The following is a 906,516-nucleotide window of genomic DNA, read 5'->3' on the forward strand; positions in this document are numbered from 1 at the left end:
CGAGACGTTCAATTTCTTCTTTTACTCCAAGAAACTCCTTTGATCGCTGCAGCAGAGCGATATCCGAACCTGCTTCTGCCAAAGCAATCGCCATTGACCTTCCAATTCCTCTTGTTGCCCCCGTAATCGCTGCTACTTTACCATCTAAAGAAAATAAATCTACTGTCATTGTTCATTCTCCTCTCCGTTTGGTACAAATAAAACCTTAAGTGATTCATCAGGCCGCTGCATAAACTCAAACCCCGCTTGAATATCTTCAAGCGGCAGCTTATGAGAAATTAAAGAATCTGCTGCTATTTCACCGCTTGCCAGTAAATCAATAGCCGTCTGAAAATCTTCCTTTGTATAACATCTCGTTGTAGTTAATGAAATTTCTTTAAAGTGCATCACTGCTAAATCTACTTCTGGAGCTTTTTTGTATACGCTCACCACCACAATCTCTCCCTGAATACGGCTTGTTTCAACCATTTGTTTTGCTGTAATTTGATTTCCAGCTACTTCAAATACAACGTCTGCACCGACGTCATTCGTAAGCAAACGCACTTCTTTTACGACGTCTTTTTTCATTGCATCAATTGGTATAAAGCCAAGTTCTTTTGCTTTAGTTAAGCGGTAAGAACTAATATCTGAGATCATTACTTTTTTTGCTCCTGCTCGTTTCGCAATCATCCCGATCAGCAGTCCAATAGGTCCTGCTCCTAAAATGACAGCTTGGTCTCCTACTTTCAACCGCGAGCGTCGCACTGTATGTACGGCAACGGCTACGGGTTCTGCAAGAGCTGCGTGTGCGCTGGACAGATTCTCTGGCAATAGGTGAAGACGGCTCACTGGAACAGCTGCGTACTGCGCGAACCCTCCATCTTGATCAATCCCAATTAATTTTAACTTCTTACAAACGTGAAACTGCCCTCTTACACAGGCTTCGCAAGTTCCGCAGCTAAGCGTAGGCTCAACTGCTACGCGGTCACCTAAAGAAAATTCCGTTTCCCCTTGGATCTCCTCTATAACTCCGCTGAATTCATGTCCCATAATAAGTGGCGCTTGTGCTCTAGGGTGTTTTCCAAAATAAATCATCATATCCGTTCCGCAAATTCCAGCATGAGATACCTTTACAAGCGCTTCTCCTTCTTTTATGACCGGTTTCGCTTTTTGCTGCATAACGGCTTTTGTTTCTGAAACGTAGACACCTGCTTTCATTTCTCCATCCCCTTTGTATACTTGTCGACAAGTTGAAGATAAAAATCTTCAAAATCATTTGGAGCTTTTATCCCTTTTTTATGCTTCATTCAAAAGTGAAGCTGTTATCGTATTTCGCGTGTCTTCAAAGTGACGCTTCACTTCATCTTGAATACGTTCTATATTTTGAGACTTTAATGCCTTAATCATTTCATGATGCTGTTCAATCAGCGGCATCACGGCTTTTTTGTCATCTCGAAATCTTTTTTCAGTAGTAATTAAAAGAGCCGCTAAAATGATTTCACGAATGCTTTCCCACAATTTTAATATCCGCTTGTGATCTGCTTCGATAATCACGAGCTCATGAAACCGCAAATCTTGATAAGCAAATTCTACATAGTCATCGTATTTAGCTGCCATGTTCATTTGATCAATGCTTTGCTCCAGCTTCTTAATAAGCGAATCATGATTGACTTCAGATAAACGTTCTAAGACAAAATGTTCTAAAAGCAAACGAACATCGTACAGCTCGTATAAATCTCTAGCTGTTAAACCAATAACTACTGCTCCCATTCGCTGTAAGTCGATGAGCCCTTCGTTTGAAAGGATTCGCAGCGCTTCTCTTATAGGAGATCGGCTCATTCCAAACTCTGCCGATAGCTGATTTTCTGATAGTATGGTTCCTTTCTTCAGTTCGCCGCTCATAATTTGAATTCTTAATTTGCTTACAACTTGTTCTCCCAGCGAGGCTCCGCGAAGCCATCTTTCCGGGTAGGTTACCTTTTTAATGTGTCATCACTTCCTTAGCCAACTTGTATACAAGTATTCAAGAATTAGTATATAGATAAGAAACCTCATTGTAAACGTTTCCTTTATAAAATGTATATTTTTACAATTCTTTCTTACACTAAGAACTACTGATAAATAAAAGGTGGGAAGATGAATGAATCAAATTATATTATGGGGGATTCTTGTTATTCCATGGTTTCTACTGCTGCTGCTTGATAAACAGCGTGTTAAACGATTTTTTACTGTAGGGTTATTTGCTGCATTAATGATGACAATCGCCTATCAAGTAGCGGAAAAAATGCACTGGTGGACGGTTCAAGAAAACGTATTTTTTCTTACTAGCATGGGAGCAACGATTTATTGCCTTCATATTGTGATTACGATCTTTGTCTTTTACCTTACATATCCCGGGTTTATCTTGTACATAATTGTTAACATTATTTTGGATTTGATTCATGGTTATGTTATTGTTCCTTTTCTCGCTAAAATTGGGCTTTATAATCTGTATGATATCAGTCATTTTGGGCTTTTCCTTGTCATGATAACCGTAGCCATTATCCTTTACTTGTTTCAACGGCTGCTTGACTTTATATTTGAGGAAAGCCCTGCATAAAAAGCCACAGCAAACGCTATGGCTTTTTAATCAATAGAAAAATGGAATAACCGTATCTCCGCGAATCGGTTCAACAGCCGTATGAAACTGAATTCGCAAACTTTTTGAAGTTTCGATGTCAGAAGCATCCATGACGTGAAAATGAATGTGTGGCTCTGACGAATTCCCGGAATTTCCACACCTTCCGAGCAGCGTTCCTTTACGAACCACGTCTCCATTTTTCACAGAAACCGACCCTTTCTTCAAATGTGCAATCACACTGTATTCTTTTCCTTCATGCTCAATGATAACGTGATTTCCAAAAGGACTTTTTTTATTCGTGTGCCCAATTTCATTATCTTCTTGTCCATCAACTGCTGAAACGACGACTCCTTTTAGCGGAGCTACAACTTTTTTTCCATAGGCATAGTAATCTTCGTTTTTCATTCCATCATTTTTATAGCTTTGCTTTCCTTTTCGCACGACTAAATCATACGCATACCTTTCGTTTTCGACTGGATGGTGATAGTTCAACACCTCATGCTTTCCTCCCCAATAGACAAACCATTCACTTTGAATCGGCATCGTATATTTGTTTGTACTCCATCGATCTCTCTCTGAAAATGATTCTATAGGAGCAATCACAAGTGCTTGTATAATGTTATGTTCATCAAACATAACGCTGATGGCTTTTGTCTGCGTGGAATTTAACCAAATAAACTGCTCAATGTGAGGAGTTAAATAGAGATTTGTTTCTAGTCTGTAGAACTGTTCTCCTTGATTAAACAATTTGCTCTGCTCCAAAAATTGCTGAAGCGAAACTTGACGTTTAAATTCTTCGCTTACACAATCATAAAGCTCCTTAAAATCCCCTTGTGCAAATAAAGTTCCAAACTCTTCTCTGATGTTCACTTTTCTCTCTGTATCCATCATTGTAATCCACCCTTTTATATGTATTTCAATTTGTTTGAATTATCTATAAGTAATACGTTTTATGTTGTGAAAAGGTTTCATTTTCCAGTTATTCTATCTCAAAATATTCTTCTATGCCGTATTTACAATTTTCTCAATCCATTTTATACTGTTTTTACAAATATTTGAAAGGAGGTGCAGCATGATGAAAATAACGTTCAGTAAGAAAATCAAGCTGCGCCGAGTATATGTTTTTGGCGCTTAGCTTTTAAGGAGATCATACAATGAAAGTAGCATTAGTACGTCATTACAAAGTAAACAAAGGGCTTCCAGAAAACCACCGCTTATCCACCAATGAACTAGTGGCTTGGTTTCAGGAATATGATGAATCAGATATTACGTATGGAGAGACTGATTTGAATAATATCGAATGGAAACGCTGTTTTTCAAGCGATATGCCGCGAGCACACAAAACGGCAAAGCATATTTATAAACAAGAGATCACTCTTCTTCCGGAACTTAGAGAAATACCTATGCCTATTATTCCATTAAAATTCAAACTTCCTTTTATCCTCTGGGCCTTACTGTTTCGCATATCCGGACTTATCAACAAACAAGCTCGTAAAGATATGGCCGAGACTAAGAGAAAAGTAGCAGCAGTGCTGGATCGCGCTATTTCCGAGTCAGAAGACGATTTGCTGATTGTCAGCCACGGAGGCATTATGAAGTTTATGCGTAAAGAACTTATAAAACGCGGCTTTAAAGGGCCTCGGTTTGATATTGCTGTTAACGGAAAGCTTTATCTTTTTGAAAAGCAATAGAATGAAGCTTACTGGAAAAACATTCCTAAAAAAGTCGCAGAGATCAGTCCCTGCGACTTTTTAATAACCATTTTCTTCAATTGTTAATGCTTCACGCAAAGCGATATCTTTTCGGATATTATGAGCGATTTCACGCGTAATTTCTCCTTTTTCATAAAGTTCTTGCACCGTTTCCCGCTCGGTATGAAACGCTTTATAACATAAATCTCTCGTTGCTTTTTTACGTTTGCGTGAATTGTACTCCGTACTCTCTTTTCTAAGTCTTGCCATGGATCTATGGTATTCACTAATAATAGCAAGTGAAATCATTCGATTTTCTTCGTTCATATTTTCTTTAATGACCTTTATCGCTTCTTCAATCATTTGAATACGTACTTTGTTCACTTTGCTTCTTCTTCGCAAGCTTTGTTTTCTTAACGCCTGCTTATTCGGTGAAAAAATTCGGACTAGTAATAATAAAACTTTTTTAAACCTCATCCAGCTCACCAATAATTTGTACCTTACACGATTGGTTACAGCCATTTCAAGCTTGTGTGTATGTTCCAAACAAATATACGCTGTCTCACGGTCTATTTTTTCCTCTTTTAATAGCTTTTCCACCAATTTCCCCTTGGCCTGAAGAGCCAGCAATCGAATTTCTTCTTCATACTGTTTGTTTTCAGAGACTTCTAAAGGATGAGTTTTAACGATGATGTTATTAATCGTTGTATTATACGTTGAAATTAACGAAAGGGCTGCTCCACGATTTTCCTCGGTCATTTCTCTTTTTAACCGTTGAATAGCAGCTTTGTGCACTTTAATGCGTGCTTTAACCTCTTTTGTATTGCGCTCAGGCTTCTTCGGCGCCTTTTCTGTTTTCGCAATAACAGGTAAAAGAATACTTGCCGCAACTAAGGTTAACAATATAACGCCTGCTGCTAGAAAAATAATCAGAGAGCGTTCCGGAAAATCACTGCCGTTATCAAGCGTATATGGAATCGAAAACGCTCCGGCTAACGTAACAGCTCCTCGTACACCTGAAACCGTAATAATGCCAATAGACCGAGGCTCAGGTTTTAGATGCTTGTTATTTTTGTAATACCAGCCTACTGACCATGACACCATCACCCAAATAAATCGTAGTACAAGCAAAAAGACAGTAATAATCAAAATATAAAAAAGCACTTGTCCATTATTAAAGTTTGGATCTTGAATAATTGCTTTCGCCACTTTAGGTATTTGCAGACCAAGCAGTACAAACACCAAGCCATTTAACAAATATAAAATAACCGTCCAAGTACTTTTTGATACTACTTTAAGCTGCTGGTTAGGTGATTCCTCTCGGTCGCGCTCAATCGCATGCACAATGCCGCCTGCTACAACTGCCAAGATTCCTGATAAATGAAAATGTTCAGCAATGTAGAAGATAACAAATGGAGTTAGAATTTGTATTAACATATGAATCGTAATATCTTCCATTCCTAAACGTCGAACAAGTACACGCAGTCTGATAATCAGAAAAGCGATAAATGTTCCTACAAACAAACCGCCCAGCGCTACCAAAAGGAACTGAAATGTAGCATCTACTATCGAAAAGACGCCCGTCAGGGTAGCAGCTACTGCTACTTGAAACGCTACAAGACCAGAGGCATCATTCATCAGCCCTTCGCCTTCAAGCAAATGCATAATTCGCTTAGGCAGCTTCACTCGGCTCGCCATAGCTCCAACAGCCACTACATCTGTTGGGGACAAAATAGCGGCTAGTGCAAATGCCGCCGGTAACGGAATGGAAGGGATGAGCCAATTGATTAGATATCCCCCTACTGCCACGGTTACAAAAACCAGTCCCAGCGCTAGTAATAAAATAGGTGTACGAAGCTTCCAAAGAGCAGCTCTTGACACGTTTTTCCCATCATTAAATAATAGCGGGGCAATAAATAAAATAAAAAATAACTCAGGCTCTAAATGTACATCTCCACCAAACGGCAAGATAGCAAGCCCTGCTCCCAAAGCTATTTGAACTAATGGAACAGGAATAAATGGTACAAAATGATTAATGATATTAGATAGACCAATCAAAGCCAATAACACTAATATCGTCAGAAAAAATTCCATAAAAACAATCGACTCCTACTTCTATTTACATCCTTTTAAAGGTATCACGTTATCTCTTTTCATTCATTTTATAGTGTTTAGTTTACGCTTTTTCTGCCAAAAAATGTTGCGGGTTATTAAAAAATGCTCTTTCTTTTCGGTAAGTTTATTTCTACGGACATTAAGGGAACAGTATACATGATATTCTTTATTTACCATATAAATCAGCTCATCAAACTTTGAAAAGGGAGGTGTTCCCTTATCCGTTTCAACGGGGTAAGGAGATAAATTTGGAAACAGTAAATGTCATTTTATTCATCGTATTAATCATATTAACAGCCTTTTTTGTTGCAACGGAATTTGCCGTCATTAGGGTACGGTCGACTAGAATCGACCAGTTAATTGAAGAAGGAAACCGGAACGCTTTAGCAGCAAAAAAAGTAGTATCAAATTTAGATGGTTATCTTTCAGCCACACAGCTGGGCATTACGGTTACCGCACTGGGTCTAGGCTGGATAGGTGAACCTACGGTAGGTCATTTATTAGAGCCGCTTATTGACATGCTTCCTTTTGCTACATCACTTTCGCATGTTATATCTTTTGTTCTTGCTTTTTCGATTGTCACATTTTTAAATGTGGTAGCTGGAGAACTTGCGCCCAAAACAGTGGCGATTCAAAAAGCCGAACAAGTCACGCTGTTATTTTCCCGTCCTCTTATTCTTTTTTCTAAGTTACTTTATCCGTTTATTTGGCTTTTAAACCACTCAGCAAGAGGCGTTGTCGGATTATTCGGCCTGAAGCCAGCTTCTGAAAATGAAGTAGCTCATAGTGAAGAAGAGCTTAGAATTATTTTATCTGAAAGCTATGAGAGCGGTGAAATTAATCAATCGGAATTTAAGTTCATGAATAATATTTTTGAATTTGATAATCGTACGGCTAAAGAAATCATGGTGCCTCGTACGGAAATTGTTAGCGTATCAGCAGAGGAAACGATAGAAGAATTCTTAAAAATGGCTAGAGTAGAGCAATATACTCGCTATCCAGTAGTTGTAGATGGAAACAAAGATCAAGTGGTGGGATTAGTTAATATTAAAGAAATATTAGCGGATTACATAAAAGAAGATGATATTAAACCACGTACCGTGCAAACGTATATGAAACCCATCATTCAAGTCATTGATTCCATCGCCATTTACGACTTATTGCTTAAAATTCAAAAAGACAGAATTCACATGGCCATCTTAATAGACGAGTACGGAGGAACAACAGGGCTTGTAACGGTAGAAGACATTTTAGAAGAAATTGTTGGTGAAATTCGTGATGAATTTGATGATGATGAAATACCGGACGTACACAAAATTAATGAAAATCACTACGTACTCGATGCGAAGGTGTTGATTGAAGAAGTAAACGATTTACTCGGAACAAATATTGAACAAGAAGACGTTGATACCATTGGCGGCTGGATGCTGACCGAAAAGTTTGATCTTGCTAAAGGTGACAGCATCACAAACGAAAGTTTTTCATTTAAAGTCATTGATATTGAACATCACCATATTAAACGAATCGAAATAACAAAGGAAAAAAGTACGGATAACAGCTGATTATCCGTACTTTTTTTGATGCTCTTTTTTAAATGTCAAGTACTCTTTATTCTCTCGTACCTCCTTCCATTTTTTCATAAAAATAGCCGCCGATTCTGCTTTTTGTTCATCAATTTGCCGTTCATTACGCTCTCCGTCTTTGCTGTATTTCTTTCCGCCTTTGTAGTTCGCGTAGCGCCTGGATCGCGTGTATCCCATTTGGAGAAATTTCCGGGCCATGTCCATTCCAACAAAATCGCTTTTTTCTTTGTAGGTTAAAAAAAGCTGATAAATGGCGTCCGCGGATTCCTCAGCAATTTCAGGTGTTCGAAAACGCCAATGAGGAAGAATTTCACTTTTGTATGGCTCAACAAGGAGAACTCCTTGTTCTCCTTTTCCTACTCTATACTTTTCAGGATGTTTTCTAAAATCGATATGCTCAAAGTCAAGTGAATAATCAAATGCCACGGCTCTCCCCTCCTTTTTGATCTCTACCCCTTACAAATGAATGATAAAACTTTTCTTAAAGAAGTTTTTCACATGCAGATGCGGGTAATAATAGGTGGATAAGTATGACTAACTTTTTTCTCCATGCTAAAAGAAGGCCGAACTTATTAAATCATGATACGGGAGATTTCGTTATGTCAATAAAGCTACAGCAAAACCGAATAAAAGCTAATTTTTGGATCACTCCTTCTTTATATGGAATTGTTGCTTTTGTTTTAGCCACTATTAGTACATTTTTAGATCGATATTTAACAGCTCATAAACAATGGTTAAAATTAGTTCCTTCCGTGTTTCTAACGGATAAAGAGCTTGCTCATACTATTTTGAGTTCAGTATCAAATTCCTTATTAACGATGACGACGATTACCTTTTCTTCTGTTTTAGTGGTACTGACTACGTTTGTAGGTCAGTTTTCTCCTAGAACGATTCAAAATTTTAATACAGATGCCAAAACTCAGCGCGTGCTTGGCACTTTTATCGGTGGATACGTATACGTGCTTGTAGTGCTCATTCAAGTTCGCAGCAACCAAGTCAGTAATACCTTTATTGTTCCTTCATTAGCCATCGTGGTAGCATTCATTTGCTTAGGGATGTTTGTGTTTTTGATTCACCACGTCATCAACTGGATTAAAGTCGGAAATTTAATTTCAAACATTGCAAAAAAAACGATGATCACTATTGAAGAGAGACGGCTAGAACAACAAAAGACCCCTGAATCAAAGAATGAAATACATCTTGATTTTGGGAGTAAAAAAACGATTCAAATTAAAAGTATCAAACAAGGATATATTCAATATATCGAACTAAAGCATTTAACAACACTAGCATCCAAACTAAATGTCATTGTTAAACTCGAAAAAGCACCCGGTGAGTATGTAGAAGCAGACACGCCGCTGTTAACGGTGATCAATCATAACCAAACGTTAGAACATGAAAAATTTCTTCATTGCTTGTTTATTACAAATGATCAAGAATCGATTCAAGACGTAAAATTAGGTATTCAAAAGCTAAGTGAAATTGCATTAAGAGCTATTTCACCAGCTATTAATGATCCTGAAACAGCTATTAACTGCATTGAACAGCTCACGCAAGTGTTTATCAAACTCGGAAAAAGCTATTCTTCTTCTCCTTATTATTGCGATGAAGCAGGACGCATTCGAGTGATGCTAGAAAAACCTTCTTTTATGGATTATTTGTACAAAGCGTTCTATCAAATTCGCCATTATGGAAAAGAAGATGTTTCCGTGATGTCTGCTGTCATTAAGGCATTAACCGTAATCGCTGAAACAAATCGCTCTGCCATCAAAAACGACGTCTGGGTTTTTTCTTCCTATATCGTAGAAGGGCTGCAAAAAGAAGAGTGGCTTAAAATGGACAAAGAGTTTCTTAATCAGCTGCTCAAAAACCTTGCAAAAGCTTGTGAAAAAAAAGGCGCTTCTATGTTGATAGAATAAAAACCAAAAAACGCCGCTCATCAACTGAGCGGCGTTTTCTTACGATATAAAGTGCTCTATCTCTTCTCTCTTTTTCACTATTATAAGTTTATCGTTATATGACGTACGAAGGGTATGCAAAATTTCAGGTTTACTTTGCTTTTCGAAATCCGCATTCCACTGAAACATTTTAATGAAAATAGAAAACGTCGGTGCATAATTTGCTTTTTCTATTTTAGCTTTTTGCAGAACATACCTTTTTATAATAAACCCTATTCTTTTTAGATAATGGATGTCGAGAAAAATAATAAGGTCAGCTTCATTAAAACTTTCATTCACCCACGTATAGTGTACGCCTTCTATAATCCATTCTTTTGAAGCTGCAATATGATGTAAACACTTTTTTCTATCCGCTTCACTTCTTCTTTTATCTCCTTCATATGTTCGTTCCCACATAATATTATCAAGTTCGTAGTGAGGAACTTTTAATTCATGGGATAATAAACGGGCAAGAGTTGTTTTTCCACTTCCAACAGACCCAACGATATGTATTTTTTTACATGAAGCGCTTTGAATACTTCATCTCCTCCTACTTCAAACCTGTTTTTTTACACATATTGTATAATTCACGTTCTTTTTCTCTAATGCAAACTAGAGCGTTTTATGCTAGTATTTTATGGTACTTGACTGACAAAAGGAGTGAAATCGCAGTGCCTAAAACCCTTTTTGGAAAACTTACGCTGTTTTGGATTGGACTATTTTTATTGATTACAGGTCTATTTTTTTATTATAAATATACAAACCAAGCGTTTACCGCTGCAGATTTATTCTTTCGCGTCTCTCCTCCTTTAGCTGCTATTGGCTTCCTTTTAAGCGCAGCCGGACTATATGAAGAACGAGGAAAAAACAAGCTAATTCCTCTCGTTGTACTCAGCATTAGTTTTGTCATGCTTTGCCAAGCAGGCTATCATTTTATACATATGCATACTCCACCGCCGCGTCCCTGATTTTGTCTCATTCTCATTTATAAAAAAGCTCTGCGTTTAGTATATTAAACGAAGAGCTTCACTCTCTATTCAAATAAACGCACAAGCTTTTTTGTGTAGGGATGCCTGTTTTTATCAAATAGCTTTGCACGGTCAAATTGATCGATAACCTCGCCTTGCTGCATAACCATCATGCGACTGCTCATAAATTTTACTGCCGCTAAATCATGCGAAATAAACAAATAAGATAGCTGAAACGTCTCCTGCAAATCTTTTAATAAATTTAAAATTTTTGCCTGTACCGTAACATCAAGACTCGCTGTTGGTTCGTCTAATAGCACCAGAGACGGACCTACGCTAATGGCACGCGCAATCGCTACACGCTGAAGCTGTCCACCGCTGAGTTCATGAGGATAATTCAACGCATATTCTGCGCTAATCCCGACTTTTTCTAACAAATAAAAAGCGATTTCTTTTTCATTTCCGCTCACATGAGATAAAAATGAAGGAACGGTTCGCTGCTGCCGCAAAGGCTCGAGCAAAGAATCGATGATTTTTACTTTTGGATTAAAAGAAGCCGCAGGGTTTTGAAATACAACTTGCATGCCTAGACGAGCTTGCTGAAGTTTTTTTCCTTTTAACCTATGAAGAGGCTGCTCGGCAAACCATACTTCTCCCTGCTGAATTTCTGTTAACCTTAGTACACTTTTTACAAGCGTACTTTTGCCGCTTCCACTTTCTCCGACAATTCCTACACATTCTCCTTTATCGATATGCAGGGAAACATTATTTAGCGCTTTAACGTCTTTATACTGTTTCACCAGCTGCGTGACGCGTAATATACTTTTTTCTTTCATATCTCACTCCTATATCAACACTTTTTTCTGCGTATCTAACAATCGATCAGGCGTTTTCTGTAAAGAAGGAATGGCGTTAAACAGTTTTTTTGTATAAAAGTGATGCGGAGCGTGAAACAGAGATTCGATACTGTTTTCTTCCACGATCTCTCCTGCTAACATAATGGCTGCCCGGTCTGCATATTTCCGCACATGACGCAAATCATGAGTAATAAACAAAATGGCACAGCCTGTTGCTTCTTTCAGCTTATGCAGCAGCTGAAGAACTTCAGCTGCTGACACGCTATCTAAAGCCGTGGTTGGTTCATCTGCAATAATCAAGGCAGGCTTCATCACCAGTGCTAAAGCAATCGCTGCTCGCTGAAGCTGTCCTCCGCTCAGCTGAGAAGCATAGCTTTTATACACGCGTTCATTAGGTAAATTCACAGCTTTTAGAGCCTGAAAAATGGCAGCAGTCCTGTCTTTTTTAGCAAGCTTACTATGTGTACGAATCGTTTCATCAAACTGCTTTCCAATTGTTAAAAAAGGAGTAAAGGCGCTTCGATAATCTTGAAAGATATACGAAATATCTTTTCCAAGGATAGGCGCCTCTCCTTTCTGCTTAAAGATAATAGATCCTCCTTTAAGCGTTACACCTGAAGGCAGCAGTCCTCCTATCGAAGCAGCAGTGATACTTTTACCGCTTCCGCTTTCTCCAACGAGCGCCATCCACTGTCCTTGCTCGATTGTAAAAGAAACGTCTTTTACGATTTGTTTTGTTTTATTATGAATGGCTAGATGCTTTACTTCTAAAACGATGACGATCACCTCTTTTATCGATTAACTTGATATTTCCCTCGAATATATTCACCTAAAGCTGTAAACGCCAGCACAAATAAAATAATGGCCACGCCTGGTATCAACATTAACTGCGGAGCATTGTAAAAGTAGGCCCTGCCTTCATTTAGCATCGTTCCCCATTCCGGAGTAGGCGGCTGAGTCCCTAGTCCAATATAGGATAATGAAGCCATCATTAAAATAATTTTCCCTATATCCAGTGTAGCAAGAACAAGAATATGTCCTCCAACATGAGGAAGAAAGTGGCGCAAGATTAAAGGTAGTGTTCCCACTCCGTTTAATTTAGCGACCAGCACATATTCTTTTGACTTTTCTTGAAGCACAATACTGCGCACTACCCTTGCATAACCAACCCACTTTACAATAACCATCGCAGCAATTAAGTTAAATAATCCAGGCCCTAACAGTCCGCTTAAGACGATGGCTGCAATATAGTCAGGAAAAGCTAAAAAAGCGTCTACAATTCTCATTAAAAAGCGGTCTATTTTCCCTCCAATATACGCTGAAACTAAGCCAACAGGTACTCCAATCAAAAGAGAAAGAGCTAAGACAAGAAAACTAGTCCCAATTGTGGTCTGAGCTCCAGCTACGATTCGTGAAAAGAGATCTCTGCCTAAGTGATCAGTTCCTAACCAGTGATCACCGGTGGATTTTTGAAGCCGATCTTGCATATTGACTTGTGTGGGATCCATTGGTGTTAGCTGACTTCCAAACAGACAAAATAAAATAAGCGCAATACCACACACGCTTATCACTACAAAAGGAAGCTGAGTTTTTTTCACCTTTTATCCCCTCCCTTTACATAGAGCTGGGGATTTACATATTTGTAGCTCAAATCCACAAGTGAATTAATTAAAACAACAAACAGGCCCATCCACAAAATATACCCTTGAATGACAGGATAATCACGATTCATAATCGCATCAATAACTAATTTTCCAATTCCAGGATAAGCAAAAAGCACTTCAATAATGACCGTTCCTCCAAGCAAACTACCTAAGCTCGTCCCTAAAATAGTAAGAAGCGGCGTTAAGCTATACCGGAACGCGTGAAAAATAAAAATTCGACTTTCACTTATTCCTCTTGCTCGAGCGGATCGTACAAAATCTTGTTTCAATCCTTCTAGCAGACTAGCTCTAACCATTCGCATGTACACAGCGGACATGGCAAAACCGAGCGTTAAAGAAGGCAGCACAAGATGGGCTGCTGTGCCTGTACCCATTGAAGGAAGCCATTGAAGACGCACGGAGAACAGCTGTATAAACAAAAGGCCGAGCCAAAAGCTTGGAATAGACGCTCCAATTAAGGAAATACTTCTGCTGAGATAATCAATCCACTTGTTCGGATACAGTGCTGACAGCGTGCCGAGTGGCACAGCTATTAACAGCATCACAACCAAAGATGCAGCCGTCAAGCGCAGCGTAGCCGGAAACTTCTCGGCTAATTCATCGATGACAGGCTCTTTTGTCATATACGAAGACCCTAAATCAAACTGAAAAAAGCGCTTCAGCCACTTTACATATTGAATATATACGGGTTCATCAAATCCTAGCTCTGTTCTCAAATTATTCATTTGTTCCTCAGAAACTGCCACGTCATCTACGCGAAGCATTTGCTTAACTGGATCTCCTGGAGCCAGCTTCATTAAAACAAAGCTGAGAAACGATAGTATAACTAAAAAAATGAGTAATTCTATTATTCTTTTACTAATTAATTTCATATCTACTTCACATCTAAATCCTTTGTTATCACATAGTATTCACTTTTGGTTGTGACCCAATTTTTCACATTGTCTCTATAGGCCACAAAATTATTCGGATGAACAATCGAAGAGTGGAGCGTTTCTTTTTCTACTATTTCTCCGGCTTGTCTTGCTAACTTATTGCGCTGTTGTTGATCAACTGTTTTATTGAGTTTATTAATAATGGAAGTTAATGCTGGTTCATGAAAATGACCTACATTAAATGCTCCTCCCTCCATGTAAAGAGCATTAAAGAAATATCCTGCATCTCCTCGCGGCGCGGTTACTAGACTATATGTAACGATTCCCCAATCATTTTTTGTTGTCATATACTCGTCCATATTTTCCACTTGTTGAATGTCTATTTTTACACCAATCTTTTTTGCTTCTGACTGAAGCATTTGTGACATTAAAGGCAGTTCTGGACGATAAGGATATGTAACAAGCTTAAAGGAAAGCTGTTTTCCATTTTTTATTGCTTTTCCATCCTTGAGTATATAACCGGCTTTTTCTAAATATTTTTGAGCCTCACTTGGTCCATAGGTTTTCGTTTTTTGATCGTTCGAAAAATCTAAACTCTTTAAAAATGGACCATTTGCCGGGAATCCTTGACCTGCAAGCGCTGTATCGACAACATCTTTTGGATTTAATAATACATCAAACGCTTTTCTCACATTTTTATCTTTAAACGCTTCTTGCCTTGAATTATAGAAAAGCATTTGATTTCTCAGGCTCGGCTGTATATCTACTACAATAGAAGAATCTTTTTTTAATGTGTTTAAGCTTTCAATAGCCGGACGGTACACAATATCGGCTTCACCTGATTGCAAAGCGGACGTTCGTGCATTTTCATCATCATTAAATGTTAACACAACTTCATCCAATTTTGGTTCCCCGCCCCAGTATTCTTTATATTTTTTTACTTTCATTTCATTATCCGGTTTAAACGAAGCTACTTTAAATGGCCCTGTTCCCACGGGTTTACTTTTTGTATCTGGAGCATCTACATCAATAATTGCCGTGTTTGGATGAACAAGTTCAGAAGGCAGCGTGGCAAGCGGCTCTGTTGTTGTAATGGTTAAGATTTGGCCACTGGCTTTCATTTTTTTAATTTTAAGTGCACTTTTCATTGCTTCGCTTTCTTTTATCGTTCTTTCTAACGAATGTTTCACGGCTTCAGCATTCAGATCCTTGCCATTTTGAAACGTAATCCCGTCTCTAATCTCAAATACCCAGGTCGTTCCATCATCTTCTGTTTTCCACTTTTTTGAAAGCCATGGTTCAATCTGTAATTGCTCATCAACTTTTACTAACGTTTCGGCAATACCGGCTCGTACAGTTGTATAATTCAACTGTGGATCGAGCGTGTCACTTGGAAAATTCGATACAAAAGTAAGTGATTTTTTTTCACTCTTTTCTTCGGTACTCGCAGAGTTAGCCGAACATGCCGCTAGCATACCTATCGCAGCAAGCGTTAAGCATAGCAGACTTATCCTTTTTCTCATATAAACCCCTCCTTTATTCAAAACTATCTTTCTTTTATGTACTGTCTCTAACTATAACTTACCCCTCCTTTTAAATCGTAACGATTATTATTATCATAAAAAGTTTAATTTGTTTACCTTACTTTGTCAACAAAGGTTTTTAAAGGATATTGGCGCTTTAACACTTGTTTTCACCCGTTATGATGATTGAATTTAGTGATAACGCATACAAATGAACATAAAAAAACAAAGCCTTCTCGAGGCTTTGTTTATGCAGCGTGTTTTTTTCTTTTATATTTCCACATCATATATCGATAACGAATCGTGCAGCCTATACAATATCCCATCAGCGCTACACCAGCAGCAAGAATCACCATTATACTAAATACATAGCCGACAAGCGTATAACCCATTAAAAATGAAATGAAAGCAACCCCCATACATATCGTTGCAATCCATTGGTTAAAAAGCTGCTGATCCCGGTCTTCCATTTGATAAGAAGAAGCAGGCTTTTTGAGAAGCTTTTTCCCTGCCATAATTACGGGATTACGCTTTGTTGCAAGTGTGACTACTCGAACGAGAAAAGGCAAAAGTAAAAGCCACTTTGCCGCAAGTAAAGCGATCAAAACCGTTATAACGATAAAGAGTTGATTAAGCTGAACTAATGGTTTGGGAATGCTCATGGAACGCCTCCTTCTTAAAACCCATTATACAAATTGGTTTACTAATTTAAAAGAAAAAGCACTCCAAATGAGCGATAAGACTCATACAAAAAAGTTACATAATTTCACTAACGTACTTTAAGATCAGTATCGTAAATAAAATCAAGACAACGTATCGTAAAGAACGAATTCGACGTTGAAGAAGACGTTTTACATGCCTTTTATTACGCATATGGGTTCTTCCTTTCGTATATTGAATTGTCTTTAGACACACTTATATCATACTTTTTCGGAAAACACCAACGTCAGAAAAAATTGCCAGGAACCACAGCTCTATGCGCTTAGAAAGCCTTTTCCAATTACATCTCGTACATCGTGTACAATCACAAATGCTTCATCATCAATTTTTTTAATCAGCTTTTTAAGCTTAATGAGCTCTTGTTTGTTAATGACCACATACAAGATTTCTTTTGATTCTTTCGTATAGTTCCCTCGGCCGTTTAAAATCGTTACTCCGCGATCAAGCTGTTCATTGATTTGATCCGCTACTTCATTTTTGTTGTTTGAAATAACGGTAACGGCCTTTTTAGCATCAAACCCTTCAATAACGAAGTCAATTACTTTTGTTGTAATGTACAGCATGACGATCGTAAATAGTAGCTTTTCGATTCCAATAATAAAATAAGAAGCTAATACAACTAGTAAATCAACAATTAAAAGTGCATGACTGACTTTCCAGTTTAAAAACTTATTTAGAATTCGAGCAATAATGGCTGAACCTGCTGTTGTTCCACCAACTCGCAAAATCATCCCAATTCCAACGCCTAGCAGTACACCGGCAAAAACCATGCCAATGAGCTCTTCATGGAGATGAAGACCCCAGCCTTCAGTTACGTGAAGAAAAATAGATGTAGCGATAATCGTAATCATCGTATAGACGATGGTTTTTTTCTCTAAAAATTTATACCCTACGATAAGCAAGATACCGTTTAAAATAAAGTTAGTGATGCCCGTTGAAAGATGGGTTGTATAATATAAAATAATTGATATACCCGTAACTCCACCTTCACCTAGTCCTATTGGAATGACAAACATGTTAACTGCAAGTGAAAATACAAACGAACCTATTAATAAAAAGATGACATCTTTTACTGTTTTACTCATCGATTAAACCCTCCTCGGCATAAAAATTCACATAAAAAAGCCCCTTCTCCAAAAGAGAAGAGACGCTTATGTTTAATTTTTATATTACGTATTCTTAAATTGCCATGTATGACTATAATATGTTCACATACGTTTGTCAAACGGAAAGTTTATGCATTATGTGTAACCAAGGCTATGAGTCATTTATCTTTTATGTATACTAAGAATGTTTTAATTTATTTAAACAAAGACGGATGCAGGAATTAGTTGACTCAATTAATTCTTTATCGCCTTTTTTCAATCGAATTTCTAACGCGCGTTGAAAATAGTGATGTGCTCTGGAAACAACCCGCTGATCAAGTAAACATTTTCCATAATACTGATAGACAAAGTCTTCATATATGTGAAGGTCTTCATCTGCTTTTAATTGTTCAATGAGTAACTGAAACGTTTCATTCGCTTTATCCCACTGTTCTTGCCAGTGATATGTATGTCCAAGTCGGATCGTATTCAAAAATTCACCTATTGTATCAGCATGTCGGTCATATAGATAAATGGCCAGCAGCAGATGTCTTTCACTGCTCGTTAATTCTCCAAGTATGCGCTCATATACGCCAATATGTCCATATGTTTTAGCAGCGGCACACTCATCCTCTTCTTCAAGAGCTCGTTTCTTTAAATAGATAATTCCCTGCTTCATTTGGTGTGGGTTAATCGGAACTTCTCGAAGCTGTTCATTAAATCGATAACTCATATTAAACGGAAGATCTCTGATGTTCATGCACGCTCCTTTCATGTGGCACATCAGCAAACATACTTTCATGACCGCTTGCTTATGGTCCATTGGATGTAGGATTCTTTCCATTTTGATACGTTTACGCGATTTACAGGAAAGCTCAGCAAAAGTGCTGAGCTGTTGGTTCTTATCATTTTACTTATATATCCATTTTATCACAAAAAATACTACCGTAAAGATGCTCAGGCAGTCTTCATATAAAAAAATGGTTTTTTATCAATAAAAATGGTTTTATGCTCTTGAAAGCCTATACGCTGATACAATTTTTTGGCTTCTACGTTATTATATTCAACGTTTAACGATAAAAACATCTTACGCTTTTTGGCTTCTTGCTTGGCTACATTTAAAAGAGCCGTTCCTATCCCTTTTCCACGGTAAGCTTCATCTACACATAGAGAGTCAATATAATAATCTCCATGTTCAGTTTCTATATCAATTTCCCACGCTGGATTATTAAGTTTAGCACGTACAAAACGCTTAACTGGTTCATAAAGCGTTTGTAACATACTTCCTTCGTAGCAAAGCATAAGTCCAACTACCTTCTCGTCGACTTCTGCGACTGTAATATGATGATAGCTATAGCGATTCTTCTCAGACAGAATAAACGCTTTAAGTCTTAAAAGCGCTTCTTCATTCGTTGTAGCCGCCGTGTGAGAGCGTGCAATACTGCCAAGCATGTCATAAAGTAATTCCGTTACAGCAGAAGCATCTTCTTTTCTTGCTTTCCTTATTTTCACGATTTTCAAACTCCCTTTATTCTCTTCGCTTGCGTTATTTGTAGCAAACCTTCTTACCTATCTACTTTAACACGAAAAAGAAAAGAAAGAAAAAATTAACTCCTAATCTTCCTTTCATTGTATAATTAATGTATATTTTCAAATGAATGGATGATGACTATGAAAAAACGCCGTCAGCAGAAAGACACTACGGTAAGTGGATGGGAAGTTTTAGCAGAAATTCTTTTACAAGTGCCTCAGCTGCTCATATGGCCACTGCGTCTTCTTATACGGATTGGTCGCTCTTTGTTGGATGGTGGTATTTAGCCACTCCTATACAAATACTTACTGAACTCAAAAAAAAAGAAACTCAGCAGTTACTGAATTTCTTTGTTAGTTTTTTGCTTTTTTGTATCCTGCTTCTTGCGCATCTTTTTCGGTACAAAACCAAATGACGTTGTTCATGGTTTGGTTGTAGTGTGCCCCTGTTGGCACGTGATAAATTTTAGAGTTTTGATTTCCTTTTATTTTACCTTCACAGCTTTTGGCAGACTGAATATCTTTTTGATTAGAAGAGGACTGATTTTTTACAGCATCCGTGTTATACCCTTTTTCTTGTGCATAGTTTTCAATACTCCAGATGCCTTTTTCGCTTTTTCGAGCCTGCTCCTGTATTTTCTTAAATTCATCTACGTACTTTGTATTAGGAGGAAATACTGCTACGCGGGCTAGCCCTTTTGCTAGCAGCTCTTCATTATACAGCTCATTGTCTATCCATACATAAGCAAGCAAGCGTCCATATTGATCACGCTCTTGCACATCAAATTCAAGGGTAATTTCCTGTCCTTCTAGTCTTTTTTTTGTGTAAGCAGATGCTTCAGGACCAAAGGGCTGTACGCCTAGTTTGGGATGCTTTGTTTCTGGGGTATCAACAAGAAGTAATCGCACGCGATCTCTCTTTCCGTTCAGCATTTTCACTTTAAGCGTATCGCCGTCCACTACTCTTTCTACCGTAGCCGCCTCACCTACTACATCTTCACGATTTGCTTTAGAAGGACTATGATCGTTTTCTTGATCTGATGAACCTTCTACTTGAACTGCTTGTTTTGTATCGGTAGAAGATGTGGTTGAATGACTTGCCTGCTCATCGCTGCATCCAGTAAGAAGCAGCATAAACATCGCAAGCATCGTGCAAATAATTGCTTTTATTTCTTTCAAAACCCGGGTCCTCCTTTAACACGTTCCCTATCTACTATATAAAAGTAAAATGATTTTATAAATAGTGTAAATCACCTAAAAACAAAAACTCGTGAAAATACCTTTCACGAGTTTTTTCGTGCAACTGTTATAAAAATTGCTTACCTGTTTTAAAGTCATTCTTTTAAATAGCATCTATTTTATTTTTATCTCACGAACACATTTTTCGTTTTAGTGTATCCAAATTTTTAATCATGAGGATATTTTACACTACAAATACATTTATCGTCTACCGGCTTATAAGAATAGGGAATAGCCGCACAAATAGAACAAGTATGAATATTTCAATATAATAACTGGCTAACATGATTGCTATTTTTTTGTAACATAAATAAGAGCCCTCACTAACAATAATAGGGCTCTTCAAACCTTTGTTTTTACGATCGAATTTTTTGTTTGCGCATCCACTGGGTAGCGACCCACTTTTCTCCTTTTATAACAGGAGCTCCCCCGTGGAGAGTACGGTCATTAAGTTCAGCATCACTATAAAAATATTCAAAGTACACGGCCATTCCTTTTGTCGGAGATACGGAAAGACCCAGCTTAGGAAAATAAGTTTCTCCTCCTTCTTCGACATCGTTTAAGTACATAACCAATGTACTAATACGGTTGTTTTTAGATGCTTTACTTGCAGAAGTGAAATAATCGTGATGTGCTTTGTATTCTTGATCAGGCAAGTATTTTAAAACTTGAAGACCTTCAGCATATTCAATAGATGGTCCCATTATTTTAGAAAGTCTTCTTTCGATTTGATGTACAAGCTCGTTTTCGCTTTCTTCAAAAAACATGCCGCTGCTCGTTCGAATACTGTTTACTTCACGTGCAGCACCAATTTTTGATCGCTGCATTTTATCTTTGGATAGCTGTATAAGTTCGTCACATTCTTCGTTACTTAGTACATTTCCTAAAACTAGAACAAGAGGCTCTTCAAATCGAGCAACAATATCAATCTCTCTGTCTTCTAATTTAATTTTATTCCCTGTATGATTAAAAATCGTTTGTTCTTTCGTCAGTAAAGATGTATTAGTTAGAATCATCTTTTATCGGCTCCTCGAAATAGCTATTTTCCAATTCTTCACTCCATTATATGTAAACGCTTACTAATAAGTAATTATATCATGAATACGAAGTAAATTCTGCTAGCAAAGGAAATAAATAAAAAGAAGCCCGTTATATAACGAAGCTCCCTCATTTTTTCTTATATGTTTCACCTATATTTTGAATACTTTACAACAGCTTCTAAAAAATTCTTTTAATTTAAAGCATACGTGTCAAAGGCTGCCTAAAATCATCGGTACACAAGTTCTTTTTTACTTAAATCAAGCATTTGTACTGTAGAAGCATGAATTTCGTTAAAAAGCGCTGGATTTTCTACCAAAGATAAGCCGTAAGAAGGAATCATTTCTTTTATTTTCGATTCCCATTCTTCTATATGCTGCGGGAAACACTTTTCCAGCACTTCAAGCATGACATGAACGGCAGTCGAAGCACCTGGCGAAGCCCCGAGCAATGCAGCAACGGAACCATCAGCTGAACTCACAACTTCTGTACCAAATTGAAGAGTTCCTTTACCTCCGGCTTCCGTATCTTTGATTACTTGTACACGCTGACCCGCTACGACGATATCCCAGTCTTCGCTTTTTGCGTTTGGAATAAACTCGCGAAGTTCTTCCATACGCTTTTCATTGGACAACAGCACCTGCTGAATCAAGTATTTCGTTAAGCCCATCTCTTTGACGCCTGCTGCTAACATCGTTAAGATATTATTCGGTTTTACAGAATTGATTAAATCCAAATTTGAACCCGTTTTTAAGAACTTTGGTGAAAATCCGGCAAAAGGTCCAAACAGCAGTGTTTTTTTGCGGTCGATATAGCGTGTATCAAGGTGCGGAACCGACATCGGCGGAGCGCCAACCTTTGCTTTTCCGTACACTTTCCCGTGATGCTGCGCTACAACTTCGGGGTTATTGCATACCATAAATAATCCGCTTACCGGGAACCCTCCAATATGTTTGGACTCAGGAATACCCGTTTTTTGGAGTAAAGACAGACTTCCGCCTCCTCCTCCGATAAAAACAAAGTTCGCCGTGTGATATTCCTGTTTGCCGCTATGAATATCATGTACTTTTACTTCCCACGAGCCGTCTGCGGTACGTGTCAGATTTTCAACGCTGTGGTTATAGTTTATTTCTACGCTTTTACTTTTTAAATGTGTAAACAACATACGAGTTAAAGCTCCAAAGTTCACGTCCGTCCCTGAGTCAATTTTGGTTGCCGCAATTGCTTCAGTCGATGTACGGCCTTTCATAACAAGCGGCATCCATTCTTTTAACTTTTCAGGACGATCCGAATACTCCATCCCTTGAAACAACGGATTATTTGATAGCGCTTCAAAACGTTTTTTCAGAAAGGATACGTTCTTTTCTCCTTGTACGAAACTTATATGAGGGATTGGCATAATAAACTCTTGCGGATGATGAATTAAATTACTGCTTACAAGATACGACCAAAACTGTCTTGAAAGCTGAAACTGTTCATTAATTCGCACTGCTTTCGTAATATCTATAGATCCGTCAGCTTGTTCAGATGTATAGTTCAACTCGCACAGTGCAGCATGGCCCGTCCCTGCATTATTCCATTCATTCGAGCTTTCTTCTCCTGCATCTGCGAGTTTCTCAAATACTTTGATTTCCCATTCCGGCGCTAACTCTTTTAGTAAAGATCCCAACGTTGCGCTCATAACTCCGGCCCCAATTAAGATAACGTCTGTTTTTTTATATACATTGCTCATCACAATCTTCCTTATCTTTTATATTTTAAAAAAGCACCTTTTAGCAACACGCCTGTTCTACCTGACTCTCTATAGATTAAGTATGTCTGACAAGTTATCTGTCTTACATAATGGGAGTTTTTATACATACCCTTTCATCTTGTCCTTTTTTAACATGCTCAATATCACTTCAGCGGTTTCTTCAACTGCTTTACCTGAGACATTAACAATAGGACAGCCAATGCGCTTCATAATTTTCTCAGCATAGGACAGCTCTTCAAGGATTCGATCTACATTGGCATAATTGGCTTGAGACGCTAAACCTAAATTTTTTAATCGTTCTTTTCGGATTTCATTGAGCTTATCCGGTGTAATAACTAAACCAATACATTTATTTTTCGGAATAGTAAAAAGTTCATCAGGAGGCGTCACTTCTGGAACTAACGGTATATTCGCTACTTTAAGACTCTTATGAGCTAAATACATAGAAAGTGGCGTCTTAGATGTTCTCGAAACACCAATCAACACTAGATCAGCTCGCTTGATACCTCTGAAGTCTTGTCCATCATCATATTTAACAGCGAATTCAACTGCTTCTACTCTTCGAAAATAGTTATCGTCTAACTTTCTCGTTAATCTCGGTTGAAGATTAGGTTCCTTATTAAAGGTTTGGCTAAAGGCACTCATAAGAGGGGTCATTAAATCAATAGCTACAATTCCTTCTTCTTGTGCCTTTTGATCAAGATACTGTTTTAAAGGTGGGATGACGATAGTATACGCAATGATGGCCTGGTTACACCTTGCTTCAGCAATGATATTATCAATATTTCCCTCATCTTCTACGTAAGAAGTATTTTGAATTTCAATATCTTCTCCACTAAATTGAGTTAAAACTGCTTTTACCATCAGCTCAGCCGTTTCACCTACTGAGTCGGAAACTATATAGACAATTTTTCTTTTATTCACATTAAATCTTCCTATTCTTTGATTTTAATAGTTTAATAACGCTAGTATTTTTTATTTAGCAGCTTACAAGATACACAATTTAATAGTAATGAATAGATAAATATGCTGGTCACTGTGATTATAAACACTTTAACAAAACGATTAAATTCAGAATTTGTGTCATACTAATTATGAAATAAAATTAAATATGTTATACTATTTTCATTAAATGTTATATTAGCATTAAATATACGGAGATACAATCCCTTTTCTCCGCATTTTATAAAAAGTTTGAAGAAAGAAAAAGTTTAGATTTTAAAATGTCTTATGCTTTGGCATGGTGGCACTCATCAGGGCTGAGAGGCGTTTTGCAGGGATAGGTACGAGGATAGTTGTATAATTATGTTGTTTATAACACGATTTTTAAATTATAGAAGATTTATTCTTATCTATTCTTTTTAGCTAAGAGTGCTATAACTAAAAATAATGAACGGTTTACTTTTCACTTTCTGTATACTAAAAACACCGCCTAAAAGACGATGTTTTGAATAGTTGGTTATAATGCATTGTCGTGAAATAGATTAATTTTTATAAAACGGGATTACTTCTAGCAGATTTTTGCAATAAAAATTTAGAAAGATAATGAGATACGCCGTTTTCGTCACAGTTAAATTCCGTTACGTCATCGACAATTTCTTTAATATGATCCGGCGCATTTTTCATCGCTACGGCATAGCTGGCAAACTGAAACATTGGTAAATCATTGTTGCTGTCGCCAATCGCTAGAATGTCTTGCTCGGGCAAATTAAAATGTTTTAGCATTTGCTGAATTCCTGTTGCTTTATTTACGTTTGCCACCATCACTTCAACATTGTGTTTAGATGAAGTAGAAGTTGTAAAGTCGATTTCTTTTTTAAGTTCTTCAAGCTCCTCTTTCCATTTATCGATATGCTCGTGCGTTCTTGCAAAGAAATAGAACTTTGAAAATTCGCTTCCTTCTACGGAATCTTTCCAGTCAATTTCTTCTTTAATCGCTTGTTTACGGGAAAGCCATTCGTTAATTTCCACACTGTCTGGCTTTGGCTCTCTAATTTCATTTTCCACATAGGACTGATCTTGTTTTAACGTCACGCGAGGTGTGCCATACGGGAAAAGCTCGTAGTATACCTTGTTCGCTCTTGCTTTTTCAATAATAGTTTCCACCAACTGGAGCGAAAGCGAGTGCTGAAAGACTGATTCTTTTCCTAGGTATCCTGCCATGCCATTTGACGTGATAAATCCATCCACTTGAAAGCCTTCAGGAACTAACTCTTCTATTTCATCAAACGCTCTTCCCGTAGCAATAAAAACAAAAATTCCCTGTTTTCGTAATTCGTCAATGATTTCTTTTGTTTGAATACTTACTTTGTTGGAGCGATTTAATATCGTACCGTCCATATCTAAAAAAATTGCTTTAGGTTTTAACAACATATTTATTCCCCCTATTTGTAAAAAGAGTGTACTTGGCAAGTATAAACTTTTCCATTTTCAAACTCAATGAATGTACTTTGCTTTTCTCTTTTATAAAACTACTATAATACTCTCCTTACATCTAAAGTACGTACTTATATTGTACAAGCGCTATAAAGAAAGAATTTTATATTTGCAATAAGCCTTTATATACTAATAGCCAGCTAGGCTAATTTGATATAAAACAGCATTCATAAAAACGAATTTTCCTTTTAGCCTTTAGAGTATCGTTCAAAAAAGATATAATAAGACTGTTACAGATTAAATACATACAGAGGAGGTCAACATGAACGAACCATCCAATTTTTCTCCTTACCTTATTAAACAAATCAGCGATGCGATCGATGACAATATCAAATCAAAGTGCATAGACTTTTTATATGATTCTCATTCGTTTTTTTCGAATGAAAAAGATTTTATAGAAGACTACATTTTAAATATATTGCAAGATACGTTTGTTTTAGAGAATAAATTAATAAATCCTAAGGAAATAAGAAACCCAGCCTACAAAAGAAGACAATCGAATAAGAAAAACTGGCTACAAACGTTAAAAAAAGATATTAAAGCCCAAAAGCCTAATCCTATTTTTGAAGACATTGAATTGGCCAAAAAAGTGATGGATAAAAAAGTGGATACCGAACACTTAAAAAAGCTGTTTGGCGTGGAAAAACCTGAAGATATTTTAAAGATAAAGTTAAAAGAAGTAGAGGCATGGGCTAAAAGTAAAAAAACAAACATTACCGATTTTCCTTATTTAGATTCAAAGATGAATTATCAAATAGAGAAAGCATTTCACACAGACTTTACTTTTTTAATTGCTGAAATCATATTAGAAAAATACAATGGAAATTTGAGTAACTGGATTGATAAACGATTGAATTCGTGGGTAGAGGCCCCTATCTTCTCAAATGAAAGTCACTCTCTTAAAACCAATATGGAAGTTAAAACAAACTCCCAAGAAGTCGTTTTATATAATGACTATAAAGTTGATGAAGAATATTTCATTCGCACCATTATCCCTGTCAATGATAATCAAACGGTTCTTTCCAAACGAAATATGGTTTTAGATCCAAAAGATTCTCAAATTATCCAGTTTGCTCTTTCACAGCGCGACGAGATGTTTTATAAAGAAAAGACGGTGACTCTTGATTTAGCGGATATCGTTAAAGAAATTTATAATTCAAAAGGTGTAAAAAACTATGAAGCGGTTGAAGCCCGCATTATGAAAATTGCCAGATACCACGTAGAAGGTGTAGCGAAGAAGAAAAATTCCAGAGATACAAAATTTGCGATAAACTTCTTCCAAAAAGCTGTTATTGAAACCGATGAAATAACTGGCAGACGATATGCAACCATCGTATTTAGCGACGATACGCATCAAGGCTTTTTAAATCAGCAGTTTGTACAAATTTACAGTGACGTTATTAAAAAGTTTAAAGATAATTCGCTGTCTTCTTTGCTGCTGTATGCATTTCAAAAAGAGCGATTAGATTGTTATTTACAAGAGAAGTCTTACACCCATTTTTACCCGTATCAATATTTTGCTTCAAAAGTTCGTTTTCGTTCAAAGAAAATTGATGTCAATCTAAAATTAATTAATGAATCTCTAGCAGAGTTTGTCAGCAATCAAGTGCTAATTCAAAGTTATCAGCAAAAACTTCAAGGATTTGAAATCTCTTTTATTCCTCTTCAAAATTATGAAATTCAAGACTATTTTGGAGGAGAACATAGAGAAACATTGGAAGGGTAAATTGTTCCCTTCCTTTTTTTATTTGATATTTTGCCACTTTCAGCTTATAGATACAAAATATCCCACTATTTTTATTTCATAGTTTGGAAGTTTTGTCATTTTTAACGTACTAACCAGAAGCTTTTGCCGTTTTTTACGTACCTTTTCGCTTCTTTTGCCGTTTTTAGCGTACTAATTACTATCTTTTGCTGTTTTTGACGTACTACTCTGATTCTTTTGCCATTTTTGACGTACTAAATTCATTTTATTTACTAGTAATCACTTATTAATTGTTAATTATTCTCTTTTTCCGTAAAACAATCCTACCTTTTGCCGTTTTTGACGTACTCTTTCATTACTTTTGCCGTTTTTGACGTACTCCTTCATTACTTTTGCCGTTTTCTGCGTACTAAACATTGCTTTTCCCTTTGTTATTGCCTTTTCAAACCCCATTTTTTATTTTTTTCGCAGCATATATAAAGCTTTTGCCATTTTTGACGTACCAAACGAAAACTTTTGCTATTTTTGTCGTACTACTACGTCGTTTTTGACGTTTTTCACGTACTAAAAATAGCTTTTGCCATTTTTGACGTACTAATAAAATTCATTGTGTTATTTACAACGATCAGAGAAGTGATTTTTTTACCTTTTTTTAGGTGAATCAAGATGACTTTTGCTGTTTTTAGCGTACCACTTTTCACTTTTGCTATTTTTGGCGTACTATACTAAGCCTTTTGCCGTTTTTGTCGTACTAAAACGCATAAAGTTTTTTTTGATTTTTACTGATCGTAACAAACACTGTTCTACCGGCGCTTGCTTGCTTTTGCCGTTTTTGTCGTACTAAAAAACCTATACGCTGAACCCCTTGATATGACAGCATTCTTTGAACCTTTTGCCGTTTTTAGCGTACTACTCGTTCGTTTGCGATTCTATTTCTTATTGATATAATTTTCACAAGGTATTCTTTGTTATTTTACCCTAATAAATTATTGTTGATGTGAAATAGATTGGAGGGATTCTCATGATAAAAAAAGAATTTGCGAAAATTGGAAAACAAATTATTCGCCAATTGTCTAGCACCGTAGAAAAATATAAAGATATTGAAGATCACATGGACCTAGACGCTCATGGGAACCCTACAATCAAAACAGTGGCAGAACATCACCGTTTATCTAAATCTCAAATTTCACAATTAATTTTTTATCACTTCCTTCACGTTGATGAAAGAGGTATTATTTGTGATGTTTCTGAAAAAGAGATTGCAGCCGCGTTGAATTGTACAGTTCGAACAGTTCGCAACAACAATGTAGTATTAGCAGAAACAGAATTAATTTCCTATTCTCGCAGCGGCAAAGGAATCAATATTTGTATTGTTCCCTATCCTCAATATTTTGAAGAACACGGCTTTGGGTTTATGGAATTAGAATATACTCGCTTTGAAGAACTTATTCTAATTGAAAATGTAAATGCCCTTCGCTTAGAGCTTCGCAAAGAATTGGTTTATGACAACGATACGATTAAGCGTCAGTTTAATCCTGGAGAAAACACTTCAAAAATTAGCTTTAATGACTATAAAATTTTTACACCGAAATATACTCACTACAAAGGTATGATGCAAAAAATAGCTGAAACGCAGACGAGCGCATTTAAAACCGTTGTCCAAGGATCTACTATTTTCTTTGTTTTAAAAGACGGAGCTAAAAATGGCAAGATGTCAAAACAAGAAAAGAAAGAGCAATACGATGCGGCGATTCGACGTACTATTGAAGAGACTTTTGTAAAATTATCTGGACACAGCACAGATTCTACAGGAATTGTTATGTCTTCATTCCAAAACGAAGACATCGCTGATTTGGTTCAGCTTTCTTTTGAATATGGTATTGAACGAGTGAAGTCTGCCCTTTATTCTCTGATTGAACAGGCCTTCTTCAGCCATGATGCTCAAGTCGTTGAAAATTACGGTGGGAAAATCCGTACGCTCATTCGAAAAGAGCTTTCAAAAAATCTTCAAGATCAAGTCCCTGCTGAACTTACAGCTTCATAAGGGGCTTATTTGGCATGCCTTTTTTTTGTTTTATCTCCCTTCTCTTCTCTTTTTGATACAAATAGCGCAAACAAGCACCCATTTTTGCAGCTATCCAATTCCATTATCCTATCTATATAAACGTAATGAGTTCAAATAAATGATATTTCTTGTGTACAACTACGGAATATTACTAAAAAAACACCTTGATACTTATCCACAAAAGAAAGAAAACATATTCAATGACTGTTATATCATCCTCCTTGCTAATAAAAACATCCCTTTTACTTTTTTATTAACGATGATTTCCAGGTCATTTACTCTTTAACACGACTACTTTTATCCACAGTGGAAATAATTCATACTTTTAACAGCAATCTTCATACCATTGGTTTTAAAATCCATCTATTGCAGAAGAAAAAACATAGTAAATAAAATGGTTTCCATATCTGTTGTTATAAAAAAACATCCTTTAGCTAAAGGATGCTGTTCACAAAAAAGTTCTATTTTCCACACAGTTATTTATTGAAAAGCTATTTCTTCTCTAACCCTTGATACCATTGGGTTTTTAGAGTTTTTTCCTCTCTTTAATATCTGTATATAATGTTTGTTAATAATATCTATACTAATCTCTGCTATAAGGTTTTATTTAATATTTGTATAAAGAAATGTTTTAAAAATATCTATACCTGAGGATTTTCACTTTTTCTAAAATAAGGAGTTTTCATTACATATACCAAATACAAATAAATTAAAATAAAACAATAGTTCAAACACTTCTTAATAAATTCTAGTAGTATATTTTCCAAAATAAATTATACTATTCAGTAGAGAAAATTTTATAAAGCAAGAAAGGGACTTAGTCATGAAAGACATACATTGGGTGCAGCAAACTTTATTTAATACCGGTAAGTGGATTGACATTAGTGAAGTAATCATAAAGATTATCTTGATTTTTATTATTGCTCAAATTGTCATCCGGTTTGCTCGTAGTGTAATTAATAAAATCTTTGATTTCAGATTTAAAACTAAGCTGCTGAGGTACAACGAACGTAAAGAAATAACGCTGAAAAAGCTTTGTCTGAGCATTGTCATGTACGTCGTGTATTTTATTGTACTTATTACGTCTTTAGAAGCAATCGGAATTAATATGAAAGCACTTTTAGCTGGTATTAGCGTAGCAGGATTTATTACAGGCTTAGGTGCACAGAATTTGATTAAAGATATTTTAAACGGCTTTTTTATTCTGTTTGAAGATCAATTCTCAGTAGGAGATCACGTATCCATAAATGATACGAAAGGAACTGTTGAAGAAATTGGATTGCGCACGACAAAAATTCGCGGAGTTGACGGAGAGTTTTACTTTTTTGCTAATAGTAACATTACAAAAGTAGCGAACTATACGCTCGGTGAAATTCCCGAAGTACATAAGCCTGAACAAATAAAAACTCGTGAAGAATAGCTTCACGAGTTTTTATTTACGACAGTTGTAAAAAATTGATCGTATGATGTAAGGTGATAATCTGCTTCAATGTCGTCATTTTGAAATGCACATGTTTTGATTCCCAGTTCACGGGCAGGTTTTAGATCAAGCTCGCGATCTCCAATCACTAAATCGAGCTGATACTTATCGTGAAGATATGCATAAGCGCCGCTATCAGGCTTTCGTTTGTAGCCATCATCTTTTGTAATGATCTCCGTAAAATAGTGCTCCATATTAAAAAATGCAAGAATATCAAGAGTAGACTGTCTAGATTTATGCGTAACAATTACATTTGTATCCGCAAAGCTCAGTACGTCTTCTACGTGAGGAAAAGCAGGCTTATCTTTAGGATTGATTTTCTGTTCGAGCACATGGAAGTGTTTATCAAACAAAGACTTTTCAATATCGAAGTGCTTAATTGCTACGTCAGAAGATATCTTCATTTGTTTTAAAATATCGCCTTCTGAAATCGTTTGATCTGTTAGTAATTCTTTGAATGCTTTTACAATCGTTGGATAGGTATCAAAGATGGTTCCATCAAAGTCCCATAAAATATTCATTTTCGCTGTCTCTCCTTTTTTAAAAACGTAACGATTATACCAAATTTTTCATTGCTTGTCAGTGAACCATTTTGTCGTCGTTGCATTTAAAGTAAAAAAACTCGTTTTATACGAGTTTTTTTACTTTATTAACTGCTGCTGCATCCACTCCCACAGCTTGAGCTGCTGCAGTTTGAACTCGAACAGCTGCTGCCGCTGTCATGATGGTGATGCCCTCCATCGTGGTGATGATGGTGGCGATTGTCTTCCCATGGGCTTGAACAGCTATAGCCGCTGTACGAGGCTGTATCTCCCGCATAGATTGTCTTTTTGTATAGCAGCAGTTCATTCATATGTCTTGAAAAGTCGGTAGCTTCGTAAAGTGAATAAAAAACAAAGCCTTGAAAAAGAAGTTCGTTTGATACATTCCCTTTTTTTAATGCTTTTTTAAAGTACGACGATCCTCCCGATTTCATTCGTTTTTTTGCATCCTTAATTTCTTCTTTTAACGCTTGAATCAAATGTCTCTGCTGTTCTTCCCATTTGCCGTTTCTTAAAAAATAGCGATCTAGCAATTCATCTTCTGACAATCTTTGAAAATCTTGAAGCGTACTTTTATCAAGCGGATGCTGAAAAAATTTCCCCCAAAGCAGTCGGCTGTTGCCCGTTATGTCAAACAAATGAGCATACATCCAATCAAAGAAGGCGCGCTTATCCGGCTGTGGTGATGGCGTAGTGTCTACATTTGGCTGGTGATGCAAAAAACGGTCAAAAAAACGGTCTGTAAAACGCTCATAATCCACTGTAAACATGATCATTTCGTGCCACACTTCATCTACTTTTGCACTAAACATCGGTACGTCTTTGATGACTGCATTTAATAAAAAGTAGCGCTTCATCTCAAAAAACGTCCATTCTACTTCATCGGCTTTTGTATTTCGCCCTTTCATACGCTGTTTCACCTGTTGAACATAGGCTTTCGGTAACGAATCTTCTAGTGAATGAACAATATCTTCAAAACCATTACCTTTATGTATTCCGAGCTCATCTGGAAGCTCCTCTTTATACAAGCGAAATCCCCTTGGCTTTCCAATCCCTTTAATAATCAAAGCTAAAAGAATTACCGCTCCTACTATAATTGCTGCTATCATCTTCTTCCCCCTATACCGCGTCTATATATTCAATATTTTACCACATTCGTAAAATACAAAAAAAGAGCTCAATTAACTTGAGCTCTCGTCATCATCGGGCATCTCGTCTACCTTTTCTACTTTGACTAGACCTTTTGTGCTATATTCAAGATCAAAGTATGCTTTAACGATATCCCCTTTTTTCAAATTGCTTGGAATCGGTTCATTTAAATTTTTATCGGAAAATTTAATGCCCGTTCCTTCTTTTGTTGTTCCGCTGTATGTACCATTTTCGATTTTTTCAATAGTAATATAATACACTCGATATTTGTGCGCTTCCTCGTCGCCCTTTGCTTTTTCTTTAACGGTTTCTTGTTCAGGAAGCTTACTCAGTGTTTCTTGGGCCTGTTCGGAAGTCGGCTCTGCTGATCGATTTATGAATTGCATCACAACTAACACTAAACATATAACTACTAAAACTAATAATAATATCTTTTTTGCTGATAAAGACAATGAACTGTGCCTCCTTACACCTTTATGTATATCATGCTGCACACAAGAGATTATACACGATAAAGGATTAGAAATTGGGATAAATTCTATAAAAATAGTAAAAATATGAGAAAGTACCTAGAATTTTTTACGCTTTTCTGCACTTTTTTGAGATAGAAAAGAAATTTGGTACCTTATCCTTAAATTGTAACTGATTCGCTTCATTTTCGAAAAGAGTTTTGCCCATTTTGTCGTAAAAAAGTCATAATAAGAAGGAATATCACACCATATTGTCGAACGTATGTATATACTTGTAATGAACTGCCGAACTGCTTTTCTCTACCCTCATTGTTGAGGCAATATGGCAACTGAAACAGCTTGCTGTTAAATTCAGATTACACATCTATTCAGGAGGTGGAATGCAAAATGATGTTTGCACTTATTGTTGTAGTTGGTGTCGTAGCACTTGGCGTAGCTAGCTTCTACGTCATTAAGCGACCTCAAGGCGCTGTTGATCCTGAGGATCGCAAACCGCTTGTTTCTGTAAACGGACATGTTAAATTTGCAGAAGGAATTAATCAAATTTCCATATCTAAAATTGACATGTACGATCAGCGTCTTGTTATCAATCAAGTAGCTATTATTCCATTTAACCGTATTCAACGAGCAGAATTTTCAAAGGTTGTCAAAAATGAAAAAGGCCTTCACGGAGCTCCTGTTCAACGCTATTTCGGTGAATTAACCATTCATTTCACAGACAAGAACGGGCAAGAAACATACATTCGCTGTGAAACACCGAAAAAAAATCAATTTCACCTCATCTACCAGTACGATTTAATGAAAAGACAATTAAATAAGCGTCTTGGTCTCGAAGATCTGCAGCCTTACCTTACTCTTCAAGAACCATACGAACTATAAGAGAAAACCTCCCTTTTTCACATATTATTTCACTTCCCTGTACATACTAGAAGCGAAACTGAAAATGGGAGGTCATTCCAATGGATTTCGTCCGTTTTTTGCAATATTTTTGTTCAATCGCCGGCGCTCTATGCTTAGGGTTTACCTACTATCACATGTTCAAGCGTGACTCTCCGGTTAAAAAAGAAGAATCACAGCAAGGTGGAACTGACTAACGTTCACCTTGTTTTTTTATGTGCAGGCATGTGTACTTCGCATTTTGTGGTTGAAAGTTAGATTACTTTAATCATTTGTAAAATCACGGGTGATTTTTCTAAAGGAATATCCTCTGTGTTAATGATAAGAAGTCCTTTTTGGACGCTGTAATTGGAGGAAGGCTGTAACACACCGTTTATGAATAGATTACTGTATGAGTAGCTCTCAGGATCCAATATATGCTGAGTGCCGTATTCTTTTAATGCATTTTGATCTGTAAAGATGCGCTTGCTGCCTCCGGCTACCGTATAGTATTCAAAGACGCGAACTTTTTTCGGAAATATATACCTGAATTCCTGCTGGATCTACCATTTTGGTTCTCCTATAGTATTAGAAGTTACAAACTTTGCGCCTGATTCTGATACAGATGTACAAACTTAAAAGTAATAAAGTGAAGATTATGCTATCGTTTTGTTTTAAAGCGTAATGGCGTGTAAGATATATAAATCTCAGTTTTACAGAAATTTAGTGGTCACAATAAAAGCTTCTGGGGACGTAGCGCAGAAGCTTTTATTATTGTTATTTATTTAATTCAAAACGCCCAGTTCCCTTTTCTAAACACAGGCTCGCTTGTACCGTCAGCTTTGATGCCGTCGATGTCCATTTCAGCTGAGCCGATCATGAAGTCAACGTGGGTGATGCTGTCGTTTGCTCCGTTTTGTGATAGCTCTTCTTTAGACATCGTTTTTCCGCCTTCTAAACAGAAGGAATACGAGCTGCCGATAGCTAAGTGATTGGATGCATTTTCGTCAAACAGCGTGTTGTAGAAGATGATGTTTGACTGAGAAATTGGCGATTGATGCGGTACTAAGGCTACTTCTCCTAAGTATTTGGCACCTTCATCTGTTTCAATTAGGTGCTTTAACGTTTCTTCGCCTTCTTCTGCATTTACATCAACAATTTTTCCGTTTTCAAATGTTAGCGTGAAGTTTTCAATTAAGTTTCCTGCGTAGCTAAGCGGTTTTGTGCTTGTTACTTGACCGTTTACGCCGTCTTTTTTTGGAAGTGTAAATACTTCTTCTGTTGGCATATTGGCCATGAACGAGTTACCGTCTTCATTAACACTGCCTGCGCCAACCCAAATATGTTTGTCAGGAAGCTCAATTGTTAAATCTGTTCCTGGCGCTTTATAGTGAAGCTTAGCAAATCTCTTTTCATTTAAAATGTCTACTTTTGTATGTAATGAAGCGTTGTGCTCTTCCCATGCGGCCACTGGATCTTCTTGGTCTACGCGCACAGATTTAAAAATAGCTTCCCACAGTTTTTCTTGCTGCTGTTCTTCTGGAACGTCAGGAAATACTTTAGCTGCCCAGTCTTTTGAAGGAACAGCTACGATGGACCAGCTGATTTTATCGGATTGGATCGCTTCACGGAATTTTTTCATTGCTTTTCCGCTTACTTTTTGGAACGCAGCAATACGTTTGCCGTCTACTCCTTTTAGTAAGTCAGGACCGCTTGAAATTACAGATAAAACAGCGCCTCCGTTTTTCACAAGCTCTTCTCTTGCTTGAGCTTTCCAAGCAGGAAATTCATTAAATACAGATTCATCCGCTTTTTCATATTTCAAACGAACTAAATGATCGTCATGCCAGTCTACATCAACAGACTTTGCTCCGGCTTCGTACGCTTTTTTCGCAATTTCACGAACAAAATCAGCGGAAGAAATATCGGCATTAATGTTTAATACTTGCCCTTTTTGAATGTTTACACCGACTTTTACAGCTAGCTCGGCGTACTTTTCAATATTGCGCTCAAACTGTTCCATAATTTATCTCCTTTACGTATATATTCTAACGACTTTATTGTATCATGAATAAAACATCAATTAAAAATCCTAGCCTATAGTTTACATAATATAATTACGTTATTTTACAGATTATTATATAGCAAAAGTTTGTTCTCTAAGAATCAGAACAAACTTTTGTCTTTCACAGATTCAGTTTTGTAGCCGAGCCGCTCCGAAATGTTCTTGCCTATATCAACCATGCGTTCTTGAAGATACGTTAATCGCTCATTTGTCATACGCATAGTAGCACCGGAAATGCTGACTGCGGCAACGACTTGACCAAGGTGATCAAAAATAGGCGCTGCGATGCAGGTAATTCCATATTCATTTTCTTCTAAATCCAGCGCATATCCTTTTTGTTTTACTTCTGAAAGTTCTCGAAGAAAGCTTTCTTCATCTGTAATGGTGTGATCTGTATGAGCTGGTAAGCCTTTTCTTTCAAGAATGCTTGTTACCGTGTTAAGCGGTAAAAAAGCTAGGATAGCTTTACCGACAGACGTACAGTGCATAGGGGCTCTTTTCCCCACTTTTGAATGCATGCGCAGCGTCTGATTGCCTTCTAATTTTTCAATATACACTACTTCACCTTGATCGTAGACAACAAGATGAATAACTTCATTTGTTTCACTTTCAAGTTCTTGCAAAAACGGCTTTGCTTCCGTTCGTAGATCAATAGAATCTAAAAGTTTTGAACTTACTTCTAAAAACTTATACCCAAGCTTGTACCGCCCGGTTTCTTGATCTTGTTCAATATAACCGTACTGAGCAAGGGTAGTTAAAATACGGTATACGGAGCTTTTGTTGATGTCCATTTGCTTTGCAATTTCTGTGACGCCTACCCCTTCTCTTTCCATGCTGACAATTGTGACAATATCCAACGCCCGGCTTACAGACTTTACCATATTTTCTCTCTCCATTTTTTTCTCTCCTTTATGTGTCGTGTTACTGCCGGGCATTTTGTATCACTCTTATACGTTTACACGTTCTTTCTCTGCAGCAAACGGATTTTGGAGGGTTCCAATTTCTCGGATGGTGCATTCAATGACATCGTTTGCGCTTACCAGCTCCGCGCCGACCGGACTTCCTGTTAAAACCACATCTCCCGGCTTAAGGGTCATAACAGTAGAAAGGTAGGCGATCATTTGCTCAACGGAAATAATCATTAAATCTGTCGAGCTATTTTGTTTTTCAACGCCATTTAAAAACGCTTTTACATGAATGGATTTAAAATCAAGCTCCGTTTCGATTACGGGGCCAAGAGGCGTAAATGAATCAAAGGATTTTCCAATGGTCCAGTGCCCGTCTTCATGAAAATAATCCGGAGCCGTTACATCGTTTCCAATTGTATACCCAAATATATAGTCCACCACGTCTTCTTTTGCGATGTTCTTCGCTTCTTTTCCAATAATAACTGCAAGCTCGGATTCAAACTTGATGTGCTCAATCGCGGCTGGAATGACAATGGCCTCGTTTGGACCGATCACAGAGGATGTGGGCTTAAAAAAGAAGACAGGAATAGAAGGCACTTCTCTTGGCAGCTCCGACTTTGCAGCTGCATAATTTGCGCCTATTCCAATAATTTGATTCGGCTCTAAAGGAGCCAAAAGCCTTACTTCACTCGGTGAAAAAGTCTCCCCTGTATAGTCCCATTTCTCAAATATATTTCCTTTAATGACGCTGATCGTATCCTCTTTTAGTACACCTGTATGACGGCTATCTTGTACAGCGAACCTTACAAATTTCATAACATAGCTCCTTTTCCCATTTGCTTAATTTTAATAAGAATAGTAGATAGTCAGATTCTGAAGGTGTAAGTACAGCCTGCCATCCCTATGCTGACAGGCCGTTTGTTTTACTGTTTTATAGCTGCTTTTGCCTTTGCTTCGATACGGCGACGGTGTAAAATTGGCTCCGTATAACCGTTTGGCTGATCATAGCCTTGAAATACTAAATCGCAGGCTGCCTGAAAAGCAATGGATGCGCTGTAGTTCGGTGCCATTGGCTGATACAGAGGATCATTTTCATTTTGTTGATCCACTACTTTTGCCATTCGTTTGAGTGTCTCCGTTACTTGTTCCTTTGTACAAATTCCATGATGAAGCCAGTTAGCCACGTGCTGACTGGAAATACGAAGCGTTGCTCGGTCTTCCATTAGCCCTACATTATTAATATCCGGTACTTTTGAGCACCCTACTCCTTGGTCGACCCACCTTACTACATAACCAAGTATTCCTTGAGCGTTGTTGTCGAGCTCCTGCTGAATTTCATCTTTGCTCCAATTTGGTTTTTCTGCCACAGGAATTTGCAAAATGTCATCTTGTAAATCAGCAGACTGAGTAAGCAATTCGTTTTGAACATCTCTTACATCAATTTGATGATAGTGAAGAGCATGAAGCGTTGCTGCTGTTGGTGAAGGCACCCATGCCGTATTCGCTCCTGCTTTTAAATGCCCCACTTTTTGTTTAAGCATTTCCGCCATCATATCCGGCATTGCCCACATTCCTTTTCCGATTTGAGCGCGGCCTTGGAATCCGCTTGCTAATCCTACATTTACATTAGACTGCTCGTAGCCTTGAAGCCATCTAGACGCTTTCATATCATTTTTACGGATAACAGCGCCCGCTTCCATTGAGGTATGAATTTCGTCACCTGTTCGATCCAAGAATCCAGTATTAATAAAAGCCACTCGGTCTTTTACTTCTTTGATACACGCTTTTAAATTAAGCGTCGTGCGGCGCTCTTCGTCCATTACGCCAATTTTAATCGTATGACGCTCAAGCCCTAGCATATCTTCAATTGAATTAAATAACGTGTTGGCAAAAGCCACTTCTTTGGAGCCGTGCATTTTCGGTTTAACGATATAGATAGAGCTCTTTTTAGAATTTTGATACGTGCCGTTTTTAAGCAAGGTGTGTTTGGCAATTAAACTAGTAATCACGCTGTCTAAAATACCTTCATAGATTTCGTTGCCATTTCGATCTAAAACAGCGCTGTTTGTCATTAAATGCCCAACGTTTCGAACAAACATAAGCGAACGGCCAGACAGTGAAATCTTTTTCTTGCCGGGAGAAATATAGGTACGGTCTGGATTTAAACGCCTTGTCATGTTTTGACTTCCTTTTTTAAAAGTAGACGTCAAATCACCTTTCATTAATCCCAGCCAGTTGCGGTAAACATCTACTTTATCTTCTGCGTCTACTGCCGCTACTGAATCTTCACAGTCCATAATCGTCGTAAGAGCTGCTTCCATTAAAATATCTTTTACACCCGCATCGTCTGTTTTACCAATCGAATCCGTACGATCAATTTGAACTTCAAAATGCAGCCCGTTGTTTTTGAATAAAAGAGCATCAGGGCTTTCTTCTTCCCCTTGATACCCTACAAATTTCTCGTCTTCCTGTAATTCGGTTAAACTGCCATCGTTTAATTGAGCGACAAGCTTTCCATTTTCAAGGCTGTACTGAACCACTTCCGCATGAGAAGACTGAACGAGCGGAACGACTTCATCAAGAAAATTCTTCGCAAACGCAATAACTTTTTCTCCTCGAATTGGATTATAAGAACTCGTGCGCGAAGCTCCATTTTCTTCACTGATTGCATCAGTGCCGTAAAGAGCATCATAGAGACTTCCCCAGCGTGCATTAGCAGCGTTAATAGCATACCGGGCATTATTTACAGGTACAACAAGCTGCGGTCCTGCCTGATAGGCAATTTCGCTGTCTACTCCTTCTGTACCAATAAGGAAATCTTCTGTCTTGTCTTCTAAATAGCCAATTCTCGTTAAAAACGATTTGTATTCGTTAAAGTCACCGTCAGGATTTTCTTGATGCCATGCATTAATTTGAGCTTGCAGCTGATCACGCTTTTCTAACAAACGTTTATTTACGGGTGTTAACTCGGTTACTAACGCTTCAAAATCAGACCAAAAATTTTCTGTACTTAGGCCGCTGCCCGGAAGAGCTTCCTCATTGATAAATTGATAGAGAACTGGAGCTACTTTTAGATTTCCAACTTGTTTGTAGTTTGTCACCGTCTGTTTCCTCCTCTTACTCTTTTACATTTTTAAATTTGGACGCGCTTTCATTTCTTTTTGCCAAAATGATTAAGACGAACATATGCGGTACTGTTTCTTATTACGAAACAGCGTTTTATTTTTGTTAAAAAAATCATATCATCGAGCGAATATATTTTCAAGAATTTTCTAAAAATATTCTATTTTTTTCATTTCTTTTTTGACTTCAGCGCAGCGGCTCGGACTTGGAAACAGCTTTCCTGCATTTAATAGATTTTTAGGATTAAATACTTCTCGTATATTCGTTTGTGCTTGAATTTCATCTTCATTGAAAACAAATCGCATTTCTTCTTTTTTTTCAATGCCCACGCCGTGTTCGCCGGTAATCGTTCCTCCTGCTTCTGCACATACTTGCAAACATGCGCTTCCGGCGTCGAGTGCTTTTTCAGTTTCCCCGGGCTTTCTAGCATCAAATAATACAAGCGGATGCAAGTTCCCATCTCCGGCGTGAAAAATATTGGCAATGCGAAGGCCAGATTCTTCGCTAATTTTGTTAATTCGCTTCAGCACTTGAGGAAGTTTACTTCTTGGAATAACGCCGTCTTGTACGAGATAGTCAGGGGATATAGCTCCCATCGCTCCAAATCCTGTCTTACGATTTGCCCACCACCTCGCGCGCTCTTCTTCACTTTCAGCTACTTTCACTTCCCGTACGTTTTGTTTTTTACATACGTCTAAAATACGAAGGATTTGCTCTTCGATACCGTCTGAAATGCCGTCTACTTCAATTAATAAAAGAGCTTCAATATCTCTAGGGTGTCCGACTGGAAACGCAGCAGCTTCCACTCCTTCAATGGCGGTTTTATCCATCATTTCAAGCGCAGCAGGCACAATGCCGGCTGATATAATGTCTGATACCGCTTGGCTGCCGTCTTCTACGCGGTCGAAATAGGCAAGAACCGTTTGTTTTGCTTCGGGGTTTTTCAAAATGCGTACCGTAATTTTTGTAACGATTCCTAACGTCCCTTCTGATCCTGTTAAAAGTCCTAATAGATCATATCCCGGTTCGTCTGGAATACCTTGCTTGCCAAGCTCAATTACATCTCCATTTGGAAGCACCACCTCTAACCCTAAAATATGGTTGGTAGTTACCCCATATTTAAGACAGTGTGCCCCTCCTGCATTTTCCGCTACATTTCCACCAATTGTGCAGCAATACTGACTCGAAGGATCCGGTGCATAATAATATCCTTTTTCAGAGATTGAATTGGTTAATTTAAGATTAATAAATCCCGGCTCTACAACGGCACGCCTGTTTTCATAGTCGACGCTAAGAAGGCGCTTCATTTTCACTAAACTAATAACCACTTCGTTATTAAGAGGAATCGCTCCCCCGCTCAGTCCTGTGCCTGCTCCTCTTGCAAGAAAAGGCAAATCATGTTCATTGCAGTATTTAACAATGCTAGAAACTTCTTTCGTATTTTGAGGAAATAACACCGCTTTAGGCAAATGTCTATGAATGGTAAAGCCATCGCAGTCGTACGCAAGCAAATCTTCTTTATGATGCAAAATAGAATGAGGGTCTACTAGCTGAGAAAGATTTTTTACGTGAAGATCTTTTATTCTATTTTTCTTCAACACGATGTGCTTCCTCCTCTTCTTTTTGATAGGCCCACTCCAAAAGCTGTACCGTGTGAACAATCTGCTGACTTCGTCCATATTTTTTTACTCCTACTGCCATCTGCAGCATGCAGCCTGGGTTTCCCATTGAAATCATTTCTACGTCATGAGGCACATGTTCCATTTTACTTTGAAGCACAGCTCCCGCCATATCAGGATTTGTTAAATTATAAATTCCTGCACTTCCACAGCACCGGTCGGCATTAGCCATATGAACCATTTCAACTCCGGGAATAGAGAGTAAAATATCTCTTGGTTCTTCTCTAACTCCTTGGCCATGAGCTAAATGGCAAGCGTCGTGATACGTAATGCGCGTATTCAGCTTTGTCTGCGGAGGGCGATATCCCGTATCGTGAAGGTATTTTGAAATATCCTGGACTTTTTCAGCAAAGACTTCGGCTTTTTCAAGCCACTCTTGCTCTTCTTCTCTAAACAGTTCAGGATACTCTTTTAACATGCAGCCGCATCCCGCAGCGTTTACAATAATAGTGTCCGCATGTTGAAACGCCTCTATATTTTTTTTTGCAAGCTTCCTTCCCATGTCTCTGTCTCCTGCATGAACGTGCAAAGCACCACAGCAAGTCTGAGACTGAGGAATAACAACGTCGTTTCCGTTTCTTCTTAATACATTAAGAGTCGCTTCATTAATATCACTGAACATGACGTCCATGATGCAGCCAGTTAAAAAAGCAACTTCTGCTTTTTTTTCTGCTTTTGCTTTTAGAACGCGTTTCTTTTTATATTTTTTCCGAACAGAACGGGTAATCTTAGGCATTACATATTCCATTTCTGATAGATGTGTTGGCATCATATTTAACATGCCTGTTGCGCGCACCATTTTTTGCATTCCGCTTTTTTGATACAGCTTTAATAAGCTTCCTGCAGCTTCCAAGCGGTGGGAATGAGGAAAAAGTTCCTTAAGAAAAAATTTGCTAATCATCCCTTTCCAGCCGGTCAAAGGCATCGCCTGACGAATTTGGCCGCGAGCTTCTTCAATGAGTCCGCCAACGTCTACATTTGCAGGGCAAGCAGTTGTACAGGCACGGCAGTCCAAACAGGCAAACACAGGGTCTGTAAACTGCTCATTGACGCTTATTTTCCCTTCTGCTACCGATTTGATAAGGTGCACGCGTCCTCTTGGTGAATGCTGTTCTTGCCCCGTTATTTCATAAGTAGGACAAGACTCCAAGCACATTCCGCAGTGTACACAATCCGCCCATTTTTTTTCGTCTGGCGCGTCTTTCCACAAATAATTGCTAACGCTTTGACATGGAGCATCTTTGATATCCGCTTTCGCTGAATTCACTTAGATTCCTCCTATAAATCGTTTATAGTTAAGCACGTTTTTAGCGTCCATCTTTGCTTTAATTCCTGCTAGTAACGGAAAGTGAGAAGGTTCTTCGCCCCATACATTTACTTTTTGGCGCAGTATAAAAGGCAAATGTTTAACGACCACATATCCTCCGTACGTTTTAGCAGTTTCAGTAAATGAAGTAATAACGGAAAGAATGGCATCTTCTGAGCCTTTTATGTAGATCGAACAAAGACCATGTCCAACTCCTCCATGTGCTTTTATCAGCATTGGACGGGACGTTTTTAACACCGTACTTTTAGTTATCACATCCAGTACATTCATATTTGGTACGCCGACTTTTAAAGTGGCTTCCGTTTCTTCTTCTGAAGAACAACGTGCACCATTTGGACTAATGTTACTAAAAAACCCCCAAAATACCTCGGCTTCTTTTTCCTGCAGTATTTTTAAAATTGTATCAGCAGGCTGAATGCTTTTGATATAATTCTCTTGATAATGTACGGAACTTTCCACGTCTTCAAAGCTGATCACAAGCGTAAACAGATGCTGCCCTATTACATCTTCAGCTAGAGAGGGATTTAATAATTCCAAAGCAACGGGCTCTATAATTGAATCTAAGACTTTGCTAACAAACGCATGAATTTCTTCGATATTGCCTGTTGAAAAAGAAATAAAGACAATGCTTTGATACTTAGGCAGCGGACGCAGCTTTAACGTTATTTCGGATATAACGCCGAGCGTTCCCATTGAACCAATAAACAGCTTATTCATATCATAACCAGCCACGTTCTTGACGACTTTTCCCCCTGAACGAACAATGGTTCCATCTGAATATACGACTCTCATACCGATTACTGCATCTCGAGCTGATCCATAAGACAAGCGCTTTGGACCACTTTCATTCGCTGCTATAACTCCGCCGATTGTAGCGTAGTCTCCTAGAGCTGGATCAAGTGAAACTTGCTGATTGTGCGTTTTTAAATACGTTTGCAGCTCTCCAAACGGCGTACCAGCTTTTACAGTAAGCGTCATATCACCTACTGTATGTTCAACAATTCCGCTGTATTCAGTCAGCGAAAGCAAAAGGTCTGCTGTATCTATAAGTCCGCCAAATCCCTTTTTTGTACCACTCCCTTCAATGACGACTTTTTTTCCGTGTTCCGTCGCATACTTTAAAACGGCTGCTATTTCTTGTTCTGAAGTTGGCTTAACACGAAGCGCTCCGTTATTTCCAAGGAATTGATTCATATGCTGTTCTTCAAGTGTGGAAGGATGAGATAAAATGGATTTTAAATGACCTGGAAGCTCTAACGTACTCAATAAATTGACTCCTCTCGTTTTGTAATAGCAAACAACGTTTCACTAGTAACATAAAGAAGTGCCATGTGTAATACGACTGAAAGTAGTAGATTAATAAGAAGGATAATTAGTAGAATAGATGAAAAGATATATTTTAAGCGCTTACAATCATTAAATCACCTATTCTTGGGATTTTCAACCAATATTTTCTTCTTATCAACAAAAAAATGTCCGTTCTTTTGAAAAAAAGTTTCTTTTAGTACTTGCCTATCATAAAAGGATTAGAATATAATGTAAGCGAATTCATTTTTACATAAGTCATCAGATGACCTTATCATCGTAGTTTTAATGGTTTCGTTTTACTAAATTTATAGTTCACTAATTTGAAAATGAGGTGTTAGTTATGACATGGACACAGCAGTTCACTCCTGTAGGAAACAGCGTCATTTGGTCTTCATTAATCGCTTTGATTCCTATTCTTTACTTCTTTTGGGCTCTGGCTATTAAACAAATGAAAGGTTATATGGCTGGAGTTACAACTTTACTGGTCGCGCTTGCTGTTGCAATACTTGCTTATAAAATGCCGGCTAGCATGGCTTTTATGTCAGCCAGTCAAGGAGCCGTATACGGTATACTGCCGATTGGATGGATTATCATTACGTCCGTTTTTCTTTACAAACTAACCGTAAAAACCGGTCAGTTTGATATTATTCGTACCTCTGTCGTATCTATTACAGAAGATCGCAGACTTCAAGCTTTGTTGGTTGCTTTTTCGTTTGGGGCTTTTCTTGAAGGGGCCGCTGGTTTCGGCGCACCTGTTGCTATTTCAGCAGCTCTGCTGGTAGGTTTAGGATTTAATCCACTATATGCCGCTGGCTTATGTTTATTAGCAAACACAGCACCCGTTGCTTTTGGTGCAATCGGTATTCCTATCACGGCTATGGAAGGTCCTACTGGAGTAGCGGCAATGGAAATCTCTAAAATGGTAGGCCGCCAGCTTCCTTTTATTTCTGTATTTATTCCGCTGTATTTGGTTTTTGTAATGGCAGGATTTAAGAAAACATTAGAAGTACTCCCTGCTATTCTAGTATCCGGCGTCTCTTTTGCCCTTACCCAGTTTGTCAGCTCTAACTTTTTAGGACCTGAACTTCCCGATATTTTATCGGCACTCGTTTCACTTTTTGCACTCGCTATTTTCTTAAAATTCTGGAAACCGAAAACAACGTTTCGCTTTCAATCTGAAAAAGCAGCACATGAAGTAGCTTCCGCTTCAGCTGAGCCAAGAGAAACTCAAGATCAACCCGCATTCACGGGGGCTCAAATTGCAAAGGCGTGGTCACCTTTTTTAATTTTAACGATCTTTATTTCTATATGGGGAATTCCTCAAATTAAAACCGCTTTGACAGGACATTATGAAGGAGCTAACGCTTTTTTGAGCGCTATCAATTCCATCGGACATTATTTAACGTTTATGCCAGAAGTACCTTGGTTAAACAATTTAATTTTAAATGGAAATGGAGAACCGATTGCGGCAGTGTATAAGTTAGAATTATTAGGCGCTGCGGGCACAGCTATCCTGTTGTCTGCTGTTGTCACAAAATTTATCGTCAACATCTCTTGGAAAGACTGGTTCATTACGTTTAACGAGACGTGCAAAGAATTAGCGCTGCCACTGCTTACCATTATGTCCGTTGTGGCATTTGCTTACGTGACAAATGCGTCTGGAATGAGTACAACCTTAGGACTGCTGTTAGCTAAAACAGGCGCGTTATTTCCCTTTTTCTCTCCTGTACTCGGCTGGCTCGGTGTTTTTATTACAGGATCAGATACTTCAGCCAACTTATTATTCGGCAACTTGCAAAAAATCACGGCTACGTCTATTGGAATGGACCCGCTTCTTGCGCTTGCAGCAAACTCTTCTGGTGGAGTAACCGGTAAAATGATTTCACCGCAGTCCATCGCCGTTGCCTGTGCTGCGGTCGGGTTGGCGGGAAAAGAGTCCGATTTGTTTCGTTTCACGGTGAAGCACAGCTTATTTTTACTGCTGATTGTCTGCGTATTAACATTTTTACAATCTAATGTATTATCGTGGATGATTCCTTAAACAAAAAAAGCTTCCGTATCTAGAGGTACCCCTCTGAACGGAAGCTTTTTTTCTTTTATTTAAGATCGATTAATGGCATATACAACAAATAAAACTATATCTAGCAAAATCATCACAACACCAACAAGCAGCCAGATGTTTCCTTGAGTCTTTTTCTCTCCTTCTTGCATTTCAAACGCTCGAATAGCAAATACAATTCCAAGGGTAAACACAAGAAAAAACAGCTGACGGTAATCGAAAAACGACAGTACAACAAAAATTAAAGTGAAAAACACCATAATCATTTCTAAAATCCGATAAGGCTGCTTTTGACATGCTAATAATAGTTTCATTTCTTGACCTACTTTCATCCCGTTTTTAATAGCGTTATTTTACTATTAATTTTAAATGAGATGTTAGTGTTTCGAGCACTGTTCACTGTTTTGTAACAAAAAAGCGTACGTTAGTTAAACGCACGCTTCTTTTTTATTCATTTACATTTGGATTCATTGGATTATCAATCCCTGTTTTATCTTGAATTTTTTTATAGATAAAATACGTGTAGACAGCAATTAAAATGGAGAATGCCCACGTAACGGCCTGACGGAATACAATCATGTTCCCGTACCCTTCTACTCCGTACTTTTGAATCAATACGTATTTTACAATTGCTAAAAATACGTAGCGACCTGCGAACAGTACTGTAAGCCAGTTCATCATTTTGAATAAATCAGGCTGGTGGAAGAGTTTTAGAGAGTCTTCTCGCTTATAGCCCATTAAGTAAGCCGTATCTACAAAAAAGTACAAACCAATTGGCTTTTTTATCACAATGGTAAAAAGGACAACTACAGCCAGTCCAATCATAAAGTATACTTGATTGTTTAACATCGTTGCTGCGTTTCCTGAAATTAAATCAATAATGGTACGTGCCAGCAGCGTAATGACAATAAACAATCCTGTTACGTTAAACTGGCGATCTTTAATAAATGTATAAATGGTATACACAAACGCTGGTGCTGTTGAAAGCAAAATGGCATAGTAATCACCAATAATGTCTTTTCCTTGGTTCCATATTAGGTAAGGAATAGCGATATAAAAAAGTAAATCAAACCATACTCGTTTTGTATTGTTCATATATAACTCCTTTAAAAACGTTGTTCCTGCTATTATATGGGATACTACGCAAGAAAAAAAGGCTTTTACCTGGAATGTTATGAAATTTTAATCATTTGATGTTTAGATCCAGAGCGACAGGGAAAACGATTTCTAGAAAGACTTCAAGAATCATAAACATCCAAACACTTGAGCAGCAATACATGTGCCACAAGTGAAAAATGCTGAAAGGATTGATTCATTATCGCACTTCACCTAACGTACACGTCAGAAATGGAAAAGGCCATGCAGCTTTCTCACGGCGTGGGGTATGCTGAATATAGCCGTAAACTAGACAAACGTCTACAGGTGGAAAAAGAACGAGAAAAAGATTATCAGGCTAGCAAAGATATACTGCGTGATATTAACCAGCATCGATAATAAAAAGCCGCTTGCTACCAAGAGTAGCAAGCGGCTTTTTATTTACAAATGAACCAAATTTATACATAATAAGGAAGTGCATGTATCAAAGAAAGGAACTTGCTTATTATGATAGAAAAATTACTTATTATTTGTGTATTTGTAGGAATTATTCACATGATTGAAACACTAGCCTACTCTGTGAGACTTGCGGGCTTGAAAACTCGGAAGCTAGTCGTGGCTCTATCTCTTTTTAATATCATTGTCATTGTTTCAAGAACAGCTAATATGGTGCAAGCTCCGCTGACCGGCAAATTAGGAGATGCGGTTCAGTCTAAAGAAGATTTGCCCGTTCTGCTTCATCAGCTTCAAACTATCTTGCTCGCGGCCTCTATTGGGACAATCGCAGGTGCTCTTTTAATTCCTAGCTTTGTATCAATCTTCTCTCGAATGATTTCACACTTAGAAGTAGCGGGATCTGTACCCAAAATGATGAAAAATATTGCTTCCATACATACGCTTGAGAAAGCAAAAAAACACGTGAAGCGTCCTAGGTGGATTATGCTGTCTCAGCTGCGAATAGGCGGAGTGCCCAAGCGGTTGCTTCTTTTGAATTTAATGGCTACGACCATTTATACAGTAGGTGTTCTTTCCACTCTTTATGCTTCTACGCTCGAGCCTACTCTTTCTAAATCAATTCTGATGTCGTCTGGCCTTATTAACGGACTAGCGATGATTACCCTTGCTGTGTTTGTAGATCCGCAAGTAGCCATTTTAACTGAAAAGGTAATGAAAGGTGAATCCACTAAGCAATCTATGAACAAAATGGTTGGTACACTCGTCATCTCTCGTTTGTGCGGGACAGTGTGTGCCCAGATTCTCTTAGTCCCCGCTGCTCTTTATATTGCATGGATTTGCAAATTAATCCCTTAGAAAAAAGACTTCGTTAAAGAAGTCTTTTTATACATATTCCACTTTTTTGTATCTATGAACAGCAGCAATTAAAAGAAAAAAACTGCTCATTAACGTAACAACTACGGTATAGGTGAAACTTTGTGACCAGTGCAATTGTTCAAGCAGACGAGCGGCGTATTGTGACAGTGCTGCAGGACTCCACTTTAATTGATTCGTAAACAAAGTACTCAAAAATGAAAGTAACGCAATGATCAAAATGCTTACTCCAGCAATCCCTCCGCTTTGTAAAAGGAATGTTCCAGCTGCCACTAAAACGGACAAGATAAAAATCAGCCACAGACTGTATAAAAGAAAGCTAACTAGCATATGAGTCCAATCCACATATGAAAATAAAAGATTTGTATAATACCATGCTGCTATATAGCTTATAAACGTTGAGCCAATGACCAGTACAATTTGCGCAGCCCATTTACTCATAATGTATTGAATGATGCTCACCGGTCTCATCATAACAAGTACAGCAGCATGATTTTGTCGTTCATTTGAAATCATATTCATGCTTGCTAGTACAATCAGTAAGGTTCCTATTGTGCTATATTGTGAAAGGACACCTTGCATTACTTCTTGACCGGTGGGCGTAGGAAGTTGAATAATTGCTCCTTTTGGTAAATTCCCTGCCATGTTAATGATTTGTGGCATATAATAATTCGTTAAAGGCTGTGTGATGCCTAGTAAAATTAGAGAAATTGGCAGCCAAATTCCTTTGCCGTTCGCAAATAATTCATGCAGTTCCTTTTTAAATAAGACTCCAAATGTGTTCATTTGTTCATCACCTCTAGATACACATCTTCGAGAGAATGCTGTTTTCGTTCAAATAAAACAAGGTTTGCTTGTTGATCAACAAGCAGTTGAAGCAGTTGCTGCTGCTGAGATGTATCTTTTACACCTACAGTGGCTTTATAAGGAGAATGAAACAGCACCTGTTCACTCGGCAGACTGCTAAGTGATGCAGGGAGCCTTTCTTCTGTTTCAATCGTAAAAGCAGGAGCCGTAAACTCTTGGCGCAGCGAACTCTTTGTTCCATTCCATTTCATACGTCCGTTTTTAATCATGATAATGTTATCGCATATTTGTTCTGCATCATGCAAAATGTGAGTTGAAAAAAGGATGGTCGTATCTTTTTTTAATGTTTCGATAATCATTAGGACATCTTTTCTGCCTTCAGGATCCAAAGCCGAAACCGGTTCATCTAGAATTAGCAGTTCAGGTTTATGTAACAAGGCTTGCGCCAAGCCCAAACGTTGTTTCATTCCTCCAGAAAAGCCAGCAATTTTCTGCTTTTCCTTTCCTTTTAAACCTACAGTTTCAAGTACTTCATCTATTCGTTGGGAAAGCACATTTTTTGAAATGTTAGATAAAAGACCTAAAAAAGTTAAATACTGCTGAGGCGTCATCCAATTAAAAAACGTAGGATGCTGTGGCAGAAAGCCAATAAATGATCGTACGTCTTGATGTTGTTTATCTTCAAAAGAAATTTTCCCTTTATTAGGTGCAGTAAGACCTGCAATCATATGCAAAGTAGTCGTCTTACCTGCACCATTAGGGCCTAACAGCGCTGCACATTTTCCTTTGTCGAGATTAAATGAAAGGTTATTCACAACAGTTATATTACGATACGCTTTTGTCAGTCTTTCTACTTGCATAAACATCTTAGCTCCACCTCACTGTTTTTTACGTCCTAAAACAAAATATAAAACGGGGCCAACTGTACTTACACATAAAATGATGAGTCCCCATAACCATTTTGGCCCGTTTGTCTCTTCTTGCTTTATGCAGCTTATCAATGCTGGAATCATTAAAAGCAATTGTAAGAATAGAATTGGAGCAATTAACAACCAATTAATGTCCTTCATTTACATCCCCCTTTTTCTTCGTGCTGGAAGCCAAATAATAAAAAACCAATAAAACAGCGTTGGCATTGGAATTTGAATCAGTCCCCATATTCCCCAAAACCATGGATGAGCGCCGCGTTTTTTTGCATTGATAAAAAGTAGAAAGCTTTGAAGAAGGAGAAATGGTGAAATAAACAGCACAAGAATCCATTTTTCATTCATTATAAAAACATCTCCTTTTTTCGTTTATAGTGAAAAACGATAAAAGAAATAGGAGCAACAATGATCCCAATTACTTCAATGGCGATAAATAAGGCAGGTATTTGTAAAATAGCAGTTGCCATTACCGTTAAAATAACAAGTGCTGTTAATGTAAATAAGCATAACTCTTTCCGGAAAGCTTTTTTCTGCTTTTGTTTTTGAATGAGAAGCTGTTCTTGAATTGCATGAAGAGAAATACGTTCATGACTTGCTAAACTCTCTAGCTGCTCCCAATCTTTTTTTAAAGAATGTAAGGACTGATTGTCATTTTCTTCTCTCATTCTTTCCACTCCTTTCTCAGTATGTTTACTCCTTTATTTACTCTTGATTTGACCGTTCCTGCTCGCATATTCAGCATATGGGCAATCTCATCGTATGTATATCCGTAATAATGTCGAAGCAAGACAGGAATTCGAAAGCGCGAATCGAGTTCATTAAAATCGGAAAACATCTCGCTCCATTCCACTCCTTTGTATTTAGCTTTCCACTGAAGCTGGTGCGATAAAGACTGCTTTATTCGCTGGAGACTGCTTTTTTCACGTTTTTGCTTACGCAAATAATCCATGTACAGTCTTGAAGCAATGGATATCATCCAAGTCGAAAACTTTGCTTCATTTTTGTATGAAGAAAGATTCACGTAACACTTCATCATTGCTTCCTGACACAATTCACTGCATAAGTCCTCATCTAATGTCAGCTTTAAAAGGTATTTATATAAAAATGAATGATAGCGCTGAAATAATAATGAAAAGGCATCATCATCACCTTGTAATGCTTTTTGGACAAGGATGAAATCATCTTGTTCCAAAGCGGTCACCCCTCCTTTTTGTTTCATCACTTATATGACGCTTTAGCGATTGAAATCGTTCATTTTTTATATAAAAAAAACGCCCCGCAGGACGTTTTTATTTAGTACGAAGCATTTTTAATCCTTCTTCATCTTCTTCTAATGAATAGACTTCATCGTTTTTAGCGAATAAAACACCGTGGAAGATTTGAAGATCATCATCACAGGCCTCGCAAAATTCCTTTTCGCCTTCGTTCCAAAAGCTAAAGAGCGCTAGTTCATCACTTCGCACGCTCGCGTATTTTTGATGAAATTCATAAATCATCATCGCGTAGTAGCGAAGCGCTTCTTCTTTTTTTTCAAATTCAATGGTTTCAATAATATCTTTTTCCCAGCCTTCTAAAAACAGCCAAGGTTCACAATCACTTTTTATTTTATGAACTCTCCATTTATCTGTCATGATTGAACATCTCCTTACGTACAGCTTACTTCTAAAAATTCTCTTTTCCTTATTATTCAGCAAAAATAACTTTGAATCAAGTAAAACGGAAAAAAACGCCTATTTTCAGGAAATAGACGCCAACAAGGTAGCTTAATCTGAACTTCTTTTTTATATTAATAATAGCTCCTTAAACTATAAGGAACTAAATTACCCGTATAGTACTGGGTAACGGGAGGAAAAACGCCCGCTGAAGGCGTAATTTCCCCCCCCACCAGTTGTCCATTGCTCCATCAGGTGACACGACAAATCCAATTGGACGTGCAAATGAAGGCATAAAATGCGGATAAAACGAATACTGAAAAGGCGTGTAGAAAGAAGAGTAAAATATCTCTTTCCTTAGCCGTTTCCAAAGCCGGTTTGGTCAGAACCATCCGGATCGAGCGTATTTGTATTAGAAAGTCCCGAATTTGTATTTACACAAATTCCTGTATTTGAAGAGCCCGAACCTTGTGCAGTTTTACTGTTACTTTTTGGAGAAACATAGTACGTGTCGCCAAACGTAACGACTCCTCCTGTAACGTTTGGAATCACTACATGATTAATAACAATCGGCATTATCCTCACCCTTTTTATTTTCATTGTGATGTAATATATGAACGATTTATCAAAAGGGTTATAAATTAATGGATATAAATAAAAAATCCCCCTGCAGAATGGGGTATTTTTACGCTTTTACCTCTTTTTTAGAATGACTTAATTCATCTCTTAGAATATCAAAATCTCGTTCTGCTACTTCTTCAATTTTAGTATACAATTCCTTCTCTGTTAGAAGTCCTTTTTCTTCAAGTAATTCGACAAGAGCCTTAAACTTTATTCTAGATAAAAGCATTTCGTTTACCGTGTTCTCTGTTGGCTGTTCATTTTTCACTTGTTCTTTTGCTTTAACAGGTTCTTGCTGCAGCTTCACCCTGAAAACAATATTTGTATGATCTGTAATTTCAGGTGACTGATAAAATGTGCTGTGCGAAATGTTTTTTAGTGTTAGCGTTTCTTTTGTCTCCATATTTGTTACTTCAAAATATGGATCCTCAAAAAATGCATCATATTTATCATAAGCTGCTTTGCCTACAACCGAAAAAGAAAAGTTTAGCCTTTTCAACTCTTCACCTGTATTCGCATCAGTAATCATTTTTTCTTCAAACATATCAACGTGAAAATTTACGTTATTAATCATTAGTTGTGTCAATTCAATCGCCTCCTTCTTTATTAATACGACATGGAGTGACAAGTTCCCTGTTTTTTTATATAAAAAACATCTCCCAAAAATGGGGATGTTTTTCAAGGAGCTAGAAAAATGCTCTTTTTTAGCTCTACAATTCTTCTTCTGCTTTGTCATATTTGCGTTCGTGCGCCGTATCTTCTTCGTTATCACGAATGGTTTTTTGGAGCACAAAAGCAGACATCGTTAAGTATAATGTTCCAACGGCATAATAACCTTTTACCGGTAATGATGCATCTAAGGTATAAATTCCTATAAACATAGCTAATAGTGCTGTAATAAAAGCTGTCCATGCTAAAAATGTAAAAGCTGCTGTATTACGCTTTTTCATCGTACGACCCCCTCTTTTCCTTTTTCTGTTAAGCGTCGCTTTCATTTTACATTGTAAAATAATTGTTGTCATGGGTATTTATAGTCAGTTACCCTTTTAATCAGAACAAGAAACGGAAGAATTTGGGTCTTACATCTTATTTTTATCGTAAAGCTTTTTTTCGAAATGATTAGATATATGGAATTTCTCTTTAAAAGTATGTTCATTCGTTTTCATTAAGAGAAGCTCCAGGTAATTATTGCAATAAAAAAATCATCGCCGAGACGATGATTTTTTGTTTAGCCTTCAAAGTATTCTTTATAAAAGCCGCCGACTTGGCCAGTGTTATCAACAACAAAATAAAACTCTTCTGTTTCGTTTTTCACATCATATGTTTTTCCTGCTGTTAAGACATTTTCAACCACGAATTTTTTTGCATCTGTATGTATGCATTTTACTTGTTTAATTGTTGGACGATCGTTCCATTCTAAATGAATCATGTATGTACACTCCTTTGTTTTCATTCAAGATTCATTTTATCTTACTTGAAGTAAAAAAGAAACGGAGCGAATTTAAAAATTAAAAAATTCGCTCATGCACTTTTTTTTTGGCAACTGTTGCTTGTACAAACTGTGCTGTTTGTGCAACAATTGTGTCTTTATCAAAATCCATCGACGCAACATGGTAAGAGTTTCGAAGCATGTGCTGTCTTTTTTCTGCTGATTGAATATGGTTTAAGATATAAGCTGAATTCTCAGGCGGTACTACGTTATCAACTGTTGATGTTAGTACTAAAGCCGGGCACGTTACATAAGATAAGCGTTCTTTCGTTTCATCCATTAAAGAAAGCAGCTCACGCATAGAACGCACTGGTACTTTATCATACGTAATTTCATGTACGTTTGTATCTTTAATATCAGGATGCTCTTCTTTTAAATAACGAGGCGTATGACGAGAACGATAAGGCTCCATTGAAGGAATGGACGTCATAGCCGGATTGATTGCAATAACTCCGTCAAGATCTAGTCCTTGACTCGCTGTATGAAAGGTAAGAGTGCCTCCCATGGACTGACCTAAGATAAATACATGACGGCATTCTTGCTTCAAACGCTGATACCCATTTAAAAAGTCTTGCTTCCATTCCTGGTACGTTGTTTGTTCAATATCATAGTAGTGAGTACCATGTCCCGTTAGTCGCAAACCGTACACAGTAAAACCTTTTTCAGCTAATTCTTTTCCGATATATTCCATACTTTGAGGGGTCCCCATAAATCCATGAGAAACAAGTATACCAATGTCGTTGCCTTTATAATAAAAAGATTCTGCGCCTTGAATTACGTCATAACGTTCCATTTTCTTCACCCTTTATCACAAATTTTCTGACTAAATGAACTATCTTTATAATACACCTATAATTCCTATAAGTCAACTGGGGTATTTATTTTTTTACGATTCAAAAAGAACGAAGCAAGAATTATCTCTTGCTTCGTTCTTTTTGAATATGTGGAAATACTAGCTCAGCAAACGTATATGCTTCTTCTAGATGCGGGTAGCCTGATAAAATAAATGTATCTATTCCTAGCTCTTTGTACTCTTTTAAACGATCCGCTACAATTTCAGGACTTCCAACAAGAGCAGTTCCAGCACCTTCTCGTGCTAAGCCAATTCCCGCCCATAGATTCGGAGCAATCTCCAGTGCCCCTCGATCTTTTGTGCCGCTGTGCAAACTTGACTGTGTTTTTTGGGCAATGGAGTCAAATGACGCAAACTTATCTTGAAACGCTTTGATCGTATCATCATCAACATGTTTAATTAATTTATCTGCAGATTCCCACGCTTCGTCTTCCGATTCTCTTACAATAACGTGCAGGCGAATACCAAAGCGAATGTCCCTACCTTCGTTTGCAGCTTTTTCTTTCATCTCATCAATTTTTGTTTTAATCACTGCGGGCGGTTCTCCCCATAACAAATATACATCTGCATGCTTTGCTCCTACTTCTTTTCCTGCTGGAGAAGACCCGCCAAAGTACAGCGGAGGATACGGTTTTTGGACAGGAGGCGATGGAATGTACGCGCCTGTTACATCAACATGTTCTCCTTTGTAGTCGACTTTTTTTCCTTCCATTACATCTCGCCAAATCGTTAAAAATTCATCTGTTAACTCATAGCGTTTATCGTGGCTTAAATAGTTACCGTACGTTGCTTGCTCCACGGGATCTCCTCCCGTCACAATATTTAACATAAGTCGGCCGTTTGACATTTGATCGAATGTTGAAGCCATCCGTGCTGAAAGTGTTGGCGACATTACACCCGGGCGAAGTGCAATTAAAAACTTCAGTCGATTCGTAACGGAAGCAAGTGCCGACGCAATCACCCATGAATCTTCACAATTTGAACCAGTAGGCAACAAAGCGCCGTCATATCCTAGATAATCCAGTCCATGTGCGATTTGCTTTAAGTAGTGAATGTCGCTTGTTCTGCTTCCTTCGGTTGTGCCTAGATAATGTCCGTCGCCTGCTGTAGGGAAAAACCATAAGATGTTCATTTCTATTTCCTCCTAAATATTCTCGTATTCTATATAAAGCGTTTTCATGTTGTTTGTTCAATTCTTGTCCGCTAATTACAGAGATGCATTTTTATATTAGCGTATGTAATACTACTCTTTTTATTTATTAAATTAGTAAAATCATAATACCTCTTTAACCTATATGTCAAGTATGAATTAGGATAAAAAAACAAGAATTAAAAGTAATTCTTGTTTGCTCTATTTCCTCATACGTGAAGCCATCGCGTTAGCAAGGGTTGATTTTGTTGATATATTTTCAAACGATAAACCTAAATGAGAAGCGGTAATTGCGATTTCAGGACGTACCCCAGAGATAGTTGATTCTACACCTATTAATTTTAATGCATCAATCAGCTGGAAAATCTGATGAGCAACCATCGTATCAACAATAACTACTCCTGAAATATCAATATAAAGGTGATTCACTTGCTGTTCAGCGCAGCGAGTTAACGTATTTTCTAAAATTCGGCGCGCTCTTGCTGTGTCGATGTCCCCAACAAGCGGAAGAATCGCAATATGATCGCTTAGTGGAATAACTGGCGAACTCAGCTCATTAATCAGTTCTTTGTGTGCTTCAAGCAACCGCTTTGAATGCTGATGGTGCTCTTCTACAAATTTATAAACGGTGATATCAAACACGCGTACAATCAATTCGTTCCATTCATCTAGTTCTTCTTGCGTAATATCTTGCTCGCACTCTTCTACAAATTGATTTAAATACGTTAAATACTGTTTTCTAACTCGGAAAAATTCTCGAATAATATAATGAATAGGCGTTCTTACATGCTCTCCGTCTTCCGCAATCTTTAAAATCCACGTTTCAAATGAATCAAAAAATTCTTTTTCATTTTTTATAAATACATCGGCTATGTATAAATGAAATTCATTATTTTGATCTTTTAATACTGAAATGACTTCCGGATGAGTAGATGCATAAACCGATTCTGGGTCATTGTCTTCAATGCTTTCATACCATTCTTCCGTTAGTTGATCTGCATGTTTTAAAAAAAACATTCGAAGTGCTTCATTTTTATTCAAAACGATTCCCCTTTCCATACGAGCTACTACTATCATTATAATTTAACTTTTTCACCCTTACTAGTTTTATAAAAAGAGAAGAAAGAAAATTATTTTTTAAAATACGTGTAGTTTATGATTTTATGCTACATTGAAAATAGCTATAAAAACACAAAGGAGTTTTTAAATGATACGAACGTTAGCTCTTAAGAACGATGACAAACTTGTGAAACATATACAATTAGATCAGATTCACGACCTCTCTATTCAGTACTATTGGATTGACTTTAACTGCCCTTCTGAAGAAGAAGCGCTGCTGCTTCAATCATCCTTTCACTTTCATCCGTTAGCGATTGAAGATTGCTTTCATTTTCTGCAGCGTCCAAAACTCGATTATTATGAAGGATACAGTTTTTTTGTCCTTCATTCGTTAAATCGTCAAACGTTAGAAGCTGAGGAAGTTGACCTTTTTATCGGCGAAAATTATATGGTTACTTTTCATTTTCACCCGTCAGCTGCAATTGATAAAGTATGGGAAAAGCTGCTTCATACACCTTCGATTCAAGAAAAAGGGATAAGCTATCTTGCGTATTCTGTGATGGATAAAGTGGTAGATGAATATTTCCCCACTGTATATCAGATTGAAGATGAGCTGAATGATATAGAAAACATAGATGCAAAAAAATCCATCTCTGTTTTAATGGAAGATGTATTCAAACTTCGAAGTGATTTGCTGAAAATCAGAAGAACCATTTTGCCTATGCGCGATTTATTGTACCGTGTTATAAATTCTGAACGCCTAGATGTTCATCCTGAACAAAAAAGGTATTTTAAAGATGTCTATGACCACTTATTAAAATTAGCCGATATGATTGAATCAAATCGGGAAATGACGTCTGATATGCGCGATAATTATCTTTCTCTTAATTCAAACCGGATGAATTCAATCATGATGACACTGACTGTTATTTCATCTATCTTTATTCCCCTTACCTTTATCGTTGGCGTATACGGGATGAATTTTGAAAATATGCCTGAGCTAAAGTGGCACTATGGCTATTTCTTTGTGCTTGGCTTCATGGGACTGATAACGCTTGGATTAATTCTATGGTTCAAGCGAAAAGGCTGGTTTAATACTGATAAAGAGTAGAAAGGTTGAGACATAACGAAATTAATCCAATGTAAAGACGAACAAATTGGGTAAGTGAGCTAGTGCTGTCAATTGCCGTGCAAGACTTCGTTTTCCGCGGGCGGCCGATGAGCCTCCTCGTTGCTTACGCTCCTGAGGGGTCTCACCTGTTCCGCTTTGCCCGCAGGAGTCTTCGCCTTGCCCTCCAATTAACAGCTATTACATACGGTAAATCTACGTTCACCATCATAATGAAAAAATCCGAACGAGTTGAATTCTCCGTTAAGAATCTCGATTGATTGTTTGGATCTTCCTTCAACGAAAATACGTCTGTCCCAGCTTCTTTTCTACGAGAAGATAACTAGTTATTTCCCGAAAATATCCATAAAATAACGTGCTTACGTTTCCTTTTTCTAAAAAGTTTCATAAGATAGTGAAAATAATGCTCAAAAAGGAGGCTGAAGTAGTGGATATTAAAGGCAAACACTTGCTAATGGATGCGTTCGAATGCGATGAAGTGATATTAAACGACCCCTCACTTTTAAGAAGAATTCTTGTTGAAGCTGCACTAGATGCAGAGATGGAAGTTTTGCACTGTTATTTTCACCAGTTTACGCCCCAAGGCATTACAGGCATTCTCGTATTAGCTACCTCTCACTTGTCTATTCATACGTGGCCGGAGGAAAACTACGCTTCATTAGATTTTTATACGTGCGGAGACAAAGAAATAATTGAAATTGTTTATGCGTTACTCAAGCAATTAGCTTCAAAAAAAGCTGTTGTGTATTCGATTTCTCGCGGAATTCAACACGCCGAAACTCCAACAAAAAATCGTCAGCATGCTGAAAGCACTCGTCTTCTCAATCGTGGAGATGACTCAGATCACGTTAGTCTAAAGCAACTCTTATCAGGCCAGCATGACATTTTGTTTCATCAAAAAAACCGTATTCAAGATATTCAGCTGATTAAAGCATCTGATATTCGAATGTATTTGGATGAACAGCTGCAATTTAGTTCATTGGATGAACATGCGTACCATGAAGCTCTTGTACACCCTATCTTTGCAGCTTCCTTACATCCTCACCGCATTCTTATTCTAGGCGGTGGAGATGGTTTAGCTTTACGAGAAGTCCTTAAATATAAAGAAGTTAAAGAAATAGACCTTGTGGAAATAGATGCTGACGTTGTAAATGCTGCGATGAATGTAGAAGAATTAAAGAAGTTAAATCAACGCTCATTTGAAGATTCTCGTGTCACCGTTCATATTCAAGATGCTGTTGACTACCTCTCTTTGAATTCAGCGTGTTATGACATCATCATTATTGACTTTCCTGATCCTACCAACAAAAAAATAAGTGCTCTTTATACAAAAGAATTTTACGCACTTCTCCAACGTTCACTATCGCGCAGCGGCTTGGTCGTATGTCAGTCAAATTCTCCTAGAGACACACCTATCGTTTTTTGGAGCATTAATAAGACGATGAAAGCTTCTCAGTTTTATACGTTGAGCTACCACACCATTATTCCTTCTTTTGGAGATTGGGGTTTTCACATCGGCTCGAAAACACCTTTGTCTGCCCCTATACTCTCTACTGATATTTTATATACTACGCTGCCATCAGACTTTACTAAGTTAATGCGTTTTTCTCCCCATTCTCTTTCTAAAAAACAGTTTGCAGTTGTGAACTCTGCTGAGCACTTGGTTCTGCATAAAATATTTAAAAAAGAAGGCTTATATTTGTAGGAAAGAAAGCTTGGCTTATACATTCCTTTTCTTTTGACATACTAAAACAGTCTCGTCACCACTGTGCAACAGAAAGGATTGTTATGAGAAAAATTTCGGTTTTTGTTATCTTAGTGCTAACTGTTATTTTCCCTTCCCCCGCTTTTAGCCAAGTGAAAGTGCCTGTCCTGATTTACCATTCTATTGATGCCTACACAGGCCATGGGGAAAAAGAACTGTATGTGACGCCTGAAAATTTTGAGAAACAACTTCTTTATCTTAAAAAGCAAGGATATACGCCGCTAACATTTGAAAAATGGCAGGAACTAAAGCGTGTGAAAAAACCTATATTTATTACATTTGACGATGGATATAAAAATAATCTTACTATCTTGCCTATTTTTCAAAGAGCAGCCAGCCCTCAATTTCATCCAGCGGCTACAATTTTTGTGATTTCAGATTTTATCGGCCGTCCCAACCGTTTGTCGCCAGCCGATTTAAAAAAATTTGTTGATTCAGGATTTTTTTCTATTCAGTCTCATACCGCTACTCATCCGGATTTAACTAAGACGAAAAATTTATCCTATGAGCTAGCTGATTCAAAACGAAAAATTGAAGCCATTACGAGCCAGCCCGTTATTGCTGTTGCTTACCCCTATGGAAAGGTCAATAGCCGCGTAGTGGAAGAAACAAAAAAAAATTATACATTTGGTCTTTCAACCATTCCAAAATTTTTTACTGAAAGCGGACAAAAGAATGAAAACTATCTTATTCCTCGTCTGTACGTCACGTATTCTACAACGATTGAAGATTTTGCTAAGCTATTAAAAGAAAGCTAAAAACCCTTTCCTTAAAAGGAAAGGGTTTTTAGAATTTTGTTATTTCCAGTCCTCGCTCTTGCTGCCATTCAGCATAAAAAACTTCGCTGTATTTTTTAATTTTCTTGATTGCAAGCTGTTTTTTTAACCATTTTTCATCTACGTTTGCTTCTTTCAAATTACCAGGCACTACTTTTCCATCCATGATTAAAGCAATAGGTAAATTGGTTTGAGAATAAGGGATGTTTAAATCATTTTTCGTTGGAGGGCCGAATTCGTGTTTAGGAGCGACGCTCACCTCTCCATTTGTTTCTAAAATGACGTATTCTGCTTCATACAGTGAAAAATACCCTTGCTGTCTCATTAGATGCTGAAGCTGATTCAAGTCCAAGTTGTTTTTCTTAAGCTCTTTATAAAGGATTTTCCCTTTATAAATAATCATTGAAGGCTTTCCTTCAAGAATTCCTCTAAACCCTGTAAAGGTTTGAGATAGCTTCGTCACTGCGTAGATCAGAAGCCCCCAAATCAAAACGCTATAAAGAATTTCAGTTAACTCTACTCCTTTTTCAAGAGCTGCATCCCCCACAATATTTCCCAGGACAAGCGTTGTAATAAAGTCAAACGGAGTGATTTGAGCAAACTGTGTCTTACCTAAAAGCTTCAGCATAATAAATAGCGCTAAAAATCCACATATCAGTTCAATCGCAATATCTTTATACATTGATACCCTTCCTCTATAGCAAGCATGTTATAGTATCAGTTTGTATCATATGTGAGAGTGATAAACCTGACTTTTGATTTTTCTTTTCTTCGTTCTCCAGTTATAGAACTTTTGATTAAACTTTTTTCTTATTTGCATAGGTTTCTAACGTTGCATATTGATTAAAAATGGATGCGGCTGCTTTTTCCCCTACATATCTAAGGTGCCATGGTTCGTATTTATAGCCGGTAACCTGCTCTTCACCTTCAGGGTATCGAATAATGAATCCGTATTGATAGGCATTTTTTGAAAGCCAATGAGCTTCTGGTGTATCAGCGAAGCAGTCTGCTGCAGCACACATTCCACTTCCTCCCGTGACATCGATTGCTAGTCCCGTTTCGTGTTCACTTGTTCCAGGGTAGGCGCTATAGGTGCGTGCTTGTTCTTCACCGTCTCGCTTTGCATAAAATGCAAAAAGCTCTTTTTGACGCTCGTGAGATCGATAACCAGATACACCAAGTAAGCTGATTCCCTCTTTTTCAGCATCTCGGAAAAGTTCTTCAAGCGCTTGTGCCGCAGGCTTTCTAAGCATTCGTTTTTCTATTTTTTCGTTGAAGATAAACGGAACGTCGGCATAGACTAAATCAGAAGGCTGATAGGATTCAGGAAGCTGATGCTTTTTATTAACTAAAGCCGTAACCGATTCTGGATTGGCTATTACCACTGTTTCGTCTACATTAGATTTCGTTAAAGATGAAGAAGCTGATGAGCTTTCTAGTTTTTGAGCCTGTCCATTTTTTGTGAATTCTCTGGCAGGCTTGGATGAAGAATTGCTTGTTCCGCACCCTGCTATCATCAGCGTAAAAGCTAAAGAACAAATAAATAAAAAGTATTTCATGATGTCTTACTCCTTTCAAACGGCTTTTGATGCGCTACAAAGGCCTATAAAGAAAGGATAAAATATAAATGTTTCTGTCTGTTATTCAGTTGTTTCAAACTTGTAAACACTCTTAAAAAAATTTAAGGTATAAAAAATAGAAATGAGGCTGAGACATAACGAAATGAACCCAACCCACAGACGAACAATCTGGATACACGATCTGGACTGCTTGCTCGAACGCTGTTGCTTTCCGTGCAAGTCTTCGCTTTCCGCGGGCGGCCGATGAGCCTCCTCGTCGCTTTCGCTCCTGCGGGGTCTCATCTGTTCCGCTGTTCCCGCAGGAGTCTTCGCCTTGCCCTCCAACCAACAGCTAGAAGCACCTGCGTTCACCATGATCATAAAAAAACACGAACTATTTATCCATTTTTGATAGATAGTTCGTGTTTCACTTTAATGAAACTACTTTTGTCTCAGCCTCATTTTAAAAAGATAATATACGTATGAACTTGATTTTGCGTAAAGCTCGATGCAACTAGTTTATTTCCTGATTGACTCCAATCAAGCTGATCAGCGGCATAGTCTAAATTTACGTTTAGGTGTGTAACATCTCCTGTTAATCCATCTGCTATGAATATCCCTTTATCTCCCTCTTTTTCAGAAATAAAGTTATAAGCTAATTTCGAACCGTCGGGAGACCAGCTTACACCAAAAATTTGAGTGGACAGAGCAAGCTGAAAGGCCTCTGATCCTTTTAAATCTGTGATAGACAGCGTTCTCGTTTGGGCATCTTTTTGCTGAACGAGCGCTAATTGTTTTCCGTTTGGAGACGGGATAATAGAAACCACATTATCTCGGATTTTTTCAGGGTCCGTCTGTTCGTTATGAAGAAAAAAAAGCTGGTTGTTTACACCAATATAATAAATGCCACCTATTCCTTTAACTGCATCTAAGATTCGATCGTCTCTGTGCAACAGAGGTTCTACTTCTCCTTTTACATTTGCTTTAGAAAGCTTTCCTTCCATTGTAATAAACATTACTTCTGAATTATTAAGCCACTCTCCGCTTGATGGATAGAGAAGAACATTCTTTATTTTAACCGTTTTTTTTGTTTGAAGGTTCATTATATAACCAAATGTATCTTCACCTTTTGCTACTTTATAAAAAAGATATTCACCATTCGGAGAAAGCTTTGCCGCATGTTGAATTTCATTGCTTGGATGCAACACAAAAGTAGACTTGTTTTTTAGATTATAAGTGGCTAGATTCTGTGCATATACCTCTTTGGGACCGAAATCGTGCGAACGAAATTGTTTATTTTCTTTACTAACAATCATTGTGTTTTCGTTTAAAAATTGAAACGCCCTTACGCCGTTAATATCCTGAACGTCTTTCACTTCTATTTTTCCATCTTTATCTACTTGGTCCAATACAGTAATTTTCTTGTCGGGTTTTTCAACGGTTTCTCTATGGCTTTCTTCTTGTCCGCATGATGTTAAAATAAGAAAAGTGCTTGCTATACATATCATTAATCTATACCGTTTCAATAACGGTTCACTCCTTTTAGCTAACTCATTTCTCTGTTTTCAAAGGAAACGACACTTTGAAAATCGTCCATTTAGAATCAGAATGATGCAGCTTGATAACGCCTTTTTGCTTTTCAGTTAAATCTTTGGCTAATGCTAAGCCAAGGCCTGTACCTCCGGATAAACGCGACCGATCTTTATTTACGGTGAAAAATGGTTGAAATAATTTTTCTTCTGCTTCGGGTGGAATCCCTATCCCGGTGTTAGCTACATCTACAATAATAGAATTCTCTAAAGTATAAGACGTTACTTCCACTTTTCCGCCTGGTTCATTATATTTAATAGCATTGTCAATTAAATTGATAAAAATGTGTATTAAGCTTTCACGATCAGCCCAAACAACTGCTTCTTTTATATTTGTATGAAGAGTCAAATCAAATTTAGCTGCTTTTCCTTTCATACGATCGCATATGTCTTCTAGAAGCCGCTTCAATTCAACTTGCTCTGGCCGCTGCTCGAAATCATATTTCTCAAGCGCTGAAAGTTTTAAGATTTTATCTACCATTTCATGAAGGCGATTCGTTTCTTTACGAATATTTTGCACGCCGTCTTCCATAAGCTGAGGATCATCTCGATACATATCAAGTAAGTCAACATAAGCTTTGATCGATGTTAAAGGCGTCTTAAATTCGTGGCTGATGTTACCGATAAACTGCTTTTGCTGCTGTTCAAGAGACTGCAGTTTCGAAATAGCGAACTCAAGCTTTCTTTTTTCTTCATTCATTTGATCGATATTTTTTTCAATCGACGTACTCATAAAAAACAAGCCTTGACTGAGCTCCCCGAGTTCATCGCGCCGTTTGAACGGCAGGTCGGTTAAATAACGACCTTTTCGAATCTGCTGTGAAGTTTTTTGAAGGCTAGCAATAAGCGAAGCAATACGGTAAAAATAAGCGTAGCCAATTAAAAAAGCTGCTGCTGCTGCAATCGTTCCCCAAGTACGAAATAGGTGTCTAATGTCAGCTATAAACTGCTGATTATTTTTTAGGGAATGGTCAAAACGAATGGCTCCAATAAATTGATTATCGATTGACACAGGTGCAAAGTAAATAAGGGAAGAACCCGAGATTTGATAAGCTATTTTTCCTTTCAAAGCATAGCTAAGCGTGTCAGAAACATCCACATCTTTTTGGCCGATGGGAATAGAGCTTCCTGCTTCCTGTCCTTTTTGATTATATAGGACTGTTTGCATTCCGCTTTGTGATGCAATCGAAGAGGCAAGACGCTGTCCTTTTTGCTGAAGAAAAGAATCTGTATTCAGAGACGTGTCACCGGTTACATAACTTTGACGAATCGTTTGCTCGGCTGCTTTGCTTTTTTGAATAAGTTCACTTTCTAGCTGATCACGCTGATTTGTCTCAATTCCTTTTAACACAAGTACGCTCAGTACGGTTACTGTTAAAATAATTAAAAAAGCAAGAACGAGTCCCATTTTAGCTTTTAGGCTGATTTTCATTCATTGATCCCTGCTGTCGCTTTATATCCAACGCCATATACCGTTTGAAGCAAATAAGGTTCTGCTTCTCCTACTTTTTTTCGAAGGCGCTGCATGTGAATGTCTACCGTACGTGTACCGCCTGCATAATCCATTCCCCAGACAAGATCTAGTAAATCTTCTCGTGTGTACACTCTCTCTAAATTGGCAAGTAATAAAGCAATAAGATCAAACTCCTTTGGTGTAAGCTTTACTAAATCATTGGCAACATGTAACGTGCGCTGAATTAAGTTCACCTTCACTTTTCCTACCGTGATTTCTCCCACAGCTTCAGGAGCTTCATTTTTTTCCATTCGCCGAACAAGTGCTTTAGCTCTAGCTACAAGTTCTCTTACATCAAACGGCTTGGTCATGTAATCATCTGCGCCTAACTCTAAACCTAGAACTTTATCGACGATGTCATTTTTAACCGTTAACAAGATAATCCCCATTCCTCTTCGATTCTCAAGTTTTCGGCATACTTCATAGCCGGTTAATTTGGGCATCATCACATCTAATATCATCACATCAGGTCGAAAGCTTTTTACTTTTTCAAGCGCTTCTTCACCGTCAGATGCTGTGTCTACAATATATCCTTCGCGCTTGAAAGCATAGGATACCGCTGTAGCAATACTTTTTTCATCATCAACTACTAAAATCCTTTTATTCAATGTATCACGTACTTTCATTTGATATTTCTATTCGTCTATCTTATCAAACAGCTTTCCCAAAAACATCTCCAAGTTGTTTCGAAATTGTAAATAAAAATAAAAACACCATATAAGATGGCGTTTTTTTAGATCTAATATTCATTTGTAAAAGGAAGGATTTTATGCGTATTCAAATATTGATGAAGCAGATCTATACGCTGCTCGCTGCTAATAAAACCAATGTATCCGTCCGGTCTAATAACGTATAGAGCATCTTTTTGAAGCCCTGCTTTCTTCAAGTAAGGGTTCCAAGAAAACTCGTGCAAGGAGAAGCCTTTTTCTTGCATGCTCTTTTTTAGCTTCTCTGCTGCTGTTCCATAGACATGTATTTGCCAGTTTAATGACTGTAAATATTCAAAATTCCCTTCTACATAAGGTAACCGATCACCACTTTGCACCTTTGTCCCTTGCCCGCTGCTTAGGTTACTATTTCGATACTTAATGCGGATTTGAGATAAAATCGTAAATGCTTTGTGACGGGGATAAGGGAAACGAAATAAAAAGGATAGTACAGGCGGAAAGATATGCTTTCTAAAAAATTGACTCGTTTTATCTCGTGCCACCATTCGCTTAAAAGCGCGATCAGTTGTATTTACAAGCAGCTCTGCAAAAGGCAACCTTTCTTCTTCGTATGTATCTAATATGGAAAGTGCCGCTTTGTGTTGAAGGACAGCTGCTAATTTCCATGAAAGGTTGATTGCATCTCCAATTCCTGTGTTCATTCCTTGTCCGCCTGCAGGACTATGAATATGGGCTGCATCTCCACTTAGAAAAGTACGCCCCTGTCGGAAACGGCTTGCTACTCTGTGATGGATATGATATGTCGAGAACCAATTTATACCCTCAACCTGAGCACCAAATGTTTGTTGAAGAAAAGCGTGAATGTTTTCAGCTTTTACATCGTTTTGATCCCCAAAAGCTGAAGGAATAATGCCGATCATTCGATACGTTCCTTTACTTCTAACAGGCATACAAATCAAAAATTCTTCATTGCTAAATGAAATACTGATTTTTTGATTCTTCATCATTTCACCAGAGCCTTCAACATCCATCACATAAAAATGCTGTTTATATTTTTCTCCTTTAAATTCTATCTTCATTTGTTTCCGAACTGTACTGTGTGCTCCGTCACATCCACAAATATACTTAAAATAAGCGGTTTCCTCTTGCTGGGCTTTTAATAAAGTTTTTACCCCTTCTCCGTGTTCAGCTAGAGATAGTAACTCCGTCTTCCATTCTACTTCAATCCCAAGGTTTTTTAATTTTTCAAGTAGAAACCGCTCGTGGTCGTCCTGTGGAAATGTAAGAACAAAAGGAAAAGGACTTAATCCTTCTCCTAAAGATCCTAGATGAACTTTTGCTTTTATTTTATTCTTTACTCGGACGTATACATCTTCCATCTTAATCCCGTGGTCTATGACTTCATCTACAAAACCGAACTGCTGATAAAATTCAAGGGTTCGCGGTAAAATAGCCATTGCCCGGGAGGCTTGCCCAGGCCCGTCGCTTCTATCAATAATTCGAAAAGGAATGTTATGTCTGGCTAAATTGTAGGCCATAACGAGGCCAGTAGGGCCGGCACCAACGATTAGGATTTGTGGATTCATCATCATCTCTCCTTTTCATTCAGTTACAGTATCTTTTATATTGAGTGAGACTTCTCTTTTTTTACAGAAGATGCAGGTAAAGCAGAAGCAAACACAGCACATAAACTTATTAAAGAGATAAGAGCTAGAGCAGATACAGAATGATTCCATGTCAGATGTTCTCCAAAGAAAAATAGTTCTCGTACGCCATCTACCATAAACCTCATTGGTAGCCATGGATCAATCCACTCTCTATAAAAATCAGGCATAATCTCTGGGGCCATTGAAAGCAAAGGTGCGCCAAAAAATAGAATAATAACGAAAATCGGAAGTCCCTTTAGTCCTAGCCATGAAAGTACGGCTGATATCAGAGTGAAAAAACTGAAGTAAGCAATAGCTAAGAATAGTGCTGTATCTAAAAATGAAGGAACAGTAATTCCAACCATTTCAGCCAGCCACGCTAGCCCGAAACCTGCAGCTAAAGCAAGTATACCCCCGATGATTACGAACCCTACTTGGTTAACGATTTTCTCTTTACGAGAAGAAAACGTGATTTTTTTGATAGCGAGAAATACAACTGCTGCCCCTGCTATACTCGCCATCCACAGCGGCTGAAATAATGAAACGGGGGCATTTCCGTTGACACTATGAGTCCCTGTTTCGTTTACGTTTATAACTGTTTTTTGAATCGGTGCAGCGAGTGCTAATGCTTGGTTTGCACTTAGTTGCGTTCCGTTTTGTTCAAATCTTTTTACTATCTGCAAGCGCATATTTTCATTCATCTTATCAACTGCTCCGTTTAGCACCTGACTTGCTATTGTTGAAGCAGCTGTATTCATTCCTTGATTCACTAATAATCTAATAGCGGGTGCATTCGGCTGAGCCGTCTGAAGAGTCGCCTGCTTTTTGGTGAAATCTTTTGGAATGATAAGCGCCCCATAGTATTTTTGATTATTTAATCCTTTTTCAACTTCTTTAGTAGTTGATACAAAAATCCATTTAACCGAAGACTGTTCAGTGCTTGAACTCTTCATATTTTGTTTTATTTGATCTCCTATATTTACCTTACCCTTTGCTGGAACTGTCATTCCTTCGTCGGCATTTACGAATGCGATTGGCAAATTCTTAGGTGCTTGGTTTACTGAAGGAATTAACGTTAGGATAAAAATGAAAATAACTGCTACCACTATAATTGGTGAAAAGTATATACATTTTTGGTGAACTAATTTCATATAAACGTCCCCTTTTCATTTTAAAGATATGGACTTTGACGAAAGAAAAAAATAATGTACATGCTGTTGATTAGTGATCACTATGTAAATTATAATAAATTCACCTGCATTCTCAATATGCAATAATCGTAAGAATGTTGCTTACTTAACACAAAGCATATAACTGTTCATTATTAAAGAAAAAAAGTAGGTGTTTAAAAACTGTGGGTAATTCAAAAACAGATCGCCGAATTATTCGAACGAAAAGATTCATTCGAGATGCTTTAACAGAATTGATGGAAGAGAAAGGGTTTGAAGGAGTAACGGTCAGAGATCTGACAAAAAAAGCGGATATTAATCGTGGAACCTTTTATTTACACTACCAAGACAAATACGATTTACTTGAAAAAAGCGAAAATGAAGTTATTCAAGAGATACAAGAATTTATCAAGAAAGCAAATCCCAATGAGATTGTGTCTGCTAATTTGCAAGAACAGCCTTTACCGTTTATCATCGCACTTTTTGAGTATATTCAAGAAAATGCGCGTTTTATGCAGGTTATGCTTGGTCCAAAAGGGAATCCTGGATTTTATCTTAAAATTAAAGAAGTCATGAAAACCAATATGCTAGAAAAATTAAAGCTCATTGATAATAAAATATCTCCGCTTGTTCCACTTGAATATTTAATGTCTTACGTAACGTCAGCGCATCTTGGAGTCATTCAGCACTGGTTAGAACAAGATATGAAGCAGTCACCGCGAGAAATGGCCCTGACACTCGCTAGCATGACTTTTCTAGGTCCTGCTTATATTGCAGGCATTAAACGAACATAAAAAGAACCTGCTATTCTCTAAGAAAATAGCAGGTTCTTTTTATTAACCTTCTAGTAATAAAGATTCTGGATCTTCTAATAGTTCTTTAACAGTAGCTAGGAAGCTTACGGCTTCTTTGCCGTCAACGATACGGTGATCGTAAGAAAGTGCAATGTACATCATCGGACGATTTTCGATACGCTCTTCATCAATTGCTACCGGACGAAGCTGAACTTTGTGCATTCCTAAAATACCAACTTGAGGTCCGTTTAAAATTGGTGTAGACATTAATGAACCGAATACGCCGCCGTTTGTAATTGTGAACGTTCCACCTTGTAAATCTTTTAATGATAATTTGTTGTCGCGCGCTTTTTTCGCTAAATCAACGATAGATCCTTCGATACCAGCGAATGTTTTGCGGTCAGCATCACGTACAACTGGAACAACAAGACCGTCTGGAGCTGACACAGCAATACCGATATCATAGAATTTTTTAATTAATAACTCGTTTCCTTGAATTTCAGCATTTAATAATGGATACTTTTTAAGTGCTGCTACTACTGCTTTTGTAAAGAATGACATAAAGCCAAGTCTTACGTCGTGCTGTTCAAAGAATTTGTCTTTGCGTCGTTTGCGAAGAGCCATAACAGCAGTCATGTCTACTTCGTTAAACGTTGTTAGCATAGCCGCTGTTTGCTGAACTTCAACAAGACGTTTGGCAATTGTTTGACGACGACGTGACATACGTTCGCGTTCAACAGGTTTGTCGCTATTTTCACTTGCCGCTGGAGACGGAGATACCGGGTTAGCTGGCTTACTTGCTTGTGCCTGCTGCTTTTGCTCATTTGATTTTTGGTCTGCATACGAATCAATATCATGTTTGCGCACACGGCCAAGAGGATCAGTAGTTGGCACTTGATCTAGCTTAATCCCGCGTTCTCTTGCTGCTTTACGAGCTGCAGGAGAAGCAATTAGCCATTGTTTTTGATTTCCTTGCTGAGGCGCTTCAGCTGCTGGCGCTACTTCTTCAACAGTTTTTTGCTGAGCTGGAGCCGCTTCTTGCTTTGGTGCTTCCTCTGCTGGTTTTTCTTCAGCTTTTGGTGCTGCTGGTGCTGAAGCTCCTTCTTTCGCTTCAAGACGTGCAATTGTTTCACCAACTTGCACTGTGTCGCCTTCGCCAGCAAGAAGTTCCGTTAATACACCAGAGTCTTCAGCTGTAATTTCAACGTTAACTTTATCTGTTTCAAGTTCAACGATATAATCGCCTTTTTCAACGAAATCTCCTACTTGTTTTAGCCACTGTGCAACTGTTCCTTCAGAAATTGATTCTGCTAATTCCGGTACTTTAATCTCTCCCATGGTTCATTCCCCTTCCTTATCGTGTAACAACGTCGTTAGCAATTTCATTTTTAGTTAATGCATCTTGTAAAATACGTTCTTGTTCTTGTCTGTGAACTGTTGGATCTCCTTCAGCTGGACTTGAGCGTCTTGTGCGGCCGATGTAGTCAACCGTAGCTCCTTCTGGTGCTACTTCACGCAGTCGATCTTCTACATAGTTCCATGCGCCCATGTTTTCCGGCTCTTCTTGTAACCAGACAATCTCTTTTAAATTTTTATAGCGAGCAAAGATTTCAGCAATTACGCGTCTTGGGAACGGATAAATTTGTTCTAGACGAAGGACATGTAGCCAATCTTTATCATCTTCTGCTTTGTTTAAGCGTTCCGTTAATTCACTGCTGATTTTTCCGCTGCACAGAACGATTCGTTCAACTGCATCTTCTTTTTTGCCTAATCCAGGCTGTTCTACTACTAAGCGGAAAGAGCCTTTTGTAAACTCTTCAAGGTTTGACACACTAAAAGCATTACGAAGCAAACTTTTTGGTGTCATAACTACTAGCGGTCTTACTTCTTCGCGCTGTAAAATGGCAGCTTGTCGTCGAAGTAAGTGGAAATATTGTGCAGCGCTTGTTACGTTTGCGATTGTCCAGTTGTTTTCTCCAGCTAGCTGTAGATAACGTTCTAGACGAGCGCTTGAGTGTTCTGGCCCTTGACCTTCATGGCCGTGTGGCAGCAATAAAACCATTCCAGATTTTTGTCCCCACTTAGCACGGCCTGCTGCAATAAACTGGTCAATAATAACTTGACCTGCATTGGCAAAATCACCGAACTGTGCTTCCCAAAGAACGAGCGTTTCAGGAGCAAATACATTATAGCCGTATTCAAATCCAAGAACGGATCCTTCAGATAATGGACTGTTACGAATATCAAAGGAAGCGCTTACGTTCTTCATTGCGTGTAGTGGTGAGTAAACATCCCCTGTCTTATGATCATGAAGAACAAGATGTCTATGTGCAAACGTACCACGTTCAGAGTCCTGGCCTGTAATACGAATTGGCGTGCCGTCTCTTAAAATCGTAGCAAATGCAAATGCTTCACCCAATGACCAATCTACGCTTTCATTTTCTTCAAACGCTTTGGCACGTTTAGATAAGATGCGATCAAGTTTTGGAAATACGTTAAATCCTTCAGGGTATTTCACTAGCTCTTGATTTACTTCAAACAGCTCTTCTTTTGTAACAGATGTATCAATATCTGAAATTCCTTTGAAGACTGCTTGTGGCATTTCCATGATTCTATGTTGCTTTTCAGCTTTTGGCGGTACTTTCTCATAAGCTGCTTTTAACTTCGCTTGTAACTCTTCATTAATTTGATCTGCTTGGCCGCTTTGAATCACGTTTTGTTCTTCAAGCTGCTTTGCATACATAGCACGAACGGTTGGACGTTTTGTCACAATTTCATACATCTTCGGCTGCGTTACAGACGGTTCATCCATTTCATTGTGGCCAAATCGACGGTATCCAATTAAATCAATCAAGAAATCTTTGTTAAAGCGTCTGCGATACTCATAAGCAAAGTAAGCAGCAGCTAAACAGGCTTCCGGATCATCCGCATTTACGTGAACAATTGGAATTTCAAACCCTTTTGCTAAGTCACTTGCATATTTCGTTGAACGAGAATCGACGCTTTCTGTTGTAAATCCAATCATGTTGTTAGCAATAATGTGGATTGTTCCACCTGTTTGATAACCAGTCAATTGATTTAAGTTCAGCGTTTCTTGTACAATACCTTCACCAGGGAACGCAGCATCTCCGTGAATTAAAATCGCGAACGATTTTTTTACATCTTGTTTTGGGTATCCATTCACATCACGCTCATCTTGAGCCGCTCTTGTAAACCCTTCCACAACCGGATTAACAAACTCCAAGTGACTCGGGTTGCTAGCCAATGTCAAACGAGCTCGAACTGTGTTCTCTGCTTTAATTTGTTTGTCGGCACCCAGGTGATATTTTACGTCTCCCGTCCAGCCGTAGTTGATACCGATTGAACCTTCTGAAGGAACTAATTCCTTGTTAGGTGCATGCTGGAATTCTGCAAAAATCATTTCATACGGCTTGCCTAATACGTGTGCCAATACATTTAAGCGTCCACGATGAGCCATACCGATATTAACCGTTTTTGGGCTTGTTTCCACTGAGCGTGCAATCAGTTCATCTACAAGTGGAATTAACATATCTACGCCTTCAATAGAAAAGCGTTTTTGTCCGACAAATGTACGGTGTAAAAATTGTTCAAAGCCTTCTACTTCTGTTAAACGCTTTAATATAGAAGTTCTTTTCTCATTTGAAAGAGGTTGGAAAATAGCACCTGACTCGACCATATCAGTCAGCCACTTATTCTCTTCCATATTATGTACGTGATGGAATTCAAACGCAATGGTTTTTGTGTAGACATCTGTTAAATAGTTAATTGCGTCTAAACCATTTTTGACGTGTGATGGCGCATTTGTACATAAAATGTCAACCGGAATTGATTTCAAATCTTCTTGCGTTAAATTGTAATCTTCCAAGTGAAGCAAGACAGGATCTTTCTTCTCGCTTTCAAGAGGCTTAATTGATGCGTATAGATGACCATAAGCACGGATGTTTTCCGCTAGCTTAATAGCCGATGCAATTTTAGATGTGTTAGCTGAAGGTGCAGCCTGTGCGTATTCAGCTTGCTGAACTTGCTCACTTTCGTTTAATGGAGGAGCACCCCAATAATCAAATAATTCTTTTAACTCTGGATCTACTAGATCTGACTGCTCTTCATATAACTCATACTGTTCTAATACATAGCCATAGTTCGGACCCAAAAATCCTTGCCAAGGCTCCCCTCTATTCGACGTTTCGTTACCCATGATAAAACCCCCAACGAGTTATAATAATTGTCGTACTCAACAATCTTTCCATTTTGAATGTCGATTACCTTATCGTCTGACATCTTTACAACGAGTGATAAATCTCACTGCGTGTGTATCTGATATCTGCTTATATTTTACCACTCTTTTACTCGTCAATCAAAATGAAATCGCTATATTTCTTTAATTTTTTTTACTTTTTTAATAGTCTTACTACTTTTTGAAAGCGTTTTATAAGTAAAGCTGATTAAAGGTCGAATCAGGTGTTAATTAATTGTTATTGACCTAGCTTTTGGCAAAATTAAATTGCTTGAAATATATTTTATGACCATTAAAAAAAAGAAGCAGCGTTTTGCTTCTTTTTTTAAAACTCATCTACGATTTTTTCAACGTCTTCAAAATAACCATCATCTACTTCTGTAAGCTTGTTGCTTTTCGCCGCTTCGAGTAAATGAGTGAACCAAGTTAGTTCTACTTTCAAATGCATAATCGTGCGCATAATGATCGACAGATTTGCAATGGAATGATCCACCTTTTTAACTTGGTACAAATTTTGCATTTTTTCTAAATAAGCTGCCGTTTCCTCAATCTTTTTTTCTAAAGCAGAAGCCACTTTTTCTTGATCCACGTAAGAAGTAAATGAAAGCGCAGCATAAACTGGTCTATGCATATGCTCTTTTTTTAATAGCTGTTCAAAATAAAGGCGCTCAAATTCTTCTCTTCCTGCATCCGTGATAGAATAAACGGTCTTTTCAGGTCTGTTTGTCTCTCGAATCACATCGACTACTTTCACCAGCTGATTTTTTTCAAGCGTATCAAAAGCATAATATAAAGAGCCGCTTGCAAGTTTAATATAGTGCTTCATTTGTCTTTCATTAATGGTTTGCTGAATCTCATAAGGGTGCTTATTTCCTTCCATTAATAAACCCAATATGACTAATTTAACACTCATAACACCTTTCACCTCTTGACATGCATCTTATTTAGTAAAAAAAGCACGAACATCTTCGTGCTTTTTCTATTTTTGAGCTGCAGGTTCCTTAGCTTCTACCCGCTTTTTAGGAGGAACTTCCACTCGTTCATTTCCCATTAAAAAGACAGTAATGATAGCTACTGCAATTGGAATAAGAGCAAGCATAAATGCATACGTGATCGATGTAGACATAGCATCAACAATCTTATCTAATATTTGAGGCGGAATGCTGTTTCGGGCACTTGATTGAAAAACTGCACTCGGATCTCCTATTTGAGAAAATGCTCCTTGTGATCCATTTCCCATACCTTGAAAATTGCGCTGCAGCTCATTTGTAAATGTATTGCTTTGAATCGTTCCAAAAATCGTAACTCCCAGCGTCATGCCTAAAGAACGCGCAAATGAGTTCGTTGAGTTGGCAGAACCTCTAAACTGTGGATCCAGCTTATGCGTTGACGAAGTTGGTAAAAGAGAAAAGCTAAATCCGACGCCAAACCCAGTCAAAATCATGAATACCGTTAGCATCCAACGAGGTGTATCAGGTTCCATTGTTCCTAATAAAAACATTCCTACTGCAAATGAAAAAACGGACATAATCATTAAGTTTCGAAAGCTTGTTTTTGTGAGAAAAATCCCGCCGATAGCACTTCCTGCTACCGAGCCTAACATCATAGGAGTTAAAATTAAACCTGCATTTGTAGCAGAACCTCCATACACAGCTTGAACGAAAATAGGAATAAATACCGTTAAAATAATAAACGTTGCTCCGTATAAGAAAGCGAGAATTTGTGATGTTGCAAATAAACGGCGTTTGAACATCCAAAATGAAATAATCGGCTCTTGCGCGCGTTTTTCCACAAAAAAGAAGAGTGATAGCGCCACAGCAAAGATAGCAAAAAGAGATAAAATTTGCGGAGAAGACCAATCGTACTCTTTCCCTCCAAGTTCAAGAGCAAACATTAAACTAACTACTGAAATTACAAGAGTGGCTGCACCAGCCCAGTCAATTTTTTGTTTTTTATGACTTGTTGATTCTTTATAAAAGCGCACAATAAAAAATAACGATAAAAGTCCAATCGGCACGTTCACGTAAAACACCCAGTGCCAGCTGATGTATTCCGTAATGTATGCACCAAGAAGCGGACCAAATACACTTGCTGAGCCAAAAACGGCACCTAATAATCCCGTCATTTTCCCGCGTTTTTCGGGAGGGAAAATATCAAATACAATGGTAAAAGCAATCGGAAGAAGCGCTCCTCCTCCAATTCCTTGAATCGCCCGGTAAATACTTAGCTGCACAATGCTTTGCGCTAGGCCACACAATGCAGATCCAAGTAAAAATACCGTCAATCCAAAAATAAAAAACCGTTTACGGCCGTACATATCAGACAGTTTACCAAATATCGGCATACCTGCCATCACGGCAACCATATAGGCGGACGTAACCCAAACAAACTTATCTAACCCACCTAGATCAGAAATGATTTTCCCCATAGCCGTCGCTACGATGGTATTATCCATGGCTGACATAAAAATACCGAGCAGCAATCCTGCTACGATAAAACGAATATTTTTTTCTGATGAAACCATTTCAGTTCCTCCTTTCGCGTCATCTTTTTGATGAACAGAAATGATAGCTACTTAAATTATTATATTCAAATTTGAGTATTTTACAATCTTAAATGTGCTTTTTTTAGAAATAAACATAAGAAAAGCGTAATGGGTCCATTACGCTTTTACTGTGAGCTGAGGCTCTAATTTAATCTCAACATTTCCTTGAATTGCTCTTGAAATCATACAGGATGTTTCTGCTTTTTTTATAAGTCGATTGATTTTTTCTTCTTGAGCCGCAAATTCAGATGTGATGATAACATGAGGTTTATGAATAATTTTTTCGTATGTGAATACACCATTCGTCACGTCCACAATAGCTTCTGATTCCATCGTTAAAGCCTCCTGACGGATTCCGCTTCTTTCGAACATCGCTGCAAGCGTGATGATGTAGCACGTGGCTGCTGCCCCTAGGAGCATTTCATCTGGATTTGTTCCCACTCCTGGCCCGTCCATTTCTGGCGGAATGGAAATTTTTGTTTTTAATTGTCCTGATTCAATTGTACCTACTTCATTTCGGCCTCCTGGCCAATTTGCTTGCAAATGAAAGTGATGTTTTGCCATAGTTTATCCTTCTTTCTTCTATATAATGGTGTGTACCTAGCGTACCCTTTTTATGTATAAAATAAAAATGTTCTGCTTGTCACAGCAAAAAGACTGCTAAACGGTGCAGTCTTTGTTTTTTCTTAACTTAAAGGTACTTTCTTTTCGCTTTCAACGAAAGCTTTGATTAATGATGGCAGCCATTCCTGCAGGTTTGTAAATGAATATCCCCAAAAGCTAGCCTTTTCATTGCTCATCGTCCAAGAATGATCTACTCCGTAAGGAGAATTATTTTCATCTGTTAAACGAGAAGTTGTTTTTGCTGTTTTATTCGCTGCTTGTTCAATATATGAAAATAAATTTTTGAGTGAAATAGTACCATTTGAACAAGCGTTAATCGGTCCTTTTAGCTTCTGTTCTGCACACCAGACTAAAAATTCACCGGCTTCTTCCTGTGAAATGAAGTTCATTTCTGCTTCAATAGCCGGTACACCAATTTCTTCTTCATGCATAATTTTTTCTACGTGAAAACGTAAGCGATCCGTATAATCATCTTTTCCCATTACAATTGGAAAACGGACAGCCGTTACCGAAAACGGTGCTTTTTGAAAAAATACCGCTTCAGCTTGGCGTTTTCCCTCTTGGTAGGAAATATTTTCACGACGTGTATATGAAATAGGATACTTGTATGGATCAAAATCTTCTTCATAACACGTTTTTTCTAAAGAACCGTATACTGAAAGAGTCGAGGTGAGTACATAGTGACTGGTACTATGACGAAAAGCTTCAACAGCCACAGCTGCGCCGTGTGAAGAATAGCATATTTGATCGAAGATAACATCCCATTTTCTTCCTCGTGTTGTTTCGATTACAGAATCTTTTTCTACACGATCAAGAAAAATCCGTTCAACTCGGTCGCCGAAATCATCTGGTGTTTTACCTCGCGTTGCTAACGTAACCTTAACTCCTTTAGAGAGCAATGTCTTGACTAAATTTTTTCCAAAAAAACGAGTTCCACCTAACACAAGTGCTGTTTTCATCCTTTTCTCCACCTTTCGTATTTGATATGGATAACCATACCATTATTATCCAACTTTTTTGTTCATAAAGCTATGAATCTTTCCGCTTATTTTTTTATATTCCCACCTATTTTTTCGCCGCTGTCGTGTTAAGATGTACATATCTTACAAAAAGGAGCGACAGTGATGAAGCCTTCTCCACTTCCCCTTAACGAACGCCTTGTTGTTCTTGATATTATTCGGGGCATTGCTTTGCTAGGCATTTTCTTAGTAAATATCCCTGCTTTTGCTTCGCCGATATTTATTTTTCAGCTGTACGATATTCCTTATGAATATAAAGGAATGGATGCTTATATTGATTTATTCCTGCTACTGTTTGTTCAAGGAAAGTTTTTTACGATTTTTTCTTTTTTATTTGGACTTGGGTGCGGAATCTTTTTGCATAGAGCTGAAGAAAAGCATTACTTTGCCGCTGCTTTATGGTCAAGAAGAATGGCTTCTTTGCTATTAATCGGGCTTTTTCATCTTGTCTTTTTCTGGTATGGAGACATTTTGCATGTGTATGCTGTCGGCGGTTTTTTAGTGTTGTTTTTTTATAATCGAAAAACCAAGACGATTTTGCTGTGGGCAATAGGCTTGCTATGCTTTTTTTATCTTTTGGCTTGCATGCAGTTTTTTATTCCGGCCCACGTCTTGCAGGAGGCTCAGTTGGAGTATAAGGTTTTACATGAACATGCCTTAACTCAATATTTATCCACCTACAGGCAAGCAGACTATTTATCTTGGCTGTTTTATCGTTTGAATGTTGAAGTGGTGCCTATGCTATTAAATCTACCGTTTTCTATCTGTCCCGTATTTTCTATGTTTTTATTTGGCTTATATACTGCTAAAAAAGGATTAGTACATAATATCGAACAAAATCGTTCTTTTTTTAAGAAAATTCAGTTAATAACAAGCGCAGCAGGTTTTACTTTAACTATCATTCTCGCTATCTTAAAACTAGAAATTTTAAAATATGGACTCTATCAGCAGGGGGCCATTCACCTTTTTACAAGTTTGAGCGGCATTTTTCTATGTTTTTTTTATCTTACCACCTTACTGTTATTCCTGCAATTTTCTCCTTACGCTTCGATGCTGGGTCTTTTTAAGTATAGTGGAACAATGGCATTAACAACTTACCTTAGCCAAACTTTAATTTGCCTGTGGATGGTTCGAGCCTTTGGTTTATACGGAACTCTTACCTTAACAGAAAGCACGATTATTTGTCTCATTATATATACACTCCAGCTTTTTTTTAATAAGTGGTGGCTTTATTATTTCTATTACGGTCCGTGTGAATGGTTATGGAGGAGCTTTACATACCGATCTTTCCCGCCTCTCAGACGGAATAGGAAAGCTTCAGCTTAACAGCAAATCGGCCTTCAAGTTTGAAAGCCGATTTGTCTCCTTTACTGCAGAGGCGGTATGGTTATTCGTTTAATTCCATTTGCCTCAAACTCTCGTATATAATCCATTTCTCGATGGAAAATTTGCATAAAAACTTCATTTTTTATTTCTTTAATGGGTCCTATTTGTTCTATCACATCTCGTTTAGCCATGCGATAGGCTAGCGCTTCCCAAAACACTTCGTTATCGTATTCTCCAATAATATCTTGAAGAGAATCTTCATGTTCTTCTGTAAACATAATCTCACTGTTTAGCGCGTGAAAAGGTCCTTTTTCAAGGAAAGGCTCTGCGTGAGAAAACATTTGTTTTTCTACATCCGTATATTCTTGTGCATGTTCATCTTCCACTCCAGAGCATGCTGTGACCATCCAGTTACCTAAATAAATTAAATCAAGCAGTTGAAAAAAGTGCGTTTCAGATAGTTGAAGTTCAATTTCGTTTTTTGCAGGAGCTTTTGACATAAGCGCGGATCTCTCCTTTAATTTTGAGGGTAGTTGCTACTAAATAAAATAGCTAAAAGGGTTAGTATGCAGGCTAGCAGGAAAACTGAAGAAATGGCTTCACCTCTTTTCTGTAGTGTAAAAATAGAGGTACTGACATCTAAAGAAGTGAATACGAAGGGTGTAAACTTATCATAATCGAAATAAAGACAAGATACAAGACTTTTTTACTAAATTTTCTGACTATTTTCGTCATAAATACCTATTTTTGTTTTGTTTATACTAGAAAGGTCCGAAAATTGTGTGCGGAGCTGCCCAAAATAAAAAAGCGCTGAACTAGGCGCTTTAACGGTGTAAAAAAATAGATAAACCAATAAAAAAAGCAGCTAAAATAAAATCAAAAATCCATTGCCACTTCTCACGTTTTAACAATACGTGCTCTACCCCTGATAACAGCGAACTTATACTAACCAAAACAAAAATAAAGCTTAATTGGTTAAACGAAAATTTAGTGACAAAATTTGATACAAGTATGACTGCTACGGTGATGAACAGTGCCATTTGACTTATAAGTACCCATTTAATTCTCTGTTTATATCCGTCTTTTAAAGCTTGTAATAAATCGTTGCTGATCACTCTCGCTAAACCCCTTTTGTATTCCTATCGTTAAAAGTAAGAACGCAGCAAAAACGTTTCTCTGCATCTTAACTACTTAGCAAAACTAGCTATTAAATCGAAACATAAATATCAACTTGACTGTACTCAGGATCAATACAGCGTTCATCATATAATTCAAAATCTATTTTATAGGCACGATGATTTTTTTTAGCCCACTCGCGAATATAAGCCCAAGCCTCCACGACGACCTGTCTAGCTGGCCCAACAGCTGTTGTAAACACCATGTATTCACCTTCTGGGATGATGAACTCTCTCATATCATCTTTCAGTTCGCCGCCGGGTAAAACTTCATATCCGAGAGCAAATGTAAAATCCATTTTTTGATTGTATTCAAATTCTGTATAAAGAGCAAATGTATTACCATTTACTTTATTGGCGATTTTATTAGCTAACTGTTGTTTATAAAAAGTCTGCCAGTGCTCGGGAATAAGACCTGTGCCCGTTTCTTCCACAGGTTCATCTGTTCGAATAGGCACTCCTACAACAGTAAATTCATTTACCTTGACTACTTTTTGACTTACAACTAAGTCAGTCAACATATTGAGCCCCCTTAATTCTTCTTTTTCTGTAGTTACAATGAGGGAAATACTTCTTAATATGCATTTTATTTGTATTCAAAGAAAACGTCAACCTTTTATGCAAATCCCTTAACGAAGGGGCTGAAGATCATTCTTCTAAGCTATAAAAAAACAATTCTATTTTCTTTGTACACATCATACGTATAAGATACCCCTAATTTACAATAGAGTGAGGTAAAAAAATGAAGATCATTGAACTTGCCGAATTCATTAAAACAAGTAAAAAAACAACTAAACTTGCTCTTTCCTCTTCTACAGTACAGTATACATTAGAAACAGATGATTTGAAAATTGAATTAAAAACAGGCGGCACGAATAAGCGAATCGTGTTTTTTCGCATCTTCTTAAAAGGAACATACAAGGATTGGATTTGTTATCACCGGAACGAACATCATATTTACGAATTGTATCAAAATATTTCCTTATCCCCTCAACTGCAAAGGCAGCTTTTGTACGCTATTGCATCATAAAAAGAGCTGGCTTAGTTAGCCAGCTCTTTTTATTTATGCTGTAGTTTTGTGATTGGATGTTTGTGCGGCTTCACATGTAATTTTTCCTTTGTCCATTGAATTCCTCTATATAAATAGTACGAGCACCAAAAAACTGCTGGAACGATAAGTACGTAGGCAACGACACTATTCGTAAAGAAAGAAGAATCTATAGAACGAAGCAATCGATAGGTCTCATTTAATATACATATATGCACTACATAAATGCCAACTGAATTTTTCCCAACTTTTGAAAAAAACGAGTTTTTGCCAAGAGCTGGACTGCTCAATACGAATAAAAACAATGATGCCGATAAAAAAATCGTAGAAATAAAATAGTCTCCGGGCTTGCCGTGCTGGATATTGACCAACCAGTAACGCTCGGCGATCTCTAACGCTGAAAACACAAAAAAGCTGGCTAAATAAACCATTGGCCTTGCGTTTAATACTGACAGAATTTGCTTACCGTAAAGGGCAAACATAGCTCCTAATACTGTATAGAACAAACCAAAGAACAGGGCATCTCTCGTTTGAAAAGAAAGTGGAAAAAATAAAGAATAAGACTGCCCAAATAACCCAGTTACATATAATACGGTGCTGATAAGCATTAATAAGCCAATCTTTTTCCATCTTTGAAATAAGAAAACGATGACAACAGCCCAAATTAATGCAATCAAGTACCAAAGCTGAAATCCACTTGTGTCACTTCCATAATAAAAGATATCTTTGAATGTGATGGATGATGTTAGATAATCAGCTACTGCACCTTTTCGTTCTGCTAATGTTCCGTGGTTCTGAAATAAGCGCAGAACTACACCAAACAATAAATAAAAGACGAACCAACATGCATAAAGCTTTGAAATATTCCACGTGTATTTTTTTAAGTATGCAGAAGGCTTTGGATGTTTTTGAATTTTATTCATAAACAAATACCCTGATACAATAAAGAAAAAAGGAACCGCGAATCGTGCAAATGTGTCAACAATGACATCTAGCACATTTTCCTGGTTCCCTAAAAAGAAATCGTCATGTGATGGATTAACATGAATACAAACCACAAACACTGTAGCAAAAAACTTAATAAAATCAATTGAATAATTACGTTCCATCTTGTTGTCAGCTCCTTAAAATAAACTCGAGCTCTATTTTAGCATAATTATCCAAACGAAAAAGATATTTTGGTAAAATTAACCTTATAGTCATGGAAAAATTTTCTTAACTTCCAATATTCTAGTCTTGTTTACTTGTATGATGTCTTTCAATATTCCAAATAAATGATTCTAAAGAACTATAAAACAAAAAACAGATTACGCGTAACCTGTTTTTTAAATTAACATTTTCCATGCAAACTTATTATCTTGTTTAATATCGACTTCTTTTTCATGCAAAGCCTGCACATGCTGTTTAATTTGTTTGAGAAACAGCATTACTTCCCCGCTTGATACGGCAGCTGAGTTGAGAGATAACGAATGTTTTTTAGCAATTTTTAATTCCTCGGTTTCCACTGAAATACTTACGTGGCGAAATAAGTGCCAAGGGTAGTAAACTGTTTTAAAAGATTTTGAGAAATAAATTCCTTTAGAACAAACGGTAATCCCCTCGTTTTTTTGAAGAGGATATGTATTTAAATGAGCTACAATTTTTTCTTTAGCAGGTAAATAGAGCCTGTTTCGCATCTCTTTTTCAACTTCTTCACATAGTTGTCCTTCTACCGACAACGCATCTTTTGGATCAGGGGTTTGATGAATTTGAAAAGATGAACAAATAGAAGTTAATTCTTTTGAGGATACACACGGATATATATAGTCTTGACACATATATTCATAGGAATGAGTGCGAATAAATTTCTTGATTTTTTTTAATAGAGATACTAGCTTTCTAGCTGAGTAATCGTTTTGATTGACTTGAAATTTCTCCACGTCATTAAAACAAATCATTTCTTCTTTTCGAATGGTAATGGATTGAATGTTAGCGAACTCTTCCCATAACATTTTTCCTTTTTTCATCCCTCTGCTTTTCCAGTAAATCCCCTTATTTGTAAAGCAAATTCCCCTTTTATCTAGGCCTGCTATAAAAGAGCTGTGTAAATACGCAATTATTTTTTCTTGGGGCTGAAACTGAAAGTATTTGCTAGCCATTTTTTTGTAGAAACTAGGTATTTGCATTACATAAAATTGACTTTCTCTATAGATTAAGCATAAGTCAGTCAAATAATTAGTTTTCAGCGTCGCCACGCTCTCACTTCCTTTTTGAGTGTAAATAACCGTACCCATTTTTTTCTATTACTTTATAAACGTTTTTTAATGAAAAAAGTTTCAACTTTTTTTGTTTTTTATAAAAAAGCTTTAAATTGAATCATTTCTTTCAGCTAGGAGGTTATCTAATTACTCACTTATTCAATAATCTTATTTTAAACGTTCCCTACTTAATTAAGAAACTAAACCAGATAATAGCAATGCTTAGCTGCTTTATCCAAATCATCCCTTGTGAACAAAAACAAACCGCAGCGTTAAAACCCGATGCGGTTTGTTTTTTAAGCTAAATAAGCTTCTTTTATTTTTTCATTATGAATTAATTCCGAGCCTTTCCCTTGCAGAATAATTTCTCCCGTTTGAATCACATAGCCTCGGTGCGCGATTTGCAGTGCTTGATAAGCGTTTTGTTCCACGAGTAAAATCGTCATTCCGCTTTTATTTAATTCCATAATGATTTCAAATATTTGTTCTACAATGATAGGAGCAAGCCCCATAGAAGGTTCATCTAGCATAAGCATAGTGGGATTCATCATAAGCGCTCGCCCGATGGCTAGCATTTGCTGTTCACCGCCACTCATCGTTCCTCCTTTTTGAGTCAATCTTTCTTTTAGCCTTGGAAAATATGTGAGTACTCTAGTCATATTTTCTTCTATTACTTTTTTATTAGATAGCGAGAAGGCTCCGATGGTTAAATTTTCTTTTACCGTCATCTTAGGAAAAATCTTTCTTCCTTCTGGCACGTGAGCTATTCCTAGCTGGGCCGTTTGGTGAGGAGGGAATTTCGTGATGTGGGTGCCTTTATACACGATACTACCTGCTTTGACAGGAGCTTGACCGCTAATGGATTTTAGTGTGGTAGATTTACCGGCTCCATTGCTTCCAATAAGAGTCACAATTTCTCCTTCTTCTACATCAATCGTTATTCCTTTAAGCGCTTGAATTCCTCCGTAAAAGGTGTCAACTTCAGTTAACTTTAATAGAGTCATGTACTTTTCTCCTTTCTGTCTATCTCCCCTGCCGCTCCCTTCCCTAAATAGGCTTCAATCACTTTCGGGTGCGTACGGATATGTTCAGCATTTCCTTCTGCAATTTTTATTCCATGGTCTAATACAATAATACGATCAGAAATTTCCATGACGAGCTTCATGTCATGCTCAATTAATAAAATAGTTATTTCCCGGTCTTTTCGTATCGTGTGAATAAGATCTGTCAGCTCTTTTGTTTCACGCGGATTCATACCAGCAGCCGGTTCGTCTAATAATAACAGTGAGGGTCTAGTAGCTAACGCTCTGGCAATTTCGAGTCGGCGTTGCGCTCCATACGATAAGTTATTGGCTACTTCGTTATATAAAGCTTCTAGCCCAACGTATTCTAACAGCTTATACGCTTCTTTTTTAGCTAATTTTTCCGCTCTTCTTGCTCGAGGTAAATTCAACAGCGTTTCAAAAGTGGTTGCTTTCAAATGGTTGTGCATCCCAACTAATACATTTTCTAACACCGTTATATTACTAAATAACCTGATGTTTTGAAATGTCCGAGAAATCCCTTGTTTTGATACGCTGTGAGGTTTTAGGCCTGTTATAGATTGACCATTTAACATAATATCACCTGAGGTTGGCTGATAAACACCTGTCACCATATTAAAAAATGTAGTCTTTCCAGCGCCGTTTGGTCCTATTACAGCTGTTATTGAATTTTTTTGAATATCCATTGTTACGTCTTGATTGGCAACTAAACCGCCAAAGGCCTTGGTTACATTTTTCACTTCTAAAATAGACAATTTCTTTCACCTCTATAGATTGACGTTTTTCTCAGCCGTTGAAATCACAGGCTGTATTTCTTCTTCTTCCGCTTCTTCTTTCAGCTCTTTCAAATCGAACGTAGGCTGTTTAGCAGGAATCAATCCCTGAGACCTGTATAGAGCAAATAGAATAAGAAGTCCGCCAAAAATAAATCGCTGCATTTTAGCTGGCGAAAGTGCATCCGGTATAGAGATAACTCCGTTTAAACTCAGTTGATTAAACCAATCGGTGAGCTCCGTTAATACTTGAAGATTAAGAATGGTTACAACCGCCGCTCCAAGTATGACGCCTGGAACGCTCCCCATTCCTCCTAAAATAACCATAACTAAAATCGTGATAGATTCTAACAGCGTAAAGCTGGTTGGATCAACAAAGGTTTGCTTAGCGGCAAAGACCACTCCCATCATGCCTGAAAAAGAGGCACCGATAGCAAACGCAAGCAGCTTTGTTCTGACAAGGTGAATTCCCATCGCTTGAGCTGCAATTTCATTTTCTCGAACTGCTTTCCACGATCGTCCTACTTTAGAATATTCAAATCGCCGTACAATAAAAATAACCGCCCCTAAGATGACTAATACTACATAATAAAACTGACTTGGATATACTAAGTTAATCCCAAAAATAGAAGGCGGCGTCACGGAGGACAGCCCCATTGCTCCGTTTGTAATATTGATTGGTTTATCCAAATTGTTAAATACAATTCGAATAATTTCCCCGAATCCAAGCGTAACGATAGCTAGATAGTCTCCTTTTACGCGCAGCACAGGTATACCAAGCAAAACTCCAAATAAAGCGGCTATTAGACACCCTGCAATAATAAAAAACCAAAAGCTTTCTCCTGATAATGGGTACGTACCAAAAGGCATAAAATTAGCAGCTTGATTGGTCGCAAAAATTCCATACGTGTAAGCCCCAACTGCAAAGAAAGCAACAAATCCCAAATCCAATAATCCGGCTAACCCCACTACAATGTTCAACCCAAGTGCCATAGCAATATAGATGCCTACTAGTGTAGATACTTCCATATAGGATTCATAAGCAGGGCCTTGGCTAGCTGAAAAAGGAAGCAGCACAATTAAAATGACCCCTGCTATTAGCCATTTTAATTTAGTAGAAAGAGACATAAAATACAGAAGTAATAATGAAAATAAAAGAAGTAAAAATGCGACAACGGACTTTTGGGCAAGCATTAAACTACCGCTTGTTGCAATTACATATATAAAAAATAGAATGATTTGCGCCTTTTTGTTTCCTTCAAGCCTACTCATTATTTTTTTCATCTTCATCACCTACACTTTTTCTGTAACGGCTTTTCCAAATAAGCCTTCTGGTTTAAAAATTAACACCAAAATCAAAATGGCAAATGCAAATACATCTTTATACTCTGCTCCTAAAACATTGCCGGTGATTGTGGATAAATTCGCAGCTGCAAACATTTCAAGAATGCCAAGCATTAGCCCTCCAAACATTGCGCCTCGTATATTGCCTATACCTCCTAAAACAGCTGCTGTAAAAGCTTTTAATCCTAATATGAACCCAATGTAAGGATCAATTGTTCCGTAATGAAGCGCAAATAACACACCGGTCGCGCCTCCTAGAGCCGAACCAATAAAGAAAGTAAGAGAAATAACTTTGTTTACATTAATGGACATTAATGAAGCTGTATCGGGATCTTGAGCTACAGCTCTCATTGCCATTCCCCATTTGGTCCGATTGACGAAAATTTCAAGTCCGATCATTAAACAAAAAGCAACAAGTAACACTACGATAAACGTTACTTTAAATGTAGCATCATCAAATGATGATGAAAGAGAAGAAGCACTAACCAATACTTTTCCTGAAAATAAAGCAGGGGTATTAACAATATAGTTACCATTCTTAAGTTCCGTAATGAAGCGCACAAAATCCTGTAATAGAAACGACATTCCGATAGCTGTAATAAGTGTAATTAGTTTAGAAGACTTGCGCAGGGGGCGGTAAGCTACTCTTTCAATTCCCATACCAAGAAACCCAGTCGCAACGCTCGTAATAAGAAGAACTAAAAGTAACGTCACAACAGCTGGAAAAGCTGCAATCCAACCTACGCCTGTTAACCCTATTAAAATAGCGGTTCCGATAAAGGCGCCTGACATAAAAATTTCGCCGTGTGCAAAATTGATGAGTTCTAAAATGCCATATACCATCGTATAACCTAGGGCAATAATTGCATATACAGCTCCTAATGTTAGTCCGTCAATTAACACTTGCGGCAGTGTTTGTATAATATGAGCAAACATATAACCTCGTCCCTTTCGTCCTATAAAATCGATTTTAAGAAAAGAAAGGTACGGAACATCCATACCTTTCTTTTCTAAGGTTTACTGTGAGATTTCTCCTTCTAATTTAGCTGGGTACGAAGGAGCGTCAAACTTATAGATAAAGATTTTAGCGTATTTATTGTCTCCTTTCTCATCAAATCCTACCTGCGTAAGTTCTCCTTTATATTCTGTAATACCGCGTACGGCGTCACGTACTGCTTCATGAGAAGGAAGCTTTTTATCATTGTCTTCAATTGCTTTTTGAATACCTTGAAGCATAACTTTCATGGAATCATACCCGTATACAGAATATGACTCTACTTTTTTATTGAATTTCTTCTCATAATTTTTAGCGAATTGCGTCTTGGAAGCATCGCCTGCTACTGACGTAAGATATGTATCTTTTACAGCATCTCCGGCAATATCAACTAAAGTTGATGAGTCTAAGCCATCCCCTCCCATAAACTTAGCGGTAATTCCTTTGTCACGAGCTTGTTTAATTAAAAGTCCGCCTTCTGCATAAAGACCACCAAAATAAACGAGATCCGGCTTTTCTTTAGAGACTTGATTTAACACACCGTTAAAATCTTTTTCTCCAACCGTAATTCCTTCAAATCCAACAATTTTTGCTCCTTCTTTTTCAGCTGCTGTTTTAAAAGCATCTGCAAGCCCTTGTCCGTAAGCTGTTTTATCTTGAATGACAAAAATATTTTTTGCTTTCAACTCTTTAACAGCATATTCAGCTCCTGCAGGCCCTTGGAAGTCATCGCGCGCTACAATGCGGTTAACCGTTTTTAACTTTCGGTCTGTTACGTCCGTTGCTGTACTTGCAGGAGAAATCATTGGAATTGAATATTTCTCATACGTTTCAGATGAAGGAATGGTAACCCCTGAATTTAAATGTCCTATCACTCCATAGACGGCTTTATCGGATCCGATTAACTGAGCGTTCGCTACACCTTTTTTCGGGTCGCCTTGGTCGTCATACGGTACAAGCTGAAGTTTATATCCTAATTTTTTAAACGTGTCTTTTTCTTCATCAAGAGCTAGCTGAGCTCCCAGTTTGATTGCTTCACCTAACGTCGCACTACCTCCTGACAAAGGGCTTTGCGTAGCAATTTTTATAACATTGCTGCCTTTATCTTCTCCCGATGTACTGTTGCTCCCACAGCCAGCTACAAACCCTACCGATAAGACCGTTGTTGCTAAAATAGATAACATTTTTTTACTTAGCATGTAGTAATCGTTATAAAACGCTTAATAGCGGCTAGTCTTTTATAACGATTTTCCCTCCCTTTGTTCGCGTCTAGAACGCTTTTTATCTTTGCAACAAATGTCATTTCTGAAAACGGTGAAACAGCTTGCTGTTTATGTACATCTTTTTTCACATCCTTTCATAATCGATTTGCTCTCATATATAAAGAGAAACTAATAAAAGTAAAAATATAGTTATTTTTTACTATTATAAAAGGATAAACAGCAGTATTTCACCAAACTTGTCAGTAACAATGACACATATTTTTATAATTTTCTTAATTTTATAAAAATAATTTTAATTATATTCACTTATTTTTTGCGATATACTTTTTGGCTATATATATAACAAAAAAGCATGTCACCGTAAGGAAACATGCCGTGTAACTATTCAACCTAAAAAAAGGTGCATAGTATGCACCTTTTATATGACCCTTTGTTTTCTCTTTCTCCCTAAGTTTAACTATTATTTCGTAATGCCTGTGATCCTTCTTCCCCTGTTCGGATCTTAATGGCATTTTTTAATTCATAGATAAATATTTTCCCATCTCCAGGCTGACCTGTATTTAGTACTTTTCTTGCTTTATCAACAACGTCAGATACCGGAACTTCGCACACCACAATTTCTACTTTAATTCGTGCGTGCATATTGTCTTGTTTTTTAACGCCTCTATAAAGCTCCGTAATGCCTTTTTGCAACCCGCACCCCAGTGCATCCGTAACTGTAATACCGCTAACGCCAATTTTCGCCAGTTCTTGCTTAAGCTCTTCAAACTTTGAAGGGCGTGTAATAATTTCAATTTTTGTTAAAACATCACTCACTGTGTCCACCCCTTTTACATATTTGATTCGTGATACGCTCTTTCACCGTGCAGCGTAATATCAAGCCCAAGCGTTTCTTCTTCTTGTGTCGCACGCAGAGATACGATTAATCCAACCACTTTAACAATAATGAAGGTAGCAATACCGACAAATAGGTACGTTGCTACGATAGCCACCAGCTGTTTCCAAAGTAGACTTGGATCTCCGTAGAATAAACCATTCGCACCGGCGTCATTTACAGAAGTTGTGGCAAATAAACCTGTTGCAATACCTCCCCATGTTCCCCCAATACCGTGAAGACCAAATGCATCTAACGCATCGTCGTAACCGATTTTCTTTTTAAGTGAGAAGATACCCCAGAAACAAACTGCTCCGCCGATAAAACCAATTACAATAGAGGCAAACGGTGTAACGAATCCACAAGCTGGTGTAATAGCTACAAGTCCAGCAATCGCTCCCGAAACGGCTCCAAGCAGCGTAGGTTTTTTATTGATAATCCACTCTACTACAAGCCAGCCGATAATTCCTGTTGCTGCCGCTGTATTCGTGTTAATGAAAGCCGTCATTGCAACGCTGTTAATAGTTAAAGAACTTCCAACGTTAAAACCAAACCACCCGAACCAAATCAGCATTCCGCCTAAAAGAGTTAACGGTAAATTGTGAGGTGCTGCGGCATCGGCATTTTTTCGTTTTCCAACAACAAGAGCTAGAATTAATCCTGCTACACCTGATGAAATGTGAACGACGTTTCCTCCGGCAAAGTCAATAGCTCCTAGTTCACGAAGCCATCCGCCAACTCCCCAAACCCAGTGTGCTACTGGTGCATATACAAATAATGACCATAGGATAGCAAATAAGATAAATGCTGAAAACTTCATGCGCTCTGCAAAAGCTCCAGAGATAATAGCTACTGTTAGTACAGCAAATGTCAGCTGAAACATCATAAACATATTATGCGGGATCGTAGCACTGTAGTCCCCGTTTGGAGTGAACCCGACTCCTTTTAATCCCACCCAGTCCAAGTTACCAATAAAAGCATTGCCACCGGTAGAAAAAGCTAACGAATAGCCTGCCACTATCCAAAGAACAGATATAACAGCTAAAGAACCTACGCTATACATCGCGGTACTTAACATATTTTTACTTCGAACCATGCCCCCGTAAAACAATGCAATAGCTGGTGTCATAATCCAAACCAATAATGCTGAAAAAAACATAAATACTGAATCGCCCATTTGCATGATGATTTCCCCCTTAAGTACGAATAAATAACCCCTAAATTTAATGTTAGATTATATAACATCTCTTGTTATGTTTACTATCATATTTGATTTATATGTATTTAGCAACTACTTTTTGCAAATTTATTCAGAAAACTTTTATTTTTTCATACTGTTTTCTTTTTCTTATGTATTCTCCTATGTACACATAAGCTGAACTATTTTTTGTTTGTGTTAGAGTTTCTGACATAAAAAAATCCTCTTCTTGGAGTAGAAGAGGATTTTTCTTTACAAATACATATATACACCAGGCCCTAGAGGAATACCGAATACTGCAAAAATAAGCAACATAACAATCCAAATTCCTAAAAAAGCTAGAGTATAAGGAAGCATAAGTGAAATAATTGTGCCAAGTCCTGCCTTAGGCTCGTATTCTTTCATAAAGGCTAAAATAACAATCATGTATGGATTTAAAGGAGTGATTACATTCGTGGAAGAATCCGCTATTCGGTATGCTGCTTGAATAAATCCAGGGTTGTATCCTAACAGCATGAACAATGGAATAAAAATAGGTGCTTCTAGCGCCCATTGAGCGGAGCCGCTAAAAATAAGAAGGCTTAGAACAACAGTTAAAAATACAAAACCAACCACAACTGGAAGTCCAGTTAGATTTAGTGCTTTTAATGCATCCGCTCCTTCTACTGCAATCCACGTTCCAATATTAGTCCAATTAAAGTAAGCGATAAATTGAGCAGCCGCAAAAATAAGAACAATATAGCTAGCCATATCTTTCATCGAATCAGTCATATAAGCAGGTACATCTCTAGAACTTTTGATTTTCCCTACTGTTATTCCGTAAACAGAGCCAACTACCACAAAAAACAGCAGCGTGATCGGAATGATACCATCTAAAAAAGGAGATGGCACAATTCCACCGTCTTCATTTCGTAGAGGAGAGTTGGGCCAAAATAAGAAAACAGCTAGTACAGCGACATAAATACATGTAGCAACGATACTGTTTTTTAATCCTTTTGCTTCTGCCTCACTAATTTCACCAAAATCATTGCGTTTTTTCCCTTTATAATTGCCCAGCCTAGGTTCTACAATCTTTTCGGTGACGATCGCTCCTATAACGGTCAAAACAAATACAGAAGCCGCCATGAAATACCAGTTCGCTGCAGGACTGACAGCAGCGCTTGGGTCAATTGTTTTAGCAGCTTCAGTAGAAATGCCTGATAACAATCCGTCGGTTCCGGATATAATAAGATTCGCTGTAAAGCCTGATCCCACCCCAGCAAATCCTGCTGCTAATCCAGCAAGCGGGTGCCTTCCTACTGTATAAAAAATCATTGCGGCAAGCGGAGGCACGATGACAAAAGCGGCATCTGCCGCTAAGTTGGCCATAATTCCTGTAAAAATGATGGCGTATGTAATAAGAGCTTTTGGAGCATTCAAAATCGTTTTCTTTATGGCCACTTCAAGCAGACCTACTTTTTCTGCAAGTCCGACTCCAAGCATCATAGCAAGTACAAGTCCTAGGGCTTAAATTCAGTGAAATTGGTCAGCATCGATGTTAAGATATACTGAATGCCTTCATGCGACAACAAACTTTTAATTGGAAGAGTCTTATTAGTACCGGGATGGACCACCGTTACTCCCATACTATTAATAGCAACAGATGCTACTACGATAATAAGCGCTAGACATACAAACAAAATAAAAGGATCAGGTAGTTTGTTTCCGATTGCTTCTACCCTTCCTAATAGTTTGTCTAGAAAGGTTGTTGGATGCGATTTTTGCTCTGTTTGCAAATTAGGTTGTGCCATACTTTCTCTCCTTTTTCGTTTAGAATTTTTTGGATTTTTCCTTTTAATTACCAAAAAAGATTATTAGTACATAATAATCTGAATATTTATATTATTCAAGTATTATTTTTAAGGAATTTTTATTTATCTATTAAAACTAATAGCATTTAGATAAATAGAAAGGCAGAAGATATCTTTTTAATCGACAATCAAAAATAACAAAAAGCCCTCCGTTTGAAGAGAGCTTTTTGTTATTTCGCTATACTAGACGGAGCGGACTCTTTTCCTGACTCATTAACAGCTGTTACATAGTAACGAGCTTGAGATGCGTCGGAGTCAGCAAAGCTTTTTCGCTCAAATTCCGAAACGCTGCCAATATGGACAAATGTTCCGCCTGGATTCTTTTTATAAATTCGGTAGCCGATAATATTACCTTCTCGTACCGCGTACCACGTAAGCAAATTACCGCTCATCTTTACATGTGTAGGAGGTTGTGGTGCAGTTGCTTCACGCTCCAATTCTTTTGCTTGGTCAGCTTTTAGTTCTGTATAGACAACTAACCTCTCTTGATGGGTTCCTTCCGCACGGTCAAACGTGCCTGTGCACGTAATTAGGTTTAAATTACGTTTGTTGCTGTACCCAAAAATTTCGTTTAGAGGTGCTTTATCTCGCGGATAGCTTTTTATACGTTTAACAACAAAAGTAAGTGTGGTCCCCTGTGCATCTCTTACGGTAATTTCATCGTCTTTTTTTAAGTTTTTTAGGTTGTAAAAGACGGCAGGGCCGGTTTTACTGTCTACGTGTCCTGCTAATACAGCATTTCCTTTTACGCCAGGTTTAGCTCCTGGTTCAAACCAAGCAACTCCATTTTCTGTAGATGGAGCTGCCATTTCACCGCTGTCTAATAATCCTACTTCTTCAATTGAAGCCTCCACATGAACAGCAGGAATGGACACTTTTTCAGGGATGATTCCTTTGAATTCTTTGTTTAACTGTTTGGCTTCTGTTTTATGCTTTTTTAGTACAGCAAATTCTTCTTCAAGCGTTACCCGGCTTTTTAGATCCTTTGATTGTGCTTCTTTTTCTTTTTGCTTAGCTGCAGCCTGTTGCTTTGTTTCTTTTGCTTCTACCATTTGTTCTTTAAAATATAGTCCGCCGCTAACAAGCAGGACTAAACTTAATATACAGTAGGCGAGAACAATCGCTTTTTTCACATCGTCACCTCATTTCACAGCTGTTTATAAAAAAGAAGAGAGAACAGCCTCTCTTCTTTTTTTCAGGACTCTTGACTTTTAATTCATAAGGAAAAGGAGAAAAAATATTATTTGCTTACTGGTTTCTTGCGTAAAATAACTCCAGCTGTTAACACAGCTAACGAACCTAGTGCAATATAGATCGCTGTTAGTGGATTCATCGTTGATTCAGATGCCCCGCCCATACCTGTTTTCGGCATATCTGTTGGCATAGCTGTTTCAGCAAACTTATCGGGGTTTTGTTTTACGATTGCTTCACCTAAAGCTTGGCCAACACCAAACATTAATTTATACCCTTCACGATACGTATCATAACTTCCAGCGTAGTCACCGGATGCATATTGTTCAAATGTTTTAATAACCGTATCCTCGTGTGCTTTTATAGCTGCCTGTGCGTCTGCAGTTGGAAGGTTTCCATCTGTTGCTGTTCCTAAGAATGTACCAAATTCTTGCGCGAATTTATGGAGCTTATCTTTTGCAGCTTTTTCTCCTGCTTCATCGCCTTTTACTTGTGCACTTACTAATTCAGCTTGGGCATTGATGTGATCTCCTTGCCAAATTTTTTCGAATTGTGCAGCTCCTTCATCGCCATATACTGAGCCAATTGCAGCTTTAAAATCTGCTGTGTTGGCATTTTCTAACCAGCTAACATAGTCGTAATCTTTTGAACCGTTAAACCCTTTTTCCATTCCCATTGTTGCTAGAGCAAAATGTTCTGCTGCTAAGCTGTTTAATGAAGAACGTAAATCTGCTGCTGGTGTATCTACTTTTGTATTGTCGAATTTATCAGGCATTTGTGTTACGATTGCATTTGATAACGCTTTACTAATTGCAAACATCTGCTGATATCCTTCGCGGTATGTCTTCGCGGCTGCCTCATAGTCACCTTCTACATAATCTTCAAACGTTTCTTTTACTTGATCTTCGTGCACGCGAAGCGCTTCTTTTGCTGCATCTTCAGGGAGTTTACCCTCCGTAGCAGTGCTTAGAAACTTAGCAAATTCATTCACGAATTGATCTACTTCTTTATCTACTTCCGCCATGGCTTCTTTGTCGTTTTCTTTTGTTGCTTTTACAAAATCATCTGTGTAATTGTTGTGTTCTCTGAAAATTCGTTCAAACTCAGCCGCTCCTTTATCACCATAGATAGAAGCAATAGCTGGCTCCATGTCGACGGCATTTTGATCGAGTGCTTTGAACGCAGCGTCAGCATCTTTAGAACCATCATAAGCTGTTGTCATAGCGGCAACGGCAAGCGTAAAGTGTTCAGATAATAGGTAGTCTAAGTTCGCTCGTAGATCTGAAGCTTTTGTTACTGCCGTTGGTTTTGCTTCCTCTGCATTTGCAATAGTCGGCATCAATAGTGAAGCTCCTAGTACAGGGATCATTAATTTTTTACTTAATTTCATCATTTTCCACTCTCCTCATTTTTAGTTGATTGATATACGCCACTTTTTTCATTCTTACTACATCTTAAATCATTAAATAGATTGAACATTTTGAATATTCTATATATTAAACCTTCATGTTCCCTCACATTTAATGATTCTTTTTAGGAAGTATTCTCTTTCTATCTACTAAACGATTGCTGAGTGACGTTGGATCACTCTTTTTAAAAAAATTTTTTAATGTCATCTTCTTGAATAATTCCTTCCCTTTCTACTTATCTAACGGACGCTTTGTTCAGATAGATCACTTTTTTTAAAAAGTTTTTACCCGCCTTTTTTCAAGAATTCCTTCCTTTTATACTTACCTAACGATCACCTTATTCTGTTGGATCACTTTTTAAAAAATTATTTTAAATTCAAAAGAAAAAGAAAGGTTTCTAGAGGAAACCTTTCTTTTTTTCTTTACTTATTTAAAAAATTCCACATCACGTCGTTTACTTCTTGAGGCTTTTCATGCTGAGGAGCATGAGATGCTTCAGCTAATCGATGAACAGATATGTTTGGCACATATTCTTCAATGCCATCTAAGTTTTCAGGCATAAACGTAGGATCTTGATTTCCCCAAATAATCTGTACAGGGATGTTTAACACTTCCTCTTCTAACGGAAACAAAGATTTTCTTTGAAGATCTTCTTCCGTGAAGATTTTTAAATTGCGGTAATAACTTAGCATTGACAGCACAGAGCCATTTTCCCAAGAGTTCATGTATGCTTGAACATCATCAGCTGTTAGATATCCTTTTTTTACACCTGGGTCGATCACAAGCTTACGCAAACCTGAGAAGTTGTCTCGTTCCATATAGTCCTGTGCTTCTTGTTTTTGAAACCATTTCATATACTCACTTGCTTTTTGCTGATTTTTATTTGTTCTAAGCTCACGCATAAATGTATAAGGATGCGGACCGTTAAAAGCAATTAATTTTTGTACATATTCCGGGTAGCGATAAGCAAATGTCCACCCGATTCCTGCTCCCCAGTCGTGTACAACTAGCGTACAGGAGCTATATCCTAAGCCTTCAATCACTTGGCGAATATCTTCTACTAATACATCAATCTCGTATGATTCTAGTCCGCTTGGCTTTTCAGATAAGTTATATCCTCTTAAATCCAAAGCAACTGTATGAAAATCATTAGAAAATTCGTCTATCTGGTGTCGCCAAATATGCGAAAAGTCAGGAAACCCATGAAGAAATAGCATAAGCTCTCCTTGTCCCTTGCTTATGTAGTGCAAATTAACGCCATTTACGTTTATATACTGTTTACTCATTGTTCATTTCCTCCTTTTATGTAGCTGTAGAGCAGTATAACGCTGTAAAAAATGAACGTCAATTCATTTGCTTCGTTCACTTCTTTTTAGTTCCTTTTATGAATATAGTTAATTATTTAGAGTGGATCTTTTTGAAGGAGTGATTAACAATGGCTCATATCTATTCAAAGGGCTGGTTTGTTCAGCAGTTAAAAGCGGCCAATATCTCTAAAATTGATGGAAGAAAGCTAGAAAGTTATAAAACCTACATTCTTCGTAATTTATATGCTGAGCTTATAGAACAAGGTAAAATCAACGGCTAAAAGAGGTTGAGACATAACGAAATGAATCCCATCTAAAGATGAACAAATGGGATATATGAGCTGAACTGCTTGAGACACCGCAGTTGATTTCCGTGCAAGACTTCGCTTTCCGCAGGCGGCCGCTGAGCCTCCTCGTCGCTTTCGCTCCTGAGGGGTCTCACCTGTTCCGCTTTTCCCCCAGGAGTCTTCGTCTTGTCCTCCAATCAACTGCTAGAAAGATTTACACACATGAAATCTACGTTTGTCCTAACAAAAAAAACGAACCACTAATCAAAAGTCTTGATTAATGGTTCGTTTTACATTTCGTCTAAAATATTTTTGTCCCAGCCTCTTTTTTTTACAGCGATTGCTCAATAAAAGATAATACGCGCTTTACATATTCTTTTTTGTATACATGATAATTTTGAACGTGTTCTGCTTTATCAGTTTTCCAGAAGTGAAAAGCATCCGGGTGCGTTTTAGCCATTTTTTCACTTTCAGTGTAAGGAATTTTTGTATCTCCTGTGCTGTGTATAAATAAAATTGGTCGAGGGTAAATATGCTCGACCGCTTTAATGGGACTAGCTTCAGCAGGATTTACATCTGCAATAACAGGAAGAATAGCCATTGTCAGCGGTGTAAACGGAAAGTTTGGTAAATGAGACCATACAGATAGGTTTTCTTTTAAATAAGAGGTTAAATCACTAAAAGGACTATCGGCTACCACTGCTTTTACGTCGTCATCTTGAGAAGCTGCTAATAAAGAAGTGGCTGCTCCCATTGAAATGCCGTAGAGCACAATTGGCTCTTTTGTTGTTTCTTTTATTTTCTGAATAACGCCTAATAAATCGAGCTGTTCTTTTACACCAATCGTCGTTTGATTTCCTTCTGAGTCTCCTGAATCTCTAAAGTCAAACATGACTACCCGATATCCCGCTTTTACAAATTCTTTACTCAGGGGCAGAAAGCCAGCTCCTTGTGCTTCACGGTTATTTCCGTATCCATGTGACATAATAATGGTCGCTTTTGGCTGCTCCGTTGGTTCAATCATCCATCCTTTTAAATGGGTTATTCCGTCTTTGCTCAAAAATACTTGATTGCTATAGTGCATGCCGTAATCACCAGGATTTTTCACAGCAGAATTTTTATCTAGTTTTGTCAGGCTTATGCCTACATAAAGAGAAATTACCGTACAAACTACAAAACAAAGAATAACAAAGGCTATCAGACTGATCCATATTGTTTTTTTCTTTTTGCCTGTATTTGTCTGTCGATTTAGAACTGGAGTCAAACTCGTTCCTCCTTTTTATCTAAGATCATCTTTCCTATTCTTATTGCTGCTTCCCTTTCTCCATTTTAAAGCTAGCCCATCTATTTTATGAATAAAATTCGTTTTATTTTCCACATATTTTTCTGGTTCAAAGCGATAGCGATGCGCTAGTTCTATTTTCAACGTTTCGTATTCTTTTGCTGTATCAGGGTGAGTACGCAGATAATCTCGAAACCATATATGCCGATTAATTTCTGGGTGGCCTTTTTCATAAATATGAACATGATGCGTTCTTTCATTTCCGCCTTTTTGGAAGTATCGTCTTCCTTTTATGCTGTTTTCACCTTTCGCTTCGTAACCAAGCTGTTCCATCCTCTGATTATATGTATCTACTTTCTTTATATCTTTCACTTCAATAAGTAAATCAATAATCGGTTTTGCGCTTAAGCCGGGAACAGCAGTGCTTCCGATATGATGAACCTCTAAAACTTGAGCTGACATTATAGTTGTTAAGGTGGCAGCTTCTTTTGAAAATTCCTTTTCCCACGCGATATTATAGGGTGTCAGCTGAATTTCTCTTACGGACTTCATCTTCAATTCCTCCTCTTGCAACGAAAAAACTGCTTATTATAGAATAGCCTATAATAAGCAGTTTTTCATCATTTAACATGTTATTAAGTTTTATCTAGTAAACGCCTGCTTCGCTAAATTAACAATCGTCATATCATCCATTGGAGGGTTGTGAAGCCCGGCACGCACGTCTCTATAATAACGCTGCAGCGGATTACTGCGCTGCAAGCTTCGCGCTCCTACTATGCGCATGGCTTTGTCGACAACCGTACAGGCACTATTGGTCACTACGTGTTTGACAGCTGCTAACTCTCCCGCTAATGCTGCTCGGTCGCTGGTCTCATCCCATTTACTTGCCACGCCGTACATAAAGTGACGCGCCTGCATGAGTTCAAGTTCCATCTCTCCTACTAGACGCTGCACATTTGGCAACTCGCTAATCGTCCCTTCAATACTATTAGGCGAATATTCTGTAGCAAATGCGACAGCATAATCTCTTGCTGCGATGGCTGTACCCATGTAGCAAGCTGGTATATGAAGAAGCCAGCCGCTTGGCTCATTCTTTTTAAAACCACCGAGGCGTTCAACAAGAAAGTCGTGTTTAATATCGACGTTTTCTAGCACAAGATCGTGACTTCCTGTCCCGCGCATTGCAATCATATCCCATGTTTCTTCTATTGAAAGTCCGCTTGTTTCACGAGGAATTAAAAATAAGCCGATCTCTTCTTCACTTTCAATGCTTGCTTTTACCAAAAAGTAATTTAACACTGGAGACATCGTGGTGAATGTTTTTCGGCCGTTGATTCGCCAGCCTTCTTTTGTTTTTACGGCTGTCGTTTCCGGTTTTCCTCCTCGAGTAGGACTTCCTGTCTTCGGTTCAGTAGCAGCGGTGTTAATAAGTGCACCTTTTTCTATTTCTTTAAAAATAAAATCGAGGATTTGCTGATTCCAAGGCTGTTTTTCACGCAAGTCCATTGTAATCCCCATATGCCATCCAATACTAAGAGCCGTAGAAGCATCTCCTTGAGCAATTAATTCTTGAAATAATAAAAAATCATAAAGGCGTAATTCATTTCCGCCATATTTGCTTTCGAGAGAAAGACGTGTATAGCCCGCTTCTTTTAACTCTTGAATATTTTCAAAGGGAAACGTACCTTCTTCATCTATTTTAAAAGCTCGTTTCTTAAATTTTTCGACTAGAGGCAGCAATTTTTCATACGTAGACTCTTGATTTTTATTTACAAATGAAACACTCATTTGCTTCATCTCCTTTTTATATGACAGAGTGTCCCTATCGGATTAATATATAGTTCTTATCATAGCATACCTCACCTTTTCTGTGCATGTTTGGTGTGTTTATCTTTCTTGTTGAATCTATTCTTTTTCCAATTTATAATGGTCTGTTTTACCTACACGTTCCATACATTTAATGGAATGAAAAGAAAGGAATGGTGTGAATGAATCAATGTCCAAAATGCGGGGCCAGTGCAAGCACAGACCAATTATTTTGCAATAACTGCGGCTTTTCTTTCACCGTGTCGCCAGCTGCAGCTAAGCATAAAAAGAGCTCGTATATTGGCGGAGGTATTGCGCTTATACTTCTTTTAACTTTTGTATTTTCTTTCTTTTTCTCTGGCTCAGAAGAAAAGACGGCTGACCGCTTTATTGAGGCATTAGAATCGAAAGATACAGCTGTGTTAAGAGAGTTATTAGACTCTTCGCAGTCTACTATAGTTATTAATGACACATCTATTCAAGCACTGTTAGATGCAACTTCCGATGGTTCTATTTTACGAGACGTTGAAAATGATTTAAAAAATAAATCGAGTATCTACTTCACAATAAAAGAACAGAAACATTCACTACTCTTCAAAAAACAGTACGTGGTTGTGCCGTCATCATATTATATCTCCCTCACTACGCCAGAGGATGCAACGGTTACAGTCAATGATACAAAACAATCGATATCCAAGAATCAAACGCAAAAAATAGGGCCTTTTATGATTGGAAATTACCCGCTTACGGCTTATTATGAAAGCTCTTACGGAAAACTTACAGATCAAACCACTGTAAATTTTCACCGGCAAAAAGAAGAAAATATATCTGTGGTATTTAAAGGGGCTTACGTTACAATCTCATCGAATAGAGATGACGCTATTTTATTCGTAAATGGAAAAAGCACGGGACTGCAGGTGAATAGCTCATCACAAATAGGGCCTGTTGCCACGGATGGAAGCGTCACTGTTCATGCTGAAGTGCAAAAAGACGGCACAACGTTCAAAAGCAGTCCCTACACTATTCAAAGTGAAGAAAGTATTATGTTAAATATACAAACGCCGCCCGTCGAAAAGGAAAAAACCGTCATAAAAGAACGAGAAGTGATCGTGCCTGGGCCGCGCTCTTATGCTACTTCAAGCTCTTATATTCTTCCTGGTTCGGATTCTTACAAATTAAGCTATAGAGATATTAGCAGTTTGAGCTCGAGTGAACTAAGGCTAGCTCGAAATGAAATCTATGCGCGGCATGGGTATGTATTTAAATCGAAAGATCTTCAAGCCTATTTTTATGAAAAGTCATGGTATACGCCTGATTCATCATTTAGAGATTCCCACTTATCAAGCGTTGAAAAATACAACGTTGATTTTATTAAATCATATGAGTAAGGTGAACTCTCCTTTTGCACAGGGGAGTTTTTTGATTGAAGCGAGTGCTTACTCCTACGTTTTTTTACATACCATGATCCCTATACACGTTAAGAAATTTCTTATAGCCTTCTTCATTCTTTTCACTGTAAAATATAAAGTAGATGTACATAAACTTAATACACACATAAGGAGAGATGGAGAATGAATGGAATTGGACGACTTCCACAAAAGCTTAATGGACATTTGATTTTAGAAAATATTCAAGAAACCATGATCATTGCAGATAAAGACTATCGTGTGCAGTGGATGAATGCAAGAGCAATTGAAACACTCCAGCCAGTACTCCCAATCTACCAGTTATCTCATATCGAAGAGTTAATTGGAAAGCATATGGACTTCTTTCATTCCAATTCTGAAGAAGCGGAAAAATTACTCACCTCTCTTCATACAACCTACCGAACGCGTATAACGATTGGCAGTCAATACGTAGCAGAAGCTGTGATTCACCCTATTGATACAAAAGACGGCGAGCGTTATGGCTACTTGCTTATGCTATTAGACTTTACAGATCAAGCCGAGGCAGAGCTTGAAAAAGAACGGTTAATTGAGGATTTGTCCACGCCTTTATTAAAGATATGGGACGAGGTTTTAGCTGTGCCCATTACCGGTAAGATGGATATAGAACGTGGAAAGAAGCTAACTGAAACGGTATTGGAGGCAGTTGTAAAAGAACAGGCGCGCTATTTGCTTATTGATTTATCTTCCCTTCATTCGTTAGATGAAGAACACGGTTATTATATTAACACGCTTCACGATGCTTTGCGTTTGATTGGTACCACTTGCCTTATTGTTGGTCTTTCTTCAAAAATGGCTCTTTCGCTTGTAGATTCTCAGTTTAATTGGCGAACATTTTCCACTGTCCAACAAAGCATCTCTTACATTTTAGAAAAAAAGAATTATCGTATTGCACCCATTTCATAAGCCCATCATATCATTAAGTAATCCTCTCTCAATCGCTTTTTCCTTCAATCGGAAAAGGCGATTTTAGTTATGAGGAATTGTGAACGTTTAGGCACTTATCATCATAGGATACATTAATCAACCATAGAAAAGGGTGAGAGCGTATGCCAAGTGTTATTAACATTTATAATTTAAAGATCAACAGTATCTCAAGCAACGGTTCTGTCAACATTGGCGAAGCACTCCATAACAGTCACACGGCTCATTCAAAATCCACTGGTACGAACTCTTCTTATGGCGATGTCTCACCTGCTTCCTCGAAAATGCGAAACATTTATATCGATCCTGATACAAATGACCAAACAGATATTGCAAACGTTGATCATGTCAATGGTTATCAGCAGTGATATAGGGCAATGCTTGTCAACAGCATGACGACAAACGGTGAATACATTCTCTCTTAACGCGATAGTCAGAGCGGAATGAATAAAAACAGTAAGGAGTCTCTTTATGCCTCTTCAAATTAACGGTTTTAATATCGTAACAAACGGTGTCACGCAAAACGCAAATATTGATTTTGGTTCCACCATTCAAAACAGTCACACGGCGAACTCAAAGTTTAACGGCGCGAATTTCTCTTTAGGTAACTTCTCTCCTACTTGCTCTCAAATGAATACAGGCGTGTTAGATCCTGATGTAAGCGATCAAGATCAAATTGCAAACCCTTCAGCTCCAATTGGAAATCAAATTTAGCTTTAATAATTTTGGCGTTTTACTTGGCACATTACAAGGAGGTGTGTAAATATGTTTCCATTTGGAAAATCTCCCTTTAAAGGAATGATGGAAAATATCCCAAAAGGAATGGCATCTAAAGACATGAATAAGTATATTCAGCAAATGATTTCTTCTACGATGTCCCATTCTTTTCCGGATTTTATGCAAGGAAATGAATTCTTTAAGCAAGCCCAAGACATGATGAAAGAACAGCAGGATATGGGAACTGAAGGTCATGGACAAAAGCCAAGAAGATTTGATTCAAACGTCATCAATACATTAGATGAATGCATTGTACAGCTAAAAATCCCTAACCGTGATATTGTATCAAGCATTAAAGTCTATCATACGCCATATGTGTGTACGATTGAAGGAATAGATGGAGAAGAATCCTTCAAAGAAGAAATTCAGCTTCCTTGTTCGGTTCGTAAAAAAGGCACGCGCGCCATATATCGTTCCGGAGTGTTGGAAATCCGGATGCCTAAACATGTTAATATTCCTATGTCTCAAATAGACGTCCACGATTTAGATTAAAGTGGACGTTTTTTTCTATTTTCATGCATACATATAAAATAGAAAGCTGCAAAAGGCCTTGTTTTATTTTTCTTAAGAAGGTGACAAATATGAATCATGGAAAATTTAAAAAGTGGGCAGAAACGTTACAAGAAGAAAACCATACGAAATTTTGGGAAAAGATTTTTGATGATGATCATGAAGAACAGAATGATACGGAAGCAGATGCTTCTCCTCAAATTGTAAATGAGTATCGAGATTATCCTTTAATTGATGTATATGAATGGGCAAATCAGCTGTTAGTTGTAATTGAAATACCCGGTGCTAAACGAACAGATGTCGAATTGACCATGCACGAAAATACTTTACACATATCCGGTTCATCTCTTTTAACCGTGAAGGATGCAAATGTTCTTCACAAAGAAAGACGTGAAGGAACGTTTCAACGATCAATCATCCTTCCGCCTGCTGTAGGGGAAGCGCCGTGTCACGCATCATTTAAAGATGGTCTTTTGCATGTGAAATTTGATTTGTAATTTATTGTGCAGAACTATACGTAGCATGAAAGGCAGGGAATTTCATGTTTTCTAAGTGGTTTAAACAATCGCCTAAAATTGAAACAGTCCGTAAAATAAATCCGTCTTCCCTTCCAACTCAAAAAAAAGCAGGTCCCATAGACCAACGTTCTAATCAAAAGCGGAAAGAATTACCCGAAAAGATGAAAGCTAAAAAACAGTCTAATCTAAAAAAACCCCCTCAACAGCCAAAGAAGTTGCCTAGCCAAATGGAGCCTAAGACCTCTGCTGAAGCTGAATTCACAAAACCTGCTCTTTCGTCAGATTCAGCGCTGAACCTGCAGGGAATTATTGATCAAGTGACGCGTTTAACCGACGCGATCCCTAAAATAGAAGAGCTTCATCAGCAATTAAATGAATCAGCTCACCTTATTCAATCACTGTCTCAACTGCACGAGCAAACAGCTCATTTACTCTCGGCTATGCAGTCAGCTCCTAATTTCGAAGCTATTCAAAATCAGCTCTCTGCGTTAAAGGAAGAATCGTCCAATACAGCCTTATATGAGATGGTGAAAACTCTTGACAAAAAGATTGATGAAATAACTCAGCCAAAGCAGTCCATTGTTGTTGAAAAAATCATGGTCGAAAAAGTATTGTTAGACAAAATTGATCTTAGTAATAATTTCGGCCAGCTAGGCATTAAAGATTTGACCGGTCACTTAAACATCGGCACCACTTACAGCGCTGACTCTGATCAAGTAGATGAAGAAGTCAAAGACTTGTTTTCTGTTAAGCTAAAAGAAAAAAAGATTGATGAACATACAACTGAGACAACGATGAGTTCAGGAGTTGAAACAGAAAAGTCTGATGATCACTCCGAAGAATAAAAAATGACCGCTACTGCTTATTTAAAGCAACTGTCGGTCATTTTTGTTTCCATAAATAGTTGTAATTCTTTTTGGAGGCGTTCCATCAAGAACTCTGAAATTTCTTCTTGATTTTCTTCTTTATGATGAGATGATGCTACAACAATACGTCCTGTTTTTCCTAAGAAAGCTCGGTACTCAATTACCTTCATCGCAGCATGAAGTAAGTTCCCGTCCGAAAGCGGCGCATTTGTTAGTAGAACAATATTTACTTCGTTTTCTTTTTGTCCATGTGTCAGCACAGCCAGCCACGAGTAACCTTTATCGTCTTTTAAGCGAACTTCATGACTATATAAAGACGCAGATTTCCACGCCGCGTTAGCACTGCTTTGCTGTTGAACAATTTCTTGACACCAGTCTAGACCTGTTTCATTTGAACCCAGTGAAAGAGTTCTCAAAGGACGAACAAAGGATAAACATAGGTTGTCCGGTTCCTTTTGTAACTGATACAACTCATGGAAGTCCGTCTCTGGATATTGATACGGCGGCACAAAAGCAATTTGTCGCTTGTTCACAGCGGGATGGTGAAATACATGCAAATCAACCCCATATACTCTTTTTAACGTAGCTGCATCCTTAAAAATGGCATCCATCCCAGTTTCTTCTACTCTTCCATCTTTCAGCAACACGGCATTATCTGCAAACAGCGAGGCGATGTTGAGATCATGCAAAATGGCCAGGACCGTTAAGCTCATTTCCTGCTGTAAAGTTTTTAACAGCTGAAGCAGTTCCATTGTATGTTTTACATCTAAGTGATTCGTTGGTTCATCAAGAAGTAAGTAGTCAGGTTCTTGCGCTAGTGCTTTAGCCAGTAAAACCCGCTGTTTTTCTCCACCGCTTAGCGATTGAAAAGTATGATTTCTATAGTGCCAGACGTTTGTTAATTTCATCACGCTTTCCACCACTTCTTCATCCTGTGCTGATACAGTGCTAAACAATCCTTTTGCCTGATAAGGGTAACGTCCAAGTGAAACAATTTCTTGAACCGTAAATTCTAGCCCAATTTGATTTTCTTGCGTCATGACTGCAACTTTTTGCGCCAGTTGTTTTGGTGAATAAGCCTTCACTGACTTTCCTTCCACCTTCACTTCTCCTGATTGAATGGTTAATACATTCATAATTAAGCGAATAAGCGTTGTTTTCCCGCTTCCATTTGGTCCTAGTAAAGCGACAAAAGAACCTTTGTCTACGGTGAACGTGATGTCACGAACGGTTGGCTGCTGCTTATCGTATCCTCCTGTCACATTATATAGTTCAATCATGATATTCCTCTCTTCCGCATACGTTCTTTTACAAGGAGCAGGGTAAAAATTGGCGAACCAATTAAGGCGGTTACGACTCCAATCGGCAATTCACGAGGTTCTAATATCGTTCGTGCCAATAAATCTGCTAAAACCAAATAACTTCCTCCAATTAAAATAGAAAGCGGCAGTACATGCTTATGATTAGCTCCCGCTACGAGACGCACTACGTGGGGGATAACTAAGCCAACAAATCCAATTGCCCCAGATACTGATACCGCAGCCCCTGTTAATACGGATGCCCCTATTAAAATCATTCTTTTTTTCTTCTTTACGTCTATTCCCATAAACTGAGCGGATTGATCGCCAAATGCTAAGCCGTTCAGCTCTTTTACATGTAACAACAGCATAATTGTACCGATCAAAAAGAACGGCCCTAAAATTTGAATATGAGACCATCCTCTCATTGATACGCTTCCCATTAGCCAGTATAAAACCTGCCTTACATCTTCTTCGGGAGAAAGAGCCACAATTAATGAAATAAGTGCGCTCATAAAGGATGATAAAATAATCCCCGCTAAGATGATGGTTTCATTGGCCAAATTGCCGCTTGCGAGTTTCGTAATACCAAAAACTAAAAGAAGAGTAATAAAACCAGATACAATGCCGACTACAGGCAGCGTGAAGATAGACAAACCAAAAATACTCCAATGAAAATAAATTGCCATGACAGAGCCAAGGGTTGCACCTGAGGAAACCCCGATCGTATAAGGATCGGCAAGAGAGTTTCTTAATAGCCCTTGAAAGGCAGCCCCTGCTATTGAAAGCGAAGCTCCTACTAAAAATGCCACCAGTACTCTTGGAAAACGAATTTGCCAAATGATTAAATCCATGTTTTCCGGACCGTGATATAAGGATAGCCCGGTAAGGTGGCCAATAATAATTTTGATTGTATCTCCTACGGTTAACGAAACTGTACCAATAAATACGCCCATAATTACCGAAGTACATACAATAAATAAACTGACTATGTATAAAATAGATGCTTTGTTAAAAAAAATACGTTTAAAAATCAATACGTTCAGCTCCTCTAGGAAACGAGGCGTGATGTTTTACATTACATTAACCATTCATTTTCCTGTCCATAAACCATGCTTCCACCATGCATTAAGTTGGAAACAATCATCTTTTATTTGTTACGAGTGCTAGACTGTTGAACTAGGCAACGTAGAATAGCGTACTAAAGTTCTCGGTAAAAAAACAAGCGAAAGCCCCTACAAGCTATACTTTTTGTGTTTGCTCCGGGCTTTTATAGTTGTCTATTAAATGATACAGCTTTTCCATATCTACGGCTTCTCTCACATATGCTGCTGCTTTTGAAAAAGACTCCTCTTTTTGCAGGCGACTGTTGAATGTGTCCGTAATAGGCGGCAATTTTTTATGTTTACGAATTTGATTAAGCAAAGCTCTGCGCAAAGCATCGTTATGAAACACATCATGAACATACGTGCCAATGACGTTGTCTTTAACCGTTCCTTCTTTTTCATGCTCTACCACTGCAAAAGCTTCCGTGGTGCTCTTAGAAAACGTCTTTCCCATATGAATTTCGTAGCCTTCAATCGAAACTCTTTCACTTTCTAGCTGGACATACCCAGAAACTCTTTCTGTTTTTTTGCTGTTTGTCATAACGGTTTCCACCGGAAGCAAGCCCAGCCCTTTAATGGATTCAATCCGAGATTCTACTGCATCAGGGTCTGTAATTGTCTCCCCTAGCATTTGATATCCTCCGCAGATGCCAATGACGTGAACGTTCGTTGTGTTCAAAACTTGATTAATGGCTAGAGCCAGGCCGCTTTCTTGTAAAAACTGAGCATCTTCAATCGTATTTTTGCTTCCTGGTAAAACAATTAAATCAGGCGTACCTAATTGCGACGGCTTGGTTACAAGCCTCACGTGACAGTCTTCTTCTAAACTTAAAGGATCGATGTCTGTAAAATTTGAGATGCGCGGGTACGAGATAACCGCAATATCAATTTCTTTTAACGGATTCACAAGCGTTGAGTAATTTCTAAGTGATAACGAATCTTCCGCATCAATTTCCACGTTGTTCATATAAGGAATAACTCCTAGAACCGGAACACCCGTGTATTCTTCAAACCACTTCAAACCTGGTTTTAAAAGTTCTAAATCTCCTCGGAATTTATTAATTAACACCCCGATAACTCTAGACTTGTGTTCATCTGGAAGCAATTGAAGAGTACCCACTAGGCTCGCAAAAACTCCTCCTTTATCAATATCTCCTACTAACACAACAGGCGCTTGGGCTATTTTTGCAACGCGCATATTTACGAGTTCCCGATCGTTCAAATTGACTTCAGCAGGACTTCCAGCGCCTTCAATCACAATTCGATCATAATGACTGGCAAGCTCTTTATAAGCTTCCGTGATAACGTTTAAACCTTCATTAAAAAATTCTTGCCGATACTGAAAAGCAAACATATTACGTAGCGGTTTTCCGTGAACGACAATTTGAGATTCATGATCACGAGTTGGTTTAATTAAAATAGGGTTCATATTGGTTGTTGCTTCTACTCCAGCCGCTTCTGCTTGAATTCCTTGCGCTCTGCCAATTTCTTTTCCATCCATTGTAATGTATGAATTAAGCGCCATATTTTGCGATTTAAACGGTGCAGTTTGATAGCCGTCTTCTTTAAAAATACGGCAAAATGCTGTAGCAATCATGCTTTTTCCAGCGTCTGAGTGCGTTCCTTGAATCATAAGCGGTTTTCCTTTTTTCACTTTTTCCACTCCCTACCACATAAAAAAACCTTAACTGTAAAAGTCAAGGTTTGGTCATGCGCTCATTAACACATTGTCTTGACTTATTTCTCCCACCGAAAAATAAGGGGTTTTTAAAAGCAGGTCTCCTGGCTTATGCTTCATTTTACTTCTGCACCCTTCCTAGTTTGACTAGTGGGTCTTTGCAGGTTCATCCACATTTACAGTAGCGGGGGCTGCACCGGATTTACACCGATTTCCCTATTATCCTCCTTAGAGGCACTTTTAAAATCATTTATTCTTTATTGTAACGAATTTTATAACTATTCACAATAACGATTTTCTTCTATTATTATATATTACTGTGCTTATACTTATTTGGGTCTCGTATGCTATAATAACAATTATTTTCCAAACATCTTATGAAATAGCTAGGAAGGTGCTCACAGTTGAAGAAAAAAATGATTTATACCTTTATTGGTTCGCTTGTTCTTTATATAGTAATTATATCTTTTTGTATGTATCAAACTGCTCACAAGTCTGTTCCACATAACGCAGATTATGTCCTCGTTTTAGGTTCTAAAGTAGATGGTGATCAAATGTCTCCTAGTTTAAAAGAACGAGTAAAGACGGCCTTATCTTATTTACAAGCACATCAACAAACAAAAGTTATCGTAACGGGCGGAAAAGGATCCGATGAAGAAATTTCTGAAGCAGAGGCAGCCTATCGTTTTCTGCGGAAAGAAGGAATTAAAAAGAATCGAATTATAAAAGAAGATCAGTCAACTTCTACTTTTGAGAATTTTACTTTTACTAAACAGAAAGTTGATATTCAACACAAAAAAGTCGTGCTTGTTAGCAGTGATTTTCATTTGTTTCGCGCTTCTATTATTGCCAAGCGCCAAGGTTTTGATGTTTATCCTTTAGGCGCAAAGACACCAAATTCAATTAAACTTCAAGCCTACTTTCGTGAGTATGCTGCTATATTAAAAACATGGCTGTTTGATAAATAAATAGAGTACACGCCTATACAAACGAAAAACACGGCATGAATTCATGCCGTGTTTTTTATTAATCATCTGTATCGATAACTGCTTTTGGTAAACCTGTGTATTTCGCCCAGTAGAAAATACCAAGTGAAACAAGAGCAATTAAAATTAAGTCAAGCGGGTTGCTTAGCACACCTTGTCCTCCACCAAATGAACCTAGATAAGAGATAACAAGCATAATAATATAATAAGCAACTAGCCACCAAGCAGATTTAAGCTGCTGTGCAAATTTTACGACGTCAGTTGGTACATATTTCTTAAACGCTACGTAGATAACAACCATTAGAAGCTGTGATCCTAGCAGCCAAGAAATTGTCGTCCATCCTGACCAATATACGATGTATGAACAGAAAATAAATGAAACAGGAGCAATAACGCTCATGCCTTTTAATTTAAAAGGCTTCTTAAGGTCTTTTGCATTTACTCTGAATGCAGCAGCTGAAATTGGCGCAATCGCATAAGACAGAATAAGTGCCACTGAACATACGTTTACTAGCGCTTCCCAAGAAGGAAATGGCAGTGTCCAGAATACGGACATTCCAAATGATAGCCATAGTGACGCACGTGGAATTCCTGTTTTCTTATCTACTTTTGAGAAACGTTTAAATAATGTTCCATTACGAGACCAAGCATAAACTAAACGAGAAGTTGTATTCATGAAGATGTTCCCGTTACCGCCTGGTGATAAAATAGCATCAAAAATAACAAGCGTTACTAACCAGCCAAGGCCTAAAATAAGTGCAATATCTTTAAATGGTAAAGAGAATTGCTCTTGAATTGTTCCCCATCCTCCTGATAGCATATCAGCCGGGATGTTACCAATGAACAATACTTGCAGTGCTGTGTAAATAATCGCTGAAAGTACAATACAGATAATGAGCGCGATTGGAATATTACGCTGCGGGTTTTTAACTTCACTGGCTACAGAAACAATAGGGTGAAGTCCTAGGTAAGCAAACATAACGCCACCTGTTGAAATGGCTGCTTGAATACCATTAAAACCAAACGGAGCAAAATCGCCAGTTGTAAAGTTAGCTGATTTAAAGTGATAAGCTAACACGACGATAATTGTAAGAGGAACCGCATATTTGAACACAGATATAATGACATTTGACTTAGCAAATGCTTTTACACTTACGTAGTTAATGATAAAAAATAGCGTTAATAACGCGAACTGAAATAACCAGCCGATTGTAGTAGGCGATTCAGAACCATGTTTAGTTAGACCAGGAAGCCAAAACGCAACATACTGACGTACAGCCGTTACCTCGATGGCAATCAAGCTTGTGTAAGCAATAATGGTAATGAATGAAATTAAGTAACCCACTAAATGACCATGCGAGTAAACCGGATAACGGATAATTCCACCGGTACGCGGCAGCGCTGCTCCAAGTTCAGCATACACTAAACCGATAAGTAAAATAATGACTCCGCCAATCAGCCACGAAAAACTTCCGGCTGGACCAGCCTTTGACGCTACGTTACTAACCGCAAATAACCAGGCGGAACCAAAAATAGCTCCCATCCCAATTAACGTTAGGTCAAGTAACGATATTGATTTTTTAAATTTTCCTTGATTTCCTTGATCAGACATAAAATCCTCCTTTAAAATTCCCACTCCACATATCTACGCCCTTGCGTCCGATATGGGATTCTTTACATCATCCTCCTCTTACTAAGACCTCACAAGTGGATATGTTAACAAATATTCTCTAAAAAACCAAGTTAAAAACTTTATTTTTTTGTAAAACATCGTTGAATTGCTTATGTATAGCGCATAAATTCCACAGAAGATTTGAGGACTACTCCTCCTATTTAACCGCATTTTTCTTAGGTTAAACATAAAAGAATATTCAAACTATTTACTAAAAAAAGGGTCTGAGACATAACGAAATCAACCGCTAGAAGCAGCTACATACGCAACACCTACGCTTGCCATACCAATGAAAAAATCCGAACGATTCATCGTTCGGATTTTGCTTCAACTAAAATAATTTTGTCCGTACCTCTTTTTTTCTTATTTAAATACTTTTACACGTTCACTTAGCGGTTGAAATTCTTTTTCGCCCGCTGGCGCCACAGGATTACCAAATGGCATTTGAGCAATTAATTTCCATGAGCTTGGAATATTCCAAGCTTCTTTTACTTCATCGTCAATCAATGGATTGTAATGCTGTAAAGTTGCTCCTAGGCCTTCCAGCTCAAGCGCTGTCCAAATCACATGCTGCAGCATACCTGATGATTGGTTAGACCAAACCGGGAAATTTTCGCTATAAGATGCGAACTGCTTTTGCAATCCTTCAATTACTTCTTGATCTTCAAAGAAAAGAACTGTTCCATAGCCGCTTCCGAATAAGTTCATTTTTTGATCCGTATCTGAAAAATTTTCAGCTGGAACAATTTTACGAAGCGTTTCTCTCGTAATATTCCATACTTTATCATGCTGTTCGCCAAATAAAACAACTACGCGTGCGCTTTGAGAATTAAATGATGAAGGGGTATGTTTCACCGCAAAGTTAATAATTTCTTCAATTTTTTCTTCTGATATTTTTACATTTTTATCAATTGCATAAATAGAACGTCGGTTTTTAATTGCTTCATAAAAATCTTTTCCAACCTGTTGTTGATCACTTGATTTATCAAATAATTTATCTAAAAAACCCATTTTCCACACTCCTAATTGTTTGTTTTTTTAACTTAAATTGCATGTTTATACCCTTCCCCCTGATAAAAGGAGATAAACAAGGTATAATGAATTCTTATATCTCTAATTCGAGATATTAAACTAAAAAAATATTAATTGAAATTTAATTACTTTATGTAACTTACTTTACAATGATTATTTTAGTCTGTCAAGAAAAAAAAGATTATCTTTTTCCTTTCTTGATTATATGAAAAAAGACCGCTAGATACGGCAGTCTTTTTTCACAGATGCTTAATGTTCATAAATCATCTTTCGCGTCATTCCCCCGTCTACTACGAGGTTAACTCCTGTTACAAAATCATTTTCAACGTTTGTTAAGTACATACACGCTCTTGAAATATCGGCTGGCGTTCCCACCCGATTAGACGGATGCTGCGTATGATCGATTTCACGAAGGCCATCGTAGTCAGATGTCTCAATCCATCCTGGAGAAATAGCGTTTACTGTGATATTGTCATCACCAAGTGAAATGGCAAGTGCATGAGTTAAAGCAACGATTCCTCCTTTTGTAGCCGCATAGGCTTCTGTGTGAGGTTCAGACATTGTAGCTCTTGTAGAAGCTAAGTTTACAATGGAGCCTCCGCTTTCGTTTTTTCTCATCACCTTAGCTGCTTCGCGAGAGCATAGAAACACGCTGCGCAGGTTCGTATTGATAATGTCATCCCATTCATCAATGGTTAGCTCATACGGTGATTTCCAGCGGGAAACGCCTGCATTATTAATCAAAATATGTATCGTTCCATACGTACTGACCGTTTTTTCAACGAGATTTAAAATGTCGCCTTCTTTTCGGACGTCTGTTTTCACAAAAATGGCTTCTCCGCCTTGTCTTTGAATAGCTTCTGCGTGACCCTCTCCTTCGGTTTCGTCCACATCTGCCAATACCACTTTTGCTCCTTGTTTCGCGTATGCGCGGGATACATCTTTACCTATTCCGTTCGCAGCTCCGGTAACAACAACAACTAAATCTTTAAACGACATATCATCTCCTCCTTATACGCTTTATTCACTTTTTTCTTCGTCTTTAAACAAGTGATCCGTGACGAAAAGAGCAAACGTTTCAGCCGTTAACTTGCATCCAGAAGCTTTTGGGTGACCTCCTCCTCCAAGGTGCCCAACAATTTCTGCTAAGTTGATTTCGTCTTTTACTGCACGGAAGCCAATCTTTTGGCGTCCCATGTCCACCATAACGGAAAAGTCGATATCTTCGTTTTCTAGACACAGTGCATTTCCTAGCTCAGACTGATATGTATCTGCAAATACAATCCCTGCGTTGTACGCTGTTTTATCAATTTCAACCCTTTCTTTTATGATTTGTTTTTGTTTGTCATAAATGTATTTTTCAATCTTTTTTTCTTCTGCTTCTAGTAAAATTTCGTGTTTGTCCGTAAACGTAAATTCTTGATTTTCAGTATGATACGATTCACGAAGTGTTTCTAGAATGGTTTCTTTAAATTCTTCATGCGGGATTAGATAATATAGGTGATTAAGGCGCTTTGCTTTCAAGTTATTTTCATGGAACCAGTCCCACGTATCAAATAAGCGCACAAGTTCTACGTACTCATCAAGCAACGCCGTTTTTTGGAGCATGTTGCGGCGCACTAAGTAGTCATAGAAAAGAGATGTAGCTGCCGTCTTTTTACCGTTTTCATCTTCCGCAATAACATGAACCCAATCGTATTTCTCAGCTAGTGGAAGAGCAGAGATATGATGGTCAATAAGAGTGATTTGCTGGCCTTTTTTTACCAGTTCATTTAATTTTTCCGCTACTTCCTCATTTACGCTAATATCCGTTATGTATAAAGCTGTGTCTCCATCGTTTTCTTCTTCAATAAAATGTGTCACTGTGTCATTGATGCGGCCAATGCTTACCGTGCTGTAATCAAAGTTGTCATCGCTAAACGCTAACCGACCCAACAGTGCTGGACTTACCCCGTCTAAATCGTTATGTGAAATTAATTTTATTTTTGTCATTAATCAAAACTCCTTTATTTTCAGTCGCCTTAGTATATGTACCGGCTTGTATATTATAGCAATTTCAGCATAAAAATGCTGTCATTTACTTTGAAGAGAAGGAATATATTCGCAATAAACAAAACTGAAGTAAACGTTCAGACTTAGACTTGCCTGTATCAAAAGAGAATGAGACATAACTACATCGATTCAATTAACAGCTAGAAGCAACTACACACATGAAACCTACGCTCACCTATACCAATGAAAAAATCCGAACGAATGTGATTCTTTATCAAGAATCTCAATTCATCGTTCGGATTTTCTTTTAAATAATCTACTTTTGTTCTAGCCTCTTTCCTCTTATTCTAAATTGCTATGCTGCTTAAACGCCTGTTCATGATCCGTGTGATTCAAATTCCCGTATTCTAAGCAAATGGCATCAAATACAACGTGAGCACATTGATCAAATAATGAGCCTAAAGGCTGAATAGAAGCGGCTTCATTTTCGCTTCGGTATTTGGTTGCAGCGGGAATGTGCAGCAGCTCATCAGTATGAGCAGTTAACGGTGATTCTGTACTAGCTGAAATGCCGATAACTGAACATCCTACTTCTTTGGCTTTTTTAGCTACACTCACCACTTGCTGTGTTTTTCCTGAACCAGATACGGCCACCAACACGTCACCTGCTGCAATCGAAGGAGTAATGGTCTCCCCTACAACATATACTGTCGCACCTAAATGCATCAGTCTCATTGCAAATGATTTGCCCATTAACCCAGAGCGGCCTTCGCCTATAACAAAAATTCGTTTCGCTTGGTAAAGTGAAAACGCTACTTCTTCTATTTGCGGTTCTTTTATGTGATTCATTACGGCCGTAATTTCGTCTAAAATCGTTTGTGTTTTTGTCATTATACGTTCCCCCTGCTCATAAATAAGTTTTGAAATTCAGCAGATGCCTTTGCCACATCCGCACTTTTTGTAATCGCTGATCCAATAATCGCGACGTCCGCTTTCATTTGAAGTAACGATGCTGCTGAGGCTGGATTAATTCCTCCTGCTACTGCTATTTGGGCATCTGAATGAAAATATTGCCGCAAATTTATTTGACTCAGCGATTTTCCTTCTTTTTCTTGCTCGTCTTTGCTGATATGATGGCAAAAAATAGCGTTTCTATAAATACCTACTTGCTTTTGCGAGCTGCTTGATGTGTTTAATAAATCAACCATCATTTTTTTATTCCATTTTTCGCTGACATTTGCGCAAGTATCTATCGTAGGTAAAGGTGATACGCCCATGACTGTTGCTATATCTGCACCTGCTTGATAGCACATTGTAAACTCATACTCTGCGTTATCAATTGTTTTGATATCTGCTACAATCGTCTTGTGTGGAAATGCCTGTTTGATTTTATAAATGCTTTCAATTCCATACTCTTTTATAAGAGATGTACCTACTTCAATCCAATCAACAGAGGGTTCTGCCAGCTTGGCAAGGATAATAGCTTCTTCAATTGTGACACGATCTAATGCTACTTGTATCTTCATATTTTTTTTCCTCACTTTCTACTAAACCGGTTTAGTAACAGCGTAAAAAAAACCAATATTTTGATGTGCTAAAAAGAGCACGCCATAGGCGCTCTTTTTAGCTTAATGCGACAAAGTTGTTTCTCGAATAATTAATTCACACTCATACTGGTACTCTTCATAAGCTATCTTTTCTTTCAAAATTTGTTTAATAAGTAAATCTGCTGCTTTTGTTCCCATATCAAAAGCGGGCTGCGAAATCGTCGTAACAGCAGGCGTTGCTACATCTGCGTAAGGAATATTATCATAAACAATTAAAGATAAATCATTTGGGATATTAAATCCGTGTTGTTTAATAAATTTCTGCACTTCAATGAATACTAAATCGTTTCCAGCAAGCAGCGCTGTCGGCGGATTATCGGCTGCAAATAGCTTCTCAAGCGCTTTTTGCATGTCCGCTTTTTTGCAGTTGATAATCATGGATTCATTTACAGGCATATTGGCTGATGTTAACGCTTCTTTGTACCCTTCTACACGTTCAATCCGGGGTGTAATAGTTAATGGTTCTGTAATAATCGCTATATGCTTATGTCCAAGCTCGAGGAGATGCAAAATAGCCTGTTTTGTGGCTTCTTGGTTGTTTGCCACTACGGATGGAATTTTTCCTTTTACATCATGAATTTTACGATCCATAATAACAACCGGATATTCTTCTTTGATCATCTGCTCATAAAGAGAAGTATTGGCTCCCGTTGGAAATAAAATAAGGCCATCTACTTGCTTTGCTTTTAACATATTAATATATTTCTTTTCTTTATCAGGGTCATCATCTGCGTTACAGATGATGGCATGTATATCTTGTGAATGGCAATAGTCTTCAATTGCACGAATGACTTCAGTAGAAAATCTGTGCATAATATTCGCGACAATAATCCCAATCATTGACGTTCGCTTTTGTTTTAAGCTCCTTGCTAGATAGTTGGGCTGATAGCCGAGTGTATCAATCGCTTCTTTAATTTTCTTTCGTGTTTCTTCGCCCATATATTCATACCGCTTGTTAATGTATTGTGATACGGTGCTTTTGGAGACATTTGCTGCTTTTGCAACGTCCAGCATAGTAACTTTTTGCATCATAATCCGTCCTTTTCATTCAATCCCTAAAATTATGCTACTCCTAGTGTAAACGAAAAAAACGAAAAAGGAAAAGCCTTCTTGCTAGCAGAAGGCTTTATTTATTAAACGTACGCAAGCCTAGCTTCTTGAATTTCATGAGTAAAACGCTTCGCTTCCTTTGTTACTTGAAGTAAGTATTCAGGAGTTAGAAGCTGCTTTCCATCCACTAATGTGCTTCCTGCCCCAATAGCAGCTGCTCCAGCTTTAATATAAGCTCCTGCATTTTCAGCCGTAACGCCGCCCGTTGGCATTAATGGAATATGAGGAAGCGGTCCTGCTATATTTTTAAAATAAGCGGGGCCGACTACGCTTGCCGGGAAGACTTTAATCATATCTGCACCGCATTCATAGGCTGTTAAAATTTCAGTGGGTGTAAAAGCGCCCGGAACGCTAATGACTCCGTATCTTTTAGCCGTTTTAATTGTTCGTTCATTAACCGTAGGAGAAAAAATAAATGACGCTCCTGCCATAATAGCAATTCGTGCTGTTTCTTCGTCTAGAACAGTTCCTGCTCCAATAAACATCGAGTCGTCAAATTCATTTTTTAACTCTTTAATAACCTCTACGGCAGCAGGGTTTTCCATTGTAATTTCTAGGTTTGTTACTCCGCCTTCTTTTAACGCGTAGGCAAGCGGAATAATTCGCTCAGCACTTGCTCCTCGAATGACCGCTACAATACCGCTACTTGTAATTTTCTCAATATGCATTTGAATTCTCCTTTTCTATCGTTGCATTAAGCTGTTGTTTCAACTGGCTTTACACTTTGAACTTCTCTTGGCTTTTTCGTTGCGACAATAGTTAGAATGGCAGCAAGGAATAATGATCCCGCCATAAAGATATAGGAAGCGCCAAATCCTCCTGTTGATCCATTCAAAAACCCTACGATATAAGAACCCGCAAATGAGCCAAGTGCGCCCATGCTATTAATTAAAGCCATCGCTCCTCCGGCAACATTACGCGGTAAAATTTCAGGGATAATTGCAAAGAACGGTCCGTACGGAGCGTACATTGTCCCTCCGGCGATAACGAGTAAAGTAAAAGAAAGCCAGAAGTTGCTTGTGCCAACTAAGTATGATCCGTAAAAGGCAAGCGCTCCTACCAATAAGAACGGCCATACAAATGCGCTTCGTTTTAAAAACTTATCTGATAAATATGAAACCGTTAACATTAATACGACTGCTAATACGTAAGGAACGGACGCTAACCAACCGGTCTTTACTATACTCATGTTAGGCGCTGCTTTAATAATAGAAGGAAGCCACATAACAAATCCGTAGACGCCGATACTCCATAAAGCATATTGAATGCTTAATAAAATGACAGTACGATTTTTGAAAGCCTCTTTATAGCCTTTAACAGGTTTAATTCCTTCTTGTTCTTTTTGTAATGCTTCATGCAAATCTGTTTTTTCTTTTTTCGACAGCCAGCCTGCATCTTTTGGCTCGTCGTTTACTAGTTTCCACCATAAAAACGCCCAAATAACAGCTGGAAAACCTTCTAAAATAAACATCCATCTCCAGCCAAACGATTCTAGCAAATATCCAGAAACAATCGACATCCAAAGGACGGTTGCAGGGTTTCCTAAAATTAGGAATGTGTTGGCTCTAGAACGCTCTGCTTTTGTAAACCAGTGGCTTAAAAATACGAGCATAGCAGGCATAACGGCACTTTCAACTACGCCTAAAGCAAACCGAATAACAAACAAAAATCCAACGTGGCTTACCATACCTGTAGCTGTAGCAAGCCCTCCCCATAAAATCAGAGACCAAAAAATCAGCTTTTTGGCGCTTTTATTTTCAGCATAGTGAGCGCCTGGAATTTGGAAAAAGAAATAACCTAAGAAAAAGAGCGATCCTAATAAAGACGAAATACCTGGTGTAATATGAAGATCTTCCGCCAGCCCTGCTGCTGCTCCAAACCCGTAGTTTGCACGGTCTAAATATGCAAGGCTATACGTAATAAATACGATAGGAATTAACCGAAGCCATCTTTTTTTTGCTAGCTGCTGTTTCATTATCACTTCACTCCTTGTTTTTGGGATTCCATATATCTTTGCAACTGCTGTTCAGTTGGATATCCGTCGTTATCTCCAGGGCTTTGTACAGCTAATGACCCAATAGCATTTGCTCTCCTTACAGACTGAGTAAGAGAATCATTTTGAAGAAGTCCGCTTAACAGTCCTACTGCAAAACCGTCTCCTGCTCCGACTGTATCCACTATTTGTTTCACTTTTATTCCTTCAACCATTCCTTGCTCTTTAGCCGTCTTAAAAAAGGCTCCTTGTTCACCTAGTTTAATAACGACAAGCTCTACGCCTGCATCTAAATAGTAAGAAGCAATGTCTTCTGGATTTTCGTAGCCGGTTAAGATTTTTCCTTCTTCAATACCCGGCAGGACGTAGTTTGCTTGTTTAGCAGCTTCATTGATTGTAATAACCATTTCTTCTTTCGATGCCCAAAGAGTGGGTCTAAGGTTTGGATCAAAGGAAACCGTTCTTCCAGCTGCTTTCATCGATGTAAGTGCATGTAGAGCAAAATCGCGCATACTTGCTGACACAGCAAGCGGTATGCCTGTCATATGCATATGTTTTGCCGCTAAAAAATAGTTTTGATTAAAATCGCTGGAGTGCAAGTGACTGGCTGCTGAATTTTTTCGGAAGTAACAAACTTCCGGATCTCCCACTTCCACTTTTGATTTAATTTGAAAGCCTGTTGCATGCTCGCTATCTACTAGTACACAATCGGTGTTGACTGACTCCTCTTGTAGCCGTTTCATAATAAACGTACCGAAAGGATCGTTGCCGACTTTGCTCACCCAGCCTGCGCGCAGACTGAGACGAGCGAGACCAATTGCTACATTTGTTTCTGCTCCGGCTAGTTCTTTCGTATAACGCTTAATCTCATGCAGCGGTCCCGGCTGTTCTGCCATGAACATCGCCATTGCTTCTCCGAAGGTAATAACGTCTAATGAATTCATTGCACTTCCTCCTGTTCTGCTGCTTGCACCAATGAAATGAAGCCTGGAACTTGTTCTGGTTCATCGATTGGAAACTCTAAAGCTTTAAAAGTAGAATGAGAAAACCCTTTCAAAATATCTTTCCACATTTCATTTGAACCGTTTGATATAGCGGTGGTCACTAGCTTTCCGCTGTTTTTTATTACGTGTTTAATATGAATATAGCCCACAAATGACCTTAGCTTTTTGATTGCTTCCTGGGGTTGTTCATGTACATAAAGCCAATTACCAATATCAAACGTCATGGAAACAGGAACTTCGTAAGCGTTATCAAAAAATGCGTGCAGAGATGCTATGTTGCCTCCGTGACTGGTTTGATCGTTTTCTACAAATAGACGTAAAGCTGGAAATGCTTCTAATAGCTGCTGTAAATCTGCTATAGGCGATTGGGGCTGATAAAAACCAAGAGAAACTTTTACCCACTGAGCGCCAAGTGATACGGCTTCTTCAAGAATAGCTTTTAATTCTTGTGTGTTTAACTCTCCATTTTCTCTCCACAGTTCAATTGGAGCCGAATATACTGTAAAAAGCGGATATTTTTTTAATTCTTCGGCAATAAGCTCAATCTCTTGATCTACTTTTTTCATTAACTCTCTTCGAATTTCCACTCCATGTACTTGCTGCTCATGTATTTTCCCAATCATGGTGTGCTGAAAGCCTGTTGTTTCAAATGCATTTAACGGGATAATGATACTATTCATAAATCGACCTACCTTTCTTATTATGCTAACTAACCACTTACTAAACCGGTTTAGTAAATCGATTTATCTAAATTATAAGACTATTGAAAGCGCTTTTCAAGCTTTTTTTATAAATTATAAAAAAAAGAAACAACACAGCTTTATGCCGTGTTGTTTCTTAGTGATCATCTGTGCTTTTTACTAGATTGCGATCTTGCTGGTAAATATCATAAATCAAAAAGCTAAAGCCATAGTACAAGACCATGATGACAACTGACTTCGTCATGATAAATAAAGCGCCTAGCCCGATACCAACTAACAGCGTCTGGACACTTAAACGGTCACGCTGGAAAGCTAGCTGTGATAGGAAATAACCAATACCAATTAAGACGGCCAATACCCATGTGTTTTCAATGGCTAATATATAGTGACTATATAAATAAAAGCTAGGAAAATAGACGGTGCTTTCTACGAAGCTGGAAATACCGCTGTATGCTAGCCACCACTTTTGCTCTCTTTCCGTTTTAGGAACGGTTGCCTCAATTGACGTGGGCATTTCCTGTTCCACAAAAACCGTTTCTCCATGATCTTTCATCCATTGAAGCATAATGGAAAGAATGATAAAGCCTGCAAAGATTAAAAGCAGCAAATATTCAATCCACGCTGGATACGGAGCCGTGCGATGAATCGTATCGAGATATACTCCCTGTAATCCTAACATAGAAATTGGAACCCTATGGTATACCATCACCGCAATATAAAATAGTAAAATTAGCACATAAAAAAAGAACTGTTCTTTGTAGTAGCGAACTTTTTTGCCTTCTGAAGCAAGTCGCTTAACAGTCACGCTTTCCAAGTACGGACGGACAATGCTTATGATAATAATAAGACACGTAAATACAATCATATAGTTATGTAATCACCTTTTCAACTTCGTTATGTAACATGTTTTTTCATTTTTTCCATTCGTAAGAACAGTAGGTTAACAGCCTCTGCACTTTCTTATAGTACCAAAAAACTAAACTTTTTGACAATCCTGATTTATCAATTAGGAAGATGAAATAAGCATAGCTACATTGATGCCGCTAATCGTGACCATAGGAGACCCTCCTCCAGGGTGAGTCGTTCCTCCTACAAAATATAAGTTTTTAACATCTTTTGAGACGTTGCTTGGGCGAAGAAAACTATCCATTTTCCGGTTTGAACTCACGCCGTACAAAGCACCTTTAAATGCGCCAAACGTTTGTTCAATTTCATATGGAGTAACAATTCGTTCATGTACAAGCGAAGGCTCGATATCTAAACCAAACTGAGAAAGCTTGCGATAGACAACTTCTCTGTAAGCTTTCATTTCTTCTTGATTCTCTTCTTTCACAGCAGGAGCATTCACTAAAATAAATAAATTATCACCCGGAGCTACCGTGTTATCGGTATATGAAGAATTACAAATGTAGATGGTGGGATCGGTTGGAAGCGTTTTTTGCTGAAATAGCTCATAGAATTCCTGTTTATAATCCTGAGAAAAATACACTTGATGATGAATCAGCTGAGAAAAGCGCTTCTTAACAGCTGCCATGATCACATAAGCTGATATGGAAGGCTCGAATTCAGCTGCTTTTTTGTTTTTAAAATGAGGTCTATCCTGTTCTTTTACAAGTGCCGGATAGGCTTTTAGCAAGTCCCCGTTCACAATAACGATATCCGCGTCTATCTTTTCTTCTCCATTTACTTCCACTCCCACAGCCCGTTTATTTTTTACGATTATTTCAGTAACGCTGCAGTTTGTATACAGCTTTCCTCCAGCTTTTTGGAACACATGTCCCAGCCCTTTTGCAATTCTAGGATTTCCTCCTTTTACATAGTACACCCCATCATTCATTTCTAAATGTCCAATCAGTGAAAACGTAGCGGGTGATGTATAAGGTGAAGATCCGATATAGGTTGCATATCGATTAAATGCATTTCGAATGTTTTCGTTTCGAAAAAAACGCTGATGAAACGTATCTACTGTTTCAAACGGCCTTACTTGCAGCAATGCTTTTAATAAAGAAGGGTTTGTGTAATCTTTCCACGATGAAAATGTCCGGTAGAAAAATTGGCTTTTTGCAATGTCGTATATTCTTTTTACTTCTTTTAAATAGGCAGGGTATTGCTCCGCAGCAAAGGGATCGAGACGTTCAAGCTGCTGAATCATCTTTCTTTCATCTATAGACATGGAAAATTGGGAGCCGTCGGTGAAGAAATTATTCGTATGATGCGTTAGTTTGACAAGAGGCATATAGTCTTCTGGGCGTTCACCCGCTTGCTCAAATAACCACTGAAAAACTTCGGGCATTGTAATGGTATTAGGCCCAAAATCAAAAGAATATTCTCCTAGCTGCACAGGCATCATTTTTCCGCCTACATGCTCGTTTTTTTCCACAATTGTGACATCGAACCCCTTTGTTTGAAGAAGAACTCCTGCAGCTAATCCGCCTAACCCTGCCCCAACTATTAGTACTTTTTTCATTGATAATGCCTTCCTTTCCATTCATATCCCTGCTTTTTTCGTTCACGCTTCATGGAATGATTCATCAGCAGCATCAGCACAATTGCCGACGCGGGCATCGTACAAAACAAAAGCCCTTTTTGCTGAGCCGACCGGTCAATTAAAAACCGCTGAAAAAGCATAATGCAAAAAGGCAGAATCCAAAGCATGTTGCCTGTGAATATTCCTGCTATAAAAAAAGGAAGCGGCAGCACATAGTAACAGGCAAAAAAAACGCTTAGTACCCAAACTGCTTTAGCGGAGCGGCCCAGACCTACAAAGATGTTTTTAGCAAAACCGTTCCATACTTCTTCTGTTGTTTCATACATATAACAGCTAACATGAGAGGTAATATTAGCTAAAATGACGCGGTGTTTCTTTTGCTTAAAAAGCTGGGCTAGGTGGACATCTTCTACTAGTGAAGATTTGACGGCTTCATGTCCTCCTACGGCCTCGTATGTTTCTTTTTTTATAAACATAAAAGCACCGTGAGCCGCTGAAGCTTTGCTCATCTTATTACGATTAGCTACGACAACCGGTAAATAACTAAAAACAACCACATGCTGAAGCGGAACAACCAATGCTTCTAACCACGTTTTTACGGGAAAACGAGGGAAACCTGTTAAAAGAGCGGCTTTTGTCGCTTGTGCTGTGGCCAAAGTATGTTCCAGTGTACGTTCTTTTAGTGCTACATCTGCATCTACAAACAATAAATAGTCTCCATTTGCAGCTTGCGACAGCTGGTGACAGGCATGAACTTTTCCGACCCAGCCCTCTCTCAGCTCTTTTCCTTCTATGATGGTAAACCTCGGATCCCCGTGAATTTCTTTCAACAGCTGTGTTCGTGTTTGATCTGTGGACTGATCGTCTAGTATGACACATTCTAGATTGCTGTACGTTAATCCTTTAATAGAGGAAATGATTCGCTTTACATTTCGTTCTTCATTTCGCATTGGAATCAAAATAGAAATAAGAGGCTGAGGTGTTTTGGAATCTGGCTCGTATCTTTTTAATTTAGGCATTGCTTTAATATTTACAATGGTTAGAAGCAGCATAAAAATAAATAAAAGCATATAGTAAATCATTCTTTCACCTTCGCTTTCCACCACGTTAACCATTCACTAAGCGTCTTTTTTCCTTTTAATAAAACCGTAAATTCCTCATCGTTTTCTTGAATTATTTTCTGTTTTTGATAATCGAGCTGAGCAGTGACTGCACCGCCTAGCGTGTTGGTTATCTCTTCTCTTGCCTTAGATGAGTCGTAAAAAACAGCTTGCCCTACCCAGATAAAAAGCTCCGGTCGCTGATCATGGCGAAACGTATAATAATACGTAATGGGAATAACTTCAACGTCAGAATGCTTCTTTAGAAGAAAAGCAGGTCCTTCAGAAAAAGTTAACGGTCTTTTTTCAAGATGCTCTTCTTTTCCTTGGGGAAAAATAAGCACCGCTTTTTTCTCTTCTAACAGCTTACTGGCAAACCTTAACGATTCCACCGTATGCTTCGGAGACGCTGCATTTACTGAAAAAGCTCCGATTCGTTGAAAAAAAGGAAAATCCTTCATTCCTTGTTCGGACATCATAGCGTATAGATCTGTTTTTAATACCGCGTTATTTAAATAAAATGTCACTAAACCGTCCCACCAGCTGGAATGATTAGCAATTAATAAAATTTTTTTATCTTTTGGGAGCCCTTCTATATGTAAATGAATACGATAAAATTGCTTTTTAAGCTGATATGTGACAAACAGTTGAAAAAATCGCTCAAATATTGAGTTTTTCTTCGGGTAAATCATAAGCGAGTCTCCTTTTTATACACAATATAAAGAATAAGAAAAGGAATCATCGTCAGCCATACGACAAGCCATAGGCCATTCGCTAACGCTACAATCACAAACATCATGACAACTGCACTATACAAAAATACCATTCTTTTTTCCCACACCGGATTTTCCTCTTTAGGAGACTTAGCTAAAAAGAAATATACGACCAGCTGAATGAAGAAAGACAATAAAAACCAGCCGGAGAAATTTGATAAAGGAATATTATAATAAAAGCTGTCCCCTTCCCACGCCCAATATTGTTTAACAACATAGGCAACAGGATCAATAGCCAAATCCATAATAACAGCAAAAAGCGAACTAATGACTGCATAGGCAATTCCATGTACAATAAACGGCAGTTCCATACGTTTCATAATTCCCAGAGCTAATATTCTGCTTGTGATCACAACCATAAACCAAGCCGAACCAATGGTCAGAGGAACCCCTAAGATTTTGGCGCCAAAATCTTTTTCATAATCGTAGGATCCAAATAAAAATCCATACTTAACACCTAGACTTTCGATATAAATAGATGCGCCTGTCACAAATATCGCAACGAGCAGTGCCCGCCTTACTCCATAAGCTTTAGCTAGATAAATAAGAGCAAGAAGACTGCTCAAGTGTAAAAAGACCGCGTTTGCCCATTCTAACCATGAAGGCAGCAAATCGAAGGAAAGCAAGACGACTCCGCATACGTACCAGATAAGAAAAAAACGATAAATACCATTTGTGATCATCCTCTATCCACCTTCTCTCCAGCTTCTTTTTGTCAAAGTGCTATTATATAAGCTTGTACACATTCTCTCCATTTTCAATGTGCTCTTTTTTATGAGTAGTCCGCGCTCTCTTAAAATTATGTAAAAACAGCCGCTGTTAGTACGTTCCCTAAATAAGAGACTTTATTACTTATTTATAAACAAAAATAAAATAAACGTCCATTAAAATCTACGGATGTATAGATTGTAATGACGTTTATTTTTTCTTATGTATATACACTTCTAATAGCTTTTTGACAATGAGCCCGACAACAAGTCCGGGTATAACAGACAGCATAGGAAGCCAAATTGGTCCTATAAAAACACCGTTGATGGTTGTTACTGAGGAATACATAATGCCTACTGTAACAAAATAAGCACAGGAGACAAAAGGAATAAATGTAAATCTCGATGCGCCGGTTTCTGCTTCTTTAACAGCATCCCAAATTGCAAAAAAATACAAACATGGATAAAACATTAACCACTGCATGTTCATTACCTCTAGGGACTGCCTTGTTTCTCCTAAAAAGCTTAAGCGAATACCTTCATTAAAATTTGCGCCCATATTAATGAGAAATTCAAGTACAATAAACAAAATTCCTTTTATATGTTTTTTGTTTAGTAATTGTCCAAAGCCCGGCAACGCAATGCTCCATAAAAGAGCTTCTAGTCTAGTCACGTTCTGTCCTAACATTTTGACGTATAAAAGAACTCCACAGCATGATATCAGTAGAAATTTTGTCCATAGTTATCAACCTCACAATAATTTACTCATAGTTTTTGTAAATGTAAAATTTTTATACTACATCTCCTTTAATATTTGTAACTTATTGTAAATTGATAAATAGTTTAGCTATTCGACCAGACATTTTCGTTTAGAATTTTCTGTTTATTAAAACAAAAACGTACGATATACTAGTTTTATACGTACGAAAGGATGAGAAAGCTGACATGGAAACAAGTTTTTTTTCAATTTTAATACTAGGGTTTTTTTTAGGAATCAAGCATGCTCTAGAACCAGATCATATTATCGCTGTATCAACCATTGCTTCAAAAAGTAAAAAGCTGTGGCGCTCTTCGCTTGCAGGAGTATACTGGGGGATTGGTCATACGCTTACGCTGTTTATTTTTGGCATGATTTTAATGGTGTTAAAAAGCAGTATTTCTGAACGTATGAGCATGTCACTTGAATTTTTAGTAGGCATTATGCTCGTTTACCTCGGTTTTACATCTTTTCTGTCTTACAAAAAACAAGTACATACGCATCACGAAAAAACGTCTTACTTAAAGTCATTGGGCATTGGCTTTGTTCATGGACTGGCCGGAAGCGCAGCGATGGTTGTATTAACGATGAGCACCGTTACTCACGTATGGCAAGGTGCTCTGTACATTATCATTTTTGGAATCGGCACTTGTCTTGGCATGCTGTTATTTACAACGGTTATTGGGATTCCATTCGTTACAACTAAAAAACAAGTGACGTTAAACCGCTGCTTGATGCAGGTAACAGGCGCTGTCAGCATTATATTTGGCCTTTATTATATGTATAATTTAGGTGTAAGCAACGGCTTGTTTAGCCTGTGGTTCTAAAAGTGAATGAGACATAACGAAAACAATTCCATCTAAAGATGAACAAGTAGGATAAATGATCTGGACTGCCTGTTCCACAGCTGTTGATTTCTGTGCAAGACGTCGCTTTGTCCTCTAATCAACGGCTAGAAGGAGCTACATACAGGGAACCTACGTTCACCCTACCAATAAAAAAATCCGAACGAATTTGATTCTCCACTAAGAATCCAGCTCGTTCGGATCTTCTTTCAACTCACATATTTTTTGTCCCAGCCTCTTTAATACTTACGCAAAAGTGATACTTCAGCTTTTAGTAAATGCTGTCGGAAGAATCCGTATACTTTAGCGATTATGTCTTCAACTTCTTGTGTACTAGCAGCTAATATTCGAATAGCACATCCGGGGACCGGAAGTGCGGAAGCTCCTACTTTACAGCCTGCCTCTTCGCACAGCTGATGTACTTTCGCTATAAATGCATCGTCGGCGTTTGGATGAACAATGATAATCGATCCAAAATGAGTATACCCTTCCATTTTCATCATGCCGCGCAAATGGCTTTCTGGCTTCAAGTATAAGTGATCGTATACCTTCAGCTGCTCGTTTACATACAGTTTAAGCTTGGAACGCATAGAGGTATATTGAAACAGCTGCCCATCCGGCGACCACCCCGGAGTTATGCTGTCACACATAAACAAAGCAGCGTTTTGTGCCATATGAACCGTTATTTCTTGAACAAATGCAGCATTTTCATACAAAATAAGCGGGTCTGGTATATATTCCATGATGGCTTGTTCTTCAAGAGTTATACACGTTTCTTGTAAAACAGCTTCGTTCGGTGTTTTGTACACCTTTGTCGCAGATTGAGTAGTAGCCGTCAGCTGGGCATTTTTCTCTACCGTTATCATCGTTTTATACTTGTCTCCGCTTACGTATCCTCCGCCTACGTGAAGCATATAGACAAAAGGGGATTCAGGAGTCATGTAAATAGGTCTGGCAACTTTGAAAGCCCCGTAATGGTACGTATCTTTAATAACGGTTCGCTCACTGTTTCTTTCTGCTCGAAGCTCTAAATAACCCGTGTAGCTCATGATTCAAGGCCGATTAAAAAGGCCTCTTTTTTAATCCATTCTATCACTTGGTCGAGCCCTTTCTCTTCTTTTAAATTGGTGAAAACAAAAGGCTTGTGCCCTCTCGCTTGGATTGTATCTTTTTCCATTACTTCTAAACTGGCTCCTACATACGGGGCTAAATCTGTTTTGTTGATAATGAATAAATCAGATTTAATCATTCCTTGACCGCCTTTACGCGGGATTTTTTCCCCTTGTGCTACGTCGATGATATAAATCGAAAAATCAACGAGCTCTGGGCTAAACGTTGCGGCTAAATTATCTCCTCCGCTTTCTACAAAAATAAGTTCAACATCCGGGTGACGTTCCACTAACTCATCGATCGCAGCAAAGTTCATAGATGCATCTTCTCGAATGGCCGTATGAGGACATCCTCCTGTTTCTACTCCTACGATGCGATTTTCCGGTAAAATACTGTTTTTTACTAGAAATTGCGCGTCTTCTTTTGTGTAAATATCGTTTGTAACGACCGCCATGCTTAGCTGTCCTTCTAGTGCACGCGTTAATCGTTCTACTAACATTGTTTTCCCTGCACCAACAGGTCCACCAATTCCAATTTTAATTGCATTCATTTTTTACGCCTTCATCGTTAGAAGGCCTTCCCTCCTTTTTTATGACATGAACAATCGGACATGCAATTGTTCATGCTGCATTTGAGCGATTTCTAACCCTGGTGTCACGGCACCAAATTCCTCTTGATCTGCTTGTAAAATATGCTGAAGTGCGTGCTGCAGCAGCGGCTGAAAAAGAACGAGCGTTTTTTGTCCATCCGTTTGACCGATCGGTATGCCGCGAACAGCATTTTGGATTAACGAAGAAATGCTAGCGTACAAGTGACTTAAAATTGCGTCTTCTTTTGTGATATTTAACTGCAGGCTGGCTAACGCAAATACAACAGCAGGATGTCCATACGCCTTCTTTGCTTTTACCTCACTCATATACTTTTCTAAATAAGAGCCTTGAAATAACTCTAAGCAAAGTTTTAACATGCGCTGGCCCACGCGTCTTGTCCCTTCTCTTGTTTCTTTTGACAAAGCAAGAGCGTATAATTCATGATCCACTCTCATAATTTCGTTAAACTGGTCATGAGCCGCATACTCATAAGCCAGTCTGCATGCTAAGCCGTCCGTATACGTCAGCTGAACATCAAGGTATGTACGAAGCGCTTCTTGAAAGGTTTCTGTGTTGTAAATTTGGTTTCGCTGAATATACGTTTCAAAGCCAAACGAATGTGAAAATGCACCGGATGGAAAATTTGAATCACATAGTTGAATCAGCGAAAGCAATGAATTAGTCATGACTGTGTCCGATATGCTTAAAAGCTTGTTTTACTTTTCTTTTTTCGCGCTTATAGGGAATATCAAGCTGCCGGAGCAATTCTTCGACTAAATAATCGTACTGTACGAGCATGTCTCCACCTTCAAACTGTGCCGGCAAATGGCGGTTGCCAAGCTGATGAGCAATTTCTCCCATTTGCTGAATATCAATCGGCTGAATCGTCAAAATATCGTCTGCCAGCACCTGCACAACAATCATATTGCTTTCATCCATAAACAGCACGTCGCCATCAGTGAGCTCGCGATTTTCTTTTAGACGAATTCCTAGTTCCTTACCGTGATCTGTTACAACGCGCTGAACTCGTTTTACTAAGTGATCACTTTCGATATATACCTTTTCTATATGTGGAGCCCTTTTTTCTAATGTTGCCATATTTCCGATAATTTTTTCGATTACCATTTCTTTCACCTCAAAATAAAAAGTATCGCTGCGCCATAGGCACAACTTCTGCTGCTTCACATGTAATCATTTGTCCATCTACTTTGACTTCGTAGGTTTGGGGATCAACTTCAATTTTAGGCATTTCCCCGTTTAACTTCATATCTGTTTTTTTTAATTGACGAATATTTTTGACCGGTTTAAGCAGCTTTTGCAACCCCAGTTTCTCGCCCACTTTGTTCTCGTACGCTGCTCTTGACACAAACGTAAAAGACGTTTTAGCTCTTGCTTTTCCATAAGAAGCAAACATCGGACGGTATAAAACCGGCTGTGGAGTTGGGATTGAAGCGTTAGGATCTCCCATTAAGCTGTGTGCAATCAAACCGCCTTTTACAATCAAGTCAGGCTTTATTCCAAAAAACGCTGGCTCCCATAGGACTAAGTCAGCCATTTTCCCTGTTTCTACTGATCCTACGTATTCGGAAATTCCATGAGCAATAGCTGGATTAATCGTATATTTAGCTACATAGCGTTTGACACGTGCGTTATCGCCAGCTTCGCTGTCACCATCAAGTTTCCCTCGCTGCTTTTTCATTTTGTCAGCTGTTTGCCACGTTCTTGTAATCACTTCTCCTACACGTCCCATTGCTTGGGAATCTGAAGAAATCATACTGAATACACCTAAATCGTGTAAAATATCTTCAGCTGCAATCGTTTCTTTGCGAATGCGAGAATCAGCAAAAGCGATGTCTTCTGGTACAGAGGGATCAAGATGGTGACATACCATGAGCATATCTAAATGTTCTTCAAGCGTGTTGACAGTATAGGGTCTTGTTGGATTAGTTGATGATGGAAGCACGTTTGGAAAGCTTGCCATTTCCATAATATCAGGTGCATGTCCGCCTCCAGCTCCTTCAGTATGATAGGTATGAATGACTCGATCGCCAATCGCTGCAATCGTATCTTCGACAAAGCCGCCTTCATTTAAAGTATCTGTATGAATCGCAATTTGAACATCGTACTCGTCTGCTACCTGTAAGCTTGTGTCAATGGCAGATGCCGTGGTTCCCCAGTCTTCATGAAGCTTTAGTCCAATCGCTCCTGCTTCAATTTGCTCAATTAAAGGCTCTTTAGCACTTGCATTCCCTTTTCCTAAAAAGCCAATATTCATTGGGAATGCTTCAGCGGCTTCAAGCATTCGTTCAATATGCCACGCTCCGGGTGTACAAGTTGTAGCTTTTGTTCCTGTAGCCGGTCCCGTTCCTCCTCCAATCATTGTTGTAACTCCAGAGGCAAGAGCAGTTTCAATTTGCTGCGGACAAATGAAATGAATATGTGCATCAATACCGCCGGCGGTTACAATTTTCCCTTCTGCTGCAATCACTTCTGTACTCGCACCAATGATGATGTCTACTTCATCCATCAGCAGGGGATTGCCCGCTTTTCCGATGGTTTGAATGAGTCCATCTTTTATTCCAATATCTGCTTTATATATGCCTGTATAATCAACAATAATTGCATTTGTCAACACTAAGTCCGCTGCTTCGCTTCGTGTTGCAAGAGGATGCTGCCCCATTCCGTCACGAATGACTTTTCCTCCGCCGAACTTCACTTCATCTCCATATGTTGTGAAATCTTTTTCAATTTCAATAAATAGCTCTGTGTCTGCTAAACGAACAGCATCTCCAACGGTTGGTCCAAACATATCTGCATACTGACGTCGCGACATTTGAAAACTCATCTTATACATCTTCCTTTCTATCAGAAAGCGATCCGTTTGTTTTATTGTTAAGACCGTAGATTTCTCTTGTTCCGGAGAAAGCAACGAGATCGACTTCTTTTGCATCACCTGGTTCAAAACGAACGGCTGTACCGGCCGGAATATTTAAATGATAGCCAAGCGAAGCTTCGCGGGGGAATTCGAGCGCAGCATTCACTTCAAAAAAATGAAAGTGTGACCCTACTTGAACAGGTCGATCGCCTCTGTTGATTACAGTCACGCTAATTGATTTCTTTCCGTTATTACATGTGATTGGGTCTTTTTTTAAGAAATATTCCCCTGGAATCATATCTTTCCCTCCTCTTAACGAATTGGATCGTGCACAGTGACGAGCTTGGTTCCATCTGGAAAGGTAGCTTCCACTTGAATATCATGAATCATTTCCGGAATACCTTCCATTACATCTTCTCGTTTTAAAATCTTGGTCCCTTCTCGCATTAGCTGTGCTACCGTCTTGCCATCACGAGCTCCTTCCATAATTTCATATGTAATAATAGCTACTGCTTCGGGATAATTAAGTTTTAATCCTCTTGTTTGACGGCGTCTTGCTAAGTCTGCAGCTACGACAATCATTAATTTTTCTTGTTCTCTCGACGTAAGTTTCAATGAAAGCTTCCTTTCTGCTAATCTATTTTTTTATTAACATCAAATGTTACATTTTCTAACACAAATACATAACTAATTATAGTAAATTTTCTGATAAAAAACAAAGGATTTATCTCTTCCGATAAAAAAAGATGAGCATGTTTGCTCACCTTTTACTCTTCTGAAATCGCTTGTGTTTTCCATTTCTGCAGGTGTTTCCAGCCCAAACCTTCAGCTAGCTGACGTTTTGCATAGTCTACTCCTTTTTCAATAGAAGCTTCATAGCCAAATAAATAATAGCGCAAGCCAGCGTTTAATACTACTTGATTATAGACATAAGTCAGTTCGGAAGAAGATTCACCCTCCAGAATGCGCGTCACATATTCCGCTTGTTTTTCAACGCTTATTTTCTTTTCAAAGTGCTCTTCTTCCACAAACAGTCCGTATTCTTTTGGATTGACAATAAACGACTCCATCTCTCCTTCTGAGATAGTAAAAACAAAACTGCTTCTATGTACAGGTACATCTTCTGATCCTTCTATCCCTTGTACCACGTATACGTGTTTGAAAGGCAGAGAAGCAAAAATAGGCACAATCTTATTAATGGCCGTACGATGAAAAGCCCCCATCATTAAAGAAGAAGCATTCGATAAGTTTAGTAGTTTTTCAACCGTATTAATAAGTGTCCTTACACCAATTTCATGACGAATTTTTTTGATGCGACTAAGAGGATAAGAAATTGTTTCGGCATTTACAAAGCCAATTTTTAACGTTTCAAACGCATGACTGATGTTTTCAATCGTTTGAGCTTGAGGGATCTGTAATGAATGAAGTACGTCTTCAATCGTTGTTCCAAACTTTGGAGGAAGTGCTTCTGTACAGTGTAAAAAAGCTGGCACACCTCTTTCAGCTAATAAAATCGATACAGGAATGGTCGCAAAAAATGAATTTCTCCCTGCATAAGGGCTTGCAAAATCAATTGATTTATCTTTTAACGGCTGAGACAGCGGTATTTCTTTTGTTTTTTCGCGAAAAGCATGAACAAATCCCAATAGTTCATCTGCATTTTCAGTTTTAATACGTTCTGCGATAAAAAAAGCAGCGATCTGAGCATCCGTAGCTTGTCCAGAAGCAATTAAGCGAGCTGCTTCTTTTGCTTGTTCATACGTTAAGTCAGTTGATCCTCTTTTTCCGCGCGCTATTTCTTTGATAAATTGCTGCATATCGTACACTTCCTTTTTAACTGAATATTTGTACATTGTATCACATATTTTCTTTGTTCTTCAGATTATCTTCTATCAGGTACGCAAACTGCTAAAAAATATGAAATTAAAGGAAAAGTACCAGTTCTTTTATAACCTAGTATAGTATAATCTATCTGCTATACTATTATTTGGATATTTGGGGGACTTTACAAATGAAAAAAGAGAAACTACTTGTACCATTTATAGCAGCATCCGTTTTAGTAGGAGCATCGGTGGCAACGCCTGTTTTTAGTCACTCTGCTTATGCTGCTTCTTCTGTCAGCGTTTATCAAAAAGACGTTAATTCGCTAGCAGATTATTACGCACCATTTTATAAAACCGTAGAAAAAAAGCTAAAAGAAATTGAAGGAATAAAAGATGACGAAAAAGCGTTAGCGGCATATGATCAGCTTGCGGATCAAATTGACCAGTTTCTAACAAAGACTGATAAAAATTATGCGATGAATCACCTTAATTCAGAAGCTGATCAGCTTCAAGGGTATTTATACGACAGCTTAATTGCTCTTTACAATTACATTGTGGATCTTGAAGACTATGCGTATGGAGATGTAAGTGACGCGGAATTTAATAAGATCTCTGCAAATTTTGAAAAAGAAATCAACGCATACAATACGCAATTTCAGCAAAAAGCGAAGAGCTATAAAACGAAGCGAAAAGTAACGTTTAACGCAAATATGAGTTATTTGCTTGATGAAGATATTCAACCTTCACCAACAGCTCCATCTACACCGGCTGATAGTAATGGCACCTACACGGTGAAAAAAGGAGACACGCTGACAGCAGTCGCTAAAAAGTACGGCATGACGGTAGCTGAATTAAAAAAATTAAACAATTTAAAAACAGATGCGCTAAAAGTTGGCCAAGTGCTGAAAGTGAAAAGTACAAGCGCACCTTCTCCGGCTCCAGCACCTCAAGCTTCTGTTAGTTCAAAACAGCAGCAAATTGTATCGTATGCCAAAACGCTAATTGGAAAGCCATATAAATATGGAGGTACGACACCAAAAGGTTTTGATGTATCAGGGTACACACAGTATGTATATAAAAACGCGGGTTCAAATATTTCTATCCCCCGTACAGTAGCAGATCAGTATAAAAGCGGCACGGACGTAAAGCAAAACAGCCTGCAGGCTGGAGATTTAGTTTTCTTTAAAAACGGCAAATCTGTTTCAGTCGTAGGAATTTACCTAGACAAACAAGAATTCATTTATGTCAGCAGCAAAGGCGTTAAAACGCAATCACTTTCAACAGCTTACTGGAAAAACAGCTATGCAGGAGCAAAGCGTATTATAAAGTAAAAAGAGGTGCCATAAGGCACCTCTTTTGCTTTACTAGCTATGTATTTCTATACTAGACTAGCAATTTTATAAAGAACTTCTTAGTTCATAACCGTGATTTTAACAGATTTTCTTCCGAACTGTTGAGCATCACCTTCAGAAGGAACGAATACATCAATTCGATTGCCTTTAATTGCTCCACCTGTATCGGCAGCTACAGCTTCACCATAGCCTTCTACATAAACTTTCGAACCTAATGGAATAACACTAGGGTCAACAGCGATTACTTTTTGATTTGGATTTGCTTTTAAATCCACTCCTGTAGCAGTTGTACCGCTACATCCAGCACAATTAGCCGTATAGGCAGTTGCTTCAACTGTCATTGATTTGCCGCTGGCTTGTTGTGACGATTCAGCAGGTTGTTGTTGTTTTTGAGCTTGTTCAGCTTGAGCTTGCTGCTGCTCTTTTTGAGCCTGTTCAGCTTGAGCTTGCTGCTGCTCTTTTTGAGCCTGTTCAGCTTGAGCCTGCTGCTGCTCTTTTTGAGCCTGTTCAGCTTGAGCCTGCTGTTGCTCTTTTTGAGCTTGTTCAGCTTGAGCCTGCTGTTGCTCTTTTTGAGCTTGTTCAGCTTGAGCTTGCTGCTGTTCTTCTTGAGTTTGTTCAGCCGGTGCTTGAGCTTGCTGAGCTTCTGGAGCAGCTTGGGCTACTGAAGGGCTTGATTGCTGAGCTTGACCGTTTGGAGACTGAATTTTTAATTGTTCGCCAGGATAAATTAAATCTGACTTCAGTCCGTTCCATTCTTTAATTTGATCTACCGTCACGCCGTATTGCTGACTGATGGACCATAATGTGTTTCCTTGCTGAACTTTGTGCGTCATTTCTTTTATAGTAGCTACGTTTAATTCTTGATTTGGATAAATAATATTAGATGTTAAGTTGTTTGCATCTTTTAGCTCGTCTACGCTCACGCTGTGCTTTTGAGCGACTTTCCATAACGTATCACCTTTTTCTACGTGATACGTTCCGCTTGTAGAAGCAGAAGCTGCACCTACAAATCCTGCTGAAAGGATTGCTGTTGTTCCTAGAGTAAATATAAATTTTTTCATTAAGAATACCTCCTTATTTACTCAATGATTGAATGATATCATCCTCACATTTCACAGCCGTTACAGAGCCGTGCTACTTTTATTACAAAACTTAACAAAACAGAACATTCAATCGTAATATTTCTGATAATTTGGCTATATGATGAAACGTTTCTACTTTTTACTGCTTTTTATTGTTGTTTTTACTAAAATAGTTAAATTTCTCTACCATTGCTGGCTATGCCTCTTCTTTTTTATTGATCATTTAACGGGTATATTAAGTTTTTTTCATAACAAAAAAAACGAACCGCTAATCAAAAATTTTGATCAGCGGTTCGTTTTTCAATTCGGCTAAACTACTTTTGTCCCAGCTTTTTTATTTCTTGTTAAATCCTTGCTTTTCAACAAATTCTTTCATATACATACGCTTAGGATTGGAAAGCATTTCAGCCATTTGACCAGTCCATGTGTCTTGGCGTTTGCCATTTGTTCTTTCGTTGTAATAAGTAGAAATTTCTTCGTTATACGCTGTTAATTCTTTTTTCGTCTGCTCATCATTCGGCTCATATGTTTCTTCATGATACACATGTTTAAATGGTAAGCGCGGCTTTTTATCCGTAATACCCGCTGGATGTCCAACCGTTAGACCAAATAACGGGATTACATGATGAGGCAGTTTTAACAATTTGCTTACTTCTTCTAATTCGTTACGCAAACCGCCAATGTAACAAGCTCCAAGTCCCATTGATTCAGCAGCAAGCGTTGCATTTTGCGCAGCAAGGGCAACGTCAATAATAGCTACCATAAACTGCTCTGTGCTTTCGAGCGCTGTCGATAAATCTTTTTTCTCCATTTCCGCAATGACATCATGACGATGAAAGTCAGCGCAAAATACAAAGAAGTGTCCATTTGTTTCTACGTAAGGCTGATTTCCTGCTAATTGAGCAAGCTTTCGCTTCGTTTCTTTATCTTTTACTCCAATAATGGAATACGCTTGAATATAGCTTGATGTGGAAGCTGCCTGTGCGCTTTCTACAATCGTCTGAATTTGCTCTTCCGACAATGGTTTGTCTTCATATTTGCGAATAGAACGATGATTTAAAATCGTTTCAATAACTGAGTTCATATTATAATCTCCTTTTACTTCATCTAACCTTCTACAGATGTTATCTCTACAGTTAGTTTATCGAATGTAAAAAGAAATAACCAATGTTCTGCTTAAAATTGATTTTGACTTGTCTCATATCGATACAGCTTAAAGTGATCTGCAAGCACGCGATCTACTTTTACTTCTAAGCTGTCTACATATTCGTCCATCCGTTTTATCAACCGGTTTCGTTTCACATCATTTTCTAAAATGTTCTTAAGCTGCTGTTCAAAGGCTTCAGCATCATTAAGCGGTATCAGCAGCTCTTTTTCTTTTAGATATTCAATGTTAATTTGTTCTTGACCGGGAAGAGATGAGTGAATAAAAATAGGTAGTCTCTTGTGAAGGGCTTCGCTAATTGTCACTCCCCCCGCTTTTGTGACAATGGCATCTGCTCCCTCATATAAATCATTCATTTTCTCTCTCGATTTTACATACGAGACCGCTTTAATTCTCGGGTGGTTCAATTTTATTAGTTCTTGATACAACTTTTTGTTTTTTCCGCACAGCACATAATACATATACGTACAGTTTTGCGGAAGCTGCTGAAGCATTTTGCGTACATTTCCAAGGCCGGAATTCCCTCCGGCAATCAGTATATGTTTCTGTGGCATGAGATGGTCAATCCGTCTTTTTAAAAACGCTTTATGAACGGGAATGCCCGTTACATAAATAGAAGACTCTTTTACACCGTGAACGTTTTGTAAAAACGCTTTTGTATCCTGATCAGGCACGCAGTGAAGCTCAATTCCATTTTTACCCCATACGTCGCTTACTAAGAAGTCTGTGTATACGTTTATAATAGGAAGATCAATGATTCCTTTTTCTTTTAACCCGCTTAATACACAGGAAGGAAAGCTGTGTGTACAAACAATGACGTCCGGCTGCTCTGCATCAATTAATTTTTTCATATGGTATTCGATAATCGGCCACTTTTTCACAACAAAATCATCCATCGTATGGTCGTTTTTTTTGTATACATGACCGTAATAAAATTTTTCAAACTGCTTTGGAAAAACAGAAATCCATTTCATGTATATCGATGAAATCATTTGTTCAAGCGGTTTGCTCCAATAGCTTAAACAATCAATTTTTTGACAAATAACGTGCGAAAAACGCTCCATGATGGCATCCATAACGGCGTCTGCTACTTGGTGATGACCAGATGGCATCTGAAAAAGCGGTAAGAATAAAACCTTCCTCATTGACCATCCCTCCTCTCAAGACGTTTTCGGTTTCTTTTTCTTTTTATAAGTAAATAAATGACAAAAAAAGCTACAGCGCCCATGATAATATACGAAATATGAATTCGATCTCCTACGTAGTAACCTAGAATTAGAAAAGAAAGGACCCATACTAGACTTCCTACTACCGATAACAATAAATAAAGCAAAAACGGATAGCGACTTATTCCCGCCATATATGGGCTAATTTGACGCAAGCCTGGAATATATAAACCAAATAAAATGGTCCATATCCCATATTTATGGTAGCTGCCGCTTGCCGCTTCAATTTTCTCTTTGGTTAACCCTACGTATTTTCCGTATTTATCAAAAAATGGGGTTCCCGCATACCTTCCTAGCCCGTAAGCAGTAAGCATTCCAGTTATAACACCTAAAAAAGCAAAAAGAGATGATTCGTATAAGTTCAGCTGATGTTTGGCAATAAACATGCCTAATAATATTAAAAATGATTCTTCAGGCGCTGGAATTCCAACAATCCCACAAAAAAGTACAAGTAAAATAACAATATAACCATAGGAATGTATATACTGAGAAATAATTGTTAAGTCCACTGCTCGCTCCTCTATTTACGATTGATTCATCAATTGCTGCATGGTTATACTTTCATACCCTTGCTGTTTTAAGTAAGGTAAAAATTCTTCTAACGCCGCAATCGTCATTTCGGGTGCTTTTTCATCTGCTCCCGGGGTATCTCCATTATCGTGTAACACAAAAATGGCTCCATCTTCTACTTTACGCATTAGTTTTTGAACTAATGCCGTTTTCGTTGTTTTTAGTGTCCAATCCTGAAAGATTCCTGTCCAGATCACAAGGTGATATGGCTTGGCCATTGATAAACTGCTCATATTTAAATGTCCCCACGGCGGACGATAAAAAAGCGGCTTTTGATTTGTTACTTTCTTTATAACCTGTGCACATTGATGAATTTGTCTTTTTAATTGCCAAGGTGTTTGCGTCCATGCACTCACATGACGATGATGATGTATAGCTACTTCATGTCCTTCATCGATCATTCTGTTTAAAATAGACGGGTGTTTCTCCCCTAGTTCTCCCACAATAAAAAAAGTAGCTTTCATTTCATGCAGTTTGAACAAGTCCAAAATTTTTGGTGTATAAACAGGATGAGGCCCGTCGTCAAATGTTATAGCTATTTTATGCTTTTTTTCCCCTTTTATTATGACTGATGAATGATAGCGACGATAAAGGGTTTGCGAAATAATGGTATATACACATATAACCATTAGAACGAAAAGTAAAACAATAAAAAAACGAGTCATATGCTTTTAACCATCCTTTTGAATTTAAATCCTGCATTTATTATAACGGTTTACTCAGACTTTGGTTTCATTTTTTTGTGATAGAAACCAGGAATTTTAAAATAATTTGATACTTTACCTAAAAATAGCTGTTCTGCAAAGATATACCGGAAATAAAATGATATCATAAAATTTCCCTTCATTCAGTAAAAAAAGTACTTTTTACCATTTATATCTATCTTTTGTACGATAACTGTCATTATTTTTTAAAAATAAAAAAACTTCCCGCACGAGTGCGAAAAGTTTTTAAATTAAAATTTTGACCGATACCATTTTTCAGCTGCTTCAATTTCTGTTCGTGTTAACTGATGTCCAAATGATTCCCAATGCACCTGTACGTCTGCTCCGGCTTTTTCTAAAAGCGCAGAAAGTTCTTCTGTTTCTGATGCTGGGCAAATAGGGTCGTTTGTGCCTGCGCCGATAAAGATAGAGGCGTCCGTCTTAGGCACTTCAACTCCTCTTCTTGGAACCATCGGATGAAGAAGAGCCGCCCCTTTTAAAGAATTCTCATAATGAAATAGCAAACTTCCTGCAATATTGGCACCATTTGAGTAGCCTACAGCTACGATGTTGTGTCGGTCGAATGAATATGTTTCAGCCGCTTCGTCTAAAAATTGATGAAGTTCTGTTGTGCGTTCAATTAAATCTTCTATATCAAATATTCCTTCTTGTAAACGTCTAAAGAAACGGGGCATTCCGTTTTCTAGTACATTTCCTCTTACAGATAATACCGAGCAAGAGGAATCAATCATATCTGCAGCAGGAAGCAGATCTTGTTCTGTACCTCCTGTACCATGCAACAGCAACAAAGTCGGTTTCGTCTCGTCCGTTCCTTTTTTAAAAATATGTTTCACGTATATCCACTCCTTTTAAATATCTCGAATTAAAGATAAATTTATTATAAGAACTTTCGAAGCATTTGTAAAGGAACTACTGTCAAAGAAATACCTGTATGTTTTGCTGGCAGTATCACATAATACTGAATAACTTCATACAGCCATTGCTCATATGCAGCTAGGTATTTAATTCGTTTGACTTACAACGGGGAAAGAAATATTCCACTTTTAGCTAAGTGCTCCCGTCAAAAGGTGGATAATGATTAAAACTCGCCCGTCCTCCTTCGTATAAAAAGTGCCCTAGTCTGATAAATTAGTTAATTTTTGCTTTATTTCGTTACTTTCAACAGATATCAGCATTTATACCCGAACGTACTAAATCTTATTTCTTATACGTGTTATAACAACTTTTTTCTATGAGAAACAGAACGTAAAATACCAGCTTGTTTTTTCATAAAGGGGAACAAAGCCCCGAATGGTGCTTTATACGACTTTATTTGACAAACACAAATTTATGGGTAAACTAAGTTCAGATGATTGTATTTCACTTTGTTTCAGTTTAATAAAAAAACGAAACATCTGCGAGTAAGCAAAAAATAACTGCGTAAAGAGCTATTTATGTCAATCATCTTATACCCTAAAAACTTACCTGCACTTGAATAATAGCCTTTATTAAACTTAGCGCGTCAGCTTGTGAACGTTAATACTTTATCATCCATCTCTCTGTTAAAAGATTGAATGGATCAACAAACTTTAGCATTCTTTACATAACGACCTTGTAAAGACGAAGAATGTAGCTATGTGTAAACATGGAATTATTACTTAGTGGAGTGAACCAACATGAGGAAATTTATTTTAGCCTTTTTAGTCGTTGTTTTAATTGTAATGCTAGGAGTTACCTATGTATTAAAGCAATTTCAGCAAACGGCTGATTTATCTTACTCGAAACTGCAGTCGGTTCAAAGTACGGTAGTCTATGACAAAAATGACCGTAAGATTGACGAATTGTATAAAACCGTTCCCCGTCAAAATGTTTCGAGCAATGAAATTCCCGATTATGTAAAAATGGCGTTTGTTGCAACGGAAGACCGTCGCTTTTACAAGCATTTTGGGATTGATTTACAAGGTATTGGCCGCGCCCTTTTTAAGAACATTGTAACAATGAGTAAAGCTGAAGGCGCAAGTACCATTACACAGCAGTTAGCAAGAAATCTTTACTTATCTAGTGATAAGACCATTAAACGTAAAGTAGATGAAATGTTTCTATCACTAGGCTTAGAAAGACAATTTACAAAAGATCAAATTTTGGAATTATATTTAAATCAAATTTATTTCGGAAGCGGTGTATATGGTATTGGTGCAGCTTCTCAGCTTTATTTTAATAAGCCTGTATCAGATTTAACCGTAGGCGAAGCTGCGCTTTTAGCAGGACTGCCAAAAGCGCCGAGTACGTATTCACCAAGCAATAGTACAGAAAAAGCGACAGCCCGACGAAACGTTGTATTGAAACTGATGCATGACCAAAACGTTATTAGTGATACTCAGTATCAGCAAGCGTTAAACGAACGTGTAGTCAAGCCTAGTATTCCGGTTAAAAAACCGAACTCAAATCAAGCATTTATTGATTATGTAATTAACGAAGCTGCTCAACAGTATGGCGTATCTGCTGATGACCTTTATAAGGGTGGTTATGCCATTTATACAGATTTAGATCCTAATTTACAGGAATCGATTAATAACTCTGTAGCAAATCATACGTTCCGAGATGATGCCATCAACAGCAAAGTAGAGGTTGGGATTTCGGCTGTTAACCCTAAAACAGGTGGAATTTCAGCGATGTATGGAGGACGCAGCTATGAGCGAAACGGCTTAAACCGTGCTACAAGCGGCTATCAGCTTGGTTCAGCTATTAAGCCTTTAGCCGTATATGGTCCAGCCTTAGAAACTGGAGATTATACACCAACTTCACTCTTAAGTGACGAACGACAAGACTTTGGCGGTGGATATAGCCCTAAAAACGCAGAAGGTGAATATCAAAAGCATGTGACAATGCGTGAAGCACTTACTCGTTCGCTTAACGTTCCAGCTGTTTGGCTTTTAAAACAAATTGGTATTGATACAAGCGCAAAATTCATGGAAAAAGCTGGACTTCCTCTTGAAGATGACGATAAGTCAAAATTAGGGCTTGCTCTGGGAGGAACGACCACAACGTTCTCTCCCCTTCAGTTAGCACAAGGATATACAACTTTTGCTAACAAAGGCGTCATGACTAAGCCGTACGCAATTCGAAAAATTGAGATGCGCGACGGTGAAGTGAAAAAGCCAGACATTCAGACAGAGCGAGTAATGAGTGAAGAAAATGCGGATACAATGACATCCATGCTACAGGATGTGATTGAAAAAAGCTATGGAACAGGTGTTAACGCTCGTTCTTCACGAGATGCTGCAGGTAAAACCGGTACAACCAACGATGTCAAAGATGCTTGGTTTGTCGGGTATACCGATGATGCAGTCGTTTCTATCCACGCTGGCTTTGATAATGCTAATTCTACGCAAACAACGAAATACTTATCAGGCGGCGGCGGACAAGACCCTGCTACACTGTTTAGCTCAATTATGAATAACTGGTAACCAAAAAACCTCCAACTTCACTGTTGGAGGTTTTTTTAAGATAAATGCGTTTTATGCTTAAGTGAAAAAAAGGAAACGTTAATGACTTTGCAAATCGTTACATAATGCAGAACGGTCAAGACAACCACGCCACAGTTCATCCCGATAATAATTCCCTGCATGCCAATATTTGTTTGTGATCCTAAGAAAAACATCAGGGAAAAAGATACAATATGAGACCAAATCGTATGATAAAAAGCATCTTTTACATAGCCAAGTCCAATTAAATAAGCTTGAAGTGGGACGGCAAAGAAGTGAAAAAGAAAATACGGCCATAAAGCCTTTAAATAGTACACGGCCTCTGTAGAATGAAAAAACAAGTTAGTAAGCGGCTCAGCAAAGAAATACATCGCCACTATAGACGGAATCCCATATAAAAATGTCATTTGCATACTTTGAGTCAAAAGTCTTTGAAGCTGTTCTTCCTGATTTTTCGCATGAGCTTCAGATACAGCAGGTATTAGTGCCACTAAAAGAGAATGAGCAAAGAAAGCTGGAAAAAATCCGATCGACATCGCTACCCCTGTTAGCATACCAAAATGCTGCGTTGCCCCGGTTAAAGTCATGCCCGATAAAACGAGCGCGTGTTTGATTAAAAACGGCTGAATAGCATTACATACCGCATTAAATAAACGCAGTCCCGTGGTCGGAAGTGAGACGCCTAACAGCTTTTTCCGAATCTCACTTGGAGAAAGCAGAGGTCTGTGCCCTCTTGATAAAACACTTAACTGAGTAACATACGTGATAAAAAAATAAAGTAAAATAACAGCTTCGGTTCCAATTAGCGTACAAATCGCAATAAACAGCGACATTTTAACATCTGTGAAAGCAAACATTTGAAAAACAACAAATAAAATCGTTAGCTGAAAGGCTTTGCGGATAAAATTAGACACAGCGATAGTCGTCATATTATTTTTACCCGTAAAATATCCACGAAGCACCGCTGAAAATGAAACAACCGGAATGAAACATAGTACGACCCATTTCAAGTAAGGATGATAGTGACTAAAAAATGGAAAGGCTGCTAATACGGCCAGTGTAATAAAAAAGATTCCCAAGCTCACAGCAGTCGCAAAAATGGTGGCATGCTTCATCATATGCTGATGTTCTTTGCGATGATGTTCAGCCAAAAATTTAGAAATAGAAATAGGCAGTTCTAAGTTAGCTACGGTGGCAATAAGAAAAATGATAGGAAGAACAGTCATGTACATGCCCATGCCTTCCCTTCCTAATTCTCTAGCAAGTACCATATTTACAAGAAATTCAATTAACTCTCCTGCAAAGGCAGCACCTGCTAGAATAAACGTTCCTTTCAAAAAAGTGTTCATCTCGTTATCTCCTCTATTTCCCGTCCTTTTTCATCACTACCTCTTCTCTCTATGTATATGACAAGCTTTATACGAATTATTTGTCTAATTGTATTTTTCGGTGTACAAGTTCTTGTATAATGTTCAACCTATGTAAAAAAAAACCGTTATATACCTTTTTTACATAGGAAATTCATTCATTTCTTATCTTTTGGCTCTTGAAACTTGCATAGAGAACACAGGAGACCCAATGAGCCTGCTGATTGCTAACGGGAATAGAGCATGTTGTTTTAATATAACAAATTCACATATTAGTTAAGCGTCTTTATTCACCATTTTCTGTGGATGCACTTCTTTTTTTGACACCGAAGCGTTTTTGCCTATTACAACCGAAAAGACAACAATTATTGCTATAGCAAGAGTAAAAAGTGTAATTGTTTCACCTAGAAATAGAGCTGCAAACAGAATCATTAAAAATGGCTGTAAATATTGAACCTGGCTAACTCTGGCTATTCCACCCATAGCCATCCCGCTGTACCAAGCAACGTATGCTAAAAATTGACTCACTACTGAGAGATAAATCAAACTAGCCCACGCTTTTAAAGGCGCATGGAGCATTTCAGCTGTAATGCTTAGTCCCACTGGAATCATAAAAAATGGCGTACCGATGATAATGGCCCAAGCAATTACTTGCCAGCTGCCTAATTCTCTTGCTAACCCCCCTCCTTCTGCGTAGCTTAGTCCAAGTATCAGCACCGCTGCTAGTAAAGCTGCATCAGCAAACTGCAGTTGACCGAATCCGAGGTGAAGAGCATACACGATAACAGCTGCCGAACCGATTATACTTGAGACCCAGAATTTTAAAGAAGGACGTTCACCCCCTCTAAACATCGCAAAACCGGCTGTGGCTAATGGTAAAAGAGCGAGTTCAACCGCTCCGTGAGAAACAGGCAAGGATTTCATTGCCCAAGAAGTGAGCAGAGGAAACCCTAAAACTGCGCCTAAAGCGACGATCAGCAGACTTTTAAATTGGCGAAGAGAAGGAAATTTTTCTTTTCGTACAATCAATATCACAGCTACTAAAACAGCAGCTACAGCTGTTCTTCCTAAACCTGCGACTGTCGTTCCGAAATACTCCACTGCAATGCTTGTAGAAGGAAGGGTTAAGCTAAAACAGATAACGCCTACTAACCCCAACAATAAGCCCATTTTCTCTCTCGTTTCTTTTTGCATCTTACCCTACCCCTGTCTTTTTATTTTTCAGAACTGTACCATTTTTCTAAAAAAAGTTCTGATATAATTAAAAGGATAGCGCAGGACAACTACTAAAATAAATCATTCTTTTACCTATCTGTACGGGTACAAATTAAAGGAGTAGGACCTATGAGTTTGAAATATCTGAAAATCATGGAAGAAATTAAGCTTGGCCTAGCAACTGGATCGCTTATTGCAGGTGGTAAACTCCCTTCTGTTCGCCGACTATCCCAACATTTTTCGTGCAGCAAGAATACCGTTATCAAAGCGTACAGTGAACTAGAAAAAGAGCATTTAATTTATTCTGTTCCTAAAAGCGGCTACTACGTTGTGGCAGAATTTCAACATAGGACGAATGAAAATGAAGTGATTGATTTCTTGTCTGCTGGTCCAGATAAAAACGTTATGCCTTATCTTGAATTTCAGCATTGTATAAACCAAGCGATTGAACACTACAAAGAAGAGCTTTTTACATACTCTGATCAACAAGGCTCTTACTCATTACGGGTACAGTTAGTGAAACACTTGCAGAACCTACAGGTGTTCACTCAAGCTGAAAGGTTAGTTGTTGTATCCGGGTCTCAGCAAGCTCTTCACTTATTAGTTTCTATGCCATTTCCAAATGGAAAAAATAATATCCTGATTGAACAGCCCACTTATTTCGGTTTTATCGAGTCTCTTACGCTGCACCAAGCTACTGCTTTTGGGATCGAGCTATCGATGAAAGGGATTGATCTTGATCGTTTGGAGTACATTTTTCGAAATAATGATATAAAATTTTTCTATATTATTCCAAGATTTCACAATCCTCTTGGGCATTGTTATACAAATTTTGAGAAGAAAAAAATCGTGGAGCTAGCCGAAAAATACGATGTATATATAGTGGAAGATGACTTTTTGGGTGACCTTGATCCCGATGCAAAATCAGATCCTTTATTTTCTTTTAATCCTTCTGGACGAGTTATTTACATTAAAAGCTTTTCGAAAATCTTTCTTCCTGGGTTACGTATTGCTGCTGTCGTGCTTCCTTCGTTAATGAATAGCAACTTTTTACGATATAAGTTCAGTTCAGATTTTAATAGTTCAGCGCTTTCCCAAGGTGCTCTAGAAATTTATTTAAAAAGCGGCATGTTTACTAGTCATCTTAAAAAGATAAAAGAGGTATACCATACCAAAATGCAAACTCTTGTAGAAGCATGTGATTCACTGCTACCCGCTCATACACACTTTTCTAAACCAACTTCAGGATTCTATTTATCCATTAGTTTGCCTGAGCATGTGACAGCAAAACAGATCGTTCACATGCTAAACGAGCAGCACATATATGTTGATGATGCTTCTAGATTTTTTTTACCAGAATACAAACGAGACACTCTTCTCCGATTAAGCATCTCGCAAGTAAATACGAATACGATCAAACGAGGAATTGAACAGCTGGCTCAGTGCATTACTTTAATTGATGATAGAAATGATGATAGAAAAAATCATCCTATTCCAAATAACCTTTTCCCCTTGTAGAATGGGAATTCATTGGACATACTAAACGAAAAGAAGCCAAGGAATTAGAATCCTTGACTTCTTTTATTTAACCGTAACGGTTATAAGAGGCATGTTATGCGTCCCTTTTGCAGAAACATGTGATTGCACGGTATATGTGCCAGGCTCAGAGAAAGATGTTTGTATTTCATATACACCTTCTCCTACTTGTTTAGGCTTTAACATCTTCCCTTTCCCTTCGCCATCTTTTTTCTCTATTTCAAATTCAATCATTTCAACATCATCATTTTTCACTTTTTCGTCTCCATATGTAACTTCGGCTTTGTAGATACCGCTTTCATTTTTCTGTAACGCCCCTGGGCCTTGAAGATTTACGTCCAACGGTTTTGGCTGCTCAGAATTTGTGCTTTGAGCAGGTTCCTGACCACAGGCCGTTAAAAGTAAACAAAGACTGATTATAGATATACTTATTCTTTTTTTCATGTATTCATCTCCTTTTTAAACCCTTTGTTTAACTATAACGCGTATTGCAAAGAAAAAAATGAATTTTTCTAAAAAAGAAGGATTTTTAAAGGTTTTTTAAGAAAAAAAGTTCATACTGACATTAACTAGTTTTTTCCGAGGAGGAAGAAAATGAATTCAGCTAAATCTCCAGCTAAAAAATCATGGCTACAGACATTAATCAAAAATAAAAGTGAGCGCAAAAAAGTGATCTTTATCTTTACTATCTCTTTTTTACTAGTTGTAGCAGGGCTTATTTACATCCCTATTTATAAACATTCCCTTCCGCTCGATTCTAAAGTATATGAAGGGAATTTTAAAGAGCTTGGTTCAATCGCACGAATTGGTTTCTTTGCAGCTTTAGCCATTTATCCTATTTTTTTATTATTAAAATGGAAACCGTTATCGCACATAAAAAAAGGAAATTTTGAGTTAAAACCGCTTATCCAATTTTTAGCCAAGTACGTTCGTCAGTGGCACGTTCCCATTGCTCTTATATCAACAGCCTTGATTATTTTACATGGTTATATGGCTTTAATAAAAGGATTTCAAGCAAATTTTACGTACTTTTCAGGAATTATTACGATGGCTGTTCTAGCTTGTTTACTCGTGATGGGCGTGAAGCGCTATAAGCGTACAGATAAAAAGTGGCATCTTAAATTTGCTATCTCTTTTTTGGTTTTGTTTATGATTCACGCTACCTTTTCATAACTTGCCATTGTTTAAAGTTTTTTTATATAGGGTACAGTTCACAATGAATACATGATATGTATCACTATACGTTTTACATTATTTAGGAGGTATAAACATGGCAAGAGTGTTAGCTGTATTATCAAGCGGATACGAAGAGAAAGATTATCACACAGGTTGGTGGGCAGAAGAATTATTTGCTCCGCTGCAAAAGCTTGAGGACGCAGGGCACACCGTTGATTTAGCCTCACCTTTTGGAGGTAAGCCGGAAGTAGACGTTCGAAGTATTTCAGAAGACTTTGATCCAGACGGAACGTATAAGCAATTATATGAATCAGGAAGAGCGGATCAGACAATGAAACTTGAAGAAGTAGATGCTGAGAACTATGACGTTATTTTAGTAGTAGGCGGCCACGGCGCTATGTTTGACTTAGCAAAAAATGTGGACTTGCATGCACTTATGAACAAAGTGTACGACAACGGAGGTATTTTAGCAGCTGAGTGTCACGGACCTTCTGTTTTTGCTTTCTTGAAAGGATCCGATGATGAACTGTTAATTAAAGGACTAGACGTAACCGGTTATCCTGATGAAATCGAACCGGAAGAAGTACTTCCCTTTTTACCATACAGTTTAGAACAAGAACTTCGTGAAGTGGCTAACTACATCCCTGAGATGGATAAAAAAGCATATGCCGTTTGGGCAAATGATCAAATTGTCACAAGCCGAGATCCTTTTTCTTCTGAGTTAATGGGTGATGAATTAGTCAAAAAGCTAAATAAATAAACTAAAAAAAGACTGCTTGAAAGCAGTCTTTTTTTGTTTGTTCTATAGGGATGTTTGAAACTGCTGCTCTACCAAACGCCGGTAAAAAGAATGAGAGGCTAACAGCTCTTTATGCGTTCCGCTTCCTGTAACCTGCCCTTCTTCTATTACAACAATTTGGTCCGCATTAATGACCGTAGATAGACGATGGGCAATGACGAGTGATGTGCGTTCTTTCATTACCGTTTCCAATGACTCTTGCACAAGCTTTTCTGATTCGGAGTCCAAGCTAGCTGTCGCTTCGTCCAGTAGTAAAAACTGGGGATTGCGTAACAGCGCTCGGGCAATTGCAATACGCTGTCGCTGTCCTCCTGAGAGATTAATACCTCTTTCTCCAATCATTGTTTCATATTGAGCTTCAAAGGACTGAATGAAATGATGAGCATTCGCTAACTTCGCTGCTTCTTCTATTTCTTCATCCGTCACATGCCGCTCTAATCCGTAAATGAGATTTTCTCGAATTGTTCCTGCTAAAATCGGAGAATCCTGCTGAACATAGCTAAACAGGTGACGCCACGAACGTAAGTTGACGTTTTGACTGTCTGTTCCATCCAAGAATATGCGCCCCGATGAAGGCTCATAAAAGCGTTCGATAAGCGAAAAAACAGTAGATTTTCCAGCTCCGCTAGGTCCAACAAAAGCGGTAACTTCTCCTTTTTTAGCAGAAAATGAAACTTCCTGCAATACTGGTTTATCTTCATATTGAAAAGCAACTTTATCGAACCTTAAACTCCCTACCTGTTCAAGCACTTCTCCATTTTCATAGTTCTCTTCTTTCTCAGCTAATATATCAAAGATTCTTTCTGAAGCTCCTTTGGTTTGCTGAAAGCTCGTAACAAATCGGGTAAGTGAACCAACCGGAACCATAATTTGAAAAAGGTAAAGAACAAAAGCCACCAGCTCTCCTGCAGTGATAAATCCCTCACTCACCCGGTATGCACCAAACCCGACGATGGCAATCATAACAGCGGTCATCACCGTGCTAATAATCGGGGTAATGATGGCTTCAATTTTAGCTCTCTTTACACCGAAGAGGTAGAGTGACTGAAACGATTGTAAGCCGGAATCAACTTCTTTTTTCTCTGAACCGGATACTTTAATCAAGCGGATTTCACTCAGCATTTGAGCTAAAAAAGCCGTAAGCTTGGACATTTTATCCTGTTGCTCACGTGAAATTTTATGTATTTTTCGCGCTAGCGGCATAACCAGTACAAACATAACGGGAATAACCGCTAATAAAATGAGCGTCATGGGTACATCAAGCGTAAATAAAATAACAATGGCAACGATAATAGATAAAATATTTTTAACAAAGTCAATCATTTCTGTTGACAATAAATTCATCACAATGGTTGTATCATTTGTAATGCGGCTTACCATTTCACCGGAACGGTTTTGGTCGTAAAATGAAACCGGAAGCTTTATGAGCTTGTTCCACACTTTATGTCTGAGTTCTTTTACAACACCTTGCCCTACTTGAGCAAGGAGATAAAGCGATACTGCGCTTGTTACCATTTGAGCAGCAAATAAAACAAGGAGTCCTGCTATAAGCTGCGGTGAGACTCCTATTGCAATTTTCTCCATCACTTCTTTAATGACAAGAGGAATAGAAAGCGACGCTCCGGTATTAATTAAGGCCAGTATAAACGAAATGAGTAGCTTTCCTGTCGGAGGGGTCGTTAGCAACCATAATTTTTTAAATGAAAAATGAATTCCTTTTTGCGTATTCATCTTAGTTCCTTTCTAATTCTTTTAATAGGTGGTATACACACTTTAGGCAGACACCACACACTTTACCTTCAAAGTTCTATCTTATTTTACATCATTTCCTTTCTCAACCTGAACTTCTAAGCTTTTACCTATTTTTCAAACTCGTCTATACGAAAATGACAAGCTGGTCATATACTATGGTACACTGAACTCTTTTACTAGATGAGAGGTTGAATAAGAATGTCTGTTTATATTAAATCTGTTTCTATTGGAACAATTTCTGGCGGGATCATTATTTTTGGAAACGTAGGAAATATATCGCCTCCAAGCGGCTCTACGTCCGGCTCTGGTTCTAGCTCTGGTTCTAATTCCCATATGCCGATGCCTCCTTCTCCGGGAAAAGGCCCGAGAGATAACACAGCTTTTAATGGCTAATAAAAAAACAGTGAGATATTTCTCACTGTTTTTAGACTTGAATACTTGTCATCATCGCAATATAAAAAGCAAAAACAAACAAACCCGCACTTAATACGCTAAGCCATACTGTCTTTTTGTAAAAACAAACAAGTAAATACACAAAAAACAGCAGTGCGACAAATAAGAATAGGATTCCTACAATCGTTACGTGAAACGTTAGAGGGAGCGTCACTTGTTTCCCATAGATAAACGGAAGAATCGATGAATCCATTGCCATATGACTTATATTAGTTGGCGGCGATTGCGTCACCATGATAGCTGTAAATAAAAAAATGATAAGCAAAATAATGCTTTCTGCTCGAATCCACATCACGGGCTTATATTCTGGATGTTTTATCGTTTTTTTCATAAGAAAGCCATTGATGACGGCAAATGCAAGCAGCGGAATAATCGTAATATGCTTTAGTAAAAGAGACTGCCCGTAATCTGTAGCCCATGAATTTACGTAGTTGGACAGCCCCATGATAATGACCATCGAAATGAACCCACTTAATGAAAGAAGCACAAAACAAGCGATTGCAAAAGGAGTAAACCAACTTAAGAAATTTTTCCAATTGGAGGTTTCTTTTGAAAAAGCGGCAACAATCAGAACCACCCCTCCCCACAGTCCAACTGCTAAAATATGAAGAGAATGAGAAAGCATGCCGCTAAGCGCAGAAGCGGATGCTGCGTGACTTGCGTAGGCGATTCCTCCCACCAAGGCTACAGTCAGTAATGTATACATATGAGGGTGGCTCTCTATTGAAACAGCAACCATACATAAAATAGCAATCAGCACAACAAAGATCCAGGCGTGTCCGGTTCTTGTTTCCAATAATACAAGACGAACTGTTTCACCTAACCCTCTTATTTTTGAAAAAGATAAAATAATCTCAAGCGAATTTCCAACCGAAAAAATAGCGACAGCCGCTGCACTTGCAAGTAGCCATCGCTTTGATAATAAAATTGTTGGCTTTTTTGTAAGAGGTACATATTGCAGTACAGCAAATCCTAATAATAAGGAAAGACCTACGTATGTGAACCACTCAAAAACAGGCAACAAAATACTCATCTTTTTAAGCCTTTTTCTTTCTGAAGATTAAGAGTAATGCTCCAACCACCACTACAATAGCAATAATCATGATAACAAAAAACGATGAAGAATCATTGTTCTCTGTTTTTTCATCATTTGCTACTGCACTTTTTTGGTGCTGTTCGGATTGCGTGGCGTCTTGCTTTTTTTCACTATCTTTTCCGGCTGCTTGAGTATTCTCTTCTTTCGCTTCATCTTTCACATCTACTTTAAAAGCAATCGAATCTTTCATTACATGACCATCTTCCCCTACAATTTCCCAGTTCACTGTGTAAGATCCGTTTTCAAGAGGCTGATCGAGAGAAGCTATTAAATCATGACCCTCTACTTTTTGCGATGCAAGTGAAATTTTTTGTCCATCTTTTGTAACGGTTACAGTACTGATTTTCTCGATGTGTGTTTCAAAGGTTAATTTAATTTCTTTTAGAGGAGCTGTAACAGTTGCACCATTTTCCGGCACTGTTGTTTGCACATGTGTATGAGCAAAACTAACTGTCGGAACAGCTAAAAAGCATGCTAAAAGTAAACCTATTATTTTTTTCATATTTATGACTCCCTATCTCTTTTTTCTTTTTTCATCATATCCAAAAATGCTTTTATGTAGACGTTTTCGAACACGATCTATTTTCCTAGTAAGTGTACTCCTTTTTTACTCAGTCTCACAATAACTATTACCAATTCGTTATAAAATGTTCACAAATCCTAGGGAAGATGCCGCTGTAATTTTTTGAATATTCTTTCAGATTATCCTTGAATATAGTAAAATAGTTAAATAAGATGGCTGACTTTTTTCTAGCTTAAAATCCCATACAGAAAGGATAGAAACAATGAAAAAGTATACATGCCCTTGCTGTGGTTATCAATCGTTAGACAGTGATGGTGACTATGATATTTGTGAGATATGTTTTTGGGAAGACGATCCGTACCAAAAGCTGAATGCCAACGAATTAGGAGCCAACTCTATTTCTTTAATAGAAGCTCAGGAAAATTTTATAGTTTATGGAGCGTGTAATAAAGAAAGCTTACAGCACGTGAGAAAGCCCTCTGTTCAAGATGTAAAAGATTTTAACTGGAAACCTATTATAAGTCACGAGTAGCGAAACTAGTTTATAAAAAAAGAATGCTTGTGAAAGCATTCTTTTTTGGATTCAGTAAGAAGTGGAAACAAATGTAGAAAGCACATTTGTAAACCTATAAAAAGTTTGAGTTTTAGACGAAGCTCTTCCTTTTGAAGAGAATGAATGAAACATAGCACTTCGCAGCGGTTGGCTAATCTCCAATTGAATACTTTTCCCGGTACGATTTTTATTTGCAATATTTCCAGGGTTAATGCCTGCAATCTCATCGTGCCCTTTTGTAATCAGTTCCGCGGGAAATCCATTTTGATTTAATAATTGCGTTAATTTTTTTGCACGCTCCCGATCAGTTCCCCCCACAAAAATATGTTTTTCGTTCCCAGAATACCCGTGAAGTGATAAAACATTATCATACTTGCTTACCATCTTACGCGCTGTGGGCTCATCAAAATGAGTGCTTGTGAGGTGCAGGTCTCGTGACCCTTTCGACTTTAACGATTCGAATAGGTAAAGAGCATTTTGTTTGCCAAGCTCTTTGGCAATTTCGCTTGTCCCCCCTTCAATTCCTCCACCGTGTGGAGCAAAGATAAGGACAGGGCTTTTTGTTTCTTTGGTCGTCACTTTATAGCTAGCTGAAAACTCGTGCTGTGAGAGCTGCTTGAAATTTTGATATTTATCAGTTGACGCACTAGATGTATCTTGAAAAGGTGAAATGAATAAAACAAGTAGACAGATACATAAGGTAGAGAAACTTACTAAACGATAGCTTTTCAATTTGTACTCCTGCTTTCCGTTGTGTAATAAGACCTAAAACATTAGAATCTTAAAAAATCCAGAAATAATATTTATAGTAGTCTTATTTACTTATCGTTATAAATTATAATTTATTTAATAGTTCTTAATACCTATTTATTCTATTTAAAAAAACTTCAGCGCATATCCACTGAAGTTTTTTTACTTTTTTTGTTTTTATTTATTTAAAGCAAGCGCCAAACTAATTTTATCCAGCCAAAGAAGGCGATCCATAAAGGTATGCTCAAAGATGTTCCCCACGCTAAACCAATTAAGAAGTTTCCTCTTTCAATCATACAAACCACTCCTTATGAACATTGTAGGTGAACAAGTACAATTCTATACCTTCACTATAACAGAAAGCGCTTTCATTTAATAGTCACTTACACGTTTTTAGTGCTATATTCATACAGAAAACCGGATTTCAAGTAGATAAAGGGCGATATATAAGAAAATGAATAATTACAAGAGTTAAAAGTATAATAATCTACTTAAAAAAAAGAAACCTTCTTTGAAGGCTTCTTTTCTAGGTGTTTTTTATTGTTCGCCGCTGCGCTGCAAGCGATTCTCAATAAATAGGCGCTCAACAAATTTATTTAGCTGGGCTTGATACAAACGGCGCTCATCTAGCGTTTTTGCGTCTTGTATTTGCTGCTTAAAGCGTTTGATTTGCTGCCTTTGTTCAACCGTTACATGATGAGAAAGAAGCATAGGTCCCCCTCCATTTCACTAACGTTTGAATTAAGTAAACCAAGGTTTACCAAAACAAACAACAAACCTGTTAGCTTCTCTTACATAAATTTTTTACTCAGCCTCTTTAGCCCCAACTAATGCTAAACCTGGACCGTACGGCGTTGTATGAACATCTAACATTAATTCATTTGTATAAGGCACAATAGAAGCTTCCATTGCTACTTGTACTCCGTCGACTTCATACATTTCATCATTTTCAAAAGGCTCTTCAAAAGCTAACCCAATATTAGGGATTTCACAGCTAATTCCTTTGAAGTACAAGCGAATTCCTGTTATCTCCTGCTCTTCAAGTATATTGTTAATTAATTGTTTTGCTTCTGGTGTAATATGCATAACTAATCCTTCTTCCTTTCAATACTCTTGCTCTATCCTATCATATCTTTAGAGTTTTTAAAGAGAATAGCTATAATTTAAAAGCACCCTGATTATTATTTAATAATAATTATAAATAAGTATTGATTTTAATTTGATATTTGATATAATATAAATATAAGATAATAACAACTCATTAGGAGGCTATTAACTATGAATTTAGAAAACGTATTGAACCAACAAATTGCCGATTTTAACGTATTGTATACGAAGCTACATCGCTTTCACTGGTATGTAAAAGGGCCTCAATTTTTTACGCTTCATGAAAAATTTGAAGAACTCTATAATGAGACGGCGGACTATATAGATGAATATGCAGAACGATTACTAGCCATTGGAGGAAGCCCAATTGCTACAATGAAGCAATTTTTGCAAGCAGCTACTCTTTCTGAAGATGGAAACGAGCAAACGAGTGAAGAAATGGTAGAAACCTTAATTAATGACTATACGCTACTTGTTAAAAACCTAAAAAATGCAGTTGAAAACGCTGAAGCAGCACACGATCACGTAACAGCTGACTTATTCATTGGAACAATCGGCAACATTGAAAAACATATTTGGATGCTAAAAGCTGCTTTACCTGTAAAAACATGCGTAAACGCATAAAAAGAGCCTAAGCGGCTCTTTTTTACGTTTGTTGATTTACTTTTTTTTGTCTTTGCAGCCACATAAAAAAAGACATATCATCGTGAATGTCATCTTCTAGTACAGCCTTATAGACATGATCACTCGTATAATAGCGATTATATCCGCTTTGCTGCTTGAAAAATAAAATGCATTCCCGCTTCTTTTCAGTGAGAAGTGATTTTAATAACTCTTGTTTCTCAACTTTGCCTTTCACGATATTTTCTGGAACCACGGAAATATCAAGCTTCCACTCTTCTCCCTTCTGAATCATATACAGACTCCACTGATACTTATCTTTTTCATTAGCAAATATCATCTTATAAGGGTTAAAACGCTTTGTAAGCTGATACCCCATGTGAAAAATAGATTCTTCATCCATTTCATCATTTCCTACGTAAAAATTAATGATGCGATTTGTCATGACATTTAACTCAAAACTTTCCCCTGAGAGAGGACAACCGTATTCTCTTAACAGATCCAATAAATGATTGGATACCACCAGTTGATTTGCTTCGTGTTTTAATTCACTTGAGTATGACAGCAGCTCATTCATGTTTTTTGATTCCCCTATCTATAGATCGTGAATTGTTATTGATATTCGCTTTTTTTTCATAAAACCCTTTCACTTTTACCTTTTAATTAAATAACTAGTTGTAAATTAAGTTATGTAGAGCAACATTTTATGAATAAATCAAGTTTGAGTATAAAACCTGAAGAAGTTTAAAGACTATAGTCGATACCGATTTTAAGGAGGACTTAGTATGAATAATCACGAACTTCCTACAAACATGCAAACTGGAGCTGTACCCCCTCAATTGAACCATGGAGGGCATGAACTATTTGACGTTCATGAAACACTTGCCGGCTCGATTAATGTAATGGATCAGTTTATGATGTTTAGGCAATATGTAAAAGAACAAGAGCTGCTTGATATCATTGATCGGCAATATCAGTTTATTTTAAATGAATATAATTTAATCGTAGAAGCTTTTTCTACTGGTCAAAAGCCGGCCGATTCTACACATGTATATAACATGAAGCAGTCTCATACCTTTGTTTATGGCTTAAAGCCTTCGCAGCCTAAAAAGCCGAATCAGTCCGTTGAGGAAATCAATGAAAAAGGCATATCAGGTCATATGCTAGGTCTAGTTAAGTCTCAAGCATCTCTTTTAACCATGACCGCTTTAGAAATAACAAATCCTGTTGTTCGCCGAATATTCGGAGACAGTGTTCCTAATTGGATTGAAATGGCTTATGAAATTTCTCTTTATCAAAATAAACACCATTATTATCAAGTGCCGCAGCTTGCAAAAGAAGATATGCAGCAAATGATCATAAGTTTTGCAAAAGCTACTGCCTCTCCTCAGATGCCTAATAACCATAAGCTGCATTAATTAAAAAGAGGCTGGTACAAACGTATTTTAGTTGAAGCAAGATCCGAACGATTCATCGTTCGGATCTTTTCATTGGTATGGTGAATATAGGTTTAATGTTAATATGTTTGGAGTTGCTTCTAGCTGGTGATTGGAGGGAAAGCGTAGCCTTGCCCGGAAATCACCAGCAGTGTTACCAAACGACCCATACTAGATCATTTACTCAGTTTATTCGTCTTTAGATTGTATTGATTTTGTTATATCTCAATCCCGTTTTGTGTGTATATTTCAGAAAATGACAAAAAACTATGCATTTTGAATTATTTTCTGAATATTTGTAGTATTTTGATTAATTATGTATTATAATACAATTAACTAATAGAAAGGAGTGAGAGATGCATCATATATACTCGGATTACAGTTAAAGGAGGTGTCATAACACACTCGCAATACGTTTGCTAAAAGTCAGTTGAACTGTAGAACCGATATGTGATAGACCATGATGGTAAAGTTAAGATTAATTCCCCTAAATGAACATGTAACATAATAAACTGCTTCTTTTTCTTTTTAAAGATAGAAGCAGTTTTTTTATGTGCGTTTTTCTTTTCTCGATTTAATACATGTTTTCTCCACTTTGGCTAACACTTAAGATATACATTTACGTACAAGGTGGTGACTTTGATGATCGCCGTAAAATTACTATTAGTCGCAGTTTTAATTGCATTAACTGCTTTTTTTGTAGCGACAGAATTCGCTATTGTAAAAGTAAGAAGTTCAAAAATCAATCAGCTTCTAGAAGAAGGACATAAAAAAGCTGTATCTGCCAAACACGTTATTACGCATCTAGATGAATATCTATCCGCTTGTCAGCTTGGTATCACCATCACGGCTCTCGGGCTTGGTTGGCTTGGTGAACCAACGCTAGATCGGTTGCTTCACCCTCTTTTTACTACCTTCCATACGAATGAACCGCTTGCTGGTATTTTATCTTTTGTCATTGCATTTGTTGTTATTACTTTTTTACATGTTGTCTTGGGGGAATTAGCTCCTAAAACGTTTGCTATTCAAATGGCTGAACAAATTACGCTGAACTTTGCAAAACCGATTATCGTGTTTTACAAACTTATGTATCCGTTCATTAAAATATTAAACGGATCAGCTCGTATGTTGACCAAGATTTTTGGTATAACGATGATTTCAGAAAATGAAGCTGCTCATAGTGAAGAAGAGCTGCGCATTTTGTTATCTGAGAGCTTCGAAGGCGGTGAAATCAATCAATCCGAATATCGATATATGAGCAAAATTTTTGATTTTGACGATCGTCTAGCTAAAGAAGTAATGGTCCCTCGTACGGAAATTGTGAGTGCTTCCAAAGACGACGTCGTAGAGGTTTTTTTGCAAATCGCAAATGTCGAAAAATATACGCGCTATCCAATTGTTGAAGATGGGGATAAAGATAAAGTAATCGGTCTCGTTAATATCAAAGAAATTTATAATGATATTGTATTCAACGAAAAAGACGGCACCAATACGTTAGAGTCATACGTCAAGCCTATTTTTAAAGTAATTGAAACCGTACCGATTCATGACTTGCTTGTAAAGATGCAAAAAGAACGTATTCAAATGGCTATTCTTTTTGATGAGTATGGCGGAACCGCTGGGCTTGTTACAGTAGAAGATATTATTGAAGAAATTGTGGGAGAAATTCGAGATGAGTTTGATACGGACGAAATTCCTTATGTACAAAAAATTAAAGACGACCATTATATTCTTGACGGAAAAATGCTCATTAGCCAAGTAAATGATTTACTCGGTACGGATATTAGCGACGAAGAAGTAGATACCATTGCCGGGTGGGTGTTAACCAAAAAGTTTGATGTGACCAAAAATGATATCATTCAGCATGAGCAATTTTACTTTAAAGTTCTGATTATAGAGGATTTTCACATTAAGTATATAGAAGTAAAAAAAAGAAAGAAGAAAGAAAAAAAGGATGATCATCATTAATCATCCTTTTTATTTATTCAAAATCCCTTTTACCAATCGTCTCCTCCATCAAAAAAATCTCCATCCAACAGATCCTCCCCGGCTTCTTCAATATCTTCTCCAATTTCACCAAGCGCCGAGTCTTCAAACATATCATCCATCAAATTCTCAATGAGCAGTCCGCCTAACATACCGGCTGCAAAGCCTCCCATTGCTCCTCCTAACCCGCTCATACGTGGGTGGTGTGAATGCTGATCATAGTAAGAAGGTTTATAATACTCATAGTCTCGAGGATTTTCCATCATCTCTTCCATCGCTTCTTCCAGCAAACGAGCGATAGTAGATGGCTGGCTTAGTTCATCATTTGTAAAAAAGAGTTCATTTTTTATTTCCCTCTCTCGGCCGAAAGAAGGCAAATCTAGCTCCAACAGCACGCGGATACCTTTTCGTTCAATGGCTACCTCAAACTCAACCTCATTTACATATCCCTTTAAGAAGTCTGTAGGAAATAATGAAAATTCTTGTTTGTATCCGTTAAATTTTCCTGAATGATGTTTTTCTCTAAACCCAAGTGCTTCAAAGCCCTCTACTAGCTGATATAAGCTTTTTGGAGCTTTAATGCGCACAGGGTCCCGGTCTGTTGAGTCTACTCCCCCTTCAATATCTAAGTGTGTCTTAAAGAAATAGCTAACGTTGCTCGCAGAGATTGGAAGATCCAAAGGTAAATGATATGTAAATGGAATTTCTTTTTTCTCGCCTTCATTAATTGTAAATGAAGAAGCTGCGCGCAGGCTTTCCACACGATGTGTATGCATTTGACCGCTTTTCATTTGAACTTCAAGCCAAAATTCAACATCAATTAAATTAATATGTTGCTGAACGTTTCCACCTTGGATGATAATAGCTCCTTCAATTACATGACCGAGCGTATAGGCCGTTTCATTTAGTCGTAAATCTACTTTGGCAGCTCCAACTCCAATTTTAGCAAACATTTTTTTAAACATTTTTTTTCCTCCTCCAAAATGCTCTTACTATATATACGAAGTATACCGTTTATAAGTTTCAACTTACAAAAAAAGAACTCAATTTCTTGAGTTCTTTCTGCTAAATCAACGCTTCATTTTAATTCAATTATTTATTAAATTAAAACACCCAGCCCCAACAGCAGCGACGTCTTTTACAACCACCGTGACCTCCGCCATGGTTACCGCCGTGACCTCCGCCATGGTTGCCACCATGATCTCCGCCATGGTTACCGTCGTGACCTCCGCCATGGTTGCCATCATGATGGCATTTTTTATGTCCAGAACGATGATCATCATCATGTTTAGGACAATGATCGTTATGCTTATAATCGTTATGACAGCATTTTCCTTCATGGCTACTTCTTGGATCATAGCCAGAAGTTTTGTAATAATACTGATTAGAACACCAGCAACACTTCTTTTTATTGTTGTAACTCACATAAACCATCCTTATCTATAAATAAGATTTATATAGGCAATTTTATACCTATATATAAATAGATTATGTAAACTAGTACAAGGAAGTGCATTGCTGTGGGCCATGACCTAAGCCTGTTTTTAGGAGTATGTACGGGGGAGATAAGACAAGAAAAAAAGCCATCTAGAGATGGCTTTTTTTATATTTGATTTTTCACTTTACTTGCGCTTTCTGCATAAAACTCTAGAATTTCTCTTCTTCTCACAATTCCAATAAATACCCCTTGATCATCCGTTACAGGAACAAAATTTTGGTCAATTGCCTTTGAAAGGATGTTTTGAACTTCATCATATATAGCAACTGGGTTATAATCTTGATAGCGGTCAATCTCTGTTAATTTAATATTTTCCGTATCTTGAAAGCGATAGTCTCCTAGGCTTTTTAACTTCCAAAGAAGATCTCCTTCAGTAAGAACGCCCACATATTTACCATCATCGTCAACCAGCGGAACTGTAGAATAGCGATGATACTCCATTTTTTCAAGAGCCTGTCTTAATGTGGATTGAATATTTAGTGTTACAACATCACTTTTTGGTACTAAGAAAAATGCAATATTCATTTTTTAATCTCCTTTTCCTTACCCGCTCATCTTACAATTTCTATTTATTTTTTCAGTTTTCGGCTTATTTTAATGTTTTAATCATACAAAATGCAGCTCGCAGTTATCTTACATTTACAACTATAAGCTGTCAATCCTAAGCTATGTAATTTTGGCTTCTTATTTTCTTTATTACAGTACCCGTTTTCTAAATAATCAAATCCTAATTTTTAGAAAAACACGTCTAGTTAAAATAATGGCTCCTGCAGCTGCTTCTTTATACTAATAAGGGCCGGAAGAGCTACTTTCAGCTCTTCTTCTCTGCGATAAGAACGCAACTGAACCTCATTATATGCTCTGTTTATACTTTTTGACTCATGAAAAAGTCCCACATGATTCGACTAGCGTTGGGGCCTTTAGGGTCTGTATAGCTGCCGGCTGAATTCCCTCCTGACCATGCATGCCCCATTCCATTGATAATATATTTATCAATAGCCAATTCTCCCTTACTGCTTTCGTAGCGATATGTTGTATAATCCCGTCCAAAGAGAATTTTTTCTTCTCTCGTTTTAACCGGGCTATCTTGAATCCATCCATCTATTCTTCCGTTATAAGCAAGATTATTCGTTGTAATCCACTGGTGAACCACTTGATCTGCATTGGCTACATTTACCGTAGAATCAGCGTTACCATGAAATACAATGAGCGGCAGTGGCTTTGCCCGTTTTCCCATTTGCTGATAAGCAATTCTTCCTTGTTTAACGGGGGAAGGACCTTTACTGGCCATGACAGAATACGCATTAAATACGTTAAGAGCCGCCTGATATTCGATACCTGCTGACACACCTATTCCAGCAAACAGTTCTGGATACGTTACCCCCATAACGATGCTCATTGCTCCTCCTGCTGACAGACCGGCAATAAACACTTTATTTTTCTGAATAAAGTGCATGTTTTGGACTTTTTTTACAATCCCTGCAATAATAGCTGGCTCGCCAAACCCTCTAATTTGATGAAGAGGTTCAAACCAGTTCCAGCATTTATTCATATTTGAGTTAGAAGACTGCTGTGGATATACGACAATAAATTCCTTTTCGTCGGCGAGCTCATTCATTTGCGTGCCTATCGCAAAATCATCTGCATTTTGTGTACATCCATGCAGCATAACCATTAGTGGGTAAGATTTTAAAATATGATAGGATTTAGGTAAATAGACCTTGAATTTTTTCCCTTTATGAGTATATGTTTTAAATGATTCAGATGACGCTTCTTGTTGTTCACTTGAAGACACAAGCGTTGACGTATTTATAACATTAGGTAGTGAACCCAACATGGTACCCCTCCTCTTTTTGTCAACGTTTTCATTTTTCTTCCCAATTACGTCCTGTATTACAATACTACATATTATTTCGTTTTTTTGCACGTTCTACATACTCTAAGAGTACAACTTGTTTTGGTTTTAAGCCGTTTTTTATCTTCTTAAAATTTGGGATTTTTTTGCTATATATATACTTTATTACTATACATGAAAATTGTCACTATAATCATGAAAAAAGGACAAACATGCCGTTTGCCCTTTTATTTGGACCTTGATGTTTAAATACCTTTTGCCGAATTAAGCCTCTATACTTTTATTATATGATGCTCACTATCATTTATATGAATTTATTGCTCTTCATGTTTAAATCTGTAACCTTTACTATTTCATACTTTGCTTTTTATTCACCAATCCTTTCGTAGCAAATGGCAAGGTGCAGGTGCGGAAGCCACGTTGAAAAAGAAGAATCTTGAAGAGCAAATATTTCCGTTTAACCTCTGCTTCGTTCGCAACAATCGTACAAAGGCTGATTGTAATCACTCTTTCCCCTACTTTGCTTAAATAGGTATAGCAAAGAGATGCTATTAGAGTAGATTCCTTTATTTTGCATACATTTTTTAGAAAACTATGGTAAAAATAAGACTTATCATATGGAGGTGAATAAATTGGCAAATATCCCAAAGGATACTGAGCCCTACTGGCGCGATCATTTAAAGTTTCCAACATACCCATCTCTTTCAGAAAATCGAAAAGTTGATGTTGTAGTAGTAGGAGGCGGTATTAGCGGTATTACAACAGCTTATTTATTACAAAAAGAAGGACTGAACGTGGCGTTAATTGAAGCTGATAATATTTTAAATGGTACAACCGGTCACACAACAGCAAAGATTACAGCTCAGCATGACGTTATCTACGATGAACTGCTTTCACATATTGGCGAAGAAAAAACGCTGCTGTATTATAAAGCAAACGAACAAGCTCTGCAGTTTATGAAAAACTTAATTCAAACGGAGAACATTGACTGTGACTTTTCGGTACAAGATGCTTACTTATATGGAGAAACGCTGGAGTTTGATCATCGAGTTCGTAAAGAATTTCGAGCCTATCAGCGATTACATATTCCATGTGAATTTGCAACAGAGCTTCCTTTTAATTTTGATATTAGGGCAGCAGCTATTATGAAAGATCAAGCTCAGTTTCATCCGTTAAAATATCTGCTTCATTTAGTAAAAAAATTCACAGAAAGCGGCGGATTGATTTTTGAAAACACCGTAGCAACGGACGTAGAAGAAAGCACATCGCCCACCGTTGTCACAAGAGACGGACATCGAATTTCTTGCAAATACGTAGTGGCGTGTTCACACTTTCCATTTTATGATGGAGCGGGCTTTTACTATACGCGCATGTATGCCAAACGTTCGTATGTGTTAGCAGCAAAAGTTGAACAAGCTTACCCTGGAGGCATGTATTTAAGTGCTGATCAGCCTACTCATTCGCTGCGTTCAACAAAAGTTGACGGAGAAGAACTCATCTTAATTGGTGGAGAAGGCCACAAAGCTGGACAAGGAATTAATACTATGTTCCACTATGAGTCCCTTCAGAGGTTCGCTGAAGAAAATTTTAATGTTCAACATTTTCGTTATAAATGGTCTGCACAAGATTTATTTACGCTTGATAAAATTCCATATATCGGTCCCATTAAAGAAAGCAAGCCAAATATCTTTATTGCCACCGGATTTAAAAAATGGGGAATGACTCATAGTACCATTGCAGCACATATTATTCGAGATGCAATAACCGGAAAAGACAACCCATATGCAGAGTTGTATAATCCATCTCGTTTTTATGCAGACCCTAGCCTTAAGCATTTCTTTCGTCAAAATCTTGATGTGGCTGAACACTTTATTACCGGTAAGTTTTCAATGCCTGAAAAAGGACTGGATCAGCTCCAAAATGATGAAGGGTCGGTCGTATATGTAAACAGCAAACGTACGGGGGCTTATAAAGACCCTCAAGGGAAGCTTCACTGCGTCGATACTACATGCACGCACTTAGGATGTGAAGTGAATTGGAACGCTGGTGACCGCACGTGGGACTGCCCTTGTCACGGTTCTCGTTTCTCTTACGACGGATCTGTGGTAGAAGGCCCTGCTAAAAAGCCGCTTACGCCAGTGGATGTCAATTCAAGCGATAAAAAAAGCACGCCGTAGGGCATGCTTTTTTTATCATTATCAATGGATTCACATTTGAGTTTACTCTTTACATCCTTCTTTTCTAAAATATCGATTATACACCAAAACCATTGCATAAATGACTAAAAAAGAAAACGTAAAGATAATTAACCTTCCAGATTCAGGGACATGATCAAGATAGTCTGTTTCAAAAAACATAACAAACATCAAAAATGGCAATAGGAACAAAAACCAAATAAAATCTCGATCCATAAACATTTTTATAAAAAATAAAATGGCCCCGATGTAGACAATCATCAAAAACATAATCATTCACCAAATTCTATTTAATACTAGAGGTGTTGTAATGATTATATCGGATTTCTCCAGCGAAATATAGAGTCATTGGTTTTAATTTTATAAATTCCTTATAACTTTCAAACTGCTATTTTAACATAATAAGGGAATTTACTGCTGTAAAGACTCTAAGTGAGCAAAAAACTGCGGGTAAGAGACGGATACCGCGTCACGATTTTCAATAATTGTTTCCCCTTCAGCAATACAAGAGGCAACAGCGAGCATCATACCGATACGGTGATCTCCGTGGCTGTTTACATTTGCTCCGTGAAGTTTTGTACCTCCGTGAATAATCATTCCATCTTCCGTTGCTTCAATGTTAGCTCCCATTTTGGTTAACTCATTCACTACCGTATCAATACGGTTTGTTTCTTTGACTTTTAACTCTGCAGCATCTTTAATAACCGTGATTCCTTCTGCCTGTGTGGCAGCTAGTGCAATAATTGGGATTTCGTCAATTAGGCGTGGAATTAAGTCTCCGCCTACTTCTGTACCTTTTAAGTGAGAAGCTTCTACAACTAAATCTGCATAGGGTTCCGCTGTTTCTTTTGTTTCTTTGACTGTCTCGATCGAAGCGCCCATATTTGAAAGCACATCTAAAATACCCGTTCGAGTCGGATTCATCCCAACTTTTTGAATTTCAATGCGGCTGTTTGCAATAATAGCCCCCGCTACTAAAAAGAATGCAGCTGACGAAATATCACCAGGCACTTCTACATGCGTTCCTCTTAACGTTTGACCGCCTTCAATTGAAACCGTTAAGCCTTCTTCTTCGACTTTAACACCAAATGCCTCTAGCATACGTTCTGTATGATCACGTGATTTCGCCGGTTCCGTTACAGAAGTTGTTCCTTCCGCCTGCAGTCCAGCAAGTAAAATAGCTGATTTTACTTGTGCGCTTGCAACGGGAGATGTATAGTGTATACCTTTTGCTTGCCCACCTCGAATAACAAGCGGTGTAAAATTAGCATCTTTTCGACCGTCTAAATGAATATTCATATCACGAAGCGGACCGGTCACACGCTTCATGGGGCGTTTGGCAATGGATTCGTCTCCAATCAATGTTGAATGAAAGGGTGTATTTGCTAAAATCCCCATCATAAGGCGAATCGTTGTGCCCGAATTTCCAACATCTAAAATATCAGATGGCTCTTTTAGAGCTTGTATCCCTTTTCCTTTGACTACGACGCTTTGTTCATCAATCATTTGAATATCTACACCTAGTTTTTGAAAGCAGGAAATGGTGCTAAGGCAATCGTCACCTGGCAAAAACCCGTTAATCGTTGTTGTTCCTTCTGCGATTGAACCAAACATAACGGAACGGTGAGAAATGGATTTATCTCCTGGAATTTGAATCGTTCCTCGTAAAGCTTTTACTGTCACAATATGTCTCTCCTTTTATGCGTGAAGCGAATCACGAAATTCTTTGGCATCTGAAAAGTAATCAAATAATTCGTGACCGTCACCTTTTTCTACTAATAGTTTTACTTGTTCCATTTCTTTCATCCAGTCATCAAGCAATGTTAAAAGCATAGAACGGTTTTGTTTTAGTATATCTCTCCACATATGAGGATTGCTTGAAGCAATTCTCGTAATATCTCGAAAACCGCCTGCTGCCATTTCCGTGACAAGATGATTCTGTGCTGAATATCCTTTTACTTGTCTTACAAGACTGGTCGCAATCACATGAGGTAAATGACTGACAACTCCAGTGATTTGGTCATGAGTAGCTGCATCAAGCGGTACAAATTGTGCACCTGTAGGCTCTAGCAAATGCATAAGCGCATCTATTTTTTCTTTTTGCTCATTTTCAAACGGCGTTAAAATATAGCGCGCCGAACAAAATAAATCCGCTCGTGCATTGACTGCACCGCTCGTATGAGAACCAGCCATCGGATGCCCCCCAATAAATGAAATACGTTTCTTATTCAGCGCTTCGGCTGCTTTCATAATTTCACCTTTGGTACTTCCGACATCCGTTACGATAACCGTTTCTTTAAGCTTCCAAGTAGAAAGGTCGTGTATCCATGCTGTCGTGTACTCTACTGGAGTAGCAAGCACGATATAATCTGCTTGGGCTGCTTCTGTTTTTATATCTTCAGCTACATAATCAACGATACCTAGCTGGTTGGCTACTTGTACTTCATTTGTATTGATATCAGCTCCAACGACTATGACGTGACGATGCTTCTTCATAGCTAGCGCTAATGATCCTCCAATAAGGCCGACGCCAATAAGTAATACACGTGTTTTCACCTTTCATTCTCCTCTATTCATTAAAATTGCTTTGCGTATTCTTCATGTTTTTTTACGTTTTCTTGAATTAACTGAATTCGATCTGCCCCAAATTGATCGATAATAGCAGATGCTAGTTCCCAAGCAATCACTGATTCTGCTACAACCGCTGCCGCCGGTACTGCACAGCTGTCTGAGCGTTCAATACTTGCAGCAAATGGTTCTTTTGTATCAATATCTACACTTTGCAGCGGCTTGTATAAGGTAGGAATAGGTTTCATGACGCCTCGCACAACAATCGGCATCCCTGTTGTCATGCCTCCTTCTAAACCTCCTGCATTGTTCGTTTTACGCGTATAGCCGTTTTGTTCATCCCATAGAATTTCATCATGGACTTCGCTTCCCGGTCTGCGAGCTGCTTCAAAGCCTACGCCGATTTCAACGCCTTTAAACGCGTTAATGCTCATAATAGCAGCAGCTAGCTTTGAATCTAACTTACGATCATAGTGCACGTAACTTCCCACTGCAGTAGGCATTCCTTCTACTACTACTTCCACTACGCCACCAATGCTGTCTCCATTTTCTTTTGCATCATCGATTGCTTTCATCATCTTCTGTCCTGCTTCTTCATCTAAACAGCGAACAGGTGACGCTTCTGTTTTTTCCTGAAGTTCTGTCAGTGACTCATATGCCGTTTTTTCAGCTTTCACACCGCCGATTTCAAGCACGTGACACGCAATATTTACGCCTACAGCTTTTAGTACTTGTTTGGCAACTGCGCCTGTGGCTACTCGCACCGTCGTTTCACGAGCAGATGAACGTTCCAATACGTTTCGCATATCTCTGTGACCGTATTTAATCGCTCCATTTAAATCCGCATGACCTGGACGAGGTTTTGTAATTTGTCGCTTTACTTCTTCATCATGATCAACTGGATCAGCACCCATGATATTTCTCCAGTGAGTAAAATCTTTGTTTTCAACGACTAAAGCAATGGGTGAACCAAGCGTCTCACCGTGGCGAACCCCGCCTTTAATCTGAACTTGATCTTTTTCAATCTGCATGCGGCGTCCGCGCCCATGTCCCTTTTGTCTTCTTGCTAAATCTTCATTAATATGTTCGGCTGTTAATTCAAGCCCTGCCGGTACTCCTTCAATAATCGCTGTTAATTGAGGTCCGTGCGATTCTCCTGCTGTTAAATATCTCATATTATCGATTCCTTTCTGTTATAAAAAATAAAAAAACTCGCCCCTATGTCATAGGGACGAGTTTTTCTCGCGATACCACCCTAGTTGCAAACATTGCTTGCCACCTCGAATTGTTAACGATCTGCTGACCGCTCTGTAAAAGAGTACTCAAAGAGTGTAATTCGCTCACATTTGTGTACTGACTTCCACCAACCGTCAGCTCTCTGAGACAGGGAAATGTTTGCTACTAGTTTCTTATCACTGTATCACTATGAAATTAAGATAATTTTACTGCTGCACCTTTTAATTCTTCCATGAATTTGTGGAATTCAGGAATGTTCATTTGCTGTGCTGAATCTGATAGTGCTACCGCTGGGTCTGGATGAACTTCTGCCATTACAGCATCTGCGCCGATAGCAATCGCTGCTTTTGCACATGGTAATAATAAGTCTTTGCGTCCTGTTGAATGCGTTACGTCTACTACAACTGGTAAATGCGTTTCTTTTTTCAAGATTGGAACAGCTGAGATATCTAATGTGTTGCGTGTTGCACGTTCGTATGTGCGGATACCGCGTTCACAAAGAATAATGTTTCCATTTCCGCGAGACATAATGTATTCAGCAGCGTTAATGAATTCTTCAATTGTTGCTGCCAATCCACGTTTTAAAAGAATCGGTTTGTCTACAGAACCTGCAGCTTTTAATAGCTCGAAGTTTTGCATGTTACGTGCACCAATTTGAATCACATCTACGTAGTCTAGAGCCGTTTCAATATCTTGAGGAGAAACAATTTCACTGATAATTGATAGGCCTAGCTCATCGCCTACTTGACGTAAGATTTTTAACCCTTCCACTCCAAGACCTTGGAAATCGTAAGGTGATGTACGTGGTTTGAACGCTCCGCCGCGCATTAACGTAATGCCTTGTTCTTTAAGGGCTAAGCCCACTTCTTTTACTTGTTCGTAGCTTTCTACTGCACATGGTCCCATTACAAATTCTAAATTTCCAGGTCCTACTTTTGTACCGTTGATGTCAACGATTGTATCTTCAGATTTCTTTTTACGAGATACAAGAAGTGCTTTGCGGTGATCGTCTTCTTGAAGCTCTAAGCTTGCTTTGAAAATTTCTTTGAAAATATGCTGAATTGTTGAAGCTTCGAATGGTCCATTATGGTTAGCTAAGATTTGATCTAACGATTTACGTTCACGCACTGGATCAAAGCGATTCACACCTTGTGTACCTTTTACTTTTCCGATTTCTTGTGCGATTTCACCTCGTTTATTTAATAATTCTAAAATTTCTAAATTTATTTCGTCGATTTGTCCTCGTAATTGTTCTAGTGATTTTGTCATTTTAAAAATCCTCCTTTGATTTTATAACCTTGAACGGATCTTCTCGTTTAGTTTGTATTGAAAAATCCGTTTTACACCTACACAGCCGCTTATGCGGATATACAAAAAGTCCCTACTGATTGTATCAGTAGGGACGAATTGATCGCGGTACCACCCTAATTGCAAGCATTGCTTGCCTCTTCATTAAGATAACGGCTATTGCCGCTTTTGACTATCGCCAAAAGAAAGCTCCAAGAATGTAATTCGCAATCTCTTTTGTACTGATTCGCACCAACCATCAGCTCTCTGAATACAGGGAAGATTTTGCTACTATGCTCTTTTCATCGCTTGTAATGGATATAAAATTATAATGGACCGAAATACAAAAAGTCCCTACTCACCCTTAAGATTTTTCTTAAGAGTCAGTAGGGACGAAAATTCGCGGTACCACCCTAGTTGCAAGCATTTTGCTTGCCTCTTCATTAAAATAACGGCCAGGCCGTCTTTTCCTACTCGGAAAAGATGCTCAAGGAATGTACTTCGAAAAAATTTGTGTTCTGACTCGCAGCAACCGTCAGCTCTCTGTTACAGGGAAATTTTTTCTACTAGTGCTCCTATCAACGCTCAGTATTGACTATGTATGTGTACTTGGATAATCAGTTCCGATCGTTTGAAACTGTTTGTCGCTTCCAAGTTGTGTGTAATGTTGTGTGATGTTGATTTGTATTATGAATGGTTTTTTTATCTTCGTCAACACTTTTTATCAATTTTTTTTATTTTTTAAAAACCATAGCTCCTTCAAACCCATCTCTATCAAGAGTTTTGCTGCTCTAATTTTTTTCAAACTTGTATTCCATTTCAGATTCACATTCAATAAACCCATGTTTTTGATACAAGCTTTTTCCAGCGGAAGAAGCATTTAACCATATTCGATTTACACCACTTTTTTGGCAGTACTGCATCAAATGCTTTAAAATAGCTGAAGAGTAGCCGTGCTTTCGGTGATCAAAAGCTGTATACATGTTCATAACATATGCTTCTTTTCCTTGGAGGTTACTCGGTGAAGGCGGACGTATAAAAAAGACGATGCTTCCTGCTGATACAATTTCTCCCTCCGCTTTTAAAATAGCCGTATAGCTATTTGGATTATTTATATTTGCAGTAAAATATTCTTCTGTAGCTTTTTGAAACAGCTCCTCGTTCCCGTTTAATTCTCCCAGTTCTTTCATGAGCAACATTCGCAGTTTAACCAAATCCTGAACGTTTTCTAGCGCTGCTTTTTCAACCATGACTTCCCCTCTTTTCGTCTCTTTTACACAAAAAAACTCTCATTATTTGAGAGCTTCATTTAAGCAAGAAAAACAGCTCCGTATACGAGTGCTCCGACAATAACGAACGCTGGATGCACACGTAATTTTTCCAATAAAAGAAAGCTGGCTACTACTAAAAATAAAGTTTGCCATATACCTGAATCACCGTATGAATTCATAAAAAATTCATACGCCATCAAGCCCAGTAAAATGGCGATAACGGGACGAATGTAGTTCGTCATTTTCTTAACATTTGGCGAATCTTTATACTTAAATAATATTCGAAGTAAAATAACTAAAAGTAAAACCGATGGAGCAATCGTTGCAAAAAGAGCAATCACAGAGCCTAAAATCCCTGCCTGCTGATATCCGATAAACCCCGCCATTTTTGTTGCAATCGGACCAGGAAGCGCATTTCCAATTGCCAGCATTTCACTAAACTCTTTGACGGTAAGCCAATGGTAGCGATCTACGACTTCTTTTTGAATAAGCGGAATCGACGCAGGTCCGCCTCCATAGCCTAAAATATTTGAAACAAAAAACGCCATAAATAGCTGAATATAAATCATACCGATTCCCTCTTCTGCTTGTGTTCAGCACTTTCGCCTTTTTTTCCTTTTCGTTTTAGCGGAATCCAAGCTGCCGCCATAAGAACAATAATAATGACCGCTGGATGGATATGGGCAAATTCCATTAATCCTAAGCTAATAATCAGTAAGATAATAGCTGGCGTCCACCCTAAACCAGATGTTGATTTTTTAAAAAAGTCCCACGTCATAACCGCGAGCATAACTCCCACTACAGGAACAACTGCTTTGGTCATGCCCATAACCCACGGCTGATCTTTAAATTGCGTTAAAGTTGTTAACAGCAATACCATTAAAAAAACGGTTGGAATAACGGCTGCAAATAAAGCTGTCCCGAGACCCAAAATACCGCCGACTCGATAGCCGATGTATCCAGCCAGCTTTGTAGCAATAGGCCCAGGCAGCGTATTGGCGATTGCTAACAAATCGCCAAATTCATCGTCATCCATCCATTTGTACGTATCGACCACTTCTTTTTTTACGAGTGGAATAGCTGAAGGTCCTCCTCCGTAGCCGAGCATACCTGAGCGAAAAAACGCTATAAAAATATCCAATTGTCGCATTTCTCGCGCTCCTTTCTCTATGATCTAATAAGCAACGACCGCTCCGTCTGTTCGCGCTTCTGTGCCGCCGTATAATACGCCGGTTTGTTCATCTCTCAAAATAATCTGCCCTCTTCCAAACGTATGTCTGCTCGTAGCCACATGAATATCATGCCCTTTGCGTTCTAATGCTTCTACAATATGTGAAGGCATTTCTTTTTCCACAAGAACCTTTTTATGTTCAATCCACTGCCATCTTGGTGCATCTAAAGCTGCCTGAGGATTTAGATGAAAATCAATCATATTCATGACGACTTGCACATGTCCTTGAGGCTGCATGAATTTGCCCATTACACCGAATGGACCTACAGCACTTTTATTCTTTGTTAAAAATCCAGGAATAATGGTATGATAGGTCCGTTTTCCTGGCTCTAATCGGTTATGGTGCTGTGGGTCTAACGAAAAATTATGCCCGCGGTTTTGCAGGCATATGCCCGTATCAGGTACGACAAGTCCTGAGCCAAAATCCATGTAATTACTTTGAATGAATGATACCATGTTTCCTTCTCCATCAGCTGTCGCTAAATAGATCGTGCCGCTATGAGACGGCTGTCCGGCTTCGGGAATAAGCGCTTTTTCACCAATCAGTCCTCTGCGCTTGTTTGCATAAGAATCATTCAACAAATCTTCAACTGCTACTGTCATTTTATCAGCATCTGTAATGAATTTTTGTCCATCTGCAAACGCTAGCTTCATGGCTTCAATTTGCTTGTGATATGTATCGACAGAATCTTTGGCATCGAAAGAAAAGCCTTTTAGCGTATTTAAAGCTAAAAGTGCAATAAGGCCTTGGCCGTTAGGCGGAATTTCCCACACATCATATCCTCGGTAAGAAGTTGAAATTGGCTTCACCCACTCTGCTTTAAAAGCTGCTAAATCTTCTTTTGCTAAAAATCCGCCGTATTTTTTCGAAAAAGCTGCTATTTTATCAGCTAAATCCCCTCTGTAAAAAGATTCTCCATTCGTTTCGGCAATTTCAAGCAGCGTAGCAGCATGGTCCGGTGATCGCCACACTTCACCTACTTTAGGAGCTGATCCATTGTTGGCAAACGTCTCAAACCAGTGCTTATATTCGTCACCTTTTAACGCGTGTGTAAATCGTTCAAACGCTCGTTCCCAATTGTACCCTAAAATCGGAGAGATTGGGAAGCCTTCTTGTGCATATGAAATAGCAGGCTGCAGCACTTCTTTTAACGATAGCCGCCCAAAGCGTTTTGACAGTTCTACCCACGCACTCGGGGCACCTGGGACCGTAACAGGAACAAAACCGCGAGCGGGCATCTCTTTTATCCCCATGGCACGCAGAGCCTCAATAGAGATAGAAGCAGGAGCAGGACCGCTCGCGTTGAGTCCGTATAGCTCTTCATTTATCCACACAAGAGCAAATGCGTCTCCGCCAATTCCATTTGACGTAGGCTCTACAACCGTTAAACAAGCCGCGGAGGCAATAGCAGCATCTACCGCATTGCCTCCTTTTTTCAACATTTCAAGACCCGCCTGAGCAGCAAGAGGCTGACTGGTTGCTACCATTCCGTTTTTTCCAAACGTACACGTACGCTGCGATGCATAGGGGTGTGTAAAAAAGTATTCACTCATAGAAAATCTCCTCTTTTCTTTATATGATGAATAAAACGAATCTCTACAGGCTAGACAACGCTACTTCTTCCTCGTAAACTTCTAATGCTGCTTGCAAAGCAGCACCTGCATTCACGCTTGCCCCGTTTCGAATAAGCACTGCTTCAAGACCAGCCAATGTAAATAGAACGTTGTCTTTTCGACAGCTGTATCCCATTGTACCGATACGCCATATTTTTCCGTGCATCGGCCCAAAAGAACTTGCAATTTCAATCCCAAATTGTTCAAGAAGCGTAGAACGAACTGTCTCTCCGTCAATACCTGGGGGAATTAAAACACAAGTAACGGTTGGAACTTTTGAATGCTCATCTCCGAATAACGATAATCCCATTGCTTTAATACCGGCTACAAGTGCTTTTTCATGGAGACGATGCCTTGCAAATCTTTCCTCTAATCCTTCTTCTAAAATAACGCGCAGCCCTTCCCTTAAAGCATAGAGCATGGACGTTGCTTCCGTGTGATGATTTAGCCTGCGCTCACTCCAATAGTCTTGAAGCTGACTTAAATCAAAATAGTTGCTGATAATATTGGGACGCAGACGAACAGTTTGAGCATCCGCTTTTGTTGCGATTCCTTTTTCAACTTTTTTGCGTTCCATGATAATTTTTTCAATGCGATCATTGTACGTAATAGGTGCCATGCCCGACGGAACAGATAAACACTTTTGTGTACCTGCAATCAATGCGTCAATGTTCCACTCATCTACTTTTACATCCGTACCGCCAATAGTGGCTACTGCGTCGACGATAAATAAAACATCTTGGTTGCGGCATGCAGCACCAATTTCTTTAAGCCGCTGCATTCTTCCTGTAGACGTTTCACCATGAACCATTGCAACAATTTTCGGATTCACTTTTTTTATTTCATGGATAACTGTTTCAGGGTCAAACACTTCTCCCCACTCGCATTCAATATTGTGTACATCAGCTCCGTAGCGCTCGGCAATTTCCGTTAATAAATAGCCGAAGCGGCCGAAAATCGGGACAAATACTTTATCTCCAGGCTCAACTACACTTGCAAGAACTGCTTCAATCCCAGCTCTAGACGTTCCATCAACGGGAAAAGCCCATTTGTTTTTGGTTTGAAATAGTTCACGAAGCATTTCCATCGTTTCGTTCATAATGTGCGTAAATGCGGGGTCAAACTGACCTAAAATAGGTGTTCCTAATGCTCTTAATACGCGGGGATCTGCTTCTACGGGTCCGGGTGTCATAATCGTACGCGGCGGTGTATGAAGCTGTTTTGTTATAGTCATGTCAAATTCCTCCTAGTAGGCAAGTTTATATAATAGTTCTATTAAGACCTTTACTCCTTTTTCTAACTGTTCTCCTTTGGTGAATTCCTTTGGGGAATGGCTGATTCCATCTTGGCTCGGTACGAATAACAAACATGTGGGAACTCTTCGTCCGAATACCTGCGAGTCGTGTCCTGCACCGCTTACTAATTCTCGGGAGGAGATATTCTTTTCCGAGGAAATAATTTTGGAAAGTTCAGATAATTCTTCGCTCATGGCGACAGGTTTTTCATCCATCCAGCAGTCGATATTCACTTCTAAATCCCCTGCTGTTCGCTTTATAATTTCCTTCATTTCTCGTTCTGCCTCTTGTAAAACCTCATATTCATGATGTCTTATATCGACCGTGAATTCTACATATCCTGGTATTACATTCGGTGCATTTGGAGAAAGTGTAATTTTGCCAACCGTTACGTATAAAGCGTTATGATATTTTTCGCTCAATTCAATAAATGCTTTAGCAAGTTTGCAGCTCACATAAAATGCATCTTTTCTGATGTTCATCGGGGTTGTGCCCGCATGGTTACTTTCACCTTTAACAGATACTGTAAATCGTTTCTGCCCGACGATACTAGAAACAATTCCGATATCGCAACGAGACATTTCAAGCTGCTTTCCTTGTTCGATATGCAGTTCAATAAAAGAAGCGATGTCCGTGCGGTATGGCTCGCTGTGGAGGCCTTTTCCGAAATTAAGCTGTTTCATTGCGTCATCCAGCTTAACCCCTTCTTTATTTATAACATGTTTTGCATCACTTTTGCTGTGTAATCCATTCATATTACCTGATCCCCAATACGTAAGAGGAAATCTGCTACCTTCTTCTTCACAAAGTGATACGACCTCTAAGGTTTTTGTAGGGGAGCCGTAATGCGCATATAGGTACTGCAGAGCAATGATACCTGCCACAACACCAAACGCCCCGTCATACTTTCCTCCGTTTATCACGGTGTCGATATGGGATCCTGTTAAAATAACTTGTTGTTCTGAACCCGTTCCTTGCAACCGTCCAAATAAATTTCCTACATCATCGTAATACGTTTTGAGGTGAAGTCCCTTCATTTTTTCTTCCAATGCTTTTTGAGCTGCATTCCACTGTTCGGTATATAAAAGCCTCGTAACGCCTTCTTTTTCATCTAACCCAAACTGTGACAACCAGCTAACGTTTTCTTCGATTTGCTGACAAAGCTTAGATTTTCCCGTCATATCTGCAACCATTGCTATCCCTCCTGCTATCTTCATTTTAAGAAAATGACTGATTGTTTTCATTGACACTTCCTACAATGATTTAGTGTTTTTTTGGCTATTATCACTAAATATACAAAGTCTTATATACGTCACTTTTTCTAACATTATATGTTATTTATTTTATCTTACAGGATTGAATACACTTCTTCATTAACAATTTATACATTTTTTTCTGAAAATTTTATTTATTTTAACTAAACTTTCTTATAAAATAAAAGATAGATAAAGATATGCGCAGGGAAATGTGAGAATTTTTAACAAAAGGAGTAATGAATAATGGAACTACAAACTCTTTTACGCATTCCAATTTATGAAAAAGCATCTGTAGTAGCCGGGCAAAAAGGAGTCACCCGCAAAGTACATAACGTCAATATGATGGACGCACCCGATATTTTATCTTTTTTAAAAGAAGGAGAATTTTTAATTACAACGGGTTATCATTTCAAAGAACATGAAGAAAGCTTAGCAAAACTTGTAGAAGGAATGGCTAAAAAGAAATGTGCAGGATTGGCCATCAAAACGAAGCGCTTTTTCGAACACGTTCCTGCTTCTATTTGTCAGCTAGCTGATGAACTTCACTTTCCGATCATTGATTTCCAAACGGACGAAACGTTAGGCGCAGTTATTAACGAATCTCTCAGCTTTATTTTAGATAAAAAAACAGCCGAGCTTCAGCAAGCGATGGTCACACATCAGCTATTTTCCTCGTACATCTTACAAGGAAAAGGCATTGAGAAAATTATGCAATCTATTCAAACGTTATGCAATGCTCACGTTGCCCTTTTTGATACCCATGGCCATGAACTCTTTTATACAAACAAACGCGAACCCTTTCCACTCCCGATGGAAGAAGCGGTAGCGGGCGCTAAGCAGCTGTTTTTACGAACGTCAAAATATACAACCTTTTCCTTTTTACACACCAAAAAAACCGTTACGCTTTTTCCGATTGCTACTCATACAAGAAAGTACAGTTATTTACTTATTGAACACCAAGTTTCTTTATCCGATTCAGCGCTCCTAACGATTGAACAAGCGACAAACGTTTTATCCTTCGAAATGATGAGACAGCAGGCTTTGTATGAAGCTGAACGGCGACGAAAAAACGATTTTTTCAATCAGCTTGTTAACAATTATTATAAAACGCTTGAAGATGCTTCCTTTCAAGCACAGATGATGGGCTTATCAGCAGGAAACAGCTATATTTGCGCCGTCGGGAAAATCCACTCTACATTCACGCCTTACAGCGATGATGATATGATCTATGAGCTCCTTCAATATGAGTTATCAACAGGTCATACAGAGGCCGTTTTGTTTTTCTATGACAATCTTTATATTCTTTTGTTTACACCTCATTCTCAACCTATGATTATAGAATGCTTGCATCGCTTGCAGGAAGCTGTTTACCGTCACTACGATAAGCGAATGTCATTTGGAGTTGGAAACCAAAGCCAATCCCTACTTACAATCGCTGACTCATATAAAGAAGCTGTTGAAGCTCTTGAAACCATCCATTTTAAAGATCAGTCGAAGCTTATTCAATTTTATCAGCCAAAACAGTTTAAAGAACTGCTGAGGTTGCTTCCAGCAAACGATTTACAAGATTACTATTCTCAAACATTAGAAGGTTTGCTGCAGTACGACAAGAAAGATCGCTCCATCTTACTTGACACGCTTGAAACATATCTAAATTCCAATTGCCAAATCTCAGAGACTGCTAAGCAGTTATTCGTTCACCGGAACACGGTGATCTATCGAATTGAAAAATGCGAAGAATTATTAAAAAGACCTATTCACACGTCAGAGGAAACCCTTCGGCTGCGCGTAGCTTTTCAAATTTTTTCTCTTGTGCATGCTAATTAAGTATAAATACAATACAAAACGCCTGAGTGGATACTCAAGCGTTTTGTATTGTATTGCATATTATTTATTTTGCTTTTAATTTAGACTGTACTGATTGTAATTTCCCAGCCATCGTATGATTTTCTTTATCACGGCGATCATCAATTCGTAAATTTGTACATACGCGCTGAATACCATTTTCAAAAGGTACTTCATGCATCTCTTGAACAATTTTTAGCAGCGTGCTTAATTCCCCTTCAATCAATGTATTCATAGGGGTTAATTGATATGTAATTTCATCTTCATGCTTGGCCAACACTTTTTGAATATCAGCTACGTACTGACTCACGCTTGGCGTTTCCGTACCTACCGGAATAATGGTTACATCTACAATAGCCATGTTATACACTCCTTTTATTTGTTCCCTAGTTATCATACCAAATCGCGCAAAAATTTCCTACTTTTACGTTTATGTTGCATAGAAAAAAGGAATAGTTCTGCAACTACTCCTTTTTGTTACACTCTTATAGGTAACGCTTTGCTCCTAAGTAACGTTTTGACCAGTAAGAGTTGCTTAGTGATGTGATTGTCACGCCTGTTGAAGAACCTGCATGCATGAATTGACCGTTCCCGATATAAATTCCAGCATGACTAGCTCCTGGTTGGTACGTTTCAAAGAAAACGATATCGCCAGGCTGAGGTGAACTTACACGCGTACCAGTTTGATAGATGCTAGCAACTGTACGAGGAAGACTTACACCTACTGCATTGCGATATACATAGTTAAGGTAACCACTGCAATCAAAGCCTCCAGGCGCAGCTCCACCCCAAACATAAGGTGTTCCCATAAAACGTTTACCATATGAAATAACTTTTGAAGCTGAGCTTGAGCTTGTGCTGCTTCCTGTTGATGTTGAAGGTTTTGAGCTGCTAGAGCTGCTTGAATTTAATTTATTCAGCGTATCTGGACCCGCTTCTCCGTCTACTAATAAACCATTTGCACGTTGAAATGATTTTACTGCACTTGTTGTAATTGAGCCAAAGTAGCCTGTTACACCAGCTGAGAAGTAACCTTTATTTTTTAGTTTTTGCTGAAGGCTGCTTACTGCTGAACCTTTCATACCTTGACGTAAAATAGTTGAGTTGCTAGAGCTAGAACCACCAGTTGAAGCGCTAGAACCGCCATTTTTTAATTTACTTAACGTAGCTGGACCCGCAATTCCGTCCACAGACAGTCCGTTTGCACGTTGAAATGCCATTACTGCATTTTTTGTAATTGAACCGAAGTATTGAGTCGTAGTCCCTTTAAAATAGCCTTTATTCTTTAGCTGCTGCTGTAAAGATTGTACGTTTGGTCCAGTTGAACCAACGCGCAGCAATGAACTTGAGCTAATTGATGAACTTCCGCTTCCTAGCAGCTTATTAAATGTAGATGGACCTGCAATACCATCTGCAGATAAACCATTTGCACGCTGAAACGACTTTACTGCGCTAGTCGTGATTGAACCGTAATAGTTTGTTGTTGTACCGTATGTAAAATAACCTTTGTTTTTTAATTTTTGCTGTAATTCTTTCACATCTGAATTACTTGTTCCTGGGTGTAGCGTAGCATCTCCTAAAGCAGCTTCACTAATTGTAGGTACTACTGTTAAAGATCCACATAACGCTAACGAATATATCAACTTTTTCATAAAAAAAGGTTCCTCCAATGCCATAATCTACTAATCTATAAGACGTTTACATTGTAACAACACATTATTACAAAATAACATCACTAATATTACATTTATGTTACAGGAAACGACAGTAGCGCAGCTGTATGGTGTATATTGTCGTAGTTTATTGTCGTTTAACACTTAATAAGTTCGACAAAAAAGCTAATATATTCCAATATTATTCCTTTTCCTACACTAATAATAGGTAAAAAATCACCCGTAACATTATCTTTATATTTCAAAAAAAACAATTTATTTTTTTTTGAAATGTGAAACTTTTTTAAAATTTATTCGTTTAGCGGACTTGTTCCCCTCTTTAGTAAAACAGCTTTTCTTCTAAAAATTTATATTGTTTCCATATTAATGAATAAAAAAGCGAAGGCTGAAAAAAATAGTCTTGTTATGTTTGAAACAAGGAGGATTATTTTATGAGCCATAAAGGCATTCATGGTACAAATGTTAGCGGATCAGGTGACTCGGAAGACCAACGCTATGCAGCCGGAGAAAACGAGCAGACGCTTACGACGCGTCAAGGTCACCCCATTCGTGATAACCAAAATTCTCGAACGGTAGGCAACAGAGGACCTGCTACTCTTGAAAATTACCAGCTGATTGAAAAGCTTTCGCATTTTGATCGTGAACGTATACCGGAACGTGTTGTTCATGCCCGGGGAACGGGAGCTCACGGATATTTTGAAACGTACGGAAAGCTTGGAGACGAGCCCGTTGAAAAATACACCCGCGCAAAAGTTTTTTCAGGAGCAGGCAAACAGACGCCCGTGTTTGTGAGATTTTCTACCGTAACTCATGGAAAGGACTCTCCAGAAACAATGCGAGACCCAAGGGGGTTTGCTGTAAAGTTCTACACAGAAGACGGAAACTGGGACTTAGTAGGAAATAACCTTAAAATATTTTTTATCCGCGATGCTATTAAATTCCCTGATTTGATTCATGCTTTTAAGCCCGATCCTGTGACAAACCGTCAAGATACCGAGCGTATTTTTGATTTTATTTCTCACACCCCTGAGGCTATGCATATGATTACTTTTTTATTTTCACCTTGGGGAATACCTGCTAACTATCGGCAAATGCAAGGTTCCGGTGTTAATACATATAAGTGGGTAAACAAAGATGGCGATGCGTTTCTTGTGAAATACCATTGGGAACCAAAACAAGGAATTAAAAATTTGACCCAAAAGCAAGCAGAAGAAATTCAAGCTAAAAATATCAGTCACGCCACTCAAGACTTGTATGAAGCGATTGAGAGCGGTAACTACCCCGAGTGGGAACTTTGTATACAAATCATGGAAGATGGAGAGCATCCTGAACTGGATTTTGATCCGCTTGATGACACGAAAATTTGGCCGGAAGACCAATTTCCATTTCTCCCAGTAGGTAAAATGGTCCTAGATAAAAATCCAAGCAACGTATTTGCTGAAACGGAGCAAGTCGCATTTGGTACGGGTGTACTTGTAGACGGGCTAGATTTTTCTGATGATAAAATGCTGCAAGGAAGAACGTTTTCCTATTCCGACACGCAGCGTCACCGGGTGGGAACAAACTACTTGCAGCTGCCTATTAACGCGCCGAAAAAACATGTAGCAACAAATCAACGCGACGGTCAAATGGCCTATCATGTAGATGCTGCTCCAGGTCAGAACCCGCACGTGAATTATGAGCCTTCTTCTCTTGGAGGTCTTCAAGAAGCGCATGACCATCCAAAACCTCATCAGCCTTATGTTGAAGGAAATGTAAAAAAAGAAAAAATTGATCGTACAAATGACTTTAAGCAAGCTGGTGAACGCTATCGTTTACTAGAGGACTGGGAACGTGATGAGCTTATTCAAAATTTAGTAGACGGCTTAAAATGTTGTCACCATACCGTTCAAACAAAGATGATTGAGCTTTTAACTCAATGTGATTTTGACTACGGCAATCGAGTAGCAAATGGCATTGGTCTTCTGATGCATGATGATGGTTCCCTAGAAATTGAAATGGGAGCAGAAATGACTCCTACATACGGGAAATTGCCAAAAGAAGGCGGTTCACCCTTAGGAAGCAACAAAGCTGCTGATGCGGTAGAAGAAGCTAATGAAAAAGGTCACGATGCTCATCCTTATTAACAAAAAACATCCTGCAGCGACAGCAGGATGTTTTTTGGGTTAAACGCTTATGACCAAGTAACGGCAAACACGTGGTAGTCATTTTTTAACTGTGGCGCATCAATGGGTGTCCCGTGCTGATATCCTTGTTTCACTCTTTTAGGATGTAAGGGTTGAACCCATTCTTTCACTTGCTGTTTTGTACCATTTGCTAAAATATATACACAATCAGAAAATGCCCCGTCATTGTTTGGACTATCAACTTTTAGTACTTCCACTAACACATCTTGGACACACATTTTTCTCTGAATACACATAAGCGTATGGTAGATAATATCAGCGGACACATCGTTATTTAAACGAAAGCCCACCTTTTTTTGTTCAAAAAAAGACGAGAATGAGACGATTGGTAATGTCTTTTTTTGTTCATACGCTTGAGATAAAATCTTGACAAGAACTTCTCCACTCAAGATGATCCCTCTTTCTAAAAAAACGCTTCATCACAACATATGTGAGCATTGATTATGCTCATAGGATAATATATTATCATAGTTTAATTCTGTGGTGTTAGTCTTTTTTGGGGTTTTTACACTGGGAATTATACCCGCCTATTTCTTGCGTTTCCCTGACGTTCTCGCTACTAGCAACAGAATTATTAATAAAATAAATACCCCTGCCCCTACAAACATATCATACAAGAAATCAAGCATCATACTCCTCCTCTTCCTTCAAAAAAACGCTGTTAAAACCAAGCGTTTTAACAGCGTTTTTTCGTTAGATAAAGCCTAGCATATTAAGAAATACAATGATAATTAAAACAGGTGCAATGTATCGAATAGCAAGAAGCCATAAAGAGAACCAGCGCTTCACATTCGTTGAACCGTGCTTAAATTCTTCAATTAGCACATCTTTTTTCATTTTCCAAGGAACAAAGATGGCGATTAAAAGAGCACCTAGTGGCATAAGGATATTACTTACAAGAAAATCGAAAGCGTCAAAGATGCTTTTTCCAAAGATCGATACGTCACTTAATAAACCATACGATAGCGCTGAAGGTATTCCTACCACGAAGATTAGCAAGCCCGAAATCCAAGATAGCTTTATACGCTTATGCTGCTCTCCTTTGGCTAAAGAAGCAACAATAATTTCTAACATCGAAAACGCAGATGTCAAAGTGGCAAATAAAAACAGCGCCAAAAAGAAAGTTTGAAACACAATTCCGAACGGAAGCTGTTCAAAAATAGAAGGCAATACAATGAATAAAAGACCTGGTCCTTCCGTCGGTTTTACACCCATTGAGAAGACCGCAGGGAAAATTGCCAGTCCTGCTAGTAAAGAAATCAAAATATTTAACGCTGAAATTGAAATAGCCGATTTTGGCAAGTTTTGCTGCTTAGATAGATACGAACTGTACGTAACCATAACTGAAACGCCTACGCTAAGCGAAAAGAATGCTTGTCCCATGGCAAACAAAATGGTTTGGGATGTAAGCTTTGAAAAATCTGGATACAAAAAGAAAGATACGCCTTCCATCGCCCCGTCTAATGTTAAAGAACGAATAATGATAATAATAAATAAAATAAAGAGAGCAGGCATTAAAATTTTGTTTGCTTTTTCAATACCATTTTGAATGCCTCTTGCGACTACAACAATTGTTAAAAGAAGAAAAACAAATTGAGAGATAACAGCACTTGTTGGATTAGCAATGGTCGAGTTAAATAAACTCCCGTAGTCACTTACTCCATTCAGCTGACCCGTGACGCTTGCAAAAATATATTGTAAAATCCATCCTCCTACTACACTATAGAAAGATAATAAAATGAAGCATGTAATCACACCTAAATACCCGATTCCTTTCCATAGAGAACCGGGAGCAACTGCATCATAAGCACGAATTGCTTCCTTTTGTGTATGTCTACCTAGTACAAATTCAGCAAGCAAAAGCGGCAAACCAATAATTGCTGTAAACAAGATAAACAGTAAAAAAAAGGCCCCTCCTCCGCTTGTTCCGGCTACATAAGGCAGTTTCCAAATGGCTCCGATTCCAATCGCGGAACCGGCAGATGCCAAGATAAAGCCGAGTTTTGAGGTCCATTGTTCGTTTTGACTCATTTTTTCTCACCATTTTTCTTTATTTATTCTGATTTGTCATACTATATCATACAACCCTTCTGTCGAAAAGGGTTTTTGTTGTTTTAACCCCCATCATGTGTTATGAATAGTATGTAGGTTTCATGATTTATTTTCGTAACTAAAAAAAGTTTGACAGTTAGAGGTACAAAAAATGACAAATCAGCAAGTAATACAGCAACAATTTTTAGATAAGTTCCTTGATTTTATCTTAGTAAAATGTCCAAACTGCGAACTATGTGCGCGAGTTGTAAAACTGGATAAAAAATTGAGCGGGTCAACGCACTCATGCACGTGTCCTCACTGCGGTTATCTAGACGTAACCAATGCTGATAGTCAAGGACCGTTAGAACTTTCTGAAGCAGTAGATCCTTTTTTTCAGCTTCCGCTTTACTTAGAAACGATATGCCCTGAACGTCGACTTTGGGCTTATAACTTAGATCACCTTCAGTATATTGAATCTTATATTGAAGTTAAAACATGCGGGGCTTGTTTCGACGAGCTGTCGGTTGAACATTCATTGCCAGATTGGGTAATTCATAAGCAGAAAGAAGCATTAAACGAAATTCAACGTTTAAAAGACACCGTCTTTTGCACATTCAAATGAAGATAGAAAAGAAACATTGCCGAAGAGGCAACGTTTCTTTTTTTACGAAGAACTTTCTTCGGTAAGTTTTCTTCGATAGTCTCCGGCCTTATCGAACTCTTTTGCGGTGCCGACGAAAAAGTAGGTTACCGTATGATTTTTGTTACCTTGAGTCGTTCCATGAATCATCTTCCCCTGCTTCAATTGCTTTCGCTCTCCATTTTTATTTACATAGAAATATTTATTTCTTGCCCAGCCGCCGCCGCTTAAAAGCGTTTTGGTTTTCCCGACTCCCTGGTCATTTACTTTAAATACAATGTAGTCTCCTTCTGTCTTGCTGGGATTTCCGTTATCTTTGTCATATTCGACCATAACCCATCCTTTGTACCCTTCTGGTATAAGGAAAATGCTCGGTTGAGACGTTTCATCTGGGCGTCCACATCCAGCTGCGATTATAATCATTAAGCACAAAATGAGCCACCTTTTCACTTTTCCCAACTCCTTTCTTAATAAAAGACGTGCCTCTATACTGCTTTTAGTTTTTGTTGAAGGTAAGATTATATTCTTTTTGTATCCCTCAATTTTTTCCAGTTCATCCAATCAAATATGCTATATTTACGTATTGTTTGTCACACACTATTAGCAGGCGTTTACAATTTACATGGGAGGATAACAAAAATGAGCTATGTTTTTTTATTTATTTTGCTCTTTGTCATTCCGCTTTACACACAGCAAAAAATTGTTCGTGCCGATCGTGAAAATACACGTACATTATTACTAAGTGAACACGAGCAATCGGGACATAAAAAAAGCGATTCCCCGTAAAACAGGAATCGCCTTCTTTTAATATGTTAAGCTTCCGGCCACAATAAGGCCGACGGCAACCGACGCTGCAAAAAGAGTTACTCCAACCGCTACATTTCCTTCTTCTACTTTTTTGGCTAGGCTCGTTTTAGGCGTCATGATAAATTCAATAACCCAATATGCCACTACTTGAGTAATGATACCTACTACTCCCCAAAGAGTTGCATCTACCAAATTTAAGCTGTTGCTCCATACAGTAAAAATGACAATAGCAAGCCCTATTCCTTTTCCCCATAACTTCAAAGCAACCGCCACATTGCCTTTTTTTATGAGTTCACGGTCATTAAACTTTGTTGTTAATTCAAATACCATAACTCCGATAAATAATAGCCCTAACCCTACCGCTACGTGAGATAAAAAACTCCCTATACTAGCCCAATCAATCCATTGTGTCATTTTTATTCCCCTTTTCATTTTAATCCAATCGGCAAATAATACGATTCGTTATCCGTAATTTGATTTCCAGCTCGTATTCCTACTGCGCTTGCTTTTCCATTTAATAAAAAGCACCCGTACATGATATGAGCCTCTATTGTTTGCGTTTGAGTCTTCATCGTTGCAGTTGGCAATGGAATAAACTGTTGATACACAGCCGTGTATTCTTGATATGTTTTATGCTGATCTTCGTCTATTTTGATTCCATCTTCATTATAAATTTCAACGGTATCTCCCTCACGACCAAAAGATGGTTTCTTCACAAATGCTTGTTTTCTTTCAATAAATGGATCTTCTTCTAAATACGTTGGTAAAAAGTACGTTTCAATGATGTGATGCTCTTCTTTAGTGAAGAAAGGGTGATGTTGTTCATACAAAGCCCAAATGAGTGCTTGCACGGCTTTGGACTGCAGTAAAAATGCAGAAGGCGGGTTGATTATGGCTACTTTTTTTTGCTGTGCCAATGTTAAAAGCATGTGTCCGACTTTTTCATGCGTGCTCGGATCTTCATCTTCAATTAAATGTTCAAGCGGATAAGTTTGGCGATAAAGTACGTCTATTTTTTGTCCATATTGATCATACACGCCCGCTTCTATATGTTCACCTTCTTCCACTGTAGAGGAAGGGACAATTCGAAGCTGCGATAATGGAACGTATGTAGCATCTACATCGGCTAGCTTCATTAAATAAAGAGTCGTTAGCTTATCTTCTTCATGTGTATCATGAGAAGAAAAAACGACGTTTGGATAGTTCGTTCTATCGAGCTCGTTATAAGCTTCAAAAATGGCGTGTTTTAATGCTAAAGCAAGCTTTTCTTCCTCAAGCTTATTAGGGTTTTGCACTTGAAAATGACGACAGACTAACTCATTTACATGAAATAATTCTTTAATGAACGTAGGCGTATCCGCATTTAGTTCTAAAAGCTTGATTTGATCAGTCGTAACAGCAAAATCAAGGCGCGAAATCACACTTTCTGTTTCCATCGTTTTCAGTCGTAGGTACGGGAGGCTGTCTTTTGGAAATCCTAAAGAAAAAAGCGTCTGATCATCTAACGAACGAAGTAAAGGTGCAGTTTTAAAAAATAATTCCCCAATTTGATTTGAAGCTTCTTTAATAGAATCAATGATATGAGAAGACTCTATATGTACGTCATAAAGAGCATACTCTGTTCCGTATAAATCGTGCCAAAAATCTTCAATTTCTTTATAAAACATTTCTCGCTTTTCTTTATGCATTACCCGCCAAAACCGCCTTTAGAGCCGCTCCCAATTCCAGATTTATACGAGCTGCTTGATTTAAATGATTTATAGGCCGATGATGAGGTCAGTTGTTTTTTAGAGCCGTAGTAGCGGCCTCCGTGATAATATGAGCCGCTGTGGGAAGAAGAAGAATCTGAACAGTAGTACGTCTGGGTATCTTCATCCCATTTCCACTTGTCACACGATTTATCTTTCGGTTTAGCTGGTCTTGCCTGATCAGTTGAACCACAGGCAACGAGCGATGTCATTAAAGCTGTGGTCAAAACCCCGGCCATCATTTTTTTTGTTTTTGACATTACGCCTTTCCCCCTTCATACGTTACGCCTGTTTTTGTTACATATAAACTGTACACGCTGCGATCTTCATCAATTTCCGCAGAGTCTCTTTCCCATTCCCATCCATTGTAGTATGTATAAACTGTTCCGATATAGCTTAATACGTCCAAATGCGTATAAAATGAAGAGACGAATAAAATCGGATGTCCTCGAAGAGAATTCAGTTCGCGGACTTCTAATGTAATCTCTCTGTGATCATCTTCTGCTTGCTCTTTCGGTCCATGTTCATGTTCTTTTACATAAATAATATGTATATCATCTTCGACTGCAGATGAAGTTTGTTTATACGTTACTCCTTCTTTAACAAAAAATTCGCATTCTCTTCTTGCTAAAATTTGTTCAAGTTCAATAGATTGATAGTGATAAATAGATACAAATGTATCATCAGGCTTTAGCAGTCGGTATTCTAACTTTCCCATTATGCAACTCCTTTTGTGACTTTTTTGTGAACGTTCTTTAATAAATACGTACAGATTTTCAAAAAGTTTCAATTTTTCTCATATTAAAAGGCTTAGCTTTAAATAAGCTAAACCTTTATTTTTTTATCACATCTGTCACAACTTCATAACCGCCTGTGTATGGGTCGAATACATATTCAAGCATGCCGTTTCCACGATTGACTTTAAATAGATAACGGTATTTTTTAGGGCTGTCTTTTGCTGGATATACGTATTTTCCTTTTTGGAACTGACTTAGCAAGAGCTGTTCTCTTTGCGCAAGCATTTTTTTTGCTTCATTATAACCATACAGCGGGAGATTTTTAGCATAGAGAACCGGTACGAATACAAGCACAACGACTGAAATCGTAATAAGCCCTTGTTTAAACCACCGCATAAATCTCTTTGGATTTCGCGAAAGCAACATCGTGATGACAATTACTACTAACAAAGGAACAATATATACTTGAACATACGGAATGTTTGCAAATACAGGTCGATTAATCAATAAGACAATTACTTCGATAGCTGCTACTAATACTAAAATAAAATAGACCACTTACTCTTCACACCTCGACGATTCAATGAATTTTATATGTGTTAGAAAGTATTCCCACTCATGAATGAACTCGTCTATTGTATCATAAGACGCAAAAAAAATATCTACGCTTCTCTATTTTATGGAATTCAAATAATAAAAGAGATTGAGACATAACGAAATCACCCCAATCTAAAGACGAACAAATGGGATAATACGCTAGCATGGATCCCTTGTTACACCGCTGTTGATTTCCGTACAAGGCTGCGCTTTCCGAGGGCGGCCGCTCCTGCCGGGTCTCATCTGTTCCGCTTTTCACGCAGGAGTCCTCGCCTTGCCCTCCAACCAACAGCTAGAAACCATTACATACATGAAACTACCTTCACTCTAACCATAAAAAAATCTGAACGCATTTGATTCTCCATCAAGAATCAAATGCGTTCAGATCTTCCTTTAACTAAGCTACTTTTATTCCATCCTCTTTATTACGAAACTTCTACGTTTCGATTTTGATTATATTTTTTTCCTTGTAACAGTGAGTAAATGATCGCTGCGGCCCACACAATAAGTATGAATGCATATACAGCTATCTGAGTTGAGCTGCTGGATACCCATGTGTTTAAGAGTGTTCGAGCATTTGTTAAAATGATAAATCCACCAACAAGTGAACCAAGCAAGTGAGCCGGGATAATACGAACAAACCATGCAGCAATCGGAGCCGCGATAATTCCGCCAATCATAAGGGCGCCTACCCAGAACCAGTTTACCTGCTCCCAGCCAAGAGAAATTAAAAAGCCAAGTGTAGCCGAGACGGCAATAGCAAATTCACTTGTATCCACGGTTCCAACGACTTTCCGGGCTGTTGTGCCTTTTTTAGCTAGCAATACAGGCGTTGCTATCGGCCCCCAGCCTCCTCCTCCTGTAGCATCAGCAAATCCAGCAATTAATCCCAACGGAATGGACTGCTTCGTCGATAAAGGTTTGGTGCTCTTTTCTTCGTTTGTTTTAAACGTAAATAAAAAACGAAATAACACATAAACTCCTAGGAGCAATAAGAATGTTGAAACGTAAGGCCTTACTGCATCTCCAGGTAAATTACTTAGAAAGCAGGCTCCTACAAAAGCTCCGATGGAACCTGGGATAATTAGTTTTAACACCATCGATTTATCTACGTTTCCAAATTTAATATGTGAAACACCAGAAGCTGCTGTTGTTACAACTTCTGCTAAGTGAACAGATGCAGAAGCCACAGCTGGTGCAATTCCAAACGTTAAAAGCAGCGTAGTTGATGTCACCCCGTATGCCATTCCGAGTGATCCATCAATTAACTGAGCTAAAAAGCCAATAAGTGCAAACGTAATTAACTTTTTCATGTTGTCCCTCCACTTTCATCTTCTGTTAGAAAGCACAAAAAGGCCTCCAACAGTTGTTTGCTAGAAGCCTTCGGTATGTCCGATCAGCTGTCCGTTTTATGAATAAGTTGTTTATATTGTAATCCTAACTATTCCTAGAAGTCAACTGTGTTTTTGATTTTTTCTTTTAGTCTATGTATGCTGCTTGGTTATAGTATCAGTAAAATAAAATTCTTCTTGTTAAGTCAACCACATAAAAACGACCGCTCACTTAATAAGGGCGGTCGTTTTTATGCATGTCTTTCCAATGAGCCAGCACTTCAGGAGGCAAACTCACATCTTTATCTAATGACGTCATATCCATAGAAGCAGGCTCGTCGCTATTTATCACTTTTTCTACCCAATCTGGCTGTACGACTAATGCTTGTTCAATCGTAATTAAAGCCAGACCTTGCTCAAAAGCTTCTGCTACTTCTGTTGCCGTAAGTCCTCCTGTACCTACAAGAGGGACACGGTGATTGACGTGCTTAATAATCGAAGAAAGAAGTGAACGATTCTCTTCACTATCCAAGGTAGATTCATGCAAAGCACTGATATGTAAATAATCAATTTCTGTATGAACAAGACGATCAATCCACTCAAATGTATCTTCCACTTTATTTCCTAAATAGCCTTTTTCTTTAGGCGCTAATGTATACCCCACAATAAATGGTTTGCCCGCATGTGCTGCTCGACGCGTCACTTCACGAATAACTTCAAGTGCAAAAGTGAAGCGGTTTTCTGCGCTTCCCCCATAAGAATCGCTTCGTTCATTGGCTTGCCTTGACATAAACTGCTGCAGTAAACATTCATTTCCTCCGTCAATTTCCACTCCGTCAAATCCTGCTTCCATAGCTCTAGTGGTAGCTTCGCCAAACGCTTGAACAATATAAGTTATATCGCGCTCGTTCATTTGAACAGGCTTTTTGCCTTTACGTTTATGAGGCTTTTCACTTGGGCTAATGGCTTGCCATTTATTTTTCATTTCTACGCACTTTCTTCCCCCGTGCGATAGTTGAAGAATCGCTTTAGCTCCTCTCCTATGAATCATTTGAGTTAGTTGATGAAGCTTTCGTATGACCTGATCACGATGAATGCCGATTTGACCATGTGCTACTTGGCCATTTTCTGTGATAAACGCGGGGCCGACAATTACCGTACTGACGCCCCCTACTCGTTTTTCGTAAAAAGTCAGATCGATATCGGATATTTCTCCGTTTTCCCGTGAAGCGTATGTGAGTATAGGTCCCATTGCTAATCGGTTTTTCATCTCAAGAGCATCAACAAATTTAAAATGTTTAAATAGTTTTTCATAGGCTGTCTTCAATTAATTCACACCTTTTTTCCTTAGCTTGCCCATCTAGAAGCCGAGTAGACATAGGCACAAAAAAAGAAATACCTTCGCCGGCATTTCTTTTTACGTTGTTTTTCTTATTTTTTTAATGGGGTAAAATACAAATTCGCTTTTTCCGACAATCCGTTTCTCATCAATGAGACCTAGACCATTGCGGCTATCCATACTGTACAGACGGTTATCACCCATTACAAATACTTCGTTTTTAGGTATTTGAACGGGTTCAAAATCTCCTGTGAGCTCCATATCCATGTTATTGGCAATTTGACGATTCGTTTTTAAATAAGGTTCACTTACTTTTTTATCATCAATATAAAGCTGATCTTTTTTCATTTCGATTTTTTCACCTGGCAGACCGATTACTCTTTTTACATAATGCTTATTCTTAGCCTCATCTTTAATAATCACAATATCTCCGCGGCGAATATCATGGAGCGAATACGACAGTTTATTCACAAACAAACGCTCTCCGTTATGCAGCGTTGGGTTCATTGAAGCGCCTTCTACAATATACGGAGAAAATAAAAATGCGCGAATCATAAATACTAGAGCGATAGCGAAGATAATAGTTTTGAATATGCTGCGTAATTGATCGCTTTTTGTTTTTTCCGTAGTCAATATACTTTGTCTCCTTTGTACAGCTCACTTTTCTTATGTAAAAAAGCAAGAAACCTCTTACTTTAACACTTATTCTAACTTAATCATAGAAAGAACTGAAATCAAATGTTTTATGTTATGTAAAAAAAGAACCTCTAACAAATGTTAGAGGCTTACATTACGCAAGTTTCGTCTTTACATCTCTTATTATAACATTAATTATATAAAAAGAGACTACCTTTTATGTAAAAATTATGTTTTTTACGCAAACTTAACTAAATCTTCACATTTAAAGGCGTTTCTCCATGTATAAAAAGTTGAGAGATACAATACTCTATAATCTCTCTTCGCCGCACGAGTCCAATAAAAATATTTTGATCATCTACAACTGGTACAAAATTTTGTTCAGACGCGCGTGACAAAATACTTTCCATTTCATCATTAATGGTGATAGGTTCATAATCGCGATGCCTTGGGACCTCTTCAATTCGTAGGTGTTCTAGCTCATGAAGTTCTATATGCTCTAGGCTTTTTATTTTCCATAGCAAGTCTCCTTCTGCCAAAGTCCCTACATATTCTCCTTTTTGGTTAATGAGCGGTACAGAAGAGTAGCGATGATACTCCATTTTCTCCAATGCTTGACGAACAGTTGACTGTGTCGACAGGGTAACGACTTCTTTTTTGGGGAGTAAAAAGAACGCAATATTCACTCATATTCTCCTTTTATTATACATCCATTTTATTGTCATTGCTTTGCTGAATCTGAAACAATATGAATGTCGATGTTATGAGTCTGTCTCATAATCGTATTCACAATAGACCCTTTTCGAATCTCTTCCCACCTTGTCCTCGCTGATTGTCCTAGTAAGATTTGAGTAACGCGATACTGCTTGGCTACGTTCACAATCACTGCAGCTGGTTTTTGCTTTTTAGCTTCTTCAACAATTAGCAATGCGTGAAAGCGATCAGCAAATTCCTGCCACTCTTTGATTTGTGCTTTTTGCCTTTCAGTTTGCTCGCCTGTCAAAACATGAAGCAGCAGCAAATCTGCTTTCAATCGGTTTGCCATTCTCCAGCCTCTTCGAATCAATTTTTCAGCTGTTTCACTGTATTGAATGCATACTAAAATGCGTTCGCAAATACCTGTTACGCCAATTTCATGGGAATGAATGAGCTTACCGTCCACTTCATCCGCTATTTCTCTGAGCGTTAATTCACGAAGGGCATGGAGATTTGCGAGCTTAAAAAAAGACTGCAGGCTTTGTTCAATTTTATGAACTTCGTATATTTTGCCTTCACGAAGACGCTTTTGCAGCTGTTCTGGCGTAACATCCACAAGCTGAATTTCATCTGCTTGCTGGATAAATAAATCTGGCACTGTTTCACGAACTTTTACCTGGGTAACAGCATATACGAGATCATGTACGCTTTCCATATGCTGAATATTCATTGCTGACATGACTGAAATACCTTGGTTGAGCAGGTAAGAAACATCTTCAAAACGTTTTTTATGGCGGCTTGTCGGCACATTTGTATGAGCGAGTTCATCGATAATTACAACTTTTGGCCGCCTTCTTACAATCGCCAGCAAATCAAGCTCTTGTAATTCTTTTCCCTTATAAAAAATGGTTTCTTTTTGGATTACTTCTAGATTTCCGATCATCGCCTCAGTCTCATTCCTGCCGTGTGCTTCTACATATCCAACTACGACATCTACGCCTTCTTTGACTAAATCGTGCGCATCTTGAAGCATTTTATACGTCTTTCCTACTCCCGGCGCCGCACCGATGTAGAGTTTAAGCTTTCCGCGCTTCTGATCATGAAGTTCACGCAATAGTTCTTCCGGAGTTTTTCTTCGAAAGTATGGATGAGCTTCTTTTTCTTTCATTGTTCAGGCCCCTTTATCACACTCGCTTCAATACATGAAGCGAGTGCATGTAATTAGCGCTCTCGTTGAACAGCTAAATTTAGCTCTACTACATTTACTCGTTTTGCACCAAAAGCTCCTTGCTGAGTATGTTCTTTGATCAGCTCTTTTAGCGTGTTGGTGTTAATATGCGCTGCTTTTGCTACGCGCTCTACTTGTGCATATGCAGCTTGTGGCGTAATATCCGGATCGAGTCCAGAAGCCGAATTTGTGACGGCATCAATTGGAATTCCGCCTTTTGGTACCTCGTTTTCTTTTTTCCACGCCGCTACTGATCTTTCGATACGGTTCGTAAGATCTTTATTTGAAGGTGCTAAATTCAACGAGCCAGACCCTGCCCCGTTATAATCAATACTAGAGACTCTGCCATGAAAAAATGCATTGCTCGTAAACTGCTGCCCTATCAGCTTAGAACCGATAACTTGATGCTTGTTTGAATAGATTAAGCTGCCATTTGCTTTACTTGGAATAGCCGTCTGAGCAATGCCTGTCATCACAACAGGATAAATAAGACCACAAAGAATTATCATCATAATTGTTAAGCGAACAATAATGCTTCCCATTCGTTCTGTTTGTATCATCGTTTCTTCTCCTCTACATTACAAATGAAAGTAGTAAGTCAATCGCTTTAATCCCAATGAAGGGAACCAATACCCCACCTAATCCGTAAATGAACAAATTTTTTCGCAGCAGGGCGTTAGAACTCATCGGCTTATACGCAATTCCCTTCATGGCTAAGGGAATTAACAGCGGGATAATGACCGCATTAAAAATAAGCGCTGACAATACGGCAGATAGAGGTGAATTCAGCTTCATTACGTTAAGAGCCTCCATTTGCGGAATCGCCAAGGTAAACATGGCTGGAATAATAGCGAAATACTTAGCAATATCGTTTGCGATACTGAATGTAGTTAAGGCACCCCTTGTCATTAATAGCTGTTTTCCAATTGAAACGACTTCAATGATTTTAGTGGGATCAGAATCTAAGTCCACCATATTTGCTGCTTCTTTAGCAGCTGAGGTTCCGCTGTTCATTGCTAAGCCAACATCAGCTTGAGCAAGCGCAGGGGCATCGTTTGTCCCGTCACCTGTCATAGCAACTAGCTTTCCTTGCTGCTGTTCATATTTAATTACTTGAATCTTGTCTTCTGGCTTGCATTCCGCAATAAATTCATCTACTCCAGCTTCTTTTGCAATGGTTGCAGCGGTTAACGGATTATCTCCTGTACACATAACCGTTTTAATACCCATTCTACGAAGTTCATCAAAGCGTTCTTTCATTCCTGGTTTTACCGTGTCTTTTAAATAAATTAAGCCATAGATTTTATCATCATCGGCGACGGCAAGCGGCGTGCCACCAGCTCCTGCAATTTCGTTTGCTTTTTGCTGCAAATCAGAGGGAACCTTCCCGCCCTTTGACTCTACCCATGCCGTGACGGCGTCCACTGCCCCTTTTCGTACAGATACATTCTCTAAGTCAATACCGCTCATTCGCGTTTCAGCTTTGAATTCTACAAATGTTCCCTGCGTTTTTCTAAGATCTTCTACTCCCATACGGCTTTGAATAAAATCAACAACTGAGCGCCCTTCTGGCGTTTCGTCGTAAAGAGAAGAAACAAACGCCCATTTGTAAAGTTCACGTTCGTCTATGCCTTCTACAGTCGTTAATTGATGAGCCATTCGGTTTCCAAACGTAATGGTGCCGGTTTTATCTAAAATAATTGTATTGATGTCACCAGCTGCTTCTACTGCTTTTCCTGACATGGCGATCACGTTAAACTGAGTAACTCGGTCCATCCCAGCAATTCCAATAGCCGATAATAATCCTCCAATTGTCGTAGGAATGAGGCAGACGAGCAGTGAAATTAAAATAGCCGTGTCGAGCTGAAAATGTAAGTAATTTGTAAATACAGGAAGCGTCACAACAACTAGTAAGAAAATAATCGTCAGACTTGTTAAAACCGTGTTTAGCGCAATTTCATTTGGCGTTTTTTGACGCTCTGCTCCTTCAACAAGCGAAATCATTTTATCTAAAAATGATTCACCTTGCTCACACGTAATTTTAACTGTAATTTCATCGCTGACAACTCTTGTACCTCCCGTTACAGAGTTAAAATCTCCCCCTGCTTCTTTCATAACAGGTGCCGATTCACCCGTAATAGCCGATTCATCAACAGACGCCAGTCCTTTAATGATTTCTCCATCTCCAGGAATCATCTCGCCTTGTGAAACGACGACGATGTCTCCTTTTTTTAGTTGCGATGCCGAAACTTGTATCATTTGCCCGTTTTGAAGTTTATTAGCTGTAATGTCACCTTTCGATTGCTTTAATGAGTTTGCCTGCGCTTTTCCTCGTCCTTCTGCTAATGCTTCTGCAAAATTAGCAAAAACAATTGTGAAAAATAAAACGAGGGATACGGCAATATTAAAGCCTGCGCTTACTGTACTTTCTCCGAAAAGGTCTGGAACAACAGCTAAAAAAAGCGTAATAACAAACCCGATTTCTACTACGAACATGATAGGGTTTTTTATCATCGTTCTTGGACTTAGCTTGATAAAAGCCTGCTTTACTGATTGAATAAAAATCGATGAAGTTTGTTTATCTACAGAACCTTGAATGTGACTGTTACGATCTAATTCAAGATTATTCATAAAATTCCGTTTATTCATTATAATCCTCCGCTTTCTTGATTACAGTGTCAAATACTCAGCAACCGGCCCAAGTACAAGCACCGGGAAAAACGTAAGCGCCCCTACAATAACGGTAGTTCCAATTAAAATGCCGCTAAATAAAGACGTATCCGTTTTAAATGTCCCAGGTGTTTCAGGAACAAGCTGCTTAGATGCTAGTGAGCTCGATACCGCCAGCATCGTAATTAGTCCGAAGTAGCGTCCAATATACATAACAATTCCCGTAGAAATGTTCCAAAACGGAGTTGCGTCACCGAGTCCTTCAAAACCGGATCCATTGTTTGCTGCTGACGACGTAAATTCATACAGTGCCTGGCTTAACCCGTGAAAGCCTGGGTTTGATATACCTTCCATTCCTAAATGAGTAGTGAGCGCTACGGCGGTTCCCCCTAAAATTAGCAGCGGCTGCAGAATAAGCGTCACGGCAATGAGCTTCATTTCTTTTCCTTCAATTTTTTTACCTACGTATTCCGGGGTTCTTCCAACCATTAAACCTGATAAAAATACGGCGATGATGACGTACATCATGACATTCATAAATCCTGCTCCGACACCGCCAAATACGGTATTTAACATCATATTTCCAAGTGTCAATAACCCGGTAAGAGGCGTAAGGGTATCGTGCATGGCATTGACTGCGCCTGTTTCACTTGCTGTCGTCACGATGGCGTACAGAGTTGACATGCCGACACCAAAACGAACTTCTTTCCCTTCCATATAACCGCTCGCTTCATTCAAATGAAAAGCATCAAGTCTAGGGTTGCCACCCCACTCTGTTACAAACGCTGTACTTAAGATAACAATAAAGAGCATACTCATCGATATAAACAAGATGCGACCTTGTTTACGCTGTCCGATCATTTTTCCGTACGTAAAAGGAAGTGCGGTTGGCAACAAAAGCATAAGGACGATTTGTAATACATTGCTCCACGCATTAGGATTTTCAAATGGATGAGCTGAATTGACACCAAAAAATCCCCCTCCGTTGTTGCCTAGCTCTTTGATTGAAAGAAAAGAAGCAACTGGTCCCCTTGCTATTTGCTGGGATGCCCCTTCTAATGTATGGGCAGTCACCGTTCCGCTTAACGTTTGAGGAACACCTAAAAACGCAAATAAAATGCCTGTTATAAAAGCAATAGGAAGTAAAACATGCGTAATTGATTTCACAAAATCAACAAAAAAGTTTCCCATGTCCTTCCCTGCCAACCCACGAATAAAAGCGATTGCTACTGCAAGGGCTGTTGCTGGTGCAGCAAACATCATAAATACAACGGCGGCCATCTGCGAGAAATAAGACAAACCTGATTCACCGCTGTAGTGCTGCAAGTTCGTATTTGTCATAAAACTAATGGCCGTGTTAAAAGCAAGGGCCGGATCCATTCCTTTGATGTGGCTTGGGTTAAGCGGCAGTACCGCTTGAAACCGGAAGATAAGATACACCACAAAAATCATAAACGTATTCGCCAAAACGAGAGCAAGTGCATATTGCTTCCACGTCTGATTATGCCCTTTAATTCCTGCCGCTTTAAACATCACCGATTCTATCTTCCCTACCAAGCTAGTGTTTTTATCGTTTGAAAACACATTCGCTATATAAATACCTACGGGCTTTGCAATAAGCGCTACAAAAACAAGCAGCAGCGCAACTGATAGTAGAAAAATTCCCACGTTTTATTCCTCCGCTTATTAAAATTGTTCTGGATTTAACAGTACATATACTAAATAAATTAAAACGAGAACTGAAATACCTAACAAAATGAACGACATGTTCACTTCTCCTCTCTTTCGTCTACTACATGAGACGACCAGCAAATAATTCCGTACATAGCAGCTGTTAATATGGCAAGCGTTCCAAGCATGATTATATCCAAGTTGCTCCCTCCTAACTGTTTCTTACTACCCATGATTAAGCGTAGTGACTGTTTCTGTGCGTAAAGCATCACGCCCAAGTGAGCTAGCTGCGAAAGGTTATCTTTGATTGTTTAATCCTCACGTATTGTTGCTCTCGTTTTAAAAGCCCTACTATATCCTCTTTACGGTGCAGACATAACCTGCTCTCCTATTTTCCCCATTAAAAAAACCGCAGAAGAGAGTTCTCTTCCGCGGTTTAATGCACGACAAATAAGCCGTGATCGACACGAATTTTTTTACTCCCAAAACGCTTACGGAGTTAGCTGTCGGATTCGGGTTATGGAAGTAACCCTACTCAGTTAAGAGATTCACCCCTAGTACATACGTACAAAATATTGGGTCCCCCGCTCATAATTGATTAAGCGTATATTTGTTATTTAATTTTTAGACTTAATTATGGTTTTTACTGCTGCGTTTAAAACTTTGATTAGCTAACGTAGACAAATAGCGGTTTGCTAGATCAAAAGATTGCTGGTCGCACATTGCTCGGTATTCAATCAATTGAATCATTTGCTTAGATAAATGCATCTTGACGCTCCTTTCACCTATATTTTGAAAGGAGCGTACTATCCGCTGTTATAGAAAACGACCACGATTACACCATCCTCTCTCTTAACGCTTACGAAGTTAGCTGACGGGTTCGGGTCAAGAAAGTAACCCTACTCAATTAAGAGATTCACCCCTGATAATTGGGTCCTCCGCTCTTTCCTTCTCTTTCAGAAAAGACTCAGCGTTTCACAGTGGAACGTTTCATGAGAGTAATCTTACTCCTGTTAAAATTTACTGTCAACAACATTTTTTGAAATTTTAAAAGCTTTATTTTTCTATGTATATTCATTATTTTAAAATAATAGATTCGAAGAAAAAAAGGTTGTGACTGAATGTAGCCCATCTAAAGATGAACAAATGGGATACATGAGCTGAACCGCTTGTGACACCGCAGTTGATTTCTGTGCAAGACTTCGCTTTCCGCAGGAGGCTTCTTCTTGCCCTCCAATCAACTGCTAGAAGGATCTGAACAGGTGAAACCTACGTTCACTTTAACAAAAAAAACGAACCACTAATCAAACACCTTGATCAATGGTTCGTTTTTCACTTCGGCTAAAGTACGTTTGTCCCAGCCTTTTTTTTAACTCATTTTCTCAATTTCATTTACAAGAATTGAAATGGCATCCGTTTTTGTTGCTTCACGCATTGTACGCTTCATCGTACTTGCCTGCTGCTGAAGCTCATTTACTTCCCGCAAAAACACTTCTTTTGTTAACTGTTCTTCTTCCACAACCATACAGTAGCCTTTTTTCTTAAAGGACTGTGCATTTAAAATTTGATCTCCGCGGCTTTGTGCTTTTGACAAAGGAATAATCATCATCGGTTTATGAAGGGCTAAAAACTCAAAGATAGCATTTGATCCGCCGCGTGTAATCACATAATCAGTGGCCGCTAGAACATCTGGAAGCTGTTCATTTACATATTCTAACTGACGGTAGCCCGACTCTTTTTCAAGGCTTGTATCAACATTGCCTTTTCCGCACAGGTGTACAATTTGAAATTTCTTTTGCAGTTCAGGCAAGGACTCTCGAACAATTTCATTGATGCGACGTGCTCCTAAACTTCCGCCCATAATGGTTAAAATTGGGCGCTTATCATAAAAGCGAAGCCAGCTTTCCCCGTTCGCTGCGCTTCCGCTAAATAATTCTTTTCGAATAGGTGAACCAACAACCTGCACTTTTTCTTTTGGAAAATAGTTTGCCGCTTCATCAAAAGAAGTGAAAACTTTAGTGGCAAATTTCTGCGCAATTTTATTTGCCAGTCCCGGTGTTAAATCACTTTCATGAATGAACACGGGAATGTTTAGCGATTTAGCAGCCATTACAACAGGAACTGTGACAAAACCGCCTTTTGAAAACACAAGAGAAGGCTTTAACTTTTTCAGCACGCGACGTGCATCGCCAACTCCTTTTGCTACTCGAAATACATCTTTTACATTTTCCATATCTACGTATCGACGCAGCTTCCCGCTTGAAATCGCATGATATGGAACGTTTAATTTTGTAATTAATTCTTTCTCAATACCATTGTGAGAACCGACATAATGGATATCCCATTTTTCACTGTCTAATTCTTTCATAATGGCAATGTTTGGTGTTACGTGTCCAGCTGTTCCGCCTCCGGTAAAAACGATAACTTGCTTACTCATTTTTTCTTCCTCTCTTTACTTCACTTAATCGATCTGTTTTGACATCAATTTTTATCTGATCTTTTTAGCATGCAATCTGACATGTAAAACGATGGTTTTATTATAGCATTTTTCTTTTTACATATGTATGATAAGGCGTATAAAAGCATGCTATACTTTTCATAGGGAGTGATGATAATGAACAAATCTGTACCTGCAGTAAAAGGTGATACGGTGGATTCCGAAACGCGCTGTACGCACTATCATACAGCTAAAGATATTATCGCAATAAAATTTTATTGCTGTAATACATATTATCCATGCTATCAATGTCATAACGGACATGCTGATCATGATATTAAAAGGTGGCCAAAAGCTATGTTTAATAAAAAAGCTATTCTTTGCGGAGTATGTAAACATGAGCTATCAATTAATGAATACTTAACCTGTAACTCGACTTGCCCTCACTGTCGTTCTTCTTTTAATCCCGGGTGCAGCCTGCATGCACACATTTATTTTGAACAAAAAAGCTGAACAAAACATCGTTCAGCTTTTAAAATAATTGCTCATCTATATTTATAATGGAAGGAAGCAGACCTGGGAACAATTCCTCAAGATCTTCTAAACGCAAGGAATAATAGTGCTGCGTACCTTCTATACGTAGTTTGATAATTCCAGCTTCGCGAAGTACTTTAATATGATGTGATAGCGTTGATTTTGATACATTTAATTTTTGATAATACGAACAGGTCTGCTCCTTTCTTGTCGCTAAACACTGTACAATTCGCAGCCGGTTAGGATCACTCAACGCATGTAAAATAGGCGTTAATTTAATTTCAGATTTCGGTGGTTGATAAGGTTTTCTCATGCTTAAAATATAACACAGCTTCTTTTGTGTATCAATGTTCGATAACTTTCGAACTAAATTCCTTGCACTGTTATTTAATCGGTGTTATAGTTTCATTGTTCGATGATATTCGAACTTATCTTCATTTTAATCGTAAATTGAATGAAAGATTAAAAACAAAACAAATAATATAAAGCACCATCATTATTAAAGGAGGAATCACCCATGATTCATTTACAAGCTTCAATGAAAGTTAACCCAGCAAAAAGAGAAGAATTTTTAGAAAACGTACAAGAACTAATTAAGCATTCTTTACAAGAAGAAGGAAACAGCAACTATCAACTATTTGAAGATGCTTTTACACCTAACACATTTATGATGATTGAAGAGTGGAAAAGCGAAGAAGCAATTCAAGCACACAATAAATCAGCTCACTTCCAAAGTTTTGTAGCATTTGCTCAAACTGGCGTACTTGTAGCACCTTTAGATGTAAAAACATTACAAGGTTAATCATAACTTCTTTGAAAGGATGACGCATCATGAATGAAGCAATTCGTACAATTCAAGATCATCGTTCTATCCGTCAGTATACAGACGAAGCAGTAAGTGACGAACATTTAGATACGATTATTCAATCTGCTCAGTCAGCCGCTTCTTCTATTAATGGACAGCAAGTAACTATTATTAGCGTCCAAGATAAAGAAAAGAAGAAAAAACTTTCAGAGCTTGCCGGCAACCAAGCGTGGATTGACCAAGCTCCTCTATTTTTAATCTTTTGTGCAGATTTTAATCGTGCTAAGATTGCAGCTGAACTTAACGATGCCCCTCTTGGCGTAACCGATGGGCTTGAATCAATTTTAGTCGGGGCAACTGATGCTGGAATTTCTTTAGAAGCCGCAACAGTTGCAGCAGAATCACTCGGTTTAGGTACAGTCCCAATCGGAGGAATTCGCAGAAAGCCGCTAGAAGTCATTGAACTGCTCGATTTACCGGAATACGTATTCCCAGTAAGCGGTCTTGTGGTTGGACATCCGTCAGATCATTCTGCGAAAAAGCCTCGATTGCCACAAGCTGCTGTGCACCATCGTGAAAGCTATAATCACGACTTGAAGTCATTGATTCAAGACTATGATGCTGAAATGGCAGAGTATATGAAAAAGAGAACAAACGGTGCTGATGACCGCAACTGGTCACAAACTGTATCAGCTATTTACAAAACCATTTATTATCCAGAAGTTCGAGCGATGCTTGAAAAACAAGGATTTAAATTCGAATAACCAAAAGCTGCGATGAACATCGCAGCTTTTTTATCTACTTTAACAGCGTGCTGAATAGACTAAAAGTAATACTCAATAAATGAGGTGTTGATATGGAGTTTATTTTAATTTGTAATTTTCTTTTAAGTGCAACCGCAGCGTTTTTATTGGTGCCGGCTTTTACAAAAAAGCACACACTTCACGTAACTTTACTTTCTCTCCTTTTCCTCCTTTCGATTGTCCCGACTTTTCTTCTCGCTAATCCACATATCGGCGTTTTGCCTTGGGCTATTCGAGACGGTCTTCTATTGTTCGCCGCTTTCCTTTTCTTTTATTTAACCTTCACTTTAAACAGATGGAAAAAGCTTTTGTTTTTTCTTCTATTTTTACTGTCGATTGCTCCTCTTTCCTACGTCGTATATGACGACTTCACGCATACGTATATAGATGCCAATATTGGGCTTGGCCTAGGCTTTTTATTGACATGGCTCTTAACAGCTCTGTACAATATTTTGGCTATTCTTCGATTTTTTCGTCAGAAATCTCAGTAAACATATCAAAAGTTAACAAACAAACGAATAGTTGATTTTATTTAGTGTACGCTAACAACTGCACAGTCCTTCTCTTTACATAAAGCTGTGTATACTAAAAAAGGAGTGATACTTGATGAAACGACTATTCGTAATGGCAGCAGTGATTACCTTCTTGGCACTTAGCCGCATGTTAGTATTTGCCGCTGAAACACCTCCTGCTGCAGATGAGCGAACAGCTCAAAATGCAGAAGTTCGCATCGTTCATGCTTCACCGGATGCTCCGGCTGTAGACATTTTTGTGGATGACAAAGCTTTAGTAGAAGGAGCAAAGTTTAAAGATGTCTCCAACTCCTTGCCTTTGTCAGCCGGTTCTCATAAAGTAGAAGTATACGAAGCGAAGACAAAAGGAACAAAAGATTCCATCATCGAAGCTACCCTTGTTGTAGACGGTGGAAAATCGTATACAGTGGCCGCTGTAAATAAAGCGGAAAATCTTGAACTACAGGCTTTCACGAATAATAAGCAAGGAATGGATGGAAAAGCAAGCTTACGTGTTGCTCATTTATCTCCTGATGCTCCTGCGGTAAACGTAGGTCCTAAAGGTGCTGCTCCTTTATTTAAAGATCTGTCTTTTAAAAGCATTTCAGGTTATCAAGTAGTAAATCCGGGTTCGTATGATCTATCTGTTTCCACAGCAGATGGAAAAGAAATACTAAGTCTTCCTGGAACAAATCTTCAAAGCGGTAAAAACTATACGGTTCTCGCAGTAAATACTGCTGACAAGCTTGAGACCATTGTTTTACAAGATAATTAATTAAAAAACGTCATTTCAATTGAAATGACGTTTTTTATAGACTGCGCTGAATGAATTCTTCTTTTTTGTACTCATAGGTAGAAATATCGTTCCACAATCGTTTTGAAAGCTCGTATTTCATACCTTCATATTTTTTTCTAGCACGTTCGCTCGAGCGTAACTGCTCCCTGAAATTAATTCGTTCGTTCCAGTAAGGAGATTCACTGACCGTTACATACACATGACTTCTTCTAGCATCATGTGGAATGAGCCTACGGGCATTTTTAGCTGTCATAATTGGAGGATAGTGTGCAGCTGGAACGCCTTCTTTTAATAAGACAAACATCTCTTTTTCCGCTACATATACGTGAGATTTATTTTTTAATATAGCCCGCACTTCATTTATGTCTTCTTCGCGTTTGACTCCGATTAAAATATCAACGATTGGTGAACCTGCCAATCCTGGAACGGACGTGCTTCCAATATGTTCGATGTCTACTGAAAAGTCTTTTAGTGTATTAAGCAACGCTTCTTTTTCCATTTGATACAAAAGCGACCACTTTGTTTCATACTGAACAATCTTTCGCATATCAGTTTCCACCCTTTCACTTTTTTATACTGTATCATGTTTCAAAATAAAAAGAAAGAATTTTCTAACTATTTACTTTTAGTTTATGCTACGAGCTTTACAGCAATATAGACAGGCTTTTTATTATTTTATATATTTTTGTTATTTTTATTCTAAATGTTTCATAATTGTGGATGTTTCCTCCTCCAAAAGATAGATACGATTTTATCTGCTATCTCTCCTCTATCCTATTCACATCCGGCTGCTTTATACTATTTTACATTTTTTCTAGTATAAAACACGTCCTCAAAATGTCGATAAACAAAGGACTAAATGCTTTTAATATCTCTATATTCCACCTTTAACATAATTATATTTTACATTAATGTAAAATTTTATCGGTAAGGATGGCAGATAGTTCAAATTCATTATACAATTGAATTTCGACATATAGTATGATGGATAATATCGGTATTATGATATAATAGTAGATTTCACTCAAAATTTTGGACTATTTGCCGATATATGCTTTGTATACCAATAACCTTATGTTGAAATTTGTAATTTGCAAGGAGGAAAAAATGAGTAAAAAACATGTCATGTACACAGCCGTTTCTTCTGTTCTTTTAAGCTCTTCATTGCTTTTGCACTCAATTGATGCAGATGCAGCTGAATCGGCCAAAGTAACTGCTACATCGTTAAATGTACGTGCAACGCCTAGTACAAGCGGTGCTATCGTTGGAAAAATAACGAAGGGAAACACCGTTGATATAGTAGATGAAAGCAAAGGATGGGCTAAAATTACCTATAGCGGTAAAGAAGCTTGGATTTCATCTCAATACATAAATAAAACGCAAACAAACAGTACGTCTACCGCAAATTCGACATCGAAGTCAGCGGTCGTTAATGCGAGCTCATTAAACGTTCGTTCTTCTGCAAGCACAAGCGCATCCATCGTGACAAACTTACCGCGCAATTCAAAAGTAACGGTGGTAAAAGTAAGCGGATCTTGGTCGCAGGTTAAAACGGCATCGGGTCAAACCGGCTGGGTGGCGAGTCAGTATTTACAAGCAGGCTCTACTTCTTCTGCGCCAGCTAAAGATTCTGGGTCTACGTCATCACAGTCAGCGGTCGTTAATGCCAGTTCATTGAACGTGCGCTCTTCTGCAAGCACAAGCGCGTCCATCGTAACGAACTTATCGCGCAATTCAAAAGTAACGGTGGTAAAAGTAAGCGGATCTTGGTCGCAGATTAAAACGGCATCGGGTCAAACCGGCTGGGTGGCGAGTCAGTATCTAAAAGCTGATTCTGGACAGTCTTCACAACCAGCCCAGTCGATTCAAATTACAAAAGCTTCAAATTTGCGCAGTCAGCCTAGCTTAAGTGCGGGAATCATTCGTGTAGCAAAAGCAGGTGAACGATTCAAAAAAGTAGGCGAAACGAATGACTGGGTGCAAATTCAGTACTCTGCAAGTCAAACAGCATGGGTGTCAAAAGGGTTAACAGCTGCGGCTGGTTCTACAACTTCAGCTAGTTTGCCTTCCTCATCTGCTGCTTTAAAAGATAAAATTATTGTAGTAGACGCTGGGCACGGCGGATATGATCCTGGCACTTCAGGCAAGTCATCGATTGAGAAAAATTTAGCGTTAACAACAGCAAAACTTGTGGCAAGCCGCCTAGCTAATTCTGGAGCAAATGTATTTATGACGCGTTCAAACGATACTTTTATCTCACTAAGCGGACGAGTGAACGTTAGTGAAGCAAAGCATGCAGATGCATTTATCAGCATTCACTATAACGCTTCTACTTCATCTTCTGCAAACGGCATCGCATCATTTTATTACAGTGAAGCCAAAGATAAAGAATTAGCAAAATACATTCAAGAAAGCATGGCTGAAAACGCGCCTTCTATGAAGGATATGGGGGTTCGTTTTGGAGATTATTATGTTACTCGAGAAAACAACCAGCGTGCTGTACTTCTTGAACTAGGCTTTTTATCAAATGCTCACGATGAGCAAATTGTTTCTTCTAACGCGTATCAGCAGCAAATATCTACAGGTATTTACCAAGGAATTGCTCGATATTTTGCAGCTAATAAATAATAAAAGCCCTCATAATGAGGGCTTTTATACTACCAGCTTGCTTTTTTAACACCTGGAATTTGTCCTTTGTAGGCCAATTCCCTAAAAGCGATGCGTGACATTTCAAATTTTCTAAGATAGCCTCGCGGACGACCGGTAACACGGCAGCGATTATTTAAGCGGGTTGGTGAAGAATCTCTAGGCAATTTTTTTAACGCTTCGTAATCTCCTTTTTCCTTCAGCTCTTGGCGTAATTGCGCATATCTCGCTACCATCTCTTGACGCTTTTGTTCTTTCACAACTTTTGATTTTTTAGCCAAACTCTTTGTCATCCTTTCGTTTTATCAATTTTTTATTTGAAATACGTAATCATTACGATTTAATTATTTTGAGCAAGTTACTTTTTAGATTTAATCATATTTTCTTCATTTTTTCAACTTGTTTGCTTCCACGCTTACATGTAGCCTACCCCCAGGCTGCTGCATAAACATAAAAAAAATGGTATGTCAAATGTAATTAATTCCTGCATCTCCTATATCATACAAAGAGCCCTACATATTCCATATTGTAGGAGGATTTGTATTTACAGATAATATTTCAATAATATTACAGTTCATTTACATATTAATAACTTCGACAAATTTAGCGGTTATCTAGTATATAATCATCTTAGAAATTCCAAAAATAATATTTTGCGTACTCAATAAAATATAAAAGTAAAGGTGATTAAAAAATGAAATCGACTGGTATTGTAAGAAAAGTAGATGATTTAGGTCGTATCGTAATTCCTAAAGAGTTAAGACGTGTTCTTGAAATAGATGTAAAAGATCCTGTTGAAATTTTTGTCGAAACAGATCGAATTATTTTAAAGAAATATGAGCCGAACGGTGCTTGTGCGATTACTGGCGAAGTATCTTCTGACAACGTAACAATCGCAGATGGCAAATTAACTTTAAGCCGCGAAGGTATGGAGTTATTACTTGAAGAGTTAAAACAACGTAATTTCTAATAAAAAGAAAAGCAGCTGCTCACATGCAGCTGTTTTTCTTTTTGTTAAAGTTTTTTCTTCGCTTTCTGAGTTTCAGATGCTATACTCAGAAGCGAAATACATAATAAAGGAGCCTTTCATCATGACAGTTGAACAAATTACTCATCACTTTTTAGCACATCGAAACGTAACTAATGAATTAATCAACAAAATTGAAGCAGGTCACTACGAATACAAGCCTGCCCCGACATCTATGTCCGCTTTTGACTTATCTACGCATATTTTAACATCTTTTTATGCATTTGCATCAGTGGTAAAATCCGGTGATTTATCTCCACTTGGTCAAAAAGCTGATTTTAGCGGTAAATCATTATCGGACCTTGCAGCTGAATATACGCAAAAAACAGTAGACGTATTACGTTCACTTAGCGAAGATGATTTAAACAAAGCAATTGACACCACTGCAGCGTTTGGAAGAAAGCTTCCCGGAAGTCAACTCTTACAAATGGCCATTGACCATGAAATTCATCATAAAGGAAATTTATACGTCTACGTACGTGAGATGGGTCATACAGATCTTCCTCTATTTGTTCAGTTTGGTTAATGATTATAAAATAGTTCGTGCTTGTAAGCGCCCAAGCTAGAAGTTTGGTGCGCTTTTTCTTTGCAGTTTTCGCCATAATAAGTAAGATATATGGTATAATTCTATCAATAACTTCATATCTACTATTCAAAGCTTGTTTCTTCTTATAAAACGATAGTCATCATCTTTTACAAAGGAGGAATCACTTCATGAGTCAAACTGTTAATCAACAAAAAATTGCTCAAGTGTATCATCTTCCGTTTGTTTCTTCATTTGGAGGAAGTGCTATGAACCTTCTTTCTCCTCAAGCTGGCGAACATATTTTAGATATTGGCTGCGGCACTGGCGAATTTATTTCGCAGCTCAATAAGCTTCATGTCCGTGCAACGGGCATCGATTGCTCTGAAAATATGATTGAACAGGCTCGTCATCAGTACCCAACTTTATCCTTTGAACAGTTAAATGCCCTTAACCTTCCTTATTACGAACAATTTGACGCAGTTTTTTCAAATGCAACTTTACACGACATCCGTCCCCCTCACCTTGTCATTAAAAACATTTACAATGCTTTAAAACCAAATGGCCGATTTGTAGCAGAATTTTGGGGAAAAGGAAACATGGACGAAATTTTCACAGAAATCATTCGTCAATTTAAAACGTTTGATATCCCTTATAACGATGTAGATTTCCCATGGTACTTTCCTTCTGTAGCTGAATATTCTTCTCTTTTGGAATCACAGAATTTTCAAGTCACCACGGCTATTCACTACAGCCGTCCCTTCTTGTTAAAAGGGGAAAACGGCTTGCGTAATTGGCTGGAAACAAATGCAGCCCCTCTTTTTGCTCACGTGACGACAGAAACAAAAAATGTCCTCATTACGCGCTTAGAAAATCGAATGCAAGATAAACTATTTCAAAATGGATCTTGGCTAGCAGAAGCTAAACATATACGTGTACATGCTGTAAAACGAGATTAAAAAATGGACGTGATTCTATTCACGTCCATTTTCGTTAAAGTGCAGCCAATATCCTTTTCCTCGAATCACTTCGATTTCTAAATATGTTCCTATTTTTTTGCGAACCCGGTAAATCAGCGCATTCAGCTCTTCCGCTGCTACTAGAATTTCTCCATTTGACTCTACTCGTTCAGGCCAAACGCTTTTTTTTAATGCTTCTTTTGAAACAAATTGATTGTTGTATTCTAGAAGATAAGCTAAGCACGCGTATTCTTTATCTGACAGAATATACGTTTCCTCTTTTATTTTTACTTTCTGCAAAATTGGATCTAATGTGTAAAATGGCTTATTTATTTGTTTTAGCAAAGGTCCTAAATCGAGGGTTGCATCCATATCATCATTTCTAAATACTAAAGCTGCCTCTTCATTTGCTAAGGTAATGACATCCTGCTCTTTCAATAAACGAGGGGTTCCAGGCTGTAACTCTTCTCCGTTTACTTTTGTCCCGTGTTTACTAAACAAGTCTGTAATGAAAAAGGCATTGCTTTCGTACGTTACTTCAAAATGCTTGCGCGAAATGTAAGCACTTTGAAAGGCCAGATAAGGCTCCCATTCTTCACTGCTTCGTCCGATAATACAGGCTTTATCTTTTGGAATAGGCACGGAAGCTCCTTCATAAAAAGGAGCTCCGTTCCGAATAATCAACATACCGTTCATTGTTTGCTCACACTCTTTTTTAAAATTTTCTGACTCTTATCATGTAATTATAACACTCACATTTATTGAGATTTCTTCCAACTTTGGATAACATCATAGTATAGTCAGTTATATGATAAAGGTTGTTGCCATGTAAGTAAACCTTTAGAGCAGTCCTTTTCTAACTGAAAAAATACGTATTCTTTGCCCTGCTGTAATGGGGATACAATTTTTTTGTAAAATAATTTGGTTTTTAGTAACTTTGACATATGTTCTCTCTTTTTAAAGCGGAGTAAAATAGGAAAATACGTGAAATATTTACATAATGGAGGAAGACCAATGGGACGTTTGCCAAAAGATAGAGAAATTCAAGCGATTAAACGACGCGTTGCACTGGTATTGTTAATTATTGGATCATTTATTTTAACAGGTGCTAGCTTTAGCATTTATTGGTTTATGATGTTAAAAATATAAGATTTTTTTATAAAATAAAGAAAAAAGACATGGTTTTGTTTCCATGTCTTTTTTAGGTTTATTCTTTCTCAGACACTCCAGCAGATTGAAACGTAGCCATATTGGCAATCATCAGTGAAGCCGAGTGCAGCAGCGGAAATGTAACAGCAGCTCCACTTCCCTCACCTAAACGAAGATTGAGGTTGAGGAGCGGTTTCTTGCCAAGAAGCTTCATTGCACACGCATGGCCTTGTTCAACAGATTCGTGACTAGCAAACATATAGTCTCTTGCTTGTGTATTGATTTTTGTTGCTAGAAGGGCTGCAACTGTACAAATAAAACCATCTACTAAAATAGGAATACGGTGAGCAGCTGCCGCCAGCATAGCACCTGTCATCCCGGCAATTTCAAGACCCCCTATTTTACTAATAATATCAATCGGATCCTGAGGGTTAATGTGCCTGTTTTGCAGCGCTTCTTCAATCACGTTCACTTTGTGGCGCAGTTGTTCATCAGAAATCCCTGTGCCCATTCCCGCAAGCTTAGAGACTTTTTCTCCTGTCAATACAGCTAAAATAGCCGTGCTTGACGTAGTATTTCCGATGCCCATTTCTCCTACAATCAAACATTTAATTCCTTGGGCAATAAGCTCTTCAGCTTCTTCATATCCGACTTGAACAGCTAGTTCTGCCTCACTGCGCGTCATCGCGTCTTCTTTATAAAAACTTGCTGTCCCCAGCTTCACTTTGCGTTGTACAAGGTCCTTATGGGAAAGGTCAGAAGCAATGCCGATGTCAATCAGTTTGAACTGTGCATCTATTTGCTGACTAAACACGTTAATAGCTGCTCCTCCCTGCAAAAAATTCAGCGCCATTTGTGCCGTTACGTCTTGCGGATAAGCTGAAACTCCTTCTTTTACAATTCCATGATCGCCTGCAAAAACGAGGACTCCTGGCGGCGTGACTGTCGGAAAAACTTCCCCGGTCATGGCCGCTAATTCCACTGCTATTTCTTCGAGTCTTCCAAGGCTTCCTATCGGTTTGGTTAATGTATCAATATAGCGTGCCGCTTTTTCGCCAGCGCTTGTTTGAAGCGCTGGAATATAAACGTTTATCATATGTACAGCTCCTTTATTTCAGCAAATGTCTACCGTTTAATTTAACAGGATTTTGTTTATTCTGGCTAGTCTTTTTTAAAGTAGATAATTGGATAGAGTTCCCAAGACTTAGTTATACTAGTAAGAGTTGCGTATAGGCAGTATTTTGAAAGGAAAGATTTTATGACAACGAAACAGCACAAAAAGGAAAAGGCAGGTCGGCTCATTTATCGCTACATTATGATGTTAATTGGGGCTTCCTTGGCTGCCGTTTCTATCGAATTATTTTTAGTCCCAAATTCCGTAATTGATGGCGGTATTATCGGTATTTCTCTAATTTTAGTTTACTTAACGAAATTGCCGTTCAGTCTTCTTATCATCATCTTTAATCTCCCTTTTTTATATAGTGGATACAAACAAATTGGTCGTAACTTCTGCTTTTCATCTATGTTTGCAGTTGTTGCTTTATCCATTGTAGAATCTCAATTGCACCATGTTCCAGCTGTAACATCTGAACCGCTTCTTGCTACTGTATTTGGCGGGCTACTGTTAGGAGCAGGTGTAGGAACGGTCATTCGTCACGGCGGAGCGTTAGACGGAACTGAGATTTTAGGTATTTTGTTAACAAAAAAAATCCCGTTTTCTGTGGGCGAATTTGTGATGTTTTTAAATATCTTCATTTTTGCTTGGGCAGGGTTTGTGCTAGGTTGGGAACAGGCCATGTACTCGATCCTTACGTACTATATTGCTTCTAAAACAATCGATGCGATTATTCAGGGTCTTGATGAAACAAAAGCAGCCTTTATTGTTTCAAATCACTACGAAGAGCTGTCAGATGCTATTACACATCGTCTAGGACGCGGCGTTACAAAGCTTTACGGTAAAGGCGGATTTGAAGGTACAGAAAAAGAAGTCATATACGTAGTTGTGACGCGTTTAGAAATTACCAAGCTTAAAACCATTATTTCCGAAATAGATCCGCATGCATTTACAACCATTATGGATACCCAAGAAGCGCATGGCGGCAAATTCAAATCAGCCATCCACTAACTTATACATAAGCGTGGATTTCTTTGAGCATGCTAATAGCTGACTACCCGTAAAGGAGCTCACCATAATGAAAGAACAAATGTCCAACTTATTTCACCAATTAAAACAGTCGGTTTCCGATGTATCTGATAAGTTATATGACAAAGTACATACGCTGCAATCATCACCAGGAGTGAGTGCGTTTGAACTGTATGAATGGATTAAAGAAAACCCAAGCACAAGCGTACAAAAGCAAACGCTGCTCGGGATGTCGTACTCTTTCTATACACTCCACGTAGACGGCGTTTTTTTCTATATGGAAACGAAATATGATTATTTACTTTACATGACTATTTATAGTCCAACACGTCATTATTTCACCTATCAATCTTACAGAGATTCTTTATCAACAGTGACTCCCTTGACGTTTCCTATTCTTAAATCATAAAAAGCTCCTCAATCGAGGAGCTTTCTTTATATGGTTATCTTCCTTTTCGGACTTTAAAGATAAACAGCGCAAGTAAAAAACCGCTCGTTGCAGTTACTATTTTCCACGCGTTTAAGATTGGATTTTTTTTCAAGGTCCTGCTCCTTCCTTGCGGCTATACTAAAAATAGGATGGCCGCCTTTCAAACAGCTAGTCCAACTTCCCCCTACTATTGATACGATCATCTAACATATAGCCCACCGACATTTTCATCAATTTCACTTTTCATACTATAACATATTTTTGCCATTTAGTAGAAGTCTTAAAAGTAAAAGCTGCACTTCTCTTAAAAAAAACGGTATTGAACCCCTGCATTTTCTTTACCGTTCATTTTTTGATAAAGGTTTTGAGCAACTTTATTTTCACTGCTGCACTCAGCGGTCATACCTGCAAACCCATACTTTTGAGAATAGGCAAGGCAGATCTTAAACAAACGTTCACCAATTTTATTTCCTCTGTTTAAAGGAGATACGTACAAGTCTTTTAAGATGGCTGTTTCTTTAAAATAATAGGTGCTCCACGATACGTACACCGTCGCAAAACCTACTAGTTTCCCTTCCAATTCAGCAACAAACTGGATACCATAGGAAGGATTATTCAATAAGCGCTTAATATGTAAAGTTAAAGCTTTCCGGGAAGGGGCAGGCTGCTCACAGAATTTTACTATATATTCTTGCATTAACGTAGCCAGTCGCTCTCGATCAGTTTCAACCGCCTGTCGAATGACAACCATTTAATCACTCCTTTTAGCTCAACGCTCTTAACATAATTCGATAACCATACTTTTTTTCCTTTCGTTTTCGTGAAAAGCTCCCTACTTTTACACAAGGGATATTTAAAGCAAACAACCTTATACGGCTTATGGTTGAGGAGAGAAAATACAATGTTTTAAAAAAGGTTGCAAATAGCAACCTTTTTTAGTTAGCAAGCGCATAATTTCGTAAGAATAAACCTACACAGCCGCTGATTACAATCAGTCCTCCTGCTGTTAGAAACGCCGCCGTCACATTTAGCGAAGCAACAGCTCCAAGCAGCAGCACCGAAAGCCCAAACGTCACATATGAAACGCTAAGCGTAGCGGAAAGTACCTTAGAAAGCTTTTCTAAAGGAACGGCCGTTTGTGTAAGCGTGTAAGAACACGTAGCGCTTATTTGAAGGGCAATACCAATAGCAAAACTAAGTAAAAGTGAAAGAAAAGGAGCAGGCATCACTCCGAACAATAATGTAAAGAAACCTGATAAAAGACTGCCTAATGTTACGATATGATAAAGACTTTTCTCTTGTTCAACTGAAATCTTCAACAAAACGAAACCTCCAAGAACCGTTCCAACAAAAAAACTGCTGTTGATATATCCCCACCAAGCTTCATTTTTATTTAATATCTCTTTCACAAACACGTAGACAATTGCTGATGCCCAAACGCCGGCAGCCATCCCTTCTAAAACCTCCATGACTAATAAAACCCGCAGGCGCGGATAATGCCAAATTAGCTTCCATCCCTCTTTTAACCCTTGTTTTTGCTTCGTTTTAGAAGAATGAGCGTTAATGCGAATGGACTGCATAAATACGATTGACAAACTGAATAACGAAAATGACAGCCATAAAAGGCCAGTAGCATCCCAGCTAATGATCAGAAAGCTTCCAAGCGGATAGGCTGCAATTTGAATCGTTTGATCGGTGACATTAAACATACTGTTCCATTTCAACAGCTTCTCTTTATCTACTAACTGAGGAAGCATAGAGCTTTGAACCGGAGCTGCCCACCCATCGAAAAAAGCAATAAGCGCCACGCAGCACAGCATGCTGATAAGCGACATATGCCACAAGAAAAGCATAGACAAAACACTGGTTTTTAACAGCTGAGACACAACAAGAATACGCTTAGCCCTGTAGCGATCTATAAGAAAAGGCACAGTAAAACTGCTCAAAAACTTAGCAGTCGTAATGGTAAACGGAATGCATGAAAGCAGCACGGGAGAACTATTTTGAGCATAAAGAATGCTGATTAACGCAACAATATATAATACATCTGCTAAATTGGCTTGACTTTGACCAAACCATAAAAAAATTACGGAACGATTTTTCACGACAATCCCTCTTTCTTTTTAGTATGACTGAAAAGAAAGAGAATCCTACACGTAATCAACCCCTTTATATAGCGGCTTGCTTTTATCGACTTATTACAATCGTATGCTTTTTACCGAACACAACTTTTTTATATATTAAAAATACAAACAGTTAAACAGTATCGTAAAAAATCAAGAAATTGTCGTGAAAACGAAGTTAGATTAACTATAGAATATCAGAGTTATAGAATCAATACTTTTTACATAATTTTCTTTTTACTTCTAAATAACCCAAGCTTGCCATATATATAGATGAACGATTACTCCTATTAAAATTTAACGTATAGGGTGAGGAATATTTTTTCGAGAGTGGTTTCGATTTGCTGTGGCAGCTTATTAATTGGACTAGGGCTAAACGGATTTATTGCTCCGTATCACTTACTAGACGGTGGACTTATAGGATTTGGGCTTATCGTATATTATGTGTTTGGAACTCCTATCGGAATGTCCATTTTCTTTTTGAACGTACCTGTCTATTTATATGCTTTTTTTCGTCATCGTCAAAACTTTTTTTATGGAAGTATAGGTTTATTTGTTTCTTTTTTTATGACAGAATGGCTGTCTATTCTCGAAGGCACGCTGGAGCTTCCTTTGCTCTTTAGCTCACTGCTTGGAGGCGCACTCGTAGGAATGGGAATAGGACTGATGCTTCGCTACGGCATCAGTTCGGACGGGCTTGATTTAATTGCCATTATTGTATCAAAAAAATGGAAAATCAATATAGGAATAACCATTTTTATCTTAGACAGTACGATTATGATAGTGGGCTTACATATTATCGGATTTACTGCTTTTTGCTACTCCATGCTTGTTATTACGATGAGCAGCATAATGATTATGCTCTTTACTTCTCCGCGATGGCTGTCTTCATAAAAAAAACGCTGGAACTTCCAGCGTTTTTTTATCTGTTTCCGACTATCATATTTATGTGATTGTGGAGAACCGTAATCGTTGAAGGTGTCGTCGTTTCTTTTTCTCCATCACAATCTACCGTTTTTTCAGGAGTAGTTTCAATATGAACTTCTTTTGCACGAAAATGCATAAGGTTGCTTTCAGGGTTAAGCTGTTCCTCATCAGGGCTTGTTTGTAACCATGCCATAACCGGCTCGATTCCCATTTCTTTAATAACGAATACATCTAATAATCCGTCTTGAAATGAGCTGTTTCCTAGCATAGCGCGAGTTCCTCCTAAAAAGGGACCGTTTCCAATTAACACCATAACAGCTTCTCCTTCATAGGAAGCTTTTTCGCTCGTCATTTTTAATTGAAAAGGCTCTGCTTGATTTAAAGTTCTACCTACGCTCATGTAATAAGAGAGCTTACCAAATTTCTCTTTATTTTCTTCTAAAATATTTTCAGATACATCAGCTACGAGGCCGATTCCCCAAAAGTTTAAAAAATAATCTTCGCCATGTTTTCCAACATCCACTGCCTCCGTCTGCTTTTCTATAATTTGCTCCACCGCTTTTAAAGGATTTTGATTCATTCCAATTGCACGCGAAAAGTCGTTGCACGTTCCTCCAGGTAAAATAGCAAATACAGGACGTTGCTGCAGCGGAGCAAGAGCGTTGATGAGCTCATAAATTGTCCCGTCTCCTCCTGCTCCAATAATGACATCCGCTTTGCCTTCCAATTTTCTTACCAGATCGGCACCATCTCCAGGTTGCTCTGTTTTATATAAAGTAACCGTCTCAAATGCAGTGTTTAACCGATCACATATAAAGTCAATTTCATTTACTAATTTTTTGTTTCCTGCGTTTGGATTCAAAATCACTGCTGCTTTCATCTTTCTCTCTCCTCTATTCATATCTTCCGTTTCACTTTTTTTCCCTTTCTCTTTAAAAAACAAACCTTTTCAAATATGAACGTTTTATGAAACCATTCCAATAGTACTTTTTTTACTTTCAAAACCTGCTATAATAATTTTCGGACTTGTATTAACAAAAGATGGTTATTGAGAGGAGCTTTCTATACGTGTCAATAAAATGCATGACGCAGCTATTTGCAAGTTGTTTTGTTTTTTTACTTTCCTCAGTCGCTACTTGGTATAACGGCTCTTCGATGCTTGAAGGACCTTTATCAGCTAGTTTGACCGGAGGGCTAACAAAGTCCTCGGCGGTTCATCACTATTCTCACATCGATTATTTGTTATATACAATTAAATTCCACCCTCAGTTTCCAATTATGATGATGGTGAGCGGAATTTATTTGATTGTATTACTATCTATTATTGGCTTCAAAAAGCGTTATGGATTGATTAGTTCCTGCTGTTTATGTATCACAGCTCTCTTATGCTACAGCAGCTATAAACTTTCACATACCCCTACCGAAGGTGAGCACGCCATGATTACCTCTAGCTTAGCTGCAGCAAGTTTATGCTTAGCAGTCGGATTATTCTATTTATTAAAGCGATTTTATTCTCAAAAAGAATATATTTAACCATATGAAAAAAACGTCGGATCTACCGACGTTTTTTATGTGAAACCGAGTTTATTTATTGATTTTGTTCAACTGGCGTATAACCTATATACGCAGACTGAGGTCGGTAAATACGATTATTTTCTGACTGCTCTACGACATGAGCTGTCCAGCCAACTACACGGCTTGCTGTGAAGGTTGGTGTGAACAGTTCAGACGGAAGCTCAACCGCTTTCATAACCGCTGCAGCGAAATATTCTACATTGGTATAAATGCCTCGACCCGGCTTGTATTCATTGAGTAATTCAATGGTTTTATCTTCAATTTTAACAATTAAATCAAATAGCCCGTTGTCTCCTGAGATTTGTTTCGATACTTCTTTTAATGCTTCTGCTCTTGGGTCATGTGTACGATAAACGCGATGACCAAATCCCATAATTTTCTCTTTATTATCTAATTTTTTACGAACCCAAGGCTCAATATTCTCTTCACTTCCAATTTCATCAAACATGGTAATAACACCAGAAGGAGCTCCTCCGTGAAGCGGACCTTTCATCGCGCCAATTGCTCCGCAAATAGCTGAAACCATGTCAGATTCGGTAGATGAAATAACGCGTGATGAGAAGGTTGAGGCGTTCATCCCATGTTCAATTGTCAAAACAAAATATGCGTTCAGCGCAGTAACCAAACTTTGATCTGGAATTTCCCCGTTAATCATATATAAATAGTTTGCTACATGATCCAAATGCTCGTTAGGTTCTACTACTTCTAAATCATTCATTTTACGATACCAATAGGCAATAATGGTAGGTGTTACCGCTGTAATCGCAAGCGCCTGCTCTTTTGTCGGAGGCCAGCTGTATGAAGGGTCTCCTAATGCTGAGATACATGTGCGAAGCGCGCTCATCACTTCTGTATCTTTTGGCAAACAGTCCATTAACGCAACAATATTAGCTGGAAGCGTACGATGAGTCACCATTTTTTGTTTAAATGCTTTTAACTCATCATGATTTGGCAGCGTGCCGTTCCAAATTAAATAAGAAACTTCTTCAAAAGAATAATTGATCGCCAAATCTTTTGCCCAATATCCGCGATAAATCAGCTGACCTTTCTCTCCATCAACATGCCCTACTTTTGTTTCAGCTGCAATGATTCCTTCTAGTCCTTTAACGTATGTCATCTCAACCACTCCCCCAATTATTTTTAACAAACAGGCCTTTTTTCTATGTACGGCTCGTTTGCAGAATGAATAGACTCACCTTAGTGGTGCACTATACCATTTTATTCCTCTTTCTTAATTGTCAGAACAGTATACAAAATGAACATTTCAACACTTGTTATTTCTGCGCTCGCGGCTTTGTTTTACGGGAGAAAAAAATATTTTTCTAGGATTTTCTTCGAGGGTTCTTTTTTGTTAACGCTTACAAACATGCGGGTTTCTAACGTATTTAGAGGAATTTGATGTACTATTTTTAGATGAATCCCTATTCACTTCCTTATGTAAGAGTTTACATTTATTTGAATCATAAGTAAAATAGATAAATAGAATAAATAGTATGAAAACTAAGAATACTAGTGAGGAGAATTTATGGATATTCGAGAACTGCAACATTTCATGGAAGTAGTTAATCAAAAAAGTTTCACGAAAGCAGCAGCTGCAATTCACTTGTCTCAGCCAGCATTAAGTAAAATTGTAAAGAAACTAGAAGAAGAACTCGGCGTAGATCTTTTTGATCGCTCTACTCGAAAGCTGACGTTAACCGATGCAGGACAGATTGTGTATGGGCAAAGCCAAAAGCTGGTATCCACTCTTCACGAGCTGCATGCTCTGTTAGATGATTTACGGAATCTGCCTACAGGAGATATTAAAGTAGGAATTCCTCCTTTAGTAGGGACTGTTGTTTTCCCGATGATTGCAAAAAACTTTACATCAAAACATCCTCAGGTGAAATTAGAGCTTGTGGAGCTTGGCGCAAAGCGAATTGTCGAACTTGTAGAAAACGAACAAGTAGACCTTGGCATTATCGTGTTGCCTATTCAAAACCCTCTTTTTCACATCTATCCGTTTATTGAAGAAGAGTTTAATTTATACATTCATCATGAGCATCCGCTGGCAGCTAAATCAATTGTTGCTTTGAGCGAGCTTAGAGAAGAGCCGTTTGTTCTGTTCAGCAAAGATTTCTCTCTTCATGATCGCATTATTCATGAGTGCATTCAAGCGGGTTTTCATCCAAAAATAGCGTACGAAAGTTCTCAATGGGATTTGATTATTGAACTAGTTGCTTCTGAATTAGGTATTGCTATTTTACCAAAGTCCGTGTTTCCGAAAATCAATAATCCCTTTATTAAAAGTATTCCAATTGCCGCCCCTACTCCAATGTGGGAGCTCGGGATCATTTTGAAAAAAGATCGCTATATGTCATATGCTACACGAGAACTTTTGTCCTTTCTCGTCGACCAAGATATCATTTTACCGTCTCATACAATGTCAGCAAACTCTTAACAAAAAAGCCTCTTCTTTCATTAGGAAGAGGTTTTTAGTCATCTTTGATATCTTCTTTGTCATCCCATTGACTAAAAACAAGTCAGCAAATGGCGACTTGTTTTACAGCTGCTTTTTGAATAGCACACCTTTTTTAAAATGTACTCCCAAAGCTTCACGATTGGCCATAAACACTCCTATTAAAATAAGAAGGCCTCCGCCAATAATAGAAGGCGTGATAGCTTCATTTAAGACTACATAACCGATTAACACCGCGATTAAAGGAGATACATACAACCACGTAGATGGAAAAACCGGATTTGTTTGGGCTATTAGCCAATAATATAAGCCGTGTCCAGCAATTGAACCAACAAAAATTAAATATACAATAGACCATACTGCGTTCCAAGGCATAATAGTGGAAACATGGATCTGCTCTGTACATAAAGATAGCACCAGTAGAAATATTCCCCCGTAAAACATTTGAATACCGTTAATTAAAAACGGTGATACTTCTTTTAGTTTATTTAACAAAGCTTTCGAATAATTGCTGCCTATGCCGTAAAATACCTCTCCTACTATGATAATGATACACCCTAACGTCCGCGAATAAGACATAGTGGCTGTCACATTTGGAAGTGAAATGCAAATAACACCGGTAAAAGCCAGAAGCAAAGCGAATAACTGCTCTTTTTTTAATTCCATTTTTCTTTGCATCACTTGAATAAGCAATATCATCATTGGACCAGTAGCAGATAAAACTGCTGCAAGACCCGATGTCACATGTTGTTCTGCCCAATAGAGTGTTGAAAATGTCATAAAGGTCAAACAAAACCCTACCATCATCACTTTTTTTGAAAGTAATAACGAGCGTCGAACGTCTTTTTTATATGCAAAGTACGAGATTACTAATATTCCTGCTAAAAGAAAGCGAGTTCCAGCTGAGAAAAGTGGAGGCATTCCTGCTTCAATCCCTAATTTAATAGTTAAGAATGTCGTGCCGAAAATAAAACAGATAAGTACGTAATTAATAATAATCATATATCTTCCTCCTTTAAACATGCCACGAGTATAAAAGAAAGGAAGTATAACAGTAAAACCTTGACTATAACAGTTGCTGTTTTTCCAGTTGCGCCCATGCTTATTTTGAGGTTAACTAAAGAAAAAGAATAGTTAGGTGACACAATGAGATTTAATGTACATAAAAAATCTTCTACCCCCATTTATCAGCAAATCTATGAGCAGATTCGTTATCGCATCCAAACGAGCATGATAAAACCTGGTGATCAGCTCCCTTCTTTACGCAAGCTATCACAAGAGTTAGAAATAAGCTTATTAACGGTACGAAAATCGTATCAGCTCTTACAAAAATCAGGATTAATCGTAATACAGTCAGGAAAAGGAGCTTTTGTTAAAGGGGTTACTAAACGTTCTTCCAAGGTATTAAATAATTTTTCATGGCAAGATGAATTAAACGTAAATATCACGCGCTCTCAGTATAGCTTAAATCGTGATCGTAAATATTATGATTTCTCTCAGGCTATTCTTTTCCCTCGTCTCCTTCCTAATCAGTTTTTAGCGCAAGAAATGCAAAGTCTGTTACGTACCGATGAGCTTGTTTTAGCCACATATGGTCCAATTCAAGGAGATCGTGAGCTTCGCATAGAGCTTTCTTCTTATTTACAGAGAGAGCAAGGAATAAAAGCTGATCCTCATGAAATCATGATTACAAGTGGCGCTCAGCAAGGTATTGATTTAATTGCTCAAACGCTTTTAAAGCCAGGGGATACGGTTATAGTAGAGAGTCCATGCTACGGAGCTGCAATTGATGTCTTCACCAATAAAGGTGTTAACGTCATTTCAATTGAACTAGATGAAGAAGGAATACAATCTGATTTAGTAGAAGAAGTCTGCCAAAAAATAAAGCCTTCGCTTTTGTACGTAAACCCTTCTTTTCAAAACCCTACAGGTATACTAATGAGCAGACAGCGCCGCAAAGAACTAGTTGATTTGGCCGAATTGTATCACTTTTTTATTGTTGAAGATGATTCGTTTGGAGAGATTTATTTCGATGATATATCAGTGCCTCCACCGATAAAAACGTTTGATAAAAATGGGCATGTTTTGTTCTTGAAGGGGTTTAGTAAAACTTTGGCTCCAGGACTTCGAATTGGATTACTTTATGCACAAGGTTCTGTATTTGATTGGCTATATGCGGTTAAAGCATTGATGGATATTGGTAGTCCCTTACTAACTCAAAAAGCTGTGCTAGCTTTCTTACGCACTGAGCGAATGAAACAGCATATGGAAAAGCTGAGGATCGCTTTGCAATTGAGAAGAGATCATGCAAGCGACCTGCTTTCGCCTCTTTCCGACTACGTTCAATTCCAAGTCCCTAAAGGAGGCTTCAACTTATGGTTAAAACTGCCGCAAAATGTAAACACATTCGCATTATTAAAAAAAGCCCAGGAGCATAATGTTTGCTTTTTACCTGGTGAAGCTTGTTTCGTTCACAAACCTCCTCATGCTTACATTCGAATAAGCTATTCCCTTCTTAGTGATACTGATTTGAACATTGGACTTCAACGTCTTAATGCTATCCTTTCAGCTGAAATATAAAAAGAATGTTTAATTGTAAGCGAAGAAGTGTATACAGAAAGAGGAGAAGAAAGTTATTCTTTCTTCTCCTCCACTCTTTTAACTCACATTTTTATTCACAGCAATAATTTCACTAAGATTATTCATATAAATAATTTGATCACCAAACGTTCTATTTTTCAAAGCAGCCGTATGGTGAGGCTTCATGCCGATAATGTAGCATGTGATACCCATGAGGTAGAAGGACTGCATAAAGCCTGCAAAAGCTTGAATTCCTTCGGTTGTTAATATATCTAAGCCTCCAAAGTCAAATAGAAGCGTGGTGTAATTTCCTTCATGCGCAAAGTTTTGCAAAATGCACGTATTTTCAGCTACAAGATCTGTATCTAAGTCTCCAAAAAGAGGTATAAGTCCTACTTTAGAGGATAATTTAATAAAAGAAGCGGACAATTGCTTAATTTTTTGTAATGATTTTTCAAGACGTTCTTTTTGTTCAAGCAGTTCAAAATCTGTATCTGCTAATCGTTTCCGATGGTCTTGAACAAGATTCGTTAGCTCTTGTATACGTTCATCTTGGCGAATACAAACTAAATGACCTATATCACTATCCCATTGAATTAAGCATTCAAACAGTGAATAAGGCGAATCATTGGTTTGCATCACAAGCTCTACTTTCTGAATAGCCTGGCCTCGGCTTTGGACAAGCGTTTGCTCATCATGGGGTTCGTCTACCGACAGTTCTCGAGAATCTTTTTGGCGCAAGCTTAAAAACTTTCTCGCCTTTTCTTGACTAAATACGTCTACAAGATCTAAAAAATTAGCTGAAGGCTTAAATAAATGACCTGATTGTTGCGACCATTCCAAAATATTAAATTCAGTATCCACTAAAAAGTAAGGAATTGGAACATATTCAAGCATCGACATTAACTTCCACTCCTTTGTGATAACTGATTAACCAGTTATTTAGTTGGTGAAGATCCGGAATTAGGCGTGTATGCTCAGAACAGTAGGAACGGAAATCAATTTGAGAAACTAAGCGCCCTCCTACCATTACAGTTGGTCTTGGTTCTAATTTGTCCAAAGTTTTGGTATATTCAGCAAGCCTCTCAATATGATAAGGAATACTGACAGATAATCCTACCATTTGCGGTTTCCATTCTATAGCCATTTTCTCAGCGTATTCCAGAGGCAGATTGGCCCCTAAAAAGCGAGTATTCCAACCATGTTCTTCAAACAATAAAGCCACCATCTTTAAACCAATAAAGTGCTGTTCTTGTTCCAAGCATAGAAGCAGTGCCTTTGGAGCGATGTCTGAAGCGTGTCCCTGAATTTTTTTATAAAAGCGATAGCGAGTTAGCACATAATCACATGTCGTAGTGGCGACATGCTCATCAGCTACAGAAATGATATTTTCTTCCCACATATCTCCAGTTACTCGCATTGCGGTTGTAATTAAATTTTCATAAATATCTAGGCTGTTCTTTCCTTGTTGGATTTCTTCTAGCACAATTTCCCAAGCGCTGTCTTGATCACCAGCTAATAAATAGCCTACAAATTTTTGTACTTGAGATTTCATTGTTTCACCTCAGTAAACGTAAAGCTTTTAAGAAACTTGAATAAAAGCTTCTCGTCTCTCTTTTTCAAGATCGCCTAAAATGTATACCACTTTTAGACTAACACATGTTGCCAATAGCAACAACCTAAAAATAGAATAATAACTTTTTATCTTACTACACTCAGTAAAATATGACTAGTATTTCTCTAAATATTCTCCCTTCCCTTTTATTTTTATTTAGAAAAAACACCTCGGCATTTTGTACCGAGGTGTTTTTCCAGTTGTCATCATTTCGGCTCAAAGAATGTAAGTTCGTCTCGTTCTCTTTTAAGCATTTCTACTTATCTTCCACTTTCAATAGACTTTCAAACATATGTATTTATGACTCTTCTGCTCCGACCATAATACTGATAAGATAGAGCGCTGTCATAACTGAGCCGATTGTATTGCATATCAAATGAATATATTGGCTGGTCGCCATAAACAAGTATAAACTTAGCGACAGCAGCATCGTTCCGAACAAAAAAGACCATTTAAATAATGACAGTGGCCGCTTGAACTTTAGCCGCAAACAAAAAATGAGAATAAAGCCTACTAGCGCCATCACAAAGAAACTAACGTTAAATAAATTGATGGTTATCACGTTTGTTCACACTCCCTTTGCTCCTGAAACTATTATAACATATTTTTCCTTATCTTCATTCTTTCTCTAGGAGCAAACGCGTCGAAAATTGTTTTTTTGACGTGTTTATGTCACAATATTTTTATAAAAATTCCAAGGAATGAGGGAATGCATTGACTACACCTGAAGCTCAAGATTCAAAATGGTCCATTTTAAATAAAGCCCTTCATAGCTCACAATCTGGTATTATCGTGACAGACCCTTCTTTGCCTGATAACCCAATTATTTACCTTAATCAAGGGTTTTCCCTTATGACCGGCTATAAGGAAGAAGAAGTATTAGGGGAAAATTGCCGTTTTCTACAAGGTCCTCTTACAAACCCGCACCACGTTGATGAAATTCGCAGCGCTATCAGCCGCAATCAGTCAGTCTCTGTTACGCTTGTTAATTATCGAAAAGACGGCTCTTTCTTTCATAATCAGCTAACGATTGACCCAACATATATAGAAGAAGAAGATAAATACTACTTTATCGGTGTTCAAAAAGACGTAACAATAGAAATTACAGCCCAGGAACAGCTTCAGCAGGCTTTGGAAGAAGTGGAAAGGCTATCCACTCCTATCGTGCCAATAGAGGAAGAAATCTCTGTTCTTCCATTAATCGGAACGTTAAACGAACGGCGTATAGAAATGCTATTTAATAGCTTCACCGCGCGTAATACAAGCAGCAAAGATCGTTATTTAATCCTAGACGTCTCAGGATTAGCGCAATTTAATGATTCATTCGGCCGTGATATTCTTAATATTTACAATTGGCTGAAGCTCATGGGAACTCAGCTTGTTTTAACAGGAATTTCTCCTGACATGGCCATACATATGAGCACTATAGAAGATGATATGTCCTTTATTTTAGTCTATCAAAGCATTAAAGATGCCTTGCCGAAGCTAAAGCTATAAGCATAAGAAGTGGTTCTTTATGAAAAATAGTTAAAATGCATGAATATGCTAGTTAAAAAATGTTTATTTTTTTATAAATTGGGTTTGAGAGTATACAGTTAGGGAAAATAAGGCGTATAGGAAAATAAATGCGCTTCATAATGGATTTATTTATAAGCATCCTCACTCTAGATCAGGGGATGCTTTTATGCCTTTATTTATAAATCAATTAGACTATACATATATAAGGAGAGTCTTCATGCATAAAAATCAGGACTTATATCATTTTTTCAAAGAACATTCTCTTCAATTAACTGAAGACTGGTACAATCAGCTCGACGATGAAAATGAGTTTTCTGTCTATTCGAGTGAAAATCCAGCAATTGTGAAAGAACTGAAGCAGCAAAATCAAGATTATTTTCAGCATTTATTTGACGTATTTATAAAGGATGAGGAGTATTTTTTTTCAGATTTTCAGCAGTGGTCGATAGAACTAGCACGTGATCCAAAGCATTTAAGTACGCCTCTTCACTTTATTATTCGAGAATATTTTAATTCACAAAAAATTGTCGTTAATTATTTAAAGAAGTTTATCTCTTTGCATTCGAATGAGGTAAGCGTAGATAAGATATTTATGTGGTATGACATTATTGTTAAAGCTTTTGATCTATCTATTTATATCTTTATTCAAGAATATCATAAAAATACGCAAGAACAGCTGAACGCTCAGAAAGAGTTAATTAATGAATTAAGTTCTCCTGTCATCATGCTTCAAAACAAAGTTGCACTTTTGCCTCTTGTGGGGGATATTGGAACGGTCAAAAGTCAGTTTATTTTAGAAAATACACTTCAGCAATGCTCGGAAAAAGGCGTTGAACATTTATGTATTGACCTGCTCGGTGTAGCTACGATTGATACGATGATGGCACAAGAGATTTTTAATTTGGTAAAAGCTCTTCGTTTAATTGGTGTGCAAACAATTTTATCTGGAATTCGACCGGAAATTTCTCAAACTGCCATTCGCTTAGGGCTTTCATTTGAACATGTTAAAACTACTTCTTCTCTTGCACAAGCACTTAATTCTATTAGTTAAGCATATGGCTCTCTATTACAACAGTATAGAGAGCCATATCTATGGCGTTTCAAATTTTACTGGAGTATAGTAGACACGCCCGATTAACTTTTTTCCTTTGCTATCTTTCCAGTCCGCTACGAGTATATACCGATCACTGCGAGAGGTAGAATCTACTGTAATAGCAGATGTTTTTTTTATGTCCTTTTTTTCTACTATGTTTTCGTAAATAGACTGATTGCGAATTTGTTTGTAATAAAGCGCATTAGGTTTTTTACCATCTATTTTAATGGACACTTGACCACCTTGAGAGACGGGAATACTATCTTTCATAACAATTTGTCTAAAATTTTTTCGTTCGCCAAAATCAGCTTCACATTCGGTCCAGCAAAAAAATAAAGGCTTGATGATGGCTTCTTTGCCTTCCGCTATTATTTTTATAGCGGGTGGATAAGGATCTTCAAGCGTTTCAGCTGTAGGAACCTGACATGCGGCTAATGAAAACAAACTAAATAGAATAACCACCACTTTTTTCATACTATGTCCTCCCTTTTTTGTAAACGTGGTGCACGTAAGTGAGTGGGTGCATAGTATACTCTTTCGCCTGCAACCAAAAGATTCCTTTTATAATCAACAAAAAAACAGCTGCCTATTTGTTTAGACAGCTGTTTTTTTCTATTTACTTAGCATGCTTATTTCTTTTTTCATATCTTTTTCTACATATTCCATTAAATCAGATACGTAGGTTTGAAGCGGTTTTGTTGCGTCTTTGTGATCATTCATCGTTAATTCATAAATGCTATCGATATTATCAATCATCAGTTCCATATCATCGATGACGCCCGTATGCTTATACATCGTTTTCATCGTAGGATCAAGGGAAGCTAATTCATTATATTCATAGTTTATAGTATTTGAAATATCATCGAGTTCATTGATAAATTGCTTTTTGTTTTTTTTTTCGGCCATAAGCTGATTATACTCTTTAAAAGCAGTTTGAAGGTTTTTCTGAGAGGCAGTCAATACTTTCAGCTGTTCTCGTCCTAAATAATAATCATAAATACTAGTAACAGTAAAATATCCCCCAAATGTGAGCGCGATTCCGATAACCAAACCTATCCAAAACGTGCTCGTTTTAAAAAAATGTTTCATAATGACTCCTTTTATCTGTGTTCTCTGTACAACACTAGCTCACGCTGCTGCTTTTTCCTAGGATACACCAAAAACGAAGTGGAAGCTACACTTTTTTAAAAATTTGTCGAAATTTGTCTCTTTTCTCACAAACCGCAGCACATTATGTTCTATCTCTATTTCTCCATCTATATACATCAAATTCGTTAACCGCTGTAAAACCAAGTTTTTCATAGGCTGGCTTTCCTGCATTTGTAGCATGCAAAATACACGTATCCGCCTGTTTTTTTGCTTCAGTAAGAACTTCCTTCAAATATGCGGTGGCCAGGCCTTTTCTCCTCATATGTCTAGCTGTAGTGATACAATACAAACCCGCTGTACCGTCATAAAAAAAGAGAGACCCAGCTACAGCTGGCCGGTTGTGATAAAGACCCAGATATAACTGATATTGGTCAGTGTGCTGCATAAGCTGCCTAAACCTTTCAAGAAAGTCAGCTTGATATTCTTTTGGTTTTTGATAGCCGTCTATGTATACCGTTATCCATTCTTTCAATTCAGCTTCTGTGCGCACTCGCTTACATTGAAACCCTTCTACTCCTGTATGTATGTATTCTTTTTCTTGAATGTGCTGAATCATTCCAATCCATTTTTCATAAGGAACAAATCCATTTTTATGAAGAACTGGCCCAAGGTTATCATATGAAGATGGACCAACAATCCATAAAGGTTCCTCCCCTTCCCGAGAGCATATCCCTAACGCAGGCTCAATATGACGGGTTCCTGCATATATACCCCGATTGTAAGGAGATGCAGAAATCCATTTAATTTCTGACGTATCCACCTTCACAGATTTCTTCGTATGCTGAAAATACATCCAGTGCTGAATCAAGTGCTGTTCTACTACATCGCTTTGATTTTTTATTTTCACTTCATGTCTCCTTTCTCTTCTAAACTATGTTCCTTTTTCTATTATATACTAGTTAGTCTATTTTCTATGACTCTATCGCAGTTCTTAAATCCTTTTACAAGTTTTTTTTATTTTTTTTGCTATTCTATGAATAGTTTTCTTTTAAGTGGGGTACTAACCTATATAAGCGATACATCATTAAAAAGGAGGATGATATTTATGTCATTTTTATGGGCACTTATTGTAGGTGGTATTATTGGGTGGCTTGCCGGATTAATTACGGGAAGAGACGTTCCAGGAGGTATTATTGGTAACATTATTGCCGGTTTTATCGGTTCTTGGTTAGGTTCAGCTATCTTTGGAAGCTTCGGACCAGTTGTAGGTGGATTTGCTATTATTCCTGCTATTATCGGATCAATCATTTTAGTGTTAATCGTAAGTTTCATTATGAGAAAAATGCGTGGTAATCATAAACATGCTTAATAAATTATTATATTAGAAAAATAACCTCTGTTGAAAAAGAGGTTATTTTTTTATATGAAAAATTCTTAAAATTTACTATTTTTAATTTCATAATATTGAAAAATAAACCTCTTAATGTTAATTTAACCATAATCACTATAGAAAAAAGAGGAATTAACATGCTGCTTTCAACCCACTCAAAAGACAAATCCATGTACCAAATACTAATAGAAGAAATCGAACAGACACGAACGTTAATGATTCAAACGGCTGTCCGTGAAGGAATGACAAGTCCTAACACACTTCAAGTTAGTCAATCATTAGATGCTTTATTAAATAAACTTCAAATTTTCTTCTACCAATAAAAGCCCGTGAGTATGTAACCATATCATGGGCTTTTGTGTTGTATTAGTCCGCTTGATTAACGTATTCCACTGCTTGGTGAAGGCTGCTGAAAGTCGTAATGTCAGCCAAATCTAACCCTAAGTTCACCATCGTCTGAGCAATTTCAGCGCGAATCCCGCTTAAAACCACTTGAATTCCTAATAATCTTAAAGCACCGATTACTTTAAAAATTTGGTCCGCTACCATCGTATCAATAATTGGAACCGCGTATAAATCAATAATCAGCCAATTTAGCTTGTAGTCGCTGCCGTGTTGAAGCGCATTTTCCATTAAAATTTGAGCGCGATTTGTATCTAAATCGCCAACAAGAGGAATCACGCCAATTTCTTTCGTAATGCGTACCACAGGAATTGAAAGTTCATCAATTGCATAGCGTGCGGATTGAATTTTGTTTGCAAAGTCCGTCATATATGATTTACTAACCCAGTGTACAGCCTTGTCTACTACTACGTTGAAACGAGAAATAACTTGATAGAAGGCATCAAACGTAAACGTCTCAGCTTTTGCTTCTTCTTTAATAATTTCTCCGATAACATTTCGGTAATAGCTGATTTCTTCTAATGCAACATCCAACGGAAGCTGAAGGACAACGAGTAAATTCGCTACTTCTCTTCCCCATTCCTCAAGTACTTCAAAGTTTTTGGTATCATTTGTTGAGACAGAATCAGCATATATTTGAATTAAATGAACGCGCCACGGTTCTAGTTGTTGTTGAATATCTTTTTCTTCATATTTTTTTTGTTTTGAGAACTCTTCTTTTTTTTCTAAAATTAAATTCGTAATGTGTTTAAGCTTTTTATCTAATAATAATGACTCCATATTGTTCTCCCGTTAAGAATTTGTTTACTTAAAATGATATCACAAATACCGTTAAAAAAAGTAAAACTAAGGGAAAAAGCTTTAAAAAATGAACCGGATGTCCCCTTTTACGAATAGAATGAGCTAAATTGAATCTAAAACGTACACGAGCTGAACTTCTCTCCTTCATTTTATCGTTACTTTCACAGTGGATTCTCATACATAACTCTTCAATTTAATGTTGGGCTATCTTAGCATATATGATAAATAGATAAAAAAATGTAAAAGGGTATGCAGCAAGCATGTCGCATGACAAAGTGTGTTTTAGGAAAGACTGAAAAGGAATTCCCTATAAAAAGGAGGTTAGGTATATGTCATTTATTTGGACGCTTATTGTTGGAGGACTTATCGGCTGGCTTGCCGGTGCGTTGACAGGACGAGATGTTCCAGGTGGAATTATCGGAAACATCATTGCCGGGTTTATTGGAGCATGGTTAGGCTCTCTAATTTTTGGAGATTTTGGTCCAGAGATTGGCGGATTCGCAATTGTTCCTGCTATTATTGGTGCTGTTATTTTAGTCTTAATTGTGAGTTTTGTTTTACGCAAAATGCGCGGAAATAATAATCATCGACATGCCTGAATAAAAAAGAGAAATCAGCGTCTTGATTTCTCTTTTTCCCTTACTTCTTATAGCAAAATGTTTTAACAGTGAACCTACCTGTAAGTGTAACTCTTTATTGCTACATTTAAAAATGGCTGCTTGTCACCTCTCACATTGAATACTTCTACACCCTCATATCAAGCGCGTTAGTAAGGAGCAGCCCTGTGCCTTCGAGATCATCAAGCATATCGGTGAAGGTAGCTCCAATATGAACAAGTGCAGTTTTAGCTTTCATTGGACATTGTTTTATAGTTGCTTTCTATTTGGGCTCTACTAATTCAATAAATGATCTTGCTTGTTTGCCCTTTAACTGTGCGTAGTGTGTATCTGTAGCTAATTCAACGGTTTCATTTCCTAAGTTGACCCACATCCGATAAGATTGTACCTTTATATCCTTTTTTGTTTCCACCGGTTCAAAGTGAAGAATGTAGTTAGGTTTTCGAATCATTTCAGCTTTTTCTTCTCTCCATGATACATCTTTTAACCACTGCTGCACTTTCTGTACTTGATTTTGGTCTTTCATTTTAACCGCATGGCCATATTGATTATCGGCTATGTATTTTTCGATTACGAGCTTTTGTTCAACAGTACCGCTTGAAGCACTGCTTTGCTGACATCCTGTTATCACCCAACAAATAGCAATGAGAACAACTAATCCAGACCATACTTTTTTCATTTACATCTACCTTTCTTTGTGTAATTGAAATGAGATGTTCTTGCTGAATGATGCTACCAGCTGCTCGTTTTTAAATCTCTTTTTGCATTCTCCTTTCTTCATATAAATCCCTGCTTCATTTGCTCAAAAAAACTGAATCCCCGAAAGGATCCAGTTTTTCGTTACGATTCGACATCTTCTATGACATGAACAGCGCGAATAGCGGCGTTTATTTTTGCATGTTGAATTCGCTCTTTTGCTTCTTGTATAGTCATTGCTTCTACTTCTTGATAAAAAATCACGTTCGCCCATTCATATTCTACTGAATAACGATTTGTTTTTTCCACACGGTATCCTCCTTATTGATGAACTAAAATTTGATCAATCATGCCATATTCTTTTGCTTCATCCGCTGTAAAGAATGTATCTCGATCAGTGTCTTTTTTAATCGTTGACAGCGATTGCCCTGTTCGTTCAGACAGCAGTTCATTTAGGTGGTCTTTTAACCGCAAAATACGCTTCGCTCGAATCTCAATTTCAGCTGCTTGTCCTTTTGCCCCTCCTAGCGGCTGATGAATCATCACTTCGCTATTAGGAAGAGCAAAACGTTTCCCTTTTTGACCGCCCGCTAGTAAAAATGAACCCATAGATGCCGCTAGCCCTATACACAATGTGCTTACATCTGCACGTATAAGCTGCATCGTATCAAAAATAGCCATGCCCGCTGTAATAGATCCTCCCGGTGAATTAATATAAATGCTGATATCCTTTTCTGGGTTTTCTGCATCTAAAAATAAAAGCTGAGCAATAATGCTAGTAGCCACCTCATCCGTAACTTCACCTGTGAGCATAATCACTCGGTCGAGCAACAGCCTTGAATAAATATCATAGGCACGCTCTCCTTTGCTTGTTTGTTCTACTACATATGGAGTTAAGTTCATGTGACCGCCTCTTTCCACTGAATTAGTACGAGCAAATTTTTTCACTTTTGCACTGATTTCATGATTTAAAAATGAATCCCCTATCAACTCTTCATCCGTAAATTTAATCATTAGAGAATGCCTTTCTTGCTGTATATGCAAGGTTTCATCGCGGTAAGTCACAGCAACTGCAATCTCTGCCTGTGGATATAAAACAGTCTCTTCCGTGTAGAGCTCTATTAATAGAGGTTCATCGTCGATATGTTTTACTTCGATTTGCCCCTGTTTGTTTTCCCGGTATCCATTTAAGTTTGTCGTTTTAAACAGACCTTCGGGCAGCTGAATATCAATCGTGATGTTTGTTACTTTTACTTGCGAACGTTCAAATGTAATACAAAGGTGGTTCATTCCTTCTTCTTTTTCCATCACTGATTTTGCCACAGCTAATTTAATCATGCGATGAATGATCCTTTAAAATTTGAGTAACAGACTTAATTACTTTTTGCCGTACGTCCGCTGATAAATTTCGATTCATAGCTACAAACACATCTTCATTGACTTGATGCATTTCTTGATTTTGAATTTGTTTGCTTTGGTAAAGAGGGAGCTGCGCACCGATGTTTTTTACTTCTTCATCACTCATGGAACACAGCGTTTTTTGAATGGAAGCTAGTGACTCACCTGCTTTTGATAATGTTAAAACGGCTCGAAAGTAGTGAACGTGCTGATCTGTATAGACACGCTTATTCCCTACTAGCACTAGCGGAGGAACAATTTCTATTTGCGTGTAATACCGTACCGTACGCAGGTTCAAGTCCGCACCTTCATTATTTAATAACTCCGTAATTTGCTTTCCTGTATATGTATTCAAACAATCCCCCCTTATTAGTTACAGTTAACTGTTACACTATCATTATACTGTAAAGATTTTATTTTTACAATTAAAACCATGGTAAATTTTAGATAAAACAACTAACCATATAAAAAGAACAAAACAAAGAGCCCAGGTCATATATCCGGGCTCTCTTTACTAAGCGAAAAAATACCTGTGTATATTTCAAACTATTCCTCCTGATACTTCTCGTGCTACACTTTAGTTATCTTAAAAAGGAGAGAACGTATGGTGGTGAATCCACGTATAGATTGCTTAGGGTGTCGATTAGCAAATAACCAAGAGAAATCGCATGTGATATTTGAAGATTCGTTTGTGACGTGCCTATTAGATCACAAGCCATTTAACGAAGGACACGTCTTAATTCTTCCTAAAACACATATAGTGGAAATCGACGAATTTGATACTGAACACATACTGGCCGTGATGAATGCAGCGAAGCTAATGACAAAAGCAGTGAAGACGCTCTTTGTTCCAGACGGAGTTACTCTCTCTCAAAACGGCGGGATGTTTAACGAGTTAACTCACTTTCACATGCACATCGTTCCGAGATATAAAGAGGAGTGTTTCGGAGGTTTTTATACGCAAATTCCTCAATATGCTGAAAAAGATGACGTCTTGGCTGCAACAGCTCAGAAAATGCGCCGCGTCATTCATCACATGTCTTCATAAAAAAACGGCTTCCATAAGGAAGCCGTTCTTTTTATTGTCGATCAAACAATGAACTTCCTGCAATACCAGGGTTCGTCATTTCAAATGGATTTAAAATGAGATCTAATTCCTCTTCTGTTAACACATCGTATTGAAGGCAAAGCTCACGAATTGGTTTTCCTGTTAAAATCGCTTCACGCGCAATACGCGATACGACTTCATAGCCTAAGTGAGGGTTAACAGCTGTAATAATTCCTACGCTTTTTTCTACATATTCTTTCATGCGCGTTTCGTTTGCTTCAATTCCTGCTAAACAGTGATCTGTAAAGCTTCTGAAACCGTTGTTCATGATGCTGATTGATTGAAGCAAGTTAAATACAAGCACAGGTTCCATGACGTTAAGCTCCATCTGACCTGCTTCTGAAGCAAGAGAGATCGTTTGGTCATTTCCCATTACTTGAAACGCAATTTGATTGATTAATTCAGCCATAACCGGGTTTACTTTTCCTGGCATGATTGAAGAACCAGGCTGACGGGCTGGAAGGCTGATTTCTCCTAGACCTGCACGAGGTCCAGATGCCATTAAACGCAGGTCATTTGCAATTTTAGACATATTCGTCATACAGATTTTAAGCGCTGCAGATACTTCTGTATAAGCATCTGTATTTTGAGTAGCGTCCACTAAATGCTCTGCATGCACAAGCGGCAGACCGCTGATATCGGCTAAGTGTTTGACTACATTTTCAATATAGCGAGGATCTGCATTTAAGCCTGTTCCAACAGCTGTCGCCCCCATATTTACTTCATGCAAGTGGTCACGCGTTGCGCTGATACGCTTAATGTCGCGCGCTAACACGCGGCTGTATGCTTCAAACTCTTGACCAAGACGAACGGGTACAGCATCTTGAAGGTGCGTACGGCCCATTTTAATTACATGATCAAATTCTTGCGCTTTTCGCTTGAACACATCATGCATATCATTCATTGTAACAAGAAGTTTGTTTAATAAGTTCAGCGTTGAAATATGAATAGCCGTTGGAAATACATCATTTGTTGACTGAGACATATTCACATGGCTGTTAGGACTTAATTTACCGTATTCGCCTTTATTGTCTCCCATAATTTCAAGGGCACGGTTTGCAATAACTTCATTAGCATTCATATTCATTGACGTTCCTGCTCCACCTTGAATAGGGTCCACAATAAAGTATTCATGCCACTGACCTGCTAAGATTTCATCAGCTGCTTGCACAATCGCATTTCCAATACCCTCATACAAGCGCTTTGTATCCATATTTGCAAGCGCTGCCGCTTTTTTTACAATAGCAAGCGCTTTAATCATTTCTTCATGTACTTTATAACCCGTAATCGGGAAATTTTCTACGGCACGTGCGGTTTGTACACCGTAGTATACGTCTGCTGGGATTTGTTTTTCTCCTAGAAAATCAGCTTCTGTACGATATCCTGCTGTTTCTTGTTTCATAGCTGTACCTGCTTTCTTTTTAATTAATATCTTCTGCAATCGACGTTTCCATCATCTTTTTAACTTGGTGAGGGTCTTTCGTTTGTCCGAGCACCCACATTAATTTAGGAACAATGGCTTCTGTGTTCATGTTTTTTGAGCGCACGACGCTGTCATGATTAATCATTCGGCCTACTTCATAAATGCCCATGTCTTCTCCTTCTTCAAGACATTGAGTCGTAATGACAACGGATACACCGTGGTTTGTTAACTCAACAAGCTTGGCTAAAATGTTGCGAACTTGAAATGGAATACCTCCACTTCCATAGCTTTCAACAACAACGCCTTGATATACATCCTTTAATCCATCGAAAAATTCAGGTTTAATGCCGGGAAACAGTTTAACAACTGCTACATCCGTACAAAGAGATGTATTAACCGTCAACTCTTCTTTACTAGAGCGAACGGGTTTTGTATATTCCACCGTATTATCATGGATAGACGCCACGTATGGATAATTAATGCTTTCAAATGCATCATAGCTTTTTGTACGAAGCTTGATTGCTCTTGTGCCTTGAATCACACGACCGTCAAAGACTACATAGACTCCGCCTGTTTCTTCACAAGCAAAGCGAATCGCATCTGCAATATTGCGCTTCGCGTCCGTTTTACTAAATGAAATAGGAATTTGAGATCCTGTAATCGCAATTGGTTTTTTAGAATGCTGAAGCATGTAAGAAAGAGCTGCCGATGTGTAGGCCATTGTATCAGTTCCATGGGTGATAACAAAACCATCGTATTCATTATAATGCTCTTCGATCGCTTTTGCCATCTCTATCCAACATTCTGGCTGCATATTTGTACTATCAAGATTCATAAGAGATTTGCTGTCAATTTGACAGTGTTCATTTAAATCAGGTATGTAGCTTAGTAATTGATCTGGCTCCATTCCAGGAACAAGTCCATTTTCACCTTCAAGTGAAGCGACCGTTCCACCAGTTGATAACAATAATAGTTTTTTCAAAACCGACATCCCCTTTGCTTAATTTTTGTAAAAAAACCTGACAATCTATCAAATAAATTATATTCATTTCGCGTACTTCACCTGTAATTATAGTAACCAAAAATCAATAAATCAAGAGAAAAATTATTCGTTTCGCGTACACTTTTCTCTGCAGCAATGATATAATGAATAAAAATGTAAATTAGCTCACGGTTTGATTACAAAGATCTGCGCGCGAGCTGAATGCCTCGGTTTTTTACATACTACACCTACAAAGGAGCGTCATGAATGTTAAGCAGATTAGCTCAACTCAGGAAAGAAAAAAAATGGTCTCTTCAATATACAGCTGACCAGCTTGAAATTGCTAAAAGCACCTACGCAGGATACGAATCTGGCTATCGTCGTCCTTCTCTTGAAGCACTCGTTACAATCGCAGAACTATTTGATACATCAACAGACTACTTGCTAGGTAAGGAAAAGGAACCTCATTCTCTTTCAGATGCACCCATTGAATTAACATCGCCTCAAACTCATACGATTACGGTTGACGGTGCGGAACTATCTCAAGAAGAAATTCAGCAGCTGACAGCTTTTATTCGTGCTAAAAGACAAATTGAAAAAGAAACTGCACCTTCTTCAATTTAAAGAAGATTAGAAGCAGGGTGCTTCTAATCTTCTAGCTGCATTTCTAAATAGCCTACTACTTCTTTTGTTATTTCCTCTTCTGTTTCTTCCACCAGCTCTCCGGTTATCTTGCTGCCTGGGAGCTTCCTCGAAGAACGGATGCCCCAAAACGTGCGTACACAGTGCCAGACAGGAATAAAAAGACCGTCTAAAAACTCATCTTTTTCCAAAATACCCACGTGAATAGTGGCGTGGTAACCGGGCTGAAAAGGATTTTCTCCTTCACGGATCACACCTACAGAAAGCTCCATCCCTTTTTTTTCAAAAGCTTCTTTATATTGTGCATATATTGATTTGAGAAGTTCTTGCATAGATCTTTCAACTGTATGTATATGTTGTTCTAACTGCGGCGTAAATTGTTTTGCGATGTATTCCATCTATCTCCCTCTTCTTTCAGTTCCCTATCCCTTATTTTAGCGATTTTCATTTTATTGTATCATAAGAAAAGCGTTTGTCTGTCTAGCAGAAAACCCCGCTTTTTTATAGAAAAGCGGGGTTCATACATACCTTTACTAGCAATAGCTTACATTGCTTTGTCTTGTTTAGAAGATGATTTTAATTTTTTATTTTTAGTTGGATCTGGCTCATTAGAAGACATGATAATGTTTCCTTCGCCGTTGCACACTTTGCACTTTATAAATCCAAATTTCTTACCGGCTCCTTGGCATTGTGGACAAACATATCGAATTGGCATAAACTGTACCTTCCTTCTTTCTAATTTATACCTGCGCCTTGAAAGCGCCTGTGGCTAGTTTATAGTTTTATTATAAGTTGTACAATCCACCCTATCAAGACGTGCCAAATTGCACATCTTTAATGGTAAGAAATCCTTCCTTTCTAAAATTCACCTGAAAAATGAGTCGATAGACAGGAGAATTTCTTTTCTTGTCAAAAGGCAATACGTCAGAGGAAGTTTCTTATTGGATATAATTAGCGAATGCTTGCGCGGAAAATTTTGCGCTTTTTCGCGAAGTTCAAGGTTAAACAACCGTTTTATCTCGAATTTCTTTTGAAATGGTTACGTCTTTCCAAAGCTGTTCGTATTTATAACCCGTTAAACTTTCACAAACCGCTTGCGCTTCAGGAGTAACGTCTTTCGCTCGGCCTCCCTTTTTTCTTCTTTGAATTTCAGCTAATAAGATTTTGTGATTTTCCGGACTTATTTTAAACCATATGGTTGCGATAATTCCAGCGAGAATCAAAATAGCAGGTACAATCATGAACAGCTTTTGTAAGCCGGCTAGCGTAGACGCTGACTGCTCGGCGTTTGGTACATAACCAATATTCTTTAAGGCAACACCAACAAGAAAAATCGCAAGCGCCTGAGAAGATTTTCGAATAAACGACATCAGCCCTGCATACACGCCCTCTCTTCTTTTTGTCGTAATCATTTCATCTACATCTGATACGAACGGCAGTACATTCCATGGAATCATAATCGCTCCAGAATGACCGCTTCCTAAGAAAAATGCTGCTAAATAAATAAGAACTAACGAGCTATCTGTTGTTAGGAAACTGAATAAAACAATGCCCGTTCCCCAGATGATCATGCTGAAGTTATAGGTTAATTTATTTCCTAACTTAATGGCTATGTACGTAACAAGAGGAATAAATAGCACTTGTGTAATTTGCACAAAGCTTAGGGTGTCTGCATAAATAGCTTCGCGCAGCATGTAATAGGCAATAAAATAAAAGAAAAGAGCATTAAATACATCCATTGCAATGTAAGATGCTAAGTACATGGCAAGATACACGTTAAACGACTTATTTTTAAATGCACTTCCAAAACTGATAAAAAGCTGCTTAAATTCTAACCAAAATCCGCTTTTCTTTTTTCGTTCCACTACTTCTCCGCTATCCCAAGTTCCTTTATAGACAAAAATCCATGGAAGAGCAAAAAGAAGACCAAAGATAATTCCCATGATTAAATACCCTTGTCCACCTGGAAATGCATCAATGATTCGTTTTGGAAAGAAAGCGCCTAAAAATGAAGCGCCTTGTGAAAAGACCATGCGTATTCCCGTCATTTTCGAACGAATACTATAATCTGTAGTCATTTCTGCTGCTAGCGTGTTGTAAGGGACCATCACCATACCAAACGCCGTGTTAAACAAAAGATAGGCTAAGATAAAATAGGTGTATTTGAACATATGCGAACCTTCAATAGGAATCCAAAGCATGCTGAACGTGATGGCAACTGGAATGATTCCAAAAAGAAAAAAGACTCTTCTTCGTCCTTTTTTTGTCTGAAGATGATCAGATATGTACCCAATGGTTGGATCTAACAAAGCATCCCACACTTTTCCAAGAGCTACAATCGTTCCTGCTTCTACAGGAGAAAGCCCGACTACATCTGTTAAAAAAACCATAAATAATGTGCCGATAATAAAAAAGGATCCTCCGCCAAACAAATCCCCAAATCCATACGCTACCATATTACGAAAGCGCACTTGTTTTGTTTTCCCTTGCATATGCAGCCCTCCCCCTGAGTAAATAGACTAGCTTCTTTTGTTATTCACTTTTTTCTATTTTACTAAACTACCCCTTAAAAAATAAGGAATATGTCATCTGTTCTACTCAAAAAATAAGGTGCTTTTTAATTATATAAGTAGAAAAACAGCCGAATAAAACGTTCTTCTTTATACTCTTTTATAAGTTGACTTTTTGTTCACAGCTGTTATAATTCAACCCATCGCTTTTTATTTAGCTATAAAATGCAAACTTGAACATTTGACATCTGAGCTGTGACGAATAAAATAATAAGTATGAAACCTATTGATATCTTTAAAGCATTATCTAATGAAACTCGATTAAATATATTGGAGTGGTTAAAAGAACCTGAAAAGCATTTTAAAGACCAACAAGCACATTTGCCTAAGGAGGTCAGCAGCAGAGGCGGTGTTTGCGTGGGAGATATTCAGGAAAAAGCTCAGCTGTCTCAGTCCACAGTGTCCAGTTATCTTTCCATGATGCAAAAAGCAGGTTTGTTAGAGTCAATTCGGCACGGTCAATGGACATACTATCGCCGAAATGAAGAAACGCTTCAAGAGCTTTCTTCATTCTTACGAAAAAAACTTTAACGAGTTTTTTTCACTCAATATATCTATTTTTCTAGATATATAAATATAAAGAAGTGTTGGAGTGATACATGTGAAGTTGTTGGTTTATTTGGTTGCGGTTCTAGGCGGCGCTGCTTTAAGTATGGAAGGCGCTATTGCCGGAGAACTCGGAAAAACAGTGGGAAAACTTGAAAGCAGTTATTATATTTTTATTATGGGAACGCTCATTTTAGGTCTGACCACTTTATTTGCTGGAAAGGGAGATTTACCTTACGTCTTAAAAGCGCCTAAGTGGAATTTAACCGGCGGTTTATTAGGTACGGTTTATTTAACAATTCTAGTGATTAGTATCCCCTTTATCGGAATTGGCGTTTCAATGGTTGCTGTTATTGTGGGCCAAATGATTACAAGCATGATCATTGAGCATTTTGGTTGGCTTGGCAGCAGCAAAATTAAAATTAACAAAGAACGCGTAATTGCTATTGTATGTATGGGAATTGCGCTTGTGCTTATTTTCTAGGAGGGTTTTACGATGAGTTTATTGATGGTGATACTTACCTTAATAGGAGGATTAACGCTAAGCGCTCAGTCTTCTATTAACGGTACACTAAGTAAAAAAACAGGTACGTTTGAAACAGCTTTTTTAACCTTTGCGACAGGTGCCATGATTTTAACGATTGTCGTTGTATTCTTTGGTCAAGGAAACATTCTCTCTGTTTTTGATGTCCCTAAATGGCAGCTTACCTGCGCCTTATTCGGAGCATCTTATTTATTTTTAACTGTTTTAGCTGTACCTAAAATTGGTGTAACAGCAGCTAATATCTCAACTGTTATCGGTCAGTTATTTGCAAGTATGATTATTGACCATTTTGGCTGGTTTGGAAGCAAGGAAGTACCCTTTGATCTATCCCGCTGGATTGGTGTAGCATTTATGCTATTAGCTCTTTATTTTATTTTTAAAGGCAATAAGAAAACAGCATAAAATGTTCATGAAAATAGCCAAGTGTCCTTATGTAAAGGCACACTTGGCTATTTTTTGTACGTAAACCACATCTGAATTTTCAATCAATTATTTAGAACATATTTTATTTAAACTAAATTGATTTTAAATAAGGTAAATTCCACAAAAAAAATTGTGCATACCTTCCTGCCTTTGTTCAAAAGATAAAGAGGCAGATCTAGAAAATCAGCTACATAAACGAACAGGTAAGGTGGGTTTTTTCGTGGGAAAATTTTTATTTTTAGCAGCATTTGTCTTTTTTTGTTTTACGCTTTCCATTTCCGCAGAAGAAAATATACCAGAAGAAAATATAGAATCACACGTAAGTCAGCCTGTTGTAAAAGATTTTATTTATCAATCTCTTGAACCTTGGGTACATCAAGATATTACTTCTCATTATGAGAAGGTTTACGGTAAACAGCATAAAAAAGTAAAAGTTCGCCCGATTAAAAAAGATGATATCGGGATACAAATGGGTGAAATACAGCCCGGCAAAGGCGGTAAGTTCACTCATATTGTGCGGGTGAAAATCTTGAACTTAAAAGTAAAACCCGAGGGAGAAGATGAATTTTTTGCAACGGATACGCTTATTTATAAAGTGAATATCAACGAACTTTCTGCTGAAAATGATGTAGAAAACGTCGTAAAACTACTCGAGTATAAACATCAAGAAAGATAAAATTCCAACTCTCCCCCCTTTTGAAGGTATTTATTCCTCTATTCAAAGGGGGCTTTATTATGGAGTATGTTTTTTCTTCACGTATTTAGGGAATATAACTACCACTTATCCCCTAATTTTTTCATATTGCTAGTGCATAAGGTACGAAGTTGATAACTTTTTGTCGGATTGTATCTATTTCTGTAGGGTTTCCTGTAGGATAAAAAAGAAAGTAAAGCGCTTTAATTACCTTGGCAGAAAGGTTGAGGATAGCTGTCCTGCATAAATGGAAATCAATAGGTATCAAGAACTGCATGTAACGACAAAAGTTGACAACCAAAGATTTCAGAATAATAATAATAAAGCAACAACGTTTAATTGAAAGACTTATTTTATATGAAAGGTGTTAGTCAGATGAACAATTTACATCGAAGAATGGGAACATTCGCGTTAACCATGACGGGACTTGGATCAATTATTGGTTCCGGCTGGTTATTTGGAGCGTGGCGAGCAGCTCAAATTGCAGGTCCGGCTGCTATTTTATCATGGGTCATTGGAATGGTCGTTATTTTATTTATTGCACTTTCTTACAGTGAATTAGGATCCATGTTTCCCGAAGCTGGCGGGATGGTCAAGTATACGCAGTACTCGCACGGTTCGTTTATTGGTTTTATTGCTGCTTGGGCAAACTGGATTGCGATTGTATCCGTTATTCCAGTCGAAGCAGTAGCTTCTGTACAATATATGAGCTCATGGCCTTGGAAGTGGGCACAGTGGACAAGCCACCTCGTAGAAAAAGGAACGTTAACTGGCGAAGGATTAGCTATCGCTACTGTGCTATTGATTATTTACTTTTTACTGAATTATTGGACAGTTGGACTATTTTCCAAGGCCAACTCGTTAATCACTATTTTTAAAATTGTTATACCGGGACTTACAATTGGAGCACTTTTATTTGTAGGCTTTCACGGAGAGAACTTCACTTCTGGAAGCAGCATCGCACCAAACGGCTGGGCTAGTGTGCTAACAGCTGTTGCTACGTCTGGAATTGTGTTCGCTTTTAACGGCTTTCAAAGCCCCATTAATATGGCTGGAGAAGCAAAGAATCCTGGAAGAGCTATTCCGATTGCGGTTGTAGGCTCAATTTTAGTGGCTACAGTCATTTATTTGCTTCTTCAAATTGCTTTTATCGGTGCGGTAAACCCTTCTGATATTGCGAAGGGATGGAGTCATTTAAATTTCAACTCTCCATTTGCAGATTTAGCCATTGCGCTTAACATCAACTGGCTTGTAATTGTCCTGTATGCAGATGCGTTTGTTTCACCATCTGGAACAGGTATTACGTATACAGCTACTACTGCTCGAATGATTTATGGTATGGAACAAAATAAATATTTGCCAAGTGTTCTAGGACGCCTTCATCCTATTTATGGTGTTCCGCGTCAAGCCATGTTTTTTAACTTAGCTGTTTCTCTTGTCTTTTTGTTTTTATTTCGGGGCTGGGGCGTGCTTGCTGAAATTATTTCAGTCGCTACGCTTATTTCTTACATTACAGGTCCTGTTACAGTTATGACGCTAAGACGAACTGGAAGCGATTTATATCGTCCCCTTCGTTTAAAAGGATTAAGCATTATTGCGCCGCTCGGCTTTATTTTTGCTTCATTAACGCTATATTGGGCGCGCTGGCCGCTAACTGGACAAGTTTTGTTTATTATTTTAATCGGCCTGCCTATTTATTTTTATTATCAAGCAAAGGCTAAATGGAAAGGCTTTCGACAGAACTTCAAAGGCGGCGTATGGATGGTTGTATACTTACTTTGTATGATGACTATTTCATGGCTTGGAAGCGAAAAGTTTGGGGGCCTTAATGTCATTAAATATGGATGGGATATGGGAATTATTGTTGTTGTTTCTCTTCTCTTCTACACATGGGCTTTAAAAAGCGGCTTCAAAACAGAGTATTTAGAGAATGGAAGAAAAGTGAATGACGGCTTAAAAGCAGCAGCGGCTGAAACAGCCGCTTCCGAAGAGTCGTAACAAAAGCACCTTGCATGAGCAAGGTGCTTTTTAGTGAGCAGTTCTAACTTTTTTCAGCACGTCTTCGATCGTAATTTGATCTAAATGCCTGATTACGCTTTGCTCACTCTCTGTAAAAATGTCGTCCATCACTGTTTGAATGTTTGATTTCACAATACAGTCAGCGTCAGGGTCGCCGCTGCACCAGTGAGGCTTCAGCGTTCCTTTTGATATAACTCGGTAAATCAATCCAAGACTTATTTCAGCAGGACTGCAGCCTAAAGTATAACCGCCGCCTAGCCCTTCTTTTGTCCGAACCAAGTTGTTTTTTCTGAGTGTACTCATTATTTTCCGAACCCGTGCAGGATTGGTACAGATGTTATAAGCAATCGATTCACTGCTTGCTCGGTGATCTGGTAAATTTGCTAGGAACACTAAGCTGTGCACGGCAATGGTAAATTCACTGTTCATCTTCCATAAACCACCTTTTTTCTTTCTCTACTGTAACGTTAAGTGACACAGTTGGAAAAGTCAAGAGAGCAAGGAGGGAAAGAAGAACTGTAGCTTTATTTATTCACGGTCTTCTTTTTCTATACTTTCTACTTCATTAGCTGAGTTGATTTCAAGGTATACCGTCTTTTCTTTTAAACTGCCCTTTTCTTCTTTTTCAAAGTCTGTGCTTTTTTGATACGTTTTTTTGCCGTTTGGAACTTTTACCGTTATATGTTTGTTACTTTCTTCTATAAAAACACCTACAATTTTACGTTCGTCTCCATCTTGTTCATACACACCATTTTTATCTGCTTTTGCTTTTGGAGTTAATTCAATACTAGTTGCTTCTTGTTTAGCTGCGTCAATTTCAGCTTCTACTTCTTTATTAATCATATCTTTTAGCTGTGAGCCTTCCACTTCCATCCCAGAGCTTTTTGGTACTTTAACGAGTTGATCATCGATATTCAGCGTCATTTCTTTTTCAGCGTCTTTTTTTAACGTACCGATCAAGTCAAAATCTTCATCTTTCCCCTTTTTAATGTCTGGGTCGCTCGAATACTGCTGTAGCTTTGTCAATTCTTGACGGTCTTCAATTGGTTTTTCCTCTGCTTTATGATTATCAGATTTTGTCTTGTTAGCTGGTTCACCTGAACAAGCTGCCGCACTTCCAATCATACATAGAGTAATTAAGAACAGGATTCCTTTTGTTAGCTGTTTTTGCATATGTATTCTCCTTTTTCTTTTTTATTTCCACCTTTATACATATGTAAAACAAAAAAAGTGAGACATAACTACATACAGGAAACCAACGTTTACCCTACCCATGAAAAAATCCGAACAGATTGAATTCTCTAACAAGAATCAAACCCGTTCGGATTTCCCTTCAACTAAAACACTTTTGTTCTAGCCTCTTTTTTAAAGCTGCTGTTGCTTCAGTATATGATTTGCTTCTTCTAAGTAAGTCACATACGCCTGTACTTGTTTATCACCGTAATTATCTAATTCAAACAGCGCTTCTTGTATAAAATTAAAATTATCAATAATATGCTGTGTTTTCATGCCTCTACTTGTGAGTAAATTGTTTAACCATAAGGCATAGTCCGTAAAAATTTTCAGGTTGTCTAACTTATATGTTGTCTCAAGATACTTCATATGATAATGATTATCTTCATGGCATCTTTCTTTACCGCGCTCTCCGAATTTTTCGAGCAAAGAAGGTTCTAACTCGTAGATTTTCTCCGTTACTCTTTCGACGATCTTATTAACGGGAAGTGAACTCATCGTGCCACCACTTTGTACTGAGAAACTTTTGGGATGACGGCTGCCAGTTCTTGATCAGGGTACTTTTTCTCTAAATCATGAATACGCTTGAAATCTTCGCTTCGTACCCAGCTTAAATAATTCTCTTTCGTATCAAATGTAAGCTGAACGGTGAGCTCCCCTGCTCGCTTATCGTTTTGAAGAAGTAGAAAGTCTACAAATCCTGGAGCCTCGTCGACTGATTTTGAACGATTTTTATAAATTCCAATCACTTCTTCAGCTTTTTGATCCGGTACATTAAATGTTGAAAATACGGTGTACATCTTTGTTCCTCCCTTTATGATACAAAACCTGGGTTCTTTTCTCTTTATTGTACATCATATGGGAGATGAAATGGTGTTACGTTTAGATTTCACAGCGGTTACAGCAGGTCTTTAAAATAAAAAGCCCTTTGAAACAGCGTTTCAAAGGGCTTTTTTACCCGTTATTAGTTTTCGATTTTTGTTAATTGTTCTGTATGTGTTTTTACACGTGCTGGATCAATTGTAATGCGGGCAACGCCTGAATCCATTGCCGCTTTTGCTACAGACTCTGCTACAGCTGGCGCTACGCGAGGATCAAATGGTCCAGGGATAACGTAATCTGCGTTTAGCTCTTCTTCTGTAATAAGGGCTGCAATTGCTTCAACAGCAGCTTTTTTCATTTCTTCGTTGATATGAGTAGCGCGAACGTCTAACGCACCGCGGAAAATTCCAGGGAATGCAAGAACGTTATTTACTTGGTTAGGGAAGTCTGAACGACCTGTTCCAATAACAGCCGCTCCTGCTTCTTTTGCAGCGTCTGGCTTGATTTCTGGATTAGGATTTGCCATCGCAAAGATAATTGCATCTTCATTCATTGATTTAACCATCTCTTGAGATAATGCATCTGCTGCAGATACACCGATAAATACATCTGCGCCTTTAATTACATCGCTTAGCGTACCGCTTTCTTTGTTTACGTTTGTATAAGAAGCCACTTCAGCTTTCACTTTGTTCATACCTTGAGAGCGGCCTTCATAAATAGCACCTCTCGTATCACACATAATCATGTCACGTACACCGTAAGAATAAAGAAGCTTTGTAATGGCAATGCCGGCAGCTCCTGCTCCGTTTAAGACGATTTTTAAGTCTTTCATTGATTTATTGACAATTTTCAGTGCATTTACAAGTCCTGCTACCGTTACGATTGCTGTGCCGTGCTGATCATCATGGAACACAGGAATATCTACTTCTTTTTTCAGGCGCTCTTCAATTTCAAAGCACTGTGGAGCTGCGATATCTTCTAAGTTAATGCCTCCGAATGTATGAGCCATTAATTTCACAGTTTCAACAATTTTATCTGTATCTGTTGTATCAAGTGTAATTGGGAATGCATCTACGCCTGCAAAGCTTTTAAATAAAATTGCTTTTCCTTCCATAACGGGAAGTGAAGCCGCAGGTCCGATGTTTCCAAGGCCAAGAACAGCGGTACCATTTGTCACAACGCCGACCATGTTTCCTTTCATTGTGTAATCATACACCGTTTCTGGATGTTCATGAATTTCTTTACAAGGTTCTGCTACTCCCGGAGAGTAAGCTAAGCTTAAATCTTGAGCGTTTTGAACTTCAACTTTTGATTTAACTTCTAACTTACCTTGTTTTTCTTGATGCATATGTAGTGCTTGATCACGTAGTGACATAATTGTATTCTCTCCTTTTTTTCTATACATTTAAATTTTTTAATGAATTTATTTAACACTTGCTTTTTATCTCCATAATTGTAAGACAACCTGACCGAATAAATTCACAGACAAGTGCCATTATGAAACAAGGAACATAAAAAGTAAACTATCTTGCTTGAATGACTTCTGCGCTTGTTTAATTTAGATTCCAGAGGGGGCGCTGGCTCTCACGTTAAGTTGTCTGATATACAGACAACTTTAAAAGCATACAACCACTTACTGTAGCGCTTTCAAATACGTTTCAGCAAAATCGACGGCTTTAGGCATTGAAAAGAAGTATGCAAGTGCTGAACCGATTTTTTCAGCTTTTATTCCTTTTGCTTCAATAAACGCTTCACCTATCTTTTCAAACAGCTCTTCTCGAAACTCTAATTCTTTATATGTCTTCCATACTCGCTTTCCTGCATCCATAACTGGAGACCCTTTTTGAATCACGTTTCGATATGGAATACGATATTCCGCTAGATGAAAAGAAGTATTGTTCCCAAACCCGACACCTAATAATAAAACAAAGGCATGTTTTTTGTAAAGCCTTTCAAGAGGAGAATTTTCGCCTAAACTGAATTCAAGGGGATGATCTCTTAAGAGGTCTTCGCTGTCCTTTCCCCAAGCGGCGAATGAATACATTGGATGGCTGCTTCTTCTTACGCCAGAGTACGTTCGAAAAGTTTCCACGATTTGTCCCATCCCGCTTGTTGGCGTGTGGGCCGGGTCATATGCAGGCATCGTTTCCCGAATAGTTTCCCACCACTCTTTTGGCACAGCCGGATTGCCCCATTCTGATGGATCCGAAAGATCGACCGACTGTGACGGCATCACGATCGTTCCTTCCTCTGTCACTGTCTCCATTAAAGCTTGAACAACGGCTACTGAACCTCCGTTTACCCACCCTAATGAAGATAGCGAAGAATGAACGATGATAGTCATCCCTTGTGTTATGCCTAACCTGCGTAAATCTTCTTTTAATGTGTCTTTCGTTCTAGGATGATCTGTTGCTTGGACAATGTGCTTCATCGTAAGCTCCTTACTTATAGTGCTGCGAGAATGTGTTGCCGAACTCTAGCAATATATGTAAAACTTATGTTTCCATAATAGTAAGAATAACATCAATTGTCAAATTATTTAAAGTAATAGAAAAACTTAGTTTTATTCATATCAGTTATCATACAACTGACTTGTTGGTAAGCTTTATTTCCTTCAATTATCTTACTATAATAACGGCTAATGAAGCTTTTCAATAAATTAAAAAGAAGAATATTCCTATAAATAAAAGAAATACTAATGAAGCTATAAATATTTACCTATCACTATTTTCAGGAGGAATGTGTACAATGAGCACATCAAAACTTCCGCCGCTCACGTCCTCGGAGCTTGCTAACTTATGGATGACTTATCAGGAAAAAACGATGATTTTGAGGTTTCTAGAATATTTTCTGGAAGATAAACAAGATTACAAAGAACTTTTTGAGCTATATTATAGCCGATCTTTAAAACGTGTAGCTCGAATTAAAGAAATATTTGAGAACGAAGGCGCTGTTATCCCAATTGGTTTTACGAAAGATGACGTGAATATAGGAGTTCCTAAACTATATGACCACATGTTCGAAGTCATGTATATACGCTTAATGTCTCAAATTGAAACAGGACTGTTTGCTTTGCATTCGACCATGTCTTACCGAGAAGATGTCCGAAATTTCTTCGTAGAGGCAACAGCAGAAGCACAGGACATATACAATCAATCCACACAAGTATTGTTAGAAACGGGTGTCATCGCAAAACCCCCATACGTTTCTATGCCTAAGGAAGTCCATTTTGTCCATGAACAAAATTATATAGGCGGATTGAGCTGGTTTAGCGAAAAAAGATCGCTGAATACCATTGAAGTGTCACTTATTCAACATGCTGTTGATACAAATCTTGTAGGAATGCAGCTGATGATTGGTTTTGCTCAAGTGGCCAACAACAAAGAAGCACAGCAGCATTTTGTCAGGGGTATGAAGCTTTCGAAGAAAATTGAAACAGAACTAGGTGATATTTTACGCCATAGCTACATAGAACCCCCGGCTACTCATGCCGGAAAAGCGACGAATTCAACCGTTCCTCCTTTTTCAGATAAGCTGATGATGTACAATACGAGTCTTTTGAGTACGTTCGGTCTGGGGAGTAATGCTTTAGGAGGAGCCTTTAGTTTAAGAAGTGATTTGCCATTAAAGATGCTCCAGCTTGCAAAAGACATTTACAGTTTGGCGAAAGAAGGCGGCAAAATTATGATTCAAAACGGATGGCTTGAAGAGCCTCCTCAAATTGAAGATCGCAATCAGTTAACTAAAAAATAGGTTCTTTCCTACAGGAAAGCTAGCTGCTCTACGTGCAGCTAGCTCTATTTGTTTTTTTAGTATACTGTTTTTAGTGCTAGTATGTAACAACTGTTTGCGTTATTTAGAAGTTTTTCCTGTCTTTTTCTCAGTCGTTTAGCTCGTATTTCCACTTAATTTATAACAGAAAAATAAAATAAAAGGTATTTTCTCTGAGCTGACGAAATCTTTCTATATAAAATAGAAAGGAGAAAAGTATGTTTCCTATTCTTCTTACACCTCGCACTACACTGCGTGAAATAACAGAAGTCGATGCAGATACTATTTTTGACTGCTTCTCTCAGAAAGAAGTTATTAGATATTACGGGCAAGAAAAATTCACAACTATTCAAGAAGCTCTGGTTCTGATTGATATTTTTGCTGAAAATTACAGAAATCAAAAAGGCATGCGCTGGGGAATTGAACGGCTCGATACGGGGGAATTAATTGGGACAGTTGGATTTAATCAGTGGAACCAAAAGCATAAGCGCGCGGAAATTGGCTATGAGCTGCACCCTCAGCACTGGGGTCACGGCTATGCTTCGGAAGCTGCTTCGGCTGTTATGGCTTATGGCTTTGATACCCTTCAGCTAGTGCGGATTGGAGCTGTTGTGTTTCTTGAAAACAAAGCATCACAGCATGTGCTTGAAAAGCTCGGGTTTCAAAAAGAAGGAGTGTTAAAAAACTATATGTATCAAAACGGAAAAGCTCACGATACGTTTGTTTATAGTTCCCTGCCTACTACATAATAAAAAAGGATTCTTTTCTTAAAAAGAATCCTTTTTCCTTTTATTTAAATGCCGCATACCCATCATCAGCCATGATGACGCTGCCGTTTACAGCTCCCGCTTCTTCTAAGGAAAGCAAATAAACCATATCTGCAATTTATTTTGGTGTAGTGAGCTCCCTGCTCATCGTTTTAGCTTTCATTCCTTCAATCATACCGTTGTCTTTATAGCCTTGAATAATGGGCGTATCAACAAATCCTGGCGCAATGGCGACGACGCGAATACCGTATTTAGCGAGATCTAGCGCAGCTGATTTCGTCATCATCACAACAGCTCCTTTTGTTGCGTGATAGGCATAGGTACCGGGTGAGGCTAAGAAGCTAAAAATAGATGCCGTATTGATAATGACGCCTTTAATACCTAACTCTCTCATTTTCCTGCCCGCTGCCATAATCCCATATGTAACGCCGTGCTGATTCACGTCAATAATACGATGATATTCTTCTAAGTCTTGATCTAAAATAGATGTAGGGCGTCCAATACCTGCATTGTTAAACATCACGTCAATTCGCCCAAAGCGGTTCACAGTTTCCTCAATCAGCGCTTCCACTTCTTCAAACTTTGTGACGTCTGTTTGCACAAATAAAGCGCTCCCTCCAGCTTCTTCAATTTTTTGAAGGGTCTCTTTTCCTTTCCCTTTATCATAATCAGCAATGACCACCGCGTCTCCTTTTTGCGCAAACTTTAAGGCAGTTTCTTTGCCAATTCCGCTTGCTCCCCCTGTAATAACCACTACTCGTTTTTGCTGCATGTTTCTCCCTCCTTGATAAAAATTCCTTTCTTTTACATTATAGCATTCTTTTTTTCTGCCAGCCGTTTCTATTGATCACCTCATTGCTATGAAATCAGCCGAGTTAGGCATAGGTGAACGCCTTTTTTAATAAAAATCAGCGTGTGTACAAGCAGTCTGCCATTTTTTGCATTTACTATAGTGTAAGGAGGTGATGGCTATGCATGAACACACAGGTAATGTATCTATCCCACGTCCTCCGGATGTGGTGACAATTCTGTGGGAGCGAAATCCTTTGGATAGACAAGCCCCTCGTACTGTCGTAGAAGCAACGGTAATCGGCAGCGCAAATCCTTGCGGACGCTTGTTAGCTCAAGGTCAGCGCTACCGAAGTGCAGCACATTGTTTACTTGATAACGGATTTGAACAAATTACCGCTGAAAGATTAGGAGTATTTGGAGTAGCAGTATTTGTTAGAGAATATTAAAATAGAAAAAAGGGACCTTTCTGTAAGTTTAGAAAGGTCCCTTCATACGTATTATGCGTGGAAATTCGTGCCGTCTGTTACAGCTTCGATTACACCAGCGCGGATGACATAGTCACCAAAGTGCTCGCCTTCTTCTCTCTCTTTTGCATAGCGAGGAAGTAAGACGCGCAGTTCGTTTAAGATTTGTTCTTCACTGATATTTTCACGGTACATTTTACTTAAGCGGCTTCCATCAAATGCTGCTCCAAGATACATATTGTATTTGCCCGGTGCTTTACCAATAAAAGCAATTTCACCTAAAGCAGGACGTGCACAGCCGTTAGGACAGCCCGTCATACGAATGGTGATTTCTTTATCGCGAAGGCCGTTTTCATCTACAATTGCTTCAATTTTCTCAAGAAGAACTGGGAGATAACGCTCAGCTTCCGCCATAGCAAGCCCGCAAGTTGGAAGCGATACACAAGCTAATGAGCTGCGGCGCAGAGCCGAATAATGCTTGCCGTCAGTTAGTCCATATTGTTCGATGAGGTCACTAATTTGTTTTTTCTTTTCAGTTGATACGTTCGCGATAATTAAATTTTGATTGGCCGTTAAACGGAAATCACCGCTATGAACTTTTGCAATTTCACGAAGACCCGTCATAAGCTTATAGTCTTCAAAGTCAGCAATACGTCCACCTTGAACAAAAAGAGTAAAGTGCCATTTTCCTTTTACACCTTTTTCCCAGCCGTAGCGGTCGCCGTTATGATCAAAGTGATAAGATTTTGCTTCGTCTAAGCTCCAGCCCAGACGATTTTCAAGCTCTTCTTTTACCGTTTCTAATCCAAGACGATCAACCGTGTATTTAAAACGCGCGTTTTTACGTACAGAGCGGTTTCCATAATCACGTTGAATCGTAATGACTTTTTCAGCTACTTCTAGAATTTGATCAGGTCGACAGAACCCAATCACTTTTGCAAGCTGAGGGTAAGTTGCTTTATCTCCGTGCGTCATACCCATACCGCCACCGATTGCTACGTTAAACCCAACAAGTTTCTCGTCTTCTAAAATGGCAATAAAGCCAAGGTCTTGTGAATACACGTCAATATCGTTAGACGGTGGAACAGCTACGCCAATTTTGAACTTTCTTGGCAAATAGAGCGGACCATACATTGGTTCCACTTCTTCTTCCACTTCCGGTGTGCTGATCACTTTCTCTTCATCTAGCCAAAGTTCGTGGTACGCTCTTGTACGAGGCAATAAGTAATCACTTAATTTTTTTGACCATTCGAATACTTCAGCGTGCACTTCTGACTGATACGGATTCGGATTGCACATTACGTTACGGTTTACATCTCCGCAAGCTGCAATTGTATCTAATAAAGAAGCATGAATTTCTTGAATCGTTTTCTTCATGTTCCACTTTAAAATTCCGTGCATTTGGAATGCCTGACGAGTTGTCAGCTTTAACGTTCCATTTCCGTATTTTTGTGCTAAATCATCCATCACTAGCCACTGTTCTGGTGTTGAAACACCGCCTGGCGTACGGACGCGAAGCATGAATTGGTAAGCTGGCTCTAGCTTTTGTTTTTGACGTTCATTACGAAGATCTCGGTCATCTTGCAAGTAGCTTCCGTGGAACTTCATCAAACGATTATCGTCTTCAGAAATACCTGAGCTGATGCGGTCGAGCATTGTTTCTCCTAATGTACCGCGCAAATAATTACTTTCATCTTTTATGCGCTCAACGTCACTTGGAGGACCTTCGGGCGCTTTTAAAATTTTGTTTACCATGTTGAAAATCTCCTTTCAATCCTCAGTATACATCACGCTGATAACGTTTTTGTTTCTTCATTTCAGCAAGGTAACCTTCCGCCTGTTCACGGCTCATCTTGCCTTCTGTTTCGATAATTTCAACTAGCATGTTGTGCACGTCGCGTGCCATATTTGTTTTATCTCCGCACACATAAAAAGATGCGCCTTCTTCTAACCATTGGAATAATTCTTTACTATGTTCGAGCATACGGTTTTGTACGTATACTTTTTCTTCAGTATCGCGTGAAAACGCCACGTCCATTTTTGTCAGTACGCCATCTTTTAACCACTTTTGCCATTCTGTTTGGTAAAGGAAGTCTGTTACGAAGTGCTGATCTCCAAAGAACATCCATGACTTGCCTTTTGCCCCTGTTTCTTCACGCTCTTGCATAAATGAGCGGAACGGAGCCACACCTGTACCAGGTCCTACCATAATAATTGGCGTTTCTTGATCTTGAGGAAGCTTAAAGTTTTTATTGCTTTGAAGATATACAGGAATCGTATCGCCTGGCTGCAAACGTTCTGAACATAGGACGGAACAAACACCTTTACGCTCGCGTCCATGCGCTTCGTAGCGTACCGCTCCGATTGTTAGATGAACTTCATCAGGGTTTGCTGATAAGCTGCTTGCAATCGAGTAAAGGCGCGCTGGCATTTTACGTAAAATGGCTACAAACTCTTGTGCCGATACGTTCCATGGGCCGAAGTCACGAACTAAGTCAATCACATCACGGCCTTGTGTGTATGCTTTCAATTCCTCGCGATTTTCTACAAGCGCTTTTAACTTATCGTTTCCAGTAAGCTCAGCTGCTTGCTTTAAAAGCGGCTTTGTTAAAACGGTAATTTCAAAATTAGAGATTAGCGCTTCTCTAAGAGGACGCGTTTCTCCTTCTTTATTAACCGTTACATTTTCACTTGCATCCCACTTGAATTCGTTAAGAAGAAGATCAACAAGCTCCGGGTCATTTTCAGGATAAATACCTAAACTGTCTCCTGGTTCATACGTCAAACCTGAACCTTCTAGAGATAGTTCTAAGTGTCGCGTTTCTTTATTTGATCCGCGGCCGTTTAAGTTTAAGTTCTCAAGCACTTCTGCTTTAAAAGGATTTGTTCTTGAATATGGTGAAGTTCCTGCAGGAGCTTCCGCTGGAACAGCTGCCGAAGCGCTGTGTCCTTTCGCTTCGCTTAATCCATCAATAACACCTTTAAGCCATTTATTTGCGGGCTCTTCAAAATCTAAATCACAGTCAACGCGCGGATACAGTCTTTCACCGCCAAGTTCTGCTAAGCGCACATCAAATTCTTTTCCTGTTTGACAGAAAAATTCGTATGAGCTGTCTCCAAGCGATAAAACAGAGAAACGGAAGTTCTCAAGTTTTGGCGCTCGACGGCCGTGAAGAAATTCATGGAAAGATAGCGCATTATCAGGCGGCTCTCCTTCTCCATGTGTACTTACGACAATTAATAAATTTTCAAGTTTCTTTAAATTATTTGGTTTGAAATCATTCATAGAAGATACGGTTACATTAAAGCCTTTTGCTTCAAGCGTTTTGCCTGTATTTTCAGCAAGTCCTTGAGCATTTCCTGTTTGTGATCCATAAAGAATCGTTACGTCTTTTGAAACTGTCTGTTTCGTTTGAGCAGGCGCTGCTGTAGAAACGTCTGGCGTTCCTTCGGCAGACGTAGATTGAGATGCTGTTAAATAACCGCTCAACCACATTTTTTGTGCTTCTGTTAATGTCGGCAGAAGGCGATTAAGCAAATCTGCTTGTTCTTGATTAAAAGGGCTGTTTACTACCTTAAGTTGCAACACTGTCCACCTCACAAAAATATATAATTTAAATATGTATGCTTTTACGAATCATCTTCAACAACATTTAATACCTGTGTCTAATTAATCAATGATGTTTCCCTTCATACATTATTATTCCTATAGATTATATCAAATTTAATTATATAAATCATTAGAAAATTCTTATCAAATTCGTCTACCTGCATTTTATCGGAGAAGAATAAATTAGTAAAATACATATAATTGATAACTAGTATTAAGATCATTAATAATTGAAGCTGTAGTTACGTTTTTTATAAACACAGTTACTTCTATATTTGTTCATTCTACATCCTTCACATGAATATGAATATTTTGTAATTTTTAGAGAAGTTTTGTAGAAACGGTTTTCTTTCTCATCAGAATGTTACATAATAAATGTAACATTAATCCTTTTAAAAAACACTATACGGAAAAGACAGTATATTCTGAAATTTAGGACAGTTCATAGGTGGGCTAGCAACCTTTTATTCGATCTATTCATACACGTTGGAGAATATAAAGGGAAGCTTGCAGTACATACAATTCCCTTTTGCTCATCTCAAATGAAAGGACTGGCTTTTAAATCAGGTAATCTTTTTTAAGGAGGCTTCTCGAATGTTTTTACGAGAATTAACGAAAAGTGGGACGATAACTGTTTCTTACTATAAAGATGGAACGTTGCAAACGTGCAAAGGCCGCGTGCACAACTTAAATCTCCATCAGCAAATTCTATCCGTAAAAGACGAAAATGAAGCCGTTGTTTCCCTTCAGCTTTCTGATATTAAATCCATTCATTAGTATGTAAAATTAAGGAGGAATTCTCATGTGGAAAGATAATAAGCAAGCGCTTACAGATTTTGTGTCGGAAGATCGGTTTGAACTGAACTTATATTTAACGTATTTGCTTGATCAAATTTCGTATGACACGTCTAAACAATCCCCTTTTCTTCGTAAGCCTAATGAAACAACTAGTTAATATAGAAAAAAGCGCACAAATTTGTGCGCTTTTTTTAACGTGATGGCTCTACTTCAGCAATGCCTTCTTCTGGTTTTTCTTCGGCTTTTTTATTTGAAAGCTTGATCTGCCTTAAGAACAATGTGCATACCGCTCCTAAAATAATAAAAGCTAAGCCCATGAAAAAGACGCTGTGCAATGCGCTCATTAGCGAGGTCTTCAAAATTGGCACAATGCTGTCTGAAAGGGCAGCTGGAATACTCTTTAGCGCTTGGGGGCTAAACAGCATCTGCAGCACACTTTCAGGATTCGTATCAATCGCTTTTTTAAACCCGTCCGCAAAAGCACTTGCTTGAGCAGGCAATGTGTTTAAATATGGAACGAGTTTGTCAGTAAGAAGCGTACCTGATTTTGCATTCATCACCGCTCCTAAAATGGTAATACCGAACGTTCCTCCAATTGAACGGAAAAATTGACTTGATGATGTAACCACACCGAGCTCTTCTTTTGAAAAGCTCTCTTGAAGAGCAAGTGTTAAAATTGGCATCACAAGACCCATTCCTAAACCGATTATGGCCATATAAGAAGTGGCAACAAGTTTGCTAGTATGAAGGTCTAATGTTGTTAACAAGAAGAACCCTCCTGCCATAATGAGCATACCCGTTACGATTTGAGGCTTGATTCCAACTTTATAAACAAGCTGCCCTCCAATAATACTTGTTACAATCATTGAAATCATCATCGGCGTCATAATGGTACCGGATTCCGAGGCGCTGACTCCAACGATTCCTTGCATAAAGAACGGAACAAACGTAATGGCTCCGAACATGCCGATGCTCATAAAAAAGCCAATGATATTTAAAAGCGTAAACGTTCGGTTCTTAAATAAATACATCGGAAGAATCGGCTCTTTGGCTTTCGTTTCCACAATAATAAAGCTTATGATCCCAACAACAGCCAGTGTAAATAGACTAACAATTTGCCAAGAGTTCCAGTCGTAGTCTTTTCCTCCAAAGCTCAGGGCCAGAAGCAAGCTCACTACTCCGATAACCATTGTGAACATACCCGCTACATCGAATTTCACAGGTCCCGTATGTTTCTTTCCTTGAAGTCCCAGTGCAATAAAAACGGTAGCGAGTATCCCTACCGGCAAGTTGATGTAAAACACCCATTTCCAATTCAGTGAATCAACAATCCATCCGCCAATTTGTGGACCAATGACAGAAGCAAGGCCGTAAATTCCTCCGAATACTCCTTGGAATTTTGCTCGTGCTTTTCCTGTAAATAAATCACCGATTACAATCATTGCCATCGGCATCATAACGCCACCGCCAATTCCTTGTAATGCACGGAATAAAATAAGCTCTGTCATGTTATTTGCCATTCCACATAGAGCAGAAGCGACCATAAAAATAATAAGTCCTGTAACATAAATTACTCTGCGTCCTACTAAATCAGCGAGTTTCCCTGCAATCGGAACAACCGTTGTCGACGTTAATAAATAGGCTGTTGTCAGCCATGTCATCATGCTCAATCCACCAAGATCTCCTACGATTCTTGGCATAGCTGTTCCGACAATGGTTCCATCAAGTGCAGAAAAGAACATCGCAATAATTAACCCAATTAATAAGAGCGTGCGCTTTGAATTTTTTTGATTTTCCATCGTGTGTCTCTCCTCTTTTTTGTTACTGCTGCTTATCTTTATAAGAAGCAGCTGACGTTGCAAGCTTTTTCGTAATAGAAGCCATCATAGAAAGCTCTTCTTCTGTTAAATGCAAAAGATAGCGGTCCATAATGGCTTTTCGACCATTCAGCACATCTTCAAGCTTGCGATGCCCAAACTCCGTTAAGGTAATATCAACGACTCGTCTGTCCTCTTTATTATGTTCTCTTACAACAAAATTGTGTTGTTCAAGACGATCTACTAAAAGAGTCACGGCGCTCGGTTTGACATCCATGAGTTCTGCAATTTGAGAAACCTTGCTGCTCCCTACTTTCTTTAAATAAGAAAGAACAAATAATTGCGTAGGAGTCATCTCATGCTCATTTAGGCTCTCCATCATTTCAGGCTGCATTTTTTCAAATAGCACTTGAAGCGATGAACGAATCTCTCCAAGATACTGATTGCTTTTTGTCACATCTATTCCTCCAGGCTTGCTTATTTATTTCATGTTATAAATAGTTAATGCTAATTAAATATAAATGCATATAAACTAAAAGTCAATTATTTCTTTTTTAGTATTGACCCTTACGCTGCGTTATATTTTATAGTAGATTTCAGAAGGGAGATGAAAGAATGAACAGAAAAGTAAAAGAAGTTGCTGACTTAGTAGGAATCAGCGTCCGCACGCTGCATCATTATGATGAAATCGGGCTATTAAAACCTGATGCCGTTAGTGAATCCGGCTACCGGCTTTATTCACCGGCTAATCTCGATATGCTTCAGCAAATATTATTTTTTAAAGAACTTGGCTTCCCTTTAAAACAAATTCACGAGATTATAACAGATCCGACGTTTAATCGCACAGAAGCGTTGATACTGCAAAAAAACATGCTGATTGAAAAACGCAGTCGGCTCGATCAAATGATTGTAACCATTAATAAAACGATTCAATATGAAAAAGGAGCGATTGAAATGAACGAAAAAGAGCGGTTTAAAGGACTGGATTTTTCGCATAACCCCTATGAAGAAGAAGCACGGAAGCGCTGGGGAAATCAGCGGGTAGATGAAGCGAATGAAAAAGTACAAAGCTTCTCACAAGAAGAACAGCAGCGCATATCAAACGAATGGGAAAGTATCTACACTCACTTAGCTTCGCTTCGTGATCTGTCACCATCCTCTACAGAAGCTCAAAAAGCTATTGCGACATGGTATCAATTTTTAAATGAGAACTTTGGAACATATTCATTAGAAGCCTTTAAAGGTCTTGGAGAAATGTATGTGCAAGATGAGCGATTTACAACTAACATTGATCGCTATGGAAAAGGATTAGCCAAATTTATGAACGAGGCGATGAGTGTATTTGCGGAAGCTAAAAAACAATAAACAAAAAAAGAGTGAGATATAACTACGTCAATTCAATCTAAAGACGAACCATTGGCATACATGATCTGGCCTGCTTGTTCCGCCGCCATTGATTTCCGTCCAAGGCTTCGCGTTCCGCGGGCGCCGCTGAGCCTCCAAAATCGTTAGAAGCATCTGCCTATAGGAAGCCTATGTTCATCACCACAATGAAAAAATCCGAACGATTCATCGTTCGGATTTTCATTCACTTAATATACTTTTGTCCCAGCCTCTTTTTATAAGTGAAGACCCATAAGCATTGTATTATAGTACACGCCATTTATATAGGTGTCTTTTTCTTTTAATCCTTCTGTTTGAAACCCTAGCTGCTTGTATAAAGAAATAGCTCTTTGGTTATCTTCTCGCGTCACAAGTTCGATTTTTTTTGTTTGTTTATTCGTACGTGCCCATTCAATCAGCTCAATCATTAGCTGTCTGCCTAACCCTAGCCCGCTATAAGATTTCTCTACTACAATACCGAGGATTCCCACATGCTTATTACGCGGGTTTTGAGACGAGGTGATGGATGCAATACTAATGATTTTCTCTTCTTTTTCAGCCACAACTATAAGAGCATTTTGCTCTTGTTTTACAGAAGCTAAAAACAGTTCGTACTCTGAAAGAGGTGTAAGAAACTCACCTTCTCCAAATGAAAGAAAATCGCTTTCTCCTCCTACCCGGTTGTAAAAAGCAATCATTTTCTCTGCGTCTTTCGGTGCTGCTTCTCGAATGCTGATGCCTATACCGTTCTTTAATGTACATAAACTCATATATCCATCTTCCTTTTGGTTATTCTTGTTTGCTTAGCCCAATTTTAGCGCTGTTTTTCTCTCCACTGATCTAACCACATGCGATTTCCTAAAGCTGTAAAATCATTTTCGTCGGCGTAGCGTTCAATGACGGAAAGCGCGTTGTCCTCAAGCATTGGTGAATAGCTCATGATTTCTAAAATATGATGTGCAGCCCATAGGTCAATTCGATAAGTAGGATTCGTCAGCAGTGTTGCAAATTCAAACAGCATGCCTGGATAATATAAATGAATGAGCTGTGCAATTTTTTTCATATCTTCTGCAGCTCGATTGCCTCTTTTTACAGATTTTTTATCTCGATAATCGATTTCATAATGAATTTTGGCGCTTTTTTGATAAAGATCAACTAGCGTTTCATACGTACGGTGTTTCCGCATTTCTCATCTTCCTTTGCTTCTAGATTTCCTCGTTTGAAGATGCTATAGTTCATTTTTAGGTTTCATATATTCAAATAAATGCAGCAAAAATATGATACTTCCACCAATACACATCACAAAACTTAACGTAGCAGGATACTGAATAAAGAAACCGACAACACCAAAAATCAGCATAGCAAGCGCTCCTATCATCATAAACAGATGATAAGCCGGTGTATTTTCTTCATTATTCATACATAACTCCTTTTCACTATTTTTTAAGTCATTAAAAAGATATGACACTTCTTTTGGACTATGATCTTTTATTTTGCTGCCGCTTTATTTCTTTAGTTTAGCACGAAGTAACGTGAGAAGGCCTCCTCCAAACATGACGCCACCCACAATTTGATACAGATGTATGTAGCTTTTTATCGTTTCAAGATACAGATCCGTGTCTGCGTTCCCTTGACTTTCTAGCCATTTTTCACCCATGGCCTGCCCTGTTGCAACGCTTTTTAACAAAACGACCAGGCCTCCAAGCATGACAACAGCGGCGATAATAAGCTGCACCTTTTCTTTGTCATCTAGCATTTTTTTGAGCTCATCTGCCATATATATCTCTCCCATCCTTACCTTGTTATGTATCTACTTGTTTGTAATCATGCTGTTTTTTCTATTATAACGCTCAACTTGGTCATTATAACACGGTTTTGCCCTGGCTTTAGTCTTACTTTTCATAAATCAAGCCTTTTTGGATCATACTATATTTGAAACACAGGCGTCTTTAACATCCCTTCATCATTTTTAAAGGGTTACTAATTGAGGTTGATACATGCTTATATTTTTAGGGATTTTTTTACTTTGTGCAGCTGTTTGTTTAGTAGAAATACCTTATTTAAAAAAAGTGAACAGTAAAAAAGAAAAGCAAATTTTTTGGAGTTTGTTCATAGTAAGTATTTTAATTGTTAGTTTAAAATACGGCGGTGTGGAGGTTCCTAACCCCGGGGACGGCATTGCTTTTTTATTAAAACCTTTTAGTGATTTTTTGTTCAGTCTGTTGAAATAAAAGGAAGTGAACAATGTGCATAGTCAGATGAATTTATCCGCAGCACAGTTTCGAATACTCGTCATTTTTTATAGTTTAGGCGACACCATTTTAGTCGTTCCTGGAAGCTTAACGGCTGATTCTAAACAAGAGGCATGGATTCCAGCTATTTTAGGCGTAGGTGTAGGCGTTTTTCTTGTATGGATGTATATCAAACTTTCTAGCCTTTATCCTAATAAAACGCTCATGGAACTAAACGAAGCCATTTTAGGCAAGTGGCTAGGAAAGTTTGTATCTCTTTTATTTGTCGCTTCTACTCTTCTTTTTTGCAGTCAAGTTTTGTTTTACGTGGGCTCGTTTCTAACAACTCGCATTATTATTCAAACACCTATGCTTGCTGTTCATATTTTGTTTATGGGAATTGTGATTGTCGGCGTTCGGCTTGGCATTGAAACGATTGCCCGCTGTGCTGAAATTCTCTTTCCTTGGTTTGTTATTCCGTTCTTAATCTTAGTTTTTTCGATCTTCCCTCAAATTCATTATGAGAATTTGCAGCCTTTGTTAGAGGTAGGCGTTAAGCCTATTATCAGATCTATTCTGGTATTTACAAGTATTACTTCTCTCACTTTTATTGTATTGCTAACCGTTTTCCCTGCTCACGTAGCGGAACCAGATCAGCGAAACCGCGCTTTTTTTACGGGAAGCTTAATCGGCGGAGGCATTATGATTATTATCTTATTGCTTGGCATTCTTGTACTTGGAAATACGTATACACGTATTGCTTTATATCCAAGCTATGAGCTTGCAAGACGGATCGAAGTTGCGGATTTTCTAAAAAATATTGAAGTAATTATGGCTATTATGTGGTTTTTATCTCTTTATTTTAAAACGTCTCTCTACTATTATGCGACCGTTTCTGGACTCGCTCAAATTCTTGAATTAAAAAACTACCGAATTTTAACTCTTCCGCTAGGCATTATTGCCGTTACATTTTCACTTATCGTGTATCCAAGCATTCCATATGAACAAACGTGGGACAGAGATACGTGGATTCCGTATAGTCTGTTATTTGGACTATTTTACCCTCTTGGATTATTAATTGTTGGGAAAATTCGCGTAAAGCATTCTGCATCTTTATCCAAATAAAAAAGCCGCTTAAGCGGCTTTTAAAAGAAGACGGTTATACTCACTAATCCATTCCACAGCATATGTAAAATCATAGATGGAAAAATAGATTTTGTTCGATAATAAATAATGGCAAAGACAAGTCCCATGACGGTAGCTGTAATCGGAAAGCCAATATGTAACAGACCGAATACAATAGCCGAAACGAAAATGCCTACAAACACGTGATGGCGTTTGGTTAAAAAACCACATAAAACACCTCTATAAAGCAGCTCTTCTTTAATAGGCGTAATGACTGCTACACTTATAAAGAATATCCAGCTTGAAAGCAGCGTTTGATTAAAACTGCCTTGGTTTAAATCTTTTTGCTGCTGATTTGCGCTTTCTACGTTTAAAAATGAAAGCATCACGTACTGCACCGCGGCTACAATTAAAAAGCCTACCACAATATATACATACGTTTTTCTTTCTTTTAATACTGAGACGTTCCACATAGGCTTTAAAAATCTGCGCACAGGCCTGTACAGCACCGCAACGCCTAGAAAAAACGCCGCGTCTACCAGCAGGGCATATGGCCCTTCTAATAAAATTCCCGTCATATTTGAACCCGTAACTTCATCGTAAATAGCTACTCCAATTCCGGCTATAATCTGCAGGCCAAAGCCTAACACGATAAATAGAAGCAGCGTGAAGTAAGTAAACTCTTTTTTCTTTTTAGGCTTTAAAACCGGCTCTGAATTTGTTGATAACGTACTCAAAATAGCAACCTCCAAAAATGATTCTTTCTCTCTAGTGCTCTCAAAATTCTACCATAACCTCTGCTTAATGATGTTATTTTTTAGGAAAAAAGTTATATTTTTTCACATTTTATACACAAAGTTAAGGTTTTAAAAGATAAATGCGCTAGCCAAATTAGTTGTCAACTTCCTTATATTTGATTACGCTTGAAGAAATCTTACCGAAAGTGAAGTGAAAAAATGGCAAACATTTTAATGATCAATTTTCCCGCTGAAGGTCACGTAAACCCAACGCTTGGAATGGTAAAAGCTTTTTCAGATCGAGGTGATACCGTTCATTACATTACGGCCGAGCGTTTTAAAGAGCGTCTTGAAAACGCCGGGGCTATCGTACACACTCACCGGGACTTATTAAGCGGTGTATCCATCAAGCCTGAAACTGCTCAAGGAATCAACGCCTTTTTAAATATCCACATCCAAACGTCTTTAGATACGCTGAAGCTTGTTCATACATTATCAAAAAAAATTGACTTTGACTTTGTGTTTTACGACAAGTTTGGAGCAGGGGAATTAGTACGTGATTATTTGCGAATTCCCGGGATTGTATCATCTGCTTCTTTTTTAATGCCAAAAGAACGCTTAGCAATGATGCCTCTGCATCCGGATTCAGACGTTCCATTTAAACCTGACGAAAAAGCTCAGTACGGGCTCAGCTTGCTCAAAAATCAGTTTGGCGTAGAACCTAAAAATCTGCTTCAATTTATGAACAATGAAGGCGAATTAACGGTCGTATACACAAGCCGCTTTTTTCAGCCGCTTCATGAACGTTTTGATGAATCCTGTTTATTTATTGGGCCAAGCTTTCCAAAGCGTCACACCTCTCATGATTTTCCGTTAGAAAAGCTAAAAGATGAAAAAGTTCTTTATGTTTCAATGGGAACAGTACTCGACGATGTAGAAGGCTTTTTCAACCTTTGCATCGACGCATTTAGCGACTTTGATGGAAAAGTTGTGATTGCAGCAGGAGACCGGGCTGATTTTAAAAAGATAAGAAAAGCACCAGAGCATTTTATTATTTCGCCCTATGTTCCTCAGCTTGACGTGTTAAAAGAAGCTGACGTTTTTATCACGCACGGAGGCATGAACAGTGTAAATGAAGCTATTCATTTTAACGTACCGTTAGTCGTTTTACCTCACGGAAAAGATCAGCCGCTCGTTGCTCAAAGGCTCGTGGAGCTAAACGCCGGGTATCGCTTAGCAAAAGAAACGGTAAATGCCTCGCTTTTAAGGAGTGCCGTTGACGAAGTCATACATGACGACCGCTACAAGAAAGGGATAAAAGAAATCAACGTAAGTTTCGAACAGGCAGCTGGACCCGCCGCTGCAGCCGAAAAAATTGTAAATCACGTAGTGAAGCAGCATTCATAAAGAAAAGGTGCACATCTGTGCACCTTTTCTTCATGAAAACAGCCATGTACAAACTGTATATACGCCAATGATTAGTAAACTGACGACTGTAAGGAAAATCAATGCACATCCAGCTACAATAAGTTTATCAGCTCATTTGGATACGTAACGAGCAAACTGTGCAGGCGATCTCTCACTTTCCCCAAGTTCCCTTGTTCGATATCTCGTTGAATATTTTGCCTTGTTTTTTTTGATACTACATCGCTCATAAGCCTCTCCTTTTTAGGTGTTTATACTCATCTTAACGAGGGTACAATGAACTATAATTGATTTTCGAAGGGGCTCAGTTATGAACAATGATCTTTTACTCATTCAAGAGATAAAAATCCGAAAGAAAGAAGCACTTCATCAGCTTTACAATCGATATGAATCGCTTTTGTATCGTCTTGTCTATTCAGCAGTAAAAGATCCACATGCTTGCGAAAGCATCTTAACAGAGCTATTCAAAGAAATTTGGCATTCCCCTGATCTTTTGGTCAAAGAACGTACGCTTTCTCTTTCCTTGTGCAAGCAGTGTGTAAAAAATATAAAAAAGCACAGCCAGCACTCGGAGAGGATATCGTGGTAAATCATTTGTTTGCTGTACATACTATGAATACAAATCCATATGACTAAAATAATCGAAAATATGATTTAAATCTGTAATCTTTATGCTATGAGTGCTGTAAGCAACGATTATTTCAGCCAGCATAAGAACGAATAAAATGGCCAAAAGCACCTTAACAAGCGGAAATTGTCGGAACTGAGGAGAAAAAAGCAGTTTACTGACTGTATACAAAAACAGCAGGATAAAGTAGATCATCATGGCATTTGTCGCCTGAAGGGGCACATTCCAGACAAATATGTACACGCTGAATGTCAAAATCAAAATAAACGACATTTCTTTCCCGCTAAAAAAATCACTCATTGCGTAACACCTTTTCTTGTTCATGAATGAATAAGAAATTATAAACTCACGAAACATTAACATTATTTTTACAACAGTATACACGATTTTCCTGTTGATTTCTATATACCAGTGCACATATGAAGTTGCTTTTAACGGATTCGCGTCATGTTTTTACGTGCAATGGGTTATAGTAACAGGGAAAGTTCATAAAGGAGGTTTGGATAATGGAAAACACAAATGAATTTGTTCAAAAACTGAATGACAATCAAGAAAAGCAGCGTAAAAACAAGCAGGGTCAAGCTACTGGACATCCTGAGAAAAAACTTCCTAATAAACAGCATTAATGTTGTAAAAGTTGGCTGTAAAGACAGCCGGCTTTTTTTTCTGAACTTTTTCGGAAGTCGAAATGTTTGAAGATAAAACAAATCCCCTGTTACAATAAACTGAACCCGCTGCAAAACGTTCGCAGCTATACTTTCCTCTTAAGGAGCTGAATATAAAATGAGTAAATTTGAAAAACTATTCCAACCAACAAACATTGAAGCATTTGATTTACACACTCGTACAGCAATGGCACCGATGACAAGATGCTTTGCTGATCCAGAGACAGGCGTAGTCGGTCAAGACGTTGTAGACTATTACCGCCGCCGCGCAAAGGATGGTATTGGCTTAATTATTAGTGAAGGAATTGTTATCAGCGAACGCGCAAAAGGAAATCCTGGCGTTCCGGGTATCTATACCCAAGAACAAATTGATTCATGGAAGCCTGTAACAGAAGCTGTTCATGAAGAAGGCGGCACGATTATCGCTCAAATTTGGCACGTTGGCCGCTTGAGTCATTCCGGGTTAATCAATGGGCATAAGCCTCAGGCTCCTTCCGCTATTGCGGCACAAGGCCAAGTGCCTCGTTTCCGCAAGCCCTACGAAGAGCCTGAAGAAATGTCAAAAGAAGATATTAAAGAAGTTGTAGAACAGTACGCTCAAGCCGCTAAAAATGCCATTGAAGCAGGATTTGATGGCGTTGAAATTCACGGTGCTCACGGCTATTTAATCGATCAGTTTAATTCAGACTGGTCTAATAAACGCACTGATGAATACGGAGGCGACCTTGCACAGCGATTAACGTTTATGAAAGAAGTGATTTCGGCTGTTATCGACGCCATTGGAAAAGAGCGCGTTGTGATTCGCTTCTCTCCTCATAAGCTTGATAAACCAGACTACCGCTGGGACGACACTGAAAAAGCTATTCAAACGTATACAGAAGCGTTTAAAGAAACAGGAATTGAGATTATCCATCCGTCTATGCTGGATTTTTATGAAGATGTTCAAAACGGTCAAAATCTTTATGAAATTACGCGTAAGTACTGGGATGGACCGATTATCGGCGTAGGTGACTTAACGCCTGAATCAGCTGAAAAAGCGCTGCAAGCCGGCTGGATCGACGTAGCTGCTATTGGCCGCCCGCTTATTTCAAATCCTGATTATTTACAGCGCATCAAAAACGGAGATGCTCTTGTCGAATACGATGCTAAAAAACATTTACCAGAGCTTATCTAAAAAAAGCGCTCCTTTCGGAGCGCTTTTTTATTGGTTTACGTATGCCTGAACCTCTTGTTTCCAAATAGCATAGCCTTGGCCTTTTAAATGAAGACCATCAACCGTGAAATTACTTTTTAACTGATTATGTGTAGATACTTTCGAATACAGGTCAATGTAAGAATCATTGTGTTTCTTAGCTAGACGCTTTAAATAGTTATTTAATGCGATAACATCTTTATTGTCCACTGCGTCGCCGCATTTTTTATTGTTCACGGGCAGTACACTTTGAATATAGACTTTTGTATTCGGTGATTCTTTATGAATACGTTCAAGAATTTCAGCGTAATTGGCTTTGGTTTTTTTTACAGATTTTTGCTCATTTAAATCGTTAATGCCAATCATTAAGAAAATCTTTTTTGGCTTAGCATCTGTAATACTTTTTAGACGATGCAATACCCCTTCTGTTGTATCATCGGCTACGCCTCGATTGACAATCTGCTTATTATGAAAAAGTTCGCTCCATTCAGAGCGCTGGGTTATGCTATCACCGAGAAATACGATTGACTCTTTAGGAATACTTAATTGCTTGAACAAAGTGGTCCGTTCAATGTAATAAGGATTATCTCTATAGCTTTGCTTAGACGAATCCTTAGATGACAGCGGATTTTTCATCGCGCTGCTGCTTGTTGCATAAAAAGCAAAAACACCTATGAAAAGGACATTTAAGATAATGGAACTGATAAATACAACTTTCTTTGTTGAACTCACGAAAACGACACTCCTGTACTTTGTATGTTTTTTAGATAACTCTACGATGATATAGTAAAGCTTCCTGTTAACACTCTTTCCCTCCATACAAGACATTTAATCATTTTTTGTAAATAATGACTTTACATAAAAAAGAAGCGGCGCTTGAAAGCGCCGCTTCTTTTTCTATAATATAAGGGGTTAAAACGTACTTTTATTATAACATATAGTCTATGGTCATATTTTCCTCTATTAGAAAATAGTTCTTATGTCGTTTCTTTTTCCAGCTGTTTTTCTCTTTTCACTTGCTTTGCGAAGAAGAGTTCGTATACCACTGGAATAATAATTAAGGTAAGAAGGGTAGATGACGCAAGCCCTCCGATCACCGTGATAGCTAAGCCTTTTGAAATCAGCGTTCCGCTTGATGTAGTAAGCGCCAGCGGAATTAATGCAGCAATGGTAGCAAACGCCGTCATTAAAATTGGACGCAAGCGCGTTTTCCCAGCTTCAATAAGGGATTGGCGGATCGTCATGCCTTTTTGTTCACGATTTTGGGTAATTCGATCTACAAGTACAATCGCGTTTGTTGTAACAATTCCAATCAGCATTAAGAATCCAATCATGACGCTGACGGACAGCGGTTCTTTTGCAAGTACTAGACCAACTAACGAACCGATTGGCACAAAAATGAGTGACGATAAAATGATAAATGGAATACGCGCTTTTCCAAACGTAACGAGCATCGTTAAATACACAAGGCCGATTGCCGTTAAAATAGCTAGACCTAGAGATTGGAAGACTTCCACTGTCTCGTCGCTTCCGCCTCCACCGTCCAAGCTCACATCTTTTGGCAAGTCTAACTTTTTTACTCCATCTACAACATCTTTGGTCACAGCTTGAACATCATCGCCTTTAATATCTGCTTCCACTCGCGCAAATACTTTGCCGTCAAGCTTTTGAATAGAAGTGAACGTATCAATTGTACGAACGTCAGCAATATCTTTTACTAACACAGGCCCTCGTTCTGTAAATACTTGAAGATCTTTAATTTCTTTTACTGAACTAAGGTCTTTATCGTACGAAAGCTGAACCGCTCGTTTTGTATTATCTAATTTTAAGTCTCCAACGGATACTGGTTTGGTTTGGTCGGAGATTGTACCAAGCAGCTGAAATCCAGATACTCCGTACTCTGCGGCTTTATCAGGATCTACTTCTACTACAAGCTGCTTTTGCTTATCTGAGAAGTTATTTGTTACATATTTAAGACGTTTGTCTTTGTTTAAGTGGTTTTCCACTTGCTTAGCTGCCTTTTGCAAGTCATTTAAATTAGAAGAATATAAATCAACCGTTACGTTATTATTTGTAGGAGGCCCTCCTGTTGATGCTTCTTGTACATTAACTGTTGCTTTCGGTGATTCTTCTTTCGTGATGCTTTCCATTTTCTTTTGAACTTTATCAATAAACGTATCAACATTCACGCCTTCTTTTACGTTCAAGAAATAGCCAACTTGGTTCGGGCGTTTTACACCTGTTGAAAAGTCGCGTGATCCAACTTCCGTAGTCACATCTGAAATTTCATTTTGATCCGCAAACATCTTTTCAATTTTTAAAGATACATCGTTTGTTTTTTCAAGTGATGTAGATGCCGGTAATTGAACGTTGGCCTGAAGCATTTTTTGTTCTTCATTTGGAATAAACGTAAAGCCAAGTGAAGGAACAAGCGCAAATGAGCCAAACAGTAAAATAAAGGATAAAATTAAAATTTTGATTTTATGATTAAGCGACCATGCAATCGCTTTTGCATATCCGCGCTGCAGCTTTCCTTCTTTTTCTTCAGGCGGGACTTTTTTAAATGCAAACTTTGCTAAAATCGGCACGATTGTAATCGCTACAAGAAGAGATGCTAACAGTGAAAAAACAACTGTTAAGGCAAACGGCAAGAAGAACTCTCCTGTAATTCCTCCTACAAAGCCGATTGGCAAGAATACGACAACCGTTGTAATGGTAGACGAGGTAATGGCTTTTAAAATCTCTTTTGTGGACGATTCGACAAGCTCGTTGCTCATGCCTTCTTCTGAACGGCGAACGCGTCTAAAAATATTTTCAATCACAACAATACTGTCATCCACTACGCGCCCAACGGCTACAGCCATTCCGCCTAGTGTCATAATGTTAAGTGAAATATCAAGCTGATTTAAGAAAATAGCTGATACTAACAGCGATAATGGAATCGATATAATGGCAATGATCGTAGCGCGGAAGTTACGCAAGAAAATCAGTACGGCAAGTGACGCAAATAATGCTCCCAGCAATCCTTCGCGCACTAATGTTTCAACAGACTTTTCAATGCCGTCAGCTGAGTCAAAGCCGATTGCGTAGTCTAACTGATCGTCATATTTTTTCAAAATTTTCATCGTTTCGCTCGCCACTTCAACCGTATTAGCATCTTGTTTTTTTGTGATGGCCATCGACAGTGCATCTTTGCCGTCATAGCGTGTATATTCGCCTTGTTCTGTTACGGCTTCGACTTTGGCAATATCGCCAAGCTTCACAGGCTTTGCTTCAGGATTCATCGTAGATTTCAGCTGGATTTTCTTTAATGCATCGATCGTCGCAACTTTTTCTTCTACTCGCACTGGAATTTGAAGCTCTTTTCCGTTTAATGTTCCTGCTGGGAATGAAACAGCTTTTTGATTAATTTGTTCTTTCATCCCATCAAGCGTTAAGCCAGCTTGAGCTGCTTTTTCTTTATCGACCGTAATTTGTAAAAGGTCCTCTTTCACGCCGCCAACTGAGACGGAGTTAATACCTTGAATTTTATTCAATTCAGGAATCACTTCATCGTTTAATACTTTTTCAAGATTTGCATCATCTTTCGCAAACAGTGAAATGTTGAAAATCGGGAATGAACCAAATGAAAAACGGTTTACGTCTACATTTGATGACTCTGGTAAATCTAATTCTTTTATCGACGAGTTAATTTGCTGTTCAGCTTTATCTAAATCCGTATTAAACGGGAATTCTAAATTAATAATACCGACGTTTTCATACGATACGCTTTGTACGCTTTTAACGCCTTCAATTCCTTTCACTTGGTCTTCGATTTTCGACGTGACGCTTTCATTTACGTCATCAGGAGAAGCCCCGGGATACGTTGCTTCAATGGACAGCTGCGGAAATTCGATATTCGGCAGTAAATCAATTTTTAGTTTTGAAAATGAATATAGCCCCGCTAAAATAAGTAAAAATGAAACGATAAACACAGCTACCGCATTTTTTAAACTAAATCTCGTCAAAAAATTCATCTTTTTCCTCCGTTACGTAACTAAGTTATTTGAAAAGCCTTCATCCTTTAATAGCTGCAGACCCGTTTTATTTTTTTTTAACAATTTTAGAGTACCCGCGGGTCAGTTTTTCGTGAAAAAAACTCACCTCCTTTCATGTGCTGATGAACTGTCTATACAAACTGAAATTTGATGGTCGCACGCTCCCCCTGGCAGCGAGATAAAAGAAAAGCCGTCTTGACCATATAAATCCCAACCTTCAAAAAAAGAGCTGTCGTGAAACATATCTAGCGCATACCCATTAGAAAATGTAATTCGAAGTATACCGATATCTTCATACCACTGTATAGAGATAATGTGCTGGCCAAGCAGCAGTGCTTCGACTTGCTGACGCTGCTCGGCAGAATGTAGCGATTTCCAGTCCGCTTGACCAAGCAAGATGCTGCGTTTGTTTTTTAGTCTCCATGGACATTCTGCCACAAGTCCACCTTTACTAAATCCAAGAGAAAACGGCAGGGTATTGTCTGTGTTAACCTTGGTAACGGTTTGTTCTTGAAAATATGAAAAATTAATTACTGTGCTGCTGGTATTCATCATATCCCTCCATTATCAACCAGTACCGACGAGTCATTTTTGGGTCTCAAAATAACAGCCTTCAATGTATAAGTTCACAATGAACTCCGCATAGTTCATGATATCTTCTTCTGTTATATCATCGTCGGAAACGATATCCATCTTATACCCATTTAACATGCTGCAAAACGCTTTTGAGTGTAAGAAAGCATTTTTTATTTTCTGCTCTTCAATCAATTTAGCAACAAGCCCGTGATAATCCTCAAAAAATTGATGAAGACGACCCATCATTTCTGGCATTTGGTGAGGGGCTTGCCAAAAAGAGTCCGGATATTTTTTAGTTTCGTAAAAAAAGAGCAGGTGATGCTTCGCAATTGAATACAGCTTTTCATGAAACGTTTGGCATTCATCCGTTCTTCGCTTTGCATGATACAAAAACTCATCAAACGAACGATTGTTCACAGCGATATAAAGCGACTCTTTAGACGAAAAGTACAAGTAAAGCGTTCCTTTAGATACACCTGCTAGTTTAGCAATATCAATCATTTTTGCTTCATAGTAGCCTTTGGATCCGAACACTTCAAAAGCAGCATCTAAAATTTTCTCTCTTTGCTGTTTTCGGTTTGTCATGGTAAAAAATCCTCTCATACGTTTTCGATACTATACATATAAAATAATTAAAATAACTTGTCAACACGTAGTGTGCTCTTTTATCCCTTGCATCACAAGAGTATGTCAGTTTTTCAAACAAAATACTTCTATAAAGCAAATTAAAGCGTTTTCGACTTTTTTGTGACAGATACAAATGATGCTTGTATATGAAGAGCTCGCTATGGTACATTTTTGTCATTGATACAGAAATTTATTCCGTCGTTACGGGAGGAGAAAACATGGTTCTTACATCACCAATCGGTCGCCTGCGTTTAGTAGGAATTTTAGAAGGAATTTCATTTTTACTGCTGCTTGGCATTGCTATGCCGCTAAAATATGCAGCAGGCATACCCGAAGCTGTATCAGTTGTAGGCGCAGCACACGGTGCACTTTTTGTGCTGTACGCTCTTGCAGTCGTTCATGTGAAATTCGCCCATAAATGGTCAATCGGCCGCTCTTTATTTGCATTTCTTATGTCGGTTATTCCATTTGGTCCTTTTATTTTAGAGAGACAGCTGAAAAAAGAACAGTAAAAGAAAAGAACGTCACGGACATCATGTTTCCATGACGTTCTTTTTCCTTACTGTTCAGCACTGTTTTCGCTAAAATGGTCAATCGTTTTCCACCACTTCAGTGAGTGAGGTTTTAATAGCATTCCAATTTCTTCTGGGCTAATTTGCTGATCTATAATCATTTCATGCATTGCTTGAAAGAGTCCCGTTGTAACAGCTTCTTTCACATCAGCTTCACCTTCTATATACAGCTGTTCAATCGCTTCAAATACGTCCGGTTCACGCTGGAGCTGGCCGTTATATTCAAGAGAGATTAAATGACCCGCAACACGGCTTAATTCATGCTGCAGCTCGTCTTTATCGTTGAGGTCCACTTCTTCGCTTGGCTCAAAAGATGGGCAAGCTTCTTTTAGTAATGGAATAACATTTTGTTTTGTAATCATATCTAAATTCCCTGCCTTTGCATGTGTGACAAATTCTCTATTCTTTACCCTTTTCTCTTTTTCTATAAACTTGTTTTACAAAACTTTTCCGTTTTCTACAACTACTTCTCCTTTTTTTACTACGCAGTCAATATGATTTAAGCCATACTGATATTGAAGGGTTCGATAACTAGAGACATTAAAAATCGCTAGGTCAGCCTGTTTTCCGGCTTCAATACTCCCAATCTTATCTCCTTGATTAATAGCATGAGCTGCGTTAAGAGTTGTGGCTACAAGCACTTCTTCAGGACTCATGTTCATATTCATACATGCCAGGTTCATCACAAATTGCTGTGAAGTCGTTGGAGATGAACCTGGATTGCAGTCTGTAGAAAGAGTAACCGGAACTCCTAAATCGATCATTTTTCTAGCATCTGGCCATTTCATTCCAACAAATAAGGAATTCCCGGGTAAAAGTGTGGCTACGATCCGTTTTTCAGCCAGTTTCTTTAATCCTTCATCAGAAGCATACAAAAGATAATCTGCTGATATCGCTCCTACCTCTGCTGCGAGCTCCGCTCCTCTGCAGTATTCAAAGGGGTCGGCATGTATTTTAGGAAGCATGCCATATCTTTTCCCGGCTTCGAGTATTTCTTGACATTGTTTGAATGAAAAAGCATTTGGAAGACATACAGCATCATTAAATGCTGCAAGGTTATAAGAAGAAATTTGAGGAATCATTTCGTGAATAAGTAAATTGACGTATTTCTGCGTATCTTTTTTATATACAAGAGGTACGACGTGTGCGCCTAAAAAGGTACTTACTACATCAACTGCGTGCGTATCATTCAGCATTTTAGCGATTTGCAGCTGCTTTAGTTCTGTTTCTAGTTCTAAGCCATACCCGCTTTTCACTTCTATAGTTGTGACTCCGTGAGCTAGAAAAGACGTAAGACGCTCATAGCTCTGCTGATAAATCCGGTACGCATACTCTTCCTGTGTTTGAACGACAGTGGAGTGAATACCTCCACCTTCTTCTAATAAATCCAAGTAAGAAGTTGGCCTTTCAAACCGCCTATAAAATTCTTCTTCACGCGAGCCAGCGTACACAGCGTGTGTATGGGGATCAATCAGACCCGGAGTCACAATTTTATGAGAAGCATCAATAATCGTTGCGTCATTTCTTTCCCTTTCATATTTTTGTTCTAGCTCTTTTGTTGTACCTACGGTCACAATTTGATCTCCTTCTATCCAGACTGAGCCATTTTCAATCACCGTCAAGTTCCTCATTTCTTTTCCAGCTAAAGGACCTTTATTTTCTTTGGCCGTTACAACTTGCGAAGCATTTTTAATCCATAGCGCTTTTTTTGACATCGTTGAATTTCCCCCTTTTCTAGCATGTACCACGTTTTGGGGCCTCATGTTTACCGTAAACTCATTTAGATTCACCTACACATTTCGCACCTCTGCCTTCTTTCTTGTAGGTAGAAATTTGAAAAAGCATGTCCATGGTCTGAAAAGCGTGTTTTTAAGTCTTTAAAGCTAGATAACTTATATTTTTTTCAATTATATACGCTTTTAGACCCTCCTTTTCTCCGTTTTCTTACTTATCGACTCTCGTTTTATACAAATATATCCTTATATACTAAATCTTTTATCACATGTATTTTATAAACATCACGGCGAGTTCCCCTCAACAGGATAAATAATAGATTTCTAGGAATAGAACGTTTATAATATTCTTTGAAGTTTTACTTTTAGAAAGATTCACTAATGGAGGAAGAAATATGATTGTCAACTATAAAAACCAAGCAACCGGTCATCGCATGAATAACGGCTGGAATCTTTTCTACGCGTCAAACTTAACGATGTGGCGCAAAGATGAAAAGTATTTGCTTTTAGATGAAAACCAAGATGTAGTGATGATCTTTGGCTTTAAAAAAGACGAAATCATTCTAGATAAATTGCAAACGTGGGGCTATACATTTGGTGTCCATCCAGAGAAAAAACAAATTTCCTGCTTGCAGCGTCAAGAAGAAATTGGTGAATAAAAAGAGGGCTGAATTTTTTCAGCCCTCTTTTTTATTCATTGGTTTGTTGAAACATAGCGCTCAGCTGTTTTTTTTCAGATGGTTTGACAACATAATACCATGTACCATCTACCATTTGCCCTTCTCCTTTTACCGTTACCGTTTCGAAATCAGGCCGGCCATTCTTAATGATGTTATACATCGTAAATGCATCGCTGACATCAATATTCGTTCGAATATGCTTTTTTACAAGCGTGAGGAGACTTGGAATGTTTTTCACCGTTGACATGTTCATTCCTTTATCTAATAGAGCTTCCACTACTTGGCGCTGGCGATTATTTCTTCCTAAATCTCCTTTTGGATCTTCGTGTCTCATCCTCACATAAGCAAGAGCTTTTTCGCCGTTCAACGCATTTTCTCCTTCAGGAAAGATAAATGAATCAAACACAAAAGGAAACGGGTTCTTAACGTTCACTCCGCCAAGTTCATCTACTACATCTTTAAAGCCTTCCATATTTACTTTCACATAATAATCGACATCGATATCTAAGAATTTCTCAACCGTGCGCACGGTTAAAGGAATCCCTCCGTATCGATAAGCATGATTAATTTTCTCATCCGTTCCTTTTCCATCAATGTGCACGCGTGTATCTCTAGGGATCGGCATAACTTTTGCTTTATTGTGGCTCGTATCTAAGTTGACCACCATTAATACATCTGAGCGGCCTGTATCTCCCGGCCTTTCATCTACGCCCATCACCAGTACATTAAACGAGTGAGACTGCTCTTTAGCAGATGTTTGCTGTTGATAGGCAATTCCAAATCCAGCGGTTCCTAAAAGCAAAATACATGCCGCTAAGATCCCTATTTTGTATTTTTTCATTCATACGGTCTCCTTTACACATCACTTACTCTCTATATGCCTTAATGAATGAAAATTTATACCTTTTTAGAGAAATTTAAGCACACGTCAAAAAAGCCTGCTTGTTGAGAAGCTGGCTTTTCACTAGTAGATTTTAGCTTGATTTTTGATGCACATCACGCTGTGCCCATTCACTTTCTAACATACTCATTTCAATTAAGCTCCAGTACTGTCCATCTACAAGCCGGACATCTCGAAGAAGGCCTTCGCGTGTAAAGCCAATTCGTTCATAGGACTGAATCGCCCGCTCGTTAAAATCAAAGACGCCGAGCGAAATTCGGTGAAGACCCAGTTCTTCAAAACCGAAAGCTAACACTTTTTCAAACATGTGCGAGCAAAGCCCTTTTCCTCTATACTTTTCACCAAGCAGTACTCGGCCAATTCTTCCTGTTTTATGATAATAATCAATATGAGCAAGAGAAATATGCCCAATAAGCTGTTCATTTTCATCTATGACGGAAAAAGCATAGGTAGAAGCACCATCTTCATTTGCATATCGAATGTAGTGTTTTAACTGTCTAGGAGTAAGCGGAAAAGAAAAGCTAGAGCCGCTCCATTGCACCATAAATGACTCGGAGGGAATCCAATCCATTAGCTGTTTAAAGTCTTTTTTGGAGAACGGTCGTAGAGCTATCACATAATTCTCCCCCTTATTATTTCTGACTTTTCTAAATATATTACATTTATCATAATAAACTGTCAACTGTCTATGTAAAAAAAAGCCATCATTTCGATGACTTATAGCTGTAATGCTTTTCTGAGAAGAGTTAAATCATGAGTGAATTCAAAAAAATAGGTTCTATTTTCATTGTCAAATACCATCATGATTGGCTTTTGATTCGGCTCAAGAACAAAAATAACTTCACTTGCCAGCGTGTTGACCGCACTATTTTCAATTTTTACGGCTGGATCAAGAGGTACTTTAACAAGATAGCCTTTTTTAGGAAGCGGACTTGCCTTTTTATATAAACCAGTAATGGACGCAATACTTTTTTCGGCTTCTTTTTGAACACTTGGGGGTTTGAGCGTTGAACGAACGACTCTGCCCGTTTCAATTTGAAATATCTCTACTTTTGGCTGTTCAGCACTTACTGCCTGCGGAAAAATAAAAGCAGCGAATACGACGCATACAGCAACCCATTTTCGTATCATTTTTAGCACCTCTTTCCATTCATTGTGGATGAGATGGAGATAAGAATGGTCGTCTCTTCTTATACTATGACCTATTTTTATGTATTTATTTCACTAAATGAATGCCTATACTTCCATGTTTTTGTCATGTTCTCAGAACTTCCTCTATACACTACTAATAAGGACACGCTGTATGAGGTGATAAGATGTCGTGGTTTGAAGCATTTATTTTGGGAATCATTCAAGGGCTTACAGAGTTTTTACCGATAAGCAGCACGGGGCATTTGTATTTAGGACGCCACTTATTTGGCTTAGACGATGCAGGACTGTATTTAGATACGATGTTGCATATGGGCACTCTGCTTGCTGTATTTGTCTTTTATAAGCGTGAGCTATGGCATATTATTCGTCATCCCTTTAGCAAGCTTACAGGGCTTTTAGTGATAGGAACAATCCCTGCAGTTGCGATTGGTCTTTTGTTCAAAGACTATTTTGACAGTATTTCTAAATCTGGCTTAACGATTGGCTGGGAATTTCTTGCGACGGGACTGCTTTTATGGTTTGGTGATTCCGTAAAAAATGGCTATAAAAAAATGGATCATATTTCATACGGAGATGCCTTTTTTATCGGCTCGTTTCAAGCAGCTGCGATATTCCCTGCTGTATCTCGATCGGGCTTAACGATGGTAGCTGCGTTAATGCGAAAATTAGACCGTGAAACAGCCGCTTACTTTTCATTTTTATTGTCGACTCCCGCTATTTGTGGAGCGGTGTTACTTCAGTTAAAAGATGTAGTCACAGGTGAAGTCGAGCAGCTTTCCGTTTTCTTTTTATTCGTCGCCACCCTTTCATCTGCTTTATTTGGTTATGTAGCGGTAAAATGGATGATCAATTATTTAAAGCATCATTCATTAAAAACGTTTGCAATTTACGTTTGGATATTAGGTGCAGTCGTGCTGGTTTGTCAGTTTACGGGGGTGTTTTAAGATGAAGATGAAAGTCCGGACGCTTTTTTTAGTATTGTTTTTTGCCGGCATTTTAGTTGTGACAAGCTATGTTGATAACAATTCCCAGCAGTCGTTTGACAGCTTATCTCACCTTTCACTTGATGGAGGAGCTGTTGAAACCTCTGCAGATGAAGGCGAGGCGGAACAATTAAACATGTCGGTCAAAGAAGTTCATGTTAAAACAGAAAAAAGAGGCGGATACCGAATTGAAGTGTACGAACAAGTAAATGTTTATAGAGATGATAAAGGAAAAGTAGTAAAAAAAGTTCCCACGGGAGAATATCAAACGTTGAAATATAAACTGAATGAAAAAAAATAAACCACTTACCGAAGTAAGTGGTTTTATTTTTAATGGTTAAAGTGAGCTGCAAGAATCCACAGTGTACCAACAACGATACAAAGTGCAATAAAGAAACTGTAAAGAATGTTTGCAACCTGTACTTTACCATTTTCACTTTCAGTCATGTGCATGAACATTACTAGCTGCATTGCTGCTTGTAATAACGCTAGGATCATGATAAGAGTCATCGTAATGCTTCTTGATAGATCAGCTAGCACTACTAAACCAAGCGCTGCGAATGTTAAGGCTAGTGAAAGGATAAGCCCAAATACATGACTAAGCGGAAAACCTGCTTTTTGGCCTTGTTTATTTTCCATGTCTTATCCCACCAATCCGTTCAAGTATACAAGCGTGAAGATGAAGATCCATACAACATCAAGGAAATGCCAGTATAAACCGATAATAAATACTTTACGAGCAGTAACTGGTGTTAATCCTCGTCTTACTAATTGAATAATAATACTGATTGCCCAGAATACACCGACTGTTACGTGAAGACCGTGCGTTCCAAGTAGTGTAAAGAACCCTGATAAGAAGGCACTTGTTTGCATTGTTGCACCTTCGTGAACTGCGTACATGTAAAACTCACGAATTTCGTAGAAAAGGAATCCTCCACCAAGGACAAGCGTAATAACGAACCAAACTAAAAGTCCTTTTAAATCATTATTACGCATTTTAAAGATGGCAATTCCCATCGTGAAACTACTGAATAGTAGTAACAGCGTTTCGATCATAAAATCTTTAACAACGAACAGTTCTTCTGCAGTAGGGCCACCCGCTGTACGCGTATGGTACGTTAAGTACGTTACGAACAGCGTAGAGAACAACGCGATCTCGGCACCTAAGAAAATCCAGAATCCAAGGATATTCAGGCGACTTTGTTCTTCTTGGTATTCTAACGGCAATGATTTATCTAAATGTCCTGCCATTATTTGTCACCCCCTGTAATTCCTTCAACCTTCTTGATTTCATCTACTTTTACATAGAAGCCCGGATCATAATCAAATGAACGAGCAAGCATACAAGCAAAAATACCTGCCAATCCAACGATTGCCATTGGAATCCATTCAAATACTAAGCCAAATCCACCGATAAACCAGAAAATACCTGAGATAAACGGCACACCAGAGTTGCTTGGTAAGTGAATTGGTTTTAAGTCTTCTGCTTTAATTTCTGTTTCATTACGTTTTTTCATGTGCCAGAATGCATCCATTTCTTTCACATGAGGAATTACTGCAAAGTTGTAAGCTTGAACTGGTGATTTAGTCCACCACTCAAGTGTACGACCATCCCAAGGATCGTTTGCAGTGTCGCGTTTGTTTTTCCATGCACTGTATAATAAGTTAACTACTAATACGAAGAAGCCTAGACCCATTAAGAATGCACCGATTGTTGAAACTAAGTTTAATCCGTTCCAGCCAAGGTTGTCTGCATAAGTTTGCATACGACGAGTCATACCGTCTAAACCTAGGAAGAATTGTGGGAAGAAACATACGTTAAATCCAACAACAAAAATCCAGAATGAAATTTTTCCTAATTTTTCGTTCAACGTGTGACCGAAAATTTTTGGATACCAGAAGTATAAACCTGCGAAACAGCCAAACACTGTACCAGAGATTAATACATAGTGGAAGTGAGCGATTAGGAAGTAACTGTTATGATATTGATAATCGGCTGATGCCATCGCAAGCATAACCCCTGTTACCCCACCGATTACGAAGTTTGGAATAAACGCTAATGACCAAAGCATCGCAGTCGTAAATTTGATACGGCCTTTATACATTGTAAAGAGCCAGTTAAAGATTTTAACTCCGGTTGGTACGGCAATTAACATCGTTGTGATTGAGAAGAACGAGTTAACTGACGGTGAGTTACCCATTGTAAAGAAGTGATGCACCCATACAAGGTAACTTAAGAATGCGATACCGACCATTGATACAACCATTGCTTTATAACCGAATAAGTTCTTACGAGAATGTGTACTGATAACTTCTGAGAAGACACCGAATACCGGTAAAATAACGATATATACTTCAGGGTGACCCCAAATCCAGAATAAGTTAGCCCACATCATTGGAAGACCGCCGTTAGCCATTGTAAAGAAGGCTGTTCCGAATACACGGTCAAGTGTCATAAGTGCAAGCGCTACTGTTAATACAGGGAACGCGAAAATGATAATAATTGATGTGATGAAGATTGACCAAGTAAACATTGGCATTTTCATCATTGTCATGCCAGGAGCACGCATTTTTAAAATTGTTACAAAGAAGTTGATACCAGTCATTAATGTACCAGCACCAGCAATCTGTAGTGAAACGGCATAGAAGTTATTTCCGATGCCCTCACTGAATTCTTTACCTGCAAGCGGGAAGTAACTTGTCCAACCTGCATCAGGAGCTCCTCCGATTACGAAAGAAAGGTTAAATAGCATTGCTCCCATAAAGAATGTCCAGAAACTAATTGCGTTTAAGAACGGATATGCTACGTCACGCGCACCAATTTGTAATGGAACGATTACGTTCATTAGTCCGATAATAAATGGCATTGCCATGAATAAGATCATGATAACACCGTGAGCCGTGAAGACTCCGTTGTAGTGATGTTCATCTAAAATGTTCATACCCGGGAATGCAAGCTGCATACGCATCATGATTCCATCGATTCCGCCGCGGAAAAGCATTAATACAGCTGAAAGGATGTACATGACACCGAGTCTTTTATGGTCAACTGTTGTTAACCATTCTGTCCATAACCATTTCCATTTCTTGAAATATGTTAAGACAAAAACGATACCGATGACCGTCATAGCGATTGCTGCATCAGCAGCGTAAATCATAGGTTCGCCAGTGACGAAAAATTCATCTAGCTTCATTATGTCTTCCCCCAATCATTACGTTATTTAGTGTAATAAATGAATGTTATTCATGATTTGAGTGATCCATGTTTTCCATTTCTTCATTACTCGTTTTTTCGTCTTCTTTCATCTTGCTGTGATCATGTCCTGTACCACGTTCTAGCTCTTTGCCAGGAATGTATACATCTTTTGCATGGTCAATCCATTTTAAATGTGTACCGTTGTAAGTTTGACGACCAACAACGCCTGGGCTTAGGATTTGATCATATTTCTTTTCAGTCAGTTTACCAGCTGTGCCTTTTACGTCGCTAACCCACTCTTTGAAGTCTTTGTCCGTTTGAGCTTGAACTTCGAACTGCATTTGAGTGAAATGTTCACCAGAGAAGTTAGCACTACGTCCCATATAAGAACCAGGCTTATCAGCTTCTAAGTATAATGGCATTGACATGTTGTTCATCGAATATTTTTGTCCGCCAAGTTCTGGTACCCAGAATGAGTTCATAGGCCCTTGAGCTGTTAACTCAAATTTCACTGGCGTATCCGCTGGAATGTTTACGTAGTTAACCGTCTCGATATTTTGTTCCGGATAACTGAAAATCCATTTCCAGTTTGCAGATGTAACGTGAATCACGATTGGATCTTTATCCTTTGATTCTGCCGGTACTTCTTCTGCAGAATAGATCGCTTTAACAGTTGGCACTGCTAATAGAATTAAGATGATGATTGGGAATGCTGTCCAAATAACCTCCATCTTTAAGTTACCTTCTTGCTCAGGTGGCTCATAGTCCATGTTTTCAGGTTTTTCACGATATTTGACAAGAACAAATATAAAAATAGCAAATACGACAACAACCACGATCAACATCATCCACATAGACCAAATGATTAAATCAGATTGCGTTTTTGCAACAGGACCTTGCGGGTTCAATACAGCAAGCTTTGAACAACCGCTCAAAAATACTAGTGAAAGCGCAGATAGTAAACCTACTAGCTTCCAAAATCCTTTTTTTGGTTTCACTTAAAACTCTCCTTTCTAACAACACATGATGCGAAGCCTATATTGATGAACATTCAAAATGCGCTATCTTTCGCTAGATAACGACATTTTTATACAGACTCTCTTCCCCCTTATTTGTAGGCCACTACTATTGTAATACAAAATGACATTTTTTTCGTCCCTTTTGCTTTATTTTTTTATATTAAAAATATTCTAATATAGTGACTGTACCAATGGGGTTAGAGTGCTTCAACCTTGCGATATTCTATCACATAATTTGGTATGAATAAATGTAAATAAAAGGATCTAGCTCCCATTTCTTAACTATTTCTTTAGGAATAACTGCAAAATTAGCTTTGTACGTTTGCTTCAACATTGATATATCAATACACATCGACATAATTGAATATTTTGTGACAAATTTTCAAAGAAAATGTGACGCCTTGTATGAAACTTATTTTGCCCGTTAATTCCCCTTTACTTTGTAGCAAATATTTGATTTTTTTGCTTAAAATTCTTTCTTTCGAAAATATGAACAAAACGTGAATTTTTTTAAAAAGCTTTTTATTATAGAAAAGAGCTGCGTGTTATTCACGCAGCTCTTGATCCATAAATTCTTTAACCGTGATATCATCCCCTGCTTTATCTAGCAGCGTTGTCGTTGCTGGAAACGGATGTTTAATATGACTCGGTATCTTTTCATACAGCACAAAATAATCACTTTTTGGGACGGCGGCATCAATTGTATATGTATCGTGCACCAAAGCCGCCTTTACTCGCTCAATTTGTTTACTTCTATTTGTTCCTGTAAACAGCGCATATGTCCCTTTATTTGTATGGATATCATCATAATCCACTAAATTGCTCATTTTGGTACTGACTTCAATACGCAGGCGTTTGTTCCATCCTTGCTTCAATACGGCCATTCCTTCTTTATCACCAGGTATGGAGAATAAGGCTATGTATGTATTAGAGTGATCAACCCGTTTAAAATCTTGCAGCGTAATCCTTGCAGAACCATCAATACTTTCTTTATGCTCCCAATTTCGCAAATGCTGCTGCACACTTGCAGCATTGTTTTCAATCGGATATCGAATCATCTCATACGCAACAATTACAACCGCTATACAAATGAACAGAAATAGCAACCGCTTTATCTTTCGCACATCTATTCACCTTCCTTAGCTTACTCCCCTTTTATGTAATTGCCTAAATTATAACTTCCTATTAAACCTCTGTCTATGCACTAGGAGAACTACGTTTTTTTTTACCACAAAAGGGATTTTTCAAACCTTTTGTCATAAAAATACGCTAAAAGACTCAGTAGCTGTTGAACCAAAAGAAACCGATCCCTGCCCCCTTCTCATCTTCATAACAAAAAAAGATACCCGTTTTGACACAGGTATCTTTCAGCTTATATATCACAGCTTTCCAAAAGGAAACCCTATAAAGGGTCATTTGCTGTTCTTTTTATTACACACATCTTTCCGCACACATGTATCCCTTGACCTGATACCCATGCTTTTTGAGCTGCCGAATGCTTAAATTTCGGGAAATGCTGTCAGGAACAATTACGACCACTTCTTTATATGGAATTTCTGCATGCTGTCTCTCTAAATAAGGAAGCGGAATATGGATTGCTTTTTGACAGGGGTTTTGTTTCATTTCATGAAAATGACGAACATCTACATACGAAATTGTTGTAGAAGCACAGTCGACGGTCGTCACTTTCTTTATTCCCTGCACCGGCACATAGCGTTTATAAAAACTGTAACAAATTAATAAAAGTAAAATACCTATGCTCATATATAGTATCGCCATGTTTTCCTCCCAATTAATTTCTATACCCCTGTATGTATACTATATTCAAAAGAAAGAATCAACACAGAAGCACTCTATCTCATTTCTCTCTGAAAGAAAAATGGTCTTTTTACACTTTATTATGAAACCACAATAAAGTGACGAAATCAATCATTATTTATTTTGATTTTTCAAAAGATTTAAATACTAGTAAACAGATCGTTTTTTCTTATTATAATGAAGAAACGCAGAATTTTTATTTTCATTTCCCCTTTTCTTTCCCGTTAAAACTGAGGTTCGCTTATGAGTAATACATTAGAACCAATGTTGCACAAACGTCAGAAAAATGATTCTAAAAGTGAAGGATGCGAGATAGGATAGTATGAACACGTGAAGGGAGAGATATGATGTTTGATTTGTACTATGTTGTATTATTTACAGATCAAGGTGAGGTAGCAGGCACCTGCCCCATCTATATAAGTCCCGAAGAAGACGTTGAAAAAGAACTGTTAAAAAATATCACTTTGCATAAACAAAGGCTGCAGTCAAAAAAAGAAAAAGTGTTTTATTTTGACCGGGATAAAGAGGATATGACGGATTTATCAGGTCACTATGCACACATCCTTACATTTGCTAACAACGACAGTCAAATTGCAAAATGGCTGGAAGAAGCACATGAGAAGCTGTGCAAAGCCGGGGAACTTTTTGTGGAGAACGGTTATTTTCAAAGCGTTTTTATGCAATATATTAATCAAAAAAACAATGTTTTAGAAAATTATTCGTACGAAGTTTGTGAGAAATCCGTAAAATTCATCTATCAAGCGAGAGACTATATTGTGATTGGCTCAGAAAAATACGAGTTAACTTAAAAATGCGATATACACAAAAAAGGAAAGCTTCGGAAACGAAAGCTTTCCTTTTTTAGATTAATCTCCATCAAGGTTTGCCCGACAATTATTATGAGACAAAGAGGTACTTTGTGCTTCATGCTGTTTTTTCTCACCCTGCATTGTCATATCATCTTTTTCCGTTCTTCCTTTAGCGATGTGTTTAGTTTTATTTCCTTGGTTTAATGTCATGTTCATTCCCCTTTCTGGTGGATATAGTGTATGAAAATAACTCACACGCCATAAGAGGAAATGATATGAAAAAGCCCCTCTTAAATTGAGTGAGCTTTCTGCCTAAAACTGCTTTTCCTTTTATTGCTGAATCCGCATGAAAGGATATTCTCTATTTTAAACGTTCGTTTCTCGTTCCTTAGTAAGCACCAAGCTTTTACGCTCTGAGGATAAATTTTATACACAATAATAAATCGCTGTGTCAAACATCCTTTATCGTCCATATAAATAATTTCAACAGGTCGTTTTGAAGAGTAGCTTTCTTGAAGTAGCTGTCGCATAGAATTCGCTCCTTTAATTTTTATTTTATCGAACGTATGTTCTTTTTTCAAGTGTTTTATACTGAATAATTCTTTAGCTTTTACAGCTTAAAACGGGGAAAAGCATGGGGAAAATAATAAAAATCATACAAATATTAGGTAATTGTGATATGGTAAAAGGAATTACTTAAGTTGGGAGAGGTGCATGATGGAAAGTAACATACTTAAATGGATCCCCGTTCCTTACTTTCAATTAAATCAAGAAGGTGAAATCCTTCATTTTTCTAGTCAAGCACATTCTTATTTTTCTTCAGTCTCCAGTCTGTGGAGCATTATTCATAAAGACGACCGGAAACAAGCAATGTGGATGCTGTCACAGCACTCCTCACCTAACCCCATCATCAGGCATTTGCGTTTGAGAACGACCGATGATACATTTGTGAATTTTAAATGCACGATTCATTGGAAAAATGGTGTAGGGCATTTAGTATGTACCGAAAAGAAGAATGTCAAGGATCCGTTAGATGTTGTATTATCTGCTCAATCCTATTTAGAAAACTCGGACAAACGATTAAAAGAGTCGGACAAGGTGTTAAATAATTCAGCAGATTTATTATTTAACCGATTAAAACGCTAATTAAGTAAACAAAGTCTAAGCTATATTCCATTATTTCTATCATTTTTAAAATCATTAAAAGGCTACCTACAGGGGTGGCTTTTTGTTTTGGCCTGCATGTAAAGTCATTCTCTTTTCGCCCGCACCATTTAGTACAGAGTACATACACTAATAGGCATACTTTCTATATTTATGTTTTGCTCAGAAAAAAATTCCGAATAATCAATAAATGTTTGAACATTTTTTAAAATTGACATATATTATAAACAAACAATCATTTGAATGTTTGAATGAGGGAGGAAATCATGCCAAAAGACCGCTGTGATATTTATTGTTTTAACGAAGAAAAAGTAAATCGTATTAAGCCTGCTATCGATGCCGGAGCTGTTCAAGGTGTTTCTGCCCTGTTCAAAGCGTTAGGAGATGAAACGAGGCTTAAAATCGTCTTGGCTCTGTATAAAGGCGAGGAATTATGTGTATGTGACGTAGCCAATATTGTAGGCTCTACAGTTGCGACTGCTTCTCATCACTTAAGACTGCTGCGTAATATAGGAATTGCCAATTATCGCAAAGAAGGAAAGTTAGCTTTTTATTCTTTAAGGGATGCACATATTAAACAAGTAATTGATATCATGTTTGCTAAAAAAGAAGACGTAACCATTTAAGTTTTTCTTACCGTATAGGGAGTGGGACACAATGAAACACGAAGATAAAAAAAATCATCAGCATACCGGAAGCTGCTGCAGCGGATCTTCTTCACCAGAAATTGAAAGCAAGACCTGCTGCTCCTTTTCTTCAGAAGCCGCATCTACTGAAGAGCCTTCTTCCTGCGGCACAAAGAGTCATGAACACAGTCACAGCTGCTGTTCAGATACCATTGCGTTAACGACCGACAAAGGCCAGCATTCTTGCTGCAGTGATCACGATATAGTATCAGGCGACAGTGACATAGAAGAAACGGCTGAATACCGCGTATATGGAATGGATTGTCCTTCCTGCGCCGCGACGATTGAAAAAAGTTTAAAAACATTAAACGATATTCAACATGTAACCCTCAACTATAATACAGGGAAGCTCCAGGTAGCGGCAGCAAGTGAGTCAGCTCTGTTACTCATTCCAAGCTCAGTAGAAAAACTAGGGTTTAACATTGAGACTATCCAATCAAATAAAAAAATGAAAACGTATTTGATTGAAGGAATGGACTGCGCGGCTTGTGCGAACACAATTGTGAATCATTTAAAAACAGTTCCTGCTGTCAAAGATGTACGCGTTAACTTTTCAACGGGAAAAGCACAAATTGAGCACGATAACGAAGCGGATGACATTATTAAAGAAGTATCTAAAGCGGGGTATACCGCTACTTTAGTAACCAGCAGCAGGCAGTCTGCTGAGTCGCGGCACCATAAAGGCCAAAATGGACCGATTGTTTTTTCGGGTATTCTCATCGCATTAGGTTTTATCGGTTCTCATACAGGAATTGCTTCTTATATGACAACTGTACTCTACGCTATTGCCATGATTGTTAGCGGATATAAACCGGCTAAAAGTGCTTATTACGGAATTAAAAGCCGTTCTTTAGACATGAATGTTTTAATGACCGTTGCAGCACTTGGAGCAGCTGTTATTGGTGAGTGGCTTGAAGGTGCTACGGTCGTTTGGCTATTTGCTTTAGGTGTTGCTCTACAAACAAGGTCGATTGAACAAACAAGAAACTCCATACGAGGTTTGATGGATTTAGCTCCTTCTGAAGCATGGGTGAAAGAAAACGGCCAGCTGATTAAAAAAGCAGCGGAAGATATTTCAATCGGCACTACGATTGTCGTAAAGCCAGGAGACCGAATTCCGCTAGATGGTGAAATTATAAACGGCGAATCCAGTATCAACCAAGCTCCTATTACAGGTGAATCTATTCCAGTTGATAAAGTAATCGGTGATGCTGTTTATGCAGGCACCATTAACGAAAGCGGATCGTTAGAAATTAAGGTAACAAAGCTAGTCGAAGATACGACTATTTCTAAAATTATTCATTTAGTGGAAGAAGCACAGGAGAAAAAAGCGCCTACTCAAGCATTTGTTGATAAATTTGCAACCATTTACACGCCTATCGTCTTTATTTTAGCTTTATTCATTATGGTCATCCCTCCCCTGTTTGATGGTGCATGGAGTGAGTGGTTTTACAAGGGGCTTGAATTATTAGTTGTGGCTTGTCCATGCGCGCTAGTCATTTCTACTCCCGTCGCCATTGTATCTGCCATTGGAAACGCGGCGAAAAATGGTGTGCTCATTAAAGGCGGGACGTTTTTAGAAAAAGCTGGTGCAATCAATGCGATTGCTTTTGATAAAACAGGAACGCTAACAGAAGGTAAACCAGCCGTTTCAGAGGTTGTTTCCCTTGCTGCTGAAGAAAATCAGCTTTTAGCGATAACAAAAACGCTTGAAGACTATTCGAATCATCCCATTGCCCGTGCTATCGTGGATTATGCAGCGGAGAAAAAAGTCGATTCTTTACAAGGATCAAATTTTAAAATCCTTACAGGAAAAGGCGTTCAGGCAACAATTCAAGAAACGGTTTATTACGCAGGTAATGCAAAATTATTCTCAGATTTAGGAACACCTCTATCCCACTGCTGGTCTCATATTGAAAAGCTTCAAAACGAAGGTAAAACGATTATTATTGTCGGAACAGCTAAAAGTGTTCTAGGTATTATTAGCGTAGCTGATACCATCAGACATACAACCGTATCTGCTTTAGAAAGCCTCAAACAAAACGGAATGCAGCAAATTGTGATGTTAACCGGTGATAACGAAGGAACAGCTAAAATGATTGCCTCTGAGTCGCGGGTAGACCGCTATTTCGCCGATTTGCTGCCTGAAGACAAAGTAAAAGCCATACAGCAGCTTCAACATGAAGGGTATCAAACGGCTATGGTTGGAGATGGAATTAATGACGCCCCTGCCCTCGCAACTGCTGATCTTGGCATTGCAATGGGCGGTGCTGGTACTGATACGGCCATGGAAACAGCTGATATTGTTCTCATGGCAGACAATTTAGAAAAGCTTCCTCATACGATGAAGCTAAGCCGCAAAGCGTTAGCTGTCATCAAACAAAACATTTGGTTTTCTATTATTGTTAAAGTCATTGCCTTAGCCTTTATCTTCCCAGGGTGGCTTACTCTGTGGATTGCCGTTTTAAGCGATACAGGAGCAGCGCTACTTGTTATTTTAAACAGTCTTCGCTTACTCAAAATGAAAAAATAAATATAATCCATAAGCTTTCCAGCAGGCGTTGGAAAGCTTATTTTCTAGGAGGGTTTACGTGAATAACCGCTGGAATCAATTTATTTATAAGTGTTGGGCCCCTTTTTATGATGCGTTTTTTAATAATGGGATGTTTTATCAAGCCAGAAAAAAAGTCTTTCAAGACGTCCACTTTTCATCTGAACAGCGCATTTTATTTGTAGGTGTTGGAACGGGTGCAGATTTAGCTTTTATTCCTCATGAAGTAAATGTAACAGCCATCGACTATTCCAGTGAAATGCTTCAAAAAGCAAAAGATAAATACAAAAATCCATCTATAACCTTCCACCAAATGGACGCTCAGCAGCTAACATTCGACTCTTTTTCGTTTGATGTAGTTGTAGCAAGCTTAATTCTTAGCGTAGTACCTGATGCGGAGCAAGCTTTAAAAGAAATGACAAGAGTAGTAAAGCCTAAGGGAACTATCCTGATTTTTGATAAATTTGAAACTAAAAAGAAATCAGCGACTTTTGCTAAAAAAATATTCCGCCCTTTCGTAAAATTACTAGGAACGGATATTGGACTCTCTTTTGAACATGTGTTTGAAGCAAGCCGGGATCAGCTTATCTTAAAGGAAAATTCAAGCGTCATGTTGAAAGGTATGTATCGGAAAATTATTTTGCAGAAAGTTGATGAATGACTTCAAAGACGAATAATGTCTTTTTCACATGATGGATGTACATATCATTTTCTATCTTTAATTGAAGAAAGGATGAACATTTTGATGATGAAATCAAAGGTCATAACAGTTGTCCTTGCAGCAAGCATGGTCTCCGGCTGCGGAAACGAAAGTAAAGAAAGTTCAGGAAGCAAACGTACAGAAGCAACACAACATGAAGAACATCAGCAGCACACATTAGGTGATAAACGAGAAGAAACAAAAAATAGTGAAACTCTTCCCTCTTTTCTGAATGACAAGCCCGAAGACATGCAGCTTATTTATGCAGCCGCTGCTAAGCATCAAACCTTACTAGAAAACATTCCTTGCTACTGCGGATGTGGAGAAGAAGCTAATCATCAAAACAACTACGACTGTTTTATCTTCGAAAACAAAGGAAACGGCGCAGTGACGTGGGATGATCACGGAACAAAATGCGGCGTCTGTTTAGAAATAGCGGCTCAAGCTGTAGTAGACTACAGCAAAGGCAAAAGCATCGAAGACATTCGCCAAGAAATCGATGATAAATATAAGGAAGGCTATGCTACGCCTACTCCTACGCCCGAGGTATGATGCTTCAGTATAAAATAAAAATTAGTAAAAGACTTTGATTTCTTTATTCAAAGTCTTTTTGTCATTTTATTATTGGTTGATAAACTCTCGGTTGACCTCACCTTTTTAAGTCCTTGTAAAATGTCATAATGTAAAAATAACACATTTGGACGTTTATTTACTGAATCCTCAGGGAATATGCTTTCTAACACCCAAATATAACCATGAGAGGAGAAAAAAACTATGAGTAATTCTGTAGAAACAAATCATTCAGCAAAAGTTGAAGGAGCAATTAATTCTATGAGCGAGGAGAAAAAAGAGGATATTCTCTCTAGCTTCGAAGGATTTAAAAGTTATCTAGGGGACAAGGTCTCAAAAGGCGAAAAGTTAGGGATGAATGAGGAACAGCTGGCTAAAACAGCTCAGAAAGTAGCTGATTACCTTGCTAAGCATGAAGAGCCGCGCAATCGAGAGGAAAACCTGCTTCACGAACTGTGGAAGGTTGGAGACAAAGAACAGCAGCATCACCTTGCCCATATGCTTGTAAGATTAGTTCAATAAATAAAAAAGATGACACGCTGCCGTGTCATCTTTTTTATTTACAGATATTAAACAGCGGGAATGATAATTTGCTGACCAATTTGTAAGTTTGTAGGATCTACGCCGGGGTTTGCATCCTGCAGCTGCTGAACGGTCATGCTGTATTTTTTCGCGATGCTATAAAACGTATCTCCTGCTTGTACAGTATACGTAGTGACAGGAAGAACAATTTGCTGACCAATTTGCAGTTTTGTAGGATCTACGCCAGGATTTGCATCCTGCAGCTGCTGAACGGTGATATTATACTTCTTTGCAATGCTATAAAATGTATCTCCAGATTGAATGGTATAGAATGTAATTTGATTAGAAGGTAAGTTTAAATACTTAGCAATTCCACGCGCGTGCGCTTCTCCCACTTCCCGAAGAAACGTAGCGTTTTTTAATTTTTCAGCGTCGGCTGTCGTATCGATAAACAAGTTTTCTGTTAAAACAGCTGGCATATTTGTTTCACGCAGTACAGCGTAATTAGCCGTTTTTAAACCGCGATCTGCAATCGTCCCAAATTTCCGCATGATTGTTAAAATCTCTGTGTGCAGCTCTTTTTGTAAAAGAGAAGATTGACTTCCCTCTTGTGATGGATACCGATACGTTTCAAATCCAGTACCGCTGCCAGCATTGATGTGCATAGAAACAAAAATATCCGCTCCCCATGCATTAGCCCGGTTCGCTCGATCTGATAATGAAACAAACACATCGGTTGAACGGGTTACTTGAACATCTACGGAATAGTTATGTTCTAAATACGCCCGCGCGTGTAGTACAAGCTGCAGCGTAATATCTTTTTCACGCAAATTATTTCCTAAAGCTCCTGAATCTGTACCGCCGTGTCCTGCATCTAGCCATACTTTTTTCATGTGAACCTTTCCTTTCAATCATAATATGAAAGAATTTGTGATTAACACCGGCTTTGCCTGATGTTTTATCTCTCATTCTATATATATATATGTGATTGGACAAGAAGGGTTCGTCCCCTTAAAACATTCGAGAATATTCACTCAAAAAAGCAGGATTTTGCTAGGCACTGCTGTTTTAAAGTACAAAATAAAGACGGATAAATGAGCTAGCGTGAATCTCGTTACACCGCTATTGATTTCCGTGCAAGACTTCGCTTTCCGCGGGCGGTGAGCCTCCTCGTCGCTTGCACTTCTGCGGGGTCTCACCTATTCCGCTTTTCCCGCAGAAGTCTTCGCCTTGCCCTCCAATCACCAGCTAGAAGCAACTACATACATGAAACCTACTTTTACTATAGACATAAAAAATCCGAACGAATTGGATTTATCGTTCGGATCTCCCTTTAAATAACCTATGTCCACGCCTTTTAATAGAGATAAAAAGCAGGTTTACCGTCTTATCTTTTGCTATTTCTCACTGAAAGCAATTTTTAAGCCAATAAGCGTAAAGATAGAGCCTTGCACAAGATTAAGCCGCTTAGACAGCGCCGGAGATTTTCGCAAAAACTCTCCTACTTTCCCTGCAAATAGACTAATTAACGTAAAAATAATCAGCGCTTGAACTAAAAACACAGCGCCGTAAACAAGCATTTGCTGTGTGGCGTGTCCGGTTGAATGATTAACAAACTGAGGTAAAAGAGCAAGAAAAAAAAGCGAAACTTTTGGATTTAGCAGATTCATAATCACTCCTTTTTTATATAGCACCTTGTACTCAACGGCTTCTTTGTTTTCAACAGAGAGAGCGGAATCTTTTGCTGTAAATGTCTTATAAGCCAGATATAATAAATAAGCTGCTCCAGCGTATTTTACAATAGCAAACGCTAAAGCCGATTGATAGATAACAGCCGATAGACCCAATGTTGCTGCAGCTATATGACCAAGCAAGCCCGTACAAAGCCCTAATGAAGTCGAGATTCCTGCATATCTACCGTTTGATATGCTTTGTGCTAAAACAAATAAGTTATCAGGTCCAGGCATAACCGTAAGCAAAGCGGCTACGCCTAAAAAAGAAGTGATTGATACGATATCCATAAGTCGTTCTCCCCCTGCATGATTTTGCCCACCATTATAGCATTTTTTACTGTCTAGTATTCAAAAAAATAAAATTTATCCACAAAAGAAGAGGCTGGAACATAACTAAATCAATCTAATCTAAAGACAAACAAATTGGATACATGAACTGGACTGCTTGTGACACCGCAGTTGATTTCCGTGCAAGGCTTCGCTTTCCGCGGGCGGCCGATGAGCCTCCTCGTCTCTTGCGCTCCTGCGGGGTCTCATCCCTTCCGCTTTCCTTGCAGGAGTCTTCGCCTTGTCCTCCAATCAACTGCTAGAACCAACTATACACATAAAATCTATATTCAACATAACAACAAAAAAACACGAACTACCAATCAAAAAATAATTAATAGTTCGCATTTGACTTCAACTGAAATACTTTTGTCCCAGCCTCATTTTTACTACTTATTTAATTTGTTTTTCTATGATCTGTTCTTTAGCTGAGGCAGTCTGTGCTTCCGCTGCTTTCATTTCATTATTAACATTGATTGCTTCTTTTAAATACTCGGTTTTGTATCCGCTTTTAAGTGCCCAAGCATAAAAGAAAAGTGCAACAATTGCAATCAGACCCATATCCCAGCCGTATTTAATAATATTGAGTCCCCCGAACTTTTCACTTCCTATCCAAGAGATTGTCATCATACATAATAAGTAGACAATCATCCAAACGCCAGCTCGGAAGTTTTGACCAAAGCCTTTCCATTTGGATTTTGCTTGGTAATAAAAATAAATTGGCAAACCAATTAAAATAATAAATAATACCTGTCCAGTTAACGGCCATCTTGCCCAGTAAAGAGTAAGTGAAGCAAAAATAAATCCAAGAGGCGCTATTACGTTTAACCCTTTTATACGTAAAGGTCTATAAAGATCGGTCCCCGTTTTTCTTAACGTCATAGCGGTAATAGGACCGGTAAGATATGAAATTAATGTAGCTACAGAAATAATTTCGGCTAATATTCCCCAGCCTCTAAATAAAAATAAAAAGATGAATGAGACAAATAAATTAAAGAACATGGCTTGACGCGGAACTCCGTAAAGCGGATGAACTCGTCCCAGTATATTCGGCAAATATTTATTTTTTTCCATACCATAAATCATGCGTGACGTGGTAGCTGTATACGTAATACCTGTTCCTGATGGCGATACAAAAGCATCGGCATATAAAACAATAACAAGCCAGTTAATATTTAAGGCAATCGCTAGATCGGCAAACGGCGAATTAAAGTTAAGATGACTCCATCCTTTTACGATTTCTGAAGGATTTACCGCTCCAATAAACGCAATTTGAAGCAATACATAGATCACGGTCGCAATTAAAATGGATCCTACTACCGCAATAGGAATAGAGCGTCCCGGGTTTTTCGCTTCTCCCGCCATATTAATAGGGCTTTGAAAACCGTTAAAAGCAAACACAATCCCAGACGTAGCAACAGCTGTTAAAACGCTTGCCCATCCATTTGGAGCAACGCCTCCTGCAGAGGAGAAGTTTCCTCCGTGAAACCCTGCGAATAAAAGAGCGCCAATTGTAAGCCCTGGAATTACAATCTTAAAAACGGTAATAAGCGAATTAGCTTTCGAAAATAAGCCTACGGTCCAATAATTTAAAAGAAAATAAATGATTAATAGTCCTGTAGCAATAGCCAAGCCTTTTCCAGTAAGAATCCCATTTTCTACTAAACTGCCTGTCCATTTCGCCCACTCCCATGGCCATGAACTCATATACTGAACAGAAGCAACCGCTTCAACAGGAATAACCGATACGATTGCAATCCAGTTTGCCCAAGCCGCAATAAAGCCAAGAAATGAGCCGTGCGAGTATTGCGTATACTTAACCATACCTCCTGCTTCTGGAAACATAGACCCTAGTTCACTGTAAGAAAGAGCTATAAATAAAATAACAACCATTCCAATAATCCAAGAAGCAATTGCTGCCGGGCCTGCAATTTGAGCAGCTCTCCATGCCCCAAACAGCCATCCTGATCCAATAATAGATCCAAGACCGACCATCATGAGAGAAAACGTTCCCATTTTTCTATGTAAGTTATTCATGTATCTAACACCTTTCTTCTATATTTTCTGAGAAGTTAGTTATTAAGCGCTTTCATTAAATTTAAAAAATAAAATTCATTTTGAACTCTAAAAATGCTGCTTAAAAATACTGACCAAAAGCTTTTCCATTCATTTCATTCACGCGTCCCCTTTCTTCATTTATTATTTGTTATTATATCATCATCAAGTGGAAAAGTACGCGTTTTGAATAAAAAATATTTTTATTTTTAGAATTTTGTACGTTTTCTCAATTAAAAGTGCGCGATTTGAACACTAACATTCATAAGAGCTGCCTTTCCATTAAAGTGATATACAAACGATCTTGTTGCAATAACCAGAAAAAAAGCAAGATAAAATGAGCGCTTCATTTTATCTTGCTTTTTTAAGTTATTTCACAACAGCTAATACCGTTTCTTTAAAGCTGTTATAAACATACGACCAAAGAGCCGGTTCTTCTTTATATCTTCTTCGTAACGAAGAAAAGACTTCTTTTTGTTTTTCTTCAAACGAAGGATCTTCTTTTGAAGGAAGCGTGGCACGAAGCTCATCGACGATTTGCTGAACTTCAGGAGCGCGAGGACCCCATTTTCCTAGTAAATTCCCCTCATTATTAAAAATTAAAATAATCGGAATGGCACGTCCTCCGTTTGTTAAGTGGCGGTCAATTAATTCGGTGTCCGCATCTCGCAGTGCAACGCGCACATCGATACCGGCAGCTTCAGCTACTTTACGAATGATTGGGTTAATCATCATCGCATCTCCGCACCAATCTTCAGTAATTGCTAAGAAGTGAAGCTTGTGAGCCTTTAATTTGTCAGCGAGTCCATCTTTAGGAAGCTGAAATTGTTCATAAACAGCTAAACTTTCCTCTTTTAATGTACTCATGTCGTTCATATATGTTTGAATTGATTTTCCTTCTTCAAAATACTGCTGTTCTGTTTTCATCAAAATCCCTCTTTCTTTTTTGTATACGAATAGATGAGATGTAAAAATTCGGTTTACTCTTTTCTATACGCACTACTAGTATAGCTTTTAAGCACAGCCAATCAAAATATAAAAGTCAGCGCGTTTTTTTAATCCCGTTTTTTAGCCTGCGACAGGATTTACAACACTTCAATTTAAAAACAGCACATTGAGATGTTATAAAAAAAGAGAATGGGGTACATGTACACTATCAATGTAACAAATTTTAAATCTTTGTGAATATTTGAGAATGTTTATTGTGTAACCGTCATCTTTTGATTATGATAATGATATGTTAGCTACTTGACTAAATATGGAGGATGAGGCAAATATGAATCAATCCCCGCATGAAAAGCGAAAAAAACGCAAACAGTTTGTAGAACGTTTAAGGCTAAAAGGAATCAAAATAGAGCTGACAAAACCGCGCTCTCACTTTTCTTCACTATCCTTACTAAAATCATAACTCGTAACCACCTTTTTCTAAAGCGGAACGGTATCGAATTTCAACTATCTATGCTAAAGCTTACATATCATTTCAAAAAGAACAGCTTCTAAGTGCTGTTCTTTTTTGGTACTTTTTTATATTTCTGCCTCTGTCAAAAAAATTATAAACCTTTTTCTTTATTTCCTCCTTTTTCTATCTGGGGCTTTCCTCTCCCTTTCATACGGGATTCTCAAAATCTATAGTTCTATAAATCCCTTAAATTACCACTATATTCAAGCTATATATAATATAAGTATATATTGTAAATTTATAACTCTTCCTATATAATCTTGTAGAAAACGTAAAAAAAAGGAGAAAATTGATGAAAAAACTGGGGGCAATACTATTATCATTTCTGCTGTTTGTAGGCGTATTTCCAACGTCTTCATTCGCAGCAGCGTCAACATTTGACGCAGATTTCAACAAGTATTTAAAATCGGTAAGCCAAACGCGAGGCTTTGAAGTAACCAAAGACGACGTTGAATATTCGCTTTCACTGTACGATGAAAGTCTTGAAAACTTCGATACAATCGCAGATTTAGAAGATTTTTTAGGTGAACCAATTGCAGCTGACTTACATAACGTGCAAGATGTGTATGCAGATTTTGACTTAGACAAAACAAGCTTAAATGCGTTATTAAAAGAGAATGGCCAAAGCTTAGACGATTATGTGTACCTAGATGATTTATATGAGGATGTTGGCTTCTATCTAGAGGGCGACGACTGGTATAAAGATGATGAGTCATATGACGAAGAAGACGCTTCTTACGATGATGAATTAAGCGAAGAAGATTTAAGCGGCTTACTATCGTTTATGCAGTCTGAATTAGGCTTAACTTCAGAAGAGTTAAATCGAATTGAAGCACATTTTACATCGTTAGAAGATGAGCTTTCAAATGAAGCAACGCTTAACCGCTTAGATCAATTAGGCGAGCGCTTAGCGGCATTCGAAGATTTTGATACAGCAACAGAATTATCTGCTGATCAAATCGCTGAATTAATGTCTATTTATAAAGAAATGCTATCAATCTTCCATTTAGACGCTAAGTTTGCACTTGTACAAGGCGGAAATGAAAGACCGCTTTCTCTTACTGATTTAATCAACTTAGAAGAATTAAAAAATGCAAGTCTAAAAATTTCTCTTTATACAACAGACGGTAAATTTTTAGCAGACATGGTGATTACAGGCGATATGTTTAATTCTGATATCATCACAGACACAGGAAAAGAAGTAGAAAAATCTGCTGAAGCTGTAGCAAAACCAGCTCAAGCGCAAAAACCAGCAGTAGAAAAGAAACAAGAACCGGTGAAGAAACAAACGAATGGCGCTGTACAAAAAACCATTAAAGGTGGAAAACTTCCCGAAACGGCTTCTAATTATGTAACAAATACATTAATTGGATTAGTGCTTGTAGCAGCTGGCTTTGTTCTTTTCCGCAAAGTGAGACGCGCATAAAATGGAACCAAGAAAAACAAGAAGAACAATCAATCGCAAAAAGCGGTTGATTGTTCTTTCCCTTTTAGCCGCCGTCATTTGCTTTGGTCTTTGGTTTACAACAACAAACGCCTATAAATTTGCAAGAGGCTATTTGGCATTTAAAACAATGGATACAGAAGAACCAGCCGCAGCTTCAGTTTCTAAAAGCAAGGACTCTTCAACAGCAGACTCTTCTGCTGAAGCTTCTTCTGTTGAAGCTAAAAAAGCGGTACACTCTCGTACTGCTAGCTCGGAAAAAAAGCCGAAAGTGTCAAATGTGTCTTACCCGAAACAGCCAAAAATCGGTGATTTAATGGGAGAATTATATATTCCTAAATTAAACGCTAAGCTGCCGATTTATCACGGTACGAACGAAGATGAATTAGAAAAAGGCGTGGGTCATTTTGCAGGAAGCGTGTTGCCTGGTCAAAACGACAATTCTGTTCTATCAGGACATCGCGATACGGTTTTTCGTAAGCTTGGCGACGTGGGTGAAGGCGATTCGCTCGTGGTGAACACGGCAGCAGGCACCTTCACATACAAAGTGAACAAAGTACGAATCGTTGATGCGGATGACCGGACTGTTATTGTGCCAAAGCCTAGAGCCACTTTAACCGTCAGCACCTGTTATCCATTTAACTACGTTGGTTCAGCACCTGAACGCTATATTTTAGTCGCTCACCTTGTGTCATCAACAACAAAATAAAAAAGCTGTCCTTAAAAAGGCAGCTTTTTTTAATGAATAGATTTCATTAGTAAATCAAACCATATTTTCAGCGAAGTCGCCGTAATAACGATCGCTAAGATAACTTGCAGCGACGCTACCTTCGTCTTTTGCCCGACAAAAGCGCCGATTGGAGCTGCTAGTAAGCTTGCTCCAATAATCATAAGCGCCGGAAGCAAAAGGACTTGATGCGTCATTACTTTACCGAATGTTGTTCCCATAGACGAAATAAACGTCACGGCTAATGAGCTTGCAATCGTTACGCGCACAGGAATTTTCAACACGGTAATCATAATAGGAACAAGTAAAAATGCGCCCCCTGCTCCGACAATCCCCCCGCAAATTCCAACTAAAAACGCCAGAGCTGCTGCCAAAGGTTTTGAAAACGTCACTTCGAATGAATCGGCCGCTGGATTATTTTTTTTGGGCATAAACATTAATCCTGCAGCAATTGTTGCCATCACGCCGTAAATGAAATTGATCATTCCTTCTGAAAACGAGTTTGATAGCGTTGAACCAATGAGACTGCCAACTAAGACGCTGATACCCATATATAAAATTAACGGTTTATTCAAATAGCCGCCCTTTTTGTAAGCAAGAGCTCCTGAAACAGACGCAAACAGCGACTGTACGGCTCCTATACCAGCTACTTCGTGCGCGCTGAACATTCCCACTCCTACAAGAGGCGGAACAAATAGCAACAGCGGGTACAAAACAACTGATCCTCCAATTCCAAGCATACCTGCTAAAAATGACCCGAAAAACCCGAGTGCAAATACCGTTATTAATAGTTGTACATCCATGTTTTTACCACCTGCTTTTATCAATCCAATATCATGTTTGTTATAAAGTATGTATACATACAACGCCTTATCTTTTCTTCCATTGTATCACTGTATATGCTTCTTTTCTGTAAAAATATTGATAAAAGTGCTTTCAATTATTAATTTTTTTAATCATTAAAATCCTATCGACTTTATGCGTTATTTACTTTTAGCCTAAACTTCCTCGTTCTCCTCTCTGTTACTTGTGGTAGAATAAAGAAAAACTAGATGTTAGAACTGCCTACACGCTACGCTTATCTCAGCAGGCCCATCATCACAGGAGGCTTTCGTATGTTTGAATACAAAATTGATGACGAAGTTAGTTTGCATTTGATTGAATCAACTGACGCTTTCCCCTTGCTTTCTCTTATTAACGAGTCAAGACCTTACCTAAAAGAATGGCTCCCATGGGTAGATAGCATGCAAAGTATTGCCGACTATGATGAACTTATCCCTGAATGGAGAGCTCAATACTATAATAACCAAGGGTTCCAGGCCATCATTCGGTACTACGGAGAAATCGCCGGGATGATTGGTTTTCACGGAATTAATTGGGGAAACAAAAGTACAAGCCTCGGCTATTGGATTGGACATGATTTTCAAGGAAAAGGTATTATGACAAGAGCCGTACACGGATGCCTGAACTATGCATTTAATACGTTAAACCTTCATCGAGTCGAAATACGCTGCGGCGTTAATAACGAAAAAAGTAAAGCCATCCCTACGCGTCTAGGTTTTACAGAAGAAGGCCTTTGCAGAGAAGGTGAATACCTATATGATCACTACCACGACCTTGTGATTTATGGCATGTTAAAACACGAGTGGAAGCAAGCTCCTTATGCTCCTTGGCTTCTTTCTTAAAAGGCAGGATCAGTTGGACAAGCTATAGTAAAAAGATTAAAAGAAGCTGGGACAACAATATGTGAGTTGAAGAGAAATCCGAACGAGGTTGATTCTTAATGGAGAATCAACCTCGTTCGGATTTTTTATTGTGATGGTGAACAAAGGTTTCAATGCAGGTGCTTCTAGCTGTTGATTGGAGCGATTTCGTTATGTCTCCATCTCTTTTTTAGTTGAAATACTGAAGCTGTTCGCGGCGAAGCTTATCTTTTTGTTTGTCCGAAATTGAGTAGTCGTAGTTATAAATAGCTCCTTCCCAATCTCCATACATTGGATTTGGAAATACGATTAGCTTTTGGCCAAACGCTTCTTTTTGCTCTTCTACAAGCTTATTTCGATCAGTAATGGACTTTTTATCAAAGCCGCTAAAATCAGATAAATTATCCCCAAACAGCAGGACTACATTATGATTCGTCGCTACTTTTTGACGGCGCGTTTCTTTTCCTTCATCTTTTGGACCCGTTAATAGCACATGGTCTTTGGTTGCTTGAGGAATATGTAAATTCTTTAGGTTTTTAATTGTTGCCTCAAGCTGAGAAGTTGTACGGCCTGAAATATAGTAAATATCTACGCCTTTTTGATCCGCATACGTCAAGAAATCAACAGCACCTGGTACTGCTTTCGCTTTTGCTGCTTGCACCCACTCATCCCACTTATAAGGAAATCCTTTGCCGGTTTTGATTGCTGATGCTTGAAATGGACTATTATCAAGCACGGTCTCATCTAAATCCAAAATAATGGCAGGCTTTTTATCGGTACTTTTTGCAAGCGCCTCATCTAAACGAAGCTTTCCTGTATTATAGCCTTGGTAATACAAAGCTTTCATTTCGCCGGATGTTTGGTACCAAGCGTCGGCCATGATTTGCTGATCAGCGAGGTGTTGAGCGGGTTCTTTTTTCTCAGCAGACACTTCTTTTTCCTGCTGAGGGGCACATGCTGTCATTGAAAAAGCAAGTACAGCCACCCCTGTCAACGCTGATAATTTCTTATTCATTTCGCATCCACTTCCATCTCTACATATTTTCATACTAATAATGTTATATATTACCTCAATTAAACAAAAAATCAACTAAAATCCGAATTATATTTTAATTTTAGTTAAAATTGTTCGTTCAAACTAATGTTTCCTCCCTTTTTTTAACCATTATCCAAATATTTGTTTATACATTTTCCAAAATCCGTTTTTCTCATTCTTTCTTTGTAATCTTTTTTTAGAAACATATTGGTTTATCGCTCATTCGCTTCAAAAAAACTTAATAAATCTGAATTATCTAACTTTTAATCTTGTGTTAGATTCTCTCACAAAAGTGCTTTTTTTTGAAAAGATATATAGTAAAATAGATTTTGTGAATTAAAAGACGGTGTTTTCTATCGAAAGTATTGTATAAATATACAAAAGGGGATGGAGATATGAATCACGTAAAACAATGGGGATGGATTACCTTTGGCTGTTTGTGCGTTGCCATCGGAATTCAATTTTTAACCGCTTCTAACCTCGTTATTGGCGGAACAGCAGGACTTGGAATCGTCCTGCAGCATTTAACCGGTATTTCATTTGGGGTATTGTTCTTCATCATCAATTTACCATTTTATTTTATGGCTCTTACGCAAATCGGGCTGCAATTTACGATAAAAAGCTTCATCAGCGTTAGCCTGATGTCAGTGATGTCCGATTTATTAGCTGCCAACTTTTCGTTTGAGCTTCCGCATCCGCTTGTAGCTGCGATTGTGGGCGGCATTATTGTCGGCATTGGACTGATCTTTTTGTTTCGCCACGGCTCTTCTCTTGGCGGAATCAACATGCTATGCGTGTTTCTTGATAAACGCTTTGGCATTAATCCAGGTAAAACAATGCTTTTGACAGATGTGTTGATTGTAGGCTCTGCAACAGTGGTATTCGGCGTAGTTCAAGTTCTTTATTCGTTAATTGGTATCTTCATCATGACAGGACTGCTTGGACGCTATCACAAACGCTCGCCAATCGAACGAACTGGTGAACATATGGAAGAAGAAGCGAAACAACAAACGGCTTCAACGATGTAAAAAAAACCGTGCGGGATTATTCCCGCACGGTTTTTTACGCTTATTCTGCTACTTTTACAAGCTGTTTTCCTAAGTTTGCTCCTTCAAATAAACCAAGGAACGCTTCAGGTACATTTTCAAAACCTTCTACAACGTTTTCGCTGTACTTGATTTTTCCTTGCTGCACCCATTCGCCTAACTGCTTAATGCCTTCAGGGAATTTGTCCGCATAGTCGGCTACGATAAAGCCTTTCATTAACGCACTGTTAATTAATAAAGGTGTTTGAACACGCGGTCCAACATCTTGTTTTTCTAAGTTATACAGTGAAATTTGGCCGCAAAGCGGAATGCGCGCAAACTTATTTAATAAGCTAACAACTGCATCTGAAATCTCTCCGCCGACGTTTTCAAAGTAAACATCAACGCCATTAGGACACGCTTCTTTCAACGCTTCTTTCACATTTCCTTTTTTATAATTAATCACTTCATCAAATCCGAGCTCATCTTTTAAATAAGCAATTTTATCTTCAGAACCTGCGATGCCGACAACACGTGCGCCTTTAATTTTAGCGATTTGACCAACAACAGATCCAACAGCACCTGCTGCACCGGAAACGACTACTGTTTCGCCTTCTTTTGGCTGACCGATTTCAAGCAATCCAAAGTAAGCTGTGAGACCAGGCATACCAAGAACGCCGATAGCCGTTGTAATTGGCGCTAGCTCTGGATCAACTTTCTGTAAGTTTTTTGCTTCTGCAGCTGAATAGCGTTTCCAAGGAAGCATACCCGTCACGATATCGCCTTCTTTAAAGCGATCTGATTTTGATTCCATTACGCGTGCTACAATGCCGCCTGCAAGCGGTGCGTTTAGCTCAAATGGAGGAACATATGATTTTGTATCGTTCATGCGTCCTCTCATATACGGATCAACAGAAAGGTACAGTGTTTGAACAAGTACCTCGCCTTCTTTCGCTGTAGGCATTTCAATTTTTTCGTATTTAAACGTATCTTTTGTTGGCATTCCCTTTGGGCGTTCTGCTAATAAAATTTGTTCATTCATCGATATCGCTCCTTTTTATTTCTCTGTTTTTTGTAAAATGTGCTAAACTTACCTTTGTTATTTTAAATTATATATTGTGCACAACGCAAAAAATATGATTGTGCAATAACACCAAAGGAGAAAAAGACATGGAGCTAATTCGCTGTAAAGAAAATGTTGTTAAAAAACTAAACGAGTTTGTTGAAGTAACTCCCCCCGTTATTTTGTTTAAAAAAGGCAATATGTATCCGATTAAAATGGATATCAACTATAATTGGATTGCCACGGATGAACAAGGTCATGAGCATATTGTCGCTTCAAACACAAAGAATGTGCAGGACGACTACTGGTTTAGCTACCATTTTGACTTATATTAAGGAGTTTCCCGGATTTACTCTTCATAAACGTTATATAAATAAAGTGTTGCATCAGTAAAAAACAGCTCCAGAATTCTGGCGCTGTTTTTTTATGTAGTAATCGCAATTGCACGTGTATTTGTTTGAGCAGTCACCCCGGTTGAAGACCGGCTAAAAAACTCTATTCTCACTGAGTACGTGTATGTACCAATTGATGTTACTGTATCTACCCATGTAAAAGAAAGAGCGTTTTGCTGAGTAAATGATAGTGTTAAAACGGCTGCAGCTCCCTGCTGTAAATTCTGTGAAAACAAAAGCTGAGAATTTCTATATACTCTAAGTGTTACTCCATATTGATAACTAGTTAATCCAAGGGGAATACTCGATTCAATTGTAGCAAAACCGTCTATTTTCATCTTTTGGTTGGTTTTTTTCGTCTTAGCGTCTACACTTAAAATGCTCGTTTCCGAACCATAAGTCAATGTCTGCACGTTTTGAGACTGCGCTGAAAATATGTTCAGCTGACCTTGAATTACGTCTCCCATCTTCCTACCTCCAATATGAATTACATGGTAATAAAGTATATACTCTCCTTTTATTTAACATGACTAAGAGTTTACTAATCTCCACTAATCAGCTTGCCAGAACTATCTCTTGATTCACAAAAGCTATCTTTTATAATGTTCCATTTTCTGCATCGATATCTACTTAAGATTATGTTACAATCACGGTAAAGTAATTTATGATTGATAGAATAAAAGCTAGAGCTTGAAAAATTCGAGGTGGATTATGCAAGGTAAAGTTGTATATAAAGAAGGATTTTCAGTGATAGGCATAGCAAAAAACGGAGAGTATCAAAAAGAGAATCTTTTGAAGCAAATACTTAAAGAAAAAGAAATGATTAGCTCTTCAAAAGAACCTCATATGGTTACAGGCATTTGCATGGCTCCGAAAAAAGAAAATTATTTTTATATTGCAGGGACAGAAGTGGCTGATACGGCTTGTATTCCAAACGGTATGAGCGTTCATACGTTTCCTTCGTTTACATACCTGCAGTTTAAACACAGAGGTCCCATTACATCGCTTGGGTCGACGTATAACAGCATCTGGAATGAATGGCTTCCGAACTCTCCTTACAGCATGATTGAAGGTCCTGCTCTTGAAATTGTAAATACAGCTATACACAGCAATTTATATAGTGATACATATGAAATGGATATTTATATTCCCATAAAGCTGGGACAATAAAAAAGGTGAACTTAAGTTCACCTTTTTCCTATTTTTGCAGCTGTTTATATAAATGATAAAGAGTAAAAACGCACTCTGGATGACGCTCTTTATGGTTAAAAAATCCATGGGGAAACATGAGTGAAAGATTCCCTTTTTCAATTCCGGTCACATACTTGTTTTCCATAAGCGGATATTCTTTCACAACCCAGCGCGCTTCGTCAATAGTAGACGTAACCACTTCACCAAAGTATACGCCCATGCACTCTTCGAATTCTTCTTTTGTCATCGAAAAATAGTCAAAACAATTGCTGTCTTCTAGATCATAGTAAAGAAGCTCTAATATTTTCAAGCTTTCATCTGTAAAATCAACGGTGAATTCATCTACCGCTTTGCTTATTTCATGAATGTGATTCATGCACTGTTCGCGCACTTGATGATAGTAATAGCTAGCTTCAAACTGATGTTCACACGTCACTAACGATTCTCCGTATGATGCTGTTAGATCATGATGCTTGCTCATGCTGACACCTCCACGCTAAGCTTATGGAGCAAGTATAACATTAACCAAGCAGCTATTGAGCATCTTCCATTAACAACCTATCCGTGGCAATATTAGGTTCACTTTTTGCTCATTATTCTGCCGTACACAAATCCTCCGCTAACAAGAAGAATACCGCTAATTAATACGCTGCTTAAAAAGATTTGCGAATGCATCAAGTGATTATACATCATCCACACGCTCATTTCGTCATCTCCTTTTGGCTTTTTTAACTAGTATCCCCGATTTTCTTACCGCACATGCCGGCGTTTTCACTGTTTTTTCATCAAGTTTCTATATAGTTAAAGCCGTGAAGCCAACTATCTTTTTTCATCGTTTTACTCTTTAAAAAGCCTGCTTATGACTCTAAAGCAGGCTTTTTTTACATGGTGAAACAAGTAATTAAGCCGTCTATCCCCACTAATTGTGCATAGTAAGGTATAATTAAAGATAGTTTCACTTTTCTAAAGTGAGAAATACATATGAGGCATCAAAGGAGACATGCAAATGACAGAACTCGAAAAAGCGAAAATTCAGCACCGAAAGCTGTCCAAGGGACAGGTATTTGGAAGGGCCGTCGCCATTGCGATCGGTGCGCTGCTCATGGCCACAGGACTTGAAATTTTCCTTGTCCCAAACCACGTTGTCGACGGAGGAATTACCGGTATTTCCATCATGCTTTCGCATATTACTGGCGTAAATCTAGGAATCTTTCTTTTTGTACTAAATCTTCCGTTTGTATTTATCGGGTACAAGCAAATGGGGAAAACATTTGCCCTTTCCACTATTTTTGGCATACTGGTTGTATCCATCTTAACTTCTATGTTTCATGAAGTCCCCGCGTTTACCGCAGACGTTCTCCTTGCTACCGTTTTTGGAGGAATTATTCTCGGAATTGGAATTGGACTCGTAATTCGCTACGGCGGAGCGCTTGACGGTACGGAGATACTTGCCATTTTAATCAGTAAAAAAATTCCGTTTTCTGTGGGAGAAATTGTGATGTTTTTCAACTTCTTCATTTTAGGAGCAGCGGGATTTGTGTTCACGTGGGACCGCGCCATGTATTCCATCCTTGCTTATATCATTGCAGCTAAAGCCATTGATACGGTTGTAGAAGGATTGGAAGAATCAAAATCAGCCTGGATTATTAGTGAATATTCCGACGAAATTGGCGATGCGATTAATGCGCGTCTAGGTCGAGGCGTTACCTATTTGCACGGTGAAGGTGCTTATACGGGCGATGATAAAAAAGTGATTTTCTGCATCATTACGCGCCTTGAAGAATCAAAGCTAAAAACCATTGTTGAAGATTTTGACCCTACTGCCTTTTTAGCCGTTGCAGATATTACCGAAGTCCGCGGCGGACGCTTTAAAAAACGAAACATTCACTAAAAAAACGCGCAGAAAGCATGATGCTTTCTGCGCGTTTTTTTATATAAGAGATACTTTTTGAACCCGCTTAAACCATTCATAACAAAGAAGCACAATTAAACATAAGTCGATTAAATCGCCTCCGTAATACATCAGCATAGCCCCTTGCTGCGCCCCTTCCGCCGAGACGTGCATAGGCGGGTGAGCGTACACATATTTTGATAAAATACCGTGAGCGGCAAGAGCAAGAACCAATACGGATGCTCGGTGCGTAAAAGTTTTTTGATGCGGTGAAGGATCAATTGAAATCATCGATACGGTGAATAAAGAGCCGGCTAAAAATACGTGAATATGTACAGCGACATGCACGAAAAAAGAGTGATGCATCATGCCATACAGACTTGTTGTATAAAGAATCCAAAGTCCTCCTACGTTAAGAACAGAAGCTGTCACCGGACTGCTGATGAACCGAACAAACCGTCCTTTTAAAAGTTTTGACACTTTTCTGGCTGCATGAACCGGAAGCGTGCGAAGCAGCAGCGTAAGAGGTGCTCCTAACGCCATTAAAAGCGGAGCTAGCATACCTAAAAGCAAATGCCCCGTCATATGCGCGGTAAAGTCCATATGAGCACGGGCTGCGAGCGGTCCTGCTACAGAAGATATGGCGCATAAAATACCAAGTGTCCAGCTGGACGTCCTATATAATGACCATTTTCTATACGTCGCATTCGAAGACGCTACAGCCCACATATATAAAAAAAAGGCAGCGGCAAAAGGCAGAGCTAATAAAAGCTGAGACAATACTTCATATTTAATCATGATGTGCACCTTGTTTACGTGTAAACCATGTTAAAATGATGCCAATAAGCAGCATCAAACATGCAAGTACATTCCACGTAATGTCGTAAGGTGCAATCTTCACTCCGTACCGGATTTGATGAAGTCCCATAAGCTTGTGCTGCACGGTCCCGTCATAAAGCTGAAACGCACCGGCTCCAAGCAATACTCCTCCTATCCACCTTTTCACCCACCAGCCGCCCCGGCGCCTGAGATCCGCCACCATAAAAAGTGATGCAATTGTAGCGAACCAGCTGAATGCATGAAACAAACCGTCCGACACTAAACCAGCGGACGTTGTGGACTTATCATAAAAATGATGCCAATGAAGCAGCTGATGAAACACTGCTTCATCAATAAAAGCAACTAACCCTACGCCAAACAAAAAGCCTGACCAGCTATTTCGAGCGCGGTGAACCACGCGCTGATTTGTAGTTGCTTCGTGTTTCTTTTCCATATATATACCTCCCTGGCAGCTCTTTAAGTTTATATCGATTCTAATGAACGTATACCCTATTAAAGAGAAATGAATCTATAATATGGAAAAATAGGAGCTATATCCTAATATCGTTTTCACTATCTTTTCATCATAAAGGTATAGGATAGTATTTGCGAAGCCAATTAGCATATTTTTTCATAGTTTTACTCCCTTTCTAATGACCTGTTTCCCCAAAGCAGGTCTTTTTTATATTCCGCTTCTCTTTTCACCATTTTTTCACCATAAAGGTATAGGATAGTACTTGCGAAGCCAATTAGCATATTTTTTTCATAGTTTTACTCCTTTTGAAGATCTGCTTCCCCAGAGCAGGTCTTTTTTTATATCCCGCTTCTCTTTTCATCATTTTTTCACCATAAAGGTATAGGATAGTACTTGCGAAGCCAATTAGCATATTTTTTCATAGTTTTACTCCCTTTCTAATGACCTGTTTCCCCAAAACAGGTCTTTTTTATATCCCGTTTCTCTTTTCACCATTTTTTCACCATAAAGGTATAGGATAGTACTTGCGAAGCCAATTAGCATATTTTTTTCATAGTTTTACTCCTTTGTGAAGACCTGCTTCCCCAGAGCAGGTCTTTTTTTGTTTGATGTTTCTTTTCACTGTTTTTTCACTATTGGGCGGTAAGATAGTATGTGTAAAGCCAATTAGCATATTTTTTCATAGTTTTACTCCCTTTCTAGTGACCTGTTTCCCCAAAACAGGTCTTTTTTTATTTTTTCTAAAAGCTTCCATCTTTTCACCGTTTTTTCACTTTTCTTTTGTATACTAAGTTTGTCAAAGCAATTTCATCATTTTTCATAAATGACCCCTATTTATTCCCCGCTTTTTGTGAGCGGGGCTTTTTTTATAAGAAAAGCATATTTTCCCCTTATTTTTTAAAAAAGCTTTTCTCTTTTCACCGTTTTTTCACTTTTCTTTTATATACTGTTCTTGTCAAAACAATTTCATCATTTTTCATAGATGTACCCTATTTGCACCCGCTTCTTGTAAGCGGGACTTTTTTTGTTTCCATACAAAAAAGCTTAACCCCGAGGTTAAGCTTTTTTCGTCTGCTTGCGAAGAACAAGCATCATAATCGTAATAATGGTAAACGCAATAAACGCTAAAAAAGGAATGGTGATAAACCCAAGCCAGTTAATATATTGACCTGAGCAAGGAACACCGCTTGTACACGTTTCAAATGCTTTAAGAGCCGGTATCTTCTGCAGGCAATAATGATAGCCTGAAAGCGCCATACCAATCACCGAAAACGGCAGGACGTATTTGTAGATGAACGTATCATTCCGATACACGGCTATACCTAGCACAATCGCGAGCGGATACATTAAAATTCGCTGATACCAGCAAAGTTCACACGGGATAAAGTGAAGAACTTCACTAAACGTCAAGCTTCCAAGCATCGCGATAAGCGCTGTAATCCACCCGAAAACCAAAGACTTGTTCATTATTTGTTCTCCTTAGCCGCATCTTTGACCATTTGATCAAAGTCATCGATTGTTTTTCCTTCGAATTTTTTGCCGCCTACATAAATGGTTGGTGTACCTGTGATGCCTAAATCATTGGCTGTCTTCATATCTTGATCAAACGCATCTTTTCCTTTTCCGTCTTTAAATGCACTCGCTACTTTTTTCGCATCGGCATCGCTAGATACTTCTTTCAGCGTATCTTCTAAGTAGGATTCCGTTAAGACATCTTTCTTTTCGTCCGCTGCGTTTTGCTTTTTATAAAGAAGTTCATGGAATTTCCAAAATGTATCGTTTCCAAGCTCTTTATATATCGTCTCGGCAAACTCTGCTGCACGAGATGAGTCATTGTTGATAAACGCATAGTTCATAAAGTAGAATTTGACTTTGCCCGTATCTACATAATCTTTTTGAATCAGCGGGAAAAAGGATTCCGTGAAGTTTTTACAAGCCGGGCATTTGTAATCTCCAAACTCTACTACTTCTACCGGAGCTGACTCTTTTCCAAGATACGGCTGATTATCATATGTAAGAGCGGCCCTTTCATCTCCTCCGCCCTTTGACATATTAGAAAGGACGATTAACCCTAAAATGCAGACCGCAATAATTCCAATCACCCAAAAAATCCACTTGCTCGAGGACGTTTGCTGATTGGGCGTTACTTTTTTCTTTTTCTTTGCTTTTGACACAATCTCATCTCCTTCTTTTCTTTCCTTTCTCTCTTACAAACTTACAAAGCTGTTAGAGCTGTAAAAATTAGCGCACACAAAATAAAAAACACGTATAGCGACGTCAGCGTTAAAATAACAGGAGGCTGCATCGGCATTTTCGTTTCCGGATTTAAAATATATTGAATGCGATAATTAACCGACGTATCAGCAAACGATACGTGCGCACACGAAAGACTTGTTTGTCCCGTTTTAACCATTTTCAAAAGGGCGCTGCCGATGTGAGCAGACGTGCCATTTTTCACAATGGCATCTTGATCAGCCAGCACTTCACGCATGACTTTGAAACGTTTATGGCTCCATTTAATAAACGGAATATACCATAATGCAGAAGCAAGCGTGCTTAGTAAAAATGTTTTGAGCGGATCTTTGTTTGCAACGTGTGACTGCTCGTGGTAAATAACAGCTTCTAGTTCATTTTCATCAAGCACTGAGAGCAACCCTGTAGACAGAACGATGTGCGGTGTAAACAACCCCATTGTTAATGCAATGGGCTGATCTGTTGTTAAAACTGTTAAATTCTTTCCGTACGCTTTTTGCAGGTGAGCCGTTGTTGTTTCATTTCGCAGCTTCGTAATCATTTTACGGACTTTCCGCATTTGAATCACTTGCTTTACAGCTTTAATGAACAGTACAAACATCGTATGAAAAATAACCGCATTCAGCATGTATTCAATAAAAAACAAGCCGAAAAAGTGGGCTACTTTGTTACAAAGTAAAATTAAGTTAAATGATAAATTCCATCCAAACAGCAAATGCAGCACATACATGCCCATTTGCATAAGCAACGTCACGGCAATAAAAAAGCACAGGTTAAAAATAAGCTTAGAACGCTTTAGTATTCCTTGATTCATTGATTATTCATCCTTTTTTAACTGTTTGACTTTTGATTCGAGCATGCTTAACAGTGAATCATCGACTTCTTCTAACGCATCAAGCATATGAGTAACAGCAAGCGAGCCAAATTCGTCGATCAATTCGTGCGTTAACTCTTTCGACTGAGCGTCGATAAATTCCTCTTTAGAAAGAATCGGCTGATACATCGACGTACGTCCTTTTAAACGCTTTTGCAACACGCCTTTTTCCACCAATCGATTCATAACGGTCATAACGGTGTTGAAGTTAACTGCTTTTTCTTTCTCAAGCACGTGCTGCACATCTTTAATGGACATTTCACTTCCGTTCCATAAAGCCGTCATAATTTTTGCTTCAAGCGGGCCAAAAAAGCGATTAAGGCCGGTTTCGTTAAATTTGAATTTTTCAATTTTCATATTTGACACCTCACACTACCAATTGTAGTGTGAGGTGTCAAATCCGTCAACTTTTCCATGACAACTGCCTTACAATTGTCATAATCACTTTTTTACTTCATCGGTTAAATGCTGAATGGATAGCACAACTGTATCGAGCTTGGCTTCGATTCGGTGAAGTAAATAAAGCGTCACCACAACGGGAAAACCAACGTCTGAGACAATCGTAAACCACTCTGTCATCTTCCTCTCTCCTTTTAAAAAAGCCCTTCGCACCGAAGTGGAAGGACTCTCATTTTCAAATCGTAAATTCGGTTACATTTCGCTCGACGATTTGAGCGCCTTTTCTGGCAACGAGCGCTCCGCCGCTTGAAGTAAAGACATCGCTTGCGATCAGCGCATTCATTGCTGCTGTAATGGCTGCCGCGTCTAATGTATCTTTTGGTGATTCAATCGATAGGCTTACTGCTTTTTGTGACTCATTCAAAAACTGCATCGTTAAAGTTTTCATACTCTACCTCTTTTCTTATTTTAAAAGTGAAAACGTGACAACTTCGTTGATTTCAACAAGCGGCAGTGACTGCAGGCTGGCAATGGTTTCACTTGCTGTAATGAGTGCATCTGCAGAACTTCCAGGCTGAATGTTCATATAGGATTTTGTCTTTAAATCGGGTTTTCCATCCTCTTTTATTCCTTGTTCTAATACTAAGCGAAGCTGGCTTGAATGCTGAATTTTTTCTGCCATCTTTTATTCCCCCTTTCACTTTATATATAGAAATGGAAATAGGAAAGAGGGATGATGGAAACATAAAAATTTTTGGTTTATAATGGGAGATAGTCTGAGTTAGAAAGAGGCTTTGGTAATGAGAAAGTGGAGCTTTTTATTTTTTGTTCTAGCATTCATGCATCCAGCTTCAGCACTTGCTGACGAAGGTGCAGATGAAAAAAAGCTTGGTCCGTTTTACTACACGGTTTCTCATGATTATAGTCGAGAAAAATGGGATGTAGGGGTGTTAAATCAGCAAGACAAAACAAACATTCCTGAGACTGATTTGAACGCTGAAACGCTAAAATTGTTTCAGCGTACGGTTGATGATTTAGCAGACCTCGCGATTCGATTTGCTGCTATGAGCGTACTGCTTGTATGTTCACTCGTTGTTTTTACGTACTTTCGCATTCAAAAAAAACGCCCTTTTCTCCGCTTGTTTTTTGTTTTTTCAAGCGTTGGCTTTCTATTTTGCGTCTATACATCATTGGAGTTATTTAAAAAAACTGAACAAGCAAAATCTTTATTTTACTTACTATGACTTGAAACCCAAAAAAACCAGCCGATCGGCTGGTTTTTTCATGCATTTCTTACGGTTATGTACTTCTGTTCATACGTCATTTCTTCCGTTTGCTTTTGCTGCTCCAAATGGTAATAAGCAGCGCATACTCCTCCTAACCCAGCCAGTGCTAGGACAATTAGAAGTATGGATGTCGCTTTTTTCATTGCCTTTTCTCCCCTTATGTTTAACCCTACCTAGCAACGGCATCCGTAAAAAAGAGTCCCCTTTCTCTTCTTTACTTGCTCATTACTTACGAAAGATATTATCATACTTTTTTTCACTTTTGTCATTTTTTTAGTTATTGTCAAAAAATTGTATATTTTATCCTTGATTTAATGAGTGTTTAAGAAAGTCAATGGACTGGTTTTTTGAAAGGCCAAACGCTGTCACGATATAATCAACGTAGGCAAGAAGCTCCAGATTACCTCCCAATTTTGTCGTTTTAAATGATCGATTAAATCGGTATTGCTTTTTATCTGAAAAGACGAGCCCTTCTTCTTCTAAAAATGTTTGAAATTGCTCATGCGGAAAGTAAAGCACATCGTTTCGAACGTTCTCTAAGTCAATCACAATAATCATATCTTCCAGCTCTGCTTTTAATTCCATCATACAATCAATGTATCCGCCGATGCAGCTGATTAAAGATGTGAGAAAAAAGGGTCCGTTTATATATTGAAACTGCTCAAAAATCGTCTCATCGATGTAGCTTGAAATACTTGACTTTAATACGTCATGAATTTGTTTTGATTCTTCCATGTACGGAATAGGAATATGAAACTTAGCTGATCCGTTATAAAACTGCTCCCACGCAATTGTTTTATCATACGCATCAATCACATCTGTGCTTCGAAAAATGATGGATTCCGCTGAATAAGAGGCTTTAACAAACGGTGTATGCAGCATCACCGTACTCTCGTCGTCCAAACGATAGTGTTTTGGCTCGCTAGACTTGCTTAAAATATATTGTTTTAACCGTTCTTCTTCCATTTGTTCAACTAAATGCAAATCATATAGTGGCAGCACGTACATATTACACATCCCGTAATGAATATAGCTTTTCCCATGCATCGGCCATTTTCTGTTATAGATAGACAGTTCTTTTGTGCAAAATTCCTCTATTCGCTGCGTTTGATCCTCGGATTTTTGATAGAGTCGATCTAAATGATAGCGATCATCGATTTCCGTAACCGGAGATGTGCCGCTTCCAATTCTTCTGTAAATTTTCCCGTAAGACATGTACGGAGGGTTCGGACCTTCCGGAATCCAAATGACAAAAACACCTTGCCTGGGGTGATCTTCAGGTGATAAAAAACGCGTAACGATACGAGGAATGGGATTGGTGACATCTTTAAGCATATTATTAATAAACAGCTCATATTCCTTGCGCTCGAGCAGGTTAATGGAATGGTCGTCTTCATCTACGCCAAAAATAAGCCACCCTCCTTTTTCATTGGCAAACGAAGCGATGATATTTGGGATTTTCCGTTTGACCGTTGAGCTTACTTCGCGCTTGAACTCAAGCTGATAGCCTTCTTCTAAATGTTTTTCCATCATGCGCTGCACATCTGAAAACTCAATTTCTCCAATTGTTTTTTTCTTTCCGTCTTCGCTTATAAATGGTGAATAAAACGATTCTTCGTTCACTTGTCTTCCCCTCCTCACCACTTCTATTTAACTTATCCATATGATGAGAAGTAAAAAGACAGTCATATTTCTTTGATTTTTTTCAAAAAACAAATTTTTTACCAAATTAATCCTGTTTTATATTATGATAGAAAAAGAGGTGATTAATATGATTGAAGCAATATTTTTAGACCGAGACGGAACAATTGGCGGCAGTAATGAAATACAATATCCAGGTGATTTTCAGCTATTCCCTCAAGCAAAACAAGCGATTATAGACATAAAGAAACAAAACATTCCGTTGTTTTCCTTTACGAATCAGCCCGATATTGCAAAAGGAAAGGTAAAGAAATCAGACTTTATCTCTGAGCTTTTAGCTTTTGGATTTGATGATGTTTACCTTTGTCCTCATGAAGATTCGGAGAATTGTTCGTGCCGCAAACCAAGGACGGGCATGCTGTTAAAAGCAGCCGAGGAGCACAGCTTAAATTTGGCTAACTGCATCGTGATTGGCGACCGGTGGAAAGACCTCGTAGCGGCCCGTGCAGCAGGAGCACAATGTATTTTAGTGTTAACAGGAGCTGGGCACGACACGTTACATGCACGGGAAAAATGGGCTGACGTACAAGCAGCCTTTATTGCAGCCAATATACAGGAAGCTGTTGAATTTATCTTTACATCACTGAGTTCACAGCCGATACTACCGCATTCACATACTCGTTAAACAGCTGATTATCCTTCAATAATTGTTCATACTGCGGAGTGGTTATTTCAAGCTGCAGTCCTTTATGCCGCTGATTGCCGTTTGCGATATTTCGAGGTGAAACGCCTTTTAAATGTACGGGCGTTTCACTGATCGGAAAACCTGAGAGTGCATGACGCACCGCTTTTTCTAACTCTTCGTCTCTTCCTCCGATATAAGTCGTGCAGACGTCGCTGTAGGCACCGTGAAGAGAAATTGTGACCGCTGATTTTTTAACGAGATGACGCGCCATTTCTTCATCGTAGTTTGCAGACGTAACATGCAATTCAAACGGATTTTCTGTTTTCAGCGTTTTAAATACGTACACCGTTGCGTTCAGCTTTTCTGCTATTTTTTCTGCTACTTCTTCTGTCCCAATTTCCATCGTTCCTCCGTGAATAGCAAGCACGACAATTTCTCTCCGGCGAATGACACATTCTATTTCGTAATCAATTCCCGCTCGTTCACACTGTGATAGTTCTTGAAAACTTTGATACACATCCCTCATCTGCTTCTTCACACCTTTCTTTCATATACCCAGGCTTTATTTTTTCTTTTTCTTCATATAGTAAAGGTATTAACCCTTTGTTTACTCGTTTATTTTTGTTTTTATACTTTATATTTTAGTGTGCACAAAAATTTTTTTTGAAATTCGAAATAAAAGTATTGCCAAACAAACCGTCCAGACGGTAAAGTATTCTAGGGAAAATCAAAAAGGAGGAAATTCATGTGTCTACATTTGATGATATATTGCTTGCAGCTACGCAGGTTGTACAGCGCGACGGTGTTGGAAAGTTAACGCTTGAAAAAGTAGCAAAAGAAGCCGGCGTCAGTAAAGGCGGTTTGTTGTATCACTTCTCTTCAAAAGATGAATTGATTAAGCAAATGCTGTATTCAGTCACAAAGAAATATGATGACGGACTAAACGTACAAGTTGAACATGACGATTCTCCTGGCAAATGGAGCCGGGCTTATCTCTCTGAGACGCTTCATGATTTGCAGCGTGAACAAGTGATGAGCGCGGGATTACTTGCAGGTATTGCAACCAATCCTGAACTCCTGCAGCACTTTCAAAAGCAATACGAAAAGTGGCAGCAGCACATTAAACAAGACGCCATTGATCCAGTCCTTGCTACCATTGTGCGTTTAGCAGCTGACGGATTATGGTTCAGTCAAATGTTTGGGCTCGCACCCGTGGATCCAGACATGCAAAAACAGATTCAACAACAACTTCGGAAATTAACAGAGGAGGGTTTTCGATGAAAGCCTATTTATTTTTAGCCATTGCAATTAGTTCAGAGTTATTTGGTACATCTATGTTAAAAGCATCAAACGGATTTACAAAATTTTGGCCTAGCCTTGGTGTTTTATTAGGGTTTGGTCTTGCTTTCTATGCGCTTTCCACATCGCTTCAGCACATTCCACTCAGCGTTGCGTATGCCATTTGGTCTGGCGTAGGAACTGCTGTGACAGCTGTGATTGGCGTAGTCATTTGGAAAGAAAGCGGTAGTCTCACGATGGTATTTGGCATCGTATTAATCATTGCAGGAGTCATTCTTTTAAATTTAAAATCAGTGGCTCACTAAAAAAAGAGCCAGTAAATACTGACTCTTAAGCAAAGGAGGAAAATCGACTGTCTACTTATGAAAGTAGTATGTATCGTTTTCCTTTTTTTATACTCTTTTATAGATTAAACGGATCTAGGAATTTAACAGATGGATATTTGTCCTGGAACAAACGCCATACAAAATCGTTTTCAAACATAAGAACGGAATGCTTATCACGATCTTCTACTAGCATCACGCGAGAATCTAGCATGCGATCTTCAATTGTTGATTTGTCTACCCATTTTGCAATGTTATGAGACATGCGGGTAAATTCAAGATCGACATTGTACTCACCTTTCATACGGTGTTCAAACACTTGGAACTGAAGTTCACCGACTGCTCCTAAAATATAATCTCCAAAGAACGGCGTACGGTAAAGCTGTACGGCTCCTTCTTGTACAAGCTGATTAATCCCTTTTTCAAAGTGCTTGGATTTCATTGCATTTTTCGCACGAACTTTTACAAACAGTTCAGGCGGAAACTTTGGAAGAGCATCAAATTCGAATACTTTTCCCTCTCCTACAATGGTATCGCCAATTTGATACGTGCCTGAATCATACAAGCCAATGATATCCCCTGGATACGCTGTGTCTACTGTTTCACGGCTTGATGCCAAGAACTGATGAGACTGCGCAAGCTTCATTTTACGGTTCGTTCTTGCTAACGTCACGTTCATTCCACGCTCGAATTTCCCTGAACATACGCGTACGAACGCAATGCGGTCGCGGTGAGCTGGGTTCATATTCGCTTGAATTTTGAAGATGAAACCTGAGAAGTTTTCATCCGTAGGCTGAACGGTGCCATTCGTTGATTCACGAGGCTGCGGCGGTGATGTTAATTGTAAAAATGAATTAAAGAAAGACTGTACACCAAAGTTTGCAATCGCACTTCCGAAGAAAACAGGTGTTAATAGGCCTTGCTTTACTTTTTCAATTGAAAAATCATTACCTGCTTCGTCTAATAGAGATAAATCATCCACTAAGCCTGGTAAATACATTTCATCGACGTGTTTTTTAATTTCATCGTCGATATTTTCACCGTCAAAGTCTGCAAAATAGGACTCTTTGTTTCCTTGGTATACTTCAATTTGTTTTGAAAAACGGTCATACGTTCCTTGGAATCGTTTCCCCATGCCAATTGGCCACGTTACAGGGTATGATTCAATACCGAGTACATCTTCAATTTCTTCAAGCAGCTCAAGCGGCTCTTTTCCTTCACGGTCTAATTTATTGATAAACGTTAGGATGGGAATACCGCGCATACGGCAAACTTTAAAAAGTTTAAGCGTTTGTGCTTCAATCCCTTTTGTTCCGTCAATAACCATGACCGCACTGTCTACAGCCGTTAAGGTACGATACGTATCCTCACTGAAGTCTTCATGTCCTGGTGTATCCAAGATGTTAATAAAGTGATCTTTATACTCAAACTGCATAACACTTGATGTAACCGAAATTCCACGTTGTTTTTCGATTTCCATCCAGTCAGATGTAGCAAACTTGCCTGATTTTTTTCCTTTAACCGTTCCGGCTGAACGAATCATTCCGCCCAGTAACAGCATTTTTTCTGTTAACGTTGTTTTCCCGGCATCCGGGTGAGAAATAATGGCGAATGTACGACGTGAATCGACCATCGTTTCTTGAAGTTGGTTGCTCATACGTTTTAAAATCCTTTCTGCTCTACAATTCCTATTTTCATCATTTCATTATACGCTTTTTTTATACTGCGTGACTAGTTTTTTTCATATTTGAATACTTCTACAAAATCAAAGAAATCGTCAACAAGGTGTAAAAAGCGAACAAGAAAAGACCCCTTTTATAAAAGGGGCCTTCTCCCAGTTTAGTTTAACGAACGACCAGAGAAACGTTCTGCTGATCGGCTTAAACTTTATAAAAAAAATTACTTTTGAACGTTAGCAGCTTGTGGTCCACGGTTGCCTTCAACGATCTCAAATGTAACTTCTTGACCTTCTTCTAAAGTTTTGAAACCTTCGCCTTGGATAGCAGAGAAATGAACGAATACATCGTCTTGTCCTTCTACTTCGATGAAACCGAAACCTTTTTCAGCGTTGAACCATTTTACTTTACCTTGTAACATATCTCTTTTCCTCCTTGTGTGACAATCCACACATTGTGTATTACTCTATTCCTGCTCTTACAATAAGTCAAGACGAACACTTCGAACTATCCTTACCGAACAAAAATAAGCACCTTTATTGTAACAAATCCTCCAAAAAAATTCAAAGGAATTTGCACATTCTTTTTGTTTGCTTTGATCCCTTACCTACAGCCTTTCCGCCCCTTTTTAAGCAGCCGAATGTGAACGCATTATCCGCCCTTCTTCTTGATGTTTTTTCTTGTATAACGATCCTTTAAATGGATAACGCTATAGAGATAGATACTCTTTCTATTTATGAGAAAGCAGGTGACATCACAACCTATGGAAGACATTCTCATGTCTCTTCTTAGAACCTTTGTTTCTTTTATTATCTTAAGCATTACAACTTTCCTGATTGGAAAACAAATTAACACGCATAATAATCATTTTACATTTGCGATGTCCATCATTATTGGGTCGTTCATTGCAAATATGGGATTTGATTTAAAATTAAAATTTCTGCCGATGTTCGCTTCTTTTGCTTTTCTTGTGGCCATTCATTTTCTTTTAGCTTCAACAGCTTTAAAAAGCAGACGCTTGCGAAAATGGATTTCAGGTCGCCCGACGGTTATTATGGAAAAAGGAAAGCTTCTTGAAGCAAATATGAAAAAAGTCAAATATTCTATTGACGACTTGAATCAGCATTTACGAGAACTAGGAACATTCAACATTGCTGAAGTAGAATTTGCTGTTTTAGAAGTAAGCGGAAAACTGTCGGTATTAAAGAAAACTGCTTATCAAAACATTGCCAAACAGGACGTTTTGTCTAAGCCGTTTAAAGAAATGAATTTACCGGTAGAACTCATCATGGACGGAGAAATTATTCATAAAAATTTAACATCTCAATATACCGAACAGTGGATCAACCTTGAGCTTTCAAATCGTCAGCTTCAGTTGAACCATGTGCTGTATGCAGTTGTGTCAACAAACGGCATGCTCTATGTAGATGAGTATAAAGATCAGCTGTCCGCTCCTACAGACAGAGAATAAGATTGAGACATAACTAAATTAAGCCAATCTAAAGACAGACAAATGAGGTGAATGAGTTCGTATGGATCGATCTTGACATGGCTGTTGATTTCCTTGCAGGGCTTTGCTTTCCGCGTGCGGCCGGTGAGCCTCCTCGTTGCTTCCGCTTTTCCGGCAGGAATCTTCGCCTTGCTCTCCTATCAACAGCTAGAAGCAATTACATACATAAAACCTATGTTCATGACCACCATAAAAAAATCCGAACGAGTTTGATTCTTGACGGAGAACCAAACTCGTTCGGATAAAATATGTTTGTCCCAGTTTCACTGTGCCATTTCTTCAACGGTTCCTTCTTTTAAGCCATAGTAGTTCCGTTCAAATCGCTTTATTTCTTGATCATAGCGGCGTACTTTTGCATCGGCTAGCTGGCGGCTTTGTTTTGTTTCTTCAAGCAGCTCGACCTGCTGATTAATTTGAAAAATAGTCGTCGTCAGCTCGTCTTGATAATCATAAATTTCATTTTGAATATCCACGCATACGGGCAAGCGATTTGCTAAAATAAAGTCCGTCATTTGCATAAGCACTTTTTTGCGCTCTACCTCTTTCACTTTGCTTTTGACGGCCCGTTCTGCAGAACGGAACGTCAGCCTTACTTTAGAGAAGAAGTCACCTTTAATCGAAAGCTTGCGCTGCAGTTCTTCTACATCTTGTTTTAATGATTCATGCTCTTCAATCATTTTTTGAAGCACAAGCCCTCCATTTAACGATGTGAGCTCCATTTCATCAAGCTGATGGCGGATGGCTGTTTTGAGCGTTTCAATTTGCTTCACCGTCTTTTTCTCCGTAGCGCGGAGCTGCTTAACATACTGCTCTGTTTTATAAATAAAGCTGTCTAACCGTTCACGGTCAAACAGTGACTGCTCTTTCTTTTTCATGTAATCTTGATACCCTGTGTGTACAGATGACCACTTGATCAGCAGAGACTGATAATTCAACAGCTCATCCTGATGCTCAAGCTTGTACGTCCACATCAGCTGAACAACTACTAATAACAGCGGTAAAAAAGTTCCAGCTTCTTTGCGTTTTGCAATAATTTCATGACTTTCAAAGCTCGCCATTAAAAACAGCGGCGCATTCATACTAAATAGCAGTGCTGGCGGGTAATTAACGGGAATAAAGATACTCATTACGGTTGCCATAAGGCCTGAAACAGCAGGGTATGCGTGCGGAGGAAGCTGTTTGTATAGCTCGATTGTCCCTTTTTTCTGCAGCAGTTTCACAAGCGCTTCCTGCTGATATTCTCCTAATGCATCAATCATTCTTTCCTGATACATGGGGGGCAGCTGTTCAATCCAATTCATCAGCTGCTGCTGAAACACAGCTTGCTGACGATTTGTAGCAATCATGTATTGCGAATCAATTAGATGAAAGAACAGTCGGATTTGATGGCGCATTACGTCTTCTAGCGTATGACAGCGTGCAATTGAAAACAGCTCATTGTATTTAGATACAAGCAAATTTCCAATGTTATCGCTTAACTCGTACAGCTCGCCATTTGTTGTAGCATGAGAAACGGGAAGTTCAAAAAACTTCGCCATTTCAAGCAAAATATGCAGATGCATGTCTACTTCAGGCTGTTTTTCAAGCAATTTCATTTCTTCTACCAATGACGCTTGAAAATCCGTATGCTCCGTTTGCTGATACTGTGCTGACATTTCCGTATAAATGCGGTGGTCACATAACACATAAGCAGCTCTTAGGATATCGCCTTTAGACGTAAGCAACCCATACAATAACTGTTGTCCGTTCATCTTCACACCGTCCTTCATTAAATTTTCTTACTATAGCTTTCTATCATTTTATACTTTTTCTATAAATTCGATGCAATAGTTCAAATTTCCTGTTATCTTTCTTCTTGCTTCCTTAATACAAAAAGTGCCGTCCAACATGACATCAGTGCAGGCGGAATGGTCCAAGTCATATATCGCCACTCACCCGTCACAAGCGCCATAATGAAAAAGATGAGCGGAAAACCTATTAGTACTATGATGATACGTGCTCGGCTTACCGATTTTTTCATAGTGCATCGCCCCTTCTGTTCGTCCCTTATTCCTATAATACCCTTTCGCTTCTATAGCATTAAACACCTTTATAAACCGTTCGTACATTTCTTTGTTTTCTAGACAGTCTATGACATAAGTTTTAAAAAAGAACAGAGGATACCTCTTACTTTGATGAATCTCGTAAGCAGCTTTTATGTTTTGACAAGCTAAATCGAGAAAAATGTGTTATGGTAAAAGAAAATTTCGTTTTTACTACCTACATTGAAACGAAAGGGTTGATCGTATGAACATTTTTTTGATTGGCGCAAGCGGCAGGACCGGACAGGAATTAATAAAGCAAGCGATTAAAAACGGACATTATGTAAAAGCATTTGTGAGAAATCCATCTAAGCTTAAGATAACGCATGCGAACGTACACATCATACAAGGCGACGTGCTTGATTATTATGAAGTGTGTCAGGCCATGCGAGGGTGTGATGCAGTAATTTCTTGTCTTGGGACCGAAAATCTAGGGCATTCTACCCTTTTAGTAGAAACGACAAATCTGCTGATTCAATGTATGAACGAAAACGGAATTCAGCGTATCGCCTACACGGCTTCTGCCGGAATCGACGGAGAAATTCCAGGCATGACGGGCTGGCTTGCTCAGCGTATTTTAAAAAATGTGCTTCGCGATCATTACGAAGCCGTGAAGCTCTTGAAGGTAAGCGGGCTCGACTGGACTGTTGCTCGGCCAATGGGGTTAACGAGCGGTCCATTAACTACGTATTATCGTATAGGAGAAGCTAGCGTACCAGAAAACGGACGCAACATCAGCCGTTCTGACGTCGCTCATTTTCTCCTTCAAGCCGTAGAAAACAACAGGCACATAAAAAAATCACTAAGTCTTTCGTATTAAATGTTCTAAAGGAGTGTTGATAGTGAACCTATCAAAAATTTTTCTAAAAATAAGTCTTGTACTTTTAATGGCATGCGTCTTTATTGAAGGTAATTTTCAGGTGGCGCTTGGCATCTTTGCTGCTGTTTGCATGCTTGTCATAATTTTTGCCAAGCCTCTTTCAAAATCGCTGCTTCCTGCTAATAAAAAAACAGGAAAAAAAGACCGCGAAATATTAATGATGGTCATTGGTGTCATCGTTTTTATTTCAGGAAGCTTTTTTATTGCGTAGAAGCATTGTAAAGAAAACAGGCTTAAATCCACATTTTCAATCATATAAAAGGTTGTGCTGTAAGTCGAATGTTCGGCTTATGACGCAGCCTTTTTTTGGTTTCATGAGGTCTCTTTTAGCAATAGCTTCTGTCTTTTATATACATACCATTCCATTATTTAAGCAAATTACCTATCAACCCCTCTTATGCTTTTTTCATCAGTTCACATAATATATGTAGAAGATGTCATAAGACAAGCGTCAAACGATTTGTATCTAGAAAAAGGAGGAAGATAAATGAAATGCCCCCATTGCGCTTATTCTAATCCGGAAGGGGTAAAATTCTGCTTAAATTGCGGCCATGAAATCGTGGACCGTGATGAAAACTACAGCATATTCTACTTGTTTGCCCATCGTGTTGATAAAATACCAAGAAATGAACGTTCGGTTGAACCTAAATTTCGAAATATATTCTCTCGAGTCTTCCGACAGCACAGTGAAATGGAAGCTGAACGGCTTTTTATTGTAGGAACAGGACTTACGACTCCTAAAATAGAAGAAGTTGTAAATACATGGCCAAAGCCTTGGCTTTTTGCAAGGGTCTTTCTTATTGCGCTTATCGCATACTTAGGGCTATATCTAGGCGTAAGCTTGTTCGAAAACATCAACTTCATACCCGGTCTTATTGTAGTCGGTGCTTTTGCAGTGCCATTTACTACGCTCATTTTCTTTTGGGAAATGAACGCTCCGCAGAATATTGCTATTTACAAAATTGTTTATGTCGTTTTTATTGGCGGAATCCTCTCACTTTTATTAGCACTTGTGTTTTATGATATTCTTGGAAATAACACCAACGTGATCGTGATTGGAATATGCGAGGAACTAGCTAAAGTTATCGCGGTTATTTATTTTGTGCGCAATCTTAAATATAGATATATCCTTAACGGACTCCTCTTGGGAGCTGCAATAGGAGCTGGTTTTGCTGCTTTTGAAACCGCTGGCTATGCTTTACGGGCACTTCTTTCCGGCAGCTTTCACATGCTTTATTCTACAATACTTTGGCGCAGTATTTTTGCTCCTGGAGGACATGTAGCTTGGGCTGCCTTGACTGGAGCTGCCGTCTGCATCGTCCAAGGAGATAAGAAATTTCAGTGGAGCATGTTGATAAAACCAAAATTTCTCGGTGTATTTTTGCTTGTCGTTTTTATGCACGCTCTTTGGGACTCACCTATACTAGGTATTTTGCCCGCTGGACATACAATTTTAACGGTTATATTATGGATTTTAGTATTCAGTATGATTCGTATTGGGCTAAAAGAAATCGCAGATAAAAAGTTGGAGTTGACCTACTGCAAAGAAAAACCTACCCCCTCATAGGAAATGTTCAGCTTGCGTTAAGCTGCTCGTTTTAACTTTTTATTACCTTTATGTTTCATTTTGAAAATTGTTGTTACAAATTGTAAAAAAAAGCATTCAAACTACCTGTACATGGTATGATAACTTCAATAACATGAAAGGGTGACTTGGTGGATGAACCTAACTGAAATTAAGCACATGATAGCAAATTTAGTAAATTATAGAGATAGCGACATTACTCATACTCTTGCCAATAGGTTTACACTAAGTTATTCAAAACAATTAAACGGTTTTCAAATCTGCGACATTGAAAACGATATCATTTATCGTTATGAGGAACCAGAAACAACTGCGTTAGCTCTGTTTAACATGGTCCATAATCTTCCTGAGACTATTTATAGACATACTAATTCGTTTGAACAAGTTTAAAGCAGCAAAAAAAGCTCATTTATTAACTAACATGAGCTTTTTTGCCGGTGTTTATCTATTTTAGTTATTTATAACCTTCTTCAAAAGAAGAATATCCTTTTTAATTGCCCGTCTAATTTCTTCAACTTTACAGCATTTGTATTCTTGTACTAAGCGATAGAGCTCTCGTTTAAATAAAAATTCATCTTTTTGGTTACTCATAGCAGCATACCCCTTATTAGCTTTCTATCACAAGCGATTAAAGAAAGTATTCCCTTTTCTTCTTGTAAAAAACAAATAAATTCACAAACAGATGTAAAAAAGCCCTTTATCATGCACTTACAGGAATGGCGAGATGTGCTTTGCGCTAGACAAATGAAAGAATTTCGCTAAAGTAAATAAAAAAACATTGACTACTAGCTCCCAGTCAATGTTTTTTATTTTAGCTTTGTTTAATTAAAGTCGATTCACATACTTTTATGCGTTCATATCTCCTAAACCTGGAGCATGCTCATTTGGCATTTCAGATAAATGAGGGACTGGAAAAGCTTCCGGTGGAGGTGTTACGCTCAAGTCTCCGCCATTTCTGCTTGGCGTCTGCCCTTGGAATATTTCTCCCATTCGGTGCGGATCTAACCTAAAATCAAATTGCGTGTTATGATACCCCATCTCGACAAATTTTCTGCATTCAGGGTATTTGTTAATATCATAATTTGGTACAGGGAATAGTTTTCCCCAGTCCACGCCTAATGTTTCAAGAGCTTTTGCAAACGCATTTTGATGAGCATTATCTCGAACAATTAAGAAACCTAGCGTTTCTCTTAACGTTTGGTTAGAACTCATTTCGTATATTCTTGTTTTTTGTAAAACACCGGTTGATTCTAATACAACGTTATTCAGTAAATCAGCCACTAGATTTCCGTGATTATAAACCCACGAGCCGTTCCATGGATTTCCGCCCGCATCTACTGGCAGTGAGCTTTGAGCGCCCATGATATAGTGATGAGGATTAGCATGTTTTACGGCTTCATCAAGAGGAGCCTGATCTGAACCTTGACTTCCTACCCCGGCTCCGCCAGATTCATCTAACAATGCATTAATAGTATTTTGAACGAGTTCTACGTGAGCAATTTCTTCTAAAAAAACACCTTTCATTAAATCGCGATACTGCGTTTCTTTTCCTCTGAAGTTAGAGCTTTGAAAGAAATATTGCATCATCGTCCGCATTTCACCAAACTGCCCGCCTAAGGCTTCTTGCAGTACCTTCGCGGCCGCAGGATCGGGCTTATCCGGTTTAATGCCATTGATTAATCCTTCTTTGTAATAATACATATCAAACACTCCTTTTATTGACATTGCTTGTTTTTGAACTAACTTATGTAGATTTTTGTCCGCTATAGGATTTTTCACTTACAGTACCTGTTGCTTTTCTTCCTAACGTATTCCGTGGTGCCATCTTTCTAACATGTGCACATAACTACTGTTTCCATATGCGGTCTTTTTATTCTGGGTAGTCAAAAGACAACGTCATTGAAACACGTGGATAACATCCTTTGTTATAAGCAAAAAAACTGCTCGTAGCAGTCTTTTTACATTCCTTATACGGAACAGTGAATACTTTGAATGCACAAAAAAAAGAGCTGGTTAAAACCAGCTCTTTTTCTCTATTACTTCTCTATACCTGCTTTAATTTCCTTAATCATGCCTGTCATTGATTCAAGGCCTCCTCCAGATAAATACCAAAGGCCTGGATCAAGGTACACAACGTGATTGTTTTTCACTGCATTGACTTCTTTTACGTACTCATTTTCAACAATTTGTTTAGCGGATGATTTTTCACCAATTGCGGCACCGCGGTCAACGACGAATAAGTAGTCCGGGTTTTGCTTAACTAAATATTCATATGCAATGCTTTGACCGTGCTTAGCCGATGGATCTAGGCTGTCGTCTGCTGCTTTAATACCGAATACGTCGTGGATTAATCCGTATTTAGAACCCGGACCAAACGCTGTCATTTTGCTATCATTTGCCATCATTACAAGCGCTTTTTTATCTAGTTTGTCCGCTTGTTTTTTCAAATCTGCAATTTGCTTATCGATCGCTGCTAGCTCTTTTTTCACTTGATCTTCTTTATCAAAAATTTGTCCTAGTACTTTTGTATTTTCTTTAAATGACTTCATATAGTGCTGGTTGTCCGTATCGATATAAATCGTCGGCGCAATTTTTGAGAATTCATCAAATGAATCTGCTTGGCGGCCTTGAATAATAATTAAGTCTGGATTTAGCTCTGCAATTTTTTCAAAATCAGGCTCTTTTAAGCCACCTACATTAGCGTACTTATCATCTTGATATTTTGATAAATACTCAGGAATCGCTTGTTTTGGTAAGCCCGCTACTTCAACCCCTAGTTTATCTAGTGTATCAAGTGCACCCATGCTGAATACTACAACTTTTTTAGGGTTTTTCTTAATTTTAATTCCGTCTTTATTGAACTGATCGGTTACTGTTACCGTCTCTTTTTGCTTACTTTCTCCACCTGTTGTTTCTTTTGCTCCTTGATTACCGCAAGCGGCTACAACAATCGCAGTTAAGACTGCTACAAACATTAATAACACTTTTTTCACTTTCGTCACCTCATGAATAAATTTTATGAAAAATACACGCAAATACGCTGTCCGCCAACCGTTTCGATTGGAATATCCATATCGTATATATCCTTTAATACAGACGTTTGAATGATGGTTTCTGTTGGGCCTTCACGGATCACTTCACCGTTTTTAAGCGCCACGATGTAATCCGAATAGACAGACGCAAAATTAATATCGTGAATGACAATCACAATGGTTTTGCCTAAGTCTTCTACGAGACGTTTCAACAGCTTCATAATTTCAACAGAATGCTTCATATCTAAGTTATTGAGCGGTTCATCTAAGAAGATATACTCCGTGTCCTGTGCGATGACCATAGCGATAAAAGCTCGCTGACACTGTCCCCCGCTCAGTTCATCCAAGTATTTATCTTGAATACTTTCAAGCTTCATGTAACTCAGCGCCTGATCAACCGCTTGTTCATCGCTTTTTGTTAACCGGCCTTTTGAATAAGGGAACCGGCCAAAATTTACGAGTTCACGTACGCTAAGCCTGATATTCAGCTGATTGGACTGTTTTAAAATACTCATTTTTTTGGCTAAATCTGAGCTGTCAATATTCTCTATATTTTTTCCTTCTATTGATATTGATCCTGAGTCGGCTTTAATGAGACGGCTCATAATTGAAAGCAGCGTACTTTTCCCCGCTCCGTTTGGGCCGATAAATGACGTGATTTTCCCTTTTGGAATCACGACGGATGTTTTTTCTAAAACGGTTTTTTCTCCGTATGTTTTACTGACATTTGTTACTTCTACCATGATTTATTCTCCTTTAGCAGCAAATAAATAAAGTAAATTCCGCCGGCAAAGTCAATGATGACGCTCAGCGTGGTGCTGAAGGTGAACACTTTTTCAACGATAAACTCTCCTCCGACGAGGGCTATAACACTAAGCAGCAGTGATCCCATCATTAAATAGGTGTGCTTGTACGTTTTGAACAGCTCTCTCGCAAGGTTCACAACAAGCAGTCCAAGAAAGGTGATCGGTCCAACTAACGCTGTAGCCACTGAGACAAAAATGGCAATCACAATCAGCATTTTTTTGACGAGCCCGTCATAATCAATCCCTAAATTTACCGCATGTTCTCTTCCTAGCGACAGTACATCAAAAATGGATGTAAAGCGCCACACGTAAATGCCAAGCAGGATAAATATGACGGCTGCTATGTATAGCAAATCGGTATTAACATTGTTAAAGCTTGCAAATGATTTATCTTGTACAATTTGAAATTCATTGGGATCGATCAGCATTTCCATAAATGAAGACATGCTTTTAAATAACGTTCCGAACACAATTCCAACCAGTAAAATAAAGAAAATATTCTTACCGGCTTTTTTGAACATCAGTATGTAAAGCAAGACCGAAAAGATAATCATCAGCGAAACGCAAAGAAGAAAATTAAGATTTTTGTTCATGATGATAATATTCGTTGAGCCAAAGATGTACACAATAAACGTTTGCAGAAATAAATACAGTGAATCTAGTCCTAGAATACTAGGAGTTAGAATTCGATTATTGGTAATCGTTTGAAAGATAACGGATGAAAACGCAATGGCTCCTCCAGTTAAAACAATCGCAGCGACTTTTTCAATTCTTCGCGGCAGCGTGTACTGCCAGTAGCCTAAATCATAGCTGATAAACAGCGCCACTGATAAAATGACCAGCGCGGCGAGAATGATAATTTTATGTTTGTTATGCATAACGACCTCTCCTTATCAGCATAAAAAGAAAGATCGCACTTCCTATTACACCTACCATTAACCCGATAGAGATTTCATATGGGAAAATAATGACTCTGCCTAAAATATCGCACGCAAGTACGAACACAGCTCCAAGAAGCGCTGTATGAGGCAGGCTTTTGCGCAAATGATCTCCACGGTAAATCGATACGATATTTGGGATGATTAATCCTAAGAAAGGCAGCATGCCAACGGTCAAAATCGTAATCGAAGTAATAAGCGAAACAATGACTAATCCAATGTTTACGATTTGTTTGTATTTCACGCCTAAATTGATTGAAAAGCTTTCTCCCATACCAGCAACCGTGAACTTATCTGCGTAAAGATAAGCAATTATTAAGAGCGGTATACTAAGGTATAAAAGTTCATATCTCCCTTTGACTACTAGCGAAAAGTCGCCTTGCAGCCATGAAGAAAGGTTTTGAATCAAATCGTATTTATAGGCAATGAAGGTAGCTAAGGAACTTACGATACTACCGAGCATTAAACCGACTAGTGGAATATAAATCGTATCGTTAAATTTAATTCTGTCTAGTATTCTCATAAACAATAGATTGCCCGCCAGTGAGAAAATGAAAGCAATGCTCATTTTTAATAGAGGACTTGCTGAAGCAAATACTAGTAGAGAAATCAACACACCAAGCCTTGCCCAGTCCATCGTTCCTGCCGTTGTTGGAGATACAAACTTATTTCGCGTAATTTGCTGCATAATTAATCCGCAAATACTAAGGCTCATTCCCGCCATAATAATACTCAAAAGCCTAGGAAAACGACTAAAAAACAGCGTTTGGCTTTCTTCTTTTGTTAAATGAAACAGATCCATCGCTGACAGATCTTGTACTCCTACAAAAAGAGACAAAATCGATAGTACAGCAAACACAAGAATTAACTGATAAAACTTCAACTTTCCTTACTCCTTTCTTCCCTCTATCTATAAGTCTAGTTATCTCCTCCTTCATCATATGTAAATGATTATCATTATCAATTGACTTTCTTTATCATATCATTATTCTCTAAATAATCAATGGTTTTCTCAAAATTTAAGCAAAAAAATACCTTAACAGATGGATCTGTTAAGGTATTTTAAGGTTCAATTAGACTTAAAAATCCAAACTATTAATATTAATAGTTTGGATTTTACTTTAACCAAGATACTTCTGTAGCAGACTCTTTGCATCAACATTACATATATATGAAATATATGTTATATTTGAGAGAAATATACTTATTTTGCAAATACATGGTTTCCAATAACTGCCGTTACTTGCTGCGTTGCAACCCATTGGCTTTCAGCGATTTTCGGATTATAGAAAAACAGCGCATCGTTTTCATGCGGGTTTGATAATGCTTCGCTTACCGCTCGTTTTGATTCTTCTGATGCAGGCTGATTAATTGCTCCGTTTGCTACTGGTGAAAATTGATATACGCCGTTTCCTAGCTGCTGATAAATAACGTCGTGAATGTTATTTGGGAATTCCGGTGAAGCTACACGGTTTAATACCACAATTGCTACCGCTACTTTTCCTTGGTACGGCTCACCTTTTGCTTCTGCCTCTACTAATCTAGCTAGTAAATCTTGATCTTGTGCAGAAACCGATGTAGACGGAGCAGTTTGTGCCGGCGCCGGTGCTTCTCCTTGAAGTTTTAATGTTTGTCCGATGGTAATGATATCACTTTGTAAACCGTTAACAGCTTTTAACTGATCCACAGTCATGCCGTTTTGTGTTGCAATATGATATAACGTTTCGCCTTGTGCTACTGTATGTACAGATGTTGCCGGACTAGCGGCAGGTTGTGCTTGTCCCTGGTCAGGAATCGTTAATGTTTCTCCAACGTAAATCATGTCGTTTTGGCGGTTATTAGCACCTTTCAGCTCATCTACCGTAACCCCATTTTGTTGGCCAAGCCCCCACAAGGTATCTCCTTTTACGACTTTGTGCGAAGCTGCTGCTGATGCTGTTCCTTGACTTGCTAGAAATGCTACAGACGCTGCAGAAGCAACTGCCCATTTTTTTACACGTTTTTTACTCACAAAAACTACCTCCTAAAATTTGAACCTGTTATTACCTTAGCACATAGATTCGCCTTTTCATTAAAAAAAACAGTAACATTTGTTCTAATTGGATTAAGTTTCTTACAGTGCCATTCATTATGTTACAACTTTTACATGACCCTTAAAGAATATGTAGAAATATGACGATTTCATTGCGAAACGAGCTTTTTATCTGTTTACTTACATTCCTCTTTCTGTAAAAAACTTGATTTAATTATGATTAATCGCAGAGATAAAAAGGAAAACAGCAGTTAAATAGAGAAATAGTGTAACTATTGAGGAATGGTTCAGCGCTTCTTTGTCAATTTACGTTTGTTTATTAATAAAGGAGGTCTATTTGGATGTGTGCAAATAAAATGTATGTGACGTATAACACGGAGAAACCGGCTATTACAATTCAAGGAGCTTTTTATCATACGGGAGGAACGCAGGAAGAGTTTTTGCGGGAATTCAAGTACTGGCTTGAATCTCACGGCTGGTCATTTATGGGCGTAACAAATGAAACAACGATGACAACGGCGAACAAAGAGTTAAAAGAAACGATGGAACAGCATAAAATAGAAGGCAAAAAAGTTCAAAGACTAGAAGATTTATAACGATTGCTTCTATGATCCTTCACACATGTCCAAACGCCAATACGTAAAAAAGCCTTTAGATGAGCTAAAGGCTTTTTTACATTAACGAGAAAGTGCGACCACCTTCTGATTTTCTACTCTCTCTTCAACAGGCTTTCTCATTTCTTTTTCCGTCCATACGCCAATGCGTTTTTGTCTTTTCCCAAGAGGCTGTTTTTCACATGCATAGCAAATTTCTGAAATATCATCAAAATGAGCTAACGACATCTTTATCCCTCCTTTTCTAAATATACACAGGCAAGTTAGTATGCTTCTTCCCTTATTTTCCAAAGCTAAACTGCTTCATCTTATATTTAAACAATTTATAAACAAACGGAATAAATAATTTCTACTTCATTATCATTTAGATTGTTTTATTTAGATATAGACGGGTAAACAAAAACTATCCCACCTCACACCCTGAAGTTTGAAACTGTCACGTAAAAAAGCTGCTTTCTATACATTAGATGTATAGAAAGCAGCTTTTTTATGTAGCTAGAAAAAACGCATTGATGCACCAGCTATAACAACAGGCAACCCGCCCTTTATTTTCTAGCAGTTCGTTTTTTGTAACGGTAAATAGTATGCATAGATTCATTAAAATCTTTCATTAGACGATAAGGCTTGCTCACTAACCTTATCGGAATTCCAGTTAAAAATCTATTTATATCTTTTTTATATTCTTTTGATACTCGGTTAGGTTTAGTAAAGACACGCTTGTAGACCTCTTTATAGAACTCTTTCAAAACATCAACTTTAAATACCATTGTACGCCTACATTCTTGACACTCTACGCGTACAATTTTGCCGTTAATATAATAAACGTGGTGAGGAAGCTCTTCTTTGCAACTGTTACAATATAAACCTGCTTCCATTTGGGTATCTTTCACACTTCCTCCCTCCCTGATTTACATTATTTATATAGTTCGTTTCTACGACTGAACAAGCACTTTTATTTCATTACCTGATAGAACGGCTTCGAATCCTTGACGCCAATAATCAAGAGGTACAATTTTAGTGATCATTTTCTCTGTATTAATTTTCTTTTCTTCAAGAAGTTTCAAAGCAATATGCCAAGAACTTGGTTTCTGAGAACGCGTTCCAATATATGTAATTTCCCTTTGAATGATAGATTCTTGATCTAAAAGGTTTAATTTTTCGGAGAAAATCCCTACTTGTACAAACGTTCCTTTTTTCTTAACCAGAGGCAACCCTTGGTTTAACGCCTGGACAGCACCTGAACACTCAAATAACTTGTCAACACCGTATCCCTTTGTATAGGTTAGCACAATTTCTTCTAAGCTTTCATTTTGGATATCTACAGTTACGTCGATTCCTAAAGACTTAGCTAACTCTAAACGCTTCTGATCTTTTGTTATACCTGCTAATATAACAAACGCTCCTTGTGCTTTTACAACTTGCGCTTGCAGTAAACCAATGGGACCTGGACCAAAAATTAATACTTTATCTTCTTTTTTAACAACTGTTTTTTCTAAAGCTGCATGAACGCAGCAAGCTAGAGGCTCAGTTAAAGCAGCTGCTTTTAGGTCGACTGCATCTGGTAGCACATGGACACTTTCCTCACGTGAAATAACATATTCAGCAAAGCTGCCGTTTATTTGTGTGCCTATTCCTTTTCGATGAGCGCACAGATTATAGTCTTTTTCTAAGCAATAATCACACTCTCCGCACGTCACAAATGTTGTTTCACTCGTTACTTTATCGCCAACTTTTACTTTTGTTACAGCTTCCCCTACTTCAACGACTATACCGGAAAACTCATGCCCAAGCACAACCGGCGTCTGGGAATTTTTATATTGACCTGTAAACGTGTGAATATCCGTACCGCATATTCCGGTATACGCTACTTTAATCTTCACTTGGTTTTTCTGAACTTCTAATTCAGGGATTGTTTTTAACAGCATCTTATCGTAGCCTGGCTCTACCTTCATGACTGCCTTCATTTTTTTCACTCCTTATTTGGAATTATTAACACTTTTCCATAAGCTTCTTCTCGATTAATAATCATATTAAATGCTTTTTGCGTGTCTTCTAACTTGAATCGATGAGAAATTAATTCTTTTAATCTAATCTTTCTATTTAAAATAAAGTCAACGCTTGTTTTCCACTCTTTCCCGGGAAACGGTGCAGAATAAGAGTTCCAAAAACCTTGCAATGTAAGCTCTTTTCTAAAAATACTCTCAAATGCTGCTTCAGATAAACACACATCTGAATAAGCAATACCTAAATATCCAACCTTCCCTTTTTTACGAGTAACGAGCAGGCACTGCTCTTGAGTGAAAGGGGAACCTGCACATTCGAGTGCAAGATCCACCCCTCTTCCTTTTGTATAATCATTAATTTTTTCAAGGACATTTTCATAACGGGCATGAATCACTTTTTCACAACCCATGGCCCTCGCTTCTGCAAGCTTTTCACTAGAAATGTCGATGGCGATGATTTCTTTTACACCCGCAATTTTCAACCATTGAATCGTCAGCATGCCAATGACTCCTGCTCCAAAGACCGCTGCAGTGTCTCCTATTTGCGGATGAATATTAAGTACTCCATGAAGCGCTACTGCTAAAGGTTCTATCATAGCTGCTTCTTCAAAGTCCATCTCTCCTACTTGGATAACATTTGAAGCTGGAATATTGACATACTGAGCAAATCCGCCAAATGATTGCGCGCCAATCATTCCGTAGTTTTCGCATAGTGAATACTGCCCTTTTTGGCAATATTCACATGCGCTGCACGGTTTAAACGGAATAGCAGCTACTCTGTCTCCAACGTTCAAATCTACTACTTTTCCCCCTTTTTCAACGATATACCCAGCAAATTCATGTCCCATAATGGCAGGCAGCGGATACTTCCATCTGCTTGTCATTTTGTGTGTATCCGATCCGCATATTCCTGCTGCCATTACTTTTATTTTGACTTCATTCGCTCGGCAGGAATCAATCCCAATATCTTGATAAATAATTTTATTTTTTTCATGTAGCACAGCCGCTTTCATTGCCTTACCTCCTGTTTATGCCTATTTTAAAAAATAGAAGCCCACAGCTGAGAGAATTTAAGAATAAGCCAGTTAAATAAGTTTCCTCCCATGTCTAAACTTGAAATTTGTGTTGCACCTTCCGGCATAGAAAACTGAGCTCCTGATAACATTTGCGTATGCACATCTGCAAAATTCGTTGCCATATAAAGTGATAGCGCTACCATAACAGTGCCCGAAATAAGAGAGTGTATAATATTCCCTCTTAATGAGCCCACAACAAAAGCTACATAGAAAGGAATGGTAGCCAAATCCCCAAACGGCAATACTTTATTCCCAGGCAGAATGACAGCTAAAAGTAATGTAATGGGGACAAGTAACAGTGCTGTAGCCATAACGGATGGATGTCCTACTGCAAGAGCGGCATCTAATCCAATATATATTTCACGATCACCATATCGTTTTTGAAGAAAAGAACGAGCTGCTTCAGAAATTGGAATAAGTCCTTCCATTAAGATTTTAACCATTCTAGGCATCAAAAGCATAACCGCTCCCATTGAAATACCTACTTGAAAAACTTTACCAAGGTCATACCCTGCTAATATACCGATTACACACCCTAAGATTAAACCCATCATCATTGGTTCACCGAAAATACCAAAACGTTTTTGAATAGATTCGGGATCTGCGTTCAACCTTTTAATCCCTGGAATCCTTGATACACCCATACCTACCAAAATACCAATTGGTCCAAACGCAGCTGTAGAGCCCGTAGGAAGAGAAATTCCTTCTAACCCGTAAAATTTTTGAACCATTGGCGCTGTCTTATCTGCTACAAATAAAACAGCAATTTCATACAGAACGGTACACAGTATTGCAAACCACCAGCTTCCTGTGACAACGTATCCTGTTGCACCAGCAGCGATAAAGTGCCAATAGTTCCAAATATCAATATCAAGCGTTTTAGTCAGTTTTAACAAAAGTAAAATAATATTTACAAACAAGCAAACAGGAATTAGTATAGCTGCAACGGGAGATGCCCATGATATTGCAGCGGCAGAAGGCCATCCTGTATCGATAACAGTTAGATTTAATCCAAATCGTTCAACCATTGCTTGTGCTGCTGGTCCTAAGTTTTTTACAAGTAAATCAATAACTAAGTTGATGCCGACAAAACCAATTCCTATTGTAATTCCGGATTTAAACGCTTTTTTTGCTCCTGTTTTAAATAACAGGCCTAAGATAAAAATGGCAATTGGTAAAATAACTGTAGGTCCTAGATTTAATACTGCTTGCACACCTGATAGAAGTTTATCCATATCCATCCCTCATTTTTCTTTTGTCATTTCCTAAAATGGAGGCAACGCGTGGTACCTATGCTTGTAAATGCGTCAGAATTTTTTGATCTAGTGCTTCCATGCCAATCCCTGTGATATAGGAGGTTGCGCTTAATGCTGGAATGCTGTACGTTGTGGGTAAAATCGTTGTCGATACAATTAAATCCGCTCCTTCTTGGCGAGAAGCTACTTCGGCAATTTTACACTGCACAACTTCTGCGTTAATGCCGTTGTCTTTTAATAAATTTTCTACTCGTTCACACACCACTGTTGATGTTGCAATTCCCGCTCCGCATGCTACTAATACCGTATATTTTTTCATTTTGTTCAGCTCCTAATTTATTATTTTAAATTTTCAGACTTATTAATTAGCAAAGGTTTTATTTAAGGCATCTATTATTTTTTGGTCCAGTGCTTCCATGCCAATCCCTGTGATATAGGAGGTTGCGCTTAATGCTGGAATGCTGTACGTTGTGGGTAAAATCGTTGTCGATACAATTAAATCCGCTCCTTCTTGGCGAGAAGCTACTTCGGCAATTTTACACTGCACAACTTCTGCGTTAATGCCGTTGTCTTTTAATAAATTTTCTACTCGTTCACACACCACTGTTGATGTTGCAATTCCCGCTCCGCACGCTACTAATACCGTATACTTTTTCATTTTACTTCTCCCCTTTTGTACTAATTTTTTCAACTCTTTTAAAAATAGCTTGAACATCCCTTTGATTTTCAGCCTGTAATAATTGCTCTATTTTTTGCTGATCTTGAATTGCTTGCATCAGCTCCTGAAGTACTGTTAACTGGGTGTGAGGCTGGTTTAACCCTAATAGAAGCACAATGCGCACATCCACTTTTTTTGTATTATCATCCATTAAATAAAACGATACAGGTTTTTGTAAGGTAACAACACTAATAAATTGTTCAAAAACGTGCTCTGGATCTGTATGAGGAATTGCTACACTGTAATCGCCTATTTGGAGGCCTGTCGGAAAAGATGCTTCTCTTTCTTTAATTTTTGTCAGAAAGTTTTCACTGACATACCCTTTGCCAAATGCCTCTTTGTACACCATTTCAAAAATATCGGCTTGATCTTTACATACACTATTCAACTTCAATAACTCTTCTTTTAAAAAAGGCTGTAATGTCACGATTGTATCCTCCTTGCTATACATTCTGTACCATGATTAGATAGAGTGCGTTTTAATTATTTCATAGATTTTGTATTTTTCATTTAGCTGTTTCATCTCATTTATTACCCCGTTCATTTCCGCTAACTTCATCAGCTGCAGCATAGCGTTTAAATGTTTCTTTTTATCAATAGCTGCGATAACAACAATAAAATGAACTTTTTGCTCTCCGCACAATAAGCCTTCTTTTAACTTAAGTAAGCTCATGCCTACTGCTTGAACACCATCCTCAGGGCTTGCGTGAGGTATTGCAACATTAAGTCTTAGTACAATATGTGGAGACATAGACGGATATTGTTCCTGCATTTTATCAATATAAGCTTCAGTAATAATACCTTTATGTAAAAGCGGGGCAGCGGCTATTGAAATAGCTTCCTTCCAGCTTTCCACTTGATCGCGCAGCACAATTGTTTCGGGTGTAATTAAATCTGCTAAACTGTATTCTTGATTTTTACTTGTTTCGTTTAATACTTGGAGAGAAAAATAATCTTGCAGTGCTTTTTGAAGTTGAGACTTCTGATCAACTTTTGCGTATTTTTCAATGACACTTATTAACTGTTCAATGTTTACCACGGATGTATTTAAACCGAATATGGTTTGAATGACTCGCTGCCGAAGCTGCAACTTTTGAAAATCGGTAATAAATTGTTCCACAATAAATAAATGTTTAGAAGTCTGAACAGGAACAGGAGAAAATACCATATCAAATTCTGCTTTTGATTGCTCAAATTCTCGAATCGAAAGAGCTTCGTAGAAATAAAACTCTGGAAATAAATCACGCAGCGTGTGCTCCATCAAATGTGAAATGGATACCCCGTTAGGACAAACAACAACCGCTCGCTTTTTAAGCTGTATTGTTTCGCCACTGTTAATTAAATGTCCGCCAATAAAAACGGTAATAAACATCACTTCGCTTTCAGGAATAGAGCAGCCAATATAAGTTTCAAAAGGCTTTAATGAGTCTTTTACAATGTAGTGAATGGCTTCGAACTCTTCACTAACTTTTTCAATTATTGAATAGTTAGTAGTTAGCTGATATTTAATGCGGTAGTAAGCTGGTTTCATATGCAGCACTAATTTTTGAAGCAGCTTCTCTTTTTCTTTAAAAGTGATACATGCTTTTTTCTCAAATAACGCAAGGCTGCTTTTTAATGAAGATTTTAATTCAAGAGTTTCTTCCTCTCTTAAAAATTGGGAGGATAGAACGTTAGAAGTAAGCAATTGTAATGTAATAAATAAACGTTCTTCCTTTGGGATGCAAGCAGCATCTTCAATTAAAATTTCGGCAGCTTCAAACTCTTTTGTATCCGACAGTTCTTCATAGTCGATATGATAAGAATCTTTAATTAAGTTTCCTTTTTTAATTCGTTTTAGCAAAATAGCTATTGTATATGGAAGAAGTTTTATTTTTTGATCGATAAATTGAAGTGCTAAACGCTTTTCTACTTTTTCCATTTGCTCTTTTAATCTCTGAATTTCTTCTCTTGAAGTTCCTGTATACGCCTGAATATACGTCTCGCCTTGATACATGTCATAGACGGTCCGCAGTACTTCAATAAGCAGCTTCCTTTTATTCCACTCACTTCCTACTATGTCGTATCCATACATTCGCGAATAAACAATTTCAAGATGATAACCATTTACAATTTTCTGTGTATATTTCATATCTCTTAATACCGTATTCTTACTCACTGATAGCGAGCTAGAGAAATGAAGTAAAGATAATTCTTCTTCGCTACTTAATAGCATAAGCAAAACCAATTGAGCTCTTTCTTTTTCAGACGGAATATAACTTCCAGCAGAGTGTTCGACTTTTTCAGCAAACAGTTCCATTAGAAGAGGATCAATAATAAATTTCCCCCCGTTCGTTCGCTGAATTTTCGGATAGTTATTACTCTTTAACCAGTCATTAATTTTTGTAAAGCTGTAGCTAATCTGCCTCCGTGAAAGATGATACTTTCTCTCTAATTCCGTATTGGAAATACCTGGATTACTAACCACTCGTTTTAAAATTAAACTGCTCCTTTCATCTAGATGCATCAATTGCTCCCCCCTTGCTTAAATTTATTCTATCACTGATCTCTACCAAAATGTTTGCGCTTTCATTACCACTTCTGGTCCAATTATTGTGCAACTTGATGGTTAACTCTTCCTTACCATTGTAGACATTTCGCTAGTGCTCAGAAAGAAAAAGAAAAACTGTTTTTGACTACGATTTTTGCGTCAAAGTGAATAAAAAAACCCGACTGTTTAGTCAGGTTTTTTGTAGATATCGATTTTTATAGGGAAGGGTTCCTAAGTCTTTAAAGATTTTAGGAATCCCCCACTTCAGGCTTGCTAAGTGGGGGTAGTTCAATGGTGCTCTCCTATTCCAAATACTTCTGCTACATGATTTTCTAATTTATGCTTGTAGTGATCAATGTTTGGATGTTTGACTACATCATGAATAGTGTACGTTGGAAGTGGGCTCATACCGACGTACTGATTCATTTTATGCAAATGCATAATGGCTTCATCTAAACTTTTTCCTTCATAGAAAGCTTCGTCATTGTCGAAAATAGCTTCCGGCGCATTCCATGTAAGCGAAAACATGTATTTTTTTTCCGTTAATAAACCGCCTCGCCCGTATTGACTGGAGCCTTTAAAGAAAATGTTATCCATATACACGCGATCAATATATTGCTTAAACTTTCCGGGAATGCTGAACCAGTAAATAGGCGTCTGCATAATCACAACATCAGCCCATAGCCACTTTTCAATTTCTTCTTCTACTTCGTAGCCTTTATCAACCACCGTTGTTTTAATGTCAAATTGATCAGTGAGTAAATGCTGCATTGCGTTAAAAATCGTCTGATTTAACTCTCCTTTTGACTTTTTATAATACTCGTGTCCATTAATGATTAATACGTTTTTCATGCTGACCTGCTCCTTTCCAAAATCCTTGCTTCTTTATCTTCATATATCTGTATACCCATAAAAACTACTTACCTATCAGTACCACCTCTTACTTTGAAGTAACATAGGTACCTAGAAGTCCCTTTTTAAACACCCTTATGATTTCCTAAACAAAGAAAAAAACAAGGTCTAATTTACTAATTCTTTAGAAGATGTTTAACTTGCATAAAGCAAATCGTTTTTTTTAAATCAGTTCTTTTAACCCAATAAAAAAGACTGGCGAATTAAATTCCGCCAGCCTTTTTCCCTTTTTTTATTTCGGTTCGCCTACTTCATTTAACGGATAGTAGCGAAACTGCACCTTTCCGATAACTGATTTTTGTGGAATGAAGCCAAATGCTCGTCCATCATGACTTACAGGACGGTTGTCCCCCATTACAAACAGTGAATTTTTCGGTACCTTCACTTTGCCATCAGTTGCAGGCAGCGTTTGAAGCGTAAAATCTTCCGTGAATTTTTCATTAGGTGCAAGAGATTTTTTAGATTCTTTTAAATACGGCTCTTTATAAGCTTTACCGTTAATATATAGAACGTCGTTTTTCATTTCTACCGTATCTCCTGGCAAGCCGATTACACGTTTAATATAATTTTCATCTGCATCCGGTGCATGAAATACAATCATATCAAAGCGATCAACATCACTGATTTTATTTAAAATGACGCGGTTTGAATCTTCAAACGTTGGATACATCGATTCACCGTGAACCGTAGTTGGCGCAAATAAAAAATGGCGAACTCCCACTACAATAACCAATGCAATAACAATGGACTTAAGCCATGAAAACACTTCTTTTTTTACGTTATTTTTGCTCATCTCAAAACATCCCTTACGTCAAAATATACTTTCATCATAGCATCAAATAGAGGGAAAGTATAATAATAACCGAATAATCTTATTTATTGATCATCGTTTGTCACTGTGCCTTGATGGAAAAACAAACGCCACTTTTCTTCTCTTTTTCGCCAAATAGAACTGCGAAGCGTCTTTTTTTCTGCCGTATGGTTCATAAGATGATAGGTAGTTAATACGCAGTCTGAAGACAATACGTCTACATGAAAATGAGAGATTTCGAATACATCTGGCGAGAGTACATGATTGTTATTGTAATTTTTTCGTTTCCATACCCTGCCCGAGCTGCCAAACTCCACGTAATCATCTGAAAGAATGTTTGAAAGCTCTTTAGCAGAGGTTCGTACTTCTGATTTTAAGTGCATGCATTCTAATTCATAAAATATTTGGGTGATATTCGCTGTTTCCACTTTTACAGTCTCCTCTCATTCTGTCTTATATTCATTATAAAGGTATACTGCAGTTTTCACTTAAACAAATAACACCCTTATCTAAATAGATAGGGGTGTTATTTGTTTAGCTAACGCTATAGCCTTTCTTCTTACCTGCAATCCAATCGCTAATCATTTTCACTACAATACATCCATCTTCTTCAAAAGCAGATTGTACCTATTTAGCGATTTCTATCTGTCTAGTAAAAATTTTTCACAGGAGCTTTGCTTTTCATCTCAGAACCTATTGACTATTATTTTCATTTCATACAAAATTAACAATTGTGCATGGTTTACATGTTAATACGAGCAAAAAAGGTACATATTTTGCAACATTAAAGGAGGAACAACATGAACATCGGTACGATTAAAAGAGAAGCTAAAGCTTCTTTGAAAAATCGCTGGGGACTAGCGATTTTACTTACGGTGGTGACGTACGGAGTATATACGCTTCTGCCTATTCCATTTGAAATTGTGGCAAGCGGCGGCTATGACAATTGGATGAAAGATGAATCTGATTCGGCGTCATGGATTTCAACTGCCTTTGCTATTGTCTTTTCGCCTCTTCTCATGGCGAACTACTGGGCATTTTTAGGTTTAGCGCGAGGTGAATCTGTCCAATTGGGACATTTGTTCAAAACATTCCAAGACTTCGGTCTTTATGTAAAGTCATTAGGGATTTATGTACTTATGACTCTTTATGTGATGCTGTGGTCACTGCTTTTACTGATTCCTGGAATTATCAAAGCACTGGCATATTCACAAACGTACTATATTTGTAAAGACAATCCTACTTACTCGATGAATCAAGCGATTACAGAAAGCCGCAGGTTGATGAATGGTTACAAAGGACAGTACTTCCTGCTGCTGCTAAGCTTTCTTGGCTGGTTTTTATTAAGTATTATTACACTAGGAATCGGCTTTTTATGGTCTATTCCATACCTTTCTGCTTCACTTGCCCGTTTTTATGAAAATTTGTTAAACGAACGCTCATCGCATGCTGAATAATAAAAAAATCCTCTTCATCGTGAAGGGGATTTTTTTATAAGAACACCGTTTGCATAAGTGAAGCTCTTATGTCATAAAGCTTACTAAGAGTATAGAAGAAAGGCAGGAGCTTATAATGTATACTACAAGTGAAATTTGTCAGCAGTTTGGCCAGATTTTAAACGCTAAAAGCAAAGTTAGTCCAACAGGATGCTCAGTGTCGCTTAAAAGAAGCTTTCAAGCTCATGTTCAAGGGCGAAAAAGCAGCTCTGTCGTTCCTGTTGGTGTATCATTTGAGGCGATAGACGCACAGGGAAACGCGTTAAACTTGGCTGAGATTGCTATTTTACAAGAAGAAATCCCTCGTTTTACAGAAGCTGCTGCGCGGCAAGGTCTTATCGTAAGCGCTTTGCATAACCATTGGCTTTTTACAGAACCGGTCCTTATGTATCTGCATATTCAATCTGTAGAGCCTCCTTTACATTTTGCAAAAAAAATGGCTTATTGTTTTTCAATGCTCAAAAGTCTTCCTGTTCCAACGAACGAATAATTTATTAAACGCATCTCTCGAGTACATTAGAGCGGTGAAAGATGTTTTTTGTACCTATAGATTATTAATATAGCTAAAAAAACCTCCTTACCTTTTAAGTACTTAACAAAAGGGGAATGTTTATAAAACATTCCCCTTTTGTTATTTTTAACATTTAATCCAGCTTGCATTCAAATCTCCCCAAGTTTCCGGAAGAGAAGCAGTGCATAAAATATAATCAATGTGCTTTAAAGAATCTATTTTGTAGTTCGCCTTCACTTCTAGCTTGGAATGATCAGCCAATACAATGGTCTGGTTTGCATTAGCGATGAAGATTTTAGACAGCAGGCACTTTTCTAAGTCAAAGCTCGTAATCCCAGCTTCGGGATGAAGGCCGTCAATTGAAATAAAGGCTTTATCTACATAAAATTCTTTTGCAACCCTTTCTGCTAGGGATCCAGAAGCCCGAAAATGTTTGCTTCTTACATGACCTCCTAGAAAAATAACTTCTCCGCTGAAAACCTGCTTGTTTTGGTAGTCGATTAGCATAGTCACAAGAGGAAAGGAATTTGTAATAACCGTTATATTAGAAATATTGACAAGTGACGAAACCATTTGCATGGTCGTGCTGCCTTCATCTATAAAAATAACGTTGCCTTCTTCTATCAGCTCAGCTGCTTTACTCCCTATTTTTTTCTTTTCTTTGCTTCTTATGACTTCTCGCTCAAACATAGGCGGCTCAGCAATTTCTGTTTCTATTTTCACGGCCCCGCCATACACTTTTTTTAACTTTTTTTCTCCTTCTAATTCTTCTAGATAACGGCGAATAGTCTCAGTCGATACATCAAAAGCGTGCGCTAAGTCGTTTACTTTGACTTGCCCTTGATGTTCAATCATATCTAAAATTGTTTTTTTACGTTGTTCTGCCAATAAAGACACATTATTGCACTCCTAACTCTACGAAAAAATTTGCTCATGTAAAGATGATATTTTTTTTCTTCATGCAGACCTTGCTTCTTTAACTCTTGAAAGATAGTATTACGCTAAATTTTATACTGATTCGCGAGAAATTTTGCCGGCACCGCCTAAACACGTTCATTGCTGAATCTCCTTCCTCTTCATTGTCGAATGAATCGCTTCTAGCAATCTTTCGATATCTTGTTTATGTACGTCTCCAATGTTTCCAATTCTAAAGGTGTCCACTTGAGAAACTTTTCCTGGATAAATGACAAAACCTTGTTTTTTTAAAGATTGATAAAACCCTTGAAATGTAAAAAAAGAATAGGTAGGGTAAAGAAAGGATGTAATAATAGGTGACTGCTGTTTTGATTGCAGCAGCGTATTAAACCCTAGCCTCCTCATCCCTGTCACTAGCAAGTGCTGATTTTCTCGATACCGCTTAAAGCGACCTTGGACTCCCCCTTCTTCTTCAAGTTCGAGTAGCGCCTGATAAAATGCCCGGACCACATGAGTTGGGGAGGTAAAGCGCCATTTCCCTTTATCCTTTTCCATCGTTTTATATTGATCATAAAGGTCGAGTGAAAGGGAACGGGCATTTCCTTTACATTTTTCAAGCTCATCTGTTTTAGCAATGACAAATCCGAATCCAGGAACGCCTTGAATGCATTTATTCGAACTGCTGATAAGTAAATCAATCTGCAGCTGCTCTATATCCATGGGTATACCGCCAAAACTGCTCATGGCGTCTACAATGGTCATTTTATTATAGCGCTTAGCAATACAACATACTTCTTCAATAGGATTTAAAATTCCTGTTGTCGTTTCACAGTGAACGACAGCTACATGAGTGATGTCTTCGTCTTCTTGAAGCATTCGTTCAATCACATCTGTATCAAAAGACTCAGTTTCATTTACTTTATATACAGTGTTATTAATTCCGATTGCTTCACACATATGAACCATTCTTAAGCCGTAAGCTCCATTTGCTGCTATCAGGATTTTCCCTTCGACTCTCGGTACGAACGTTCCGATGGCTGCTTCTACACAAAACGTGCCGCTTCCCTGCATTAACACAGCAGTGTATAAAGAAGACGCCGTTGCCAGCTTGACTAAACGCTTTCTTATATCTTGGACGAGATTATTATATTCATCATCCCATGTACACCAATCTTTCAGCATCGTTTCGCGAACCGAAGCTGTCGTAGATAATGGACCTGGAGTTAAAAGCAAATATGGATTTTTCATGATAATCCTCCTCTTTATTGTTGTTCCAATTGATTAATCACTTGATCAAGGTCAGAAATACGATCCACTACGAAATTTGCCCCGGCTTCTTCTAAACGGCTTCTCACTTCTTCCATTTTTATTTTTAATTCTTTTTGATCCATATTCTTTTCTGCTTCTTCAGAAAGTCCCATCTCACTGCTTCCTAAAATCACGCCTACTGTCCACATGCCGGCATTTTTTCCTTCTTGCATATCCGTTACGGTGTCTCCTATTTTTATGATACGATTCATAGGAAAGACATCTAACTCCATGGCATTACGGTAACACATCCATGGATACGGCCGGCCTGCTTTTACATCATCTGCTGTGAAGTAACAGTCCGGTGAATATCCTTTTTCTTTTGCTTTTGGCGCAACAATCTCCATCATTTTTTTCGTATATCCCGTCGTAGAACCTATTTTAATATTTCTGTTTCGCAAACGCTCTGAAAGCTCAACAGCTCCAGGAATAGGCGTGGTGAAGTCTTCTAATATACAAAATAAGCTTGATTCAAATTCATCATTCAGTTTTGCAACATCTTGTTCTGTTGACTTTGATCCGTGTGCCTTTTTCCATTCCCGTTGAATACGCGGCATCTTAAGAAGTGCTCGGATATGTTCAATTTTCAGCATGCCCATTGGCTCTCTAGCTTCTTCAATTGTAATTTCTACCTTATGTCTTTTAAATACCTCTAAAAACGCCTCAAGCGGAGCAAAACACCCGTAATCAATCATTGTTCCAGCCCAGTCAAATACTACAGCTTCGATTTTTTTCATTTTCCTCTTTCCTTTCGTTATTTAATTTGCCATTTACAATGTTTTTGATAAATAGTTTTCTCATTCGTAGAGAATTCCTACGATGGGCGAAAGCGGTAAAAATAATGAGTGCACTTATATCTGAGGCTGTTTTTTACACTTAACAAAATGAAAGTGTTTTAGATGTTGATTGTTGTTGTTTATGTTGTTTTTATAACTATTTCATATCATAACACGTTAAAACAACAAAAAACCACAACAATAAACAACTATAAAAGTGATGTAAATTCTTTTAAGATTTATTTGGAGATCTGTTCTATGTAGTTTTGAGAAGCTACATAAAAACAAAACCCACCACTTTCTTATAAGTGCTGGGTTTCTGTTTTATCTATTTTCGCGTATATCTTTTTCAATTTTCCGCAATGCTTTTTTTGATCCTCGCTGCAGATCATGCTGCTCTTTTCGATCTTTATAGCTAATAAATAACGAATCGAGGTCATAGCCTTCGGGATATAATTCAGCAGCTTTGATTTCAAGAGCTACTCGCTTAACGTTTACTTCAATTAACTCCTTCTGATAGAGTACGACTATATTGTTTGTGTTGTCTTTAGACTTATAAACAATCGCATGATTTTCATAATCTAACAGTTTGACTCGATCTCCCATTTGGTATTCAACACAGTCTTTTTTCTTTTCCTTCAAAATAGTTGGTTTTTTTATTTTATTTTCTCTGACGACTTCTGTATCATACGATTTGCTTTCCATATAAAACTTTGCTTTTTGTAAAATCTCTTCTTCTACCTTCATCTTCTTTGAAATCCAAAGCGCATTGCTTTCTCCAGATGTTCCAATTAACAGTTGATACAGCGGTTCTAATGTTTTACTGTTGAACTGCATTGCGGCATTCATAAAGTCAGGATGAATTTCTGAGAAACGCTTAATTTCTCCGTAATGCGTAGTCGCGACCGTTATGCAGCCCATATGATAAAACTTTTCTAAAATCGCAATCGCAAGTGCAGCTCCTTCATTCGGTTCGGTGCCGCTGCCAATTTCATCGAATAGGAGCAGCGTATTGTTTGTTGCTTTTTGCAAAATAGCCGATATATTTTTCATGTGTGAGGAAAAGGTACTCAGCGCATTTTCAATACTTTGGTTGTCGCCGATATCGACAAAAACATGCTCAAACAATGCAATTTCTGTTCCTTCATCAGCTGTAATATGAAATCCTAACATTGTAGCGAGTGTCAGTAGCCCAATCGTTTTTAAGACAACGGTTTTTCCTCCTGCGTTAGGTCCCGTAATAATTAAGCTTCGATAATTCTCGCCAATTTCGAAGTGAAGCGGAACAATTTCACCAGTTAACAGCGGGTGATATGCGCCTTTTAAATGAATATATCCATAATCATTAATTTTAGGTTCGATTCCGTCTGCCTGTTTACTGTATTTTGCTTTGGCAAACACCATGTCGTATTGGCTAATTAGCTCTAAATTAATATGAATATCAGCTAGCTTCTCTAACACTAAACCTGTTAAAGACGCTAAAATTTGATATTCTTCTACCTCTTCTTCTGCTTTCAAAATCGCTAGTTCCGCATTCAGCTTTGTAATAGATGCCGGCTCTATGAATACTGTTGACCCTTTAGAGGATGTTTCAACAATTGTTCCTCCAACGTGATTTTTATAGGAGGCCTTAATCGGAATCGTATAGCGGTCTCCTTTTTTACTGATAAAAAAGTCTTGAATATACTCTTTGTTTTTACTGTTTCGTAAAAATTTCGCAAGCTGTTCTGAAATCTTAGCTTCCGTTCCTTCTATATGTCTTCTGATACGCTTGAGCTCTTTGCTTGCCGCAGCGTCTACTTTTCCAGCCTTGATCGCAAAATTAATTTCCTCTTCTATACTTGTCAGTTCTTTCATCGAATGGGCATAGGAACTTAAGAGCGAAGCAAAAAATTCTTTATCCACCATATATTGTTTTACTTTTCTGCAGCCTTTTAAAAAATCGGATACGCGCATTAGCTCTTCGGGCTCTAAAATCATGCCTTTTTCAAGCTTTTCGATGACTCTTCCTATACCTGAGACACCTGATAGCGGAAGTGATTTCTCAGCATCTAGAAGTCTTCGTGCTTCCGTTGTTTCTTTAAGTCGGTTTTTTACTGTTTTAAGAGATGTGCTCGGCTGAAGTTTATCCATTAATTGTTTTCCCAGCTCACTTACGCAGTGAGATTTTACGATTTTTTTTAATTCATGATACTGCAATTTTTCAAATGTCATCGTATTCATGGTTTTTCTCCTCACTATGATTTGTCATCACATATGAAGATACCTATTTATTAGAAGGCAATGAAAAAGGTAAACAAAAAAAGCTGTGGTGATCCCACAGCTTTTTGCGTTAATCAGGCGTCTAGGGCACATATCACAAAAGAAAGCTCTGTAAAAACAGACGCCTCCCTGACGACAAATGCCGAACCCTTTATAAAGCATTGTAGGTATCTTCATAGGCAGTGAAATAAATTCATAAGCAAACAAAGGGTACCTTATTTTTTTAAAAAATACCCATCTTACTTATTCAATTTATTTCATTTAATTTTTCCTATTTAGATACTACTCCGCTCATAAAAGCACCTCATTTATATTTTTGTTTTCATTGGCTTCTAATTTACACTCTTATCATACTATATGAAAAAGCGTACGTAAAGGAGACAGTAAAAAAGCTCAAGAGCATAACTTGAGCTTTCATGACCAAAGAAAAAAACGAAGCAGCGCCATCATTCCAACTCCGCTAATAACGGTGATGGATAAGCTTTTGGTTTTCAGGGCAATCAGTAAGGTTGGAATGACTACGATAATGACGGGCCAGTTAATCTTTACGCTGTCATTTGCTTGAATGATAAAATTTTCTACAACAAGTGCGGTTAAAATACAAATAGGAATATAGGATAGCCATTTTAATACGGGTTCTGGCAGCGCGATGTTACGTACAACTAAAAACGGAACAATGCGAGGAACTACGGTAACAAGGGCACACCCTAAAATAATGATGAGTGTTGGGTAGTGGATACTCATTTATCCGTCACCACCCCAATTGTCGCTACAATAATCGTTGAAATTAATACAGCCACATGTGAAGGTACGAAAAAAGACAGCACAATCATAATAATCGCCATATAAAGAATTAAACGTAAGTAATGATTAAGCTTTGAAGGTAACACGCTTTCGATTTGTAAAACAAGCAGAGCTAAAAACATAGCTGTTAAGGCAAAATCAAACCCAAAGGCTTCCGGGTTAGATAGCATATGGCCAAAAATAGCTCCTGTCGTACAGGCGATAATCCAGCTGACGTAAGCCGTTATATTTAATCCATTCATCCAGCGGTCATTAATTGGCTCACCTTTTGCAATTTTACTGGAAGACACCCCAAATGATTCGTCCGTTAGAAGGGCTCCAATTCCGACGTTTTTTAATAACGAATATTTTGTAAATTCAGGCGCGATCGTAGCGCTCAAAAGAAAGTGTCTTAAGTTAACGATAAATGTTGTGAGAATAATAGCTGAAATCGAGCTGTTCGCAACCATCAGTGCACAAATAATAAACTGTGCTGCCCCGGCATACACGAGCGCTGATAATAAAGTAACTTCCATAATGGAAAGATGCGAGGACACTCCAACGATCCCGGCAGCAAGCCCTATGCTTATGTAACCGAGTAGCGTAGGGATACAATCCTTAGCCCCTTGTCTGAACGTTAAGTCCACTTTTTCTCTTTGCTGTACTGCTTTTTCTGCAATCACCGTACTCCCTCCTTTTCTGCTATATTATACATCTATACGTTATATTAAACAACAGTATGTTATACTATCTTTATAATAATTAAAGGAGTACAACAATGGACGCGATTCAAGATATTATTGCTAAAAATCTTGTTAAATTACGAAAAAATCGAAATTTGACGCTTGATCAAGTTTCCGAATTAACGGGTGTTAGTAAAGCAATGCTTGCACAAATTGAAAAAGGTAAATCCAGTCCCACGGTTACCACGCTTTGGAAAATCGCCAACGGCCTTCAAGTCTCTTTTTCTGTATTTATGAAAGAAGACACCCCGGATGTGCAGAAAGTAAGCATAAAACAGCTAGATCCCATCACGGACAACAAAGGTGATTACTTAGTGTATTCTTTTTTTCCTTATCATCCGGAAAAAAAGTTTGAAATTTACATCGTCACATTAAAGCCCGGATGCGTGCACGAAGCGAAAACTCATTTAGGAGATGAATACTTACTTATTAAAGAAGGCGAATTAACGGTTCGTTTTGAAAATGAAGAACATGAATTAGTCTCGGGAGACGCTCTGCATTTTTCAGGAAATACCTCTCACAGCTATATCAATTCTTCTGAAGAAGAAGCAAGCTTTTTTTTACTTATGCACTACCCCGAATCATAAAAAAAGAGCGTACGGATGATCCGTACGCTCTTTTTTTAAGCTGCGTGGGCTTGTTCTTTTTTCATTTTTTTGTTTTTCATGTACCCAATGCCTACAACTGCAATGGTTAAGATAACTTGAACAGCGAGATGTAAAGCTGTAGTTGGAACAAATCCGCCGATAATTTTATCTTCCACAATCATTTTCCCAGCAGACCATGCAAGCATCGCTGCTCCAGCGTAAATGATAATCGGAAATTTTTCCATTGCTTTCATAATAAAGCTACTTCCCCAAATAATAATCGGAATTGAAATTAATACACCAATCATAATCGGGACAAATTCGTGAGCTACACCTGCTAGAGCTAATACGTTATCTAATGACATGACCGCATCTGCGATAATGATGGTTTTAACCGCGCTCCATACCGTTGCTCCACCTTGAGGATTGTCACCGTGATCGTGATTGTCCGCTAATAATTTATATGCAATCCACACTAGCATCAAACCGCCGACCGCTCCGATTAATGGTATTTTCAATAAAGGGACAATAATAGCCGCAAATAATAATCGAAGACCAATCGCGCCGCCTGTTCCAATTAAAATTGCTCTTTTTTGTAAATCTTTTGGTACGTTACGAGCCGCCATTGCAATAACAATTGCGTTATCCCCGCTTAAAATTAAATCAAGAAAAATAATTTGCAGCAAACCTTGCACTGATACGCCAATTAGTTCCTCCATAGTTACCTCCACCTTCTCTTTTTATGTAACGTTTCTCCTTTAAATGTCCAAGCCTTTTCCTCCCTTTTTATAATTGAATACAAAAAAGACCCTTACCAAATAAGCGGTAAAGGTCTTGCTAACAACATAATGTCGCCAACAAAGCCGAGAGATAATCTCTGTAATGACGACTTTGCTGTTAAAGCTACTCCCCTTTAGGAGATACGTTCAATTATTTGTTTGTATTTACACCACTTATACTATAGCATCTCCTACATTCTGTCAATCGTTTTTTATGTAAAACGATTATCAACGCTCTCTCTTTCAATTAATTCATAGTTCGAAAGCGTAAGCTTTTCGACTTCTTCTCCGTTAACTAGCTTAATGATTCGCTGTGCCCCCATTTGTCCCGCTTCTTTATAGTAATATTTTACGGTTGTTAAGCTGGGATGAATCACACCTGTAATTTCATAGCCTCCAAAGCCGGTAATGGATACATCTTCAGGAACGCGCAGTCCGTTTAAATAAGCTGCCTTTAACGTACCAAGCGCAATGTTATCGGTCGCACATACAATAATGGACGGATTAAATTCTTTCATCACAGCCGTAGCGGCCCCGATTGCATCGCTCATGTTAAAGCTTGTTTGATAACAGCGGATCTCGCAATCTCTGTCTTTAAGACCTTGCTTTAAGCCTTCTTTTCGCTTTACACCTACAGCTATGTCTTTTTCGGTTACGCCTAAAAAAGCGATTTTTTTATGCCCTTTTTCTCCTATGTACCTTCCAATGTCGCATGCAGCCTCGTAGTCTTGGTGAATTAAACTGTGGACTTCTTCATGCTGCTGTCCAATTAGCAAAACGGGAATTGAAATTGTGCGGAACGCTTCCAAATGAGCTTTTGTGATTTGAACGGCAAGAAGAATAATACCTGCTACCTTCTGCTTAGCCAGCGTATAGATATTTTCGACTTCTCTTTCTAAATCTTGATTAGAATTGGAAATAATCATTTGATAGTGGTGGTCTCTAAGTTCTTGGTCAATACCATCTAATGTGCGGGAAGTCGCAAAAGAACCCATGCGCGGAACAATTACGCCAATGATATTTGTTTTTTTCGCTTTTAAGCTTTGAGCAAACGCATTTGGGCTATAGTTTGTTTCTTTAATAATCTCTTCGATTTTTCGTTTCGTCGCATCGCTCACAGACCCTCCGTTAAGGTAGCGGGATACAGTGCTTTTTGCTACTCCTGCAAGCTGAGCGATATCTGCAATAGTTGTCATTCTCTCATCTCCGTATTTTGTTGCTGCTTCTTTCACAGTATACACGAATATCGCGTGCATATTAAGTAACTGCTTTACTTTTTGATTCATAAGCGGTATGATAACTTAAAAGTGGATAATCATTATCCACTTTGTACACATAAAGCAGGAGATGATGTTTTTGCACATGAAAACAGGCGTTGAGCAATCGGTGTATGCCATTTTGCTGCTTACGTTTTTACCTGAAAAAGCTGTGTTGCCAGGAGATGTCATCAGCACTCAGCTTGGTGGTTCGCCTACGTATTTTCAAAAGCTTCTTCGCAAGCTGGTTAGCGCTGATTTACTTGCTTCCGTTCCTGGTAGCAAAGGTGGATTTCGCTTAAAGAAAACGCCGGAAGAAATTCGTATTTATGACGTATACGTAGCCATTGAAGGTAAGCAGTCTCTTTACTCATCAAGCGGTATTTTTCACGATATGCTTAACTTAAAAGACAAAGATATTTGCTTATTATCCGATTTAATGGAAGAAGCCGAATCTTCGTGGCAGTCTACCTTAAAACGGCAAACCATTGCTACGCTCACAAATGAAATTCACAAAAAATGTCCAAAAGAAAACCTGGACATGCTAAAAGCAACAGTAGAAGAAAAAATGGTGCTGTAGCACCCAAAGGAGATCATCATGGAAAACTTAAATAGATATTTTGATTTATTCGATCAATCACGTACAAGCGAACAAGCATTTGAAGAATTAGTGGGGCTTTTTTCAGAAGATATCGTATTTGTCTTAAACGGCCACGAAAAGCAAGGCATTGAAAACTGGAAGCTGTTTGTGAAAATGGTGTTTAAAGAAAATGCTGATATTAAGCATATGTTCGAAGGCTGGAAAGCAGTTGAAGGTACAGATAAGTTTGAAACGCCCTGGGCAGTATGCGGTAAACGTGCATCTGGCAGCGTCTTTACTCAAACGGGAAAAGATATTGCTAAGCTAGATGAAAACGGGAAAATCAGCTATTTAGAAAACGTACCTGACGATACGAACATGTTTGATACGTATAAAAACTAATATAAAAAAAGAAGGGTTCTTCTAGCCCTTCTTTTTTTATGGGGCAAATCCCTCTTGAGAAAGATAAATCATTGAAGAAGGATAAAATTTTTCAAAATAACGAATGGCTTTGATATGAATGTCTTTGTCATACCAGTCTAGGAAACCGTACTTCTCAAATAATTCAGGCATCCCTAGCCTTTTAGACGTTTTACCTAAGGAACCGTCTCCTAAGTACAAGGTATCAATGCAAATTCGGTCCATCATTCCTTCTATTTTTTTAGGAAATTCAGGCGTGAAAGGAAGCATTGGAGCAATGGTTACTTGCGTTGAAATTCCGCTTTTTTTTACTTTTTTTAACGCGTTCATACGAAGTTTCATCCCCGGAGCATAAGGAGAAAAAATTTGTTTTACATCTTCTCGGTCCGTTTCAACAGTCATCGATACGCGAAGATCACATACTTTTTGAAGCTGTAAAAGCAAATCAATATCCCTCGTCACAAGGGGCGACCTTGTTTGAATCAATAAAAAATCAGGCGGATGATTGATCATCGTTTCTAAAAGGGCACGTGTGATGCCTGCTTTACGCTCAGCAGGCTGATAGGGATCTGTCGCTGAAGACATAAAGATGCGCACCGGCTGCTCTTTTTTTCGCAGTTTTTGTATTTCTTTTTGATAGACTTCAGCTGCGTTGACTTTAAGCTCTAGCCATGTCCCCCACTCCATCTCTTTAAAACGCTGAATTGGCAGTTCTCGCACGTAGCAAAATTTGCAGGAAAATGCACATCCGGCATACGGATTTAAACTATGAGTATAACCAGATGCCAAAAAGCCCGTCGCTTTTGTTAAAATACTTCTCGAAACCACGTCTCTTTCGTTCACCTTTCTCACCTCTTTATCCAATCAGTATATCAAGTTCACAAATGAAAAAACTACTTTCCGCATGGAAAGTAGCCCTATACACTCTCAGCTTATCAACCGTTTTTTTCTTCCTTTTCACTTGTCGTTTCAAATAAAGAAGTTAAATATGAATTTAACTCAAATTGGTCCTTTTCAATAAAATCAGATAATACCGGCTGCTCTTCTTTTCTCATCTTTCTCCACTCCTTTTGTGTTTTATGTATGTGTTTTCATTCATCAATGGATAAAAGTAATGTACTTAACTCTACCCGTATCTAAACAAAAATAATCATGGTATTTTATACTATTTTTTAATTTATGCGCGTTTTATTTGTATATTTTTAACAATATCACGCACATTAATAGCAAGATTAGCAAACGTATATATTTTACTATGCAACATGAGAGGAATTTCATCATGACGATTAACAAATCAAACGATTGTTCTAGTCTAGCTGAAGTAGTTGACCGCATCTTAGATAAAGGCGTCGTAATTGACGTATTCGCTCGTATTTCCGTTATTGGTATTGAATTAATTACCATCGAAGCTCGAATCGTTATTGCCAGTGTGGACACATGGCTGAGGTATGCTGAGGCAGTTCGGCTGCTTCATAATGAAAGAGAAGATTTTCTTTCTTCGAATAACGGCGGAAAAAAACTTGAACAGCTAAACCTTTTACAAGATTTAGATTTATAAACTCATAAAGGTGGATTTGAGAAGTGAAAGTAGCCGAAATCATGGAATCCGTGACTGATTTTTTTAAAGAACACGTTGCTCCTCCTCACCGAATTATTTCGTATGAATCGATTCAAAATGGAGGATGGAAAATAACACTTGAAGCATTTGAAGAACAGGAGTATATGAGGCGCTATGCAAAAGATGAACTGCTTGGTATCTATGAAGTGCTGGTCAATAAGCAGCATAACATTACGTCTTTTTCACGCACCAGCCTGCGCTATCGAAGCTCTCCAGCAGAGAAGTAAGCTGATTATTTTAATGGAAAGGAATGAAACAGAAATCGATGAGTGAAGAAACGGGCATTTATATTTTTTGCAGTATTCCCGCCACCGAGGCGCATACGTTTGGCAGCGTCACGATTGATCATCAGGAAAGAGCTACTTTTACCATTCATTACCGAGATGCAGCTATAGTGGCCGCTGCCTTTCCTCTTAAAATTTATCATCCTACAAAAGAGAACGTCACAGCGCACCAGCAGGTGATTTCCAAAGTAATGAATGAGCATGATTCGGTTATTCCAATCAGCTTTGGCAACGTGTTTCATAGTCAACAAGATGTTGAAATGCTGTTAGAAAACTTATATCCACAGTTCGCCTCCCTTTTCCCACAGTTAAAAGGAAAAATAGAAGTCGGACTAAAAGTAATTGGGAAACCGGACTGGCTGAAACAAAAAGTGAATCAAGATTCTTCTTTGCAGCAAGTACGAAACCCGCGTTCTGCCAGTGCTGATTTTTATAAACAAATTGCGCACGGAGAAACAGCTCAGAAATTCTTTTTAAAGCTTCAGCACGACTGTAAAAAAGAGCTGTATCAACATTTAGAACCGATAGCTGAAGCGTCGAGACTCAACCCTCCTATTGTCGAAACGATGCTTTTGAACGCTTCTTTTTTAATTGACCGAGAAAAAGAAGCAGCGTTTGATGAACGTGTAAATGACCTGTATGAAAAATGGAAGCACAAAGCCGATTTTAAATATTCCGGACCGTGGGCTGCTTATAACTTTATTAATATTCAACTAAAAGTAAAAGAGAATGTATGATTCATAAACTGCTGCTGTCTCCAGTTACGCTCATTGTAAAAGTCGGACAGAAAATCAACGAAGAAGCGGATAAAGAACTGTACGATGTCTCTTTTATTCAGCAAAAAATCGTTCATCTTCAAATGATGTATGAGCTTGGAGAAATACCAGAAGATGCATATATGGAAAAAGAAAAAGAACTGCTGCTGAGGTATGAAGCAGCAAAAGAATATGAATTAAAAAAATGGGAATCAATGACGAAGAAACAAAAGTGAGGTTAAAAGATGGAAAAGCTCATTTATTTATATGGTCTAGTTCCAACCGAAGAAGCTAAGGAAATGCCCTTTCCTTCACTTGAAGGCATGGATCAGAACAACCCTATCTATGCTCTTTACTTTGATGACATTACCGCATTTGTATGCGACTTGCCAAGCGATGAGTATTCGGAAGAAATGCTGAAAGAAAAGATCGAGCACGATATGAAATGGCTGCAGGACAAAGCCATGCATCACCATGAGACTCTTCTTTTCTTACAAAGTCACTACACGCTTCTTCCCATGAAATTTTGTACGGTCTACAAAAGCAAGGAAAGCTGTCGAGAAAGTATTGTCAATAACAAAGAAAAAACCCTCTCTTCTCTTCAACTTTTAAAAAGATCTGAAGAATGGAATATAAAAGTGTATGCCCATACGAATTCTTTAAAGAACTATCTGCTAACCCATAATGAAACTATCCAAGAGAAAAAAGAAGAAATAACTACGTTGCCTCCGGGCAGGCAGTTTTTCGAACGTAAAAAGATAGAAAGGCTGATTGAAGAAGAAACAGAAAAAGAACAGCTTTCGCTTTGTGATCACTTGCACAGTGAGATAAGTCCTTACGCCGCTTATCATAAAATCAAAAATAACTGGAGTCAAAAAATAACCGGCGAGAGCTACAGCATGTGCTGGAACAGCATCTACCTTCTTTCAAAGAACAATGTGGAATCGTTTCTAAAAGCCATTAGCGACAAGCAAACGTTTTACAATAAAATGGGACTGAACATTGAAGTAACGGGACCATGGCCTGCTTATCATATCGACACTCTGCGCTCGGAGAAAGATGCGGGATGACATCGCTGCGAAAACAAACGCTCGAGCAAAAAGACATCGCTCTCATTGATATATTAGATGTGATCCTCGATAAAGGAATTGCCATTAAAGGTGATTTATTGATTTCAATTGCCGGAATTGATTTAGTCTATCTTGATTTGCGGGTATTGATTTCTTCTGTAGAAACGCTGATAGGCTCTCATGATCGTCAAATCATTTCTTCTCAGCAGCTTGAACAGGAAACGGAGGCGTTGCGAAATGGAAAATAACCTCAAACGAAACGGTCGCATTGAGCTGAGTGCGGAAAATGCTGAACAAGGCCTAGCGCAGCTTGTTTTAACCGTCATTGAATTACTGCGGCAGCTCATTGAAAAACATGCGATTCGCCGAGTCGACAGCGGAAACCTGACGGACGCTCAAATCGAAGACCTGGGCGTGGCGTTGATGAAGTTAGAGAACAAAATGGAGGAGCTAAAATCAGTATTTAACTTTACAAATGAAGATTTAAATATTGATCTAGGTCCCCTAGGAAAAGTGTTATAACAAGGAGTGAAAAAATGGCGGCGGAACATAACGGGCAGCTGGGCACCATTGTGGAAGTATTGGAAAAAGTATTAGATAAAGGTCTTGTCATTGCTGGAGATATTAAAGTGCAAATTGCTGATGTTGAACTCTTAACAATAAAAATCCGGCTGCTTGTCGCTTCTATTGATAAAGCAAGAGAAATTGGCATGGACTGGTGGGAAACAGACCCTTACCTATGTTCAAAAGCAAATCAGTCTTATCAAAAACTCCAGGCGGAAAATGACAGTTTAACGCAGCAAGTGGCATCTTTAACGCAGCGAATTCAAGATGATTTGCTTTCGCTTGATTAACAGCTCACTTTATATAAGGAGGAATAACAAACATGAATCATGAACAAAAACCTACGCTGTCTCCTATTTCACAAGAGCAGCAAAGCCCCGATACTCAGCTAACGGAAAAAGAAGAGCGTATGCCGGAGTATACGCATACTTCGCTTAATCCAGACTCATAGAACGAAAAAAGAAATGCCTCGGCATTTCTTTTTTTATACTTTTACGATTTTCTTCGTTGATTAGGACATTGGAACAAATAGAGGTAAATACAATGAATACGACGAATGAGTACCATTATCTATTAATGACAAAGGAGAACGTGCATGAATAAAAAAGCAGTGGGGTTCGTTTATGCTCTTTTAACGGTGATCATTTTAAGCGCCTGCAGTACCGAAGAAGTTACGACAAATCACTCAGACCCGCAAGTTTCTGTTTCTACTACAGTTAAACCGCTGACGAAAAAAGAATTTAGTGAAGTTGAAATATCCGAATTAACAAGCCCCTCTAAACAAGATTTTCGCAAAGTGCATGTGGTTCTTATATTACGCGGTACGGATTACCTGTCGAATATTCAAGTTAAGCTGCCTAATTATAAACAAGCTTTTAATAACATGAAAGACGATCAGCAAATAAGATATTGGTTTGGCAGCGGTGCAGATGAAGAGCAAGAAAATAAAAACATCTATGCAAGAGAATTTGTCCTTTATACGAAAGGCTTAAACAATAAGCAAATTAAAGAAATTTTAGCAACAGGTAAGATCAAGACGTCTTGGGTATTGAAGGATACAAAAACGAAGAATCAAGAGGAATTTGCTGCTGGTAAAAACATAAAATTTGAAGCAAAATGATGAATGAACCAATTACCAAAAGCCCCCTTTATTAAAAGAGGGCTTTCTCTTATTATATGAAGAACGACTACCTTGTCTCCTGCAGCTAAAGATTCGGATGTGAGGCCCAACCTTCAGAATGCAGCATATTTCCCAGGCTATCTACCCGTTATAAACGCTAGCGCATGTTCCGGGTTTTGGCTCATAGTAACAATGATTTTTGTATTGACCAGAAGCAGGTTGATCGTACCAGGTTGGAGGGCATGGAGCGGATGGGTTAAAGTACCACAGGGCATATTTCCCCGGATGTTCTCTCCAATAATCCAAATTCTTTTTGGCTAACCTTTTTTCAACACTTCTTGCTCTTTGATAAAATACATTTCCTTTTTGAACAGCTTCAAACGAATAGTTGCCACCCTGCACCTGATAAATAACTTGCGGAACGGATCTTAAATTCTTGAAATCTAAACAGTTTGCTTTCAGGCGATTGACAATGACATTTCCAACATACAGCATTCCTTGTTTTCCTTCGCCTTCAGCTTCTGCTCTCATCATTCTTGCCATTAAAGCAACGTCTGAATCTCGATAATTTACTCTTGGCATTTTCTCACCCCAAAAATATACTATGAAAAAAAGCCAGTCTTGATGTCACTGTCCCTAAAATAACAATAGCTGTATGTTAAATACACGATGAGCACACTGACACTACAGAAAGAGTTTTTATTACGAAAAGCTTATTCTTTTTCGTAATAAAGCTGAGCAATTTGCCCGTACTGCTTCATATGAGTCAGCTTCAAGTTTATTTCGGGAATTCCTCGTTTAAACAGCGGAATACCAGCCCCAAGCAAAACGGGAATGACCGATATAATAAATTCATCCACCCTCTCTGCTTTTAAGAAATCAGCGAGAATATCAGCACCTCCCACTAGCCATATTTTTTTCGTATCTTGATTGAGGTTGTTGAGAAATGACGCCACGCTTTCGTTTACAAACTCTACATACTGATCTTTTCCTTGAGATGAGCGGCTAAACACGTAGCACTTTTTATCGTGATAAGGAAAATTTGATATGAGCTTCAGCACGTGGTCGTACGTAGCCTTTCCCATAACGACCGCATCACACGTTTGATAAAATGCTTCGTAGCCGTTGTCTCCCTCTCCTTCTACGCTTTCCAGCCAGTCAATCTCTCCGTTTTCTCTTGCAATATACCCGTCTAAGCTTGCCGCAATATATACGACGATTTTTTTCTTCATTTCCTTTTCTCCTTTCAACTTTACTGTTTCTGTATGATATCATCTTAATACGACAATTTTTGTCATATTAAAAGAAAAAGGTGAAAATAAATGGCTAAGTCTAGACGACTTGTTGATATGCTCATGTTTATTAATACAAAAAGAACGTTTACGGCAAAAGAACTAGCGGAGGAATTTGGTCTTTCCGTGCGGACCGTTCAACGCTATTTACTGGACTTAAGTGAATTAGGACTGCCTCTTTACAGTGAAAAAGGACGGAGCGGCGGTTACAGAGTGCTAAAAAATCGTATTCTCCCTCCTATTTTGTTTACGGAAGAAGAAGCTATCTCTATCTTTTTTGCTTATCAGGCTCTGCAGTATTATCATGACCTTCCGTTTGATGCAGGAATTCATGCGGCTCTTCAAAAATTTTATGTGTACCTGTCTGAGGAAACAAAGAAAAAAGTAGATAAAATGAGTGCTCATATTGCGTTTTGGAATCCTAAAAGAAACCTTGACACTCCTTATTTAAAAGAGCTTTTAGAAGCAAGCCTTGCAGGAAAATATGTTGAATTTCTTTATGATTCACAGACCGGTCAAACAAGAAAACAAGTCAAACCCCTTGGCATTTATGCTCATAACGGTTTATGGTACTGCCCTGCCTATTCCTGCGATAAGCAAAAAGTGTTATTATTTCGAGCGGATCGTATTCACTCGTTAAAGGTTTTAGAAAAAGACGAAAATATGTCTCTTACGTTAAAGGAATGGCTTGAAACAGAACCGGTAAACTCACAGCCGATTTCGTTAAAAGTAACCTTGACGCACGAAGGCGTTCGTCAGTGTAAAGGCGTTCCTTGGCTTGAAAATCATGTAAAGATGGCGCGTGATGGGAATGGCTATATCGATACAATAACTGATGGAAATGAATTAAACTACATGGCTTCTTTTTTCTATACCTTAGGGGCCCATGCTTTTATTGAAGAACCTCAGGAGCTAATTGAAAAAATTTGCTATCACGCAGAAGAAACGCTAAGACACTATAAAAATGAGGCGGGGACAAAAGACGAATAAATGGAAGAAATGAATTCGTATAGATCGCTTTAGACACCGCGGTTGATTTCCGTGCAAGACTTCCCTTTCCGCGGGCGGCCGGTGAGCCTCCTCGTCGCTTGTGCTCCTGCGGGGTCTCACCTGTTCCGCTTTTCCTGCAGGAGTCTTCGCCTTACCCTCCAATCAACCGCTAGAAGCCACTAAATAAATGAAATCTACGTTCACTCTACCAATAAAAAAATCCGAACGACTCATCGTTCGGATCTTCCTTCAACCAACTAAACTACTTTTATCCTAGCCTCTTTTTAATTTACCCAGCCCACACGTCTTTTGCGTATCGGCCCTTTTCTTCTAGCTGCTGCAGCCATAAGCGAGCGTCTGCTTCACTCACTTGGTGAACTTCAGCATAGCTTTTCATAAGCGTTGCTTCAACGTCAGGTGCCATTTGGCTTCCGTCTCCGCAAATATAGAAGTGCGCTCCTTGGTCAAGAAGTTCAATCAATTTCTTGCCGTCTTGTTCCATCACGTGTTGAACGTATGTTTTCGGCTGATTTGGTACGCGAGAAAAAGCGGTATGAAGCGTAATGATGCCTTCATTTTGGGCGTTTTCAAGCTCTTTTTGATACAGATAATCTTCATGAGGTGAACGGCAGCCAAAGTATAAATGCGCTTCTCCAAGCGACTGTCCTTGTTCTTTTAACTGCTTGCGAGCCTGCACAAAGCCTCTAAACGGCGCGACGCCTGTTCCCGGTCCTACCATGATAAGTGGTGTTTCAGGGCCTTTTGGCAGCGTAAATCCTGACTGCGGTGTGGAAACAAAGCACGTAATCGTGTCTCCTTCTTGCAGATTGGCAAGATAGTTCGATGCAATTCCTTTGTATTCTCCGTATCCGCTCCACGCTTCTCCTGAAACAACGCTGACCGTGATGCTTGCTTGTTTTTCATCGACACGAGGTGATGAAGAAATTGAGTAATAGCGCGGACGCATGCTTGGAAGAAGTGCGATAAATTCGCTGAATTCCATTTCACACGCCGGATATTTTTCAAGCAGTTCAAGCATTGTTAAACGTTTTGCCAGCACTTGTTCTTTGTACGCCTGCTTTTCAAGCAAGACTTCAAGCTCTACTTTATGCGGCGGGCAGACTGTTTTAGCAGCCATTGCGCGAAGCTGCGTGCGCGTAACAGGATCTTGAAGCTCCACGTATTGCAGAAGCTCTTCTACTGATACTGTTTTACCGAGTGGCAAATGAGCTAATTTTTCTTCTTCAGCTTCCAAACGGATTTGCTGTGATGCATCTAGACCGAATCTTGTTGCTACACGATTTACTATTCCTTCATAGTTGCGAGGAATAACACCTAAATGATCTCCTTCTTGATAAGAAGCTTCTTTTGGAAGTTCAATTTCAAGATGACGCGTGCTTCGTGCACTGCCTGGCTTTTGAAGCTCTTTGCTTGCTACGACGTTTGCTGAAAACGCACGGTGCATTTTCGCAAGCGGCATGTCCGCAGCGCTGTCGACAAATTGAAGTGAAAGCGTAGACGCATTTTCTTCGCTGTTTTCAATGTCTAAGTTAAAGTAGGCTGCTAAGTCACTCCACATGTGTTCACGCCATTCTTCGTACGTGCCTTCAAAGTCGTCGCTTGCATCTGCTTCACCGCGTTCAGCTATGTTTTCTGCCCCTTTAGCGGCAAGAGTTTCATCAATAAAAGCAGGCACTTTTTGATACGTTGTCGCCCAGTTTTTATCACCGCATCCAAATACGGAGTAGCGCACGCCTTTTACTTCATCAGCAGACGCTTGGTCTAACCAGTCAACAAATTCCTTTGCGTTATCAGGCGGATGACCGTTATAAGAAGCCGTTACAATTAAAACAGCTCCTTCACGAGGAAGGTTTCCTGCGTGGGAATCAAGCGTTGCGACTTGCGGTGCGAATCCTTTGCTCATCGCAATATCCGCTAAATCACGCGCCGTTCCTTCGGCTGTTCCCATATTTGAACCGTATAGCACAAGAAGCGGCGTATTATGAGCGTTTTCTACGGTTTTGCGCTCTTTTTTAGCTGACTGCTCTCGGCTTGGTGAAGGAATGCCGCCAAGCGGAATTTGTTTCGATTTTGCTTTTACAACAAAGCCTTCAGGCTTTAACGTTAAAGTTTCTTTAATATCCAGCTCGTAGTTTGTATGATCTTCAAAATCAAAGTGTTTTAGCATCATACCAAGTACAAGCGTTGCTTCATGAAGAGCGAACTGCTGACCGATACACGCACGCTGACCGTTTCCAAATGGTTTAAACGCATGCTGTGGAATCGCGCTTGGGTTTTCAAAACGCTCTGGGCGAAACTCCTCTACATCGTCTCCCCAAATTGTTTTATCACGGTGAAGCTGAGGAATCAGAACCATCAGTTCATCACCTTTTTCTAAAGGATACTCTCCTCCAAGCACCGTATCTTCTTTTGCATATAGGGAAAACGCAGGAGCCGTTGGCCATAAGCGCAGCGCTTCATTTAAGACCATGCCCACATATTTAAGCTGTTTGACTTGTTTGTAGCTTGGCACAGGATCTACTAAAACTCGTGCTGCTTCTTCTGCTGCTTTTTGTAATACATGTGGATTTTTCACTAAGAAATACAGCGCAAATGATAAAAGACCGCTTGTTGTTTCGTGTCCCGCAATTAAGAACGTAATAATTTGATAGCGAATGTTCTCGTCATCAAGCGGCTCACCTGTTTCTGGATCTTTTCCGTTTAGCATATGCGTTAACAAATCATCGCTTTGTTCACCGCTTGCTTTGCGGTCTGCAATAATTTTATCTACTAGGTCGTTCATCACTTTGATATCTTCTTGAAACTGGCGCTTATTTTCATCGTAAGCTGGATCATCTGGATTTGCTCGCTGCAACTTGTTCATTGCTTCATCTAGTGCACGAACCATACTTGTAATAAACGGATGCGGCTGATCTCGGTAAAAGCTGTTAAAGCGATAGTTGAAGCCGCAAAGACCGATTGTATCAAGCGTTAAACGCGTCATATCTTCCGGTACTTCAATATGCTCATCTGTATTTAGACGCTCCCACTTTTGAATAAGCTGCACAGCGATATCTACCATCATCGCATGATAGCCTTTCATTGCTTGCTGGCTGAAGCTTGGAAGCAAGATGTTATGGGCTTTTTTCCAGTTTTTTTCGTGGGTCCAGCTTGTAAATAAACCGTCTCCTGCAAAATCACGCACAAATTTAAGCGCTTGACTTAAGTTTTTATCAAAGCGTGATTCATCGCATGCTTCTTTGATTAGACGCTGACTCGATAAGTAGCGCGTCACGCGGCCAGGCGCTTCAAATTTAAAGATTTCTCCTAATTCATCCGCAATTTTCATCAAAGTTTGAATCGGTTTATCTGTGTTTAATAACGGTAAGTTTTTAAGCTCTCCAAATGTTTTTGGCTGAGGCATTTCTTTAATTGGCATCGTATCCCTCTTTCACTTGTTAAGTTTCAAGATTGTCTGCTAAGTGCTGCCCACAGACTCTCTTCTACACCGGTAAGAAGTTCATCAGTTAAAGATAAATAGTTATTTTCAATCATTTCATATACTTCCATGAAACTTCCAAATAAAATAGCAATTAGCGCATTTTCAGGAAGATTTCTAATCACACCTTGCTTTTGTCCTTCTCTGAAGAACGTGCAAACAAATTCCACCAGCTTTTGATATGCTAAGCGGCTCTCTTCCGTTAAAAAAGCTCCTTGGCTATGAGTCTTAATAAATCCAAGAGCACGAGGATGGTTTTTAGTAAATGTCACCATACCTTCAAAGATATGATGAAACCCATCCCGGTATCCATCTCTTTCGTTTGCCAGACCGCTTTCAATACACTGTAAAAATTCGTTCACATGCTGCTGAAATAATTCATTTACAAGACTTTCTTTATTTTTAAAGTAGCGATAAATTGTTCCTGCTCCTACTTTGGCATTCTCTGCAATCATTGGCATCGTTGTTGCATCAAATCCTCTTTCTGCAAACAGCAGAAGCGAAGCAGAAAAAATCGCTTTTTGTTTTGTTGGAGTAGATTCCACTTTATCACCTCTTTTCAAAAACGGAATGAACGTTCATTCCGCTACAATTACAAGTATAAAAAACTGCATCTTAATAGTAAAAAGATAACTGAAAAAGTGGAAAGAAAAGGTTCTTTCATTCTAATTTTATACCATTTAAAGGTAATTAACCGAGTCTTTCAGAATCTTTTGTGCTTACAGAAAATTAGTCCACTTATCCCCTCTATTAACATAAATTAACACATTTTATTAAGAGCAGAAGTTTAAAGGAAAAGCAACGTGGAAATAGAAAAGAGTTACACAAGGCGTAAAGGAGGATAAAAAATGAACCAAGCAAGAGTTATAGAATACGAAGAAATGCTTCGTTCAGCCATGCTTTCTAATAACGTAGAGCTATTAGAAGAATTACTTTCAGATGAGCTTATTTTTGTGAATCACCTTGGGCAATGGGTGTCAAAAGAGCAAGATATAAATGCTCATCGTTCAAAAAGTCTTGATATAGCGGGCATCGAAGTGTTGGAACAAGAAATTAAACTGTTTCAAGAACTTGCCGTTACCGTTACAAAAATAGCGTTAAATGGGTCGCTGGCAACCGGTGAATCGATCGGAGGCGAATACAGCTATACGCGAGTTTGGAAAGATGTTGAAGGGAAATTAAAGGTTGTTTCTTGTCACTGCAGTTCTAGCGTATAATCAACGCAGTCACAACAAAAAACATCCCTCCTTTCGTTTGCATTCGCCAAGGAGGATGTTTTTTTACTAGTTAAAAGACTTTCTTTCTGTCTCTGTCATCTTTTAAAATCTCCACGGCCTCACGGAACCGCTGTGAGTGAACAATCTCTCTTTCTCGTAAAAATCTTAAGCTGTCGTTTAAATCAGGATCATCTGATATATCAATTAACCATTGATATGTAGCTCTTGCTTTTTCTTCTGCAGCTATGTCTTCATAAAGATCTGCGATCGGATCTCCTTTTGCCTGTATATAAGTAGCTGTAAACGGAACCCCAGCAGCATTATTGTAATAAAGTGCACTATCATGGTTCACATAGTGTTCTGCTAATCCCGCTGCCTTCAGCTGCTCCGGCGTTGCATCCTTTGTTAACTTATAAATCATCGTAGCAATCATTTCAAGATGAGCAAACTCTTCTGTCCCGATATCGTTTAGTAATCCAACAACTTTATCGGGAATCGTATAGCGCTGATTCAAATAACGAAGTGCTGCTGCAAGCTCTCCGTCCGCGCCCCCGTACTGTTCCATTAAATATTTTGCAAGCGTTGGATTACACGTGCTTACTTTCACTGGATACTGCAATTTCTTTTCATACACCCACATATAGTTCCCGCCTTTACCTGCTCATATTTGCCATGGCCAAGGGCTTGTTCCCCAGCTCCAATTTCCGTCGGTATAGCTGTTTCCATACTGCTGGAGTGGCCCGTACTTTGTTTCAAAGTTTCTTTTTAACTGCATAGCCTGCTGCGCGTATTCGTTAAACTGCTGCATAGCCTGCTGGTCATTTGGATGGGTATCTAAATACAGCGTTAATTCTACCAGTGCAAAATCAATCGCCTGTATTTCTTCTAAATCCTGATAGTACTCCGGAGGTAGATTTTTCATTCTTCATCCCTCTTCTTATCTTTGTATGGATTTTCATAGTAGTCCCAAAAAGCCGGCCACAGCGTTCCTTTTTTTAGCGCTTCTTTCGGTGAAAACTGCTGCAGATTCGGCGGCTGAAATCCCATGTATAATTGAGGCGGCGTAGAATAATATTTAACTCCTATCGGCCGGCACGGATCATAGATACTGTGGAAAGGTTGATAGGTCTTAACCGGTGTAAACATCTTTTTTGGATTGTTATCCATGAAAAGTCCTCCTCTAAAAACACACTCTGTTTTATCCTATTCAGCTTTTATCGAGTTCATGAAGGAATTTATTCCCGACTTAAGAACCAAACTTTTCTTCATAAAAAAGACCTATGTAAAAAACGTTATAGTTGCCCAATCCCTTTAGGCAGCTTTCTCATACTTTATAAAATAGTGATAAAAAATAGAGGTGATTAAAAAAATGGACATTAATTATATGGATTTTTATTCTTACCCAGCAAGATTTCCTGAACCTCAACTCCCGGCCGGTCCACCTAGGCCACCAGGCGGTTTACCTACACCTAACCCGCAGCAAGCTCCAACTTCCCCTCCGCCGGCATTTATTCCAGCTCAACAAACGGCAACTCCATTTGCTGTTGACCCAGGAGCCATTTCTCTTTGTCTATTCCGCAATACGTTTATATGGCTTAGAAACGGCTCTAGCTTCTGGTATTTTCCTATTTTTGTAGGACCGCGATCGGTTGCAGGATTTAGATGGAACGGACGTTTTTGGACCATTTTCGGTGTCGATACACGACAAATTGTTTCGTTTACGTGTTTTTAAACGTAAAAAAAGCCTTATTTTTCAATAAGGCTTTTTTGCTTACTAACTACGATTACACTATTGTTTTTATCCCAAAACCAATCAGCAGCACTCCGCTGCATCGTTGAAAGGCTTTTTGAAACACCGGTTTTTTAAGCCATTTTTTTACGTAATCTATTACATACACCAAGATTAAAAACCACCCTACCGCTATAAGCGTCAGAATAAAGCCAAGCATAAGCAGCTGTTGATTTGTGTGTGCATCCAAGTTAATAAACTGTGGCATAAACGTAATATAAACTAATACCGTTTTAGGATTAAGAAAATTGCTAAGAGCCCCTTGCATATATGATTCTTTATAGCAGCGATTAGATGAAGACTTTACAGTTTTTGTTTCTTCTGAAATGGCCTCCAATGAGAGCGTATTTTTTGTCAGAAATATTTTGATGCCTAAGTAAAATAAGTACGCTGCCCCTATGTATTTAATCGTGTTAAACAGATACACCGACTGCGCAATAGCAACAGACAAGCCAAGCACAGCAATTAACGTCCAAAACGTGAGGCCTGTAGCCATGCCGAGTATGGTAAAACGCCCTGCTTTTGCTCCGTGATGAAGCGTATTTTTCATGATAAGAATTGTATCAGCACCAGGTATCATGGACATGACCAATGCCATCAGCATGTAAGCAGCTAAATGATCCACATCTCTTCTCTCCCTTCTAAGCTATTACTAGCATCCTGTTTTCTTTTCATTTTCAAATATTTTCATGTATTGTTTTGGTGTTAACCCAACCTGACTTTTAAAAAATCGAGTCAAATGACTTTGATCACTGAATCCCGTTAAAAACGATACGTCAATCGGCTTTTTTCCTTGCTCTAACAGTTTTTTAGCCTGATTGATTCGTATTGTTTCCAAGTAGCTGTATGGAGAGATTCCTTTTTGCTTTGTGAAAGAGCGCAGCAACCGGTATTTACTCCATCCAATTAGCTGACTTAATTCATCCAGTGTGATCTTGTTTGTATAGTTGTCTTCCAAATAGCTGCAGATCGTTGTGATTTCATTAGACGTGTCAACGGCTGACGAAAGAAAAGAAAGATTTGAATGATCCTGCATGAGTTCTTCTAGCAAATATAAAAATAACTCTTCTTTCTTAAACTCACGTTCACCATTTAAAATTTGCAAATGAAGCTCTTTTAAACTAGAGACAGCATCACTTCTTTGCACCACGCTGCTGTTAAAACGCGGAAGACTTTCACTGCCGTTAATGTCAAAAACAGCTTTTTTCATTACTTCTGGCGTCACGTTAATACAGCGATAATCAAGCGTTTTGCCGTCTATTTGTTCACAGCTATGGACATCATACGGATTAAACAGCAGCAAATCTCCTGGGTTAATGATGTATTCTTTGCCTTGGCAAATTAAATGACGCTGACCTTCTTCAATAAATCCAATCACATAATACTCGTGAAAATGAGCAGGAAAATTTTGCATAATTCCTTTAAAACGGTAAGCTTCAATATGTAAATCGGCGTCAACGTGCGCCGTGCGAATTTCTTTTGTCATCAATCGACCCCTCCTTGTCACATACTAAGCTTTTTAACCATACCATTCACTCGAAAATTTTTCTTGTATGATATTGCAGATAAGACTTTTTTCCATTACTTTTATCCGTTCAGCTACAGGTGGTACTAATCACTCTTAAGAGTGATTTCTCTCCTTTCCTCTAGTAATTTTCCGCTCAAATGATAAAATATAGACACATTTTATGGACGAAAGAAGGGATACCGTGAAATATAGACAAATCAAATGGCTGATTTTGCTTCTTCCAACTCTGACCATCGCGCTTTGGGAGTATGTTCGCCATGCCTTTTTGCTCCCTTACATCTCAATGGATATGGGAAATGTGCTTTCTCCGCTGCTTGTCTTTTTTGTCACGCTTGTGTTTGTCCGCTATTTATTTTCTATTTTAGAAAAAATACAAGAGGAACTAAGGCAAGAAAAAGAAAAGAAAGCTGCGCTTATTGAACGTGAAAAATTAGCGAGAGAACTGCATGACGGCATTGCGCAGTCGCTGTTTCTCTTATCTGTTAAAATGAACAAGTTTGGAAGAAAAAACAACTTAGAGCAGGATCCTGATTTTATACGAATGAAACAAACTCTGCAGCATGTTCATGACGATACGCGCCAAGCGATTACAAATTTAAAGCACTCTCCTTCAGACACTTCAGAAAGCTGGACTGAAAGCATTCATCAATACGTCGATGATTTAACACATACTCATTTACTAGATGTAAATTTAGATTGGAGACTGTCAGAAACAACGCTGTCCAGAAAAGAAAAAAATGAGCTGTTTGCCTGTGTGAAAGAAGCTGCTATGAACGTCATTAAACATGCAAAAACAAATAAAATCTGGATTACAGCCAGTGAAACGGCTGGCGGATGGATTTGTGAAATTACAGATTTTGGTATAGGTTTCACTTCGGAATCTCTCAAGGCCGGGCTTGGTTTACAAATTATGAAAGATCGTGCTAAAGATATGAACTGGGACTTTTCTATTCAGCGAAAACAGAACCAAACGACTGTTAGTATTAAAAAGGAGGTTACGTAAATGCAGCCGTTTCGTATTTTGATTGTAGATGATCATGCTCATGCGAGAGAAGGCATTCGCGATATTTTAGAAGAATATGAAGATTTTATTATTGTTGGCGAAGGAACCAACGGGCAAGAAGCCATTGAACTGACCGAAAAATTAATGCCCGATATCGTGTTAATGGATATTGGAATGCCTGTTATGGACGGTTTAGAAGCAACTAAACAAATTAAGCTTCGGTTTCCATACGTTAAAATTGTGGTCATCACGGTTTCAGACGATATTACGGATTTATTTGATGCGCTGAAAAAAGGCGCACAGGGCTATTTGTTAAAAAACCTGCAGTCTGAAGTGTGGTACGACTATTTGCGTGCGTTCGCTTTAGATGAAGTTCCTATGTCAAAAGAAATTGCGTTTCAAATTTTAAAAGAGTTTCCTCAGGAAACGTCCATTACAAAACCCGACACTCCCCTTTCTGCACGAGAGCTTGAAGTGCTTCAATTAGTGGCTAAAGGACTGTCAAACCGCGATATCTCCGCGCAGTTATTTATTTCTGAACATACGGTAAAAAGCCATTTAAAAAACATTTTAAGCAAGCTTCATTTAGAAAATCGCGTGCAGCTGACAAGCTATGCGTTTCAAAATGGCTTAATGAACTAACAGCTTTCACGAGCTGTTTTTTTATTAGCAGCTTCCTCTTATAAGTCCCAACAATCACTCTCAGGAGTGATGGCTAATTCTCCCTTTCCTTCTATAATAAAAGCACGTTAGTTAGTAAAAAGGAGGAAAAAATGATGCAGGAAAAGCGCGAAGAAACAACGAGTACAACTAAAAAAAGCACGGCGCGTTCTCAAGGTCTATACAAAGCTATATGGCGCTGGCACTTTTATGCAGGTTTAGTGTTTACTCCGTTTCTTCTTATATTAGCTGTTACTGGAGGCATGTATTTATTCAAGCCTCAAGTTGAAGAAAGACTGTACCACGACTTGTATCATGTGCAAGCTCAGTCACAGTCCGTATCTCCTTCAGCACAAGTACAGACTGTAAAGGAAAAGTATCCAGGCGCTGACGTGTTGACGTATAAGCCCAGTGATCGCTCCACTCGTTCTTCAGAAGTAGGAATCTCATTAAAAGACCATACATATACGATTTTCGTTAATCCTCACAATGGTCACATCATAGGAAAATTAGATGATTCGAGTCGCTTAATGAATCAAATTGAAGAATTTCACGGAGAGCTAATGGCAGGAACAGCCGGTGATCGTATCGTAGAACTTGCGGCCTGCTGGGCGATTGTCTTAATTGTAACCGGTGCTTTTTTATGGTGGCCGCGCAAAAAAGACAAAATAAAAGGCGTACTGATTCCTCGTTTTTCAAAAGGTAAAAACGTGCTTGCACGAGACCTTCATGCGGTACCGGCCTTTTGGATTTCAGCCGGTATGCTTTTTCTCGTACTAACAGGCCTTCCGTGGTCAGGACTGTGGGGCAATGCGTTTCAGCAAATCGCCACAAACGCAGGCGTTGGGTACCCTCCGTCTATTTGGGTAGGCAGTGCCCCTACTTCAACCGTGCAAACAAAAGATGTAGCGGACGTGCCTTGGGGAGCTGAAACGTTAGAAGTTCCAAGCTCCACAGCTCAGCAATATACAAAAGTATCGCTTGATGACATTGTAGGTATTGCAAAAGAACAGCATATTCACGATGGCTACACCATTTCCATTCCGCAAGAGCCCCAAGGTGTGTATACGCTCTCTGTTTTTTCACCAAGAGCTCAGGATGAAGCAACCATTCACCTTGATCAATATACCGGAGCTGTTTTAGCTGATTATCGGTACGGCAACTATGGATTTATGGGCAAATTGATTGCACTCGGTATTACGCTTCATAAAGGCACACAGTTTGGATTTATGAATCAGCTTATGGGCCTTATTATTTGTATCGGAATTGCTGGTATCGCCATCAGCGGATCCTTACTGTGGTGGAAACGAAAACCAGCTAAAAACATAGGGGCTCCTAAAGTTCCTGAAGGAAATGCAATGCGAATCGTGACGTGTATAATCGTGGTGCTTGGTATCCTTTTTCCTTTAGTTGGACTGTCCTTAGTTATCGTGTGGCTTTTAGATTTCTTTGTCATCAAACGAATTCCAGCATTGAAGCGGTTTTTAAACGCATGATTTATGAAACGATGTGAGGTGCAGTAACAATGAACAAATGGAAAATACCCGGATTGGTCATACTCAGTACGATTTTACTTTCCGCGTGCTCTGTAAACAGTAACGCAGACAAGCTCTACAAGCAGACAAAGCCTCTGTCTGCGCATGTGATGCTTCCTGAAACTATAAAACCACGGAGCATACAAGTACTAGAAGTACATGTGATGCAAGAAAATAAAACGGTGGATGATGCAAAAAGCGTTCAGTTTAAAGTGTGGAAAAAAGATGCCCCCCGTAAAGTTGAAACAGTAAAAGCGCACTATGACGGCAGTATGTATAAAGCAAAAACATCCTTTAAAGAGGATGGTATTTATTATGTTAAAACCGATATTAACGCGCGCGGTGAACACATCCTTCCTACTCAGCAAGTCGCAGTAGGCAAATTATCGAAAGAAGAGTTACGTTCACTGCAGCCAGCTGAAAACGAAACGCATCATCATCACTCTCATCATTAGACATAAGCTCACGTTCAGCAGCTGTACGTGAGCTTATGTTTTTCTTATGAATTCTAGCTAGTTCCATTATATGTTTTTACATTTTTTTCTTATTACTTTAAAATAAAAGTGATAAACGTTTTATAAAGGAGTTTTACAGATTGAAAAAAATTGTTTCTGGTATTTTAATTTTAGTATTAGCCGTTATTGTTATGATTGAAGGAAATCCGTTAGAGCAGAACTCTTCAACGAATACCTCCTACGATGAAGTAATTACCTTCCCTGCTGATCGTTACCCTGAAACTGCAGCGCACATTCAACATGCAATCGATAAAGGAAAATCGGCTGTTTGTACAATCGACCGAGACGGGGCTGAGGAAAACCGCCGTGAGTCTTTAAAAGGCATTCCGACTAAAAGCGGCTATGACCGAGATGAGTTTCCGATGGCCTTTTGTGAAGAAGGCGGAAGCGGTGCCGATATTGAATATGTAAAGCCTTCAGACAATCGAGGCGCCGGGTCTTGGATCTCACATCAAGTAGACGAGTTTCCTGACGGTACGAAGGTTTTAATTGAAGTGAAGTAAAAAGAATGGTCATCGCGACCGTTCTTTTTTTATGTTGAGAGTCTGTATAAGAAAAAGAATAAAAAAGTAGAATTGTGCTTGCCTAAAGATACTCTTCACTTTTAAAATAAAAATGTATGTTATACATATATGCATCATCGTTTTATAGGAGGAATGAGTTTCTTGGACAATCTATGGCAGCAGTTACTTCCTGCCTCATGGCAATTAACTTTATTTATTTTCTTTTTTGTCTATATCTTGCGCTACAAACAAGAGAATAAATTCAGCATGCAGCTTCACGTGCTGCTTAAGTTTCTTTATGCCGTTATTTTGATTTTAAATGCGGTGTTGTTTTTAGTGGAAAGTCAGCGCGATTTTCTTTTTTATGCAACGCTTTTCATGAGTATCCTGACAATTATTTTGATGGAGTTCACGCTTTCTGCAAAAAAACAGAACGAGCTTGATTTTATTTCAGCCGTTTCTTGCTGTGTTCTTCCGATTTTTATTTCTTTACTTGAACTTAGTTAATGAACCAAAGGCCTCTGGTGATTCAGAGGCCTTTTTGATGTTATTGATCTTTGTTGTTACGGTCCATCATATCTTTTGGATCTTCTACAATATCTTCTGGATCACGGTTGTTATCTTTTTCATCATCTCGATACATCTTGTCATTTTTATCTACGCCAGGTACGTTATTGTTGTTGTTCATATTGTCTAAGCCCGTGTTTACAAACGCTACGTATACTTTGTCGATTTTACTATCTGCTTCTCTCACACGATCCGCAATTTTTTGTTCAAAATCAGTTGAAACTTCATGGTAAGTATCGCCGTTATACGTTACGTTGTTGACCTTGCCCTTATCATTGTTGTCCGCTGCGTCATTTCCAGCTAAATCTACCGTTACATAGGCATTATTATTATCGCGAAGCACATATGCATCATCGACTTCCTTCATATCTTCTACATTTTGCGCTGCTTCAACTGACTTGGTCGGCTGATCCGTGTTATCCATTGGGATATTGTTATCAACTCCGTCGTTTGTAGAAGTGTTGCGTAAGTCATTTTGAGTATTGTCCATTGCGTTATTGTCCTTATTTCCTCCGCACGCAGCTAGGCCTGAAAGGAAAAGAACCGAAGAAGCAATGATAAGTCCTTTTTTCATTTTTTCCATCTCCTTAAATATAGTTTGCAGTCGTATTATGCTTAATTTTTGCAAAACTATTCAAAGCGAGACGGAGAAGTGAAAAAACCTTTTTTAAAAATATACTTAATGCTGCTAGCAATATTACAAGACATATTTTAATGTTACAGCTGTACTTATTCTCCTAATAGCTTTCGGACAGCTATTGACAGCGTATTGACATGGCGTTCTACGTTTGCCGCCTCAGCAACTTGTTTCTGTTCATCGACGTTGTAAACCGGCGCTGGATTTTGTGTAATTCCGTTGATCGTTGTAGCCATAAAAGCTAGCAGATCATCTGTTGGTACAGACGGAGAGAAATTCTTTACTTCTATTTGCTGCGTGATAAAGTCGTGAAGCTTTTTTTGAATATATTTAAGGTTAGATACTTCAACTAGCTGATCTTCAATTTTCATAAAACGCTGAGGGTCTTTTGAATACAACGCTACTAGTTCAAAGTAAATTTCTCCTCCTGCTGTCATCGATTCTTGGATATGCTCTCCAATATACATAATAAAATTATGCAGCACTTCAAAGGGATCTTTTTTTGTCTGGAGTAGGGCTTCAATTTTATCTTTTACTTTATAGCTGACGCTTTCTTGATTAAGAAGTCCGACAAATACTTCATCAAGATTTGAAAAATATTTGTACACGCCTCCTTGACTCATTCCTGATTCCAAAACAATATCTCGCATGGCTACATCATGCACCGGTTTGCTCTTGCATACTCTTTTGGCTGCTTCTAAAATCTCTTGCTTTTTTTTTTCAGCGTATCCTTCCCTTACTTTTGGCATTTTTTTCACGCTCGCTTACTTTTTTATTTATTTCCGAATGTCTCGAGTGTATCAATAATCACCTGAGCTGCTTTTTCGGCTCCTTTTTCAGCTCGGATTTGTTTTCCGATTTCTTGTGCTTTGGATCGAATTTCATTAACTTGCGTATAGGAAATGGCTGCAGATAATTTTTCAGCCGTCAATTCTTTTCTCGGAATGGCTTTTGCTCCAGCTCCTAGCTCATGAATTTTTCTTCCCCAAGCGAATTGGTCATTTCCATAAGGAACAATAATACTTGGAACACCGGCTCGAAGGCCTTCCGCCGTTGTTCCTGCTCCTCCATGATGAACAACGGCAGACATTTTAGGAAACAGCCACTCATGAGGAATATCTTTTACAAATAAAATGTCTTCTGCTATCTCTTCCGTCTGATTCATTCCGCTTCCTCCTGTATTGATGATACCTCGTTTCCCGGCAAGTTTTAAGGCTTTAATCACTAAAGCAGTCGTTTCGCCTGCATTTTTTTTATCCCCAACACTTCCAAATCCAATATAAACTGGCGGTTCTCCAGCCTTTAAAAACCTTTCCAGCTTCTCTTCCGGCTGATAGCTATGGTCACTGTCCATAAACCAATTTCCGTAGGAATGAACGTGTTCAGGCCAATCTTTAGATACGGAAAATACAGTGGGACTTGATGAAATAATGGTTGGGTTAGCTGCTGTACGCTGCTTTGGATACGGACATGAAAAATCGTTAGGTCCTTCTCCATACTGCTGCACCCAATATTTTTTTAAAGGACCACTTACTATCTTCCAAAATCCCCATTCAAAAATACGATGCGTCAGCTTATTATATATTTTTCCAAATCGTGGTCGGTCGTAAAAAATTAGAGCTGGATAATCTTTTGTTGGTGTCATTGGAAAAGGGCTGGCTAAGATGCTTGGTATATTCATCTCTTTAGCAGCAAAATAGCCAATTGCCGCGCCTGGATGATATACAATTGCATCGGCTCCTTTGCAGGCTTTATGCAAATCTTCTTGTATATTAACCATCATACCCATCATCTTTTCATTTTTTAAGCTTGAAAAAAATTTGAGAGGATTGTCTGCATTAATTGCATCGTCTGCTGCTCCGCTCTCTATAATTTTAGAAACATCACCTCGAAGCATGGCATATTCGAATCCATACGATTCTATGAAGTCTTGATAAGCTTCTGAAGCCGCAATTCGCACACGGTATCCTTTCTTTTTTAACTCTAATCCTAAAGCCATAAAAGGCTGGGTGTCTCCTCGCGTTCCTGTTGTTAACATCGTAATAAGCATCATTTCAGCCTCCTTATATTAAAACGACAACGTTGTCGTTTTAATATAATGTAACCTCCTGAAATTGATTCGTCAATGTAAAAACGACAATTATGTCGTTTTTTATTACTATCCTTTATTTTCCTAAGGCACTTTTTGTAAAGATTGCTGCTTTTAATTATAACAAGGGAAAATTTCCTTTTTATAGTATTGTATAAAGAAAGGCCTATTCAGCTAACGGGCAGAAATGTTGAATAAGATAGGGTTTACTTATCCTTAAATAAAATATTTTCAAAACATCATAAAAGGAAGTGTGTAATATTGGGTAGTGAAAGTAAACTCATTATTTTTCCATTAAATAATGACTTAATAGAGGATATCAATATGACAAATGATTATTTTAAGCTATATGGCAGAGTTGTCCCCAGTTTACAATCAGGAAGGTGGTCTTATAAAGAAGTTCTTTTTGATGAAACTAGAGAAACACGTTTTCCAGATGACAAACTTGATTGGAGCCAATATATAAACCGAGAGGATAAAGCTTTGTTTTTAGCTTATATGAATAATACTTGCATAGGACAGATTAGAATAATTAAGGATTGGAATCACTTTTGTTATATTGAAAACATTGCTACTAAAAAAGATTATAGAGGCAGTGGAGTCGGAAAGTTGCTCTTAAATAAAGCAGAAGAGTGGGCAAAACAAAGAAAACTTATAGGAATGTCCTTGGAAGCACAAGATGATAATCTTGGTGCATGCAGATTTTATGTAAAACAAGGATTCATACTAGGTGGAGTTGACACACTAAAACAGTCATATAACCCTACTATTGAAACCACTTTATACTGGTATAAGTTATTCAAGTAACGGGGGCTTTAGCGGAATAAATAATACAGTCGTTTCAACATAGGAATTTTAAAGAGTTAAATAGTTGAATTTGCTCTTCTTTAGTGAAGTCCGAAAGCGTGGCATAGATGTCTTTAATCATTGAGAAACCGCCTCCTGAAAGAGTATCTTATCACCTCTTATCAGGAAATACTCTATGCGAAAAGAGCCTTTCCTAAAGATAAACCCTCTCTTTATAAAGAATGAAAAAAAGATGCTTCGCGTTTTAAACGAAGCATCTTTTTCTAGTGCAGCTATGAATGCCTACCTACTTTTTTAAGTTAAACTGACCGTGAGGCAGCTAATTTCTCAATCGGGGCTTGTTCAATGTCTGCTGCTGAAATATGCAGCAACTTTTCTAAAACAGCCGTTATGCCCTCATTTGTTTTATTACTTTTCTTGCAGTCATTAATATGCTGATTTAATTGCTTTTTATAAGCCTCTGTATGAATGAGCCACTGACTTAAAAGCTCTTTTGTCGCCTTTCTTTCGTCTTCGCTTTTAGCTCCAAATAAGCTCTCCATATCAGGTTCTTGAATAATTAGCTTACTAAAATCTTCGCTTACTGCAAGCCAAAAATAGTTTTTTTCGTACTCGTAATATCTGTGTTCTTTTAATAAAAAGTAGCCAATTTCAAATTCAATGCGATAGAGCGGCATATTAACTTTCGGCGCATGAAGGCTTTTAAAGTTAATATGCTCTACGTCATCTACATAAACCTCTGAACCGTATTGGGTTTTAATAATCTTAGCGTCTACTGTATTCATGATGTTTACCTCTTTAGGGATATTATGAAAGAACGCGTGCATTCCTTCTCTAGAATGCGCACGTTCGTTATCTTTTACTTAGTTTTGAACAGCGTTTTTCCAATCAGCCGCAAATTTTTCAATTCCTTGTTCTGTTAAAGGATGTTTAACAAGCTGCTCGATTACTGAATATGGAATAGTTGCAATATGAGCTCCGGCAAGAGCTACGCGTGTAACGTGATCCGGATGTCTTACAGAAGCCGCAATGATTTGAGAGTCAATATTTTGAATGCGGAACAGCTCGGCAATTTTAGCCACAAGCTGTACGCCGTCTTCTGAAATATCATCAAGGCGACCAAGGAACGGAGATACATATGTTGCACCTGCACGAGCTGCTAAAAGCGCTTGGTTTACAGTGAAAATAAGCGTTACGTTTGTTTTTACACCTTTTTTAGCAAGGTAGCGAGTCGCTTCTAATCCAGCGATTGTCATTGGAAGCTTAATCGTAATATTTTGGTCCCCGCCGTTAATTTTAATGAGTTCTTCTGCTTGCGCAATCATGTCTTCTGCTGTTTCTGCATCCGGCGTCACTTCTGCTGAAACGGATTCTACTTCTGGAACAGTTTTTAAAATTTCTTCAATACGATCTTCAAACTTTACGCCTTCTTTTGCAACAAGAGAAGGGTTTGTTGTGACGCCAGATAAAACGCCCACTTTGTATGCTTTTTTAATATCGTCAAGGTTTGCAGTATCAATAAAAAATTTCATTTTTTCATTCCTCCATTAGTTTTTTTTACTATACCCACTATTTCACTTGTTATTTCTTTTCCACAGCATGACCGCCAAACTCGTTTCGAAGTGCGGAAACTACCTTTCCTGTAAAGGTATCATCTTCAAGCGAGCGATAGCGCATCAGTAAAGACATCGCAATAACCGGCGTAGCTGTTTGAAGGTCTAGAGCGGTTTCTACCGTCCATTTCCCTTCACCAGAAGAGTTCATAACTCCTTTGATGTCATCTAGCTTAGCATCTTTAGAGAATGCATTTTCTGTTAATTCCATTAGCCATGAACGAATAACAGATCCATTGTTCCATACTCTCGCCACTTTTTCGTAATCATAGTCGAATTGGCTTTTTTCAAGAACTTCAAATCCTTCTCCGATTGCAGCCATCATGCCGTATTCAATGCCGTTATGAACCATTTTTAAAAAGTGGCCGCTCCCTGCTTCTCCAGCATATAAATATCCGTTTTCTACTGCTGTATCGCGGAAGATAGGTTCAACAATTTCCCACGCTTCACGATCTCCGCCAATCATATAACAAGCTCCGTTACGAGCGCCTTCCATTCCGCCAGATGTTCCAACGTCCATAAAGCGGATTTTATTTTCTTTTAACTCGTTATAGCGTCGAATAGACTCTTTGTAATGAGAGTTTCCGGCTTCAATTACGATATCTCCTTCAGCTAAAAGAGGCTTCACTTCACTAATAACAGAATCAACAACCGTATGAGGAACCATCAGCCATACAACTCTTGGTGTTTCTAGTGACTGAACAAGCTCCTGTAAGCTTGATACTCCTGAAGCACCGTACCCTTTCATTTGTTCCACTGCGTTTGAATTTACGTCAAATGCTACAACGTCATGACGCTGATCCAATAAGTTTTGTCCTAAGTTAATCCCCATTTTCCCTAAACCAACTAATCCTACTTTCATGTGAACAGCTCCTTCTATTTATCTTTTCATCTTCTTATTTAAGCCTTTAGCAATTCTTTTGCTTGTGCCACTACGTTTTCTTCTGTAAATCCAAACAGCTTCATCACATCAGCTCCCGTTCCTGAAGCACCAAATGTGTCAATGGCTAACACTTTTCCTTTTGGTCCTACAAAACGTTCCCAGCCAAGTGAAATTCCCATTTCTAGAGAGATTCGTTTTGAAATAGATTCAGGCAAGACGCGCTCTTGATACTCTTTTGACTGCTTGTTAAACAGCTCCCAGCTAGGCATTGCCACAACCCGTACGGATGTACCTTCACGTTCTAGCTGAGCTTTAGCACTGACCGCTAGTGCTACTTCAGAACCTGTAGCGATGAAAATCAGCTCCGGTTTATCGTTTGTTTCGGTTAGTACGTAAGCTCCTTTATCTAGGTCGTTGATATTTCGTTTTGTTTCTTCAAATACAGGCAAGTTTTGACGGCTAAGCACTAAGGCTACAGGACCTTCCACTTGCTGAAGCGCATAAGCCCAAGCGCTTGCTGTTTCATTTGCATCAGACGGACGGATTACGGTAAGCCCTGGAATTGCACGAAGAGAAGCTAAATGTTCAACGGGCTCATGAGTTGGTCCATCTTCTCCTACTGCTATGGAATCATGAGTAAACACATATGTGACCGGCAGCTTTTGCAGTGCAGCTAAACGAATCGCTGGACGCAAGTAATCATTAAAAACAAAAAATGTGCTGACAAACGGCTTCACACCGCCGTGAAGGGCCATTCCATTACCGGCCGCTCCCATTGCATGTTCGCGTACTCCAAAATAAATATTTCGGTTACCGAAATATCCAGGTGCGTAAGGGCCTTCTTCTTTAATGTCCGTCATCGTGGAATGCGATAAATCAGCGCTGCCTCCAAAAATAGATGGCACAGATTTAGTGAAATAATTAATAGCTTCTCCGCTTGCAACACGAGTCGAAATCGCTTTTTCTGATGAGAATGTTAAAATATCATTCACTTCAATTAACGCTTCGCCTGTGATGGCACGTTCTAATTCATCAGCGAGCATGGGGTGTTCTTTTTGGTAAGAAGCAAACAGCTCGTTCCACTCTGCTTCTGCGTTCATCCCTTTTTCTTCTAGCATTTCAAAATGGGCTTTTACTTCTTCTGGAACATAGAAGTTTTCTTCCGTTTCCCAGCCATAGGCTTGTTTTGTTGCTTTTGCTTCTTCTTCTCCAAGCGGATTGCCGTGTGCTTTATTTGTTCCCGCTACTTTTGGACTTCCGTATCCAATAATTGTTCTCACTTCAATGAGCGTTGGCTGTTCTTTGTTCTGCTTCGCTTTTTCGATTGCTTTTGTGACTTCATCTACGTCATTTCCATCTTCTACACGTAAATACTGCCAGTTTGCAGATTCCGCTCTTTTTTGGATATTTTCACTAAACGAAAGATTTAATTCCCCGTCTAACGAAATATCGTTGGAGTCATATAAAGCGATAAGTTTGCCAAGCTTCATATGGCCAGCCATGGACATCGCTTCATAAGAGATGCCTTCCATCAAGTCACCATCGCCTACTAACGTATACGTATAGTGATCAATGACAGGGAATTTTGACTGGTTAAATTTTGCCGCTAAATGGGCTTCTGCCATTGCCATTCCCACTGCATTTGCAATTCCTTGACCTAAAGGACCTGTTGTGGCTTCTACGCCGTCCGTATGGCCAAATTCAGGATGTCCCGGTGTTTTACTGTTTATTAGTTTGCGGAAGCTTTTTAAATCTTTTATTGATACATTGTATCCGCTTAGATGAAGCATGCTATACAGCAAGCTTGAACCGTGCCCGGCTGACAAGATAAAACGATCTCGGTTAAACCAGCTTGAATTTGCCGGATTATGCTGTAAGTGATTCGCCCATAGCGCATAGGTCATCGGAGCCGCTCCCATCGGAAGCCCGGGGTGGCCTGAATTGGCTGCGTTCACCGCATCGATTGACAGGGTGCGAATCGTATTAACTGCAAGTGTGTCTATGTTGGTACTCATGTGTCATCCTTCTTTCGCTTTGTTTGTATTAAACTGGCTGCACTTCGCGTGATTGGCTCGCTGCTTCTTCATCCAGCCACCATTTAAAACCGTCTTTTTCTAAAAGTGCATTTGATGCATCAGGGCCGTGTGAACCAGCTGCATATTTATAAAGCGGCACTGTATTTTCCTCAAATGCTTCAAGAAGCGGCTGAACCCATTCCCAAGCTAGCTCTACTTCTTTCCAATGAGCAAAAAATGTAGAATCTCCCGCACATGCATCTGCAATAAGACGCTCATATGCTTCCGGTGCTCCTTCTTGCTGACCTGAAAAATTAATTTGTACAGGCTCAATATGACCATGATTAAATGGGTTTTTACTGTTCAACTGCAGCGTAATATTTTCATGCGGGTTAATTTCAATCATTAACAGATTTGGAGATGTTGTTTCTCCTTTGTCTAAGTACAACTCTTTTAACGAGTCTTTGAATTCAATAACAATTCGCGTCGCTTTTTCAGCCATTCTTTTCCCTGTACGAATGTAGAAAGGAACTCCTTTCCAAAGCGAATTATCGATATATAGTCTGGCTGCTAAAAACGTGTCCGTCTGCGAAGATGGTGATACGCCGGGCTCATTTACGTAGCTCTCCACTGAAGACCCGTTTATTTTTCCGGCCTCATATTGACCGCGAACAACGTCTAGATCCATATCTTCTTTTACAAGCGGACGAAGTGCTTTTAACACATTTATTTTTTCGTTTCGAATATCATCAGCGCTAATGCGAGCCGGTAAGTGCATGGCCGTCATCATCAGCATTTGCAGCATATGATTTTGGACCATATCTCGAATGGCTCCCGAATGGTCATAATAGCTTGCTCTTTCCTCTACTCCGACCGTTTCACTTGCTGTGATTTGTATATTCGCAATATGTTCGTTATTCCATAATGATTGAAGAATAGGATTAGCGAATTCCAGCGCTTCTAAATTTTGCACCATCGACTTGCCAAGATAGTGGTCAATGCGGTAAATCTCTTCTTCTTTAAACGCTTTGCTTAAGTTTTCGTTTAATTGTCGAGCTGACTGTAGATCATGGCCAAACGGTTTTTCAATAATTAACCGTTTCCAACCTTTTGTAGCACCTAAGCCACTGTCTTTAATATGCTCGGCAATTGTACCGAAAAATTCTGGTGCAACGGAGAGATAAAACATTCGGTTGCTTGGAATGTTTAGTTCTGCTTCGCGTGCTTCTACTAGATTTAACAAATTTTTATAATCTTCAGTATTCGTTGCATCCAATTGGCTGTAGCGAAAAGCTGAAAGAAAATGCTGCATAAGAGATGAATCTTTTTCGACGCGACGTGAAAAAGTATGAATAGACTCTTCTACTTTTTCCTGAAAGTCAGCGTCTGACATCTCCCTTCTGCCTAGTCCCACAACAGAAATTGATTTAGGAATTTTCCCGTCTACAAATAAATTATAGAGTGCAGGATAAATTTTACGTTTCGCTAAGTCACCTGTTGAACCGAATAAAACAAAAGTCATCGCTTCCATATCTCTTCCTCCTGTTAGGAAAAATATAATCTTTAAAAAGTAACTTTTTTTTCACTCGTTACTTTATGTAACCTATCTTATTCCTGAAATATTTTTTCGTCAAGATATAAAACTCGTAAAAAACCATTTCATTTTTTCGTTTTTTCTTTAAACCTTATAGCAGCTTATCTCGGTTAGCTTATGGAAAAATAATGAAAATACTTTTTAGTTGAATTTAGAAAATAAAACTGCTTTAATGGATTTGATAGAATTGTATGAAAGTAAAAGCATACATAATGTTTGCATATATGCCGGGGAAAAATATCAAAAGGTGGAAGTGATATGAAAGCTCAACTAATGAAGATGTTTGAAGACCTATCTGTTTTTTACATAGAAAAATTGTAAAACACTTTAAAGGAGAAAGGAAGTTTGAGCTCTTTCTTTTGAGCTGCACGCACACCTTTAATGCGTGGCTACAGCAAGAAGCGTAAGCATCATATAGAGGCTAAAAACAGCAAATAAAACAAGAACGGTATAGACTAGTCTTCTACCTGTTTTGCCTAAAAAGTAGACGTTTACTAAACTAAAATACACGCTTGCTGCGCATAAAACGAACGCAAGAAACTCTTTACACTCGTTCAATGTCATTTGAAAACCTTGATTATAGTAAATTCGGAGATCCTTACTAACGGCGAACGGCACGGTCCACCACCTGATCAAAATTCCAATAAACATAAGTATCCCTATTGTGTTTAAAGTGGACTGAAGTGTTCTCCGCTGTTTCTTTTTCATATTCACATCCGTTTGTGCGGACCTTTTGAAGTTTACTCGCATGTATTTCCCCCCATGATGTTTTTGCATACAGCAAAAAAGATCATTAGCTATACGCAGGCCTCTCCCACGGCTATTTCTTACACCACCAAAAGATGCGTAATGATCATCACGCAAGGCTTCAATGAAGTTATATTCTTTATCTATATTCACTTTATGCTGCATTTGATGCTTTCACAGCTTCTGAGCATACCAGCTTGTCTTTTTCGTTTCGTATTGAATTATATACGTACACAAAAATAAGCCCTGGCTGATAGAGCCAAGGCTTGCTTCACGTTTTGATTAAGTTATACCCTACACATTGAAGAGCTTGTTGAATATTTTTCACGACTTTTAACTGTAAGTTTCTCAAATCATGATTTTTAATTTGCTCTTTCGCAAATGTTGGCGTTACACCTGTTATAACTGCTTGTGCACCCATGAGCTGAAGTGCTGTAATCATTTTAAAGAAGAAATTCGGAAACTCTTTTTCTCTCAAAAGCAACTTCGATAAATCAATGATAAAGTAATCTATTTCATTATGAGCTGCATCGTGAAGCACATCTGTCATAATCTGATCCGCCCGCTCTTTATCAATAATACCTTGAAGAGAAAGAATCGAAACACCTTCTGTAATCGGAATAATTGGGACGCTTAAAAATCCCATCTGATATCGTGTTTCATCCAGATCGATCATGTGGGATAAGATACCTGCCATTGATTGTAAAAAATCAATGTCTTCTCCTGAAAATTCTTTTTCTTCCTTGTCCATTACACAGAGTGTTCCAAATACATTTCCTTTTAAATCTTTTAATGTGACACCTAAAAAACCTTTTACCTGCAATTGATCCGTTACTTCTAGCTGTCTTGTAACGGCATCCTTCATCAGATTTGCCGTATGCATAACGTCTCCGTCATTCATAATAATTAAGCGGCAGTATGTACCTCCGTATTCAACGCTGTATCCTTCAGGAATAATCTCTTCCTTCTCGTTATATGAGCTGAGGACCGTCATCGCTGTTTCTCCTCTTCTAGTTACGTACGTTGTACTGACATTCAGCTGTTTGGTAATAACCTCAAATAATTTTTGCGAAACAGACCGCAGTGAATAAAAATGAGGAACTTTATTTTCTCCATCAACGTTCATTTAGTTACCTCCATCGCAACTATCATTCTCTCTGCCATAAGTGCATTCTTTCATAAAGATACGCACAGCTTGGCTATAACTTTTTTGTAGTATGAGAGAGGACGGCTATATTGCCTCTTTTCTATCTTATACATGCTAGATTTGACATATGACATGATTTCACATAAGAAAAACTTCTTCCGTTCATGAAGGAAGAAGTTTTAAATTATATAAAAATCTTACACGTCCCCATCTTCCCTCTGTTCCCTCTATTAGGATATATCAAACTAAACTGCCTAATTCAATTATGGATCAAAAAGCAAACACTTATAGAAAAACAGCGAGATTGGCATTCTATGCAAGGAAAGCATAGAACACAGGGTATTAGAGCTTCTGCTTCATCCGGTTGTTCCATTCTCTTCGCAGAATTCCCATTTTGACACTATCAAAATATTCCCCGTTTACGATACGAGCTTCTCTGATTCTTGCTTCTTCTTTCATACCTATTTTTGCCGCTGTTTTGATCATTCTGATATTGCCTGACCACGTAGACATGCCGAGTCTATGCAAAGGTGTAAACTCAAATAAAAAGTTGATCCACATTCCATAAGCTTCTGTCCCATATCCTCCGCTCCAATAGTCTGAGTCGTAAATGACAATTCCAGTTTCCAGCCAGTCTGTATATTTGTCCACCCAGTAACAGCTCACTGTTCCCACAGCTTTTTCATCAATGATGACCGCAAGCATTCGGGGAACTGATGGATAAATCTCATACGCTTCTTCCCATGAATTCATATACTTTTCTTTCGTAAGCTTTCGGTCTGGTATGTAAGGAGCATTCCATTTTTTCGCTTCTTGTTTTTTCTCTTCATATTTCCAGTAATAGAGCGTATTAGCATCTTCCTGTGTCGCTTCTCTTAGCAACACTTTTTTTCCTATTAGTTTTATCATGAGAGGCATTACTCCTTGATTTATGAAATGGCTTATTAAATTCTAGAAACTTAAAGTGAATTTTAATACACATTTGTACAATCATAGCGTTGAATAATGAAGAAAAGGAGTAAATTTATAAAGAATATTATTGCTACTGCCAATCAGCAGATGAAAATGAAAAGTAACTTATCCTGCTTTGCCCGTAAAACACCGAGACAATATTATGCTCCCGGTGTTTTTTATTTTTGCTCTATTTATTATTCCCGTTTTCCATAACTGCAAAATAATTATCTTCACTGTCTGAAAAGTTAAAGACTTTTCCTGAAGGCATAGATACGATTTCTCCCACCGTTACGCCTTTAGCTGTTAAGTCTCTGTATAATTCATCCACATTCTCTGTAAAAAACATCAGTGAAGGAGTCCCAACGTTTAATTCTGGCTGCATTTTTGCTATTAGCTGTTTATTATGAAGGATAATGGTTGTTTCGGCACTCTCTACCGGTGCCAGCTCAATCCACCTCATACCTTGTTCATTATTTTGTTCAGACATAACATGAAATCCCATCTTTTCTGTCCAAAACTTTACCGCTTGATCTTGATCGTTTACATATACCATAATTTGACCGACTTTTTTAATCATTGCTTTCACTCCTTTTATATGGATAAAATAATTTCTTCCGCTACGGTATCTGCGGACTTTTCCTTTGTGTAGATCGTTTGCTTTGCCAACTTTTGATTGGATGGGTGCGTTACAAAATGTTTGTTAAGTTCAAAAACATCGTTGTCATCCGTTATTTGAAGCAATCTTTGATGCAATATTTGTATCGACTCTTCTTTGTCAGTACTCGGAAGCAGTAAAAACAGAGACTGGTAAGGTTTTAAGGTCTTTTCTACTTGCTGAAACAGCTTTATGTCTTCATAAACCGAGTGGCCGGCGCCAAAATCAATTACCGCGTGCTTGTAATCTTCTAGTATTCTTTTAACGGCATAAGCTTCAAACGGCTTCCAATAGGCGTACATGCCTTGAAATCCTTGTTTCTCTCGAATATGTTGCTGTGTTTTTTTGCTGAATCCTATCTCGTGATAGTAGGGAAATCGCATTTCATCCATTGAGCACTGAGGAATCTTTAGTTTTTTTGCTACTTTTTCACCCACCGTCGTTTTTCCCGCGCATATAGGTCCAATGAGAATAATAGGGGTTTGCATAGGCTCTCTCCTTATTTCACTTCCAATACAAATTAGCTACATTTTTTTGGCTTTCATCCATCCACCATACTGAATATGAGTAGTAGTAAGTGCCCGCTTTAGAAGGTGCTTTCATCTTATTTTTTTCAGAGATACATCCACTTCATTTTTGTTTTGTATTTGTACCATATGCCGCTCGTTAGGCTGCCTTTCATGTTTTATAACAAGCGATAGCGATTCATTTGCTTTTACTTCAATAGGCTTTTCTGTTTTTAATAATTCTGAAGGTCCTGCTGTATCCACACACGTGCTTTTCCAGCAGTATGTGCCGACTTTTGTTTCGTAAAGATGGTTGTTTGCTTCGAGATACGCTTTTGGCGGGGATTCTTCAAGAAATCCACTGCTTGAACATCCTGTAAAGCTTGCCATGAGAAGTCCAAACGCGGCTGTTTTCTATGTTCTCATCATTTCATCACCTTTTTATTATTTCTTCATGGCTCTTTCATTTCCTGTTTCTTATTTTATTCCTTCCTAAATAGCGTTATTTTATTTTCGCTACACGCTTTTTACAGAAGTGGAATATGAATAACTAACCCATCTACTAACAAAGGAGTGAACGTATGGAGGCGCCAAATTAAGATGACAAATATACCCATAATGAAGAAAGCAAAGTAAGTTTTGAAGAGCTAATTGCTGCAGGAAATTCTTTAAAAACAATCGGTCAAATTATGGAGCTGATTGGAGCTGCAAATCTCTTTTCTCTTAATGAACGACCAACTCCTGGAGACAAACAAGTCGTATCGGGAATTGTGCTTCAAACGATTGGTCAAATTATTCATACGACCGGAATTTTTCAGCAGCTAGGAGAGCCAAGTGATGAAGTGATGCTTCAGGGACAGAAAAATGAAATTGCTGGAACGTCATTAAAAACGGCAGGCTAAGGTTTGGAAACGGCAGGAGAGATTAACTTATTTAACGAAGAACAAGAAAGTACGCCTCCATCGCTTAATTTTATACCATAAAAAAAGTGCTGCTCTTGACAAGAGCAGCACTTTTTTAGACTTGCACGCTATTTGATTCTACTAATTTCCCATCTTCCATCCACACAACGCGATCGCATAAATCCAGCATTCTTTGATCATGGGTAACCATTACAGCTGACTTGCCCCTTAGCTTCACTTCATCTGCGAGCATTTGCACGACTGCTCTTCCTCGCTCTGAATCCAAGCTTGCTGTAGGCTCGTCTGCAAAGATAATTTCAGGGTTATTCATCCACGCTCTTGCAATCGCTACCCGCTGACGCTCTCCGCCGGATAGACTTTCAGGGTAGTGATGTTTTCGATGAGCAAGCCCTAGTTTTTCAAGCAAATCATCCGCTCTTTTTTTCGCTTCTTTATTTCGATTTCCTTCTAGTTCCGTTACAAGAAGAAGCTGATCGCGAACCGTTAAATACGGAATTAAATTAGCTGATTGAAAGATAAAGCCGATTTTCTTCAAGCGGATGCTGTTCATTTGCCCGGGAGACATTTTATTAATCTCGTCTCCATCAATAATTACACGTCCGCTAGACGGTGAAAGCAGCGCCCCTGCAATAGATAAAAAGGTACTTTTCCCAGAACCTGAAGGACCGACAATCGCCACAAGCTCTCCGGCTTTTACACGCAGCGATAGGTCATTTAACACGACTACAGCGTTTTCTCCTTCTCCAAACGACTTGCTAACATTCTCTAAAACTAATTTTTCTTCACTCATTAAACGGCCCTCCCAATCGCTTCAACCGCATCTACTTTTGCTACGCGATACAGCGACAATAATGAACTCAGTACAGAAACAGCTACAAACAGCGCTGAACAGCCTGCGATTAGCGATAAATCCAAGTAAAATGGCAGCGAATCGGGCAAAATGGCAGCTACTCCGTATGTCAGTCCAATACTAATAGCGAGACTACATAAAGTTAACACAACCACTTGAGATAAAATCGTCCGCGCTAAATAACTTGTTTTTGCTCCTATCGCTTTTAACACCCCAAACTGATTCATTTTTTGAAGCGTCATCACGTAGAAAAAAACGGCTAATACAAAAGCTCCAATGATAAACAGAAACGCGATCATCATTAAAAGCGAGCCTTGTTCTTCTTGATAGCCAGGAATACCCTTTAACGCTTCATCTTTACTAATCACGTCAATGTTAGACCCCTTTTTTTGAAGAGCATGCGCTTTTTTATCGTTCATGTTTAACACCACTGCATTAAAGGCACCTGTGCTTTCAATTGTCTTCCACTCTGTAAGATTAATATGAATAACAGGCGCGTGACTAAACGACTGATTTTTTGTAAAACCAACAATTGTAAAGCTTTTTCCTGAAGCCGTATCTTTTATCGTATCACCTAGCTTTACTCCTTCTTCTTTTAGCGAAGAGTCCGCCACGGCTTCATGTTTCGCATCGTCCGTAATCATCTTCCCTTCTATTACGTTCGGAGCTAAAAAGCCGCTTGTGCTTATGGCAAAAAACGAGGCGTCTATTTTTTTCTGTTTTCCTTCATTTATAACGGCTGTCATCATCACACCAAGCGGCTCAGCATTTTTCTTGCCGCTTAGTTGTTGAATATCTTCTGTTTTGTTTGCGGATAAAACAGAGCGCGTCAGGCGCTGATCCGCTTCTTTTTGAAGCACAACGTAATTTCCTTTCATTTCTTGAACAGCTGAAGCATTGTCAGAGGAAAGCCCCTTTGCTAAGCCTGATACAAAAAGCACAAGCCATACAATTAACACCATAATCACGCCAATGAGTAAGTAGCGCAGCTTCGCATGTTTCAATTCACGTAAAGCCAAAAACATCTTTCTTTCATCTCCTTTTTTAATTCTATTTAAAGTATAAAAATAAAAAATGAATGGAAGATGAACGGCTCATTACATTTTCGGAAGATAAACGTGAAAGGTGCTGCCTTTTCCTTTTTCACTTTCAACGTGAATGGAACCTCCGTGCATTTCGACAATTTGCTTCACAATCGCTAAACCAAGACCGCTGCTTCCTTCCGTCCGGCTTCTTGCTTTATCTTCTTTATAAAAACGATTAAAAATATGCGGGAGGCTTTCTTTTGACATGCCGATTCCCGTATCTTGAAATTCAACGTGGCAATGCGTGTCTTCCATCTGCACGCGAAGAGACAGCGTCCCTCCTTCTTCCGTAAACTTTACGCTGTTTGTAATCAAGTTTGTCCACACTTGATGAAGCAGTTTTTGATCGCCTGAAATCATCGTTGAAGGAAGATCCATTTCAATAGCTAACTCTTTTTCACGCCAGCTCCACTCTGTCATAAACAGCACTTGCTTGATTTGAGCTGCAACATCAAACGGGATTTTGTCGATATTCTGACTTTCTTTATCAAGTGAAGCAAGCGTAAGCAGTTGTTTGCTGAGCGACGACATGCGCCGGCTTTCTTCTTCAATAATAGACAGATACTCATTTCTTTGTTCATCAGAAAGATGTGCAGAACGGAGCGTTTTCGAAAACCCTTGAATGGATGCCAGCGGAGACTGAATTTCATGCGACACGTTGGATACAAATTCTTGGCGCATCTCTTCAAGCTGCTCTAAACTTTTAGCCATCTCGGAAAAGTGTGAAGCAAGCGCGCCGATTTCGTCTCGGCGCTTTACGTACAGCTCGACGTTGTATTTTCCTTTTGCCACTTGTTTTGTCGCTTCCGTTAGCTTGACAATTGGTTTTACTAAATAACGCGTACTAATAAGTACAAATAAAATACTTAATATAATCATCACCAGTAAAATAACCGAGAAAAAAATGCGCATTTCCCCGAACTGCAGCTGAATATCAGGGCGGATAAACAGCGCTTGCTGCTTATTACTTTCTCCTTTTAACGGCACGCCGATGGTATTGGCTAACTCATTATCAAAAAATCCCGTCACAAACACCTGTGAAGGAAAGTTTGCAATTCCGTGATACATTTTTCCGTCCAGTACTTGTTTGACAGCACTCTTTTCTAAGCGCTGATTTCTAAATTCCCGTCCGTAAAACGTCTCATGTCCGCTGCTGTCCACCACATATATTTGATAGCCTAATTTACTAATATGCTGTAAATAAGCTTGTTGATCCACGCCCCTATTGCTTTCGTAAAAGCTCGCAATGTCTTTTGCCATACGCGTAAGCTTTTGATCGTTATAAGGTTTTAAGCTGTACTGATAATAAACGTTTGCTAAAATAAACGCTAGGAGACTGCTAAATACCATTACAGCGATGGTCGTCAGGACAATCCGCAAATAGAGCGTCTTCATTTTGCCTTCACCTCAAGCTTATAGCCGACTCCTCGAACCGTCGTAATGACAAAATCATCGGTATGTTCAAACCTTTCGCGCAGCCTTTTTACGTGTACATCGATTGTGCGGTTATCTCCGTTAAAATCCGCTCCCCATATCAGATGAATTAATTCTTCTCTTGTGAAAATTCTTCCTGGATAGCTCGCAAGCTGAGCTAATAATTCAAATTCTTTCATTGGAAGAATTAACAGTCGCCCGCTGCAGTGCACTTCATAGCTTTTTCGGTCGATAGAGGTGTTGTTCAGCACGATCATTTTTTCATTTACCACTTCGTACCGGCGAAGCAGGGCTTTGATTCGGAAAATCAATTCTTTTGGTTCAAACGGTTTTGTCACATAGTCATCTGTTCCTGCTAAAAAGCCTTTTTCTTTGTCTTCCAGCTGATCTTTTGCCGTTAATAAAATAATGGGAAAATCATAATAGCTGCGTATTTCTTCGCAAACTTCATACCCGTCTTTATGAGGCATCATAATATCGACAACCGCTAAATGAATGTGCTGCTTAGCAAGCAGACCCGAAGCTTCCTCACCGTCTTCTGCTTCATGCACCACATAGCCTTCAAGCTGCAAATAGTGACGAACTAATTGCCGCATATGCTCATCGTCATCCGCCAGTAAAATGTGAATCATTTCTTCTGCCACTCCTTTTATCAACCATTTAAAATGGCGGCCTTTTGGCCGCCATTATTTATTCTTTCAGTATCTATCTGTTTACTAGTGTAACCAAACGCCGTGGTCCTATTGCGTTTTTATTAGGATAAGAACTTATTGTGAACAGCAGATGAACAGCTTGTTACAAAATCCATTCACCGCGCGCAATCATCTCTACTTTTCCGCCTACTTGAATGTGAAATTTCTCTCCGTCATAACTAGCTTTTACATACAGCAGTGAAGGTCTTCCTATTTCGTATCCTTGTTCTATACGTATATCAATAGCTGGTTGATTAAAATAGCCGCATTTAACTAAATATGCTGCTAAACAGCCGTTGGCGCTGCCGGTTGCCGCATCTTCTGGAACACCGTAGTAGTCGGCAAAATCTCGTACGTTTAAGTGATGATCTTGGTGATAGGTTTCCGGTGAAAATACCATAATTGCTTTTGCTTCCGTGTCTTCTATCAGTTTGAAATATTTTTCTTTGTCCACGTTTATCTCTTTAGCTGCTTCTAATGATGTTAACGGGACAAGGATAACCGGCAGACCGGTGGATACTTCTTGAACAGGAAAACGCGTGTCGATATAAGCTTTATCAAGGTTTAACACGTCCGCCACTCGCTTTTTATCAAGCACTTTCCCAAACGTCGGCTGACCTTGTGTCATCCACAGCACATCTTTTGGTTCATCGTATGTAACGGGCGTAGGACCTGCTTTATAATGAAGAATAAGCTCCTCTGTATCTTTTTCTTCTAGTTCTTCTCGGATAACATAAGCGGTTCCGAGCGTCGGATGTCCTGCAAATGGCACTTCTTCATTAGGCGTAAAAATTCGCACGTTATATTCCCCTTTTGCAGAAGAAGACGTAATAAACGTCGTTTCAGAGAAATTAATTTCTTTAGCTATTTGCTGCATCTCTTTGTCTGAAAGGTTTCCTGCGTCTTTAAAAACTGCGAGCTGATTTCCCGTATATTTTCTCTGTGCAAATACATCAACAATGGAATACTGAATACTTTTCATTTATGTGTTCCTTTCTAAAGCAAATTTTCATGTGTAAAATAGGTCATTACGTTTTTCTTTAAAGCCTCATATTGCTCCTTATTCGTATCCATAAACGCTTCTTCCCGACTGGATAAAATGTCTGCATAATGGAGAGGCTCGCGAAATTGTTCTTGTGTAAAATCACAGCGCTGTCCATCAAGCTGATTATAGAAATGCCAGCCTTCTTTACACGGAGTTTTTAAAATATATCCTCCTTTTAGATCTTGAACGACAAGGGCCGTTACGCCGCACTGTCCCTTAGAAGGATTATCAGCCGTCCACTTCGTGCTTGAATGAATTGACCACGATTGGTGCAGGGCTTTCTTTAAATGATTCATGCTCAAGCAGCTCCTTTTTCTTCAAATCTACCATATTATTCTTTTTTATGAAACTTCTTGTTGAAAAACCCATAGCACAAATATTCTTACTTTAAAAATAATTTAAGGAAGAATAGAAAAATAATAGAAATAATGTATAATAATAGAGTCATTTTAGATGATAGATTATAACCAACGAAAGGTGTTTTAAATGGAAGAACAAGCAGTAAATGAACTCGTTTCTTTTGAAGAAGAGCATAAAGTAGTTCGAACGAATACGTCGTATTATGATTTAAAATGGGGAAAAACAGCCAATCCAGCTAAAAACAACACGTGGAACTGGGCAGCCTTTTTTCTGGCAAGCGCTTGGTTTGCATACCGAAAAATGTATAAGCACTTTTTTATTTTATCGCTTATTGAAGTAATTTGGTTTTCCCTTTTGTGCTTTGTAGACATACCAGAGTGGTCCGATGCAATTGTGTTCGGCGGCGCTTCACTTATTACAGGGCTATGTGCAAACCGCTGGTATTATAAGCATGTTAAAAACGTGTTAGCTCGAGCCGAAGCTCAGCCGGAGCAGCGGAAAGAAGCTTATCTGCAAATAAAAGGCGGCACTCACATCGGAATTGCTATTGGTTTAAGCATCTTGGTGCTTGTAATTACTTTTGGAGTCGGAGCGGGATTATCATTTTTACCAACAAAAACAAATATTAAAGATGTAGTTCGCTACGGCGACGAAGCAATTACGCTTGAAACGTACAACGATCATCCAAAATGGAACTATATTAAAAAAGAAGGCCGTCATCATGTTGTACAATTTACCGGCTACGATTATACAGAAAAAGAGCATGTACGCATTGTGTTTAACGTTTATTTGGATAAACAAATTTACGAATGGGACAAAATTTACATCAACGGCAAAAAGTTAAATAAAAAAGATGCGGAAGACTATGAATATTGGATTGAAGACAGTTCAGCATATTAAAAAGGTCAGCAAAAAAGAAAGGATGAGTGCTTGCTCTCCTTTCTTTTTTGTTTTATCTTAAAGCGTCAAAGGCAGCTTCACCGTCACTACCGTCCCGTTCTCATCACTTTCAATCGCAAGCTTACCGTTATGCTCGTTGATGATCGTTTTACAAATAGAAAGCCCTAGCCCCATGCCTGTTCCATCTTTTGTTGAGAAAAATGGATTTCCTACTTTATTAATAATGGATAGCGGAATGCCAGAGCCGGTATCTTGAATGTCAATAAGAGCCCAACCTTCCCATTCTTTGATAATAAGATTTACTTCGCCGCGTTTCTTTTTCTCCATTGCTTCAATGGCGTTTTTCAAAAGATTCATAAACACTTGTCTCATTTGAGCAGGATCGATTGATACAAGCGGAATGGCTCCTTCTATTCTTACGTTCATTTCGACATTATACAGCGCAGCTTCACTTTTCAAGAAAGCAACGGTATCATGAATAACTTCTACAATCGATACGATTTCTTTTTTAGGCGCTGTTGGCTGCGTAACAAGCAAGAAGTTGTTAATGAGTTCATTCATACGATCCAGTTCATCAAGAACAATTTTTTGAAAAGGCTCTGCCTGTTCATTTTCATTAAATAGAAATTGGATAAAGCCGCGCACCGACTGCATCGGGTTTCGAATCTCATGCGCTAACCCTGCTGCTAGCTGCCCTACGAGCGCCAGTTTATCAAGCTGCAGAATTTTCTCTTCAATTTTCGGCAAAACAGCCGCTTGATTTTTATAAATAATATGAGACAAAATACCAGCCAGCCGGTTTAACCCTTGAATTTCACTTTCGCTAAACTGATAAGGATCCGGATCGACCGCGCATAAGGTACCAAACATTCTCCCGTCTTCTAGCACGATAGGTGTTCCTAAATAAGAACCTACCCGAGCACCATCAATGATGGCTAAATTAGACGTTCTAACATCGCGTATTGTATTGGGAATAACAAGGGGTTCATCACACGTGACTAAGTTGCATACCGCAAGCTCTAACGGCAGCGTCAGTCCATCCTCTACAAGGCTGCCCCCTTCTTTATTAAAGGCTTTCATAACTGAAAATTGTTCGTCGAAAATCCCTACAAACAGCGTCCTGCTTCCGACTACTTCGCTAGCCATCTGCAATACATCCCAAACGGCTTTTTCATTGATGTTCCTCTCTTCCATTACCTTAGTCACCTACTATTTAAATATAGACTGTTCTATTCTCTTATTCTCATTATAAATTTTAAATGTAAAAACGTATATCAAAATTTTAAGAACTCGTTTATTTCTTCTATTTCATCATTAGGGTTAAGGATAGCCAAGACTTGATGGTCTTCCCATATGCCATTAATATTTACATTTTTTCTAGCAATTCCTTCCCTATGAAACCCTGCTTTTTCGAGTACGCGCTGAGAAGGCAAATTACGTGGCATGACGCCGGCTTCAATGCGGTGAAGATGCAGCTCTTCAAACGCATAGCCAACAAGTACTTTTACAGCTTCTGTTGCGTACCCTTTTCCATTATGATGCTGATCTAGAAAATAGCCGATAAACGCGCTTTGTAAAGATCCGCGCAGCACTTGAAAAAGACTAATGGTGCCAATCAACTTATTATTCTCTTTGTGAAAAAGACCAAAATAGTATTCTTCATCGTTTTTCCTATTCTCTTCATGACGCTGAATTTTTTCTACTTGGCTTTCCAACGTATAAAAAGAATGCTCTCGAATCATAGAAAACTGTTCAAAAAAGCCGCGATTGTCCTTTTGTAACCGAAGGCTGTCATGCGCATCGCTGACAGTTAACGGGCGTAAATAAATAGAGTGACCCTCTATCATACTATGTCTCTCCTCTACTTCAAGAAATATATGTAAAAAAAAGAAGGCTTTTTTAAAAACCTTCCATTTTCTCACATATTAAACTTTTCTCGTTTGAATGTAAAGTTCTAAATCACTGCTTTTCTTCGTTGTAATATGTTCTGCTATGATTTTAGCTAGCACCATATTATACACCGTTCCGTTATCTCCATATCCGCTTAGAAAGTAACAGTTAGGCATTTCGTCATATATTCCGATAAGGGGAAGCCCGTCATGAGTGCCTCCGTAATAAGCGCTTATGTAATAATCAGCTTCAACTTGAAGATGAGGAAAAAGCTTATTGAACTCTTTTAAAAGTTTGTCTCTTTTATGAACGAGTTTGGCATCACGTTCTTGCGGCACAATCGTGTTTTCATCAAGACCGCCTATAATGACCCGATTATCGGAAGTTGTTCTCATGTAAATATACGGTCGAGCGGTTTCCCAAATTAAATTTTGATTTTTCCATCCTGTAAAATCCTTTACAGGAGTCGTAACGATAGCATAGGAACTTGTGAGTACAGCTTTTTTCTCTCTCTTAAATTCTTGATTTTCATAGCCTCCTGCCATAATGACATATTTAGCCTTGATTTGTGATTTATTTTTAGTGAAAAATACAGCTTCATCTTTTTCTAACTTTTGACCGACAATTTCTGTTTCTTCAAACATCCGAACCCCATGCTGTTTTCCATACTCTAACAGACCGAGTGTAAAGCTGTAAGGGTTCAGCTCTGCATCATTTTTAATAAGCATTGCCATTCGTTTTTTAAATCCATAGTCTTTTTCAATTTGGTCTTCTGATAAGATTTCAGCTTCAAATCCATGCTTTTGCATATAAAAATAGTCTTTATTTATCTTCGTGATATCTTCTTCATAACTTGCATAATACAAGCTGTCTCTTCTTATAAATTCTGCATTAATCGGAAGCTTTTTAGCTGCTTCCTCAATATCTGTAATAGCCTGTTCGCACAGCTTATAATGACGGACTGTTTTTTCTTCTCCAAACGTGTTGACTAATTCGTAAAACAATTTATCTCCTAAATATTGAATAAGAGAGGTATTTACAATTGTACTTCCATGCCCTGCTTTACGTTTATCAACAACCACAACATCAAGTCCCTGCTCACATAAATAGTAAGCACATTGTGCACCTGAACTTCCTCCTCCAATAATAAGAACATCGCACTCAATATCTTCCTCTAGAGATGGGTATACAGGCGGCTTCGCTACAGTTGTCTGCCAATAAGGGTTTCCAGATAATAAATCCATGCAAACGCCTCCTTTCTTCTCTGTATTATGCCCAATATAAGCTAATTTTTGCATGCAGCAGGATGAAAGTATGTGGGTTAAGCTTTTCGAGAGTAGTAAGCAGGTTATTAACGTAGAGGTCAAGTGATTAAAGAAGCCATTCATTAAACTAATCTTCTATACAATAGAATTAATCATGACTCTTAATACCATGAGCATATAAAGTGGACGACTAAAGTATTGATAAACATCATGTTGTGATCTTCTGCTTTAGACACAGACCTCCAGTAAGTGCGTAAATATATAACTTCTTCACTACATAAAAAACTCCACGCAAAAGCCACCTGGAAAATCACCAGATGGTTTTTTATATTAAGTGGGGTGCACGCTCTGATTAACTGCGGATGGATATAAAGCCTTACGTTCCAAAACAGACTTCTTTATAGAAAAGAATGATGTAAAAAATACTTCTTCTGAGATTTTTCTTTTACTTGCGTTTAACAGCCGCAGCCAAAGCCGTAGCCGCCGTAACCGCCATACGGATAACCACCGTAACCGTAGCCGTAGCCACCATAGCCGTATGGTGATAACAGTGAGCCTGCTACTAGCCCTCCTGCTAATCCTCCTAAAAATGGACCCCCAAAGCCAAAGCCGAATGGTCTGCCAAAGCCAAACGGGCGTCCGAAACCAAACGGTCTGCCAATAAACCTTTCATCTGCGTGTTGAAGTTGATGATGATCTTGAGAATACATAGTAGGTAAAAAATGCATTTCTGAATTCATAAGAGAAACCTCCGTTTTTTTGTTTTTGCTTTCACTCATGAATATGCATTTACCTATTCGCTGTCTTAGGCAAATATCTTGGTTATGCTGAAAATAAGGGAAAAGAATTACGAAAAAAAGCAAATTACTAGATTTATATGAAAATGAGCTTGATTTCTCTTTAGTACCTAATACATACAAAAAGAAGCGGATCCTGACTTAGAATGGTATACGGAAAGTACTAACGTGTTTATTTCATAGTAAAAAATAAGAAGCCGAAGAAAAAATTCTTCGGCTTCTTTTTCATTATGTACGCAGGCTAAGGAGGAAGTGGTATTAGCCTGCTTCGTTATAACATGGGGGCTCATATATGAGATCTTGGGATGATTCATCCTATGTAGAAAGTGAAAAAAAGTACCGTGTCCATCCTATTTTCTTATCTTTTTTTATTTTCATTGAAATCATTGGATATTTTTGGAGCACTTTTGCATTTCAGGCATATGTTAAAAATGTACTCAGAACTTGGAGGTGAAATATATGGGCTTCTATGGTGGCTGTGGTTATGGCGGTTACGGTTACGGCGGCGGCTGCGGGTTTGGCAGTGGCTTTGCTTTAATCATCGTATTATTCATTTTATTAATCATCATCGGCTGTGCTTGCTGGGGAGGATTTGGCGGTTGCTAATCATTAGAAATAATGATGAACAGCTTCATTTCCACTAATTTTTTTACCAAAAGCTAGCTTTCCACTTTATTATGAAAAAGCAGTGTCCACATAATGGGCACTGTTTTTAAATGTGCTTATGAACCGGATAATAATAAGACTAACGTAAAAAAATGGATTTTTTAATCTGCCGTTTCTTGTCTACTTCTTCCCATCATCTTATTTTTCTTGTTCATAGTTCCTTTTCTTCTACATATTAATAGAAGATAAAAAGATTAATTAAAAAGAGAGTCACTCCGCAACTCTCTTCCTGCTCTATGTAGATGCTAAACATTAAACAAACGTTTTTTTCAAGACAACGCGCTGATCATTTACAGTATAGCCGTTTCTTTCATAAAACGCCTGTGCAGCTCCTCCAGTCGCCGTCAAGAGATACAAGCTGTTGATATTGTGTCTTTGAAGTTCATTCTCAAACCGGCTTAAGATAGCTGAACCATATCCTTTTCCTTGCACGCTTGCGCTGACGCAAAGCTCGGCCACGTAAAAGGTCATACCGCTGTATGATTTTTTCGCGTGACCTGCAATCATTCCAATCAAATCTCCTTGGTCATAAAATAAATAACCTATAAATTTAGGTGTGTTCAGTAAATCAGTCAGCCTTTCTCTAGCTGATTTCTCTGTCCAAGGCTCATTCCAAGGTTTTTTTGTAAATACATTCATATACAAGTTAATGCACTGCTGCATATTCTCTCCAGTGAGAGGTACTACTTTTTCGATCATTTTTATGCTTCCTTTTTTGTTTAGTTTGAAGGCTTGTTAACAATTCGCTCGTACATTTCCGGCAGGTGCTTAATTTTATAATCAATCGTCTCAAGCTTGTGATGGATTTCTTCGATTTCTTTTTGTACCGCTTTTTTATGATCCATCAGCATTTGCAGACTTTTATCAAGCACGGCATTTTCAAGCGTACAGTTTTCAATAAGCGTCCGAATGTCCTTGATTTGCATACCTGTGCTTTTTAAGCAGCAAATTAAATCAATCCATTCAATATCTTGTTCTTTAAAAATACGATTCCCTGACGCTGTACGATCTAAAAATGGAAAAAGCCCTTCTTTATCATAATAGCGAATGGTATAAATTGTCACGTTCAATTTCTTTGCAACTTGTGAAATGGTATACGTCATACTGCTTCCTCCTACACCTTAAACTTCTCAGAAAAACATGATGAGTTTGTCTTGACCTCTAGTTATCTCGAGGGTTTATTCTTTTATAGTCTTCTTCATTGAGCTCTTTATGCTGCAGATTTTTTGTACAAGCAGCAAGCAACATATATTTAAACCTGAAAGGATGAATACGATGAATACTGCTCGCATGATGCTTACCATTGTAATTGGCGGTTTTATTGCCTTTTTGTTAGGTCTTGGCGTCACAAAAATAATTGAGCTACTGCTAAATCTTTTTCTAGCTTAACCAGTAGTTACTTATCGTAAAACGCAGGTAACTCCGTTCCATATCCGAACGGAGTTACCTGCTTTATTTTAAGAACTGCAGCGCTTAAGGCACCATGTTGCCAGCGGCTTTATAAATATCGTACCACTCTTCGCGCGTTAACTTGATTTCTGAACCTTTACTTGCATCTTTCATACGCTGAATATTTGTAGTACCAAGCACTACTTGAATATTTGCAGGATGAGTTGTGATCCACGCAACGGCAATCGCTGTATTCGTCACGCTATATTTACTTGCGATACGATCAATCACTTCGTTTAGCTTTCCAAATTTCTCTTTATCGCCTAGGAAAGGTCCTTCGAAAAATCCGTTTTGGAATGGCGACCACGCTTGAAGCGTTATATCATTTAAACGGCAATATTCAAGCACGCTGCTGTCGCGGTTCACAGCTTGGTCGATGCCCATATTTAAAGAAATACCAGAGTCAATGATTGGCGTATGTGCGATGCTGAACTGCACTTGGTTTACGACAAGCTTTTGGCCGATGTATTTTTCAAGCAGCTGAATTTGCGCTGGGTTGTGGTTCGACACACCAAAGTGACGTACCTTTCCGCTGCTTTGAAGCTCATTAAACGCTTCTGCTACTTCTTCAGGATCCATTAGCGGATCTGGGCGATGAAGTAATAAAAGATCTAAGTAATCTGTTTTCAAACGCTCTAAGCTGCCGTTAACAGAGTCTATAATATGCTTCTTTGAAAAGTCATAGTAATTTTTCACTGAGTTAATGCCGCATTTACTTTGAATCACCATTTTCTCACGAAGACTTGAATTCATTTGTATAGCGTTTGCAAAATACTCTTCGCATTGTCCTACATAATCAGGACCGTAAATATCAGCATGGTCAAAAAAGTTAATTTCTTCTTCCATCGCTGTGCGGATTAGCTTCTCTGCTTCTTGTAAAGAAAGCTCTGTTAAACGCATATTTCCCATAATTAAATTTGATACGTGTAAGTCAGTATTAGCAATTGTATGATACTTCATATAAAGCCCCTCCTTGAAATGATACTACTACAAGATAAACCATAGAGTTAACTCTAGGTCAAGCAGAAAGAATAAAAGATTTTATAAGCAACGACGGTAAAACACCCTATCTTTTTTGGTAAAAAGATGAAATACTAGGTTGTGGTGTGATAAAAGTCACTGCCGCTGTGCATTTCATTTAGTAGTATATGTTACGTTGTTTTCTTCCTTTTTATCGAAGCTTATTTCATAGCAATACATTAATCTATCAGGCAAAGGAGCTTATCAATCACTATGCAGAAAACGAAAGCAAAACGATTTGAAATACAGTATTCCGTTCTAAAAGATGAAGCCAAAATCAAAGGAACTTTTGTGATAGAATCTGCTAAAAACCGAGATGACGCATCAAGACTTGCTAAATTAAATGTCTCTACAAAAGAAAGAGTGTTTATTCAATATGTAAAGATTTTAAAAGTCAAACGAGTTTCTACAGATTCGGCGGCAAAGTGACATTTTTTTGCTTCTTCTTTTAGCAAGCCCCCATTTATGCTGAAAGTGTCGTCTCAGAAGATGTTTGTTTCGTTCGTGTGAGTAATAGAACTAATCCAATAATAAAAGCTGTGCCAATCCATTGATAAAAACCAAAAGGCTCTTTCAGCCAAACAACGGTTGTAATAACAGCGGCTAAAGGCTCTAAACTTCCAAGCAAACTCGTTTCTTTAGGTAAAAGACTTTGCAGGCTTTCTACATAAAACCAAAAAGCAAGCATCGTGCCAAAAATAATGACAAATAAAATATATCCGCAGGTTATTGGTGATAAGCTTGACGCTTCCCAAGGAGGATGAATAAAGCTCATTACGCTTCCCCCAATTACCATTGACCAGCCAACGATGACAAGCGAACTGTACTTTTTAATCAGCGGCACCGCATACAGCGTATAAAAAGCAGCCGCTACGCCTGACAGCACTCCCCAAACAACGGCAGATACAGGAACAGACAGCTGAGAAATAGAGCCGTTTGTTAATAAAAAAAAGCAGCCCCCCAGTGCCAGCAAAACAGTGATGACGTCTTGTCGCGTAAATATAGACTGCTTGCGCAAAAGCAAATAGATGATAATCATCACCGGTGATAAATACTGCAGCAGCGTAGCTACTGCTGCATTTCCATGCTTAATAGAAGCCATATACGTATACTGAACGGCAAGCATACCAACTATGGCAAAAACGACGAGCTGAAAAGCTGACTTTCGGTTCTTCCATACTCCAAGTATGTGAGAACGATTACTTTTTATACATGAAATCATTAGCAGCAAAAAACCCGCAATGAGCAGCCGTACTGAAACAAGCCAGTCTACACTGATTTCAAATTCTTGAAAAAGCTTTTGAGCAACCGTTCCTCCCATCCCCCAACATATAGCTCCAGTTGTTACAAAGAAGAACCCTTTTTTTCTGCTGAGATCGTTCATCTTTCATCCCTCACTTTTATTATAAGAATAGTGTTATAATAAGTGAAAAACGGGGCGGAAAATACGCATATTGCATTAAAAAATATAAATATATTGAGGTGACCATGTATGCCAGCAGCCCATTTTAAAATTGATGAAAACTTAAAAGAGCTAACGACCCATCGCACCGTTGAGCTACCAGTAGCATGTTATCAAACGACGATCGGCGATCACATAAACGGCTACATCCCTCTTCACTGGCATGATGAGCTTCAATTTGTATTCGTTATAAAAGGTGATGCGTCTTTTCAAATAAATGAAAAAACCGTGACTGTAAAACAAGGCTACGGACTGTTTATTAACAGCGGATGTCTTCATATGACTGAAGATATAAACAAATCCGGCTGCGTGTACATTTGTTTAAATGTTTCTCCTCATTTTCTTGTGCCGCAAGAGCTTTTTACAAATTACGTTTATCCCTACATTCATGCAACGAATCTATCACATCTATTCATCAGTCCAAAGCAAGCCTGGGGAAATAACGTGTTAGAGTCTATACATAAGATACACACATGGATTCATAAGCAGCCACACCACTATGAAATAGAGATTGCCTCTGAACTCAGCATACTGTGGAAAAATTTAATTTTTAACGGGTTGCAGCTGAAATACAATGAAAAAGAAATGATCAAAAATCAGCGGATGAAGCAAATGCTCAATTGGATTCATTTGCACTTTGCTGAAAAGATTACGCTCGATGATATTGCCAAAGCCGGACAATTGAGCCGTTCTGAATGCTGTCGATATTTTAAGAAAATGTTAAAAAAATCGCCTTTGACCTATGTATTAAACTATCGAATTCAGCAAAGCTTAGTTATGCTGCAGCAAGCAGAAGCAAATGTGACGGAAGTCGCCTATCAAGTAGGGTTTAATAGTACAAGCTATTTTATTAATCAGTTTCGAAAAGAAATGAAGATGACTCCGCTCATGTATCGAAAAAAGAAGCTGCACATCTCATCACATCACTAAAAAACGGCGGGGCAATCACCCCGCCGTTTTTTATGAACTCTTTTTACTCGTTGATTTTGCATCAGAAATCTTTCCTAAGAAAAACCCGTCTACTTCTGCTATTTTCCCTCTCCAAAAGATCTTGCCTTTAGAAGGAGTAGATTTACTGTCTCCACAGTAAATCTTTGTATTTTTCAAATGAATAAAATGGGCTTCTGCTTCTCCGTTTGATTCGCTCGCTTCGCTTGCTAAAGAGAATTGTTCGCTTAGCGCCTGAGCCACTTCACTGCCTTCTTCAAACGTTTCGCTTAAGTAATCAAAGTATTCTTTTGCTGAAATCATGGTACCGGAAATCACAGCGCCGTTTACATTTAATGAAATATCAAGTGAAAAGCCGTGTTTATTAGAAGCTTTCACAAAGTATTCAAGCGTATTGTCTTTAGTTGAAAAAGAAGGGCCTGTACTCATGTCTTTCTTTCCTCCTTTACGTCTTAGGCTGTTGTATCGTCTTCACTAGAAAGAGATGTTGCTTCATCATCTTCTTCGTCCGTGTTTTTCTTTGCTTTTGTATTTTTTGATTTTTTAGCTGTTGACTTTTTTGGTTTCGCTTCCTTTTTTTCTTCTTCGCTTTCATCTTCGTCTTCTTCTTCTGTTTTTACTTTTTTATTTTTTTTGTTTGAGCGAGAATCTTCCTCTTCTTCCTCGCTGTCTTCGTCACTTTCACTTTCTTCTTCCTCTTCTTGCTCAGCTTCTTTTTTATCCTTTTTACGTGGCTTAGATGTTTCTTCTTCGTTTTCATCGTCCTGCTCGTTTTCATTGTTTTCATCGTTCTCATCGTTCTCTTCTTCGTCGGAATCTGTATCTTCCGCTTCTTCGTCTTGATTTTTATTGAGGCTAAGCTCAACAAGCATGTTCATTTTTTCTTCAAGCTGTGATAAGCGATCTTGAAGAGTTTGATTTTCTTCTTTTAACTCGTCGTACTCTTGAACGTTATCGTCTTCTGTTTCGCTACTAGAAGAATTTACGTTTTCTTCATCATCTTTTGATTTATCTTTATCTTTTTTAAACAAGCTTCCCGCAGATGTTTTCAGGCTGGCCACGCTGCTTTTTGATTTTTCTTTTACCTTTGTTCCTAAATCAGATGCTTTGCTTTTTAATTCGTCTGTATCAATGCGGTCAAGGAGACTTTTTCGATTTTCAGGAGTCGATACATATCCAATCGTTGCACCGATGATGCCTCCTGCTACCGCTCGTTTGATTGGCCCGCTGCTTGTTGTTTTGCTTGCTTTTGAACCGTTCTTTTCTTTTGAACCGTTTTCCGCATTTTTATTTTCCTTGTTTTCTGCCTGTGTGTTATCTAATTTTGTTTCAGTTGCCATTGTAAATCCCTCCATTTTTTAAGTAGCGTACAGTTTTTAACGTTTCGTTTCTATTTTTTCTTCAAGCGTTTTTAACCGCTCATGCAGCATTTTATTTTCTTCTTCGAGCGCTTTGTTATTGGCTCCTTTTGAACTGAGATACGGATCATTTTCCCACCAGTCCATGCCGATTTCTTTTGCCTTATCAACCGAAGCCACAATCAAGCGGATCTTTATCGTTAATAGCTCGACATCTGCAATTCCTACGGTGATGTCCCCCGCTATAACGACTCCTTTATCCAAAATCTTTTCGAGCACATCTACAATCGTACTTGACTGCATATTATGTTCGACTGCCATACTGTTCCTCCTACTGACCGCTTAAAGCAGGCTGCCTAGCGGTCCAAGATCAATATTTAAATCTTCTGCATCCAGACCGAACACCTCTTTCAACTCGTCCATTTTTTCTTCTAAGTTCATTAGTGCAATTCCTAAGTTTTCAATTTGTTCGTCCGTCAACGTTCCACCCTCCACCCGCCTCATGGCATGACGTTCAACGATTTGCCTCAATAGCTCAATAACTGTCATCACAAGCTGCGCTAAGCCTTGTTCAGCTTGATCAGGATCCAAGTGGATTCGTCCATTTGCTTGGCTGACCGGTTGCATCCATTAATTCCTCCTTTTGTTTATCAAATTGTTCAGAAGTGATTGGTTTGCGATTTCCTTCTTTTGCTTGCACAAGCGTTTCAACCGAAGAAATAAGCACCCGCAAATCCAAATACACTAAATCGACGCCAGCTATGGAAATGATTAAGTCTCCTTTAATGGCGACTCCTTTATCTAAAATGACATCTAAAATATCAATAAGAGCAATATCTTTATTCTCCATGGATTGTTTAAGAGACATAATGTTAATTCCTCACTTTACGCAAAGCTCGAGAAATGATAGGGCGGCCATGGTCCCGTCACTTCAAACTTCCAGCCTTTATTTTCAAGCCTTTGCTGAAGCTCTTCTATTTCGTTTATGAACTTAGTAATCTGCAGAGACGGGAGAAGAAACACGCTGTTCCACGCCATCTGTTCAGCTGCGCCAGTTACGTCTTTGCTCCAATTCTTTTTAACAGAGTCATAAAGCGATAATTCTTTTAGCTTGTCATGTATCTCTTCACACACTTTGTTTTTGTGAAGTTCTAATTCTTTTTCAATCAGTTGATCTATTTTTTTCTTTTCAAAAAACTGTCTTCCTGGTGATAAGTGACTAATTTCTTGTTTTTTCGCTTTCACGCTTTCATTCGTTTCGCTGATCCCTTTTTTAAGCTCCGTATCATCACAGTAAATTTTCACGTTCCACTCTTCATTTCCTTGAAGCAACGTCAGTGAATTCTCTATCTTTTCTTTGTTAATCTCAATAGCTGCCTGCAGACTTTCTTCACCTTTATAAATGGTACAAAATTTTAATGGAATGATCGTAAATTCTTCGTACAAAGCGGCTACCGTCTCGTGATGATGAAATGCTTTTTCCTGCAGCCAGCTCATATCCTGCTCCATTTTTTCTTGAATCACTTTTTCTGAATAGGTGTCAGCATCCAGCTTAGAAACTACAGCCGTCACCTGATCAAACGCAATTGGGTACAGTGAATGTTCTCCGTCAAACCCCTTATAAGATGGAAACGGCTCTATGGCTGCTGCTTCTTTTGTTGGAATTAAACCGTATAAATACAGTAATTCTCCCATCTAGGATTCCTCATTTCTTTTTTGTGTTAGCTCTTCCCATTGTTCAATTTCTCTGCGTTTCGCAATTTCGTACCTCATTAACAATTCATCTTCTTTTTCTTGAAACGCTTCTTCCGGAATTTCACCAAGCTCAAACATCATTTGAAGCTGAATGAGTTTTTGCTGAATCGTCGGAAGGTCATATAGCTGTTTATCAGCTTCTTCCTGTACTTTTTCGCCGATTTTCACTACAAGGTTAATGGGTGCGGTTACTAATTTGTGAAGCACGTTATTTCTCTTCTACTTTTAGGCGAATGTTCACAAAATTATAAGCAGGCCAAGGACCGCTGTAATGAAAATCGGCTTTGTCTTTCCAGTTTTCATGCGCTTCATTTACTTTTTCATCAAACTTCGCTTCATCTTCTCGGTTAATTAAGAAAGACGCGTTTAAAAGCATCGTTTCGCCCGTTGGCTCATTTGCTTTTGCTGCTTCCGCTGCTTCTTCAAGCGGAGAAAACACATCTGTCTTGACTTCTTTTTGCAGGGAAGTAAACATCTTTTGAGCCATTCCTCCAAGTTGAATACGCTCATAATAACCGGCTGCTTCTGATTTTCCTTTTACGGATGCTGATACTTTCTCAAGTTCAGGATTTTCGTTTACTTTTTTCTCAAGCCATTCTTTTTTACCAATTACTTTTAAACCGACTTCAATTTTTCCTTTGATCGCTGGAAACAGCTTTTCAAACTGCGGATAAAGGTTTTCCAAAAGAACTTTTACGTCTTCTTTTGATTTGAATACATTCCCAAAGCTGATTGGAATAACCGTATCGTTCTTGTCCATAATCGCTGCTACTGCGTTTTGATGCATTAATAAATTTTGGCGATTAGGATGATAAATTTTCATCGGTACTTCAGCTGCTATCATAGCCGCGTCTTTGTAGCGAATCAAGAATGTTTCAGCTTTTGTTCCTTCTACTTCCACGGCACCAAATTCTTCGTCTTTATCCGTTTGAATGGCGCTAAAAATATAAATACCTGTTTCGTTTGTTTCACTCATGTTTTCAAGCTCCTTTACTTTTCTTCAGTGTCTATATTCTTACATTCTTCTAAAATGATTTTTTCGGCTTTGCTTTTTGCATTTTCTTCATCCAAACATTTGGTAAGCGGATGATGCAAAATATCGATACATAACGTTTGAAAATCTTCGTCACTTCCATCGATAGGAATGTCTTGCTGCGTGGCAAGGGTAGCGATCATAAGCGAAGCCCGCAGGCTAAGTCCGCTGCTGTTTTCGTCTCCAGAGCGGTTTCGCACGTTTGCTACGAGCGTTACAATTGTGCGCGCTTCATCTTCTTCTACGTCCGTTTTCTCCGTTAAAATCGCTGTCTCTCTGTCGATGTCTTTATAATCAATAAACATGGTAATTAACCTGTCGAGAAGCGCATCTTGCGTATCATATACGCCGGCATACTCAGCTGGATTGCTTGTGAAGATGACGCGGAAATCGGGATGCACGCGCACAAAAGGATCGGTCATTTTTACTCCATACAGCGGCAGCACGCCTTCTTCTAATATCGATAGAAAGATATTATTCGTCGCAGGCTTAGAACGAGTAAATTCGTCGTAAATCAGCGTATAGCCATTTTTTACAGCTTCAAGCAATCGGCCATCCTGCCAGTTTTCACTCACTTGTTCATCTTTTTTATAGACAGAACGAACGTACTGGTCGATTACTTTTTTGCTCGTGTATCCCGTAAAATCGCCAATTAAATCTTTGTTGTTGAGCTCGTGATTCCCGTGCATCAGCATTACAGGACGCTTTCTCTTTTTAGCAAGCGCTCGCGCTAAAGAGGTTTTGCCTCCGCCGGCAGGACCTGTAAAATGAATGGAATAGCCGGATTTTAAATAGCTCAGCGCTCTTGAAAGAACCTCTTTTGTCTCGTCATCTTGTATAAAAGCTCCACTGCCTTTTTTCCTTTTGTCTGTTAAGACGGTCATTTTTACGTTCCTCCTGCCATCTTATCGTTTATGCTTCAATGCCAATGGCGCTTCTATATCTGACGTCGAGTCGTTTGAATGAAATGACTTCTTTTTCTTTATTTACAAAGCACTCGTACGTTCCGAGCATTTCATCTTTGGCGTATTTTTTCATATATTCTCGCTCTTCAATGACTTCAACAATAACTCTCCAACCTTCATCTTCAGTAGCTTCCACCGAGGTAATTTTATGAGGAGGAGCTACGTGTTCACCGAAAAAGTCGTTCACGGCTTGCATAATTTTTTTAATTTCCATTTTTAGTAGCCTCCAATAGTTAGATCTAAAAGCTGGAACCACCCTCAAAAAAGGAAGGTTCCATACCACTTCATATTAAATACTAAAACGCGGCTGCCCTTCACTTGAATTTGAACGTTCAGGAAGACCGTTTTCTTCTACGTCGTCACGAAGAAGCCCTACTGCTTCTGCATAGCGTAACCATGTATCAACACTGGCAATAACCACTCGCGCTTCAATCGTTAAAATTTCAATTCCTACAACAGAAACTCTTGCAAAAGCATCAATAACAATTCCTTTATCTAAAATACGGTCAATGACTTCTGCTAAACTTGAACTATTAGTACTTTTTTGAATAGACATATCTCATTTCTCCTTTCGCTTATGATCCCATTGTTTTTAAATCTGTAGATGATTTAATATCATTAGAACTTTTAATCTTAGTAGAGCTTTTAATATCCGTTGCTTTTTTAATCTGATTTACGCCTTTTATTTTCCGCTTATTTTTTGACTTCTCTTTATCGTCTGAAGAAGAAACTTTTTCTTGAAAGTTTTCTCCAGCTTCTTTCACATCGCTAAGCTTATCTTTTACTGATAGTAAGACGTCTTGGAGCTTTTCTTTTGCGTCTTCCCCTTTGCCGTGTACCTTTTGGGCATTTTTTTCTTTTGTTTCCTGCAGTTTTTCTGACGCTTCATTTGCTTTTTCCTGCAGTTTCCCTTCAGTTTTTTCGACAAATTTTTCTTTCGCTTTTTCTTTAACCTTTTCTTCTACCTTTTCCTTAACAGGTTCAGGCGTATGATCGATGATCTTTTTTCCTGCTTTTAAGGCTGCTTTCTCCACATCTTTTTTATCCATGAAATTCCCCTTCAGGACGGATATCTTACTTCTTCGCGTCCATGAGTTTGTTTAGCATCTCTTCAATGCGCTGCAGCTGGTCATTCATATTTTTATTTTCTTCTTTTAGCTCTTCGTACTGAGACGTTTCCATTTCTGCGCTTTGGCTGACTTCTTCCTGCGAATCGCCCTGTTCATTTGATGCATCATCTTTTTTCTTTTTAGGTGCCAGCAGCTTGCTTAAATTGTCTTTTTCAAGATATCCTGTAGCCGTCTGCCTTAATGCTCCCATCGCTTGCTGCGTTAGAATATCCTGTGCGTTTCTTCTTAACTCTTGTCCTGTCGCACGTACAATTTCTGATTGTCCTAAGCGGCTGAGTACTTTTTTACTCGTTTGAGGACTTGAAAGAAGTCCAATTCCCGCTCCTACTACGCCTCCTAAAATAGCAAGATTTAAAGAGTTTTGCGTTTTTTCTTCCTGCTGCTGATTTTCTTGTTTTTCACTTTGCACATTGTTATCAGTTGTTGACATGTTTCATCCTCTTTTCTCTTATTATTATTTATTTAATGAATTTCCTTACGATTAAAAGACTTAAAAGCTAAGCCCTGCTCCTCGCTCCTCTGTTCGGCCAGGCAGCCCTTCTTCCTCTACTTTGTCGGTTAATAACCCAACGGCTTCTGCGTAGCGAAGCCACGTATCGACACTTGCAATAACGACTCGTGCTTCAATCGTTAAAATTTCAATTCCTACGAGTGATACTCGGGCAAAAGCATCGATGACAATCCCTTTGTCGAGAATTCGATCAATCACTTCTGCTAAACTAGAACTATCTGTACTTTTTTGAATACTCATTTTTAGCAGCTCCTTTCGAAATTTAGCTAAATGAATGATGCTACTAATGAACCTGCTTAACTTTTTAAGTAAACATACTTTTGAAATATACTTTTTAGCCCTCTTTCAAACATGAATAATTTGCTAAAAAGTAATTTCTGAAAATAAATTAGAAAATTATTCTACTACGTATAATAATTAACAGTTAATTATTGGATGAAATTTGCGCGTAAATCCTTCTATTAAAGCTTTCATCAAGATTTCAATCCCAAAATAAAACAATAAATACATTATTGTTACAATAATATTACATTATAATTTAAGGCATATTATTATTCGATACACCATGACATATTTTGATATTTTTAACTATTATGGAATATTATTGTTCGGTTAATGTGTTTAAATCAGTGCATAAAAAAATCTGCCGCACTGCGACAGATTTCTCCTACATATCATACGTTCTATAAAATCATTCCGGTTAAAGGAGCTTTCGGGTTTCCATCATGATCTGAGTCTTCTTTGTCTACTAAAACAAGCAAGCTGCCTTCTTTGACTGAATCATTATATTGTTCGGCCTGCTGTTTTGGAATTCCCATACTTACTAAAATACCAGACAGACCTCCTACGCTCGCACCAGCTGCCGCACCTGTTAATGTAGCTACAATCGGACCAGCCGCCACAATTGGACCTATTCCCGGTATGGCAAGAGCGCCGGCACCTGCTAATATTCCGGTCAAGCTCCCTAGCGTACCTCCGGTAAGTGCTCCAGTTGCTGCTCCTTCTGCTTTTGTATTCGTTTCTTTCTGAACGTTTTTGGTCTTTTTATGTTTGCCGATGATAGAAATTTCCTCCGATGCATACCCTTCTTTTTTTAAACTCTCTACGGCATGAACTGCGTCTTGTTCCGTTTCGTATATTCCCACAACATTCTTTGCTTTTGCTTCCATACTATCTCCTCCTCATTAATGTTGTGTGTACCCGAGAGCATTACTTTGAAACGTTTTAAAGAGTAAGTATTTCTAAATAAATAACGCCAAATCACTTTTCATTTAGTGACTTTCTTCTCTTCTTACCAAACAGCTTTGCATAACAAAACCCTAAGAAAATAGGCGTTCTTAGGGTTTTGGCTTAAGCAGCTGCCGGATTCTTTTTCACAAATTTCATAAACAGTCCGCGAACTAAAGGACCCATGATGAGAAGCTGAAGCGGGTATGCCACGATAAAGTTTTTCATAACGATCAATGCATAGCTTGAAAGAAGCGGCTCTCCGTCTAAACCTTTTGTAAGTGACATCGTAATTAACCCGTATACAGACATGCAAAGCACCATTCCGATCACCATACATGATGACAAAATCAACACGACTTTTAACTGTTTCGATTTATCAAACGGCAGTGAAAATGCTACTTTTTTTGCTACGGGACCGACGAAAAAAGTTTCGACAGCCATTGCGACTACAAACGTGATAACCAAGTTCAAAATACCTTCTGCAAGCGTGATATGCCCGATGACGTCATTCATTAACATGTTATACACCGTCATCACAAGCACCATCCCTCCGCACATCATCATTCCAAAATACATACTTTCTTTTTTAGTTGTTGGCACTTTCCTCATCCTTTTCATGTTTTTTACTTGGCTTAGTATAGCTTTTTATCTTCCTTCTTCGTAAGTGAACAATTTGTGAACATTTATGGAGAAAATCCCCTGTGATTAAAAAACGGCACAGGGGATTTTCTAAACGAAAGCGGCTGCTGCCCCTTTTTTGTGGAGGAATGAGTATGGAAAATCTAATCTGCCCCTTTGAAACTTTAACAAAAAACCCCCGCTCTATAGACTAAAGCGGAGGTTGGTTTTATAGAGATTCCGTGTGAGATCCGGGCGGGATTGGCGTTTGGGTGCGGAATACTTTTTCCCATTTCGAGACGACGATACAGGCAATGGCGTGGCCTGGGACGTTGACTCCTGTTCTGGCCATATCCATAATGCGGTCCACTCCTGCAATAATTGCCACTCCTTCAGCCGGCAGACCTACTGCGTTGGCTGTTGCTAAAAGCACGACAAGTGAACCTGACGGGACAGCCGCAATTCCTTTACTTGTCATCACCAGTATAAGCATCATAAATAATTGCTGAGATAATGGCATATCGATGTTAAAAGCCTGTGCTAAAAAGACGCATGAAACGGATAAATACAAAGTAGATCCATCACAGTTTAACGACAGGCCCGACGGAATAACGAACGACACGACTCGCTTAGGACATCCGTACCTTTCCATCCGCTCCATCAGCTGTGGCAGCACCGTTTCTGTACTTGTTGTGGAAAACGCGATAAGAAACAAATCCCAAATCATTTTGAATACTTCAAAGTAGTTGAATTTGAATAAAAACCCAACAAGCGGAAATAAAACAAATAAAATAATAAAAAGACCTAAAAAGACGGTTCCAATTAGCTTTAGCATTGGAAGCAGAAGTGCAATGCCGTATTGCCCTACAGATGCAGCCATTAGCGCTAGTACACCAAGAGGCGCTGTGACCATAACAATTTGCGTTAATTTAAACATAATTTTAGCCGTAGATTCAAAAAATTTCATTGCAGGTTCGGATGCTTTACCAACTCCTGAAGCGGCAACACCGAATAAAATAGCAAAGAAAATCACGGCTAGCAAATCATTTTTTGCCATCACATCTACGATATTTGTTGGAATGATGTTCAAAATCATTTGTTTAAAGTCTACGACTTTGTCGGTGTACTGAGACAATTCACCAATATCTTTTTTAACAAGATGAGAAAGATCGAGGCCTACTCCGGGCTTTAGCAAATTCACTAACAGCAGCCCAATTCCTAATACGATGGTAGTAATGATTTCAAACCAAATAATCGTCTTTAATCCTAGACTCCCCATTTGCTTCATACTGCCGCTTCCCGCAGCACCTATGACGATGGTTGAAAAGACAATCGGCACCACAATCATTTTAATGAGGCGGATAAACCCGTCTCCTACCGGCCTTAAAGCCATTCCGAAATCCGGAAAAAAGTGCCCGATGACAGCTCCGATTACTAATGCAATTAAAATTTGAAACGCTAAAAACTTTTTCACATTTCTCCCTCCCCTTTGACTTCATGAAACGGACAACCATTCCATTAATATCCAAATTCCATACACTTTATGTAAGTTCGGGACATTGGGCTAAATTCCTTCTAAAATAGACAAAATGGTCTATATATTTCACCTTACCCGTTAAAATGCATAAAAAAAGTCAGGATGAAAGTCTTCTTCATCCTGACTTTTTTATCGTTATGCTTTTTTCACAAACTGAGATTTTAAGCTCATCGCTCCAAATCCGTCAATTTTGCAGTCGATGTTATGATCGCCTTCTACTAAACGAATGCTTTTTACTTTCGTTCCGATTTTTACAACCGATGAGCTTCCTTTTACTTTTAAGTCTTTGATGACGGTAACTGAATCTCCGTCTTTTAAAAGATTACCGTTTGCATCTTTTACAGTAAGCTGCTCTTCCGTGCTTTCTGTTTTTTCATCTTGTCCCCATTCATGCGCACATTCCGGGCAGACAAACAGGCTTCCATCTTCATATGTATACTGTGATTGACAGCTTGGACAATTAGGTACATTCATTTTCTTTTCCTCCACCAGCTCGTAAACAATAGTACGGTCACGAGATTACATTTTTTATCTGTTTTATACTGTCACAGTTTTATAGAATTAACAAGCTTTTCTATTTCCTTGCTGCTGATGTTTTCTTTTCCAAATAAGTGAGCCGATAAACAGAACAAAACCCGCTCCAAAGACAAGAAGCTGATCTAAATAAAGGTCACCTGTTTTTACATACCGTATAATAAATAATCCTCCAAACATGAGCATCAGCATACATGAAAACCGAGTGAGGTATGAATTGATTTCCATCTTTCATTCCTCCTTTTTGTAAGACTTTTTGTTACGAAAAAAACACGAACCATATGCCGAATGTAACCGCATATAACGGTAAAATGACGGCTAGTTTTTGCTTCCACCCTTTAAAAAAAGAAGAATTACGAGGCGCAAACCAAAGCTCTAACGTGCCCCCGCTGCTAGTATCGCAATCACAGTCTCTCCTAACTCCATACACACTCCTCACTTTCATTCTACGCACTTGAAGCTAAGCGCAGCGTATATAGTAAGTCTCATCATTATAAAAGAGCTTATAATCGTGATGCATACGAACTTTGAATACTTTTTCAACCATACATTTATTACCATTATATCATAATAAAAGCATTTTTGAGACTTTTTATACATGTAAATTATTGTATAATGAAAAGTAGACAAAGAGAAAAAAGGGAAAGATTTTTTGAAGAAAACTCAGCTTGTTTTTGTTATTACCCTGCTTATTGAAGATGGATTAACCTATGCGTGCTCATCTTTTTTGTCTATTCGCTTTATTGAGCTTATGTTTTTTAGCGGACTTTTGTTTTCAGTTTTGACTTTTTGGTTTTAGCAGCGGAAGCAACAGCGCTCATTCTCACTATAAAACTCATTCCATGAGGCTAATGTCTGGAGCCAATATTGAACATAATCCGTTTCGTTTGCGCTGGACGGCTTATTTTCTTGCTTCTTTAAGCTTTACCGGAGTGGGCCTGATTTTTTTTATTCTGCTGCTGACGGACGTTATTCCTCCAGTAAGCTAAAAACCTGCTCTTTACAGAGAGCAGGAACTTACGAGAACAGCTTGAGAAGCAGGCATTTTCGCTTTACTTTATTCGCAACAGCTTGAGTCACATGATCTTTTAAAGGCCGAGTCAATATTCGTTTCAGCGGATGTTTTAGCATCCGTTTGCTCACTGGAACTTTAAAGATAACGCTGAGGACCACTGTTGCTAAAACCGAAAGCAGCAAGACCGCAAAAGGCTTTTTTTGAAACCATCTCGAGAAGATAAGCATCATTACGTAAATAAGTGCTGACCACCCTAAATGCCAGCCGTGCCTAAAGGTAATGGCTTTACACCTGAGTCCAATCCATTCTACAAATGAAGCTGTACATACCCATTTTGCGATATACTTCACCTGTTTGACGAGTGTGGGCGGATACGTAGCTAAAAACGACCAAATCATAAGAGGTGTAATGAAGATAAGGTGCAGCACGCGCAGTCCTTTTAGTGAAAGATGGGAAGATTTAAAATCCCAAAGCAATTTATCGTTACAGAGAAAGTAATAAAGAATATTAAAAAAACTCACGTACAATCCCCCAGCATAAAGCTCGTGAATTTTTTTCCACGTTTTCTTTTGGATATTTTGAAAAATCAGCCATAGAAGGATAGAAATATGCACCTTTGTTCACCTCTCTAACATCGTTTTTAGAACCTCTGTTATTGTATTTTTATTTCTTCCTGCTTCTTTTCAACTTTTCGAATCCATCCAATCACCATTCGATTAAGATACGATTTTAACGTCACGCTAGCAATGGTGTGGTACCACATCCAGCCAGTTTTCCATTCGATAAGCTTCGTTCGTTTTTCAGCCCATAATTCAATAAAAAACATCGGGATCGTAAAAAGCATAATTTTATATAAAACTTTTAACCCTTTATCGTAATACGTAGCTTGATTAATCATGACGGATATCATAGGATACAGCAAAAAATCGAACAACACGTTAATTCTAAACTGTTTTTTCAATAAGCGAGTTGGATATCGAAGAAGGCCGTGAGTTACAATAAATTTATCAATAATACCATTTGTTAAGGCGTTAAATACATAGGCCAGCAGCCAGTCTTTAATCGGTGGTTTTCTAAATAAAAAAGGGAGAATCCCCAGGGCGATAAGTAGCATTACACGTAAAAATTCCACTTCAAACTTTTTATTTCTCATCACCTTTTCGCTCCTTTCACCAAGTGTTGTTAGCCTACCTTCATGTCAGTTGGCAGCTTGAGACGGCTGTTCTCACCACGCTCAATTATTGCTTATGTTAATTTATAAAGATACGCAGCAGCGTCTAATGTAAATTTCCCGTACATAACCCCTAAGTTCACGTTATCCATACATACGTAAATGTTTGTTTTAGTTTTAAGTTCTTGGAAGAGATTTATACATGTGGTTGAGACATGAAAGAAGCCCAACTCTAATGAGTACGGGCTTCTTCCTCCACCTATTGTGTTTTTTTAAACGTTACCATCCAGCTACAAATCCATCCGTTCGTGATTCACTTCCTCCGCATAGCACGCCGCTTTCAGGATCTCTCCAAATAATCTGTCCGCGCCCAAATGCCATTGAATCCACGGCTACTTCAATTTTATGTCCTTTTCGTTCAAGCGCTTGTGCCACGTGGGATGGAAAAGCCGGCTCAATAAGCACCGTTTTATCTTTTTTCCACTGCCATCTTGGCGCGTCTAAAGCGGCTTGAGGATGAAGATGAAAGTCAATTGTATTCATGACAACTTGCATATGTCCCTGCGGCTGCATAAAGCCTCCCATCACGCCAAACGGTCCTACGGGCTCATTATTTTTGGTGAGAAACCCTGGAATAATGGTATGAAACGTTTTTTTATTAGGAGCAAGACAGTTATCGTGATCAGGATCCATTGAAAAATTGTGGCCGCGGTTTTGCAAGGCAATTCCCGTTTCTGGCACAACGATTCCAGAACCAAAGCCCATATAATTACTTTGAATAAATGAAACCATGTTTCCTTCTTCATCAGCAGTTGCTAAATACACTGTTCCGCTTCCAACAGGTTCTCCCGCTTCAGGCTGCAGGGAATGTTCTTTTATAAGGCCGCGGCGATAGCTTGCATAGGTATCAGACAGCAGTTCGCTAACAGACACGCTCATTTTTGCTTCTTCCGTAATGTATTTTTCCCCGTCCGCAAACGCAAGCTTTATCGCTTCTATTTGTTTATGATACGTATTCACAGCATCTTTTTCTTGAAGCTCAAAACCTTTTACGATATTTAATGCCATTAACGCAATAAGCCCCTGACCGTTCGGAGGAATTTCCCACACATCATATCCACGGTAGTGAGCGGAAATCGGGTTCACCCACTCAGGCTCATAAGCAGCCAAATCTTCTTTTGATAAAAAGCCGCCGTGTTTTTTACTGAATGCATCAATACGATCCGCAAGCTCGCCTTTATAAAACGCTTCTGCATTTGTTTTGCCAATGAGCTGAAGCGTACGGGCATGGTGGATGGATGACCACATTTCTCCTGCTTTTGGTGCTCGTCCATTTGGGGCAAACGTTTGAAACCATGACTCAAATTCTTCGCTTGTATGTATTCGTTTGAACGTATCGTACGCTTGTTTCCATTGTTTCGCGAGAGTAGGCGCTAGCGGAAATCCTTCTTTGGCGTACTGAATAGCAGGCTGCAGTACTTGAGAAAGAGGCAGTTTGCCAAATCGCTTCGATAAAGCAGCCCAAGCAGCCGGAGCACCGGGAACCGTAACGGGAATCATTCCGTACTTAGGAATATCTCTGTATCCTTTTTCCTTTAACGCATCAATGGAAATAGACTGAGGAGAAGGGCCGCTAGCATTCAGTCCGTACAGCTGATCATTGGTCCAAACAAGCGCAAATGCGTCTCCTCCGATTCCATTTGACGCGGGCTCTAACACTGTGAGGCTTGCAGCTGTGGCGATTGCTGCATCAATTGCATTGCCGCCTTTTTTTAAGATATCAAGGCCTGCCTGCGCTGCAAGCGGCTGAGATGTAGCTACCATTCCTTTTTTAGCATAGACGGGAACTCGGGATGATGGATATGGATGATAATGCGGATCATAGTTCATAAAAGCGCCTCCTTTTTAGATATTTAAATTTTCTGAATAATATAACTTCTTTATTTTACCATATTCATAACGCATCGGCTTTTTTTATCTTAGAATGACATGACTCTTTTTACCTAAAATTGGTATACTGATAGAGTACAAGAATCGCCAAGGAGGATGATGTATGAAAAAAGTAAAAGCTGCCCTTCCACTCGCTGTTTCTTTAGCACTCGGGCTTCAAGTACTCCCTATGTCCACTTCATCTGTTCAAGCTGAAGCAGTGGCAAATGCGGCTCATCATTCAGCAAGAATTGAAGTCAAACGAGCAAACGCATTTTTAACGAATGTAGCGAACGGCAAAGCAAAAGAAGCTAAGCGCTACTTTTCCCGCAGCCTGCAGTCCAAAATGAGTGAAGACAACCTAAAAACATGGTGGTCAGCTCTAACGGCTCAGTTTGGTTCTGTAAAAAAGATTGGTATATCTGTACAAGGTGAGGTCAATACCGTTCATAGAAATATAGAAATTCCAATTGAATTTGAACACGTATCAGCTACTTTAACCGTTCGATTTAGTCAAAATCGGCAAATTGATGATTGGCGAATCGTACCGGAGGAGCGCCAGTTTTCGTTTTCTACACCGCCTTATGACATCCCTAAGAATTAAATCGGCAAAGCACCTTACGAACTTCCAGCAACGCTCACTCTTCCAACACGCTCAAAGCATCAAAATGTACCCGTTGTCATTTTAGTTCATGGATCAGGTCCTTCTGATCAAGATGAAACGTTTATGAGCTTAAAGCCGTTTCGAGATCTTGCTTCAGGACTCGCTTCTCAAGGAATCGCCGTTTTACGCTACAACAAGCGTACATACGAACATGCAGCTAAAATGTCCGGTGAAAGTAAAATAAACGTCGACAATGAAACAACGGATGACGCCGTACTCGCAGTCAAAGCAATGGCGAAACAAAAAGGCATCGACAGCCGCAATATTTTTATACTAGGACACAGTCAAGGCGGCATGATGATGCCCAGGATTTTAAATCACACGCCAGATAAAAGCGTGCGCGGCTCTATTTTACTTGCTGCACCGAGCCGCACACTTCCAGAGTTAATGCTTGAACAATTTGCCTATCTTGTATCGCTGAATCAGCTTCCGAAAGAGCAGCTTGCTTTTTTCCAACAGCAGTTTGCCATTTTACAAGATCCAAGCTTTTCACCAGCTCAGCCGCCAAAAGAATTCCTGCTTGGCACGCCTTATTTTTGGTATGACTTAGCTCACTGGCAACCTGCAGAAGTCGCAAAATCTCAGGATACGCCTCTGCTTTTTTTACAAGGAGCGCGTGATTATCAAGTAACGACGGAAGATTTTGAAGGCTGGAAACAAAGCTTATCTCAGCGTTCTAACACTTCTTTTAAGCTTTATCCAATGCTCAACCACTTTTTCACAGAAGGAACTGGTGAAAAAAGCACGCCCGATGAATATGCTGTTTCAGCCAACATTCCTTCGTATGTCATTAATGATATTGTCAAATGGGTTCGTGAAACGCAAAAGTAAAGAAAAAAGAGCCGCTTTGCCCGCTCTTTTTTCTTTATTTCTTATTTAAGATGATATGTGACTGATCGGAAGAAGCGGTGGATTTTCTTCCTTTTCCCCAGCCTACAGCTTCCCGGTAACTTCCAAGCAGATGCTGGTTTATTACATGCTGGTTTATTACATGCTGTTCGTTTACTTCTACAGTTTGTTCAGCTAAAGGCGTCACATATAAAGCATCTACCGGACAGTACAGTTCACACATAAAGCAAGTTTGACAATCGGATTGACGAGCTATGGAAGGAGCACCTCCCATTCGAGAGCGGTCAAAGACATTTGTTGGACAAACGGATACACAAAGATTGCAGTTAATACATCGGTCTTCACTAAGAAGCTCGATCATTAAATAACCCCCTTTACGTGATTAGAAGATTTTGTACCTAAGGGTCTCGCCCAGACTTCCTGTACGCCTCCGCTTAGAATACGGTAGTGTTGCTTCGAATCCATAAACGGAAAATCGTCACGCCGGTGCATTCCTCTCGTTTCTTTTCTTTCTAATGCACTTGTATACATCCATCGCGCCGTTGCCGTCATGGCCGCAAGCTCTCGACTTCTCACGATGTTTCTTTCTTTATCATAAACTCCGTTTTTCAACTCATTCCACACTGCATTTAACCTCATAAGTGAATCTTGCAGTCTTACTTCTGAACGGAACCAGTTTCGATCATACGGAAAGACTTCGCGTTGAACCGATGCTATCATTTCTTTCGTATCAGCTGCATCAGAAGAAGCTACTGACTTTGTGACTCCTGACGCTTCTGATAAGCCTTTGGCATGTCGATTTGCGGCATTTCGCCCTTGCTTAACAGCAAATGCTGCCGCTGCTTTTCCTGACCAGCAGCCTGAAGAGATAGCCCACGCTGCATTATGGCTGCCTCCTCCGGTAAATCCTCCGCAAATTAATTCGCGCGTTGCCGCATCTCCGGCTGCATATAAACCTGGAATGTCGGTTCTGCACGTTTCATCTGCAATGTGAATACCTCCTGTTCCTCTAACGGTTCCTTCAAAGCGCAAGGTGATTGGAAACATTTGAGTAAAAGGATTTATATGAAGACGATCAAATGATAAAAAGAAATTTGGCTGTGATAAGCGCATGGCTTTTTGAATACGTTCATCCGCTTTGTCCAGCCTTGCATAAACGGGCTGGGTCATTAACGTTCTGGCAATGATGGAACGTCCTTTATGAGAACCGGCTCCTTCAATCACTGTACCGTCTTCATAATAAAATGTAGCCCATTTATAAAATGCAGATTTTGTGATTGGAGAAAAAGCTGGCGAAATCGAATAAGCATTTGAAAACTCCATGCCGGAAAGCGCCGCACCTGCTTCTGTAGCTAATAAGTAACCGTCTCCTGTTAAAACATTTGTACCGAGTGCTCCGCTTAGAAATGCACACCCTCCCGTTGCAATCACAACCGCAGCAGCCTCCACTCTCCAAGTTTCTTGCGTTTGATTATTGATTCCGCAAGCGCCTGCCACACCGTGTTCATCTGCAAGAAGCTCCAGTGCCGGGCTATGGTCCAAAATCTGAACCCCTGCTTTTTGAAGCTGCCGCCGCATTAACCTCATATATTCAGGCCCTTGAAGCGTCGTTCTCTGAGAAATCCCTTTTTCGTCTACTGGAAACGGATAGCCAAAATGAGCTAATTCATTTACTTGTTCAAACGTACAATCAAGCACTCGTTTCATCCAGCTTCTTTCGGCTAAATATCCCCCAAGCGCTTCCCTGCTTTTCATTGCTTTCATCTGTTCATCAGAAGTAGGCTTTACATACCAAACTCCTGTACCAGAAGGCGCAGTTGCTCCGCTCGTTCCGCAATATCCTTTATCAACAAGTACAGCTTTTGCACCTTCTTTAACTGCTTGCAGAGCTGCCCATGCACCAGCAGGGCCTCCTCCAATAATTAATACATCAGTATGAAAATGAAAGTCGGCAGTCATATACGGATCCCCCTCTTAAAATGTTTACGCTCTCAAAAACCTTACTTATTATCCACTCGACTATTTTCCTCATCGCTAAATCTATACCAACTATTCTGTTCCAGAATTCAACTCTTCCATAATACCCATTCAATATAAAAAGGAGACCAGTCCATTTGTTTCACCACAATGGTCTGGCCTCCAGTTGCCTAGTAGGCGCGTTTTTTCGTACAGCATCACTAATACCAAGTAATTCACTTTGTTTAATTATATATTAAAAGTTTATGCTAGGATTGTCAATGATTATGTTATTCTTAGAATTTATTTCGATTATTTTTATCTCTTATTGACAACTCTATGAATTTTTTGGTAAATTAATCTCACTAAACATATAGGATTTAAAAACCTACCAGTCAACTGGAGGCTCTCATTCTTTTTAAAAGATGAGAGTCTTTTTTGTTTAGAAAAACTTAAAAAGGAGGGATAAAGTGAAAAACACGTTGGTGGCAACTAAATCATTTAAAGTAAAAGGACTATCTTTTCTGAGTGTACTTATGATCCTCCTGCTTTGGACGCTTTTAAGTACACTTAAATGGGTAGATCCAATTTTTCTACCTACGCCTCAGAGCGTTTTGCATTCATTTATTAGTTTAGTAGTAGAAGGATACAAAGGAACATCTCTTGTTACTCACTTGTCTGCAAGCTTGTATCGGTTATTTACAGCCTTGCTGCTTGCTTTGCTTACAGCTATTCCGCTTGGGATTATATGTGGCTACTCTAAATACATACTGGCAATTTTTGATCCAATTATTGAATTTTATCGTCCGCTTCCTCCGTTAGCTTACTATGCACTTCTTGTTTTATGGTTAGGAATTGATGAAGGATCTAAAGTAGCACTACTGTTTTTAAGTGCCTTCGCTCCACTATTTATCGCAACAGTTGCAAGCGTACAACGCGTACCGCAGGACCGAATTAACGGGGCACTAACATTAGGTGCATCAAAGTTTAATGTATTTATTCACATCATTCTTCCATCTGCTCTGCCGGATATTGTGACAGGACTACGCACGTCCATTGGAATCACCTATGCAACGTTAGTCGCTGCTGAAATGGTTGCAGCTACTTCAGGAATTGGCTGGATGGTACTTGATGCAAGCAAATATATGCGAAGTGATATTGTCTTTGTGGGCATTATTATCATGGGTCTAATCGCTATACTTATTGATAGCATTATTCGCTTTTACCAACGCTTAGCCTTTTCATGGGTAGGAAAATAGAGCTTACTTAGGAGGAACATCGATGAAAAAAGGAATACTTGGTTTATTGCTATGCTTTATATTAGTCGTTTCCGGCTGTTCGAGCACTACATCTGGTTCTGAAAATGATGTACCGAAAGAAATACGTTTAGGCTATCAAGCTTCACCTAATGGAGAATTGTTAGCAAAAGCCCGTGGCTCATTAGAAAAGAAATATCCAGAAACTCAAATTAAATGGATTAAATTTGAGTCAGGCCGAGATATCAACAATGCCATTGCGGGAGGAAGCATTGATTTTGGGCTCGTTGGAACACCGCCCGGCGCAATAGGAGTGGCTAATAAACTTCCTTACAAAGTGTATTATTTACATGATATTATCGGCGAAAGTGAAGCCTTAATAGTAAAAAAAGGTGCGGACATAAAATCTTTAGAGGATTTAAAAGGAAAAAAAATTGCCACTACTTTTAGTTCAACGGCCCACTACAGCTTACTAAGTGCGTTAAAAAACAAAAACATTGATCTTAAAAAAGAAAATATCACACTATTAGACATGCAGTCTCCCGATATTTTAGCCGCTTGGAATCGCGGTGATATTGACGGTGCGTATGTATGGCAGCCTCTGCAAACAAATTTAATTCATGCTGACGGAAACGTGTTGATTTCATCCAAAGAAGTAGCCAAGCAAGGAAGCATTACAGGAGAATTTGGAATTGTTCATGAGGATTTCGCTAAAAAATATCCGAATATTGTGAAAGGATATATTTCGATCTTAAATGAATCCGTTAACTATTATCACAAAAATCCAGAAAAATCAGCAGAACTATTGGCTAAAGAATTGAACTTAACACCAAAACAAAGCTTAAAAACGATGCAGCAGCTAACCTGGCTAAATAAATCAGATCAAAAAGCATACTTTCAATCTAATGGTAAGTTGGCGCATGTGTTAAAAGATACAGGAGATTTTCTAGAAGCTCAAAAAGATATTCCTTCTTCTCCCGATTTAAAAACGTATCAACAAGCACTGCTAAATAATTTTTCTAAATAGTAGCGGGAAGTATCTCTTGCGGTCAGTCGAGGGATACTTTCTCGGTCAAAAGGAGTGATACATTTGAAAACTAGTGTTGCTGTTGAAGAAAGACCTAAACGTGTCCATAAGCCTAAAGTCGTCGATGTAAAAAGCGTTGATTTCGCTTATGCTCAAACAAAACGTGAGCATCTCATACTACAAAATATTAATCTTTCTTTATATGAGCATGAGCTTGTTTGTGTATTAGGGCCATCTGGATGTGGCAAATCTTCACTTTTAAATATTCTAGCAGGCTTCCAACATCCTACAACAGGTACAGTCATGATTCATGGAGATGAACAGACCAAGCCTAATCCAGACGTTGGCGTTGTTTTTCAGCATCCTAATCTATTTCCCTGGCTGACTATTGAAAAAAACATTGAATTTGGATTGAAGATGCAAAAAGTCACCAAAGAAGAACGTAAACAGCTTGTTGCAAATTACCTGCAGCTGGTTGATCTAACGTCTGCTTCTAAAAAACTTCCCCATCAGTTGTCAGGAGGAATGAAGCAGCGAGCAGCCATTGCTCGAACACTCGCGACAGACCCTAAAGTTATTTTAATGGATGAGCCTTTTAGTGCTCTTGATGCGCTAACGCGGGAAGCGATGCAGCAACATTTATTAACCATTTGGAACCAAACAAAAAAGTGCATCTTTTTTATTACTCATGATGTAGAAGAAGCTCTTAAACTCGCAACTCGAATCATTGTGATGCACCCAAAGCCCGGAAGAGTCGTCTTAGATACGCAAAATCCATTACAGTCGGGACGTTACGAAGAAGGAACTTTTCAATATCACGAAAAGTTCATGGAACTGCGACAGTTTTTCATTTCAAAGATAAGAGAACAAGCATAAGGAGATGAACACAGTGTCTAATAATCTTTCTAGCTACCCAAGGCCACTTCAGTTTCTTAACCGCGAGGTAAAAGAAGGTCCTCGTTTGTTAAAACGGTTGCCAGATGGTGTTGAAGAAAAGCCTTATACTTTCTTTTCCATCAAGCCCCTCACACCGATTATCGGTGCTGAAATCGAAGGTCTAGATTTATCCAAGCCTCTTGCAAAAGAAGTGCAAGAAGAATTAAATCGGGCTTTTTTAGAATGGAAAGTGCTTTTTTTTCGCAATCAAGAAATTACAAGCGAACAACATCTTGCTTTTGCAAAGCTATGGGGAGATCTTGAAGTACACCCTTTTTACAAACCTGCTTCACAAGAGCAAGCGAAAGAAATTGTACAATTCTCTAGAAATCAGAAACAAGGAGGATCTGAAAATGTTTGGCATGCAGACGTCACATTCCGCGAAAGCCCTGCTAAAGCTTCAGTACTTCGATTAATTGAAGTGCCTCCTGTGGGCGGCGATACGCTTTGGGCAGATATGGCTGCAGCATATGACAACTTGCCTGAGTCCATAAAAAAACAAATTGAACATTTGAAGGCTATTCATGACTTCACTCCTTCTTTTGCTCATTTATTACAACCAGATGAACTGAAGGCTTTTCAACGAGAGTTTCCAGCGGTTGAACATCCTATTGTACGTACTCACCCTGAAACAGGTCGTAAAACGCTTTTTGTCAATTCATCCTTTACTACTCATGTTGTAGGTTTAGAACATTCTGAAGGCGAACAGTTACTTCAATCTTTGTTTAGGCAAGCTCATGTTCCAGAATACCAAGTACGGTTTCGTTGGGAAGTAAATTCAATTGCCTTTTGGGATAACCGTGCAACACAGCATTATGCTGTATCGGACTATTATCCTCATATCCGAAAAGCTGAGCGCGCGGCTATTATTGGCGATCGTCCTTTTTAACATTCGTTACATGCAGATTGGAGGTTAAGAAATGGGAAGCAGCAACACACACGTAATTCAATCGCGTCAAGACATTATCAACTTTGTTAATTCAAATCCAGTTACGTCTAAAAGCTGGAAAATCATTTTGGTAGCTTTAGGCGGCATTTTTGTCGACGCCTATGACTTTACCAGTCTCGGAATTGGAGCTGATCAATTAAAGGAACAATTTAACCTTTCTCCTGCGGGTCTTGGAAGCCTCACCGCTATTATGGCCTTTGGCGCTTTGTTAGGGGCTACTGTAGGAGGATATTACACCGACAAATTCGGCCGCAACAAAATGTTTTTAATTGATTTATTTTTTATGGTGTTCGCAGCTCTTGGCGCTGCTTTAGCGACTGATCTAGTTTGGTTATTTATCTTTCGGTTTTTAATGGGTGTAGGTGTAGGGCTAGATGTTCCGGTAGCGCTCAGCTTTATTGCGGAGTTCAGCAATTTAAAGAAAAAAGGTCAATACGTGAACTTGTGGTGTCCCCTGTGGTACGTGGCCGCAACTGTTACTGGACTTGTTGTTCTGCCTTTTTATCTGCTCGGGCAGCATGAGGATATTTGGCGCTGGTCAGTAGGATTTGGAGCTGTTGCTGCACTAATCGTGCTAATTTTGCGCTACCGCTACATGGATGAAAGCCCGATGTGGGCCGCTCATCACCTTCCCCTTAAAGAAGCTGTCAAGGTATTAGAGAAAACCTATGACATACAAGTCACGGTGGCTAAAAATGCAAAAGAAGAACCATTATCTCGTTCAAAAAAACTGTCTTACAAAGCTATTTTCCAAGGAAAGTATCGGGCTCGGACATTTCTAGCTTCCATCATTACGGCTACTCAAAGTATGCAGTACTTTGCCGTTGGCTTCTATATCCCAACCATTTCCACGCTTATTTTTGGCAAAGGAATGATTTATGCAATTATCGGTACTCTTTTCTTTAATTTATTTGGTATTATTGGCGGCTTTACACAATCAAGGCTAACTGAACAAGTCGGCATAAGAAAACTTGCCATTACAGGGTATACCATTTGCTCTTTAAGCTTAGTCCTGATGGGGCTCACAGGCGATACACATTTTATTGCGCTGCCGATTTTATTTATTGCTTTATTTATTTTTGGTCAATCTTTTGGCCCCGGAGCGCAAGGAATGACAATGGCCACTCTTTCTTACCCGACTGAACTGAGAGGACTGGGCTCTGGATGGGGGCAAGGAACAACGCGTATCGGCAGTATTTTAGGTTTTTACTTATTTCCGGTTGTCCTTTCAATTGGCGGGATCTATACGACGTTTCTCGTCCTTACAATCGTTCCCGTTATTGGATTGATCGCGACGATTCTTATTAAGTGGGAGCCTATTGGCACAGATGTCGAAAAAGAAGAAGAACAAGGATTTGAAAGCAATAAAAGCTTTAGTAAAAAAAGCGAGGTCTATCATTAACCATCATTCTAGTAAAAACGGAAAACACGCAAAACACCTTCAAGTGCAGTATGCTTGAAGGTGTTTTTTTCTTTAAATATCGATAGAATAAGGACGCAAAAAAAGCTATACAAAGCGCCCCATCACAACCGTATCATAGAACTTGCCGTCTGACAGCAGCTTGTCATTTTTTAATACCCCTTCTATTTCAAACCCGAACTTTGTATATAAATCAATCGCTTTTTTGTTGGTCTCTAGCACATTCAGCGTCATTTTCTTCATGCCCGCGCTATCTGCCCATAATATAGACTGCTGTAAAAGCTCTTTGCCAATTCCGTATCCCCAACGTTCTTGTGCGATGCACACGCCAAACTCTACTTTGTGGGCAAATCGTTTCAACTCATTACCTTCGCACCTTGAAAATCCGACAATTTCATTATGTACAACCGCTACTAAAAATAAGTTTCGTTTACTTTCCGTGTCACGACTAATAAGCTCTTCAAAGTCCCCTTTATTCATATACCCTTCTCCTGGTTCACGATCTAAGTTTTCCGTTTCTCCGTCTAGCTGAACTCTTAGGTGAGACAATTCATCTGCATCGCTAGTGGCAGCTGAGCGAATGATGTACTGAAGTCCTTTTACATTATAGATTCGCTGGTTGATGACCATCGTATTCCCCCTCAAACGTCTTTATTTCAATAAATCTATCAACTGAATTTAATTTCCTTTAATATAAATATTATACATACAGAGATGAAAGAGAGTTGAACAAATTGCTCTGGTTACTGCTTTTGATCCTATACGGCATTTACAAGTTCTATAAATCAAGAAGACCCCTAACGAAGTTTGACCATTTTTATGAGAAAGCGTTTGAGCTAGAAGAAAAAAAGCGCTATGAAGATGCCCTTGATATACGCAACCAAGGGATTGAACTCCATACCCTTACCAATTTAGAACGAGCAGATTTACATTTAGCAAATGGGCGTATGCTTTTAAAACTAAAGCAATACGAAAAAGCAACGAAACACTACGACGCCTCATTTAAACTAGCAAAATATGAAGAATTCCCTTACTCAGAAGGATTCGACGAAGTCATTGAAGCCTACTTGTATGCAGGGCGTAAAGAAGATGCGCTGATAATAACCAACGACATGTTAAAACGGCAAAGCTATGATCAAAAATTTAAAAAGCTAGAGTCTTTAAAAGAAAAGCTTCTTTCATATGAAGACTCATGGTAAAATTAAACAAATGAAAGCGTATTATTAAGGGCGACTGAGGTGCACGTAATGGTCATAACCGTTATTGTAGGAGTGCTGGGTTTGATTGGTTTAATTGCAGCAGGATTTGCGACGAATTATAAGGATACGAAATAAGAATACATAAAAAAGAACAAGAACCTATTTGGTTCTTGTTCTTTTTTTAACGAGCCAATAGCTTTTCTGTTATGCGCAAAAACATCTTTACTCCAATTTCAAGCGAGTCTTCATCTACCGTAAACTTCGGATGATGATGAGGGTATACGATGCCCTGTTCTTCATTTCGTGCTCCGATGTTAAAAAATGCTCCTTCCGTTTCCTGCAGATAAGCTGAAAAATCTTCTCCTCCCATTTTAGGAGACAGCGTCTTTACACGTTCTTCTCCATATTCTTCGATAGCTGTTTCTTCAATTAACCTTGTAATTTCTTCAGAATTAATGACGGGATGATACCCTTTTTCATACGTAAACGTGTACTCTGCACCGTAGGCTTCTGTTAGTCCTTTTACAATTCGATCAATTTGTGCCGGAACTTTTTCTCGCAGAGCTGCGTCAAAGCTGCGAACGGTACCGTTAAGCTCCACTTTATCAGGAAGTACATTGTGCGTAGTTCCTCCGTGAAATTGTGTAACCGATACGACTAATTTATCAATTGGATTGGTCGTTCTTGAAACAATCGTTTGAAGGTTCGTCACAATTTGCGCTCCTACAACAATAGCATCAACTGCTTCGTGAGGCGCTGCGGCGTGTCCTCCTTTTCCTTTAATCGATATATTAAACGTGTCAGGCGAAGCCATCATAGGACCTGCAAGCACGCCGATTTCTCCGATGGGAAGACCAGAATTCAAATGCGTGCCAATTACGTAATCCACACCTTCCATCGCGCCTTCTTTAACAAGCTCCTGTGCCCCTCCTGGCAGCAGCTCTTCTGCGTGTTGAAAAATCAAGCGGATTTCTCCTTTAAATTCATCTCCTAACTGAGAAAGAACAGAAGCTACTCCTAATAAAATAGCCGTATGACCGTCATGTCCGCATGCATGCATCACGCCTTTATGAACCGAGGCAAATGCAAACGTGTTTTCTTCTTCAATCGGCAGCGCGTCCATATCCGCCCGGATCGCAACCACTTTTCCCTCTTCTTTTCCTATTAATCTAGCCACCACGCTTGTTGGGGTAGGACGAGTAATGATAAAGCTTCCAAACGAACGAAGCGTATCTTCAACAAACTGAGACGTTCGGTGTTCTTGAAACGATAATTCAGGATAGCGATGAAAATGTCTTCTCCACTCAATTACCTGCTTTTTTAAGCTTTCTGTGACGCTGTATTCACTGATTAATTTGACTGTCATACACATACTCCTCCTTTGTTTGACTATATCGATTGGCTGGAACGGAAAGGTTCAAATTTCCGCGCAGCGTATCGCTTTTATAAGAAGTATCGTAAAGCCCACGCTCTTGTAAAATAGGCACCACTTTTTCCACAAACTGATGAAACGTATCGCTCATAAACGGGCGAAGCACAAATCCATCCGCTGCTTCCTGCTCATGCCATTTTTGCATTTCATTCGCTACGTGCTCAGGTGTTCCTGAAAACGGCGAACGCGGTAAAACCGTTTCAAGTGCCACTTGTCTTAACGTTAACTTCCTAGCAGCTGCCGCTTGTTTAATTTTATTTGTAGTGCTTTGAAAGGCATTTGCTCCGATATCTCCCAGCTCTGGAAACGGTGCGTCTACGTCGAATTGATGAAAGTCGTAGTCATCAAAAAAACGAGCTAAATATGTAATGGCGTGATCAATTGGAATTAACGCGGCAAGCTCTTGATATCTTCTTTCTACATCTTCCTCGCTATCTCCTATAATTAAATCAATACTTGGAAAAATGAGAAGTTCTTCAGGGGTTCTGCCGTGATCTCTTGCTCTATTTTTCATATCTTGATAGAATGCCTGCGCTTCTTCTAGTGTATGTGCATTGGTGTAAATCGCATCCGCATTTTCTGCGCCAAATCCTCTTCCTCTTTCTGATGAACCCGCTTGAAACACAACCGGATGTCCCTGCTTTGAACGAGCAATATTTAACGGCCCTTGAACTTGAAAGTGCTTGCCTTTAAATCCAAGAGTATGCATTTTCTTTGGATCAAAAAACTGACCGGTTTCTTTTTGATAGGTAAAAGCATCATCTTCCCACGAATCCCACAGCCCTTTTACTACGTCGAGATGCTCTTTTGCTATTTCGTATCGTTCGCTGTGAAGAGGAAGATATCCTCTGCTGTGATTGCGCGCTGCCCCTTCTTGCGGAGAAGTGACTAAGTTCCATCCCGCTCGCCCGCCGCTGATATGATCAAGAGATATCAGCTGACGAGCGATGGTAAAAGGCTCACTGAAACTTGTTGAAACCGTCCCAACTAAACCGATGTGATTTGTAGAAGCAGCAATAGCTGACAGCAGCGTAATGGGCTCAAAACGATTTAAAAAGTGAGGAATGGACTTTTCTGATATTGCTAACCCATCCGCAATAAAGACAAAGCTGAACAGTCCTTTTTCCAATATACGCGCTTGCCTCTTGTAAAACTCAATATTAATGCTCGCATCAGGCTCTACGTCCGGATGTCTCCATCCATCCGTCGTATTTCCAAGTCCTTTAATATTTGCTCCTAGCATTAGCTTTCTTTTTTTACTCAACGTATACTTCCTCCTTTTTACGACAAATAAAAAAGAGATGCTTTGATTGTTCAAAGCATCTCCAGTCGTCTGGTCGATCGTTTTTAAACGGCTATTTATTTAGAAAAAATAGATGTTTATTTCTCATTTGTTTAACATATTTGAATAGTATACTCACTATCCCTATAAGTCAAGTTTGTTTTTGGTTAAAATAGATGATCTCTTCCTTCTTTAGTTAAACTTAATTACGATTTCATTCTTTTTAAATTTCTTAAAACTCACTTTGACTATCGGAATAACCGGTGATATAACTATATGTACATTCAGCATCCGTACCGCCTGTCAGGCTACTGAAGGCTCTTATCTTCTCTTCAACTTGAAGCGAGATAAGAGCCTTTGGCATTTAAGGAGATGAATGTTTTACCCAGCTCATTTATTTTCACTACTTAACTAAGGAGGCGTTACATATGAGTTTGCAATTTGCTTATTGGGCCCCGAACGTAAGCGGAGGCCTTGTCATTTCCAACATTCCTCAAAAAACAGAGTGGTCATTTGAAGCAAACAGCCGGTATGCGCAAATTGCCGAGCAGGTGGGCTTTGATTATGTTCTCTTGCAAACTAGATTTTTTGCAAGCTATGGAGCTGAAAATCAACTAGAAGCTGCGACTCTCGCTTCTGCACTGGCCGCCACTACTAAAAAAATCAACATTATTACAGCGGTTCTTCCGGGGCTATGGCATCCCGGCGTATTTGCTAAAATCATTTCGACTATTGATCATATCAGCAGCGGACGCGTCTCTGTGAACGTTGTAAGCGGCTGGTTTAAAGGCGAATTTAACGGCTACGGCGAACCATGGCTAGATCATGACGAGCGCTACCGCCGTTCTGAAGAATTTATTAACGTGCTTCGAGAACTATGGAAAAACGAAACGACTACGTTCAAAGGAGACTTTTACCGTTTAAATGACGCACCGCTAAAACCAAAGCCTCTTCAGCCGCCAAAAGTATTTCAAGGAGGAAACTCTAAAGCCGCCCGTGAAATGGCAGGCCGAGTATCAGACGTTTATTTCATGAACGGCAACTCGATTGAAAACTTAAAAAACCAAATTGAAGATGTAAAAGCAAACGCAAACGGCCGTGATATTCAATTCGGCGTGAACGGGTTTGTCATTGTCCGTGAAACAGAAGAAAAAGCAAAACAAGTGCTAAAAGAAATTGTTCTACAAGCGGATAAAGAAGCCGTTGAAGGGTTTGAAAGTCAAGTGAAATTCGCGGGCAAAGCTTCTCCTCAAGGTGAAGGCATGTGGGCAAACTCTTCATTTGAAAACTTAGTTCAGTACAATGATGGCTTTCGAACTGGCCTTATCGGAACAGCCGAACAAGTCGCCAATCAAATTATCGAACTAAAAAAAATCGGCGTGGACATTATTTTGACAGGCTTTTTACATTATGAAGAAGAAATCAAAACGTTTGGCGAAACCATCATTCCGCTCGTAAGACAAAAAGAACAGGAACTAAAAGAAAAAGCGGGCGCATTGTAAATAGTTTATCGTAACAAACATTAAAATTTTTGGAGGTATGTTATGTCAGTCGAAATTTCTGCACGTCCTGTATATAATCAATCAACGCGCGCTTATTACGCGTCCATCCGCGAGAAAATCGCTTCTCTTGTAGATGAAGTGATCCGGCCTAATGCAGCCCTTACAGATGAAGAAGGCGTTTTTCCACGAGAAAATTTAGAAGCGCTTATTAAAGCAGGCTGGGGAAATATTCTTGTACCAAAAGCATACAGTGGCTTAGAACTTGATCACGTGGCTTTTGCGATTGTAGCTGAAGAAATTGCAAAAGCCTGTGCTTCTACTGCTTTAGTTTACGTGATGCATGTCGGAGCGATTCAAACTATTACGCTGTACGGAAATGACGATCAAAAGAAACGCTGGTTACAACCAATTGACCAAGGGCTGATTGGTACGTACTCTACAAGTGAAAAAGCCTCAGGAGGACACTGGTGGTACAACTTCAGTCAAGCGCAGCGAAATGACGAAGATTATGTAGTTAATGCTGACAAATCATTTACTACGAGCGCCGGGCAAGCTGATTTTTATATCGTTCAAACACGCAGCCCTGAAGCACAAGAAGCAACGGATATTAGCTTCTTTATTGTAGATGGAAAATCAGACGGCATCACCGCAAGTCCATGGGAAGCGCTGGGCGTTCGCGGTAATCACAGCGGTCCGATTTCTTATAAAAATGTACACGTGCCAAAAGAAGATCTTCTAGGCAGTGAAGAAACAGGGAAAGAAATCGTCTTAAACGGCGTTTCCCCTATTTATTTAATTGGCCTTGGTTCTGCTTGGCTTGGAGTAGCGGAACATGCGCTAGAGCTTGCGGTTAACCATGCAACGCGAACGATTCACCGCGATTTTAATAACCAGCTTAGCGACTATCAAGTCATTCGCCAGCAGATTGCCGAAGCAAAAGTCCTCATTGAAAGCACAAAACCATGGCAAATTGACTTGGCAGAACAGCTTGATACTTTACAAGCTGAACAAAAAGCACAAGGTGTCCTTACTCTCCCGCTGACTGAATTTAAAGTGCACGCTTCAGAAGTAGCCAACAAAGCAACGCGAATTGCATTGGATGTAAGCGGCGGATACGGCTATAAAAAAGGCCCTATTGAACGTTTGTTCCGAGATGCCAGAGCGGGCATTGCTATGGGCCCTTCTAATAATATTGCCAGAGAATGGATCGGAAAGAACCTTGTAGGGCTTCCTCTTGAACTTTGGATTAAAGGCGGAGAGTAAAGTTTAATATCATAAAAAAGAGGATCTTTTATAGAGATTCTCTTTTTTACTTTTTTAACGTAACGACTACGCTCCCTATCTTATGTCCGGTTTCTACATACTCATGAGCTTCTGGAACTTGTTCTAAAGAGTAGCATCTATCAATCACTGATTGGATCTGTCCTTCTTCCATCAGTTTTTTAAGAAGTAATAAATCTTTCGTCTGCACTTTGGCAATTCCTTGCCCTTCGACCGAAACAAAGCGTCCATTTAAGGCTAACGCTTCCTTGCACTGATTTTTTGTGATTTTCCCAACCGCATCAAAGATAAGATCGTATCTTTCTTGTTTTTCAGTAAAATTTTCGTTTTGGTAGTCGATGACGAGGTCTGCTCCTAAAGACTTTACTAGTTCACTATTTTTAGCACTGCACACGCCTGTCACTTCAGCTCCGTAATAGTTAGCAAGCTGTACAGCGGCAGTTCCTACGGCACCTGAAGCACCGTAGATAAGCACCTTTTGCCCGGTTTGAATGGTTCCTTTTCTAAAAAAATGCAGAGCCGTCGTGCCGCCGAAAGAAATAGAGGCGGCTTCTTTATAGGTTACATTCTCTGGCTTTACGGCTATTGTCCCCTTTTCTGGTAAGCAGATATATTCCGCATATCCTCCGAACTTCATACCTGTCATTGCAAACAGCTGGTCGCCTTTTTTGAACCGCGTTACGTTCTTTCCGACGTCTTCTACTTCTCCGGCCAGCTCTACACCTAGTATTGATTTTCTAGGCTTCCGTAACCCCAAAACTATTCGCAATGGAAGCCACAACAGCAGTGGACTATTAAAGCTCCTCACTCTGCAGTCGCCCGATGTGACCGTGGTGGCATAAATTTTTATCAGTATTTCATTCTCTTTTGGAATAGGCTTTTCCACTTCTTGAAGCTGAAGAACATCTGGTTTACCATACTTTGTACATACCATTGCTTTCATAACAGCTCTCCTTTTCTCGCTAGAGTTCAATATATGTTTATAAACTATGCTCGTCGAAAGCTATTCTTTCACATTTTATAAAGAACGCCGGTGAATCTACTATCACATATGGTAAATAAAAGGATATTGCTATAAAATAAGTATAAAAACAGAAAGCGTGGTACGTGTTATTGTTTAAACTTTTTTTAATTGAAGACGATGTAACGCTGTTTAACGAACTGAAAGAGCGGTTGGAGCAATGGTCTTATGATGTTTACGGCATCCGTGATTTCAGTAACGTTATGCAGGAGTTTAGCGAGGTAAAACCTGATTTGGTTATTATGGATATTCAGCTGCCGAAGTATGACGGATTTCACTGGTGCAGAATGATTCGTTCTCATTCAAAAATCCCTATCATCTTTCTATCTTCACGTGATCATCCTTCTGATATGGTAATGTCTATGCAGTTTGGAGCAGACGACTTTGTGCAAAAGCCGTTTCATTTTGATGTGCTTGTAGCAAAAATACAAGCCCTTCTCCGCCGCGTGTATAATTACAGCGTTGAGCAAGTAAACCTTCTTTCGTGGCAAGGCGCAACGATTGATTACGAAAAAAATAAAGTATCAACCGAATCTACAGCTATTGATTTAACCAAAAATGAAATCTTTATTTTAAAATGCTTAATACATAAAAAGAATACGATTGTAAGCCGAGATGAACTGATTAATAGTTTGTGGGAAGATAAACGGTTTATCAGTGACAACACGCTGACGGTAAACGTCAATCGCCTGCGAAAAAAATTAGATGAAATTGGACTGGGAACTTTTATTGAAACAAAAGTCGGCCAAGGCTACGTAGCCATTGAAGAGGAACGCTATGATTAAACTCTTTATTCGCGAGCGTCTAAGCTGGATCCTTTTCTTTTTTATCATCCATTTTTTTATGCTATTTATCGCGTATATTGATGAATCCATTCCTCTGTCTTCGATTCTCTATATCGTGTTTTTATCATCGATTATCTTTCTTATTTTCTGCGCCTTCCGCTATCAGAAAGAAACGAAATTTTATCAAAAGCTAAAAGATGAAGAAGACTTCTTTGATTCTTCCACTTTTTCTCATCCGCTGCGTCCGTTTGAAAAGATTGTTCAGCGAAATCTGATGCAACAATTAGAACAAGCGAAAAAAGATGGCGTGCAAACCCAGCTGCACGTGACGCAGGAAAAAGATGAACTGTTAGCTTGGATTCACGAAATTAAAACGCCGTTAACTGCGATGCATTTAATAATTGAACGCTTAGAAAATCGAGAAGTTAAAGCAAACTTGACGTTCGAGTGGCTACGTATTCACTTTTTACTTGATCAACAGCTTCATCAAAAGCGCATTTTCTTTATCGAAAATGATATGTATATTGAACATCTGGATTTAGAGTCCCTTATTTTCACTGAAATCAAAACGCTGCAAGCTTGGTGCATGCAAAAAAATATTGGGTTTGATGTGGACCTACAGGCAGAACGTGTACTGTGTGACGCAAAGTGGCTGGCATTTATTATGAGGCAGCTCTTAACAAACGCCGTCAAGTACAGCGAAGAATCTGACGTGATGATTAGAAGCTACGAGCATAATGGTCAAGTGTATATCGAGGTAAAAGATAGCGGTCGGGGAATTTCTCCACAAGATATGCCGCGTATTTTTGAGAAAGGTTTTACCTCAACTACGCAGCATGAAGACAGCCGTGCCACAGGCATGGGCTTATATCTGGCTAAAAAAGCTGCCCACGCTCTTTCGATTCACATTGGCGTGCAGTCTGCTCTTAATGAAGGCACAACGTTTACACTTGCCTTTCCTAAATCAAATGATTTTGTGGATATGAAAAGCATGTGACAAAAATGTCACATGCTTTCGTTATTTGTTCGGTGAATCAAAGGAAAAGCTAAAGCCCTTTTTCTATAATAAACGTATCAGATTAAAGGAGTGAATACATATGAACATATTAGAAGCAACTAATATTCATAAAAGCTACGGAAATAAATTTAATAGACAAGAAGTATTAAAAGGCGTAGACATTACGATTATGAAAGGAGAATTTGTAGGAATTATGGGCGCTTCAGGATCAGGCAAGACGACGCTTCTGAACGTGCTTTCCTCCATTGATAAAATCAACGGAGGAACCATCAAAATCGAAGGAAATGAAATTAGCAGAATGAAAGAAAAGCAGTTAGCAAACTTCCGAAAAACACATTTGGGCTTTATCTTTCAAGACTATAACTTACTCGACACGCTTACAGTAAAAGAAAATATTCTCTTGCCTCTTTCTGTTGCGAAAACTCCTTCAGCAGTAGCTCATAAAAAATTTGACGCGCTAGCCAAACAGCTTGGCATCTATGAGCTGAAAGACAAATATCCAAGTGAAATTTCCGGTGGACAAAAACAGCGCACCTCTGCTGCAAGAGCCTTTATTCATGAGCCAAGCATGATTTTTGCTGACGAACCAACCGGTGCACTTGACTCAAAAGCGGCCAGCGATTTGTTAAACAAGCTGACCGAGCTTAATGATAAAAGAAGCGCAAGTATTGTGATGGTAACGCATGATCCAGTGGCAGCCAGCTATTGCAGCAAAGTCATTTTTATAAAAGACGGACAAATTTATACGCAGCTGTACAAAGGCGATCAAACGCAAAAAGCCTTTTTTGACGATATTATGAAAACTCAAGGCGTGCTAGGCGGAGTTCAACATGAACATTAATCAGCTGATTTTCCGCAACTTCAAAAAGAATGTAAAAAACTATTATTTATACGTTTTTGCGCTGATGTTCAGCGCAGCTTTATATTTTGCTTTTGTAACGCTGCAGTATGATCCGGCTCTTGATGCAACCAAAGGTTCCATTAAAGGAGGCGCAGCGGTTCGGGCCGCTTCTGTTTTACTTGTAGCCATCGTTTCTATCTTTCTATTATATGCAAACACGATATTCATCAAACGACGCAGCAAAGAAATTGGCTTATTTCAGCTAATTGGCATGACCAAAACAAGAATTTTCCGTATTTTGACCGTTGAAAATTTTATGCTGTATTTTGCCTCACTGATTGTCGGCATTTTAATTGGGTTTTCGTTTTCAAAAGCGGTCATTATGATTTTGTTTAAAATCACCGATACAAAAGGCATTGCCAAACTTCACTTTTCAGAAGAAGCCTTGATTCAAACGCTGATTGTGTTTGGAGTCATCTATTTGCTAATTATGACGATGAACTATCTTTTTATTAAAAGACAGACCATTTTAGCACTATTCCGCGTTACTTCATCAACAGAAGGCAAAACAAAAAAAATCAGTATACTTGAAATTATTATTGGAATTCTTGGCATAATCTTTATTGCTTCCGGCTACTATATTTCTGCTAAATTGTTTGACGGTTCTTTTACAAGCATGAATGCTTTGTCAATCGCAATGGTGTCTATTTTAGCTTCAGTTATCCTCGGAACCTATTTGTTTTATAAAGGCTCGGTTCGATTTTTATTAAATCTTATGCGAAAAAGCAAAAAAGGCTATTTGTCGATTAACGACGTATTATCTCTTTCTTCTATTATGTTTCGGATGAAATCAAACGCATTATTGCTGACGGTTATTACAACCGTATCGGCTCTTGCTATCGGTTTTTTATGTTTGAGCTACATTTCCTATTACTCTGCTGAAAAGTCGGCTGGAGACTATGTACCTAACGATTTTGCTATCAATAATTCAAAAGACGCTGCTTCGTTTAAAGCCGCGCTGGATCGAAAGAAAATAGCATATACGGAAAAAAAGATCGACGTCATCCAAGTAAAAGCAAACGTAAAAAACATCTTAGAAAATGATTTGGAAAGCCCGATGGTGGATTCGTCCGCTATGATTTTTCCGATGGTCAGTGAAACATCCGTTAGTGGTGTAACCATAGCTCAAAATGAAACTTTATTTACCGGCTCTAATGATATGCTTCAACAAGCAATGGCATTTAAAGACTCCGGACAAATTGAGCTAAAAGGAAAGAAAAAAGTCATTCCGCAAAAGTTTATAGGTTTAAACCGAAAATTTATCTTATCTACCTATTTTACAAGCGGTATGCCTGCTGCCATTGTAGACGATCACGTATTTAATGAGCTAAAAAAGGATGCGGACCCCTCTATTCAAAAAGAATCTTCTGTCTACACTGGAATAGACATATCAAATGAAGATAACTTACCAAAAGCAAATGAGCTTTTCGGAGAGATAAAATTTAGCGATGATAGCTTAAATAACTCGCGTATAGAAATGGCAGTGAGTCAAAAACAAAATATGGGCCTAATCATGTTCATTGTTGCTTTTTTAGGACTGGCATTTCTAATTACATCAGGCTGCATTCTTTATTTTAAACAAATGGACGAAAGTGAAGATGAAAAGCCAAACTATACCATTCTTAGAAAGCTCGGCTTCACAGAAAAAGATTTATTAAAAGGCATTAAAATAAAGCAGCTCTTTAACTTCGGCATCCCATTAGTCATCGGCTTGCTTCACAGTTATTTTGCCGTGCAATCCGGCTGGTTCTTGTTTGGAACAGAGGTTTGGACACCAATGATTATTGTCATGATTGTCTATACTGCACTCTACTCTATTTTTGGTATTTTATCTGTTCTTTACTATAAAAAAATTATTAAAGAAGCTCTTTAAAGATAAAAAGCACAGGCTAAGCTTGTGCTTTTTCTTGTTTACATGCAATTAATTACTTACATTCTCTTTGTTTACCTTACTGGCTGCGTGCAAAAATTCTTCTAATCGCTTTTTTACCGCCGGCCATTCGTCATCAATAATACTGAAGATAACCGAATCTCGGACGTATCCTTCAGGTAAAACCATGTGTTTTCTGATAATGCCTTCTTGAGTGGCCCCTAACCTCATAATGGCCGCTCTGGACCGTTTGTTTTGCACATCCGTTTTAAATTGAACTCTATGAAGCTTCAGCTCTTCAAAACAGTATTTTAATAATAAATACTTACACTCCGTATTGACCCGGGTACGCCACACGGATGGATGGTACCACGTCCACCCTATTTCTAGGCTTTTGTTTGGAAGTGATATATCTAAAAATCTCGTGCTTCCTACAATGGAGTTTGATTCTACGTCAAACACAGCATAAGGAAATTCTCTTCCTTCTTGCTTTGCTTTTAAAGCACTTTCGATCAGCTGTTTCATATCACTTAGACTATGAACTTTTACGGGGAGATGCTCCCAAATCTCTTTCGGTTTTGCAGCTTCATAGAGTCCTTGCTCATGCATTTTTTCAAGCGGTACTAGCTTTACTGCTGTTCCTACAAGTTCAACTGACTTTAGCATAACCTCGCTCCTTTTCGATACGTCTAAAGAAAATGTTAATACATGTATACGTACTGAAAAAGGGTCAGTTCCTGCTTATTGTAAGGTATCACTTTCAGCATATATAGCTAGTGATCAGCTAAGTTTTTTTGAGAAAATCACTTATTGTTTGGAAGGCTTGGTCTGCTGATTCTTTATTAAAGGTTTGTGAAAAAGGATTCATAAACCCATGAAATCCATAAAACTTTTTGATTTTCAAAAGCGGCTCTCTTTTTTGCTCTAATGAGTTTATTAGAGAGTCTACATCAAATGTTTGCTCTTCAGCAGGAAAAATAAGAAGAGTTGGACACACAGGACTTCTATTTATATAATCTCTAATGCGCGATCCATAACAGCCAATCACAAAGTCACACAAATTGTTTTCACTGCATAGCCATGATATTGTGGCTCCTACACTGAAGCCTATAACTCCTACTTCTTCATATTCTTGTTTTAGTTGAATTACCATGTTAGTAATTTGTCTTGAACCCTCATCAATACCAATGTTTTGAACAAAGTTTTGATAAGCCATTCCTTCTTCTTCATAACTATAAGGAACGTCTGTAGATAATAAGTTAGGACAGATAATATCTGCCTCTAACTTAGACAATTTCTCTTTCATAAACTTCATATGATTGTTCACACCGTATATTTCATGAATCAATAAAATTGCTTTATTTGATTTTTCCATCTTTTTATAAAACAGTCGTTTCCCTTGTCAATTCACGATGCAATACGTCTCCCATACGCTTCATGCCTTCAACGATTTGTTCAGCAGACATATTAGAATAATTCAAGCGCAGCGCATTGTTTCTTGTTCCGTTTGGAAAGAAAGGAGTTCCCGGAACACAGGCTACGTTGTTTTTTAGACATTCTGAAAAGATATGCGCTGAATCAATTCCTTGGGGCAGTTCCACCCAAATAAACAATCCGCCTTCTGGCTTACTGTAAGACAAATTCTCCGGGAAAAACTCTTCGATGCACGATAACATTTGGGTACATCGCTCTTTGTATACGGCTTTAATTTTTTGAATGTGCTCTTCGATATCATAAAGCTCCATGTACTTAGCCGTTACGCGCTGAGCAAAGCTGTCCGTATGCAAGTCAGCCACTTGCTTAAACGCTACGTACTTATCAATAAAAGCTTCATCTGCACACACCCAGCCGATTCGAAGACCCGGTGCAAAGATTTTAGAAAATGTGCTGATATAAATAACTCTGCCTTCTGTATCAAAATGCTTAACCGGCGGCAGCGTTTCTCCTGCAAATCGAACGCCTCCGTACGGATTATCTTCTACAATTAGAACGTCGTATGCGTTCGCAAGCTCGATCATTCGCTGACGTCTTTCTCGCGTTAATGTGCGCCCTGTAGGGTTTTGAAAATCTGGAATTGTATAGATAAATTTCGCATGCGGATTTTCCTGAAGCTTTTTCTCTAGCTCTTCCATGATCATTCCGTCTTCGTCCATGTCCACTTCTACAAATGTTGCATTATAAGATTTAAAGACGTTAATGGCTGCTAGATACGTTGGACTTTCACAGATTACCACGTCTCCGTCATTAAGAAACAGTCTTCCGGTAAGATCGATTGCCTGCTGAGATCCGGACGTAATTAAAATGTTCGAAACCGTGGACTCAATGCCGATGTCCTGCATTCGTTTAGAAATTGCTTCTCTTAAAGGGATATACCCCTCTGTTGTACTGTATTGAAGCGAAGCGGCTCCGTCTTCATTTAATACGGCGCGGCACGCATCGTTCATTGCTTCAACGGGAAATAGCTCCGGCGCTGGAAGTCCTCCTGCAAATGAAATCACTTCTGGTCGTTCCGTTACTTTTAAAATTTCGCGCGTTTCAGAGGATTTTACAAGACTAGCTCGTTGGGCAAATTTATCTTTCATTGATGATCATTCCTTTTCTAGATTTTAAACTTTTAATAACGAATTAATTATTCGAATAGTCAGAAAAATTAAAGCAGAAGCCTTGGGAGATGCCTTTTTAATAGACAACTAGCATCTGCTTGCTCTCTGACTCTTCATTTCTTCTTGATGCCACGTTCTCCTTTCGGTACATATTTTTCTCATTCACTATTTGTAATACAAATCAAAGGTCGTACGATAATTATGGCCTTGTATTTAATGTATGTTAAAAAGGATAACATAAAAATCAAATAAATAAACAATAAATTCTATAAATTCTTAATTTTTTATGCAAATATATTTATCTCAGTAAACTATTTTGTAAGATTCCTTCCCTTTTCATTGACCTGCCGTATAAAACCCTTTATAATCCTTATTAACTCGATAAGATTTAAAGGTTTTAGTACAGGAGTGATGAAAAGTGAAATGGCTTCATTTTCTGTTTAATGAACGATGCCCTAAATGCAAGCAAGTGTTAAATACATCAAAATCCAATGCTCTTCGCTCTACTGTTGTGAAAGTATGTCCGTCTAACCACTATCAAAAAGAATTTCATCCTGCGCTTGAAACGTATGTGGAAAGTAATGGAACAATATAAAAAAGCTATGGGAATCCATAGCTTTTTTATATTAGCCCCCACCAAATCTTAATTGCCGTTGCTAAAATTAAACCGGCAAGGATCCACTGAAGCACTTTTGTATTCATTTTCTGCCCCACTTTTGCACCAATTGGAGAGGCAATTAGGCTTGCAGCAACTAAAATAAGTGCAGGTATAAAAGGGACTTGATGCGTTATCAGCTTTCCAACCGTCGAACCAATGGAAGAAATAAAGGTAACGGCTAGTGAAGTTGCGATAGTAATTCGAGTTGGAATTTTAAGTACCACGAGCATCACAGGAACTAAAATAAAGGCTCCTCCTGCTCCTAACACGCCTGCTACGGCTCCGATAAGCAGTGATAAAATAGAAGCTAATCCTTTATTGAATTGAAGTTCGCCTTCTTTTATCTCATCTAAATTTTTCTTTGGAATAAACATCATAATAACCGCAATAAGAGCTAAAGCTCCATATACAACATTTAATCCTTGTTCACTCATATAATGTGAGCTGTAGCTTCCAAGCATGCTGCCGATTAGAATATTGCTGCCCATATATAAAATTAATGATTTGTTTAAAAATCCGCTTTTTCGATACGCCCATACGCCGCCTATTGTCGCAAAGAACACTTGAACAGCTCCTGCACCTGAGACTTGATGAGCCGTTAATGCTCCTACTCCTACTAATGGAGGGATATATAACAGCATCGGATAATTAATAACAGACCCGCCAATACCGACCATACCGGAAATAAACGACCCAATAAATCCAATAAGAAAAAGCGTGATGATAAATGTAAGGTCCATCTATAGTCGCTCCGTTTCATATAAGGAAAGGGTACCTTTTACAAGAGATACCCTTTTCGTCCATTATTTCTTATCCTTTTTTAATCCAAAACTTAAAAACGTCGCCTTCTTCTGTCTGAAGAAGCTCATGACCGCAAGATTTTGCCCAAGCTGCAAGGTCATTTTTCGCCCCTTTATCCGTTGCGTGAATTTCTAGCACTTGACCTGCTTCTAGTTCATTCATTGCTTTTTTTGTTTTAACAATCGGCATTGGACATGCCAGCCCTTTTGCATCTATTACTTTATTTGATTCCATTTCTCTCTCTCCTTTGTTTAAGTTGAATTTTTTACTTAGCGAATTGCACAGCGGTTTGGTCCAATTTCCATTTCACGCTGTTTTTCTTCATCTGGGCTTAATTTTCCCATATTTGTTTCACGAATTTCTTGATACGCATTTGGCTGCGGCGGCAAATTATCTGTTACTAAGTGTCTGAACTCTGCTTCGTCTTCAATATTTAATCCATGATTTTTAGCAAATAAAGTACCTAATTTTTCAGCTACGCTGCCGTTGTCATTTAGCTCATCAATAATCATAAAATGAGCTGGCAATACAATTAACTCATCTGATAATGCTTTATAGCGTCTATAAAGCGTCTCGCGCAGATCGCCTACCCAATCTTCAGCCATACCAGCTAAATCAGGACGTCCAATTGAATCGATGAACAAAATATCACCTGAAAGCAAGTATTGATCGTCTACGATAAAAGAAGTTGATCCAATCGTATGACCCGGTGAATAAAGAGGCTGAATCGTAATCGTTGTGTTACCAATCACGACATCACTGCCTTCTTCTAACGCCTTGTAGTCAAAAATCACTTCTTCTGCATCTTTTGGAGGCAGCCAGTAAGCTGCATTTGTTGCTTCAGCAATGACTCTTCCTCCTGAAATGTGATCTGCATGAAGGTGAGTATCAAACACATGTTTAATTGTGACACCAAGTTCTTTGGCAAAGTTAATATACACATCCGCCATACGCGTCGCATCAATAATAGCAGCTTCACCGTTCGATACGATCATATAAGATAAGCATCCTTTACCGATACGAACAAACTGATAGATCTCTCCGCCGTCTTTTAAATCTCCGACTTTAACAGGCTCTAAATATTCACTCCACGCTTTCATACCGCCTTTTAGGTACGATACGGTAAGACCCGCTTCTGAAAGCATGTCAGCTACCATCACCGATGAACCTTCTTTGGCGCAGACAACTAACACTTCTTTATCAGAAGGGATTTTTTCTAAGATTTCTTCTACTCCGTCTAAAAGATCGAAGTATGGAACATTTAAATGCTGAAATTGATGACCTTCAATTTTCCAATCGCTAAAATCACTTTCATTACGAACGTCCAAGATAAATAGCGGTTCTTTATTAATAATTTTAGATGTAACTTCTTTTGCAGTAAGAACATGTACTGTCATATTAAAATACCTCCTTGGGTATATAAAACACCAAAATTTTTTAATTCACTATGATTCATTGGTTATTCTACTTTACCTGTCCAGTCACGCATACCAGGAACCACGTTAACTAAGTGTTTAAATCCTTGCTTTTTCAACGTTTGCCCTGCCATTTCACTTCGTCTTCCAGAGTGGCAAATAATATAAATTTCATTCTCTTTATTTAGCTCATTCGAACGTTTTTCTACTTCACCAAGCGGAATATGAACTACGCCTGGAATATGAGCTTCATCGTATTCTTCTACTTCACGAACGTCTAAAATATGAAGATGTTCTTCATTCTCTACTTTTTTCGCAAATTCTTCTAATGAAATTTCAGGAATGGGCGTTATGTTTTCTTCGGCACCGCCTTTACGAAGAAAGTGGTGAAGAACGTCACCTTCTGTCTCGGTACCTAAATACTCATGACCTGTGCTTTTTGCCCACGCTTGTAAGTCAGCCGTAGAGCCTTTATCCGTTGCTTGAATTTCTAGTACTTGATCTGCTTCTAATTCATTCATTTTCTTCTTTGTTCTTACGATTGGCATTGGACATGCTAGTCCTTTTGCATCTAATACGAAGTTTGCTTGCATCATTTCTTTTTCCTCCTTGATTTAAATACTAGTAAGGGTATATTTTTATCCAAAAAAATTAGACCGTTTCCCCTTTCCACTCCATCATTCCGCCGGTCATATTCGTTACACTATAGCCTTGCTGCTCAAGAAAACGAGCTGCCATTCCGCTTCTGCCTCCAGAACGACAGACGACAATGTAATTATTTGCTTTGTCTAACTCATGCATACGGAATTCCAATAAAGGAAGGGGGATATTTAACGCGTTTGGAATTTTACCTGTTTTTACTTCCCCTACTTCACGTACATCTAAAATGTGAATTTGTTCTTGTTTTTTTACTAATTGTTCTACTTCTTGTGCTGCTATTGTCTTCACGCTACGTCTCCTCCTTTTTGATTTATCTCCACGTATTCATGCCGCCTTTAACGTTGGTGATGGATGTAAAACCTTGCTTTTTCAACAGTTTACTTGCTTTCATACTTCTCATTCCGCTTTGACAAACAACGACTACTTCTCTGTCTTTTGAAAGCTGGCCTGTTTGGGCCGGCAGTTCTGATAAAGGAATGTTTCGAAATCCTTTAATATGTTTGGTACAAAATTCATGCGGTGTTCGCACATCGATAAACTGGTTATTTTTATTTTTTAACTTTGCTTTTAACTCCGTTGTGGCTATTTGCTGAATACCTTTTACTGGTGCAAAACGTTGATACAAAAACCACAACAGAAAGACGATAATAAGCGCATTGATAATCATATTGACCCTCGCTTCATGAGTTATCTTTTAGATGAATAAGTTTACGTTTCCGTCTTCTGCGTCGGCTAAATACGCTGCTACGCCCGCATATTCAATATTATCTAGCAGCTCTTTCTCCTGTAATCCTAGAAGATCCATCGTCATCGTACAAGCCACTAGCTTCACATCTTGTTCTTGCGCCATTTCAATAAGCTGCGGCAGCGTTAGAGCGTTATGCTTTTTCATTACGTTTTTAATCATTTTAGGTCCCATACCTGCAAAGTTCATTTTAGATAAGCCCATTTTATCCGCACCGCGCGGCATCATTTTGCCAAACATCTTTTCTAAAAATCCTTTTTTCACCGGCACCATTTCTTCTTTACGAAGCGCATTCAATCCCCAAAACGTATGGAATATCGTCACTTCATGGTCATAAGCAGCCGCTCCGTTGGCAATAATATAAGCTGCCATCGCTTTATCATAATCCCCGCTAAATAATACAATCGTTGTTCGTTTCTTTTGTTCAGTCATGTTGTTCCTCCTATTACCCCATGGGGTATATTTAACCCTAAAAAAAATTAGCCTTTTTGAATGTAAAAGATAAATATGCTGCCTTCTTCTTTAAAATCAATAAGCTCGTGTCCTGTTGATTTTGCCCACGCTGTTAAATCACTTTTAGCACCTTTATCTGTCGTTTGCACTTCTAATACTTGGCCTGTTGTCAAAGTATCCATTGCTTTTTTTGTTTTTACGATTGGCATTGGACAAGCTAATCCTTTTGCATCTAAAACTTGATCAATTTTCATAGTATTTATCTCTCCTTTTTATATACATATACCTGTAAGGGTATATTATACTAAATAATGATATTCGTCAACTTTAATAAGGTGATGACACTTAGCGGCTTTTCACTAACAGCTGTACAGCTTCTTTCACTAAACCTTCCGTTGGCTCTCCTTGCTCCAGGCTTTCTCTGACGCACTGTTCAAGATTACTGCTCACAATGACTCCCATCGTGCGATCAATGGCACTTCTTGCAGCAGATAATTGAGTCACGACGTCTCGGCAGTCTTTTCCTCGCTCCATCATGCTGAGTACGCCTTTTAGCTGCCCTTCAATTCGGCGCAGGCGATTTTTCACTTGTTGGTTATACTCCATAATCGAATACCCCTTTCTTTCCTTTACTTTTACACTTACACGCTGCTAACTCATAGCTGAGCAATTTAAAACCTCTTTTTCGTAAGAACCTTACGCTTAAATTTAATTCCACTCTATCTCCGGCAATTAGATGAACGCTGCCCTGTGGAATTTCTGAATAAAAGCGTTTGAGGTACGCATACGGAATAACTATACCAATAGAATCGCGAACTTCATGATAATGACGAATATCTACAACCGTTCGCCCAAGTTTTTTCGCTTCAGATTCACGTATGCACTGTATTCCTTTAACGGGATAATAACGTCTGTATGCAATAAATAAAATAGCAAGCAACAACACTGCTATATAGAGCATAACCATCACCGCCTTGCTATTGAATTGATGTTGTTTACATGCTTTATACTATACCCCTATAGGTATATTGTCAAGTAAGAAAATTATATTTAATTTTTCTTATTTACATAGTTTCTTTACCGCGAACTAGTCCATTTTATACAGCTTAGACCTTATGAATGTTGGTCTTTGACTCGCTTTATTTGTGTACCCCCTACCCTATCTAACAAACGTAATCTTCATCATCGTCGCTCGTATATAGGGCTGAAAATCAAGCTTACTGCGTCATTCACGTCTACACACAAAAGGTCCAGTTCCTAAGGAGAACCGGACCTTTTATGGTAAAAAGCTGATTAGCTTTGATGATAGATATTATGCCATTGATTCCACGAACTGTGTGGGTGCTGCTGGTGCCACTGATTCCATGGCACATATGGATTTTGCTGATGCCACTGATTCCACGTACCGTGCGGATACTGCTGATGCCACTGATTCCAAGGTGTGTATGGATGTTGTTGATGCCATTGATTCCATGTGCCGTGCGGATACTGTTTATGCCACTGCTCCCAAGGTACATGAGGATGTTGCTGATGCCATTGATTCCACGTGCCTTGAGGATGCTGATGATGCCATTGTTCCCATGGAATATAATGTTGCTGTCCTTGATGCATATTTCGTCAACTCCTTTTCCTTTGCCACATCATATGTTCTTTTTAGGATTTAGAGCTTATCTATTTTAAAATATAGGCGTTTGATTAATTATGAATTAAATTATATATTTCTTACCTTTATTAATGAGGGTCTCACTTATAGGAGTAAGCTCTTCACTTATAAGCAGAAGCGCAAACTTATCTGGAAGTATAGAATGGATATTTCTTATTATTAGCCTTATTACTAATATTACTGCCGTGATTAGCCTTTCTTTACACGTATTTGTTTACCTTCCTATGAAAAAGGCTGAGAAAAATCCAAAAGAAATGTTTAAATAAATATAAGTAAAAGAAGCAGGTTCCTTATAAGAAATCTGCTTCTTTTGCCTGCTTGTATTAAACTTGTTTTTCTCGACTTCTATACACCAAAAGATGCATGTAGCCTTTTATTCGGAAGGAGATGGAAATCTTGCTGCTTCGAAATGCGACACATTTTCTGTTGTGACAATTGTGCCGTCAACATTACTTTCCGCGAAGACTTCAACTCGATCTCCTTTTTCTAAATTGTAAATAGTAGAGACCGATACTACGTTAACAAATATAGTGTTTCCTCCAAAGAAATCGTTATCAATCGCGATAACCGCCGTGCCATTGACACGAATTTCTACGCGCGCTCGATAATCGACAGTCGTATCGTTAGGAAGAAATCCAATTGTAGCAACAAGGGAATATACGCCATCTTTTTTAATCGTAATCATCCTTTCTTTGTGTCTATCTATTTTATTCATTCGCAAGAAAAATGCTTGGATGCTTGTCTTTTGACTGATAATTTTAATAGAAACAGAATAGGAAACGATAGATTTCTCAGTTTTCTACAAAAAAACACCTTCTCATTCGAGAAGGTGTTTTGGAATTAACCTACAATATTATAACCAGCGTCCACGTGTACGATTTCTCCCGTTACGCCGCGTGAAAGGTGGCTCAGTAATACAACCGTCATGTCGCCAACTTCTGCTTGCGTTACGTTACGCTTAAGAGGTGCTTTTTCTTCAACATGGTGAAGAATTTGGTTAAAGTCAGAAATGCCTTTCGCTGCAAGTGTACGAATTGGGCCTGCTGAAATCGCATTTACGCGGATATTGTCTTTCCCTAAGTCTAATGCTAAGTATTTTACTGAAGACTCAAGCGCTGCTTTTGCTACGCCCATTACGTTATAGCCTTCAACTGCGCGCTCTGCACCAAGATAGCTCATCGCTACAAGAGAACCGCCTTCTGTCATAAGAGGTTTTGCTGCTTTCGCTACGGCGATAAATGAATAAGCGCTTGTATCTTGAGCAAATGCATATCCGCTTCTTGATGTATTGATGAACTCACCGTTTAAATCTTCTGAGTGAGCAAACGCAACAGAGTGAATCACTCCGTGAACTGTGCCTGCTTCTTCTCCGATTTTTTTGAAAGCTGCTTCAATGCTTTCGTCGCTGTTTACATCACATTCTGCAATTAATGTCGCTTGCATTTCATTTTTTTCTAACAGCTTGTTCAATTTTCCTAGTGAACGTTCTTTACGGTATGTAAAAATTAAGTTTGCTCCTACTTGATGAAGGGCTTTTGCAACACCCCAAGCAATACTTCTGTCGTTGGCAACTCCCATAATAACAAAGTTCTTGTTCTTTAATTGTAATAAATCTTCCATATTATCCTCCAAAAAAAATTAGTCATCAATGATGACTAATAGGTAATTGTATAGCTTTATTATAGCACAAAGATGCGCTTAGTTCCTAAGAGTCTTATGAATTAACCGATTTTGCTCTATAAATAATCTCCTACTTATCCGAATCCTGCAGCCATGCTTGCGTTGTTTCAGCAAATTTTTTGGCTGCAGGTGAAAGATGATAACGAGTAGCTAGACCAATTGAACGGTAGCTGTCTACTTGAAACGGAATCGCACGCAGCTCCTGCGGGATCGAATCCAAAAGCATTTCAGGTAAAATGCTAATTCCTAAGTGATGCGTAACCATCGATAAAATAGCACTTTCATCCATTAATTCAAAACGGATGTCAGGCTGAATGCCATGTTCTTCAAACAATTGCTTAATATCATGATAACCGCCGTACGTCGGCATAATAAACGGTTCTTTCTCTAAATCTTCAAAAGAAACGGTTTTCTGATGATATAGAGCACTTTGATCCGATACGACACACAGCAGCCGGTCTTTTTTTAAAGAAATAATATGAAATTGACTTGAATGCGTAATGTTAATAAAACCGCAGTCTATTTCTCCGCTTAGCAGCCACTGTTCAATTTCAAGGTAGTCGCCTTCTTTGAGCTGAATTTGAATCTCAGGGTAGTTTTTTTCCATCAGCCGAATAATTTCAGGAAGCCATTTGGTCGACACGCTTTTAAAAATACCGATTTTAATCGTTCCTTTTGCAAGACCTAACAGACTGGCTGCTTCTTGATGAACTTTTTCATTTTCTTGCAGCACTTTCCGAATGGCAAGAAGCATCGTTTCGCCTTCTGTTGTTAAGGTAATACCTGATCTGTTTCGATTCACAAGCAGAAATCCAAATTCCGATTCAAGATTTGTAATGGCATGACTGACCGCTGACTGCGTGAGCGCCAGCGCATCTGCCGCTTTTGTAAAGCTTTTCACTTCCGCTACTTTATTTAATATTTCATATTTTACTAAGCTCATTTTCTCCCTCCTAAACATGAATTTAATTCACGTTCATCATTATAAAGATTCATTTTATTAATATCAAATTCCTTTGTATACTGTGAGTATATTATAAACAATGGAGGGTTGAACGTGAGTTACCGCACGCGAGCAAATATGATGATGATTGGGGTAAACGTATTTTGGGGCATGTCGTACGTGTTTATGAAAATGGGGCTGAGTTCGCTCGGGTCATTTACTATTATTGCACTTAGATGTTTGATTGCTTTTTTTATTGCCGGACTCTTTTTCTATAAGCCTTTACGACAAATCACACGCAAAACAATTGGATCATCAGCTATTTTAGGCTTTTTACTGTTTTCCGTTTTTTCATTTGTCACGTTTGGCGTCAGCATGACGTCTGCTTCAAATGCCGGATTTCTTGTCAGTTTAACGGTCATTTTTGTTCCATTGCTTAACTGCTTTTTAGTGAAGAAGCTTCCTTCTTGGCCGATTGGACTTGGCGTTATCACTACCCTAACCGGTATAGGTGTTTTAACTTTAAAGCACTCCTTTCATATGAATGCTGGTGATTTACTTTGCATTGGAACGGCGCTATGTTATGCCATTCATATCACGCTGACCGGCACGTTTACTAAAAACGAAAACCCAATTGCTCTCGGCATTTTACAGCTAGGGTTTGCTGGATTATTTGCACTGACTTGCAGCTTTTTATTTGAACACCCTAGCATCCCAACTACTTTATCATCATGGATTGCAATATTAGGTCTTGGCGTTCTTTGCAGCGCGATTGGATTCATTTGTCAAGCTATTGCGCAGCGCTATACAACTCCTACTCACACAGGACTTATTTTTGCAACAGAGCCTATTTTTGCTGCGCTGTTTGCCGTTCTCTTTTTGCATGAGCTGTTTACGCTTAAAGAACTGATTGGTTCTGTTATTGTGGTTGCGGGGATTTTAATTGCTCAGTTAGACAATTTCCTACTTAAAAAAAGAGTTCATTATCAAGAGACATTGCCAAAGTAAAAGCCGCTAGATTCGTTGACCTAGCGGCTTTTGTCATTAAGCTAAGGTATAAGCTTTCTTTTAGCAGTTCCAACGCCTATATCCACTTTTCTTTTAATAGATGCTAGTAATTTTCAAACTATATTGCTATTCTAGATAAAAAAGTACGTCTAGGAGAACGACTGTGAAGCTTATTAAACAAATACTTGCAACTATTGCTTCATCGATATGCGGCGGTGCAGTTTGCATCGAAATATTTGAATTAAATTCCCTTGGCTATACAGGTATACTAGACTATCTATCGATTTTGCTTATTGGTGTGTATCTTACGACTCCATTCATCATTATAGTAGGCATCCCCTGTTCAATAGCTATAACAAGCATCATGAAATACATAAATTCACTTAAGATATTAATTGAACTAATTCTATATCTTCTTTTCGGTATCGTTGGAGCACTCGCCGTATTAACTTTATTTTTGCTAAGCGACGGGATATCCGCTTTTAGTCTCTTCCCGCGAATCCTCATTGTAACGTTGAGCTGTTCATTACCGTTTGGGTTATCATCCATCCTTATAAACAGGCTATATAAAAAGACGATCTAATATGCATAGACCGTCTTTTTTATATGTTTTGCTACAAACACAGCTCTCATATCTACCGTTCATTACAATAACCGATATGATTTTGCACAAAGGCTTAGCTTATACCTTATATGTATAAAACTTTTTATCTACGTTCATCACGGGGAAATTCTTAGGCAGCTTTTCTTTCTCTATATGTTGAAACCCATTTTTCTCATAAAATCGATGAGCAGCTTTATATTGTAATGTGGTTCCTAGATATATTCTTTCCACTTCCTGCTCTTTTACCCACGCGATGGCTGTATGCAATAACCGGTGAGCTGTTTTGAAGTTTGCTCCTCTATAAGGCTTTGCTACAAACATTTTCCGCAGCGCTACTTGACGGCTGCCAATGTCTATTAAAGCTACGCTTCCTACTACTTTTTCGTCGCAAACAGCAACCCAGAAGTTTCCATTCCCCTGTTGATAAAAGCTTTCGATTTCAAACAAATCAGGCTGATCTTTTTCCGTTATTGGAATTTGGTATTCTTGCTGCTGAATATGAAGAATTAAATCCACTACTTGCTGTTGATACTTGCTCGTATATGGCTGAATAATGATACTTTCACTCAAAACCTCCACCGCCCCGAATAAGTTTACTCCACTTTATTTTTAATTAACTTTAATAATGCACAACTTATGTTAACTACAAAACCAATCATAGCACCTGCAAGAATTGAGAGACGGACACTTTTTTTATAAAACGTGACTCGTTGCTTGTAAAAAGAACTGAGACTGTTCGTAGTTATACGTTACTTTTGAAAAATCAAACGGCTGTCCGTTAGCTAAGTGAAAGAGTGTTTCAATAAATAATTTAGGATCTCCTTCTTTTAATCCTAGGTACTTCGCTTCCTCTCCGTTCAGCTTGCCGACGTGAAGATATAGATCAGAAAACCCGATTTTCAAGCCAAGTCCTTCTTTAATGTAATGAAAAATAGACTGAGAAACAATTTCGTTATTCAAGTACGTAACGATGGATTTATTATAAAACGATTCTTCTAGACAAAGCGTCTGGCCGTTAATATACCGTACTCTTTTTACATAATAGACGTCACTATTTTCTTCTATGTTTAAATTTAACGCGGCTTCTTGCGTCGGCTTTCGTACATCTAACTCAATCACTTCCGACGTTAACTGAAAATCTTCAAGTTCACTCGTAAATCCTTGATTGGAAAGCAAGCCAATATAGCCTGTTCGTTTATGGCGACGGACAAAAATGCCGCTTCCTCTCACTTGAAAAACAACGCCTTTTTTCTCTAGCAGATCTAAGGCTTTTGTTACGGTACTTTTGCTTGCTTTAAACTGCGCCATCAGCGTTTCTAATACCGGCAGCTTTTCTCCTTGTTGAAGCTTGTGTTCTTCAATATAGGTTTCAATTTCAATTGCAATTTGTTGGTATTTAATCATAGCTATACCTCTTTACTGAATTTGTCTCAAGAATAACACGATTATACCATAATCTAACTCCATACCATAAACTTAAATTATTCATTAATTATTATTTTATTTGGGTGTTGATAAATTGTATCGGTACAATTATACTGAAAGCGTATACTCAACAAGGGGGTTGAACATATGGGAGGGAAAATTAGAGATTATCACAAGCTTGCAGCAGACATTTTAGATGCGGTAGGCGGCGAAGAGAATATCGTAAGCGCTACACGCTGCGCTACGAGACTGCGAATTGTGTTAAAGCGCTCAAAGCCAGAAGCCAAACGCAAGGTGTCTTCTATGCCTGGTGTTATTACAGTCGTTGAAAACAGCGGACAGTTTCAAGTTGTTATTGGGCAGCACGTAGGAGATGTTTATGAAGAATTTGCTAGTTTAGTAAACTTGGATACCACAGAGGAACAATCTGAAAACAAAGGAACAATCTTAAATCGTGTGATTGCTACGATGTCAGCGGTGTTTGCGCCGTTTGTATACATCCTAGCAGCAGCAGGAATTTTACAGGGCTCGTTAATTTTAATTAACTTAGTCTCTAACAGCTTTGCAAAAACGGGCACATATCAAGTATTAAGCTTCATTTCATGGGCACCATTTGTTTTTTTACCTATTTTTATTGCCATCACAGCATCCAAGCATTTTAAAACCAACACCTACATCGCAGTGGCGTGCTGTGCCGCATTAGTCAGTCCAACATGGGCAGAAATGGCGGCCAAAATTGCCGATGGAAGCAGCATTTCGTTTTTAGGTCTTCCCTTATCCGAAACGGTCTATACTTCTTCTGTTTTACCGCCTTTATTTTTAGTATGGATTTTGTCTTATCTTGAAAGGTTCCTAAACAAAAGCATTCATGAAGTGGTTAGACCGCTGTTTGTCCCATTTTTATGTATGGTAATTATGGTTCCTGTAACAATTTTGCTTATTGGTCCTGTTACCACGATGGGCGCTAATGGAATCGCTCATGGCTATAACTTTTTAGCTGAAAACGTACCTGCCTTAGCTGGAGCAATCATTGGCGGCTTCTGGCAAATTGTTGTTATCTTTGGAGTACACTGGGGAATTACGCCGATGGTGCTTGCAAACTTTGATTTAAACGGCAGAGATTCGTTTCAAGCGTATCAAACAATTGCCGTGGTAGCTCAAGTCGGAGCGGTACTTGGGGTTATTTTAAAAGCAAAAAGCCAAGAAGCACGCAAAGTCAGCGTATCAGCTGGGATAACAGGATTATTCGGTATTACCGAACCAGCCATCTACGGCGTAAACCTACGTTTTAAAAAGCCGTTTATCTTTGGATGCATTTCAGGTGCTATTGGTGCTGTTGTAGCAAGCTTCTTTCACCCTTACTACTTTGCTTACGCAGGATTGCCTGGACCGCTGACCATTGTAAACGGTATCAGTCAGGACTACCCGATGTCGATCTGGGGCATTTTAATTGGATGTGCCATTGCAATCATTCTTCCCGTTCTGCTTATTCAAGTATTTGGTTACGGAGAAGATGCAGCAAAAGACGCAGCTGCTGCTCCTTTAAACGAAGTAGCTGTAAGTAATCCAAAAGAAAATGAAGAAACAATCAGCGCACCGTTTAGCGGGAAAGTCATCCCTCTTTCTAGCGTACCCGATGAAGTATTCAGCTCAGGTGCGATGGGAGAAGGATTAGCGATTGATCCTTCAGATAATAAGCTTTATGCACCTTTTGACGGAACGGTAGTCATGGTAGCACCAACGAAGCACGCCATTGGCCTTCGTTCAGAATACGGCGTTGAGCTGCTTGTTCATATTGGATTAGATACCGTTACGTTAGACGGCAAGCCGTTTACGCTGCATGTAGAAGACGGTACAAAATTTAAAAAAGGCGATTTACTAATAGAATTTGATAAAGAATTTATTAAAAAACAAGGATTACAAACCATTACGCCGGTTATTATCACAAATTCAAGCGCTTACCGCGAAGTGATTGTTGAAGATGTTGAAAATAGCGGGCTAGATCAAACATTATTTACCGTAGTGAAATAAGGAGGAACTAACAATGACAAAGATGCCAAAAGATTTTTTATGGGGCGGCGCATTAGCAGCTCATCAATTTGAAGGTGGATGGAACCAAGGTGGAAAAGGACCGAGCGTAGTAGACGTTATGACTGCAGGTGCGCACGGTGTAGCGCGACAAATTACTGAAACAGTGGAAGAAGATAAATTCTATCCAAATCACGAAGCAATTGATTTTTACCACCGCTACAAAGAAGATATCGCACTGTTTGCAGAAATGGGCTTAAAATGTTTACGAACGTCTATTGGCTGGAGTCGTATTTTTCCTAAGGGCGATGAAGCTGAGCCAAACGAAGAAGGACTAAAATTCTACGACGATGTATTTGATGAACTGTTAAAACACGGCATTGAGCCGGTTATTACGCTGTCTCACTTTGAAATGCCCCTGCATTTGGCTCGAGAATACGGCGGATTTAGAAGCCGAAAAACAGTAGATTGCTTCGTGAAGTTCGCTGAAGTTTGTTTCGACCGCTACAAAGACAAAGTCACGTACTGGATGACGTTTAATGAAATCAACAACAAAATGGACGTACACAACCCTCTATTCTTATGGACGAACTCCGGCGTTTCTGTAAAACCGGGTGAAAACGCAAAAGAAGTGATGTATCAAGCAGGACATCATGAACTGCTGGCAAGTGCTCTTGCCGTGTCAAAAGGAAAAGAAATTAATCCGAATTTCCAAATCGGAGCGATGGTGTCACATGTACCAATCTATCCGTATTCTTCAAACCCTGAAGACGTGATGTTAGCAGAAGAAACAATGAGACAGCGCTACTTCTTCCCTGACGTTCAAGTTCGCGGCTACTACCCAAGCTATGCGTTAAAAGAGTTCGAACGAGAAGGCTATCGTATTCCGTTTGAAGAAGGCGACGAAGAAATTTTACGAAACGGAAAGGTGGATTATTTAGGCTTCAGCTATTACATGTCAACAACGGTTAAAAGCGACGTTGAAGCTGATAACACAGGCGATATCGTAAACGGAGGATTGCCAAACGGCGTAGCAAATCCTTATATCAAGTCAAGCGATTGGGGCTGGTCGATTGATCCAACGGGCTTGCGCTATACGTTAAACCGCTTCTACGACCGCTATCAAATTCCGCTGTTCATCGTAGAAAACGGATTTGGCGCTATCGATACAGTTGAAGAAGACGGATCCATTCATGACGCATCACGAATTGAATATTTAAAATCCCACATCGAAGCGTTAGAAAAAGCTGTGACGTACGATGGTGTTGATTTAATGGGCTACACGCCGTGGGGAATTATTGATATTGTTTCCTTTACAACAGGCGAAATGAAAAAGCGATACGGCATGATTTATGTCGACCGTGACAACGAAGGAAACGGATCAATGAAGCGCTACAAAAAAGATTCCTTTAACTGGTATAAACATGTAATTGAAACAAATGGTGAAGAACTATAAGAAATTAGAAAAAGCCGGACTCCTGCGTAAAGACATAGGAATCCGGCTTTTTTAAAACGTGTAAAAATAAAGGCAAATGCCTTATCTCGGTTTATCTACTAGCTGTGTTTGAGCAATTTCTGTTTGCTTAATTCCCGCTCGTTGAATTTCATCAGCAAACGATTCATGTTTCAGCGTTTTGATTACCTTTTCGCTTCCATCTCGAAGAGTATACACTCTAAATTCATACATACTCTGCCCTCTCCTTTAAACTATGATTGATGCGATACATTAGATGCGCTCCTGTAAAAGCAACTCATAATAGAGGTAACTTTTTTCTCTTCTTTACTTTACCCACTTTTTAGGAAACTAGACAAAGAGATTTAATCTGACGCGATAAAAGCCTTTGCAGAAAGCAAAGGCTTTTATCGATGGAATGTTAGTATTCAAAGATGGTTCCTTTTTTAAATTTTGAATGTTTAAAAGCAAATTTCGTTAAAAGAATATACGTAACTCCTGCAACTACCACTCCTATAATCCAGCCTAAATCGACTTCGATAAACGCAGCACCTGCGCCGATGAGCATCGCAAGCATGGCGCACGGATTGTAGCCGGAAAACGGCCCTTTTTCTTGATACAATTCTTCTACGTTTACTCTTTGTTTTCGTAAAATATAGTAATCAACTAGTAAAATAGAAACAATTGGACCTAAAAAAGCAGAGTAAATCAAAATGAACAGCCCAAGACCTGCAGCTGACGAATCTTGAACAAGCACCCAAGGGAACGAGCAAAAGGCAAGCAGTCCAGTAACGGTCACCGCCACTTTATAATTTGCTTTTGTCAGCAGCGTAATCACATACGTAGGTGGAATAATATTCGCCACCATGTTTACGGCAATAACCCCAATCACAATAAAAGCTGATACAGCGACGGTAATATATGAATTATCCACTACAACCGCGAACGCTTTAACTGGATTGGAAATACCCGTAGCAGAAGCAAGCATTGCCCCGATTGTAAGAACGAATCCGTAGGCTACTAGAATCGGTGTAAAGTATAAGAACCCACGCTTTGTGTCGCTAATTCCTGTCTTCAGTTCTCTAGAGTAATCGGCTGCACTTAGAAAAATCGCTGCATAATTTCCCATAAACATCATAATGAAAGAAAAGAACGGAAGTCCCCATGAACCTTTTGTATGTACCCACTTCTCCCCTACTACCTCACTATGAGAAGTTAAAAGAACGCCAAATACGTAAACAAGACCAAGCAATATGATGATGGAAGCAAGCATCTCTACCCATTTAACCGCGTGGAAGCTGTACAGAGAAAGCACAATTTGCAGCAGCTGAATGATAATAAAGCAAAGAACAAGATTGTCAAAAGACCCTTTACTCACAATTTTCCCGATTTCGTTTAAAGCGGTACCGCCTGTCCAGCTTTGGAAACCGTACCAAATGATAGCTGGAATACCTCGTAAAAGAGACGATATGACGGATCCTTTTATTCCGAAAGACATTCGAAGCTGCATCACATACGGTATGCCCGTCTTATAGCCAATTCGATCGTTTAACACAAAAAAAGTAGAAATAATACCAATGGCAATAATCGCTGCCACAAACGTTTGAAAAAGATTTAATACCGCAGTACCTGCTACTACTAAGCTTGCGCCAAGCGTCATATTTCCTAAATTAACGCCGTCTCCAATCCACATAAACATATAGGACATCGGAGTTAGCTTTCGATCACTTTCCACTTTTGGCTTTAGTGACGGATCAAGACTTCTATCTTGATGAGAATGCATCTCTTCTATAACGGAACTTGTTGCATTTGTAGACACTATATACTCAACTCCTTTTTTATGATGTTTCCCCTCTAGCTTCTAACATTAGATGTAAGTTAACTTAACATGTACATAGTGTATACGAATTCCAACGGAAGTTCATTATTATTTATGTGAATTTTCTGATATTATTTTGTGCGATTTGACTAATTTTTGACCTCAGCTCGCAACATACAGAAGTTGATGATATTAAAAAATCCAAGCGCTTACAATAGGCGCTTGGATGAGTCAGCTAGTATTTATTTTTCACAGGCGATGTAGTCTTTATCTCGATCTAGCTTTTTATTGGCATCATACAGTGATTTTGACACATACGGTTTGTACTTTGTTTTGCCGCCTTTATTTGTTACATTAGCCGTACGAGCTACGCCGCCTTTGTAGTCTTTGTTTAATTCCGTGCAGTTTTTGTAAGATTTAGCTGCCGCATCTACGTTTGAAACTGTGCTAAAAGATACGCTCGTTAATAAACCGAAAGATAGAACAATTGGAAAAATCTTTTTCATAAGAGATACTTCCTTCCTGTATTTTTTCTAATTAATAATAGAATGTTCTATCAATCTTTTCAATCTTTTTTTTACATTTAAACTACTATTATCCAATTTTATTTGCGAGTAACTTTAAGAGTCTTCACCGCTTGTTTAGCCGCTTCTGCAATTAGTTTATCATTATACTCCGCATCTTTTTCCGTACGATTGGAAAGGATCGCAAGAACAATTGGATCTCCTTTTGGCGGCCAAAGGATGGCGATATCATTTCGCGTCGCGTATGAGCCTGCGCCTGTCTTATCGGCTACTTCCCAGCTTTTCGGCACGCCCGCTCGTATTAACGCATCCCCTGTTGTGTTTCGCTTCATCCAATCCGTTAAAAGTTCACGTTTGTCTTCAGGAAGTGCCTGTCCAAGTACATATTTTTGAAGACTTGTAGCGAGCGCTCTTGCTGTACTTGTATCGTGGGTTTCTCCTGGATTCACTTCATTTAAATCCGGCTCAAACCGCTCAGGCAGCGTCACATCGTCTCCTATTTTTTCTAAAGCTTCTTTAAATCCATCCGGTCCGCCCAGCTGCTGCAGAATTAAGTTCCCTGCCGTATTGTCGCTGTAGCGAAGCGATGCATCCGCGAGTTCTCGAAGAGTCATGCCTGTATCCACGTGTTTTTTTGTAATGGGATTATAGTTTACAAGGTCATCGCGCGTATAAAAGATTCGTTCATTGAGATCTTCGATTGACTTCTGCTCTAAAAGTGCACCGACAGCAAGAGCTTTATGAGTAGACGCATAAGCAAAACGCTCATCCGGATGATACGTTACCGTTTTATTGGTACCCGTATCTAATGCAAAAACGCCAAGATTCGCATCATATTTTTCTTCAAGCTTAGCAAACTCTCGATCACTCTTAGTTTCTTGTCTTTGACATTTTACCGTTTCAGCATGTACCTCGCTGCTTGAAAAGCTTACAGCCGCCGCGCACGACAGAGCGAGTACAGGCATCATTTTTTTAAGCTTTGAAGTACGAAACATCTCTTTCCATGTCTTCATTACCCTTCAACACCTTTCAAAAAAATATTTAGTGTGTATTCTCTTAGGTAGAGATTACCAACAATGCTATTTTATCAATTGTTTATCCCCACAAACATGATAGCTTTATCACATTTATATAATAAAAGTGTCTAACACTGAAGATGAGCAGTATAAAAACCGTAAGTATTTTAAAAAACAGGCGGTGTAACTGAGAATAAAATCACCGCTTTCTCCTCAAACGGATTGTCCCATTTGTGCTTCAGATGCGAAGGGATTTTGACGCTGTCTCCTTTTTCTAGCACGTATACTTCCTCTTCCAAATACACCTTAATTTTTCCTTCTAAGACATATGCCACTTCCTCCCCTTTATGCGCTAAAGGAGATTCTGATGAAGACTTCATCGGCGGTACTTCCATGATCGCCGTAGCTAGATTTCCCGTAAAGTCTGGCGATACTAGCGAATACGTTAACTCTTTTACTTTCATCGTTTTACGCTCGTTCGACCGTACGACTAAATGAGAGGTGTTTATTTCTTCAAGTAAAAAACTGAAAGTAGGAACATCGAGGCATTTAGCTAAAATTTTAAGCGTTGAAATGGACGGATTAGCTAATCCCCGTTCAATTTGACTTAACATAGACGGCGTAATCTCCGCTAATTTGGCTAATTCTCGACTGCTTAGCCCCTTTGCTTTTCGAAATTTCTCTACTTTTTTTCCAATATCTATGTTTTCCATGATGATTCCTCCGTAAAAGATGTTTAATTATATTTAATTTTATTAAATTAGACTTAATAAACCTAGTGAAATATGTTAAATTATATTTAATAAATAAAATGTAGTTGTATTTTATCACAGCAAGGAGGAAGAAAAAAATGAATGACATCTTGACCTTTTTAGTTCTTACATTGTTTGTTATTATGAGTCCCGGTATTGATACGGCTCTTATCACCAAACGAACGATGGCAGATGGGCAAACGGGCGGCTATAAAATGGCATTAGGCTTAGCGAGCGGCTCTTTAGTTCATACACTCGCCGCCGCGTTTGGTTTATCTGCTCTTCTTCTTCAGTCAGCTCTGGCTTTTGAAGTGGTAAAATACGCAGGAGCCCTGTACTTAATGTACTTAGGGATCTCTTCTTTATTTTCTAAAAAAAGCGATACAGTTTCTCCTATAAAAGAGGAGAAGTCAAAAGAAACATCCGCTTTTCGTCAAGGTCTTGTCTCAAACGTCCTTAATCCAAAAGTGGCGGTGTTTTTCTTAACTTTTTTACCTCAATTTGTTCAAAGTGATCAAAATGTAACGCTTCAACTTCTTCTTATGGGAATAACGTATACGATCCTTGCTATCACGTGGTTTTTCGTATTCGTCTTTTTTATTAACTACTTACGAAAATGGCTCACAACACCTAGCGTTCAGCGTTTTATGGATAAAGCAACAGGAGTCGTTTTAATCGGGTTTGGATTAAAGCTGGCTTTTGAAAAACATAAATAAGAAAATATGTTAGTTGAAGGAAGTTCCGAACGAGTTTGATTTTTGATGGAGAATCAAACTCGTTCGGATTTTTCATTGGCAGGGTAAATGTAAGTGCTTCTAGCTATTGATTGGAGGGCAAGACGAAGACTCCTGCGGGAAAAGCGGAAATGGTGAGACCCCGCAGGAGCACAAGCGACGAGGAGGCTCACCGACCGCCCGCGGAAAGCGAAGTCTTGCACGGAATTTAATAGCGGTGTCACAAGCGGTTCAGCTCCTTTATCTCATTTGTTAGCCTTTAGATGGAATTGGTTTCGTTCTGTCTCAATCTGTTTTGTCATTTATGCTCGTCAGGTTCATAGAGATAGACTTTAAGATCAAGCTTTCCATCTGAAGAAACGAGTATTCCTTCCGCTTCAAGTGAAAGTTTTTGAACAACGTACATTTCTTCGTCTTTAAACCCAATTTCTCCTTTAGAATTAATGACTCTGTGCCAGGGGAGATTATGTTTCTTACTCATCGAATGCAGTACTCGTACAACTTGCCTTGCACCTCGCGGACTACCAGCCAGGCCGGCAATTTGTCCGTATGTCATTACTTTCCCGGATGGTATTTGTTTAATAAGTGCTACTGCTCGTTCTGTAAAACTCATGCTGCCCCTCCTTTTTATTCTTTAGTACAACATTACCATAATCATTAAACAGTGAAGTAATCACTCGATTTTTCTTCAGCAACATTATAAGATAATAATAAGAAGTACGCTCATCATTGTTCAACATACTCCAAACAAATGCTTACTGATTATTTCCTATTCTTCAACTAACAAATCTTTGTGCGAGTGGCAGCTTATACCTCATTTATGACACTGTGATTATAAAAACGTTACAGAAACCAACACAGCAAGGTACGTAGAAGCGTTACATGATAAGATAAACAGTAGATACTAGTACAATTTCAAATTGATGCTGACGAATAAGTAATCATTTAAAAAGTGGTGAGAAAATGACAAAATGGCTTAGTGTAAAAGAGTTATCTGAAGAAACGAGTATTCCTACTTCAACGATTAGAAGATATATAGATAAATTCCAATATTTCTTTATACAAAAAGAGGATCATCGACCAAAACAATATGAAGCTGCGGCTGCGACCGTTTTACTGAAAATTAAGCAGCTTTATGATGAGGGCTGTCAAGCAGAAGAAATCAATGAAGCGCTGCAAAAAGAATTCTCTTTAACTACAAGCGAGGATCAAGCTGCCGTGTCTCTAGAAGAAGCCGAAGACAAAGAGAACACAGAGAACACAGCAGAAGCAGCTGACCAGCAGCCGACACCTCCCGAACAGCCGGTACAGCCTTCACCCCAACAAGAGCCTGATACAAAACAAATTCTTCAGGAAAAAGATAAGCAGCTTATTCAATCTTTGCGTAAAAGCTTGCGTGAACAGCAGGCCATTTCAGAATTAGTAGAAGCTTCAAAAGAAAGCAGCGTAGTAGGTAAAAAGAGATCGATTTTAAAAAGGTTATTTAAAAGAAAAAAGGACTGAGTTTGTAAACAAGTCTAGGCTACGAAACACCTTTATTTCTGCTCATGGAATTTATGTAAAACAAAGTTTCTAAACTGTTTAACAGCCGGTGATAGATATCTTCCTTCAATCCAAGCTAGTCCAATTACTCGGTGGCAATTGGCTTTAGCTAATGGGATTTTCACTATTTTACTTTGATCTATTCCGTGTAAATCTGGAAGGATAGAAATTCCTAAGCCGGCTCCTACAAGTCCCGCTACGGTATCAGCTTCCTCTCCTTCAAACATAATGTGAGGCTTTACCCCTGTCTCTTCAAATAACTGCTCAAACGTAAGACGAAGAGAAAAGCCTTCTTTTAAGTGAATAAATGATTCTTCAGCAATTTCTTCTAGTGGGATACTCTCACAGCGAGCGTACCGATGATTTTTTGGCACAATCACAAACAGCTCTTCACTCCAAAGGTGCTGCCACTTGATGATCGATTTCTCTTCCATAGGCGCAATCAAACAAAGATCTAGTTCGCCCAGCTGCAGCTGCTCAAGAAGAACGTGAGAAGGGCTTTGCCTCAACTGAAAATTCACCTTAGGATACAAACTGCGAAACGAAGCGATTAAATCTGGAATCAAATCTGTGCTGAGCGTATGTAAAAATCCAAGTGACACCTGCCCTTTTTCAGGATCTAGCAGCGCTTGAATTTCCTCCTGTCCTTTATCAAATTCTTTCATTATGTTATCTACACGCTTTAAAAAAACTTTACCATATTGATTTAATATAATGGAACGTCCTTGCCGGTCAAATAGCGGCGCTCCTACTTCTTCTTCAAAACGAGCAATTGAACGACTGAGCGCAGGCTGCGTAATTAACAGCTCTTCTGCGGCGCGCGTCATATGCTGCGTACGTGCAAGCGTTTGAAAGTATTTAAACTGCTGCCACTCCACTTTGTACCATCTCCTTATTAACCGTTCTATTCATTACATAGATGTATGAAAAATATGATTATAATGAATTATACATTATAAATAGCTGGTGTTACGATAAAAAATGGAAACATACTCGAGGATGTTTTTAGTTTCTTTTAACGACTGCTGTATACAGCTCCTACAAAATTTTATGATCATCATTTTCTAGCAGAAAGAAGGATTTGTTATGAAACGTATCGTACATCTGAGAAAGCGTAAGCTGGTTGCTCTATGAGTTACATAAAGAAAGGAACGCCCGTTTTTCGCAAAACGAGCTTTGCATTTTTTGCAGCAGGGTTTAATACGTTTGCGATTTTATACTGCGCTCAGCCTTTAATGCTGGCGTTCACAAAAGAATTTCATATTTCTCCGACGACTTCTAGCCTATCGCTTTCCGTTACAACCATAGCTTTGGCTATTAGTATGCTTATTTTCGGTTCGTTATCGGAAGTATGGGGAAGAAAGCCTGTTATGGTCTATTCCATGCTTGCTGCTTCTGTGTTATGCCTATTGACTGCATGTAGTCCTACTTTTCACGTTCTATTGTTTTTTCGAACAATGCTAGGAATTACGCTAGCCGGGCTGCCTTCAGTGGCAATGGCTTATTTAGGAGAAGAAATCGAAGCAAAAAGCCTAGGTTCAGCAATGGGCCTCTACATAAGCGGCAATGCAATTGGCGCCGTTGGCGGAAGAGTGATCTCCGGCACGCTTAGTGAGTATTTCGGCTGGCACGGTGCAATAGCAGGAATTGGTATTATAAGTATAGCAGCGACCGTTATCTTTTGGATTAGCCTGCCTCCTTCACAGCACTTTCAATCTCGTAAATTAGAGGTTGGAAAGCTAGGGAAATCGCTGCTTGATCATCTTAAAGATCCAGGATTAGTTTGTTTATACGGCTTAGGTTTTTTGCTGTTAGGCAGCAACGTCGCCTTATTTAACTATATCGGTTATGTACTAACCGCTACCCCTTATTCCTTAAGCCAAACGATTGTCAGCTGGATCTTTTTAATTCTTATTATCGGAATGTTTAGTTCGATGTGGACCGGCAGGCTGGTAGACCGCTACGGAAAACAAAAAATACTTATGACCAACCTTTCGATTACGCTAGCTGGTGTCGTTTTAACGTTAGATCCTGCTTTACTTGCTAAAGTAGCTGGCTTGGGCTTGTTTACGTTTGGGTTTTTCGGGAGCCATTCGATTGCCAGCAGCTGGGTAGGTCAGCGCGCTTTAACAAATAAAGCTCAGGCTTCTTCACTTTATTTGTTTCTATATTACACGGGTTCAAGCGTAGGCGGAACGCTAGGAGGAGTCTTTTGGTCAATGTTTGGCTGGAAAGGCTTGATTTGTATGATTATTGTTTTTTTACTAATTGCTTTTATCCTTTCTGGTTTTCTTTTAAAAAGCTCAATAAAGACAAGACGCGCTGCCAATGTTAAAGAAAATTATTAAAAAGATACTTGATCTATCATAGTAACTACACATCAAAAAGACCTTTCTATCACCATAAAAGAAAGGTCTTTTTTGAGAACGTAAAACACATATTTTCTTGTATGTACCCCTTAAAGTAACCTTTTTTAGAGTTTAACTCGTTCTACTAACTGCAGCAATTCATCATTAGGTCCGTGAAATAAAATCATACGTCCCCCTTCGAGCGTTGGCTGAGGCTCCGATGATAAAAATTCAATTCCTTTGCTCTTATAATGTTGAATCGCCTTATTTATATCCTCTACCGTAAATGCAAGGTGGTTAACAATCCCGCTTTTGTTATACTTGCCAATCGGATTAATATCTCGAATGAGCTCAATTTCAATTCCCGGCTGTTCTTCAAGATACAAAAAAGCCATCTCTCTTTTTTCGGTAGAGCCTTTAAGGCGAACTTTAAAGCCAAACATATCCGAGTAGTAGTGAATCGTTTCATCCATATCTCCAACAATAATGGCTGTATGTTCCATTTTCTTAATCATGAATATTCTCCCTTTCCCCATGTTTAGTGAGTACAAGTAAACTATACAGCAATTTAGTTAATATGTATTTACATATACCTTAATTCCTCTTGCTACGATAAGGAAAATTCAAGCACTCCATCAATGCATTTGCGCTATAATTTTAAAAAAGAACAAATAAAAAAACAAACCTCACTGGTTTGTTTGGGTTACGTATTTTATAGTCAGTCTCTGTTTCAACAACGTTCGATAAGCCATGTTTTGTACCTTTGTACTGCAAACGATTTTAATCTCGTACTCAGGCGGTAATCATCTATCTACGATTACGCATGTAACCGTCCGTCTCTCCGTTAGATTCCTTTGAGACAGTTCCCCTACCATTTGTTTGGGTTTCTCGCTCGTGGGGTTTACCGCGTTCCACCTTTGCTGTTTCCAGCAAAGCTTCGTCACTGTGGCACTTTCAGGGATACTCGACCATATCCAAAGACTTAGGTGGTTTTTCCCGCCGTCAGCTAAGCTATAAGCCAAGCTGCCCTAGCTTATTTTTTCACTAGGCACGAACACTACGGGCATCTCAGCACCGTGCGAGCATGGACTTTCCTCTACATCAAATGATGCAGCGATTACCTGAACGTTATTTCAGATCGTGTATGAGTAGTATATGCGTTTTAGCTTGCCGAATCAAATGTAACTTTTGGTATGGATTCCATGTCAATTTTTGCAGCAAATTAAATAAAATAACCTCTTTCTGTACAATCTTTTTAGTAGATGACTCACCAGCAAGCCAAGAAATATTCTCTTCATCCATTTCTACGGGGGATACTTTGTTTCTTTGTAGAATATTTTATACACTACATAAAAAGTTAACAGAGGTGATGAAAAATGAACGCTGATTTAAAATTTGATTTTCATACCCATCACGACCGATGCGGACACGCTCGCGGAACGATTCGAGATTATATAGAGGCATCTATTGATAAAGGCCTTGATATCATTGGGATTTCGGATCATTCTCCTTATTTTGCGAGCGAAGAAGACCAGCCGTATCCTCACATTGCTATGGGAAAAAGCGCATTCTCCGGATATGTAGCTGAGATTTTGAAACTAAAAGAAGAATATAAAGAAAAAATTGAAGTACTGTTAGGCGTAGAGTCTGATTTCTTTCCCCAGCATGCGGAGATATATCGTAGCTACTATGAAAAATATCCGTTTGACTACATAATCGGCTCTGTCCATCAAGTTGATGAAGTCAGCATCTTTCATAAAAGGCGCTGGGAAGGTCTTTCTCAGCAAGAAAAGCAGCGCACGAAAGAAACGTATTATCAATTAATCGAAGAATCCGCCCGGAGCAGAATGTTTCAGATTCTTGGCCATATTGATGCCATGAAAGGATTCTACCCTTCTTTTTCTTCTATCGAGACGGCTGTCATTGATCAGACGCTAAAAGTGATTTCAGCACATGATATTGCCATAGAAGTGAATACATCAGGCAAAACCAAAGACTGCGGAGGCTGGTATCCTGCAGACGACATTTTGGAAAGAGCTCTGCGCTACGGGGTACGCATTACATTTGGTTCCGATGCCCATGACCCGAAGCGCATTGGAGACGACTTTGAACTAGTAAAAAAGCGCCTTAAAGAAATAGGTTTTAAAGATTGGGTCTTTTTCAGACAGAAAAAAATGCAGGTGGCATCTTTGTAAAACGATGAACTTAAATAGGCTGTGCACCAATTAAAATATGCCTGAAAACACGCAGATTAAGGAACATCTCGTGTTTTCAGGCATGTGTTTTTTACTGAGAAACTTTGACTTTTGGAGATGAAGATAAATCTTCTCCATTTGTCTGAATCACTTGTTTATACCAGTAAAAGGAATCTTTTTTAGATCGTTCAAGCGTACCATTTCCTTCATCGTCTTGATCTACGTAAATAAAGCCGTATCGTTTTGACATTTCGTTTGTTGACACACTGATTAAATCAATAGGTCCCCACGCTGTATAGCCCATTAAGTCTACACCATCTTTGACGGCTTCTTTCATTTGCTCAATATGCTGTCTTAAGTAATCTACACGATACGGATCATGAATCGAGCCGTCTTCTTCTACTTTGTCATGAGCTCCTAACCCATTTTCAACAATAAACAGCGGTTTGCCGTAACGGTTATGAAAATCTTGTAACGTATAGCGAAGCCCTTTCGGATCGATTTGCCATCCCCAATCGGACGTTTGAAGGTGAGGATTTTTTACACTTCCCGCAATCATATTTCCTAGGACATTTTCTTCTTCACTTTGAGTTGTGACAGAAAGAGACATATAGTAGCTAAATGAAATAAAGTCAACGGGATATTGTTTGATAATTTCATCGTCCCCTACTTCTTTTACGATTTGAATGTTGTTCTCTTTAAAGTAACGCTCCATTACCTTTGGATATTCTCCGCGCACTTGAACATCTGTAAAAAATAAGTTCAAGTCATTTTTATGCTGTGCTAGTAAAATATCGTCCGGATGATTCGTCACAGGATACGTTGTCATACGCGCAAGCATACACCCTACTTTTACATCAGGAATAATCTCGTGAGCTAGCTTAGTGGCAAGTGCACTCGCAACAAACTGATGATGCGCTCCTTGATACGCAATTTGTTCTGCTGACTGATTTGGAACGTTTTCAACTAAAATACCGCCGCCTGTATAAGGACTATGGGTAATCACATTGATTTCATTAAACGTCAGCCAGTATTTCACTTTGTTTTTATAGCGTGTAAATACCGTTTCTGCGTAGCGTGTATAAAAGCCAATTAGCTTGCGGCTGTACCAGCCGTTGTATTTACGCGTAAGCTCCAGCGGCGTTTCATAATGCGAAAGCGTCACTAACGGCTCAATTCCGTACTTTAACATTTCATCAAATAGGTTATCGTAAAATTGCAACCCTGCTTCGTTTGGCTTCACATCATCTCCATTAGGGAAAATTCTCGCCCAGTTGATCGAAATGCGAAGAGTTTTAAACCCCATTTCCGCGAATAATGCGATATCTTCTTTATAGCGATGATAAAAGTCGATAGCCGTACGCTTTGGAAAACGATCGTTTACTTTGTTGTTAAGCACATCTTCAATATAATCTGCTTTTACATCCATCGAATAACCAGTTCGTTCGTCTTTTGGGACAAATCGGATCATATCTGCAGTAGACAGCCCTTTTCCATCAACGTCATAAGCTCCTTCAATTTGGTTAGCAGCTGTTGCTCCTCCCCATAAAAATCCCTTTTTAAATACAGTATCATTTGTTAACATAGTCCCCACGTCCTTTTCTCATATTTTTATTAAAAATAGCATTTATTTTACTACAGAAAGTAGCTGTTCCCCTTCAAAAATTAGACCTATTTCATTGACAGACAGCACATCTAAATACTCTGCGGTGTTTGTGACAATAACCATCGTAACAGTTTCAAATCCAGCTTCTGCAATCGCATGTCGGTCAAATTCAACTAGCGGCTGCCCTGCATTTACATGATCTTTTTCTTTCACCAGCGCCTTAAAGTGCTCTCCTTTTAAAGAAACGGTATCAATTCCAATATGAATTAAAATTTCCTCTCCGTCTTCTCCTTTAATGCCAATTGCGTGTTGAGAATCAGGCAACACCATAATCGTTCCAGCGATAGGCGAGACTACGCGGTTTTCACTAGGTTTAATCGCAATTCCTTTACCCATAATTTCTTGAGCAAATGTTGGATCTGACACTTGATGCAGCGGTACAAGTTCTCCGTGTAACGGAGAGAAGACGCTTTTTGTTTTACCACTTTTTTTCTCCTCTACTGCTAGAGAAACATTTTGCAGTGGCGCTTCTTCCTTGACAGGATGTTCTTCAAGTTTTATTGTATTTTTTTCTGGTTCTTCTGAAGCAATATCTTTAAACCCAAGAGTAAGGACCAAGACGGCTGGTAAAATAACGGCCCCTGCCAGCAGCGCTACTGCGACAATCAAATTGCCTGCTGCCCCGCTTGGATCTGCAAACGTAGGAATAGCAAAGATTCCGACTAATCCTCCTAATGTAAAAGCTTTAAACCCATACCATCCAGCAAAGCCACCGAGCAGTGCGCTAGAGGCAATAGCGTAATAAAAAGGTTTTTTCAACTTCATGTTTACCCCGTACATGGCAGGCTCTGTAATTCCGATAACAGCTGAAATAGCTGATGAAAACGCAACTTGTTTTAAATCTTTATTTTTTGTCTTCAACGCTACTCCAAAAGCGGCTCCTCCTTGAGCAAGGTTGCTGATATACATCATCGGCATCAAAACATTGTCAAATCCATATACTTTTAGATTTTGAATCGCAATAGGAGCTATTGCATAGTGCATACCGGTCATGATAATAAGAGGCATAAGACCTGCTAGTAAAAGACCTGCCAGCGGACCTGCTGTTTCAAACATCCATGAGAACATACTTGCTAATCCGTCTCCCATATACGTTCCAAGCGGACCGATTAACCATAACGTAATAGGTGCGGCGATTAGAAGTGCAAGCAGTGGTGAAAACATGACCGTAACGGTAGCCGGCATCCATGAACGAACAAATTTGTATATATATTTTAATAGAAGTACACCTAAAATAATCGGTATTACACTAGACGTATAGTTAACCACTGGAATGGATATAAAATCGATTCCAAATAACGTAAATTCTTTTATTTTCGTAATGCCTCTCGCTGCATCTACAAAGGTCGGATACAGCATGGCAGCTGCTAAAGCAAGCGCTAAGTATTCATTTGTTTTAAACTTGCGAGCTGCTGAAACAGCTAAGAAAAATGGCAGAAAGTAAAAGACTCCGTCCCCAATTGCATTCAGCACTGCGTACGTATCACTTTCTATGCTCAGCCATCCTAGCGTAGCAAATAAAGCGACAAAAGCTTTTAGCATACCCGCACCAATAAGGGCTGGTAAGATAGGAGTAAAAATTCCTGAAATACTATCCATTAGAAGTGAAACAACGCCTTGTTTTTGGCTGCTTTTATCCTCGGTAGCTCTTCCACTGCCCAGCAATGGTTCAACTTCTTCAAAGACTTCAGCGACTCTGTTTCCAATAATGACTTGAAACTGATCACCGGAAAATTGAGCGCCCATCACCCCTTTTATTTGCTTAATTTCCTCCACCTGCACCTTATTCTTGTCATGGAGATTAAAGCGAAGTCTCGTCACGCAGTGCCAAGCCTGATTAACATTTTGTGCTCCACCGATTTTATCTACTACTTGTTTAGCCGTTTCTTTATGTGAAGTCATTTATATCCCTCCTTTTTTCAATAAAAAAACCCAAACAGATCACCGCATGTTTGATACATGCAAATGTCTGCTTGGGTAATGCCTGATCAAGTCAGTAACAATCCTCCAATGAAGAACGATTATTCAGTTTCTACTAGATTCGTCACTCGCCAAATGTGTAGCGTTAAGTAAAGCTTTTCATCTGAAGTTAAAGACCAACCATGCTGTTTATGAAGTAAATTAGCCACTTTTTCAACAGCTTTATATGCTTTTTCATACTTTGTTTTTACGACATCCAGCAGCGTAGCATCAACTTCCGGAGAAACATGTGGGTTCTGATCCAGCTGACGTAAAACAAAAAATCGTAGATGCGTGACAAAGCGAGAATAGTTCATGGATTCTTCGTCAAGTTTGAGCTGAAAATGATATTGAACAACATCGATAATTCGATTAATCACTTCAGTCATCTTCATCGTTTCTTCCACTTTTGCTTGTACATTCTGTGCGTTTACAAAATGATAGGTGAGAAACGTTTCTTCACTTTTAGGAAGCAGCACATCAAGCCGGTCATACACTAGTCGAATCGCGTTAACCGCAGCATTATACTCTTTCGGATAAAGCTTCTTGACTTCCCAGCGGCTTGGCTGCGCGTATTCAAGGCCATTATGGCTTCGTTCAATCGCAAAATTTAAGTGATCCGCAAGAGTCAAATGAATATTGGTGCGAAAAGGCTCACCTATTTCTCTTTCTGCTTGCTTGATTAACTCTACAGAAACCTCGAGAATTTCTGGTTTGATGCTCTCTAGAATTTGAGCCAGCGGTCTACGAATATTGGACGACTCCGCCACAAACTTTCGTCGAATGACAGCCTTATCAACTGGATCACCTTTTTTCTTTTGGAAACCGACGCCTGTTCCCATGATGACCCATTCTACATTAGAGGAGTCTTTGACCAATGCTACGTTATTATTAAATACTTTAACAAATTTCATAGATGCTTCCCCCACATCAGAACAAACGTAAAAATCCCATCTTAAAAACACATGAACACCTCACGTATTTTTAACACAGGTAATGCCTGATCGAATCAGTAACAATCCAGTTTTAAGTTATTACTGAAATTATATTCCACTATGAAAGCGATGTCAATACATAAAATGCTGAATTTTTAACAATCTACTATTCTCATAAAGAAGCTGCTTATAAACGAGGTATCCCTCTACTATCTCCGGCACTGCTCATTTCCTACATAAAACATCCACATTTTATTTCAACTGTGCTACATTTAACTAAAAATGCTTTCTTAATGAGGGATACAATTGTGAATTTAGATTTAACAGCTTATATAACGCTTATCTGCACGTCCGGTGTTCTTAATCTATACTTATGTTTTTACGTATTTATTAAGCGTCACCACTACGCTAACATTGCGCATTTATTTATTCTTCATACAGGTTTCACCACTATTTATTGTATGGGTGCGGCATTTAGCTTGCTATCCGTTAACCTTGAGGAAATGAAGTTCTGGACCGTCATTCAATACGTGGGCATACCTTTTTCGCCCCCTGCAGGACTGCTGTTTGTTATGCAGTATGTCGGCATAAAAGTAAGGAAAAAACATATTTTTGCCCTTTTTATCATTCCTTTTATTAGTTTGATCATGGTCGCAACAAATGACTGGCATCACCTTCATTACCGAGTGTTTGAAATTGACCCAGTTTTAGGTGCTCCTTACATTCATCAAGAAATTGGGACCTGGTACATGATTCATGGAATGTTCATCTTTTCGTCTATGTTTGTTGCTTTTTTGCTCGCCGTTTACCGCTGGAAAGAAACAGCTAAAGCTTACCGCCTGCAGTTAATTGCATTAATGGTCGGGCAATTAGTCCCTATCGTCACAGCTTTTGTCTATTTAATGGGCTTTACGCCGCAGGGAATTGATCCAGTTCCCATGGTTTTATGGATTTCTTCTTTTTTATATTTATGGTCCATTAACTCATCGCGTATGTTTACAGTCATGCCAGTTGCGAAAGATGCGATATTTAACAGCATCAATGACGGTGTTATCGTGCTTGATGAAGCTTACAGATTAATTGAATTTAACTTAGCGTCGAAGAACATGTTTCCGCAGCTGAAAAAAGCGATGTTTGGAAAACGTTTTGCTGATATTTGGTTCACGCTATCGGGCAATTCATTTCCTTTTACATTAGAAAATAAAAACAGCAGTCAAGAGCTGCAGCTTTTTTCTGGGGATCAATCTCAGTATACGTATCAAGTTCGCACCTCTCCTTTGCAGTATGCCAACAACAGTCACGGCTTGCTGCTTATTTTTACGGATATCACAGAGCTAAAAAGACTTCAGCTAAAGCTTGAAAATCAAGCTTATTACGATGAGCTGACGCAAATTTATAATCGCAGGGCATTTTTTCAGCACAGCAAGCAAGCATTCGATGAAGCAAAAAAGCCCGCATCTTCTTTTACGCTTCTTTTACTTGATATAGATTATTTTAAAAAAGTGAACGATACGTATGGTCATTATACCGGCGATCAGGTGCTTGTACATGTCGTAAAAGCCTGCCAGTCCGTATTACCGCAAGGAGCCCTTTTTGCTCGGTACGGCGGTGAAGAATTTGTACTCGCGCTAAAGGGCTATACTTTATCCGAAGGCGAAACGCTGGCTGACCAAATTCGCCGTCACGTCGAGACTCAGCCCTTACTGATTAATGAAGAAACCATTTCTATTACGCTAAGTCTTGGAGTAGCACAAGCGGAAAAACAAGAAAATGAAACGTTAGATGAGCTGTTGAATAAAGCAGATATCGCCCTGTACGCTGCCAAACAACATGGACGCAACCAAGTACGTATATATAAAGAGATAAAAGAAATCCTAAAAAGAACCTAAACAGCACTGTTTCGGTTCTTTTTGCTTTTGACTACTATTCTTTCATTTATCAAGTGAAAGTGTTAAAAGACTTGATTTTATCTATGTATTTGCAACTAGAGTATCCTATAAACTATACGTAGATCAAAAAAAGGAGAGATACAGATGAAGATTAGACATATTCGTAACGCTACTCTAATTGTTGAATACGGAGGAAAAACGTTTTTAATTGATCCTATGTTAGCGGAGAAAGGCACGTACCCTCCTTTCCCAAATTCGATCAGACAAGATCAAAACAACCCTTTAGTGAACTTACCGATATCCGTTGAAGAAATTATTGCTGATGTAGATGCGGTTATTGTCACTCACCTCCATTTAGACCATTTTGACGATGCTGCTAAACAGGCTTTGCCAAAAGACATCAAAATGTTCGTTCAAAATGAAGAAGATGCCGCAGTAGTAAAAGAAGCTGGTTTTAAAAATGTAGAAGTACTTACGCAAAACACGGTTTTTGAAGGCGTTGAATTAATCAAAACAAAAGGTGAACACGGAAGAGGAGAAATTTTAAAGCGTACTGGTTTAGTGTGCGGCGTTGTTTTTAAACATAAGAATGAAAAAACGCTTTATGTAGCTGGAGATACGGTATGGTATTCCGCTGTTGAAGAAGAGATCAATACACATAAACCAGAGATCATTGTCGTAAACGGCGGAGATAATCAATTTTTAGAAGGCGGTTCTCTTGTGATGGGGAAAGAAGATATTTACCAAGTTTTTAAAGCGGCACCTCATGCTACGATTATTTCTGTCCATATGGAAGCTGTAAATCACTGGACGTTATCAAGAGAAGAGCTAAAAGGCTTTATCAACGAAAAAGATATGGCGTCCCGCGTCTTTATTCCAGATGATGGCGAGGTTTATACTTTTAAGTAAAAGAGATTAAGACATAACAAAATCATTCCAATCTAAAGACAGACAAATGAGATCGCATGGATCGCTCGCTTATGACACCGCTGTTGATTTCCGTGCAAGGCTTCGCTTTCCGCGGGCGGCCGCTGAGCCTCCTCGTCGCTTGCGCTCCTGCGGGGTCTCATCTGTTCCTCTTTTCCCGCAGGAGTCTTCGCCTTGCCCTCCAATCAACAGCTAGAAGTAACTAAATTGAGTAAACCTACCTTCCCTCTACCAATAAAAAATCCGACCGATTTATCGTTCAGGTCACCCTTCAACTAACATACTTTTGTCCCAGCCTCTTTTTATAGCCGGTTAATTTATCAAGTAGTAGTCGTAGTAGCAACCGCTGAAGTGCTCGCAATAACCGCTAGCATAGCCGCTTGCTGAGCTTGAATTATCGTTTCAATCGTTGTATAGATGCCTGTTTCGACCAGTCTAGAATCCTTTAGCTTTTCACTGATAACCAGATTAACCGCCAGCATAACATTGATGTCTTTCTGCCACTTAAAAAGTTTATCTGCATTCAGCTGCTTTACCGCTTCATGGATAATTTCAATTTCAGCTTCCGGTTTTTCAAACAGTGCTAATAAGCCAAGGACTGGGTAATGCATTGCTTTTACTTTCATACCTGCCGATTCACAGATTTCTTTTACTGCTAGGCACCTTTCAATAAGGGTATCTCCATGTAAGTTTTTATCGTTTGCGAGAATATGACTTAAAAACTGAAGGTCATTTCCTTTTTTAAATCCATGCTGCGCCAATGTGGTATAAAAGTGTTCAATTTCATGCATCAAATCATCAACAGACTCGCTCGTTTCAGCTAATAAAACGGCAAGAGGTACATCACCGCTTGATGTGAGGAAGAGATGCTTTTTTTTCATGCCTTGATAAATTTCTACTGACCTTCGAACCATTTCTTTATGACTTCGACTCGACTCATTCGACAGCATAGCAAAAGCCGCGATATACGTAAATGCGCCTCTAGTAAACCCGCCTTGTACCAATTGATCATATACATCCAGAAATTCATGAAACGTTTCTTTTGGATTCTCATAGCGGGTATCCAGCATGGCTGCGATCGTAAACCGCTGCGATGATTTTAATGTAGAAAACATTCCTACTTGATTTTTAATATAGTCACTTAACTCAATATAAGGCTGAAGCTGAAGCGATTTGCCTTTCACTACATACATAGAAGCGATAGCCATAAACTGCTTGTGATCTGCCACTTTCCATTTGAGTTCATTTTTTAAGCTGATATAAAAACCTCTATACTGCTCTACTTTTTGTTGAATCGTTTCCGGTAGCATATCAACACGTCCTTTATTTGTGGTTAGTTTATATACGTAATACTTCAATAAAAGTTTCAATATTTAGTAAATTAAACCTGTGTTTGTTGCATACAAAAAAGACCTCGGGATATCCCAAGGTCTTTTTTCTTTCAGCTTTATTTATTAACCTCTTCCCGCTTGGAAAGAAGGATATTTTGTCATACCGCCATCAGCAAATAGTGTAATACCTGTTACGTAGCTTGCTTGTGACGATGCTAAGAATGCTGCAACTGATGCAATTTCTTCCGGGTTGCCGATGTAGCCCATTGGAATCATGCTTTCTACGTCTGCACGCTGTTCCGGATCTGCGAATTTTTCAGCGTTGATTGGCGTATCGATCGCGCCTGGTCCAATGTTATTTACGCGGATACCTTTTGGCGCATATTCAAGAGCCAATGTTTCTGTCATTAGTTTCATACCGCCTTTACTTGCTGCATAGTGAACAAATAGTGGCCAAGGAATCATCTCGTGAACGCTGGACATGTTAATAACGTTTCCTTTAATATCATTTTCAACAAAATATTTAATCGCTTCGCGGCTTCCTAAAAACGCGCCTGTTAAGTTTGTATCGATTACTTGATTCCAGTTTTCTAACGATAATTCATGTGAAGGAACCGGGTTTTCAACACCAGCATTGTTAATCATAACGTCTAATGTGCCAAACTCTTTAACAGCTGTCTCTACAAGATTCACAACGTCTTCTTCTTTTGTTACGTCGCCTCGAACAATAATTGCTTGGCCGCCAGCTTGTTCAATTTCTTTTTTTACTTCTAGCGCTTCTTCTTCATTGCTGCGGTAGTTTACAACCACTTTTGACTGCTCTTGACCAAAACGAACGGCCATTGCGCGACCCAATCCTTTTGATCCGCCTGTTACAACTACTACTTTATCTTTTAAATCTGTGTACATCTTGAAGTCCTCCTACTTTTCCTGCGTGATATGTCTTGCTATACTGTACTAATTATAAATACAGTTTAGGTTTTTAAATAGAGAAGAAATATCTCTTTGTCTCTTCTTTCTTAAACTGTATGTCATTTAAAAAGAGACAAATTCACTTTTGTTTCCTTTCGTTACTTATCGTAACCAAGAGAGATAAAGTAGTCAAACTTTTTGTTTGATCATTTTTATAATTTATTTTTATCTCTCACTTTCCTCATATTTGTTTGTTCCCTGGAGAATGAGTCTGTCTTCCCACTTCTAAGTTAACACCTTTTCACAAGTTTAAACTTTTTCCCTTGCAATTCTTAAATCAATGTATTATATTGTTGATGTATCAATTATTGATATATCAAACAATTGCCCGCAATCAAAAATATGGAAATGAAAATAAATAAGTTTAACGCCTAAAAAGAAAGGAATAATGACTATGACTACAAAAGACTTTAACGAAATTGCTTTAAAACGCCGTTCAATTAAAAAATATGATCCTTCAGTAAAAATCAGCCGTGAGGAAATGGAGGAAATTCTTACCGAAGCTATGCGCGCTCCTTCTTCTGTTAATATGCAGCCATGGCGCTTTGTTGTGATTGAAACACCTGAAGGAAAAGAAAAATTAGCTGAACTTGCGAAATTTAACAGCGAACAAGTTCATACATCTTCAGCTGTTATTGCTGTATTTGGTGACATGAACAACGTCGAATATGCAGACGAAATTTTTGGCCAAGCCGTAGAACTTGGCTATATGCCTCAAGACATTAAAGAACAGCAGCTAAATTTCTTTAAACCAATTTATGAAAACATGCCAAAAGCTGATATGAAAGACATCGTTTTAATAGATTCAGGACTTGTGTCTATGCAGCTTATGCTTGTTGCTCGTGCTCACGGATATGACACAAATCCAATCGGCGGATACGAAAAAGAATTAATCGCAGAAGCATTCGGTCTGGATAAAGAACGTTATCTTCCAATTATGCTTATCTCAATCGGAAAAGCAGCAAGCGAAGGTCATGCTTCTTACCGTTTACCGGTCAATACGGTTACAACTTGGAAATAAGCAGCTAGTTCTATTCAATAAATAAAGAGCTAAAAATGTGAAGTAAAAGGAGACTTTCCAATGAATAACTATCAAGAACTTACAAAAAAACAGCTTTCATTCTTTAATAGCGGCAAAACAAAAGACGTTGCGTTCCGTATCGAAACGCTAAAGAAATTAAGAGAACTTGTTGTACGTCATGAAGACGACATTTTAAAAGCAGTAAAAGCTGACCTTAACAAACCAGAATTTGAAGCAAAACGTGCAGAAGTTGGTCTTGTGCTAAGCGAAATCGACTTTGCAGTTAAGAATCTTGCAGAATGGGCAGCGCCAAAAGAAGTAGAAACACCATCTACTCACGCCGGAGCAAAAAGCTATATTTATCAAGATCCGTACGGTTTAGCTCTAGTGATTGCACCTTGGAACTATCCGTTCCAACTTGCTGTATCACCAGTAGTAGGCGCGATTGCTGCAGGTAACTGCGTGGTGTTAAAGCCTTCTGAATTAACACCTCATACGTCAAGCCTTCTTGCTAAGATGTTTAATGAAAACTTCCCTGAAGAATACTTGACAGTAGTCGAAGGTGAAGTGGAAACAAGCACTGCTTTACTAAAAGAAAACTTTGATTACATCTTCTTTACAGGAAGTACAATGGTCGGCAAAATCGTGGCAGAAGCTGCTGCTAAACATTTAACGCCTGTTACGCTAGAACTAGGCGGAAAAAGTCCTACAATTGTACACGAAGATGCTAATATTGAAGAAGCAGCTAAACGCATTGCGCGCGGTAAATTTGCAAATGCTGGCCAAACTTGCGTAGCGCCAGACTACATTCTTGTTCAACGAAATGTAAAAGACGAGCTGCTAGCTAATCTAAAACAAGTCGTAACAAACACGTACGGCGAAGATGTTTCACAAAATCTAGACTTCCCTCACGTAGTGAGCGAAAAGCATTTTGATCGTCTTAACAGCTTCTTAACAAACGGAGATATCGTTTTTGGAGGCAAAACGGATCGTTCTCGTCTGTTTATTGAACCAACTGTTCTTGACAACATCTCATGGGAAGACAATGTGATGCAAGATGAAATCTTTGGACCAATTCTTCCAGTCATCGTATACGATGAAATCTCAGAAGTAATTGAAGCAATCGTAAAACGTCCAAAACCATTGGCACTTTATCTTTTCTCTGAAGATGAAGCAGTCCAAGATCGCATCTTAAACAGCGTGTCATTCGGCGGCGGTTCTATTAACGATACAATTAACCATATGACATCTCACTATCTTCCGTTTGGAGGCGTTGGTGACAGCGGAATGGGTGCGTATCACGGAAAAGCAAGCTTCGATACATTTTCACATGCTAAAAGCATCTTAAAACGTTCAAATAAATAAAGAAAAAGCCGATGTCAGCGTCTGACTTCGGCTTTTTTATTCCTTCATTTGTTTGGCGATTTGTTCATATTGCTCTTCTTTTTTTGTAGAAATAGCTAAATCATAAAGAATATGTAAAAAGTACTTTTTATCTTGAACAAATAAATACTCTTCTTCAAAGCCTTTAGAAATGTATACAGCAAACTCCCAGATGTCATCGTAATAAGCTGGTCCAATGGCCTCAGCGAGATTTCCAAGCGTTTTGAGCAGCTCCATCGTAATGATAATATTCCGCCTCGCATAGTGCCGGATATTAGCGAATCCATCATATAAAAAGTCCTCAAATTTTTTATCAGGAATCACCATTCGTATCACGCCGCTGTCATCCACTAAATAAGAAGAAAATTGACTAGCTTCACAAATTTCCCGAAGAATATCGCTAATTTGATGAATGGAGTTAACCGCCGTTTTGAAATCATCATTCCCTAGTGATTTAACTGCCATCTCCACAAACTTCGTAATGATATACGTAGTATCTTGAATATCAGTCTGAGATTTCCCTACATGGATATATTGGTGAAAGGCGGTACAATCCATTTCATCCTGCTCTGTCGAATCTCTATGCCAATAATAAAATAATACGGTTCCGCTGAGCACATAATCCCCTACTTCACGCTCCATTTTTATAACTAAATTATGCTCTTTGGCGCAGTGAATCAATTGGCTGTAGTTCACTGTTTGAATATAGCCAGATGTTTGAATACATACCGGCTTTTTTTCTCCTTCTGGAAAGGAAAATTGTTCGCTATGACTAGACTGCGTTCGATGAATCTCCAGTTCCTCGCGGATTGTTGTCTTAATTGCTTTTATGGACGCTGTTTTCATCGATTGAGTCATATGATTTACTTGCAGCCACTTCACAGAGTGATTAATAAAGTAGACAAACGTGCCCGCACTAAAAACCGATAGCGCCGTCGTCACAAATGGAATCGCAAAATATCCGTCTACTTGAGAGCTGTTTAAAAATAAAAAAACAAAAAGTGTATACAAAAAACTCCCTATAAAAATCCCCAGAATTCGCTGAGTAGATTTAGAAGAAGCAAAGTTTTTTAACACGCGAGGAGAAAACTGAGCTGCAAATGATGTAAACACAACAAGCATTAAATTAAAGGTAAACGTCGTAATCGATAGAATTCCGGGCATAATCGTACTCACTAACGTATTGGTTAAATCCATGTTGATTGAAAAAAATGAAGGAACCTTCTCTCCTACTTTACAGTAATAATCAAGAAACAGCGTCAATGCAGCTAAAAGGACAGAAAAAAGAGCATAAATTAAGGGACTAAACCATATTTGGCTATTTAGCTCATCTTTAAAAGCACGAGGAGAGAGCTGTTTCCTTGCCGCTATCCATCTAAATGTATTCATATAAAACCTTCCTTTTTATTTGTAAATCTCTAACTTTTTTCTTAGTTCCCTAAATTTTTCTGATTATGCTTATATAATGGAAAAAATCTATTTTTTAAGGTATAACTGTACAAAGCAAAAAAGAGGTTGAGACATACCTAATTAATTCGATTTAAATACGTACAACTAGGATACATGAGTTGAACCGCTTTTGACACCGCAGTTGATTTCCGTGAAAGACTTCGCTTTCCGCGGGCGGCCGGTGAGCCTCCTCGTCGCTTGCGCTCCTGCGGGGTCTCACCTGTACCGCTTTTCCCGCAGGAGTCTTCGTCTTGCCCTCCAATCAACTGCTATAAGGAACTGAATGAAGATATGAAAGCTATGTTCACCATACAAATAAAAAAACCGAACGAGATGGATTCTCAATCAAGAATCCATCTCGTTCGGATCTTCCTTCCACTAACCTAATTTTATCCCAGCCTCTTTTTACTCTTATCTTTTTACCAGCCTCGGCTCGCTCCACCCCCTCCAGAACTGCCGCCTCCACCTCCGCGAGGACCGCTGCCGCCGCTGCCACCGCCTCCGCCTCTTCCTCCAAACATCACAAGGAAGTTTAGCAGAAATTGTGTAATCGCTCCTTTAAAAAAGACGAAGTCGAGAATAAGCAAGCCCACAATAACAGCTGCAATCAGCAGCGTTTGAAGAGTTGTTAAATGAACGCCGCTATCAGAGGGAGCATCTGCTTTTGGTACTTTTTGTTCAAAATCTGTTCCTAAATCATACTCTTTTACGACTTGGTTATAAACAGCTTTGTATGTGCTTTCTAGCGCCGTATCGTATTTGCCATTTTTTAAGTTAGGAATAGCATAAGAATCTAAAATTTCTCCCGATTTGATATCGGTGATGGCTCCTTCTAACCCGTATCCTACTTCGATTCGAACTTTTCGTTCTTTTTTAGCGAGCAAAATAAGAACGCCATTGTTCAGCTTTTTATCACCAAGTTTATACTTTCGAAACGCTTCATTTGCGTACTCTTCTACATCCGCATCACCTAATGAATTCACGGTAAGAATCGCTACTTGAGCTTTCGTTTCATCATCCAATTTTCTGCCCATTTGGTTTATTTCAGCTTTTTCCTGATCGTTTAATAGATGAGCAAAATCCTGAACATAAATATCGCCTACCGGATTTGGAATATCAGGTGCAGCAAAAGCAACGCTTACCGTATTACATAAAAGAGACAATAATAAAGCAAACGAAGCAAGAAATTTCATCACTTATCGCTCCCAAAATCAACTTTCGGCGCTTCTTTTTCTTCATTTGTTACTTCAAAATATGGCTTTTTTTCAAAGCCGAACGTACCCGCTAACATGCTTTTAGGAAATCTCTTAACCGATTTATTGTATTTTGCAACTTCATCGTTATAGTCTTTACGCGCTACAGCGAGTCGATTTTCTGTTCCTTCTAAACTGTCCATTAAGCTTCTGAAGTTTTCATTCGCTTTTAAATCCGGATATTTTTCAACCACTACGAGCAGGCGGTTTAATGCACCGCTTAACTGTTGATTAGCATCAGCTTTGTCTTCAGGAGTTTTAGCTCCCGCTAGCTGCGCTCTTGCCTGAGTGACCGAATCAATTGCTTCCTGCTCATGCTTAGCATAGCCTTTTACGGTTTCCACTAAGTTCGGAATTAAATCAGATCTTCTTTTCAGTTGATTATCTATTTGTGAAAATTTATTATCTACATCTTCCTCTGCGCTAACGAGACTATTGTAAGAGCTCACTCCGTAAATTACAACAAGCACTAGCACAATGATCGTAGCGATCAAACCTTTGTTTTTCAATGTACTACCTCTTTTCTTCATCAAAATTATGTATCTACTTACTAGTACGAATCATGCTCTAAAAAGATTCATTTTTTACCAATTTTATTTATATTGAACGTATAAGTAAGACATCTCCTAACAATCAATTCCTCTATAAGGTGAAATACTTTTCTCTACCTAGTCTTTCTATCAATTAGCACATGTAACCCTTCTCGATTTTATCTTGTTTCACAATAGAAAAAAGAATACCTCTTGGGTATTCCTTTTTTTGCTTAAGACCATCCTTCAATTTTGAATGCCACTCGGTGAAATTCAGGAACCGTTACAAATTGATAGTCGTTATTTATTAAATACTTAATAAGTTTCGGCAATGAAGTAACAATTTGGTCTCGCGCTCCGCTGCCGTATCGATCCCCATCGTGCATGACAATAAGATTCTTTTCTTGTAGATTTTTAATCGTATGTTTGCATATGGCCAATGGATCTTCTTCACGCCAATCCTGACTATCTACATTCCATAGAACAGACGTCATTCCCAATTCTTTAATATCAGCAAGAGCTGTATCATTTATCGAACTGTAAGGTGGACGAAACAGCTTTGGAGAACAACCTATTATTTTCTCTATTTGAGCATTTGTAGAAGTGATTTCTTTCCATAATTCGCGTTTAGAAAGAGTTGTAATATCAGGATGACTCCACGTATGATTTCCAATTACGTGCTTTTCTCTATGAATACGTCGGATTAATCTTGGAAATTTTTCCGCTTCTGCACCTACGACAAAAAATGTCGCACGTACATTATATCTTTTTAAAATTTTTAAAATAGCAACGGTGTAGGCTGAGGGCCCATCATCAAACGTTAAAGCAACATATTTTGGTGAATTTTGATTCATGTGTTCTCCCCTTATATAAAAAATAGATATAGAAATAAACCCCTCAATTTTTTTGCGTAAGTTGAGGGGTTTTTGCAGTGAGACGATTTTCACGAGACGATACTATATTTTCTTTGAAAGTGTTAATTACTAAAGGTAATAGATTTGTTCAAAAGAACTCGCCAAGTAGTCAAATCCGCGGGGGCGCAGCGTTTCAAGCTGCTGATGAATTTTTATTCTTTCTTCCGAGCCTGGAGGAAGTTCATATAGTTTCGTCACAGGCTGTCCATTATTTAATTACTCAATAATTCTAAAAAGCATGACGCGAAAAGCATGTGTAAGTTCATTGTATTCGTCAGGAAAACGCTTCTTCAGCTCTTTATATTCAACTAGTGTTTGGTGCATATGCATAAACGGAAGCTCTTTCCATTCAAGAGATAGAATAAGAACGTCTATATTGGGATGTTTTTTAACAAAACGATAGTGATTGCCCCACTGCTCTTTCACTTTCCGCTTCGATATCCCATGTTCCTGATGATAGGCAACCGTAGAGGGATCTAAAACAAACTGCACCCCATTTTTATACAATCTATATCCAAGCTCCCAGTCTTCTGCCCCGTAGCCAACAAACGTTTCATCAAAAAGACCGGATTTTTTTAAGTTCGCTTTTCTTACTGATACATTTCCACTTAAAAATGCAATATAAGGTAGTGTAAATCCTTCAAGTCGCTCTCCGAAATGTTTTAGCCCGCTGTTAAGGAAATAACGATTAGGAAATGATAAACGTTGAAAACGGTTTGTATTAATATCTTCTTTTGTTACAAGAGGACAAGGAACATTTGAATGCTGCTGCGTCTGTTCATAGTTTTCATACAATCTTCTATACTCAGGATCCCTGCTGACTAGTTCTTTCAAGTGAGCCACTTGATCTTCATTATAGTCTGGCATAATAAACGTGTAGACTCCCTCATAATGCATGGCACCAGTAACCACAAGATTGGATTCATGCACATGATGTTTATAGTGATTTTCAATAAAAGCAGGAGGCGCTAGCATTTCTCCATCTAAAAAGATTAAAAGATTTCCTTCAGCATGATTAATTCCTATATTACGTACTGAGGAACGCCCTTTATTTTGTTTCATACCGATATACTTAAATTTGAACGGGACATCAGCTTCTTTAAAAATGTTGGGCGTATTATCGGAAGAAGCGTCATCCACTAAAATGACTTCATACTCAGCTTAAGGAAACGTTTGTTTTGATAAACCGTAAAGCGAAAGAGAGGTTTGATAATATTTATTATAAGTGGGCATAACGATGCTAACTTTAATAGGGTGTTTGTGATTATTTTTTATACTCATTTTATATAATGAATTATCTACTTTATCCCTTTTATTTTTAGACTCTTTTAAGGGTTTAAGATTCTTTTCTTTTTAATATAGTATTTTCCATCAGAACGGTTGTAATAGGAATCATACAAGTCTATTTTAATCATCCTTTCTTTGTTTTTCCTCTATATACTATTCAATAAATGACCGGGTGCTTGTACAATATATAATTTTTTTTAGAAAAGGCGTATATAACAGATTCGCTCTATCATTATAATTAGAACGAACATTTACATTCGCTTATCATTAGTAAATAGAAGGTATCCTACTATACAACAACATTAAAAAACAGCTTATAACTTTGCTTGTTATAAGCCGCTTTATCTCTATGATTTCTATTGCTGATTTCCATATACCCCGTCAATATTCGCAACAGCCGTTTGATCAAATATATCTGCATCCATATTTGTGTTTTTCATTCGCGCACAAGCAGCTGAAATGTCTCCATAGGTTGAGTTGATTCCAACAGATTTAACATCCGCTGTGTGTCCGTTGTGAAGAACTTCTCCAAAATTCATCGATCCGTTCCTCGCCATACCATTAATTCTTGTGTTACAGATGTTAATAACTCCTGCCATGGCCATACCACCTTTTCTTAAAATGAATTCGTACATCGTATGCTGTAACAAGCCTATGTGTGAAAGATTTTCAAAAAGTGAAAAGCAAGGTACAAATACTAGTGAAATTATTCATTTCACCCTGCTTCACCCAAAGTTTCCACATGTTTTTATGCTTTTTCTGTTACAATAAATGCATAAGTTATTTTTCATCCATATTGTTTGAAGGAGGATACGTAATATGGACGAACCAAAAGATATTCAACCTAAAGTAGAAAAAAGTTTCGAACTGATTGGCAAGAAGTGGACAGGATTAATCATTTATGTACTTATGAGCGGTCCTAAACGTTTTAGTGAATTAAATGAAAGTATACCAGCCTTAAGCAGAAGGCTTTTGACAGAACGGATTAAAGAGCTTGAAGACCACGGCATCGTTGTCCGAAATGTTATTCCCGACCGCCCTATTCGTTCTGAATATTCGCTGACTCAAAAAGGAACAGAGCTAGGCAAAATATTAGGGCCGATTAGCCAGTGGGCAGAAAGCTGGGTCCAAGATTAATGTCAGTTACTAAAATTACTCCGTAGAAAGGATGAGCATCATGGCAAATGTTCTCTATATTACTGCACACCCTTTAGCTGAAGACGAATCGCTTAGCATGGCTGTGGGGAAAGAATTTATCGACGTGTATAAGCAAACACATCCAGAAGATGATGTGGTTCATTTAGATTTATATCAAGCAGATATTCCATACTTAGATGCAGACGTATTTAACGGATGGAAAAAGCTTCGTTCTCACTCTTCCATTCAGGATTTATCAACGGATGAACGATTAAAAGTGGGACGATTAGCCGAACTAGGCGGACAGTTCGTACTCGCTGACAAATATATTTTTGTCACGCCAATGTGGAATTTTTCGGTTCCTGCGATTATGAAAACGTACATTGATGCGATCACCGTGTCAGGTAAAACCTTTACATATACAAAAGAAGGCGCTCAGGGATTGCTTAAAGGAAAAAAAGCGATACACATTCAATCCCGCGGAGACGTGTATTCAGAAGGCCCTGAAATGGCAAGAGAAATGGGTCATCGCTATTTAGAAATTATGATGGATTTCTTTGGCATTGAAGCGTTTGAAAGCATTATTATTGAAGGACAAGTAAAATTCCCGGATCAAATTCCGCAAATTAAAGAAAAAGCATTCCAAAAAGCCCATTCAATGGCCAAAACATTTTAAATTCAATAGAAACGAAAAAGACCTCGAAGCAGATCGAGGTCTTTTTCTTTACTCTTCCCTCCCTTATATTTCCCTTGAAATAATGATCACCTTCCTGCTCGGTTTGCACTGAAAATAGGTTTAAAGGAAAGATGAAACGCTGTTATTTTTTGTTACTATTCATAACGCAGGTTATGTAAATATATGTTTTTCTTTTTTCTTTTTTAAATTATTCACCTTCAAAAAAAGATATTTATTTTCAAATCATAACATTTAAAATCGTACTGTAAGACGCGTAAATCCTTTTCTTAAAAGGGTTTACGCATAAAAACAGAAAATATGTTATCAGCAAGAAAAGTTTTAAACATGATAAAACCAAATAAAAAACCTTTGACTAAATTTGTTACGTAAGTTACTATTAATAACGTAGTAGATGTTTTCGAACATATTATCTTTAATTCATGAAACAACATTTATATATTGAAGACAGAAAGGTGAAAAGAATTATGGCAAAAGTATTATATATTACAGCAAACCCTAACGATGCTACGCAATCATTCAGTATGGCTGCGGGAGACGCATTCATTAACGAGTATAAAGAAGTAAACCCAACGGATGAGATTGTTCATGTTAATTTATATCAAGAACATATCCCTCACATCGACGGCGATGTATTCAGCGGATGGGGTAAACTTGGAAGCGGCGCAGAATTTGACGCGCTTACTCCTGAAGAACAGCGCAAAGTTGCTCGCTTAAACGAGTTAAGTGACCAATTTGCTCAAGCAGACAAATATGTATTTGTTACACCAATGTGGAACTTCTCATTCCCACCAGTGATGAAAGCATACTTAGATGCTGTAGCAGTAGCTGGAAAATCATTTAAATATACAGCAGAAGGTTCTGTAGGTCTATTAACAGATAAAAAAGCGTATCATATTCAAGCAAACGGCGGTATCTACTCTCGCGGCCCTGCTGGTGAACTAGAAATGGGTCACCGCTATATGCGCATTATGATGAACTTCTTCGGGGTTCCTTCTATTGGAAGCCTATTTGTAGAAGGACAGGCTGCAATGCCAGATAAAGCACAAGAAATTAAAGAAGACGGCATTGCTCGCGCTAAAGAAGCTGCACGTACGTTCTAACAAAAAATGTAAGCATAAAAAAAGGAACATCTCCCCATGTTCCTTTTTTTTATGCTCACAATTATATCTTGGCTTCCCCGCGCAGCAGCGAATAAACATATGTATCAAACGGGATGCCGTTTTGGAACATGTACTCTCTTAGCATCCCTTCCTTTTTAAATCCTAATTTGCTCAACAAGGCGATAGATCCACTATTTTGTGTAAATACAATCGCTCCTATGCGATTGTATTGAAGTTCGTTGAAGCAATGAGAAATCGCTTCATGAACGGCTTCTGTTGCGTATCCTTTGTTCCAATACTCTGGAAAAAGAGCATAGCTTACGTTTACTTTCTTATGCTCAGAAGACCACTCTTGAAACCCTATTGTTCCAATCAGCTTTTCTTTTCCTTTTAGCTGAATCCCCCATTTAATCAATTGCTTTTCTTCGTAGCCTTTGGAAAAATCCTTAATGATCTCCTTCACTTGGTTGATCGATTCTAAAGGTTTTTGCCCGTAATAGCGCAGCACCTCTTCATCAGAAAAGCATTCTAAAATCTCACCGGCATCATCTTCTACAATTTTTCTTAATATCAGCCGTTTTGTCTCTAATTCCGGAAACATTTTCTTCCCTCTTTTCTGCGCAGCTTATCTACCTACGGTAAACCATACTATTCTCCTCTCAACTAGCAATATCCTGCTAAAACCTCACCCGGGAGGACTCATTTCCTATCCAAATAGTCGATTTACAGCGGAGATAGTGGTATTTTATATAGTAGGCATAAGTTGCTTTTTATCAACACAGAGGCGGTGAACGCAGAAATGAACCAAGATAAAGAATTGCTGTCCACGATACACGCTCTTCAAAAAGAGCTGCAGCAAGAAAAAGAAAACCGTGCGTATATGCAAAAAGATATGGACGAACTAAGAAGCGCTTTATTACAATCAGAACAAGTAAAACAAAACTTAATTGATCAGCTAGAAAAGAAAGTCGATTTGATTTTAACGTTGATTCAAAAAGGAGACACATAAAGAAATGGATTTTTTTAAAAACAGCAAAATACTATACACTATTGTAGCACTTGTTATTGCTCTCATCGCTGTATTTACCAACAATTCGCCCATTTCCCTCATTCAGCAGCATGAAAATTCAAGCAGCACATCGAGTAGCACATCGGACACTACATCAAGCAACCAATGCTCTGCAGAGACTCAAAGCGACAGGTTATTTACCGGCAAAGAACTTGTCTTACAAGAAGGAAATGATAAATATGGATATTGCCACATTGTCGCGCATATGCAAAAACCAGGCGTTGACAATTACCAAGGTAAAAGCCAATTCAGCAAGTATTTAAATGAAAAACAAGCGATGTCTGTTGCTGAAGAAGTCATCAACGAAGGTGACGACGGCACCAACAATAAATCTGGCAACTACGTTAAAGAAAAGTATATTAGTTCCTTAAACCAAGAAGTTAGAGTTGTGTATACTGACTACAGAGGCAAAGACTACGACTACAGCGTAACGACCATGTATCCAATTGGTCATTAATAATAATGCAGTGAATAAAAGCAGGCGCATGCCTGCTTTTATTATTTTACCTCTATTTATGATTTACACCTTTAAAAAAGTCTCTGTAAATTTACAGTAGCACTCTTACCTCTTGGACATATTCTAAATATAAAAAAGAAACAGCCCCTTGCTTCTTTTTTAGAAAGAGGTTAAAAAATGAGTAACAAGTACAGAGTTAGAAAAAACGTATTACGGCTTACCGACACGGAAAAAAGAGATTTTGTTCGTACCGTGCTAATACTAAAGGAAAAAGGGATATATGACCGCTATATAGCCTGGCATGGTGCAGCAGGTAAATTTCATACTCCTCCGGGCAGCGATCGAAATGCAGCACATATGAGTTCTGCTTTTTTGCCGTGGCATCGTGAATACCTTTTACGATTCGAACGTGACCTTCAATCAATCAATCCAGAAGTAACCCTTCCATATTGGGAATGGGAAACGGACGCACAGCTGCAGGATCCCTCACAGTCACAAATTTGGAGTGCAGATTTTATGGGAGGAAACGGAAATCCAAAAAAAGATTTTATCGTCGATACCGGGCCATTTGCAGCTGGGCGCTGGACGACGATCGATGAACAAGGAAATCCTTCTGGAGGGCTAAAACGTAATTTTGGAGCAACTAAAGAGGCACCTACATTGCCTACTCGAGATGATGTGCTCGATGCTTTAAAAATAACTCAATATGACACGCCGCCTTGGGATATGACCAGCCAAAACAGCTTTCGTAATCAGCTTGAAGGATTTATTAACGGGCCACAGCTTCACAATCGCGTACACCGTTGGGTTGGCGGACAGATGGGCGTTGTCCCTACTGCTCCGAATGATCCTGTCTTCTTTTTACACCACGCAAATGTGGATCGTATTTGGGCTGTATGGCAAATTGTTCATCGCAATCAAAACTATCAGCCGATGAAAAACGGGCCATTTGGTCAAAACTTTAGAGATCCGATGTATCCTTGGAATACAACCCCTGAAGACGTTATGAACCATCGAAAGCTTGGGTACGTATACGATATAGAATTAAGAAAATCAAAACGTTCATCATAACCCGTTCTAGAAACAGCGGTATGCAATCAAAATCAGGTAAACCCCTTCCCTTCTGACATAACTTATAAGGCCGCAAGCATCGTAAAACTCACTGCTTCATTTCCATTCACCATAAAATATAGTTAATCAACCATAATTGGGCTGTGAATAAGCTTCATATGAGGACCTTGGAACATATGAATAAGTTATCAAAGCTTTATAAATGAAGGGAAGATATCAAAATGCATAATAACGTAAACGCACCTTTTAGTTCTAATGAAAATATGCCGTTCTCACCTGCTATGGCTCACCACGGCTATACAGCTCCTGCTTATGATCATATGATTCCACACTGCGGATATTCAATGCCTGACTATGGATATGTGGTTCCTGAATGTGGATATGGCGTTCCTCACCATGGATGTAATGGTTTCGCCATTATCATCGTACTGTTTATTTTACTCATTATTATTGGTGCATGTGGTTGCGGTTTCTGGCACGATGAGTGTTAACCTAAAAAACTCCAGTATTAATACTGGAGTTTTTTAATGTCTTAATAGGCGGCAGGCACCTTAAGAATTCTATAGCGTTTCGTCCAAATCTAGCGGTCTCAGCTTCTCTTCGATTTCTTTGCGCTTAGGCTCTAAAAATGGCGGCAGCGCTAATGTTTGGCCCATCGTTTCAAGCGGTTCATCGGTCGCAAATCCAGGTGTGTCCGTTGATAATTCAAATAAAATGCCGTTTGGTTCTCTGAAATAAAGTGCTTTAAAATAGTATCGTTCTACTTTACCGGAATTCGGCAGACTGTTTTCATTTAATCGACTTGCCCACTTATTGTATTCTTCTTCATTTGGAACACGGAATGCAACGTGATGAACGCCACCGCGCCCTAAGCGAACTTTCGGCAAATCGGGTCTCGTTTCAATATGAACTTCGGCTCCGCTTCCGCCTTCACCTGTTGTATAAACCAAAATATCTCTATGATCTCCTGCAAGAGATGGATAAGAACCCACGTAGCGAAATCCCATAATATTTGTCAGTACGTCAACAGTTGGTTCTGCCGTACCCACCGTTAGCGTGACCGGTCCTAAACCGATAATCGCATGTTCTAACGGAATGTCTTCGCGCTTCCACGGCACACCTGCTCTTACCCCTTTTTCACCGTTGTCCGCAACAAGAAGCAAACGTGTCCCTTCATAATCTTTAAATGCTAACGTATCACGATTAGCTCGTTTAGCTATTTCTTCATATTCCACTCCGTACTGCTCGAAGCGCTCTTTCCAAAAGTGTAAAGAATCCGTACTTTTAACGCGAAGCGAAACAGTCGAAATGTCAGATGCACCTTGATGCGTTCTTGCAAGCCCCGGAATATCAAAAAACGTTACTTCCGTTCCTGGCGTCCCTTCTCCATCTGCATAAAACAAGTGGTAAGACTGAGTGTTATCTTGATTAACCGTTTTTTTTACTAATCGCATGCCTAAAACTTTGGTGAAAAACTGATAGTTTTTCTCAGCTTTCCCCGTCAAAATAGATACATGATGCAACCCTAACAATTCCATCTGCTCCGCCTCTTTTCATAATATATAAATTTTTTAACTTCCACTAAAATTATCTTTAATTTAATTATCTTTAATTAAAGATAATTTTAAAGGATATACAGCCTGTTTGTCAATAACAAGAAAATGTTGTGAACATAAAAAAGAAACTAAACACATAGTTAGTTTCTCTTTATCTTCCCTTTAACAAACTGCTGATCTTTTCCAACAGCGGTTACTTCTTAAGCACGCGCTGCACATTTTGCTTCATCAGCTCCGCAATTTTTGTTTCATTTTCACGAGATGTCTGCTCTAATTTTTCTATGACTAACTGCTGTCTTTCGACTGAATGATTTTGACTTATCTTTTGTTTACCTTCCATTTTGCTGATGTCGATTTTAAACCCAATGATTCCTTTGCTTAAACCATTCATATAAGCAGGATCAACGTCATTTAGTGTATATGTACTGCTCGGGCTTTCATATTTCTCCACCATCTTTCTCAGCAGCCCAAGCAGTTCTGTTGGTTCTTCAATCATTTTCATGGTTCCATACACGTGAACAGCTTCATAATTCCATGTTGGTACAGCTTGATTCGTTTCATACCAAGAAGGTGAAATATAACAGTGAGGCCCTTGAAACACAACCAAAATTTCTTGATTTTCAGCATCTTTCCACTGCTGATTCGGACGAGCAAAATGTCCGTATAAAGCTTTTTCTTTCCGGTTTAACATCAGGGGCAAATGAGTAGCATAAGGCTTTTCATTATGATACGAAAACAAAGTGGCGAATCCATTGTCTTCAATAAATTCATACATTATTTGTTCCTCATTCACTTTAAAATACTTTGGAATATACATCGGCGCTTCTCCTTTATCTCTTATTTAGTAAAAGATATAATACTATACGTGTTTGCAACAGCGTCAGTTATGAACTTTTTATGGAGGTCAGCAAACATTTAACCATTTATGAATCGATTTTTTAAGAAGCTTATGCTACACTGCTGCGATGTAAACCGCTGCTTTTTTATATGTATTTATTTAGCACATGATGCAATTAGATACCCGTTGGTTAAATAAAGCTTCAGAAACTCAAAAAAAGAAGAGCTTGTTTAAAACAGCTCCTTTCTCACGTTTATCTATACAATTGAGGATTTTTTTCTCGTTTGATAGGTCCGCCTTTGGCTATATGCCACTCAATGACGCGGTCGGTCAAACGATCGTATACGTCGTCTTCTAAATACGGATCTTCTGCCGAAGTGAGCAAGGTGTGAACATCGGCTTTTATTTCGGCTAACATAGCTGTGCTGAATACGTCCGGATCATTCAATACGTCTAGTATATATAACACCAGCATCTCAAATCCGCCGTCCCAATTGGCATTTCCGTTGCCTTGAGCTTCACAGCGAAGCTTTTCAATGGCCCGGATGACTTCTCCTTCTACGATATCCGACTGCCCATTTCTCGGGACATAGTTTAACCATAGTTCTTTTGCTTCGTCAAAATACTTCATTCTGAACTCCTTCTTTCAAAACTTTATTCCTTTTTATTCCTTTGGTTCATTGCCGTTCCAATAGCAACTCCTAAGGCCGTTCCAATAGCAATGCCGAACCCAATATTATCCATAAGCATACCGAGAGAAGCCCCCATCGCAACGCCCATCCCTAACCCCATTCCTAGATAATCTGTCTTTTTCTTTTCTGGAGACAAAAAACCACTCCTTTTCTCTACTATTTTATTGATACCTTTTATACGTAAAAACTGCGCTAAAAGTTTCATAAAAATGGAAAAAAAGCAGTCGCTGTAACTGCTTTTTAAATGATGAGCTGATAAACGGCCTCTCCGAGCAGCAAGACCGACGTAAGCATGCAGATCACTCCAAATACATACATCGATTTACGTACAAACCGCTCAAACGATACGCCAAAGCATCCTTTAGCTATCCAATACATGGGGATAAGGAGACCTTTAATCCGAACCCGCTTCATTGATTCATCGGATAATGACCGAGATAAAGAAAGAATCATTAAACCAACCATCATACACAAAACTGCTATCACTATGTTTAAAATATGACTATTTATACTCTCCCTTATTTTTCCTTTTTTGTAGCTACTATTTTAGCATAGCGGAAAGCCGAGGAGTGCCTATAAAAGAATGAAATACTACATACTTTACACTTAATGTATCAAAAGCATAATTTCTCCTCAGAAAGTTACGAACATCTTAATAGGAAAAGGTATCCAAAACTTAAGAAAAGGGCATTTTAAAAGTAACGAAATTTTGCTTACTTAAAAAGGATGGATTGCATTGACACCAAACCAACAGGAATATCTTAAAAAAATACATAGCATACAAGAAAATCTAGCCAAAACGTGGGCTGAATATTGGCAGCACTACTCCACTCCAAGTTCTTGGCAGTTTTGGGTTACCTTGGGCGCTTTCATTTTACCTTTAGTCATTCTCTATTTTTTAATTGACCGAAAAAAAGCCTTTCACTTAGGGTTTTATGGATTTAACGTGCACGTTTGGTTTCACTATATTGACACCGCTGGAGTTTATAACGGGCTGTGGACGTATCCTTACCAAATCAACACAATCATACCCGTAAGCTTTAGCCTAGATGCTTCGCTTATTCCTGTCTCTTTTATGCTTCTTTATCAGTGGACAATTAACCATCATAAAAATTACTATGTATATGCAACTGCTCTTTGTTTGTTTTTTGCTTTTATTTTCAAACCGCTATTAACAGGGATTGGCTTTTTCCAGCTGCATGAATGGGCTACTTACGGTCATTTATTTGTATTTTATCTGGCTGTGATACTGCTATCAAAATGGATTACCAATCTGTTTCTTTATTTTGAAAAACAACATTAAATATAATAAGTCCACTCAATAAAAAAACGTAAGCCTTTTTGAAAAGACCTTACGTTTTTTGTGATTGTTTTATTTACTAGCTGTCTGCTTCCTCAGAAGGTAACAGGCTTTGTTCATCTCAAAGCATTTTGCAGGCAGCTCATTTTGCTTGTGTGGATTTAGAACATGCTGCATCTAGCAATAATAAAACTTCTGTTAACAGCGAAAATCTCACTAATTTAAGCCCTGCTTAAATTAGTGTTGTATAAGTCCATTAAACTGCTTAAATCATCTAACAACGGACAGTGACCTACACCTTTCATAATTTTTAACGCCGCATTTTCCCCTATGCCTTTCGCGATGTCAGATGCATCTCTTGTCGAAACCATCTTATCTTCGTCTCCTTGAATAACCATAGTCGGAATCGTGATTTTCCCCACCTCTCCTGTCCCTTCCACAACACCATTAAAATCGTTTGAAATATTAAATCTCATGAGTGCGTAATTGATATCGATTAAGTTGCGCTGCTTGATCGTTTCTTCTAAATATTTTTCAAATTGATCAGCAGACGGCTTATTTTTTGTATATAAAAATTGACGCAGCATCATTTTTAAAAACCATGTGTTTTTTGTTTCTTTCGCGTTTTCTACCATTCTAAATGCTTCTTTTACTTCTTCTTTGGTTTGTATAAAGTTGTTAGGAATAGGCAGTTCTAGAAACGTTCTTCTTGGAATCGGATAGCCTTTGATATTGACGGAGCTTAATAAAATTAATTTTTTAGCATCATTCGGATGATCAATCACATATTGCATAGCAACTGCTCCTCCTAATGACCACCCGCTTATTGTAAAAGCAGACAACTTTAAAGCATCTGCAAACAGTTTGACATCATCTGATAAGTCTTTGATTGTGTGAATAGGTGTATGATAAGTGGAGTCTCCAAATCCTCTTAAGTCGATCGCATAAGCTGTGATATGTTCTGGAAGTTCGTTCATTAACACATCCCAGTTAAGGGAAGAATTCATGTTTCCGTGAATTAACAAAAGTACCTCTTTTCCGCCCTTTTTCATTCGGTAATTTACTGTTTCTCCATTTGATAATTCTACTTTTGCTTGTTCTAAAGCAGATACGGTCATCGCTATTTTCCTCTTTTCTTATATAATTAGAACGATCGCTAGCATTTATTTTTCAATACCCTATTTATCAAGATTTAAGCAGTTAGAAAGAAGTTGTGCAAAACCCAAAATAATTCTATGTCATTCTATTTGCTAAAAAAGACAGCCAAATACGCGATTTGGCTGCCTTTTTATAATGAAGAAATATACGAATGAGCAACAAGGCCATTACTTTTTCGGTGCGTCCAGTGCTTGATAGGCAAGCTGATATTTCCCGCCTTCAGCTACTTCTGCATGGTACAGAGCTTTAAGAGCAAAGTTTTTTTCAAGGCTGTGCTCTTTCATCAGTCCGTTCAGCTTACCTTGCAGTTCCTGATTGTCTTTAATGAGCTGCTTCATCTGTGATTTTAAATATTTCATGGTGTTTTCCGCTCCTTTCACTTGATGAATATCTATCAAGTATATCACTTAAGGATAGGATAATGGTAAAACGACTTACGATTGACCAATTAAATCTGTACCGCTCTGTTCTTTAAACGTCCTACAAGCGGAACGACGATAATACCGGCGATAACAACTTGCATCACATTTCCTGGTATAGAGCCAAGCGGAAGGATCCAGTTACCGTAAAGAATCACTTCGGCAAAATAGTAGCCTACGATTTTTACAATCAGCGCAGCAACAACTGCCAGTGTGTTCACAAGTGCTCTTTTACCAGGTGCTTTTTCTGAGATAAGACCTGCTAAAAAGCCCATTGTACCTACGATAATAAACGTAAACGGCGCCCATGCTGTCCAGCCGGAGATGAGGTCGAATAAACCCATTCCAAAAGCCCCAGCGATGGCTCCTGTCTTTTTGCCGTAAAGAAAGGCTGCTATAAAAAGAGGAACGTTGCCTAAATGGATAAGGCCTCCGTTACCCATGATTGGAAGCTTGATGTTGATAAACATTGTCGCTACAAACGTCAGTGCGATAAAAAGCGCATGCATGGATAAAGCTTTGATTTTGGTTGATTCTCTTGGTGAGTACGTTGAATTCATTTGTTGACCTCTTTCTTTTTTTACTACTATCATACTCCTAATTACATACTTAATAAATACGTAAAACTATTTATTTAGTAAGATATATCATTCTAGCAGCACACAGGGATCCGCCAACTTCAAAAATTGTCCTAAACGTTCTTAAAAAAAGAAAGCTGCCTCTGCTTCCTTTAGCAGACTGCGGCGCCTAATTTTTGTTATGGTAAAGAGTCTCTTCGGGCATAATATGAGCAAATCGTTCTTTTTCAAGAGTTGACGAAGGCTGATAAATATGAGAAGTTATATGTTTGTAGAAATGAATGGAATAACTTAGAATTCCAGCGGAACCTGTTACTATAATTGTACTGATATTAACCAAGTCCGTTCAGATTGTGGCAGTCACGATTTTTACATACAGCAAGCAAGTTATAGGAGGAGCAAGAATGGATAATAACGATATTTTAATTAGATTACGATATGCCTTGGATTTAAAAAATACAGAAATGGTAGAGATCTTTAATCTTGGCGGAGTAGACGTAACAAAAGAAGACGTATTAAAGATCCTTACGAGAACACCGGACGAAGAAGACGAGGATGCAGTTCATGCGGACGAACACATCTCGTGCAGTAACGGTATGTTAGATTCTTTTTTAAACGGTTTTATTACCTTTAAAAGAGGAAAACAAGACCCTAAACCAGGGCAAGCACCGCCAGCGCCGGTTCAGAGCAATCAAAATATGTACAACGTCTTATTAAAGAAAGTAAAAATTGCTTTGTCCCTCACCAGTGAAGAGATGTTAGAAGTATTCGACGACGGTGGAATACGCGTATCTAAAGCAGAATTAGGTGCTTTATTACGAAAAAAAGGCCACAAAAATTACAAACCGTGCAAAGAGAATTTTGCTCGAAAATTCCTAAGAGGCTTAACCGTACAATATAGAGGATAAAATGATACACACTTTTTCAAATCAGAGTATCCATTACGAAATACGATATAAAAACCGAAGTTCTTTTGCGATTAAAGTAGACGGATACGGAACGGTCGAAGTTCTTGCTCCTAAAGGAACGTCTACTGAACAAGTATGTATGTTATTAGAGAACAACTGGGCGTTGATTCAGCAAAAAATAAACGAAATGAAAGATAGAACGCATGGACCAAAGAAAAAAGTCTATGAACACGGAGAACGCTTTTTGTATGTAGGAAAAAACTATCCGATACAGATTCATCACGATTCGACCATTACAAAGGATTCTGTATTGTTTGAAGCGAACACGCTTCAGATTTATGTCAATCAGCACGACGATGAAGCGATAAAACAAGCGCTCAAACGCTTTTACTATCAACAATGTAAAGCGTTAGTAACCAAGAGTATCTCCTCCTATCAAAAACATTTTAAAACAAAGCCGCGCTCTATTTCGATTTCCGATAGCAAAAAAGCGTGGGGCACGTGTGATTCTAAGCGTCAGCTAACCTTTAACTGGCGGCTGGCAATGGCACCGCAGCACGTCATTGATTACGTAGTCGTTCATGAAATGTGCCACATGGTTCATATGAATCATGACCGGTCCTTTTGGCGTCTTGTCGGGAAAATCATGCCTGATTATCGTGAACAAGAGAACTGGCTGGAAATGTCGAGCTGGGAAATGACGGTGTAGTACCGCTAAATAAAAAAGAGCAGAAGCCCCAGAGGCATACTGCTCTTTTTTATCTTTAACTATAGCGATATTTTCTTAAATCTTTTAAAATAGAAATTTCTTTTAACAATTCTTCTCCGACGTTTGTTTCTAAAACCATTTTTCTTTCTAGTTCTTTATCAACCAATCGCTTTACGGATAAGACGTCCGTTCCTTCTAATAAAATCTCTTCTTTTGAATTGAAGTGTTTGTGAGCGACTAGCTGCATGCCGTAAGAATTATATAATAAAGTGTAGCCAGCAATTCCTGTTGTGGACTGATACGCTTTTGAAAAACCGCCGTCAATGACAATCATCTTTCCATTTGCTTTGACCGGGTTTTCTCCTTCAATTTCTTTGACTGGCGTATGACCATTAATAATATGACCATGATCAGGATTTAGATTAAATTCTTCCAGGATGTTTCGGCAGACTTCCTCATTTTCCCGTAAGTAATAATACGGATTCTTCTTCTCTTTATGCGTTGTTTTATCACTGATAAAATATCTTTCAAACGTGGTCATTGCACGTTTCCCAAAGAGTGATGAATATTCTCCTGTCCATAGGTACCAGACCATATCTGTTGCCAAATCATCCGTTTCTTCAGGATGTGCAAAAGCCTCTTGTAAATAATGTTCAAACACATCAAGCAAGTTGCGGCCTGCATACGTTTTATCTTCAATCGTCATTTTTTCCATGTTTCCTTCTTCATCTAAAGGAATGCAGCCGTGTATTAATAAGTTTCCGTTGTATTTCAAATAAAGGTTGCCTTTTTTCATAAGAAACTTCATATGTCTCGCCAGCTTTTCCGAATGCTGCACAGAAAGCAGCAGTCTTTCCATTACCTGCTCTTCTTCTTCTAATAGCTGATCAGGCTGCGCCGGATTAACCGTTGCAAAGCAGCTGTTTTCTAGCGGATACGTGTTTCCGTATATCGTAATTTCATTTTTATCATAATCAATTTTTTCAAGCAACAGCCTTTCCGACATATTAAAGAAAGGACGTCTTTTTATAATCGGACTTTCAAGCTTGAATTGAATCATCGCAATGGCCTGATGAATTTTCGTAATTTGTAGTCGCTCGTGATCGGATAGTTTGTCACTCGAGCTTACTTTTGGTCTAAAAGCAGGATTATCATCATAGTATTTCTCCGCCAGGTTAAGCAACGGTCTCAAGTTAATGCCATATACATCTTCAATAATATCTAGATTGTCGTATCTTGCGCAGATACGAATAATATTGGCAAGACACACTTTCGAACCCGCAAAAGCGCCTAGCCATAGCACATCGTGATTTCCCCACTGAATATCAACGGAGTGATAGTTAATCAGCGTATCCATAATTTTATCCGGTTCAGGTCCACGGTCATAAATATCCCCTACTACGTGCAGATGGTCAACAACCAACCTTTGTGTTGTATAAGCAAGGCCTACGATAAGCTTATCAGCCTGTCCTAAAGAGATAATCTGCTGAACAATCTTCGTGTAGTACTGCTCTTTATTTGTAAATTCATCCGTTTTATATAGCAGTTCTTCAATAATGTACACAAATTGATTTGGCAATGCTTTACGCAGTTTAGAACGCGTGTATTTAGAAGAAGCGTACGAAATAAGATTAAGCATACGATCAATGATTTCTGTATACCATTGATAGAGTTCCTTTTTGTTTCGAAACTGTGCTTTGATCAACGGTAATTTTTCTTCAGGGTAATAGACTAATGTCGCAAATTCATTGATTTCTTTGTCAGATAATACGTTTTTAAAAAGATCTTTAATTTTCTCTTTTACATTCCCCGAACCGTTTCGCAGCACATGCTGAAAGGCTTGATACTCGCCGTGTAAATCGCTGACAAAATGCTCGGTCCCTTTTGGCAGATGAAGAATAGCTTCAAGGTTAATAATTTCGGTTACCACTTTTTCTTCCGTATCATACTTTTGTGCAAGTAAATCTAGATATTTTGTGTTCAAAACTATGTATCCCCTTTCAACGTTCACCATTTAGTATAATCACCGTCATAACCCTGTAAGATAAATTGTGATTATAATGTTACGCACCTCTTATTTAACTCTTTTCTCTCCATGCCTCACCTCTTTATTTTAACCTATTTTACGTATAGGTAAAATGGTATAAAGTCTATTTGTCCATAAAGATTAACCGGCCTTTTCCACTTAAAGATGAAAACTAAGTGATAACATAAAAAAACCTGCTGACTGAGATCAGCAGGTTCGATACATATGAAAGAAGCGTACATAATCAAGAAAGTTTACTCCGACCTCTATACAATAGCAGATTTTTTCTTCCCCCGCTGTGAGAAAACGCACAGCGCCAAGTCCTTGGTGATGGTACGATAAAGATGACCTTTCTGAGACAGGAAAAGTCATCCTTTGTATTATATAAGAACCATCATTCTGTTGAATCTCTGTTCTTTTATGTTCAGAGATTTTTTCTGTTTATTCATTAACAAAGAAGGAAATCATATGTGGCTTTTACTAGTAGCAATTGCTTCTATTATAATATGGAATGCTGTATCACAAAAAATGCTCAAATCTTCAAAGAAGAAAAACAAAGGAAAAATCCTCACATTAATGTCTGCAGGTACCCTATCTACTTTAATTCTGACCGCTTCACTTTTTCAAAGTATCACGTTTTAAAAACCTCCGCTGAGCAAGTTAGCTATATAACAGGCGGCTTGTGGCAAATGGATTTTATGATAAGAAAAAGCAGCGGATGCAAAATATCACGCTGCTTTTTCTTATCTCTACACGCCTAACTAAAAGAGAATATGGTAGAGTGTTCGTACAAATATAGTGATTCGTGTACTTAGTGAATATTATTCTTTCTGAAATTACCGCCTTTAACTTCCGCTACGTCATATACCGTAACAAAAGCCGTCGGGTCAATTTCGTTGATAATTTCTTTCATTTTGCTTTCTTCCAAGCGGTTGATTACGCATGTGATTTCCTTAAATTTCTCATGAGAATAACCGCCGTAAGCTTCTTTGTATGTAGCGCTTCGACCTAAACGATCACGTATTGTCTCTACCATTAATGCAGGCTGAGAAGTGATAATCTGGAAGGTTTTCGATCCGCTTAGCCCTACTTCTACGATGTGAATAACTTTGGATGCAATAAAGTATGCAATTGCAGAAAGAATCGCGCCTTGCAGACCAAATACTAATGAAACGAAAATAAATACAAATGCATTTAAGAACAAAATAAGATCACTTGTTCCAAACGGCAGTTTTCGAGAAAGCAGCACGGCCAGCATATCGATGCCATCTAAGGCCCCGCCGTTACGAAGTGCAATTCCCATTCCAAACCCAAGGATAATACCGCCAACAACGGTTACGAGTAGTGTATCTCCTTCAATAATTGCTGGAGTGTGATGCATGAGGCTAGTGCCGACAGCTAATGAGACAATTCCGAGGATGGAAAATATGGCAAAGCTTTTCCCAATTTGTTGATATCCTAACCATACAAAAGGAATGTTGATAACGGCGATGAGAACCCCAAGTGGCAAGCCAAATAGGTTTGAAGCGACGATGCTAATGCCTGTTACCCCTCCATCTGAAACATGGTTTGGAATTAAGACAGTTTCTAAGCCGTAAGCTGCAATAATTCCTCCGATAATGACCATTAATGCTCGGAAAGCAATTTTTAGCCGCTTAGGCCTGTGATGTTTTTTAGTTGTGTTCATATAATTCCTCACTTTTAAATGTTTTTTACTATTTAAGTGTACCACAAACATTCTCTTTATTTGAACTGAAGAGGCTTACGTATCGTTTTTTAGCTCACATAGTGCAAACATAGATAAAAGAGAAATTCTAGCTGTACAGACTCTATCCTTGCAATAAGTCCCTATTTCTGTTAAGTTTAAGAAGAATTATTTTTGTTCGGTAAAGATTGATAAGTTAAATAACTTTCGTCTGTAGATTTGGGCAAGGATAGTAACACAATGTGTGCGTGTCACACTAGGAGGCAACAATTATGGAACAAGGTAAAGTAAAATGGTTTAACGCAGAAAAAGGTTTTGGATTCATCGAACGCGAAAACGGAGACGATGTATTTGTACATTTCTCAGCAATCCAAAGCGAAGGCTTCAAATCTTTAGACGAAGGTCAAGCAGTTACATTTGACGTAGAACAAGGTCAACGCGGCCCTCAAGCTTCTAACGTTCAAAAAGCTTAATCCATCATAAATATAAAAAGACAGACTCCATGGAGTCTGTCTTTTTCATTTCCTTGAAAATGTCATAATAAAACCCTATCCACTGAGGAATAGGGCTTATTAATACAAAAATAGTAATCGGTAATACAAATGGTAAATTCAGTATAGCACAGTATAGACAAAATCCAAACTATAAATCAATATTTATTCATGTTTCATTAATTCTTCTTCAAAGAAAAACGTACTTGGATATTTATCCACTGTATAAGAGTATCTTTTCATATTTTTTACATAATGGCTTTTTAAGATGATTACTCTTTCATTAGATGCTTTTATATTTACAATTTCTCCATTAGAAAATAAGCTTATACTCATATTCCTCATCCTCTCTCGTATCAAAAATAATCAAATTTTTAACTTTATTTATCGGGAAATATAATGTGCATCTCTCAAGGCTAATCCAGCGAAGGTTAGTTATTTTTGATACCTTCAGGCGTATATGTACTCCTAAAGCATACAGTTCTATAACCATAAGGGGGTTTTTTCTATTTTTTTTGCGACACGGGATTTTACATATAGGTAACTCTTCTTTAATAGCATTCTGTCTCCAATGTCTTTACTTATTTTTTAAGTAATCTTTTTAAATTATTAAAATCCAAAGCAAAAAGACCCCTATGTGGAGTCTTTTTTAGTTTTAATTATGCTACTTTATGAACGTTAGCAGCTTGTGCTCCACGTTGGCCTTGTTCGATATCAAACGTCACTTTTTGACCTTCTTCTAGCGATTTAAAGCCTTCACCTTGAATAGAGCTGAAATGTACGAATACATCGTCTCCGCCTTCAATTTCGATAAAGCCGAAGCCTTTGTCTGCATTAAACCATTTCACTGTACCTTGTTCCATAATAGTGCCTCCTGGTGTGGAATACTCCACGCTTGTATTACTACCCTTGTCCAACCATACTATCTTAAGATAAAAAATTCTATGGAAGAGATTTCTCTTCTCTCAATCTTATACCGAACAAAAATAATTAACTTAATCGTAACATACAGAATCAAAGATAGCAAATACAGGGAATGGGATAAATTATTGAATGATAAAAAGAGCCTTCTCTATGCTATACAAGGAGAAGACTCTTTTTCAGTGTTCATATTTTGCGCAGCAGTTAATGTAGCAGCTGCTTTTTATTTACTTTATTTTTCTGTTTGCTCTGTGTGCCACCATAATGAATCTTTTGGATTTTCAACAGCTTCATTGTATTCAGATTTAGAAGCAACCGTTGGGTATGAACCTTTGAGTGATTTTCCTGCTGTGTTCGCAAACAAGAATAAAATCACGAAAAATCCGATGATGCTCACAATGGTTAAATAAAACGCTGGAGCCAAGTGATTGCCTGTTGCGTGAACTAACCATGTCGCAACTAATGGTGTCGTTCCTCCAAAGATAGAAACTGAAACATTAAACGTGATCGCTAATGTTCGGTAGCGAATATCTGTGTAGAACATTGTTGGCAGCGTTCCTGGCATTGTTCCTTCATACGTAGCAAGTAAAACACCTAGAATAAGAATACCGATTGAAACAAAGACTAAACCATTTAAGTTAATTAAATAGAACGAAAAGGCTGACAGTAAGCTCAATCCGCCTAAACCGATTAAGAAAACTTTCTTGTTTCCGATTTTGTCACTCAGTTTTCCAAACATAAGAGCAAGCGGCACCATTAAAATCATAACTGCCGTAATTAATACCGTACCAACTGTGTTTGATAAACCAATAATTTCATTTAAATAAGAAGGCATGTACGATAATAGCATATAGTTTGTAATGTTAAAGAAAGCCACGGCTACGAAACAAACAAACACATCTTTTTTGTGATTTTTTAAAATAGAGAGGAAGCTTTCTTCTTCAACTTCGTCTTCGTTGGAAAGTTCATTTTCAAAAATAGGTGTTTCCCCTAAACTTCTTCGTAAATAAAAACCAATAAGTCCTAAAGGTAATCCTAATAAGAAGGGAATTCTCCAGCCCCATGAGGCCATTTGTTTATCCGACAGAATAAAAAATAGTAAGCTAGCTAGCAGTGAAGCAAGAATATAACCAACAAGTGTACCGATTTCTAGTCCACTTCCAAGTACATTTCGCTTATTATCTGGAGACGATTCTGCAATATACACCATCGCACCAGCATATTCACCACCAGTTGAAAAACCTTGAATGATTCGTGCAATTAATAAAAGGATGGGTGCCCATATACCGATTTGATCATATGTAGGTAACAACCCAATGAGTAATGTGGAAAAGGCCATTAAAATAATGGTGGTGGTTAAAACGACTTTCCTTCCTAACTTGTCCCCAATTTTACCGAATATAACACCGCCTAATGGACGCATTAAAAAGGCAATCGCAAATGTGGCAAATGTGAACACTAATTTGAGCTGATCATTTTCAACTGCGCTAAAAAAGTTTTGACTAATAATTACGGCTAAATATGAATACAAGCCAAAGTCAAACCATTCCATCGCGTTTCCTACTCCTGTAGCAAAGACGCTTTTTTTAGCATTGTCAATATCTACGACGTTAATTTTTTTCTTATTAAACTTCATTTCATTACGTCACCTCCGCGGTATACGATTATACAAGACTGAGTAGTAAAGTCAAATTTGACTTACTGTATTTCACACTTAAATGTGTTGGAACACTCCTTATTTTTAAGTAAAAAATGAAAACTATTCATGTGATGTTAAATATTAAAAAAGGTTATGGCTAAAGGGATTGAAGCCAAAAAATGCTGAGGAAGGAACGCTAACAAATAAATGAATTAAAACCAAAATAAACTTTTTTTATTTCAACGTACAATTCATTGCTATTTAAAAAACGATTTTCGCCTAAAATAGGGATCGTTTTCGATGGAATTACAGTCACTGAAATAGTAATTTGTCATTAAAGATAGCGCATCTGGTTCACAATGTGCTTGGTAGCAATTTCCACTCAGGTTATCTGACAATTATTGTTACAACCCATTAGATATAAGCTATATTTTTGTAATAGATACACTGTTTCTATTACAAAAATTATGTAGCCTTAAAAATAAATATAAAGCTCGTTCTAACAAGTGCAGCAATGGATGATTCGGTCCATAGAATAAAACTTTAAGAGTTGGCTGGGGTTCTAGGGATAGAAATTCAACTCCTTTCTCCGTATAATCGTTCGTGGCTTCAAGTAGGTCTTCTACTGTAAAAGCAAGCGGGTTTACAATGCGACTTTTGGCATATTCTTCAAGTTGAGTATATGCCAAATGAATTCAACTTCCTCACCAAGCTGTTTCTCTGGATGTAAAGATGCCATCTCTCCTTTTTCGAATACCCCCTAAGACAAACTTTAAACCTAAATGTATCCGTATTATATTGAATATAAAGATTCACAATTATAACAATAATTTACACATAATACTTTTTTTACATTTTTTCTATGATAAATGAAAACGTTTTACAATGTGCGGCGTGCTGTTTTTAAGTTTTTATTTTCAAGAAATTACTTTTTATGATAAGTCATATTTCTTTAACTGAAGTCACTTTGATACTTATTGACTCTCCCATATCTTAGAAATATCATAAAATAAAACATACTTTTTCGATAAGAATTACATGTTTTATTATACATAGAACTGGAAGTGATAAAAAAGTTTACTGGTTTTGCACAAATAAAATATAACTTGGGGTGGAAAATGATGAAAAAAATGACTGGTTTAGTGTTAACAATGACTTTTGCTAGCTTTTTATCGGCATGTGCACTAAATAGTAGCACAGATGAAAAGGCTAATAAGGAAACAACTTCTGCTGTACAGACGGCCGATATTAAACAAATAAAAGATCAGGTAATAAAGGCTTCTAACACAGGAAATATTCCAGCCAAAGCGCTAGAAAGAAAAGATACGTTTATTGCTGGAATGTCAGCTCCCGGAGGCGTCTTTTTGCCTTATTTCTACGACAACGGCTGGGATGGAAACGCAACAAGTCCTATCTTTAGCCCTTTAGTAGATTTAGATAAAAACGGAAAACCCATTCCGATTTTAGCAAAAAGTTGGGAAATCTCAGATGATCAGCTTGTTTATACGTTTCACTTAAAAGATGATTTAAAATTCAGCAACGGCTCCCCTCTTACTGCCGATGACGTAGCTTTTACATTAACACTTCTTCACGATCCAGCTTATGACGGATGGGGTGACTTAGCGACCGCTACAATTAAAGGTGGAAAAGACTATAAAGATGGAAAAGCAAAAACAATAGAAGGAATCAAAGTGGTTGATCCTTTAACAATTAAAATCACAACGGAAAAAGTAAACGCAAAAGCTCTTTTATTACTAGGCGGTATCGTGCTATCAAAAGATTATTACGGAAAAGACTATACGTACGCTCATTTAGATTATTTAAAGAAGCTCTACTCTAAGCCTGTAGGATCTGGACCTTATAAACTGGAAAAATATATTCCCGGTCAAGAAATACGCTATGTTGCAAATAAAAACTATTATGACGGCCCGCCTAAAGTGAAGAATTTCATTTATAAAGTAACCACGCCAGAAACAACTTCTCAGCTATTTGAAGCAGGCGAAACAGACTATGACCGTTTTCCAGCAGAACCGGAAAGCGTAGAGCAGCTTAAAGAGCTAGGTTTTGCAAATATCAAAGTGACAACCGCTAACTCTTATAGCTACGCGTATATTAACAATACTAAGCCTTATTTGAAAGATAAAGCCGTTAGACAAGCATTGATATACGGACTTGATCGTCAAAAAATTACGGATGTTACGTATAAAGGATATGGCACTGTCGCTAATGTACCTGTTTCTCCTGTTTCATGGGCATACATAGAGGATGGTATCAACAAATATAAATATGATGTCAAAAAAGCTAAACAGCTATTAGATGAAGCAGGATGGAAAGTCGGAAAAGACGGAATACGAGCTAAAGGTGAAACGAAGCTGAAAATTAGTTATTTAACAAGCAGAAATGACGACGACTTTATTCCAATCGCAAAAGAAAATTACAAGGCGCTCGGCATTCAATTTAACCCGGAAGTATTAGACTTTAATACGCTTTTGACTAAGCTGAATAAAAAAGATTACGACTTAGCTGCCGTTTCTACCCCTATGCTTTCTGATCCTGACGATGCAGTCGCTGATTTAGCTTCGACTCATCCTGATAATTCAGCAGGCTATTCAAATCCTAAAGTAGATAAATTGCTAGAAGAAAGCGTTAGCACTACGGATATTAACGAACGCAAAAAGATTTACCATGAACTGTATAAAGAATTATCTGATGATCCACCCGTTATTTTACTGAATTACCGCAAAGTCATTCACGCTAATAATGCACGCATTAGTGGACTTAATCCAGATAATTTCACTGGGATTTCTTCGAGCCTTCCAAACCTTTCAATTAAAGAGTGAAGTCTCCTTTCATGTATAGGTAAAAAATAGTGCCTGGTCCTAGCCCCCGGGCACTTTTAGGGAGGAACACGTATTGAAACAATATATTTTTTATCGATTTTTACAAATGATTCCTATTTTAATTGGAACATCTTTTCTTATTTTTGTTCTTTTTGCTTTATTGCCCGGGGATTATATTGATTCAAACCCTAAACTGACTCCGGAAAGAGCTCAGGAACTACGAGAATTATATGGACTTGATAAGCCGATTTTAGAAAGATACGTAAGGTGGTTTACAGATTTAGTAAAAGGTGATTTTGGTTTTTCATTAAAGTACCAAGAACCTGTAACGTCATTATTAAATAAATTCATTTGGAACTCATTTCTTATAGCTGCAGTTTCTCTATTTTTCACCTGGACAATCGCTCTATTTACAGGGGTTATTTCAGCTGTAAAACAGTACTCTTGGTTCGATGGTTTCGTTACACTTGGTGTTTTTGCTGCTATGTCCTTCCCTTCTTTCTTTATTGGTTTATTGCTTATTAAATTTTTTGCTGTTGATTTAGGAATTCTTCCAATTGGAGGGATGATTGATACAGGCAGCAATACAACAAAGCTAGCTTATCTGCTAGAAGTGAGTAAACATATGGTACTGCCGGTAGCGATTTTGACACTTCTAAGCGTAGGTTCATTAACCAGATATTTTCGTACAGGAATGCTTGAAGTCGTTCGGCAAGACTATATACGAACTGCACGTGCAAAAGGATTAAAAGAACGTTCTATCATTTTTAAGCACGCGTTAAAAAATGCGTTGCTTCCTGCTATTACGCTGTTAGCTTTTGAACTGCCCGGGCTATTTTCCGGTGCGATTATAACAGAACAAATTTTCAACTGGCCCGGGGTGGGCAGAATTCAGCTCGAAGCATTAAGCTTTAGAGATTATCCAGTCTTAATGTCTTTTACGATGCTACTTTCTTTCTTAACGATTATAGGTAACTTTTTAGCAGATATTACATATGCAGCGGTCGATCCGCGAATCCGGTTAAAGTAGGCGATTATTGTATGGAAACTTCATTAGTAACAGACCAGCCGCAAAAAGACGCAGTTTCAAAACCAATATCACTATGGAAACAAACGTATATGCGGCTGCGAAAAAATAAATTAGCGATAAGCGGATTATTCTTTTTGCTTGCCATGATTGCTTTTAGTTTTATTGGTCCTTTGTTTTCTCCTTATGTTAATAGTACCGTAAACGTTAATTTAATGAATCATCCGCCAAGCGCAGAGCATTGGTTAGGTACAGATAAGTATGGAAGAGATGTACTTACCCGCTTGATGCTTGCTGGTCAAATTTCCCTCACTGTAGGAATTGCTTCTATGGTTCTATCCGTTTTAATTGGCTCTGTTTTAGGAGCCGTTGCTGGTTTTTATCGAGGTATCATTGATCAAGTGCTGATGCGGCTAGCTGACATATTGATGTCTATACCTGGCCTCCCTCTTTTATTGATCATGGGAGCTATTTTATCAGAATGGAAAACGCCTTCTGAATACCGTATTTATATTATTATGCTAATGCTCAGTTTAATTGGCTGGCCTGGGCTTGCAAGGCTTGTTCGCGGCCAAGTTCTTTCACTGCGTGAACAGCCTTTTATTCAAGCCACACAAATATTAGGTTTAAGCGATAAAAGAAAGATTTTTTATCATTTAATCCCTAATATTTTCCCTTTATTATTGGTTGTTGCTACTTTAAACGTAGCAGGAGCTATTTTAAGTGAGTCTGCTTTAAGCTACTTGGGACTAGGCGTCACTCCCCCTACACCTTCTTGGGGAAATATGATTGATGCAGCTAATAATTTAGTTGATTTTAAAAAGCGACCTTGGCTTTGGATTCCACCAGGCGCTGCCATCTTTTTAACGGTCATTTCTATTAATCTTCTTGGAGACGGTTTAAGAGATGCGCTTGATCCTAAAATGAAAAGGTAGGTAATGAATAGATGAATACACCTTTACTAGAATTAAAAGACTTACACACCTCTTTTCATACGGAAGGAGGTACGGTTACAGCAGTAAACAACGTCAGCTTTTCCATTAATCCCGGTGAAACGGTATGTATCGTTGGTGAATCAGGATGCGGGAAAAGCGTAATGGCTCTATCCATTATGCAGCTGCTTTCTGATTCAGGGGAAATTACAGACGGTCAGATTTTATTTAATGGATCAAATCTATTAGAAAAAACAAAAAAAGAGATGAGAAAAATTAGAGGAAAAGACATTGGGATGATTTTTCAAGAACCGATGACATCTCTAAATCCAGTATTCACTATTGGAGACCAAATTACCGAGACTCTATTAGAGCATCTATCTATTAGTAAAGCTGAAGCTTATGATAAAGCCATTGAACTTGTTACGCTTTTAGGGATACCCAATGCTAAAAAAATAGTAAAAAGTTATCCGCACGAGCTAAGCGGCGGTATGCTTCAGCGGATTATGATTGCGATTGCACTCGGGTGCAACCCTAAGCTATTAATTGCCGATGAACCTACTACTGCTCTAGATGTAACGATTCAAGCTCAAATATTAGATCTATTACAAACTATAAAACATGATCTTGGTACATCAATCTTATTTATCACACATGATCTCGGCGTTGTAGCTGAAATGGCTGATACCGTAATGGTGATGTATGCAGGTAAAATCGTAGAAAAAGCACAGGTAGTTGAGCTATTTCAAAATCCAAAACACCCCTATACGAAGGGTCTGCTTCGCTCAAAGCCGGTTATCGGCAAACGAACACAAAGGCTGCATTCGATACCAGGGCAAGTACCAAAACTTACGGACCTTACAGAAAGTTGTTATTTTAGCGAGCGCTGTGAACACTGTATGGATATTTGCAAAACACAAGCTCCTCCCTTCATTTCAGAAAATGACCACTACACAGCCTGCTGGCTTTATAAGGAAGGTAAAGATCAATGAGTGAAACGCTGTTAGAAGTAAACAACTTAAAAAAATTTTACTCCTCCAAATCTACGTTATTTAAATCAGTAAACGAACAAGTAAAAGCGGTGGACGGAGTAACTTTTTCAATTAAAAAAGGTGACATTTTCGGATTGGTTGGTGAGTCAGGAAGCGGTAAGTCTACTTTAGGAAAAACCATTTTAAGACTTCATAATAAAACAAGCGGAGACGTATTTTTTAAAGGAAAGAACGTTTTTAAGCTGTCAAAAAAAGAGCTGATTCATTACCGTTTGCAGTCACAGCTCGTCTTTCAAGATCCTTTTAGTTCTTTAAACCCTCGAATTAGAATAGGCGAAGCGATTGGAGAAGCTATGATTCAACATAAATTAGCTTCCCGAACTAACGTAAGAGATCACGTCTTGTCGATTATGGAGAAATGCGGTTTATCTCCTTACCATATAGACAGATACCCGCACGAATTTTCAGGCGGACAGCGTCAGCGAATTGTCATTGCCAGAGCCATGGCTTTAAACCCTGAATTTGTTGTAACAGATGAGCCAGTATCTGCACTGGACGTATCAATTCAAGCTCAAATTATTAATTTGTTTAGTGAACTTCAAGAAAAAGAAAATTTGTCTTATCTGTTTATTTCACATGATTTAAGCGTCGTCGAGCACCTGTGTAACAAGGTTGCTATTATGTATTTAGGAAATATTGTGGAGCAAGCATCAAGAGATGAATTATTCAAAAATCCACTGCACCCTTATACAAAAGCGCTTTTATCTGCCATACCGATACCTGATCCAACCATCAAAAGAGAAAAAATCATTTTGAAAGGTGAAATACCAAGTCCGATTACACCTCCCTCTGGGTGTAAGTTTAGGACAAGATGTCCGATTGCCCAGAAGAAATGTGCAGATATTCCACCTGACTACAAAGATGTCGGTTCTAATCATTTTGTAGCGTGTCACTTTGTATAAAGACCCATAAGAAGGCATTGAGACATAACGAAATCAATTCAATCTAAAGACGAACAAATGGGATAAATGAGCTGAACTGCTTGTTACAACGCTGTTGATTTCCGTGCAAGACTTCGCTTTCCACGGGCGGCCGGTGAGCCTCCTCGTCGCTTACGCTCCTGCGGGCTCTCACCTATTCCGCTTTTCCCGCAGGAGTCTTCGCCTTGCCCTCCAACCAAAAGCTAGAAGCAGCCAAACACATTAAATCTATGTTCACCATGACAAAAAGATCCGAAATGTTAATCAATAATTTTGATTAACATTTCGGATTTCACTTCAACTAAAAGATTTTTGTCTCAGCCTCTTCTTATTATAAGTGCGAAACTTTTCTCACCTGCCTTTGCTTTGAAAGAAACATGCTGGTACAAAATAGAACCTGATTTCATTCTTCTTTTTTATAAGTAATACTCGTTTGCCCGTCGATACTCACAGGCACTTCTCCAACCAAAGTAACTCGTCTCATCACGCGGTGCTTTTCTCCGTAGTCATTAATTGCATAGTGCTGGGTTGCGCGGTTATCCCAAATCGCAATATCACCTGCTTTCCAGTGCCAGCGAACCGTGTTTTCTAGTCTTGTTACATGGTCTTGCAGAATTGAAAAAAGATGATTTGAATCCGAAGAAGATAACCCTTTAATTTTTTTAACAAAATGTCCTAACACTAACGTACGCTCTCCCGTTTCCGGGTGAATTCTTACGACTGGATGTTCTGTTTCATATACAGTAGAAGCGAATACTTTACGGTGACGCTCTAAATCTTCTTGTGAGCGATTAGGATGTCTTCCTCCGTAATCATAGTCATTCGTATGCACGGCCCAAAGCTGATCAGCTAGCTGACGCAGCTCTGAAGGAAGGTTTTGATAGGCAACGGCTGTATTTGCCCAAACTGTATCTCCTCCTGCTTCTGGGACAACTACAGCTCGAAGGATCGATGCTTTCGGGTATGTATCGATGAACGTTACATCGGTATGCCAAGAGTTAGCTCGTCCTCCTCGTTCAGAATCAAGTTCAAATAAATAATTGCTGCCTTCTTTTATCGGAACGGTAGGATGCGCTTCCGGTTCACCAAATAATGCAGCGAAGGCCTCTTGTTCAGCATCGTCAATATGCCCTTGGCCTCTAAAAAAGACCACTTTATGCTTTAGCAAAGCTTTGTTAATGGCATTGAGTGTCTCGGCATTTAAATTTGAAGATAAATGCACTCCTTTTATTTCTGCTCCAATGTGACCAGCGATGGGCTGTACTTCTAAAACCGAATTTGCTGCGCTTTTGCTAACTGTACTCATGATACGTCCTCCTCGTAAGTTCCCTAAAAAGAGAGCTTTTCATTTTTTATGACAAATTCATTTTCTAGAGTATAGCCGTATTTCTAAAAAACAAAAAGGACCAGTCCATTCGCTTGAGCGATCGTCCGGCCCCAGTTGCCTGGTAGCATTACATTCAGCTTTAATTCCTAGTAAATCAATTTGTTTAATTGAATAATAGATTACTAACAAAAATAAGTCAATATATTTAAAATAATCTAAATTTCGAATTTACTATTTATGATTTGGACAGGATCAAATTAAAAAATAGATCTCCGCTTAGACTGCTTAAAGTCGGAGATCTATTTGGATGTTTTTTTATTTTATTTTTTAGTAAGGCTGCCATTTCGCTCTAAAATAGGTACTTCAATATCTACCGTGTTTGGATATTTAACTCCAAGCCCTGTATTTAAAGCAACAACCGTTTCGTTTTCTTTAATCCAGCCTTCTTCTCTTAAACGGCGTGCAGCTAAGAATGTAGCAGCACCTTCAGGACAAATGAACGAACCTTCAAGCTGCGCAACCTTTTTTTGTTCCTCCACAATCTTATCTTCGTCCACCGCAATCGCGCATCCATTTGTATTGTATACGGCCTCTAAAACAAGAAAGTCCCCGATTGCTTTTGGTACGTTGATACCAAAGGCAATGGTTGAAGAATCCGGCCAAAATTCAGATTCTTGTTTTCTCTCATTCCATGCTTTTACAATAGGCGCGCAGTTTTCAGCTTGTACCGCAACTAAACGAGGAAGATCACCTTTAATCCAGCCAAGCTCTTTTAATTCATTTAACGCTTTGTAGATTCCGATTAATCCAACGCCTCCTCCTGTTGGATATAAAATTACATCAGGAAGATTCCAAGAAAACTGTTCAGCAATTTCCAAGCCCATTGTTTTTTTACCTTCAATTCGATACGGCTCTTTAAGCGTAGAAGCGTCATAAAGACCCCAGGCTTTAATAGCTTCACCGACAATTTTACCCGCATCGCTGATGAGTCCATCGACTAGGTAAAGGTCAGCTCCAGCGACAGCACACTCATTTCGTGTAATAACAGGCGCATCTTTTGGCATTACAACGGTTGCTTTTATGTCAGCGCGTGACGAATAAAGCGACCAAGCGGCTCCGGCATTCCCATTTGTAGGCATCGCTAACTGTTCAACGCCAAGTTCTTTTGCTTTTGACACCCCTACAGCGGCGCCTCTAGCTTTAAATGATCCCGTTGGAATAATACCTTCATCTTTCATATATAAGTTTGGAATGTCCATTTCTTTACCTAGCTTAGGCATTTTTATAAGCGGAGTCATCCCTTCTCCTAAGGAAACGACGTTTTCTGGATCTTCTACTGGAAGCAGTTCATGATATCTCCATAGATTTGGTTCTCTGCTTTGGACATCTTCTGGACTTAGATTGTCTTTCAGTCTCTCTAAATCATACGCTACTAATAAAGGTGAGCCACATTCACATAATTGATGTTTTTCTTTTGGACTATATTCTTTTTTACATTTAGGACAATATAAGTGAGAAACATAACTAAACGGCATCATACACACTCCTTTAAATTCTGTAAACATAATACCATATATAAAATATAATTTATAGTATTTTTATAAGAATTATAAGATATGATATCTTCATCAATTTGTTAGTCATTAATAAAAGCACAAAAACCCTAGTAAATCAGAGTTTTTGTGCTTTTTTCGACTTTATTTATATTACTTTTTTTAGAAGTAAACCCAGTAATTTTAGATAAAAACCCGAAGAATAAACAAAATCCACACTTTACTTATAGGAATAATTGTTTTAGTATGTAAAAAGATATTTTAAGGAGGTATTTTAGGTGAACGCACTTTCGATAGTGAATAAGCATAATAATAGCATGTGTACTTGTCTAATTCTCAAAGGTTACTAAAGCAAAAACAATACTACACTACAAGGAGAATTGGACAGATGGCTGCAAAAAAGAAATTTAAGCTTAATTTAGGATTAAAAGTAATTATCGGATTAATTCTTGGATTGATCGTTGGTTATGTTAGTAAAGAAGTTGGTTTAAAGTTAGAAATAGTAGGAAAAGCGTTTATCCAGCTTATTCAAATGGTTATTGTCCCTCTTGTTTTCCCATTGATTGTATTAGGAATCACAGGGATGCATGATATAAAAAAGCTGGGACGAGTAGCGTTTAAAACGCTTCTCTATTTTGAGATTGTGACTACAGTATTAATTATATTAGGAATACTCATTGCTAAAGTAACAAATGTAGGTGGACATATGCATGTAGGTGCAGTGGATACTTCCTCGTTAGGAAACCTAGCAAAAGGCATCGACTTTGGAGAGTTTTTCTTAAGTATTATTCCAAGCAATATTGTAGAAGCAATGGCACAAGGAAAGCTGTTGCCGATTATTTTCTTTGGTATTTTTGTAGGGTTAGCTCTTACATCACTTGAAGATAAAGCGAAGCCGGTTATTACATTTTTTGAAGCATGGCTACAAGCTATGTTTAAAGTAGTCGAATACGCGGTATCGTTTGCCCCAGTTGGCGTATTTGGATTTATCTCATTTAGCGTGGCTAAATACGGGATTGGCAGCTTGCTTTCTTTAGGTCAATTTGTAGGTATTACGTACTTATCTTTTGCCGTTACGGCATTTGTTGTGTTTCCGATTATCGCACTTATTTTCCGTATCCCTTACAAGGAACTGTTAAAAAGAACCGGAGATTTGATTTTATTAACGTTTACAACGCGCAGCTCAGAGGCTTCTATGCCGCTGCTGATTCATCGATTAGAAAAGTTCGGAGTGTCACGTTCTGTCACTTCTTTTGTATTACCAACCGGCTATTCTTTTAATCTAGATGGAGCTAGCATCTATATTAGTGTAGCGATTATCTTTCTTGCCAATGTATATAACCTACCTCTTAGTCTTGAACAAATTATTGTGATCATTGGTTTATTAATGCTTATGACGAAAGGATTAGCAGGCGTTCCTTCGGCTGTCATCGTTGTACTGTTAGCTGCCGCGAAAGAAATTGGCTTACCTGCAGAAGGAGTCGCTTTATTATTAGCAGTTGATTTCTTTGTAGACATGGGCCGTTCAGCATTAAATGTCGTAGGAAACTCTTTAGCTACTGTTGTTATCGCAAAGTCTGAGAAGTCGTTTCATTTTAATGCCGAGGACAAATAACCATACCCCTCATCATTCAAAAACACGATAGTGAGAAAGAAGTGTTAGTTTGTTTAAACAGAAAAAATCTTTTGAAGAGCTAGTAAAAGAAAATAAACAAGCATTATTAAAAGATAAAAAAGCAATGGAGAAAATCGAAAAACGTATTGAAAAACGCCATGAAGTGATAAAGCTAACTTAGTACAGTTAGCTTTATCACTTTATTTTGTAATCATATCTTTTAGCAAACTTACTTAATCAAGTAAGGGATTTCTATAAAATATACAGCTTTTATGCATATGTTTAACTTTGTCAAAGTATCTTTTTTATAAGAAATTGACATTTTAGTAAGGTACCTTTATTATTTGATAAGGTACCTTATTTTTATTTCAAATGAATCCTTCCTATCTTATTAAAAGGATAAAATTTTTTATGTAGATAAGTGCAGCGTTAAATTAGTAAGGAGGCTTTTATCATGAATGAAAGAGATAACGAATATTTACACGAGCAAGATTTGATTGATCAATTTTTCAGGTTCCAGAGACAGCTGGCAAGATACCAGCGACACTACTTTATTAATCGAAGAGATGCTGGAGCACTAGGTGATCAGCACCGGGGGCAAGGACGGATATTAAAATTATTAAAATTGCAGCCTAAAACTACACAAAAAGAGCTGTCGTACTTACTGGATATGAGACCTCAGTCAATAGGTGAATTACTTAGTAAGTTAGAAAGAAAAGGTTACATTGTTCGTACGCCATCTGAGAAAGATCGGCGAGTACTTTCCGTTGAGCTAACAGAAGCTGGACTAGAAGCTATCGAGGCTACGGAGGAACAAGACAATAACTCAGGCATCTTTGATGTTCTTTCAGAAGAAGAGCAGGATACTCTTTCACATTTAATGCAAAAGTTAAATACTTATTTAGATGAAGAAATGTTAAAACAAGGTCATGATGAAAATCAAGAATTTCGACGCCATAATGACCTACGAGGATTTGGACCTCACCACAGATTTTTTGGTGGTGATCCAGAGCATGGTCCAAGAAGTTTTGGGCGCGGACCTTGGGGAGACGGTGCTGAATTTAGAACACCGAGATTTAGAAACCGAAATCCCCGAGAGACTAATAGAGATAATAACGAGAAATGATTCACATGCTGTTTAGTGATCATTTCTAATAATTTCACGAGAGGAAACGCAATATGGAAAACATCTCAAATGTTGGAGAACAAGTTTTAAATAATAAAAACAATAAAATACTAGTAATGACTGGATTAATGATTGGAATTATTTTTTCTGAGCTTGATGAAACAGTTGTAAATACAGCCATGCCAACGATTATACGTGATCTTGGCGGATTATCTATGTATGGCTGGGTTGCAGGCATCTATATGCTAGCTCTATCTGCTTTCATGCCTATACTAGGAAAATTAGCCGATTTATTTAGTCGAAAAAAAGTCTACTTCGCTTCTATGGCTTTCTTTATTGGAGGCTCCATTATATGCGGGCTTTCTCATTCAATGATTATGCTTTTAATTGGAAGAGGAATTCAAGGACTTGGCGCGGGTGGCCTCATGCCATTAGCCATGACGATTTCGAGTGATTTGTTCCCTGTTGAACAACGAGCAAAAGTTCAAGCGTTTATGGGACCAGTTATGTTTATCCCTATGCTTTTAGGCCCGCTAATGGGAGGCTTTTTTGTAGATCAAGCAAGCTGGCATTGGATTTTCTTCGTGAATATTCCAGTGGGATTAATAGCAGTCATTTTTTTAGCAAGTGGGTTAAAAGAAGTACATGAAAGAAAAAAAGTAACAATTGATTGGGCAGGAGCTATTCTTCTAGTAGCTGCAATCATTTCGTTATTAATTACGCCTGTTTTAGTCGAGAACGAAGGGTATACGTGGAGCTCTCCATTTATCGTTTCGCTACTATGTGTAGGCGTGATTTTAATTGGACTGTTTATTTGGGTGGAATCAAAAGTGATTGAACCTATTGTACCGCTGCATCTATTTAGAAATCGTAATATTTTAGTATTGTCACTGCTTGTTTTTACTGTAGGCTGTGGATTGATGGGCTCATTCTCATCTTTCCCTTACTTTGCACAAAACGTATTAGGCCTTACTCCTACAGAATCTGGGTATTTAACTTTGCCCATGATGGTAGGTGCTGTTGCAACCTCAATCGTTTCTGGATTTCTATTAACAAAAGTTCGGTACCGCGAATTATTCGTGATTTCTTTCATTATGCCTGTTATCGGTTTTTATTTATTTTCTAAATTAGATATTAGTACCACTACCCTGCAGGTCATTATTTTCTTTTTTATCACCGGTCTTGGTTTAGGCGTTATGTTCGGTGGAGATAACTTAATTGTTCAAGAATCTGTAGAAAAAGAACACAAAGGAATTGCCTTGGCAACCGTTCCATTGTTTCAGTCTATTGGCGCAACTGTCGGAGTAAGTATGTTTGGGACGCTATTATCTTCCACACTTACGTCAAATCTAAGCAGTTTAGGCGATGAATTGCCTAAAAGTATGGCAAATAACATGAATAGCCTGGCAGCAGGAGGAATTCCAAGTGGACTTACTCCAGAATTATTTATGAAAATTAAAGTTTTATTTATTGAATCGTTTCAGCATATCTATACTTACGCATTTGTACTTACGATCATTGCCTTTGTTTTATGCTTCTTTCTAAAAAAAGAAGTGCTATCTTCAAAATCAGAAGAGTAATAAAAGAGATTCTTGCTTTAGCCAAAGGTGTATTTGTACAACAGTCGTTCCGAAAAATGCAAAAGCCAATTCGAATTTAACACGAATTGGCTTTTTTTATTAATAGATTAAAGATTTTACTTTAGTTGTTCCTAATTCATATTACTATGGGCTGTACTCTTGATGGTTCTTTCTTTTTTAAATAGATTTATTAGTACTCTCTTTCTTAAAGACTCCTATTAACATCGTAACAAGTCCTACTAAGAAGAAAAATGGAAACAATAACATCATTAATGCAACTCCTGCAAAACCTTCTCCGATAATCATTAAACCTTTTATTTGAATGTCTAGAGCATCAAACCCGCTTATTTTCGCAAAAGCATAAAGAAGTAAAAATGAACCGAATAACATAGTAACGAATGAAATAACAAGGGCGACTATTCTTTTGTTACATACGATACTTACAAAAAGGATTACCGTAAATACGATACTAATGGCCATACAATTATTAAGAATGAAAGACATACGCATCCCCTTAAATATCTTTTCATTCCATTATTCTTACTCAAACCTAAATCCAATCCCACCGTCTACAATAATGTTTTGACCCGTAACAAAAGATGCGTCATCCGAAAGAAGCCACTTTACTGCTTTTGCGGCTTCAATCGGATCACCAATTCTGCCCAGCGCGTTTAGCTTTTGATAGGATTCATTGAGCTTTGCTTTTTCGTCTTCAGATAGATTTGAAAACCTTTCTTCTAACATAGGCGTACGAAATGCACCTGGGCACAGAGAGTTAATTCTTATATGTTGATGGCCATATTCTTGAGCAACTGACTTCGTTAAAGCAATCACACCGCTTTTCCCAGCCGCATATACGCCAGTCCCTGCTGAACATAAAATAGCGTCCATTGACGATGTATTTACAATGACCCCGCTATTTTGTTTGGTCATTACCTGCAGCTGATATTTCATACAAAGCCATACACTTTTTAACGTAACGTTTATTAAATGGTCAAAGTCTTCTTCTTTGAATTCATGGGTAGCATTAGAAGCTGCCTCCGTGTTAGCCGCATTATTAAAGCTCACATCAATTTTTCCAAACGTCGAGTATGTTTGGCTCACGAGATTTTTAACATCTTGACTATTCGTTACATCCGTTTTGATAAAAAGAGAGTGAGGAGACCACTTTCTTAATACAGAAAGAGCTTCTTCTCCTTTTTCACTATTTCTAGAAGCAATCACGATATGCATGCCCTCTTTTGCGATTAATTCCGCTGTAGCTAAGCCAATCCCCGACGTTCCACCCGTAATAATCCCTACTTTTTCTTCAAACATATAGTTCTCCCCTTTTGCGTTTAATGAAGTCCTAACAAATTAAATGTAGTAACATTAGCCATAGAAGTTATTCAGCTTTGGGTAGATTAATACCTGCTTCGAAACACTAAAAAGAGAGTAAGACACAACTAAAGCAATTCAATCTAAAGGCGAGCAAATTGGATACATGAGCTAGTTTAGGTCACTCGCTACATCGCTGTTGATTTCTGTGCAAGGCTTCGCTTTCCGCGGGCGCCCGCTGAGCCTCCTCGTCGCTTACGTTCCTACGAGGTCTCACCTATTCCGCTTTTCCCGCAGGAGTCTTCGCCATGCCCTCCAATCAACCGCTAGAAGCACCTACCCACATAAACGAAACCTACGTCCATCACAATAACAAAAAAATCCGAACGAGTTTGATTCTCCATCCCTCGTTCGGATTCACCTTCAACTAAACTACTTTTGTCTCAACCTCTTTTAATTAGCCACTAACTTGATTATGAGAAACAGATAAAGTAGATTTTCGATTCCATAAATAGAAAGCATAACCGCTTAAAAATAGATTCTCGTTCTAAACGACATGTTTTGTTGAAAAGAGAAAAAATGCGGCCACTTTTTTGTTTTTGTTAGATAAAATGCTATTCCAATCGCCAAAGGGACGATTCCTAAAAACTGAAGATAATGTGTAGTAGGATGCGTCATGCTCACGTATGCACCGTTTACCACAAACCAAAAAATGACTAAGATTTCTAGACCAATAACTTTCCACAAAAGTTTTGACTTAATCATTACTAAACCAACTTTCTCCTTTAGCGTTCATTAATAACCTATACTATTCGCTTTAAGAATTTTATATGTTACTGACTCTTTTATCATTTGAGCTCGTAGAAAGTACTGAGTAAAGTTTAAGGCAACGTTCTATCCGTTTAAAATAAGGAGATGGCTTTCTACTGTTTTACTGTGATTATACAAGGTACAAAAACGCACAAAATCCTGCCCATGTGACATAATCACTGAGCTCCATCTTTTTACCGCCTCTAACAAGTACATTTACAGCCCAGTTCAAAACATTTCCTTCAGACGTTTTATCTACATACTTTCTCGCTAAAGAGTATGCGACCACTCGAAATAAGTAATAGCTGGCTAAACATAAAAGAGATATGATCATAAAATTCAAATTCAATTCTTTCACCTGGTACACCTCATCGTTTTTCTGCTATTTCATCCTTGTTCATAAAAATCCTTTTTGACGTCTTTTAAAAGTTTTAAGATATCTTTATAAAAACAAGTAATTAACATTCCAGCGATATTGGACACCATCGTAATTGTAAGATTGCCGATAATCAGGCTAAGTAAAGTACCAAGAAACATAATACCTATTCCGATATAAAAACCTGGGTGAAACAGTTCATCGTCGTCCTCTTTTTCTTCTTCACGAATGTTTATTCTGTTTTGTAATGTGGCATCCTTTTTAATAAATTCATCAATAGTCGTCTCGTAGATGTCGCTTAATTTTAAAAGATGCTGAATGTCAGGATAGCTTTTATTATTCTCCCACTTATGTATGTGCTGTACCGATACACTCAGCTGCTCAGCAACCTCTTCTTCCGACATCTTTTGTTCTTCTCTTAACTTTTGCAATTGATTTCCTAACCTCAACTCATTCACCTCTATAACTATGACAGCGTGCAAACAAAATTTATTTACACTACGCTTCCTATAATTCTAACATATTATGGTAAAAAAGAGATAAACAGTTAATGAAGCATATACAAAAAACTAAAACGGCAGTCATAAAAAATAATGAGAATTCTCATGTGTAAAAATGAAAGAATGCACTTTTATCTCCATCCTTTTATTGTTTATACTAAATAGTGGATTGTACGAACATCGAAATAAAAAAGGAGGAAACATGACGATGGAAATGCTATTTATTTATATATTGGTTATCGCTCTTATTGGATTCATTATTTGGAGAAGGGTTAAAAGGAGACATAGACCCATTAAAAGGAATGGACTTGGTATATTAGCTCCTATTTTGTTCATATTAATTGCATTTTCACTTAGTCTAAGTCAGATGATGCACATACCAGGCCAGCCCTTTCACTTACCTCCCTACTGGGAAATGATGATTGCTGGTGTACTAGGTGCTATATTCGGAATCATTATGCTTAGCCAAACAGACTATGAAGTAAGAGAAGATGGCTTTATTTATTCAAAGCCAAATAAGAATTTTAAATATGTGATTATCGCCATTGTCTTTATAAGAATGGCTTTGAGCCAATACTTCAAAGGCTTAGATTCCATAGACTTCGCGGTCTTAACGATGACACTAGCTTTTATATATATTGTCATTTGGAGAGTTGGCAGCTATATGAAATTCCGTAAATTAAACGGTGGTAATTACAGCGTAAATGCTGGGTAATCATCAATATAACTAGTCCTTCTTTCTGTTTGGAAAGAAGGACTTTTTTGTCATAGTGAGTAAAAGTCCCGCCTGTTGTGTAAGACAACACATATGTTGTATAATGCAATATGTGTTTTTTATAACAGTAGTCTATATATAAAAACAGATTATATTAAAACTGTACCTAATCACTCGCTGTTTGATTTACAGGTATATGATGAAAGGAATCGTACTATGACATTTATCAATTCGGTAACAGGCCCAGTCCATACGTCAGAACTAGGGCTAACGTTAATCCATGAACATATGCGCGTTCGTTCTGAATCTGTTCATGCGCAGTTTCCTCATTTGTATGATGAAGAACAAGAAGTTGCAAAAGCAGTAGAACAAGTAAATCGTGCGAAGGCACTCGGAGTCAAAACAATCTGTGATCCTACGGTGATGGAACAAGGACGGGATATTCGTTTTATTGAACGAATTGCCCGTGAAACAGACACTCAAATCGTCGCAGCCACAGGAATTTATACGTATAACTACATCCCTATCCATTTTCAAACTCGAAGCATTGACTATATGGCAGACCTGTTTGTTCGAGACATTGAAGTCGGCATTCAAAACACGTCGATCAAAGCAGGTTTTCTAAAATGCGCTACGGATGCACCTGGCGTAACGGCTGATGTAGAAAAAGTAATGCGCGCTGTAGCACGAGCTCATAAAAAAACAGGCGTGCCGATTATGACGCATTCGCATCCTGCAAGCGGTACGGGCTTGAAGCAGCTTGACATCTTACTGGATGAAGGCGCTAATCCAAATCAAATTCTGATTGGACATACGGGAGATACGGATAATCTTGAGTACATTTCAAACATATTAACTCAAGGTGCTTTTATTGGAATGGACCGCTACGGCCTAACAAGAGAATGTTCAACTGAAAATAGAAACAACACGGTTATTGAGTTAGCTAAACAAGGATATTCAAACCGCATGTTTCTCTCACAAGACTACTGCTGTACAATGGACTGGTTTCCAGAAGGCGTGATTGAAGAACGTTTTCCAAAATGGTCGATGAGCTTTGTATTAGAAGAAGTCGTTCCTGAGTTAAAAAGAAAAGGCGTAACGGAACAGCAGATTCAGCATATGCTTTTTGATAACGCTCGCTGCTGGTTTGAAGGAAAGTAATGAAGACGGACAATACGCCTCCTATAAATTGAAATAATAGTTTATAGAGGGCGTATCCATTCCGTTTATATCTAAGCTTTGTTCGTGTAGAACCGGGCTAATTTTCGAATAAAAAATATATCTCACCTATTATTTTTCAAGAAACGATTTTTCGAAAAATCCTAAAAGATATTCCAATGTTATTGGATCACTGTAGGTCGAAGCTTTTGTGTTAATTTCGAACACACGATTGTTCTTAACCGCAGGTATGTTCTTCCACACACTTGTTTTTAAAAACGAATTATCGCCATCCGTACTTTTACTCAAGATTATATAATCGCCCGCGAACTCAGGAAGTAATTCTGAAGAAAACGTATAGATACCCGATTCAAGTGCTTTCTCTTTTACTTTTTTAGGCATGTTTAGCTTCATTGCCTGATACAATACTTCTGTTCCGCGCGCATAGTTATTTCCAAATACATAAAACTCTTTATTGCCGCTTTCAATCACAGAAACAGTCGCATCTTTACCGATTTTTTTGCGAATTGCTTCTCCTGCAGCCGCTGCGCGTTTTTGGAAATCATTCACCCATTCTTTCGCTTCTTTTTCTTTGTTTAAAAGCTTTCCAATTTCTATTTGCTGATTCAAATAATCTAATTTACCCCAAGTAAAGACAACGGTAGGAGCTATTTTATTTAGTTTCTTGATGTTCTTCATTTCAGATCCAGCAATAATTAAGTCTGGTTTCAGCTCCATAATCTTTTCTAAATCATCCTCTGATACTACTTCTACTCCCTTTACTTTTTCTTTAAAAAGCGGGTTCATACTGCTCCATTCATCAATCCCAACGAGCTTTCCTCCTAAAGACATTACATTAGGGCCGTTGCTAAGAGCCACTATTCTTTTAGGGTTTTTAGGAACTTTGACAGGTCCAGCTTCTGATTTATATGTAATTGTTTCACTTTTAGTATCTCCCTTATCTTTTCCGTTTGTCGTTTCGCTGTGTCCACAAGCGCTCACGATAATAGCCAGTATAAGTAGAAATGGTATAAAAAATAGCTTCTTCAGTTTAATCTTCTCCTTTTTCACGTTGTTCTTATTTGATAATGATAATCTTTATCAATTATTACTCTGTATATATTATACGTCAGTGATAACGATTGTCAATAACTATAAAATTTTCCACCAAAGAAAAAAAGGCCTCTATCTTAGAGGCCTTTTTTCTATTACTTCATTCATCTCACTTAGTAAAATTAACTCGTTTTTCTTAATAACTTTTGTTTTTCTTTGCTCTTTTTTATCATAAAGTGTGCACCACACAAACATAATCCAACGGCTATTCCGATCGTCAGGTTTGTAAACACCGTTAACGAAAATGTCGTAAGTAAAACCAATGAATGGAATGATTTTTCTTTTATCACCTTTGCAAACTGTTCTTTTTTACTGATATTCCATGCCACGACCATTAGAACTGGTGCAAGACTGGCAAGCGCCACGTATGAAGCGTACGGAGCTAACACTAACAGCACAATCAAAACAAAGATAGCATGCGTGATGCCTGCAATTGGAGAGGAAGCGCCGTTTTTAATATTGGTAACGGTTCTTGCAATCTCTCCTGCTGCGGGAATACCTGAAAACATCGGCGTTACCATATTTACAATTCCTTGACCGATCAGTTCTTTTTTGCTGCTGTGCTTTGATTTTGTCATTTCATCCGCAACGCGAGCTGTCAGTAAAGACTGTAACCCTACAAGTACAGCAATCACAAACGCAGAAGGTAAAAGAGTGACCACCCTCTCTACTGTTATATCTGGAAACGCTGGGGCCGGAAAATGGCGAGGTATCTCTCCATAAATGGAACCAATGGTTTCAAACTGATTGGAAAAGAAAAAAGATGCCAAGCCCGTTGATACAATGATTCCGAGTAGATAGGACATCCCAAGCGACTTAGGTGAAAAATAAAGAACAATTAAAATGGTTAATAAGCATATCGCTGCCGTAGCAATACTATAGATGTTGATGAAATGTAAATTACCAAAGATCTCTTTTATATTCAAATGAAAATACTGATATTTTTCAATAGAGTGTAATCCAAGGAAGTTTGGAATTTGCCCGCTAAAGATAATCAGCGCAATCCCTGACTGAAACCCTACAATAATGGACGAAGGAAAATACTTGATTAAAGCTCCTACTTTACATAGCGCAAAGATAATGAGGAGAATTCCGGACATAAAGCCGGCAATTAATAAGTTTTCATAGCCATATTGCAACACAATTCCTAATAAAACAGGAACAAACGCACCTGTAGGTCCCGCGATTTGAAACCTACATCCACCTAAAATAGCAATTAACAATCCCGCTACAATCGTTGTATAAAGTCCTGTAACAGGCGATATTCCAGAAGCTATCGCAAATCCTAACCCTAAAGGTATAGCTATAATGCCAACAACAATACCTGATAGTATATCTTTCTTCAAATGCTGCAAGGAGTAATTTCGAAAAACCTCTAGATTCATAAGTGTACATCAGCCTCCATTTTAAGTAGTGAGGTTACCCATTCGTATTTTGGTCATACAACCTTATTTAACTTTCATTCGTTCAAAATAAGGTGGGCTACTCGATTACTTCTATTTTAAAGGAGACAACTTACAAAAAAATAAAGAGGAAATTAGAAGTTTATTAGCAAGTTATTAAAATTTCCTTAAGAATTCTTACTATTTATTCTTTTAGTTATTTTTTAGATAGAGCTAGGTAAAACCGGTACGATTTTCTCGATATAAGACTTTAAGAGCTATAAACTGAGGGAATAATGAAGTCTTTGTTCACGCAGACCCTAGGTAGAGGCTTGAAACAGAGTCTTCTAGGCATACAATTTTTGATACTAATCGCTGTAAATAAATCTTTTTTACTCAACTGCGCTATAAATGTAGAAATAAAAACAACTAGACCCTATAGTAGCTATAGGGTCAATGATTATATTTATTAACAGCTCAGATTATAACTAAATGTTCCTTTTCCAACATTTTGATCTAATCCATTGATAGTTAGCTTGCGCTGCTCTTTTTCCGGAAGGTGAAACGTAATCTGGTTATAAGGTAATTCATAAGAACCTTCCTTGTTAATGTTTATTTGAATCTCATCTTCTGTAGTTTCCATATCAACATGAATGTACGCAAATGTGTGCAAATATTCGTTTGTTAACCCATCATCTTCGTATAAGCTATAAGAAGATTTCCCTTTCCCTCTACAAGGAAATAATAAAAATCCTCTTTCATCCATATTCTTCGTTGAAAAAGTTACTTCTGCTTCATTAATCGGGATGATTGCTCCCGCCTTAGCTAGCAGCGGCGTATAGTGTAAAGGTGCAGGAATTTCAACCTTTTTTCCCCCTTCATACCACGTTCCAACATGAAAATCGTACCATCCTCCAGGATTATTTGGCAAATACACTTCTCGCTCTTTCTTTCCTTTTTCAACAACGGAAGCAACCAGCAGAGAATCGCCTAGCATAAAGTCGTCATTTTCTTCAAAGGTAGTTTCATCATGTTCAAAATCATAAAAAGTAGGCCTTATAATAGGATGGTAGCTATTAGAGGTTTCGCGCAACTCACTATAAATATATGGAATTATTTTTGTTCTAAATTTAATTAATTCTCTAATTGAGTCTAGAACTTCAGGATACATCCAAGGTTCATTAACTGTCTCGTCATCGTTCCAAGAGTGGATAGTAAATCTCGGATGAACAATTCCATTTTGTATCCATCTTACGAATAATTCAGGTTCAGGAGCAGGGCCAGAAAATCCACCTACGTCATGTCCAAAATTATAAATACCGGATAAACTTAGCCCTATCCCCATCTTGATATTGAATTTTAACGTTTTCCAACTGGTGCGATTATCGCCTGTCCATGTTTGCACATAACGATGCATTCCCACAGAGCCGGATCGTGATATTAAATAAGGACGCAACCGAGGGTTATGTTCCAACTGTGCTTCATAGGAAGCCTTCATCATAAGCAGTGGATGAAGTGCACGAATCAGTTCAAACTCTTTATTGTTCCCAAAACCGTGACAGATGGCTTCCTTACTCCAGATTTCAAATTCATTATTATCATTCCAAGTGGAATCAATTCCATAATCCAATAGCTTTTCTTTTACTTGCCCTTTCCACCAGTCGTAGGTTTCTTTATTGGTAAAATCTAAATAAGCACCTATTTCATCCCAAAATTGTGCCATTTCAGGTTCTTCGTTATGACTATTTGTTATAAACATCTTTTTTTCTTTTAACTCATTAAATAAGGGATGATCTTTTAATAAACAGGGCTTAATATTTGCACATAAACGTAAACCCTTATCATGAAAGTCGTTTACCATCTTTTTTGGTGAAGGAATTTTTGATTGGTTCCAATTAAATACATAACGCTTATCTTCAATTGACGTATAGCCCGACGACAATTGGAATGAATCACATAAGATATCATGTTTTTCACACAGCTTTAAGAATTCGTTTAACTGCATTTGTGCATCTGGAGCATCGGTATAACTCATTGTCGATCCAGAATACCCCAAGCTCCACTTCGGTGGAAAGATTGTTTGTCCAGTTAACCATGAAAATTTCCGAGTAACATCTTTAACTTTTGGGCCTCCAATAATATAGTAATCTAAATCACCTTGTTTAGCTTGATAGTATCTGTATAGCTCATGATAGTTATCGAGTTCCGTACCTAGTTCGAAAATTGAACTGGACAAATTATCATAGAAGATCCCAAATGAGAATCCTGTTTCTCTATGCCTTGTGATGTAAAAAGGAATATGTTTATAAAGAGGATCGCTATATTCTGCATCATACCCCATTGCATCAATTGCTTGCATTCGATAGCGCTTTCCATGTTTATCAACTGATCCTGTCTTTTCTCCTAATCCAAAATATTGTTCATCTAAATCACGCTTTAAATAATGAACGATCCCCTCACCAAGTGAACCATCAAAATTATACGCCTGAGTTTTTCGGTCATTCGCAAAATTCACCCACCCAGAATCCTCACGGTAAAACCAGCTAATCTTAAATCCATTTAAATCAACATTAAGCTTTAACGCTGAAGTTTCTACGGTGCATTCACCGTTATTATTACTAAACTCATAGCTTGGTAGTGAAAAACCGCTTGTATCCAAACGTTTGCGCCCCTCCAATGGAACATCTGACTTCCCGGGTGCGACACTCCAAGTTTTATCTAGTTGTAATTCCTCACCGTCTGTAAACAAAATCCTGATAATATCTGTTTCAAGTATCATAATTTTCGCATATATGTTATTCTCTGCTAGTTCAAATTGAAGAATGTTATCAGTTTCATTTATGAAAGTAAATTGATAATTTCCCTTAATACTCATGTGGTATCTCCTTTACTATGCATGTATTATAAAATGGTGTGTCAAGCTGCTTCCTAATAAAAGTTTATAAATATTGTCTTTAGTAGCTCCTATTCAAAATACTTTTTATCAAATTTTTTTAGTTAAAGCTGCTTCTCTCTTTCAAGTCGGCAACAATTTTACTGTATAAATTATCTGTAAGGTTATAAAAGAAAAATAAAATGATTAATCCAATAATATTAAGAGCCGCCGGAGCAAGAAATAATAACCCCTTGAGACCTAACAATGTATCTGAAGACTGCTGAATATTTGGAACGTACCCAATTAAGCTCAGTGCAACTCCTGGAATAAAACCTGCCAAAGCCTGCGCAAGCTTTCGGAAGAAACTGTATGTTGAGTAAACAATGCCTTCTGTACGTTCTCCCGAATTCCACTCATGATAGTCGATGGAATCAGCAATCATTACCCACGGTAGACCAAGCGCAAATGCTAATGCAAAGTTTCCTAATGAAAAAACAGTTAAAAACGTTACTGTACTCGTTGGTAATATAAAATTTAAAACGTCACAGGCAATGCAAACTAAAAGCCCAAGCATGAATGTATTTTTCTTCCCTATTCTTTTTACCATTGCCGGGATGAACATTGAACCAACTACAGCAAGCCCTATACTTAAAAAGGAAAGTATTGCCATTAATTCTGGGCTTTTTAAATTATACTCCAAATAGTACAACTGAACAGCGTTGCGAATATTGGAAGAAGCAATCATGAATAACGCTGCTAAACACAATACAATAAGAGGACGGTTTGAAAACAATGCTTTGAATAGTTTAGATAAAGGCACCTTTTCTTTTCTTGGGGTTCTAATAACGTTTTCTTTAGTATTACGATAGCAAATTAAATGAAACAAAATTCCGAATATTGACATCACAGATATAGCCACGATGTACCCGACTTCTTTATTAGCAAACTGTAGCACAATAGGAATTACCACTACTCCTGAAATAAGAAGAGCTGTTTGACTACCAATTGCTCTAAATGAACCCAAAGATGCACGGTCAATTGGATCTTGTGTCATCGCTGCAGACAAAGAACCATATGGGATATTAACAAATGAATAGGCTAGCCCAAATCCCATATAGGTGGCAAATGCCCAAACAATCTTTCCGGTGTCTGAAAAGTTTGGAGCCAAAAACGAGATGACCGTCATTAATGCTAGAGGAACTGTTCCCCATAAAATGAAAGGTCGGAACTTTCCTCTTTTTGAGATATTTGTTCTTGAATCTACAAATGCACCAACACTTGTATCTGCAAACGCGTCAAATATTTTAGAAATTAAAAATACTAGCCCTCCCCAGTAAGCAGAGATTCCCAAAACATCTGTATAAAATTTCAGAAGGTATAACTGTCCCATATCAAACATAAGTCCGTTACCAATATCACCAAAACCATAAGACATCTTTTCTTTGAAAGTTAGCTTTTTAGAAACCGTAACTACTGGCCTTTTACTTGGAACCACTGGTAATGCCATATAACTATCCCCTCTTTCTCCCATTTACAATCCCCTTTTGTAAACCCTTTCATTAAGAAGTAGACATAGATGTTTCAATATTTAAAATCTATCACACTCCTTTCAGATGTCTCTTTTTAAGTTAGTAGCCCACAAACTTAAAGCATCAATTTTCTCTTTTCTTTAACTCTTTCCACACTTGTTCATATACTTTTTTTAAAGGAACGCTGTAAGTCTCAGCAATGAACTTACAATCTTCAAATTCTGGTGCCCTTTGTACAACTTCACCTTTCATAAGTCCGGTTTTTACTGTAACGCTTCCCCATTCGGTTTCTACTTTATGGAATTCTCGTTCCAGCCGGTGAACCGACAATGGATAATAGCGAATTCCCAAAGTTGTTGTTTCCTGAAATAAAATCTCCTTTATTTTATCTACATATGCCTCTGCACAAAGCAGCTGAAGTAAAACACCTGGTCTGTTTTTCTTCATGTAAATAGGCGTGTAAAAGACGTCGTTGGCTCCGGACTCTAAAAGCAAGTCCATAATATATCCCAGTAATTCGCCAGAAATATCGTCAAGATTCACTTCCATTTTTATCATTTTACGATCGATGTGCTCCAAGTTAGGAGGAATGTGTGAAGACAAAATAGTCTCTCCTTTCTTTTAGTTCCTGTTTACTTTGAGATAGGATACTTCAGACTTTCAATTTTCCTCACCAATAATTACTCGGAGCACATTAGGATGTTTTTCAAAATCTTTTGTTCCTGCTCCATACCCCACTGATTGTACTGTCATGGAAGGAACTGTACAGAATTCTTCTGAAAGCACTGATACAATAGCTGCACCTGTAGGCGTGGTTAACTCGCTTTTTATATTGCTTTGCTGAAGAGGAACACCTTTTAATATTTCTAAAGTAGCAGGTGCAGGGATTGGATAAATCCCATGATCAATATGTACTTTACCAGCACCTACACAAACAGGTGATGATTTTATTTTTTGAATTTCTAGTTTGTTTATCAAAATAGAAGCTCCTACAATATCTATAATCGAGTCTACAGCTCCGACTTCGTGAAAGTGTACTTTTTCTAAAGAAATACCGTGAATAAGACCTTCAGCTTCCCCAATTTTTCTAAAAATGTTTAACGAAGTTTCTTTCACTTCTTGAGATAATTGACTTCCGTCGATCAGCTTTACAATATCTTGGTAAGCACGATGACTATGGTGATGGCTGTGTTCGTGATGATCGCTATGTTCATGCTTGTGATGATGGTCGCTATGTTCATGTTCGTGATTGTGGTCGACATCTTCATGTTTATGATTATGTTGATGTCCATCAGCATACTTGTGATCAGCTGTTTCCGATAGTTCTACATCAAACTTCGTACTAGAGATTCCATTTTTCACAACTTTTCTCCAGCTCAATTTATACTCTTCAGAAATATTTAGTTTTTGAAGCTCCTCTTCTAAAAGAGTTGAATCTCCTCCAGCATCAATAAGTGCACCAATGAACATATCACCACTAATGCCTGAAAAGCAGTCAAGATAAAGCGTTCTCATTATGTTTAGCTCCTTTTTGAATTAATCGGTGAATCAAAGCAGCGTTGTAAGCAGCGCCGAACCCATTATCAATATTAACTACGCTAATTCCGGAAGAACATGAATTTAGCATAGTTAATAAAGCTGATAATCCGTTAAAATTTGCTCCATAACCAATGCTAGTAGGTACAGCAATGACCGGATGGGAAACCAATCCACCAACAACGCTTGGAAGAGCTCCTTCCATACCAGCTACTACCACTGTCACAGTAGCATTTTGAATCTCATCAATATTATTTAAGAGTCGGTGAATACCAGCTACTCCTACATCATAAATACGGCGAACTTTACACCCGAGTATTTCTGCAGTTACTGCAGCTTCTTCTGCCACAGGCAAGTCAGAGGTTCCTGCACAAACAATGGCAATATATCCTTCAAAAAAAGAATCCTGATCCGAGTCCTTCCAAAAGAGAATTTTTGCTACCTCGTTATATGCAAAACTTGGGCATGCTTCAAGCACTTGATTTGCTTTTTCTTTTGATATTCGCGTCACAAGCACCGACTTATCTTTCAGTTGCAGCGCTTTAATAATAGAAATGATTTGTTCGGCTGTTTTCCCTTCACCAAATACTACTTCTGAAAAACCTTGACGTTTTTTTCGATGATAATCTACCTTAGCAAAACCTAGATCCTCATATGTAGCTAACTCTTTTTCAGCATCTGCCACAGTTAGTTTCCCTTGCTGAACTTGTTTCAAAATTTCTTTTATCATTGTTCGTCACACACCTTAGATTGTTTATTCAGTGAAGTTTAGTGTCACTATTCCACTTTGGATAAGGCTTGATTCATGCTACCACTTTGATAACCAGTCAAATCTAATGTAATATATTTATAGCCTAGTCCCTTCAATTTCTTAGTAATGATATTATTTTTTTCCATAATAAAGTTCATATCCTGAGGTTCCACTTCAATTCTAGCAATCTCTTTATGGGTTCGAACTCTCACTTGACCAACACCTAGCTCTTTTAAATAGGCTTCTGCTTTTTCTACTTTGGTTAATTTTTCTTTCGTAATATACTCACCGTAAGCAATTCTAGAAGATAAGCAAGCAAATGAAGGCTTATTCCAAGTTGGTAACTCTAATTGCTGAGATAACTCTCTAATTTCTTTTTTAAACAAATTAGCCTCTAGTAGAGGTCCTCGTATTCCTTTTTCCTTTGCAGCCTTCATGCCAGGTCGGTGTTCATTCATATCATCCGCTATAGCACCATATACAATCGTTTTAAATTGGTATTCTTCAATAATTGGCTTCAGATGATCAAATAAGCTACTTTTACAAAAATAACATCTATTTTTGTTGTTTTCCGAATAGCCTGGAATAGCTAATTCTGATGTCTCAATGATCTGATGCCTTACCCCAATTTGCCTTGCTAGCACCTTGGCTTCTTCCAGTTCACTTGATGGATAGGTCTCCGAATCTGCAGTTACTGCAATCACATTTTCATTTCCTAATGTTTCAACAGCCACTTTTAATAAGAAAGTGCTATCGACTCCTCCGGAGAAAGCTACAACAACTGATTCCATATCTCGAAGAATAGAAGTTAAAATCTCGTATTTTTTGCCCAACATGTTCTTATCCTCCCGTCTTTGACAATCTTCTTACTTTTAAATTGTCATGCTTCCAAATCCACCATCAACCCGTATTAGCGTTCCTGTTACAAAACTAGAAGCCTTTTCTGAAGAAAGCCAAACAGCTGCTCCTTGTAGTTCTTCTGGCTTACCAAACCGCTTCATAGGTGTATGTCCCATAATTGAATCTACCCTCTGTGAACTTAGTAATTTTTTATTTTGTTCTGCTGGAAAAAACCCAGGAATAATTGCGTTGACTCGAATACCGTTCGGAGCTAACTCTCTAGCTAAAAATTGCGTTACACTATTAAGACCGGCTTTTGACACAGAATACGTAAATACTTTAGATAACGGAGTAGTCGAAGAAACAGAAGAAATATTAATAATACTGCCTTTTCTTTTTTGTTCGATCATTTTTTCAGCAAAAATTTGACACGTAAGTACAACCCCTTTTAGATTGACATCCATAATATCATCCCATTCGTCCATATCTAGCTCAAAAAAAGGAGTTCCACTATTTTTACCAGGAGCGTTAAGAAGAATATCCCATCCTCCTGACCATTTTTCAATTGCACTAGCTACTTCAAATAAGGATTCACGAGCACTGACATCAGCTTGAAAAGCTTTTGCTTTTCCTCCATTACGTTCTATTTCCTTCACTACATCTTCTGCTTTTTCTAAATTACGTCCTACAATAGCAACTGTTGCTCCATGATTAGCTAGTCCTATCGCTATAGATGAACCTAAAACACTATTTCCACCAATTACGACTGCAGTTTTTTTAGTTAAATCAAATAATTGTTTCATTTCTGTCCTCCACTCTCAAAAAATTCCCTTCTTTATTAAATGATATAGAATACAGCTCTGAACTTTGTTGCATATGAGGATGAGAATGGATATGATTTAGCAATGCCTCAGAAACCTCAATTTCACTTAGCTCTAACGTATTTTTAATTCGCACCATCTTTACTTGAGTAAAGTCTAATATATTACTCGTTTTAATAGCTGCCTGAATGGCTTGGCGATCATTAGGTAACGTAGTAGGTATTTTTGTAGGCGCCACAACTGTTGAAGTTAAGCCATTGGCGTACATAAATTCTAGGTTTGCTTTATCTACTAATCTTTGAGTTGTAAAGTCTGCAGTTCCGACTCCATTTGCATTTCCTTCTGTTTGGGGAGTCAAGTCCAAAACAACCATCTTATTAACGGCCGGTCCGCCATGAGCATATGGAGTTGGATAGCGCCCTGTGACATTAGGATCCATTCCATCCCCACTAATATTTTTACCAATTTCATCAATAACCAGCACGTCTAGCTCATCAAAGTACAGTTTCGGTAAAAGCTGTTTAGCTATAATTTGTAGATTCGTCTCTTTATCCTCAATTTGTTCAGACGGCAATACTTCTATTACAGCTACTTTATCAAATGAGTTTTCAATACTAGCAATGCCAAATAGAACAGGAAGTTCTTGCATAATAACTTTAGCCATTGCAGGAACGTTTTCAGCCATATATTTAAATCCTAGCTGATGGCAAGCTTCTGCCCCTTTTTGTTTTCCTAAACCAATGCTAATCATTTTCATGAGACCACTTTCCACTGGACCGCGAAAAGCTGTATGTGGTTTTATTCGATTTACAACGATAATTCCATCAGCTTTTGAAGCATGCTTATCTACAAAGACAGGTAATCCATTGGATAATTGTCCAATTTCCACTACCTCCATTGAAGAACGAATCTCACATTGTACACTCTCTTCGGTTATTCCAAGATGGCGTAAAACTTCTTGCTGGCCTTCAGCAGTTGCTCCGCCATGACTACCCATGCTTGGAACAATAAAAGGATTAGCTCCAAGTCCTTTTAAGAATTGTACTGTGGTAGCTGTCATTTCGACTATTTGATCAAGCCCTCTACTACCTACTGCAATGGCAATTTCCATTCCAGGTGTTATTCTTCTTTTTATGTTTTCTTGATTTAATTTTTCCGTTAATACATGTTGAACGTCATGAATTTTTGTATCATCAAATGCCACTTGTACCTTGGCCATTTTAGGAATAGGAATATCTTTTAATAAATCTTGCAAAATACCCATCTTTTTCTCTCCTTTCTTTTAATCTGTAACATTAGAATTATCCGTAATAAGAAAAAGAACTTTATTCATGTTAACGTTGTAAAAAGTATCTCTCTGCGTTGTAATAAGAAATATTTTCAATCAGCGCTTGCAGAACTGTAGAATCATTGGGAACCTTTCCTTGCTCTACCCATTCGCCAATTAAGTTGCATAGTATTCTACGAAAATAATCATGTCTTTCATAGGAGAGAAAGCTGCGAGAGTCTGTCAACATACCGATAAAATGATTGAGTAACCCAACGTTAGCAAAATCTTTCATTTGTCTCTCCATTCCATCAATGTGGTCGTTAAACCACCAAGCTGTCCCAAACTGAATTTTTCCAGGAACGCCATTTTCATAAAAATTCCCCATCATAGCGGCAAGTACAGGATTATCTTTAGGATTCAAATTAAATAACACGACTCTCGGAAGCGCATCTTCTTGATCAAGCTCATTCAGAAATTCCGATAATCCTCGTGCGATATCAGCTTCTCCAATTGAATCAAACCCTGCATCCGCCCCTAAAAGGTTTTTCATTTTTGTATTGTTGTTTCGCATAGCTCCGATGTGTAGTTGCATTACCCATTGTTTGTGAGCGTACATTTTTCCTAGTTCTTTTAAAAGAAACGATCGGTACTTAATTAACTCATCTTGTGAAAGAAGTTCGTCATTCATACGTCTCGTAAAAATTATTTCCGCTTCTGCTAGAGTCACCTCTTGGTATTTCATGTAAGGAATATCATGATCCGCTGCTCTTCCCCCATTATCATGAAAATAATCAACTCGCTGTTTAAGCGCTTTAATTAAAGTTGCTAAAGATGTTACTTGTTTCTGAGCTACGTGTTCAAGGTTCTTGATCCATCTCTGAAAAGTTGGACGTTCAATAAACATTGCTCCATCAGGACGAAAGGTTGGAACAACTTTTGTTTCAAACGTAGAATTTTGCTTTAGCAATTGATGATATTTAAGAGTAGAGGTAGGATCATCCGTAGTCCCTATAAATCGTACATTAGATTTCTTAATTAACGATTGAGGTGTAAACTCGGCACTTTGCAGTTTTTCGTTGCATTCGTTCCAAATTTCAAGTGCCGTATCCGGGCTAAGCCTTTTATCAATATTAAAAAAATTCTTTAATTCCATATGAGTCCAGTGGTACAAAGGATTTCCAATTAAAGAGGGCACCGTTTCTGCCCAAGCAAAAAATTTTTCCCAATCACTAGCTTCTCCCGTAATGAAATGCTCAGCTATACCATTCATTCTCATTGTTCGCCACTTGTAATGATCTCCTGCTAACCACAGCTGAGTAAGGTTTTTATATTGTTTGTTTTCTAAAATCTCTTTTGGGTCTAAATGGCAGTGAAAATCAAAGATCGGCATTTCTTTAGCAATGTATTTATATAACTTAACAGCTGTAGGTGTGTATAGTAAGAAATCGTCTGCTAAAAACTCTTTCATGTTATTTTCCTCCTAAGGAAACAAAATTGACTTTATGGCTAAAAGGATATGTAAACACTTTCATTTTCTGTTATAATTAATTTGTTCGTTTACTAAACTAATTAATTATAGAAATAATTTAGCATGTATACAAAATTCAGTCAATTAAATATTTTAAATTTTACAATTAATATTTTTCCACACGAAGATGCTATAATAAAAAAACAATGTCAACGAAAATTTGGAGGATATATTTATGCCTAACGGTGATGCAGCTTATATCAAAAAATTAAATCGATCTTTAATTATTAGCAAAATTGTAGAGGCAGGAATGATTTCACGAGCTGAATTGTCTAAGGTTACAGCATTAACAAAAGCTACTATTTCAGCACAAGTTGCAAGTCTACTTGAAGAAGATATTATTATTGAGACACAGCAAGACTATTCAAACGTTGGAAGAAAGCCTATAATGTTATCTTTGAACGAAACGGCAGGATATGCACTAGGAATTGATCTAGATTATGGTCAAATCTCATTTACTCTTTCTAATCTTCTTGGACGTCCAGTTTCTTCAGATAAAGTCAAAATACACGATACAAATTACTCAAATATACTTAGTGTATTAGTAAAAAAAATTAATGAATATAAAGATAAATGTCTTATGTCTAGATACGGCCTGATTGGTATAGCTATTTCGATACATGGTCTTGTTACCACTGATGAAATTATTCACTACATCCCTAGGTTGCAGTGGCATGAAATTGCTTTAAAAGAAGACTTAGAAGCAGCAGTAAAGGTGAATGTTTATCTTGAAAACAATGCAAATTTACTAGCTTTTGCTGAACGAGCTTATACACATCATAAATCTGATAACTTAGTATGTATAACGCTTCGTTCAGGTATAGGTCTTGGAATCTTAATAAACAACAAATTATCTAAAGGTCATGATGGCTATGCAGGAGAAATTGGTCATATGATTGTTCAACCAAATGGAGAGCTTTGTGCCTGTGGAAACAAAGGATGCTGGGAGAAATATGCATCTGAGTCAAGCTTTTTAAAGAACCTTTCCCAAAGAAAACAAGTTCGTAATATGTCTTTTAAACATATTGAAGAAGAGCTTAATAGAAAAGATATTGAAACCCATCAAGAAATGGAGAATTTTATTCATTACCTTTCAATTGGTTTGAATAATGTCATTAATATCTACAATCCTGAAATTTTAATTATCGATAGTGAATTACTTTCTCGATACCCAGATTCTATACAAAAAATTAAGAGCAGCCTTTCTTCCTCTATAAGTCACTACCGTGAATTATTAATCTCCTCAACTGGAAAAAAGGCATATGAATTGGGTGCATGCGCATTAGTAATTAAGCATTTCCTTGAAATTACAATGCCAAACTTGGTATATTCCGAGTCAACAGAAAGCTCCCTTTTAAAATAAGTACCATCTACATTTCAGCTTGTATAGTAAGAGTAATTAAAGATAAATGTTTTTACCTTCGAAAAAAGAAATGAAAGATTAATTAAGACTTTCAACCTTCCTAATAAAGAAAGTAAAATGATTGTAGCATGAGCTTAAACTAAAACCGGAGCTATCTTACCTAGACAGCGATTAAGAATTGCCTCCTACTTGCTAGGAGGCAATTCTTTTACTTCTATATCTAATCACCATAATAAAACTCCAAAAGGTTTAGGATAGATAACAAGATGATCAAAATAACCAAAACAACCAAAACTCCTCCTATTCATACCCTGCTTGCTTCTTTTGGGGATGTTTTTTGTTTTTCATGAGCATAAAAAACCAGTTTTCGAAAGGCAATATGCAGTAAAATAACGAAGGCAAACATACCAATCTTTGCAAAAATAAACAGATCATCACATCTATTTCAACAGAATAAACAACTAGAGGGCATTCGGTATATAGATTAGCTATGAAACTTTTTATTTCCTTTGGTCTTTTGGTACTCTATAAAAAATGAGACCGGGATTGCACCAATACCTATACCTATTGAAATAAACAGCGCCTGGTTTAGCTGAAGACTCGTATTTCCTGCTGCTTTACTATACATCATAAAACATACGAAGCTTAAAAAGCCTATAGCAAAGGGAATCAACAGATGCTTATACCTTTTCGTCATCTTATGCTCCTTTCTATGCCCTGCCTAGACCCACTACATCATGTGTAAGTTTTTCTCGTCACCTTCAGCGGAGAGTCTTAGTACATCGTTTATTTATAAACACTTTTTTTAGATTGAGAGATGCGCTTAACATTATGTATCTATCATTCTTTTATAAAAAGTAACTTCCTAAAATAAAGCTGGCTAAAAGAGCGACTACAGCTACTCCTCTCAATATATAGCTTTGGCTTTCACTCAAAGGTTTCCCCTTTCTTTTACTTATAACAGGATGAATATAAAAAAGATAAAAAGAGAAAAGAAACCCCACACCTGCTGCTAAGGTTATGAATATTTCCAAATTAAAACATCTCCTTTTTCTTCCTTTTCCTTCTTTTTTTCTTGTTAAACAAGTCTCTTTAAGGAAAAGCAAATAGTTAGCAGCGTTTCTCCAGAAAATACAAACCACCTTGAAATTGTACAAAAATAAAAAAGCAGGATTTCTCCTGCCTTTTTGCATATGTAATTCCTCTTCACTATGTCAACTCAGCGCTTTTAGCGAGCATAAAAGCAGAGATACTAAACAAAACAATAAATAAAGAAGCGGCATGTAACAGTAAAAAAAGAAATTTTTGACCGCCTTTAATGAAGAGCGAATAAATCATTCCTAGGATTGTTACTAAGATTAAAAGTGCTGCTGCTATTTTAATTACTATAGCAAAGAAAGCTCCTGCAAATACAATTGACGGAATAAAAGATGCTACAATAACGATATACAAAATCAGTGTAGCAATAAAAGCGTTTTTTGATACGTTTGAAGCCTGTTTAAACAAATTCCCCATATAATCTCCTTTCCCATTTTAAAACTGCATCTTTTACTATAATACATGTGCATAGAGGACACAATTAACTTTTTTTAAAGTGCTCATCACTTAAGCTTTATCGCCAATCATATTCGTTATATTTTTGACTTCATCATATTATGTTCTCTTATGTTATGGCCGTTTTCCCCTAACCACACAATTCGCTTATCTTTTACGATATGACGGAGAAATTCAAACTCTTGAGGCGTACATTCAGTCGGTTCGCTTAAATGGATTGAGTTTTTAGATAACCATTCTACAGAGTTTAAATATTTCTCTTGTCCTCTAAAAAAAATCCCCCTATCCTATCCCCCTTTCCCACTTTACCTATTACTTCCATTTTACTAAAATAAAGCTAACACTTCACTATTTATGTCCGGTAGCTAATCATTAGCAAAAAGACCTTATAGATATCTCTATAAGGCCTTATCTTTCTAGAACTCTAGATTAACTCATCCCGCTGAGCTTTCTCCAAACGCTCTTTAACTATTTTTTTAAACACATGAGGATCATCTACTCGAATGGCGACCTGCTGATATTTCTTTTTGATTCCCATAAAAAGCGTCGCTTCAATTGGAGACTTTAGTATTAGTAAAAGATCAGGATAAACTTTTTCAAAATCGCGTGCGATAAATTCAATCGTGGTGCTAGGGATTTTTTGTTGGAGGATGTGAGTGTCTTCTACTATTTCTTCAATATCTTTAAAAGAGATTTCCATACGCTTAGCTAAGCCAAACGAAATGTATATACAATCATCTTCCACTCGTAAAGGGTTAAGCCTTAATCCTTGAATATCTCCTATGAAGAAAACAATGCTATAAATATTAAGGATCAGTAAAACGATTGAAAGAATTATAGACGTATTATGCAGCAGCCAATGAAGACCTAATGTTTCAATGACAATCGCATGAATAATCATAATTTGAAACGTAATAAAACTTGAGCGTTTATACAGAGTAAACGTATTCCCTTCAGTACTCGGCTGCTTCTTCCACGTTCCAAACGCATAGTAAAACATCAGCATTTCTGAACAAAGTATGTGTATAAAAGTTTGTTTGGGGAACTTTTCGTTTACAGCACGCGAAAAAGAAAATAAAAGCGGCAAAGAGCTTGATTTGACTCTTTTAAAAATAGGCGGTACGTTTTTAATTAGCATAAACAGCAGCGAAAGTTCAAATAAAATGAGTACCCCTTCTATTCCAACACCTAGCCACATAACCGACTGAAAAGAAGCCAAGTATTCACTCGGAATGATAAAACGCGCAGCAATAAGGCCTGTGGCCATTAATACGATAAAATATTTTACGCTGAACTTACGTTGCCAAGCTAAAAACAAGAGCGGAGCGACAAGGCTTAAATCTAAAATAGAACCTACTACCACTCCGGTTAGATCAGCAGGCAACGACTGAAGTCCAAAAGAGGAATGATACAATACGTAATTTGAGCTTATTACTAACAGCAGCAAGAAAAAAGCGGCAAGGGATACTGCTTTTTTATGAAGAATCAAACGACCCACCTCACTTTTAGTTGGTGAAACACAAAAATTCCTGTTACTTCCATTTTAGCAGTGAAGTTGATTTAAGTCACTTTGTAACGTGACTTTGTTTTATAAAACCATTTTAAAGATATCGACTTTTTTATAGCAGTTCTTCCATACAAATAATTTACAATGTAAAAAGAGTTTGACATTTTTGGAACTGATGCTACAATAATAAATGTAAAATACTTTTTACATTTATTATAAGGAGGAGTAAAATGGATTGGGTTAAAATTGTGTATTCATTCATCCTGTTAGTTTGCGGAATTTTGATTTTTGTTTCATCATCTTCGCGAAAAGGTGACGAAAGAAAGAAGTTTATCAACACGAAGGCTCAATCATATTCATTTATGATCGTTATTGGTGTACTAATTTTAGATGTTGTAGAGTCCATTTATCGGACTTTTCAAGGGAAAAGTTCTTATGATGGCAATGGCATTTCGCCGTTAATGTTTCTAACGACAATTTCAGTTGTATATTTAATAACGTTTCTCATGTACAGAAAAAAATACGGTGATTAAATGAAAGATCACAAGTAAGAAATAAAGAAATTGAGCTCATATTTTCTGGTGAAACGATAAATAATAACCTCACTTTATAATTAGCTTTTAATACAGCCTCTAGATGACATCCGACAGTAAATGAGCTTGTTATAAGTGCTTTTAAAAGCAATAACTAGACCTCCTACTGAGGTTTTTTTTATGCACTCTTAAAATAAAACGTCTCCCGTAACTAAAGTCAGGAGATGATATCATAAACGTTGAGTTCATTAGCGTTTTCTTACTCTCTATTCTGTCTCTCAAGTAATTCAATGATTCTATCATTTTGTTTGACAATCGTTCTTAGCTTTGCTTCTAATGAACACAAAGTGATAAAAACGGCTATAAATCCTATAATAGCTAAAAACATAACGGCTTCTCCCCTTTTTAAAACAATTAAGCATATACGCCCTACATCTCAAAAAAGCTATGTCTTTCCACTTTGCACACTCTAAGCGAAAATGTTTGATACCATTCTGTTTTTCCTTTGTGCTGAGCTGCACGGTGCGCTGAGTTTTCTTTCCATATTTTTATTGATTCTAATGAATCCCAATATGAAACGGTAATACCTAAATCTTGATCTCTGGCACTTTCTATTCCCAAAAAGCCTTTTTGTACAGATGCAAGCTCTACCATTTTGTCTGCCATGATTCCGTAACCCTTCTCGCCTTCTGTTCTTTCAGAAGCAAAAATAACGGCATAATAAGGCGGTTCGGGGGTTTTGGCAATTCCAGTCATATTGATTTCCTCCTTTAGAAGTCACATTAATAGTATAAGTACATGGTTATTTTTTTCTATTATATTTATCTTCTTTCAGCACTACTTTTATGAATTCCATTATAATACTTTTTTTAGTTTATCTATACGAAATGTAACATTTAATAGTATATAAAGATAAATATTCCATTTATATGATATAGTTTTTATACGTAAGTAATAAACAAATAGAAATGGAGTTTCAACATGAGGAGCATAAGCAAGATAACAACAGGGACCATTACGATAGCTTTGGCGCTTGGATTAATGGGGTGCAATCCTACACGTTCAAACAATGAAAGCATAGATGGAAGCGAGGCAAAAAAAGAGCTGGCCATAGAGCTGAAATTCCTGGAAAACGAGTGTGAACGCTTAATTAATAAAGATGGAAAGATAGAGGATAAAACGTTTCAAAGCTACAAAAACGATTTTAACCTGCTGTCTGCGTCTATTAGTAGTACAACAAAAATAGAAACACAAAGTGATAGTGAACTAAAAGAAAGCATAGCGCAATTAAAAAGAGATGTAGATGCATTAACAGAAAAAGAATATGTAAAATCCTATAAAAGATTTAATTCAAGCAAGACTATCTATGAAGTTACGCTCATGAACAATATGCATGACATTATAGATGCAACAAAAGATTGGGATAAAGACCATAACGAGTTGGCCTTATTTGATAATAAACATATGCGTTCTTCTAGAGCACAAATAAAAAAAGATATGGGACCTGCGATTGATCATATTAACACCGTATCTAAATATAAAATAGAGCTCATGCAAGACGAAATCCAAAAGCATCGCGATAGTTTCACCAAGCTGCAGCTCGAACAATTAAAAAAAGCCACTTATAATTTTGATTTGTCTCTCAACGATCAAATTAAATCGATTCAATTCTATAAACCTATAAGTGGAGATTATAATGTAAGCAGAGACTTTAGCTATAATTCCTATGATAAATATACAAATGCCTGTGTATACATTACCGACTTTGAATCTAATTTAGGAATTGCCAAGGCCGGTGAATTTTAAAAAGCCTTTCTAAAAAATTATTTTTAGAAAGGCTTTTTTTGCTATATTTATTACAAGCGCTAGTTCTTTATATCTTTTAACGCTCTATAGGCATTTGCTTCTCCTGAACCAAATAAAGCGTCCTGTCCTTTTTTTCCATAGTCAAAAGCTGTTTGCTTAATACGTGCTGTTACTTGAGCGGGTTTATACTCAGGATGAGCTGCTTTAAGAACTCCTGCAATTCCAGCTACTTGAGGAGTTGCCATGGAAGTACCGGCGTTTAACTCATAGGAAGTTCCTAAATACGTAGGCCATGTACTCAGAATTAAATTGCTTGGATCAGCCGCTGCAGGATCATTGGTTTTGGCATATTTCTCTCCAAAATCCCCTCCTGGAGCCGCCACGTCAATGGCACTGTTTCCATAATTAGAGTAGAAAGCAAGCTGCTGAGTCGACCATTTTGTGGAAGCCGAAACATTAATCACTCCTGGCATTTGCGCCGGTACGACAGTTGCTGGCCCTTTGACACTTATACCATATGGTTCATACAAGGTATTTAAAAAGTCGTTTACTTCCTTTTTATTATCCAAATTTAAACTTTCGTTTCCGCTACCGGCTACGACCGTTACGCCATTTTTCACGGCATACTGAATGGCTCTTTTCCAAAGCAGAGTTTCAGCGATTGATTTATAACTTTCTCCTTCAATAGTCATCTTGTTATTATTATAGAAACGAAGAGACATATTAATAACATCTACTTTATCATTAGTTGCGGCAATAATTCCGTCTATAATCCAAGATGGCAGTCCTAGAGCTTGCTCTGAGTACAGTACGCGATAAGAACGTATTCCAAGTTCCGGTCCCACTCCCTTTACTTTTCCATTCGCTCCAATGATTCCAGCAACGTGCGTACCGTGTCCGTTACGATCTTTTATATCTGCAGGATCCCCTGTTTCCGATTCGTCCATTCCAGCCGGAACAAGATTACGTCCGCCTAGTATATTATCTTTTAAATCAGGGTGAGACTCATCAATACCGGTATCAATTACTCCTACCACTGCTTTATGAGTTGTACTACCATCTTTATTTTTATACCCGCCTGTTTCTACCTTATAAGATTTTCCGTCATTTGTCACTCGTTGAATATCCCATTGAGAGTCCCAATAATTCTCTGAATTCTGTGAGCTGATTATACTAGACTGATAGTTATAAGGACTAACTGCTGTTTTTTCCAAGCTTAGAGGAATTTCCCTGTTAGCAGCTTCGATTGAAGAATTTCCTTTTAAATTGTTAAGAAAAGAAGACTGTTCAGATTGAGCCTCTATTCCTCCTACTTCCGGCAGAGCTTTAGTGACTTTCCCACCAGCTTTTTGAATAATCTCTTGATAGTTGTCTGGTAATCCATTTTTAAAAGCAATTGCGTATGTGTTACTTATCTTTTCATCTTGACTCTTAGCTTGAGTAAGAACTCCGCCAACAGCAAACACTCCTGCTCCTACCGCAAGTGAAAGCACCGTATGTAGAATTTTTTTTTGCATATGCCCCTCCTATATATGGAAATATTTATCATATACTATCTTATTACATAACCTTTAAGATTCCAAGTTTTTCTAATAGATTACGATTATTTAAAATAAGACTTGATTTATATTTCACAAACGATAACCAAAATAAGGGTTTTAAAAGAGATTTATAGCTCATTTATTGTATAAGGAAAGCTTATTATTTGATACCTCAACTAATAAAGAGTAAAGTTTTTCTATAATAAAGGTTAAAAGCGAAAGGATGAGTAGGATATTTAAAGACGGTTATGTAAAAGTGAATGATGTAAACCTTCATTACGTGACAAAAGGTGAAGGCGAACTAATACTGTTTTTACACGGTTTCCCTTACTTTTGGTATACGTGGCACCATCAGTTAGAAGAGTTTTCGAAAGATTATCGCGTGGTAGCTGTAGATATGCGAGGCTATAACTTATCAGATAAGCCAGAAGAAATTTCTTCTTACAGCATGCCCCTTCTCATGGAAGATGTAAAACAGTTAATTGAAGCGTTTGATGAAAAAGAGTGTGTGTTAGTGGCACATGATTGGGGCGGCGCTGTTGCATGGGCATTTGCTTATACATATCCCCAGTATGTCAAAAAGTTAGTGATGTTTGATGCACCGCACCCTTATACATTTATAAGAGAGCTTGCTGAAAATCCTGCTCAACGAGAAGCCAGCAGCTATATGAGCTTTTTCCAACAGCCAAATTCTCAAGATGAGCTACTCGCGAATAATAGTGAAAAATTAAGAAAAATGCTGACGGAGCCGGGCATTAAAAAAGGCTATTTAACCAAAGAAGAAGAAGCTAAATATGTAGAGGCGTGGAACCAGCCAAATGCAATGAAATCCATGCTTAACTACTACCGTGCGTCTTCTCTTTATCCATTTGAAGAGCGCGTTCATAAACCTGTAGCCCTGCCGCATAAAGTATTTCAGTCTCCGACTTTAATTGTATGGGGAAATGCGGATGAAGCGTTTGAAAACAGTAATTTAGATGGCATTGAAGAGTACGTTCCAAATGTAACGATCCACCGCTTAGACGGTGTGGGACATGCGCCTCAACATGAGCAGCCAGAAAAAGTGAATGGATTTATGAGAGACTTCTTAAACAAATAAAATCGAAAAAGACTGCAAGGTGCGGTATACAACCGCTTTGCAGTCTTTTTTATAGATTATAAAGCATATTATCAACTATTCATTTCTATTATTGAATTATTTTTCAACGTTTCAATAGAGGTATACCGGGTATAAATTTTACTGTACAGATGCAGTCCCCCCAAAGGAACATGTACATTTCTTTCTTACTTACCCTTTTTGGAGCTCTCCTTTTGGAGGGTTCTTTTTTACGGTTTTATTCTTTCCCCATCGGAAGAACAATCTTAAACAGTGCTCCTCCCGTCTCTTTATTATCGGCCGTGATGCTTCCTCCGTGGTTTTTCACAATGGAATGAGCAATATAAAGACCGAGCCCTAAGTTTCCGTGGCCGCTTGCCCTTGACGCATCTTCTCTGTAAAACTTTTTAAATAACTGTTCTTTATTCGATAATGTAAACCCAGGACCCGTATCATGTATTTCAAAGATTACTTCGTTGTGATGAATCGCGGTATTCCAAACTATTTCTCCGCGTTCAGGCGTGTAGCGAATACAGTTTGTGATGATATTATCTAACACTTGAGAAATGCGCTGAGGATCTCCGTAAAATTGGTTTGGCCCTTCTGTTTTACTAAGCGACGACACAAATGTAATCTCTTTTTTTTGACATAAAAGCTGAAATTCATTTGCTTTCTCATGAACAAATGTGTTGATATTAATAGGCTCACTCTTTACGGCAAAGCCTGGATTTTCTATGACTGATACTTCTTGCAGCTGATTTAATAGTTGAATCGAACGCTGTGTATTTGTGTAGATCGTATGTAAATATCGACTAAGCCTCTCTGGGTCCTTTTTGCTTCCTTCTACTAAAATTTCGGTGTGACCGTGAATAATTGTAAGAGGCGTTCGTAAATCATGTGCAATCGCAGCCGTCATATCTTTGCGGTCTTCTTCTAGCTGCCACTGTTTAGCTAGCGATTGCTTTAATTCTTTTCGCATTTCTTCAAAGGCATGCAGCAGCTGGCTTAATTCTTTTGCGTCTTGAGTCACGGACAGCGAAAAATCCAAATTATTATGCTGAATGTTTTTCGCGGCCGTCATCAGCTCGTTAAAAGGCCGTTCAATTTTTTTACTAAATCGTCTTCCAAACAAATAAGCAAACAAGTAAAAGTAAAGAAACGAACTGGCTAACGATAAAAACGTTACAAGCGCAACGATCCATTAATAAAAATAATAAGCTTACGGTTCAGAAATGCCATTCGCAATTGCTAGTAAAAAAATTAAGCCAGAAAGCAAAATAAAAAAGATACTGTTTGCTATAATGCTAAACCACACAACGCTCGGTTTTTTCGTTCGGACTCCTAAAACTAATGCCACAATAAAGCCAGCGTCTATCGCGAAAAACAGCCACAGCGGCATAGTCAAATCACCGGTTTCATTTGGAAAAATTGAATTTTGCGGAAACAGCCAATTTGCAAAAAATACAACAAACGCAGCCGCCATCAAAATAACTGTCAGTAAAATCGGCTTATTTTCCTTTGGAATACTCATTTCAAATACCTCCTAGCTAAAGAAAATAATACCATATATTATTAAATAGAAATATACAGATTCCATAGTCTCAACATCAAAAAGAAAAAAGGACATAGATTTTTATTTACGGATTCTTTTCCGAGGGGCAAAATTTAATTTCATAATGCACTTTTAGCGTGAATTCATGTTTTTTTATTTGCTTGGTATTACTTCTATATTTACTATTTCCCCTTAAATTCAAGCAGGAATTCGCATAAAAATTCTCCAATATGGAAATAGTTATTTGAATTTAACCGTGAATTATTTAGTGAGTTTTAAGGATATTATTTATTTTAAGTAGATTCTGATATCTTTCGTTGTTGATTCACTTTATTAAACTGTTTGGAAGTTTTGTTGAACAAGTTGTAAATTTAACATTCTAAAGTAAGAACATTTCTTTGTATTGAGAAATGCTTTTTATTTTGTTTAAAATTAAAAGGATATTTCAATAACAACAATAATATAATAAAAAAACGATAATAATTTATTGTAAAACGATAAATCATATGTTAAATTCGTATTATTATTAAATAAGTGAGGTGTTTTTTATGAATGTTAAACGAGGTTCTACCACTTTCTTAAAGGTAATAATTTTTCTGATTGGAATTGCAGTGCTTGCCGCATGTATATTTTTGTTGCCTGAAGCAGCCAGAAGAGATGCTATAGAGCGTCCTGGTGATTATTCGTTATATCCACTTTTGGTATGTACATATGGAATATGTATTACGTTTTCTGTGGCGTGGTATCAAGCTTTTAAGCTTTTAACCTATATCGAGAAGAATAACGCTTTCTCTGAGTTATCTCTTCAATCTTTGAAGGTAATAAAAAAATGCACTTTTACTGTCATTTTCTTTATTTTGTTAGCAATAGTTTATTTAAGGGCGCATGCTCAATTCACAGGTGATGATGCAGCAGGTCCAATATCTCTAGGTCTAATGGGCATCTTGGCAACAAGTATCATCGCAGCCATTGTGGACGTGTTTCAAAAACCTATAAAGAATGTCATGGATTCACAGCCAAAAAACAATTAACATTTCGAAATATAGGAGAGGTGTTTTTTATGAAGATAGCAACCACATTATTTTTGAAGATAGCAATTATTCTCATTGGAATTCTGGTTCTCACTTTGTGCATATTTCTAGTTCCTGAACTGGCAGATGCGGTAGCGGATTTCTTAGGTATTCATTCCATAAAATATATCATTTTCATCCTTTTATATGGAGGAACATTACCTTTTTACTTCGCCCTTTATCAAGCTGTTAAACTGTTGAGTTATATTGACAAGAACATTGCTTTCTCTGAATTGTCTGTTCGAATTTTAATGGGAATCAAATACTGCGCCATTTCTATCTGTAGTTTGCATGTCTTAGGTTTGCCCGTCTATTATCTCGTGGCAGATAAAGACGATGCCCCAGGTCTCATATTTGTTGGAATGGTCATTCCTTTTGCTTCGTTGGTTATCGCAGTTTTTGCTGCTGTTCTCCAAAGGCTTTTGCAAGAAGCGATTAACATAAAATCAGAAAATGATTTGACGGTCTGAGGTGGAGGATATGGCAATTATTATTAATATTGATGTGATGTTAGCAAAACGAAAAATGAGCGTAACGGAGCTTTCAGAGAGGGTTGGAATTACTATGGCGAATCTTTCCATTCTGAAAAATGGGAAAGCAAAAGCGGTTCGTTTTTCAACATTAGAAGCGATATGTAAGACTTTGGATTGTCAGCCAGGTGATATTTTGGAGTACAAAAGCGACGAAGACAATCAATAATAAAAGACAACAAATTTCTTCAACCATGAGGATTAGGTAGTGAAATTAAAATGAAGGGGCAGCTTAATTACTGTCCCTTCTCTGCTTTTATTGATTTATTTAATTAGAGAATTCCATTGAGAATTATATTAATATTGGTGACAAAAAGTGTGAGGTGATTTGCAATGTTTGCACCTCAAAAGGGAACACGTTAGATTTTTCTACGTTCTCTTTATTATTCATTATTATTCATTTGGTACATACTCTAAAATGTCCCTTGATTTACAATCTAACACATAACTTATTCTAAATATTCTTCCTCTAAAGCAGGTTTTAAATAACGAGCCATGCCTGTTTTCATTTTCCGAAATCCTGCTTTTCTATAAAACTCTTCATTACCCGCTGTGGAAACAAGATGAACGCATGAAATATCATTAAGCTGAGCAAGCAGGTTTTCTATAATTTGCTGTCCAATTCCTTGATTCTGATAATGCTTGTCAACCACAACATCATAGATAGCAGCATTAAACACACCGTCTGAAAGAGCTCTGCCGAACCCTACTATGTTATCTTCATCATAAGCGATAGCTACTACATTGCTTGATTGGAATACTTTTTTAACCTTTTCTTCATCATGGTTCTTCCACCCTACAGAGCGGTAAATTTCTTTCATTCTCGACCACTCAACATTTTCTATAGAATTTGAAAAGGAAACCTTCATAGAATCTACTCCTTTTGTTTTTATATAAACTATTTCGGCCTCCAAGATACAAGCACCTGGCATATCATCCATTTATCTTTCAAATCATGACGAGTATTCGGCTATAAAAACATATATTCAATATATCAAAGTAGATTTTAAAAGGAGTAACATTTAATCACAATGTAGACAAAAATAAAAGTTCAAATCATATAGATTTGAACTTAAGATAAAAACTTGATTTATAAACACTCTAAAAAATGAATAAACTTTTTAAGACTTTGAGAGCGCTGCTTCCCTTTCTTTACTACAAAATCAATATGAACGTCTTCTGAAAGCTCTTGGTATTCAATGCTTTTCATATCACCGCGAGATTTTACTACACTAGCGGGGACTACACTCATTCCAAGTCCATCACGAACGCCTTGTAAAATAGCTTCTAATGAATCAAATTCCATGATGTTGGCTTTATGTAGATGATGTTCTTTTGAAAACTCTAATAGTCTGTTTCTATAGATGCAGTTTCCATCACTATTGATGAGTAGCGTTGGTTGGTCTTTTTCTTCTGGAGCTTCATATAGAGGTGAGATAAGCACCATTTTTTCTGCATAGTGATAAACCGTTTCAAACTGAGCCTCGTTATAGGTACCGCTAAGAAAAAGTCCATCAATTTCTCCGTACGAAAGCATTTCTTGCAAGACTTGTTTTCTATCTGTTTTTATTTTAACTTCAATATCCCGATGTTCTTTCAGAAAAGATGAGAATAAAGAAGGAATTTTAATAGCTGAGACGGTCTGCGAGGCACCAATGATCAAGAATCTTTTAAACTTATTCGGATTAACTTCTGCTTTAGCTTCCTCCATTAAACGTAAAATACGCTGGGCGTAGCTAAACAAAGCTTCCCCTTCATTTGTTAACGTGACTCCTCGATTTGTACGCATCAATAATTTGGTGCCTAATTCTTCCTCTAGATTTTTAATTCGCTGGCTAATATGCGGTTGAACATATCCTAATACCTCCGCAGCTTTTGATAGTGATTTTGTTTCTGCCACACATTTGAAAATTCGTAAGTCTTGGCTTTCCAATTTCAATTCCTCCGTTGATATCATTTTAAATGATACCGCTCTTAGTATTACCTATTATATCCTTTTTCTGATCGAAGATATAATAAAAGATGTTAAGAGAAAGGAAGGTTTATAGAAGTGAACAATTTTAAAAATAAAGTATTTATTATTACGGGCGGCGGCACTGGTATAGGCAAAGCAACGGCTTTAAAGTTAGCAGATAGAGAGGCAAAACTTGTGATAAACTACAGTTCCTCAGAAACAGAAGCGAAAAAAGTTGTGGAGGAGATTGCTGAAAAAGGAGGCATTGCGTTTGCTTTTAAAGCGAACGTAGCCAGTGAGCACGAAGTTAATAATATGATTGATCAAACCATTGCACAATTCGAACGGTTAGATGGATTAGTGAATAACGCTAGTATTACAGCTCAAATCCCCATGAATGACTTAGAGTCTGCAACTGATGACGTATGGGACTCCTTATATGATGTAAACGTAAAAGGTATGTTTCACTGTGTAAAAGCAGCCGTTCCACATATGAAAAAGCAAAAGTCAGGGGCGATTGTTAATGTAGGAAGCGTTGCGGGTACAACTGGAATCGGCTCGTCTATTCCCTATGCAGCGACAAAAGCAGCAATTCATACGATGACGAAATCGTTAGCGATTGCACTGGCACCACATATTCGAGTAAACTGCATCTCTCCTGGTGCAGTCGACACAAGGTGGTGGTCTGGCAACGAAGACAAAATGTATCAGCTTGCGGGAAATTTACCTCTTCAGCGCATTTCTTCTCCCGAAGATATCGCAGATGCTATTCTGTTTCAGTTAAAACAAGAGTCTGTGACCGGCCAAGTGTTTACGATCGATAACGGACAAACTCTTTAAGCATACGTAAATATTTCTAAAAAACAACTCCACTACTAGCAAGAAATAGTAGTGGGGTTATAACAAGCTCTCTGCTACTGATTTTATCATTCTTTCCCCAAGGAAAACCCTTCAAACAGCCGGCCTCCATGGGGTGCTAACACTTTATCGACTAGTTGAATTACTTTAACTTTACTCCCTGTTTTATAAAAGATTTCGAATGCCTCCACAAACTCTTTACTAAAGCTTTTATTGTAGTTATTCAAAGACCGTACAATCCATTTAGAATCCCCGATCCAATGACCGTTCGTTCTTAATACAAATTCATGCGTTATGTAAGCGAGCGTGTTAGCAATAAAAAGTGATTCACCTGTATTTGAAGAACCGATTAAATCATCTAAGGCATCACTTATAAAATATCTTTTTAATCTAATCGTCTCTTCCAGCCATTTTTCCGGACCTTTTTCTAGTAATTGTGCAGCTTCTTTTTTTATAGACTGAACAATCCCATTATCCACTAAAATAATTCCCTCGGAAATCATTCTTGGGAGTGACGGTCTAGCCCTCTTACAGTCGCTTTTAAAAAAGGCTTGGTATGAAGTCAGACTATGAGCAAAAACTTCAATTGCCCATCCAAATTCAATGAGTGACTCCCTAAAAGAAGAGGTGAAATTCTCATCAAAAATAACAATATCAAGGTCGGACGTATGTGTAGCTTCGCCTCTCACTACGCTTCCGGCGAGTAATGCACCTTGGCAATGAGGGTAATGTTTAAAAATGAATTGTGTAGCTGCTTGCAGCGGTTCTAACCTTTTTATCTCTGTCATCGTATTCCTCCAGAAAATGATATATATTATTTTTCTGGTTAGAACGCGGAAATTCCTTTTAAAAATAGATTTGAATAAATATGTGATTTATAAGAAATTTCAGAATTTAATCTTTATTAAAATGCAAACATGGTGTATGATAATGAACAGCAGTTTTATGGCTGACAACTTAACTAGTTATCGGAGAAGGTTTTATTTCTTTAATTGTTTTGACGATAAACACAGGGACAGGCAGAAGGCTGAGTTTTCCTAATGAAGTAATGATGCGAATGTACTTCATTTCACCTTCCACATCAATTTCATCTCCGATATTCCAGCATTCCATTGATTTTTGACTAAGAACAGGAAGGATTTTCAGCACATCGCCATCAAAGGAGATGTTATCTTTCACCTCTAAAAAAGAAAGGCGATCCATTTTTTTATAGTGATGCTTTGGATATGTTCTTTTTTTAAATACTGTTCCCTTAATTCTCACTCAAGCCACCTTCTCTTTTTTATCAGATTATTCCTTCCGCTTTGCTGTAAACAAGAGAAGAAAAAAATGATGGTCTCTCTTGTTTACTTCTCAGCAAAAAACATCATAGCATAGCGTTTAAACAGCACTAGTTAATTTTCTTAGCTGAGCCTTCAAGCTGGATAAAATTTTTCACTGTAGATTTACTTCCGCAAGACTCGCGTATGATTAGTTCATCTTTTAATACAAACTTTTTTTGTTCTAACGCTTTTCCGCTCATTAACCCAAGCAATAATTCCATCGCTTTTTTTCCAATTTCATATTTAGGCTGTTCAATCGTTGTAATATGAGGTTCAATGATATCCGACATTTTTGAGTTATCAAACCCTACTACAGCTATATCTTCAGGCACTTTTAAACCGCTGTCTTTTGCCGCTTTTATCGCTCCTATCGCCATTTCATCGTTAAAAACAAATACAGAAGTTGGTCGTTGCTCTAACGATAATAGCCTGATCATTTGATGATAACCGGACTCTAAGCTAAAATCTCCTTCTTGAATAAAAGCGGAATCCACGGGTAAATCGTGACTAATCATCGCCTGGCGGTACCCTTTTAATCGGTCACGGCTTAAGATAACATTCATAGGGCCCGTGATGTGCGCGATTTTCGTATGCCCAAGGCTTATTAAATGCTCCGTTATTTTTCGCGCGCCGCTAATATTATCAATAGATACGGTAGAGATATCTAAGCCATCTATATACTCGCACGCAAGAACCGTAGGGAACTGTCTGGAGACTTGTTCAATTCTGTCTTTATCCATGCGGGCTGTTAGAAGGATCATGCCGTCCGCTTGCTTTTGGAATAATAAATCAACAAACTCTCCTTCTCGCTCAATGTCATTTTCTGTATCTCCTAAAATCACTCGGTAGCCGCTTTTAATGGCCGTATGCTGAATTCCTTTAAGAACTTCAGAAAAAAACGGGTGGGTAATATCAGGAACAACTACTAAAATGGTTTTTGTTTCTTTTTTTCTGAACTGTCTTGCGATGATATGGGGCTGATAATTTAATTCTTCAATGGCTTTTAAAACTTTTTCCTGCGTTTCTTTGCTTACTAGGTGGGGCTGACTAAGAACTCGCGAGACAGTAGCTGGAGCTACATTAGCTAGTTTGGCCACATCACTCATTTTAACTGACATACGTTCACTCACCTTTATCTGTAGTAATTAACATTTTATAATAAAAAGTTCTATCCGCTTTGCATCTATCTTTATTATACATTACTAGCATAATAAAGCCTCTCTTTATCATCATGATGGGGGCCGAATAGAACAATTAAGACTATTTTAAACTAGCTATGCCCACAAGTTCTGATCTTCTTTCAAGCATAAACCATGAAAAGTGATGCAAAACATATCTTTTTATGCTTCGCATCACTTCAGTCAATCACGTTAAATGTTTAGGCCTTCTTTAATATTTAATCCTTCTCTAATTGACTTTAACGTTACTTCGTTTGACCATTCTGGTCGATCAGGGTAGGCAAATACAGAGTTTGTTACGATGCCGTCAAAATTAATTTCTCTCAATTTGCGATACAGTGCGTCAAAATCAATTTCTCCTTCACCAGGATTTAAATGCTGGTGAATCGTTACCTTCGCATCAGGCGGATTTACAATATAGCGCAGTCCAAACGCTGCTTTATGGTTAAGCGTATCAGCAATCAGAACGTGTGCAAGCAAATCACCTGCTTCATCAATATGCTTTGCTACATCGCCAATGCCATCGTCATAAAAGAAAGCATGAGGAACAGAATAAACTAATTTAATCCAGTCTTTATCCAGCGCACGAATCATTGCAATAGCTTCTGTATTTAACTCAATAAAATCATTTGGATGCGATTGGAGGTTAAGCTTAATTCCTTCTTTTTCAAAAATCGGCATCAGCTCTTCCATCGATTTAACAAAAGCCGCTTCGCTTTCAACAGGCCGGCTCTTGTCGCCGCTGAATTCACTGTTCATTAAATCTACTTCCAGCTCAGAAGTAATTTCAATTGTACGCTTCCAGTTCCTTACTGCCGCTTCGCGTTCCTGCTCATTTGGTGAAGACCACTGCTGCACCGGAAGCACAGAAGAAATTTTCACACCAGCATCGGCACAGTATCTTTTTAAGTCTTTTATACGCTGTTTATCAACTTTTGGGTATTCATAAAACCAAATAAAATCTTTACGCGGAGATAACTCTACGTATTCATAACCTAATCTTGCAACTGTATCAATCGTATCTTTTAAACTTGTATTATCACGGTAATGTGACGGATCATATGCTAAACGCAATGTAAAACTCCCCTTTCTTTTATGCACACTAGACGTGTCCATCCCCTAAGTTTTAATTAAGCTGTTTCGTAAGCAAAACGTTTTTACGCTTACAGTTTGCCGGCTGCGGTTAACGTTTTATAATAAAAATCCGGACGTTCACCTAACGAAATAGGAACAATGTTTCCTGATTTTTTTGCTTCTAAGCAAGCATCTGAAGTAACGGCCGCAACATAACCATCCCAAGCAGTTGGTCCATTCACTTCGCCTTTAAGCGTTGAATTAATCCAGTCTTGCAGCTCTGTATCATAAGAGTCAATGAATCGATCTTTCCAATCTACTAAAATTTCAGTAGATTTTTTTGCTTCACTGCGTAACACGACGCTTGAAGGTTCAGGTAAGTTGGCAATTCCTGTTTCTCCTACTACTTGACATTGAATATCATAGCCGTACTGGCAGTTTACAAAAACCTCAGCATCAATTCGGACGCCTTGCTTTGTTTCAAGCAGCACCATGATTGGATCTTGCAGATGTTCAAGTGCCTTGCTCGTTTTTCGCGGTGCCACGATTTGAACAGATACATAATCGTCATTTAATAACCAGCGCAACACGTCAATTTCGTGGATGAATGTATCAACAATTGACATATCGCCCGTGTATGTATCAGGTACCGTAGGATTTCTGTGTGCGCAGTGAACCATTAATGCTTCACCAATTTGCCCGCTTTCAATCACTTTCTTTAAAGCGCGATACCCTGTATCATAGCGGCGCATATAGCCGACTTGCACCAATGGCTTGCCGTGTGTAATTTCAGCGTCAACGATTCTTTTGCAGCCCTCTGCTGTTGTAGCAAGCGGCTTTTCGCAAAATACAGGTTTTCCAGCTTGAATCGTTGCCAGCACAAACTCCTCGTGCGTCGGTCCCCAAGACGTAACAACAACTGCATCTACATCTTCTGACTTAATCAGCTCATGTCCGTCATCATAAATAACGGCATCCAAATTTTGATTTTTTACAACAGCTTTTGCTTGTTCTTGATTTACATCCGTAACCGCAACAATTTTGCCGCCTGATAATGTATTGGTAATTCTTCTAATATGATCTTGTCCAATTGCTCCTGTTCCAATAACGCCAATTTTTAATACCATAATCAATGGCCTCCTTTAATATGTGAACTTAAATAATAGTGCTTAAAAATAGAAATAGATGCTTGCTGCCATACTTTTTATTTTGCCTTAAAAACTTTATATGACGCTTCTTTCTTATCCCATGCCGCTGCAAAAACAGTAGCAGTTAACCCTAAGGCTGCTGCAAAAAAGAAGCCTGCTTTAAGTCCCATCCAAGAATTTAATATTCCTGCAGCAAAAGGACCTCCGAATATTCCTAACGCATACAGCGCTTGGTAGACTCCCATCGCCGTAGCTCTTTTTTCTACAGCTATTCTTTCAATAGACATTCCTAACATAAGAGGAAACACTAATCCTAATGAAAAACCGTTCACACTTTGAATGATACAAAGCAAAAGTTTATTTTCCGTCATAGGAATCATACAGGTAAAGAATGCGGCCAGAAAAAATGCGGCCTTCAAGATGCTCCATTTTCCAAAGCGCCAAACAAATAGCTTTTCCATAATAAGAGGAGCAGCTGCATGAGGGATCATAAAGGAAAAGACAATCAAACTCAGCTCTCTCTCTCTAAACCCTGCGCTTAATGCGTACGCAGGAGTAAAACCAAACATAGTCGTGAAAATAATGCTGTGTGCTAAAATAGACAGCAGCGAAATTTTTAATAGCGAAGGCTCTTTTATTACGCCTATTAATTCCTTAAGCTTTATAGGTGATCTCTTTATGTTCTGTTTAGGCTCGTGAATGAAAAGAGAAAGAACGGCGCCTATTACACTCAAGATCGTCCCTATCCAAAACGGAGCGTGCCATCCCCACTTACTCACGATGTAACCGCTTAAACTCATACCCAAAAGCTGAGCCAAAACCACTATAAATGAGATGATATTCATAGCACGAGTAGTTTTTTCACGTTCAAAGTAGCATGAATATAAAATCGTAAAGGCAACCCACGTTGCCGCTGCCAATCCAGCTAAACACCGTGATATAAACACGCCTATTAAGCTATCGGTCAACGAAAATAGCAGGCAGCTGGACATGCTGGCTACCATGCCGAAGATAACAAACGGTTTTCTCATTTTCACAAAGTCTGAAAAGATCCCGAGCGGAAGGCGACATAACAGCTGCATGAGTCCATAGCTGCTTAACACTAAACCAATAAAGGCATACTTGCCTCCCAGCTCTTCCATATAAGGAGACAAAATAGGTACGTAAATAAACTGCGAGAACCAAAAGATAAACGAAACAGCTGCAAAAAGATACTTATCTTTGACGGTACTTATAGCACTCAACTAATCACTTCCATTTTGTTACTGCGAAAAAACCGACTTTTATTTTTTATTAGATTGTACTACAGGGTACCAGCAAATGTCGCTAGTATCCCATAGTACGATAAGTAAATTCTTAGTAGCGTGCCGTAACCATTTTCTTTCTTGTATAGAACTCTACGCCGTCCGTACCGTTGGCATGAAGATCGCCGTAGAAAGAGTCTTTCCAGCCTGAGAATGGGAAGAACGCCATAGGTGCCGGCACCCCTACATTCACTCCTAGCATGCCCGACTCAATATTTTCACGGAACTCGCGTACGCTTGCGCCGCTGTCTGTATAGATACAAGCTCCGTTTGCGAATCGAGAGTTATTGGCAACGTCAATTGCTTCTTCCAACGTTTTTACACGCACGATAGAAAGCACCGGTGCAAAGATTTCATCTTGCCAGATTTTCATTTCTTGTGTAACGTTATCAAAAATAGTTGGTCCAACAAAATAGCCGTTCTCTTTTACTGCATGATCTTCGCGGCCGTCACGAACTAAGCGAGCTCCTTCTTCTACGCCAGATTCAATATAGCTAAGCGTACGTTCTTTATGGTTTTCACGAATAACCGGTCCTAAGAAAACATCTTTTTCTAATCCGTTTCCAATTACGATGTTGTTTGACTCTTGAACAAGTCGTGAAATTAATTCATCTGCCACGTCTTCTTGCACCGTTACGACAGATGCTGCCATGCAGCGTTCACCTGCTGATCCGAAAGCAGCTCCGATAATTTGTTTTGTTGCTACGTTTAAGTCAGCATCGTTTAATACGATTGAGTGGTTTTTAGCACCCGCTAATGCTTGAACACGCTTTAAGTTTTCTGTACCTTTTTTATACACATATTCAGCTACTGGCTGCGAACCTACAAACGAAATAGCTTTCACTAATTTATGTTCAAGAAGGCCATTTACCACATCATGCGCGCCGTTTACAATGTTTAATACGCCTTTTGGCAATCCAGCTTCTTCAAATAATTCTACTAATCTTGCTGCTAAAAGCGGCGTGCGCTCAGACGGCTTTAATACAAATGTATTACCGCAAGCAATCGCAAGAGGGAACATCCAGCAAGGAACCATCATTGGGAAGTTGAACGGCGTGATCCCGCCAATAACGCCGATTGGATAACGATACATGCCAGACTCAATGCCAGTTGCAATGTCAGGAAGCTGTTTTCCCATCATTAACGTAGGAGCACCTGCTGCAAATTCTACGCATTCAATTCCGCGCTGTACTTCTCCGCGCGCTTCATTAAAGCTTTTTCCGTTTTCAAGCGTCACAAGTTTTGCTAATTCGTCCCAGTTATCTACTAATAGCTGCTGATATTTAAATAAGATACGCGCACGTTTTGGCACCGCAGTTTTTGACCATCCTTTGAAGGCTTCATTCGCAGCTTGCACCGCTTGATCTACATCTGCTTTTGTTGAAAGAGGCACCTCTGCAATAACTTCACCCGTTGCAGGGTTATAAACTGGTTCTGTAAGACTTGTAGATGAATCCACCCATTCGCCGCCAATATAGTTTTTTACTGTTTTTACTGTTGTTTGTGTCATGTTCATTCTCCTCTCAATTTTTGATTACGCTTGTTGCAGTACTTCTTCAGCTGTTTCCATAAACTGCTTAATTTCTTCTACAGTTGGCATTGCATCGGAAGAGCTGTGTTTTGAAATAACGATGGAAGCAGAAGCACCGCCAAATCTCATAGCTTCAGGAATTGTAAACCCTTGCATTAACCCGTAAATAAAAGCAGATGCGTAGGAGTCGCCAGCTCCAAATGTTTTGAGCACTTTTGTTTTAAAGATGCCGCCTCGATGAGACTGGCCGTCTTTCGTATAAGCAATCGACCCTTCTCCCCCGTGCTTGATGACGACAATCTTAGCATGATGAGAAAACCATCGTTCAGCTGTAACTTGATCATTTGATTCTTCATAATTTAAAAGCTTTTCCATCATATCGAATTCTTCTCGCGTACCGATAATCACGTCTGATTTCTCTGCTGCTAAATTATAATAGACTGCCGTTTCAGCTTCTGACTCCCACGTGTACGGACGGTAGTCAACGTCAAAGAATACAACCACGCTATGTTTTCTCGCGTATTCAAGAGCAAGAAACACTGCTTCTCTTGAAGGTCTTTTAGCAAGAGCCGTTCCAGAGATGAGCAGCGATTTTGATTGCTTGATGTACTCTTCAGAAACTTCCGTCGGATCAAGCTTTAAATCTGCCACGTTATCACGGTACATAAGGATGCTGCATTCTTCAGGACTTTTAATTTCAGTAAAGGCCAGTCCCGTTACGGCTCCTGTTTGATCAACTACAATGCCTTCTGTGTTGATGTTATGTTGATTTAAATATCTGGTGCTGAAGCGGCCCATTTGGTCATCTGACACTTTTCCAATAAAGCCTGTCTTCATTCCAAGTCTAGAAAGACCAATGGCGATATTAGCAGGAGATCCTCCTACGTATTTTGTAAACGTCATCGTGTCTTCCATCGGGCGATTAAATTCATTTGCATTTAAGTCGATGCAAAGCCTTCCTACTGCAAGAAGGTCAAATCGCTTTTGCGAATCGAATGTTAAATAACTCATAGTCACGTCTTCTCCTTACTTTAATGCTAATTTTTCTTCCATAATCCATTCATGATCTTTGCTATTATTAAATTTCCATGTTCGAACAGGACCAGCCATGACGTTTAAATAATAAACTTCATAACCCGGAGGAGCAGATACCGGGTGATACCCTTTAGGAACCAAGACTGCATCTCCATCTTTAATGATCATCGTTTCATCTAGAGATTGATCGTCCGTATATACCCGTTGAATCGCAAATCCATGTCCAGGGTTAACTTTATGATAGTACGTCTCCTCTAAATACGATTCATGCGGCAAGTTATCTTGATCATGCTTATGAGGAGGATAGCTTGACCAGTTTCCTTCCGGCGTAAACACTTCGACTACTAGCAAACTATCAGCCGGCTTTTGTTCTGGAAGAATGTTATGGACTTGTCTCGCGATATTTCCTGCTCCGCGATGCTCTACGCCCACATCCTGCGGCGTAATTAAACGAGCAGGGTATGTACCTTTTCCAGGTGCTGCGCACACCGCAATTTCCAAGTCGGTTACAGCTTCTACTTCATAGTGATCATCATTCGATACATATACGGAGTACGGAGGGATTTTTTCAAAGATATCCATTCGCTGTCCGATATTTTCCCATTTCTCTTCTTTTGTAGAAACGTTGGACTTACCGGTTAAAATCACAATACAAATCTCTTGATTTTCCGTGTTCTTTTTAAGCTTTTGACCTTTTTTTAATGAGTAAACGTCAAAGCCAATGTACTCCCATCCTGCAGATTGTGGGGTGATGCTTAGCACGTTTCCATCACTGTCAGCTGTTTTTGTTGGTACGATTAAATCAGCCATTACTTTCCACACCTTTCTATTTTTTATTTTTTAACGTGTTTATGCTAGGGACACTCTTTGCTAAAGCTTCTAGTTTTTTAAGAGCTTAATATTTTCTTGCTTTTTGCAACTGGCTTTCTTTGCCTTCAAACGCCGTTTGAACGTCTGAGCTTTCAGATACGGCTGCTACTCCTACATGCCACCAAGAATCGTAGCCGTCCGTCATTGTTTTTGGAAGAACTTTAATGTCAATCAGTGTACTAACACTTTGCTTTTTTGAATCTTCAATGGCACATTCAAGCTCTTCCATCGTATACACTTCATATGTTTTTGCTCCGTACGCAGCTCCAGATTGAGCAAAGTTGATGCGCATAATATCTCCATCAAGCTGCCCCGTCCGTGGATTACGAACGCGGAATTCTGTGCCGAAGCTTTCAATTCCATTATCCATTTGCAAGTTGTTGATGCAGCCAAAGCCTGAATTATCAAAAAGAACAATATTTATTTTAATTCCTTCTTGAATGCTCGTTACCAGCTCACTATGAAGCATTAAGTAGCTTCCGTCTCCTACCATCGCATACACTTCTTTATCCGGCTCAGCCATCTTAGCGCCCAAGGCAGAAGCAATTTCATAGCCCATACATGAATATCCGTATTCAAGGTGATACGTATTACGTTCCTTTGAGATCCACATGCGCTGAAGGTCACCCGGGAGGCTTCCCGCTGCACATGTAATAATAGAATCAGGTGCAATTAGTTCGTTTACTTTACCAAGCACAGTCGTTTGGACAAGTTCTGTGCTCAGGCTATCTTTATATTCCGACAGGCTTTGATCAAAATGCCCTTTGATTTCCGGAACAAATTCTTCGCCTGTGTATGCAATGTTTTTTAGACGAGTCAGCTCTTCATTCCACTCTGATTTAGCTTCTTCAATTTCAGTTTCATAGCCTGATTTGTAGCCTTCTAACGCAGACGAAAGAGCTTCAAGACCCACTTTGGCATCCGCGACAATTTTGGTAGCCTCCAGTTTTGACGCGTGAAATTCAGAAATATTAATGGTTAACACATCCGTCTCAGCGTAAAACAGCTTTGAAGAAGTCGTAAAATCTGTGAAACGTGTCCCCACACCAATAATTAAATCCGCGGATTGTGCTATTTTATTAGCAGCGCTGTTACCCGTTACGCCAACTCCTCCTAGATTTAAAGGGTGATTGCTTTCAAGACCGCTTTTTCCAGCTTGCGTTTCGCTAAACGGAATATGAAACTTTTCAGCAAATGCAGCAAATGTATCCGCAGCCTCTGAATAACGAACGCCGCCTCCTAAAATAAGAAGAGGCTTTTTCTTTGATTTAATCAGCTCCACCGCATTTCTAATACTTTCTTGCGAAGGCTCGCGGCGTTCAATCAAGTGGGTACGCTCACGGAAGAAACTTTCTGGAAAATCCCACGCTTCCCCTTGTACATCCTGCGGCAGCGCGATTGTAACGGCTCCTGTATCTGCCGGATCTGTTAATACACGCATCGCATTGATCATAGCCGACATCAGCTGTTCTGGACGGCTGACTCGATCCCAGTACTTGCTGACGGACCGGAAGGCATCATTTGTAGAAAGAGATAAATCATGCGTTTGTTCAATTTGTTGAAGAACCGGATCCGGCTGGCGAGTTGCAAACACATCGCTTGGCAAAAGCAGCACCGGAATATTGTTTGCAGTAGCCGTCGCAGCCGATGTAACCATATTCGCTGAGCCTGGACCAACGGAAGAAGAGCAGGCCATGATTTGCTTTCGATGTTTTTGTTTTGCAAAAGCTACTGCAGCATGAGCCATTCCCTGCTCGTTTCTGCCTTGATACACTTCAAGCTCCCCTGGGTTTTCCTGCAGCGCTTGCCCGATCCCCACCACATTTCCATGTCCAAAAATGGTGAATACTCCTTTGATGAAACGCTCTTTTTTTCCATCAAACTCTACATATTGCTGATTTAGAAATTTTACTAAAGCTTGACTAGTTGTTAACCTTATCGTTTTCATATACCTTCCTACCTTATCTTCTGAAATTAATCACCATCAGATTGATTTTTCTACCCTTTTTTCTTTTTTAAATGAAATCGATTTCATTCTATGCGATAAATGAGGTTCTATCCTCTTACTTCCTAGCTCTTTCCTTTGTTTTAGCTCCTATTTAGCGATGAGACAAATACTTTCAATCCCTGTACTTTTTAATACTTGAAGATGGAGAAAAGCTCGAAAATTCATCATAAATTCCACTTTCTAATGAAATCGATTTCATTTGGTGTTAAAAAAATATTTTTCAAACTCCATCCTTAACTTCCCCATCAATTTTTCATGTTCTGTCTTACTTGTAAAACCAATCTTATTATACATTTAGCTTCGTTCAATGAAATCGATTTCATCTAATTTTAAAAGCGCTTTCTTATCTATGAACCTAGTTTATAATATTCAGTTTACTTTGTAAACACTTTTTTAAAAATTTTGTTAGTTTATCTTTTCATTCACTGTAACCGCTTTATAGAGGAGCACGATATGAAGAAAAAAGAAAAGGCATACTTCTATGTATGCCTACTGGCTCTAGATCTAAGCATATGTATAATAACTCAAAAACACTTATTCTTCCGCAAGGATAAGTGTAATCTCATTTTCTTTTGCATAGTGCTGATAGCTGACGTCCACTTTATCTGTAATTAAATAATCCACTTCATGCAGCTGACAATACGTAATCATTGCATACTTATCAAATTTTGTATGATCTGCTAATAAAAACACTTTTGTACTTCTTTTTATGACCGTTTCTTTGATTTCACTTTCAACGGGCGATGAATTGGTAACGCCATTTGATATGGAAATACCCGTAGAAGCCATAAATACTTTATCAAAGTTGTAGTTCTTTACAGGATTGGCATGGTTAAAGCTTGAAAATGATTGAGTTTCACGCTCAAGATAGCCGCCCGTAGAAATTACTTTTAACGCATCAAAAGGCAAGGCTTTTACTATAACATCTAAACTATTGGTAACAATCGTTATTGATTTGTCTTTTAGAAATTCAATCATTTCTAACGTGGTGGTTCCTGAATCAATAAAGATGACGTCTCCGTCTTCTACGTACTGGGCTGCCGTTTTGGCAATTAAACGCTTTTGAAACTGATTTCTTGTTTGTCTTTCATTAAATGATTCAAGCTTCACATGGTTAACGGCTACTCCGCCATATACTTTTTTAATATGCCCTTCATCCACTAACTTTTGAACGTCGCGTCGAATCGTGTTTTTAGAGACTTCAAACACCGAAACCAAATCATCTAATGAGACAGATTCATGTTCAAAAACATACTCTTGAATTTGTTGAATTCGCTTCGTTTTTAACATTTCTACCTCTCCCATTTATCTTTCTTTTCGCTTTTTTGTTACTTACTATTATAACCTTTACAAAAGGCATTTTCTAGAAGAGTAACTGCTAAAACAAAGAGAGTTTGAGACATAACTACATCAATTCCAGCTAAAGACAAACAAGTTAGATACATAAGCTAGTATAAATCGTTTGTTGCACCGCTGGTGATTTTCGTGCAAGGCTTCGCTTCCTGCGGGGTCTCACCTCTTCCGCTTTTCCCGCAGGAGCCTTCGCCTTCCCCTCCAATCAACAGCTAGAAGCAACTACATACCTGAAACCTACGCTCATCATCACCATGAAAAAATCCGAACGAGTTTGATTCTCCATCAAGAATCTCCATTCATCGTTCGGATCTTGCTTCAACTATAATGCTTTTGTCCCAGCCTCTTTTTTATTAAGCCTTATGACTTGTATGAAACTCTCTCATTTTCTCTTTTACAGTCGCCATAACCGCTTCTTTTCCCGGTGTAAGAATGGTTCGCGGATCATACACTGCACTGTCGCTTTCCAATGTTTGACGGACAGCGCGCGTCCAGGCCTGAAGGCACTCTGTGTTCACATTGATTTTCGCATGTCCAAGAGCTATTGCTTTTTGAATTTGATAGTTTGGTATACCCGAACCGCCGTGTAAAACCAGCGGTACATCTGTTAAGTCAGCTATTTCTTTCATTTCATCAAAGCCTAGCTGCGGTTCGCCTTGGTACTGTCCGTGAACTGAACCTAAAGCAGCCGCCAAAGCATCGACTCCCGTTTCTTTTACAAGACGCAGACATTCGGCAGGGTCAGCGTGCACGATGTTGCCAACAAGCCCGTCTTCCATGCCTCCGACTGTTCCGACTTCGGCTTCAACGGAGACATACTGAGCAGTAGCATAGTCTACTACTTGCTTAGTCATGGAAATATTTTCATTAATTGGATAGTGAGAACCGTCAAACATGACCGAGCTAAACCCAGCGTCGATAGCTTTTTTACATCTTTCTACACTCATACCGTGATCTAAGTGAAGCGCGACAGGAACTGTAATGTTCATTTCGTCTAACAAGCCTTCAATCATGCCTACAATCGTTTTAAATCCGCCTAAATAGTCCACAAGCCTGTCTGAAACGGCTGCAATGACAGGCGCTTTTTCCTCTTCGGCAGCTTGTAAAATGGCCTGTGCCCACTGCAGGCTGTTAATATTATACTGACCAACCGCATAGTTTCCTTTTTTAGCGGCATGAAGCATATCTTTCATTGATACTAGTTTTGAAGATACTAACGTCACCGACTGACACTCCTTATCATGAATATGATTTTGTTGTTTGAAAGCTGTAGTATTCCGAGATAGCCTTAATGGTTGTCTCTTTAGCCGTCTTAATTGCTTCTTCCGCGTTTAATTGATAATATTCAGGTCGAAATAGCTCTACAGATACCGCGTCATCATAGCCTTTTTCCTTTAATGTTGAGAAAATAGCAGCTAAATCAATTGCTCCTAGACCTGGCCATACTCGGTCTTCATCTGTTAAGAAGCCAATAGGAAAATCTTCCGTGTCATCAATATGAACGATAAATATTTTAGAAATATCCGCTTGTTTTAAGTCTTCTAGTTTTGATCCCATTGCATGGAAGTGGAAGCAGTCAAGTACTAAGCCTACGTTATCGCGGTTTACAGCTTGAACAATATCATAAGCTTGATCAAATGTATTAACCGTGCACTGAGGGTGTCCTACAAACTCAACGGCGATTTTAACTCCGTAAGGTTCAGCCAATTCCGATAATTCATTCAGCACTTGTACGCAGCTATTCTTAATCTCTGCTTTTACTATTTTTTGTTCCGTTACTAAAGGAACGGCTACAATATAGGGAGCACCTATCTTTTGAGCGGTTTCTAGCATACTTTTAAACTCTTCTATCACTTCCTTGTACTCTTTTTCACTGCGGTTATTAAAGAAGACTAAAGCATTCAGCGCTAGCGGTTTAATATGATTTTCATTAAAAAACTGTGCTAAATCATCCATTGAGTGGCTTTCTAAATACTCAGGCAGCTTATCCATTGTACGAATTTCGATATAATCATATCCGTGCTTGTTGCAATACTCAAGGTCCTTTACAAGATTTGAATTTTCTAATGTTGTTGCTTCGTTAAAACATAGTTTCATAATCATTCTCTCCATTCTTTACTTAAATAATTTTATTGTCATTCATGACGTCAGCGTCTTCATTATCATAGCTGCGGAACCTTTGCTCCAGTTCTTCAAGTGTAAGCCCTTTCGTTTCTGGTAAAAACTTTTTAACAAATAAAATCGCTCCGATTCCGAGTACAACAAAAACAAAAAACGTAGTGGATAAGCCAATGCTGGCCAGTAAAACAGGAAACGTTAACCCTACAAGAAAGTTAATTCCCCACAGACAAAATACGGTAACACCCATCCCTAAGCCTCTTAATCGTAAAGGGAAAATTTCCGAAAGCATTAGCCACGTTACCGGGGATATAGCTCCCTGCTGAAACGCGAGGAACGTAATCGTTAGTGCTAATACGATATATGGAAGTGCCGCAGATCCTTCAAATACAAGAGAAAATATACCAATCAGCAGCAGGGCAGTAGTCGTTCCCACCAATCCCGTTATAAGCATTGGTCTGCGTCCAACTTTACCTAGCAGCCAAATCCCTACAAACGTGGCTAAAACAGATATGACTCCATTTCCGATATTTCCAATAAGAGCAGCTTCTGTTTGAAAACCTGCGTCTTTTAAAATTTCAGTGCCGTAATACATGATGGAATTTACGCCGGTAATTTGCTGTACGACAGCAATTCCAATACCAAGGAAAACGACTCTTCGAACCCACGGAGTTGTTAAGTCTTTAAACGTTGCTTTTTCCATTTTTGCTTCTTTCTCGTAAGCGCTCTCAATCTCCTGCAGCTCTGATTTGGCTCGTTTACTTTCTCGTATCTTTTGAAGAACCGTTAGCGCTTCGTTATTTTTCCCTTTTGACACAAGCCAGCGCGGACTTTCTGGTACTCTAAGCATGCCAAAGAATAAAAAGACAGCTGGAATGGCAGCGATTGGCAGCATATATCGCCAAACGTGAGGGTTTTCTCCTAGCATATTTCCGATAATCGCGTTAAACGTAAAGGCAAGAAGTTGACCAGTAACAATCATAAGTTCATTTTGAGTTACCATTTTCCCTCTGCTTTCAGCTGGTGACATTTCAGCTAAATATGTCGGTACGGTAACAGATGCGCCCCCTACAGCAAGTCCTAATAGGAAACGGCAAAGAATCATAACGGCTGCGTTTGGCGAAATTGTACATCCAATTGTGGAAACAAAAAATAGAATGGCGAGATACAGAATCGTTTTACGCCGCCCGTTATAATCTGCTAGCCTGCCGCCTATCACTGCACCAAATGCAGCACCAAATAACAGAGCGCTCGTTACAAGACCTTGAGTAAAAGAGTTGAGATTCAATTGATCAGATTCAGACATATAAGGCAGTGCCCCGTTAATAACTCCCGTGTCATATCCAAAAAGCAGTCCACCAAACGTAGAAACTAAAATGATCGTACGTAAAAATGAATGTTGATTTCCCTGTTTACCCATGCTAATTCCCCCGTCTTATTTTAAGAATGAATAACTAACTTTTCGTTAATGTACTTTCGGGCCATTAAAGCATATTCCAATGGATGCGCAATGGAAGGGTCCTGTTCCGCCTCAACCACAATCCATCCTTTGTAATTATAGTCAACTAACGCTTTATACACGTTTGTAAAATCTACACATCCATCACCCGGCACGGTAAACATACCGGCTAGAAACGACTGCAAAAATGACTTTCCTTCTCGCTTGCACTGCTCCAGTACGTTTCTTCTTGCATCTTTAAAATGAACGTGTTTAATACGATCTATATGTTTATGTAATAGCTCCATATAGTCTCCGTCAGAAACATAAATATGTCCCGTATCATATAAAAGATGAACATGATTTGCGTCCGTTCCTTCCATTAACCGATCAATTTCAGCTAATGTCTGTACACCTGTTCCCATATGGTGATGATAGACAAGACGTAAACCGTATTCTGCTGCGATTTTTCCCAGCTCATTTAATCCTGCACATAAAGCTTCCCATTCTTGATCACTGAAATAAGGTTTTTCAGCAAAAACATTTCTTTCAATCCCTTGAACACTGTAAGTTTGCTCAGATACGACCGCCACGTCAGCATGCACTTCCTGTAGATACTGACAATGTTTGTGAAATAAACTTAACGTCTCCTCTATCCCATCACGAATGATAAAACTGCTAAACCATTGACCCGCAATTCTTAAATTTCGAAGCTCAAGCTCTTTGTTTAATATGCTTGGTTCAGGAAAAAAACCTCCCACTTCTGTTCCTTGAAAGCCCGCTACGACGATATCGCTTAACAGATGCTGCAATGTGTTTTCTGCACCAATTTCAGGAATATCATCATTTCTCCAGCCGATTGGAGCAATTCCCCACAGAATATTTTCGTTTCCCATTTTGATTCCTCTTTTCCCCTTATTGTGTAATGCTGCCTCACTAGCAATAGATAGTGATAAAACTTAACAATCCTATAACTCTATAAATGAAATCGATTTCATTTGTAGATAAAAAAACTCTTTTGTTATGTGTTGGTTAAATATTGGTTAAGTTTGAATTAATATTAATATTAAAAACGCTTTCAGTCAATGATAAAATTTCAGAATTTTTTATACACTGCATCTGCCTAAAAGCTTATTCCTTCTAAAAATGCTACTTATAAAAGATATCGTATCCACTTATATAACCACAAAAAAAAGCTTTATCTACTGTTATTTCAACAATAGATAAAGCTTTTATGAGCAAAGTTATATTTCTTATTTTAATAGTATGATTATTTAGTATGAATTTATGGAATAGATTTATAAAAAAATGACCTGCATCCTTTTTATAATCAGTTTCCTTTTACTTTTATAATAGCTTCTCCATAGCTTGTCATTGACGTTTTAAATTCAGTTATGAACTGTTCTATTTTTGAAATAGATTTTTTCATTTCATTGTCCCCTTTGCCTCTTATATAGCTCTATTATCAACAATTGTCTGCTGTTTGACAAAGTCAGTGGAAACGGAAACATTCCACATGAAAACGTACACATACCTGTTAAAAGAAGCAAATCTTCTCATTTGCTTAGTATTTCATCATTTTTCTTTCTTTTTTAGGGTCTCTTCTTACGTTTTTTGCTTATCCAACAAAAGGATTTATGAGAACTTTCCTTTAAAAGCGGCAGTGCGCTTCGCTCGCATTCCCTCATACTAACAGCAGGATCACTATGTGCATTAACATTAGGCTTACCTTTTCTTCCCTTTCCTCTTTTTATCCAAATTACCTCTTGCCTTAAAGTAGACTTTAACGTTTAAGCTAGTTTTATAGCTTTAAAAAACAAAAAAGGAGAAATACTATGCTGATTAAAAGGATTATGGTGCAACTCCCCGGCGGACTTCAGGCTAGACATACAGCTTTATTTGTACATAAAGCTTTCTTTTTTAAAAGTAACATTCTTCTTGCGAAAGACGGAAAATCTGCGAATGCCAAATGCATAATGAAGGTTATGGAGCTAGCTGTTAAAGAAGGAGATGAAATTACCTTACTGACAGGTGGAATCGATGAACACGCCGCCGTTCGCACCCTTGAAGAATTTCTTTTAACTAAACATAGATAAAAAGCTGCTACACTATTCCTTACTCTCCTTTTTTCATAAAATCATAGAAAGCAAAATTTTTTAAAAAAACTCTTGCTTTAAAGTCGACTTTAACGTTTAAGCTAGTGTTGTAGCTTTTAAATACATCAAGCGTAGTCAGTGAATGCCATTGTGCTAGCAACTGGTTATGTTTAATACGAAAGGATTGTGTTTTTACTTATGTGTAATAATCATCAACATACAACAACATCACGTGTTCTAAGTGCGCCGCATGCAAAGGCAAAATTCGAGAACACGACAATTGAACGCAGAGAACTGCGAGCAGACGACGTTTTAATTGATATTAAGTTTAGCGGTATCTGTCACTCTGATATTCATAGTGCATTTGATGAGTGGGGCGGCGGAATGTTCCCGATGGTTCCTGGTCATGAAATCGCAGGAGTAGTTGAAGCGGTTGGAGAAAACGTAACAAAATACAAGGTTGGCGATCGCGTTGGCGTTGGATGTTTCGTTGACTCTTGCGGAGAGTGCGAGTACTGTGTGAACGGTGATGAGCAATACTGTACAAAAGGCGTTGTTCAAACGTATAATTCATTGGATTATGACGGAAACCGTACATACGGGGGCTACAGCCAAAAAATCGTCGTAAAAGAAGGATTCGTTGTTCGTATTCCTGATAATTTAAGTATGGATGCAGCAAGTCCGCTTCTATGTGCAGGGATTACAACATTTTCTCCGTTAAAGCACTGGAATGCCGGTCCTGGCAAGAAAGTTGCGATCGTGGGAATGGGCGGTCTTGGACATGTAGCGATTCAATTTGCACATGCAATGGGTGCTGAAGTAACCGTACTGAGCCGTTCTAACAATAAAAAAGAAGAAGCTCTAAGCTTTGGCGCAGACCATTATTTTGCGACAAGTGATGAGACGACATTCACAGAATTAGCAGGTCGCTTTGACCTTATCTTAAACACGGTATCGGCTAACCTGAACGTGGATCAATACTTATCTTTACTTCGCGTAGATGGAACGCTTGTTAATGTTGGCGCACCGGCTAACCCAGATCAATACAGCGTATTCTCACTTATCATGGGACGTCGCAGCATTGCTGGTTCACTTGTAGGCGGCATTCGTGAAACACAAGAAATGCTTGATTTTGCGGCTGAACACGGCGTTGCCCCTATGATTGAAGTTATCGATGCGAATCAAGTAGATGAAGCGTACGAACGCGTTCTTCGCAGCGATGTTCGCTATCGATTTGTTATTGATATCTCTACACTGTAAGTTTAGAAGAAAAGCGGGCAGCTAATTGAATTAGCTGCCCGCTTTTTATTCTTTATAAAATAAGAAAAACAAACGGTAAATTAGGCTTTAAATGAAAGCTCTTCCTGATACTTTTGCTCTAATTTATCATAATAATCAATTTTCGTTTCAACTTTTCTAAAAGCTGCGTCCAGCTCTCTTTGTTTTTCCATCATTTTCTCTCTATGCTTTTCAAATATCTGCTTGCGCAAACCGATTGTATCATCGCCTTCTTGTGTTAATTCAACAATTTTACGTAATTCTAAAAGAGCAATATCCGTTTTTCGTAAGCAAATAATAAATTCTAGCCACTCGATATCGGACTCGCTAAAAATACGATTTCCGTTTTCATCTCTTTTTATAAAAGGTAAAAGCCCCTGCTGTTCGTAGTATCGAAGCGTATGCGTAGGCAGCCCTACCTTTGCAGCGGCCTCTTTAATATGATATTCCATTTCACTATACCCTCCATCGCCATTCTTAGTACGGCGTTTGCTTTATGTATCTAAGCTTCCCTTTTCACGGGTGCTTTCAACTCATCTTTTAGATTTCTACTATACGATATATATAATAGATTCCGCTATTTTCTTTGCTATAAGATAACTGTATAAATAGTATCATAAACATTAAAGTAAACGTTAAGGCAACTTATAAAGAGCTGCCGTGAAGTCAGCAGCTCTTTTCATTTTTATATAAAATACGATTAATCTGCGGCCATCACTTTCCTTAGTTCATTTAATAAATAATCAAGGGTTTGACTGATTCGAACTGTATTACGGCTTGTAAAACCTTCTGTAAGTCCTAACATAACCATATGCTCTCTTTCTGTTTCGATTTCTGTCATTAAGACTTGCATGACAACTCCTTTATACCACTTCACAGCTCATCACCCCTTTTTACTATACATATATCTCATATGCGGTAATCTTAAACCTATCATACAGGTTTTTGGGGGTGAATAGCGAGTTTTATAGCTTCAACAGTTTTATTTTTTATAAAGTCAATATACTAATATACTTATTGAAATAGAAAGTATCACTCCACTTTCTGTTAGAAGTTAAGAAAAGGCCTCCATTTAGGAGGCCTTTTCTTATTTCTTATAAAGCAGTCTAATACAAAGCCTTAGCCTCTAAAATATTCTCTATAATACGAACCTTTCTCACACTCTATCTCATAGCGCAGCCTCGTTTGCTTTCTGTAAAGCTCTTCGGACAGCTCATTAAATTCACCTTCTGTGATAGATCCATGAATTAAATTGTTGAATAAATTATTAAGATGTTCAGTTAATTCTTGAAGTTTTTTTTCTTTCAATGAACGTCACCCTTTAAAATAATTTTCATCTCCTAAAATTATATCAAATAAAACGTTTTCATACGATATTTTTTTTAATGAATTATCGTATTAAAGTGATGAAAGTATTTTTTAACTACCGCAAAACAGTCGAAAGGCTCAGATAAATCATTAATCACATGATTTCAGCAAAAAAGAAGTGGATAAAGACCGCGGACAAAAAGGCAAATGGTATCAACCGTTTTGACAAAAGCATAGGATGAAAAGAAAAATTAAACGAGAAAAGGAGAATGAGTATGCACTATACACCTTATTATCATCAGTGGCAGACCCCAGTGTACTACGGCTGGCAGCCATATAGTTATTATGTGCCGAATCACTATCACACCAGCGAACAGTTTCAGCAAAGAAACGGTAAATTAAAGGACTACGGACCAAGGCCATTTGTTATTAACATTAATGAAGCGTCAAAGCAAAATAATACGTACCGCACTGCTTTATGGACGGGAACACATTTACAAGTGACGTTAATGAGTCTTAAACCCGGTGAAGATATCGGCTTAGAAATCCACCCTAACGTTGATCAATTCCTGCGCATTGAACAAGGGCAAGGCGTTGTTCAAATGGGCAAAAGTAAAAACAATCTAACCTTTAAACGAAAAGTCTACGATGATGATGCGATATTTATCCCTGCCGGAACGTGGCATGATGTCACCAATACGGGTACCACTCCGCTAAAGCTTTACTCCATATACGCTCCTCCAAACCATCCGTTTGGCACAGTTCATGTGACAAAAGCAAACGCCCTGGCTGAAGAACATTAAAGATAAGCAGAGCGTTATGCAGGATTGGAAAGCTTTTTCAGGATCAATACTAAGTGAATAGACGGATGTTGACTAAAGAAGCTCGCTAGAAAATCGGTGTATGACCTTTTCTAGCGGGCTTTTTTTAAACTTGCTATACATACAGGATTTTATAGCCAAGGAAAGAATTATAGAATAAACTACTCTTTTTAAACAGCTCAAAATAACTGAAAGGCAAACAGGCGATGAAAATATTTTATAAAATTCCCAAATCAAACGTAAATCCTTCTCTTAAACTAGCAAGAAAAGTTCTATATATATCTGTAGAAGCAGTCATTATGACCATGCTTGTGATTAAATCTTTTACTGTGGCCTATGAAAACGACATAAATTTAATTCTCAGGCAGCTAAATGAACTAAAAGCTTCCATTGGCGGATTTGGCATAAACGAATCGTTATTTTGGTTTATGATAAAATGCAGTATCTTCACCATTGTTACATTCGATCTTTGCTTATACGTCCGAAAAATGCTAAAAAGAAACAAAAGAGCTTTATGATTTATACGCTAAAGCTTTTACATTGGACCGCTGTTAATTTCCGTGCAAGGCTTCGCTTTCCGCGGGCGGCCGATGAGCCTCCTCGTCGCTTTCGCTCCTGCGGGGTCTCACCTGTTCCGCTTTTCCCGCAGGAGTCTTCGCCTTGCCCTCCAATCAACAGCTAGAAGCATTTAAACACATGAAACCTACATTTAGCATACCAATAAAAAGCCAAACAAGTTGGATTCACAATCAAGAATCAAACTCGTTCGGACCTTTCTTCACCTAAAACACTTTTGTTCCGTCCTCATGTTTAATAGAAAAATAATAAAAGTAGAGGCATATTACGCCTCTACTTTCTGTTTAGAAATCTACATCGATATCTTCTTGAATGGTTCCGGTCACTTTTTCACTTTTAATTAATTGACCTTCTTTAAATGTTTCTTCTTCCTCATTTTTAACGGGTTTCAGCTGCTTATAAGAAGGAGCTGACGCAGAGCCCAGCTCTTTTTTAAGCAAATGAATTTCGCCTAACAGCTCGGCTCTTAATGAATGAACTAACGATTGAAAATCTTCTTCCCGGCTGTCTTTCTGCCCGTTTTGTTCCACAAGCTTCGCTACATAATCCTGAAGTTCCTTTGCCTGCGAGGCCTCATACTTCTCACGATTTGCAGCAAGACGTGAATTCATTTCTTTTTTTAGTAAGTCAATTTCGCCCAACAGCTCTTTTCGAAGTGAATGAACTAACGTCTCCACTTCATTTTCTTTGCTCATTTTTTGCAAGTCTTGCTGTATGAGTCTTACTACATAGTCCTGCAGCTCGTTTGCCTGCTGTTTTTCTTTCAGAAATGAAGACACTTCTAACGGAATGTCAGCAGTTTCGATTGTGAAATTTCCACGTTCATCTCCATTACTTACGGTCTTTTCCCTTGCTCCCATCATATCTGCTGATAGATTGCCAGCTGTCAGAAACGCATTTGATAGTAAATAAAATGGTGCAGCCATTTGGGAGCTTAGCTGACCGTACCAATCATCTAGTGCTTCCTTAAGGCGAGTGTTTTGATGACTCATATATGCTCCCCCCTTTTTAAACGTGAACTGCGTTTGTTTCATGTCTGCTTAAAATTTCAAGACCGTATAAATTTAATTTGCGCGTCTCCGGCAAGAAAAGATGATTTTCTTCTCTGATTTCTTCCCCGTACATGTTATCAATCTGCTCTGCAATAAACTGTTGAAGGATAGGAGCCAGTCCTCCAATATAAATATATTTATAGACTTTATCTTTTGGCGATGGAAATAGATTTTCAACTTTCGTTAATAAAATTTGCGTGTATTCTCTAAGCGAAGCGTGAATAGGCTCCGTGAGATCTACTTTTTTCCCGCTATTGCCGTCTCTTTGCTCCATTTTTGCTTTATGGATATTGGCAATAATAAATTCTTCTAATGAACGAACATCGTCAAAATACTCAAGCAGTTTTTCATTTCTTAGCTTTTCAATATGCTTCAAATATGAAATATCCGTAAGACACTTCAGCGAATTTCTGCTTTTAGGAGCTTGAAGCCCTGCAGGAAGCAGCGCAAGGTCAACCGTGCCTCCGCCCAAATCTACAATTAGTGTTTCAAAATGTTTGAATGCATTTGCTTCTTCTCTATCTTGTAATTCAAAATCTTTTTTGATCGCCCAGCGAGCAACTTCGCTTTCAATACGGCATTTGCTCGTTTCAATGTTCACAGTGACCGTTTTTTCTAATCCAGGAGTCAATACCGTAACCGTGTGCTCTCCTTGAAAACGTTCGGCCATCTTCTGCTGCATTTCACTGAATTTATTTGTTTTCTTAAGCAGCCAAATCGGAAGCATAGTCGAGAAATAATTAATCGTCACATGATTATCCTCTTTGTCTTTTCCTTTAAGTATGTTGTAATAAGCAACTGAAGCTAAAAACGTCACATAAGGAATATCAGATTCAGTTTTATTATGTAACTTATTAATATGGATATTGCCTAGCACGTGTTTCTCTGCTGCGTCTCCTACTAAATAATACTTTTCTACTCCTTCAATTGTTGTAGAAATCAGTAAATTTTGAAGAAGTAATTCCGGTTCATTTACACTTGAAGGAAAATGACCCTCTGCCTGATCTTTTGTGATTTCTACTACGTTTGTAGGAATTTCATAGTAATAACCATCCACTAGCGTTTGAAAAATTGAGTTACCAAAATCAACGTTTTGACGTTTGATATCCATCCTTGTTTCTCCCCTTTATCTTTTCGTGACAACACTAATAAGTATATATTTTCCTCATTTGTTTGTCTAAGTATTTAAATAATTTATGTTATTCGAAATTGAAAATTAATTAATTTTAGACGGCTAATGTAATTGAAAAGCACTTGAAATGCTTCTTTTTACCAGTACCCATTTTTACAAAGAATGTAACATGTCACGCTGTGAGTTCCTCTTAATTTTTTTGCAATATAAGCCCTTCAATCACCAGCTAGAAGCAGCCACATACATGAAACCTACGTTCACCATAACAACAAAAAAACCCGAACCATCAATCAGATTAATAGTTCAGATTTAACTTCAACTAAAATATTTTTGTCCCAGCCTCTGGGTTTTTTAATTTATTAATAACGCCATTTGTCTTTTTTTCTTTGCGGGTTTTCTGGCAGTTTACTAAAGCCTATTTCTTCAAGACCTTTTTCTAACGTCGCTCTTGTTTTAATTGTTCCAAAATCGACGCCTAAATCCACAACGGTTTGCGCGATTTCCGGACGTATTCCGGTAATCATCGTTTTAGTTCCGATAAGCTGTAAGGCTTTTACAATTTGAAAAATATTGTCCGCTACCATCGTATCGACGATAAGAACACCTGAAATATCAAATATTAAATAACTCAGCTGCAGCTGAGCGCTTTTTTCTAAAGCCGTTTCCATAATAAGCTGCGAACGATGCGTATCAATTTGTCCAACGATTGGCATCACAGCGATTCCTTCAGAAAGAGGAACGATGGGAACTGATAATTCTTCTAGCGCTGCATAAGCGCGTTTTATGGTTTCCGTATTATGTTCTTCATAGATTTCGACAAATATATGATTAAGCTGATCAAGCATCGGATCAATTTTTTTACTTACATCAAGCATCGTAATAGGAGCAAACTGCTTCTGCTGCAGTTCTTCTGTAAAAACGCCCCATATCACTGTTCGAAACAGCGCGAGTGATTTTAACGTTTGACTCAAAGAAAGTCCGTTTTCCACAGCCACTTTTCCTATATCTGTACCCCACTGAACGATTTTCTTTAAAACGACCGAGCGCTCTTCGAATAACGACTCGCCTAAATACTCAATGAGTTCTGCTCTCCATTTTAAAACTTCGCTTTCTTCGTGGTAAACAAGCTTCCGCTTATATTCAGAGTCCATCAGATCAGAAAATTGTATCGCTAATTCCTGTTTATTATCGATAATTTTCTTCCCTATATATAACAACTCATCCCTCATTTTTTTCTTTATCTCCTTTAGGTAGCAGAATTAACGATTACATTTTATAACAATAGTTATATCACATACAATATAAAAATATAACCGAAATGAAAAAATTGTTAAGCCCTCCCTATTTACTTTTATCCCTACTCTTCTAATCGGTATACCTGCCATAAAATGATTGAAATTTCAGCGTTTGGGTAAAAAACTACTATGAATTTATTTCTATACTTATAAGGAGGATTTTTCAATGAGCAAACATAAAGGGACCGTTAAATCATTCAACGAATCAAAAGGATCTGGATTTATCACACCCGAAGACGGATCAAAAGAAGTGTTCGTTCACTCCAATGCGATCGACCATGAGGAATATAAAAACCTGTCAGAAGGTCAAAAAGTAGAGTTTGAAATTCAAGAAGGAGCTAAAGGACCCAGCGCTATAAAAGTACACCCAGTTGACTGATAGAGTGACATTTACATACAGGTTATGGGTAGACTGTCGAATCAAATACTATTCGAATCCTAAAACACCTCTTCGACTTTTATTCGAAAGAGGTGTTTTTCGATCATGCACATCAATTTACTAAAATTGGTTAATAGTATTCATTTTAAAAAACAGTTCTAAAGTTGTCGGACAAGTATCCAAACATTTCCTATATGAGTGAATACCGTATAGAATGCTGCAAAGAAAGGGTGATTATTATAAAAAAGTATTATTTCCATTACAATGATAAAGATGATAACTATTATGTAGAAAAACCTTATCCTTACAAGAAGAAAACTTCCCTTAACAATAAGAAAGAGCAGTTTCAAGAAGATGCCCCTGAGGAAGCACGCGGCTGGGCTTATGGACGTGAAGAAGGTAGCTCTGAAGAATCATAAGTTTGGACTTATGGACGCGATGAAGATTTCTATGAAGAATCACATGATTGGGCTTCTAGATATAAAGAAGATAAAGACAAAAAAGGAAGCATGCGGGAGTCAGCATTTAGAGCGCTCAATTTAACGAAGCCTCAAAATGTTTCTGCAAATACGTTTGTAAAAGCAGTTTTCCCAACTGAACAATTTGATTTAGCAAATGAATATAACCCGATTACTTCTACCTTCCGCCCCAAAAAAGATGGCGTATATTCCATCATTGCTACAATTGGATTCTCTCCTAACGACCAGATGCTAGATTATAGAACTCGTATAGAAATACGGGTAAATGGGACCTCAGCTATCGCTATCGATAACGATTTCTTTGGCGGTAACACACCGTTTGTTAATGCGGTATCCGTGTCCACTATTTACAATTTAGAAGCTGGAGATCGCGTTGAAGTTTTTGTTCAAAGCAGCATAGCTGGTACAATCGTCACATCCGAAGATGGCTCACATTTTGAAGCAGCGAGATTTCCTTCTCCAACAAATAACTAACACTAGCTTTTAGACAAAAGCATCAATCCCCTCTTTTTAGATCGCTTCATTTTTCTAAAGGAGGGGATTTATATAAACATTAGTGGTCTAAAGGTCTGTAGAAACTTTTTAAGCGTTTGTATGCACATAATTTTTTAGTAGATTTATAGCATTAATCCAGTGTATAAAATCATGTACTTCTATGCAGTCTGCTGCCTCACTCACGCTTGCTTCGCTAACTTTTCCGTTACGCTGCCGAGCTCTTCAACTAACCCACTTAAAAATTCCGCCGTCTGGTCAATGATCTGCAGCGATTGCAGCTGACGCACGGAAGCAGAAGAAATATTGCTGCTGCTTGCAGCCGATTGGCTGGCAAAAACGGTCATATCGCTGACGGCATGGAGCACCTGCGTAGATCCGGCTGCTATTTGCTGTGCGGAAGCAGCCGTTTGCTGAATTTGCTCGTGAACGTAGGCAGATGCGTCGGCGATTCGATTAAAAACATTTTCCGCTAGTAAGGGTAAAGGGAGTGATACACCCGCTCAGGGAGTACGCTTTCTAGCCGCATACCCGCTTCTCCTTGGCACCGTACAAGCTTAGCAGCCGCCTTATTCATTTTTTTATAATAAAGATGTTGGTTCTTTACTTCCGCTAAAAAAACCAGCTCATTCATTTGATCAAAATAAAATTCAAACATATGATCTTTCAACATGGTAGGATGCATCTCCTTCGTTTTTTCACAGATGAACGCCCCCTGTACTTTACACTTCTGTATGAAATATACACTAGATCTTTTCACACACAAACACAACTTTAAATGTACAAACAGTAGTTCTTTTGTATCATTACCTACCCTCCTTCACAAGAAGGGTAAACATGATGAACAAAAATAAAAGAGAGTGAGGGATGGCTAAATTAAAGACGAACAAATGGGACAAAGAAGCTCGTAGGGGTTATTGGTTACACCGCGGTTGATTTCCGTGCAAAACTTTGCTTTCCCCAGGATCCTTCACCTTGCCCTCCACTCAACCGCTAGAAGCACCTGCATACATGAAACCTACTTTCACCAAAACAATTAAAAAATCCGAACGCGTTTGACTCTTGATAGAGAATCAAACGCGTTCGGATCTTCCTTCAACTAAGCTACTTTTATTCTAGCCTCTTTTTTAAACTACTTAATTCCGTAATATTCTTCAAGCGTAATGCCTTTACTTTTAATCGCCTGCGCCACTGGTTTGCCTACATACCGCAAATGCCACGGTTCATATTTATAGCCGGTTACCGCTTCTTTTCCTTTTGGATAACGAATAATAAATCCATATTCTGCTGCGTGGGCGTCGAGCCAAGTTGCTTCTTTTGTTCCGCCAAAGCAGTCTTGAGCAGCACATGTACCGTCTCCTTTTGTTACATCAATTCCAAGACCCGTTTCATGTTCACTCGTGCCTGGCAGTGCGCTATAAGTTGCCGCTTTATCATAACCATCTCTTTGAACATACGAACTAAAAAGCGCGCTTTGCGTTGCATGTGAACGGTAAGCTGATACGCCAAGAAGCGTAACGCCTTGTTTTTTCGCACCCGCAAATAACTGTGCAATAGCAGCGGCTGCTTCACTGCGCATTTTTTTCTTTTCCGTTTGTTCTTTGAATGTAAATGGAATCGTTGTATATACTAAATCTTTCGGAACGTAGTTTTCCGGAAGCTTGTTTTGTTTATTCACAACAACTTGTATGCTTTCAGGGTTCGAAACCACTTTCATACCAGCTAATGCTCGTACGTATTGACCGCTTACATAACCAACCTTACCTTGATACGTAATTTTCAGCCAGCCGTTTGCTGCTTTAGCCGTTACGTCTAGCTGTGTGCCGGCTTTAAGTGTTGCCATGACAGCACCAGAAGTTGAAGCAGTTGTTCGAACATTTAAATTCGCCGTTGCCACATAGACAGAAGCGGCCGGAGCTGGAGCTGGAGCCGGTTCAGAAGAACCCGTTGATTCCTTTACGTACTGCGTGCTCACATAGCCCGTTTTGCCTTGATAGCTTACTTTTAGCCAGCCATTCGCTGCTTGTTCTGTCGACGTTAGCTCCGTGCCTTGTTTGACCATTACAACAATCGCGCTTGAAGTCGATGGACCGCTTCGAATATTTAAATTTGCCGTTGTTACATAGGTTTTGGTCGTTGAACTCGCAGACTTTTTAACATACTCACTGCTTACATAGCCCGTTTTGCCTTGATAGCTTACTTTCAGCCAGCCGCTTGCTGCTTGTCCAACTACCGTTAGCTGCGTGCCTTGTTTGACCGTTGCAATAATCGCGTTGGACGTCGATGGACCGCTTCGAATATTTAAATTCGCCGTTGTTGTATATGTTTCCGCCGCTGCGCTTGCGACAGTTGGCTCACCCGTAAAATTTAAAGAATGAAGACCTAGAGTTCCTGCCCCTACAAGTGTAAAAGCAAGACCTGTTACCGCTAATTTTTTGTAAAATCTTTGTTTGTTCACTTCTGTCATTTTTTATACCTCATTTGCAAAATATAATAGAAATACATGCTGCTAGTTTAATAGGTTAAGTGAAAACAGGATCCGATGTTTAAGCTCAACCTTAACTAAACAACATTAAGTAAAATTATTCGACGTCTAGAGGCTTACCATTACTTCGTTCCAGCTAGCACGTACTTTTAGAATACCGGATAATCGTGTCAAAAGTATATCAAAATATTTCAAACTTGTTTCCAAACTGATACATTTTCAACAAAAATAGAATAATAGAGCAGAAACAGCAAAAAAACCCTTACGTTTACTCCCAAATTCTTAGGGTAAAAAATAACTAAAAACAAAGATTGAGATGGTGATAAAATGAACACGGCAACGGATTTTTCCTCAACTTCGTTTCGAGAACCCCCCACATTAAAACAGCATATTTTTGATACGCTTCGTTTCTACTACCCCGCTTGTATTGACAAGAAAAACGGCGGGTATATCCATGAATACTACGACGACGGCACCGTCAACAACACGCATTCAAAACACTTGGTAAGTACGGCGCGCTTTATTTATATCTTCAGTGTAGGGGCTCTTTTAAACGGACCGGATTGGTGCAAAGAAGCAGCTCAGCACGGCATTCGTTTTCTACAAAACAACCATTATGATAGAGAGCACGACGGGTATTTTTTTGAAATAGCCGATGACGGAGAAGTAAAAGATGATTCTAAACAAGCATATGGCCACGCTTTTGCTCTTTTAGCTTCTTCCATCGCGTATCAAGCCGGCATTCAAGAAGCAAAAGAAACAATTGAACAGGTATATGACGTGATGGAAAAGTACTTTTGGGAAGAAACGCACGGCTTTTACCGAGATGAATGGGACGCATCGTGGTCAGCCTCTTCTTTATATCACGGCCAAAATGCAAATATGCATATATGTGAAGCGATGCTTTCTGCCTTTGAAGCAACAAGAGATAAAAAATACTTAGACCGAGCGTACACGCTTGCAAAAGGCGTTACTCAGCAGCTTGCTGAACGATCTGGCGGCATGATCTGGGAGCATTATGATACAGACTGGCAGCCAGATTGGGAATACAATAAAAACAATACAAAGGATGAATTTCGTCCGTACGGCTTTATACCAGGACATCAGTTTGAATGGAGCAAGCTGCTTTTATGGCTTGATCGGCACCGTTCGGAAAACTGGATGACAGAACGTGCAAAAGATTTATTTGATAAGGGCTGGAACCGAGGCTGGGATGCTAGGTACGGAGGTCTTTACTTTGCGCTGTCTCCTCAAGAAGAGGTCATTGATTGGGATAAAAACTACTGGGTGATGGCCGAAGCCATTTCTGCGGCTTCACTGCTTGGGGTAAAAACCGGAGACAGCGGATATTGGAAAGCATACGACGCCCTGTTCTCCTACTGTCAGAAACACTTTATCGATCACACATATGGAGGGTGGTATCAGCTGTTAAATCAGCAAAACGAACGCTACAGCTCGAAAAAAAGCCCCGCTCCTAAAGCCGATTATCACCCTGTGGCAGCTTGCTATCAAACGCTGATAGCACTGAATTCTCTTTGAGATAATGCTCATGAAGAAACCGTTTTCTAGCAAATGCGTTTATTTCTTTTATTTAAGGGAATTTACTTACTAACAATCAATGTTTCTACAATTCAGAAAAAGCTCGACTATATATATGCAAGGAGTGAGGACGATGTATTTTTACGCGTTAGCACAAGGAACAGATTCTGGAGATCCAGTAACACTGCATCATGAGAAGAAATTTTCGAAAAAAGAATTTTTAGAGATGTTTAATGAAGCATTAGATGAGTTGGATACGCATCCAGCTCCAAGCGCTGTCGGTGAATACCTTTGCCGTGCGTACGGATTTCAAGAAATTGAAATCGAGACGGGTGTTGTATGCTACTGCGCTCCTTTTAGAAAGCTAGACGACTCGGATATTATAGAAGACCGTACGTACATGGACGCCACGACCGGAACACTAAAATACAACTAACCAAAAAGAAAGGTTGGATGCGTGTGAAGACCGTACAGAACATTTATCGAACGAGTGAAGCTGTACCAGAATCGGGCGCTTACGTTTGTGCGGAAGGTGAAATTAAACTCTTTCAAAAAGATGATCTTTTTACACCTTGCCCACATACACGTGAATCAACGACGTGGAAGCCTGTAGATGACGCCTTTTCAACCGGAGAATTGGTTCCGCAAACCGGTCGCTATACCGACGAAAACGGCAATCAAGTAAAGCTAAAAGAAAACGATTTATTTCCAAGATGCCTTCGTTCAGGTGAGCCTACGACGTGGAGGCGAGGATAACAGACAACAAAGCAGCCGCTTATTAAGCGGCTGCTTTTTCTTGAAGCTTATTTAAAAAATGAATTCTTTTTTCTTCCTTTTAACAGATCGCCCGTCCACCCTTTCATTCGTAAATAGAGATAAATGGCCACGGTTGAAAGAACAATTAAAATGAGTGCGTAGACATAGCCAAACTTCCAGTCAAGCTCCGGCATCCCTTTAAAGTTCATTCCCCAAAGAGCTCCAAAAGCCGTTAAAGGCGTACTGATTGCTGTCAGCAGCGTTAAAGCTTTCATAATCTCATTTCCTCGATGAGTAGACACAACTTCTTCTAATTTAATTAACGCGTCAAATTCTTTTTGATATTGTTCAATTAGCGTTAAGCCGATTTCGATTTTTTTACACATCCGCTGATATTCGACCGTTTGGTTAATTTTTTTATGAAATGCTTCTTCTATTCCCATTGTGACTTCTCGAACAGAGCTAATTAAATTTGTCCATATAAGCAAGTCATACCGGGCTTTATGAATGTCATCTAACACGTCAATGTTATTATTATGGCGCACTTCCCACAGAAGCTCTCTGAAATGACTTTCAAACTGATCAAACCCGTTTAAGTGCTTTTTCATAATTTCGCCTAAAAGAATAAAAAAGCTTTCTGCCGTGTTAGCAGACTGCTTCATGCGTTCAATCATTCGTTCATGATGGGTGTCTTGTAGGATTTCCAAATCAATTCCTGCCGTTATAATAAACTCCTCGGTGATATAAAAATGAAACGAATCGTAATTTTTTTGATCAAACGACTTCTTATGATAAATTAGTGAACCATAAATGAGCTCACTTCCCCCTACGACATCTACTTGAATATGATTAGAATTTTCCTTTTGCAGCTGCTGGCAAAACCATTCATCTCTTGGATACTGATAGTCTTTGATTATATCAGCTATTCCATCTGCTTCTTCTAAATCAAACTGATACCATTTCCATTGATCGTTCGTCACGGTATTCATACTTTCCCTCTTTCCCCTTTTATTAGAATTTTTCCCTATATACAATCATTTAAAACCTATCACGCAAAATAAACATACATTTCATATCCATCTTTATAAAAAAGGTGCTATAATAAATACGTTGCTCACATGCGCAATGCTTTATCAGTTTGAGAGGAGAATAACAGTGAAGAAAGATATCGCTTTACGTTCTTATCTGCTAGAAAATGCACCAAATATGACGGAAGAATGGTATGAATCTTTGGACAAAAAGTCTTCTGAAGGCGTATATACCTCTAGTAACCCCGATGTCATTCAACGCTTAAAAGCGCAAAACTATGAATTTCATTTATATATTAGCAACGTCTTTATAGAAGATGAAAAAAGCTTTTTTGAATCTTTTAACACGTGGCTAAATAAAGTTGCCAAAGACCAAGAACATATCAGAACACCCATTCAAAGTATTATTAAAGAATTTATGAACGTCCGCAAACAATACTGTGAGTATATTCGACGGTTTGCAGAACTTAACGATGACATCACTCAGCAGCATATTGATGTGTGGAATGAAAAAGTAGTAAGGGTATTTGATATTATTATTTTGAAATTCATCACAGAAGCGCAGGAGTACGCATCAAACCGCCTCCGCTCGCAGCAGGAAATGATTCATGAATTAAGTTCACCTGTTATTGTGATTAAAAAAGACGTTGCTCTTTTACCGTTAGTCGGCGATATTGATACGGCAAGAGCCAAAATGATCCTAGAAAGCACGTTAAAACAGTGTGCAGAGAAGCAAATCGCTCATTTGTATATTGATTTGTCAGGAGTTGTGATGATTGATACAATGGTCGCACACGAGCTGTTTCAGCTGATAAATGCGCTTGATTTAATCGGCGTTAAATCAATTTTATCGGGCATTCGCCCTGAATTAGCTACTACTGCGATGCAGCTTGGACTGAAATTTGATCATATACGAATTAAATCGAATCTTGCTCAGGCATTAGAAGATGATTCAAAAATTGTAATTGCTTCTAGCACTCATTAATATAGGGATACAAACAAAAAAACAGCCCGAGAAGGCTGTTTTTTATTTTCTATGATGAATGTTTTCAGAACCTGATTCATCTTTCGTTTTCGTTTTATTTTTCTCTTCTTTTTGTTCAAGTCTTATGTCTTCCATTGGCATAGGATCCACGGTTTCTTCTTCTTTGAAACGTTCAAATAACGTTTCGTCTTGATCTGTTACACGCTGTTCCGTTTCATCTCTTTTTTTAGGTGCATTTGATATAGATCTTTTCTTGCGTTCTCCCATCTTTTCTCCTCCTTTACTATAGGTGGTGCAATTATGTGTTCATGAAATCTCCGCCGTTGACATGAAGCGTTTGACCGGTCATATAAGATGAATCATTTGAAGCTAGCAGTACATAGCAGCCTACGTGCTCCACAGGATGCCCAGGTCTGCCCATCGGCGTATCGGTACCGAATTCTCCTACTTTATCACCTGAGAAAGTAGACGGAATAAGCGGTGTCCAGATTGGTCCCGGCGCTACAGCATTAACGCGAATGCCATCTTTGACAAGCGCTTGCGCCATGCTGCGCGTAAAGCCGTTGATTGCACCTTTTGTCGCCGTATAATCGATCAGCTGAGGATTTCCGCGGTAAGGATTAATTGACGTTGTATTAATGATCGCACTGCCTTTTCCTAAGTAATCAAGCGCTTTTTTCGTAAAATAAAAGTATGAATAAAAGTTCGTTTTGAACGTTCGTTCAAGCTGTTCACTTGTAATTTCTTTAATGCTTTCTTTTGGATGCTGCTCTCCTGCATTGTTCACAAGAATATCAAGCTTTCCAAGCTCACTTACTGTTTTTTCTACCGCTTCGTTACAGAACGATTCGTCTCCTACGTCTCCTGCAATCAGCAGACATCTTACACCTTCTTCTTCAATGCGGGCTTTTGTTTCCTCGGCGTCGCTATGTTCGTTTAAGTAAACGATGGCTACGTCCGCTCCTTCTTTCGCATAAGCAATGGATACAGCTCGTCCAATTCCGCTGTCTCCTCCGGTAACTAGCGCTACTTTTCCTTTTAATTTTCCTGTACCAATGTAGTTGTCATCCTCATAAATAGGGAGAGGATTCATCTCGCTTTCGATACCCGGCTGGCGGTCTTGCGTTTGCTGGGGCTGACCTTGTGTTTGTTGATCTTGTAAATTCATTTTAATCTCCTCCTATTTTTGATGGAACTTTTTAGTATAGTCTACGTTTAGCCTTCTGTTTTGAAGTTCAAACATCTTTTTTAAAAAATTTATGATATTTCTATTCTCTTTTACTATCTTAGAAAATTCATAGAAAACAAGTTTAAAGTTGGAAACAAAGGCTACAGAATGAGTAGAAGATGTATTTCAGAAATATCTTTTATTAGGAGGTTTGGTTGGTATATGAAACACATTGAAATAGCAGAAAACCAAGAGGAGGCAACCTGCATCATCCATTCTTTTTTAAAAAAAGGATTTACAAGCAAAGATATTTACCTGCTGGCCTACGATAAAGAATGGGCTCATAATTTAACGGACGCAACACATACAAAAAAATACAGAATGGCAGAGCAAGGTATTTTTGAAACGGCGGTAAATAAGCTTCTTTCAAGAGAAGATGAGCTTCTTTCAAAGATGGCTTCGCTCGGCTTATCTAATCAAGAAGCAAACCGGTATAAAGAAGAGATGAAACAAGGACATATCGTGGTTGTTGGCGCACAGAGTCAGTCGATTCCCTACTAAAACAGCGGAAACGTTTTTTAATAGCATATAAGGGTATTTAGTAAAATAAACCATTTCTATCAAGAAAGGAAGTTATTAACGATGTTAAACTATTTGGGAATTCAGATAGGCTCTCTTTACTTTCCTACTAGTATTTTGCTTATCACGTTTCTTGTATTAATCGGCTTTTTTATTTATTTCCTATCTAGAAGAAGAAAAAACCGCCAGGAATCACGTGAGCACTCACGAGGAAAATAAAAGAGAAGGTCAATTTAAAAGCCCTTCATGCAGAAGGGCTCTTTGTACTATAAAACAGGCAGATACTTCTCATAGCGAGGGTTTACATAAAAAGGCGGACGAGGTCCTAAAAGCGGCAGCAGAAAAGGCTGAGCATCAGAGTTATAGATTAGTTCCACCGTCTGATTTGACCCGTCCATTAGCAATAGCTTCACTTCTTCACTGTAGTAATATCGCATGAACTCCCCTTCTTTCTCGCATTCTACACTCTTTATACGTATGCATGAGAGATCGATCTATGTCATAGAGTGAAAGAGTGATGCTTTTTGAGGAGGTTGTTTTATGTGTCCAAACAATGAATTTTATCAGGACAAGCAAGGGTATCCGATGCAGCCGAATTACGGAAAAATTACGCGCTATGAAGACGTTCCGATTACGGTTCCTGAACAGCGGCAGCTTCGCCAGCCCGGGTTAGAAAGTTTGATGGTTCCGCGTCCCATTATCGAAAATCCGCATTACAAAGGAAGCGGCAAGCTAAAAGGAAAAATTGCTCTCATTACAGGCGGTGACAGCGGAATCGGAGCAGCCGCTGCCATTGCCTTCGCTAAAGAAGGAGCAAACGTTGCGATTGCTTATTTAGATGAACATGAAGATGCAAATCGAACGAAGGCAAGGATTGAAGAACTGAGTCAAAAATGTGTGCTGCTTCCCGGCGACGTGCGGGACAAACAGCACTGTAAAGACATCGTCGAAAAAACGGTAGAAACGTTCGGTCAGCTTGATATTTTGTGCAATAACGTAGGCGTTCAGTTTCAGCAGATGAGTCTTTTAGACATCACCGATGAGCAGTTTGATCATACATTTAAAGTGAATATCTACTCGCACTTTTACACGACGCGTGCCGCTCTGCCTCATTTAAAAGCCGGCAGCTCGATTATTAATACTGCTTCAATTGTGACGTATAAAGGCTATGAACAGTTAATTGACTATACGGCAACTAAAGGAGCCATTGTCGGTTTCACTCGTGCACTTTCCAATAGCCTGATTAAAGACGGCATTCGCGTAAACGCCGTAGCGCCGGGGCGCATTTGGACACCGCTCATTCCAGCAAGCTTTTCAGCTGATCAAGTAACGCAAGTGGACAATCCGATGGAGCGCCAAGGGCAGCCGTTTGAACTTGCTCCAACCTACGTGTATCTCGCAAGCGACGACTCACGGTTTGTCACGGGGCAAACGCTGCATGTAAACGGCGGAGAGTGGGTTTCTTCTTAGACATCCCAATAAAAAAAAGCGTGAAGCCAGGCTCCACGCTTTTTCATTATTTACGGGATTCTTTTTGCAAAGGCGATTTTTCAATTGAACGCGTAAACCGGTAAACATCAAGCTCTTGTCCTACTTCTGAAGGCAAATACCCAAACGTCGTGAAACTGTCCACCGATTCCGGTTCAAGCGATAGAGACAATAAATTGTTTTGCGGCTGAGAGGTTAAAAAGACGTAGCTTCCTTTTGGAAACGTTACTGTTTTTGACTTGACGATTGTTTGCACATCTACATTTGGCTTGTTTTCGTAGGCTTCATTTTCTATGCGGCTGCTGACGTTATACGCTTCTACTGAAAGAACCGTTTCTTTCGTTAATTTGAAGCCTTTTACGCCTTGTCCCTGCAGTTTTGCTGCTACATCTTCGTGTCCTGGTTTTAAAAGATAAGCAGTCGGACGTTCACGGACAAGCGTCGGCGTTGCTTCTTTTGCACTGTAGTACGTCACGGGAATTTCTTTAACAGACGCACTTTCCACATCGACCATTTCTAACGTGGAGTTTGGTATTTTTTTATTTTCACTGTTTACAACAATTGGGTCATGATCATTTGCATTTTTTCCTTTTTTAACAAGCGCCGCTTTTTCTTTTGCAATCAGCGCCTTAATTTGTTTGGCGTGATCAGCTGTTTGGGTAATCAGCTTTTCTTGCGTAGCAATTTGTGCACTCACTCGCCGCGGAAAATCTTCTCGTCCAATGCCGATCCCTCTGCTTTCAACTAAAAACGAAAACGAAGGATACAAGCCTAGTGAGTTTCGGCCAATTCGTGGTTCAACTGAGCCTTCTTCCACTTCAAGCTGCCCTTGTTTATTCACTTGAGACGTATAGTATACTTCTCCTGAATATCCTTGCTTTTCAATGGCTGTAAGCGTACTGTTCACAAACAGCTCATCAGACACGTCTCGAATGCGCTGCGGAATATTTAAGTTTCGACCGGACTGCAGTAAAATGTCGTGATACTTCCACACGCCTTCTTTACCGATATTTTTAAATCCGCTGCTGTAAGGCGTATATTCATGAGCATCAATGACGACTTCCGGTGAAAAACGGTTAAATTCAGCTCGTACGCTCTGCACTTCCGGGCTTTCAAGCTTTATGTAGTCGCGGTTTCCATCTAAATTATTTGCTAGCTGACGTTTAAATGCATAAGATCCGTCTGGATTAATGCGCGGCACAATGACGATGTTCACTTTATTTAGCACATCTTTTCCAAAGTCTTCTGTCAAACGCGTCGCAACGGCGAGTACGGATTCACCGCTTGCCGGTTCATTACCATGAATTTGACTTTGAAGCCAAATCGTTGGCTTTTTGGATGTTTTTCCATCCGCAAATTTCTTTTCCTTTGAAAAATACAGAGCCGGAATGTCTCGTCCTTGCTGTGATTTACCGATAATCTTCAGCTTTACGTACGGACTTTTATGAGCAAGCTTTTGAACATAGCTCATCATTTCTTCTTGAGTCGTAAATGCGTCTTGTCCTTTTGTAAATGCAGGCGTTGCTTCATTCACCTTTATTTCCGGATAAAGCGCTTTAATTTTTTCCGGCTGGCTATAGTCTTTTCCGTAATAAGGCATCTCAGCTTGTACCGCAAGCGGCGACAGCAATAACCCAATCGATAAAAGAGCCGGCACGGCTGTTCGTTTTACAGTTTTTTTCATTCATTTACTCCTCCCCATCCCCTTGGTTAGACATTTTAAATTTTTGAAATATTTAAAATGTTACACAAATAATTATACCGTTTAAGGAAATAACTTCAAGATAAGGGAGCTGAACCTTTTTGACTATTTTAATGTAAGAGAGGAGTATGATTTTATAACAAAGAGATTGGGACATAACAAACCCAACTCCATATGAAGACGACCAATCAGGATAAATGATCTAAACCGCTTTTCCCACCGCAGTTGATTTCCATGCAAGACTTCGCTTTCCGCGGGAGTCTTCGCCTTACCCTCCAATCAACAGCTAGAAGCAGCTACATACATGAGACCTACGTTCACCATCTTAATAAAAAAACACGAACTATTAATCAATTTTCGATAGATAGTTCGTGTTTAAATTCACCTAAACTAATTTTTTCAGTCTCTACTCTATCACAAAATCCGCTTCTGCTTTCACCACTCCGTTTACAATAACAGAAAGCGTATGCGTACCGCTGTAATGTTTTCGTGTACTTAAATCTTTAAACGCATGCTTTTTTGTGACTGTCAGCGTTTGGCCTGCTTTTGCTTGAACATTTTTTAGCATAAACACTTTTTGAGTGCGGTTTCCTTTTGCTTTTACGTAATGAATTCCGTACTCTATGCGAAGCGGCATGTTTTTTTCTACCGATAAGTCAAAGGAAAAGTTAATGCTATCACCAATCGTAATGGCATGCGGCTGTAAGCTAAGCCCTGTGACATTTACTCCTGGGTCATCTCCATAGCCAAAAAGAGACAGAGCTTCAGGGTCTCCTTTTTTCAAAAGTGAACGGCACGCATGTTTAACGATCCAATCGGTTTTAACGTCTTTTCCGTACCATCTTTTCATCACGTCAAGCATCCAATCTTTTTCTATGTAAGAAATATCATTTAAATGGTTGGCTACGCTTTTTCGGACATAGAGCGATTCATCGCATTTTAACTGCTCTAAAATCGGCAGCGTTTGCTTCGGATCTTGCTTTAACGCAGGTACCGATTGTCCCCATGGAAGTCTAGGCCGGCTCCCTTCGCTTGCTAATCTGCGAATATGATGGTTTTCATCTCCTGCCCATTCAATCATTTGCTCAAGCATCCGTTTTTGATCTTGAATTAAAAACGGACGCACCGCAAATTCTGATGTGGAAAACGGTGTAAAAAAAGCGAGTGCTTTTATTGAAGCTTCCCAAGCGTTCAATCCGTAAAGTTCAACATAATCTGGAAAAATCGTGCCTTGAAGTCCTCCTACCGTTGGAGCTACTTTATATAGAATATGAAGCGCTTCTTCATAATCCGCTGGCAGCACTTCATGCATGGAAAGCGTAATTCTTCTCATGCGCTCTTTCAGCGCTAAGTCTTCCCAGTCCTGTTGAAAAACCAGTTCATGAAATCCTTTTTTATCAAATGAACTCATTTCACGTGAAAAAGCGTCGCTTAAGTGCGTAATCAATTCTTCATTAAATACGCTTTTACGTAACTCTTCAGCCATACTTATCCCTCTTTTCCAGGCAGTATTTTATTTTCTTTTGAATAAAGCGCCCGCTCGTACATGCCTTTTTTAAAAATTTGCATAAACAGCTGCTTATTTTTAACTTCTTTAAATCCGTACTGACTGTACAAACCGTGAGCATCTTTTGTTGCCAATAAAATTTTTCGTACGTGTTGAATCGGCTGATAGCGAATCATTTCTTGTACCAGCGCTTTTCCAAGCCCGTTGCCTCGGGCGTGCGGCAGAATAAACACATCCGCCAAATAAGCAAACGTCGCAAAATCTGAAATAATCCGTCCAAACCCTACTTGTTTATCGCACTCATCATACACGCCAAAACAAATGGAATGTTCAATAGACGTTTGAACAAGGTGAAGCGGAATTCCTTTTGCCCAGTATGATTCATGATGAAGGTACGAGTAGATGACATCTATATCAAGCTTTTCTTTATCCGTATGTATGGTAAACTGATGATTTTCTTTCATGCTGCAGCCTCCTTGCTTCTCTATCATAGCACAAATGTTCGTAACAAAAAAAAGCCTTTTGCGTTAAAAGGCTTTTTTGGTTAGTATGGTATTTTTTTTAAAACGGAAGAAGTTTTTCTATAGCGTCTTGCGACTATGTAAATAAGCGGACTGCCAATAATCGTCGGCAAAAACCAATATGAAAGGTCGGGAAGCTTGTTTAACAGCGGAATACTATCTCCAATATTCACAAGCAGCGCGGTAACGGCGCCGATATAAGACCCCAGCATACCGCGAATATGGTGTTGAAGCCAGCTCTTCCATTTTTGCTTGCGTGATGCATAGCCGTAGATCGCTAATCCGTATGAAAACACGGCAATATAAAATAAATAAGCAATTTCATTCCATTTCCAAACTGATAGAATGATAGCGGTAGCGGCTAGGGCTGCATAAGCACCATGATACACTTCCCCCCACTTTGTATGCCCTCCTTTTGTCTTAGGCACTAGCATAGACACTGCTCCTGAAAGTAAACAAATCATGCCGAGCCCAATATGTATGCTTAATATAACTTCAAATAAATCCAAGACGCTCTCTCCTTTTATGCCCTTCTCTTTTATATCTTCGGCTAACATACTTAATTTTTAACAAAATATCTCTGTTTATTTACAAACGCTTTCACTTTAATCACTGGAACGTTCTTTAAAATCGGTCTATTGTTCTATGCTACTGTGCTGGGCCTTTCTCATGTGTTTAAGCTTAAAAACCCGTCACCGCTTGTATCTCCAATCGGCTTAGTCGTTTTGTTTTATTCATTGTCTCTTGCTCAAAACTATTTTAAACATGTCCATCAAGGATTAAAAATCGGTCCATTTACTTTACATCTTTCGTTTCAAATCGTCATACCGGCTCTTTTGCTTGTGATTGCCTTTTTAAGAAATTGAAAAAATGTACAATCTATCAACGCGGAAAATACTGCATAAAATTCATAATATTTTCATTTCTCTATTGGTTTTAATCTCCTAAAATTATACAATGTAGTCAAGAAGCCAAAAGGAGAAGTACTATGATTGGATTAATTCTTTCTGTTTTAATATTTAACATTCTTGCCTTCAAAACAAATAAGCGCTTAACGGCAAATCAAATTGTTCACATTTGGATGTTCACCATTGCTGCTCAGCATATCTTTGACGTCTTCATTAATTTCAAATTTCACGGCTACTGGTATTTTACACAAGAGACAGACTGGCAAGGTATTTTTGCCTATACCGTTCTCATTCCGCCTGTAAACATGCTTTTTCTTACTTACTATCCTTTTGCCGGGAAGCTCACAAAAAAAGCCGCTTATATTTTACTTTGGTCGGTTGCTGTTTTACTTTATGAAGTAGTGGCCCTTCTCCCTGCTCCTTGGGGGTATTTTCACTATGGATGGTGGACGTGGTGGTATTCGCTTTTCTTAAACCCGCTGTTGTTTTGGATGGTGGTGCAGTATTACCGGTGGGTGTGTAAAATTGAAAAAAGAGCGATAACTAAAAAATAGAATAGCCTTTGGACCAGCACATCATCATTTTCAGCACGTGCAATAAAACGAATGTCTGCTTCTCCGCTGGCTATTCTTTTTTTATTTAAAAACGTCTTGGGACAAGGAAACTTGCTTTTCTTTTTCTTTTCCAACTAACGACACAAGGAATCCTGCTATTCCAGCTATACATAGAACCACCAATAGACCAGTAGTACCTACTAACAAGCTCACCGCAGCTGAAGCTAACATTCCTCCAACATAACGAAAAGTGGAATAAATGCCCGATGCAGTGCCTGATTGCTCTTTTTTGACAGATTGAATATTCATAGCCTGCATAGATGAAACACCGATCCCTGCTCCCACTCCTCCTACTAATAAAGATACAATTGTATAAGAAATGGAGGCATTCGCTAAGTGAAAATAAAGCATCGCCGCAAGCAATGAAATAAGAAACGATAATCGTATCGGATGTTCTTTCCCTACCTTTTCTGCTAACAATCCTCCCAGCCAAGAAGAAATAGACATGGCTAATGAAAAAAAGAAAAGAAGCAAACCAATTAAACGAATATCATACTGCTTCTCTAGCAAAAGCGGAACAAACAAAATGGTACTATACATCATAAAATTACTGCATAGAATGGAAAGATTTGAAGAAAAAAAGGGCCGAACCTTAAAAAGCTTAAAATCAATCAGCGGCTCTTGGACCTTGCGTTCTTGCACAATGAAAAGAACGATAGACGCTATGCATATGAAAATAGTCCAAGCATTAAACAAATCACGGTGCGTCAGCATTAGCGTAAAGCTCGTCATGCTTACTCCAAGTAAAAAAGCGCCCCCTATATCCAGCATTTTTGCTTTTTGTTTTACGTTAGACGGCACGTATATAAATGAACAAATCAACGACAGAACAGCAAAAGGAACGTTAAACCAAAAAATCGACGTCCACCCAAGATACTTAATTAAAAAAGCTCCTAACACAGGTCCTACAGCTGCTCCTAGCCCCATTGATAATCCAAATAACCCAAGCGTCCTTCCAAGCTTTTCTTTTGGTAAACTGTGCCTCATAATCGCTGTTGCATTAGGCGTAGCTAGTGCGCCTCCTAATGCTTGCAGCGTTCGAAAGACCGTGAGAGAAAGTAAGTTATATGAAAACACACAGGCGGCAGACCCCACTAAAAAAATAATCATTCCAGCTACAAACATGGTCTTATTTCCATATAAATCACCCAGTTTCCCCGCGATGGGCTGAGCAACTGCCATCACAATTAAATAGATCGTTACCACTACTGATACATGTACGATGGAAAGATCAAGCGCTTTGGCAATAGACGGTAAGCCTACCGCAATCATAGTGGAATTAACGGGAATTAAAAAAGTTCCTGTTAAAATAGAAAAGATAATCAAAGACGGCTTACTGCTGTTCAATCGTCACCACTCCGTTAGTTCCGTCTACGGTAACAACATCTCCGTCTTTTAGTAGATCCACGGCTACTTTTGTGCCAAGAACCGCTGGAAGTTTATATTCACGAGCCACTGTTCCTGCATGAGATAAAATTCCTCCTGCATTGGTTACAATTGCTCCAGCAAGCGAAAATAACGTGGTCCAAGCGGGTGCTGTTGTTTCACACACAAGAATATCTCCTTGTTTAAGTTTAGAAAATTGACTTGGGTCTGAAATGATTTTTACCACTCCCGTATAAACACCTCTTGAAGCGGCACTTCCTTTAAAGATTTTTTGAGTTTCATCTACTTCTGGAGGCCCCATTTTTCCGAATACCCGCTCCAATAAAGGATCTTCTCCTGTTTGAGGAGGCGTTCCATAAGCAGGCGGCGTTTTTTTATGACGATTTTCTTCAAACTCCTGTTTTCTATTGACGATAAGTTCATGAGACGCCACGGGCGTTTTTAATACTTCCAGCAATTCATCGTAATAAAAATGAAAAATATCTTGAGGCTGATGAATCACTTGGTGATCAGCTAAAAGAGTTCCTGCATTCAGCAAAAACAGTCTTGCCGTAGCAGGCAGCATCGCATCGATATAAAAATGATGGTCTTCATCCAACCCCCATGCGTCCAAAGCCCAGCCATAAAACAGCTTAAACTGCTCTTTTTCTTCGCACTCCGGCATTTTTGCGAGTACATCACGATAGCTTTCTTCTCTCTTTTTTACGACATCTTCATAATTTTTCTTGAAGTCGTAATCTTTACGCACATAGCCAGCAATAATCGATAGCGCATGTAAAGGATTCTCTACCCACGTCTCATCAATAAACTCATGCGAATTTGCAGAACGATAGCCATACTCATTCAAAAAGCTTTGCAGATTCTTTAAAAATTCTCTGCCTTCAGCTGTGCCTAATAGATTTGCTTCTATTTCTTCTGACTTCTGTTCCGTAAAAGCTTGTTTTAATGGGTCAGAACGCTTTACCGTGTCAGTTAGTTCCCAAAGTGCTTGATCCGTTTCAAGTGACTTGTTCATTACGCCTTCCAGCAGATCATATACGTAAGCGGTATTCGCGTCTCCGGTCAAGGCTCCATATAGCTCTTCTAAAATCATTCCTAAATCACTTCTTGGCATGACAATTTCAAAGTGAAGCTGCCAAGCTTTTTTATAAAAATCATGCAGTTCTTTTACTTTTTCTTCTGCTTCTTTTAAAGATAAAGGACGTTCTGCACTTCTTTTGACTTCCGTATAAAAAGGTAAAAACACCTCATTAACGTACTCGTATAATCTAGGTTTAAGTCGAGGTAACAGCGGCTTCACTGCTTCTTGGTGCTCCTTTAAGCGATCATTTACGTCACCGGGAAACGGGATATTTTGCTGATACATTTTTCCATCAGCTAATTTCACTACAAATTGATAGATAGGCAGTTTTAACGTTTCAAAACCTTGCTTTGTCCCATAAGTCATTGCCGGAAGCTGAAAGGAAGCGTATAAAGGACTTAGCGCATGTGCGATATGTAGGTTGTCTTGTACCCAAAATCCCGTTTGTTTTTCTTCCTCACTTAAAAATAGGTCGTTTTGAAATGCAGATAATACGTTCATTTGATTTCCCCTTTCCTTTTCATTATGTAGTAACAGGTCTCACTTGAAGTAAATAAATATGTTTATTTTTTATGGCAAATTCAATGTCTACAGCGTACTGACAATACTGCTCTACTTGATTCGTTAAACGAAGCAGCTGTAGTGCTGTTTCATCTGATATAGAAAATTCATTTTTTTCTTTATCCGTTGTCACAGCTTTTGTTATTCCTGTAAAACCTGACACTAGCTTATACTCTTTTAATCCTAGTTCTTTCATTATACTTTTTGTCTGTTTATGAATAATAAATAAATCCGGCGTAACACCACCTGATACGATTCCCTCTCCTAAGCCGTACGCCACGTTAATGACTACTTCATCTTCACTTTCTGTAATAGGATTTACGCTAAAAATCACTCCGGATACATCGGCTTCAACCATTCCTTGTACAAGGATACCCATCTGGGGATTAGAAAGCGAAATTTCTTTATCTTCGGCGTACGCTTGAACCACGGATGAAAAATAAGAAGCCCAGCATTTTTTTATACTTGTCAAAAGTTCTTCTCTGTTTCTTACGTTTAATATCGTTTCATACTGTCCGGCAAAAGACGCATTCTCCAAATCTTCAAGTGCGGAAGAAGATCTTACGGCTACGGCTTTCACACCAGCACCTTGAATATTGGCATACGAAGAAACAATTTCTTTTTGCAGACCTAAAGGAAACGTGCCGCTTTGAATCTTCTTTTCTATGACGCTGCTATCTTCTGCTTTTATTTCTATTTGGTTAAACGTTAAAAAGGAATGTAACGTGTGAGATGTTAAAACAAATCCTGTAGGGATATGAGAAACGTGCTGAATCATTTTTGAGAGATTGTAAGCTTTTGAACCTACTGCTTGAAGTTCTGCATAACATGCTTTTTCTAAAGAGACGATGTGCAATCACTTCACCTCCTTTCATTTATGTCAAAAGACAATCAGATAAAATAGTAAAATCCATTTAAAACCATAATGTAGTTTTATGGAACTAAGTCTATTTTACCAAAAATTAACATAATTTTAAATATCTTCACAAAAAAATCACAAACCATATTCACTAGAATATGATTTGTGATTTTTTTTATAACTAACACATTTGAAATTCATATTGTTTTGACAAATTAAACTGTATCTCTCTCCTTCTTCTCCCTCACAAACTCAACCACAGGCCCCACAATAATACAAATCCCTGCGATAATCAGCCAGCCAAACGCAAGATACGTCCAGCCTTTAAAAAAGGACAGCGTGTATTGATAGCCCGTTAAAAACATCACGCCTGGAAACAAGAGGACAAACAAAAATGTAAGTCCCAGCGCCCAGCGCGTACAAAGCTTTGCATCTTTATTTAACTGTTGTTGTGGATCCATACGCCACTTCCTCCCTTAATGGTTCATCTCCATGTTCATCAAAGCTTTTGAATTTGTCTTTTAGTTCATCAAAGTCAAATTCTTTTTTGGCAAGCAGACCGTGTCCGATTGATATAACTCCGCTGATAATAAAAACGGTAGAATTTCCAATAAGCATTGGATACAGTCCGCCAAGGGCTTCTACATCAATGTGACCGTTAATTAAGTAAGCAGATGTGTTCCATGCGACAACGCCGCCAATCATCCCTAAAAGCGCGCCGTAAAATGCACCTGTATTCGTCGCTTTTTTCCACATCAGTCCAAGCGTAACGGGAATAACGGCTCCGCTGACGAAAATACCCATGGCCATATACACAAACCCAAGACTAATTCCTAAGTAAAACAGTAAAATGGAAAACACACCCATCGCCAGCCCAAAGCCAAGCGTCACTTTTCGCGACGTGCTTAAGATTTTTTTACTGCTTGCTTTTGGATTGATAGATCGCAAGTAAATGTCCGTTACGATAATATTTGTGATCGCCGTTAATTCAGCCGCTCCTGTCGACATTACCGCCATAAACAGCATCGTTAAAAACAAAATAGAACCTAGATTTCCAAGCACGTGTGACGCCATAACGGGCGCGATAGAATCCGGTGAATCTACAGCAATTCCAAGCCCAGCCGCACTTACACCTAGGAAAGTGGCAACGGCAAACGGAATCGAAAACCAGGCAATTCCGCCGTAAATATACGCTTTTGAAGCAGCGCTGTTTTTACTTGCAATGGCACGCTGCCAGTAAGCTTGATCTACAAAGACCGTACCGAAGTTCCCGATAATATTAATCATCCCAAACAAAAGGCCCGGCACCGATGCCATCGTAAGCATATGCTGTGACGAAGGCAGATTTTTCAGCCCTTCGTACACGCTTGTCACGCCGAACTTATAATAGACGGCAGCAGCAAAAATAAATAAAATAATGAAAATAAAAACGGTGTTAAAATAATCAGCAACAAATGAGGCTTTTAAACCGCCAATCATGGTGTAGATGGTAAACGTAAGAGGAATTAAAAAAGCGGCAACAAAAATATTCATCCCGGTAAGAGAGTTTAAAGCAATGGCTCCTCCTAAAATAACCATGGCGGTCACAATAATATTTGTCATAAGAGCAAAGCCAAGCATTAAACGATGATTTTTCACGTCGAAACGCTGTGCAATAAATTCTAAAAACGTATGAGCGTTCGGCGCTTTTTTCTTCAGGTTAATCGCGACAATGGCAAACAGCAAAATTTGAATGCTTGCTCCCGCTGCGTACCAATACGGTCCGCTAATGCCGTACTGATAGCCTGTGGAAGAAGACATCATTAACGTAGCGGCCCATGTCCATGCAGCAATAATGGATGCACTCGCCAGCCCAACGCCTACATTTCTTCCGGCTGTACTAAACTGCTCAGCCGTCATTTCCTTTCCTTGACGGCGCTGCATCATAATTGTAACGGCCGTAAAGCCTCCTCCAAAAATCAGTAAAATCAAATACCCGACGCTTGATGAAAGCATCTTATCCCTCCTCTTCCTCTTAATGTTAGATTTACTTACATTAATATGTAAATAAAAGTAACATTTATTAATAAAATATCACGCCGTAAAATTATTAACAATACTGTATTTTCTGATTATTAAAGAGTATAATTAGATACTTTCCCCTTATGCAAACAAAAAAAGCCGGCACATCCGCACCGGTCTAAGCATGAATTTTCGTTTTCAACGTGTGTTATTTCCTCACATGAATGAATGGTCTTACTAATAAAAAAAAACGACAACCCCTTGGGTTGTCGTTTTTTTTATCATTGAGATACCATTACTTTTTGGCGAACGTGCTCTAAGTGATCACGAACCGCTTCTGCTGCTTCTTCTGGCTCTCCATTTTTAATTGCTTCAAAAATACGCTCATGGTCGGCATCCGTTTGCTTACGATTTTCTTTTTGGCTTTTATTTAACGAATAAGCAAGCGCTTTTCGATACAAATGACCTAAATCTTCTACAGCATGAAGAAGGAATGAGTTATGAGCAGCTTTTACAATATCATGATGGAAACGATAGTCCGCTTCATGTCCAATTTCTTCACTGTTATGAACCGTCTTTTTAAACGCTTCTAACGATTCTTTAATTTCAATCAGTTCTTCATCCGTACGGCGCAGCGCGGCTAAGCTTGCTGCTTGCGACTCGATGATAATACGCATTTCAATTAATTCAAGAACTTGATCTGCTTCAACCATTTCAAACGTCATTGGATCAAGCATGCCCACTAAGTTTACACGCTTTACGTAGCTTCCTCCGCCTTGTCTTGATTCAATCAAGCCGCTGGCAGAAAGAACGCTTAGCGCTTCACGAATTGGTGCACGGCTCACTCCAAACATTTTGGATAACTCATGTTCCGACGGCAAACGAGACTCTGGCGGGAACGTTTTCTCTTTAATCATCTTTTTTAATTGATCAAGCACTTGACTAGATACTTTTTTACGCTCAATAGGTACAAACATACTTCTATTCCTCCTCCAAGTAATTATCTCTCTCTTTTTTTTAGTTTTCATCGGACCCAGATTAACTATGTGTATTCCGATTTATGTAAACGCTTCAATCTTTGTATTACAAGTATACATTATTTCAATTCAAATGTGTTGATAAAATTTTACTATTATTGTTATTATACCATGAAAACAAGTTATAAATGAATAACGATTCATGGTTTTTTGACATAATACCACTATCTTACATATAATCCGTATACGATCATGATCGCCGCGTCCGCTAACGCATGACTAATAATTGCCGCTTCGGCACCATATCGCTCCCTTATACACGCCCACATTATACCTGCTAAAAAAATGCCTGCAGCCGAGATCCAATTAAAAGGAAACGCAAAAACAGGCAGAATAATAAACAGGTGATAAAGCGTATAAAAGCTTGATGTAACAATGGTTGAAGCAGGTAAGGACAGATGCTTCTTCACTTTATTCTGTATATAGACTCGCCAATACATTTCTTCTAAATAAGGGTTAATAAAAATCAAAACGACGGCTAAAATGATAACTTTCCATCCGCTAAATCCCCATATTTGCAAAACCGCTTGCATATCTTCTACATGAAAGATTTTACCAGAAAAAAGCAGGCTGCTTCCAATTATCACAGCGGCACATAGAACTCCGCTCAGAGTTCCCACATACAGAGATTTTTTTGTAAGCGCTACCTTCAAGTTAATTTTATTATTCGCATATAAAATCATAAACATCCAGCCGTAAAAGCACACAAATGTTACCAACACATTTTGGATAAGCCACAAACCGAAAAAAACAAAGATTGTAGGCATGAACAGCAAAAACAAAAATTTTATCACGTTTATGGCGCACCTTCTTTAAGAGCCGCTTTTCTTTTACCTAGTAAACCTTTCGTATTCAAAAGGTTTACTATCTTTTATCTTATAAAAGTCCAGTGGTATTTTCAATTATTTTTTAATTCCTGCTCCAGCTCACGAAGACTTTCAGCAAGCTTTTTCTTTTCTTCTTCAAAGTGAGCATCGTCTTTAAAAGCAGGAGCTGGAGGTTCTAGCTCTTCATTTTCTTTTAGCCAATCCGGCGTCATTTCCTTGCGAATGACGCGCTTTTTATTAGCGTAGGAAAGCGGCTTTTCAGTCTGTTGACTTGCTAGCGTACGCTGTGACGTTACATAATGCTTATGAAAAAGATGCTGTTTAATATAGGCAAATGCTCGAATGGTATCGCCGCTGTATTTAGGCACGTAGTGATCAAATGCTTCCTGCAGTCCAGATAGCGCCTCTTCTACGGGTATTTCGCTTTTTGCGACTTCGTACATATGCTTTAAATCGCTGGCTGAAGGATACACTCCTCGGTTTCTTCTAGCAATAAAAGCGGCTTCTAACGTTTGTACGTAAGCGTCATGCGCGTCTTCTTCTCTTTTTATTTGATTTGTATTTTCTGCTGTAGTCTCTGTTAATGACGCCTTCACTGTGACCGGCTCCGCTGCTTCAATTTGACTTTCCCCTTCTGTCAAATTGACATCTTCGAGCTCTTCAAATTCATCGCTTGGCATAAGCTCTTCTAGTTTCTTATAATCAATCCGGTACCAGACCGTGTTGTTAAATTTAGAGCGGTTGTACTTTCCTTTTATAATCAGTCCTTCTTTTTCAAGCTTTGAAATGATGCGTTGAATCGTTGAAAGCGACCAAAACGGAAACTGCTGCAGCCACTGCTGATTTGTATTATATACCCACGTATATCCGTCCTGTACATTTACGCTTTTTTCAAGCCAGTAGTGAAGCTGCTGAAGAAACAGCGCTCCGTTCACTCCTACTTTAACTGCAAGCGCCGGCAGTACAATTAACGGCTGATCTTTTAATAGTAATTTACTCATTATATCATCTCCTTTGTTATGTAAAATAGCTACTATATATATACAAAGAAAACGGAAAAACGGGGATGCCCGCTTTAAAATTATGTTAAAATATAGAAAAAATGAGGTGAGCATATGATACGTCAAGGCAGAATTGGCGATGAAGCGGGCATCGCAAATGTACACGTAGAAAGCTGGAAATCAACTTATAAAGGACTTGTTCCGGATTCTTTTTTAGATTCTTTGAGCGCTGAAAAGCGAAAACCTCTTTGGAAAAAGCAGCTGGAGTCAAATTCTGTTTTTGTTGCAGAAGAAAACGGTCAAATCGTCGGCTTCGCTTCTTATGGCAAAGAAAGAACCAATAAGCACCCTTCCTATACCGGAGAACTATATGCAATGTATTTACTCGCAGAGCATCAGCGAAAAGGGATTGGAAAAGCGCTTATGCATAAAATAGCGCAAGAGCTGGTAAACCAACATATACATACGATGCTCACATGGGCTTTTGAACAAAACGGCGCCTGTCAATTTTACGAAGCGCTTGGCGGAAAAAGAATCGATCGTGCTGAGGTTGTTATTGAGGGTACATCTCTATCTGAAGTGGCTTTTGGGTGGGACACGCTTAAAAATTTGTAAGACAACTATCTGGACAGATTTTTTTCTTCACGGTAAACTGTTTAGTTGGTATAAAAAGAAAGGATGACTTACCGTGACGAATTCTACTTATCGAAACATTATTTTGCTGGTTCTTTGTGTCACAGCGGGTATCGTCGATGTGATTGGCTACTTAAGCCTTGGCCATATCTTTACGGCAAACATGACCGGAAACATCGTGCTGCTTGGGCTAGCAATCGGAAACTCTCTTGAAACAACTGTTTTTCACTCCCTGACAGCTTTAGGAGGTTTTATTGTAGGAGTTGTAGGCGCTGCAATCCTTGTTGGAAACAAAGAAAAAACGTTTTGGCCTAAAGCCGTAACGATCGCGCTTGGAATAGAAGGATTAATTTTACTTGTTTTTGCACTTTTATCTTCGTTTTCTCCTTCTTTACACTTAACTTACTTGTTTATTTTCTTACTAAGCTCAGCAATGGGACTTCAAACAACGGCTGCTCGAAAGCTTGGCGTAGCCGGAATTTCAACAACCGTATTAACGGGAACGCTTGCTAATTTCTTTGAAGACGTAACGGCACGTTTGCGCAGCCCTCGCTACCGCAAAACGTTTACAACCGATGCCATTCTTCGCGCGCTGTCTCTTGTACTTTACTGCTTTGGCGCTGTTATCGCTGCACTTGCAGAGCCTGCTTATAAATTTGAAATTATTTGGCTGCCCCTTGTTATTTTGTTAGCCATCATTATTTTTGTCAGCACGAAGTTTCGTTCTGATTCAGAAAAATAATAATAAAACAAGGCTGGGACAAAAGTATTTTAGTCAAAGGAAAATCCGAACGAGTTTGATTCTTGATTGAGAATCAAATTTGTTCGGATTTTTATTAGTATAGTGAACGTTCATATATGTAGCGGCTTCTAGCTGTTGATTGAAGGGCAAGACGAAGACTCCTGCGGAAAGCGAAGTCTTGCACCGAAATCAACAGCGCTGTAACAAGCGAACATACTAGATCATTTATCCAATTTGTTCGCCTTTAGGTTATATTGATTTAGTTAGTTATGTCTCAACCTTTTTCATTTTCCCGCTAGTGCCGCTAAAACGCCAAGAATGATTGCCGCTGCAGGTCCTACAATGAATAGTCCAATTAAAATCGATCGTATGGCTTCCCATAATGACCGCAAAGGACTTTGCTTAGACTCTGCTTTTTCCATTCTTTCCTCTAGGTGTTCGACTCTTTGCTGAAGCTTCGCTAATTCCTGCGTAACATCTATTTGTTCGCTCATCGCTCAAGCTCCTTTTTACTCTACATTACCATATACTTCCTTACTAAAACTACTATTTATTTGTGATTACTTCAATGCCGATTTCGCGGTAAGCATTTAACACGGTTTCGTTCACATGCTCTTCTGTAATGAGCCAATCTAGCGAGTTGGCTGAGCTGAACGTGTACGTTGACGATGTATTGAGTTTTTTAGCTGTTACAATAGCCGCTACTTCACTCGCACTTTTAATCATTTGGCTTTTAATGTGCATTTCTTCAAGCAAAGGAATGCTCATCCCGATTTTAGGATCGATTGCGTATACGCCTAAAAAACAAAGATCCGCTCGAATTTGTTTAAGCGTATCAACCACGCTTTGTCCTACCGTGACCATCGATTCTTTTCGAAACGTTCCTCCAAGAGAAACAACTTCTACAAAGTCATGTTCCGCTAGTGCAACGGTAATTAACGGACTGTTTGTAATAACCGTAACGTTTAAATTTTTTGGAAAAGCTTTGACGAGCTGAATATTTGTTGTACTTCCGTCCATCAAGAGCACCTGCCCGTCTTTAATTAACGGAAGCGCCGCAACGGCAAGTGAATGCTTAACATCCATCAATTCACGTTTTCGCTCTTTGTAATCAACCGCAGACGTGGAACGCGGAAGCGCTCCTCCGTGTACGCGCTGCAGCAGACCAAGCGCGTCCATTTCCCGCAGATCTCTGCGGATTGTATCTTCTGAAACATTCAGCGTTTGACTAAGCGTGGTGGCCACAATTCGCCCTTCTTTTTCAAGCAAATTCATAATTTGTTTGCGTCTTTCTTGTTTTAACATCGCTTGTTCACCTGTTTTCTTTCTGCTTTTTACTTTATTATACTTGTTTCTTTTGTAAAAACAATGTAAAAACGCTTGATTATCAGTGTTTTTTCGTTTATTGTAGGATAAACAAGATAAATCATGCAAAAACAAGTAATAATAGTCAAAGGGAGAGATAGTTTATGAAGATGATTTTTACAGATTTAGATGGAACTCTTTTAAATAGCAGCAGTGAAATTAGCACAATTAATGCAGAAGCAATTAAAAAAGCGCAAACACACGGAGTTGAAGTCGTGGTTGCTACAGGGCGCGCTTATTTCGACGTGCAGGAAATTTTAAAAAAAGCTGAGCTTTCAAACCTTTGGGTGATTGCCGCAAACGGAGCGACTATTCATGACCCGAACGGACAGCTAAGACATTCGGTTCCGATTGATGCACATCACGTAAAAGAAGCGCTTCAGTGGCTGGATGCAAACGAATTTTATTATGAAGTGTTTGCCGAACATGCGATTTATACACCAAACTCGGGTCGTGAGCTGCTGGCCATTGAAATTGACCGGGTAAAAAGCGCCAATAAAAACGTGGACGAAGAAAGACTTCATCACGCTGCTGCTAAGCAATACAGCCAAACGGGATTTGCCTTTGTTGCATCGTATGAAGATATTTTAAATACAAACGCTGAGCTTTATAACGTATTAGCTTTTTCATTTGATGATAAAAAACGAAAAAAAGGCTGGGATCACTTTAGCAAGCAGCATGACATGACCCTTGTCTCTTCCGCTGATCATAACTTTGAACTGGAACATAAAGACGCGTCAAAAGGAAACGCATTAACATACGTGGTAAAAGAGCTTGGCGGCTCTCTTCAGGATACCATTGCCATTGGAGACAGCTTTAACGACGTATCGATGCTGCAAACGGCTGGAAAAGGAATCGCTATGGCAAATGCGCACGCGGAAATTAAAGCGTTAGCTGATGATATTACATTAACGAACGATGAAAACGGAGTAGCTTCCGTTATTGAAAAAGTGTTAGAAACGCAGCTGAAAGCACATTAAAAAAACGCTTGGCAAATGCCAAGCGTTTTTAAATGGTCATGCGGTAAATACCGACAAACCAGCTAAACAGCGCAACTAAAAGCAACAGCCACGCGCTGGTTTTCTTTCTTTTTTGCCACTCGATTGCTCCTAAAACTAGCATGGTAAACCCGAGCAGTATATTTAAAAACGAAAGAAACTGGTAACTGTGAGTGAGCATGATATAAAGAGCCAGTCCAACAGTAATAATCGAAAGAATAAGCTGTAATGCTTTTAACAAAAAATCTCTCCTTACTTGTAATTCACTTCTTCATTCACACACGTCACTAAAGGCTTTTTTTCAAGACCTAAAAGCAGGTTCTGGACGGCTAAATCTGCCATGCGATTGCGCGTTTCGTACGTAGCACTTCCAATATGCGGTGTTACCAGCACGTTTGAAAGCTGCAGCAGCTTATGATCTGCCGGAAGCGGCTCTGGGTCTGTTACGTCCAGTGCAGCATATGCAATTTCTTCATTTTTCAGCGCTTCGTAAAGTGCTTCAGTGTTCACTAATCCTCCGCGCGCTGCGTTTACAAAATACGCGCTGCTTTTCATTGCTTTAAATTCCTCTTCTCCGAACATGCCTTTGCTTTCATTTGAAAGCGGCACTAGGCATACGATACAGTCAGCTGTGTGAAGCAGTTCTTCAAACGAAAGGTATACGGCATCAAGCTCTTTTTCTGCTTCATGCTTGCGGCTTCGGTTGTGGTAAACGATGTTCATCCCCGATGCCTTTGCTCGTCTGGCAACGGCGCTTCCGATATCGCCCATTCCAACAATACCAAGCGTTTTTCCAAATAAATCGACGCCAAATACCGTTTCCCAGTTTCCTTGTTTCACTTTTTCATAGCCTTCATGAATGCGGCGAGCTGCCGACAGTAATAAACCAAACGTTAAATCAGCCGTCGCTTCTACTAACACGCCTGGCGTATTGCTAAACGGCACGCCTTTTTTGGTGCATGCTTCGACATCTACACTGTCATACCCTACGCCTGATTGAGAAATAACGCTCAGGTTCGGTGCTGCTTCTAACAGCTCTTCGTCCACTGTGATGTGGCCGATATTAAAAAAGCCGTCAGCGTCACGAAGCCAGTCGCGCAGCGTTTCTTGTGGAATCTTTCCTTCTCCTTCCCACATTTGAATATCGCAGTGCTCCGCTAGCTTCTCGTAAGCATTTGGCCACGTTTTTCCAGACATAACAACTTTGTATTTCCCCATGTGTATCTCTCCTTTTCCTTGTTCACTCATATGTATGAATAGTAACTAGCTATCCTATCATAAGACTACTATAAAGATGAAACTTTTTCCATTCAGTAATCGTATTTATAGTAAGGGGGAATACGAATGTTTGAAGATGAAATGATATTTGAAGATGACCCGTCCGGAGATGACATTGTTTTTGAAGGTGATGTGCCCGATGACGTAAGCGGAGGCGCTTTTTTTCCAGATGACGCGTTATTTAACGGAATGCCTACGTTTGTGATGCTATTTTTTGTTATAGTTATTGGTATTTTTCTATTTTCTATTTTTAAAGGAATCGGCACGTGGAGTAAAAATGAGCAGTCTCCCCGTCTCTCCGTAAAAGCAAAAGTTACGGGCAAACGGACAAACGTCCACCGCCATGGCGGTCACGCTCACGAACATCATCACTCTCACACGTCTACAACCTACTACGTAACCTTTCAGTTTGAAAGCACCGACCGCTCTGAATTTACTGTTTCAGGCCGCGAATACGGCATGCTTGCAGAAGGCGACGAAGGAATGCTGACGTTTCAAGGAACTCGTTTTTTGGATTTTCAAAGGAATCCAAGTGAAGAACATACAGATGCTTAGCTTATGACCTCTTGCTTTTAGAGGTCTTTTTTACTGTAATGGAGCATTCATATAGCCAATGACCTATTTGTGCCCTTTTTACACTGTAGAAGAACGTTAATCCATATAAAACATACCGTGTAACACATTCATTTAAGCAGGCAGGTGATTTTATGTATTCTCCTTATTCAGGCAGCGGCCTCTACTACGGACATTACGGCGAAGCCCCTCATTCGCATCCTATTCAAACAATACTGGCGCAATACTGGCACGAAACCCACTATCCAGGTCCACACAAAAAATATGTACACGTGTATTATCTTAACCCGGCTTCTCTTCATTATTATCCAACCTATCAAAGGTTTTTGTAAAAAAGTGGTTTTTTAATTGAGTCTTTTATTGTAAAATTAATCCATATGCTTATTTATTGGAAAGGAGGTTAAAAAACAGTGCGTAATTCTACAGCAAAAAATAGTGTGATAGTCACCACTTTGCTTTCCGCCCTATTTTTCTGCTTCATTTTGGTTCTTGGTTCGCTTTCTCCTCTAGCAGATTCAGGCCCCAACGTTAATACGTTCGGCTCAACAGGGCTGTGGTTATCTCTTGGCATGGTTCTGTTTTTATATTTGTTGCCTTTAGCTTTTTATCTGATAGGAATGCATTTTTTAAAATTTGTCATGGCTGCTTTTTGCAGCATCGGACTTTTAATCGCTGCTAGTACTCTATTACTGATGCCGGCTCTGTTTTTATTCGGATTAGAAGATTTCTCAGGAAACTTATCTTCAATTATAGGAATAATGATTTCTTGTTTAGGTTTGCTGATTACGAATATTGTGTGGTTTGTTGCTGCGTTTAAAAGACCGTCAGCCACCGTGCAGGAAAGCGTTTAAAATGGTGAAGAGGAGCCGCTACTGCTCCTCTTTTTATAGCTCGGTAAGTAAAAAGTGTAAATATAACGAAGTAGCCTTTGTGCTTACTGTTTTTTATACATAACATCAAATTTCATTACATATTTTTATATAATGAAAGACCACTTAAACGGAAAATAATAGTAGATACAAGATTGAAAGAGGTTTTGTTTTTGGTGACATTATTTTTAACAAATGTACTGCTAGGCCTTTCGATTGCCCTTCCCGTTGGCACGGTGACGATTGAAATGACAAAGCAAGGTTTAAAAAACGGGTTTCTTCACGGATGGGTTGTTGGACTCGGAGGAATGACGGTTGATTTATTATTAATTGTGCTTCTTTACTCTGGACTGGCTTCTTTTTTATCGGCTCCTTTTATACAGCTTATGATGTGGCTTATAGGAGCGCTTTTTTTACTTTATATTGGCTATGACAGCATTAGACATGCCGACCATGATATAACGTCTCCTGGAGAGCACGTAAAAAAGTCGTTTGCATCTTCCTATATGAACGGGATCTTTGTTGCGATTTCTCCTAGCAATCTCATTTTTTGGCTCAGCGTGTTTGGAACGGTGCTGACTAATTCGCTTCAATCCTCTCATTCTTTTCATTTCCTGCTGATTGCTGCCGGAATATTAACAGGGATTTTAATTCATGACCTAGGCTTAATGACGATTGTTTCTGGAACTAGAAAAGTGCTGAATCAGCTTTATATTAAATGGGTTTCTATTGCGGCAGGATGTGTCTTAATTGGTTTTTCATGCTATTTTCTTTATCGTTTCATTGGGAATCTGCGCATGTACTTTTAATGTTTCTACATATTTTATGACTTGCTATATCCCCTCTTTATCTAGTATAGAGAGGGGATTTTTATAATCTATCAGGGACTATCAGACAAAAAGTTCACAATTTCGTCACATTTCTATTGATTTTTTTCTCTTTTTATACGAAAATGTAAAAAAAGGAGGAAATATCATGAAAATCAAAAAAGCACTTCGCATCTTTATTGGATCAAACGTTCTTGTATTATTAACATTCGGCCTTCTTCCAGCACTATTGGTTAACCCTGATATTGACCTAATACAATCATTTATTAATTATATAGGCAAGGATTAATTTCGCTTTAAATAGTCATAATTTTCAATCTATTATTTTAATAAAAAAAGACAGCGCAGGCTGTCTTTTTTGGTAGGTTTGAAAAAGCTTATGGTACTTTTCAGGCTTATTTAGTTGAAAACAGCTTGTTAACATCTATTTTTTGATCTTTAACAATCGTATATGTCGCCTGTTTTTTATCTTCAAAGCTAAACGCTTTTATGTAGTCATTATCGTAAATCGTTAAGCCGTACGCATCTTTTCTGTTTTCGACGATTTTTACCCAGTAAGCTTGGTCAAACTTTGGGTCGAGCTCCTTGCTTTTTTTTACTTCTACTTTTGCCAAAGAATGTACGATTTGCTTTATCTCTTTTTTATCATCTACTACACGTTTTCCTTCGTCCGTATCTATTTCAATACGCGTAACGTTTGCTTCATCTACTTTTATGACGTCTTTTAACTGATAGGCTTTCCCGGTATATGTAAAATAAAATACGACGATAAATAAAAGTGCAGCTATAATAATCGTTCTTTTTTTCAAAAGGAACCTCCTTTTCTACATCACGCTGCATTCACGTGATACACCTTTTTATTCCTCCTGTTCCGCAGCCCTTTAGTACAATGCTGCTTCCTACAAGTAAACTATACGTTAATCCCGGAACAGGAAGTACTAACGTTACCATCAACAGTAACATGCCCGTACTTGTAAGAGCTACTCCGGCAGCTCGATTTTTCATTCATTTCACCACCGTTGCTCTGTAAATCTCTTTTTATAAAGTGATAGAAGTAATATTGATCTACTATTTACTTATGTGCTTTTAGCTTATAGTACAGAAATGTCAAAACTTCTACTAGTAAGATCGCTACTTCACATTACCTTCTCTTTTTAACTAACTCATCATGATTTATGAAATAAAAACAGCTCATCTACTGTTGCTCCCAGCTCTGCAGCCAGTTGAAAAGCAAGGGTCAAGCTTGGATCATACTTATTGTTTTCAATTGCATTAATCGTTTGTCTCGATACGCCGCATACTTTTGCCAATTCATCTTGAGACATTCGTTTGCTTTTACGCAGTTCTTTAATTCGATTTTCCACCATTCATCACTCATCTCTAAAATGTAAAAAACTTTTTACATCCATATCTTATATTATCTTCCTTGTTACTGTCAAATATATTTGACAAATCAATGTCTCTTACCTACCTAAAAAAGAGATTGAAATATAACGAGATTAATCCAATCTAAAGACGAAATAGATTAAACACATGTTCACCCTCTCAATAAAAAAGCCGTACTTATTCATGTAAATACCATCTTTACTTTTACATATTTACAATAACTACACAGAAATTAATATAAAAAAGCACAAACTCCTTAAAAGAAGCTTGTGCTTTTTTATTTCATTGTCTGTTTGTTAAAGCTCCTTACTCATATTAAACCACTGCACGCCTGCATGCTGAGACTCCGCTACTCCTTGATTCACATATCCGTTTTTTTCGTAAAACGGAATCAATTCTTCTTTACATGTTAAGGTAACCGTTAAGCGCTGTTTGTTCCGCGCTTGTTTTTCAAATTCTCTTAACAGCATACTGGCAATTCCTTTGTGATGATGCTTGGGATTTACAACGATACCCAAAATACTTTGATGACCGCCTGTCTCAGGGTTCGAAATCGTTTTTTCAAACAAATCATCCGTAATAAACGGAGCTGAAATGACGGGACCGTTCACATATCCGATTATTTCTTCATTTTCTTGGGCGATGATAAACGTATCAGGAATGGTGTTAATCCGCGTGATGAATGCGTCTTTTGAGGCAGCTTCTTCAGGTGTAAAGCCTTTGTTTTCTAACGTAATTAATTGGTTTAAATCTTTTTCATCCACTTGTCTTATAATCATTGAAACGTTTCCTTTCATTATGTATTTCTCTTTTTTCTCTAAAAGCTTCTATTACATATAACTATCTCTTTCTACTATATATAAAAATGCCCAAACAAAAAAGGATTGACCTCTGCATCATACAGAATTCAATCCTACTTCGCTTTTTAATTAACGTCTTGATTATTTAATAAATGCACCAAACGGCTTGCCCACCGGAAGCACAACTCGACCGTAGTGAGTATTTAATACAGCCGCTGCAGATCCATAGAATGAAAACAGAGCAATTAATAGCTCTGAAACTGCTGCTAGTAAGTGCGTGTACTCATATGCCACACCAAATGTACTTAGCGATAATCCAATGAATAAGAAATCGATTAACACAAAAATAATAAATAATACTTTATGAGTGCCCATTGCTCCAACTGTCATAAAAACGCTGAAAATCAAGTAGCCGACAAAAGCAAATGCGAGCTGCTTCGGATCCGCTTCTTTTGCGAGCGCTTCCCCAAATGCTCCAAGCTGAATAAGCCATGTCATAGCTACACCTAGCCAAAATAACCCGAAGGCACCAAAAGCAGTTGCGCCGAAGGTATTATTATGTTTGAAATCTTGCATAGACGCGATTAACTGCCCTATCCCGCCTAAAAAAATCGCCCATGGCAATACCAATGAAACACCATCGGTTACCCCAAGCTTTTGAAACGATGCAACAAGTGTCACCATGGCAAGTCCGAATAGACCTAGCGCTGATGGATCCGCTGTTACAATTTTAACGTGCTGCGTGCTGTTGTTACTCATGTTGTACCTCCCTGATTTTAAAAACACCTTTAAAAAGATACAAAAATGTAGGGGAAGTGTCAATGGATATTTTTGGCCTTTTAAAATCCCATAAGAACAAGCAGTGTAGCGGTTACACTGCTTGTTCTTTAATTTCTTATCATTAAACGTTTTGTAATAAATTTTGTCTGGTTTGTTTTGCGGACTCAACCATGACTTTTAAAGCTTCAACCGTCTCGCTGATTCCTCTTGTTTTAAGGCCGCAGTCGGGATTAATCCAAAATAATGCAGGATCAAGTACCTGCAGAGCGCGGTCAATGTTTCGCTGAAGCTCTTCAAGCTTCGGTACGCGCGGACTGTGGATATCATACACGCCAAGTCCGATTCCTTGATTGTACGTATGTTTTTCAAACGCATAAATTAATTCACCGTGGCTTTTAGACGTTTCAATGGAAATCACGTCGGCATCAAGCGCTTTGATGGCATCAATAATCTCTTCGAATTCTGAATAGCACATATGCGTGTGAATTTGCGTCTCGTTTTGCACCGATACCGTTGCTAGTTTAAATGCATACACCGCAGCGTTCAAGTAGCTGTCCCAGTTTTCTCGTTTTAACGGCAATCCTTCACGCAGTGCCGGTTCATCTACTTGAATCATTGAAATGCCCTGACTTTCAAGTGCTTCTACTTCTTTTCTAAGAGCAAGCGCAATTTGATTTGCCACGTCGTAGCGCGGGATATCATCACGCACAAACGACCAATTTAAAATCGTAATCGGACCCGTCAGCATTCCTTTAACCGGCTTATTTGTTAGAGACTGTGCGTAGACCGTTTCTTTGATCGTCATCGCCTGCTCATACGATACATCTCCGTAAATAAGCGGCGGCTTCACGCAGCGAGAACCGTAAGATTGCACCCAGCCAAACTTCGTAAACTGAAAGCCTCCTAATTTCTCACCGAAGTATTCGACCATGTCCGTACGCTCAAACTCTCCGTGCACAAGGACATCTAAGCCGATGTCTTCTTGAATTTCAATCCATTTTTTTATTTCCTCGTTAATGTACGCTTCATATGCTTCATCGCTTAACTCGCCTTTACGCCATTTTAAACGCTCTTTTCGCACTTCTTTTGTTTGCGGAAAGCTTCCAATCGTTGTCGTTGGAAGAAGCGGCAGTTGAAACGCTTCTTGCTGAACGCGTTGACGTACGTCAAACGGCGCTTGTCGCGCTGCTTTATAGCTGTGCAGCTGCTTCAGCTCTTTTTGCACGTCTTGATGATTTCGAAAAGATGAACCATTTAATGCTTGAATCGCCTGTTTGCTTACGTTTATTTCTTCTTCTATCGACTCTTTTCCTTGCTGCACTGCTTTTGTTAAAAGCGTGATTTCCTTTAGCTTTTCATCTGCAAAAGAGAGCGCATTTTTCAATACTGGATCAATGGTTTCTTCATTTTTCACCGTGACAGGAACATGTAATAAACTTGATGAAGGCTGCAGAATCAAACGGTCTTTTGATACGGCTTCTTCAATTTCACTAAGCGTTAAAAGCTGTTCGTCCAAATTTTCACGCCAAATATTTCGTCCGTCAATCACTCCCGCAGCCAGCACTTTATCAGTTGGAAAACCATATTTATTAAGCACAGTGAGATTTTCGCCTCGGTCATGCACAAAGTCTAAACCGATTCCTTCAACAGGAAGAGACACAACTTCTTTGTAGTGATCAACGCTGTCAAAATACGTTTGCAAAATGACTTTTACATTCGGTGCTGCTTCCTTCAAAGTTTGATAGACTTCTGTGTAAAGCGCCAGTTCTTCTTTTGATAGCGTTGTAGATAAAATTGGCTCATCTATCTGCACCCACTCTACTCCTTCTGCCTGCAGCTCCGCTAAGATAGTTGCATAAAGCGGAACAAACTGTTCAACTACTTCTTTAAACTCACTTTTTTTATATCCTTTTGACAGCTTCACAAATGTTACTGGACCTACAATCACGGGCTTTCCTTCAATATTCAGCTTTTCTTTTGCTTCTTTGTAAAACTGAAGCGGGCGATTTTCTACAAGTACCGGCGTACATTCCTCAAGCTCCGGTACGATGTAGTGATAATTTGTGTTAAACCATTTTGTCATCGTAGAGGCTACCGCACCTTTTGTTCCTCGGGCGATGTCAAAATACGTTTCAAGCGATACTGGTCCTCCGTTATACTCAAAGCGCTTTGGCACTAGACCGAACATAACAGCTGTATCTAACACGTGATCGTATAAGCTAAAATCGCCGACTGGAATCAATTCAATTCCTGCGTCACGCTGTTTTTTTAGATGCGCTAGACGAAGAGCTTTAATTTCTTGAAGAAAGATACCTTTCTCTAGCTTTCCTGCCCAAAACTGCTCAAGCGCTTTTTTCCATTCTCGTTTTTCACCAATTCTTGGATAACCTAAGTTCGAACTTTTTACACTGCTCATTTTTTCCACTCCCTGTATATTTTTTTATCGGTAAACTAAAAAATCTCTCTTTTCGAAATGAAAAGAGAGATAATACGCATACTTAACTAGAGTTGAGACAGCCTGTTTTTCTCAACACGTATTCCTCACTCCTCTCTATATCCCGTAGAGCTTAAGTGCATACAACAGGCAGGTCTCCTGACTTAGGTTCATCGCTTCCTATCCCTTCCCATTTCAACATGAAACAGTGGTTAATAAGTTGCTCCCCATTACAGTGGCGGGACCGCGCCGGCTTTTCACCGGTCTTCCCTTTTAAGCTGCGTACATTCGTTACACAGCACCTGATGCATTTTTATAAAATTGTCCATTCAAAACATATTCACATAAAATAAAAAGCCTCTCTATCACGAATAGAGAGGCATAGTATCTATGAAATCCTCTCTTATTTTTCAAAGCTGTACGCTTTGCAGGATGTAGCACCTTTTCAACAAGAATGTTAAATGGTTGCCGGGCTTCACAGGGCCAGTCCCTCCGCCTCTCTCAATAAGAGTTTTAATTGTTTATAATATTTTGAATGTAGAGTCATCTTAACACCTTAGATTTATGTTGTCAAAAGAAATTTCAAAAAAATTAGTTTTTAGGAGGCGCTGACGCTAATTTTTGCCTTAACAATTTGTAATCGTCTTTTCGGTGCGTTTCAATTAAATCTTTGGCTCCCTGGTGATATCCTGACGAATAAATATACTCTACCGCTGTTTCGATAAGCTTTCTTTTTTCTTCGGCACACTCCCGGTCCATTAAGGGGAACAGTCTACCTAAAAGGTCATTTAAATCTTCCTTGATAAAACGATCAAGTCCTTCTTGCATCTTTTCGTTTGCCATGATTGCTCCTCCATTTGCTGTGTATGTTCTAAGCCTCTATAAACAGGCATTTCACTGTAAATTTTAAGATAAAGTTAAGTCATTAAACAGTATATCAAGTGAATGTTTTTCTTCAATTACATATGTAATACAAATATATGACAAATATAGAGAATATATCATCATTCATTATCTATTATAACGTTTGACTGAGCCTTCTGCTACAAGGTTTCTGTAAACATTATGCATAATCTTCCAAAAGTCTGCCTGTGAATTACGGGCAGGCTTTTGGCTAAACATAGCTTTCTATTCTCTTGTTTTTACAAACAATTTCTTCGAGGTCGTCCAAAATCCTTCCAAAGAAGAGGTCCTAATATGTTGTACCTGCTTACAAAAAACTCCGTAAAATTATAATTATTTAAAATTAAAGGCGGATCAAAATCAAGAGGAGCACCGGCGCCTCCTGACAATACAAAATCAGTGCCTCTTCCAAACATAAACGACCCGTTTCTATTTTTTCTAATAAACTGCTCGTCATATGCATGCACGTGGCTAACGAGAACTTTTTTCACGCGGTGTTCTTGAATTAAATCAAAAAATTCTTGACTTTGAGGAGTCGTTACAGGAAACCCTTCAAGATTTGACCACCGGCCAATATTTGGCTGCGCATGCATGGCTACGACGGTATTACGAGGAGCATCCTCTAGCTGCTGCTCTAAATAATTCAGCTCTCTATCTGTAAATCCATATATTTTATTCTTGGGACTGATGACATTATTTAATGCGATGCACCGAAAGTTGAAGACAGGAATATCAATGACCCAGTGTACTTTTCCGATAGTGGCTCTGAAGTTTTCGAGATTGCTTTCATCAAGGTACAGTTCATCATGATTCCCTACGCATACAAACATAGGAATGTTTGATGCGATTTTTTCGACAACCTTAACAAAGTGCTCCAAATACTCTTTTTTCCCTGTATAGACGGTGTCTCCCCTATGAATAATAAACAGCGGGTTCAATTCCACCGCCTTTTTTAATACAAGCTCAAATTCACCGCTCATCGTGAAACAATTATCGTTTGGTCCGTCACCTCTGCTGTCGCCCATAAAAACAAAGTTAAATGGATCGGATTTAATTGTTTAATTCTTTGCTTTAATAACTTTTCAGAACGTTCATGAAGCGTCAAATTCATCAACTAGTTAATCCCCCTATTAATAAATAAATTTAGTTAAAAGTAAACAAGCTTACTTGTTTATATGAGAATTTGTTGACGAAGGTCACTACCTTCTTGTAAGCAGAACGCACATTTAGCTTTCGTTTTAGAAATTGCTAGTTATGAATATCTATTAAAGTCCACTCTATGATAAGCTAACCTATCTTTCCATTTTATTAGGCACTAATATGACAGTGTAAAAGCTGAAATCTCTATATCTACTAATAAGAAAGAGGCTGGGGACGAACAAAGGCCGACATGTGCTGAACCGCTTGTTACCCCGCAGTTGATTTCCGTGCAAGGCTTCACTTTCCGCGGGCGTCCGATGAGCCTCCTCGTCGCTTGCGCTCCTGCGAGGTCTCATCTGTTCCGCTTTTCCCGCAGGAGTCTTCGCCTTGCTCTCCAATCAACTGCTAGAAGAAACGAAACAGATGAAACCTGCGTTCACCATAAAAAAACGAACCACTAATCAAACACTTTGATTAGTGGTTCGTTTTTCACTTCAGCTAAAATACTTTTATCTCAGCACCTTACATTTAAAACATTACGACAATCAAACATATTTATTACGCTCAACCGGACTTAAAGACTTCCTTGCAGAACGAGCTGCCATGTCCGTTTCAATTTGCTCTAGGCTGCGTCCTTTTGTTTCAACAACTACAAAGCGTATGAAGAATAATCCGAGAATACAAATGATCCCGAACGTTGAAAAGATCACGCCTAAACTAAACTGGTCGGCTAAAATTGGGAACACAAGCCCTACTGCAAGCGATCCCGTCCAGTTAAAAGCAGATGAAATCCCAGCACCGATTCCGCGTACAGAAAGCGGGAAAATTTCTCCTACAATGATCCACGTAAGCGGCGCCCAAGAAAACGCATAGCAAAGGATAAAGCAGCAAAGAGCAATTAACGTAACCCAGTTTACGACGACTTCATTAACGCCTAATGCTCCTAGAATAGCCGGTGTGAAAAATGAAAGAGCCATACCCGCGCCGCCAATCGTAAGAATGGTACGGCGGTTGAATCTATCAACAAACTGCAGAAAAATAAGTGTTGTCACAACGAAGATTACCCCAACGATGACCGTAAAACCAGCAGCTACCTGCGGCGCTAAACCAACTTGACGAGCAATGCTTGTTGCATAATAAACAATTGAGTTTGAGCCTTGAATCTGCTGAAAAGTTGCCATTCCGACACCGATAATTAATGCTAAACGAAACTTTTTATGAAACAGCTGTTTGATGCCTGATTGTTCATGAACAGCTATGCTTTCAATTTCAGACACTTCAGCTTCTACTTCAGCTGTGGACCGGCGAAGCGTACGCAGTACTTCACGCGCTTTATCTGCCATTCCGTTTTTAATTAAGTAGCGAGGCGACTCTGGAAGCTTGATCATACCGATGCATAAGACGATCGCAAAAATACCGGCGCTGCCAAGCATTAATCGCCAGCTGTTTGGAACCGGCTCAAAAATAAAGGCTACGATATAGCTTAATAATAATCCAATTACAATCATTAGCTGATTCAAACCTGAAAGCTTCCCGCGAATATGAGCGGGTGCGATTTCTGACATATAAGCAGGAACTAACGAAGAAGCTGTTCCTACTGCTGTACCTAAAAAGACGCGCGCAATCGTTAACGTAATTTCCTCTGGTGCAATCGCTGAACCGATGGAGCCTAAAAGAAAGATGATAGATGAAATTAAAATTAACTTTCTTCGTCCAAACTTATCTCCTAATAATCCGCTTAAAATGGAACCGATAATTGCTCCTCCCATTAGCGACGAAACCACAATCCCCAGCCAGAGCGGACTTAAATGAAACGCTTCACGGATATGACTTTCTGCACCAGCAATAATCCCAATATCATAACCGAATAAAATACCGGCAAATGAGCCGAAGAAGAAGATAAACTTACTTGATACTTTACTCATGATTATATATCCCCTTTGTATTGTCTTAGTTTTGCTTCCTACCACACTTATTTAAAACGCTTTCATTTGTTTCTAAAAACGGCGTTCTTTTACTGACGCTATATTTTCACTTCCAAGGAAGCAGTGCTCCCTCGGAAGTAGTGGTGCTTACTTAATAATGACGTACTCTAGATCAACAAGCTTTGCATAGCTCACGATTTGATCGGTCGTTAAATTTAATGAAAGTACCGTATGATGGCCGCCTCCGTTTTCAATCCACGCTTTAACGCCGTCTTGGAAGTTCGGCTTAATGTTCCAAAGCACGCGCGCTACCGGAAGATTTGGAGCTGGAACTTCCGGCTCAAATGCCGATACTTCGTTAATTAACAGCTTGTAATGCGTGCCGAAGTCAGCCATGGAAACCACTACGCCTTCTCCTTGCTTACCGTCAAACACTAAGCGGGCCGGATCTTCGCGGTTGCCGATGCCTAGCGGAGAGACAATTAGTTTTGGCTTGTTTACCGCTAGCGTGGGGTCGACTTCAAGCATGTGAGATTGAAGCACAGACTCACGCCCGGGAGCCAATTCATACGTGTAGTCTTCCATAAAGCCAGTTGACTGATTATGGCTCATTACTTTGAGCAGGCGGTCAAGCGCCGCTGTTTTCCAGTCTCCTTCACCAGCAAAGCCGTATCCCTGTGCCATCAAGCGCTGGACAGCTAGACCAGGAAGCTGTTTCATACCGTATAAATCTTCAAAGTTAGTGGTAAAAGCGCTGTAGCCGCCTTCATCTAGAAAACGTTTAATCGCAATTTCATAGCTTGCCTGTACTTTTACGCTAGACTCCCATTCTTCTGCAGAATAATCACCGTAGACAAATTCGTACGCGTCGGCATATTCAGCAAACAAATCATTGATTTCTTCTTCTGTAACGGCATTTACATATTGAACAAGGTCACCGATTCCAAAGTAGTCAACCGTCCAGCCAAATTGAATTTGCGCTTCAATTTTGTCTCCTTCCGTTACTCCGACGTTGCGCATATTGTCGCCGAAACGCGCGACTTTAATGTTGAAGCTTTCGTTATAAGCAGCGGCTACGTCCATCCATTGTGCAATTTGCTGCTGTACTTCGGGGCGCTCCCAGTAGCCTACTACAATTTTATTTTGCTTGTTCAAACGCGCGTTGATAAAACCGTATTCTCGATCACCGTGAGCGGATTGATTCAAGTTCATAAAATCCATATCAATCGTTTCCCAAGGAATGCTTTCGTTAAATTGTGTCGCCAAATGAAGCAGCGGTTTTTGCAGTAACTTGGTACCGCGAATCCACATTTTTGCAGGCGAGAACGTATGCATCCACGTGATTACACCGGCAACTTCATCTCGGTAATTCACTTCTTTCATCATGCTTGTAATTGTATCAGCACTCACAGCTAAATCTTGCAGAACAATCGGATAAGGCAAGACACCGCTTTCATTTAAAGCATCAGTCATCGTTTGCGCGTGTGCTTTTACTTCTGCTAGTGCTTCTTTTCCGTAAAGATGCTGTGAACCAACAATAAACCAAAATTCTTTTTGAGCTGTTTTTAACATGATAATCCCCTTTTCTGTATGTAAGTCTTTTATTGTCCTTGCCCGTAATACGCGTTTTGTCCGTGTTTTCGTAAATAATGTTTGTCTAATATACGCTGCGGCAGCTCTGCAGCCAGTCCGTTTAATTTTTGTGTAAAGAAATTCATTTTGGATACTTCGTCTAGTACGACGCTGTTCATTACCGCCGATTTGGCATCTTTTCCCCACGTAAACGGCCCGTGTCCTTGCAGTAAAATGCCAGGAACCGCTAGCACATCTAAGCCGCGCTCTTCAAACGTTTCGATAATCACTTTGCCCGTTTCCACTTCATATCCGTCATTCACTTCTTTTTCTGTCAAAAAGCGCGCGCACGGTACGGAACCATAGAAGGTATCGGCATGAGTCGTTCCCATTGCCTGCACATCAAGTCCTGCTTGAGCCCAAATGGTCGCCCACGTTGAATGCGTATGGGCAATACCGCCGATTTGCGGGTAATGTTTATAGAGTACGGCATGCGTCAGCGTATCCGATGACGGATTAAGCTCCCCTTCTACCACGCGGCCATCTAAATCAACGACTACCATGTCTTGCGCCGTCATTTTCTCGTACGTCACACCGCTTGGTTTAATCACAAACAAACCGCTGTCTCGATCAATGGCACTTACATTTCCCCACGTGTACTTAACCAGTCCGTGTTTTGGCAAATCGACGTTTGCTTGAAATACTTCTTCTTTTAATTTATCTAGCACACTAATTCCTCCCGTTCTTCGCTGTGGTGCTCTGCAGCTGCTTTTTCAATCACTAGCCCTTTTTTATATCTTTTAATAAATACTTCAAACCCTTTTACATCAAGTTCGTCAGGATAAATTTCTTGTGCGGTTACTTCTTTAAAGACTTTATCATCCAAGAAATCTTCTAAACTTTCATTTTCATTTTTATTAAGCATATAAGAAGAAAGAATAGCCATTCCCCACGCGCCGCCTTCTCCAGCTGTGTCCATGACAGAAACCGGGGTATTAATTGCCGCTGCCATCATTTTTTGACCAACTACCGGCGTTTTAAATAAGCCTCCGTGCGCTAAAATACTGTGAATCTTTACGTTTTCTTCTTTGACTAAAAGATCCATCCCTATTTTTAAAGCGCCAAAAGCTGTAAAAAGATGCGTTCGCATAAAGTTTGCTAGATTAAAATTACTTTTTGCTGAACGGACAAATAGCGGACGTCCACTTTCTACTCCGGTAATATTTTCACCTGAGAAATAGCCGTAGCTAAGCAAGCCTCCTCCATCAGGATCAGCTTCTAGCGCTTTATTTAACATCACTTCGAATAATTTATCCGACTCTACTTTTTGTCCCATCGCCTCCGAAAATTCGCGAAACAATCCGAGCCAGGCGTTTAAGTCGCTTGAGCAGTTATTCGCATGAACCATTCCAACTGGACTGCCGTTTGGCGTAGTAACCAAATCAATTTCCGGATAAACGTTTGAAAGCTTTTTATCTAGTACAATCATCGCAAAAACGGACGTTCCTACTGAAACATTTCCCGTGCGTTTTCTTACGCTGTTTGTCGCCACCATTCCCGTTCCCGCATCTCCTTCTGGAGGACAAAATGGAATTCCCGGCTGCAAATTTTTTGATTGATCTAGAATACTAGCCCCAATGGCTGTTAATGTACCTGCTTGCTCGCCTGAAGTATGGACTGCAGGCAGAATATCTGATAGTTGCCACGGATACCCTTTATGAGAAATGAGATCATCAAACTGCTTCATCATCGCTTCACTGTAATTTTGCGTGCGTTCATCAATTGGAAACATTCCTGAAGCATCTCCAATGCCAAGCGCCTTACTGCCTGTCAGCAGCCAGTGAATATAGCCGGCTAGCGTTGTCATGTAATCAATGCGCGGCAGATGTTTTTCTTGATTTATGATTGCCTGATACAGATGCGCAATGCTCCATCGTTCAGGAATATTAAATTGGAAATGTTCAGTTAATTCTTTTGCTGCTGCGCTTGTTGTTGCATTACGCCACGTTCGAAACGGAACAAGCAGCTCACCCGTTTTATCAAATGCCATATATCCGTGCATCATAGCTGAAACGCCGATGGAGCCAACTGTTCGAATCGTGATCCCGTAGCTTCGTTCCACTTCTTGCTTCATTTCACGGTAAGCACTTTGCAGACCTGTAATAATATCGAGTAAGTTGTACGTCCAAAAACCGCCTTCTAAGAGATTTTCCCATTCATAACTGCCTGATGCGATCGTTTCAAAGTTTTCATTAATCAGCACCGCTTTAATACGAGTAGATCCAAGTTCAATTCCAAGGGACGTTTTCCCTTTAGCAATTGCTTGTTTTATGCTTTCTTGAGTTGTTTTCACGTTTAATCTCCTTTCTGATAGCTATAAAGATACCTATAGCAGTAAGGAAGCGCTTTCCGTTTTATGTAACGCTGTTTGAATTTGTTAACAACTTAAGTATATTTATTTGTACGTACATTTGTCAATATAAAAATTATATATACACACAAATATTCAAAACACCCTACTATTTCCTTCTCAAACTTTAAAAAAATCGGTATCCAACCCTTAAATCATTCTCCTTTCGATTAAAAATCAAGGAAATCTTTTCATTTATTCACGTTCATGATAAAATATGTCCATACAAATTTTATACATAAAAAAAGTTGAATGTATACAACTACGAAAGAAGTGAAAACATGAAGCCAAAATATCAGGTGATTATTGAGGATATAAAAAGCAAAATTCTTTCAGGCGATTACAGCATGGGCGAACAAATCCCTACTGAATCGGTTATGCAAGAAACGTATGGTGTCAGCAGACATACGGTTCGAAAAGCCATTTTAGAGCTGTCGAATGAAGGTTTTTTAAGAAGTGAAAAAGGCTCTGGCACCTATGTGAGCAATCAGTATCAATCCAAATCTAGCGGGGCTTCTGCCAACAAAACAATCGGTGTAATTACCACGTATATTTCCGACTATATTTTCCCTTCTATTATTCGCGGAATTGAAAGCAGATTAAATAAAGATAATTATTCGCTGCTGCTGGCGAGCACGAATAATGATGTAGAACAAGAAAAAAAAGCATTGGAAATGATGCTTTCCTACGGAGTAGACGGTCTAATTGTTGAGCCTACAAAAAGTAATTTGTACAATCCAAACATCTCGTATTATTTATCATTCAAAGAACAAGACGTTCCGTTTACGATGATTAACGCCTACTACGAAGAATTGGACGTTCCGTTTTTTTGTCTAGACGACGTTCAGTCAAGCTACCTTGCCACAAATGAATTAATTTCAAAAGGTCATACACAAATTGGACTCATCGCAAAAATGGATGACCTGCAAGGAAAGTACCGAATGAAAGGCTACATAAAAGCGCTTGGTGAAGCAAAGCTCCGCTTTCAGCCTGAGCATATTTTGTCTTTTAACACCGAAACAAAGCTTGATTTGTACGCTAATTTAAAGACGTTTCTTACTGAAAATCAAGGCGAAATGACGGCTCTTGTCTGCTATAACGATGAAGTCGGATTAGAAGTTGTAAATGTATGCAGACAGCTTGGCATTTCTATTCCGGACAAGTTGTCAATTATTGGTCAAGACAATTCATACATCGCTAAAAATGCGACGATTAATTTAACAACTTTAACCCATCCGCAGGAACAAATGGGACACGACGCGGCGGATTGGATTATTAAAAAGCTGCAGGGCAAAAAAGAGTTACCAACCGAAACCTACTATCAGCCTGTATTAGTTGAAGGTGAAACGATTAAAGAGTTAAATGCGAAGCGTGATGAAGTTCGTTAAGAGAAGGCTTGCTTAGAGGTCTATAAAACTTCTTATGAGAGAAAGGGATGCGCGTTATTATGCATCCCTTTCTTTATGTAATGATTCTCTTTATAACGGAGCCTGAATGTTGAGATATACTCCTTTTTCTATCTTTTGTTTTGCTTCTTCTATTACTCTTTTAGCGGTAAGTGATAACTGAGATACAGGAACCGCCCCACCTGAACCAATAACAAGAGGATCAACCCAGCGCATTTTTGTCGTTTGGTGAACATCATGACAAGACGCTGTTCCTTTTTGTACTTTGCTGTTAAAAAGAGCAGATAACACCCCTTCAATGCTGCTATCTCCAGCATTTTTCAGCAACCGAACCACATCGTCATCCTCCTTTAAAAAATCTTCTATAGATAAAATATCTTTTTGCAAAGCGAGCTTGATAATTTTCGTCAGCTGATAGTTGCCAAACATATTAAGCGGATTCATAAAAAAGCCAATTACTTCTCTATAATAAGCATCCACAAACCATTCTGCCGCTGATAAATTACTGCATGCCATTTGTCCATTAAATACGACAAGCTGATCCAAAAATGTATGCACTTCTTGTAAAGTAATCTCCCCGCATACGTACAAATCCCGCAGCGTATAATCCACGCGGTCAGCGCATAAGTGCGGAGCGTTCTGTTCGAGCAGCGTCCATTGGCTTTCATCAAGTAAGATATCTCGCCAGTTTAAACCGGCGCTCTTTAAAACAGGAGGAATAGACGACTGGGTCACAATTTGTTCGTAAATCATTTCATGATAATTTTCTTCTTTTTGTTCCAAAACATAGTCAATCACATGAGAAAATGCCGTATGTGAAACATCATGTAATAAAGCCGCTATTTGCTCTTCCAAAGAGCCTCCTAATCTGTTGACAAGCATCATCGCACCAACGGAATGATCATATCGAGTAGTATTCCAGTTTCCATTTACAAACCGGCTCGCTCCGCCTTGGTAAATTCCTTTTAAACGCTGTACGGGATCACTTTGAATGAGTTCTAAAAGAACGCCGTCTATTTCAAATTTCCCGTACAGCTCATCATAAAGTATGAGCATATTTCTCTCTCCTTTTCCTAGCTTATTATGTTTAATCCTAAACGTATGGCACAATGCTGTAAAGCACCCCTTCTCGCGTTGTAATAGCAAACTATTTTTTGTAACAAAATGTTCAATTTCCTTGGCGTCACAATCGTAAAAAATCACTCATTGTGATGATTTTATTTTATGACTTCAGTGATAAAGTTTTATAGAGAAATTTATTTACTAATAGAAGGTAAGATAAAAAAGGAGATATTTATGAAAAAGCTTAGCATGCTGCTGCTCGTTTTAGTCATTGCCGTGGTCGGCTGTTCAAAAGGAAATGAGCAACAGTCACAGGAAGTAAAAGGAACAATTGAAGTGCCGCAAACTATTAAAGCAAACGAAAAAACATCTATTAACGTACTCGTTACACAAGGAGATAAAAAAATCGAAAATGCAGACGCCGTACAGATTCAAGTTGAAAAAGAAGGCTATATTAACCAGGAAATGATCGATGCCAAACATCAGGATAACGGCGCATACAGCACGGACTATACGTTCAAAGACGACGGCGAATATACGATTACCGCTCATGTGACGATAAAAGGCGACATGAAAATGTTTACGAAAAAAGTGACGGTTGGCGAGAAAAAGTAAATAGCCTATCAAAAAGCGACCTCTGCTTGTCAAAGGTCGCTTTTATTATTTCTTTGATTCTTTAATACGGTCAAGATACTGCTTCGCATGAAGCAGACCAAGATTTTTTTCTTTTCGTATGTATTTAATAGCCTGCACATCACTTCGGCCATTCATAACCATCAAATTGACTCTGTTTTCAAAAGCCTCGTCTTTCTCTATTTCTAGCTGCTTCCACTCTTCATCTAAATCACGTTTAGGTGTTTTGAGCAGGAATATCACTAGTATAACAAGAACGCTACTTGTGGTGATATAAAGCCAAAGCCAATCGAGAAACCAGCTGTTAATCACATTCACTATTATCAGAATGGTGAAACAAGAGTATAGCCTTGTTTGATACTTATTAGCTTTTTTTGAATCTATTTTATTAAAAAATATCCCCACCGTCAGCCTCCTTTTAGCATTTCATTGGCGCTTTTTTCTATTAATCTCTCGTGGTGCAAACAGCAGCTTTTTTTACCTAATGATGATGCTTTCGGTTGTACCCTCGCTTGTCTGATAGCTTCCTGAACTGTTGCTGCCAATCACTTGTATGCTGCCGTAATTACGATAATCTTTGTCCAAAGAATGAGAGGTTTGTAGTTGTTTTAACTCCGTTCCCTCTAAAATAAAGTAAGGGCCGTCATAACTCGTATTCTCGTACTCACCGGAAGAATGAAGGTGGGTGTACGCATAGCGACTAGTTGTAAAGAAATGCTGGTTGTTAAGGGTTTCTACCTTCAAAAAGAACTCATCTGCGGTCATTAATCGATCGTATTGAGCAGGCTTTCGATCAACTTTGTCACTTGTAACCGTCAACCGATCCTCTCCTTTGTCTTCACATAAAAAACAAGAGCTGTAATCTAGCATTGTATATGAGTTATCATCAGAAGGATCTATCACTGTAAACCGCATAGAAGATATGTTTTGATCCCTATCTAGCGTCAAACGAAAATCTTCTATTTTTGCTTTGTGCTGTGACAGCTGCTGTTCTTTTCGAAATGATTCCCAGCTTTTGCTTACTTCTCCAGACTTCAGCTCATCTCTTGTAAATAGAAGCGTTTGTTTTGTACCTTTATAAACGACATTTACAATACTGAACTGAGAATAAGGAGAGCAAGGATTGCCAGCCAGCAGATGGTTTCTATGACCTTGTTTTTCACCATAGTTGTTCTCCCCCAGAAGTTACATGTATGTGCATCATGAACGAAGCACATATCATACAAATTACCATTTCCCCTAAAAAATATCAATTAATCTTACATTATAAAACTGAAAATCTAGTTAATTAACAACTCATAAAAAAAGCAGGGCTCTTTTCAAAGCCCTGCACTTTTATTTCATATTTAAATAAGGTTAAACGCTTTTACCACTTGCGCAACCGTAAACGTAACGCCAATCGCAATCACTGTTGGTATTGCAAAAGCAAGAAACGTCCACTTTGCATTTTTGGTTTCTTTATAAATATTCACAAGCGTCGTTCCGCACGGAAAATGCAGGAGTGAAAACAACATCATGTTAAGAGCCGTTAGCCACGTCCAGTGGTGATCAAGGAAAATTTGTTTCAGTCGAGTCGCATCTTCAATTTCAATTAATGAGCCCGTTGATAAATACGCCATCAGTAGAACCGGTACAACAATTTCATTAGCTGGCAAGCCAATGATAAAAGCAGCTAGTATATACCCGTCTAGTCCTAGCGACTTAGCAAATGGGTCAAGAAACTGAACAAAGTGCATTAAAATACTTGTGTCACCGATATAAATGTTGGCCAATACCCACGTTAACACCGCTGCGGGTGCTGCAACAATAATCGCGCGTTTTAACACGAACAGCGATTTATCCAGCGTCGCGCGTACAATTGTATCTACAAATTTTGGCTTGCGGTAAGGCGGAAGCTCTAGCGTATAGTGTGTCGGAACTCCGCGCAGCGCTGTTTTAGACAGTGCCCACGATACAAACAGCGTCACCACGATCCCAAATAACACCGTTCCAACCACAACAAGCGCCGTTACGAAAGTTTTAGCACTCCCTGTAAAGCCTGTTGCCATAAATAAAGAAGCTAACAAAATCAGCGTAGGCCACCTGCCGTTACATGGAACAAAATTATTTGTTAAAATCGCCATCATACGTTCACGAGGCGATTCAATAATACGCGTTGACATAATCGCTGCGGCGTTACATCCAAACCCCATCGCCATCGTCAGCGACTGCTTGCCGTGTGCGCCTGCTCGTTTGAACAAACGATCCATATTAAACGCTACGCGAGGCAAATATCCGTAGTTTTCTAAAAGAGCAAAAACCGGGAAAAAGATGGCCATCGGAGGCAGCATCACGCTAATGACCCATCCGGTACCGCGAAACAGCCCTAATACAAGAATTCCGTGCAGCCATTCTGGCGCATGCATAGCTTGAAAGAAAGCTGTTAAATACCCTTCGGCCCAGCCAAATCCTTGTGCGATTAATCCAGAAGGAACATTTGCGCCGGCTATTGTGATATAAAAGATGACCGATAAAATACCAAGCATAATCGGAAAGCCCCAAATTGGCGAGGTAAAGACTTTATCTAACTTTTCTGTACGCTGAAGCTTTGAGCGGTCTTCGTACACAACTGATTTTTTACATATTTGCTGTGACGACTGATAAATACTTGCGACCATATTGGAACGATGATCTTTTTCTTTTGCCTGCTGCGCATAGCGAGTTAATTGTTCCATCGCTAATGAGTTTTCAGGAGTTAACGGATTTCCCATATGCGCTGTTCCTCCTTTCTGTGTGACTGATACCTTGCTGCTGACGCTGCTGAATGGTTTCTAAAAATGACGTGTCTCCATCAAGAACCCGTAAAGCAATCCAGCGCAGAGGAAATTGATTTCCAACAATAGAAGCGACTTGAGGTTCTAGCTCCTTTAATGACGCTTCTATTTCTTTTGTGTACTGCACCTGGTAAGGGTTAAGTTTTACCTGCCCGCGTACGACTTGTTCAATTGCATCTAGCAAATTCGTAATCCCTTTTTTATTACGTGCTGATATAGGCACAACCGGTACGCCTAACGATTCAGCCAGCTTTTTTTCGTTAATCACAATTCCTTTTTTCTTTGCTTCATCCATTAAGTTCACGCAAATCACGACGTTTTCAGTCATTTCCATCACTTGCAGCGCTAAATTAAGATTTCGCTCCATCGCCGTTGCATCAACCACCACTACCGTAACGTCAGGTCTTTCAAATAAAATATAGTCACGCGCTACTTCTTCGTCCGCCGAGTTTGAATACAGTGAATACGTTCCAGGTAAATCGACGATTGTGTAGAGCTGCTGGTGATGTTCAAACGTCCCTTCTGCTTTGGCTACGGTTTTTCCCGTCCAGTTTCCCGTGTGCTGCTTAAGACCGGTTAAGCTATTAAATAACGTACTTTTTCCTGTGTTCGGATTTCCTGCTAATGCAATACAATACTTACTCACCGTCGTCACCTACTTTTTTCACATAAATTTTTGAGCTCTCTTCTTTTCTGAGACCAATCGTTGTATGACTTACTTGATAGGCAACAGGATCTCCTAACGGGCTTTTTTGAAGCACTTTGATAATTGCTCCTGGAATAAATCCTAAATCTAACAAGCGTCGCTTTAAGGCACCTTCGATTTCGATTCGCTCTAGCTGCACCGTTTCACCTGTCGTAAATGTAGACAATGGATAATTATTTACACTAGCCATCTATTTTTCGTCCCTTCTCATTTTTTATCTAAGGTTATATTTTTTTCGTTAGACCAACTTTTAAGGTAAAAAAATATGCTCGTTGATTTTTAATAGGGTATTCTGCTAGTGCAGAAAAATGAACATGTCAGCATGATTTATTTAAAATTTTCAGTTTTCACTTGTCATGATATCGAAAGTTTACCACAGGAAACTTTTTTAGTCTAGGATAAAATACTGTGTTTTTTTCTTACTTACAGCCTGTGTTCGTAAATATTTATGAAAAATCATACTGAAAATAAATCAGTAAAAAAGAAACAAAAAAACAGTAAAAACCTGTAAATCCTGTGCTATACTAATAAATGGGTTTTTTTGAAAATAAAGTATTGATTAGTTTTAAAACCTACAAAAATCACTTTAGGAGGCTTTTATGAAAAGGTTCAAAAGGGTTAGCGCAGTTGTTTTAGGTTTGGCTTTGTTATTCTCACCGCTTGCTCCGCAAACAGTTGCAGAAGCAAAAGTCGTGTGGGGGAATCAAGAACTGGTTAAAGGGCAAATAGGACGCGTTACCGTTTTAAAGAATACTAATCTTTACAACATTAAAAACAACAAGTTAGTAGCAGCTAGAAAAGTGACAAAAGGGCAAGTATTTCGCGTGTATTCTGAGTCAAGTAAATTTGGTGGTCTGTATGGGGTATCAAAGGGTACCTATGCTCAAAAGTCATCAAGTATTAAGTATGAAAAAGCACCTAGTGACAAAATTCAAGCACTAGGAGTAACGGTTACGAAGAAATCTTTAGCAAGCAACATTAGCTATCCGCAGGTATCTGGCCTTATCAATAAACCATTTGAGGCTAGCTATAATCGAAAGTTTTTAAACATTGCTAAGGAAGCACAAAAAGAACACAACAAGCTAAAAGAACAAGAGAAGGAAGACCGCAAAAACGGCTGGGCACCAGGTCCTTATTATCGTAATATGACATACTCTGTACCTTACAACCAAGATAATATTTTAAGTGTTGCTATTACGAATGATGCGTACGCTGGCGGCGCTCACGGCAACGCTTGGATTGATACGTACAATTACGATTTGTTGAAAGCTCGACAAATTAGCTTAAAAGATATTATTAACAACAACACTAAGTTAAATAAAGTTAATAACTATATTCGTAATGAAATGATTGCTCGTAATAAAAAAGGTGCTCAGTTCTGGGTTAATGAATTTAAGTCTGTAAACTTAAAAGAAGATCAGTTTTACTACACAAGTAGCGGCATTGCCATTATATTTGGTGAGTATGAGTACGGCCCGTATTCTAACGGCATTCATACGTTTAAAATCCCGTCCAGCGTTTATAAATAAGATAGTCGTATAAAACAAAAAAGAAGCTTACGAACCATCAGTTCATAAGCTTCTTTTTCTTTTTTTCTGCAGAATAAGCGGAGCAAAAAAGAAAGGTGAGCCCTATTCCGCTTCTTATAGCCTAGGAAAAACCGCTTTTAGAAGTATTTTTATAGCGTTTGAAAAAGTGAAATGGTCAGAACTAACGTCAGCAAGGAGCCTGCGGATGTTAACATCATTATTTTTCGGTTACTCTGATTCTTTTCAGGTTTTAAAAACTCTTGAATGGCTACAAACCAGATAACAAAAGTAATTAAAGAAAGTATCCCCATAGACATATGAGCATCTCCATTCTTATATGTATTTAAATTTTTAACACATCTAATCAACAAACTTTCCAGATCAAGTTACTAAAACAAGTGCCACTCTTCATCCAATATTAACATAAAATTCCACAAACCTTTAATGCATTGTGTAAAACCACAACATTTTAAAAAACAGGCTATTTATAAAACGCTCTTTTGAACTAAAAATAGACATACAGCTGTCTTTGGCTATCCTCCTCCTTACAAATGATATACTTATTTATAGAAAAACCTCTCAGATCTCACCCAGTACTTACCCTACCGTCAGAGGAAGAAAGTTCACAATGTGAGGAGGAAACGAAATGATTAAAAAATTAGACCATTTTGTACTAACGGTAAAAGACGTTGAAAAAACGATTCACTTTTATACGGTTATTTTAGGCATGCAGAAAGAAACGTTCGGAGAAGGAAGAATAGCGCTTCGTTTTGGTGAACAAAAAATAAACCTACATCAAGCAGGCCATGAATTTGAGCCAAAAGCAAAGCATCCTCTTCCCGGCTCTGCTGATTTATGTTTTATTACGGAGGAAAAAATTGAGATCGTAATCAATCATTTACAAAAACATAATGTAGAAATTGAAGAAGGACCGGTCAAACGTACAGGTGCTGTAGGGCCTATTGTTTCTGTCTATATTCGAGATCCTGATCACAATTTGATTGAGCTATCAAATTACGTAGATTAAAACGTCCTCCTTAAAAAAGCTGTTTTCTTAAATATTGTTGCTATGTCGTAGGAGCCCAAAAGAAAACTCGCAATAGAAGTTTGCGAGTTTTCTTTATTATATAGGCGACCTTGCTTCCTATAAATGCGCCTTTACAATCTATTTAACAACCAAATTGATCGTATCTTCCTGTATCGTATACTGCCCCATGAGTTCTCCAATACCAGTGATTACAAGTGAATCACCCGTTTCCAATGGTTTGTCCTTTAATACGATAAGTAATTTATTTATATTTTTTAATCCACCCGCACAATAGGTAAGGGATGGTTGTTGGACAAGGTATTCTTGGTTATTTATCCTTACTTTTATATAATTTTTATGTAGTAACCTGCCATCCAAAGGGACGATATTCATCGGATCAAAGGATAAAGCAATAATTTCTCCTTCGATAAAAAGATGGGTTCCTATCTGTTCTTCGAATTCATCAAATTCTTTCTTCCTTGATTCAACAGCAAAATTTACTGCTGCTTCTGTTTCAGGGCTTATTTGAACATCTTCAATTGCCTGTTTTTGAGGGGCAATATTAAGACGTTTAATCAAATCAAATAGTGTTGTTTTAGTACCAAAAAAACTTTCCTTCCAATCGGGTGACAATTCATCCAGCAACAAACACATAAATAAGCCTGAACTATAACAGCTCCGCCTTATATTGGAAGTGGATTCAACTACGTCTATTAGATTTTTTCCATATTTTTTTAAAATCAAATCATTAGCGAGCGGGGATTTTTCTGAAAAAGCCTTTATTTCAACGTACCAGGCAGGTCCTTCAACAGATTCAATTAAATTTTCATATGTTAAATGCTCTTTTATTCCTTCTGACCTTTTTTCCCTTAGGCGGATAAACTTCTTTAAATAATGTTTCTTTTTACTGATATGAGTTTCCAACAATGCATTATAAAGATTTTTTCTTTCCCGATTTCGAATTTCCACATTCTCTTTTGTTAAAGGATAGGTTATTCCCAGTATTTCATCAGGGAAGCGTTTTTCCTCTTTTATATACTGATTTCCGTGGAATAACTCGTGGACCAATATTGAAAAAAGTCCTTCATAGTCATCATACAATTCCATATCAGCAATAGCAGTAGGATAGCCATCAAATAGAATAAGCGTATTTCCCACAAATTGCTTGTCCCATTTTAAAATTTTGTATGTTTTAAGAGGAACTTGATTATACCTAGGATGATTGAACAGGAATACACTGTTTTTATCGTACAATGCATAAGCAACAAGTTCGAAATTTGGCCAATACCTTTCTAAGTTCTTATTAGTTAAGTCTTTGGCAATCCGATTCAGAAAATGATTCATTCTTTTCATCCCCTATACTAAATTTCCTTCATTGTTAATTCCCGAAGGAAAGAGAATATTCTTTTTTAGAAAAAAGGGTTTGTTCAACGTTACTGTCCCGTTAGTTGAACAAAATTACTGTTATTATCCTAATTTTAACATATTTTTCTCAATATTTAGTTTGGTGTCTAGGAGGAAAAGAAATGATTAAAAAATTGGATCATTTTGTGTTAACGGTAAAAAAATTGAAAAAGCGCCCTTATTAAAAAAAGAGAATGCACGAGGCATTCTCTTTTTAAATGGCTATATAAGCCGCTTCTTCAATTATAGGTACTACTCTTTAGACTTGCCTACCTCTACTTTTTTCGTAAACATTTTCATGTCACCGTCTACCGTAACGTGAGCGGTAATCATATATTCGCCGTCTTCTTTAAACGTATAGTCCGTGCTGTATACACCTTTTCCTTCGTGCGGTGCTTTTGTCATTTCTTGATTGATGTAGCCTTCTTTTTCAACTTGGAACTGCACGTCATCGGCGTTTTCCACTTTTTTATCTCCTTGCGTCACAAGGACTTTAAGCTTGACTTGTTCATTTGCTTGAATTGATTCCGGTACTTCAATCGTTCCTTTTACTTCTTTTGAACTTGAATCATTTCCTTTGGAACAGCCTACTATAGCTATCATTAAAACAAATAATACAATGCTGAGTTTTTTCATTATGTTCTCCTTTGTTATGTAAATGTGAAGTCTTCCTGCAATTTAATATTATACTCATTTATCCGGTAAAAAGAGAAAAAATGCTTATTGTCCACATAAAGTTCTTATTTCTACAGTAGCTTTTGCATCTTTTCATTTCTCTACTCGCCCTTCGCTTCACAAAAAAAGCTGAAGAAGCTCATTGCCTTCTCCAGCTTTGCCTTTATCTCTGCGGTTCTTCTAACGTGTACGATGACAGTGCGTTTTCTACCCATCGTACAAAATCCTTGCTTGCTCCCCAATCAATATTTAATATCCCTTCTGCGCTTCCTGAAGGAATACACTTTACTTTGTTTGGACCGGACACATTTTCTAAAATAATCGTTAGTGATCCCCTGCCGCCGGTGCGGAAAAAATAGCGTTCAAACACAAGCGTACAGATCTGCTTGCCGTCTCCGAGATCATAATATTCCTTGTATAATAAGTCACTTTCCGAATTATTTGCATTCACAAGCTTTTTTGCTCCATCAAAAGGAAGCAGCGTCGTTTTAAATTCAATTATCTTGTCCATCACTCAAGCCCCTTTCTATCGCAACAGATAGATACTACTTCTCTTTTTCTCTTTAAAAAACCTGCCCATTATCTTTATAAACAATATGGTACAATAGAAAAGAAAAGAAATTGTTTGAACGGAAAAAGGAGCACACAACCTCAATGAATACACGAGATGAACTTATCCAAAATGTGGTTTCAACGATGCGAAACCAAACGAAAAAAATGCAGCTATCGGTTATCCCTACTTTAAAATCATATATTCCTTTAAATGAATTTTTAGCGCTTCACATGCTGTATAAAGAAGGGAATCATATCGTTTCTGAGATTGCCGAGCATATGCACATCTCAAACAGTAGCATGACGTGCATCAGCGACCGATTAATGGAAAGAGAATTTGTTACGCGCGTACGCAGTCAAAAAGACCGTCGCGTTGTCTACTTATCGATTACGGATAAAGGAAAAGAGTTTGCAGAAGAAATGGAAAAAGTGCTCACCAAAGAATATGGTGAAAAGCTTGGACATTTTACGGATGAAGAATTACAGACGTTTCTTCGCTTGTTAAATAAAATGGATATCTAATAAAAAACCAGATGCTCGCTAAGCAGGCATCTGGTTTTTAGTTTGTTATTTGTTATTTACCTTCAAATTAAAGGCGTCCGAAGTTAAATCTTTTGAACTGTCGTTTTCGTAATCACTTACATACGGAACAAATCGAAGCATAACCACTCCTTTGTCGTTTCGGTACTCTTCGTCCATTTCTAGCACTCTGTCTGTTCCTCCTCCACTGCCGCTTTCAGAAAGATCTCTTCCATTTTGATCTTTTATTTTTACGCCCACGTTCGTTCCGTTTCGAATGCTTCCTGTTGACGATGTAAACGTATAGTGTAGCTTAATCGAAACAGGCGATACGCGAACTTCTTTGATGGACAATACGCCTTTTATTCCTTTTTCGTTAATCGGAATTTCTTTATTCAACGGATACACTTTTGTATCAGCGATGATTTTTGAGCCATTTACGCTTGTATGAACCGTCCAATTTCCTTTAATTTCCCCGTAGGAATCCCGGTAGTTCCCGCTTTTCGTCTGGCTAGGATTCTTTTCAAAATCAAGGCTCGTGAACTGAGCGCTGATTTGATAGTTTTTATTCGGATCAATATGATCTAGCACATTGTAGCCTTCCACGTCGATTTTCCCGTCTCCGTCCGTGTCCGCTTGCGTTAGTTTTAAAGCGTACAGATAGCTCCAGCTTCCGTCTTTGTTTTTGATTGGTTCCTCTCTAATACTCGAAGCCGAATCAAAAAACGACATATTGCCAATTTTCACGCGCAGCTCTCCTGGTCGAATTGGCGTGTTTCTGTTAAGACCTAGTGCCGTTTTTCTAAATTCATCTGCGCTAATCGTTAACCCAAGCAGCACCTGTCCGTCATCAAGCATCAGCTCATTTACTTTTACTTGAATGCCTTGGTCCGTTGCCGTTTCATTTACCGTTTTTTTATAGCTGCTCAAGCTGCCTTCAGGCTTGTTCATAAGCAGCTCGATTTGCTGGCCAATTTGCTGACTGATTCGCACAGCCGATGCCCATACCGTTTCGTTTTGCATCATTACAGGCGTCACGGCAAGCAGCAGCACCGCAGCGGCAATCAGCGGACGCGCTTTTTTTCGTGCCGGCTTTATTTCACGTTTTAAGCGTTTTTTCATTCGCTTTTTCTCGCTTGCCGTTAGCTCAATTTCTTCATATTCATCAAAATCTACAGAAGATCCGTTTAATAAGTCATATTGATTTTTCATCTTTGTCCCTCCTTATTTCTCATTTAAAAATCGCTTTTAATTTTTTTCGTCCGCGCGACAGCCGGTTATATAAATTGCTGATGGTGGTCTGCTGTTTTTCAGCAATTTGCTTCAGCTCGACTTCCTGTAAGTAATACGCTTTAAACAGCTCGCGGTCTCCTTCACTTAAGTGGCCTAAAAGTTCTTCCACGTCGTTTGTTTGAATGTTATGAACTTCTGATGTTTCACCCACTCCCGCTTCGCTAAGCGATTCGTGCTGCGTTTTTATGTATTTGCGCTGATAGTCAATGGCTTTATACTTCGCAATAGCCGCAACCCAATTTTTAAACGTGTTTTTCTCCGAATCAAAGCGATCAATATGATGCCACACCGCTAATAACACGTCGTTTACACACTCTTCTTCATAACTTTTCAGCGTGCCTAGATGCTTGCGTACAATGGCCGTAATTAACCCTCCGTACTGATCGATTAACAGCTCTAATCCTTTTTCTTTTTTTCGCGTTATACACGCAACAATCCAGTCATCTTCCATGACATTGCTCCTTTCCGCTTGCTTTTACATCTATTAATACGGATTCTTTTTACAAAACCTATCAATCTTCCTAAATTAAATGAAAAATAAGCTTGTTCAGTATTTCCCTCACTGGTAAAATAAGCTAAAACCTTTGAAGGAGGCCGCTATGATTACTTATCCTTTTCTTACATCTAACCCAACCATCGGCATAACCGCACCTTCTTCTGGTGTACCTCAAGCTCTTCATTCCATGTTTTCTTTATCGTGTGAACGAATGAAAGGAAAAGGCTTTTCTGTTATACCAGGAGAAACAGTTTGGACGCAGCACAAAGCAAAATCCGCTTCTCCTAAAAAACGTGCAAATGAGCTTCAAGCCATGATTGCTAATGAAAACATTGATATCATTATTCCTCCTTGGGGAGGCGAGCTGCTGATTGAAATTCTTGAACATCTCGACTTTACAAAATGGACAGCAAAATGGGTGCTTGGCTATTCTGACACCAGCGTTCTTTTGCTGACTATTACACTTAATACTGGGATTGCAACGGCTCATGGAACCAACTTTGTAGATTTACGCGGAGAGTACTGGGATACGACGACTGCGATGTGGCAGCAGGTACTGACGACCAAAAAAGGAGAAAGTGTGGTTCAAGTTTCTTCTGATCGCTATCAAAAAGAATGGCAGCATGACACCCCGTCACCATGCGTGTTTCATTTAACGAAACAAACCGCTTGGAAGCATACAGAGTTAAGCGACGTGCACATCGAAGGGCGACTGCTCGGAGGATGTATTGATGTAATCAGACACTTAGCGGGCACTCCTTTTGGAGACGTAAAAGCTTTTCGAGAAAAACACATTCCTGCTGAGCCGGTCATTTGGTACTTTGACAACTGTGAACTCACGACCGCTGACCTTCGCCGTTCACTTCTTCAGCTTAAGCTAGCGGGCTGGTTTGACAACTGCTCGGGTATTTTATTTGGCAGAAGCAGCGCTAATAAACCCGTTGATTCCTACACCGCTGAAGATGTGTATCGCGACCTTGCCTCTGACTTACATATTCCAGTTATCTATGACATCGACTGCGGCCACCTCCCTCCTCAGCTCACGCTTATTAACGGCGCGTATGCGAGTGTTAACTTAGAGAAGAACAAAGGCACAGTCGTTCAATACTTTACGTAAAAAAAGAAGCTTGTATAAAAGTAGTTTGATTGAAGGAAGATCCGAACGAACTTGATTCTTGATGGAGAATCCAATTCGTTCGAATTTTTTCATGGGTATGGTGAACGTAGGCTTGTTTCATATATGTAGGTGCTTCTAGTGATTGATTGGAGAGCAAGACGAAGACTCCTGCGGGAAAAGCGGAACAGGTGAGACCCCGCAGGAGCACACGCGACGAGGAGGCTCACCGGCCGCCCGCGGAAAGCGAAGTCTTGCACGGAAATCAACAGCGGTTCATTTCGTTATGTCTCAATCCTGTTTTACATATCTGTCATCAGTAATATAAACGTCCCAAATAAGAAAAAAGTTGCACCAAACCACGAGTGGTAGTGCTCTTTTTGCTTTCTTTCAAACTTCCACTCTTCGAAACCTCGAAGCACGTACAGGAGAAACAAGAAAAGAAACATAAAAACGGAGGTGTAGGCTGGAGGTATAACAAAGATCAGCACTAAAAACGAAGCAAGCATCACCATTTCAATTGTAATAAACAGCGGACGCCTTCCTTTAAAGCTTCTCCAATAACTTTTTGTCATCTTTGTATGCAGCTTTTTTCGCAGGCAAAAATCTAGAAAGACATAGACGACTGCCAGAATCAGCAAATACACAAGCGTCATTTTCATTCCTCCTTCCCACCGGAAATATCCTTATACTTCCATTTTAAAGGACTTTCCACAAATTTCAAGCATCTAAAAATCTTTACACAACTTATTAGTGCAAGCATTCATATATTCAAAAATCGCTAATATATTGACTAATGTACAGGTTAAATTCTCTGTATAAACTCACCTAGAGGGGGACATCAAGTTATGAGAATAAAAGAAGTGAAGCAAGGTGCACTCGCAGCGCTGAAAAACCGCTGGGGATTTGCCGTACTGCTTACGTTCGTTACGTATCTAATTGCTGCCGGTATTCCAGGACTTATTGACTTTTTAATCAACGGATTTCCAAGCGGGTCTGAAACCGAATACTCTCAGTCTACCTTAGCTAATATTGTATCCCTGCTGCTCGTACCGCTCTTTTTCTCTTACTACTGGGTACTATTGCGTCTGGTGCGAGGAGAAAGTGTACGTGTAGGAAACGTGTTTGATTCGTTTTCATCTGCCGGATTATATTTTAGAACCCTCGGACTTTACTTGTTAACGATTATTTATACCGTGCTATGGAGCATTTTATTAATCATTCCTGGCATCATCAAAAGCCTTGCCTATTCACAGGCTTACTACGTATTCCGCGATAACCCAGATTATTCAGTCAATCAGTCTATTACTGAAAGCAGACGGTTAATGAACGGCTACAAGTGGACCTACTTTTTACTTGTTTTAAGCTTTATCGGCTGGGGAATTTTAAGTATCATCACGCTTGGCATTGGGTTATTATGGCTTGTTCCGTATGTAACGACTTCGCTTGGCGTATTTTATGAAAAGCTAAAAGCAAATGAAACTGAAGTTGCTGAATAAACGAAAAACCGTATTCGAGTTGCGAATACGGTTTTTTTATGAATAGCTTCACGCTGCCTGTTCTCCTCCATCAGAGGGCTTTAACTTTTGATTCTTCGCTTTTTTATTCACTAAATAAATGCTGATAATAATAAGCACCACCCCTACAAGAAGTGACGACGTAAACGGTTCGTCTAAAAAGAGCGTGCCAATGACAATTGAAATAATCGGAACAAGAAAATTAAAGGACGCCACTTTGCTGGCCTCTCCTTTACTAATTAAATAAAAATAAATGAGCCACGCAACGGCAACAGAAAACAGTGCTAAAAATAAAAGCAGCAGCATAGATGATGAATTCCACATCATATGAGACCATCCTTCCACTTTGCTGCCAGCTGCTGTCATAACTACTCCGCCGACAAGACTTTGAACAGTAATAAGCCAAATGCCATCTACACTGTCGCTAATACGCTTGATATAAACGGTTCCAATCGCCCAGCTCAGTGCCGTAAGGACAGCTAAAAGAATTCCAATAGCTGAAGCATTAGCAGATAATTCTCCCATGCTGATGGTAGCTACACCTACAAAACCAAGAAGCAAGCCCCCTATCTTCACAGCGTTCATGCTTTCTCCAATCCACAGCCATGCAATAATGCCGATGAGCACCGGCTGTAAGTAGACAATAACGCTGAAGACCCCTGCTGGCATAAACATAAGTCCAATCGTTTGCAGACCGTAGAATAAGATTGAATTAAATAGACCTGACACCATATATTTACGCCAGTTCTGCTTCCAGTGAAGCTGTTTATATCTTGGCAGTGCGACTGCTAATAAGATGATTCCCGCACTTAATGACCGCAGTCCAGATAACAAAATAGGCGATGAATAGCCAAGCGCCAGCTTCGACATCGGCCACGTTAATCCCCAAATCAGTACAAGAGCAGCTAAAAGAATTCCATTAATAAAAGATGATGACTGTTTCATACAACAACCACTCCTACATATATGAATGTAAATGATTCACGCGTTCATTCCTCCTTGTATACTACGCTTCTTTTTTGCTCACTTCAATTGCACGCTTTTAATGTACTTCATGCATAGCAGTTATAATAACTGAGTTTCTTTTATGACAGCGTATCTTTCTTCTCTATGTGCTCATTTAGGAAAAAATAAAGTGCATCGCTAGTGACGATATCATTTTTACCTATAGCTTTTATACATCCTAAAAGCCTTGAAGCCATTCAGCTGCTGGGTTTCTGCTCCCCTTTTTCATTTAGCTTACATATTTTCTAATAAATCTATGAATCTCCTAAACATTTCTACCTAGATAAATTATCAGAATTATTACAGAGAAGGTGACAATTCTACTTATATCGCCCTTTAATATTAAAACTATGTTACAAAATGTCGTAATTTGGAATTAGATGTTTACTTTTCCTGTCAGGATTGATAGACTCACAGTTGTGAATAAAACAAGTTATGGAAAGGGAGAAAGAACATGCTAAAGAAAGCAAATCGTACAGTTATGAATATGGGGTTAGCAGCATTACTTGTTCCCGCTGCCCTAACATTTAGCACAACTTCAGCAAGTGCAAATGACGGAGGCGCTGCACCAGCACCCGTACAAGAAAAGGTAACGCCAAGCGTACCTCAACAACAAGCAACTACTACTACTAATCAAAAAGTCATCGTAAACGTGAGTGCGTTAAATATTCGTCAAGGAGCTAGCTTTTCATCTCCAGTTGTTGGAACTGCAACACAAGGTCAAGAGTTTGCTATTTTAAAAGAAGCAAACGGCTTAGTTGAAATTGCACCAAATAAATGGATTTCAAAAAGCTCAAGCTATGTAACAATTGCATCAGGTAAACCAAGCGCAAGCCAAGTAAAAGGTGTAAGCACATCAACTCCTTCTACTTCTACAGCATCTACATCTGCAGCACAAGAAACAAGCACACCAGCACCTGCTCCAACAACAAGCACGGCTTCTGGAAGCACAGTAAATGTTGCACGTAGTTTAGTAGGATCACCTTACCAATGGGCAGGAAACACACCAAGCGGATTTGACTGCTCAGGCTTTATCGCATACGTGTTCAACCATAGCGGTCACAGCATTTCACGTACAAGCGTAGCAAACTACTGGAACATGGCGACAAAAATTTCGTCTCCACAACCAGGCGATCTAGTATTCTTCCAAAACACATACACAAGCGGCCCATCTCACATGGGAATCTACATCGGAAACGGCCAAATGATTCATGCTGGTTCACACGGTGTAGCTGTAGCTGATCTAGATGTTTCTTATTATCAAGATCATTTCTTAGGATACGGACGCTTCTAAGAAAAAAATGCCCTCTAATCGTTAGATACGTTCTAACGATTAGAGGGCATTTACTTTTTATCGCTGCGCGACGGAAAGCGCCTTTTCAATACGCGTTTGAAATTTATGCTTCCAGTCTTCAGCTAGCTCAGCCACTTCTAAAGCCCGCTTCATCCCTTCTACATCTTTTGAACGATGGAAATATAAATCAAGCGTAAACCAAACGGATACTTGGTTTGGATGAGCTTCAATCAATTTCACTTCTGCACCTTGCGTAATCGTACCTTCTTTCAGCACGCGGCAAAGGTATCCGGTATAGCTTGTCTCAATCATTCGTTTTAAAATCCCTTTAACGCCCGTTCGCTTTGTAATTGTGTCGCATGGATTTCGCCCTTGCGTCGCATGGATTTCGCCCTTGCGTCACTTGAATAACGGCGTCTCCTACTTGATAAATGTCTCCAATGCATACTTCTTTTTCAAGCATGCCTGCAACAACAAGATTTTCTCCAAACGCAGACATTGGCAGCTCCGTATCAAACTCTTCGTTCCATTTTTTGTAGTGCTCATACGGATACACGCACACCGCACGATCCGGACCGCCGTGATACTTTAAGTTCGCTACGCCGTCGCCTTGAAACCCTTCTTTTGCTAAAAACGTTTCGTCTACTTGCTTCTTGCATATGCCTGTGCGCATTTCTTTGTCAGGACTGTATGCCATTTGTTCAGGCATGCCGGTTGCTAAATGAATTATTTTACGTTGATTCATTCGTGCCTCTCCCTTCCCCGTTTTCCCTTACTAATTACGTCATATTTTACCACATTTTAAAGATGGCGCTCTTATTTTTTGTGTATTCCACTAAAATCTTGGCAATATCATGAAAGTTTAAAAAATATTTCACAATTATATTAAAAATATCTTCATTTCCTCTTTTTCTTTTGTTCGAAATGATTTAAGATAGTAGAGGTTGTCGAAATATAAGTTATTATGTCAGTTCTGCATGTTTTTTTACATATTAGCACATAGTAAATATTATTTTACCATTACGTCATTTTTTACAATGGCCTAAAAAATTTTGCCCATTTTTACTAAAACTAGCGTGAAAGTCCTGATTTTTATATAAAATAGAGGCCGATTTACATAGTCATTTCTATGCACGTCCCTCTTTTATAAATATAGAGTACATGTAAGGAGAAAAGTAAATGTCAATTTTAATGGGAATTATCGGAATTGTAATTGTCTTAGCAGTTGCGTTCCTCATGTCAAACGACAAGAAACTTATCAACTACAAAGGCATCGCAGTTATGCTGGTTATTCAGCTCGCTATCTCTGCTTTTATGATGAATACATCGATTGGTCGCAAGGTGCTTGACTTTATTACGAGTGTATTTACAAAGATCTTATCATTTGGTAACGACGGAATTTCGTTCGTGTTTGGAGATCTTGCAGGAAAAGGCATTTTCTTTATCCAAACGTTAGTTATGATTGTATTCGTTTCAGCATTATTAAGTATTTTAAACTACTCTCGTATTTTACCCTTTGGGATCAAATATATCGGAGGACTTGTTTCAAAAATTACCGGACTTCCCCAAATTGAAAGCTTCACAGCCGTGAACGCAATGATTTTTGGTGATACAACGGCGCTAATTGCGGTGAAAAACCACATCGGAGGTTTAACACCAAACCGTTTATTTATCGTCACAACAACATCTTTAGTATCCGTTTCTTGTTCGATTCTAGGCGCATACATGCAGATGATTCCGGCTGAATACGTATTAATTGCCCTTCCGCTAAACGTATTCTCTGGCTTAATCGTTTCTTCTATCGTTGCACCTGTAAAAGTAGAAGATGAAAACGAAGTCGATATTAAAGCGCCTGCTAAGCAAGGCACGCTGTTTGAAGCAATCGGTGACGGAGCACTAGACGGCGGACGCGTTGCGTTAATCGTAGCAGCGATGCTTGTAACGTACGTTGGTCTTTTAGCATTAGTGAACTACGTATTAAACGGCGTAATTGGATTAACTGTTCAAGACATTTTAGGCTATATCTTCTACCCAATTGCCTTTATCATGGGTATTCCGGCAGATGAACTAATGAGAGCCGGCGGCGTAATGGGAACAAAAGTAGTAGCAAACGAATTCGTTGCCATGCTTGACTTCCAAAAAATGATGCCTCACCTTTCTGAAAAAACAGTCGGGATCGTATCAGCTTACTTAATCTCATTTGCAAACTTTAGCTCAATTGGTATCGTTCTTGGTACGATCCAAGCAATCAACGGCGAACAAGCTTCACGGGTTGCCAAGTTCGGCTTAAAGATGCTGTTAGTCGCTACAATGGGATCGATTTTAACAGGTATTATGGTTGGATTGTTTATTTAATGGAAAAGCACTCACTTGTGGTGAGTGCTTTTTTGTTTGGTTGTTCTTTTTGGGTTATAGCTGGAGCGTTTCTACAATGTTGAAATTTATTAAATATCTCTGTTGACATACTCCGAGTTATCGGCACTATTATCAAATGCTTTTTATCTTCATTCTAATAACATTTAAATTAGTTTTACATAATGAATTAAAGCAATATCTCTTATTCAATAAAAAGACAGCTTGCTTTATCAGCAAACTGCCTTTTTTGTAATGACCCGTCCGGGATTCGAACCCGTGTTACCTTTTTAAAAGGATAATTTCTTGACCACTTGGCCAACGGACCAGATAAAATTATAAAATGGCAGAGAAGAAGGGATTTGAACCCTCGCACCGCGTTAACGATCTACTCCCTTAGCAGGGGAGCCCCTTGAGCCACTTGGGTACTTCTCTGTATGGATCTTCCATTGAAATACTGTGGAATAATAGTAGGCCTAAGTGGACTTGAACCACCGACCTCACGCTTATCAGACTTGGGCTCTACCAAAATGAGCTACTTCCCGTTTATGGCGCGCCCGAGAGGAGTCGAACCCCTAACCTTTTGATCCGTAGTCAAACGCTCTATCCAATTGAGCTACGGACGCTTCCTAAAATGGTGCGGATGAAGGGACTTGAACCCCCACGTCATAAGACACTAGATCCTAAGTCTAGCGCGTCTGCCAATTCCGCCACATCCGCATGTGAAAAATGGTTGCGGGGACAGGATTTGAACCTGCGACCTTCGGGTTATGAGCCCGACGAGCTACCGAACTGCTCCACCCCGCGATAATAACAAAGATATAATGGAAGAGGAAGAGGGATTCGAACCCCCGCGGGCTTTGACACCCCTGTCGGTTTTCAAGACCGATCCCTTCAGCCAGACTTGGGTATTCCTCCATATTTCAGGTTCAATGGTGGACCTTGTAGGACTCGAACCTACGACCGGACGGTTATGAGCCGTCTGCTCTAACCAGCTGAGCTAAAGGTCCTTTCTAAGCTCTCTATTAGAATGTGGAGCCGGCAATCGGATTTGAACCGGTGATAAAGGTATTGCAGACCTTGACTATGCCACCAATAAGTATGGAAATTATTTATAGTCAGTCACATTTATCCGTATGCTACCCCTTCATATGAAACATGGACTAGTAATTTAATAATTAATATCTGTTTCGCTACCAACAAAAATTATTTTATCTTATAATTTCGTAGAAGTCAACATCTATGTAAGTTTTGTTTTAATACTTAATTTTGCAATTATTAAGTAGGAACATACACCTAAATAAAAAAACTCTGTAACAAGAATCATGATTCTTGTTACAGAGCTTATTTTTATAAAAAGGTTTGCGTAATCGCATTTTCTAAATCTCTTGTAGAAGATTTTAGGTATCGTTTTGTAACATTCACATCAGAATGGCCTGCTAATTCGGCAACTGTTGCAATATCTATCCCTTTCTTAACTAACTCATGACAGAAAGTATGGCGTAATTTATGAGGATTTACATTATATTTTTTTAACATGTACTGAACCGTACGTGGAGACATTCTTCTATCAAAATTAGAGACAAATAAAGCTTCATGATTAGAATCAAGTGAATCAATATATTTCTTTAAACTATTCCTTGCTTCTGTAGAAAGAGGAACAAATCGCTTTTTACACCCTTTAGCATTACGGATAATTAAAAAACCGTCAGATTTGTTAATCTCTACGTCTTTATGATTCAAAGCACAAATTTCTGATACTCGAACCCCTGTATGTAATAAAGTGTATACAATAGCAATATCACGAAGGTTTCCCTGTTGCTTTACTTCAGATAAAAGACGGTCAAGCTCACTTGCTTCTAATGACTGTGGTACAACCTCGTTGTTTTTCTCTTTTCGTTTACGTTCAATATTTTGAACAATTTCTGGTTTTTCAAGAAAGCGTGCAAAAACGCTAATTGTGACAAAAGCTTTTTCTATAGTCGACGCACTTTTATTATTAGATTCAAGGTTAATCATATAAGTTTGGACATTATTTTTTGTTACTTGATCTAAATGTCTACCTTCACTTAGAAGCCATTCATGAAATTGGTTTAGCACTGCTCGATAGGTTTTAATCGTATTATCAGATTTGCCTGATTCTATTAACCATTGGCTAAAGTCATCAATCAACGGAATAACTTCTAGGCTATTTTTTTTCACTCTAAATCCTCCTACATGTACTAATAAATTACATAAAACATAACATTTAATTTCGTAGAAATCAATTTAAACGAAATTAATATACAAAAAAACAGCCCATCATTGATATGATGAGCTGTTTTTTTGCCTGACAACGTCCTATTCTCACAAGGACAAAGTCCCCACTACCATTGGCGCTAGAGAACTTAACTTCCGTGTTCGATATGGGAACGGGTGTGACCTCTCTGCTATCGCCACCAGACCTATTAAAGATAGTTTTCTTAACACTAAATAAAAATTGCTAAGTAAAAACACCGTGCACCCGTCATTGACATGATCAAATAAGCGTTACTTGTACAGTTAGCTCGACCGGGTTGTGCTGCAACACACAGAAGAATCTACTTATGGCTGCTTCCTTCCGGACCTGACCATGTTCATAGGTTTCTGTTGTGCAGGACCCAGTTGTCAACACCACTTGTCCAAGTCAGACCTTACCTGACTCATACCTCTGTTAGGAATTAAACCCTGCTAAGGCGGATTGCAGGTTACAGGGCACCGCCATCTCCCCGTCTAGCACGGTATGTATAGTTAAGGGATTCCCACCTATGTCGTCCTCCCAATCTGTTTTGTGAACCCGCGATCTCGCAGGTGGGTTTCCGCATATTAACGTTCCAGCGATCCTGTGTCAAAGACAGGCATGGCATCAGTCAACAAATGTAGGAATCCCAAATAAACAGTACGGTTCAAAACAAATAGGGCATAACGTGCATCGTAGGATAAGTATTTAATGTGTTTATTGATGATATAGATTATCCTACAATAAAATTTCGTAGAAGTCAACATAAACGAAAAAATGACTTCTAACCCTCAACATTTTCTTATTTGCTTGATTTACTGTTGTTGGGAAGGGATTTCTTTGAAAGATGGAAGTTATAAGGAGTCGTGTTTCATTATATTGAGTCCTCCATTTAAAAGTGAATTTCATTACGGTTAGATTTTTATACATCCTTGATCTAACACTACTTTTCTAATGTGGTTATTTTTTCTTCTTATCCTCTCTCCATAAAAATAAGAGAAAAATAAAAAAAGCCTAAATAAAATGGCTTTTTTATTCTAAGAGTAAATTATTGTTCTGTTAGTTCAGATATAGAAACACTTTGCTTATTATTTGGTTCATCCAGGTTATGAATTGTAGCTACCCCATTTTGTTGGTCTACATGCTCAATGTAAATGCTTTTCCCGTTATATATTACATTGGCCATGTCCACTGAATCGGCAATTTCTTGTGCTCTTTGTGCATCCATCTTTATCTAGCCTCCTTTTTATTTATGACAGTGAAAGTATTTGTTTTTAATTAATTTTTATGCATTTAATTCCTCTATATAAAATCAATTTTAATTTTTCAAATGAGACATAAAGCAGTAAAAAAACTATCTCCTTTATTATTTGAGATAGCTTTTTATTTTATTATTCAGTTTAATCTTCTTCTGGAATCTTAATTAAAATGGCTATAGCTATTGTTGCCAAAAATATAACTCCTAAAGTTAGCAATAGACTCGTACTCATATGCCTCATCTACCCTTCTCTTTTCATCCCTATGATTCCATTTTAGCAGAGGAAATTAGGTAATAAAACTGGAAATGATAGCGTTTTACTAAAAATTTTATACATGTTAAAATAATGTAGTTGTTTTAACTCAACCAATGTATTCAATTTTTTGCTTGAGTAGAGCAAGCTACCTCTTTCCTATTTTGGGGTAGCCCTTTTTTTATCGTGATAAAATAAAATTTTGTTTTGGATATATTCCTTCCTACCCTCGGTTTACATTCGTTATTTACGAATCTGTTCAATCTCTTCTTCTGTAAGCTCAGTTAATTCAGATATTGTTTGATTATCCATACCTTTTTGTAGCATTCTTAACGCTACTCTCTTAATAGCTCTTTTTTTCCCTTGTTTTTCAGCTTTTTTTAATGTTAATGTTTCATCTACTTGGAATTCCTGGTTTACTTCATAAGTCATTAACATTTCTGGGTCTTCAGTTACACGTGCCCATTCATTCATCGCATTTTTCAAAGTTTGATCTTTCTCCATTACAACTTCCTCCAAAAATGAGTAAAATCTTCATTTCCTGACATATTAAACAACAGTAATTGTTTTACTAATTATGTGTCCTTTTTACGATACTATTCTCACCTATTCCAAAATCAAATTAATCCCATAAAGCTTGTCCGTCCACCCTAAAACTAAAAAAGAATAATTACTGCATTAGGTAAGACGTAGGTAGTAATGTAAGATGTGCTCGGTTGTTTATATGCCGGGGTCAGCCTAGTGGCAAATAGGGCTTTGATTCAGAAGCAACTAACAAATTATTTATTTAATTTATATGTTTTTTCTTATAGTTGCACATATTAAAAACAATACTAGATGAAAGCGAGATGAGATAAGTAATGTCAAAACAAGGGATACAGAAAAAGAATCAGACAAGAGAGCAAGTAGAGAAGCAAGATAAAAGAAATGATGTTGAATTAGGCAATGAATTTCAAACTGGCAACACAAGTTCCCAGAGCCAGAAAAAAAGTGGACGCCAAGTAAATAAAAAATAAATTTAACCTTTCGAGGATAATAAGAAACCTCAGTTCAAATGTATGACTTGAACTGAGGTTTCTTTTATAGAGTGAAGAAGACTTATGTGCAAAAGAGGCACCAAGCTAAAGAGAATTTGAATTCTATTATGAAAACAGAATTCAAATAAAAAGAAAGTATCTCACATTAGATAATCGTTAAGTATTATAACAAAATAAAAAAGTGTAGCTTAACATAACCATTCTTTCCGAAACTTATAATAAAAACATTTTTTTATGAATACGATATTATCTTATATCTCTTTTTATATTTACCTTCAAATTTTCTAACCTGATTCTCTGTATAAAAGTGTGCTACTTTATATCCGTCGTTATTATAGGCTTCTGCGATTCTAAGAGGTTGTTTAACATCTTTTGGATAGTAAGTCGGCATTATGGTCGATATCCGATTATAAGTTAGAACGCCTGTATCTTTGCTTTTTTCACGATTTAGTACATAAAGTCCTTTAAATATCGCTTCAAATCGTTCAGAAGAAGTTTTAGCATATGCAAATAGCGCGATCTTCTGATTCAGCTGATACATTCTTTTTTGAAAGTAGGCTTCGTTCTCTTCTGGAATTGTATTATATTCAATAAATATTTCCTCATTTTCAAGAAGTTGATTGTTCCAAGTTTCATTAGGGAAAAATTTTAATCTTTTAATATCTGTATCTTCTTCAAATTTGTGCGGGGCTCCGCTTTTTTGAATTCCGTGAACATAGCCAGCTCCAAACACATTGCAACAGTCTGCAACTAACCGTAAAGAAACATTGTCATCAGCATCTATATATCCTTGTTCAATATAAGTATTTGGATCATATTCCTTCTCCAAATCCCATGGAATAAACCATTGCTCTTTTATTAGCAGATTAATTTTTTCTATTACCTGGTCGATCTTTTCATGAATCTTTTCAAGAGATTGAGTAGCATCTATTCTTATAAAATCACAATCTAAGGCGTTCACAATATCGTTTTTTCTAATTTCATCCAGTGTTTGATTTATATCATTCATATGATGGGCTTCATCAATTTCAATGGCCAAATTAAACTGTGGAAAATACAAATCAATTAAGCCGTATTCGACCCTTTGGTTTTTATTTGATCGTACTACATACTGTTGAGTATTTATTTTTATATCGTAATTATCAAGCAAATGCCAGATCCTTGTAATGATATAATTCTCATCATTTTTTTTATTCGTTTTTGCTAATTGTCTTTTGATATAGTCATACTTGCTCATTACTTTTCTAGATCCTCTCTTTTTCCTCTTCTGTAGCATTATGAAAATGAATTCCTAAATAACCATATCCGAACGACGAGGGGAGTGCAACTCTTTTAATAAACTGTCTACTGGACCTTGCATTTACGATTCCCTCTTCTTATTGCTAGAAGTTTCTGCTAGTTATTTTGATATACATACTCACATCCTATTTTAGTATATATATATTGGTAAAATAATTTATATATACTAAAATTAACCAAAACAAACATATCAAGACTTAATTTAAGGATAACAAGTCCATATTAGTGTATATTAAGCAGTTTGATCTAACCTATTATTAAAATAAGGAAATTTAATATTGTAATATAACTATATATATGTAAACATTAAACATGTATTTTAAATACATAATAAATGCATGTTTAATGTTTACAGGAGGAAATGTACTGAAATGAAAAATTTTTTTAAGATTGGCTGTTTAGGATTTATTATTCTTATTGCACTTATTGTAGTAATTGCTGTCGTAGCATCAGGTGGAGACGATAGTGGTTCTGGATCTAGTTCTAACTCTTCAAAATCAGAAGAACAAAAAGCTCATAAAGTGGGAGACACTTTTACAGTAGATGATAAAGCAGAAGTTTCTGTAACAAAAGTAGAAGAAAGAGAACAAGTTGGAAACCAATATGCAAATAAAAAAGCTTCTGAAGGCGGTACACTTGTTGCTATCCAATGGACTGTTAAAAACATCTCTGACAAACCATTAGGTGCTTTTTCAACCCCAACAATTAACCTCATTGATGAAAAAGGAACAAAATATGACGCTGATATTGATGCAACATCAAATTATGCAGTTGAAACTAACATTGATGACTCTAAGATTGCAAGTGATTTAAATCCAGGTATCAAAGTTACGGATGTTGACGTATTTGAGGTTTCAAAAGATAGCTATGCAAAAGGTAAATGGTATATTGAAATAAACGGAAGTAAAGTTCAAATTAAATAATACTTTTCCATAGAGTAAAAAGCTCACTAAACGTTCAACGTTTAGTGAGCTTTATTATATTTATACTATTATCTATACCCGTGAGAGAGTATATGGGGAAACGGCCCCTTTTTCTGCAGAGAATGTTGAATAGTAACGGGATACTATATACTTGTTTCAAACAAGTGCAATTTACGCACCGAAATTATAAATAGAGTCCTTTAATATAAATAGATGCGATATTCTTAGCAATTTGTTCGACAGGGTGCTCATATTCATTACGAACAATTTCCCAAAGGTACATTTCATTAGTGAAAAACCACCCTCTTGCTACTAACTCGTTATGTACATCTTTACGTGCTAATCCATTGCGCTGCGCATAGGCAATGTCTTCTGAAATTCGTTGAATAAACTTTTCCCGAATGTTCTTCCATTTCTCTGAAACGAGAGGAGAAATACCAATAGCCTGCTCAAACACTTGCAGCATTTTTTGTTCATCCTCAGCCATTTTTAAAAACTCGTTCGTTTGTTTATGAATCATTTCTTCTGCTTCATTTACAGATGCGGGTAAAAATGCAGCCTCGGCAATTTCATAAAATTTCTCCATAACATTCTCCATTAATACAACTAAAAAGTCTTCTTTTCCTTCAAAATGAACGTATGCAGTCCCATACCCAACCCTTGCCTTTTTTATTATTTGAGTGATAGTTGCTTTGTGAAAACCTTCTTGTATAAATACTTCTCTTGCAGCTTCTAATAATTTTTGTCGAGTCTTTATTGAACGTAAATGCCGTTTATCTTCAATATTATTTTCATTCATTAAGGCTCCTTCCTCCCTATCCGTTTTACTCTCTAGGATATAGAAGTTTTCACAAAACGAAAAGTAATAAAGAGAATTTATTACAAAAATTATTTTTTTAATTTTCAAAATTATATTATTGACACTGTGTCATATTCTTTGTTACGATTCTTCTAGGATACATATTAAGTAATGCAGAGGAGGAAAATTATGCAATTAAATACCTTTAAACCCACATTAGAGTATGCCAAACAGTTGGATCAAGAAGACTCCCTTTCAAGTTTTCGTAACGAATTTTATTTAAAGCCTGATTCCATATATATGGATGGAAACTCATTGGGGCTCCTTTCTAAAAGAGCTGAACGCAGACTTATAGAAGTATTAAATGATTGGAAAGAACAAGGAATTGATGGATGGACTCAGGGGAAACATCCATGGTTCTCCTTGTCCGAAAAATTAGGTGAAATGAGTGCACCGTTAGTTGGGGCTTCTAGCGAAGAAGTCATTGTAACTGGTTCGACAACAGTTAACCTTCATCAGCTTGTAGCTACTTTCTACAACCCAAAAGGAACGCGCACAAAGATTTTAGCTGATGAATTGACCTTCCCATCTGATATTTATGCGCTTCAAAGTCAGCTGCGAACCCACGGATACAGTCCAGACACTCACCTTATACGTGTAAAAAGCCGCGATGGCCGTTTTTTAGAAGAAGATGACATTATTGAGGCTATGACCGATGAGATTGCTTTAATTATCCTACCAACTGTACTCTATCGTAGCGGCCAAATATTAGATATGGAACGATTGACGGCTGAAGCACACAAACGTGGAATTTTGATTGGATTTGATGGCTGCCACTCTATTGGTGCAATTCCTCACTCATTTAGTAAATGGGATGTGGACTTTGCATATTGGTGTAATTATAAGCACTTAAACGGTGGACCTGGCTGTGTAGGCGGTTTATATGTAAATAAAAAACATTTTGGAACAGCACCTGGTTTAGCAGGCTGGTTTAGTTCAAAAAAAGAAAAGCAGTTTGATATGGAGCACACATTAACACCTGCTGATTCAGCCGGTGCTTATCAAATTGGAACACCCCACGTTTTAAGTCTTGCTCCTTTAATTGGATCGCTAGAAATTTTCACTGAGGCTGGTATAGATAATATTCGAGCTAAATCTCTTAAAATCAATCATTATTTAATGTATTTATTAGAAAAAGAACTGAGTGACTTCAATTTTACCCTCGGAAGCCCTAGAGAAGATAAAAAGCGCGGAGGGCACGTAAGTCTTGAACATAAGGAAGCAGCGCGCATTTGTAAAGCATTAAAAGAGAATGGTATCATTCCAGATTTTCGCGCTCCGAATATTATTCGTCTTGCTCCTGTTGCTCTTTATACTTCTTATACAGAAGTCTGGGAAGTAGTACAAACTTTGAAGAAAATTATGAACGATAAAGAATATGAAAAATTTAAAAACGAACGTGAAGTAGTGGCGTAAAAGCTAAACTACTTGTTTTTTTAACGAGAAAAGTAAGCGCTTTCTAATTCTTGAGGAAGCTATTTTACGTAGATATGCAGCCAAACCATTATTTTGAAACTATGAGGGAGATGAAATATGAAAAACCACAATACTCAATTGCCAAACAAAGATGACGCAGAAAAGGGATTAAAACGAAATCTAAAAACAAGTCAATTGACAATGATTTCGATGGGCTGTGCAATTGGAACTGGACTATTCTTAGGCAGTGGACTTGCGATTCAAACAGCTGGACCTAGTGTATTGGTTAGTTATGCCTTAGGAGCTTTTGTTGTATTACTCTTAATGGGGTGTTTGGCAGAAATGACAGTGGCCCACCCTACCTCTGGATCGTTTGGAACAATTTCCGAAAAATATGTACATCCCCTGGCAGGGTTTTTGGTTCGCTATTCATATTGGATAGCCAACGTTCTCGCCGTTGGAGTAGAAGTAAGTGCAATAGCCGTGTATATGAAGTACTGGTTTCCAAGCGTTCCGGGTATTGTCTGGATTTTAGTGTTTGCTGCTATACTAATCTATGTAAACGCAACTAGTGTTAATACGTTTGCTACTTTTGAGTATTGGTTTTCTATGATAAAAATTAGTGCAATTGTGGGCTTTATTCTTTTAGGGTCCTATGTTCTATTTGGAACAGATGCACGCCCTAATATGGGTACAGATAATTTTGTAAATGATGGTGGATTCCTTCCTTTCGGGTGGTGGGGAATGTGGGTAGCTGTCTTTATTTCCCTCTTTAGTTTCTTAGGAACCGAAATGATTGCAGTTACAGCTGGAGAAGCAAAAGAGCCTGATATAGCCGTTCCGAAGGCTTTAAAAGCAACTGTGTTTCGTTTAACTACTTTTTACGTTTTGACTATAGGCATCATGTTAATGATTGTTCCATGGAAGTCAGCTCAAGTTGATAAAAGTCCATTTGTGAAAGTAATGGAAATTCTGAATATCCCGGCTGCCTCTGGAATTATGAATTTCATTATTTTAACGGCTGCTTTATCAGCTATGAACAGTCAGTTATATGCTTCTACACGTATGATGTTCTCTCTCTCTCAAAGTAAACATGCACCAGCTTTTTTAGGGAGACTAAGTAAAAAAGGTGTACCGCTATGGGCCCTTGCTGTATCAACCCTGGGCATTTTTCTTGCGGCAGCAGTTAATGGACTGCTCCCAAGCTCTTCATATGCCTTTATGATGGGTATTTCAATGTTCGGAGCTATGTTCACATGGCTTATGATATTTGTTTCTCACCTCTACTTCCGAAAAAAATGGGAGAAATCTGGTGGAAGAAAATTACCGGTAAGAATGCTTGGCTTCCCCTATTTTACGATTTTAGGAGCCATCTTATTACTCGGTTTAATGATTACCACTTGGTTTACAGATTTTAAAATTATGCTTCAGTTTGGAATTCCTTGGTTAGCATTCTTATCCATTGCTTATTTTATCTCTAAGAAAAGAAAAGTTAACCATCATTTTGCAGAAGATATGGCTAATAGCAGCTTGAAAGAGGAATTAGAGGAATTACGTTAACGTTCAAGTTATTTTACATAAAAACAAGGGGGATACAAAATGAAAACGACAAATAACAAGGCACCAAATGCAGTTGAACTAGAGAAAGAACTTCAAACGGACTTTCAGAAAGCTATGTCATATGGAGATTACCTGCACCTTGATAAAATATTATCTAGTCAGCATAGACTTTCTAATCACCATGATGAAATGCTGTTTATTGTCATCCATCAAGCTAGTGAACTATGGATGAAACTAATTCTACATGAGGTAACAGCTGCTATTCAGTGCATCCGTGCTAATAACCTGGAACCTTCATTTAAAATGTTATCACGCGTTTCAAGAATTCAGCAGCAGCTAATTCAATCTTGGAGTGTTCTCTCTACCTTAACACCGGCAGAGTACATGGAATTTAGAGATAAATTAGGTCAATCTTCTGGCTTTCAATCTTATCAAAATCGCCTGATAGAATTTGCTTTAGGAAATAAAAATGTCCATACACTCTCTGTTTACCAGCATGACGCGGATTTGTATCAAAAAATGCAAACGGCTCTTCATGAGCCTAGTATCTATGATGCTGCTATTCATGCTCTTATGAAACGCGGGTTGCCGGTAGATCAAGAAGTTTTACAAAGAGATTGTTCACAGCCTTACGAACCGAATGCCAGCGTAGAGGATGCATGGCTTACCGTATACCGTAACGTTGATCAGTATTGGGACTTATACGAATTAGCAGAAAAATTAGTTGATATCGGAAATCAACAGCAAATGTGGCGATTTAGTCATATGAGTACAGTAGAAAGAATTATTGGAAACAAACAAGGTACAGGCGGATCTTCTGGAGTGAATTACTTAAAGAGAGCTCTGGATCAGCACTTCTTCCCAGAACTATGGAGCCTGCGAACTAAGCTATAAATATTCTATAAAAAGATAGAGAGGTAGTAAGAATGAGCAAATGGATTGATATTTCACAGCCTCTAGACGAAAAAACAGCAGGATGGCCTGGTGATACTCCCTTTTCTTATGAAGTGAATTGGAGTAAAGAAGAGACCGGTTCTGTAAATGTTGGAAAAATAACAATGAGTATCCATACCGGCACTCATATCGATGCACCTTTTCATTTCGATGATAACGGAAAAAAGGTTATAGATTTGGACTTAGATTTATATATTGGACGTACAAAAGTTGTCCATATCCCAGCTAATAAAAGCATTGGAATAAATGAATTGTCAGATGTTACTTTAAAAGGTATTACACGCTTATTGATTCGAACAGACGCGTGGCAAGACCGAAGTGTTTTCCCGGAAACCATTCCTTACATTGAACCAAGCTTAGCTCCTTACCTTGCTAAGCTTGGCATTCGCCTGCTAGGCATTGATCTGCCTTCAGTAGATCCACTCGATAGTAAAGAACTAGCGGCTCACCATGAACTTGCATACCATAAAATTCATATTTTAGAAGGTGTTTTACTAGATAAAATCCCTTCAGGAGACTATGAACTAATCGCAGCTCCTCTTCCTTTAGTTGAAGCTGATGGAAGTCCTGTGCGCGCGCTGTTGAAAAAAATCAACTAACTTAAAGCGACTATTAAAAGAACGATTCTTTTTCCTTAGATAGTTTCCGATGTATACAAAAAAGAGCGGTATATAAATATACCGCTCTTTTATTATAGCTAATCAACTTATTTCTTCTTATTCATATCTATTTCTTTCCTTGATACTCCTGCAATTCCCCAGTGCGAAGATGGAACCTCGTTGACAATGATCCTTACTCTCTCCTTTTCAACGTGAAGGCTGTTAGAAATTGCTTCGGTTACTTCTACTAACATGTTTTTAATGTCTTTTTCTTCTCTTCCTTCCAAAAGGTGAACTTGTACAATCGGCATACTATCGACTTCCCTTAAAGTTTTCTATACAACAAAGGGCCTTTATGTTCAGATGAAATAATTATTAAAAAATTCTAGTTAGCTGCAGCTGAATGATACGCTGCCTAAATCAGCGAACTGTGCATGGATACTATCACCTGATCTAAAAGAAATTGCTTCAGATACCGCTCCAGTTAATACGATATCCCCTTTTTTCAACCCTTCTTTATGTTCACCTAGTTTATTAACCGCCCAGGCGACAGCTTTAGCAGGGTGTCCTAGCACGGCAGCACCCGCGCCTACCGTAGCAACCTCTCCGTTTTTAGACATCACCATTCCGATATTAGCTAGATTCACTTGGTCAGGCTTTATCCAATTGCTCCCTACAATAAAACGTGAAGACGAACAGTTATCAGCTACTACATCAGGAAGAGTAAATTTAAAATCCAAGTAACGGCTGTCGATAATTTCAAGAGCTGGTGCAACATATTTTACTGCTTTTAAAACATCTTCTTCAGTTAAGTTGGTTCCACAGAGGTCTTCCCCCATTAAAAAAGCAATTTCAGGCTCAGCCTTTGGGTGAATCAGCTGATTAAATACTATAGGTTCCCATTCAAGTCCCAACATGTCGCTTGTTAAGTATCCATAAATCGCTTCATGTACCCCCATCATTTCCTGCTTAGCCTTACTTGTTAAACCAAGCTTTACACCTACTCGTTTTACACCGTCTTGTACTTTTCGTTCAATCAATTGTTTTTGCAAGCTGTAAGCGTCATCAATTGTCAAATCAGGGTAGCGTTCCGTCACTTTTGTTACTTCATACCCTTCTCTTTCTGCAGATAAAAGATAGTCAACGATTTCTAAATTTGCGCTTTTCGTTAAAGGCATTATCACATTTCCACCTTTCTTTGAGCTAACTCAGCAGCCACGTCTAGAATCATATCTTCTTGACCGCCGACTGCTTTTCTTTTACCAAGTTCAAGTAAAATATCACGTGAATCCAAATTAAAACGCTTTGCAGCACGCTCTGCATGAAGTAAGAAACTAGAATACACGCCTGCATAACCCATTGCGAGGCTGCCTTTTCGAATCTCTTGAGAGCCTGGCAGGATAGGTCCTACTACTTCTTCAGCCAGATCCATTATTTTATACAAATCAATACCTACATCTATTCCTAAACGGTTTAACACGGCTATCAATGCTTCAGTTTGAGTGTTACCTGCTCCGGCTCCTAAACAACGAACACTTCCGTCTATTCTCGTGGCGCCTTCTTCAATAGCAGCAAGCGTATTTGCAACAGCTAACGAAAGGTTGTTATGAGCGTGAAAACCTACTTCAACTTGAAGAGAGTTACGCAGTGCTCTAACACGTTCACGAACTTCATGAGGCAAAAGAGCTCCTGCTGAATCAGTTATGTAAACTCCTTGTGCCCCATAGCTTTCCATTAGCTTTGCTTGCTCCACAAGCTTTTCTACGGGTGCTGAATGGGCCATCATCAGAAAACCGAAAGTTTCCATCCCTAGTTTCCGAGCATATTCAATGTGCTGTGCAGAAACATCTGCTTCCGTCACATGTGTAGCTACTCGGACTAAGCCTGCCCCAAGGCTATTTGCTTGCTTCAGCTCATGTACCGTTCCAATTCCCGGAATTAAAAGAACAGCAACGGTGGCTTGTTTCGCTTCTTCTACCGCAGCCTCAATTAATTTCATTTCGTCAACGAGAGACTTTCCGTATTGCAGAGTCGAGCCTCCTAACCCGTCTCCATGACTAACCTCGATATAGTGCATCCCTGCATCGTCCAGCGCTTTCGTGACACTTTTTACTTGTGCTTCTGTAAACTGATGCTTGACTACGTGACTTCCATCTCGGAGGCTGACCTCTGTAATCTTAATAGGCTTATCACTATTACGTTTCATTCGTCATAGCCCTCTCTTTCTTTATTCCTCCATATAAGCTCTCTTCGAGTTTATAGCGCGCATAATCTTCCGCAACCTTCGCTGAAGCAGCCGTCATAATATCTAAGTTACCGGCATAAGAAGGAAAATAATCTCCGGCTCCAGTTACTTCTAAAAAGACTGTTACTTGATCACTATCAAATAAGGGTTCTTGCTTTAAATTATAGCCTGGTACATATTCTTGTACTTTTTTGACCATATCCTTGATAGCCTTTTGAATAGCTTCTTTATTCATATTTTTCACTTTACAATAAATTGTATCGCGCATTAAGATAGGTGGATCAGCCGGATTTAAGAGAATAATAGCTTTTCCGCAGTCTGCACCGCCTACTTTTTCAATAGCTTTTCTGGTGGTAACAGTAAACTCATCAATATTTGCTCGTGTTCCTGGTCCAGCACTTAGGCTAGAAATAGTAGCCACAATTTCTCCATAGGTTACATCTGCAACTTGATTGATTGCATAAATGATAGGAATCGTCGCTTGGCCGCCGCACGTAATCATGTTTACGTTTTCCGATTCAAGATTTTCTCCAAGATTAACAGGAGGACACACAAAAGGTCCTTTAGCAGCAGGAGTTAAGTCGATAACCATTTTTCCTAAGTCTTTTAAAATCTTTGAATGTCTAACGTGAGCCTTAGCCGATGTAGCATCAAACACAATTTCTGCTAGGTCTTGATTTTCAGCAAGGGCTTTTATTCCATTGCTGTATGTTTGATATCCTGCTTCTCTCGCTCTTTTTAGACCATCTGAATCCGGATCAATTCCAAGTACAGCTGTTAACTCGATAAATTCGCTGCGCTGAAGCTTATACATCAAATCTGTTCCAATATTTCCTGAGCCAATAATTGCGGCTTTTACTTTTTCCACTACTCTTCACCTTCTTTCCGGTATTATTCAAAACGTACGGATACTGAACCAAGAGAACCGAATTCTGCTTTTACTACATCCCCGCTCGCAACTGGTACTGCTGCAGATAGAGCCCCTGGTAAGATTAATTCGCCGGCTTTTAAACAAATATCGAAATCAGATAGCTTATTTGCCAGCCATGCAACCGCATGTGCCGGATGTCCAAGGGCAGCTGCTCCAGCTCCTGTTGCGACGAGCTCTTTGTTTTTATAGAGAAGCATACTAGTCGTACGTAAATCGGCTTGTTCAATTGTGGAATATTTATTCCCTACCACTACTTTGGCAGAAGAGCCATTGTCTGCAACCGTATCCACTAATTTGATTTTCCAATCGGCAATACGACTATCAATGACTTCGATGGTCGGCACCACGTATTTTGTTGCCATTAAGACATCTAAATAGGTAACGTTTGGCCCTTTTAAATCTTCTTCTAGAATAAATCCAATTTCCGCTTCAATTTTTGGAGCCACCATTGAATGAATGTTGATTATTTCATTATCCGTTACTTTCATATCATCAAATAAGTGTCCATAATCAGGCTCACTAACTCCTAACATATCTTGCATTGCTTTACTGGTTAGACCAACTTTTTTACCAATAATTTTTTTTCCTTCTTCCAGCTTTCTTTTTACAATCTCTAATTGAATATGGTAAGAATCAGCTACTGATAAAGCAGCATGTCGTTCTGTAATAGGAGAAATTGGCTGATTCGTCTTTTCTGCTTCTAAAAGTTCTTCTGCAAGCTCACTAATAAGTGTACGCATCCGTTAATCACCTCTTTTATAGAGTTAAAGTTTCATCGTAATTGTTTTGGCTTCGGTATAAAATTCAAAGCTGTGCCGGCCGCCTTCACGACCAATTCCACTTGCTTTTGCTCCACCAAATGGCGTTCTTAAATCACGAATATACCAGCAGTTGATCCAAAGTAATCCAGCAGTAACTCCAGAAGCAACGCGTTGTGCTCTTCGTAAATCATTTGTCCAGACAACCCCTGCTAATCCATAAATAGAATCATTGGCAATTTGAATTGCTTCCTCTTCTGTTTTAAACGGAATGACAACAAGTACAGGACCAAAAATTTCTTCTTGAGCTACACGCATTTTGTTATCTACGTCGTAAAGAACAGTCGGCTCATAAAAATTTCCTGTTTCTAAACCTTCTACTCTTTTTCCTCCGCATGCCAGCTTAGCTCCTTCCGCCAAACCAATTCGAACATATTCATCGACCGTTTCTAAGTGACTTTGTGATACAAGTGCTCCCATGTTTGTCTCTTCACTCAGAGGATCGCCTACTTTAATCTTTCTTACCTCCGCTGTGAACTTTTCAAGAAACTGCTTATAAATGCTTTCTTGTACAAGTAAACGAGAACCTGCTAAGCATATCTCTCCTTGATTTCGATAGATTGCTTCGATAGATCCTTTTACTGCTTCATCCAAATCCGCATCTTCAAATACAATATTGGCTGATTTGCCTCCAAGCTCCAGCGAAACAGGAATCAGGTTTTCCGCTGCATTTCGCATGACCGTTTTTCCTGTATTACTTTCCCCTACAAATGAAATACGCCGAACGGACGGGTGAGTAGACATAGTAGTTCCTACCGTATTCCCCGGACCCGTAATAATATTCAACACACCAGGAGGCAATCCAGCCTCGTTAGCGATTTCTCCAAGCATCACTGCACTTAACGGTGTATAAGAAGCAGGCTTAATAACCACTGTATTACCGGATGCCAAAGCAGCGGAAGCTTTCCATGTCATCTGCATAAACGGTAGATTCCAAGGGATAATGAGGCTTGTAACTCCCGCTGGTGAATACTTGGCATAGGACATTACATTATGCTTTTCGTAATGCTCATGCACCATATATTTAGCCATCTCAGCAAAAAAACGGAAGTTTTGAGCTGCTCGTGGAATATCAAACTCTCGACTTTCTTTAATAGGTTTGCCTACATCTAGCGTTTCTAAATAAGCTAGTTCATCTACTTTCTCCATAATTAAGTCAGCCATTTTACAAAGGATGGCAGAGCGCTCTTCAACAGGCATCTTGCTCCAAATACCGCTTTCAAATGCACGTTGAGCTGCGTCGATAGCGCGCTTTGCATCTTCTGTGCCGCCATTAGCTACAGAAGCTAATTTCTCATTCGTTGCTGGATTAAAGGTATCAAAGGTTTGACCGGATAGGGCATCTACGTATTCTCCATTAATAAAAAGCTTTGCGTCTTTTACCGTCATTTTTTCAATAACTGCCTCTTTACTCATCGGATATCCTCCTCATCCTCAATCTCTAAAATCATTTCAATTTCTACAGCTGTGTTATTGGGGAGCTGGGCCATCCCTACAGCTGAACGGCCGTGTTTCCCTTTATCCCCAAATACTTTTACGAGTAAGTCTGAAGCGCCATCCATTACTTTAGGCTGGTCTGTAAAGTCCTCTGTACTATTTACAAAACCAAGAATTTTAACGACACGCTTCACTTTGCTTAACCCGTCTAACTCATAACTTACCGCACTCAATACATTCAGCATGGATTGCTGAGCGGCCTTATATCCCTCTTCAATTGTTAAATCCTTGCCTAACTTGCCGTGATATTGATCTACACCTTGGCCAGCAGTAAACAATAAATTACCTGTTCGTACACAGCTGACGTAGTTTCCTACTGAAGGACGAACCTTTGACAGCGTTAAGCCAAGTTCTTGTAATCTATCCTCTGGTGTTTGTACTGTTGGCATAAATGTCACTCCTTTTTTCTTGCCCAATGTTTAGAAACTTCGCGGCATTTCCACCTAACATATCTAATCTTTGTTGTTCAGTTAAATCCAGCGTTTCATCCAGAACTTTTCCCGGAACAACTTCACGCAGTAAAAATGGATAATCCGATCCCATAAAGATTTTTTCATGTCCAAAACGTTCAATCATATACTTTATGTTCAGTGGATCGTAGTTTAACGAATCAAAATAAAATTGCTTTGCATAGTAACTAGGAGGATGTGTTGTTAGTCTAAGGTGCGGCCACACTTCCCACCCTTTATCTAATCTAGGAAGAATATAAGGGAAAGATCCTCCTCCATGTGCAAAACAGACTTTTAATGTAGGAAATTTCTCCATAATGCCGCTCCATAGAAGTGTTGCAGCCGCTAGTGCTGTTTCACTTGGCATTCCTACCGTATACATAAAGTTATGGTTTGGCATTCGATCACGGCCTAACGTTTCCCACGGGTGAATGAAAATGGGCACTTCCCACCTTTCAGCCATTTGAAAAAACTCAATGAAAGACGGATGGTCTAAATTTTGACCATTGACGTTTGTCCCAATTTCAATTCCATGCAGTTTTAATTCATTCATGCACCGTTCCATTTCTTTAACAGCCGTAGGTCCGTCTTGCATAGGAACCGTTCCTAACCCAACAAAGCGGTCAGGGTACTTAGCAACTGTTTCTGCAATAAAATCATTTTGGATTTTAGCCATTTCTAATGCATGTTCGGGCTGAGCCCAATAAGAGAACGTAACAGGGATAGGAGATAACACTTGAATATCTACTCCTTCTTTATCCATGTCAGCTATACGTTTTTCAGGGCTCCATACTTGGTCCGTTACGTCTCTGAAATTTTTCCCTCCAACCATAATTGATGCGCCGCATGTGCATGTGCGTTCTAGCACAGGCCAGCGCTCACCGCCATATTTTTGAGCAAAGTCAGGGAAACTTTCCGGAATGATATGTGTATGAAAATCTATTCGCATTTCCATTCACTCGCTTCCGGTGCCATGACATGATTACACTTTTTACATGTGCGTAATTCTAAGCTGCTGTTGAACTCCTGAATGGCTTCTTTTACTTGAACTTCAATATTGGTTAGCTGAACTTTCACACGATGCATCTCCGCATCACATTCATCACAGAACCATACAAAGTCTTCTAACTCCCCTTCACTTCTGTTTCGCTCGATAACGATACCGATTGTGTCTGCTACACGATGTGGAGAATGCGGAACGTTTGGAGGAAGTAAATACACTTCTCCTTCTTTCACCGTTACAACTTCACGCTTGCCTTCTTCATTAATGATTTCAACATAGCAATCACCTTTTAATTGATAAAAAATCTCTTCGGAAGGATCTACGTGGAAGTCACGGCGTTTATTGGGTCCTCCCAAAACCATAAACATCAATTCTGAGTCTTTCCATACCACTTTATTGTTTACAGGTGGTTTTAACTGGTCTTTATGCTCTTCGATAAACTTCCAAAGATTTAATGGTTTAGATGATTGAATAGTATTTGTCATTGAGATAATCTCCTTTTAATAAATTTTAATTTTCAAAAAATAAAAGTTATTTTGATTACACTTGAAAATATTAAAATCTTAAAATGTGATTAATTAAGGATTTCCAGCTCGCTTACTTTTAGTTTTTTCTGCATGTAGACGACTTCATTTGCTAAATTCTTAATGCGACCTAACACTTCCGGATCGGCTACTTCATTCTTTTGATTAAAGTGAGTCGTATGAGCGTATACATAACTCGGTGCCACAAAAGCACGAAAGTAACCCGCAATAGGCTTTAACTGATTTTCAATGACTAGATAATGCTGATAAGTCCCGCCTGTGGCGATGAACCCCATTACTTTATTTCGAAAAACCTGGGGATGTATTAAATCAAATACATTCTTAAGAGCACCGGTGATTGACCCTTGGAAGATAGGTGAACCAATTATATAAAAATCAGCGCTAGAAATAATTTCAATGACTTTTTTAGTATCTTCTGAATAAGCAGAGGGATCGCGGCCATCACAAAATTGGATAGTGTAATCTCGTAAATCTAAAAATTCAATTTCGATGTCTGGATGCTGCAATTTAGCTTCTTCAAGCACTTGTTGAACAACAGCACCTGTTTTAGAACCTATAATCGTGCCTGATATGCCTAGTAATTTCATTTTCACTTTCCTCCTTCTAAAGAAGTCTCATACTTATCTTCAAACACTCATTTTTTTATACATATTCCTTTTGTAAAGACCAGCCTAATAAATCATTTGATTGGTCAATTGCACCTTGCTGGAGTAACTGACGAATTCTAGTAGAAGAGATTCTTGTTCCTTCTGAACAACAGACAGGCGGGATGATATCTACTAGGAAGTGCTTTGCCAGCAGCTTGATATCTCCTTCTCTATTTCGGCCGAAACGAAAATCGTTGCCTACTATGATCTCCGATGGATTAAGCTTTTTTAAGTTGCTGATAAAATCAATTGATGGGCGCTTAGCGTATAACTCATCAAAATGGATAATAACTGCGTAGTCTACTCCTAACTCAGCTATCAGATGTACCTTTTGGTCAATAGGCGTTAACACTTGATCACTTTGAAAATGAAAGCGAGGAGGAGGATCAAATGTATAAACAACGCTAGGTACCTTTAACGCTTTGCTTCGATTTACAGCTCGCTTAATTACTGCTTGATGTCCTTGATGCACGCCATCAAATGCACCTATAGCTATTACTGATGCTGGTAAAGTTAGTATTCCGTCCTCATACCTTTGCATCTTTACACCTCCCTTATTAAGAACGTAATCAACCTAGGCTCTGTATCTATTAACAAAGTTTATTTTTATATAAAAGGATTATGGGTATCAGCTGTTTGTTACTTCTTTCTTTTTAGCTTCTGTATTTAATGCAGCATCTACCATGGCAAATGAATGGCTGCGCTTATAGCTATTGTAGAAAATAGCTCTTTTACGGATTGGATCTCCTGTATAGTATCGCTCGTATTGAAGTAACCTTTGGCCAAATGCTTCTCCACATAGATCCCACGCTAATTTAAATAAGTGAACACGGTCTACAGCAGGTACTCCTTCTCGGCCTCCATAATAACGATTTAAATCCTCTCTTAATTCAAGATTTGCAAAATCCGCTCCTGTAGGAGACATAAGCAAGCCGCCTGCACCAATTGTTTGCATGACTTCAATAGCACGAGGATACATTTTAGGAAGCAATCCACGAATTGTTTCTAAAGCCGTTTCATTTGGAAGAGCTTCTCCTTTTTCATTAATCGTATACTCATACTCTGATGTTCGAAGCAAAGCTCTAATAGATTCTACTGACTGTACCAATTCTCCTAAGCTCTCTTGAACGTTTAGATATCCATCTACACCGATTGCATCCGCTACTTTACAAGCTACTTCCGTTGCAAATTGGAGTTTAACTAATCCTCTTACGCCAGATTGATGTGCCGGTTGCTGGGCGATTCCTGTTTTAGGATAAAGAAGATTTGCAGCTTCAATATTGTTATATAAAAACACTCGGTTCCAAGGAATCAGCACATCATTAAAAATCAATACCGCATCCATCTCTTCAAATCGAGAGGCTAGTGGATGATCAAACACTGATCTTGTTCCGTCTTGCATAGCTTCTCGGCAAAGAATTCGAAGTCCCGGTGTATCGATTGGCAGCGCAAAAGCAAGTGCATAACGTTCATCTCCAGGTTTAAATCCTGGGAACGAATAAACAATAACTTCATCGGTAATAGGTGAAAGTGTAGCTAGCATTTTAGCTCCTTTTACAACAAGTCCATCTGGTGTTTCTTTTACAGCACCTAAATGAGTGAAGAGATCTTGTTGTTCATGTGAGGCTTTGCTTCGGTCGTTCTGCGGGTTGATAATAGCATGAGTTAAAAACAAGTCATTATCACGAATATAACGGTAATAATCTCTTATATTTTTGCCCCACTGTTCATTGTAATAATCTAGAAAACTAGCATTATGAAATAAAGAAGTGACTACAACATTTAAGAAATCCGGTGTTCTTCCCATCAGTCCAAAGGTAGCTTTTGCAAATGCTTCAAACACTTCTCGGCGAGCTACTAAATCTTCGTAACTTTTAGGAATTAAGAAGGCATTTGATATTCTCTCTCCTGTTTCTTCGCAAATATGAGTGATTTTCTCTTGGTAAGCCGGGTCATGCTGCATATCGTACAACTTCGCAATTTCTAAAATAGGCTGTTGAAACACCTTTTCTTCAAATACATTTGTAATTTTTCTGCCCCCTAACCAAATTTCTGGCTGGCGTGATTTTAATGCATCAATATATTGAGCACCTGTACGAATCCCCATATTTGTTCATCCCCTTAAGGTTTAATAGTAATTAATTGAATTATATTATTTGATTTTTTTCAGGGGTGTAGTCTCGTTAACATTTTTTTGGAGTTTTTTATTTTTGGAATAGACGGAGTAGCTCAAATAAGAAATTTATATTATTGCATTTACGCATTTTTCGCTTTAAGATATTGTAGAAAGCGTAACGTTTTTATAAAAATATTGGCTTATTAAAAAAGAGAAGAAATAAAGCGCACATTGTTGTAAGCGCTTACTTATTTTTGTTTTTATAGCAAAGTAAATAAAATGCCCTACCCTATAGTGTGTTACTTGATCTTACAATTGTCTTTTCAATTTTTTAGGCGTATCTTATATTTTGGTTAAGGAGTGAGTATGATGGCTATTCTCTTCAATCACGAAAATAATTTCAAAAACTACTTAATGTACGGAAAAAGGCAATATATGAAACAAAAAAATGTGGTATATGAACAAGGAGACATAGGAGAAGGATTTTATTACTTGGACAGTGGATTAATTAAAGTCCATACCTCTACCCCATTAGGGAAAGAACGCGTGTTAAACATTGTATTGCCAGGTCAATTATTGGGAGTTCAAGCAATGGACCAACAAGCTCATTTTACTACTGCTACTACAGTAAAAGATTCCGTACTATATTATTTTAGTTATGACGATTTCAAAACACTTATAACTCTCCACCCGCCCATACTAAACCTTATTACAAAGAGTATTATTCAAAAAATGCATATCCTAGCTGAACAAATTAATTTACATACATTAACTACCGAACAGCAAATCGCCGCTGTGCTCTTAAACATCTATCATGACTTTAAAAACTATGAAATTCCTTTAACACAAAAGGACTTAGCAACGTGTACCGGTTTAACAAGGATTACGGTTTATAAAACGTTAAAAAAATGGAAAGAAAAAAAACTAATAGATAGTAAAAATAAAAGATTTTTAATTAAGAACCCGGATCTGTTAAAAAATTATCTCTTTCATTCATAAACGCTTTGGTCACGTTATTAAAGTAAAGAATAATGCTTCATGTATGAAATGTTTCTATACGTTTAAAATACACTTTTATAGAAAGGTGATTGAATGGTAAACCTTCGATACATATGGCGTCCCTTTTTAAAGTATGGACAGATGATAAAATTAGAAGAAAACACCACGATCTATTATCAAGGAGAAGTTGGTAAAGGATTTTATTATTTAGATAAAGGCAGTGTAAAGATTACTCTCTTAACTGAGAAAGGAGCAGAACGTACGGTTAACTATGTACCTGAAGGCATGTTATTAGGGGAAAACGGTATTAATAAAGAGCCTTATTTAACAACTGCTGTAACCACAACTCCATCCGTTTTATATTATTTTACTAATGAAGCAATGTTAAAAATATACGAGGAGGAACCGAAAGCAGTCATTCTCTTTACAAATTCTCTTCTCTATAAGTTTAGACTGCTAGCAGAAATTATTACGTTTCTTAATCTCCCCGTTGAACAACAGATGGCTCATTATTTATTAAAGCTCGTAAAAGAAAATGAGGAATTTCCCTTTAATCAAACATCCTTTGCCCGCTACGTTGGGACTTCCCGCATTACCGTGAATAAAATTATTCAAAAATGGAGTAAAGAAAAATGGATTGAGCTGTCTAATCAAAATATTTATATTAAAAACATCAATAAACTTAAAGAAATAAGAGATCAAAACAGCAAAAATATAGGAGATTTAGATATGCTAATGCTGCCATTAATGTGATTATAAATACACTTGTGATGCTGCTTCGCACATAGAAGGTATGGAGGAAAATACAGGGAATGTGAAAATATAATTTAATAAAAAAGAAGTTACCTTTAGGTAGCTTCTTTCACTAAAAAAGGAGTCTATTTATTCTAAGGTTAACCTTATATCACAAATCGTGTTTTTCGGAGTACTACTACGATTTATTGTGGTTTATCCTAATCAAGACGTACCTCTGTTTAAAAGTTCAATTAAAATCGCCTTGCCATATATACATATACCTTTATTTCAAAGTTACGGTTAATTCTCTTTCTGTAAAAACTTGTTTAGCAATAAAAATAGCATTTAACACTCTAGGAAAGCCAGTGTATGGAATACAGTGAGTAATGGCTTCTACTATTTCATGCGGTGTGAGACCTACATTAAGCGCAGCATTAATATGAACATTTAATTGTGGTTCACACCCTCCTTGTGTCGTGAGTGAGCTTATCGTAACCAGTTGTTTTTGCTGCAGGTTAAGTCCTTCTCTTGTATAAATATCTCCAAAGGCAAATTCAATGACATATTTCCCAATGTCAGGAGCAATGTCTTTTAATGATTCAATTACTCGTTTTCCACCCTCTCCATCTACCTCCATTAACGTTTTCCAACCATTTTCGTAACGTTCATTCATCAACTGAATCTCTCCTTACAACTGAGTTATTTTATTTACAAGTTAGATATTACGCTTTAGAGCGCGCTCTAAAGCAAGCATTTTATTTCTCATGTTATAATAATTAATATGGAAAATTTATTCAGTATTCAACAAATAGCAAGTATGACCGGTCTTTCTACACATACTTTGCGTTATTACGAAAAAATTGGATTAATAAAAAATGTGCAAAGAGCCCAAACCGGATATCGGCAATATACAGATTTTGATCTAGCTTGGATTCAGTTTTTAATTCGTTTACGTGTTACAGGAATGCCTATGCTTAAAATGAAGCAGTTTTCTGATTTGCGACAGAAAGGAGAGTCTACTATTACGGCAAGAAAGGAACTGTTAGAGGAACATTATAAAGATGTCTTAGGCAAGATAGAGGAACTAGAATTAAATTCGCATAGAATTGAAGAAAAGATTGCGCACTATAAAAAATTAGAGACAGTGGAAAACCAACAATCTTAATAACTATAAAAAAGACCTTGAAACACACCTTTCAAGGTCTTTCTTATAGCACCTAATATAACATGAAACAAAAAACGCTGAATTTATATATGTAGCAGATTTGAAATATTCCCACCTAAAACTCTGTCTGCAACTTCTCCACTAGTTGCATTTGAAAAATTTTCGTGTCTTGAATACCGGCTTTTTGGAGTTCCTGTTTAAAGGATTCTCCTTTTTTTAGTTTTAATAATTAACAAATCTATACTAACTCCACTCATTCATAATTGCCAAAAGTTCATATCCATATGAACCGGGTTTTCCTTTTAACAAACCTAAGATTAAAAGTGGAATCAATTGATCTCCCCTCATAAAATGGGATTAATTCTGCTTTACTTACTTTCATTAATAGTAGAGATATTAATAGAAAACTCTTCAAAACTTAATTGTCCCAAAGCAAACTTCATACTTTCAACAAATATACGTTCATTTTTAGTTAGTTCACGCTTTGCTTCCTTTTCAACCCATTCATGCTCAACGTCTAAAACATCTAACACATGCTTTTGTTTTGAAAAAGCCTCATAGTATCTTAATCCAAACTTTCTTTGGGAAACGGCATCAATATGAATGCCATCTGGATTTGCTGTTAAGCCTTTTGATGTTACAAAATAACAATTTTTTTCAGTATGGGCAACTTTAGATAATATCTGGTTTATTTGTTTATATTCTACAGCGCTTTTTCCAAATCCGACGTCTCCAAGGTAATGTCCCAACTCACCGATAATAATCGGGATATCTGGTGCATTCAATTCTTCTCTCAAATGTTTAAATAATGAAAGCAATTTATCTTCATATGTCTTATAACGTTCTCCGTAACTGTCGCTTTCTCCTTGATGCCACAGAATTCCCACTAACTCACTTGTTTCCATTGCGAATTTTGCTTCAGAAATCGCGTGCCTGGTTAATAGTCCGTCAATTGTCCACTCATCAATTGAGCTTCCTCCCTCGGCACATGGTATGACCCCAATGGACTCGCCCTGATGATCCTCTGTCCAAGCTTGAGCAAAAGAGGCTGCCGGCCCAACACCAGATATGTGACGATCAAAATTAAGTGGTTCTGCCATCGTTTGCCATCTACCGTTTCTCAACATATGTATATGCTCATTATAAATCGGCGGTACATCCTCAATAAATCCTCTGCCTGCCATATTTGATTGTCCAATTAACAATACAGATTTCATAGAAACGCCTTCTTTCTTTGTTTACAATAGTCTAATTAGACTAAGTAGGTTTATCAATATAATTTAATTAGCTTTTTTATGATTTAGGTCTTGATAAGATTTTATCTGGAGATTCAGCGTATTCATACACTTTAGTAAGATTTATTTCTTACTGTTCTTTCTCTTCCATGTGGATCACTTTTTTCTAATTTGCTCGTGGTTATACTTATATAGAATTAGTTACACTTTGATATATAGCTTAATTGATGGCTTCAAGGGCTTGTTTCAAATAATCCATTTCAGAGGTTATATCATCTATCTTTTGGTTTAACTGACTTACTTTATCAAGAGTATTCCGTGCGTCTAATAAATTAATTTCTAACATCAAACGGCTTGCTTCACTCTCAAGTTCTAGTCTCTTTGCAAATAATATCTCGTGCTTTTTTATAATTTCAGATTTTAAATTCTTACTATTGGTTTCTTTCATACTTCTACCTCACTAACTTGTAATAACAGTATTTTATTGAGATGTAAATTTCCCTATATAATCTAATAATTACCTACAGGGAAGTTTATGATATAGTTGAAATTTCCTTTTTCACTTACAGGAAAACCACATTTATTTCGCATTTACATAAGCTAAATAATAGAAACTAATTAAAATAAATTCCATTATTCACTTTCCTTGGATGGCGTTCATAAGCTCTTGATGTTGACATTCAGATACATACTGAGCGCTCAAAAGCTTCTCTAACTGTTAAAAATAAATACAACATTCCAAAATAAGGGAAAATTTAAACCATTTTGTTTTTTTTGCAGGAAAAGAAAGCGAAGTATATAAAGATAACAGTATGCATCAAAAAGTGTTGAGAACATTTTATTATCATTTTCTATAAGCACGAGAGCAATAATTTGAGAAAAGAGCTTATATAAGTCCGTGTCTTAAGTATGCCTATTATATAGAATGGGTTACTTAGTAAATAAGGGAAGGTGATTTATATGTTAGGGGAAGAAGATTTAAAAGTAAATTGTATATCAGCTGCTATAGGTTTACTAATCCAACATAATATCATCACTCACCAGGAACTGGACAAACTAACTAAAACGAATTATCACGTTTTTTATCACTTTCTAATGGATAAGCTAATTGAACAAGAGTTTAATAAGGAGAGAGTGGTTCAAACATAAGTGCTTCAACAAAGAAAGAAGCACAAGATCCAAAGCAAAGATCTCCTATTTCAAATGTAATTCATATAGGGCTCCTTACATATTAGACATATATAATATGTAAGGACTCTCTTATTCAACAAACGCCCCCTATAGTTTAAATGTAGTTCTTCACAATCTATAATTTTAAAAAGTCATTTTATCGCAGGAAGCCTGCCAGTATTGTTACAAAAAAAGTCCTCTCCTCGTTTCAGGAAAAGAACTTATATTCAGTGAATTTTATAAGCTACTTCCAAGTCTGATCCAGTTTATCTGAATAGAAATTTAAGGCTCTTTTATAACTTAGTATTTCATTGTCATTTGTCGTATTTATTAAGCATTTCAGTAACAGTTCCATCGCTTGACTATATTCTTTTAAATTGTATAAGGTCATGGAATAAAACACTTTAATTACATGATTATCTGGGAATAATTCCATGCCTTTCAAAAATGTCTCTTTTGACTTTTCATATTCCCCCAAGGCTCTATATGTGCTGCCCAATCCCAATACTGCACCTTCCATATCCTTAGAAGGTAATCCTATCTTTATGGCATTTTCGTAAAAGGGCACCGCCTTTTCTTCTTCTCCTAATATGTCAAAGCTCCAAGCACATTGATAGTTATATAAAGCATCGTCTGGAAATTCCTTAACTAATTCACTTAGCAATTCGTTAGATTCTTTGTGATTTCCATTCTTTCGTAACGCTAACGCTTTACCTAGTTTGTTATTCATTACTTAAATCTCCAATCCTTCTTTTTCCCACTATTTATCTCTTAACATCCTTCCATATCCGGAAATTCAGCGTATTCGTACACTTTATCCAGATCTAATTCTTGCTTTAACTATCCTTAATGTTTAATTTTTAAAGGCTAACCCATTGGCCTGCAAAGCTGTTCTAAGTTTAGGTAAAGAAGCCGGCCCCATACCGTGAAATTGTAATATCTCTTTTTCACTAAATTTTGATAACTGCTGCAAAGAAGTTATCCCGTTGTTTTCTAATGCTCGTCTTGCTGGTGCTGATAGCATTAAAAGAAATCCATTGTCAGGTTTGCTTTCTTGCTCACAGGTTGGGCAGGTCGGACAGTTGCTGCTTTTATAATATGTGTGTCCTTTATGACAGATTCTTAGATTTCCCTTTTGGGTTTTCATTTTTAATCTCTCCTTTTCTCAAGAATTTTTTTAGCTTTTATCCCCTGCCACTTCTTCAATGGATGGTTTATGAAGAAACAAAACATCCTACGTATAGTAAACTAATTATTATTAAATGCTTGTTAGTCTCGTTTCAGATAGTGTAGCTCCATTACACATCATGCTAACACCTTACATGTTTGCGTTTGAAACCAAGCCGTCCTCTATCTATATCCTTTTGAATGTTTTCGGAGGCAAGAAGAATACTACTTTTTTTCTTATCCTTCTTAACTTCGACTGGACCTACTGCCTTTGCAGTTTCAAGCGCCTTCTCATGAAGTGGCAAATATGAAATACCGACTGTATAGATAAAATTATTCATAGCCGATTTCGTTCGATCTGGAGAATCGTGAATCGTGTTTTCCACTTGATTAAGCATATCTGCAATCTTGCTTGTGCTAAATTCATCGTCAGGACGATTACCCAAAAGCCAGCAGTAACAACTCCAACCTGCCGACATTTTAAGTTCTTCATCGCTTGCCACCCACCTATCAGCAACAACTTGCGCAAAATCGGTTTCTGACAAAGTTACTGAAACTACATAATCGGATAGCATGTAAAAATACGCTTTATCAATCCAACGCTCAAAATCCTCCGCAGTCATCTCTGTTGGGTCTGCAATGATACCAGCAAAATACATAGCATCGTAATTGCCAGAAGCGTAAAGCTGCTCAGCCAAAGCCTGATTTTTCTTGACTTTCTTTGCAATCGGCTTCATTTTTCCTGTTGCCACTCCAAAAAGCGGATCGCGTGCACCATTGTTTATGTAAGTCTTTTTAATTCGTTCCGTACCAAGCGCTTCAAGTTCTTTCATAACCATTTCAAAGTCCACCGTTCTGTATCCTCCTTCTTCTCCGTTCATAATCTGCTTTTTATTTCCGCCAAAAAGTTGCACAGTCTTTCTTATCTAAAATATTAAACTCGATTATGTTTTTAAGTAATTCATAGTTTACTGGCTCAGTCCATAAAATTCGAAACAGGCCTTTGGTAGCGCTGTATCCAGCCTGAGCAATGTCATGATTAAAGTGCGCAATGCCTGTTTCTTCAGGTGAAACGCTCAAATGATGTTTCGCTGAGGCAAAGCCGACGATGAATGTTCCATGATCGGTAAACATTGGCGTATTCCATTTAATTTGTGGTTCCAAATTTGGGAAAGTATTAGCAATCCAAGCCAAAACCTCCTCTGTTCGGTCACGGTGGTCAGGGCTATCTATACGCGCTAAATATTCTGCAAAAACTTCCATAGAATCTTCTCCTCAAATAAATTTTTTTTAATCTACTCTACTTTTATACAAATGGAATATCAGTCAGTTCACTTAGCTCTACTTCATTTTTAACTCAAATACATTAACAATTTATCTTAGCCATGTTTTAAATAAAATGTACTAATCATTTAATCCTTTTCCAGTAAGAATGTTCGGAATGCATTTTTCAATCCTTGATTCCCGAGTCTTAGATTGTTTGGCCCCAGAAAAATAAAGAATATATGCTCTTTGCCGTCCTGGAGTCAATGTAGTAAAAGCCGTTTTTAAAGCAGGTATTTCATCAAATTTGTGTTGTAGCTCTTCAGGAATACTGAGTTCTTCAGGCTTTTTAGCTTTGACTTTCAATCCGGCTTTTTCCACCTCAATGGCCTCATAAATATAAGCTTTTAAGATGGCTTCCTTTTCAACTATTTCTTGCACATTGGTAAACCGAATTTGTCGCGCTCCTTGTACATTCTCCGTTTGTTGGATTAGAATACCATGAGAATCTTGTAACAGAGAACCTTTAGGAAACAGCAGTGCACAATATTCTTTAAATCCATGCATTAAAACAACGTTTTTTTTCTCAAACGTGTAACAAGGGTTCATCCATGTGAACTACCCACCACTTATCACCCTAACGGGTTGCTTGAAGTGGGGGCTTCCTGGGTAATTGCCACTTTTGATAGCTGACAAAATAAATCAGGCTAACCCTCTTGTTCCAAGAGTTTAGTTTATAATGGATTAGACTATTGCTAACAAGCGAATACCTTCTTTTTTGATATTGAGTGCCGAATTATGATCCCTATCAAGGTGTAATCCACAAACGCATTGATAGACACGTTCAGACAATTTTACTTCGTTCACTGAACCGCAATTCGAGCACATTTTTGTAGAAGGGAACCACTTGTCAATCTTGATCAGTTGTTTCCCTTGGTCAGCTAACTTATATTGTAAGAATGTAATGAACATTCCCCACGCGTTATCAGCTACACTTTTTCCAAATTTAAGCGTTTTAGACATCGCCTTCATATTTAAGTCTTCAATCGCGATTGCGTCAAAAGTAGACACCAGTCCTTTTGATTTTTGATGAAGAAAATTTTTGCGTTGATTGGCAACTTTTTCGTGTAGTTTAGCCACCTTTACTCGCTGTTTTTTCCAATTTGAAGAACCTTTCTTCTTACGAGAAAGTTTACGTTGTTCAGTAGCTAACTTATCAAGCATTTGACGATAAAACTTCGGGTAATTGGCTTTCTTACCTTCGCTATCGACAAATAGCCCATCCATCGCAAAATCTAAGCCTTCAACTTTTTTAATCTCTTTACCGGCAATGTCTTTCTCATAAACGGTCAAAATGGAGACATAATACTTTCCAGAAGCAGACATTGATAATGTACACGATTTAATCGTTGATTCCGACGGAATCTGCCTGTGTTGTTTGATTTTCACTTGTTTTAACTTAGGTAATTTGATATGACCATCCAACAACTGAATGTTTCCGTTCACCACATTGGTTGTATAGCTTTGTTTATGGCGTCTACTTTTGAATTTCGGGAACTTCGCGTTCCCTTTGAATAATGCTTTGTACGCCTTATCCAAGTTCAGTTGGGCGTTAGCCAGCGCGAGAGAGTCCACTTCTTTTAACCACTCAAACTCTTTTTTGTATTTAGCAGGAGTAGGATGCTTTATTTTTTTAAGCTTCTCTTTATCGTCTTTTAGCCTTTCGAACGTATCAATACGTTCCGCCAGCATCTTATTGTAGACAAACCGAACACAACCGAAGGTTTTGTGGAGTACTATTTTCTGTTCTTTTGTTGGATATATTCTGAACTTGTACGCCTTATGTTGTGTAGCCATATCAACTCACCTCATTTCATTCCTTGATTTTCAATATATTCTTTCACAACTGTGATAGGAGATTCGCCGGTAGTCAACAAACAAAAACTTCTCGACCAGAACATTTCTTTCCATAACTTCTTTCGGAAGTATGTTAAAATCTTCGGTCAACTCACAGTCAAGAACAATCTTTCTCAGCGACTCATATTCTTCTTTCCACTTTTTAGCTTCACTTAAAAATTCATCAACCTTAGGATTCATTTTACTGTTTGTCATCAAGGAACACTCCTATTCAATTTTTTAATCTGTCGCTCTAGCAATGATACAGTCAACCTTCAATTCATTTAATGGTGTTACTATTCTTCAAATGTAGGAAATGCCCTTCTTCAACGTTTGCATTTAATATAGAAAAAAACAAAGCAAGGACTGCCTGCATGTCGATACATATAATGAATCTATTTGGTAGCTACTCATAATCGATCGAAAGAATCTTTCAAAAAAGAACATTTGTTCTCTATATTATACAAGAACAAATGTTCTATTTTCAATAAAAACTCTAAAGTTTTCCGAATTATTCCTATGAATAGCGTCGAATTTATTATTAAAAAAGAAATACTTTATATACCTAAAGAAAGATATTGAGATAATGAAAATAAAAAACTATGAGAAAATGTTCTCCAAAGCAAAATTTCGGAATGAAATAATCAACAAAATTTGCCATAATAAGTGAAGTAAGGAGGTGTATTATGTTTCGATTGTATGGAGCCTTAATTGGGCTTAGTTTAATTTGGGGTTTATCTTTTGTATTTATGAAGTGGCTGCTTCCCTCAGTTGGAATATGGGGAATTGTATTTTTTCGTTGTCTAGCAGGTGCTATCATCTTGCTCCCGTTTCTATGGTGGAAGCGTAGAAAAGTTAAAGAGAAACTACCCTGGAAGGCATTGATTGTTGTTGGTATATTTAACTGTGGTTTGGCGTGGGGATTAATTTCCTTAAGCGAAACTGAGATAAACAGTACAACTGCCTCTATTCTGAATGCGACCACTCCGATCTGGACAGGTCTTATCGGATTTATTCTTTTTTCTTATCGACTTACCGGACGTCAGTGGATCGGTATTCTTATCGGTTTTTTCGGGATACTCGTCCTTATGAATTTTCAATTTGGTCAGATTTTCGGGAAAGGGTTTGTTGGGATTGGAACAATGCTTGTTGCTTGTATCTGCTATGGGCTTGCTGGGCAGTTAACAAAACGGTTTCTGTCTGAGGTGAGCGTACTAACTATAACAACTTTCACCTTACTAACAGGTGCTATCATTGGTTTAATTGGGATGCTGATTACCGAACCATTCAAATTAGATTTGTTGATTCATCCACTTCCGATTCTTGCAATTGTGGGTCTCGGCTGTTTTGGCTCAGGATTGGGTCAGTTAATCTACTTTTATATCAATAAAAATGGTGGCCCTGAATTAGCGGCAACGGTTACTTACCTGATCCCTGCCTCGGCCATGGTATGGGGTTATTTACTACTGGGAGAGACAATTACTCCAAACGTAGTCATTGGACTACTTATTATCTTTACTGGCGTTTATCTTTCATCTAGGAAATCAAAAGGTAAAACTCCGCATGTCACTCTTGTTAGCAATAAACAAAATTAAGTAAGTAGATTTTATAATGTGAGTCTTTAAAGTTATCTACGAGAGAGGAATTAAGAAACTGAAGGACTACAAAATATGATATATTTCAAATGAAATTCATCATATGTAACAATAAAACGTAATTCTAGTTGTTCAATTTTGTTTAAAAGGCAGCCCTCTATTTGGCTGCCTTTTTTATTTCAAGGCAGAAAATAATTTTAAAATTCACTGCTAGTTATCCCATACAACACAACATCAAACAAAAACGCTGAATTTATATATGAAGCAGATTCGAGATATTCCCACCTAACACTCTGTCTGCAACTTCTTGACTAGATGTATGACGCTTAACAGCCTGTAAATTTAAATATGGATCTCCATATGGAAAATCTGAACTAAATAACGTTCTTTCAGGTATTTCTTTTATAGCCAAAGACAAGGCGTATGTTGTATAAAATGCAGATATATCTAAGTAAGCATTTTTAGTGTCTTTTATCATTTCTATCGTTTGTAGCCAATGAATTCCGCCCATATGCCCGTATATAACCGGCACATTTTCATATTTTTGAGTGAGAAGAAATAACTCCTGAATATCCTTTAAGTTCAAAGGATGAAAAGTATGTACCCAGATAGGCAAAGACGTATAGTCACTTGCTGCTTTAAATATAGGTTCTAACAATGGAATTTGACCTGGACCAAGAGTAAATTCTCCGAGACCTTTCATCTTTTGCCCTTTGACAAGTTTCTCTACCCAGTCGTTTAAGGTGACATCACCCGGAGAATAAGAAAGAGGAACTGAACCAAACCCTACAAACCTATTTGGATATTGCTTAAGCGCACCGCTTACTTCTTCTAGCGCATTTAAGCGTGCTTGTACGGGATTCACCTCATTATTTAGAATTTGATTTAATTTGTTCATTTCGGTTGTAAATTCTTTAACATTAAAATAGCCAATGTTAAAAGCCACTTGTATAAAACAAGTGGCCTTTTGCTACGTTAGATATAAGACTTTTATTTTTCTATACAAAGATTGCTCTGAGCTTGTTTAGTCTGTTTTCGTTTAGATAGAACGTTGTCGGCAACAATTACTACGACAGAAACGGCAAGAGCAAAAGCCCCAATCCAAGGAATATAATTCAACAAGCCATTTTTGACAGCAATACCACCGATACCAGCTCCAGCTGCCATTCCCAGTTGTCCAGCAGCACTGTGTAAACTAAGCACAATACTTGCTGCAGCAGGAGCAAGGCTTATAAGCTGAAATTGTATTGGCGTGCCGGAAGACCAAGCTGCGAGCGCCCAGAAAATAAGCAATACATAGAAAAGAAAAGCAAATTGACCGATAAACGGGAATAGCAATAGTGCAATAGCATGGAGTAACATTCCTCCAGTTAATGTACGAAATGATCCCCACTTATCTGTACTAAAACCTCCTAATTTGGATCCAATAGCGCTAGCAATACCAAATATAAAGAGAGCTGTAGTTACCCCTTGATTGCTCATTCCGAATGTATTTAAGAAATACGGTGAAATGTACGTAAATACAACGGAATATGAACCTAACCATAGAAATGTGATGAGCAAGTATGCTGAGATACGTGGTTTCATAAGAAATTTAAACTGCTCACGCAAAGGTACAGGTTCTTCAGCAACTGTTTTTGGTATAGTAAACAACGTTAAGGCGGATAAAAGTAATCCTACTACACCAAGCCCAATGAATATTACATTCCAATCATAATGCGAAGCCACAACTCTTCCTATAGGTACACCTACAACCAAAGCAGTACTATTCCCCATAACAACTGTAGCAATCGCACCTCCCTGCTTTCCTGGAGCTGCTAAAACTGCAGCAAGGGTTAGAAGCGTAACTTGAATAACGCCGGCACTAAGGGCAGAGATGATTCTAGCTGCCATTAGCATTTCATAACCTGTTATTATCGCAATAAGAATATTGATGACAGAGAAAACGGTTAAAGCATAGACAAGAAGTTTTTTTCGTTCCAGTCGAGCAGTCATAGCAATTAGAAAAGGTGTCCCTGCTCCAAAAGCTATTGAGAACACAGTAATTAGCTGTCCTGCAGATGAAACTGAAATGTTATTGGCCTCAGCAATTCTGTCTAAGATTCCGGCAATAACATATTCTGATGTACCATTAAGAAAACTAATGATAGCTAACAAATAAATTTTCCACATATTTGACAAAGTAAATCACACCTTTTGTTTTTATATTTCGATATTTCCAGAAATATAGATTTAAGTTCATAAATTAACCGAGCGTTTGAAAAATTACCTGTAAAGAGCTGATTTTTGCACGTAGACAAAGTGACCTTTACAGTTTCTTTAAAAATGTTTTATAAAGGTGACACACCATGAATTTAACGCGCTTATGATAACGATAGGTGATTTGCTTTAGCCTTTTTGTCTAAAGTACTAGTAATGGATATACTCATAATTTAGATGAGGATACCTATCAAGCGATTTAGCCATAATCCAGACAAGAAAGATCATACCTCTTATTTCTATATTTCTATAAGTATAGAAATATAGAAATAAGAGAAATTACTCCATCACATATGGAGCATACTTTCCAATCAACTCACGGTCTAGGCTGTAGTATATATATGTGCCTTCTTTATAAGTACTCAGAAGTCCGCAATCAGTTAATTGTTTTAAGTGATGGGATAAAGTTGATCCAGCAATTGATTCAAGTTTTATCCCAATATCCGAACAACATAAATTTGCTTCATTAGCAAGCAAACGAGCAATGTTTAATCGTGTTGGTTCACCGAGTGCTTTATATATTTTTATCGCTTGTTGTAACTTCGAGTTATCCTCCATTGTTATCACCCCCCTTTCCTAAGTCAATTAGATACATCATATGAGTACAAGCTAACATTATAGTGGCAAATATACTATTGAGATCTCATTTGCTAAAGCCAAATGCACTTTAATGATAAAATCCTCAAAACAGTACTATAAGCACAAATCAAAATAATTTATTGCGATCGCTAATCCTAATTATCTTCGGTTAATTTCTTGAAGTCTAATTCTCTTTCATGATACATTAGGTTCTAATACAAATGAAATGCATATTAATTATATGGGAGATAACAAAATTGATATGAACAAATCACAAATTGAACTTATTGTCCGGATATCAGAAACAGGAAGTTTTACAAAAGCCGGTGAAGAACTACATATGACACAACCTGCGGTAAGTCGTGCTGTAGCAACAATTGAATCGCAACTAGGAACGAAGTTAATTGAGAGAGATAAGAAGAATGGAATATCTTTTACAGATGTAGGAGAACGAATATTAGTTACTTTTAGAACAATCCTGAGTGAATTACAAAAAGTAGATGAATTAATTGTGGCTGAACAGGGGTTAGAAATTGGGAAGGTGCACATTGGCGCTTACCGAACTGCTTGTACTAGATTTATTCCTAAGATCATACGTACAATGGAAAGTCAGTATCCTGGTATAGAAATCAAGCTTTCGGAAGGTAGTGTAGATCAAGTAAAAGAGTGGTTACGTTCCAAATGCATTGATGTAGGAATTATTATTCCTCCTGATAAAGATTTTGATACCGTACCTTTAATTAAAGATCAACTGATTGTACTTATGCACTCAAGCCATCCTTTATCTCAGAAAGAAACAATAAGTATTCCTGACCTACAAGGTGAAGATATACTAATTGGAAAATGCGGTTATGAGGTACAAATTCATGCTTTATTCAACGAGTATAACTTGACTCCTAAAGTACGGTTTGAAATGGATTATATAGAGACAGGATTAAGTATGATACAAGAAGGGTTAGGAATTACCATTACAACGAAACAAAATATTTGGTGGTTGCCAGAGCAAGTCGTTTTTCGTGAATTAAAACCAGATACGTTTAGAGATATCAATATAGCAGTGCTAGATATGAAAGATATATCCAAAGCGACAGATACTTTTATCCAAACAGCTCGTACCCTTTTTGCTCAAGAAGATGCTTAAATAGAACTTAAGTAAACATGTGTTGCTATTTAGTGCATATATGAAAGACAGCCGTTTGATTCAAAAAGTGGCTGTCTTTTTTATTGCTACTATTTTTAATCGTTGTTAATCAAACAAAAGGATGATGGAAGAATCAGTATAGGATCCTGATTAGAGAAAGGAATATTCAGGAACATGGCTTATTGTATACCGTTATATACCTTATTTAACAATGTCTTTAGTTGAGTATTTTCTTCATCACTTAATTGACGCGTGACGAAGAGGTGAGCGTCTTTAACAAAAGGTGAAAGAGTTTTCTTTAACTCTTCTCCCTTTTCTGTAAGAAATAGATAGTGTAAGCGACGATCTCGTTCACTGTACATTCTTTTTATGAATCCTTTTTCCTCCATTGCATAAATCATTTCTACAATAGTTGTTTGTTTCTTATCAATTGCTTCTGCTAGTTCTGTTTGGGTTCTCCCTTTTTGAGAGTCTAGAACACTAATGATGCTCCATCGTACTGGAGTCATGCCATAAGGTTTGAGCTTTTTCTTGAAATAATTCATTGCTCTTACATCTGTACGATGAATAAGATGGCTTGTTAAATCATGTAAATCCATAACGTCACCTCAGAAAGATAGAAAAATATGTCTTAACCTAATAATCGAGTAATATAAGTCTTGATTAGTAGGCGATACCCACGCGTGATTCAATATAATTGCTACTATTTATCTGACCAAATGTATTCATGGGACCAAACCTCCTCTTGCACATAGATCACTCTATACTTTAAAAGTTGTTATATAGGCTTTTTCAAAAGTTAAAATAAAAACCACGATTTACTTCGTGGTTTTTATTTCACAGGTAGGCCTTCTGCTTTACCCCTAGCTGGTTTTGTGATTTTCCACCCTAATAAGATGGCAATGAATCCTATAATTATAAGAAGATATAATGTCGGAACGAAACTTCCTAGATAATCATGCAGAAATCCAATTATGAATGGGCCGACTGCACCGATCATATATCCAATTGCTTGAGTCATTGCTGACCAAGCACTTGCTTCCATAGGGGAAGATGCCATATCTAATGGTAACAACAAAGTTAGCGACACAAGACCACCGGCACCAACTCCTAAACATATGCTTGAAACAATAGGTGTTACGTTTGTAAAACATAAAAGGGATAAACCAATTATTATACTTAAGGTAAAGGTTGTGATCCAAAACCTTCTGCTCGGTAGCACTTTTAAAAGACTAGGTAATAAAAGAGTAGCTGGTAGCTGTGCAATCATAGCGATTGTACCTACAAGACCACCAAATGCTGGCGTCCACCCTTTTTCCTCTACAATGGCTGGTAGCCATGCTGCAAAACAATAAAATAGAAGAGTTACAATCCCTACAAAAGAAGTTAATAGCCAGGCTTTTTTATTTTTTAATGGTAAAGAAGCCTTCGTTTTTTGTGAAAAATTACTTGCAGGAATACGAGATTGTTTTATTACCATAAGCCAAAGTGGAATAGCGAGTAGAGCAAGAATACTCCAAAATGCTAATCCATTTTTCCATGAATTATTGAACCAGTGTTGAAGTGGTGTCGTTAGCCCAATAGAAATAGATGCACCCACTACCATTGAAGTAGAGTATATGCCTATCATCGATGCTGCCTTGTCTGGAAAATGACTTTTAATGAAACCAGAAAGCAAAGGGCTTACAACACCAATTCCTGCACCAATTAATAAAGCCGTTATTAACAGGTAAATTGAGGAATTTGTAAAGGCTCTTAGAAACGTTGCAATACCTATGCAAGTTATAGCGAAAGTAATCATCTTCTCTGGTTGATAGCGATTTGCTAAACGACCAGCAAATAACGAACAAAAACCAAAACATAACAAAGGAATGGAAGTGAGCAAACTAGCTAAAGTAGAACTCATACCTAGATCCTTCGTTATTCCATACAATACTGGGCTAACTGAAGTTAGACCCGGCCTAAGGTTAAATGCAACTAGTATAAGTGCAAATAGAAATAATTTATTACGATTGACCATACTAATTACCTCCGATTAATTTCTTGAAACTTAATCCTCTTCTATGGTACATTAGGTTTCATTATAAATAAAATGCATATTAATTATATGGGATATAACAAAAATGATATGAACAAATCACAAATTCACCTTATTGTTCAGATATCGGAAACAGGAAGTTTTACAAAAGCCGGTGAAGAACTACATATGACACAGCCTTAAGTATGGTACAAGAAGGATTAGGGATTACCATTACAACGAAAAAAAATATTTTGTCGCTACCAGAACAAGTAGTTTTTCGAGAGATGAAGCCGAACACGTTCAGAGAAATTAATATAGCAGTGCTAGATATGAAAGATACATCAAAAGCAACAGATGCCTTTATCCAAACAGCTCGTACTCTTTTTGCTGAAGAGGATGCTTAGGTATCGCTTTATATCTTGTGAGAGGGAAAGTTACAAAATATTACTTAAATGAATGACCTTACCCTGGTATCTATTCAGTTCGTATATACAAAAAAGACAGCCACTATTTAAATTAAATAGCTGTCTTTTTATTTCTCCTATTTTTAAAGGTTGTTAATCATACAAAAGAATGCTGTAAAAAGCATCAGTAGATAAGCCCCCATCAGAGAAATCGACACTTTCGATAAAGTATTACTTGAACTCGTTACTTCTACAAATCCGACTTTAAATATGTTCATTACAAACAAGACACATCCCACACTTAAGGACAATGTTAAAATAATTAGTGTTAGCTGTACTGATATCGTCACCTGCTGTTTTAATCTAAGGATAAACGCTTATTTATTTTCGCTGATTTTACATTTCGTAGATAAATAAACAATGTATAAATTAGCAAGGGCAAACTGTTAACAATGTTTTCAAAAAAGCATCGCCCTAAAAATAATGGTACGCAAGACAGACAAGCTACGTGTCTCTGATGATTGGGTAGTTTTTTTCTGATTTTAAGCTGTATATGATGTACATTCGTAGTTAACATAAAATATTATTCAAATACTTGAACCATTTAGCAATTGTATAAAAGGTCCTCTTTTTATGCACTTGTCCCCTAATCCCCTCAAGACAAATCGTTATTATATGGAGGATGGTATAAAAAGCTGCCTACTCCAGAAAGAGAATCCTTAGCTGAACCCTACTGCCGCAAGGGTTATTTTTTGTGATGTCTACCAGAAAGAGACTTTATGTAAACTAGCGATGCATATGATATACATAACAAAGAGCACATATATTGTTATAAAAATGTGCTCTTTTAGGCAAGATTTTTTAATTTATTATTTGGTAAGTTCTTTTGCAGATAGCCCTAACATGTCCGTATTTTTAGGCGTATGCCCAAGTAGACGTAACATAGCTACAATTTGTCCTTTATGATGTGATTCGTGAGTAATTGAATGGACAAGCAATTGACGGGGTGTTTTTCTTATAAGACCACTGTTTGCTCTCCAAGCAAGCTCTTTTTCGATAGATTCATCAAATTTATCTGTGAATTGCTCGAATACTTTTTCTACGTATCTATCAGCTTGTTCAAAATAACGTTTAATATCGTCTACCTGCATAGTGTTAAGGACTTCTTTTGTAAGTAGTGGTGATGAAGTTTCTGAAAGAACAAAAGAACCTAGCCAAGCATGATAGCAACCTGCCACATGAACTAAAGAGTCTCTAATACTTTGAAACCCAAATTCAAACTCTTTCGTAAAGTCATCTTCATTTAATTCTTTACACTGATCTAGTAAAATCTGTCTTGTTTGTTTTACCCATTCATACTCTAACTTTTCCATAACAATCACACCTCTTAGATATATAATAAAAAAACATCATTAGAGTTTTAAAAATCTATTTCTCCATTCCTCTGATAAATCATCAACTCTCAGTATCTTTTCGATTGATTCTTTATCTTGGTGTTGATGAAAAAGAATTTTTGTAGCACAAGCCACTGATATTCTTCTAGGATGCCTATCAATAACGTTTATTTCTGAATTGTTTTTAATAGCTCCTTCTTCCAATACTCGAAAAAAGTAACCTGTTAGAGAGGTTTCAACGACTTTCTTTAAAAGGTGTTTTTCCTCATTATATTTCGATATTGTATCACAAGGTACCCTTCCTTGCGTCACTTGCACAATTGCATCTCCCATTTGATATACATCGCCTATACAAACTTGTTTTTCAGTCATGCCCATTGCTGTAATATTTTCTCCAAAGGCTGGTAAAACCATTTTCTTTCGTAAGATTTTTTCCCAATAAGAATAGTGTTCAAATGGATATAAACATACCGCCCTATCAACGCCTCCATGCTTTTCTTTATTTCCAACGTCGTCTCCCACGAACCCTACCTTTTTTAACTCAGCAACCTTGGTAGAAGTCTTTCCTATTCCAGATAGCTTAGCTTCGTGGTTCCAGTTATATTCCTTTGGCGTTCCAATAGCTAAATTAATAATTCTAGGCATCAATTTGTAATGGCCTCACCTTCAGTGTTTACTTGTACACTAGCCTGTAGCTTATCTGTTGATGAGAGATATTTAGTTACATAATATTCACCGTTAGGTATTACCTTCTAGCTATCATTTCTATTTCAATTTGTGCGCCTAGAGGGAGAGAGGCTACACCTATAGTTGTACGAGCAGGATAAGGAGCAGAAAACTGTGTTGCATAAACTTCGTTCATTGCTGCAAAATCATTCATATTGGTTAAAAAAACATTTACCTTTTCCACATTTTCAGAGGTTAGACCTGATGCTTCCAATACTTTAAAAAGATTTTCAAAACATTGTTTTGTTTGTTCTACAATATTACCCTCCGAGAGCTTTTGAGTCTGTGGATCGATAGGAGTTTGCCCGGATAAAAATAGGAACTCCCCTGCTTCAACTGCATGAGAGTACGGCCCAACAGCAACAGCGCCATCAGCATTAATACATTTTCTTGTCATATATAATACCTCCTTTAGATATTTACCTTATTGTAATATAGGGATTTATAAATAAATTATAAACCTCTATGTTCCGTATTTTTATAAATTACGATGTAGGGTTTAGAGAGATTCATCGTTTTTTTCTATTTAAATATGATTACGTTTTAAAAAATCTAACATTAATTCTCCAATTTCATTTGCGTGTGTTTCTAGAGCAAAGTGGCCACTGTCTACTAAGTGGACCTCTGCATCAGGTAAATCTTTTTTGAAAGCTTTAGCCCCTTCTGGAATAAAGGAAACATCATTTTCACCCCATACTGCTAATAAGGGCGGCTGATACTTACGGAGATATTGTTGAAATTCAGGATACATCTTTACATTGGTTTGATAATCAAATATTAAATCTAACTGTTTTTCATCATTTCCTGGTCGTTTCATATAGGTAATGTCAAGCGTATAACCATCTGGGGAAACTGTATTTTCCCGCGTCCCATCGATATACTGATGCTTAATGGTTTCTGATGCAAAAGCCGTTCGATAACTTTGTCTTTTTTCCGGCGTGGGATTTTCCCAGTATTCTTCTCTGGTCGCCCATTTTGATCCCAAACCTTCTCGATAAATGTTTCCGTTTTGGCTAATAATTGCTGTTACACGCTCTGGGTTATGCATAGCTAAACGAAAACCAATAGGAGCACCATAATCAAAAACGTATAGAGCATACTTATCAAGTTCTAATTTATTAACGAAAGCTTCAATTACCTCAGTAATATGATCAAATGTATAGTCGAATTCTTTTCGATCAGGCGAAGTTGTATTTCCAAAGCCAGGATAATCAGGGGCAATTACATAATAATCTTTTTCTAGAACCGGAATAAGATCTCGGAACATGTGGCTTGCAGATGGAAATCCATGTAGCAATAAGATGGTTGGTTTATCTGGATTCCCTGCCTTCCTATAAAATATATTCAGACCTTTCACTTCTAAAGTATGATATGTTACCATACAAACTCTCCTCTCCTAATTACCAAACGTTAAAGTGACTAAACCCTCTTCTAAACAACTATCATCAATAAAGACTTTATTTTCAGCTAAAGTTATCGACTGTTTTCTCCAAATATTTCTTAATCAATACCTATACTTTATAATAGATTTGCTTACATGTATAATTCAATACTGAGATATGGGGTATCTCTAAAAGAGATATCCACTTAAGTTAGGAGGCAATATGAATATTCAATTGCTTCACGTCTTTTGGTTGAAGAAGCTATCATATCAAGTTTTTCCTTAAAAAATGATACGATAGCTTTTATTTATCAAACCTTTAGTTATCAAAATGACGCAAACAAAGATATATGAATAAAGTAATGTTTTATATTGTTCTTTCTCTTTCTACTACTTCCTTCTCAACTATATGCTTTCAATACTTATTAGACACATAAAAGTTAAATTTCTTCATTCTGTATATTTTCTGTAATTACAATCTTAACAGGCTTATTATCAAATCGAATCCCGGATAATAAAAAGAGAGCACCAATTAATACAACAATTGCAGCCCCAATTAAAGCAGAGTTGTAATTATGACTAGCAGATGCAAAGTGGCCAGCAAGCAAGGGCCCTATCATTTGACCAGCAGCATAAATAGCTGTAAGGTAACCGATGATACGGCTACTATTCTTTGGAGTAATTCGGCTTGCTAATGTTGTAGCAAGTGTTGTAATTCCCATAAATGTTGCTCCAAACAATAGTGCACTTACAATTAAACCTATTTTAGTCATTAATAATACCGGAACTACAATGCCAAAGGCTTGTAATAGCATGGTAACAACTAAGCATTTCACAAACCCCATTTTTTTGGCAAGTGAAGACCAGATAATACAAGATGGAATCGCAGCTAAACCGACAATCATCCATATAAAGGTTGCATCGCCATTAAAATTTGGTATTTGTCCTGCAATAGATATAATAAAGGTACCAGTTACAATATACCCTAGACCCTCTAGACCATAGGCTATAATCAACCAAGGAATCCATTTCGTTGGAGGGCCATGAGCAGGTATCTCCTTCTTCTTATTCTGAGTAGAACTAGAGGTCTCATCTTTCAACCAAATCCATACTAGGAAAGTTAGTATAATACTTAGAATAGAGAGCCCAATCCATGCTCCTTCCCATTTAAAATAATGATTTAAAATAGGGATAGTGATTCCAGTAAGAAAAATCCCTACTCCAACTCCTCCATAGAAAAGCCCAGACCAATTTGTTTTTTCCTTTTCAGCAAGTTTGTCTAATACAATACTTGAAGATAAAACAAGTACAAATGCACTAGAAAAGCCGGATATAAAACGACAAGTATACCATGCTGAATACATTTGAAATAATCCCATGCCTGCAGTCGTAATTACACTGAAAATTAGACTTAATCTTAAGACTGCTTTTCTACGTTTTTTTAAAGGTAGGATTCCTACTAAAACAGCTCCAATTAGATATCCTGCATAGTTGCTTGTAGCAAGATACCCGGCAACTTTATTTGAAAATGACATGTCACTTTGCATAAGAGGTAGAATAGGCGTATAGGAAAACCTTGCAATTCCCATTGCAATAACTAACGATAATATTCCACCAACTAAAATTTTAATCAAGATCTCATCTCCTTAAAAAATGTTACTACTTCAGCATATCTCTATTTTGATATATAATAAAATACATAAAATAGATAACAGGTATCTTTAAAACAGATATCAAAATCCATCGAAGTTTGTATCTCTGGCTTCTCAATGAGTCTGCTAGCACGTTCATAATTTTTTAAGTCTATAGAGCTCTCTGCACTACTATATTTACACATGTGTAAAAGCCCTTTGCTCTTATTAAGCAAAGGGCTTTTTATTAAATAAAATGTGATAAATTCAATTACTATGGCGGGGTTTATTCCATATACGTACACATTTTTTAATTATGAATCCACGCTATAGTTGTGTGGAAACCTTTATCCATATAACGAGGATGAAAGTCCCTTCTCCTCCTCTAGGATATTATAGAGGACTAATCCTCTCCTCTTGAAACATTTCTGCAAATTTAATAAGAGGCGTAGAGAAAGTGACATCAGTACGATAAATAAAAAGCGTGTCGACTAGCGAAAATTTTTCTGGAATAGAATAATGAGTAACCTCTTCTAGATAGCTGTATCTTTGTACAATAGATAGAGGTAGTAAAGTAACTCCCAGGCCAGCTGCTATACATCCCATAAGCGCATCCAAGGAACCAAACTCCATAACTTTAGAAGGTATCACTCCTTCTTCATGTAACCAATGCTTTAACTTCTCACGATAAAAACAACCTTTGTGTAAAACTAACAGTGTCAAATCATCAACTTTATGAGATTTTAAAGATTGAGAAAGTAACGAATTTCCTACCAATACTAATTCTTCACTGAATACTTTCTTTGTAATAAGGTCAGGATGAGATAGAGGTCCAGAGACAAATGCACCGTCTAATTTATAATTTAACACTGCTTCAATATGCTGACTTGTAGGCCCCGTTTTTAAGTTTAAATCTACTTGAGGATAGGCAGAGTGATACCTAGAGAGAAACCTAGGCAAATGAACGGCAGCCGTTGTCTCCATTGAACCGATACCTAAGGGACCTTGAGGCTCTTCTTGGTCCCTCATTACTTCTTTTGTTTCATCTAAAAGACGAAAAATTTTATCAGCATAAGTTATTAATACTTCTCCTTTTGCTGTTAGTGTAACCCCTTTGTTATGTCGATAAAATAAGACCGTTTGCAGGCTGTTTTCTAACTGTTGCATCCGAGTCGTAATATTAGACTGTGCATAATTTAGCTCTTTTGCAGCTTTTGAGATACTCCCATACTCGGCAACTGCCTTAAAAATACGCAAAGATTGAATATCCATGTTTCTTCACACCTAATTTCTCTTTACCATCTGTTAAAGAGATGACAAATATCTTTTTTTTGAATTATACCATATAGATAAAAACATATATGATAAATATGGAGCATCTTTTATGAGGATTATAAAGTGCCATTATATTTTTATGAGTCTCACATGTGCTCTTAATAAAAATGAATTAACTACCAGACCACATCATTTATTTAATTCTTAATACAACTCGTGTAGTCTACTTCATAACCTGGGGGAGAAAAATGAATTTAGATAATCGTGTTTGTGAAATGTTAGATATTAAGGTACCCATTATACAGGCTGGTATGGCGGGAGATAAAATTACAACAGTAGATCTCATTGTAAACGTATGTGAGGCAGGTGGGCTTGGAACATTAGGTGCTGCTTATATGCATCCAGAGGATATCCGACAAGCTGTGAGAGAGATTCGAAAATATACTAAAAGGCCCTTTGCTGTTAATCTTTTTGCTACTGAAATGGCAGATAATACGGGTGGGTTAGAAGAGGTTCAGCAATTATTAGATACGATGCGAGGCGTTTTATCTATTAAGCGTATTGAACAAGAAGTCAAAACTAAAAATTTATTTAAAGAGCAGTTTAAAGTATTGGTAGAAGAACAAGTACCTATCGTAAGCACAGCTTTTGGTGTTCTTCCACCTTATGCGATGAAAATAGCAAAAGAAAATGACATAAAAGTTATGACAATGGTTACAACAGTCAAAGAAGCCCTAACTGCACAAGAACAGGGGACGGATGTGATTATAGCTCAAGGAAGTGAAGCAGGTGGTCATCGAGGAACATTTGATGTAAATGAGCATCCTTACGGAGCTAATATTGGGCTGTTCTCACTTGTACCTCAAATAGTGGATCAAGTGGATGTTCCCGTCATTGCCACCGGTGGAATTATGGATGGAAGAGGATTAATCGCAGCTTTAGCTTTGGGCGCGAGTGGTGTACAAATGGGAACTGCTTTTTTAGCGACACAAGAATCTGGAGCACATCCTTGTTATAAAGAGGCTCTTCACGAAAGTAATGAAGAAAGCACGGTTCTCACTAGACATTTTTCAGGTCGTCCCGCACGAGGAATAGCCAATACTTTTATTAAGGAGTTCGAAACTTCTAAGATTCAACCGTTATGTTTTCCTACACAAAATACCATTACGGGAGATATTCGAAAAGCTGCAGCTAAGCTAGGTGATAAAGAGTATATGTCTTTATGGTGTGGCCAAAGTACGAGGCTATTAGAAAGAGATAGAACAGCAGCTGATCTAGTGAAAGCTACTATGCAACAAGCAGAAAATATTCTAAAAACACTCAACTATAGTTAAATTAATAAATGAGCCTCTTTCTATAGTAATTATCGTTTGAATCTATAGAATTGGGCTTTTCCTATTTAATCATTTACTCTAAAGGTATAATAAATGATGTGAAAAAATATTTGAATTGTAAGGTGAAAAACATGAGAATTGGTTTTTTTGACTCTGGCATTGGAGGAATATCGGTATTAAATGAAGCAATAAAACATTTTCCAAAAGAAGATTTTTTATATTATGCTGATACACGCAATGTTCCGTATGGAACCAAGACAAAAGAAGAAGTAAATAAACATGTCCAAACTGCAGTGGAAGATATTCTTAAACAAGAGGTTAAAGCACTTGTTATCGCTTGTAATACAGCTACTAGCATCTCTATTAACGAATTAAGGTCTACGTACGATATCCCAATAATCGGAATGGAGCCTGCTGCAAAGCCTGCTATTGAATTAAGTAGTTCAATGGATAAAAGAGTGCTTGTTTTTGCTACAGACTTAACATTAAAAGAATTGAAATATAAAAAGTTAATTACTAGAATTGATAAGGATTCAATCGTTGACCCATTACCTCTTCCAGAATTAGTTGAATTCTGTGAAGATCTAAACTTTAATTGGGACAAATTAAGTACGTATTTTAGAACAAAGCTAGAAGGATTTGATTTAAATCAATATGGTACGGTTGTACTAGGTTGCACTCATTTCCCTTATTACAAGCCTGTATTAAAAGATTTGCTTCCCTCTCATATTCAACTTATTGATGGCAGTAAAGGTACTGTAGAAAGACTGTCTAGTCTCCTAGAAGAAAAAAGTTTACTAAGTACCAATGGAACTAATGATATTTCGTTTCAATGTTCTAGTAACGATAAGAACTATATGATAAAGATGGAAAATGCATTAAATATACTGCAAAATGCATTAAATAAACCAAAAAGAAAGCACCTTAAGTAAAGGTGCTTTCTTTTGCGTTCCTGTAATGGGTATTGCGTTTAGTTTCACTTTTCAACATATCGATAACATAATAAACTAACTCTAAATTTCATTTTATCATTTATATGTTTTGTAGAAAAATATGAACTTTTTCGACAACAGATATAAATACTAAAGTATCTATAACAAAAATAATTAACCATTTACTTAAATGAATTAAAGAATTTTTAAGTTAGTATAAATGTTATTGCATATTCTAAATATTTACGAAAAGATAAGGTATGAAACAATAAATACATAAAGGAAGGAATTAGCCTGTCTTGATAATGCTATCTCCCGTTGCAGCAAATGCCTGATTTGGGATAAAAACTCCCAAAGCCATTATGATAGGTACTAGCTTTTTCTTCAATGGACAACACTCCTATTCAGTTTTTTGATACCGAACGAATGTAACCATTTGATAAAAATTGTCATGGTTTATTTTGTTACATTTGCATGACAAAGGAAAAACTGTTGCATCGTAAATCATAGAACAGCTAATACTAATTTTACGACTAAGAAAGGAGATGAAACTATATGAAAAGTAAAAAATTAGAAAGACGATTTCTAAAGTGTATAACCGTCATATTTTTAGGTAGCTTACCCTTTGTTTTAAAGAAAACCCCTGTCAAAGATTCACTGTTGGTCTTGTTTATGAATGGATATACAAATGCTATCGTTGACAGGTTTCTAGTTAACCGTCGAATACTTCAATACCCTATACGCTTTATACCTAAAGAGTTTAAATCGAATGTTTTATTTGATTTCTTATGTTTACCAACTGTTTCTTTATGGCTTTATCATTTAACAAAAAATGATAATCCTTTTAAAATTGTATATAAAATTGTACTTACCATCAGTTCACTATTTTTAGTTGAGTTATGGGCAGAAAAATATACGAAACTAATTAAGTGGCAAAAAGGCTGGAAATGGTATTACAGCCTTATTAGCCTTAATGTAAGAGCTTTATTTAGTCGTTTAGTAATTGCAATTATTAACATTATACAAAAGAAACAAGAGGGTTAACCTATGCTCCTACTAAAAAAATCATCTTGTGTCTCCCTCTTGTTTTATAGGTGGAAACTCAACTGGTTCTGCTTCTTCAAAGATGAACAAATCTAATTGTTCAGTCTCGAATGGATTACCGGATGTTTCCCAACCAGTTAATGCACCGAACAGACCTTCATTTTCCCATCCTGTTAAGTTACCCCAAATAGATACTTCACTCACATGAGCATGAGAAGAACTTGGGAATGCTGCTCAGATATTAATTGTTTTTCATCTTGTAGCCTTTGAATTTATATCCATATACGCTTGTAAGATCAACGAAGCTCTTATAGGAATACGTAATCGCAACCGGTGTTCCAACTTGAACTTTATCATAAAGCTTTTCGATGTCTGCATTATGCATTCTCACGCAACCTTGACTCACGTATTTTCCAATGCTGCTTTCATTGTTATTGCCGTGAATGCCATACGTATCACCATACGTACCGTTTGCATTTATCCCTAACCAACGTTTTCCTAATGGATTGCGAGGATTGCCCGCAGGAATATGCCCTGTATAGTAAGGGCGATTTTTAATCTTGTTCACCACTTTAAAAAAGCCAACAGGTGTTTTGACCCATGTTTTCCCCGTTGCTACTGGATCAACGATTTCAATATAACCATTATGAAAATACGCAAGCTTGTTATAGTACTTGTTAATGATGATTAAATCTTGATTTGCTGGTTTACTTGCTGCTTCTGTTTTCCCCTGATTTACTCCACATAATGCGACCATTAATAATGTAAGAACGGTCATTAATTTCATAAAAATGTTCTTCATAAAAACTCTCCTCTTTTTTATATTTTTATAGGGAACGAAAAAAGCACCTCCCAATTAGAAAGATGCATTTTTGTCAAAAACATTTATAAATAAAAACCTAATAAATCGACGATTTTAACATGCAGAGAAACGCTCCCTGACGAAATTAACTTTTATTTTGCGTATAACTTGCAAATTTAAGCGTTTTAAAATACACATAAAAAAGACCACTCATATAAGAGAGGTCTTTTCATTGCTGATTGATTTCTCCTCGATGGGAACAATGAAGAAAATCTATCCTTCATAAAGATGAATCGCTTCTGTTAGTACAATAACTTCCTTGTCATTAATCCTCAATCTTAATTCCAGCTTGTTTAAATGGTTCTAACACTTGTGGATCGCACATTGAAATATAGTCCACTGTTTTTAAATTTTTTAAGTTCTGAAATCCTTCAACAGATAGTACGTCAAATAAACTGTCTTCGCCATCCCAATCTGGCTTTAGGATATGATAAATTTCATTACCCCCATCAAAGCAAAGGGATTCAATCTTTTCTAAATCACTCATTTCCAACGTTAACTCTTCTAAATAATCCTTGATTTCAACAATTGGTCCAGCTCCAGAATACCACTCGAAATTGTTCGTATACTTATCTTTTAAATCGGTTAATTCTTTTAGAAATAATGGCTCTTTATCTAATACAGCTTCAATTACCACTAATTTAAAATTAAAATCCTCAAACATTTCACTCTTCCCCATTTTACTACCTCCAATTTTATTTCTTTCTTAGGCTTTTAATCGAATCTGCACTGTTAGTATTGTAACAATCATCTATGAATAAAGGCTGCTTATATCATCGACTTTAACGTGCTGAGAAACAACACTGGCCCTTTTTAGAGAAAGAAAAAACAGACTTTACTATAATGAAGGGTCTGCTCTTATTTACTTGTTTTGATTACTACTGCCAGCTGACAATGCTAGCAATAATACAGTAGAAGTTGTTAAAACCTTTTTCATACATGCACCTTCAACTCTCTACTAATTCTTTTCTACTTATTATTCTTTGACTATTGTTAATAAAAGGTAGAAACTTTGTATATTTTATCATGTTTTTTGTATTCATGAATATCACTACTACCTAATCTAATGATCTTATTCTTATACGGACTGAAGTTCTTCTTTATAGGTAACAAAAAAGCATAAACCTGTTGGTCTCCAACAAAATTTATGCTCTTTCTTTAATGGGATTTTTACAAATTCTCTTTTAATCCCGCTACAAATAAATTTAGATGTATGATTCCTATAAAACTATAAACAACCTTACACAATATCTCGATTCAATTCTTCATCTTTAACCACTTTAATTCTTTCCACTTTTCCTACAAGGAAGATATAAGAAAGTGCTCCTAAAAGAGCCAATGCCGCTATGAATACTAGCGCTGGAGCAAAGTTTCCTCCTTTTGCTAAGAAACCAATAACAATTGGAACGATGATAGAAGCTAGGCCTCCGATAAAGTTAAAGACTCCGCCTGTTAAACCGACTAAGTGTTTAGGCGCTAGCGTTGAGACAAAGACCCATGTAATAGAAGCTAGGCCATTTCCAAAGAACGCAATAGCCATAAACATGATAATGAGAGATGTGCTATTTACATAATTGGCTCCGATGATTGAAGTTGATAAAAGCAGACCTACGATAATGGGTGTTTTTCTTGCAATACCTAAAGATACTCCTTTTTTCACTAAGGCGTCAGATACAAATCCAGATAGTAATACCCCTACAAACGCTGCTAAAAACGGAGCTGATGCTAGGAATCCTGATTTTAAGAAATCTAACCCTCTATATTCCACAAGGTACGTTGGAAACCAGGTAAGAAAGAACCATAAAGTAGAGTTTACGGCAAACTGGCCTAAGTAGATGCCCCATAGCTTTCGGTGAGAAAAAGCTTCTTTAAGATTTCCCCATTCGAATTTGGCTCTTTCTCCTTTCTTATCCGCAGCTTTAACTAAGCCTCCACCTTCTTCGATATGCTGTAACTCTGCTTTATTTACTTTGTTATGCTGGGAAGGATCACGATAAAAAATGTACCACATAATGCCCCATGCTATACCAATAATCCCTGTAGTAATAAACAGACCTCTCCACCCTAAAAAGTGCTGAATGGTCACCAATGTAGGTGTCAAAAATGCTAGCCCTGCAAACTGTCCTGAAGTATAAAAAGCAATAGCTGATGCTCTTTCCTGATTTGGAAACCAGCTAGTGACTACTTTATTGTTAGTAGGAAAAGCCGGTGCTTCAAATGCTCCTGTCGCTAAACGCAGACCAAATAGACTCACAAATCCCTTAGTAAACCCTTGTAAAAGCGTAACAATAGACCAGGTAATTAAGCTAAAGGCATACGTAGCACGAGCACCAAAACGGTCAGCCATTACCCCTCCTGGTATTTGCAAAGCAGCATAAGCCCATCCAAAGGCTGAAAATATGAGACCCAGTTCTACTGATGATAGCTTTAAATCTTTGGACATGGCTGTGGCAGCTACAGAAATATTACTTCGATCCATATAGTTAATGACAACGCTTATGAAAATAAATGCTAAAACACGAAATCTAACACGAGTCGGCTTTTCGCTATACCCCTTCATTCCCTTATCCCCCTGTATATCACTAATTTGAAAAGAAGATCTGACTGACGGTCATTTGTCAATCAGATCTTTTGTACTAAAATGGTTTCCCCTTTACCATTCCGCTACAGAACCATCTTTATGACGCCATACTGGATTACGCCAATTATGACCGATATCAGCCATTTTTCTAACATGGTCTTCATTAATCTCAATACCTAAACCAGGTCCATCAGGAATTTTCACAAAGCCTTCTTCATATTTAAATACGTGGTTATCAACAATATAATCTAGCAAATCACTGCCTTGGTTATAGTGAATGCCTAAGCTTTGCTCTTGAATAAATGCGTTGTGGCACGTTGCATCTACTTGAAGACAAGCGGCTAATGCGATTGGTCCTAACGGGCAATGAGGCGCAGCTGCTACATCAAAGGCTTCAGCCATTGAAATAATTTTCTTACATTCTGTAATTCCCCCTGCATGTGATAAATCCGGCTGAATGATATCCACGTATCCGTCCGTTAAGAGCTTTTTAAACTCCCATTTTGAAAACATTCTTTCCCCTGTCGCAATAGGAATGGATACGTGATTGGCGATTTCTCTTAATGCCTCATTGTTTTCCGGCAAAACCGGCTCCTCGATAAACATTGGACGATAGACCTCTAATTCTTTAGCTAAAATTTTTGCCATTGGCTTATGTACTCGTCCGTGAAAATCAATACCTATTCCTACATAAGGCCCCACTGCTTCTCTGACAGCAGCAATACGTTCTACTACTTGATCAATTTTTTCATACGAATCCACATACTGAAGCTCTTCTGTTCCATTCATTTTTACTGCTGTAAATCCTTTTGAGACAACTTCTCTTGCTGCTTCGCCTACATCTGAAGGCCGGTCTCCTCCGATCCACGAATACACTTTAATAGATTCTCTTGCTTTTCCGCCTAATAGTTGATGTACAGGAGCATCGTAATATTTTCCTTTTATGTCCCAAAGAGCTTGGTCAATCCCTGAGATGGCACTCATTAAAATAGGTCCGCCTCGGTAGAAACCGCCTCGGTACATAACGTTCCAATGATCTTCAATATTTAATGGGTCTTTGCCAATAAGATACTCCATCAGCTCATCTACTGCAGCTTTAACGGTAGAGGCTCTTCCTTCAATAACAGGTTCTCCCCATCCAACAATTCCTTCGTCTGTTTCTATCTTTAAAAATAACCAGCGTGGCGGCACTTGAAACAATTCATAATTAGTAATTTTCATGTACTTTTTCCCCTTTCGTTATACGATTCACTGCGGCTACGTATGCTTTAGCCTTTTGTGTTAGCTCCTGCAGATATGCATGGGTAATTTCACGTTTTGTATCTACTAAAGAACTTCCAATACCAAACCCTACAGCACCTGCTTCTTCAAATTCTTGAATATTATCTAAGCTCACTCCTCCTGTTGGTAGAAGCGGAATATGGGGAAGCGGTCCTCGAATATCTTTAATATAGCTAGCCCCCAGCCTAGCAGGAAATACTTTTATAATATCTCCGCCATTTTCATATGCCGTTAAAATTTCAGTAGGTGAAAAAGCACCTGGAATACTCACCACACCGTATCTTTTCGTTAGTTTAATAGTTTCGATATTAACCGTTGGAGAAAGGATAAACTTTGCTCCTGCTAAAATAGCTGAACGTGCTGTTTCAGGATCAAGCACTGTACCTGCTCCTACTAGCAATTGATCACCGAGCTCTGTAGAAACCTCTTTAATGGCTGAAAGTGCGTCCGGCGAATTGAGAGTAATCTCTATATTTTTTACACCGCCGTCATTAAGCGCAGAGGCAATTTTCACTACGTCCTGAGGTTTAGCTCCTCTAATAATCGCAACGATTTTATGCTCTAATAAATGTGATAAACTATCCGTCATGGGTAAGCCCCTTTCTTTTATCGTATAACGTCTTCTTTTGTAATCGCATTCATAAATTCGTAAAGCTCTTTCTTATCAGGCAAGCCTTCAATATCACCCTCTACGGTTACAACCATAGCTCCTATAGCACACCCTCTTTTAACCGTTTCTTTTAAAGAAGATTTATCTATTAATCCTGATAGTATCCCAGCAGCAAACCCATCACCAGCTCCTACTGGATCTATCACTCTAGCAACTTTAAAGCCTTCTACGTAAGCGGATTCATTTTTAGTTGAGTAATACGCTCCTTCCTCACCCAGCTTAATAACGACTAGCTCTGCACCTAGTTGATGAAACGCTGATGCAATGTCTTCAGGGTTATCCTTCTCAAATAAAAACTTACCTTCATTCACTCCTGGTAAAATAATATCTGCATATGTAGCCATTTTAATGAGTGTTTGACGCGCAGTTTCTTCATCCCAAAGTGTCTTGCGTAAATTTGGATCAAACACTATTTTTACACCATTTTTTTTAGCAGCTTTTATCGCTTGAAAAACAGCGTCGTGGCAGGAGTCGCTCAGCGCAGGTGTTATTCCTGTCACGTATAAGTATTTGGCAGAAGAGATATACTCTTCATTCATATCATGCGGATTCATAAAGCTTGCTGCTGAACCTTGTCTGTAATAAAAGACTTTACTGTTCATTTCATTTGTCTTTTGCTTTAAAAAAAGACCTGTAGGAGCATTATCATCAAATATCACATGTCTTACATCTATTCCTTCTCCTTTAATACTTGAAAGAATTCGCTCTCCTAACTCATCTTTTCCTAATCGGCTAACCCATCCCGTTTGATAACCGAGTTTTGACAGGGCAATTAACGTATTGCTTTCTGCCCCAGCAATTTTCGAAGAAAAATCTTTAGCATATCGCATCTTTCCATTCGAGTGTGGGGTAAACAGAATCATTGTTTCCCCCATGCTTATCACATCCATTTTACCCCTCTTTTCATTTATCTCTTCGCCTCTTCATATCCAGCAATAAAAGATATGTTAGTTGCTGTTTGAAGCAGCCTTTCTACAATAAACTCCTTATGCTTCAGCATTCTTTCCTTAGGACCAGCTACACTAATAGCAGCTTGAATGCTTCCCTTCGCTCCAAATACAGGTGCAGCAAGGCAAAATAAGCCTTCCTCATTTTCTTCATCATCAATTGCATAGCCCATTTGAATAAAAGAGTCTAGATTATCATTAAGAACTTTTTTATCTGTAATTGTATAATCCGTAATAGGCAGCAGCTCCGTATGTTCAAGCAGCTGCTCTCGCTGATCTTTAGGAAGAAAAGCTAAAAAGGTTTTTCCTAATCCTGTACAATAAAGCGGCTTTCGGTTACCAGGCTGAGCTGTTGTTCTAATAGAGCGATTATTATCAATCTTAACAACATAGACCAACTCTCCATCTGACAGCAAGGCCATAAACACAGTTTCCTGAACATCCTCCATCAGTTTCTTTAAATACGGTTTTCCCTCAGAAGAAATATCCAATGATTCCATAGCCGCTGTTCCAATTTGAATTAGCTTTGGCCCTAGCTTATACCTCTTTAATGAGTCCTGATTCAAATACCCTTCATTGTGAAGTGTTCCCACAAGATTAAAAGTACTGCTTTGCGGAAGCGAAAGTAAGTCACTAACCTCTTTTACTGTTAATCCCTCGGGATGTTGAGCAATCAATTCAAATACCCTTAATACACGTTCTGCTGATTTTACTGACATAAAGAAACCCTCTCTAAATCACATATGTGATTTTAAATTTTATATATGATTTACTGATTTAAATATTATCATAGACCGATCATTAATTCAAAATATTTTTTTAAATCAAACAAAAATACTTATGACAGAAACTGAAAAATTAGATTTATTAATCTAAAGCCCGTTTTAATTGCTGGAACAGGTATTATATTAACCCAACTTATTTTTTCACTTCTTCCAAAGCAGCTTTAATAATATTAATTATGACCTGGAATGGATCAACATGAAGAAGATGCCCTGTGCCCTCGACAATAATATGTTTACTGTTCTTTGACAAACGTGTAAGGTCTCTTTGAAATCGAATCTTTATAAACAAGGAATAATGCAATATATATTTTACATAAAGGAATATATATGTTTCATTTTAACTATGGAGGATTATTTATAAAAAATAATGTCAAAGTGGTCCGTGTAAAAATGAATTTAACTCAGCAGCAACTTGCAGATAAGGTTGGTATTACAAGACAGACTGTTAGCCTCATAGAAAAAGGACAATATAACCCGTCGTTAAAGCTTTGCTTGCAAATTTGCTATGTCGTTGAAGAAACATTGGACGAATTATTTTGGATAGATAAGGAGTTATTTTGAATGAAAAAGATAGTTGATGAAAGGCTTACCTTTTTAAATTTGCAGCATATTAAAATTACATATATAGTTCAAACACTTGGATTTTTACTTATTCTTGGTCATGATTTCTTAGAAGGTGGATTAGAAAAGATAAAGGCAAATCCATTATGGGTTGTGTTCATTCTATCTAGCGTTGTATACAGCTATTTATCTCTAAGTATTAGTGTAGAACACGAAAAAGAAATAAAAAGACCTTTTCGATCTTTTTTGCTGAGTTTATTCGTCCTGTTAGTAATCGGTTCAATTACTGCCTATTTAACATCTGTGACTTCAGGATTTAATTGGAGTGATGGAGTATTATTTGGAGGCATTATTTTTGTAGGTGGCCTTATACCCATGAACTATGTGTACCGGTTAAGAAAAAAACAACAAACTGAATGGGAAGATGATGAGTAAAAGAAGACCTTGTTCAAGGTCTTCTTTATTTCTAACGATAATTCACATTACGATAACTAGAAGTAACCCCTGTTTTATGCTATCAATACTTTACATTAAAATTTCGATGATTCCATATACCTTGGATAGCTTGCTCAGTTTATAAAATTCACCCTAATTTGCGTTTGAATTCTTTACTAGCGAAAAAGTAAGCGATGACCATGATACCTAGGCACCAGGCAAGGGCACTCCAGATATCGTTGCCAACTGATCCTTCGTACAAGAGTGCACGAATTGTATTCACGATTGAAGTCACGGGCTGGTTTTCAGCGAATGCACGAACAGCTTTAGGCATCGTTTCAGTGGGAACAAAGGCGGAACTAATAAAAGGTAGGAAGATTAGTGGGTACGAGTAGCCTGTGGCTCCTTCCATAGATTTCGCTGTCAGTCCTGGAATAATGGCCAACCATGTCAGGGCTAGCGTAAACAGCCCGAGTATCCCGGCTACCGCGAACCAATCTAGGATATCAGCGCTGGAGCGGAAACCCATCAAGAGCGCGATGAGGATAACTATTACGACAGTAAGCGCATTGGAAACAAAAGATGTCAACACGTGAGCCCATAATACCGAAGACCGTTTAATAGGCATAGTAATAAAACGGGCCATCAGTCCACTTTTTACATCATTAAATAGCCGCACGGAAGTGTAAGCGACGCCGGATGCGATAGCCATCAGCAAGATTCCTGGTAATAAATAATTGACGTAGTTGGCTGTTCCTGTATTTATGGCACCCCCAAATACGTAGACAAACAGTAGCATCATCATAATCGGCGTAATCGCCACCGTAATAATTGTATCCGGGCTGCGCATAATAGTGCGCATCAAACGTCCTAGTAATACACCTGTTTTGTTTTTCATTTACATTTCCTCCTTTTTGCCGATGATCGCGAGGAAGATTTCCTCCAATGTTGGCTGTTTTTCAATGTATTCCACTTTTGCTGGGGGGAACATCTCTTTAAGTTCGGTAAGGGTACCGGTTTTGATGATTTTTCCGCCATGTAGGATGGCTATCCGATCTGCCAGTTGTTCAGCTTCCTCCAGATACTGAGTCGTGAGCAAGATGGTCGTACCACCGCCAGCAAGCTCTTTGACGGTGTTCCAGACTTCAATCCGGGCTTCCGGATCAAGTCCGGTCGTCGGTTCGTCGAGAAAAATAACGGCTGGGGCGCCAATCAGACTCATAGCTATATCAAGACGGCGCTTCATTCCACCGGAATATTGATCCGCCCGGCGATTGGCTGCATCGGTCAAGCTGAATCTTGCAAGGAGATTGTCAGCTACTTCATTAGGATTAGATACCCCTCGCAATTTGGCAATCATTATCAGGTTTTCCTTCCCAGTGAGCATGCCGTCTAAAGCTGCGAACTGCCCCGTTAGGCTGATGTTCTGGCGGACATCAGCCGGTTGACGTTGGACGTCAAATCCGCAAATACTTACTTCGCCGCTATCAGCCTTCATCAGTGTTGAAAGAATGTTAACTGTCGTCGTCTTCCCTGCTCCATTTGAGCCCAGCAGTGCAAAAATTTCACCGCGCTGCACCTCAACGTTCACCCCTTTTAATACTTCTTTGTCTTTAAAGGCCTTTTTTAACTCTTTTACAAAAATCACTGTATTTCTCATACGTTTTTCCTCCTTTTAAAAGCTCCACAAGCTGGCTTGCTAGAACTGTCATGATTTAACTAAGCTGAGCGTCTCGTAGAGCTAAATTTTTAATACCTTACTATTCAGTCTGACTTATATTCTGTATTACTTAGTACTGAGTTTAAAAAATGACTGAATAGCAAAAGCAAAAATCTATACTTGCAACTAGCTATTCAGTCGATGTTATTGATTAAATTTATTTTTTCCTAATCGTTCCTTAATACTCTGATTCAAATCTTCACGATACTTAACCATATAAGTTTTAGCATTTGCCACTAATTCGTCAGCAAAGGAAGCCACATCGTCTCCAGTAATTTCGAGCACCTGTCTACCTTCTGCAGCACCTGCTTCGAATAAATCAATTAATTCATACTGCATGTGTAGCATATCCATTCCGTTGCCCGATGAGAAATTCCACATGTAGTTTTGAATTTTTTTAAATACAAACTGATAGTCCTCTGGCAAGGCTTCAACCCGTGCCATCATCATTTTATACTCTTTTTTATCACCAATCATTTTTTTGAATATTTCCAGCATGTCATTTTTCCTCCTTTTTATAAAACTTCATAAGATGCTTTAAAACTATCCGACGGTCTATCTTATGAAGCTAGTTTGACTTCAAGACGTTGATTTTTGATGATACAAAATCCCACCTCTTCCAAAACAGCTCAAGCTCCTTGTAGCCCGCCTCATTAAGCGAATAAAATTTGCGGGGTGGGCCCATATCTGATGGTTTTTTTTCTATATTCACAAGTTTTTTCTTTTCTAATCGTACGAGAATAGTGTAGACCGTTCCTTCCACGACCTCGATAAATCCAAGCTCGTTCAGACGGCGTGTAATTTCATAGCCATAGGTTTCATGACGGCTGATAATTTCTAACACACAGCCTTCTAGCGAACCTTTCAGCATTTCAGTTAAATTTTCGATCTTCAGAACCTCCTCTATATCGTTTGACTTATATTCTGTATTACTTAGTACCAAGCCAATTTTTACTTAATACTTTTAAAAATTAAGCTATTAAGTAATACTTAGTATATGTAGATTGTAATACTTAGTACCGGGCATTTCAACTATTTTTTAAAATATTTTCAAATGTATAGATATATTCAGGGATAATACTAAGACCCAAAAAAACTTATTAAAAGAATCCATAAGTCCTTTTAATAAGTTTTTTCCTTTACAGATGCTTTTACAGTTTTTCCGTATAACCCCTTGAATTTCGAATTAAAAAAGAGATCCCTGTCAGTAAACAGTTAAGAAACAAATATTTAGTCAGGTAGTGTTGAAAACTGTATGTGAAGTAGAAGTATAAGAAGAACACAAAACTAAAATAGAAAATAAATTTTAAATATCTTTTTAAAACTGAGTTATGAGGAGAATTCACATTGACTACTCCTTTTAAAGTCATATAATAAAATTATTTTTCAACATATATTAGAACGTTTTTCTGTTTCATTTTATAAAACAATTAGAAAAATGATAGGTAATGTAGCAAGGCTTAGGGAGGTGCTAATTAACGTTGCACTTGATACAAACTCCGGCTCTGTATTAAATTGGAGCGCGTACATAGTTGTATTGGCAGCTGTGGGCATAGCAGCCATAATAATCATAATTTGTTTAACCATCTCATCAACAGGTAATAGAAGTGTTAGTATATAAGCGATAAATGGTGAGATCACAAGCTTGATAGCTAATGACCATGAAACTTTTGCTTTGGCTAAATTTCTAATTGATATTTTAGCCAGCTGCATTCCAAGTACGATCATGATGGTAGGAATAGCTGCACCGGCCACTAAATCAACCGCTTCTTTTACAGAGTTGCTTAATGGAATATGAAGAAACTGAAATATAGCTCCCAAAAGTCCCCCATATACAATTGGTATCCGTCGCACTGCGTCAACGGCTGATTTTATACCGTTTCCTTGTGGACTCCCTTTAGCGGCATAATAAACTCCCACTGTACACATGACCAGCTGCTGTATGACCATGAGAATAATGGCAGAGTCTAAGCCTGTAACGCCAAAGAGCAATAAAACGACAGGTGTACCGTAGTTTCCATTATTCATAAATGAGGACGCTAATATCATTCCACAGGTTTCTGAAGTAGAATATCTCTGGAAATAAGCAATAATATAGACGACAGCAATTAATGCAAAGCAAAGTGCAAATGTATACAACGTAAGATATAAGTAGTCAATATTAAATTTGGTTGTGTAAAATGTTTTGAACACTAGAACTGGAGACATCAAATAAAGTGCCATTGTTGAAATTGTTTTTGTATCAAATCCTATTTTCTTTTGTCCAATAAATCCAAGTGCAAAAATCCCGAAAATAGGAAGAAGGATTGTTAAGAACTCCATGTTTGTTCACCTTCGTCATTTTTTCTTTGTTATTTTCCAAATGAAAGACCTAGAAAATTAAAAATCTAGGTCTTTCATTTAAACTGATAAATTATAAATTTAGAACAATGATACGTTCTTCAGTCATTTCTTCAATTGCATACTTCGGCCCTTCTTTTCCGTTACCGCTCTTTTTCACACCGCCATATGGCATATGGTCAACACGATACGCTGAAGCATCATTTACAATTAATCCGCCTACCTCGATTTCGCGAGCTGCCTTCATAGCAAACTGTAAGTCGTTCGTAAAAAGGCCTGCTTGTAACCCATAGTCAGAATCATTTACCTTTGAAATCACTTCATCAATCTCATCATATTGAGCAATAGCTACTACTGGCCCGAACACTTCTTGACGACAAACTTTCATATCGTCATTTACATTGGTCAAAATTGTAGGAAGATAGAAAGCACCATCACGCTTTCCTCCTAGTTCAATTTTTGCCCCTTCTTCCACCGCTTCTTTTACCCATTCTTCCACTCGCTCTGCTTCTTTGAGACGAATCATAGGTCCAATATCCGTTTGCTCATCCATTGGATTACCGACTACTAACTTTTCTGTTTTTTCTTTTAGCTTATTAACAAATGCAGTATAAATATTCGTATGAACATAAATTCGCTGAACTGAAATACAAACTTGTCCCGCATTATTAAAGCTTTTTTGAGAAATTAAAGATGCAGCTTTTTCTAAATCAGCATCTTTATGTACGATAGTAGCCGAATTATTTCCTAGTTCAAGTGAAACTTTACGCAAACCTGCCTTAGATCGAATGAGCTCTCCTACTCTTGGGCTTCCTGTAAAAGTAAACATATTAACATCTTGGTTTTCTAATAACCATTCACCAATTTCTGCTCCATCCCCAGTCAATACTTGAAGGCGCCCTTTTGGCAGACCTGCTTCTTCCATTAATTCTGCTAGCTTGAGAGCACAAATTGGAGTGACTTCAGCAGGTTTTAATACTACACTATTCCCAGCTGCAAGTGCCGGTCCGAGTTTATGACAAACTAGATTGATAGGTACATTAAACGGTGTGATAGCTGCAACAACTCCAACCGGGACTTTTACTGTAAAAGCCATGCGATTCTCCGAGCCTGGAGCCGATTCAACAGGTACACCTTCTCCATGAATACGCTTTGCCTCTTCCGCTGAAATTTGTAAAGTTGTAGCCGCACGCTCGACTTCTCCACGAGATTCACGAATAGACTTTCCAACTTCAGTAGCCAAAATTTCAGCAAATTCTTCTTGACGGCTTAATAGTAAATCCGCTGCCTTCATTAATACCTCGTAGCGTTCATATGGTGAAAAAGTGTTTTTTAATGCATCTTTCGCGCTGGCCACAGCTTTATTTACATCGTCTTTTGTGGCTACTGAGATTTCAGCTGCAGGCTGCTGTGTATATTTATTTAAGACTTCCATTTTTTCTGCTGTTGTTTCCCATTCCCCATTTACATATAAACCATATTGTTTGACTTGAGTTAAACTCGTCATTATCTCCACATCCCCAATTGTATTAGCATTTTATCTTGTAAGTTCAATATTATAATGATATTTGTCACTGCGATATTTTGTTACCGTAAATTCAAGTGGTTTATCATCAAAACCGTAACTTACTCTTGTCATTTCAAGTAAAGCTTCTCCGCCCCGTATGCCTAACAGATCTGCTTCATAAATGGTTGCATTAATAGCAGATACCTTCTCTTTAGCTCGTTTTAAGAAGATTTCATTCTCTTCTAGCACTTCATAAAATTTTGCACGATTTAAATCTTGTTCAACTAGTATTTTCCCAATATGCATAGGCCAGCAAGAACGTTCAATCGCAATAGGTACTTCATCCGCAAAACGAATTCGTTCAATGACTAGAACCTCTTCTCCAGCATCTAACTCCAGCATGGAAGTTTCATAATACAAATCTTTTTTAAAATCAGTCCGAATGAGTTTTGAATTCGGCGTTAGTCCTTTTTCTGCTACTTCTTCTGCTAGTCCTTTGAGCTTGCCTAAGCTGCCGCCAATAAGAGGCTGAGGCTTTACAATTGTTCCCCTGCCCTGTTTTTTTTCTAACAGTCCATCCTGTACTAACATAGAAATAGCTTGTCTTAATGTAGTACGGCTTACATCAAATTCTTGCATTAATTCTTGTTCTGTTGGAATTAACGTATTAGGTTTCCAAATTTTCTCTTGTATACGTTTAATTAAGACATCTTTTACTTGAAGATAAAGCGCGATATTTTTATTAGAACCTATTGTATCTTTCATGTTCTCAAACTCCTTTTAAGTTAGCGTTTGGTATTATTATATAGTATTGGCTAACTTTTACTGTAGCAGAGAAGTACAATCTTCTTATACATAGACCTTTGTTTCTAAATTAAGCATACGTCCTAGTTCAATTAGATGTTCTGTCACATCACCATAAACTAGTGCAAAATGAGGTTCATACCCCGCATGCATAAGTTCATAAAGTGTGTCTGATGCATTTGTCGCTAACTCAACTTCTACAGAAGTACCTGTAAAAGGCTGCTCTACATCTAATGCATTTCCTTTCATCACTAGAAGACGATACCCGTCAGGTGTATGACTTACCCTGAAGATCGTTACTTCTCCTGCTTTTAATCCAAAATCCATCGCAAAACCGATTTTTCTGTTAGGATGTACCCCCGCTGTTGCTCCAGTAGAAGGATTGGCAAGTGAATATGCTCCTGCACCGCAGTGCCAAAAAACAACTGAGTTTTTTTCTTCGTCTATGTGAACTAAATCTCCCAGGTAAGGTGCATTTCCGCCTGCTAACTCACGCAGGATAAACATTGAGATTGATCCATGAATATCCGACTCACAGGATGTTACCATTCCATCCTCAGTAAACTGAGATAGAGTTGAGCACGGAGCAGCTCCTAAATCATTAAAGAAATCGGGCCAGCATCGCATAGCTAGTGCATCTAATTCTTCACTTTGAATGTGCTTTTTAATATATGTGGAAAATTGAGCAAATTTAGTAACGGTTTCATCATTTCGATTTAGACCAATCACTTGCTTTTCTGCCCGCTCAACTTCACCTATCCATTCTTGTTCTGGAAGCTTTACACACTCTTTAAACGCTTCTTGTAAATCCATCTTATGAAGAGTTACTCCAAGTGCGCTTTTTAATTCTTCCTCATTAGCTGCTGAAAAAAAGAATCCTGGTGGATAATCTCCCACTACCCCAATTTTCAATTCGTTCAATGCTTTTAACACGCGCATAACATTAATTTGTCTTAATAGACGCTCCTGTAAAGCTTTCTCATCTGGATTTCCAAATACAAATGCAAACGGATGCTGGTGGTTGCGCAGCACATTACTGGTGCTATTTCCACCTGTTAGCGAGTTTAAACGTAAACGCCCACCTACACTTGGTTCACGTACTGACCAAACAATTACAGGCTGTTTAAAATACTCCAATATCTTAACCATAAATTCACCGTCAGCAAACGTAACGCTTTGATATAAAACGGTATCAATCTTATTCCCTTTAATTGAATCAAGAAATCCCTGTAGTTCTTCAACTGAAGTTACAATTTGCTCCGGCGCAATCACAGTACTGCAGTTACCTTTCAGCCACTCCATACTTTTTTGACGATAAATCTCAGCTACTTCAATATCAAATGTTTTTCTACCTATAGGCACATATAAAACTGTCGTATTTTGCATATAGAGTTCCCCTTGTCGTAAAACTATTTGTTATAACCATTTTAAAATACATCATTACCTTCATCAACATTAATTTTCCGTTTGACTACATCTTTTATATAAATTTGTAAAAAGACAGCTATCTAAAAAACTATATAAATTGTAAATCCTTTAAATTAGATGTGACTGAGTTTAGAAAACAACTCACTCCAAATAGATTTTTTACGGTAAAATACAGGTGGATAACCTAATGGCGCTTGAACAGTAACCGATCCTCCTGTGTACTCTTCACCACTCCATACATGGACCCACTGATCTTCTGGTAAATATACTTCCCACTCTGTTTGGTTTTCTTGATGAACCGGCGCAACAAGTACATCTTCACCAAATAAGTATTGGTATTGAATATCATATGTTTTTTCATCTTCTTCATAGTGCATAAACAAAGGTCGCTGAACAGGAATTCCTCGTCGAGCATTTTCTTCTACAAGTGATTTAATATAAGGTGCCATCGTTACATAAACATTAGACATTCTTGCTAAATGTTCTAATGTTTCCTCATCACCGTCAAACTGAAAACAATCATCAGGACGATTTCCTTCATGTGTTCTCATCATAGGCGTGAAGGCTCCCATTTCTGCCCACCTCATCAGCAGCTCTTTTGAACGTTTATTGCCATGTAAGCTTGTATAGCCTCCAATATCACTATGGTGTAAGCCGCAGCCAATCATTCCTGATGATAAAGCTGCAGGAATAACGGAAGCTAAACCATCATCCAGCGACCAATCTACACTTTGATCTCCGCCCCAAAGAAGTGTACAGTATTTTTGTATGCCCGTATATCCGGCACGCATAAAGTATACAATCTCACCAAGTTTGCCTGCTTCTGATACCGCTTCATAGTTTACTTTTGCCCACATCGTCGGCCAAGCATTGTGCATAATCTTAGCGTCGATTCTATTTTTGAGCACAACGTCAGTTGGCAAGTATTCGCCAAAGTCAGCCATCCATCCGTCTAATCCAAAATCAATCATGTTCTCTTTAATAACTTGTTTATACCATTCAGTAGCCTCTTCGTTGGTAAAATCAACAACTCCGCAATAAAATTCACCAAAATCCACTAAATACGTATTTCCTTCCGTATTTAATGCTAAGTATCCTTTATCTTCAGCTTCCTTATATAAATCACCTTCAATGGCTACATATGGATTAATGTAACCTAGAAAACGAATATCATTTTCTTTCCACTCTGCAATTTTTTTATCTAACTCTGGGTATTCACTCTCGTTCCATTTCCAATTCCACATTAAACGTTTGCCGAAAGAAGTAATACGTTTGCCCTGCCAATCTTGGCACCATACTCCAGATACCTTCATACCTTTTGCTAAAACTTTTTCTAATTTTTGTTCAACAACATCTGTACCACCTTGAATGCCTAAAACCACACCGTTGTATACCCATTCTGGTAATTCAGGCTGTCTTCCAAATAAACCTGTAATTTTTTCAACTAATTCAAGGTACGTATCCGCCGTTTCAAACAGCATATATTTAGGTACTTCCCAAACTTGCAGTTCATGGAACGCCTCATTGCGAAAATCAAAGTCCGCGTATGCCGTTGTTTCTACATGACAATAGTACTTTTTACTAGATACATATGTAGGCTGAGGAAAGTTGGTATTATAGTAATCTCCTCCAGCCTTATCAACTACATCAGCTTGCCATGTTACGTATGTTTGTTTATTTCTTCCTACACCCGGCTCAGATGTCCATAAAGGAAAGTTTTTTCCTCTCATATTAAAATGAGAAAGTTGTTCTCCGCATCCATAGACTTTCTCCTGTTTATCTGCAGCTACTCGTAGCCAAAAACGATTAATGTTCGCATCATTTTTTTGATATTCTACTTTTAGCCGATTCTCTTCTTCCTTAACTATAAGAGACAGCATAGTATCTCCATTTTTTAAGTTGGAGAGATCTATTTTATATGCCCCTTCCATTTCTTCAACATTTGCGTACCGAAGAGCTGTACGTTCAGTCACATAATCTTTAATATCAAAGTTACCTCTATACATTTCAATCGTTTCTTCTCCATGACCAACAAATAGCATTGGTTTTTGTATTGTGTGCTGAAGTAGAACTACGCCGTTAAGAGCAACTTCAAATCCATCTTGTAAGATTTCCACATTTACCCCTTTAGTTACGTTTAAGGTACCTGACATTTTTCTCTCTCCCATCAATTAATAGAGCTTAGTCTTTTGGCTAATAGTCATGCGCTCTATTGATAAATTTTAATATTTTCTCCTTTTATACCGGGATGTGCGCCTTTATTAATTAATTGCTCTCTTTCAGGATGAGCAATTAACCATTTATTTTTCATAAACAATAACTCATCTTCTTTTGTTCTTTTTTGAATATTAGTTGATAACGGATCATTTGTTCCTTTAGGTAAAATGACGATTGTTTTAAATCCCTCATTGTTTACTTTGCAAGGAGCAAAATGTAAGGTCGTACTATATAACTCAACTGCTGTTCCCTTAGGTACAAAGAAAGCGATTACATCATTTGAATGAAAAACATTATTTTCAACTTCTTGCACCTTACCTAATAAAAGAACCATATCCGTTATAGCGATATTGATTTCACTGCTTTTATGATACTCAAGACCATTTAAGGTTGAATTAGGACCATTACAATATCCAATTTGAATAGACATCTCACCATAAAAAGCTTCTTGAAGCTGGTTCTTAATAATGGTGTTTTCCATCTCCGTTACGGATGCTACATATACATTCTGATCTTGAGGAATAGTTAAACTATCCATATATGTTTCTAGTTCATTGAAATCATACTCGTTTATTACCTTTCCATAATGTTTAAATTTGCTGTCCTCTATATGATAAAAAGGTATATGTTTATTTAAGTCTTTCATGTATTGAAAGCTGCCCACCGTTTTCTTCTCTCCTTTTTCTATATAAAAAGCCCCTCAAAGAAGATAATAAGATTCTAAGAGGCGCCTTTTATAAAATACATATGTTTATTTTAAGACAGGAGCTTCTGTGACTGTATTATCCCAAGCGTTGCGGAATTTGTTTAATCCATAGTCTGTGAACGCATGCTGGAAGCTTTCTTTATATACATCAAATCCGCAAGTCACAATATGCGCACCAGCTTTTGCCGCATCTACAATTTGTTTACCATTACGTAAAGCAGCAACAATGATTTCTGTGTTGTAATTGTAGTTTTTATAGATATTCACAATATCCTGAATATATTGAGTTGTATCGTCTCCGCTATTTTCTTTCCAGCCGACAAATGGAGATACAAATTTTGCACCAATTCTTGCAGGCTGAAGTGCTTGTGATGGCGAGAAGACAAGAGTGACGTTAGTAGAAATACCTTGTTTTTCAAATTCCTTTGCTGCAATTAACCCAGGTTCTGTGCATGGAATTTTAATAACAAAGTTTGACGACAGCTTAGCGATCTTTGTCCCTTCTTCTACCATATCCTTGGCATTATCCAAATGAGGATTAATTTCAACTGAAATTGGGAAATTTTCGACTCCTTTAAACTCACTTGCAAATTCATCTAAAACTGTTAAGAATGGTTTACCGCTATTCATAATGTGACGAGGATTTGTTGTAACTCCGTCAATTGCCCAATTTTCATATGCGTAACGAATTTCCTCTAAAATGGCACTATCTAAAAAATACTTCATCTTTATACCTCCAGTTAATTGACTATCATCCTAAAAAGATAATAACCTTTATATAATTTGTAATAACCTTTGTATTCATAATATGAAAACGCCACCAATATTTCAAGTACTTTTTGCTAGATTGTTAAATTAATTTTGTATTTCGTTCATTTTACCTATCATTTTACATCGGTATTTTATTTTTGCCCTTAGCAAGATCCAATACGATTTTATTGTATTTTTCATCTGAAAGTTTATAAAAGAAAAACATGACAACAATCGTTGCAATAGCTAGTATACTTGGATAAATAAACATCAACCCTCTAATTCCCTCTAGCACATTTGCACTTTGCACCGCATTTGGAACGTACCCCACTATTCCTAACACAACGCCAGGAATAAATCCTGCAAGCGCTTGAGAAAGTTTACGGAAGAACGTAAAGAAAGAATACACGACACCTTCAGATCGATTGCCCGTTTTCCATTCGCCATACTCTACTGCATCAGAAACTAATGCCCAGTTCAAACTGTTTACAAACGAGCTGCCAAAGAAAGCAAAGCAGGCTAATGTAATAAAGATCACTGCGTTATCTGCAAAAATATAAGCTAAGATGTCTCCTACAGCCCAAATCGCGCAGCCTAATATGTACGTAGACTTCTTTCCAATCTTTTTAACCATGAAAGGAACCATTGCTACGCCAATAAATACACAACCAATACTAAAAAAGCCCATATAAGGAACAATTGCTACATTTTTTAATACGTACTGACAAAAATAGACTTGTACAGCAAGCTTCACGTTAAAAGCTGAAAAGGTAAACAAATTAACTAAACAAAGAATGAGTAAAGGCGTATTCTTAAAAAGCCCTTTATAGCTATCAGTCAGCTTTACATTTGTATCTTTTGGTTTTTCATGCACATATCTTTCTTTTACATTCGCATAACAATAGAATTGTAATAAAACGCCCATAAATGCAAAAATAGATACTGCTACCAAATAACCAGTAGATTCATTGTTAAACATTAAGACAATCGGCATAAATCCTACAGTTGTAATAAGAAGGCCTAAATTTGAGCCTGCTTGTCTAAATGATGCCATTTCTGCTCGTTCAACAGGATCTTTTGTCATCGCAGGTACCATTGATCCATAAGGAATATTTGAAATGCTATAAATAGTTCCAAATGCCATATACGTTACATATGCCCATATAATCTTTCCTGTTAGTGAAAAATCTGGATTAGTAAAGCTGACTATCGTTATCAAGGCAAGTGGTATTGCAGCGTATAGAAAGAATGGTCTAAATTTGCCTTTAGGGCCTATCTTCTTACGGTTATCAATCCACGTACCTACTGTAATATCGGCGAACGCATCCCATATTTTCGTAATTAAAAATACTAAACCTGCTGTTGCAGAAGGCAAGCCTAACGCGTCGGTATAAAACTTCAGCAAATAAATTTGACCCAAGTCTAACAAAAAGTTATTTCCTACATCTCCTAACCCATAAGCAACCTTCTCTTTAAGTCTTAGTTTCTTAGGCGTATTAATTGAATGTTCTACATTTTGAACCAATGGCTGTTCCATAAGTTCTCCCCCTTTGATTAACACTTTTTAAGACTTCACATTAAAGATGCATCACATAGGAGATTACAATTTTGATACACTTCCAAACTTATAATCTCCTCTAAGTTGATACTAAAATCACCTCCCTTCCTATAACATCACAATGTTTCTTAAAAAAGTTACTACCTTTTTACTTATAATATGAAAACGCATACAAATTATCAAGTGTTTTTTTATTTTATTTTAAAAATGCTGAATAATAATAATAAAAATTCTATAGCTGTCCCTTGAGGGATAAGGATTCTTTTTGAGTTGCGTGCCGGAAAGAATGGTTATGTTAACTAGATATGTATATCACATATACAGCTTAAAAACAGAACAAACTACCCTGATGTGTGATAGAGTAGTTTGTTTAAAGAGCAAAATAATATGTATTATTTTTTAAGGGCAATTACCTATCAAACAAATATGTTGACTGAGTTTATACACTGTGGGTACAGAAATATAATTAGATATTTACTTCTTTCATCTCCTTTTGAAACCATTTATTAAATTGATGAGCAACAAATAATAAAAGAGGGGAATATAGGGATATTTAAAAGCTCGTTTTTAAGTGGTCTTACAAGTTCAGTATAATGTCCAATAAAAAAAGCGTATAGGTTGGCTATAATAACAAATAGCGCATAATAATTTTTAATTTCGTTTCACATATCATAAACCTTTATATTCTAAATACCTCAACAGATGATATTACGATTTGTCTACTATTGAAGAAGATATAGGATAAAATAAACACGGCGGTATTATTTGCAATTGTTATCCACACTAATTCTCGTTATTCATTCTTTTCATCATTGTTTTGCCCCATTGATGAGTCACAAAATCTGGTGCAATCTTGCTCATAAAACGCATGATTTTACTGAAACCTGGATTCAAGCGAATTTTATTTTTTTCCATGCCTTTGATACCAGCATCAACAAGCCTGCCCAATGGCAAATCAATGAATTTGGTTGACTTGTCATGTGACATTTTATCCTCTAAATTCGTTTCAGAAATGAGTGGGGGGCAGAGTTCCATGACATGAATCCTCTCATTTTTGGCTCGAATTTGTTCACGTAGCGCATCTGTGTACATGTGTATTCCAGCTTTTGTTGCAGAATAAATTGGACTACTTGCAACCGAAATATTTGCTAGTACGGAGCTGACATTCACAATCATGGCTTCTTCTTGTTTAGCAAGAAGAGGAAGGAATGCTTTTGTCACATAGATTGTGCCGTTTAAGTTCGTCTCAATTTCTGCGGTTAGTTGTCCCCCTGTGACTTCTTCAGCAAATAAATCATAGTAGCGCATAATACCAGCTGAGTTAAACAGAACGTCTAGTTTTGAATACTGTTGTTTGATTTGATGCACCAACTGGTCAACCGACTTCACTTGACTGACATCCGCAGCAATGCCGATTAAATTAGGGTTTTCTTTGATTGCTTGGTCAATGTTTTGCTTGGATCGACTAGTGACAATTACCGTGTTCCCCATTTCAAGAAACTTTTTCGCGAATGCCAAGCCTATACCCGATGTTCCGCCCGTCACTAAAATAGTTCGATTTGCCAATTTCATATTGTTGTTTTCCCCTCCTGTATAGTCCTAAAAATTAATAATTACTTTCCCTTTTGGCCGTCCATTTGCGACGAGTTCTAGCGCTTCATTTACATTGTCTATGGTAAATAGTGTTGGATGAATTGGTGGAACAATGTTGTTCTCTTCAATGATTTTGGTAATCTCTTTGAGCTGTGCGCCGTCAGAACGAACGAAGATAAAATGGTATTCCACGCCGTGTTTCTTGGCTTTGTGGTCATACTTTGCGCCTGCAATGGAAAACAGCTTTTGTTTCCAAAATGGAAAATCTCTGTCTTTTCCGAAACGTTTATTCGGTCCTGTACGAAGAGAGAGCAATCTTCCGCCAGGTTTGATGATACTCAATTCATTGTCAAATTCTTTAGGACCCAGTGTATCAATTACATAATCTACATTCGACAACAAGTCAACATAGTTTTCTGTTGCATAAACCAAATATTGATCTGCACCCATTTCCAACGTGCGTTTGCGTGCTTCTGAGTTTCCACTAACAATGACATTTAGACCTGTTGTCTTTGCTATTGGGACAGCTATTTGACCAAAGCTGCCCGATCCACCTGGAATAAAAACAGATTGACCAAACTGTGCCTCAAGCTCTTCATGTAGACCTTGATATGCTGTGAGTCCAGCCAATGGTACAGCTGCTGCTTCCACATAGGACAAGTTTTTTGGCATGGGTGCAATTGCGGTAGCATCAATTGCGGCGTATTCCGCAAAAGCACCAATTTTTTCTAGTGGGAGACGTGTATAGATGTCATCTCCTACCTGAAATTCTGTCACGTTTTTTCCAACCTTTTCAATAACTCCTGTCAATTCATTACCAAGCGTTAATGGGAATTTATAATCCTGAATCAGTTTTACGCTACCTGTGATAATCAACATTTCAAGCGGATTGACCGCCGCAGCTTTGACTTTTACTAAGACTTCATTGTCATTGATTGCTGGGATTGGAATGTCATTGACTTGGGCATGGATATTTTTTGAGTACTTAGTTATCTGAGCTGCTTTCATGAGTGTTTTCATCTTTTTATCAGCACCCTTCCGTTGAGTTGCATTTATTAAGTTTCTTTACCTTATTTTTATTATTTTCACTGTCCACTTCATTTTTTTGCCCTCAATACAATTCTTTTTATAAAGATCTTATATTATTCCAATCGTTTAGGTGGAGGAAATCTTATTTTAGGATCAATCCACCACCTAAACCTTAAATACTTACAACATTATCTTTTTTATCCATTTGGCACTGTGTTTTTTAGAACGTTCATTCTTAAATGGTTAAATTTTTTGAATCGATACTGTAAAGAAACTGTTTATGACCTTAACGGGTTATTTTCGTTTTTTAGTTATATATAGATCTAAACTTTGTTGATACATTAAACGCCTAGTATTGGATAGATTTGATCTCTTAAATTGAAATTGTAGCTTTCATCTACGATACCTACGACTTTATCGTTGTTATAAAGTTCCATCATAAAACCAGCCATTTGCTTAGCTGTGTGATACATAGGGACATTTGCTTCATAATCAAATTCTTTCATATCGCTTGCAGATTTCGCGAATTCTGTTTCTGTCATTGCTGGTGCTAAAATCTTCACCTTCATTTTCGCACCCTTCTGTTCGAGTTCTTTCGCAAGCCCTTCTGTGAATGCACTAACAAAATATTTAGATGCAGAATAAGTAATACTACCAACATAAATTGCATATCCGAGTGCTGAAGATACGTTAATTAATTGAGTTCCCTCTATATGATAATAGTCTCGCGCAAATAGTGTAGAAAGGATTGTCAATGACTCTATATTAAGATGTAACATGGTTTCTACCTTATCTAAATTCTGGTCTGTTACAGAAGAGGATTCACCAATCCCAGCATTATTAATCCACGTCTCAATTTGATACTCCTTTAAACTGTTGTACAGTGTATATACCTGATCTCTGACAGATAAATCACTTGTACGAATAATAACATCCAAATCAGGATTTATATTCTGAATGGCTGATTTAAGCCCTTCTAATTTATCTAATCTTCTAGCTACAATAATTAAGTTTTTGCCACGAGCAGCAAATTCCAGGGCAGTTTCATATCCTATACCTGAGCTTGCTCCTGTAATAACTGTGTACTTCATATTCATTCTCTCCTTAAAAATATATTCAAATTGGTGTTAATTGGTTTATTTAAATAACAAGGTATGTCTTAGTCCAATGTTGACAAAGTCAAATCAATAATGGTTTCTAATTCTTTCTTATCATCTGTTGTTTTTGCTAATACTCGTATTCCGACTAGGGAATTATGAATAAATTTAGAAAGTTCTTTGATATCATAGTGTTCAGGAATTTCTCCTTGTTCTTGACCACCTTTCAGTAAATCAAATAATAAGGTTTCGGTCTTTATAAAAGTCTCCGTAACTTTTTCATCTACTTCTTGATTGAGTAACGATAATTCAACTGCTGTGTTTACTATTAAACATCCTTTTGGCTGTTTCTCATTTGGATAAATAACCATTCCAACTAATTTTCGTATACGATTTTTCAAATCATCTGCTCATCTGAATACTCCTTTTTAGTAAGAGTTAGAATCAAGAAATGAATTTACGTTTTCTGCAAATAGTTCTGGAAATTGGAATAGATGGCCGTGACCAGAATCAGGATATATAATCAGCTGTGCTTTGGGTAATTTCTCTGCTAAGATATAACTGTTTTTAGTCGGAACCATCACATCATTAACCCCATTAGTAACAAGTACAGGGTGTTTGATATTTTGTAACCATTCATAATCATGATTAGATTTTTGTTTAGCCCATTTTGCAATGGCTTGTAATTGTGCCTCTTTTACTTGTTCTGAACTGTTTACTTTTTTCTGATTAAAAATTCTTTGTAGTGAAGCCATTCCTGCAGATTTACTTGTTTCGGTTTGCTCGTAGAAAAAGAACATAAAATCATTTATTCCATCTTCTTCTGTGACGCCGTGACGATTCATTCTTTCAAAAATCTCTGGATTTGGATTAATGCCAGATTCAGGTGAAGTACCTGCCATGATGATTCGTCTAACCAAATTGCCTTCTTGTAACGCTAATTCTTGTGCAACCATTCCGCCAATTGAAAAACCAAGAATATCGACTTGAGTTAATCCTAGTGCTTTAATAAATGTTCCTGCATCCTGTGCCATTTCAGCTATCGTAGTAGGTGTTTGCCCATCGGTCTCACCAACCCCTTTATTGTCAAATAAGATTACCGGGCGTGTATTTGCAATAGGTTCAAGCATGTTTGGATCCCAGTTTTCCATCGTTCCTCTAAAATGAACAAGAAATACTACTGGTATACCATCTTGTGTACCAAATTTTCTATATGCGTAACGAATTCCATCTGCTTCAATAAATTCTGATTCTGTTGGTATTTTAAAGTTTGTCATTTTTGTGTTCCTCCTTAGAAATTAAAAAGAAATTTTATCAGTATGCATTATGATGGTTTGTTTCATAATAATTTTAGAATGACCGTTCTAAAAAAGGTAAAAAAAGAAAGCTAGTCCAGCACTGAAAGTGCTAGATTAATGATGCCTTCTAATTCTTTTTTATTGTAATTAGTTTTTATTAGTACTCTTATCCCTACCAAATTGTTGTGTAAGAAACGAGATGTATTATGGGAATCGATTTCTTTTGATAGCTCTCCACTAGTTTGGCCCTGTTTTATAAGGTTATTAAACATATCTTCAGTACGGTTAAACATTTTTGTAACTATGCATCCAACTTCTTTGTCCAACAAAGATAATTCAACGGCTGCATTTACTGATAGGCAACCTTTTGGGTATTGTTCAATGGCATTAAGTATGAAAATAAAAACCTCACGTATCGTCTGTTTAATAGATGAAGTGTTCATAATTATGCTTTCCATCTCATTGACGATGAGCTCTTCATAGAGATTAAGGGAAGCTAAAAACAATGAACGTTTGTCACCAAATGTGTCGTATATACTTCTGCGGTGTATTCCCATATGATCCACCAAGTCTTGCATGGATGTTTTTTCATAACCCTGTTCCCAGAAAAGCTCCATTGCTTTTCTTAATACTGCTTTTTCATCAAACTCTTTACTTCTAGCCATTTTATTTCTCCTTAAAAGAATCCATGAATTGATACTAACAAATACAAACGTCACAATCTATTATAGAATGAACGTTCTAAAATAAACGTATGAATTTCAAACCATGATTAAATAATACCTTATTTAGAACGATTAGTAAAGAATTATAACTAACCAATAATTTCTAAAAAATCTGCTACATATCACAATATTATCCATTAACTTTCACTTAGGGGTACCGCCAAACATTTCTTCTATTCGTTTAGTTTCTTCAGGATTTTCTTCTCCCACTGTTTCAATTAATGGATCAAACTCTTCTACAGATGCACTCATACCAAATAAACAAGAAATAGCAAGTAGAAAAAACATCTGATCCCTTACTCAATCAAACTGCCCCTTTAGTTGTATAAGAACCTGAAAGAAGAAAAGAAAAATTAAGACAAGAAGAATTAAAAGGAAACCCTTGACTTTATTCCTTTAACGTTTTGAAACAGAATCAAATACATCGTCCGTAAAAGTATACTTTTACGGATAAAATATTTAAATCTATGACAATGTTTTAAAGTAATTATTATTTTATTTACTCTTTAAATATTTTTTGCTCCATTCACCCATACTATGCAGGATAGGAAGGAAACTTTTACCTAAGGGTGTTAAAGAGTATTCTACTTTTGGAGGAACTTCTTTATATACTTCTCTGTGTACCATTTGGTCTTCTTCTAATTCTCTTAGCTGACGTGTTAGGATTCCTTTTGAAATATTAGGTAGCAGCCTTTGAAGTTCATTAAATCTCCTGGTTTTTGTGCTTAAATGCCATAAAATGATAATTTTCCATTTTCCTGCAATTATGTCTTGAGTTTGTGTAACTGGACAAACTTCTTTATGCTCTTCTGGAGGTTGGGTGAACCAACTTCGTGCCATAATCAATACCTCTCCTTCTTTATGGTTCTATTTTTGTGACTATGTTATAAAAAAATGACTACTTTTAAAAAAACGTCTAAGACTATAATATTAGATTACCCCTAATAATCAAATGAAAGTAAATAAATACTTGGAGGTTATTTGAAATGAAACACCTTATTGTTTATGCACATCCAAATCCAGAAAGCTTAAACCATGCAATCTTGGATACAACAGTTAATACATTAAAGAAAAACGGTCACGAAGTTGTTGTACGTGATTTATATGCATTGGATTTTCAACCTGTATTGAAACCAGAAGATACTGAAGCTATGAAAGCAGGACAAACTCCTAATGATATTAAAACAGAACAAGAATTTATCTCTGAAGCAGAAGCTATAACATTTATTTATCCTATTTGGTGGACAGGTCTTCCAGCCATTCTTAAAGGATATGTAGATCGAGTATTTGCATACGGGTTTGCTTATGCTCCTGGTGAAGAAGGAATCATTAAGCTTTTGAAAGGTAAAAAAGGCTTGATCATTAATACTCATGGTACTCCTAATGAAGTTTACGATGAGATTGGAATGACAGCTGGTCTGAAAATAACATCTGACATTGGAATATTTGATTTCACTGGAATTGAGACTGTAGAACACTTACTGTTTGGAAGTATTGGATACCTTGATGAAGAAGGATATAAAGGTATTTTAAATAAAGTTGAAGATGCCTTTAATCGTCATTTCTCATAAAAAGATAAAAATACTGCCTAATTAGGCAGTATTTTTTGATGGCACTCTTTTATTTAATGGGCTTTAAAAATTGTAATATTTAGCTCTTTAGGTTCCTAGAACATCCATTACAGCAACTAAAAATGTAAGGTTATTATGAGTATCTTTAATTTAATTTCGCTAGTTTTTCAAGACGTTCTCTGTCTCGAATGATGTAGCCTGGTGACTGCTTTTCAATAATATCTGTTTTACATAGTTGTGCTAGTACATGGAGCAGATGACGATATGATACGCCCAAGTACTCGCATACTTCAGTATGTTTCTCTTTATAAAAGTTACCATCAGCCGACAACATTATAAAAGCAGCGAGGCGGTTCTCAAGCGGATATGCCTGATTTTGGGTATACTTTGCTGAAGTTCTAGTTGCTTTCTCACTTAAAAAACTGCATAAATGCCTGAGAAATGTAACATCTGTTAAGAGCTTATTTTTACAAGCATTAATCGGAATAGCCAAACAAATGGTTTTTGTGACAGTTTGGATAGCTTTAGAATATCGTTGCGAATTTAATAGCTCTACTTCCCCCATGAATGTTGGAGCCTGTAAAAAATTAATCAAAGACACTTTTCCATTTTCGTGTGTAACATAGAGTTTTGCCTTACCTTCAACAAGATAATAAATATATTGAGGGGAGGAACCTTCCTTGTAAATAAACTCACCACGTTCAAATTGGCAGACTTGAATAAATGGAGTAATCGGAAAGGAAAAAAGTGATTGAATCGAATACTTTTCGATATAGTAACTGTGCATAGGCTCGTTTAAAAATTTCATTTTTTCTCCTATTGTTATAAAAATATGAGATATCTCACATTATTTTATACATTTACATGCTATGATGCAATAAAAGTTGATATATCAATAAGGAGTTGTCTCATACACATGATTAAACAAGACGAATATTGGAATGAAGTAGCTAATAAAAAGGAATTTACTATGCCTTTTCAACCTGAATTATTTCTCACACATGTTGACCGTGATGCTGTCATATTGGATTATGGTTGTGGTTATGGGAGAACCTTATCTGAACTAAGAGGTTACGGTTATAAAAATTTACATGGCGTAGATTTTTCGGAAGAGATGATTAAGAGAGCTAAGTCAAACGACTCGGAAATTGATTTTCAAGTTATTCAAAGTGGGAAGCTCCCTTTTCCTAATCATTCTTTAGATGCTGTTTTACTTTTTGCAGTTTTAACATGTGTGCATAAAGATGAGGAATAGAACGCTATTTTAAACGAGATTAAACGCGTGCTGAAACCAGGAGGCATCATATATATTAATGATTTTTTGCTCAATCATGATAAGAGAAACAAAGACCGTTACGAAAAAGGTTTGGCTAAATATCATACCTATGGAGTGTTTGAATTAGCTGATGGAGCCATCTTGCGTCATCATAGTGAAGAGCGCATAAAAGAGTGGATGAATCAATTTGAAGAAGTAGAATATAAAAAAGTAGAATATGTTACTATGAACGGCAATCGTTCTAATGGTTTAGTTTATGTAGGTAAAATAAGATAAATATAGATAAATATAGATAAAAAAAGCCATCTCTTGTGATAAAAGAGATGGCTTTTTTCGATTGTTTAAGATGGCACCTTCTTTGAATTTCCCGAGATTTTTCTTGCTGCAAAAGAAAAAGCTTCTGGAACGTAAAAAATAACACTTAACAGTCCTCTCATAGCTAACTTAGTCAGTGAAAAAGCTAGTTCCATTCTTCATCGCCTCCTTCTCATTACATATTTTATCGTAATTCACTAAAAATTCTTTGTTCATAAAGTTCCTAGAACATATTTTATATTTACTAAAAAGAAACCTTAGTATTGGCAAGGTTTCTTTTCTTTTTGTATAAGGTTCATTCATATGTATCCCACTCTGAGCGAATATTGAAGGTGAATTAAAACATGTTTTTTACTACTATATAGCATTTTCCGACGTTTTGTGATTCATAAAATAAATGGCAACGTCAAATACGCACTTTGTAAAAGCTGATACCTAGCTTTTGTTATTAAAGTCCTTTATTTCTCTTTCAATAAGAGCTACCGAAATTTCGAATGCTTGTATTCTTCTTTTAGCTAAGGTAATTTGAGATTTATATCTATCAGCATTTTCTTTAGCTTCAAACGTTTTTACTGTCTGTCTGAGTTTGTGTAAAGTTGAATCAATTTGACGTTTTGCTTCAACTAATTCAGATACATCAAATTTCATTTACGTCTCTCCTTTTTATAATTTTTATCGGTAAGATGTCTTTCTTTAAAAAGGTTGTTTATCGGCAGAGCTACTGTTATCTATATTTACTGTCCTGTACATGAGTAGCCATCCAAAAATGCTTATTATATCAAATACAGTGAACACAAACTTACCACTTAAAACTTCTCCTAACAATATACCTGATAAAATATTTTTTTATCTATAGAAATTGAAAAGGCTCCTTTGAAAGAAGCAGGTTTCTCTGAGGTATTAAGAGGTAACATTGATTTTTATTGAGATGCTCAGCTGTTCTAAAATAGCCTCTGCGTAAGGGTCAAGCTAAATAACCCATTCAAAATCTCTCAACGCAATAAAATTTGTCATACAAATTTTAATTTTCATCTTCACAACAAAAATAGTTTGTGATATACTTCACATGTAAGGATGTTCATATGAACTAACAAACTCTTGAATGTAAAGTAGAAAAAGCTATTTCACTCCGATGCCAATACGATTGAAATAGCTTTTTTTATGTTCTTATTTTGAGAATCCCCACCATTTTTGTTGATATGGCCTTCTATGAATTTTTCTAGAAGAAGTAAGTAGTAAGTGCTTGATCCACCTATCTTCCTTATTCATCCAATCGTTTCAGCAAATTCTCATTAAATAATTCTATTCCCCCCTTTGTTTGCATTTTGTAATCGAGCCACTGTAGATTGCTAAAAAACAAAATAAATTTTATCTATTTTCACTATAAAAATGTAGATAGAACAATAGCTACAAAACCTATTCCTAAATATGAAAGATTAATAATTGATCACTCCAGCTATAGCATTATTCCTATGTAAAAGGTTTTACAATTAAAAACATGATGAACATAATAATAGTAAATAAAGCCCCCTGAAGAACAAAGTTAATGGGCCTATGAGTCTCTTCATTAGCCTTTGCAAGCCGTTTTGACCATCTTGTATACATTGCTAATTTTGCACAAAAGCTAAATAAAACACCTGCAATGATTGAAGCGATTGCTATTTTTAAGATATGAATTCACTCCTTTCTAAACTAACAGAAGGATGTCCATAACTTAACATAAAAACCTAAATAATACAAAAACCTAAGAATCATAGGAAGTAGTCTTTCCACTTTCTGTGCCGCCACTAACCGCCCTACCTTATTTTCAAACATGATTCTTGCACTTTTTTTGTCATTGCTTCGCTACAATATTCAGTGCTGCAGCTGCTTTTGGCCATCCCACGTAAAAAGCCATATGGGTTATTAATGCGATGATTTCTTTTTCAGTCACTCCATTCTTTTTTGCCAGCTGCAGATGAAAAGGCATTTGTTCTGTGTTGCCAATACTAATTAAAGCAGAAAGTGTACTTAAACTTCTTTCTTTTGGTGTTAAAGTCGGATCTCTCCACACTTCCCCAAATAAGATATGTTCTCCATATTTCACAAAGTCAGGAGCAAGATTTCTCATTTCTTCTAGCAGCTTAGACTCAATGCGATTATTCATTCTATTTTTCCTCCTTTTGATTCATCATTTGTGCGATTCCTTGCCCAAATGACCAGTTTTCACGGGGTGTCTCGTTTAATGTAATAAAGATATTGTTTGTAGAAATATCCAAGTGAGTGGAAAGTCCCTCTGCGATGGATTGGTATAGCTTCTTTTTCTGCTCGACCGTTCTTCCTTGCCCGCACGTAATGGAGATATAAATCATGTTATCTGTTCTTTTTTCTCCCCTTTCTAAGAGATACTGTGAATCATAGAAAAAATGCTGAGATGGATACGGTAAAAACAGTTGAAAATAATCGTCTTTTGGGATGTGAAAATGTTGGATTAAAGACTGATGAATATGACTGCTTACTTCTTTTAGTTCCTTATGGTTTAACTGATGTTCTGGATAATAAACGTTAACAAATGGCATCGATCATCTTCCTTTCTATATTTAGTGTACTTCCATACTCTTCATTTGTATAATTGAAAATAAGTCTAGTAATTATCGAAAAAACCGATAGAGATGAGGTTAGAAAGTGGAAATTAAAGAATTAACGACGTTTAAGACAATTGTGGCAGAAGGAACGTTTTCACTTGCAGCAAAAAAACTAAACTATGCCCAGTCTACCGTCACCACTCATATAAAAAAGTTAGAAAAAGATCTTGGATTTCTCTTATTTGAACGAGGCTGGGAAGTAACCTTAACAAAGGAAGGTACGTTATTTGTAGAAGAAGTAGATAGCTTGTTGAAGCACTGGGAGTATTCCATATCTCAAGCGCAGCGTATAAGCAAAGAGGAAAAAGGAACCATCAAAATAGGGTTATCAGAATCGATTGCTCAAAGGTTGATGCCAGCTATATTAAGCTATTTAAATGAGGAAAAACCATACATACACTGCGATTTTACTATTGGAAACACGGCACTTTTATCAGAACTATTACGTCAAGATAAACTGGACTTTGCTGTTTGCGGACAGAATACGAACCTTTCCGGCGTGACTTTTACTCCGCTTGGTAAAGAACAAATTCAATTTATTGTTAATACGTCTAACCATCCACTACTGCAACAGGAAACAGTTGAAATAGCCGATATTATCCACTATCCCATTTTAATCGGAGAAAATAGCTGTTATTACTATCAATCCGTCAATCATTTTTTGGCAGAGAATGATTTAGCCTTTAAAACCGTTTACAGCTGCAGTGCCCTGCATCTCATTCCAGAAATGATGTTTGGACATGCAGTAGGAATTATCCCTAGAGGAACTAGTGTGAAACCAAGTAATATCTCGTTTGAAGTAAAGGGCTTTGACCCTCAAATGCCTATAGGCTTATTAATTTCTACTGAAAAAAGAACTTATTTAAGCCAGACAAAAAAGAATGTTATAGAGGTAATTAAATCTTCATTATCGTAGACGGAAACTTATTTAACGTAATGAATTCATTTATACAAAAATCCTTTGCTTCCAGGGCAAAGGATTTTTTTGTAATTATAGAGATCTTTGTCCCTTTTACAGATTAATATAGTACTCATTCGCTATCAAAACAATATTTGTTGATTAGTTAAATCCCATTAAGTTTTTCACCTGTTGAACATTTTCTAAAGAAGTTAATTTCTCTAATAGTAAAAAAGCCACATCAAACCCGGTGCTAGGGTTTGAGGAAGTAATTATATTGTGGTCTATGACAATATAATCATCTTGAACAAGTACACCAAATTCTCTTAACTGTGCCCTTCTTATACTTGTAGGGTGATTATAGGTAGTAGCTTTTTCACCTTCAAGAATTCCACTTTTTCCAAGTGAAAGAGCGGCAACACAGACACTAGCGATAGGTTTTCCTGCTGAGTGAAATTCTCGAATAACCTGTAAGAATCTCTCATCGTAAGCATCTTCATAAAAATTTGCTTCTTCAAAACCACCGGGTATAGCAAGCGCATCAAATTCTTTTACATTAATATCTGATACTAGCATTTCCGGGATTACAGTAAAGTTCCATGTACATGTTAGCTTTGGATGTAAGCCCGCTGTTATTAGTTCAGTCGTGCCGTCTCCCTCAAATTTATTCCACCCAAACACATCTGTAAAAACGCTTGCTTCTACAGCTTCAAATCCATTTGCTAAAAGTAATAATATTTTCTTCATAGAATCATCTCCTTTCAGTAAATTTTATGAAATATTTATGCAATGTTATATACAAATAATTAGGTTATTTCTAAAGATAGCTTTACTAAATTAGGTAATTACTTGATAATAATTAATAAAAAAAGGTTGACGATAAAATGGACGTAATAGATAGAAAAATACTTCATGAACTGCAGGCAAATGCTAAGATTTCAATGAAGGAATTAGCTCAAAAAGTTTACTTATCTTCTCCTTCTACCATTGAACGAGTGAGAAGGTTAGAGGAAAACGGGATTATAAAAGGCTATAAAACAATTGTTGATGCAGAAAAATTGAATAGAAACATAACTGCGTTTGTTTTATTTGAAACGACAAAATGTAAGGATCTTGCCGCGTTTTGTAGCGTTCATCCCGATGTAATGGAATGTTATCGTGTGGCAGGAAAAATAAGTTACATAGCAAAAGTATGTACAGAGTCCGTACATACTTTAGAAGAATTTATTGATAAAGCTATGGAGTTTGGTACACCTTCAACAAACATCGTTTTATCATCACATACGAATATGGAACTTAAATTATCTCAAGATACTAGCAGTGGATAACGTTTAAAACCATGTTATATATTTGGCAGTTACTAGTATCTAAGCTGATTTTTCAAGAAAGCTATCTGAACCAAATCTCATATATGAGCCTGTTATAACAAGGGGTGTCAAAAGCAAGGAGGACTATATACGTGCCAATAAAAGAACAAGAAAGACAGGCATTTCAAGCCGGGTGTCAATTTGTAGATATAGAAGATCAAGGAAATGAACAAGGCTTTCCTTTACTTATCATGTACCCTGCATACAAAGAAGAAAAAGTAAAAAAAATGGGACCTTACACGATAAGCGTTGCGCAAGATGCTCCGCTTTCAGATGGATTATTTCCTTTGGTCATTATTTCTCATGGAGATGGAAGCACACCTTTTGCTTATCGAACAATTGCTCAGTTTTTAGCACGTCATGGTTTTATTGTAGGAATACCTCAGCATCCGTTTAATAATCGAGAGAATAATACGCTATCTGGAACAATAGGTAATCTAAAAAATCGGCCTACCCATATACGTACTGTAATTGATTGGTTTTTGAAAGAAAGTTCCTTTTCTCCATCCATTAAATCAAATAATATTTCTCTTATTGGCCATTCAATGGGAGGATATACGGTTCTTGCTGTAGCAGGTGGAGTTCCCACTTCTTTTCCTTCTGAATCTCCTGATCAAAAGCCTTATTGTTTATCTGTTGATCATGATAAGCGGGTTCAATCACTTATTCTTTTAGCGCCAGCCACCGGATGGTTCAGAGAAAGAGGAGCTCTTGAAGACGTGAATATACCTATTCTAATGATTACAGGCGAAAAGGATACGATTACTCCTTCTTTTCACGGGGAATTTGTATTAAATGGGGTTTCTGATGCGGAAAAAGTTCAGCATATAGTTGCAAAAAATGGAGGGCACTTTTCATTTCTCAGCCCATTTCCCGACTTTATGAAATCTCCTACCTTCCTCCCTTCTCAGGATCCGGAAGGCTTTAATCGCAAAGAGTTTCATGAGGACCTGCAAAACACTATATTGGACTTTTTATTACGTTCTTTTTAACTATTAGTATTCTATATATTTTTGAGACTTCTAAAGCTACTAAAAGCATTTTTAAATCTTATATCAATAAAAAAAGTGATGTTAAGTAATTTCACTTACTATACCTAACCACGTAAAAACAAAAAAGAAGTAACCATATTGGTAACTTCTTTTTTCCCTATTCATACGTCAGATTTTCACCTACAAAATAATCACTTACATTCAGTCTCTTAAAAATGACAGCAGCGCTTCGTTAAATTCGTGTGCATGCGTTGCATTTAAGCCGTGCGGACCGCCTTTTATTAAGGCTAACTTAGAACCAGGAATGGCTTCATGCGTTCGCTTTCCGCTATATTCAAATGGAACAATCTCATCTGAATCACCATGAATAATAAGAGCAGGTATTGTAAATTTGGCTAAATCGTCTCTGAAGTCCGTTTTGCTGAAAGCAGCTATACAGTCTAGTGTCCCTTTAGGTGATGCAGCTGCTGCAATATCCCGGTTGTAAAGTCGAAATGGTTCGCTGACTAAGTCATTTCCGTCTTCCATCCCAAAAAATGTTTTTGTAAAATTATCAAGAAAAGCTAAACGATCATTTTTTACGCCGTTTTCAAATTCTTGGATTCCTGCATCATCTAATGCTCCTTCAGGATGATCCTCTGACTTATAAAGAAATGGTGGTACAGCTCCTGCAAATACGGCTTTTTCTACTCTATCTGTTCCGTAAGTTCCTACATAACGAGCTACTTCTCCGCCGCCCATTGAAAACCCGACTAATGTCACATTTGTTAAATCCAAATGTTCTAGCAACTGATGTAAATCAGCAGCGAATGTTTCATAATCGTAGCCGTCCCATGGCTGAGAAGACTTTCCGAATCCTCGGCGGTCATACGTTATGACTCTGTATCCAGCCTCAACAAGAGCTGGAACCTGATATTCCCAAGACCGTCCGCTTAGTGGCCAGCCGTGAATTAAGACAACCGGCTTTCCTGTCCCATGGTCCTCATAGTATAGTTCAATAGGTGCTTCATTTTCTGTTCCTACATTAATTTTTGCCATTTTGCTACCTCCATTATATAGTCGTTCTTTATTTGGTTAAGTGGTCGTAAACCTAGCGTAGATAATAAAAAAGATGGCTAACTCTCCTATGATGAGGGTGCTCGGGACGACTAAAAGTAAGTTAATAATAAAAAACACAGCTAAAATTCCTAAAAACAAGCCTAAATGATACACTTTCAAACGATGTTCTTCAAATCTATACTGGTGAAAAACAAGAGTGGTTGCCATGAAGTAGAGCAGCACGGAACCGAATACAAAATATAAGCTGAATGTGTACTGAACTTCGTGTAAAAACATGAGCTTAATCGATGCTGCAATCATGCTTAGAGACATGAGGATAAGTAAGTGTCCGTAAATAATCGTTTGTCCCGCTCTTTGAATGGACTTGTTTACTTTCTTTTCTACGTTCTCAAAGTACTGCCACCACATGGCGATGATCAGGACAAATGAAATAACCGAAAATAAAATGGTATTCCAATCCCCTTTTTGTGGCTGTATCACAGCAAGAATGCTGACAACGGATTCTCCAAACAGGATTAATGTTAGTAACGCAAAGCGTTCTAACAAATGAGCGGTGTTGGTCGGTAATTTCGCTAACCGTTTATGTCCTAAAATAGGTAAAATCATATCCACTGCAATTCCTGTATATAACACGGCGTAGCGGACCCATGAATCAAAAAAGAGCGAAAGAAGCGAGATGAAAATGCCAATTCCAAAGCATACGCCTAAAAACACAGCAACTTTTTTTCTCTCACTCTGTTCAAATTTTTGAACAATAAGATATTGAATCGAGGTTAACGCTCTTAGTCCAATATAGCCAATCAGAAAAGAGACGTAATATTGATCAAAATCTACGGACAAGCTTGAGATCATGATAAGAACAAACAGCATTTGAAGAATCATAAAGATGCGCTGATGCAAAAAATCCTGTCCAAACCGATTGATAAACATTGTTTGTCCCGTCCACGCCCACCATATCGGAATAAAGATCAGTACAAACTTTAACAAGTACTCTCCATGAATATACCCTTGTTCAACGTGAAGCAAAACATGCGTAGCAGTCGCAACGGCTGCCACAAATAACAAATCATAAAAAAGCTCCAGCCACGTAACTTTTTTTTCTTCCACTACTCCGCATCCCTTCCTATCATTTATCAGGCTGTCGTTAATGTACTTTGTTTTATATACAAGAGATGCATACTTCATGACAGGTAGCGTAGTAAAAGATAGGTGAGCCAGCTGTTCATCAGTCGGCTCACCTATCTAACAATTTCTCTTATGTCGTTACGTTTTCTCCGTCACATAAATGATCCACAGATGCCATTCTACTTTCATGTCTTATATGTAAAGAGAACGACCTTTAGCAAAATGTAGTCTCTGCTACATTAGACACTCTGCTTGCTGAAATCGCGCTGAGCTCCTCTATAGCTGCCCATTAAGTTTTGATAACCAGGAAGATGACTAGAAATTAAATTACCAAAACCTTCAACGTCGTTGCGCCAGTCGCGCTGAAGCTCGCACGCTACGCTAAACCAGTTCATAAGCTGTGCGCCCCCGTGAGCCATACGCGTTAATGCTGCATCCGCTACTTGCTTATTGAACGTCCCTGAAGCATCTGTCACAACAAACACTTCGTAGCCTGCTTTAATGGCCGAAAGCGCAGGAAAAGCAACGCAGACGTCTGTAACTACACCCGCGATGATCAGCTGTTTTTTGCCCGTTGCTTCAATGGCTTTAACAAAGTCTTCGTTATCCCATGCGTTGATTTGTCCAGGACGAGCTATCTTTGGTGCATCAGGAAACAAATCAACGAGTTCTTGCATGAGCGGGCCGTTGGGTCCATTTTCAAAGCTTGTTGTTAAAATAACCGGTAAATCAAAGAATTTAGCCGTATCACCAAGAGCTAATACATTGTTTTTAAATTCATCAACACCATAGTCACGTACAAGGCCGGAAATAAGCCCCGTTTGGTGGTCAACTAAAAGCACGGCAGCATCATCTTTTGAAAGGCGAGAGTAAAGATCAGACATTTTATAATCCTCCTTAAATTAAGGCAAGTAAGGATACACGTACCTTTTCCATTCCTTACAAGCGGTCTATAATTTGAACGGTTTTTTGGATTTCATTTATGATCTGTTTGGTAAAACATCTATAGAAAGAAAAGTTATTTCTGAGGTGAAGGTTCGTGAGGTGTGTTCTCTTTCTTAATCTAGAACAGGAACAGGCGCTTGATCAATCCAATGAATGAACTGCTGTAAGTAGCGCTGAAGATAACGTTTTGTTGATTCATCAGTAAGTACTTTTTGTTGCGAATCAACTTTTTCATGAACTTGAGAAATCAGCATTTTTTGAAATGGTAAAACATTGACTTGCATAGCTTCCAGTACTTCTCTCGTTTGCATTTGAGCAAAAGCCGTACCGAAGCCTCCTGGAGTTGCTCCAATGAGACCAACCGGTTTTCTGTTTAAAACAGAAGAAGTCCGAGGTCTTGATGCCCAGTCTAAGGCATTTTTTAACACTCCTGGAATTCCGGAGTTGTACTCTGGACTTACAATGATAACACCGTCAACATCTTGAATCGCAGCTCTAAAAGATGCGACAGATTCTGGTGATCCGTCAGCTTCTAAGTCTTCATTAAAAAAAGGCAGGCTGCTTATTTCAATCCAGCGATATTGAGCTGAGTCATCTAATGTAGTCAATGACTCAGCGATCATTCGGTTATACGAATTCTTTCGTAAACTTCCACAAATAAGACCAATAGTTTTTGTCATCTATTCACCTCCTTACTTGGAATTAATTTCATATTACCACGGTGTTTCAAATATAGATATTAGTTTTATATATAGATAAATTAATTCCTTCTTTGTACCTAATGTAGAGTTGAACTAGCGTTTTACTATTACTAAAAGAATTTTTTCAGTGAAATTCAGTCTAATTCTCTCACTTCAAAAGGAATCAAAGCTCTTTCAATTTGATCTCGATGGGTTTCGTACTGTTCAGGCAGCATGAGCTTTTCTCCCATTGTTTCATGTGATTCATCATGTGCAAAGCCTGGAGGGTCTGTTGCAATTTCAAATAGAATTTCTCCGTGTTCTTTAAAGTAAATCGCATTAAAGTAATTCCGATCTCGAACAGCCGTCACTCCGTATCCGCTATCGGCTACGTATTTCTGCCATTCCAACTGATCTTCATCATCTTTTGCTCGCCATGCAATATGGTGAACTGTTCCAACACCCATTTGCCCGCGTCCAATGGTTGTTAATTTTAAATCGATGACATTTCCAATGTCAGCTGATGATTGAAAACGTATAAAATCTCCTTCTTGCCCTACTTTTTGTAGACCCATTACGTTTTCTAATAATTGAGCTGTTTCATCAGGTCGAACGGATAATAACGTAGCGCCTCCGAATCCTTTAATAGCAACATCAGGTTTAATTTCACCAGCTTGCCACGTATTTTTTTCTCCTTCTTCTCTTTCAACAATTTCTAGATGTAAACCATGAGGATCATCAAACTCTAAATACTGCTCTCCAAATCGCTCCATCTTTGCAGCTGGAATCCCAAACTTAGCTAATCGTTGTTCCCAAAAGTCCATCGCACCTTTTGGAACCACATAGGAAGTTACCCCAACTTGCCCGTCACCTATTTTTCCTTGTCGTGCATTTGCCCACGGAAAGAATGTGATAATCGTTCCAGGTTTTCCGCCTTCATTTCCAAAGTAAAGATGATACGTTCCTGGATCATCAAAGTTCACCGTTTGTTTGACCAAACGTAATCCTAACACACCTGCATAAAAGTCAACATTTTCTTGAGGATGACCTACAATCGCCGTGATATGATGAATACCTGCTGTTTTTTTACTCATTACTACCATCTCCTTCGATACATTTTTCGCCATATGTTTCGTTATCCCTCTTAAAATTACAACTATTTATCGTGAATATCTCGAATTCGAGATATTAATCAAAAAATAAAAGCATCTTTCTTATTCCAACCCATTTTCTCTTTTAGAAAATAAAAGTATCTAGTGCATAATAACCTGGTCCTGCAATTGCTACACCGACTGCTACAACTAGCAGCGTAAGATTATATTCATATCCGTTTTGTGTTGCCCAGTATCCATTTGGACCGTGTACTTTCACAATCGCCATGACCATTGTTCCTGCAATTAAAAGCGCTCCAAGCGGCGTAAGAAGTCCTGCAGCAAATAAAGCCCCGCCTACTAGCTCTGATAATCCAGCCATTAACGCCATTCTAACACCCGGCTTCATTCCGATGGATTCAAACCAGCCTCCTGTTCCTTTTAGCCCGTGGCCGCCAAACCATCCAAATAATTTCTGAGTTCCATGTGCCATAAAAGATAATCCAATGACTAAACGTATTAACAATAAACCAATGCTCACCATTTTTTATTCCTCCTATATTTTTCATCACTTTAAAATCTCGAATTAAAATATCTTGAATTAAGGATAATTATAAAACCATATGATTCTACTGTCAATATAAATTTTTATATTTTTTTGTAGCTAGTTGAAACGCTTAGCGACGTATTAAAAACATATTCATGATTTTGAGCGGATATGAGCATGGGAGAAGAAATATATAAGCTAAACGTTATTAATCATATTAAAAGAGGAAATAAGGATATAAAGTCATCAGGATGAGTAGCGGGAGCATTGCAAAGCGTATCGCGTATGACCCAAGTTCTAAAAAGAATTAAGCAAGGTTTATTTACTTTTCTGTGAAATATAAAAGTAATATCACTTATTCATACAAAAATGCACCCTACAAATGTAGCAGGATGCATTTCACTCAGTTTTCTGTATCTTTATTATTTTTTCTGCTGAAAAGTTCCTTAACACACTCAAATGATTAGAAAATATTCAGCAGTTTCTATTGGTCCAATTCCTTCAAGTACATAACTTGAAAATACCTCTAAATTTTAATAATAGGCAGCTGAAATAATAATAAGTTGGTTTAGCTGAATACTTCTGATGACTCTAAAATAGCCATAACGCTTTGTACGGATTCGATTGAACGTTTTAACCCTTCATTTTCCTTTTCCGTTAAAGGAAGTTCAATGATATGTTCAATTCCATCTCCTCCTAGGATTGTGGGTACACCTAGGTAAAGATTATTACAGCCATATTCCCCTTCTAGATAAGCTACAGAAGGGAGAATTCGCTTCTTATCCTTTAGGATCGCTTCTGCCATTTGAACCATAGAAGCAGCAGGAGCATAATAGGCACTTCCATTTCCAAGCAGGTTAACGATTTCTCCTCCACCTTTGCGTGTTCGCTCTACGATAGCTTCTATCCGTTCAGGTGAAATGATTTTTTCAAGTGGAATTCCTCCAGCATACGAATAACGGACTAATGGCACCATATCGTCTCCGTGTCCGCCTAAAACAAACCCTGATACATCTTCAACAGAGATATTTAATTCTTGAGCAACAAATGTATTAAAGCGGGCTGTATCTAATACACCAGATTGGCCTATTACTCTATTTTTAGGGAACCCGGTGGTTTTATAGCAAACGTAGGTCATTGCATCGACTGGATTACTCAATACAATAATATAGCTGTTTGGTGCATGTTTTTTTACATTTTCCGATACTTCTTTCATAATTTTTGCGTTTGTTGAGACTAGGTCGTCACGGCTCATTCCCGGTTTTCTCGGAAGTCCTGCAGTAATTAATACTAAATCTGCATCCTGAATGTCTTCATAGCTAGATGTTCCCTTGATATTAGCGTCAAACCCTTGAACTGGGCTTGCCTCTAACATATCAAGTGCTTTTCCTTTGGTTGGGTTAGTCTGGGAAGGAATATCGACTAATACTACGTCTCCAAGTTCTTTTTGCGCCATCATTAATGCTGCTGTGGCTCCTGTAAATCCTGCTCCAATTACAGCTATTTTTTTACGCTTAAATGCCATGATTTATCCCCCGTTCCTCGTCGTTTATATGTATGTTATTCTACTTTTTGATCTTCTTCTACAGCAGCAGAATCTGCTTTTGCTTTATATTGAATACTGGATTTTGTTTTAGCAGCAGATGATTTTTTAGTCGCTTTATTGTCTTTAGGTGTCTCCTTTGACTGCAATTCTTTATTTTCATCTTTTAATAGGCTATTTCCAACCTCTTCATCAGGATGGGGAATTACATGTGCTGAAACTAATTCTCCAACGCGAGCCGCTTCTTCTTTTCCCATATCTACAGCTGCCTGTACTGCACTAACATCACCTTCAACTAACACTGTCACAAGAGCTGCATCCACTTTTTCTTGCTTAACTAAGCGAACATCAGCTGATTTTAGCATCGCATCCGCTGCGACGATCGAACCTATTAAGCCTCTTGTTTCAATCATGCCAAGCGCTTTAGCCATTCTCTCCACCTCTTTCTATATCAACAGAGTCTATAATCCCGATAATAATTGCATCAATGGGTAATGGGGTGTCGGATGCCATATGTGCTGCGGCACTTCCTTGCGTAACCATTACCTTATCACCAATCCCCGCTCCAATACGATCAACTGCAATAAAAGAAGAGTCGTTATTCGATTTATTTAAAAGTTCCGGTTGAACAACTAAAAATTTTAAACCGCGTAAATTATCTTCTTTTCTTGTTGCCCAGACGTTGCCAATTACCGTCCCTATTTTCATAAAACATCCGCTCCCTCTATGTCTATCACGCAAATTTCTTTTCCTAATTCTCTTGCTGTATCGCGTGCTAAAGGAGTGATAATCGTTTTAGGTGAAACAGTAATTTTTTCTTCTTCTACTAATTTCACATGTCTTTGGGTTAACACTCGTTCTGTAAATGATAAAGAATGTCTGTTTAAGCCTGATTGCAAAAATCTCTCAAACGATTGGATTTTCACCCCAAAGCCTTCTAATGTATTTTTATAAGCGATTAAATGGGCTGCATATTTGTTGTTTACTGGCTTTTTTTGATTAGTAGATAGCAAGACGTTTCCTAAAGTTACAGAAGGAATGAGTGAAACAGAAATTCCTTCTAGCAAAGCCTCAGCTAAAAGAGAACTTTCTAGTGTATCTGTCATGCCAAGCGCTCCTTTTACTAGCAGGTCTTGCTTTGCTTCTGCAAATAAAATACCTTGTATATCTTTTGGAAGGTTTTCTTTTTGGTCATCGCTGTAAACCAGTGTCCAGCTTGTTTCTAGCTTTTTGATTTGAATTGGATCAATTGCTGCTGCCTCTTTCACGATCAGCAGCTTTGGCTTTACATTTAGGTGCTGCTTGTCTGATTTATCTAACCGTTTCAAAACTTCTACTACAATTTGTTCAATCAGAGCATGATGGTTCATAAAGCTTCCTCGTATTGAGAAAGAATCCCTGTAGCTCCGGTAGAAATTAGTCCGGCATTCGCTTCATCTGTATCAATATGCATTTCAAGCTTGAACTTTGGTGAAACTCGAATTAATACACGTTCTAGCGTAGTAGGTCTTTCTCCTTGAGAGGTAATGCGAACACACTGACCATTTTTTACACCATAAGCTTCAGCATCATCCGGCGTCATATGAATATGAGCTCGTGCAACGATTAAGCCTTCTTTCTTGTAAATGCTCCCCTTTGGTCCAACTAATGTAATCGCTTCTGAATTCTTTATATCTCCAGACTCACGTAGTGGAGGAGCCGCACCAAGTTTAATTGCATCAGTTTTACTGACCTCCACTTGAGTTATACTCCTTGCTGGGCCAAGGACTCGCACCTTTTCGATGCTTCCTTTAGGCCCCACAATAGTAACCGTTTCATTCGCTGCAAATTGACCAGGCTGAGACAGGTCTGATTTTTTTGTTAGTTGGTACTCTTCTCCAAAAAGAGTTTCTACATCTTCTATACTTAAGTGACAGTGTCTAGCAGATACAGCCATTGGGACTGTATTGTTTTGCTTGGTTGTTTGACTTAACTGCTGAACAACCTCTGCTACAATCGATTGAATGGCCTGCTTATTCATGCGCTATGCTCCTAACTTTTTAAGCTTATAGTTCACTATCGATTTTCGGTAAAATACTTTCTAATTCATTGTGTGGACGTGGGATAACATGAACGGAAATAAGTTCTCCAACGCGCTGTGCAGCTGCCGCACCAGAATCTGTCGCTGCTTTTACCGCGCCTACGTCACCGCGTACTAAAACCGTTACAATTCCTCCACCTACGTGAACTTTACCAACTAAATGTACGTTTGCTGCTTTTACCATTGCGTCTGCTGCCTCTACTGATGCTACTAATCCTTTTGTTTCAATCATTCCTAATGCTGTTAGTTCTCTTGCCATTTTTAATTCCCCCTAATTAGTTTGTTTGATATTTTTGAAGTGCTTGATTAACCATTTCAGAAATTGCTGCCGAATCAATTGGTCCCTGTGGCTTTAATTGATTCATAACTTCGTTGACAATTTCCTGTACCTCTTGATGATCTTTTATATCTGATGAAGCAGAGGTAAAAGATACGGATGGTTTTGGAATTGTCACCTCTTTTGTACCATAAGCCATTCGCTTAATATTTAATAAATGGCGAGCGGTTACATTGTCTGACGTAATGTTGCCTCCGAATGAACCGCATCCTAGTGTAAAGGATGGTTTAAGTCCAGTCGTACCACCCACAGCTCCCACTGACGAGAGTGTGTTGACCATCAATCTTGAGACCGGCATTTCAAGAGCAAACGTTTTAGCTACCGCATCATCGTTTGTATGAAGTGATAAGCTGTGACCTCTTCCTCCAAGATTTAATAAGCTTAAACATAATTCCCTTGCTTGCTCTTCGTTCTTAGCTGTATACAATGGGAAGATAGGTGCTAGCTTTTCAATCGAAAACGGTACATCCTTTGCCACCTTTGTTTCTTCGGCAACTAAGATTCGTGTATCAGAAGGTACTGTAATACCTGCCATTTCAGCAATTTTCACAGCATTTTGACCAACAATATTTGGGTTAAGCTTCTTTGGAATCGGTGAAATCACTTTTTCCATTTTGGCTTTCTCTTCTGAATTTAAGAAGTAGGCCCCGTTATTCTTTAATTCTCTAATAGCCATTTGTTGAATATTAAGATCAACAACAATCGCTTGTTCGGTTGCACAAATCGTACCGTTGTCGAACGTTTTGCTATCGACAATCATTTTTACTGCTTGGTCAACCTTCGCTGTCTTCTCAATATATACAGGTACGTTTCCTGGACCTACACCATAAGCTGGTTTCCCAGAACTATACGCTGCGCGAACGAGACCACTTCCACCTGTTGCTAAAATTAAATTCACATCTTTATGCTTCATTAATTCGTTAGTTGCTTCCATAGAAGGATTAGAAATCCAACCAATAAGCCCTTCAGGAGCTCCTGCTTCAACTGCTGCACGGGAGCAAATTTTAAGCGCTTCTACTGTACAGTTCATTGCCCGGGGATGAGGGCTGACTACTAGAGCATTTCTAGTTTTTAAACTAATTAATGTCTTGAAGATAGCCGTTGAAGTTGGGTTAGTTGTCGGAATAATTCCAGCAACGACTCCAAAAGGAGAGGCAACTTCTACAACTTTGTTCGCTCTATCTTCGTGAACAATACCTACTGTTTTTTCGTTTTTAATTGATTCATAAACAGCTCTAGATCCTACCTCATTTTTAATTTTCTTATGTTCTACAACACCCATTCGCGTCTCTTCAACAGCCATTTTCGCTAATTCCAATGCTTTAGAATAAGCTGCTTCGGCAACTCGTTCAACGATACGATCTACTTGTTCTTGTGAAAAATCTAAGTATACCTGCTGTGCGGCTTTTGCCTTTTCCACTGCATCTCGCATCTCTTGTAAAGATTGAAGATCTTTATCAAACTGCACATCCAACAACTCCTTTCTACTGTCTATAAGCTTTTTAATAATGAACTGGATTTCTTGCAATGTCTAAAATAGCCTGGCGAAACGCATCAGCAGCTGCTTGACAGGCTGATTGAGATCCTGTTAAAAACCCACCGCCAAAATTTGTTTCAGAAGGAGGGCCAAAAAATTTCACAAGTTCTACATCAGCTGCTTTAAGCGCTACATCAAGTCCATACATAGCCTCTAGTGGAGGGGCAATTAAATAAGCTAGTGGTTCGCCAATATCGATTCCTGCTTCTTTAGAAAGGTAAGAACCTGTTCTTGCCACCACATGTGCATACAGCGCGTGATTTTTCTCTTCATCTAACGCTTCAAAATAAGCATCTGATTTTGTCACTTGTAAAACAGCCTCAATGCCAGCTTTAACTTCATCTGGGCTTGGACCCGCTAATACCCCAATCATTTCACCTGATAGCGGACCTGACGCATGGGCAGCGCCAGCATAAAAGGAACGGGCATAAGCTACCTCAACGTCTGCTCTTTTAGTGGCTTCATCTAAAGCTGTATAGCCCACGTCATCAATACTTGATGTAAACATGGCTAAACTTCTATGGTAAGGCTGCAAGTTAAACTGTTGAACTAAGGCGTCATCCACATTTGGAATCACACGAACAGCTAAAATGTCAGCATGGATACGTGTTAAAGCCACTCTTATTCACCTCTATTGTTCTTTTTGAACAAGCGATACTCCGCTAGCTTCATATTTTAAAATTTTTTGAACCAATGTACCGAGATAAGCACCCGCTTCAACTGGAGGAATACCGCCTTTATGAATATTGGAAACCACCATTCTCTCAGCTTCGATCATTCCTTTTCTCGGTTCATAGCATAAATAGGCACTTAAAGATTCTGCACTTATAAGTCCTGGGCGTTCTCCAATCAAAAGCACCACCACTTTTGGCGTCAGAAGTTCACCAATGTCGTCCATTACAGCGACTCGACCTTTTTCTATGTAAAAGGGAACGCCTACATCTAAATCTGCGCTTTTTAAGGACTGTTGAAGAGATAAGTAAACATCTTCGACATTCTCCTCAATGGCCTTGGAGCTTAAACCGTCAGAAACAATAATTTGAACAGTTGGTGATTTGGTACATCTTTCTTGAATGTACTTTTTTGCTTCGTCTGATAGCTTTCGTCCATAATCGGGTCGGCGAATGTATACTTCTTTATCCGTTACCTGAGTATTTACTTTAAATAAATTCAGCCGTTTTAAAAGGTCGTCGTTCACATTGCCATACACAGCGTCAACGGCTGCTGCATGGTCATAGCGGAATTTCAGCCATGTCTCTGTTCGTGGACGTAAGCCTGCTCTGCCAATCCCGATTCGAGCAGGTGTTTTCTGAATCAATGTGTCTAATTCTTCTTGATTCACTGGATTTTTAATACCAGACACCTGCTGTTTTGATTCAATATCTTCTTCCTGTCGAATAGCCATTTTACTTTCAGGCAGAGATGTTAAATTATTTTCTTGAATATTCGGAAATTTAATTAATTCCTTTACCGAATCATCTTCTACTACTTCAGCTAGAGGACCATTAATTACTTTCTTATTTGCACTGGATGTATGAGCCCAAAAAGTTACGCTGCTTTGACGATCGTCAGTAGGAAAGCTTTGTTCGAAACTAGATTGTTTTTCTAGTTTTTCGACAATGGATCGTGTAATTTTTTCAATCAATTCAGGATTCATCTTCTTTATCACCTACCTTGTAAAAATACTTGGATCTCCTGCATATTTACTTAATTTCCCTTGTTCAAAAATCCCCATTTTCTCGAGCCACTCTGCAAACAAAGGAGAAGGCTGTTTCCCCATCGTTTGCCTTAAAGTCGCTACATCATGGTAGCTCATTGATTGGTAGTTAAGCATACAATCATCACCCATTGGTGTTGCGATAATAAAATTAACGCCTGCAGCTGTTAGCAATACACCTAGATCTTCAATATCATTTTGATCTGCTTTAATATGATTGGTGTAACAAATATCTACACCCATTGGAATTCCATGCATCTTTGCCATAAAATGATCTTCTAAGCCTGCGCGAATAACTTGCTTGTTGTTGTATAAGTACTCAGGTCCAATAAAGCCAACCACGGTATTTACAATGTAAGGGTCGTAATGACGTGCAAACCCATAGTTACGCGACTCTAACGTTAGCTGATCCATTCCAAAGTGCGCTTCAGCTGATAGCTCGGAACCTTGTCCTGTTTCAAAATATAAGCACTGAGGCCCTGTTCCTGTTCCGTGACTCTTAGCTAATTGATTTGCCTCTTCTAGTAAGGCAGCGCTGATTCCAAATGAACGGTTAGCGGCTTCTGTTCCAGCGATACTTTGGAAAATCATATCCGCTGGTGCTCCTTGTTCAATGGCTTTCATCTGAGTCGTAACATGAGCTAAAACACAGTTTTGAGTTGGAATCTCCCAATCATTCATAAAGTTTTTTGTGGCGTGGAGCAGCCGTTTTACACTTTCAACCGAATCATCTACAGGGTTAATACCAATAACGGCGTCTCCAATTCCGTAAGACAGCCCTTCTTTTAACGAAGCAATCATGCCTTCTACATTGTCTGTAGGATGGTTAGGCTGCAGTCTAGAAGCTAAGACTCCTTTTTGGCCAATCGTAATATTGCATTTTGTTAAAATTTCAATCTTATTCGCTGCGTGAACCAAATCAAGATTTGACATTAGCTTTGCTACTGCAGCAATAATTTCACTATTTAACCCTCGACTAATCCTCTTTAAATCCTCACCCGTTGTTTCATCGCTTAAGATATACTCTCTAAGCTCTGCTACGGACCAATTTTTCATTGATTGATAGATGGGCTCATTGACTTGATTTTCAATAATTTGAGATACTTCGTCTTCTTCAGGTGAAATCATTGGATTTTCGCGAATATCAGCAAGTGTTAATTCGCTAAGCACCTCTTTTGCAGCAATTCTTTCTTGAACGGTTTCTGCAGCTAAACCTGCCAGCCGGTCACCAGACTTTTCTTCATTTGCCTTAGCGAACAGATCTTTTAAATCAGAAAATTGATAAACAGCACCTAAATAATGTGTATGTAACTTCACCAGTGAAGCCCCCTTTCTTATGAATGGAACGTAAGGGTTTTGACTACTACCGGTACTACGCTTGTTTGTAGCAGCTGACCAATATCTAAGTAATCACCGTGTTCCACCTTAATTTGATCAATACAAATAATGCTTTGCGACGAATCTTGAGCAACAAGCGTTTGGCCCAATACCTTGGCATGGTCGCTCTCAAGAACAATAATGAGCGGCTGATCTCTTTTGTTTTTTTGTTTCACCGCTTCTAGCAGACCTTTTGCCAATTGTTGAATATCTCGAAATCCTACGTATGGAAGCCCAGATAAGTACAAGGCAAAATTTTGTCCCTCCTGTTGTGGGTCATGTATCTCAATTGCATCTTTTACAGCATCCTTTACGTGATGAACACTTTTTTGAAACCCATCCTTAAAAGAAATTTGATAAACGGGTACATTTCGTACAGGTAAATCTTTGGTTTCTACTTGAATCGTGGCTCCACTGATTTCAGTCGTTTGTGTACCAGCACCAAGAACAGTTGCGCGAACGGTTTCATCAGGCTGAATCCATGACCATCCTTTCAAACTCTGACTACCCCTTAAAGAGTCCGCAAGCATCATTCCTATGTCTTGGTAAGGGGCTTGTTCAAAACCTTTAGATTCATATTGATAGAGGCACTCACTGATTCCACCAGAAAACATAATGACATCAATTTCTTCTTTCCAATTCGGTTCATGACCTAAAAGCAGTACCTTGTCTTCTGCTGTCATGGTACGTGTTAGCATTCTACTAATCACATCGGCCATATAATTTGTTATATTCTTTATCTCTTTTTCCACCATTACGTCACCTGTTGCAAGAGTACTATTCCACTCTCTTAATAGGTTTCTAACGGGTGGCGAAATATTGCTGATTTTATCTTCCGAAAACTCTATCAGCCTGCCTCCTATGTGCAGTGTGCAGGTTCCACACAGCCTTCCCATTCGATAAACTGCTACATTAGCTGTTCCCCCGCCAATATCTACATTGGCAATAGTTTTGCTCATTTTTTTAGAATATTGATAAGCTCCTGATCCTTTTGCTGCAATAATTCCCTCTAAATCAGGACCCGCAGTTGCAACTAAAAACTCACCGGCATGATTTGAAAGATGGTGAATCATTTCTTCCGCATTTTGCTTAGTTGCTGTTTCACCTGTAATAATCACGGCACCTGTTTTAATATCTCCAGAACCAACGTTTGCTTTATCATACTCATTTTTAACAAGCTTCTCTATTGCTTCAATATCGATTGTTGTTGATGTGAGAAGTGGTGTCCGATAAATCGGGCTACGATGAATAATTTTTTTATCAATAATCTCAATACGCGGCAAGTGTGTTCCTCCTGCCATATTCATCAGAGAAAATTGACTTAACACAATTTTGGTTGTGCTTGTTCCTATATCAATTCCTGCGCTGATAATCTCCTCTTTTAGCGGTTCGTATTGTTTCATATCCCTCCACCTCATCAACCTTCAATCAGCAAAAGGTTTTATTCATTACTGATTGCTAATTAGTCGTGTTTTAGTCAAATAAAAAAGGCACCTCATACGAACTATCCCCTAAAAGATAGCTGTATAAGGCGCCTTTGCCCGTGATTTTTTTGTATATTTAGAATATAACTGATTTTTCACAAAATGTAAAGGTTTTCATTAAAAAATAATATATTTCGATTTCCAGTTATCAGTATACTGTTTCATCTCTTGTAAAGACTGACACTGTACCAAAGCTCGAACCTCTTCAAGCCCTTCTTTATTGCGAGAAGAAGTGACAACAATAGGACCATTTACAACTACTTGCCTTGCTTTTTTAATAGCTAAGCTCACATCAGCATCTTTTGCATCACTTTTTGTAATGACCCCAATAGCTAACTTATTAATGCCTGTACTAAAATTAGGTGGAAAGACTGTCTTTTTCTTTGTGGCGTCCTGCAAATATAACACATGTGTAACTTCAAGAGCGGTTGCCATAATATTTTTATAAAAAAAAGGATTTTCAACATATTCTCCAGGTGTATCAACAATCCAATCATAATAGATTAAAGCTTGTGTTTTAACTGCCTCGACCGGCTTTCCAAGCAGAGCATTTGTTAATGTCGATTTGCCGGCACCAATTGAGCCAATGAGCATGGCTCTATTTTTTTTATGCATACGTCTTCCCTCCCTACTATACAATTAGGATTTTGTAATAATTGAAGGCGTGTACCCTAATGTTTCTGAGAGAAAACGATTGATTTCTCTCATGGCCATATCCACTTCCGAAACGCTTCCTACAATAACAAGACTTCCTGTAAAACGATCTAAAAAACCTAACTGAACATGTGCAGCTTTTGTAGCCAAATCCCCTGCAATAATAACCGTTTCGCTTGGAGTTAATGTTAAAATACCTAAAGCTCCTTCTTGTTGTATACCTAATTTTTCGAACATATCCGGATCTGGATTTGCAATTAAATGGCTCAATGTAATTTGTTTTCCCGGCACAAACTCTTGAATAAAACGCTTTTTTTCTTCACTCATAAAAAATTACCTCTCCCTTATCGTACAAATTCTATACAATGCTTACATCACTTGTGTCTTACTGCTTTTTTCTTCTACCTTTTCATTTTCTTCAGCTGCTGAACTTAAGTACTCGTCTTTTCCAATAATGCCTGCTTCACGATCCTTCCTTTCTAGCTCTAAGGCTTTTGGAACAGATAGCCAATATGCTAAACCGATGCCTATTACACCCGCAGAGAACTTCCCGATAATAACTGGGAGAATTAATGTCGGCTGGAAATTGGCTGTAAAGGATAAATGATCTCCTAATAAAAATGCCGAGCAAACTGCAAACGAAATATTAATAACTTTGTCTTTTGGAGGCATGCTTCGAATGAGCTTAAACATCGCCAAAATATTAGCAATTGTAGCTAAAATACCTGCACTGCCTTCTTTACTTAATCCAAGTTTTTTCCCTACAGCTTCAAGCGGCTTTCCTGCATATTTTTGAAGCAAATAAACCATTGGAAATGCACCAGCAAGCATAATGCCAATATAACCTGCTGTTTCTAGCGCACGGAATTGATCCGCTTTATCTGCCATGATCGGATGAAATCCCCAGCTTCCAAATAGATGAGAGAATAAGCCTGTAAAAATTTCAACAATGGAAAAAACAAGAACTAGCTTAATTCCAGCATCCATGATACGCCCAAACCACATAAACCCTTTAATCATTAAATCAGGCAAGAAATATAGTCCTACCGCTAACAGCACAACAAATAATAAAAGTGGAGATAAATTCAAAATAATTTTCAAATAACTTATCGTAAATTCATATGTTGAATCACTTGTAGTGGAAATAATTTTACGCACATCAGAATTGGTTACCATAATTAAAACACTTGAAATAAAAGCCCCAATTGGAATCGTTAACACACCTGACATAACGCCGAGCGCCATATATTTATGGTCGCGTTTATCAAGCATGGCAAGTCCTACTGGAATCGAGAATACAATGGTTGCTCCGGCCATAAATCCTACTATCATAGCCATGACCCATCCTTCATACGACTCTTTTAATACGTGTGCTAATTGATATCCTCCCATATCCGTTGCTAAGATAGAGGTTGCAGCGATAGCAGGATCTGCCCCAATAGCTGAGAAAAAAGGACCGCATACCGTACTAATAAACCACGAAAGATATGGAGTTGCAGCCATGATACCAGCCGCTGGTATAAAAATATACCCGATAGAATGTAACCCTTCCATGAATTGCTTTCCTAATCCTTCATCACTATTTCTAATCGCAGCAATAGCCCCACACACTGCACAAGTCATGATAATATAAATCACGATTTTCCCAATGATAACCACACCCAATTCCCCCTATATGATGATTTTTATTTAAATAGATAATAGTTTAACTATTTCTATCTATTTAAAGCGTATGAAGTAACCTGTCAAGAGCTTTGCTACTAGAGAAAGATTAAAATTGTTCCCTTAAAAAAGACAAAAAGGTGCCAGGTGGTTTTTTATCACTTAAAACCACTAAGCACCTTTGCTCAAACTATTTACTTGTACAGTGAGGTTAAGTTCCATATTTCTCAATGATGTGTTTTGCTAACTTCTCTAGTGTAACCTGCTTTTTCATGCTAATAGTCCGCATTTTTTTGAAAGCACGATCTTCTGTTAAATTATATTTATCCATTAAAATTCCTTTTGCTTTTTCAACAATTTTTCGTTTCTTCAGTTCATTATTCATTTCCTGAACTTTTTGCTCATACATTTTTGCATTTTCTGCTTGCTGTAGAGCGATTTCAACTGCTGGAATTAAATTTGATTCAGCTATCGGTTTTACTAAATAGCCTACTATATTCGCTTTTTTTGCTTTATCAATAAACTCCCTCTGGCTGTATGCTGTCAACAGCAGAATAGGAATATTATATTTATTTGAAATAATTTCACTTGCTTTTAGTCCATTTAACTTAGGCATTTTTATATCCATAATAATCAGATCTGGCTTTAGTGCAAAAGCTAATTCAACCGCTTTTTCTCCATCTCCAGCTTCTCCTACTATTTCATAACCATTATCAGAGAGCATCATTGATAAATCTAGCCGTACAATTGACTCATCTTCAACAATCATAATTCGTTTAGTCACGGTGTCCGCCTCTTTCTAATGGGAACCTAGCTGATGCCATGGTGCCATTTGCAGTTCTCTCAATCGAAAATTGACCAGATAAATCGTGAGTGACCATCATGGTAACTATATCTAATCCTAAAGATGGTTTGGCTTCTTTTGAGTATCCAACACCATTATCTTTAATTGTAACCTCTATCTCACAGTTATTCTGTTGAAAAGAAACGTGAACCTTACCTTCTTCTCGCCCCTTAAACGCATGTTTCATACAGTTTTGAATGAGCTCATTAATAATTAATGCTATGGAGACAGCTTTATCCGACTTTGTAAAAAGCTGAGTGCCCGAATATTCAATTGAAATATTTTTATTTTCATCCGTAGAGCTATACACTAGCATATTACCAATTTTCTCAATCAAACTAAGAATATCTACATTGTCTACACTAGAGTTGGAAAGAATAATCTCGTACACAGAAGCGATACTTAAAATCCGGTTAAGACTCTCGACAAAATGAGCCTTGCTTTCTTCAGGAAGGCCCCTTCTCATCTGGAGCCTTAATAAACTCGCAATAGTCTGTAAATTATTTTTGACGCGATGATGAATTTCTTGAATCATGACTGATTTGACAACAAGTTCTCTTTCTCTCTCTCTAAGTTCAGTCATATCTCGAAATGTAATAAAAGCGCCATTCGTTGGATTTTCTTGTTTTAAACTAACTTTTTTGACTTGAAACACCTTATTTAAAATGGTCACTTCGTGCATAAACAACTTTTCTGGATGATAAAATAACTCTTCTAAACAAGGAAAATATTCGATGATTTGATTGCCTGTCTTACATTCTGAGGAACAGACTTCAGAAACCAAATTAAAAGCAGCAGAATTAAAATATAGAATGTGTAAATTAGGATCAATAAAGAAAAGTGCCTCTCCAATAAACTCTGGAATAAGCGAAGCATTTTCTGTCATCTCCATTAAAATTTCGCTTAACGTATCATTTGTATTTGATAACGTTTTCATTTTTTCTTGACGTTCAACTACTTCACTGATATCTTTCTCCATAATCAATGTAGCAATTACACGATTATTAAATCCTTTAATAGGAACCACACTTTGTTCTACCGTTTTTCCTTCTTGTGTTAAGGCACGATTTAAAGACATCGGTTTTCCATTTTGCAGCGTGTAAAATACTGCTGGTTCAAACGCTTCGTACACAAATTTCCCTGCGACTGGACGTTCATAAACTGACGGTGCAGTTTCTGGTGCAGCTTCTGCCACTACAACTGCATGCTGTCCTTCTTTTGTTAAACAATCGATAAACACATTTGCTCCGTTTAAATCAGCAATAAGCGGCAAATTTTTAGCAACTTCATCAATCTTTTGAATATCGACTTCTGCTAGATTTGTATGAAGTCTGCATAAAGAATTTAAGGATAATGTATGAGTCATATGTAAACTCCTAGCTGCTTTTAAACATTTAAGCATTAAAATATTAGAATATAATAAGTATTATATTTTTCTGAACTTTCTTTGTCAATGACCCATTTTGACGCGAAAATATTTACTTTATGAAGGAAACCTTATTTCTTCTATGACTTATCACTTCTTTTTCTAAAGGTGAAAGTGGAAGATGTTGGTATACACTCCAGTTTAATTCGCATAGATATAGTCCCTGGGCTTTAAAGCTTTTTACATAAAAATTAGTATTCTGTTATTTTGTTAGTAATAGCTTATGATAGTGAGTTTTGGATTTTTTAAAAAGATAAAATCAACTACAGAGCTGCTTAATAAAAAGAAATACTTAATAAAATCAAGTAGCAAAGGGGCGTTTTAATACGATGTCAGTGTGGATAGGAATATGGATTGCTATGTTTGTTGCCATATTTTAGGGCACATATTCCGGATATAGGTTAAATAAGAAAAGGAAAGAAGCAGAGAAAAAAAGAGATCATACAGCACGATAGCAAACTGTATGATCTCTTTTTTTAGCCTTTTTTACATCTATATGGACGAATAAGGTTTTATTTTTACACGCGGGTAGGCACTTTGCAAAGCTACATCATAGTTTAACTCTTACTTCCGTACCGTCAGCAGCTTTGACATCTACTAGTACCATTCCCTTATGTTTCTTCAGTTCCTTAACAATAGGCTTTAGCATGCTTTTATCTATTATCGGAAAAGTAAAATTCAGCTCTTTTCTTTTAAAATGTTCTTTTGTCCATTTATCTGCATGCTTCTGGATAAATTTCGAAAAAACAACGCTGCTAACAACGTTTAAAAGAGCATATGGAATAGGGATGTTAAACCGAGCTTCTTTGGTTTTCACTTTTACATGAATCATAAGCGAACCATTACTCAATAATGACTGAAACGGTATCGCCGTTTGCCGATTTAATATCAACAATTTGACCATCTAACTCATTTTCAATTGCCTCAACAATAAGGTTTATGTCTATATCTTTCACATATTTTTCTGATTGAGGAATACTCGCTGCGATGCTGTGTCCAGCCATTAATACCAGCTTGACAAGTTTGATAGGCAAATTAACCTTCACATTATCGTTTTCAGTTGACACAACTCGAATTTTTAACGTTTTATCTAAATACACATTTGGTTTCTTCAAAAGCGTATTTCCTGTTTCTTCTTTCTCTTTTAATACTTGAATCAGTTCTGATCCCTTTTCCGCATCAATTTTGCCTTCTTGAACCATTGTTAACACTTTTGTAATTTCCTCTTTCATAAAAAATCCCTCCCTATTCTCCTTTTAAAAGCTTAATGGCTTCTTCTGCTGTAATTTCACCATTTTCTAACATGGACACAACTTTTTTCTCATCTACTTCGTTTTTCTTCTTCTCTACATATCCAAGGGACGAAATGATGTCTGTGAGCTTGCCTCGGACGGTTGGATACGAAACGCCCAGTTCCTTTTCCACTTCTTTGATATTTCCTCTGCAGGTTAAAAATACTTCTACAAAATGAAGCTGATCACTTGATAAGGATGCCAGTTTAGATAATTCAAACTCATTTTCAATTGTCGTGTGACAATGAGTGCACTGCAGCTTTGTAATTTTTAATGTTTCACTGCAAACAGGACAATTTGTAATTACTTTATAAGCCATAATCAAATCTCCTTCTTTTAGTTAATTTGATTATATAACAAATATTTAATATTAAAAACAATAAAATTAAATAATTTTATATTAAAAATTAAATATATTAACTTTAATTTTAAAAATATTGATAAATTGCTCTAAAACCAAACAATAAGAGCCCAGATCCTTCACATCTAAAAAAGTAAACACAAGATAAAAATGTTTATTTTTCGGAAAAATATGTTGTGAAATACATTTGGTACTATAAAATTATTCCTGGTACCAAATGGAGGTTTTTTATGAAAGAAAGAATTACACAAGAAGCCATTTCTTTAATTCAGCAAAAAGGGGTGTCTTTTACTATTAGCGATTTGGCTAAGAATTTAGGAACGAGCAAACGAACCATGTACCAACATTTCAGCTCCAAAGACGACATCATTGACTCGATAATTGAAAATCTCATCCTACAGATCAAGAACAAAGAAGAAGAAATCTTCCATGATGAAAGTCTAAGTTTACCGGAAAAGATTACTCAAGTTCTTATATGTGTTCCTGAAGAGTTTAGCACAATGGACATTCGCCTATTAGCAGATTTAAAACGGCTTCACTATAATCAATGGGTTAAGATAGATGACTTTCTAAAGCAAGAGTGGGATCTAGTGGTAAAACTTATGGAAGAAGGCATAGAAACCGGAGTTATACGTGAAATTAATTTACAACTGTTTGTAGAGCTATACTTGGGCGCAATCAACCAAATTTATCAGCCAAACTTCTCGCTAAACACTAAACTCACAATGAGTGAAATATTAAAATCTGTTATGGATATTCTTTTGAATGGCATTTCTATAAAAAAATAAGGTGGCGAAAAGATTTGCATTGGATTTATCTATGTTTAGCTATTCTTTTTGAAGTAGCTGGTACAACGTCCATGAAATTATCAGACGGTTTTACTAAAGTTATACCAAGTGTGCTACTTATACTTTTTTATATTTGTAGTTTGTGCTTTTTAACGTTAACTTTAAAAAGTTTAGAGGTTTCAATCGCTTACGCTATTTGGTCAGGGATGGGGATTATAATTATTACGCTAATTGGATTTATGTACTTTAATGAAAGTGTAAGCCTGCTAAAAATTGTTGCTATAGCTCTAATCATTATCGGCGTAGTGACATTAAATATGACCGGGGAAAAAGAAGCTAATACTAGTAAATCAACTTTGGAAGAACACACGAGGTAAAAAGATGAAATATTTAAAACCTTTTTTTCTTGTCACAGATATCGGATTTATTATCTATTGGATTGTTACTTACTTTGAATGGATACCCAAAAGTGCAGCCTTCAAAGATTATGATAACCCCATAGTCATAGCTTGGAACTGGTCGTTCTTCCCTCTAGATATTCTTGTTTCATTCACTGGATTGTTTAGCCTATATTTATACAAGCTGCATAGAGAATCATGGAAAGGTTACGCTTTAATTTCTCTAGTGTTAACATTTTGCTCAGGGCTACAAGCTATTGCGTATTGGGCATTTATTAAAGATTTCGATTTCACATGGTGGGCTTTTAATTTGTACTTGATGATTTACCCTCTATTCTTTATAAAATTACTTATAAAAGATAACGGCAATCAAAAAAGCAACCTTTCCTTATAATGAACGTTTTAAAAATTGTAAGAATTAATGAATAGCAGCATTCACTAATAAAAGAGGTAAGATTGGCTTAATCTTACCTCTTGGAACTTGCTCTTTTATGGTGCAATATCTTCTAAAACCTTTTCACGTGTTTCAATCATCTTAAATGCCATAAATGCACCTACTGCAGCTACACAAGCAAACAGAACAAAAACAGAGGTAATTCCCTTGGCGCCTAACACAAAGCCAAGTATCGTAGGAGCAATAGCCGAAGCTAGTCGCAGCCATGCTGTCGCAAACGCGATTCCAAGTACTCTCATACGTGTTGGATAAATTTTTGGCGTGTAGAGATAGAGTAGAACCGTAATTGTTCCCATAACGCCGTAAGCTGCTGAACCTAAATACATAACACTTTCGGCAGATTTGGCACCATTAAACCAAAGTGTCGTTAAAAGTAAGCCTACAACAAGAAAAGCAATAGTTGCCCACCTTTTACGGCCAACTCTATCAATAAGTAAGGCGCAAGCAAACACAGCCACTGTTTGAATCACATTCGTTAGTGACGCTGCGTGTAGAGAATCCTCTAATGGAAGATTATAAACTGTTTTATATAAACTTGGGAGCCAGTTGTTAAGTCCATTCGCAACAAAGTAGGAAGAAAACCAAAGTGTCCAGACAATTAGCGTTCTACTGCGGTAAAAAGGGGAAAATAATTCTTTCCAATTGCCTTTTACTACAGCTTGAGGTGCACTAATTTTTGCTTCTATACGTTTATCCGTACTCGATTCAATTTCTTCAATTACTCGTTCTGCTTCGTCAAACCTGCCCTTTGAAATTAACCAACGAGGCGATTCACGCAGCTTAAAGAAAAATAAAAAGACAATTAATCCGCCGATACCACCGATCAAAAACATCCACTTCCACCCAAAGCTAGGTACAACTAAAGCACCAATCTGCGCGGATATCATTAACCCTAGCGGAAAAATCATCTCATACAGCATAAAAAAACGTCCCCGTCCTTGTGCAACTGAAAGTTCATTTATATAAGCTGCAGCAACAGGAACTTCACCACCTACTCCGATGCCTTGTACGAACCGCAGCCACATAACACCTTTAGCTGCCTTTCACCTTTAATTGTATACGTTCCAAGAAGTGATAAACCTAAATTATTTTACATAATATACATGTTGTTATGAATATGCCTTACCTATCAAGTACTACTTTTTCACCAGTCTCTGCAGATGTCCGAACCGCATCCAATAGCTGATGAAGCTTAACGGCATCATTGAAGTTGGGAATTTGACCTCTATTTTCGAATATATCTTTTGCCAACATATTATAAGCCTTTTCAACATAGCCTTTTGGATTATTATCTTTTACTGAAGATACGTTTATTTCTTCAAAATAAACACCTTTAGCACTTAATAAATAAGTAGGATATTTAACTTTTTCGACTTTGAGATCACCAAATTGCACGTGGCCTGAGGAATGATTTTGTGTTAAACGAAAAACCCCCTTTTCCCCTCTAATCTCTAATTGAAAAGCTGGATAAACTCCGCCTTGAATATGGACAGAAGCCGAAATGTCATCGATGAGTGTCCCTTGTATTAAGATTTGGTCCGCTGTATCTTTTGGTATCGTAACTCCTGTTCCTTGTATGAGAGTTTCTGTATAATGCGTATTCATTACAGCCGATAACTCTCTAAAATCACCTAAGATGTAGCAAAGAACATCAAGCGAGTGCCCACCGTTAATGGTAAGAAGGTTCGCTCCGTTTTCTTTTTTCAAAATATAACTGTTTGCTTCATCTGTTACTCCCCCTTTCCCTTGTGTGGCTACCTGCATGGTGCAGGAAATGATTCTCCCAATTTCTCCTTGTTTAATAGCCTCCTTTATATAATTCACTTCGGGAGATTGTCTTGCTTGTAATCCAATAGCATGGTGAATGTTCGCCTGACCCGCTAACCTTGCTAGTTTAACAGCCTGCATAGTATTTATGCCTAACGGCCACTCGCAATAAATATGTTTATTTTTCTCTATGGCTGCAATTGAAGCTTTGTAATGGAATGGAACTTTTACACTAACTACTACTAAATCAACATCTTTAGATTTAGCTAATTTCTTATAATCTGTGAAACTATGGGAAGCATGAAGTACCCTCGCACTTTCCTTTGCGGTTTCTGCTTTTGATGTTCCAATCGCGGTTATTTGATAAAAAGGGTTTTCTTTAAGTACTGGAATATGTGTTTTACTCGCCCATTGATTATTCAAAGATCCTCCTATAATTCCTACTTTTATTAATTGATCCGTCATTAGACATTCCTCCAAAATTTTGTAGAAAATCTTACCTTTTAATCAAGTATAATTAAAATGAATCATCATTTTAAATGTTAAAATATGATGGATATATCACTTTTTTTGATGGATGGTGAAAATGAATGGATATTGAAAACATGAAAGCTTTCGTTTCAGTGGCGGAATTAAGAAGTATATCTGCTGCTGCGATGAAATTGAACCATCTGCAATCTAATATGACCGCAAAAATAAAGAAAATTGAAATGTATTATAACCAAGAACTGTTTATCAGAAATTCAAAAGGAGTTAAATTAACAAAACAAGGAGAAAAATTGTACCATCAATTTAAAAAAATATTGCATCTTTGGGAAGAAACTGAAAATAAAATGAAAAAACAAGACGAAAAACTCCGTATTGGTACCATGATATCAGTTGGGGGAACTGAATTCTCAAGCGCTTTAAACAAACTTTATAACACATATCCCGATTTAGCAGTAACGTTAAAAACCGGTTCAACCGAATATATTGAAAATCAAGTTCTACTTGGACAAATTGATGTAGCTTATACAATTGGATCATTAAACAACAAAAAGATAAGGTATAAAGAAGTAGGAGTAGAAGAAATGGTTGTAATTGGTCGAGGGATTGATCAACACACAACATTTGATGATTATGTAAGACAAAAAAATATACTTGTACTATCTGATAAGTGCTTGTACATGACAATACTACATAATATTTATGTGAGCTTAAATATTGAACAAGGTGACATTATTGAAGTGGGTGATCCAGAAACATTAGTACAATTTGCATTAATGGGTATGGGTATTTCCTTAGTATCTAAGCGTATCGCAAATCGTTATAACATCAACAATTATTTAGAAGTTCCATCAACCTATAGATACACTGACTTTTATCTCATCTCTCGCCTAAATTATGAATTTACCCCTATAGAAAAACAGTTTATTGAGTTAAATAACTCCCTTAGCGACACTTTTAAAGGAATGGAAGTTTAACATCGAGGTTACAGTTCTTCCTGTAACCTCTTTTACAATTCCTTACCTGCAATTATCTTTTATATAAGTGTCATATGAGGTATTTTTTAATTTCCACAAGTTTGATCATGGGAAGCAGCCTTTCCAATTCCTGTGCCGCCATTGGTTACCAACACTATCTTATTTTTAAACATAACGTTTATATCTCTTTTATTATCAAGCTCTGGAGAATTACCATATTTGCTTGTTCATTCATTTTGTTTGGTCTTCTTCACTATCTTTTTTAAGTAGATTTCCTAAACCTAAAAGAACTCAGTTAACAGCTAGGGGAGAAGCTGGATTATAATAACAGATAATTTCAGAAAAAATTTTATGATTTTGTAATTTCACGGAAGTTTCTCTTGCCTCCCTTTCTGTTTTAAATTCAAACATGATAATATTATTTTCTCTTGAATAAGCATTGATTACAGTAACCACCCACATTAAAAACCCCCTAGGGTTGTTACAATTAAATTTGATTCTGATAAATGAATATCTCTGGCATTCTTATGAGTAACTGTTATACCTGTAGACTTATTTGGAATGAACCCCTTTTCTAACCAAATAGAACCGCTTTGAAAATTCCATGTTCCCAAGTAAATCCCCCCGTATCTTACTATTGATACAATAAATTAGTTTATTTAATTGTTTACAGCAGCATCTTCTTTACACGCTTTGATAACATCCAACCAGTGGTCTGGCTTTTGTCCTTTAAACTTCTCTTTCAAATTAAATGATGCTAATGTTTCTAACTTACTTTTTGCTGCTTTAGACATAACCGAGTTTAAATTAGAAGCCTCTAGCATTTGAATAGAGCCGTCTAACTCAATTGATCTTCTTAACGCATGTATAGAAGTCCCCGTTACTAATCGGTTCATTGTTTCTCTAAAGCTCTTACTATCTAGAGTTTCACTAATAGAATCTAAGACTAATTGTTCTACATTAAATTCATGAGAAGCTTCTAATAACTCTAGATAAAGAGCAACTACACCTTTCATATAAATGCTGCGAATTAGTTTTACAGCAGAGGCATCACCAGGTTTTTCACTTACTTTAGTTATGTCCATACCGTACGGAGTCATTAAGGAAATCAGTCGATCTACACCATTACCACTTGCTGAAATAGGAACCTTATGTTTATAAACCGGCAGGGGACCTAGCATTGCGGCATCCACAAAGAATGCATTCTTTTCTTGTATATTTGTGTTAACTTTTTGTTTCACGATAGGAGTGGAAGCTGATACATCTACATAGATACAATCTTTCTTTATAAATGGTTTTAGCATTTCACTAACTTCAAGTGCTTTATCTGCGGGTACTGCTACCATTACTATATCTGCTTGTTTTAAAACTTCTTCAGGTCTATAAAGAAGTTTTACTTGAGCTTGAGCAGCTCGTTCTTTAATTTGTGGACCATATGTAGGATGGTCTATCATAACATCATGAGCAAAAATGGTTTCTAAACCTTCGCCTTTTAAGCCAACTGATAACTCAAAGGCCGCCTCTCCAAATCCAATAAAACCTAATTTCACTTTAAAGCTCCCCCTTCTGTTTATAATCCATATGCTTTCATCTGTTCTCTTAACCATGAAGGTTGAATGTTACCTCCAGATTCACCTTGCAGACGCGCTTTTTCAAATGCTTCGATCGTTTCTAAACGCGTTTTCTCATACTCTAGTTTTTTTTCAGCTTTAAAAAGAACCTCTTCAATCTTTTCTTTTGGAACTACAACAACTCCGTCATCATCACCTATAATTAGATCTCCTGGAATGACGGATACTCCTCCACAAGAAATAGGTTTATGTAACTCACCTGGCCCGTCTTTTAAGGGGCCATTTGGAATAAATCCTTTTGAGAAAATAGGAAATCCTGATTGACTAAGGGTCTCTTTGTCCCGAACTGCCCCATCTATAATAATCCCCTCAAGTCCAATAGCTTTAGCTGCAGCTGCCATTAATTCTCCAAGGTAAGCATTTGCCGTATGCCCCTTTCCATCAGCAACTAGTACATATCCTTCTGTACCATCATAGATTGCCTGATGAAGAAATAAGTTATCTCCAGGTCTTAAACTTACAGTTAGAGCAGTTCCAACTACCTTCATTCCTGTAGATACAGGCTTAATTTTATAATCCATTGAGCCTGTACACCCCATTGCATCGGATATAAGAGTTGTGTTAAGAAGGTTTGCTCTCTTAATAATGTCTTCAGATAATACTGGTGCTAAATTACTCACTGATATACACTCCTCTTCGATTTTAATATATTCTAATCAATGCTCTACTCAGGATAACGCTTACAAAATTAAAGTAATAAAATTAGATATTGCCCCCCTCCTATTCGCAGAATATCTACAGTTTATTTGCTGCATTTTTGAAAAAGATAGAAAAACATCGTAAAAAATAAATAAAGTAATAAATATTACTACATTTAATATTTTAGTAATATTTATTACAACAACCTTAAATGTATCTTATCACCGGTGCCTAATAAAGTAAATCTATTTTTATAAATAAAGCACAGGAAAAACATATCCTAAGCTTTATTACTTAGAAGAAACATTTTTACATAAAAAAGTAAACATGCTAAAATTCAAGTAAGTATTGTGATAAATACTTTTTATATGCTTAAAAAAATAAAATTTACAATATAATCTGTTTAATTGGAGCGAAGGTATGGAAAATCCAATATTAAAATTAAAAGATAATATCTCACAACTAACAGAAACTCAACGGAGAGTAGCAGACTATATCCTTAAAAATCCTGTCGATGTAGCTTTTTTAACGGTTGATCAATTGGCTTTGACAGTAAAAACTAGTACGACCACGATAATGAGATTAGCTTTTAGTCTAGGCTATTCTGGATATGCAGAGTTTCAAAAAGGACTTCAGGAGCTTTTACGTAACAATGCTGCTCCTCAAATCAGATTAGAAACAAATTTGAAGGGCTTAGATGAGAGTGATTTGTGGATGCGCTGTGCAGAAAGTCAATTCAATAACATTCAATCAACAGTAGAAATGATTTCTACAGAGAGCCTAAATAAAGCGTTAGAAATGATTGTCTCTGCAGACCGAATATTTTGTACAAGCGTTAGAAGTGGTTTACCCGTGGCACAGCATCTATCTTTTGGGCTTAATCGACTACTCGGAAACTGTGAGCTAATTGTCTCTGACTTAAGTGATTGGGTGGATAAAGGAATTACTTTAACTTCTAAAGATTTAGTTATTGCAACCTCCTTTCCAAGGTACGCTAGAAGAACTGTTGAGTTTGTAACAGCTGCCAAAAGTAACGATGCCAAGGTCATTTCAATTACCGACAGTTATTCTTCTCCTTTAGTTAAGTACTCAGATTTAGTACTGACTTGTAGCTCGAGTAGTATCGCTTTTCATAATTCACCTATAGCGTCGCTACTTGTGGCCGATTATCTTGTAAGTGCGATAGCTATAAATTATCCAGAAAAGACAAAGGATCGTCTCGATAAAATCACTTCAGTCCTTACAAAAATTAATTATCATTACACTGATTAAATTTACGAATGTGGTAAAAGCATGAAATATCGAATGTATAAAATAATTCGATATTTTATGTTTTTACCACTTTTTTATTTTTTTAATTAAGTCTAATACTTCCCTTTCACTTTTCATTTCTATAAAAAAACATTTACTTTTCATTAGAAGCCATGATAGTATACTTTTAAATAGTCACAATTATTACAACAATTAAATAAAAAGTAATAATTATTACTTCAAACGATGGGTTGTAATAATGAATATAGTTAGTTCTGTAAAATCATTTTTAGATATCATCCGGAGATATCTGACTGCTCCCCTACTAAGATATTACAAAGTGACTATAAGTTTATTAACTCTAACACTTGTATTTTGCTTGTTAACACGCAAATGATGAGAGCACTACCTTTGGTTCTAAGCAATCATCAACAAAAGATTTTAGTAAAGGAGTGATTGGTTAAGGAACACGAGAATAGAAAATAATTTGTTAATGATTCTATATATCCAGTAGGCTTAAGGGGGAATTCACGTTAGCTTTTTTGTAAACCCTTACATTCATTCTAGGAATATTTTTTAAAGCAATAAATTGTAAAAGGTACCTAATTATTTTTACTCATAAATGATTGTGAAAAGCAGCTTTATAATAAAGAATGATAGTTAGATAGTTTCATGAGAATTTAAAAAGTATGACATTAAAGATAAACAAGAGGGAAAATGAAAGAAAGTTCTAGAGGGGGTATAATATGTTAACATTTTTAGGTTTTTCGATGATTGTAGTATTTATGTATTTAATTATGAGTAAGCGTTTGTCTGCCTTTAGTGCATTAACGGTGGTTCCTATTGTTTTTGCTTTATTGGGCGGATTCACTGATTTAGGACCAATGATGATGAAGGGTCTTGAAACCATTGCTCCGACAGCAATTATGATTATCTTTGCCATTCTATATTTTGGCGTGCTGATTGATACAGGATTATTTGATCCTCTGGTCGCAAGAATTATAAAGATGGTTGGCGGCGATCCTTTAAAAATCGTGATGGGTACTGCAGTACTTTCTCTGATAGTTGCTCTAGATGGTGACGGTACCATTACATATCTAATTGTAGTAACTGCATTTCTCCCACTATACAATCGATTAGGTATGAATAAACTTATTTTAGCCTGTATTCCTGCCCTAGCAATGGGTATCATGAATTTGACTCCGTGGGGTGGTCCTGCTGTACAAGCTACGGCGGCGGTAAAAGCAGATGTAACGGACTTACTGTTACCACTTATTCCTTCTATGATTGCAGGCACGATTTGGGTTTTAGGGGTTTCTTATTTTCTTGGACGACGTGAACGTAAAAGACTAGGAGTTATCAATATAGATACAGAATTCAACGATGAAATTGCTGCAGCTCTTGATGTAGGAATGGATGCATCAATAAAGCGCCCAAAATTATTCTGGTTCAACTTAATCCTAACACTTTTACTTCTAACTGCTCTAGTTCTAGGGTTCTTGCCGTTACCAGCTTTGTTTATGATTGGTTTTGCTATCGTGATGATTGTTAATTACCCAAATTTACAAGATCAAAAAGAGCGCTTACATGCTCATGCAGGAAATATATTAACGGTGGTTTCCATGATATTTGCTGCAGGTATATTTACTGGAATTATAGATGGAACAGGTATTGTTAAAGCTATGGCGGATACTTTAATAGCAGTTATTCCTGATGCTCTTGGACCAAAATTAACAGTAATTGTTGCGCTTATAAGTATGCCATTTACTTTTTTCATGGCAAATGCTCCCTTCTATTTCGGGATTATTCCTATTATGTCTGAAACGGCTGCGCACTTTGGTATCCCTCCACTAGAAATTGGCCAAGCTTCTCTACTGGGACAACCCTTGCATCTATTAAGTCCGCTTCAAGGTTCTATTTATGTCTTAGTGGGACTCCTAGGTATTGATATAGGTGACCATATTCGCTTTGCTGCCAAGTATGCCATTGGAACAGCGTTAGTTATGACGATTGTGGCTGTATTATTTGGAATACTATCTATATGAATGATTTATAGAAACATAAAAAAGGAGGGCTGATTCCTGAAAACAGCTCTCTCTTCTATATATTTAACTTTAATTACATTAAAGATTGAAATACAACATAAGCCAATTACTAATCAGTCATGACTGATACAGTATCTCCGTTTGTCAATTTGATCTCAACAATTTGGCTACCTAATTCATTTTCAATTGCTTGAATAATAAGATTGGTGTCTATATCTGTAAAACTTTAAAAGGTGCTTACATAGTTCTACTTAAGTTTTTAAATCAACTCCATTTTTTTGCCTTTTCAAATAAATACTGCACTCCATATAACAAATATGCTTTGTAGTGAAGGTAGATAAAAAATTGAAAATGATTTAACCGGTTTAGACTTACAATTTTCAACCTTTTAAGAACATCAATGAAGAAAAAAGCAAAGATTCCATCAACTACAATATTCAGTAGTAAAAACTTCTTAAAGTTTCCATACGAAGATTTAAGCAGCCACATTGAAAGAGGCAGGCATATAAGGCCCAATACTAAAAGGAAGTTCATCTTTTATAAACGAATCTTTTTTATCATAAAATCTCCACCACTTCCTCTGATGCCCATACAAATGATTAATAATTTCAAAGATAATAATAAAAATCTCTGCTAACGCATAACGTCTTATGCTGTGTTTTCCTATAAAAAACAACGATAACCACGGAATCGCTATTATAGATAGTAAATCCTAAGTGTTTTTTGATATCATAAGTGAACTCACCTCAATGTACTTTATCTAGTTCTTCTTATAGTGTCCGCCTATTACAAAAAAACACAGACCATCCAATGGTCTGTGTTTTTTATTAATGTGCTTTTTGTTCAACATTAACTCTCTTGATAAAGAACGAGATAACCAATCCAACAATTGAAACAATAATCGCAAAGATGAACGCATGCTGAACACCATTGGTAAAGGCAAGAACTTGATTTAATGGATCCATTTTATCTGATACCGTCTCAAGGAAGCTTCTTGAACCTGATGAAAGAATGGAGATTCCAACAGCTGTTCCAATTGCGCCTGAAACCTGCTGTAAAGTGTTCATAATCGCTGTTCCATGCGGGTACAGCTCAGGTGGAAGCTGGTTTAATCCGTTTGTTTGAGCCGGCATCATAATCATCGAAATGGCTATCATAAGCGCAATGTGCAGAGCAACGATAAACCCTGTTGACGTTTCCAGCGTTACGGTTGAAAAACCATACATGGTGCCGGCTACAATCACAAGACCAGGGATAACTAACCATTTGGGACCAAAGCGGTCAAATAATCCGCCCATAACCGGTGAAAGAATTCCGTTAATCACTCCTCCAGGAAGAAGCATTAGACCAGCGGCAAAGGTTGATAAAGCTAATGATGTTTGTAAGTATAAAGGTAAAATCATCATCGCAGACAGCAGTACCATCATGCAGACTAGAATTAACAGAAGACCGATTGTAAACATGGGATACTTAAAGGCTTTAAGGTCTAGCATTGGCTCTTTCATCTTCGTTTGACGAATAGAGAATGCCACTAATGCAATGGTTCCAATCACAAGAGTTAGAACAACCTGTAGACTTCCCCAGCCTCCGCCTTCTCCAGCGCTGCTAAATCCAAACACAATTCCTCCAAAACCTACTGTTGAAAGAACAACAGAAATTATATCGATTTTTGGCTTCGTTGGTGTGGTAACGTTCTGCATAAAGAAAGCTCCAAACACTAAGGCAACAAATAACAGCGGAAGTGAAATCCAGAAAATCCAGTGCCACGTTAATGTTTTTAAGATTAAGCCTGATACGGTTGGTCCAACAGCTGGCGCAAACATAATAACAAGGCCGATAATCCCCATTGACTTTCCACGTTTATGCGGCGGGATAATAACAAGAATCGTGTTAAACATAAGCGGTAAAAGTAAAGCAGTTCCAACGGCTTGCACGACACGGGCAATCATGAGTACCCCAAATGTTGGTGCAATAGCGGCAATAAATGTTCCAATGATGGAGCAGATTAGAGATGCTATAAAAAGCTGTCTGGTTGTAAAACGCTGAAGAATAAAACCTGAAATAGGTACTAGGATTCCTAATGTTAACAGATACCCTGTTGTCAGCCACTGTGCGGTTGTTTCGTGAATACCAAAGCCAGAAATTAGCTCCTTTAACGCCATATTTAAAGCCGTTTCACTAAATAAACCAATAAATCCAGCAATAAGAAACGACGTAATAATCGGCAGCACTTTGATGTTAGAGCTTTCGGCCACTGTTTGTTGATTACTCATATTAAATTGTCTTCCTCTCTTTTACATACTCTTTTTAGTGAACGTTTTTCTATCTCAATGATAAGTTGATTAGCAGACAAACAATGCATATTGATATAAAGATTAGTGATAGGTTTAAGGCATTATGTTGACTAAGCTTTTTCTTTCTCTTCTCTTTTGATCGAAGTGCTTTTTGTCTTCTAAATTCGTTTCTTTCCACAGATCCCTCTCCATTTCATTTCTAAATCAGTTTTAGAAACCTTCCTATGTAAACTCATTTCCATTCCTAATATGGACTTTTTAATAAGTAAGTTAAAAGGAAATAGAACTATAAAATGAATTTTACTCTACATAACAGGAATATTGTAACACAGCTATAAGTACTGTTTCTATCTAAAATATACTAAATAACAACAGCTATGTACCTAACTTAGTGCCCTGTGACAATTAAAATTTGTTTCTGTTATATGCTTTTTGTTCTGTTTGCCCTAATAGAACACAACTAACTTTTTAATCATCCGTCAAAAGAAATAGTATCAGAAATTAAGTAATAGTAAAAATTGATACTATGGAGGTGTTTTCTTATGAAAAAGTATGAAGTAACGTTTCATCTAATTAATGGTGAAATAAGTCATTTAGTTGAAGCTAAATCACTTATTCGTGCAAAGAACTACATCCAGTATAGATTTGAAGATAAAAGTAAAATATTGGATCTAGCAAATGATTTGGTCATTGTTAAAAGGAACGTCCAATACTTTACGGTAGTTGAAAAAGAATAATTAGCTATGTAAAAGGACGTTATCTACAAAAGTAATGTCCTTTTATATCCATACACTATCTTATAGGGTAGTCTCTTTTTCCCCATTCTGGTCACTAAAATTTTTCTCCAGCTCGAATTCACATACTAAATTTATCTAACTAAAAAGATATTCTTCTAAACAGAAGAATATTATAGTTAAAAATTCATGTGGATAATTGGTAGTTCTGAACAGAATTATTAAAATTCAGTCTCTTCATTTTAATAAATGAAGGAATTCATCTAGGTTCTCCTCTGTATTTTTGTATTAGTTATTAATTTACATAAAACATATCTGTAAAGAGTACGTGTAGAAACTAAAAGAGCAAACTCCCTTACACGTGAGTTTGCTCTTTCTGTTCTTTATTCAAATTTCTTCAGTTTAACTTATTGTCCTATATCCTTCATCCTTTTAAGAGCTTTTCTATATTCTTGATCTCTCATATGCAGCATTTTATCAGGAGAAGGTTTAGGCTGACCAAATTTTTTTAAAGCTTCTCTATACTCGCTGTCACCAATGACTTGATTCGAAACAGCCTCTTTAGGCGAACGCTCAAAAACGGGAGTATCTTTTTTAAGGTGAACCTCTTCGATACTCAGCTTTTCTTTATTTTTTTCTTTGTCATGAGGCTTATGAGCCAGCTTGTGGCCTTTACCTGTTAGGAACATCAAAAATGAAAGAATTAATACCACAATGCTCAATACACACGAAAACGTAGAAAATGTATGATAAGTAATGATTTCAGATTTTACATGTAGAGATTGCGTGAAATTTTCTTTACTAGCAACCTGGCCCTCTGCACTTACCGTCATAAGGTTATCTTTATACACCTTTGCAAAGACGATACCACTGATTACAGGGATGACTGCAGATACTGTAACTCTTATAAATTGAACCGTGACCATTCGAGGGACTAAGCTTGGTAGTGGTCCGCCTAAAGCAGCACCCATAAGACCTGCAGCAACTGTGAACCCTACTCCTGCGATTAAAGCGGCAAAGCTGCTAACAAAGAGGAATGCAGAAGCATGACCGTCTAAATACATCCACTGTATGTTCACTCCCATAATAATGACGGCTCCTATAATACCTAATACGCCCGGTCCAACTTTATCATATAATACGGCACTTAATATGGCCGCAATCACTATTCCCGCAAAAAGCCCGATATAGATCAGTGAAATGTCTCCTTTATCAAAACTAGATCCGCTTTTAAGCAATCCTTGTAGAGATAAAAGAGTTAAACTCATACTAATATTGCCTATAACAGCAATTAAGATAGCGAGAGCTGGTTTTCGAGAAGCCACTAATCTAAAGGGAATTAACGGATTTTTAATATGCCATTCTGCTATAAATAAAAAGCATAAAAAAATGACGCTTCCTACTATGCCTATCCATACATAAGTAGATGTCCATCCTGATTTTTGGAGATTAAGTAATGTAAACGTAATAAATGCGGTAACCATAAACATTAACGCTACACCGATGATGTCAAATGGTTCATGATGTTTGTGCTGTTGCTTGGCGTGATCATTTGTTAAAAATTTGTAGCTGAAGCATATTCCCATTAAGGAAAGTACGGCCGCTATATAAAATAACCCTCTCCAATGGCCGTAGCTGTTCACTAACATTCCCAGAAAAATACCGACAACGCTAGATCCATAAAATCCGCCGATAAGAATCAGTAATGCCAAGTTCCGTTTCTGAATCGGAAAAGAAAGAACCAGCATTGGAATCATCATCATAAGTGCTAAACCTGTTCCTGTTCCTTGACAAAAACGACCAATACCCATTCCTAAGAAGCTGTTAGAAGCTATACTTACGATAGCTCCTATAAGAAACAAACACATCGAAAGAACATAAGTCCTTCTCTCCCCTATCTTATGTCGAAGGATAGGTCCAAACGGAATACAAAATGCAAAGCTTATAACCCCTAGTAAAACCGGTGTTATCGAAATATAAGATTGATCGTTAAACGTTTGTTGGAGAATTTCACGTATAGAATTTAATGAAGTGTTTAACATTAAACCAGGACCAATAGCTAAAACTGCAAGTAAAGCAATCCCCCAGTGTTTTTCTATTTTCATACTACAATTCCTTTCTGCCTTTCTTGATTGTAAAAAACTAAAAATGCGGCATTCATGTTTCTTCAAACCATCACAGTAGCTATGGTAAAGAAGAAAGATATTTATCCGCATTTGAACAAACTAAAAAATAAAGCTTCAGTAAGGAAGCTTTATTTTATTTTCTAAACCTGCCACTCGAATTGGCCCTAAAAGTGTTAGACTGGTTAATTTTTCAGCCATAAATGCAGGGCTAAATTTCATATCACTTTCTAACCAAGAACAAATGACACCTATATGAGCTGATGTGATATAGCTAATCAGGATATCTTTAGGGATATCAAGTCCATCCTCTGCTTCTCCAATCGAAGAGATTAGCTCTCCATACACTCTTTTCTTTACAATTTCCGTCATATGACTTCTAAATTGAGGTAATCCTCGATCACTTAGCATGACTTTAAAATAATCGGCATGGTCATAGATGAATTCGAAAAGCTTTAAGAAAGAAACGGATTCATTTTTTCCTTCTACTTCTGAAGAATCCTCATTATTTTGTTTTGGTTTTACTTTCTCTATTAGCTCTTCTAGAACTTCATTCATACTCTGCATGAGAAAGTCTTGCTTATCTTGATAATGCAAATAAAAGGTTCCCCGCGTTAATTCTGCTTTTTCCGTAATTTCTTGAATCGTAATGGATGTAACGTCTTTCTCTTTAAGAAGTTCAACTAAAGCGTCTCTTAAGTATTTATTTGTTCTTTTTATCCTAGGATCTACTTTTGCTTTTTTAGACATTGTTCGTCTCCTTGTATAACTTTTATTGAGTCTCAGGCATATGATTATGACTTGTATAGGTGCAGCCATTTAGGCCTTTTCTGATGATTAACTATTTAAATTAAACTACCCTGTATCAACAACATACATTCTGCACATGATGTAAACTAATGAACATTATGTATATTAAGTCTCACAAAATATAATCAATCTGTCAATATCAAAAACTGATTAAGAACGAATCATTTGGTTGTTAGATATGGATGGCGCGAACGTAAGAGCAAAATCTTTGGTAATGAAAGAAAAAGAACTGAAAGATATAACTGGCGATGTAAGAAGTGCTGGTTTTTATATGCTGGAGATTGGACTATTGAGGCAACTTTTACATAGCAGACTAATTAAATAAATAATGATTTTGCACAATGAATGTTTGAAACTTTCCAATATATGAATCTGCTTTTTTAGATACCATCATCTCAATCGGATCAAGCAGTTTTTCAGACAAAACAGCATGTCCAAGCTGATCTTCCAGCCATAAATCCATTAATTTAACTAAGCTAAAAGGAACCGGCTCCTTACTGTTAGTGATAGGATAGAAGGTTAAATAAAAAAGAAGTCACCTTTTGGTAACTTCTTTTTTTACTATGCATATGTGATTAAAACAAAAAAACATATAAGTTTTTTATTTTTCACTATCTTCATCAGCAGGTTTTCGTTTATGTTTCTCACTAATAATTCTCTTGTTCAGTATCCTTACCTCACCCACCATTAGTAGTCTCATATCTTTTACAATATATTTAGCCAATTCTTCATCAGAGATATCATCACTATCAATATCAAGACGAAATTCCTGTCCTTGTATTCCACCGCCATTAGTAAAATCGACTTCAAAGTCAAAAATGACTCTTTTATCCATGTCTAATCCACCTTAACTTGTTTTAATCATCTAATATATATTCGGTTTAAGAAAACAAATGCCCTATCCAACAACTATCTAATGAAGCTTATTGTCTGATAAGTCCCGGTAAAAGGACTTTTAAGTTCTAGATTGGTATTAAAAAAGGAATAATACTGTGGTAAAGGAGATTCTTTAGAACCTTAGACACCTGTTTACACCAATAAAATAAATATAATTAAAAAAGACAATGGGTTGAATAAGCTACGCTCTATTAACTCATCTTAACAATGTAACTAAATTTGAAGGGAGATTTAAAAATGAGTCAGAAACGCGATAAAGGCAATAGTCAGAAAGGCAAACCAAATAGCAATACGGTAGATCCGGTAATTGCAGCAGAAGACGTGGGAAAAGCAATTTTTCCAACTAATAAGCCTCCTGGCAACGCAAAACCTTAAAAGAAAATTAGAGTTGTATTATTAGCTGCCTGTTTGGCAGCTTCTTCTTAAGAAAAGAACTTAATTAATAAGTACGAATATGCTCAGACTTTTACGTTTTTTATACGATTTTTAGTACAAATGTTGGGACTTAGATGATGTAAAATCCTCTCTCATTTCTACTCAAATACTCTTCTTCAGCCCGCATTCTCAACATTCCTATAAGAATACGCGACCCTTTACAGAACTTTTGAAGTAAGATGAATTGCAGTTATCAAATCATCCTCTTAACTTATTATTAAGATTAATTTTTAGAGAGTTTTTAACTTAGAACGCTTTAAGATATCTAACTGTTACTTACCTTCGTTGCATATAAATAAGCAACATAGTCAGTCATAACTCCAGGATATCCCATTTGGCGTAACATAGCTGTTATATTTCCACGATGATATGTTCCATGATTAACTACATGTTGGATTAATTCAAATAGATTAGTTTCTAGCTGGCCAAAATTAGGATGTGCGCAGAAAACGAGTTGATTAAGGTTATCTTGGTGGTCAAAAAATGCTTTAAATTGCTCAGATAAGTTAAGAAACATCATCTCCATTTCCTCGATGCTTTTGCCTTTTATATTCTCTCTTAGTTGTTTTCCTGATTTGATAATTTCATCAAAACTATAACCTGACATGACACTTAACCATATAGTATCAGTAGCATAAATATGTCCTAACACCTCCGATACTGAAGAAAAAACATTCTTGACCTCCTTGTGGTAAATATCCTGAGGCAAGCCTTTTAAGTGACTAAAAATCTTTTGATTTGCCCATACATGGTAGTTATAAAACTGTAATTCTTGACCCTTCACTTGAGATTCCTCCTTATTCTAAAATCCACGACCAATATTAGGTATTCCTCATTGTTTTCAAAACACCTTCAAATGATTATTGAAAAAAGCATTGATTCTTTACGTTTTATTTAGGTACCGAAGTAAGGCTGCATGTGTACTCATGAGATTCAAAAAATGAACTGTAGTAGGGTATGTGGAGACAATCTTCTAGTATCTCTTCTTTAAATTATTTTATCTTGACACTGTTCTAAAGGCGTGATTAGATATAATTGTTAACTTTAAATAAAATTAAGTTAACATATATTGTTTTCGGTGGTGAAAGTGCATTGTATTGGGAAGAAGATATAAAAAGAGAACTTGCCTATTTAGATGAAATTTTTCAAAAACGGCACCTTGTTACTACAGAATTTGCTGAACAACCATGGCTTACAGTCAATGGACATAAGATGTTAAACCTTGCCTCTAATAACTATTTAGGCTACGCAGGAGATAAGGGGCTGAAGAAAACAATGAGTGATGCTGTGATGACATATGGAATAGGAGCAACAGCTTCACGCTTAATAGTAGGAAATCACTCTCTTTATGAGAAAGCAGAAAAAGCACTTGTTAATTGGAAAAAAGCTGAGGCAGGACTTATTATCAATAGTGGTTATAATGCAAACCTAGGAATCATTTCAGCCTTGGTTCCGCGTAATGGCTTCATCTTCAGCGATAAGTTAAATCATGCAAGTATCATTGATGGCGCCCTACTGAGCCGTGCAAAACTGCAGCGCTATCGCCATAACGATATGAACCACCTAGAAAATTTATTAAAAAAAGTTCCCTTGGAGTCACGGAAGTTAATTGTAACAGATACTGTTTTCAGCATGGATGGTGATTTTGCCAAGCTCGAGGATCTTGTTAAATTAAAAGAGCAATATAACGCACTGTTAATGGTTGATGAAGCTCATGCAAGCGGTGTATACGGAAAAAATGGTGAAGGATATGCGCATTTTCTTGATCTGCAAGATAAAATTGATATTCAAATGGGAACGTTTAGTAAAGCGCTAGGGTCATTTGGAGCTTATGTTACTGGAAAACAGTGGCTCATAGATTATTTGAAAAATAGAATGCGAGGATTCATTTATTCAACTGCTCTTCCCCCTGCTATACTCGGTGCAATAACGGCTGCGATTGAAAAGGTGCAACAAGACACAGAGCGTCGCGCACTTCTTCAACAACATGCACTATTTTTTAGAAAAGCACTTACATACGAAGGATTTAACACATGTAAAAGTCAATCTCAAATCATTCCAATTTTGACGGGAGAAAACAAAAGAACAATGCAGTTTGCAGAGCGTTTACAGAAAGAAGGAATTGCTGCTATTGCAGTTAGGCCCCCTACTGTTCCTGAAAATAAAGCAAGAATTCGTTTTACTGTAACAGCCGATCATACTCGAGAAGATTTAGATTGGGCCATAAAGAGAATTTCTCTAATTGGAAAAGAAATGAGTGTGATTCAATGAAACCATCCACTATTATAATATTTCCCGGATGGGGAATGGAAAAAGCAGCGTTTCATCCAATCATAAAATCATTGTCTACTATATGTAACGTTTTGTGTACAGACTGGAGAGGTGTAAAAGAACTAAGTAACTTTAGAGAACGTGCAATTCAATTGCTTACTTCTACTCAAGGTACTGTTTATTTAATGGGTTGGTCATTAGGTTCCCTTGTAACGCTTGAACTTGCAAGTTTATACCCTAACAAGATAGAAGGACTCATATTAATTGGCGGAACTAGTCGCTTTACAAACGACGTGCATAATACATTTGGATGGGAGCAACGTATCGTTGAACGTATGAAAAAACAGCTACAGCGCAATAAAGAAAAAACACTTACTGCATTTTATAACGCTATGTTCGCTAAATCTGAAAAAGAAGAAGAATTTCATCATCAGTTTGTTGAAGTTGCTCAGCGTGATTATCAAGGAGATAGTACGCACTCCCTCCTTACAGGGCTGGATTATTTACTTCAAAAAGATGTTAGAATGCAACTCAATCAAATTCAAACTCCTTGTTTATTGATCCATGGAAGAGATGATCAAATATGTTTACCTGAGTCTTCTTCTTTCATAGCTGAAAGGATTGGTGGAAAAGTGCAGCTGTGTATCCTAGAAAAAGCTGGTCATATTCCTTTTTTTACGAAGCCTCAGCAATGTACGCAACTTATAGAAAAATTTCTCGAAAAGGAGCTCATTTATGATTAATAAGCAACTCTTAAAGAAAAGGTTCAATAATCATGCTAAAACTTATGATGCTTATGCCGATGTACAAAAAAGTATGGCAAACCAGTTAATAGACCAGCTTTCTACCAATTTCTTCAACCAGGAAATAACTATTCTTGAAATTGGCTGCGGTACGGGTTATTTAACACAATTATTGTGCAAAAAATTTCCTAGGGCTACTATTACAGCAGTTGATTTGTCATCAGGAATGATTGAGTTAGCAAAGAAAAAAGTAATGGAAGATCGAGTTTCATTCATATGTGGAGATATCGAGGAACTAAGTATAGAAAGACATTATGACCTTATCATTTCGAATGCAACATTTCAGTGGTTTAATAGTCTTCATACGACAATAAAAAAATTGTATAAACAACTTAAGCCTACAGGCAGCCTTCTATTTTCAACCTTTGGAAATCGTACATTTCAAGAGCTTCATTCATGCTACAGTCATGCGAAACAAAAGCTTGGTCTTTTCAGTAACAGTTCACCTGGCCAATCATTTTTTTCTCTTGAAGAGTTGTCTCAAATTTGTGAACAAGCATTAGTTCCATTGAGAGAGCATCCATTTAAACTATCAAAAATGGAGAAACTAGAGGTTCAATATTTTCCAACGGTTCAGGCATTTTTTACATCAATAAAAAAGATTGGAGCAAGTAACAGTAACGAGGAAAGCTACTGTCAACGCCCTTCTTTTTTTCGTGAATTAATCAACCTATATGAAAATGATTATCGTAATGAGAACGGAATAAAAGTAACCTATCATTGTTTAATATTTAATGTTACAAAAAAGAACCAATAGCTAATCCTGCCCTGGTTACTCTCTAGAAGTGATGGATTGCAGCTAAATTAAAAAGCTCAATACAAGAAAGTATTTCATATAAAACCTCGCATCATCTCATATCAATTTCTATGTGAAAGAGCACGCTTCTTCATACTGTTAGTTTGTTTAATAGTTTTTTGCTCAATCGCCTCTTCTATTTGACATATAAATTTAAGAAAATAACACATACTATAAGCAGTCCGTCCTTCCCGTTGCGGGTGAATGGTCTCTCCTTTCAATAAAGAAGGTTTTCAAAAAGCACCCTTTTATGGGTGTTTTAGTTTTCGGATGTATAATTTTGAAAGGTTAACACAATATTTATAAAGGGAAAGTGTCCCTTTACCTTCCCAGCGTTTCATATTTTTGACCTATGTATTACTTCAAAAATGTAAGGAGAATGATAAGCGTGGAAGAATTAAGACGGTATGTTGATGTTGTTAAGAAAAATATCGAAACTATGAAAGCTCCTGATTACGAAGGGAAAGAGAGGGATTTAGAAAACCAGCAAGAGCAACTAGAGCAGTATGAGCGATACCTCAAAGCAGAAAGTATCTCACCTGAAGGTTTTGATAGAATTGTGGATGCTGCTGTAGGTTATGCATCTAAAGATATCTCTTTTTCAGAGCTAGAGGAAATGTATAATCAATTAACGAAATAGTACTTTGATAATGGATGTTTGTTGAATTACTTTAAATACGTATAACTACAACAAAACGAGCATGTCCTGTAACTACTAAGCCTCCTCCCTTTGCTGACGAATTGCTTCTCCTTTACACGTTAAGTTTATAAAAACGCTCGCCTCCACGGGTGCTTTTTATTTTAAGGTATAATTCTTATGAAAGAAGTAATAGAATTTTTTAGCTAACTCCTTTCAGGTTGCTAGTGTTTACGTTATGTAATTGCCACCAATTAAAAAAGATCAATTGATCTTTTTTATGAATTAATTTGATTGTAACTATATTTTAATATACGCTCACTATTTGTGGATTATAATGGAATTACCACGTGATTATCTTTCTTTTAACTTGCTTTTTACCTTGAGCAAGTCTTTTTGTATTTATCGTTTCAACTTTTTCAAAGAAACATCATGATACAATTAATTTTCACACACGTTATGTTGCATTAAGGACACTTTCCTCAATAGAATGCTGCCCTTTCTTATACGTTTACGGACAATCTATTTAAATCAGTTATAAGATGTTAAAGTAATTATTAAAATGCCACCCATTGTTTGCAGGACAGGTGGATTTTTAATATAGAATGCGGGCTTTTTTATACATGCTCTTTTCTTTTAACTATCCAAAGAATTTAGTCATATCAACGATCTATAAAAACCTCATAATCTAAAAAAGAATCCTTGGAAAAAGCTTACTGCTCCAAGAATTCTTTTACTTAATCGGTTCTTTTAAGAATGATTTCTTAAGCTTATTTAATTTTATGGTTTAGTATCGTCTTTGTCCTGATTGAGCTCCTTTTTGGATTTCTTTACTATTTGATTTAATTCCCGTATGTCCCCTTTTGCATTGATGATTTCAAATATTTGATTTAATCCCTCGTTCGTTTGATCATCATGATCTCTCATCATCTATTCTCCTTATAAGATTACTACTATCATTTTCCACTTTATTAAGAATTATGTTTCTGATTTGATAATATCAAGACAGAGTTCATTTCACCGTCTAACATAAGTTATTATGGTCATATTCAAGATCTCAGGAAATAAATGCCCTTATTAACCATGAAGACATCCCCTATACGAAGTTAGTTTGCGTAAAACATGTTACAGCTAGCAATAACAGTGACTATAATAAGTAACTTTATTATTGGTATATATGCATTAATACTGGCTATTTAATCAATCCTAATTTTGCTGCTACGCTATAGCCTGATGAATTAAATTTAAATCGATTACGAAGTTCAATAAGGTTCGGTCCAAAGCTTGACTCTAGGATCTCTCGATGTTTTTTCATCATTTCATAGATATACAAGTCGTGAATGATAACTTCTGTAATTGGCATAACTAATCCCGGATGCATCGTCCAGGCAGCACGGCTATCCTTACCAAGTGATAATATACCTGCAACTACTTCTCGATCATCAGCACTTAGAACAATCCATCGTCCGCCATATTCATTGGTTATTTCTTCGCTTGCATCATGCTGATGAACCTGCGCAAAGTCAAATACTAAATCTCCATAGGATACAATTAAAATTTCTACGCCTCTTTTGGCTGCTGCTTGTAATTCTTCTTTTAGTTCCTGGGCATCTTCTGCCCATATTTCCAATAGAATACGCCCTGTAGCTTCTTTTATAGCTTCCTTTGTACGATTTAGTATAGGCTCATAACCTGTAATGTTCCAGATGTTTTCTCTGTTTAAAGATACATAAGAATAATTTTCGAGAGCTTCTTCAGCTACTTCAAACGAGGATTCAGCTTTACGTTTTTTCAAGTTGATTAATTCATTAGGAGGTAACGGTGTATATAGAGCGGGATTTTCATGACTGATCATGACTTCTCCTCGATCCACTAGTCCTCCTAATACTTCATAAATTTTAGATCTTGGCACTCCGGAATTTAACGAAATAGCATACCCTGAAAGAGGAGATTTTTCTAGTAAAGCTAAATATGCTTTTGCCTCATATTCAGTAAAATTTACATCTTTCAAAATTTTTATTATATCTAGTGTCATGATTGGTCCTCCTTGATAATACCCGGATAAAGTCAATAATTTTAAACTAAGTATACCATTAGTACCCTTGACAGTTTGGGTTAAAAATTATAATTTAATTCTAGTTGCTACAAAAGTAGCTACTATATAGTTTTTAATCCTACTTGGAGGTGTAATAATGGATACAATGATAGCGAAACAACAAGAAAGCTTAAAAATAAGAAAGGTTAGAAGTGGAAATGGTTTATACATAAGTGCTTCCGTAATAGCCGTCCTTTTATGGAGTACATCGTTTGTTGGAACAAAAATAGCCTATACCTCTTTTCCACCCCTTACATTAGGAGCGGCTCGTTTTGTTATAGCTGCTGTTATTTTAGGACTTATTCTCTTAATCAGGAAAGATAAAACAAAGCCTTCATTCAAAGATATGGGGTTAATGTCTATGAGTGGTGTACTAGGCACTACCCTTTATTTTTCTCTGGAGAACATAGGAGTTGAACTAACAACAGCATCTAATGCCGCTATTATTGTAGCGTCGTATCCTGCTATAACGGTTTTGATGGAATTTCTTTTTTTTAGAAAAAAGACATCATGGGTAAAGGCCCTAGGAATTGGAGTAGCGATGATAGGTGTATATCAAATATCCTATAGTCCTGAAACTCAGACAGATGATAAGCAATTAATTGGTAATATTATATTAATTGTAGCAGGTTTTATTTTTGCTCTCTATAACTTCACAACTCGTAAAGTTGTCAAAAAATATTCCATGATTACTATCTCTTTTTATCAAACTTTGGCGGGAGCTATTACGTTTATTCCATTAGCCTTTATAGAGAAGTCAAGCTGGCAAACACCAGATATACGTTCATTTCTAACCTTATTGTACCTAGGCGTTTTCTGCTCGGTTATCGCTTTTTTATTATATAATTTTGGATTACGCAAATTATCTTCTAGTTCTGCGATGACGCTGATGAATCTTGTTCCTATTTTTGGTGTGTTATTTTCTGTTCTACTCCTTCATGAAGTGGTAGGCATAAACCAATTTATTGGTGGAATCATTGTACTTTTGGGTGTAGTTTTGAGCATGAGGGAAACGAGGAAAAAGTATGTTTTAGAAAATAAGTAAAAAGTATAAACCTAAAAAAAGTCCTCAGTCAAAGTAGGGCTTTTTATTTTCAATAAAAAGTACACAAAAACTGGTATTACGTATCTTCTGATTAAAAATAAATAGATACTATTTATAAACTGGCCCCCAATCGTTAGACACAGCCTGATGATTGGGGACCAGTATTTAATCTTTATCTTTTAATTTAAGTTCTCTACTTCAGAATCCCAATTTTGATCTACACGGTTAAAGTAAGCTTGTTCAAGAATTTGCATGTAATCGCCCTCGGTAATTAAACGGACGTTACTTGATGTTGAGTTATTTTGCATGGCCAACCTTACAATGCTCGGAAAGTCTTCTTTCTTTACACCCTCTAAATCTTTCAATTTAGGAATGTTTAATGATTCTGTTAATTCTATAATTCCTTGAATTAATTTTTCAACAGCTATTTCATCTGAATCTGAATCCTTGGCAAAGTTCATATACCTTGCTAATGTAGCATGTAATTGCTTATTCTCCATAGAATTGAACCTTAATACATATGGTAAAAACACTGCGTTGGCAACTCCATGCGGGGTATCATAAAGTCCTCCAAGCGCTTCTGCTAAGCAGTGTACTGAGGCAACATCTGCAGATCCAAAACAAAGGCCTGCTAAGAGACTTCCTTCCAGCATATCTTGACGAGCCGCTTCATTTTTACCATCGCGGAAAACGATAGGCAATGCCGAAACAATGGTTCTCATTGCTTGAGCTCCGAGCGCTTGTGAAATAGAATTTGTTACTTTACATGTATAACCTTCAATCGCATGAACGAGTGCATCAATGCCAGTAGCGGCAGTAACAGAAGGCGGAAGACTGAATGTTAGTTCAGGATCAAGAATCGCCAAGACAGGTCTTAACAAACTATGTTTGAGTGTCATCTTTCGGTGTGTAGATGCTTCTGTAATAACAGCAGAACGAGTAACTTCTGATCCCGTACCTGAAGTAGTTGGAATACAAATAACTGGTGCAATGTTTGAATACAGGAGTCGGCCGTCTGCATAGTCAGATGGTTCCCCGCCGTTTGGACCGCACAGTGCAATAGCTTTTCCAGTATCCATTGCACTTCCACCACCAATGGCAACAACTGCATCTGCACCAAATTCACGAAATAATTTAGCACCTTCCAAGCAATTCTTATCTCGAGGATTTTGTTCAATGGAGTCGAATAACAATACTCGATATCCAGAAGCCTCCAGGGCCGTTATAATTGGTGAAACTAGTCCTGTACGGACCACACCTGGATCACTCACAATGAAAATGGATGAACCAATATTTAGGGATTTTAGCATTTCTGGCAATTCTTTAGCTTTTCCCATCCCTACCTCAATTTGAGTAGAACAAAAATAGTTATAGGATTTCATTTATACCCCTCCCATTATCTAAAATCAAATACATATCTTAATTAAATTTTAACCTTCTCTACCTCTACAATTAGTAGATTCAACTGTTAGGCTGCGGGTAACTTATATTTATGGTAGTTTAGACAATACACATACAGAATAGTAATGTAGTAGAGAACATAAATAAACTATATGTATATCCAACAAACTTCTTATCATATATAATACAAGCCCCGCCCCAATCATTACAGATGAATATTTAGATTGTTACTATCTAAAAAACCGATTAGTAATCTCTATAATATGTAATCAATTTATTTATGTAAACCAATCTTGGTGTTCAATAAAAATAGATTCAAATACTAATCCCCTTAATGATCCAGTATTACTTCTCTAGTTACATCTAAAAAAGCACTCAAAGCTGGAGATACCCATTTGTCTTTATGCCAGACCAGCTGAGTTACGATTGGAAACTCTGGACCTTTCCATCTTAATACACTCATACTCCCTTCCTCTATTTCCTTCTCCACTGCTAGCTTAGGTAATGCTGCTATTCCAATTCCAGCCATTACACATTTTTTGATGGCTTCTATATCACCAAGTTCAAGGTCATATAACGGTTGAACGGCTGCATCAACAAGTGACGCTTCAAATATATTTCGATAATCGCATTTCTCAGTAAAAAGCAGCGACTGACTATTCAGGTCCGCGGGTCTTACTTCAGATTTATCGGCTAAAGGATGATTCGGCGGACTTACTATAACAATAGGTTCTGCGACAAGCTGCTCGGCAATCAGCTTATCCGAGTTAATGCGAGTCATAGATATTAAAACAGCATCTATGAGACCTTGAGCAAGTAAATCCTCAAAATCATTTTCAGAAATTCCAGGTCGAAAAATCAGTTTCACTTTAGGAAAACGAGCTTGAAATAGTTTCAGCAAAGCTGGTAAGCGATAGGTGCATTGGGTTTCTGAAGCACATATTGTTAACGTCCCACTAGGCTCTTCATTCCCACCTACAGTCTCCTTTGCCTCTTCGGTTAAATCAAGCACCTTGTCCGTATATAGCTTAAAGCGCTTTCCAGCGTCAGTTAAGATAACTCGCTTCCCTAACCGGTCAAAAAGTTGGACAGCAAGTTCTTCCTCAAGAGATTTAACCTGAGCTGTTACACTTGATTGAGCATAGTGAAGGATTTCAGCTGTTCGAGTAAAGTTTAGTTCTCGAGCAGCAACTTGAAAAATTTTTAACTGTTTGAGTTCCATAGTTTTCTCTCCTAAATCATTTTCACCAATAATAATAATAATAATAATATTCTAAATATATCATTTCACTCGTGCTGCTTGTAAGCGTAATGTCTCTCACTACTCGCTTCTCAGAGGAACGTTTGCATATCAAGAATGTATGATGCAAAGCTGCTTATTCCGGAAAAAGAACCCTGGACAGTGAACAGAACTGATCCAAGGGTTCTTCTACTTGATTGGTTCCTTTAAAAATGATTATAGTAACTAAGATTGAACGCGATATACAGAGTGAAAACAGAAAAGACCTACCTCTTTTCAGTTAAAAAGGTAGGTTTTTCTGTTTCACGACTTTATCTAATGATATCTTATGGCAGCTTGAGTAGGTTGCTCAAATTATAAAAACATATTCAATTCTGAAAAGCAAAAAACAGGATCCATTTTTCTCTAATCTAAGGTGGTTCCTTCTGATAAACCCTATTACGTTATTCCGATGTAATAGAAGAAGGATTTTTACTTTTTAAGATAGAATAGTTCCTTAAAGAATCATAAAGGAGTTGATTTCATGTCTAAACAAATAAAGGATAGAAAAGAAATAAAACTTTTGGATTCTCAAATTTATTTATGTGATGAAATTAAAAAGTTGTTGAAGAAAAAAGAAAAAAGAAGTCTAGCCTTTGAACAAGAGTATACAGAACATGATATATTACACATTGCTTTAAACAGATTAATGAGTGAGTTAATCTCTAGACATTAAAAATGTCACCTATCATGTTTGATATTATTCGAAATAGATAAGTTTAATATAAAAAAATAGACAGAATATTTCATCAATATCTTTACTTTGTAAACGCTTTCGTTTATACTAAGTATAGGTTGGATGGCATGAGTGGCTGTCATAGTATTTAGCGTAGGCGGGGCTGATACGAGGGAACAGGACATAGAAGAGATGTCCTTTTTTGTTTGGGCAATATTTCTTAGAAACTAGGAAATATTATAAAATGCTTTCAAACGTTTTTTTACTTAGTATGCCCTATCCAGTCTGGAAATTGAAAAAGACCACCTCTTCCCAGTCAAAAGAGGTAGCTTTTTTAAAATTGAATTAACAGTAGTCGTTAGATAATGCTTTATTAAGTTGCTTAATTTAATAAACTGTATTCGTAGACAACATATTCACCGCTTTTTCTAACAGTAAAATATCTTCTTCAACCATTCTTTTCACATCGTCGAGATCAAGTTGAATATATTCTTCTTTTAAACGTTCTAATTCCCTGACAAACAGGGTTCCCGTATAGTACCTATAATTTGTCACTAATATTTATCCCCTTTGTGTGCTCTTAATATATGTAATTCCCCTTTATTTAGATTAACAACCAATTAAAGCAGGATTTATAAAAAAATAATCCTTCCCTGATGTAGGCAAAGGATTTTTAACTTTATTAGAATAGAGAGAATACGTTATTAGTGTGGCCAGATTTGTAGTTTCATATACATACAAAGTTTAAAAATGTTATAATCACTCTAATTCTCTCTTACCTGAGATTCATAGTTTATTTAGTAAATACTAAAGTACTTCGTATATTATTACAGTTTTATCATTTGCACTTACGGGCGGCAAATAGATGATATATGAAATCGTGATTTTTGTACAATACAAGCACTAGCTTTTTTAATTTCATGATAGTCGGTAAGCTTAGCTTTTTATGGTGAAGAAGTAAGCTTACTTGTTCCATTCCGAAGCTAATATACCCATAAAATATGTATCTACGTACTTCCCATCCACATAGGCATGATTTCTTAATTTCCCTTCGGTAACAAAACCGATTTTTTCATACAATGCAATTGCCTGTTCGTTTATTCCTCTTGTAGTTAAATAGATTTTGTTTAAGCGGAGCTGTTTAAACCCTAGATCAATCATTTGCTCCATGGCTATTCGGCCGTACCCGTGACCTCTAGATTCTGAAGATAAAAGAATTCCTATACTAGCTCTTCCATGTGCGTAATCTATATCCTTCAGAAAAACCCATCCAACTAATTCTTTTTCATCGCTTTTAATTCCTAAAATTAAATCGTTGTTCATTCTTTTCTTTTCTACTTCTTGTACTACCTCTTCATAAGTTAAAGGTGTCCTGCCTATCATTCGTATTGCTCGTTCATCGTTTAACCATTTATGTAAGTATTGAATGTGAGTTGTTTCAAATGGCGTAAGGTGTATTTTTTTTGTACTCATTTATTTATCTACTCCTTTTTACGTATATTCAATCTTTATCCTTAATTAGAGTTAATTCATTAGTTTGAGATATTAAATCAATTATCTTATTTCCTTTTTCATAGTAAGTGGAGGCCCCTTCTTGGCTCCTCTCCTTCCACCCTTTTGATTTAATTACTAATTTATATCCTGACGGGATGCCGTTTTCTTCAGAAGCTTTAGACCAATCATAGATATCTACACGTTCTTTTTCTTTTACTAACTTTGCATTTTTAGGGACAGGAAATCCAGAAAATTTAGCGAATGGGATATAGGCAAAGAATGTAACAAAATAGAAAATTACTGCTCCCATTAGTAGAATTCCAGCAATGGTGACCGTCACGATTTTTTTCAACATACTGCCCTTCTTTCAATGACATTTTTAAAACGCGGTAAGTATTATAACCTGTAACAGCATTAAACTTTCTGTTCGAAATAATTATTAGTTTGGCGCCTGTTATTTTAAATTTAAGCACCTTTTTGTACATTCGTCTTATATAGCTGTTTCAACCAGAAATAAAGAATACATTCGCTGATTACAAAGATAAGAAAACTTATAAGCGTAGTTGCTAAAAACTCAAAGATGTTAAGAATAGACATAGCGTGTCCCCACCACCAATATCTAAAATCCGTTCCGAACAAAACAAAATAAATAAAAAGAGAAATTGCCTGAACTTCCCCTACTGATCTATCGGATTTTATAATGAGTATCCTTCCGATAAAGAAACTAATTATAAAAGATAGAATAATAAATACGAAATAAAGAGAACTAGCCAATAAGGCTTCCTGTGGTGAATACATTGTAACCTTCTTTTATATTGATTATTTTACCATTAATTATAATTAAAGGAAGTTATTTTATAAGGGTTTGTATTTTAGGAAATGTGGACATAAAAAAATCCTTTCCTATGTAGGCAAAGGATTCTTTTTTTATTGGAAATACTAAGGTATTTTAGTTATTATTGAAGCTTCAACACTTGCACTTAGTGACGATAAATAGAATGTTTTGGACAAGTTATGTAAATGATGAAAGCAATTATAAAGTGCGTTTGTTGTGTTAATCGTATGGTGAAAAGCAAAGCTAACATAACAAACATTCTAGACACTTATTAGTTTATCGTTCTACTTTGCTTTTAAATCAAATTTATCTTCTTTACCATTCCATTTTATTGTTACATGAAAAGGAGCGCTGCTGCTTTGAGTCGCACATCCGCTGCAGCCCCCATTTAAATTAATTTTTCCTCCTGTCTCGTCATCCGTACCTGATAATTTGCTTGTTTCCCCTTCCACGACATAAGAAACTTTTCCTAATTTCTCTTTGTCTTTTCCTTTATAGATAATACTGCCTTGTCCGTTTTCAGTATTCTCTCCTTTATTTAAAAGATACAAAGCTTTCCACTGATCCCCTTCCCCTTCAAAACGCACGCTTTCTTCCTTACTCCCACAGCTACTCAATACTAATAAAAGAATAGACATGAATCCTAAAAACAACAAATTTCTTTTCAATTTTGAATCCTCCTACACGTTAAAAAAGCAGCCTTATATCCTATTGGGTAAATTTTCATTACTATCTGGCCTTTTTTTAAGTAATTTAAAGTGAGTTATTTTTCAATATGTTCTCCTGTTATCGGAATAAAACCATTTTTAAATAAAGCGTACCATTCTTCTAGTTCTTTACTCTTTAAAACATTTAATTTATTTAAAATGTCCTTCGAAAATTCTAATGCACCGCTTCCATTAGCTGTAATTAGACAGCCATCACTAACAGATTGTTTTTCTATATAATTTTCATCCCCTCGATAATTAGGTGCTCCTTCTTTCAAATAAGGTAATGAATTACCTGTATGTTTATTCTGATCAAGAAACCCATAGTTCCCTAAAAAGGTCGTTGCATCACAAATCGCTGCAACCGGAATGTTATGTTCAAAACAAAAGCTCACCCGTTTCTTTACCTGATGATTTTTCTCTTCTCTCCATCCCGTTCCCCCAGGCATAATTAACATCGCAAAGTCCAGTTTAAAAGGAAAGTCTTTTAGGCTGTAATCTGGAAGAACGGTCAATCCTCCCATTGAAGTTTTAGGGTGTTTGTCGATTGCCATTGTCTGAACTTGAAATCCTGTTCCCTGTTTATTTAACTCAGCTGTCACATAACTGGCTTCCCAATCAGCAAAACCATCTGTAATAAAGACCATCACTTTTTTCATACATACACCACCCCTAATTCTTGATTAGAAATATAACTAAGTACATGATCAATCACCTATTTTAATTTACCACTTTATATATATAGTGTAAAATAACACCAATATCAAACTATTACGTTTAAAAACATCTATCTATAATTGAACAATGTTTCCATCTAAATCATGGTTTCTCTTCTTCTATTAAAGGGAATTAAACCCTAAAAGTGAACCTTAAAAGGAGACCATCATGGTTACAATTGAATCAATCATAATAGGTATTGTTTTTATCCTCATTCAACTATACGCATTAACGATTGTCGAACGTTCTCCAATCGGAGAGCAAAAGCTGCTCTCATTATCAGGCGGTGTAGCTATTGCCTACGTATTTATTTATATCTTACCCACGCTTCATAAGAAACAAGAAGAGTTTGGAGGATCGCTAGCCCTTGATACTGAACTATATTTTCTTGGTCTTCTCGGCTTACTCGTCTATTTTTCGGTGTATTCATTTGCTCAGACAAAAGCAGCCACACATCTAACGGAACTGACCGTGTACATGGTACAGGCTAGTTTTTTTATGGTTTATTCTTTTATCATTTCTTATGTCGTATTTTCAACCGATGTTAAGCGAGTTGAATCAGTATTCTACGGACTGGCTATCAGCCTTCATTTTATCGGGTGGTCCTATCATTTAGGAAAAAAACATAATCGCTTACACAAAAGCAGAGGCCGCTATATGCTTGCCGGGACAACTTTTCTTGGGTGCATCATGGGCGTCTTCGGACCCTCATCCGGCTTGCTTATCGAGTCGATGATTGCTTTTAGTTCAGGTGCAATGTTATTTAACGTGATCAGTAAAGAACTCCCTTTTGAAAAACACGCGCACTTGCCAACCTTTTTAATCTCATCTCTTGTCTACGCCGGTACAATGATTTCGTTAAAAGCTTTTTTCAATTGGTAGTTGCGAGGTGTTGGGACAAAATAAAAAGAGCAGCCATAAAGGCTGCTCTTTTAAAGTATGGTTTTTATTACTAGATACACTGCAGCAATCGATGCAAGAACGATAAGTACATTCAAAATGCGATGTTGAGTAGCTAAGTGGCCTCGCTTCATTTCTGCACGAGTCAATGGTTTATTTTCATCGTGATTTCCACTCACTCTGTTACATCTCCTATCCTGTTTAGTTATTGGTTCTGCCAATTTAAGCAATAAGCTGATCTTTGTCAGCTGCTTCTTCCTTTTTTATCTTCCCTCTACATAAGATATAGAAAACACTAAACATAACAATCGACCAAATAAGATTAGCTCCTGGCTCAGTGTTAGCTACCTTAAACAAACTCGGTATAGATCCGAAAACAGAATCGTCCGTTGTAAGGAATAGAGCGAGAAACATGTTGTTGGCTGCGTGTGCGCCAATGGTAATTTCTAAGCTTTTTGTTTTAATCGCGATATATGTAAGAGCAAAACCAGCTACAATATAATCTAGTCCCACCAATATAATGGATTTATTCATTTCAGGATTAGCAAAATGACCTATTGAAAACATTAGTCCAACAATAATAGCAAGTAAAATTGGACGCTTCACCTTCTTACTCACCCATTGAAGAAGAAGCCCTCTAAAAAACAGCTCCTCTGTTGTTGTTTGAATAGGTACTAACAAAAATGTAATAAGTATTAATAGTACATACTCTTTCAGACTTACATGGTTCCATGAATAATCCGAATGGTTAAACACGACATCAATTAATTGTGAAACGATTAGTAACAGGCTAAAAGCTCCAAAAGACCATATTACTTTCTTCCAATTCACACGTTTGTTAGCAGTGATTAATGATTTCATTTTTCGTTTGTGAATAAAACGAATCCCGATCCATAAACCAAAAATCCAGCATATGTACATAATATGAGACAACAGAAAATCAAGATTAGCATTGATTCCTACAGCTACCCCACTATCAAAATCAAAATATGATTTTCCACTTTCATCATCTGCAACCATTATCATTTCAGCAATAATATAAATAATTGATCCTAACAGCATAAACACAGAAGCAAGGATTGTTGTACTTACATAACGCTTCCAGCTATTTTTTCCTTCTTCCACATTTAAATAGTTTTTCATTTTCTTCTTACTCCCTCAGCCTTCTCTTCTCAATTACATAGTTCTTCTCTACTTAGTTGTTGTCTAGGCAATGTAAAAATCTATTAGGATCCGAAGTCCTGCAATCATTTTAACTACCGCCTGCTTTTTACCTTTGAAGATAAGGAAAGAGACTGACAATATGAAGAAATCACAACTCTACCCATTACCTCTTTATATAAAATTTAGCGCCTTAAAAGCCGTTAAAAAACAGCTTCTTCTAAAAGAAGACTCGACACCAAGTCATCGTTAACCTTTATATCTTGCTCATACGTGCCCGCATACACATAATTTTGAAGAAAATACTTGCTACTCAAGAATATATATCCTAGAACAACTAAAATAAATATTTTTTTCAACATCGTCCTCACCTTTTTATCCAAAGTTTTCCCCTCACGGATGCTACCACAACCGCTAAGGGCTTATCTATAAACAGCTTTTCATTTTTTAAAATTAGCTACCATTCTATCTAACATCGCAAAACATATATAAGTTACAAATATATTACATTATTATTACAAATGTAACAATTACATTATAACTAAGAAAAAGAGGATAATCAATATGAAGTGTTTAGTAACGCAAATAAAATTGCTAGATTAATATAATGCATCTAAATAAATCAAAACATTATGCAAAAGTGCACACGTTTTCTGGCAGGAATATTTAAATATTAAATAAGAGTGTTTTTAACTCTTTTCATCTCATTATGGACTGATCTTATAGTATAATTTTGGATTTTAATTGAATTTTTAGTTTTATATTCTATAATAGTGAAGGTAAACTAAAGAGGCTGGTGAAAAAGGTAGGTTTAATATGGTTGAACAAGTTAGTGGTGTAAAGTACTACTGCCTTAGTCAAGAAGTTTAGACCGTAACAAAAAAGCATAGAAAACAACTATGCTATAGCACTTTAGAACAAGGTGGAAATAAAATGATTTTTATACCTATATTATCTTTAATAATTGGTTTGTATCTGTTAGTTTCAGGAATTTTTATAATTATAAGGGATAAAAATATAAAAGGAAAAACTAAAAAAGCTTTAGTTTTTTTAGCAGTAGCATCAGATATAGCAACCGATCCAGTGTCATCTTCAGGATTCCGGATTATGCTTGGTGCTGTTTTATTAATAGCTGGATTCATTTTATTATAAGAAATAAACATTAATAATTCATTGTATTTAAAAAGGTTCCATCCATTTAGAGATAGGAACCCTTTTTATGATCAAATATACAGCCTTGATACTGATTTAGCTTAATCATTATTTACGGCTATAACCATTTTTTAATTATTTTGGATCTAATGGTGGCACACGAAATAGCTGCTTTAAAAAATCATCGAAAGTATCTGCTATTTTAATATACTCCCATTCTATAGTGTCGTACGTTGAAGTTGAGAAGTTTTCTGCGATATACATAACAGCAGGATTTTGTGATCTATTGCGATAATTCAACACGACCCAATAGTGAAAATCTGTCCATAATACCACAAATTCACCAGTGAGGCTTACTTCTTTTAATAGTTCTTTAGAAGACAAGATGCTTATATCTTCCTTTTCAAAATGTATAGGATCAATATCGCTAATCCTTGCTCTTCCTCCATAAGGAATACTTTCGGTATCTCCATCAGGTAACATAAAGTATGGATAGTTAAGTCCTCCACCATTTCTTATTTTCATTAAATCCAATAATGAACTAGGTAACTTAACACCTAAAATAGCTTCAGCTTGCTTTATGATTTCATCATTTATCGGATAATCTATACGCTTATATTCACTATCGTCACTCCAAAAACTATCTCCTCGATAAAATTCTTTTTTCAAAACTTCACCTTCTTCCAATTTAAGTATTAAGTAATTGTTTTAATTCCTTTTTTAAGCTTTTATAATGCCAATGAATATGATCAAGTTCTATCTCTATTTCAATTAATTGTTTGATTAGCTTTTCTTGATTTAGTGAAGAACGAAGAGTTTCTCTAATTAATCGATCAATTTTATTACTGCTTTTGTAAATGTCGTTTAAATCAACTGCTAATTCCACATACTCTTTTTTTTGAATCAAATAAGGAAAACTTCTTTATTAGTTCATCTACAAGGGTCGGCTTCACTTTAACCGCTCCCTTTTAACCCTTATGTATTTTAGATATTTCCATCCTCTATAAAAAATTATTAAAACTGGTTAGAGTAGTTTATTAGAATAGTTAAGTTCCATAAATTTCTTCATTTGTGATATTATTGACTCGTTTTACCATACAGCGTGTACCTTTTCTTCTAATTTATTTGTTTGGAGAAAGATGTTTCAAATACAGATCTTAATAAAATAGCACCTTGGATATTTTAAATTCAAATTACCCATAATATCGTTACATGTCTTTTGCGTAAAAGGAGCGAAGTAACGATGGAACTGAAAAGAATAGTAGGCCTCACCTTTTTATCAAGCGTTATCTTATTTTCGGGACCTTTATCATTGGTCAATGCATCGGTAAATGATTCTAAAATGACTGTGAAAAATTCAGTGAAAGAAAAATTGCCCAATATAAAGATTTTGGCCACTGGAGGTACGATTGCAGGTTCTTCTGAAAGCAGCACAGACACAACTGGATATGAATCAGGAGCTCTTGATATTAAAACCATCATTAAAGCTGTTCCTGAGTTAAAAAAACTAGCGAATGTAAGCGGAGAACAGGTCGTAAATATCGGAAGTCAAAATATAGATAACACCATTTTGTTAAAGTTAGCGAAACGAATTAATACGCTATTAGCGTCTAAAGACGTTGATGGTATTGTCGTGACACACGGATCTGATACGATGGAGGAAACGGCTTATTTTCTAAATTTAGTAGTAAAAAGTAAAAAACCTGTGGTTGTGGTTGGTTCAATGAGACCAGCTACCGCTATAAGTGCAGATGGACCGCTAAACTTGTATAATGCAGTGAAAATTGCTTCTAAAAAGGACGCACGAAATACCGGTGTTTTAGTGGCACTTAACGATCGAATTGGCGCAGCTCGCTATATAACAAAAACGCATACAACGGCAGTTGATACGTTTAAATCTCCTGAACAAGGATATGTAGGAGAAATAGCTGGAGATAAGGTATTATTTTATAACAAACCAACTCGCAAGCATACAACGCAATCAACATTTGATGTATCAAAATTAGATAAGCTTCCTCAAGTAGACATCATATATGGATACCAAAACGACTCTAGGAACTTTTATGACACGGCCGTAAAAGCCGGAGCAAAAGGAATAGTCGTCGCAGGAGCAGGAAACGGACTGCTATCGGATGCTGCCCTAGCAGGTGCTAGAGATGCGGTAAAAAAAGGCGTAGTTATTGTGAGGTCTAGCCGGGTAGGAAGCGGAGTTGTGACACATGAAGAATCAGATGCTAAAGATACGTTTGTTACATCCGATTCGCTAAATCCACAAAAAGCCCGTATTCTTTTAATGCTTGCCTTAACGAGAACGAAGGATCCTCAAAAGATTCAAGAATATTTTAATGAGTATTAAATCAAAAATATCTTTCATCCTCTGTTTTGACTAATTTTTTAAAAACAATCGTTAACGACAGCTTATAAGAAGAACATAAAGAGGTTGAGACATCACTAACATACTTTTGCCTCACCCTCTTTTAAAAATGAAAGAAACTATCAGCAGGTTCCTTATTCATTTCCCCAGTTCTTGCTTTCCATAATTAAATGATTTGAGGTGCCGTCTAGTACACGCCACACTAAAGTCTTGCCTTCTATATCCTTTAACTCGATAATGCCCTCTAGCTTATTGGTATTCACATGGACACGTCTTTCATCTATTCTTTGCGCACTTTTTAATCTTGTTCCAAATGTTGCAGGACTTTCTTCCGTTAGCTTTACAATGACATTTATCATACGTTTGTCAGAGACATAGTTTTTGCTGTTCTCGTAGTTCTTATCAGCAGGCTTAATAGCCTGTTCTAACCCAGTTTCGTATTGGCGCCAATCAACAATTAAAAAAATCGCAAATACTAAAGACACTGTGAGTAACAAGCCGTACGCAACATATCGTTTCATTTATTTTTGCTCCTTTCTGATAGTGGCTGATAGGTAAAGCGAAGAACATCCCTGTTAAGGAGATAGGTTGTATCAGAAAATAGTATCGTACCACTTTAAGAAATATTCCTTTTTTAAGAAAAAATAAAAGAAGTTATATTTTTTATAGGCCTTCCCTGCTCAAATTGCATGAACCAAGAGAGATTTGTATACGGCTCGTTTTTAGCTGCCACTATTACTTCGCCATAAACTAAATTAAAAAAGGTTCCACTCATCAACGTTCAATGAGTGAAACCTTTTTGGATTATCTCAGGCTAGCTGTACCATTGCTTTTTTGTAGGGGAGCTTATGATAACAAACAGTTACTTTATTACTGAAATACTGCCGTTATGAGTGGCTAGTTTAATGATATTCTTTCCTTTTCCAATAACAGCACTACTATCATATTTATTTAAAATATCGACTTTTCCATTGTCCACGGAAACATTAAATTGAACGTTACTTGGTTCTTTTTTCGTCGTAATCTTAATCTTTCCATTGTTCGTTTTAAAGTCAATATCTCGATCAAGTTCTTTTGTTTCTAAAGCGATACTTCCGTTATGGGTTTCCCCTTTTAAACTACCTTGCACGTTACTCAGCGTTATTTTTCCATTATTCACTTTTGCTTGAACCGTTTTTGCTGCAGCATTTTTTATGCTTGTAAGTCCATTGTGTACGCTGGTGTTCAGGTTTTGTGAATCAATGTCCTCTAATTCTACACGTCCATTGTTTGCGCCAATGGAAACATCCGCTGCGCGTAATTTTTTAACAGACACATACCCATTGTTGCTGGAAATCCCCAATGAATTATACTGTTTTTCAGGCAGATAAACGTTGATGGATAGCGGTTTTAATACACTAACAATATCAAAATTGACCCAGCTGCGCTGCTGTTCATTATAGGAGATGAAAAGCGTTGAATTTTTAACGGCAGTAGTGAAGTCTCTTTTTATATTAGGAGATGTTTCGCCTTTTAATGTTACTTTGACATTATCGCCTTTGATAGGGTACACGTGAACACGAGTATTATCCGTATCAATGTTTACTTTTGATACTTGATTGCTGTTAATAACTTTTTCTTTTGAAATAGGTTCAGGATCAATCGCACGATAAGTAAGGAGACTGCCTATAATCCCAACAAGGATGAGAATGCCTGCAAGAATGGAGAGTTTCTTTTTATTCAGCACGTTTTAAACCGCCTTTCACCAGTGATACATTGTATTTTAGATAACGTACAAAGCCTTTTATAGCTAGCTTCGTTACAACTAACATACCTAACATAATAAAATATCCAATTCCGCAAAATGCTAAAGACATGAATAAATTAAAGAGAAAAAAGCCGCTCGAATGTACAATAGCCTCACCGAGAACTAGAATAGGAGATAGCAAGAAACATAGACCTATGGCCCAAGCTGACAAAATGAAGCCAGCTAATGCGACGGCGGGCCCAAGCACAATCACTACATTAAAAAAAGCTAAACCAATTACGGCCCAAGTGGCTCTCAAAATATTTTGAGTTGTTGCCTTAGCTGTTGCTTGCTCAACGTGATAATCTGCCAGCAATTCTTTGGCTATTTGATTCGGAGAACCTAGCGACGTTACAATTTCTTCTTCTGTTTTTCCTTCTTCTAAGCCAATGGAAAAATGTTCTTCATAATCTTGTAGAATATCTGCACGTTCTTTTGAAGACAATGGTTTTAAGAATTCATTTAATTGCTGTAAAAATTTACTCTTCGACATTGTTCACACCTTCTTTAATTAATTGATTAACACCTCTTGAAAACTCGTTCCATTCATCGATAAGTTCGTATAAATAATCCCTTCCTTTAGCTGTAAGCTGATAATACTTCCTTGAGGGACCTTCTGTAGATTCCTTTAAGTACGTTGTAAAATATTCTTCTTTTGTTAATCGGCGCAGAAGAGGATATACCGACCCTTCTGATATTTCAATTTGATCGGAGATTTTTTGAACTAATTCATATCCATAGCGGTCTTTCTTATCAAGCAACACAAGGACACAAAGCTCTAAAACTCCTTTTTTAAATTGCACGTTCACTGTTCTTCACCCTTTTCTTTTCACAGTCCACTACTGTTTATTGTATAGTACTGATTCATAATGATTTCCTAATAATTACAATATATCACCGGCTATTGTTTATTGCAAGGTACTGTTTAATAATTTTTAACCATTTTTACAATCGTAAGGTATTTTTTATAAAGCAAGGTTCAACCTTCTTTTTCTAATTAGCTTATATATGGAATTTTTTTAACGCGGCCAAAAGAAAAAGCAGCCTATAACTATAGACTACATAGCAGCAATCAAGCCAGGCTATTTTTCTTTTGCTTGTTTGATAAATAAAAAGAAAACCGTTATTAAGATAAAATAGTTTAGCGGGTTTTGGAAAACGTCTCCGCCTAAAGCCAATTGTAATAAGATCCATAAAGCGAATATCACTAGTATGGCTGGTATTATAAGTTTGTTCATACATCACTCATCCTTCGTCTAAGAGTAATAAAGCAATCGTGGCTCTCAATATTTTTTTATACTGTAAAATCAAATCCATAAATAGCTTTGAAAGTATACTGATTGAATATTTATAAGAATATCACCTTTAAGATAAAATTTAACAATTGTTACTATAATTGATAGAAATGCCTTAAATACATTTGATTTTTTTGTAATAAATTAAAGAAAAAAGAAACCGTTATTTTACATTTTCAAACAATAAAAAACAGCCAATTTTATGGCTGTTTTAAAGTAGAGTGCTATCAAAAATTTCATTTTCTAGGTGGTGCAAACCTTTCATTATTCATGAATTTTCCATCCATTTAAGGCTTTAGCCGTATCGGCGGTAAAATGATCAATGATTTCACTTTTCCCGCTGTCCATAGCAGTAATGGCTGCCATATCTTCATCACTTAACGTGAAATCCCAGACGTTAAAGTTTTCAGCGATACGTTCTTTACGAACAGATTTTGGAATGGTAACGACACCACGTTGAATATGCCAGCGCAAAATAACTTGTGCCACTGTTTTTCCATATTTCGCTCCAATACCGGAAAGTAATTCATTTTGGAAGATATTATTTTGACCTTCTGCAAATGGTCCCCATGATTGTATTTGCACACCGTATTCTTCCATCACTTTCTTTGCAGCTTTCTGTTGAAAAAAAGGATGATTCTCCACTTGATTTACAGCTGGCACAACTTCATTATTTAAGATTAAATCAACTAAACGATCCGGATAAAAGTTGGATACACCGATAGCACGAATTTTCCCTTCTTTATAAAGCTCTTCCATTGCACGCCAAGAACCATAATAATCATTAAACGGCTGGTGAATTAAGTACAAATCAAGATAGTCAAGCCCTAGTTTGTCCAAAGAAACATGAAAGGCTTTTTTAGCACTTTCATAACCTTGATCCTGAACCCAAAGCTTTGTTGTAATAAAAAGCTCTTCTCTTGGAATACCACTTTTTTTGATAGCTGCACCAACTGCCTCTTCATTCATATAAGCCGCCGCTGTATCAATTAGACGATACCTTGCTTCAAGCGCGTTGGATACTGCGTGTTCACATTGAGCTGAATCAGGAACTTGAAATACACCGAAGCCTAAGATAGGCATTTCAACACCATTGTTTAAAGTAACTTTTTTCATATAAAATTCCTCCTGTTTTAAAGTTTCGTTAACCTTGCACAAGTATTATCCTAATACCTTCGTGTAACACGAGGTCAAGGCTTTTAAATAAATTAATTTAAGCTATTCGATGAGGAATTAAAGCGTATAAGGTGAAGAAAGTGGTTAAACTATATCTTCAAATTTAAATACGTAAATGATAAAAATCCTATTGCCTTCGTGTCACACGAATGTGATAGGATTTTAAGCAGTGATGAATAAAAAATGTTTATGGGAGTGGCTAAAATGTATACGGTGAAAGATGTGGCTAAGCTGCTTGATATAACGGAACATACGGTTCGTTTCTACACGGATAAAGGATTAGTTCCAAGTGTACAGCGTGATAAAAACAATATTCGCCTTTTTGATCAAGAGTCCATTAATTGGCTGACAGGTGTTAAATATTTAAAACAATGTGGGATGACAGTGGAAGACATTAAAACCTACGTAGATTTGTGTTTAGAAGGTGGAAGTACCATTCATGAGCGCTATCAAATCATTTTAAAACAAAAAGAGATCGCTAAAGCTCAATTAGAGGAAGCTAAAAGAACTGTAAAATATATGGACGAAAAAGCAAATCATTATCTTGATATTATTAACGGTTTATCACCAGATGACACTAACCCTGGCGAATGGGAGTTAATACATGCTAATAAAACATTCAAAGGATCTTAACATCACCTCTATATCGGCAGTAAAAAGACTTATCTAGCATACCGTATAGACAAGTCTTTTTACTGTCCTCGATTTTCAACTTTAACTCTCTTTAAAATATCCTGGGCGATTACAGCCGCTTTACTCCATTTGTTTGAGCTAGACCGATACCCTGTCAGTTTAGAGTGTGTGCAAATTCTTCCTGCAGTTCTTTTAAAAACGCATTCGCCGCAGCTGAAAGAACATGATGCTTTTTCCACACAATATTTAAGCCTGATTCAAGTCTTGGCTGTAAGGGTCTGAAACAAAGATTACTAGCAGTAGACGTATTGACTATTTTATCAAGTGTTATTGCATATCCGATGCCTTCTTCAACCATAATGGCCGCATTATATGCAAGATTGTATGTAGTGACGATGTTTAATTTATGAAAGTCTTCGCCAAACCAATCCGCAAATTCATTTTTGGAAAACGTCTGTTTCATGGCCTGTCGTGAACAAATCAGTGGAACGTTTAATAAATCCCCAGCTTGAATGCTTTCTTTGAGGGCAAGAGGACTGTCTTTTCTCATCACAACGCCCCAAACATCTTTGGCAGGCATATTAAGATAATTGTATTTTGAAATATCGGCTGGCTGAATTAAAATACCGAAATCAAGCAATCCCTTGTCAAGCCGTTCCGTTATATCTTCTTCGTTTCCGCTGTAGAGGTGATATCGTATATTAGGATAACGTACCTGTACATCTTTTGCTACTCGTGCAATGTGTTTCATTGCTTCAGTTTCTCCGCCGCCTATATAGACATCACCACCTATTGTTTCTTCCATCGAACTAAATTCTGCCTCTAATTTATCCACCATATTAACGATTTCCTCTGCCCTGTTTCGCAGAAGCATTCCTTCATCTGTCAGAAAGACACTGTGACTGCTGCGAATAAATAGTTTTTTACCTAACTCTTGTTCAAGGTCTTTTAATTGTCTAGACAAAGTTGGCTGTGTCACATGCAAAACATCAGCAGCTCTCGTGATGTTTCCTTCTCTTGCAACCGCAAGAAAATAGCGCAAAACTCGAATTTCCATATCCCCCTCCTCCTTTCATAAGCTTTAGTATATACACTCCAGAAATGCTTATCAAACATATCACGATATAAGATATAAGTATTTTTTATATTCAAAAGAAGCCGTTAGAATAAATAACAAAGAAGTTTATATCACAAAAACAACACCTTTACTTATTCAAAGTGGAAAGGAGCTTAAAATGAAAAAAAAATCTATGATTACACGTGTATGTAAAGTGATTGCCCTGTGCTTGCTTGTATCCACGACCATTGTTGCATCAAAAACTGACGTTAGCGCTGCATCGAAGACCGACGCTGCATACAAACCAGACATGTCCAATGGAGCAGATAATTTTTACAAAAGCAAGAAGGTAACAAAGAAAAAGGTTTCGTTTGAAAATCAATACAATATGAAAGTTGCAGGGAATCTTTTCATTCCAAAAGGTCTTAATAAAAAAACGAAGCACCCAGCAATCATCGTCGGGCATCCTATGGGTGCTGTGAAAGAACAAAGTGCAAATTTATACGCACAAAAGATGGCTGAAAAAGGTTTCGTTACGCTGTCATTAGATTTATCTTTTTGGGGAGAAAGTGAAGGCCAGCCTCGCAACGCTGTCTCACCAGATATCTATGCAGAAGATTTCAGTGCTGCAGTGGATTTCATAGGCACTCGAAAATTTGTTGATAAAGGCAGAATCGGTATTCTTGGTATTTGTGGCAGCGGGAGCTTTGCCATTAGCGCAGCCAAGCTCGACCCGCGCATGAAAGCCATTGCGACAGTCAGTATGTATGACATGGGGGCTGCTAACCGCAACGGGCTTAAACACTCTCAGACTGTCGAACAGAGAAAGAAGATTCTTGAAGAGGCAGCAGAGCAGCGCTATGTGGAATTTAAAGGCGGTAAAACTAAGTACACCGGCGGAACGGTACACGAATTAAATGAAAACTCTACGGACGTTGAACGTGAGTTTTATGATTTTTATCGTACTCCAAGAGGTGAATACACACCTAAAGGTTCGTCGCCAAAGCTGACGACTCACCCAACGCTTACCAGCAACGTTAAATTCATGAATTTTTATCCGTTTGAAGACATAGAGACGATTTCTCCTCGTCCAATGTTGTTCATTACCGGTGAAAACGCTCACTCTAGAGAGTTCAGCGAAGACGCCTACAAGCTAGCAGCTCAACCAAAAGAACTCTATATTGTTCCAGGCGCCGGGCATGTGGACTTGTATGATCGAGTGAATTTAATTCCTTTTGACAAGCTTGAATCCTTCTTCAAAGAAAATTTGAAGAAACAATAAGGCTCGTAAAGAGCATGACATCTTAATCGTAATTTGTATGAATTCCGGCCTATATTGTCGGAATTCATACGTTTTCGCCAATAGAATTTGAAAATTTAAAGGTAAAAATAGAAGGAGTCTAACAAGATGAAAAAGCTGTTGTGCCTAGCTTCTATCTTAGTAACAAGCGTTGTCCTTGCCGCTTGTGGCAACAATAATTCATCTGCAACCGACAGAAATCATAATGCAAATGACAACTTAAACCGGGAACCAGAACAATCAAAAGAAGATAGTATTTCAAATGCAAGAATAAAATTAACATTTGACAACAAAGAAGTAGTAGTAAGGATGTACAATAACCCAATAAGTAAGGATTTTCTAGCTCGATTACCTTTAACAGTAACTTTTGAAGATTATATAGGTAAAGAGAAAATTAGTATTTTACAAAAAAAATTATCTATAGATGATGTACAAGCCGGAAATCAATCAAAAAAAGGAGACTTTGCTTATTACGCTCCTTGGGGAAATTTAGCTATTTTTTATAAAGATTTTGAGGATTCTACAAACGACCTTATGATACTAGGTCAAATTGAATCAAGAAAGGAAAATTTTGAAAATGTTGATGGTTCTTTTACAGTTAGAATTGAAAAAGTGACTAAGTGAAAACATTACAATACACCTTTAACCACCCCACTTTACAGCAACTAGAACACAACATTTTTTAGAAAGAGGGATCTTTATTTTATGTCTAAACAAAATAAGCTACTTATATTTGTCTTAACCTTAGGAGCTTTCGGGATTATAAATACCGAAATGGGGGTTATAGGGATACTGCCCTACATTGCGGATCACTTTCATATCAGTGTATCAAAGGCCGGATGGCTGGTGAGTCTCTTTGCGCTTACTGTATCAATATCTGGTCCAACGATGCCGTTACTCTTTTCAGGAGTCAACCGTAAGAAAGCAATGTTACTTGTACTTGGTATTTTCGTTTTAGGTAACATTATCTCTATATTCACCACTAACTTTGCTATTGCCATAATTGCGCGTGTGATTCCAGCTATCTTTCATCCAATTTATTTTTCAGCAGCTTTTACAATGGCAGCGAACTCAGTCAGCAAGGAAGACGCTCCAAAAGCTGTTTCCAAAGTCTTTATTGGCGTATCTGCAGGCATGGTACTTGGTGTACCAATCGCAAGTTTTCTTGCAAGCACAGTTTCGTTTCAACTATCAATGACGTTTTTTTCTGTTATTAATGCTATTGTATTTATTGCTACGTGGGCATTCTTCCCTTCTATGCCTGTTACAGAAAGACTTTCATACGGAGCGCAGCTAAGCGTATTAAAAAAACCTATTACTTGGCTTTCTATTATTGCCGTCCTTTTACTGAATTCAGCAGTATTTGGGGTTTACAGTTATCTTGCTGAGTATCTTAAAAGCGTTACGAACATCTCTGGACAATTAATTAGTTTCATGTTGATTCTATTCGGTGGGGCAAATATTCTCGGAAATATTATCGCAGGGAAGTTACTTACGAAAAATGCCATTAAAACTGTAGTCGTTTTCCCTTTCGCATTGGGAGTCGTTTACATCATTTTATTCTTCATCGGACAGTTTACTTGGCCTATGGCTATCATGACTTTAGTTTGGGGAATATTCGCTGGTATAGGAACGAATATTAATCAATATTGGATTTCCTCCGCAGCTCCAGAAGCACCTGATTTTGCGAATGGATTATTTTTATCATCCGTTAACTTAGGAACAACGATTGGTACAGCTGTGGGTGGACTATTTATATCAGGAATGGGTACACAATATGTTGTACTAGTGGGGATCTTGTCATTAATATTGAGTGTACTATTCATTTTACCAAGAAGCTACATGCAGCGTCCGGTAAGTCAACTTTCAAAATAAGACATCAGCGCAACTTTCTTTCGGGATCCCTAGCAGGATCCCTTTGTTTTCTTTTATTACATCTATGAAAAGCAGCAATCCGTTCTAATCAATGCTTACAGCATTAATATATAAAAAATGGAGGACTTGAAATGGAAAAATACACTAAAGTGGCACTTGTCACCGGCGGAAATCGCGGTATTGGATATGAACTAGTGAGACAGTTGGCGATGGAAGGTTTTAAGGTCATTTTGACGAGCCGTAATTCAGAAACCGGACATAAAGCCGTGCAAAAACTTAAAGACTCTCATCTTGATGTTTCATATGTGGTGATGGATATAAGCAATGAAGCCAGCATCCTCAAAGCTGCAGCTACAGTAAGTGAACAATATGGACGATTAGATGTATTGATTAATAATGCGGGCATATATTTGGATAAAAACCAAAAATTAGTCAATATGGATCCTTCTATTCTAGAGAAAACGCTGGCAACGAACTTCTTCGGTGCCTACCATGTAATCCGTTCCTTTATACCCCTCATGGAACAGCAATCCTACGGAAGAATTATTAATGTTTCCTCAGAATATGGAGCCATGAGTGAAATGTCATCTCCAGGAGTTGGCGCTTATAAGTTATCTAAGCTTATTCTAAATGGCTTAACGCAATTAATAGCTGCAGAAAGCACCAATGATATCAAAATTAACGCGGTCGATCCAGGATGGGTAAGCTCAGATATGGGTGGACCATCAGCTCCAAGAACTCCAGAGCAAGCTGCTCGTTCTATCCTTTGGTTAGCAACGATTGGAACTGAAGAACCTTCCGGAGGCTTTTTTAAAGATGAAAAACAAATCGATTGGTGAATGTTTAGAGCTTTAAGTACCTCCCCTATGATATTTTGAATTTATAATAAAAAACCTACGGATTATTACCAATAATCCGTAGGTTTTTTTGTTTCTAGCATATATGCAATCTATTATTTTATGTTGTTATATTCCTCATCCGTTACTGGTTCTAACCATTCCGGCGTACCGGCAGTGATGGCAATGTGTTCAAACCAGCTGTCTTTTGCAGCACCATGCCAATGTTTTACACCATCATGTGTAACAACAACATCTCCAGCTTTTAAGAATTGTGCAGGTTTTCCTTCTTCTTGGTACCAGCCTTCGCCACCTGTTACTAATAAAAGCTGAAATCCATCACGATGAATATGCCAGTTATTGCGGCATCCAGGTTCAAAGGTCACATTTCCAACTCCGACATTCACTTTGGGATCGGCGATTAATGTTTGAAGATAGCTTTGTCCAACAAAAAATTGTGCATACGCTTCGTTTTTTTCTCCTACTGGGAAAATAACGCCATTTTTTACTTCTTCATGTTTTGCCATTTTGATTCCTCCAATAATATCATTCATAGTTGTATGTCTTGGCTCATTCATTGCTATTACATGTTTACTTCAACTTCCCACCAAATACCGGGAAGTAGCTATGCTCACCATAATCCTGAATAGGTTCGACATTTTTCAAAATTTCCATATCTGCATCACTAATCACAAAATCAAGCTCTGCATTGATTCTCATATGATCTGGGTTTGCGGTCTTAGGAATTACTGCAAGACCAAGCTGAATATCATAGCGTAGGCAAAGCTGCGCGACAGATACCCCATATTTATCAGCTATTACCTTAACTTCTTTATTATCAAGAACTGCACCGTGTGCAATTGGCGAATATGCTTCTACCAAGATGTCATTCTTCTGACAAAACTCAATTAAATCTAAAGGCGTGTTGCTCACATGTACTAATACCTGATTGACCATAGGCTTGATTTCACAGCTTGAAAGAATATTCTCTATATCATCCTGAAGGAAATTAGAAAGACCGATTGCCTTTACCTTTCCTGCTTTATAAGCGTCCTCCATTGCTTTCCATGCCTCTTTGTTTTCTTCGAAATAGCGATTTTCTTCTCTAAACTCCGTCCAAGGCTGTGGACTGTGGATAATGAGAAGATCAATGTAATCCAGCCCCATCTTTGTTAAAGACTCATCAATGGACTCCGTAACTTCCTCATAAGTCTTTGCTTCTGCTGCAACCTTTGTTGTAATGAAAAGCTCTTCTCTTTCAACACCGCTAGAACGGATTCCTTCGCCTATACCAGCTTCATTCATATAAGCTTGAGCCGTATCAATGTGACGGTACCCATTAGAGACCGCATCACGCACTGCCTGCGCTGCCTGTTCATCATCAAGCAGCCAAGTACCAAGGCCTAATAGCGGCATTTCTACACCGTTTGATAATTTATACGTTTCGTTAAACATGTTTTTTATCTCCTTTGAATTGTTCTATTTTTTGTAGTAACTTGTCCTATATACTTTGGTTTCCCATTTCTTATCAGGGAAATCTTCACATAAAACAGAGATTCTTTACTTTCTTCTCTTAGTTTTCAGGGCTAATTTCATTAATACAAGCTAATGTATTTAGTGTTCTTGGAAAGCCCATATATGGAAGACAGTGAGTGATTGCATCAATCAATTGTTCCTTGGCATTTCCCACATTCAGATTCCCTTGTACATGTGCCTTCACTTGACCTTCAGCACCACCTAACGCACTTACAATACAGAGAGTTAATAGCTCTCTTGTTTGCAAATCAAGTCCGCTGCGGGTGTAGAAATCTCCGAAACAAAAAGCCGAAAGATATTCCTGTATATGCGTTTGATTCGATGGAGCATTCTTCTGCATTTTTTTAATAACATCCCCGAAAATCTCTACTTGAGTAGCCAGCCCTTTTTGAGAGCGATTCTGTTCATTTACCGTCTTTTGACTCTCTATCGGTAAAACAATTTCCTTTGCTTTGAAAACCTCGTTAACTTTATCGATGGCATTTAACGTTTTTGGAAATCCAATGTATGGTGCACACTGGTAAACAGCTTCTTTAATTTCTACAGGTGTTAGACCAACACTCAGCGCTGCGCTAACATGTGCTGTTAGTTGAGGCAACGTCTGGTTAGTAGCCAGAACTACCAATGTAATTAGCTCGCGCTCCTTGTCATTTAGCTCACCTTGATAAAAAATTTCTCCAAAAATAAAATGGCTCAGAATGTCCTGAAAATCCGGATCGGTAACATGTGTAGCTGGAACACCATCGCCAAACAGCTGCTTGTATTTTTCTATACTCCTGTCAATGCGGTTCACAAACATTCCTCCTATTGAAGTTCATTTTTCTATAGTTTTAAAAGTATCTACCTGTCTGCTGAAAATCAATATTGATTGATTAATCAACATCTGTCTATAATTATAAAAGCAAATAAGATCCTTTCAATCGCTAATTAAAGGCGATTCGTTGATTACTCAACAAATGAAGAGATATTGTTGAATATCTTTAAAAAAAGTGAGGTTTTAAAGTGGCTAAAGTCGATAGAAGAATACTCAAAAGCCAAGAGGCTATAAAAAAAGCAGTTACTGAGTTAATGACCCAAAAACGATTTGATGACATTACCATTCAGGACATTGCTGACAAAGCAAACGTTAACCGAGGCACAATTTATCTTCACTACATGGATAAATACGATTTACTAGATAAGATGATTGAAGAGCATATGAACAATCTCGAGGAACTATGCCATTCGGCTGCTGATATGACGTTTCAAGAAGGAAATTATATTTGGTTTGAATACTTTGAGCGCCACCACCTGTTCTTTTCCACCATGTTAGAAAGTAAAGGCGCACATTATTTCCGCAGCCGTTTTCTCGAGTTAGTCATCCAAGAGTATAGTCCTGAAGTTGATATAACTAAAGGTGAAAACGAAGGGTTAAGTAAAGAAGTTGTTGTTCAATTCTTTGCCTCAGCTGTTGTAGGGACAGTAGAATGGTGGTTTAAAAATGGCATGCACGTTCCAACCGATGTCATAGCTGAGCAAACTGGCATATTGTTAGATCGGAATTTAGAATAATTTATTGCGTTTTTAAAAGCAATTAAATAACCTGGACTCTACAGAGGATCCAGGTTATTTATAAATAGTACTAAAGCACGGAGAATAAGCGCCGAAACATATTTTGATTCATCTAATGAATGAAAGACGCAGAAAAGCTATTAAACGGAAATGAGGTAGCTTTCCCCCCAGCTCCGCCTGAACGTTTAGAAGCAGGTTTGGATGATATTCTATGCAGAGCACGTTTTCAAGATCCAGAAGTCGCAGCGGCTATCTCCATGGAGATAGCTGCTGGTATAGTTTTATAGCTAATTAATTGGCTCGTCTATTCGGAAAGATATTGCAGCGATGTTTGGTAAAATTGACATGCAAAAAGCACAGATTACAAGCAATGAGCTTTCTATAAATACAAAAAATATTTCTTAGCAAATAGGGACATTACGATAACTAACTTTATCTATGATATACATATTATTTAATTGATTTAATCCCATATTCTAGGTCGATCAACCTCCATGATTCTCAAATACTGTAAGAGTTGTCCAGCGTGTACGGATTCATGATAGCCTATCCGCATCAACATATCCCCTAAAGAACGAATATAACCAACATCTGAACGGTCTATTTGAATGTTAGTTAAATCTTCTTCAGAAAAAGTAGTAATCATGTCTAAAAATTGTTGGTGGTATGATGCTGCAAACTCCAATTCATCCTTTATAGATTGTAATGGTCTTTTTTCAAAAGGAGAATCAAATTCCTTTAAGCTGCCCAAATTTTTGATAGCTAGATGATAATAGTATTCTGACTCCAAGACATGACGAACCATTTCTACGCATGTCATAGCTTCTTTATCTGGCTTCCAATCGAGTTTATCATCAGGAATTGCTTGCCAAACCTTTATACTTCTTCTTCTAATCTCTTTTATATTTAATACTATTGTGTCTGTTCCATTCATTTCCATCCCTCCTCTTATCATTATTTTACATGATTTCTCCAAAACAAAGAGGTGAATTTTCAACTAAACTTATTTCAAATATTCATGGTTCTTATGCTGAGTATAATAACTTTCATACTTTAGGAATCGTATGTTCAATTCTTTTATGTAAAAAACTCCATAAACGCTTAGTAACAAGCTGTAAACCATTGGTTAACGCAGCAGATGTGAGTACTAATCACTATACATGTCCCCATTTAACAAATAAAAAAAGCTAGCATAAAGCTAACTTTTTTAAGTTAGAGATAAAGGCAGGCTAATAATTAGCAACCGCCAAATCCTCCCCAACAAGCACAGCCAATAATGATTAATAAGATAAACAGCACGATAATTAAAGCAAAACCACTGCCACCGCCGTAACCGCAGCCGCCGCCATAACCATAGCCACAACCTCCGCCATAACCGCCAAAGAACATAAACTTCACCTCCTTCTCGTTCATACATTTAGCATATGATGAAAAACGAAATTTGCTCCACGAAGTGGATAGACTACGTTTTATATCACTATAAATAAAAAATAATAACCTTTTAGTTTCTTTTACATACAATGAAGCATCCCCAGATCCCATATATGAGTTTTACTCCCTCTGCAATAGATTGTTTGAATTCCGCCCAATCAGTTCTATTGCGTATAAAAGCAACCCCGCACAACCTAGAATAAAAAAGTCTTTCTCAAATTAGAGAAAGACTTTTTTATTGTTATTAATAGCCAAATCCGCGGCCGTAACAGCTGCATCCAATAATGACAAGAAGAATAAACAGGACAACTAATAAAGCAAAACCAGAACCAGCTCCACCATAACTAGACATACAAACACCTCTTTTCGTTGTATTTAACTAAAGGAAAAAACTTTAAATATACATGGGTTAAGGTATTATATGTAGACATAGCTCATATCGATTGGATTTTGGTCTAAAATAGGCTACTTTGTTTAGCGACAGCTAAATAACATCATAAATTTCACATAGTAAAAACCCTTCATTGTTAAAATGAAGGGGCTTTTTTGGCTATTAGCACCAAGGCCGAGTTCTAGGAGGACAGCTTGGAGCACAAAAATGTTGATGCGTTTCCTGATATACAACGGATTCTGTATGCGGGAATGAGTGCATATATTTATAATTTTTTTGATAAACATTTGTGGTATGGCTAGGATGCACCACTGGAACAAACACATCTTGACCAGTAAAAGATGTGTTTTGCTTAACTGGGTCATACTGAGCAGGCATGGTTTGAGGAGGCAATTGACCACAAGGTTTAGATTGAGGATAACCGCAGTTACCTTGCTGAGGATACATAGCCCCTTGATAATCACCGTAATTAGAGTGCTGATAAGGATAGTTGTTTCTCATATTAAAAATCTTCTCCTTGCTGTTAGTAGACTCCTATTACTGTATCTGAAACAACCATAGAATGTTTTGGGAAATACCTAAAAAAGACCCTAATTATTTAAGGTCTTCTTTACTAAGAGAAAAAGAAATGTGTACCCTTAGTTAGCTATGATATTAAGAAATAGAAGGTTTTTTTATGTCCATTATTCCTCAAGATTCACATCCATCGCTGCGTTATCAATATTATTTAAAATGGTTTTGTTTTTATCGTCTAATTCATTGCGTAAAAGTGAATTACGCGTCGCTTCGTATAAATCGTAACTTCTTTCATCAACTGGAGAATTATGATCTTCACATATCATTTTTTCTGATTCTTTGGATTGATCTGCCATATCAGTCACCTCCTGTGTATATTATGTGAGTTGATTAAGAAAAACATAAGAACTTTATCTGCTTATTGTTGAGTAAGGTTTAGATTTATATCAACGGTTAGCTGCTTCTGTGCATTGTGTTTACATATGACCTAGTATTAGGTGGACACAACCGTTTCTTGAGCATGCTTTTGGATGATTTCTGGAACTTCCAGCAATGAATTAACGGTTATCAATTTACCTTTTGGCGCAATATCAATTTTAACTTGGTTGTAGCTCCATTCCAGTTCAGAAGGTACGTGAATCGCATGTATTCCAACTTCTACTGCCGGTCTTATATCGGTTTTTAATGAATTGCCAATCATCCAAGTCTTTTTTGGATCGTACTTAATTTGGTTTAGTATTTCTTTTAATGCAGGTGTATCTTTTTGTTCAGAAATGAACACTCTTTTTTCAAAGTATTTAGCTAGCTCTAGCTGAACAATTTTTCTACCTTGATTTTCCTCGTCTCCACCTGTGTGTAAATAGAGATTATGTCCTTGTTCTTTAAGCTTATCTAATACTTCATACATATTTGGCAAAGGCTCTATCGGTACTTCAAATACACTTTGACCAATTTTCTTGACTCTTTCGACTCTATCTTCATGGATATCTTGATGATTTTGTTCACTAAAAAATAAATAAGTAGCTACTAATGATTCTGGAAAACGAGAAGAGTGAAGGCCATACTTTTCTATACTTTTTAAATCTATCTCTAACTGCTTTTGTTTTATTTCTTCCTTAGTCAGATTCTCAAACCATTCCTGCAATTGAGCCACAAAAGCATTTATGGTGTCTCTAAAATATTTATTACAGTGAACAAGCGTATCGTCTAAATTAAAAATTAAGGTTTGCTTCTGCATTTCGTTAAATCCTTTCTACAATCGATGTACAGACAGTATATATGAAAAAACACTAACCACTTTTATTACCTATCCACACCTAAAACCAAGATGAAATCTCCAATACGTTAGGAATAAGCAGTTGATTTACTATACTGAAATGAGAATATTTAGTGGAAAGATCCTTCTAGCATATAAAATAGAAGGATCTTTTTATAAGATAAAAAGCAGCAGGATACTCCTGCTAATAAATATAACGTTCAAAATGTTCTCTATTCATATTTGTTTTGAACGTAGAGGTACTCAGTCCTGAACGATTTATTAGCGGTTGGCTGCCTTCGTCTTCTTTAGGTATATTCATTTCAAGACCTTGTATAGTGAAAGGATCATACATATACGTTGTTCGTTCAGTTTCTGTATGCGACATTAACTTCACCTCTATTAATAGTCCTCATTTTTTAAACCATGTTAACTCGTTTACAGCAGGTTCTCTAATGAAAATATCTACGTTTCGTAGGTCTTTTCGCTAAAAAGATCCGCCGTTTTCTACTTTTTTTATTAAGTTGTAATTTCTTGTGGCTCTTCACCTTCAAGGTCAGTAAAGAAATTTTCTAAGGTTTCCCTCGGGTCAAGGGCACGCCCATCTTCTTCGACAATACGGTTAAGCGTAGGATCATTATTGCTATCTTTATTTTTATAGTTGTTATAATCAACTCTTTCTGCAATTCCTGAATTATCAACGCCTTCAAAGTCTTTCTTTGGCATAAAAACACCTCCTAGCCATATTGTTTGAAAATTTGAAGATAAAATAAGTGGAAGGTTAAGTTATATTTTTATTTCCCGAGAATTAAATAGATACTTGTTGCTAAGAGACATGTACAACATGCTTAATTTTTTTACGAAATGGGGAAACTAAAACGTCAAAATTTAATTTACTGAGGAGGAATATAAGTGGAAAGAAATCCAAGCACAAGACAGTTTCAGGATGATTTTGAGCAGTATCAAATACCAGAGTCAGTAAAGCAACAAAAATCAGGAACTTATCGAGTCGGATTTGAATCAAACACTGGAATTGAAAAAGTACAGAATCAGCAAGAAGGAAGAGAAAATAAATAAGTTTGGGCATTTTATACTTTTACATGACGAGGAGGGCGTCTCATGGATCAATAAAAAATGTTAGCAAATGAATTAAGTAACATGCTTACAGAAAGTAAGCTGCCGATTACAATTGAAGAAGATATCCATGAAATTTGCAGAGGTTTACAATCAGGTGAAATCAGCGTGAATGATTTGAAAGAAAAAGACCCTTTTGTTGTAAATGCAGTTCAAGAAGCAATGGATAGAATAACTAAACACAATTCTTAAAATAGCTATAGCAATCATTTTTATTAAGCCAAAGACTAACTCTTTACAGAGTTAGTCCTTTGTCATTCAAATAGTATACCCATGAACGTGAAAAAAGAATGACAAACGAGTTGTCATTCTCTCTCCTACACATGGCAAGCGTTTAGTTTTTAGTCACAAGGAAATGAAACATCTAATCCCACTTTTTACAGTGTCGGTTGTTTCTAAAAATTAGTATGTCATCCTAACAAGGAAATATACATCCATTATTTACCACGAATACATTTCTTCCACAATAGGAAACTTAAGAAAAACAAGGAGGTGACACAACATGGCAAACAACAAAAGCAGCAACAACAATGAATTATTAGTATACGGTGCTGAACAAGCAATCGATCAAATGAAATATGAAATCGCTAGCGAATTTGGTGTAAACCTTGGTGCTGATACAACTGCACGTGCAAACGGATCAGTAGGTGGCGAAATCACTAAGCGTCTTGTGCAATTAGCTGAGCAACAACTTGGCGGCGGACGTTTCTAAGACAACTTTATAATTGATGGCTGAAGGAAGAATGGGGACCCATTCTTCCTTTTTGTACGAATAAAAAAGGAAGGAGAGAGTATATGCAGCAACATCAATTAGCTAAAGAAAAGGCGGGTTTTACTGAGAAACCAGCAGCTTCTGCAACAAATGCACAAAAAGTAAAACAAGAAATCCAAAGAGACGTAAGTGAAGGACAAGGTGCAATGACTTCTCGAGAAGCAGGCGCAATGCGCGATTGAAAATCAATTTGAGCGGTTTTTAATCCTCGATTCTTTGTACAAAAACTTAAAAAAGTACCTCGATTAACTAAGGTACTTTTTTAAGTTTGCTCTATTTCGACGTGGGAGCTGCTTTGACTTCGGTTGTGTTTCATCGGGTACATGCTGTTGAAAAACAAAGGCAAACAGTGTAATCCCCAATATATAAAAGTCGAGCCTGTCTTGTCCAACTGAAAAATAATTAGTTTGTATTTTGTCCACCGCCATTCAGCCCTTCTTTTATGTACGCGTTAACCTGACTATTTGAAAGCAATCCAATATGTCCAATGCCATAAAGTTGAATATTTCTTGCTCCTTGCAGCCTAGAGAGACTATTAACAACAATTTGATCATTTATGCTGTAGATCGACGTATAAAGAATTTTTTGATTAAGATCTGTACCTGGGAGTGCTGTCGAAGAAACTAAACCATTCGCCCCTCCTAACGTCACGACATTTTCAATCTTATTCCCTCCCCCTAGATATTTAATATAGTACAGCGTGTTTGCTCCCCCCATACTATGAGCAACAATATCTACCTTCTTAGCTCCCGTCTCTTTCAACACTTGATCAATGTATCGAGCAAGCTGAGGTCCATTATTCAAATTGTTGCCTGTCTTATCTATAAAATCAATAGCATAAAGATCATTGCGATCCCACCCTTGAGCGATTAGATAGTTTTTGATAGCAATAAAGTTATAGGACGCACCGCTGATTCCATGAACAAGAACAACCGGATTGTGGTTTGCTTCGGCCTTAGCATTCGAAGGCTGAATTCCTAATGCAGATACAACCAGGGATAAAGCAAAAATTAATGCGACAAACGTTTTCTTCATTTCTTTTCTCCTCCTCAAAATGTGTAAGTAACAACCTCCATAGATTATATATAAAAATCCTAATATGGTAAACTTATACTTATAAGGTATTTAAAGTTATATTCATTTGTTATCTGTGGTATTTTTTTATAGTAGCTTATATGATAATGAGCATCACCTACTTCTATTACGTTAGATCCTTTTTATAATTAAAAAAATCCCCCCGGAAATAATTTTGATAGACCGTACGAAAAATAGGCTTATAGTTTGTTTTCTTTTCTTGATTACTGTCCGTTTTATGTTAACTAAAATACTATATACAACCTAAACACAAAAGAACTACTGCTCCTGAACAGTAGCTCTTTCTCTTTATACGTAATATTTTAAAACACCTTCAGTAGCATGCTCGGAGGATGAAACATTATTTACTAAGAACGTTTTTCTAATCATCTAACCTTTTACGGTCATCTGCTTGAGGAGGCTGTTCCATCCAGTGATTATCAATCATATCTTTCCCAATACGGCTATAAATCCACAAGCTATCCAAGGCCGCCTTTTCATAGTGTGCTGAAATATCAGCTCTCATACTTGCAATGAGAGCTGCGTTATAATAAGTAACTGCTACACCAAAAAGGAAACCTGTTTGAAGAAGCATAAGCCGATCTGAAAAAGGAGAAATATTGGAATTTGTAACCTCTGTTTCGCATGATTGAGGTAGATGAAGGTTGTCTTTGGTTAATAAGGATGAAAACACATCAATGTGTTTGTTTTTTACTTGCAGGCTTTTTTCTAATAATGCTCGTACGTTTTGATTTTTTGAAACTTGTGAAAAGCCAAGGATCATCGCTTTCGCAATAAATGTTCTGTGTAAATTAAAATAAGCATGTCCACTTTCTATTGTATTTATCGGTCTCTGTTTACCGAACACATCTGTTACATAGTGGTAGTGTTTAATCATTTCCACCTTGTTCGGTGTTATGTAAGTAGGTGGTTGCTGATAAAGTTGTTTTGAAATAAGAAGATCCTTAGTTTTTTTATAAATCTCCATCGCATTAAGGTTGCACTGATAATAAAAATCAACAATGTCTGGACGTAAGGAAGTCGTAAAAGATAAACTCATTTCATTATGTCCGTGTGTGCTCATCATATAAAGGGATTTAAGACACAAAACGTCCGTAAATAGAGGAGGAGCTTCTAAGTTTACGTCTTCTTCTGTAAATCCTTTAGGAATAGGAAACTTCTCTTTCTTAAATAATGCTTTTAAAGTATCTATGTGTTTAAGTGAATAGTGAAGAGCTGTTTGAAAAAGGCTATGTATCTCAGGATCTTGGATCGTGTGAAGCATATATTTATTTACACATATAGATAATGTTTCACGGATATAGTGTGTCCATAAATTTGCCATTTCAGGAGATGTTAATCGATTCTTTTTTTGCAATTTTCTGTTCCTCCGTATCAAAGCCATTTTTTCTTAGCTTCCCCTCCTTTTAAGCTTTCATACAAGTTAGCTTTCATACTAATATTTCCTCTAAAAAAGAAAAAGCTGCTCAAATGAGCAACTTTTTAAAAACACATACTTAAGGAAAGATATTGAATAAATCAAGATTAATTATTTTTTTGTTTATATTCTGCATCAAAAGAGTTTTCACCGGCATGAACAGACAGCAAGGTATCAGCATAGCCAACTAGCCTGTTGACCAGCTCATCTGCAATTGCATAAACAAGAGGGTGGATTTCTGTTCTAAATAGTGCTGGATCATCTAAGATGACTGTAGTGTTAATAAACACATCTCTATTTCCATAAAGGTTATAATGAATCATTGCTTTTCCTGCAGCTCCACCTGTTCTTGGATCTTCATAACCTGGAAGAAATACGTACCATTCTTCTGCTGTAGCAGACCGGAAATTTTTCGTAAAGGTCATTCCGTTGATCACTTTTTCAATCTGCGTTTTTTGCTCCAAATGAGCTGCATCTACAATTTTCTTCTTCATAACGCACTCCTCATCACATTAACGAAATTCTTCGTCAGCAGGCGTAGCCTCTACAGCGATTTGATAAGCATCTAAAATGGAGTCACGTTCCTCAGGATCGGTCAATCCAACAAGATATTGTTCACCCTTTTCATCTTCAACGCGCATCAACAGCGCTTCCCCGTTCGATTGCAGCAAAGCATAAGTCTGATTTCTCATATCAAATAAAGCCTCAACTGCGTATTGTTTTTCAATACCTTTTTCATCTTCAATGGTTATAAGATCTCTTTCCCTACTGCTCACTTTTCGTTCACCTCCACTAAAAATCTTCCCGGTTACTTTACCCGTTCTTCTCTGCTTCTATAATCGTACAAAATGAAATTCAATAGCGAAGGCGAATAGGGAGTTTAGTTATGGATATATCTAAAAAATAGTTATTTATCCGTCTATTGGAGAATGAAACTTTAAGAAATGATTAAAAAAATGTTTTTACAATATCGTGTTGTGAATGACATTCATGGCAGTACCAATTAATTTCTAAAGCATCTTCTGTGAGGGTATGTATAGTTTCTTTTCTGCACTTTTTACAGTATTCTTTTTTCTGACGTGTCTTTGACAATATAACCCCTTCCTCTCTTGCATTTTTAATTTTATGCTTCGTATAAAAATAACCATTGATACGGTACCTAAAGAGGATTGCAATAGCAATTGCAATCCTCTTCTCACATGGCAACTTTTAGATAACAAGGAAATGAAACATCTAATCCCACTTTTTACAGTGTCGGTTGTTTCTAAAAATTAGTATGTCACCTTGATCAAGAAATAAACATCCATAATTTACCGTGTATATACTTCTTGGCCCCTAGGAAACTTAAGAAAAACAAGGAGGTGACACAACATGGCAAACAACAAAAGCAGCAACAACAATGAATTATTAGTATACGGTGCTGAACAAGCAATCGATCAAATGAAATATGAAATCGCTAGCGAATTTGGTGTAAACCTTGGTGCTGATACAACTGCACGTGCAAACGGATCAGTAGGTGGCGAAATCACAAAGCGTCTTGTGCAATTAGCTGAGCAACAACTTGGCGGCGGACGCTTCTAAGACAACTTTATAATTGATGGCTGAAGGAAGAGTGGGTATCCACTCTTCCTTTTATTATGGACATTTTCTATTTATCGTCATAAGCAGAAAGCCACATAAAGCATGACAAAACAAAAAACTGCCAAAGAAGGCAGCTCTCTGTATAACAAGGGTATTGTGACTTATGCCCTTATAGGCAGCTTGAATAGTATACGTAAAATAGTAGATTGTATTCACTGATAAAATTCTTTTTTTATATCTAGAAGAATAATGAAACATGATATGGAGACGTTAAGTGTGTGCATAGTAAGAAAGGTGGCACATTATTATGAATATGTTAAGGAGGATAACAATGGGTATTTTAAGTGGAAATCCTACAGATGAACCGATGCATTATGGTGAAGTATTTGGAACATGGTCGTTTCTTTCTGCTTCAAAAGGATTAGTAGCTGGTTATCAAACGTTTCTAAATCATGTAGGAGACAAGGATCTACATAAGTTGGTACAAGAAACGATTGAACAATGTCAGCAGGAAATGAAAGGTGTAGAAAAGCTATTAAAAGAAAATGGAGTGGCTTTACCTCCAACTCCGCCTGAACGTCCAGAAGCTTGTTTAGATGATATTCCAGTAGGTGCACGTGTTCAAGATCCCGAAGTTGCTGCGGCTATTTCACTGGATATAGCTGCTGGTCTAGTTGCTTGTAGTCAACTGATTGGCCAATCTATTCGTGAAGATATCGCAGCAATGTTTGGTCAAATTCACATGCAAAAAGTAGCTCTTGGTGGAAAGTTTTTGCGACTTAACAAAGAAAAAGGCTGGTTAGTTCCACCACCTCTTCACAAGTCAAAAAACACGGATTGTTGATAATGAAATTACTATAAAACGTGAAGATTTCACTTTAAGTGAACCATACCACATGCTACGAAACATTGCTTGGAAATCCTCATTTAAGGTGTATTTTTCTTTTTAGTACATGAGTTATTGATAACTTGAGCAAACTACTCAAGATGCAATAGAGAATTATCAACACAACATCTATATTTCAACGACTAGGAAAACTACTGCACAGGAGCAGTAGTTTTTTCCGTTTTTATGTTGTATAGAATATAAAAACATAGTGAACATAATGCTAGATCATGAACAAACGAGTCAAGACGCTATGAAGCATCTAACTACTTCTTTATTAACATAATACCAATTTTCAAAAATAACATGTAAAGAAGCTCTCTATGGAAAAATAAAGAGCTTTTTCTCGTCAACGAATTCTCCATTTTGATAAAGATTAAGTGTATATCAATGGATTGCATAAAATAAGTAAACAAGACCATATTAAATATGAATACTAGGTATAAAATTAAATATGAATGATAGGTATAAAAAGTATAATCCATTCCAAATTATGGGAGATTGTATATGGATAATTATAAAAATGACAATACTGCAAGACGCTATATTGCTCATGTTAGTACCTTTGGAACGACTCAAATTCATTTAAGAAACCCCTATATTGTTGCTTGGTGGTCAGCAGCTTTTCCAGGGTTTGGGCACTTACTACTGTCTAAATACCTTCGCGGCTTTGTATTATTTATATGGGAGGTCATTATAAACCTTAAATCTCATGTGAATTTAGCCATGATTTATTCTTTTCAAGGAAACATTGATATGGCCAAAGACGTGCTTGATACAAGATGGCTTCTTATTTATATTCCCGTTTATATTTTTGCTATATGGGATAGTTACCGAACAACCGTTGATTTAAATAAAATATACGTGTTAGCTGAAAGAGAAAATCATCAGTTCAACTCCTTTAGTATAGGATCCATGGAAATAAACTATTTAGATAAACGGAATCCCATCTTATCCGTTATCTGGTCCTTGTTGATGCCAGGTCTAGGACAACTCTATATTCATCGGATCATTGGTGCTTTCTTTGTTATCATTTGGGCAGTCGTTTTCTTTTATTATTCTCATCTACTTGAGGGTATTTCTCTTCTATTTTTAGGAGAAATAAAACAGGCTACTTCCGTTTTAAATAAAGAATGGTTGTTATTTTTTCCTTCTCTATATGGTTTTGCTACCTTTGATTCCTATATGAATACCGTTGAGAATAATAAACTTGTTGAAAGAGTGCAGAAAAACTTCTTCGAGAAAATGTATCAACACCCAAGCTTTTGTATTGTGAAAGGAAAAAAGGTGGAGTGAAAATATGCAAATCTTTTCTACATTTGAATACTCCAGTTACATAGAATTAGCTATTTCCGATCTAGAAAAAAAAGGAATAAAGAAAGAGGACATATTTATCGTTCCTCTTAATAATAGAACGGAAGACCGCCGGATTTTTGATAGCCTTCATCGAGCAGATGGTGTTTCTCTTATTGATTTAGGAATGGCTCTAGCCACAGCCTTTTCAGTCATTGGTGCAAGTATTGGTTTTAAACTAAGCTGGGGACCTATTTATTGGGGGATTATTAGTGCTTTTAGCGGATTTATCTTAGGATTAGGAATTAAAATATTTATGTTTAAAGTAATCAGGAAAAATCAACGGCTTCTACGTGGCAAACATTCCGAAGTCATACTCATTGTTGATTGTCATGCTGCGGACGCCGAAGCGGTTGAACAAACTTTGTGGAAAAATCTTGCCTTAGGTGTTTCAAAAGTTAGACCTGATGGCTTATAAAAATAAGTCATCACCGTACAATATAATGGCCAGATACAGGATGAATGAATTACTATTCAGGATTAGAGATAACTTCCTTAACACATTGAGGAAGTTTTTCTGTTTTTAAGCTGTATACTCTTTAGTTAGCATAATGTCATTTATTAGAACCAAAAAAGCTGTATGAAGAATCTTATTCAGGCAGTCTTCTGTTTAAAATTTTATTGATTGCGACTCTCTAACTTCTGCATATTTTCCCATATCATTTGAATTTATTAAATGTCATTACAATTTCCTTTTATTTCTTAATAAAATAACAATCGATATCAAAGCAACAGTATTAATTAATTCTAAAAGAGGACTTATTCTGTCTAAAAATAAACTAATCATGTTCTATAACATTTGCTTCTCACAACCTTCTAATTAAAATCAAAAGATTAAAAACAAATTATAAAACTACTTTTAGACAACCTATTGAAATATTTCAAGAAAAAACACTGTTAATCGGGAAGTTCTAAAAAATCATCTAAGTGTGTTTCAAGCTCAACTTTTATATCGCTAAGTGACTCACCAACTAGGTCTCCTATTACTTTGCTTCCAAAGATTTTTTTCGAGAGTGGTATACCTAAAAACGTACGGCTACATTTCCAAACTACTACGTTATAAAAATCAAGCATATCTCCTTCTATATCATCATTGATAAATATAATGACTACAGATTCATACCCTTTATCAAAATGATCACCGTTCGTAACCTCAAACTTCACAAAAAGGTCTAAGTTTTGTTTCTGAAATAAAGGCGTATATATTTGTTCGAGTTTCATCGTGACATCTCTTAATTCTTGTTCGATTTTATTGATTCTGTTTCTTAGCTGTAATGTAAATTCTCTCTCACCGTATTTCATTTATAATCACCATTTTCCAAAATTAAGGTTGAGTAACAATTCTACGCATAAAAACAAAATTTCTGTATTGTATACTTCATACATTCTTAGTTAGCATACTCACCGCTATTGGTACTAATAAAAAAAGAGATTGAGACATAGCTAAATCAATCGAATCTACAGACGAACAAATGGGATAAATGAAACCTACATTCACCCTATCAATAAAAAATCAGAACAATTAATCGATACTATTGATTAACTGTTCTGATTTTTCTTCAACTAAAATACTTTTGTCCCAGCCTCTTTTCAGAAGTCACATATATTAAATGTTATTCTACCATCCTTTTTGATTTCTTAATGTGGTAATATGAGCAATATGATGCTTTCCATGCCAAGCGTAAGTGGCTATTAATTGCTCAATCGTCACTTCCCCGTTTTCAGGGTGGTGGATCGTTTTCTTTAAATCTATTTCATCAAGTGAGTTTAACACTTTATGAAGACGCTTATGTAAAGCTGAAAAAAGCTGGAGAGAAATTTCTATCGGTAACTCATTATCAGGAAGATTCGACCAAGCCACTTCATCATATGCCTTAATAGTAGGCTCTTGCTCTGTTAACCCTAATTTAAAACGGGTATAAGCATTCATATGGGAGTCAGCTAAATGATGGACAACTTGACTTAATGTCCAACCGCCTTCTCGATAAGGCGTAGCTAACTGCTCACTCGTTAGTCCTTTTACAGCATCAGCTAATTGCTTTGGTGCATCTTCAATGTCATGAATCCAACCTTGAATATCCTCTTTTTGAATATGTTCTTTCACCGTAAATTTCCCAATCGGATATTGATTAAACATACACCCTCATCCCTTTCTATTGCTCTCAATATCTATTATAGCAACTTTAGGTGCATATGAGTTTAAATATTCAGAATCCATACTTCCCGATAAAGTATTCCAAATTATGAATACAGTGTACACTTTCAGTTAGCATATTGCCGTTTATCCCCAATAAAAAATAATGTAGTCTCCCTTTACTATGGTTCATGATAAGTATTCCTCTAAATTAAGGCCACTTTCAACTAAAATAATAACCGTATAGATAAACATTCCGTAAGATTAAGGTGAGGTGATTAAAATGAGCAATAATTATAAAAGCTATTTCTACAGTAAGTTCTTTTTAGTATATTTTATTACACTTTCATTATTTATTATCGTTGATATCGTAGAATCAGGAAGAATTACACTTTTTTCTTTGGGAGACAGCTGGAATTTCATTTTATATCAAATTGGTTTTTGTTTAATTGCTAGTGGCTTTTTTAGTGCATTCATTGCAAACTTATTATGGAAAATGAAAAAAAGATAAGTAATTAATTAAAGATTGAAAATAGAAAATACATACTATATATATTTTTAGTTAACATAAAATCTCCTACTATATATTAAGCTTTATTATTTAAATACTGAGTAAGTAAATGAACTGCGCTGTCTTGTTTTTTCTCTATTGCAACCTCTAAAGGTGTTTTCCCATCATCTTTTTGTATCTCGATATCTGCACCTTTTTCGATGAGAAGTTTAATCATATTTTCATCTCCTAGCAACGAGGCCTCATGAAGGCTAGTCCATCCACCGCTTTGTTTTGCATTTACATCTGCGCCTTTTGTAAGCAACAAGTCTACAGCTTGAATTTGCTTATTTGCTACTGCTGCATGAAGAGGCATGTTTTCATTCGAATTTTTAGCCTTAATATGAATATCCGCCCCTAGCGACAACAATAACTTAGCGCTATCCACTTGCCCAAAATAACAAGCTAAATGTAAAGGTGTCCACCCATCTGAATTAAAAGCGCTAAGTAAAGATGGCTCTTTATTTAATAACGCTTTTATCTCTTCACTTTCTCCATTCACCGCCGCATTTGTTATTTGATCAATATATTCCACTTTATATCCCCCTAATATATAGAAATACCTTGATTACATTTCCATTTTATCATAATTTTGTGGATGAACACGATATTCAAAAGTAGTTACCATAGAAATCAACAAATAGCTGCTATTAGTAAATTAGAAAGCCATCTTATCCTGATTTTTCGTACTCCATAAGATATTCCTACGCCAAAGTTATCTATACTTGATGATAGGGCAAAACCTAAAATGAATAACCATTCCATTTTGTATCCTCCTTTTGATGATAATATTGAGGAAATTTGCTTACTTGTTGCATATATTGTTGATAAACCTTCAATAAAATAAATACTGCGCGTTGAAAAATATAAAGAGGTGAATCACAATGTCTAACACCAAAAATGAACAAAGCCTTGGTCTGTTATTGAGGTCTTTATTAAAGGAAAATGCTTTATCTATGCGGAAGCTCAGCTCACTTACGGGGATTGATACGGCAACTGTTTCACGGATTATAAATGGAAAGCAGCAAGCAAATCTACATCATTTAAAGCAGTTTGCGCATTATTTAAATACGCCTCTTGAAGCATTAATTGACCCTGCTGGAGCTGCTTCAAACAATACAGAAAATGAAGTAGAAACAGGCATTCATTACTCCATTGATAAAATTCAAGAAATACTTAAATCTTTTGATATAGTGGATACAAACTTTACGATTGAACGTGTAAAACAAGAACTAACAAAATACAAGCAATATGCACAGACCGACGAAGGACACAGCATGATTCTAGATAACTTTCAATCCAAAATAGAGCAAGTAGGCAGCGTTGGTACCTTTATTGATCAATTAAAGCAAATGTATCTTGAATATTGCAGCGAAGAAACCTCGGCTGCCAAGCGCTCTATTTTGGGAAGTGCGCTATTGTATTTTATTTTGCCTACCGATATTATCCCAGACTACGTCTTTCCAATTGGATATCTAGACGATGCAATAGCTGTACAACTAGTGATGAATCAACTTACGGAATAAAGACTGCGTTTTATTAAGGGAACTGAACGCGGCATACCGCTATTTATTGTGAAAACGGAACTTTTTCTGGACGATGAGCAGGTAAATACTCTATTGCTTTCTTTAATTTAGATAATTTCTTTGGCACAATCTTTTTGATGATTTTTTCTTTTTCACATGGTTTGCATGACTCATGGTTACATCTATGCGCACACATACCTAAAGGAATTTTCTCTCCTACAAATGGATCTATATAGACTCCATTTTCAAATAACTTACTTTTAATAAAATTTTCATTTTGCAATCTGCAGCAATTAACACAATAGTACATTTGTTTTTCACTCTCTTTCTTATACTTGATTTTGAAACATCTTATGAGAACTCATCAACAGAAGTGCTTGTTCCTACATGGAAAGTTGAAAAAATCTCAACAAACGTTGAAGAATACTCAACACACGTTACTTACAAACATGTAGTTTAAGTATGACATCATACAGAGTGTCATACATCGAGGAGGGATAATGGTGAAAACAAGAGGTATTATTAACGCTGTAATCGGTATTTGGTTTGTTATTGCCCCTTGGATGCTTGGGTTTTCATACGATGCAGGGGCTACTTCAGCAAGTATTGTATTTGGAAGCCTTCAAGTGATTATGTCTTTTTGGGGAGTTACTAAACCCGGATGGAATTTATGGCAAAATTGGATTTCGCTCATTACCGGATTATGGTTTATTCTTTTTCCCTTTATTTATTCATTAACAGACGGGGTGCTTTGGTCTAGCGTCGTACTTGGGTTAATGACCGTATTATTTAGTTTATGGAGCTTGAACTCTAAAGCAAGATTAAAATTAAAAGCTGTAAGTTAAAAAGCGAATAATATTCCACTTTTTACTTAAACTACTCAAGATACCGCAACGTATCGACTATGTGAGAAATAATTCTCCTAGCAGAAAAGCTCCCTACGGAAATAGGGAGCTTTTTCTGCTTTTTATGTAAGGCTTGTACAGATTTAGTCAACGCAATGTATTTTATAGAAAGCTATAAAAGAGAAAAGGTAGATCACATTTGCGATCTACCTTTTCTCTCCATTACGGAGTCATCATTACTTTTTTAACACCGGTATCCATATTTCACTTTTAAAGGTTGGCGACGTTACATTTTTATGTTCATTCCATAAGATTTCCGGTCCTTCTACTTGTTCATAATTTGAGGATGGAAACCATTCTGAATAAATTCGTCCCCATACATCTTGTAATGTGTCAGGAAATGGCCCGACTGCTTCGAATACAGCCCATGTTCCAGCGGGCACTTCAAGTTGTACTAAATGATCGGGACAATCCTTAGTTGTGGCTACACCGATATAATGGTCCAGCTGCCCTTTTTCCTCCATTCTCCCTTCAGAAAAGTTCACAGATGCACTAAGCAAACCTAATGGTGTAACATTAGAAAGTTCTTTTAATTTACGTATTGTTTCATCGTTCAAGCTTTCCCACATAGCAGCAATCTTTGGGTTAACTCCATGAAAAATTATCGGAACTCTTTCTTTAATACCAACGATATGAAAGGCCTCTTTTTCCTCAATTCGATAATTCATTTCATTTCCTCCTTTAATTGATAACTGAAAGGTCATTTTTGGAAATGCTTTAAGTGAACTCCCATTTTTTTTAGCTTCCGAAGGAGTTATACCGTGTAGATTTTGAAAAGCCCTTGTAAACGAATCCGGTGAGCTGTAATTGTACTTGATCGCAACATCAATGACTTTGATGTTACTATCTTTAAGTTCAAATGCTGCAAGTGTAAGACGTCTTCGGCGAATATATTCTGATAAAGTAATGCCTGCAAGAAAAGAAAACATCCTTTTAAAGTGATACTCAGAGCAAAGAGCCAGCCTTGCTACTTCTCTAAAATCGATATCATTGGTTAAATTCTCCTCAATATAGTGTAAAGCTCTATTCATATTTCTAAGCAAATCCATTTGTATGACCTCCCTTATTATCAGAATAGCAGGATTTGAATAAGGCTATCCGACATTTCATGCACAGTTATGCAGGCTTTTTCCTTCTGTTCATAAGTTCCTACAAACTTAAACAAGCTATTCAAAATGCAATTTCAGCTAGCATAATAACTTTAGAAAACAACAAATAAAGAGCCTTAAATTATAAGCCTCTTTATTTGTTCTCTATTTACCTGTGGACTTGCCTTGGTTTTTATGAGTAAATCCCAACTAAAATATCAATTACACTGCATCTGTCATTATATATAAATTGGATGGGATAATTTTGTTTTCTAAAATTAAGTATGGATGGCACTTCATTAAAGCAAGTTTAAGAACTTCTGGTACTCTCTCTTCATCATAAGCGCATACTAAATGTAATCCGCCTTTATTTACTAATTTGTCTGCTTCATTTTCAAACTCTTCTAAAATAGGTACAATTCCTTCTTGCTGTCCCCATTCTACATGAGCCCATATTTGAAAAGATCTATTGTTTTTATAGAAGGGATCTAAGTGTCGAGAGAGATGTTCAAAGATTATAGCAGGCTGAAAACTTCCACTTGAACAGTAATAATCAAAATTATTAATAGTATGTATATATGTTAATTGGTCTTCAGTTAGAATTTCCTCTAACTTTTCAAAAATTAATGGAATTAATCTTTCACTTTCTATAACTAACGTATGCCTCTCCTGTTCAATTCCCGACACAATATAAGACACAAGATTATCTAAGTAACTTCTCATGTCGTCAATATTATAGTAAATATGAACGCTTTCATTATTCTGTATTAATTGAGCAAACTGATTTTTCAAGTGTGTACGCTCCCTTATATAAAATCAACCTAAATTTCAAGAATCTTAAACTAGTAAATTGTCTATTCGTTAGAACAATTCTACGCTTTGCATTCTTGTCTGTCAAAACTGGATGTTCTCCCATTTGTTTTGGGGTGTACAGCTGTTTTTAGAGCAGTGTAGCTATATTGATTGCAAACGGTATAACGTTTGCGGCAATTATTCTGGCGCCTTGACTAAAGAATACTATACCCCTTTTCAAATACGATTAAAGCCTAACAAGAAATAATGACAGAATTAAGTTTACTTATTCTTTCAAATAAATCTTCGCGTAGCATGGATAGAAGCATCACCCATCTATTTTTTAGTTTGTATAGCCTACAAAATAGCTATCATAACACGCGTTACAAGTAGAAAAAAGATCTTAAACTTCTAGGGAAGTTCAGGATCTTCAAATAAAAAGCTCTTATTTTTTTAATGTTATAGGTACACAAATATCACAATAATCAATCTCATTATTGTCACCATAATATCGTTCAAAGATTGGCCTTGGATCAACTTCATAACCCGCTTCTAACAAGCCAGAAAAAATGGTAGCCCACGCTTTTTGAATTTCTTCTGCAGTATGCTTAACTTTGTATATTGCATACTGTCCCCTACTAATTGATCTTCACTAAAATCATCGTCAACGTAATATTCACTAGAAATGACGATACCAGCATCATAGCGACAATTCTCAGGAGCTGTTTCTTCAGGATTGTCCCGTGCGATGCTCAGAATTATTGAATCTTTAGTAAACAATCCCTTCTTTTTAGCCAAACGTTTTAACTTCTCCATCACTTTAACATTATGAGGACCATATGGCCCAACTTGCCTCACATATGCAATTCGGTAATTTGGTAAAGTATCAATCTTCATATTCATCTCACTCTGCCCCTTTTTCATCAATATTTACTGCAATGAAAAAGTTATCACTATTTAAAAAGATAATCACTTAAATTTTTAAAAATTTACCATTTATAGAAATACAGTTTATATAAGCGCGGTTCTAAGCATAAAAAAGGAGCTCAAGAACTATTGAACTAGTCCTTGAGCTCCTCCTTTTACCCAATGTTCTGGGATTGCTAAAGCAGACGGCAACTTTGTATGTACATTTCCCTTTGCCGCATTCACCTGTGCCTGAGTAAGAAAAATACTTCCTGTCAGGTCGGCACCGCTCAAATCAGCATCCCTAAAGTCTGCACCAATAAGATCAGTTAACCGGAGATCCGCATCTCTAAGATCAGCAGCTATAAATAACGCTCCCTTTAAATTAGCTCCTCTAAGATTAGCTCTTCTTAGGTTAGCACCGATATAGTCACTACTACGCTTGAATTTCTTTCCCAACTTTTTATTAGATGTTTTAGGACGTACCAATTCACTTGTACGTACAAGCAAGTCCTTCACTTTCATTCGATGTTCATGTACATCAATTTTTAAAATATCCTCTGGGCTTTGTTTGATCAGGCTTTCAGTTTCTTCAAAAGAAATTTTTAAATCATTGTGAATTGGTTTTGTAGCTTGAAATTGGAGTGCCTCACTTAAATACCACAGCATTTCATGCAGCTGCTGAACAATAGGAAATACCTCAAACATTTCTTTAGCCCTTGTTTTGTTAGCTCTCCAATCATTTCCTATATATATAACTTGAGAAACTCTTTGACCTGCACCAAAACACTCATACCCCACACAGCCTTTGAATCCCGTAGTGATAAGGTTTTTATGAATGGAACATGAATAGTTTGGCTGTAAATGACGACAAGGAGTCCCGCCATCTTTATTAAATGCGAAATCAGCAGATTGTGCATAAGGTAAAGCTACGCAGCACAAACCAAAACAACTTGAACAGTCGGAACGTAAATTATCTCGAATATCATTATTTATTTCTAATTTATTAGACAAAACAACCATTCCTCTCATGTTAATAGCGACAAAAAGGAAAATAAAGTTAATTCCACCTTATATTTAGTGTGTAAAATACAGATTTTTTTAGTAAATTCTTTCGTAAACCTTAAAGAAAGTTACCTATTTACAGTACCTTCTATTGCTACTAAATACATTATGCTATCAATCCCAAGCCCTGTATCTATAAGCACAGCTTTATTTTCTCCGATAAGCAAAAAAGAATGGACTTTTTCCCAATGCCCACATTCGCTAATGGCATAAGTTTTATCATCAATCGTTTGCACTGTAAACCAAGAATCTTTAATCATATAACAGGCAGTGACTTACTACTAAGTTCGATATTTATACGATTATGTCCTCTCAAAACCTTCAATTATTCAGAAAATAGAATGTATGCCATATGCTGCTTCTAAGTATTAAAAAGAGCATCTAATCACCACATTAGATGCTCTTTCTTTTTCCCTTTGTTTATTCATTAACAGACAAGGTACTTTCGTCTAGCTGTTTTAAATAATTATGAAAACGAATTTTCGGATTTAATTCTGTATTTGTAATATGCTTTACATAGCCAATTGAACTTTGAGTGATATCATAGTCACTGATTTTATTTGAACGATATTCAATAAAAGGAGGAAGATAAATCATGCCAACTAAACTAGCAGATGCCTGGAATGGCTTTGTTATTTCGCTTACTGAAAATAAATTATACCCACCCGCTTGATAAGAATGTTCAGGCGAACCGATGGAAATAGCCAACACCCACTCCTTTCCCCTAAGCTTCGTTCCGCCAGGGCCATGAGCCCACCCAAAAGTAAACACTTCATCAAACCACTGTTTTAAAAGTGGCGGGCTGCTGTACCAGTATAATGGAAACTGAAAAACAATACGATCATGAGCAAGAAGCAGCTGCTGTTCAACTTTCACATCAATGGGTTGATCACAATATGTTTCATAAAGATCATGAACCGTTAAATCCGTTTGATTCAAAGCTGATTCCTTCCATTTTTTATTTACTCGAGAAGATTCAATATGTGGATGTGCAATGAGTACTAATGTTTTCATAATATAGACCTCCTTTTTATTTTTGGTATGATTATATTGTATATTTTGTAATAAATTAGAGGAAGTACGCACATTAATTAAACATAGTATAAAACCGTATACTACAGGGAGTGAAAATGGATGAGAAACCAAAAAGTAGGCTTCGATTATTCACCCAGTAAAGTCGGGTGCCCGGTCGAAACCACATTAGACGTAATAGGTGGAAAATGGAAAGGAATTATACTTTATCATCTCATTGATGGAAAGAAGCGTTTTAATGAGTTCCGAAAACTATATCCTGCCATTACACAGCGCATGCTGACTTTACAATTAAGAGAGTTAGAAAAAGACGGGATTGTTCACCGTGAAATCTATAAAGAAATCCCCCCAAAAGTAGAGTACTCCCTAACCGAATTCGGAAGATCTCTCGAACCAATCATTTTGCTTATGAAAGACTGGGGAGAAACGCATAAGAACAGAATTATTAATGCGAGAGCAATGGAAAAAGAAGAAATTTGAAGATAAATTTGAAGATAAATTAGTGTATTTCTTATATCGCCTATTTGTCATAACCACCGTTATAAAGCAGCAAAAGCCTTTAAAACAAATAGTTTTAAAGGTCTTTTATATTTTCCTAATATGCTATAAAAACGCTCTTCTTAAAAAATATAAATTTTAAAATTCTTTGCGTATCTCCTTACCTGATTGTGGTACACCTTTCTTTACATAGTTTAAAGTAACTGTACCATGCTTTAGTTCAGCTTCTTTTTTTAAGAAAGATACCATTTCACTGAAAGTCTCTGCATCTTCTTTTTTCGGTTTTCGAGCAATGGAGATAGTAATTGAAGGCGAAGCATTATAATCCTTATAACTAGTGGCGATATTAGGATTAATATTATATGTCTTTCCTACTTGCGCATCGTAAAATACAATGAGCTCATCTAACGGTTCAAACTTCTGTATAATGTAAGGGCGAACTTTTTTATTTAATTGACTTTCCCACTTAGAAGAAATATAGCTATCTTCCATTTCATTTACTTCATCGTTGTAGTAAACAAGAAAATTTGTCTGATCCTTTTCATTAGTTACCTTTGCTGCATATTCAAAAGGAAAATTCCCCATATTGTCGTATAAGGTATCATAAATAACAGTTGAATCTGTAAAATGTGTCTTCAAATACTTTTTAGCTTCTACTTTTACTTTTTCTTCTTTATCTTCGTCTGGCTTTAACGACTGATTAAATATAAAAATGGCTCCTACAACAACAATTATTACTAGGCTAATAATCAGCACTAACCCCTTTGCTACCCTCTTCATCATTTACCCTCTTCCTTCAAATATTTTATTAACCTTATCGATTTGTTTCATCCTATTTGAAGATTTAGTTAACGTTATAGCCTTACCTTCTTTAACGAAAAATGTGGTTTGAAACTAATTTCCACTTCCGTATTGTCATCGTTCCCCAAGATCTTTAAGCGATCATTTTCTCCTTTAATTTGGCTAATATCTTCTAAATCAAAGTTAAAGATTAACCCTTTAAAGTGTTTATAACTTAAACTTACACTGCACTTACTTTCATGTACTGACATCGTCAATAGTAAATGAAACCCATGATCGTCATCCTTGCTGTACATAAACATACCTGTCTGATAATCAATCATTACTACAGGCTCGTCTTCAAATAACTCAAGCATTTCATATTCATCGTACTTCATTAGTATTTAGATCCTCCTATCTTACTTGCATGAGTACCCACCTGAGCTGAAATATTTAGTAGATACATAGATACACTATCAATGCTAATAAAATCCCATTTCTCCATATAAAAAATGCCTGGATAGGCATTATCCAAGCACTCTGAAAATTCATTATGTATGATTTTTCTTTCTTACCTGTACACCTGTATAAATAGAATTACCTATTAATATTGCGGTTCCTAGAAGCCAGCCCACCGTAGGAGAGTGCTCGAATACATCTTTCAAAGCCAGCCCTAAAGAAATGGCTGCTACTCCTAGCATTAATAAAAGGACAGTAATGCTTTGCTGTCTTTGCATATATGCCCCCCTCACCTGCTTTTTCTTCTAAATTATTGTTTTTCTGTCTGCTCTTTTTGCCCAACAATCCAAGCTAAAGATAAAATTGAAACAGTTACAACTGCTGCCGTTAACATCCCTATATCCCCCTCTTATTCCTTATAATTACATTGTAACATACTTTTAGAACAGTGCTTACACATGCTTATTCTATCTAGACTTTGTTGCTTTAAAAGTATAACCGGTACAAAAAAGCCCTACTTTTAGGGCTTTTCATTTTAATACATATAAAGCGTACCTCTCTTCATTAGAAAATCCAAGTTTACTAGCTAATGCTTTTGACGCTTCATTATTATTATCGCAATCCCAAGCAGGCATAACATTCTTTTCTAAACACTTATTTATAAACTCTTGACCCACTATTTTTCCCAATCCTTGTCCTCTATAGCTAGGATTAGTCACAATATCGATTTCAGCTATTGTTCCACTATGAAAGATAGACACACATTCAGCGACAATATTTTCTTTATGGATAACACAAACTCCTAATCCGTTTTTAAAAAAATGACTTTCTGATCCCCAGTAATCGACTATATATGATTCATTGAAATTCTCACTTCCCCTTAAAAAATCAGAGTTAAAATCTTTTAACTCATAAAGATCGGGAAGGTTATACTTAGAAGGAACTTTTGGAGGAACAAATCTATACTTAGAACGTATCATTTTCTTTACGTACGGTTTGAAAGTCTCGTCAAAAAGAGCCTCCCAATCGGTCGATGGAGTAAAAACAGTAAAACGTTTTTCCTTGCCATAAACCTTCTCAACGAAGTAACGATAGAGAGAATTATTAAACACTAAGTCATTTCCTTGACCAAATACATAATAGTCCCCTGCACGTATTCTAAGAAATCCTGACGTTGGCTTCATACTATCATTTACGTACACAGACCCTTGAATCACACGATTAACAACAGAAAAAGCAAATGTAGGAGTCTTAAATGATGCTTTTAAAATGTTGTGTATCTTATGATAATCTTTTGGTTCTAAACAATGCATTTGATCTCCCTCCTTAATAAAGTATTTGTTTATCTATTTCTTTCTAGTTAACACAAAACATGTCATAGGCTATTTAAAAAATTAACTGCCGCTATCCTTCTTTAGTAAGTAAATAAGAAGGATGTTGCAACCCCGTAGGTTTATAAAACTCATCATGTGTGTATTTAAACCCTAATTTATTAAGTGATTTTGCAGAGTCTCTATTTTTAGGGTTATGCCCCGCAAATAAACTGCTTACCTCAAGGTTAGTAAAAGAGTAATCTATGACTGCTTGACTTGCTTCTTGAGCTATTCCCTTTCCCCAATAAGGACGTTTTAAGTGTATGCCAAACTCCAGAGTTTTACCTTGAATATTGTAAGGTCGCACACCACAGCAACCTACATGTTCGTTCGTTTGGAGTAAAAAAACAGGCCAGTACTGAATGTTATGTTGACGATACATATCTATTTCTCTATCAAGTCTATTTTGCACTTCCTCCACAGACATTTTTCCATTTGCCACAATAAATTTCGTTACGTTTTCATCTCCCCAAAGAGAGTTTGCATATTTAACATCATCACTATGCCAAATGGAAAATCCTAACCTTTCCGTTTTCAAGAAATACTCTCTCATATACGTATCCTCTTCTCTTTTTACGTTTATATATTTGTTAATTAATACCACACAAGATTATTTTACTGCAAACTGAATACTATACTCTTTAGATTTAACAATATCTAATTTATTAAAATATCGTAAATCAACACTTTAATAGGAGGAACTTATGATATCGCTTCATAGAATTTTAAAATTGCGTGATTTAGAAATCTTCCATGTATCAAGAAATGGAAGAATTATATCTTATGTAGTTATTGAAGACACTCGAAATCCATTTACAGAAGAAGATAAAAAACTAGATCCATTATGTTATATGGATGCAGAAGATATTGACGCGATTTTAAACGTTTTTAGGATTTCGATCATTAATGATGAAAAATTAAACGAAGAAGATTCAGACCTTATAACGTCGTTCTTTTCAGACTTTGTTAATAATACAAATTTAACAAACTTTATTATTAAGGAATACATTCAAGAAGATTTGTATGATCATGAGGTTAATCTAAAATTCTTCAATAAAATGTTAAAGAATATAGGTTCAAATTATAGTATTGAAGAATTTGATGAAATGAACTGGATTTATTTATCTCAGGATTAAAATATGAACTGTGTACACAACCACTCTCTTAGGCACACAGCGAAAAAGAGAACCCTTAGGGAAGTAAGAGTTCTGAAAAAGTCACTTTTATAGAATATGCAGCTTTTTATACATCCTTAATTTAGTTGGTTTTTCATTAGGAGGACCAATTAAATCAATGAATCAAAAGTGCACCTCTTATTCATATGTTAGAACACATCAAAAGTATTATTTATATTAAAAAATATGTTATAGTTTAATTCCAATAATCGTTCATACTTGAATACGTATAAATGAACCCTTACAAAAAAGCAGCCTCGCTTGCCAATGCCGAGGCTGCTTTTTCTTATTTTTTAAGGACTTTTGTCTTGAAAATGGACGTCTGCCCTGCGAACAAATACTTAGAAATCACATATTATAATATATCTTCTAAGTGAAGGAGGTATGCTATTATGGAAAACTTAGTTAGCTATATTAAAGATTTAGGCTTTCCAATTGCCCTATCTTTTTACTTACTTGTTCGCATTGAAAGCAAATTAGATCGAATTACAGAGCTGCTTCAAGTTCTTATTGAAAAAAAGGACAAGCAATAAGCAGACTGCTATTTATACCCAAAGCGAACTCGTGCCTTCGTTTTCAAGATGCAGCACGTTCACTTCTGTTCCTTTATCATACCCATGCTCTCCACCTGGAAGAACAACCAGCGCATTTGCTGCAGCTAATGACGAAATAGCGCCTGACTTGTCCATTCCAACTGGCGTTACAACAAGCCTTCCGCCTTCGTCTGTAATTTCTCCTCGCACCATTCTCGTAAATGCATTAGGCTCTTTAAAACGTCCGTTTAACACCGCTTTTGTTTTATGTAAATGGGGCGCCGGTGAATGCAAAAAGCTGCGAACAATCGGACGAACAAACAGTTCAAACCCGACATAGCAAGCAGAAGGATTTCCCGATAGTCCAAACAGCAGCTGCCCGTTTCGTTCTGCGACTGTTGTGACGCTTCCCGGCCGCATCGCAATTTTGTTAAACAGCACATTCGCACCAAGCTTTTCATAAATAGCCGGCAAATAATCATAGTCCCCAACGGATACCCCACCGGTTGTCAGTAAAATATCCACTTCTTCGAGCGCTTTTTCTACCGCTTCATAGCAGCGGTCAAAGTCGTCTTCAAGCTTTCCTAAGTATTTCGGAACCCCGCCGCTTCTTATAATTTGCGCGAGTGCCATATAGGAGTTACTGTTGCGGATTTTTCCTGGTTCTAGCGGCTCGTTCACATCAAGCAGTTCGCTGCCCGTTGTTAAAACCCCAACAACCGGCTGCTTCACGACAGCGACATCGGCATAGCCAAACGTAGCTAAAAAAGCCGTGACGCCCGGATTGATCCGCGTCCCTTTTGAAACAAGCACGTCTCCTTTTTTCGTTTCTTCTCCTTTTAATGCAATGTGCTCCCACTTTGAAGCCCGCCGGCTTAACGCCATATACGTCTTTCCTTCTTTTTCATAAGACTTCGTTACTTCAAGCATCACAACCGCATCACATGAATGAGGCACCTGCGCTCCTGTCATAATGCGCACCGCTTGAAACGGCTTTACTTCTCCTTCAAAAACAGAGCCGGCGCCAATTTCACCTACTACCTCGAACTCGACAGGATGTTCACTTGAGACTTCTACACAGTCTTGCGCTCGAATTGCAAAGCCGTCATAAAGCGATTTATTAAAATGAGGAACGTTTTGGTCGGCGATAATATCTTCTCCTAAATAGCGTCCGTAGCTTTCGGTGATTGATACGCGTTCAATGCTGCCTTTTCTTTTATATGTCATAACTTTTTCAATTGCTTCAGGAATTGAAATAGGTGTTCTGCTTTCTAACATACATTCTTCACTTCCTTTATGTCTGTTCACTTTTTACGCTATGGTGTAAAATCATAGCATATCTCACTATTTCTATCATACAACAAAATTTACTGAAAAAGGATGAAAACACCGATGTCTTCTTTTACACATTTTAATGACCAAGGCCGTGCCAATATGGTCGATATTAGCGAAAAATCTATTACTCGCCGCGTTGCAACAGCTCGTTCAAGTATACTTGTTAACAAAGAAATTCACGAAGCCATTGTAGAACATAAAATCGGAAAAGGCGACGTACTTGCTGTCGCGCAAGTAGCGGGAATCATGGCAGCAAAACGTACGTCTGACATTATTCCGATGTGTCACCCTCTTCTATTAAAAGGCGTAAACCTTTCATTCGACTGGGACACAAGCAATGATCAGTACCGTTTATTAATAGAAGCAACGGTTAAAACCGAAGGCTCAACGGGTGTTGAAATGGAAGCTTTAACCGCTGCTTCCGCCTGTGCACTAACCGTTTATGATATGTGCAAAGCCATTGATAAAGGAATGATTATCGGCGAAACATATTTGTTTGAAAAATCAGGCGGCAAAAACGGTGACTACAAACGCACAGAAGCGTAAAGGAGGTACATAATGAGCGTACACGAACATAAATCCAAAGCAACGCAGCCCGTTCGCTGCAAAGTTATTACAGTATCAGACACGCGTACAAAAGAAAGCGATAAAAGCGGCGCGCTGATGATGGAACTTCTAAAAGAACATGACATGCAAGTCGCCTCCTATGAAATTGTAAAAGACGATCAAACGTCGATTCAACAAGCGATACTTGCCGGATGCAGTGATGATGGCATCGACGTTGTTCTGACAACTGGAGGGACAGGCATCACAAAACGAGACGTCACAATTGAAGCCGTTCAAGCGCTGATTCATAAAGAAATCGTTGGATTTGGTGAGCTGTTTCGCATGCTGAGCTACATCGAAGACATTGGCAGCGCAGCAATTATGAGCCGGGCAATTGCCGGGACGATTAACGAAAAAGCCGTTTTCTCTACACCGGGATCAAGCGGTGCTGTTCGTCTAGCCATGACCAAGCTGATTTTGCCTGAGCTTCGCCACGTTGTGTGGGAATTAAAACGCCAGCGCTAACAAAATGCCTATGCGCACGCATAGGCATTTTCATTAATCATAGTCTTTATGTACCCACTCATCTTCTGGAATGCCTAAATCTTCTCCAGAAAAACGCTCTTCTTTAAACGGATCTCCTCTAAGATGAAAGCCGTTTTGCTCCCAAAAGCCAGGATGATTTTCATCAATGACTTCAAAGCCTCGAAGCCATTTAACACTTTTCCAAAAGTACAAATGCGGAACAATCAATCGCAGCGGATATCCATGCTTAGCTGTAAGCGGCTCTCCGTTAAAGGAATGAGCAAGAAGAATATCGTCTCTCAGTAAATCTTCTACCTCAATGTTTGACGTATAGTTATTGTCTCCGTGCAGCATGATGTATTTACTTTTTAACTCTACGCCGATTGCTTTTAAAAAGTCTGTAAACAGCACGCCCGTAAATTCATTATCAAGTCTTGTCCATCTCGTTACGCAGTGAATATCACATTTCACCGTCGTTTGCGGCATGTCCAATATCTCTTGATATGAAAGGGTCACTTCCTTGTCTACTAATCCAAATACGCGAAGCGTCCACTCCTCTAGGTTATACTCCGGCACGTCTCCTTCATGTAAAATCGGAAAGCGCTCCGTCACTACTTGCCCCGGAGGCACTCGTCCTTCATACTTTGGATCAATTTCTGGTGTTTTCATTCGTTTAATACGGTCTGCTTTGTTCATAGGTACCACCTCTTTATTTTTTTATCAGCGTGCACTTTGCTGACTTGTTTGATTCGTTTCGACTCCTTTATCTCGCAGGAAAAACATCGCTGCTAATGTCAGCACGTAAGGGACCATCATCGTAAACTCGGTCGGTATTGAAAAACCTTGCAGCCGTGTACTCACAGCATCCATTAAGCCGAAAAGTATACTTGATGCTAAAATACCAAGCGGATGAGACTGACCAAGCATCATCGCCACAAGTGCGATAAATCCACGTCCTGAAGTCATGCCTTCTGAGAACATCGTGACTTGTCCTAATGAAAGCTGTGCTCCGGCAATCCCACACAGGATTCCGCATGCTGCAATCGCAAACAGCTGATATCTTATTGCTTTTAAACCAAGCGTACTTGCTGCTACTTTATTGTAGCCTACCGCTAGAAGACGGAAACCAAAAATCGTTCGATAAAAGAAGATATAAAAAGCAATTGCTGCTAAAAAAGCAAAATAGACAAGCGGCGACTGTCCTGAAATAATGTCGCCGATTACAGGTATGTCTTTGATCAAAGGAATATCCCATGTGCCTATTCCCTGCATATTTTTATCGTAATAGGCACCTTTTGTATGAAAAATAGTCCGGAGTAAAAATGTCGTTAAGCCCAGTGCTAAAAAATTAATAGACACCCCAGCAACAATTTCATTTGCTTTAAACACCACGACCATCATTCCAAAAAGCAAAGCAAAAAGTAAGCTTGCTCCAGCCGCAATCATGATCGCAAAAAAGACATTATGAGTATAATAGTTGCCGGCAATTCCGCTAAAAGCTCCAATCAAAATCAGACCTTCTAGCCCTACATTAAATATGCCTACGCGCGCGCAAAGCATTCCGCCAAGGGCCGCTAATAATATAGGCGCAACCATTCGCAGCGTTGCATTTAACAGTGACCAATCAAGCAGCTCCACGAATATCAGCTCCTTTCTTTTTTGCTCTCCACCACTGCTTTGTGAATTTTGCTGAGATAAATAGAATGAGCACAGCTTGCATAATACTCGCAATTTCTAACGGAATTTCTGTATTACGCTCTAGCCCCATCGCTCCTGTTTGCAAAGCGGCAAGTAAAAGAGACGTAAAAACAATGCCGATCGGATTCGAGTTTGCTAACAGGGCAGCCATCACTCCAGTCCACGCATATCCAGGAACGGTGAGCGCACCGTCTACAAAACGGTACTGTGAACCAAGAACTTCAAACCCTCCGGCTAATCCAGCCAAGCTCCCGCTAATAAACATACTGAACAGCATGACTTTTACTTGATGAATACCTCCATACGCCCCGAACAACGGATTTTTTCCGGATGCGTTCACTTCGTACCCAAACACAGAGTAGCGAAGCACCGTCCATAGCAGAAGTGCACCTACTAGAGCAATGATAAACCCAATATGAAGAGGCATTCCTTGAAACACTTTTCCAAGCCACGCCCCTTGCTCAATCATAGGCGTTTGAGCGAGAGCAGCTGAGCCTGTTTTATCTTGAAACGGATGGCCTGCTAAATAGCTTGCAAATAAGACAGCGATATAATTTAATAAAAGCGTAGAAATGACGAGCTGAATTTTAAACGCGGCTTCCATCCAGCCTGCTAAAACAGAAAGCAAACCTCCTGCCACAACAGCAGCTGCAATAGCCGCTATAAGCTTGACTATCCCTGGAGCCGGCAGGTAATAAGCGACAATTGCTGCACTAATCGCTCCAACGACCATCTGTCCTTCTCCCCCTAAATTAAACACACCTGCTCTAAAAGCAAACCCGACACCTAACGCAATTAAAAGAATAGGCGTAGCGCGAGCCAGCGTAGTGCTGAAGAAATAAAAATTACCAAACGCTCCATTCCAGAGCTCTGTATATGTTTGAAGAACCGAACCACCAGTTAAGGAAATAATAATGCCTCCTATTGCTAAGCCAAAAATGACTGCAATAACCGGCTGGATTAATGATTTAAGAAGTTTCTGCAACTGTATCACCTTCTACCGTTCCTCCTGCCATTAATATGCTTAGTTTCTCTTCTGTTGCTTCTTCCCTTGTAAGCTCTCCAACAATACTGCCTTCGTACATAACTAAAATTCGATCTGATAGTGAGATAATCTCCGACAGTTCCGAAGACACAAGTAAAATAGCGGAGCCATTATTCCGTTTTTGAATCAAAGCATCATGAATACGTTCCATTGCCCCAATATCCACTCCTCGCGTTGGTTCAGCAGCAAGTAGAAAAGAAGTGTTTTGCCCAAGCTCTCTGGCAACAATCAATTTTTGCAGATTTCCCCCTGACAGTTCTCCAGCTTTTTGCTTAGATGAAGTGGCTTTAATCGAAAATTCATTTATCCATTCCTCCACGCTCGACTTGAATATCTTTCTTTTCAGCCAGCCCATCTTCGAGTAAGAAGCTTTATACTGATAGCCCATTAGTGCATTTTCTTCGATCGTATCGTCCTTAGAGGCTCCCCACATATAGCGGTCTTCTGGAATATGAGCGATTCCTGCCTCTCTTCTTTCACGCACAGATCGCCCTGTAAGATCTTCATCTCCAAGTTTAATACTTCCGCTGTCTGTTTCTACTAATCCAGCGATTGCTTGAAGCAGCTCTGATTGCCCATTTCCTGAAACGCCTGCAATACCGACAATTTCGCCTGCAGAAACGTGAAGAGACACATTTTGCAATACGTTTTTTTGTCCTTTTCCTTTTAAAAAGAGATTTTGTACGTTTAAATGAGAGGTACCTTGTGATGGTATTCTTGCAGGACGCTCTTTTAATTCTCGCCCTACCATCAGCCTGGCTAGGTGATGAGCATTGGTATCTTCTTTACTTGTGACGCCGGCTACTTTACCATTTCGAAGAACCGTAATGCGGTCCGCTACTTCCATCACTTCTTGCAGCTTATGTGTAATAATAATGATACTTTTACCTTGAGAAGCTAAAAAACGGATTGTTTTTAATAGTTCCTTCACTTCATGAGGAGTAAGAACGGCGGTAGGCTCGTCTAAAATAATGATTTCTGCTCCTTGATACAGCACTTTTAAAATTTCAATTTTTTGCTGTTCTCCAATTGAGCAATGTTTTACTTTCTTATGAACATCTACTGAAATTTGATAGGTTTGGGTTAATTGCTGTACATCTGCTTTCGCCTGCCTTCTATTAAAAAAGAGGCCCTTCTTTGGCTCATGCCCCAAGACAATGTTTTCAGCCACTGTAAAATGAGGAAAAACCATAAAATGCTGATGCACCATGCCTATTCCATTTTTGATAGCATCTGCAGGAGATGAAAACGAGACGGTTTTCCCATGTAGCTGAATATTTCCTGAACTCGGCTTTTCCATTCCGTAAAGCATCCTCATCAACGTTGTTTTTCCAGCGCCATTTTCTCCAACCAGCGCGTGGACCTCGCCTTTTTTCAGTTTAAAGGACACGTTATTATTTGCTAAAAATGAACCGTATTTCTTCGTCAAATTCGTTAACTGCAGCAGCTCACTCATTCTATTCATTGCTCCTTTCCCCATTAGGATTTTTTCAAAAATAAGAAAGAGAAGCCAGCCTTACTCGACTTCTCTTTTCAACTCACTTTGCTAACGGATCTTTTACCACTGTTTTTCCATCAATAATCGAATCTTTAATTTCTTTTAATTGATCAATTACATCTTGCCCTACAAAGTCATTAAGAGGCGTCTTGCTGTCTTGAGTCACATACGTTAACCCAACACCTTTTTCTTTTAAGCCGTATGTCACTACACCGGATTTAAATTTGTCATTTGCGAGTGCTTCTACCGTTTCATAAGCAGCCGCATCAGATCCTTTCAACTGCGATAAAACGATATGCTCAGGATCTACTTCCGTACGGTCAATATCTTGGCCTGCCGTATAAAAACCCTTTTCTTTTGCTGCTTCAAATACACCCAAGTCGCCTACCGCTGAAGCTCCGGCGATAAAGTCAGCTCCTTTTGAAGCCTGTAAAATAGCAAGTTCTTTTGCTTTAGCTGGATCGGAGAAACTTCCAACATAGTTTACTAGAAAGTCTGCTTTTGGATTTGTTGATTGTAATCCTTCTTTAAAACTTACGGTCCATTTTTTTAATAATGGAATATCATCAGCTGCAACCATTCCTACTTTATTCGTTTTTGTAACCAATCCTGCCGCTGCTCCTAATAAATATGAAGCTTCTTGTTCACGGAATACAACGCTTCTTACATTTGGTAAATCGACCACTGTATCAATAATCGCAAATTGACGCTGCGGGTTTTCTTGAGCTACTTTTTTCAACGCATCTTCGGATTCAAAAGAAGATGTAATAATCAAGTCATAGTTTTCTGCTACGGCAGCACGCAAGTTACTTTCAATGGCTGCTTGATCCGTAGACTCAATTGTTTTTACATCAATGTTATACTTCTTCCCAGCGCGTTTTGCTCCATCATCCATTTGTTGAAAAAACGGGTTAACTCCAATCTTTTCAGGTAAAACAAGAGCTATTCGCTTCTTTCCTTTCTCTTCGCTTCCACTGCTTTTTGTGCTTTTTGACTGACAGCCAGTTACGAGTAGTACAAGCGCAACTGCTAAAACAAGAAATCTCTTCATTTGACTTACTCCCCCCATAATATAAAAAAGCTCTTCCTTTATATAAAGGAAGAGCTCGTTAACCAAACGTCTCTTCCTCATCTTCAAGAACATACTGTTCTTAAGGATTTGGCACCATTCTGTCATAGACAGCGGTTGCCGGGTTTCACAGGGCCAGTCCCTCCACCTCTCTTGATAAGGAAAACAATAGCTATTTGTTTTATGTAATATAGTCAATATTAATAGTTTTTTAACAATTGTCAATATTATTTTTCTTTTCTATGTAAAAAAACTTTAAAAACAGATAGGATTATACGGTTTTAGGCTACTAAAATACAAGTGAAGGCCTTTACCCTTCTCCATCAATCATCGTATACTTCCTAGCAAAGCGCTTGTAGTAAATTTGCTCATCCTCTTGTCCATCGTTAAAAACAAGTCGGTTATGATCGATATCTTTCTCTTTTAACACGTATCCCTTTTCATTCATCAGTTGAATATATTCATCTAGATGTCCTTTTTTCACCATATAGTAAAGAACATTATCTGAATCCATAGTCTTTGCTACATCTTGACTTCCCACTTCTAATTTAAAGACAGCTTTTGTTGTTTGAATGGGACGGTAGTCTCCAAACACCTTTTCCCAGTTTAGTAGCAGCAGCGCGCCGAAAATTATGATACATCCTCCAGCGGCTACGGTTAGTACAAATCGTTTTGACACTTCCTTCTCTCCTTTACATTCTTTTTCTTCTATTTAATACAACAGATTGCCCTAAACTTGTTTTTACGCCTAGTCCTAGATACACAGCAGCACCTAAAGCAATTGAAATACAAGATGTGCTAATCGCAAGTGAAGATGCAGACAGCTTATTTTCTAGAAAATAGTGAGAAGCATAATTGCCAATAAGCACAGCGGCTGACATCACACTTACTAATAAAACAGGCGTCAACGCGGCTTTTCCCAGTGATTGAACTCGGTAAGAAATGGATTTTTCAATTAAATAAAAGTTATAGATAACCGATACACCATATCCTCCGTACGTCGCGACAACAGGTCCAATTTCTTTTAAGCTTGAAACCAACAGTACGTTTAATACTATCTTCACAACAATTCCTAAGCCCAAGCCCAAAATTAATTTCTTTTGCTGATTAATTCCTTGAAGAATCGCGGCTGTTACGGTAAAAAGAGCAAAGAGAATCGCAGCAGGCGCATACCATTGTAAAACAACTCCACCGATTTCAGGACTGTTTTTCGCTCCAAAGATCATCATATATACCGGCTTACCCAATAAACAAAGCCCCACCGCAGCAGGAAGAGTAAAAAACAACAGCAGCTGCAGTGTTTTTGTAATTTTCCCCTTCACTTCTCGTAAATTCCCTTGCACAAAAGAAGACGTAATACCGGGAATCAGCGACATGCTGAAGGCAGTTGCTAACGATACCGGCACCATCACTAAAATTTGTGCTAATCCAATGACAGAGTTAATCGTTTCAGCCTTAGCTTGTCCATATCCTATTGATTGAAAGAGCATGTTAATCGTAAACGTATCAATATTTTGATAGATTGGAATAGCTAAACCAACTAATACAAACGGAACGGCGTACGTCACAAGCTCTTTGAACATTAAAGAGAATGAAACGGATTTATTATTCTTTCCGCTGTTCACTTCTTTTATAATTAACCGCTTGCGTTTTGCATAAACGGCACCGAGAATCCCTATTCCCCCTACGCCTCCAATAAACGCTCCAAACGTACCAATTCCAACAGCTTTTGTCATAGTACCATGAAAAAGATGAATGACAGCGTATGCTCCTACTAAAATAAACAACACACGCACAATTTGCTCAATAATTGTACTCAGCGCGGACGGTCCCATGGATTGATTACCTTGAAAATAGCCTCGTAATAGACTCATAGGCGGGATAATAATTAAAGCAAAGCTCACCATTCGGATGACATACACCACGTCTTTTTGACTATTTCCTGATGAATCTTTTCCGTTAATGACTAGTTCAGCGAGCCACGGCGCCATGGTATAGAGGACTAAAAATCCTATTATGCCTGTTATCGTCATTAATAGAAGGCCTGCTTTTAATAGATCTTGCCCTGCCCGGTAGTTTCCAAGACCGTTATATTTCGATACATACTTCGAAACAGCAAGCGGAAGACCCATCGTTGATAAGCTAAGCATCAGGGTATATGGACCGTATGCATACTTATAAAGCGCGTAACCTGATGTTCCGACTAGCGCTGTAAACGGAATAATATAAATAAAACCCAAAATCTTTGTTAACAAAGAAGACGCTGTTAACAAAAGCGTGCCTCTCATCAAATTTTTTTCCATACATCAAAACTCCAGCAATAAATATTATATTTTTAACAAATACTTGATTTATTGTATCATACTTACAGTTATTATCTAGTTTTTTATAAAGACTTATAATTCTTCCTATATTACGTTTTTTTACATAATAAAGGAATACAAACCAATCTTTTCACCTATGATAAATGAATCGTTTTTTACTTTTCACCTTACCTGACGTTTATATTCTGAAAGGCGTGTTACATTATATATATCAGTTACCAACTCAACCAAGACTCCTTGACTACTCCCACAAAGGTTCACCTAGGCAGATGCTGCCTACCCCGCAAGGGGCGGCGGCAGACGCTTAGGTCTAGCAACTCCGACCTACCTGCTCTTTAGGTAGGTCGGAGTTGCTAAATCGATATAAATAAAGGAGGAAACGATTGTGAAAATGAAACAACGTTTTTCAAAAGTAGCTGCCGCTGCAACGATTACAGGAATTGTTGCGTTTGGATTTGCTCCTGTGGCTCAGCTTGATACCCCAGCACACGCAGCTACATCTCAAGAAACAAGCAGTCAAAATCAAACAGCTGTAAAAAACATTAACGAAATTTATAATGCGGCGGTGCAAGGCGAAGTGCCGCGCTTAACAGCAGACTTAAAAATTGGCAAAAGCCTGCGTCAAGATGTTCGAGATCAGTTCGGTCCTCCGCCTGAAGGTTCATCAAATAACTTTGACTACTATCATGCGGAAATGGGTCACCCTGGATATGCATTTGGCTATGACCAAAATAATGTCATTAACGAAATCCGCTATTTTGGTACAAATGTAGAGCGTCAAACAAATTTAGGGTCCATCACGCAAGCTAACTTAAAGAAAGAATTAGGTCAGCCAAACTTTACAAGCAAAGTAAAAGGTGATGGTACTACTCAAACGAGATACACGTATCACGCCGGCGCCTATGATCTTGAATTTATTTTTGATGATGCAAAAACATTAAATCACGTAAATTTAGTTGCAAAACCTTAAGAAATAGAAAAAGTAGCAGACAGCCTGCTACTTTTTTTCATGAAATAAAACCAGTGCTGAATCGGCTACGTGTTCATACCCAATCTCCATATAAATTTTGTTAGACGTAGGGTTTGTCATATCTGTGTATAGACTTGTTGTTTGAAACCCTTCATCTAGCATCAGCTGAGAAAGCGTCGACACACAGCTTGAGGCATAGCCTTTTTTACGTTCTTTTTGAGGTGTGTACACAAAGTTAATTGTAACGTTATGGGCCGTTGGACGCGTAGCATTGGCAATCGACACACACTTGCCATTCACTTCCCATAAAAATAACCGTCCTGCTTTAATAAAAGCTTCTCCTGTTTTGACAGCTTGTTCTTTCGATATAGGCTCCCCAATGATATACATAAACTCTCGAACCCACTCCGTTACGAGCGAAAGGTGCTCCAACCTTGCTTTTACCAGCATTCCTTCAGCATCCGCAGCTTTTTTTACTTTGTCTAACCGGTAAATGCGCTGATCCATTTTCAAAGAAGCTTCTTGATTTTTTAAATCTGCTAGTTTTTGAGAAAGATATAAAACCGTTTGTCTTTCTCCAACTAAGCCCGGTATGTCGATTTCTTGTAATAGCTCTGCCGCTTCGCTTAGTTCACCCTCCGTTAGCTTCTGTATTTGAGAAAGTATGATTTGCTTAGGATGCGTTTGCAGTAACACAAGCACAACACGGCTATCTTTAAAAATAACGCCCATAAAATTTGGTTTGCTGCTTTCATTTAAGCCGTGTAAAATGCCAAGCGCTAAGTTATGCAGAACTTCATTTTTTGATAAAAGCAGCTCTACTTGGTTTTTAAATTCCTGTATTTCTCTATATCTATGTAACTGGATCATTTTCTTTCTACCTCCGCAAATGCTCTTACCGGAAACGTTCCGGCTCCTTTTATTTTAGGAGGCACAGCGTAAAATAAAAAGGACTCGGTTAGTTGATCTAAGTGACATAAGTGTTCAGCAATCACAATATCCGCCCCTAACAGCAGCGTATGAGCTGGTCTTGCTTTTCCTTTTGTGTCGTCAATATTCATCGAATCAATTCCGACAAGAGCGGGCTGTTGAGACACTAAATAAGCTGCCGCGCTTTCCGTTAAGTATGGATGGTTTTCTAAATAATCGTCTGTATTCCAGTAGCGATCCCATCCCGTATGAATTAATACCGCTTTGCCTTTTACGTCTATATGTTGAAAATGAGATTCATCAATAGCCGTTAAAGTCGGGTCAACCGAAACGACTATTCCTTCCAGTCCGGCTGTTTTATCAATAGCCGTTTGAGCCAAATCCGCTCCGTCTTTGTATCTGTGAAACGGCACGTCAATATACGTACCGGTATTCGTGACCATTTCAATTTTACCGATTTGAAATTCAGTCCCTGGTTCATAAAGCTTCTTAGACGCTTCTCGGCTCAAATAGTCGCAAATGATTGGTGCCGGCAAGCCTTTATGTGTGATAACTCCGTCTTCAATGATGTGGCTTAAATCAATATACGTTCTTTTTTTCATACTCCCACCCGCTTTTTCAATATTCAGTAAAAATATTCTAACATAAAAAAGCTCTTCCTAGTTTCCTAGAAAGAGCTTTTTTTAGAGAACATTATTAACTTGATAAACATACATCGTACGTGTGCTTTGTATAAACAAATCCTTCAAAAATAAGACGGGCTGTACGCACTACTTTGATTCCATTAACCTGTCCATCTTTTAGATCCACACTGGTTTCCATAATTCCCATTGGATGAGCAAGCCGAACGGTATCGCCTTTTAGTTGAACCATTTCTGACAGAAGCGTGCCTTTTGTATAAATAGCCGCCGTTGTACAAATTGCTCCTGTAATCGCAAGCGTTTGATGCGGTTTTTGCATCGACATCATGCGAATTAATACGTCCATTTGAGAAGCAGCTTTTTCTCTGCCAGTCCCGTCGCGATGGTCCATAGGAGGAGCAATAATCGTCATTTTTGGAACCGCTGGTGATAGTTTAGTTGCTTTGTTTTGAGGTGCAAGCCCCGCTTTTTCCGCTGCAATGGAACGAATTTCTTCAAATAGCTTCAGCTGTTTGTCCGTGTATTCATGCGGAAGTTCTGTTCCCTTTAGGCCAATATCCCCTGCTTTAACAAATACAAGCGGATTTCCTACATCAACAATTGATGCTTTTATTGTCCCGATGGATGTTTGCAGAAGATCAATAGCGTTCCCGGTCGGAAGCAGTTTTCCAGTAACAGCTCCTTCTCCGTTTTCAAACGAAAGATAAATGGGTGAACCCGTACCTGGCACTCCAGGAATCATACACGATCCTTCTGTTTTCACTTTTCCGTTTTCTACTTCTACTTCCGCTACGATTACTTTTTTCGTATTCGTATTATAAATCCGCACTTTGGTCACCGGTTCCACAGGTTGTACAATTCCTTGTTCGATGGCATAAGGTCCGACCGCTGAAGAGATATTGCCGCAGTTTCCCTTAAAATCAACGAGGGATTCGCTGATGCTGACCTGTGCAAACGTGTAATCTACGTCAGCTTTCTCTAAATCTGATTTTTTTATAATCGCAATTTTACTCGTCAGCGAATTGGCTCCGCCTAACCCGTCAATTTGACGTTGATCCGGACTTCCCATTATATCTAGCAAAAACGGTTCCCAATCAGATTTGTTCACAGGCATTTCTTCATGATTGATAAAAACCCCTTTACTCGTTCCACCTCTCATAACCGTTACAGGAATGCGCGTCATATTAATCACCTTTCTCCCCTACTAACAAACGCCGAGGCGTTCATCAAACCATTTTATTTTTTACTATTTAGAACCGGTTCATTTGCCATTTATCGTATAATAGAGGTGGTCATAAGTAAAATACATAAAATTTATTGTCTTTTTAAAAATTTTTTTATAATCTAAATACAAGGGGGAATTGGGATGGATCAAAAAGATTGGATATTAATTAAAACGCTTCACGAAGAAAAGAACATTACGCGAACGGCTGAAAGGCTCTACGTATCGCAGCCTTCTTTAAGCTACCGCCTTAAAAATCTTGAAGAAGAATTTGGCGTGTCGCTTTTCTTCAAAACGAAAAAAGGAATTGAGTTTACATCTGAAGGTGAGCATCTTGTTCGCTATGCGGAAAATATGTGGAAGCAGCTGCAGGAAACAAAAGACAGCATGCGCAATATGAGCGAAACCGTTACGGGAACGCTTCGCTTAGGGGTATCGAGTAACTTTGCACAGCATAAGCTTCCTAAAATTTTAAAACAGTTCTCTCTTCACTACCCAAATGTACAGTTCAGCGTCAATACCGGCTGGAGTACGCAAGTTATGAATCTATTAGACTCTTCGCGTGTGCACGTTGGTATTTTACGAGGCAATTATCCGTGGAACGGAGAAAAATCACTGCTGACGAAAGAACGGCTCTGCTTAATTTCGAAAAAAGAGATTGCGATCGATGACTTGCCGAACCTGCCTTATATTAATTATAAAACCGATACGTCGCTAAAAGATCTCATTCAAGACTGGTGGCATGACAAGTTTTCAGAGCCTCCGTTTGTGGCAATGGAAGTTGACCGGCAAGAAACGGCCAAAGAAATGGTCAAAAATGATTTAGGCTTTGCAATTTTACCTGAAATTTGCCTTCACTCCAGCGACAACTTATATACATACGGACTTTCGTACCGAGATGAATCACCTTTGCTTCGAAACACGTGGCTCATGTATGATCCTTCTTACTTGAATTTATCGGTCGTGAAAGCATTTATTGACTTTTTAAAGCTAAGTGAAAAATAAAGCAAAAGCTAAAAAGTTTGCGTCTTGGAAGAATCTCTCTTTTAGGCCAAGCTTTTTTCTAGACTACCATTATAAAAATTTTTTATGAACTTTCTAAAAAAACCTATATTTCCTTTATTTTTAAAAATGTACTAACATGAAAACAAGAAACATCAGCGGGAGTAAAGAGCGGCTTTAAAAATTCTTAATAATCAAACTACGACTCATACATGGGGATGAGAGATGTTAGTCACGTTTTTTTACTCTAAAAGAAAACGCTTTCAGAGAAAAGAGGGAAAATAAAGGAGGTTGTTTGAATGCTAGCACTACTAGGTTTTACAATGATTATTGTCTTTACGTATCTCATTATGTCAAAAAGGATGTCTCCTATCGTAGCTTTAATGGTCATTCCACTTCTTTTTGCGGTGATTGGAGGGTTTGGTAAAGGCGTCGGAGACATGATGCTAGAAGGGTTAAAACAAGTAGCTCCGTCAGCTGCGATGCTGCTGTTCGCCATCTTATATTTCGGGGTTATGATTGATGCCGGACTGTTTGATCCACTAATTAAGCAGCTGTTAAAAATCGTAAAAGGCGATCCGCTTAAAATCGTCATCGGAACGGCTCTTTTATCGCTTTTAGTTGCACTAGACGGAGACGGTACAACCACTTATATGATTACGGTTTCTGCTCTTCTTCCCCTTTATAAACGCCTGAATATGAGTCCGTTAGTGTTAACGACAGTTGCGATGCTTTCTCTTAGTATCATGAGCAGCATGACGCCTTGGGGAGGCCCGGCTACTCGTGCGATTGTCTCCCTTCACCTCGATGCATCAGAGTTCTTTATTCCACTTCTTCCAACGTTAATTGGCGGAGCTTTGTGGGTAATCTTTACAGGCTATATCCTTGGGAAAAAAGAGCGAAGACGACTTGGTGCTATTGACATCGAGCAGTTTGAATTAAAAAGCTCGCTTGCTTTTGCTGAAGACGCGTCCTTAACTTCTCAAGAAGATATTACACAGCCTAAAAAAATCTGGATTAACTTAGCTTTAACCATTGCACTCATGGTCGTGTTAGTTTCTGGCATTTGGTCTGTTTCCGTTTTATTTATGATTGGTTTTGCGCTTGCTCTTATGATTAACTATCCAAAACTCGAGGATCAAAAAGAACGTTTAATGGCTCATGCAGGCAACGCGTTAACCGTTGCAGCGCTTGTTTTTGCAGCTGGTATTTTTACAGGAATACTATCCGGCACTAAAATGGTTGACGAAATGGCCAGCCTGTTAATTCATTTAGTCCCTGATTCACTCGGTTCGTTTTTACCGACAATCGTCGCTTTAACAAGCATGCCGTTTACATTTGTGATGAGTAACGATGCCTATTACTTTGGTGTTTTACCTATCTTCGCTGAAACTGCAGCTTCTTACGGAATTGATCCAATGGAAATTGCGCGAGCTTCAGTACTCGGACAACCTGTTCATCTGTTAAGTCCGCTCGTTGCGTCTACTTTCTTACTTGTAGGTATGGTAGGTGTTGATCTTGGTGAACATCAGCGCTTTGCATTTAAATGGGCCGTTTTAACGTCTCTTGTTCTAATTGTCCTTGCTATCATCACAGGCGCACTTACACTATTTTAATAGGGAATAAAAGCTGTCATGGCTTTTTATTAATAAATTGATAAATGATAGGTGGAGGTACTTCTAAAATGTATGTAATTACGTGTTATGTAGGAAAAGGTGAAATGAGAATGTACGAGTTTGACAGTAAAGAAGAAGCGCTCTCTCAGCTAAAAAAGCTGAAAGGCTGCAGTATTCTTTCAGAAGTTGTTTACTTTAATGATTCGTCGGTTATTCCGATAGCTATTTAATTACGCAGCACTCAGCCCTATAGGTACAAACTTGATAAGCTTCCTTTCGCTCAAAAGGAAGCTTCTTTTTTTATGTTTTTTGCAAACTCCTACCAAGAAGGTTATAAAGCAGCTGCCAACCCCCTTTCCTCTCATGGACGTTTTGTTACGTTCGGCTCGTTTTGTTTTCTTGCTTCAATCATATCAATAATTCGATTGGTATGTGGAGTTAACACTGCGCATTTCTGATAGAAGGCTCCGTCTACAACAAGCAGCTCTTCATCCATCCCGCAAAACTTACAGCGCAGCTCTTGTGGTCCTGCGTAAGAGGTGTGATAAACACTATCGTTAAAGATGGTATAAAAAGTATTTCGTTGCTGCGCATCGTAAAAGCCATATTCTTTATTACTTTCATCACGATAATTAACTCCATAGTTCCGTTCAAATTCTTCTTGAGTAAATCCATCCTGCAAAAGTTCATTTTGTACTAGTTCCCTTAAACAATCCTCTATTTCCTCACCGTTAAATGAACAATCATGCACGTAAACTTCTGTTTCTTCGCTACTGTTCTCTTTTGTCATCATTTCGCTGCCGCAAATCTTACAGGGGTGTTTAGGACGCTGTTGATCAAAATAAGAGAGAGTTTGGACCTTTTCAACTACTATTTCATCGCTCACCTTTTTAAACTTAATCATCACATTTTCTGTTTGACTGACGTTTTCGTTATATAACATCACTTCGTATTCATCTATATTCTTTCCGTTTTCTGTTCGACTCCAATATTCAACTACTTCATATGAAGAAATAGTAAAAAACTCTTTAAAATTCACCACTAGCATGCATCCTTCCAAAAAAGTTTACGTTCTCTGTGTACTAAGCACGCTCTATACTACCATTTTTTCAAAGACTCGCACCACTAAACGAACTTGTTTTAGATTCGCATATCCTTTCTTTATCCGGCATACATAACACTAACCCTTTTATAAGGAGGATTTCATGAATACGTATATAATCATCAGCATTGGCGTTGTTGCCAGCGCATTTTTATTTCGGAAATATCGAAAGCAAGTCGTTGAAATATATACAATCAGTGAATTTATTCACGCTAAAAACGGCGCGGTCGCTACAAGCTCCACGTGGTTTGACAAGTTTTTTAAAGAACCTTACGCTACCGGACCAAACTATGAAAAAACAGAGGATGATGTTAGCGAGGATGGAGATGGCGGAGAATAACTAAAACAAAAAAAGGTTGAGACATGACTACATCACTTTAATTTAAAGACGAACAAATTGGGCAAATGATCTATTATGGCTTGCTTATTAGACCGCTGTTTATTTCCGTGCAAGACTTTCGCTTTCCGCGGGCGGCCGCTGAGCCTCCTCGTCGCATAGGCTCCTGCGGGGTCTCACCTGTTCCGCTTCTCCCCCAGGAGTCTCCGTCTTGTCCTCCAATCAACAGCTAGAAGCAACTAAGTAGATTAAATCTACGCTCATCCTACCAATAAAAAAATCCGAACGTTGAAGATTCTCCATCAAGAATCTTCAACGTTCGGATCTTCCTTCAGCTAAAACACTTTTGTCCCAGCCTCTTTCTTATTAATCGTCGCTTCCTAAAATACCAAAAAAGCGAAGCAAGTTGATGAATAGATTAATAAAATCTAAATACAAAGACAATGCCAAAATCGGAACAAGCTCTTCAGTGATTTCACTGTGCTTCATTTTATTAAAATCATACAGCACATATAGTGAGAAAACGATGGTACCAATCACTGAAAATGCCATCAGTCCAGGCGTTGTTAAGGGACTAAACAGCGAGAAAATGCTGATGCACACTAATGCTAACAGCGCCACTAATAAAAAGCTGCCTAAAAACCCTAGATCTTTTTTTGTTTTTGCGCCAATTACACCCATCACCGTAAAAATAACGAACGTACTTCCAAACGCATAAAGAACGACTTGCGCTCCCGCTACTGAGGCATAGTGGCTAACAATCGGAAACAGCGTGATGCCTGATATAAACGAAAACGCATATGTAAAACCGTATCCTACGCTTTTTTTCTTTCGTAACATAAATGCCGCAACCAGCATCACAAGTTCAGCAATCGCTAACGGAATAAAATAAGCCGGCGGCACATATTGACCTACGTATAAGCCAACTGTTGAAATAAATAACGAAAAAATAAATGTTACTAATACTTTTTGAAACAGAGACCGCTGCTCTACTCCAATCACTTCTTGCATGTGTAAAACCTTCTTTCTAAAATCTGCTATATTTTATATAATACCTACCTTTTTAAGAAAAATAAAGATAATACTAAGGTCTTTTTTCTTATTTCTATAGAAAGCAAGCATAGACGCTGCCGTCTATGCTTAATTGTCATACCTTTATTTCGGCAAAAGAATACCGTCAATAACTCCGTACTCCTTTGCCTCTTCAGCACTCATAAAATAATCTCGTTCCGTATCGTTTGCCACTTTTTCAACCGGCTGTCCCGTTCGTGTTGATATGATTTCATTAATATGCTGCTTCAATTTTAAAATCCGCCGGGCGCTAATTTCAATTTCAGTTGCCTGCCCTCTAGCTCCTCCTAGCGGCTGATGAATCATAATTTCGCTATTCGGCAGTGCATAGCGCTTTCCTTTTTCTCCTGCTAGGAGAAGCAGTGCGCCAAAAGAAGCAGCCATGCCCGTGCAAATCGTTTGAACATCCGGTTCGATATACTGCATCGTATCATAAATCGCAAACCCTGCTGAAGTCGAACCTCCAGGGCTGTTAATGTAAAGTGAAATATCTTTTTTAGGATCATCTGCCGCAAGAAATAAGAGCTGTGCGACCACGCTGTTGGCAATATGATCATTGATTTCATCACCAATTAAAATAATTCGGTCTTTTAACAGCCTCGAATAAATATCATACGAACGTTCACCGCGGTTACTTTGTTCAATTACATATGGAATCGTGCTCATATATATCCTCCTTATCACACGTAATACGGCTATGCAGCCATGCAGAGAGTGCACGTCGGAGTATACGTTGGTTTTTGAATGACACTTTTTAAGGAAGGCAAAGCCTGAATCAAAAGTGCTGGATCCTGCGCTTCTAGCGTCTTATAAAAAAGCTCTGACAGCTCTTTTCGTTCTTTTTCATTCCAAAAAGAATCTGTGGAAAATGGCTCCCCGTCTTTTTCTAACCGCTGCTTGGCACGATGCAAATTGCTTTTTACCGCTGTTTCTGACGTTTGTAAAATCGAAGCGATTTCTTTCAGCTGATAGCGGAATCCTTCTTTTAAGAAAAAGATTACCGCTTGCTTCGGCGTAAATTGGCTAATCAGCAGCTCGACCGAGTGTCCCTTACTATCAAACGTATGCTTTTCAGCTTGTTGTTCCAAAGCTTTTTCTTCGACTATTCCTTCACGCTTTCTTTTTCGCAGCAGGTCAATCCAGTGATGATACGCAATTTTTTTCAGCAGCGCAGAAGACAGATTATGCTCTTCACTTTTATATCGCTGAGCCTTTAAAAACGTTTCTTGGGCAATATCGTCTCCATCCCACACATTTTGTGCTAAAAAGCGGCAGTACTGCTGCAATTTTGGATAATGCTCGTTCCAGCAGGCATCGTCAAAGCTTTCTGTTTGTGTTTCGATTTTTTTTGAATGTGACATGATTTTCACTCCTTTTGCACTCTCTATTTACTAAACGATTAAAGGAAGTTCAAAAGATACGGGGGATCAAACTTTTTTACACATTATACGCTTAAGCAGCCATTTTTTTGTATTATAATGAAGATACTTTTATCTGAGGAGTCTAAAATAATATGCGAAGAAGACGATTATATGGCAAGAAGAAAACGAACAAACTTCACTATAAAGACTTAACCTGTGAACACCCTCAGCCTGCTTTGCCTATGAGCTATACAAGTGAAGCTCCTTTTTACTATTATGACGCGTCAGACGACGAAAGACAAAACGACTTTGAACTATATTCAGAGATTTGTATCATGAATCAAGAACATTTTTTCATTAGAGGCTGTGTTGAAATTCCTGTTCTTAATGAAGAAGAATTTTTCACTTGGGACATATGGGTTTCTTTAAGTGAAGAAAATTTCCGCCGAATGACAGATTTATGGGAAAGTGACAAAAGAGAAAATGAACCGCCTTATTTCGGCTGGTTTTCAGTTTCAATTCCAGGCTATCCGGAAACGTTAAATTTAAAAACAAAAGTGCATACAAGATCTGTTGGAACACGGCCGCTCATTGAATTAGAGCCGACCGATCACCCTTTAGCCGTCGAGCAGCGGGAAGGGATAACGCTAGAGCGAATCAAAGACATACAAAAACAATTGACTTCGTATTAAAAAACCAAGACAGCCCCAGACTGTCTTGGTTTTTTACCTTTATGGCATGCGCTTTGCTCCGTAGTATTTAGGCGCCCAATAGCTGTCTACTTTATAGTTTGTAATTTTCACGCCCTCAGATGTAGATACGTGAACGACGTAATCATTTCCAATATAGATAGATGGAATAAGCGAACTTCCTTCAAAAAAGACGAGATCTCCTGGCTTCAAGTCAGATTTTGAAATGGTTTCTCCTGTTTCCCACTGCTGACTCGCATAGCGCGGAATGTCTTTTCCAGCTGCTTCTTTGTAAATGTATTGAACAAAACCAGCCGTATCAAAGCCTGTAGAAGGACTTGTCCCACCTTGTGCGTAAGGTACTTCTCCTACATATTTAAGAGATTCCGTCACAAATGGATTGTCTTTTGACAGCGATAAGTCATCGTAGCGTCTTGCTCCTGCGTACTTAGACGTCCAGTAGCTGCTTGTCAGGTAATCCACCGTCACATTTTCGCTGCGCTTGGCATGAATAAACTGATTGCCGCCTGCGTAGATGCCGACGTGTGAAATCCCTTCACGATACGTATCTTTAAAAAAGATAACGTCTCCTGGCTTTAAATCTGTGCGAGCAACTTCTTCTCCAACTTGCCACTGCTGATCGGTTGATCTCGGAAGGTACACGTCCGATGCGTGTTGAAATACATATGCAACAAATGCAGAACAGTCAAAGCCGTCCGTTGGCGACTCGCCTCCGAATACATATGGTGTACCGAGATGTTTTAATGCTTCTGCAATGACTTCATTATCTTTTGCAATTTCCGGTGCTCCTGTAATGCGCTTTGCTTTGGCGAAATGTGATGACCAATACGCGCTACTTGAAATGTTTTTCACCACAACTTTTCCATCTGAAGAAGATGCATAAATCATTTCATCGTCTCCGATATAAATAGCGGCTACGTTCACTTCACCGTTTTCATCCGTGTCAAAAAACAATACATCGCCTGCCTGCAGCTCGTTTTTATCGATATCTGTTCCAAGCTCTGACTGTTCTTTCACGGAACGAGGAAGCGTTGTATCAAGCGCTTGCTTAAACACATATTGAACGAAGCCAGAGCTGTCAAACCCTTCGCTTAGCGTCTCTCCTCCAGACGTATAATCCGCTCCTTCATACGTTTTTGCTTTGTCAGCAATCACGTTTTCATCTGTTGCAGCCTGTACTTGCACAGCTTTTTCTGCAGGAAAAGCGCCTTCATAAAAAGTGGCAAGACTAAGCCCTAACGCTGTGACCATAAGAGGTTTCATTACTTTCATATTTGTTCTCCTTTGTTTTTTATTTCATCCAAGAAGTTTTATATGTAAATGGTTCCCCTGTTAAAGTATGGTGCAGATGGATAGGAATTGGCTAGTACCTTTTGACTTAAATATGCTTCCCTTCCAAAGTCCTGTAAAAAATCCAGAAAAAAACTCGGCGCATATTACGCCGAGCTTTTTTATTTCATGCCCACCTGGATATTTGCTGCTTTTTGTTTTTGACGTAAATTTGCAATCCACTTGTAGTAAAGTGTAATCAAAAGAACAAAAATCCCAAGCGCAAAGTACAGTTTTGAATACCCTAAAGCACCTGCTGCAATTCCTAATACAAATGAACCAACCGCAATACCGCTATCATAAAACGTAAAGAATGTAGCAGTTGCATATGCGCTTCGGTGAGCAGGCGCCGCTTGAATCGCAAGCGTTTGGAAGCTAGGAAGCAGCGTTCCGTAGCCTAGTCCTACTAACGCACCTGAAAACAGCAGCATCCAAGAAGAATGTGTAAAGCTTAAGCTAAATAGACCAATCGCAAAGACAATACATGATGGAATAATCACAATGTTTGGGCCAGATTTATCAAATAATCTTCCTGTAAACGGTCGTGAAATCAGCATCGCAGCTGCGAACACGACAAAGAAAAAGCTTGCTGTTTTAATCAATCCAAGCGACTGTGCGTACACAGAAATAAAAGAAATAATACTTGCATACGAAAAAGAAACGAGTATACCTACAGATGAAATCGGCATGGATTTCTTTTCAAACAAATCGCTCAGTGAAAATGATTTCTTTACTGACGGAGCAGCGTTTTCTTGAAGATTTTTAACCATCATTCCGCACAGCCAGCCAACGAGCATAATCACGCCAAATACAAGGAAAATAATGTTGTATGCCATGTACTGATGGAGCGTTAGTGCTAAAAACGGCCCTGCAACAACGGCTAAGTTCATTGACATTCCGAAGTAGCCAAGTCCTTCTCCTCGTCGCTTAGCGGGAACTAAATCCGCTGCAATCGCTCCGGTGACGGTTGTCGCTAAGCTGAATGAAATTCCTTGGAAGAAGCGCAGTAATAAAAGCACGTTAAAATGGTGGATAAGCATATACAAGAAGGAAGAAAGCGCAAAAATGAGGGTACTAAATACAAGCGTTTTTTTCTTTCCAATGTTTTCAATGACTTTCCCTGAAAATGGTCTAACAATAATCGCAGATAATAAAAAGATGGTAATAACAAGCCCTGCCTGCGTACTCGTGCCGTCTAAGGCGTCTAATACATAAATCGGCAGCAGCGTCAGCAATGCATAAAACACGACAAAAATAAAAAAGTTGGTAATCGCAATGCTGATAAAGCTTTTAGTCCAGATTGGCTCCTGCTGGTTCGTCATTCATTTCACCCTTTTCTGTAGATTTACAAATTTTCTTTAATAACGAGATAAGCTGATCTTGTTCGCTGTCGGATAAAGCAATCAGCAAATTTTCTTCTAAACGTTCAATTTCTTGCTGAATTTCCGGAAGCTTTTTCTTCGCTTGAGGAGATAAATAAACGATGCGCTCTCGTTTATCACTGCCTGCTTTTCGAACGATCCATCCGCTTTTTTCAAGCCTTGTTAACGTGCGGGTAACCGTTGGCGCTTCGACATTTAAATACTGCCAAATCTCTGTTTGCGTCATTGAGCCGAATCGCTTTAAACAAAATAAAATCGAATACTGTGAGCTGTATAGCCCGTACGCCTTTAACACTTCATTTACTTCTTTAATAGACAATCTCGACTTTTGATGAAGTTCATGAAACACCAAGTTATTCACTTTTCCCACCTCACCTTTCTATTTTATTTACCTAGGTAACTAATTGTTCTTTTATTAGTATATGTGCTGCTACTTGATGTGTAAAGGCGTCTAAAAAGAGCGAAAATCAGCTTTTTTCTCTCATTTTCTACTAATGATTTACGCTTTCACTTCTGTTTCCTTATTCTTTCGTATCACGAAACTTTTTGTATATATTTACATGCACCTGCAAACTCTGTTAAAGAAGACGAAACAATATGCGGGAGGCTGGTATATGTTTTCACTGCGCGGCGATGCTCATAAAGTCTACCTTAAACTGAAAAAAGCGGCTCATCAAAACCAAAACGCAGAAGAAATTGATGAATTAGCGGAAATGGAAGAAATTCGGCAGCTTTACCTTACGCTCGACAGCGCTACTTTGCGAAAAGTGTATTACCGAATGATCAAAGAAAAAAATGGCTCCGGCGTCATCCCTATCCTTGTTTCTGCCTTGCCTTGGCTCTTTTTTTTATTTTCCCAGCGGCTGCAGCAATTTTTATTTAAAGACGGCAGCTGGTTTTGGATTATTTTTGTGGCGCTGTATGTTTTTATTCTCATTCCAAGCGTGTTCCTTCATTTCCGTGAACAATCGTGGGCTTCTGTTCATATTGAAATTATTCAAGACATTTTAAAAGGCCGTGAAAAAGAGCCGAATCCCCTTTAAGGTCCGGCTGTTTTTTACCTATTATGAAATAGCTTGTCTGCTTTCTACGTCTCGACCTAACTTTCTTTTGATACGCTGCAGCGCGTTGTCAATTGACTTGACGTGCGTATTTAATTCTTTCGAAATTTCAGCGTATGAATGGCCGTCCATGTACAGCGTCAATGCTTTTCTTTCCAATTCACTAAGTGTTTCCGCAATTTTTAACTCGCGGTCTTCCACTTTTTCTTGATGAATCAGCACCGCTTCCGGGTTAGCAATTTGATCGCCAGGAATCATATCCATCAGCGTATAGTTTGATTCTTCATCATACAGAGGCTTGTCCAATGAAATGTACGAATTTAACGGACCGTGTTTTTGACGAGTAGCCGTTTTAATTGCCGTAATGATTTGTCTTGTGATACATAACTCCGCAAACCCTTTAAAAGATGTTAGCTTGTCTTCGTTAAAGTCGCGAATTGCTTTGTACAGTCCAATCATTCCTTCTTGGACGATATCTTCTTTTTCAGCACCAATCAAAAAGTATTTTCTTGCTTTACCCCTCACAAGATTTTGATACTTGTTGATTAAATACTCTAATGATTTTTCGTCTCCACTATGAACCATTTCAACCAAAACATGATCTTCTAACATAGCATAATTTTGAACTTTTTCAATTACGATGCCTACGCTCACTCATATCCCCCCGTTACACTTAGTTGAGTTTTGATGTGTTCTAAACTGATGCATGATCTACTTGTTACGACGCTACTGCAATACGGTCCAGAAACGTAAAAAGCGTACAGAGTAAACTGTCGCTTTCCTCTCTCACTTTATGCTCCCCTGCATCTTTCTATAATCTATTATAAAGAAGTATAACCGATAAAAATCAAAAAGGTTGTCGAAATATGAAAGTGTTTGCAAAAAAAATCAATTTTTATAGAAAATTCACATAAATCACTTTATTATTTCATATAGTGACGGCAATCTGTAAAAAAAGCAATAAAAAAATACTTCCATATGAAATAAACTTACTCAAGCAGAGTAAGTCGAAGTTGCAGATGATACTGCGCATATAGGATTAGTTGCCTTCCGGCTTATCAGCATTTTTTGTTCCCTTGCTTTTATAAGGCTTTGCATTTTTCTTCTTTTTTGCACTCGCCTGCCAGCGGTTCCACCCTTTTTTGCCGGTGCCTCGCCCCGTGCCGCCTTTACCTTTTGCTTTACTCATACGTATTCCTCCGTTACCTGCGTGTTTGCTACAATAAAAAAAGACCCCGTCCAAAGTCGGAGTCTTTTTTGGATTGCATAAAATTATGCTTTTACAACGTTAGCAGCTTGTGCACCGCGTTGACCTTGCTCGATGTCGAAAGTCACTTTTTGACCTTCATCTAAAGATTTGAATCCGTCGCCTTGAATTGCGCTGAAATGTACGAATACATCTTCTCCGCCTTCAATTTCGATGAAACCGAAACCTTTTTCTGCATTAAACCATTTTACTGTACCTTCAGTCATACTATTTCCTCCAGTGGTGGAATTACTCCACGCATATATTACTACCCTTGCTCAATCGTACTATTTCCAGATAAAAATTTCTATTGAAGAATATTTCTCTTCTTTCAATTTCATACCGAACAAAAATAATTAACCTTAGTGTAACATATCAATTTAGAAATAGCAAGTTTCTGTTCTAAGACAGACTTTATACTAATTACGTATCTGCTAAAAGCCTACGGGCAGCTTTGAGGATACCAACATATCTGGATTGTGATGCGGCATAAGGTTTTTTCATTCAGCAATATGTATCATCTCCACAAAAATAAATATTTTATATCCTGCTTTCTAAGAACTATGCCACTTATAAATGGACATGCACATTTTTTATCAATTTACTTTCTACTCTCTTTCCACCCACGCAATAAAATAACCATTAATTACAAAAAAAGATAATAATAGTATATAATGATACGTGATTTATAACTAAGGAGGAACAACATGATTCGTGAACGATCACTTTTGATAAAAGGACTCACCTTTTTACTAGCTGTTTTTATTTTAAACATCCCTTTTCCTAACTCAACGCCGCTCAGTCATTCTGTCTTTTCTTTTTTAGGTCTTCCCATCTATGGAGATGAAGAAACAATGACGGGAATTCAATACGCTAGCAATGCATGGGGAATTATACTTTTACTTGGTCTTTTTGCCCTTTACAAAAGTTTAAATCGTCATCGTTTAAAACTAACGATTTTAGCTGCGTTTATTGTCATATCGGGTCCTGGTCATATGGTTGAAGCGATGCAAAAAACCGTATTACCAGGTATGTATGTCGTTTCTTACGATGCAGAAAACAGCATTTGTACATTTGAGAGAAATAAAGAAGAAACCGTATTAACGGGCACCTGTGACCTTTCATTTGAAAATCACAGCTCAAAACCCGTTACGTTTGAAGTAGCACTGGATGAGCGCTCCTATTTTAAAGAAGATACCCCTTTTTTACTTATGATGAATAAGCCTAGGCTTCATACTGTTACGTTGGAACCAAAGACGTATCAAACTGTCGAAATCACTTCCTCTGTCAAAGCAGCAGACTTTCCTTCTAAAATCTCTATGAGTGAAGTAAACGGTTTTCATGTAAACATTTATCAAAACGGGAAAAAGCGTTATTTATAAGCATAGAAAAAGCCCTTATAGGGCTTTTGAAATGAGTGAATTACCAGCCAAAGCCTCCGCCGTAGCAGCTGCAGCCGATGATCACTAATAAAATAAATAATACAACTAATAAAGCAAAACCAGATCCATGACCATATCCAGCGTTTCCAGACATACGAACACTTCCTTTTCTTTAGTTACTCTTTCCTCAAGAAAAACGCCGTTTGCATTTCGCTTGAGTTGGATTATCTTATGCCTGAACACGCCGTTTTGACTCTGGTTTTTTCTTTTTTCTTTTTCCTTCTTGCCATGCACCTCATTATTAAAAGAAGAAAACAGCCTAAGAAAAGCGCTGACTTCGGTTCTTCTCCTCTGTCCAAAAGAGATTAAGGCATAACGAAATCAATCCAATCTAAAGACGAACAAATGAGATACATGAGCTGAAACTTACGTTCACCATACCAATAAAAAAATCCGAACGCGTTACATTCATCGTTCGGATCTTCTCCTTAAACTAAAATGCTTTATAGCCTCTCTTACAAAATCATTTATTTCACTAGCTTACGTCTTTCAGAAGACCGTACTTCCGCACGCTTTCCGATACCTAGTACATAGTAGCTCAGTACGACAATAGCTAAAAAGATAATGCCGACAATCAGCGATATGCGCGTTTCATCATTAAACCACATGCCTACAAGCACCATAAGTAAAAACGCAATGGTTACGTAGTTCGTCACAGGAGCAAAAGGCATTTTAAATGGATGTTGATCCATCGCCGCTCCTTTTGCTTTTCGAAAACGAATTTGACTGATGAGAATCACAAACCACGGAATCATACCTGGAAGCACGCTCGCACTGTACACGTACACAAAAACGTTTGGCGGTGCAATATAATTTAAGACAACGCCCGCCGCTAAGCCAATCATCACCGCAACGGTACTATAAATAGGCACACCGTTTCGAGAAACCTTTGTAAAAAAGGCTGGAGCCTGACCGTTTATACCTAGCGTGTAAAGCATACGTCCTGCACTGAAAATTCCGCTGTTGCATCCAGACATTGCTGCTGTGATGACAACAAAGTTAATAATGCCCGCCGCTGCTGTAATTCCTACTTTAGCAAACGTAGAAACAAACGGACTGCCGAGTGAATCCAGCTCGTTCCACGGATACACCGTTACAATCACAAAGATGGCGCCGATATAAAAAATTAAAATACGCCAAATTAAGCTTTGAATTGCACTTGTTAACGTTTTTTTAGGATCTTTTGCTTCTCCTGCTGTAATTCCAATAAGCTCTACTCCTTGATAGGCAGCAATAACAAGCGACAGGGCAAAGAAAAAGCCTGACCATCCGCCTGTAAAGAAACCGCCGTTTGCCCACAAATTCGACAGCCCAAGCGCTTCGCCGCCGTTTCCAAGACCGAAGAAAATAAGGCCAAGACCAGCAATAATCATGAGAACAATCGTAACAATTTTAATCATTGCAAACCAAAACTCAAACTCTCCAAAAGATTTCACTGAAATTAAATTGGCCCCACCGAGAATGACCATGGCGACAATTCCGGGAACCCACGCCGGTAAATGAGGGAACCAGTACTGCATATAAGCTCCGACTGCAATAATTTCTGCCATGCCGACAATCACCCATTGAAACCAGTTGCTCCAAGCTGTGATATAGCCAGCTAACGGGTGAATATATTTATGACCAAATGTCGCAAACGAACCCGTACTTGGCTCTAAATAGAGCATCTCACCCATTGCACGCATAATAAAGAAAATAAAAACGCCGCAAATAGCATACGCAAGCAGGACGGATGGCCCCGTCCATTTAATGGTGCTTGCTGAACCCATGAATAACCCTACCCCAATGGTTCCTCCAAGAGCAATCATTTGGATATGACGAGATTCAAGCCCTCTTTTTAACTCTTTGTTTGCCAATTTACTTCCTCCTAGCCCTCGTGATGATTTTCTCTTCTATTAAGAAATTCTTTTATTTCCCTGTCCTGATAGGGAACTATCATCTTTTTTCTTTTTCATAAAGAAGTACGAACATACCACAAATACAGCAATCAGCAGCGTGAGATAAAACTGAGTGCGAAGTGAATCAATAAATGCCATCGCAATAAAGATGCTTGTGATCGCCGCAATCGTTCCATACGTTAAATAAGGAAACAGCCACATTCTGATTTTTAATGCTTCCGGCTTTTCTTTTTCGTATTTCTTTCTCATGCGAAGCTGTGAAAAAGCAATAACAAGGTACACAAGAAGCGCTACGCCTCCCGATGCGTTTACTAAAAATAAAAAGATTTTATCAGGTGAAAGATAGTTAAAACCAACGCTGATGTAAGAAATCACGGTACATCCTACAATGGCATTAAACGGAATGCCTTTTTTATTCACTTTTAAAAACATGCGCGGCGCGTCTCCTTTTTGCGCCATTGAGTACAGCATACGAGAACTCGTGTATAGACCTGAATTTAAGCAAGAAAGAACGGCAGTCAGTACGATAAAGTTCATAATTTGAGCCGCTGCCGGAACGTTTACCAGCTCTAATATCGAAACGAACGGACTTTTCATCAAGCTTGAAGAATCCCACGGAAGAATGGTCACTAAAATTAAAATCGACCCAAGATAAAAAATTAAAATACGATAAATAACGGTATTTGTTGCGATGGTGATCGCTCGCTCAGGCTGAGCCGATTCTCCAGCGGCTGTTGCAACAATTTCTGTCCCCATAAAAGAAAACATGACAATCGCCACTCCTAAAAAGACGGAGCTGATTCCATTTGGAAGAAATCCTCCTCTATGAAGAAGGTTCGACGCTCCCGGAGACTCTACTCCCGGTATTAAACCGAGGATGATCGCTCCTCCTAAAAGTAAAAACAGTACTAAACTAACTACTTTAATAAGCGAAAACCAGTATTCAAATTCACCAAATGATTTAACAGAGTATAAGTTCGTTAAAGTTAGTAAAAACGTCAGGATCAGACTCACGCCCCAAGACGGTAAAGACGGAAACCAATATTGAATAATCGTTGAACCCGCAATCGCTTCAACTGCAATAACAATTACCCAGAAAAACCAGTACAGCCAGCCGATTGTGTAGCCAGCCCACGGTCCAAGCGCTTCTCTAGCATATGTGGCGAACGAGCCGCTTGAAGGATTAGCCGTAGACATTTCCCCCAGCATTCGCATAACTAAAATCACCAGCAAACCGGCAAACGCGTACGAAAAAATGGAACCAGGACCCGCTGCGTTAATGAGCGATCCGCTTCCAATGAACAAACCGGCACCAATGATTCCCCCTAAAGAAATCATGGTTATGTGTCGAATTTTTAATTCTTTTTTTAACTCAGGCGGTTGATGACTCATGTTAAAATCCTCCTTATAGGAACCGTCATTTAAAGAATTACACGTTCTTCGCATCGCGCGTTAAATATGTAAGCCCTTACAATAATGTGGACAAATAACTGCCGTTTTCCTACCCTCCTTTTATCTGTACATTCAAATGAAGCCTTCACTTAACGAAAAAGATAGCTTCATTCGACAAAAATTACTTTTCGAATTATATGATAATTTATATTGAACAACTTTGTCTATTGTTTTTTTGAAAGGAAGATCATTTTAATTTACTAACGATAAACTCTTTCCCCTATCGTAATTCTTTACTTCAAAACATCTTTTCTTATATTTTACCAACACTCCTTTCTTTTCGTTTTGTTCAAAATCACTATAAAAGCCATAGATTCATTGGTTCTTTAAACAAAAGTGTTTATTTTTAATTTTTTTGAACATTTTTGTTAAAAAACTATGTACAAAACGAGAATAAGATGATTATAATACAGGTATAGGGTGTTGGAATATTAATTATGTTGCAAATTTTCTAAAAAAGGGGTAATGAAAATGAACACAATGAATATCAACGAAATCAAACAATACAAACACGAGCCTTTCACAGACTTTACGATTGCAGAAAACAAAGATGCATTTGAATCTGCATTAGAACTTGTACAATCAGAGCTTGGCAAGGACTATCCTCTTGTAATTGGCGGAGAATTAATTACAACAGAAGATCAAATTCAGTCCATTAACCCGGCAAATAAAGCAGAAATTATCGGCCGCGTGTCAAAAGCAGATCAAGACTTGGCTGAAAAAGCAATGCAAGCAGCACTTTCTACCTTTAATACGTGGAAAAAAGAAGCGCCGGAAGCACGAGCAGATATTCTTTTCCGCGCAGCGGACATCATTCGCCGCCGCAAGCATGAATTTTCAGCTTACCTTGTGAAAGAAGCAGGAAAACCGTGGAAAGAAGCAGATGCTGATACAGCAGAAGCAATTGACTTCCTTGAATACTACGCTCGCCAAATGGTGCAGCTAAAAGACGGTGCGCCTGTTGAGAGCCGCGAAGGTGAAGAAAATAAATTTAACTACATTCCGCTTGGTGTCGGGGTTATTATTTCACCGTTTAACTTCCCGTTAGCGATCATGGCAGGAACAGCTGCAGCAGCAATCGTAGCAGGAAATACAGTTCTATTAAAACCGGCTAACAACACACCGGTTATCGCAGCAAAATTTGTAGAAGTAATGAAAGAAGCTGGCCTTCCAGACGGCGTACTGAACTACGTGCCGGGAAGCGGAAGCGAAATTGGCGACTATTTAGTAGATCATCCAAAAACACGCTTCGTTTCATTTACAGGTTCGCGTGAAGTAGGCTGCCGCATCTATGAACGCGCAGCAAAAGTACAGCCTGGTCAAATCTGGCTAAAACGCGTTATTGCTGAAATGGGCGGTAAAGACACGGTCGTTGTAGATAAAGATGCTGATTTAGATTTAGCTGCTTCTTCTATTGTGTATTCAGCATTTGGCTTCTCTGGACAAAAGTGTTCAGCAGGCTCTCGTGCAGTTGTTCACCAAGACGTATACGATATCGTTCTTGAAAAAGCAGTTGCGCTGACAAAAACATTAACAATGGGCAGTCCTGAAGATGTGAACACGTATATGGGACCTGTTATTGATCAGGCTTCTTTCAACAAAATTACAAAGTACATTGAAATCGGTAAAGAAGAAGGCCGTTTAATGACGGGCGGAGAAGCAGATGATTCAAAAGGCTACTTCATTCAGCCTACGATCATTGCAGATGTAGATGAAAAAGCACGTTTAATGCAAGAAGAAATCTTCGGCCCAGTCGTAGCATTCTGCAAAGCGCGCGACTTCGATCATATGATGGAAATTGCGAACAACACAGACTACGGCTTAACAGGTGCCCTTCTTTCAAATACGCCTGAGCACATCGAACGTGCAAAAGAAGAGTTCCACGTCGGAAACCTTTACTTCAACCGCGGTTGTACAGGTGCCATCGTTGGGTACCAGCCGTTTGGTGGATTTAATATGTCAGGAACAGATTCAAAAGCTGGCGGTCCTGATTACTTGATTCTGCACTTGCAAGCAAAAACAACAAGCACAACGCTTTAATACTCAGTAGAGCAGCCCTAGGCTGCTCTATCTTAAAACAACAAGGGATTTTTTCTATAGGGGGAGATATTTATGTTAGCAGAGGTATCTAAAAATGTGTTTCTTCACGCTTCCCAAAATAAAGCGCTAAACAAAGCGGCGAAAAAATGGGGTCTTCGCTTTGGTGCAGCTCAAGTGGTAGCTGGCGACACAATTGAACATGCGATCAAAAAAGTACGGGAACTGAATGAAAAAGGATTGGTTTGCACGCTTGATCATTTAGGGGAATTTGTTTCAAGCAGAGAAGAAGCTATCGAAGCAACTCAATATAATGTCAGAACGCTGGAAGCTATGGGGCAAGCCGGTGTAACGTGCAACTTATCTGTCAAAATGACGCAGCTTGGTTTGGATATTGACCGCAGTTTTTGCGTGGAGAACATGCGCCGCATTCTTGAAACGGCGAAAAAATACGATAACTTCGTCCGAATCGACATGGAAGACTACGCTCACTGTCAAATGACGCTAGATATTTTACGAGAGCTTCGCGAGACGTTTGATAATGTTGGAACGGTTATTCAAGCTTACCTGTTCCGCGCTGAACAAGACGTAAAAGAGCTAAAAGGCATTCCTCTTCGATTGGTAAAAGGCGCGTATCAAGAATCACCAACCGTGGCGTTTCAAGATAAAGCCCAAATTGACGAGAACTATATGCGAATTATTGAAGAGCACTTGCTGAGCGGAACATACACGGCTATTGCATCTCACGACCACCATATTATTGCAAAAGTAAAAGAGTTCGCTCACAAAAACAACATCCCGCGCACGCAGTTTGAATTTCAAATGCTGTACGGATTCCGCACAGACATGCAGCTTAGCCTTGCAAAAGAAGGCTATACAATGCGCGTATACGTTCCGTTTGGCAACGACTGGTTTGGCTACTTTATGCGCCGCTTAGCCGAAAGACCGCAAAACGTCGCATTTGCTTTAAAAGGATTCTTTTCTAAATAAGCAATCTATTCAGTAAGTATCATAATGAAAACGCTATCATTTCTTTGTACCCTTTGTAGATGCTTCTGCAAAGGGATTTTTTTATCCTATTTCTCTTCCCTTTCAGTATGTATTGCGATAAAATATAAATACGAACAAACGTTCTTTTCGTTCCAAACAAAAAGGAGAGTACATATGAGTCCTCTATCAAAATTAGCACTGCCTCCTAAGCTAGAACCTTACCGAAAAGAAATCGAAAAAACATGTAAGCCTTACATTCACATCCATACGGTTATGAATGGTCCAAAATTATATGAAAGCAAGTTTGGCGGCAACCCCTACCTTCCTCTAGAAGCAAATCATCCTCTTGATTCTCAGGGCAAGCCGATGCTCCTGATGGCACAAATCAATTTTTCTGAAGTACCTTCCTATGAAAATATGCCCATTCAAGGCATGCTTCAATTTTTCATTTGCGGAGGTGATAATGAAAACGCCGGCGATATGTACGGACTTGACTTTGATCATCCTACGTCTCAAAAAGACTTTCGCGTCGTTTTCTACGAAAATGTAACAACCGACGAAAACAAGTTAACAACCGATTTCACATACCTAGAGGACATTGACCGAGGTATGTTTCCTATTCCTCAAGAAGTAGGCTTACAGTTTGAAATAAAAAGCGAACCTGTGTCTCCTACTGACTATCGATATAATGATATAGAATCCGGTTTATTTGACGATGAAGAAACGGAAGAAATCTACTGGGATGAGCTTACGGGCGAGTATCATAAAATGGGCGGATACGCTTTTTTCACTCAAAGCGATCCTCGAGACTACGATGAAGCGCTGCGGGCATACAACATTCTGCTTCTTCAATTCGCCATGGACGACGAAGCGGATATTATGTTTGGTGATGCGGGAGTGGCCAATTTTTTCATTAAAGAAGAAGACCTTCGCAACCGTAACTTTAGAGATGTTTTATACAACTGGGACTGCTGTTAAAAAAACGCCCTCTTAGAAAAGTATCTAGGAGGGCGTTTTTTCACATTATTATTACTACTCAGCCTGTTTTTCCGGCTCTTGCAGCATTCAGCGTTTCTTTAAACTGCTGTAGCGCTTTTACATCTGCAAATGCGCTTATAGGAATAACGTATCCGCTCATTGCACTAACAAGGATAAAGATATGTTCATCTGTTTCTTTAATTTGAGTGATGCTTGACCAAGGAGTCTTCACTTCTCCTTTCGAGCTTTTCTCTACCAAGCCATCTTCCGTAACCATCATAGTATACTCACCCGTCAGACTGCTGTTATCTCCTTCATTTATTACCTTTACAATGTTCTTTTTAATACTTCCGTAAAAATACTTCGGGTAAAATAAAAACCACAGCACCGCAAGCAGCGCAAACGCTACGAACATGCCAAGTAAAAATTCTCCTTCAACCCACGAAACAAGCAAAGGAATAAGAAGAAAAATAAACGACATCCATCGCTGAACTCTCAGCACTTTTTGTACTCTTTCCGAATGTTGAGCGTGATGCATGTTAAAAGCTACGTAATCATCTTTTGTTAACGTATAATGATATTCCATATTAATCTCCAATTCTCCTAAATAACAACAAAATAAAATATACCTCATTTGGTGTTATATGTATATAAAACAATAAGTTTTTCTTATAAAAAGCATCATCTTTTTGTCATTTATTTACACGTATACATCACGTAAACTTAACTAGTACTCTACTATTTAAGGAGGAATGTTTATGACTTTTACACTGACGCATATTGATCATATTCAGCTAGCTGCACCCCCGAATTCAGAAAGCGAAGCACGACACTTTTTCGGAACCGTTCTTGGCTTAACAGAAGTCAAAAAGCCGGAAAGTCTAAAAAAGCGCGGCGGCGTGTGGTTTGAATTTGGTTCTTATCAGCTGCATATTGGTGTTGAACCTACCTTTTCACCCGCAAAAAAAGCGCATCCAGGCTTTCACGTTAAAAATCTACCTGCGTTCAAAGATCATCTGACTAGCTTCGGTATTTCTTTTATAGAAGACAAAAACATTACCGGTGTCGAAAGAATTTATGTGACTGATCCTTTTGGCAACCGAATGGAGTTCTTAGAGAAAGTGAATCTCCCTTTTTCCAACTGAATGTTCGACAAAACAAGAGCTCTTACTTAAGAGCTCTTGTTTTCTTTTGGTCCTTCTTTTTGCTTTTCTTTCCACAGCATGTACAGCAACACCCCTAGCACACAAAATGCCACGCCAAACATTGTTAAAGGAAATAAAAATGTATTAATAAAATGATGATAAACCCATGAGTCGTTCATCTAACCAGCTCCAACACGCACCGTTTTTTTACAGTATGCCCTAATATAAACTTTTTTATGTGGTGTTAAATATCATGGTTTCTATCATATTTCTATTTCTTTTTAATAGAGTAAATAGTAGATACATAACATTCTCCTCTTAGAGTTCTCATCCGCTGATTTCAAAATTTTATTAGAGGAGGTTTACTCTATGAAAAACAAGTTCACTGAAAAGCCTAAAAAGCTTTTTTGGATCCTTTCTTATAAATCATTAATTATCGCTATACTATTTGTTCTCTTAACATCTGCCGCTATTTTTACCGTCACGTATTCAACTCTTCAGCATACGCTGCGCTCAAACGTTGTCTATCAAGCACTATCAAATTATAAAGCCCAAAGCTTGTTCTACTTCATGCATACGGAAAACCATCATTTCTCTCATGCCTTTGAAGAAGACTTCTCCCCGCCTCCTCTCTCTTCTGTCGCCCTGCAGCTTGCGACGAATATTCGCGTGGCAGATACAAGAAGTCTATTTGGATCAGAACTGCCCGGATTTTCTATTTTTGATTCTCATATTCTATTAGCCGGTGAAGGAACGGATTATACCACGATTCCTCATGAATCGGCTCCTCCGCTCGAAAGCATTTCAGGCGAGCGTGATTTGGATCCTGCTGAAAGCAAAACGTACGAAGAAAGCAAAAAACAGTCTCAAACACAGGCCAAGCAAAGTACGGGAGACAAAAAAGTTGTGTACATCTACCACACGCACAGCTGGGAATCTTATTTCCCTTTACTTGGTATGCAAGGTGAAGCGAACGAAAATAAAGCCGTTGATAACAAAACCAACATCACGCTCGTTGGTCAAATGCTAGGAATGGAATTAAAAGCAGACGGAATCGGTTCGGAAGTAGATACAACTAATATGACGCAAAAGCTGAATGAAAAAGGCTGGGGTACAGGACGAGCCTATGCGATGTCTCGCAGCGTGGTGGAAACGGCTCTTCAGCAAAACAAAGACGTCGATTATTTAATTGATATTCATCGGGATTCACTGCGCCAAGAAAAAACAACGGCCGCTATCAACGGCAAATCGTACGCTAAAATGATGATTGTATTAGGTGAAGCAAACCCGAAATTTGATGAAAACGTTAAAATGGCCAAAGCGATTCATGAAAAGCTAGAGGAAAAATATCCAGGCCTTAGCCGAGGAGTATTAAGCAAAAAGAAAACAAGCGGCAATAACGGGTTATATAATCAAGACTTATCCGACCGCTCCATTTTAATTGAAGTAGGCGGCGTCGATAACAATATGGAAGAACTTACAAACACTGTCAAAGCCTTTTCAGATGTGTTCAGCGAGTATTACTGGCAAGCTGAAAAAGTGAATGCGCAGTAAACAAAAACTAGCTACCCCAGGTAGCTAGTTTTTGTTTTTATGAGAGTCACGCTTCTCCTCTTCTTCACACGCCAAGCACACAAGCTTCCCTTCAACAACCACACCGTTTAAAAAGCCCTCTAAACAGTACACATTTTTTTGACATACTGTGCAGATTCCAACGTACTCTTTCACGAATTTCTCACTCCTTCCATACGATTAAAAACCATAAAAAAAAAGCTCTATTAAAGAGCTTCTTTCCGTACATATGATTTTCCTTCAATTCAACAAACGGCTCATTTTCTCAGGAGAAAGCGGCTTATCGAATAGATACCCTTGACCGATATGACAGCCTTGTTCCGTCACAAACTGCAGCTGTTCTTCGTTTTCGATTCCTTCTGCAGTTAGATCAAAGTTAAGTTTCTTTCCCATTTGAATAATCGTTTCCACCAGCACTTTTCCGACTTCGTCTAATTCGTCAATAAATGATTTATCAATTTTTAACGTATTAATCGGCAAGTGTTTCAGATAGCTAAGAGAAGAATAGCACGTTCCGAAATCATCCATCGCCACTTTTACCCCTAGACTCCGCAGACGGTTTAACACTTTTTTTGATTCTTGACTGTTTTGAATAACGCTTTCAGTGATTTCAAGTTCCAGAAAGTGCGGCTCAAGGCTCGTTTTTTTCAAAATTTGTTCCATCTCCGCTACGAATCGTGAGGACTTCAGCTGAATAGGTGATACGTTCACTCCTATTTTACTCGCTTTTGAATTCAGCTCCGTCCATGCTTTCATCTGCTTACACGCTTCTTCTAACACCCACTTGCCAATTGGCACAATTAGACCCACTTCTTCTAAAATAGGCAAAAATTCATTTGGATAGACGGTACCAAATTTTGCACTATTCCAGCGGATAAGCGCTTCCGCCCCTATCACACCAGACGTCTTTAAATCGATTAACGGCTGATAAACGAGCTGAAACTCATGTCTTTCTAGCGCATACTTTAACTCATTCTCCATGCTGATTGTTTTAATTATTCGTTCATTAGATGAAGACGAACTCATTTCATATGTGTTTCGTCCATTCCGTTTTGCTACATACATCGCAATATCTGCTTGCTTGATCAGCCGGTCGATTAGTTCATCTGCGTCTTTTGGAATAATATGCTGCTGACATTCCTTTGAAAATAGGCTGATGCCAACGCTTGTAGAGGTTAGCACTTTATCTCCGTCTATATAAAAAGGAAGCGACATTTCTTTTACAATCTGCTCGGTCATTTCTTCAATTTCCTCAACATTTTTTAGTGAATGCAGCACTAAAATGAACTCATCTCCCCCGTGCCGCGAGATAAAATCAGAGGAAGGAATACATTTTCTTAATCTTTCTGCTACGCGTCTCAGCAGCACATCGCCGTGATGATGGCCAAGCGTATCATTTATTGATTTAAAGCGGTCTAAATCCAAAAATAAAATGGCCAGCAGTTCAGGAGATTCTCGATCTAAAAGTAATTTTTTCAGCTGCTTGTTTAGCCAGTAGCGATTAGGCAAATTGGTTAAAGGATCATAATAAGCCATTTGCTTAATTTTTTCTTCATATGCTTTTCGTTTTGTAATATCATTGCGAATCGATACGTACTGATACGGTTTGCCTCGTTCATCTAAAAAAGGAACAATGGTTGTATCCACCCAGTAGTACGAACCGTCTTTTGCCTTATTTTTTATTTCTCCGTGCCATACCTTACCGGATCTAATCGTGCTCCATAACTCTTTAAAAAACAAGCTTGAATGATGTTTCGAATTAATAATACGATGATCTTGACCGAGAAGCTCATGTCTTTCGTACTTAGAAATTTCACAGAATTTATCGTTCACGTGATTGATGAATCCGCGACTATCCGTAATCGCTACAATCGATGATTCATTTAACGCAAGTTCAATATCATTTAGTTTTTTCAGCGCTTCTTTAAATTTATATTCAAAATGCCTGTTTTCCATAGCCTATACACCTTTATCAAAATTTTAACGATAAAACAAAACCCATGACGAAATGATAGAGAGGAATCGTGAATAATGAATACAATTTAATCAGCAACGGACAACGAATTAATCTGTCCGATTGCCTTACATTATTAAAATAGCAAGCGTAGGATCGCTGTTTTTCCTCTTTTCACCTTCACAAACTTCTTACGCATAGTTTGTAAAAGAATTGATAGCTCGTTTCGTTTATCCATGTCTGTTATCACAACTTTTATATGGTAACATTAAAATGATTTTTATAGAAATGAAAGTGTACTTTCTTCACTTAATTGACATACCTTTTCGTGAATAGATTGGATAAATGAGTTAGTATGGATTGCTTGAGACACCGCTGTTGATTTCCGTGCAAGACTTCGCTTTCCGCGGGCGGCCGGTGAGCCTCCTCGTCGCTTCCGCTCCTGCGGGGTCTTTGCCTTTTCCTCCAATCAACAGCTAGAAGCAATTACATACAGTAAACCTACGTTCACCCTAACAATGAAAAGATCCGAACGATTCATCGTTCGGATCTTCCTTCGATTTAAATACTTTTGTCTCAGCTTCTTTTTCCACTTTCTTCTCATGAGCTCGTACGTGTCAGCCACGGAAGAATAAGATGTTGAAAGGTTTTGTTGTATACAACAATTCGGTTAAGATAATAAGGATCGTTGTCTTTTGTAATAAGATGCGGCGCTAGGATAGCTGCCTGGTGAAATCCAGCATCTTTCACAATCTTAGCTACGTCATCATTTGTGTTGCCGTATGGATACGCAAAGTAAACCGGGTCTATTCCTAAATGGTTCTTAATCGTTTCTTTGCTTTGTCGTAAATCACGGGCAAACGCGCTGTATTTAGCAGGCGTCAGAAATAAAGGCTTGTCTTCTTCCAAGCGGTGCATGTCATATGTATGAGAACCAATTGTCGCAAGGCCGCTGTCTTTCATTTCTTTTAGCTGACTCCACGAAGCCATGTTTAAATTTTGAAAATCCGTTGCCCCCACTTGTCCTGCGATTACATATAGCGTAAACGGAATGTTTTCCTTTTTTAAAATGGGAAACGCGTTTTGATAAACAGTACGGTCAATATCATCAAATGAAATCCATACGCAGCGTTTTGGAAACGTGCCTTTTTGCTGATACGTTTCAATATCTTTTGGCGTAATAAACGTAGCGTCAAGTTCCTTCAGCTTTTTCAACTGATGTTCGAAATCATTGCTGTAAACGCTGTACTCTGTCAGTTCATCAGATTTTGTAACTGAGCTGACAATTCGGTTAAACCAATTATGCTTGCGCACGCGATGATAATTTAAGCCTAAGCATCCGTTCGTTTCAAGCGCTGGCTCCACGGTCGTTGTGGCTTTCGCCTTGTCTTCCCAGTTCACTACTTTAAAGAAAACAAAGCCAACTACCGCTGCCGCTATCAAAAGAAAGAATACATATTTCTTCATGCGTGCTTCCTCTCCTCAGTATGCTTTAACGGATTAACATTAAACTCAATGTAATGCGCACGCTGAAGTTCTTGAATTTGCTTCTTGGATAAAAGCTCAAGACGCTCTAAATCCTTGATGCTCGTATACGCCGGCTCTTTTCGTCGGTTTAAGCTTCCAAATCTCTTTTTGTTGTAGAATCTCCATAAAAACAGAGCCAGGAAAAAGAAGCAAAAAATAGCGAGTCCAATCACTAAAAACGTTCGAATTTCGCCGTTCGTCGTTTTGAACGCAATTTTTAATACCCCGCTGTAACGGTCATTTACGCCGATAACAGCTGAAAGGAAAAACCAAAGAACAATGGCACAATACAGCCAAAAAACAGATGAAATAATGATACTTATCACTAATCGAGCAAGAGGCTGTTTGGCTTGAATCATGATTTGCTCTTCGTTAAGCCGCGGTCTGGACTGCTCCATGTAGCATAGCCTCCTTTCACTCTAGATCTGATAGCGCGAGGAAATGCACTTATTACCACAACCGTATTCACAATCCAGTAAAGCGCTGGGTACCATGCAGCCCATACGTAATAACGCTTCACGTTGTCGTATTTCGAATCAATTTTCAGCGCAATAAACAGCTGAATTAAGCTCATAAACACAAGGGAAAATGACGTAAACGTAAACCAAAACAGCATGTCTTGAGGACTGCTCGCGGTAACAAGCAGCATTAGAGTCACAAACAGCCATGCGAATGACCAAAAAGTACTGATCCACTGCTCTAGGTATACAATCCAAATTCTGCGCTGCTTCCATTTTAATAACACTTTCCAGTGACGAAGCATTACCTCTTGTCCGCCTTGAGCCCAGCGTACTCGCTGCTTCCAAATTCCTTTTAAGGTTTCGGGCACAAGCATCCAGCACAATGCCCGGGGTTCATAGCGGATATCCCAAAAGCGCTGCTGCAGCTTCCAGCTCACGGCGATATCTTCCGTAATCATGTCGCGATCCCACAGCCCGACGTCCACAAGTGCTTTCTTTCGAAAAGCCACCACTACGCCTGAGACCGTCATTACTTTTCCTAAAATTCGCTGTGTTCGTTTAATAGAACCGATAATAGAAGAATACTCAACTAGCTGAATGCGACTCAGCAGTGTATTACGGTTTCGAATGCGCGGATTTCCGGTAACGGCTCCCAGCCGTTCCCCTTTATGAAGAAAATGATGGATTAGATAATACGGAGCGTCTTGATCTAAAATAGCGTCGGAATCTAAGCAGATTAAAAACTCAGCTTTAGATGCGTGTGCACCTAAATGTAACGCGTTGGCTTTTCCTTTATTTTCATAAAGCTGAATCACACGAACTTCAGGGTGATTTCTGCTGATTTCCTTTAAAATATCAGCTGTTCCATCCGTGCTTCCATCGTTAATAAGGATGATTTCTTTAGACGGATAATCTAACGCCAAAAGGTGCTTAAGCGTTTCTTCAATCGTCTCTTCTTCATTATAGCAAGGCACTAAAAAGCTCACTAACGGCCAATCAACTGCTGAAAAATCAACTTTAGGATCTCGGTCGCGATAGCGTATGTAAATAAGCGTGCCTGCAATCCAAAATAAAGACATAATAAATGGATACCAGAAAACAAAGCTCGCAAGCTTTTCAAATCCAGGTATTAATACGTGTTGCATATTCATTTTTCTGACTCCTTCACACCAATTAAAATTGCATAGAGTGACAATTTTATCACTAAATTGGTTAAATAGAACATAGTAATTTTAACCATCTAAAAAAGAGACTTTTAAACTACTTTTATTCCTATATTATACAACCCTTATATGTAAGTAAGAAGCATCAATAAAGGATGGGCAAGTTACCTACTTAAAGAAGTGACATATAGTATCACTGTAGATTTCTTTCATCACGAAAAAGTGTGATGGTTGCAGCAAGTATAGTAAAGAAATCCTTTCCCTGAGGAGGAATAACAAATATGAACGAACAAATTCAAAAACTGCTCAATAACTTAATTCAACTTGAACACGTCTCTTCGACTTTATACCTAGCTATGTCTAACTATATGAATCGATTAAACTATAAAGGAATGGGCAGCTGGCTGCGTCTGCAGTCTGAAGAAGAACGCACCCATATGCTAAAACTCATCGACTACTTAGTTGACCGCGGCGGAACGGTGGAATTAAGCTCTTTGCCTGCTCAGCCAAGTGAGTTTGGGACACCGTTAGAAACGTTTCAAAAAGTACTGGAGCATGAGAAATTCGTCACGAATTCTTATCGTCAAGCGTTTCATTTTATCAGCCAAGCGAACGACCCTCAAACTTTAGTCATCGTGCAGGACTTTTTACGAGAACAAGTCGACGAAGAAGCTCAAGCCCAAACGATTGTAGACCGCTTAAAAATCGCCCAAAATAACCCTGCAGCTATTTTTATACTCGATCAAGAACTAGGACAGCGAAAAGCTGCGCCGGCGGGCGGAGCACCAGCGGGTGGAGCAGCTGCGCAAGGTTAAAAGCGCAGAAGAGTGTAGAACAATGTGCAGAACCAATAACACGACGCCCGTTTCCTTGTTTCGAGTTGGTATTCATCACGGCTATTATGGCTATCCGCCCAATGTGTATAACGCCATTCAAAGACTTATGAATCAATATATGCATCAGTTTCACTATCATCGTCCTCAATACGTTCACGTCTACTACGTACACCCTTCTCTTATTCATTACTACCTTCACTAAGTTAAGGAGAATAGGAATTTTGCTTCTTGAAGAAATTCACCGTTTCTCCACCCTAATTAAGGAATTCCAATCAAAAATATGGATATTTATGCTAATATAGATTTTTTTAATCAAATAAAGAAACAATTATTAGCGGGGTGTCATATGGATAATCAATACGCTGCAGAATGGGGAACGCTGGCTTTAACTAATGCCGGATTAGCGCAAGGTAAAAATCGAACGGGTCTGAACTGGTTCTTATTATCTCTTGCTTTAGGACCGCTGGCTACCTTCATCTTACTGCTGGTTGAAAAACGATAAAAATTGGTTCAAAGCTCATTGCTTTGAGCTTTTTTCTTTATTGTTCAACTATAACTGCTCTCCCAAAAAAGTGAAAAAAGCACCGCTTGAAATTTTTTTCTAGACTTAATATGCATAAATCTATTCATCATTCAGCATAAATCCGGCTGCATTTTGTTAATAAAAAACCTACTCTTTAGAAAAGGGAGGAAGCTTCTTTTTAAACCTTTGTTTCCGACAATAAAATCAAAAGAAAGAAAAACGCTTTTATTCTATGCTTTTCTAATTAACAGATTAACTGTTTTCTTCAGATGATGATTATTTACACGGGACAGCTGTGCATCTACTGAATGAGGTCAAACTTCCTGTATTTCTCAATCTGTAGGATGAATAAATACTCATTTGCTTCATTTGACAAAGAAATAAATGCTGTGTAATTTAAGTAACATACCCCATCTAAAATGTTTTTAGAAAGGATTAAGTAGCAAGATGCGTACAAAAAAAGAAGAGTGTATAATTGACGAAATGGGAAGAGTATCCCTTCCTTCTTTGTTTATGCAACTAACAGAACTCGAGACGAACGACAAAGTTTTTTTACGGAGCTGTGATGATTGGATTATTATCGATCATCATGATGAAAATGTCCCCGTTCCTTCTCATATCTTCATTCGAACAATTGACCATATAGGTAGAATAGTCATTCCAAGATCCCTGCGAGATGACTATGAACTTAAGCCCTTTGATTATGTAGAACTATACGTGGTAGAACAGCAAATTGTTATGAAAAAAAGAGACGAAAAATCGATAGCGCTTTCACGAAAACCTGCGGCGTCTCCTCCTTATTATGCAACATTAACTGGACGGCAGATTCAGCTCACCTCTGAACTTTTAGCGTCAGTCGAATTGGATGCAAACATGGAGGTTCAATTTTTTATTAACAAAGAAAATAACATTGTGATTCAAAAATATGAAATGAGTTTTGGTAAGAAAACGACTTTAACATTTACGGCTCAATCTCGAAAAATTGATGACCGTTTTCGACTTACTATTCCTAAAAAGCTGCGAGATGATTTCTCCATCCACTCAGGTACGATGTTAAAAATAAAGACAGGTAATAAGCAGCTAATTTTAGAAAAAGTGGAGAACGAAAAAGAGATTAACAGCGTATTATCTCAGCAAATAGACGCAGCAATTGTTGGAAAATTATCGAAATAAGAACAACGCCAAAACAAATGGTTCCCTACGACTTCAAAGCAAAAGCTAAGAGTTACGCATAGAGTGACCCTTTCTATACCCAACTCTTAGCTTTTAGACTTATCTTCCATAAACGTGTACAAGCCGGTTACTCCACATGATAGCACTATCTCCAAAATAAAACATCATTTCCACATCTATCAAAATCATTGTAAATAATTTGAATATATGATTATAATGAGGTACTTTGCATAGAGGAGGCTGATTTAGTTGAAAATCTCAACAGGAGCTGAATTTTACGATAATGACGAGGCGTTTTTGGCCTATACAAAACACCGGCAGCAAAAAGAAAATGCCAACGATACGATTGAAAAACCCGCTATTTTACAGCTTCTAGGTGATGTTACAGATGCAAACGTTTTAGATTTAGGGTGCGGAAACGCTGGATTTGGCGCGGAGCTTCTGGAACAAGGATGTTTCTCCTATACCGGAGTAGACGGCTCGATCAATATGATAAATGCGGCTCAGCAACAGCTTTTAAACTATCCAAATGCAAGAGTGCTCCATGAATCGATGGAGCATTATACTCCACCACGCACCGAATACGATTTGGTTACTGCAAGACTGTCTCTCCACTACATGGAAGACTTAGCCTCCATTTTCACTAAAGTGAATCAAGCACTCAAACCTGAAGGAAGATTTATTTTTTCCGTTGAACACCCAGTCATTACTTCCACTTTGCAGCCTTCCGCTCTGCGCACAAACTGGACGGTGGATAACTACTTCTCAATGGGATTCCGTCAGCAGCACTGGATGGGCGGATACGTTCAAAAGTATCATCGCACGCTTGAAGAGTACTTTTCTTTGATGCAGCAAAGCGGCTTTACGGTCACAAACTTAAAGGAAGCGTGCCCTCAACAAGAACACTTTGACAATGTTGAAACTTACGAGCGGCGAATGCGTATTCCTTTGTTTTTACTAATGAGCGGCGTGAAAAACAGATAATCGAAAGAAATTGAGACATGACGAAACCAACAGCTAGATGCTGCTACATACATGAAACCTACCCATTACAAAAAAATCCGAACGAGTTGGATTCTCCACCAAGAATCTTCATCGTTCGGATTTTCCTTTAACTAAAATACTCTTTGTCCCAGCCGCTTTCGTAACTTTTTTTGTATAAAACCACTTTTGCTCGTTCTTACATTATGTTATTTATTCACGCTCACGTTATAAAATACAGGCCCTAAGTTAAAGTCATAGCCTTTTACATTTCTAGATACCGCGTTAATGTTGACTTTATGACCAATTAACGTAAACGGAAGCTCCTCCCATACGTATTTCTGCGTAGCATCAATAGCTGGTCGTGCATCTTTTACAGAAGCAGCCGCTTTGATTTTATCTAAGTATTTTGTTGATTTTTCAACCGGTGCTCCTCCTGACGTCCAAAATCCTTGAAAAATGGTTGAACGCGCCGCCCAGTCTACGGGGTAAATATCCCATGCTTTAGGGTCATTTACTTTATCTGTAAACGTTGCCCAGTCATACACTTCTAGCTTTACTTTCACACCGATTTTTTCAAGCTCTTGCTGCACGATAACAGCCGTATTGTACTGATCTTGATAATCGCGTGAAGTTAAAAGACGCAGTTCCTGCCCGCTGTATCCAGCTTTTTTTAAATAGCTTCTTGCTTTCTTTTCATCATGCTGATTGTACTCTTCTTTTCCTGCTTCACTGTAATAGTTCGGAAACTTTTTATTGACAATCGATGAAGTCAGTTCATAATAATCGGAATCGCCGTATGAACTTGATAAAATATCTTTTGCATTAATCGCGGCATTTACGGCTTTTCTAGCATTTAAATCGCTAAAGAACCCTTCTTGTGTATTATAAAATAAACCAATGAATCCGCCTGGAGCCAGCTTGTTCTTAACGTTTTGCGTACTTTCAATTTGAGCCGCATTGTCGCTTGAAACACCTAAGGCAATGTCAAACTGTCCAGCTGTAATGCCTGAAATTCTAGTAGATTCATCGCTTAAAAAGCTAATTTTAATTTCATCTACGTGAGGTGTCTTTTTAATTTTTCGTCCTTTTGAAGAATAATCTTTAAACCTCTCTAGCGTGATATATTGATTCTTTTTCCATTCCTTCACTTTAAATGGTCCTGTACCAACGAACTCAGTAGCTCCTTCAGCAGGTGCTTTTTCGATGATTTCTTTTGGAAAAATAGCGGCTGCTGGAATTGGATCTGCTAGTAGTGCCAGTGTATTCACATTTGGTGTTTTCAAATGAAGCTCAACCGTATAGTCTCCTGTTTTCTTAACCTGGGCACCAACAAAGTTTGTTTTACCAAGTGAAGATAGCTTGATCCAACGGTTAATCGAAGCTTCTACATCGTCCGCCGTCATTTCTTTGCCGTTATGAAACTTTACCCCTTTTCGCAGCTGAAACGTGTAGACTTTTTTATCTTCGCTTATGTCAATCTTTTCTGCTAAATCAGGCTCTACATTACCTTTGCTATCAAAAATAACGAGTCCTTCGTAAATATTTCGCGCCGCATCTTTAACCGAAGAATTCCCTGTAATTTGAGGATCTAAAGTCGTTGGCTCGCTTTGAAACGCAATGTTTAGCGTACCTCCGTCTTTTTGAGCGGCACTGGTGCTTTTATTCCCTGAGCTCGCTTGATTATTGCTGCAACCTGCGACAAATAAAGCAATCACAATAAATAATAACCATTTTACCTTAACCTGTTTCAACGTCATTCCCCCAATGTTTAAAATCGCTTTTTAAAACCCACTATTTTTGTAAGGTTAGTATGAATATTAACCATCCTACCACCTTTCCATTTGTTTGTGAAATTAGCAAAATTAAACTATTTCTTTACGATTACTGATTCAATTTGTCTTGTTTCAATTCTTAATTCTTAGTATGTTTATAAGTAAAGTATTTTATCTAAAGGAGGATATTATGAACTCTGCCATCCGTCTTCATACTAAAGAACATATTGCAACGATCGAACACTACAAACAAGCTTTATCTCTCCTATCCTGGGACGCAAAAACATCTGCTCCCCCTAACAGTCAAAAGCAGCACGCAACCATTCAAGGCACGCTTTCCAAAGAGCTTTACCTGCTCCAAACAGATCCAGCCTTCGCAAAAGAGTTGCAGCAGCTTCAAGAACAAAACCTAAGTCAACTACAGCAAAAACAAGTACAGCACTATTGGAACATCTATCAAAAACTTTCCGCTGTACCGCTAGAGGATTATTATCAATTTTCCGTTTTAAAAGCTTCTACTCATGCTCTTTGGTCACAGGCTAGAGAGCAAAATGAATTTAAGCTCGTCGAAGACAACCTGCAGCAGCTGATTCATATGCATAAAAGATTTGCGGAGTACCGTAATCCTCACCTCGCTCCTTACGAACAGCTTTTAGAAGAATATGAGCCCGACGTTTCTAGTGAAACCATCGATTCGCTTTTTCAACAAATTAAAGATGCTATTCTTCCTTTGCTGACAAAAATTAAACGCTCTTCGGTTACACATGATACATCATTTCTCAACAAGCCTTTTTCAATAGAAAATCAGCAGAAGCTCGGAAAACACCTTCTCACTGCTATTGGCTATAACTTTAAGTCTGGCCAAATCGGCACCACAGCCCACCCGTTCAGTGCAGGCATTCACCCTCAAGACGCACGGCTTGCAGTAAGATACGACGAACACAATGTAAAACTGGCAGCTTTTATGTTTTTACATGAAGGCGGACATTCTATCTATAACCAGCAAATTAGCTCCGACTTGCTTGACACAGGGTTAGGCGCATACACTTCTATGGGACTGCATGAATCTCAATCTCTTTTTTGGGAACGTATCATTGGAAAACACGAAGGCTTCTGGAGAAATCACGCTCACTTATTCAAAGAGTTAGAACCTGCGATCTACGGTGATATTTCATTTGAAACTCTTTACTTTGCCTTAAATGAAGTCACACCTTCTCTCATTCGTTTGCAAGCAGATGACCTTACCTATCTGCTGCATATTATCATTCGCTACGAGCTAGAAAGAGATTTATTCGCTGACAAGCTTCGCGTTTCGGATCTTCCTTCCGCATGGAATGCAAAATATAAAGCGTACTTAGGAATCAAACCGGAAACAGACCGTGACGGGGTGTTACAGGACGGCCACTGGTACGGAGGAGCGTTTGGCTACTTCCCTTCCTACAATCTAGGCTTCATTTATGCAGCTCAGCTAAGAGAAGCCGTAATCAAAGACAATCCTGACTTTGATGAAATCATTTCGAGTCAAAACCTATCACTTATAGCAGACTGGCAAAAACAGCATATCCACCAGTATGGAAAACTAAAAACGCCAAGAGAGATCTTAACTAACCTTTCTATAGGTAGAATTGATGCTCAGCCGTTAATTAATTATTTGAAAAAAAAGTATGAAGGGTTATATAAACTTTAACTCTTTCTAGATAAATGTTTAAAAGAAGCTATCGCTGCTAAGCCAAAAGCTTGACTTAGCGACAGCTTCTTTTATGGTTAATAAACCGTATTCCTTTTAAGGTCATACTAATCTTTCCATCCAAACCACAACAGCAAATATCTGCTATGTTTTTGGTGTTTTTGCAGTTCGATTGCTTCGTACGACAAGGAGTTTATCTTAGTTAATTATCTAACTTTCTATCAAAAACAAAAGTAGTCATCGCAACATCTTCTTCAATATTAATGTCTGAAAAAACTCTTACAATTTTTGCATGAACAAGTTTTTCAAACTTATCTCGTATCTCGGAGCAATCATAAATTTTTTTCACTAGTTCTGTACGTGCCTCATGAACCATCCTTTTGCCTTCAGGAGAAGTTATCATAAATTTTTCTACATTCGTAAGATTGCCTTTCATTTCACTAACAGCCCATGTATCTATAAAACGAGTAGTGATTTCTCTAGGTCCGTTCCCAACCTGCTCTTTACGGATTTCGCGCACCAAATTACTAAATTCATGCTCTCTATTTCTACTCATGCTCAAATTCTCCTTTCATTATCTTCTAATCTTTTTTTTGTTAACATTAAATAACTAATTGTTAAAGCGATAATTCCTAACGATAAAAATAAACTTCCAATTTGATAATTGTTATTCACAATGATAAATCGTATTGTGGCGGTAATTCCAATATATAAAAGATAGCTTAACGGGAAATGGCAGCTTTCCTTAAAGTAAGTCATAATCATTGAAACAAAAGCAAAGTATAGAAAGAAAACCAGTACTTTTCCAAGAATTTTATGAACGTTATTATTTCCCGTTAAGGCATCATTCATAATATAAAAAAGCTCTCTTAATAAAAAATAAACAAGTATAAACCCAAGGACAATCAGCGATATATTTAAAATAATTTGATATGTCGTAATTAGATACTTCCTTTTTTTACATAAAAATAGTTTGAACATCTTTGTATCCCTTCCTTTTATCTAACTTCCTTACATTGATTCTATTTATGTTCGTAAAGCGTCCAAAACTTGGTAGCCTGTCTGAGAATCTGCTGCTTTTTTAGTTGTCTCCAGTACCTCCACTCCTCCACAAAAAAACCCATCATAAAGAAATTTGTGCATAGTTGTACAAATTTCCTTATGATGGGTTAACGACTCAGCATTTTTCAATACTTGTTATCCAGCCCGCCATATATTTACATATCATCAAGTCACCAAAGATAAAAAAACATATGTAATGAATTTCTATCAATAAGCTTCTTTTCACTTAATTATAACGCAACACATCAAAACTTCAAACAAAGATTTACTTGGCGTTTGCGCTGATATAGCGTTTAATTACTTCATAAACGTAATCTTGACAAGCGGCTGCTGTGTTTGGATTATATTTTCCATTGTTTACTTTGTTATTAGATAGCACTCTGATACCTAAGAATGGAACGTCATAGCTTCCTGCAATTTGTGCTGCCGCTGCGCCTTCCATTTCTTCTACAGACGTCCCATACTTAGTGTGGAACCACTTAATTCGATCCACTTCGTTATTCCACGTGTCCGCTGATCCTATCGTTCCTTCAACTACTTTACCTTTTTTGTATGTATCTTTTACTGCATTTGCAGCCGCAAGTAACTTCTTATCTCCTTCATAATAGCGAGCTTTTTCAGCATCAGGATCTTCTCCAGCGCTTCCTTCAGAAGCCATTAAATCCATCGGCTTCCAAGCAGTAGGATCCATTCCTTCGCCTTCTTTTTTATCTTCTGTTTTTAAAGAGCCTATGTTTGTTGTTCTCTTTCCTAATACAATATCAAATACGTTCAGGTTTTCATCATGTCCGCCCGATGTTCCTTGGTTGATAATCGCTTTAGGATGGTATTTTTCTATAGCTATCGCTGTAGCAGCTGCCGTGTTTTCCATTCCTTTTCCCGTTTTAACAACAATGACCGGATAATTATCGACAGTTCCTTTGTAAAAAACAAAATTCCCTGACTTTTCTTCTTTTACATTTTCTAATTTTTTAGCGAATTTCTGCGCTTCTATCGGCATCGGCCCTTGAACAATGATAGGCTTCTGGTTTTGTTTATTTCCGGCTTCTTTTTTTGAAGCTGAGTTACACCCGGCAAGTACAGATAGCAGTAAAACCATACCAATAGTAAGTAAAGTCCCTGTTTTTAACATCTTGTTTTTCATAAATCGTTACTTTCACTCCATTTCGTTTTGCTGTTTCATACACTCGATGATTGGACAAAAGAAAAAAACCTAGAACATTTTTGATAGTCTAAGGGTTTTAGAGTCAAAGTATAAGAAATTAAGCACGGCGTAACGCTTATGTATTGATAAACCGAACATTTTTATACTTTAACTCGTAGTCCAGTTCTTTGAATGGGAATCAGGTAGAGACACTCAGACCATATTTCCAAGTATATACGAGTAATATTTTTCACCTTCTAAATGTATCAAATACAAAATGGTTATTCAACATTAAAACGAATATTCCATCCGGAAAATCGTTAAAATGTTCGTTTTTATAGCCGGACATCACTAAATCTTTTATAAACCTCTGTCTCAAAACAAAAAAAGCGTCTCAAAATCGGAACTTTGAGACACTTTTTCTACTTACTAAACATTTATCCTCTAACTTCACTTAACGTTAATTGGCAGCGGTGCATGAGGAGCTACAAGCTTTTGTTCACGCATTTCTTCCCAGAAGGCTGCCGGAATTACTGTGTTTAATGCTGCTTTGTCTTCAGCAATACGCTCTGGACGACTAGCGCCGGGGATAACAGCAGCAACTGCTGGATTAGCGAGTGAAAATTGGACAGCAGCAGCCTTAATGCTGATCTGATGACGATCTGCAATAGCTTTGATTTTTTCTACTTTTGCCATAATGTCTGAAGATGCTTTTTGATATTCAAAGTGCGTACCTCCAGCAAGAACGCCTGAGCTGTATGGTCCGCCGACAACAATGTCCATATTATGCTTTACGGCTTCGGGCATCACTCGCTGCAGCGCACGTTCATGATCTAATAACGTGTAACGGCCAGCTAGCAACGAGACCTCCGGCTTTGCTTCTTCCAGCTCCAGCATGATTTCAATTGGTTCTACTCGGTTTACTCCAAGTCCCCATCCTTTAATAACTCCTTCTTCACGCAAGCGTGTAAGCACACGAAATGCGCCCGTTCGAGCAGACTCAAATTGTCCTACCCACTCATCTCCATAAAAATCTTGCGCGACATCATGAATATACACAAAGTCCAAACGATCTGTTTTCAATCGGTTTAAACTTTGCTCGATCGAACGAAGAGTTGCATCTGCGCTGTAGTCATTGATAATTTTATTTTTACGGCCAAATTCAAAAAGCCCGCCTTTTTCTCCCATATCACGTAAAGATGTGTCTTCTAGTTCATCTGAAATAACGCGACCTACTTTCGTACTTAGCACATACTCATCGCGATTTCTTTTTGACAGGGCTTCACCAAGGCGCATCTCGGCTAAGCCAGCTCCGTAAAGAGGAGCTGCGTCAAAGTAACGGATGCCGCTTTCCCAAGCAGCATCGACCGTCGCGATGGCCTCTTCTTCTGGAATATTACGATACATATTGCCCAGTGGTGCCGTTCCAAAACCTAGTTTTCCTTGCAGTATCTCTCTCATATTCATAAAACCTCCTGAAATTTTTATACCTCTATTTTAGAAATTGATCAGTATGAAGGTAAACTCAACGACTGATCTATTCATTAAATGTCATATTATCTCCTGACAAAATTTATTATGAAGCATATACACAATAAAAAAAAGTACGCACTTCAAAGTAATATGGGAACTAAAAAGTAACCTACTAAGGAGTAAATGAGCTCTTCAGACTCTCCTTTTATTTATGTACTTTCTACTTCTTACTCATGCAAACAAACATTTTGCATACAATAAGCAGAAGGCTACTTTATAAATGAGGTGAGACTCTTGAGAGATGAATACTTAAAAAAAATTGAAGATAAGCTCGATAAGCTTGATGAAATGGACGATTCCACAATGAAAGAAGAACAAAAAGATGAGTATTTTCAAAGTTTGCTAGATGATATGGATGATTTGTTAAAAGACATGCGCCAGCGAGAAAAAGACTCGAATCATCTTGTCAGCGAACATATGAAAACGGTTAATGACATATTTGATAACGCAATCAAAAATTTAAAAAAAGACCGAAGCTAGCGTTATAACACTTCTACTTCATTTAAATATACTGATTTTTCTGTTTTTCAAATATAAAAATATAGTATTTCATATATAAAAATGGTATTTTCAGTATACGCATACAGTAGGAGTGAAAAGAGGAATGAAAAACAGTCACTTTAAAGAACGAGTAAAAACGAAAGAAGAGCTTCGCCGTATAGTCGGCGCGCCTAACAAATTGGCGCATCAAAAAATAATTCCTTATTTAGATCGACACTGCCGGGAATTTATTAAACATTCCCCTTTTGTCATCATCGCTACAGCTGATTATAAAGGAATTTGCGCCAGTTCTCCGCGGGGTGATCACCCTGGTTTTGTACAAGTCGTCGATGAGAAAAAGCTGTTGATTCCAGAGAGGCGCGGCAATCAAAAAGTAGATTCATTGGAAAATATTTTATCTAATCCTCAAATAGGGCTGCTTTTTTTGATTCCAGGCATAGAAGAAACGCTGCGGATTAACGGCAAAGCTTGCATTGTAAAAGAAAAAGCGCTGCTTGAAACAATGGCGGTTCACAATAAAGCTCCGCTGCTCGCTATTGGCGTCGAAGTACAAGAATGCTTTCTCCACTGCAGCAAAGCATTCAAGCGATCAAAGCTGTGGAATCCAGAATCATGGGAAAGAGTCGAAACGCTTCCTTCCGCAGCTAAAATAGTCGCAGAACACGCAGGCTTTTCCACTCTAGAAAGCCGCAACAATCCCAAAGAAAACAAAACCCAGCACCTCTATGAAAAAAAGCCGCTATAATGCGGCTTTTGTCATTTTACCATCAGAAACAGTATACCTCCGGCAATGATCAGAACTGGTAACAAAGCAAGAAGCACGCCTTTTTTTGAACTTTCTATGTATTCATGATCACCATAGGCGCGGCCTGCTCTAAAATCGACTTTCACCTGAGATTCTTCTTTTTTATGTTCTTTTTTCATTCACTTTGCCTCCTAGCGGCAGTTGAGCGTCAATTTGCTTAATATGATGCTCTAAATGAGCAATATAATCTTTAGCCAACCACTCAAGCGAAACGAACTTTCCACCTTCTAATTCAAATTGATACATATACTTTTCTGTCGGTATATGGGAAAGAACGGAAGCAATTTGCTTATTTAAACTGCGCCATAGGGCAACTATTTCTTCCATGGACGTAGCTTGATAGTGCTGCAATTCTACCCATTCATCTTGTTTGTAAGGCGTCAGGGCTAAAGGTGTTTTTTCATGCTGCACGTTGATAAACCGCTGCAAATTGTGAATAGCTGAATCGCATAAGTGACCCGCAATTTCTTTTGGTGACCAATTCTTAGGAGCAGGACGGTTTGACGCCGCTGCTTCAGAGAGTACTTCAAGCTTTTTAGGAAGCTTTACCACCCATTCATTTAACTGAACAATCGTCGTTTCCATGTTCATTTCTCCTTTAAGCACGTTTTTTCAAAAACCTTCCCCATATAATATTCATCGACTGATTTTCCATCTACAACGAGCGAACATATTTTTTTCCCTTCTGTTTTAAAACCCATCTTTTTATACAGCGAAATGGCCGGTTCATTGTGTGTCATAACCGTTAGCTCCACTCGTTTGATGCCGCTCTGCGCTGCCCATTTCTCCATTTCTTCAAACAACGCAGTGCCGATGCCTCGGTTTCCATAAGATTGAAGCACGCCAACAGCTAAGTATACGCTGTGTTTTTTTCGGTTAACGCTTCCGCCAATCACAGATAAATGTCCGACAAGCTGTCCGTCTTGTTCCGCCACTAAAATGGTCGAGTTCGGCATCTTTAAAAAAGTTGTAATCATTTTTTTCTGCTGTTCAAGCGTAGTCGCACGCTCATTTTCCTCGTACAGCATATATGCTGTTTCTCGATCAAGCTCTTTATTTAACGCTAAAAAAGCGGCTGCATCGGAAGCTAAAATTTCTCGAATCACGTTTACCCCTGCTTTCGTCAATAGTAGTTAACTAGAAAAGAACGTTAATAAACGGATGATATCCTTACACACGTGCTGAACGTTTTCCAAGAAACGCAGTGAAGATAAAACATATACTAAAAGCGACGGCTGAAACGAAAAAGCCAAGCATCCATCCTAAAGCTCGCATAAACGTATCTTCATTGGGATACAGAGGCTTAACGCTTAGCCACTGGATCAACATAATCAATGCCAATATTAAATAAAAGCTGCTTCCTGTTAAAGACATTTTAAGACGGTTTTTAAATGACCCTGTCCATGCTGTACTAAGAGCGCGCCACGTGAGAATACTTACAATCGTCGCTAAAAACATAAGAACAAGATGTAAATAAGGGATATCTGTAAACATAAGAAGATAGAGTAAAAATATCGTAGTACCAAAATATAAAGCATTAATGCCAAACAAATAGCCTCCACTCAGCCAATGGTTTTGAAACCACTTTTTCTTGCTGAGACGTTCTGCCATTCCCCTGGGCACCCACAGCGTACGCGAAAAAATAATCATCACCAGCACAAGTACCGTGCCGGCTAAAAAGAATATTAACACCTTTTCATCAGCCTTTCTATTCAAAATAAATATGGTTAATTATACTATTACTAACAAAATTAAACTATTGCTTTCTTTACTAATAAAGAGGCTGAGACAAAAGTATTTTAGGGTAGGAAAATCTGAACGATGCATTGAGATTCTTGGTAGAGAATTAAATTCGTTCGGATTTGTTATGGATAGGCTGAATGTAAGTTTCATGTATGTAGCTGCTTCTAGCTGTTGATTGGAGGGCAAAGCGAAGACTCCTGCGAGAAAAGTGGAACAGGTGAGACCCCGCAGAAGCGTAAGCGACGAGGAGGCTCACCGGCCGCCCGCGGAAAGCGAAGTCTTGCACGGAAATCAACAGCGGTGTCACAAGTAATTCATACGAGCTCATTTATCCTATTTGTCCGTCTTTCAATGGAATTAATTTAGATATGTCTTAATCTCTATTTACATTCTTCCTCCGGTAAACGGATTGATTTCCCCTGTTAAATCACGTCCTGCTTTCTTTTCTTCGTGTGCGATGCGCTTGCCAATCGCAATTTTATTCCAAATTATTGGCACCCAAATACAGGCTCCGAACAAAGTCATCCAAAAAAGTTCTCCCATTTCTTCCACCCTTTCATTTTCTGTTTTTATTTTGAAAACAATAAGAAAAGCGTATACGCTTTTTACTCTTGATTTGAATCCTTAATACCGTATGAAAAGAAATAAACCAGGATTGATAAAGCCATTCCGTAAGCAGTCCAAGCCGCTAGTAAAATGGCGTACTGATGATTGATAAAAAAGACTCCGCTTGAAATCAGCAGCAGTATAAAACTAATCCATTTTATTTTTTTCATTACTCTATCTCCTTTACTTAACCTTTTACAGTAAGTTTATTATTGTCTACTTGTTATTACGGACAAACTGTATAAAAGTTCCATATTTTTTAACAACCGAAAAAGAATTTGATAAAACACTCAACTATCGATTATCATATACCTTAAAGTAAGCTTTACGATTCACAAGTGGGAGTGAACAATCTTGTCTTATAGCATGAAAGAAATGAATAAAAAAACCGGGCTTTCCGCACCAACTTTACGCTACTATGAAAAAGAAGGAATCCTTCCTTTTATAGAACGTGATGAAAACGGAAAGCGCCTCTATAATGATACAAATGTTGAATGGATCCGTTTTATCTTAGCTCTTCGCTCAACGGGCATGCCGCTTGCAGAAATCAAGCGCTATGTAGAGCTCTATAAACAAGGCGAAAGCACAATTAAAGAACGAAAAAACATGATGCTTCATCATAAAGAAGCGGTAGAAGAAGAAATGGCCAAAACGTTTAAATACCTTGAACAAATTAACTATAAGCTCGCTTTGTACGACTCGCTAGAAGCAAAAATAATGCAAAAAGAAATTAAAATTTAAACGCAAAAGTCCGCAGGAGCACCTGCGGACTTTTTATCAATATAGTGAATTCACAGTATTTAATAGCTCTTCTGACCATATCCAATCGCTGATTTCAACTGCATCTGTTACGTGATGCAATTTGCTAGCTCCGATAATGCTTGATGTTACAGCGGGCTGATTTAGCACCCACGCAAGAGCAAACTGAGACAAACTGACTTTATTTTTTTCTGCTAACTTGCGATACTGCTCCACCAGCTGAAAGTTTCGGTCTGTAAAGTAGTTTCGCAGCAGCTTTTCACCATGCGCAGCACGGCTTTCTGGCGGCACGTCATTTGATGTTTTATATTTTCCTGAAAGCATGCCGCGCGCTAACGGACTGTATACCATGACGCCTACACCTTCAGATTGACTAAACGGCAGCAGCTCTTGTTCAATTTCACGAGAGAGAAGATTGTACTGAGGCTGAACTGAAATGAATTTTTCAAGATTCATTTTGTCACTAATATGATGAGACTTTGCGATTTGCCACGCCGCGTAATTGGAACAGCCAATATAACGAACTTTGCCTTGGCGAACTAAATCATCTAGCGCGCGAAGCGTTTCTTCCATAGGTGTATTCGAATCAAAAAGATGAACTTGATAAAGATCAATGTAGTCCGTCTGCAGTCGTCGCAGCTGGTTGTCCACTTCTCTCATAATATGTGTGCGTGAAAGGCCTTTATCATTTTTGCCTTTTCCTACGGCAATTCCGACTTTTGTCGCAAGCACCACATCATCTCTTTTTCCTTTTAACGCACGTCCAATTATTTCTTCAGATTCCCCTGTGCCGTATCTAAACTCTTCATCCTGCCCTTTTCCGTAATAATTGGCTGTATCAATGAAGTTAATGCCATTTTCAATGGCGCTATGTAGAATAGCTGCCGACGCTTTTTCGTCAATCCATCGTCCGAACGCCATGGTACCTAGACATAAATTTGACACTTCCAGACCTGTTTCTCCAAGCTTTCGATATTGCATCGATACCCTCTCCTTTTTATTGCTGTCTTTAATCTCTCTTATCATACACCTTAACGTCCACTTTAAGACAAGCCTTAAGCGTGCGTGCATATATAAAAAACTGCTAGAAACAGCAGTGCTTCTAGCAGTTTTCCGGTTCATTTTTCGCTTACTTTTTTGCAATTCGCTTCTTCAGTAGACATAATATGGTAAGATAAATCATAGCTTACTCGTTATCGAAACTACATTAAGCTGCCGCTGTTAAAATAACGGCGATTCCATTAAAACAAGCATGAATGATCATACTTGGAAGCAACGACTTTGTTTTTTCGTACACCCAGGCAAACACGAGACCTGATAAAAAGTTAACGGGCAAGGTATTGTACGTTGGAATATGCACCAGCATAAAGATAAACGAACTTCCCATTAATCCAAACATAATTCCTCCTTTACGTTTCAGCCATGTATAAAAAAATCCTCGGTAGATTATCTCTTCATAAAAAGGTGAGATTACAGCGGCTGAAACAAAAGCAAGTATAAATGAAAACAGCGACAGGTCCTGCTGTAAACTGTTTGTTTTTTTATTTTCATATGTCATACCAAACCATTCCATGAGCACAACAATTGCTACACTTCCTAAGATCAGCACCAAAAGCCAAAAAAGAATGAGCGGCCAGTAACGCTTTGAAAACGATTGAAAACCAATTTTTCTATCATCAGCCTGAACCATCAGCCAATACAGAGCTGATAAAAACACAGCTGCCATGACAAATCCAGTAGCTGTTCCAGCATAGAGCTCACTTTTAAATAGCGACTGTAAAGCTTGCTGTAATGCTCCTTCAATGAAAACAGGCACAGCAATAAACGTGACCACCAGCATTATTACGAATGATTTTATTGTCCATAATCCTTGATTTTTTTGTTTCAATTTACTTCGCCTCCCTTTTACATATATTCAGTGTAAAAGGTGACGTAACGTTACCTGCAAGCATTTTTTTGGAGGGGTTAAAAATGATTTATTTTTCTACTGGGCAAGCCGCTAAAAAATTAGGCCTCACGGTGCGTACGCTTCGTTACTACGATCAAATCGGCTTGCTTCATCCATCGTCAAAAGCCGAAAACGGAAAGCGATCCTACTCAGAAACAGACTTAATCACATTAGAAAAAATTACCCTTTTAAAAAACTTAGCCGTTCCTTTGCGAGATATTGAACTTATTCTTCATCAAGTGAGTATTGATGAACTTCTAGCGATTCACCAACAAAAACTTCAGCAAAAAGCTTCAGAAATTCAACGAGCTTTAGAACATACTCACACTCTTCGCAACAGTATAAAAATAGAAGGTGCATTAAACTGGAAGCAGCTCCTTCCTTTAGTTCACAATCAGTCTACTACTAAAAGCAGCTGGACTGATCTGCTTTCGCTTTCAATAGAAGAAAGTGAGATTCTGCAGCATAATTTGCCTAAAATGGAGAATGCGAGTGCCGATAAATGGATTAACATCATAAAACGAGTTCAGCTTTGCTTAAAGCACCAGCGTGCACCTCAATCTGAAGATGGACAGCTGGTTGCAGCTGATATACTGCTTTTATCCAGTGAACTGTTTGGTCATCATACGGCTTTAGAAAAAGCCTTTTGGGATGTTCGCAAATCTCCTGAGGCATCAAGTTCACTTAATCTCTACCCTATTGACAGCGAAGTCCTTCAATTTATTGAAGATGCGATTATTTTTTACGAACAACATATAAAGGAATGAAGGTATTGAAAAAAGAAAAGCTGTTTGCTAATTCTTCTTATAAAAAATTATTTATTTCAAGCACTGCGGCAAGCTTCGGAGATTTATTTGATATGTTTGCGGTGATGACGCTTTTTACATACGTGTGGCACGCAAATTCCTTATGGATTACGCTTATTCCTGTCGCGTACGCTTTGCCTAGCATCCTGCTAAGTCAAGCAGCAGGAAATTTAGCGGACCGCTACGATAAAGTACAGCTGATGTTTCTGTCTGAACTAGTCCGTCTTCTGTTCACATGTCTGTTATTTTTCACAGATGAACCGCTTTTGGCACTAGGGGTACTGACCCTGCGCTCTATGAGTTCTGTTATGAAAGTGCCCGCACAGCTGGCTTACGTTCGAGAAGTGGTCAAAGAAGACCAGCTGCTGCAGGCCTCTACCTTACAAAACATTATGTTTCAAATTGCCAAAGTTGTAGGGCCGTTTCTCGGAGCCGCCGCACTGACGTTCACAACGCCCAAAGCATGTATTTTAGCTAACGCCGCAGCTTGTATAATTTCTATTGGGGTGCTGTTTTCACTTAAAAAGTCAGGTAACAAAACACAAAGGCAAGCTGCTCGTGCTCATCAGTCAAAAGAATCGCTTTCAAACGGCTGGAAAATCGTTTTTCAGCATTGAATCCTTTTACGCGTCGTTATTTTGTTTCACCTTTCGTATTTTGTAGTCATGCTTGTTGACGCTCAAATTAGCATCTTCCTTCGAGATGTGCTGCCTCACCATCCGGAAATGCTCGGCTGGCTGCTTTCTGGAATCGGGCTGGGAGCGCTAGCAACAGGAGTGTATCTTAATAGAAAAAAACAGGTTCACCATCCATTTAGACTTTTATCACTGGGACTGCTTCTATTTGGAGGGGCTTTATTTTTCATTAGCTGCTTTAATCCAGCCGTTATGTCACGCTATTTCATTTTGATTGCTGCACCTATTGGAGGGGCCGGAGTCGGGCTTAATTTACTGCTGTTTAACTATATCGTTCAAACGTACAGCGACAAGAAACACCTCGGAAAAGTGTACGGATTCATTAACACCTTAACGAGTGCCGTTTTACTTACTGCTCCTCTTCTTGGAGGCATGGTCGTAAAGCTTGCAGGTGCTCAGACGACTTTTTTAACGGCGGCAATCATCATCGTAAGCGTTGGATTTGTGAGTATGCTGATGCCGCTGCGTGATAAACGGGAAAGAAACGTTCAGATTGACGCATAAAAACAGCTTGAGGTTATACCTCAAGCTGTTTTTTATAGACTCCTGTTCATCAACCAGCGGCTACATAAATCAAAGCAGCTAATACGTTCGGTACTGCAATAGCTCCAAATCGTTTTGCATCTTCAACTCGGCTCACCTTGCGCGTCTTTTTGGCTGAAAAGAATGTGCCTGTATTTCCTAGCACAATACTGTCAATAAGGTATGCCAAAGCTAAAACCAGTGATACTGCTCCCATTGTGCCTGACACAAAATAGAGATAGCTCCACTTCCCTGTAAAAGCAGCAAGAGCAAGAACAATCCCGACCATCACGATACCTGCTATAAATCCTTTCTTAATCATTGCATCCCTCTCCCCTTCCTACTTCTTAATTTTTACCATATACTTCTTTTTTTGTATAACACCTTACATTTCATTCTACTACACTCACACTTTATGGTAAAATTAGTAAGAGAGGTGGTACATATGAAAAAACGTCAAGGAATCACGCTGCTTTTATTTATACTCGGAGCAGCCTCTATTTCTTTTGGGATGGCTTTAAAAAATATCTTTCCTTATTCCCCTGCAGCTGGCTGGATTCTAGGGACACTGCTTTTGCTAGGAAACTCATTTTATACGAGAAGATACTTACATAGAAGGTCAATTAAGAAGTAAATATCCGCCCCGAGCCGTATATACAAACCTTCATTCGGTTATGGTAAAATAGATAAGCAAAAACTGGATGTAAGGAGATTTTGAGTTTGAAAACAGGATTAATATCTGGCATTATATCTTTAATTATTGTGATTATCATTTCTATTACAGCAGGCAACTGGCAGTATATTTACTATATTTCAGGCCCTCTTGGCATATTACTTACGGCAATTGCACTCGTAACCTTACTGGACGCATTTCGTTTTGAAACGAGAGGACCTTACTTTACCCCGGTCCGGCAGCGAGAGGATACAGAATGGATGAAACGTTTTATCATTGCAGCTGTTCCTCATTTAGTTGCTTCATGTATTTGTATCTTATTTTTATAGAAATCAAAAAGCCAATGAATGATCTTCATTGGCTTTTCTTATTTATTATATTAAATACCGCGCGACATACCGTAATAATCAATACGATAATCCACAGATCCCTCTGCGAATACATTTACGGCTGATTTGGAATCTTTTTTCGGAAATACGCGGGAAGTGAAGACAATCTTGCCGCCGTTTATATAAATTTCGACGATGCTTTTGTCGACAAATACGCGAACATCGACTTCGTTTGACGCTGTCCATTTTTCAGAGCGAACCACACCGTATTCCGTTGCATATTGATGGTGGAATGAAGAGCGGTCGAGTCGCACTTCTTGCTTTTCTGTATCAAACACGAGGCGAAGCTCTTCTTCTTTACTATTAAACAGCTCTAAACCAAACTGTTTGGCCGCTATCTCGCGGAACTTCATATTGATTTCATATGCATTGTTTGTTGCTTCATCAATGATCACTTCTTCATTTTTTAGCGTTCCTCTAAAATGAACCGCTTGATCTCGAAGCTTATTTAACTCTTCTACAGGCTTTTGAACAAGTTCATTTCCTTCAAGCGAAAGCTCACGAGGAAGCGTTAAGGCATGGGCCCATCCGTATTCGTCTGACGGGTAGTCAACGTCCGGGTTTCCAATCCATGCAAACAGCAAGCGACGTCCGCTTTCATCTTGGAACGTTTGCGGTGCATAAAAGTCAAACCCTTTATCAATTTCACGGTAATACTCCATTTCAAACGTTAAACTTTCCACATCGAATGTTCCCACCGCGTAAATCACATTATAAATATTATGAAAATCGTGGCCATCCGCTTTGATTCCTTGCGGTGAAAAGACAAACACATCTTTTCCGTCCAGTTTAAAGTAATCCGGGCACTCCCACATATAGCCAAAGTCAGGAAGCGATGTTTTAACTTCGCCTTTAAATGACCACTGAAGCGCATCGCTTGATTCATACACAATTAACGCGCCCGTTTCGTTTTCACGCTGAGCGCCTAGCAGCATATAATATGTATCATTTTCTTTCCATACTTTCGGATCACGCACATGTCCTGTATACCCATCAGGAACGCCTCGTACCGCTGGATTATGCGTGTATTTTTCCACACTTCCATCCCTGTTTAGCATCGCGATACATTGATTAGCTGAACGTGAGCCGTCTTCGTATTTTACATTCCCCGTATAAAACAGTAGCCCTTGACCATCTTTTTCAATCGCGCCGCCTGAGTATGCGCCGTGCGATTCATATTCTTCCGTTGGCGTTAACGCAACCGGAAGGCGTTCCCACGTTACTAAATCCGTAGATTTCACATGAGCCCAGTGCTTCATTCCATGCATCGCACCGTACGGATACCACTGATAAAACACGTGATATTCACCGTTTAATTGAATCAATCCGTTTGGATCATTCATCAGCCCGTACTGTGGATGAATATGATAAATCGGCTGCCAGCTGTCTTTGATTGCTTTCTCTTTTAATGCTTCTAACTCTCCAGATTTTGCTTCTAAAATTGTTCTGTACTTTGATTCAGCCATCTCTTCAATCCCTCCAGCATCTAAAAAAAAGAGAACGTATTCTCCTTGCACTCTATGATATAAAATTTCAAGTGAAAATGCTACCAAAGAACGAATGTTGTCGTTTTCTTGTGTCGGATTTTATAGATAAGTTTTTTTCTGTTTTTATAGCAGAAAAGAAGGTTTTTCTGTCAGGTGGTTGAATACTATATACAATCAAATTTCACCAGCCTGTACGAGCGTCCGACGGCACTTGCACATTTTTTTAGCGAATCATTTGCGTTTTGCAGGAAGTATTCAACAAAATGGTAAACCCTTCATATTACATATTATAAAAGGAGGAAATGTCATGACAAAAGAAAACGTAAAAGAAACAGTAGGTAAAGAAACAAAAGGTGGAAGCAAAGAGTTATTAGTCGGCACGTTAGTAGGCAGCGTAGTGGGTGTAACAACAGCTTTACTAGTAGCGCCAAAGTCAGGAAAAGAGCTGCGTGCTTCTATTCAAGACGGAGCGAATCAAGCACTTGCTAAAACAGGTCAAGTGAAAGAAACGGTATATGCAAAAGGCCAAGACCTCAAACAGCGCACGGCTCGTCTTTCACAAAAAGTCTCCGAACAATCTTCGCAAGTTGTCAACAAAGTGAAATCTCTGCGCACTGCTAAAGAACAGCCGCTTGCAGAAACGGCTGCAGCAGAAGAGCTTGAAACGACAGAAATCGTTCAAGATCCTGTTCTTGAAGCTGAAGCGGTGCAAGAAGAATTAAATACAATTACGCAAGAAGTAAGTGACTTAGAACAATCTGTCGATGAAACAAGACGTTAATAACAAGCTGTAGAGATATCTCTACAGCTTTTAGCTTTTATGTATATTCGCTATCCTTCCTTCCACCCTTCAAAAAAATAGCCTCCGTACGGACACGGCTCTGATTCCGGCAGTTCTTCATAACGCTGTCCGCTGTAATACTTCGCCAGCACAATCTTAGGCTTAAAAACTGCTACCCCTTCACTGTCTTCTTTTTCCGCTCCGCTTTCTCTCATCAAACAAAAAATATCCATTCCCGCAAACTCTCCGTACCCTTGATAGCACGACTCATAATAAACTTTACCAGGTGTTACCAAATAACACTCCCGCTGCCACGACGGCTGCTTACTGTAGACACTTGCAATACTTATTCCACTCACTGCACACTTCCAGCTGCAAATTCCAACCATACAACGCCTCCAACGACTTGATAGTCTATTCATCTACAACTTTTGATGAAATCAAACATCCTTTGAAATGTACAGAATTTTATCCTCGACCAAAAACCTATACTACCAGATATCCTGTCCCCTTGACTTCACCCCAAAAGGTTCACCTATGCGGAAGTTGGCAGCCCGCAAGGGAGGGCAACTTCCGCATAGGTCTAGCACTTTATACTTGGCTGCCCTTTAGCCAAGTATAAAGTGCTACATCGATAAAAATATAAAAAAGGTCTGATAAATCGACCATTTCTGGTGATTATCAGACCTCAAGTTTTTCTGCATTTGAGCGGCTTATTTGCTGTTCAAGCGATTTAGCCAGCTGTACGATTTCGTGATCTACATATTTTGTTTTGATTTCTTCGATTTCCATTAATGTTTTAGAAAAGCTTTCTGCGTTATTTCCCTGTCTGTGCTGCACATCTTTAAAGAAATCAAGCAGTGCCTCGTTAGACTGCGTTGGACGGCTAAAATCAATCGTGTACATTTTGTACCCCAGTGTTAAATTTGTTGTAGTTGTCATAATTATTTCCCCCATTCTTCCTATAGTGATATATCTTCTACTCTTTACCCTTTAATTCCTTCTTTTTAACCTAAATTAATTATTTTTTTCAAAAAAACTTCCCATTATAAGAAAAAACACCCTTATAACAAGGATGTTAGAGTATTCTTCCCTTCGGTACAATTCCAGATGCAAAGTCATCTTTGAACTTAAAGCTAGCAGAATTGTTTTCCGTTAGAAAATGTATTTCCCATTTAAAGACCGGATATTCGGGCTTGTACATTTCGACTTTCTGATCGGGATTTTCTTCTAATCTTGCAATTACTCGTTTGAACCCTTCATATGCAATCCACCAATCGCTTCCGGTTTCATCGGTAATAAAACAAATAGAACCGTCAATTAAATGAAGGTTTTGCTTGATATCATCAGCATTTGTAAAATACGCATTTCCAAACGTGTTCAGACAATGATCGCAATAACCTGCTTTGCCTCCGTCTTTATAAATCCAGTGCGCGATTGGCTCACTGCAGTCTTTACACGTATTCGTCACTTCTTGAAGAAATGTTTTTCCGCTCCACTGTTCTTTTTCATTTTCAAAAACGGTCCATACTAAATAGCTTTCCGTTTGTTCTGAAATAAAAAGGCGAAACGGCTCGTCTCGATGCCAAAAGTGAATATTTTGTTCATCTGATTCTTCAAAGTCAATGACAAAATTATCTCGTTCCAATATATGTCGAATAACATTGGTTAAAAAGGTAACATCCATATAAGGACCTCCCGTACTAGGCGTGACTTCTAGTAAAAATAGCATTTATGAGTTAAAACATATCACGCGTGCTGAAATAACGTCAACGATTACCTCTTGCTTTCTCCGAAAACTGGAAAAGAAATGGTCAAACGCGTTATAATGGTAGTCATGTTGAAACGGAAAGGAGATTTTATGAAGTTTACCGTTCAATCAACTGCACTTTTTCTTCTCTTTTTTATTTGTTTAAGCGGCTGTTCTGATAATGCCGAGCAGTCAAAAAAGCCGGCCGGCTATTTAGTTCAAGGGCGCATTTTAGAAGTGAAACAGGATGAAATTCTTATTGCAAACGTCATTCCGCGAGATACCGCGCTTGACTATACAACAAAAGAAATACTTGGTTCTAGCGATGTACAGCCTATTTATGTAAAAATTCCGGATAATCAAACATACAAAAAAGGACAGCTCGTTAAAGCTTGGCTTAAAAAAGACAAAAGCGTTCAGTATTCCGTTCCGGCAAAAGGCGAAGCTGTTGAAGTCCACATTTTAAAACAGCCGTAGAAAAGCTCCTGTTACGGGAGCTTTCTTCGTGTCAGCTGACGTCCGGTCCGATTCATTTTATGCTGTTCAAAATCCCATTTTTCTAAAAAGCGCTTTGCTGATATATAACCAGATTCATATAAAAATTCGATTTCTTCTTCCTTTAAGGCAAAATCCGTTGCCGTAATCACACCGGTTGGAATTTGCACCGTTCGTTCTTTTGTCTCCGCGTTCAAATACCGCAAATCGTGAGCTTGCAGCATCGTTGTAAACATACTTTTAAATAAATGGACCGGCGTCGGAATAACAGCGGCTGTATCAATTTCTTCTTTTACAAATCGAAAACCAAACGTCGGGAAACGCGGATGCTCCGTATCAAACAGCCAAATCGGAAAATTGCTTAAAAGCGCTCCATCGACAATGTATGACCTCTTGAACCCTTTGGATTTCCAGATGACGGGACGAAAGAAAAAAGGAATGGACGCACTCATCATCACGGCTTGTGAAATCTTCATATCGCTTGGCTGCATTCCGTAGCGAGGCAAGTCGTCAGGCAGCACAAGCATCTGTCCGTTCGAAATGTCTGAGGCAATAATTTTCAGCTTATCTGCCGGCAAATCCGCAAACGTTTCAATTCCTTTTTCACGCAGCAAACCGTACACCCATTTTTCCAAATAATCATTTTTATAAAAACCTAAATGAATCATTAATTCAATTAAGTTCCCAATCAGAGGAATTCGGTTAATGATCGTTTTCCCGCGAAACTTGGCATAGTCCATGTTTTGAAGCTCCTTGCGAATTTCACCACTTTTATAGCCGCTCGCCAAAAGAGCCGCAATTAACGAGCCTGCTGACGTACCTGCTAGACGCTGCCATTCTACGTTGCTTTCTTCCATCGCTTCAATCGCACCCGTGAATGCAATTCCTCGAACGCCTCCCCCTTCAAATACAGCATCTGCTTTCACATCTTTCCCCTCCCCTGCAACTTTCTAGTTTTTATATACCCTTTTTTATATTCAGGTTTTCGCTACTCCATACCTTTTATTTTCCCAACAAAAAAAGACTGTTTCATTTATCGAAACAGTCTTTTCTTTACAGTCGCTTTATTACCATTTGATAGTAATTCATTGTCAGCCAGTAGAAAAGAAAATAAATAATCCCGTATACTGCATCCGCTATTAAAACAGGAACTATCAGACTTTCACCGATTAAGTTTGTAATGACCTTCAGCGCAAATAGACTGTGCAAGATGCCAATTACTAAAGGCAAACCAAACGTAAACAGCTGCTGCTTTCGCACGGTGCTCATCATTTGAGACACTGAAAACCCAAGCTTACGCAGTACTTCAAATCTTTTGCGCTCTTGTTCAGCTTCTGAGATTTGCTTAAAATAAATAATACTTCCCGTTGCCATCAAAAAGACGAGCCCTAAAAATCCTCCAATAAAAATAAACAATCCTTTACTCATTAAGCCTGCCTGAAACACATCATAGTATGAAGTACGGCTTTCTCCAGCCACTTTTGCGATTTGATGATAGTTCTTAGTA

The 906,516-nt window shown here is 38.1% G+C and carries 1033 protein-coding genes, 6 tRNA genes, 1 rRNA gene, 3 other RNA genes, 15 pseudogenes, 7 riboswitches and 3 other annotated features (2 of these 1068 running past the window's edge); of the genes and pseudogenes, 331 read left to right on the forward strand and 727 right to left on the reverse strand.

Annotated features, from left to right (window positions below; genetic code table 11):
• The 3 genes from MKY06_RS14475 to MKY06_RS14485 all read right to left on the reverse strand — a co-directional run.
• On the reverse strand, positions 1-169 hold the start of the coding sequence (locus MKY06_RS14475; protein WP_013057515.1) for a glucose 1-dehydrogenase. Its footprint begins 593 nt before the window's first position; 169 of the gene's 762 nt are visible here — the first part of the coding sequence; its start codon is at positions 167-169; its stop codon lies beyond the left edge, outside the window.
• On the reverse strand, positions 166-1,197 hold the full coding sequence (locus tag MKY06_RS14480; RefSeq protein WP_064471797.1) for a zinc-dependent alcohol dehydrogenase: 1,032 nt from the start codon (positions 1,195-1,197) through the stop codon (positions 166-168). The genes MKY06_RS14475 and MKY06_RS14480 overlap by 4 nt, the downstream gene beginning before the upstream one ends.
• Before the next feature lie 78 nt (positions 1,198-1,275).
• Positions 1,276-1,920, reverse strand: coding sequence for a GntR family transcriptional regulator (locus MKY06_RS14485; protein WP_155660373.1), 645 nt, complete (start codon positions 1,918-1,920; stop codon positions 1,276-1,278).
• 199 nt (positions 1,921-2,119) lie between these two features.
• On the opposite strand from MKY06_RS14485, the gene MKY06_RS14490 reads away from it, so the two are divergent.
• Positions 2,120-2,578: a hypothetical protein gene (locus tag MKY06_RS14490; RefSeq protein ID WP_098322367.1), complete on the forward strand. Its 459-nt coding sequence runs from the start codon at positions 2,120-2,122 to the stop codon at positions 2,576-2,578.
• A 30-nt stretch (positions 2,579-2,608) separates the two neighbouring features.
• Here MKY06_RS14490 and MKY06_RS14495 read toward each other — a convergent pair whose 3' ends face one another.
• On the reverse strand, positions 2,609-3,490 hold the full coding sequence (locus MKY06_RS14495; protein WP_098322366.1) for a M23 family metallopeptidase: 882 nt from the start codon (positions 3,488-3,490) through the stop codon (positions 2,609-2,611).
• A 263-nt stretch (positions 3,491-3,753) separates the two neighbouring features.
• On the opposite strand from MKY06_RS14495, the gene MKY06_RS14500 reads away from it, so the two are divergent.
• Entirely contained in the window at positions 3,754-4,290 is a 537-nt protein-coding gene (locus MKY06_RS14500) for a histidine phosphatase family protein (protein ID WP_013057520.1), read from the forward strand.
• 60 nt (positions 4,291-4,350) lie between these two features.
• Here MKY06_RS14500 and MKY06_RS14505 read toward each other — a convergent pair whose 3' ends face one another.
• Positions 4,351-6,384, reverse strand: a complete 2,034-nt coding sequence (locus MKY06_RS14505) for a Na+/H+ antiporter (protein WP_289915166.1) — start codon at positions 6,382-6,384, stop codon at positions 4,351-4,353.
• Between the two features lie 269 nt (positions 6,385-6,653).
• Between MKY06_RS14505 and MKY06_RS14510 the strand changes: the two genes are divergently transcribed.
• Positions 6,654-7,967, forward strand: coding sequence for a hemolysin family protein (locus tag MKY06_RS14510; protein WP_013057522.1), 1,314 nt, complete (start codon positions 6,654-6,656; stop codon positions 7,965-7,967).
• Here MKY06_RS14510 and MKY06_RS14515 read toward each other — a convergent pair whose 3' ends face one another.
• Positions 7,968-8,414, reverse strand: coding sequence for a DUF4385 domain-containing protein (locus MKY06_RS14515; protein WP_013057523.1), 447 nt, complete (start codon positions 8,412-8,414; stop codon positions 7,968-7,970).
• Positions 8,415-8,518: 104 nt separating this feature from the next.
• On the opposite strand from MKY06_RS14515, the gene MKY06_RS14520 reads away from it, so the two are divergent.
• Entirely contained in the window at positions 8,519-9,907 is a 1,389-nt protein-coding gene (locus tag MKY06_RS14520; RefSeq protein ID WP_013057524.1) for a DUF2254 domain-containing protein, read from the forward strand.
• A gap of 39 nt (positions 9,908-9,946) precedes the next feature.
• On the opposite strand, the gene MKY06_RS14525 is transcribed toward MKY06_RS14520, so the two are convergent.
• Entirely contained in the window at positions 9,947-10,342 is a 396-nt protein-coding gene (locus MKY06_RS14525) for a hypothetical protein (RefSeq protein WP_013057525.1), read from the reverse strand.
• A 254-nt stretch (positions 10,343-10,596) separates the two neighbouring features.
• On the opposite strand from MKY06_RS14525, the gene MKY06_RS14530 reads away from it, so the two are divergent.
• A complete protein-coding gene (locus MKY06_RS14530) occupies positions 10,597-10,893 on the forward strand; it encodes a hypothetical protein (RefSeq protein ID WP_013057526.1) in 297 nt (98 codons plus the stop codon).
• A gap of 65 nt (positions 10,894-10,958) precedes the next feature.
• On the opposite strand, the gene MKY06_RS14535 is transcribed toward MKY06_RS14530, so the two are convergent.
• From MKY06_RS14535 to MKY06_RS14575, 9 genes are all read right to left on the reverse strand, one after another.
• Positions 10,959-11,729, reverse strand: coding sequence for an ABC transporter ATP-binding protein (locus MKY06_RS14535; protein WP_098322365.1), 771 nt, complete (start codon positions 11,727-11,729; stop codon positions 10,959-10,961).
• A gap of 9 nt (positions 11,730-11,738) precedes the next feature.
• Positions 11,739-12,536 (reverse strand): ABC transporter ATP-binding protein, encoded by a 798-nt coding sequence (locus MKY06_RS14540; RefSeq protein ID WP_053487392.1) that lies wholly within the window; start codon positions 12,534-12,536, stop codon positions 11,739-11,741.
• A 5-nt stretch (positions 12,537-12,541) separates the two neighbouring features.
• Positions 12,542-13,348, reverse strand: coding sequence for a nickel transporter permease (nikC, locus tag MKY06_RS14545; protein ID WP_013057529.1), 807 nt, complete (start codon positions 13,346-13,348; stop codon positions 12,542-12,544).
• Positions 13,345-14,286 carry a nickel ABC transporter permease gene (nikB, locus tag MKY06_RS14550; protein WP_013057530.1) on the reverse strand — a complete coding sequence of 314 codons (942 nt, stop codon included), beginning with the start codon at positions 14,284-14,286 and terminating at the stop codon, positions 13,345-13,347. The genes nikC and nikB overlap by 4 nt, the downstream gene beginning before the upstream one ends.
• Positions 14,287-14,288: 2 nt before the next feature.
• Positions 14,289-15,812, reverse strand: a complete 1,524-nt coding sequence (nikA, locus tag MKY06_RS14555) for a nickel ABC transporter substrate-binding protein (protein ID WP_098322364.1) — start codon at positions 15,810-15,812, stop codon at positions 14,289-14,291.
• A 248-nt stretch (positions 15,813-16,060) separates the two neighbouring features.
• A complete protein-coding gene (locus MKY06_RS14560) occupies positions 16,061-16,474 on the reverse strand; it encodes a DUF4395 domain-containing protein (protein WP_098322363.1) in 414 nt (137 codons plus the stop codon).
• Positions 16,475-16,786: 312 nt separating this feature from the next.
• Positions 16,787-17,617, reverse strand: coding sequence for a YitT family protein (locus MKY06_RS14565; RefSeq protein ID WP_098322362.1), 831 nt, complete (start codon positions 17,615-17,617; stop codon positions 16,787-16,789).
• A 199-nt stretch (positions 17,618-17,816) separates the two neighbouring features.
• Positions 17,817-18,377, reverse strand: a complete 561-nt coding sequence (locus tag MKY06_RS14570) for a hypothetical protein (RefSeq protein WP_013057534.1) — start codon at positions 18,375-18,377, stop codon at positions 17,817-17,819.
• Positions 18,378-18,574: 197 nt separating this feature from the next.
• Positions 18,575-19,129, reverse strand: a complete 555-nt coding sequence (locus MKY06_RS14575; RefSeq protein ID WP_013057535.1) for a GNAT family N-acetyltransferase — start codon at positions 19,127-19,129, stop codon at positions 18,575-18,577.
• 159 nt (positions 19,130-19,288) lie between these two features.
• Here MKY06_RS14575 and MKY06_RS14580 point away from each other — a divergent pair, with 159 nt between their 5' ends.
• Entirely contained in the window at positions 19,289-19,435 is a 147-nt protein-coding gene (locus tag MKY06_RS14580; protein ID WP_157835275.1) for a hypothetical protein, read from the forward strand.
• 66 nt (positions 19,436-19,501) lie between these two features.
• Here the strand turns inward: MKY06_RS14580 and MKY06_RS14585 are convergent, their stop codons facing one another.
• The 5 genes from MKY06_RS14585 to MKY06_RS14605 form a co-directional block, all read right to left on the reverse strand.
• Positions 19,502-20,326, reverse strand: a complete 825-nt coding sequence (locus MKY06_RS14585; RefSeq protein ID WP_013057537.1) for a thermonuclease family protein — start codon at positions 20,324-20,326, stop codon at positions 19,502-19,504.
• A gap of 416 nt (positions 20,327-20,742) precedes the next feature.
• On the reverse strand, positions 20,743-21,402 hold the full coding sequence (locus tag MKY06_RS14590) for a 2OG-Fe(II) oxygenase (RefSeq protein ID WP_013057538.1): 660 nt from the start codon (positions 21,400-21,402) through the stop codon (positions 20,743-20,745).
• 251 nt (positions 21,403-21,653) lie between these two features.
• The gene (locus tag MKY06_RS14595) at positions 21,654-23,156 is read right to left on the reverse strand and encodes a malate:quinone oxidoreductase (protein WP_272812315.1); all 1,503 of its coding nucleotides are present in this window, start codon (positions 23,154-23,156) and stop codon (positions 21,654-21,656) included.
• 120 nt (positions 23,157-23,276) lie between these two features.
• Entirely contained in the window at positions 23,277-24,101 is an 825-nt protein-coding gene (locus tag MKY06_RS14600; protein WP_280167245.1) for a pyruvate, water dikinase regulatory protein, read from the reverse strand.
• Positions 24,102-24,668: 567 nt separating this feature from the next.
• Positions 24,669-25,550 (reverse strand): HAD family hydrolase, encoded by an 882-nt coding sequence (locus MKY06_RS14605; RefSeq protein ID WP_064471802.1) that lies wholly within the window; start codon positions 25,548-25,550, stop codon positions 24,669-24,671.
• Between the two features lie 325 nt (positions 25,551-25,875).
• Here MKY06_RS14605 and MKY06_RS14610 point away from each other — a divergent pair, with 325 nt between their 5' ends.
• From MKY06_RS14610 to MKY06_RS14620, 3 genes are all read left to right on the forward strand, one after another.
• Positions 25,876-27,339 (forward strand): hypothetical protein, encoded by a 1,464-nt coding sequence (locus MKY06_RS14610; RefSeq protein ID WP_098476625.1) that lies wholly within the window; start codon positions 25,876-25,878, stop codon positions 27,337-27,339.
• 1,000 nt (positions 27,340-28,339) lie between these two features.
• Entirely contained in the window at positions 28,340-29,362 is a 1,023-nt protein-coding gene (locus MKY06_RS14615; RefSeq protein ID WP_098278036.1) for a hypothetical protein, read from the forward strand.
• A gap of 844 nt (positions 29,363-30,206) precedes the next feature.
• Complete coding sequence (locus MKY06_RS14620) at positions 30,207-30,803, forward strand: mechanosensitive ion channel family protein (protein ID WP_029322439.1); 597 nt, start codon at positions 30,207-30,209, stop codon at positions 30,801-30,803.
• Between the two features lie 2 nt (positions 30,804-30,805).
• Here the strand turns inward: MKY06_RS14620 and MKY06_RS14625 are convergent, their stop codons facing one another.
• The 3 genes from MKY06_RS14625 to MKY06_RS14635 form a co-directional block, all read right to left on the reverse strand.
• Positions 30,806-31,384, reverse strand: coding sequence for an HAD-IA family hydrolase (locus tag MKY06_RS14625; RefSeq protein WP_013057546.1), 579 nt, complete (start codon positions 31,382-31,384; stop codon positions 30,806-30,808).
• A gap of 128 nt (positions 31,385-31,512) precedes the next feature.
• Complete coding sequence (locus MKY06_RS14630; RefSeq protein ID WP_061859275.1) at positions 31,513-32,514, reverse strand: hypothetical protein; 1,002 nt, start codon at positions 32,512-32,514, stop codon at positions 31,513-31,515.
• A 72-nt stretch (positions 32,515-32,586) separates the two neighbouring features.
• Positions 32,587-33,006, reverse strand: coding sequence for a hypothetical protein (locus MKY06_RS14635; protein ID WP_013057548.1), 420 nt, complete (start codon positions 33,004-33,006; stop codon positions 32,587-32,589).
• 405 nt (positions 33,007-33,411) lie between these two features.
• On the opposite strand from MKY06_RS14635, the gene MKY06_RS14640 reads away from it, so the two are divergent.
• Both MKY06_RS14640 and MKY06_RS14645 read left to right on the forward strand, forming a co-directional pair.
• A complete protein-coding gene (locus MKY06_RS14640; protein WP_013057549.1) occupies positions 33,412-33,903 on the forward strand; it encodes a hypothetical protein in 492 nt (163 codons plus the stop codon).
• Positions 33,904-33,983: 80 nt separating this feature from the next.
• Entirely contained in the window at positions 33,984-34,118 is a 135-nt protein-coding gene (locus MKY06_RS14645; RefSeq protein ID WP_013057550.1) for a hypothetical protein, read from the forward strand.
• 57 nt (positions 34,119-34,175) lie between these two features.
• Here the strand turns inward: MKY06_RS14645 and MKY06_RS14650 are convergent, their stop codons facing one another.
• The 8 genes from MKY06_RS14650 to MKY06_RS14685 all read right to left on the reverse strand — a co-directional run bounded on the left by MKY06_RS14650 (position 34,176) and on the right by MKY06_RS14685 (position 44,268).
• Positions 34,176-34,463, reverse strand: a complete 288-nt coding sequence (locus tag MKY06_RS14650; protein WP_098278038.1) for a DUF4183 domain-containing protein — start codon at positions 34,461-34,463, stop codon at positions 34,176-34,178.
• Between the two features lie 227 nt (positions 34,464-34,690).
• Positions 34,691-35,923: an aminopeptidase gene (locus MKY06_RS14655; RefSeq protein ID WP_053487397.1), complete on the reverse strand. Its 1,233-nt coding sequence runs from the start codon at positions 35,921-35,923 to the stop codon at positions 34,691-34,693.
• Between the two features lie 143 nt (positions 35,924-36,066).
• Positions 36,067-36,861: an IclR family transcriptional regulator gene (locus MKY06_RS14660; protein ID WP_013057552.1), complete on the reverse strand. Its 795-nt coding sequence runs from the start codon at positions 36,859-36,861 to the stop codon at positions 36,067-36,069.
• Between the two features lie 51 nt (positions 36,862-36,912).
• Complete coding sequence (locus MKY06_RS14665; RefSeq protein ID WP_098278039.1) at positions 36,913-37,689, reverse strand: fumarylacetoacetate hydrolase family protein; 777 nt, start codon at positions 37,687-37,689, stop codon at positions 36,913-36,915.
• A gap of 107 nt (positions 37,690-37,796) precedes the next feature.
• Entirely contained in the window at positions 37,797-39,974 is a 2,178-nt protein-coding gene (locus tag MKY06_RS14670) for a malate synthase G (RefSeq protein WP_098602468.1), read from the reverse strand.
• Between the two features lie 171 nt (positions 39,975-40,145).
• Entirely contained in the window at positions 40,146-41,597 is a 1,452-nt protein-coding gene (locus MKY06_RS14675) for an FAD-linked oxidase C-terminal domain-containing protein (protein ID WP_029322453.1), read from the reverse strand.
• Positions 41,581-42,942: a (Fe-S)-binding protein gene (locus MKY06_RS14680; RefSeq protein ID WP_029322455.1), complete on the reverse strand. Its 1,362-nt coding sequence runs from the start codon at positions 42,940-42,942 to the stop codon at positions 41,581-41,583. Before MKY06_RS14680 ends, MKY06_RS14675 begins: the two co-directional genes overlap by 17 nt.
• Positions 42,943-44,268, reverse strand: coding sequence for an FAD-binding oxidoreductase (locus tag MKY06_RS14685; protein ID WP_289915284.1), 1,326 nt, complete (start codon positions 44,266-44,268; stop codon positions 42,943-42,945).
• Positions 44,269-44,650: 382 nt separating this feature from the next.
• Here MKY06_RS14685 and MKY06_RS14690 point away from each other — a divergent pair, with 382 nt between their 5' ends.
• The gene (locus MKY06_RS14690; protein ID WP_289915286.1) at positions 44,651-46,351 is read left to right on the forward strand and encodes an L-lactate permease; all 1,701 of its coding nucleotides are present in this window, start codon (positions 44,651-44,653) and stop codon (positions 46,349-46,351) included.
• 59 nt (positions 46,352-46,410) lie between these two features.
• Here MKY06_RS14690 and MKY06_RS14695 read toward each other — a convergent pair whose 3' ends face one another.
• Both MKY06_RS14695 and MKY06_RS14700 read right to left on the reverse strand, forming a co-directional pair.
• Positions 46,411-46,683, reverse strand: a complete 273-nt coding sequence (locus MKY06_RS14695; protein WP_223260190.1) for a hypothetical protein — start codon at positions 46,681-46,683, stop codon at positions 46,411-46,413.
• Positions 46,684-46,816: 133 nt separating this feature from the next.
• Complete coding sequence (locus MKY06_RS14700; RefSeq protein WP_029322461.1) at positions 46,817-47,464, reverse strand: VC0807 family protein; 648 nt, start codon at positions 47,462-47,464, stop codon at positions 46,817-46,819.
• Between the two features lie 252 nt (positions 47,465-47,716).
• Between MKY06_RS14700 and MKY06_RS14705 the strand changes: the two genes are divergently transcribed.
• Together MKY06_RS14705 and MKY06_RS14710 are read left to right on the forward strand one after the other, a co-directional pair.
• Positions 47,717-47,863: a hypothetical protein gene (locus tag MKY06_RS14705; RefSeq protein ID WP_014459567.1), complete on the forward strand. Its 147-nt coding sequence runs from the start codon at positions 47,717-47,719 to the stop codon at positions 47,861-47,863.
• A gap of 108 nt (positions 47,864-47,971) precedes the next feature.
• Positions 47,972-48,775, forward strand: coding sequence for a lipid II flippase Amj family protein (locus tag MKY06_RS14710; protein ID WP_013057566.1), 804 nt, complete (start codon positions 47,972-47,974; stop codon positions 48,773-48,775).
• 27 nt (positions 48,776-48,802) lie between these two features.
• Here the strand turns inward: MKY06_RS14710 and MKY06_RS14715 are convergent, their stop codons facing one another.
• The 14 genes from MKY06_RS14715 to MKY06_RS14780 form a co-directional block, all read right to left on the reverse strand.
• A complete protein-coding gene (locus MKY06_RS14715; RefSeq protein WP_013057567.1) occupies positions 48,803-49,579 on the reverse strand; it encodes an ABC transporter permease in 777 nt (258 codons plus the stop codon).
• Positions 49,576-50,466: an ABC transporter ATP-binding protein gene (locus tag MKY06_RS14720; RefSeq protein WP_013057568.1), complete on the reverse strand. Its 891-nt coding sequence runs from the start codon at positions 50,464-50,466 to the stop codon at positions 49,576-49,578. Before MKY06_RS14720 ends, MKY06_RS14715 begins: the two co-directional genes overlap by 4 nt.
• A 12-nt stretch (positions 50,467-50,478) precedes the next feature.
• Positions 50,479-50,670: a PLD nuclease N-terminal domain-containing protein gene (locus MKY06_RS14725; protein WP_013057569.1), complete on the reverse strand. Its 192-nt coding sequence runs from the start codon at positions 50,668-50,670 to the stop codon at positions 50,479-50,481.
• Positions 50,671-50,871, reverse strand: a complete 201-nt coding sequence (locus MKY06_RS14730) for a hypothetical protein (RefSeq protein WP_013057570.1) — start codon at positions 50,869-50,871, stop codon at positions 50,671-50,673.
• Entirely contained in the window at positions 50,871-51,191 is a 321-nt protein-coding gene (locus tag MKY06_RS14735) for a YxlC family protein (protein ID WP_013057571.1), read from the reverse strand. The genes MKY06_RS14730 and MKY06_RS14735 overlap by 1 nt, the downstream gene beginning before the upstream one ends.
• Entirely contained in the window at positions 51,188-51,718 is a 531-nt protein-coding gene (gene sigY, locus MKY06_RS14740) for an RNA polymerase sigma factor SigY (protein ID WP_013057572.1), read from the reverse strand. Before sigY ends, MKY06_RS14735 begins: the two co-directional genes overlap by 4 nt.
• A 97-nt stretch (positions 51,719-51,815) precedes the next feature.
• Positions 51,816-52,157, reverse strand: a complete 342-nt coding sequence (locus MKY06_RS14745) for a DUF1033 family protein (protein ID WP_013057574.1) — start codon at positions 52,155-52,157, stop codon at positions 51,816-51,818.
• A gap of 378 nt (positions 52,158-52,535) precedes the next feature.
• A complete protein-coding gene (locus tag MKY06_RS14750; RefSeq protein ID WP_013057575.1) occupies positions 52,536-52,754 on the reverse strand; it encodes a spore germination protein in 219 nt (72 codons plus the stop codon).
• 109 nt (positions 52,755-52,863) lie between these two features.
• Positions 52,864-53,385, reverse strand: a complete 522-nt coding sequence (locus MKY06_RS14755; RefSeq protein WP_029322472.1) for a hypothetical protein — start codon at positions 53,383-53,385, stop codon at positions 52,864-52,866.
• Positions 53,386-53,509: 124 nt separating this feature from the next.
• Positions 53,510-53,749 (reverse strand): YiaA/YiaB family inner membrane protein, encoded by a 240-nt coding sequence (locus MKY06_RS14760; protein ID WP_013057577.1) that lies wholly within the window; start codon positions 53,747-53,749, stop codon positions 53,510-53,512.
• Between the two features lie 278 nt (positions 53,750-54,027).
• Positions 54,028-54,228: a DUF6501 family protein gene (locus MKY06_RS14765; RefSeq protein WP_013057578.1), complete on the reverse strand. Its 201-nt coding sequence runs from the start codon at positions 54,226-54,228 to the stop codon at positions 54,028-54,030.
• A gap of 79 nt (positions 54,229-54,307) precedes the next feature.
• On the reverse strand, positions 54,308-55,081 hold the full coding sequence (locus MKY06_RS14770) for an alpha/beta hydrolase (protein WP_098278042.1): 774 nt from the start codon (positions 55,079-55,081) through the stop codon (positions 54,308-54,310).
• Positions 55,082-55,202: 121 nt separating this feature from the next.
• Positions 55,203-56,273 (reverse strand): FMNH2-dependent alkanesulfonate monooxygenase, encoded by a 1,071-nt coding sequence (gene ssuD, locus MKY06_RS14775; RefSeq protein WP_013057580.1) that lies wholly within the window; start codon positions 56,271-56,273, stop codon positions 55,203-55,205.
• Positions 56,274-56,492: 219 nt separating this feature from the next.
• Positions 56,493-57,368 carry an STAS domain-containing protein gene (locus MKY06_RS14780; protein ID WP_061859278.1) on the reverse strand — a complete coding sequence of 292 codons (876 nt, stop codon included), beginning with the start codon at positions 57,366-57,368 and terminating at the stop codon, positions 56,493-56,495.
• A gap of 130 nt (positions 57,369-57,498) precedes the next feature.
• Between MKY06_RS14780 and corA the strand changes: the two genes are divergently transcribed.
• The 3 genes from corA (at position 57,499) to MKY06_RS14795 (ending at position 61,002) form a co-directional block, all read left to right on the forward strand.
• Entirely contained in the window at positions 57,499-58,461 is a 963-nt protein-coding gene (gene corA, locus MKY06_RS14785; RefSeq protein WP_098278043.1) for a magnesium/cobalt transporter CorA, read from the forward strand.
• Between the two features lie 445 nt (positions 58,462-58,906).
• Positions 58,907-60,184 carry a polyamine aminopropyltransferase gene (locus tag MKY06_RS14790; RefSeq protein WP_289915357.1) on the forward strand — a complete coding sequence of 426 codons (1,278 nt, stop codon included), beginning with the start codon at positions 58,907-58,909 and terminating at the stop codon, positions 60,182-60,184.
• 83 nt (positions 60,185-60,267) lie between these two features.
• Positions 60,268-61,002: a polysaccharide deacetylase family protein gene (locus MKY06_RS14795; protein WP_029322475.1), complete on the forward strand. Its 735-nt coding sequence runs from the start codon at positions 60,268-60,270 to the stop codon at positions 61,000-61,002.
• Between the two features lie 28 nt (positions 61,003-61,030).
• On the opposite strand, the gene MKY06_RS14800 is transcribed toward MKY06_RS14795, so the two are convergent.
• From MKY06_RS14800 to MKY06_RS14835, 8 genes are all read right to left on the reverse strand, one after another.
• Positions 61,031-61,702, reverse strand: coding sequence for a DUF421 domain-containing protein (locus tag MKY06_RS14800; protein ID WP_013057585.1), 672 nt, complete (start codon positions 61,700-61,702; stop codon positions 61,031-61,033).
• Positions 61,703-61,817: 115 nt separating this feature from the next.
• Entirely contained in the window at positions 61,818-62,579 is a 762-nt protein-coding gene (locus tag MKY06_RS14805; protein ID WP_098288051.1) for a M15 family metallopeptidase, read from the reverse strand.
• A gap of 112 nt (positions 62,580-62,691) precedes the next feature.
• A complete protein-coding gene (locus tag MKY06_RS14810) occupies positions 62,692-62,928 on the reverse strand; it encodes a hypothetical protein (protein WP_289915369.1) in 237 nt (78 codons plus the stop codon).
• 109 nt (positions 62,929-63,037) lie between these two features.
• Entirely contained in the window at positions 63,038-64,105 is a 1,068-nt protein-coding gene (locus tag MKY06_RS14815) for a TolB family protein (RefSeq protein ID WP_013057587.1), read from the reverse strand.
• A 25-nt stretch (positions 64,106-64,130) separates the two neighbouring features.
• Positions 64,131-65,600, reverse strand: coding sequence for a sensor histidine kinase (locus tag MKY06_RS14820; protein ID WP_013057588.1), 1,470 nt, complete (start codon positions 65,598-65,600; stop codon positions 64,131-64,133).
• Positions 65,597-66,289: a response regulator transcription factor gene (locus MKY06_RS14825; protein WP_057274127.1), complete on the reverse strand. Its 693-nt coding sequence runs from the start codon at positions 66,287-66,289 to the stop codon at positions 65,597-65,599. The genes MKY06_RS14820 and MKY06_RS14825 overlap by 4 nt, the downstream gene beginning before the upstream one ends.
• A gap of 131 nt (positions 66,290-66,420) precedes the next feature.
• Positions 66,421-67,935 (reverse strand): FAD-dependent monooxygenase, encoded by a 1,515-nt coding sequence (locus MKY06_RS14830; protein WP_223268889.1) that lies wholly within the window; start codon positions 67,933-67,935, stop codon positions 66,421-66,423.
• A gap of 35 nt (positions 67,936-67,970) precedes the next feature.
• The gene (locus tag MKY06_RS14835; protein ID WP_029322497.1) at positions 67,971-69,146 is read right to left on the reverse strand and encodes a YhgE/Pip domain-containing protein; all 1,176 of its coding nucleotides are present in this window, start codon (positions 69,144-69,146) and stop codon (positions 67,971-67,973) included.
• Between the two features lie 203 nt (positions 69,147-69,349).
• Here MKY06_RS14835 and MKY06_RS14840 point away from each other — a divergent pair, with 203 nt between their 5' ends.
• The gene (locus MKY06_RS14840; RefSeq protein ID WP_013057592.1) at positions 69,350-69,958 is read left to right on the forward strand and encodes a TetR/AcrR family transcriptional regulator; all 609 of its coding nucleotides are present in this window, start codon (positions 69,350-69,352) and stop codon (positions 69,956-69,958) included.
• Positions 69,959-70,000: 42 nt separating this feature from the next.
• On the opposite strand, the gene odhB is transcribed toward MKY06_RS14840, so the two are convergent.
• The 6 genes from odhB to MKY06_RS14870 all read right to left on the reverse strand — a co-directional run bounded on the left by odhB (position 70,001) and on the right by MKY06_RS14870 (position 78,341).
• Complete coding sequence (odhB, locus tag MKY06_RS14845) at positions 70,001-71,296, reverse strand: 2-oxoglutarate dehydrogenase complex dihydrolipoyllysine-residue succinyltransferase (protein ID WP_029322499.1); 1,296 nt, start codon at positions 71,294-71,296, stop codon at positions 70,001-70,003.
• Positions 71,297-71,312: 16 nt separating this feature from the next.
• Positions 71,313-74,174: a 2-oxoglutarate dehydrogenase E1 component gene (sucA, locus tag MKY06_RS14850; RefSeq protein WP_029322500.1), complete on the reverse strand. Its 2,862-nt coding sequence runs from the start codon at positions 74,172-74,174 to the stop codon at positions 71,313-71,315.
• Positions 74,175-74,538: 364 nt separating this feature from the next.
• Positions 74,539-75,126: a PadR family transcriptional regulator gene (locus MKY06_RS14855; protein ID WP_013057595.1), complete on the reverse strand. Its 588-nt coding sequence runs from the start codon at positions 75,124-75,126 to the stop codon at positions 74,539-74,541.
• 66 nt (positions 75,127-75,192) lie between these two features.
• Positions 75,193-76,737, reverse strand: a complete 1,545-nt coding sequence (locus tag MKY06_RS14860) for an MDR family MFS transporter (RefSeq protein ID WP_057244592.1) — start codon at positions 76,735-76,737, stop codon at positions 75,193-75,195.
• A gap of 138 nt (positions 76,738-76,875) precedes the next feature.
• Positions 76,876-77,322, reverse strand: a complete 447-nt coding sequence (locus tag MKY06_RS14865) for an OsmC family protein (RefSeq protein WP_013057597.1) — start codon at positions 77,320-77,322, stop codon at positions 76,876-76,878.
• Between the two features lie 122 nt (positions 77,323-77,444).
• Positions 77,445-78,341: an NAD-dependent epimerase/dehydratase family protein gene (locus MKY06_RS14870; protein WP_289915397.1), complete on the reverse strand. Its 897-nt coding sequence runs from the start codon at positions 78,339-78,341 to the stop codon at positions 77,445-77,447.
• 165 nt (positions 78,342-78,506) lie between these two features.
• On the opposite strand from MKY06_RS14870, the gene MKY06_RS14875 reads away from it, so the two are divergent.
• Positions 78,507-79,727, forward strand: a complete 1,221-nt coding sequence (locus MKY06_RS14875; protein WP_098278761.1) for a DUF418 domain-containing protein — start codon at positions 78,507-78,509, stop codon at positions 79,725-79,727.
• Positions 79,728-79,768: 41 nt separating this feature from the next.
• Here the strand turns inward: MKY06_RS14875 and MKY06_RS14880 are convergent, their stop codons facing one another.
• The 3 genes from MKY06_RS14880 to MKY06_RS14890 form a co-directional block, all read right to left on the reverse strand.
• Positions 79,769-80,227, reverse strand: coding sequence for a hypothetical protein (locus MKY06_RS14880; protein WP_098278760.1), 459 nt, complete (start codon positions 80,225-80,227; stop codon positions 79,769-79,771).
• Between the two features lie 324 nt (positions 80,228-80,551).
• Positions 80,552-80,842 (reverse strand): hypothetical protein, encoded by a 291-nt coding sequence (locus tag MKY06_RS14885; protein ID WP_013057601.1) that lies wholly within the window; start codon positions 80,840-80,842, stop codon positions 80,552-80,554.
• A gap of 92 nt (positions 80,843-80,934) precedes the next feature.
• Positions 80,935-81,423 (reverse strand): GyrI-like domain-containing protein, encoded by a 489-nt coding sequence (locus MKY06_RS14890; protein WP_013057602.1) that lies wholly within the window; start codon positions 81,421-81,423, stop codon positions 80,935-80,937.
• Between the two features lie 221 nt (positions 81,424-81,644).
• Here MKY06_RS14890 and MKY06_RS14895 point away from each other — a divergent pair, with 221 nt between their 5' ends.
• Positions 81,645-81,932, forward strand: coding sequence for a hypothetical protein (locus MKY06_RS14895; RefSeq protein ID WP_013057603.1), 288 nt, complete (start codon positions 81,645-81,647; stop codon positions 81,930-81,932).
• 29 nt (positions 81,933-81,961) lie between these two features.
• Here MKY06_RS14895 and MKY06_RS14900 read toward each other — a convergent pair whose 3' ends face one another.
• The 13 genes and pseudogenes from MKY06_RS14900 to MKY06_RS14960 form a co-directional block, all read right to left on the reverse strand.
• On the reverse strand, positions 81,962-83,059 hold the full coding sequence (locus MKY06_RS14900; protein ID WP_098278759.1) for an acyltransferase: 1,098 nt from the start codon (positions 83,057-83,059) through the stop codon (positions 81,962-81,964).
• 216 nt (positions 83,060-83,275) lie between these two features.
• Entirely contained in the window at positions 83,276-83,956 is a 681-nt protein-coding gene (locus MKY06_RS14905; protein ID WP_340960895.1) for a hypothetical protein, read from the reverse strand.
• Between the two features lie 527 nt (positions 83,957-84,483).
• On the reverse strand, positions 84,484-85,191 hold the full coding sequence (locus MKY06_RS14910) for an ABC transporter ATP-binding protein (protein WP_098278757.1): 708 nt from the start codon (positions 85,189-85,191) through the stop codon (positions 84,484-84,486).
• A complete protein-coding gene (locus tag MKY06_RS14915) occupies positions 85,188-85,985 on the reverse strand; it encodes an ABC transporter ATP-binding protein (protein WP_098278756.1) in 798 nt (265 codons plus the stop codon). The genes MKY06_RS14910 and MKY06_RS14915 overlap by 4 nt, the downstream gene beginning before the upstream one ends.
• A 12-nt stretch (positions 85,986-85,997) precedes the next feature.
• Positions 85,998-87,287: a branched-chain amino acid ABC transporter permease gene (locus tag MKY06_RS14920; RefSeq protein WP_098278755.1), complete on the reverse strand. Its 1,290-nt coding sequence runs from the start codon at positions 87,285-87,287 to the stop codon at positions 85,998-86,000.
• 9 nt (positions 87,288-87,296) lie between these two features.
• The gene (locus tag MKY06_RS14925) at positions 87,297-88,283 is read right to left on the reverse strand and encodes a branched-chain amino acid ABC transporter permease (protein ID WP_098278765.1); all 987 of its coding nucleotides are present in this window, start codon (positions 88,281-88,283) and stop codon (positions 87,297-87,299) included.
• 81 nt (positions 88,284-88,364) lie between these two features.
• The gene (locus MKY06_RS14930) at positions 88,365-89,540 is read right to left on the reverse strand and encodes a branched-chain amino acid ABC transporter substrate-binding protein (protein WP_013057610.1); all 1,176 of its coding nucleotides are present in this window, start codon (positions 89,538-89,540) and stop codon (positions 88,365-88,367) included.
• A 477-nt stretch (positions 89,541-90,017) separates the two neighbouring features.
• On the reverse strand, positions 90,018-90,380 hold the full coding sequence (locus MKY06_RS14935; RefSeq protein WP_013057611.1) for a P-II family nitrogen regulator: 363 nt from the start codon (positions 90,378-90,380) through the stop codon (positions 90,018-90,020).
• A 14-nt stretch (positions 90,381-90,394) separates the two neighbouring features.
• On the reverse strand, positions 90,395-91,621 hold the full coding sequence (locus MKY06_RS14940; protein ID WP_013057612.1) for an ammonium transporter: 1,227 nt from the start codon (positions 91,619-91,621) through the stop codon (positions 90,395-90,397).
• 267 nt (positions 91,622-91,888) lie between these two features.
• Positions 91,889-93,426: pseudogene (locus MKY06_RS14945) on the reverse strand (AbgT family transporter).
• Between the two features lie 230 nt (positions 93,427-93,656).
• Entirely contained in the window at positions 93,657-94,619 is a 963-nt protein-coding gene (locus MKY06_RS14950; RefSeq protein WP_098278754.1) for a class F sortase, read from the reverse strand.
• Positions 94,620-94,726: 107 nt separating this feature from the next.
• Positions 94,727-96,070, reverse strand: coding sequence for a hypothetical protein (locus tag MKY06_RS14955; protein ID WP_014459522.1), 1,344 nt, complete (start codon positions 96,068-96,070; stop codon positions 94,727-94,729).
• 438 nt (positions 96,071-96,508) lie between these two features.
• The gene (locus MKY06_RS14960) at positions 96,509-97,372 is read right to left on the reverse strand and encodes an alpha/beta fold hydrolase (protein WP_057273447.1); all 864 of its coding nucleotides are present in this window, start codon (positions 97,370-97,372) and stop codon (positions 96,509-96,511) included.
• Positions 97,373-97,521: 149 nt separating this feature from the next.
• On the opposite strand from MKY06_RS14960, the gene MKY06_RS14965 reads away from it, so the two are divergent.
• Positions 97,522-97,674 carry a YflJ family protein gene (locus MKY06_RS14965; RefSeq protein WP_013057618.1) on the forward strand — a complete coding sequence of 51 codons (153 nt, stop codon included), beginning with the start codon at positions 97,522-97,524 and terminating at the stop codon, positions 97,672-97,674.
• A 337-nt stretch (positions 97,675-98,011) separates the two neighbouring features.
• Here the strand turns inward: MKY06_RS14965 and MKY06_RS14970 are convergent, their stop codons facing one another.
• From MKY06_RS14970 to MKY06_RS14980, 3 genes are all read right to left on the reverse strand, one after another.
• The gene (locus tag MKY06_RS14970; protein ID WP_098399523.1) at positions 98,012-98,944 is read right to left on the reverse strand and encodes an alpha/beta hydrolase; all 933 of its coding nucleotides are present in this window, start codon (positions 98,942-98,944) and stop codon (positions 98,012-98,014) included.
• A 15-nt stretch (positions 98,945-98,959) separates the two neighbouring features.
• Complete coding sequence (locus MKY06_RS14975) at positions 98,960-99,514, reverse strand: GrpB family protein (protein ID WP_013057620.1); 555 nt, start codon at positions 99,512-99,514, stop codon at positions 98,960-98,962.
• A gap of 90 nt (positions 99,515-99,604) precedes the next feature.
• The gene (locus MKY06_RS14980) at positions 99,605-100,750 is read right to left on the reverse strand and encodes an acyl-CoA dehydrogenase family protein (protein ID WP_098278752.1); all 1,146 of its coding nucleotides are present in this window, start codon (positions 100,748-100,750) and stop codon (positions 99,605-99,607) included.
• 200 nt (positions 100,751-100,950) lie between these two features.
• On the opposite strand from MKY06_RS14980, the gene MKY06_RS14985 reads away from it, so the two are divergent.
• The 7 genes from MKY06_RS14985 (at position 100,951) to MKY06_RS15015 (ending at position 105,787) form a co-directional block, all read left to right on the forward strand.
• A complete protein-coding gene (locus MKY06_RS14985) occupies positions 100,951-102,156 on the forward strand; it encodes a TcaA 3rd/4th domain-containing protein (protein WP_098278751.1) in 1,206 nt (401 codons plus the stop codon).
• A gap of 183 nt (positions 102,157-102,339) precedes the next feature.
• Positions 102,340-103,119 carry an STAS domain-containing protein gene (locus MKY06_RS14990; RefSeq protein ID WP_013057624.1) on the forward strand — a complete coding sequence of 260 codons (780 nt, stop codon included), beginning with the start codon at positions 102,340-102,342 and terminating at the stop codon, positions 103,117-103,119.
• A gap of 143 nt (positions 103,120-103,262) precedes the next feature.
• Entirely contained in the window at positions 103,263-103,505 is a 243-nt protein-coding gene (locus MKY06_RS14995) for a spore germination protein (protein WP_013057625.1), read from the forward strand.
• A gap of 103 nt (positions 103,506-103,608) precedes the next feature.
• Positions 103,609-103,851 carry a spore germination protein gene (locus tag MKY06_RS15000; RefSeq protein WP_057273451.1) on the forward strand — a complete coding sequence of 81 codons (243 nt, stop codon included), beginning with the start codon at positions 103,609-103,611 and terminating at the stop codon, positions 103,849-103,851.
• Between the two features lie 51 nt (positions 103,852-103,902).
• Positions 103,903-104,406, forward strand: coding sequence for an Hsp20/alpha crystallin family protein (locus MKY06_RS15005; protein WP_013057627.1), 504 nt, complete (start codon positions 103,903-103,905; stop codon positions 104,404-104,406).
• 89 nt (positions 104,407-104,495) lie between these two features.
• Complete coding sequence (locus MKY06_RS15010) at positions 104,496-104,921, forward strand: Hsp20/alpha crystallin family protein (protein ID WP_013057628.1); 426 nt, start codon at positions 104,496-104,498, stop codon at positions 104,919-104,921.
• 44 nt (positions 104,922-104,965) lie between these two features.
• Entirely contained in the window at positions 104,966-105,787 is an 822-nt protein-coding gene (locus MKY06_RS15015; protein ID WP_340960899.1) for a hypothetical protein, read from the forward strand.
• Positions 105,788-105,804: 17 nt separating this feature from the next.
• Here MKY06_RS15015 and MKY06_RS15020 read toward each other — a convergent pair whose 3' ends face one another.
• From MKY06_RS15020 to MKY06_RS15030, 3 genes are all read right to left on the reverse strand, one after another.
• On the reverse strand, positions 105,805-107,088 hold the full coding sequence (locus MKY06_RS15020) for an ABC transporter ATP-binding protein (RefSeq protein ID WP_098288057.1): 1,284 nt from the start codon (positions 107,086-107,088) through the stop codon (positions 105,805-105,807).
• The gene (locus MKY06_RS15025) at positions 107,085-108,143 is read right to left on the reverse strand and encodes a FecCD family ABC transporter permease (RefSeq protein WP_013057631.1); all 1,059 of its coding nucleotides are present in this window, start codon (positions 108,141-108,143) and stop codon (positions 107,085-107,087) included. The genes MKY06_RS15020 and MKY06_RS15025 overlap by 4 nt, the downstream gene beginning before the upstream one ends.
• Positions 108,144-108,348: 205 nt before the next feature.
• The gene (locus tag MKY06_RS15030; protein ID WP_098278748.1) at positions 108,349-109,875 is read right to left on the reverse strand and encodes a cobyric acid synthase; all 1,527 of its coding nucleotides are present in this window, start codon (positions 109,873-109,875) and stop codon (positions 108,349-108,351) included.
• A gap of 92 nt (positions 109,876-109,967) precedes the next feature.
• Positions 109,968-110,147, reverse strand: a riboswitch (cobalamin riboswitch).
• 147 nt (positions 110,148-110,294) lie between these two features.
• On the opposite strand from MKY06_RS15030, the gene MKY06_RS15035 reads away from it, so the two are divergent.
• Positions 110,295-110,858 carry a YdcF family protein gene (locus MKY06_RS15035; protein ID WP_078081942.1) on the forward strand — a complete coding sequence of 188 codons (564 nt, stop codon included), beginning with the start codon at positions 110,295-110,297 and terminating at the stop codon, positions 110,856-110,858.
• 58 nt (positions 110,859-110,916) lie between these two features.
• On the opposite strand, the gene MKY06_RS15040 is transcribed toward MKY06_RS15035, so the two are convergent.
• The 17 genes from MKY06_RS15040 to MKY06_RS15120 all read right to left on the reverse strand — a co-directional run bounded on the left by MKY06_RS15040 (position 110,917) and on the right by MKY06_RS15120 (position 127,728).
• Positions 110,917-112,488, reverse strand: coding sequence for an APC family permease (locus MKY06_RS15040; protein ID WP_013057634.1), 1,572 nt, complete (start codon positions 112,486-112,488; stop codon positions 110,917-110,919).
• Between the two features lie 423 nt (positions 112,489-112,911).
• Entirely contained in the window at positions 112,912-113,559 is a 648-nt protein-coding gene (locus tag MKY06_RS15045) for a nitroreductase family protein (protein WP_194757879.1), read from the reverse strand.
• Positions 113,560-113,829: 270 nt separating this feature from the next.
• Positions 113,830-114,579, reverse strand: coding sequence for an SDR family oxidoreductase (locus MKY06_RS15050; protein ID WP_029322562.1), 750 nt, complete (start codon positions 114,577-114,579; stop codon positions 113,830-113,832).
• A 21-nt stretch (positions 114,580-114,600) separates the two neighbouring features.
• Complete coding sequence (locus MKY06_RS15055) at positions 114,601-115,572, reverse strand: DHH family phosphoesterase (protein WP_013057637.1); 972 nt, start codon at positions 115,570-115,572, stop codon at positions 114,601-114,603.
• A gap of 342 nt (positions 115,573-115,914) precedes the next feature.
• A complete protein-coding gene (gene hxlB, locus MKY06_RS15060; protein ID WP_013057638.1) occupies positions 115,915-116,463 on the reverse strand; it encodes a 6-phospho-3-hexuloisomerase in 549 nt (182 codons plus the stop codon).
• Positions 116,463-117,098 carry a 3-hexulose-6-phosphate synthase gene (gene hxlA / locus MKY06_RS15065; RefSeq protein ID WP_013057639.1) on the reverse strand — a complete coding sequence of 212 codons (636 nt, stop codon included), beginning with the start codon at positions 117,096-117,098 and terminating at the stop codon, positions 116,463-116,465. The genes hxlB and hxlA overlap by 1 nt, the downstream gene beginning before the upstream one ends.
• Before the next feature lie 102 nt (positions 117,099-117,200).
• Positions 117,201-118,211, reverse strand: coding sequence for a LacI family DNA-binding transcriptional regulator (locus MKY06_RS15070; protein ID WP_013057640.1), 1,011 nt, complete (start codon positions 118,209-118,211; stop codon positions 117,201-117,203).
• 101 nt (positions 118,212-118,312) lie between these two features.
• Positions 118,313-118,957: a bifunctional 4-hydroxy-2-oxoglutarate aldolase/2-dehydro-3-deoxy-phosphogluconate aldolase gene (locus MKY06_RS15075; RefSeq protein WP_172738273.1), complete on the reverse strand. Its 645-nt coding sequence runs from the start codon at positions 118,955-118,957 to the stop codon at positions 118,313-118,315.
• 26 nt (positions 118,958-118,983) lie between these two features.
• Positions 118,984-120,264, reverse strand: a complete 1,281-nt coding sequence (locus MKY06_RS15080; RefSeq protein WP_013057642.1) for an MFS transporter — start codon at positions 120,262-120,264, stop codon at positions 118,984-118,986.
• A 2-nt stretch (positions 120,265-120,266) separates the two neighbouring features.
• A complete protein-coding gene (locus MKY06_RS15085) occupies positions 120,267-121,226 on the reverse strand; it encodes a sugar kinase (RefSeq protein WP_098526448.1) in 960 nt (319 codons plus the stop codon).
• On the reverse strand, positions 121,223-121,966 hold the full coding sequence (locus MKY06_RS15090) for a sugar phosphate isomerase/epimerase family protein (protein ID WP_013057644.1): 744 nt from the start codon (positions 121,964-121,966) through the stop codon (positions 121,223-121,225). The genes MKY06_RS15085 and MKY06_RS15090 overlap by 4 nt, the downstream gene beginning before the upstream one ends.
• Before the next feature lie 157 nt (positions 121,967-122,123).
• A complete protein-coding gene (locus tag MKY06_RS15095; protein ID WP_098278746.1) occupies positions 122,124-122,852 on the reverse strand; it encodes a hypothetical protein in 729 nt (242 codons plus the stop codon).
• A gap of 141 nt (positions 122,853-122,993) precedes the next feature.
• Positions 122,994-124,454, reverse strand: coding sequence for a phytoene desaturase family protein (locus MKY06_RS15100; protein WP_050689801.1), 1,461 nt, complete (start codon positions 124,452-124,454; stop codon positions 122,994-122,996).
• On the reverse strand, positions 124,451-125,590 hold the full coding sequence (locus tag MKY06_RS15105) for a glycosyltransferase (protein ID WP_223268887.1): 1,140 nt from the start codon (positions 125,588-125,590) through the stop codon (positions 124,451-124,453). The genes MKY06_RS15100 and MKY06_RS15105 overlap by 4 nt, the downstream gene beginning before the upstream one ends.
• Positions 125,554-126,267 carry a lysophospholipid acyltransferase family protein gene (locus tag MKY06_RS15110; protein ID WP_053487422.1) on the reverse strand — a complete coding sequence of 238 codons (714 nt, stop codon included), beginning with the start codon at positions 126,265-126,267 and terminating at the stop codon, positions 125,554-125,556. The genes MKY06_RS15105 and MKY06_RS15110 overlap by 37 nt, the downstream gene beginning before the upstream one ends.
• Positions 126,264-127,031 carry a carotenoid biosynthesis protein gene (locus MKY06_RS15115; protein WP_029322581.1) on the reverse strand — a complete coding sequence of 256 codons (768 nt, stop codon included), beginning with the start codon at positions 127,029-127,031 and terminating at the stop codon, positions 126,264-126,266. The genes MKY06_RS15110 and MKY06_RS15115 overlap by 4 nt, the downstream gene beginning before the upstream one ends.
• A 235-nt stretch (positions 127,032-127,266) precedes the next feature.
• Positions 127,267-127,728: a hypothetical protein gene (locus MKY06_RS15120; protein WP_029322582.1), complete on the reverse strand. Its 462-nt coding sequence runs from the start codon at positions 127,726-127,728 to the stop codon at positions 127,267-127,269.
• Positions 127,729-128,000: 272 nt separating this feature from the next.
• Between MKY06_RS15120 and MKY06_RS15125 the strand changes: the two genes are divergently transcribed.
• Positions 128,001-128,639, forward strand: a complete 639-nt coding sequence (locus MKY06_RS15125) for a HoxN/HupN/NixA family nickel/cobalt transporter (RefSeq protein WP_013057651.1) — start codon at positions 128,001-128,003, stop codon at positions 128,637-128,639.
• A gap of 257 nt (positions 128,640-128,896) precedes the next feature.
• On the opposite strand, the gene MKY06_RS15130 is transcribed toward MKY06_RS15125, so the two are convergent.
• The 8 genes from MKY06_RS15130 to MKY06_RS15165 all read right to left on the reverse strand — a co-directional run bounded on the left by MKY06_RS15130 (position 128,897) and on the right by MKY06_RS15165 (position 135,049).
• Complete coding sequence (locus MKY06_RS15130) at positions 128,897-129,706, reverse strand: urease accessory protein UreD (protein ID WP_340960908.1); 810 nt, start codon at positions 129,704-129,706, stop codon at positions 128,897-128,899.
• Complete coding sequence (ureG, locus tag MKY06_RS15135) at positions 129,703-130,317, reverse strand: urease accessory protein UreG (RefSeq protein ID WP_098278743.1); 615 nt, start codon at positions 130,315-130,317, stop codon at positions 129,703-129,705. The genes MKY06_RS15130 and ureG overlap by 4 nt, the downstream gene beginning before the upstream one ends.
• 39 nt (positions 130,318-130,356) lie before the next feature.
• Positions 130,357-131,043, reverse strand: a complete 687-nt coding sequence (locus MKY06_RS15140; protein WP_013057655.1) for an urease accessory protein UreF — start codon at positions 131,041-131,043, stop codon at positions 130,357-130,359.
• Positions 131,036-131,482, reverse strand: coding sequence for an urease accessory protein UreE (gene ureE / locus MKY06_RS15145; RefSeq protein ID WP_013057656.1), 447 nt, complete (start codon positions 131,480-131,482; stop codon positions 131,036-131,038). Before ureE ends, MKY06_RS15140 begins: the two co-directional genes overlap by 8 nt.
• A gap of 10 nt (positions 131,483-131,492) precedes the next feature.
• Positions 131,493-133,202 (reverse strand): urease subunit alpha, encoded by a 1,710-nt coding sequence (gene ureC, locus MKY06_RS15150; RefSeq protein WP_029322587.1) that lies wholly within the window; start codon positions 133,200-133,202, stop codon positions 131,493-131,495.
• A gap of 1 nt (position 133,203) precedes the next feature.
• Complete coding sequence (locus tag MKY06_RS15155; protein WP_013057658.1) at positions 133,204-133,530, reverse strand: urease subunit beta; 327 nt, start codon at positions 133,528-133,530, stop codon at positions 133,204-133,206.
• A gap of 14 nt (positions 133,531-133,544) precedes the next feature.
• Positions 133,545-133,847 carry an urease subunit gamma gene (locus MKY06_RS15160; protein WP_013057659.1) on the reverse strand — a complete coding sequence of 101 codons (303 nt, stop codon included), beginning with the start codon at positions 133,845-133,847 and terminating at the stop codon, positions 133,545-133,547.
• A 152-nt stretch (positions 133,848-133,999) separates the two neighbouring features.
• On the reverse strand, positions 134,000-135,049 hold the full coding sequence (locus MKY06_RS15165) for an anthranilate phosphoribosyltransferase (RefSeq protein ID WP_029322589.1): 1,050 nt from the start codon (positions 135,047-135,049) through the stop codon (positions 134,000-134,002).
• Between the two features lie 194 nt (positions 135,050-135,243).
• Between MKY06_RS15165 and MKY06_RS15170 the strand changes: the two genes are divergently transcribed.
• Positions 135,244-136,386 carry a C40 family peptidase gene (locus MKY06_RS15170; protein WP_029322591.1) on the forward strand — a complete coding sequence of 381 codons (1,143 nt, stop codon included), beginning with the start codon at positions 135,244-135,246 and terminating at the stop codon, positions 136,384-136,386.
• A gap of 80 nt (positions 136,387-136,466) precedes the next feature.
• On the opposite strand, the gene MKY06_RS15175 is transcribed toward MKY06_RS15170, so the two are convergent.
• The 6 genes from MKY06_RS15175 to MKY06_RS15200 all read right to left on the reverse strand — a co-directional run bounded on the left by MKY06_RS15175 (position 136,467) and on the right by MKY06_RS15200 (position 142,008).
• A complete protein-coding gene (locus tag MKY06_RS15175; protein WP_098288063.1) occupies positions 136,467-137,468 on the reverse strand; it encodes a 3D domain-containing protein in 1,002 nt (333 codons plus the stop codon).
• Positions 137,469-137,823: 355 nt separating this feature from the next.
• Positions 137,824-138,573: an oxygen-insensitive NADPH nitroreductase gene (gene nfsA, locus MKY06_RS15180; protein WP_098277618.1), complete on the reverse strand. Its 750-nt coding sequence runs from the start codon at positions 138,571-138,573 to the stop codon at positions 137,824-137,826.
• A gap of 92 nt (positions 138,574-138,665) precedes the next feature.
• Positions 138,666-139,799, reverse strand: coding sequence for an MGDG synthase family glycosyltransferase (locus tag MKY06_RS15185; protein ID WP_013057664.1), 1,134 nt, complete (start codon positions 139,797-139,799; stop codon positions 138,666-138,668).
• A complete protein-coding gene (locus MKY06_RS15190; protein ID WP_013057665.1) occupies positions 139,796-140,389 on the reverse strand; it encodes a DedA family protein in 594 nt (197 codons plus the stop codon). The genes MKY06_RS15185 and MKY06_RS15190 overlap by 4 nt, the downstream gene beginning before the upstream one ends.
• 15 nt (positions 140,390-140,404) lie before the next feature.
• Entirely contained in the window at positions 140,405-141,115 is a 711-nt protein-coding gene (locus tag MKY06_RS15195) for a polysaccharide deacetylase family protein (protein ID WP_013057666.1), read from the reverse strand.
• Positions 141,116-141,405: 290 nt separating this feature from the next.
• Positions 141,406-142,008: an alpha/beta hydrolase gene (locus tag MKY06_RS15200; RefSeq protein WP_289915532.1), complete on the reverse strand. Its 603-nt coding sequence runs from the start codon at positions 142,006-142,008 to the stop codon at positions 141,406-141,408.
• Between the two features lie 822 nt (positions 142,009-142,830).
• Here MKY06_RS15200 and MKY06_RS15205 point away from each other — a divergent pair.
• Entirely contained in the window at positions 142,831-144,621 is a 1,791-nt protein-coding gene (locus MKY06_RS15205) for a transglycosylase domain-containing protein (RefSeq protein WP_029322600.1), read from the forward strand.
• Positions 144,622-144,656: 35 nt separating this feature from the next.
• Here MKY06_RS15205 and MKY06_RS15210 read toward each other — a convergent pair whose 3' ends face one another.
• Both MKY06_RS15210 and MKY06_RS15215 read right to left on the reverse strand, forming a co-directional pair.
• Positions 144,657-145,988, reverse strand: coding sequence for a polysaccharide biosynthesis protein (locus MKY06_RS15210; RefSeq protein WP_013057669.1), 1,332 nt, complete (start codon positions 145,986-145,988; stop codon positions 144,657-144,659).
• Positions 145,989-146,282: 294 nt separating this feature from the next.
• Positions 146,283-147,200, reverse strand: a complete 918-nt coding sequence (locus MKY06_RS15215; RefSeq protein ID WP_098277620.1) for a DMT family transporter — start codon at positions 147,198-147,200, stop codon at positions 146,283-146,285.
• 150 nt (positions 147,201-147,350) lie between these two features.
• Between MKY06_RS15215 and MKY06_RS15220 the strand changes: the two genes are divergently transcribed.
• A complete protein-coding gene (locus tag MKY06_RS15220; RefSeq protein ID WP_098322352.1) occupies positions 147,351-148,739 on the forward strand; it encodes an aminotransferase-like domain-containing protein in 1,389 nt (462 codons plus the stop codon).
• Between the two features lie 63 nt (positions 148,740-148,802).
• Here MKY06_RS15220 and MKY06_RS15225 read toward each other — a convergent pair whose 3' ends face one another.
• Positions 148,803-149,201, reverse strand: a complete 399-nt coding sequence (locus tag MKY06_RS15225) for a FixH family protein (RefSeq protein ID WP_098322351.1) — start codon at positions 149,199-149,201, stop codon at positions 148,803-148,805.
• Between the two features lie 150 nt (positions 149,202-149,351).
• On the opposite strand from MKY06_RS15225, the gene MKY06_RS15230 reads away from it, so the two are divergent.
• Positions 149,352-149,930: a hypothetical protein gene (locus MKY06_RS15230; RefSeq protein WP_064471829.1), complete on the forward strand. Its 579-nt coding sequence runs from the start codon at positions 149,352-149,354 to the stop codon at positions 149,928-149,930.
• 97 nt (positions 149,931-150,027) lie between these two features.
• A complete protein-coding gene (locus tag MKY06_RS15235; RefSeq protein WP_013057675.1) occupies positions 150,028-150,693 on the forward strand; it encodes a type 1 glutamine amidotransferase domain-containing protein in 666 nt (221 codons plus the stop codon).
• Between the two features lie 42 nt (positions 150,694-150,735).
• Here MKY06_RS15235 and MKY06_RS15240 read toward each other — a convergent pair whose 3' ends face one another.
• A complete protein-coding gene (locus tag MKY06_RS15240) occupies positions 150,736-152,463 on the reverse strand; it encodes an ABC transporter ATP-binding protein (RefSeq protein ID WP_013057676.1) in 1,728 nt (575 codons plus the stop codon).
• 219 nt (positions 152,464-152,682) lie between these two features.
• Between MKY06_RS15240 and MKY06_RS15245 the strand changes: the two genes are divergently transcribed.
• Positions 152,683-152,877: a hypothetical protein gene (locus MKY06_RS15245; protein WP_029322613.1), complete on the forward strand. Its 195-nt coding sequence runs from the start codon at positions 152,683-152,685 to the stop codon at positions 152,875-152,877.
• 31 nt (positions 152,878-152,908) lie between these two features.
• On the opposite strand, the gene MKY06_RS15250 is transcribed toward MKY06_RS15245, so the two are convergent.
• Positions 152,909-153,970: a copper resistance D family protein gene (locus MKY06_RS15250; RefSeq protein WP_223268886.1), complete on the reverse strand. Its 1,062-nt coding sequence runs from the start codon at positions 153,968-153,970 to the stop codon at positions 152,909-152,911.
• Positions 153,971-153,974: 4 nt separating this feature from the next.
• Positions 153,975-154,535, reverse strand: coding sequence for a copper resistance CopC family protein (locus MKY06_RS15255; RefSeq protein WP_013057679.1), 561 nt, complete (start codon positions 154,533-154,535; stop codon positions 153,975-153,977).
• Positions 154,536-154,818: 283 nt separating this feature from the next.
• On the opposite strand from MKY06_RS15255, the gene MKY06_RS15260 reads away from it, so the two are divergent.
• Positions 154,819-155,088: a CPCC family cysteine-rich protein gene (locus tag MKY06_RS15260; protein ID WP_013057680.1), complete on the forward strand. Its 270-nt coding sequence runs from the start codon at positions 154,819-154,821 to the stop codon at positions 155,086-155,088.
• A 51-nt stretch (positions 155,089-155,139) separates the two neighbouring features.
• Here MKY06_RS15260 and MKY06_RS15265 read toward each other — a convergent pair whose 3' ends face one another.
• The 3 genes from MKY06_RS15265 to MKY06_RS15275 form a co-directional block, all read right to left on the reverse strand.
• On the reverse strand, positions 155,140-155,841 hold the full coding sequence (locus MKY06_RS15265; protein ID WP_057273469.1) for a poly-gamma-glutamate hydrolase family protein: 702 nt from the start codon (positions 155,839-155,841) through the stop codon (positions 155,140-155,142).
• A gap of 555 nt (positions 155,842-156,396) precedes the next feature.
• Complete coding sequence (locus tag MKY06_RS15270) at positions 156,397-156,570, reverse strand: hypothetical protein (RefSeq protein ID WP_013057683.1); 174 nt, start codon at positions 156,568-156,570, stop codon at positions 156,397-156,399.
• A 93-nt stretch (positions 156,571-156,663) separates the two neighbouring features.
• A complete protein-coding gene (locus tag MKY06_RS15275) occupies positions 156,664-156,945 on the reverse strand; it encodes a hypothetical protein (RefSeq protein WP_013057684.1) in 282 nt (93 codons plus the stop codon).
• Positions 156,946-157,137: 192 nt separating this feature from the next.
• Here MKY06_RS15275 and MKY06_RS15280 point away from each other — a divergent pair, with 192 nt between their 5' ends.
• The gene (locus MKY06_RS15280; RefSeq protein WP_029322620.1) at positions 157,138-157,590 is read left to right on the forward strand and encodes a Dps family protein; all 453 of its coding nucleotides are present in this window, start codon (positions 157,138-157,140) and stop codon (positions 157,588-157,590) included.
• A 22-nt stretch (positions 157,591-157,612) separates the two neighbouring features.
• Here MKY06_RS15280 and MKY06_RS15285 read toward each other — a convergent pair whose 3' ends face one another.
• Entirely contained in the window at positions 157,613-158,164 is a 552-nt protein-coding gene (locus MKY06_RS15285) for a hypothetical protein (RefSeq protein WP_029322623.1), read from the reverse strand.
• Between the two features lie 208 nt (positions 158,165-158,372).
• On the opposite strand from MKY06_RS15285, the gene MKY06_RS15290 reads away from it, so the two are divergent.
• Positions 158,373-159,005: a spore coat protein gene (locus MKY06_RS15290; RefSeq protein WP_029322625.1), complete on the forward strand. Its 633-nt coding sequence runs from the start codon at positions 158,373-158,375 to the stop codon at positions 159,003-159,005.
• 660 nt (positions 159,006-159,665) lie between these two features.
• Positions 159,666-160,991, forward strand: coding sequence for a hemolysin family protein (locus tag MKY06_RS15295; RefSeq protein ID WP_289915561.1), 1,326 nt, complete (start codon positions 159,666-159,668; stop codon positions 160,989-160,991).
• Positions 160,992-161,020: 29 nt separating this feature from the next.
• On the opposite strand, the gene MKY06_RS15300 is transcribed toward MKY06_RS15295, so the two are convergent.
• From MKY06_RS15300 to MKY06_RS15315, 4 genes are all read right to left on the reverse strand, one after another.
• Positions 161,021-161,974, reverse strand: coding sequence for a sporulation protein (locus MKY06_RS15300; RefSeq protein ID WP_078081945.1), 954 nt, complete (start codon positions 161,972-161,974; stop codon positions 161,021-161,023).
• A gap of 123 nt (positions 161,975-162,097) precedes the next feature.
• Positions 162,098-162,349: a hypothetical protein gene (locus tag MKY06_RS15305; RefSeq protein ID WP_170960211.1), complete on the reverse strand. Its 252-nt coding sequence runs from the start codon at positions 162,347-162,349 to the stop codon at positions 162,098-162,100.
• 263 nt (positions 162,350-162,612) lie between these two features.
• On the reverse strand, positions 162,613-163,032 hold the full coding sequence (locus MKY06_RS15310; RefSeq protein ID WP_013057690.1) for a CBS domain-containing protein: 420 nt from the start codon (positions 163,030-163,032) through the stop codon (positions 162,613-162,615).
• A 340-nt stretch (positions 163,033-163,372) separates the two neighbouring features.
• Entirely contained in the window at positions 163,373-164,344 is a 972-nt protein-coding gene (locus tag MKY06_RS15315) for an extracellular catalytic domain type 1 short-chain-length polyhydroxyalkanoate depolymerase (protein WP_016764703.1), read from the reverse strand.
• A gap of 650 nt (positions 164,345-164,994) precedes the next feature.
• Between MKY06_RS15315 and MKY06_RS15320 the strand changes: the two genes are divergently transcribed.
• Positions 164,995-166,539, forward strand: a complete 1,545-nt coding sequence (locus tag MKY06_RS15320) for an FAD-dependent oxidoreductase (protein WP_029322637.1) — start codon at positions 164,995-164,997, stop codon at positions 166,537-166,539.
• 42 nt (positions 166,540-166,581) lie between these two features.
• Here MKY06_RS15320 and MKY06_RS15325 read toward each other — a convergent pair whose 3' ends face one another.
• The 11 genes from MKY06_RS15325 to allC all read right to left on the reverse strand — a co-directional run bounded on the left by MKY06_RS15325 (position 166,582) and on the right by allC (position 178,252).
• On the reverse strand, positions 166,582-166,827 hold the full coding sequence (locus tag MKY06_RS15325; protein ID WP_013057694.1) for a hypothetical protein: 246 nt from the start codon (positions 166,825-166,827) through the stop codon (positions 166,582-166,584).
• Between the two features lie 141 nt (positions 166,828-166,968).
• Positions 166,969-168,240, reverse strand: coding sequence for a 3-phosphoshikimate 1-carboxyvinyltransferase (aroA, locus tag MKY06_RS15330; protein ID WP_053487429.1), 1,272 nt, complete (start codon positions 168,238-168,240; stop codon positions 166,969-166,971).
• 15 nt (positions 168,241-168,255) lie between these two features.
• Complete coding sequence (locus tag MKY06_RS15335) at positions 168,256-169,113, reverse strand: prephenate dehydrogenase (RefSeq protein WP_078081946.1); 858 nt, start codon at positions 169,111-169,113, stop codon at positions 168,256-168,258.
• 20 nt (positions 169,114-169,133) lie between these two features.
• A complete protein-coding gene (gene aroC / locus MKY06_RS15340) occupies positions 169,134-170,300 on the reverse strand; it encodes a chorismate synthase (RefSeq protein ID WP_013057697.1) in 1,167 nt (388 codons plus the stop codon).
• A 49-nt stretch (positions 170,301-170,349) separates the two neighbouring features.
• Positions 170,350-170,550: a binding site (T-box leader), on the reverse strand.
• 6 nt (positions 170,551-170,556) lie between these two features.
• On the reverse strand, positions 170,557-171,630 hold the full coding sequence (locus MKY06_RS15345) for a bifunctional 3-deoxy-7-phosphoheptulonate synthase/chorismate mutase (RefSeq protein WP_013057698.1): 1,074 nt from the start codon (positions 171,628-171,630) through the stop codon (positions 170,557-170,559).
• Positions 171,631-171,756: 126 nt separating this feature from the next.
• Positions 171,757-171,963 (reverse strand) — a binding site (T-box leader).
• 70 nt (positions 171,964-172,033) lie between these two features.
• Positions 172,034-172,239: a binding site (T-box leader), on the reverse strand.
• Between the two features lie 200 nt (positions 172,240-172,439).
• Positions 172,440-172,898 (reverse strand): GNAT family N-acetyltransferase, encoded by a 459-nt coding sequence (locus MKY06_RS15350; RefSeq protein WP_098277623.1) that lies wholly within the window; start codon positions 172,896-172,898, stop codon positions 172,440-172,442.
• A gap of 59 nt (positions 172,899-172,957) precedes the next feature.
• Complete coding sequence (locus tag MKY06_RS15355; protein ID WP_013057700.1) at positions 172,958-173,488, reverse strand: chromate transporter; 531 nt, start codon at positions 173,486-173,488, stop codon at positions 172,958-172,960.
• Positions 173,485-174,069, reverse strand: a complete 585-nt coding sequence (locus MKY06_RS15360) for a chromate transporter (RefSeq protein WP_013057701.1) — start codon at positions 174,067-174,069, stop codon at positions 173,485-173,487. The genes MKY06_RS15355 and MKY06_RS15360 overlap by 4 nt, the downstream gene beginning before the upstream one ends.
• A 24-nt stretch (positions 174,070-174,093) precedes the next feature.
• Positions 174,094-175,704 carry a gamma-glutamyltransferase gene (ggt, locus tag MKY06_RS15365; RefSeq protein ID WP_057273475.1) on the reverse strand — a complete coding sequence of 537 codons (1,611 nt, stop codon included), beginning with the start codon at positions 175,702-175,704 and terminating at the stop codon, positions 174,094-174,096.
• A 43-nt stretch (positions 175,705-175,747) separates the two neighbouring features.
• Positions 175,748-176,998: a pyridoxal-phosphate-dependent aminotransferase family protein gene (locus tag MKY06_RS15370; protein WP_029322648.1), complete on the reverse strand. Its 1,251-nt coding sequence runs from the start codon at positions 176,996-176,998 to the stop codon at positions 175,748-175,750.
• Positions 176,999-177,010: 12 nt separating this feature from the next.
• Entirely contained in the window at positions 177,011-178,252 is a 1,242-nt protein-coding gene (gene allC, locus MKY06_RS15375) for an allantoate deiminase (protein WP_029322650.1), read from the reverse strand.
• 306 nt (positions 178,253-178,558) lie between these two features.
• On the opposite strand from allC, the gene MKY06_RS15380 reads away from it, so the two are divergent.
• A complete protein-coding gene (locus tag MKY06_RS15380) occupies positions 178,559-180,142 on the forward strand; it encodes a PucR family transcriptional regulator (RefSeq protein ID WP_078081949.1) in 1,584 nt (527 codons plus the stop codon).
• A 64-nt stretch (positions 180,143-180,206) separates the two neighbouring features.
• Here the strand turns inward: MKY06_RS15380 and MKY06_RS15385 are convergent, their stop codons facing one another.
• Positions 180,207-180,521: an MTH1187 family thiamine-binding protein gene (locus MKY06_RS15385; protein WP_013057706.1), complete on the reverse strand. Its 315-nt coding sequence runs from the start codon at positions 180,519-180,521 to the stop codon at positions 180,207-180,209.
• A gap of 124 nt (positions 180,522-180,645) precedes the next feature.
• On the reverse strand, positions 180,646-181,812 hold the full coding sequence (locus MKY06_RS15390) for a C40 family peptidase (RefSeq protein ID WP_016764712.1): 1,167 nt from the start codon (positions 181,810-181,812) through the stop codon (positions 180,646-180,648).
• Positions 181,813-182,264: 452 nt separating this feature from the next.
• Between MKY06_RS15390 and MKY06_RS15395 the strand changes: the two genes are divergently transcribed.
• Entirely contained in the window at positions 182,265-183,959 is a 1,695-nt protein-coding gene (locus MKY06_RS15395) for a catalase (RefSeq protein ID WP_013057708.1), read from the forward strand.
• A gap of 47 nt (positions 183,960-184,006) precedes the next feature.
• On the opposite strand, the gene MKY06_RS15400 is transcribed toward MKY06_RS15395, so the two are convergent.
• Positions 184,007-184,408 (reverse strand): hypothetical protein, encoded by a 402-nt coding sequence (locus MKY06_RS15400; RefSeq protein WP_078081950.1) that lies wholly within the window; start codon positions 184,406-184,408, stop codon positions 184,007-184,009.
• A 304-nt stretch (positions 184,409-184,712) separates the two neighbouring features.
• Positions 184,713-186,050, reverse strand: coding sequence for a sodium-dependent transporter (locus MKY06_RS15405; protein WP_029322655.1), 1,338 nt, complete (start codon positions 186,048-186,050; stop codon positions 184,713-184,715).
• A gap of 172 nt (positions 186,051-186,222) precedes the next feature.
• On the opposite strand from MKY06_RS15405, the gene MKY06_RS15410 reads away from it, so the two are divergent.
• Positions 186,223-186,675, forward strand: coding sequence for a hypothetical protein (locus tag MKY06_RS15410; RefSeq protein ID WP_013057711.1), 453 nt, complete (start codon positions 186,223-186,225; stop codon positions 186,673-186,675).
• A gap of 42 nt (positions 186,676-186,717) precedes the next feature.
• On the opposite strand, the gene MKY06_RS15415 is transcribed toward MKY06_RS15410, so the two are convergent.
• On the reverse strand, positions 186,718-187,143 hold the full coding sequence (locus MKY06_RS15415; RefSeq protein WP_013057712.1) for a DUF6843 domain-containing protein: 426 nt from the start codon (positions 187,141-187,143) through the stop codon (positions 186,718-186,720).
• A gap of 189 nt (positions 187,144-187,332) precedes the next feature.
• Here MKY06_RS15415 and MKY06_RS15420 point away from each other — a divergent pair, with 189 nt between their 5' ends.
• Complete coding sequence (locus tag MKY06_RS15420; RefSeq protein ID WP_016764718.1) at positions 187,333-187,479, forward strand: hypothetical protein; 147 nt, start codon at positions 187,333-187,335, stop codon at positions 187,477-187,479.
• 18 nt (positions 187,480-187,497) lie between these two features.
• On the opposite strand, the gene MKY06_RS15425 is transcribed toward MKY06_RS15420, so the two are convergent.
• The 16 genes from MKY06_RS15425 to MKY06_RS15495 form a co-directional block, all read right to left on the reverse strand.
• Positions 187,498-187,914 carry a DUF350 domain-containing protein gene (locus MKY06_RS15425; RefSeq protein ID WP_013057713.1) on the reverse strand — a complete coding sequence of 139 codons (417 nt, stop codon included), beginning with the start codon at positions 187,912-187,914 and terminating at the stop codon, positions 187,498-187,500.
• A gap of 14 nt (positions 187,915-187,928) precedes the next feature.
• Positions 187,929-189,188 carry a glutathionylspermidine synthase family protein gene (locus tag MKY06_RS15430; protein WP_029322660.1) on the reverse strand — a complete coding sequence of 420 codons (1,260 nt, stop codon included), beginning with the start codon at positions 189,186-189,188 and terminating at the stop codon, positions 187,929-187,931.
• Entirely contained in the window at positions 189,188-189,508 is a 321-nt protein-coding gene (locus tag MKY06_RS15435; protein ID WP_013057715.1) for a hypothetical protein, read from the reverse strand. Before MKY06_RS15435 ends, MKY06_RS15430 begins: the two co-directional genes overlap by 1 nt.
• Positions 189,508-189,966, reverse strand: coding sequence for a hypothetical protein (locus tag MKY06_RS15440; protein WP_098277625.1), 459 nt, complete (start codon positions 189,964-189,966; stop codon positions 189,508-189,510). Before MKY06_RS15440 ends, MKY06_RS15435 begins: the two co-directional genes overlap by 1 nt.
• A gap of 115 nt (positions 189,967-190,081) precedes the next feature.
• Entirely contained in the window at positions 190,082-190,543 is a 462-nt protein-coding gene (locus tag MKY06_RS15445; RefSeq protein WP_013057717.1) for a hypothetical protein, read from the reverse strand.
• A 464-nt stretch (positions 190,544-191,007) separates the two neighbouring features.
• The gene (locus tag MKY06_RS15450; RefSeq protein WP_013057718.1) at positions 191,008-191,895 is read right to left on the reverse strand and encodes a sulfite exporter TauE/SafE family protein; all 888 of its coding nucleotides are present in this window, start codon (positions 191,893-191,895) and stop codon (positions 191,008-191,010) included.
• A gap of 250 nt (positions 191,896-192,145) precedes the next feature.
• Positions 192,146-193,240 (reverse strand): oxidoreductase, encoded by a 1,095-nt coding sequence (locus tag MKY06_RS15455; protein WP_053487436.1) that lies wholly within the window; start codon positions 193,238-193,240, stop codon positions 192,146-192,148.
• A gap of 90 nt (positions 193,241-193,330) precedes the next feature.
• A complete protein-coding gene (lepB, locus tag MKY06_RS15460) occupies positions 193,331-193,885 on the reverse strand; it encodes a signal peptidase I (RefSeq protein WP_013057720.1) in 555 nt (184 codons plus the stop codon).
• A gap of 254 nt (positions 193,886-194,139) precedes the next feature.
• Positions 194,140-194,574 (reverse strand): CBS domain-containing protein, encoded by a 435-nt coding sequence (locus MKY06_RS15465; protein WP_057273481.1) that lies wholly within the window; start codon positions 194,572-194,574, stop codon positions 194,140-194,142.
• A 35-nt stretch (positions 194,575-194,609) separates the two neighbouring features.
• Positions 194,610-195,752, reverse strand: coding sequence for a KdpD-like non-kinase potassium sensor (kdpDN, locus tag MKY06_RS15470; protein ID WP_035439038.1), 1,143 nt, complete (start codon positions 195,750-195,752; stop codon positions 194,610-194,612).
• A 53-nt stretch (positions 195,753-195,805) separates the two neighbouring features.
• On the reverse strand, positions 195,806-196,372 hold the full coding sequence (kdpC, locus tag MKY06_RS15475; protein ID WP_029322673.1) for a potassium-transporting ATPase subunit KdpC: 567 nt from the start codon (positions 196,370-196,372) through the stop codon (positions 195,806-195,808).
• A 13-nt stretch (positions 196,373-196,385) separates the two neighbouring features.
• Positions 196,386-198,461 (reverse strand): potassium-transporting ATPase subunit KdpB, encoded by a 2,076-nt coding sequence (kdpB, locus tag MKY06_RS15480; protein ID WP_064471839.1) that lies wholly within the window; start codon positions 198,459-198,461, stop codon positions 196,386-196,388.
• 21 nt (positions 198,462-198,482) lie between these two features.
• On the reverse strand, positions 198,483-200,144 hold the full coding sequence (gene kdpA / locus MKY06_RS15485) for a potassium-transporting ATPase subunit KdpA (protein ID WP_170960229.1): 1,662 nt from the start codon (positions 200,142-200,144) through the stop codon (positions 198,483-198,485).
• Between the two features lie 24 nt (positions 200,145-200,168).
• On the reverse strand, positions 200,169-200,249 hold the full coding sequence (gene kdpF / locus MKY06_RS30730; RefSeq protein WP_063611563.1) for a K(+)-transporting ATPase subunit F: 81 nt from the start codon (positions 200,247-200,249) through the stop codon (positions 200,169-200,171).
• A 378-nt stretch (positions 200,250-200,627) separates the two neighbouring features.
• Positions 200,628-200,768, reverse strand: a riboswitch (cyclic di-AMP (ydaO/yuaA leader).
• 15 nt (positions 200,769-200,783) lie between these two features.
• A complete protein-coding gene (locus tag MKY06_RS15490; protein WP_155660383.1) occupies positions 200,784-200,921 on the reverse strand; it encodes a hypothetical protein in 138 nt (45 codons plus the stop codon).
• Between the two features lie 72 nt (positions 200,922-200,993).
• A riboswitch (cyclic di-AMP (ydaO/yuaA leader) is annotated at positions 200,994-201,136 on the reverse strand.
• Between the two features lie 386 nt (positions 201,137-201,522).
• On the reverse strand, positions 201,523-202,590 hold the full coding sequence (locus MKY06_RS15495; protein ID WP_029322679.1) for an undecaprenyldiphospho-muramoylpentapeptide beta-N-acetylglucosaminyltransferase: 1,068 nt from the start codon (positions 202,588-202,590) through the stop codon (positions 201,523-201,525).
• Between the two features lie 177 nt (positions 202,591-202,767).
• Between MKY06_RS15495 and MKY06_RS15500 the strand changes: the two genes are divergently transcribed.
• Positions 202,768-203,103 carry a CHY zinc finger protein gene (locus MKY06_RS15500; protein ID WP_029322681.1) on the forward strand — a complete coding sequence of 112 codons (336 nt, stop codon included), beginning with the start codon at positions 202,768-202,770 and terminating at the stop codon, positions 203,101-203,103.
• A 19-nt stretch (positions 203,104-203,122) separates the two neighbouring features.
• On the opposite strand, the gene MKY06_RS15505 is transcribed toward MKY06_RS15500, so the two are convergent.
• Complete coding sequence (locus MKY06_RS15505; RefSeq protein ID WP_029322683.1) at positions 203,123-203,437, reverse strand: ArsR/SmtB family transcription factor; 315 nt, start codon at positions 203,435-203,437, stop codon at positions 203,123-203,125.
• Between the two features lie 204 nt (positions 203,438-203,641).
• Here MKY06_RS15505 and MKY06_RS15510 point away from each other — a divergent pair, with 204 nt between their 5' ends.
• From MKY06_RS15510 to MKY06_RS15525, 4 genes are all read left to right on the forward strand, one after another.
• Positions 203,642-203,926 carry a putative quinol monooxygenase gene (locus tag MKY06_RS15510; protein ID WP_013057729.1) on the forward strand — a complete coding sequence of 95 codons (285 nt, stop codon included), beginning with the start codon at positions 203,642-203,644 and terminating at the stop codon, positions 203,924-203,926.
• A 29-nt stretch (positions 203,927-203,955) separates the two neighbouring features.
• Entirely contained in the window at positions 203,956-204,693 is a 738-nt protein-coding gene (gene nfsA, locus MKY06_RS15515; RefSeq protein WP_013057730.1) for an oxygen-insensitive NADPH nitroreductase, read from the forward strand.
• Positions 204,694-204,785: 92 nt separating this feature from the next.
• The gene (locus MKY06_RS15520; protein ID WP_013057731.1) at positions 204,786-205,223 is read left to right on the forward strand and encodes a hypothetical protein; all 438 of its coding nucleotides are present in this window, start codon (positions 204,786-204,788) and stop codon (positions 205,221-205,223) included.
• Positions 205,224-205,338: 115 nt separating this feature from the next.
• Positions 205,339-206,019, forward strand: a complete 681-nt coding sequence (locus MKY06_RS15525; RefSeq protein ID WP_029322686.1) for a DUF4397 domain-containing protein — start codon at positions 205,339-205,341, stop codon at positions 206,017-206,019.
• A 34-nt stretch (positions 206,020-206,053) separates the two neighbouring features.
• Here MKY06_RS15525 and MKY06_RS15530 read toward each other — a convergent pair whose 3' ends face one another.
• Positions 206,054-206,587 (reverse strand): GrpB family protein, encoded by a 534-nt coding sequence (locus MKY06_RS15530; RefSeq protein WP_013057733.1) that lies wholly within the window; start codon positions 206,585-206,587, stop codon positions 206,054-206,056.
• Between the two features lie 560 nt (positions 206,588-207,147).
• Between MKY06_RS15530 and MKY06_RS15535 the strand changes: the two genes are divergently transcribed.
• On the forward strand, positions 207,148-208,668 hold the full coding sequence (locus MKY06_RS15535) for an SH3 domain-containing protein (RefSeq protein WP_289915660.1): 1,521 nt from the start codon (positions 207,148-207,150) through the stop codon (positions 208,666-208,668).
• 29 nt (positions 208,669-208,697) lie between these two features.
• Here MKY06_RS15535 and rpsN read toward each other — a convergent pair whose 3' ends face one another.
• Positions 208,698-208,967 carry a 30S ribosomal protein S14 gene (rpsN, locus tag MKY06_RS15540; RefSeq protein WP_013057735.1) on the reverse strand — a complete coding sequence of 90 codons (270 nt, stop codon included), beginning with the start codon at positions 208,965-208,967 and terminating at the stop codon, positions 208,698-208,700.
• A gap of 413 nt (positions 208,968-209,380) precedes the next feature.
• On the opposite strand from rpsN, the gene MKY06_RS15545 reads away from it, so the two are divergent.
• The 3 genes from MKY06_RS15545 (at position 209,381) to MKY06_RS15555 (ending at position 211,195) form a co-directional block, all read left to right on the forward strand.
• Positions 209,381-209,656 carry an AbrB/MazE/SpoVT family DNA-binding domain-containing protein gene (locus MKY06_RS15545; RefSeq protein WP_013057736.1) on the forward strand — a complete coding sequence of 92 codons (276 nt, stop codon included), beginning with the start codon at positions 209,381-209,383 and terminating at the stop codon, positions 209,654-209,656.
• Between the two features lie 121 nt (positions 209,657-209,777).
• Positions 209,778-210,239, forward strand: a complete 462-nt coding sequence (locus MKY06_RS15550) for a DinB family protein (RefSeq protein WP_098288068.1) — start codon at positions 209,778-209,780, stop codon at positions 210,237-210,239.
• A gap of 188 nt (positions 210,240-210,427) precedes the next feature.
• Positions 210,428-211,195 (forward strand): class I SAM-dependent methyltransferase, encoded by a 768-nt coding sequence (locus MKY06_RS15555; RefSeq protein ID WP_013057738.1) that lies wholly within the window; start codon positions 210,428-210,430, stop codon positions 211,193-211,195.
• Between the two features lie 15 nt (positions 211,196-211,210).
• Here MKY06_RS15555 and MKY06_RS15560 read toward each other — a convergent pair whose 3' ends face one another.
• Positions 211,211-211,891 carry an FHA domain-containing protein gene (locus MKY06_RS15560; RefSeq protein WP_013057739.1) on the reverse strand — a complete coding sequence of 227 codons (681 nt, stop codon included), beginning with the start codon at positions 211,889-211,891 and terminating at the stop codon, positions 211,211-211,213.
• Between the two features lie 318 nt (positions 211,892-212,209).
• Here MKY06_RS15560 and MKY06_RS15565 point away from each other — a divergent pair, with 318 nt between their 5' ends.
• Positions 212,210-212,344, forward strand: coding sequence for a hypothetical protein (locus tag MKY06_RS15565; RefSeq protein WP_013057740.1), 135 nt, complete (start codon positions 212,210-212,212; stop codon positions 212,342-212,344).
• 58 nt (positions 212,345-212,402) lie between these two features.
• Here the strand turns inward: MKY06_RS15565 and cobT are convergent, their stop codons facing one another.
• Complete coding sequence (cobT, locus tag MKY06_RS15570) at positions 212,403-213,440, reverse strand: nicotinate-nucleotide--dimethylbenzimidazole phosphoribosyltransferase (protein ID WP_289915676.1); 1,038 nt, start codon at positions 213,438-213,440, stop codon at positions 212,403-212,405.
• A 162-nt stretch (positions 213,441-213,602) separates the two neighbouring features.
• Here cobT and MKY06_RS15575 point away from each other — a divergent pair, with 162 nt between their 5' ends.
• Both MKY06_RS15575 and MKY06_RS15580 read left to right on the forward strand, forming a co-directional pair.
• Positions 213,603-214,469: a YitT family protein gene (locus MKY06_RS15575; protein WP_013057742.1), complete on the forward strand. Its 867-nt coding sequence runs from the start codon at positions 213,603-213,605 to the stop codon at positions 214,467-214,469.
• A 67-nt stretch (positions 214,470-214,536) separates the two neighbouring features.
• Positions 214,537-214,896, forward strand: coding sequence for a hypothetical protein (locus MKY06_RS15580; RefSeq protein ID WP_289915683.1), 360 nt, complete (start codon positions 214,537-214,539; stop codon positions 214,894-214,896).
• Between the two features lie 325 nt (positions 214,897-215,221).
• Here the strand turns inward: MKY06_RS15580 and MKY06_RS15585 are convergent, their stop codons facing one another.
• Entirely contained in the window at positions 215,222-215,668 is a 447-nt protein-coding gene (locus tag MKY06_RS15585; RefSeq protein WP_098277629.1) for a GNAT family N-acetyltransferase, read from the reverse strand.
• A gap of 184 nt (positions 215,669-215,852) precedes the next feature.
• Entirely contained in the window at positions 215,853-217,022 is a 1,170-nt protein-coding gene (locus tag MKY06_RS15590) for an MFS transporter (protein ID WP_289915687.1), read from the reverse strand.
• Between the two features lie 348 nt (positions 217,023-217,370).
• Here MKY06_RS15590 and MKY06_RS15595 point away from each other — a divergent pair, with 348 nt between their 5' ends.
• The gene (locus MKY06_RS15595; RefSeq protein ID WP_029322703.1) at positions 217,371-217,934 is read left to right on the forward strand and encodes a YitT family protein; all 564 of its coding nucleotides are present in this window, start codon (positions 217,371-217,373) and stop codon (positions 217,932-217,934) included.
• A gap of 28 nt (positions 217,935-217,962) precedes the next feature.
• Here MKY06_RS15595 and MKY06_RS15600 read toward each other — a convergent pair whose 3' ends face one another.
• Positions 217,963-218,847 (reverse strand): diacylglycerol/lipid kinase family protein, encoded by an 885-nt coding sequence (locus MKY06_RS15600; RefSeq protein WP_025751162.1) that lies wholly within the window; start codon positions 218,845-218,847, stop codon positions 217,963-217,965.
• A 188-nt stretch (positions 218,848-219,035) separates the two neighbouring features.
• Here MKY06_RS15600 and MKY06_RS15605 point away from each other — a divergent pair, with 188 nt between their 5' ends.
• Positions 219,036-219,500 (forward strand): DUF4306 domain-containing protein, encoded by a 465-nt coding sequence (locus tag MKY06_RS15605; RefSeq protein ID WP_223260182.1) that lies wholly within the window; start codon positions 219,036-219,038, stop codon positions 219,498-219,500.
• Positions 219,501-219,555: 55 nt separating this feature from the next.
• On the opposite strand, the gene MKY06_RS15610 is transcribed toward MKY06_RS15605, so the two are convergent.
• Positions 219,556-220,659, reverse strand: coding sequence for a citrate synthase/methylcitrate synthase (locus MKY06_RS15610; RefSeq protein WP_013057749.1), 1,104 nt, complete (start codon positions 220,657-220,659; stop codon positions 219,556-219,558).
• 408 nt (positions 220,660-221,067) lie between these two features.
• Between MKY06_RS15610 and MKY06_RS15615 the strand changes: the two genes are divergently transcribed.
• On the forward strand, positions 221,068-221,982 hold the full coding sequence (locus tag MKY06_RS15615) for a LysR family transcriptional regulator (RefSeq protein WP_013057751.1): 915 nt from the start codon (positions 221,068-221,070) through the stop codon (positions 221,980-221,982).
• A gap of 102 nt (positions 221,983-222,084) precedes the next feature.
• Here the strand turns inward: MKY06_RS15615 and MKY06_RS15620 are convergent, their stop codons facing one another.
• Positions 222,085-223,002 carry a DMT family transporter gene (locus tag MKY06_RS15620; protein ID WP_029322707.1) on the reverse strand — a complete coding sequence of 306 codons (918 nt, stop codon included), beginning with the start codon at positions 223,000-223,002 and terminating at the stop codon, positions 222,085-222,087.
• Between the two features lie 144 nt (positions 223,003-223,146).
• Between MKY06_RS15620 and pdxR the strand changes: the two genes are divergently transcribed.
• Entirely contained in the window at positions 223,147-224,580 is a 1,434-nt protein-coding gene (gene pdxR, locus MKY06_RS15625; RefSeq protein WP_289915700.1) for a MocR-like pyridoxine biosynthesis transcription factor PdxR, read from the forward strand.
• Positions 224,581-224,658: 78 nt separating this feature from the next.
• Here pdxR and MKY06_RS15630 read toward each other — a convergent pair whose 3' ends face one another.
• The 3 genes from MKY06_RS15630 to MKY06_RS15640 form a co-directional block, all read right to left on the reverse strand.
• The gene (locus MKY06_RS15630) at positions 224,659-225,483 is read right to left on the reverse strand and encodes a hypothetical protein (RefSeq protein WP_013057754.1); all 825 of its coding nucleotides are present in this window, start codon (positions 225,481-225,483) and stop codon (positions 224,659-224,661) included.
• Positions 225,470-226,135 (reverse strand): cobalamin B12-binding domain-containing protein, encoded by a 666-nt coding sequence (locus tag MKY06_RS15635; protein WP_098277633.1) that lies wholly within the window; start codon positions 226,133-226,135, stop codon positions 225,470-225,472. The genes MKY06_RS15630 and MKY06_RS15635 overlap by 14 nt, the downstream gene beginning before the upstream one ends.
• A 358-nt stretch (positions 226,136-226,493) precedes the next feature.
• Positions 226,494-226,757 (reverse strand): hypothetical protein, encoded by a 264-nt coding sequence (locus MKY06_RS15640; protein ID WP_078081959.1) that lies wholly within the window; start codon positions 226,755-226,757, stop codon positions 226,494-226,496.
• Between the two features lie 152 nt (positions 226,758-226,909).
• On the opposite strand from MKY06_RS15640, the gene MKY06_RS15645 reads away from it, so the two are divergent.
• Together MKY06_RS15645 and MKY06_RS15650 are read left to right on the forward strand one after the other, a co-directional pair.
• Positions 226,910-227,692 (forward strand): PAS domain-containing protein, encoded by a 783-nt coding sequence (locus tag MKY06_RS15645; protein ID WP_098277634.1) that lies wholly within the window; start codon positions 226,910-226,912, stop codon positions 227,690-227,692.
• Positions 227,693-227,930: 238 nt separating this feature from the next.
• Complete coding sequence (locus MKY06_RS15650; protein ID WP_029322709.1) at positions 227,931-228,764, forward strand: STAS domain-containing protein; 834 nt, start codon at positions 227,931-227,933, stop codon at positions 228,762-228,764.
• A gap of 39 nt (positions 228,765-228,803) precedes the next feature.
• Here MKY06_RS15650 and MKY06_RS15655 read toward each other — a convergent pair whose 3' ends face one another.
• From MKY06_RS15655 to MKY06_RS15665, 3 genes are all read right to left on the reverse strand, one after another.
• Complete coding sequence (locus MKY06_RS15655; protein WP_057273501.1) at positions 228,804-229,280, reverse strand: hypothetical protein; 477 nt, start codon at positions 229,278-229,280, stop codon at positions 228,804-228,806.
• Between the two features lie 138 nt (positions 229,281-229,418).
• Positions 229,419-229,895, reverse strand: a complete 477-nt coding sequence (locus tag MKY06_RS15660; protein WP_057273502.1) for a hypothetical protein — start codon at positions 229,893-229,895, stop codon at positions 229,419-229,421.
• 142 nt (positions 229,896-230,037) lie between these two features.
• A complete protein-coding gene (locus MKY06_RS15665) occupies positions 230,038-230,802 on the reverse strand; it encodes a GNAT family N-acetyltransferase (RefSeq protein WP_029322712.1) in 765 nt (254 codons plus the stop codon).
• A 198-nt stretch (positions 230,803-231,000) separates the two neighbouring features.
• On the opposite strand from MKY06_RS15665, the gene MKY06_RS15670 reads away from it, so the two are divergent.
• Together MKY06_RS15670 and MKY06_RS15675 are read left to right on the forward strand one after the other, a co-directional pair.
• Positions 231,001-231,264 carry a GlsB/YeaQ/YmgE family stress response membrane protein gene (locus MKY06_RS15670; protein WP_013057762.1) on the forward strand — a complete coding sequence of 88 codons (264 nt, stop codon included), beginning with the start codon at positions 231,001-231,003 and terminating at the stop codon, positions 231,262-231,264.
• A 158-nt stretch (positions 231,265-231,422) separates the two neighbouring features.
• On the forward strand, positions 231,423-231,608 hold the full coding sequence (locus MKY06_RS15675) for an aspartyl-phosphate phosphatase Spo0E family protein (protein ID WP_013057763.1): 186 nt from the start codon (positions 231,423-231,425) through the stop codon (positions 231,606-231,608).
• A gap of 43 nt (positions 231,609-231,651) precedes the next feature.
• Here MKY06_RS15675 and MKY06_RS15680 read toward each other — a convergent pair whose 3' ends face one another.
• Positions 231,652-232,467 (reverse strand): STAS domain-containing protein, encoded by an 816-nt coding sequence (locus MKY06_RS15680; protein WP_013057764.1) that lies wholly within the window; start codon positions 232,465-232,467, stop codon positions 231,652-231,654.
• 350 nt (positions 232,468-232,817) lie between these two features.
• Here MKY06_RS15680 and MKY06_RS15685 point away from each other — a divergent pair, with 350 nt between their 5' ends.
• The gene (locus tag MKY06_RS15685; RefSeq protein ID WP_013057765.1) at positions 232,818-233,087 is read left to right on the forward strand and encodes a GlsB/YeaQ/YmgE family stress response membrane protein; all 270 of its coding nucleotides are present in this window, start codon (positions 232,818-232,820) and stop codon (positions 233,085-233,087) included.
• Positions 233,088-233,367: 280 nt separating this feature from the next.
• On the opposite strand, the gene MKY06_RS15690 is transcribed toward MKY06_RS15685, so the two are convergent.
• The 4 genes from MKY06_RS15690 to MKY06_RS15705 form a co-directional block, all read right to left on the reverse strand.
• Positions 233,368-233,784: a hypothetical protein gene (locus MKY06_RS15690; RefSeq protein WP_013057766.1), complete on the reverse strand. Its 417-nt coding sequence runs from the start codon at positions 233,782-233,784 to the stop codon at positions 233,368-233,370.
• A 161-nt stretch (positions 233,785-233,945) separates the two neighbouring features.
• A complete protein-coding gene (locus MKY06_RS15695; protein WP_013057767.1) occupies positions 233,946-234,110 on the reverse strand; it encodes a hypothetical protein in 165 nt (54 codons plus the stop codon).
• A gap of 12 nt (positions 234,111-234,122) precedes the next feature.
• Positions 234,123-234,704: an ATP-dependent Clp endopeptidase proteolytic subunit ClpP gene (gene clpP, locus MKY06_RS15700; RefSeq protein ID WP_013057768.1), complete on the reverse strand. Its 582-nt coding sequence runs from the start codon at positions 234,702-234,704 to the stop codon at positions 234,123-234,125.
• 427 nt (positions 234,705-235,131) lie between these two features.
• Positions 235,132-235,554, reverse strand: coding sequence for a MerR family transcriptional regulator (locus MKY06_RS15705; RefSeq protein WP_289915741.1), 423 nt, complete (start codon positions 235,552-235,554; stop codon positions 235,132-235,134).
• 249 nt (positions 235,555-235,803) lie between these two features.
• On the opposite strand from MKY06_RS15705, the gene MKY06_RS15710 reads away from it, so the two are divergent.
• The gene (locus tag MKY06_RS15710) at positions 235,804-236,247 is read left to right on the forward strand and encodes an HIT family protein (RefSeq protein WP_098449179.1); all 444 of its coding nucleotides are present in this window, start codon (positions 235,804-235,806) and stop codon (positions 236,245-236,247) included.
• Positions 236,248-236,278: 31 nt separating this feature from the next.
• On the opposite strand, the gene aspA is transcribed toward MKY06_RS15710, so the two are convergent.
• Both aspA and MKY06_RS15720 read right to left on the reverse strand, forming a co-directional pair.
• Positions 236,279-237,709 (reverse strand): aspartate ammonia-lyase, encoded by a 1,431-nt coding sequence (aspA, locus tag MKY06_RS15715; RefSeq protein WP_014459383.1) that lies wholly within the window; start codon positions 237,707-237,709, stop codon positions 236,279-236,281.
• A gap of 19 nt (positions 237,710-237,728) precedes the next feature.
• Positions 237,729-238,712, reverse strand: coding sequence for an asparaginase (locus MKY06_RS15720; RefSeq protein ID WP_013057772.1), 984 nt, complete (start codon positions 238,710-238,712; stop codon positions 237,729-237,731).
• 267 nt (positions 238,713-238,979) lie between these two features.
• Between MKY06_RS15720 and MKY06_RS15725 the strand changes: the two genes are divergently transcribed.
• On the forward strand, positions 238,980-239,336 hold the full coding sequence (locus MKY06_RS15725; protein WP_013057773.1) for a helix-turn-helix domain-containing protein: 357 nt from the start codon (positions 238,980-238,982) through the stop codon (positions 239,334-239,336).
• Positions 239,337-239,359: 23 nt separating this feature from the next.
• On the opposite strand, the gene MKY06_RS15730 is transcribed toward MKY06_RS15725, so the two are convergent.
• The 3 genes from MKY06_RS15730 to MKY06_RS15740 all read right to left on the reverse strand — a co-directional run bounded on the left by MKY06_RS15730 (position 239,360) and on the right by MKY06_RS15740 (position 241,846).
• A complete protein-coding gene (locus MKY06_RS15730; protein WP_053487452.1) occupies positions 239,360-239,752 on the reverse strand; it encodes a hypothetical protein in 393 nt (130 codons plus the stop codon).
• 146 nt (positions 239,753-239,898) lie between these two features.
• A complete protein-coding gene (locus MKY06_RS15735) occupies positions 239,899-240,069 on the reverse strand; it encodes a hypothetical protein (protein WP_013057775.1) in 171 nt (56 codons plus the stop codon).
• Between the two features lie 286 nt (positions 240,070-240,355).
• The gene (locus MKY06_RS15740; protein WP_061859310.1) at positions 240,356-241,846 is read right to left on the reverse strand and encodes an MFS transporter; all 1,491 of its coding nucleotides are present in this window, start codon (positions 241,844-241,846) and stop codon (positions 240,356-240,358) included.
• 294 nt (positions 241,847-242,140) lie between these two features.
• On the opposite strand from MKY06_RS15740, the gene MKY06_RS15745 reads away from it, so the two are divergent.
• The 5 genes from MKY06_RS15745 to MKY06_RS15765 all read left to right on the forward strand — a co-directional run bounded on the left by MKY06_RS15745 (position 242,141) and on the right by MKY06_RS15765 (position 246,129).
• Complete coding sequence (locus tag MKY06_RS15745; RefSeq protein WP_013057777.1) at positions 242,141-242,455, forward strand: ArsR/SmtB family transcription factor; 315 nt, start codon at positions 242,141-242,143, stop codon at positions 242,453-242,455.
• A gap of 70 nt (positions 242,456-242,525) precedes the next feature.
• Positions 242,526-242,954 (forward strand): DMT family transporter, encoded by a 429-nt coding sequence (locus MKY06_RS15750; protein ID WP_013057778.1) that lies wholly within the window; start codon positions 242,526-242,528, stop codon positions 242,952-242,954.
• 12 nt (positions 242,955-242,966) lie between these two features.
• Positions 242,967-243,416 (forward strand): DMT family transporter, encoded by a 450-nt coding sequence (locus tag MKY06_RS15755; protein ID WP_029322719.1) that lies wholly within the window; start codon positions 242,967-242,969, stop codon positions 243,414-243,416.
• Between the two features lie 241 nt (positions 243,417-243,657).
• Positions 243,658-244,113, forward strand: a complete 456-nt coding sequence (locus MKY06_RS15760; protein ID WP_014459377.1) for a hypothetical protein — start codon at positions 243,658-243,660, stop codon at positions 244,111-244,113.
• Positions 244,114-244,506: 393 nt separating this feature from the next.
• A complete protein-coding gene (locus MKY06_RS15765; RefSeq protein ID WP_013057781.1) occupies positions 244,507-246,129 on the forward strand; it encodes an APC family permease in 1,623 nt (540 codons plus the stop codon).
• A gap of 30 nt (positions 246,130-246,159) precedes the next feature.
• Here MKY06_RS15765 and MKY06_RS15770 read toward each other — a convergent pair whose 3' ends face one another.
• From MKY06_RS15770 to MKY06_RS15795, 6 genes are all read right to left on the reverse strand, one after another.
• Positions 246,160-246,579, reverse strand: a complete 420-nt coding sequence (locus MKY06_RS15770) for an Rrf2 family transcriptional regulator (protein ID WP_116327016.1) — start codon at positions 246,577-246,579, stop codon at positions 246,160-246,162.
• Between the two features lie 99 nt (positions 246,580-246,678).
• Positions 246,679-247,323 carry a hypothetical protein gene (locus tag MKY06_RS15775; RefSeq protein WP_029322723.1) on the reverse strand — a complete coding sequence of 215 codons (645 nt, stop codon included), beginning with the start codon at positions 247,321-247,323 and terminating at the stop codon, positions 246,679-246,681.
• A 192-nt stretch (positions 247,324-247,515) separates the two neighbouring features.
• A complete protein-coding gene (locus MKY06_RS15780; protein ID WP_013057784.1) occupies positions 247,516-247,881 on the reverse strand; it encodes a hypothetical protein in 366 nt (121 codons plus the stop codon).
• Complete coding sequence (locus MKY06_RS15785) at positions 247,878-248,183, reverse strand: antibiotic biosynthesis monooxygenase family protein (RefSeq protein ID WP_289915769.1); 306 nt, start codon at positions 248,181-248,183, stop codon at positions 247,878-247,880. Before MKY06_RS15785 ends, MKY06_RS15780 begins: the two co-directional genes overlap by 4 nt.
• Positions 248,184-248,347: 164 nt before the next feature.
• Entirely contained in the window at positions 248,348-249,580 is a 1,233-nt protein-coding gene (locus MKY06_RS15790; protein ID WP_013057787.1) for an NAD(P)-dependent malic enzyme, read from the reverse strand.
• Positions 249,581-249,838: 258 nt separating this feature from the next.
• Positions 249,839-250,636 (reverse strand): aminoglycoside N(3)-acetyltransferase, encoded by a 798-nt coding sequence (locus MKY06_RS15795; RefSeq protein ID WP_013057788.1) that lies wholly within the window; start codon positions 250,634-250,636, stop codon positions 249,839-249,841.
• Positions 250,637-250,953: 317 nt separating this feature from the next.
• On the opposite strand from MKY06_RS15795, the gene MKY06_RS15800 reads away from it, so the two are divergent.
• Both MKY06_RS15800 and MKY06_RS15805 read left to right on the forward strand, forming a co-directional pair.
• On the forward strand, positions 250,954-251,958 hold the full coding sequence (locus tag MKY06_RS15800; RefSeq protein WP_013057789.1) for a DUF3231 family protein: 1,005 nt from the start codon (positions 250,954-250,956) through the stop codon (positions 251,956-251,958).
• Positions 251,959-252,194: 236 nt separating this feature from the next.
• Entirely contained in the window at positions 252,195-252,725 is a 531-nt protein-coding gene (locus tag MKY06_RS15805; RefSeq protein WP_013057790.1) for a GNAT family N-acetyltransferase, read from the forward strand.
• A 40-nt stretch (positions 252,726-252,765) separates the two neighbouring features.
• On the opposite strand, the pseudogene MKY06_RS15810 reads toward MKY06_RS15805, so the two are convergent.
• Positions 252,766-253,515: pseudogene (locus tag MKY06_RS15810) on the reverse strand (SDR family NAD(P)-dependent oxidoreductase).
• Between the two features lie 199 nt (positions 253,516-253,714).
• Here MKY06_RS15810 and MKY06_RS15815 point away from each other — a divergent pair.
• A complete protein-coding gene (locus MKY06_RS15815) occupies positions 253,715-253,981 on the forward strand; it encodes a hypothetical protein (RefSeq protein ID WP_029322730.1) in 267 nt (88 codons plus the stop codon).
• A gap of 51 nt (positions 253,982-254,032) precedes the next feature.
• On the opposite strand, the gene cysI is transcribed toward MKY06_RS15815, so the two are convergent.
• Together cysI and MKY06_RS15825 are read right to left on the reverse strand one after the other, a co-directional pair.
• Positions 254,033-255,754 carry an assimilatory sulfite reductase (NADPH) hemoprotein subunit gene (cysI, locus tag MKY06_RS15820; RefSeq protein WP_013057793.1) on the reverse strand — a complete coding sequence of 574 codons (1,722 nt, stop codon included), beginning with the start codon at positions 255,752-255,754 and terminating at the stop codon, positions 254,033-254,035.
• Positions 255,755-255,776: 22 nt separating this feature from the next.
• A complete protein-coding gene (locus MKY06_RS15825; RefSeq protein ID WP_029322735.1) occupies positions 255,777-257,585 on the reverse strand; it encodes an assimilatory sulfite reductase (NADPH) flavoprotein subunit in 1,809 nt (602 codons plus the stop codon).
• Positions 257,586-258,203: 618 nt separating this feature from the next.
• Between MKY06_RS15825 and MKY06_RS15830 the strand changes: the two genes are divergently transcribed.
• On the forward strand, positions 258,204-258,386 hold the full coding sequence (locus MKY06_RS15830; RefSeq protein ID WP_013057795.1) for a YolD-like family protein: 183 nt from the start codon (positions 258,204-258,206) through the stop codon (positions 258,384-258,386).
• 25 nt (positions 258,387-258,411) lie between these two features.
• Positions 258,412-258,564 carry a hypothetical protein gene (locus MKY06_RS15835; RefSeq protein ID WP_013057796.1) on the forward strand — a complete coding sequence of 51 codons (153 nt, stop codon included), beginning with the start codon at positions 258,412-258,414 and terminating at the stop codon, positions 258,562-258,564.
• A gap of 34 nt (positions 258,565-258,598) precedes the next feature.
• On the opposite strand, the gene MKY06_RS15840 is transcribed toward MKY06_RS15835, so the two are convergent.
• Entirely contained in the window at positions 258,599-260,206 is a 1,608-nt protein-coding gene (locus MKY06_RS15840) for an MDR family MFS transporter (RefSeq protein ID WP_013057797.1), read from the reverse strand.
• 22 nt (positions 260,207-260,228) lie between these two features.
• Complete coding sequence (locus MKY06_RS15845) at positions 260,229-260,681, reverse strand: MarR family winged helix-turn-helix transcriptional regulator (RefSeq protein WP_013057798.1); 453 nt, start codon at positions 260,679-260,681, stop codon at positions 260,229-260,231.
• Between the two features lie 158 nt (positions 260,682-260,839).
• Between MKY06_RS15845 and MKY06_RS15850 the strand changes: the two genes are divergently transcribed.
• The gene (locus tag MKY06_RS15850) at positions 260,840-261,589 is read left to right on the forward strand and encodes a MerR family transcriptional regulator (RefSeq protein WP_029322737.1); all 750 of its coding nucleotides are present in this window, start codon (positions 260,840-260,842) and stop codon (positions 261,587-261,589) included.
• A 254-nt stretch (positions 261,590-261,843) separates the two neighbouring features.
• Here MKY06_RS15850 and MKY06_RS15855 read toward each other — a convergent pair whose 3' ends face one another.
• The 4 genes from MKY06_RS15855 to MKY06_RS15870 form a co-directional block, all read right to left on the reverse strand.
• Positions 261,844-262,377, reverse strand: a complete 534-nt coding sequence (locus MKY06_RS15855) for a GNAT family N-acetyltransferase (protein WP_013057800.1) — start codon at positions 262,375-262,377, stop codon at positions 261,844-261,846.
• Positions 262,378-262,421: 44 nt separating this feature from the next.
• Positions 262,422-262,793, reverse strand: coding sequence for a hypothetical protein (locus MKY06_RS15860; RefSeq protein ID WP_098277637.1), 372 nt, complete (start codon positions 262,791-262,793; stop codon positions 262,422-262,424).
• 42 nt (positions 262,794-262,835) lie between these two features.
• The gene (locus tag MKY06_RS15865; RefSeq protein ID WP_014459359.1) at positions 262,836-263,027 is read right to left on the reverse strand and encodes a hypothetical protein; all 192 of its coding nucleotides are present in this window, start codon (positions 263,025-263,027) and stop codon (positions 262,836-262,838) included.
• Between the two features lie 84 nt (positions 263,028-263,111).
• Positions 263,112-263,384, reverse strand: a complete 273-nt coding sequence (locus MKY06_RS15870) for a hypothetical protein (RefSeq protein ID WP_013057803.1) — start codon at positions 263,382-263,384, stop codon at positions 263,112-263,114.
• Positions 263,385-263,604: 220 nt separating this feature from the next.
• On the opposite strand from MKY06_RS15870, the gene MKY06_RS15875 reads away from it, so the two are divergent.
• Both MKY06_RS15875 and MKY06_RS15880 read left to right on the forward strand, forming a co-directional pair.
• Complete coding sequence (locus MKY06_RS15875) at positions 263,605-263,838, forward strand: hypothetical protein (RefSeq protein WP_013057804.1); 234 nt, start codon at positions 263,605-263,607, stop codon at positions 263,836-263,838.
• A 15-nt stretch (positions 263,839-263,853) separates the two neighbouring features.
• Positions 263,854-264,963 carry a GerAB/ArcD/ProY family transporter gene (locus tag MKY06_RS15880; protein ID WP_013057805.1) on the forward strand — a complete coding sequence of 370 codons (1,110 nt, stop codon included), beginning with the start codon at positions 263,854-263,856 and terminating at the stop codon, positions 264,961-264,963.
• Positions 264,964-264,983: 20 nt separating this feature from the next.
• Here MKY06_RS15880 and MKY06_RS15885 read toward each other — a convergent pair whose 3' ends face one another.
• Complete coding sequence (locus MKY06_RS15885; RefSeq protein ID WP_053487457.1) at positions 264,984-265,700, reverse strand: CPBP family intramembrane glutamic endopeptidase; 717 nt, start codon at positions 265,698-265,700, stop codon at positions 264,984-264,986.
• Positions 265,701-265,919: 219 nt separating this feature from the next.
• Here MKY06_RS15885 and MKY06_RS15890 point away from each other — a divergent pair, with 219 nt between their 5' ends.
• Positions 265,920-267,107, forward strand: coding sequence for a macrolide family glycosyltransferase (locus tag MKY06_RS15890; protein WP_053487458.1), 1,188 nt, complete (start codon positions 265,920-265,922; stop codon positions 267,105-267,107).
• A 128-nt stretch (positions 267,108-267,235) separates the two neighbouring features.
• On the opposite strand, the pseudogene MKY06_RS15895 reads toward MKY06_RS15890, so the two are convergent.
• Positions 267,236-267,355, reverse strand: a pseudogene (locus MKY06_RS15895) (DUF6584 family protein); the annotation flags it as partial.
• A gap of 80 nt (positions 267,356-267,435) precedes the next feature.
• Here MKY06_RS15895 and MKY06_RS15900 point away from each other — a divergent pair.
• A complete protein-coding gene (locus MKY06_RS15900; protein ID WP_053487459.1) occupies positions 267,436-267,714 on the forward strand; it encodes an RNA polymerase sigma factor in 279 nt (92 codons plus the stop codon).
• A gap of 21 nt (positions 267,715-267,735) precedes the next feature.
• On the opposite strand, the gene MKY06_RS15905 is transcribed toward MKY06_RS15900, so the two are convergent.
• Positions 267,736-268,053: a hypothetical protein gene (locus tag MKY06_RS15905; protein ID WP_013057808.1), complete on the reverse strand. Its 318-nt coding sequence runs from the start codon at positions 268,051-268,053 to the stop codon at positions 267,736-267,738.
• Between the two features lie 206 nt (positions 268,054-268,259).
• Here MKY06_RS15905 and MKY06_RS15910 point away from each other — a divergent pair, with 206 nt between their 5' ends.
• Both MKY06_RS15910 and MKY06_RS15915 read left to right on the forward strand, forming a co-directional pair.
• The gene (locus MKY06_RS15910; RefSeq protein ID WP_013057809.1) at positions 268,260-268,379 is read left to right on the forward strand and encodes a DUF4023 domain-containing protein; all 120 of its coding nucleotides are present in this window, start codon (positions 268,260-268,262) and stop codon (positions 268,377-268,379) included.
• A 172-nt stretch (positions 268,380-268,551) separates the two neighbouring features.
• Positions 268,552-269,592 (forward strand): annotated as a pseudogene (locus MKY06_RS15915) (alkene reductase); the annotation flags it as partial.
• 27 nt (positions 269,593-269,619) lie between these two features.
• Here the strand turns inward: MKY06_RS15915 and MKY06_RS15920 are convergent.
• From MKY06_RS15920 to MKY06_RS15935, 4 genes are all read right to left on the reverse strand, one after another.
• Positions 269,620-270,342: a GDSL-type esterase/lipase family protein gene (locus tag MKY06_RS15920; RefSeq protein ID WP_029322755.1), complete on the reverse strand. Its 723-nt coding sequence runs from the start codon at positions 270,340-270,342 to the stop codon at positions 269,620-269,622.
• Between the two features lie 245 nt (positions 270,343-270,587).
• Complete coding sequence (locus MKY06_RS15925; protein ID WP_029322757.1) at positions 270,588-273,626, reverse strand: efflux RND transporter permease subunit; 3,039 nt, start codon at positions 273,624-273,626, stop codon at positions 270,588-270,590.
• Between the two features lie 123 nt (positions 273,627-273,749).
• Positions 273,750-274,199: a DUF6188 family protein gene (locus MKY06_RS15930; protein ID WP_013057813.1), complete on the reverse strand. Its 450-nt coding sequence runs from the start codon at positions 274,197-274,199 to the stop codon at positions 273,750-273,752.
• A 33-nt stretch (positions 274,200-274,232) separates the two neighbouring features.
• Positions 274,233-274,808, reverse strand: coding sequence for a TetR/AcrR family transcriptional regulator (locus MKY06_RS15935; protein ID WP_013057814.1), 576 nt, complete (start codon positions 274,806-274,808; stop codon positions 274,233-274,235).
• Positions 274,809-275,068: 260 nt separating this feature from the next.
• Here MKY06_RS15935 and MKY06_RS15940 point away from each other — a divergent pair, with 260 nt between their 5' ends.
• Positions 275,069-275,362 carry a DUF3817 domain-containing protein gene (locus tag MKY06_RS15940; protein WP_013083888.1) on the forward strand — a complete coding sequence of 98 codons (294 nt, stop codon included), beginning with the start codon at positions 275,069-275,071 and terminating at the stop codon, positions 275,360-275,362.
• Between the two features lie 47 nt (positions 275,363-275,409).
• Here MKY06_RS15940 and MKY06_RS15945 read toward each other — a convergent pair whose 3' ends face one another.
• Together MKY06_RS15945 and hutI are read right to left on the reverse strand one after the other, a co-directional pair.
• Positions 275,410-275,784 carry a DUF7674 family protein gene (locus MKY06_RS15945; protein WP_029322762.1) on the reverse strand — a complete coding sequence of 125 codons (375 nt, stop codon included), beginning with the start codon at positions 275,782-275,784 and terminating at the stop codon, positions 275,410-275,412.
• A gap of 75 nt (positions 275,785-275,859) precedes the next feature.
• Entirely contained in the window at positions 275,860-277,137 is a 1,278-nt protein-coding gene (gene hutI, locus MKY06_RS15950; protein WP_029322765.1) for an imidazolonepropionase, read from the reverse strand.
• 413 nt (positions 277,138-277,550) lie between these two features.
• Between hutI and MKY06_RS15955 the strand changes: the two genes are divergently transcribed.
• Positions 277,551-277,814: a hypothetical protein gene (locus tag MKY06_RS15955; RefSeq protein WP_013057818.1), complete on the forward strand. Its 264-nt coding sequence runs from the start codon at positions 277,551-277,553 to the stop codon at positions 277,812-277,814.
• Between the two features lie 31 nt (positions 277,815-277,845).
• Here MKY06_RS15955 and MKY06_RS15960 read toward each other — a convergent pair whose 3' ends face one another.
• The 3 genes from MKY06_RS15960 to MKY06_RS15970 form a co-directional block, all read right to left on the reverse strand.
• Complete coding sequence (locus MKY06_RS15960; RefSeq protein WP_029322768.1) at positions 277,846-278,676, reverse strand: LCP family protein; 831 nt, start codon at positions 278,674-278,676, stop codon at positions 277,846-277,848.
• 133 nt (positions 278,677-278,809) lie between these two features.
• Positions 278,810-279,352 (reverse strand): GNAT family N-acetyltransferase, encoded by a 543-nt coding sequence (locus MKY06_RS15965; RefSeq protein ID WP_013057820.1) that lies wholly within the window; start codon positions 279,350-279,352, stop codon positions 278,810-278,812.
• A gap of 101 nt (positions 279,353-279,453) precedes the next feature.
• On the reverse strand, positions 279,454-279,867 hold the full coding sequence (locus tag MKY06_RS15970; RefSeq protein WP_013057821.1) for a hypothetical protein: 414 nt from the start codon (positions 279,865-279,867) through the stop codon (positions 279,454-279,456).
• Between the two features lie 185 nt (positions 279,868-280,052).
• Between MKY06_RS15970 and MKY06_RS15975 the strand changes: the two genes are divergently transcribed.
• Positions 280,053-280,832, forward strand: coding sequence for an undecaprenyl-diphosphate phosphatase (locus MKY06_RS15975; RefSeq protein ID WP_025751115.1), 780 nt, complete (start codon positions 280,053-280,055; stop codon positions 280,830-280,832).
• A 1-nt stretch (position 280,833) separates the two neighbouring features.
• A complete protein-coding gene (locus MKY06_RS15980; protein WP_013057823.1) occupies positions 280,834-281,172 on the forward strand; it encodes a hypothetical protein in 339 nt (112 codons plus the stop codon).
• Positions 281,173-281,201: 29 nt separating this feature from the next.
• Here MKY06_RS15980 and qoxD read toward each other — a convergent pair whose 3' ends face one another.
• From qoxD to MKY06_RS16010, 6 genes are all read right to left on the reverse strand, one after another.
• Positions 281,202-281,510 carry a cytochrome aa3 quinol oxidase subunit IV gene (qoxD, locus tag MKY06_RS15985; RefSeq protein ID WP_013057824.1) on the reverse strand — a complete coding sequence of 103 codons (309 nt, stop codon included), beginning with the start codon at positions 281,508-281,510 and terminating at the stop codon, positions 281,202-281,204.
• A gap of 3 nt (positions 281,511-281,513) precedes the next feature.
• The gene (qoxC, locus tag MKY06_RS15990) at positions 281,514-282,122 is read right to left on the reverse strand and encodes a cytochrome aa3 quinol oxidase subunit III (RefSeq protein ID WP_013057825.1); all 609 of its coding nucleotides are present in this window, start codon (positions 282,120-282,122) and stop codon (positions 281,514-281,516) included.
• On the reverse strand, positions 282,122-284,065 hold the full coding sequence (gene qoxB, locus MKY06_RS15995; protein WP_013083896.1) for a cytochrome aa3 quinol oxidase subunit I: 1,944 nt from the start codon (positions 284,063-284,065) through the stop codon (positions 282,122-282,124). The genes qoxC and qoxB overlap by 1 nt, the downstream gene beginning before the upstream one ends.
• Positions 284,066-284,111: 46 nt before the next feature.
• On the reverse strand, positions 284,112-285,065 hold the full coding sequence (gene qoxA / locus MKY06_RS16000) for a cytochrome aa3 quinol oxidase subunit II (RefSeq protein WP_013057827.1): 954 nt from the start codon (positions 285,063-285,065) through the stop codon (positions 284,112-284,114).
• Between the two features lie 566 nt (positions 285,066-285,631).
• A complete protein-coding gene (locus MKY06_RS16005; protein ID WP_013057828.1) occupies positions 285,632-286,210 on the reverse strand; it encodes a hypothetical protein in 579 nt (192 codons plus the stop codon).
• 307 nt (positions 286,211-286,517) lie between these two features.
• A complete protein-coding gene (locus MKY06_RS16010; protein ID WP_013057829.1) occupies positions 286,518-286,865 on the reverse strand; it encodes a hypothetical protein in 348 nt (115 codons plus the stop codon).
• Positions 286,866-287,251: 386 nt separating this feature from the next.
• Between MKY06_RS16010 and MKY06_RS16015 the strand changes: the two genes are divergently transcribed.
• Complete coding sequence (locus tag MKY06_RS16015) at positions 287,252-287,713, forward strand: hypothetical protein (protein WP_029322774.1); 462 nt, start codon at positions 287,252-287,254, stop codon at positions 287,711-287,713.
• 57 nt (positions 287,714-287,770) lie between these two features.
• On the opposite strand, the gene MKY06_RS16020 is transcribed toward MKY06_RS16015, so the two are convergent.
• Both MKY06_RS16020 and MKY06_RS16025 read right to left on the reverse strand, forming a co-directional pair.
• The gene (locus MKY06_RS16020) at positions 287,771-287,923 is read right to left on the reverse strand and encodes a hypothetical protein (RefSeq protein WP_170960212.1); all 153 of its coding nucleotides are present in this window, start codon (positions 287,921-287,923) and stop codon (positions 287,771-287,773) included.
• 80 nt (positions 287,924-288,003) lie between these two features.
• Entirely contained in the window at positions 288,004-288,243 is a 240-nt protein-coding gene (locus tag MKY06_RS16025) for a hypothetical protein (RefSeq protein ID WP_025751108.1), read from the reverse strand.
• Positions 288,244-288,430: 187 nt separating this feature from the next.
• Here MKY06_RS16025 and MKY06_RS16030 point away from each other — a divergent pair, with 187 nt between their 5' ends.
• The 6 genes from MKY06_RS16030 to MKY06_RS16055 all read left to right on the forward strand — a co-directional run bounded on the left by MKY06_RS16030 (position 288,431) and on the right by MKY06_RS16055 (position 293,906).
• Positions 288,431-288,859, forward strand: coding sequence for a PAS domain-containing protein (locus MKY06_RS16030; RefSeq protein ID WP_223272366.1), 429 nt, complete (start codon positions 288,431-288,433; stop codon positions 288,857-288,859).
• A 284-nt stretch (positions 288,860-289,143) separates the two neighbouring features.
• Positions 289,144-289,503: an ArsR/SmtB family transcription factor gene (locus tag MKY06_RS16035; RefSeq protein ID WP_289915859.1), complete on the forward strand. Its 360-nt coding sequence runs from the start codon at positions 289,144-289,146 to the stop codon at positions 289,501-289,503.
• A 31-nt stretch (positions 289,504-289,534) separates the two neighbouring features.
• Positions 289,535-292,096, forward strand: coding sequence for a heavy metal translocating P-type ATPase (locus tag MKY06_RS16040; protein WP_098326050.1), 2,562 nt, complete (start codon positions 289,535-289,537; stop codon positions 292,094-292,096).
• A gap of 58 nt (positions 292,097-292,154) precedes the next feature.
• The gene (locus MKY06_RS16045) at positions 292,155-292,775 is read left to right on the forward strand and encodes a class I SAM-dependent methyltransferase (protein ID WP_098326051.1); all 621 of its coding nucleotides are present in this window, start codon (positions 292,155-292,157) and stop codon (positions 292,773-292,775) included.
• Positions 292,776-292,859: 84 nt separating this feature from the next.
• The gene (locus MKY06_RS16050) at positions 292,860-293,366 is read left to right on the forward strand and encodes a PCYCGC motif-containing (lipo)protein (protein ID WP_041816582.1); all 507 of its coding nucleotides are present in this window, start codon (positions 292,860-292,862) and stop codon (positions 293,364-293,366) included.
• A gap of 222 nt (positions 293,367-293,588) precedes the next feature.
• Positions 293,589-293,906 carry a DUF3243 domain-containing protein gene (locus tag MKY06_RS16055; protein WP_013083905.1) on the forward strand — a complete coding sequence of 106 codons (318 nt, stop codon included), beginning with the start codon at positions 293,589-293,591 and terminating at the stop codon, positions 293,904-293,906.
• A gap of 47 nt (positions 293,907-293,953) precedes the next feature.
• On the opposite strand, the gene MKY06_RS16060 is transcribed toward MKY06_RS16055, so the two are convergent.
• From MKY06_RS16060 to MKY06_RS16085, 6 genes are all read right to left on the reverse strand, one after another.
• Positions 293,954-294,799, reverse strand: coding sequence for an N-acetylmuramoyl-L-alanine amidase family protein (locus MKY06_RS16060; RefSeq protein ID WP_097812212.1), 846 nt, complete (start codon positions 294,797-294,799; stop codon positions 293,954-293,956).
• Positions 294,800-295,028: 229 nt separating this feature from the next.
• Complete coding sequence (locus tag MKY06_RS16065; protein WP_013057839.1) at positions 295,029-295,151, reverse strand: hypothetical protein; 123 nt, start codon at positions 295,149-295,151, stop codon at positions 295,029-295,031.
• A gap of 152 nt (positions 295,152-295,303) precedes the next feature.
• Complete coding sequence (locus MKY06_RS16070; RefSeq protein ID WP_097812213.1) at positions 295,304-295,927, reverse strand: LysE family translocator; 624 nt, start codon at positions 295,925-295,927, stop codon at positions 295,304-295,306.
• Positions 295,928-296,042: 115 nt separating this feature from the next.
• The gene (locus MKY06_RS16075; protein WP_098277645.1) at positions 296,043-296,222 is read right to left on the reverse strand and encodes a hypothetical protein; all 180 of its coding nucleotides are present in this window, start codon (positions 296,220-296,222) and stop codon (positions 296,043-296,045) included.
• Between the two features lie 137 nt (positions 296,223-296,359).
• Positions 296,360-298,003, reverse strand: a complete 1,644-nt coding sequence (locus MKY06_RS16080) for an APC family permease (RefSeq protein WP_013083908.1) — start codon at positions 298,001-298,003, stop codon at positions 296,360-296,362.
• Positions 298,004-298,390: 387 nt separating this feature from the next.
• Positions 298,391-298,948, reverse strand: coding sequence for a thioredoxin family protein (locus tag MKY06_RS16085; RefSeq protein WP_013057844.1), 558 nt, complete (start codon positions 298,946-298,948; stop codon positions 298,391-298,393).
• A gap of 349 nt (positions 298,949-299,297) precedes the next feature.
• Here MKY06_RS16085 and MKY06_RS16090 point away from each other — a divergent pair, with 349 nt between their 5' ends.
• From MKY06_RS16090 to MKY06_RS16100, 3 genes are all read left to right on the forward strand, one after another.
• Positions 299,298-299,429 carry a hypothetical protein gene (locus MKY06_RS16090; protein WP_013057845.1) on the forward strand — a complete coding sequence of 44 codons (132 nt, stop codon included), beginning with the start codon at positions 299,298-299,300 and terminating at the stop codon, positions 299,427-299,429.
• A 343-nt stretch (positions 299,430-299,772) separates the two neighbouring features.
• The gene (locus MKY06_RS16095) at positions 299,773-300,906 is read left to right on the forward strand and encodes a processed acidic surface protein (RefSeq protein WP_098277646.1); all 1,134 of its coding nucleotides are present in this window, start codon (positions 299,773-299,775) and stop codon (positions 300,904-300,906) included.
• A gap of 1 nt (position 300,907) precedes the next feature.
• Positions 300,908-301,633: a class D sortase gene (locus MKY06_RS16100; RefSeq protein WP_013057847.1), complete on the forward strand. Its 726-nt coding sequence runs from the start codon at positions 300,908-300,910 to the stop codon at positions 301,631-301,633.
• 29 nt (positions 301,634-301,662) lie between these two features.
• On the opposite strand, the gene MKY06_RS16105 is transcribed toward MKY06_RS16100, so the two are convergent.
• Entirely contained in the window at positions 301,663-302,454 is a 792-nt protein-coding gene (locus MKY06_RS16105) for a sulfite exporter TauE/SafE family protein (protein WP_013057848.1), read from the reverse strand.
• A gap of 312 nt (positions 302,455-302,766) precedes the next feature.
• Here MKY06_RS16105 and MKY06_RS16110 point away from each other — a divergent pair, with 312 nt between their 5' ends.
• Positions 302,767-303,336, forward strand: coding sequence for a GNAT family N-acetyltransferase (locus tag MKY06_RS16110; protein WP_013057849.1), 570 nt, complete (start codon positions 302,767-302,769; stop codon positions 303,334-303,336).
• A gap of 208 nt (positions 303,337-303,544) precedes the next feature.
• On the opposite strand, the gene MKY06_RS16115 is transcribed toward MKY06_RS16110, so the two are convergent.
• Positions 303,545-304,369: a 5'-nucleotidase, lipoprotein e(P4) family gene (locus MKY06_RS16115; protein WP_053487465.1), complete on the reverse strand. Its 825-nt coding sequence runs from the start codon at positions 304,367-304,369 to the stop codon at positions 303,545-303,547.
• 416 nt (positions 304,370-304,785) lie between these two features.
• On the opposite strand from MKY06_RS16115, the gene MKY06_RS16120 reads away from it, so the two are divergent.
• A complete protein-coding gene (locus tag MKY06_RS16120) occupies positions 304,786-305,418 on the forward strand; it encodes a YitT family protein (RefSeq protein WP_013057851.1) in 633 nt (210 codons plus the stop codon).
• A 40-nt stretch (positions 305,419-305,458) separates the two neighbouring features.
• Here MKY06_RS16120 and MKY06_RS16125 read toward each other — a convergent pair whose 3' ends face one another.
• Positions 305,459-306,457 carry an NADP-dependent oxidoreductase gene (locus MKY06_RS16125; RefSeq protein ID WP_013057852.1) on the reverse strand — a complete coding sequence of 333 codons (999 nt, stop codon included), beginning with the start codon at positions 306,455-306,457 and terminating at the stop codon, positions 305,459-305,461.
• A gap of 128 nt (positions 306,458-306,585) precedes the next feature.
• On the opposite strand from MKY06_RS16125, the gene MKY06_RS16130 reads away from it, so the two are divergent.
• On the forward strand, positions 306,586-306,813 hold the full coding sequence (locus MKY06_RS16130; protein ID WP_013057853.1) for a hypothetical protein: 228 nt from the start codon (positions 306,586-306,588) through the stop codon (positions 306,811-306,813).
• An 89-nt stretch (positions 306,814-306,902) separates the two neighbouring features.
• Here the strand turns inward: MKY06_RS16130 and MKY06_RS16135 are convergent, their stop codons facing one another.
• On the reverse strand, positions 306,903-307,337 hold the full coding sequence (locus MKY06_RS16135; RefSeq protein WP_029322809.1) for a hypothetical protein: 435 nt from the start codon (positions 307,335-307,337) through the stop codon (positions 306,903-306,905).
• A gap of 244 nt (positions 307,338-307,581) precedes the next feature.
• Here MKY06_RS16135 and MKY06_RS16140 point away from each other — a divergent pair, with 244 nt between their 5' ends.
• Positions 307,582-308,040, forward strand: a complete 459-nt coding sequence (locus MKY06_RS16140; protein ID WP_013057855.1) for a GyrI-like domain-containing protein — start codon at positions 307,582-307,584, stop codon at positions 308,038-308,040.
• Positions 308,041-308,068: 28 nt separating this feature from the next.
• On the opposite strand, the gene MKY06_RS16145 is transcribed toward MKY06_RS16140, so the two are convergent.
• Together MKY06_RS16145 and MKY06_RS16150 are read right to left on the reverse strand one after the other, a co-directional pair.
• Entirely contained in the window at positions 308,069-308,542 is a 474-nt protein-coding gene (locus MKY06_RS16145; RefSeq protein WP_013057856.1) for a hypothetical protein, read from the reverse strand.
• 98 nt (positions 308,543-308,640) lie between these two features.
• Positions 308,641-308,766 (reverse strand): hypothetical protein, encoded by a 126-nt coding sequence (locus MKY06_RS16150; protein WP_016764808.1) that lies wholly within the window; start codon positions 308,764-308,766, stop codon positions 308,641-308,643.
• Positions 308,767-309,067: 301 nt separating this feature from the next.
• Here MKY06_RS16150 and MKY06_RS16155 point away from each other — a divergent pair, with 301 nt between their 5' ends.
• Positions 309,068-309,952 (forward strand): YitT family protein, encoded by an 885-nt coding sequence (locus MKY06_RS16155; protein ID WP_013057858.1) that lies wholly within the window; start codon positions 309,068-309,070, stop codon positions 309,950-309,952.
• Positions 309,953-309,991: 39 nt separating this feature from the next.
• Here the strand turns inward: MKY06_RS16155 and MKY06_RS16160 are convergent, their stop codons facing one another.
• The 9 genes from MKY06_RS16160 to MKY06_RS16200 form a co-directional block, all read right to left on the reverse strand.
• On the reverse strand, positions 309,992-310,750 hold the full coding sequence (locus tag MKY06_RS16160) for a cytochrome c oxidase assembly protein (RefSeq protein ID WP_098277647.1): 759 nt from the start codon (positions 310,748-310,750) through the stop codon (positions 309,992-309,994).
• Positions 310,743-311,225 carry a DUF2243 domain-containing protein gene (locus tag MKY06_RS16165; RefSeq protein WP_013057860.1) on the reverse strand — a complete coding sequence of 161 codons (483 nt, stop codon included), beginning with the start codon at positions 311,223-311,225 and terminating at the stop codon, positions 310,743-310,745. Before MKY06_RS16165 ends, MKY06_RS16160 begins: the two co-directional genes overlap by 8 nt.
• Positions 311,226-312,302: 1,077 nt before the next feature.
• Positions 312,303-312,713, reverse strand: a complete 411-nt coding sequence (locus MKY06_RS16170) for a disulfide oxidoreductase (protein WP_013057862.1) — start codon at positions 312,711-312,713, stop codon at positions 312,303-312,305.
• On the reverse strand, positions 312,713-313,420 hold the full coding sequence (locus MKY06_RS16175) for a DsbA family protein (RefSeq protein WP_098277648.1): 708 nt from the start codon (positions 313,418-313,420) through the stop codon (positions 312,713-312,715). The genes MKY06_RS16170 and MKY06_RS16175 overlap by 1 nt, the downstream gene beginning before the upstream one ends.
• A 41-nt stretch (positions 313,421-313,461) precedes the next feature.
• Positions 313,462-314,313: a M56 family metallopeptidase gene (locus MKY06_RS16180; protein WP_013083927.1), complete on the reverse strand. Its 852-nt coding sequence runs from the start codon at positions 314,311-314,313 to the stop codon at positions 313,462-313,464.
• 3 nt (positions 314,314-314,316) lie between these two features.
• Positions 314,317-314,730 (reverse strand): BlaI/MecI/CopY family transcriptional regulator, encoded by a 414-nt coding sequence (locus MKY06_RS16185; protein WP_013057865.1) that lies wholly within the window; start codon positions 314,728-314,730, stop codon positions 314,317-314,319.
• Between the two features lie 84 nt (positions 314,731-314,814).
• The gene (locus MKY06_RS16190; protein ID WP_098277649.1) at positions 314,815-314,952 is read right to left on the reverse strand and encodes a YvrJ family protein; all 138 of its coding nucleotides are present in this window, start codon (positions 314,950-314,952) and stop codon (positions 314,815-314,817) included.
• 55 nt (positions 314,953-315,007) lie between these two features.
• Positions 315,008-315,220, reverse strand: a complete 213-nt coding sequence (locus MKY06_RS16195; RefSeq protein WP_013057867.1) for a DUF2922 domain-containing protein — start codon at positions 315,218-315,220, stop codon at positions 315,008-315,010.
• A gap of 15 nt (positions 315,221-315,235) precedes the next feature.
• On the reverse strand, positions 315,236-315,454 hold the full coding sequence (locus MKY06_RS16200) for a DUF1659 domain-containing protein (protein ID WP_013057868.1): 219 nt from the start codon (positions 315,452-315,454) through the stop codon (positions 315,236-315,238).
• A 118-nt stretch (positions 315,455-315,572) separates the two neighbouring features.
• Here MKY06_RS16200 and MKY06_RS16205 point away from each other — a divergent pair, with 118 nt between their 5' ends.
• On the forward strand, positions 315,573-316,016 hold the full coding sequence (locus MKY06_RS16205; protein WP_340960935.1) for a hypothetical protein: 444 nt from the start codon (positions 315,573-315,575) through the stop codon (positions 316,014-316,016).
• 38 nt (positions 316,017-316,054) lie between these two features.
• On the opposite strand, the gene MKY06_RS16210 is transcribed toward MKY06_RS16205, so the two are convergent.
• Positions 316,055-316,201 (reverse strand): hypothetical protein, encoded by a 147-nt coding sequence (locus MKY06_RS16210; RefSeq protein WP_013057870.1) that lies wholly within the window; start codon positions 316,199-316,201, stop codon positions 316,055-316,057.
• A gap of 157 nt (positions 316,202-316,358) precedes the next feature.
• Positions 316,359-317,681, reverse strand: a complete 1,323-nt coding sequence (locus MKY06_RS16215; protein WP_013057871.1) for an AlbA family DNA-binding domain-containing protein — start codon at positions 317,679-317,681, stop codon at positions 316,359-316,361.
• 148 nt (positions 317,682-317,829) lie between these two features.
• On the opposite strand from MKY06_RS16215, the gene MKY06_RS16220 reads away from it, so the two are divergent.
• Complete coding sequence (locus tag MKY06_RS16220) at positions 317,830-318,384, forward strand: HAD-IIIA family hydrolase (RefSeq protein ID WP_098277650.1); 555 nt, start codon at positions 317,830-317,832, stop codon at positions 318,382-318,384.
• Here the strand turns inward: MKY06_RS16220 and MKY06_RS16225 are convergent.
• Positions 318,335-318,910, reverse strand: coding sequence for a poly-gamma-glutamate hydrolase family protein (locus MKY06_RS16225; RefSeq protein WP_013057873.1), 576 nt, complete (start codon positions 318,908-318,910; stop codon positions 318,335-318,337). The two genes, MKY06_RS16220 and MKY06_RS16225, sit on opposite strands and share 50 nt — an antisense overlap.
• 221 nt (positions 318,911-319,131) lie before the next feature.
• On the opposite strand from MKY06_RS16225, the gene MKY06_RS16230 reads away from it, so the two are divergent.
• Together MKY06_RS16230 and MKY06_RS16235 are read left to right on the forward strand one after the other, a co-directional pair.
• Positions 319,132-319,665: a TetR/AcrR family transcriptional regulator gene (locus MKY06_RS16230; protein ID WP_289915932.1), complete on the forward strand. Its 534-nt coding sequence runs from the start codon at positions 319,132-319,134 to the stop codon at positions 319,663-319,665.
• Positions 319,662-319,988 (forward strand): DMT family transporter, encoded by a 327-nt coding sequence (locus MKY06_RS16235; RefSeq protein ID WP_013057875.1) that lies wholly within the window; start codon positions 319,662-319,664, stop codon positions 319,986-319,988. The genes MKY06_RS16230 and MKY06_RS16235 overlap by 4 nt, the downstream gene beginning before the upstream one ends.
• Before the next feature lie 97 nt (positions 319,989-320,085).
• On the opposite strand, the gene MKY06_RS16240 is transcribed toward MKY06_RS16235, so the two are convergent.
• Both MKY06_RS16240 and cspD read right to left on the reverse strand, forming a co-directional pair.
• Positions 320,086-321,663: a peptide chain release factor 3 gene (locus tag MKY06_RS16240; protein WP_013057876.1), complete on the reverse strand. Its 1,578-nt coding sequence runs from the start codon at positions 321,661-321,663 to the stop codon at positions 320,086-320,088.
• Between the two features lie 242 nt (positions 321,664-321,905).
• On the reverse strand, positions 321,906-322,103 hold the full coding sequence (cspD, locus tag MKY06_RS16245) for a cold-shock protein CspD (protein WP_013057877.1): 198 nt from the start codon (positions 322,101-322,103) through the stop codon (positions 321,906-321,908).
• Between the two features lie 327 nt (positions 322,104-322,430).
• Between cspD and MKY06_RS16250 the strand changes: the two genes are divergently transcribed.
• Positions 322,431-323,153 carry a DUF421 domain-containing protein gene (locus MKY06_RS16250; protein WP_223268885.1) on the forward strand — a complete coding sequence of 241 codons (723 nt, stop codon included), beginning with the start codon at positions 322,431-322,433 and terminating at the stop codon, positions 323,151-323,153.
• A 302-nt stretch (positions 323,154-323,455) separates the two neighbouring features.
• On the opposite strand, the gene MKY06_RS16255 is transcribed toward MKY06_RS16250, so the two are convergent.
• Positions 323,456-324,943 carry a hypothetical protein gene (locus MKY06_RS16255; protein ID WP_013057880.1) on the reverse strand — a complete coding sequence of 496 codons (1,488 nt, stop codon included), beginning with the start codon at positions 324,941-324,943 and terminating at the stop codon, positions 323,456-323,458.
• Between the two features lie 92 nt (positions 324,944-325,035).
• Positions 325,036-325,212 carry a hypothetical protein gene (locus MKY06_RS16260; protein WP_162871486.1) on the reverse strand — a complete coding sequence of 59 codons (177 nt, stop codon included), beginning with the start codon at positions 325,210-325,212 and terminating at the stop codon, positions 325,036-325,038.
• 266 nt (positions 325,213-325,478) lie between these two features.
• On the opposite strand from MKY06_RS16260, the gene MKY06_RS16265 reads away from it, so the two are divergent.
• The 3 genes from MKY06_RS16265 to MKY06_RS16275 all read left to right on the forward strand — a co-directional run bounded on the left by MKY06_RS16265 (position 325,479) and on the right by MKY06_RS16275 (position 327,720).
• Positions 325,479-326,093, forward strand: a complete 615-nt coding sequence (locus MKY06_RS16265; RefSeq protein ID WP_013057881.1) for an NAD(P)-dependent oxidoreductase — start codon at positions 325,479-325,481, stop codon at positions 326,091-326,093.
• A gap of 22 nt (positions 326,094-326,115) precedes the next feature.
• Complete coding sequence (locus MKY06_RS16270; RefSeq protein ID WP_029322842.1) at positions 326,116-326,364, forward strand: hypothetical protein; 249 nt, start codon at positions 326,116-326,118, stop codon at positions 326,362-326,364.
• 276 nt (positions 326,365-326,640) lie between these two features.
• On the forward strand, positions 326,641-327,720 hold the full coding sequence (locus MKY06_RS16275; protein WP_013057883.1) for a PrsW family intramembrane metalloprotease: 1,080 nt from the start codon (positions 326,641-326,643) through the stop codon (positions 327,718-327,720).
• A 468-nt stretch (positions 327,721-328,188) separates the two neighbouring features.
• On the opposite strand, the gene MKY06_RS16280 is transcribed toward MKY06_RS16275, so the two are convergent.
• The 7 genes from MKY06_RS16280 to MKY06_RS16310 all read right to left on the reverse strand — a co-directional run bounded on the left by MKY06_RS16280 (position 328,189) and on the right by MKY06_RS16310 (position 334,525).
• Positions 328,189-328,329, reverse strand: coding sequence for a hypothetical protein (locus MKY06_RS16280; protein WP_170960213.1), 141 nt, complete (start codon positions 328,327-328,329; stop codon positions 328,189-328,191).
• 255 nt (positions 328,330-328,584) lie between these two features.
• On the reverse strand, positions 328,585-329,439 hold the full coding sequence (locus tag MKY06_RS16285) for a manganese catalase family protein (protein ID WP_013057886.1): 855 nt from the start codon (positions 329,437-329,439) through the stop codon (positions 328,585-328,587).
• A 335-nt stretch (positions 329,440-329,774) separates the two neighbouring features.
• Positions 329,775-330,731 carry a siderophore ABC transporter substrate-binding protein gene (locus tag MKY06_RS16290; RefSeq protein WP_280167178.1) on the reverse strand — a complete coding sequence of 319 codons (957 nt, stop codon included), beginning with the start codon at positions 330,729-330,731 and terminating at the stop codon, positions 329,775-329,777.
• A 23-nt stretch (positions 330,732-330,754) separates the two neighbouring features.
• On the reverse strand, positions 330,755-331,513 hold the full coding sequence (locus tag MKY06_RS16295) for an iron ABC transporter ATP-binding protein (protein WP_013057889.1): 759 nt from the start codon (positions 331,511-331,513) through the stop codon (positions 330,755-330,757).
• Entirely contained in the window at positions 331,507-332,454 is a 948-nt protein-coding gene (locus MKY06_RS16300; protein ID WP_098277654.1) for an iron chelate uptake ABC transporter family permease subunit, read from the reverse strand. The genes MKY06_RS16295 and MKY06_RS16300 overlap by 7 nt, the downstream gene beginning before the upstream one ends.
• Complete coding sequence (locus tag MKY06_RS16305) at positions 332,447-333,397, reverse strand: ABC transporter permease (RefSeq protein ID WP_013057891.1); 951 nt, start codon at positions 333,395-333,397, stop codon at positions 332,447-332,449. Before MKY06_RS16305 ends, MKY06_RS16300 begins: the two co-directional genes overlap by 8 nt.
• 321 nt (positions 333,398-333,718) lie before the next feature.
• Positions 333,719-334,525, reverse strand: a complete 807-nt coding sequence (locus MKY06_RS16310; RefSeq protein ID WP_013057892.1) for a cell wall hydrolase — start codon at positions 334,523-334,525, stop codon at positions 333,719-333,721.
• A 362-nt stretch (positions 334,526-334,887) separates the two neighbouring features.
• On the opposite strand from MKY06_RS16310, the gene MKY06_RS16315 reads away from it, so the two are divergent.
• A complete protein-coding gene (locus MKY06_RS16315) occupies positions 334,888-335,142 on the forward strand; it encodes a hypothetical protein (RefSeq protein WP_013057893.1) in 255 nt (84 codons plus the stop codon).
• An 81-nt stretch (positions 335,143-335,223) separates the two neighbouring features.
• On the opposite strand, the gene MKY06_RS16320 is transcribed toward MKY06_RS16315, so the two are convergent.
• The 12 genes from MKY06_RS16320 to MKY06_RS16375 all read right to left on the reverse strand — a co-directional run bounded on the left by MKY06_RS16320 (position 335,224) and on the right by MKY06_RS16375 (position 344,894).
• The gene (locus MKY06_RS16320) at positions 335,224-335,388 is read right to left on the reverse strand and encodes a hypothetical protein (RefSeq protein ID WP_013057894.1); all 165 of its coding nucleotides are present in this window, start codon (positions 335,386-335,388) and stop codon (positions 335,224-335,226) included.
• A gap of 317 nt (positions 335,389-335,705) precedes the next feature.
• The gene (locus MKY06_RS16325; protein ID WP_098277655.1) at positions 335,706-336,050 is read right to left on the reverse strand and encodes a bh protein; all 345 of its coding nucleotides are present in this window, start codon (positions 336,048-336,050) and stop codon (positions 335,706-335,708) included.
• 42 nt (positions 336,051-336,092) lie between these two features.
• Entirely contained in the window at positions 336,093-337,124 is a 1,032-nt protein-coding gene (locus MKY06_RS16330) for a zinc-binding dehydrogenase (protein WP_013057896.1), read from the reverse strand.
• 5 nt (positions 337,125-337,129) lie between these two features.
• Entirely contained in the window at positions 337,130-338,176 is a 1,047-nt protein-coding gene (locus MKY06_RS16335; protein ID WP_098238977.1) for a galactitol-1-phosphate 5-dehydrogenase, read from the reverse strand.
• 26 nt (positions 338,177-338,202) lie between these two features.
• Positions 338,203-339,474 (reverse strand): PTS galactitol transporter subunit IIC, encoded by a 1,272-nt coding sequence (locus tag MKY06_RS16340; protein WP_013057898.1) that lies wholly within the window; start codon positions 339,472-339,474, stop codon positions 338,203-338,205.
• A gap of 55 nt (positions 339,475-339,529) precedes the next feature.
• Positions 339,530-339,814 carry a PTS sugar transporter subunit IIB gene (locus MKY06_RS16345; protein ID WP_013057899.1) on the reverse strand — a complete coding sequence of 95 codons (285 nt, stop codon included), beginning with the start codon at positions 339,812-339,814 and terminating at the stop codon, positions 339,530-339,532.
• 42 nt (positions 339,815-339,856) lie between these two features.
• Positions 339,857-340,153 carry a PTS sugar transporter subunit IIB gene (locus tag MKY06_RS16350; RefSeq protein WP_029322856.1) on the reverse strand — a complete coding sequence of 99 codons (297 nt, stop codon included), beginning with the start codon at positions 340,151-340,153 and terminating at the stop codon, positions 339,857-339,859.
• Between the two features lies 1 nt (position 340,154).
• Positions 340,155-340,640: a PTS sugar transporter subunit IIA gene (locus MKY06_RS16355; RefSeq protein WP_029322858.1), complete on the reverse strand. Its 486-nt coding sequence runs from the start codon at positions 340,638-340,640 to the stop codon at positions 340,155-340,157.
• A gap of 36 nt (positions 340,641-340,676) precedes the next feature.
• Complete coding sequence (locus tag MKY06_RS16360) at positions 340,677-342,719, reverse strand: BglG family transcription antiterminator (RefSeq protein ID WP_289920654.1); 2,043 nt, start codon at positions 342,717-342,719, stop codon at positions 340,677-340,679.
• Between the two features lie 312 nt (positions 342,720-343,031).
• A complete protein-coding gene (locus MKY06_RS16365) occupies positions 343,032-343,595 on the reverse strand; it encodes an NAD(P)H-dependent oxidoreductase (protein ID WP_258303932.1) in 564 nt (187 codons plus the stop codon).
• Between the two features lie 292 nt (positions 343,596-343,887).
• Positions 343,888-344,448 carry a signal peptidase I gene (lepB, locus tag MKY06_RS16370; RefSeq protein ID WP_029322864.1) on the reverse strand — a complete coding sequence of 187 codons (561 nt, stop codon included), beginning with the start codon at positions 344,446-344,448 and terminating at the stop codon, positions 343,888-343,890.
• Positions 344,449-344,531: 83 nt separating this feature from the next.
• Positions 344,532-344,894 carry a nuclear transport factor 2 family protein gene (locus MKY06_RS16375; RefSeq protein ID WP_225518887.1) on the reverse strand — a complete coding sequence of 121 codons (363 nt, stop codon included), beginning with the start codon at positions 344,892-344,894 and terminating at the stop codon, positions 344,532-344,534.
• 372 nt (positions 344,895-345,266) lie between these two features.
• Between MKY06_RS16375 and MKY06_RS16380 the strand changes: the two genes are divergently transcribed.
• Both MKY06_RS16380 and MKY06_RS16385 read left to right on the forward strand, forming a co-directional pair.
• Positions 345,267-345,923: a DUF975 family protein gene (locus MKY06_RS16380; RefSeq protein ID WP_013057906.1), complete on the forward strand. Its 657-nt coding sequence runs from the start codon at positions 345,267-345,269 to the stop codon at positions 345,921-345,923.
• Between the two features lie 115 nt (positions 345,924-346,038).
• Positions 346,039-346,452 carry a DUF1259 domain-containing protein gene (locus MKY06_RS16385; RefSeq protein WP_013057907.1) on the forward strand — a complete coding sequence of 138 codons (414 nt, stop codon included), beginning with the start codon at positions 346,039-346,041 and terminating at the stop codon, positions 346,450-346,452.
• A gap of 147 nt (positions 346,453-346,599) precedes the next feature.
• On the opposite strand, the gene MKY06_RS16390 is transcribed toward MKY06_RS16385, so the two are convergent.
• The 6 genes from MKY06_RS16390 to MKY06_RS16415 all read right to left on the reverse strand — a co-directional run bounded on the left by MKY06_RS16390 (position 346,600) and on the right by MKY06_RS16415 (position 353,200).
• Positions 346,600-347,370, reverse strand: a complete 771-nt coding sequence (locus tag MKY06_RS16390; RefSeq protein WP_098277660.1) for a DeoR/GlpR family DNA-binding transcription regulator — start codon at positions 347,368-347,370, stop codon at positions 346,600-346,602.
• 156 nt (positions 347,371-347,526) lie between these two features.
• Complete coding sequence (phnW, locus tag MKY06_RS16395) at positions 347,527-348,639, reverse strand: 2-aminoethylphosphonate--pyruvate transaminase (RefSeq protein WP_289920656.1); 1,113 nt, start codon at positions 348,637-348,639, stop codon at positions 347,527-347,529.
• Positions 348,640-348,650: 11 nt separating this feature from the next.
• Positions 348,651-349,433, reverse strand: coding sequence for a phosphonoacetaldehyde hydrolase (gene phnX, locus MKY06_RS16400; protein ID WP_098277662.1), 783 nt, complete (start codon positions 349,431-349,433; stop codon positions 348,651-348,653).
• 363 nt (positions 349,434-349,796) lie between these two features.
• The gene (locus tag MKY06_RS16405) at positions 349,797-351,695 is read right to left on the reverse strand and encodes an endonuclease MutS2 (protein WP_098277663.1); all 1,899 of its coding nucleotides are present in this window, start codon (positions 351,693-351,695) and stop codon (positions 349,797-349,799) included.
• A 453-nt stretch (positions 351,696-352,148) separates the two neighbouring features.
• A complete protein-coding gene (locus MKY06_RS16410) occupies positions 352,149-352,478 on the reverse strand; it encodes an AzlD domain-containing protein (protein ID WP_013057912.1) in 330 nt (109 codons plus the stop codon).
• Complete coding sequence (locus tag MKY06_RS16415) at positions 352,475-353,200, reverse strand: AzlC family ABC transporter permease (protein ID WP_013057913.1); 726 nt, start codon at positions 353,198-353,200, stop codon at positions 352,475-352,477. Before MKY06_RS16415 ends, MKY06_RS16410 begins: the two co-directional genes overlap by 4 nt.
• Positions 353,201-353,295: 95 nt before the next feature.
• On the opposite strand from MKY06_RS16415, the gene MKY06_RS16420 reads away from it, so the two are divergent.
• Entirely contained in the window at positions 353,296-353,847 is a 552-nt protein-coding gene (locus tag MKY06_RS16420) for a helix-turn-helix domain-containing protein (protein ID WP_013057914.1), read from the forward strand.
• A gap of 35 nt (positions 353,848-353,882) precedes the next feature.
• On the opposite strand, the gene MKY06_RS16425 is transcribed toward MKY06_RS16420, so the two are convergent.
• Both MKY06_RS16425 and MKY06_RS16430 read right to left on the reverse strand, forming a co-directional pair.
• On the reverse strand, positions 353,883-354,566 hold the full coding sequence (locus tag MKY06_RS16425; protein ID WP_013057915.1) for a TerC family protein: 684 nt from the start codon (positions 354,564-354,566) through the stop codon (positions 353,883-353,885).
• A 272-nt stretch (positions 354,567-354,838) separates the two neighbouring features.
• The gene (locus MKY06_RS16430) at positions 354,839-355,822 is read right to left on the reverse strand and encodes a LacI family DNA-binding transcriptional regulator (protein ID WP_176525689.1); all 984 of its coding nucleotides are present in this window, start codon (positions 355,820-355,822) and stop codon (positions 354,839-354,841) included.
• Positions 355,823-355,982: 160 nt separating this feature from the next.
• Here MKY06_RS16430 and MKY06_RS16435 point away from each other — a divergent pair, with 160 nt between their 5' ends.
• Together MKY06_RS16435 and MKY06_RS16440 are read left to right on the forward strand one after the other, a co-directional pair.
• Positions 355,983-356,462, forward strand: a complete 480-nt coding sequence (locus MKY06_RS16435; RefSeq protein WP_029322884.1) for an RrF2 family transcriptional regulator — start codon at positions 355,983-355,985, stop codon at positions 356,460-356,462.
• 18 nt (positions 356,463-356,480) lie between these two features.
• Positions 356,481-356,864, forward strand: a complete 384-nt coding sequence (locus tag MKY06_RS16440; RefSeq protein ID WP_013057918.1) for a nuclear transport factor 2 family protein — start codon at positions 356,481-356,483, stop codon at positions 356,862-356,864.
• A 36-nt stretch (positions 356,865-356,900) separates the two neighbouring features.
• On the opposite strand, the gene MKY06_RS16445 is transcribed toward MKY06_RS16440, so the two are convergent.
• On the reverse strand, positions 356,901-357,725 hold the full coding sequence (locus MKY06_RS16445) for an SPL family radical SAM protein (protein WP_098399592.1): 825 nt from the start codon (positions 357,723-357,725) through the stop codon (positions 356,901-356,903).
• A gap of 436 nt (positions 357,726-358,161) precedes the next feature.
• On the opposite strand from MKY06_RS16445, the gene gvpA (MKY06_RS16450) reads away from it, so the two are divergent.
• From gvpA (MKY06_RS16450) to MKY06_RS16495, 10 genes are all read left to right on the forward strand, one after another.
• A complete protein-coding gene (gene gvpA / locus MKY06_RS16450) occupies positions 358,162-358,440 on the forward strand; it encodes a gas vesicle structural protein GvpA (RefSeq protein ID WP_013057921.1) in 279 nt (92 codons plus the stop codon).
• A gap of 23 nt (positions 358,441-358,463) precedes the next feature.
• Entirely contained in the window at positions 358,464-358,727 is a 264-nt protein-coding gene (locus MKY06_RS16455; RefSeq protein WP_013057922.1) for a gas vesicle protein GvpO, read from the forward strand.
• 23 nt (positions 358,728-358,750) lie between these two features.
• On the forward strand, positions 358,751-359,521 hold the full coding sequence (locus MKY06_RS16460) for a GvpL/GvpF family gas vesicle protein (RefSeq protein ID WP_225518885.1): 771 nt from the start codon (positions 358,751-358,753) through the stop codon (positions 359,519-359,521).
• Complete coding sequence (locus tag MKY06_RS16465; RefSeq protein ID WP_013057924.1) at positions 359,518-359,775, forward strand: gas vesicle protein GvpG; 258 nt, start codon at positions 359,518-359,520, stop codon at positions 359,773-359,775. The genes MKY06_RS16460 and MKY06_RS16465 overlap by 4 nt, the downstream gene beginning before the upstream one ends.
• Before the next feature lie 9 nt (positions 359,776-359,784).
• Complete coding sequence (locus MKY06_RS16470) at positions 359,785-360,609, forward strand: GvpL/GvpF family gas vesicle protein (protein ID WP_029322887.1); 825 nt, start codon at positions 359,785-359,787, stop codon at positions 360,607-360,609.
• Positions 360,606-360,857, forward strand: a complete 252-nt coding sequence (locus MKY06_RS16475; protein WP_013057926.1) for a gas vesicle protein — start codon at positions 360,606-360,608, stop codon at positions 360,855-360,857. Before MKY06_RS16470 ends, MKY06_RS16475 begins: the two co-directional genes overlap by 4 nt.
• Positions 360,847-361,131 carry a gas vesicle protein K gene (locus MKY06_RS16480; RefSeq protein WP_013057927.1) on the forward strand — a complete coding sequence of 95 codons (285 nt, stop codon included), beginning with the start codon at positions 360,847-360,849 and terminating at the stop codon, positions 361,129-361,131. Before MKY06_RS16475 ends, MKY06_RS16480 begins: the two co-directional genes overlap by 11 nt.
• Positions 361,132-361,145: 14 nt before the next feature.
• Positions 361,146-361,463, forward strand: coding sequence for a gas vesicle protein (locus tag MKY06_RS16485; RefSeq protein WP_013057928.1), 318 nt, complete (start codon positions 361,146-361,148; stop codon positions 361,461-361,463).
• Positions 361,464-361,495: 32 nt separating this feature from the next.
• Positions 361,496-361,624, forward strand: coding sequence for a hypothetical protein (locus MKY06_RS16490; protein ID WP_255286300.1), 129 nt, complete (start codon positions 361,496-361,498; stop codon positions 361,622-361,624).
• A gap of 144 nt (positions 361,625-361,768) precedes the next feature.
• The gene (locus MKY06_RS16495) at positions 361,769-362,293 is read left to right on the forward strand and encodes a hypothetical protein (RefSeq protein ID WP_272812330.1); all 525 of its coding nucleotides are present in this window, start codon (positions 361,769-361,771) and stop codon (positions 362,291-362,293) included.
• A 141-nt stretch (positions 362,294-362,434) separates the two neighbouring features.
• On the opposite strand, the gene MKY06_RS16500 is transcribed toward MKY06_RS16495, so the two are convergent.
• Complete coding sequence (locus MKY06_RS16500; RefSeq protein ID WP_013057931.1) at positions 362,435-362,875, reverse strand: cell wall hydrolase; 441 nt, start codon at positions 362,873-362,875, stop codon at positions 362,435-362,437.
• Positions 362,876-363,006: 131 nt separating this feature from the next.
• Positions 363,007-363,525 carry a dihydrofolate reductase family protein gene (locus MKY06_RS16505; RefSeq protein ID WP_029322890.1) on the reverse strand — a complete coding sequence of 173 codons (519 nt, stop codon included), beginning with the start codon at positions 363,523-363,525 and terminating at the stop codon, positions 363,007-363,009.
• Positions 363,526-363,615: 90 nt separating this feature from the next.
• On the opposite strand from MKY06_RS16505, the gene MKY06_RS16510 reads away from it, so the two are divergent.
• Entirely contained in the window at positions 363,616-364,575 is a 960-nt protein-coding gene (locus tag MKY06_RS16510; RefSeq protein WP_029322892.1) for a helix-turn-helix transcriptional regulator, read from the forward strand.
• On the opposite strand, the pseudogene MKY06_RS16515 reads toward MKY06_RS16510, so the two are convergent.
• The 3 genes and pseudogenes from MKY06_RS16515 to MKY06_RS16525 form a co-directional block, all read right to left on the reverse strand.
• Positions 364,478-364,726, reverse strand: a pseudogene (locus MKY06_RS16515) (hypothetical protein); the annotation flags it as partial. The gene MKY06_RS16510 and the pseudogene MKY06_RS16515 sit on opposite strands and share 98 nt — an antisense overlap.
• 138 nt (positions 364,727-364,864) lie before the next feature.
• Positions 364,865-368,014 carry a bifunctional cytochrome P450/NADPH--P450 reductase gene (locus tag MKY06_RS16520; protein WP_063672077.1) on the reverse strand — a complete coding sequence of 1,050 codons (3,150 nt, stop codon included), beginning with the start codon at positions 368,012-368,014 and terminating at the stop codon, positions 364,865-364,867.
• Positions 368,015-368,040: 26 nt separating this feature from the next.
• A complete protein-coding gene (locus MKY06_RS16525) occupies positions 368,041-368,619 on the reverse strand; it encodes a TetR/AcrR family transcriptional regulator (protein WP_029322896.1) in 579 nt (192 codons plus the stop codon).
• Positions 368,620-368,922: 303 nt separating this feature from the next.
• On the opposite strand from MKY06_RS16525, the gene MKY06_RS16530 reads away from it, so the two are divergent.
• Entirely contained in the window at positions 368,923-369,291 is a 369-nt protein-coding gene (locus MKY06_RS16530; protein WP_013057936.1) for a nuclear transport factor 2 family protein, read from the forward strand.
• 70 nt (positions 369,292-369,361) lie between these two features.
• Here the strand turns inward: MKY06_RS16530 and cotJC are convergent, their stop codons facing one another.
• The 3 genes from cotJC to MKY06_RS16545 are packed head-to-tail and all read right to left on the reverse strand — an operon-like array spanning position 369,362 to position 370,458.
• The gene (gene cotJC / locus MKY06_RS16535; RefSeq protein WP_013057937.1) at positions 369,362-369,931 is read right to left on the reverse strand and encodes a spore coat protein CotJC; all 570 of its coding nucleotides are present in this window, start codon (positions 369,929-369,931) and stop codon (positions 369,362-369,364) included.
• A gap of 21 nt (positions 369,932-369,952) precedes the next feature.
• Positions 369,953-370,213 (reverse strand): spore coat protein CotJB, encoded by a 261-nt coding sequence (locus MKY06_RS16540; protein ID WP_013057938.1) that lies wholly within the window; start codon positions 370,211-370,213, stop codon positions 369,953-369,955.
• On the reverse strand, positions 370,210-370,458 hold the full coding sequence (locus MKY06_RS16545; RefSeq protein WP_013057939.1) for a spore coat associated protein CotJA: 249 nt from the start codon (positions 370,456-370,458) through the stop codon (positions 370,210-370,212). The genes MKY06_RS16540 and MKY06_RS16545 overlap by 4 nt, the downstream gene beginning before the upstream one ends.
• A gap of 202 nt (positions 370,459-370,660) precedes the next feature.
• On the opposite strand from MKY06_RS16545, the gene MKY06_RS16550 reads away from it, so the two are divergent.
• Entirely contained in the window at positions 370,661-371,023 is a 363-nt protein-coding gene (locus tag MKY06_RS16550) for a transporter (protein ID WP_098277669.1), read from the forward strand.
• Between the two features lie 52 nt (positions 371,024-371,075).
• On the opposite strand, the gene MKY06_RS16555 is transcribed toward MKY06_RS16550, so the two are convergent.
• Both MKY06_RS16555 and MKY06_RS16560 read right to left on the reverse strand, forming a co-directional pair.
• Positions 371,076-371,705, reverse strand: a complete 630-nt coding sequence (locus tag MKY06_RS16555; RefSeq protein WP_029322899.1) for a LysE family translocator — start codon at positions 371,703-371,705, stop codon at positions 371,076-371,078.
• Between the two features lie 27 nt (positions 371,706-371,732).
• The gene (locus MKY06_RS16560) at positions 371,733-372,566 is read right to left on the reverse strand and encodes an AraC family ligand binding domain-containing protein (RefSeq protein ID WP_177563654.1); all 834 of its coding nucleotides are present in this window, start codon (positions 372,564-372,566) and stop codon (positions 371,733-371,735) included.
• Positions 372,567-372,789: 223 nt separating this feature from the next.
• Here MKY06_RS16560 and MKY06_RS16565 point away from each other — a divergent pair, with 223 nt between their 5' ends.
• The 6 genes from MKY06_RS16565 to MKY06_RS16590 all read left to right on the forward strand — a co-directional run bounded on the left by MKY06_RS16565 (position 372,790) and on the right by MKY06_RS16590 (position 377,331).
• Positions 372,790-373,611, forward strand: coding sequence for a sensor histidine kinase (locus MKY06_RS16565; protein WP_053487481.1), 822 nt, complete (start codon positions 372,790-372,792; stop codon positions 373,609-373,611).
• Positions 373,612-374,253 carry a response regulator gene (locus tag MKY06_RS16570; protein WP_053487482.1) on the forward strand — a complete coding sequence of 214 codons (642 nt, stop codon included), beginning with the start codon at positions 373,612-373,614 and terminating at the stop codon, positions 374,251-374,253.
• A gap of 131 nt (positions 374,254-374,384) precedes the next feature.
• Entirely contained in the window at positions 374,385-375,767 is a 1,383-nt protein-coding gene (locus MKY06_RS16575) for a PepSY-associated TM helix domain-containing protein (protein WP_098288095.1), read from the forward strand.
• A 29-nt stretch (positions 375,768-375,796) separates the two neighbouring features.
• Positions 375,797-376,261: a FixH family protein gene (locus MKY06_RS16580; RefSeq protein ID WP_289916067.1), complete on the forward strand. Its 465-nt coding sequence runs from the start codon at positions 375,797-375,799 to the stop codon at positions 376,259-376,261.
• 140 nt (positions 376,262-376,401) lie between these two features.
• On the forward strand, positions 376,402-376,824 hold the full coding sequence (locus MKY06_RS16585; protein WP_013057949.1) for a NucA/NucB deoxyribonuclease domain-containing protein: 423 nt from the start codon (positions 376,402-376,404) through the stop codon (positions 376,822-376,824).
• A 153-nt stretch (positions 376,825-376,977) separates the two neighbouring features.
• Positions 376,978-377,331 carry a DUF1516 family protein gene (locus MKY06_RS16590; protein ID WP_223272376.1) on the forward strand — a complete coding sequence of 118 codons (354 nt, stop codon included), beginning with the start codon at positions 376,978-376,980 and terminating at the stop codon, positions 377,329-377,331.
• A gap of 40 nt (positions 377,332-377,371) precedes the next feature.
• Here MKY06_RS16590 and MKY06_RS16595 read toward each other — a convergent pair whose 3' ends face one another.
• The 3 genes from MKY06_RS16595 to MKY06_RS16605 all read right to left on the reverse strand — a co-directional run bounded on the left by MKY06_RS16595 (position 377,372) and on the right by MKY06_RS16605 (position 380,081).
• Complete coding sequence (locus MKY06_RS16595; protein ID WP_013057951.1) at positions 377,372-377,965, reverse strand: hypothetical protein; 594 nt, start codon at positions 377,963-377,965, stop codon at positions 377,372-377,374.
• A gap of 155 nt (positions 377,966-378,120) precedes the next feature.
• The gene (locus MKY06_RS16600) at positions 378,121-378,777 is read right to left on the reverse strand and encodes a TetR/AcrR family transcriptional regulator (RefSeq protein WP_013057952.1); all 657 of its coding nucleotides are present in this window, start codon (positions 378,775-378,777) and stop codon (positions 378,121-378,123) included.
• A gap of 23 nt (positions 378,778-378,800) precedes the next feature.
• Complete coding sequence (locus tag MKY06_RS16605) at positions 378,801-380,081, reverse strand: glycosyltransferase (RefSeq protein WP_228540830.1); 1,281 nt, start codon at positions 380,079-380,081, stop codon at positions 378,801-378,803.
• 297 nt (positions 380,082-380,378) lie between these two features.
• On the opposite strand from MKY06_RS16605, the gene MKY06_RS16610 reads away from it, so the two are divergent.
• On the forward strand, positions 380,379-380,924 hold the full coding sequence (locus tag MKY06_RS16610; protein ID WP_098288097.1) for a GNAT family N-acetyltransferase: 546 nt from the start codon (positions 380,379-380,381) through the stop codon (positions 380,922-380,924).
• A 299-nt stretch (positions 380,925-381,223) separates the two neighbouring features.
• Here the strand turns inward: MKY06_RS16610 and MKY06_RS16615 are convergent, their stop codons facing one another.
• The 11 genes from MKY06_RS16615 to MKY06_RS16665 form a co-directional block, all read right to left on the reverse strand.
• Positions 381,224-381,709, reverse strand: a complete 486-nt coding sequence (locus MKY06_RS16615; RefSeq protein ID WP_053487488.1) for a hypothetical protein — start codon at positions 381,707-381,709, stop codon at positions 381,224-381,226.
• A gap of 78 nt (positions 381,710-381,787) precedes the next feature.
• A complete protein-coding gene (fsa, locus tag MKY06_RS16620; RefSeq protein WP_014459236.1) occupies positions 381,788-382,456 on the reverse strand; it encodes a fructose-6-phosphate aldolase in 669 nt (222 codons plus the stop codon).
• 49 nt (positions 382,457-382,505) lie between these two features.
• Positions 382,506-383,399, reverse strand: a complete 894-nt coding sequence (gnd, locus tag MKY06_RS16625; RefSeq protein WP_013057957.1) for a phosphogluconate dehydrogenase (NAD(+)-dependent, decarboxylating) — start codon at positions 383,397-383,399, stop codon at positions 382,506-382,508.
• Positions 383,400-383,437: 38 nt separating this feature from the next.
• On the reverse strand, positions 383,438-385,435 hold the full coding sequence (gene tkt, locus MKY06_RS16630; RefSeq protein WP_289916083.1) for a transketolase: 1,998 nt from the start codon (positions 385,433-385,435) through the stop codon (positions 383,438-383,440).
• Positions 385,436-385,463: 28 nt separating this feature from the next.
• The gene (gene zwf / locus MKY06_RS16635) at positions 385,464-386,966 is read right to left on the reverse strand and encodes a glucose-6-phosphate dehydrogenase (protein ID WP_013057959.1); all 1,503 of its coding nucleotides are present in this window, start codon (positions 386,964-386,966) and stop codon (positions 385,464-385,466) included.
• A gap of 441 nt (positions 386,967-387,407) precedes the next feature.
• Positions 387,408-387,779: a hypothetical protein gene (locus MKY06_RS16640; RefSeq protein WP_041816705.1), complete on the reverse strand. Its 372-nt coding sequence runs from the start codon at positions 387,777-387,779 to the stop codon at positions 387,408-387,410.
• A 268-nt stretch (positions 387,780-388,047) separates the two neighbouring features.
• Positions 388,048-388,902 (reverse strand): GAF domain-containing protein, encoded by an 855-nt coding sequence (locus tag MKY06_RS16645; RefSeq protein WP_013057961.1) that lies wholly within the window; start codon positions 388,900-388,902, stop codon positions 388,048-388,050.
• 363 nt (positions 388,903-389,265) lie between these two features.
• A complete protein-coding gene (locus MKY06_RS16650) occupies positions 389,266-389,832 on the reverse strand; it encodes a GNAT family N-acetyltransferase (protein ID WP_098277675.1) in 567 nt (188 codons plus the stop codon).
• Between the two features lie 232 nt (positions 389,833-390,064).
• Entirely contained in the window at positions 390,065-390,454 is a 390-nt protein-coding gene (locus MKY06_RS16655) for a VOC family protein (RefSeq protein ID WP_013057963.1), read from the reverse strand.
• Positions 390,455-390,468: 14 nt separating this feature from the next.
• The gene (locus MKY06_RS16660) at positions 390,469-391,020 is read right to left on the reverse strand and encodes a shikimate kinase (protein WP_098322228.1); all 552 of its coding nucleotides are present in this window, start codon (positions 391,018-391,020) and stop codon (positions 390,469-390,471) included.
• Between the two features lie 111 nt (positions 391,021-391,131).
• Positions 391,132-391,428 (reverse strand): hypothetical protein, encoded by a 297-nt coding sequence (locus tag MKY06_RS16665; protein WP_255293830.1) that lies wholly within the window; start codon positions 391,426-391,428, stop codon positions 391,132-391,134.
• Positions 391,429-391,727: 299 nt separating this feature from the next.
• On the opposite strand from MKY06_RS16665, the gene MKY06_RS16670 reads away from it, so the two are divergent.
• On the forward strand, positions 391,728-391,940 hold the full coding sequence (locus MKY06_RS16670; RefSeq protein ID WP_064471868.1) for a hypothetical protein: 213 nt from the start codon (positions 391,728-391,730) through the stop codon (positions 391,938-391,940).
• Between the two features lie 115 nt (positions 391,941-392,055).
• Here MKY06_RS16670 and MKY06_RS16675 read toward each other — a convergent pair whose 3' ends face one another.
• From MKY06_RS16675 to MKY06_RS16700, 6 genes are all read right to left on the reverse strand, one after another.
• A complete protein-coding gene (locus MKY06_RS16675; RefSeq protein WP_057273564.1) occupies positions 392,056-392,751 on the reverse strand; it encodes an ABC transporter ATP-binding protein in 696 nt (231 codons plus the stop codon).
• The gene (locus tag MKY06_RS16680; protein WP_098277677.1) at positions 392,751-393,836 is read right to left on the reverse strand and encodes an ABC transporter permease; all 1,086 of its coding nucleotides are present in this window, start codon (positions 393,834-393,836) and stop codon (positions 392,751-392,753) included. Before MKY06_RS16680 ends, MKY06_RS16675 begins: the two co-directional genes overlap by 1 nt.
• A gap of 72 nt (positions 393,837-393,908) precedes the next feature.
• Entirely contained in the window at positions 393,909-395,291 is a 1,383-nt protein-coding gene (locus tag MKY06_RS16685) for a sensor histidine kinase (protein WP_013057969.1), read from the reverse strand.
• On the reverse strand, positions 395,288-395,962 hold the full coding sequence (locus MKY06_RS16690) for a response regulator transcription factor (RefSeq protein ID WP_029322953.1): 675 nt from the start codon (positions 395,960-395,962) through the stop codon (positions 395,288-395,290). The genes MKY06_RS16685 and MKY06_RS16690 overlap by 4 nt, the downstream gene beginning before the upstream one ends.
• Positions 395,963-396,125: 163 nt before the next feature.
• Positions 396,126-397,004, reverse strand: a complete 879-nt coding sequence (locus MKY06_RS16695; protein WP_029322955.1) for a PhzF family phenazine biosynthesis protein — start codon at positions 397,002-397,004, stop codon at positions 396,126-396,128.
• 14 nt (positions 397,005-397,018) lie between these two features.
• Positions 397,019-397,363, reverse strand: a complete 345-nt coding sequence (locus tag MKY06_RS16700) for a YunG family protein (RefSeq protein WP_098277678.1) — start codon at positions 397,361-397,363, stop codon at positions 397,019-397,021.
• Positions 397,364-397,553: 190 nt separating this feature from the next.
• Here MKY06_RS16700 and MKY06_RS16705 point away from each other — a divergent pair, with 190 nt between their 5' ends.
• Entirely contained in the window at positions 397,554-398,327 is a 774-nt protein-coding gene (locus tag MKY06_RS16705; protein ID WP_098277679.1) for a DUF2628 domain-containing protein, read from the forward strand.
• 57 nt (positions 398,328-398,384) lie between these two features.
• Here the strand turns inward: MKY06_RS16705 and MKY06_RS16710 are convergent, their stop codons facing one another.
• From MKY06_RS16710 to MKY06_RS16725, 4 genes are all read right to left on the reverse strand, one after another.
• Positions 398,385-399,521 carry a GAF domain-containing sensor histidine kinase gene (locus tag MKY06_RS16710; RefSeq protein WP_029322963.1) on the reverse strand — a complete coding sequence of 379 codons (1,137 nt, stop codon included), beginning with the start codon at positions 399,519-399,521 and terminating at the stop codon, positions 398,385-398,387.
• Positions 399,522-399,601: 80 nt separating this feature from the next.
• On the reverse strand, positions 399,602-400,174 hold the full coding sequence (locus tag MKY06_RS16715) for a GNAT family N-acetyltransferase (protein WP_029322965.1): 573 nt from the start codon (positions 400,172-400,174) through the stop codon (positions 399,602-399,604).
• Between the two features lie 78 nt (positions 400,175-400,252).
• The gene (locus MKY06_RS16720; RefSeq protein ID WP_289916110.1) at positions 400,253-401,461 is read right to left on the reverse strand and encodes an NAD(P)/FAD-dependent oxidoreductase; all 1,209 of its coding nucleotides are present in this window, start codon (positions 401,459-401,461) and stop codon (positions 400,253-400,255) included.
• A gap of 476 nt (positions 401,462-401,937) precedes the next feature.
• Positions 401,938-402,222 (reverse strand): hypothetical protein, encoded by a 285-nt coding sequence (locus tag MKY06_RS16725; protein ID WP_097812306.1) that lies wholly within the window; start codon positions 402,220-402,222, stop codon positions 401,938-401,940.
• A 516-nt stretch (positions 402,223-402,738) separates the two neighbouring features.
• On the opposite strand from MKY06_RS16725, the gene MKY06_RS16730 reads away from it, so the two are divergent.
• Positions 402,739-402,885, forward strand: coding sequence for a YjcZ family sporulation protein (locus MKY06_RS16730; RefSeq protein WP_013057978.1), 147 nt, complete (start codon positions 402,739-402,741; stop codon positions 402,883-402,885).
• A gap of 312 nt (positions 402,886-403,197) precedes the next feature.
• On the opposite strand, the gene MKY06_RS16735 is transcribed toward MKY06_RS16730, so the two are convergent.
• From MKY06_RS16735 to MKY06_RS16745, 3 genes are all read right to left on the reverse strand, one after another.
• Positions 403,198-403,644, reverse strand: a complete 447-nt coding sequence (locus tag MKY06_RS16735; RefSeq protein ID WP_289916115.1) for a GNAT family N-acetyltransferase — start codon at positions 403,642-403,644, stop codon at positions 403,198-403,200.
• A gap of 20 nt (positions 403,645-403,664) precedes the next feature.
• Complete coding sequence (locus MKY06_RS16740; RefSeq protein ID WP_025751010.1) at positions 403,665-404,048, reverse strand: MerR family transcriptional regulator; 384 nt, start codon at positions 404,046-404,048, stop codon at positions 403,665-403,667.
• A 370-nt stretch (positions 404,049-404,418) separates the two neighbouring features.
• The gene (locus tag MKY06_RS16745) at positions 404,419-405,354 is read right to left on the reverse strand and encodes an aldo/keto reductase (RefSeq protein WP_029322975.1); all 936 of its coding nucleotides are present in this window, start codon (positions 405,352-405,354) and stop codon (positions 404,419-404,421) included.
• A 273-nt stretch (positions 405,355-405,627) separates the two neighbouring features.
• Here MKY06_RS16745 and MKY06_RS16750 point away from each other — a divergent pair, with 273 nt between their 5' ends.
• A complete protein-coding gene (locus MKY06_RS16750; RefSeq protein WP_013057984.1) occupies positions 405,628-405,843 on the forward strand; it encodes a hypothetical protein in 216 nt (71 codons plus the stop codon).
• A gap of 34 nt (positions 405,844-405,877) precedes the next feature.
• Here MKY06_RS16750 and MKY06_RS16755 read toward each other — a convergent pair whose 3' ends face one another.
• A complete protein-coding gene (locus MKY06_RS16755; RefSeq protein WP_098277681.1) occupies positions 405,878-406,798 on the reverse strand; it encodes an EamA family transporter in 921 nt (306 codons plus the stop codon).
• Between the two features lie 108 nt (positions 406,799-406,906).
• Between MKY06_RS16755 and MKY06_RS16760 the strand changes: the two genes are divergently transcribed.
• Positions 406,907-407,806 (forward strand): AraC family transcriptional regulator, encoded by a 900-nt coding sequence (locus MKY06_RS16760; protein ID WP_289916125.1) that lies wholly within the window; start codon positions 406,907-406,909, stop codon positions 407,804-407,806.
• A 30-nt stretch (positions 407,807-407,836) separates the two neighbouring features.
• On the opposite strand, the gene gvpU is transcribed toward MKY06_RS16760, so the two are convergent.
• The 19 genes from gvpU to MKY06_RS16855 form a co-directional block, all read right to left on the reverse strand.
• Positions 407,837-408,253: a gas vesicle accessory protein GvpU gene (gvpU, locus tag MKY06_RS16765; RefSeq protein ID WP_013057987.1), complete on the reverse strand. Its 417-nt coding sequence runs from the start codon at positions 408,251-408,253 to the stop codon at positions 407,837-407,839.
• Positions 408,254-408,276: 23 nt separating this feature from the next.
• A complete protein-coding gene (gvpT, locus tag MKY06_RS16770) occupies positions 408,277-409,164 on the reverse strand; it encodes a YtxH domain-containing protein (protein WP_098314668.1) in 888 nt (295 codons plus the stop codon).
• Positions 409,165-409,200: 36 nt separating this feature from the next.
• Positions 409,201-409,503, reverse strand: coding sequence for a gas vesicle protein (gene gvpJ, locus MKY06_RS16775; RefSeq protein WP_013057989.1), 303 nt, complete (start codon positions 409,501-409,503; stop codon positions 409,201-409,203).
• A gap of 21 nt (positions 409,504-409,524) precedes the next feature.
• Positions 409,525-409,809 carry a gas vesicle protein K gene (locus MKY06_RS16780; RefSeq protein WP_013057990.1) on the reverse strand — a complete coding sequence of 95 codons (285 nt, stop codon included), beginning with the start codon at positions 409,807-409,809 and terminating at the stop codon, positions 409,525-409,527.
• Entirely contained in the window at positions 409,763-410,050 is a 288-nt protein-coding gene (locus MKY06_RS16785) for a gas vesicle protein (protein ID WP_013057991.1), read from the reverse strand. The genes MKY06_RS16780 and MKY06_RS16785 overlap by 47 nt, the downstream gene beginning before the upstream one ends.
• Positions 410,051-410,067: 17 nt before the next feature.
• A complete protein-coding gene (locus MKY06_RS16790; RefSeq protein WP_013057992.1) occupies positions 410,068-410,877 on the reverse strand; it encodes a GvpL/GvpF family gas vesicle protein in 810 nt (269 codons plus the stop codon).
• Positions 410,878-411,144 (reverse strand): gas vesicle protein GvpG, encoded by a 267-nt coding sequence (locus MKY06_RS16795; protein ID WP_013057993.1) that lies wholly within the window; start codon positions 411,142-411,144, stop codon positions 410,878-410,880. It lies immediately after the preceding gene.
• 1 nt (position 411,145) lies between these two features.
• Positions 411,146-411,913, reverse strand: a complete 768-nt coding sequence (locus tag MKY06_RS16800) for a GvpL/GvpF family gas vesicle protein (protein ID WP_098476100.1) — start codon at positions 411,911-411,913, stop codon at positions 411,146-411,148.
• A gap of 14 nt (positions 411,914-411,927) precedes the next feature.
• The gene (gene gvpN, locus MKY06_RS16805; RefSeq protein WP_013057995.1) at positions 411,928-412,854 is read right to left on the reverse strand and encodes a gas vesicle protein GvpN; all 927 of its coding nucleotides are present in this window, start codon (positions 412,852-412,854) and stop codon (positions 411,928-411,930) included.
• 28 nt (positions 412,855-412,882) lie between these two features.
• Positions 412,883-413,149, reverse strand: coding sequence for a gas vesicle protein GvpO (gvpO, locus tag MKY06_RS16810; RefSeq protein ID WP_098277683.1), 267 nt, complete (start codon positions 413,147-413,149; stop codon positions 412,883-412,885).
• A gap of 75 nt (positions 413,150-413,224) precedes the next feature.
• Positions 413,225-413,491, reverse strand: a complete 267-nt coding sequence (gene gvpJ / locus MKY06_RS16815; RefSeq protein ID WP_013057997.1) for a gas vesicle structural protein GvpA — start codon at positions 413,489-413,491, stop codon at positions 413,225-413,227.
• A 19-nt stretch (positions 413,492-413,510) separates the two neighbouring features.
• Positions 413,511-413,984, reverse strand: a complete 474-nt coding sequence (gene gvpQ, locus MKY06_RS16820) for a gas vesicle protein GvpQ (RefSeq protein WP_098196729.1) — start codon at positions 413,982-413,984, stop codon at positions 413,511-413,513.
• A 25-nt stretch (positions 413,985-414,009) separates the two neighbouring features.
• The gene (gene gvpT / locus MKY06_RS16825) at positions 414,010-414,495 is read right to left on the reverse strand and encodes a GvpT/GvpP family gas vesicle accessory protein (RefSeq protein WP_013057999.1); all 486 of its coding nucleotides are present in this window, start codon (positions 414,493-414,495) and stop codon (positions 414,010-414,012) included.
• A gap of 60 nt (positions 414,496-414,555) precedes the next feature.
• Entirely contained in the window at positions 414,556-414,816 is a 261-nt protein-coding gene (gvpA, locus tag MKY06_RS16830; RefSeq protein WP_013058000.1) for a gas vesicle structural protein GvpA, read from the reverse strand.
• A gap of 443 nt (positions 414,817-415,259) precedes the next feature.
• Positions 415,260-415,745: a general stress protein gene (locus tag MKY06_RS16835; RefSeq protein ID WP_098277684.1), complete on the reverse strand. Its 486-nt coding sequence runs from the start codon at positions 415,743-415,745 to the stop codon at positions 415,260-415,262.
• A 181-nt stretch (positions 415,746-415,926) separates the two neighbouring features.
• The gene (locus MKY06_RS16840) at positions 415,927-416,406 is read right to left on the reverse strand and encodes a hypothetical protein (RefSeq protein WP_013058002.1); all 480 of its coding nucleotides are present in this window, start codon (positions 416,404-416,406) and stop codon (positions 415,927-415,929) included.
• A gap of 247 nt (positions 416,407-416,653) precedes the next feature.
• A complete protein-coding gene (gltP, locus tag MKY06_RS16845) occupies positions 416,654-417,898 on the reverse strand; it encodes a glutamate-aspartate/proton symporter GltP (RefSeq protein WP_013058003.1) in 1,245 nt (414 codons plus the stop codon).
• A 198-nt stretch (positions 417,899-418,096) separates the two neighbouring features.
• On the reverse strand, positions 418,097-418,435 hold the full coding sequence (locus tag MKY06_RS16850) for a zinc ribbon domain-containing protein YjdM (RefSeq protein WP_013058004.1): 339 nt from the start codon (positions 418,433-418,435) through the stop codon (positions 418,097-418,099).
• Between the two features lie 87 nt (positions 418,436-418,522).
• Positions 418,523-418,723 carry a hypothetical protein gene (locus tag MKY06_RS16855; RefSeq protein WP_013058005.1) on the reverse strand — a complete coding sequence of 67 codons (201 nt, stop codon included), beginning with the start codon at positions 418,721-418,723 and terminating at the stop codon, positions 418,523-418,525.
• Between the two features lie 623 nt (positions 418,724-419,346).
• Between MKY06_RS16855 and MKY06_RS16860 the strand changes: the two genes are divergently transcribed.
• The gene (locus MKY06_RS16860) at positions 419,347-419,484 is read left to right on the forward strand and encodes a hypothetical protein (RefSeq protein WP_225518879.1); all 138 of its coding nucleotides are present in this window, start codon (positions 419,347-419,349) and stop codon (positions 419,482-419,484) included.
• A gap of 28 nt (positions 419,485-419,512) precedes the next feature.
• Here MKY06_RS16860 and MKY06_RS16865 read toward each other — a convergent pair whose 3' ends face one another.
• The 3 genes from MKY06_RS16865 to ggt (MKY06_RS16875) form a co-directional block, all read right to left on the reverse strand.
• Entirely contained in the window at positions 419,513-420,031 is a 519-nt protein-coding gene (locus MKY06_RS16865; protein WP_223268998.1) for a hypothetical protein, read from the reverse strand.
• A gap of 131 nt (positions 420,032-420,162) precedes the next feature.
• Complete coding sequence (locus MKY06_RS16870; RefSeq protein ID WP_029323011.1) at positions 420,163-420,663, reverse strand: CBO0543 family protein; 501 nt, start codon at positions 420,661-420,663, stop codon at positions 420,163-420,165.
• 297 nt (positions 420,664-420,960) lie between these two features.
• On the reverse strand, positions 420,961-422,571 hold the full coding sequence (ggt, locus tag MKY06_RS16875) for a gamma-glutamyltransferase (RefSeq protein ID WP_064471880.1): 1,611 nt from the start codon (positions 422,569-422,571) through the stop codon (positions 420,961-420,963).
• A 163-nt stretch (positions 422,572-422,734) separates the two neighbouring features.
• Here ggt (MKY06_RS16875) and MKY06_RS16880 point away from each other — a divergent pair, with 163 nt between their 5' ends.
• Together MKY06_RS16880 and MKY06_RS16885 are read left to right on the forward strand one after the other, a co-directional pair.
• Positions 422,735-423,214, forward strand: a complete 480-nt coding sequence (locus tag MKY06_RS16880) for a DUF3887 domain-containing protein (protein ID WP_340960980.1) — start codon at positions 422,735-422,737, stop codon at positions 423,212-423,214.
• 78 nt (positions 423,215-423,292) lie between these two features.
• Positions 423,293-424,105: an alpha/beta fold hydrolase gene (locus MKY06_RS16885; RefSeq protein ID WP_340961759.1), complete on the forward strand. Its 813-nt coding sequence runs from the start codon at positions 423,293-423,295 to the stop codon at positions 424,103-424,105.
• A gap of 34 nt (positions 424,106-424,139) precedes the next feature.
• Here the strand turns inward: MKY06_RS16885 and MKY06_RS16890 are convergent, their stop codons facing one another.
• Together MKY06_RS16890 and MKY06_RS16895 are read right to left on the reverse strand one after the other, a co-directional pair.
• The gene (locus tag MKY06_RS16890; RefSeq protein ID WP_340960982.1) at positions 424,140-424,484 is read right to left on the reverse strand and encodes a ferredoxin family protein; all 345 of its coding nucleotides are present in this window, start codon (positions 424,482-424,484) and stop codon (positions 424,140-424,142) included.
• Positions 424,484-426,082, reverse strand: coding sequence for an FAD-dependent oxidoreductase (locus MKY06_RS16895; protein ID WP_064471882.1), 1,599 nt, complete (start codon positions 426,080-426,082; stop codon positions 424,484-424,486). The genes MKY06_RS16890 and MKY06_RS16895 overlap by 1 nt, the downstream gene beginning before the upstream one ends.
• Before the next feature lie 467 nt (positions 426,083-426,549).
• Between MKY06_RS16895 and MKY06_RS16900 the strand changes: the two genes are divergently transcribed.
• From MKY06_RS16900 to MKY06_RS16920, 5 genes are all read left to right on the forward strand, one after another.
• Complete coding sequence (locus MKY06_RS16900) at positions 426,550-427,338, forward strand: ABC transporter permease subunit (protein WP_013058014.1); 789 nt, start codon at positions 426,550-426,552, stop codon at positions 427,336-427,338.
• A gap of 22 nt (positions 427,339-427,360) precedes the next feature.
• Positions 427,361-428,362, forward strand: a complete 1,002-nt coding sequence (locus MKY06_RS16905; protein WP_098277688.1) for a taurine ABC transporter substrate-binding protein — start codon at positions 427,361-427,363, stop codon at positions 428,360-428,362.
• Positions 428,363-428,425: 63 nt separating this feature from the next.
• Positions 428,426-429,238, forward strand: coding sequence for an ABC transporter ATP-binding protein (locus MKY06_RS16910; RefSeq protein WP_098277689.1), 813 nt, complete (start codon positions 428,426-428,428; stop codon positions 429,236-429,238).
• 13 nt (positions 429,239-429,251) lie between these two features.
• The gene (locus tag MKY06_RS16915) at positions 429,252-430,187 is read left to right on the forward strand and encodes a TauD/TfdA dioxygenase family protein (RefSeq protein ID WP_013058017.1); all 936 of its coding nucleotides are present in this window, start codon (positions 429,252-429,254) and stop codon (positions 430,185-430,187) included.
• Between the two features lie 31 nt (positions 430,188-430,218).
• On the forward strand, positions 430,219-431,649 hold the full coding sequence (locus MKY06_RS16920) for an MFS transporter (protein WP_013058018.1): 1,431 nt from the start codon (positions 430,219-430,221) through the stop codon (positions 431,647-431,649).
• A 105-nt stretch (positions 431,650-431,754) separates the two neighbouring features.
• Here MKY06_RS16920 and MKY06_RS16925 read toward each other — a convergent pair whose 3' ends face one another.
• Positions 431,755-432,297 carry a GNAT family N-acetyltransferase gene (locus MKY06_RS16925; RefSeq protein ID WP_013058019.1) on the reverse strand — a complete coding sequence of 181 codons (543 nt, stop codon included), beginning with the start codon at positions 432,295-432,297 and terminating at the stop codon, positions 431,755-431,757.
• Positions 432,298-432,392: 95 nt separating this feature from the next.
• Between MKY06_RS16925 and MKY06_RS16930 the strand changes: the two genes are divergently transcribed.
• Positions 432,393-432,866 (forward strand): hypothetical protein, encoded by a 474-nt coding sequence (locus tag MKY06_RS16930; RefSeq protein ID WP_223268997.1) that lies wholly within the window; start codon positions 432,393-432,395, stop codon positions 432,864-432,866.
• 181 nt (positions 432,867-433,047) lie between these two features.
• Here MKY06_RS16930 and MKY06_RS16935 read toward each other — a convergent pair whose 3' ends face one another.
• Together MKY06_RS16935 and MKY06_RS16940 are read right to left on the reverse strand one after the other, a co-directional pair.
• Positions 433,048-434,232: a M20 family metallopeptidase gene (locus tag MKY06_RS16935; protein WP_013058021.1), complete on the reverse strand. Its 1,185-nt coding sequence runs from the start codon at positions 434,230-434,232 to the stop codon at positions 433,048-433,050.
• Positions 434,210-435,562 carry an LLM class flavin-dependent oxidoreductase gene (locus MKY06_RS16940; protein ID WP_289916170.1) on the reverse strand — a complete coding sequence of 451 codons (1,353 nt, stop codon included), beginning with the start codon at positions 435,560-435,562 and terminating at the stop codon, positions 434,210-434,212. The genes MKY06_RS16935 and MKY06_RS16940 overlap by 23 nt, the downstream gene beginning before the upstream one ends.
• A 446-nt stretch (positions 435,563-436,008) precedes the next feature.
• On the opposite strand from MKY06_RS16940, the gene sfnG reads away from it, so the two are divergent.
• Both sfnG and MKY06_RS16950 read left to right on the forward strand, forming a co-directional pair.
• Positions 436,009-437,082, forward strand: a complete 1,074-nt coding sequence (gene sfnG / locus MKY06_RS16945; RefSeq protein ID WP_013058023.1) for a dimethylsulfone monooxygenase SfnG — start codon at positions 436,009-436,011, stop codon at positions 437,080-437,082.
• Positions 437,083-437,124: 42 nt separating this feature from the next.
• Complete coding sequence (locus MKY06_RS16950; protein WP_063672122.1) at positions 437,125-438,345, forward strand: acyl-CoA dehydrogenase family protein; 1,221 nt, start codon at positions 437,125-437,127, stop codon at positions 438,343-438,345.
• Between the two features lie 46 nt (positions 438,346-438,391).
• On the opposite strand, the gene MKY06_RS16955 is transcribed toward MKY06_RS16950, so the two are convergent.
• Positions 438,392-439,306, reverse strand: coding sequence for an NAD(P)-dependent alcohol dehydrogenase (locus tag MKY06_RS16955; RefSeq protein ID WP_340960987.1), 915 nt, complete (start codon positions 439,304-439,306; stop codon positions 438,392-438,394).
• Between the two features lie 170 nt (positions 439,307-439,476).
• Here MKY06_RS16955 and MKY06_RS16960 point away from each other — a divergent pair, with 170 nt between their 5' ends.
• The 4 genes from MKY06_RS16960 to MKY06_RS16975 all read left to right on the forward strand — a co-directional run bounded on the left by MKY06_RS16960 (position 439,477) and on the right by MKY06_RS16975 (position 443,961).
• A complete protein-coding gene (locus MKY06_RS16960; protein ID WP_029323039.1) occupies positions 439,477-440,169 on the forward strand; it encodes a response regulator transcription factor in 693 nt (230 codons plus the stop codon).
• Positions 440,162-441,166 carry a sensor histidine kinase gene (locus tag MKY06_RS16965; RefSeq protein WP_098476103.1) on the forward strand — a complete coding sequence of 335 codons (1,005 nt, stop codon included), beginning with the start codon at positions 440,162-440,164 and terminating at the stop codon, positions 441,164-441,166. The genes MKY06_RS16960 and MKY06_RS16965 overlap by 8 nt, the downstream gene beginning before the upstream one ends.
• 100 nt (positions 441,167-441,266) lie before the next feature.
• Positions 441,267-442,028 carry an ABC transporter ATP-binding protein gene (locus MKY06_RS16970; protein ID WP_029323043.1) on the forward strand — a complete coding sequence of 254 codons (762 nt, stop codon included), beginning with the start codon at positions 441,267-441,269 and terminating at the stop codon, positions 442,026-442,028.
• On the forward strand, positions 442,018-443,961 hold the full coding sequence (locus MKY06_RS16975; protein WP_098476104.1) for an FtsX-like permease family protein: 1,944 nt from the start codon (positions 442,018-442,020) through the stop codon (positions 443,959-443,961). Before MKY06_RS16970 ends, MKY06_RS16975 begins: the two co-directional genes overlap by 11 nt.
• 48 nt (positions 443,962-444,009) lie before the next feature.
• On the opposite strand, the gene MKY06_RS16980 is transcribed toward MKY06_RS16975, so the two are convergent.
• The 3 genes from MKY06_RS16980 to MKY06_RS16990 form a co-directional block, all read right to left on the reverse strand.
• A complete protein-coding gene (locus MKY06_RS16980) occupies positions 444,010-444,624 on the reverse strand; it encodes a GNAT family N-acetyltransferase (protein WP_098526432.1) in 615 nt (204 codons plus the stop codon).
• A gap of 118 nt (positions 444,625-444,742) precedes the next feature.
• Positions 444,743-445,273 (reverse strand): dienelactone hydrolase family protein, encoded by a 531-nt coding sequence (locus MKY06_RS16985; RefSeq protein ID WP_236019587.1) that lies wholly within the window; start codon positions 445,271-445,273, stop codon positions 444,743-444,745.
• A gap of 64 nt (positions 445,274-445,337) precedes the next feature.
• Complete coding sequence (locus MKY06_RS16990) at positions 445,338-446,540, reverse strand: aminotransferase-like domain-containing protein (protein WP_013058032.1); 1,203 nt, start codon at positions 446,538-446,540, stop codon at positions 445,338-445,340.
• A 439-nt stretch (positions 446,541-446,979) separates the two neighbouring features.
• Between MKY06_RS16990 and MKY06_RS16995 the strand changes: the two genes are divergently transcribed.
• Positions 446,980-447,156 carry a hypothetical protein gene (locus MKY06_RS16995; RefSeq protein WP_171843222.1) on the forward strand — a complete coding sequence of 59 codons (177 nt, stop codon included), beginning with the start codon at positions 446,980-446,982 and terminating at the stop codon, positions 447,154-447,156.
• Between the two features lie 26 nt (positions 447,157-447,182).
• Here MKY06_RS16995 and MKY06_RS17000 read toward each other — a convergent pair whose 3' ends face one another.
• The 11 genes from MKY06_RS17000 to MKY06_RS17050 form a co-directional block, all read right to left on the reverse strand.
• Entirely contained in the window at positions 447,183-447,959 is a 777-nt protein-coding gene (locus tag MKY06_RS17000) for a sulfite exporter TauE/SafE family protein (RefSeq protein WP_098449131.1), read from the reverse strand.
• A gap of 70 nt (positions 447,960-448,029) precedes the next feature.
• Positions 448,030-448,254, reverse strand: a complete 225-nt coding sequence (locus MKY06_RS17005) for a sulfurtransferase TusA family protein (protein WP_098288117.1) — start codon at positions 448,252-448,254, stop codon at positions 448,030-448,032.
• A gap of 35 nt (positions 448,255-448,289) precedes the next feature.
• Complete coding sequence (locus MKY06_RS17010; RefSeq protein ID WP_098288118.1) at positions 448,290-449,417, reverse strand: MBL fold metallo-hydrolase; 1,128 nt, start codon at positions 449,415-449,417, stop codon at positions 448,290-448,292.
• Between the two features lie 62 nt (positions 449,418-449,479).
• Positions 449,480-450,031, reverse strand: a complete 552-nt coding sequence (locus tag MKY06_RS17015; RefSeq protein ID WP_098399610.1) for a sulfurtransferase TusA family protein — start codon at positions 450,029-450,031, stop codon at positions 449,480-449,482.
• Positions 450,032-450,086: 55 nt separating this feature from the next.
• On the reverse strand, positions 450,087-450,383 hold the full coding sequence (locus tag MKY06_RS17020; RefSeq protein ID WP_013058038.1) for a rhodanese-like domain-containing protein: 297 nt from the start codon (positions 450,381-450,383) through the stop codon (positions 450,087-450,089).
• Between the two features lie 22 nt (positions 450,384-450,405).
• On the reverse strand, positions 450,406-450,762 hold the full coding sequence (locus tag MKY06_RS17025; protein ID WP_098526429.1) for a rhodanese-like domain-containing protein: 357 nt from the start codon (positions 450,760-450,762) through the stop codon (positions 450,406-450,408).
• Between the two features lie 27 nt (positions 450,763-450,789).
• Positions 450,790-451,272 (reverse strand): DsrE/DsrF/DrsH-like family protein, encoded by a 483-nt coding sequence (locus MKY06_RS17030; protein WP_013058040.1) that lies wholly within the window; start codon positions 451,270-451,272, stop codon positions 450,790-450,792.
• A 47-nt stretch (positions 451,273-451,319) separates the two neighbouring features.
• Entirely contained in the window at positions 451,320-451,547 is a 228-nt protein-coding gene (locus MKY06_RS17035; RefSeq protein WP_029323069.1) for a sulfurtransferase TusA family protein, read from the reverse strand.
• 91 nt (positions 451,548-451,638) lie between these two features.
• On the reverse strand, positions 451,639-451,899 hold the full coding sequence (locus MKY06_RS17040; RefSeq protein ID WP_098526428.1) for a metal-sensitive transcriptional regulator: 261 nt from the start codon (positions 451,897-451,899) through the stop codon (positions 451,639-451,641).
• A complete protein-coding gene (locus MKY06_RS17045) occupies positions 451,889-452,254 on the reverse strand; it encodes a sulfurtransferase (RefSeq protein WP_098526427.1) in 366 nt (121 codons plus the stop codon). Before MKY06_RS17045 ends, MKY06_RS17040 begins: the two co-directional genes overlap by 11 nt.
• Before the next feature lie 332 nt (positions 452,255-452,586).
• Positions 452,587-452,904 (reverse strand): hypothetical protein, encoded by a 318-nt coding sequence (locus MKY06_RS17050; protein WP_028409369.1) that lies wholly within the window; start codon positions 452,902-452,904, stop codon positions 452,587-452,589.
• Between the two features lie 123 nt (positions 452,905-453,027).
• Between MKY06_RS17050 and MKY06_RS17055 the strand changes: the two genes are divergently transcribed.
• Positions 453,028-453,222: a hypothetical protein gene (locus MKY06_RS17055; protein WP_228540834.1), complete on the forward strand. Its 195-nt coding sequence runs from the start codon at positions 453,028-453,030 to the stop codon at positions 453,220-453,222.
• Positions 453,223-453,329: 107 nt separating this feature from the next.
• Here the strand turns inward: MKY06_RS17055 and MKY06_RS17060 are convergent.
• From MKY06_RS17060 to MKY06_RS17070, 3 genes and pseudogenes are all read right to left on the reverse strand, one after another.
• Positions 453,330-453,635: pseudogene (locus MKY06_RS17060) on the reverse strand (hypothetical protein); the annotation flags it as partial.
• A 161-nt stretch (positions 453,636-453,796) separates the two neighbouring features.
• A complete protein-coding gene (gene fabI, locus MKY06_RS17065; protein ID WP_029323075.1) occupies positions 453,797-454,576 on the reverse strand; it encodes an enoyl-ACP reductase FabI in 780 nt (259 codons plus the stop codon).
• Between the two features lie 130 nt (positions 454,577-454,706).
• Positions 454,707-455,579, reverse strand: a complete 873-nt coding sequence (locus MKY06_RS17070) for a LysR family transcriptional regulator (protein ID WP_013058046.1) — start codon at positions 455,577-455,579, stop codon at positions 454,707-454,709.
• Positions 455,580-455,693: 114 nt separating this feature from the next.
• Between MKY06_RS17070 and MKY06_RS17075 the strand changes: the two genes are divergently transcribed.
• Together MKY06_RS17075 and MKY06_RS17080 are read left to right on the forward strand one after the other, a co-directional pair.
• Positions 455,694-456,587: a DMT family transporter gene (locus tag MKY06_RS17075; RefSeq protein WP_013058047.1), complete on the forward strand. Its 894-nt coding sequence runs from the start codon at positions 455,694-455,696 to the stop codon at positions 456,585-456,587.
• A 163-nt stretch (positions 456,588-456,750) separates the two neighbouring features.
• Complete coding sequence (locus tag MKY06_RS17080) at positions 456,751-457,170, forward strand: hypothetical protein (RefSeq protein ID WP_064471891.1); 420 nt, start codon at positions 456,751-456,753, stop codon at positions 457,168-457,170.
• 99 nt (positions 457,171-457,269) lie between these two features.
• On the opposite strand, the gene MKY06_RS17085 is transcribed toward MKY06_RS17080, so the two are convergent.
• Positions 457,270-457,761 carry a GNAT family N-acetyltransferase gene (locus tag MKY06_RS17085; RefSeq protein WP_013058048.1) on the reverse strand — a complete coding sequence of 164 codons (492 nt, stop codon included), beginning with the start codon at positions 457,759-457,761 and terminating at the stop codon, positions 457,270-457,272.
• A 123-nt stretch (positions 457,762-457,884) separates the two neighbouring features.
• Complete coding sequence (locus tag MKY06_RS17090; RefSeq protein ID WP_013058049.1) at positions 457,885-458,595, reverse strand: GntR family transcriptional regulator; 711 nt, start codon at positions 458,593-458,595, stop codon at positions 457,885-457,887.
• A gap of 168 nt (positions 458,596-458,763) precedes the next feature.
• Between MKY06_RS17090 and MKY06_RS17095 the strand changes: the two genes are divergently transcribed.
• Together MKY06_RS17095 and bglA are read left to right on the forward strand one after the other, a co-directional pair.
• A complete protein-coding gene (locus MKY06_RS17095; RefSeq protein ID WP_064471893.1) occupies positions 458,764-460,647 on the forward strand; it encodes a beta-glucoside-specific PTS transporter subunit IIABC in 1,884 nt (627 codons plus the stop codon).
• Positions 460,648-460,660: 13 nt separating this feature from the next.
• Positions 460,661-462,100 carry a 6-phospho-beta-glucosidase BglA gene (gene bglA, locus MKY06_RS17100; RefSeq protein WP_029323087.1) on the forward strand — a complete coding sequence of 480 codons (1,440 nt, stop codon included), beginning with the start codon at positions 460,661-460,663 and terminating at the stop codon, positions 462,098-462,100.
• 81 nt (positions 462,101-462,181) lie between these two features.
• On the opposite strand, the gene MKY06_RS17105 is transcribed toward bglA, so the two are convergent.
• The 5 genes from MKY06_RS17105 to MKY06_RS17125 form a co-directional block, all read right to left on the reverse strand.
• Positions 462,182-462,331 (reverse strand): hypothetical protein, encoded by a 150-nt coding sequence (locus MKY06_RS17105; RefSeq protein WP_013058052.1) that lies wholly within the window; start codon positions 462,329-462,331, stop codon positions 462,182-462,184.
• Positions 462,332-462,518: 187 nt separating this feature from the next.
• The gene (locus tag MKY06_RS17110) at positions 462,519-463,916 is read right to left on the reverse strand and encodes an NCS1 family transporter (protein ID WP_078081995.1); all 1,398 of its coding nucleotides are present in this window, start codon (positions 463,914-463,916) and stop codon (positions 462,519-462,521) included.
• 242 nt (positions 463,917-464,158) lie between these two features.
• Complete coding sequence (locus MKY06_RS17115; RefSeq protein WP_078081996.1) at positions 464,159-464,422, reverse strand: excalibur calcium-binding domain-containing protein; 264 nt, start codon at positions 464,420-464,422, stop codon at positions 464,159-464,161.
• 98 nt (positions 464,423-464,520) lie between these two features.
• Positions 464,521-465,453: a class A beta-lactamase gene (gene bla, locus MKY06_RS17120; RefSeq protein WP_289916243.1), complete on the reverse strand. Its 933-nt coding sequence runs from the start codon at positions 465,451-465,453 to the stop codon at positions 464,521-464,523.
• 170 nt (positions 465,454-465,623) lie between these two features.
• A complete protein-coding gene (locus tag MKY06_RS17125; RefSeq protein ID WP_029323096.1) occupies positions 465,624-466,169 on the reverse strand; it encodes a cupin domain-containing protein in 546 nt (181 codons plus the stop codon).
• 137 nt (positions 466,170-466,306) lie between these two features.
• Here MKY06_RS17125 and MKY06_RS17130 point away from each other — a divergent pair, with 137 nt between their 5' ends.
• Together MKY06_RS17130 and MKY06_RS17135 are read left to right on the forward strand one after the other, a co-directional pair.
• On the forward strand, positions 466,307-466,924 hold the full coding sequence (locus MKY06_RS17130) for a LysE family translocator (protein ID WP_064471895.1): 618 nt from the start codon (positions 466,307-466,309) through the stop codon (positions 466,922-466,924).
• A gap of 106 nt (positions 466,925-467,030) precedes the next feature.
• Entirely contained in the window at positions 467,031-467,198 is a 168-nt protein-coding gene (locus MKY06_RS17135; protein ID WP_170960215.1) for a hypothetical protein, read from the forward strand.
• Positions 467,199-467,240: 42 nt separating this feature from the next.
• Here the strand turns inward: MKY06_RS17135 and MKY06_RS17140 are convergent, their stop codons facing one another.
• Positions 467,241-467,555 carry an MGMT family protein gene (locus MKY06_RS17140; RefSeq protein ID WP_029323100.1) on the reverse strand — a complete coding sequence of 105 codons (315 nt, stop codon included), beginning with the start codon at positions 467,553-467,555 and terminating at the stop codon, positions 467,241-467,243.
• A gap of 350 nt (positions 467,556-467,905) precedes the next feature.
• Here MKY06_RS17140 and MKY06_RS17145 point away from each other — a divergent pair, with 350 nt between their 5' ends.
• Entirely contained in the window at positions 467,906-468,445 is a 540-nt protein-coding gene (locus MKY06_RS17145) for a MerR family transcriptional regulator (protein WP_029323102.1), read from the forward strand.
• Between the two features lie 32 nt (positions 468,446-468,477).
• Here MKY06_RS17145 and MKY06_RS17150 read toward each other — a convergent pair whose 3' ends face one another.
• Complete coding sequence (locus MKY06_RS17150) at positions 468,478-469,362, reverse strand: LysR family transcriptional regulator (RefSeq protein ID WP_029323104.1); 885 nt, start codon at positions 469,360-469,362, stop codon at positions 468,478-468,480.
• Positions 469,363-469,614: 252 nt separating this feature from the next.
• Between MKY06_RS17150 and MKY06_RS17155 the strand changes: the two genes are divergently transcribed.
• Positions 469,615-470,832, forward strand: coding sequence for an MFS transporter (locus tag MKY06_RS17155; RefSeq protein WP_098277704.1), 1,218 nt, complete (start codon positions 469,615-469,617; stop codon positions 470,830-470,832).
• Positions 470,833-470,957: 125 nt separating this feature from the next.
• Here MKY06_RS17155 and MKY06_RS17160 read toward each other — a convergent pair whose 3' ends face one another.
• Both MKY06_RS17160 and rnpB read right to left on the reverse strand, forming a co-directional pair.
• Entirely contained in the window at positions 470,958-471,347 is a 390-nt protein-coding gene (locus MKY06_RS17160) for a VOC family protein (RefSeq protein ID WP_098277705.1), read from the reverse strand.
• 224 nt (positions 471,348-471,571) lie between these two features.
• Positions 471,572-471,961: RNase P RNA component class B (gene rnpB / locus MKY06_RS17165), an RNA gene on the reverse strand.
• A gap of 247 nt (positions 471,962-472,208) precedes the next feature.
• Between rnpB and MKY06_RS17170 the strand changes: the two genes are divergently transcribed.
• Positions 472,209-473,027, forward strand: coding sequence for a histidinol-phosphatase (locus MKY06_RS17170; RefSeq protein WP_098277706.1), 819 nt, complete (start codon positions 472,209-472,211; stop codon positions 473,025-473,027).
• A gap of 91 nt (positions 473,028-473,118) precedes the next feature.
• Here the strand turns inward: MKY06_RS17170 and MKY06_RS17175 are convergent, their stop codons facing one another.
• The 3 genes from MKY06_RS17175 to MKY06_RS17185 form a co-directional block, all read right to left on the reverse strand.
• Positions 473,119-474,612 carry a glycoside hydrolase family 1 protein gene (locus MKY06_RS17175; RefSeq protein WP_098277707.1) on the reverse strand — a complete coding sequence of 498 codons (1,494 nt, stop codon included), beginning with the start codon at positions 474,610-474,612 and terminating at the stop codon, positions 473,119-473,121.
• 42 nt (positions 474,613-474,654) lie between these two features.
• Positions 474,655-476,595, reverse strand: a complete 1,941-nt coding sequence (locus MKY06_RS17180) for a beta-glucoside-specific PTS transporter subunit IIABC (protein ID WP_098399613.1) — start codon at positions 476,593-476,595, stop codon at positions 474,655-474,657.
• A 119-nt stretch (positions 476,596-476,714) separates the two neighbouring features.
• Positions 476,715-477,566 (reverse strand): PRD domain-containing protein, encoded by an 852-nt coding sequence (locus MKY06_RS17185; protein WP_029323116.1) that lies wholly within the window; start codon positions 477,564-477,566, stop codon positions 476,715-476,717.
• 329 nt (positions 477,567-477,895) lie between these two features.
• Here MKY06_RS17185 and MKY06_RS17190 point away from each other — a divergent pair, with 329 nt between their 5' ends.
• Both MKY06_RS17190 and MKY06_RS17195 read left to right on the forward strand, forming a co-directional pair.
• On the forward strand, positions 477,896-479,476 hold the full coding sequence (locus MKY06_RS17190; RefSeq protein WP_289916272.1) for a histidine kinase N-terminal 7TM domain-containing diguanylate cyclase: 1,581 nt from the start codon (positions 477,896-477,898) through the stop codon (positions 479,474-479,476).
• Between the two features lie 144 nt (positions 479,477-479,620).
• On the forward strand, positions 479,621-480,385 hold the full coding sequence (locus tag MKY06_RS17195; RefSeq protein WP_098526424.1) for an MBL fold metallo-hydrolase: 765 nt from the start codon (positions 479,621-479,623) through the stop codon (positions 480,383-480,385).
• A 69-nt stretch (positions 480,386-480,454) separates the two neighbouring features.
• Here MKY06_RS17195 and MKY06_RS17200 read toward each other — a convergent pair whose 3' ends face one another.
• The 3 genes from MKY06_RS17200 to gdh form a co-directional block, all read right to left on the reverse strand.
• Entirely contained in the window at positions 480,455-480,592 is a 138-nt protein-coding gene (locus MKY06_RS17200) for a hypothetical protein (protein WP_013058066.1), read from the reverse strand.
• Positions 480,593-480,723: 131 nt separating this feature from the next.
• Positions 480,724-481,713 (reverse strand): DUF4003 family protein, encoded by a 990-nt coding sequence (locus tag MKY06_RS17205; RefSeq protein WP_029323122.1) that lies wholly within the window; start codon positions 481,711-481,713, stop codon positions 480,724-480,726.
• A 144-nt stretch (positions 481,714-481,857) separates the two neighbouring features.
• Positions 481,858-482,643 (reverse strand): glucose 1-dehydrogenase, encoded by a 786-nt coding sequence (gene gdh / locus MKY06_RS17210; RefSeq protein WP_013058068.1) that lies wholly within the window; start codon positions 482,641-482,643, stop codon positions 481,858-481,860.
• Positions 482,644-483,100: 457 nt separating this feature from the next.
• Here gdh and MKY06_RS17215 point away from each other — a divergent pair, with 457 nt between their 5' ends.
• Together MKY06_RS17215 and MKY06_RS17220 are read left to right on the forward strand one after the other, a co-directional pair.
• On the forward strand, positions 483,101-483,727 hold the full coding sequence (locus MKY06_RS17215; protein WP_098526379.1) for a nitroreductase family protein: 627 nt from the start codon (positions 483,101-483,103) through the stop codon (positions 483,725-483,727).
• Positions 483,728-483,787: 60 nt separating this feature from the next.
• The gene (locus tag MKY06_RS17220; RefSeq protein WP_172738558.1) at positions 483,788-485,092 is read left to right on the forward strand and encodes an aldehyde dehydrogenase; all 1,305 of its coding nucleotides are present in this window, start codon (positions 483,788-483,790) and stop codon (positions 485,090-485,092) included.
• Positions 485,093-485,128: 36 nt separating this feature from the next.
• On the opposite strand, the gene MKY06_RS17225 is transcribed toward MKY06_RS17220, so the two are convergent.
• The 5 genes from MKY06_RS17225 to MKY06_RS17245 all read right to left on the reverse strand — a co-directional run bounded on the left by MKY06_RS17225 (position 485,129) and on the right by MKY06_RS17245 (position 489,196).
• Positions 485,129-486,499, reverse strand: coding sequence for a DUF2254 domain-containing protein (locus tag MKY06_RS17225; RefSeq protein WP_098399616.1), 1,371 nt, complete (start codon positions 486,497-486,499; stop codon positions 485,129-485,131).
• Positions 486,500-486,636: 137 nt separating this feature from the next.
• Complete coding sequence (locus tag MKY06_RS17230) at positions 486,637-486,825, reverse strand: hypothetical protein (RefSeq protein ID WP_078082004.1); 189 nt, start codon at positions 486,823-486,825, stop codon at positions 486,637-486,639.
• Between the two features lie 153 nt (positions 486,826-486,978).
• Positions 486,979-487,752 (reverse strand): TPM domain-containing protein, encoded by a 774-nt coding sequence (locus MKY06_RS17235; protein WP_098288127.1) that lies wholly within the window; start codon positions 487,750-487,752, stop codon positions 486,979-486,981.
• On the reverse strand, positions 487,752-488,321 hold the full coding sequence (locus MKY06_RS17240) for a LemA family protein (protein WP_013058074.1): 570 nt from the start codon (positions 488,319-488,321) through the stop codon (positions 487,752-487,754). Before MKY06_RS17240 ends, MKY06_RS17235 begins: the two co-directional genes overlap by 1 nt.
• Positions 488,322-488,575: 254 nt before the next feature.
• On the reverse strand, positions 488,576-489,196 hold the full coding sequence (locus MKY06_RS17245) for a polysaccharide deacetylase family protein (RefSeq protein ID WP_029323133.1): 621 nt from the start codon (positions 489,194-489,196) through the stop codon (positions 488,576-488,578).
• A gap of 77 nt (positions 489,197-489,273) precedes the next feature.
• Between MKY06_RS17245 and MKY06_RS17250 the strand changes: the two genes are divergently transcribed.
• Positions 489,274-489,483 carry a hypothetical protein gene (locus tag MKY06_RS17250; protein WP_236019586.1) on the forward strand — a complete coding sequence of 70 codons (210 nt, stop codon included), beginning with the start codon at positions 489,274-489,276 and terminating at the stop codon, positions 489,481-489,483.
• On the opposite strand, the gene MKY06_RS17255 is transcribed toward MKY06_RS17250, so the two are convergent.
• Positions 489,473-490,396 carry a glycosyltransferase gene (locus MKY06_RS17255; protein WP_289916308.1) on the reverse strand — a complete coding sequence of 308 codons (924 nt, stop codon included), beginning with the start codon at positions 490,394-490,396 and terminating at the stop codon, positions 489,473-489,475. The genes MKY06_RS17250 and MKY06_RS17255 overlap by 11 nt on opposite strands.
• Before the next feature lie 503 nt (positions 490,397-490,899).
• Positions 490,900-491,142, reverse strand: coding sequence for a spore germination protein (locus MKY06_RS17260; protein WP_029323136.1), 243 nt, complete (start codon positions 491,140-491,142; stop codon positions 490,900-490,902).
• 220 nt (positions 491,143-491,362) lie between these two features.
• Here MKY06_RS17260 and MKY06_RS17265 point away from each other — a divergent pair, with 220 nt between their 5' ends.
• The 3 genes from MKY06_RS17265 (at position 491,363) to MKY06_RS17275 (ending at position 493,477) form a co-directional block, all read left to right on the forward strand.
• Positions 491,363-491,680, forward strand: a complete 318-nt coding sequence (locus tag MKY06_RS17265; RefSeq protein WP_013058076.1) for a winged helix-turn-helix transcriptional regulator — start codon at positions 491,363-491,365, stop codon at positions 491,678-491,680.
• A gap of 40 nt (positions 491,681-491,720) precedes the next feature.
• Positions 491,721-492,356, forward strand: coding sequence for an FMN-dependent NADH-azoreductase (locus tag MKY06_RS17270; protein ID WP_013058077.1), 636 nt, complete (start codon positions 491,721-491,723; stop codon positions 492,354-492,356).
• A 485-nt stretch (positions 492,357-492,841) separates the two neighbouring features.
• Complete coding sequence (locus MKY06_RS17275) at positions 492,842-493,477, forward strand: FMN-dependent NADH-azoreductase (protein ID WP_013058078.1); 636 nt, start codon at positions 492,842-492,844, stop codon at positions 493,475-493,477.
• Between the two features lie 61 nt (positions 493,478-493,538).
• On the opposite strand, the gene MKY06_RS17280 is transcribed toward MKY06_RS17275, so the two are convergent.
• On the reverse strand, positions 493,539-494,078 hold the full coding sequence (locus MKY06_RS17280; RefSeq protein WP_098757725.1) for a GNAT family N-acetyltransferase: 540 nt from the start codon (positions 494,076-494,078) through the stop codon (positions 493,539-493,541).
• Between the two features lie 198 nt (positions 494,079-494,276).
• Between MKY06_RS17280 and MKY06_RS17285 the strand changes: the two genes are divergently transcribed.
• From MKY06_RS17285 to MKY06_RS17300, 4 genes are all read left to right on the forward strand, one after another.
• Positions 494,277-494,486: a hypothetical protein gene (locus tag MKY06_RS17285; RefSeq protein ID WP_029323142.1), complete on the forward strand. Its 210-nt coding sequence runs from the start codon at positions 494,277-494,279 to the stop codon at positions 494,484-494,486.
• A gap of 4 nt (positions 494,487-494,490) precedes the next feature.
• Positions 494,491-495,003: a hypothetical protein gene (locus MKY06_RS17290; protein ID WP_029323144.1), complete on the forward strand. Its 513-nt coding sequence runs from the start codon at positions 494,491-494,493 to the stop codon at positions 495,001-495,003.
• Between the two features lie 177 nt (positions 495,004-495,180).
• A complete protein-coding gene (locus tag MKY06_RS17295; protein ID WP_053487522.1) occupies positions 495,181-496,074 on the forward strand; it encodes a tyrosinase family protein in 894 nt (297 codons plus the stop codon).
• 221 nt (positions 496,075-496,295) lie between these two features.
• Positions 496,296-496,565, forward strand: a complete 270-nt coding sequence (locus MKY06_RS17300; RefSeq protein ID WP_029323149.1) for a YjcZ family sporulation protein — start codon at positions 496,296-496,298, stop codon at positions 496,563-496,565.
• Between the two features lie 69 nt (positions 496,566-496,634).
• Here MKY06_RS17300 and MKY06_RS17305 read toward each other — a convergent pair whose 3' ends face one another.
• The 5 genes from MKY06_RS17305 to MKY06_RS17325 form a co-directional block, all read right to left on the reverse strand.
• A complete protein-coding gene (locus MKY06_RS17305; protein ID WP_029323152.1) occupies positions 496,635-497,612 on the reverse strand; it encodes a ring-cleaving dioxygenase in 978 nt (325 codons plus the stop codon).
• Positions 497,613-497,823: 211 nt separating this feature from the next.
• Positions 497,824-498,447 (reverse strand): FMN-binding negative transcriptional regulator, encoded by a 624-nt coding sequence (locus tag MKY06_RS17310; protein WP_029323155.1) that lies wholly within the window; start codon positions 498,445-498,447, stop codon positions 497,824-497,826.
• 274 nt (positions 498,448-498,721) lie between these two features.
• Positions 498,722-499,099 carry a hypothetical protein gene (locus MKY06_RS17315; RefSeq protein WP_013058086.1) on the reverse strand — a complete coding sequence of 126 codons (378 nt, stop codon included), beginning with the start codon at positions 499,097-499,099 and terminating at the stop codon, positions 498,722-498,724.
• Positions 499,100-499,122: 23 nt separating this feature from the next.
• The gene (locus MKY06_RS17320) at positions 499,123-499,296 is read right to left on the reverse strand and encodes a hypothetical protein (RefSeq protein WP_176527327.1); all 174 of its coding nucleotides are present in this window, start codon (positions 499,294-499,296) and stop codon (positions 499,123-499,125) included.
• A gap of 104 nt (positions 499,297-499,400) precedes the next feature.
• Entirely contained in the window at positions 499,401-499,628 is a 228-nt protein-coding gene (locus MKY06_RS17325) for a hypothetical protein (protein ID WP_063672158.1), read from the reverse strand.
• Between the two features lie 268 nt (positions 499,629-499,896).
• Between MKY06_RS17325 and MKY06_RS17330 the strand changes: the two genes are divergently transcribed.
• Entirely contained in the window at positions 499,897-500,463 is a 567-nt protein-coding gene (locus MKY06_RS17330) for a CBO0543 family protein (protein WP_053487524.1), read from the forward strand.
• A 218-nt stretch (positions 500,464-500,681) separates the two neighbouring features.
• Here the strand turns inward: MKY06_RS17330 and phaZ are convergent, their stop codons facing one another.
• From phaZ to MKY06_RS17345, 3 genes are all read right to left on the reverse strand, one after another.
• Positions 500,682-501,578, reverse strand: a complete 897-nt coding sequence (gene phaZ, locus MKY06_RS17335) for an intracellular short-chain-length polyhydroxyalkanoate depolymerase (protein ID WP_098288131.1) — start codon at positions 501,576-501,578, stop codon at positions 500,682-500,684.
• 207 nt (positions 501,579-501,785) lie between these two features.
• A complete protein-coding gene (locus MKY06_RS17340) occupies positions 501,786-501,977 on the reverse strand; it encodes a hypothetical protein (protein ID WP_013058089.1) in 192 nt (63 codons plus the stop codon).
• Between the two features lie 89 nt (positions 501,978-502,066).
• Positions 502,067-502,597, reverse strand: a complete 531-nt coding sequence (locus MKY06_RS17345) for an ECF transporter S component (RefSeq protein WP_045291057.1) — start codon at positions 502,595-502,597, stop codon at positions 502,067-502,069.
• A gap of 422 nt (positions 502,598-503,019) precedes the next feature.
• Between MKY06_RS17345 and MKY06_RS17350 the strand changes: the two genes are divergently transcribed.
• Both MKY06_RS17350 and MKY06_RS17355 read left to right on the forward strand, forming a co-directional pair.
• Positions 503,020-503,523, forward strand: a complete 504-nt coding sequence (locus MKY06_RS17350; RefSeq protein WP_013058091.1) for a YehS family protein — start codon at positions 503,020-503,022, stop codon at positions 503,521-503,523.
• A gap of 1 nt (position 503,524) precedes the next feature.
• Positions 503,525-504,232: a M48 family metallopeptidase gene (locus MKY06_RS17355; RefSeq protein WP_013058092.1), complete on the forward strand. Its 708-nt coding sequence runs from the start codon at positions 503,525-503,527 to the stop codon at positions 504,230-504,232.
• A gap of 55 nt (positions 504,233-504,287) precedes the next feature.
• Here MKY06_RS17355 and fbp read toward each other — a convergent pair whose 3' ends face one another.
• Both fbp and MKY06_RS17365 read right to left on the reverse strand, forming a co-directional pair.
• Positions 504,288-506,216, reverse strand: a complete 1,929-nt coding sequence (gene fbp / locus MKY06_RS17360; RefSeq protein WP_013058093.1) for a fructose-1,6-bisphosphatase — start codon at positions 506,214-506,216, stop codon at positions 504,288-504,290.
• 853 nt (positions 506,217-507,069) lie between these two features.
• On the reverse strand, positions 507,070-507,945 hold the full coding sequence (locus MKY06_RS17365; RefSeq protein ID WP_013058095.1) for a YitT family protein: 876 nt from the start codon (positions 507,943-507,945) through the stop codon (positions 507,070-507,072).
• Positions 507,946-508,235: 290 nt separating this feature from the next.
• Between MKY06_RS17365 and MKY06_RS17370 the strand changes: the two genes are divergently transcribed.
• The gene (locus tag MKY06_RS17370) at positions 508,236-508,436 is read left to right on the forward strand and encodes a cold-shock protein (RefSeq protein WP_013058096.1); all 201 of its coding nucleotides are present in this window, start codon (positions 508,236-508,238) and stop codon (positions 508,434-508,436) included.
• Positions 508,437-508,619: 183 nt separating this feature from the next.
• On the opposite strand, the gene MKY06_RS17375 is transcribed toward MKY06_RS17370, so the two are convergent.
• The 4 genes from MKY06_RS17375 to MKY06_RS17390 all read right to left on the reverse strand — a co-directional run bounded on the left by MKY06_RS17375 (position 508,620) and on the right by MKY06_RS17390 (position 511,703).
• Positions 508,620-508,790 (reverse strand): hypothetical protein, encoded by a 171-nt coding sequence (locus tag MKY06_RS17375; protein WP_013058097.1) that lies wholly within the window; start codon positions 508,788-508,790, stop codon positions 508,620-508,622.
• Positions 508,791-509,113: 323 nt separating this feature from the next.
• Positions 509,114-509,317 carry a cold-shock protein gene (locus tag MKY06_RS17380; RefSeq protein ID WP_013056405.1) on the reverse strand — a complete coding sequence of 68 codons (204 nt, stop codon included), beginning with the start codon at positions 509,315-509,317 and terminating at the stop codon, positions 509,114-509,116.
• Between the two features lie 290 nt (positions 509,318-509,607).
• Positions 509,608-511,011: an MFS transporter gene (locus MKY06_RS17385; protein WP_029323166.1), complete on the reverse strand. Its 1,404-nt coding sequence runs from the start codon at positions 511,009-511,011 to the stop codon at positions 509,608-509,610.
• Positions 511,012-511,439: 428 nt separating this feature from the next.
• Complete coding sequence (locus MKY06_RS17390; protein WP_142326710.1) at positions 511,440-511,703, reverse strand: hypothetical protein; 264 nt, start codon at positions 511,701-511,703, stop codon at positions 511,440-511,442.
• Between the two features lie 429 nt (positions 511,704-512,132).
• On the opposite strand from MKY06_RS17390, the gene MKY06_RS17395 reads away from it, so the two are divergent.
• The 5 genes from MKY06_RS17395 (at position 512,133) to MKY06_RS17415 (ending at position 517,767) form a co-directional block, all read left to right on the forward strand.
• On the forward strand, positions 512,133-513,854 hold the full coding sequence (locus tag MKY06_RS17395) for an ABC transporter substrate-binding protein (RefSeq protein WP_289916371.1): 1,722 nt from the start codon (positions 512,133-512,135) through the stop codon (positions 513,852-513,854).
• A gap of 73 nt (positions 513,855-513,927) precedes the next feature.
• Positions 513,928-514,884, forward strand: coding sequence for an ABC transporter permease (locus MKY06_RS17400; RefSeq protein WP_013058100.1), 957 nt, complete (start codon positions 513,928-513,930; stop codon positions 514,882-514,884).
• An 11-nt stretch (positions 514,885-514,895) separates the two neighbouring features.
• Complete coding sequence (opp4C, locus tag MKY06_RS17405; RefSeq protein ID WP_078082011.1) at positions 514,896-515,816, forward strand: oligopeptide ABC transporter permease; 921 nt, start codon at positions 514,896-514,898, stop codon at positions 515,814-515,816.
• A gap of 11 nt (positions 515,817-515,827) precedes the next feature.
• On the forward strand, positions 515,828-516,805 hold the full coding sequence (locus tag MKY06_RS17410; RefSeq protein WP_064471904.1) for an ABC transporter ATP-binding protein: 978 nt from the start codon (positions 515,828-515,830) through the stop codon (positions 516,803-516,805).
• A complete protein-coding gene (locus MKY06_RS17415) occupies positions 516,802-517,767 on the forward strand; it encodes an ABC transporter ATP-binding protein (protein WP_029323178.1) in 966 nt (321 codons plus the stop codon). The genes MKY06_RS17410 and MKY06_RS17415 overlap by 4 nt, the downstream gene beginning before the upstream one ends.
• An 83-nt stretch (positions 517,768-517,850) precedes the next feature.
• On the opposite strand, the gene MKY06_RS17420 is transcribed toward MKY06_RS17415, so the two are convergent.
• The 3 genes from MKY06_RS17420 to MKY06_RS17430 all read right to left on the reverse strand — a co-directional run bounded on the left by MKY06_RS17420 (position 517,851) and on the right by MKY06_RS17430 (position 520,647).
• A complete protein-coding gene (locus MKY06_RS17420; protein ID WP_255260835.1) occupies positions 517,851-517,985 on the reverse strand; it encodes a hypothetical protein in 135 nt (44 codons plus the stop codon).
• 203 nt (positions 517,986-518,188) lie between these two features.
• Positions 518,189-519,091, reverse strand: a complete 903-nt coding sequence (locus MKY06_RS17425; RefSeq protein ID WP_053487526.1) for a TauD/TfdA dioxygenase family protein — start codon at positions 519,089-519,091, stop codon at positions 518,189-518,191.
• 341 nt (positions 519,092-519,432) lie between these two features.
• Positions 519,433-520,647, reverse strand: coding sequence for a threonine synthase (locus MKY06_RS17430; RefSeq protein ID WP_029323183.1), 1,215 nt, complete (start codon positions 520,645-520,647; stop codon positions 519,433-519,435).
• Between the two features lie 406 nt (positions 520,648-521,053).
• Between MKY06_RS17430 and MKY06_RS17435 the strand changes: the two genes are divergently transcribed.
• From MKY06_RS17435 to MKY06_RS17450, 4 genes are all read left to right on the forward strand, one after another.
• The gene (locus tag MKY06_RS17435) at positions 521,054-522,280 is read left to right on the forward strand and encodes a dicarboxylate/amino acid:cation symporter (protein WP_289916392.1); all 1,227 of its coding nucleotides are present in this window, start codon (positions 521,054-521,056) and stop codon (positions 522,278-522,280) included.
• A 49-nt stretch (positions 522,281-522,329) separates the two neighbouring features.
• Positions 522,330-522,461, forward strand: coding sequence for an FbpB family small basic protein (locus MKY06_RS17440; RefSeq protein WP_013058107.1), 132 nt, complete (start codon positions 522,330-522,332; stop codon positions 522,459-522,461).
• 273 nt (positions 522,462-522,734) lie between these two features.
• Positions 522,735-523,406 carry a MarR family winged helix-turn-helix transcriptional regulator gene (locus MKY06_RS17445; RefSeq protein ID WP_063672167.1) on the forward strand — a complete coding sequence of 224 codons (672 nt, stop codon included), beginning with the start codon at positions 522,735-522,737 and terminating at the stop codon, positions 523,404-523,406.
• A 53-nt stretch (positions 523,407-523,459) separates the two neighbouring features.
• Positions 523,460-524,986: an MDR family MFS transporter gene (locus tag MKY06_RS17450; RefSeq protein ID WP_013058109.1), complete on the forward strand. Its 1,527-nt coding sequence runs from the start codon at positions 523,460-523,462 to the stop codon at positions 524,984-524,986.
• Between the two features lie 177 nt (positions 524,987-525,163).
• On the opposite strand, the gene MKY06_RS17455 is transcribed toward MKY06_RS17450, so the two are convergent.
• From MKY06_RS17455 to MKY06_RS17475, 5 genes are all read right to left on the reverse strand, one after another.
• Positions 525,164-525,490 (reverse strand): hypothetical protein, encoded by a 327-nt coding sequence (locus MKY06_RS17455; protein ID WP_179884102.1) that lies wholly within the window; start codon positions 525,488-525,490, stop codon positions 525,164-525,166.
• 36 nt (positions 525,491-525,526) lie between these two features.
• The gene (locus MKY06_RS17460; protein WP_340961041.1) at positions 525,527-526,303 is read right to left on the reverse strand and encodes an SDR family NAD(P)-dependent oxidoreductase; all 777 of its coding nucleotides are present in this window, start codon (positions 526,301-526,303) and stop codon (positions 525,527-525,529) included.
• Between the two features lie 528 nt (positions 526,304-526,831).
• Positions 526,832-527,068, reverse strand: a complete 237-nt coding sequence (locus MKY06_RS17465) for a hypothetical protein (protein WP_029323192.1) — start codon at positions 527,066-527,068, stop codon at positions 526,832-526,834.
• 175 nt (positions 527,069-527,243) lie between these two features.
• The gene (locus tag MKY06_RS17470) at positions 527,244-527,471 is read right to left on the reverse strand and encodes a hypothetical protein (protein ID WP_061859358.1); all 228 of its coding nucleotides are present in this window, start codon (positions 527,469-527,471) and stop codon (positions 527,244-527,246) included.
• A 29-nt stretch (positions 527,472-527,500) separates the two neighbouring features.
• Positions 527,501-527,938, reverse strand: coding sequence for a helix-turn-helix domain-containing protein (locus MKY06_RS17475; RefSeq protein ID WP_029323196.1), 438 nt, complete (start codon positions 527,936-527,938; stop codon positions 527,501-527,503).
• A 259-nt stretch (positions 527,939-528,197) separates the two neighbouring features.
• Between MKY06_RS17475 and MKY06_RS17480 the strand changes: the two genes are divergently transcribed.
• Complete coding sequence (locus tag MKY06_RS17480) at positions 528,198-528,704, forward strand: CcdC protein domain-containing protein (protein WP_255260836.1); 507 nt, start codon at positions 528,198-528,200, stop codon at positions 528,702-528,704.
• 216 nt (positions 528,705-528,920) lie between these two features.
• Positions 528,921-529,865: a phosphotriesterase family protein gene (locus MKY06_RS17485; RefSeq protein ID WP_098288136.1), complete on the forward strand. Its 945-nt coding sequence runs from the start codon at positions 528,921-528,923 to the stop codon at positions 529,863-529,865.
• A 129-nt stretch (positions 529,866-529,994) separates the two neighbouring features.
• On the opposite strand, the gene MKY06_RS17490 is transcribed toward MKY06_RS17485, so the two are convergent.
• The 10 genes and pseudogenes from MKY06_RS17490 to uxaC all read right to left on the reverse strand — a co-directional run bounded on the left by MKY06_RS17490 (position 529,995) and on the right by uxaC (position 543,447).
• The gene (locus MKY06_RS17490) at positions 529,995-530,912 is read right to left on the reverse strand and encodes an iron-hydroxamate ABC transporter substrate-binding protein (RefSeq protein ID WP_055992752.1); all 918 of its coding nucleotides are present in this window, start codon (positions 530,910-530,912) and stop codon (positions 529,995-529,997) included.
• Between the two features lie 185 nt (positions 530,913-531,097).
• The gene (locus tag MKY06_RS17495) at positions 531,098-532,360 is read right to left on the reverse strand and encodes a SulP family inorganic anion transporter (RefSeq protein WP_098449111.1); all 1,263 of its coding nucleotides are present in this window, start codon (positions 532,358-532,360) and stop codon (positions 531,098-531,100) included.
• Positions 532,361-532,826: 466 nt separating this feature from the next.
• Entirely contained in the window at positions 532,827-535,232 is a 2,406-nt protein-coding gene (locus tag MKY06_RS17500; protein ID WP_289916417.1) for a glycoside hydrolase family 31 protein, read from the reverse strand.
• A gap of 118 nt (positions 535,233-535,350) precedes the next feature.
• Positions 535,351-536,739: a glycoside-pentoside-hexuronide (GPH):cation symporter gene (locus tag MKY06_RS17505; RefSeq protein ID WP_256143980.1), complete on the reverse strand. Its 1,389-nt coding sequence runs from the start codon at positions 536,737-536,739 to the stop codon at positions 535,351-535,353.
• 145 nt (positions 536,740-536,884) lie between these two features.
• Positions 536,885-538,276 (reverse strand): annotated as a pseudogene (gene larC, locus MKY06_RS17510) (nickel pincer cofactor biosynthesis protein LarC).
• Positions 538,257-539,027 carry a nickel pincer cofactor biosynthesis protein LarB gene (larB, locus tag MKY06_RS17515; RefSeq protein ID WP_013058126.1) on the reverse strand — a complete coding sequence of 257 codons (771 nt, stop codon included), beginning with the start codon at positions 539,025-539,027 and terminating at the stop codon, positions 538,257-538,259. Before larB ends, larC begins: the two are co-directional and overlap by 20 nt.
• Before the next feature lie 47 nt (positions 539,028-539,074).
• Entirely contained in the window at positions 539,075-539,884 is an 810-nt protein-coding gene (gene larE / locus MKY06_RS17520) for an ATP-dependent sacrificial sulfur transferase LarE (protein WP_057273636.1), read from the reverse strand.
• 36 nt (positions 539,885-539,920) lie between these two features.
• Entirely contained in the window at positions 539,921-540,691 is a 771-nt protein-coding gene (locus MKY06_RS17525; RefSeq protein ID WP_289916424.1) for an SDR family oxidoreductase, read from the reverse strand.
• Entirely contained in the window at positions 540,675-541,973 is a 1,299-nt protein-coding gene (locus tag MKY06_RS17530) for a lactate racemase domain-containing protein (protein ID WP_013058129.1), read from the reverse strand. The genes MKY06_RS17525 and MKY06_RS17530 overlap by 17 nt, the downstream gene beginning before the upstream one ends.
• 70 nt (positions 541,974-542,043) lie before the next feature.
• Entirely contained in the window at positions 542,044-543,447 is a 1,404-nt protein-coding gene (gene uxaC / locus MKY06_RS17535) for a glucuronate isomerase (protein WP_289916428.1), read from the reverse strand.
• 235 nt (positions 543,448-543,682) lie between these two features.
• Here uxaC and MKY06_RS17540 point away from each other — a divergent pair, with 235 nt between their 5' ends.
• Positions 543,683-544,870, forward strand: a complete 1,188-nt coding sequence (locus MKY06_RS17540; RefSeq protein WP_013058131.1) for an ROK family protein — start codon at positions 543,683-543,685, stop codon at positions 544,868-544,870.
• Positions 544,871-545,354: 484 nt separating this feature from the next.
• Here MKY06_RS17540 and MKY06_RS17545 read toward each other — a convergent pair whose 3' ends face one another.
• The 4 genes from MKY06_RS17545 to MKY06_RS17560 form a co-directional block, all read right to left on the reverse strand.
• Positions 545,355-545,567: a hypothetical protein gene (locus tag MKY06_RS17545; protein ID WP_272812352.1), complete on the reverse strand. Its 213-nt coding sequence runs from the start codon at positions 545,565-545,567 to the stop codon at positions 545,355-545,357.
• A gap of 151 nt (positions 545,568-545,718) precedes the next feature.
• Positions 545,719-546,063 carry a hypothetical protein gene (locus MKY06_RS17550; RefSeq protein ID WP_098449106.1) on the reverse strand — a complete coding sequence of 115 codons (345 nt, stop codon included), beginning with the start codon at positions 546,061-546,063 and terminating at the stop codon, positions 545,719-545,721.
• Between the two features lie 16 nt (positions 546,064-546,079).
• Positions 546,080-546,385, reverse strand: coding sequence for a hypothetical protein (locus tag MKY06_RS17555; RefSeq protein WP_029323225.1), 306 nt, complete (start codon positions 546,383-546,385; stop codon positions 546,080-546,082).
• Between the two features lie 463 nt (positions 546,386-546,848).
• On the reverse strand, positions 546,849-547,913 hold the full coding sequence (locus tag MKY06_RS17560) for a beta-carotene 15,15'-monooxygenase (RefSeq protein WP_289916434.1): 1,065 nt from the start codon (positions 547,911-547,913) through the stop codon (positions 546,849-546,851).
• Between the two features lie 248 nt (positions 547,914-548,161).
• Here MKY06_RS17560 and MKY06_RS17565 point away from each other — a divergent pair, with 248 nt between their 5' ends.
• Entirely contained in the window at positions 548,162-548,464 is a 303-nt protein-coding gene (locus MKY06_RS17565) for a hypothetical protein (RefSeq protein ID WP_098196767.1), read from the forward strand.
• Positions 548,465-548,723: 259 nt separating this feature from the next.
• On the opposite strand, the gene MKY06_RS17570 is transcribed toward MKY06_RS17565, so the two are convergent.
• A complete protein-coding gene (locus tag MKY06_RS17570) occupies positions 548,724-548,852 on the reverse strand; it encodes a hypothetical protein (RefSeq protein ID WP_255284994.1) in 129 nt (42 codons plus the stop codon).
• 41 nt (positions 548,853-548,893) lie between these two features.
• The gene (locus MKY06_RS17575) at positions 548,894-549,220 is read right to left on the reverse strand and encodes an antibiotic biosynthesis monooxygenase family protein (RefSeq protein WP_098476117.1); all 327 of its coding nucleotides are present in this window, start codon (positions 549,218-549,220) and stop codon (positions 548,894-548,896) included.
• A 225-nt stretch (positions 549,221-549,445) separates the two neighbouring features.
• Between MKY06_RS17575 and MKY06_RS17580 the strand changes: the two genes are divergently transcribed.
• A complete protein-coding gene (locus MKY06_RS17580) occupies positions 549,446-550,270 on the forward strand; it encodes a hypothetical protein (RefSeq protein WP_098602504.1) in 825 nt (274 codons plus the stop codon).
• A 59-nt stretch (positions 550,271-550,329) separates the two neighbouring features.
• Here MKY06_RS17580 and MKY06_RS17585 read toward each other — a convergent pair whose 3' ends face one another.
• Positions 550,330-551,787, reverse strand: coding sequence for a S8 family serine peptidase (locus tag MKY06_RS17585; protein ID WP_098476119.1), 1,458 nt, complete (start codon positions 551,785-551,787; stop codon positions 550,330-550,332).
• A gap of 247 nt (positions 551,788-552,034) precedes the next feature.
• Here MKY06_RS17585 and MKY06_RS17590 point away from each other — a divergent pair, with 247 nt between their 5' ends.
• The gene (locus MKY06_RS17590) at positions 552,035-552,910 is read left to right on the forward strand and encodes an alpha/beta fold hydrolase (RefSeq protein WP_340961058.1); all 876 of its coding nucleotides are present in this window, start codon (positions 552,035-552,037) and stop codon (positions 552,908-552,910) included.
• Positions 552,911-553,145: 235 nt separating this feature from the next.
• Here MKY06_RS17590 and MKY06_RS17595 read toward each other — a convergent pair whose 3' ends face one another.
• Together MKY06_RS17595 and MKY06_RS17600 are read right to left on the reverse strand one after the other, a co-directional pair.
• Entirely contained in the window at positions 553,146-554,051 is a 906-nt protein-coding gene (locus MKY06_RS17595) for a sensor histidine kinase (protein ID WP_340961060.1), read from the reverse strand.
• A 75-nt stretch (positions 554,052-554,126) separates the two neighbouring features.
• Positions 554,127-554,438: a hypothetical protein gene (locus tag MKY06_RS17600; protein WP_013058151.1), complete on the reverse strand. Its 312-nt coding sequence runs from the start codon at positions 554,436-554,438 to the stop codon at positions 554,127-554,129.
• Positions 554,439-555,007: 569 nt separating this feature from the next.
• On the opposite strand from MKY06_RS17600, the gene MKY06_RS17605 reads away from it, so the two are divergent.
• Genes MKY06_RS17605 through MKY06_RS17615 form a run of 3 tightly spaced genes read left to right on the forward strand, consistent with a single transcriptional unit; the run spans position 555,008 to position 556,228 of the window.
• The gene (locus MKY06_RS17605) at positions 555,008-555,490 is read left to right on the forward strand and encodes a DUF2975 domain-containing protein (RefSeq protein ID WP_064471916.1); all 483 of its coding nucleotides are present in this window, start codon (positions 555,008-555,010) and stop codon (positions 555,488-555,490) included.
• A 29-nt stretch (positions 555,491-555,519) separates the two neighbouring features.
• Positions 555,520-555,999, forward strand: coding sequence for a DUF2975 domain-containing protein (locus MKY06_RS17610; protein WP_013058153.1), 480 nt, complete (start codon positions 555,520-555,522; stop codon positions 555,997-555,999).
• A 10-nt stretch (positions 556,000-556,009) separates the two neighbouring features.
• On the forward strand, positions 556,010-556,228 hold the full coding sequence (locus MKY06_RS17615; RefSeq protein ID WP_013058154.1) for a helix-turn-helix domain-containing protein: 219 nt from the start codon (positions 556,010-556,012) through the stop codon (positions 556,226-556,228).
• Between the two features lie 280 nt (positions 556,229-556,508).
• Here the strand turns inward: MKY06_RS17615 and MKY06_RS17620 are convergent, their stop codons facing one another.
• On the reverse strand, positions 556,509-556,928 hold the full coding sequence (locus MKY06_RS17620) for a GNAT family N-acetyltransferase (protein WP_057273661.1): 420 nt from the start codon (positions 556,926-556,928) through the stop codon (positions 556,509-556,511).
• Between the two features lie 221 nt (positions 556,929-557,149).
• The gene (locus MKY06_RS17625; protein ID WP_289916453.1) at positions 557,150-557,992 is read right to left on the reverse strand and encodes a LysR family transcriptional regulator; all 843 of its coding nucleotides are present in this window, start codon (positions 557,990-557,992) and stop codon (positions 557,150-557,152) included.
• Positions 557,993-558,109: 117 nt separating this feature from the next.
• Here MKY06_RS17625 and MKY06_RS17630 point away from each other — a divergent pair, with 117 nt between their 5' ends.
• Positions 558,110-558,853, forward strand: coding sequence for an SDR family NAD(P)-dependent oxidoreductase (locus tag MKY06_RS17630; protein WP_029323246.1), 744 nt, complete (start codon positions 558,110-558,112; stop codon positions 558,851-558,853).
• Between the two features lie 86 nt (positions 558,854-558,939).
• Here MKY06_RS17630 and MKY06_RS17635 read toward each other — a convergent pair whose 3' ends face one another.
• The 15 genes from MKY06_RS17635 to iolE form a co-directional block, all read right to left on the reverse strand.
• Positions 558,940-559,659 (reverse strand): nucleotidyltransferase domain-containing protein, encoded by a 720-nt coding sequence (locus MKY06_RS17635; protein WP_340961064.1) that lies wholly within the window; start codon positions 559,657-559,659, stop codon positions 558,940-558,942.
• Between the two features lie 169 nt (positions 559,660-559,828).
• A complete protein-coding gene (locus MKY06_RS17640; protein WP_013058159.1) occupies positions 559,829-560,134 on the reverse strand; it encodes a hypothetical protein in 306 nt (101 codons plus the stop codon).
• A gap of 127 nt (positions 560,135-560,261) precedes the next feature.
• Positions 560,262-561,311, reverse strand: a complete 1,050-nt coding sequence (locus MKY06_RS17645; RefSeq protein WP_098660551.1) for a LacI family DNA-binding transcriptional regulator — start codon at positions 561,309-561,311, stop codon at positions 560,262-560,264.
• Between the two features lie 252 nt (positions 561,312-561,563).
• Positions 561,564-562,445 (reverse strand): sugar phosphate isomerase/epimerase family protein, encoded by an 882-nt coding sequence (locus tag MKY06_RS17650; RefSeq protein ID WP_013058161.1) that lies wholly within the window; start codon positions 562,443-562,445, stop codon positions 561,564-561,566.
• An 89-nt stretch (positions 562,446-562,534) separates the two neighbouring features.
• Complete coding sequence (locus MKY06_RS17655) at positions 562,535-563,572, reverse strand: Gfo/Idh/MocA family protein (RefSeq protein WP_098399633.1); 1,038 nt, start codon at positions 563,570-563,572, stop codon at positions 562,535-562,537.
• A gap of 77 nt (positions 563,573-563,649) precedes the next feature.
• Positions 563,650-564,837 carry an MFS transporter gene (locus MKY06_RS17660; RefSeq protein ID WP_098399634.1) on the reverse strand — a complete coding sequence of 396 codons (1,188 nt, stop codon included), beginning with the start codon at positions 564,835-564,837 and terminating at the stop codon, positions 563,650-563,652.
• Positions 564,838-564,949: 112 nt separating this feature from the next.
• Entirely contained in the window at positions 564,950-566,407 is a 1,458-nt protein-coding gene (locus tag MKY06_RS17665) for a CoA-acylating methylmalonate-semialdehyde dehydrogenase (protein ID WP_013058164.1), read from the reverse strand.
• A gap of 24 nt (positions 566,408-566,431) precedes the next feature.
• Entirely contained in the window at positions 566,432-567,439 is a 1,008-nt protein-coding gene (gene iolC, locus MKY06_RS17670) for a 5-dehydro-2-deoxygluconokinase (RefSeq protein WP_289916481.1), read from the reverse strand.
• Positions 567,440-567,454: 15 nt separating this feature from the next.
• Positions 567,455-568,273 carry a 5-deoxy-glucuronate isomerase gene (iolB, locus tag MKY06_RS17675; RefSeq protein ID WP_013058166.1) on the reverse strand — a complete coding sequence of 273 codons (819 nt, stop codon included), beginning with the start codon at positions 568,271-568,273 and terminating at the stop codon, positions 567,455-567,457.
• An 85-nt stretch (positions 568,274-568,358) separates the two neighbouring features.
• Entirely contained in the window at positions 568,359-570,281 is a 1,923-nt protein-coding gene (iolD, locus tag MKY06_RS17680) for a 3D-(3,5/4)-trihydroxycyclohexane-1,2-dione acylhydrolase (decyclizing) (protein ID WP_098757714.1), read from the reverse strand.
• 594 nt (positions 570,282-570,875) lie between these two features.
• A complete protein-coding gene (locus MKY06_RS17685; RefSeq protein ID WP_013058168.1) occupies positions 570,876-571,631 on the reverse strand; it encodes a DeoR/GlpR family DNA-binding transcription regulator in 756 nt (251 codons plus the stop codon).
• A gap of 416 nt (positions 571,632-572,047) precedes the next feature.
• Complete coding sequence (gene fba, locus MKY06_RS17690; protein ID WP_179884103.1) at positions 572,048-572,887, reverse strand: class II fructose-1,6-bisphosphate aldolase; 840 nt, start codon at positions 572,885-572,887, stop codon at positions 572,048-572,050.
• A gap of 46 nt (positions 572,888-572,933) precedes the next feature.
• Positions 572,934-573,791, reverse strand: a complete 858-nt coding sequence (iolI, locus tag MKY06_RS17695; protein ID WP_053487550.1) for a 2-keto-myo-inositol isomerase — start codon at positions 573,789-573,791, stop codon at positions 572,934-572,936.
• A 22-nt stretch (positions 573,792-573,813) separates the two neighbouring features.
• A complete protein-coding gene (locus MKY06_RS17700; protein ID WP_013058172.1) occupies positions 573,814-575,232 on the reverse strand; it encodes a sugar porter family MFS transporter in 1,419 nt (472 codons plus the stop codon).
• A 20-nt stretch (positions 575,233-575,252) separates the two neighbouring features.
• Positions 575,253-576,146: a myo-inosose-2 dehydratase gene (gene iolE, locus MKY06_RS17705; protein ID WP_013058173.1), complete on the reverse strand. Its 894-nt coding sequence runs from the start codon at positions 576,144-576,146 to the stop codon at positions 575,253-575,255.
• Positions 576,147-577,085: 939 nt separating this feature from the next.
• On the opposite strand from iolE, the gene MKY06_RS17710 reads away from it, so the two are divergent.
• Together MKY06_RS17710 and MKY06_RS17715 are read left to right on the forward strand one after the other, a co-directional pair.
• Positions 577,086-577,346 (forward strand): HPr family phosphocarrier protein, encoded by a 261-nt coding sequence (locus tag MKY06_RS17710; protein WP_098449098.1) that lies wholly within the window; start codon positions 577,086-577,088, stop codon positions 577,344-577,346.
• Between the two features lie 198 nt (positions 577,347-577,544).
• Positions 577,545-578,606: an NAD(P)-dependent alcohol dehydrogenase gene (locus tag MKY06_RS17715; protein WP_013058175.1), complete on the forward strand. Its 1,062-nt coding sequence runs from the start codon at positions 577,545-577,547 to the stop codon at positions 578,604-578,606.
• 80 nt (positions 578,607-578,686) lie between these two features.
• On the opposite strand, the gene MKY06_RS17720 is transcribed toward MKY06_RS17715, so the two are convergent.
• The 3 genes from MKY06_RS17720 to MKY06_RS17730 form a co-directional block, all read right to left on the reverse strand.
• Positions 578,687-579,076: a MerR family transcriptional regulator gene (locus tag MKY06_RS17720; protein ID WP_013058176.1), complete on the reverse strand. Its 390-nt coding sequence runs from the start codon at positions 579,074-579,076 to the stop codon at positions 578,687-578,689.
• 248 nt (positions 579,077-579,324) lie between these two features.
• Positions 579,325-579,501 carry an aspartyl-phosphate phosphatase Spo0E family protein gene (locus tag MKY06_RS17725; RefSeq protein ID WP_231101766.1) on the reverse strand — a complete coding sequence of 59 codons (177 nt, stop codon included), beginning with the start codon at positions 579,499-579,501 and terminating at the stop codon, positions 579,325-579,327.
• Positions 579,502-579,743: 242 nt separating this feature from the next.
• On the reverse strand, positions 579,744-579,932 hold the full coding sequence (locus MKY06_RS17730; protein WP_013058178.1) for a hypothetical protein: 189 nt from the start codon (positions 579,930-579,932) through the stop codon (positions 579,744-579,746).
• Between the two features lie 275 nt (positions 579,933-580,207).
• On the opposite strand from MKY06_RS17730, the gene MKY06_RS17735 reads away from it, so the two are divergent.
• Together MKY06_RS17735 and MKY06_RS17740 are read left to right on the forward strand one after the other, a co-directional pair.
• Positions 580,208-580,735, forward strand: coding sequence for a cupin domain-containing protein (locus MKY06_RS17735; RefSeq protein WP_016764982.1), 528 nt, complete (start codon positions 580,208-580,210; stop codon positions 580,733-580,735).
• A gap of 224 nt (positions 580,736-580,959) precedes the next feature.
• Positions 580,960-581,271, forward strand: a complete 312-nt coding sequence (locus MKY06_RS17740) for a hypothetical protein (RefSeq protein ID WP_289916519.1) — start codon at positions 580,960-580,962, stop codon at positions 581,269-581,271.
• A gap of 1 nt (position 581,272) precedes the next feature.
• On the opposite strand, the gene MKY06_RS17745 is transcribed toward MKY06_RS17740, so the two are convergent.
• From MKY06_RS17745 to MKY06_RS17760, 4 genes are all read right to left on the reverse strand, one after another.
• A complete protein-coding gene (locus MKY06_RS17745) occupies positions 581,273-581,428 on the reverse strand; it encodes a hypothetical protein (protein ID WP_181160224.1) in 156 nt (51 codons plus the stop codon).
• Positions 581,429-581,613: 185 nt separating this feature from the next.
• On the reverse strand, positions 581,614-582,321 hold the full coding sequence (locus MKY06_RS17750; protein WP_289916531.1) for a hypothetical protein: 708 nt from the start codon (positions 582,319-582,321) through the stop codon (positions 581,614-581,616).
• A 16-nt stretch (positions 582,322-582,337) separates the two neighbouring features.
• Positions 582,338-583,492 (reverse strand): ParM/StbA family protein, encoded by a 1,155-nt coding sequence (locus MKY06_RS17755; protein WP_013058182.1) that lies wholly within the window; start codon positions 583,490-583,492, stop codon positions 582,338-582,340.
• A gap of 380 nt (positions 583,493-583,872) precedes the next feature.
• Entirely contained in the window at positions 583,873-584,742 is an 870-nt protein-coding gene (locus MKY06_RS17760) for an STAS domain-containing protein (RefSeq protein WP_013058183.1), read from the reverse strand.
• Between the two features lie 232 nt (positions 584,743-584,974).
• On the opposite strand from MKY06_RS17760, the gene MKY06_RS17765 reads away from it, so the two are divergent.
• The 3 genes and pseudogenes from MKY06_RS17765 to MKY06_RS17775 all read left to right on the forward strand — a co-directional run.
• Positions 584,975-585,187, forward strand: coding sequence for a cold-shock protein (locus MKY06_RS17765; protein WP_013058184.1), 213 nt, complete (start codon positions 584,975-584,977; stop codon positions 585,185-585,187).
• 194 nt (positions 585,188-585,381) lie between these two features.
• The gene (locus MKY06_RS17770) at positions 585,382-585,606 is read left to right on the forward strand and encodes a hypothetical protein (RefSeq protein ID WP_289916542.1); all 225 of its coding nucleotides are present in this window, start codon (positions 585,382-585,384) and stop codon (positions 585,604-585,606) included.
• Positions 585,607-585,699: 93 nt separating this feature from the next.
• Positions 585,700-586,140: pseudogene (locus tag MKY06_RS17775) on the forward strand (hypothetical protein); the annotation flags it as partial.
• 200 nt (positions 586,141-586,340) lie between these two features.
• Here the strand turns inward: MKY06_RS17775 and MKY06_RS17780 are convergent.
• The 3 genes from MKY06_RS17780 to MKY06_RS17790 all read right to left on the reverse strand — a co-directional run bounded on the left by MKY06_RS17780 (position 586,341) and on the right by MKY06_RS17790 (position 588,625).
• A complete protein-coding gene (locus MKY06_RS17780) occupies positions 586,341-586,526 on the reverse strand; it encodes a hypothetical protein (RefSeq protein WP_289916546.1) in 186 nt (61 codons plus the stop codon).
• A 104-nt stretch (positions 586,527-586,630) separates the two neighbouring features.
• The gene (locus tag MKY06_RS17785; protein ID WP_055992671.1) at positions 586,631-586,831 is read right to left on the reverse strand and encodes a hypothetical protein; all 201 of its coding nucleotides are present in this window, start codon (positions 586,829-586,831) and stop codon (positions 586,631-586,633) included.
• 459 nt (positions 586,832-587,290) lie between these two features.
• Entirely contained in the window at positions 587,291-588,625 is a 1,335-nt protein-coding gene (locus MKY06_RS17790) for an SH3 domain-containing protein (protein WP_340961077.1), read from the reverse strand.
• Between the two features lie 345 nt (positions 588,626-588,970).
• Here MKY06_RS17790 and MKY06_RS17795 point away from each other — a divergent pair, with 345 nt between their 5' ends.
• From MKY06_RS17795 to MKY06_RS17805, 3 genes are all read left to right on the forward strand, one after another.
• The gene (locus tag MKY06_RS17795) at positions 588,971-590,182 is read left to right on the forward strand and encodes an AGE family epimerase/isomerase (RefSeq protein WP_289916560.1); all 1,212 of its coding nucleotides are present in this window, start codon (positions 588,971-588,973) and stop codon (positions 590,180-590,182) included.
• Positions 590,183-590,315: 133 nt separating this feature from the next.
• Positions 590,316-590,618 carry a hypothetical protein gene (locus tag MKY06_RS17800; protein WP_013058189.1) on the forward strand — a complete coding sequence of 101 codons (303 nt, stop codon included), beginning with the start codon at positions 590,316-590,318 and terminating at the stop codon, positions 590,616-590,618.
• A gap of 17 nt (positions 590,619-590,635) precedes the next feature.
• Positions 590,636-590,938 carry a hypothetical protein gene (locus tag MKY06_RS17805; protein WP_155660409.1) on the forward strand — a complete coding sequence of 101 codons (303 nt, stop codon included), beginning with the start codon at positions 590,636-590,638 and terminating at the stop codon, positions 590,936-590,938.
• A gap of 47 nt (positions 590,939-590,985) precedes the next feature.
• On the opposite strand, the gene MKY06_RS17810 is transcribed toward MKY06_RS17805, so the two are convergent.
• Positions 590,986-591,927 (reverse strand): magnesium transporter CorA family protein, encoded by a 942-nt coding sequence (locus MKY06_RS17810; RefSeq protein ID WP_064471930.1) that lies wholly within the window; start codon positions 591,925-591,927, stop codon positions 590,986-590,988.
• 166 nt (positions 591,928-592,093) lie between these two features.
• Between MKY06_RS17810 and MKY06_RS17815 the strand changes: the two genes are divergently transcribed.
• Positions 592,094-592,951 carry an STAS domain-containing protein gene (locus MKY06_RS17815; protein ID WP_013058192.1) on the forward strand — a complete coding sequence of 286 codons (858 nt, stop codon included), beginning with the start codon at positions 592,094-592,096 and terminating at the stop codon, positions 592,949-592,951.
• Positions 592,952-592,993: 42 nt separating this feature from the next.
• Here MKY06_RS17815 and MKY06_RS17820 read toward each other — a convergent pair whose 3' ends face one another.
• Together MKY06_RS17820 and MKY06_RS17825 are read right to left on the reverse strand one after the other, a co-directional pair.
• Positions 592,994-593,218 (reverse strand): hypothetical protein, encoded by a 225-nt coding sequence (locus tag MKY06_RS17820; RefSeq protein WP_013058193.1) that lies wholly within the window; start codon positions 593,216-593,218, stop codon positions 592,994-592,996.
• Positions 593,219-593,249: 31 nt separating this feature from the next.
• Positions 593,250-594,119, reverse strand: a complete 870-nt coding sequence (locus MKY06_RS17825; protein ID WP_013058194.1) for an SDR family oxidoreductase — start codon at positions 594,117-594,119, stop codon at positions 593,250-593,252.
• A 222-nt stretch (positions 594,120-594,341) separates the two neighbouring features.
• On the opposite strand from MKY06_RS17825, the gene MKY06_RS17830 reads away from it, so the two are divergent.
• Positions 594,342-594,680 (forward strand): general stress protein, encoded by a 339-nt coding sequence (locus tag MKY06_RS17830; protein WP_340961079.1) that lies wholly within the window; start codon positions 594,342-594,344, stop codon positions 594,678-594,680.
• A 284-nt stretch (positions 594,681-594,964) separates the two neighbouring features.
• On the opposite strand, the gene MKY06_RS17835 is transcribed toward MKY06_RS17830, so the two are convergent.
• On the reverse strand, positions 594,965-595,135 hold the full coding sequence (locus MKY06_RS17835) for a hypothetical protein (RefSeq protein ID WP_013058197.1): 171 nt from the start codon (positions 595,133-595,135) through the stop codon (positions 594,965-594,967).
• Positions 595,136-595,238: 103 nt separating this feature from the next.
• Between MKY06_RS17835 and MKY06_RS17840 the strand changes: the two genes are divergently transcribed.
• Entirely contained in the window at positions 595,239-596,168 is a 930-nt protein-coding gene (locus MKY06_RS17840; RefSeq protein ID WP_013058198.1) for an SDR family oxidoreductase, read from the forward strand.
• A 46-nt stretch (positions 596,169-596,214) separates the two neighbouring features.
• On the opposite strand, the gene MKY06_RS17845 is transcribed toward MKY06_RS17840, so the two are convergent.
• The 4 genes from MKY06_RS17845 to MKY06_RS17860 form a co-directional block, all read right to left on the reverse strand.
• Positions 596,215-597,870 carry a M14 family metallopeptidase gene (locus MKY06_RS17845; RefSeq protein ID WP_155660412.1) on the reverse strand — a complete coding sequence of 552 codons (1,656 nt, stop codon included), beginning with the start codon at positions 597,868-597,870 and terminating at the stop codon, positions 596,215-596,217.
• 424 nt (positions 597,871-598,294) lie between these two features.
• A complete protein-coding gene (locus MKY06_RS17850; RefSeq protein ID WP_098526394.1) occupies positions 598,295-599,374 on the reverse strand; it encodes a DNA alkylation repair protein in 1,080 nt (359 codons plus the stop codon).
• A gap of 2 nt (positions 599,375-599,376) precedes the next feature.
• Complete coding sequence (locus MKY06_RS17855) at positions 599,377-599,859, reverse strand: GNAT family N-acetyltransferase (RefSeq protein WP_025750834.1); 483 nt, start codon at positions 599,857-599,859, stop codon at positions 599,377-599,379.
• Between the two features lie 80 nt (positions 599,860-599,939).
• Entirely contained in the window at positions 599,940-600,425 is a 486-nt protein-coding gene (locus MKY06_RS17860) for a hypothetical protein (RefSeq protein WP_013058204.1), read from the reverse strand.
• Positions 600,426-600,524: 99 nt separating this feature from the next.
• On the opposite strand from MKY06_RS17860, the gene MKY06_RS17865 reads away from it, so the two are divergent.
• Together MKY06_RS17865 and MKY06_RS17870 are read left to right on the forward strand one after the other, a co-directional pair.
• Positions 600,525-600,782 (forward strand): GerAB/ArcD/ProY family transporter, encoded by a 258-nt coding sequence (locus MKY06_RS17865; RefSeq protein WP_223269008.1) that lies wholly within the window; start codon positions 600,525-600,527, stop codon positions 600,780-600,782.
• Positions 600,783-600,904: 122 nt separating this feature from the next.
• On the forward strand, positions 600,905-601,378 hold the full coding sequence (locus MKY06_RS17870) for a hypothetical protein (protein WP_013058206.1): 474 nt from the start codon (positions 600,905-600,907) through the stop codon (positions 601,376-601,378).
• Between the two features lie 81 nt (positions 601,379-601,459).
• Here the strand turns inward: MKY06_RS17870 and MKY06_RS17875 are convergent, their stop codons facing one another.
• From MKY06_RS17875 to MKY06_RS17910, 8 genes are all read right to left on the reverse strand, one after another.
• Positions 601,460-602,785, reverse strand: a complete 1,326-nt coding sequence (locus tag MKY06_RS17875) for an MFS transporter (protein WP_240524282.1) — start codon at positions 602,783-602,785, stop codon at positions 601,460-601,462.
• Positions 602,772-604,406, reverse strand: a complete 1,635-nt coding sequence (locus MKY06_RS17880; protein WP_098476124.1) for a PEP-utilizing enzyme — start codon at positions 604,404-604,406, stop codon at positions 602,772-602,774. The genes MKY06_RS17875 and MKY06_RS17880 overlap by 14 nt, the downstream gene beginning before the upstream one ends.
• Positions 604,407-604,428: 22 nt before the next feature.
• Entirely contained in the window at positions 604,429-605,322 is an 894-nt protein-coding gene (locus tag MKY06_RS17885; RefSeq protein WP_098326132.1) for a PEP/pyruvate-binding domain-containing protein, read from the reverse strand.
• A 218-nt stretch (positions 605,323-605,540) separates the two neighbouring features.
• Positions 605,541-605,786 carry a hypothetical protein gene (locus MKY06_RS17890; protein WP_029323294.1) on the reverse strand — a complete coding sequence of 82 codons (246 nt, stop codon included), beginning with the start codon at positions 605,784-605,786 and terminating at the stop codon, positions 605,541-605,543.
• Positions 605,761-607,320 carry a sodium:solute symporter family protein gene (locus MKY06_RS17895; RefSeq protein WP_013058210.1) on the reverse strand — a complete coding sequence of 520 codons (1,560 nt, stop codon included), beginning with the start codon at positions 607,318-607,320 and terminating at the stop codon, positions 605,761-605,763. The genes MKY06_RS17890 and MKY06_RS17895 overlap by 26 nt, the downstream gene beginning before the upstream one ends.
• A gap of 287 nt (positions 607,321-607,607) precedes the next feature.
• Complete coding sequence (locus MKY06_RS17900; protein WP_013058211.1) at positions 607,608-608,303, reverse strand: FadR/GntR family transcriptional regulator; 696 nt, start codon at positions 608,301-608,303, stop codon at positions 607,608-607,610.
• Between the two features lie 224 nt (positions 608,304-608,527).
• On the reverse strand, positions 608,528-609,157 hold the full coding sequence (locus tag MKY06_RS17905) for a CPBP family intramembrane glutamic endopeptidase (RefSeq protein WP_098900959.1): 630 nt from the start codon (positions 609,155-609,157) through the stop codon (positions 608,528-608,530).
• A gap of 104 nt (positions 609,158-609,261) precedes the next feature.
• Positions 609,262-610,191, reverse strand: a complete 930-nt coding sequence (locus MKY06_RS17910) for a hypothetical protein (RefSeq protein ID WP_053487558.1) — start codon at positions 610,189-610,191, stop codon at positions 609,262-609,264.
• Between the two features lie 114 nt (positions 610,192-610,305).
• Between MKY06_RS17910 and MKY06_RS17915 the strand changes: the two genes are divergently transcribed.
• On the forward strand, positions 610,306-610,806 hold the full coding sequence (locus MKY06_RS17915; protein WP_013058214.1) for a GNAT family N-acetyltransferase: 501 nt from the start codon (positions 610,306-610,308) through the stop codon (positions 610,804-610,806).
• A 73-nt stretch (positions 610,807-610,879) separates the two neighbouring features.
• A complete protein-coding gene (locus MKY06_RS17920) occupies positions 610,880-611,566 on the forward strand; it encodes a YoaK family protein (protein ID WP_340961083.1) in 687 nt (228 codons plus the stop codon).
• Positions 611,567-611,850: 284 nt separating this feature from the next.
• Here the strand turns inward: MKY06_RS17920 and MKY06_RS17925 are convergent, their stop codons facing one another.
• Both MKY06_RS17925 and MKY06_RS17930 read right to left on the reverse strand, forming a co-directional pair.
• Positions 611,851-612,060: a hypothetical protein gene (locus MKY06_RS17925; protein ID WP_057273680.1), complete on the reverse strand. Its 210-nt coding sequence runs from the start codon at positions 612,058-612,060 to the stop codon at positions 611,851-611,853.
• A gap of 52 nt (positions 612,061-612,112) precedes the next feature.
• Positions 612,113-612,871 (reverse strand): DeoR/GlpR family DNA-binding transcription regulator, encoded by a 759-nt coding sequence (locus tag MKY06_RS17930; RefSeq protein ID WP_014458988.1) that lies wholly within the window; start codon positions 612,869-612,871, stop codon positions 612,113-612,115.
• Positions 612,872-613,035: 164 nt separating this feature from the next.
• Here MKY06_RS17930 and MKY06_RS17935 point away from each other — a divergent pair, with 164 nt between their 5' ends.
• Positions 613,036-613,911: a Cof-type HAD-IIB family hydrolase gene (locus MKY06_RS17935; protein WP_064471940.1), complete on the forward strand. Its 876-nt coding sequence runs from the start codon at positions 613,036-613,038 to the stop codon at positions 613,909-613,911.
• Between the two features lie 28 nt (positions 613,912-613,939).
• Here the strand turns inward: MKY06_RS17935 and MKY06_RS17940 are convergent, their stop codons facing one another.
• The gene (locus MKY06_RS17940; protein WP_029323305.1) at positions 613,940-614,170 is read right to left on the reverse strand and encodes a YczI family protein; all 231 of its coding nucleotides are present in this window, start codon (positions 614,168-614,170) and stop codon (positions 613,940-613,942) included.
• An 11-nt stretch (positions 614,171-614,181) separates the two neighbouring features.
• Complete coding sequence (locus MKY06_RS17945; RefSeq protein WP_055992689.1) at positions 614,182-615,147, reverse strand: 2-hydroxyacid dehydrogenase; 966 nt, start codon at positions 615,145-615,147, stop codon at positions 614,182-614,184.
• A gap of 126 nt (positions 615,148-615,273) precedes the next feature.
• Here MKY06_RS17945 and MKY06_RS17950 point away from each other — a divergent pair, with 126 nt between their 5' ends.
• The 4 genes from MKY06_RS17950 (at position 615,274) to MKY06_RS17965 (ending at position 617,765) form a co-directional block, all read left to right on the forward strand.
• Positions 615,274-615,762 (forward strand): DUF2500 domain-containing protein, encoded by a 489-nt coding sequence (locus MKY06_RS17950; RefSeq protein ID WP_029323308.1) that lies wholly within the window; start codon positions 615,274-615,276, stop codon positions 615,760-615,762.
• 428 nt (positions 615,763-616,190) lie between these two features.
• Positions 616,191-616,631, forward strand: a complete 441-nt coding sequence (locus tag MKY06_RS17955) for a DUF5391 family protein (protein ID WP_013058222.1) — start codon at positions 616,191-616,193, stop codon at positions 616,629-616,631.
• 194 nt (positions 616,632-616,825) lie between these two features.
• The gene (locus tag MKY06_RS17960) at positions 616,826-617,458 is read left to right on the forward strand and encodes a LysE family translocator (protein WP_029323312.1); all 633 of its coding nucleotides are present in this window, start codon (positions 616,826-616,828) and stop codon (positions 617,456-617,458) included.
• Positions 617,459-617,624: 166 nt separating this feature from the next.
• Positions 617,625-617,765, forward strand: a complete 141-nt coding sequence (locus MKY06_RS17965; RefSeq protein ID WP_013058226.1) for a hypothetical protein — start codon at positions 617,625-617,627, stop codon at positions 617,763-617,765.
• Between the two features lie 106 nt (positions 617,766-617,871).
• Here the strand turns inward: MKY06_RS17965 and MKY06_RS17970 are convergent, their stop codons facing one another.
• The 13 genes from MKY06_RS17970 to MKY06_RS18030 form a co-directional block, all read right to left on the reverse strand.
• Positions 617,872-618,285, reverse strand: a complete 414-nt coding sequence (locus tag MKY06_RS17970; RefSeq protein WP_064471941.1) for a DUF5301 domain-containing protein — start codon at positions 618,283-618,285, stop codon at positions 617,872-617,874.
• A 31-nt stretch (positions 618,286-618,316) separates the two neighbouring features.
• Positions 618,317-618,481, reverse strand: a complete 165-nt coding sequence (locus tag MKY06_RS17975) for a hypothetical protein (RefSeq protein ID WP_013058228.1) — start codon at positions 618,479-618,481, stop codon at positions 618,317-618,319.
• 161 nt (positions 618,482-618,642) lie between these two features.
• A complete protein-coding gene (locus tag MKY06_RS17980) occupies positions 618,643-618,843 on the reverse strand; it encodes a helix-turn-helix transcriptional regulator (protein ID WP_013058229.1) in 201 nt (66 codons plus the stop codon).
• 315 nt (positions 618,844-619,158) lie between these two features.
• Positions 619,159-619,659 carry a GNAT family N-acetyltransferase gene (locus tag MKY06_RS17985; protein WP_013058230.1) on the reverse strand — a complete coding sequence of 167 codons (501 nt, stop codon included), beginning with the start codon at positions 619,657-619,659 and terminating at the stop codon, positions 619,159-619,161.
• A 144-nt stretch (positions 619,660-619,803) separates the two neighbouring features.
• A complete protein-coding gene (locus tag MKY06_RS17990; protein WP_013058231.1) occupies positions 619,804-620,421 on the reverse strand; it encodes an acetate uptake transporter in 618 nt (205 codons plus the stop codon).
• Between the two features lie 142 nt (positions 620,422-620,563).
• Positions 620,564-622,858: a 5-methyltetrahydropteroyltriglutamate--homocysteine S-methyltransferase gene (gene metE / locus MKY06_RS17995; protein WP_098399647.1), complete on the reverse strand. Its 2,295-nt coding sequence runs from the start codon at positions 622,856-622,858 to the stop codon at positions 620,564-620,566.
• Positions 622,859-623,008: 150 nt separating this feature from the next.
• Positions 623,009-623,197, reverse strand: a riboswitch (cobalamin riboswitch).
• A 79-nt stretch (positions 623,198-623,276) separates the two neighbouring features.
• Positions 623,277-623,387: riboswitch (SAM riboswitch) on the reverse strand.
• A gap of 80 nt (positions 623,388-623,467) precedes the next feature.
• Entirely contained in the window at positions 623,468-623,719 is a 252-nt protein-coding gene (locus MKY06_RS18000) for a hypothetical protein (RefSeq protein WP_013058233.1), read from the reverse strand.
• A 299-nt stretch (positions 623,720-624,018) separates the two neighbouring features.
• Complete coding sequence (locus MKY06_RS18005) at positions 624,019-624,759, reverse strand: metallophosphoesterase family protein (RefSeq protein WP_236019604.1); 741 nt, start codon at positions 624,757-624,759, stop codon at positions 624,019-624,021.
• The gene (locus MKY06_RS18010) at positions 624,756-624,893 is read right to left on the reverse strand and encodes a hypothetical protein (RefSeq protein ID WP_156405031.1); all 138 of its coding nucleotides are present in this window, start codon (positions 624,891-624,893) and stop codon (positions 624,756-624,758) included. Before MKY06_RS18010 ends, MKY06_RS18005 begins: the two co-directional genes overlap by 4 nt.
• A 571-nt stretch (positions 624,894-625,464) precedes the next feature.
• The gene (locus MKY06_RS18015; RefSeq protein ID WP_013058235.1) at positions 625,465-626,844 is read right to left on the reverse strand and encodes a sugar porter family MFS transporter; all 1,380 of its coding nucleotides are present in this window, start codon (positions 626,842-626,844) and stop codon (positions 625,465-625,467) included.
• A gap of 147 nt (positions 626,845-626,991) precedes the next feature.
• Positions 626,992-628,416 (reverse strand): L-arabinose isomerase, encoded by a 1,425-nt coding sequence (gene araA, locus MKY06_RS18020; RefSeq protein ID WP_029323326.1) that lies wholly within the window; start codon positions 628,414-628,416, stop codon positions 626,992-626,994.
• Between the two features lie 29 nt (positions 628,417-628,445).
• A complete protein-coding gene (locus tag MKY06_RS18025; RefSeq protein ID WP_029323328.1) occupies positions 628,446-629,144 on the reverse strand; it encodes an L-ribulose-5-phosphate 4-epimerase in 699 nt (232 codons plus the stop codon).
• Positions 629,138-630,769, reverse strand: coding sequence for a xylulokinase (locus MKY06_RS18030; RefSeq protein ID WP_029323330.1), 1,632 nt, complete (start codon positions 630,767-630,769; stop codon positions 629,138-629,140). The genes MKY06_RS18025 and MKY06_RS18030 overlap by 7 nt, the downstream gene beginning before the upstream one ends.
• 338 nt (positions 630,770-631,107) lie before the next feature.
• Here MKY06_RS18030 and MKY06_RS18035 point away from each other — a divergent pair, with 338 nt between their 5' ends.
• A complete protein-coding gene (locus MKY06_RS18035) occupies positions 631,108-632,214 on the forward strand; it encodes a GntR family transcriptional regulator (RefSeq protein WP_340961092.1) in 1,107 nt (368 codons plus the stop codon).
• 90 nt (positions 632,215-632,304) lie between these two features.
• Here MKY06_RS18035 and MKY06_RS18040 read toward each other — a convergent pair whose 3' ends face one another.
• Positions 632,305-633,288, reverse strand: a complete 984-nt coding sequence (locus MKY06_RS18040; RefSeq protein WP_098277752.1) for an HD domain-containing protein — start codon at positions 633,286-633,288, stop codon at positions 632,305-632,307.
• Between the two features lie 240 nt (positions 633,289-633,528).
• Between MKY06_RS18040 and MKY06_RS18045 the strand changes: the two genes are divergently transcribed.
• On the forward strand, positions 633,529-633,909 hold the full coding sequence (locus tag MKY06_RS18045) for a FixH family protein (protein WP_013058241.1): 381 nt from the start codon (positions 633,529-633,531) through the stop codon (positions 633,907-633,909).
• A gap of 45 nt (positions 633,910-633,954) precedes the next feature.
• On the opposite strand, the gene MKY06_RS18050 is transcribed toward MKY06_RS18045, so the two are convergent.
• The 5 genes from MKY06_RS18050 to MKY06_RS18070 form a co-directional block, all read right to left on the reverse strand.
• On the reverse strand, positions 633,955-634,332 hold the full coding sequence (locus MKY06_RS18050; RefSeq protein WP_053487569.1) for a hypothetical protein: 378 nt from the start codon (positions 634,330-634,332) through the stop codon (positions 633,955-633,957).
• A gap of 72 nt (positions 634,333-634,404) precedes the next feature.
• On the reverse strand, positions 634,405-634,875 hold the full coding sequence (locus MKY06_RS18055) for a hypothetical protein (protein WP_141536319.1): 471 nt from the start codon (positions 634,873-634,875) through the stop codon (positions 634,405-634,407).
• Between the two features lie 398 nt (positions 634,876-635,273).
• On the reverse strand, positions 635,274-636,641 hold the full coding sequence (locus MKY06_RS18060) for a nucleoside recognition domain-containing protein (RefSeq protein ID WP_053487989.1): 1,368 nt from the start codon (positions 636,639-636,641) through the stop codon (positions 635,274-635,276).
• 13 nt (positions 636,642-636,654) lie between these two features.
• Complete coding sequence (locus tag MKY06_RS18065) at positions 636,655-637,386, reverse strand: FeoB small GTPase domain-containing protein (RefSeq protein ID WP_013058245.1); 732 nt, start codon at positions 637,384-637,386, stop codon at positions 636,655-636,657.
• The gene (locus MKY06_RS18070) at positions 637,379-637,636 is read right to left on the reverse strand and encodes a FeoA family protein (protein WP_013058246.1); all 258 of its coding nucleotides are present in this window, start codon (positions 637,634-637,636) and stop codon (positions 637,379-637,381) included. Before MKY06_RS18070 ends, MKY06_RS18065 begins: the two co-directional genes overlap by 8 nt.
• 409 nt (positions 637,637-638,045) lie before the next feature.
• On the opposite strand from MKY06_RS18070, the gene MKY06_RS18075 reads away from it, so the two are divergent.
• A complete protein-coding gene (locus tag MKY06_RS18075; protein WP_029323341.1) occupies positions 638,046-638,975 on the forward strand; it encodes a DUF3298 and DUF4163 domain-containing protein in 930 nt (309 codons plus the stop codon).
• 149 nt (positions 638,976-639,124) lie between these two features.
• Here the strand turns inward: MKY06_RS18075 and MKY06_RS18080 are convergent, their stop codons facing one another.
• Positions 639,125-639,292 carry a hypothetical protein gene (locus tag MKY06_RS18080; RefSeq protein ID WP_013058248.1) on the reverse strand — a complete coding sequence of 56 codons (168 nt, stop codon included), beginning with the start codon at positions 639,290-639,292 and terminating at the stop codon, positions 639,125-639,127.
• A gap of 329 nt (positions 639,293-639,621) precedes the next feature.
• On the opposite strand from MKY06_RS18080, the gene MKY06_RS18085 reads away from it, so the two are divergent.
• Positions 639,622-640,002, forward strand: coding sequence for a VOC family protein (locus tag MKY06_RS18085; RefSeq protein ID WP_098277753.1), 381 nt, complete (start codon positions 639,622-639,624; stop codon positions 640,000-640,002).
• Positions 640,003-640,140: 138 nt separating this feature from the next.
• Here the strand turns inward: MKY06_RS18085 and MKY06_RS18090 are convergent, their stop codons facing one another.
• From MKY06_RS18090 to MKY06_RS18100, 3 genes are all read right to left on the reverse strand, one after another.
• Positions 640,141-641,346, reverse strand: a complete 1,206-nt coding sequence (locus tag MKY06_RS18090; RefSeq protein ID WP_098277754.1) for a hypothetical protein — start codon at positions 641,344-641,346, stop codon at positions 640,141-640,143.
• Between the two features lie 312 nt (positions 641,347-641,658).
• The gene (locus tag MKY06_RS18095; RefSeq protein WP_013058250.1) at positions 641,659-642,042 is read right to left on the reverse strand and encodes a FixH family protein; all 384 of its coding nucleotides are present in this window, start codon (positions 642,040-642,042) and stop codon (positions 641,659-641,661) included.
• Between the two features lie 202 nt (positions 642,043-642,244).
• A complete protein-coding gene (locus MKY06_RS18100) occupies positions 642,245-642,592 on the reverse strand; it encodes a DUF6054 family protein (RefSeq protein WP_013058251.1) in 348 nt (115 codons plus the stop codon).
• A gap of 143 nt (positions 642,593-642,735) precedes the next feature.
• Between MKY06_RS18100 and MKY06_RS18105 the strand changes: the two genes are divergently transcribed.
• Positions 642,736-643,155, forward strand: a complete 420-nt coding sequence (locus tag MKY06_RS18105; protein WP_013058252.1) for a MarR family winged helix-turn-helix transcriptional regulator — start codon at positions 642,736-642,738, stop codon at positions 643,153-643,155.
• Positions 643,156-643,200: 45 nt separating this feature from the next.
• On the opposite strand, the gene MKY06_RS18110 is transcribed toward MKY06_RS18105, so the two are convergent.
• A complete protein-coding gene (locus MKY06_RS18110; RefSeq protein WP_061859377.1) occupies positions 643,201-644,364 on the reverse strand; it encodes a DUF4179 domain-containing protein in 1,164 nt (387 codons plus the stop codon).
• 19 nt (positions 644,365-644,383) lie between these two features.
• Entirely contained in the window at positions 644,384-644,896 is a 513-nt protein-coding gene (locus MKY06_RS18115; protein WP_063672307.1) for a sigma-70 family RNA polymerase sigma factor, read from the reverse strand.
• A 148-nt stretch (positions 644,897-645,044) separates the two neighbouring features.
• Between MKY06_RS18115 and MKY06_RS18120 the strand changes: the two genes are divergently transcribed.
• Positions 645,045-646,058 carry a S66 family peptidase gene (locus MKY06_RS18120; protein ID WP_340961101.1) on the forward strand — a complete coding sequence of 338 codons (1,014 nt, stop codon included), beginning with the start codon at positions 645,045-645,047 and terminating at the stop codon, positions 646,056-646,058.
• Positions 646,059-646,200: 142 nt separating this feature from the next.
• On the forward strand, positions 646,201-646,383 hold the full coding sequence (locus MKY06_RS18125) for a hypothetical protein (RefSeq protein WP_013058256.1): 183 nt from the start codon (positions 646,201-646,203) through the stop codon (positions 646,381-646,383).
• Here the strand turns inward: MKY06_RS18125 and MKY06_RS18130 are convergent.
• Entirely contained in the window at positions 646,358-646,711 is a 354-nt protein-coding gene (locus tag MKY06_RS18130) for a DUF4181 domain-containing protein (RefSeq protein WP_057273695.1), read from the reverse strand. The genes MKY06_RS18125 and MKY06_RS18130 overlap by 26 nt on opposite strands.
• A gap of 192 nt (positions 646,712-646,903) precedes the next feature.
• Here MKY06_RS18130 and MKY06_RS18135 point away from each other — a divergent pair, with 192 nt between their 5' ends.
• Entirely contained in the window at positions 646,904-647,554 is a 651-nt protein-coding gene (locus MKY06_RS18135) for a DUF975 family protein (protein ID WP_013058258.1), read from the forward strand.
• Positions 647,555-647,602: 48 nt separating this feature from the next.
• Here MKY06_RS18135 and MKY06_RS18140 read toward each other — a convergent pair whose 3' ends face one another.
• On the reverse strand, positions 647,603-648,517 hold the full coding sequence (locus MKY06_RS18140; protein WP_029323359.1) for a DMT family transporter: 915 nt from the start codon (positions 648,515-648,517) through the stop codon (positions 647,603-647,605).
• 514 nt (positions 648,518-649,031) lie between these two features.
• Here MKY06_RS18140 and MKY06_RS18145 point away from each other — a divergent pair.
• Entirely contained in the window at positions 649,032-649,871 is an 840-nt protein-coding gene (locus tag MKY06_RS18145; RefSeq protein ID WP_013058260.1) for a C40 family peptidase, read from the forward strand.
• Between the two features lie 57 nt (positions 649,872-649,928).
• Here the strand turns inward: MKY06_RS18145 and MKY06_RS18150 are convergent.
• Positions 649,929-650,616 (reverse strand): annotated as a pseudogene (locus tag MKY06_RS18150) (MOSC domain-containing protein).
• Positions 650,617-651,050: 434 nt separating this feature from the next.
• Here MKY06_RS18150 and MKY06_RS18155 point away from each other — a divergent pair.
• Positions 651,051-652,226 (forward strand): NupC/NupG family nucleoside CNT transporter, encoded by a 1,176-nt coding sequence (locus MKY06_RS18155; protein WP_013058262.1) that lies wholly within the window; start codon positions 651,051-651,053, stop codon positions 652,224-652,226.
• A gap of 341 nt (positions 652,227-652,567) precedes the next feature.
• Here the strand turns inward: MKY06_RS18155 and MKY06_RS18160 are convergent.
• The 12 genes from MKY06_RS18160 to MKY06_RS18215 form a co-directional block, all read right to left on the reverse strand.
• Positions 652,568-652,658, reverse strand: a tRNA-Ser gene (locus MKY06_RS18160).
• A gap of 114 nt (positions 652,659-652,772) precedes the next feature.
• Positions 652,773-652,849 (reverse strand) — tRNA-Arg (locus tag MKY06_RS18165).
• 9 nt (positions 652,850-652,858) lie between these two features.
• Positions 652,859-652,943: transfer RNA gene (locus MKY06_RS18170), tRNA-Leu, on the reverse strand.
• A gap of 10 nt (positions 652,944-652,953) precedes the next feature.
• A tRNA-Met gene (locus MKY06_RS18175) sits at positions 652,954-653,030 on the reverse strand.
• 18 nt (positions 653,031-653,048) lie between these two features.
• Positions 653,049-653,141 (reverse strand) — tRNA-Ser (locus MKY06_RS18180).
• A 15-nt stretch (positions 653,142-653,156) separates the two neighbouring features.
• Positions 653,157-653,233: transfer RNA gene (locus MKY06_RS18185), tRNA-Ile, on the reverse strand.
• A 340-nt stretch (positions 653,234-653,573) separates the two neighbouring features.
• On the reverse strand, positions 653,574-654,425 hold the full coding sequence (locus tag MKY06_RS18190) for a tyrosine-type recombinase/integrase (protein WP_013058263.1): 852 nt from the start codon (positions 654,423-654,425) through the stop codon (positions 653,574-653,576).
• A gap of 125 nt (positions 654,426-654,550) precedes the next feature.
• Positions 654,551-654,666 (reverse strand): 5S ribosomal RNA (rrf, locus tag MKY06_RS18195).
• A gap of 52 nt (positions 654,667-654,718) precedes the next feature.
• Positions 654,719-654,983: signal recognition particle sRNA large type (gene ffs / locus MKY06_RS18200), an RNA gene on the reverse strand.
• A gap of 13 nt (positions 654,984-654,996) precedes the next feature.
• A non-coding RNA gene (ssrS, locus tag MKY06_RS18205) (6S RNA) lies at positions 654,997-655,185 on the reverse strand.
• A 343-nt stretch (positions 655,186-655,528) separates the two neighbouring features.
• Positions 655,529-655,708: a small acid-soluble spore protein H gene (locus MKY06_RS18210; protein ID WP_013058264.1), complete on the reverse strand. Its 180-nt coding sequence runs from the start codon at positions 655,706-655,708 to the stop codon at positions 655,529-655,531.
• A 526-nt stretch (positions 655,709-656,234) separates the two neighbouring features.
• Positions 656,235-656,495 (reverse strand): hypothetical protein, encoded by a 261-nt coding sequence (locus tag MKY06_RS18215; RefSeq protein ID WP_013058265.1) that lies wholly within the window; start codon positions 656,493-656,495, stop codon positions 656,235-656,237.
• A gap of 356 nt (positions 656,496-656,851) precedes the next feature.
• On the opposite strand from MKY06_RS18215, the gene MKY06_RS18220 reads away from it, so the two are divergent.
• Positions 656,852-657,007 carry a hypothetical protein gene (locus MKY06_RS18220; RefSeq protein ID WP_013058266.1) on the forward strand — a complete coding sequence of 52 codons (156 nt, stop codon included), beginning with the start codon at positions 656,852-656,854 and terminating at the stop codon, positions 657,005-657,007.
• A gap of 253 nt (positions 657,008-657,260) precedes the next feature.
• On the opposite strand, the gene MKY06_RS18225 is transcribed toward MKY06_RS18220, so the two are convergent.
• Entirely contained in the window at positions 657,261-658,265 is a 1,005-nt protein-coding gene (locus tag MKY06_RS18225; RefSeq protein ID WP_177563749.1) for an AbaSI family restriction endonuclease, read from the reverse strand.
• A 433-nt stretch (positions 658,266-658,698) separates the two neighbouring features.
• Between MKY06_RS18225 and MKY06_RS18230 the strand changes: the two genes are divergently transcribed.
• Positions 658,699-659,250 carry a DUF4352 domain-containing protein gene (locus tag MKY06_RS18230; RefSeq protein WP_098277758.1) on the forward strand — a complete coding sequence of 184 codons (552 nt, stop codon included), beginning with the start codon at positions 658,699-658,701 and terminating at the stop codon, positions 659,248-659,250.
• Between the two features lie 184 nt (positions 659,251-659,434).
• Here the strand turns inward: MKY06_RS18230 and MKY06_RS18235 are convergent, their stop codons facing one another.
• Positions 659,435-660,049, reverse strand: a complete 615-nt coding sequence (locus tag MKY06_RS18235) for a TetR/AcrR family transcriptional regulator (protein WP_013058267.1) — start codon at positions 660,047-660,049, stop codon at positions 659,435-659,437.
• 189 nt (positions 660,050-660,238) lie between these two features.
• Here MKY06_RS18235 and kynU point away from each other — a divergent pair, with 189 nt between their 5' ends.
• From kynU to kynB, 4 genes are all read left to right on the forward strand, one after another.
• Entirely contained in the window at positions 660,239-661,525 is a 1,287-nt protein-coding gene (gene kynU / locus MKY06_RS18240) for a kynureninase (RefSeq protein ID WP_029323369.1), read from the forward strand.
• Positions 661,526-661,642: 117 nt separating this feature from the next.
• On the forward strand, positions 661,643-663,085 hold the full coding sequence (locus tag MKY06_RS18245; protein ID WP_013058269.1) for an amino acid permease: 1,443 nt from the start codon (positions 661,643-661,645) through the stop codon (positions 663,083-663,085).
• 39 nt (positions 663,086-663,124) lie between these two features.
• On the forward strand, positions 663,125-663,979 hold the full coding sequence (gene kynA / locus MKY06_RS18250) for a tryptophan 2,3-dioxygenase (protein ID WP_013058270.1): 855 nt from the start codon (positions 663,125-663,127) through the stop codon (positions 663,977-663,979).
• A gap of 32 nt (positions 663,980-664,011) precedes the next feature.
• Positions 664,012-664,638, forward strand: a complete 627-nt coding sequence (kynB, locus tag MKY06_RS18255; protein WP_013058271.1) for an arylformamidase — start codon at positions 664,012-664,014, stop codon at positions 664,636-664,638.
• Between the two features lie 107 nt (positions 664,639-664,745).
• Here kynB and MKY06_RS18260 read toward each other — a convergent pair whose 3' ends face one another.
• The 12 genes from MKY06_RS18260 to MKY06_RS18315 form a co-directional block, all read right to left on the reverse strand.
• On the reverse strand, positions 664,746-664,949 hold the full coding sequence (locus MKY06_RS18260; protein ID WP_013058272.1) for a 4-oxalocrotonate tautomerase: 204 nt from the start codon (positions 664,947-664,949) through the stop codon (positions 664,746-664,748).
• Between the two features lie 78 nt (positions 664,950-665,027).
• Positions 665,028-665,816 carry a 2-keto-4-pentenoate hydratase gene (locus MKY06_RS18265; RefSeq protein ID WP_013058273.1) on the reverse strand — a complete coding sequence of 263 codons (789 nt, stop codon included), beginning with the start codon at positions 665,814-665,816 and terminating at the stop codon, positions 665,028-665,030.
• 2 nt (positions 665,817-665,818) lie between these two features.
• Positions 665,819-666,844 carry a 4-hydroxy-2-oxovalerate aldolase gene (dmpG, locus tag MKY06_RS18270; RefSeq protein ID WP_078082057.1) on the reverse strand — a complete coding sequence of 342 codons (1,026 nt, stop codon included), beginning with the start codon at positions 666,842-666,844 and terminating at the stop codon, positions 665,819-665,821.
• Positions 666,834-667,751 (reverse strand): acetaldehyde dehydrogenase (acetylating), encoded by a 918-nt coding sequence (locus MKY06_RS18275; protein WP_289916762.1) that lies wholly within the window; start codon positions 667,749-667,751, stop codon positions 666,834-666,836. Before MKY06_RS18275 ends, dmpG begins: the two co-directional genes overlap by 11 nt.
• A 23-nt stretch (positions 667,752-667,774) precedes the next feature.
• The gene (locus MKY06_RS18280) at positions 667,775-668,554 is read right to left on the reverse strand and encodes a 2-keto-4-pentenoate hydratase (RefSeq protein WP_064471956.1); all 780 of its coding nucleotides are present in this window, start codon (positions 668,552-668,554) and stop codon (positions 667,775-667,777) included.
• Between the two features lie 24 nt (positions 668,555-668,578).
• On the reverse strand, positions 668,579-670,048 hold the full coding sequence (locus MKY06_RS18285; RefSeq protein WP_029323378.1) for an aldehyde dehydrogenase: 1,470 nt from the start codon (positions 670,046-670,048) through the stop codon (positions 668,579-668,581).
• Complete coding sequence (locus MKY06_RS18290; RefSeq protein ID WP_098196798.1) at positions 670,045-670,518, reverse strand: RidA family protein; 474 nt, start codon at positions 670,516-670,518, stop codon at positions 670,045-670,047. The genes MKY06_RS18285 and MKY06_RS18290 overlap by 4 nt, the downstream gene beginning before the upstream one ends.
• Positions 670,490-671,533, reverse strand: coding sequence for an amidohydrolase family protein (locus MKY06_RS18295; RefSeq protein ID WP_098288180.1), 1,044 nt, complete (start codon positions 671,531-671,533; stop codon positions 670,490-670,492). Before MKY06_RS18295 ends, MKY06_RS18290 begins: the two co-directional genes overlap by 29 nt.
• Entirely contained in the window at positions 671,518-672,066 is a 549-nt protein-coding gene (locus tag MKY06_RS18300) for a 3-hydroxyanthranilate 3,4-dioxygenase (RefSeq protein ID WP_013058280.1), read from the reverse strand. Before MKY06_RS18300 ends, MKY06_RS18295 begins: the two co-directional genes overlap by 16 nt.
• Before the next feature lie 89 nt (positions 672,067-672,155).
• Positions 672,156-672,713, reverse strand: coding sequence for an NADPH-dependent FMN reductase (locus MKY06_RS18305; protein ID WP_029323383.1), 558 nt, complete (start codon positions 672,711-672,713; stop codon positions 672,156-672,158).
• A gap of 55 nt (positions 672,714-672,768) precedes the next feature.
• Positions 672,769-673,314: an FAD synthetase family protein gene (locus MKY06_RS18310; RefSeq protein WP_013058282.1), complete on the reverse strand. Its 546-nt coding sequence runs from the start codon at positions 673,312-673,314 to the stop codon at positions 672,769-672,771.
• An 87-nt stretch (positions 673,315-673,401) separates the two neighbouring features.
• Positions 673,402-674,880 carry a 4-hydroxyphenylacetate 3-hydroxylase family protein gene (locus MKY06_RS18315; RefSeq protein ID WP_063672332.1) on the reverse strand — a complete coding sequence of 493 codons (1,479 nt, stop codon included), beginning with the start codon at positions 674,878-674,880 and terminating at the stop codon, positions 673,402-673,404.
• Positions 674,881-675,255: 375 nt separating this feature from the next.
• On the opposite strand from MKY06_RS18315, the gene MKY06_RS18320 reads away from it, so the two are divergent.
• Together MKY06_RS18320 and MKY06_RS18325 are read left to right on the forward strand one after the other, a co-directional pair.
• Entirely contained in the window at positions 675,256-675,888 is a 633-nt protein-coding gene (locus MKY06_RS18320; protein ID WP_013058284.1) for a Crp/Fnr family transcriptional regulator, read from the forward strand.
• Between the two features lie 93 nt (positions 675,889-675,981).
• Entirely contained in the window at positions 675,982-676,641 is a 660-nt protein-coding gene (locus MKY06_RS18325; RefSeq protein ID WP_098322262.1) for a Crp/Fnr family transcriptional regulator, read from the forward strand.
• Between the two features lie 265 nt (positions 676,642-676,906).
• Here MKY06_RS18325 and MKY06_RS18330 read toward each other — a convergent pair whose 3' ends face one another.
• Positions 676,907-677,296, reverse strand: coding sequence for a carboxymuconolactone decarboxylase family protein (locus MKY06_RS18330; protein WP_013058286.1), 390 nt, complete (start codon positions 677,294-677,296; stop codon positions 676,907-676,909).
• A 108-nt stretch (positions 677,297-677,404) separates the two neighbouring features.
• On the opposite strand from MKY06_RS18330, the gene MKY06_RS18335 reads away from it, so the two are divergent.
• On the forward strand, positions 677,405-677,788 hold the full coding sequence (locus MKY06_RS18335) for a MerR family transcriptional regulator (protein WP_098322264.1): 384 nt from the start codon (positions 677,405-677,407) through the stop codon (positions 677,786-677,788).
• A gap of 368 nt (positions 677,789-678,156) precedes the next feature.
• Here MKY06_RS18335 and MKY06_RS18345 read toward each other — a convergent pair whose 3' ends face one another.
• Positions 678,157-679,005 (reverse strand): sialate O-acetylesterase, encoded by an 849-nt coding sequence (locus MKY06_RS18345; RefSeq protein WP_098288183.1) that lies wholly within the window; start codon positions 679,003-679,005, stop codon positions 678,157-678,159.
• Between the two features lie 238 nt (positions 679,006-679,243).
• The gene (locus MKY06_RS18350) at positions 679,244-679,471 is read right to left on the reverse strand and encodes a hypothetical protein (RefSeq protein ID WP_013058290.1); all 228 of its coding nucleotides are present in this window, start codon (positions 679,469-679,471) and stop codon (positions 679,244-679,246) included.
• Between the two features lie 512 nt (positions 679,472-679,983).
• Between MKY06_RS18350 and MKY06_RS18355 the strand changes: the two genes are divergently transcribed.
• Positions 679,984-680,172 (forward strand): hypothetical protein, encoded by a 189-nt coding sequence (locus MKY06_RS18355; RefSeq protein ID WP_013058291.1) that lies wholly within the window; start codon positions 679,984-679,986, stop codon positions 680,170-680,172.
• A gap of 265 nt (positions 680,173-680,437) precedes the next feature.
• On the opposite strand, the gene MKY06_RS18360 is transcribed toward MKY06_RS18355, so the two are convergent.
• From MKY06_RS18360 to MKY06_RS18395, 8 genes and pseudogenes are all read right to left on the reverse strand, one after another.
• Entirely contained in the window at positions 680,438-680,923 is a 486-nt protein-coding gene (locus MKY06_RS18360) for a tetratricopeptide repeat protein (protein ID WP_098399934.1), read from the reverse strand.
• 123 nt (positions 680,924-681,046) lie between these two features.
• A complete protein-coding gene (locus MKY06_RS18365; protein WP_098449971.1) occupies positions 681,047-681,340 on the reverse strand; it encodes an RNA polymerase alpha subunit C-terminal domain-containing protein in 294 nt (97 codons plus the stop codon).
• A 163-nt stretch (positions 681,341-681,503) separates the two neighbouring features.
• Positions 681,504-682,211: a DNA alkylation repair protein gene (locus tag MKY06_RS18370; protein WP_116327216.1), complete on the reverse strand. Its 708-nt coding sequence runs from the start codon at positions 682,209-682,211 to the stop codon at positions 681,504-681,506.
• A gap of 40 nt (positions 682,212-682,251) precedes the next feature.
• Positions 682,252-682,623, reverse strand: coding sequence for an iron chaperone (locus MKY06_RS18375; RefSeq protein WP_029323400.1), 372 nt, complete (start codon positions 682,621-682,623; stop codon positions 682,252-682,254).
• 141 nt (positions 682,624-682,764) lie between these two features.
• Positions 682,765-683,241: pseudogene (locus tag MKY06_RS18380) on the reverse strand (YdeI/OmpD-associated family protein); the annotation flags it as partial.
• A gap of 126 nt (positions 683,242-683,367) precedes the next feature.
• Positions 683,368-684,480 carry an RNA-guided endonuclease TnpB family protein gene (locus MKY06_RS18385; RefSeq protein ID WP_098602521.1) on the reverse strand — a complete coding sequence of 371 codons (1,113 nt, stop codon included), beginning with the start codon at positions 684,478-684,480 and terminating at the stop codon, positions 683,368-683,370.
• 11 nt (positions 684,481-684,491) lie between these two features.
• Positions 684,492-684,605 (reverse strand): annotated as a pseudogene (locus MKY06_RS18390) (transposase); the annotation flags it as partial.
• A 10-nt stretch (positions 684,606-684,615) separates the two neighbouring features.
• Positions 684,616-684,735, reverse strand: a pseudogene (locus MKY06_RS18395) (hypothetical protein); the annotation flags it as partial.
• Positions 684,736-685,205: 470 nt separating this feature from the next.
• On the opposite strand from MKY06_RS18395, the gene MKY06_RS18400 reads away from it, so the two are divergent.
• Positions 685,206-686,114, forward strand: a complete 909-nt coding sequence (locus MKY06_RS18400; RefSeq protein ID WP_064471966.1) for a DMT family transporter — start codon at positions 685,206-685,208, stop codon at positions 686,112-686,114.
• Between the two features lie 253 nt (positions 686,115-686,367).
• Here the strand turns inward: MKY06_RS18400 and MKY06_RS18405 are convergent, their stop codons facing one another.
• The 3 genes from MKY06_RS18405 to MKY06_RS18415 form a co-directional block, all read right to left on the reverse strand.
• Positions 686,368-687,012 (reverse strand): amidohydrolase family protein, encoded by a 645-nt coding sequence (locus tag MKY06_RS18405; RefSeq protein WP_236019603.1) that lies wholly within the window; start codon positions 687,010-687,012, stop codon positions 686,368-686,370.
• 92 nt (positions 687,013-687,104) lie between these two features.
• On the reverse strand, positions 687,105-688,286 hold the full coding sequence (locus MKY06_RS18410; RefSeq protein WP_236019610.1) for an MFS transporter: 1,182 nt from the start codon (positions 688,284-688,286) through the stop codon (positions 687,105-687,107).
• A 366-nt stretch (positions 688,287-688,652) separates the two neighbouring features.
• The gene (locus MKY06_RS18415; protein WP_061859391.1) at positions 688,653-688,931 is read right to left on the reverse strand and encodes an ArsR/SmtB family transcription factor; all 279 of its coding nucleotides are present in this window, start codon (positions 688,929-688,931) and stop codon (positions 688,653-688,655) included.
• Positions 688,932-689,214: 283 nt separating this feature from the next.
• On the opposite strand from MKY06_RS18415, the gene MKY06_RS18420 reads away from it, so the two are divergent.
• Positions 689,215-690,093, forward strand: coding sequence for a LysR family transcriptional regulator (locus MKY06_RS18420; RefSeq protein ID WP_061859392.1), 879 nt, complete (start codon positions 689,215-689,217; stop codon positions 690,091-690,093).
• Positions 690,094-690,272: 179 nt separating this feature from the next.
• On the opposite strand, the gene MKY06_RS18425 is transcribed toward MKY06_RS18420, so the two are convergent.
• Positions 690,273-690,692 carry a MarR family winged helix-turn-helix transcriptional regulator gene (locus MKY06_RS18425; protein WP_098602523.1) on the reverse strand — a complete coding sequence of 140 codons (420 nt, stop codon included), beginning with the start codon at positions 690,690-690,692 and terminating at the stop codon, positions 690,273-690,275.
• A 233-nt stretch (positions 690,693-690,925) separates the two neighbouring features.
• Positions 690,926-692,113 (reverse strand): MFS transporter, encoded by a 1,188-nt coding sequence (locus tag MKY06_RS18430; RefSeq protein ID WP_340961123.1) that lies wholly within the window; start codon positions 692,111-692,113, stop codon positions 690,926-690,928.
• 108 nt (positions 692,114-692,221) lie between these two features.
• Here MKY06_RS18430 and MKY06_RS18435 point away from each other — a divergent pair, with 108 nt between their 5' ends.
• The gene (locus MKY06_RS18435) at positions 692,222-692,314 is read left to right on the forward strand and encodes a helix-turn-helix domain-containing protein (protein WP_139031977.1); all 93 of its coding nucleotides are present in this window, start codon (positions 692,222-692,224) and stop codon (positions 692,312-692,314) included.
• A gap of 2 nt (positions 692,315-692,316) precedes the next feature.
• Complete coding sequence (locus MKY06_RS18440) at positions 692,317-692,517, forward strand: hypothetical protein (protein ID WP_098590017.1); 201 nt, start codon at positions 692,317-692,319, stop codon at positions 692,515-692,517.
• Between the two features lie 869 nt (positions 692,518-693,386).
• Here the strand turns inward: MKY06_RS18440 and MKY06_RS18445 are convergent.
• From MKY06_RS18445 to MKY06_RS18470, 6 genes are all read right to left on the reverse strand, one after another.
• Complete coding sequence (locus MKY06_RS18445) at positions 693,387-693,890, reverse strand: DinB family protein (RefSeq protein WP_204231986.1); 504 nt, start codon at positions 693,888-693,890, stop codon at positions 693,387-693,389.
• Between the two features lie 39 nt (positions 693,891-693,929).
• Positions 693,930-694,556: an MOSC domain-containing protein gene (locus MKY06_RS18450; RefSeq protein ID WP_289920662.1), complete on the reverse strand. Its 627-nt coding sequence runs from the start codon at positions 694,554-694,556 to the stop codon at positions 693,930-693,932.
• A gap of 100 nt (positions 694,557-694,656) precedes the next feature.
• A complete protein-coding gene (locus MKY06_RS18455) occupies positions 694,657-695,034 on the reverse strand; it encodes a RidA family protein (protein WP_029323412.1) in 378 nt (125 codons plus the stop codon).
• Positions 695,035-695,163: 129 nt separating this feature from the next.
• A complete protein-coding gene (locus MKY06_RS18460) occupies positions 695,164-696,018 on the reverse strand; it encodes an alpha/beta fold hydrolase (protein ID WP_064471967.1) in 855 nt (284 codons plus the stop codon).
• A gap of 440 nt (positions 696,019-696,458) precedes the next feature.
• Complete coding sequence (locus MKY06_RS18465) at positions 696,459-697,652, reverse strand: YbfB/YjiJ family MFS transporter (protein WP_029323416.1); 1,194 nt, start codon at positions 697,650-697,652, stop codon at positions 696,459-696,461.
• A gap of 390 nt (positions 697,653-698,042) precedes the next feature.
• Positions 698,043-698,921 carry a LysR family transcriptional regulator gene (locus tag MKY06_RS18470; RefSeq protein ID WP_063672366.1) on the reverse strand — a complete coding sequence of 293 codons (879 nt, stop codon included), beginning with the start codon at positions 698,919-698,921 and terminating at the stop codon, positions 698,043-698,045.
• Positions 698,922-699,172: 251 nt separating this feature from the next.
• Here MKY06_RS18470 and MKY06_RS18475 point away from each other — a divergent pair, with 251 nt between their 5' ends.
• From MKY06_RS18475 to MKY06_RS18485, 3 genes are all read left to right on the forward strand, one after another.
• The gene (locus MKY06_RS18475; RefSeq protein ID WP_057273729.1) at positions 699,173-700,258 is read left to right on the forward strand and encodes an NAD(P)H-dependent flavin oxidoreductase; all 1,086 of its coding nucleotides are present in this window, start codon (positions 699,173-699,175) and stop codon (positions 700,256-700,258) included.
• Between the two features lie 131 nt (positions 700,259-700,389).
• On the forward strand, positions 700,390-701,190 hold the full coding sequence (gene murI / locus MKY06_RS18480; protein WP_098322269.1) for a glutamate racemase: 801 nt from the start codon (positions 700,390-700,392) through the stop codon (positions 701,188-701,190).
• A gap of 555 nt (positions 701,191-701,745) precedes the next feature.
• Positions 701,746-702,234 (forward strand): CBO0543 family protein, encoded by a 489-nt coding sequence (locus MKY06_RS18485; protein ID WP_013058315.1) that lies wholly within the window; start codon positions 701,746-701,748, stop codon positions 702,232-702,234.
• Between the two features lie 21 nt (positions 702,235-702,255).
• On the opposite strand, the gene MKY06_RS18490 is transcribed toward MKY06_RS18485, so the two are convergent.
• The 8 genes from MKY06_RS18490 to MKY06_RS18525 form a co-directional block, all read right to left on the reverse strand.
• A complete protein-coding gene (locus tag MKY06_RS18490) occupies positions 702,256-702,438 on the reverse strand; it encodes a hypothetical protein (protein WP_055992726.1) in 183 nt (60 codons plus the stop codon).
• A gap of 37 nt (positions 702,439-702,475) precedes the next feature.
• Positions 702,476-703,036, reverse strand: coding sequence for a L,D-transpeptidase (locus MKY06_RS18495; protein WP_061859397.1), 561 nt, complete (start codon positions 703,034-703,036; stop codon positions 702,476-702,478).
• A 325-nt stretch (positions 703,037-703,361) separates the two neighbouring features.
• Entirely contained in the window at positions 703,362-703,775 is a 414-nt protein-coding gene (locus MKY06_RS18500; protein WP_013058317.1) for a DUF6892 domain-containing protein, read from the reverse strand.
• 561 nt (positions 703,776-704,336) lie between these two features.
• Complete coding sequence (locus MKY06_RS18505) at positions 704,337-705,656, reverse strand: MFS transporter (protein ID WP_013058318.1); 1,320 nt, start codon at positions 705,654-705,656, stop codon at positions 704,337-704,339.
• A 93-nt stretch (positions 705,657-705,749) separates the two neighbouring features.
• Positions 705,750-706,898, reverse strand: a complete 1,149-nt coding sequence (dgoD, locus tag MKY06_RS18510) for a galactonate dehydratase (protein WP_013058319.1) — start codon at positions 706,896-706,898, stop codon at positions 705,750-705,752.
• Positions 706,885-707,547, reverse strand: coding sequence for a bifunctional 4-hydroxy-2-oxoglutarate aldolase/2-dehydro-3-deoxy-phosphogluconate aldolase (locus MKY06_RS18515; RefSeq protein WP_272812372.1), 663 nt, complete (start codon positions 707,545-707,547; stop codon positions 706,885-706,887). Before MKY06_RS18515 ends, dgoD begins: the two co-directional genes overlap by 14 nt.
• A 17-nt stretch (positions 707,548-707,564) precedes the next feature.
• Positions 707,565-708,518, reverse strand: a complete 954-nt coding sequence (locus tag MKY06_RS18520) for a sugar kinase (RefSeq protein WP_098526410.1) — start codon at positions 708,516-708,518, stop codon at positions 707,565-707,567.
• Positions 708,519-708,535: 17 nt separating this feature from the next.
• Complete coding sequence (locus tag MKY06_RS18525; protein WP_013058322.1) at positions 708,536-709,294, reverse strand: IclR family transcriptional regulator; 759 nt, start codon at positions 709,292-709,294, stop codon at positions 708,536-708,538.
• A gap of 423 nt (positions 709,295-709,717) precedes the next feature.
• On the opposite strand from MKY06_RS18525, the gene MKY06_RS18530 reads away from it, so the two are divergent.
• Complete coding sequence (locus MKY06_RS18530) at positions 709,718-709,921, forward strand: helix-turn-helix transcriptional regulator (RefSeq protein ID WP_029323436.1); 204 nt, start codon at positions 709,718-709,720, stop codon at positions 709,919-709,921.
• A complete protein-coding gene (locus MKY06_RS18535; RefSeq protein ID WP_098526411.1) occupies positions 709,922-710,356 on the forward strand; it encodes a hypothetical protein in 435 nt (144 codons plus the stop codon).
• A gap of 148 nt (positions 710,357-710,504) precedes the next feature.
• Here the strand turns inward: MKY06_RS18535 and MKY06_RS18540 are convergent, their stop codons facing one another.
• The 20 genes from MKY06_RS18540 to MKY06_RS18635 form a co-directional block, all read right to left on the reverse strand.
• Positions 710,505-711,254: an ABC transporter permease gene (locus MKY06_RS18540; RefSeq protein WP_064471970.1), complete on the reverse strand. Its 750-nt coding sequence runs from the start codon at positions 711,252-711,254 to the stop codon at positions 710,505-710,507.
• On the reverse strand, positions 711,255-712,016 hold the full coding sequence (locus tag MKY06_RS18545; RefSeq protein ID WP_029323440.1) for an ABC transporter ATP-binding protein: 762 nt from the start codon (positions 712,014-712,016) through the stop codon (positions 711,255-711,257).
• A 204-nt stretch (positions 712,017-712,220) separates the two neighbouring features.
• On the reverse strand, positions 712,221-712,574 hold the full coding sequence (locus MKY06_RS18550) for a DUF1048 domain-containing protein (protein ID WP_013058327.1): 354 nt from the start codon (positions 712,572-712,574) through the stop codon (positions 712,221-712,223).
• A 70-nt stretch (positions 712,575-712,644) separates the two neighbouring features.
• Positions 712,645-712,965 (reverse strand): PadR family transcriptional regulator, encoded by a 321-nt coding sequence (locus MKY06_RS18555; RefSeq protein WP_028414817.1) that lies wholly within the window; start codon positions 712,963-712,965, stop codon positions 712,645-712,647.
• Between the two features lie 530 nt (positions 712,966-713,495).
• Entirely contained in the window at positions 713,496-714,398 is a 903-nt protein-coding gene (locus MKY06_RS18560; protein ID WP_013058329.1) for an AEC family transporter, read from the reverse strand.
• A gap of 91 nt (positions 714,399-714,489) precedes the next feature.
• Positions 714,490-715,923: an aldehyde dehydrogenase family protein gene (locus tag MKY06_RS18565; RefSeq protein WP_053487596.1), complete on the reverse strand. Its 1,434-nt coding sequence runs from the start codon at positions 715,921-715,923 to the stop codon at positions 714,490-714,492.
• Between the two features lie 30 nt (positions 715,924-715,953).
• Complete coding sequence (locus tag MKY06_RS18570; protein ID WP_013058331.1) at positions 715,954-716,688, reverse strand: GntR family transcriptional regulator; 735 nt, start codon at positions 716,686-716,688, stop codon at positions 715,954-715,956.
• 84 nt (positions 716,689-716,772) lie between these two features.
• Positions 716,773-718,113 carry a sulfoquinovose isomerase gene (gene sftI / locus MKY06_RS18575; protein ID WP_013058332.1) on the reverse strand — a complete coding sequence of 447 codons (1,341 nt, stop codon included), beginning with the start codon at positions 718,111-718,113 and terminating at the stop codon, positions 716,773-716,775.
• A 155-nt stretch (positions 718,114-718,268) separates the two neighbouring features.
• Positions 718,269-720,308 (reverse strand): alpha-glucosidase, encoded by a 2,040-nt coding sequence (locus tag MKY06_RS18580; RefSeq protein ID WP_098326169.1) that lies wholly within the window; start codon positions 720,306-720,308, stop codon positions 718,269-718,271.
• A gap of 56 nt (positions 720,309-720,364) precedes the next feature.
• On the reverse strand, positions 720,365-721,036 hold the full coding sequence (locus MKY06_RS18585) for a DUF4867 family protein (protein ID WP_098449975.1): 672 nt from the start codon (positions 721,034-721,036) through the stop codon (positions 720,365-720,367).
• An 87-nt stretch (positions 721,037-721,123) separates the two neighbouring features.
• Positions 721,124-721,804 (reverse strand): transaldolase family protein, encoded by a 681-nt coding sequence (locus MKY06_RS18590; RefSeq protein WP_013058335.1) that lies wholly within the window; start codon positions 721,802-721,804, stop codon positions 721,124-721,126.
• Positions 721,805-721,967: 163 nt separating this feature from the next.
• Entirely contained in the window at positions 721,968-723,365 is a 1,398-nt protein-coding gene (locus MKY06_RS18595; RefSeq protein WP_013058336.1) for an MFS transporter, read from the reverse strand.
• An 804-nt stretch (positions 723,366-724,169) separates the two neighbouring features.
• Complete coding sequence (locus tag MKY06_RS18600) at positions 724,170-724,958, reverse strand: SDR family oxidoreductase (protein WP_013058337.1); 789 nt, start codon at positions 724,956-724,958, stop codon at positions 724,170-724,172.
• Between the two features lie 27 nt (positions 724,959-724,985).
• Positions 724,986-725,999, reverse strand: a complete 1,014-nt coding sequence (locus MKY06_RS18605) for an NADP-dependent oxidoreductase (RefSeq protein WP_013058338.1) — start codon at positions 725,997-725,999, stop codon at positions 724,986-724,988.
• Between the two features lie 350 nt (positions 726,000-726,349).
• A complete protein-coding gene (locus MKY06_RS18610; protein WP_013058339.1) occupies positions 726,350-727,099 on the reverse strand; it encodes an SDR family NAD(P)-dependent oxidoreductase in 750 nt (249 codons plus the stop codon).
• Positions 727,100-727,167: 68 nt separating this feature from the next.
• Positions 727,168-727,506, reverse strand: coding sequence for a TetR family transcriptional regulator C-terminal domain-containing protein (locus tag MKY06_RS18615; protein ID WP_223272388.1), 339 nt, complete (start codon positions 727,504-727,506; stop codon positions 727,168-727,170).
• Between the two features lie 27 nt (positions 727,507-727,533).
• Positions 727,534-728,382, reverse strand: coding sequence for an alpha/beta fold hydrolase (locus MKY06_RS18620; protein WP_013058341.1), 849 nt, complete (start codon positions 728,380-728,382; stop codon positions 727,534-727,536).
• Between the two features lie 110 nt (positions 728,383-728,492).
• Positions 728,493-729,068: a TetR/AcrR family transcriptional regulator gene (locus MKY06_RS18625; protein WP_013058342.1), complete on the reverse strand. Its 576-nt coding sequence runs from the start codon at positions 729,066-729,068 to the stop codon at positions 728,493-728,495.
• 204 nt (positions 729,069-729,272) lie between these two features.
• A complete protein-coding gene (locus MKY06_RS18630) occupies positions 729,273-729,416 on the reverse strand; it encodes a hypothetical protein (protein ID WP_170960219.1) in 144 nt (47 codons plus the stop codon).
• Positions 729,417-729,623: 207 nt separating this feature from the next.
• Positions 729,624-729,968, reverse strand: a complete 345-nt coding sequence (locus MKY06_RS18635; RefSeq protein WP_013058343.1) for a winged helix-turn-helix transcriptional regulator — start codon at positions 729,966-729,968, stop codon at positions 729,624-729,626.
• 146 nt (positions 729,969-730,114) lie between these two features.
• Here MKY06_RS18635 and MKY06_RS18640 point away from each other — a divergent pair, with 146 nt between their 5' ends.
• Positions 730,115-730,699, forward strand: a complete 585-nt coding sequence (locus tag MKY06_RS18640; RefSeq protein ID WP_064471974.1) for an NAD(P)H-dependent oxidoreductase — start codon at positions 730,115-730,117, stop codon at positions 730,697-730,699.
• Positions 730,700-730,844: 145 nt separating this feature from the next.
• On the opposite strand, the gene yeiL is transcribed toward MKY06_RS18640, so the two are convergent.
• On the reverse strand, positions 730,845-731,507 hold the full coding sequence (gene yeiL / locus MKY06_RS18645) for a transcriptional regulator YeiL (RefSeq protein WP_064471975.1): 663 nt from the start codon (positions 731,505-731,507) through the stop codon (positions 730,845-730,847).
• A 108-nt stretch (positions 731,508-731,615) separates the two neighbouring features.
• Here yeiL and MKY06_RS18650 point away from each other — a divergent pair, with 108 nt between their 5' ends.
• Both MKY06_RS18650 and MKY06_RS18655 read left to right on the forward strand, forming a co-directional pair.
• Entirely contained in the window at positions 731,616-731,954 is a 339-nt protein-coding gene (locus tag MKY06_RS18650) for a class I SAM-dependent methyltransferase (protein WP_340961140.1), read from the forward strand.
• Between the two features lie 27 nt (positions 731,955-731,981).
• Positions 731,982-732,251 (forward strand): hypothetical protein, encoded by a 270-nt coding sequence (locus MKY06_RS18655; protein WP_289916907.1) that lies wholly within the window; start codon positions 731,982-731,984, stop codon positions 732,249-732,251.
• A 65-nt stretch (positions 732,252-732,316) separates the two neighbouring features.
• Here MKY06_RS18655 and MKY06_RS18660 read toward each other — a convergent pair whose 3' ends face one another.
• From MKY06_RS18660 to MKY06_RS18675, 4 genes are all read right to left on the reverse strand, one after another.
• On the reverse strand, positions 732,317-732,445 hold the full coding sequence (locus MKY06_RS18660) for a hypothetical protein (protein ID WP_255255965.1): 129 nt from the start codon (positions 732,443-732,445) through the stop codon (positions 732,317-732,319).
• A gap of 280 nt (positions 732,446-732,725) precedes the next feature.
• Positions 732,726-732,938 carry a hypothetical protein gene (locus MKY06_RS18665; RefSeq protein ID WP_013058347.1) on the reverse strand — a complete coding sequence of 71 codons (213 nt, stop codon included), beginning with the start codon at positions 732,936-732,938 and terminating at the stop codon, positions 732,726-732,728.
• 1,186 nt (positions 732,939-734,124) lie between these two features.
• Positions 734,125-734,436, reverse strand: a complete 312-nt coding sequence (locus MKY06_RS18670) for a carboxymuconolactone decarboxylase family protein (RefSeq protein WP_013058348.1) — start codon at positions 734,434-734,436, stop codon at positions 734,125-734,127.
• 1 nt (position 734,437) lies between these two features.
• A complete protein-coding gene (locus tag MKY06_RS18675) occupies positions 734,438-734,848 on the reverse strand; it encodes a tautomerase family protein (RefSeq protein ID WP_289916911.1) in 411 nt (136 codons plus the stop codon).
• 106 nt (positions 734,849-734,954) lie between these two features.
• On the opposite strand from MKY06_RS18675, the gene MKY06_RS18680 reads away from it, so the two are divergent.
• Positions 734,955-735,830 (forward strand): LysR family transcriptional regulator, encoded by an 876-nt coding sequence (locus tag MKY06_RS18680; RefSeq protein ID WP_340961144.1) that lies wholly within the window; start codon positions 734,955-734,957, stop codon positions 735,828-735,830.
• Between the two features lie 144 nt (positions 735,831-735,974).
• On the opposite strand, the gene MKY06_RS18685 is transcribed toward MKY06_RS18680, so the two are convergent.
• Positions 735,975-736,559, reverse strand: a complete 585-nt coding sequence (locus tag MKY06_RS18685; protein WP_098449978.1) for a DJ-1/PfpI family protein — start codon at positions 736,557-736,559, stop codon at positions 735,975-735,977.
• A gap of 137 nt (positions 736,560-736,696) precedes the next feature.
• Between MKY06_RS18685 and MKY06_RS18690 the strand changes: the two genes are divergently transcribed.
• A complete protein-coding gene (locus MKY06_RS18690) occupies positions 736,697-737,140 on the forward strand; it encodes an Lrp/AsnC family transcriptional regulator (protein ID WP_029323463.1) in 444 nt (147 codons plus the stop codon).
• A 131-nt stretch (positions 737,141-737,271) separates the two neighbouring features.
• Positions 737,272-738,171 (forward strand): alpha/beta hydrolase family protein, encoded by a 900-nt coding sequence (locus MKY06_RS18695; RefSeq protein ID WP_098476135.1) that lies wholly within the window; start codon positions 737,272-737,274, stop codon positions 738,169-738,171.
• Positions 738,172-738,372: 201 nt separating this feature from the next.
• Here MKY06_RS18695 and MKY06_RS18700 read toward each other — a convergent pair whose 3' ends face one another.
• From MKY06_RS18700 to MKY06_RS18820, 25 genes are all read right to left on the reverse strand, one after another.
• Complete coding sequence (locus MKY06_RS18700) at positions 738,373-739,209, reverse strand: alpha/beta fold hydrolase (protein ID WP_013058354.1); 837 nt, start codon at positions 739,207-739,209, stop codon at positions 738,373-738,375.
• Positions 739,210-739,245: 36 nt separating this feature from the next.
• Positions 739,246-740,337, reverse strand: a complete 1,092-nt coding sequence (locus MKY06_RS18705; protein ID WP_029323467.1) for a low temperature requirement protein A — start codon at positions 740,335-740,337, stop codon at positions 739,246-739,248.
• Positions 740,338-740,594: 257 nt separating this feature from the next.
• Complete coding sequence (gene ycaC / locus MKY06_RS18710; protein ID WP_013058356.1) at positions 740,595-741,239, reverse strand: isochorismate family cysteine hydrolase YcaC; 645 nt, start codon at positions 741,237-741,239, stop codon at positions 740,595-740,597.
• A 174-nt stretch (positions 741,240-741,413) separates the two neighbouring features.
• Positions 741,414-741,980 carry an NADPH-dependent FMN reductase gene (locus MKY06_RS18715; RefSeq protein WP_013058357.1) on the reverse strand — a complete coding sequence of 189 codons (567 nt, stop codon included), beginning with the start codon at positions 741,978-741,980 and terminating at the stop codon, positions 741,414-741,416.
• A 155-nt stretch (positions 741,981-742,135) separates the two neighbouring features.
• Positions 742,136-743,074, reverse strand: a complete 939-nt coding sequence (locus tag MKY06_RS18720) for a ring-cleaving dioxygenase (RefSeq protein ID WP_013058358.1) — start codon at positions 743,072-743,074, stop codon at positions 742,136-742,138.
• A gap of 142 nt (positions 743,075-743,216) precedes the next feature.
• A complete protein-coding gene (locus MKY06_RS18725; RefSeq protein WP_013058359.1) occupies positions 743,217-743,615 on the reverse strand; it encodes a DoxX family protein in 399 nt (132 codons plus the stop codon).
• A gap of 571 nt (positions 743,616-744,186) precedes the next feature.
• Positions 744,187-745,143 carry a malate dehydrogenase gene (gene mdh, locus MKY06_RS18730; protein ID WP_078082069.1) on the reverse strand — a complete coding sequence of 319 codons (957 nt, stop codon included), beginning with the start codon at positions 745,141-745,143 and terminating at the stop codon, positions 744,187-744,189.
• 35 nt (positions 745,144-745,178) lie between these two features.
• Positions 745,179-745,592: a BMC domain-containing protein gene (locus MKY06_RS18735; RefSeq protein WP_013058361.1), complete on the reverse strand. Its 414-nt coding sequence runs from the start codon at positions 745,590-745,592 to the stop codon at positions 745,179-745,181.
• A complete protein-coding gene (locus MKY06_RS18740) occupies positions 745,585-745,869 on the reverse strand; it encodes a EutN/CcmL family microcompartment protein (protein ID WP_013058362.1) in 285 nt (94 codons plus the stop codon). Before MKY06_RS18740 ends, MKY06_RS18735 begins: the two co-directional genes overlap by 8 nt.
• On the reverse strand, positions 745,866-746,531 hold the full coding sequence (locus MKY06_RS18745; RefSeq protein ID WP_055992748.1) for a hypothetical protein: 666 nt from the start codon (positions 746,529-746,531) through the stop codon (positions 745,866-745,868). The genes MKY06_RS18740 and MKY06_RS18745 overlap by 4 nt, the downstream gene beginning before the upstream one ends.
• Positions 746,528-747,181 carry a phosphate propanoyltransferase gene (locus MKY06_RS18750; protein ID WP_078082070.1) on the reverse strand — a complete coding sequence of 218 codons (654 nt, stop codon included), beginning with the start codon at positions 747,179-747,181 and terminating at the stop codon, positions 746,528-746,530. Before MKY06_RS18750 ends, MKY06_RS18745 begins: the two co-directional genes overlap by 4 nt.
• A 25-nt stretch (positions 747,182-747,206) precedes the next feature.
• On the reverse strand, positions 747,207-747,500 hold the full coding sequence (eutM, locus tag MKY06_RS18755; RefSeq protein ID WP_013058365.1) for an ethanolamine utilization microcompartment protein EutM: 294 nt from the start codon (positions 747,498-747,500) through the stop codon (positions 747,207-747,209).
• Positions 747,501-747,516: 16 nt separating this feature from the next.
• Entirely contained in the window at positions 747,517-749,046 is a 1,530-nt protein-coding gene (locus MKY06_RS18760) for an acetaldehyde dehydrogenase (acetylating) (RefSeq protein WP_013058366.1), read from the reverse strand.
• 34 nt (positions 749,047-749,080) lie between these two features.
• A complete protein-coding gene (gene eutL, locus MKY06_RS18765; RefSeq protein WP_057234380.1) occupies positions 749,081-749,734 on the reverse strand; it encodes an ethanolamine utilization microcompartment protein EutL in 654 nt (217 codons plus the stop codon).
• Between the two features lie 12 nt (positions 749,735-749,746).
• On the reverse strand, positions 749,747-750,772 hold the full coding sequence (eutC, locus tag MKY06_RS18770) for an ethanolamine ammonia-lyase subunit EutC (RefSeq protein WP_098526413.1): 1,026 nt from the start codon (positions 750,770-750,772) through the stop codon (positions 749,747-749,749).
• Positions 750,773-750,784: 12 nt separating this feature from the next.
• Positions 750,785-752,149 carry an ethanolamine ammonia-lyase subunit EutB gene (locus tag MKY06_RS18775; protein WP_053487603.1) on the reverse strand — a complete coding sequence of 455 codons (1,365 nt, stop codon included), beginning with the start codon at positions 752,147-752,149 and terminating at the stop codon, positions 750,785-750,787.
• Between the two features lie 17 nt (positions 752,150-752,166).
• Complete coding sequence (locus tag MKY06_RS18780) at positions 752,167-753,612, reverse strand: ethanolamine ammonia-lyase reactivating factor EutA (RefSeq protein ID WP_340961149.1); 1,446 nt, start codon at positions 753,610-753,612, stop codon at positions 752,167-752,169.
• A gap of 198 nt (positions 753,613-753,810) precedes the next feature.
• A complete protein-coding gene (locus MKY06_RS18785) occupies positions 753,811-754,308 on the reverse strand; it encodes a EutP/PduV family microcompartment system protein (RefSeq protein WP_053487604.1) in 498 nt (165 codons plus the stop codon).
• A 24-nt stretch (positions 754,309-754,332) separates the two neighbouring features.
• Positions 754,333-754,674: an ethanolamine utilization microcompartment protein EutS gene (gene eutS / locus MKY06_RS18790; RefSeq protein WP_013058372.1), complete on the reverse strand. Its 342-nt coding sequence runs from the start codon at positions 754,672-754,674 to the stop codon at positions 754,333-754,335.
• Between the two features lie 42 nt (positions 754,675-754,716).
• On the reverse strand, positions 754,717-756,006 hold the full coding sequence (eutH, locus tag MKY06_RS18795; RefSeq protein WP_078082073.1) for an ethanolamine utilization protein EutH: 1,290 nt from the start codon (positions 756,004-756,006) through the stop codon (positions 754,717-754,719).
• 214 nt (positions 756,007-756,220) lie between these two features.
• The gene (locus tag MKY06_RS18800; RefSeq protein ID WP_013058374.1) at positions 756,221-756,793 is read right to left on the reverse strand and encodes an ANTAR domain-containing response regulator; all 573 of its coding nucleotides are present in this window, start codon (positions 756,791-756,793) and stop codon (positions 756,221-756,223) included.
• Entirely contained in the window at positions 756,786-758,219 is a 1,434-nt protein-coding gene (locus MKY06_RS18805; RefSeq protein ID WP_061859403.1) for a sensor histidine kinase, read from the reverse strand. Before MKY06_RS18805 ends, MKY06_RS18800 begins: the two co-directional genes overlap by 8 nt.
• Before the next feature lie 610 nt (positions 758,220-758,829).
• Complete coding sequence (locus MKY06_RS18810) at positions 758,830-759,111, reverse strand: hypothetical protein (RefSeq protein WP_098526414.1); 282 nt, start codon at positions 759,109-759,111, stop codon at positions 758,830-758,832.
• Positions 759,112-759,121: 10 nt separating this feature from the next.
• The gene (locus MKY06_RS18815; RefSeq protein WP_013058378.1) at positions 759,122-759,511 is read right to left on the reverse strand and encodes an SHOCT-like domain-containing protein; all 390 of its coding nucleotides are present in this window, start codon (positions 759,509-759,511) and stop codon (positions 759,122-759,124) included.
• Positions 759,512-759,524: 13 nt separating this feature from the next.
• Positions 759,525-759,890, reverse strand: a complete 366-nt coding sequence (locus MKY06_RS18820) for a DUF2089 domain-containing protein (RefSeq protein ID WP_013058379.1) — start codon at positions 759,888-759,890, stop codon at positions 759,525-759,527.
• Between the two features lie 272 nt (positions 759,891-760,162).
• On the opposite strand from MKY06_RS18820, the gene MKY06_RS18825 reads away from it, so the two are divergent.
• The 3 genes from MKY06_RS18825 to MKY06_RS18835 are packed head-to-tail and all read left to right on the forward strand — an operon-like array spanning position 760,163 to position 761,512.
• Complete coding sequence (locus tag MKY06_RS18825) at positions 760,163-760,720, forward strand: TetR/AcrR family transcriptional regulator (RefSeq protein WP_098449992.1); 558 nt, start codon at positions 760,163-760,165, stop codon at positions 760,718-760,720.
• Between the two features lie 14 nt (positions 760,721-760,734).
• Complete coding sequence (locus MKY06_RS18830) at positions 760,735-761,097, forward strand: DMT family transporter (protein WP_013058381.1); 363 nt, start codon at positions 760,735-760,737, stop codon at positions 761,095-761,097.
• A gap of 4 nt (positions 761,098-761,101) precedes the next feature.
• On the forward strand, positions 761,102-761,512 hold the full coding sequence (locus MKY06_RS18835) for a YvaD family protein (RefSeq protein WP_064471985.1): 411 nt from the start codon (positions 761,102-761,104) through the stop codon (positions 761,510-761,512).
• Positions 761,513-761,607: 95 nt separating this feature from the next.
• Here the strand turns inward: MKY06_RS18835 and MKY06_RS18840 are convergent, their stop codons facing one another.
• Both MKY06_RS18840 and MKY06_RS18845 read right to left on the reverse strand, forming a co-directional pair.
• A complete protein-coding gene (locus MKY06_RS18840; protein ID WP_228540848.1) occupies positions 761,608-762,597 on the reverse strand; it encodes an MFS transporter in 990 nt (329 codons plus the stop codon).
• 97 nt (positions 762,598-762,694) lie between these two features.
• The gene (locus tag MKY06_RS18845; protein ID WP_053487607.1) at positions 762,695-763,804 is read right to left on the reverse strand and encodes a Gfo/Idh/MocA family protein; all 1,110 of its coding nucleotides are present in this window, start codon (positions 763,802-763,804) and stop codon (positions 762,695-762,697) included.
• Between the two features lie 125 nt (positions 763,805-763,929).
• Here MKY06_RS18845 and MKY06_RS18850 point away from each other — a divergent pair, with 125 nt between their 5' ends.
• Positions 763,930-764,802: a LysR family transcriptional regulator gene (locus tag MKY06_RS18850; RefSeq protein ID WP_057273759.1), complete on the forward strand. Its 873-nt coding sequence runs from the start codon at positions 763,930-763,932 to the stop codon at positions 764,800-764,802.
• A 291-nt stretch (positions 764,803-765,093) separates the two neighbouring features.
• Here the strand turns inward: MKY06_RS18850 and MKY06_RS18855 are convergent, their stop codons facing one another.
• The 4 genes from MKY06_RS18855 to MKY06_RS18870 are packed head-to-tail and all read right to left on the reverse strand — an operon-like array spanning position 765,094 to position 767,053.
• Positions 765,094-765,264, reverse strand: coding sequence for a hypothetical protein (locus MKY06_RS18855; protein WP_289916961.1), 171 nt, complete (start codon positions 765,262-765,264; stop codon positions 765,094-765,096).
• On the reverse strand, positions 765,264-765,416 hold the full coding sequence (locus tag MKY06_RS18860; protein ID WP_157835277.1) for a hypothetical protein: 153 nt from the start codon (positions 765,414-765,416) through the stop codon (positions 765,264-765,266). The genes MKY06_RS18855 and MKY06_RS18860 overlap by 1 nt, the downstream gene beginning before the upstream one ends.
• Positions 765,417-765,461: 45 nt before the next feature.
• Positions 765,462-766,352 carry a prephenate dehydrogenase/arogenate dehydrogenase family protein gene (locus tag MKY06_RS18865; RefSeq protein ID WP_097826852.1) on the reverse strand — a complete coding sequence of 297 codons (891 nt, stop codon included), beginning with the start codon at positions 766,350-766,352 and terminating at the stop codon, positions 765,462-765,464.
• A gap of 20 nt (positions 766,353-766,372) precedes the next feature.
• Complete coding sequence (locus MKY06_RS18870) at positions 766,373-767,053, reverse strand: S-adenosylmethionine--2-demethylmenaquinone methyltransferase (RefSeq protein ID WP_029323486.1); 681 nt, start codon at positions 767,051-767,053, stop codon at positions 766,373-766,375.
• 439 nt (positions 767,054-767,492) lie between these two features.
• Between MKY06_RS18870 and MKY06_RS18875 the strand changes: the two genes are divergently transcribed.
• Positions 767,493-768,344: a MurR/RpiR family transcriptional regulator gene (locus tag MKY06_RS18875; RefSeq protein ID WP_013058390.1), complete on the forward strand. Its 852-nt coding sequence runs from the start codon at positions 767,493-767,495 to the stop codon at positions 768,342-768,344.
• A 725-nt stretch (positions 768,345-769,069) separates the two neighbouring features.
• Complete coding sequence (locus MKY06_RS18880; protein WP_053487609.1) at positions 769,070-770,368, forward strand: CitMHS family transporter; 1,299 nt, start codon at positions 769,070-769,072, stop codon at positions 770,366-770,368.
• 264 nt (positions 770,369-770,632) lie between these two features.
• On the opposite strand, the pseudogene MKY06_RS18885 reads toward MKY06_RS18880, so the two are convergent.
• Positions 770,633-771,096 (reverse strand): annotated as a pseudogene (locus MKY06_RS18885) (hypothetical protein).
• A 99-nt stretch (positions 771,097-771,195) separates the two neighbouring features.
• A complete protein-coding gene (locus MKY06_RS18890; RefSeq protein ID WP_029323493.1) occupies positions 771,196-772,641 on the reverse strand; it encodes a DHA2 family efflux MFS transporter permease subunit in 1,446 nt (481 codons plus the stop codon).
• A gap of 563 nt (positions 772,642-773,204) precedes the next feature.
• Here MKY06_RS18890 and MKY06_RS18895 point away from each other — a divergent pair.
• Positions 773,205-773,399, forward strand: coding sequence for a hypothetical protein (locus tag MKY06_RS18895; RefSeq protein ID WP_013058394.1), 195 nt, complete (start codon positions 773,205-773,207; stop codon positions 773,397-773,399).
• Between the two features lie 404 nt (positions 773,400-773,803).
• Here the strand turns inward: MKY06_RS18895 and MKY06_RS18900 are convergent, their stop codons facing one another.
• The 4 genes from MKY06_RS18900 to MKY06_RS18915 form a co-directional block, all read right to left on the reverse strand.
• On the reverse strand, positions 773,804-775,501 hold the full coding sequence (locus MKY06_RS18900; protein WP_098526415.1) for an MFS transporter: 1,698 nt from the start codon (positions 775,499-775,501) through the stop codon (positions 773,804-773,806).
• Positions 775,502-775,636: 135 nt separating this feature from the next.
• Positions 775,637-776,269, reverse strand: coding sequence for a TetR/AcrR family transcriptional regulator (locus MKY06_RS18905; protein ID WP_098399923.1), 633 nt, complete (start codon positions 776,267-776,269; stop codon positions 775,637-775,639).
• Between the two features lie 373 nt (positions 776,270-776,642).
• Positions 776,643-776,792 (reverse strand): hypothetical protein, encoded by a 150-nt coding sequence (locus MKY06_RS18910; RefSeq protein ID WP_176525691.1) that lies wholly within the window; start codon positions 776,790-776,792, stop codon positions 776,643-776,645.
• 138 nt (positions 776,793-776,930) lie between these two features.
• A complete protein-coding gene (locus tag MKY06_RS18915) occupies positions 776,931-777,164 on the reverse strand; it encodes a hypothetical protein (protein ID WP_057273765.1) in 234 nt (77 codons plus the stop codon).
• A gap of 299 nt (positions 777,165-777,463) precedes the next feature.
• Between MKY06_RS18915 and MKY06_RS18920 the strand changes: the two genes are divergently transcribed.
• Positions 777,464-777,601 carry a hypothetical protein gene (locus tag MKY06_RS18920; protein ID WP_013058400.1) on the forward strand — a complete coding sequence of 46 codons (138 nt, stop codon included), beginning with the start codon at positions 777,464-777,466 and terminating at the stop codon, positions 777,599-777,601.
• 325 nt (positions 777,602-777,926) lie between these two features.
• Here the strand turns inward: MKY06_RS18920 and MKY06_RS18925 are convergent, their stop codons facing one another.
• Complete coding sequence (locus MKY06_RS18925) at positions 777,927-778,445, reverse strand: DinB family protein (protein ID WP_057234342.1); 519 nt, start codon at positions 778,443-778,445, stop codon at positions 777,927-777,929.
• Positions 778,446-778,753: 308 nt separating this feature from the next.
• On the opposite strand from MKY06_RS18925, the gene bioF reads away from it, so the two are divergent.
• From bioF to MKY06_RS18945, 4 genes are all read left to right on the forward strand, one after another.
• Positions 778,754-779,932 (forward strand): 8-amino-7-oxononanoate synthase, encoded by a 1,179-nt coding sequence (bioF, locus tag MKY06_RS18930; protein ID WP_098757696.1) that lies wholly within the window; start codon positions 778,754-778,756, stop codon positions 779,930-779,932.
• Complete coding sequence (locus tag MKY06_RS18935) at positions 779,929-780,675, forward strand: alpha/beta fold hydrolase (RefSeq protein ID WP_098526416.1); 747 nt, start codon at positions 779,929-779,931, stop codon at positions 780,673-780,675. Before bioF ends, MKY06_RS18935 begins: the two co-directional genes overlap by 4 nt.
• Positions 780,668-781,492, forward strand: a complete 825-nt coding sequence (gene bioC, locus MKY06_RS18940) for a malonyl-ACP O-methyltransferase BioC (protein ID WP_057273768.1) — start codon at positions 780,668-780,670, stop codon at positions 781,490-781,492. Before MKY06_RS18935 ends, bioC begins: the two co-directional genes overlap by 8 nt.
• Positions 781,493-781,910: 418 nt before the next feature.
• Complete coding sequence (locus tag MKY06_RS18945) at positions 781,911-782,171, forward strand: YnfE family protein (RefSeq protein ID WP_155660631.1); 261 nt, start codon at positions 781,911-781,913, stop codon at positions 782,169-782,171.
• Between the two features lie 777 nt (positions 782,172-782,948).
• Here MKY06_RS18945 and MKY06_RS18950 read toward each other — a convergent pair.
• Together MKY06_RS18950 and MKY06_RS18955 are read right to left on the reverse strand one after the other, a co-directional pair.
• A complete protein-coding gene (locus MKY06_RS18950; RefSeq protein ID WP_162257212.1) occupies positions 782,949-783,095 on the reverse strand; it encodes a hypothetical protein in 147 nt (48 codons plus the stop codon).
• Between the two features lie 265 nt (positions 783,096-783,360).
• Positions 783,361-784,203: a TrmB family transcriptional regulator gene (locus MKY06_RS18955; protein ID WP_013084386.1), complete on the reverse strand. Its 843-nt coding sequence runs from the start codon at positions 784,201-784,203 to the stop codon at positions 783,361-783,363.
• A gap of 157 nt (positions 784,204-784,360) precedes the next feature.
• Here MKY06_RS18955 and MKY06_RS18960 point away from each other — a divergent pair, with 157 nt between their 5' ends.
• Positions 784,361-785,308 carry a DMT family transporter gene (locus tag MKY06_RS18960; protein ID WP_013058408.1) on the forward strand — a complete coding sequence of 316 codons (948 nt, stop codon included), beginning with the start codon at positions 784,361-784,363 and terminating at the stop codon, positions 785,306-785,308.
• A gap of 179 nt (positions 785,309-785,487) precedes the next feature.
• Here the strand turns inward: MKY06_RS18960 and MKY06_RS18965 are convergent, their stop codons facing one another.
• Together MKY06_RS18965 and MKY06_RS18970 are read right to left on the reverse strand one after the other, a co-directional pair.
• Positions 785,488-786,690 (reverse strand): iron-containing alcohol dehydrogenase, encoded by a 1,203-nt coding sequence (locus tag MKY06_RS18965; RefSeq protein ID WP_098602533.1) that lies wholly within the window; start codon positions 786,688-786,690, stop codon positions 785,488-785,490.
• Between the two features lie 350 nt (positions 786,691-787,040).
• Positions 787,041-787,931, reverse strand: coding sequence for a LysR family transcriptional regulator (locus tag MKY06_RS18970; protein WP_064471991.1), 891 nt, complete (start codon positions 787,929-787,931; stop codon positions 787,041-787,043).
• A gap of 541 nt (positions 787,932-788,472) precedes the next feature.
• Between MKY06_RS18970 and MKY06_RS18975 the strand changes: the two genes are divergently transcribed.
• Positions 788,473-788,664, forward strand: a complete 192-nt coding sequence (locus tag MKY06_RS18975; protein WP_013058411.1) for a hypothetical protein — start codon at positions 788,473-788,475, stop codon at positions 788,662-788,664.
• 387 nt (positions 788,665-789,051) lie between these two features.
• Here the strand turns inward: MKY06_RS18975 and MKY06_RS18980 are convergent, their stop codons facing one another.
• From MKY06_RS18980 to MKY06_RS19000, 5 genes are all read right to left on the reverse strand, one after another.
• Positions 789,052-789,219: a hypothetical protein gene (locus MKY06_RS18980; protein ID WP_013058412.1), complete on the reverse strand. Its 168-nt coding sequence runs from the start codon at positions 789,217-789,219 to the stop codon at positions 789,052-789,054.
• A gap of 408 nt (positions 789,220-789,627) precedes the next feature.
• Positions 789,628-790,137, reverse strand: coding sequence for a GNAT family N-acetyltransferase (locus MKY06_RS18985; RefSeq protein WP_013058413.1), 510 nt, complete (start codon positions 790,135-790,137; stop codon positions 789,628-789,630).
• Positions 790,138-790,165: 28 nt separating this feature from the next.
• The gene (locus MKY06_RS18990; RefSeq protein WP_013058414.1) at positions 790,166-790,513 is read right to left on the reverse strand and encodes a hypothetical protein; all 348 of its coding nucleotides are present in this window, start codon (positions 790,511-790,513) and stop codon (positions 790,166-790,168) included.
• Between the two features lie 764 nt (positions 790,514-791,277).
• Positions 791,278-791,661 carry a hypothetical protein gene (locus MKY06_RS18995; protein ID WP_029323524.1) on the reverse strand — a complete coding sequence of 128 codons (384 nt, stop codon included), beginning with the start codon at positions 791,659-791,661 and terminating at the stop codon, positions 791,278-791,280.
• A 95-nt stretch (positions 791,662-791,756) separates the two neighbouring features.
• Positions 791,757-792,359, reverse strand: a complete 603-nt coding sequence (locus MKY06_RS19000) for a type 1 glutamine amidotransferase family protein (RefSeq protein WP_098399921.1) — start codon at positions 792,357-792,359, stop codon at positions 791,757-791,759.
• 226 nt (positions 792,360-792,585) lie between these two features.
• On the opposite strand from MKY06_RS19000, the gene MKY06_RS19005 reads away from it, so the two are divergent.
• A complete protein-coding gene (locus tag MKY06_RS19005) occupies positions 792,586-793,299 on the forward strand; it encodes a hypothetical protein (protein ID WP_340961162.1) in 714 nt (237 codons plus the stop codon).
• A gap of 50 nt (positions 793,300-793,349) precedes the next feature.
• Here MKY06_RS19005 and MKY06_RS19010 read toward each other — a convergent pair whose 3' ends face one another.
• The 3 genes from MKY06_RS19010 to MKY06_RS19020 form a co-directional block, all read right to left on the reverse strand.
• The gene (locus tag MKY06_RS19010) at positions 793,350-793,496 is read right to left on the reverse strand and encodes a hypothetical protein (RefSeq protein ID WP_014458831.1); all 147 of its coding nucleotides are present in this window, start codon (positions 793,494-793,496) and stop codon (positions 793,350-793,352) included.
• A gap of 43 nt (positions 793,497-793,539) precedes the next feature.
• Complete coding sequence (locus tag MKY06_RS19015) at positions 793,540-794,460, reverse strand: CPBP family intramembrane glutamic endopeptidase (RefSeq protein WP_057273774.1); 921 nt, start codon at positions 794,458-794,460, stop codon at positions 793,540-793,542.
• A 221-nt stretch (positions 794,461-794,681) separates the two neighbouring features.
• Positions 794,682-794,840 carry a hypothetical protein gene (locus tag MKY06_RS19020; RefSeq protein ID WP_013058419.1) on the reverse strand — a complete coding sequence of 53 codons (159 nt, stop codon included), beginning with the start codon at positions 794,838-794,840 and terminating at the stop codon, positions 794,682-794,684.
• Between the two features lie 571 nt (positions 794,841-795,411).
• Between MKY06_RS19020 and MKY06_RS19025 the strand changes: the two genes are divergently transcribed.
• A complete protein-coding gene (locus MKY06_RS19025; protein WP_013058420.1) occupies positions 795,412-795,630 on the forward strand; it encodes a hypothetical protein in 219 nt (72 codons plus the stop codon).
• Positions 795,631-795,765: 135 nt separating this feature from the next.
• Here MKY06_RS19025 and MKY06_RS19030 read toward each other — a convergent pair whose 3' ends face one another.
• The gene (locus tag MKY06_RS19030; RefSeq protein WP_064472248.1) at positions 795,766-796,299 is read right to left on the reverse strand and encodes an SMI1/KNR4 family protein; all 534 of its coding nucleotides are present in this window, start codon (positions 796,297-796,299) and stop codon (positions 795,766-795,768) included.
• A 19-nt stretch (positions 796,300-796,318) separates the two neighbouring features.
• The gene (locus MKY06_RS19035; RefSeq protein ID WP_289917002.1) at positions 796,319-796,537 is read right to left on the reverse strand and encodes a hypothetical protein; all 219 of its coding nucleotides are present in this window, start codon (positions 796,535-796,537) and stop codon (positions 796,319-796,321) included.
• A 336-nt stretch (positions 796,538-796,873) separates the two neighbouring features.
• On the opposite strand from MKY06_RS19035, the gene MKY06_RS19040 reads away from it, so the two are divergent.
• On the forward strand, positions 796,874-797,986 hold the full coding sequence (locus MKY06_RS19040; protein ID WP_098288209.1) for a type II asparaginase: 1,113 nt from the start codon (positions 796,874-796,876) through the stop codon (positions 797,984-797,986).
• Positions 797,987-798,138: 152 nt separating this feature from the next.
• On the opposite strand, the gene MKY06_RS19045 is transcribed toward MKY06_RS19040, so the two are convergent.
• From MKY06_RS19045 to MKY06_RS19070, 6 genes are all read right to left on the reverse strand, one after another.
• The gene (locus MKY06_RS19045; RefSeq protein ID WP_057273776.1) at positions 798,139-798,525 is read right to left on the reverse strand and encodes a hypothetical protein; all 387 of its coding nucleotides are present in this window, start codon (positions 798,523-798,525) and stop codon (positions 798,139-798,141) included.
• A gap of 341 nt (positions 798,526-798,866) precedes the next feature.
• Entirely contained in the window at positions 798,867-799,730 is an 864-nt protein-coding gene (locus tag MKY06_RS19050; protein WP_098598105.1) for a DUF4097 family beta strand repeat-containing protein, read from the reverse strand.
• The gene (locus MKY06_RS19055; RefSeq protein ID WP_098757754.1) at positions 799,720-800,283 is read right to left on the reverse strand and encodes an HAAS signaling domain-containing protein; all 564 of its coding nucleotides are present in this window, start codon (positions 800,281-800,283) and stop codon (positions 799,720-799,722) included. Before MKY06_RS19055 ends, MKY06_RS19050 begins: the two co-directional genes overlap by 11 nt.
• Positions 800,270-800,599, reverse strand: coding sequence for a PadR family transcriptional regulator (locus tag MKY06_RS19060; RefSeq protein WP_013058428.1), 330 nt, complete (start codon positions 800,597-800,599; stop codon positions 800,270-800,272). Before MKY06_RS19060 ends, MKY06_RS19055 begins: the two co-directional genes overlap by 14 nt.
• Positions 800,600-800,872: 273 nt before the next feature.
• Entirely contained in the window at positions 800,873-801,028 is a 156-nt protein-coding gene (locus MKY06_RS19065; protein WP_029323541.1) for a hypothetical protein, read from the reverse strand.
• Positions 801,029-801,349: 321 nt separating this feature from the next.
• Entirely contained in the window at positions 801,350-802,201 is an 852-nt protein-coding gene (locus MKY06_RS19070; protein ID WP_289917051.1) for an aldo/keto reductase, read from the reverse strand.
• Between the two features lie 264 nt (positions 802,202-802,465).
• On the opposite strand from MKY06_RS19070, the gene MKY06_RS19075 reads away from it, so the two are divergent.
• Entirely contained in the window at positions 802,466-802,894 is a 429-nt protein-coding gene (locus MKY06_RS19075) for a MerR family transcriptional regulator (RefSeq protein ID WP_029323545.1), read from the forward strand.
• Positions 802,895-803,048: 154 nt separating this feature from the next.
• Here MKY06_RS19075 and MKY06_RS19080 read toward each other — a convergent pair whose 3' ends face one another.
• The gene (locus tag MKY06_RS19080) at positions 803,049-803,951 is read right to left on the reverse strand and encodes a LysR family transcriptional regulator (protein WP_013058430.1); all 903 of its coding nucleotides are present in this window, start codon (positions 803,949-803,951) and stop codon (positions 803,049-803,051) included.
• 178 nt (positions 803,952-804,129) lie between these two features.
• Between MKY06_RS19080 and MKY06_RS19085 the strand changes: the two genes are divergently transcribed.
• From MKY06_RS19085 to MKY06_RS19100, 4 genes are all read left to right on the forward strand, one after another.
• A complete protein-coding gene (locus tag MKY06_RS19085) occupies positions 804,130-805,233 on the forward strand; it encodes an alpha/beta hydrolase (RefSeq protein WP_098277796.1) in 1,104 nt (367 codons plus the stop codon).
• A gap of 126 nt (positions 805,234-805,359) precedes the next feature.
• Positions 805,360-805,875 carry a cyclophilin-like fold protein gene (locus tag MKY06_RS19090; protein WP_289917058.1) on the forward strand — a complete coding sequence of 172 codons (516 nt, stop codon included), beginning with the start codon at positions 805,360-805,362 and terminating at the stop codon, positions 805,873-805,875.
• 81 nt (positions 805,876-805,956) lie between these two features.
• Entirely contained in the window at positions 805,957-807,126 is a 1,170-nt protein-coding gene (locus tag MKY06_RS19095; RefSeq protein ID WP_289917060.1) for an MFS transporter, read from the forward strand.
• 131 nt (positions 807,127-807,257) lie between these two features.
• Positions 807,258-807,965 (forward strand): SDR family oxidoreductase, encoded by a 708-nt coding sequence (locus MKY06_RS19100; protein WP_029323551.1) that lies wholly within the window; start codon positions 807,258-807,260, stop codon positions 807,963-807,965.
• Positions 807,966-808,078: 113 nt separating this feature from the next.
• Here MKY06_RS19100 and MKY06_RS19105 read toward each other — a convergent pair whose 3' ends face one another.
• The 3 genes from MKY06_RS19105 to MKY06_RS19115 all read right to left on the reverse strand — a co-directional run bounded on the left by MKY06_RS19105 (position 808,079) and on the right by MKY06_RS19115 (position 810,291).
• Positions 808,079-808,489: a cupin domain-containing protein gene (locus tag MKY06_RS19105; RefSeq protein WP_029323553.1), complete on the reverse strand. Its 411-nt coding sequence runs from the start codon at positions 808,487-808,489 to the stop codon at positions 808,079-808,081.
• A 64-nt stretch (positions 808,490-808,553) separates the two neighbouring features.
• Positions 808,554-809,417 (reverse strand): aldo/keto reductase, encoded by an 864-nt coding sequence (locus MKY06_RS19110; RefSeq protein ID WP_029323556.1) that lies wholly within the window; start codon positions 809,415-809,417, stop codon positions 808,554-808,556.
• Positions 809,418-809,535: 118 nt separating this feature from the next.
• A complete protein-coding gene (locus MKY06_RS19115; RefSeq protein ID WP_029323558.1) occupies positions 809,536-810,291 on the reverse strand; it encodes a carboxymuconolactone decarboxylase family protein in 756 nt (251 codons plus the stop codon).
• A gap of 209 nt (positions 810,292-810,500) precedes the next feature.
• Here MKY06_RS19115 and MKY06_RS19120 point away from each other — a divergent pair, with 209 nt between their 5' ends.
• Together MKY06_RS19120 and MKY06_RS19125 are read left to right on the forward strand one after the other, a co-directional pair.
• Entirely contained in the window at positions 810,501-811,049 is a 549-nt protein-coding gene (locus MKY06_RS19120) for a TetR/AcrR family transcriptional regulator (RefSeq protein ID WP_029323560.1), read from the forward strand.
• 119 nt (positions 811,050-811,168) lie between these two features.
• Complete coding sequence (locus tag MKY06_RS19125) at positions 811,169-811,336, forward strand: hypothetical protein (RefSeq protein ID WP_170960220.1); 168 nt, start codon at positions 811,169-811,171, stop codon at positions 811,334-811,336.
• Positions 811,337-811,512: 176 nt separating this feature from the next.
• Here the strand turns inward: MKY06_RS19125 and MKY06_RS19130 are convergent, their stop codons facing one another.
• From MKY06_RS19130 to MKY06_RS19165, 8 genes are all read right to left on the reverse strand, one after another.
• The gene (locus tag MKY06_RS19130; protein WP_057273788.1) at positions 811,513-811,983 is read right to left on the reverse strand and encodes a DinB family protein; all 471 of its coding nucleotides are present in this window, start codon (positions 811,981-811,983) and stop codon (positions 811,513-811,515) included.
• A 302-nt stretch (positions 811,984-812,285) separates the two neighbouring features.
• Positions 812,286-812,438, reverse strand: coding sequence for a YjcZ family sporulation protein (locus tag MKY06_RS19135; protein WP_013058439.1), 153 nt, complete (start codon positions 812,436-812,438; stop codon positions 812,286-812,288).
• Between the two features lie 286 nt (positions 812,439-812,724).
• Positions 812,725-812,832 (reverse strand): YjcZ family sporulation protein, encoded by a 108-nt coding sequence (locus MKY06_RS19140; protein ID WP_016766356.1) that lies wholly within the window; start codon positions 812,830-812,832, stop codon positions 812,725-812,727.
• A 201-nt stretch (positions 812,833-813,033) separates the two neighbouring features.
• Positions 813,034-813,372 carry a CotD family spore coat protein gene (locus MKY06_RS19145; protein WP_041816604.1) on the reverse strand — a complete coding sequence of 113 codons (339 nt, stop codon included), beginning with the start codon at positions 813,370-813,372 and terminating at the stop codon, positions 813,034-813,036.
• Between the two features lie 182 nt (positions 813,373-813,554).
• Positions 813,555-813,743 (reverse strand): hypothetical protein, encoded by a 189-nt coding sequence (locus tag MKY06_RS19150; protein WP_013058440.1) that lies wholly within the window; start codon positions 813,741-813,743, stop codon positions 813,555-813,557.
• Positions 813,744-813,880: 137 nt separating this feature from the next.
• Positions 813,881-814,624, reverse strand: coding sequence for an HAD family hydrolase (locus MKY06_RS19155; protein ID WP_057273790.1), 744 nt, complete (start codon positions 814,622-814,624; stop codon positions 813,881-813,883).
• A gap of 223 nt (positions 814,625-814,847) precedes the next feature.
• Positions 814,848-815,030 (reverse strand): hypothetical protein, encoded by a 183-nt coding sequence (locus MKY06_RS19160; protein WP_013058442.1) that lies wholly within the window; start codon positions 815,028-815,030, stop codon positions 814,848-814,850.
• A 131-nt stretch (positions 815,031-815,161) separates the two neighbouring features.
• Positions 815,162-815,368 (reverse strand): hypothetical protein, encoded by a 207-nt coding sequence (locus MKY06_RS19165; RefSeq protein ID WP_029323568.1) that lies wholly within the window; start codon positions 815,366-815,368, stop codon positions 815,162-815,164.
• Positions 815,369-815,554: 186 nt separating this feature from the next.
• On the opposite strand from MKY06_RS19165, the gene MKY06_RS19170 reads away from it, so the two are divergent.
• From MKY06_RS19170 to MKY06_RS19185, 4 genes are all read left to right on the forward strand, one after another.
• On the forward strand, positions 815,555-815,719 hold the full coding sequence (locus MKY06_RS19170) for a hypothetical protein (RefSeq protein WP_176525699.1): 165 nt from the start codon (positions 815,555-815,557) through the stop codon (positions 815,717-815,719).
• 57 nt (positions 815,720-815,776) lie between these two features.
• Positions 815,777-815,968, forward strand: coding sequence for a hypothetical protein (locus MKY06_RS19175; RefSeq protein WP_035439093.1), 192 nt, complete (start codon positions 815,777-815,779; stop codon positions 815,966-815,968).
• Between the two features lie 310 nt (positions 815,969-816,278).
• Positions 816,279-816,488 (forward strand): alpha/beta-type small acid-soluble spore protein, encoded by a 210-nt coding sequence (locus MKY06_RS19180; RefSeq protein ID WP_013058452.1) that lies wholly within the window; start codon positions 816,279-816,281, stop codon positions 816,486-816,488.
• An 83-nt stretch (positions 816,489-816,571) separates the two neighbouring features.
• A complete protein-coding gene (locus MKY06_RS19185) occupies positions 816,572-816,730 on the forward strand; it encodes a hypothetical protein (RefSeq protein ID WP_013058447.1) in 159 nt (52 codons plus the stop codon).
• Between the two features lie 220 nt (positions 816,731-816,950).
• Here the strand turns inward: MKY06_RS19185 and MKY06_RS19190 are convergent, their stop codons facing one another.
• The 4 genes from MKY06_RS19190 to MKY06_RS19205 all read right to left on the reverse strand — a co-directional run bounded on the left by MKY06_RS19190 (position 816,951) and on the right by MKY06_RS19205 (position 819,836).
• Positions 816,951-817,583, reverse strand: coding sequence for an esterase/lipase family protein (locus MKY06_RS19190; RefSeq protein ID WP_013058448.1), 633 nt, complete (start codon positions 817,581-817,583; stop codon positions 816,951-816,953).
• A 421-nt stretch (positions 817,584-818,004) separates the two neighbouring features.
• Positions 818,005-819,000: a DUF3231 family protein gene (locus tag MKY06_RS19195; protein ID WP_289917116.1), complete on the reverse strand. Its 996-nt coding sequence runs from the start codon at positions 818,998-819,000 to the stop codon at positions 818,005-818,007.
• 167 nt (positions 819,001-819,167) lie between these two features.
• A complete protein-coding gene (locus tag MKY06_RS19200) occupies positions 819,168-819,554 on the reverse strand; it encodes a hypothetical protein (RefSeq protein WP_013058450.1) in 387 nt (128 codons plus the stop codon).
• An 18-nt stretch (positions 819,555-819,572) separates the two neighbouring features.
• A complete protein-coding gene (locus tag MKY06_RS19205; protein WP_013058451.1) occupies positions 819,573-819,836 on the reverse strand; it encodes a DUF1292 domain-containing protein in 264 nt (87 codons plus the stop codon).
• Between the two features lie 595 nt (positions 819,837-820,431).
• On the opposite strand from MKY06_RS19205, the gene MKY06_RS19210 reads away from it, so the two are divergent.
• From MKY06_RS19210 to MKY06_RS19225, 4 genes are all read left to right on the forward strand, one after another.
• Positions 820,432-820,641: an alpha/beta-type small acid-soluble spore protein gene (locus tag MKY06_RS19210; protein WP_013058452.1), complete on the forward strand. Its 210-nt coding sequence runs from the start codon at positions 820,432-820,434 to the stop codon at positions 820,639-820,641.
• A gap of 331 nt (positions 820,642-820,972) precedes the next feature.
• Positions 820,973-821,485: a DUF3231 family protein gene (locus tag MKY06_RS19215; protein WP_013058453.1), complete on the forward strand. Its 513-nt coding sequence runs from the start codon at positions 820,973-820,975 to the stop codon at positions 821,483-821,485.
• A gap of 549 nt (positions 821,486-822,034) precedes the next feature.
• Positions 822,035-822,823: a hypothetical protein gene (locus MKY06_RS19220; RefSeq protein WP_055990542.1), complete on the forward strand. Its 789-nt coding sequence runs from the start codon at positions 822,035-822,037 to the stop codon at positions 822,821-822,823.
• 4 nt (positions 822,824-822,827) lie between these two features.
• Positions 822,828-823,298: a hypothetical protein gene (locus tag MKY06_RS19225; protein WP_013058455.1), complete on the forward strand. Its 471-nt coding sequence runs from the start codon at positions 822,828-822,830 to the stop codon at positions 823,296-823,298.
• 479 nt (positions 823,299-823,777) lie between these two features.
• Here the strand turns inward: MKY06_RS19225 and MKY06_RS19230 are convergent, their stop codons facing one another.
• Together MKY06_RS19230 and MKY06_RS19235 are read right to left on the reverse strand one after the other, a co-directional pair.
• On the reverse strand, positions 823,778-824,182 hold the full coding sequence (locus MKY06_RS19230; RefSeq protein ID WP_289917142.1) for a hypothetical protein: 405 nt from the start codon (positions 824,180-824,182) through the stop codon (positions 823,778-823,780).
• Positions 824,183-824,498: 316 nt separating this feature from the next.
• Entirely contained in the window at positions 824,499-825,017 is a 519-nt protein-coding gene (locus MKY06_RS19235; protein WP_098322284.1) for a YfiT family bacillithiol transferase, read from the reverse strand.
• 280 nt (positions 825,018-825,297) lie between these two features.
• Between MKY06_RS19235 and MKY06_RS19240 the strand changes: the two genes are divergently transcribed.
• Positions 825,298-825,525: a hypothetical protein gene (locus MKY06_RS19240; protein ID WP_098279172.1), complete on the forward strand. Its 228-nt coding sequence runs from the start codon at positions 825,298-825,300 to the stop codon at positions 825,523-825,525.
• 76 nt (positions 825,526-825,601) lie between these two features.
• On the opposite strand, the gene MKY06_RS19245 is transcribed toward MKY06_RS19240, so the two are convergent.
• Together MKY06_RS19245 and MKY06_RS19250 are read right to left on the reverse strand one after the other, a co-directional pair.
• Positions 825,602-826,099 carry an ankyrin repeat domain-containing protein gene (locus MKY06_RS19245; RefSeq protein ID WP_057273796.1) on the reverse strand — a complete coding sequence of 166 codons (498 nt, stop codon included), beginning with the start codon at positions 826,097-826,099 and terminating at the stop codon, positions 825,602-825,604.
• Positions 826,100-826,200: 101 nt separating this feature from the next.
• Positions 826,201-826,329 (reverse strand): annotated as a pseudogene (locus MKY06_RS19250) (sporulation membrane protein YtaF); the annotation flags it as partial.
• Between the two features lie 119 nt (positions 826,330-826,448).
• Here MKY06_RS19250 and MKY06_RS19255 point away from each other — a divergent pair.
• Positions 826,449-827,090 carry a DUF1232 domain-containing protein gene (locus tag MKY06_RS19255; RefSeq protein ID WP_029323585.1) on the forward strand — a complete coding sequence of 214 codons (642 nt, stop codon included), beginning with the start codon at positions 826,449-826,451 and terminating at the stop codon, positions 827,088-827,090.
• Positions 827,091-827,133: 43 nt separating this feature from the next.
• On the opposite strand, the gene MKY06_RS19260 is transcribed toward MKY06_RS19255, so the two are convergent.
• Positions 827,134-827,400, reverse strand: coding sequence for a DUF3973 domain-containing protein (locus tag MKY06_RS19260; RefSeq protein ID WP_029323587.1), 267 nt, complete (start codon positions 827,398-827,400; stop codon positions 827,134-827,136).
• A gap of 190 nt (positions 827,401-827,590) precedes the next feature.
• Here MKY06_RS19260 and MKY06_RS19265 point away from each other — a divergent pair, with 190 nt between their 5' ends.
• Positions 827,591-827,935 carry an SPW repeat domain-containing protein gene (locus MKY06_RS19265; protein WP_035439096.1) on the forward strand — a complete coding sequence of 115 codons (345 nt, stop codon included), beginning with the start codon at positions 827,591-827,593 and terminating at the stop codon, positions 827,933-827,935.
• Between the two features lie 236 nt (positions 827,936-828,171).
• Here the strand turns inward: MKY06_RS19265 and MKY06_RS19270 are convergent, their stop codons facing one another.
• The 6 genes and pseudogenes from MKY06_RS19270 to MKY06_RS19295 form a co-directional block, all read right to left on the reverse strand.
• Positions 828,172-829,044 carry an AraC family transcriptional regulator gene (locus MKY06_RS19270; RefSeq protein ID WP_013058462.1) on the reverse strand — a complete coding sequence of 291 codons (873 nt, stop codon included), beginning with the start codon at positions 829,042-829,044 and terminating at the stop codon, positions 828,172-828,174.
• A gap of 261 nt (positions 829,045-829,305) precedes the next feature.
• The gene (locus MKY06_RS19275) at positions 829,306-829,875 is read right to left on the reverse strand and encodes an MEDS domain-containing protein (protein ID WP_064472004.1); all 570 of its coding nucleotides are present in this window, start codon (positions 829,873-829,875) and stop codon (positions 829,306-829,308) included.
• A 445-nt stretch (positions 829,876-830,320) separates the two neighbouring features.
• Positions 830,321-830,778 (reverse strand): annotated as a pseudogene (locus tag MKY06_RS19280) (AraC family transcriptional regulator).
• Positions 830,779-830,928: 150 nt separating this feature from the next.
• Positions 830,929-831,795 (reverse strand): pentapeptide repeat-containing protein, encoded by an 867-nt coding sequence (locus MKY06_RS19285; RefSeq protein WP_223268984.1) that lies wholly within the window; start codon positions 831,793-831,795, stop codon positions 830,929-830,931.
• Positions 831,796-831,914: 119 nt separating this feature from the next.
• Positions 831,915-832,106, reverse strand: coding sequence for a hypothetical protein (locus tag MKY06_RS19290; protein ID WP_013058466.1), 192 nt, complete (start codon positions 832,104-832,106; stop codon positions 831,915-831,917).
• A gap of 160 nt (positions 832,107-832,266) precedes the next feature.
• Positions 832,267-832,860, reverse strand: a complete 594-nt coding sequence (locus tag MKY06_RS19295; protein WP_289917164.1) for an NAD(P)H-dependent oxidoreductase — start codon at positions 832,858-832,860, stop codon at positions 832,267-832,269.
• A 120-nt stretch (positions 832,861-832,980) separates the two neighbouring features.
• On the opposite strand from MKY06_RS19295, the gene MKY06_RS19300 reads away from it, so the two are divergent.
• Positions 832,981-833,358: a winged helix-turn-helix transcriptional regulator gene (locus MKY06_RS19300; protein ID WP_029323601.1), complete on the forward strand. Its 378-nt coding sequence runs from the start codon at positions 832,981-832,983 to the stop codon at positions 833,356-833,358.
• A gap of 156 nt (positions 833,359-833,514) precedes the next feature.
• Here the strand turns inward: MKY06_RS19300 and MKY06_RS19305 are convergent, their stop codons facing one another.
• From MKY06_RS19305 to MKY06_RS19325, 5 genes are all read right to left on the reverse strand, one after another.
• Positions 833,515-834,159 carry a hypothetical protein gene (locus tag MKY06_RS19305; protein ID WP_223268983.1) on the reverse strand — a complete coding sequence of 215 codons (645 nt, stop codon included), beginning with the start codon at positions 834,157-834,159 and terminating at the stop codon, positions 833,515-833,517.
• A 71-nt stretch (positions 834,160-834,230) separates the two neighbouring features.
• Entirely contained in the window at positions 834,231-834,554 is a 324-nt protein-coding gene (locus MKY06_RS19310; protein ID WP_098279170.1) for a hypothetical protein, read from the reverse strand.
• 153 nt (positions 834,555-834,707) lie between these two features.
• Positions 834,708-834,893, reverse strand: coding sequence for a hypothetical protein (locus MKY06_RS19315; protein ID WP_064472008.1), 186 nt, complete (start codon positions 834,891-834,893; stop codon positions 834,708-834,710).
• Between the two features lie 252 nt (positions 834,894-835,145).
• Positions 835,146-835,928, reverse strand: coding sequence for a GNAT family N-acetyltransferase (locus MKY06_RS19320; RefSeq protein WP_098979974.1), 783 nt, complete (start codon positions 835,926-835,928; stop codon positions 835,146-835,148).
• Between the two features lie 91 nt (positions 835,929-836,019).
• Positions 836,020-836,541, reverse strand: a complete 522-nt coding sequence (locus MKY06_RS19325) for a GNAT family N-acetyltransferase (RefSeq protein ID WP_289917182.1) — start codon at positions 836,539-836,541, stop codon at positions 836,020-836,022.
• A gap of 151 nt (positions 836,542-836,692) precedes the next feature.
• On the opposite strand from MKY06_RS19325, the gene MKY06_RS19330 reads away from it, so the two are divergent.
• Both MKY06_RS19330 and MKY06_RS19335 read left to right on the forward strand, forming a co-directional pair.
• Positions 836,693-837,124 carry a hypothetical protein gene (locus tag MKY06_RS19330; protein ID WP_013058472.1) on the forward strand — a complete coding sequence of 144 codons (432 nt, stop codon included), beginning with the start codon at positions 836,693-836,695 and terminating at the stop codon, positions 837,122-837,124.
• Positions 837,125-837,555: 431 nt separating this feature from the next.
• Positions 837,556-837,696: a YvrJ family protein gene (locus MKY06_RS19335; RefSeq protein ID WP_013058473.1), complete on the forward strand. Its 141-nt coding sequence runs from the start codon at positions 837,556-837,558 to the stop codon at positions 837,694-837,696.
• A gap of 12 nt (positions 837,697-837,708) precedes the next feature.
• On the opposite strand, the gene MKY06_RS19340 is transcribed toward MKY06_RS19335, so the two are convergent.
• A complete protein-coding gene (locus tag MKY06_RS19340; RefSeq protein WP_053487630.1) occupies positions 837,709-838,974 on the reverse strand; it encodes a molybdopterin molybdotransferase MoeA in 1,266 nt (421 codons plus the stop codon).
• A gap of 114 nt (positions 838,975-839,088) precedes the next feature.
• Here MKY06_RS19340 and moaC point away from each other — a divergent pair, with 114 nt between their 5' ends.
• On the forward strand, positions 839,089-839,577 hold the full coding sequence (gene moaC, locus MKY06_RS19345; protein WP_029323612.1) for a cyclic pyranopterin monophosphate synthase MoaC: 489 nt from the start codon (positions 839,089-839,091) through the stop codon (positions 839,575-839,577).
• A 12-nt stretch (positions 839,578-839,589) separates the two neighbouring features.
• Complete coding sequence (locus MKY06_RS19350; RefSeq protein ID WP_098322289.1) at positions 839,590-840,102, forward strand: MogA/MoaB family molybdenum cofactor biosynthesis protein; 513 nt, start codon at positions 839,590-839,592, stop codon at positions 840,100-840,102.
• A 33-nt stretch (positions 840,103-840,135) separates the two neighbouring features.
• On the opposite strand, the gene MKY06_RS19355 is transcribed toward MKY06_RS19350, so the two are convergent.
• The 7 genes from MKY06_RS19355 to MKY06_RS19385 form a co-directional block, all read right to left on the reverse strand.
• Complete coding sequence (locus tag MKY06_RS19355) at positions 840,136-840,798, reverse strand: sulfite oxidase-like oxidoreductase (protein ID WP_098322290.1); 663 nt, start codon at positions 840,796-840,798, stop codon at positions 840,136-840,138.
• Between the two features lie 24 nt (positions 840,799-840,822).
• Positions 840,823-841,740 (reverse strand): ABC transporter permease, encoded by a 918-nt coding sequence (locus MKY06_RS19360; RefSeq protein ID WP_098279164.1) that lies wholly within the window; start codon positions 841,738-841,740, stop codon positions 840,823-840,825.
• Positions 841,727-842,794 (reverse strand): ABC transporter permease, encoded by a 1,068-nt coding sequence (locus MKY06_RS19365; RefSeq protein WP_176524269.1) that lies wholly within the window; start codon positions 842,792-842,794, stop codon positions 841,727-841,729. Before MKY06_RS19365 ends, MKY06_RS19360 begins: the two co-directional genes overlap by 14 nt.
• Positions 842,769-844,301: an ABC transporter ATP-binding protein gene (locus tag MKY06_RS19370; protein ID WP_098322291.1), complete on the reverse strand. Its 1,533-nt coding sequence runs from the start codon at positions 844,299-844,301 to the stop codon at positions 842,769-842,771. Before MKY06_RS19370 ends, MKY06_RS19365 begins: the two co-directional genes overlap by 26 nt.
• An 82-nt stretch (positions 844,302-844,383) precedes the next feature.
• Positions 844,384-845,394: a BMP family lipoprotein gene (locus MKY06_RS19375; protein ID WP_078082274.1), complete on the reverse strand. Its 1,011-nt coding sequence runs from the start codon at positions 845,392-845,394 to the stop codon at positions 844,384-844,386.
• Between the two features lie 74 nt (positions 845,395-845,468).
• A riboswitch (SAM riboswitch) is annotated at positions 845,469-845,575 on the reverse strand.
• Between the two features lie 147 nt (positions 845,576-845,722).
• A complete protein-coding gene (locus MKY06_RS19380) occupies positions 845,723-846,091 on the reverse strand; it encodes a hypothetical protein (protein WP_098288223.1) in 369 nt (122 codons plus the stop codon).
• Positions 846,092-846,104: 13 nt separating this feature from the next.
• Complete coding sequence (locus tag MKY06_RS19385; RefSeq protein WP_098196844.1) at positions 846,105-847,715, reverse strand: putative polysaccharide biosynthesis protein; 1,611 nt, start codon at positions 847,713-847,715, stop codon at positions 846,105-846,107.
• A 412-nt stretch (positions 847,716-848,127) separates the two neighbouring features.
• On the opposite strand from MKY06_RS19385, the gene MKY06_RS19390 reads away from it, so the two are divergent.
• Complete coding sequence (locus tag MKY06_RS19390; RefSeq protein ID WP_213019842.1) at positions 848,128-848,706, forward strand: YjgB family protein; 579 nt, start codon at positions 848,128-848,130, stop codon at positions 848,704-848,706.
• Between the two features lie 27 nt (positions 848,707-848,733).
• On the opposite strand, the gene MKY06_RS19395 is transcribed toward MKY06_RS19390, so the two are convergent.
• The 3 genes from MKY06_RS19395 to MKY06_RS19405 form a co-directional block, all read right to left on the reverse strand.
• The gene (locus MKY06_RS19395; RefSeq protein ID WP_098449411.1) at positions 848,734-849,576 is read right to left on the reverse strand and encodes a GNAT family N-acetyltransferase; all 843 of its coding nucleotides are present in this window, start codon (positions 849,574-849,576) and stop codon (positions 848,734-848,736) included.
• Entirely contained in the window at positions 849,573-850,238 is a 666-nt protein-coding gene (locus MKY06_RS19400; protein ID WP_029323640.1) for a cyclase family protein, read from the reverse strand. The genes MKY06_RS19395 and MKY06_RS19400 overlap by 4 nt, the downstream gene beginning before the upstream one ends.
• A gap of 94 nt (positions 850,239-850,332) precedes the next feature.
• On the reverse strand, positions 850,333-851,460 hold the full coding sequence (locus tag MKY06_RS19405; RefSeq protein ID WP_029323643.1) for a 2-methylaconitate cis-trans isomerase PrpF family protein: 1,128 nt from the start codon (positions 851,458-851,460) through the stop codon (positions 850,333-850,335).
• A 183-nt stretch (positions 851,461-851,643) separates the two neighbouring features.
• Between MKY06_RS19405 and MKY06_RS19410 the strand changes: the two genes are divergently transcribed.
• From MKY06_RS19410 to MKY06_RS19420, 3 genes are all read left to right on the forward strand, one after another.
• Positions 851,644-852,504 carry a LysR family transcriptional regulator gene (locus MKY06_RS19410; RefSeq protein WP_025750019.1) on the forward strand — a complete coding sequence of 287 codons (861 nt, stop codon included), beginning with the start codon at positions 851,644-851,646 and terminating at the stop codon, positions 852,502-852,504.
• A gap of 296 nt (positions 852,505-852,800) precedes the next feature.
• Positions 852,801-854,117, forward strand: a complete 1,317-nt coding sequence (locus MKY06_RS19415) for a CitMHS family transporter (RefSeq protein ID WP_098526552.1) — start codon at positions 852,801-852,803, stop codon at positions 854,115-854,117.
• A gap of 68 nt (positions 854,118-854,185) precedes the next feature.
• On the forward strand, positions 854,186-854,347 hold the full coding sequence (locus MKY06_RS19420) for a hypothetical protein (RefSeq protein ID WP_013058488.1): 162 nt from the start codon (positions 854,186-854,188) through the stop codon (positions 854,345-854,347).
• A gap of 131 nt (positions 854,348-854,478) precedes the next feature.
• On the opposite strand, the gene MKY06_RS19425 is transcribed toward MKY06_RS19420, so the two are convergent.
• Entirely contained in the window at positions 854,479-855,159 is a 681-nt protein-coding gene (locus MKY06_RS19425; RefSeq protein ID WP_098526551.1) for a hypothetical protein, read from the reverse strand.
• A 163-nt stretch (positions 855,160-855,322) separates the two neighbouring features.
• Here MKY06_RS19425 and MKY06_RS19430 point away from each other — a divergent pair, with 163 nt between their 5' ends.
• Complete coding sequence (locus tag MKY06_RS19430; protein WP_013058490.1) at positions 855,323-855,559, forward strand: hypothetical protein; 237 nt, start codon at positions 855,323-855,325, stop codon at positions 855,557-855,559.
• A gap of 73 nt (positions 855,560-855,632) precedes the next feature.
• Here MKY06_RS19430 and MKY06_RS19435 read toward each other — a convergent pair whose 3' ends face one another.
• The 4 genes from MKY06_RS19435 to MKY06_RS19450 all read right to left on the reverse strand — a co-directional run bounded on the left by MKY06_RS19435 (position 855,633) and on the right by MKY06_RS19450 (position 857,988).
• Positions 855,633-855,782: a hypothetical protein gene (locus MKY06_RS19435; protein ID WP_013058491.1), complete on the reverse strand. Its 150-nt coding sequence runs from the start codon at positions 855,780-855,782 to the stop codon at positions 855,633-855,635.
• 140 nt (positions 855,783-855,922) lie between these two features.
• The gene (locus tag MKY06_RS19440; protein WP_098526550.1) at positions 855,923-856,567 is read right to left on the reverse strand and encodes a Bax inhibitor-1/YccA family protein; all 645 of its coding nucleotides are present in this window, start codon (positions 856,565-856,567) and stop codon (positions 855,923-855,925) included.
• A 144-nt stretch (positions 856,568-856,711) separates the two neighbouring features.
• Positions 856,712-857,293: an ATP-dependent Clp endopeptidase proteolytic subunit ClpP gene (gene clpP / locus MKY06_RS19445; RefSeq protein WP_098526549.1), complete on the reverse strand. Its 582-nt coding sequence runs from the start codon at positions 857,291-857,293 to the stop codon at positions 856,712-856,714.
• A 29-nt stretch (positions 857,294-857,322) separates the two neighbouring features.
• Positions 857,323-857,988, reverse strand: coding sequence for a sigma-70 family RNA polymerase sigma factor (locus tag MKY06_RS19450; RefSeq protein WP_029323655.1), 666 nt, complete (start codon positions 857,986-857,988; stop codon positions 857,323-857,325).
• Positions 857,989-858,140: 152 nt separating this feature from the next.
• Here MKY06_RS19450 and MKY06_RS19455 point away from each other — a divergent pair, with 152 nt between their 5' ends.
• Complete coding sequence (locus MKY06_RS19455; RefSeq protein WP_098526548.1) at positions 858,141-858,680, forward strand: DUF2199 domain-containing protein; 540 nt, start codon at positions 858,141-858,143, stop codon at positions 858,678-858,680.
• Positions 858,681-858,719: 39 nt separating this feature from the next.
• Here the strand turns inward: MKY06_RS19455 and MKY06_RS19460 are convergent, their stop codons facing one another.
• The 3 genes from MKY06_RS19460 to MKY06_RS19470 form a co-directional block, all read right to left on the reverse strand.
• Positions 858,720-859,970 carry a C40 family peptidase gene (locus MKY06_RS19460; RefSeq protein WP_057273814.1) on the reverse strand — a complete coding sequence of 417 codons (1,251 nt, stop codon included), beginning with the start codon at positions 859,968-859,970 and terminating at the stop codon, positions 858,720-858,722.
• A 179-nt stretch (positions 859,971-860,149) separates the two neighbouring features.
• Positions 860,150-861,349, reverse strand: coding sequence for an MFS transporter (locus MKY06_RS19465; RefSeq protein WP_029323662.1), 1,200 nt, complete (start codon positions 861,347-861,349; stop codon positions 860,150-860,152).
• A complete protein-coding gene (locus tag MKY06_RS19470; protein WP_013058498.1) occupies positions 861,318-861,770 on the reverse strand; it encodes a MarR family winged helix-turn-helix transcriptional regulator in 453 nt (150 codons plus the stop codon). The genes MKY06_RS19465 and MKY06_RS19470 overlap by 32 nt, the downstream gene beginning before the upstream one ends.
• Before the next feature lie 253 nt (positions 861,771-862,023).
• On the opposite strand from MKY06_RS19470, the gene MKY06_RS19475 reads away from it, so the two are divergent.
• The gene (locus MKY06_RS19475) at positions 862,024-862,452 is read left to right on the forward strand and encodes a hypothetical protein (RefSeq protein ID WP_055990576.1); all 429 of its coding nucleotides are present in this window, start codon (positions 862,024-862,026) and stop codon (positions 862,450-862,452) included.
• A gap of 21 nt (positions 862,453-862,473) precedes the next feature.
• Here MKY06_RS19475 and sigH read toward each other — a convergent pair whose 3' ends face one another.
• The 3 genes from sigH to MKY06_RS19490 all read right to left on the reverse strand — a co-directional run bounded on the left by sigH (position 862,474) and on the right by MKY06_RS19490 (position 863,943).
• Positions 862,474-863,124 carry an RNA polymerase sporulation sigma factor SigH gene (gene sigH / locus MKY06_RS19480; protein WP_013058500.1) on the reverse strand — a complete coding sequence of 217 codons (651 nt, stop codon included), beginning with the start codon at positions 863,122-863,124 and terminating at the stop codon, positions 862,474-862,476.
• A 385-nt stretch (positions 863,125-863,509) separates the two neighbouring features.
• The gene (locus MKY06_RS19485; RefSeq protein ID WP_162837669.1) at positions 863,510-863,665 is read right to left on the reverse strand and encodes a DUF3934 family protein; all 156 of its coding nucleotides are present in this window, start codon (positions 863,663-863,665) and stop codon (positions 863,510-863,512) included.
• Positions 863,666-863,742: 77 nt separating this feature from the next.
• Positions 863,743-863,943 (reverse strand): cold-shock protein, encoded by a 201-nt coding sequence (locus MKY06_RS19490; RefSeq protein WP_013058502.1) that lies wholly within the window; start codon positions 863,941-863,943, stop codon positions 863,743-863,745.
• Positions 863,944-864,423: 480 nt separating this feature from the next.
• Here MKY06_RS19490 and MKY06_RS19495 point away from each other — a divergent pair, with 480 nt between their 5' ends.
• Positions 864,424-865,098, forward strand: coding sequence for a hypothetical protein (locus tag MKY06_RS19495; protein ID WP_013058503.1), 675 nt, complete (start codon positions 864,424-864,426; stop codon positions 865,096-865,098).
• Between the two features lie 40 nt (positions 865,099-865,138).
• Here the strand turns inward: MKY06_RS19495 and MKY06_RS19500 are convergent, their stop codons facing one another.
• From MKY06_RS19500 to MKY06_RS19510, 3 genes are all read right to left on the reverse strand, one after another.
• Positions 865,139-865,252 (reverse strand): YjcZ family sporulation protein, encoded by a 114-nt coding sequence (locus MKY06_RS19500; protein WP_013058504.1) that lies wholly within the window; start codon positions 865,250-865,252, stop codon positions 865,139-865,141.
• A 373-nt stretch (positions 865,253-865,625) separates the two neighbouring features.
• Positions 865,626-867,014 (reverse strand): amino acid permease, encoded by a 1,389-nt coding sequence (locus MKY06_RS19505; RefSeq protein ID WP_013058506.1) that lies wholly within the window; start codon positions 867,012-867,014, stop codon positions 865,626-865,628.
• A gap of 39 nt (positions 867,015-867,053) precedes the next feature.
• Positions 867,054-868,448, reverse strand: coding sequence for an amino acid permease (locus MKY06_RS19510; protein ID WP_013058507.1), 1,395 nt, complete (start codon positions 868,446-868,448; stop codon positions 867,054-867,056).
• A 531-nt stretch (positions 868,449-868,979) separates the two neighbouring features.
• On the opposite strand from MKY06_RS19510, the gene pruA reads away from it, so the two are divergent.
• The 3 genes from pruA to MKY06_RS19525 all read left to right on the forward strand — a co-directional run bounded on the left by pruA (position 868,980) and on the right by MKY06_RS19525 (position 872,513).
• Positions 868,980-870,548, forward strand: a complete 1,569-nt coding sequence (pruA, locus tag MKY06_RS19515) for an L-glutamate gamma-semialdehyde dehydrogenase (protein ID WP_013058508.1) — start codon at positions 868,980-868,982, stop codon at positions 870,546-870,548.
• A 72-nt stretch (positions 870,549-870,620) separates the two neighbouring features.
• On the forward strand, positions 870,621-871,535 hold the full coding sequence (locus tag MKY06_RS19520) for a proline dehydrogenase family protein (protein ID WP_013058509.1): 915 nt from the start codon (positions 870,621-870,623) through the stop codon (positions 871,533-871,535).
• Positions 871,536-871,709: 174 nt separating this feature from the next.
• Positions 871,710-872,513, forward strand: coding sequence for a YwqG family protein (locus MKY06_RS19525; protein ID WP_078082097.1), 804 nt, complete (start codon positions 871,710-871,712; stop codon positions 872,511-872,513).
• A 58-nt stretch (positions 872,514-872,571) separates the two neighbouring features.
• On the opposite strand, the gene MKY06_RS19530 is transcribed toward MKY06_RS19525, so the two are convergent.
• A complete protein-coding gene (locus MKY06_RS19530) occupies positions 872,572-873,099 on the reverse strand; it encodes a YcxB family protein (RefSeq protein ID WP_029323679.1) in 528 nt (175 codons plus the stop codon).
• A 172-nt stretch (positions 873,100-873,271) separates the two neighbouring features.
• On the opposite strand from MKY06_RS19530, the gene MKY06_RS19535 reads away from it, so the two are divergent.
• Positions 873,272-873,658, forward strand: coding sequence for a VOC family protein (locus MKY06_RS19535; protein ID WP_013058512.1), 387 nt, complete (start codon positions 873,272-873,274; stop codon positions 873,656-873,658).
• A gap of 26 nt (positions 873,659-873,684) precedes the next feature.
• Here MKY06_RS19535 and MKY06_RS19540 read toward each other — a convergent pair whose 3' ends face one another.
• Positions 873,685-873,837 carry a hypothetical protein gene (locus MKY06_RS19540; RefSeq protein WP_013058513.1) on the reverse strand — a complete coding sequence of 51 codons (153 nt, stop codon included), beginning with the start codon at positions 873,835-873,837 and terminating at the stop codon, positions 873,685-873,687.
• A 190-nt stretch (positions 873,838-874,027) separates the two neighbouring features.
• On the opposite strand from MKY06_RS19540, the gene spoIIP reads away from it, so the two are divergent.
• The gene (gene spoIIP, locus MKY06_RS19545) at positions 874,028-875,212 is read left to right on the forward strand and encodes a stage II sporulation protein P (RefSeq protein ID WP_013058514.1); all 1,185 of its coding nucleotides are present in this window, start codon (positions 874,028-874,030) and stop codon (positions 875,210-875,212) included.
• 24 nt (positions 875,213-875,236) lie between these two features.
• Here spoIIP and MKY06_RS19550 read toward each other — a convergent pair whose 3' ends face one another.
• From MKY06_RS19550 to pgaC, 6 genes are all read right to left on the reverse strand, one after another.
• A complete protein-coding gene (locus MKY06_RS19550) occupies positions 875,237-875,386 on the reverse strand; it encodes a hypothetical protein (protein WP_013058515.1) in 150 nt (49 codons plus the stop codon).
• Between the two features lie 84 nt (positions 875,387-875,470).
• The gene (locus MKY06_RS19555; RefSeq protein WP_289917318.1) at positions 875,471-877,186 is read right to left on the reverse strand and encodes a putative bifunctional diguanylate cyclase/phosphodiesterase; all 1,716 of its coding nucleotides are present in this window, start codon (positions 877,184-877,186) and stop codon (positions 875,471-875,473) included.
• Between the two features lie 278 nt (positions 877,187-877,464).
• A complete protein-coding gene (locus MKY06_RS19560) occupies positions 877,465-877,653 on the reverse strand; it encodes a hypothetical protein (protein ID WP_098322298.1) in 189 nt (62 codons plus the stop codon).
• A gap of 131 nt (positions 877,654-877,784) precedes the next feature.
• Positions 877,785-878,651, reverse strand: coding sequence for a polysaccharide deacetylase family protein (locus tag MKY06_RS19565; RefSeq protein WP_013058518.1), 867 nt, complete (start codon positions 878,649-878,651; stop codon positions 877,785-877,787).
• Positions 878,648-879,109, reverse strand: coding sequence for a poly-beta-1,6-N-acetyl-D-glucosamine biosynthesis protein PgaD (gene pgaD, locus MKY06_RS19570; protein ID WP_013058519.1), 462 nt, complete (start codon positions 879,107-879,109; stop codon positions 878,648-878,650). The genes MKY06_RS19565 and pgaD overlap by 4 nt, the downstream gene beginning before the upstream one ends.
• Entirely contained in the window at positions 879,067-880,323 is a 1,257-nt protein-coding gene (gene pgaC, locus MKY06_RS19575; RefSeq protein ID WP_029323698.1) for a poly-beta-1,6-N-acetyl-D-glucosamine synthase, read from the reverse strand. The genes pgaD and pgaC overlap by 43 nt, the downstream gene beginning before the upstream one ends.
• Positions 880,324-880,616: 293 nt before the next feature.
• On the opposite strand from pgaC, the gene MKY06_RS19580 reads away from it, so the two are divergent.
• The 5 genes from MKY06_RS19580 (at position 880,617) to MKY06_RS19600 (ending at position 883,851) form a co-directional block, all read left to right on the forward strand.
• A complete protein-coding gene (locus MKY06_RS19580) occupies positions 880,617-881,150 on the forward strand; it encodes a ferritin (RefSeq protein WP_098322301.1) in 534 nt (177 codons plus the stop codon).
• A gap of 22 nt (positions 881,151-881,172) precedes the next feature.
• A complete protein-coding gene (locus tag MKY06_RS19585; protein WP_137738906.1) occupies positions 881,173-881,373 on the forward strand; it encodes a hypothetical protein in 201 nt (66 codons plus the stop codon).
• A gap of 144 nt (positions 881,374-881,517) precedes the next feature.
• Positions 881,518-881,673: a hypothetical protein gene (locus MKY06_RS19590; RefSeq protein ID WP_172802884.1), complete on the forward strand. Its 156-nt coding sequence runs from the start codon at positions 881,518-881,520 to the stop codon at positions 881,671-881,673.
• Between the two features lie 468 nt (positions 881,674-882,141).
• Positions 882,142-882,867: an AbrB/MazE/SpoVT family DNA-binding domain-containing protein gene (locus MKY06_RS19595; protein WP_029323704.1), complete on the forward strand. Its 726-nt coding sequence runs from the start codon at positions 882,142-882,144 to the stop codon at positions 882,865-882,867.
• A gap of 249 nt (positions 882,868-883,116) precedes the next feature.
• Positions 883,117-883,851: a class I SAM-dependent DNA methyltransferase gene (locus tag MKY06_RS19600; RefSeq protein ID WP_029323706.1), complete on the forward strand. Its 735-nt coding sequence runs from the start codon at positions 883,117-883,119 to the stop codon at positions 883,849-883,851.
• Positions 883,852-884,057: 206 nt separating this feature from the next.
• On the opposite strand, the gene MKY06_RS19605 is transcribed toward MKY06_RS19600, so the two are convergent.
• On the reverse strand, positions 884,058-885,608 hold the full coding sequence (locus MKY06_RS19605; protein ID WP_061859425.1) for an ABC transporter substrate-binding protein: 1,551 nt from the start codon (positions 885,606-885,608) through the stop codon (positions 884,058-884,060).
• 205 nt (positions 885,609-885,813) lie between these two features.
• Here MKY06_RS19605 and MKY06_RS19610 point away from each other — a divergent pair, with 205 nt between their 5' ends.
• The gene (locus MKY06_RS19610) at positions 885,814-887,310 is read left to right on the forward strand and encodes a carboxypeptidase M32 (protein WP_098322303.1); all 1,497 of its coding nucleotides are present in this window, start codon (positions 885,814-885,816) and stop codon (positions 887,308-887,310) included.
• 202 nt (positions 887,311-887,512) lie between these two features.
• Here the strand turns inward: MKY06_RS19610 and MKY06_RS19615 are convergent, their stop codons facing one another.
• The 4 genes from MKY06_RS19615 to MKY06_RS19630 all read right to left on the reverse strand — a co-directional run bounded on the left by MKY06_RS19615 (position 887,513) and on the right by MKY06_RS19630 (position 890,977).
• On the reverse strand, positions 887,513-887,866 hold the full coding sequence (locus MKY06_RS19615) for a DUF2294 domain-containing protein (protein WP_013058527.1): 354 nt from the start codon (positions 887,864-887,866) through the stop codon (positions 887,513-887,515).
• Positions 887,867-887,868: 2 nt separating this feature from the next.
• Positions 887,869-888,291: a phosphate-starvation-inducible protein PsiE gene (locus tag MKY06_RS19620; RefSeq protein ID WP_013058528.1), complete on the reverse strand. Its 423-nt coding sequence runs from the start codon at positions 888,289-888,291 to the stop codon at positions 887,869-887,871.
• A gap of 346 nt (positions 888,292-888,637) precedes the next feature.
• Complete coding sequence (locus MKY06_RS19625; protein ID WP_013058529.1) at positions 888,638-889,516, reverse strand: 5'-methylthioadenosine/S-adenosylhomocysteine nucleosidase; 879 nt, start codon at positions 889,514-889,516, stop codon at positions 888,638-888,640.
• A 156-nt stretch (positions 889,517-889,672) separates the two neighbouring features.
• Positions 889,673-889,776, reverse strand: a riboswitch (purine riboswitch).
• A 190-nt stretch (positions 889,777-889,966) separates the two neighbouring features.
• Positions 889,967-890,977 carry an aldo/keto reductase gene (locus MKY06_RS19630; protein ID WP_063672497.1) on the reverse strand — a complete coding sequence of 337 codons (1,011 nt, stop codon included), beginning with the start codon at positions 890,975-890,977 and terminating at the stop codon, positions 889,967-889,969.
• 297 nt (positions 890,978-891,274) lie between these two features.
• Between MKY06_RS19630 and MKY06_RS19635 the strand changes: the two genes are divergently transcribed.
• Both MKY06_RS19635 and MKY06_RS19640 read left to right on the forward strand, forming a co-directional pair.
• On the forward strand, positions 891,275-891,529 hold the full coding sequence (locus MKY06_RS19635; protein WP_253880620.1) for a hypothetical protein: 255 nt from the start codon (positions 891,275-891,277) through the stop codon (positions 891,527-891,529).
• A gap of 124 nt (positions 891,530-891,653) precedes the next feature.
• The gene (locus tag MKY06_RS19640) at positions 891,654-892,295 is read left to right on the forward strand and encodes a pyridoxamine 5'-phosphate oxidase family protein (protein ID WP_098526546.1); all 642 of its coding nucleotides are present in this window, start codon (positions 891,654-891,656) and stop codon (positions 892,293-892,295) included.
• Between the two features lie 11 nt (positions 892,296-892,306).
• Here the strand turns inward: MKY06_RS19640 and MKY06_RS19645 are convergent, their stop codons facing one another.
• The 4 genes from MKY06_RS19645 to MKY06_RS19660 all read right to left on the reverse strand — a co-directional run bounded on the left by MKY06_RS19645 (position 892,307) and on the right by MKY06_RS19660 (position 894,047).
• Positions 892,307-892,474, reverse strand: coding sequence for a hypothetical protein (locus tag MKY06_RS19645; RefSeq protein ID WP_013058533.1), 168 nt, complete (start codon positions 892,472-892,474; stop codon positions 892,307-892,309).
• A complete protein-coding gene (locus MKY06_RS19650; RefSeq protein WP_029323722.1) occupies positions 892,458-892,940 on the reverse strand; it encodes a DinB family protein in 483 nt (160 codons plus the stop codon). Before MKY06_RS19650 ends, MKY06_RS19645 begins: the two co-directional genes overlap by 17 nt.
• Positions 892,941-892,942: 2 nt before the next feature.
• Complete coding sequence (locus MKY06_RS19655; RefSeq protein WP_013058535.1) at positions 892,943-893,461, reverse strand: GNAT family N-acetyltransferase; 519 nt, start codon at positions 893,459-893,461, stop codon at positions 892,943-892,945.
• 64 nt (positions 893,462-893,525) lie between these two features.
• Positions 893,526-894,047, reverse strand: coding sequence for a hypothetical protein (locus MKY06_RS19660; RefSeq protein WP_029323724.1), 522 nt, complete (start codon positions 894,045-894,047; stop codon positions 893,526-893,528).
• A 222-nt stretch (positions 894,048-894,269) separates the two neighbouring features.
• On the opposite strand from MKY06_RS19660, the gene MKY06_RS19665 reads away from it, so the two are divergent.
• Positions 894,270-894,464 (forward strand): hypothetical protein, encoded by a 195-nt coding sequence (locus tag MKY06_RS19665; RefSeq protein WP_223268982.1) that lies wholly within the window; start codon positions 894,270-894,272, stop codon positions 894,462-894,464.
• Positions 894,465-894,482: 18 nt separating this feature from the next.
• Here MKY06_RS19665 and MKY06_RS19670 read toward each other — a convergent pair whose 3' ends face one another.
• On the reverse strand, positions 894,483-894,641 hold the full coding sequence (locus MKY06_RS19670) for a hypothetical protein (protein WP_013058537.1): 159 nt from the start codon (positions 894,639-894,641) through the stop codon (positions 894,483-894,485).
• A 62-nt stretch (positions 894,642-894,703) separates the two neighbouring features.
• The gene (locus tag MKY06_RS19675; RefSeq protein WP_013058538.1) at positions 894,704-894,874 is read right to left on the reverse strand and encodes a hypothetical protein; all 171 of its coding nucleotides are present in this window, start codon (positions 894,872-894,874) and stop codon (positions 894,704-894,706) included.
• A gap of 184 nt (positions 894,875-895,058) precedes the next feature.
• On the opposite strand from MKY06_RS19675, the gene MKY06_RS19680 reads away from it, so the two are divergent.
• On the forward strand, positions 895,059-895,445 hold the full coding sequence (locus MKY06_RS19680; protein ID WP_013058539.1) for a MerR family transcriptional regulator: 387 nt from the start codon (positions 895,059-895,061) through the stop codon (positions 895,443-895,445).
• Positions 895,446-895,481: 36 nt separating this feature from the next.
• Here the strand turns inward: MKY06_RS19680 and MKY06_RS19685 are convergent, their stop codons facing one another.
• Together MKY06_RS19685 and MKY06_RS19690 are read right to left on the reverse strand one after the other, a co-directional pair.
• The gene (locus tag MKY06_RS19685; protein ID WP_014458714.1) at positions 895,482-896,444 is read right to left on the reverse strand and encodes an aldo/keto reductase; all 963 of its coding nucleotides are present in this window, start codon (positions 896,442-896,444) and stop codon (positions 895,482-895,484) included.
• A 226-nt stretch (positions 896,445-896,670) separates the two neighbouring features.
• On the reverse strand, positions 896,671-897,351 hold the full coding sequence (locus MKY06_RS19690; protein WP_029323728.1) for a CPBP family intramembrane glutamic endopeptidase: 681 nt from the start codon (positions 897,349-897,351) through the stop codon (positions 896,671-896,673).
• An 83-nt stretch (positions 897,352-897,434) separates the two neighbouring features.
• On the opposite strand from MKY06_RS19690, the gene MKY06_RS19695 reads away from it, so the two are divergent.
• The 3 genes from MKY06_RS19695 to MKY06_RS19705 are packed head-to-tail and all read left to right on the forward strand — an operon-like array spanning position 897,435 to position 899,416.
• Positions 897,435-898,178: a MerR family transcriptional regulator gene (locus tag MKY06_RS19695; protein WP_078082104.1), complete on the forward strand. Its 744-nt coding sequence runs from the start codon at positions 897,435-897,437 to the stop codon at positions 898,176-898,178.
• A 5-nt stretch (positions 898,179-898,183) separates the two neighbouring features.
• Complete coding sequence (locus MKY06_RS19700) at positions 898,184-898,834, forward strand: MFS transporter (RefSeq protein WP_308013538.1); 651 nt, start codon at positions 898,184-898,186, stop codon at positions 898,832-898,834.
• Positions 898,835-898,855: 21 nt separating this feature from the next.
• Entirely contained in the window at positions 898,856-899,416 is a 561-nt protein-coding gene (locus MKY06_RS19705; RefSeq protein ID WP_308013537.1) for an MFS transporter, read from the forward strand.
• A 49-nt stretch (positions 899,417-899,465) separates the two neighbouring features.
• Here the strand turns inward: MKY06_RS19705 and MKY06_RS19710 are convergent, their stop codons facing one another.
• Entirely contained in the window at positions 899,466-899,756 is a 291-nt protein-coding gene (locus tag MKY06_RS19710; protein ID WP_013058544.1) for a hypothetical protein, read from the reverse strand.
• Between the two features lie 123 nt (positions 899,757-899,879).
• Here MKY06_RS19710 and MKY06_RS19715 point away from each other — a divergent pair, with 123 nt between their 5' ends.
• Both MKY06_RS19715 and MKY06_RS19720 read left to right on the forward strand, forming a co-directional pair.
• Entirely contained in the window at positions 899,880-900,068 is a 189-nt protein-coding gene (locus MKY06_RS19715) for a hypothetical protein (protein ID WP_013058545.1), read from the forward strand.
• 86 nt (positions 900,069-900,154) lie between these two features.
• Positions 900,155-900,436, forward strand: a complete 282-nt coding sequence (locus MKY06_RS19720; protein ID WP_013058546.1) for a hypothetical protein — start codon at positions 900,155-900,157, stop codon at positions 900,434-900,436.
• A 50-nt stretch (positions 900,437-900,486) separates the two neighbouring features.
• Here the strand turns inward: MKY06_RS19720 and MKY06_RS19725 are convergent, their stop codons facing one another.
• Positions 900,487-901,962, reverse strand: coding sequence for a glycoside hydrolase family 32 protein (locus tag MKY06_RS19725; protein WP_289917411.1), 1,476 nt, complete (start codon positions 901,960-901,962; stop codon positions 900,487-900,489).
• 328 nt (positions 901,963-902,290) lie between these two features.
• Between MKY06_RS19725 and MKY06_RS19730 the strand changes: the two genes are divergently transcribed.
• A complete protein-coding gene (locus MKY06_RS19730) occupies positions 902,291-902,764 on the forward strand; it encodes a YtxH domain-containing protein (RefSeq protein WP_013058548.1) in 474 nt (157 codons plus the stop codon).
• A 50-nt stretch (positions 902,765-902,814) separates the two neighbouring features.
• On the opposite strand, the gene MKY06_RS19735 is transcribed toward MKY06_RS19730, so the two are convergent.
• From MKY06_RS19735 to MKY06_RS19745, 3 genes are all read right to left on the reverse strand, one after another.
• Positions 902,815-903,153: a hypothetical protein gene (locus MKY06_RS19735; RefSeq protein ID WP_064472030.1), complete on the reverse strand. Its 339-nt coding sequence runs from the start codon at positions 903,151-903,153 to the stop codon at positions 902,815-902,817.
• A gap of 292 nt (positions 903,154-903,445) precedes the next feature.
• The gene (locus MKY06_RS19740) at positions 903,446-903,706 is read right to left on the reverse strand and encodes a hypothetical protein (protein ID WP_013058550.1); all 261 of its coding nucleotides are present in this window, start codon (positions 903,704-903,706) and stop codon (positions 903,446-903,448) included.
• A 136-nt stretch (positions 903,707-903,842) separates the two neighbouring features.
• The gene (locus MKY06_RS19745) at positions 903,843-904,451 is read right to left on the reverse strand and encodes a hypothetical protein (protein ID WP_055990595.1); all 609 of its coding nucleotides are present in this window, start codon (positions 904,449-904,451) and stop codon (positions 903,843-903,845) included.
• Between the two features lie 174 nt (positions 904,452-904,625).
• Between MKY06_RS19745 and MKY06_RS19750 the strand changes: the two genes are divergently transcribed.
• On the forward strand, positions 904,626-904,991 hold the full coding sequence (locus MKY06_RS19750; RefSeq protein ID WP_013058552.1) for a DUF3221 domain-containing protein: 366 nt from the start codon (positions 904,626-904,628) through the stop codon (positions 904,989-904,991).
• An 11-nt stretch (positions 904,992-905,002) separates the two neighbouring features.
• Here MKY06_RS19750 and MKY06_RS19755 read toward each other — a convergent pair whose 3' ends face one another.
• The gene (locus tag MKY06_RS19755) at positions 905,003-905,935 is read right to left on the reverse strand and encodes a patatin-like phospholipase family protein (RefSeq protein WP_013058553.1); all 933 of its coding nucleotides are present in this window, start codon (positions 905,933-905,935) and stop codon (positions 905,003-905,005) included.
• Positions 905,936-906,062: 127 nt separating this feature from the next.
• A protein-coding gene (locus MKY06_RS19760) for an ABC transporter permease (protein ID WP_098526544.1) crosses the window boundary here: on the reverse strand, positions 906,063-906,516 show its end. The gene runs 1,457 nt beyond the window's last position; only the last 454 of its 1,911 coding nucleotides appear in the window; the start codon falls outside the window, past its right edge; its stop codon occupies positions 906,063-906,065.

The sequence above is a fragment of the Priestia sp. FSL P4-0332 genome, from assembly GCF_038005845.1.
Lineage (GTDB): Bacteria > Bacillota > Bacilli > Bacillales > Bacillaceae_H > Priestia.

Excerpts from the sequence above, each read along its gene's own strand:
- moaC (WP_029323612.1), top strand. The coding sequence starts at position 839,089 with ATGTCTTCTTTTACACATTTTAATGACCAAGGCCGTGCCAATATGGTC.
- MKY06_RS16595 (WP_013057951.1), bottom strand. The coding sequence starts at position 377,965 with ATGAAAAAAGGACTTATCATTGCTTCTTCGGTTCTTTTCCTTTCAGGC.
- MKY06_RS19005 (WP_340961162.1), top strand. The coding sequence starts at position 792,586 with ATGGTTACAATTGAATCAATCATAATAGGTATTGTTTTTATCCTCATT.
- MKY06_RS19065 (WP_029323541.1), bottom strand. The coding sequence starts at position 801,028 with ATGAACAAACTTATAATACCAGCCATACTAGTGATATTCGCTTTATGG.
- MKY06_RS15430 (WP_029322660.1), bottom strand. The coding sequence starts at position 189,188 with ATGCATAAAGAAAAGCGAGAAATGTTTTATAAAGAAATTGAAGATTTT.
- MKY06_RS17095 (WP_064471893.1), top strand. The coding sequence starts at position 458,764 with ATGGGAGGGAAAATTAGAGATTATCACAAGCTTGCAGCAGACATTTTA.
- MKY06_RS17185 (WP_029323116.1), bottom strand. The coding sequence starts at position 477,566 with ATGAAATTTGTTAAAGTATTTAATAATAACGTAGCATTGGTCAAAGAC.
- MKY06_RS17305 (WP_029323152.1), bottom strand. The coding sequence starts at position 497,612 with ATGGAATTGTTAGGGTTGCATCATGTATCTATTTTGACGGGGAAAGCT.
- MKY06_RS18835 (WP_064471985.1), top strand. The coding sequence starts at position 761,102 with ATGAAATATTTAAAACCTTTTTTTCTTGTCACAGATATCGGATTTATT.
- MKY06_RS19490 (WP_013058502.1), bottom strand. The coding sequence starts at position 863,943 with ATGACTGAAGGTACAGTAAAATGGTTTAATGCAGAAAAAGGTTTCGGT.
- qoxB (WP_013083896.1), bottom strand. The coding sequence starts at position 284,065 with ATGAAGCTAGATGAATTTTTCGTCACTGGCGAACCTATGATTTACGCT.
- MKY06_RS16570 (WP_053487482.1), top strand. The coding sequence starts at position 373,612 with ATGCAGCCGTTTCGTATTTTGATTGTAGATGATCATGCTCATGCGAGA.
- MKY06_RS18740 (WP_013058362.1), bottom strand. The coding sequence starts at position 745,869 with ATGAAAATAGGGACGGTAATTGGCAACGTCTGGGCAACAAGAAAAGAA.
- MKY06_RS16140 (WP_013057855.1), top strand. The coding sequence starts at position 307,582 with ATGCAAGGTAAAGTTGTATATAAAGAAGGATTTTCAGTGATAGGCATA.
- MKY06_RS17205 (WP_029323122.1), bottom strand. The coding sequence starts at position 481,713 with ATGCTACCGGAAACGATTCAACAAAAAGTAGAGCAGTATAGAGGTTTT.
- MKY06_RS18665 (WP_013058347.1), bottom strand. The coding sequence starts at position 732,938 with ATGAAATTTGATGTATCTGAATTAGTTGAAGCAAAACGTCAAATTGAT.
- MKY06_RS17965 (WP_013058226.1), top strand. The coding sequence starts at position 617,625 with ATGAAAATCAAAAAAGCACTTCGCATCTTTATTGGATCAAACGTTCTT.
- MKY06_RS18595 (WP_013058336.1), bottom strand. The coding sequence starts at position 723,365 with ATGGAACAGCCATTGGTTCAAAATGTAGAACATTCAATTAATACGCCT.
- MKY06_RS18220 (WP_013058266.1), top strand. The coding sequence starts at position 656,852 with ATGTCAAAACAAGGGATACAGAAAAAGAATCAGACAAGAGAGCAAGTA.
- MKY06_RS19135 (WP_013058439.1), bottom strand. The coding sequence starts at position 812,438 with ATGTTCTTTGGCGGTTATGGCGGAGGTTGTGGCTATGGTTATGGCGGC.
- MKY06_RS14625 (WP_013057546.1), bottom strand. The coding sequence starts at position 31,384 with ATGAATATTTTATGGGACTTTGATGGAACCATCTTTGATACCTATCCA.
- MKY06_RS14875 (WP_098278761.1), top strand. The coding sequence starts at position 78,507 with ATGAAGCCTTCTCCACTTCCCCTTAACGAACGCCTTGTTGTTCTTGAT.
- MKY06_RS15610 (WP_013057749.1), bottom strand. The coding sequence starts at position 220,659 with ATGACATACGTTAAAGGACTAGAAGGAATCATTGCAGCTGAAACAAAA.
- MKY06_RS14750 (WP_013057575.1), bottom strand. The coding sequence starts at position 52,754 with ATGCCGATTGTTATTAATCATGTAGTGATTCCAAACGTTACAGGAGGA.
- MKY06_RS19565 (WP_013058518.1), bottom strand. The coding sequence starts at position 878,651 with ATGAAGAAATATGTATTCTTTCTTTTGATAGCGGCAGCGGTAGTTGGC.
- MKY06_RS17870 (WP_013058206.1), top strand. The coding sequence starts at position 600,905 with ATGATTGGATTAATTCTTTCTGTTTTAATATTTAACATTCTTGCCTTC.
- MKY06_RS18400 (WP_064471966.1), top strand. The coding sequence starts at position 685,206 with ATGTTTCGATTGTATGGAGCCTTAATTGGGCTTAGTTTAATTTGGGGT.
- MKY06_RS19460 (WP_057273814.1), bottom strand. The coding sequence starts at position 859,970 with ATGAAAGTAATGAAACCTCTTATGGTCACAGCGTTAGGGCTTAGTCTT.
- MKY06_RS18910 (WP_176525691.1), bottom strand. The coding sequence starts at position 776,792 with ATGGATTTATGGCTGGAAGATCAGCTTGGACATGCTGTTTTGTCTGAA.
- MKY06_RS18130 (WP_057273695.1), bottom strand. The coding sequence starts at position 646,711 with ATGACGCTTGTGTATTTGCTGATTCTGGCAGTCGTCTATGTCTTTCTA.
- MKY06_RS17035 (WP_029323069.1), bottom strand. The coding sequence starts at position 451,547 with ATGAAAATTGATCAAGTTTTAGATGCAAAAGGATTAGCTTGTCCAATG.
- MKY06_RS19260 (WP_029323587.1), bottom strand. The coding sequence starts at position 827,400 with ATGTACTATTGTGTTAATTGCTGCAGATTGCAAAATGAAAATTTTATT.
- MKY06_RS16010 (WP_013057829.1), bottom strand. The coding sequence starts at position 286,865 with ATGGCGATACTATATATGAGCATAGGTATTTTACTTTTATTAATTTGT.
- MKY06_RS19740 (WP_013058550.1), bottom strand. The coding sequence starts at position 903,706 with ATGACAACTACAACAAATTTAACACTGGGGTACAAAATGTACACGATT.
- MKY06_RS15550 (WP_098288068.1), top strand. The coding sequence starts at position 209,778 with ATGACAGTTGAACAAATTACTCATCACTTTTTAGCACATCGAAACGTA.
- MKY06_RS17355 (WP_013058092.1), top strand. The coding sequence starts at position 503,525 with ATGATACACACTTTTTCAAATCAGAGTATCCATTACGAAATACGATAT.
- MKY06_RS16020 (WP_170960212.1), bottom strand. The coding sequence starts at position 287,923 with ATGACATTAAACCAAGGAAATAAAACTAAACACATCGCTAAAGGAAGA.
- MKY06_RS14730 (WP_013057570.1), bottom strand. The coding sequence starts at position 50,871 with ATGAATGAAAAATGGATTCTTGTGCTGTTTATTTCACCATTTCTCCTT.
- bioC (WP_057273768.1), top strand. The coding sequence starts at position 780,668 with ATGATTAATAAGCAACTCTTAAAGAAAAGGTTCAATAATCATGCTAAA.
- MKY06_RS16200 (WP_013057868.1), bottom strand. The coding sequence starts at position 315,454 with ATGGCAGAAAAAATTCAGCATTCAAGCCAGCTTCGCTTAGTATTAGAA.
- kynA (WP_013058270.1), top strand. The coding sequence starts at position 663,125 with ATGAAAACGACAAATAACAAGGCACCAAATGCAGTTGAACTAGAGAAA.
- MKY06_RS15280 (WP_029322620.1), top strand. The coding sequence starts at position 157,138 with ATGAATTTAGAAAACGTATTGAACCAACAAATTGCCGATTTTAACGTA.
- MKY06_RS16985 (WP_236019587.1), bottom strand. The coding sequence starts at position 445,273 with ATGAAGTTTATGAAAGAGAAATTGTCTAAGTTAGAGGCAGATATTATC.
- MKY06_RS16655 (WP_013057963.1), bottom strand. The coding sequence starts at position 390,454 with ATGATTAAAAAAGTCGGTCAAATTATGGTATATGTAAACGATCAAGAT.
- MKY06_RS17140 (WP_029323100.1), bottom strand. The coding sequence starts at position 467,555 with ATGAGTTTTACAGAACGAGCAGTAGCACTTATTAAACAAATACCATCC.
- MKY06_RS19100 (WP_029323551.1), top strand. The coding sequence starts at position 807,258 with ATGGAAAAATACACTAAAGTGGCACTTGTCACCGGCGGAAATCGCGGT.
- MKY06_RS15870 (WP_013057803.1), bottom strand. The coding sequence starts at position 263,384 with ATGGCAGATGAGCTCAAAAAAATGCTAGATGACAAAGAAAAGGTGCAG.
- MKY06_RS15660 (WP_057273502.1), bottom strand. The coding sequence starts at position 229,895 with ATGAAACATTTTTTTAAAACGAGCACGTTTTGGATAGGTTTGGTTATC.
- MKY06_RS17005 (WP_098288117.1), bottom strand. The coding sequence starts at position 448,254 with ATGGAATCAAATAAAGTAATAGATGCAAAAGGGCTGGCATGTCCAATG.
- MKY06_RS16935 (WP_013058021.1), bottom strand. The coding sequence starts at position 434,232 with ATGACAGTCAAATTAATCAGTGAATACAGCGTCACAGAAAGCTTAAAA.
- MKY06_RS18215 (WP_013058265.1), bottom strand. The coding sequence starts at position 656,495 with ATGGAGAAAGATCAAACTTTGAAAAATGCGATGAATGAATGGGCACGT.
- MKY06_RS17845 (WP_155660412.1), bottom strand. The coding sequence starts at position 597,870 with ATGAAAAAAACTGTAAAACGAACAGCCGTGCCGGCTCTTTTATCGATT.
- MKY06_RS16205 (WP_340960935.1), top strand. The coding sequence starts at position 315,573 with ATGAGAAAGTGGAGCTTTTTATTTTTTGTTCTAGCATTCATGCATCCA.
- MKY06_RS18750 (WP_078082070.1), bottom strand. The coding sequence starts at position 747,181 with ATGAATAAGCAGGCCATTCAATCGATTGTAGCAGAGGTTGTTCAGCAG.
- MKY06_RS19410 (WP_025750019.1), top strand. The coding sequence starts at position 851,644 with ATGGATCAAAAAGATTGGATATTAATTAAAACGCTTCACGAAGAAAAG.
- MKY06_RS15100 (WP_050689801.1), bottom strand. The coding sequence starts at position 124,454 with ATGAAAAAAGTACTAATAGTTGGGGCAGGGTTAGGCGGATTAGCTGCA.
- clpP (WP_098526549.1), bottom strand. The coding sequence starts at position 857,293 with ATGAGCACGATTCCATATGTAATTGAACAAAGTAACCGCGGTGAACGT.
- MKY06_RS15675 (WP_013057763.1), top strand. The coding sequence starts at position 231,423 with ATGCTGCTTTCAACCCACTCAAAAGACAAATCCATGTACCAAATACTA.
- MKY06_RS18990 (WP_013058414.1), bottom strand. The coding sequence starts at position 790,513 with ATGTTGAAAAAAATCGTGACGGTCACCATTGCTGGAATTCTACTAATG.
- MKY06_RS18300 (WP_013058280.1), bottom strand. The coding sequence starts at position 672,066 with ATGACAAATACTATTCAATCATCTAAACCATTAAATCTTTGGAAGTTT.
- MKY06_RS18105 (WP_013058252.1), top strand. The coding sequence starts at position 642,736 with ATGAATACACGAGATGAACTTATCCAAAATGTGGTTTCAACGATGCGA.
- MKY06_RS16150 (WP_016764808.1), bottom strand. The coding sequence starts at position 308,766 with ATGAGCGTGTGGATGATGTATAATCACTTGATGCATTCGCAAATCTTT.
- MKY06_RS18850 (WP_057273759.1), top strand. The coding sequence starts at position 763,930 with ATGGATATTGAAAACATGAAAGCTTTCGTTTCAGTGGCGGAATTAAGA.
- MKY06_RS15115 (WP_029322581.1), bottom strand. The coding sequence starts at position 127,031 with ATGATCACAAATGGTATTTATCGTTTTTTTCTTATCTGGTACGTATGC.
- MKY06_RS18285 (WP_029323378.1), bottom strand. The coding sequence starts at position 670,048 with ATGAGTAAAGAGGCAGTTATTGAAAAAATGACGGTAAAAGACGCAAAG.
- MKY06_RS15830 (WP_013057795.1), top strand. The coding sequence starts at position 258,204 with ATGTTTTTACGAGAATTAACGAAAAGTGGGACGATAACTGTTTCTTAC.
- iolB (WP_013058166.1), bottom strand. The coding sequence starts at position 568,273 with ATGGCTGATTTAATCGTACCAACAAAAACAGCTGACAGTGATGGAAAC.
- MKY06_RS16090 (WP_013057845.1), top strand. The coding sequence starts at position 299,298 with ATGAATCAATCCCCGCATGAAAAGCGAAAAAAACGCAAACAGTTTGTA.
- MKY06_RS17570 (WP_255284994.1), bottom strand. The coding sequence starts at position 548,852 with ATGTTTTTAGCTATTATAGGATTTATAGCCGTTTTTATCACTTTGTGT.
- MKY06_RS15420 (WP_016764718.1), top strand. The coding sequence starts at position 187,333 with ATGAGCTATGTTTTTTTATTTATTTTGCTCTTTGTCATTCCGCTTTAC.
- cobT (WP_289915676.1), bottom strand. The coding sequence starts at position 213,440 with ATGATAAACGTTTATATTCCAGCGCTTCAAACAAGCGCTGGCGAAAAA.
- MKY06_RS15730 (WP_053487452.1), bottom strand. The coding sequence starts at position 239,752 with ATGGAATACATCGCAAAACAATTTACGCCGCAGTTAGAACAACATATA.
- MKY06_RS17455 (WP_179884102.1), bottom strand. The coding sequence starts at position 525,490 with ATGTCTTTCATTCTTAATAATTGTATGGCCATTAGTATCGTATTTACG.
- MKY06_RS17030 (WP_013058040.1), bottom strand. The coding sequence starts at position 451,272 with ATGACTGAACAAAAGAAACGAACAACGATTGTATTATTTAGCGGGGAT.
- MKY06_RS18135 (WP_013058258.1), top strand. The coding sequence starts at position 646,904 with ATGAGAATAAAAGAAGTGAAGCAAGGTGCACTCGCAGCGCTGAAAAAC.
- MKY06_RS15580 (WP_289915683.1), top strand. The coding sequence starts at position 214,537 with ATGAAAGAACAAATGTCCAACTTATTTCACCAATTAAAACAGTCGGTT.
- MKY06_RS18145 (WP_013058260.1), top strand. The coding sequence starts at position 649,032 with ATGCTAAAGAAAGCAAATCGTACAGTTATGAATATGGGGTTAGCAGCA.
- aroC (WP_013057697.1), bottom strand. The coding sequence starts at position 170,300 with ATGAGATATTTAACAGCAGGAGAATCGCACGGACCTCAATTAACAGCG.
- MKY06_RS15655 (WP_057273501.1), bottom strand. The coding sequence starts at position 229,280 with ATGAAAAAAGTGGTGGTTATTCTATTTAGTTTGTTTTCATTAGCCGCA.
- MKY06_RS17820 (WP_013058193.1), bottom strand. The coding sequence starts at position 593,218 with ATGGGAGAACGCAAGAAAAGATCTATATCAAATGCACCTAAAAAAAGA.
- MKY06_RS19020 (WP_013058419.1), bottom strand. The coding sequence starts at position 794,840 with ATGTTGAAAAAAATATTTATTTTAGTTGTTCTAGGATATATATTCTTG.
- MKY06_RS17295 (WP_053487522.1), top strand. The coding sequence starts at position 495,181 with ATGAGTAACAAGTACAGAGTTAGAAAAAACGTATTACGGCTTACCGAC.
- MKY06_RS18650 (WP_340961140.1), top strand. The coding sequence starts at position 731,616 with ATGATTAAACAAGACGAATATTGGAATGAAGTAGCTAATAAAAAGGAA.
- MKY06_RS19230 (WP_289917142.1), bottom strand. The coding sequence starts at position 824,182 with ATGAAATACGGTGAGAGAGAATTTACATTACAGCTAAGAAACAGAATC.
- MKY06_RS16095 (WP_098277646.1), top strand. The coding sequence starts at position 299,773 with ATGAAAAAACTGGGGGCAATACTATTATCATTTCTGCTGTTTGTAGGC.
- MKY06_RS17500 (WP_289916417.1), bottom strand. The coding sequence starts at position 535,232 with ATGAGTATTAAGGGAAATTATCAATTTACTTTCATAAATGAAACTGAT.
- MKY06_RS17480 (WP_255260836.1), top strand. The coding sequence starts at position 528,198 with ATGGAAATGCTATTTATTTATATATTGGTTATCGCTCTTATTGGATTC.
- MKY06_RS16465 (WP_013057924.1), top strand. The coding sequence starts at position 359,518 with ATGATTCATAAACTGCTGCTGTCTCCAGTTACGCTCATTGTAAAAGTC.
- MKY06_RS15385 (WP_013057706.1), bottom strand. The coding sequence starts at position 180,521 with ATGGCTATTGTAGATGTAACCATTATTCCGGTAGGTACGGAAACGCCA.
- MKY06_RS17825 (WP_013058194.1), bottom strand. The coding sequence starts at position 594,119 with ATGAATTTACAAGATCAACAAACACAAGGTCAGCCCCAGCAAACGCAA.
- MKY06_RS17435 (WP_289916392.1), top strand. The coding sequence starts at position 521,054 with ATGGCTGCAAAAAAGAAATTTAAGCTTAATTTAGGATTAAAAGTAATT.
- MKY06_RS19325 (WP_289917182.1), bottom strand. The coding sequence starts at position 836,541 with ATGAGAGAGTATTTCTTGAAAACGGAAAGGTTAGGATTTTCCATTTGG.
- MKY06_RS14720 (WP_013057568.1), bottom strand. The coding sequence starts at position 50,466 with ATGTTTATGCAAGTAGAAAGACTGACAAAAGCGTATCGTAATATAACT.
- MKY06_RS14905 (WP_340960895.1), bottom strand. The coding sequence starts at position 83,956 with ATGAAAAAAGGAAAAATGTTATGGGAAGAGTTCGCTAACATTCAATCC.
- MKY06_RS16760 (WP_289916125.1), top strand. The coding sequence starts at position 406,907 with ATGCCAGCAGCCCATTTTAAAATTGATGAAAACTTAAAAGAGCTAACG.
- MKY06_RS17575 (WP_098476117.1), bottom strand. The coding sequence starts at position 549,220 with ATGACTGGAATTGCCAAAACCCCCGAACCGCCTTATTATGCCGTTATT.
- MKY06_RS14965 (WP_013057618.1), top strand. The coding sequence starts at position 97,522 with ATGGCTCATATCTATTCAAAGGGCTGGTTTGTTCAGCAGTTAAAAGCG.
- hxlB (WP_013057638.1), bottom strand. The coding sequence starts at position 116,463 with ATGACAAAAACACAAACGATTTTAGACGAAATTACGGCCGTAATGAAT.
- MKY06_RS16850 (WP_013058004.1), bottom strand. The coding sequence starts at position 418,435 with ATGAATGTACCTAATTGTCCAAGCTGTCAATCACAGTATACATATGAA.
- MKY06_RS16470 (WP_029322887.1), top strand. The coding sequence starts at position 359,785 with ATGGAAAAGCTCATTTATTTATATGGTCTAGTTCCAACCGAAGAAGCT.
- MKY06_RS15930 (WP_013057813.1), bottom strand. The coding sequence starts at position 274,199 with ATGAATACCAGCAGCACAGTAATTAATTTTTCATATTTTCAAGAACAA.
- MKY06_RS17915 (WP_013058214.1), top strand. The coding sequence starts at position 610,306 with ATGATACGTCAAGGCAGAATTGGCGATGAAGCGGGCATCGCAAATGTA.
- MKY06_RS17345 (WP_045291057.1), bottom strand. The coding sequence starts at position 502,597 with ATGAATTCAACGTACTCACCAAGAGAATCAACCAAAATCAAAGCTTTA.
- MKY06_RS19520 (WP_013058509.1), top strand. The coding sequence starts at position 870,621 with ATGTTAGCAGAGGTATCTAAAAATGTGTTTCTTCACGCTTCCCAAAAT.
- zwf (WP_013057959.1), bottom strand. The coding sequence starts at position 386,966 with ATGGAAGCGATGACTTTTGTTTTATTCGGTTCAACAGGTGACTTAGCG.
- MKY06_RS16660 (WP_098322228.1), bottom strand. The coding sequence starts at position 391,020 with ATGCAAACCCCTATTATTCTCATTGGACCTATATGCGCGGGAAAAACG.
- MKY06_RS15495 (WP_029322679.1), bottom strand. The coding sequence starts at position 202,590 with ATGAGTAAGCAAGTTATCGTTTTTACCGGAGGCGGAACAGCTGGACAC.
- MKY06_RS15075 (WP_172738273.1), bottom strand. The coding sequence starts at position 118,957 with ATGCATATTGAGAAAATTACAAGTAGCGGTATTGTAGCGGTCATTCGA.
- MKY06_RS19390 (WP_213019842.1), top strand. The coding sequence starts at position 848,128 with ATGAAACAACGTTTTTCAAAAGTAGCTGCCGCTGCAACGATTACAGGA.
- MKY06_RS19670 (WP_013058537.1), bottom strand. The coding sequence starts at position 894,641 with ATGGGAGAACTTTTTTGGATGACTTTGTTCGGAGCCTGTATTTGGGTG.
- MKY06_RS18415 (WP_061859391.1), bottom strand. The coding sequence starts at position 688,931 with ATGGAGGATAACTCGAAGTTACAACAAGCGATAAAAATATATAAAGCA.
- MKY06_RS17315 (WP_013058086.1), bottom strand. The coding sequence starts at position 499,099 with ATGAAGTATTTTGACGAAGCAAAAGAACTATGGTTAAACTATGTCCCG.
- MKY06_RS17590 (WP_340961058.1), top strand. The coding sequence starts at position 552,035 with ATGAGTAGGATATTTAAAGACGGTTATGTAAAAGTGAATGATGTAAAC.
- MKY06_RS16210 (WP_013057870.1), bottom strand. The coding sequence starts at position 316,201 with ATGAAAAAAGCGACATCCATACTTCTAATTGTCCTAGCACTGGCTGGG.
- MKY06_RS15490 (WP_155660383.1), bottom strand. The coding sequence starts at position 200,921 with ATGCATTTATCTAAGCAAATGATTCAATTGATTGAATACCGAGCAATG.
- MKY06_RS15140 (WP_013057655.1), bottom strand. The coding sequence starts at position 131,043 with ATGACTAATTCATTGCTTTCGCTGATTCAACTATGTGATTCAAATTTT.
- MKY06_RS18070 (WP_013058246.1), bottom strand. The coding sequence starts at position 637,636 with ATGGCTAGTGTAAATAATTATCCATTGTCTACATTTACGACAGGTGAA.
- MKY06_RS19730 (WP_013058548.1), top strand. The coding sequence starts at position 902,291 with ATGACAAAAGAAAACGTAAAAGAAACAGTAGGTAAAGAAACAAAAGGT.
- MKY06_RS17930 (WP_014458988.1), bottom strand. The coding sequence starts at position 612,871 with ATGTTAAAACAAGAAAGACGCAAACAAATTATGAATTTGCTTGAAAAA.
- MKY06_RS15710 (WP_098449179.1), top strand. The coding sequence starts at position 235,804 with ATGGTGGTGAATCCACGTATAGATTGCTTAGGGTGTCGATTAGCAAAT.
- MKY06_RS17740 (WP_289916519.1), top strand. The coding sequence starts at position 580,960 with ATGAAAATATTTTATAAAATTCCCAAATCAAACGTAAATCCTTCTCTT.
- MKY06_RS15745 (WP_013057777.1), top strand. The coding sequence starts at position 242,141 with ATGAAACCTATTGATATCTTTAAAGCATTATCTAATGAAACTCGATTA.
- MKY06_RS16220 (WP_098277650.1), top strand. The coding sequence starts at position 317,830 with ATGATTGAAGCAATATTTTTAGACCGAGACGGAACAATTGGCGGCAGT.
- MKY06_RS15900 (WP_053487459.1), top strand. The coding sequence starts at position 267,436 with ATGAACAATGATCTTTTACTCATTCAAGAGATAAAAATCCGAAAGAAA.
- MKY06_RS14930 (WP_013057610.1), bottom strand. The coding sequence starts at position 89,540 with ATGCTAAGTAAAAAAATGTTATCTATTTTAGCAACAACGGTCTTATCG.
- MKY06_RS15175 (WP_098288063.1), bottom strand. The coding sequence starts at position 137,468 with ATGAAAAAATTTATATTTACTCTAGGAACAACAGCAATCCTTTCAGCA.
- MKY06_RS15110 (WP_053487422.1), bottom strand. The coding sequence starts at position 126,267 with ATGATTTACCCGAAGAAAAACTCAATATTTGAGCGATTTTTTCAACTG.
- MKY06_RS16890 (WP_340960982.1), bottom strand. The coding sequence starts at position 424,484 with ATGATCGAGCTTCTTAGTGAAGACCGATGTATTAACTGCAATCTTTGT.
- MKY06_RS16895 (WP_064471882.1), bottom strand. The coding sequence starts at position 426,082 with ATGACTGCCGACTTTCATTTTCATACTGATGTATTAATTATTGGAGGA.
- sfnG (WP_013058023.1), top strand. The coding sequence starts at position 436,009 with ATGAGTTTGCAATTTGCTTATTGGGCCCCGAACGTAAGCGGAGGCCTT.
- MKY06_RS16705 (WP_098277679.1), top strand. The coding sequence starts at position 397,554 with ATGGAAGAACAAGCAGTAAATGAACTCGTTTCTTTTGAAGAAGAGCAT.
- spoIIP (WP_013058514.1), top strand. The coding sequence starts at position 874,028 with ATGAAAAACAAGTTCACTGAAAAGCCTAAAAAGCTTTTTTGGATCCTT.
- MKY06_RS18610 (WP_013058339.1), bottom strand. The coding sequence starts at position 727,099 with ATGAAGTACACAGTTATTACAGGAGCAAGCTCAGGTATAGGATATGAA.
- MKY06_RS16520 (WP_063672077.1), bottom strand. The coding sequence starts at position 368,014 with ATGCCAATTAAAGAAATGCCTCAGCCAAAAACATTTGGAGAGCTTAAA.
- MKY06_RS18915 (WP_057273765.1), bottom strand. The coding sequence starts at position 777,164 with ATGGATAAAAGAGTCATTTTTGACTTTGAAGTCGATTTTACTAATGGC.
- MKY06_RS19610 (WP_098322303.1), top strand. The coding sequence starts at position 885,814 with ATGAACTCTGCCATCCGTCTTCATACTAAAGAACATATTGCAACGATC.
- MKY06_RS19375 (WP_078082274.1), bottom strand. The coding sequence starts at position 845,394 with ATGAAGAGATTTCTTGTTTTAGCAGTTGCGCTTGTACTACTCGTAACT.
- MKY06_RS16235 (WP_013057875.1), top strand. The coding sequence starts at position 319,662 with ATGAAAGCCTATTTATTTTTAGCCATTGCAATTAGTTCAGAGTTATTT.
- fsa (WP_014459236.1), bottom strand. The coding sequence starts at position 382,456 with ATGAAATTTTTTATTGATACTGCAAACCTTGACGATATTAAAAAAGCA.
- MKY06_RS15405 (WP_029322655.1), bottom strand. The coding sequence starts at position 186,050 with ATGAGTCAAAACGAACAATGGACCTCAAAACTCGGCTTTATCTTGGCA.
- MKY06_RS19495 (WP_013058503.1), top strand. The coding sequence starts at position 864,424 with ATGATTCGTGAACGATCACTTTTGATAAAAGGACTCACCTTTTTACTA.
- MKY06_RS16365 (WP_258303932.1), bottom strand. The coding sequence starts at position 343,595 with ATGAAAAACGTATTAATCATTAATGGACACGAGTATTATAAAAAGTCA.
- MKY06_RS15165 (WP_029322589.1), bottom strand. The coding sequence starts at position 135,049 with ATGCAGCAATTTATCAAAGAAATAGCGCGCGGAAAAAGAGGATCAACT.
- MKY06_RS14985 (WP_098278751.1), top strand. The coding sequence starts at position 100,951 with ATGAATCAATGTCCAAAATGCGGGGCCAGTGCAAGCACAGACCAATTA.
- MKY06_RS14805 (WP_098288051.1), bottom strand. The coding sequence starts at position 62,579 with ATGAAATACTTTTTATTTATTTGTTCTTTAGCTTTTACGCTGATGATA.
- MKY06_RS15795 (WP_013057788.1), bottom strand. The coding sequence starts at position 250,636 with ATGAAGCACATTGTCCAAGCAACAGATCATCCTAGAACGAAAGACACA.
- MKY06_RS18100 (WP_013058251.1), bottom strand. The coding sequence starts at position 642,592 with ATGGACAAGATAATTGAATTTAAAACGACGCTGCTTCCTTTTGATGGA.
- MKY06_RS16905 (WP_098277688.1), top strand. The coding sequence starts at position 427,361 with ATGAAAAAAGGAATACTTGGTTTATTGCTATGCTTTATATTAGTCGTT.
- gvpA (WP_013057921.1), top strand. The coding sequence starts at position 358,162 with ATGACGATTAACAAATCAAACGATTGTTCTAGTCTAGCTGAAGTAGTT.
- MKY06_RS17445 (WP_063672167.1), top strand. The coding sequence starts at position 522,735 with ATGAATGAAAGAGATAACGAATATTTACACGAGCAAGATTTGATTGAT.
- MKY06_RS17950 (WP_029323308.1), top strand. The coding sequence starts at position 615,274 with ATGTTTGAAGATGAAATGATATTTGAAGATGACCCGTCCGGAGATGAC.
- MKY06_RS14855 (WP_013057595.1), bottom strand. The coding sequence starts at position 75,126 with ATGAGTGTTAAATTAGTCATATTGGGTTTATTAATGGAAGGAAATAAG.
- MKY06_RS16580 (WP_289916067.1), top strand. The coding sequence starts at position 375,797 with ATGAACAAATGGAAAATACCCGGATTGGTCATACTCAGTACGATTTTA.
- MKY06_RS16060 (WP_097812212.1), bottom strand. The coding sequence starts at position 294,799 with ATGAAAAAAGTATGGCTAGATGCAGGACACGGCGGTACAGATTCAGGA.
- MKY06_RS18900 (WP_098526415.1), bottom strand. The coding sequence starts at position 775,501 with ATGAAAATAGAAAAACACTGGGGGATTGCTTTACTTGCAGTTTTAGCT.
- MKY06_RS16880 (WP_340960980.1), top strand. The coding sequence starts at position 422,735 with ATGAAAAAAGTAAAAGCTGCCCTTCCACTCGCTGTTTCTTTAGCACTC.
- MKY06_RS16700 (WP_098277678.1), bottom strand. The coding sequence starts at position 397,363 with ATGAATCATTTAAAGAAAGCCCTGCACCAATCGTGGTCAATTCATTCA.
- MKY06_RS16035 (WP_289915859.1), top strand. The coding sequence starts at position 289,144 with ATGCCAAAAGACCGCTGTGATATTTATTGTTTTAACGAAGAAAAAGTA.
- MKY06_RS17175 (WP_098277707.1), bottom strand. The coding sequence starts at position 474,612 with ATGTTAACAAATGATACTGTATTTAAAAAGGGATTTTTATGGGGAGGA.
- MKY06_RS19210 (WP_013058452.1), top strand. The coding sequence starts at position 820,432 with ATGGCAAACAACAAAAGCAGCAACAACAATGAATTATTAGTATACGGT.
- gvpJ (WP_013057997.1), bottom strand. The coding sequence starts at position 413,491 with ATGTCTATTCAAAAAAGTACTAATAGTTCAAGTTTAGCAGAAGTCATT.
- qoxC (WP_013057825.1), bottom strand. The coding sequence starts at position 282,122 with ATGGCAGGACATTTAGATAAATCATTGCCGTTAGAATACCAAGAAGAA.
- MKY06_RS14655 (WP_053487397.1), bottom strand. The coding sequence starts at position 35,923 with ATGGAACAGTTTGAGCGCAATATTGAAAAGTACGCCGAGCTAGCTGTA.
- MKY06_RS17600 (WP_013058151.1), bottom strand. The coding sequence starts at position 554,438 with ATGAGTATTCCAAAGGAAAATAAGCCGATTTTACTGACAGTTATTTTG.
- MKY06_RS15205 (WP_029322600.1), top strand. The coding sequence starts at position 142,831 with ATGAGGAAATTTATTTTAGCCTTTTTAGTCGTTGTTTTAATTGTAATG.
- MKY06_RS15850 (WP_029322737.1), top strand. The coding sequence starts at position 260,840 with ATGAACAGAAAAGTAAAAGAAGTTGCTGACTTAGTAGGAATCAGCGTC.
- MKY06_RS15410 (WP_013057711.1), top strand. The coding sequence starts at position 186,223 with ATGACAAATCAGCAAGTAATACAGCAACAATTTTTAGATAAGTTCCTT.
- MKY06_RS17015 (WP_098399610.1), bottom strand. The coding sequence starts at position 450,031 with ATGATGCAAGCAAACTTCGTATTAGATGCAAAAGGACTAGCATGTCCA.
- nfsA (WP_013057730.1), top strand. The coding sequence starts at position 203,956 with ATGAATGAAGCAATTCGTACAATTCAAGATCATCGTTCTATCCGTCAG.
- MKY06_RS16755 (WP_098277681.1), bottom strand. The coding sequence starts at position 406,798 with ATGAACGATCTCAGCAGAAAAAAAGGGTTCTTCTTTGTAACAACTGGA.
- MKY06_RS18295 (WP_098288180.1), bottom strand. The coding sequence starts at position 671,533 with ATGGAAATGCGAATAGATTTTCATACACATATCATTCCGGAAAGTTTC.
- MKY06_RS19145 (WP_041816604.1), bottom strand. The coding sequence starts at position 813,372 with ATGAGAAACAACTATCCTTATCAGCACTCTAATTACGGTGATTATCAA.
- MKY06_RS17620 (WP_057273661.1), bottom strand. The coding sequence starts at position 556,928 with ATGAAGGTTTCCTTTTCAAATTCTATAGAAAATGTTGAGTGGTCGAGA.
- MKY06_RS17505 (WP_256143980.1), bottom strand. The coding sequence starts at position 536,739 with ATGGCATTACCAGTGGTTCCAAGTAAAAGGCCAGTAGTTACGGTTTCT.
- MKY06_RS14620 (WP_029322439.1), top strand. The coding sequence starts at position 30,207 with ATGAAAGACATACATTGGGTGCAGCAAACTTTATTTAATACCGGTAAG.
- MKY06_RS16485 (WP_013057928.1), top strand. The coding sequence starts at position 361,146 with ATGGCGGCGGAACATAACGGGCAGCTGGGCACCATTGTGGAAGTATTG.
- MKY06_RS19555 (WP_289917318.1), bottom strand. The coding sequence starts at position 877,186 with ATGGAAAACAGGCATTTTGAATATAAATTTAAAGAAGCGCTGAAAAAA.
- MKY06_RS16105 (WP_013057848.1), bottom strand. The coding sequence starts at position 302,454 with ATGGATGTACAACTATTAATAACGGTATTTGCACTCGGGTTTTTCGGG.
- MKY06_RS14860 (WP_057244592.1), bottom strand. The coding sequence starts at position 76,737 with ATGGTTTCATCAGAAAAAAATATTCGTTTTATCGTAGCAGGATTGCTG.
- eutS (WP_013058372.1), bottom strand. The coding sequence starts at position 754,674 with ATGAGTGAAGAAAAAAAGCGTTTTATTCAAGAGTTTGTGCCGGGAAAA.
- MKY06_RS17810 (WP_064471930.1), bottom strand. The coding sequence starts at position 591,927 with ATGAATACCGTGACGAACGATCAATGGAAATGGTATCAGTTTGATTTA.
- MKY06_RS15955 (WP_013057818.1), top strand. The coding sequence starts at position 277,551 with ATGATTGTCAACTATAAAAACCAAGCAACCGGTCATCGCATGAATAAC.
- MKY06_RS15765 (WP_013057781.1), top strand. The coding sequence starts at position 244,507 with ATGAACAATTTACATCGAAGAATGGGAACATTCGCGTTAACCATGACG.
- MKY06_RS17430 (WP_029323183.1), bottom strand. The coding sequence starts at position 520,647 with ATGCCGTTTAGTTATGTTTCTCACTTATATTGTCCTAAATGTAAAAAA.
- MKY06_RS17485 (WP_098288136.1), top strand. The coding sequence starts at position 528,921 with ATGACATTTATCAATTCGGTAACAGGCCCAGTCCATACGTCAGAACTA.
- MKY06_RS17990 (WP_013058231.1), bottom strand. The coding sequence starts at position 620,421 with ATGAGTAACAACAGCACGCAGCACGTTAAAATTGTAACAGCGGATCCA.
- MKY06_RS18715 (WP_013058357.1), bottom strand. The coding sequence starts at position 741,980 with ATGACAAAAACTATTGGTCTTATTTGTGGAAGTTTACGAAAGAATTCG.
- MKY06_RS19085 (WP_098277796.1), top strand. The coding sequence starts at position 804,130 with ATGAAAAAAAAATCTATGATTACACGTGTATGTAAAGTGATTGCCCTG.
- MKY06_RS16110 (WP_013057849.1), top strand. The coding sequence starts at position 302,767 with ATGTTTGAATACAAAATTGATGACGAAGTTAGTTTGCATTTGATTGAA.
- MKY06_RS17840 (WP_013058198.1), top strand. The coding sequence starts at position 595,239 with ATGTGTCCAAACAATGAATTTTATCAGGACAAGCAAGGGTATCCGATG.
- MKY06_RS16560 (WP_177563654.1), bottom strand. The coding sequence starts at position 372,566 with ATGACAAAAGAAATTCGCACGGCGCACGTTGACGCCGATTTACATATT.
- MKY06_RS17410 (WP_064471904.1), top strand. The coding sequence starts at position 515,828 with ATGAATACACCTTTACTAGAATTAAAAGACTTACACACCTCTTTTCAT.
- MKY06_RS19400 (WP_029323640.1), bottom strand. The coding sequence starts at position 850,238 with ATGAAAAAAAGAACGTATATTGATTTAAGCCACATCATTGAAGACGGA.
- MKY06_RS19415 (WP_098526552.1), top strand. The coding sequence starts at position 852,801 with ATGCTAGCACTACTAGGTTTTACAATGATTATTGTCTTTACGTATCTC.
- MKY06_RS15725 (WP_013057773.1), top strand. The coding sequence starts at position 238,980 with ATGTTAAGCAGATTAGCTCAACTCAGGAAAGAAAAAAAATGGTCTCTT.
- MKY06_RS15560 (WP_013057739.1), bottom strand. The coding sequence starts at position 211,891 with ATGAACGGTATGTTGATTATTCGGAACGGAGCTCCTTTTTATGAAGGA.
- MKY06_RS16240 (WP_013057876.1), bottom strand. The coding sequence starts at position 321,663 with ATGAGCAACCAACTTCAAGAAACGATGGTCGATTCACGTCGTACATTC.
- gdh (WP_013058068.1), bottom strand. The coding sequence starts at position 482,643 with ATGTACACAGATTTAAAAGATAAAGTAGTAGTTGTAACAGGCGGATCA.
- tkt (WP_289916083.1), bottom strand. The coding sequence starts at position 385,435 with ATGAGTACCAACATAGACACACTTGCAGTTAATACGATTCGCACCCTG.
- sftI (WP_013058332.1), bottom strand. The coding sequence starts at position 718,113 with ATGCAAAATACGACAGTTTTATATGTGCCTATAGGTAGAAAAACATTT.
- MKY06_RS18745 (WP_055992748.1), bottom strand. The coding sequence starts at position 746,531 with ATGAACCATCATGCTCTGATTGAACAAATTGTAGTAGAAGTTTTGAAA.
- MKY06_RS18470 (WP_063672366.1), bottom strand. The coding sequence starts at position 698,921 with ATGGATATTCAATCTTTGCGTATTTTTAAGGCAGTTGCCGAGTATGGG.
- gnd (WP_013057957.1), bottom strand. The coding sequence starts at position 383,399 with ATGAAAGTAGGATTAGTTGGTTTAGGGAAAATGGGGATTAACTTAGGA.
- qoxD (WP_013057824.1), bottom strand. The coding sequence starts at position 281,510 with ATGGAAAATAAACAAGGCCAAAAAGCAGGTTTTCCGCTTAGTCATGTA.
- MKY06_RS18115 (WP_063672307.1), bottom strand. The coding sequence starts at position 644,896 with ATGGAAGATGACTGGATTGTTGCGTGTATAACGCGAAAAAAAGAAAAA.
- MKY06_RS15380 (WP_078081949.1), top strand. The coding sequence starts at position 178,559 with ATGGAACTACAAACTCTTTTACGCATTCCAATTTATGAAAAAGCATCT.
- MKY06_RS19725 (WP_289917411.1), bottom strand. The coding sequence starts at position 901,962 with ATGGCTGAATCAAAGTACAGAACAATTTTAGAAGCAAAATCTGGAGAG.
- eutC (WP_098526413.1), bottom strand. The coding sequence starts at position 750,772 with ATGAATCCTGAATTGATTGAAAAAATTACACGATCCATTGTCGAAAAA.
- MKY06_RS15755 (WP_029322719.1), top strand. The coding sequence starts at position 242,967 with ATGAGTTTATTGATGGTGATACTTACCTTAATAGGAGGATTAACGCTA.
- iolC (WP_289916481.1), bottom strand. The coding sequence starts at position 567,439 with ATGAGTTATTTAACATTCGATTCGCAAAAGCGATTTGACCTTCTTGCA.
- MKY06_RS18405 (WP_236019603.1), bottom strand. The coding sequence starts at position 687,012 with ATGAACAAATTAAATCAAATTCTAAATAATGAGGTGAATCCCGTACAA.
- MKY06_RS19095 (WP_289917060.1), top strand. The coding sequence starts at position 805,957 with ATGTCTAAACAAAATAAGCTACTTATATTTGTCTTAACCTTAGGAGCT.
- MKY06_RS17835 (WP_013058197.1), bottom strand. The coding sequence starts at position 595,135 with ATGCGATATTACTACAGTGAAGAAGTGAAGCTATTGCTAATGGACGGG.
- MKY06_RS19455 (WP_098526548.1), top strand. The coding sequence starts at position 858,141 with ATGCGAAGAAGACGATTATATGGCAAGAAGAAAACGAACAAACTTCAC.
- MKY06_RS16495 (WP_272812330.1), top strand. The coding sequence starts at position 361,769 with ATGAATAAAAAAGCAGTGGGGTTCGTTTATGCTCTTTTAACGGTGATC.
- MKY06_RS16100 (WP_013057847.1), top strand. The coding sequence starts at position 300,908 with ATGGAACCAAGAAAAACAAGAAGAACAATCAATCGCAAAAAGCGGTTG.
- MKY06_RS16185 (WP_013057865.1), bottom strand. The coding sequence starts at position 314,730 with ATGAAAATTGAAAAATTCAAATTTAACGAAACCGGCCTTAATCGCTTT.
- MKY06_RS15050 (WP_029322562.1), bottom strand. The coding sequence starts at position 114,579 with ATGTCGTTTAAAGATTTAGTTGTTGTTGTTACCGGAGCTGCGAACGGA.
- MKY06_RS19385 (WP_098196844.1), bottom strand. The coding sequence starts at position 847,715 with ATGGAAAAAAATTTGATGAGAGGCACGCTTTTGTTAACAGCGTCTTCT.
- MKY06_RS16835 (WP_098277684.1), bottom strand. The coding sequence starts at position 415,745 with ATGGAAGCAAAAGCAAAGAATGTTGTGGGAATATACGAAACGGAACAA.
- MKY06_RS15360 (WP_013057701.1), bottom strand. The coding sequence starts at position 174,069 with ATGCGACAATTGGATATTTTTATAGCGTTTTTTCGCTCAGGTATGCTC.
- MKY06_RS16420 (WP_013057914.1), top strand. The coding sequence starts at position 353,296 with ATGGACGCGATTCAAGATATTATTGCTAAAAATCTTGTTAAATTACGA.
- MKY06_RS15805 (WP_013057790.1), top strand. The coding sequence starts at position 252,195 with ATGTTTCCTATTCTTCTTACACCTCGCACTACACTGCGTGAAATAACA.
- MKY06_RS15925 (WP_029322757.1), bottom strand. The coding sequence starts at position 273,626 with ATGAATTTTTTGACGAGATTTAGTTTAAAAAATGCGGTAGCTGTGTTT.
- MKY06_RS18540 (WP_064471970.1), bottom strand. The coding sequence starts at position 711,254 with ATGAAAAACAAAACAGGTGTATTACTAGGACGTTTGATGCGCACTATT.
- MKY06_RS18365 (WP_098449971.1), bottom strand. The coding sequence starts at position 681,340 with ATGAAAACCCAAAAGGGAAATCTAAGAATCTGTCATAAAGGACACACA.
- MKY06_RS15630 (WP_013057754.1), bottom strand. The coding sequence starts at position 225,483 with ATGTCGATGCTTGAATATGTTCCAATTCCTTACTTTTTAGTGGATACT.
- MKY06_RS17525 (WP_289916424.1), bottom strand. The coding sequence starts at position 540,691 with ATGAAACAATTATTTGATTTAACTAAAAAAACTGCAGTCGTAATTGGT.
- MKY06_RS15615 (WP_013057751.1), top strand. The coding sequence starts at position 221,068 with ATGGATATTCGAGAACTGCAACATTTCATGGAAGTAGTTAATCAAAAA.
- MKY06_RS19585 (WP_137738906.1), top strand. The coding sequence starts at position 881,173 with ATGTGCAGAACCAATAACACGACGCCCGTTTCCTTGTTTCGAGTTGGT.
- MKY06_RS16050 (WP_041816582.1), top strand. The coding sequence starts at position 292,860 with ATGATGAAATCAAAGGTCATAACAGTTGTCCTTGCAGCAAGCATGGTC.
- dgoD (WP_013058319.1), bottom strand. The coding sequence starts at position 706,898 with ATGAAAATTACTAATTATGAATTGTTTCAAGTGCCGCCACGCTGGTTA.
- MKY06_RS18425 (WP_098602523.1), bottom strand. The coding sequence starts at position 690,692 with ATGGATTTACATGATTTAACAAGCCATCTTATTCATCGTACAGATGTA.
- MKY06_RS18625 (WP_013058342.1), bottom strand. The coding sequence starts at position 729,068 with ATGGCTAGAAGTAAAGAGTTTGATGAAAAAGCAGTATTAAGAAAAGCA.
- MKY06_RS18550 (WP_013058327.1), bottom strand. The coding sequence starts at position 712,574 with ATGCTGGAAATATTCAAAAAAATGATTGGTGATAAAAAAGAGTATAAA.
- MKY06_RS17375 (WP_013058097.1), bottom strand. The coding sequence starts at position 508,790 with ATGAGTATAAGCTTATTTTCTAATGGAGAAATTGTAAATATAAAAGCA.
- MKY06_RS16120 (WP_013057851.1), top strand. The coding sequence starts at position 304,786 with ATGAATCACGTAAAACAATGGGGATGGATTACCTTTGGCTGTTTGTGC.
- MKY06_RS16615 (WP_053487488.1), bottom strand. The coding sequence starts at position 381,709 with ATGAATACAGTAGACGCTAAGATTATTAAAACCCAATACGGTTCAGAG.
- MKY06_RS16080 (WP_013083908.1), bottom strand. The coding sequence starts at position 298,003 with ATGAATAACTTACATAGAAAAATGGGAACGTTTTCTCTCATGATGGTC.
- MKY06_RS15890 (WP_053487458.1), top strand. The coding sequence starts at position 265,920 with ATGGCAAACATTTTAATGATCAATTTTCCCGCTGAAGGTCACGTAAAC.
- MKY06_RS14715 (WP_013057567.1), bottom strand. The coding sequence starts at position 49,579 with ATGAACACATTTGGAGTCTTATTTAAAAAGGAACTGCATGAATTATTT.
- MKY06_RS19290 (WP_013058466.1), bottom strand. The coding sequence starts at position 832,106 with ATGATTAAAGATTCTTGGTTTACAGTGCAAACGATTGATGATAAAACT.
- MKY06_RS14995 (WP_013057625.1), top strand. The coding sequence starts at position 103,263 with ATGCCAAGTGTTATTAACATTTATAATTTAAAGATCAACAGTATCTCA.
- MKY06_RS15350 (WP_098277623.1), bottom strand. The coding sequence starts at position 172,898 with ATGGTTGAAAAAGCAGCGCTAGAAAACGTTCAGGATTTGGTTAAACTG.
- MKY06_RS15390 (WP_016764712.1), bottom strand. The coding sequence starts at position 181,812 with ATGAAAAAGTTGATATATTCGTTAGCGTTATGTGGATCTTTAACAGTA.
- MKY06_RS14990 (WP_013057624.1), top strand. The coding sequence starts at position 102,340 with ATGAATGGAATTGGACGACTTCCACAAAAGCTTAATGGACATTTGATT.
- MKY06_RS15685 (WP_013057765.1), top strand. The coding sequence starts at position 232,818 with ATGTCATTTATTTGGACGCTTATTGTTGGAGGACTTATCGGCTGGCTT.
- MKY06_RS16125 (WP_013057852.1), bottom strand. The coding sequence starts at position 306,457 with ATGAATGAACAAATTTTATTAGCAGAACGCCCAAAGGGAATGCCAACA.
- MKY06_RS15935 (WP_013057814.1), bottom strand. The coding sequence starts at position 274,808 with ATGACAAACCGAAAACAGCAAAGAGAGAAAATTTTAGATGCTGCTTTT.
- MKY06_RS18455 (WP_029323412.1), bottom strand. The coding sequence starts at position 695,034 with ATGACAAGAAAATGTATTAATGCTGATGGCGCTGTTGCTGTTGGGCCG.
- MKY06_RS14690 (WP_289915286.1), top strand. The coding sequence starts at position 44,651 with ATGACATGGACACAGCAGTTCACTCCTGTAGGAAACAGCGTCATTTGG.
- MKY06_RS14870 (WP_289915397.1), bottom strand. The coding sequence starts at position 78,341 with ATGAAAACAGCACTTGTGTTAGGTGGAACTCGTTTTTTTGGAAAAAAT.
- MKY06_RS18495 (WP_061859397.1), bottom strand. The coding sequence starts at position 703,036 with ATGAAGAACATTTTTATGAAATTAATGACCGTTCTTACATTATTAATG.
- MKY06_RS18085 (WP_098277753.1), top strand. The coding sequence starts at position 639,622 with ATGATTAAAAAATTAGACCATTTTGTACTAACGGTAAAAGACGTTGAA.
- MKY06_RS17700 (WP_013058172.1), bottom strand. The coding sequence starts at position 575,232 with ATGGGTAAACAGGGAAATCAACATTCATTTTTACGTACGATCATTTTA.
- MKY06_RS14590 (WP_013057538.1), bottom strand. The coding sequence starts at position 21,402 with ATGATTCTAACTAATACATCTTTACTGACGAAAGAACAAACGATTTTT.
- MKY06_RS15690 (WP_013057766.1), bottom strand. The coding sequence starts at position 233,784 with ATGAAAAAAGTATGGTCTGGATTAGTTGTTCTCATTGCTATTTGTTGG.
- MKY06_RS18095 (WP_013058250.1), bottom strand. The coding sequence starts at position 642,042 with ATGAAAAAACTCAGCATTGTATTATTTGTTTTAATGATAGCTATAGTA.
- MKY06_RS16645 (WP_013057961.1), bottom strand. The coding sequence starts at position 388,902 with ATGAACGTTGATGGAGAAAATAAAGTTCCTCATTTTTATTCACTGCGG.
- MKY06_RS17975 (WP_013058228.1), bottom strand. The coding sequence starts at position 618,481 with ATGAAAAATCGAGCTGCCGGAGTAGCTCTTACAAGTACGGGCATGTTA.
- MKY06_RS15650 (WP_029322709.1), top strand. The coding sequence starts at position 227,931 with ATGCATAAAAATCAGGACTTATATCATTTTTTCAAAGAACATTCTCTT.
- MKY06_RS15740 (WP_061859310.1), bottom strand. The coding sequence starts at position 241,846 with ATGCAAGGGAAAACAAAACAAGTGCGCTTTCGTAATATGGTAGCGTAT.
- MKY06_RS14890 (WP_013057602.1), bottom strand. The coding sequence starts at position 81,423 with ATGTTGACTGACTTAGTTGTAAGTCAAAAAGTAGTCAAGGTAAATGAA.
- MKY06_RS14560 (WP_098322363.1), bottom strand. The coding sequence starts at position 16,474 with ATGAGCATTCCCAAACCATTAGTTCAGCTTAATCAACTCTTTATCGTT.
- MKY06_RS17025 (WP_098526429.1), bottom strand. The coding sequence starts at position 450,762 with ATGATTATCAATGCGCTTATTATCGTCTTTCTGTTGTGGTTTTTGTAT.
- MKY06_RS16410 (WP_013057912.1), bottom strand. The coding sequence starts at position 352,478 with ATGAGTATCCACTACCCAACACTCATCATTATTTTAGGGTGTGCCCTT.
- cotJC (WP_013057937.1), bottom strand. The coding sequence starts at position 369,931 with ATGTGGGTGTATGAAAAGAAATTGCAGTATCCAGTGAAAGTAAGCACG.
- MKY06_RS19615 (WP_013058527.1), bottom strand. The coding sequence starts at position 887,866 with ATGAGTAGAAATAGAGAGCATGAATTTAGTAATTTGGTGCGCGAAATC.
- MKY06_RS16385 (WP_013057907.1), top strand. The coding sequence starts at position 346,039 with ATGTATACTACAAGTGAAATTTGTCAGCAGTTTGGCCAGATTTTAAAC.
- MKY06_RS14980 (WP_098278752.1), bottom strand. The coding sequence starts at position 100,750 with ATGAGTGTTTCATTTGTAAATAAAAATCAAGAGTCTACGTATGAAAAA.
- MKY06_RS18920 (WP_013058400.1), top strand. The coding sequence starts at position 777,464 with ATGAGTCAGAAACGCGATAAAGGCAATAGTCAGAAAGGCAAACCAAAT.
- MKY06_RS15080 (WP_013057642.1), bottom strand. The coding sequence starts at position 120,264 with ATGAAACAGCAGCTAGCAAAAAAAAGATGGCTTCGGTTAATTCCTATC.
- MKY06_RS14765 (WP_013057578.1), bottom strand. The coding sequence starts at position 54,228 with ATGATTCATTTAGAATGGAACGATCGTCCAACAATTAAACAAGTAAAA.
- MKY06_RS17765 (WP_013058184.1), top strand. The coding sequence starts at position 584,975 with ATGAGCAAACATAAAGGGACCGTTAAATCATTCAACGAATCAAAAGGA.
- MKY06_RS17715 (WP_013058175.1), top strand. The coding sequence starts at position 577,545 with ATGTGTAATAATCATCAACATACAACAACATCACGTGTTCTAAGTGCG.
- kdpDN (WP_035439038.1), bottom strand. The coding sequence starts at position 195,752 with ATGAAAGAAAAAGAAGCTCATCCATACTTTCGAAGAAAAACTCCGGAA.
- kynB (WP_013058271.1), top strand. The coding sequence starts at position 664,012 with ATGAGCAAATGGATTGATATTTCACAGCCTCTAGACGAAAAAACAGCA.
- uxaC (WP_289916428.1), bottom strand. The coding sequence starts at position 543,447 with ATGAAAGAGTTTTTAGCAGACGATTTCTTACTATACACACCTACAGCT.
- MKY06_RS18000 (WP_013058233.1), bottom strand. The coding sequence starts at position 623,719 with ATGGCAAACGAAAAGATGCAAGAAGGACTTGATCGTTTTATCAAGGAA.
- MKY06_RS19525 (WP_078082097.1), top strand. The coding sequence starts at position 871,710 with ATGAGTCCTCTATCAAAATTAGCACTGCCTCCTAAGCTAGAACCTTAC.
- MKY06_RS14490 (WP_098322367.1), top strand. The coding sequence starts at position 2,120 with ATGAATCAAATTATATTATGGGGGATTCTTGTTATTCCATGGTTTCTA.
- gvpN (WP_013057995.1), bottom strand. The coding sequence starts at position 412,854 with ATGACCGTCTTAACAGACAAAAGGAAAAAAGGCAGTGGAGCTTTTATA.
- MKY06_RS19160 (WP_013058442.1), bottom strand. The coding sequence starts at position 815,030 with ATGTCGCATACAGAAACTGAACGAACAACGTATATGTATGATCCTTTC.
- MKY06_RS16180 (WP_013083927.1), bottom strand. The coding sequence starts at position 314,313 with ATGAATCAAGGAATACTAAAGCGTTCTAAGCTTATTTTTAACCTGTGC.
- MKY06_RS18890 (WP_029323493.1), bottom strand. The coding sequence starts at position 772,641 with ATGAGTAATCAACAAACAGTGGCCGAAAGCTCTAACATCAAAGTGCTG.
- MKY06_RS18040 (WP_098277752.1), bottom strand. The coding sequence starts at position 633,288 with ATGCTCATACTTTATGATGAGCTGTACGGGAAATTTGAAATAGACGGC.
- MKY06_RS15045 (WP_194757879.1), bottom strand. The coding sequence starts at position 113,559 with ATGGGTTTTTTAGATAAATTATTTGATAAATCAAGTGATCAACAACAG.
- MKY06_RS15960 (WP_029322768.1), bottom strand. The coding sequence starts at position 278,676 with ATGAAAAAATACAAAATAGGGATCTTAGCGGCATGTATTTTGCTTTTA.
- MKY06_RS17770 (WP_289916542.1), top strand. The coding sequence starts at position 585,382 with ATGAGTGAATACCGTATAGAATGCTGCAAAGAAAGGGTGATTATTATA.
- MKY06_RS18985 (WP_013058413.1), bottom strand. The coding sequence starts at position 790,137 with ATGAGTACAAAAAAAATACACCTTACGCCATTTGAAACAACTCACATT.
- MKY06_RS19080 (WP_013058430.1), bottom strand. The coding sequence starts at position 803,951 with ATGGAAATTCGAGTTTTGCGCTATTTTCTTGCGGTTGCAAGAGAAGGA.
- MKY06_RS16590 (WP_223272376.1), top strand. The coding sequence starts at position 376,978 with ATGAGTTTCTTGGACAATCTATGGCAGCAGTTACTTCCTGCCTCATGG.
- MKY06_RS17195 (WP_098526424.1), top strand. The coding sequence starts at position 479,621 with ATGAAGATTAGACATATTCGTAACGCTACTCTAATTGTTGAATACGGA.
- MKY06_RS19715 (WP_013058545.1), top strand. The coding sequence starts at position 899,880 with ATGAAAAAACGTCAAGGAATCACGCTGCTTTTATTTATACTCGGAGCA.
- MKY06_RS18895 (WP_013058394.1), top strand. The coding sequence starts at position 773,205 with ATGAAAAAGTATGAAGTAACGTTTCATCTAATTAATGGTGAAATAAGT.
- MKY06_RS18290 (WP_098196798.1), bottom strand. The coding sequence starts at position 670,518 with ATGCCAACAGTACAAACACCAGAGGATAGATTACAAGAACTTGGCTTA.
- MKY06_RS16360 (WP_289920654.1), bottom strand. The coding sequence starts at position 342,719 with ATGCATCTAGATGAAAGGAGCAGTTTAATTTTAAAACGAGTGGTTAGT.
- MKY06_RS18935 (WP_098526416.1), top strand. The coding sequence starts at position 779,929 with ATGAAACCATCCACTATTATAATATTTCCCGGATGGGGAATGGAAAAA.
- MKY06_RS17370 (WP_013058096.1), top strand. The coding sequence starts at position 508,236 with ATGGAACAAGGTAAAGTAAAATGGTTTAACGCAGAAAAAGGTTTTGGA.
- hxlA (WP_013057639.1), bottom strand. The coding sequence starts at position 117,098 with ATGAAGATACAAGTAGCATTAGATCGTGTCACAATTGAAGAAGCTATT.
- MKY06_RS18320 (WP_013058284.1), top strand. The coding sequence starts at position 675,256 with ATGATGGCTATTCTCTTCAATCACGAAAATAATTTCAAAAACTACTTA.
- MKY06_RS19685 (WP_014458714.1), bottom strand. The coding sequence starts at position 896,444 with ATGCAATATCGAAAGCTTGGAGAAACAGGTCTGGAAGTGTCAAATTTA.
- MKY06_RS17170 (WP_098277706.1), top strand. The coding sequence starts at position 472,209 with ATGAACGCTGATTTAAAATTTGATTTTCATACCCATCACGACCGATGC.
- MKY06_RS17040 (WP_098526428.1), bottom strand. The coding sequence starts at position 451,899 with ATGGAGTATAACCAACAAGTGAAAAATCGCCTGCGCCGAATTGAAGGG.
- MKY06_RS15210 (WP_013057669.1), bottom strand. The coding sequence starts at position 145,988 with ATGAACACTTTTTTGAAAGGAACGTTTATTCTAGCAGGTGCTGCCTTT.
- MKY06_RS17275 (WP_013058078.1), top strand. The coding sequence starts at position 492,842 with ATGGCAAAAGTATTATATATTACAGCAAACCCTAACGATGCTACGCAA.
- MKY06_RS18620 (WP_013058341.1), bottom strand. The coding sequence starts at position 728,382 with ATGACAAACTTTAAAATACCAACAGAATCAGAATTTATTGAAGCAGAT.
- MKY06_RS18520 (WP_098526410.1), bottom strand. The coding sequence starts at position 708,518 with ATGGATGTGATAAGCATGGGGGAAACAATGATTCTGTTTACCCCACAC.
- MKY06_RS19105 (WP_029323553.1), bottom strand. The coding sequence starts at position 808,489 with ATGGCAAAACATGAAGAAGTAAAAAATGGCGTTATTTTCCCAGTAGGA.
- MKY06_RS18450 (WP_289920662.1), bottom strand. The coding sequence starts at position 694,556 with ATGCCTAGAATTATTAATTTAGCTATTGGAACGCCAAAGGAATATAAC.
- MKY06_RS17130 (WP_064471895.1), top strand. The coding sequence starts at position 466,307 with ATGAATGACATCTTGACCTTTTTAGTTCTTACATTGTTTGTTATTATG.
- kdpB (WP_064471839.1), bottom strand. The coding sequence starts at position 198,461 with ATGAATAAACGGAATTTTATGAATAATCTTGAATTAGATCGTAACAGT.
- MKY06_RS16990 (WP_013058032.1), bottom strand. The coding sequence starts at position 446,540 with ATGAAAGATAAATTTGCCCAACGAGCTAGTCTTGTAAAATCCTCTGAA.
- MKY06_RS18075 (WP_029323341.1), top strand. The coding sequence starts at position 638,046 with ATGAAAAGGTTCAAAAGGGTTAGCGCAGTTGTTTTAGGTTTGGCTTTG.
- MKY06_RS16500 (WP_013057931.1), bottom strand. The coding sequence starts at position 362,875 with ATGCCAAGAGTAAATTATCGAGATTCAGACGTTGCTTTAATGGCAAGA.
- MKY06_RS17385 (WP_029323166.1), bottom strand. The coding sequence starts at position 511,011 with ATGAAGTTTAATAAGAAAAAAATTAACGTCGTAGATATTGACAATGCT.
- MKY06_RS19315 (WP_064472008.1), bottom strand. The coding sequence starts at position 834,893 with ATGCAAAGACAGCAAAGCATTACTGTCCTTTTATTAATGCTAGGAGTA.
- MKY06_RS15620 (WP_029322707.1), bottom strand. The coding sequence starts at position 223,002 with ATGATTATTATTAATTACGTACTTATCTGTTTTATTTTCGGCACGACA.
- MKY06_RS17090 (WP_013058049.1), bottom strand. The coding sequence starts at position 458,595 with ATGATTAAATACCAACAAATTGCAATTGAAATTGAAACCTATATTGAA.
- MKY06_RS16315 (WP_013057893.1), top strand. The coding sequence starts at position 334,888 with ATGTGTGCAAATAAAATGTATGTGACGTATAACACGGAGAAACCGGCT.
- MKY06_RS17280 (WP_098757725.1), bottom strand. The coding sequence starts at position 494,078 with ATGTTTCCGGAATTAGAGACAAAACGGCTGATATTAAGAAAAATTGTA.
- metE (WP_098399647.1), bottom strand. The coding sequence starts at position 622,858 with ATGAGCAGTGTAAAAAGTTCGAACTTAGGTTATCCAAGAATTGGTGAA.
- MKY06_RS16575 (WP_098288095.1), top strand. The coding sequence starts at position 374,385 with ATGATGCAGGAAAAGCGCGAAGAAACAACGAGTACAACTAAAAAAAGC.
- MKY06_RS18230 (WP_098277758.1), top strand. The coding sequence starts at position 658,699 with ATGAAAAATTTTTTTAAGATTGGCTGTTTAGGATTTATTATTCTTATT.
- MKY06_RS14910 (WP_098278757.1), bottom strand. The coding sequence starts at position 85,191 with ATGACTCTATTAAAGTTAACTGAAGTTGACACCTTTTACGGAGGAATT.
- lepB (WP_029322864.1), bottom strand. The coding sequence starts at position 344,448 with ATGAGCAAAAATAACGTAAAAAAAGAAGTGTTTTCATGGCTTAAGTCC.
- MKY06_RS18310 (WP_013058282.1), bottom strand. The coding sequence starts at position 673,314 with ATGCAAAGGTATGAGGACGGAATACTAACTTTACCAGCATCAGTAATA.
- MKY06_RS18565 (WP_053487596.1), bottom strand. The coding sequence starts at position 715,923 with ATGACGAGTTTAACTCAAGTCAAACAATATGGTTTATATGTAAATGGG.
- MKY06_RS19305 (WP_223268983.1), bottom strand. The coding sequence starts at position 834,159 with ATGATGAAGAGGGTAGCAAAGGGGTTAGTGCTGATTATTAGCCTAGTA.
- MKY06_RS19735 (WP_064472030.1), bottom strand. The coding sequence starts at position 903,153 with ATGGTTGGAATTTGCAGCTGGAAGTGTGCAGTGAGTGGAATAAGTATT.
- MKY06_RS16275 (WP_013057883.1), top strand. The coding sequence starts at position 326,641 with ATGAAATGCCCCCATTGCGCTTATTCTAATCCGGAAGGGGTAAAATTC.
- MKY06_RS19645 (WP_013058533.1), bottom strand. The coding sequence starts at position 892,474 with ATGAAAAAAGAACATAAAAAAGAAGAATCTCAGGTGAAAGTCGATTTT.
- MKY06_RS17270 (WP_013058077.1), top strand. The coding sequence starts at position 491,721 with ATGGCAAATGTTCTCTATATTACTGCACACCCTTTAGCTGAAGACGAA.
- araA (WP_029323326.1), bottom strand. The coding sequence starts at position 628,416 with ATGTTAAAAACAGCTCAAAAAGAATTTTGGTTTATTGTTGGTTCACAG.
- MKY06_RS16225 (WP_013057873.1), bottom strand. The coding sequence starts at position 318,910 with ATGAGGGATGTGTATCAAAGTTTTCAAGAACTATCACAGTGTGAACGA.
- MKY06_RS18245 (WP_013058269.1), top strand. The coding sequence starts at position 661,643 with ATGAAAAACCACAATACTCAATTGCCAAACAAAGATGACGCAGAAAAG.
- MKY06_RS18440 (WP_098590017.1), top strand. The coding sequence starts at position 692,317 with ATGGTACAAGAAGGATTAGGGATTACCATTACAACGAAAAAAAATATT.
- MKY06_RS15505 (WP_029322683.1), bottom strand. The coding sequence starts at position 203,437 with ATGAGAAAACCTTATCAACCACCGAAATCTGAAATTAAATTAACGCCT.
- MKY06_RS17325 (WP_063672158.1), bottom strand. The coding sequence starts at position 499,628 with ATGATGGTTGGTTTAATGATTCTTTCTTTATCTCGGTCATTATCCGAT.
- ycaC (WP_013058356.1), bottom strand. The coding sequence starts at position 741,239 with ATGTCTGATCTTTACTCTCGCCTTTCAAAAGATGATGCTGCCGTGCTT.
- MKY06_RS15275 (WP_013057684.1), bottom strand. The coding sequence starts at position 156,945 with ATGCATATTACACCAGAAGCAAAACAATTAATTAACAATATACTTGAA.
- MKY06_RS18110 (WP_061859377.1), bottom strand. The coding sequence starts at position 644,364 with ATGAAAAATCAATATGACTTATTAAACGGATCTTCTGTAGATTTTGAT.
- MKY06_RS15775 (WP_029322723.1), bottom strand. The coding sequence starts at position 247,323 with ATGCAAAAACAGCTAACAAAAGGAATCCTGTTCTTAATTACTCTATGT.
- MKY06_RS19625 (WP_013058529.1), bottom strand. The coding sequence starts at position 889,516 with ATGAAAAACAAGATGTTAAAAACAGGGACTTTACTTACTATTGGTATG.
- MKY06_RS17900 (WP_013058211.1), bottom strand. The coding sequence starts at position 608,303 with ATGTTTGTACCTATTGAGCGTAAAAAAGTATCTAGTCAAGTGCTTGAT.
- MKY06_RS18580 (WP_098326169.1), bottom strand. The coding sequence starts at position 720,308 with ATGTCAGGTACCTTAAACGTAACTAAAGGGGTAAATGTGGAAATCTTA.
- MKY06_RS18685 (WP_098449978.1), bottom strand. The coding sequence starts at position 736,559 with ATGAAGAAAATATTATTACTTTTAGCAAATGGATTTGAAGCTGTAGAA.
- MKY06_RS16085 (WP_013057844.1), bottom strand. The coding sequence starts at position 298,948 with ATGAAAACAGAACAGCAGTATTTTGAAGAAGGAAAATCAATTCAAACA.
- MKY06_RS16155 (WP_013057858.1), top strand. The coding sequence starts at position 309,068 with ATGACAGAACTCGAAAAAGCGAAAATTCAGCACCGAAAGCTGTCCAAG.
- MKY06_RS16170 (WP_013057862.1), bottom strand. The coding sequence starts at position 312,713 with ATGAACAAGTCTTTGGTTTTCGGGTGGATTACAGCGCTTATCGCGATG.
- MKY06_RS14480 (WP_064471797.1), bottom strand. The coding sequence starts at position 1,197 with ATGAAAGCAGGTGTCTACGTTTCAGAAACAAAAGCCGTTATGCAGCAA.
- MKY06_RS15005 (WP_013057627.1), top strand. The coding sequence starts at position 103,903 with ATGTTTCCATTTGGAAAATCTCCCTTTAAAGGAATGATGGAAAATATC.
- MKY06_RS16265 (WP_013057881.1), top strand. The coding sequence starts at position 325,479 with ATGAACATTTTTTTGATTGGCGCAAGCGGCAGGACCGGACAGGAATTA.
- MKY06_RS14770 (WP_098278042.1), bottom strand. The coding sequence starts at position 55,081 with ATGGAACGTTATGACGTAATTCAAGGCGCAGAATCTTTTTATTATAAA.
- MKY06_RS16970 (WP_029323043.1), top strand. The coding sequence starts at position 441,267 with ATGAACATATTAGAAGCAACTAATATTCATAAAAGCTACGGAAATAAA.
- MKY06_RS18345 (WP_098288183.1), bottom strand. The coding sequence starts at position 679,005 with ATGAAATCTGTATTGTTAATTGGACAATCAAATATGGCAGGCAGAGGA.
- MKY06_RS18590 (WP_013058335.1), bottom strand. The coding sequence starts at position 721,804 with ATGAAGTATTTTTTAGATAGTGCCATTTTAGAGGAAATTCGTTACGCA.
- MKY06_RS16530 (WP_013057936.1), top strand. The coding sequence starts at position 368,923 with ATGAACCAAGCAAGAGTTATAGAATACGAAGAAATGCTTCGTTCAGCC.
- MKY06_RS14830 (WP_223268889.1), bottom strand. The coding sequence starts at position 67,935 with ATGAATCCACAAATCCTAATCGTTGGTGCCGGCCCTACTGGCCTCGTT.
- MKY06_RS16345 (WP_013057899.1), bottom strand. The coding sequence starts at position 339,814 with ATGAAAAAATATACGGTATTAGTAGCATGCGGAGCGGGAATTGCAACA.
- MKY06_RS18700 (WP_013058354.1), bottom strand. The coding sequence starts at position 739,209 with ATGGCAAAAATTAATGTAGGAACAGAAAATGAAGCACCTATTGAACTA.
- MKY06_RS15105 (WP_223268887.1), bottom strand. The coding sequence starts at position 125,590 with ATGGTTAACGTGGTGGAAAGCGAAGGTGAAAGAATGATTTACTATATG.
- MKY06_RS18235 (WP_013058267.1), bottom strand. The coding sequence starts at position 660,049 with ATGAATGAAAATAATATTGAAGATAAACGGCATTTACGTTCAATAAAG.
- MKY06_RS16800 (WP_098476100.1), bottom strand. The coding sequence starts at position 411,913 with ATGAGTGAAACAAACGAAACAGGTATTTATATTTTTAGCGCCATTCAA.
- MKY06_RS14705 (WP_014459567.1), top strand. The coding sequence starts at position 47,717 with ATGGAAAAGGCCATGCAGCTTTCTCACGGCGTGGGGTATGCTGAATAT.
- MKY06_RS19595 (WP_029323704.1), top strand. The coding sequence starts at position 882,142 with ATGCGTACAAAAAAAGAAGAGTGTATAATTGACGAAATGGGAAGAGTA.
- MKY06_RS15835 (WP_013057796.1), top strand. The coding sequence starts at position 258,412 with ATGTGGAAAGATAATAAGCAAGCGCTTACAGATTTTGTGTCGGAAGAT.
- MKY06_RS18735 (WP_013058361.1), bottom strand. The coding sequence starts at position 745,592 with ATGGCTAAAGCGCTTGGCATGATTGAAACAAGAGGCTTAATAGGTTCG.
- MKY06_RS18535 (WP_098526411.1), top strand. The coding sequence starts at position 709,922 with ATGAAAAAGATAGTTGATGAAAGGCTTACCTTTTTAAATTTGCAGCAT.
- MKY06_RS16730 (WP_013057978.1), top strand. The coding sequence starts at position 402,739 with ATGGGCTTCTATGGTGGCTGTGGTTATGGCGGTTACGGTTACGGCGGC.
- MKY06_RS19650 (WP_029323722.1), bottom strand. The coding sequence starts at position 892,940 with ATGGAAACGACGATTGTTCAGTTAAATGAATGGGTGGTAAAGCTTCCT.
- MKY06_RS18515 (WP_272812372.1), bottom strand. The coding sequence starts at position 707,547 with ATGACGGATAGTTTATCACATTTATTAGAGCATAAAATCGTTGCGATT.
- MKY06_RS16115 (WP_053487465.1), bottom strand. The coding sequence starts at position 304,369 with ATGAATAAGAAATTATCAGCGTTGACAGGGGTGGCTGTACTTGCTTTT.
- MKY06_RS16550 (WP_098277669.1), top strand. The coding sequence starts at position 370,661 with ATGGACATTAATTATATGGATTTTTATTCTTACCCAGCAAGATTTCCT.
- MKY06_RS18845 (WP_053487607.1), bottom strand. The coding sequence starts at position 763,804 with ATGACGGATCAATTAATAAAAGTAGGAATTATAGGAGGATCTTTGAAT.
- MKY06_RS15975 (WP_025751115.1), top strand. The coding sequence starts at position 280,053 with ATGTCGTGGTTTGAAGCATTTATTTTGGGAATCATTCAAGGGCTTACA.
- MKY06_RS15355 (WP_013057700.1), bottom strand. The coding sequence starts at position 173,488 with ATGATTTATATTCAGCTATTTATGGCGTTTTTTGTTTCAAATATTTTA.
- MKY06_RS19225 (WP_013058455.1), top strand. The coding sequence starts at position 822,828 with ATGCAAATCTTTTCTACATTTGAATACTCCAGTTACATAGAATTAGCT.
- MKY06_RS14865 (WP_013057597.1), bottom strand. The coding sequence starts at position 77,322 with ATGGCAAAACATCACTTTCATTTGCAAGCAAATTGGCCAGGAGGCCGA.
- MKY06_RS15220 (WP_098322352.1), top strand. The coding sequence starts at position 147,351 with ATGAGTTTGAAATATCTGAAAATCATGGAAGAAATTAAGCTTGGCCTA.
- MKY06_RS14760 (WP_013057577.1), bottom strand. The coding sequence starts at position 53,749 with ATGAAAAAGCGTAATACAGCAGCTTTTACATTTTTAGCATGGACAGCT.
- MKY06_RS15790 (WP_013057787.1), bottom strand. The coding sequence starts at position 249,580 with ATGTCACTACGTGATCAAGCACTACATATGCATCAAGAAAAACAAGGT.
- gvpA (WP_013058000.1), bottom strand. The coding sequence starts at position 414,816 with ATGAGTATTCAAAAAAGTACAGATAGTTCTAGTTTAGCAGAAGTGATT.
- MKY06_RS15555 (WP_013057738.1), top strand. The coding sequence starts at position 210,428 with ATGAGTCAAACTGTTAATCAACAAAAAATTGCTCAAGTGTATCATCTT.
- MKY06_RS15295 (WP_289915561.1), top strand. The coding sequence starts at position 159,666 with ATGATCGCCGTAAAATTACTATTAGTCGCAGTTTTAATTGCATTAACT.
- corA (WP_098278043.1), top strand. The coding sequence starts at position 57,499 with ATGATACGAACGTTAGCTCTTAAGAACGATGACAAACTTGTGAAACAT.
- MKY06_RS19605 (WP_061859425.1), bottom strand. The coding sequence starts at position 885,608 with ATGACGTTGAAACAGGTTAAGGTAAAATGGTTATTATTTATTGTGATT.
- MKY06_RS15015 (WP_340960899.1), top strand. The coding sequence starts at position 104,966 with ATGTTTTCTAAGTGGTTTAAACAATCGCCTAAAATTGAAACAGTCCGT.
- MKY06_RS15905 (WP_013057808.1), bottom strand. The coding sequence starts at position 268,053 with ATGAGTGATTTTTTTAGCGGGAAAGAAATGTCGTTTATTTTGATTTTG.
- MKY06_RS17580 (WP_098602504.1), top strand. The coding sequence starts at position 549,446 with ATGAGGAGCATAAGCAAGATAACAACAGGGACCATTACGATAGCTTTG.
- MKY06_RS17655 (WP_098399633.1), bottom strand. The coding sequence starts at position 563,572 with ATGGTATTAAAAATTGGCGTTATTGGAACAGGAGCAATTGGACAAGAT.
- MKY06_RS14960 (WP_057273447.1), bottom strand. The coding sequence starts at position 97,372 with ATGAGTAAACAGTATATAAACGTAAATGGCGTTAATTTGCACTACATA.
- MKY06_RS17735 (WP_016764982.1), top strand. The coding sequence starts at position 580,208 with ATGCACTATACACCTTATTATCATCAGTGGCAGACCCCAGTGTACTAC.
- MKY06_RS14610 (WP_098476625.1), top strand. The coding sequence starts at position 25,876 with ATGAACGAACCATCCAATTTTTCTCCTTACCTTATTAAACAAATCAGC.
- MKY06_RS18260 (WP_013058272.1), bottom strand. The coding sequence starts at position 664,949 with ATGCCGATTGTACAAGTTCACCTTTTGGAAGGAAGAGAAGAAAAAGAC.
- MKY06_RS14660 (WP_013057552.1), bottom strand. The coding sequence starts at position 36,861 with ATGGAGAGAGAAAATATGGTAAAGTCTGTAAGCCGGGCGTTGGATATT.
- MKY06_RS17380 (WP_013056405.1), bottom strand. The coding sequence starts at position 509,317 with ATGGAACAAGGTACAGTGAAATGGTTTAATGCAGACAAAGGCTTCGGC.
- MKY06_RS15780 (WP_013057784.1), bottom strand. The coding sequence starts at position 247,881 with ATGAGTTCACTTCCCGTTAATAAGATCGTCGAAAGAGTAACGGAGAAA.
- gvpU (WP_013057987.1), bottom strand. The coding sequence starts at position 408,253 with ATGAGTACAGGCCCTTCTTTTTCAACTAAAGACAATACGCTTGAATAC.
- MKY06_RS16255 (WP_013057880.1), bottom strand. The coding sequence starts at position 324,943 with ATGAACGGACAACAGTTATTGTATGGGTTGCTTACGTCTAAAGGCGAT.
- MKY06_RS19090 (WP_289917058.1), top strand. The coding sequence starts at position 805,360 with ATGAAAAAGCTGTTGTGCCTAGCTTCTATCTTAGTAACAAGCGTTGTC.
- MKY06_RS19355 (WP_098322290.1), bottom strand. The coding sequence starts at position 840,798 with ATGAACAAAGCAGACCGTATTAAACGAATGAAAACACCAGAAATTGAT.
- MKY06_RS18640 (WP_064471974.1), top strand. The coding sequence starts at position 730,115 with ATGAAACACCTTATTGTTTATGCACATCCAAATCCAGAAAGCTTAAAC.
- ureG (WP_098278743.1), bottom strand. The coding sequence starts at position 130,317 with ATGAATGCAATTAAAATTGGAATTGGTGGACCTGTTGGTGCAGGGAAA.
- MKY06_RS15270 (WP_013057683.1), bottom strand. The coding sequence starts at position 156,570 with ATGCTTCTTTCTCATCATGTAACGGTTGAACAAAGGCAGCAAATCAAA.
- MKY06_RS19620 (WP_013058528.1), bottom strand. The coding sequence starts at position 888,291 with ATGTTCAAACTATTTTTATGTAAAAAAAGGAAGTATCTAATTACGACA.
- nfsA (WP_098277618.1), bottom strand. The coding sequence starts at position 138,573 with ATGAACTCAGTTATTGAAACGATTTTAAATCATCGTTCTATTCGCAAA.
- MKY06_RS15910 (WP_013057809.1), top strand. The coding sequence starts at position 268,260 with ATGGAAAACACAAATGAATTTGTTCAAAAACTGAATGACAATCAAGAA.
- MKY06_RS17945 (WP_055992689.1), bottom strand. The coding sequence starts at position 615,147 with ATGGGGAAATACAAAGTTGTTATGTCTGGAAAAACGTGGCCAAATGCT.
- MKY06_RS16545 (WP_013057939.1), bottom strand. The coding sequence starts at position 370,458 with ATGGATAACAATCCAAAAAAGATGTTTACACCGGTTAAGACCTATCAA.
- MKY06_RS14630 (WP_061859275.1), bottom strand. The coding sequence starts at position 32,514 with ATGATAGCAGCAATTATAGTAGGAGCGGTAATTCTTTTAGCTTTGATT.
- MKY06_RS14665 (WP_098278039.1), bottom strand. The coding sequence starts at position 37,689 with ATGAAATTTGTAAGGTTCGCTGTACAAGATAGCCGTCATACAGGTGTA.
- MKY06_RS16135 (WP_029322809.1), bottom strand. The coding sequence starts at position 307,337 with ATGGGAGACGTAATTCAAGGTCAGCTGAACATATTTTCAGCGCAGTCT.
- MKY06_RS18080 (WP_013058248.1), bottom strand. The coding sequence starts at position 639,292 with ATGTCTATGGGGATACTTTCTTTAATTACTTTTGTTATCTGGTTTGTA.
- MKY06_RS18825 (WP_098449992.1), top strand. The coding sequence starts at position 760,163 with ATGAAAGAAAGAATTACACAAGAAGCCATTTCTTTAATTCAGCAAAAA.
- MKY06_RS16640 (WP_041816705.1), bottom strand. The coding sequence starts at position 387,779 with ATGCGAGTAAACTTCAAAAGGTCCGCACAAACGGATGTGAATATGAAA.
- MKY06_RS14735 (WP_013057571.1), bottom strand. The coding sequence starts at position 51,191 with ATGAGAGAAGAAAATGACAATCAGTCCTTACATTCTTTAAAAAAAGAT.
- MKY06_RS15240 (WP_013057676.1), bottom strand. The coding sequence starts at position 152,463 with ATGAATACGCAAAAAGGAATTCATTTTTCATTTAAAAAATTATGGTTG.
- MKY06_RS16285 (WP_013057886.1), bottom strand. The coding sequence starts at position 329,439 with ATGTATTATTACAAAGAAGGATTAATCAATGGCATTAAACCGGATAAG.
- MKY06_RS17415 (WP_029323178.1), top strand. The coding sequence starts at position 516,802 with ATGAGTGAAACGCTGTTAGAAGTAAACAACTTAAAAAAATTTTACTCC.
- MKY06_RS17245 (WP_029323133.1), bottom strand. The coding sequence starts at position 489,196 with ATGAATCAAAATTCACCAAAATATGTTGCTTTAACGTTTGATGATGGG.
- MKY06_RS17800 (WP_013058189.1), top strand. The coding sequence starts at position 590,316 with ATGTATTTTTACGCGTTAGCACAAGGAACAGATTCTGGAGATCCAGTA.
- MKY06_RS15585 (WP_098277629.1), bottom strand. The coding sequence starts at position 215,668 with ATGGTTGTCATTCGACAGGCGGTTGAAACTGATCGAGAGCGACTGGCT.
- MKY06_RS18725 (WP_013058359.1), bottom strand. The coding sequence starts at position 743,615 with ATGGTGAGCATTGGTTTATTGTTAATACGTTTAGTCATTGGATTATCT.
- MKY06_RS19370 (WP_098322291.1), bottom strand. The coding sequence starts at position 844,301 with ATGAGTGAGCTGCTGCAGTTAACGAATTTGACGAAGAAATACGGTTCA.
- MKY06_RS18315 (WP_063672332.1), bottom strand. The coding sequence starts at position 674,880 with ATGGGGATTCGTACAGGTGCTCAATATATTGATGCATTAAAATCACGC.
- MKY06_RS14615 (WP_098278036.1), top strand. The coding sequence starts at position 28,340 with ATGATAAAAAAAGAATTTGCGAAAATTGGAAAACAAATTATTCGCCAA.
- MKY06_RS15770 (WP_116327016.1), bottom strand. The coding sequence starts at position 246,579 with ATGAACAGTGAATTTACCATTGCCGTGCACAGCTTAGTGTTCCTAGCA.
- odhB (WP_029322499.1), bottom strand. The coding sequence starts at position 71,296 with ATGGGAGAGATTAAAGTACCGGAATTAGCAGAATCAATTTCTGAAGGA.
- eutM (WP_013058365.1), bottom strand. The coding sequence starts at position 747,500 with ATGGCAAGAGAACTAACAGCATTAGGAATGATTGAAACAAAAGGATTA.
- MKY06_RS15225 (WP_098322351.1), bottom strand. The coding sequence starts at position 149,201 with ATGAAAAAAAGAATAAGTATATCTATAATCAGTCTTTGTTTACTTTTA.
- MKY06_RS18090 (WP_098277754.1), bottom strand. The coding sequence starts at position 641,346 with ATGAATCATTTTCTGAATCGGATTGCCAAAGACTTAACTAATAAGAAC.
- MKY06_RS19640 (WP_098526546.1), top strand. The coding sequence starts at position 891,654 with ATGAAAAACAGTCACTTTAAAGAACGAGTAAAAACGAAAGAAGAGCTT.
- MKY06_RS18950 (WP_162257212.1), bottom strand. The coding sequence starts at position 783,095 with ATGAGAGATCATGATGATCAAACGAACGAGGGATTAAATCAAATATTT.
- MKY06_RS14500 (WP_013057520.1), top strand. The coding sequence starts at position 3,754 with ATGAAAGTAGCATTAGTACGTCATTACAAAGTAAACAAAGGGCTTCCA.
- MKY06_RS15425 (WP_013057713.1), bottom strand. The coding sequence starts at position 187,914 with ATGACACAATGGATTGATTGGGCTAGTATAGGGAGTTTTTTATCTCAC.
- MKY06_RS16160 (WP_098277647.1), bottom strand. The coding sequence starts at position 310,750 with ATGATTAAATATGAAGTATTGTCTCAGCTTTTATTAGCTCTGCCTTTT.
- MKY06_RS19590 (WP_172802884.1), top strand. The coding sequence starts at position 881,518 with ATGGATAATCAATACGCTGCAGAATGGGGAACGCTGGCTTTAACTAAT.
- MKY06_RS18780 (WP_340961149.1), bottom strand. The coding sequence starts at position 753,612 with ATGAAACAATACGAACCGCTAAAAGAGGAGATTATCAGCGCAGGAATT.
- MKY06_RS15395 (WP_013057708.1), top strand. The coding sequence starts at position 182,265 with ATGAGCCATAAAGGCATTCATGGTACAAATGTTAGCGGATCAGGTGAC.
- ureE (WP_013057656.1), bottom strand. The coding sequence starts at position 131,482 with ATGGTAATCGAAAAAATTATCGGAAATATGGCAACATTAGAAAAAAGG.
- MKY06_RS17615 (WP_013058154.1), top strand. The coding sequence starts at position 556,010 with ATGGCAATTATTATTAATATTGATGTGATGTTAGCAAAACGAAAAATG.
- MKY06_RS14925 (WP_098278765.1), bottom strand. The coding sequence starts at position 88,283 with ATGTTTGCTCATATTATACAAACACTGCCGCAAGTGTTAATTGACGGA.
- MKY06_RS18815 (WP_013058378.1), bottom strand. The coding sequence starts at position 759,511 with ATGAAAGAGGAAATTACAAAAGTGTTAACAATGGTTCAAGAAGGCAAA.
- MKY06_RS17980 (WP_013058229.1), bottom strand. The coding sequence starts at position 618,843 with ATGGTGGAAAATCGAATTAAAGAACTGCGTAAAAGCAAACGAATGTCT.
- MKY06_RS17265 (WP_013058076.1), top strand. The coding sequence starts at position 491,363 with ATGGACGAACCAAAAGATATTCAACCTAAAGTAGAAAAAAGTTTCGAA.
- ssuD (WP_013057580.1), bottom strand. The coding sequence starts at position 56,273 with ATGAACATCTTATGGTTTTTCCCTACAGCAGGCGACGGACATTATCTA.
- MKY06_RS16675 (WP_057273564.1), bottom strand. The coding sequence starts at position 392,751 with ATGAGTGAAGAAAAATTAGTTTTAGAGAATGTTAGCAAGTCGTTTGGA.
- MKY06_RS15565 (WP_013057740.1), top strand. The coding sequence starts at position 212,210 with ATGGGACGTTTGCCAAAAGATAGAGAAATTCAAGCGATTAAACGACGC.
- MKY06_RS16025 (WP_025751108.1), bottom strand. The coding sequence starts at position 288,243 with ATGCGACAGCTACTTCAAGAAAGCTACTCTTCAAAACGACCTGTTGAA.
- MKY06_RS16735 (WP_289916115.1), bottom strand. The coding sequence starts at position 403,644 with ATGATCGAAAAAGTAGTACCTCTCACTGGAGAGAATATGCAGCAGTGC.
- MKY06_RS19070 (WP_289917051.1), bottom strand. The coding sequence starts at position 802,201 with ATGAAAAAAGTTACTTTAAACAATGGTGTTGAAATGCCTATCTTAGGC.
- MKY06_RS19015 (WP_057273774.1), bottom strand. The coding sequence starts at position 794,460 with ATGAAAAACTATTTAAATGTGGAAGAAGGAAAAAATAGCTGGAAGCGT.
- MKY06_RS19110 (WP_029323556.1), bottom strand. The coding sequence starts at position 809,417 with ATGTTTAACGAAACGTATAAATTATCAAACGGTGTAGAAATGCCGCTA.
- MKY06_RS17665 (WP_013058164.1), bottom strand. The coding sequence starts at position 566,407 with ATGACACAAACAACAGTAAAAACAGTAAAAAACTATATTGGCGGCGAA.
- MKY06_RS19450 (WP_029323655.1), bottom strand. The coding sequence starts at position 857,988 with ATGTCACATTCAAAAAAAATCGAAACACAAACAGAAAGCTTTGACGAT.
- MKY06_RS19300 (WP_029323601.1), top strand. The coding sequence starts at position 832,981 with ATGAGAAACCAAAAAGTAGGCTTCGATTATTCACCCAGTAAAGTCGGG.
- MKY06_RS19510 (WP_013058507.1), bottom strand. The coding sequence starts at position 868,448 with ATGAGTCATCAACCGCCTGAGTTAAAAAAAGAATTAAAAATTCGACAC.
- MKY06_RS17755 (WP_013058182.1), bottom strand. The coding sequence starts at position 583,492 with ATGGATATCAAACGTCAAAACGTTGATTTTGGTAACTCAATTTTTCAA.
- MKY06_RS17720 (WP_013058176.1), bottom strand. The coding sequence starts at position 579,076 with ATGGAATATCATATTAAAGAGGCCGCTGCAAAGGTAGGGCTGCCTACG.
- MKY06_RS15435 (WP_013057715.1), bottom strand. The coding sequence starts at position 189,508 with ATGTCAAAAACAAAAAAAATGATGGCCGGGGTTTTGACCACAGCTTTA.
- MKY06_RS16690 (WP_029322953.1), bottom strand. The coding sequence starts at position 395,962 with ATGATTCACATTTTACTGGCGGATGACGATGAGCATATGCGGCAATTA.
- MKY06_RS17710 (WP_098449098.1), top strand. The coding sequence starts at position 577,086 with ATGCTGATTAAAAGGATTATGGTGCAACTCCCCGGCGGACTTCAGGCT.
- MKY06_RS16440 (WP_013057918.1), top strand. The coding sequence starts at position 356,481 with ATGGAAAACTTAAATAGATATTTTGATTTATTCGATCAATCACGTACA.
- cspD (WP_013057877.1), bottom strand. The coding sequence starts at position 322,103 with ATGTTACAAGGTAAAGTAAAATGGTTCAACGCTGAAAAAGGTTTCGGT.
- MKY06_RS18855 (WP_289916961.1), bottom strand. The coding sequence starts at position 765,264 with ATGTGGGTGGTTACTGTAATCAATGCTTATTCAAGAGAAAATAATATT.
- MKY06_RS16425 (WP_013057915.1), bottom strand. The coding sequence starts at position 354,566 with ATGGAGGAACTAATTGGCGTATCAGTGCAAGGTTTGCTGCAAATTATT.
- MKY06_RS18500 (WP_013058317.1), bottom strand. The coding sequence starts at position 703,775 with ATGGGGAAGAGTGAAATGTTTGAGGATTTTAATTTTAAATTAGTGGTA.
- sucA (WP_029322500.1), bottom strand. The coding sequence starts at position 74,174 with ATGGGTAACGAAACGTCGAATAGAGGGGAGCCTTGGCAAGGATTTTTG.
- MKY06_RS15285 (WP_029322623.1), bottom strand. The coding sequence starts at position 158,164 with ATGAATGAGCTGCTGTCATACTCAAGTGAATTAAAACACGAAGCAAAT.
- MKY06_RS14835 (WP_029322497.1), bottom strand. The coding sequence starts at position 69,146 with ATGAAATTAGTTCACCAAAAATGTATATACTTTTCACCAATTATAGTG.
- MKY06_RS18045 (WP_013058241.1), top strand. The coding sequence starts at position 633,529 with ATGAAAAAGCTTAGCATGCTGCTGCTCGTTTTAGTCATTGCCGTGGTC.
- MKY06_RS15260 (WP_013057680.1), top strand. The coding sequence starts at position 154,819 with ATGAAAAAGTATACATGCCCTTGCTGTGGTTATCAATCGTTAGACAGT.
- kdpF (WP_063611563.1), bottom strand. The coding sequence starts at position 200,249 with ATGTCGTTCATTTTGTTAGGTATTTCAGTTCTCGTTTTAATTTATTTA.
- kynU (WP_029323369.1), top strand. The coding sequence starts at position 660,239 with ATGCAATTAAATACCTTTAAACCCACATTAGAGTATGCCAAACAGTTG.
- MKY06_RS16350 (WP_029322856.1), bottom strand. The coding sequence starts at position 340,153 with ATGAAAAAGTATACGGTATTAGTAGCGTGCGGAGCGGGAATTGCAACA.
- MKY06_RS14505 (WP_289915166.1), bottom strand. The coding sequence starts at position 6,384 with ATGGAATTTTTTCTGACGATATTAGTGTTATTGGCTTTGATTGGTCTA.
- MKY06_RS17290 (WP_029323144.1), top strand. The coding sequence starts at position 494,491 with ATGGATTTTTTTAAAAACAGCAAAATACTATACACTATTGTAGCACTT.
- MKY06_RS17790 (WP_340961077.1), bottom strand. The coding sequence starts at position 588,625 with ATGACAGAAGTGAACAAACAAAGATTTTACAAAAAATTAGCGGTAACA.
- MKY06_RS15670 (WP_013057762.1), top strand. The coding sequence starts at position 231,001 with ATGTCATTTTTATGGGCACTTATTGTAGGTGGTATTATTGGGTGGCTT.
- MKY06_RS17285 (WP_029323142.1), top strand. The coding sequence starts at position 494,277 with ATGAACCAAGATAAAGAATTGCTGTCCACGATACACGCTCTTCAAAAA.
- MKY06_RS19240 (WP_098279172.1), top strand. The coding sequence starts at position 825,298 with ATGAGCAATAATTATAAAAGCTATTTCTACAGTAAGTTCTTTTTAGTA.
- fba (WP_179884103.1), bottom strand. The coding sequence starts at position 572,887 with ATGAAAGATATGCTTCATGCCGCTAAAAAAGGAAACTATGCGGTTGGT.
- MKY06_RS18435 (WP_139031977.1), top strand. The coding sequence starts at position 692,222 with ATGAACAAATCACAAATTCACCTTATTGTTCAGATATCGGAAACAGGA.
- MKY06_RS18060 (WP_053487989.1), bottom strand. The coding sequence starts at position 636,641 with ATGGAACAATTAACTCGCTATGCGCAGCAGGCAAAAGAAAAAGATCAT.
- MKY06_RS14745 (WP_013057574.1), bottom strand. The coding sequence starts at position 52,157 with ATGACAGATAAATGGAGAGTTCATAAAATAAAAAGTGATTGTGAACCT.
- MKY06_RS19350 (WP_098322289.1), top strand. The coding sequence starts at position 839,590 with ATGAGCGTACACGAACATAAATCCAAAGCAACGCAGCCCGTTCGCTGC.
- MKY06_RS14895 (WP_013057603.1), top strand. The coding sequence starts at position 81,645 with ATGAAGATCATTGAACTTGCCGAATTCATTAAAACAAGTAAAAAAACA.
- MKY06_RS19140 (WP_016766356.1), bottom strand. The coding sequence starts at position 812,832 with ATGTCTAGTTATGGTGGAGCTGGTTCTGGTTTTGCTTTATTAGTTGTC.
- MKY06_RS19265 (WP_035439096.1), top strand. The coding sequence starts at position 827,591 with ATGGTGAAAACAAGAGGTATTATTAACGCTGTAATCGGTATTTGGTTT.
- MKY06_RS15290 (WP_029322625.1), top strand. The coding sequence starts at position 158,373 with ATGAATAATCACGAACTTCCTACAAACATGCAAACTGGAGCTGTACCC.
- MKY06_RS19125 (WP_170960220.1), top strand. The coding sequence starts at position 811,169 with ATGAAAGACGCAGAAAAGCTATTAAACGGAAATGAGGTAGCTTTCCCC.
- MKY06_RS18810 (WP_098526414.1), bottom strand. The coding sequence starts at position 759,111 with ATGATTCATGTAAAAGTGAAAACCAAAGAAGCTCGGTTTAACATCCCT.
- MKY06_RS19440 (WP_098526550.1), bottom strand. The coding sequence starts at position 856,567 with ATGCAAGAAGTGATTGGAGTAGAGCAGCGGTCTCTGTTTCAAAAAGTA.
- pruA (WP_013058508.1), top strand. The coding sequence starts at position 868,980 with ATGAACACAATGAATATCAACGAAATCAAACAATACAAACACGAGCCT.
- MKY06_RS18350 (WP_013058290.1), bottom strand. The coding sequence starts at position 679,471 with ATGAAAGAAACCAATAGTAAGAATTTAAAATCTGAAATTATAAAAAAG.
- MKY06_RS17115 (WP_078081996.1), bottom strand. The coding sequence starts at position 464,422 with ATGAAAAAGATTTTTCCAATTGTTCTATCTTTCGGTTTATTAACGAGC.
- MKY06_RS15450 (WP_013057718.1), bottom strand. The coding sequence starts at position 191,895 with ATGAAAAAGTTAATTACGTTTGCACTTATTGGCTTTTTAGCTCAGTTA.
- MKY06_RS19000 (WP_098399921.1), bottom strand. The coding sequence starts at position 792,359 with ATGAAAAAAGTGATGGTCTTTATTACAGATGGTTTTGCTGATTGGGAA.
- MKY06_RS19235 (WP_098322284.1), bottom strand. The coding sequence starts at position 825,017 with ATGTTTAATCAATATCCGATTGGGAAATTTACGGTGAAAGAACATATT.
- MKY06_RS17055 (WP_228540834.1), top strand. The coding sequence starts at position 453,028 with ATGAGGGTCTCACTTATAGGAGTAAGCTCTTCACTTATAAGCAGAAGC.
- pgaD (WP_013058519.1), bottom strand. The coding sequence starts at position 879,109 with ATGGAGCAGTCCAGACCGCGGCTTAACGAAGAGCAAATCATGATTCAA.
- MKY06_RS16950 (WP_063672122.1), top strand. The coding sequence starts at position 437,125 with ATGTCAGTCGAAATTTCTGCACGTCCTGTATATAATCAATCAACGCGC.
- gvpO (WP_098277683.1), bottom strand. The coding sequence starts at position 413,149 with ATGGAAATTAAAAAAATTATGCAAGCCGTGAACGACTTTTTCGGTGAA.
- MKY06_RS17160 (WP_098277705.1), bottom strand. The coding sequence starts at position 471,347 with ATGATTAAGAAAATGGAACATACAGCCATTATTGTTGGAGATATGGAT.
- MKY06_RS15520 (WP_013057731.1), top strand. The coding sequence starts at position 204,786 with ATGGAGTTTATTTTAATTTGTAATTTTCTTTTAAGTGCAACCGCAGCG.
- MKY06_RS15055 (WP_013057637.1), bottom strand. The coding sequence starts at position 115,572 with ATGACAAAAATAAAATTAATTTCACATAACGATTTAGACGGGGTAAGT.
- MKY06_RS18225 (WP_177563749.1), bottom strand. The coding sequence starts at position 658,265 with ATGAGCAAGTATGACTATATCAAAAGACAATTAGCAAAAACGAATAAA.
- MKY06_RS18570 (WP_013058331.1), bottom strand. The coding sequence starts at position 716,688 with ATGAAAGATACAATAGGTTCTAATAAAAATATCGCGCTTTATCTTCAA.
- MKY06_RS17540 (WP_013058131.1), top strand. The coding sequence starts at position 543,683 with ATGCCTAACGGTGATGCAGCTTATATCAAAAAATTAAATCGATCTTTA.
- larB (WP_013058126.1), bottom strand. The coding sequence starts at position 539,027 with ATGATAAAAGAAATTTTGAAACAAGTTCAGCAAGGGAAACTAACTGTG.
- MKY06_RS15530 (WP_013057733.1), bottom strand. The coding sequence starts at position 206,587 with ATGCGAAAGATTGTTCAGTATGAAACAAAGTGGTCGCTTTTGTATCAA.
- MKY06_RS17045 (WP_098526427.1), bottom strand. The coding sequence starts at position 452,254 with ATGCTCTATATAGCAGTGTTGTTGCTTGCTATTTTATTTATTGCATAC.
- MKY06_RS14695 (WP_223260190.1), bottom strand. The coding sequence starts at position 46,683 with ATGAAACTATTATTAGCATGTCAAAAGCAGCCTTATCGGATTTTAGAA.
- MKY06_RS17155 (WP_098277704.1), top strand. The coding sequence starts at position 469,615 with ATGAGTTACATAAAGAAAGGAACGCCCGTTTTTCGCAAAACGAGCTTT.
- MKY06_RS18325 (WP_098322262.1), top strand. The coding sequence starts at position 675,982 with ATGGTAAACCTTCGATACATATGGCGTCCCTTTTTAAAGTATGGACAG.
- MKY06_RS14700 (WP_029322461.1), bottom strand. The coding sequence starts at position 47,464 with ATGAACAATACAAAACGAGTATGGTTTGATTTACTTTTTTATATCGCT.
- phnX (WP_098277662.1), bottom strand. The coding sequence starts at position 349,433 with ATGAAAAAAATCGAAGCTGTAGTATTTGACTGGGCTGGAACAATGATT.
- MKY06_RS18690 (WP_029323463.1), top strand. The coding sequence starts at position 736,697 with ATGGACGTAATAGATAGAAAAATACTTCATGAACTGCAGGCAAATGCT.
- murI (WP_098322269.1), top strand. The coding sequence starts at position 700,390 with ATGAGAATTGGTTTTTTTGACTCTGGCATTGGAGGAATATCGGTATTA.
- MKY06_RS18335 (WP_098322264.1), top strand. The coding sequence starts at position 677,405 with ATGGAAAATTTATTCAGTATTCAACAAATAGCAAGTATGACCGGTCTT.
- MKY06_RS19535 (WP_013058512.1), top strand. The coding sequence starts at position 873,272 with ATGACTTTTACACTGACGCATATTGATCATATTCAGCTAGCTGCACCC.
- MKY06_RS16790 (WP_013057992.1), bottom strand. The coding sequence starts at position 410,877 with ATGGGAGAATTACTGTATTTATACGGTTTAATTCCAACAAAAGAAGCA.
- MKY06_RS15345 (WP_013057698.1), bottom strand. The coding sequence starts at position 171,630 with ATGACAAAATCACTAGAACAATTACGAGGACAAATCGACGAAATAAAT.
- MKY06_RS16340 (WP_013057898.1), bottom strand. The coding sequence starts at position 339,474 with ATGGATAAACTTCTATCAGGTGTGCAAGCAGTATTAAATCTAGGACCT.
- MKY06_RS17070 (WP_013058046.1), bottom strand. The coding sequence starts at position 455,579 with ATGAGCTTAGTAAAATATGAAATATTAAATAAAGTAGCGGAAGTGAAA.
- MKY06_RS15155 (WP_013057658.1), bottom strand. The coding sequence starts at position 133,530 with ATGATTCCAGGGGAATATTTCTTAAAAAAAGACCCAATCACATGTAAT.
- MKY06_RS14580 (WP_157835275.1), top strand. The coding sequence starts at position 19,289 with ATGAAAAAACGCCGTCAGCAGAAAGACACTACGGTAAGTGGATGGGAA.
- MKY06_RS15855 (WP_013057800.1), bottom strand. The coding sequence starts at position 262,377 with ATGAGTTTATGTACATTAAAGAACGGTATAGGCATCAGCATTCGAGAA.
- MKY06_RS14640 (WP_013057549.1), top strand. The coding sequence starts at position 33,412 with ATGATGTTTGCACTTATTGTTGTAGTTGGTGTCGTAGCACTTGGCGTA.
- MKY06_RS15945 (WP_029322762.1), bottom strand. The coding sequence starts at position 275,784 with ATGATTACAAAACAAAATGTTATTCCATTACTAAAAGAAGCTTGCCCA.
- MKY06_RS17550 (WP_098449106.1), bottom strand. The coding sequence starts at position 546,063 with ATGCAAAAAGGCAGGAGAAATCCTGCTTTTTTATTTTTGTACAATTTC.
- MKY06_RS16780 (WP_013057990.1), bottom strand. The coding sequence starts at position 409,809 with ATGCAACCGGTCAGCCAAGCAAATGGACGAATCCACTTGGATCCTGAT.
- MKY06_RS18600 (WP_013058337.1), bottom strand. The coding sequence starts at position 724,958 with ATGAAATTGGCAAATCGAACTATTTTAGTGACGGGCGGAACATCGGGT.
- MKY06_RS15310 (WP_013057690.1), bottom strand. The coding sequence starts at position 163,032 with ATGAATATTGCATTTTTCTTAGTACCAAAAAGTGATGTTGTAACACTA.
- MKY06_RS14495 (WP_098322366.1), bottom strand. The coding sequence starts at position 3,490 with ATGATGGATACAGAGAGAAAAGTGAACATCAGAGAAGAGTTTGGAACT.
- MKY06_RS17895 (WP_013058210.1), bottom strand. The coding sequence starts at position 607,320 with ATGCTTTCATCAAGCGTCGGGTATTTGATTTTACTGATTTTTGGAGGA.
- MKY06_RS15545 (WP_013057736.1), top strand. The coding sequence starts at position 209,381 with ATGAAATCGACTGGTATTGTAAGAAAAGTAGATGATTTAGGTCGTATC.
- MKY06_RS16920 (WP_013058018.1), top strand. The coding sequence starts at position 430,219 with ATGGGAAGCAGCAACACACACGTAATTCAATCGCGTCAAGACATTATC.
- MKY06_RS18140 (WP_029323359.1), bottom strand. The coding sequence starts at position 648,517 with ATGAAACAGTCATCATCTTTTATTAATGGAATTCTTTTAGCTGCTCTT.
- MKY06_RS17000 (WP_098449131.1), bottom strand. The coding sequence starts at position 447,959 with ATGGACCTTACATTTATCATCACGCTTTTTCTTATTGGATTTATTGGG.
- MKY06_RS17010 (WP_098288118.1), bottom strand. The coding sequence starts at position 449,417 with ATGACAGTACATGTTCTTACTGCAAAAGAAGTTACATCTAAAATTATT.
- MKY06_RS15040 (WP_013057634.1), bottom strand. The coding sequence starts at position 112,488 with ATGTCTGATCAAGGAAATCAAGGAAAATTTAAAAAATCAATATCGTTA.
- MKY06_RS17545 (WP_272812352.1), bottom strand. The coding sequence starts at position 545,567 with ATGACGAAAAGGTATAAGCATCTGTTGATTCCCTTTGCTATAGGCTTT.
- MKY06_RS16860 (WP_225518879.1), top strand. The coding sequence starts at position 419,347 with ATGTCTGGAGCCAATATTGAACATAATCCGTTTCGTTTGCGCTGGACG.
- MKY06_RS17635 (WP_340961064.1), bottom strand. The coding sequence starts at position 559,659 with ATGACAGAGATAAAAAGGTTAGAACCGCTGCAAGCAGCTACACAATTC.
- kdpC (WP_029322673.1), bottom strand. The coding sequence starts at position 196,372 with ATGATACAAACAGAACGAATGGGAAGCATTATTGTTCGCTTAACAATT.
- MKY06_RS15680 (WP_013057764.1), bottom strand. The coding sequence starts at position 232,467 with ATGGAGTCATTATTATTAGATAAAAAGCTTAAACACATTACGAATTTA.
- MKY06_RS15255 (WP_013057679.1), bottom strand. The coding sequence starts at position 154,535 with ATGAAAAAAATAATAGGTTTACTTTTAGCATGCTTTTTAGCTGTTCCG.
- MKY06_RS16330 (WP_013057896.1), bottom strand. The coding sequence starts at position 337,124 with ATGAAGGCAGTCATGAAGGTAGAGCCAGGCTACGATAAGATGCTGTTA.
- MKY06_RS16680 (WP_098277677.1), bottom strand. The coding sequence starts at position 393,836 with ATGTTTTTGGCTTTACGTGAATTGAAACATGCGAAGCTGCGCTACTTA.
- MKY06_RS17610 (WP_013058153.1), top strand. The coding sequence starts at position 555,520 with ATGAAGATAGCAACCACATTATTTTTGAAGATAGCAATTATTCTCATT.
- MKY06_RS18210 (WP_013058264.1), bottom strand. The coding sequence starts at position 655,708 with ATGGATGCACAAAGAGCACAAGAAATTGCCGATTCAGTGGACATGGCC.
- MKY06_RS17645 (WP_098660551.1), bottom strand. The coding sequence starts at position 561,311 with ATGTCAGTTAAAATGAGTGATGTGGCCAAACTAGCTAATGTAGCTCCA.
- MKY06_RS15860 (WP_098277637.1), bottom strand. The coding sequence starts at position 262,793 with ATGCGGAAACACCGTACGTATGAAACGCTAGTTGATCTTTATCAAAAA.
- MKY06_RS17310 (WP_029323155.1), bottom strand. The coding sequence starts at position 498,447 with ATGTATATTCCAAAGTATTTTAAAGTGAATGAGGAACAAATAATGTAT.
- MKY06_RS18430 (WP_340961123.1), bottom strand. The coding sequence starts at position 692,113 with ATGGTCAATCGTAATAAATTATTTCTATTTGCACTTATACTAGTTGCA.
- MKY06_RS17855 (WP_025750834.1), bottom strand. The coding sequence starts at position 599,859 with ATGAAAGAAAATCATCAGTTTACCATACATACGGATAAAGAAAAGCTT.
- MKY06_RS18955 (WP_013084386.1), bottom strand. The coding sequence starts at position 784,203 with ATGACACTAGATATAATAAAAATTTTGAAAGATGTAAATTTTACTGAA.
- MKY06_RS19500 (WP_013058504.1), bottom strand. The coding sequence starts at position 865,252 with ATGTCTGGAAACGCTGGATATGGTCATGGATCTGGTTTTGCTTTATTA.
- MKY06_RS19420 (WP_013058488.1), top strand. The coding sequence starts at position 854,186 with ATGTATGTAATTACGTGTTATGTAGGAAAAGGTGAAATGAGAATGTAC.
- MKY06_RS19185 (WP_013058447.1), top strand. The coding sequence starts at position 816,572 with ATGCAGCAACATCAATTAGCTAAAGAAAAGGCGGGTTTTACTGAGAAA.
- MKY06_RS19675 (WP_013058538.1), bottom strand. The coding sequence starts at position 894,874 with ATGAAAAAAATAAAATGGATTAGTTTTATACTGCTGCTGATTTCAAGC.
- bla (WP_289916243.1), bottom strand. The coding sequence starts at position 465,453 with ATGAAGACATGGAAAGAGATGTTTCGTACTTCAAAGCTTAAAAAAATG.
- MKY06_RS19475 (WP_055990576.1), top strand. The coding sequence starts at position 862,024 with ATGTTTTCACTGCGCGGCGATGCTCATAAAGTCTACCTTAAACTGAAA.
- MKY06_RS17805 (WP_155660409.1), top strand. The coding sequence starts at position 590,636 with ATGCGTGTGAAGACCGTACAGAACATTTATCGAACGAGTGAAGCTGTA.
- MKY06_RS17365 (WP_013058095.1), bottom strand. The coding sequence starts at position 507,945 with ATGAACACAACTAAAAAACATCACAGGCCTAAGCGGCTAAAAATTGCT.
- MKY06_RS19220 (WP_055990542.1), top strand. The coding sequence starts at position 822,035 with ATGGATAATTATAAAAATGACAATACTGCAAGACGCTATATTGCTCAT.
- MKY06_RS17465 (WP_029323192.1), bottom strand. The coding sequence starts at position 527,068 with ATGATTAAGTCAAAACTTTTGTGGAAAGTTATTGGTCTAGAAATCTTA.
- MKY06_RS14800 (WP_013057585.1), bottom strand. The coding sequence starts at position 61,702 with ATGTATAAAGATATTGCGATTGAACTGATATGTGGATTTTTAGCGCTA.
- MKY06_RS19540 (WP_013058513.1), bottom strand. The coding sequence starts at position 873,837 with ATGAACGACTCATGGGTTTATCATCATTTTATTAATACATTTTTATTT.
- MKY06_RS16600 (WP_013057952.1), bottom strand. The coding sequence starts at position 378,777 with ATGCCAAAAGTAAGGGAAGGATACGCTGAAAAAAAAAAGCAAGAGATT.
- MKY06_RS19190 (WP_013058448.1), bottom strand. The coding sequence starts at position 817,583 with ATGAAGAAAACGTTTGTCGCATTAATTTTTGCTTTATCCCTGGTTGTA.
- MKY06_RS16605 (WP_228540830.1), bottom strand. The coding sequence starts at position 380,081 with ATGATGCTTATTACGATGTTAACAACAGGAACGCGAGGAGACACCCAG.
- MKY06_RS16475 (WP_013057926.1), top strand. The coding sequence starts at position 360,606 with ATGACATCGCTGCGAAAACAAACGCTCGAGCAAAAAGACATCGCTCTC.
- MKY06_RS15010 (WP_013057628.1), top strand. The coding sequence starts at position 104,496 with ATGAATCATGGAAAATTTAAAAAGTGGGCAGAAACGTTACAAGAAGAA.
- MKY06_RS15090 (WP_013057644.1), bottom strand. The coding sequence starts at position 121,966 with ATGAATAGTATCATTATCCCGTTAAATGCATTTGAAACAACAGGCTTT.
- nikB (WP_013057530.1), bottom strand. The coding sequence starts at position 14,286 with ATGAAATTAATTAGTAAAAGAATAATAGAATTACTCATTTTTTTAGTT.
- MKY06_RS16335 (WP_098238977.1), bottom strand. The coding sequence starts at position 338,176 with ATGAAAGCGGCTGTGCTACATGAAAAAAATAAAATTATTTATCAAGAT.
- MKY06_RS18475 (WP_057273729.1), top strand. The coding sequence starts at position 699,173 with ATGAATTTAGATAATCGTGTTTGTGAAATGTTAGATATTAAGGTACCC.
- MKY06_RS19180 (WP_013058452.1), top strand. The coding sequence starts at position 816,279 with ATGGCAAACAACAAAAGCAGCAACAACAATGAATTATTAGTATACGGT.
- MKY06_RS18970 (WP_064471991.1), bottom strand. The coding sequence starts at position 787,931 with ATGGAACTCAAACAGTTAAAAATTTTTCAAGTTGCTGCTCGAGAACTA.
- MKY06_RS19075 (WP_029323545.1), top strand. The coding sequence starts at position 802,466 with ATGTATACGGTGAAAGATGTGGCTAAGCTGCTTGATATAACGGAACAT.
- MKY06_RS18630 (WP_170960219.1), bottom strand. The coding sequence starts at position 729,416 with ATGTTTTTTCTACTTGCTATTTCTTGTTTATTTGGTATGAGTGCATCT.
- MKY06_RS17450 (WP_013058109.1), top strand. The coding sequence starts at position 523,460 with ATGGAAAACATCTCAAATGTTGGAGAACAAGTTTTAAATAATAAAAAC.
- MKY06_RS17750 (WP_289916531.1), bottom strand. The coding sequence starts at position 582,321 with ATGAGTCATCAAAACACTCGCCTTAAGGAAGCACTAGATGATTGGTAC.
- MKY06_RS18410 (WP_236019610.1), bottom strand. The coding sequence starts at position 688,286 with ATGTGGAAAATTTATTTGTTAGCTATCATTAGTTTTCTTAATGGTACA.
- MKY06_RS17225 (WP_098399616.1), bottom strand. The coding sequence starts at position 486,499 with ATGAATACATTTAGATGGATAGCGGCAAGGAAACAGCTCTCTCCTCGT.
- MKY06_RS14605 (WP_064471802.1), bottom strand. The coding sequence starts at position 25,550 with ATGTTGTTAAAACCTAAAGCAATTTTTTTAGATATGGACGGTACGATA.
- MKY06_RS18635 (WP_013058343.1), bottom strand. The coding sequence starts at position 729,968 with ATGGCACGAAGTTGGTTCACCCAACCTCCAGAAGAGCATAAAGAAGTT.
- MKY06_RS19175 (WP_035439093.1), top strand. The coding sequence starts at position 815,777 with ATGTTAGCAAATGAATTAAGTAACATGCTTACAGAAAGTAAGCTGCCG.
- MKY06_RS16685 (WP_013057969.1), bottom strand. The coding sequence starts at position 395,291 with ATGAAGACGCTCTATTTGCGGATTGTCCTGACGACCATCGCTGTAATG.
- MKY06_RS15980 (WP_013057823.1), top strand. The coding sequence starts at position 280,834 with ATGAAGATGAAAGTCCGGACGCTTTTTTTAGTATTGTTTTTTGCCGGC.
- MKY06_RS19295 (WP_289917164.1), bottom strand. The coding sequence starts at position 832,860 with ATGAAAACATTAGTACTCATTGCACATCCACATATTGAATCTTCTCGA.
- MKY06_RS18120 (WP_340961101.1), top strand. The coding sequence starts at position 645,045 with ATGATTACTTATCCTTTTCTTACATCTAACCCAACCATCGGCATAACC.
- MKY06_RS16925 (WP_013058019.1), bottom strand. The coding sequence starts at position 432,297 with ATGGTCATCAACCAGCGAATCTATAATGTAAAAGGACTTCAGTACATC.
- MKY06_RS14725 (WP_013057569.1), bottom strand. The coding sequence starts at position 50,670 with ATGAAGGACATTAATTGGTTGTTAATTGCTCCAATTCTATTCTTACAA.
- MKY06_RS16460 (WP_225518885.1), top strand. The coding sequence starts at position 358,751 with ATGAAACAGAAATCGATGAGTGAAGAAACGGGCATTTATATTTTTTGC.
- MKY06_RS15875 (WP_013057804.1), top strand. The coding sequence starts at position 263,605 with ATGCTTATATTTTTAGGGATTTTTTTACTTTGTGCAGCTGTTTGTTTA.
- MKY06_RS15000 (WP_057273451.1), top strand. The coding sequence starts at position 103,609 with ATGCCTCTTCAAATTAACGGTTTTAATATCGTAACAAACGGTGTCACG.
- MKY06_RS18005 (WP_236019604.1), bottom strand. The coding sequence starts at position 624,759 with ATGAGCGGTGAATTTGAGCTTGTATTAAAAAAGGCGGTGGAATTGAAC.
- MKY06_RS17785 (WP_055992671.1), bottom strand. The coding sequence starts at position 586,831 with ATGTTGAAAGATCATATGTTTGAATTTTATTTTGATCAAATGAATGAG.
- MKY06_RS16505 (WP_029322890.1), bottom strand. The coding sequence starts at position 363,525 with ATGAAGAAAAAAATCGTCGTATATATTGCGGCAAGCTTAGACGGGTAT.
- MKY06_RS15195 (WP_013057666.1), bottom strand. The coding sequence starts at position 141,115 with ATGACTCGTTTTTTTATTGTTTTACTTTTCGTTCTAATGGTTATATGT.
- MKY06_RS18525 (WP_013058322.1), bottom strand. The coding sequence starts at position 709,294 with ATGTCAGTAAAATCAGCAGAACGTGTATTAAGGGTATTTGAATTGATT.
- MKY06_RS18880 (WP_053487609.1), top strand. The coding sequence starts at position 769,070 with ATGTTAACATTTTTAGGTTTTTCGATGATTGTAGTATTTATGTATTTA.
- MKY06_RS15245 (WP_029322613.1), top strand. The coding sequence starts at position 152,683 with ATGTCTGTTTATATTAAATCTGTTTCTATTGGAACAATTTCTGGCGGG.
- MKY06_RS15070 (WP_013057640.1), bottom strand. The coding sequence starts at position 118,211 with ATGATGCAAAAAGTTACTATGCTGGACGTTGCAAAAGCAGCAAATGTC.
- MKY06_RS16750 (WP_013057984.1), top strand. The coding sequence starts at position 405,628 with ATGCAGAAAACGAAAGCAAAACGATTTGAAATACAGTATTCCGTTCTA.
- MKY06_RS18875 (WP_013058390.1), top strand. The coding sequence starts at position 767,493 with ATGGAAAATCCAATATTAAAATTAAAAGATAATATCTCACAACTAACA.
- clpP (WP_013057768.1), bottom strand. The coding sequence starts at position 234,704 with ATGAACTTAACTCCATATGTAGTAGAACAAACAAGCAAAGGAGAGCGT.
- MKY06_RS19055 (WP_098757754.1), bottom strand. The coding sequence starts at position 800,283 with ATGTCGAAGAGTAAATTTTTACAGCAATTAAATGAATTCTTAAAACCA.
- nikA (WP_098322364.1), bottom strand. The coding sequence starts at position 15,812 with ATGAGAAAAAGGATAAGTCTGCTATGCTTAACGCTTGCTGCGATAGGT.
- MKY06_RS17585 (WP_098476119.1), bottom strand. The coding sequence starts at position 551,787 with ATGCAAAAAAAAATTCTACATACGGTGCTTTCACTTGCGGTAGGAGCA.
- ggt (WP_057273475.1), bottom strand. The coding sequence starts at position 175,704 with ATGAGTGAATACTTTTTTACACACCCCTATGCATCGCAGCGTACGTGT.
- MKY06_RS18460 (WP_064471967.1), bottom strand. The coding sequence starts at position 696,018 with ATGGTAACATATCATACTTTAGAAGTGAAAGGTCTGAATATATTTTAT.
- MKY06_RS14820 (WP_013057588.1), bottom strand. The coding sequence starts at position 65,600 with ATGAAAATCAGCCTAAAAGCTAAAATGGGACTCGTTCTTGCTTTTTTA.
- MKY06_RS15840 (WP_013057797.1), bottom strand. The coding sequence starts at position 260,206 with ATGGAAAATCAAAAAAATTCAAAGCGCACGCTCTTATTAATTGGGTTA.
- MKY06_RS18560 (WP_013058329.1), bottom strand. The coding sequence starts at position 714,398 with ATGGAGTTCTTAACAATCCTTCTTCCTATTTTCGGGATTTTTGCACTT.
- MKY06_RS16480 (WP_013057927.1), top strand. The coding sequence starts at position 360,847 with ATGGAAAATAACCTCAAACGAAACGGTCGCATTGAGCTGAGTGCGGAA.
- MKY06_RS19270 (WP_013058462.1), bottom strand. The coding sequence starts at position 829,044 with ATGGATTTGCTTAGAAATATGAATAGAGCTTTACACTATATTGAGGAG.
- MKY06_RS19255 (WP_029323585.1), top strand. The coding sequence starts at position 826,449 with ATGTCTAACACCAAAAATGAACAAAGCCTTGGTCTGTTATTGAGGTCT.
- cysI (WP_013057793.1), bottom strand. The coding sequence starts at position 255,754 with ATGGTAAACAAAATTTTAAAAGCGCCCGAAGGTCCTCCAAGTGACGTT.
- MKY06_RS16670 (WP_064471868.1), top strand. The coding sequence starts at position 391,728 with ATGGAGCTGATTGGAGCTGCAAATCTCTTTTCTCTTAATGAACGACCA.
- MKY06_RS19335 (WP_013058473.1), top strand. The coding sequence starts at position 837,556 with ATGGAAAACTTAGTTAGCTATATTAAAGATTTAGGCTTTCCAATTGCC.
- MKY06_RS15125 (WP_013057651.1), top strand. The coding sequence starts at position 128,001 with ATGGAAACAAGTTTTTTTTCAATTTTAATACTAGGGTTTTTTTTAGGA.
- MKY06_RS19750 (WP_013058552.1), top strand. The coding sequence starts at position 904,626 with ATGAAGTTTACCGTTCAATCAACTGCACTTTTTCTTCTCTTTTTTATT.
- MKY06_RS14880 (WP_098278760.1), bottom strand. The coding sequence starts at position 80,227 with ATGTCAAAAGCTCCTGCAAAAAACGAAATTGAACTTCAACTATCTGAA.
- MKY06_RS17180 (WP_098399613.1), bottom strand. The coding sequence starts at position 476,595 with ATGACTTCACATAAAGAAACGGCTAAACAAGTAGTAGATAAAATCGGT.
- phaZ (WP_098288131.1), bottom strand. The coding sequence starts at position 501,578 with ATGACCGTATCTGCTTTAGAACAAGCAAAAGTAGAATTATCAAATGGA.
- MKY06_RS18545 (WP_029323440.1), bottom strand. The coding sequence starts at position 712,016 with ATGAGAAATACAGTGATTTTTGTAAAAGAGTTAAAAAAGGCCTTTAAA.
- MKY06_RS15525 (WP_029322686.1), top strand. The coding sequence starts at position 205,339 with ATGAAACGACTATTCGTAATGGCAGCAGTGATTACCTTCTTGGCACTT.
- MKY06_RS16130 (WP_013057853.1), top strand. The coding sequence starts at position 306,586 with ATGGAGCTAATTCGCTGTAAAGAAAATGTTGTTAAAAAACTAAACGAG.
- MKY06_RS15020 (WP_098288057.1), bottom strand. The coding sequence starts at position 107,088 with ATGATTGAACTATATAATGTGACAGGAGGATACGATAAGCAGCAGCCA.
- MKY06_RS17460 (WP_340961041.1), bottom strand. The coding sequence starts at position 526,303 with ATGTTTGAAGAAAAAGTAGGGATTATTACGGGTGGAACGTCGGGGATT.
- iolI (WP_053487550.1), bottom strand. The coding sequence starts at position 573,791 with ATGAAACTATGTTTTAACGAAGCAACAACATTAGAAAATTCAAATCTT.
- MKY06_RS17260 (WP_029323136.1), bottom strand. The coding sequence starts at position 491,142 with ATGGCAGGAGTTATTAACATCTGTAACACAAGAATTAATGGTATGGCG.
- MKY06_RS15085 (WP_098526448.1), bottom strand. The coding sequence starts at position 121,226 with ATGAATTCATTAGACGTTATTACCTTCGGAGAAGCAATGGCGATGTTC.
- MKY06_RS18785 (WP_053487604.1), bottom strand. The coding sequence starts at position 754,308 with ATGCATAAAAAAAATAGAGCCATGCTCATTGGCTCAATTGGTGCCGGC.
- MKY06_RS18155 (WP_013058262.1), top strand. The coding sequence starts at position 651,051 with ATGTCAATTTTAATGGGAATTATCGGAATTGTAATTGTCTTAGCAGTT.
- MKY06_RS17395 (WP_289916371.1), top strand. The coding sequence starts at position 512,133 with ATGATGAAAAAAATGACTGGTTTAGTGTTAACAATGACTTTTGCTAGC.
- MKY06_RS15800 (WP_013057789.1), top strand. The coding sequence starts at position 250,954 with ATGAGCACATCAAAACTTCCGCCGCTCACGTCCTCGGAGCTTGCTAAC.
- MKY06_RS19040 (WP_098288209.1), top strand. The coding sequence starts at position 796,874 with ATGGAACTGAAAAGAATAGTAGGCCTCACCTTTTTATCAAGCGTTATC.
- MKY06_RS17105 (WP_013058052.1), bottom strand. The coding sequence starts at position 462,331 with ATGTATGAATTTAGAGTGTATACTCTTCGAGATGGAAGCGAAAAGGTA.
- MKY06_RS16665 (WP_255293830.1), bottom strand. The coding sequence starts at position 391,428 with ATGGCAAGCTTTACAGGATGTTCAAGCAGTGGATTTCTTGAAGAATCC.
- MKY06_RS17495 (WP_098449111.1), bottom strand. The coding sequence starts at position 532,360 with ATGAATCTAGAGGTTTTTCGAAATTACTCCTTGCAGCATTTGAAGAAA.
- MKY06_RS19130 (WP_057273788.1), bottom strand. The coding sequence starts at position 811,983 with ATGAATGGAACAGACACAATAGTATTAAATATAAAAGAGATTAGAAGA.
- MKY06_RS15865 (WP_014459359.1), bottom strand. The coding sequence starts at position 263,027 with ATGAATAATGAAGAAAATACACCGGCTTATCATCTGTTTATGATGATA.
- MKY06_RS18015 (WP_013058235.1), bottom strand. The coding sequence starts at position 626,844 with ATGAGTAAAGTATCAAGTAAGTTTATCTTCTTCTTCGGCTCATTTGCC.
- MKY06_RS15785 (WP_289915769.1), bottom strand. The coding sequence starts at position 248,183 with ATGTACACCGTATTTTCAACATTTAATGTACCGGATCAAAAAGCTGAA.
- MKY06_RS14940 (WP_013057612.1), bottom strand. The coding sequence starts at position 91,621 with ATGCAAATGGGCGATTCAGTATTTATGTTTTTTTCAGCATTATTGGTT.
- MKY06_RS16855 (WP_013058005.1), bottom strand. The coding sequence starts at position 418,723 with ATGGAAATCAATTCATACCTCACTCGGTTTTCATGTATGCTGATGCTC.
- allC (WP_029322650.1), bottom strand. The coding sequence starts at position 178,252 with ATGGTTGCAGATATGACGGGAAAATCTAAGCTTTGTCAGCAAATCGAA.
- MKY06_RS17760 (WP_013058183.1), bottom strand. The coding sequence starts at position 584,742 with ATGAGGGATGAGTTGTTATATATAGGGAAGAAAATTATCGATAATAAA.
- MKY06_RS17350 (WP_013058091.1), top strand. The coding sequence starts at position 503,020 with ATGGATAATAACGATATTTTAATTAGATTACGATATGCCTTGGATTTA.
- MKY06_RS15535 (WP_289915660.1), top strand. The coding sequence starts at position 207,148 with ATGAGTAAAAAACATGTCATGTACACAGCCGTTTCTTCTGTTCTTTTA.
- MKY06_RS16745 (WP_029322975.1), bottom strand. The coding sequence starts at position 405,354 with ATGAAGTATCATACAATTGCTAATACTGACTTACACGTATCAAATTTA.
- MKY06_RS16490 (WP_255286300.1), top strand. The coding sequence starts at position 361,496 with ATGAATCATGAACAAAAACCTACGCTGTCTCCTATTTCACAAGAGCAG.
- MKY06_RS15370 (WP_029322648.1), bottom strand. The coding sequence starts at position 176,998 with ATGACTATAACAAAACAGCTTCATACACCGCCGCGTACGATTATGACA.
- MKY06_RS19465 (WP_029323662.1), bottom strand. The coding sequence starts at position 861,349 with ATGACGAACCAGCAGGAGCCAATCTGGACTAAAAGCTTTATCAGCATT.
- MKY06_RS14520 (WP_013057524.1), top strand. The coding sequence starts at position 8,519 with ATGACTAACTTTTTTCTCCATGCTAAAAGAAGGCCGAACTTATTAAAT.
- MKY06_RS16380 (WP_013057906.1), top strand. The coding sequence starts at position 345,267 with ATGAACATCGGTACGATTAAAAGAGAAGCTAAAGCTTCTTTGAAAAAT.
- MKY06_RS19430 (WP_013058490.1), top strand. The coding sequence starts at position 855,323 with ATGAATACGTATATAATCATCAGCATTGGCGTTGTTGCCAGCGCATTT.
- MKY06_RS14565 (WP_098322362.1), bottom strand. The coding sequence starts at position 17,617 with ATGAGTAAAACAGTAAAAGATGTCATCTTTTTATTAATAGGTTCGTTT.
- MKY06_RS17985 (WP_013058230.1), bottom strand. The coding sequence starts at position 619,659 with ATGAAAGGAAACGTTTCAATGATTATAAGACAAGTGGATGAAAAAGAT.
- MKY06_RS18035 (WP_340961092.1), top strand. The coding sequence starts at position 631,108 with ATGAAGCCAAAATATCAGGTGATTATTGAGGATATAAAAAGCAAAATT.
- MKY06_RS18975 (WP_013058411.1), top strand. The coding sequence starts at position 788,473 with ATGTCTAAACAAATAAAGGATAGAAAAGAAATAAAACTTTTGGATTCT.
- MKY06_RS17340 (WP_013058089.1), bottom strand. The coding sequence starts at position 501,977 with ATGAAATATTTAAAATCACAGATGAAGCAGCTCATTAAAGACAATCAG.
- MKY06_RS15315 (WP_016764703.1), bottom strand. The coding sequence starts at position 164,344 with ATGTTGGGTTCACTACCTAATGTTATAAATACGTCAACGCTTGTGTCT.
- MKY06_RS19745 (WP_055990595.1), bottom strand. The coding sequence starts at position 904,451 with ATGGATGTTACCTTTTTAACCAATGTTATTCGACATATATTGGAACGA.
- MKY06_RS15735 (WP_013057775.1), bottom strand. The coding sequence starts at position 240,069 with ATGCCAATTCGATATGTTTGTCCACAATGCCAAGGAGCCGGTAAGAAA.
- MKY06_RS18675 (WP_289916911.1), bottom strand. The coding sequence starts at position 734,848 with ATGCCATTTGTTAACGTTTATTATCCAGAACATCAGTTAAACCATAAG.
- MKY06_RS17910 (WP_053487558.1), bottom strand. The coding sequence starts at position 610,191 with ATGAGTAAATTACTATTAAAAGATCAGCCGTTAATTGTACTGCCGGCG.
- MKY06_RS16405 (WP_098277663.1), bottom strand. The coding sequence starts at position 351,695 with ATGAATACGATGACATTTGAAAAATTGCAGTATCATGAATTAAAAAAA.
- MKY06_RS15500 (WP_029322681.1), top strand. The coding sequence starts at position 202,768 with ATGAACAAATCTGTACCTGCAGTAAAAGGTGATACGGTGGATTCCGAA.
- MKY06_RS19165 (WP_029323568.1), bottom strand. The coding sequence starts at position 815,368 with ATGCCAAAGAAAGACTTTGAAGGCGTTGATAATTCAGGAATTGCAGAA.
- MKY06_RS17125 (WP_029323096.1), bottom strand. The coding sequence starts at position 466,169 with ATGGAAAACATAGATATTGGAAAAAAAGTAGAGAAATTTCGAAAAGCA.
- MKY06_RS15250 (WP_223268886.1), bottom strand. The coding sequence starts at position 153,970 with ATGAGTATTTTGTTGCCTGTTTTTGAGTGGTTCACATACGTAGGTCTT.
- MKY06_RS14780 (WP_061859278.1), bottom strand. The coding sequence starts at position 57,368 with ATGATAGTAGTAGCTCGTATGGAAAGGGGAATCGTTTTGAATAAAAAT.
- MKY06_RS16695 (WP_029322955.1), bottom strand. The coding sequence starts at position 397,004 with ATGAAAAGTATTCAGTATTCCATTGTTGATGTATTTGCACAGAGAAAA.
- aspA (WP_014459383.1), bottom strand. The coding sequence starts at position 237,709 with ATGAAACAAGAAACAGCAGGATATCGTACAGAAGCTGATTTTCTAGGA.
- MKY06_RS16710 (WP_029322963.1), bottom strand. The coding sequence starts at position 399,521 with ATGGAAGAGAGGAACATCAATGAAAAAGCCGTTTGGGATGTATTGCAG.
- MKY06_RS15230 (WP_064471829.1), top strand. The coding sequence starts at position 149,352 with ATGAATTCAGCTAAATCTCCAGCTAAAAAATCATGGCTACAGACATTA.
- MKY06_RS18385 (WP_098602521.1), bottom strand. The coding sequence starts at position 684,480 with ATGGCTACACAACATAAGGCGTACAAGTTCAGAATATATCCAACAAAA.
- MKY06_RS15095 (WP_098278746.1), bottom strand. The coding sequence starts at position 122,852 with ATGATTGTATTTACGTGTCTTATTATTATCATAAGCATTGTCCGTCCG.
- MKY06_RS15510 (WP_013057729.1), top strand. The coding sequence starts at position 203,642 with ATGATTCATTTACAAGCTTCAATGAAAGTTAACCCAGCAAAAAGAGAA.
- MKY06_RS19710 (WP_013058544.1), bottom strand. The coding sequence starts at position 899,756 with ATGATTAAGAAAGGATTTATAGCAGGTATCGTGATGGTCGGGATTGTT.
- yeiL (WP_064471975.1), bottom strand. The coding sequence starts at position 731,507 with ATGAAATTTTTAAACGAGCCTATGCACAGTTACTATATCGAAAAGTAT.
- MKY06_RS15575 (WP_013057742.1), top strand. The coding sequence starts at position 213,603 with ATGACAACGAAACAGCACAAAAAGGAAAAGGCAGGTCGGCTCATTTAT.
- MKY06_RS18905 (WP_098399923.1), bottom strand. The coding sequence starts at position 776,269 with ATGTCTAAAAAAGCAAAAGTAGATCCTAGGATAAAAAGAACAAATAAA.
- MKY06_RS16165 (WP_013057860.1), bottom strand. The coding sequence starts at position 311,225 with ATGGAAAAGAAACACGAAGCAACTACAAATCAGCGCGTGGTTCACCGC.
- MKY06_RS15300 (WP_078081945.1), bottom strand. The coding sequence starts at position 161,974 with ATGTTTAAAAAAATGTTTGCTAAAATTGGAGTTGGAGCTGCCAAAGTA.
- MKY06_RS15815 (WP_029322730.1), top strand. The coding sequence starts at position 253,715 with ATGCATGAACACACAGGTAATGTATCTATCCCACGTCCTCCGGATGTG.
- MKY06_RS18485 (WP_013058315.1), top strand. The coding sequence starts at position 701,746 with ATGAAAAGTAAAAAATTAGAAAGACGATTTCTAAAGTGTATAACCGTC.
- gvpJ (WP_013057989.1), bottom strand. The coding sequence starts at position 409,503 with ATGGCAGTCGAACATAATATGCAGTCAAGTACGATTGTAGATGTGCTC.
- MKY06_RS17050 (WP_028409369.1), bottom strand. The coding sequence starts at position 452,904 with ATGCATCAAGGACAGCAACATTATATTCCATGGGAACAATGGCATCAT.
- MKY06_RS16740 (WP_025751010.1), bottom strand. The coding sequence starts at position 404,048 with ATGACGTATACCATTTCACAAGTTGCAAAGAAATTGAACGTGACAATT.
- MKY06_RS18265 (WP_013058273.1), bottom strand. The coding sequence starts at position 665,816 with ATGCCTTTAACGAAAAGCGCAAATTTAGAAATCGTTGACTATCTTTTA.
- MKY06_RS19150 (WP_013058440.1), bottom strand. The coding sequence starts at position 813,743 with ATGGCAGATCAATCCAAAGAATCAGAAAAAATGATATGTGAAGATCAT.
- MKY06_RS17565 (WP_098196767.1), top strand. The coding sequence starts at position 548,162 with ATGGATTGGGTTAAAATTGTGTATTCATTCATCCTGTTAGTTTGCGGA.
- ureC (WP_029322587.1), bottom strand. The coding sequence starts at position 133,202 with ATGAGTTTTCAAATGTCGCGACGTCAGTATGCAGATATGTTTGGACCA.
- MKY06_RS18965 (WP_098602533.1), bottom strand. The coding sequence starts at position 786,690 with ATGAAATCCTATAACTATTTTTGTTCTACTCAAATTGAGGTAGGGATG.
- MKY06_RS17685 (WP_013058168.1), bottom strand. The coding sequence starts at position 571,631 with ATGTTAAAAACGAAGCGAATTCAACAAATTCAAGAGTATGTTTTTGAA.
- MKY06_RS16720 (WP_289916110.1), bottom strand. The coding sequence starts at position 401,461 with ATGGATTTATTATCTGGAAACCCTTATTGGCAGACAACTGTAGCGAAG.
- MKY06_RS14595 (WP_272812315.1), bottom strand. The coding sequence starts at position 23,156 with ATGAGCAATGTATATAAAAAAACAGACGTTATCTTAATTGGGGCCGGA.
- iolE (WP_013058173.1), bottom strand. The coding sequence starts at position 576,146 with ATGGGAAACGAAAATATTCTGTGGGGAATTGCTCCAATCGGCTGGAGA.
- MKY06_RS19340 (WP_053487630.1), bottom strand. The coding sequence starts at position 838,974 with ATGTTAGAAAGCAGAACACCTATTTCAATTCCTGAAGCAATTGAAAAA.
- MKY06_RS14975 (WP_013057620.1), bottom strand. The coding sequence starts at position 99,514 with ATGAAGTCCGTAAGAGAAATTCAGCTGACACCCTATAATATCGCGTGG.
- MKY06_RS19395 (WP_098449411.1), bottom strand. The coding sequence starts at position 849,576 with ATGATCCAGTTACATAGATATAGAGAAATACAGGAATTTAAAAACCAA.
- bglA (WP_029323087.1), top strand. The coding sequence starts at position 460,661 with ATGACAAAGATGCCAAAAGATTTTTTATGGGGCGGCGCATTAGCAGCT.
- MKY06_RS18945 (WP_155660631.1), top strand. The coding sequence starts at position 781,911 with ATGATAAGCGTGGAAGAATTAAGACGGTATGTTGATGTTGTTAAGAAA.
- MKY06_RS16300 (WP_098277654.1), bottom strand. The coding sequence starts at position 332,454 with ATGCATAACAAACATAAAATTATCATTCTCGCCGCGCTGGTCATTTTA.
- MKY06_RS16540 (WP_013057938.1), bottom strand. The coding sequence starts at position 370,213 with ATGAAAAATCTACCTCCGGAGTACTATCAGGATTTAGAAGAAATACAG.
- MKY06_RS14900 (WP_098278759.1), bottom strand. The coding sequence starts at position 83,059 with ATGGAACGTAATTATTCAATTGATTTTATTAAGTTTTTTGCTACAGTG.
- MKY06_RS14535 (WP_098322365.1), bottom strand. The coding sequence starts at position 11,729 with ATGAAAGAAAAAAGTATATTACGCGTCACGCAGCTGGTGAAACAGTAT.
- MKY06_RS16725 (WP_097812306.1), bottom strand. The coding sequence starts at position 402,222 with ATGAATTCAGAAATGCATTTTTTACCTACTATGTATTCTCAAGATCAT.
- MKY06_RS18355 (WP_013058291.1), top strand. The coding sequence starts at position 679,984 with ATGTTAGGGGAAGAAGATTTAAAAGTAAATTGTATATCAGCTGCTATA.
- MKY06_RS17300 (WP_029323149.1), top strand. The coding sequence starts at position 496,296 with ATGCATAATAACGTAAACGCACCTTTTAGTTCTAATGAAAATATGCCG.
- MKY06_RS18805 (WP_061859403.1), bottom strand. The coding sequence starts at position 758,219 with ATGACTCATACATTATCCTTAAATTCTTTATGCAGACTTCATACAAAT.
- MKY06_RS16280 (WP_170960213.1), bottom strand. The coding sequence starts at position 328,329 with ATGAGTAACCAAAAAGATGAATTTTTATTTAAACGAGAGCTCTATCGC.
- MKY06_RS16015 (WP_029322774.1), top strand. The coding sequence starts at position 287,252 with ATGTTTGATTTGTACTATGTTGTATTATTTACAGATCAAGGTGAGGTA.
- MKY06_RS16965 (WP_098476103.1), top strand. The coding sequence starts at position 440,162 with ATGATTAAACTCTTTATTCGCGAGCGTCTAAGCTGGATCCTTTTCTTT.
- MKY06_RS14710 (WP_013057566.1), top strand. The coding sequence starts at position 47,972 with ATGATAGAAAAATTACTTATTATTTGTGTATTTGTAGGAATTATTCAC.
- MKY06_RS19580 (WP_098322301.1), top strand. The coding sequence starts at position 880,617 with ATGAACGAACAAATTCAAAAACTGCTCAATAACTTAATTCAACTTGAA.
- MKY06_RS19405 (WP_029323643.1), bottom strand. The coding sequence starts at position 851,460 with ATGACGCGCATTCCTGTAACGGTTATGAGAGGTGGAACGAGTAAAGGG.
- MKY06_RS17145 (WP_029323102.1), top strand. The coding sequence starts at position 467,906 with ATGACAAAATGGCTTAGTGTAAAAGAGTTATCTGAAGAAACGAGTATT.
- MKY06_RS16030 (WP_223272366.1), top strand. The coding sequence starts at position 288,431 with ATGGAAAGTAACATACTTAAATGGATCCCCGTTCCTTACTTTCAATTA.
- MKY06_RS19200 (WP_013058450.1), bottom strand. The coding sequence starts at position 819,554 with ATGAAGAAGAAAATTGTAGATGCAGCTCATTTGGAGCAAAAAACGCAG.
- MKY06_RS17795 (WP_289916560.1), top strand. The coding sequence starts at position 588,971 with ATGAACACGGCAACGGATTTTTCCTCAACTTCGTTTCGAGAACCCCCC.
- MKY06_RS14525 (WP_013057525.1), bottom strand. The coding sequence starts at position 10,342 with ATGTGGGAACGAACATATGAAGGAGATAAAAGAAGAAGTGAAGCGGAT.
- MKY06_RS17605 (WP_064471916.1), top strand. The coding sequence starts at position 555,008 with ATGAATGTTAAACGAGGTTCTACCACTTTCTTAAAGGTAATAATTTTT.
- fabI (WP_029323075.1), bottom strand. The coding sequence starts at position 454,576 with ATGGAAGATTTATTACAATTAAAGAACAAGAACTTTGTTATTATGGGA.
- MKY06_RS15440 (WP_098277625.1), bottom strand. The coding sequence starts at position 189,966 with ATGGGAAAGTTAGAATACCGACTGCTAAAGCCTGATGATACATTTGTA.
- MKY06_RS15130 (WP_340960908.1), bottom strand. The coding sequence starts at position 129,706 with ATGAGCTACACGGGTTATTTAGAGCTTCGAGCAGAAAGAAACAGTGAG.
- MKY06_RS18330 (WP_013058286.1), bottom strand. The coding sequence starts at position 677,296 with ATGAATGAACGTTACGAAAATGGTTGGAAAACGTTAATGGAGGTAGAT.
- MKY06_RS17830 (WP_340961079.1), top strand. The coding sequence starts at position 594,342 with ATGAAACACATTGAAATAGCAGAAAACCAAGAGGAGGCAACCTGCATC.
- MKY06_RS17880 (WP_098476124.1), bottom strand. The coding sequence starts at position 604,406 with ATGAACGTATTATCTGCATTTCAAAACGACCTATTTTTAAGTGAGGAA.
- MKY06_RS17235 (WP_098288127.1), bottom strand. The coding sequence starts at position 487,752 with ATGAAATTTCTTGCTTCGTTTGCTTTATTATTGTCTCTTTTATGTAAT.
- MKY06_RS16870 (WP_029323011.1), bottom strand. The coding sequence starts at position 420,663 with ATGAGAAATAAAAAGTTTGAAGTGGAATTTTTACGTGTAATGCTACTT.
- larE (WP_057273636.1), bottom strand. The coding sequence starts at position 539,884 with ATGTTGGGCAAAAAATACGAGATTTTAACTTCTATTCTTCGAGATATG.
- MKY06_RS16980 (WP_098526432.1), bottom strand. The coding sequence starts at position 444,624 with ATGCTAAAGTCAGTTGAACTTGTAGGAACAGCAGTAAAGCTAGTACCG.
- opp4C (WP_078082011.1), top strand. The coding sequence starts at position 514,896 with ATGGAAACTTCATTAGTAACAGACCAGCCGCAAAAAGACGCAGTTTCA.
- MKY06_RS15600 (WP_025751162.1), bottom strand. The coding sequence starts at position 218,847 with ATGAAAGCAGCAGTGATTTTGAATCCAAACGCAGGAAACAAAAAATTA.
- MKY06_RS19215 (WP_013058453.1), top strand. The coding sequence starts at position 820,973 with ATGGGTATTTTAAGTGGAAATCCTACAGATGAACCGATGCATTATGGT.
- MKY06_RS16955 (WP_340960987.1), bottom strand. The coding sequence starts at position 439,306 with ATGAAAGCAATGGTATGTACAAAGTATGGTAAACCAGATGTTCTTCAG.
- ggt (WP_064471880.1), bottom strand. The coding sequence starts at position 422,571 with ATGAACTATGATCCGCATTATCATCCATATCCATCATCCCGAGTTCCC.
- MKY06_RS16190 (WP_098277649.1), bottom strand. The coding sequence starts at position 314,952 with ATGACAGAGTGGTTTACGATTGTCTCAGACGTTGGTTTTCCCGTTGTG.
- MKY06_RS18280 (WP_064471956.1), bottom strand. The coding sequence starts at position 668,554 with ATGCGTACACTTATTAGTGAGCTTGCAGAAGAACTTTTAGAAGCAGAA.
- MKY06_RS16145 (WP_013057856.1), bottom strand. The coding sequence starts at position 308,542 with ATGAGCAAGCATCATGATCTAACAGCATCATACGGAGAATCGTTAGTG.
- MKY06_RS16785 (WP_013057991.1), bottom strand. The coding sequence starts at position 410,050 with ATGTCTCTTAAACAATCCATGGAGAATAAAGATATTGCTCTTATTGAT.
- MKY06_RS15185 (WP_013057664.1), bottom strand. The coding sequence starts at position 139,799 with ATGAGGAAGGTTTTATTCTTACCGCTTTTTCAGATGCCATCTGGTCAT.
- MKY06_RS16975 (WP_098476104.1), top strand. The coding sequence starts at position 442,018 with ATGAACATTAATCAGCTGATTTTCCGCAACTTCAAAAAGAATGTAAAA.
- pdxR (WP_289915700.1), top strand. The coding sequence starts at position 223,147 with ATGAGATTTAATGTACATAAAAAATCTTCTACCCCCATTTATCAGCAA.
- MKY06_RS17425 (WP_053487526.1), bottom strand. The coding sequence starts at position 519,091 with ATGAGTACAGTTAGCAAAAGCGCAGCAAATTCGGTTTTAGAAGTACAG.
- MKY06_RS16040 (WP_098326050.1), top strand. The coding sequence starts at position 289,535 with ATGAAACACGAAGATAAAAAAAATCATCAGCATACCGGAAGCTGCTGC.
- iolD (WP_098757714.1), bottom strand. The coding sequence starts at position 570,281 with ATGAAAACGATAAGGTTAACAACTAGTCAAGCTTTAGTAAAATTTCTA.
- MKY06_RS18505 (WP_013058318.1), bottom strand. The coding sequence starts at position 705,656 with ATGAAGGGGTATAGCGAAAAGCCGACTCGTGTTAGATTTCGTGTTTTA.
- dmpG (WP_078082057.1), bottom strand. The coding sequence starts at position 666,844 with ATGAAACGTAATAGTGATAAGCCTATTAAGATTACAGAGGTCAGCCTC.
- MKY06_RS18660 (WP_255255965.1), bottom strand. The coding sequence starts at position 732,445 with ATGGAACTAGCTTTTTCACTGACTAAGTTAGCTATGAGAGGACTGTTA.
- MKY06_RS16510 (WP_029322892.1), top strand. The coding sequence starts at position 363,616 with ATGGCTAAGTCTAGACGACTTGTTGATATGCTCATGTTTATTAATACA.
- MKY06_RS17220 (WP_172738558.1), top strand. The coding sequence starts at position 483,788 with ATGAATAACTATCAAGAACTTACAAAAAAACAGCTTTCATTCTTTAAT.
- MKY06_RS19155 (WP_057273790.1), bottom strand. The coding sequence starts at position 814,624 with ATGCAGAAGCAAACCTTAATTTTTAATTTAGACGATACGCTTGTTCAC.
- MKY06_RS18420 (WP_061859392.1), top strand. The coding sequence starts at position 689,215 with ATGAACAAATCACAAATTGAACTTATTGTCCGGATATCAGAAACAGGA.
- MKY06_RS17935 (WP_064471940.1), top strand. The coding sequence starts at position 613,036 with ATGAAGATGATTTTTACAGATTTAGATGGAACTCTTTTAAATAGCAGC.
- MKY06_RS16070 (WP_097812213.1), bottom strand. The coding sequence starts at position 295,927 with ATGGATATCGTATCAATCACTTCTTTTTTAGGCGTAGCCGCTTTGCTT.
- MKY06_RS17890 (WP_029323294.1), bottom strand. The coding sequence starts at position 605,786 with ATGGATCCACAACAACAGTTAAATAAAGATGCAAAGCTTTGTACGCGC.
- MKY06_RS14570 (WP_013057534.1), bottom strand. The coding sequence starts at position 18,377 with ATGAACATCAGAGATCTTCCGTTTAATATGAGTTATCGATTTAATGAA.
- MKY06_RS15635 (WP_098277633.1), bottom strand. The coding sequence starts at position 226,135 with ATGAAATCTCAAGTACAAAAATTTGTAGGCTATTTATTAGCTGGTGAT.
- MKY06_RS15970 (WP_013057821.1), bottom strand. The coding sequence starts at position 279,867 with ATGATACGAAAATGGGTTGCTGTATGCGTCGTATTCGCTGCTTTTATT.
- MKY06_RS18305 (WP_029323383.1), bottom strand. The coding sequence starts at position 672,713 with ATGAAATTACTAGGCATATCAGGCACGATTATAGGTTCTAAAACAGGT.
- MKY06_RS15325 (WP_013057694.1), bottom strand. The coding sequence starts at position 166,827 with ATGTTTTTGATGATTGTCTACATCGGGGCCATTTTATTTTTTATAAAA.
- MKY06_RS16650 (WP_098277675.1), bottom strand. The coding sequence starts at position 389,832 with ATGATAAAACTAATAGGAAAAAAAGTGTTGCTAAGAGAAGCGACACAG.
- MKY06_RS19330 (WP_013058472.1), top strand. The coding sequence starts at position 836,693 with ATGATATCGCTTCATAGAATTTTAAAATTGCGTGATTTAGAAATCTTC.
- MKY06_RS16055 (WP_013083905.1), top strand. The coding sequence starts at position 293,589 with ATGAGTAATTCTGTAGAAACAAATCATTCAGCAAAAGTTGAAGGAGCA.
- MKY06_RS17925 (WP_057273680.1), bottom strand. The coding sequence starts at position 612,060 with ATGAGCGAACAAATAGATGTTACGCAGGAATTAGCGAAGCTTCAGCAA.
- MKY06_RS18840 (WP_228540848.1), bottom strand. The coding sequence starts at position 762,597 with ATGTGGCTGCGGTTCGTACAAGGCATCGGAGTAGGTGGTGAAGTTCCT.
- MKY06_RS18720 (WP_013058358.1), bottom strand. The coding sequence starts at position 743,074 with ATGAGTAAAAAAACAGCAGGTATTCATCATATCACGGCGATTGTAGGT.
- MKY06_RS19320 (WP_098979974.1), bottom strand. The coding sequence starts at position 835,928 with ATGCATTGTTTAGAACCAAAAGATTATCATAAGATACACAACATTTTA.
- MKY06_RS19310 (WP_098279170.1), bottom strand. The coding sequence starts at position 834,554 with ATGAAGTACGATGAATATGAAATGCTTGAGTTATTTGAAGACGAGCCT.
- MKY06_RS18375 (WP_029323400.1), bottom strand. The coding sequence starts at position 682,623 with ATGGAAGTTTTTGCAGAATATTTAGCGCGTATAGATAGCCCTGACCAC.
- MKY06_RS16715 (WP_029322965.1), bottom strand. The coding sequence starts at position 400,174 with ATGATAGAGGGTCACTCTATTTATTTACGCCCGTTAACTGTCAGCGAT.
- MKY06_RS18605 (WP_013058338.1), bottom strand. The coding sequence starts at position 725,999 with ATGAAAACACTCATGAAAGCAGCTCAGATAACTAAGTACTCAAAAAAT.
- MKY06_RS17215 (WP_098526379.1), top strand. The coding sequence starts at position 483,101 with ATGACTACAAAAGACTTTAACGAAATTGCTTTAAAACGCCGTTCAATT.
- MKY06_RS16195 (WP_013057867.1), bottom strand. The coding sequence starts at position 315,220 with ATGAAAACTTTAACGATGCAGTTTTTGAATGAGTCACAAAAAGCAGTA.
- MKY06_RS14920 (WP_098278755.1), bottom strand. The coding sequence starts at position 87,287 with ATGAAAAAAATAATGAGTAGGCTTGAAGGAAACAAAAAGGCGCAAATC.
- MKY06_RS19530 (WP_029323679.1), bottom strand. The coding sequence starts at position 873,099 with ATGGAATATCATTATACGTTAACAAAAGATGATTACGTAGCTTTTAAC.
- hutI (WP_029322765.1), bottom strand. The coding sequence starts at position 277,137 with ATGTCAAAAAAAGCGCTATGGATTAAAAATGCTTCGCAAGTTGTAACG.
- MKY06_RS19695 (WP_078082104.1), top strand. The coding sequence starts at position 897,435 with ATGATTTATTTTTCTACTGGGCAAGCCGCTAAAAAATTAGGCCTCACG.
- MKY06_RS14795 (WP_029322475.1), top strand. The coding sequence starts at position 60,268 with ATGAGAAAAATTTCGGTTTTTGTTATCTTAGTGCTAACTGTTATTTTC.
- MKY06_RS19045 (WP_057273776.1), bottom strand. The coding sequence starts at position 798,525 with ATGAAACGATATGTTGCGTACGGCTTGTTACTCACAGTGTCTTTAGTA.
- MKY06_RS15305 (WP_170960211.1), bottom strand. The coding sequence starts at position 162,349 with ATGAAGGAAAATGCTGTCATAACGATTATAAGCATAACGATCATTGTC.
- MKY06_RS18960 (WP_013058408.1), top strand. The coding sequence starts at position 784,361 with ATGGATACAATGATAGCGAAACAACAAGAAAGCTTAAAAATAAGAAAG.
- gvpT (WP_098314668.1), bottom strand. The coding sequence starts at position 409,164 with ATGGCAACTGAAACAAAATTAGATAACACACAGGCAGAAAACAAGGAA.
- MKY06_RS18670 (WP_013058348.1), bottom strand. The coding sequence starts at position 734,436 with ATGAATAATCGCATTGAGTCTAAGCTGCTAGAAGAAATGAGAAATCTT.
- mdh (WP_078082069.1), bottom strand. The coding sequence starts at position 745,143 with ATGGCATTTAAGCGTAAAAAAATAGCTGTAATTGGAGCAGGATTTACA.
- MKY06_RS18360 (WP_098399934.1), bottom strand. The coding sequence starts at position 680,923 with ATGAATAACAAACTAGGTAAAGCGTTAGCGTTACGAAAGAATGGAAAT.
- MKY06_RS17530 (WP_013058129.1), bottom strand. The coding sequence starts at position 541,973 with ATGGGTATTTTGCAAGATTTATTAAAAGATATTCCTATTCCTAAAATG.
- MKY06_RS18820 (WP_013058379.1), bottom strand. The coding sequence starts at position 759,890 with ATGGCTTATAAAGTAATTACAAATTGTCCTGTTTGCAGTGAAACATTA.
- MKY06_RS16320 (WP_013057894.1), bottom strand. The coding sequence starts at position 335,388 with ATGTCGTTAGCTCATTTTGATGATATTTCAGAAATTTGCTATGCATGT.
- MKY06_RS15940 (WP_013083888.1), top strand. The coding sequence starts at position 275,069 with ATGGTTCTTACATCACCAATCGGTCGCCTGCGTTTAGTAGGAATTTTA.
- MKY06_RS19630 (WP_063672497.1), bottom strand. The coding sequence starts at position 890,977 with ATGAGAGAGATACTGCAAGGAAAACTAGGTTTTGGAACGGCACCACTG.
- gvpT (WP_013057999.1), bottom strand. The coding sequence starts at position 414,495 with ATGTCAACAACTGATAACAATGTGCAAAGTGAAAAACAAGAAAATCAG.
- pgaC (WP_029323698.1), bottom strand. The coding sequence starts at position 880,323 with ATGAATATGCAACACGTATTAATACCTGGATTTGAAAAGCTTGCGAGC.
- MKY06_RS15235 (WP_013057675.1), top strand. The coding sequence starts at position 150,028 with ATGGCAAGAGTGTTAGCTGTATTATCAAGCGGATACGAAGAGAAAGAT.
- MKY06_RS18445 (WP_204231986.1), bottom strand. The coding sequence starts at position 693,890 with ATGGAAAAGTTAGAGTATGAATGGGTAAAACAAACAAGACAGATTTTA.
- gvpQ (WP_098196729.1), bottom strand. The coding sequence starts at position 413,984 with ATGGATAAAAAAGATGTGGAGAAAGCAGCCTTAAAAGCAGGAAAAAAG.
- MKY06_RS15215 (WP_098277620.1), bottom strand. The coding sequence starts at position 147,200 with ATGCAAAAAGAAACGAGAGAGAAAATGGGCTTATTGTTGGGGTTAGTA.
- MKY06_RS15170 (WP_029322591.1), top strand. The coding sequence starts at position 135,244 with ATGAAAAAAGAGAAACTACTTGTACCATTTATAGCAGCATCCGTTTTA.
- MKY06_RS19025 (WP_013058420.1), top strand. The coding sequence starts at position 795,412 with ATGATTTTTATACCTATATTATCTTTAATAATTGGTTTGTATCTGTTA.
- MKY06_RS16260 (WP_162871486.1), bottom strand. The coding sequence starts at position 325,212 with ATGAAAAAATCGGTAAGCCGAGCACGTATCATCATAGTACTAATAGGT.
- MKY06_RS14955 (WP_014459522.1), bottom strand. The coding sequence starts at position 96,070 with ATGATGAAATTAAGTAAAAAATTAATGATCCCTGTACTAGGAGCTTCA.
- MKY06_RS16295 (WP_013057889.1), bottom strand. The coding sequence starts at position 331,513 with ATGGTAGAAGTAACAAATGTCAGTAAAACATACGGAGAAAAAACCGTT.
- MKY06_RS16430 (WP_176525689.1), bottom strand. The coding sequence starts at position 355,822 with ATGACAACTATTGCAGATATCGCTCAGCTTGCAGGAGTAGCAAAAAGC.
- MKY06_RS17850 (WP_098526394.1), bottom strand. The coding sequence starts at position 599,374 with ATGGCTGAAGAGTTACGTAAAAGCGTATTTAATGAAGAATTGATTACG.
- MKY06_RS17555 (WP_029323225.1), bottom strand. The coding sequence starts at position 546,385 with ATGGGGAATTTGTTTAAACAGGCTTCAAACGTATCAAAAAACGCTTTT.
- MKY06_RS14645 (WP_013057550.1), top strand. The coding sequence starts at position 33,984 with ATGGATTTCGTCCGTTTTTTGCAATATTTTTGTTCAATCGCCGGCGCT.